Origin of the sequence: Streptomyces sp. NBC_01003, from assembly GCF_045162695.1 — a bacterium.
In the GTDB taxonomy this organism is placed as follows: domain Bacteria; phylum Actinomycetota; class Actinomycetes; order Streptomycetales; family Streptomycetaceae; genus Streptomyces.
The window spans coordinates 7,846,709-8,760,977 of sequence record NZ_CP108707.1; the positions used below are offsets into that span (position 1 = coordinate 7,846,709).

At 70.7% G+C, this 914,269-nt stretch carries 832 protein-coding genes, 7 tRNA genes, 3 rRNA genes, 19 pseudogenes and 3 riboswitches (2 of these 864 cut by a window edge); of the genes and pseudogenes, 476 read left to right on the forward strand and 385 right to left on the reverse strand.

Translation table 11 applies throughout. The features are described 5' to 3' along the window. Positions 1 to 715, reverse strand: partial view of an aldehyde dehydrogenase gene (locus OG698_RS35780; protein WP_406107976.1) — the 5' portion only. Its footprint begins 770 nt before the window's first position; the window shows 715 of its 1,485 coding nt (coding positions 1-715); it begins with the start codon at positions 713 to 715; its stop codon lies beyond the left edge, outside the window. A gap of 299 nt (positions 716 to 1,014) precedes the next feature. Between OG698_RS35780 and OG698_RS35785 the strand changes: the two genes are divergently transcribed. Then, positions 1,015 to 2,379, forward strand: a complete 1,365-nt coding sequence (locus tag OG698_RS35785; RefSeq protein ID WP_399970658.1) for an MFS transporter — start codon at positions 1,015 to 1,017, stop codon at positions 2,377 to 2,379. Positions 2,380 to 2,508: 129 nt separating this feature from the next. Here the strand turns inward: OG698_RS35785 and OG698_RS35790 are convergent, their stop codons facing one another. Both OG698_RS35790 and OG698_RS35795 read right to left on the reverse strand, forming a co-directional pair. After that, positions 2,509 to 3,624: a TetR family transcriptional regulator gene (locus tag OG698_RS35790; protein WP_406107978.1), complete on the reverse strand. Its 1,116-nt coding sequence runs from the start codon at positions 3,622 to 3,624 to the stop codon at positions 2,509 to 2,511. Between the two features lie 179 nt (positions 3,625 to 3,803). Continuing rightward, the gene (locus OG698_RS35795; protein WP_406107980.1) at positions 3,804 to 4,898 is read right to left on the reverse strand and encodes an XdhC family protein; all 1,095 of its coding nucleotides are present in this window, start codon (positions 4,896 to 4,898) and stop codon (positions 3,804 to 3,806) included. Between the two features lie 117 nt (positions 4,899 to 5,015). Between OG698_RS35795 and OG698_RS35800 the strand changes: the two genes are divergently transcribed. From OG698_RS35800 to OG698_RS35820, 5 genes are read left to right on the forward strand one after another with little or no spacing between them, the layout of a single operon-like run. After that, positions 5,016 to 5,885, forward strand: a complete 870-nt coding sequence (locus OG698_RS35800; RefSeq protein WP_406107982.1) for an FAD binding domain-containing protein — start codon at positions 5,016 to 5,018, stop codon at positions 5,883 to 5,885. Continuing rightward, entirely contained in the window at positions 5,882 to 6,454 is a 573-nt protein-coding gene (locus OG698_RS35805) for a (2Fe-2S)-binding protein (RefSeq protein ID WP_399970664.1), read from the forward strand. The genes OG698_RS35800 and OG698_RS35805 overlap by 4 nt, the downstream gene beginning before the upstream one ends. 5 nt (positions 6,455 to 6,459) lie before the next feature. Beyond that, entirely contained in the window at positions 6,460 to 8,871 is a 2,412-nt protein-coding gene (locus OG698_RS35810) for a xanthine dehydrogenase family protein molybdopterin-binding subunit (protein WP_406107983.1), read from the forward strand. A 38-nt stretch (positions 8,872 to 8,909) separates the two neighbouring features. After that, on the forward strand, positions 8,910 to 9,539 hold the full coding sequence (locus tag OG698_RS35815; RefSeq protein ID WP_406107985.1) for an SRPBCC family protein: 630 nt from the start codon (positions 8,910 to 8,912) through the stop codon (positions 9,537 to 9,539). A 56-nt stretch (positions 9,540 to 9,595) separates the two neighbouring features. Then, the gene (locus tag OG698_RS35820) at positions 9,596 to 10,132 is read left to right on the forward strand and encodes a MarR family winged helix-turn-helix transcriptional regulator (protein WP_406107987.1); all 537 of its coding nucleotides are present in this window, start codon (positions 9,596 to 9,598) and stop codon (positions 10,130 to 10,132) included. A 73-nt stretch (positions 10,133 to 10,205) separates the two neighbouring features. Here the strand turns inward: OG698_RS35820 and OG698_RS35825 are convergent. The 5 genes and pseudogenes from OG698_RS35825 to OG698_RS35845 all read right to left on the reverse strand — a co-directional run. Then, positions 10,206 to 11,258: pseudogene (locus tag OG698_RS35825) on the reverse strand (LLM class flavin-dependent oxidoreductase); the annotation flags it as partial. Positions 11,259 to 11,383: 125 nt separating this feature from the next. Continuing rightward, positions 11,384 to 13,006 carry a glycerol-3-phosphate dehydrogenase/oxidase gene (locus OG698_RS35830; RefSeq protein WP_100599040.1) on the reverse strand — a complete coding sequence of 541 codons (1,623 nt, stop codon included), beginning with the start codon at positions 13,004 to 13,006 and terminating at the stop codon, positions 11,384 to 11,386. Positions 13,007 to 13,009: 3 nt separating this feature from the next. Next, the gene (gene glpK, locus OG698_RS35835) at positions 13,010 to 14,554 is read right to left on the reverse strand and encodes a glycerol kinase GlpK (RefSeq protein ID WP_329575020.1); all 1,545 of its coding nucleotides are present in this window, start codon (positions 14,552 to 14,554) and stop codon (positions 13,010 to 13,012) included. A 60-nt stretch (positions 14,555 to 14,614) separates the two neighbouring features. Further along, positions 14,615 to 15,406, reverse strand: a complete 792-nt coding sequence (locus tag OG698_RS35840; RefSeq protein ID WP_356289439.1) for an MIP/aquaporin family protein — start codon at positions 15,404 to 15,406, stop codon at positions 14,615 to 14,617. 364 nt (positions 15,407 to 15,770) lie between these two features. Beyond that, entirely contained in the window at positions 15,771 to 16,535 is a 765-nt protein-coding gene (locus tag OG698_RS35845) for an IclR family transcriptional regulator (RefSeq protein ID WP_100599037.1), read from the reverse strand. 286 nt (positions 16,536 to 16,821) lie between these two features. On the opposite strand from OG698_RS35845, the gene metH reads away from it, so the two are divergent. The 4 genes from metH to OG698_RS35865 all read left to right on the forward strand — a co-directional run bounded on the left by metH (position 16,822) and on the right by OG698_RS35865 (position 24,830). Next, positions 16,822 to 20,343 carry a methionine synthase gene (metH, locus tag OG698_RS35850; protein WP_406107990.1) on the forward strand — a complete coding sequence of 1,174 codons (3,522 nt, stop codon included), beginning with the start codon at positions 16,822 to 16,824 and terminating at the stop codon, positions 20,341 to 20,343. Positions 20,344 to 20,493: 150 nt separating this feature from the next. Next, on the forward strand, positions 20,494 to 21,189 hold the full coding sequence (locus OG698_RS35855; protein WP_399970678.1) for an HAD family hydrolase: 696 nt from the start codon (positions 20,494 to 20,496) through the stop codon (positions 21,187 to 21,189). 369 nt (positions 21,190 to 21,558) lie between these two features. Continuing rightward, positions 21,559 to 23,163 (forward strand): ABC transporter substrate-binding protein, encoded by a 1,605-nt coding sequence (locus OG698_RS35860; RefSeq protein WP_406107992.1) that lies wholly within the window; start codon positions 21,559 to 21,561, stop codon positions 23,161 to 23,163. 77 nt (positions 23,164 to 23,240) lie between these two features. After that, positions 23,241 to 24,830 carry an ABC transporter substrate-binding protein gene (locus tag OG698_RS35865; RefSeq protein ID WP_406107994.1) on the forward strand — a complete coding sequence of 530 codons (1,590 nt, stop codon included), beginning with the start codon at positions 23,241 to 23,243 and terminating at the stop codon, positions 24,828 to 24,830. Between the two features lie 66 nt (positions 24,831 to 24,896). On the opposite strand, the gene OG698_RS35870 is transcribed toward OG698_RS35865, so the two are convergent. Next, positions 24,897 to 25,568, reverse strand: coding sequence for a response regulator transcription factor (locus tag OG698_RS35870; RefSeq protein ID WP_018535046.1), 672 nt, complete (start codon positions 25,566 to 25,568; stop codon positions 24,897 to 24,899). 38 nt (positions 25,569 to 25,606) lie between these two features. Then, positions 25,607 to 26,464, reverse strand: a complete 858-nt coding sequence (locus OG698_RS35875) for a RecB family exonuclease (protein WP_399970684.1) — start codon at positions 26,462 to 26,464, stop codon at positions 25,607 to 25,609. Between the two features lie 206 nt (positions 26,465 to 26,670). Here OG698_RS35875 and OG698_RS35880 point away from each other — a divergent pair, with 206 nt between their 5' ends. From OG698_RS35880 to OG698_RS35890, 3 genes are all read left to right on the forward strand, one after another. Next, on the forward strand, positions 26,671 to 28,197 hold the full coding sequence (locus OG698_RS35880; protein WP_406107996.1) for a site-2 protease family protein: 1,527 nt from the start codon (positions 26,671 to 26,673) through the stop codon (positions 28,195 to 28,197). Between the two features lie 61 nt (positions 28,198 to 28,258). Beyond that, positions 28,259 to 29,164, forward strand: coding sequence for a tRNA (adenine-N1)-methyltransferase (locus OG698_RS35885; protein WP_406107998.1), 906 nt, complete (start codon positions 28,259 to 28,261; stop codon positions 29,162 to 29,164). Between the two features lie 219 nt (positions 29,165 to 29,383). After that, positions 29,384 to 29,962, forward strand: coding sequence for a hypothetical protein (locus tag OG698_RS35890; RefSeq protein WP_406108000.1), 579 nt, complete (start codon positions 29,384 to 29,386; stop codon positions 29,960 to 29,962). A 100-nt stretch (positions 29,963 to 30,062) separates the two neighbouring features. Here OG698_RS35890 and OG698_RS35895 read toward each other — a convergent pair whose 3' ends face one another. Continuing rightward, a complete protein-coding gene (locus OG698_RS35895) occupies positions 30,063 to 30,377 on the reverse strand; it encodes a ferredoxin (RefSeq protein ID WP_100597123.1) in 315 nt (104 codons plus the stop codon). Between the two features lie 254 nt (positions 30,378 to 30,631). On the opposite strand from OG698_RS35895, the gene arc reads away from it, so the two are divergent. The 6 genes from arc to prcA all read left to right on the forward strand — a co-directional run bounded on the left by arc (position 30,632) and on the right by prcA (position 36,794). Beyond that, a complete protein-coding gene (gene arc / locus OG698_RS35900) occupies positions 30,632 to 32,398 on the forward strand; it encodes a proteasome ATPase (protein ID WP_100597121.1) in 1,767 nt (588 codons plus the stop codon). Between the two features lie 278 nt (positions 32,399 to 32,676). After that, positions 32,677 to 34,188, forward strand: coding sequence for a depupylase/deamidase Dop (gene dop / locus OG698_RS35905; RefSeq protein ID WP_351256679.1), 1,512 nt, complete (start codon positions 32,677 to 32,679; stop codon positions 34,186 to 34,188). A gap of 120 nt (positions 34,189 to 34,308) precedes the next feature. Then, positions 34,309 to 34,527: a ubiquitin-like protein Pup gene (locus OG698_RS35910; RefSeq protein ID WP_011027899.1), complete on the forward strand. Its 219-nt coding sequence runs from the start codon at positions 34,309 to 34,311 to the stop codon at positions 34,525 to 34,527. Between the two features lie 55 nt (positions 34,528 to 34,582). Then, on the forward strand, positions 34,583 to 35,158 hold the full coding sequence (locus tag OG698_RS35915; protein WP_406111487.1) for an endonuclease VII domain-containing protein: 576 nt from the start codon (positions 34,583 to 34,585) through the stop codon (positions 35,156 to 35,158). After that, positions 35,110 to 35,952, forward strand: a complete 843-nt coding sequence (prcB, locus tag OG698_RS35920) for a proteasome subunit beta (protein ID WP_406108003.1) — start codon at positions 35,110 to 35,112, stop codon at positions 35,950 to 35,952. The genes OG698_RS35915 and prcB overlap by 49 nt, the downstream gene beginning before the upstream one ends. Before the next feature lie 83 nt (positions 35,953 to 36,035). Next, positions 36,036 to 36,794 (forward strand): proteasome subunit alpha, encoded by a 759-nt coding sequence (gene prcA, locus OG698_RS35925; RefSeq protein ID WP_366119891.1) that lies wholly within the window; start codon positions 36,036 to 36,038, stop codon positions 36,792 to 36,794. A gap of 66 nt (positions 36,795 to 36,860) precedes the next feature. On the opposite strand, the gene OG698_RS35930 is transcribed toward prcA, so the two are convergent. Next, positions 36,861 to 37,895, reverse strand: a complete 1,035-nt coding sequence (locus OG698_RS35930; protein WP_406108006.1) for a LacI family DNA-binding transcriptional regulator — start codon at positions 37,893 to 37,895, stop codon at positions 36,861 to 36,863. A 124-nt stretch (positions 37,896 to 38,019) separates the two neighbouring features. Between OG698_RS35930 and OG698_RS35935 the strand changes: the two genes are divergently transcribed. The 17 genes from OG698_RS35935 to OG698_RS36015 all read left to right on the forward strand — a co-directional run bounded on the left by OG698_RS35935 (position 38,020) and on the right by OG698_RS36015 (position 55,575). Beyond that, entirely contained in the window at positions 38,020 to 39,279 is a 1,260-nt protein-coding gene (locus OG698_RS35935) for an MFS transporter (protein ID WP_406108007.1), read from the forward strand. 9 nt (positions 39,280 to 39,288) lie between these two features. Continuing rightward, entirely contained in the window at positions 39,289 to 40,650 is a 1,362-nt protein-coding gene (gene pafA, locus OG698_RS35940; RefSeq protein WP_030606492.1) for a Pup--protein ligase, read from the forward strand. 144 nt (positions 40,651 to 40,794) lie between these two features. Beyond that, a complete protein-coding gene (locus tag OG698_RS35945) occupies positions 40,795 to 41,811 on the forward strand; it encodes an FKBP-type peptidyl-prolyl cis-trans isomerase (protein WP_406108009.1) in 1,017 nt (338 codons plus the stop codon). A gap of 59 nt (positions 41,812 to 41,870) precedes the next feature. Then, positions 41,871 to 42,245 (forward strand): FKBP-type peptidyl-prolyl cis-trans isomerase, encoded by a 375-nt coding sequence (locus tag OG698_RS35950; protein ID WP_376257213.1) that lies wholly within the window; start codon positions 41,871 to 41,873, stop codon positions 42,243 to 42,245. Positions 42,246 to 42,391: 146 nt separating this feature from the next. After that, positions 42,392 to 43,345 carry a helix-turn-helix transcriptional regulator gene (locus tag OG698_RS35955; RefSeq protein ID WP_406108011.1) on the forward strand — a complete coding sequence of 318 codons (954 nt, stop codon included), beginning with the start codon at positions 42,392 to 42,394 and terminating at the stop codon, positions 43,343 to 43,345. A gap of 15 nt (positions 43,346 to 43,360) precedes the next feature. Beyond that, a complete protein-coding gene (locus OG698_RS35960; RefSeq protein WP_406108012.1) occupies positions 43,361 to 44,317 on the forward strand; it encodes a helix-turn-helix transcriptional regulator in 957 nt (318 codons plus the stop codon). A 145-nt stretch (positions 44,318 to 44,462) separates the two neighbouring features. Continuing rightward, positions 44,463 to 44,708: a phage terminase large subunit family protein gene (locus OG698_RS35965; RefSeq protein ID WP_227293753.1), complete on the forward strand. Its 246-nt coding sequence runs from the start codon at positions 44,463 to 44,465 to the stop codon at positions 44,706 to 44,708. A 9-nt stretch (positions 44,709 to 44,717) separates the two neighbouring features. Continuing rightward, positions 44,718 to 44,915, forward strand: coding sequence for a hypothetical protein (locus OG698_RS35970; RefSeq protein ID WP_266566293.1), 198 nt, complete (start codon positions 44,718 to 44,720; stop codon positions 44,913 to 44,915). A 255-nt stretch (positions 44,916 to 45,170) separates the two neighbouring features. Beyond that, positions 45,171 to 45,458 carry a Sec-independent protein translocase subunit TatA gene (gene tatA / locus OG698_RS35975; protein ID WP_399970708.1) on the forward strand — a complete coding sequence of 96 codons (288 nt, stop codon included), beginning with the start codon at positions 45,171 to 45,173 and terminating at the stop codon, positions 45,456 to 45,458. 50 nt (positions 45,459 to 45,508) lie between these two features. Beyond that, on the forward strand, positions 45,509 to 46,453 hold the full coding sequence (gene tatC / locus OG698_RS35980) for a twin-arginine translocase subunit TatC (protein WP_406108015.1): 945 nt from the start codon (positions 45,509 to 45,511) through the stop codon (positions 46,451 to 46,453). A gap of 30 nt (positions 46,454 to 46,483) precedes the next feature. Then, entirely contained in the window at positions 46,484 to 47,374 is an 891-nt protein-coding gene (locus OG698_RS35985) for a diacylglycerol kinase (protein WP_406108017.1), read from the forward strand. Positions 47,375 to 47,512: 138 nt separating this feature from the next. Next, positions 47,513 to 50,338: a DEAD/DEAH box helicase gene (locus tag OG698_RS35990; RefSeq protein WP_406108019.1), complete on the forward strand. Its 2,826-nt coding sequence runs from the start codon at positions 47,513 to 47,515 to the stop codon at positions 50,336 to 50,338. A 627-nt stretch (positions 50,339 to 50,965) separates the two neighbouring features. Further along, entirely contained in the window at positions 50,966 to 52,588 is a 1,623-nt protein-coding gene (locus tag OG698_RS35995; protein WP_406108021.1) for an ATP-binding protein, read from the forward strand. Next, entirely contained in the window at positions 52,585 to 52,992 is a 408-nt protein-coding gene (locus OG698_RS36000) for a roadblock/LC7 domain-containing protein (protein WP_100597102.1), read from the forward strand. The genes OG698_RS35995 and OG698_RS36000 overlap by 4 nt, the downstream gene beginning before the upstream one ends. Then, a complete protein-coding gene (locus OG698_RS36005) occupies positions 52,989 to 53,387 on the forward strand; it encodes a DUF742 domain-containing protein (protein WP_406108022.1) in 399 nt (132 codons plus the stop codon). Before OG698_RS36000 ends, OG698_RS36005 begins: the two co-directional genes overlap by 4 nt. Continuing rightward, positions 53,368 to 54,000, forward strand: coding sequence for an ATP/GTP-binding protein (locus tag OG698_RS36010; protein ID WP_356272487.1), 633 nt, complete (start codon positions 53,368 to 53,370; stop codon positions 53,998 to 54,000). Before OG698_RS36005 ends, OG698_RS36010 begins: the two co-directional genes overlap by 20 nt. A gap of 78 nt (positions 54,001 to 54,078) precedes the next feature. Then, entirely contained in the window at positions 54,079 to 55,575 is a 1,497-nt protein-coding gene (locus OG698_RS36015) for a cytochrome P450 (protein WP_406108024.1), read from the forward strand. A gap of 18 nt (positions 55,576 to 55,593) precedes the next feature. On the opposite strand, the gene OG698_RS36020 is transcribed toward OG698_RS36015, so the two are convergent. Further along, positions 55,594 to 56,568, reverse strand: coding sequence for an RluA family pseudouridine synthase (locus OG698_RS36020; protein WP_406108026.1), 975 nt, complete (start codon positions 56,566 to 56,568; stop codon positions 55,594 to 55,596). Between the two features lie 78 nt (positions 56,569 to 56,646). Here OG698_RS36020 and OG698_RS36025 point away from each other — a divergent pair, with 78 nt between their 5' ends. From OG698_RS36025 to OG698_RS36040, 4 genes are all read left to right on the forward strand, one after another. Further along, positions 56,647 to 57,243: a GNAT family N-acetyltransferase gene (locus OG698_RS36025; RefSeq protein WP_406108027.1), complete on the forward strand. Its 597-nt coding sequence runs from the start codon at positions 56,647 to 56,649 to the stop codon at positions 57,241 to 57,243. Between the two features lie 167 nt (positions 57,244 to 57,410). Further along, entirely contained in the window at positions 57,411 to 58,091 is a 681-nt protein-coding gene (locus tag OG698_RS36030) for a PadR family transcriptional regulator (protein ID WP_406108029.1), read from the forward strand. 196 nt (positions 58,092 to 58,287) lie between these two features. Continuing rightward, the gene (locus OG698_RS36035; RefSeq protein ID WP_406108031.1) at positions 58,288 to 59,316 is read left to right on the forward strand and encodes an ABC transporter ATP-binding protein; all 1,029 of its coding nucleotides are present in this window, start codon (positions 58,288 to 58,290) and stop codon (positions 59,314 to 59,316) included. Then, positions 59,313 to 60,089: an ABC transporter permease gene (locus OG698_RS36040; protein WP_406108033.1), complete on the forward strand. Its 777-nt coding sequence runs from the start codon at positions 59,313 to 59,315 to the stop codon at positions 60,087 to 60,089. The genes OG698_RS36035 and OG698_RS36040 overlap by 4 nt, the downstream gene beginning before the upstream one ends. Before the next feature lie 31 nt (positions 60,090 to 60,120). Here OG698_RS36040 and OG698_RS36045 read toward each other — a convergent pair whose 3' ends face one another. Together OG698_RS36045 and OG698_RS36050 are read right to left on the reverse strand one after the other, a co-directional pair. Beyond that, positions 60,121 to 60,954: a siderophore-interacting protein gene (locus OG698_RS36045; protein WP_406108034.1), complete on the reverse strand. Its 834-nt coding sequence runs from the start codon at positions 60,952 to 60,954 to the stop codon at positions 60,121 to 60,123. Between the two features lie 51 nt (positions 60,955 to 61,005). Further along, positions 61,006 to 61,953: a 5'-3' exonuclease H3TH domain-containing protein gene (locus OG698_RS36050; protein ID WP_406108036.1), complete on the reverse strand. Its 948-nt coding sequence runs from the start codon at positions 61,951 to 61,953 to the stop codon at positions 61,006 to 61,008. Positions 61,954 to 62,225: 272 nt separating this feature from the next. Between OG698_RS36050 and OG698_RS36055 the strand changes: the two genes are divergently transcribed. From OG698_RS36055 to OG698_RS36070, 4 genes are all read left to right on the forward strand, one after another. Continuing rightward, the gene (locus OG698_RS36055) at positions 62,226 to 63,344 is read left to right on the forward strand and encodes a glycine betaine/L-proline ABC transporter ATP-binding protein (protein ID WP_406108038.1); all 1,119 of its coding nucleotides are present in this window, start codon (positions 62,226 to 62,228) and stop codon (positions 63,342 to 63,344) included. Further along, the gene (locus OG698_RS36060) at positions 63,337 to 65,955 is read left to right on the forward strand and encodes an ABC transporter permease/substrate binding protein (RefSeq protein ID WP_406108040.1); all 2,619 of its coding nucleotides are present in this window, start codon (positions 63,337 to 63,339) and stop codon (positions 65,953 to 65,955) included. The genes OG698_RS36055 and OG698_RS36060 overlap by 8 nt, the downstream gene beginning before the upstream one ends. 160 nt (positions 65,956 to 66,115) lie before the next feature. Beyond that, on the forward strand, positions 66,116 to 66,691 hold the full coding sequence (locus tag OG698_RS36065) for a helix-turn-helix domain-containing protein (RefSeq protein ID WP_399970739.1): 576 nt from the start codon (positions 66,116 to 66,118) through the stop codon (positions 66,689 to 66,691). Then, entirely contained in the window at positions 66,688 to 67,428 is a 741-nt protein-coding gene (locus OG698_RS36070; RefSeq protein WP_406108042.1) for a helical backbone metal receptor, read from the forward strand. Before OG698_RS36065 ends, OG698_RS36070 begins: the two co-directional genes overlap by 4 nt. On the opposite strand, the gene OG698_RS36075 is transcribed toward OG698_RS36070, so the two are convergent. Continuing rightward, on the reverse strand, positions 67,355 to 68,512 hold the full coding sequence (locus OG698_RS36075) for a TDT family transporter (RefSeq protein WP_406108044.1): 1,158 nt from the start codon (positions 68,510 to 68,512) through the stop codon (positions 67,355 to 67,357). The genes OG698_RS36070 and OG698_RS36075 overlap by 74 nt on opposite strands. Before the next feature lie 70 nt (positions 68,513 to 68,582). Between OG698_RS36075 and OG698_RS36080 the strand changes: the two genes are divergently transcribed. Beyond that, a complete protein-coding gene (locus OG698_RS36080) occupies positions 68,583 to 69,524 on the forward strand; it encodes a LysR family transcriptional regulator (protein ID WP_406108046.1) in 942 nt (313 codons plus the stop codon). 15 nt (positions 69,525 to 69,539) lie between these two features. On the opposite strand, the gene OG698_RS36085 is transcribed toward OG698_RS36080, so the two are convergent. The 3 genes and pseudogenes from OG698_RS36085 to OG698_RS36095 all read right to left on the reverse strand — a co-directional run bounded on the left by OG698_RS36085 (position 69,540) and on the right by OG698_RS36095 (position 72,544). Beyond that, positions 69,540 to 70,235 (reverse strand): gamma-glutamyl-gamma-aminobutyrate hydrolase family protein, encoded by a 696-nt coding sequence (locus OG698_RS36085; RefSeq protein ID WP_406108048.1) that lies wholly within the window; start codon positions 70,233 to 70,235, stop codon positions 69,540 to 69,542. A gap of 23 nt (positions 70,236 to 70,258) precedes the next feature. Next, positions 70,259 to 71,707, reverse strand: a pseudogene (gene eat, locus OG698_RS36090) (ethanolamine permease). A gap of 111 nt (positions 71,708 to 71,818) precedes the next feature. Next, positions 71,819 to 72,544 carry a FadR/GntR family transcriptional regulator gene (locus tag OG698_RS36095; RefSeq protein WP_406108050.1) on the reverse strand — a complete coding sequence of 242 codons (726 nt, stop codon included), beginning with the start codon at positions 72,542 to 72,544 and terminating at the stop codon, positions 71,819 to 71,821. An 86-nt stretch (positions 72,545 to 72,630) separates the two neighbouring features. On the opposite strand from OG698_RS36095, the gene OG698_RS36100 reads away from it, so the two are divergent. Genes OG698_RS36100 through OG698_RS36120 form a run of 5 tightly spaced genes read left to right on the forward strand, consistent with a single transcriptional unit; the run spans position 72,631 to position 78,470 of the window. Then, positions 72,631 to 74,007 (forward strand): glutamine synthetase family protein, encoded by a 1,377-nt coding sequence (locus tag OG698_RS36100; protein ID WP_399970750.1) that lies wholly within the window; start codon positions 72,631 to 72,633, stop codon positions 74,005 to 74,007. Position 74,008: 1 nt separating this feature from the next. Then, positions 74,009 to 75,373, forward strand: a complete 1,365-nt coding sequence (locus tag OG698_RS36105; protein WP_406108051.1) for an aldehyde dehydrogenase family protein — start codon at positions 74,009 to 74,011, stop codon at positions 75,371 to 75,373. Positions 75,374 to 75,379: 6 nt separating this feature from the next. Beyond that, a complete protein-coding gene (locus OG698_RS36110) occupies positions 75,380 to 76,159 on the forward strand; it encodes a 3-oxoacyl-ACP reductase (RefSeq protein ID WP_406108053.1) in 780 nt (259 codons plus the stop codon). A 33-nt stretch (positions 76,160 to 76,192) separates the two neighbouring features. Then, positions 76,193 to 77,482, forward strand: a complete 1,290-nt coding sequence (locus OG698_RS36115) for a haloacid dehalogenase-like hydrolase (protein WP_406108055.1) — start codon at positions 76,193 to 76,195, stop codon at positions 77,480 to 77,482. Between the two features lie 34 nt (positions 77,483 to 77,516). Beyond that, on the forward strand, positions 77,517 to 78,470 hold the full coding sequence (locus OG698_RS36120; protein WP_406111489.1) for a DUF2510 domain-containing protein: 954 nt from the start codon (positions 77,517 to 77,519) through the stop codon (positions 78,468 to 78,470). 18 nt (positions 78,471 to 78,488) lie between these two features. On the opposite strand, the gene OG698_RS36125 is transcribed toward OG698_RS36120, so the two are convergent. Then, positions 78,489 to 79,691, reverse strand: a complete 1,203-nt coding sequence (locus OG698_RS36125; protein WP_406108057.1) for an amino acid deaminase/aldolase — start codon at positions 79,689 to 79,691, stop codon at positions 78,489 to 78,491. 148 nt (positions 79,692 to 79,839) lie between these two features. On the opposite strand from OG698_RS36125, the gene OG698_RS36130 reads away from it, so the two are divergent. Both OG698_RS36130 and mycP read left to right on the forward strand, forming a co-directional pair. Continuing rightward, positions 79,840 to 81,180 (forward strand): hypothetical protein, encoded by a 1,341-nt coding sequence (locus OG698_RS36130; RefSeq protein WP_406108059.1) that lies wholly within the window; start codon positions 79,840 to 79,842, stop codon positions 81,178 to 81,180. Then, on the forward strand, positions 81,177 to 82,346 hold the full coding sequence (gene mycP / locus OG698_RS36135; RefSeq protein ID WP_406108061.1) for a type VII secretion-associated serine protease mycosin: 1,170 nt from the start codon (positions 81,177 to 81,179) through the stop codon (positions 82,344 to 82,346). The genes OG698_RS36130 and mycP overlap by 4 nt, the downstream gene beginning before the upstream one ends. A 3-nt stretch (positions 82,347 to 82,349) precedes the next feature. On the opposite strand, the gene OG698_RS36140 is transcribed toward mycP, so the two are convergent. After that, positions 82,350 to 83,237, reverse strand: coding sequence for a serine hydrolase (locus OG698_RS36140; RefSeq protein ID WP_406108063.1), 888 nt, complete (start codon positions 83,235 to 83,237; stop codon positions 82,350 to 82,352). Positions 83,238 to 83,332: 95 nt separating this feature from the next. On the opposite strand from OG698_RS36140, the gene OG698_RS36145 reads away from it, so the two are divergent. Next, positions 83,333 to 84,064 carry an SseB family protein gene (locus OG698_RS36145; RefSeq protein WP_406108065.1) on the forward strand — a complete coding sequence of 244 codons (732 nt, stop codon included), beginning with the start codon at positions 83,333 to 83,335 and terminating at the stop codon, positions 84,062 to 84,064. Between the two features lie 13 nt (positions 84,065 to 84,077). Here the strand turns inward: OG698_RS36145 and OG698_RS36150 are convergent, their stop codons facing one another. Further along, positions 84,078 to 84,440: a DUF1844 domain-containing protein gene (locus tag OG698_RS36150; protein WP_100597078.1), complete on the reverse strand. Its 363-nt coding sequence runs from the start codon at positions 84,438 to 84,440 to the stop codon at positions 84,078 to 84,080. A gap of 349 nt (positions 84,441 to 84,789) precedes the next feature. Between OG698_RS36150 and infC the strand changes: the two genes are divergently transcribed. The 10 genes from infC (at position 84,790) to OG698_RS36200 (ending at position 95,866) form a co-directional block, all read left to right on the forward strand. Further along, the gene (infC, locus tag OG698_RS36155; RefSeq protein ID WP_406108067.1) at positions 84,790 to 85,515 is read left to right on the forward strand and encodes a translation initiation factor IF-3; all 726 of its coding nucleotides are present in this window, start codon (positions 84,790 to 84,792) and stop codon (positions 85,513 to 85,515) included. A 116-nt stretch (positions 85,516 to 85,631) separates the two neighbouring features. Next, entirely contained in the window at positions 85,632 to 85,826 is a 195-nt protein-coding gene (gene rpmI / locus OG698_RS36160; protein ID WP_100597076.1) for a 50S ribosomal protein L35, read from the forward strand. Between the two features lie 98 nt (positions 85,827 to 85,924). After that, positions 85,925 to 86,311: a 50S ribosomal protein L20 gene (gene rplT, locus OG698_RS36165; RefSeq protein ID WP_100597075.1), complete on the forward strand. Its 387-nt coding sequence runs from the start codon at positions 85,925 to 85,927 to the stop codon at positions 86,309 to 86,311. A 165-nt stretch (positions 86,312 to 86,476) separates the two neighbouring features. Beyond that, on the forward strand, positions 86,477 to 87,322 hold the full coding sequence (locus OG698_RS36170) for a TrmH family RNA methyltransferase (protein ID WP_399970772.1): 846 nt from the start codon (positions 86,477 to 86,479) through the stop codon (positions 87,320 to 87,322). A gap of 55 nt (positions 87,323 to 87,377) precedes the next feature. Next, positions 87,378 to 88,532 carry an ATP-binding protein gene (locus OG698_RS36175; protein ID WP_406108069.1) on the forward strand — a complete coding sequence of 385 codons (1,155 nt, stop codon included), beginning with the start codon at positions 87,378 to 87,380 and terminating at the stop codon, positions 88,530 to 88,532. Between the two features lie 139 nt (positions 88,533 to 88,671). Continuing rightward, a complete protein-coding gene (pheS, locus tag OG698_RS36180) occupies positions 88,672 to 89,796 on the forward strand; it encodes a phenylalanine--tRNA ligase subunit alpha (RefSeq protein WP_406108071.1) in 1,125 nt (374 codons plus the stop codon). Then, on the forward strand, positions 89,796 to 92,306 hold the full coding sequence (pheT, locus tag OG698_RS36185) for a phenylalanine--tRNA ligase subunit beta (RefSeq protein WP_406108073.1): 2,511 nt from the start codon (positions 89,796 to 89,798) through the stop codon (positions 92,304 to 92,306). Before pheS ends, pheT begins: the two co-directional genes overlap by 1 nt. A gap of 170 nt (positions 92,307 to 92,476) precedes the next feature. Next, positions 92,477 to 93,610, forward strand: coding sequence for a PP2C family protein-serine/threonine phosphatase (locus OG698_RS36190; protein ID WP_406108074.1), 1,134 nt, complete (start codon positions 92,477 to 92,479; stop codon positions 93,608 to 93,610). 286 nt (positions 93,611 to 93,896) lie between these two features. Beyond that, positions 93,897 to 95,237 carry a transcriptional regulator gene (locus OG698_RS36195; RefSeq protein ID WP_326776644.1) on the forward strand — a complete coding sequence of 447 codons (1,341 nt, stop codon included), beginning with the start codon at positions 93,897 to 93,899 and terminating at the stop codon, positions 95,235 to 95,237. Between the two features lie 74 nt (positions 95,238 to 95,311). Beyond that, on the forward strand, positions 95,312 to 95,866 hold the full coding sequence (locus tag OG698_RS36200; RefSeq protein ID WP_406108075.1) for an NUDIX domain-containing protein: 555 nt from the start codon (positions 95,312 to 95,314) through the stop codon (positions 95,864 to 95,866). Here OG698_RS36200 and OG698_RS36205 read toward each other — a convergent pair. Together OG698_RS36205 and OG698_RS36210 are read right to left on the reverse strand one after the other, a co-directional pair. Further along, positions 95,863 to 96,120 carry a hypothetical protein gene (locus OG698_RS36205; RefSeq protein WP_326776645.1) on the reverse strand — a complete coding sequence of 86 codons (258 nt, stop codon included), beginning with the start codon at positions 96,118 to 96,120 and terminating at the stop codon, positions 95,863 to 95,865. The genes OG698_RS36200 and OG698_RS36205 overlap by 4 nt on opposite strands. 226 nt (positions 96,121 to 96,346) lie before the next feature. Continuing rightward, entirely contained in the window at positions 96,347 to 97,207 is an 861-nt protein-coding gene (locus tag OG698_RS36210) for a 3-hydroxybutyryl-CoA dehydrogenase (protein ID WP_399970783.1), read from the reverse strand. A 175-nt stretch (positions 97,208 to 97,382) separates the two neighbouring features. Between OG698_RS36210 and OG698_RS36215 the strand changes: the two genes are divergently transcribed. Beyond that, positions 97,383 to 98,591 carry a glycoside hydrolase family 10 protein gene (locus OG698_RS36215; RefSeq protein WP_406108077.1) on the forward strand — a complete coding sequence of 403 codons (1,209 nt, stop codon included), beginning with the start codon at positions 97,383 to 97,385 and terminating at the stop codon, positions 98,589 to 98,591. Positions 98,592 to 98,609: 18 nt separating this feature from the next. Here the strand turns inward: OG698_RS36215 and OG698_RS36220 are convergent, their stop codons facing one another. Both OG698_RS36220 and OG698_RS36225 read right to left on the reverse strand, forming a co-directional pair. Further along, positions 98,610 to 98,804: a DUF1918 domain-containing protein gene (locus OG698_RS36220; protein ID WP_100597064.1), complete on the reverse strand. Its 195-nt coding sequence runs from the start codon at positions 98,802 to 98,804 to the stop codon at positions 98,610 to 98,612. Positions 98,805 to 98,875: 71 nt separating this feature from the next. After that, positions 98,876 to 99,215 (reverse strand): annotated as a pseudogene (locus tag OG698_RS36225) (EamA family transporter); the annotation flags it as partial. Between OG698_RS36225 and OG698_RS36230 the strand changes: the two are divergent. The 3 genes and pseudogenes from OG698_RS36230 to OG698_RS36240 form a co-directional block, all read left to right on the forward strand. Next, positions 99,192 to 99,320 (forward strand): annotated as a pseudogene (locus tag OG698_RS36230) (PLP-dependent aminotransferase family protein); the annotation flags it as partial. The pseudogenes OG698_RS36225 and OG698_RS36230 sit on opposite strands and share 24 nt — an antisense overlap. Before the next feature lie 70 nt (positions 99,321 to 99,390). After that, entirely contained in the window at positions 99,391 to 99,840 is a 450-nt protein-coding gene (locus OG698_RS36235) for a GNAT family N-acetyltransferase (RefSeq protein ID WP_406108080.1), read from the forward strand. Positions 99,841 to 99,919: 79 nt separating this feature from the next. Further along, positions 99,920 to 100,495: a histidine phosphatase family protein gene (locus OG698_RS36240; RefSeq protein ID WP_406108082.1), complete on the forward strand. Its 576-nt coding sequence runs from the start codon at positions 99,920 to 99,922 to the stop codon at positions 100,493 to 100,495. 9 nt (positions 100,496 to 100,504) lie between these two features. Here OG698_RS36240 and OG698_RS36245 read toward each other — a convergent pair whose 3' ends face one another. Beyond that, the gene (locus tag OG698_RS36245; RefSeq protein WP_406108083.1) at positions 100,505 to 100,951 is read right to left on the reverse strand and encodes a DUF6314 family protein; all 447 of its coding nucleotides are present in this window, start codon (positions 100,949 to 100,951) and stop codon (positions 100,505 to 100,507) included. Positions 100,952 to 101,121: 170 nt separating this feature from the next. Between OG698_RS36245 and OG698_RS36250 the strand changes: the two genes are divergently transcribed. The 7 genes from OG698_RS36250 (at position 101,122) to OG698_RS36280 (ending at position 108,002) form a co-directional block, all read left to right on the forward strand. Continuing rightward, on the forward strand, positions 101,122 to 102,369 hold the full coding sequence (locus OG698_RS36250) for a DUF6745 domain-containing protein (RefSeq protein ID WP_406108085.1): 1,248 nt from the start codon (positions 101,122 to 101,124) through the stop codon (positions 102,367 to 102,369). 94 nt (positions 102,370 to 102,463) lie between these two features. Further along, entirely contained in the window at positions 102,464 to 102,949 is a 486-nt protein-coding gene (locus OG698_RS36255; protein ID WP_406108087.1) for a hypothetical protein, read from the forward strand. Between the two features lie 81 nt (positions 102,950 to 103,030). Next, the gene (gene argC / locus OG698_RS36260) at positions 103,031 to 104,059 is read left to right on the forward strand and encodes an N-acetyl-gamma-glutamyl-phosphate reductase (RefSeq protein ID WP_406108089.1); all 1,029 of its coding nucleotides are present in this window, start codon (positions 103,031 to 103,033) and stop codon (positions 104,057 to 104,059) included. A gap of 88 nt (positions 104,060 to 104,147) precedes the next feature. Next, a complete protein-coding gene (argJ, locus tag OG698_RS36265) occupies positions 104,148 to 105,299 on the forward strand; it encodes a bifunctional glutamate N-acetyltransferase/amino-acid acetyltransferase ArgJ (protein WP_406108091.1) in 1,152 nt (383 codons plus the stop codon). Further along, positions 105,296 to 106,246 (forward strand): acetylglutamate kinase, encoded by a 951-nt coding sequence (gene argB / locus OG698_RS36270; RefSeq protein WP_406108093.1) that lies wholly within the window; start codon positions 105,296 to 105,298, stop codon positions 106,244 to 106,246. The genes argJ and argB overlap by 4 nt, the downstream gene beginning before the upstream one ends. After that, on the forward strand, positions 106,243 to 107,445 hold the full coding sequence (locus tag OG698_RS36275) for an acetylornithine transaminase (protein ID WP_406108094.1): 1,203 nt from the start codon (positions 106,243 to 106,245) through the stop codon (positions 107,443 to 107,445). The genes argB and OG698_RS36275 overlap by 4 nt, the downstream gene beginning before the upstream one ends. Positions 107,446 to 107,462: 17 nt before the next feature. Further along, positions 107,463 to 108,002, forward strand: a complete 540-nt coding sequence (locus OG698_RS36280; RefSeq protein WP_383092975.1) for an arginine repressor — start codon at positions 107,463 to 107,465, stop codon at positions 108,000 to 108,002. Between the two features lie 88 nt (positions 108,003 to 108,090). On the opposite strand, the gene OG698_RS36285 is transcribed toward OG698_RS36280, so the two are convergent. The 3 genes from OG698_RS36285 to OG698_RS36295 form a co-directional block, all read right to left on the reverse strand. Beyond that, entirely contained in the window at positions 108,091 to 109,071 is a 981-nt protein-coding gene (locus OG698_RS36285; RefSeq protein ID WP_406108096.1) for a bile acid:sodium symporter family protein, read from the reverse strand. 126 nt (positions 109,072 to 109,197) lie between these two features. Further along, on the reverse strand, positions 109,198 to 109,908 hold the full coding sequence (locus OG698_RS36290; protein ID WP_406108098.1) for a L,D-transpeptidase: 711 nt from the start codon (positions 109,906 to 109,908) through the stop codon (positions 109,198 to 109,200). A gap of 3 nt (positions 109,909 to 109,911) precedes the next feature. Next, positions 109,912 to 110,499, reverse strand: coding sequence for a pyridoxamine 5'-phosphate oxidase family protein (locus tag OG698_RS36295; protein ID WP_406108100.1), 588 nt, complete (start codon positions 110,497 to 110,499; stop codon positions 109,912 to 109,914). Positions 110,500 to 110,752: 253 nt separating this feature from the next. Here OG698_RS36295 and argH point away from each other — a divergent pair, with 253 nt between their 5' ends. The 8 genes from argH to OG698_RS36335 all read left to right on the forward strand — a co-directional run bounded on the left by argH (position 110,753) and on the right by OG698_RS36335 (position 127,879). Then, positions 110,753 to 112,180 carry an argininosuccinate lyase gene (gene argH / locus OG698_RS36300; RefSeq protein ID WP_406108101.1) on the forward strand — a complete coding sequence of 476 codons (1,428 nt, stop codon included), beginning with the start codon at positions 110,753 to 110,755 and terminating at the stop codon, positions 112,178 to 112,180. Between the two features lie 189 nt (positions 112,181 to 112,369). Then, entirely contained in the window at positions 112,370 to 113,227 is an 858-nt protein-coding gene (locus OG698_RS36305) for a DUF4132 domain-containing protein (protein ID WP_406108103.1), read from the forward strand. Next, the gene (locus OG698_RS36310) at positions 113,224 to 118,425 is read left to right on the forward strand and encodes a hypothetical protein (protein WP_406108105.1); all 5,202 of its coding nucleotides are present in this window, start codon (positions 113,224 to 113,226) and stop codon (positions 118,423 to 118,425) included. The genes OG698_RS36305 and OG698_RS36310 overlap by 4 nt, the downstream gene beginning before the upstream one ends. Before the next feature lie 432 nt (positions 118,426 to 118,857). Continuing rightward, positions 118,858 to 120,042, forward strand: a complete 1,185-nt coding sequence (locus OG698_RS36315) for an AAA family ATPase (protein WP_406108107.1) — start codon at positions 118,858 to 118,860, stop codon at positions 120,040 to 120,042. A 6-nt stretch (positions 120,043 to 120,048) separates the two neighbouring features. After that, on the forward strand, positions 120,049 to 123,849 hold the full coding sequence (locus OG698_RS36320) for a DUF5682 family protein (protein WP_406108109.1): 3,801 nt from the start codon (positions 120,049 to 120,051) through the stop codon (positions 123,847 to 123,849). After that, positions 123,846 to 125,654, forward strand: a complete 1,809-nt coding sequence (locus OG698_RS36325) for a hypothetical protein (protein ID WP_406108110.1) — start codon at positions 123,846 to 123,848, stop codon at positions 125,652 to 125,654. Before OG698_RS36320 ends, OG698_RS36325 begins: the two co-directional genes overlap by 4 nt. A gap of 126 nt (positions 125,655 to 125,780) precedes the next feature. Further along, positions 125,781 to 126,332 (forward strand): TetR/AcrR family transcriptional regulator, encoded by a 552-nt coding sequence (locus OG698_RS36330; protein WP_406108112.1) that lies wholly within the window; start codon positions 125,781 to 125,783, stop codon positions 126,330 to 126,332. Beyond that, positions 126,329 to 127,879 (forward strand): MFS transporter, encoded by a 1,551-nt coding sequence (locus OG698_RS36335; protein ID WP_406108114.1) that lies wholly within the window; start codon positions 126,329 to 126,331, stop codon positions 127,877 to 127,879. The genes OG698_RS36330 and OG698_RS36335 overlap by 4 nt, the downstream gene beginning before the upstream one ends. Positions 127,880 to 128,012: 133 nt before the next feature. Here OG698_RS36335 and OG698_RS36340 read toward each other — a convergent pair whose 3' ends face one another. After that, positions 128,013 to 128,786: a lysophospholipid acyltransferase family protein gene (locus tag OG698_RS36340; RefSeq protein ID WP_399970958.1), complete on the reverse strand. Its 774-nt coding sequence runs from the start codon at positions 128,784 to 128,786 to the stop codon at positions 128,013 to 128,015. 184 nt (positions 128,787 to 128,970) lie between these two features. Here OG698_RS36340 and OG698_RS36345 point away from each other — a divergent pair, with 184 nt between their 5' ends. The 3 genes from OG698_RS36345 to OG698_RS36355 all read left to right on the forward strand — a co-directional run bounded on the left by OG698_RS36345 (position 128,971) and on the right by OG698_RS36355 (position 131,307). Next, complete coding sequence (locus tag OG698_RS36345) at positions 128,971 to 130,152, forward strand: glycerophosphodiester phosphodiesterase (protein WP_326776667.1); 1,182 nt, start codon at positions 128,971 to 128,973, stop codon at positions 130,150 to 130,152. Positions 130,153 to 130,253: 101 nt separating this feature from the next. Further along, entirely contained in the window at positions 130,254 to 130,772 is a 519-nt protein-coding gene (locus OG698_RS36350; protein WP_406108115.1) for an RNA polymerase sigma factor, read from the forward strand. A gap of 37 nt (positions 130,773 to 130,809) precedes the next feature. Next, on the forward strand, positions 130,810 to 131,307 hold the full coding sequence (locus OG698_RS36355; protein WP_326776669.1) for a GNAT family N-acetyltransferase: 498 nt from the start codon (positions 130,810 to 130,812) through the stop codon (positions 131,305 to 131,307). Positions 131,308 to 131,337: 30 nt separating this feature from the next. Here OG698_RS36355 and OG698_RS36360 read toward each other — a convergent pair whose 3' ends face one another. Beyond that, positions 131,338 to 131,769 (reverse strand): hypothetical protein, encoded by a 432-nt coding sequence (locus OG698_RS36360; RefSeq protein WP_406108116.1) that lies wholly within the window; start codon positions 131,767 to 131,769, stop codon positions 131,338 to 131,340. Between the two features lies 1 nt (position 131,770). Continuing rightward, positions 131,771 to 132,130 (reverse strand): hypothetical protein, encoded by a 360-nt coding sequence (locus OG698_RS36365; RefSeq protein WP_406108118.1) that lies wholly within the window; start codon positions 132,128 to 132,130, stop codon positions 131,771 to 131,773. A 539-nt stretch (positions 132,131 to 132,669) separates the two neighbouring features. On the opposite strand from OG698_RS36365, the gene OG698_RS36370 reads away from it, so the two are divergent. The 9 genes from OG698_RS36370 (at position 132,670) to OG698_RS36410 (ending at position 144,408) form a co-directional block, all read left to right on the forward strand. Continuing rightward, entirely contained in the window at positions 132,670 to 133,716 is a 1,047-nt protein-coding gene (locus OG698_RS36370) for a methionine ABC transporter ATP-binding protein (RefSeq protein ID WP_406108120.1), read from the forward strand. After that, on the forward strand, positions 133,713 to 134,465 hold the full coding sequence (locus OG698_RS36375; RefSeq protein ID WP_406108122.1) for a methionine ABC transporter permease: 753 nt from the start codon (positions 133,713 to 133,715) through the stop codon (positions 134,463 to 134,465). The genes OG698_RS36370 and OG698_RS36375 overlap by 4 nt, the downstream gene beginning before the upstream one ends. A gap of 72 nt (positions 134,466 to 134,537) precedes the next feature. Then, positions 134,538 to 135,368 (forward strand): MetQ/NlpA family ABC transporter substrate-binding protein, encoded by an 831-nt coding sequence (locus tag OG698_RS36380; protein ID WP_406108124.1) that lies wholly within the window; start codon positions 134,538 to 134,540, stop codon positions 135,366 to 135,368. Between the two features lie 8 nt (positions 135,369 to 135,376). Then, entirely contained in the window at positions 135,377 to 136,210 is an 834-nt protein-coding gene (locus tag OG698_RS36385; protein ID WP_406108126.1) for a MetQ/NlpA family ABC transporter substrate-binding protein, read from the forward strand. 130 nt (positions 136,211 to 136,340) lie between these two features. After that, the gene (locus tag OG698_RS36390; protein ID WP_383093007.1) at positions 136,341 to 136,988 is read left to right on the forward strand and encodes a GNAT family N-acetyltransferase; all 648 of its coding nucleotides are present in this window, start codon (positions 136,341 to 136,343) and stop codon (positions 136,986 to 136,988) included. A gap of 80 nt (positions 136,989 to 137,068) precedes the next feature. Then, entirely contained in the window at positions 137,069 to 138,280 is a 1,212-nt protein-coding gene (gene cbiE / locus OG698_RS36395) for a precorrin-6y C5,15-methyltransferase (decarboxylating) subunit CbiE (RefSeq protein WP_406108128.1), read from the forward strand. Between the two features lie 355 nt (positions 138,281 to 138,635). Next, complete coding sequence (gene cobT / locus OG698_RS36400) at positions 138,636 to 142,088, forward strand: nicotinate-nucleotide--dimethylbenzimidazole phosphoribosyltransferase (protein WP_406108130.1); 3,453 nt, start codon at positions 138,636 to 138,638, stop codon at positions 142,086 to 142,088. A gap of 168 nt (positions 142,089 to 142,256) precedes the next feature. After that, positions 142,257 to 143,492, forward strand: a complete 1,236-nt coding sequence (cobA, locus tag OG698_RS36405) for a uroporphyrinogen-III C-methyltransferase (protein ID WP_100597029.1) — start codon at positions 142,257 to 142,259, stop codon at positions 143,490 to 143,492. An 88-nt stretch (positions 143,493 to 143,580) separates the two neighbouring features. After that, on the forward strand, positions 143,581 to 144,408 hold the full coding sequence (locus OG698_RS36410; protein ID WP_329575255.1) for an RNA methyltransferase: 828 nt from the start codon (positions 143,581 to 143,583) through the stop codon (positions 144,406 to 144,408). A gap of 10 nt (positions 144,409 to 144,418) precedes the next feature. Here the strand turns inward: OG698_RS36410 and OG698_RS36415 are convergent, their stop codons facing one another. After that, on the reverse strand, positions 144,419 to 145,684 hold the full coding sequence (locus OG698_RS36415; RefSeq protein ID WP_406108132.1) for a protein kinase domain-containing protein: 1,266 nt from the start codon (positions 145,682 to 145,684) through the stop codon (positions 144,419 to 144,421). A 196-nt stretch (positions 145,685 to 145,880) separates the two neighbouring features. Between OG698_RS36415 and OG698_RS36420 the strand changes: the two genes are divergently transcribed. The 4 genes from OG698_RS36420 (at position 145,881) to OG698_RS36435 (ending at position 148,074) form a co-directional block, all read left to right on the forward strand. After that, a complete protein-coding gene (locus tag OG698_RS36420; RefSeq protein ID WP_399970834.1) occupies positions 145,881 to 146,156 on the forward strand; it encodes a hypothetical protein in 276 nt (91 codons plus the stop codon). Positions 146,157 to 146,365: 209 nt separating this feature from the next. Beyond that, positions 146,366 to 146,572, forward strand: a complete 207-nt coding sequence (locus OG698_RS36425; protein WP_116503303.1) for a hypothetical protein — start codon at positions 146,366 to 146,368, stop codon at positions 146,570 to 146,572. A 200-nt stretch (positions 146,573 to 146,772) separates the two neighbouring features. After that, positions 146,773 to 147,720, forward strand: a complete 948-nt coding sequence (locus OG698_RS36430; protein WP_406108133.1) for a phosphotransferase family protein — start codon at positions 146,773 to 146,775, stop codon at positions 147,718 to 147,720. 69 nt (positions 147,721 to 147,789) lie between these two features. Then, positions 147,790 to 148,074, forward strand: a complete 285-nt coding sequence (locus tag OG698_RS36435; protein ID WP_406108135.1) for a zf-TFIIB domain-containing protein — start codon at positions 147,790 to 147,792, stop codon at positions 148,072 to 148,074. A 54-nt stretch (positions 148,075 to 148,128) separates the two neighbouring features. Here OG698_RS36435 and OG698_RS36440 read toward each other — a convergent pair. From OG698_RS36440 to OG698_RS36460, 5 genes are all read right to left on the reverse strand, one after another. Beyond that, a tRNA-Val gene (locus tag OG698_RS36440) sits at positions 148,129 to 148,200 on the reverse strand. A gap of 42 nt (positions 148,201 to 148,242) precedes the next feature. After that, positions 148,243 to 148,314 (reverse strand) — tRNA-Val (locus OG698_RS36445). A gap of 43 nt (positions 148,315 to 148,357) precedes the next feature. Then, positions 148,358 to 148,429 (reverse strand) — tRNA-Val (locus OG698_RS36450). Position 148,430: 1 nt separating this feature from the next. After that, positions 148,431 to 148,504: transfer RNA gene (locus OG698_RS36455), tRNA-Cys, on the reverse strand. 37 nt (positions 148,505 to 148,541) lie between these two features. Beyond that, positions 148,542 to 148,614 (reverse strand) — tRNA-Gly (locus OG698_RS36460). 145 nt (positions 148,615 to 148,759) lie between these two features. Here OG698_RS36460 and OG698_RS36465 point away from each other — a divergent pair. The 3 genes from OG698_RS36465 to OG698_RS36475 are packed head-to-tail and all read left to right on the forward strand — an operon-like array spanning position 148,760 to position 151,516. Continuing rightward, a complete protein-coding gene (locus tag OG698_RS36465; RefSeq protein WP_406108136.1) occupies positions 148,760 to 149,815 on the forward strand; it encodes a chorismate-binding protein in 1,056 nt (351 codons plus the stop codon). Next, positions 149,812 to 150,633 (forward strand): aminotransferase class IV, encoded by an 822-nt coding sequence (locus OG698_RS36470; protein WP_406108138.1) that lies wholly within the window; start codon positions 149,812 to 149,814, stop codon positions 150,631 to 150,633. Before OG698_RS36465 ends, OG698_RS36470 begins: the two co-directional genes overlap by 4 nt. A gap of 58 nt (positions 150,634 to 150,691) precedes the next feature. Next, positions 150,692 to 151,516 (forward strand): GNAT family N-acetyltransferase, encoded by an 825-nt coding sequence (locus OG698_RS36475; RefSeq protein WP_406108140.1) that lies wholly within the window; start codon positions 150,692 to 150,694, stop codon positions 151,514 to 151,516. A gap of 36 nt (positions 151,517 to 151,552) precedes the next feature. Here OG698_RS36475 and OG698_RS36480 read toward each other — a convergent pair whose 3' ends face one another. Next, positions 151,553 to 152,074, reverse strand: coding sequence for a DsbA family protein (locus OG698_RS36480; RefSeq protein ID WP_406108141.1), 522 nt, complete (start codon positions 152,072 to 152,074; stop codon positions 151,553 to 151,555). Positions 152,075 to 152,318: 244 nt separating this feature from the next. On the opposite strand from OG698_RS36480, the gene OG698_RS36485 reads away from it, so the two are divergent. Beyond that, the gene (locus OG698_RS36485; RefSeq protein WP_406108143.1) at positions 152,319 to 152,756 is read left to right on the forward strand and encodes a hypothetical protein; all 438 of its coding nucleotides are present in this window, start codon (positions 152,319 to 152,321) and stop codon (positions 152,754 to 152,756) included. A 167-nt stretch (positions 152,757 to 152,923) separates the two neighbouring features. Continuing rightward, positions 152,924 to 153,103, forward strand: a complete 180-nt coding sequence (locus OG698_RS36490; protein WP_100597017.1) for a hypothetical protein — start codon at positions 152,924 to 152,926, stop codon at positions 153,101 to 153,103. 13 nt (positions 153,104 to 153,116) lie between these two features. Here OG698_RS36490 and OG698_RS36495 read toward each other — a convergent pair whose 3' ends face one another. Further along, positions 153,117 to 153,677: a CGNR zinc finger domain-containing protein gene (locus tag OG698_RS36495; protein ID WP_406108145.1), complete on the reverse strand. Its 561-nt coding sequence runs from the start codon at positions 153,675 to 153,677 to the stop codon at positions 153,117 to 153,119. A gap of 249 nt (positions 153,678 to 153,926) precedes the next feature. Further along, positions 153,927 to 154,340 (reverse strand): SsgA family sporulation/cell division regulator, encoded by a 414-nt coding sequence (locus tag OG698_RS36500; protein ID WP_003959770.1) that lies wholly within the window; start codon positions 154,338 to 154,340, stop codon positions 153,927 to 153,929. A 190-nt stretch (positions 154,341 to 154,530) separates the two neighbouring features. On the opposite strand from OG698_RS36500, the gene OG698_RS36505 reads away from it, so the two are divergent. From OG698_RS36505 to OG698_RS36520, 4 genes are all read left to right on the forward strand, one after another. Beyond that, on the forward strand, positions 154,531 to 154,977 hold the full coding sequence (locus OG698_RS36505) for a TIGR02611 family protein (RefSeq protein ID WP_406108147.1): 447 nt from the start codon (positions 154,531 to 154,533) through the stop codon (positions 154,975 to 154,977). A gap of 85 nt (positions 154,978 to 155,062) precedes the next feature. Next, positions 155,063 to 155,134, forward strand: a tRNA-Val gene (locus tag OG698_RS36510). Between the two features lie 324 nt (positions 155,135 to 155,458). Next, entirely contained in the window at positions 155,459 to 155,905 is a 447-nt protein-coding gene (locus OG698_RS36515; protein ID WP_406108148.1) for an SRPBCC family protein, read from the forward strand. A 53-nt stretch (positions 155,906 to 155,958) separates the two neighbouring features. After that, a tRNA-Val gene (locus OG698_RS36520) sits at positions 155,959 to 156,030 on the forward strand. 75 nt (positions 156,031 to 156,105) lie between these two features. Here OG698_RS36520 and OG698_RS36525 read toward each other — a convergent pair. After that, complete coding sequence (locus OG698_RS36525; RefSeq protein ID WP_100597013.1) at positions 156,106 to 156,831, reverse strand: 3'-5' exonuclease; 726 nt, start codon at positions 156,829 to 156,831, stop codon at positions 156,106 to 156,108. Positions 156,832 to 157,000: 169 nt separating this feature from the next. On the opposite strand from OG698_RS36525, the gene OG698_RS36530 reads away from it, so the two are divergent. The 3 genes from OG698_RS36530 (at position 157,001) to thrS (ending at position 161,012) form a co-directional block, all read left to right on the forward strand. Next, on the forward strand, positions 157,001 to 157,567 hold the full coding sequence (locus tag OG698_RS36530) for a DUF4365 domain-containing protein (protein ID WP_356272315.1): 567 nt from the start codon (positions 157,001 to 157,003) through the stop codon (positions 157,565 to 157,567). A 78-nt stretch (positions 157,568 to 157,645) separates the two neighbouring features. After that, entirely contained in the window at positions 157,646 to 158,863 is a 1,218-nt protein-coding gene (locus tag OG698_RS36535) for a hypothetical protein (RefSeq protein WP_406108151.1), read from the forward strand. A 163-nt stretch (positions 158,864 to 159,026) separates the two neighbouring features. Then, a complete protein-coding gene (gene thrS / locus OG698_RS36540) occupies positions 159,027 to 161,012 on the forward strand; it encodes a threonine--tRNA ligase (RefSeq protein WP_406108153.1) in 1,986 nt (661 codons plus the stop codon). A gap of 31 nt (positions 161,013 to 161,043) precedes the next feature. Here thrS and OG698_RS36545 read toward each other — a convergent pair whose 3' ends face one another. After that, positions 161,044 to 161,712 (reverse strand): potassium channel family protein, encoded by a 669-nt coding sequence (locus OG698_RS36545; protein ID WP_406108155.1) that lies wholly within the window; start codon positions 161,710 to 161,712, stop codon positions 161,044 to 161,046. A 66-nt stretch (positions 161,713 to 161,778) separates the two neighbouring features. Here OG698_RS36545 and OG698_RS36550 point away from each other — a divergent pair, with 66 nt between their 5' ends. Further along, complete coding sequence (locus OG698_RS36550; RefSeq protein ID WP_116503347.1) at positions 161,779 to 162,345, forward strand: HIT domain-containing protein; 567 nt, start codon at positions 161,779 to 161,781, stop codon at positions 162,343 to 162,345. 53 nt (positions 162,346 to 162,398) lie between these two features. Here the strand turns inward: OG698_RS36550 and OG698_RS36555 are convergent, their stop codons facing one another. Continuing rightward, on the reverse strand, positions 162,399 to 164,066 hold the full coding sequence (locus OG698_RS36555) for a hypothetical protein (RefSeq protein ID WP_399970847.1): 1,668 nt from the start codon (positions 164,064 to 164,066) through the stop codon (positions 162,399 to 162,401). A 190-nt stretch (positions 164,067 to 164,256) separates the two neighbouring features. Further along, positions 164,257 to 166,464 (reverse strand): elongation factor G-like protein EF-G2, encoded by a 2,208-nt coding sequence (locus tag OG698_RS36560; protein WP_406108157.1) that lies wholly within the window; start codon positions 166,462 to 166,464, stop codon positions 164,257 to 164,259. 269 nt (positions 166,465 to 166,733) lie between these two features. On the opposite strand from OG698_RS36560, the gene pgsA reads away from it, so the two are divergent. The 15 genes from pgsA (at position 166,734) to OG698_RS36635 (ending at position 181,995) form a co-directional block, all read left to right on the forward strand. Beyond that, the gene (pgsA, locus tag OG698_RS36565) at positions 166,734 to 167,408 is read left to right on the forward strand and encodes a phosphatidylinositol phosphate synthase (protein ID WP_326776696.1); all 675 of its coding nucleotides are present in this window, start codon (positions 166,734 to 166,736) and stop codon (positions 167,406 to 167,408) included. Beyond that, positions 167,405 to 168,310 carry a phosphatidylinositol mannoside acyltransferase gene (locus OG698_RS36570; RefSeq protein WP_406108159.1) on the forward strand — a complete coding sequence of 302 codons (906 nt, stop codon included), beginning with the start codon at positions 167,405 to 167,407 and terminating at the stop codon, positions 168,308 to 168,310. The genes pgsA and OG698_RS36570 overlap by 4 nt, the downstream gene beginning before the upstream one ends. After that, positions 168,307 to 169,467 carry a glycosyltransferase family 4 protein gene (locus tag OG698_RS36575; RefSeq protein WP_406108160.1) on the forward strand — a complete coding sequence of 387 codons (1,161 nt, stop codon included), beginning with the start codon at positions 168,307 to 168,309 and terminating at the stop codon, positions 169,465 to 169,467. The genes OG698_RS36570 and OG698_RS36575 overlap by 4 nt, the downstream gene beginning before the upstream one ends. Before the next feature lie 99 nt (positions 169,468 to 169,566). After that, positions 169,567 to 170,112: a hypothetical protein gene (locus OG698_RS36580; protein WP_356272295.1), complete on the forward strand. Its 546-nt coding sequence runs from the start codon at positions 169,567 to 169,569 to the stop codon at positions 170,110 to 170,112. Between the two features lie 204 nt (positions 170,113 to 170,316). Further along, positions 170,317 to 171,165, forward strand: coding sequence for a pyridoxal 5'-phosphate synthase lyase subunit PdxS (gene pdxS / locus OG698_RS36585; RefSeq protein WP_406111491.1), 849 nt, complete (start codon positions 170,317 to 170,319; stop codon positions 171,163 to 171,165). Next, positions 171,165 to 171,770: a pyridoxal 5'-phosphate synthase glutaminase subunit PdxT gene (pdxT, locus tag OG698_RS36590; protein WP_406108162.1), complete on the forward strand. Its 606-nt coding sequence runs from the start codon at positions 171,165 to 171,167 to the stop codon at positions 171,768 to 171,770. Before pdxS ends, pdxT begins: the two co-directional genes overlap by 1 nt. Positions 171,771 to 171,845: 75 nt before the next feature. Continuing rightward, entirely contained in the window at positions 171,846 to 172,598 is a 753-nt protein-coding gene (locus OG698_RS36595; RefSeq protein WP_266566512.1) for a YebC/PmpR family DNA-binding transcriptional regulator, read from the forward strand. A 104-nt stretch (positions 172,599 to 172,702) separates the two neighbouring features. Further along, entirely contained in the window at positions 172,703 to 173,251 is a 549-nt protein-coding gene (ruvC, locus tag OG698_RS36600; protein WP_100596998.1) for a crossover junction endodeoxyribonuclease RuvC, read from the forward strand. After that, on the forward strand, positions 173,248 to 173,856 hold the full coding sequence (gene ruvA, locus OG698_RS36605) for a Holliday junction branch migration protein RuvA (RefSeq protein ID WP_406108164.1): 609 nt from the start codon (positions 173,248 to 173,250) through the stop codon (positions 173,854 to 173,856). Before ruvC ends, ruvA begins: the two co-directional genes overlap by 4 nt. A 52-nt stretch (positions 173,857 to 173,908) precedes the next feature. After that, the gene (gene ruvB, locus OG698_RS36610) at positions 173,909 to 174,982 is read left to right on the forward strand and encodes a Holliday junction branch migration DNA helicase RuvB (protein ID WP_406108166.1); all 1,074 of its coding nucleotides are present in this window, start codon (positions 173,909 to 173,911) and stop codon (positions 174,980 to 174,982) included. Between the two features lie 165 nt (positions 174,983 to 175,147). After that, a complete protein-coding gene (gene yajC, locus OG698_RS36615) occupies positions 175,148 to 175,648 on the forward strand; it encodes a preprotein translocase subunit YajC (RefSeq protein ID WP_100596995.1) in 501 nt (166 codons plus the stop codon). 139 nt (positions 175,649 to 175,787) lie between these two features. Then, positions 175,788 to 177,575 (forward strand): protein translocase subunit SecD, encoded by a 1,788-nt coding sequence (secD, locus tag OG698_RS36620; RefSeq protein WP_406108168.1) that lies wholly within the window; start codon positions 175,788 to 175,790, stop codon positions 177,573 to 177,575. Between the two features lies 1 nt (position 177,576). After that, on the forward strand, positions 177,577 to 178,698 hold the full coding sequence (secF, locus tag OG698_RS36625; RefSeq protein WP_399970855.1) for a protein translocase subunit SecF: 1,122 nt from the start codon (positions 177,577 to 177,579) through the stop codon (positions 178,696 to 178,698). After that, complete coding sequence (locus OG698_RS36630) at positions 178,695 to 179,234, forward strand: adenine phosphoribosyltransferase (protein ID WP_399970856.1); 540 nt, start codon at positions 178,695 to 178,697, stop codon at positions 179,232 to 179,234. Before secF ends, OG698_RS36630 begins: the two co-directional genes overlap by 4 nt. A gap of 169 nt (positions 179,235 to 179,403) precedes the next feature. After that, the gene (locus OG698_RS36635) at positions 179,404 to 181,995 is read left to right on the forward strand and encodes a RelA/SpoT family protein (protein ID WP_406108170.1); all 2,592 of its coding nucleotides are present in this window, start codon (positions 179,404 to 179,406) and stop codon (positions 181,993 to 181,995) included. A 66-nt stretch (positions 181,996 to 182,061) separates the two neighbouring features. On the opposite strand, the gene OG698_RS36640 is transcribed toward OG698_RS36635, so the two are convergent. Together OG698_RS36640 and OG698_RS36645 are read right to left on the reverse strand one after the other, a co-directional pair. Next, a complete protein-coding gene (locus tag OG698_RS36640) occupies positions 182,062 to 183,294 on the reverse strand; it encodes a DUF349 domain-containing protein (protein ID WP_406108172.1) in 1,233 nt (410 codons plus the stop codon). A 136-nt stretch (positions 183,295 to 183,430) separates the two neighbouring features. Continuing rightward, complete coding sequence (locus OG698_RS36645) at positions 183,431 to 184,252, reverse strand: peptidylprolyl isomerase (protein ID WP_406108174.1); 822 nt, start codon at positions 184,250 to 184,252, stop codon at positions 183,431 to 183,433. 216 nt (positions 184,253 to 184,468) lie between these two features. On the opposite strand from OG698_RS36645, the gene OG698_RS36650 reads away from it, so the two are divergent. The 6 genes from OG698_RS36650 (at position 184,469) to rpsD (ending at position 190,557) form a co-directional block, all read left to right on the forward strand. Continuing rightward, complete coding sequence (locus tag OG698_RS36650) at positions 184,469 to 185,179, forward strand: MBL fold metallo-hydrolase (protein WP_406108176.1); 711 nt, start codon at positions 184,469 to 184,471, stop codon at positions 185,177 to 185,179. Between the two features lie 12 nt (positions 185,180 to 185,191). Then, positions 185,192 to 186,454: a histidine--tRNA ligase gene (gene hisS, locus OG698_RS36655; RefSeq protein WP_406108178.1), complete on the forward strand. Its 1,263-nt coding sequence runs from the start codon at positions 185,192 to 185,194 to the stop codon at positions 186,452 to 186,454. 218 nt (positions 186,455 to 186,672) lie between these two features. Beyond that, positions 186,673 to 187,314 (forward strand): vitamin K epoxide reductase family protein, encoded by a 642-nt coding sequence (locus tag OG698_RS36660; RefSeq protein WP_406108180.1) that lies wholly within the window; start codon positions 186,673 to 186,675, stop codon positions 187,312 to 187,314. A gap of 69 nt (positions 187,315 to 187,383) precedes the next feature. Further along, the gene (locus OG698_RS36665; RefSeq protein WP_406108182.1) at positions 187,384 to 188,769 is read left to right on the forward strand and encodes a replication-associated recombination protein A; all 1,386 of its coding nucleotides are present in this window, start codon (positions 187,384 to 187,386) and stop codon (positions 188,767 to 188,769) included. Then, positions 188,726 to 189,589 carry a DUF1524 domain-containing protein gene (locus OG698_RS36670; protein WP_406108184.1) on the forward strand — a complete coding sequence of 288 codons (864 nt, stop codon included), beginning with the start codon at positions 188,726 to 188,728 and terminating at the stop codon, positions 189,587 to 189,589. Before OG698_RS36665 ends, OG698_RS36670 begins: the two co-directional genes overlap by 44 nt. A gap of 353 nt (positions 189,590 to 189,942) precedes the next feature. Then, complete coding sequence (gene rpsD, locus OG698_RS36675; RefSeq protein WP_100597404.1) at positions 189,943 to 190,557, forward strand: 30S ribosomal protein S4; 615 nt, start codon at positions 189,943 to 189,945, stop codon at positions 190,555 to 190,557. A 30-nt stretch (positions 190,558 to 190,587) separates the two neighbouring features. Here rpsD and OG698_RS36680 read toward each other — a convergent pair whose 3' ends face one another. Further along, on the reverse strand, positions 190,588 to 192,792 hold the full coding sequence (locus OG698_RS36680; protein WP_406108186.1) for an ATP-binding protein: 2,205 nt from the start codon (positions 192,790 to 192,792) through the stop codon (positions 190,588 to 190,590). A 147-nt stretch (positions 192,793 to 192,939) separates the two neighbouring features. Between OG698_RS36680 and OG698_RS36685 the strand changes: the two genes are divergently transcribed. The 13 genes from OG698_RS36685 to nusB all read left to right on the forward strand — a co-directional run bounded on the left by OG698_RS36685 (position 192,940) and on the right by nusB (position 205,879). Continuing rightward, on the forward strand, positions 192,940 to 193,410 hold the full coding sequence (locus OG698_RS36685; RefSeq protein ID WP_383097133.1) for a DUF948 domain-containing protein: 471 nt from the start codon (positions 192,940 to 192,942) through the stop codon (positions 193,408 to 193,410). 7 nt (positions 193,411 to 193,417) lie between these two features. Continuing rightward, complete coding sequence (locus OG698_RS36690) at positions 193,418 to 193,762, forward strand: DUF6167 family protein (protein ID WP_326776714.1); 345 nt, start codon at positions 193,418 to 193,420, stop codon at positions 193,760 to 193,762. Further along, the gene (alaS, locus tag OG698_RS36695; protein WP_406108188.1) at positions 193,762 to 196,431 is read left to right on the forward strand and encodes an alanine--tRNA ligase; all 2,670 of its coding nucleotides are present in this window, start codon (positions 193,762 to 193,764) and stop codon (positions 196,429 to 196,431) included. The genes OG698_RS36690 and alaS overlap by 1 nt, the downstream gene beginning before the upstream one ends. Beyond that, on the forward strand, positions 196,431 to 196,895 hold the full coding sequence (ruvX, locus tag OG698_RS36700) for a Holliday junction resolvase RuvX (protein WP_100597408.1): 465 nt from the start codon (positions 196,431 to 196,433) through the stop codon (positions 196,893 to 196,895). The genes alaS and ruvX overlap by 1 nt, the downstream gene beginning before the upstream one ends. A 123-nt stretch (positions 196,896 to 197,018) precedes the next feature. After that, positions 197,019 to 198,773 carry an endolytic transglycosylase MltG gene (mltG, locus tag OG698_RS36705; RefSeq protein ID WP_406108190.1) on the forward strand — a complete coding sequence of 585 codons (1,755 nt, stop codon included), beginning with the start codon at positions 197,019 to 197,021 and terminating at the stop codon, positions 198,771 to 198,773. Beyond that, positions 198,773 to 199,597 carry a shikimate dehydrogenase gene (locus OG698_RS36710; RefSeq protein WP_406108191.1) on the forward strand — a complete coding sequence of 275 codons (825 nt, stop codon included), beginning with the start codon at positions 198,773 to 198,775 and terminating at the stop codon, positions 199,595 to 199,597. The genes mltG (OG698_RS36705) and OG698_RS36710 overlap by 1 nt, the downstream gene beginning before the upstream one ends. A 142-nt stretch (positions 199,598 to 199,739) precedes the next feature. Beyond that, positions 199,740 to 200,924: a chorismate synthase gene (gene aroC / locus OG698_RS36715; RefSeq protein WP_100597411.1), complete on the forward strand. Its 1,185-nt coding sequence runs from the start codon at positions 199,740 to 199,742 to the stop codon at positions 200,922 to 200,924. Continuing rightward, positions 200,921 to 201,436, forward strand: a complete 516-nt coding sequence (locus OG698_RS36720; RefSeq protein WP_406108193.1) for a shikimate kinase — start codon at positions 200,921 to 200,923, stop codon at positions 201,434 to 201,436. Before aroC ends, OG698_RS36720 begins: the two co-directional genes overlap by 4 nt. Then, positions 201,433 to 202,527 (forward strand): 3-dehydroquinate synthase, encoded by a 1,095-nt coding sequence (aroB, locus tag OG698_RS36725; RefSeq protein ID WP_100597412.1) that lies wholly within the window; start codon positions 201,433 to 201,435, stop codon positions 202,525 to 202,527. Before OG698_RS36720 ends, aroB begins: the two co-directional genes overlap by 4 nt. A gap of 123 nt (positions 202,528 to 202,650) precedes the next feature. Further along, a complete protein-coding gene (locus OG698_RS36730; RefSeq protein WP_406108195.1) occupies positions 202,651 to 203,613 on the forward strand; it encodes an AAA family ATPase in 963 nt (320 codons plus the stop codon). 93 nt (positions 203,614 to 203,706) lie between these two features. Next, positions 203,707 to 204,825, forward strand: coding sequence for a M24 family metallopeptidase (locus OG698_RS36735; protein WP_399970869.1), 1,119 nt, complete (start codon positions 203,707 to 203,709; stop codon positions 204,823 to 204,825). Positions 204,826 to 204,875: 50 nt separating this feature from the next. Then, a complete protein-coding gene (gene efp, locus OG698_RS36740) occupies positions 204,876 to 205,442 on the forward strand; it encodes an elongation factor P (protein WP_266566568.1) in 567 nt (188 codons plus the stop codon). Between the two features lie 2 nt (positions 205,443 to 205,444). Then, positions 205,445 to 205,879, forward strand: coding sequence for a transcription antitermination factor NusB (nusB, locus tag OG698_RS36745; protein ID WP_100597416.1), 435 nt, complete (start codon positions 205,445 to 205,447; stop codon positions 205,877 to 205,879). A gap of 169 nt (positions 205,880 to 206,048) precedes the next feature. Here the strand turns inward: nusB and bldD are convergent, their stop codons facing one another. Beyond that, the gene (gene bldD, locus OG698_RS36750) at positions 206,049 to 206,549 is read right to left on the reverse strand and encodes a transcriptional regulator BldD (protein WP_100597417.1); all 501 of its coding nucleotides are present in this window, start codon (positions 206,547 to 206,549) and stop codon (positions 206,049 to 206,051) included. A gap of 243 nt (positions 206,550 to 206,792) precedes the next feature. Here bldD and pyrR point away from each other — a divergent pair, with 243 nt between their 5' ends. The 14 genes from pyrR to OG698_RS36820 all read left to right on the forward strand — a co-directional run bounded on the left by pyrR (position 206,793) and on the right by OG698_RS36820 (position 223,638). Beyond that, on the forward strand, positions 206,793 to 207,368 hold the full coding sequence (gene pyrR / locus OG698_RS36755) for a bifunctional pyr operon transcriptional regulator/uracil phosphoribosyltransferase PyrR (protein ID WP_100597418.1): 576 nt from the start codon (positions 206,793 to 206,795) through the stop codon (positions 207,366 to 207,368). Positions 207,369 to 207,449: 81 nt separating this feature from the next. After that, positions 207,450 to 208,427 carry an aspartate carbamoyltransferase catalytic subunit gene (locus OG698_RS36760; RefSeq protein WP_100597419.1) on the forward strand — a complete coding sequence of 326 codons (978 nt, stop codon included), beginning with the start codon at positions 207,450 to 207,452 and terminating at the stop codon, positions 208,425 to 208,427. Positions 208,428 to 208,432: 5 nt separating this feature from the next. Continuing rightward, positions 208,433 to 209,719, forward strand: a complete 1,287-nt coding sequence (locus OG698_RS36765) for a dihydroorotase (RefSeq protein WP_329575380.1) — start codon at positions 208,433 to 208,435, stop codon at positions 209,717 to 209,719. Then, on the forward strand, positions 209,716 to 210,372 hold the full coding sequence (locus OG698_RS36770) for a hypothetical protein (protein ID WP_406108197.1): 657 nt from the start codon (positions 209,716 to 209,718) through the stop codon (positions 210,370 to 210,372). The genes OG698_RS36765 and OG698_RS36770 overlap by 4 nt, the downstream gene beginning before the upstream one ends. Next, positions 210,369 to 211,511 (forward strand): glutamine-hydrolyzing carbamoyl-phosphate synthase small subunit, encoded by a 1,143-nt coding sequence (carA, locus tag OG698_RS36775; RefSeq protein WP_329575386.1) that lies wholly within the window; start codon positions 210,369 to 210,371, stop codon positions 211,509 to 211,511. The genes OG698_RS36770 and carA overlap by 4 nt, the downstream gene beginning before the upstream one ends. Continuing rightward, positions 211,504 to 214,812: a carbamoyl-phosphate synthase large subunit gene (gene carB, locus OG698_RS36780; RefSeq protein WP_399970873.1), complete on the forward strand. Its 3,309-nt coding sequence runs from the start codon at positions 211,504 to 211,506 to the stop codon at positions 214,810 to 214,812. The genes carA and carB overlap by 8 nt, the downstream gene beginning before the upstream one ends. A 57-nt stretch (positions 214,813 to 214,869) precedes the next feature. Then, the gene (locus OG698_RS36785; protein ID WP_406108198.1) at positions 214,870 to 215,979 is read left to right on the forward strand and encodes a quinone-dependent dihydroorotate dehydrogenase; all 1,110 of its coding nucleotides are present in this window, start codon (positions 214,870 to 214,872) and stop codon (positions 215,977 to 215,979) included. Continuing rightward, positions 215,976 to 216,821, forward strand: a complete 846-nt coding sequence (pyrF, locus tag OG698_RS36790; RefSeq protein ID WP_399970875.1) for an orotidine-5'-phosphate decarboxylase — start codon at positions 215,976 to 215,978, stop codon at positions 216,819 to 216,821. Before OG698_RS36785 ends, pyrF begins: the two co-directional genes overlap by 4 nt. 396 nt (positions 216,822 to 217,217) lie before the next feature. Beyond that, positions 217,218 to 217,541: an integration host factor gene (locus OG698_RS36795; protein WP_026246651.1), complete on the forward strand. Its 324-nt coding sequence runs from the start codon at positions 217,218 to 217,220 to the stop codon at positions 217,539 to 217,541. A gap of 58 nt (positions 217,542 to 217,599) precedes the next feature. Beyond that, complete coding sequence (gene gmk, locus OG698_RS36800) at positions 217,600 to 218,157, forward strand: guanylate kinase (RefSeq protein WP_100597426.1); 558 nt, start codon at positions 217,600 to 217,602, stop codon at positions 218,155 to 218,157. Between the two features lie 91 nt (positions 218,158 to 218,248). Next, entirely contained in the window at positions 218,249 to 218,521 is a 273-nt protein-coding gene (gene rpoZ, locus OG698_RS36805) for a DNA-directed RNA polymerase subunit omega (protein WP_005319902.1), read from the forward strand. A gap of 132 nt (positions 218,522 to 218,653) precedes the next feature. Further along, a complete protein-coding gene (gene coaBC / locus OG698_RS36810) occupies positions 218,654 to 219,904 on the forward strand; it encodes a bifunctional phosphopantothenoylcysteine decarboxylase/phosphopantothenate--cysteine ligase CoaBC (RefSeq protein WP_406108199.1) in 1,251 nt (416 codons plus the stop codon). A 249-nt stretch (positions 219,905 to 220,153) separates the two neighbouring features. Next, positions 220,154 to 221,362, forward strand: coding sequence for a methionine adenosyltransferase (gene metK / locus OG698_RS36815; RefSeq protein WP_406108200.1), 1,209 nt, complete (start codon positions 220,154 to 220,156; stop codon positions 221,360 to 221,362). 125 nt (positions 221,363 to 221,487) lie between these two features. Next, positions 221,488 to 223,638 (forward strand): primosomal protein N', encoded by a 2,151-nt coding sequence (locus OG698_RS36820; RefSeq protein ID WP_406108202.1) that lies wholly within the window; start codon positions 221,488 to 221,490, stop codon positions 223,636 to 223,638. 148 nt (positions 223,639 to 223,786) lie between these two features. On the opposite strand, the gene OG698_RS36825 is transcribed toward OG698_RS36820, so the two are convergent. Beyond that, a complete protein-coding gene (locus OG698_RS36825) occupies positions 223,787 to 224,326 on the reverse strand; it encodes a hypothetical protein (protein ID WP_100597430.1) in 540 nt (179 codons plus the stop codon). A gap of 259 nt (positions 224,327 to 224,585) precedes the next feature. On the opposite strand from OG698_RS36825, the gene fmt reads away from it, so the two are divergent. The 11 genes from fmt (at position 224,586) to OG698_RS36880 (ending at position 236,789) form a co-directional block, all read left to right on the forward strand. After that, entirely contained in the window at positions 224,586 to 225,530 is a 945-nt protein-coding gene (fmt, locus tag OG698_RS36830; protein WP_406108203.1) for a methionyl-tRNA formyltransferase, read from the forward strand. Positions 225,531 to 225,564: 34 nt separating this feature from the next. Next, positions 225,565 to 227,031 (forward strand): RsmB/NOP family class I SAM-dependent RNA methyltransferase, encoded by a 1,467-nt coding sequence (locus tag OG698_RS36835; protein ID WP_383095343.1) that lies wholly within the window; start codon positions 225,565 to 225,567, stop codon positions 227,029 to 227,031. A 198-nt stretch (positions 227,032 to 227,229) separates the two neighbouring features. Then, a complete protein-coding gene (rpe, locus tag OG698_RS36840; RefSeq protein WP_100597433.1) occupies positions 227,230 to 227,916 on the forward strand; it encodes a ribulose-phosphate 3-epimerase in 687 nt (228 codons plus the stop codon). Between the two features lie 78 nt (positions 227,917 to 227,994). Continuing rightward, positions 227,995 to 229,038, forward strand: a complete 1,044-nt coding sequence (locus tag OG698_RS36845) for a sugar-binding domain-containing protein (protein WP_326776733.1) — start codon at positions 227,995 to 227,997, stop codon at positions 229,036 to 229,038. Between the two features lie 205 nt (positions 229,039 to 229,243). Next, positions 229,244 to 229,684, forward strand: coding sequence for a ribonuclease domain-containing protein (locus OG698_RS36850; RefSeq protein WP_406108205.1), 441 nt, complete (start codon positions 229,244 to 229,246; stop codon positions 229,682 to 229,684). After that, positions 229,681 to 230,040, forward strand: a complete 360-nt coding sequence (locus OG698_RS36855) for a barstar family protein (RefSeq protein ID WP_399970882.1) — start codon at positions 229,681 to 229,683, stop codon at positions 230,038 to 230,040. Before OG698_RS36850 ends, OG698_RS36855 begins: the two co-directional genes overlap by 4 nt. Positions 230,041 to 230,149: 109 nt before the next feature. After that, positions 230,150 to 231,592 carry a GuaB1 family IMP dehydrogenase-related protein gene (locus tag OG698_RS36860; RefSeq protein WP_406108206.1) on the forward strand — a complete coding sequence of 481 codons (1,443 nt, stop codon included), beginning with the start codon at positions 230,150 to 230,152 and terminating at the stop codon, positions 231,590 to 231,592. Between the two features lie 314 nt (positions 231,593 to 231,906). Beyond that, the gene (locus OG698_RS36865) at positions 231,907 to 233,379 is read left to right on the forward strand and encodes an amino acid permease (protein ID WP_399970883.1); all 1,473 of its coding nucleotides are present in this window, start codon (positions 231,907 to 231,909) and stop codon (positions 233,377 to 233,379) included. A 10-nt stretch (positions 233,380 to 233,389) separates the two neighbouring features. Then, on the forward strand, positions 233,390 to 233,842 hold the full coding sequence (locus tag OG698_RS36870) for an Lrp/AsnC family transcriptional regulator (protein WP_100597439.1): 453 nt from the start codon (positions 233,390 to 233,392) through the stop codon (positions 233,840 to 233,842). 395 nt (positions 233,843 to 234,237) lie between these two features. Further along, a complete protein-coding gene (locus OG698_RS36875; protein ID WP_406111493.1) occupies positions 234,238 to 235,026 on the forward strand; it encodes a carbon-nitrogen hydrolase family protein in 789 nt (262 codons plus the stop codon). Between the two features lie 59 nt (positions 235,027 to 235,085). Next, the gene (locus tag OG698_RS36880; RefSeq protein ID WP_399970885.1) at positions 235,086 to 236,789 is read left to right on the forward strand and encodes a flavin monoamine oxidase family protein; all 1,704 of its coding nucleotides are present in this window, start codon (positions 235,086 to 235,088) and stop codon (positions 236,787 to 236,789) included. A gap of 40 nt (positions 236,790 to 236,829) precedes the next feature. Here the strand turns inward: OG698_RS36880 and OG698_RS36885 are convergent, their stop codons facing one another. After that, positions 236,830 to 237,759, reverse strand: a complete 930-nt coding sequence (locus OG698_RS36885) for an LLM class F420-dependent oxidoreductase (RefSeq protein WP_406108208.1) — start codon at positions 237,757 to 237,759, stop codon at positions 236,830 to 236,832. A gap of 104 nt (positions 237,760 to 237,863) precedes the next feature. Further along, a complete protein-coding gene (locus tag OG698_RS36890; RefSeq protein WP_406108210.1) occupies positions 237,864 to 238,568 on the reverse strand; it encodes a DUF5995 family protein in 705 nt (234 codons plus the stop codon). Between the two features lie 130 nt (positions 238,569 to 238,698). Here OG698_RS36890 and OG698_RS36895 point away from each other — a divergent pair. Beyond that, a pseudogene (locus tag OG698_RS36895) lies at positions 238,699 to 239,097 on the forward strand (RNA-guided endonuclease TnpB family protein); the annotation flags it as partial. A 56-nt stretch (positions 239,098 to 239,153) separates the two neighbouring features. On the opposite strand, the gene OG698_RS36900 reads toward OG698_RS36895, so the two are convergent. Continuing rightward, positions 239,154 to 240,560: a uracil-xanthine permease family protein gene (locus tag OG698_RS36900; RefSeq protein WP_406108212.1), complete on the reverse strand. Its 1,407-nt coding sequence runs from the start codon at positions 240,558 to 240,560 to the stop codon at positions 239,154 to 239,156. Positions 240,561 to 240,764: 204 nt separating this feature from the next. Between OG698_RS36900 and OG698_RS36905 the strand changes: the two genes are divergently transcribed. Beyond that, entirely contained in the window at positions 240,765 to 242,036 is a 1,272-nt protein-coding gene (locus OG698_RS36905) for an alginate lyase family protein (RefSeq protein WP_406108214.1), read from the forward strand. A 99-nt stretch (positions 242,037 to 242,135) separates the two neighbouring features. Then, on the forward strand, positions 242,136 to 242,594 hold the full coding sequence (locus OG698_RS36910; protein ID WP_406108215.1) for an acyl-CoA thioesterase: 459 nt from the start codon (positions 242,136 to 242,138) through the stop codon (positions 242,592 to 242,594). Here OG698_RS36910 and OG698_RS36915 read toward each other — a convergent pair. Beyond that, complete coding sequence (locus tag OG698_RS36915) at positions 242,554 to 243,774, reverse strand: MFS transporter (RefSeq protein ID WP_399970891.1); 1,221 nt, start codon at positions 243,772 to 243,774, stop codon at positions 242,554 to 242,556. The two genes, OG698_RS36910 and OG698_RS36915, sit on opposite strands and share 41 nt — an antisense overlap. Positions 243,775 to 243,914: 140 nt before the next feature. Between OG698_RS36915 and OG698_RS36920 the strand changes: the two genes are divergently transcribed. Next, positions 243,915 to 245,105 (forward strand): ROK family transcriptional regulator, encoded by a 1,191-nt coding sequence (locus OG698_RS36920; RefSeq protein ID WP_406108217.1) that lies wholly within the window; start codon positions 243,915 to 243,917, stop codon positions 245,103 to 245,105. A 19-nt stretch (positions 245,106 to 245,124) separates the two neighbouring features. Here OG698_RS36920 and OG698_RS36925 read toward each other — a convergent pair whose 3' ends face one another. Continuing rightward, a complete protein-coding gene (locus OG698_RS36925) occupies positions 245,125 to 245,871 on the reverse strand; it encodes an SDR family oxidoreductase (RefSeq protein ID WP_406108219.1) in 747 nt (248 codons plus the stop codon). A 280-nt stretch (positions 245,872 to 246,151) separates the two neighbouring features. Then, positions 246,152 to 246,282, forward strand: a riboswitch (FMN riboswitch). Between the two features lie 303 nt (positions 246,283 to 246,585). Between OG698_RS36925 and OG698_RS36930 the strand changes: the two genes are divergently transcribed. The 9 genes from OG698_RS36930 (at position 246,586) to OG698_RS36970 (ending at position 254,090) form a co-directional block, all read left to right on the forward strand. Then, positions 246,586 to 247,194: a riboflavin synthase gene (locus OG698_RS36930; protein WP_100597450.1), complete on the forward strand. Its 609-nt coding sequence runs from the start codon at positions 246,586 to 246,588 to the stop codon at positions 247,192 to 247,194. Positions 247,195 to 247,196: 2 nt separating this feature from the next. Further along, positions 247,197 to 247,841 (forward strand): nicotinamide mononucleotide transporter family protein, encoded by a 645-nt coding sequence (locus OG698_RS36935; protein ID WP_326778742.1) that lies wholly within the window; start codon positions 247,197 to 247,199, stop codon positions 247,839 to 247,841. Next, entirely contained in the window at positions 247,838 to 249,190 is a 1,353-nt protein-coding gene (locus tag OG698_RS36940) for a bifunctional 3,4-dihydroxy-2-butanone-4-phosphate synthase/GTP cyclohydrolase II (protein ID WP_406108220.1), read from the forward strand. The genes OG698_RS36935 and OG698_RS36940 overlap by 4 nt, the downstream gene beginning before the upstream one ends. A gap of 66 nt (positions 249,191 to 249,256) precedes the next feature. Beyond that, positions 249,257 to 249,742: a 6,7-dimethyl-8-ribityllumazine synthase gene (gene ribH / locus OG698_RS36945; RefSeq protein WP_100597452.1), complete on the forward strand. Its 486-nt coding sequence runs from the start codon at positions 249,257 to 249,259 to the stop codon at positions 249,740 to 249,742. 34 nt (positions 249,743 to 249,776) lie between these two features. Next, a complete protein-coding gene (locus tag OG698_RS36950; protein WP_100597453.1) occupies positions 249,777 to 250,049 on the forward strand; it encodes a phosphoribosyl-ATP diphosphatase in 273 nt (90 codons plus the stop codon). 68 nt (positions 250,050 to 250,117) lie between these two features. Continuing rightward, positions 250,118 to 250,966, forward strand: a complete 849-nt coding sequence (gene hisG / locus OG698_RS36955; RefSeq protein ID WP_406108222.1) for an ATP phosphoribosyltransferase — start codon at positions 250,118 to 250,120, stop codon at positions 250,964 to 250,966. Between the two features lie 11 nt (positions 250,967 to 250,977). Further along, entirely contained in the window at positions 250,978 to 251,430 is a 453-nt protein-coding gene (locus tag OG698_RS36960; RefSeq protein ID WP_399970896.1) for a PH domain-containing protein, read from the forward strand. Between the two features lie 231 nt (positions 251,431 to 251,661). After that, positions 251,662 to 252,996, forward strand: coding sequence for a hemolysin family protein (locus OG698_RS36965; RefSeq protein ID WP_406108224.1), 1,335 nt, complete (start codon positions 251,662 to 251,664; stop codon positions 252,994 to 252,996). Beyond that, positions 252,993 to 254,090, forward strand: a complete 1,098-nt coding sequence (locus OG698_RS36970; protein WP_406108226.1) for a hemolysin family protein — start codon at positions 252,993 to 252,995, stop codon at positions 254,088 to 254,090. Before OG698_RS36965 ends, OG698_RS36970 begins: the two co-directional genes overlap by 4 nt. 54 nt (positions 254,091 to 254,144) lie before the next feature. Here the strand turns inward: OG698_RS36970 and OG698_RS36975 are convergent, their stop codons facing one another. After that, positions 254,145 to 256,019, reverse strand: coding sequence for an AAA family ATPase (locus OG698_RS36975; RefSeq protein WP_406108227.1), 1,875 nt, complete (start codon positions 256,017 to 256,019; stop codon positions 254,145 to 254,147). 433 nt (positions 256,020 to 256,452) lie between these two features. Continuing rightward, positions 256,453 to 257,094, reverse strand: a complete 642-nt coding sequence (locus OG698_RS36980; RefSeq protein ID WP_406108229.1) for a uridine kinase — start codon at positions 257,092 to 257,094, stop codon at positions 256,453 to 256,455. A 201-nt stretch (positions 257,095 to 257,295) separates the two neighbouring features. Here OG698_RS36980 and OG698_RS36985 point away from each other — a divergent pair, with 201 nt between their 5' ends. Both OG698_RS36985 and OG698_RS36990 read left to right on the forward strand, forming a co-directional pair. After that, positions 257,296 to 258,663 carry a peptidase C39 family protein gene (locus tag OG698_RS36985; protein ID WP_406108231.1) on the forward strand — a complete coding sequence of 456 codons (1,368 nt, stop codon included), beginning with the start codon at positions 257,296 to 257,298 and terminating at the stop codon, positions 258,661 to 258,663. A 209-nt stretch (positions 258,664 to 258,872) separates the two neighbouring features. Next, positions 258,873 to 259,019 carry an SCO1431 family membrane protein gene (locus OG698_RS36990; protein ID WP_406108232.1) on the forward strand — a complete coding sequence of 49 codons (147 nt, stop codon included), beginning with the start codon at positions 258,873 to 258,875 and terminating at the stop codon, positions 259,017 to 259,019. 299 nt (positions 259,020 to 259,318) lie between these two features. Here the strand turns inward: OG698_RS36990 and OG698_RS36995 are convergent, their stop codons facing one another. Beyond that, complete coding sequence (locus OG698_RS36995) at positions 259,319 to 259,615, reverse strand: DUF6230 family protein (RefSeq protein ID WP_406108234.1); 297 nt, start codon at positions 259,613 to 259,615, stop codon at positions 259,319 to 259,321. After that, positions 259,587 to 259,778 (reverse strand): DUF6230 family protein, encoded by a 192-nt coding sequence (locus OG698_RS37000; RefSeq protein ID WP_406111495.1) that lies wholly within the window; start codon positions 259,776 to 259,778, stop codon positions 259,587 to 259,589. Before OG698_RS37000 ends, OG698_RS36995 begins: the two co-directional genes overlap by 29 nt. Positions 259,779 to 260,052: 274 nt before the next feature. Between OG698_RS37000 and OG698_RS37005 the strand changes: the two genes are divergently transcribed. Continuing rightward, positions 260,053 to 260,712, forward strand: coding sequence for a TetR/AcrR family transcriptional regulator (locus tag OG698_RS37005; RefSeq protein ID WP_406108236.1), 660 nt, complete (start codon positions 260,053 to 260,055; stop codon positions 260,710 to 260,712). Between the two features lie 63 nt (positions 260,713 to 260,775). On the opposite strand, the gene OG698_RS37010 is transcribed toward OG698_RS37005, so the two are convergent. After that, complete coding sequence (locus OG698_RS37010; RefSeq protein WP_406108238.1) at positions 260,776 to 262,017, reverse strand: glycoside hydrolase family 18 protein; 1,242 nt, start codon at positions 262,015 to 262,017, stop codon at positions 260,776 to 260,778. A 431-nt stretch (positions 262,018 to 262,448) separates the two neighbouring features. On the opposite strand from OG698_RS37010, the gene OG698_RS37015 reads away from it, so the two are divergent. The 3 genes from OG698_RS37015 to OG698_RS37025 all read left to right on the forward strand — a co-directional run bounded on the left by OG698_RS37015 (position 262,449) and on the right by OG698_RS37025 (position 266,355). Further along, the gene (locus OG698_RS37015; RefSeq protein ID WP_406108240.1) at positions 262,449 to 263,621 is read left to right on the forward strand and encodes an acyl-CoA dehydrogenase family protein; all 1,173 of its coding nucleotides are present in this window, start codon (positions 262,449 to 262,451) and stop codon (positions 263,619 to 263,621) included. A gap of 502 nt (positions 263,622 to 264,123) precedes the next feature. After that, positions 264,124 to 265,248, forward strand: a complete 1,125-nt coding sequence (locus OG698_RS37020) for a hypothetical protein (RefSeq protein ID WP_406108242.1) — start codon at positions 264,124 to 264,126, stop codon at positions 265,246 to 265,248. A gap of 12 nt (positions 265,249 to 265,260) precedes the next feature. Next, on the forward strand, positions 265,261 to 266,355 hold the full coding sequence (locus tag OG698_RS37025; RefSeq protein ID WP_406108244.1) for a phosphotransferase family protein: 1,095 nt from the start codon (positions 265,261 to 265,263) through the stop codon (positions 266,353 to 266,355). A 7-nt stretch (positions 266,356 to 266,362) separates the two neighbouring features. Here the strand turns inward: OG698_RS37025 and OG698_RS37030 are convergent, their stop codons facing one another. After that, on the reverse strand, positions 266,363 to 266,803 hold the full coding sequence (locus tag OG698_RS37030; protein ID WP_326776763.1) for a hypothetical protein: 441 nt from the start codon (positions 266,801 to 266,803) through the stop codon (positions 266,363 to 266,365). Between the two features lie 224 nt (positions 266,804 to 267,027). On the opposite strand from OG698_RS37030, the gene OG698_RS37035 reads away from it, so the two are divergent. The 4 genes from OG698_RS37035 (at position 267,028) to fxsA (ending at position 271,103) form a co-directional block, all read left to right on the forward strand. Next, complete coding sequence (locus OG698_RS37035; protein ID WP_100597468.1) at positions 267,028 to 267,468, forward strand: Lrp/AsnC family transcriptional regulator; 441 nt, start codon at positions 267,028 to 267,030, stop codon at positions 267,466 to 267,468. 69 nt (positions 267,469 to 267,537) lie between these two features. After that, complete coding sequence (locus OG698_RS37040; RefSeq protein ID WP_406108246.1) at positions 267,538 to 269,175, forward strand: amidohydrolase; 1,638 nt, start codon at positions 267,538 to 267,540, stop codon at positions 269,173 to 269,175. A 509-nt stretch (positions 269,176 to 269,684) separates the two neighbouring features. Next, positions 269,685 to 270,446, forward strand: coding sequence for a polyprenol monophosphomannose synthase (locus tag OG698_RS37045; protein WP_399970911.1), 762 nt, complete (start codon positions 269,685 to 269,687; stop codon positions 270,444 to 270,446). Between the two features lie 75 nt (positions 270,447 to 270,521). Continuing rightward, a complete protein-coding gene (gene fxsA / locus OG698_RS37050; RefSeq protein ID WP_406108248.1) occupies positions 270,522 to 271,103 on the forward strand; it encodes an FxsA family membrane protein in 582 nt (193 codons plus the stop codon). Positions 271,104 to 271,234: 131 nt separating this feature from the next. On the opposite strand, the gene OG698_RS37055 is transcribed toward fxsA, so the two are convergent. From OG698_RS37055 to OG698_RS37070, 4 genes are all read right to left on the reverse strand, one after another. Further along, complete coding sequence (locus tag OG698_RS37055; protein WP_003977404.1) at positions 271,235 to 271,609, reverse strand: RNA polymerase-binding protein RbpA; 375 nt, start codon at positions 271,607 to 271,609, stop codon at positions 271,235 to 271,237. Positions 271,610 to 271,864: 255 nt separating this feature from the next. Beyond that, positions 271,865 to 273,223, reverse strand: a complete 1,359-nt coding sequence (locus OG698_RS37060) for an MFS transporter (RefSeq protein WP_406108250.1) — start codon at positions 273,221 to 273,223, stop codon at positions 271,865 to 271,867. A 46-nt stretch (positions 273,224 to 273,269) separates the two neighbouring features. Further along, positions 273,270 to 274,037 carry a glycerophosphodiester phosphodiesterase gene (locus OG698_RS37065; protein ID WP_406108251.1) on the reverse strand — a complete coding sequence of 256 codons (768 nt, stop codon included), beginning with the start codon at positions 274,035 to 274,037 and terminating at the stop codon, positions 273,270 to 273,272. Beyond that, positions 274,034 to 274,702: a YitT family protein gene (locus OG698_RS37070; RefSeq protein ID WP_399970915.1), complete on the reverse strand. Its 669-nt coding sequence runs from the start codon at positions 274,700 to 274,702 to the stop codon at positions 274,034 to 274,036. The genes OG698_RS37065 and OG698_RS37070 overlap by 4 nt, the downstream gene beginning before the upstream one ends. A 99-nt stretch (positions 274,703 to 274,801) precedes the next feature. On the opposite strand from OG698_RS37070, the gene OG698_RS37075 reads away from it, so the two are divergent. Next, positions 274,802 to 276,301 carry a PLP-dependent aminotransferase family protein gene (locus OG698_RS37075; RefSeq protein WP_329575515.1) on the forward strand — a complete coding sequence of 500 codons (1,500 nt, stop codon included), beginning with the start codon at positions 274,802 to 274,804 and terminating at the stop codon, positions 276,299 to 276,301. 19 nt (positions 276,302 to 276,320) lie between these two features. On the opposite strand, the gene OG698_RS37080 is transcribed toward OG698_RS37075, so the two are convergent. Beyond that, positions 276,321 to 277,931, reverse strand: coding sequence for a hypothetical protein (locus OG698_RS37080; RefSeq protein WP_406108253.1), 1,611 nt, complete (start codon positions 277,929 to 277,931; stop codon positions 276,321 to 276,323). Positions 277,932 to 277,968: 37 nt separating this feature from the next. Further along, positions 277,969 to 278,163: a hypothetical protein gene (locus OG698_RS37085; protein ID WP_100597477.1), complete on the reverse strand. Its 195-nt coding sequence runs from the start codon at positions 278,161 to 278,163 to the stop codon at positions 277,969 to 277,971. A gap of 282 nt (positions 278,164 to 278,445) precedes the next feature. Here OG698_RS37085 and OG698_RS37090 point away from each other — a divergent pair, with 282 nt between their 5' ends. The 5 genes from OG698_RS37090 to OG698_RS37110 all read left to right on the forward strand — a co-directional run bounded on the left by OG698_RS37090 (position 278,446) and on the right by OG698_RS37110 (position 283,868). Then, the gene (locus OG698_RS37090) at positions 278,446 to 278,838 is read left to right on the forward strand and encodes an ankyrin repeat domain-containing protein (protein ID WP_399970918.1); all 393 of its coding nucleotides are present in this window, start codon (positions 278,446 to 278,448) and stop codon (positions 278,836 to 278,838) included. 278 nt (positions 278,839 to 279,116) lie between these two features. Then, positions 279,117 to 280,535: a HEAT repeat domain-containing protein gene (locus OG698_RS37095; protein ID WP_406108255.1), complete on the forward strand. Its 1,419-nt coding sequence runs from the start codon at positions 279,117 to 279,119 to the stop codon at positions 280,533 to 280,535. Between the two features lie 140 nt (positions 280,536 to 280,675). Further along, positions 280,676 to 281,800 (forward strand): glycosyltransferase family 4 protein, encoded by a 1,125-nt coding sequence (locus tag OG698_RS37100; RefSeq protein ID WP_406108256.1) that lies wholly within the window; start codon positions 280,676 to 280,678, stop codon positions 281,798 to 281,800. Continuing rightward, entirely contained in the window at positions 281,797 to 283,014 is a 1,218-nt protein-coding gene (locus OG698_RS37105; protein ID WP_406108258.1) for a glycosyltransferase, read from the forward strand. The genes OG698_RS37100 and OG698_RS37105 overlap by 4 nt, the downstream gene beginning before the upstream one ends. Next, complete coding sequence (locus tag OG698_RS37110; RefSeq protein WP_406108260.1) at positions 283,011 to 283,868, forward strand: SGNH/GDSL hydrolase family protein; 858 nt, start codon at positions 283,011 to 283,013, stop codon at positions 283,866 to 283,868. Before OG698_RS37105 ends, OG698_RS37110 begins: the two co-directional genes overlap by 4 nt. Before the next feature lie 94 nt (positions 283,869 to 283,962). On the opposite strand, the gene OG698_RS37115 is transcribed toward OG698_RS37110, so the two are convergent. The 5 genes from OG698_RS37115 to OG698_RS37135 are packed head-to-tail and all read right to left on the reverse strand — an operon-like array spanning position 283,963 to position 288,426. Further along, complete coding sequence (locus OG698_RS37115; RefSeq protein WP_406108261.1) at positions 283,963 to 284,832, reverse strand: biotin-dependent carboxyltransferase family protein; 870 nt, start codon at positions 284,830 to 284,832, stop codon at positions 283,963 to 283,965. Next, positions 284,829 to 285,449: an allophanate hydrolase subunit 1 gene (locus OG698_RS37120; protein WP_406108262.1), complete on the reverse strand. Its 621-nt coding sequence runs from the start codon at positions 285,447 to 285,449 to the stop codon at positions 284,829 to 284,831. The genes OG698_RS37115 and OG698_RS37120 overlap by 4 nt, the downstream gene beginning before the upstream one ends. Further along, positions 285,446 to 286,237: a LamB/YcsF family protein gene (locus OG698_RS37125; protein ID WP_406108264.1), complete on the reverse strand. Its 792-nt coding sequence runs from the start codon at positions 286,235 to 286,237 to the stop codon at positions 285,446 to 285,448. Before OG698_RS37125 ends, OG698_RS37120 begins: the two co-directional genes overlap by 4 nt. 33 nt (positions 286,238 to 286,270) lie before the next feature. Next, positions 286,271 to 287,128: a putative hydro-lyase gene (locus OG698_RS37130; protein ID WP_406108265.1), complete on the reverse strand. Its 858-nt coding sequence runs from the start codon at positions 287,126 to 287,128 to the stop codon at positions 286,271 to 286,273. Next, a complete protein-coding gene (locus OG698_RS37135; RefSeq protein ID WP_399970927.1) occupies positions 287,125 to 288,426 on the reverse strand; it encodes an MFS transporter in 1,302 nt (433 codons plus the stop codon). The genes OG698_RS37130 and OG698_RS37135 overlap by 4 nt, the downstream gene beginning before the upstream one ends. A 159-nt stretch (positions 288,427 to 288,585) precedes the next feature. Here OG698_RS37135 and OG698_RS37140 point away from each other — a divergent pair, with 159 nt between their 5' ends. From OG698_RS37140 to OG698_RS37155, 4 genes are all read left to right on the forward strand, one after another. Continuing rightward, positions 288,586 to 289,290, forward strand: a complete 705-nt coding sequence (locus OG698_RS37140; protein ID WP_406108267.1) for a GntR family transcriptional regulator — start codon at positions 288,586 to 288,588, stop codon at positions 289,288 to 289,290. Between the two features lie 104 nt (positions 289,291 to 289,394). Beyond that, positions 289,395 to 290,921 carry a hypothetical protein gene (locus tag OG698_RS37145; protein ID WP_329575546.1) on the forward strand — a complete coding sequence of 509 codons (1,527 nt, stop codon included), beginning with the start codon at positions 289,395 to 289,397 and terminating at the stop codon, positions 290,919 to 290,921. 94 nt (positions 290,922 to 291,015) lie between these two features. Beyond that, positions 291,016 to 291,909 (forward strand): hypothetical protein, encoded by an 894-nt coding sequence (locus tag OG698_RS37150; protein WP_100597490.1) that lies wholly within the window; start codon positions 291,016 to 291,018, stop codon positions 291,907 to 291,909. A 66-nt stretch (positions 291,910 to 291,975) separates the two neighbouring features. Next, the gene (locus OG698_RS37155; protein WP_406108269.1) at positions 291,976 to 296,667 is read left to right on the forward strand and encodes a hypothetical protein; all 4,692 of its coding nucleotides are present in this window, start codon (positions 291,976 to 291,978) and stop codon (positions 296,665 to 296,667) included. 13 nt (positions 296,668 to 296,680) lie between these two features. On the opposite strand, the gene OG698_RS37160 is transcribed toward OG698_RS37155, so the two are convergent. From OG698_RS37160 to OG698_RS37200, 9 genes and pseudogenes are all read right to left on the reverse strand, one after another. Beyond that, entirely contained in the window at positions 296,681 to 298,231 is a 1,551-nt protein-coding gene (locus tag OG698_RS37160; RefSeq protein WP_406108271.1) for a GMC family oxidoreductase, read from the reverse strand. Beyond that, positions 298,228 to 299,793, reverse strand: a complete 1,566-nt coding sequence (locus tag OG698_RS37165; protein WP_406108273.1) for an APC family permease — start codon at positions 299,791 to 299,793, stop codon at positions 298,228 to 298,230. Before OG698_RS37165 ends, OG698_RS37160 begins: the two co-directional genes overlap by 4 nt. Continuing rightward, on the reverse strand, positions 299,790 to 301,292 hold the full coding sequence (locus OG698_RS37170; protein ID WP_406108275.1) for an aldehyde dehydrogenase family protein: 1,503 nt from the start codon (positions 301,290 to 301,292) through the stop codon (positions 299,790 to 299,792). Before OG698_RS37170 ends, OG698_RS37165 begins: the two co-directional genes overlap by 4 nt. Then, the gene (locus OG698_RS37175; RefSeq protein WP_406111497.1) at positions 301,285 to 302,385 is read right to left on the reverse strand and encodes an aromatic ring-hydroxylating dioxygenase subunit alpha; all 1,101 of its coding nucleotides are present in this window, start codon (positions 302,383 to 302,385) and stop codon (positions 301,285 to 301,287) included. Before OG698_RS37175 ends, OG698_RS37170 begins: the two co-directional genes overlap by 8 nt. A 41-nt stretch (positions 302,386 to 302,426) precedes the next feature. Then, complete coding sequence (locus OG698_RS37180; RefSeq protein WP_406108277.1) at positions 302,427 to 302,582, reverse strand: hypothetical protein; 156 nt, start codon at positions 302,580 to 302,582, stop codon at positions 302,427 to 302,429. Between the two features lie 18 nt (positions 302,583 to 302,600). Continuing rightward, complete coding sequence (locus OG698_RS37185; RefSeq protein WP_406108279.1) at positions 302,601 to 305,105, reverse strand: FAD-dependent oxidoreductase; 2,505 nt, start codon at positions 305,103 to 305,105, stop codon at positions 302,601 to 302,603. Between the two features lie 92 nt (positions 305,106 to 305,197). Then, a pseudogene (locus OG698_RS37190) lies at positions 305,198 to 305,352 on the reverse strand (MBL fold metallo-hydrolase); the annotation flags it as partial. Further along, entirely contained in the window at positions 305,349 to 306,434 is a 1,086-nt protein-coding gene (locus tag OG698_RS37195) for an S-(hydroxymethyl)mycothiol dehydrogenase (RefSeq protein WP_406108281.1), read from the reverse strand. The pseudogene OG698_RS37190 and the gene OG698_RS37195, both read right to left, overlap by 4 nt. Positions 306,435 to 306,637: 203 nt before the next feature. After that, positions 306,638 to 307,456, reverse strand: a complete 819-nt coding sequence (locus OG698_RS37200; RefSeq protein ID WP_329575575.1) for an IclR family transcriptional regulator — start codon at positions 307,454 to 307,456, stop codon at positions 306,638 to 306,640. A 175-nt stretch (positions 307,457 to 307,631) separates the two neighbouring features. Between OG698_RS37200 and OG698_RS37205 the strand changes: the two genes are divergently transcribed. Continuing rightward, complete coding sequence (locus tag OG698_RS37205) at positions 307,632 to 307,952, forward strand: bifunctional 3-phenylpropionate/cinnamic acid dioxygenase ferredoxin subunit (protein WP_116503570.1); 321 nt, start codon at positions 307,632 to 307,634, stop codon at positions 307,950 to 307,952. A 32-nt stretch (positions 307,953 to 307,984) separates the two neighbouring features. Next, complete coding sequence (locus OG698_RS37210) at positions 307,985 to 309,172, forward strand: NAD(P)/FAD-dependent oxidoreductase (RefSeq protein ID WP_406111499.1); 1,188 nt, start codon at positions 307,985 to 307,987, stop codon at positions 309,170 to 309,172. Between the two features lie 136 nt (positions 309,173 to 309,308). Here OG698_RS37210 and OG698_RS37215 read toward each other — a convergent pair. Next, a pseudogene (locus OG698_RS37215) lies at positions 309,309 to 309,692 on the reverse strand (hypothetical protein); the annotation flags it as partial. Positions 309,693 to 310,161: 469 nt separating this feature from the next. On the opposite strand from OG698_RS37215, the gene OG698_RS37220 reads away from it, so the two are divergent. The 5 genes from OG698_RS37220 (at position 310,162) to OG698_RS37240 (ending at position 318,171) form a co-directional block, all read left to right on the forward strand. Next, positions 310,162 to 313,014: a nitrate- and nitrite sensing domain-containing protein gene (locus tag OG698_RS37220; protein WP_406108283.1), complete on the forward strand. Its 2,853-nt coding sequence runs from the start codon at positions 310,162 to 310,164 to the stop codon at positions 313,012 to 313,014. Next, positions 313,011 to 313,451 carry a roadblock/LC7 domain-containing protein gene (locus tag OG698_RS37225; RefSeq protein WP_100597501.1) on the forward strand — a complete coding sequence of 147 codons (441 nt, stop codon included), beginning with the start codon at positions 313,011 to 313,013 and terminating at the stop codon, positions 313,449 to 313,451. Before OG698_RS37220 ends, OG698_RS37225 begins: the two co-directional genes overlap by 4 nt. A 9-nt stretch (positions 313,452 to 313,460) precedes the next feature. Then, positions 313,461 to 313,865, forward strand: coding sequence for a DUF742 domain-containing protein (locus OG698_RS37230; protein WP_329575584.1), 405 nt, complete (start codon positions 313,461 to 313,463; stop codon positions 313,863 to 313,865). 72 nt (positions 313,866 to 313,937) lie between these two features. Further along, positions 313,938 to 317,585, forward strand: coding sequence for a hydantoinase B/oxoprolinase family protein (locus tag OG698_RS37235; RefSeq protein WP_406108285.1), 3,648 nt, complete (start codon positions 313,938 to 313,940; stop codon positions 317,583 to 317,585). Continuing rightward, positions 317,566 to 318,171, forward strand: a complete 606-nt coding sequence (locus tag OG698_RS37240; protein ID WP_406108287.1) for a GTP-binding protein — start codon at positions 317,566 to 317,568, stop codon at positions 318,169 to 318,171. The genes OG698_RS37235 and OG698_RS37240 overlap by 20 nt, the downstream gene beginning before the upstream one ends. Before the next feature lie 129 nt (positions 318,172 to 318,300). On the opposite strand, the gene glpK (OG698_RS37245) is transcribed toward OG698_RS37240, so the two are convergent. From glpK (OG698_RS37245) to OG698_RS37270, 6 genes are all read right to left on the reverse strand, one after another. Beyond that, a complete protein-coding gene (glpK, locus tag OG698_RS37245) occupies positions 318,301 to 319,818 on the reverse strand; it encodes a glycerol kinase GlpK (protein ID WP_406108288.1) in 1,518 nt (505 codons plus the stop codon). Positions 319,819 to 319,894: 76 nt separating this feature from the next. Continuing rightward, on the reverse strand, positions 319,895 to 320,647 hold the full coding sequence (locus OG698_RS37250) for an MIP/aquaporin family protein (RefSeq protein WP_406108290.1): 753 nt from the start codon (positions 320,645 to 320,647) through the stop codon (positions 319,895 to 319,897). 362 nt (positions 320,648 to 321,009) lie between these two features. Continuing rightward, the gene (locus OG698_RS37255) at positions 321,010 to 322,698 is read right to left on the reverse strand and encodes an EAL domain-containing protein (protein WP_406108292.1); all 1,689 of its coding nucleotides are present in this window, start codon (positions 322,696 to 322,698) and stop codon (positions 321,010 to 321,012) included. 106 nt (positions 322,699 to 322,804) lie between these two features. Next, the gene (locus tag OG698_RS37260; RefSeq protein ID WP_326776799.1) at positions 322,805 to 323,995 is read right to left on the reverse strand and encodes a lipid-transfer protein; all 1,191 of its coding nucleotides are present in this window, start codon (positions 323,993 to 323,995) and stop codon (positions 322,805 to 322,807) included. Then, complete coding sequence (locus tag OG698_RS37265) at positions 323,992 to 324,438, reverse strand: Zn-ribbon domain-containing OB-fold protein (protein WP_383095449.1); 447 nt, start codon at positions 324,436 to 324,438, stop codon at positions 323,992 to 323,994. Before OG698_RS37265 ends, OG698_RS37260 begins: the two co-directional genes overlap by 4 nt. A 60-nt stretch (positions 324,439 to 324,498) precedes the next feature. After that, positions 324,499 to 325,323 (reverse strand): M15 family metallopeptidase, encoded by an 825-nt coding sequence (locus OG698_RS37270; protein WP_406108294.1) that lies wholly within the window; start codon positions 325,321 to 325,323, stop codon positions 324,499 to 324,501. A gap of 72 nt (positions 325,324 to 325,395) precedes the next feature. Between OG698_RS37270 and OG698_RS37275 the strand changes: the two genes are divergently transcribed. Further along, positions 325,396 to 325,929, forward strand: coding sequence for an NUDIX domain-containing protein (locus OG698_RS37275; RefSeq protein WP_100597510.1), 534 nt, complete (start codon positions 325,396 to 325,398; stop codon positions 325,927 to 325,929). 38 nt (positions 325,930 to 325,967) lie between these two features. Here the strand turns inward: OG698_RS37275 and OG698_RS37280 are convergent, their stop codons facing one another. Beyond that, on the reverse strand, positions 325,968 to 328,325 hold the full coding sequence (locus OG698_RS37280) for a glycoside hydrolase family 31 protein (RefSeq protein WP_406108296.1): 2,358 nt from the start codon (positions 328,323 to 328,325) through the stop codon (positions 325,968 to 325,970). Between the two features lie 214 nt (positions 328,326 to 328,539). Here OG698_RS37280 and OG698_RS37285 point away from each other — a divergent pair, with 214 nt between their 5' ends. Further along, positions 328,540 to 330,516, forward strand: coding sequence for an acetoacetate--CoA ligase (locus OG698_RS37285; protein WP_406108298.1), 1,977 nt, complete (start codon positions 328,540 to 328,542; stop codon positions 330,514 to 330,516). 78 nt (positions 330,517 to 330,594) lie between these two features. Beyond that, entirely contained in the window at positions 330,595 to 331,497 is a 903-nt protein-coding gene (locus tag OG698_RS37290) for a hypothetical protein (RefSeq protein WP_406108300.1), read from the forward strand. Positions 331,498 to 331,559: 62 nt separating this feature from the next. Here the strand turns inward: OG698_RS37290 and ptsP are convergent, their stop codons facing one another. Both ptsP and OG698_RS37300 read right to left on the reverse strand, forming a co-directional pair. Next, entirely contained in the window at positions 331,560 to 333,230 is a 1,671-nt protein-coding gene (gene ptsP / locus OG698_RS37295; protein ID WP_406108301.1) for a phosphoenolpyruvate--protein phosphotransferase, read from the reverse strand. A gap of 73 nt (positions 333,231 to 333,303) precedes the next feature. Beyond that, on the reverse strand, positions 333,304 to 333,753 hold the full coding sequence (locus tag OG698_RS37300) for a PTS glucose transporter subunit IIA (protein WP_100597514.1): 450 nt from the start codon (positions 333,751 to 333,753) through the stop codon (positions 333,304 to 333,306). A 690-nt stretch (positions 333,754 to 334,443) separates the two neighbouring features. Here OG698_RS37300 and OG698_RS37305 point away from each other — a divergent pair. The 13 genes from OG698_RS37305 (at position 334,444) to OG698_RS37365 (ending at position 349,908) form a co-directional block, all read left to right on the forward strand. Next, positions 334,444 to 335,971 (forward strand): 16S ribosomal RNA (locus OG698_RS37305). Positions 335,972 to 336,290: 319 nt separating this feature from the next. Further along, positions 336,291 to 339,411, forward strand: a 23S ribosomal RNA gene (locus OG698_RS37310). A gap of 89 nt (positions 339,412 to 339,500) precedes the next feature. Further along, positions 339,501 to 339,617 (forward strand): 5S ribosomal RNA (gene rrf / locus OG698_RS37315). The 16S, 23S and 5S rRNA genes sit together here, the layout of an rRNA operon. Positions 339,618 to 339,789: 172 nt before the next feature. Continuing rightward, positions 339,790 to 340,398 (forward strand): CDP-alcohol phosphatidyltransferase family protein, encoded by a 609-nt coding sequence (locus OG698_RS37320; protein ID WP_100597647.1) that lies wholly within the window; start codon positions 339,790 to 339,792, stop codon positions 340,396 to 340,398. 116 nt (positions 340,399 to 340,514) lie between these two features. Then, on the forward strand, positions 340,515 to 343,010 hold the full coding sequence (locus OG698_RS37325) for a sugar phosphate nucleotidyltransferase (protein WP_406108302.1): 2,496 nt from the start codon (positions 340,515 to 340,517) through the stop codon (positions 343,008 to 343,010). 89 nt (positions 343,011 to 343,099) lie between these two features. After that, on the forward strand, positions 343,100 to 344,008 hold the full coding sequence (locus OG698_RS37330) for a DUF881 domain-containing protein (protein ID WP_406108304.1): 909 nt from the start codon (positions 343,100 to 343,102) through the stop codon (positions 344,006 to 344,008). After that, the gene (locus OG698_RS37335; RefSeq protein WP_100597644.1) at positions 344,005 to 344,337 is read left to right on the forward strand and encodes a small basic family protein; all 333 of its coding nucleotides are present in this window, start codon (positions 344,005 to 344,007) and stop codon (positions 344,335 to 344,337) included. Before OG698_RS37330 ends, OG698_RS37335 begins: the two co-directional genes overlap by 4 nt. A 5-nt stretch (positions 344,338 to 344,342) precedes the next feature. Then, on the forward strand, positions 344,343 to 345,218 hold the full coding sequence (locus tag OG698_RS37340; protein WP_406108306.1) for a DUF881 domain-containing protein: 876 nt from the start codon (positions 344,343 to 344,345) through the stop codon (positions 345,216 to 345,218). 82 nt (positions 345,219 to 345,300) lie between these two features. Further along, a complete protein-coding gene (locus OG698_RS37345) occupies positions 345,301 to 346,263 on the forward strand; it encodes an FHA domain-containing protein (RefSeq protein WP_406111501.1) in 963 nt (320 codons plus the stop codon). A gap of 16 nt (positions 346,264 to 346,279) precedes the next feature. Further along, positions 346,280 to 347,023 carry a MerR family transcriptional regulator gene (locus OG698_RS37350; protein WP_399975745.1) on the forward strand — a complete coding sequence of 248 codons (744 nt, stop codon included), beginning with the start codon at positions 346,280 to 346,282 and terminating at the stop codon, positions 347,021 to 347,023. An 86-nt stretch (positions 347,024 to 347,109) separates the two neighbouring features. After that, the gene (locus OG698_RS37355; RefSeq protein ID WP_100597640.1) at positions 347,110 to 347,583 is read left to right on the forward strand and encodes a bifunctional nuclease family protein; all 474 of its coding nucleotides are present in this window, start codon (positions 347,110 to 347,112) and stop codon (positions 347,581 to 347,583) included. A gap of 195 nt (positions 347,584 to 347,778) precedes the next feature. Beyond that, on the forward strand, positions 347,779 to 348,423 hold the full coding sequence (locus OG698_RS37360; RefSeq protein WP_406108307.1) for a MerR family transcriptional regulator: 645 nt from the start codon (positions 347,779 to 347,781) through the stop codon (positions 348,421 to 348,423). A 57-nt stretch (positions 348,424 to 348,480) separates the two neighbouring features. Further along, the gene (locus OG698_RS37365) at positions 348,481 to 349,908 is read left to right on the forward strand and encodes a DNA polymerase IV (RefSeq protein WP_406108308.1); all 1,428 of its coding nucleotides are present in this window, start codon (positions 348,481 to 348,483) and stop codon (positions 349,906 to 349,908) included. On the opposite strand, the gene OG698_RS37370 is transcribed toward OG698_RS37365, so the two are convergent. Next, the gene (locus OG698_RS37370; protein WP_326776810.1) at positions 349,894 to 350,277 is read right to left on the reverse strand and encodes a PRC-barrel domain-containing protein; all 384 of its coding nucleotides are present in this window, start codon (positions 350,275 to 350,277) and stop codon (positions 349,894 to 349,896) included. The two genes, OG698_RS37365 and OG698_RS37370, sit on opposite strands and share 15 nt — an antisense overlap. Before the next feature lie 113 nt (positions 350,278 to 350,390). Continuing rightward, a riboswitch (glycine riboswitch) is annotated at positions 350,391 to 350,486 on the forward strand. A 184-nt stretch (positions 350,487 to 350,670) separates the two neighbouring features. On the opposite strand from OG698_RS37370, the gene gcvP reads away from it, so the two are divergent. Next, positions 350,671 to 353,556 carry an aminomethyl-transferring glycine dehydrogenase gene (gene gcvP / locus OG698_RS37375; protein ID WP_406108310.1) on the forward strand — a complete coding sequence of 962 codons (2,886 nt, stop codon included), beginning with the start codon at positions 350,671 to 350,673 and terminating at the stop codon, positions 353,554 to 353,556. Positions 353,557 to 353,644: 88 nt separating this feature from the next. Here the strand turns inward: gcvP and OG698_RS37380 are convergent, their stop codons facing one another. Beyond that, positions 353,645 to 353,842: a DUF5999 family protein gene (locus OG698_RS37380; RefSeq protein ID WP_165914281.1), complete on the reverse strand. Its 198-nt coding sequence runs from the start codon at positions 353,840 to 353,842 to the stop codon at positions 353,645 to 353,647. Positions 353,843 to 354,184: 342 nt separating this feature from the next. After that, complete coding sequence (locus OG698_RS37385; protein WP_100597634.1) at positions 354,185 to 354,772, reverse strand: hypothetical protein; 588 nt, start codon at positions 354,770 to 354,772, stop codon at positions 354,185 to 354,187. Positions 354,773 to 355,263: 491 nt separating this feature from the next. Between OG698_RS37385 and OG698_RS37390 the strand changes: the two genes are divergently transcribed. Continuing rightward, the gene (locus tag OG698_RS37390) at positions 355,264 to 356,784 is read left to right on the forward strand and encodes a glutamate-cysteine ligase family protein (RefSeq protein ID WP_406108312.1); all 1,521 of its coding nucleotides are present in this window, start codon (positions 355,264 to 355,266) and stop codon (positions 356,782 to 356,784) included. 22 nt (positions 356,785 to 356,806) lie between these two features. On the opposite strand, the gene OG698_RS37395 is transcribed toward OG698_RS37390, so the two are convergent. Then, positions 356,807 to 358,579 carry a substrate-binding and VWA domain-containing protein gene (locus OG698_RS37395; RefSeq protein ID WP_406108313.1) on the reverse strand — a complete coding sequence of 591 codons (1,773 nt, stop codon included), beginning with the start codon at positions 358,577 to 358,579 and terminating at the stop codon, positions 356,807 to 356,809. A gap of 163 nt (positions 358,580 to 358,742) precedes the next feature. Between OG698_RS37395 and OG698_RS37400 the strand changes: the two genes are divergently transcribed. Further along, the gene (locus tag OG698_RS37400; protein WP_100597631.1) at positions 358,743 to 359,543 is read left to right on the forward strand and encodes a CPBP family intramembrane glutamic endopeptidase; all 801 of its coding nucleotides are present in this window, start codon (positions 358,743 to 358,745) and stop codon (positions 359,541 to 359,543) included. 94 nt (positions 359,544 to 359,637) lie between these two features. On the opposite strand, the gene OG698_RS37405 is transcribed toward OG698_RS37400, so the two are convergent. Next, on the reverse strand, positions 359,638 to 360,447 hold the full coding sequence (locus OG698_RS37405) for a PhzF family phenazine biosynthesis protein (protein WP_406108315.1): 810 nt from the start codon (positions 360,445 to 360,447) through the stop codon (positions 359,638 to 359,640). Positions 360,448 to 360,586: 139 nt separating this feature from the next. Between OG698_RS37405 and OG698_RS37410 the strand changes: the two genes are divergently transcribed. Then, on the forward strand, positions 360,587 to 361,204 hold the full coding sequence (locus OG698_RS37410; protein ID WP_327576985.1) for a PadR family transcriptional regulator: 618 nt from the start codon (positions 360,587 to 360,589) through the stop codon (positions 361,202 to 361,204). 100 nt (positions 361,205 to 361,304) lie between these two features. Here OG698_RS37410 and OG698_RS37415 read toward each other — a convergent pair whose 3' ends face one another. Both OG698_RS37415 and OG698_RS37420 read right to left on the reverse strand, forming a co-directional pair. Continuing rightward, entirely contained in the window at positions 361,305 to 361,733 is a 429-nt protein-coding gene (locus tag OG698_RS37415; RefSeq protein ID WP_326776817.1) for an SRPBCC family protein, read from the reverse strand. A 124-nt stretch (positions 361,734 to 361,857) separates the two neighbouring features. Beyond that, a complete protein-coding gene (locus OG698_RS37420; protein WP_165914282.1) occupies positions 361,858 to 362,025 on the reverse strand; it encodes a hypothetical protein in 168 nt (55 codons plus the stop codon). Positions 362,026 to 362,245: 220 nt separating this feature from the next. Here OG698_RS37420 and OG698_RS37425 point away from each other — a divergent pair, with 220 nt between their 5' ends. The 3 genes from OG698_RS37425 (at position 362,246) to OG698_RS37435 (ending at position 365,139) form a co-directional block, all read left to right on the forward strand. Continuing rightward, on the forward strand, positions 362,246 to 362,758 hold the full coding sequence (locus tag OG698_RS37425; RefSeq protein WP_406111504.1) for a Clp protease N-terminal domain-containing protein: 513 nt from the start codon (positions 362,246 to 362,248) through the stop codon (positions 362,756 to 362,758). A 160-nt stretch (positions 362,759 to 362,918) separates the two neighbouring features. After that, complete coding sequence (locus OG698_RS37430; protein ID WP_406108317.1) at positions 362,919 to 363,950, forward strand: EamA family transporter; 1,032 nt, start codon at positions 362,919 to 362,921, stop codon at positions 363,948 to 363,950. A gap of 283 nt (positions 363,951 to 364,233) precedes the next feature. Then, positions 364,234 to 365,139, forward strand: coding sequence for a DMT family transporter (locus OG698_RS37435; RefSeq protein ID WP_406111506.1), 906 nt, complete (start codon positions 364,234 to 364,236; stop codon positions 365,137 to 365,139). A 75-nt stretch (positions 365,140 to 365,214) separates the two neighbouring features. Here OG698_RS37435 and OG698_RS37440 read toward each other — a convergent pair whose 3' ends face one another. Continuing rightward, on the reverse strand, positions 365,215 to 365,913 hold the full coding sequence (locus OG698_RS37440) for a pyridoxamine 5'-phosphate oxidase family protein (protein WP_234374681.1): 699 nt from the start codon (positions 365,911 to 365,913) through the stop codon (positions 365,215 to 365,217). A 35-nt stretch (positions 365,914 to 365,948) separates the two neighbouring features. Between OG698_RS37440 and OG698_RS37445 the strand changes: the two genes are divergently transcribed. Next, positions 365,949 to 367,280, forward strand: a complete 1,332-nt coding sequence (locus OG698_RS37445) for an aminotransferase class I/II-fold pyridoxal phosphate-dependent enzyme (RefSeq protein ID WP_406108318.1) — start codon at positions 365,949 to 365,951, stop codon at positions 367,278 to 367,280. Here the strand turns inward: OG698_RS37445 and OG698_RS37450 are convergent. After that, positions 367,271 to 368,296 (reverse strand): DMT family transporter, encoded by a 1,026-nt coding sequence (locus tag OG698_RS37450; protein ID WP_406108319.1) that lies wholly within the window; start codon positions 368,294 to 368,296, stop codon positions 367,271 to 367,273. The two genes, OG698_RS37445 and OG698_RS37450, sit on opposite strands and share 10 nt — an antisense overlap. 75 nt (positions 368,297 to 368,371) lie before the next feature. Here OG698_RS37450 and OG698_RS37455 point away from each other — a divergent pair, with 75 nt between their 5' ends. Continuing rightward, positions 368,372 to 369,328, forward strand: a complete 957-nt coding sequence (locus OG698_RS37455; RefSeq protein WP_406108321.1) for a LysR family transcriptional regulator — start codon at positions 368,372 to 368,374, stop codon at positions 369,326 to 369,328. Here the strand turns inward: OG698_RS37455 and OG698_RS37460 are convergent. Beyond that, the gene (locus tag OG698_RS37460; protein ID WP_399975703.1) at positions 369,325 to 369,792 is read right to left on the reverse strand and encodes a pyridoxamine 5'-phosphate oxidase family protein; all 468 of its coding nucleotides are present in this window, start codon (positions 369,790 to 369,792) and stop codon (positions 369,325 to 369,327) included. The two genes, OG698_RS37455 and OG698_RS37460, sit on opposite strands and share 4 nt — an antisense overlap. 124 nt (positions 369,793 to 369,916) lie before the next feature. On the opposite strand from OG698_RS37460, the gene OG698_RS37465 reads away from it, so the two are divergent. Further along, positions 369,917 to 370,561, forward strand: coding sequence for a cysteine hydrolase (locus tag OG698_RS37465; protein ID WP_406108323.1), 645 nt, complete (start codon positions 369,917 to 369,919; stop codon positions 370,559 to 370,561). A gap of 9 nt (positions 370,562 to 370,570) precedes the next feature. Here OG698_RS37465 and OG698_RS37470 read toward each other — a convergent pair whose 3' ends face one another. Continuing rightward, on the reverse strand, positions 370,571 to 371,029 hold the full coding sequence (locus OG698_RS37470) for a Rieske (2Fe-2S) protein (RefSeq protein ID WP_406108324.1): 459 nt from the start codon (positions 371,027 to 371,029) through the stop codon (positions 370,571 to 370,573). A gap of 120 nt (positions 371,030 to 371,149) precedes the next feature. Between OG698_RS37470 and OG698_RS37475 the strand changes: the two genes are divergently transcribed. After that, a complete protein-coding gene (locus tag OG698_RS37475) occupies positions 371,150 to 371,275 on the forward strand; it encodes a hypothetical protein (RefSeq protein ID WP_406111762.1) in 126 nt (41 codons plus the stop codon). Between the two features lie 954 nt (positions 371,276 to 372,229). On the opposite strand, the gene OG698_RS37480 is transcribed toward OG698_RS37475, so the two are convergent. The 11 genes from OG698_RS37480 to pglW all read right to left on the reverse strand — a co-directional run bounded on the left by OG698_RS37480 (position 372,230) and on the right by pglW (position 402,368). Beyond that, positions 372,230 to 374,824, reverse strand: a complete 2,595-nt coding sequence (locus OG698_RS37480; RefSeq protein ID WP_406108326.1) for an RNaseH domain-containing protein — start codon at positions 374,822 to 374,824, stop codon at positions 372,230 to 372,232. A gap of 152 nt (positions 374,825 to 374,976) precedes the next feature. Beyond that, positions 374,977 to 378,369 (reverse strand): hypothetical protein, encoded by a 3,393-nt coding sequence (locus OG698_RS37485; protein WP_406108328.1) that lies wholly within the window; start codon positions 378,367 to 378,369, stop codon positions 374,977 to 374,979. Beyond that, positions 378,366 to 379,565: a hypothetical protein gene (locus OG698_RS37490; RefSeq protein ID WP_406108330.1), complete on the reverse strand. Its 1,200-nt coding sequence runs from the start codon at positions 379,563 to 379,565 to the stop codon at positions 378,366 to 378,368. The genes OG698_RS37485 and OG698_RS37490 overlap by 4 nt, the downstream gene beginning before the upstream one ends. A 705-nt stretch (positions 379,566 to 380,270) precedes the next feature. Further along, positions 380,271 to 381,641 carry an argonaute/piwi family protein gene (locus OG698_RS37495; RefSeq protein WP_406108332.1) on the reverse strand — a complete coding sequence of 457 codons (1,371 nt, stop codon included), beginning with the start codon at positions 381,639 to 381,641 and terminating at the stop codon, positions 380,271 to 380,273. A 77-nt stretch (positions 381,642 to 381,718) separates the two neighbouring features. Continuing rightward, on the reverse strand, positions 381,719 to 383,032 hold the full coding sequence (locus tag OG698_RS37500) for a DUF4365 domain-containing protein (protein ID WP_406108333.1): 1,314 nt from the start codon (positions 383,030 to 383,032) through the stop codon (positions 381,719 to 381,721). Positions 383,033 to 383,345: 313 nt separating this feature from the next. Further along, complete coding sequence (locus OG698_RS37505) at positions 383,346 to 385,502, reverse strand: DEAD/DEAH box helicase (protein WP_406108335.1); 2,157 nt, start codon at positions 385,500 to 385,502, stop codon at positions 383,346 to 383,348. A 68-nt stretch (positions 385,503 to 385,570) separates the two neighbouring features. Then, on the reverse strand, positions 385,571 to 386,923 hold the full coding sequence (gene brxD / locus OG698_RS37510) for a BREX system ATP-binding protein BrxD (RefSeq protein WP_406108337.1): 1,353 nt from the start codon (positions 386,921 to 386,923) through the stop codon (positions 385,571 to 385,573). Between the two features lie 70 nt (positions 386,924 to 386,993). Then, positions 386,994 to 389,912, reverse strand: coding sequence for a BREX-2 system phosphatase PglZ (gene pglZ / locus OG698_RS37515; protein ID WP_406108339.1), 2,919 nt, complete (start codon positions 389,910 to 389,912; stop codon positions 386,994 to 386,996). Next, on the reverse strand, positions 389,912 to 393,805 hold the full coding sequence (locus OG698_RS37520) for a phage resistance protein (protein ID WP_406108341.1): 3,894 nt from the start codon (positions 393,803 to 393,805) through the stop codon (positions 389,912 to 389,914). The genes pglZ and OG698_RS37520 overlap by 1 nt, the downstream gene beginning before the upstream one ends. A gap of 26 nt (positions 393,806 to 393,831) precedes the next feature. Next, the gene (pglX, locus tag OG698_RS37525) at positions 393,832 to 397,593 is read right to left on the reverse strand and encodes a BREX-2 system adenine-specific DNA-methyltransferase PglX (protein ID WP_406108343.1); all 3,762 of its coding nucleotides are present in this window, start codon (positions 397,591 to 397,593) and stop codon (positions 393,832 to 393,834) included. Positions 397,594 to 397,646: 53 nt separating this feature from the next. Further along, a complete protein-coding gene (gene pglW, locus OG698_RS37530) occupies positions 397,647 to 402,368 on the reverse strand; it encodes a BREX system serine/threonine kinase PglW (RefSeq protein WP_406111508.1) in 4,722 nt (1,573 codons plus the stop codon). A 1,556-nt stretch (positions 402,369 to 403,924) separates the two neighbouring features. Between pglW and OG698_RS37535 the strand changes: the two genes are divergently transcribed. The 4 genes from OG698_RS37535 to OG698_RS37550 all read left to right on the forward strand — a co-directional run bounded on the left by OG698_RS37535 (position 403,925) and on the right by OG698_RS37550 (position 407,284). Continuing rightward, positions 403,925 to 404,821, forward strand: coding sequence for a DUF5655 domain-containing protein (locus tag OG698_RS37535; RefSeq protein WP_406108344.1), 897 nt, complete (start codon positions 403,925 to 403,927; stop codon positions 404,819 to 404,821). Between the two features lie 347 nt (positions 404,822 to 405,168). Next, positions 405,169 to 405,345 carry a hypothetical protein gene (locus OG698_RS37540; protein WP_254374168.1) on the forward strand — a complete coding sequence of 59 codons (177 nt, stop codon included), beginning with the start codon at positions 405,169 to 405,171 and terminating at the stop codon, positions 405,343 to 405,345. An 8-nt stretch (positions 405,346 to 405,353) separates the two neighbouring features. Beyond that, positions 405,354 to 406,565 (forward strand): JmjC domain-containing protein, encoded by a 1,212-nt coding sequence (locus OG698_RS37545; protein ID WP_406108346.1) that lies wholly within the window; start codon positions 405,354 to 405,356, stop codon positions 406,563 to 406,565. Beyond that, a complete protein-coding gene (locus tag OG698_RS37550) occupies positions 406,475 to 407,284 on the forward strand; it encodes an aldo/keto reductase (RefSeq protein ID WP_406108347.1) in 810 nt (269 codons plus the stop codon). Before OG698_RS37545 ends, OG698_RS37550 begins: the two co-directional genes overlap by 91 nt. On the opposite strand, the gene OG698_RS37555 is transcribed toward OG698_RS37550, so the two are convergent. The 3 genes from OG698_RS37555 to OG698_RS37565 all read right to left on the reverse strand — a co-directional run bounded on the left by OG698_RS37555 (position 407,272) and on the right by OG698_RS37565 (position 410,689). Next, positions 407,272 to 408,111 carry a hypothetical protein gene (locus OG698_RS37555; protein WP_406108349.1) on the reverse strand — a complete coding sequence of 280 codons (840 nt, stop codon included), beginning with the start codon at positions 408,109 to 408,111 and terminating at the stop codon, positions 407,272 to 407,274. The genes OG698_RS37550 and OG698_RS37555 overlap by 13 nt on opposite strands. A 34-nt stretch (positions 408,112 to 408,145) precedes the next feature. Then, complete coding sequence (locus tag OG698_RS37560) at positions 408,146 to 409,504, reverse strand: DUF317 domain-containing protein (RefSeq protein WP_406108350.1); 1,359 nt, start codon at positions 409,502 to 409,504, stop codon at positions 408,146 to 408,148. Positions 409,505 to 409,570: 66 nt separating this feature from the next. Then, positions 409,571 to 410,689 carry a DnaB-like helicase N-terminal domain-containing protein gene (locus tag OG698_RS37565; protein ID WP_399080303.1) on the reverse strand — a complete coding sequence of 373 codons (1,119 nt, stop codon included), beginning with the start codon at positions 410,687 to 410,689 and terminating at the stop codon, positions 409,571 to 409,573. A 236-nt stretch (positions 410,690 to 410,925) separates the two neighbouring features. Between OG698_RS37565 and OG698_RS37570 the strand changes: the two genes are divergently transcribed. Next, entirely contained in the window at positions 410,926 to 412,122 is a 1,197-nt protein-coding gene (locus tag OG698_RS37570) for an IS110 family transposase (RefSeq protein WP_406108352.1), read from the forward strand. An 8-nt stretch (positions 412,123 to 412,130) separates the two neighbouring features. On the opposite strand, the gene OG698_RS37575 is transcribed toward OG698_RS37570, so the two are convergent. The 41 genes and pseudogenes from OG698_RS37575 to OG698_RS37775 form a co-directional block, all read right to left on the reverse strand. Further along, positions 412,131 to 413,417 carry a DNA cytosine methyltransferase gene (locus tag OG698_RS37575; protein WP_406108354.1) on the reverse strand — a complete coding sequence of 429 codons (1,287 nt, stop codon included), beginning with the start codon at positions 413,415 to 413,417 and terminating at the stop codon, positions 412,131 to 412,133. Next, positions 413,414 to 414,277 carry a hypothetical protein gene (locus OG698_RS37580; protein ID WP_406111510.1) on the reverse strand — a complete coding sequence of 288 codons (864 nt, stop codon included), beginning with the start codon at positions 414,275 to 414,277 and terminating at the stop codon, positions 413,414 to 413,416. The genes OG698_RS37575 and OG698_RS37580 overlap by 4 nt, the downstream gene beginning before the upstream one ends. A 125-nt stretch (positions 414,278 to 414,402) precedes the next feature. Beyond that, on the reverse strand, positions 414,403 to 414,834 hold the full coding sequence (locus tag OG698_RS37585) for a hypothetical protein (protein ID WP_406108356.1): 432 nt from the start codon (positions 414,832 to 414,834) through the stop codon (positions 414,403 to 414,405). Next, the gene (trpA, locus tag OG698_RS37590; RefSeq protein WP_406108357.1) at positions 414,827 to 415,567 is read right to left on the reverse strand and encodes a tryptophan synthase subunit alpha; all 741 of its coding nucleotides are present in this window, start codon (positions 415,565 to 415,567) and stop codon (positions 414,827 to 414,829) included. The genes OG698_RS37585 and trpA overlap by 8 nt, the downstream gene beginning before the upstream one ends. A gap of 95 nt (positions 415,568 to 415,662) precedes the next feature. Further along, complete coding sequence (locus OG698_RS37595; protein WP_406108358.1) at positions 415,663 to 416,073, reverse strand: hypothetical protein; 411 nt, start codon at positions 416,071 to 416,073, stop codon at positions 415,663 to 415,665. Positions 416,074 to 416,266: 193 nt separating this feature from the next. Next, complete coding sequence (locus tag OG698_RS37600; protein WP_406108359.1) at positions 416,267 to 416,548, reverse strand: hypothetical protein; 282 nt, start codon at positions 416,546 to 416,548, stop codon at positions 416,267 to 416,269. A 263-nt stretch (positions 416,549 to 416,811) separates the two neighbouring features. Next, on the reverse strand, positions 416,812 to 417,042 hold the full coding sequence (locus tag OG698_RS37605; RefSeq protein WP_406108361.1) for a hypothetical protein: 231 nt from the start codon (positions 417,040 to 417,042) through the stop codon (positions 416,812 to 416,814). A 172-nt stretch (positions 417,043 to 417,214) separates the two neighbouring features. Then, entirely contained in the window at positions 417,215 to 417,811 is a 597-nt protein-coding gene (locus OG698_RS37610; RefSeq protein WP_406111764.1) for a hypothetical protein, read from the reverse strand. Positions 417,812 to 418,289: 478 nt separating this feature from the next. Then, positions 418,290 to 418,643 (reverse strand): annotated as a pseudogene (locus tag OG698_RS37615) (XF1762 family protein); the annotation flags it as partial. Next, positions 418,640 to 420,433, reverse strand: coding sequence for a type IV secretory system conjugative DNA transfer family protein (locus OG698_RS37620; protein WP_406108362.1), 1,794 nt, complete (start codon positions 420,431 to 420,433; stop codon positions 418,640 to 418,642). The pseudogene OG698_RS37615 and the gene OG698_RS37620, both read right to left, overlap by 4 nt. 30 nt (positions 420,434 to 420,463) lie before the next feature. Next, complete coding sequence (locus OG698_RS37625) at positions 420,464 to 421,243, reverse strand: DUF317 domain-containing protein (RefSeq protein ID WP_406108364.1); 780 nt, start codon at positions 421,241 to 421,243, stop codon at positions 420,464 to 420,466. Positions 421,244 to 421,245: 2 nt separating this feature from the next. Then, complete coding sequence (locus OG698_RS37630) at positions 421,246 to 421,662, reverse strand: hypothetical protein (RefSeq protein WP_406108365.1); 417 nt, start codon at positions 421,660 to 421,662, stop codon at positions 421,246 to 421,248. Positions 421,663 to 421,831: 169 nt separating this feature from the next. Next, a pseudogene (locus OG698_RS37635) lies at positions 421,832 to 422,501 on the reverse strand (DUF317 domain-containing protein). Continuing rightward, complete coding sequence (locus OG698_RS37640) at positions 422,492 to 422,848, reverse strand: hypothetical protein (protein WP_406108367.1); 357 nt, start codon at positions 422,846 to 422,848, stop codon at positions 422,492 to 422,494. The pseudogene OG698_RS37635 and the gene OG698_RS37640 overlap by 10 nt, the downstream one beginning before the upstream one ends. Before the next feature lie 26 nt (positions 422,849 to 422,874). Continuing rightward, positions 422,875 to 423,678 carry a DUF317 domain-containing protein gene (locus tag OG698_RS37645; protein WP_406108369.1) on the reverse strand — a complete coding sequence of 268 codons (804 nt, stop codon included), beginning with the start codon at positions 423,676 to 423,678 and terminating at the stop codon, positions 422,875 to 422,877. Then, positions 423,675 to 424,058 carry a hypothetical protein gene (locus OG698_RS37650; protein WP_406108371.1) on the reverse strand — a complete coding sequence of 128 codons (384 nt, stop codon included), beginning with the start codon at positions 424,056 to 424,058 and terminating at the stop codon, positions 423,675 to 423,677. Before OG698_RS37650 ends, OG698_RS37645 begins: the two co-directional genes overlap by 4 nt. Before the next feature lie 22 nt (positions 424,059 to 424,080). Continuing rightward, positions 424,081 to 424,413 carry a hypothetical protein gene (locus OG698_RS37655; RefSeq protein ID WP_406111766.1) on the reverse strand — a complete coding sequence of 111 codons (333 nt, stop codon included), beginning with the start codon at positions 424,411 to 424,413 and terminating at the stop codon, positions 424,081 to 424,083. Next, a complete protein-coding gene (locus OG698_RS37660; RefSeq protein ID WP_406108372.1) occupies positions 424,334 to 424,741 on the reverse strand; it encodes a hypothetical protein in 408 nt (135 codons plus the stop codon). Before OG698_RS37660 ends, OG698_RS37655 begins: the two co-directional genes overlap by 80 nt. Positions 424,742 to 424,826: 85 nt before the next feature. Then, the gene (locus OG698_RS37665) at positions 424,827 to 425,585 is read right to left on the reverse strand and encodes a hypothetical protein (protein WP_406108373.1); all 759 of its coding nucleotides are present in this window, start codon (positions 425,583 to 425,585) and stop codon (positions 424,827 to 424,829) included. Between the two features lie 23 nt (positions 425,586 to 425,608). Then, positions 425,609 to 426,304, reverse strand: a complete 696-nt coding sequence (locus tag OG698_RS37670; protein ID WP_406108375.1) for a hypothetical protein — start codon at positions 426,302 to 426,304, stop codon at positions 425,609 to 425,611. Between the two features lie 13 nt (positions 426,305 to 426,317). After that, positions 426,318 to 427,163, reverse strand: coding sequence for a relaxase/mobilization nuclease (locus OG698_RS37675; RefSeq protein ID WP_406108376.1), 846 nt, complete (start codon positions 427,161 to 427,163; stop codon positions 426,318 to 426,320). Then, a complete protein-coding gene (locus tag OG698_RS37680; RefSeq protein ID WP_406108378.1) occupies positions 427,160 to 427,585 on the reverse strand; it encodes a hypothetical protein in 426 nt (141 codons plus the stop codon). Before OG698_RS37680 ends, OG698_RS37675 begins: the two co-directional genes overlap by 4 nt. A gap of 105 nt (positions 427,586 to 427,690) precedes the next feature. After that, positions 427,691 to 428,188, reverse strand: coding sequence for a hypothetical protein (locus tag OG698_RS37685; RefSeq protein WP_406108379.1), 498 nt, complete (start codon positions 428,186 to 428,188; stop codon positions 427,691 to 427,693). Positions 428,189 to 428,236: 48 nt separating this feature from the next. Then, positions 428,237 to 429,505, reverse strand: a complete 1,269-nt coding sequence (locus OG698_RS37690; protein WP_406108381.1) for an MFS transporter — start codon at positions 429,503 to 429,505, stop codon at positions 428,237 to 428,239. A gap of 18 nt (positions 429,506 to 429,523) precedes the next feature. Further along, entirely contained in the window at positions 429,524 to 430,714 is a 1,191-nt protein-coding gene (locus OG698_RS37695; protein ID WP_406108382.1) for a hypothetical protein, read from the reverse strand. After that, on the reverse strand, positions 430,711 to 431,172 hold the full coding sequence (locus tag OG698_RS37700; RefSeq protein WP_399080260.1) for a hypothetical protein: 462 nt from the start codon (positions 431,170 to 431,172) through the stop codon (positions 430,711 to 430,713). The genes OG698_RS37695 and OG698_RS37700 overlap by 4 nt, the downstream gene beginning before the upstream one ends. A gap of 38 nt (positions 431,173 to 431,210) precedes the next feature. Continuing rightward, the gene (locus OG698_RS37705) at positions 431,211 to 431,708 is read right to left on the reverse strand and encodes a hypothetical protein (protein WP_406108383.1); all 498 of its coding nucleotides are present in this window, start codon (positions 431,706 to 431,708) and stop codon (positions 431,211 to 431,213) included. Next, positions 431,701 to 432,444, reverse strand: coding sequence for a glycosyltransferase family 2 protein (locus OG698_RS37710; protein WP_406111512.1), 744 nt, complete (start codon positions 432,442 to 432,444; stop codon positions 431,701 to 431,703). Before OG698_RS37710 ends, OG698_RS37705 begins: the two co-directional genes overlap by 8 nt. 47 nt (positions 432,445 to 432,491) lie before the next feature. Next, positions 432,492 to 433,007, reverse strand: coding sequence for a hypothetical protein (locus tag OG698_RS37715; RefSeq protein ID WP_406108385.1), 516 nt, complete (start codon positions 433,005 to 433,007; stop codon positions 432,492 to 432,494). 152 nt (positions 433,008 to 433,159) lie between these two features. Further along, complete coding sequence (locus OG698_RS37720; RefSeq protein WP_406108386.1) at positions 433,160 to 433,954, reverse strand: hypothetical protein; 795 nt, start codon at positions 433,952 to 433,954, stop codon at positions 433,160 to 433,162. Between the two features lie 294 nt (positions 433,955 to 434,248). Further along, complete coding sequence (locus OG698_RS37725; protein WP_406108388.1) at positions 434,249 to 435,022, reverse strand: hypothetical protein; 774 nt, start codon at positions 435,020 to 435,022, stop codon at positions 434,249 to 434,251. A 30-nt stretch (positions 435,023 to 435,052) separates the two neighbouring features. Continuing rightward, positions 435,053 to 435,982: a hypothetical protein gene (locus OG698_RS37730; protein WP_329159917.1), complete on the reverse strand. Its 930-nt coding sequence runs from the start codon at positions 435,980 to 435,982 to the stop codon at positions 435,053 to 435,055. After that, the gene (locus tag OG698_RS37735) at positions 435,972 to 436,136 is read right to left on the reverse strand and encodes a hypothetical protein (RefSeq protein WP_406108390.1); all 165 of its coding nucleotides are present in this window, start codon (positions 436,134 to 436,136) and stop codon (positions 435,972 to 435,974) included. Before OG698_RS37735 ends, OG698_RS37730 begins: the two co-directional genes overlap by 11 nt. A 115-nt stretch (positions 436,137 to 436,251) precedes the next feature. Then, positions 436,252 to 436,821, reverse strand: coding sequence for a hypothetical protein (locus OG698_RS37740; protein ID WP_356700423.1), 570 nt, complete (start codon positions 436,819 to 436,821; stop codon positions 436,252 to 436,254). Between the two features lie 15 nt (positions 436,822 to 436,836). Then, positions 436,837 to 438,351, reverse strand: coding sequence for a VirB4 family type IV secretion system protein (locus OG698_RS37745; protein ID WP_406108392.1), 1,515 nt, complete (start codon positions 438,349 to 438,351; stop codon positions 436,837 to 436,839). Positions 438,352 to 438,379: 28 nt separating this feature from the next. Beyond that, positions 438,380 to 438,841 carry a DUF6238 family protein gene (locus tag OG698_RS37750; RefSeq protein WP_329159910.1) on the reverse strand — a complete coding sequence of 154 codons (462 nt, stop codon included), beginning with the start codon at positions 438,839 to 438,841 and terminating at the stop codon, positions 438,380 to 438,382. A gap of 94 nt (positions 438,842 to 438,935) precedes the next feature. Next, entirely contained in the window at positions 438,936 to 440,408 is a 1,473-nt protein-coding gene (locus OG698_RS37755; RefSeq protein ID WP_406108394.1) for an SCO6880 family protein, read from the reverse strand. A gap of 81 nt (positions 440,409 to 440,489) precedes the next feature. Next, complete coding sequence (locus OG698_RS37760) at positions 440,490 to 441,866, reverse strand: ATP-binding protein (protein ID WP_406108395.1); 1,377 nt, start codon at positions 441,864 to 441,866, stop codon at positions 440,490 to 440,492. A 36-nt stretch (positions 441,867 to 441,902) separates the two neighbouring features. Continuing rightward, positions 441,903 to 442,595: a hypothetical protein gene (locus OG698_RS37765; RefSeq protein WP_327370609.1), complete on the reverse strand. Its 693-nt coding sequence runs from the start codon at positions 442,593 to 442,595 to the stop codon at positions 441,903 to 441,905. Further along, on the reverse strand, positions 442,595 to 442,909 hold the full coding sequence (locus OG698_RS37770; RefSeq protein ID WP_011031268.1) for a DUF6112 family protein: 315 nt from the start codon (positions 442,907 to 442,909) through the stop codon (positions 442,595 to 442,597). Before OG698_RS37770 ends, OG698_RS37765 begins: the two co-directional genes overlap by 1 nt. A 138-nt stretch (positions 442,910 to 443,047) precedes the next feature. Then, the gene (locus OG698_RS37775; RefSeq protein WP_406108396.1) at positions 443,048 to 444,181 is read right to left on the reverse strand and encodes a C40 family peptidase; all 1,134 of its coding nucleotides are present in this window, start codon (positions 444,179 to 444,181) and stop codon (positions 443,048 to 443,050) included. Positions 444,182 to 444,694: 513 nt separating this feature from the next. Between OG698_RS37775 and OG698_RS37780 the strand changes: the two genes are divergently transcribed. The 21 genes and pseudogenes from OG698_RS37780 (at position 444,695) to OG698_RS37880 (ending at position 459,674) form a co-directional block, all read left to right on the forward strand. After that, positions 444,695 to 445,450 carry a DNA-methyltransferase gene (locus tag OG698_RS37780; protein ID WP_406108397.1) on the forward strand — a complete coding sequence of 252 codons (756 nt, stop codon included), beginning with the start codon at positions 444,695 to 444,697 and terminating at the stop codon, positions 445,448 to 445,450. Positions 445,451 to 445,688: 238 nt separating this feature from the next. Next, positions 445,689 to 446,240 carry a DUF4913 domain-containing protein gene (locus tag OG698_RS37785; RefSeq protein ID WP_329166441.1) on the forward strand — a complete coding sequence of 184 codons (552 nt, stop codon included), beginning with the start codon at positions 445,689 to 445,691 and terminating at the stop codon, positions 446,238 to 446,240. Then, a complete protein-coding gene (locus OG698_RS37790; protein ID WP_406108399.1) occupies positions 446,237 to 446,722 on the forward strand; it encodes a hypothetical protein in 486 nt (161 codons plus the stop codon). The genes OG698_RS37785 and OG698_RS37790 overlap by 4 nt, the downstream gene beginning before the upstream one ends. Positions 446,723 to 446,740: 18 nt before the next feature. Next, positions 446,741 to 447,439, forward strand: coding sequence for a hypothetical protein (locus tag OG698_RS37795; RefSeq protein ID WP_406108400.1), 699 nt, complete (start codon positions 446,741 to 446,743; stop codon positions 447,437 to 447,439). Positions 447,440 to 447,456: 17 nt separating this feature from the next. After that, positions 447,457 to 448,186 (forward strand): annotated as a pseudogene (locus tag OG698_RS37800) (hypothetical protein). Positions 448,187 to 448,367: 181 nt separating this feature from the next. After that, a complete protein-coding gene (locus OG698_RS37805; protein ID WP_356700794.1) occupies positions 448,368 to 448,682 on the forward strand; it encodes an SH3 domain-containing protein in 315 nt (104 codons plus the stop codon). A gap of 99 nt (positions 448,683 to 448,781) precedes the next feature. Further along, on the forward strand, positions 448,782 to 449,264 hold the full coding sequence (locus OG698_RS37810) for a hypothetical protein (RefSeq protein WP_406108401.1): 483 nt from the start codon (positions 448,782 to 448,784) through the stop codon (positions 449,262 to 449,264). After that, the gene (locus OG698_RS37815) at positions 449,261 to 449,704 is read left to right on the forward strand and encodes a hypothetical protein (RefSeq protein WP_406108402.1); all 444 of its coding nucleotides are present in this window, start codon (positions 449,261 to 449,263) and stop codon (positions 449,702 to 449,704) included. Before OG698_RS37810 ends, OG698_RS37815 begins: the two co-directional genes overlap by 4 nt. Before the next feature lie 10 nt (positions 449,705 to 449,714). After that, complete coding sequence (locus OG698_RS37820; protein ID WP_356700400.1) at positions 449,715 to 450,128, forward strand: hypothetical protein; 414 nt, start codon at positions 449,715 to 449,717, stop codon at positions 450,126 to 450,128. A 40-nt stretch (positions 450,129 to 450,168) separates the two neighbouring features. Next, the gene (locus OG698_RS37825; RefSeq protein ID WP_406108404.1) at positions 450,169 to 451,011 is read left to right on the forward strand and encodes a winged helix-turn-helix transcriptional regulator; all 843 of its coding nucleotides are present in this window, start codon (positions 450,169 to 450,171) and stop codon (positions 451,009 to 451,011) included. After that, the gene (locus OG698_RS37830) at positions 451,008 to 451,526 is read left to right on the forward strand and encodes a regulator (RefSeq protein ID WP_406108406.1); all 519 of its coding nucleotides are present in this window, start codon (positions 451,008 to 451,010) and stop codon (positions 451,524 to 451,526) included. The genes OG698_RS37825 and OG698_RS37830 overlap by 4 nt, the downstream gene beginning before the upstream one ends. After that, on the forward strand, positions 451,523 to 452,758 hold the full coding sequence (locus tag OG698_RS37835) for an MFS transporter (protein WP_406108408.1): 1,236 nt from the start codon (positions 451,523 to 451,525) through the stop codon (positions 452,756 to 452,758). The genes OG698_RS37830 and OG698_RS37835 overlap by 4 nt, the downstream gene beginning before the upstream one ends. 32 nt (positions 452,759 to 452,790) lie before the next feature. Continuing rightward, positions 452,791 to 453,093 (forward strand): hypothetical protein, encoded by a 303-nt coding sequence (locus OG698_RS37840; RefSeq protein WP_399080213.1) that lies wholly within the window; start codon positions 452,791 to 452,793, stop codon positions 453,091 to 453,093. Between the two features lie 54 nt (positions 453,094 to 453,147). Then, positions 453,148 to 454,377, forward strand: coding sequence for an ATP-grasp domain-containing protein (locus tag OG698_RS37845; RefSeq protein WP_406108410.1), 1,230 nt, complete (start codon positions 453,148 to 453,150; stop codon positions 454,375 to 454,377). Continuing rightward, the gene (locus OG698_RS37850) at positions 454,374 to 455,246 is read left to right on the forward strand and encodes a DUF317 domain-containing protein (RefSeq protein ID WP_406108411.1); all 873 of its coding nucleotides are present in this window, start codon (positions 454,374 to 454,376) and stop codon (positions 455,244 to 455,246) included. Before OG698_RS37845 ends, OG698_RS37850 begins: the two co-directional genes overlap by 4 nt. Before the next feature lie 30 nt (positions 455,247 to 455,276). After that, positions 455,277 to 455,765, forward strand: coding sequence for a hypothetical protein (locus tag OG698_RS37855; protein WP_383385075.1), 489 nt, complete (start codon positions 455,277 to 455,279; stop codon positions 455,763 to 455,765). A gap of 253 nt (positions 455,766 to 456,018) precedes the next feature. Next, a pseudogene (locus OG698_RS37860) lies at positions 456,019 to 456,120 on the forward strand (hypothetical protein); the annotation flags it as partial. A gap of 27 nt (positions 456,121 to 456,147) precedes the next feature. Further along, entirely contained in the window at positions 456,148 to 456,627 is a 480-nt protein-coding gene (locus OG698_RS37865; RefSeq protein WP_406111514.1) for a DUF317 domain-containing protein, read from the forward strand. A gap of 34 nt (positions 456,628 to 456,661) precedes the next feature. Continuing rightward, on the forward strand, positions 456,662 to 457,666 hold the full coding sequence (locus tag OG698_RS37870) for a SpaA isopeptide-forming pilin-related protein (RefSeq protein ID WP_406108412.1): 1,005 nt from the start codon (positions 456,662 to 456,664) through the stop codon (positions 457,664 to 457,666). Positions 457,667 to 458,475: 809 nt separating this feature from the next. Next, on the forward strand, positions 458,476 to 458,886 hold the full coding sequence (locus tag OG698_RS37875) for a GFA family protein (RefSeq protein WP_406108414.1): 411 nt from the start codon (positions 458,476 to 458,478) through the stop codon (positions 458,884 to 458,886). Between the two features lie 56 nt (positions 458,887 to 458,942). Next, positions 458,943 to 459,674, forward strand: a complete 732-nt coding sequence (locus OG698_RS37880; RefSeq protein WP_406108415.1) for a hypothetical protein — start codon at positions 458,943 to 458,945, stop codon at positions 459,672 to 459,674. 446 nt (positions 459,675 to 460,120) lie between these two features. Here OG698_RS37880 and OG698_RS37885 read toward each other — a convergent pair whose 3' ends face one another. After that, positions 460,121 to 462,004 (reverse strand): ATP-dependent helicase, encoded by a 1,884-nt coding sequence (locus tag OG698_RS37885; protein WP_406108417.1) that lies wholly within the window; start codon positions 462,002 to 462,004, stop codon positions 460,121 to 460,123. Between the two features lie 107 nt (positions 462,005 to 462,111). After that, positions 462,112 to 464,115: an ATP-dependent nuclease gene (locus OG698_RS37890; RefSeq protein WP_406108419.1), complete on the reverse strand. Its 2,004-nt coding sequence runs from the start codon at positions 464,113 to 464,115 to the stop codon at positions 462,112 to 462,114. Between the two features lie 556 nt (positions 464,116 to 464,671). Between OG698_RS37890 and OG698_RS37895 the strand changes: the two genes are divergently transcribed. The 3 genes from OG698_RS37895 to OG698_RS37905 all read left to right on the forward strand — a co-directional run bounded on the left by OG698_RS37895 (position 464,672) and on the right by OG698_RS37905 (position 466,256). After that, positions 464,672 to 465,025: a DUF317 domain-containing protein gene (locus OG698_RS37895; RefSeq protein WP_399080194.1), complete on the forward strand. Its 354-nt coding sequence runs from the start codon at positions 464,672 to 464,674 to the stop codon at positions 465,023 to 465,025. A 103-nt stretch (positions 465,026 to 465,128) separates the two neighbouring features. After that, entirely contained in the window at positions 465,129 to 465,419 is a 291-nt protein-coding gene (locus OG698_RS37900; protein ID WP_237511529.1) for a hypothetical protein, read from the forward strand. 15 nt (positions 465,420 to 465,434) lie between these two features. Next, the gene (locus OG698_RS37905) at positions 465,435 to 466,256 is read left to right on the forward strand and encodes a DUF317 domain-containing protein (RefSeq protein ID WP_406108420.1); all 822 of its coding nucleotides are present in this window, start codon (positions 465,435 to 465,437) and stop codon (positions 466,254 to 466,256) included. A 670-nt stretch (positions 466,257 to 466,926) separates the two neighbouring features. On the opposite strand, the gene OG698_RS37910 is transcribed toward OG698_RS37905, so the two are convergent. From OG698_RS37910 to OG698_RS37960, 11 genes are all read right to left on the reverse strand, one after another. After that, positions 466,927 to 467,622, reverse strand: a complete 696-nt coding sequence (locus OG698_RS37910; protein WP_406108422.1) for a hypothetical protein — start codon at positions 467,620 to 467,622, stop codon at positions 466,927 to 466,929. Positions 467,623 to 467,701: 79 nt separating this feature from the next. Next, positions 467,702 to 468,145 (reverse strand): hypothetical protein, encoded by a 444-nt coding sequence (locus tag OG698_RS37915; protein ID WP_406108423.1) that lies wholly within the window; start codon positions 468,143 to 468,145, stop codon positions 467,702 to 467,704. Positions 468,146 to 468,576: 431 nt separating this feature from the next. Beyond that, entirely contained in the window at positions 468,577 to 470,316 is a 1,740-nt protein-coding gene (locus tag OG698_RS37920) for a relaxase/mobilization nuclease domain-containing protein (protein ID WP_406108425.1), read from the reverse strand. Then, positions 470,313 to 470,825, reverse strand: a complete 513-nt coding sequence (locus OG698_RS37925) for a plasmid mobilization protein (protein WP_326746061.1) — start codon at positions 470,823 to 470,825, stop codon at positions 470,313 to 470,315. The genes OG698_RS37920 and OG698_RS37925 overlap by 4 nt, the downstream gene beginning before the upstream one ends. A gap of 101 nt (positions 470,826 to 470,926) precedes the next feature. Beyond that, a complete protein-coding gene (locus OG698_RS37930) occupies positions 470,927 to 471,163 on the reverse strand; it encodes a hypothetical protein (RefSeq protein WP_406108427.1) in 237 nt (78 codons plus the stop codon). Between the two features lie 89 nt (positions 471,164 to 471,252). Then, the gene (locus OG698_RS37935; RefSeq protein ID WP_055493674.1) at positions 471,253 to 471,444 is read right to left on the reverse strand and encodes a hypothetical protein; all 192 of its coding nucleotides are present in this window, start codon (positions 471,442 to 471,444) and stop codon (positions 471,253 to 471,255) included. Further along, complete coding sequence (locus OG698_RS37940; protein ID WP_406108430.1) at positions 471,441 to 473,072, reverse strand: hypothetical protein; 1,632 nt, start codon at positions 473,070 to 473,072, stop codon at positions 471,441 to 471,443. The genes OG698_RS37935 and OG698_RS37940 overlap by 4 nt, the downstream gene beginning before the upstream one ends. Continuing rightward, positions 473,069 to 473,710, reverse strand: coding sequence for a WhiB family transcriptional regulator (locus OG698_RS37945; RefSeq protein WP_406108432.1), 642 nt, complete (start codon positions 473,708 to 473,710; stop codon positions 473,069 to 473,071). The genes OG698_RS37940 and OG698_RS37945 overlap by 4 nt, the downstream gene beginning before the upstream one ends. A 161-nt stretch (positions 473,711 to 473,871) precedes the next feature. Then, complete coding sequence (locus OG698_RS37950) at positions 473,872 to 474,588, reverse strand: hypothetical protein (protein ID WP_406108433.1); 717 nt, start codon at positions 474,586 to 474,588, stop codon at positions 473,872 to 473,874. 2 nt (positions 474,589 to 474,590) lie between these two features. Then, positions 474,591 to 475,496: a helix-turn-helix domain-containing protein gene (locus tag OG698_RS37955; protein WP_406108434.1), complete on the reverse strand. Its 906-nt coding sequence runs from the start codon at positions 475,494 to 475,496 to the stop codon at positions 474,591 to 474,593. After that, positions 475,493 to 475,639: a hypothetical protein gene (locus OG698_RS37960; RefSeq protein WP_406108436.1), complete on the reverse strand. Its 147-nt coding sequence runs from the start codon at positions 475,637 to 475,639 to the stop codon at positions 475,493 to 475,495. Before OG698_RS37960 ends, OG698_RS37955 begins: the two co-directional genes overlap by 4 nt. A gap of 739 nt (positions 475,640 to 476,378) precedes the next feature. On the opposite strand from OG698_RS37960, the gene OG698_RS37965 reads away from it, so the two are divergent. From OG698_RS37965 to OG698_RS37980, 4 genes are read left to right on the forward strand one after another with little or no spacing between them, the layout of a single operon-like run. Next, entirely contained in the window at positions 476,379 to 476,819 is a 441-nt protein-coding gene (locus OG698_RS37965) for an XRE family transcriptional regulator (RefSeq protein ID WP_326746067.1), read from the forward strand. Between the two features lie 36 nt (positions 476,820 to 476,855). Beyond that, positions 476,856 to 477,368 (forward strand): hypothetical protein, encoded by a 513-nt coding sequence (locus OG698_RS37970; RefSeq protein ID WP_329159845.1) that lies wholly within the window; start codon positions 476,856 to 476,858, stop codon positions 477,366 to 477,368. Continuing rightward, positions 477,365 to 478,573, forward strand: a complete 1,209-nt coding sequence (locus tag OG698_RS37975; protein ID WP_406108438.1) for an MAB_1171c family putative transporter — start codon at positions 477,365 to 477,367, stop codon at positions 478,571 to 478,573. The genes OG698_RS37970 and OG698_RS37975 overlap by 4 nt, the downstream gene beginning before the upstream one ends. Beyond that, positions 478,570 to 480,006, forward strand: a complete 1,437-nt coding sequence (locus OG698_RS37980; RefSeq protein WP_406108440.1) for an amidase family protein — start codon at positions 478,570 to 478,572, stop codon at positions 480,004 to 480,006. The genes OG698_RS37975 and OG698_RS37980 overlap by 4 nt, the downstream gene beginning before the upstream one ends. 224 nt (positions 480,007 to 480,230) lie before the next feature. On the opposite strand, the gene OG698_RS37985 is transcribed toward OG698_RS37980, so the two are convergent. The 30 genes from OG698_RS37985 to OG698_RS38130 form a co-directional block, all read right to left on the reverse strand. Beyond that, positions 480,231 to 481,481, reverse strand: coding sequence for an MFS transporter (locus OG698_RS37985; RefSeq protein WP_399080171.1), 1,251 nt, complete (start codon positions 481,479 to 481,481; stop codon positions 480,231 to 480,233). Next, the gene (locus OG698_RS37990) at positions 481,478 to 482,686 is read right to left on the reverse strand and encodes a bifunctional class I SAM-dependent methyltransferase/NUDIX hydrolase (protein WP_406108442.1); all 1,209 of its coding nucleotides are present in this window, start codon (positions 482,684 to 482,686) and stop codon (positions 481,478 to 481,480) included. Before OG698_RS37990 ends, OG698_RS37985 begins: the two co-directional genes overlap by 4 nt. Before the next feature lie 25 nt (positions 482,687 to 482,711). Further along, positions 482,712 to 483,581, reverse strand: coding sequence for an NUDIX domain-containing protein (locus tag OG698_RS37995; RefSeq protein ID WP_406108444.1), 870 nt, complete (start codon positions 483,579 to 483,581; stop codon positions 482,712 to 482,714). Further along, positions 483,574 to 485,913, reverse strand: coding sequence for a methyltransferase, FxLD system (gene fxlM, locus OG698_RS38000; protein ID WP_406108445.1), 2,340 nt, complete (start codon positions 485,911 to 485,913; stop codon positions 483,574 to 483,576). The genes OG698_RS37995 and fxlM overlap by 8 nt, the downstream gene beginning before the upstream one ends. Positions 485,914 to 486,002: 89 nt before the next feature. Beyond that, positions 486,003 to 486,959 (reverse strand): NUDIX domain-containing protein, encoded by a 957-nt coding sequence (locus tag OG698_RS38005; RefSeq protein ID WP_406108446.1) that lies wholly within the window; start codon positions 486,957 to 486,959, stop codon positions 486,003 to 486,005. 21 nt (positions 486,960 to 486,980) lie between these two features. Next, entirely contained in the window at positions 486,981 to 488,963 is a 1,983-nt protein-coding gene (locus tag OG698_RS38010) for an ABC transporter ATP-binding protein (protein WP_406108448.1), read from the reverse strand. Further along, complete coding sequence (locus OG698_RS38015) at positions 488,960 to 489,427, reverse strand: NUDIX domain-containing protein (RefSeq protein WP_406108450.1); 468 nt, start codon at positions 489,425 to 489,427, stop codon at positions 488,960 to 488,962. Before OG698_RS38015 ends, OG698_RS38010 begins: the two co-directional genes overlap by 4 nt. 385 nt (positions 489,428 to 489,812) lie before the next feature. Further along, the gene (locus tag OG698_RS38020; RefSeq protein WP_406108452.1) at positions 489,813 to 490,646 is read right to left on the reverse strand and encodes a 3-deoxy-manno-octulosonate cytidylyltransferase; all 834 of its coding nucleotides are present in this window, start codon (positions 490,644 to 490,646) and stop codon (positions 489,813 to 489,815) included. Positions 490,647 to 490,679: 33 nt separating this feature from the next. Further along, on the reverse strand, positions 490,680 to 491,228 hold the full coding sequence (locus tag OG698_RS38025) for an NUDIX hydrolase (protein WP_406108454.1): 549 nt from the start codon (positions 491,226 to 491,228) through the stop codon (positions 490,680 to 490,682). 4 nt (positions 491,229 to 491,232) lie between these two features. Beyond that, on the reverse strand, positions 491,233 to 492,354 hold the full coding sequence (locus OG698_RS38030) for an adenosylhomocysteinase (protein ID WP_406108456.1): 1,122 nt from the start codon (positions 492,352 to 492,354) through the stop codon (positions 491,233 to 491,235). Positions 492,355 to 492,385: 31 nt separating this feature from the next. Beyond that, on the reverse strand, positions 492,386 to 493,384 hold the full coding sequence (locus tag OG698_RS38035) for an NAD-dependent epimerase/dehydratase family protein (RefSeq protein WP_406108457.1): 999 nt from the start codon (positions 493,382 to 493,384) through the stop codon (positions 492,386 to 492,388). 37 nt (positions 493,385 to 493,421) lie between these two features. Beyond that, the gene (locus tag OG698_RS38040; protein ID WP_406108459.1) at positions 493,422 to 494,258 is read right to left on the reverse strand and encodes a phosphotransferase; all 837 of its coding nucleotides are present in this window, start codon (positions 494,256 to 494,258) and stop codon (positions 493,422 to 493,424) included. Then, the gene (locus OG698_RS38045; protein ID WP_406108461.1) at positions 494,255 to 494,911 is read right to left on the reverse strand and encodes a histidine phosphatase family protein; all 657 of its coding nucleotides are present in this window, start codon (positions 494,909 to 494,911) and stop codon (positions 494,255 to 494,257) included. Before OG698_RS38045 ends, OG698_RS38040 begins: the two co-directional genes overlap by 4 nt. After that, on the reverse strand, positions 494,908 to 495,675 hold the full coding sequence (locus OG698_RS38050; RefSeq protein ID WP_406108463.1) for a phosphotransferase: 768 nt from the start codon (positions 495,673 to 495,675) through the stop codon (positions 494,908 to 494,910). Before OG698_RS38050 ends, OG698_RS38045 begins: the two co-directional genes overlap by 4 nt. Further along, entirely contained in the window at positions 495,672 to 496,517 is an 846-nt protein-coding gene (locus tag OG698_RS38055; protein ID WP_406108464.1) for a class I SAM-dependent methyltransferase, read from the reverse strand. The genes OG698_RS38050 and OG698_RS38055 overlap by 4 nt, the downstream gene beginning before the upstream one ends. A 31-nt stretch (positions 496,518 to 496,548) precedes the next feature. Further along, positions 496,549 to 497,058: a topology modulation protein gene (locus OG698_RS38060; protein WP_385040530.1), complete on the reverse strand. Its 510-nt coding sequence runs from the start codon at positions 497,056 to 497,058 to the stop codon at positions 496,549 to 496,551. Between the two features lie 96 nt (positions 497,059 to 497,154). After that, positions 497,155 to 498,207, reverse strand: a complete 1,053-nt coding sequence (locus OG698_RS38065) for a hypothetical protein (RefSeq protein WP_406108467.1) — start codon at positions 498,205 to 498,207, stop codon at positions 497,155 to 497,157. After that, the gene (locus OG698_RS38070; protein ID WP_406108469.1) at positions 498,204 to 499,922 is read right to left on the reverse strand and encodes a carbamoyltransferase; all 1,719 of its coding nucleotides are present in this window, start codon (positions 499,920 to 499,922) and stop codon (positions 498,204 to 498,206) included. The genes OG698_RS38065 and OG698_RS38070 overlap by 4 nt, the downstream gene beginning before the upstream one ends. 8 nt (positions 499,923 to 499,930) lie before the next feature. Beyond that, positions 499,931 to 500,887: a thymidylate synthase gene (locus OG698_RS38075; protein WP_406108471.1), complete on the reverse strand. Its 957-nt coding sequence runs from the start codon at positions 500,885 to 500,887 to the stop codon at positions 499,931 to 499,933. Next, positions 500,884 to 502,731: a hypothetical protein gene (locus OG698_RS38080; RefSeq protein ID WP_406108472.1), complete on the reverse strand. Its 1,848-nt coding sequence runs from the start codon at positions 502,729 to 502,731 to the stop codon at positions 500,884 to 500,886. Before OG698_RS38080 ends, OG698_RS38075 begins: the two co-directional genes overlap by 4 nt. Continuing rightward, positions 502,728 to 503,321 (reverse strand): HAD family hydrolase, encoded by a 594-nt coding sequence (locus tag OG698_RS38085; RefSeq protein WP_406108474.1) that lies wholly within the window; start codon positions 503,319 to 503,321, stop codon positions 502,728 to 502,730. The genes OG698_RS38080 and OG698_RS38085 overlap by 4 nt, the downstream gene beginning before the upstream one ends. Before the next feature lie 143 nt (positions 503,322 to 503,464). Beyond that, positions 503,465 to 503,944 (reverse strand): LuxR C-terminal-related transcriptional regulator, encoded by a 480-nt coding sequence (locus tag OG698_RS38090; RefSeq protein ID WP_406108476.1) that lies wholly within the window; start codon positions 503,942 to 503,944, stop codon positions 503,465 to 503,467. Between the two features lie 24 nt (positions 503,945 to 503,968). Then, entirely contained in the window at positions 503,969 to 505,201 is a 1,233-nt protein-coding gene (locus OG698_RS38095) for a cytochrome P450 (protein ID WP_406108478.1), read from the reverse strand. A 13-nt stretch (positions 505,202 to 505,214) separates the two neighbouring features. After that, positions 505,215 to 506,393 (reverse strand): cytochrome P450, encoded by a 1,179-nt coding sequence (locus OG698_RS38100; protein ID WP_406108480.1) that lies wholly within the window; start codon positions 506,391 to 506,393, stop codon positions 505,215 to 505,217. Beyond that, positions 506,390 to 506,992, reverse strand: a complete 603-nt coding sequence (locus tag OG698_RS38105) for an ATP/GTP-binding protein (protein WP_175309475.1) — start codon at positions 506,990 to 506,992, stop codon at positions 506,390 to 506,392. Before OG698_RS38105 ends, OG698_RS38100 begins: the two co-directional genes overlap by 4 nt. Continuing rightward, positions 506,970 to 507,326: a DUF742 domain-containing protein gene (locus OG698_RS38110; RefSeq protein WP_329159791.1), complete on the reverse strand. Its 357-nt coding sequence runs from the start codon at positions 507,324 to 507,326 to the stop codon at positions 506,970 to 506,972. The genes OG698_RS38105 and OG698_RS38110 overlap by 23 nt, the downstream gene beginning before the upstream one ends. Next, positions 507,323 to 507,733 carry a roadblock/LC7 domain-containing protein gene (locus tag OG698_RS38115; RefSeq protein WP_329159790.1) on the reverse strand — a complete coding sequence of 137 codons (411 nt, stop codon included), beginning with the start codon at positions 507,731 to 507,733 and terminating at the stop codon, positions 507,323 to 507,325. Before OG698_RS38115 ends, OG698_RS38110 begins: the two co-directional genes overlap by 4 nt. Beyond that, positions 507,730 to 509,187, reverse strand: coding sequence for an ATP-binding protein (locus OG698_RS38120; protein WP_406108482.1), 1,458 nt, complete (start codon positions 509,185 to 509,187; stop codon positions 507,730 to 507,732). Before OG698_RS38120 ends, OG698_RS38115 begins: the two co-directional genes overlap by 4 nt. Next, positions 509,187 to 511,031 (reverse strand): glycoside hydrolase family 15 protein, encoded by a 1,845-nt coding sequence (locus tag OG698_RS38125; RefSeq protein WP_406108484.1) that lies wholly within the window; start codon positions 511,029 to 511,031, stop codon positions 509,187 to 509,189. Before OG698_RS38125 ends, OG698_RS38120 begins: the two co-directional genes overlap by 1 nt. 233 nt (positions 511,032 to 511,264) lie before the next feature. Next, on the reverse strand, positions 511,265 to 511,693 hold the full coding sequence (locus tag OG698_RS38130) for a DUF6415 family natural product biosynthesis protein (protein ID WP_406108486.1): 429 nt from the start codon (positions 511,691 to 511,693) through the stop codon (positions 511,265 to 511,267). A gap of 255 nt (positions 511,694 to 511,948) precedes the next feature. Between OG698_RS38130 and OG698_RS38135 the strand changes: the two genes are divergently transcribed. Together OG698_RS38135 and OG698_RS38140 are read left to right on the forward strand one after the other, a co-directional pair. Beyond that, entirely contained in the window at positions 511,949 to 513,337 is a 1,389-nt protein-coding gene (locus OG698_RS38135; RefSeq protein WP_406108488.1) for a Tat pathway signal protein, read from the forward strand. Between the two features lie 72 nt (positions 513,338 to 513,409). Then, positions 513,410 to 513,910 carry an SAM-dependent methyltransferase gene (locus tag OG698_RS38140; RefSeq protein WP_329159780.1) on the forward strand — a complete coding sequence of 167 codons (501 nt, stop codon included), beginning with the start codon at positions 513,410 to 513,412 and terminating at the stop codon, positions 513,908 to 513,910. A gap of 62 nt (positions 513,911 to 513,972) precedes the next feature. On the opposite strand, the gene OG698_RS38145 is transcribed toward OG698_RS38140, so the two are convergent. Further along, positions 513,973 to 514,311, reverse strand: coding sequence for an ATP-binding protein (locus OG698_RS38145; protein ID WP_406108489.1), 339 nt, complete (start codon positions 514,309 to 514,311; stop codon positions 513,973 to 513,975). A 302-nt stretch (positions 514,312 to 514,613) separates the two neighbouring features. Between OG698_RS38145 and OG698_RS38150 the strand changes: the two genes are divergently transcribed. Further along, on the forward strand, positions 514,614 to 515,855 hold the full coding sequence (locus tag OG698_RS38150) for a helix-turn-helix transcriptional regulator (RefSeq protein ID WP_406108491.1): 1,242 nt from the start codon (positions 514,614 to 514,616) through the stop codon (positions 515,853 to 515,855). A gap of 66 nt (positions 515,856 to 515,921) precedes the next feature. Here the strand turns inward: OG698_RS38150 and cutA are convergent, their stop codons facing one another. Continuing rightward, positions 515,922 to 516,248 (reverse strand): divalent-cation tolerance protein CutA, encoded by a 327-nt coding sequence (cutA, locus tag OG698_RS38155; RefSeq protein WP_327370762.1) that lies wholly within the window; start codon positions 516,246 to 516,248, stop codon positions 515,922 to 515,924. Between the two features lie 852 nt (positions 516,249 to 517,100). Between cutA and OG698_RS38160 the strand changes: the two genes are divergently transcribed. The 9 genes from OG698_RS38160 (at position 517,101) to OG698_RS38200 (ending at position 524,975) form a co-directional block, all read left to right on the forward strand. After that, on the forward strand, positions 517,101 to 517,412 hold the full coding sequence (locus OG698_RS38160; RefSeq protein ID WP_175309466.1) for an AlpA family transcriptional regulator: 312 nt from the start codon (positions 517,101 to 517,103) through the stop codon (positions 517,410 to 517,412). 296 nt (positions 517,413 to 517,708) lie between these two features. Then, complete coding sequence (locus tag OG698_RS38165) at positions 517,709 to 518,728, forward strand: tyrosine-type recombinase/integrase (RefSeq protein ID WP_406111516.1); 1,020 nt, start codon at positions 517,709 to 517,711, stop codon at positions 518,726 to 518,728. 76 nt (positions 518,729 to 518,804) lie between these two features. After that, positions 518,805 to 519,632 carry a HipA family kinase gene (locus OG698_RS38170; protein ID WP_406108493.1) on the forward strand — a complete coding sequence of 276 codons (828 nt, stop codon included), beginning with the start codon at positions 518,805 to 518,807 and terminating at the stop codon, positions 519,630 to 519,632. Next, positions 519,629 to 520,018, forward strand: coding sequence for a DUF3037 domain-containing protein (locus OG698_RS38175; protein ID WP_406108495.1), 390 nt, complete (start codon positions 519,629 to 519,631; stop codon positions 520,016 to 520,018). The genes OG698_RS38170 and OG698_RS38175 overlap by 4 nt, the downstream gene beginning before the upstream one ends. Positions 520,019 to 520,177: 159 nt before the next feature. Further along, positions 520,178 to 520,939, forward strand: coding sequence for a 3-oxoacyl-ACP reductase FabG (gene fabG, locus OG698_RS38180; RefSeq protein ID WP_406108496.1), 762 nt, complete (start codon positions 520,178 to 520,180; stop codon positions 520,937 to 520,939). Positions 520,940 to 520,956: 17 nt separating this feature from the next. Continuing rightward, on the forward strand, positions 520,957 to 521,724 hold the full coding sequence (locus tag OG698_RS38185; RefSeq protein ID WP_100597615.1) for an SDR family oxidoreductase: 768 nt from the start codon (positions 520,957 to 520,959) through the stop codon (positions 521,722 to 521,724). 165 nt (positions 521,725 to 521,889) lie between these two features. Continuing rightward, complete coding sequence (locus tag OG698_RS38190) at positions 521,890 to 523,470, forward strand: ABC transporter substrate-binding protein (RefSeq protein WP_406108498.1); 1,581 nt, start codon at positions 521,890 to 521,892, stop codon at positions 523,468 to 523,470. A gap of 105 nt (positions 523,471 to 523,575) precedes the next feature. Continuing rightward, on the forward strand, positions 523,576 to 524,259 hold the full coding sequence (ung, locus tag OG698_RS38195) for a uracil-DNA glycosylase (protein ID WP_266566828.1): 684 nt from the start codon (positions 523,576 to 523,578) through the stop codon (positions 524,257 to 524,259). 164 nt (positions 524,260 to 524,423) lie between these two features. Beyond that, entirely contained in the window at positions 524,424 to 524,975 is a 552-nt protein-coding gene (locus tag OG698_RS38200) for a hypothetical protein (RefSeq protein ID WP_406108501.1), read from the forward strand. Positions 524,976 to 525,389: 414 nt separating this feature from the next. On the opposite strand, the pseudogene OG698_RS38205 reads toward OG698_RS38200, so the two are convergent. After that, positions 525,390 to 525,998 (reverse strand): annotated as a pseudogene (locus OG698_RS38205) (recombinase family protein); the annotation flags it as partial. Beyond that, positions 525,920 to 526,498: a TetR/AcrR family transcriptional regulator gene (locus OG698_RS38210; RefSeq protein ID WP_406108503.1), complete on the reverse strand. Its 579-nt coding sequence runs from the start codon at positions 526,496 to 526,498 to the stop codon at positions 525,920 to 525,922. The pseudogene OG698_RS38205 and the gene OG698_RS38210, both read right to left, overlap by 79 nt. Positions 526,499 to 526,618: 120 nt before the next feature. Here OG698_RS38210 and OG698_RS38215 point away from each other — a divergent pair, with 120 nt between their 5' ends. Then, complete coding sequence (locus tag OG698_RS38215) at positions 526,619 to 527,602, forward strand: aldo/keto reductase (protein ID WP_406111518.1); 984 nt, start codon at positions 526,619 to 526,621, stop codon at positions 527,600 to 527,602. Positions 527,603 to 527,719: 117 nt separating this feature from the next. After that, complete coding sequence (locus tag OG698_RS38220; RefSeq protein WP_406108505.1) at positions 527,720 to 528,121, forward strand: VOC family protein; 402 nt, start codon at positions 527,720 to 527,722, stop codon at positions 528,119 to 528,121. A gap of 227 nt (positions 528,122 to 528,348) precedes the next feature. Here OG698_RS38220 and OG698_RS38225 read toward each other — a convergent pair. The 3 genes and pseudogenes from OG698_RS38225 to OG698_RS38235 all read right to left on the reverse strand — a co-directional run. Then, positions 528,349 to 528,852: pseudogene (locus OG698_RS38225) on the reverse strand (DUF4158 domain-containing protein); the annotation flags it as partial. 146 nt (positions 528,853 to 528,998) lie between these two features. Further along, a complete protein-coding gene (locus tag OG698_RS38230; RefSeq protein ID WP_406108508.1) occupies positions 528,999 to 529,364 on the reverse strand; it encodes a hypothetical protein in 366 nt (121 codons plus the stop codon). 178 nt (positions 529,365 to 529,542) lie between these two features. Next, positions 529,543 to 530,157 carry a TetR/AcrR family transcriptional regulator gene (locus tag OG698_RS38235; protein WP_406108510.1) on the reverse strand — a complete coding sequence of 205 codons (615 nt, stop codon included), beginning with the start codon at positions 530,155 to 530,157 and terminating at the stop codon, positions 529,543 to 529,545. Positions 530,158 to 530,310: 153 nt separating this feature from the next. Here OG698_RS38235 and OG698_RS38240 point away from each other — a divergent pair, with 153 nt between their 5' ends. Both OG698_RS38240 and OG698_RS38245 read left to right on the forward strand, forming a co-directional pair. Further along, on the forward strand, positions 530,311 to 531,573 hold the full coding sequence (locus OG698_RS38240) for an FAD-dependent monooxygenase (RefSeq protein ID WP_406111520.1): 1,263 nt from the start codon (positions 530,311 to 530,313) through the stop codon (positions 531,571 to 531,573). Between the two features lie 37 nt (positions 531,574 to 531,610). Then, on the forward strand, positions 531,611 to 532,516 hold the full coding sequence (locus tag OG698_RS38245) for a Gfo/Idh/MocA family protein (protein ID WP_406108512.1): 906 nt from the start codon (positions 531,611 to 531,613) through the stop codon (positions 532,514 to 532,516). Here the strand turns inward: OG698_RS38245 and lnt (OG698_RS38250) are convergent. Both lnt (OG698_RS38250) and OG698_RS38255 read right to left on the reverse strand, forming a co-directional pair. Next, a complete protein-coding gene (gene lnt / locus OG698_RS38250) occupies positions 532,440 to 534,134 on the reverse strand; it encodes an apolipoprotein N-acyltransferase (protein ID WP_406108514.1) in 1,695 nt (564 codons plus the stop codon). The two genes, OG698_RS38245 and lnt (OG698_RS38250), sit on opposite strands and share 77 nt — an antisense overlap. Positions 534,135 to 534,226: 92 nt before the next feature. Then, a complete protein-coding gene (locus tag OG698_RS38255) occupies positions 534,227 to 534,751 on the reverse strand; it encodes a nuclear transport factor 2 family protein (RefSeq protein ID WP_406108516.1) in 525 nt (174 codons plus the stop codon). An 85-nt stretch (positions 534,752 to 534,836) separates the two neighbouring features. On the opposite strand from OG698_RS38255, the gene OG698_RS38260 reads away from it, so the two are divergent. Beyond that, a complete protein-coding gene (locus OG698_RS38260; protein ID WP_406108518.1) occupies positions 534,837 to 535,475 on the forward strand; it encodes a maleylpyruvate isomerase N-terminal domain-containing protein in 639 nt (212 codons plus the stop codon). A gap of 44 nt (positions 535,476 to 535,519) precedes the next feature. Here the strand turns inward: OG698_RS38260 and OG698_RS38265 are convergent, their stop codons facing one another. After that, positions 535,520 to 535,696, reverse strand: coding sequence for a hypothetical protein (locus tag OG698_RS38265; protein WP_406108520.1), 177 nt, complete (start codon positions 535,694 to 535,696; stop codon positions 535,520 to 535,522). A gap of 487 nt (positions 535,697 to 536,183) precedes the next feature. Here OG698_RS38265 and OG698_RS38270 point away from each other — a divergent pair, with 487 nt between their 5' ends. Continuing rightward, positions 536,184 to 537,809 (forward strand): TROVE domain-containing protein, encoded by a 1,626-nt coding sequence (locus OG698_RS38270; RefSeq protein ID WP_406108522.1) that lies wholly within the window; start codon positions 536,184 to 536,186, stop codon positions 537,807 to 537,809. 44 nt (positions 537,810 to 537,853) lie between these two features. On the opposite strand, the gene OG698_RS38275 is transcribed toward OG698_RS38270, so the two are convergent. Together OG698_RS38275 and OG698_RS38280 are read right to left on the reverse strand one after the other, a co-directional pair. Beyond that, the gene (locus OG698_RS38275) at positions 537,854 to 538,729 is read right to left on the reverse strand and encodes an undecaprenyl-diphosphate phosphatase (protein WP_326776839.1); all 876 of its coding nucleotides are present in this window, start codon (positions 538,727 to 538,729) and stop codon (positions 537,854 to 537,856) included. Between the two features lie 194 nt (positions 538,730 to 538,923). Next, positions 538,924 to 539,394: a winged helix-turn-helix transcriptional regulator gene (locus OG698_RS38280; RefSeq protein WP_399975654.1), complete on the reverse strand. Its 471-nt coding sequence runs from the start codon at positions 539,392 to 539,394 to the stop codon at positions 538,924 to 538,926. 118 nt (positions 539,395 to 539,512) lie between these two features. Here OG698_RS38280 and OG698_RS38285 point away from each other — a divergent pair, with 118 nt between their 5' ends. Then, positions 539,513 to 540,682 (forward strand): thiolase family protein, encoded by a 1,170-nt coding sequence (locus OG698_RS38285; RefSeq protein ID WP_406108524.1) that lies wholly within the window; start codon positions 539,513 to 539,515, stop codon positions 540,680 to 540,682. 49 nt (positions 540,683 to 540,731) lie between these two features. Here OG698_RS38285 and OG698_RS38290 read toward each other — a convergent pair whose 3' ends face one another. After that, complete coding sequence (locus OG698_RS38290) at positions 540,732 to 541,457, reverse strand: TVP38/TMEM64 family protein (RefSeq protein WP_406108526.1); 726 nt, start codon at positions 541,455 to 541,457, stop codon at positions 540,732 to 540,734. A 50-nt stretch (positions 541,458 to 541,507) separates the two neighbouring features. Here OG698_RS38290 and OG698_RS38295 point away from each other — a divergent pair, with 50 nt between their 5' ends. From OG698_RS38295 to OG698_RS38310, 4 genes are all read left to right on the forward strand, one after another. Next, on the forward strand, positions 541,508 to 542,212 hold the full coding sequence (locus OG698_RS38295; protein ID WP_406108528.1) for a DNA alkylation repair protein: 705 nt from the start codon (positions 541,508 to 541,510) through the stop codon (positions 542,210 to 542,212). Positions 542,213 to 542,527: 315 nt separating this feature from the next. Further along, the gene (gene tuf, locus OG698_RS38300) at positions 542,528 to 543,706 is read left to right on the forward strand and encodes an elongation factor Tu (RefSeq protein WP_406108530.1); all 1,179 of its coding nucleotides are present in this window, start codon (positions 542,528 to 542,530) and stop codon (positions 543,704 to 543,706) included. A gap of 88 nt (positions 543,707 to 543,794) precedes the next feature. Next, the gene (locus OG698_RS38305) at positions 543,795 to 544,634 is read left to right on the forward strand and encodes a patatin-like phospholipase family protein (protein WP_406108531.1); all 840 of its coding nucleotides are present in this window, start codon (positions 543,795 to 543,797) and stop codon (positions 544,632 to 544,634) included. A 62-nt stretch (positions 544,635 to 544,696) separates the two neighbouring features. Continuing rightward, entirely contained in the window at positions 544,697 to 545,542 is an 846-nt protein-coding gene (locus tag OG698_RS38310; protein WP_406108533.1) for a spermidine synthase, read from the forward strand. Here OG698_RS38310 and OG698_RS38315 read toward each other — a convergent pair. Further along, positions 545,504 to 546,808: an MFS transporter gene (locus tag OG698_RS38315; protein ID WP_406108535.1), complete on the reverse strand. Its 1,305-nt coding sequence runs from the start codon at positions 546,806 to 546,808 to the stop codon at positions 545,504 to 545,506. The two genes, OG698_RS38310 and OG698_RS38315, sit on opposite strands and share 39 nt — an antisense overlap. A gap of 169 nt (positions 546,809 to 546,977) precedes the next feature. On the opposite strand from OG698_RS38315, the gene OG698_RS38320 reads away from it, so the two are divergent. Next, entirely contained in the window at positions 546,978 to 547,307 is a 330-nt protein-coding gene (locus tag OG698_RS38320; RefSeq protein WP_406108537.1) for a hypothetical protein, read from the forward strand. Between the two features lie 71 nt (positions 547,308 to 547,378). Here OG698_RS38320 and OG698_RS38325 read toward each other — a convergent pair whose 3' ends face one another. Both OG698_RS38325 and OG698_RS38330 read right to left on the reverse strand, forming a co-directional pair. After that, entirely contained in the window at positions 547,379 to 548,416 is a 1,038-nt protein-coding gene (locus OG698_RS38325; RefSeq protein ID WP_406108539.1) for a hypothetical protein, read from the reverse strand. 95 nt (positions 548,417 to 548,511) lie between these two features. Then, positions 548,512 to 549,468, reverse strand: a complete 957-nt coding sequence (locus tag OG698_RS38330) for a hypothetical protein (protein ID WP_406108541.1) — start codon at positions 549,466 to 549,468, stop codon at positions 548,512 to 548,514. 72 nt (positions 549,469 to 549,540) lie between these two features. Between OG698_RS38330 and OG698_RS38335 the strand changes: the two genes are divergently transcribed. After that, positions 549,541 to 549,993 (forward strand): DUF4442 domain-containing protein, encoded by a 453-nt coding sequence (locus OG698_RS38335; RefSeq protein WP_406108543.1) that lies wholly within the window; start codon positions 549,541 to 549,543, stop codon positions 549,991 to 549,993. Positions 549,994 to 550,094: 101 nt separating this feature from the next. Continuing rightward, positions 550,095 to 550,730, forward strand: a complete 636-nt coding sequence (locus tag OG698_RS38340; RefSeq protein WP_100597591.1) for a DedA family protein — start codon at positions 550,095 to 550,097, stop codon at positions 550,728 to 550,730. A 9-nt stretch (positions 550,731 to 550,739) separates the two neighbouring features. Here the strand turns inward: OG698_RS38340 and OG698_RS38345 are convergent, their stop codons facing one another. After that, positions 550,740 to 551,273: a gamma carbonic anhydrase family protein gene (locus tag OG698_RS38345; protein WP_406108546.1), complete on the reverse strand. Its 534-nt coding sequence runs from the start codon at positions 551,271 to 551,273 to the stop codon at positions 550,740 to 550,742. Positions 551,274 to 551,417: 144 nt separating this feature from the next. On the opposite strand from OG698_RS38345, the gene OG698_RS38350 reads away from it, so the two are divergent. Beyond that, positions 551,418 to 552,185, forward strand: coding sequence for an acyltransferase (locus OG698_RS38350; RefSeq protein ID WP_406108548.1), 768 nt, complete (start codon positions 551,418 to 551,420; stop codon positions 552,183 to 552,185). Between the two features lie 22 nt (positions 552,186 to 552,207). Here the strand turns inward: OG698_RS38350 and OG698_RS38355 are convergent, their stop codons facing one another. Continuing rightward, a complete protein-coding gene (locus tag OG698_RS38355; RefSeq protein ID WP_406108550.1) occupies positions 552,208 to 553,074 on the reverse strand; it encodes an EamA family transporter in 867 nt (288 codons plus the stop codon). 103 nt (positions 553,075 to 553,177) lie between these two features. Here OG698_RS38355 and OG698_RS38360 point away from each other — a divergent pair, with 103 nt between their 5' ends. The 3 genes from OG698_RS38360 to OG698_RS38370 all read left to right on the forward strand — a co-directional run bounded on the left by OG698_RS38360 (position 553,178) and on the right by OG698_RS38370 (position 555,306). Beyond that, positions 553,178 to 553,750, forward strand: coding sequence for a helix-turn-helix domain-containing protein (locus OG698_RS38360; RefSeq protein WP_100597587.1), 573 nt, complete (start codon positions 553,178 to 553,180; stop codon positions 553,748 to 553,750). Positions 553,751 to 553,793: 43 nt separating this feature from the next. Then, positions 553,794 to 554,351: a YbaK/EbsC family protein gene (locus OG698_RS38365; RefSeq protein ID WP_406108552.1), complete on the forward strand. Its 558-nt coding sequence runs from the start codon at positions 553,794 to 553,796 to the stop codon at positions 554,349 to 554,351. 97 nt (positions 554,352 to 554,448) lie between these two features. Then, entirely contained in the window at positions 554,449 to 555,306 is an 858-nt protein-coding gene (locus OG698_RS38370; RefSeq protein WP_406108554.1) for a hypothetical protein, read from the forward strand. A 26-nt stretch (positions 555,307 to 555,332) separates the two neighbouring features. Here OG698_RS38370 and OG698_RS38375 read toward each other — a convergent pair whose 3' ends face one another. The 4 genes from OG698_RS38375 to OG698_RS38390 all read right to left on the reverse strand — a co-directional run bounded on the left by OG698_RS38375 (position 555,333) and on the right by OG698_RS38390 (position 559,226). After that, on the reverse strand, positions 555,333 to 555,740 hold the full coding sequence (locus OG698_RS38375; RefSeq protein WP_406108556.1) for a CoA-binding protein: 408 nt from the start codon (positions 555,738 to 555,740) through the stop codon (positions 555,333 to 555,335). 76 nt (positions 555,741 to 555,816) lie between these two features. Next, entirely contained in the window at positions 555,817 to 556,749 is a 933-nt protein-coding gene (locus tag OG698_RS38380; protein ID WP_406108557.1) for a M56 family metallopeptidase, read from the reverse strand. Between the two features lie 8 nt (positions 556,750 to 556,757). Beyond that, the gene (locus OG698_RS38385) at positions 556,758 to 557,174 is read right to left on the reverse strand and encodes a BlaI/MecI/CopY family transcriptional regulator (RefSeq protein WP_406108559.1); all 417 of its coding nucleotides are present in this window, start codon (positions 557,172 to 557,174) and stop codon (positions 556,758 to 556,760) included. Positions 557,175 to 557,249: 75 nt separating this feature from the next. Next, positions 557,250 to 559,226, reverse strand: coding sequence for an amino acid transporter (locus tag OG698_RS38390; RefSeq protein WP_406108561.1), 1,977 nt, complete (start codon positions 559,224 to 559,226; stop codon positions 557,250 to 557,252). 170 nt (positions 559,227 to 559,396) lie between these two features. Between OG698_RS38390 and OG698_RS38395 the strand changes: the two genes are divergently transcribed. The 7 genes from OG698_RS38395 to OG698_RS38425 all read left to right on the forward strand — a co-directional run bounded on the left by OG698_RS38395 (position 559,397) and on the right by OG698_RS38425 (position 567,111). After that, complete coding sequence (locus OG698_RS38395; RefSeq protein ID WP_266566891.1) at positions 559,397 to 560,023, forward strand: YigZ family protein; 627 nt, start codon at positions 559,397 to 559,399, stop codon at positions 560,021 to 560,023. Between the two features lie 1,269 nt (positions 560,024 to 561,292). Further along, a complete protein-coding gene (locus OG698_RS38400) occupies positions 561,293 to 561,640 on the forward strand; it encodes a MerR family transcriptional regulator (protein WP_406108564.1) in 348 nt (115 codons plus the stop codon). Positions 561,641 to 562,265: 625 nt separating this feature from the next. Next, positions 562,266 to 562,469, forward strand: a complete 204-nt coding sequence (locus OG698_RS38405; RefSeq protein WP_406108565.1) for a cold-shock protein — start codon at positions 562,266 to 562,268, stop codon at positions 562,467 to 562,469. A 302-nt stretch (positions 562,470 to 562,771) separates the two neighbouring features. Further along, positions 562,772 to 563,704, forward strand: a complete 933-nt coding sequence (locus OG698_RS38410; RefSeq protein ID WP_406108567.1) for an alpha/beta fold hydrolase — start codon at positions 562,772 to 562,774, stop codon at positions 563,702 to 563,704. Next, a complete protein-coding gene (locus OG698_RS38415; protein ID WP_406108568.1) occupies positions 563,704 to 564,990 on the forward strand; it encodes a SpoIIE family protein phosphatase in 1,287 nt (428 codons plus the stop codon). Before OG698_RS38410 ends, OG698_RS38415 begins: the two co-directional genes overlap by 1 nt. Positions 564,991 to 565,720: 730 nt before the next feature. Beyond that, on the forward strand, positions 565,721 to 565,864 hold the full coding sequence (locus tag OG698_RS38420; protein WP_406111522.1) for a transposase: 144 nt from the start codon (positions 565,721 to 565,723) through the stop codon (positions 565,862 to 565,864). Continuing rightward, positions 565,861 to 567,111 carry a phospholipase D-like domain-containing protein gene (locus OG698_RS38425; protein WP_406108570.1) on the forward strand — a complete coding sequence of 417 codons (1,251 nt, stop codon included), beginning with the start codon at positions 565,861 to 565,863 and terminating at the stop codon, positions 567,109 to 567,111. Before OG698_RS38420 ends, OG698_RS38425 begins: the two co-directional genes overlap by 4 nt. A 36-nt stretch (positions 567,112 to 567,147) precedes the next feature. Here OG698_RS38425 and OG698_RS38430 read toward each other — a convergent pair whose 3' ends face one another. Further along, positions 567,148 to 567,504 carry a hypothetical protein gene (locus tag OG698_RS38430; protein ID WP_406108572.1) on the reverse strand — a complete coding sequence of 119 codons (357 nt, stop codon included), beginning with the start codon at positions 567,502 to 567,504 and terminating at the stop codon, positions 567,148 to 567,150. Positions 567,505 to 567,725: 221 nt separating this feature from the next. Between OG698_RS38430 and OG698_RS38435 the strand changes: the two genes are divergently transcribed. Continuing rightward, a complete protein-coding gene (locus OG698_RS38435) occupies positions 567,726 to 567,899 on the forward strand; it encodes a hypothetical protein (protein ID WP_406111768.1) in 174 nt (57 codons plus the stop codon). Positions 567,900 to 568,413: 514 nt separating this feature from the next. After that, positions 568,414 to 568,620, forward strand: coding sequence for a hypothetical protein (locus OG698_RS38440; protein WP_406108574.1), 207 nt, complete (start codon positions 568,414 to 568,416; stop codon positions 568,618 to 568,620). A 319-nt stretch (positions 568,621 to 568,939) separates the two neighbouring features. Here OG698_RS38440 and OG698_RS38445 read toward each other — a convergent pair whose 3' ends face one another. Beyond that, entirely contained in the window at positions 568,940 to 569,860 is a 921-nt protein-coding gene (locus tag OG698_RS38445; RefSeq protein WP_406108576.1) for an RNA polymerase sigma factor SigF, read from the reverse strand. A 469-nt stretch (positions 569,861 to 570,329) separates the two neighbouring features. Further along, positions 570,330 to 570,794, reverse strand: coding sequence for an ATP-binding protein (locus OG698_RS38450; protein WP_406108578.1), 465 nt, complete (start codon positions 570,792 to 570,794; stop codon positions 570,330 to 570,332). A 724-nt stretch (positions 570,795 to 571,518) separates the two neighbouring features. Here OG698_RS38450 and OG698_RS38455 point away from each other — a divergent pair. Together OG698_RS38455 and OG698_RS38460 are read left to right on the forward strand one after the other, a co-directional pair. Then, positions 571,519 to 572,682: an exonuclease SbcCD subunit D gene (locus OG698_RS38455; protein WP_406108580.1), complete on the forward strand. Its 1,164-nt coding sequence runs from the start codon at positions 571,519 to 571,521 to the stop codon at positions 572,680 to 572,682. After that, positions 572,679 to 575,675, forward strand: a complete 2,997-nt coding sequence (locus OG698_RS38460; protein ID WP_406108582.1) for an AAA family ATPase — start codon at positions 572,679 to 572,681, stop codon at positions 575,673 to 575,675. Before OG698_RS38455 ends, OG698_RS38460 begins: the two co-directional genes overlap by 4 nt. Before the next feature lie 18 nt (positions 575,676 to 575,693). Here the strand turns inward: OG698_RS38460 and OG698_RS38465 are convergent, their stop codons facing one another. Beyond that, positions 575,694 to 576,149 carry an Lrp/AsnC family transcriptional regulator gene (locus tag OG698_RS38465; protein WP_406108584.1) on the reverse strand — a complete coding sequence of 152 codons (456 nt, stop codon included), beginning with the start codon at positions 576,147 to 576,149 and terminating at the stop codon, positions 575,694 to 575,696. Beyond that, positions 576,139 to 576,318 (reverse strand): hypothetical protein, encoded by a 180-nt coding sequence (locus OG698_RS38470; protein ID WP_406108586.1) that lies wholly within the window; start codon positions 576,316 to 576,318, stop codon positions 576,139 to 576,141. Before OG698_RS38470 ends, OG698_RS38465 begins: the two co-directional genes overlap by 11 nt. Here OG698_RS38470 and OG698_RS38475 point away from each other — a divergent pair. Further along, positions 576,296 to 576,781, forward strand: coding sequence for a rhodanese-like domain-containing protein (locus tag OG698_RS38475; protein ID WP_406108588.1), 486 nt, complete (start codon positions 576,296 to 576,298; stop codon positions 576,779 to 576,781). The two genes, OG698_RS38470 and OG698_RS38475, sit on opposite strands and share 23 nt — an antisense overlap. Before the next feature lie 62 nt (positions 576,782 to 576,843). Here the strand turns inward: OG698_RS38475 and OG698_RS38480 are convergent, their stop codons facing one another. Continuing rightward, positions 576,844 to 578,547: a DUF885 domain-containing protein gene (locus OG698_RS38480; RefSeq protein WP_406108590.1), complete on the reverse strand. Its 1,704-nt coding sequence runs from the start codon at positions 578,545 to 578,547 to the stop codon at positions 576,844 to 576,846. A gap of 35 nt (positions 578,548 to 578,582) precedes the next feature. Next, positions 578,583 to 579,077 (reverse strand): Lrp/AsnC family transcriptional regulator, encoded by a 495-nt coding sequence (locus OG698_RS38485; RefSeq protein ID WP_406108592.1) that lies wholly within the window; start codon positions 579,075 to 579,077, stop codon positions 578,583 to 578,585. A gap of 60 nt (positions 579,078 to 579,137) precedes the next feature. On the opposite strand from OG698_RS38485, the gene OG698_RS38490 reads away from it, so the two are divergent. Beyond that, the gene (locus OG698_RS38490; RefSeq protein WP_406108594.1) at positions 579,138 to 580,349 is read left to right on the forward strand and encodes a trans-sulfuration enzyme family protein; all 1,212 of its coding nucleotides are present in this window, start codon (positions 579,138 to 579,140) and stop codon (positions 580,347 to 580,349) included. A 119-nt stretch (positions 580,350 to 580,468) separates the two neighbouring features. Here OG698_RS38490 and OG698_RS38495 read toward each other — a convergent pair whose 3' ends face one another. The 3 genes from OG698_RS38495 to OG698_RS38505 all read right to left on the reverse strand — a co-directional run bounded on the left by OG698_RS38495 (position 580,469) and on the right by OG698_RS38505 (position 585,248). Further along, positions 580,469 to 581,920 carry a GNAT family N-acetyltransferase gene (locus OG698_RS38495; RefSeq protein ID WP_406108596.1) on the reverse strand — a complete coding sequence of 484 codons (1,452 nt, stop codon included), beginning with the start codon at positions 581,918 to 581,920 and terminating at the stop codon, positions 580,469 to 580,471. Positions 581,921 to 582,026: 106 nt separating this feature from the next. Next, positions 582,027 to 583,610 (reverse strand): alkaline phosphatase D family protein, encoded by a 1,584-nt coding sequence (locus tag OG698_RS38500; RefSeq protein ID WP_406108598.1) that lies wholly within the window; start codon positions 583,608 to 583,610, stop codon positions 582,027 to 582,029. 174 nt (positions 583,611 to 583,784) lie between these two features. After that, a complete protein-coding gene (locus OG698_RS38505) occupies positions 583,785 to 585,248 on the reverse strand; it encodes a PLP-dependent aminotransferase family protein (RefSeq protein WP_406108600.1) in 1,464 nt (487 codons plus the stop codon). A gap of 47 nt (positions 585,249 to 585,295) precedes the next feature. On the opposite strand from OG698_RS38505, the pseudogene OG698_RS38510 reads away from it, so the two are divergent. Continuing rightward, positions 585,296 to 586,132 (forward strand): annotated as a pseudogene (locus tag OG698_RS38510) (EamA family transporter); the annotation flags it as partial. Between the two features lie 36 nt (positions 586,133 to 586,168). Here OG698_RS38510 and OG698_RS38515 read toward each other — a convergent pair. Then, positions 586,169 to 586,999, reverse strand: coding sequence for an alpha/beta fold hydrolase (locus OG698_RS38515; RefSeq protein WP_406108602.1), 831 nt, complete (start codon positions 586,997 to 586,999; stop codon positions 586,169 to 586,171). Positions 587,000 to 587,182: 183 nt separating this feature from the next. Here OG698_RS38515 and OG698_RS38520 point away from each other — a divergent pair, with 183 nt between their 5' ends. Both OG698_RS38520 and OG698_RS38525 read left to right on the forward strand, forming a co-directional pair. Beyond that, entirely contained in the window at positions 587,183 to 588,061 is an 879-nt protein-coding gene (locus OG698_RS38520; protein ID WP_406108603.1) for an RNA polymerase sigma-70 factor, read from the forward strand. A gap of 287 nt (positions 588,062 to 588,348) precedes the next feature. Beyond that, positions 588,349 to 589,116, forward strand: a complete 768-nt coding sequence (locus OG698_RS38525; protein WP_406108605.1) for a GntR family transcriptional regulator — start codon at positions 588,349 to 588,351, stop codon at positions 589,114 to 589,116. 237 nt (positions 589,117 to 589,353) lie between these two features. Here OG698_RS38525 and OG698_RS38530 read toward each other — a convergent pair whose 3' ends face one another. From OG698_RS38530 to OG698_RS38540, 3 genes are all read right to left on the reverse strand, one after another. Next, on the reverse strand, positions 589,354 to 590,511 hold the full coding sequence (locus OG698_RS38530; RefSeq protein ID WP_383084284.1) for an ROK family transcriptional regulator: 1,158 nt from the start codon (positions 590,509 to 590,511) through the stop codon (positions 589,354 to 589,356). Between the two features lie 94 nt (positions 590,512 to 590,605). Beyond that, positions 590,606 to 591,256, reverse strand: a complete 651-nt coding sequence (locus OG698_RS38535; protein ID WP_406108607.1) for a response regulator — start codon at positions 591,254 to 591,256, stop codon at positions 590,606 to 590,608. 78 nt (positions 591,257 to 591,334) lie between these two features. After that, positions 591,335 to 592,576, reverse strand: coding sequence for a sensor histidine kinase (locus OG698_RS38540; protein ID WP_406108609.1), 1,242 nt, complete (start codon positions 592,574 to 592,576; stop codon positions 591,335 to 591,337). Positions 592,577 to 592,683: 107 nt separating this feature from the next. Between OG698_RS38540 and OG698_RS38545 the strand changes: the two genes are divergently transcribed. The 4 genes from OG698_RS38545 (at position 592,684) to OG698_RS38560 (ending at position 595,753) form a co-directional block, all read left to right on the forward strand. After that, entirely contained in the window at positions 592,684 to 593,613 is a 930-nt protein-coding gene (locus tag OG698_RS38545) for an ABC transporter ATP-binding protein (protein WP_406108611.1), read from the forward strand. A gap of 5 nt (positions 593,614 to 593,618) precedes the next feature. Next, positions 593,619 to 594,356 (forward strand): ABC transporter permease, encoded by a 738-nt coding sequence (locus tag OG698_RS38550; RefSeq protein ID WP_406111524.1) that lies wholly within the window; start codon positions 593,619 to 593,621, stop codon positions 594,354 to 594,356. A gap of 65 nt (positions 594,357 to 594,421) precedes the next feature. Then, the gene (locus OG698_RS38555) at positions 594,422 to 594,856 is read left to right on the forward strand and encodes a hypothetical protein (RefSeq protein ID WP_406108613.1); all 435 of its coding nucleotides are present in this window, start codon (positions 594,422 to 594,424) and stop codon (positions 594,854 to 594,856) included. Positions 594,857 to 594,946: 90 nt separating this feature from the next. Next, positions 594,947 to 595,753: an SAM-dependent methyltransferase gene (locus OG698_RS38560; RefSeq protein WP_406108615.1), complete on the forward strand. Its 807-nt coding sequence runs from the start codon at positions 594,947 to 594,949 to the stop codon at positions 595,751 to 595,753. A gap of 33 nt (positions 595,754 to 595,786) precedes the next feature. Here OG698_RS38560 and mug read toward each other — a convergent pair whose 3' ends face one another. The 7 genes from mug to OG698_RS38595 form a co-directional block, all read right to left on the reverse strand. Then, positions 595,787 to 596,356 (reverse strand): G/U mismatch-specific DNA glycosylase, encoded by a 570-nt coding sequence (gene mug, locus OG698_RS38565; protein WP_406111526.1) that lies wholly within the window; start codon positions 596,354 to 596,356, stop codon positions 595,787 to 595,789. Beyond that, complete coding sequence (purB, locus tag OG698_RS38570; RefSeq protein WP_406108617.1) at positions 596,353 to 597,795, reverse strand: adenylosuccinate lyase; 1,443 nt, start codon at positions 597,793 to 597,795, stop codon at positions 596,353 to 596,355. The genes mug and purB overlap by 4 nt, the downstream gene beginning before the upstream one ends. Positions 597,796 to 597,900: 105 nt before the next feature. Then, the gene (locus tag OG698_RS38575; RefSeq protein WP_406108619.1) at positions 597,901 to 598,689 is read right to left on the reverse strand and encodes an SGNH/GDSL hydrolase family protein; all 789 of its coding nucleotides are present in this window, start codon (positions 598,687 to 598,689) and stop codon (positions 597,901 to 597,903) included. A 79-nt stretch (positions 598,690 to 598,768) separates the two neighbouring features. Next, a complete protein-coding gene (locus OG698_RS38580) occupies positions 598,769 to 599,782 on the reverse strand; it encodes a hemolysin family protein (protein WP_399975530.1) in 1,014 nt (337 codons plus the stop codon). Continuing rightward, the gene (locus OG698_RS38585) at positions 599,779 to 601,119 is read right to left on the reverse strand and encodes a hemolysin family protein (RefSeq protein ID WP_406108621.1); all 1,341 of its coding nucleotides are present in this window, start codon (positions 601,117 to 601,119) and stop codon (positions 599,779 to 599,781) included. The genes OG698_RS38580 and OG698_RS38585 overlap by 4 nt, the downstream gene beginning before the upstream one ends. A 300-nt stretch (positions 601,120 to 601,419) precedes the next feature. Next, on the reverse strand, positions 601,420 to 601,845 hold the full coding sequence (locus OG698_RS38590; protein ID WP_406108623.1) for a GNAT family N-acetyltransferase: 426 nt from the start codon (positions 601,843 to 601,845) through the stop codon (positions 601,420 to 601,422). 59 nt (positions 601,846 to 601,904) lie between these two features. After that, positions 601,905 to 602,795 carry an LLM class F420-dependent oxidoreductase gene (locus OG698_RS38595; RefSeq protein ID WP_406108625.1) on the reverse strand — a complete coding sequence of 297 codons (891 nt, stop codon included), beginning with the start codon at positions 602,793 to 602,795 and terminating at the stop codon, positions 601,905 to 601,907. 142 nt (positions 602,796 to 602,937) lie between these two features. Here OG698_RS38595 and OG698_RS38600 point away from each other — a divergent pair, with 142 nt between their 5' ends. The 3 genes from OG698_RS38600 to OG698_RS38610 all read left to right on the forward strand — a co-directional run bounded on the left by OG698_RS38600 (position 602,938) and on the right by OG698_RS38610 (position 605,513). Continuing rightward, positions 602,938 to 603,246, forward strand: a complete 309-nt coding sequence (locus OG698_RS38600) for a hypothetical protein (RefSeq protein WP_406108627.1) — start codon at positions 602,938 to 602,940, stop codon at positions 603,244 to 603,246. A 7-nt stretch (positions 603,247 to 603,253) separates the two neighbouring features. Next, on the forward strand, positions 603,254 to 603,421 hold the full coding sequence (locus OG698_RS38605) for a hypothetical protein (protein ID WP_406108629.1): 168 nt from the start codon (positions 603,254 to 603,256) through the stop codon (positions 603,419 to 603,421). 82 nt (positions 603,422 to 603,503) lie between these two features. After that, positions 603,504 to 605,513 carry a recombinase family protein gene (locus tag OG698_RS38610; protein WP_406108631.1) on the forward strand — a complete coding sequence of 670 codons (2,010 nt, stop codon included), beginning with the start codon at positions 603,504 to 603,506 and terminating at the stop codon, positions 605,511 to 605,513. On the opposite strand, the pseudogene OG698_RS38615 reads toward OG698_RS38610, so the two are convergent. Further along, positions 605,482 to 606,373, reverse strand: a pseudogene (locus OG698_RS38615) (ABC transporter permease); the annotation flags it as partial. The gene OG698_RS38610 and the pseudogene OG698_RS38615 overlap by 32 nt on opposite strands. Positions 606,374 to 606,383: 10 nt before the next feature. Beyond that, a complete protein-coding gene (locus OG698_RS38620; protein ID WP_399975520.1) occupies positions 606,384 to 607,178 on the reverse strand; it encodes an ABC transporter ATP-binding protein in 795 nt (264 codons plus the stop codon). Between the two features lie 177 nt (positions 607,179 to 607,355). On the opposite strand from OG698_RS38620, the gene OG698_RS38625 reads away from it, so the two are divergent. Continuing rightward, positions 607,356 to 607,583 carry a toxin-antitoxin system HicB family antitoxin gene (locus tag OG698_RS38625; protein ID WP_100597555.1) on the forward strand — a complete coding sequence of 76 codons (228 nt, stop codon included), beginning with the start codon at positions 607,356 to 607,358 and terminating at the stop codon, positions 607,581 to 607,583. A 49-nt stretch (positions 607,584 to 607,632) separates the two neighbouring features. Next, complete coding sequence (locus OG698_RS38630; protein ID WP_406111528.1) at positions 607,633 to 607,971, forward strand: fic family toxin-antitoxin system, toxin component; 339 nt, start codon at positions 607,633 to 607,635, stop codon at positions 607,969 to 607,971. A gap of 178 nt (positions 607,972 to 608,149) precedes the next feature. Here the strand turns inward: OG698_RS38630 and bioD are convergent, their stop codons facing one another. The 3 genes from bioD to bioB are packed head-to-tail and all read right to left on the reverse strand — an operon-like array spanning position 608,150 to position 611,377. Continuing rightward, on the reverse strand, positions 608,150 to 608,863 hold the full coding sequence (bioD, locus tag OG698_RS38635) for a dethiobiotin synthase (RefSeq protein WP_406108633.1): 714 nt from the start codon (positions 608,861 to 608,863) through the stop codon (positions 608,150 to 608,152). A 5-nt stretch (positions 608,864 to 608,868) separates the two neighbouring features. Then, complete coding sequence (locus OG698_RS38640; RefSeq protein WP_406108635.1) at positions 608,869 to 610,191, reverse strand: adenosylmethionine--8-amino-7-oxononanoate transaminase; 1,323 nt, start codon at positions 610,189 to 610,191, stop codon at positions 608,869 to 608,871. After that, a complete protein-coding gene (gene bioB, locus OG698_RS38645; RefSeq protein WP_406108637.1) occupies positions 610,184 to 611,377 on the reverse strand; it encodes a biotin synthase BioB in 1,194 nt (397 codons plus the stop codon). The genes OG698_RS38640 and bioB overlap by 8 nt, the downstream gene beginning before the upstream one ends. A gap of 212 nt (positions 611,378 to 611,589) precedes the next feature. Between bioB and OG698_RS38650 the strand changes: the two genes are divergently transcribed. Beyond that, positions 611,590 to 612,750, forward strand: coding sequence for an 8-amino-7-oxononanoate synthase (locus tag OG698_RS38650; protein ID WP_406108638.1), 1,161 nt, complete (start codon positions 611,590 to 611,592; stop codon positions 612,748 to 612,750). On the opposite strand, the gene OG698_RS38655 is transcribed toward OG698_RS38650, so the two are convergent. After that, a complete protein-coding gene (locus OG698_RS38655; protein WP_406108640.1) occupies positions 612,734 to 612,970 on the reverse strand; it encodes a DUF397 domain-containing protein in 237 nt (78 codons plus the stop codon). The two genes, OG698_RS38650 and OG698_RS38655, sit on opposite strands and share 17 nt — an antisense overlap. A 9-nt stretch (positions 612,971 to 612,979) precedes the next feature. Beyond that, entirely contained in the window at positions 612,980 to 613,861 is an 882-nt protein-coding gene (locus OG698_RS38660; protein WP_356279965.1) for a helix-turn-helix transcriptional regulator, read from the reverse strand. A 272-nt stretch (positions 613,862 to 614,133) separates the two neighbouring features. Between OG698_RS38660 and OG698_RS38665 the strand changes: the two genes are divergently transcribed. Further along, positions 614,134 to 614,568 (forward strand): ATP-binding protein, encoded by a 435-nt coding sequence (locus OG698_RS38665; RefSeq protein ID WP_406108642.1) that lies wholly within the window; start codon positions 614,134 to 614,136, stop codon positions 614,566 to 614,568. Positions 614,569 to 614,589: 21 nt separating this feature from the next. Here the strand turns inward: OG698_RS38665 and OG698_RS38670 are convergent, their stop codons facing one another. From OG698_RS38670 to OG698_RS38690, 5 genes are all read right to left on the reverse strand, one after another. Beyond that, a complete protein-coding gene (locus OG698_RS38670) occupies positions 614,590 to 615,147 on the reverse strand; it encodes a DUF6328 family protein (RefSeq protein ID WP_406108644.1) in 558 nt (185 codons plus the stop codon). 106 nt (positions 615,148 to 615,253) lie between these two features. Beyond that, positions 615,254 to 615,727, reverse strand: coding sequence for a C40 family peptidase (locus OG698_RS38675; protein WP_406108646.1), 474 nt, complete (start codon positions 615,725 to 615,727; stop codon positions 615,254 to 615,256). 3 nt (positions 615,728 to 615,730) lie between these two features. Continuing rightward, positions 615,731 to 615,932, reverse strand: a riboswitch (cyclic di-AMP (ydaO/yuaA leader). A 329-nt stretch (positions 615,933 to 616,261) separates the two neighbouring features. Next, positions 616,262 to 616,570, reverse strand: a complete 309-nt coding sequence (locus OG698_RS38680; RefSeq protein WP_399975497.1) for a hypothetical protein — start codon at positions 616,568 to 616,570, stop codon at positions 616,262 to 616,264. Positions 616,571 to 616,577: 7 nt separating this feature from the next. After that, positions 616,578 to 617,213, reverse strand: a complete 636-nt coding sequence (locus tag OG698_RS38685) for an ATP-dependent Clp protease proteolytic subunit (RefSeq protein WP_406108648.1) — start codon at positions 617,211 to 617,213, stop codon at positions 616,578 to 616,580. A gap of 163 nt (positions 617,214 to 617,376) precedes the next feature. After that, positions 617,377 to 617,736, reverse strand: coding sequence for a hypothetical protein (locus OG698_RS38690; RefSeq protein WP_326776897.1), 360 nt, complete (start codon positions 617,734 to 617,736; stop codon positions 617,377 to 617,379). A gap of 229 nt (positions 617,737 to 617,965) precedes the next feature. Between OG698_RS38690 and OG698_RS38695 the strand changes: the two genes are divergently transcribed. Beyond that, positions 617,966 to 618,244 (forward strand): type II toxin-antitoxin system Phd/YefM family antitoxin, encoded by a 279-nt coding sequence (locus OG698_RS38695; protein WP_406108650.1) that lies wholly within the window; start codon positions 617,966 to 617,968, stop codon positions 618,242 to 618,244. 203 nt (positions 618,245 to 618,447) lie between these two features. Here the strand turns inward: OG698_RS38695 and OG698_RS38700 are convergent, their stop codons facing one another. Beyond that, positions 618,448 to 619,467 (reverse strand): ABC transporter permease, encoded by a 1,020-nt coding sequence (locus OG698_RS38700; protein ID WP_406108652.1) that lies wholly within the window; start codon positions 619,465 to 619,467, stop codon positions 618,448 to 618,450. Positions 619,468 to 619,583: 116 nt separating this feature from the next. Here OG698_RS38700 and OG698_RS38705 point away from each other — a divergent pair, with 116 nt between their 5' ends. The 8 genes from OG698_RS38705 (at position 619,584) to OG698_RS38740 (ending at position 626,750) form a co-directional block, all read left to right on the forward strand. Continuing rightward, positions 619,584 to 620,210: a TetR/AcrR family transcriptional regulator gene (locus tag OG698_RS38705; RefSeq protein WP_406108654.1), complete on the forward strand. Its 627-nt coding sequence runs from the start codon at positions 619,584 to 619,586 to the stop codon at positions 620,208 to 620,210. A gap of 198 nt (positions 620,211 to 620,408) precedes the next feature. Next, entirely contained in the window at positions 620,409 to 620,711 is a 303-nt protein-coding gene (locus tag OG698_RS38710; RefSeq protein WP_383084142.1) for an urease subunit gamma, read from the forward strand. A 16-nt stretch (positions 620,712 to 620,727) separates the two neighbouring features. Continuing rightward, positions 620,728 to 621,039, forward strand: a complete 312-nt coding sequence (locus OG698_RS38715; RefSeq protein ID WP_227293444.1) for an urease subunit beta — start codon at positions 620,728 to 620,730, stop codon at positions 621,037 to 621,039. Next, positions 621,032 to 622,753: an urease subunit alpha gene (locus OG698_RS38720; protein WP_406108657.1), complete on the forward strand. Its 1,722-nt coding sequence runs from the start codon at positions 621,032 to 621,034 to the stop codon at positions 622,751 to 622,753. The genes OG698_RS38715 and OG698_RS38720 overlap by 8 nt, the downstream gene beginning before the upstream one ends. A gap of 19 nt (positions 622,754 to 622,772) precedes the next feature. After that, a complete protein-coding gene (locus tag OG698_RS38725; protein WP_406108659.1) occupies positions 622,773 to 623,447 on the forward strand; it encodes an urease accessory protein UreF in 675 nt (224 codons plus the stop codon). A gap of 66 nt (positions 623,448 to 623,513) precedes the next feature. Next, positions 623,514 to 624,191 carry an urease accessory protein UreG gene (gene ureG, locus OG698_RS38730; RefSeq protein ID WP_383084136.1) on the forward strand — a complete coding sequence of 226 codons (678 nt, stop codon included), beginning with the start codon at positions 623,514 to 623,516 and terminating at the stop codon, positions 624,189 to 624,191. Next, a complete protein-coding gene (locus tag OG698_RS38735; protein WP_406108661.1) occupies positions 624,188 to 624,943 on the forward strand; it encodes an urease accessory protein UreD in 756 nt (251 codons plus the stop codon). Before ureG ends, OG698_RS38735 begins: the two co-directional genes overlap by 4 nt. A 295-nt stretch (positions 624,944 to 625,238) precedes the next feature. Next, a complete protein-coding gene (locus OG698_RS38740) occupies positions 625,239 to 626,750 on the forward strand; it encodes an alpha/beta hydrolase (protein WP_406111530.1) in 1,512 nt (503 codons plus the stop codon). A gap of 95 nt (positions 626,751 to 626,845) precedes the next feature. Here OG698_RS38740 and OG698_RS38745 read toward each other — a convergent pair whose 3' ends face one another. Then, positions 626,846 to 627,568, reverse strand: coding sequence for a lysophospholipid acyltransferase family protein (locus OG698_RS38745; RefSeq protein WP_399975473.1), 723 nt, complete (start codon positions 627,566 to 627,568; stop codon positions 626,846 to 626,848). Positions 627,569 to 627,758: 190 nt separating this feature from the next. On the opposite strand from OG698_RS38745, the gene OG698_RS38750 reads away from it, so the two are divergent. Beyond that, positions 627,759 to 628,148, forward strand: a complete 390-nt coding sequence (locus OG698_RS38750) for an SSI family serine proteinase inhibitor (RefSeq protein WP_406108663.1) — start codon at positions 627,759 to 627,761, stop codon at positions 628,146 to 628,148. 41 nt (positions 628,149 to 628,189) lie between these two features. Here OG698_RS38750 and OG698_RS38755 read toward each other — a convergent pair whose 3' ends face one another. From OG698_RS38755 to OG698_RS38775, 5 genes are all read right to left on the reverse strand, one after another. Next, positions 628,190 to 628,348, reverse strand: coding sequence for a hypothetical protein (locus OG698_RS38755; RefSeq protein ID WP_100597532.1), 159 nt, complete (start codon positions 628,346 to 628,348; stop codon positions 628,190 to 628,192). An 84-nt stretch (positions 628,349 to 628,432) separates the two neighbouring features. Continuing rightward, complete coding sequence (locus tag OG698_RS38760; RefSeq protein WP_399975467.1) at positions 628,433 to 629,383, reverse strand: cytochrome c oxidase assembly protein; 951 nt, start codon at positions 629,381 to 629,383, stop codon at positions 628,433 to 628,435. 103 nt (positions 629,384 to 629,486) lie between these two features. Then, the gene (locus OG698_RS38765) at positions 629,487 to 630,512 is read right to left on the reverse strand and encodes a 6-phosphofructokinase (protein ID WP_100597530.1); all 1,026 of its coding nucleotides are present in this window, start codon (positions 630,510 to 630,512) and stop codon (positions 629,487 to 629,489) included. A gap of 142 nt (positions 630,513 to 630,654) precedes the next feature. Then, positions 630,655 to 631,383, reverse strand: coding sequence for a type 1 glutamine amidotransferase (locus OG698_RS38770; protein WP_383084124.1), 729 nt, complete (start codon positions 631,381 to 631,383; stop codon positions 630,655 to 630,657). A gap of 23 nt (positions 631,384 to 631,406) precedes the next feature. After that, positions 631,407 to 632,645, reverse strand: a complete 1,239-nt coding sequence (locus tag OG698_RS38775; protein ID WP_399975463.1) for a MurT ligase domain-containing protein — start codon at positions 632,643 to 632,645, stop codon at positions 631,407 to 631,409. 141 nt (positions 632,646 to 632,786) lie between these two features. On the opposite strand from OG698_RS38775, the gene def reads away from it, so the two are divergent. Continuing rightward, positions 632,787 to 633,338 (forward strand): peptide deformylase, encoded by a 552-nt coding sequence (gene def / locus OG698_RS38780; protein WP_406108666.1) that lies wholly within the window; start codon positions 632,787 to 632,789, stop codon positions 633,336 to 633,338. 11 nt (positions 633,339 to 633,349) lie between these two features. Here the strand turns inward: def and OG698_RS38785 are convergent, their stop codons facing one another. Continuing rightward, complete coding sequence (locus OG698_RS38785; protein WP_406108667.1) at positions 633,350 to 634,006, reverse strand: TetR family transcriptional regulator; 657 nt, start codon at positions 634,004 to 634,006, stop codon at positions 633,350 to 633,352. Between the two features lie 165 nt (positions 634,007 to 634,171). On the opposite strand from OG698_RS38785, the gene OG698_RS38790 reads away from it, so the two are divergent. Beyond that, a complete protein-coding gene (locus OG698_RS38790) occupies positions 634,172 to 635,401 on the forward strand; it encodes an acyl-CoA dehydrogenase family protein (RefSeq protein ID WP_329575941.1) in 1,230 nt (409 codons plus the stop codon). Positions 635,402 to 635,465: 64 nt separating this feature from the next. Here the strand turns inward: OG698_RS38790 and OG698_RS38795 are convergent, their stop codons facing one another. The 3 genes from OG698_RS38795 to OG698_RS38805 all read right to left on the reverse strand — a co-directional run bounded on the left by OG698_RS38795 (position 635,466) and on the right by OG698_RS38805 (position 642,190). Beyond that, on the reverse strand, positions 635,466 to 637,655 hold the full coding sequence (locus tag OG698_RS38795) for an alpha-N-acetylglucosaminidase (RefSeq protein WP_406108669.1): 2,190 nt from the start codon (positions 637,653 to 637,655) through the stop codon (positions 635,466 to 635,468). 330 nt (positions 637,656 to 637,985) lie between these two features. Beyond that, positions 637,986 to 639,323, reverse strand: a complete 1,338-nt coding sequence (locus OG698_RS38800) for an SWF or SNF family helicase (protein WP_406108671.1) — start codon at positions 639,321 to 639,323, stop codon at positions 637,986 to 637,988. Then, entirely contained in the window at positions 639,320 to 642,190 is a 2,871-nt protein-coding gene (locus OG698_RS38805) for a DEAD/DEAH box helicase (RefSeq protein ID WP_406108673.1), read from the reverse strand. Before OG698_RS38805 ends, OG698_RS38800 begins: the two co-directional genes overlap by 4 nt. Before the next feature lie 355 nt (positions 642,191 to 642,545). Here OG698_RS38805 and OG698_RS38810 point away from each other — a divergent pair, with 355 nt between their 5' ends. Beyond that, positions 642,546 to 643,601, forward strand: coding sequence for a fatty acid desaturase family protein (locus tag OG698_RS38810; protein ID WP_406108674.1), 1,056 nt, complete (start codon positions 642,546 to 642,548; stop codon positions 643,599 to 643,601). 238 nt (positions 643,602 to 643,839) lie between these two features. Then, on the forward strand, positions 643,840 to 644,022 hold the full coding sequence (locus OG698_RS38815; RefSeq protein ID WP_100598451.1) for a hypothetical protein: 183 nt from the start codon (positions 643,840 to 643,842) through the stop codon (positions 644,020 to 644,022). Between the two features lie 9 nt (positions 644,023 to 644,031). Here the strand turns inward: OG698_RS38815 and OG698_RS38820 are convergent, their stop codons facing one another. From OG698_RS38820 to OG698_RS38835, 4 genes are all read right to left on the reverse strand, one after another. Further along, a complete protein-coding gene (locus OG698_RS38820) occupies positions 644,032 to 645,435 on the reverse strand; it encodes a tannase/feruloyl esterase family alpha/beta hydrolase (RefSeq protein WP_406108676.1) in 1,404 nt (467 codons plus the stop codon). A gap of 171 nt (positions 645,436 to 645,606) precedes the next feature. Continuing rightward, positions 645,607 to 646,611 carry a hypothetical protein gene (locus tag OG698_RS38825; protein ID WP_406108678.1) on the reverse strand — a complete coding sequence of 335 codons (1,005 nt, stop codon included), beginning with the start codon at positions 646,609 to 646,611 and terminating at the stop codon, positions 645,607 to 645,609. Positions 646,612 to 646,790: 179 nt separating this feature from the next. Continuing rightward, entirely contained in the window at positions 646,791 to 647,087 is a 297-nt protein-coding gene (locus OG698_RS38830; RefSeq protein ID WP_406108680.1) for a hypothetical protein, read from the reverse strand. A 96-nt stretch (positions 647,088 to 647,183) separates the two neighbouring features. Further along, positions 647,184 to 647,711, reverse strand: a complete 528-nt coding sequence (locus OG698_RS38835; RefSeq protein ID WP_406108682.1) for a PadR family transcriptional regulator — start codon at positions 647,709 to 647,711, stop codon at positions 647,184 to 647,186. Positions 647,712 to 647,847: 136 nt separating this feature from the next. On the opposite strand from OG698_RS38835, the gene OG698_RS38840 reads away from it, so the two are divergent. Further along, a complete protein-coding gene (locus OG698_RS38840) occupies positions 647,848 to 648,615 on the forward strand; it encodes an alpha/beta hydrolase (RefSeq protein ID WP_329582192.1) in 768 nt (255 codons plus the stop codon). Positions 648,616 to 648,653: 38 nt separating this feature from the next. On the opposite strand, the gene OG698_RS38845 is transcribed toward OG698_RS38840, so the two are convergent. Beyond that, complete coding sequence (locus OG698_RS38845) at positions 648,654 to 649,253, reverse strand: class I SAM-dependent methyltransferase (protein WP_406108684.1); 600 nt, start codon at positions 649,251 to 649,253, stop codon at positions 648,654 to 648,656. Positions 649,254 to 649,480: 227 nt separating this feature from the next. Between OG698_RS38845 and OG698_RS38850 the strand changes: the two genes are divergently transcribed. The 5 genes from OG698_RS38850 to OG698_RS38870 are packed head-to-tail and all read left to right on the forward strand — an operon-like array spanning position 649,481 to position 654,324. Next, positions 649,481 to 650,254, forward strand: coding sequence for an MHYT domain-containing protein (locus tag OG698_RS38850; RefSeq protein WP_406108686.1), 774 nt, complete (start codon positions 649,481 to 649,483; stop codon positions 650,252 to 650,254). 56 nt (positions 650,255 to 650,310) lie between these two features. After that, positions 650,311 to 652,839 carry a nitrate- and nitrite sensing domain-containing protein gene (locus OG698_RS38855; RefSeq protein ID WP_406108687.1) on the forward strand — a complete coding sequence of 843 codons (2,529 nt, stop codon included), beginning with the start codon at positions 650,311 to 650,313 and terminating at the stop codon, positions 652,837 to 652,839. Further along, the gene (locus tag OG698_RS38860; protein ID WP_100598443.1) at positions 652,836 to 653,273 is read left to right on the forward strand and encodes a roadblock/LC7 domain-containing protein; all 438 of its coding nucleotides are present in this window, start codon (positions 652,836 to 652,838) and stop codon (positions 653,271 to 653,273) included. Before OG698_RS38855 ends, OG698_RS38860 begins: the two co-directional genes overlap by 4 nt. A gap of 15 nt (positions 653,274 to 653,288) precedes the next feature. Further along, positions 653,289 to 653,720, forward strand: a complete 432-nt coding sequence (locus tag OG698_RS38865) for a DUF742 domain-containing protein (protein WP_100598442.1) — start codon at positions 653,289 to 653,291, stop codon at positions 653,718 to 653,720. Beyond that, complete coding sequence (locus tag OG698_RS38870) at positions 653,701 to 654,324, forward strand: GTP-binding protein (protein ID WP_406108690.1); 624 nt, start codon at positions 653,701 to 653,703, stop codon at positions 654,322 to 654,324. The genes OG698_RS38865 and OG698_RS38870 overlap by 20 nt, the downstream gene beginning before the upstream one ends. A gap of 12 nt (positions 654,325 to 654,336) precedes the next feature. Here the strand turns inward: OG698_RS38870 and OG698_RS38875 are convergent, their stop codons facing one another. Further along, entirely contained in the window at positions 654,337 to 654,765 is a 429-nt protein-coding gene (locus OG698_RS38875; protein ID WP_406108692.1) for a PPOX class F420-dependent oxidoreductase, read from the reverse strand. A 96-nt stretch (positions 654,766 to 654,861) separates the two neighbouring features. Here OG698_RS38875 and OG698_RS38880 point away from each other — a divergent pair, with 96 nt between their 5' ends. Together OG698_RS38880 and OG698_RS38885 are read left to right on the forward strand one after the other, a co-directional pair. Next, positions 654,862 to 655,260, forward strand: a complete 399-nt coding sequence (locus OG698_RS38880) for a roadblock/LC7 domain-containing protein (RefSeq protein ID WP_100598439.1) — start codon at positions 654,862 to 654,864, stop codon at positions 655,258 to 655,260. Between the two features lie 110 nt (positions 655,261 to 655,370). After that, on the forward strand, positions 655,371 to 656,312 hold the full coding sequence (locus OG698_RS38885; RefSeq protein WP_406108695.1) for a DUF6397 family protein: 942 nt from the start codon (positions 655,371 to 655,373) through the stop codon (positions 656,310 to 656,312). Between the two features lie 37 nt (positions 656,313 to 656,349). Here the strand turns inward: OG698_RS38885 and OG698_RS38890 are convergent, their stop codons facing one another. The 3 genes from OG698_RS38890 to OG698_RS38900 all read right to left on the reverse strand — a co-directional run bounded on the left by OG698_RS38890 (position 656,350) and on the right by OG698_RS38900 (position 660,303). After that, positions 656,350 to 656,853 (reverse strand): tetratricopeptide repeat protein, encoded by a 504-nt coding sequence (locus OG698_RS38890; protein ID WP_406108697.1) that lies wholly within the window; start codon positions 656,851 to 656,853, stop codon positions 656,350 to 656,352. Further along, positions 656,850 to 657,722, reverse strand: coding sequence for an acyl-CoA thioesterase (locus OG698_RS38895; protein ID WP_399975416.1), 873 nt, complete (start codon positions 657,720 to 657,722; stop codon positions 656,850 to 656,852). Before OG698_RS38895 ends, OG698_RS38890 begins: the two co-directional genes overlap by 4 nt. A gap of 67 nt (positions 657,723 to 657,789) precedes the next feature. Further along, positions 657,790 to 660,303: a DEAD/DEAH box helicase gene (locus OG698_RS38900; protein WP_406108699.1), complete on the reverse strand. Its 2,514-nt coding sequence runs from the start codon at positions 660,301 to 660,303 to the stop codon at positions 657,790 to 657,792. Between the two features lie 157 nt (positions 660,304 to 660,460). On the opposite strand from OG698_RS38900, the gene OG698_RS38905 reads away from it, so the two are divergent. Beyond that, positions 660,461 to 661,255 carry a metal-dependent hydrolase gene (locus OG698_RS38905; protein ID WP_100598435.1) on the forward strand — a complete coding sequence of 265 codons (795 nt, stop codon included), beginning with the start codon at positions 660,461 to 660,463 and terminating at the stop codon, positions 661,253 to 661,255. Between the two features lie 196 nt (positions 661,256 to 661,451). On the opposite strand, the gene OG698_RS38910 is transcribed toward OG698_RS38905, so the two are convergent. Continuing rightward, on the reverse strand, positions 661,452 to 663,242 hold the full coding sequence (locus OG698_RS38910; protein ID WP_406108701.1) for an ABC transporter ATP-binding protein: 1,791 nt from the start codon (positions 663,240 to 663,242) through the stop codon (positions 661,452 to 661,454). Beyond that, positions 663,239 to 665,119: an ABC transporter transmembrane domain-containing protein gene (locus OG698_RS38915; protein ID WP_406108703.1), complete on the reverse strand. Its 1,881-nt coding sequence runs from the start codon at positions 665,117 to 665,119 to the stop codon at positions 663,239 to 663,241. Before OG698_RS38915 ends, OG698_RS38910 begins: the two co-directional genes overlap by 4 nt. Positions 665,120 to 665,307: 188 nt before the next feature. On the opposite strand from OG698_RS38915, the gene OG698_RS38920 reads away from it, so the two are divergent. The 3 genes from OG698_RS38920 (at position 665,308) to OG698_RS38930 (ending at position 669,384) form a co-directional block, all read left to right on the forward strand. Then, positions 665,308 to 666,054, forward strand: a complete 747-nt coding sequence (locus OG698_RS38920; protein WP_406111532.1) for a L,D-transpeptidase family protein — start codon at positions 665,308 to 665,310, stop codon at positions 666,052 to 666,054. Positions 666,055 to 666,140: 86 nt separating this feature from the next. Further along, positions 666,141 to 667,796, forward strand: a complete 1,656-nt coding sequence (locus OG698_RS38925) for a peptide-N4-asparagine amidase (RefSeq protein ID WP_406108705.1) — start codon at positions 666,141 to 666,143, stop codon at positions 667,794 to 667,796. 202 nt (positions 667,797 to 667,998) lie between these two features. Further along, on the forward strand, positions 667,999 to 669,384 hold the full coding sequence (locus OG698_RS38930; RefSeq protein WP_406108707.1) for a cation:dicarboxylate symporter family transporter: 1,386 nt from the start codon (positions 667,999 to 668,001) through the stop codon (positions 669,382 to 669,384). 51 nt (positions 669,385 to 669,435) lie between these two features. Here the strand turns inward: OG698_RS38930 and OG698_RS38935 are convergent, their stop codons facing one another. The 3 genes from OG698_RS38935 to OG698_RS38945 all read right to left on the reverse strand — a co-directional run bounded on the left by OG698_RS38935 (position 669,436) and on the right by OG698_RS38945 (position 674,508). After that, positions 669,436 to 670,908, reverse strand: coding sequence for a Gfo/Idh/MocA family protein (locus OG698_RS38935; protein ID WP_406108709.1), 1,473 nt, complete (start codon positions 670,906 to 670,908; stop codon positions 669,436 to 669,438). 184 nt (positions 670,909 to 671,092) lie between these two features. Continuing rightward, on the reverse strand, positions 671,093 to 674,011 hold the full coding sequence (locus tag OG698_RS38940; protein WP_406108711.1) for an FAD-binding and (Fe-S)-binding domain-containing protein: 2,919 nt from the start codon (positions 674,009 to 674,011) through the stop codon (positions 671,093 to 671,095). Between the two features lie 53 nt (positions 674,012 to 674,064). Beyond that, positions 674,065 to 674,508 (reverse strand): MarR family winged helix-turn-helix transcriptional regulator, encoded by a 444-nt coding sequence (locus tag OG698_RS38945; protein WP_406108713.1) that lies wholly within the window; start codon positions 674,506 to 674,508, stop codon positions 674,065 to 674,067. 93 nt (positions 674,509 to 674,601) lie between these two features. On the opposite strand from OG698_RS38945, the gene OG698_RS38950 reads away from it, so the two are divergent. Then, positions 674,602 to 676,422 carry an ABC transporter ATP-binding protein gene (locus tag OG698_RS38950; protein ID WP_406108715.1) on the forward strand — a complete coding sequence of 607 codons (1,821 nt, stop codon included), beginning with the start codon at positions 674,602 to 674,604 and terminating at the stop codon, positions 676,420 to 676,422. A gap of 110 nt (positions 676,423 to 676,532) precedes the next feature. Then, on the forward strand, positions 676,533 to 677,381 hold the full coding sequence (mltG, locus tag OG698_RS38955; RefSeq protein WP_406108717.1) for an endolytic transglycosylase MltG: 849 nt from the start codon (positions 676,533 to 676,535) through the stop codon (positions 677,379 to 677,381). A gap of 108 nt (positions 677,382 to 677,489) precedes the next feature. Here mltG (OG698_RS38955) and OG698_RS38960 read toward each other — a convergent pair whose 3' ends face one another. The 6 genes from OG698_RS38960 to OG698_RS38985 form a co-directional block, all read right to left on the reverse strand. Then, a complete protein-coding gene (locus OG698_RS38960) occupies positions 677,490 to 678,614 on the reverse strand; it encodes an NAD(P)-binding domain-containing protein (protein WP_399975391.1) in 1,125 nt (374 codons plus the stop codon). A 70-nt stretch (positions 678,615 to 678,684) separates the two neighbouring features. Continuing rightward, positions 678,685 to 679,866, reverse strand: a complete 1,182-nt coding sequence (locus OG698_RS38965) for an LLM class flavin-dependent oxidoreductase (RefSeq protein WP_406108719.1) — start codon at positions 679,864 to 679,866, stop codon at positions 678,685 to 678,687. A gap of 2 nt (positions 679,867 to 679,868) precedes the next feature. Continuing rightward, complete coding sequence (locus tag OG698_RS38970) at positions 679,869 to 680,912, reverse strand: ABC transporter substrate-binding protein (RefSeq protein ID WP_406108721.1); 1,044 nt, start codon at positions 680,910 to 680,912, stop codon at positions 679,869 to 679,871. A gap of 149 nt (positions 680,913 to 681,061) precedes the next feature. Next, positions 681,062 to 681,844 carry an ABC transporter ATP-binding protein gene (locus tag OG698_RS38975; protein ID WP_406108722.1) on the reverse strand — a complete coding sequence of 261 codons (783 nt, stop codon included), beginning with the start codon at positions 681,842 to 681,844 and terminating at the stop codon, positions 681,062 to 681,064. Then, a complete protein-coding gene (locus tag OG698_RS38980; protein ID WP_406108724.1) occupies positions 681,817 to 682,731 on the reverse strand; it encodes an ABC transporter permease in 915 nt (304 codons plus the stop codon). Before OG698_RS38980 ends, OG698_RS38975 begins: the two co-directional genes overlap by 28 nt. A gap of 147 nt (positions 682,732 to 682,878) precedes the next feature. Beyond that, on the reverse strand, positions 682,879 to 682,962 hold the full coding sequence (locus OG698_RS38985) for a putative leader peptide (protein ID WP_350495123.1): 84 nt from the start codon (positions 682,960 to 682,962) through the stop codon (positions 682,879 to 682,881). Positions 682,963 to 683,083: 121 nt separating this feature from the next. On the opposite strand from OG698_RS38985, the gene OG698_RS38990 reads away from it, so the two are divergent. Together OG698_RS38990 and OG698_RS38995 are read left to right on the forward strand one after the other, a co-directional pair. Then, positions 683,084 to 683,506: a YjbQ family protein gene (locus OG698_RS38990; RefSeq protein ID WP_406108726.1), complete on the forward strand. Its 423-nt coding sequence runs from the start codon at positions 683,084 to 683,086 to the stop codon at positions 683,504 to 683,506. Positions 683,507 to 683,972: 466 nt separating this feature from the next. Then, a complete protein-coding gene (locus tag OG698_RS38995) occupies positions 683,973 to 686,018 on the forward strand; it encodes a discoidin domain-containing protein (protein WP_406108728.1) in 2,046 nt (681 codons plus the stop codon). Between the two features lies 1 nt (position 686,019). Here the strand turns inward: OG698_RS38995 and OG698_RS39000 are convergent, their stop codons facing one another. Beyond that, a complete protein-coding gene (locus tag OG698_RS39000) occupies positions 686,020 to 686,613 on the reverse strand; it encodes a TetR/AcrR family transcriptional regulator (RefSeq protein ID WP_100598416.1) in 594 nt (197 codons plus the stop codon). A 434-nt stretch (positions 686,614 to 687,047) separates the two neighbouring features. Here OG698_RS39000 and OG698_RS39005 point away from each other — a divergent pair, with 434 nt between their 5' ends. Continuing rightward, positions 687,048 to 688,805: an FAD-dependent oxidoreductase gene (locus OG698_RS39005; protein WP_406108730.1), complete on the forward strand. Its 1,758-nt coding sequence runs from the start codon at positions 687,048 to 687,050 to the stop codon at positions 688,803 to 688,805. A gap of 221 nt (positions 688,806 to 689,026) precedes the next feature. Here the strand turns inward: OG698_RS39005 and manD are convergent, their stop codons facing one another. The 4 genes from manD to OG698_RS39025 form a co-directional block, all read right to left on the reverse strand. Next, positions 689,027 to 690,241, reverse strand: a complete 1,215-nt coding sequence (gene manD, locus OG698_RS39010; RefSeq protein WP_406108732.1) for a D-mannonate dehydratase ManD — start codon at positions 690,239 to 690,241, stop codon at positions 689,027 to 689,029. A 79-nt stretch (positions 690,242 to 690,320) separates the two neighbouring features. After that, complete coding sequence (locus OG698_RS39015; RefSeq protein WP_406108734.1) at positions 690,321 to 691,844, reverse strand: mannitol dehydrogenase family protein; 1,524 nt, start codon at positions 691,842 to 691,844, stop codon at positions 690,321 to 690,323. A gap of 2 nt (positions 691,845 to 691,846) precedes the next feature. After that, on the reverse strand, positions 691,847 to 692,935 hold the full coding sequence (locus tag OG698_RS39020; RefSeq protein WP_406108736.1) for an alcohol dehydrogenase catalytic domain-containing protein: 1,089 nt from the start codon (positions 692,933 to 692,935) through the stop codon (positions 691,847 to 691,849). Between the two features lie 212 nt (positions 692,936 to 693,147). After that, positions 693,148 to 694,503: an MFS transporter gene (locus OG698_RS39025; RefSeq protein ID WP_406108738.1), complete on the reverse strand. Its 1,356-nt coding sequence runs from the start codon at positions 694,501 to 694,503 to the stop codon at positions 693,148 to 693,150. Between the two features lie 204 nt (positions 694,504 to 694,707). Between OG698_RS39025 and OG698_RS39030 the strand changes: the two genes are divergently transcribed. Beyond that, positions 694,708 to 695,484, forward strand: a complete 777-nt coding sequence (locus OG698_RS39030) for a GntR family transcriptional regulator (RefSeq protein ID WP_406108740.1) — start codon at positions 694,708 to 694,710, stop codon at positions 695,482 to 695,484. Between the two features lie 333 nt (positions 695,485 to 695,817). Here the strand turns inward: OG698_RS39030 and OG698_RS39035 are convergent, their stop codons facing one another. The 6 genes from OG698_RS39035 to OG698_RS39060 all read right to left on the reverse strand — a co-directional run bounded on the left by OG698_RS39035 (position 695,818) and on the right by OG698_RS39060 (position 701,678). Further along, entirely contained in the window at positions 695,818 to 696,618 is an 801-nt protein-coding gene (locus tag OG698_RS39035; RefSeq protein WP_406108742.1) for a polysaccharide lyase family 7 protein, read from the reverse strand. A 105-nt stretch (positions 696,619 to 696,723) separates the two neighbouring features. Continuing rightward, positions 696,724 to 697,902 (reverse strand): mandelate racemase/muconate lactonizing enzyme family protein, encoded by a 1,179-nt coding sequence (locus tag OG698_RS39040; protein ID WP_406108744.1) that lies wholly within the window; start codon positions 697,900 to 697,902, stop codon positions 696,724 to 696,726. Next, positions 697,893 to 698,861: a D-2-hydroxyacid dehydrogenase gene (locus OG698_RS39045; RefSeq protein WP_406108745.1), complete on the reverse strand. Its 969-nt coding sequence runs from the start codon at positions 698,859 to 698,861 to the stop codon at positions 697,893 to 697,895. The genes OG698_RS39040 and OG698_RS39045 overlap by 10 nt, the downstream gene beginning before the upstream one ends. Next, positions 698,858 to 699,829, reverse strand: coding sequence for a hydroxyacid dehydrogenase (locus OG698_RS39050; RefSeq protein WP_406108747.1), 972 nt, complete (start codon positions 699,827 to 699,829; stop codon positions 698,858 to 698,860). The genes OG698_RS39045 and OG698_RS39050 overlap by 4 nt, the downstream gene beginning before the upstream one ends. 426 nt (positions 699,830 to 700,255) lie before the next feature. Next, positions 700,256 to 700,927 (reverse strand): recombinase family protein, encoded by a 672-nt coding sequence (locus OG698_RS39055; RefSeq protein WP_143606564.1) that lies wholly within the window; start codon positions 700,925 to 700,927, stop codon positions 700,256 to 700,258. 277 nt (positions 700,928 to 701,204) lie between these two features. Then, positions 701,205 to 701,678, reverse strand: a complete 474-nt coding sequence (locus OG698_RS39060; RefSeq protein ID WP_406108748.1) for a MarR family winged helix-turn-helix transcriptional regulator — start codon at positions 701,676 to 701,678, stop codon at positions 701,205 to 701,207. A gap of 184 nt (positions 701,679 to 701,862) precedes the next feature. On the opposite strand from OG698_RS39060, the gene OG698_RS39065 reads away from it, so the two are divergent. The 4 genes from OG698_RS39065 (at position 701,863) to OG698_RS39080 (ending at position 704,788) form a co-directional block, all read left to right on the forward strand. Then, positions 701,863 to 702,474 (forward strand): NADPH-dependent F420 reductase, encoded by a 612-nt coding sequence (locus tag OG698_RS39065; protein WP_406108750.1) that lies wholly within the window; start codon positions 701,863 to 701,865, stop codon positions 702,472 to 702,474. A gap of 264 nt (positions 702,475 to 702,738) precedes the next feature. Continuing rightward, positions 702,739 to 703,110, forward strand: coding sequence for a DoxX family protein (locus OG698_RS39070; RefSeq protein ID WP_057582123.1), 372 nt, complete (start codon positions 702,739 to 702,741; stop codon positions 703,108 to 703,110). A 138-nt stretch (positions 703,111 to 703,248) separates the two neighbouring features. Further along, a complete protein-coding gene (locus OG698_RS39075) occupies positions 703,249 to 703,902 on the forward strand; it encodes an FMN-dependent NADH-azoreductase (RefSeq protein ID WP_406108752.1) in 654 nt (217 codons plus the stop codon). A gap of 367 nt (positions 703,903 to 704,269) precedes the next feature. Further along, positions 704,270 to 704,788: a hemerythrin domain-containing protein gene (locus OG698_RS39080; protein WP_406108754.1), complete on the forward strand. Its 519-nt coding sequence runs from the start codon at positions 704,270 to 704,272 to the stop codon at positions 704,786 to 704,788. 118 nt (positions 704,789 to 704,906) lie between these two features. Here the strand turns inward: OG698_RS39080 and OG698_RS39085 are convergent, their stop codons facing one another. The 6 genes and pseudogenes from OG698_RS39085 to OG698_RS39110 all read right to left on the reverse strand — a co-directional run bounded on the left by OG698_RS39085 (position 704,907) and on the right by OG698_RS39110 (position 713,016). After that, complete coding sequence (locus OG698_RS39085) at positions 704,907 to 705,119, reverse strand: hypothetical protein (protein WP_319645164.1); 213 nt, start codon at positions 705,117 to 705,119, stop codon at positions 704,907 to 704,909. Next, positions 705,116 to 708,247 carry a Tn3 family transposase gene (locus OG698_RS39090; protein ID WP_406108755.1) on the reverse strand — a complete coding sequence of 1,044 codons (3,132 nt, stop codon included), beginning with the start codon at positions 708,245 to 708,247 and terminating at the stop codon, positions 705,116 to 705,118. The genes OG698_RS39085 and OG698_RS39090 overlap by 4 nt, the downstream gene beginning before the upstream one ends. Before the next feature lie 166 nt (positions 708,248 to 708,413). After that, complete coding sequence (locus tag OG698_RS39095) at positions 708,414 to 709,628, reverse strand: hypothetical protein (protein WP_406108757.1); 1,215 nt, start codon at positions 709,626 to 709,628, stop codon at positions 708,414 to 708,416. Between the two features lie 4 nt (positions 709,629 to 709,632). After that, a complete protein-coding gene (locus tag OG698_RS39100) occupies positions 709,633 to 710,472 on the reverse strand; it encodes a carbohydrate ABC transporter permease (RefSeq protein ID WP_406108759.1) in 840 nt (279 codons plus the stop codon). After that, a complete protein-coding gene (locus tag OG698_RS39105) occupies positions 710,472 to 711,491 on the reverse strand; it encodes a carbohydrate ABC transporter permease (protein ID WP_406108761.1) in 1,020 nt (339 codons plus the stop codon). Before OG698_RS39105 ends, OG698_RS39100 begins: the two co-directional genes overlap by 1 nt. Before the next feature lie 52 nt (positions 711,492 to 711,543). Then, positions 711,544 to 713,016: pseudogene (locus OG698_RS39110) on the reverse strand (ABC transporter substrate-binding protein). A 271-nt stretch (positions 713,017 to 713,287) separates the two neighbouring features. Here OG698_RS39110 and OG698_RS39115 point away from each other — a divergent pair. Both OG698_RS39115 and OG698_RS39120 read left to right on the forward strand, forming a co-directional pair. After that, positions 713,288 to 714,115, forward strand: a complete 828-nt coding sequence (locus OG698_RS39115; RefSeq protein ID WP_406108762.1) for a sugar phosphate isomerase/epimerase family protein — start codon at positions 713,288 to 713,290, stop codon at positions 714,113 to 714,115. Positions 714,116 to 714,150: 35 nt separating this feature from the next. Further along, positions 714,151 to 715,290 (forward strand): LacI family DNA-binding transcriptional regulator, encoded by a 1,140-nt coding sequence (locus OG698_RS39120; RefSeq protein ID WP_406108764.1) that lies wholly within the window; start codon positions 714,151 to 714,153, stop codon positions 715,288 to 715,290. 188 nt (positions 715,291 to 715,478) lie between these two features. Here OG698_RS39120 and OG698_RS39125 read toward each other — a convergent pair whose 3' ends face one another. The 5 genes from OG698_RS39125 to OG698_RS39145 all read right to left on the reverse strand — a co-directional run bounded on the left by OG698_RS39125 (position 715,479) and on the right by OG698_RS39145 (position 723,305). Continuing rightward, positions 715,479 to 716,606, reverse strand: coding sequence for an NADH:flavin oxidoreductase (locus tag OG698_RS39125; RefSeq protein ID WP_406108765.1), 1,128 nt, complete (start codon positions 716,604 to 716,606; stop codon positions 715,479 to 715,481). A gap of 265 nt (positions 716,607 to 716,871) precedes the next feature. After that, on the reverse strand, positions 716,872 to 717,285 hold the full coding sequence (locus OG698_RS39130; protein ID WP_406108767.1) for a hypothetical protein: 414 nt from the start codon (positions 717,283 to 717,285) through the stop codon (positions 716,872 to 716,874). 7 nt (positions 717,286 to 717,292) lie between these two features. Beyond that, a complete protein-coding gene (locus tag OG698_RS39135) occupies positions 717,293 to 722,071 on the reverse strand; it encodes a putative T7SS-secreted protein (RefSeq protein WP_406108769.1) in 4,779 nt (1,592 codons plus the stop codon). After that, positions 722,071 to 722,748, reverse strand: a complete 678-nt coding sequence (locus OG698_RS39140; RefSeq protein ID WP_406108771.1) for a hypothetical protein — start codon at positions 722,746 to 722,748, stop codon at positions 722,071 to 722,073. The genes OG698_RS39135 and OG698_RS39140 overlap by 1 nt, the downstream gene beginning before the upstream one ends. Continuing rightward, a complete protein-coding gene (locus tag OG698_RS39145; RefSeq protein WP_406108773.1) occupies positions 722,745 to 723,305 on the reverse strand; it encodes a hypothetical protein in 561 nt (186 codons plus the stop codon). Before OG698_RS39145 ends, OG698_RS39140 begins: the two co-directional genes overlap by 4 nt. Positions 723,306 to 723,541: 236 nt before the next feature. Here OG698_RS39145 and OG698_RS39150 point away from each other — a divergent pair, with 236 nt between their 5' ends. The 4 genes from OG698_RS39150 (at position 723,542) to OG698_RS39165 (ending at position 726,693) form a co-directional block, all read left to right on the forward strand. After that, positions 723,542 to 724,312, forward strand: a complete 771-nt coding sequence (locus tag OG698_RS39150; protein WP_406108775.1) for a hypothetical protein — start codon at positions 723,542 to 723,544, stop codon at positions 724,310 to 724,312. Positions 724,313 to 724,491: 179 nt separating this feature from the next. Next, the gene (locus OG698_RS39155; RefSeq protein ID WP_406108776.1) at positions 724,492 to 725,415 is read left to right on the forward strand and encodes an NADP-dependent oxidoreductase; all 924 of its coding nucleotides are present in this window, start codon (positions 724,492 to 724,494) and stop codon (positions 725,413 to 725,415) included. Positions 725,416 to 725,449: 34 nt separating this feature from the next. Further along, positions 725,450 to 726,388, forward strand: coding sequence for an AraC family transcriptional regulator (locus OG698_RS39160; protein WP_406108777.1), 939 nt, complete (start codon positions 725,450 to 725,452; stop codon positions 726,386 to 726,388). 89 nt (positions 726,389 to 726,477) lie between these two features. Continuing rightward, the gene (locus OG698_RS39165) at positions 726,478 to 726,693 is read left to right on the forward strand and encodes a hypothetical protein (protein ID WP_399975298.1); all 216 of its coding nucleotides are present in this window, start codon (positions 726,478 to 726,480) and stop codon (positions 726,691 to 726,693) included. Positions 726,694 to 726,747: 54 nt separating this feature from the next. Here OG698_RS39165 and OG698_RS39170 read toward each other — a convergent pair whose 3' ends face one another. Further along, positions 726,748 to 727,401: a TetR/AcrR family transcriptional regulator gene (locus OG698_RS39170; RefSeq protein WP_406108779.1), complete on the reverse strand. Its 654-nt coding sequence runs from the start codon at positions 727,399 to 727,401 to the stop codon at positions 726,748 to 726,750. A 125-nt stretch (positions 727,402 to 727,526) separates the two neighbouring features. On the opposite strand from OG698_RS39170, the gene OG698_RS39175 reads away from it, so the two are divergent. From OG698_RS39175 to OG698_RS39190, 4 genes are all read left to right on the forward strand, one after another. Further along, positions 727,527 to 728,087, forward strand: a complete 561-nt coding sequence (locus OG698_RS39175; protein ID WP_406108781.1) for an NAD(P)H-dependent oxidoreductase — start codon at positions 727,527 to 727,529, stop codon at positions 728,085 to 728,087. A 170-nt stretch (positions 728,088 to 728,257) separates the two neighbouring features. After that, a complete protein-coding gene (locus OG698_RS39180; RefSeq protein ID WP_406108782.1) occupies positions 728,258 to 728,719 on the forward strand; it encodes a DUF6153 family protein in 462 nt (153 codons plus the stop codon). 85 nt (positions 728,720 to 728,804) lie between these two features. After that, positions 728,805 to 729,455: a DUF305 domain-containing protein gene (locus OG698_RS39185; RefSeq protein ID WP_406108783.1), complete on the forward strand. Its 651-nt coding sequence runs from the start codon at positions 728,805 to 728,807 to the stop codon at positions 729,453 to 729,455. A gap of 278 nt (positions 729,456 to 729,733) precedes the next feature. Next, entirely contained in the window at positions 729,734 to 730,186 is a 453-nt protein-coding gene (locus OG698_RS39190; RefSeq protein ID WP_384251675.1) for an STAS domain-containing protein, read from the forward strand. Between the two features lie 39 nt (positions 730,187 to 730,225). On the opposite strand, the gene OG698_RS39195 is transcribed toward OG698_RS39190, so the two are convergent. Then, the gene (locus OG698_RS39195) at positions 730,226 to 730,804 is read right to left on the reverse strand and encodes a TetR/AcrR family transcriptional regulator (RefSeq protein WP_399975286.1); all 579 of its coding nucleotides are present in this window, start codon (positions 730,802 to 730,804) and stop codon (positions 730,226 to 730,228) included. Positions 730,805 to 731,065: 261 nt separating this feature from the next. On the opposite strand from OG698_RS39195, the gene OG698_RS39200 reads away from it, so the two are divergent. From OG698_RS39200 to OG698_RS39215, 4 genes are read left to right on the forward strand one after another with little or no spacing between them, the layout of a single operon-like run. Then, positions 731,066 to 731,605 (forward strand): (2Fe-2S)-binding protein, encoded by a 540-nt coding sequence (locus OG698_RS39200; RefSeq protein WP_399975284.1) that lies wholly within the window; start codon positions 731,066 to 731,068, stop codon positions 731,603 to 731,605. Further along, the gene (locus OG698_RS39205) at positions 731,602 to 732,594 is read left to right on the forward strand and encodes an FAD binding domain-containing protein (protein WP_406108785.1); all 993 of its coding nucleotides are present in this window, start codon (positions 731,602 to 731,604) and stop codon (positions 732,592 to 732,594) included. Before OG698_RS39200 ends, OG698_RS39205 begins: the two co-directional genes overlap by 4 nt. Then, positions 732,591 to 734,729: a xanthine dehydrogenase family protein molybdopterin-binding subunit gene (locus OG698_RS39210; protein ID WP_406108786.1), complete on the forward strand. Its 2,139-nt coding sequence runs from the start codon at positions 732,591 to 732,593 to the stop codon at positions 734,727 to 734,729. The genes OG698_RS39205 and OG698_RS39210 overlap by 4 nt, the downstream gene beginning before the upstream one ends. Then, positions 734,722 to 735,876 carry an XdhC family protein gene (locus OG698_RS39215; protein WP_406108788.1) on the forward strand — a complete coding sequence of 385 codons (1,155 nt, stop codon included), beginning with the start codon at positions 734,722 to 734,724 and terminating at the stop codon, positions 735,874 to 735,876. The genes OG698_RS39210 and OG698_RS39215 overlap by 8 nt, the downstream gene beginning before the upstream one ends. A 141-nt stretch (positions 735,877 to 736,017) precedes the next feature. Here OG698_RS39215 and OG698_RS39220 read toward each other — a convergent pair whose 3' ends face one another. Next, positions 736,018 to 739,242 (reverse strand): BTAD domain-containing putative transcriptional regulator, encoded by a 3,225-nt coding sequence (locus OG698_RS39220; protein ID WP_406108789.1) that lies wholly within the window; start codon positions 739,240 to 739,242, stop codon positions 736,018 to 736,020. Between the two features lie 82 nt (positions 739,243 to 739,324). Between OG698_RS39220 and OG698_RS39225 the strand changes: the two genes are divergently transcribed. The 4 genes from OG698_RS39225 (at position 739,325) to OG698_RS39240 (ending at position 744,081) form a co-directional block, all read left to right on the forward strand. Next, positions 739,325 to 740,572: an MFS transporter gene (locus OG698_RS39225; RefSeq protein WP_406108790.1), complete on the forward strand. Its 1,248-nt coding sequence runs from the start codon at positions 739,325 to 739,327 to the stop codon at positions 740,570 to 740,572. Between the two features lie 53 nt (positions 740,573 to 740,625). Further along, positions 740,626 to 741,723, forward strand: coding sequence for an alkene reductase (locus OG698_RS39230; protein ID WP_406108792.1), 1,098 nt, complete (start codon positions 740,626 to 740,628; stop codon positions 741,721 to 741,723). A gap of 288 nt (positions 741,724 to 742,011) precedes the next feature. Continuing rightward, complete coding sequence (locus tag OG698_RS39235; protein ID WP_100598391.1) at positions 742,012 to 742,215, forward strand: cold-shock protein; 204 nt, start codon at positions 742,012 to 742,014, stop codon at positions 742,213 to 742,215. Between the two features lie 330 nt (positions 742,216 to 742,545). Further along, positions 742,546 to 744,081 (forward strand): DEAD/DEAH box helicase, encoded by a 1,536-nt coding sequence (locus tag OG698_RS39240; protein ID WP_326776977.1) that lies wholly within the window; start codon positions 742,546 to 742,548, stop codon positions 744,079 to 744,081. A 68-nt stretch (positions 744,082 to 744,149) separates the two neighbouring features. Here OG698_RS39240 and OG698_RS39245 read toward each other — a convergent pair whose 3' ends face one another. Further along, positions 744,150 to 745,112 carry an electron transfer flavoprotein subunit alpha/FixB family protein gene (locus tag OG698_RS39245; RefSeq protein ID WP_406108794.1) on the reverse strand — a complete coding sequence of 321 codons (963 nt, stop codon included), beginning with the start codon at positions 745,110 to 745,112 and terminating at the stop codon, positions 744,150 to 744,152. A 63-nt stretch (positions 745,113 to 745,175) separates the two neighbouring features. Then, positions 745,176 to 745,961 (reverse strand): electron transfer flavoprotein subunit beta/FixA family protein, encoded by a 786-nt coding sequence (locus tag OG698_RS39250; protein WP_406108795.1) that lies wholly within the window; start codon positions 745,959 to 745,961, stop codon positions 745,176 to 745,178. Positions 745,962 to 746,070: 109 nt separating this feature from the next. Between OG698_RS39250 and OG698_RS39255 the strand changes: the two genes are divergently transcribed. Together OG698_RS39255 and OG698_RS39260 are read left to right on the forward strand one after the other, a co-directional pair. Next, positions 746,071 to 746,775: a TetR family transcriptional regulator gene (locus OG698_RS39255; RefSeq protein WP_399983256.1), complete on the forward strand. Its 705-nt coding sequence runs from the start codon at positions 746,071 to 746,073 to the stop codon at positions 746,773 to 746,775. 133 nt (positions 746,776 to 746,908) lie between these two features. Next, complete coding sequence (locus OG698_RS39260; RefSeq protein ID WP_406108797.1) at positions 746,909 to 747,322, forward strand: Zn-ribbon domain-containing OB-fold protein; 414 nt, start codon at positions 746,909 to 746,911, stop codon at positions 747,320 to 747,322. Positions 747,323 to 747,360: 38 nt separating this feature from the next. Here the strand turns inward: OG698_RS39260 and OG698_RS39265 are convergent, their stop codons facing one another. Together OG698_RS39265 and OG698_RS39270 are read right to left on the reverse strand one after the other, a co-directional pair. Beyond that, positions 747,361 to 748,623: an arginine deiminase gene (locus OG698_RS39265; protein WP_406108799.1), complete on the reverse strand. Its 1,263-nt coding sequence runs from the start codon at positions 748,621 to 748,623 to the stop codon at positions 747,361 to 747,363. A gap of 38 nt (positions 748,624 to 748,661) precedes the next feature. Continuing rightward, positions 748,662 to 748,985, reverse strand: a pseudogene (locus OG698_RS39270) (amino acid permease); the annotation flags it as partial. Positions 748,986 to 749,170: 185 nt separating this feature from the next. Between OG698_RS39270 and OG698_RS39275 the strand changes: the two are divergent. Continuing rightward, the gene (locus OG698_RS39275) at positions 749,171 to 750,262 is read left to right on the forward strand and encodes a chemotaxis protein (protein ID WP_406108801.1); all 1,092 of its coding nucleotides are present in this window, start codon (positions 749,171 to 749,173) and stop codon (positions 750,260 to 750,262) included. A 36-nt stretch (positions 750,263 to 750,298) separates the two neighbouring features. Further along, positions 750,299 to 750,943, forward strand: coding sequence for a hypothetical protein (locus OG698_RS39280; protein ID WP_406108803.1), 645 nt, complete (start codon positions 750,299 to 750,301; stop codon positions 750,941 to 750,943). A gap of 42 nt (positions 750,944 to 750,985) precedes the next feature. Here the strand turns inward: OG698_RS39280 and OG698_RS39285 are convergent, their stop codons facing one another. The 4 genes from OG698_RS39285 to OG698_RS39300 all read right to left on the reverse strand — a co-directional run bounded on the left by OG698_RS39285 (position 750,986) and on the right by OG698_RS39300 (position 753,928). Beyond that, positions 750,986 to 751,963, reverse strand: coding sequence for a threo-3-hydroxy-L-aspartate ammonia-lyase (locus OG698_RS39285; RefSeq protein WP_406108805.1), 978 nt, complete (start codon positions 751,961 to 751,963; stop codon positions 750,986 to 750,988). A 65-nt stretch (positions 751,964 to 752,028) separates the two neighbouring features. After that, a complete protein-coding gene (locus OG698_RS39290; protein WP_399983240.1) occupies positions 752,029 to 752,652 on the reverse strand; it encodes a transcriptional regulator in 624 nt (207 codons plus the stop codon). A 69-nt stretch (positions 752,653 to 752,721) separates the two neighbouring features. After that, positions 752,722 to 753,420 carry an HAD family hydrolase gene (locus tag OG698_RS39295; protein ID WP_406108807.1) on the reverse strand — a complete coding sequence of 233 codons (699 nt, stop codon included), beginning with the start codon at positions 753,418 to 753,420 and terminating at the stop codon, positions 752,722 to 752,724. A gap of 25 nt (positions 753,421 to 753,445) precedes the next feature. Continuing rightward, positions 753,446 to 753,928, reverse strand: a complete 483-nt coding sequence (locus OG698_RS39300; protein WP_406108809.1) for an Lrp/AsnC family transcriptional regulator — start codon at positions 753,926 to 753,928, stop codon at positions 753,446 to 753,448. A gap of 206 nt (positions 753,929 to 754,134) precedes the next feature. On the opposite strand from OG698_RS39300, the gene OG698_RS39305 reads away from it, so the two are divergent. Further along, positions 754,135 to 756,357: an NADP-dependent isocitrate dehydrogenase gene (locus OG698_RS39305; RefSeq protein ID WP_406108811.1), complete on the forward strand. Its 2,223-nt coding sequence runs from the start codon at positions 754,135 to 754,137 to the stop codon at positions 756,355 to 756,357. A gap of 76 nt (positions 756,358 to 756,433) precedes the next feature. Here the strand turns inward: OG698_RS39305 and OG698_RS39310 are convergent, their stop codons facing one another. The 5 genes from OG698_RS39310 to OG698_RS39330 form a co-directional block, all read right to left on the reverse strand. After that, on the reverse strand, positions 756,434 to 757,021 hold the full coding sequence (locus OG698_RS39310; protein WP_406108813.1) for a dihydrofolate reductase family protein: 588 nt from the start codon (positions 757,019 to 757,021) through the stop codon (positions 756,434 to 756,436). A 155-nt stretch (positions 757,022 to 757,176) separates the two neighbouring features. Next, the gene (locus OG698_RS39315; RefSeq protein ID WP_406108815.1) at positions 757,177 to 758,064 is read right to left on the reverse strand and encodes an LLM class F420-dependent oxidoreductase; all 888 of its coding nucleotides are present in this window, start codon (positions 758,062 to 758,064) and stop codon (positions 757,177 to 757,179) included. Positions 758,065 to 758,514: 450 nt separating this feature from the next. Then, on the reverse strand, positions 758,515 to 760,059 hold the full coding sequence (locus OG698_RS39320; RefSeq protein ID WP_406108817.1) for a GMC family oxidoreductase: 1,545 nt from the start codon (positions 760,057 to 760,059) through the stop codon (positions 758,515 to 758,517). A gap of 20 nt (positions 760,060 to 760,079) precedes the next feature. Beyond that, the gene (locus OG698_RS39325) at positions 760,080 to 761,648 is read right to left on the reverse strand and encodes an APC family permease (protein WP_406108819.1); all 1,569 of its coding nucleotides are present in this window, start codon (positions 761,646 to 761,648) and stop codon (positions 760,080 to 760,082) included. 42 nt (positions 761,649 to 761,690) lie between these two features. After that, positions 761,691 to 763,160, reverse strand: coding sequence for an aldehyde dehydrogenase family protein (locus tag OG698_RS39330; protein WP_406108820.1), 1,470 nt, complete (start codon positions 763,158 to 763,160; stop codon positions 761,691 to 761,693). Between the two features lie 336 nt (positions 763,161 to 763,496). On the opposite strand from OG698_RS39330, the pseudogene OG698_RS39335 reads away from it, so the two are divergent. The 4 genes and pseudogenes from OG698_RS39335 to OG698_RS39350 all read left to right on the forward strand — a co-directional run. Next, positions 763,497 to 763,715 (forward strand): annotated as a pseudogene (locus OG698_RS39335) (MMPL family transporter); the annotation flags it as partial. 239 nt (positions 763,716 to 763,954) lie between these two features. After that, positions 763,955 to 765,466, forward strand: coding sequence for an FUSC family protein (locus tag OG698_RS39340; RefSeq protein WP_406108821.1), 1,512 nt, complete (start codon positions 763,955 to 763,957; stop codon positions 765,464 to 765,466). A gap of 563 nt (positions 765,467 to 766,029) precedes the next feature. Next, positions 766,030 to 767,103 (forward strand): nitric oxide synthase oxygenase, encoded by a 1,074-nt coding sequence (locus OG698_RS39345; protein WP_406111535.1) that lies wholly within the window; start codon positions 766,030 to 766,032, stop codon positions 767,101 to 767,103. Positions 767,104 to 767,300: 197 nt separating this feature from the next. Further along, positions 767,301 to 768,341 (forward strand): lactonase family protein, encoded by a 1,041-nt coding sequence (locus OG698_RS39350; RefSeq protein WP_406108823.1) that lies wholly within the window; start codon positions 767,301 to 767,303, stop codon positions 768,339 to 768,341. 85 nt (positions 768,342 to 768,426) lie between these two features. On the opposite strand, the gene OG698_RS39355 is transcribed toward OG698_RS39350, so the two are convergent. The 8 genes from OG698_RS39355 to OG698_RS39390 all read right to left on the reverse strand — a co-directional run bounded on the left by OG698_RS39355 (position 768,427) and on the right by OG698_RS39390 (position 778,230). Next, on the reverse strand, positions 768,427 to 769,377 hold the full coding sequence (locus OG698_RS39355; RefSeq protein WP_383095392.1) for a sirohydrochlorin chelatase: 951 nt from the start codon (positions 769,375 to 769,377) through the stop codon (positions 768,427 to 768,429). 132 nt (positions 769,378 to 769,509) lie between these two features. Continuing rightward, positions 769,510 to 770,556: an N-acetylglucosamine kinase gene (locus OG698_RS39360; RefSeq protein WP_406108825.1), complete on the reverse strand. Its 1,047-nt coding sequence runs from the start codon at positions 770,554 to 770,556 to the stop codon at positions 769,510 to 769,512. Beyond that, entirely contained in the window at positions 770,553 to 771,230 is a 678-nt protein-coding gene (locus OG698_RS39365; RefSeq protein WP_406108826.1) for a uracil-DNA glycosylase, read from the reverse strand. Before OG698_RS39365 ends, OG698_RS39360 begins: the two co-directional genes overlap by 4 nt. Before the next feature lie 34 nt (positions 771,231 to 771,264). Beyond that, the gene (locus OG698_RS39370) at positions 771,265 to 772,353 is read right to left on the reverse strand and encodes a WD40/YVTN/BNR-like repeat-containing protein (RefSeq protein WP_406108828.1); all 1,089 of its coding nucleotides are present in this window, start codon (positions 772,351 to 772,353) and stop codon (positions 771,265 to 771,267) included. A gap of 92 nt (positions 772,354 to 772,445) precedes the next feature. Continuing rightward, on the reverse strand, positions 772,446 to 774,497 hold the full coding sequence (locus OG698_RS39375; RefSeq protein WP_406108830.1) for a dipeptide ABC transporter ATP-binding protein: 2,052 nt from the start codon (positions 774,495 to 774,497) through the stop codon (positions 772,446 to 772,448). 27 nt (positions 774,498 to 774,524) lie between these two features. Continuing rightward, positions 774,525 to 775,430: an ABC transporter permease gene (locus tag OG698_RS39380; RefSeq protein WP_406108832.1), complete on the reverse strand. Its 906-nt coding sequence runs from the start codon at positions 775,428 to 775,430 to the stop codon at positions 774,525 to 774,527. Then, positions 775,427 to 776,377 (reverse strand): ABC transporter permease, encoded by a 951-nt coding sequence (locus tag OG698_RS39385; protein WP_406108834.1) that lies wholly within the window; start codon positions 776,375 to 776,377, stop codon positions 775,427 to 775,429. Before OG698_RS39385 ends, OG698_RS39380 begins: the two co-directional genes overlap by 4 nt. Next, the gene (locus OG698_RS39390) at positions 776,374 to 778,230 is read right to left on the reverse strand and encodes a peptide ABC transporter substrate-binding protein (protein WP_406108836.1); all 1,857 of its coding nucleotides are present in this window, start codon (positions 778,228 to 778,230) and stop codon (positions 776,374 to 776,376) included. Before OG698_RS39390 ends, OG698_RS39385 begins: the two co-directional genes overlap by 4 nt. Before the next feature lie 262 nt (positions 778,231 to 778,492). On the opposite strand from OG698_RS39390, the gene OG698_RS39395 reads away from it, so the two are divergent. The 3 genes from OG698_RS39395 (at position 778,493) to OG698_RS39405 (ending at position 781,600) form a co-directional block, all read left to right on the forward strand. Continuing rightward, entirely contained in the window at positions 778,493 to 779,674 is a 1,182-nt protein-coding gene (locus OG698_RS39395) for an ROK family protein (protein WP_406108838.1), read from the forward strand. Beyond that, positions 779,671 to 781,218, forward strand: a complete 1,548-nt coding sequence (locus OG698_RS39400; RefSeq protein WP_406108840.1) for a M81 family metallopeptidase — start codon at positions 779,671 to 779,673, stop codon at positions 781,216 to 781,218. The genes OG698_RS39395 and OG698_RS39400 overlap by 4 nt, the downstream gene beginning before the upstream one ends. Positions 781,219 to 781,345: 127 nt before the next feature. Beyond that, on the forward strand, positions 781,346 to 781,600 hold the full coding sequence (locus tag OG698_RS39405) for a type B 50S ribosomal protein L31 (protein ID WP_383095387.1): 255 nt from the start codon (positions 781,346 to 781,348) through the stop codon (positions 781,598 to 781,600). 59 nt (positions 781,601 to 781,659) lie between these two features. On the opposite strand, the gene OG698_RS39410 is transcribed toward OG698_RS39405, so the two are convergent. Continuing rightward, positions 781,660 to 782,739, reverse strand: a complete 1,080-nt coding sequence (locus OG698_RS39410; protein ID WP_406108842.1) for an NADH:flavin oxidoreductase/NADH oxidase — start codon at positions 782,737 to 782,739, stop codon at positions 781,660 to 781,662. A 165-nt stretch (positions 782,740 to 782,904) separates the two neighbouring features. Between OG698_RS39410 and OG698_RS39415 the strand changes: the two genes are divergently transcribed. Beyond that, positions 782,905 to 783,264: a helix-turn-helix transcriptional regulator gene (locus tag OG698_RS39415; RefSeq protein ID WP_100598817.1), complete on the forward strand. Its 360-nt coding sequence runs from the start codon at positions 782,905 to 782,907 to the stop codon at positions 783,262 to 783,264. Here OG698_RS39415 and OG698_RS39420 read toward each other — a convergent pair. The 3 genes from OG698_RS39420 to OG698_RS39430 all read right to left on the reverse strand — a co-directional run bounded on the left by OG698_RS39420 (position 783,187) and on the right by OG698_RS39430 (position 786,838). Next, positions 783,187 to 784,581, reverse strand: coding sequence for a nucleobase:cation symporter-2 family protein (locus OG698_RS39420; RefSeq protein ID WP_406108843.1), 1,395 nt, complete (start codon positions 784,579 to 784,581; stop codon positions 783,187 to 783,189). The genes OG698_RS39415 and OG698_RS39420 overlap by 78 nt on opposite strands. Before the next feature lie 167 nt (positions 784,582 to 784,748). Next, entirely contained in the window at positions 784,749 to 786,098 is a 1,350-nt protein-coding gene (locus OG698_RS39425; protein WP_406108845.1) for an FAD-dependent oxidoreductase, read from the reverse strand. A gap of 95 nt (positions 786,099 to 786,193) precedes the next feature. Then, the gene (locus OG698_RS39430; protein WP_406108847.1) at positions 786,194 to 786,838 is read right to left on the reverse strand and encodes a DUF305 domain-containing protein; all 645 of its coding nucleotides are present in this window, start codon (positions 786,836 to 786,838) and stop codon (positions 786,194 to 786,196) included. Positions 786,839 to 786,954: 116 nt separating this feature from the next. Between OG698_RS39430 and OG698_RS39435 the strand changes: the two genes are divergently transcribed. After that, on the forward strand, positions 786,955 to 788,457 hold the full coding sequence (locus tag OG698_RS39435; protein WP_399983185.1) for an LVIVD repeat-containing protein: 1,503 nt from the start codon (positions 786,955 to 786,957) through the stop codon (positions 788,455 to 788,457). Here OG698_RS39435 and OG698_RS39440 read toward each other — a convergent pair. Beyond that, positions 788,445 to 789,125 (reverse strand): TetR/AcrR family transcriptional regulator, encoded by a 681-nt coding sequence (locus OG698_RS39440; protein ID WP_399983182.1) that lies wholly within the window; start codon positions 789,123 to 789,125, stop codon positions 788,445 to 788,447. The two genes, OG698_RS39435 and OG698_RS39440, sit on opposite strands and share 13 nt — an antisense overlap. Positions 789,126 to 789,410: 285 nt before the next feature. Here OG698_RS39440 and OG698_RS39445 point away from each other — a divergent pair, with 285 nt between their 5' ends. Together OG698_RS39445 and OG698_RS39450 are read left to right on the forward strand one after the other, a co-directional pair. After that, the gene (locus OG698_RS39445) at positions 789,411 to 789,995 is read left to right on the forward strand and encodes a GNAT family N-acetyltransferase (RefSeq protein ID WP_406108849.1); all 585 of its coding nucleotides are present in this window, start codon (positions 789,411 to 789,413) and stop codon (positions 789,993 to 789,995) included. A gap of 28 nt (positions 789,996 to 790,023) precedes the next feature. Further along, positions 790,024 to 790,269 carry a DUF2630 family protein gene (locus tag OG698_RS39450; protein WP_399983177.1) on the forward strand — a complete coding sequence of 82 codons (246 nt, stop codon included), beginning with the start codon at positions 790,024 to 790,026 and terminating at the stop codon, positions 790,267 to 790,269. Between the two features lie 78 nt (positions 790,270 to 790,347). On the opposite strand, the gene OG698_RS39455 is transcribed toward OG698_RS39450, so the two are convergent. The 3 genes from OG698_RS39455 to OG698_RS39465 form a co-directional block, all read right to left on the reverse strand. Continuing rightward, the gene (locus OG698_RS39455; protein ID WP_406108851.1) at positions 790,348 to 791,022 is read right to left on the reverse strand and encodes a phosphatase PAP2 family protein; all 675 of its coding nucleotides are present in this window, start codon (positions 791,020 to 791,022) and stop codon (positions 790,348 to 790,350) included. A 73-nt stretch (positions 791,023 to 791,095) separates the two neighbouring features. Continuing rightward, positions 791,096 to 792,031 (reverse strand): M56 family metallopeptidase, encoded by a 936-nt coding sequence (locus OG698_RS39460; RefSeq protein ID WP_406108853.1) that lies wholly within the window; start codon positions 792,029 to 792,031, stop codon positions 791,096 to 791,098. A 187-nt stretch (positions 792,032 to 792,218) separates the two neighbouring features. Continuing rightward, complete coding sequence (locus tag OG698_RS39465; protein ID WP_406108855.1) at positions 792,219 to 792,770, reverse strand: DUF5134 domain-containing protein; 552 nt, start codon at positions 792,768 to 792,770, stop codon at positions 792,219 to 792,221. Between the two features lie 204 nt (positions 792,771 to 792,974). Here OG698_RS39465 and OG698_RS39470 point away from each other — a divergent pair, with 204 nt between their 5' ends. Together OG698_RS39470 and OG698_RS39475 are read left to right on the forward strand one after the other, a co-directional pair. Continuing rightward, positions 792,975 to 794,711: an FUSC family protein gene (locus OG698_RS39470; RefSeq protein WP_406108857.1), complete on the forward strand. Its 1,737-nt coding sequence runs from the start codon at positions 792,975 to 792,977 to the stop codon at positions 794,709 to 794,711. Then, a complete protein-coding gene (locus tag OG698_RS39475; RefSeq protein ID WP_406108858.1) occupies positions 794,708 to 795,238 on the forward strand; it encodes a MarR family winged helix-turn-helix transcriptional regulator in 531 nt (176 codons plus the stop codon). Before OG698_RS39470 ends, OG698_RS39475 begins: the two co-directional genes overlap by 4 nt. 194 nt (positions 795,239 to 795,432) lie before the next feature. Here OG698_RS39475 and OG698_RS39480 read toward each other — a convergent pair whose 3' ends face one another. Continuing rightward, a complete protein-coding gene (locus OG698_RS39480) occupies positions 795,433 to 796,212 on the reverse strand; it encodes a FadR/GntR family transcriptional regulator (RefSeq protein ID WP_100598803.1) in 780 nt (259 codons plus the stop codon). Between the two features lie 143 nt (positions 796,213 to 796,355). On the opposite strand from OG698_RS39480, the gene OG698_RS39485 reads away from it, so the two are divergent. From OG698_RS39485 to OG698_RS39515, 7 genes are read left to right on the forward strand one after another with little or no spacing between them, the layout of a single operon-like run. Then, complete coding sequence (locus OG698_RS39485) at positions 796,356 to 797,591, forward strand: M20 family metallopeptidase (RefSeq protein ID WP_406108860.1); 1,236 nt, start codon at positions 796,356 to 796,358, stop codon at positions 797,589 to 797,591. Continuing rightward, positions 797,588 to 799,036 carry an aldehyde dehydrogenase family protein gene (locus OG698_RS39490; RefSeq protein ID WP_406108862.1) on the forward strand — a complete coding sequence of 483 codons (1,449 nt, stop codon included), beginning with the start codon at positions 797,588 to 797,590 and terminating at the stop codon, positions 799,034 to 799,036. The genes OG698_RS39485 and OG698_RS39490 overlap by 4 nt, the downstream gene beginning before the upstream one ends. Before the next feature lie 37 nt (positions 799,037 to 799,073). Continuing rightward, positions 799,074 to 799,862, forward strand: a complete 789-nt coding sequence (locus OG698_RS39495) for an SDR family NAD(P)-dependent oxidoreductase (protein WP_399983159.1) — start codon at positions 799,074 to 799,076, stop codon at positions 799,860 to 799,862. 33 nt (positions 799,863 to 799,895) lie between these two features. Next, complete coding sequence (locus OG698_RS39500; protein ID WP_406108864.1) at positions 799,896 to 800,243, forward strand: DUF3311 domain-containing protein; 348 nt, start codon at positions 799,896 to 799,898, stop codon at positions 800,241 to 800,243. Next, positions 800,240 to 801,760 carry a sodium:solute symporter gene (locus OG698_RS39505; RefSeq protein WP_406108866.1) on the forward strand — a complete coding sequence of 507 codons (1,521 nt, stop codon included), beginning with the start codon at positions 800,240 to 800,242 and terminating at the stop codon, positions 801,758 to 801,760. Before OG698_RS39500 ends, OG698_RS39505 begins: the two co-directional genes overlap by 4 nt. Further along, positions 801,760 to 801,915, forward strand: coding sequence for a hypothetical protein (locus OG698_RS39510; protein WP_406108868.1), 156 nt, complete (start codon positions 801,760 to 801,762; stop codon positions 801,913 to 801,915). The genes OG698_RS39505 and OG698_RS39510 overlap by 1 nt, the downstream gene beginning before the upstream one ends. Next, positions 801,912 to 804,248: a penicillin acylase family protein gene (locus OG698_RS39515; RefSeq protein WP_406108870.1), complete on the forward strand. Its 2,337-nt coding sequence runs from the start codon at positions 801,912 to 801,914 to the stop codon at positions 804,246 to 804,248. Before OG698_RS39510 ends, OG698_RS39515 begins: the two co-directional genes overlap by 4 nt. A 24-nt stretch (positions 804,249 to 804,272) precedes the next feature. Here the strand turns inward: OG698_RS39515 and OG698_RS39520 are convergent, their stop codons facing one another. Next, a complete protein-coding gene (locus OG698_RS39520) occupies positions 804,273 to 805,631 on the reverse strand; it encodes an NAD(P)/FAD-dependent oxidoreductase (RefSeq protein WP_406108872.1) in 1,359 nt (452 codons plus the stop codon). Between the two features lie 244 nt (positions 805,632 to 805,875). Here OG698_RS39520 and OG698_RS39525 point away from each other — a divergent pair, with 244 nt between their 5' ends. From OG698_RS39525 to OG698_RS39535, 3 genes are all read left to right on the forward strand, one after another. Next, positions 805,876 to 807,501 (forward strand): recombinase family protein, encoded by a 1,626-nt coding sequence (locus OG698_RS39525; RefSeq protein ID WP_406108874.1) that lies wholly within the window; start codon positions 805,876 to 805,878, stop codon positions 807,499 to 807,501. A gap of 123 nt (positions 807,502 to 807,624) precedes the next feature. Next, entirely contained in the window at positions 807,625 to 807,915 is a 291-nt protein-coding gene (locus tag OG698_RS39530) for a hypothetical protein (protein WP_406108876.1), read from the forward strand. 491 nt (positions 807,916 to 808,406) lie between these two features. After that, entirely contained in the window at positions 808,407 to 809,000 is a 594-nt protein-coding gene (locus OG698_RS39535; RefSeq protein ID WP_406108878.1) for a hypothetical protein, read from the forward strand. Between the two features lie 30 nt (positions 809,001 to 809,030). Here OG698_RS39535 and OG698_RS39540 read toward each other — a convergent pair. Beyond that, positions 809,031 to 809,827, reverse strand: a protein-coding gene (locus tag OG698_RS39540) for an IS5 family transposase (protein WP_406111537.1) whose coding sequence is annotated in 2 segments (ribosomal slippage) — positions 809,031 to 809,492 and positions 809,495 to 809,827 — 795 coding nt in all. Because the reading frame shifts where the segments join, the coding sequence is not laid out codon by codon here. Positions 809,828 to 810,419: 592 nt separating this feature from the next. Between OG698_RS39540 and OG698_RS39545 the strand changes: the two genes are divergently transcribed. The 4 genes from OG698_RS39545 (at position 810,420) to OG698_RS39560 (ending at position 813,225) form a co-directional block, all read left to right on the forward strand. Then, positions 810,420 to 811,358 (forward strand): hypothetical protein, encoded by a 939-nt coding sequence (locus OG698_RS39545; protein ID WP_406108880.1) that lies wholly within the window; start codon positions 810,420 to 810,422, stop codon positions 811,356 to 811,358. 16 nt (positions 811,359 to 811,374) lie between these two features. Continuing rightward, positions 811,375 to 811,746: a hypothetical protein gene (locus tag OG698_RS39550; RefSeq protein WP_406108882.1), complete on the forward strand. Its 372-nt coding sequence runs from the start codon at positions 811,375 to 811,377 to the stop codon at positions 811,744 to 811,746. 6 nt (positions 811,747 to 811,752) lie between these two features. Further along, positions 811,753 to 811,986: a hypothetical protein gene (locus tag OG698_RS39555; RefSeq protein WP_406108884.1), complete on the forward strand. Its 234-nt coding sequence runs from the start codon at positions 811,753 to 811,755 to the stop codon at positions 811,984 to 811,986. 639 nt (positions 811,987 to 812,625) lie between these two features. Then, a complete protein-coding gene (locus OG698_RS39560) occupies positions 812,626 to 813,225 on the forward strand; it encodes a DNA primase (protein ID WP_406108886.1) in 600 nt (199 codons plus the stop codon). 4 nt (positions 813,226 to 813,229) lie between these two features. On the opposite strand, the gene OG698_RS39565 is transcribed toward OG698_RS39560, so the two are convergent. Beyond that, a complete protein-coding gene (locus tag OG698_RS39565) occupies positions 813,230 to 813,397 on the reverse strand; it encodes a hypothetical protein (RefSeq protein WP_326777104.1) in 168 nt (55 codons plus the stop codon). Positions 813,398 to 814,138: 741 nt separating this feature from the next. Between OG698_RS39565 and OG698_RS39570 the strand changes: the two genes are divergently transcribed. From OG698_RS39570 to OG698_RS39595, 6 genes are all read left to right on the forward strand, one after another. Beyond that, complete coding sequence (locus OG698_RS39570; protein WP_406108888.1) at positions 814,139 to 814,600, forward strand: hypothetical protein; 462 nt, start codon at positions 814,139 to 814,141, stop codon at positions 814,598 to 814,600. A gap of 66 nt (positions 814,601 to 814,666) precedes the next feature. Continuing rightward, complete coding sequence (locus tag OG698_RS39575; RefSeq protein WP_406108889.1) at positions 814,667 to 815,098, forward strand: hypothetical protein; 432 nt, start codon at positions 814,667 to 814,669, stop codon at positions 815,096 to 815,098. 308 nt (positions 815,099 to 815,406) lie between these two features. Continuing rightward, positions 815,407 to 815,700, forward strand: coding sequence for a DUF6233 domain-containing protein (locus tag OG698_RS39580; protein ID WP_406108891.1), 294 nt, complete (start codon positions 815,407 to 815,409; stop codon positions 815,698 to 815,700). A gap of 23 nt (positions 815,701 to 815,723) precedes the next feature. Beyond that, on the forward strand, positions 815,724 to 815,936 hold the full coding sequence (locus OG698_RS39585; protein WP_326777107.1) for a hypothetical protein: 213 nt from the start codon (positions 815,724 to 815,726) through the stop codon (positions 815,934 to 815,936). A 64-nt stretch (positions 815,937 to 816,000) separates the two neighbouring features. Further along, positions 816,001 to 816,618, forward strand: a complete 618-nt coding sequence (locus OG698_RS39590) for a hypothetical protein (RefSeq protein ID WP_406108893.1) — start codon at positions 816,001 to 816,003, stop codon at positions 816,616 to 816,618. Positions 816,619 to 816,663: 45 nt separating this feature from the next. Continuing rightward, complete coding sequence (locus tag OG698_RS39595; RefSeq protein ID WP_326777109.1) at positions 816,664 to 816,864, forward strand: hypothetical protein; 201 nt, start codon at positions 816,664 to 816,666, stop codon at positions 816,862 to 816,864. Here the strand turns inward: OG698_RS39595 and OG698_RS39600 are convergent. Both OG698_RS39600 and OG698_RS39605 read right to left on the reverse strand, forming a co-directional pair. Continuing rightward, a complete protein-coding gene (locus tag OG698_RS39600) occupies positions 816,851 to 817,702 on the reverse strand; it encodes a helix-turn-helix transcriptional regulator (RefSeq protein ID WP_326777110.1) in 852 nt (283 codons plus the stop codon). The genes OG698_RS39595 and OG698_RS39600 overlap by 14 nt on opposite strands. Before the next feature lie 19 nt (positions 817,703 to 817,721). Next, positions 817,722 to 818,450: a DUF6879 family protein gene (locus OG698_RS39605; RefSeq protein ID WP_406108895.1), complete on the reverse strand. Its 729-nt coding sequence runs from the start codon at positions 818,448 to 818,450 to the stop codon at positions 817,722 to 817,724. Between the two features lie 380 nt (positions 818,451 to 818,830). On the opposite strand from OG698_RS39605, the gene OG698_RS39610 reads away from it, so the two are divergent. After that, positions 818,831 to 819,049 carry a hypothetical protein gene (locus tag OG698_RS39610; protein ID WP_406108897.1) on the forward strand — a complete coding sequence of 73 codons (219 nt, stop codon included), beginning with the start codon at positions 818,831 to 818,833 and terminating at the stop codon, positions 819,047 to 819,049. 205 nt (positions 819,050 to 819,254) lie between these two features. Next, positions 819,255 to 819,440: a hypothetical protein gene (locus OG698_RS39615; protein ID WP_406108899.1), complete on the forward strand. Its 186-nt coding sequence runs from the start codon at positions 819,255 to 819,257 to the stop codon at positions 819,438 to 819,440. Positions 819,441 to 819,611: 171 nt separating this feature from the next. Here OG698_RS39615 and OG698_RS39620 read toward each other — a convergent pair whose 3' ends face one another. Continuing rightward, positions 819,612 to 819,998, reverse strand: a complete 387-nt coding sequence (locus OG698_RS39620) for a VOC family protein (RefSeq protein WP_406108900.1) — start codon at positions 819,996 to 819,998, stop codon at positions 819,612 to 819,614. A 79-nt stretch (positions 819,999 to 820,077) separates the two neighbouring features. On the opposite strand from OG698_RS39620, the gene OG698_RS39625 reads away from it, so the two are divergent. After that, the gene (locus tag OG698_RS39625) at positions 820,078 to 820,629 is read left to right on the forward strand and encodes a GNAT family N-acetyltransferase (protein ID WP_399983141.1); all 552 of its coding nucleotides are present in this window, start codon (positions 820,078 to 820,080) and stop codon (positions 820,627 to 820,629) included. Between the two features lie 57 nt (positions 820,630 to 820,686). Here the strand turns inward: OG698_RS39625 and OG698_RS39630 are convergent, their stop codons facing one another. The 3 genes from OG698_RS39630 to OG698_RS39640 all read right to left on the reverse strand — a co-directional run bounded on the left by OG698_RS39630 (position 820,687) and on the right by OG698_RS39640 (position 822,246). Beyond that, positions 820,687 to 821,370 (reverse strand): glycerophosphodiester phosphodiesterase, encoded by a 684-nt coding sequence (locus tag OG698_RS39630; protein ID WP_399983139.1) that lies wholly within the window; start codon positions 821,368 to 821,370, stop codon positions 820,687 to 820,689. A gap of 80 nt (positions 821,371 to 821,450) precedes the next feature. Next, positions 821,451 to 821,576: a hypothetical protein gene (locus OG698_RS39635; RefSeq protein ID WP_399983137.1), complete on the reverse strand. Its 126-nt coding sequence runs from the start codon at positions 821,574 to 821,576 to the stop codon at positions 821,451 to 821,453. 85 nt (positions 821,577 to 821,661) lie between these two features. Continuing rightward, positions 821,662 to 822,246: a PadR family transcriptional regulator gene (locus tag OG698_RS39640; RefSeq protein WP_406108902.1), complete on the reverse strand. Its 585-nt coding sequence runs from the start codon at positions 822,244 to 822,246 to the stop codon at positions 821,662 to 821,664. 153 nt (positions 822,247 to 822,399) lie between these two features. Between OG698_RS39640 and OG698_RS39645 the strand changes: the two genes are divergently transcribed. The 7 genes from OG698_RS39645 to OG698_RS39675 all read left to right on the forward strand — a co-directional run bounded on the left by OG698_RS39645 (position 822,400) and on the right by OG698_RS39675 (position 829,327). Then, positions 822,400 to 823,539 (forward strand): LLM class flavin-dependent oxidoreductase, encoded by a 1,140-nt coding sequence (locus OG698_RS39645; protein ID WP_406108904.1) that lies wholly within the window; start codon positions 822,400 to 822,402, stop codon positions 823,537 to 823,539. Positions 823,540 to 823,628: 89 nt separating this feature from the next. Continuing rightward, positions 823,629 to 824,573 carry an alpha/beta hydrolase gene (locus OG698_RS39650; protein WP_406111538.1) on the forward strand — a complete coding sequence of 315 codons (945 nt, stop codon included), beginning with the start codon at positions 823,629 to 823,631 and terminating at the stop codon, positions 824,571 to 824,573. A gap of 82 nt (positions 824,574 to 824,655) precedes the next feature. Then, complete coding sequence (locus tag OG698_RS39655; protein ID WP_406108906.1) at positions 824,656 to 826,074, forward strand: DUF6421 family protein; 1,419 nt, start codon at positions 824,656 to 824,658, stop codon at positions 826,072 to 826,074. A gap of 26 nt (positions 826,075 to 826,100) precedes the next feature. Continuing rightward, a complete protein-coding gene (locus tag OG698_RS39660) occupies positions 826,101 to 826,859 on the forward strand; it encodes an SDR family NAD(P)-dependent oxidoreductase (protein WP_406111540.1) in 759 nt (252 codons plus the stop codon). Continuing rightward, positions 826,856 to 827,926 (forward strand): threonine aldolase family protein, encoded by a 1,071-nt coding sequence (locus tag OG698_RS39665; RefSeq protein WP_406111542.1) that lies wholly within the window; start codon positions 826,856 to 826,858, stop codon positions 827,924 to 827,926. Before OG698_RS39660 ends, OG698_RS39665 begins: the two co-directional genes overlap by 4 nt. An 87-nt stretch (positions 827,927 to 828,013) precedes the next feature. Beyond that, positions 828,014 to 828,607 carry a transglutaminase family protein gene (locus OG698_RS39670; protein WP_406108907.1) on the forward strand — a complete coding sequence of 198 codons (594 nt, stop codon included), beginning with the start codon at positions 828,014 to 828,016 and terminating at the stop codon, positions 828,605 to 828,607. 33 nt (positions 828,608 to 828,640) lie between these two features. Beyond that, on the forward strand, positions 828,641 to 829,327 hold the full coding sequence (locus OG698_RS39675) for a B3/4 domain-containing protein (RefSeq protein WP_406108908.1): 687 nt from the start codon (positions 828,641 to 828,643) through the stop codon (positions 829,325 to 829,327). 40 nt (positions 829,328 to 829,367) lie between these two features. On the opposite strand, the gene OG698_RS39680 is transcribed toward OG698_RS39675, so the two are convergent. Both OG698_RS39680 and OG698_RS39685 read right to left on the reverse strand, forming a co-directional pair. Continuing rightward, the gene (locus OG698_RS39680; RefSeq protein ID WP_326777141.1) at positions 829,368 to 830,096 is read right to left on the reverse strand and encodes a lysophospholipid acyltransferase family protein; all 729 of its coding nucleotides are present in this window, start codon (positions 830,094 to 830,096) and stop codon (positions 829,368 to 829,370) included. 175 nt (positions 830,097 to 830,271) lie between these two features. Further along, positions 830,272 to 830,688, reverse strand: a complete 417-nt coding sequence (locus OG698_RS39685) for a DUF4395 domain-containing protein (RefSeq protein WP_399983123.1) — start codon at positions 830,686 to 830,688, stop codon at positions 830,272 to 830,274. Between the two features lie 76 nt (positions 830,689 to 830,764). Here OG698_RS39685 and OG698_RS39690 point away from each other — a divergent pair, with 76 nt between their 5' ends. From OG698_RS39690 to OG698_RS39715, 6 genes are all read left to right on the forward strand, one after another. Next, positions 830,765 to 831,172 carry a TlpA family protein disulfide reductase gene (locus OG698_RS39690; RefSeq protein ID WP_406108910.1) on the forward strand — a complete coding sequence of 136 codons (408 nt, stop codon included), beginning with the start codon at positions 830,765 to 830,767 and terminating at the stop codon, positions 831,170 to 831,172. Between the two features lie 210 nt (positions 831,173 to 831,382). Further along, a complete protein-coding gene (locus tag OG698_RS39695) occupies positions 831,383 to 831,889 on the forward strand; it encodes a flavin reductase family protein (RefSeq protein WP_406108912.1) in 507 nt (168 codons plus the stop codon). A gap of 168 nt (positions 831,890 to 832,057) precedes the next feature. Continuing rightward, positions 832,058 to 832,843, forward strand: coding sequence for an electron transfer flavoprotein subunit beta/FixA family protein (locus OG698_RS39700; RefSeq protein WP_406108795.1), 786 nt, complete (start codon positions 832,058 to 832,060; stop codon positions 832,841 to 832,843). Positions 832,844 to 832,906: 63 nt separating this feature from the next. Beyond that, a complete protein-coding gene (locus OG698_RS39705; RefSeq protein ID WP_406108794.1) occupies positions 832,907 to 833,869 on the forward strand; it encodes an electron transfer flavoprotein subunit alpha/FixB family protein in 963 nt (320 codons plus the stop codon). Positions 833,870 to 834,036: 167 nt separating this feature from the next. After that, positions 834,037 to 835,329, forward strand: coding sequence for a DUF6986 family protein (locus tag OG698_RS39710; RefSeq protein ID WP_100598506.1), 1,293 nt, complete (start codon positions 834,037 to 834,039; stop codon positions 835,327 to 835,329). Positions 835,330 to 835,424: 95 nt separating this feature from the next. Continuing rightward, positions 835,425 to 837,047, forward strand: a complete 1,623-nt coding sequence (locus OG698_RS39715; protein ID WP_406108914.1) for a serine/threonine-protein kinase — start codon at positions 835,425 to 835,427, stop codon at positions 837,045 to 837,047. A 30-nt stretch (positions 837,048 to 837,077) separates the two neighbouring features. Here the strand turns inward: OG698_RS39715 and OG698_RS39720 are convergent, their stop codons facing one another. After that, positions 837,078 to 838,115, reverse strand: coding sequence for a LacI family DNA-binding transcriptional regulator (locus tag OG698_RS39720; RefSeq protein WP_399981868.1), 1,038 nt, complete (start codon positions 838,113 to 838,115; stop codon positions 837,078 to 837,080). Between the two features lie 160 nt (positions 838,116 to 838,275). Here OG698_RS39720 and OG698_RS39725 point away from each other — a divergent pair, with 160 nt between their 5' ends. Further along, entirely contained in the window at positions 838,276 to 839,223 is a 948-nt protein-coding gene (locus tag OG698_RS39725) for an ROK family protein (protein WP_406108916.1), read from the forward strand. Positions 839,224 to 839,292: 69 nt separating this feature from the next. On the opposite strand, the gene OG698_RS39730 is transcribed toward OG698_RS39725, so the two are convergent. After that, on the reverse strand, positions 839,293 to 841,359 hold the full coding sequence (locus OG698_RS39730) for an NPCBM/NEW2 domain-containing protein (protein ID WP_406108918.1): 2,067 nt from the start codon (positions 841,357 to 841,359) through the stop codon (positions 839,293 to 839,295). Between the two features lie 267 nt (positions 841,360 to 841,626). Here OG698_RS39730 and OG698_RS39735 point away from each other — a divergent pair, with 267 nt between their 5' ends. The 3 genes from OG698_RS39735 to OG698_RS39745 are packed head-to-tail and all read left to right on the forward strand — an operon-like array spanning position 841,627 to position 844,759. Then, positions 841,627 to 842,895, forward strand: coding sequence for an ABC transporter substrate-binding protein (locus tag OG698_RS39735; protein WP_406108920.1), 1,269 nt, complete (start codon positions 841,627 to 841,629; stop codon positions 842,893 to 842,895). Positions 842,896 to 842,906: 11 nt separating this feature from the next. Continuing rightward, a complete protein-coding gene (locus OG698_RS39740; RefSeq protein WP_406108921.1) occupies positions 842,907 to 843,830 on the forward strand; it encodes a carbohydrate ABC transporter permease in 924 nt (307 codons plus the stop codon). Then, on the forward strand, positions 843,827 to 844,759 hold the full coding sequence (locus OG698_RS39745; protein WP_406108923.1) for a carbohydrate ABC transporter permease: 933 nt from the start codon (positions 843,827 to 843,829) through the stop codon (positions 844,757 to 844,759). The genes OG698_RS39740 and OG698_RS39745 overlap by 4 nt, the downstream gene beginning before the upstream one ends. Before the next feature lie 14 nt (positions 844,760 to 844,773). On the opposite strand, the gene OG698_RS39750 is transcribed toward OG698_RS39745, so the two are convergent. Together OG698_RS39750 and OG698_RS39755 are read right to left on the reverse strand one after the other, a co-directional pair. Continuing rightward, positions 844,774 to 845,151, reverse strand: coding sequence for an anti-sigma factor antagonist (locus OG698_RS39750; protein WP_399981854.1), 378 nt, complete (start codon positions 845,149 to 845,151; stop codon positions 844,774 to 844,776). A 61-nt stretch (positions 845,152 to 845,212) separates the two neighbouring features. Further along, the gene (locus OG698_RS39755) at positions 845,213 to 845,443 is read right to left on the reverse strand and encodes a hypothetical protein (protein WP_406108925.1); all 231 of its coding nucleotides are present in this window, start codon (positions 845,441 to 845,443) and stop codon (positions 845,213 to 845,215) included. Between the two features lie 148 nt (positions 845,444 to 845,591). On the opposite strand from OG698_RS39755, the gene OG698_RS39760 reads away from it, so the two are divergent. Next, on the forward strand, positions 845,592 to 846,632 hold the full coding sequence (locus OG698_RS39760; protein ID WP_406108927.1) for an NUDIX domain-containing protein: 1,041 nt from the start codon (positions 845,592 to 845,594) through the stop codon (positions 846,630 to 846,632). An 18-nt stretch (positions 846,633 to 846,650) separates the two neighbouring features. Here OG698_RS39760 and OG698_RS39765 read toward each other — a convergent pair whose 3' ends face one another. Further along, positions 846,651 to 847,388 carry an MBL fold metallo-hydrolase gene (locus OG698_RS39765; RefSeq protein WP_406108928.1) on the reverse strand — a complete coding sequence of 246 codons (738 nt, stop codon included), beginning with the start codon at positions 847,386 to 847,388 and terminating at the stop codon, positions 846,651 to 846,653. Between the two features lie 96 nt (positions 847,389 to 847,484). Next, on the reverse strand, positions 847,485 to 848,843 hold the full coding sequence (locus tag OG698_RS39770; RefSeq protein ID WP_406108929.1) for a dipeptidase: 1,359 nt from the start codon (positions 848,841 to 848,843) through the stop codon (positions 847,485 to 847,487). Between the two features lie 211 nt (positions 848,844 to 849,054). Here OG698_RS39770 and OG698_RS39775 point away from each other — a divergent pair, with 211 nt between their 5' ends. Next, positions 849,055 to 850,371 (forward strand): geranylgeranyl reductase family protein, encoded by a 1,317-nt coding sequence (locus OG698_RS39775; RefSeq protein WP_406108931.1) that lies wholly within the window; start codon positions 849,055 to 849,057, stop codon positions 850,369 to 850,371. Here the strand turns inward: OG698_RS39775 and OG698_RS39780 are convergent. Beyond that, positions 850,355 to 850,837 carry a nitroreductase/quinone reductase family protein gene (locus OG698_RS39780; RefSeq protein ID WP_406108933.1) on the reverse strand — a complete coding sequence of 161 codons (483 nt, stop codon included), beginning with the start codon at positions 850,835 to 850,837 and terminating at the stop codon, positions 850,355 to 850,357. The two genes, OG698_RS39775 and OG698_RS39780, sit on opposite strands and share 17 nt — an antisense overlap. A gap of 264 nt (positions 850,838 to 851,101) precedes the next feature. On the opposite strand from OG698_RS39780, the gene OG698_RS39785 reads away from it, so the two are divergent. From OG698_RS39785 to OG698_RS39795, 3 genes are all read left to right on the forward strand, one after another. Then, on the forward strand, positions 851,102 to 851,854 hold the full coding sequence (locus OG698_RS39785) for a TetR/AcrR family transcriptional regulator (RefSeq protein WP_399981836.1): 753 nt from the start codon (positions 851,102 to 851,104) through the stop codon (positions 851,852 to 851,854). 109 nt (positions 851,855 to 851,963) lie between these two features. Beyond that, positions 851,964 to 853,256, forward strand: coding sequence for a sensor histidine kinase (locus OG698_RS39790; protein WP_406108935.1), 1,293 nt, complete (start codon positions 851,964 to 851,966; stop codon positions 853,254 to 853,256). Next, positions 853,253 to 853,918 (forward strand): response regulator, encoded by a 666-nt coding sequence (locus OG698_RS39795; protein ID WP_406108937.1) that lies wholly within the window; start codon positions 853,253 to 853,255, stop codon positions 853,916 to 853,918. The genes OG698_RS39790 and OG698_RS39795 overlap by 4 nt, the downstream gene beginning before the upstream one ends. Positions 853,919 to 854,012: 94 nt before the next feature. Here the strand turns inward: OG698_RS39795 and OG698_RS39800 are convergent, their stop codons facing one another. After that, a complete protein-coding gene (locus OG698_RS39800; RefSeq protein ID WP_406108938.1) occupies positions 854,013 to 855,539 on the reverse strand; it encodes an MFS transporter in 1,527 nt (508 codons plus the stop codon). 87 nt (positions 855,540 to 855,626) lie between these two features. Here OG698_RS39800 and OG698_RS39805 point away from each other — a divergent pair, with 87 nt between their 5' ends. Beyond that, positions 855,627 to 856,031 (forward strand): MarR family transcriptional regulator, encoded by a 405-nt coding sequence (locus tag OG698_RS39805; RefSeq protein WP_326777166.1) that lies wholly within the window; start codon positions 855,627 to 855,629, stop codon positions 856,029 to 856,031. Positions 856,032 to 856,056: 25 nt separating this feature from the next. On the opposite strand, the gene OG698_RS39810 is transcribed toward OG698_RS39805, so the two are convergent. The 3 genes from OG698_RS39810 to OG698_RS39820 all read right to left on the reverse strand — a co-directional run bounded on the left by OG698_RS39810 (position 856,057) and on the right by OG698_RS39820 (position 859,011). Further along, on the reverse strand, positions 856,057 to 856,794 hold the full coding sequence (locus OG698_RS39810) for a maleylpyruvate isomerase family mycothiol-dependent enzyme (protein WP_406108940.1): 738 nt from the start codon (positions 856,792 to 856,794) through the stop codon (positions 856,057 to 856,059). Positions 856,795 to 856,859: 65 nt separating this feature from the next. Beyond that, complete coding sequence (locus OG698_RS39815) at positions 856,860 to 858,077, reverse strand: MFS transporter (protein ID WP_406108942.1); 1,218 nt, start codon at positions 858,075 to 858,077, stop codon at positions 856,860 to 856,862. Positions 858,078 to 858,231: 154 nt separating this feature from the next. Continuing rightward, positions 858,232 to 859,011 (reverse strand): DeoR/GlpR family DNA-binding transcription regulator, encoded by a 780-nt coding sequence (locus tag OG698_RS39820; RefSeq protein ID WP_399981820.1) that lies wholly within the window; start codon positions 859,009 to 859,011, stop codon positions 858,232 to 858,234. 179 nt (positions 859,012 to 859,190) lie between these two features. On the opposite strand from OG698_RS39820, the gene OG698_RS39825 reads away from it, so the two are divergent. From OG698_RS39825 to OG698_RS39845, 5 genes are all read left to right on the forward strand, one after another. Further along, positions 859,191 to 860,075, forward strand: a complete 885-nt coding sequence (locus tag OG698_RS39825; RefSeq protein ID WP_399981818.1) for an SIS domain-containing protein — start codon at positions 859,191 to 859,193, stop codon at positions 860,073 to 860,075. 39 nt (positions 860,076 to 860,114) lie between these two features. Beyond that, on the forward strand, positions 860,115 to 860,966 hold the full coding sequence (locus tag OG698_RS39830) for a class II fructose-bisphosphate aldolase (protein ID WP_329576944.1): 852 nt from the start codon (positions 860,115 to 860,117) through the stop codon (positions 860,964 to 860,966). Between the two features lie 66 nt (positions 860,967 to 861,032). After that, positions 861,033 to 861,758, forward strand: coding sequence for an alpha-ketoglutarate-dependent dioxygenase AlkB family protein (locus OG698_RS39835; RefSeq protein WP_406108945.1), 726 nt, complete (start codon positions 861,033 to 861,035; stop codon positions 861,756 to 861,758). A 69-nt stretch (positions 861,759 to 861,827) separates the two neighbouring features. Next, a complete protein-coding gene (locus OG698_RS39840) occupies positions 861,828 to 863,090 on the forward strand; it encodes an ROK family protein (protein WP_406108946.1) in 1,263 nt (420 codons plus the stop codon). Between the two features lie 63 nt (positions 863,091 to 863,153). Continuing rightward, positions 863,154 to 863,495, forward strand: coding sequence for a hypothetical protein (locus OG698_RS39845; RefSeq protein ID WP_406108948.1), 342 nt, complete (start codon positions 863,154 to 863,156; stop codon positions 863,493 to 863,495). Between the two features lie 137 nt (positions 863,496 to 863,632). On the opposite strand, the gene OG698_RS39850 is transcribed toward OG698_RS39845, so the two are convergent. From OG698_RS39850 to OG698_RS39865, 4 genes are all read right to left on the reverse strand, one after another. Then, a complete protein-coding gene (locus tag OG698_RS39850; RefSeq protein ID WP_406108950.1) occupies positions 863,633 to 864,529 on the reverse strand; it encodes a DUF2877 domain-containing protein in 897 nt (298 codons plus the stop codon). After that, positions 864,526 to 865,974, reverse strand: a complete 1,449-nt coding sequence (locus tag OG698_RS39855) for a DUF1116 domain-containing protein (RefSeq protein ID WP_406108952.1) — start codon at positions 865,972 to 865,974, stop codon at positions 864,526 to 864,528. The genes OG698_RS39850 and OG698_RS39855 overlap by 4 nt, the downstream gene beginning before the upstream one ends. Next, a complete protein-coding gene (gene fdrA / locus OG698_RS39860; RefSeq protein WP_406108953.1) occupies positions 865,971 to 867,548 on the reverse strand; it encodes an acyl-CoA synthetase FdrA in 1,578 nt (525 codons plus the stop codon). Before fdrA ends, OG698_RS39855 begins: the two co-directional genes overlap by 4 nt. Before the next feature lie 131 nt (positions 867,549 to 867,679). Beyond that, entirely contained in the window at positions 867,680 to 869,296 is a 1,617-nt protein-coding gene (locus OG698_RS39865) for a PucR family transcriptional regulator (protein WP_406108955.1), read from the reverse strand. Positions 869,297 to 869,467: 171 nt separating this feature from the next. Here OG698_RS39865 and OG698_RS39870 point away from each other — a divergent pair, with 171 nt between their 5' ends. From OG698_RS39870 to OG698_RS39890, 5 genes are all read left to right on the forward strand, one after another. Further along, the gene (locus tag OG698_RS39870; RefSeq protein ID WP_406108957.1) at positions 869,468 to 869,818 is read left to right on the forward strand and encodes a hypothetical protein; all 351 of its coding nucleotides are present in this window, start codon (positions 869,468 to 869,470) and stop codon (positions 869,816 to 869,818) included. After that, positions 869,769 to 870,068, forward strand: a complete 300-nt coding sequence (locus OG698_RS39875; RefSeq protein ID WP_406108959.1) for an amino acid kinase — start codon at positions 869,769 to 869,771, stop codon at positions 870,066 to 870,068. The genes OG698_RS39870 and OG698_RS39875 overlap by 50 nt, the downstream gene beginning before the upstream one ends. Next, a complete protein-coding gene (locus OG698_RS39880) occupies positions 870,065 to 871,132 on the forward strand; it encodes an acetamidase/formamidase family protein (protein ID WP_406108961.1) in 1,068 nt (355 codons plus the stop codon). Before OG698_RS39875 ends, OG698_RS39880 begins: the two co-directional genes overlap by 4 nt. 98 nt (positions 871,133 to 871,230) lie before the next feature. Then, entirely contained in the window at positions 871,231 to 872,481 is a 1,251-nt protein-coding gene (locus tag OG698_RS39885; protein WP_406108963.1) for an amidohydrolase family protein, read from the forward strand. An 83-nt stretch (positions 872,482 to 872,564) separates the two neighbouring features. Next, positions 872,565 to 873,155 (forward strand): DUF1097 domain-containing protein, encoded by a 591-nt coding sequence (locus OG698_RS39890; protein ID WP_406108965.1) that lies wholly within the window; start codon positions 872,565 to 872,567, stop codon positions 873,153 to 873,155. Positions 873,156 to 873,164: 9 nt separating this feature from the next. On the opposite strand, the pseudogene OG698_RS39895 reads toward OG698_RS39890, so the two are convergent. The 3 genes and pseudogenes from OG698_RS39895 to OG698_RS39905 all read right to left on the reverse strand — a co-directional run bounded on the left by OG698_RS39895 (position 873,165) and on the right by OG698_RS39905 (position 875,244). Then, positions 873,165 to 874,083 (reverse strand): annotated as a pseudogene (locus OG698_RS39895) (phosphotriesterase). Continuing rightward, positions 874,080 to 874,664, reverse strand: coding sequence for a DUF4865 family protein (locus OG698_RS39900; protein WP_406108966.1), 585 nt, complete (start codon positions 874,662 to 874,664; stop codon positions 874,080 to 874,082). Before OG698_RS39900 ends, OG698_RS39895 begins: the two are co-directional and overlap by 4 nt. A gap of 19 nt (positions 874,665 to 874,683) precedes the next feature. Next, positions 874,684 to 875,244, reverse strand: coding sequence for a TetR/AcrR family transcriptional regulator (locus tag OG698_RS39905; protein ID WP_399981779.1), 561 nt, complete (start codon positions 875,242 to 875,244; stop codon positions 874,684 to 874,686). Positions 875,245 to 875,427: 183 nt separating this feature from the next. Here OG698_RS39905 and OG698_RS39910 point away from each other — a divergent pair, with 183 nt between their 5' ends. Genes OG698_RS39910 through OG698_RS39920 form a run of 3 tightly spaced genes read left to right on the forward strand, consistent with a single transcriptional unit; the run spans position 875,428 to position 879,061 of the window. Next, positions 875,428 to 875,709, forward strand: a complete 282-nt coding sequence (locus OG698_RS39910; RefSeq protein ID WP_100598543.1) for an SHOCT domain-containing protein — start codon at positions 875,428 to 875,430, stop codon at positions 875,707 to 875,709. Continuing rightward, positions 875,706 to 876,494, forward strand: a complete 789-nt coding sequence (locus OG698_RS39915; RefSeq protein WP_406108969.1) for an ABC transporter ATP-binding protein — start codon at positions 875,706 to 875,708, stop codon at positions 876,492 to 876,494. Before OG698_RS39910 ends, OG698_RS39915 begins: the two co-directional genes overlap by 4 nt. Positions 876,495 to 876,499: 5 nt before the next feature. Beyond that, on the forward strand, positions 876,500 to 879,061 hold the full coding sequence (locus OG698_RS39920; protein ID WP_406111544.1) for an ABC transporter permease: 2,562 nt from the start codon (positions 876,500 to 876,502) through the stop codon (positions 879,059 to 879,061). 62 nt (positions 879,062 to 879,123) lie between these two features. Here OG698_RS39920 and OG698_RS39925 read toward each other — a convergent pair whose 3' ends face one another. After that, positions 879,124 to 879,642: an ATP-binding protein gene (locus tag OG698_RS39925; protein WP_406108970.1), complete on the reverse strand. Its 519-nt coding sequence runs from the start codon at positions 879,640 to 879,642 to the stop codon at positions 879,124 to 879,126. Positions 879,643 to 879,853: 211 nt separating this feature from the next. Continuing rightward, on the reverse strand, positions 879,854 to 880,198 hold the full coding sequence (locus OG698_RS39930) for a hypothetical protein (RefSeq protein WP_100598547.1): 345 nt from the start codon (positions 880,196 to 880,198) through the stop codon (positions 879,854 to 879,856). Positions 880,199 to 880,504: 306 nt separating this feature from the next. Between OG698_RS39930 and OG698_RS39935 the strand changes: the two genes are divergently transcribed. Beyond that, entirely contained in the window at positions 880,505 to 881,662 is a 1,158-nt protein-coding gene (locus tag OG698_RS39935; RefSeq protein ID WP_406108973.1) for a PLP-dependent cysteine synthase family protein, read from the forward strand. Positions 881,663 to 881,677: 15 nt separating this feature from the next. Here OG698_RS39935 and OG698_RS39940 read toward each other — a convergent pair whose 3' ends face one another. Both OG698_RS39940 and OG698_RS39945 read right to left on the reverse strand, forming a co-directional pair. Beyond that, the gene (locus OG698_RS39940) at positions 881,678 to 882,175 is read right to left on the reverse strand and encodes an SRPBCC family protein (RefSeq protein WP_406108974.1); all 498 of its coding nucleotides are present in this window, start codon (positions 882,173 to 882,175) and stop codon (positions 881,678 to 881,680) included. Between the two features lie 66 nt (positions 882,176 to 882,241). After that, positions 882,242 to 883,069: a DeoR/GlpR family DNA-binding transcription regulator gene (locus OG698_RS39945; RefSeq protein WP_383094842.1), complete on the reverse strand. Its 828-nt coding sequence runs from the start codon at positions 883,067 to 883,069 to the stop codon at positions 882,242 to 882,244. A 216-nt stretch (positions 883,070 to 883,285) separates the two neighbouring features. Between OG698_RS39945 and OG698_RS39950 the strand changes: the two genes are divergently transcribed. After that, complete coding sequence (locus OG698_RS39950; protein ID WP_406108976.1) at positions 883,286 to 885,625, forward strand: hypothetical protein; 2,340 nt, start codon at positions 883,286 to 883,288, stop codon at positions 885,623 to 885,625. Here the strand turns inward: OG698_RS39950 and OG698_RS39955 are convergent. The 4 genes from OG698_RS39955 to OG698_RS39970 form a co-directional block, all read right to left on the reverse strand. Then, positions 885,595 to 888,000, reverse strand: coding sequence for a right-handed parallel beta-helix repeat-containing protein (locus tag OG698_RS39955; RefSeq protein WP_406108978.1), 2,406 nt, complete (start codon positions 887,998 to 888,000; stop codon positions 885,595 to 885,597). The genes OG698_RS39950 and OG698_RS39955 overlap by 31 nt on opposite strands. A gap of 115 nt (positions 888,001 to 888,115) precedes the next feature. Beyond that, a complete protein-coding gene (locus OG698_RS39960; RefSeq protein WP_406108980.1) occupies positions 888,116 to 888,721 on the reverse strand; it encodes a hypothetical protein in 606 nt (201 codons plus the stop codon). A gap of 172 nt (positions 888,722 to 888,893) precedes the next feature. After that, on the reverse strand, positions 888,894 to 889,718 hold the full coding sequence (locus OG698_RS39965; protein ID WP_406108981.1) for an MOSC domain-containing protein: 825 nt from the start codon (positions 889,716 to 889,718) through the stop codon (positions 888,894 to 888,896). Between the two features lie 45 nt (positions 889,719 to 889,763). Next, the gene (locus tag OG698_RS39970) at positions 889,764 to 890,201 is read right to left on the reverse strand and encodes a DUF6643 family protein (RefSeq protein ID WP_116500463.1); all 438 of its coding nucleotides are present in this window, start codon (positions 890,199 to 890,201) and stop codon (positions 889,764 to 889,766) included. Between the two features lie 259 nt (positions 890,202 to 890,460). On the opposite strand from OG698_RS39970, the gene OG698_RS39975 reads away from it, so the two are divergent. After that, a complete protein-coding gene (locus OG698_RS39975) occupies positions 890,461 to 891,750 on the forward strand; it encodes a TerD family protein (RefSeq protein ID WP_406108983.1) in 1,290 nt (429 codons plus the stop codon). 12 nt (positions 891,751 to 891,762) lie between these two features. Here the strand turns inward: OG698_RS39975 and OG698_RS39980 are convergent, their stop codons facing one another. Further along, a complete protein-coding gene (locus tag OG698_RS39980) occupies positions 891,763 to 892,938 on the reverse strand; it encodes a glycosyltransferase (protein WP_406108985.1) in 1,176 nt (391 codons plus the stop codon). 58 nt (positions 892,939 to 892,996) lie between these two features. Between OG698_RS39980 and OG698_RS39985 the strand changes: the two genes are divergently transcribed. Together OG698_RS39985 and OG698_RS39990 are read left to right on the forward strand one after the other, a co-directional pair. Then, positions 892,997 to 893,785, forward strand: a complete 789-nt coding sequence (locus OG698_RS39985; protein WP_399981747.1) for a glutamate racemase — start codon at positions 892,997 to 892,999, stop codon at positions 893,783 to 893,785. A gap of 105 nt (positions 893,786 to 893,890) precedes the next feature. Further along, on the forward strand, positions 893,891 to 894,442 hold the full coding sequence (locus OG698_RS39990) for a hypothetical protein (protein WP_406111546.1): 552 nt from the start codon (positions 893,891 to 893,893) through the stop codon (positions 894,440 to 894,442). 14 nt (positions 894,443 to 894,456) lie between these two features. Here OG698_RS39990 and OG698_RS39995 read toward each other — a convergent pair whose 3' ends face one another. After that, on the reverse strand, positions 894,457 to 895,527 hold the full coding sequence (locus tag OG698_RS39995) for an O-antigen ligase family protein (protein ID WP_406108987.1): 1,071 nt from the start codon (positions 895,525 to 895,527) through the stop codon (positions 894,457 to 894,459). A 224-nt stretch (positions 895,528 to 895,751) separates the two neighbouring features. Between OG698_RS39995 and lnt (OG698_RS40000) the strand changes: the two genes are divergently transcribed. The 4 genes from lnt (OG698_RS40000) to OG698_RS40015 all read left to right on the forward strand — a co-directional run bounded on the left by lnt (OG698_RS40000) (position 895,752) and on the right by OG698_RS40015 (position 900,721). Beyond that, positions 895,752 to 897,350: an apolipoprotein N-acyltransferase gene (gene lnt, locus OG698_RS40000; protein WP_406108989.1), complete on the forward strand. Its 1,599-nt coding sequence runs from the start codon at positions 895,752 to 895,754 to the stop codon at positions 897,348 to 897,350. 10 nt (positions 897,351 to 897,360) lie between these two features. Further along, positions 897,361 to 897,840: an NUDIX hydrolase gene (locus OG698_RS40005; protein ID WP_406108991.1), complete on the forward strand. Its 480-nt coding sequence runs from the start codon at positions 897,361 to 897,363 to the stop codon at positions 897,838 to 897,840. A 55-nt stretch (positions 897,841 to 897,895) separates the two neighbouring features. Then, positions 897,896 to 898,687: a 3-hydroxybutyrate dehydrogenase gene (locus OG698_RS40010; protein WP_399981739.1), complete on the forward strand. Its 792-nt coding sequence runs from the start codon at positions 897,896 to 897,898 to the stop codon at positions 898,685 to 898,687. Positions 898,688 to 898,777: 90 nt separating this feature from the next. Next, positions 898,778 to 900,721, forward strand: coding sequence for a helix-turn-helix domain-containing protein (locus OG698_RS40015; RefSeq protein WP_406108993.1), 1,944 nt, complete (start codon positions 898,778 to 898,780; stop codon positions 900,719 to 900,721). A gap of 109 nt (positions 900,722 to 900,830) precedes the next feature. On the opposite strand, the gene OG698_RS40020 is transcribed toward OG698_RS40015, so the two are convergent. Then, positions 900,831 to 902,222, reverse strand: a complete 1,392-nt coding sequence (locus OG698_RS40020; RefSeq protein WP_406108995.1) for an MFS transporter — start codon at positions 902,220 to 902,222, stop codon at positions 900,831 to 900,833. Between the two features lie 686 nt (positions 902,223 to 902,908). Between OG698_RS40020 and OG698_RS40025 the strand changes: the two genes are divergently transcribed. Then, positions 902,909 to 903,955: a hypothetical protein gene (locus tag OG698_RS40025; protein ID WP_406108997.1), complete on the forward strand. Its 1,047-nt coding sequence runs from the start codon at positions 902,909 to 902,911 to the stop codon at positions 903,953 to 903,955. Positions 903,956 to 904,160: 205 nt separating this feature from the next. Beyond that, positions 904,161 to 904,934, forward strand: coding sequence for a class F sortase (locus OG698_RS40030; protein WP_406108998.1), 774 nt, complete (start codon positions 904,161 to 904,163; stop codon positions 904,932 to 904,934). Positions 904,935 to 904,949: 15 nt separating this feature from the next. On the opposite strand, the gene OG698_RS40035 is transcribed toward OG698_RS40030, so the two are convergent. Beyond that, on the reverse strand, positions 904,950 to 906,653 hold the full coding sequence (locus tag OG698_RS40035; protein WP_406108999.1) for an FAD-dependent oxidoreductase: 1,704 nt from the start codon (positions 906,651 to 906,653) through the stop codon (positions 904,950 to 904,952). A gap of 230 nt (positions 906,654 to 906,883) precedes the next feature. Here OG698_RS40035 and OG698_RS40040 point away from each other — a divergent pair, with 230 nt between their 5' ends. The 7 genes from OG698_RS40040 (at position 906,884) to OG698_RS40070 (ending at position 912,188) form a co-directional block, all read left to right on the forward strand. Then, positions 906,884 to 908,008 carry a SchA/CurD-like domain-containing protein gene (locus OG698_RS40040; RefSeq protein ID WP_399981724.1) on the forward strand — a complete coding sequence of 375 codons (1,125 nt, stop codon included), beginning with the start codon at positions 906,884 to 906,886 and terminating at the stop codon, positions 908,006 to 908,008. Between the two features lie 68 nt (positions 908,009 to 908,076). Then, complete coding sequence (locus tag OG698_RS40045) at positions 908,077 to 908,556, forward strand: cupin domain-containing protein (protein WP_399981721.1); 480 nt, start codon at positions 908,077 to 908,079, stop codon at positions 908,554 to 908,556. Then, positions 908,553 to 909,821: a beta-ketoacyl-[acyl-carrier-protein] synthase family protein gene (locus OG698_RS40050; RefSeq protein ID WP_399981719.1), complete on the forward strand. Its 1,269-nt coding sequence runs from the start codon at positions 908,553 to 908,555 to the stop codon at positions 909,819 to 909,821. Before OG698_RS40045 ends, OG698_RS40050 begins: the two co-directional genes overlap by 4 nt. Next, positions 909,818 to 911,065 (forward strand): ketosynthase chain-length factor, encoded by a 1,248-nt coding sequence (locus tag OG698_RS40055; protein WP_406109001.1) that lies wholly within the window; start codon positions 909,818 to 909,820, stop codon positions 911,063 to 911,065. Before OG698_RS40050 ends, OG698_RS40055 begins: the two co-directional genes overlap by 4 nt. 27 nt (positions 911,066 to 911,092) lie before the next feature. Continuing rightward, positions 911,093 to 911,353, forward strand: coding sequence for an acyl carrier protein (locus OG698_RS40060; protein ID WP_399981715.1), 261 nt, complete (start codon positions 911,093 to 911,095; stop codon positions 911,351 to 911,353). A 1-nt stretch (position 911,354) separates the two neighbouring features. After that, positions 911,355 to 911,831, forward strand: a complete 477-nt coding sequence (locus tag OG698_RS40065) for an SRPBCC family protein (protein ID WP_399981712.1) — start codon at positions 911,355 to 911,357, stop codon at positions 911,829 to 911,831. Positions 911,832 to 911,855: 24 nt separating this feature from the next. Next, positions 911,856 to 912,188, forward strand: coding sequence for a TcmI family type II polyketide cyclase (locus OG698_RS40070; RefSeq protein WP_100598572.1), 333 nt, complete (start codon positions 911,856 to 911,858; stop codon positions 912,186 to 912,188). Between the two features lie 87 nt (positions 912,189 to 912,275). On the opposite strand, the gene OG698_RS40075 is transcribed toward OG698_RS40070, so the two are convergent. Both OG698_RS40075 and OG698_RS40080 read right to left on the reverse strand, forming a co-directional pair. Then, complete coding sequence (locus OG698_RS40075; RefSeq protein WP_406109003.1) at positions 912,276 to 913,304, reverse strand: methyltransferase; 1,029 nt, start codon at positions 913,302 to 913,304, stop codon at positions 912,276 to 912,278. A gap of 52 nt (positions 913,305 to 913,356) precedes the next feature. Next, positions 913,357 to 914,269 carry the 3' portion of a nitrous oxide reductase family maturation protein NosD gene (locus OG698_RS40080; protein WP_406109004.1) on the reverse strand. Its footprint extends 149 nt past the window's final position, so the window shows 913 of its 1,062 coding nt (coding positions 150-1,062); the start codon falls outside the window, past its right edge; it ends in the stop codon at positions 913,357 to 913,359.

The window sequence follows — 914,269 nt, forward strand, 5'->3', positions numbered from 1 at the left end:
ACCGGCCGGTCTCGGTCCCGCCGGTGAAGCCGATCCTGGTCACCAGGGGGTGGTGCACGATCGCGTCCCCGACGACCCGGCCGCTGCCGGGCAGGACCGACAGCAGGGCGGTGGGCAGTCCGAGTTCGCCGAGCGCCCGGTGGATCAGGCGCCCGAGCGCGAGGGAGACCAGCGGGGTCCAGGCGGCGGGCTTCAGCAGGACGGCGTTGCCGCCGGCGAGGGCGGGCGCGATCTTCTGCGCGTCGCTGGCGACCGGCGAGTTCCAGGGGTTGATCGCGCCGACGACGCCGATCGGCTCGTACACGCTCATCGTCACGTACGGGCCGCGGGACGGGGTGAGGGTCTCCTCGGCCGTCTCCAGGGCCGCCGCCATGTACCGGAAGGTGCCGGCCGCGCTGAGCGCGAGGGCCTTCGTCTCGGTGAGGGTCTTGCCGGTGTCGGCGGTCTGGAGGGCCGCGAGCTCGCCGGCGGCCTCCTCGGTCAACTCCGCGATGCGGTAGAGGAGTCGGGCCCGCTGGTGGGGGAGGAGATCGCGCCAGGCCGGGTCGGCCACGGCGAGCGCGGCGGCCCGAGCGGCTTCGTCGACCTCGTCCGCGGACGCGGAGTGGACGGTGGCGAGCACCTCTCCGGTGGCCGGGTCGACGGTCTCGACCGGTTCGCCCGCGCCGCGTCGCCACTGGCCCGCGATCAGGATGTCGGTGGGGTGGTGAGGCACGGGCGGGACCTCCAGGCGGTCTACGGCCAACGGGTGCGGGGAAGTTGGGCTCACCGAGGCGCTCGCTCACGTTGGCTGCGCCCCTCGGCTTGCTCAGTGCTAGAAATCTAAGCGCTTAAGTATTTTCCCGCAAGGCCCTGCGGCGAAGTCGTCGCGCGACGGTGTCCGAGGTGGGTTACGTGAGGGTGACGGTGAGGTCACTTCCGATGTATCTAAGTCGTTAATCATTGACCGCTTAGATAAGTCCTCTTAGGGTCTGCGGAACTCCTCTGTTCGCGTTGTCGCGGAAGGACCCCCTCATGACGACTGTGGCCGGCAAGCCAGGCCTCGGCTCGATAGCAGCCCGGCTCGAACGACTCCCGCAATCCCGCTGGCACGTGAAGGTCCGGTTCCTGATCGGCGCCGTGACGTTCTTCGAGGCGTTCGATCAGCTCCTTGCCGCGTCCGCGCTGCCCGTCCTGATCAAGGACTGGCACCTGACCACGGGCCAGGCCACCTTCGCGGTCACCACCGGCTCCGTGGGCATGCTCCTGGGCGCCCTGGTCGCCGGCTGGCTGGGCGACCGGATCGGCCGGGTGCGGACCGTCGCCCTCGGCGTCGCCGTCACCGCGCTCGGGAGCCTCGCCGTGGCCTTCTCGAACGGCATCGAGCTCTTCTCGCTCTTCCGCTTCGTCCAGGGCCTCGGCATCGGCGGAGTCGTCCCCGTGGCGGCCACGTACATCAACGAGATCGCCCGCTCCGACAAACGCGGACGCTTCGTCCTGATCTACGAGATGATCTTCCCGGCCGGTCTGGCCGCGGCCACCCTCGTCGCCGTATGGGTGGTGCCGAACCTCGGCTGGCGCGCGATGTTCGTGATCGGAGCCCTGCCCGTCCTGCTCGCCGCCGCCCTGCCCAAGCACGTCGCCGAATCACCGCGGTGGCTGCTCTCCCAGGGCCGCACCGAGGAGGCCGAGCGGGCCATCGCGCGGATCGAGGAGGAGGTCGCCGCCGCCACCGGGGAACCCCTGCCGCAACCGGCCGCGGACCGGGCGGAGGAGACCTCCCGGGGCCGCCTGCGCGAGCTGTTCACCGGCCGCTACCTGCGCCGCACGACCGTGGTCTCCGGGCTCTGGTTCGTCGCGTACTACGTCAACCACGGCATCTCCACCTGGCTGCCGTCGCTCTACACCAAGAACTTCGGGCTCGACCTGACCACCGCGCTCGTCTACACGCTGCTCAGCAATGTGACGGGACTCCTCGGCACCCTCGCCGTCGCCCTCGTCATCGACCGCGTGGGCCGGCGTCCCGCCCTCGTGGCCGCGCTGGGCGGCACCACGTTCACCCTCGCGACGCTCGCCCTGGTCGGCGTGACATCGGGCAGCCAGGTAGCGATCTTCGCCTCCTGCACGACGTTCTTCGTCTACGCCGTCAACGCGGGCCTCTACCTCTACTCGCCCGAGCTGTACCCGACGCGCAACCGCGCCAAGGGCGCCGCGTTCGGCGGCCTGTGGAACCGCCTCGGCGTCATCCTGGGCCCGATCACGGTCGGCGCGATCATCGGCGGGGGCGGCAGCCTGACGCTCGTCTTCGCCCAGCTCGCCGGGGTCGCCGCGGTGGGTGCGGTGATCGCTCTGTTCGCGGTGGAGACGAAGGGGAAGACGCTCGAGGAGCTCAACTCCTGACGGTGGTGCGGGTGTTCGGCGCCGGTCTCTCGCGCGGGGGGTGCGAGGGGGCCGGCGCCGTTCGTGTTCCCGGTGGCGTGTCGGTGGAGGTGAGCTCGGGTTCGCCGTCTGCGTGGCGGTGGTGCCGGTTCAGTTCTGTCCGTCCGCCATCGATCGTCCCAAGCCACCCAGGAGCGCGGCGAGTTGTCGCTGCTCGCCGGGTACGAGGCCCGCGAGCAGTTCCCGTTCGTGCGTACGGCGTTCCTCGGACACGCGGCCGACCAGGTCGACCCCGGCCGGGGTCAGCCGGAGATGGACGATGCGGCGGTCCTGGCCGTCCCGTTCGCGCTCGATGAGGCCGGCCTCGACCAGGCGGTCGGCGTGCTGGGTGACGCCGCCCGCGCTGACCGCGCCGGCCGCCGCGATCTCGCCCATGGTGCGCCGGTAGGGCGCTCCCACGGCGTGCAGGGCCGCCAGCACCTCGAAGGCGGCCAGGCTGATGCCGTGCCGCTTCACGACGCGCCCGATCAGGGTCCGGTAGCGGGCGGTGCACTCGTTGAGCGCGGCGAAGACGGCCGGCCCTGAAGCGCCGGGGGCCTCGCGCGGGGGCGGCCGGTGCGCCGCCGCGGGGTCCGGCTCCGGGACCCGCCCGGTCAGCGCGGCCGTCAGGACGTCCGTGAGCACGGGTCCCAGCGTGTCCGTGGGCACCGACCTCGCCGGCTCATGGGCGAACAGATAGCGTTCCATGATCACGCCGAAGAGAATGCTGCGGATCATGGCGATACGGGCGTCCGCCGCGTCGGAGTCCCCGAGCATGCTCCGCAGTGGCTCGCTCACCTGCCGGTCGAGAATCGTGGACAGCAGCTCGGCGCTGGGGGGATGGCTGAGCCCCGAGCGGATCAGCGCCGGCCAGGGGTCGTGCGCGGGGAGCCGGTCCCAGCGGTCGAGATAGTCGTGGGCGAGCGCCTGCGGCAGCTCCTCGCGGCCGACCGAGGGGTCGTCGAGCACGCCCTCGGTGACCCCGGTCCCGCTGCCGACGACCTCGCGGAACAGTCCGTCCTTCGAGCCGAAGTACGCCATGACCAGGCCTGGGGTGACGCCCGCCTCGGCGGCGATGGCCCGGATGCCGACTCCCTTGTAGCCCTGGGCTGCGAACAGCCGACGGGCCGCCTCAAGGACGGCGCTGCGCCGCCCCTCGGGGTCGTGGGAGCGGCCGCGCCGGGGCTCGGGGGCGGTCCGGTCCGGGGTGCTGCGCTCTGCGTCCACGTGCCTCAGATTAAACGAGTGTTCAGAATGGGGTGTTCGGGCCGGTCGTACGGCGCGACCTGCCCGGGTCGCCGTCGCCGCCGTGTTGCCCGGGCCGCCGTCACTCGCCGGCCCGCCCGGTACCCCCTCGCAGACCCCGCTCAAAAACAGCCGTTCAAAAACGCCCGTTCAAAAATGGCTCACGATGCGTGCACCGGCCCCGCGAGGCCGCTCAGCGCCCGTCCGCTGCCACCCCGCCGCACCGCGATGAGCTCCGCCGCGATGGACACGGCCGTCTCCTCGGGCCCGCGCCCGCCGAGATCGAGGCCGATCGGTGAGCGCAGCCGTGCGAGTTCGGCCTCGCCGAGCCCCGCGGCCCGCAGCCGTGCCAGCCGGTCCTCGTGCGTGCGCCGGCTGCCCATGGCGCCCACGTAACCGGCCCTGCTGCGCAGCGCGAGTTCGAGGACGGGCACGTCGAAGCGGGCGTCATGGGTCATCACGCACACGGCGGTGGCCGCGTCCACCTGGTCCGCGTGGGCCGCGAACCAGCGGTGCGGCCGGTCCACGACGACCTCGTGCGCGTCCGGGAAACGGGCGGCCGTCGCGAAGGCCGGGCGGGCGTCGCACACGGTCACCCGGTGTCCGAGCAGCGCTCCGATCCGCACGAGGGGGCGCGCGAACTCGACCGCGCCGCACACCAGGAGGTGCGGCGGCACCCCGAAGGCCTGCACGAACAGTTCCTGCTCGGGCGCGCACGACGTGTCCGGGCCCGGCTCGCCGACGCGTACGAGGCCGCTCGTGCCGCGGGCGAGCAGCGCTTCGGCGGCCTGGGCCGCGGCCCGGTCGAGCCGTGCGTCGCCGAGTGTCCCGCTCACCCCGGAAGCGCCCGCGGCGAGGCTTCCCGACCCGCCCTCCACCGGCGTCACCAGTGCCACCGGGACATGAGCCGCGAGGTCGGCGGCCACCCGGGCGAGCGGTGCGTCGCCGGTGACCTCGCGTACCAGCACTTCTATGGTTCCGCCGCAGGTCAGGCCGACCGAGAACGCGTCGTCGTCGCTGACTCCGTACGTCTCGCGGGCGGGCCCCGCACCGGCCAGGACGTCCTCCGCGACCGCGTACACCGCGGCCTCCACGCAGCCGCCGGAGACGCTGCCGACGACGCGGCCGTCCTCGGCGACCAGCATCGACGTACCCGCTGCGTGCGGGGCGGAGCCCCAGGTGCGGACGACCGTCGCCATCGCGAAGCGGGTCGCGGAGGCCTGCCACACGGCTGCCTGGTCGATCACGTGTCGCATGTCGCTCACCTCGAGCACATCGAATCGGCTGCGCCCTCTTGCCAAGAGGAAACTTTAGTGTAAATCATTTCAGGCATTAGATATATGCGTCGACCCGAGAGGCCTGGTGGAAGCCGGTTGAAACCGACACCCTTTGACTACAGCGCTCCAGGCAGCGTCGGCGAGGTGCTCGCCCTCCTCGCCGACGAGGAGCGGGAGGCCAAGGTCCTGGCCGGCGGCCAGTCCCTGATCCCCATGCTCAGCATGCGCCTCGCCCGCCCGGGGCTGCTCGTCGACATCACGCGGGTCCCCGGCCTCGACCGGCTGTACGCCGACGCGTCGGGTGCCCTGCACATCGGCGCCGCCGTCCGCCAGTCCCGGGCCGCGGACGACCCCGCGGTGCGCGACGGGTGGCCCCTGCTCGCGGCGGCGATCCGGCGCATCGGGCACCCGCAGATCCGCCACCGCGGCACGGTCTGCGGCAGCCTCGCGCACCACGACCCTGCCGCCGAACTGCCGGCCGCCGCGCTCGCCCTCGACGCCCGCTTCGTGATCGCCGGACCCGGCGGTACCCGTACCGTCGGCGCCGCCGACTTCTTCGTGGCCACCTTCCAGACCGCCGTGGCACCGGACGAGCTCCTCACCGAGGTCGTCCTGCCGCCGCGGGCCGGTGACGGCTGGGCCTTCGAGGAACTCGCCCGCAGACACGGCGACTTCGCCACCGTCGGTGTCGCGGTCACCCTGCGCCGGGCGCCGGACCGGCACACGATCGCCGCCGCCCGCGCGGTCTTCTGCGGCGCGGGCCCCGTCCCCGTCCGCCTGCCCGCCGTCGAGGAGGCGCTGACCGGGACCGACGCGGGAGCGGCGGCCCTCGACGCGGCCGCGTCCGCCGCGCTCGCCGGTCTCACGCCCGCCGACGACGTCCACGCCACGGCCGCCTACCGCCGCGAGGCCGCCGCCCACCTCCTCGTCCGTGCCTGCACCCTCGCCTGGGAGCGCTGCTCATGACCACCGACCTCGCCACCCCCGACCCGGCGACGGCCACCCACGCCGCCCCGCCGCCGCTCGCCGAACCCTCCGGCTGGCACGAGATCCGCCTGACCGTCAACGGCGCGCCCGTGACCGCCCAGGTGGAGTCCCGGCTGCTGCTCAGCGACTTCCTGCGGGACCGGCTGCGCCTCACCGGCACCCATGTCGGCTGCGAGCATGGCGTCTGCGGCGCCTGCACCGTCCTCGTCGACGGGGAACCGGCGCGCTCCTGCCTGACCCTGGCGGTGCAGTGCGCGGGCGCCGAACTGCGCACGGTCGAGGGTCTCGCCCCCGGTGACGCCCCGCTCACCCCCGTACAGCGGGCGTTCCACGAGTGCCACGGGATGCAGTGCGGCTTCTGCACCCCCGGATTCGTGATGACGGCGACCGCGCTGACCGAACAGCCGGAGCGGCCCGACGCGGCTGATGTCGCCGACGCCCTCAGCGGACACCTGTGCCGCTGCACGGGCTACCGCAACATCCGTCGTGCCGTGTGCCAGGCGCTGGACGAGCGCTTCGCCGGCGGCCCCGCCGGGCAGGGGGAGTGACCCGTATGTCTCACGGACCGTCCCGAGCATCCCGGCAGCCCGCGCAGGACGGCGGCCCCTGGACCGGCCGCCCCGTTCCGCGCGTCGAGGACGACCGCCTCCTGCGGGGCAACGGCCGCTACGTCGACGACGTCGCCCTGCCCGGCGCCGCCGAGGCGGCCTTCCTGCGCAGCCCGCACGCCCACGCCCGCATCCGGTCGGTCGACGTCACCGCCGCGCTCGCCGCCCCCGGGGTCGTCGCCGTCTGGACCGGCGCCGACGTGGCCCATCTGCCCGCCATGCTCAACAGGGAGGAGCTGCGTACCCCGCCCGGCCTCGCCGAACTCCTCGACCCGTACGTCGCGATCACTCCGATGCCGCTCCTCGCCACGGACAAGGTCCTCTACGTCGGCCAGCCCGTCGCGGTCGTCCTGGCCGAGAACCGCTACCTCGCCGAGGACGCCCTCGAACTCGTCGATGTCCGCTACGCGCCCCTGCCCGTCCTCGTCGACCCCGACCGCGCGCTGACCGAGGGCGCGCCGCTGCTCCACGACGAGCTGCGCGACAACACCGCCGTCGCCGTGGCCACCAAGGTGGGGGACCCCGACGCGGCGTTCGCCTCGGCCCACACCGTCGTCAGCGAGGAGTTCCAGGCCCACCGCTATGTCGCCTCGCCCATCGAGACCCGCGCGGTCTCGGCCCAGGTCGACCCGTACAGCGGCGAGCTGACCGTCTGGTCCAACACCCAGACCCCGCACCGGGTGCGGGAGGCCACGGCGCACACGCTCGGCCTCGACCCGGAACGCGTCCGCGTCATCGCCACCGACGTCGGCGGCGGCTTCGGACAGAAGGGCATCCTCTACGTCGAGGAGATGCTCGTCCCGTACGCAGCCCGCGTCCTGGGCCGCCCCGTGCTCTGGCGCGAGGACCGCAACGAGAACCTGACGGCCTCCTCGCACGCCCGCGAGCAGATCCACCGCATCGAACTCGCCGCGGACGCGCAGGGCCACCTCCTCGCCGTACGCGACCGCATCACCGTCAACTTCGGCGCGTACAACATGACCGGCCTGGTCGTGCCCTACAACTCGCTGTGCCACCTCCTCGGCCCCTACCGCGTCCCGCACGTGGACATCGACGTCGTCGGTGTCCTCACCAACACGACCTTCGCCACGCCCTACCGGGGAGCGGGCCGCCCCGAGACCGTCTTCGCGATGGAGCGCGCGATGGACCGCCTCGCCGTCGAACTCGGCCTCGAACCGGCCGAGTTGAGGGCGCGCAACCTCGTGGGCCCCGACGAGATGCCGTACGCGACGGGCCTCGTGGACCGCTCCGGCAAGCCGCAGTCGTACGACTCCGGGGACTTCCCCGAGCTGCTGCGGCGCGCCGTCGCCAAGGCCGACCTCGAAGGGGTGCGCGCCCGGCAGCGCGAGGGCGCCCGCGAAGGCAGGCTCGTCGGGGTCGGCTTCGCGATGTACATCGAGGCGACCGGACTCGGCCCGTTCGAGACCGCCCGCATCGACATCGCGCCCAGCGGCCGGGTCAAGCTCGCGATCGGCGCACCCTCCCAGGGACAGGGACATCGCACGTCCATGGCGCAGATCGCCGCCGACGCGATCGGAGTGCCCTTCGACGCCGTCGACGTGGTGGGCGGGGACACCTCCGCCACGCCGTTCGGTGTCGGCACCATCGCCAGCCGGGCCCTCGTCAACGCGGGCAACGCCACACACCGGGCCGGCCGCCTCGTCCGCGAGAAGATCGTCGAGGCCGCGGCGCGCCGGCTCGGCGTCCCCGCCGACGGCCTCGACCTGCGCGAGGGCGTCATCACGTCCAAGACGGCCGATGAGCCGGCCCTCACCCTGGCCGAACTCGCAGGCCGGGCCCCCCTCCCCGGCACCCCCGAGCCCACCGACGGCCGGCACGGCACCGAGCTCAGCGAGACCGTGCACTTCCGCCCGCCCGGCTTCGCCGTCTCGAGCGGCGCGCACGCCGCCGTCGTCGAGGTCGACGAACACACCGGCGAGACCGAGATCCTGCACTACGTGGCCGTCCACGACGCGGGCGTCATCGTCAACCCGATGATCGCCGAGGGCCAGGTCACCGGCGGTATCGCCCAGGGCATCGGCGGCGCGCTCTACGAGGAGATGATCTACGGCCCCGACGGCCAGCCCCGTACCGGCACCTACATGGACTACCTGGTGCCGACCTCGTCCGAGATACCCGACCTCGACCTCGACGAGATCCACTCCCCGAGCCCGATGAACGACCTCGGCGTCAAGGGCCTCGGCGAGGGCGGCGCCATCGCCCCGCAGGCCGTCCTCGCGAACGCCGTCGAGGACGCGCTGCGCCCCTTCGGCGTGGTCGTCCGGCGCGGCCCCCTCTCACCCAGCCGCGTACGCGACCTGCTCCGCGCGGCCGGCCGGCCCACGGCCGCCGGCTGACCCGGCGCCGCTCCACCCCGACGATTGGACACCCACTCATGCGACTCGACCACTCCTTCACCGTCCCGGCCGCGCCCGACGACGCGTGGAAACTCTTCCTCGACCTCGGCCGTGTGGCCCCCTGCATGCCGGGCGCCGTGCTCGACACCCTCGACGGCGACGCTTTCACCGGACGCGTCAAGGTGAAGGTCGGCGCCGTGCAGATGAGCTACCGCGGCGAGGGCACCGTGACCCGCGACGAGAGCGGCCGCTCGATGGTCCTCGACCTCAGCGGCAGCGAGACCCGGGGCGCGGGCACCGCGTCCGCCACCGTCACCGCGTCGCTCGCCGCCGACCCGGCGGGCACCCGGGTCCGCGTCAGCACCGACCTCGACATCACCGGCCGCCCCGCCCAGTTCGGCCGCGGCATCATGACCGAGGTGGGCGACCGCATCGTGCGCCAATTCGCCGACCGGCTGGAGGAGTTGTTGAGGGAACCGGTCACCGTGGAACCTGCGGCGGCGGTCCCGGCGCAGGCCCGCGAGCCCGAAGCGGTGGACCTCGGCGCGGCCGCCCTTCCCGTCCTCCTTCGGAAGGCCGCCGTTCCGGCCGCGGCCGTTCTCGTCACGATCGCCGTGTTCCGCCTCTTCGCCCGACGCGCGGCCGGCCCCCGATCGCTTCAGGGGTAGGATTTTCAGGGGCGTAGGACATGGCGTCCCGCCCGGGAGCGGCCGAGGGGACGGGGATGACTGAACGGAAGACGGCACGGCGTGATGCCGTGGCGGAGTTCATCGAGGACTGGGCGCGTGAGCGGCCCGAGCTGGACACGACCCCGCTGGAGGTCCTCGCCCGGCTGCACCGCTCGTTCCTGCGGTACAACACCAAGCTCATCGCGTCGATAGAGCGGCACGGGCTCTCCGTCGCCGGATTCGACGTGCTGACCGCGCTGCGCCGATCCGGCGAGCCGTACCGCCTGACCGCGGGGCAGCTCGCCGACCAGGGGCTCGTCTCGTCGGCCGGGGTCACCCTGCGCATAGACCGCCTGGAGAAGGACGGCCTGATCGTCCGGGAGCGCGACGCCGGCGACCGCAGGGTCGTCTACTCGCGGCTCACGGACGAGGGGCTCGCCAAGGTCGACGAGGTCTTCACCGAGCACCTCGACAACGAACGCCGGATGCTCGGCGAGCTCTCCCCGGCGGAGCGCCGCCAGCTCGCGCGTCTCCTGCGCAAGCTGGAGAACTCCATCCTCGCGTCCGACACCCCCGACGAAGCGGCTTCTTAGAGACGAAGCGGTGTCCGGGCGACGAAACGGTTCCCCGGCGGCGATGCGGCTTCCTGGAACGGGGGCGCTCACTCCACAGGGAGCTGGGCGCCTCCCTCCTGATCACCGGCGCGATCTCCTCGGCGAACCGCTGGAGTGTCTCGATCTGCTCGTCGGTCCCCTGCCCGAAGGCATCGGCGGTGATCGACTGGAGATCGTGCCGGTACACCTCGTGGTAGCCGAGGATCTTGTCGATGATCTGCTGCGGCGAACCGATCAGCTGGGGCCCGTCCGCGATGGCGTCCTCGATCGTGCGGAACGGCGTGTTGAAGCCCGCCTTCCCCGCCAGGTGCGGCCGGAAGGACTGCGTGATCTTCGCCTCGTACAGCTCCTTGTAGCGGGCCACCGCCTGCTCGTGCGTGTCGGCGATCAGCAGCCCGCCCGAACCCGCCGCCACGTGCGCGCGCGCCGGATCGTGCCCGTACGCCTCGAACCGCTCCCGGTAGTGGTCGATCAGCTTCGCGTACGCGGCCCGCGGCTGGATGGCGTTGGCCGTGAAGAGCGGATCGCCGTGCTTCGCGGCCAGTTCGGGGGAGTTGAACGAGGTCGCCGAACCGTGCCAGATGCGGGGGAGCCCCGCGTAAGGGCGCGGGACGGTCGTCACGCCCTTCAGGGCGGGCCGGAACTCGCCCTCCCAGTCGACGCCCTCCTCGGTCCACAGCCGCCGCAGCAGTTCGTACTTCTCCCTCTGGAGGTCCCACTGCCGCGCCTCGTCGAGCCCGAACAGGTCGAAGTGGCCCGCCTCCGCACCCTTGCCGATCACCAACTCGACGCGACCGCGCGAGAGTTGGTCGAGGGTCGCGTAGTCCTCCGCGACCCGCACCGGGTCGAGGATCGCGACGACCGTCACGCCCGTCAGCAGCCTGATACGTGCCGTACGGGCCGCCAGCGCGCCGAGTACGACGGTCGGGCTCGACGACAGGAACGCGCCCGCGTGCCGCTCGCCGACCGCGTACGAGTCGTAGCCGAGCTCCTCCGCCGCGACACCGACGTCGACGACCTGCGCCAACCGGTCGGCGGCGGAGGGGAGTTCACCGGTGAGGGGGTGCGGCGCATGGCCGATGATCGACAGGACCTGGAACTTCATGCCCCTACTCTCGCGCCCGGGCATTGCGGGCGTATGTACGCGGTATGGCAGCGCACCAGGACATGCGAGAGGGGCGGCACCCCCCCGTGGGAGCCGCCCCTCAAGTCACGTAGATCCAGGGGTGCCTACTTCTTGTCGAGCACGTCCTGGACCTTGGCGCGCACGTCGTCCGTGGCCAGGCCGCGGATCGTCAGCGTGGTGCGGCGGCGCAGCACGTCGTCCGCCGTCTCGGCCCACTCGTGGTCGCGGGCGTAGGCGACCTGCGCCCAGATCTCCGGGGCGTCCGGGTGGACCCGCCGGCCGAGCTCCGGGTTCTCGTTGGCCATCCGCGCGATGTCGAAGGCCAGCGAACCGTAGTGCGTGGCCAGGTGCTTGGCCGTGTCGGCCGCCATGCGCGGACCCGGGGCCGGGTTGTCGACCAGGAGGCGGTGCGCGACGGCGCGCGGGTTGGCGACACCCGGCAGCGGCATCCGCTTCGGCAGTTCCTTGACCGGCTCGAAGTCCTCGCCCAGCGGGTGGCCCGGCAGGGACTCCAGCTTCTTCATCACCGTGCGGCCGATGTGGCGGAACGTCGTCCACTTGCCGCCGGCGACGGACAGCATGCCACCGCGGCCCTCGGTGACGACCGTCTCGCGCTTGGCCTTGGACGTGTCGCCGGGCCCGCCGGGCAGCACGCGCAGACCCGCGAACGAGTACGTGATCAGATCCCGCTTCAGCTGCTGGTCCCGTACCGAGAAGGCCGCCTCGTCGAGTATCTGGTCGGTGTCCTTCTCGGTGACCGACACGTCGCGCGGGTCACCCTCGTACTCCTCGTCGGTCGTGCCGAGGAGCAGCATGTCCTCCCACGGCAGAGCGAACGTGATGCGGTACTTGTCGATCGGCGTCGCGAGCGCGGCCTTCCACGGGGAGGTGCGCTTGAGGACGAGGTGCGCGCCCTTGGAGAGGCGGATGGAGGGGGCCGCGTTCGGGTCCTCCATGGCGCGCAGGTGGTCGACCCAGGGGCCGGTCGCGTTCAGCACGAGCCGGGCGTTCACGCCGAACTCCTCGCCGTCGACGCGGTCCTTGAGGTCCGCGCCCGTGACCCGGCCCCGGGTGAAACGCAGGCCCGTGACCTCGGCGTGGTTGAGGACCACGGCGCCGGAGTCGACGGCCGCGCGGACCGTCATCAGGGCCATGCGCGCGTCGTTCATCTGGTCGTCGCCGTACACGGCCACGGCCTTGAGGTTCTCCGTCCGCAGCTCGGGCACGTCCTGCTGTGCCTTCGCGGGGGAGAGCAGGTGCCCGACACCGTCACCGAACGCCGACAGGGCGCTGTACGCGAACACGCCCGCGCCCAGCTTCGCGGCGCCGTGCGGGCCGCCCTTGTAGACGGGCAGGTAGAAGGTGAGCGGGTTGGCGAGGTGCGGTGCCACCTGGCGCGACACCGCACGCCGCTCGAAGTGGTTCTCCGCCACCAGCTTCACCGCGCCGGTCTGCAGGTAGCGCAGACCGCCGTGGAGGAGCTTGGAGGAGGCGGAGGAGGTGGCGCCGGCGAAGTCACCGGCGTCCACCAGGGCCACCCGCAGTCCCGACTGCGCGGCATGCCAGGCGGTGGAGATGCCCAGGATTCCGCCGCCGATCACCAGGAGGTCGTACTGCGCCTTGGAGAGCTGTTCCCGGGTCTCGGCGCGGCTCGCTGCTTTGAACGACGCAGTCGAGCCGACGGCCGGATGCGTCCCGAGGGCAGGGACGCTCTGCAGGGTGGTCATGTCTTACTCCTCGCCACTTTCGTCGAGCCAGCCCATGGAGCGTTCGACGGCCTTGAGCCAGCTCTTGTACTCACGGTCGCGCTTCTCCGCGGCCATGTTGGGGGTCCACTCGGCGGCCCTGCGCCAGTTGGCGCGCAGCTCGTCGGTCGAGGACCAGAAGCCGACGGCGAGACCGGCGGCGTAGGCGGCACCGAGGCAGGTGGTCTCGGCGACCATCGGGCGCACCACAGGTGCGTCCACGAAGTCCGAGAGCGTCTGCATCAGCAGGTTGTTGGAGGTCATGCCGCCGTCGACCTTGATCGCCGCGAGCTCGACGCCGGAGTCCTTCGTCATGGCGTCGGTGATCTCACGGGTCTGCCAGGCGGTGGCCTCGAGCACGGCGCGCGCGAGGTGCGCCTTGGTGACGTACCGGGTCAGGCCGGCGATCACACCGCGGGCGTCGGAGCGCCAGTACGGGGCGAACAGACCGGAGAAGGCAGGCACGAAGTACGCGCCGCCGTTGTCCTCGACCGACGACGCCAGCGTCTCGATCTCGGCGGCGGTGGAGATCAGGCCCATCTGGTCGCGCATCCACTGCACCAGCGAACCGGTGACGGCGATCGAGCCCTCCAGGGCGTAGACCGCCTTCTGGTCGCCGATGCGGTAGCCGACGGTGGTCAGCAGGCCGTTGTACGAGTTGACGGGCTTGTCGCCGGTGTTCATCAGCAGGAAGGTGCCGGTGCCGTACGTCGACTTGGCCTCGCCCTCGGAGAAACAGGTCTGGCCGAACAGGGCCGCCTGCTGGTCGCCGAGCGCGGACGCGACGGGAATGCCGCCGAGGAGGTCGCCGAGACGGCCGCCGCTGACCTCGCCGTACACCTCGGCGGACGAGCGGATCTCCGGCAGCATGGCCAGCGGGACGCCGATGGACTCGGCGATCTTCGCGTCCCACTCCATGGTGTGGAGGTTCATCAGCATGGTGCGGGAGGCGTTGGTGACGTCGGTGACGTGCTTGCCGCCGTTGACACCGCCTGTCAGGTTCCAGATGACCCAGGAGTCCATCGTGCCGAAGAGGATGTCGCCGGCCTCGGCGCGCTCCTTGAGCCCCTCGACGTTGTCGAGCAGCCAGCGGGCCTTGGGGCCCGCGAAGTAGGAGGCCAGCGGGAGGCCCGTCTCGCGGCGGAAGCGGTCCTGGCCCACATTGCGCCCGAGTTCCTTGCACAGGGCGTCGGTGCGGGTGTCCTGCCAGACGATGGCGTTGTGGACGGGCTCACCCGTGTTCTTGTCCCACAGCAGCGTCGTCTCGCGCTGGTTGGTGATGCCGATGGCCTTGATGTCATCCCGGGTGATGCCGGCCTTCGTGACGGCCCCGGCGACGACCTCCTGGACGTTGGTCCAGATCTCGGTCGCGTTGTGCTCGACCCAGCCCGGCTTCGGGAAGATCTGCTCGTGCTCCTTCTGGTCGACGGAGACGATCCGGCCGTCCTTGTCGAACACGATGCAACGGCTGGAGGTGGTGCCCTGGTCGATCGCTGCGATGAACGGGCCCGCGGTGTGTGCGTCGGTCACGGTCTGCTCCTGGAAGTTCTCGGTGCGGCTCTGGCGGAGGGTGCGTAGGGGGTCTGTCGCCTACTTGAAGGCGATGTTGTAGAGACCGCCCGCTATGGCGCCGCCGATGAGAGGGCCGGCGACCGGGATCCAGGCGTACGTCCAGTCGGAGCCGCCCTTGTTCGGCAGGGGCAGCAGGGAGTGCACGATGCGGGGTCCGAGGTCGCGGACCGGGTTGATCGCGTAGCCCGTGGGTCCGCCGAGGGAGAGGCCGATACCGACCACCACGAACGCGGTGACCATGGCGCCGAGGACGCCCAGGCCGTTGCCTCCGTCGTTGAGGCCCTGCGTGAGGATGGCCAGGACGAGCACGACCGTGGCGATGATCTCCGTGACGAGGTTCTGCGCCACGTTCCGGATCTCAGGGCCGGTCGAGAAGATGCCGAGCACCGGGCCCGCCTTGGGCGAGACCTTCTCCTGGATCATGCCTTCCTCGGCCGGCGGGGCGGCGAGGATCTCCGGGTCGGTCAGATGCGCGCGGAACTGGCCGTAGTACGTCGCCCAGACCAGCAGGGCGCCGATCATCGCGCCCAGGAGCTGCGAGCCCAGGTAGAGCGGAACATCGCTCCACTTGGTGCCGCCCTCGATGGCGAGACCGATGGTGACCGCCGGGTTCAGGTGGGCGCCTGACACGCCCCCCGCCAGGTAGGCGCCGGTCAGTACGGCGAAGCCCCACCCGAAGGTGATCGCGAGCCAGCCGGCGTTGCGCGCCTTTGAGTTCTTCAGCGTGACGGCGGCGCACACGCCACCGCCCAGCAGGATGAGTACGGCGGTACCGATGGTCTCGCCGATGAAGATGTCGGAGCTGGACACCCGCGACTCCTTTGTCCTTCGTCCAGGGAAGCCGAACCCCGGGTCCCTCTCCGGTGGTTCGCGCCCTCAGGTGAGGGCGTTTTCGGCCCTGGCTTGCCACACTCTAACGCCTGTTGCCGGTAGGTGTTCGACAATGCCGACCGATGGACGCGAGTCTCACCCCGGGGTTACTTGCTCGTCAATGGTTTCTGTTATCGAAAACTCGATCGTTATTGATCGATTCGGGCTATCGGTTGCGTGTCTGGACTGCGCGTCCGTCGATGGTGGCCCGTAAAGCTGCGGCCTGCACGCCGAAACGGCGAAGGCCCCGCCGGGAAGCGGGGCCTTGCGTTCGTCCGAAGGGCGCCCGAGGCGGCGCGGGCGCTCAGAAGCGGCTGGCGCCCAGGTCCCGGGAGACGGCGCGGGCGCAGTCCCGCACGGCGGCGACGAGCTCGGGGCGCAGGTCCCCGTCGACACACACGCGCTCCACGGCGCCGGTGATGCCGACCGCGCCGACCGGCATGCGCCGCCGGTCGTGGATCGGGGCCGCGACGGAGGCGACGCCCTCCCAGGTCTCCTCGACGTCGTCCGCGTAGCCGCGCGCGCGGGTCAGGTCGAGGAGCGTCTCGAACTCCACGATGTCGCTCACGGTCCGCCCGGTGAACGCCTTGCGGTCCACCTCGACCACCTCGCTGTGCGCCACCGGGTCGTACGCCGAGAGGACCTTGCCGAGCGCCGTGGAGTGCAGCGGCTGCATCGCCCCGACCTCCAGGACCTGACGGCTGTCGTCGGGCCGGAACACGTGGTGCACGATCAGTACGCCCTGCTGGTGCAGTACGCCGAGATAGACGCTCTCGCCGCTGGAGCGCGCCAGGTCGTCCGTCCACACCAGCGCGCGCGCCCGCAGCTCGTGCACGTCCAGATAGCTGTTGCCGAGGCGCAGCAGCTCCGCGCCCAGCTGGTAGCGGCCCGACGGGGCGTCCTGCTCGACGAAGCCCTCGTGCTGCAGCGTCCGCAGGATGCCGTGCGCCGTGCCCTTGGCCAGCCCCAGTGTGGAGGCGATGTCCGAGAGGCCGAGCCGGCGCTCACCGCCCGCAAGGAGCCGCAGCATGGCGGCTGCCCGCTCGAGTGACTGGATGTTCCGTGCCATCCCAGCCCTTCCTCCTCGATCCTCTCGCCGAGCAACGTTCGACAATGCTGAACACTATCGGTCGTTGCCGACCTCATGCGAATACGCGAGGAGCCTATATTTCGCCCCGTTTGGCTCGACGCCCCGGTTCGGGGCACACCTGTGCGCACCCGCACCCTGCGCCACATGGCGTTCCGTCCAGTGGACGCCTCCGCTGAGAATCCACCGGCCCGGCTACCCTGGCCGGGTGCGCCTCCTCCATGGGAGCCGCAAAGCCGACAGCCGTCGCACCTCAGGGAGCACTTTCATGGCCTCGTTGCCAACGCCCGTCCCGTCCACCGACTCCGCCGGCCGGACCCGAGCCGACGCCCTCCGTGAAGCCCTGGCCACCCGCGTGGTCGTGGCCGACGGTGCGATGGGCACGATGCTCCAGGCACAGGACCCGACCCTCGAGGACTTCGAGAACCTCGAGGGCTGCAACGAAATCCTGAACGTCACCCGCCCCGACATCGTCCGCTCGGTCCACGAGGAGTACTTCGCGGTCGGCGTCGACTGCGTCGAGACGAACACGTTCGGCGCGAACCTCGCGGCCCTGGGGGAGTACGACATCCCCGAACGCGTCTTCGAGCTCTCCGAGGCCGGCGCGCGCATCGCCCGCGAGGTCGCCGACGAGTTCACCACGAGCACCGGACAGCAGCGCTGGGTCCTCGGCTCCATGGGCCCCGGCACCAAGCTGCCCACCCTCGGCCACGCCGCGTACACCGCGCTGCGCGACGCCTACCAGCAGAACGCCGAGGGCATGATCGCCGGCGGCGCCGACGCGCTCCTCGTCGAGACCACGCAGGACCTGCTCCAGACCAAGGCCTCGATCATCGGCGCCCGCCGCGCCCTCGACGCCACCGGCACGAACCTCCCGCTGATCTGCTCGGTCACGGTCGAGACCACCGGCACGATGCTCCTCGGCTCCGAGATCGGCGCGGCGCTGACCGCCCTGGAGCCCCTCGGCATCGACATGATCGGCCTGAACTGCGCCACCGGCCCGGCCGAGATGAGCGAGCACCTGCGCTACCTCGCCCGCCACTCCCGCATCCCGCTGTCCTGCATGCCCAACGCCGGCCTGCCCGTCCTCGGCAAGAACGGCGCGCACTACCCGCTGACCGCTCCCGAGCTGGCCGACGCCCAGGAGACGTTCGTCCGCGAGTACGGGCTCTCGCTCGTCGGCGGCTGCTGCGGTACCACGCCCGAGCACCTGCGCCAGGTCGTCGAGCGCGTCCGCGGCCTGACGCCCACCGTCCGCGAGCCGCACCCCGAGCCGGGCGCCGCCTCGCTCTACCAGACGGTCCCGTTCCGCCAGGACATCTCGTACATGGCGATCGGGGAGCGGACGAACGCGAACGGCTCCAAGAAGTTCCGCGAGGCCATGCTGGACGGCCGCTGGGACGACTGCGTCGAGATGGCCCGCGACCAGATCCGCGAGGGCGCGCACATGCTCGACCTCTGCGTCGACTACGTGGGCCGCGACGGCGTCGCCGACATGGAGGAGCTGGCCGGCCGCTTCGCCACGGCCTCCACGCTGCCGATCGTCCTGGACTCCACCGAGGTCGAGGTCCTGCGGGCCGGCCTGGAGAAGCTCGGCGGTCGAGCCGTCATCAACTCCGTGAACTACGAGGACGGTGACGGCCCCGAGTCCCGCTTCGCGAAGGTCACCCGGCTCGCGCAGGAGCACGGCGCGGCCCTGATCGCGCTGACCATCGACGAGGAGGGCCAGGCCCGCACCGTCGAGCACAAGGTCGCCATCGCCGAGCGCCTCATCGACGACCTGACCGGCAACTGGGGCATCCATGAGTCGGACATCCTCATCGACTGCCTCACCTTCACCATCTGCACCGGCCAGGAGGAGTCGCGCAAGGACGGCATCGCCACCATCGAGGCGATCCGTGAGCTGAAGCGCCGTCACCCGGACGTGCAGACCACGCTCGGCCTGTCGAACATCTCCTTCGGCCTCAACCCGGCCGCCCGCATCCTCCTCAACTCGGTCTTCCTCGACGAGTGTGTGAAGGCGGGCCTCGACTCGGCGATCGTGCACGCGTCGAAGATCCTGCCGATCGCGCGGTTCAGCGAGGAGGAGGTGCAGACGGCTCTCGACCTGATCCACGACCGTCGCGCCGAGGGCTACGACCCCCTGCAGAAGCTGATGGCGCTGTTCGAGGGCGCCACCGCGAAGTCCCTCAAGGCCGGCAAGGCCGAGGAACTGGCCGCGCTGCCCCTGGACGAGCGCCTCAAGCGCCGCATCATCGACGGCGAGAAGAACGGCCTGGAGGCCGACCTGGACGAGGCGCTGCAGACCCGCCCCGCCCTCGACATCGTCAACGAGACGCTCCTGGACGGTATGAAGGTCGTCGGCGAACTCTTCGGCTCCGGCCAGATGCAGCTGCCGTTCGTCCTCCAGTCCGCCGAGGTCATGAAGAACGCGGTGGCCTATCTGGAGCCGCACATGGAGAAGTCCGACGCCGAGGGCAAGGGCACCATCGTCCTGGCCACCGTGCGCGGCGACGTCCACGACATCGGCAAGAACCTCGTCGACATCATCCTGTCGAACAACGGCTACAACGTGGTGAATCTGGGCATCAAGCAGCCCGTCTCCGCGATCCTGGAAGCCGCCGAGGAGCACAGGGCCGACGTCATCGGCATGTCCGGACTCCTCGTCAAGTCGACGGTGATCATGAAGGAGAACCTGGAGGAGCTCAACCAGCGCAAGATGGCCGCCGACTTCCCCGTCATCCTGGGCGGCGCGGCGCTGACCAGGGCGTACGTCGAGCAGGACCTCCACGAGATCTACGAGGGCGAAGTCCGTTACGCACGCGACGCGTTCGAGGGCCTGCGCCTGATGGACGCTCTCATCGCCGTCAAGCGGGGCGTGCCGGGCGCGACGCTGCCGGAGCTCAAGCAGCGCCGGGTGAAGGCGGGCAACGTACAGATCGAGGAGCGGCCCGAAGAGGGGCCCGCACGCTCCGACACGTCCACCGACAACCCGGTCCCGGAGCCGCCCTTCTGGGGCACCCGCGTCATCAAGGGAATCCAGCTCAAGGAGTACGCCTCCTGGCTGGACGAGGGCGCGCTGTTCAAGGGCCAGTGGGGCCTCAAGCAGGCGCGCACCGGTGACGGGCCCACGTACGAGGAGCTGGTGGAGACCGAGGGCCGCCCGCGCCTGCGCGGCTGGCTGGACGAGCTGCACACCAAGAACCTGCTGGAAGCGGCCGTCGTCTACGGCTACTTCCCGTGCGTGTCCAAGGGCGAGGACCTGATCATCCTCGACGACCAGGGCAATGAGCGCACCCGCTTCACGTTCCCGCGCCAGCGCCGCGGCCGCCGCCTGTGCCTCGCGGACTTCTTCCGTCCCGAGGAGTCGGGCGAGACCGATGTCGTCGGCCTCCAGGTCGTCACCGTCGGCTCCCGGATCGGCGAGGAGACCGCCAAGCTCTTCGAGTCGAACTCGTACCGCGACTACCTCGAACTGCACGGACTGTCCGTCCAGTTGGCCGAGGCGCTCGCCGAGTACTGGCACGCGCGCGTCCGTTCCGAGCTGGGCTTCTCCGGCGAGGACCCCTCCGAGATGGAGGACATGTTCGCGCTGAAGTACCGCGGCGCCCGCTTCTCGCTCGGCTACGGAGCGTGCCCGGACCTCGAGGACCGCGCCAAGATCGCTCAGCTCCTGGAGCCCGAGCGCATCGGTGTCCAGCTCTCCGAGGAGTTCCAGCTCCACCCGGAGCAGTCCACGGACGCGATCGTCATCCACCACCCGGAGGCGAAGTACTTCAACGCGCGGTAGCGCGGTGGCGCGGCGCGGCGGGTGCCCGGGAGACGTCGTCGCGCGCATTGATCCGTACGCGACGTACACTGGTCGGTCCAGTGCAGGCCGGTTGCCTTCCCGTCAAAAGGAGGCAGCCGGCCTTCTCGTCCCTCACGGAGGTGTGCCCGGATGACCAGTACGGTCCCCGCTCTCGGTACCCGAACGGCCGAAGGCTCCGCCCTGCAGGCTGTGCTCCTCGACATGGACGGCACTCTGGTGGACACCGAAGGCTTCTGGTGGGACGCCGAGGTCGCCGTCTTCGGCTCGCTGGGGCACGCGCTCGACGAGGCGTGGCGCGAAGTCGTCGTCGGCGGCCCCATGACCCGCAGTGCCGGCTTCCTCATCGAGGCGACCGGCGCGGACATCACGCTCCCCGAGCTGACCGTGCTGCTCAACGACGGCTTCGAGGAGCGCATCAGCAGCACCCTGCCGCTCATGCCGGGCGCCGCGCGGCTGCTCGCCGAACTCGCCGCCCACGAAGTGCCCATGGCCCTCGTGTCCGCCTCCCACCGGCGCATCATCGACCGGGTCCTGACCTCGATCGGTCCCGAGCACTTCGGGCTCACCGTCGCAGGTGACGAGGTCGAGCGGACGAAGCCGTACCCCGACCCGTATCTGCTCGCGGCCGCGGGTCTTGGTGCGGATCCGGCCAGATGTGCCGTCATCGAGGACACCGCGACCGGTGTCGCCGCCGCCGAGGCGGCCGGCTGCCATGTGGTCGCCGTACCCTCCGTCGCCCCGATCGCACCCGCCCACCGGCGCACGGTCGTCCCCTCCCTCGAACACGTCAACCTGCCTTTCCTGCATGGCCTGATGGGCCACTGAACCTTCGGTAACACCGCTCGCGCGTGGCCGAAATACAGCGTCCATCAACCCAGTTGGGCATGTGACGTTTCCCACTCGATGTGGGGTCGACAGGCATACGGACCTGTGCTGCGGCCCCATACTCCACCCCACCCCGAGTGACCTTGTGTCCCGATTGGTCGGACCCTGAGCCGAAGAGACCCCTGTGGGGTTATCGGTGTGTCCACGCCCGGTTTCGCAGCGTGATGAAGCCGTGGCTCCGGCCCCTTCGGGACCCTTCGCCGTGCGCACTAATCTCGGGGCGAGAACATCGCCGTAACCCCTCGTGTCCCGTCGACACCACCCCCGTTGCCGGGCCCACGGGATCGACAGCTCTGGAGAACTTCGAGCATGAACCGCAAGACTTTGGTGTTGCCGGCCGTCATCGGCCTGCTCGCGCCTGTGCTCGCCGCCTGCGGCGGGTCCGACAGCGGGGGCAAGGACGGCAACCCGATCGCCGTCGGTACCACCGACCGGTTCGTTGCCTCGAAGGCGGTCCCGGCCCCGTTCGACCCCGCGTACGCCTATGACGCGGGCTCCTGGAACGTGCTGCGCCAGACCATCCAGACGTTGATGGCCATGCCGCGCGGCGGCGGCGAGCCGGTGCCCGAGGCCGCCCAGACCTGCGGCTTCACCGACACCGGCAACGAGCGCTTCTCCTGCACCCTGCGCAAGGGCCTCGCGTTCGCCGACGGCACCCCCGTCACCGCCTCGGACGTGAAGTTCTCCATCGACCGTGTGCTCGGCATCAAGAGCGACAGCGGCTCCTCCGCGCTGCTCTCCAGCGTCGACACGATCGAGACGAAGGGCCGCAACGAGGTCATCTTCCACCTGAAGAGCCCCGACGCCACCTTCCCGTACAAGCTGGCCACACCCACCGCCGGCATCGTCAACCCCGACGACTACACGAAGGGGAAGCTGCGCAACGGCTTCTCGGTCGACGGCTCCGGCCCGTACACCCTCGACGCCCAGGTCAAGAACAACACCCTCGTCAAGGCCGTCTTCACCAAGAACCCCCACTACAAGGGGCAGTTGAAGCCGAAGAACGACAAGGTGGAGCTGGTCTCCTTCGCGGATGCCGACGCCATGGGCAAGGCCCTCGAAAAGGGCGACGTCGACATGATGACGCGCACCATGTCGCCGGAGCAGATCAAGCAGCTCTCGGACAACCCGAGCAAGAACATCAACCTGGTCGAGATGCCGGGCATGGAGATCCGCTACCTCGGATTCGACACCAGCGCCCCCGTGGTCAAGAGCAAGGCCGTCCGCCAGGCCATGGCCCAGGTCGTCGACCGCGGCCAGCTCACGGCCGACGTCTACGGCACCTCCGCCGAGCCGCTCTACTCGCTCGTGCCCGCCGGCATCACCGGCCACACGAACTCGTTCTTCAACAGGTACAGCGAGCCGAGCCGTTCCAAGGCCGCCTCGATCCTGTCCCGGGCCGACATCACCACGCCGGTGAAGCTGACCCTGCACTACACGACCGACCACTACGGCTCCGCCACCAAGCGGGAGTTCGAGGTGCTCAAGCAGCAGCTCAACTCCAGCGGCCTGTTCAAGGTCGACATCAAGGGCGACGCCTGGGACACGTTCCGCGCCTCCGAGCTCAAGGGCAAGTACGACGTCTACGGCCTCGGCTGGTTCCCCGACTTCCCCGACGCCGACAACTTCATCGCGCCGTTCCTCGACAAGGACAACTTCCTCGCGTCCCCGTACGCGAACAGCACGATCCGGGACCAGCTCATCCCCGAGTCCCGTCGTGAGGCCGACCGACTGACCGCCTCCAAGAGCCTCACGAGCATCCAGAACATCGTCGCCGACGACGTGCCGGTCCTGCCGCTCTGGCAGGGCAAGCAGTACGTCGCCGCCCGCGACGACATCACCGGAGTCGAGTGGGCGCTGAGCTCCTCCTCGATCCTCCAGCTCTGGGAGCTCGGCCGCGGAGTGAGCGGCTGATCCCAGCGCGAGCCGGCCTTCCCGTCAAGGGCGGCCGGCTCGCCCGATTTCCGCACCACTGACGACAAGGCACGTACGTGAGAATGCGCAACCAGTGGCTGGTCCTGCCCCTCGGGACGGGACTCACCGCGGCCCTGCTGGCCGGCTGCGGCACCGACCAGGGCGATGCCGCCGGGCAGGGCGGGGCCGTGGTCATGGGAATGTCCGACGACATCCAGGCCACCGATCCGGCGTCCGGCTACGACCCGGGGTCGTGGCTGCTGTTCAACAACGTGTTCCAGTCGCTCCTGAGCTTCCCCAAGGGCAGCACGGAGCCGGAACCCGAAGCTGCCAAGGAGTGCTCCTTCACGGACTCCGGCACCCGCGTCTATTCCTGCACCCTGCGCGACGGCCTCACGTTCAGCAACGGCCACAAGCTCACCTCGAAGGACGTCAAGTTCTCCTTCGACCGCATGATGAACATCGGTGACGACGCCGGCCCGGCGATCATGTTCCCCATGCTCGACAAGGTCGAGACGCCGAACGCCAAGACGGTCGTCTTCAAGCTGAAGCACGCGGACGCCACCTTCCCCAGCAAGATCGCGTCCGGCGCCGGATCCATCGTCGACCACACCGCCTACTCCATGGACGGCTTGCGCACGGACGGCAAGGCCGTCGGCTCCGGCCCCTACAAGCTGGACTCCTTCGACAAGAAGAAGGCCGTCTTCTCGGTCAACCCGGGCTACAAGGGCACCGCGAAGGTCCAGAACTCCGGCATGACCATCAAGTTCTTCCACGGCGACCAGGCGGGCCTGAAGAAGGCCCTCGTCGGCGGCGACATCGACCTCGCCTATCGCGGACTCGCCGCCAAGGACATCGCCGGCATCGAGAACTCCACCTCGACGAGCAAGCCCATGGACGTCGTCGAGGGCACCAGCGCCGAGGTCCAGCACCTGGTCTTCAACATGAAGGACCCCGTCGCCGGACGCCTGTCCGTGCGCAAGGCCATGGCATACCTGATCGACCGGGACGCCCTGGTCGACGAGGTCTACCAGGACACCGCCACCCCGCTGTACTCGATCATCCCGGCGGGCATCAGCGGCCACAACACGGCCTTCTTCGACACCTACGGCGCCCACCCCTCGCCCGCCAAGGCCCGCGCCGCGCTGCGTGCCGACGGCATCACCGGCAAGGTGAAGATCACCCTCTGGTCGACGCCCTCGCGCTACGGCCCCGCCACCGACCAGGAACTCGCGGCCGTCGCCAAGCAGCTCAACGCGAGCGGCCTGTTCGAAGCCGACATGAAGTCCATCGAGTTCGGCCAGTACGAGAAGGACATCAAGACCGGCAAGTACGGCGTGTACGTGAAGGGCTGGGTCCCGGACTACCCGGACCCCGACAACTTCACCCAGCCGTTCTTCGGCGCCGGCAACGTGCTCGGGAACAACTACACCAACAGCACCATCACCGGGAAGATCATCCCGGAGACCGGGGCGCAGAGCGACCGCGCCTCCACCGACCGGGACTTCGAGCAGCTCCAGAACATCGTCGCCGACGAGCTGCCGGTCCTGCCCGTCTGGCAGGCCAAGCAGTACGCCGTCGTCCGCGACAGCGTCTACGGCCTGGAGTCGTGCCTCGACGCGTCGACTGTGTTCCGCTTCTGGGAGATCAGCAAGGGCACCGAGTAACAGAACGGTGGCCGCCTCCTTTCGCGGGAGGCGGCCACCGGCCTGTTCGTTCAGGTGTTGCCGTTCTTACTGGGCGCCGGGACGCACCAGACCGCTCTCGTATGCGTACACCGCCGCCTGCACGCGGTCGCGCAGCCCCAACTTCGTCAGCACATGGCCGACATGGGTCTTCACCGTCGTCTCACTGACGAACAGATCAGCCGCGATCTCCGCGTTCGACAGGCCGCGGGCCACGAGCTTGAGGACCTCGACCTCACGCTCCGTCAGCGTGTGCAGTGTGTCGGGCACCGGCTCGTCGCCGGACGGCAGATGGTCCGCGTACTTGTCGAGCAGCCGCCGCGTGATGCTCGGCGCGAGCATCGCCTCGCCCGCCGCGACCACCCGGATCGCCTGCACCAGCTCATTGGCCGGAGCGTCCTTCAGCAGGAAGCCACTGGCGCCGGCCCGCAGCGCCTCCACCACGTACTCGTCGAGGTCGAACGTCGTCAGGACGAGCACCTTCGCCGGACCGTCCCGGCCGGGGCCGGTGATCTGCCGGGTCGCCTCGACACCGTCCATCCGCGGCATACGGATGTCCATCAGCACCACATCGGGCTGCAGGGCACGGACCTGGTCGAGCGCCTGCAGGCCGTCTCCGGCCTCGCCGACGACCGCGATGTCCTGCTCGGCCTCCAGAATCATCCGGAACCCGGTACGGAGCAGCGGCTGGTCGTCGACCAGTAGGACGCGGATCGCCACGTAACTCTCCTTAGGTAGTCCGGGCCCATTCTGCCCTGCTAGCTGCTCTCCGACCCGGACACCCCGATCTGAAGCGGATACGGCGGGGGAGTCCCGCCGAACTCCGGGCAAACCGCCTGATGGTCGCACCAACCGCACAGCTTCGTCGGGCGCGGCCGCCACTCGCCCGTCTCCGTGGCCAGCTGGATCGCCTCCCACAGCGCGTGCAGCTTGCGCTCCACCCGCTCCAGGTCCGCCACCTCCGGGTCGTACGTCAGCACATCCCCGCTGCCCAGATAGACCAGCTGGAGCCGCCGCGGCACGACCCCCTTCAGGCGCCACACCACCAGCGCGTAGAACTTCATCTGGAAGAGGGCGCCCTCCGCGTACTCGGGGCGCGGGGCCTTGCCCGTCTTGTAGTCGACGATCCGGACCTCGCCCGTCGGCGCCACGTCGACCCGGTCGATGATGCCGCGCAGCTTCAGGCCCGAGTCCAGCTGGGCCTCGACGAACAGCTCCCGCTCGGCGGGCTCCAGACGCGTCGGGTCCTCCAGCGTGAACCAGCGCTCGACGAGCTGCTCGGCCTCGCCGAGCCAGCGCGCCATCCGCTCGCCCTCGCCGTCGTCCGCGAACAGCTCGGCCAGCTCCGGCTTCACCTCACGCAGCCGGTCCCACTGGCCGGGAATGAGCGACTTGGCCCGCGGGGCCGTCCGCTCGCCTGCGGGGGCGTCGAACAGTCTCTCCAGCACGGCGTGCACCAGCGTGCCGCGCGTCGCCGCCTCGCTCGGCTTCTCGGGCAGCTTGTCGATCACCCGGAACCGGTAGAGCAACGGGCACTGCATGAAGTCGCTCGCGCGCGACGGCGAGAGCGACGCAGGGCGAGCGGCCGCGGCGGCCCCTTCGGTGCTGGTTTCCATGACGACAGACCTTACGGGCAGCCACTGACAGTCAGGTATGAACGCGTCACGGGCGTCCTGGGAAGCGGGGCCCTGGGGCGCCGCAGGGGAGTCGACGAGGGCCGCGCCACACCGGACGCATACCATCGACGGCAGACCCCCTCGCCCTGCATGATCGTGCAACGGCAGGAGCGAGGGATTTCTAACGAGGGGACCGAGGGATCACCGTGGACGACAGCGGCCGGCCGCAGCCCGGCAGCGGCACGACGGACGACCACCAGGCCGCCCGCCCAGGCCCCACGCCCCCCGTGCCCCCGACACCCGTGAACGGCGCGGCCCGGGCGAACTCCGTGCCGCACGCGCCCCGGGATCCGGAAGAGCCCCCGCACACGGAAAGCCCCGACCCCGCCGCTCCGGCCGACGGCGAGGACGCCACCCCGGCAGACCAGAGCGAGACCTCCGACAGCGCGCCTGACACCGCCCCCGGCTCGGACCCGTTCACCGAGCCCGCCTCCGCCGACGGCGACGACACGCGCCCGGCCGACCCGGAGCCCCCGGCCCGCACCCCCGCGACAAGCGGCCGCCGCCCCACCAAGGCACCCGAGCCCCGAGGCGGGCTGCTCATGGGCCGCCCCTTCGGCGTCCCCGTCTACGTCGCGCCCAGCTGGTTCCTCGTCGCCGCCCTCATCACCTGGGTCTTCGGCGGCCAGCTCGACCACGTCCTGCCCGAACTCGGCGCCGCCCGCTACCTCGTCTCCCTCTTCTTCGCGGTCGCGTTCTACGCCTCCGTACTCGTCCACGAACTCGCGCACACCGTCGCCGCGCTCCGCTTCAAGCTGCCGGTGCGCCGCATCCAGCTGCAGTTCTTCGGCGGCGTGTCCGAGATCGAGAAGGAGTCCGAGACACCGGGACGCGAGTTCGTGCTCGCCTTCGTCGGACCGCTGCTCTCCCTCGTCCTGGCAGGCGTCTTCTACCTCGGCATGCTCGCCGTGGACCCCGGCACCGTGCCCGGCGTCCTGCTCGCGGGACTGATGATCTCCAACCTCATCGTCGCCGCGTTCAACCTGCTGCCCGGCCTGCCCCTCGACGGCGGCCGCATGCTCCGCGCGATCGTCTGGAAGATCACCGGCAAGCCCATGAGCGGCACCGTCGCCGCCGCCTGGGTCGGCCGCGCCCTCGCGATCGCCGTTCTCATCGGACTCCCGCTGCTCACCCAGTCCGGCGCCCTCGGCGAAGGCGCCGCGGACGTCAGCGGCATGGACACCGTCACCGACGCCCTGCTCGCCGCCATCCTCGCCGCGATCATCTGGACCGGCGCCGGCAACAGCCTCCGCATGGCCCGCCTGCGCGAACACCTCCCGGAACTGCGCGCCCGCACCCTGACCCGCCGCGCAGTCCCCGTGGAGAGCGCGACCCCGCTGTCGGAGGCCCTGCGCCGCGCCAACGAGGCGGGCGCCCGCGCCCTCGTCATCGTCGACGCCGACGGGGAACCCAGGTCCCTCGTGCGCGAGGCCGCCATCGTCGGCGTACCGGAACACCGCCGCCCCTGGGTCGCCGTGAGCGGCCTCGCCCAGGACCTCACCGACGGGATGCGCGTCTCCGCGGAACTCGCCGGCGAGGAGCTCCTCGACACCCTCCGCGCCACCCCCGCCACCGAGTACCTCGTCGTCGAGGAGAGCGGCGCCATCTACGGCGTCCTGTCCGCCGCCGACGTGGAGCGCGCCTTCGTCAAGGCCATGGCCCGCCCCTCCTGACCGGGCCCGCACCCCCGCGCCCCTGGTCCGCGGGCCCTCCGCGGACCGGTAGGCTGGTCACATGTCCGAACCGACCGGTGCCGCCCGCCGACGCGGGCCCTTCAAGGTCGGGGACCAGGTACAGCTGACCGACCCCAAGGGCCGCCACTACACGTTCACGCTCGAGGCCGGGAAGAACTTCCACACCCACAAGGGTTCCTTCCCCCACGACGAGCTGATCGGCGCTCCCGAGGGCAGCGTTGTCCGCACCACCGGAAACGTCGCCTATCTCGCGCTGCGCCCCCTGCTCCCCGACTACGTCCTGTCCATGCCCCGCGGCGCCGCCGTGGTCTACCCCAAGGACGCGGGGCAGATCCTGGCCTTCGCCGACATCTTCCCCGGCGCACGCGTCGTCGAGGCAGGCGTCGGCTCCGGCTCGCTGAGCAGCTTCCTGCTGCGCGCCATCGGCGACGAGGGCATGCTGCACTCCTACGAGCGCCGCGAGGACTTCGCCGAGATCGCCACGCAGAACGTGGAGCGCTACTTCGGCGGCTCCCACCCCGCGTGGCAGCTCACCGTCGGGGACCTCCAGGACAACCTGAGCGACACCGACGTGGACCGCGTCATCCTCGACATGCTCGCCCCCTGGGAGTGCCTCGATGTCGTCTCCAAGGCCCTCGTCCCCGGCGGCATCCTCTGCTGCTACGTCGCCACCACCACCCAGCTCGCGCGGACCGTCGAGTCCATCCGCGAGATCGGCTGCTTCAACGAGCCGACGTCCTGGGAGTCGATGATCCGTAACTGGCACGTCGAGGGCCTGGCCGTCCGCCCGGACCACCGCATGATCGGCCACACCGGCTTCCTCCTCACCGCCCGCCGCCTCGCGGACGGCGTCGAGCCGCCCATGCGCCGCCGCCGCCCCGCCAAGGGCGCGTACGGCGAGGACTACTCGGGCCCGAACGCGGACGGCGGCAACGCCGGACGCTGACCCGAGCATCCGACACAACGCAAAGGCGCCGCCGCCGAGTTCCCCGCACACCCGCGGAACTCGGCGGCGGCGCCCGTTCGTTGAGGAGCGGCGCGCACGATACGGCAAGGACACGTGAGGAAGCTGAGAATCAGCGGACCCTGACGTTCCCCCGCACTGTGAGGTATGGCACGATGCTGGCCACCCCCACCGGCACAGCCCTCACAGGAGACACTCCTAGTGCAGCACCCCGCCGTCCCGGAACTGGCGCACACCACCACCCGCCCCATCCACTGGCTCGCGACCGCCGCGGCCGTATCGGCCGTCGTCGCGGTCTCCTCGTTCCTGCAGCCCGGCGCGGCCACCGCGGCCCAGCCGGCAACGCAGTCCGTCGGCACCAGAACCGCCGCCGCACCGCCCGACCCGGCCGCCGTCCACTTCCCGCTCGAGTGCGGCCCCGCCAAGATCCTCGTGGTGAAGAAGGCCACGGGGGACCTCGATGGTGACGGCAGGCCGGAAACCGTCGCCGTGGTCCGCTGCGACGCCGGCTCCGGCACCCCGCCGAACGGCGTCTACGTCCTCACCCAGCCCCACGAGGCCAACGCCGAGCCGCGCATCGTCGCCACCCTCGTCGACCCGAAGGACCGGCTCACCGCCGACGACGTAGCGGTACGCGACAAGGCCGTCACCGCCACGCTCCTCGGCTACTCCAGCGCCGCCGTCCCCAGTTGCTGCCCCGACACCAAGGACAAGGCCAAGTGGCAGTGGAAGGGTGACGCGTTCGTGCGCTCCACTCCCGCGGAGGCCCGCAGCATCTGACGCGCAACATACGGAAGGGGCCCGTGCCCGCCGGGAACGGCGGCACGGGCCCCTTCCGTTGGCCTTGCCCTACGTCGAGTGACGCCCAGGAACCTCGCGGTCACTCCGCGTCAGGACCGTAGACCTCCACCCTGTCCGAAACGCGACGTACATGAATGCAGTCGCCCGGGCACTCCTTCGCGGAGTCCACGACATCGTTCAACAGCGGCAGCGGCACCGGGGTGGTGGCCCCCTGTGCCTGCAACAGCTCGTCCTCCGCGCCCTTCACATAGGCCAGTCCGTCGATGTCCAGCTCGAAGACCTCCGGCGCGTACTGCGCGCAGATCCCGTCGCCGGTGCAGAGGTCCTGGTCGATCCACACCTCAAGGGCGACACCGCTGTCGATGCCGGATCCGGCCTCCTGCTGCACGCTCATATCTCCTGCCGTTTCCTGCCTCGAACCGCCCCGCGTACCAGCAAGTCGGGCCAGCTCCGACGGGTGTTGAACACTTCGACCCTACAACCGCCTGCTTTCCGATGTTGTTGGGTGGGTATTCCCCTGGCGTGAGGGAGAGCGCAAGGGTGAAGATCGGACACACCCCCTTCGTCTTTGTGATCTAGGGGTTTCAATCGACACCCACCCAGGTAGGGTCTGGAAGCGTCCAGCTCCCCTTGGAGGAGGTGAGGACCGTGGCAGCCCACGACGACGACATGAACCGCGGCATCCGCCCGGGAAGAGGGTCCGACGACCCCGCCGGTCAGATTGCCTATCTTGAGCAGGAGATCGCCGTCCTGCGACGCAAGCTCGCCGACTCTCCGCGTCATACGAGGATTCTCGAAGAGCGGATCGTCGAGCTGCAGACCAACCTGGCCGGCGTGTCCGCACAGAACGAGCGGCTCGCCAACACGCTCAGGGAGGCCCGCGACCAGATCGTGGCCCTCAAGGAGGAAGTCGACCGGCTCGCACAGCCGCCGGCCGGCTTCGGAGTCTTCCTCGTGGCGAACGAGGACGGTACCGCCGACATCTTCACCGGCGGCCGCAAGCTCCGGGTGAACGTGAGCCCCAGCGTGGAGCTCGAAGAGCTCAGGCGCGGCCAGGAAGTGATGCTCAACGAAGCGCTCAACGTGGTCGAGGCCATGGAGTACGAGAGCGTCGGCGACATCGTCACCCTCAAGGAGATCCTCGAGGACGGCGAGCGCGCCCTGGTGGTGGGGCACACCGATGAAGAACGCGTGGTCCGGCTCGCCGAACCACTCCTCGACATCAACATCCGCCCCGGCGACGCCCTCCTGCTCGAACCCCGATCCGGCTATGTCTACGAAGTCGTACCCAAGAGCGAAGTCGAAGAGCTCGTCCTCGAAGAGGTCCCGGACATCGGCTACGAGCAGATCGGCGGTCTGGGCAACCAGATCGAACTGATCCGCGACGCGGTCGAGCTCCCCTACCTCTACCCGGACCTGTTCAAGGAGCACGAGCTGCGGCCGCCCAAGGGCGTCCTGCTCTACGGGCCTCCCGGCTGCGGCAAGACCCTGATCGCCAAGGCGGTGGCCAACTCCCTTGCCAAGAAGGTCGCGGAAGTGACCGGACAGGCCACGGGCAAGAGCTTCTTCCTCAACATCAAGGGTCCCGAACTGCTCAACAAGTACGTCGGCGAGACCGAGCGGCAGATCCGCCTCGTCTTCCAGCGTGCGCGTGAGAAGGCCAGCGAGGGCACACCCGTCATCGTCTTCTTCGACGAGATGGAGTCCCTCTTCCGCACCCGCGGATCCGGCGTCAGCTCGGACGTGGAGAACACCATCGTCCCCCAGCTGCTCGCCGAGATCGACGGCGTGGAGGGCCTGGAGAACGTGGTCGTGATCGGCGCCTCCAACCGTGAGGACATGATCGACCCCGCGATCCTGCGGCCCGGACGACTCGACGTGAAGATCAAGATCGAGCGCCCGGACGCCGAAGCGGCCAAGGACATCTTCGCCAAGTACCTGACCGCCCGCCTCCCGCTGCACTCCGACGACCTCGGAGAGCACGGCGGCGACCGCGCCAGCACGGTCCACGGAATGATCCAGACCGCCGTGGAGCAGATGTACGCGGAAAGCGAGGAGAACCGCTTCCTCGAGGTCACGTACGCCAACGGAGACAAGGAAGTCCTGTACTTCAAGGACTTCAACTCGGGCGCCATGATCGAGAACATCGTCGGACGCGCCAAGAAGGCAGCCATCAAGGCCTTCCTCGAACACAACCAGAAGGGCCTCAGGGTCTCCCACCTCCTCCAGGCTTGCGTGGACGAGTTCAAGGAGAACGAGGACCTGCCGAACACCACCAACCCGGACGACTGGGCTCGCATCTCCGGTAAGAAGGGCGAACGGATCGTTTACATCCGTACGCTCGTCACCGGAAAGCAGGGCGCGGACACCGGCCGCTCCATCGACACGGTGGCGAACACCGGGCAGTACCTGTAAAAGGCAGGGCGGCTGCGGGTGCCTCTACCGGGTACCCGCAGCCGACTGTTTTCCAGGCAACAATTCCGGCCGACTTTCCGGTTTCCCGGCAGTGGCCGACTCGCAGGCACAGCGACAGCAATGACGGTAATGATCTCCCCACCGGCGCATAGGCGTTCTAGGCTCTTCGGTACCGCCGAGTCGCGCAGCGCGGGGACGGGCACCGCACGCGCACTGGAGAACCAGCGGTACTTGAGCGCCGCCCCCGAACGGGGGCGCCGCCGGGCAAGGAGGGCCGCATGACCGTACGGCGAGTAATGGGCATCGAGACGGAGTACGGGATCTCCGTCCCCGGCCACCCCAACGCCAATGCCATGCTCACCTCATCCCAGATCGTCAACGCCTACGCGGCGGCGATGCACCGGGCGCGCCGCGCCCGCTGGGACTTCGAGGAGGAGAATCCGCTGCGCGACGCGCGAGGCTTCGACCTCGCCCGTGAGGTCGCCGACTCCAGCCAGCTCACCGACGAGGACATCGGCCTGGCCAATGTCATCCTCACCAACGGTGCCCGCCTGTACGTCGACCACGCACACCCCGAATACAGCGCCCCCGAGGTCACCAACCCGCGGGACGCCGTCCTGTGGGACAAGGCCGGCGAGCGCATCATGGCCGAGGCCGCCGAGCGCGCCGCCCAGCTCCCAGGCGCCCAGCCGATCCACCTCTACAAGAACAACACCGACAACAAGGGCGCCTCCTACGGCACGCACGAGAACTACCTGATGAAGCGGGAGACCCCCTTCTCGGACATCGTGCGCCACCTGACGCCCTTCTTCGTCTCCCGCCAGGTCGTCACCGGTGCGGGCCGCGTCGGCATCGGCCAGGACGGCCACGAGCACGGCTTCCAGCTCAGCCAGCGCGCGGACTACTTCGAGGTCGAGGTCGGCCTGGAGACGACCCTCAAGCGCCCCATCATCAACACCAGGGACGAGCCGCACGCAGACGCGGAGAAGTACCGCCGCCTGCACGTGATCATCGGCGACGCGAACCTCTCCGAGATCTCGACCTATCTCAAGCTGGGCACGACGGCCCTGGTCCTCTCCATGATCGAGGACGGCTTCATCGCCGTCGACCTGGCCGTGGACCAGCCCGTACGCACCCTCCACCAGGTCTCCCACGACCCCGGCCTGCAACATCTGGTCACCCTCCGCAGCGGCCGCACGCTCACCGCGGTGCAGCTCCAGATGGAGTACTTCGAGCTGGCCAGGAAGTACGTCGAGGAGCGCTACGGGGCGGACGCCGACGAGCAGACCAAGGACGTCCTGACCCGCTGGGAGGACGTACTCGGCCGCCTGGAGACCGACCCGATGAGCCTGGCCGGAGAGCTCGACTGGGTCGCCAAGCGGCAGCTCATGGAGGGATACCGCCGCCGCGACAACCTCGACTGGGATGCCGCCCGGCTCCACCTCGTCGACCTCCAGTACGCCGACGTGAGGGCCGAGAAGGGCCTGTACAACCGTCTCGTGGCCCGCGGCCGGATGAAGCGGCTCCTGGACGAGTCGGAGGTCGAGAGGGCCCGTACGAAGCCGCCGGAGGACACCAGGGCGTACTTCCGCGGGCGCTGCCTGGAGCAGTACGCGGACGACGTCGCCGCGGCCTCCTGGGACTCGGTGATCTTCGACCTGCCCGGTCGTGACTCCCTGCAGCGCGTCCCAACCCTCGAACCCCTTCGCGGAACGCGTAATCACGTGAAGGAGCTGCTCGACCGGTGCCGCACGGCCGAAGATCTGGTCCGGGTGCTGTCCGGAGGCTGAAAGGCCGGCGGCAGGGGAATCACATGGGTGGGCCTCGCACGTTGGACGAACTGCGGGGCCGATGTCGGACCCGGCTTGTAGGGTCTGATCAAGAACGTCGAACCGAGCGGGGTGAGGTAGATGGCGACCAAGGACACCGGCGGCGGACAGCAGAAGGCGACGCGTTCCACCGAGGAGGTCGAGGAGCAGGCGCAGGACGCGCAGGCTTCCGAGGACCTCAAGGAACGCCAGGAGAAGCTGAGCGACGACGTGGACTCCGTGCTGGACGAGATCGACGATGTCTTGGAGGAGAACGCAGAGGACTTCGTGCGCTCCTTCGTTCAGAAGGGTGGAGAGTGATTTCACCTTCAAATCGAAGGGGATAGGGGCTTCGGGGTTGTCGGGTGACGAGAGTGTGAAGCGTTGCTCGCGGTGTCAGGAACACAAGCCGCGGGCAGCCTTCGCGAGCAACAAGGCAATGTGTGACGGGCTCCAGGCCTACTGTCGGGTGTGCGCGGCTGCGTACCACCAACAGCGCCAACTGGCTAAGGGGCGCAATGTTCGTCCCCGAGTGGAAGCGCCGGATGGCCACAAATACTGCCGGACGTGCGGCGAGATCAAGCCGCACAGCGAGTGGACCAAGAACCGCACGGCATCTGACGGGCTCGCGACGCTTTGCAAGACATGTAAGGCCGAGAAGGGGCGCGCCCACTACCTCAAGCGCAACTACAACCTCACCGAGGCCCAGCGTGACGAGATGATCGCCTCCCAGATGGGGATCTGCGTGATCTGTCTCAAGGCCCCCGCAGCTCATGTGGATCACTGCCACGAGGCGGGTAGGGTCCGTGGCGTACTGTGCTTCAACTGCAATTCGGCCATCGGCAAGTTGGGAGATGATCCCGACGCCATCCGTCGGGCCGCCGCCTATGTGGAAGGAATCGCGTGGAAGCCAACACTCGTAGCACCGGGCGTCTACCAGCTGCCTTCCTGACGCCCGGGTCGTCGTCCTTCGTGGACTTTCTGGCCGTGCACCAGCCTGAAATCCTGCCCGGGAACCGCGAGTTGCCGGTGAAGGGTGCGATCGAGGCGCCGCACGGGACGACGATCGTGTCCGTCACATTCCCCGGCGGTGTGGTCCTCGCCGGTGACCGCCGGGCCACCATGGGCAACATGATCGCTCAGCGCGACATCGAGAAGGTCTTTCCGGCGGACGAGTACTCGGCGGTGGGCATCGCCGGTACGGCCGGTCTGGCCGTGGAGATGGTGAAGCTCTTCCAGCTGGAGCTGGAGCACTTCGAGAAGGTGGAAGGCGCCCAGCTGTCGCTGGAGGGCAAGGCGAACCGGCTGTCGACCATGATCCGGTCGAACCTCGGCATGGCCATGCAGGGCCTCGCCGTGGTGCCGCTGTTCGCGGGGTACGACGTGGACCGCGGCAAGGGCCGCATCTTCTCGTACGACGTCACGGGCGGGCGGAGCGAGGAGCACGGGTATGCGTCGACCGGTTCCGGTTCGATCTTTGCGCGTGGGGCGATGAAGAAGCTCTACCGCGACGATCTGACGGAGTCGGAGGCGACGACGCTGGTCGTGCAGGCGCTCTACGACGCGGCGGACGACGACTCGGCGACCGGTGGTCCCGATGTGGCGCGCCGGATCTATCCGATCGTCACGGTGATCACGGACGACGGTTTCCGCCGGCTCACCGATGAGGAGGGTTCGGAGATCGCCCGTTCCATCCTGGAGCGCCGGCTGGAGCAGCCCGACGGCCCGCGGGCCGCGCTTCTCTGACCGGTGTGTATCCGTCATGCCCGAAGCGCCATTCGCCCGAGACTTGAGTCACTGAGTCATTGACAGAAAGGGACGGACAGCCGGTGTCGACGCCGTTCTATGTCTCACCCCAGCAGGCCATGGCCGACCGGGCGGAGTACGCCCGCAAGGGCATCGCCCGCGGTCGCAGCCTGGTTGTGCTGCAGTACGCCGATGGCATCGTGTTCGTCGGCGAGAACCCGTCCCGCGCGCTGCACAAGTTCAGCGAGATCTATGACCGGATCGGCTTCGCCGCCGCCGGCAAGTACAACGAGTACGAGAACCTGCGGATCGGCGGTGTGCGCTACGCCGACCTGCGGGGTTACACCTACGACCGCGACGATGTGACGGCGCGTGGCCTGGCGAACGTGTACGCACAGACGCTGGGCACGATCTTCTCGAGCAGCGCCGAGAAGCCGTACGAGGTGGAACTGGTCGTCGCCGAGGTCGGGTCCGAGCCCGAGGGTGACCAGATCTACCGCCTTCCGCACGACGGCTCGATCGTCGACGAGCACGGCTCGGTCGCGGTCGGGGGTAACGCGGAGCAGATCAGCACCTATCTGGATCAGCGCCACCGGGACGGGATGACTCTCGCGGAGGCGTTGAAGCTGGCGGTGCAGGCGCTGTCGCGGGACACCAACGGCAGTGAGCGGGAGATCCCCGCGGAGCGGCTCGAGGTAGCGGTTCTCGACCGCACGCGCCCGCAGCAGCGGAAGTTCAAGCGCATTGTGGGTCCGCAGTTGTCGCGGCTGCTGGAGGCCGGTGCGGCGACGTCCGCCGAGCCGGTGGAGAGCAGTGACGCGGAGTCCGACGACGAGGAGTGAGCAGGGTTTCCTGCTGAAGTGTGCGGCGCCCCGATCGCAGTAGCGGTCGGGGCGCCGTTCGCCGTATCAGCCGGCGGGCGCGGCGGTGGAGCCGCGGACGACCAACTCGACGGGGAGTGCGGTGGTTTCCGGGGTGCGGCCGTCCAGGACGGCGAGGAGCGCGGCCATGCCTCGCTCGCCGAAGAGCTCAGCGGGGAGCCGGACGGTGGTGAGTTCGGGTTCGACGGCGGTGGCGAGGGCGAGGTCGTCGAAGCCGGTGACGGAGAGGTCGTCGGGGATGCGCAGGCCCAGTCTGCGGGCGGCTTTGTAGGCGCCGGTGGCGAGTTTGTCGTCGTCGCAGACGATGGCGGTGGGGCGGGGGCCGGGGGCGGTGAGCGCGGCCTGTGCGGCGGTGCGGGCTGCCTCGACCGTCAGGTGTGAGTGCACGGTGCGGACGTGGGTTTCGGGGACACGGGCGGTGCGGCCGGCGAGTTCGTGGGCGCGTACGTCGAAGGTCCAGGAGGGCACGGCGGACGCGAGGTGCAGGAAGCGGCGGTGGCCGAGGGCGAGCAGATGGTCCGTCACCTGGCGCATTCCGTCGGCGATGTCGAGGTTGACGGTGGCGGCTCCGGTGGCAGCCGTGTCGTCGGGGTCGCTGTCGAGCATGACGAGGGGGAGTCCGTCGCCGCGGATGGCGGTGACGGCGTCGGAGGCCATGGAGGAGGCGAGTACGCCGTCGAGGGCCGCGCGTGCGGAGTCGAAGGGGTCGCGGGCGGGGCCGATGCCTTCGGGGGAGGGGTAGAGCACGACGCCGAAGCCGTGCTCGGCTGCGACGCGGGCGGCGCCGGTGTAGACGCCGGCGAAGAACTCGTTGGTGAGGGCGGGGACCACGAGGAGGGCGGTGCGGGTGCGGCCGAGGCGCAGGTTGCGGGCGGCGAGGTTGGGGCGGTAGCCGAGGTCGCGGGCGGCGGCGCGGACGCGTTCGGCGGTGGCTTCGGCGACGCGGCCGCGCCATTTGTCGCCGAGTACGAGGGAGACGGCGGCCTGGGAGACTCCGGCGGCGCGGGCGACGTCGCGGCTGGTGGGGCGCGCGGGGGCCGTCTCGTCTGACCCGGTCGTCACTCTTGCCTCCGTGGGGTGTGCGGCGGGGCCTTCGGGTGGACCCGTGGCCTGCGGACATGGTACGTATGACCCTCGAAGTTATACGTAAAACTTAGGGCGCCTCGGGGCGGCGAGAGGGCGGGCGATGGCCGCGGGATATGCGGAGATCCTCAAGGCGCGGCACGCGACGCGGCTGCTGGTGGGCACCCTGGTGGGGCGGCTGCCGAACGCGACGGCCGCCATCGCGATCGTGCTGTTCGTCCGCGCGGAGGGCGGCACGTACAGCCTGGCCGGGGCACTCGCCGCGGTGTACGGCGTCGCCAACGCGGTGGGGCAGCCGCTGCTCGGCCGGCTCGTGGACCTGCGGGGACAGCCGAGAGTGCAGCTCCCGGCGGCGCTGGCGTCGGCACTCGCCATGACCGTCTTCGCCTTCGCCGGGACCGGATCACCGGCGCTCGCGTACGTCTCGGTGGCCGCGGCCGGACTGTTCACGCCGCCGCTCGAGGGCGGACTGCGCGCGCTGTGGCCGAACGTGCTGCCGCGCGAGGATCAGGTCCACACCGCGTACGCGATGGACGCCGTGGCGCAGGAAGTCATGTTCACCGTCGGGCCGTTGCTCGTCACTGTGTGCGTGTCCCTGTGGTCGGCGCAGGCCGCGCTCACCGTCCTGAACGTCGTCGGTGTGCTCGGCGCGCTCTCGGTGGTGGTGTCGCAGCCGTCGCGCGCGTGGCGCTCGGCGCCGCGTGAGGCGCACTGGCTGGGCGCCCTGCGCTCGCCGGGACTCCTCGCGCTCCTCGGTGCGTTCCTGTTCATCGGGACGGCGCTGGGCTCGATCACGGTGGCGGGTGTCTCGTACGCGGACGGGCACGGCGGTGACGTGACGTACGGCTGGCTGATGGCGGCGCTCGGGCTGGGCGCGCTGGCCGGTGGCTCCGTGTACGGGGCGCGGCAGTGGGCCGGCGTCCCCGAGCGGCGGTTGCGGTGGCTGGTGGCCCTGCTGGCCCTCTTCTACGTGCCGCTGGTGCTGATGCCGGGCGTCGTGGCGATGACAGCGCTGACGGCGCTCGCGGGTGTGTTCCTCGCCCCGTCGATCGCGTGCGCGTTCATCATCGTGGACCGGCACGCGCCGCGGGGCACGGTGACGGAGGCGTTCTCGTGGCTCGTGACGACGTTCACGGTGGGTACGTCGGTCGGAACCGCCGTGGCCGGACCGGTCGTCGAGTGGGGCGGTACGGTGTGGGGCTTCGCCGTTCCCGGAGCGGCCGGGGTGGCCGCGCTGCTCGTGCTCCTCGCCACCGGACGGGTCCTCGCAGCTCCCCGTGGCGCCGGGCGTGTCGCGGGCTCATCGGAAAATGATCGAAACGGTGCTGTCGAACCCGGTTTCAGTACAGGGCATCAGGCGTAATGTTCACTCATGGACCGCCGCATTTTCGGGCTGGAGAACGAGTACGGCGTCACATGTACGTTTAGGGGACAGCGCCGCCTGTCTCCTGACGAGGTGGCGCGGTACCTCTTCCGCCGTGTCGTGTCATGGGGCCGCAGCAGCAATGTCTTTCTGCGGAACGGCGCCCGCCTCTATCTCGATGTCGGGTCACATCCGGAATACGCAACTCCTGAATGTGACAACGTGACCGAGTTGGTCACGCACGACAAAGCGGGCGAGCGCATTCTGGAAGGCCTGCTCGTCGACGCCGAACGCCGCCTGCACGAGGAGGGAATCGCGGGCGACGTCTATCTCTTCAAGAACAACACCGACTCGGCGGGAAACTCCTACGGCTGCCACGAGAACTATCTGGTGGCCCGTCACGGGGAGTTCTCGCGACTCGCGGACATCCTCATTCCGTTCCTGGTCACACGGCAACTGCTGTGTGGCGCGGGCAAGGTGCTGCAGACTCCGCGCGGTGCCGTGTACTGCGTGAGCCAGCGTGCCGAGCACATCTGGGAGGGCGTGTCCTCCGCGACCACGCGTTCCCGCCCCATCATCAACACCCGCGACGAACCGCACGCGGACGCCGAGCGCTACCGGCGCCTGCACGTCATCGTCGGCGACTCGAACATGTCCGAGACGACGATGCTCCTCAAGGTGGGCGCCACCGACCTCGTGCTCCGCATGATCGAGGCGGGCACGGTCATGCGTGACCTCACACTGGAGAACCCGATCCGGGCCATCCGCGAGGTCAGCCACGACATCACCGGCCGGCGCAAGGTGCGTCTGGCCAGTGGCCGCGAGGCATCCGCCCTCGAGGTGCAGCGCGAGTACTACGAGAAGGCCGTGGACTTCTGCGAGCGCCGCGGGATCCGCACCGGCACCGTCGAGCAGGTCCTCGAACTGTGGGGCCGCGTTCTCGACTCGATCGAGGCCGAGGACCTCGACCGGATCGGCACCGAGATCGACTGGGTGATGAAGTACAAGCTCATCGAGCGGTACCGGGCCAAGCACAACATGACCATGTCGCATCCGCGGGTCGCTCAGATAGACCTCGCGTATCACGACATCCACCGCCGCAGGGGCCTCTACTACCTTCTGGAGAGGAAGGGACAGGCGGCCCGCATCTGCAACGACCTCAAGATCTTCGAAGGCAAGTCGGTGCCGCCGCAGACCACGCGCGCGAGGCTGCGGGGCGACTTCATCCGCAGGGCCCAGGAACAGCGCCGTGACTTCACGGTCGACTGGGTGCACCTGAAGCTGAACGACCAGGCGCAGCGGACGGTGCTGTGCAAGGACCCCTTCCGGTCGGTGGACGACCGGGTGGAGAAGCTGATCGCCGGAATGTAGGACGACCGGCTCACCCCCGACCCGGGGCCCCGTACAAGATCCGTGTACGGGGCCCTTTGGTGCGCGTGCGGTACCCCGGGTAAGGGACGGGAGGGCCTACAGTGGCTGGACCGTACTCACGTAACCCGCAACCTGAGGATCACTGTGCGACGCCGACTTGCTGCTCTGCTCATCGTCCCGGCTCTGGCGCTGACCGCGACGGCGTGCGGGGGTGATGACAACAAGAAGAGCGACACGGACAAGGCGGATTCGGCGTCCCCTTCGCCCAAGGCCGAGGCGGCCGCGCCCAAGCCCGTCGACTCGGCGTCGCCCATGCCGGAGATCAGCGGCGACTTCGGCAAGCAGGCCAAGATCACCGTGCCGAAGGCCGCGCCGAGCGGCAAGTTCGTCGTGCACACGCTGTCGCAGGGTGACGGCGCCGTGGTCAAGAAGGACGACCTGGTGTCGATGAACTTCACCGGCAAGGTCTGGAAGAGCGGCAAGGACCTCGGCAGCTCCTACCAGTCGGGCGGCACCCCGCAGCTGATCACCGCGGGTTCCAAGGCCGTCATCCCGGCGTTCGCGGACGCCCTGGTCGGCCAGAAGGAGGGCAGCCGCGTCCTCGTCGTCGCGCCGCCCGCCGCCGGCTTCGGCAGCCAGGGCAACCAGCAGGCCGGCGTCACCGGCACCGACACGCTGGTCTTCGCGATCGACGTCGGCAAGGTCACCCCGAAGATGGTGACGGGCACGCAGGCGTCCATCCCGTCGAACCTGCCGCAGATCAAGGCCGACAAGCCGGAGCCCGCGACGATCTCCGTGCCGAAGAACGACCCGCCGAAGAAGCTGGTCGACCAGGTCCTGATCCAGGGCAAGGGCGACGAGGTCAAGAGCGGCAAGACGGTCACCATGCAGTACAGCGGTGCCGCCTGGAAGATCAACGAGGGCAAGCCGAAGGCGACGCTCTTCGACTCGTCGTGGAACACCGGCCAGCCCTTCACCACGGTGATCGGCCAGGGCCAGGTCATCCCGGGCTGGGACAAGGGTCTCGTCGGCAAGCACGTGGGTGACCGAGTCCTCCTGGTGATCCCCGCCGACCAGGCGTACGGCAAGGAGGCCAAGGGCGACACGCTCCCGGCCAACTCGACGCTCGTGTTCGTCGTCGACATCCTGGCCACGTCCTGACCCTGCGGGATGCAAGACTGTCCGGGTTGCCCAACCGTTTAGCAGCAGGAGCAAGAGACGTGAGCATCGAGAAGCCCGAGATCGACTTCCCCGAGGGCCAGCCGCCGGCTGACCTGGAGATCAAGGAGATCTGGGAGGGTGACGGCGCTGTCGCCAAGCCCGGCGACTACGTCAAGGTCCACTACGTGGGCGTGGCCTTCTCCACCGGTGAGGAATTCGACGCCTCCTGGAACCGCGGCAATCCGCTGGAGTTCCAGCTCGGCGCCGGCCAGGTCATCACCGGCTGGGACAAGGGCATCCAGGGCATGAAGGTCGGCGGCCGTCGCCGGCTGACCATCCCCGCCCACCTCGCCTACGGCGACCGTGGCGCCGGCGGCGGCGTGATCGCCCCCGGCGAGACGCTGATCTTCGTCTGCGACCTGGTCGCGGTCTGATCAGGCTGTCACCACAAGCGGTCATCTGAAGGCCCATGCCTCCTGGCATGGGCCTTCGGCTTTTGCCACGACACCCCGGAGCGGTACGGTCGACGTTCGGATGGGGGAGAGCCAGGGGGCTCTCGAAGAGAGGACGTAGGGCGTCGATGGCCATTGCGAAGGCCGAGCGGCTGATGAATCTGGCGCTGTGTCTGCTCGGGACGGGACGCCCGCTCAGCAAGCGTGAGCTGCGCGGTTCCATCGAGGCCTACCTGGAAGCCAACTCCGACGACAGCTTCAACCGGATGTTCGAGCGGGACAAGGACGACCTGCGTGAGCTCGGCCTGGTCATCGCGACCGTGGAGAGCCTCGACGGTGAGATCGGCTACCTCGCCCGCCGCGACAGCAACCGGCTGCCGCCCGTCACCCTCGACGCCGAGGAAGCCGCAGCGCTCGGCCTCGCCGCGAAGGTCTGGCAGCAGGCCCGCCTCGCCGGCGCCGCCAGCGGAGCCCTGCAGAAGCTGCGGGCCGCCGGCCTGCCCGAGGACGTCGACCCGTACGAGGCGCACTCCGCCCTCGAACCCCGCATCCCGGCGCACGAGGCGTCGTTCGAGCCGCTGATGCTGGCCTGCCGCGACCGCCGGCCCGTCGTCTTCGACTACCGCAAGGCCACCGCTGCGCGGCCCGAGCAGCGGCATGTCGAGCCGTGGGCGCTCGAATGCTGGCGCGGCCACTGGTATCTCGCCGGCTGGGACCGCGACCGCGGTGCCGAACGCGTCTTCCGGCTCTCCCGCATCACCGGCAAGGTCCGCTCCCGTGCCGGCCGATTCACCGCCGACGTGCCCGACGTCGTGACCGTCCGCGAGACCGTCGCGAGCTGGGCCGGCGAGACCGCCGACCGCACGGCCCTCATCAGGCTGCGCTCCGGCTCCGGCTATCCGCTGCGCGCCAAGGCCTCGGCCGTACGCGATCTCGGCGACGGCTGGGACGAGCTGGAGATTCCTTACGGGCACGGGCTCGACGCCTGGCTGGTCGAGTTCGGGCCCGACGTGGTCGTGCTCGAACCCGCCGAGCTGCGGGCCGAGGTCGTCGACCGGCTGCGCGCCGTGGCCAAGGGCTGAGGGGAACGAGGACCAATGGCCACGAACGCCATCGACCAGACCCGGCGGATGCTGTCCCTCGTGACGTATCTGCGGGAGCGACCCGGAGCGCGTGTCGAGGATGTCGCCCGCGCCTTCGGGATCACCGAGGACGAGCTGATCTCGGATCTCGACATCCTGCCGCTGTGCGGGACGAGCTTCCGTGGGGGCGACCTCCTCGACATCGACACGGACGGCGACCGCATCTGGTGGCACAACGCGGACGATGTCGCCGCGCCCCTGCGGCTCGCCGCCGACGAGGCGACGGCGCTGCTCGTCGCCGCGCGCGCCGTGTCCACGCTGCCCGGCCTCAGGGAGAGCGACCGGCTCGCGCTCCTTCGGGCCACCGCGAAGCTGGAGGCCGCGGCCGGCGAGGCGGCCGGGGCGAGCGCCCGGCTCTCGGTGACCTTCGAGTCCGAGGGCGGCGTCTTCGCCGACGTCGACCGGGCGATCTCGGAGCGGCGCCGGCTGTGGATCCGCTACTACTCCCCGGCCCGCGACGAGCTCACCGAGCGGGAGATCGACCCCATCCGCCTGGTGAGCGTCGGCCACACCTACGTGGAGGCCTGGTGCCGCCGCTCCGAGGCGCGGCGCACCTTCCGCCTCGACCGGGTCGCCGAGATCCGGATCCTGGACGAGCCGTCCGCGCCTCCGGAGATCGAACTGCGGGACCTGTCCGAGGGGCTCGTGCAGCCCGCGGCCGAGGACCCCGAGGTCGTGGTCGAGGTCGGTCCTGGCGGACGCTGGGTCGCGGAGTACTACCCGCACGACAGCGCCGAGGAGTTGGCGGACGGCGGCCTGCGGATCACGCTGCGCACGCCGGACCCGTCCTCGCTGAAGCGGCTGGCGCTCCGGCTCGGCCGCGACGGGCGCATCGTCTCGCCGGTCGGGCTCGCCGAGAGTGCGCGGCAGGCCGCCGGGGAGGCGCTGGCCGCGTACGACGGGCAGGGATAGGGCCGTTGGCCGCGGGCGGGTCTGTGACGGCCCTCGCGCGCGGTCCGGTGAGAAGGGTGGGCGTGCCGTTGACCGCGGTGCGGCCCGGGGGAGCCAGAAGTTCGAGAAGTTCTGACGAGTCTCCGAAAAGTCTGGGATGGTCGAAATGGGTGGATTGTCTGCGGTGGTGGGTCCGGTGCTGTTCAAGGCCGCCTGCCCCGACTGCCGTGAGCGCTTCGAACTCTCCGCAGGGGCCCTGCGCCTGGCGATCGGCGCCACCCGCCGCACCACGTTCTACTCGTTCACCTGCCCCGAGTGCGGAGCCGCCGTACGCAAGCCGGCCGGGGAGCGCATCATCGAACTCCTCACCGGCGGAGGGGTGAGCACGCTCCGCCTCCATCAGACCGTCTAGGCTCGGCGCATGTTCTGGGCGATGCTGGCGATTGCTGTGGGGTTCGTGGGACTCGCCGTGCTCGGCGTGCTCGCGGTCAAGGTCTTTGTCGAGGCGCAGCGCCTCGGGCGCCAAGTCGCCGACACCACACAGCAGATCAACCGCGCGGCGGAGGATCTGGAGCGGGCGGCGACCAGTACGGCCCGCACGAGCCGCGAACTGCTGTAAGTCGCACCGCGTGTGACGTGCGCAACGGGATGGTAAGCGCTTTACCCGTGTGGCCTGTCCGGTTGTCGGGGCGGGCGGGTACGCTGCCAGACGCGGCCCGAAGAGCGAGGCGCGGCCCGCAACTGGGAGTACGCAGAGGGATTGCCCCCTGTTCACCCCCACGGGATACGATCGCTGCCAGCACGGTGGTCGGACACCAGTCCGACCTGTACCGGCAGCCCCGCCCCTGCCGCCTCGGTGAGAAGGTAAACGCTTATGTTCGGAAAGATCGGCGCCCCTGAGATCATTCTGATCCTCGTCGTCATCGTCCTGCTGTTCGGCGCGAAGAAGCTTCCCGACATGGCGCGCTCGCTGGGCAAGTCGGCCCGCATCCTCAAGAGCGAGGCCAAGGCGATGAAGTCCGACGGTCAGCAGACCGCGCCCACGGACCCGCCGAAGAACGACGAGCAGCCCCCGGCTCAGCGCACCATCAAGGCCGCCCCCGGCGACGTGACAGGCGGCCGCCCGGTCACCGAGCCGACCGACCAGACTTCGCAGCGCTGATCCCGGGCCGCCCCGCGAAGGCGGCCTGTCGCACGAGATGAGGACGTGGGTTGCTCAAGTCTGCCCGCAAGACGGAGAAGGATCCCGAGGGGCGGATGCCGCTCGCGGAACACCTGCGTGAGCTTCGCAACCGGCTCACGAAGGCCCTGCTGGCCATCGTCGTCGTCACGGTCGTCGCCGCCTTCTTCTACAAGGACATCATCGAGTTCTTCACCAACCCGGTGCTCGACTCGGTGGGCTGCAAGTCGAGCTTCGCCGAGCTCGCCGAGCAGGCGAACAAGGGACAGCACGACGAGACGTGCGCGCGGATCGTGCTCAACGGTCTTCTGACGCCGTTCACGCTCGCGCTGAAGATCTCGCTGATGGCGGGTGTCGTTCTCGCGTCGCCGGTCTGGCTCTACCAGCTGTGGGGCTTCGTCGCGCCGGGCCTGCACCGGCACGAGAAGAAGTACGCGACCGCCTTTGTCGCGACCGGCTTCCCGCTGTTCCTGTGCGGCGCCTTCTTCGCGTACAAGACCCTCCCCACGATGGCGAGGGTGTTGCTCGACTTCTCGCCCGGCGGTGTCGACAACCAGCTGCCGCTGGACGATCTGCTCGACCTGATCACACGCATGGTGGTCGTCTTCGGGCTCTCCTTCGAGCTGCCGCTGCTCCTTGTGATGCTCAACCTCACCGGGGTGATCACGGGCAAGCGGATGATCGGCTGGTGGCGCGGCATGATCATGGGCATCACGGTCTTCGCGGCCGTGGCCACGCCCAGCACCGACCCGCTGAGCATGCTGGCGCTCGCCGGACCCATCTGGGTCCTGTACTTCGCGGCCGCCGGTTTCTCCCTGCTCAACGACCGCCGCAAGGCCAGGGACCGCGAGGACCTGGACGACGACGAGGCCTCCAACCTGGACCTCACGCCCGAGCCCGTCCCGGCCAGCCGCGCGCTGCCCGAGCAGGCGAGCTCGGACCATGACCGGGTCAACGGTTATGACGACGTGACCTGACAGGGCGGCACGATCTTGTAAGGTCCGCCCGTGACCAGCGAGATCACCCTCTTCGTCAATCCCACCGCCGGACGCGGCCGGGGCGCCCACGCGGCGCAGCCGGCCGCTTCCGCGTTGCGGGCGGCCGGCTTCTCCGTACGTACGGTCGTGGGGGAGGACGCCGATGATGCCCTCACGCGCGCGCGTGCCGCGGTCCACGACGGCACCGGAGCGCTCATAGCCGTCGGCGGGGACGGGATGGCCAACCTCGGGCTCCAGGCCGTCGCGGGCACCCGCACCCCGCTCGGCGTCATCGCCGTCGGCACCGGCAACGACTTCGCCCGCTCCCTCGGACTGCCCGTACGGGACCCGGCGGCGGCAGGTGCCCTCGTGGCCGACGCGCTCAAGGGGGCGCGGATACGCGAGCTCGACCTCGGGCGGGCCGGAGGACACTGGTTCGGCACCGTCCTGGCCTCGGGTTTCGACTCCCGCGTCAATGACCGGGGCAACCGGATGCGCTGGCCCGGGGGCCGCTTCAAGTACGACCTCGCGATCGTCGCCGAGCTCGCCGCGTTCAAGCCCATCCCGTACCGGATCACCCTGGACGACGGCCCTGCGCTGGAGGTCGAGGCCACGCTCGTCGCCGTGGGGAACGGGACGTCGTACGGGGGTGGCATGAAGATCTGTGCCGGCGCCGACATGACCGACGGGCTATTCGACATCACGGTCGTCGGGGACTGCTCGCGGGCCACGCTGCTCAAGGTCTTCCCGCGCGTCTACAAGGGGACCCACCTCGACCACCCCGTGGTCACCGTCCACCGCGCGAAGAAGGTCGAGCTGGCTGCCGAGGGGATCACCGGATACGCCGACGGGGAGCCGCTCGGAAGCCTGCCCCTGACCGCCGAGTGCGTGCCGCAGGCCGTCCGGGTCATAGGGCCCTGACCCCCTGAGATCCTGGGACCCGGACCCCTGAGGTCATGGCGCCCAGACCCCGGAAATCATGGGCCCCCGGCCCTGGAAGGGGCCGATCACAATAAAGATCGTCCGTTGTCAGTGGTGGCCGGTAGTCTCGAAAGCACGATGACAGAGGACCTCTCACCGGCCGAGCGGTACGCGGCAGCACGTAAGCGCGCTGCCGAGCAGGCCACCGCGCTCGCCGACTTCCGCGAGATGTACGACTTCGGCCTCGACCCCTTCCAGATCGAGGCGTGTCAGTCTCTCGAGACGGGCAAGGGCGTCCTGGTGGCCGCGCCCACCGGCTCCGGCAAGACGATCGTCGGCGAATTCGCCGTCCACCTGGCCCTCCAGCAGGGCAAGAAGTGCTTCTACACGACCCCCATCAAGGCGCTGTCGAACCAGAAGTACGCCGACCTCACCAGGCGGTACGGCGCAGACAAGGTCGGCCTGCTGACCGGCGACAACAGCGTGAATTCGGAGGCTCCGGTGGTCGTCATGACCACCGAGGTCCTGCGGAACATGCTGTACGCGGGCTCGCAGACCCTCCTCGGCCTCGGCTATGTGGTCATGGACGAGGTGCACTACCTCTCCGACCGCTTCCGCGGCGCCGTCTGGGAAGAGGTGATCATCCACCTCCCGGAGTCCGTCACCCTGGTCTCCCTCTCGGCGACGGTGTCGAACGCGGAGGAGTTCGGCGACTGGCTCGACACCGTGCGCGGCGACACCGAAGTGATCGTCTCCGAGCACCGGCCCGTACCCCTGTTCCAGCACGTGCTCGCCGGGCGCCGGATGTACGACCTCTTCGAGGAGGGCGAGGGCCGCAAGAAGGCCGTCAACCCGGATCTGACGCGCATGGCCCGCATGGAGGCCAGCCGTTCGTACAACCCGCGCGACCGCCGCAAGGGCAAGATGGTGCGAGAGGCGGACCGCGAGCGCGAGCGCAGACAGCGCTCCCGGATCTGGACGCCCGGCCGCCCCGAGGTCATCGAGCGCCTCGACAGCGAGGGGCTGCTGCCCGCGATCACGTTCATCTTCAGCCGCGCCGCCTGCGAGGCCGCCGTACAGCAGTGCCTGTACGCGGGCCTGCGGCTCAACGACGAAGAGGCCCGCGCCCGCGTCCGCGAGATCGTAGAGGAGCGCACGGCCGCGATCCCCGACGAGGACCTGCACGTCCTCGGCTACTTCGAGTGGCTCGAAGGCCTGGAGCGCGGCATCGCCGCCCACCACGCGGGCATGCTGCCGACGTTCAAGGAGGTCGTCGAGGAGCTCTTCGTACGGGGCCTCGTGAAGGCCGTCTTCGCGACGGAGACCCTCGCCCTCGGCATCAACATGCCGGCCAGGTCCGTCATCCTGGAAAAGCTAGTCAAGTGGAACGGCGAGCAGCACGCCGACATCACGCCCGGCGAGTACACCCAGCTCACCGGCCGGGCCGGCCGGCGCGGCATCGACGTCGAGGGTCACGCGGTCGTCCTGTGGCAGCGCGGCTTCAGCCCTGAGCACCTGGCGGGACTGGCGGGCACGCGCACGTACCCGCTGCGCTCCAGCTTCAAGCCGTCGTACAACATGGCGGTGAATCTGGTCGAGCAGTTCGGCCGGCACCGCTCGCGCGAGCTGCTCGAGACGTCCTTCGCGCAGTTCCAGGCCGACAAGTCGGTCGTCGGGATCTCCCGCCAGGTCCAGCGCAATGAGGAGGGCCTGGACGGCTACAAGGCCTCCATGACCTGCCACTTGGGGGACTTCGAGGAGTACGCGCGGCTGCGCCGCGAGCTCAAGGACCGCGAGACGGACCTCGCCAAGCAGGGGGCGGCCCAGCGGCGCGCCGCGGCGGCGGCCGCCCTGGAGAAGCTCAAGCCGGGCGACGTCATCCACGTCCCTTCCGGCAAGTTCGCCGGCCTCGCGCTCGTACTCGACCCCGGCCTTCCGGCCGGCCGGTCGAACGGACACCGTGGCTTCGAGCAGCACGACGGCCCGCGCCCGCTGGTCCTGACCGCCGAACGCCAGGTCAAGCGGCTCGCGTCGATCGACTTCCCGGTGCCCGTCGAGGCGCTGGAGCGGATGCGGATCCCCAAGTCGTTCAACGCGCGCTCGCCCCAGTCGCGGCGGGACCTCGCGTCCGCGCTGCGCACGAAGGCCGGCCACATCGTGCCCGACCGGCACCGCAAGGGCCGCGCGGCGGCGGCCGACGACCGGGAGATCACGCGGCTGCGCGCCGAGCTGCGCGCCCACCCCTGTCACGGCTGCGACGAGCGCGAGGACCACGCCCGCTGGGCCGAGCGCTACTACCGCCTGCGGCGCGACACGCAGCAGCTGGAGCGACGCATCGAGGGCCGGACGAACACCATCGCCCGCACCTTCGACCGCATCGTGGCCCTGCTGACCGAGATGGACTATCTGCGCGGCGACGAGGTCACGCAGAACGGCAAGCGCCTCGCGCGCCTCTACGGCGAACTCGATCTGCTCGCCAGCGAGTGCCTGCGCGACGGGGTCTGGGAAGGCCTCAGCCCGGCCGAACTGGCCGCGTGCGTCTCGGCGTTGGTGTTCGAGGCCCGTGCCGCGGACGACGCGCTCGCACCCAAGCTGCCGTCCGGCAAGGCCAAGGCGGCGCTCGGCGAGATGGTCCGCATCTGGGGCCGGCTCGACGCCCTGGAGGAAGAGTTCAAGATCAGCCAGACGGAGGGCGTCGGCCAGCGCGAACCCGATCTGGGCTTCGCCTGGGCCGCGTACCAGTGGGCGTCCGGCAAGGGGCTCGACGAGGTCCTGCGCGAGGCGGACATGCCTGCCGGTGACTTCGTGCGCTGGTGCAAGCAGGTCATCGACGTGCTCGGCCAGATCTCGGCCGCGGCGCCGGCCGTCTCCGGCGCGGGGGGCGGGGACACGGTCGCCAAGAACGCCCGCAAGGCGGTGGACGCGTTGCGGCGCGGCGTGGTGGCGTACTCGTCCGTCGGGTAGGTTGCGGCCGCTTGAGGCCGGTCGGCCTGTGCCCCCGCGCCCCTGACGGATGCGGGGACACAGGCCGCCGTACTGCATTCCGCCGGACTCAAGGACATCCACGGGCAGTTGTAGCCGCCATCGACCAGGTCCTGCGCTCGCCGAGGGTGAACTCTCCCCTCGTACCGATCTGCTCTTCGGCGTGACCGAAGGCGTCATTCTCGTGCACCGCTGCGATCCTGAACGCTCCGTGCCGGTCGCCGCCCCGGTCCTCGCTGCGGCGACCGCGGGCGCGGCCCCGCGCATCGCGGGCCTCTGACCTCACACACGTCACGCGTCGAGGGCCCAACAGCCTTGCGGTGACGGGGATTTCGCACGAGCGGACGTGATCACTCCATGTGTGCGAACCGCCGCTGAGCGTGCAAATGGAGCCGAGTGTATTCCTCCCGTCCGGCCATTTCAGGTGCTTGCGGAATATGACACAGCGGTGATTCCACGGGACTAAGCTCGCCCGCAGCGCACCGAGTTGGCACATATTCGTGCGTTTGTTCCCAACCTTGTAGATGGTTCCAGTTCATCCCCACGCGCATGCCGGCACGTCACCCCGTAACACACATTTCCCCCGATCCGACCGTTCAGAGGGCATACATGGTGAGTGTTCAATCGCCTCCCGGTGGCCGAGAAATCCCCTACACACGCGTGCTGTTGCTGCCCGCCGTGGCCATGGCCGCGGCGACCGGAGCCGCCGTCGCGGTGGTGGCGCAGCCCGCGCGGCTCGCCGTCGCGCTGTGCGGCGGCCTCGCCACGCTTCTGCTGATCCTGGTGGCCGCCGAGGCGGTGCGCCGCGGCCGCACGATCAAGTGGGAGCGCGCCCAGTCCGCCCGGCACGTCGAGCACCTGGAACGCAGCCTCGCCGCCCGTGACGACGAGGCCCAGTGGATGGCCAGGTATCTGCTGCCCGAGTCCCTGTACCGGCTGCGCTCCGGCGACACGGCCTCCGAAGCCGTCAAGGTCGTGGTCGAGGCCGACCCCGCGCACTCCCAACTCCCCGACGCACAGCGCAGGTTGATGGCCGAGGTACTCAACGTCATCGACCGCGAGGAGAACATGCGCGACGCCGCGCAGCGCGCCTTCGTCTCCATCGCGCGCCGCGTCCAGTCCATCGTGCACAAGCAGAACGCCGAACTGCGCGAGATGGAGGAGGACCACGGCCGCAACCCCGAGGTCTTCGACGACCTCCTGCGCATCGACCACGGCACCGCGCTGATCGGCCGCCTCGCCGACTCCATCACCGTCCTCGGCGGCGCCCGCCCCGGCCGCCAGTGGCCCCGGCCCGTGCCGCTCTACAGCGTGCTGCGCGGCGCCATGTCGCGCATCCTCGAGTACCCCCGCATCGAGCTGCACTCGATCGCCAAGATCGCCATCCGCGGCATCTCCGTCGAACCGCTCATCCACGCGCTGGCCGAACTCATGGACAACGCGACGCGCTACTCGCCGCCGCAGACCAAGGTGCACGTCACCGCGGTCGAGGTGCAGACCGGCATCGCCATCGAGATCGAGGACGGCGGCGTCAGCCTCAGCGAGGAGGCCCGTGGCCGCGCCGAGGAGATGCTCGCCCGCGCCAAGGCCGGTATCGACCTCAACGACCTCGGCGAGAACCCCCGCCTCGGCATGGCCGTCGTCGGCCGGCTCTCGCAGATGTACGACATGCAGGTCGCGCTGCGTCAGTCCGCGTACGGCGGTGTCCGCGCCGTTCTCATCGTGCCGCGGATCATGGTGACGAGCGACGCCGCGCCCGGTCTCGCCCACGGCATCGGCGCCTCCGGTGTGCCTCGCGTCAACAACGACGGCGAGCCGATCGTGGAGGAGCCCCGCAAGAAGAAGCTGCGCCGCCCCACCACGGGCCCCCGCCCCTCCGCGCCGCTGGTGGCCGCCATGGAGGACGACGTCCCCGTCGTCACCGAGTGGCGCGCCAACGGACTGCCGCAGCGCCGCAGGAAGGTCGACACGAAGGTCATCGACCAGCAGATCATCGTGACGCCCAGGGCGCCCGAGAACGGCAGCGGGGCGGCGCCCCGTGCGGACCAGCCCCCGCAGTGGACGCCCATCCCGGTGCCGGCCTCCGAGGCCGAACCCGAGAAGCCGGACCAGCCCGAACCGGGCCTGTGGGTCGAGGCGTTCATGAACGGGCTCAAGGGTGACGGGCAGGGCGACGCGTCGGGCGAGACCGGCGAGACCAATCAGCAGGTCGACGAGGGAGACCGTCAGTGATCCAGCAAAGGGCAAACTTCGACTGGATGCTCAAGGAGCTCGCCGACGGCGTGCCCCAGACCCGGCAGGTCGTGGTGCTCTCCGCGGACGGCCTGCGCATCGCGCGATACGGCGGAGACCCCGACGCCGCCGACCGCATCGCCGCCGCCTGCGCCGGACTCCAGAGCCTCGCCACCGCCGTGGCCAGCGAGATCCCGGACAGCGACGGCCGGATGAGCATGGTCATCATCGAGGTCAGCGGGGGGTTCTTCTACCTCATGGCCGCGGGCAAGGGCGCGTACCTCGCGGTCCTCGCCGACGCCCACGTGGACGCCGGACTCATCAGCAACCGCATGCGCGACCTCGTCGTACGCATCGGTGCGCACCTCACCAGTCCGCCCCGGCGCAACGGGCAGACCGTATGACACATCCCCCGGAACCCTCCCGAGCGCAGGCGCCGCAGCGCGAGCGCCGCGGGCCGGACGGCAAGGGCGCCAACCCCGAACGCCTGTACACCATCACGGGCGGCAGCGAGGGGGCCGAGCGCGCGCCGCTCGACCTGGTCACCCTGATCATCGCGCGCGCCGACCCCCCGCCCGCGGCGCCGCCCGAGCAGGCAGCCCTGTTACGGCTGTGCAAGTCACCCCTGTCCACGGCCGAGATCTCGGCCTACCTCAGCCTGCCGTTCAGCGTGGTCACCGTGCTGCTCGGCGAACTCCTCGCGGCTGAACTGGTTCAGGCGCGCGCCCCCGTCATCCGCGGCGCCGTCGCCGACCGTTCCCTCCTCGAAGCGGTGATGCATGGACTTCAAAAGCTCTGACACGCTCCGGGACGGACCCCGCATTCCGGGGCCCCGGAGCGAGGACCACCTGCCCGACACGGTCTCGGCCGCCGTGAAGGTCGTCATCGTCGGCGGATTCGGCGTGGGCAAGACCACGATGGTGGGATCCGTCAGCGAGATCAGGCCGCTCACCACCGAAGAGACCATGACCCAGGCGGGCATCGGAGTCGACGACAACTACGGCTCCGAGACGAAGACCGCCACCACGGTCGCCATGGACTTCGGACGCATCAGCATCACGGACGAGCTGGTGCTCTACCTCTTCGGCACCCCGGGCCAGGAGCGCTTCTGGTTCCTGTGGAACGGCCTGTTCGAGGGCGCACTCGGCGCCGTCGTGCTCATCGACACCCGCCGCCTCGAAGTCAGCTTCGACGTGATCGGGCGCCTGGAGGAGCGCGGCGTGCCGTTCGTCATCGCCAACAACGCCTTCCCCGACGGCCCGCGCTACCCCGCCGACGAACTGCGCCAGGCCCTCGACCTCGACCCGGACGTCCCGATCCTCGAGTGCGACGCCCGGCGCCGTGCCTCCAGCCGGGACGTCCTGATGACGCTGATGCGCTATCTGCACGAACTGGCGCTCGCCCGCGTCTGACCCGGCCGGTGCCGGCCCCCCCTCTGCGTCAACACAGCCTTTTCCACACAGCCTTTCCACACCACCGGAGCGATCACCGTGACGACTCCCTCCCACTCACACGCCGGCACGGACGAGGCCGCGCTCAGTCCGCCGCCCGGCTGCCCGGCCCACGCCCTGGGCCCCGGAGGCCTGCGCCGGCTCTACGGCCCCGAGGCGGACGACGACATCGCGGCCGTGTACGAGAAGCTGCGTGCCGAACACGGCCCCGTCGCCCCCGTCCTGATCCACGAAGACGTGCCGATGTGGGCGGTCCTCGGGCACGGCGAGAACCTGCACATGGTCCGGTCGACCTCGCAGTTCAACCGCGACGCGCGCCACTGGAACGCGGTCCTCGACGGCAGCGTCACGCCCACCAACCCCCTCGCGCCCGTCTTCAGCTGGCAGCCCATCTGCAGCTTCGCCGAGGGAGCCGACCACCAGCGGCTGCGCGGGGCGGTCACCGGGGCGATCGGCACCATCGAGTCCCGTGGCCTGCGGCGCTTCATCAACCGCGCCTCGAACGAGCTGGTCAACAAGATCTGCGAGATCGGCGAGGCCGACGTCGTCAGCCAGTTCGCCGAGCATCTGCCGATGATGGTGATGTGCCGGATCTTCGGCATGCCCGAGGAGTACAACGAGCGGATGGTGCAGGCCGCCCGCGACATGATCAAGGGCACCGAGACCGCCATCGCCAGCAACGAATACATCATGGGCGTCCTCACCAGGCTCACCGCCCGTCGCCGCGCCAACCCCGAGGCCGACTTCACCAGTCACCTCATCGCCCAGCCCGCCGCACTCGGCGACGACGAGGTCGCCCAGCACCTGCGCCTCGTCCTGATCGCCGCGTACGAGGCCACGGCCAACCTCATCGCGAACGTGCTGCGCGTGGTCCTCACCGACCCCCGCTTCCGCGCCCAGCTCAACGGCGGCCAGATGACCGTGCCCGAGGCGGTCGAGCAGTCCCTGTGGGACGAGCCGCCGTTCAGCGCCATGGTCGGCTACTTCGCCAAGGAGGACACCGAGCTCGGCGGCCGGCACATCCGACGCGGCGACGGCCTGATCTTCGGCATCGCGCCGGGCAACGTCGACCCCGTCGTACGCCCCGACCTGTCCGCCAACATGCAGGGCAACCGCTCGCACCTCGCCTTCGGCGGCGGACCGCACGAGTGCCCCGGGCAGGACATCGGCCGCGCCATCGCCGACATCGGCGTCGACGCGCTCCTGATGCGCCTGCCCGACGTCGAACTCTCGGTGCACGAGCACGAGTTGCGCTGGCGCTCCTCGATCCTCTCGCGGCACTTGGTGGAGCTGCCGGTGAAGTTCGAGCCGCGCCCGCCGCAGGACGTCGTCGCCAAGCCCGGCCACCGGCCGGTCCCGGAGCAGCGCGACGAATGGCAGGTGTCGACGCACGCCCCGCCGGCCCCGGCCCCGCAGCCCGCCCCTGTTCCGGCTGCCGCCCCGGCACCGGAGCAGCCGCCCGCCGCGTTCCCGGAGCCCGCGGCACCGCCGCAGGGCGCCTGGCGTCGCTTCCTGCGCTGGTGGCGCGGCTACTGACCGTGCCGTATCCAGGCGTTACGAGGGGTGCGCGGGCGCCGTCGGACTGCCGCCCGCCCACTCCTCGTACGCCGACCAGGCCTCCAGTACCCGCCCGCTGTCGAAGCGGTGCTCCCGGCCCGTCACCGGGTCCCTGAACTCCAGGGTGCGCGCGAGAAGTTGGAGCGGGCGGCGGAAGTCGTCGGGCGCCACCGCGTCGGCGACCACGGGGTAGATCGGGTCGCCGAGGATCGGCAGGCCGAGCGCGTTCATATGGACCCGCAGCTGGTGGGTGCGGCCGGTGTGGGGGAGCAGCCGGTAGCGGCCGAGCCCGCCGCGCTCCTCGACGAGCTCGATCCGGCTCTCCGCGTTCGGCTCGCCGCCCGGCACCTCGCGCGCGGCGAGCACCCCGCGCTCCTTCTCGATCCGGCTGCGCACGGTCCTCGGCAGAGCGACTCCGGGGTCGTGGGCGGCCACCGCCTCGTACTCCTTGCGCACCAGCTTGTCGCCGAACAGCGTCTGGTACGCGCCGCGTTCCTCGGGTCGGACGACGAACAGGACGAGGCCGGCGGTGAGCCGGTCGAGCCGGTGCGCCGGCCCGAGCGCGGGCAGGTCCAGCTCCCGACGCAGGCGCGCCAGCGCGGTCTGCGTGACATGGCTGCCGCGCGGCGTCGTGGCCAGGAAGTGCGGCTTGTCGGCGACCACGATGTGCTCGTCCCGGTACACGATCCCGATCGGGAACGGCACGGGCACCTCCGGCGCCAGGTCGCGGTGGAACCACACCCAGGCGCCCGGGACATAGGGCGCGTCCGACGTCACCGCGGCCCCGTCCGCGCCCACGATCCGCCCCTCGCGCAGCATCGCGTCGATCACCCCGGGCCCGGCCGCCAGCCGTTCCACGAGATGGTCGCGCACCGTGCTCCAGGCGCCGTCGAGCGGCAGCATGACCCGGAAGGCGTCGATGCCGTCGCGCTGCGGCAGCGGGGAGGGCGGAATGCGCCGCTTACGTCTCATCGCGGCCCAGCCTACGGGCGGCCGCCGGTCCCCTTGAACCACGGACGGAGGCGGGACGCCGGGGGCAGGATGGGGCCCATGCCGATCACGATTCCGCAGGTCCTGGCCACCGGCACGCTCGCCCGCGGCCCCCAGCCCACCATCGAGGCCGAGGGCGGCCTCCTCCTGCGGCCCTGGCGGGACGACGACGTGCCCGCTGTGTACGCGGCGTTCAGCGACCCGACGATCCAGCACTGGCACGCGCGGGTCGCGGAGTCCGAGGACGAGGCGCGCGGCTGGATAGCGGAGTGGCGGGAGGACTGGGACGGCGAGCAGAGGGTCGGCTGGGCGGTCGCCACGGCGGACACCGACGAGGTGGTGGGCCGCATGGGGCTGCGCTCCCTCTCGCTGTACGAGGGGGTGGCCGAGGTCGCGTACTGGGTCCTGCCCGCGGCCCGGGGCGCCGGTATCGCCCCGCGCGCCGTCGCCGCGCTGTCTCGCTGGGCGCTGGACGAGGTCGGCTTCCACCGCCTCGAACTCCAGCACGCCGTCGGCAACATGGCGTCGTGCCGGGTCGCCCTCAAGTCGGGTTTCGCCCTGGAGGGCACGAAGCGCAGCGCGCTCCTGCACGCCGACGGCTGGCACGACTCCCACCTCCACGCGCGCGTGCAGGGCGACCGCCTTCCGGAGGCGTGACGCGACCGTAGCGGGCCCGCCGAAGTCCCACCTCTTGCGCGTCCACATCATTCGCGATACATCGTGTGTTGACGCCCTGTCGTCTATCGCGATATGTTCGGCTACGGATATTCGGATACGAGGTGTAGCTCTTCCGGGTGAGGGGCGCGAGGGGAGAGGTGAGGTCGGTGGCCACCAAGCGGCGCAAGCTGGGCAATCCGCTGGCCCTCGCGGTGATGGTGCTGCTCATGGAGAAGCCCATGCACCCGTACGAGATCGCGCAGACACTGCGCCGGCGTGGCAAGGACACCACGACGAAGATCAACTACGGCTCGCTCTACACGGTCGTCCAGAACCTGGAGAAGCACGGCTTCGTCGAGGTCGCGGACGTGCAGCGGCAGGGGAACCGGCCGGAGCGCACGCTCTACGGGATCACCGACGACGGCAGGGAGGAAGCGCTCGAGTGGCTCTCCGACCTGCTCGCCGTGCCCGCGCGTGAGTACCCGATCTTCGAGACGGCGCTGTCCCTCATGGGGGTCATACACCCCGACGAGGTGACGCGGCTGCTGGAGGAGCGGCTCGCCTCGCTGGAGGTCCAGGCGGCGAGCGCACGTGGCGGACTCACGAAGCTGTACGAGACGCTGCCGCGGATCTTCCTCGTGGAGACCGAGTATCAGCTGCACATGGTCGAGGCGCAGGCCGAGTGGATCCGGGGCTTCCTGCGGGAGGTCGAGGAGGACACGCTCGACGGCGTCGAACAGTGGCGGACGTTCCAGGAGACCGGTGAAGTCCCGCTGGAATTCGCGGAGTTGGAAGGCGCCCGCCCCGACGAGAAGAGAAGCAAGAGGGAATCAGACCGAGAGAAATGAACAGACCCCGGCAGGACTGTTGCACCAGTCCCGCCAGGGTCTCGAACCCCGGACCGACCCACCGTGCGGCGAGCCAGGCGATCGAGGTGCGGCACACCCAGGATAGCCCGGCGCTCTTCACGTGGATCTCGGCCGTCGTCCGCTCACACCCGCGAGCGGATCCACCGTCGTCCGCTCACACAGGAGAGCCGTCGTCATGAGCACCCGTGCGCCCGCCGTGCAGGCGCGTCAACTCGTCAAGACCTATCCCGGCGATGTCACCGCCCTCAGCGGCATGGACATCACCGTGGAACCCGGCACCGTCTTCGGCCTGCTCGGCCCGAACGGCGCAGGCAAGTCCACCACCGTCAAGATCCTCACCACCCTCGCCCGCCCCGACTCCGGGACCGCCACGGTCGCGGGCCACGACGTACTGCGGCACCCCGACCGGGTGCGCCGCGCCATCGGCGTCGTCGCCCAGAAGTCCGGCGCCGACCCCGTCGCCACCGGCCGCGAGAACCTCCGGCTCCAGGGCCGGCTCTACGGCCTGCGCGGAGCGGACCTGAACCGACGTGTCACCGAACTCCTCGACCGCTTCCGCCTCACCGACGCCGCCGGACGCCAGGTCAAGGGCTACTCGGGCGGCATGCAGCGCCGCCTCGACGTGGCGCTGGGCCTCGTCCACCGGCCCGAGGTGCTCTTCCTCGACGAGCCGACCACGGGCCTCGACCCGGAGGCCCGCACCGCGATGTGGGACGAGATCGCGCGCCTCGCCGGCGACGAGGGTCTGTCCATCCTGCTCACCACGCACTACCTCGAAGAGGCCGACCGGCTCGCCGAACGCGTCGCCGTCGTCGACCGCGGACATGTCGTCGTCGAGGGCACCCCCGACGGCCTCAAGGGTGAACTGCGCGGGGACGCCGTCCACTTGGAGCTGCGCGCCGCCGTCCAGGACGCCGGACGCGCCCTCCTGGAGGGCGCGCTCGCCGCGCTGCCCGGAGTGCGCGAGACCCAGTTCGACGGCCGGCGCGTCAGCGTCCGCGCCGACGACGGGGCCGCCGCCGTACCCGCCCTGCTCGCCGCGCTGGAGCGGGCGGGCGTAGCGGTCACCGCCGCCACCGTCGCCCGTCCCTCGCTCGACGACGTCTATCTCCGCTACGCCGGCCGCCGCTACTCCGAGGCGCAGGCCGCGGGCCTGGACGAGTCCGCCGCCGACACCCTCGCCCCCGCCGGAGGCGCCCGATGAGTACCGCGATCCCGCAGACCTGGTACATGACGCAGCGTCAACTCATGGTGTTCCTGCGCCAGCCCGCGTATCTCCTGATCACCCTGATCCAGCCGGTGGTATGGCTGTTCCTGTTCGGCAACCTGTTCAAGAAGGTCGTCGAGCTCGGCGGATTCGGCACCACGACCTATCTCGACTACCTCATCCCCGGCGTCGTCGTGATGAGCGCGCTCAGCTCCAACATGTGGGCGGGCATGGCGACGCTCGACGAGATCCAGCGGGGCACGCTCAACCGGTTCCTCACCACACCGGTGAGCCGCGGGGCACTGATGAACGGCAATGTGGTGAGCAACGGTCTGGTCACCGCGCTCCAGTCCGTCGTCATCGTGCTGCTCGGCCTCCTCGGCGGGGCCGAACTGCCCGGCGGGGCGGGCGGAGTGCTGATCCTGGTCGTTGCCGCGGTGCTCCTCGGCACGGTGTTCGGGGCGCTGTCGAACGCGCTGGGCATGCTGGTCAGGGAGCGGGAGTCGATCATCGGGATCAACACGTTCCTGCTGCTCCCGCTGACCTTCCTGTCCTCGGCGTTCATGGCCCCGTCGCAGATGCCGTCGTGGATGCGGCACACAGCCGACTTCAACCCGCTCAACTGGGCCATGGTCGCGGGCCGTTCGGCGATGTCCGACGACCCGGACTGGGGTGACGTGCTGACCCGCGGCGGGGCGCTCCTCGTGCTGGCCGTCGCCGCGGTGTGGCTGTCGACCCGCACCTTCCGCTCGTACCAGCGATCGGTCTGAGCGCCACGCCGCAGCGGAGCGGGAGACGGCGCTACGCCGTCTCCTGCTCCGCCTCCACCTGCGCGTTCCACTCCCGCTTCGAGGCCTGCCAGCCGTCCTCGTTGTGACCGAGGCGCCAGTAGCCGGAGATCGAGAGGTCCTCGCGCGGGATCTCGCGCTCGGTGCGCAGATGGCGGCGCAGCTCCTTCACGAAGCCCGCCTCGCCGTGCACGAAGGCGTGCACCCGGCCGGCCGGGAACGCGAGCCCGCGTACGGCCTCGACCAGGGCCTCGCCCACCGGCCGGTCGCCGCGGTGCAGCCAGACGACCTGCGCGTCGGAGTCGATCTTCTGCTCCTCGGTGGCGTCGGAGACCTCCACGAAGGCGTGGGCCACGGCGTCCTCGGGCAGCGACTCCAGGGCGGCGGCGATCGCGGGCAGGGCGCTCTCGTCACCGGCGAACAGGTGCCAGTCGGCAGTTGAGTCCGGGGCGTAGGCGCCGCCGGGACCGGCCAGGTGCACGCTCGCGCCGGGCTGTACGTCGCGTGCCCAGGGACCGGCGATGCCCTCGTCGCCGTGCACCACGAAGTCGAGCGTCAGCTCGCGCGCCACCGGGTCCCAGGCGCGCACGGTGTACGTACGCGTCACGGGCCACTGGTCGCGCGGCAGCTCCTCACGGATCCGGCCGAGGTCGAACGGCTCGGGGTAGGTGACCCCGTCGAGCGGGAACTGCAGCTTCACGTAGTGGTCGGTGCAGCCGCCCGCGGCGAAGGCGGCAAGGCCGTCCCCGCCGAGGACCACGCGCTGCATGTGCGGGGTGAGCCGCTCGGTGCGCAGGACCTCGCCCCGGTGTGCCGTCGGCTTCCTGCGTTCCGTACGTTCCGCCATGGCGGCCTCCCCTGAAGATCACTGGCTACTTAGGTTTACCTAAGTTAACACTCAGCGCTCCAGGGTGGTGAGCAACCGCTGCAAAGATCCGCCCAAGCCCCAGCGCTCCGCGAGCTTCCCGAGGGCCTCGGGATCGCGCGCCTCGCGCGGCAGCGCCGTGTCCACCTCCGGCAGGGGCACGTCCCCGGCGACCCGCACGACCGTCGGCGCCACCGCGATGTACGGCCGCGACTCGTCCAGGCGCTTGCGCTGCGACGGCGTCAGCTTCGACTTCGGGTCGTCGACGGCGGCCATGATCCCGGCCAGGTCCCCGAACTGCGCGAGCAGCTTCGCGGCCGTCTTCTCGCCGATACCGGGCACGCCCGGCAGGCCGTCGCTCGGGTCGCCGCGCAGGAGGGCCAGATCCACGTAACCGGAGCCGTCGACACCGTACTTCTCGCGCAGCAGCTCCTCGTCGGTGATCTGGAGGGTGCCGACGCCCTTGAGGGGGTAGAGGACGCGGCGCTCGCGCGCGTCGTCGACGAGCTGGTAGAGATCGCGGTCGCCGGTGACGATGTCGACCGGACCGGTGGCCCGGCCGGTGAACGTGCCGATGACGTCGTCCGCCTCGTATCCCTCGACGCCGACGCGCGCGATGCCCACCGCGTCGAGCACGTCCTCGATGATCGGGACCTGGGGGGAGAGGGTGTCGGGGATCTCCTCCGTGTAGGAGCCGTCCCGCCCGGTCTCCGTCTCCTGCGCGACGCGATGCGCCTTGTACGAGGGGATCAGGTCGACCCGCCACTGGGGGCGCCAGTCCGCGTCCATGCAGGCCACGAGGGAGTCGGGGTGGTGGTCGTGCACGAGCCGGGTGATGAATTCGAGCAGGCCGCGCACCGCGTTGACCGGCGTCCCGTCCGGGGCCCTCACGGAGTCGGGGACCCCGAAGTAGGCCCGGAAGTACAGGGACGCGGTGTCGAGCAGCATCAGGCGATCGGTTCGCTGGGTCACGCCGCACATCCTGCCGCACGGCACCGACAGTCACGGCCGCTCGCGGATGTGGCGGAGCGGCACGGAGGGATGTGGCGGATCCAGTTCCGGAAGTGAACGCGATGTGAACTAGACCACTCTTGTGTTTGACCTGCATAAGCGAGGGCAGGGGCGCCCCCGGAGCGAACCCGGTCCCTCATTCAACTTATGGATGCGTTTCCGGCCCGCGAGCGGACCTCGCATCGCTCCACGGCCCGCCGGCGGGGGAGGCGGGCCGTCATGGTTCTACCCGAGAGGTGTATGTGTCCAGGCTGCAAGCCGAAGACCTGTACAAGGTGTTCGGCAGACGACCCGATGAAGCGGTGGAGAAACTCCGCCACGGAGCAGACCGTGAGGAACTGCGCGCCGGCGGCACCACCGCTGCCGTGATCGACGCTTCCTTCACCGTCGAGCCGGGCCAGATCTTCGTCGTGATGGGTCTGTCGGGCTCCGGCAAGTCCACGCTTCTGCGCATGCTGAACGGACTGCTCGAGCCCACAGCAGGGCATGTCCGCTTCGACGGCCAGGATCTGACCGCGCTCAGCCCCCGCGAGCTGCGCGCCGTGCGCTCCAAGAAGATCAGCATGGTCTTCCAGCACTTCGCGCTCTTCCCGCACCGCAGTGTGCTCGAGAACGCCGCGTACGGTCTCGAGGTCCAGGGCATCCCGCGCAAGGAGCGCGAGAAGCGCGCCGTCGAGGCGCTGCGCCTGGCCGGTCTCGCCGGCTGGGAGAAGTCCTGGCCCGACGAGCTCTCCGGCGGTATGCAGCAGCGCGTGGGCCTGGCCCGCGCGCTCGCCACCGACGCGGACCTGCTCCTCATGGACGAGTCGTTCAGCGCGCTCGACCCGCTGATCCGCCGCGACATGCAGGACCAGCTCCTGGAGCTCCAGAAGACCCTGAAGAAGACCATCGTCTTCATCACCCACGACCTGAACGAGGCCATGCGCCTGGGCGACCGCATCGCCGTCATGCGCGACGGCCGTATCGTCCAGATCGGCAGCGCCGAGGACATCCTCGTCACGCCGGCCAACGACTACGTCGCCTCGTTCATCCAGGACGTGGACCGCTCCCGCGTGCTGACCGCGGGCGCGATCATGACCTCCCCCGACAAGGGGTACGACCCGTCCGACGCGCCGGCGACGGTCACCGAGGACACCCCGGTCATCGAGCTGTTCACGCCGTGCTCCACGGGCGGCGTCGCCGTCGCCGTGACCGACAAGAGCGGCAAGCTCATAGGCGTCGTGACGCGGGAACGGCTCCTCGCCGTGCTCGGTGAGCCGATGAAGCCCGGCGCGCAGACCTCCATGACGAAGCAGGACGCCGTCCCGACGCCGCGTGGCGAGGGCGACGAGCCGGTGAAGAAGGTGAGCACCGGTGCCTAGGATTCCCTTCGGTGACTGGGTCAACGACGTCGTCGAGTGGCTGCTGAGCAACGCGGCCTGGCTCTTCGACTTCTTCAAGAACGTCTTCAACGGTGCCTACGACGGCATCAACTGGGTCCTCCAGGCCCCGCAGCCGCTGATCCTCGCGGGCATCTTCGCGGTGATCGCCTTCTGGCTGCGCGGCACGGTGGCCGGTGTCCTGACCTTCGTGGGATTCGCGTTCATCGACTCCCTCGAACTGTGGGACCACGCGATGATGACGCTGTCGCTCGTCCTCGTGGCGACGATCATCGCGCTGGTCATCTCGGTGCCGGTCGGCATCTGGGCGGCGCGCTCCAACCGGGTCAGCGCGGTCGTGCGCCCGGTCCTGGACTTCATGCAGACGCTGCCCGCGATGATCTACCTCATCCCGGCCATCCTGTTCTTCGGTTCGGGCGCCCCCGCGGGCATCGTCGCGACCCTGATCTTCGCGCTGGCCCCCGGCGTCCGTATGACGGAGCTGGGCATCCGGCAGGTCGACAAGGAACTGGTCGAGGCCGCCGACGCGTTCGGTGACACCCCGCGCAACACGCTGTTCCGCGTCCAGCTGCCGCTCGCGCTGCCGTCGATCATGGCCGGCGTCAACCAGGTCATCATGCTGGGCCTGTCCATGGCCGCCATCGCGGGCATGGTCGGCTCCGAGGGCCTCGGCGCCGACGTGAACGAGGCGATCGGCCAGCTGAACATCGGTCTCGGCTCCGAGTCCGGCGTCGCCATCGTGATCCTCGCGATCTACCTCGACCGCATGACCGGCGCCCTCGGCACCCAGTCGTCCCCGATGGGCCGCCGCGCGCTCGCCAAGGTGCGCGCCGCGCACGGTCTGACGGTCTGGAACTATCGTCCGCAGGCCGCGGTCGCGGTCGTCGGTGTCGTCATCCTCGCGCTCGTCGCGGGCGGCATGGGCATCTTCGGCGGTTCGAAGAACGAGACCCCGGTGGCCGACGCGTCGAACGTCGGCCAGGGCAAGAAGGTCACCATCGGCTACATCCCGTGGGACGAGGGCGTCGCCTCCACCTTCCTGTGGAAGGAGATCCTCGAGCAGCGCGGATTCGACGTGCAGGTCAAGCAGCTCGAAGCGGGGCCGCTGTACACGTCGCTGGCCTCCGGCCAGATCGACTTCGAGACCGACTCCTGGCTGCCGACCACGCACGCCCAGTACTGGAAGAAGTACGGCAAGCAGCTCGACGACATGGGTTCCTGGTACGGCCCGACGTCGCTCGAGCTCTCCGTGCCCGCGTACATGAAGGGCATCGACTCGCTCGAGGACCTCAAGGGCAAGAGCGGCACGTTCGGCGGCAAGATCACCGGCATCGAGTCCAGCGCCGGAATGATGGGGATCCTCAAGGACAAGGTCCTCAAGGAGTACGGCCTCGACAAGGAGTACAAGGTCGTCGACAGCTCCACGCCGGCGATGCTGGCGCAGCTGAAGCGCGCGTACGCCAAGAAGCAGCCGATCGTCACGACGCTCTGGTCCCCGCACTGGGCGTACAGCGACTACAAGCTGAAGAAGCTCAAGGACCCGAAGGGCGCCTGGGGCAAGGGCGACGGCGTGCACACGCTGTCCCGCAAGGGCTTCGCCGACGACAACCCCGAGGTCGGCAAGTGGCTCAAGAACTTCGAGATGACCGAGAAGCAGCTCACGAGTCTTGAGGCCGAGATCAACAAGGCCGGCAAGGGCAAGCAGCAGGACGCCGTCAAGACCTGGCTGAAGTCCAACCCCGGCGTCGTCGACAAGCTGGCCCCGGTCAAGAAGTCGTCGACGGCCGGCGGCAAGGGCGAGGCCGCCCGTCCGGTGAACGTCGCCTGGTTCCCCTGGGACGAGGACGTCGCGGTCACCTACCTGTGGAAGCGGGTCCTCGGCGACCGCGGCTACAAGCTCAACCTGAAGCAGATGGACGTCGGCCCGGTCTACACGGGCCTCGGCTCCGGCGACCTGGACGTCAACTTCGACGCCTGGCTGCCCTATGCCCAGAAGAACTACTGGGACAAGCACAAGGACAACCTGATCGACCTGGGCTCCTGGTACAGCCCGACGTCGCTCGAGATCGCCGTGCCGTCCTACGTGAAGGGCGTCAAGTCACTCGAGGACCTCAAGGGCAAGGGCTCCACCTTCGACGGCAAGATCATCGGAATCGAGCCGGGCACCGGCGAGATGAACCTGCTGAAGAAGAACGTCCTGCCGGGTTACGGCCTGGACAAGGAGTACAAGGTCGTCGACGGCTCCACGCCCGCGATGCTCGCCGAGCTGAAGCGCGCGTACGCCAAGAAGCAGCCGGTCGCCGTCGTGCTCTGGTCGCCGCACTGGGCGTACAGCGAGTACAAGCTCAACAAGCTGACCGACTCCAAGAAGCTCTTCGGTGAGGGCAACACGATCCGCACCATCGCCAACAAGAGCTTCCCCTCGAAGTACCCGCAGCTCACGAAGTGGTTCAAGAACTTCAAGATGAGCGAGAGCGAGCTGGGCAGCCTCGAGGCGGAGATCAAGAAGCGCGGTCAGGGCCATGAGGAAGAGGCCGTGGACGCGTGGCTGAAGACGCACAAGGGTGTCGCGGACCGGATGGCTCCGCAGTAGTTCCCGAGTACGTTCCGAAGCAGTACCAACGCGCGTGGGCGGCCGGTGTTCAGCACCGGCCGCCCACGCGCGTTCCGCCGCTCACGTGAAACCGTCCGGCGAACCTGCGTAGGGTGCAAGGAACCGAACAGGTGACGACGCGCGGGAGGGAGCCGGAGGGATGGACGAACACAAGGAGACTCTTCGGGTGGGCGCGGCCGTGCGGCGCAGGCGCCGGGCCCAGGAGCTCACCCTCGCCACCGTGGCCGAGCGCAGCGGCCTGTCCGTCCCGTTCCTGAGCCAGGTCGAGAACGAGCGCGCCCGGCCGAGCCGGCGCTCCCTGGAGAAGGTCGCCGACGCGCTGGGCACCACGGCGGTCGAGCTCCTTGCCGCCGCGGACCCCGCCCATACCGTGGACCTGGTGCGTGCCGACGACACCACGGTCGTCGAGGACGCGTCCCCCGACTCCGTCGTGCGCTCCCTCGTGCGAGGTCATCACCAGCTGCACGCCGAGGAGTTCATCGGTGACCACGACCCGGGCCGCGAGTTCCAGCTCCGCAACGACGTGCTCATGTATGTCACCGAAGGGGCCGTCGAGGTCGAGGCCGAGGGCAGGGCCTATCGGCTGGGCCGCGGTGACACCCTGTACCTGACCGGTGGCGTACGGCACCGCTGGCGGGCCACCGGCGCGGACGCCCGCGTGCTCGTCGTCGCGGTGGCCGAACACATCGAGGCACTGGACGAACCCGGGCGGTGACCGTGCCCCGCGGCCCGCGCGTCGTCTCCCTCGTTCCCTCGCTGACCGAGGCCATCGCCGTCACCCTGCCCGGAGTGCTCGTCGGAGCCACGGACTGGTGCACGCACCCGGCGGACCTCGGCAGTGGCCTCGTCCGGATCGGCGGGACGAAGAACCCCGCCGTCGAACGGATCGTCGCCCTCGCCCCCGATCTGGTGATCGCCAACGAGGAGGAGAACCGCGCGCCCGACCTCGCGGCCCTGCGCGCCGCGGGACTCGACGTCCTCGTCACCGAGATCCGCGATCTGCCGGGTGCGCTGCGCGAGCTGGAGCGGGTACTCAGGGCCTGCGGTTCGCCACGCCGGCCCCGCTGGCTGGACGAGGCCGCCGCGGCCTGGGGCGGGCTGGAACCGCCCTCCCGGCGGCTGCGGGCGGCGGTGCCGGTGTGGCGGCGCCCCTGGATGGTGCTCGGCAGGGACACCTTCGCCGGTGACGTGCTCGCCCGGCTCGGTGTGGACAACGTGTACGCGGACCACGGCGAGCGCTATCCGCGCCTGGCGGCCGACGAGTTGCGCTCGGCGGACATCGACCTGGTGGTGCTGCCCGACGAGCCGTACCGCTTCACGCGCGACGACGGGCCCGAGCAGTTCCCGGTGCCCGCCGCGCTCGTCAGCGGGCGTCATCTCACGTGGTACGGGCCGTCGTTGGCGCAGGCGCCGGAGGCGCTGGGCGCGGCGCTGCGAGCAGCTCTCCGCTGATCAGGCCGCGGACCGTGGGCACGGCGGCGAAGGCCCAGGCGGCGACGAGCACGGCGTACAGGACGACCGCGAGCACGTCGTACGCCGCGAGCCCCGTGTGTTTGGCGAGGCCCTCCGCGCCGGTGACACACGTGCCGATGGGGAACGTGAACGCCCACCACGTCATCGAGAACCGCATGCCGCGGCGCCGGGCCCGCACCACGAGCGCCGCCGCGAGCGCCAGCCACAGGAGCGCGAACCCCATCACGGGGACTCCGTACAGGACGGCGAAGACGCCGAACCCCTCGGCGTACGGGGCCGGCAGGACGCCCGGCGCGGTGTCGGCGAACTTGTTGACGGCGGTCGTCGACTGGCCGAGGGGGCCGAGCACGAGGAACAGCGCCGGCGTGAGCATCAGCGGCAGCGGTCCCGCCGTCACCAGGCGCGCGAAGATCACCGGAAGCATCACCGCGGTGGCGATCAGGCTGAGCCCGAACATGGCGACACAGGCGAGGAGCAGCGTCTGCTGCCACTGGCCCGACGGGAGATGCGGCACCAGGAGCGGGCCGACGGCCGCGGACACCATGGGCGCCACGACGGGGAGCAGCCACACGGGGGACGCCTGGCCCGGCTCGATCCGGTGCCTGGCCACCATCAGGTACGGGACGGTCACCGCCGCGGCGAGCCCGATCACCGTCCCCGCCGTGAACAGCACCGTGTCCAGGGCGACCGCCGCCTGCGTTCCGATCCAGTCCTGGCCGACGAGCATCGTGCCGCCGCCGACAGCGAGCAGCGCCATCGCGAGGCAGCCGTAGAAGGGGGCCACGGCCGGGTCGAGCAGATGCTCCTTGGCGCGGTCGCTGTGGTGCGTCCAGTGCAGGGCGCGGGCCGTGAGGAGGGCGACGAGCGCCACGAGGGACAGCGCCCACATCGCGGTGCACAGGGCTCGCAGGCCCGGAACGTGCACGGGGAGCGCGGCGCCCGCGTTCGCGATGATCGCGGTGCCCATCACGGACGCGTACCAGTTGGGGCCGAGATGGCGGACGGCGGGACATCGAAGTGACGGGATGCGGGCGGCCGTGAGCGGCTGGGCGGCGGTGACCATGACACCACGGTCGCGGCGGGCGGCTCCCCCCACCAGGGACCATGCCTCTATGAGGGCATAAGCTGGGTTTATGAGTGGCGATACGGCGGGTGCGGCGGACGGTTCGACGACGGGGGCGGGGCTCGCGCACCGGGTCCCGGACCTCGGCGCCCTCGAACTCCTCCTCGCCGTGGCGCGGCTCGGCAGCCTCGGCCGGGCCGCCCGCGAGATGGGCATCACGCAGCCCGCGGCCAGCAGCCGTATCCGCTCCATGGAACGCCAGCTCGGCGTCGCCCTGGTCGACCGGTCGCCGCGCGGCTCACGGCTCACCGACGCGGGCGCGCTCGTCACGGACTGGGCGCGCCGGATCGTCGAGGCGGCGGCGGCCTTCGACGTGGGGGCGCAGGCGCTGCGCGACCGCCGTGACTCGCGGCTGCGGGTCGCCGCGAGCATGACGATCGCCGAGTACCTGCTGCCGAACTGGCTGCTCGCGCTGCGTGCGGAGCGTCCCGACACGGCGGTGTCGCTCCACGCGGGCAACTCGGCGGCGGTCGCGGAGCGCCTCCTGTCCGGCGACGCGGACCTCGGCTTCGTCGAGGGCCTCGCGGTGCCCGCGGGCCTGGACGCCGCTGTCATCGCCCACGACCGGCTCATCGTGGTCACCGCCCCCGGACACCCGTGGGCCCGGCGCAGGAAGCCGCTCGCGGCCGACGAGCTGGCGGCGACCCCGCTCATCCTGCGCGAGCGCGGCTCGGGCACCCGCCAGGTCCTCGACGCCGCGCTCGGCGGCCTGGCCCGCCCCCTCATCGAGCTGTCGTCGACGACCGCGGTGAAGGCGGCCGCGGTGAGCGGCGCGGGCCCCTCCGTCCTGAGCGAGCTCGCAGTCGGCGAGGAGCTCGCCGCCCGCAGGCTCGTCGAGATCCCGCTCGAAGGCGTACGGCTGCGCAGGGACCTGCGCGCGGTCTGGCCGACCGGTCACCGGCCCGTGGGGCCGGCCAGGGAACTGCTCGCGCTCACCCGCGGACCGGCCTGAGTGTCACCCGTGACGTCAGGAGCCGCCCCGCGCCGCCGCGCGGATCAGGCCGCCCATGACGCGCGCGTCCTCGCCCATCTCGGGGTGCCACTGCACGCCCAGTACCCAGGTGAGGCCCTGGAGTTCGACCGCCTCGACCGTGCCGTCCGCCGCGTGGGCCGACGCGACCAGACCCCGGCCGGGCCGGTCGACCGCCTGATGGTGGTACGTCGGAACGTCCGACTCCTCGGGCACCAGCTCGCCGTACCGCGTCCCGGGCACGGGCGTCACCGCGTGCGTCCCGAAGACGCCGATGTCCTTGACGTGCCCCTCGATGTGCTGGGTGAGCGTGCCGCCGAGCGCCACGTTCAGGAGCTGCATGCCCCGGCAGATGCCGAGCAGCGGCTTGCCGGACGCCAACGCCGCGCGGATCAGGGCCAGTTCCCACGCGTCCCGCTCCACCGCGGGCGGTCCCGTGCGGTCCTCGCGCTCGGCGCCGTAGCGGCCCGGCTCCACGTCGGGCCCGCCCGCGACGACGAGCCCGTCGAGCCGCGCGACCACCGAAGGCGCGTACGTGGGGTCGTCCGGCGGCACCATCGCGGCGAGGCCGCCCGCGGACTGCACGAGCCGCGGGTACCCGGCGGGCAGCAGCGCGGCGGGCAGCTCCCACACGCCCCAGCTCGCCTTCTCCTCCAGGTAGGTGCTGACCCCGATCAGCGGCCTGCTCAACATCTGCCCGTGCTCCCTCACCGTGGTCAATCCCGTTCCAGTTCGGCCTCTGCCGCCGCGAGCGCCGCGAACTCCTCCTCGGGGGCCCGCGCCACCAGATGCCTGCGGCTGTAGGCCCCGAAGTACCCGATCGCCACCGCGTACACCCCGAGCGCGATCAGCGCCGCCGTGACGTCCACCAGGAAGGTGGCGACCAGCGCCGCGCACGCGAGGACCAGCGCCACGGAGGACGTGAGCACGCCGCCCGGAGTGCGGTACGGCCGCTCGAGGCCCGGTTCCCGGCGCCGCAGCACGATGTGCGACAGGGACATCAGAGCGTACGAGATCGTGGCGCCGAACACCGCGACGTTCAGCATGCGGGCACCGTCGCCCGTCGCGGCCGCCAGCGCGAAGCCGATCGCGCCCGGTACGAGCAGGCCGAGGTAGGGCGCCTTGCGCCGGCTGGTGAGCGACAGGAAGCGGGGGAGGTAGCCCGCGCGGGAGAGCGCGAAGAGCTGGCGCGAGCCCGCGTAGATGAGCGAGAAGAACGACGCCACCAGGCCCGCGAGCCCCGCGTAGTTCACGATGCGGCTCAGCGCGGTCGCCTTGCCACCGGGCTGGAGTGCCTCGACGAGCGGGTTGCCCGCCTCCTGGATCGCGGCCGAACCGCGCGCCCCCGACGAGGCGAGGAACGTCAGGACGGCGAGCACGACGAGGATCGCCATGGACCAGCGGATGGCGCGCGGCAGGGTGCGCGCAGGGTCCTTGGTCTCCTCGGCCGCGAGCGGCACGCCCTCCACGCCCAGGAAGAACCACATGCCGAACGGGAACGCCGCCCAGATACCCAACAGGCCCATGGGGAGCCAGGAGTTGGCGCCGAACGCGCCCGTGTCCACGGGGATGTCGTTCAGCTTCGACGCGTCGAAGTCGGTGAACGCGGCGACCGCGAAGACGAGCAGCGCCGCGACCGCGATGCCGGTGACGACGAAGCTGAAGCGCAGCGCCTCACCCACACCCCACAGGTGGATGCCGATGAAAATGAGGAAGCAGGCCAGGTAGACCGGCCAGCCGGAGGTCAGGCCGAACAGGCCGAGCGACTCGACGTAGTCGCCGATGAAGATGGAGATGGCGGCCGGCGCGAGGATGTACTCGATGAGGATCGCCGTGCCGGTGAGGAAGCCGCCCCAGGGGCCGAGGGCGCGGCGCGCGAAGCCGTAGCCGCCGCCCGCCGTGGGCAGCACCGAGGACAGCTCGGCCAGCGAGAACACCATGCACGCTTACATGACGCCCATCAGGGCCATCGCGATCCCGAGGCCGCCGAAGCCGCCCTGCGCCAGGCCGAAGTTCCAGCCCGAGTAGTCGCCGGAGACGACGTACGCGACGCCGAGCCCGGTCAGGAGCAGCCAGCCCGCGCTGCCGCGGCGCAGCGTTCTGCGTTCCAGATAGTCGTCCCCCGTATCACCGGTGGGGCGGGTGTTCTGGGTGTCCAAGGTCATGGCGCGGGCTCCCCGTCGTACGGTGGATGCTCAATGGAGTGGATCCATACCTTTGCGGGGAGCGTGCGAAGAAATCAAGACCCCTGCGTTACGCGCCGGTTAATCACGGGCTCAGGTCAGGAAGCCCCGCAGGAGAGCGGCCGTGCCGGCGCAGTGCTCGCGCATCATCTCCCGCGCCCCGTCCGCGTCCCCGTCGAGCACCGCCTCCACCAGGGCCGTGTGCTGGCGCTGCGAATGCTCCAGGTTTCGTACCAACAGCGGGATGCAGTCGAGGAGGTCGTTCACCGTCGCGCGCACCGCCGCGTACTGAGCCGTGAGCGAGGGTGACCCGCACAGTTCGGCGAGCGTGAGATGGAGCAGCGTGTCGAGGCGGCGGTAGTCGGCGAGGGGTGCGTCATGGGTGCGCGCGAGGGCGCCGCGCAGCCGTTCGGTCTGTTCGTCGGTGAGGCCGTGCACGGCGCACAGGCCGGCCGCTCCGACCTCCAGGACCTCCCGGAAGCGCAGCGCGTCCTCGACGTCGACGCCCTTGAGGCGGCGGCGCAGCTCGTCCTCGCCCGGCGTGTCCGTGCGTGCCACCACGAACGTGCCGCCGTAGCGCCCGCGCCGCGACTCGACCAGGCCCTGGTCCTGGAGCACCTTCAGGACCTCCCGCAGCGTCACCCTGCTGATCCCGAGCCGGTCCGCCAACTCCCGTTCGGACGGGAGGCGTTCACCCCCCGATACCAGGCCGAGCCGGACGACCTGGAGGATCTGCTCCAGGGCCTCCTCGAATCCGTTGCCCGCCCGCACGGGCCGCAGCACCGGCGTGAGCCGGTCCTCGTCATCGGTGTGCGACATATGGCCGTACCCCCTTCCCAAGCAATGGTTCTCCGCAATACCTTATGGCTTCCGGCTGACCGAAGAAGCCCGAAGGAGGCCTTCCCGTGGCAGACCGCACACCCCCGCTCGGCGTCGAGGAGCTCACGTCCCTCGTCGAGAGTGGAGAGATCGACACTGTCGTCCTGGCCTTCCCCGATATGCAAGGGCGGCTGCAGGGCAAGCGGTTCGCCGCCCGCTTCTTCCTCGACGAGGTCCTCGCCCACGGCACGGAGGGCTGCAACTACCTCCTCGCCGTCGACACCGAGATGAACACGGTCGACGGATACGAGATGTCCTCCTGGGACCGCGGCTACGGCGACTTCGCCATGCACGCCGACCTCTCCACCCTGCGCCGCGTCCCCTGGAACGACGGCACCGCGATGCTCATCGCGGACCTCGCGTGGAACGACGCCTCGCCCGTCGTGGCCGCGCCCCGGCAGATCCTGCGCCGCCAGCTCGACCGGCTCGCCGAACTCGGCTACACCGCCCACGTCGGCACGGAGCTCGAGTTCATCGTCTTCAAGGACACCTACGAGCAGGCCTGGGACGCGGGCTACAAGAACCTCACCCCGGCCAACCAGTACAACATCGACTACTCGGTCCTCGGCACCGGCCGCATCGAGCCGCTCCTGCGCCGCATCCGCAACGACATGGCGGCGGCCGGGCTCGTCGTCGAGTCCGCCAAGGGTGAGTGCAACCCGGGCCAGCACGAGATCGTGTTCCGCTACGACGAGGCCCTCGTCACCTGCGACCAGCACGCCATCTACAAGACGGGCGCCAAGGAGATCGCGGCCCAGGAGGGCGTCTCGCTCACGTTCATGGCCAAGTTCAACGAGCGCGAGGGCAACTCCTGTCACATCCACCTCTCGCTCCAGTCCATCGACGAGCCCGGCACCAACGTCATGGCGGGGACCGCGGACGACCCCGGCGGGATGTCGCCGGTGATGCGGCACTTCCTCGCGGGCCAGCTCGCCGCGCTGCGTGACTTCTCGCTGCTCTACGCGCCCAACATCAACTCGTACAAGCGGTTCCAGCCGGGCTCCTTCGCGCCGACCGCCGCCGCCTGGGGCTACGACAACCGCACCTGCGCGCTCCGCGTCGTCGGCCACGGCCGCTCGATGCGCTTCGAGAACCGCCTGCCCGGCGGTGACGTCAACCCGCACCTCGCGGTCGCCGGGCTCGTGGCCGCCGGTCTGTACGGCATCGAGCAGAAGCTCGAACTGCCCGAGGAGTGCACCGGAAACGCCTACACCGGCGAGTACGAGCACGTTCCCACGACGCTGCGCGAGGCCGCCGAGCTGTGGGAGACCAGCCCCATCGCCAAGGCCGCGTTCGGCGACGAGGTCGTCGCGCACTACCGCAACATGGCGCGGGTCGAACTGGACGCGTTCGACGCCGCCGTCACCGACTGGGAACTCCGCAGGTCGTTCGAAAGGCTCTAGCGTGCACGACATCCTCAACCCGGCGACCGAAGAAGTCGTCGCCACGATCCACGCGACCTCCCGGGACCAGGTCGACGCCGCGGTCCTGCGGGCCCACCGGGCACAGCGCGACTGGGCGGCCGCGGCCCCCGCCGACCGGGCCCGCCTCCTGCGCCGCTTCGCCGTCGTCGTCGACGAGCACGTCGAGGAACTCGCCCGCCTCGAGGTGCGCGAGGCCGGACACACCATCGGCAACGCCCGCTGGGAGGCCGGCAACGTCCGCGACCTGCTCGACTACGCGGCCGGGGGAGTGGAGCGCCTCACCGGCCGCCAGATCCCCGTCGCCGGCGGCCTCGACATCACGATCCTCGAACCCCTCGGTGTCGTCGGTGTCATCGCGCCCTGGAACTTCCCCATGCCGATCGCCGCGTGGGGCACCGCCCCGGCGCTCGCCGCCGGGAACGCGGTGATCCTCAAGCCCGCCGAGACGACCCCGCTCACCGCGCTCCGCCTCGCCGAACTCGCCCTGGAGGCAGGGCTTCCCGAGTACCTCTTCCAGGTCCTTCCCGGCGCGGGAGACGTGGCGGGAGCCGCCCTCGTGGAGCACCCCGGCGTCGCCAAGATCGTGTTCACCGGCTCCACCCGCGTCGGCAAACAGATCATGGCCAAGTGCGCCGACCAGGTGAAGCGCGTGACCCTCGAACTCGGCGGCAAGAGCCCGAACATCGTCTTCGCCGACGCCGACATCGAGGCGGCCGCCGCCGCCACCCCCATGTCGTTCCTCGACAACGCCGGCCAGGACTGCTGCGCCCGCACCCGCATCCTCGTACAGCGGTCCGTGTACGACCGGTTCCTCGGCCTGCTCGCGCCCGCGATCGAGTCGGTCGTCGTCGGCGACCCCGCCGACGAGAAGACCCAGATGGGCCCGCTCATCTCCAAGTCCCAGCTGGAACGGGTCCGTTCGTACGTCGACGGGGGAGCGGCCGCCGTGCGGGGCAGCGCCCCCGAGGGCGCCGGATTCTGGTTCCCGCCGACCGTCCTCACCGAGACGGCAGCCGACGCTCCCGCCGCGGCCGAGGAGGTCTTCGGGCCCGTCGCCGTCGTCCTGCCCTTCGACGACGAGGCCGACGCGATCCGGCTCGCCAACGCCACCGAGTACGGGCTCTCCGGGTCCCTGTGGACCCGTGACGTGGGGCGCGCTCTGCGCGTCGCCGGGGCGGTCCGCGCCGGGAACCTCTCGGTCAACTCCCACTCCAGCGTCCGCTACTCGACCCCGTTCGGTGGCTACAAGCAGTCCGGTGTCGGCCGCGAGCTGGGCCCCGACGCCCTCACCGCCTTCACCGAAACCAAGAACGTCTTCATCAGCACGGAAAGCACGGAGGCCTGAAGCACCATGACCGAGAACATCTGCCGCCGCCTCGTGGGCCGCACCGCCGTCATCACCGGAGCCGGCAGCGGCATCGGCCTGGCCACCGCCCGCCGCCTCGCCTCCGAAGGGGCGAACGTGGTCTGCGCCGACATCGACGCGAGCGCCGGCAAGAAGGCCGCCGAAGACGTCGGCGGCACCTTCGTCCAGGTCGACGTCACCGACGCCGAGCAGGTCGAGGCCCTCTTCAAGACCGCCTACGAGACCTACGGCTCGGTCGACATCGCCTTCAACAACGCCGGGATCTCGCCCCCCGACGACGACTCCATCCTGGACACGGGCCTCGAGGCATGGAAGCGCGTCCAGGAGGTCAACCTCACCTCCGTCTTCCTGTGCTGCAAGGCCGCCATCCCCTACATGCGGCAGCAGGGCAAGGGCTCCATCATCAACACCGCCTCGTTCGTGGCGCGCATGGGCGCGGCGACCTCCCAGATCTCGTACACGGCCTCCAAGGGCGGCGTCCTTGCCATGTCCCGTGAGCTCGGCGTGCAGTTCGCCCGCGAGGGCATCAGGGTCAACGCCCTGTGCCCGGGCCCGGTCAACACCCCGCTCCTCCAGGAGCTGTTCGCCAAGGACCCCGAGCGCGCCGCGCGCCGCCTCGTCCACATCCCGGTCGGCCGCTTCGCGGACGCCGACGAGATCGCCGCCGCCGTGGCCTTCCTCGCGAGCGACGACTCCTCGTTCGTGAACGCCACCGACTTCCTCGTCGACGGCGGTATCTCGGGGGCGTACGTCACGCCTCTGTAGGCCACGCCCCAGGTAGGTGTACGGTCCCCAGGCATGCGTAACAGAGATGTTGCCGCGTGGACTTCAGCCGTGGTCACCGCCCTGGTGGCCACGGCTCTCGTCTCTCCTGCGGCCGCCGCCACGTCCGCTCCCACCACCGACCGGGCCTGCCCGCAGCTCTCGGAGAAGCTGCCGTGGTACGGGCAGAACCGGGCCAGGCTCCAGCGCGTGATCGACGAGCGCGGGACCTGCAACGGCCACCACGGCCCCCGCCCCGTCGCAGCGTTCGACTGGGACAACACCGTCTCCAAGAACGACGTCACCGACGCGACGATCGCCTGGTCGCTCAAGCACGACAAGATCCTGCGGCCCGCGAGCTGGAAGAAGACCAGCAAGTGGCTCACCGACGATGCCGACAAGGCCCTCACCGCCGCCTGCGGCACCGCCGTCCCCGTCGGCGCACCCCTGCCGACGTCCACCGACACCGACTGCACCGACGAGATCTTCAACATCCGCGAATCCGGCAGAACCATGAGCGGCGCCGCCGCGTTCGCCGGCGAGTGGAACCACCGCCGCACCGTGCCCCAGTACGCCTGGGTGCCGCAGCTCTTCGCCGGACACACCGTCCCCGAACTGGAGTCGTACGCCGCACAGGCCCGCCGCGAGGCACTCGCCGCCCCCGTCGGCTCGACCCAGATCCTCGGCACGCACACCATCCCCGGCTACGTGCGCTACTACGAGCAGCAGCGCGACCTCATTCGCACGCTGCAGAAGGCCGGGTTCGACGTCTACATCGTGTCGGCCGGATCCGAGCCCGTGACCGAGGTGTGGTCGCGCGGCCGGGGCGGTGTCGGCATCGACCGCGCCCACACCATCGCCATCCGCTCCGTCCTGGACAGCAAGGGCCGCATCACCACGTACAACGAAGGCTGCGGCGGCGTCGGACGCACCCAGGGTGAAGCCATCCCGTACATCGACGGCAAGCGCTGCTGGATCAACCAGGACATCTTCCGCATCAAGGGCAAGTCCGCCTGGGAGAAGCAGCGTTGGGGCAAGCGCATCGCGCTCGGCGGCGGGGACGCAGACACCGACGTCACCTTCGTCGGCGACGCCACCGGCGCTCACCTCGTGCTCAACCGCAACAAGAACGAGGTGATGTGCCGCGCCTACGACAACGCCGACGGACGCTGGGTCGTGAACCCCATGTTCATCGAACCGCTTCCGCGCAAGTCCGGCAGCTACCCCTGCTCCACGGCCGCGTACAACCAACCCGAGGGCGGCTTCGGCCCGGTCCTGCGCCCCGACGGCTCCGCCGTGCCGGACCAGGCGGACTCGGTGTACTGACCTTCGCCGCACAACTTAGAGTGCCGGGATGAGCATGACGCCCCCGCCCGGCTGGTACCCGGACCCCACGGCCCCGCCCTCCGAGCGCTGGTGGGACGGGGCCGCGTGGACCGAGCACCGACGGCAGCCGCAGAACACCCCGGCCGCGCCACAGGCCTTCGGGCCGCCCGTCGAGCCCCCGCTCCCGGCCACGGGCCCGCACCGCCCGCCCGCCGCACCGGGCCGCCGCGCGAAGACCATCGCCCTGGCCGCCGCCGGCATCGTGCTCGTCGCCTCCATCGCCACCGGCGCCGTCCTGCTCGGCCGCGGCGACGACGACCCCAGGACCCGCACGTCACCCACCTCGAGCGCCTCGACACCCACGGACCCGACCGCCACGGCGAGCAGTGTTGAACCCACCCCCACCGAGGACGCGTCCACCGCCGTCGACCAGCTCAACGGCATCACGCTCCCCGTCCTCGAAGGCTGGCAGAAGGCCGAGAACGTCGTCGACGACGACATGCTGATCACCACCCCGCGCACCTACGACTGCCCCGGCGACTCGGGCCTGTGCCGGCACGGCACCGTCGTCTCCCGCACCGTCACAGGGACCGACGAGACCTCACCCGAAGTCATAGCCAAACGGGACATCAAGGACGCCGCGGACGCCTCGTACGACAAGAACGGCATCAACCAGCAGCCCTTCGGCGGCATCGAGTCGCACCAGCAGATCGCCGCCCGCCAGACCGCGGTCGCCGGGCGCGCCGGCTACCTCGTCCGCTGGAAGGTCAAGACCGCGAAGGGGCCCGGCGGTTACGTCCAGTCCGTCGTCTTCCCCTCCAGCGTCGGCTCCGAGTCCCTGGTGACCGTCCGCATCACCGTCGACGCCGGCCAGGACGCGCCACCGCTCTCCGACATGGACCGCATCGTCAAGGGCATCAGGGCGGCGGGCGACAGCGGGTCCGACGGCGGCGTGGGCAGCAGCATCGGCCCCACCGTCACGCCGTAACCGGTGGTCCCGGAATCCTCAGAGGAACGTGTAGCCCTCGCCGCGGTACGTCGGCTCGGTCGCCGTCACCGTGTCGCCCTCCACCAGGCGCAGCACGTCGAACCGCTCGCACAGCTCGCCGGCCTTCGCGTGCCGGAACCACACCTTGTCGCCGATCAGCAGATCGTCGGCGGGCGCCCCGAGCAGCGGCGTCTGCACCTCGCCCGGGCCCTCCTGGGGGTCGTAGCGCAGGCCCTCCGGGAGATACGGCACCGGCAGCCGGTCGGCTCCCGCGGCGCCCGACGCCGGGTAGCCGCCGCCGAGCACGGTCACGACCCCGACGCCCGGCCTGCGCACCACGGGCTGCGCGAACAGGGCGGCGGGCCGGCCCGTGAACGACGTGTAGTTGTCGAACAGGCGCGGCACATAGAGACCCGACCCCGCCGCGATCTCGGTCACCGCGGGCTCGGCCGCGGTGTGCTGCACACTGCCCGTGCCGCCGCCGTTCACGAACTCCAGGTCCGGCGCCACCGTCCGTACCGCGCGCACCACTTCGGCCCGCCTGACCGTCAGCTCCTTACGGGCCGCGGCCTGCATCAGCCGGATCGCCCGCGACCGCACCGGCCGCCCCGCGACCGCGTCACCGACACCCGCGACATGACCCTCGTACGCCATCACGCCCACGAGCCGGAACCCCGGCCGTCGGGCCACGGCGCGTGCCATGTCGGCGACTTGGGCGGGGGAGCGGAGCGGGGAGCGGCGGGCGCCGACCCGCACGCGCCCGCCGAGCACCTGCCACGAGGTGTCCAGTTCCAGACAGACCCTGATCTCCTCGCGCCCGCCGTCCCGCGCGTCGTCGATCAGCCGCAGCTGGGCCGGGTCGTCGACCATGACCGTGACCGCCGCCGCCAGCTTCGGATCGTGCGCGAGCTCCGCGAAACCGGCCCGGTCCGCCGACGGATACGCGAGCAGCACGTCCTCGAAACCGGACCGCGCCAGCCACAGGGACTCCGCGAGCGTGAACGACATGATCCCGGCGAAACCGTCCCTGGCCAGGACCCGTTCGAGCAGCGCGCGACAGCGCACCGACTTGCTCGCGACGCGGATCGGCTTGCCGCCCGCCCGCCGCACCAGATCGTCCGCGTTGGCGTCGAACGCCTCCAGATCGACGATCGCGACCGGGGCGTCGAGATGAGCGGTGGCCCGGTCGTAGCGGGCCCTGTCGGCTGCGCGGGGTGTCATGACCGAAGCCTGCCAGACACGATTACCGCGGGGTAGGGGGAGGATCCGGGCAGATCGTCCTGACCTGCGGTACGGGGTCCCTGCGAGGCCGCGTCAGCCCGTAGAGTGACGCGGACGCAGGACGAGAACGGGACGGAAACGGGGAGGCATGAGCACGCAAGCGCGCCGCGCGCCGATCCCGCCGCGCCCCTCCCAGCCGCCTACGCAGCGTGACGAGTTGGCCGATGCCTCGGCCGGCCCGGACGCGTCGATACCCTCGCGCCCCACGCACACTCCGGCGCCGGACCAGACACCTCCGCCGCCGCCCGCCTCGGCCCGCTTTCCGGACACCCCGCCGGTGCCGGGCGCGCCCGCGGCCCCCGTGTCCGACCGGCCGGCGCACCCCGGCCCCCTGCCGCCCGAGCGCCCGACGGAGACCACGACCAGGCTGCGGCCGATCAGGGACACCGCCGCTCAGAGCCCCGACGGCACGCCCCCGCCCCGCCCCGCCACGCCCCCCGCGGCAGCGGTCCCGCGCCGTCCCGCCACGCCGCCGCGCGCCCCCGGCGAACCGCACGCCACCGTCCCCCGCCCCGCAGCGCCCCCGCGCATCCCGGGCGAGCCCCCCGTCGGAAGGCGCCCCGTCGGGGCCGTCGACCTCACCCCGGGCCCCGGCGCCGGCCGCCCCTTCGTGTTCTTCGCGCGCCCCGCCTCGTACGACGACAGCACCACCCGCCTGCGCCCCATCGGCTCCCGGATACGGCCCCGCGTCGCGGCCGCCGCGGCCTGCGCCGTGCTCGGGCTCGGCCTCATCGGCGGTGCGGCGACCGGGAGTTGGCTGACCGGGGACAGTGGCGGCAGCGTCGGCTCACCGAGCTCGTACGCCGCCGCGGGCACCCTCTGGCACAGCGTCCCCGTCGACCGGCTGTTCCCGCCCGTCATCAAGGGCGACGGAGCGGGACCCGGCGGCGCCGACCGCACCTGGACCCGTATCGCCGTCGCCCCGGACAGCACCTGCGAGAACGCCTTCGACCCACTGCTGCAGAAGGCGCTCAGGCCCGCCGGCTGCCTGCGCCTCCTGCGCGCCACCTACACCGACGCCACCCGCAGCCATGTCACCACCGTCGGCCTGCTGTTCACCAAGGCGGACACGGAGGCCATGAAGGCGCTGCGCACCCGGTTCACCGAGGACGGCCTCGACCGCAGGACCGACCTAGTGCCCCGCCCGTACGCGGCGAAGGGCACCCTCGCCGCCGGGTTCGGCGACGCCCAGCGCGCCTCCTGGACCATCTCCGTCCTCACCGACGCCCCCGTTGTCGCCTACGCCGTCTCCGGCTTCGCCGACGCCCGTACTGTCACCGACCCGCAGCCCGCCGCCGAGGCCATGAAGTCCGGCAGCGTCACGACCCCCGCACAGGCCGGCCTCGGCTTCGAGGCGCAGGGCATCGCCGACCGTGTCGAACGAAGCCTGCGCGCAGCCGTAGCCAAGGCCACCGAGGAGCCGTCATGACCCGCACGGCCGCCGCCTGGCGGAACGCCGCCACCGCGCTCACGGCCGCCGCGGCCCTCGCGCTGCTCCCGTCGACCACCGCCCACGCCGACTCCGTCCGCGCCCAGCAGTGGGGCCTGGACGCGATGCACACCGAGGAGGCCTGGCGCACGACCAAGGGCAAGGGCATCACCGTCGCCGTCCTCGACACCGGCGTGGACGACACCCACCCCGACCTCAAGGGCAACGTCCTGCCCGTCAAGGACCTCGTCGGCTTCGGCGCCAAGAGGGGGGACCGCTCCTGGGCCCGGCACGGCACCGCCATGGCCGGGATCATCGCAGGTCACGGCCACGGCCCGGGCGGCGACGACGGCGTACTCGGCATCGCGCCCGAGGCGAAGATCCTGCCCGTCCGCGTGATCCTCGAGGACAACGACCCGGCCCGCAAGGAAGCCCGTTCCAGCCGGGGCAGCGCACTCGCCGACGGCATCCGCTGGGCCGCCGACCACGGCGCCGACGTCATCAACCTCTCCCTCGGCGACGACTCCGCCACCGCCCACCCGGAAGCCACCGAGGACGCCGCCGTCCAGTACGCCCTGAAGAAGGGCTCCGTCGTCGTCGCCTCCGCGGGCAACGGCGGCAAGAAGGGCGACCACATCTCGTACCCGGCCGCGTACCCCGGAGTGATCACGGCCACCGCCGTCGACCGCTACCTCCACCGCGCCCCCTTCTCCACGCGCCGCTGGTACGCCACGGTCAGCGCCCCCGGCAACGCCATCGCGATCGCCGACCCCGACCGCACGTACTACTCGGGCTGGGGCACCAGCGCCGCCTCGGCCTTCGTGTCCGGTGCCGTCGCGCTGGTCCGCGCCGCCCACCCGGGGCTCACGCCCGCGCAGATCAAGCAGCTCCTGGAGGACACCGCCCGCGACGCCCCCTCGGGCGGCCGCGACGACTCCCTCGGCTTCGGCTTCGTCGACCCGGCCGCCGCGATCCGCAAGGGCGACTCCCTCAAGCCCGAGGGCCTGCGCTCCACCACGTACTCGGAGAAGTTCTTCGGCACGGGCCCCGACACCCCCGACGGCGATGAGGGCACCGGCTGGGTGGGCCCCGTCGCGGGCGGCCTCGGCGTCGTGCTCCTCGCGGCCGCCGTCTATCTGTGGCGCGGGCGTCGCACGGTCCGCTGAGTCTCAGCCGGCGAGCACGGAGACGGCCGCCGTCGCGACCCTCTCCACGAGCGCCACCCCCGCCTCCTTGGTCGCGTTGCCGTCGGAGAGCACCGAGACCAGGTACGGCTTCCCTCCGACGGTCACCCGCCCCACACTGTTGATGTCCCACAGTCCGGTCGCGCTGCGCGGCAGCCACCCGTTCTTCAGCGCACACACGGACACGGAGTCGGCGGCCGCGGACACCCCCCACCGCTGATCCGCAGCGGTCCGCCCCATCAGCCCGACGACGTAGGCGCGCGACGCCTCGCTCAGCCCCGAGCCCGCGCTCTCCGTGCCGAACACGGCGCGCAGCAACGTCAGTTGATCCTCCGCGGTCGTCTGCGTCAGACCCCACTCGCCGCCCGCGCCCGCCCTCGTCCCGGTCAGCCCGAGCGTCAGGTTCGCCGCGTCGAGCCCGTCCGCGCCGCCGATCGAGTCCCACAGGGCCGTCGCGGACGCGTTGTCACTGTTCTCGATCATCGCCGCCGCGTATGCGCGCTCCTGCGAGGTCAGCGCCCGCCCTGCGTCCTGTGCCCGCAGCAGCAGCGCCGCGAGGATGTCGACCTTGACGATGCTCGCGGTGTCGAACGCGGACGCGCCGTCGTACGCGGCGCCGTCCGTCGGTCCGTCGAGCGAGGCGACCGCCACCGAGACCCGCGCGTCACCGTCCGGAAGCAGGCGCTTCAGCGCCTTCGCGAGCGCGTCGTCACGGTCCACGGAGACCTCCTCGTCGGATACGGGTGCGGACGCCGACGCCGTGGCGGCGACCGGAACCGGCTGCTCCGTCCCGCCCGGCGAGCAGCCTATGAGGGTCCCCACGAGCGTTCCCGCGAGAAGGGCGGCGCACGCCGCGAGTCCGTTCCGGTCCATGCCCGGATGCTCGGCGCCCGTCCTGTGCGCACCGTGAGACCCGGCTCAGGGTCCGCTGAGAAGATCGCGCCGCCCGGTCGGTAGGGTCGGTGAACGTGGCGAACAAGAACATTCCCGACCCCGGCTTCTCCGACGACGACGGCTCCGCGGACCCGCGCCTGAGCGCGGCCCTCGCCGCGTGGGCCGAGGACCGCACGGCGCACGGCCCGGTCCTCGAGGCGCTCAAGGAAGCACGGCTCCTCGTCCCCATCGTCGCCGTGCTCGGCGAAGTCGAGGAGGACGAGAACGGGCTGCGCCGCGAGAAGACCAGCGACATGGCCGTGCCCACCCTCAAGGCCGGCGACCGCAAGGCCCTGCCCGCGTTCACCTCCACCGCGGCCCTCGCGCTGTGGGACCCCGAGGCCCGCCCCGTCGCCGTACCCCTGCACCAGGCGCTCCAGGCCGCCGCGCACGAGCAGGCCGACACCATCGTCATCGACCTCGCGGGCCCGGTCGCCTACGAGCTCAGCGGCTCCGCCCTGCGCGCCGCGAACGAGGGCCGCACCAGCGCCGACCCCCTCGCCGACCCGGCCGTCACGGAGGCGATCCGCGCCGCCGTCGCCGCCGAGCCCGGCGTGCTCCGCGCCCACCTGGGCCCGGGCAGCGCCGACGGCATCCTCGCGCTCGTCCTCGACCCGTCGGCCGCCCCCGCCGAGACGGCCCGCGCCGTCGCCGAGCGCATCGCCGCCGACGAAACACTGAGGGCCCGCCTGGTACGGGGCCTCGACCTGGCACTCCTGCCGGCCGAGACCACGCCACCCGGCGAGCCCCTCTACGTACGCGCGTGAACTACCGGAACGATCAGCCGTAGACCGGGCCCGTGTACTTCTCGCCGGGGCCCTGGCCCGGCTCGTCCGGCACGAAGGACGCCTCGCGGAACGCCAGCTGCAGCGACTTCAGACCGTCGCGCAGCGGCGCCGCGTGGAACGAGCTGATCTCGGTCGTGCTCGCGTCGAGCAGACCGGCGAGGGCGTGTACGAGCTTGCGGGCCTCGTCGAGGTCCTTGTGGGCGTCGCCCTCCTCGGTGAGGCCGAGCTTCACCGCGGCGGCGCTCATCAGGTTGACCGCGACCGTCACGATCACCTCGACGGCGGGGACCTCGGCGATGTCCCGGGTCAGGGCGTCGTAGTCAGTGTTTTCGGCGGCGGGGGTGGCGTCATTCATGTGCCCCACGATATGCCGCCCGCGCACTCGGTTGGGCCCACCCCCCGGGAGCTGCTAACCTTGTGTAACGACCGGCCGGACACGCATGCCACTGGCTTGAGTGACCGGCCCACAAGTGGAGGCTCCGATCTCCCACCTGGCCGCTCCTCAGGGGCGGCGGGTCACCGGTCAGACGGCCCCCATCGTTCCGTACGGACGATGGAGCCGTCCGATGTGCGCCCCACGGTTACCCGTGGCGGTGCTCCGGTAGTCCTTGGAGCCCCGCCTGTGTACCGTCCGGGCGTTTTTTGCGTTTCGGTGCGGTTGGTACTACGAAAACAGACGTTACGCGGCGGTCCGCCAGACCGTCGTGTGGTGCTACCGAGGAGGATCCATCAGCGCCGAGCCCCGCATCAACGACCGCATTCGCGTTCCCGAAGTGCGACTTGTCGGTCCCAGCGGCGAGCAGGTCGGGATTGTTCCGCTTGCCAAGGCCCTTGAGCTCGCTCAGGAGTACGACCTCGACCTCGTCGAGGTGGCGGCGACAGCCCGTCCGCCTGTCTGCAAGCTCATGGACTACGGGAAGTTCAAGTACGAGTCGGCCATGAAGGCCCGTGAGGCGCGCAAGAACCAGGCGCACACGGTCATCAAGGAGATGAAGCTCCGGCCGAAGATCGACCCGCACGACTATGACACCAAGAAGGGTCATGTCGTCCGGTTCCTCAAGCAGGGCGACAAGGTCAAGATCACGATCATGTTCCGTGGTCGCGAGCAGTCCAGGCCGGAACTCGGCTACCGACTGCTGCAGCGCCTCGCTTCGGACGTCGAGGACCTCGGGTTCATCGAGTCGAACCCGAAGCAGGACGGCCGCAACATGATCATGGTTCTGGGTCCTCACAAGAAGAAGACCGAGGCCATGGCCGAGGCTCGTGAGGCCCAGGAGGCCCGCAAGGCCGAGCAGAAGGCCCTGCCGACGCACGGCCGCACGCAGCGTGCCAGCGACGACGCCGCCGAGTCGGAGCCCGAGGCCCCGGCCGAGGCGTCCGACGAGGCCCCTGCTGCAGAGGCCCCGGCCGAGGCTTCCGCCGAGGCCTGATCCGGCCACGTACAGCCCGTACGGACCGGATGCCAACCGATACATCTGGACGTTCCGTATGCCGGTCCGCGCCCCGGACCGGCAGGGAGCGCCACTGACGAGGAGAGAACGGCGCTATGCCGAAGAACAAGACGCACAGCGGTGCCAGCAAGCGCTTCAAGATCACCGGCTCCGGCAAGGTGCTCCGTGAGCGCGCCGGCAAGCGCCACCTGCTCGAGCACAAGTCGTCCCGCGTGACGCGCCGCCTCACCGGCACGGTCGAGCTGGCCCCGGGCGACGCCAAGAAGATCAAGAAGCTTCTCGGCAAGTGAGTTCAGGCGCGCACCAGCGCGCCGGGAGCTCGGACCGGGACCAATTCGTTTTCGGGTCGTGTGAGTCCAACCACGGCCCCGCTACAAGGAGTTAACAAGTGGCACGCGTCAAGCGGGCAGTGAACGCCCACAAGAAGCGCAGGGCAGTCCTCGAGGCCGCCAAGGGTTACCGCGGTCAGCGCTCGCGCCTGTACCGCAAGGCCAAGGAGCAGGTCACCCACTCCCTGGTCTACAACTACAACGACCGCAAGAAGCGCAAGGGCGACTTCCGCCGTCTGTGGATCCAGCGCATCAACGCCGCTGCCCGCGAGAACGGCATGACGTACAACCGCCTCATCCAGGGTCTGAACGCCGCCAACATCGAGGTGGACCGCAAGATCCTCGCCGAGCTGGCCGTCAACGACCCGAACGCGTTCGCCGCGCTCGTCGAGGTTGCGCAGAAGGCCCTTCCGGCCGACGTGAACGCGCCCAAGGCTGCCGCCTAAGCGTTGCACTTAGCTGAGCCGGATTCGATCGGACCCGCAAGCCGTTGGCTTGCGGGTCCGATTGCGTCGTCGGCTGCGGGCCGTGGGGGCTGATCGCGCCCACGCGGCGGAGCCGCACATGTCACAGCCCCACGCCCCTTTGGGGCCGTACCCGAAAGTGAGTCAATGGCCGCCGCCCCCGAGTTGATCTCCCCCAAGTCGCCCCGCGTCAGTGCCGCGCGGCGGCTTGCCAAGCGGAACTTCCGGGGCAAGGAGCGGCTGTTCCTGGCCGAGGGGCCACAGGCCGTGCGGGAGGCCGCCGGGCACGCGGACACCCTCGTCGAGCTGTTCGCGACCCTCGACGCCGCCGAGCGCTACGCCGACATCGTCGCGGAGGCGCGCGACGCCGGCGCCCGGCTGCACCTCGCCGACGAGGATGTCATCGCCGACATCTCGACGACCGTCACCCCGCAGGGCCTCGTCGGTGTCTGCCGCTTCCTGGACACCCCGTTCGAGGACGTCCTCGCCGCCCGCCCCAAGCTCGTCGCGGTCCTCGCCAACGTCCGCGACCCCGGCAACGCCGGCACGGTGCTGCGCTGCGCCGACGCCGCGGGCGCCGACGCCGTCGTCCTGACCGACGCGTCCGTCGACCTGTACAACCCCAAGTCCGTGCGGGCGTCCGTCGGTTCGCTGTTCCATCTGCCGGTCGCCGTCGGCGTACCCGTGGAGCGGGCCGTGCAGGGGCTCAAGGACGCGGGCGTACGCATCCTCGCGGCCGACGGCGCGGGGGAGGACGACCTCGACACCGAACTCGACCGCGGCACCATGGGCACCCCCACCGCCTGGATCTTCGGCAACGAGGCCTGGGGGCTCCCCGAGGAGACCCGCGAACTGGCCGACGCCGTCGTACGGGTCCCGATCCACGGCAAGGCCGAGAGCCTGAACCTCGCCACGGCCGCCGCCGTCTGCCTGTACGCCTCGGCGCGTGCACAGCGAGCCCCGGGAGGGTGCCGCTCCGTCACCCCCAGCTAGTAGTGTGGCGAGCTCGGAGGCCACAGCGCCCTTCCGAGAGGCGGGATACGGGGATATGAGCGTCGGCACGAGCAGAGCACCGGGGGCACGGGACACCCTGCGCCCGCCCGCGCCCCGATGCGGCCCCGACGACCTCACCACCCTCGCCGACAGCGGCCTCCACCCCGACGACCTGCCCGACGGACTCGTCGTCGCCGACGAGACCGGGCATGTCATCTGCTTCAATGCCGCGGCCGTCCGGATCACCGCCGTTCCCGCCGCCGACGCCCTCGGTCACCCGCTGGAGCGCGCGCTCCCCTTAGAGGACCTCGAAGGCCGCCGCTGGTGGCAGCTGACCGACCCGTACGGCGGCCTCGCCATCCGCTTCGCCCAGCCCGAGCGCAATCTGCTGCTCCCCGGCGGGCGAGAGGTCCTCGTCTCCGCGCGGTACGTACGCACCGCGCCCACCGGCCCCGTCCGCCGCGTCGTCGTCTCCATCCGTGACACCGAGGCCCGCCGCCGCACCGAGCGCAGCCACGCCGAGCTGATCGCGACCGTCGCCCACGAGCTGCGCTCGCCCCTCACCTCGGTGAAGGGCTTCACCGCGACCTTGCTCGCGAAGTGGGAACGGTTCACCGACGACCAGAAGAAGCTGATGCTGGAGACCGTCGACGCCGACGCGAACCGCGTCACACGGCTCATCGCCGAGCTCCTCGACATCTCCCGCATCGACTCCGGCCGCCTCGAAGTGCGCCGGCAGCCCGTCGACATCGGCGCCGCCGTGTGCCGCCACATCCAGGCCCACGTCGCCTCAGGACAGCCGGCCGACCGCTTCCTCGTCCGAGTGGAACAGCCGCTGCCCGACCTCTGGGCCGACCCGGACAAGATCGACCAGGTGCTCAGCAACCTCCTGGAAAATGCCGTGCGCCACGGCGAGGGAACGGTCACCATCGACGTCATGCCCTCGGCATCACCCCGCGAGCGGGAGTGCGCCGGCACGTCGGTCACCGTGAGCGACGAGGGGCCCGGCATCCCGGAGGAGTCCATGAACCGCGTCTTCACCCGCTTCTGGCGGGGCAGCAAGCGCGGCGGCACCGGACTCGGCCTGTACATCGTCAAGGGCATCGTCGAGGCCCACGGCGGAACGATCACGGTCGGCCGCGGGCCCGGCGGCGGCGCCCAGTTCCGATTTACGTTGCCCGTGGGGGCCCCGGCGTATCTGAACGCCTGAGCGGACCCCACGGGCACATCGGCACACCCCACCCCCGTTAGACTCGGTCTTTGGCACTTTGCGTCCCAATCCAGAGACGAATCGTCTCCGAGTCGTGGACGGGGACCATCCGCCAAACCAACCGGAAGCACGGGAAGAGATGTCGGCACCGAATAAGTCGTACGACCCTGTTGAGGTCGAGGCCTTGAAACCGGAAGAGATCGAGCGCATGCGGGACGAGGCGCTCGCCGCCTTCGCGGCCGCGGACTCCCTCGGCGCGCTCCAGGAGGCCAAGGTCGCCCACACCGGCGGCACCTCGCCCCTGTCGCTCGCCAACCGCGAGATCGGCGCCCTGCCCCCGCAGGCCAAGGCCGAGGCCGGCAAGCGCGTCGGCATGGCCCGCGGCGCCGTCAGCAAGGCGCTCGCCGCCCGCCAGACGGAGCTCGAGGCCGAGCGCGACGCGCGCGTCCTGGTCGAGGAGGCCGTGGACGTCACGCTGCCCTACGACCGGACCCCGGCCGGCGCCCGCCACCCCCTGACCACGCTCTCGGAGCGCATCGAGGACGTCTTCGTGGCCATGGGCTACGAGGTCGCCGAGGGCCCCGAGGTCGAGGCGGAGTGGTTCAACTTCGACGCCCTGAACATCGGCCCCGACCACCCGGCGCGGGGCATGCAGGACACGTTCTTCATCGAGGGGCCCAAGGGCCGCGAGACGGAGTCGAACGTCGTCCTGCGCACCCACACGTCCCCCGTGCAGATCCGGTCCATGCTCGACCGCGAGCCGCCGGTCTACGTGATCTGCCCGGGCCGCGTCTACCGCTCCGACGAGCTGGACGCCACGCACACCCCGGTGTTCATGCAGGTCGAGCTGCTCGCCGTCGACGAGGGCCTGACGATGTCGGACCTCAAGGGCACCCTCGACCACATGGTCCAGGCGCTCTTCGGTGAGGGCATGAAGACCCGGCTGCGCCCGAACTTCTTCCCGTTCACCGAGCCGTCCGCCGAGATGGACATGGTCTGCTACGTGTGCCGCGGCGAGTCCGTCGGCAACCCGGACCGGCCGTGCCGCACCTGCTCCTCCGAGGGCTGGATCGAGCTCGGCGGCTGCGGCATGGTCAACCCCAAGGTGCTGACCGCGGCGGGCATCGACCCCGAGAAGTACAGCGGATTCGCCTTCGGGTTCGGCATCGAGCGGATGCTGATGTTCCGCCACAACGTCGAAGACATGCGAGACATGGTCGAGGGTGACATCCGGTTCACCCGGCCGTTCGGGATGGAGATCTGATGCGTATCCCGCTTTCCTGGCTGCGGGAGTACGTCGATCTCCCCGCCACCGAGACCGGCCGTGACCTGCAGGAGAAGCTCGTCGCCACCGGCCTCGAGGTCGAGACCGTCGAGCAGCTCGGCGCCGGCCTCAAGGGCCCCCTCGTCGTCGGTCAGGTCCTGACCATCGAGGAGCTGGAGGGCTTCAAGAAGCCCATCCGCTTCTGCACCGTCGACGTCGGCCAGGCCAATGGCACCGGCGAGCCGCAGGAGATCGTCTGCGGCGCCCGTAACTTCGCCGTCGGCGACAAGGTCGTCGTGGTCCTGCCGGGCGCCGTGCTGCCCGGCGACTTCGCGATCGCCGCGCGCAAGACGTACGGCAGGACGTCGCACGGCATGATCTGCTCCGGCGACGAGCTGGGCATGGGCGACGACGGCTCCGGCGGCATCATCGTCCTGCCGCCCGAGCACGAGGTCGGCACCGACGCGATCGAGCTCCTCCAGCTCGTCGACGAGGTCCTCGACATCGCCGTCACCGCCAACCGCGGCGACTGCCTGTCCCTGCGCGGCATCGCCCGCGAGGCCGCCATCGCCTACGGCCTGCCGCTGCGCGACCCGGCGCTCCTCGACGTGCCCGCGCCGAACGCGAACGGCTACCCGGTCCAGATCTCCGAGCCGGCCGGCTGCGACCGCTTCACCGCGCGCACCGTCACCGGTCTCAACCCCGAGGCCCGCTCCCCGATCTGGCTCCAGCGCCGGCTGCAGAAGGCGGGCATGCGCCCGATCTCGCTCGCCGTCGACATCACCAACTACGTGATGCTGGAGCTCGGGCAGCCCCTGCACGCCTACGACCGCTCGCTCGTCCAGGGCACGATCGGCGTGCGCCGGGCCGAGCAGGGCGAGAAGTTCATCACCCTCGACGGCGCCAAGCGCGTGCTCGACGCCGAGGACCTGGTGATCACCGACGACCGCGGTCCCATCGGCCTCGCGGGCGTCATGGGCGGCGCCAACACCGAGATCGCCGACCACGGCGCCGACGCCGGGACCACCGACGTCGTCATCGAGGCCGCGCACTTCGACCCGGTCTCGATCGCCCGCACCGCGCGCCGCCACAAGCTGTCCTCCGAGGCGTCCAAGCGCTTCGAGCGCGGGGTCGACCCGGAAGCCGCGTCCGCCGCGGCCCAGCGCACCGTGGACCTCCTCGTGCTCCTCGCGGGCGGCACCGCCGACCCCGGCGTCACCGAGGTCATCGCGCCCTCCGCGCCGCACACCATCACGCTGCCGGCGGACCACCCCGACCAGGTCGCGGGTGTCACGTACGGCCGCGAGACCGTCGTGCGCCGCCTCCAGCAGGTCGGCTGCGACGTCTACGGCCAGGACAACCTGACAGTCACCGTGCCGTCGTGGCGTCCCGACCTGAGGGAGCCGAACGACCTGGCCGAAGAGGTCATCCGGCTCGAGGGCTACGAGAACCTGCCCTCGACGCTGCCGAGGCCCCCGGCGGGCCGCGGCCTCACCGAGCGCCAGCGCCTGCACCGCCGCGTCGGCCGCGCCCTGGCCGGTGCCGGTTACGTCGAGGCGCTGAACTACCCGTTCATCAGCGACGAGACGCTCGGCAAGCTCGGCATCGAGCAGGACGACCCGCGCCGCACCACGGTCAAGCTGGTCAACCCGCTCTCCGACGAGGAGCCCGCGCTCCGTACGACGCTGCTGCCGGGCCTCCTGGAGGCGCTGCGCCGCAACGACGGCCGTGGCTCGCACGACCTGGCACTGTTCGAGACCGGTCTGGTCTTCCGGCCGACCGGTGACGAGCCGCAGGCCGTACGGCTGCCGATCGACCGGCGTCCCACCGACGAGGAGATCGCCGGCCTCGACGCCGCGCTGCCGCGTCAGCCCCGCCACGCCGCGGTCGTCCTCACGGGCGCCCGCGAGCAGGCCGGCTGGTGGGGCAACGGCCGCCCGGCCAACTGGGCGGACGCCGTCGAGGCGGCCCGCACCATCGCCCGCGAGGCCGGTGTCGAGCTGATCGTGCGCGGCGACCAGCACGCGCCCTGGCACCCGGGCCGGTGCGCGGCGCTGTTCGCCGTGGTGGACGGCGCCGAGACCCTCGTCGGCCACGCCGGTGAGCTGCACCCGCGCGTCATCAAGGCGCTGCACCTCCCTGAGCGCAGCTGCGCCATGGAGGTCGACCTCGACCGCATCGAGAGGGCCGGCACCGGCGCGCTCCAGGCGCCGCGGATCTCCACGTTCCCCGTGGCCACGCAGGACGTCGCGCTCGTCGTCGACGCCTCCGTGCCGGCCGCCGACGTGGAGCGGGCGCTGCGCGAGGGGGCGGGTGAACTCCTCGAGTCCCTCCGCCTGTTCGACGTGTTCACGGGCGAGCAGCTCGGTGAGGGCCGCAAGTCCCTCGCCTACGCGCTGCGCTTCCGAGCCGGCGACCGCACGCTGACCGTCGACGAGGCCTCCGCGGCCCGCGACGCGGCCGTGGCGCTGGCCGCCGAGCGCACCGGGGCGGTGCTGCGCGGGGCCTGATCCCGGCAGAGCGAGACGCAGTGAGGGGCACCTCCGGACCACCGGAGGTGCCCCTCACTCGTTCGGGTGAGAAGTGGCGGTGATCCGGTCCGATCGGGGCAGGCGGTCGACAGAATCATTGCGGCCGCAGGGCCGACCGCGCTGAACAGGGCCTTAGGGAGGCCGTCGGCATGATCCGTAACCATCCGAGGACGCCCTCCCGACCACCCCGCACCTTCTTCAGATCCCGGCTCGCCCGCTCCCGCACCCTTCGCGTCCGCCGCGCGCTCGATCTGGCGCTGCCCACGGCCTGGGGCGCCGTGGCGATCACCTTCAAGCTGGCCTGCCCGCTCGCGCAGCAGACCGGACTCGGGGCGCGCATCGCGTCGAGCGCCGTCTTCTTCGCCGTCGGCACGGGTCTGATCCTCCATGTGCGGCGCGGCCTCCAGCGCGAACTGCGGCAGCTGCGCAGGATCGCGGGGGCCGCACAGAACGTGCTGCTGCGCCCGCTGCCGCCCCGCATCGACGGTCTGGCGATCGCGGCGGGACAGCTCTCGGCCGACCGGGGCGCCACCGTGGGCGGCGACCTCTACGAGGTCATCGCCACCGACCACGGCGTGCGGGTCGTCATGGGGGACGTCCGCGGTCACGGCCTCGACGCCCTCGCGACCGTCGCCGCCGTCCTCGGCAGCTTCCGCGAGGCCGCGCACGACGAGGCCGAACTGACCTGCGTACTGAGACGGCTTGAGCGGGCCATGACCCGGCATCTGCGCGAGCGCTCGCGGGACGAACACCCCGCGGCCGGCGGCGCCGACCCCGTCAGTCCGGTCGCGGAGGAGTTCGTCACCGTACTGCTCCTGGAGATCCGGCAGGACGGTGAGGTGCTGGCGCTCAACTGCGGGCACCCGTGGCCGTATCTGCTGCGCAGCCATGTGGGTCCCGCGGCTGTCCCGCGTGGCTACGCGGAGCCGGTCGTGGGCGGTGAACCCCTGCCACCGCTCGGCCCGTTCCCGCTCCCGGCCGAACTGCCCGTCGTGGCGTGCGGGCGGCTCCTTCCCGGGGAGGGGCTGCTGCTCCACACCGACGGGCTCGAGGACGCCCGGGACGCCCGTGGCCGGTTCTTCCCGCTGCCCGCCGCGCTCGCCGAGGCCGTGCGCGTCCAGCCGGTCGTCCCCAAGGCCGTCATCCGTACCGTGTACACCCAACTCCTGCGCCACACGGGCGGGTTGCCGGCCGACGACGCCGCGCTCCTCGTCCTGCGCAACGACCGCAAGAGCGTTCCCTTGCAGCACGGGGAGCCCCGCGTCCACAGTGCTGCCAAGTGAGCGGTGCCACCGAGTTACCTGATCCCGGGGGCTCCCGCTCCCCGGGGCGCGCCGCCCGCCGGCCGCGGGGTGTCGAGCAGGCAGCCGGTCGGACGGCGCGAAACGGGCCGCCGCACTGTACGAGGGGGAGCCGGCGGCCCGGCCGGCCTCTTGCGAGGCAGTTCAGTCAATCGAGTTGCATCACGCCACAAAAGAGTGCGCAACACCCGGATTCGGGCACTCCGTTCACACCCCGTGTGAAGCCCGCTCCACTAGGCTGACGGCACCGAGCCACCGGAGGGCCTCCATGCAGCCCAACACCTTGCTCGACGCGATCCTCGACGAGGCCGGGATCTCCCATGCGGGCCTCGCCGCACACGTGAACCAGGCGGGCCGTGCCAGAGGACTCGCCCTGCGCTACGAACACACCGCCGTCGCACGGTGGTTGAAGGGCCAGCGGCCACGCGGCCAGGTGTCCGACCTCATCTGCGAGGTCCTCGCCGCCCGCCTGCACCGCCCTGTCACCCTCGACGACATCGGCCTGGGCGTGCCCGGCGAACCGGCCACCCCGCACGGCCAGAGCCTGTCCGGATTCGTCGAGCGGGCCACCGCCCTGTGGCGCTCGGACGAACAGCAGCGGCCCCACATACTGGGCGCCCCCGCCGTCACCGGGACCCCGGCCGTGATGCCCGTATGGGAGTGGGAGAACCCGCCCGAGGACACCGATGTGTCACGCGGCGGACGTCACCGGGTCAGCGCCGCCGACCTGGAGATGATGCGCTCGGCCCGCACGCACTACGAGCAGATGTACCGCAAGGCCGGCGGCATCGCGACGCGCACCCGCATCGTCGGCTTCCTCAACACGGAGGCGGCGCCCCTGCTGCGCGGCAGCTACACCGACGAGACGGGCCGCCAACTGCACCGCGCCACCGGCGGCCTGGTCGCGATCGCGGGCATCTGCGCCTACGACTCCGACGCGCACGGCCTCGCCCAGCGCTACTTCCACCAGGCGCTGCGCCTCGCCAAGGCGAGCGGTGACCGCGGGCTCGGCGCCTATGTCATCGCCCTCCTGGTCAACCAGTCGCTCCACATGCGGCAGTACCGGCAGTCGGTGGCCTTCGCCGAGGCCGCGCTGCGGGCCGCGGGACGGCACATCACGCCCGCGCTCGCCTCGGATCTGTACGCGATGCAGGCCAAGGCGTACGCGCACCTCGGCGACGGCACCAGTGCCCTGTCCTGCATCCGGCGTGCCGAGTCGGCCGCCGACCGCATCCGGCGCGGCCACGAACCGGACGAGACGGGCTATGTCCAGCCAGGACTCGTCAACGTGCAGGTGGCGGAAGCTCTGTTGAGCCTCGGCGACCTCACCTCGGCGCGTGAGCACGCGGCGGCGGCCGTGCACAACCCCGCCCACGACCGGGGGCGGGTGCACCGCCTCGCCATGCTCAGCCAGATCGAGCTGAGACAGGGCAACGCCGAGAAGGCCGTCGCGATCGCCGTGGAGATGGCGGAACAGGCACGGGGAATGGAGTCGCAGCGGCTGCGCGACAGACTCCGGGCGGTACGCGAACACCTGGTGCGCAACGGCTGCGCCGGCACCGCCGAGGCGGCCGAACTCATCGACGGGGCACTGCGCGTACCGCTCTGAGTCCGACCTGCACAGCTCTCTCACGCTCCGCTGCTGCGATATTGCCATCTAACTCGGCGGAAGGTGGCAGAACCGTGCAGTGGACGAAACAGAACGAACAAACTGTCTATGAAAACCGCTGGTTCCGGGTCAATCTCGCGGATGTCGAGCTCCCGGACGGCCGGCACCTCGACCACTTCGTCATACGACTGCGGCCGGTCGCCGTGGCCACCGTGGTCAATGAGGCCAACGAGGTGCTGCTCCTGTGGCGGCACCGCTTCATCACCGACAGCTGGGGCTGGGAGCTCCCGGCGGGGGTGGTCGAGGACGGCGAGGACATCGCCGCCGCGGCCGCCAGGGAACTGGAGGAGGAGACCGGCTGGCGGCCGGGACCCTTACGCCATCTCATGAGCGTGGAGCCGTCCAACGGTCTCGAGGACGCCAGGCACCACGTCTACTGGGCCGAGGAGGGTTCGTACGTCGGCCATCCCGAGGACGACTTCGAGTCGGACCGCCGGGAGTGGGTCCCTCTCAAGCTCGTCCCCGACATGGTCGCCCGCGGCGAGGTCCCGGCCGCCAACATGGCGGCCGCACTGCTGATGCTGCACCATCTCAGGCTGGGGCAGGACGCCCCCGGCCTGCGGGGCTAGCGTCCGAACGCCTGCCAGACGGCAAGGCCGAGGGCGCCGGCCGCGGTGATCGCGGCGATGGCCTGCAGTGGCCATCGGGTGTGCTCGAGCGCGGCGACCCGAGTGCTCAGATCGTCCTGATCCTTGACGCTCTGTTCATCGCGCTGGGTGAGCAACGCCAGCCTGCCGTCGACGCGGGCGAGACCCACATCGAGGCTGCGGCGTAACTCCGCGAGTTCTTCCGGGACCACGGGACGCTCGGGGTCGGCGGTCACGGGTCGGCTCCTTTCCGTAGTGGACAGATCCGTTGTCCTACGCACGGAAAGTCAACTCGCCTGGTGGGTACGGCGGGAGAGTGTGCGATGGGCATATGCGGGCCCGGTGCGCACACGGTGTGCGAATGGTTCGGGCCCGGCACTCCGAAGAGCGCCGGGCCCGAACTTTCGATTACGCAGAGTCAGCGCGGCGTCGAACCGCGCGCGATCACGACTACGGGCGCGATCACGAGTACTGGTAGAAACCCGAGCCCGTCTTGCGGCCGAGACGGCCCGCGTCGACCATCCGCTGGAGCAGCGGGGGAGCGGCGTACAGGGGCTCCTTGAACTCCGCGTACATCGAGTCGGCGACCGAGGCGACGGTGTCGAGGCCGATGAGGTCGGCGAGCTTGAGCGGGCCCATGGGGTGGGCGCAGCCGAGCTCCATGCCGTTGTCGATGTCCTCGCGGCTGGCGATGCCCGACTCGAACATCCGGATCGCGGAGAGCAGATACGGGATCAGCAGCGCGTTGACCACGAAGCCGGAGCGGTCCTGGGCGCGGATCGCGTGCTTGCCGAGGACCTTCTCGACCAGGGCCTGGGCGCGGCTGACCGTGCCCTCGGAGGTGGTGAGGGCCGGGATCAGCTCGACGAGCTTCTGCACGGGCGCCGGGTTGAAGAAGTGGATACCGATGACGTGATCGGGGCGCGAGGTCGCCACGGCCAGCTTGACCAGCGGGATCGAGGAGGTGTTGGACGCCAGGATGGCGTCCTGCCGGGTGACGACCTGGTCGAGCACCTGGAAGATCTCGGTCTTGACCTGCTCGTTCTCGACGACGGCCTCGATGACGAGGTCCCGGTCGGAGAACTCCCCGAGGTCGGTGGTGAAGCTCAGGCGGGCCTGGGTCTCGGCCAGCTCCTCCGCGCTGATCTTGCCGCGCTCGGCCGCCTTGGAGAGGGAGTTGTGCAGCCGTGTACGGCCGATCTCCAGGGCCTCACCGGTGGTCTCCGCCACCATGACGTCCAGACCGGCGCGGGCGCAGACCTCCGCGATCCCCGCTCCCATCTGGCCGCAGCCCACCACTCCGACGCGCTGGATGTCCCCCATAGGGTCGGTCACCTCGTGCCTTTCGCTGTTCTCCGGCCGGCAGGACTCCCGGGTTCCGGTGCCTGCCTCGGCCCTGCACGTTACTCGGAACCTCCCGTACACGGCGGGCCGGGTCGGGCATGCTGTCCTCAGTGCGGCCCGGAGAGCCCGGGGCTGTTGGCCAGGGGGTCGGTGGATGAGGCATTTGTCACGCAGGGGCTTCGCGGTCGCGGCGGCGGCCGCGCTGACCGGGCTCGCCGCCGGGGACGCGGCCGCCTCCGGGTCCGGCCACGCTCCGGTGGCCCGCGACATGCGGGGCATGTGGCTGGCGACGGTGGCCAACCGCGACTGGCCCTCGAAGCCGGGCCTGAGCGCCGCCCAGCAGCGTGCGGAGCTCATCGCGCACCTCGACACGGCGGTGGGCCGGCACCTGAACGCCGTGGTCTTCCAGGTGCGGCCGACGGCCGACGCGCTCTGGCCCTCCCCGTACGAGCCCTGGTCCGGCGTCCTCACCGGAGTGCAGGGCAAGAATCCGGGCTGGGACCCGCTCGGCACGGCCGTCGCGGAGGCGCACCGGCGCGGGCTCGAACTGCACGCCTGGTTCAACCCGTACCGCATCGCGAACCACACGGACCTCTCCCGCCTCGTGCCCACGCACCCGGCCCGCCGGCACCCCGACTGGGTCGTCCCCTACGGCGGGAAGCTCTACTACAACCCGGGCCTGCCCGAGGTGCGCAAGTTCGTCCAGGACGCGATGCTCGACGCCGTCCGCCGCTACGACATCGACGCCGTGCACTGGGACGACTACTTCTACCCGTATCCGGTCGCGGGCCAGGTCTTCGACGACGACGCGGCCTACGCGGCCTACGGCGGGAACTTCCCGGACCGGGCCTCATGGCGGCGCGACAACACCGACCGGCTCGTGCGCGAGATGGGCGCGAGCGTGAAGCGGATCAGACCGCGCACCCAGTTCGGGATCAGCCCCTTCGGGGTGTGGCGCAACGCGGCGACGGACCCGCTCGGCTCGGACACGCGGGCCGGGGTGCAGACGTACGACGACCTGCACGCCGACACCCGTAAGTGGGTGCGCGAGCACTGGATCGACTACATCTGCCCGCAGATCTACTGGAACATCGGCTTCGCCGCCGCGGACTACGCGAAGCTCGTGCCCTGGTGGTCGGACGTCGCACGCGGGACGGGGGTGCGCCTCTACGCGGGCGAGGCGCTCTACAAGGCGGGCGATCCGGCGCAGCCCGCCGAGTGGCAGGATCCGGCCGAGCTCTCCCGCCACCTCACCTTCGCCGAGCGCTATCCGCAGGTGAACGGACACGTGTTCTTCTCGGCGAAGGAGGTGGGCGCCGACCGGATCGGCGCCATGGCCCGGGTGGTCGAGGACCACTACTAGGGCCTTTCGTTCGGAGGACTAGGGGGCCGGCTCCTCGTGCTGCACGACGGAGTCGGGACCCGGTGACATCACCGCCTCGTGGCCGTCCTGGAAGCGGACCCTGAACGGCGGCTCGCCGTCGTGGCCCATGATTTCGACGATTTCCGCGACCCGGTCGTGCTCGCCCACGGTCCTGCCGTGCACCCGCAGATGGTCGCCCTTCGTGGCACGCATCGTGAGTGACCTCCTCGTCCGTCGTCGACCCGTATCTCAAGAGTAGGACCGGGTCCCAGGGTTGGAGACCTTCAGCCTCGTGACCGTTGGGTCACTGCGATGCACACGAGAACGGCCGCCGCGGTCAGGGGCGCGGCGGAGGAGAGGGGCTCGCCGAGCAGGGACACCGACCAGACCAGGGTGAGCAGCGGCTGGGCCGGCTGGAGCTGGCTCGCCTTGGGGATGCCGATCACCGCCATGCCGCGGTACCGGACGACCAGGCCGAGGAACTGTGATCCCACGGCCACCCAGAGCAGCCCCGCGACGGCGTGCCCCCTCAGGTGCAGCGGCTCGTGGCTCAGCGCGACGACGGCCCCCCGGCACGGCGACCGGCAGACACATCACGAGCGCCCAGGCGATGACCCCGAGCCCCCGGCCCCGCACATCCGGCTGAGCTTCGCGGCGATCGCCGGGCCCGCGGAGATCACGGAGGGCGTCCGCCGGCTGCGGGCCGCGTGCGACGAGGTACTCGAGTGAGCGACGGGAGCGACGGTCGGCGCCCGGAACCGGCTCGACGGACACCGCCCCCGCCTGCGAATCTCGCGTCATGACCGACACCCACGCCACAGCCCCCGCTCTCCTCGACGGCTACGAGATCTCGGCCGACACCGCCCGCATCGACGCCGACCGCGTGCACCGCTGGCTCTCCACGGACGCCTACTGGGCCATGGACCGCGCCCGCGAACACCAGGACCGGGCGATCTCGGGTTCGCTGAACTTCGGGGTGTACGACTCCGTATCCGGCGAGCAGGTCGCGTACGCCCGTGTCGTGACCGACCACGCCACCTTCGCCTGGCTCTGCGACGTCTACGTGGACCGGGCCGTCCGCGGCAAGAACGTGGGCACCGCGCTCGTCGCCGCCGTCCGCGACCACCTGGAGCCGCTCGGCCTGCGCCGCATCATGCTCGCCACTGAGGACGCGCACGGGGTGTACGAGAAGGTCGGCTTCGCGGCGCTCGCCGAGCCGGGGAACTGGATGGCACTCGTCCTGCGGTGAGCGCGCGGCGGGGCGCATGCGGCCGGCATACGCCCCGTGGACTCTTGACCGCAGCCGTGGCACACCCCACGATCACCGCATGCCCGTTCGCGTGACGCTTCTCGCCGCCGCGCGCAGCGCCTCGCTGCTCGCCGAGCGCTTCGACGACGACCGGCCCCTCGACCACACCGGCTGGCACGAGGTGGAGCTGGCCTCGCCCGCGCTGGTGCCGCTCGCCGCGGCGGAGCTGCGCTACTGCGCGCCCACCGCCCGCAGCCGCGGCACCGCCGAGGCGCTGGGCCTCGCGCCCCTGTCCCAACTCGCCCTGCGTGACTGCGACATGGGCCGCTGGCGCGGGCGCACGCTCGCCGAGGTGACGGCCGTCGAGCCGGGCGCCGTCGACGCCTGGCTGCGCGACCCGCGCTCGGCGCCGCACGGCGGGGAGTCGCTGCTCGCGTTCATATCCCGGGTCGGCGGCTGGCTCGACACGCGGCCGAACGACGACGGCGCGACCGTCGTGGCGGTCGCCGAGCCGGCCGTCGTACGGGCGGCCCTCGTCTACGCGCTCAAGGCGCCCCCGTCGACGTACTGGAACATCGACGTCCGCCCCCTGTCGACCGCCGTCCTCACGGGGAGCGTGGGCCGCTGGAGCGTACGGCTCGACGCCGTGGCCTGAGTCAGGCGGTCAGGCCGCTGCACGCGTGTACTCGGTGGTGAGCACCAGGTCCTTCGCGGGGCCCTTGACCCGCCACTCCATCCGCCAGTGGTCCGGTCCCGTCACGTCGAACTCGCCGCGGTAGAGGTCCGCCGCGCAGGGGTGGTCCGCCGTGTGGCGGCCGGTGCGCAGGTCCAGATCGTGGAAGAAGCGGCCGTCGGAGAATCGCACGACGGCCGTGCCCGGGGTGTCGCCCGGCAGGAAACGCAGGTTGCGCTCGGCGGGCCGGGCGGTGCCGTGCCACACGAAGGTGCCCGCCTCGTGGTGCAGCAGCCCGCCGCCGTCCTCGTACGTGAAGTCGGTGGTCCCGGAGAAGGTGCCGATCGCGTCGCCGGCGAGGTCGTGCACCGTCCGCCCGACGTGCCAGCGCCCCGCCAGATGGGCCAGCACGTCGGGAACCGGCCAGGCCTCACTCATCTCGTCCCACCCATCTCGTTGCACGTGCTTCCCATTTTGCCGCTTGCCGGGACCCCGCCCGGCGACGGGGTCCCGCCGCCGGAAAGCCCTTGCGCCGACCGCGCGGCCTCTGTCACGCTCTGCCGCATGACGACTGGAAAGGCGGACACCGCCACCCTTCGGTGAGCCCGGTGACGCGTCCCCGCAGGGGACCCTCGAAGATCACGTCCACCCCACCCCGCTCCTCCGGAGAGCGCGTCGAGCTGGCGGGGATCATCGCAGCCGACTGGCTCCGCCACGCACTGTCCGCGCGCCCCTCCGACCGGGCGCGCGCCGAAGCCGCCGTCACCGGCCTGTACCGGCGGCTCGGCGAACCCGCCCCCGACTTCGTCTGGGTGCCCTCTCCCGCCGCCGCGCGACCGGTTCTGCTCGACGCGCCGCACCGCTTCCGCCCACCGCGCCTGCGCGGCACCGAGGCCCCCACGCGCCCTGCCGACTGGCCGCTGGTCTCCCGGCTCGCGAACCTGGTCGCCGACCTCCGCGACCGCCTGGACGAACGGACCGGGACGGCCGTCGTCTGGCAGTCCTGGTACGGAACCACCGCCCCCAGGACCATGACCGTCCCCGAGGCACTGGCCGCGGGATCCCCGGTGCGCGACGTGGTGGACGCCGTCGGCCGCCACCCACTGCGCACGACCGTCGACGACGCGGTCCGTGCCCCGATCCGCGCGGAACTGATGCGCTCCGAAGGGGAGGCGGCCGCCCTCACCTGGTACGGCCAGCACGACGCCGCGTGGATCGCCCACTACGACGTACGCGCCCGCGTCGGCCTCGCCACCTACGCCCACGACGACGTGGCGCACCTCGGCCTGTGGGCCGAACTCGCGCGCTCCACCGGCTGGTGGTGGCCGGGCGAGGGCGTATGCGTCATGTCCGAGCGGCCGTCCGAGATTCACACGGAACCCCAGCCAGGCGCGCTGCACGGCGAGTTGAGGCTGCACCGCGACGACGCACCGGCCGTCCGTTACGCCGACGGCGCCGCCGTGCACGTCCTGCACGGCGCCCACGTACCGGAGTGGGTCCTCACCGACCCGACCCCCGAGCGCATCCACGCCGAACCGAACGTCGAGGTCAGGCGCAGCGCCATCGAGCGCATCGGCTGGGCCCGCTACATCGGGCGCGCCGGGCTGCGTCTCGTGAGCTCGGCACCCGACCCCGGCAATCCGGACTCCGAGCTGCAGCTGTACGACGTACCGCTCGCCCTGTGGGGAAGGCCCACGCGGCTGCTGCTCGCGGTGAACGGATCCGTCGAACCCGACGGGCACAGGCGCCGTTACGGGCTGAGCGTCCCGGCCCACTTCGACGACCCGGTCGCGGCGGCCGGCTGGTCGTACGGCCTCTCCGGCGAGCACTACGCACAACTCCTGCGCCGCACGTGAGCAGTGACCGCGCAGTGAGCGTCGACCACGCACGTCACCGTCGACCACGCACGTGAGCGTTGACCCACCCCTTCACACACCCGAGGTGATGAACATGAACATGACCCTGCCCACCCCCCTGACCGCCCCGCCCACCCTCGCCGACCTCACCGCCCGCACCGGACTCGACGTCCTCGACCACCTCGAACGCGAGGTGACCATCCCGGTCGTCGACGGCCTCCAGGCCCAGGGCGACCTGATCGTCATCCCCTACGCGTTCGTCGCGCGCCATCTCCGCGAGCCGTGGCGCTCCGACTGGCAGCGCGTCCCCGCGGCCGGGATCGAGCTCCTGCGCAGCGCCGCGGGCGGCAATCCGCACACCCTCGTCGCGGACGAGGGTGTGTGCCGGTGGACGGCCCGCGTCGTCGACCCCACGGGCCTCGCGCTCGGCATGATCGAGAACACCGCCGCCGCCTACCTCATCCACCCCGAACACGGCGGCACCGGAATCGCCCCCGGCCGCTACCTCGTGCGCCGCCAGCGCGAACGCGCCGCGTCGCGCCAGGGGTGGCGGGGCGGGGACATGCTCGTCGCCGACTGACGGCACGCGTCCGCGGCGATCACTCGCATTGCATAAACGTGCAACGGTGCGTATAGTCATGCCATCCAAGAGGAGGGTTCCATGGCGGTACGCGTAGCAGTGGCAGGGGCAAGCGGATACGCGGGCGGAGAGCTGCTGCGTCTGCTGCTCGCTCATCCCAATGTGGAGATCGGCGCCCTGACCGGCAACTCGAACGTGGGGCAGCCCCTCGGTGGGCTCCAGCCGCACCTGGTGCCGCTGGCCGACCGGATCCTCGAGCCGACGACCGCCGAGGTGCTCTCCGGGCACCATGTGGTCTTCCTCGCGCTGCCGCACGGGCAGTCCGCCGCCGTCGCCGAGCAGCTCGGCGAGGACACGCTCGTCGTGGACATGGGCGCCGACTTCCGGCTGAAGGACGAGGGCGACTGGGAGAAGTTCTACGGCAGCGCGCACGCCGGGACCTGGCCCTACGGGCTCCCCGAGCTGCCCGGCGCGCGCGCCGCGCTGGAGGGCACCAAGCGCATCGCGGTGCCCGGCTGCTACCCGACCGCCGTCTCCCTCGCGCTCTTCCCCGCGTACGAGGCCGGGCTCGCCGAGCCGGAGGCCGTGATCGTCGCCGCGTCCGGGACGTCCGGTGCGGGCAGGGCGCCCAAGCCGAACCTGCTCGGTTCCGAGGTCATGGGCTCCATGTCCCCGTACGGCGTGGGCGGCGGCCACCGGCACACCCCCGAGATGATCCAGAACCTCGGCGCCGTCGCCGGTGTGCCGGTCTCCGTCTCCTTCACGCCGACGCTGGCCCCGATGCCGCGCGGCATCCTCGCCACGTGCAGCGCCAAGGCGAAGCCGGGCGTGAGCGCCGAGAGCGTACGGGCCGTCTACGAGAAGGCCTTCGCCGACGAGCCGTTCGTACACCTGCTCCCGCAGGGGCAGTGGCCCGCGACCTCGTCCGTGTACGGCTCGAACGCCGTGCAGGTGCAGGTCGCGTACGACTCGGCGGCCGGCCGGATCATCGTGATCAGCGCCATCGACAACCTCACCAAGGGCACCGCGGGCGGCGCCCTTCAGAGCATGAACATCGCCCTCGGTCTCGACGAGACGACTGGGCTTACGACGATCGGAGTCGCGCCGTGAGCGACGCGCGCGCAGCCGCCGGGCCGCAGACAGGAACGAGAGCCGCGCCGCTGCGCTGCGCGGGCGGAGAAGCGAACGAGGAGACAGCGTGAGTGTGACGGCAGCCAAGGGATTCACGGCCGCGGGCATCGCCGCCGGGATCAAGCAGAACGGCAACCCGGACCTGGCCCTCGTGGTCAACAACGGGCCCCGCCTGGCCGCCGCGGGCGTCTTCACCTCCAACCGCGTGAAGGCCGCGCCGGTGCTCTGGTCGGAGCAGGTCCTCAAGGGCGGGCTCGTGTCCGCCGTCGTCCTCAACTCCGGTGGCGCCAACGCCTGTACGGGCCCGAAGGGCTTCCAGGACACGCACGCCACGGCGGAGAAGGTAGCGGAGGTGCTCGGCCTGAACGCGGGCGAGGTCGCCGTCGCTTCGACCGGCCTCATCGGCGAACTCCTCCCCATGGACAAGCTCCTGCCCGGCGTCGACACGGCGGTCGCCCAGCTCAGCGCGCACGGCGGTGAGAAGGCCGCCGTCGCCATCAAGACCACCGACTCCGTGCACAAGACCGCGGTGTTCGAGGGCGACGGCTGGACGGTCGGCGGCATGGCCAAGGGCGCGGGCATGCTCGCTCCCGGCCTCGCCACCATGCTCGTCGTCCTGACCACGGACGCCGACCTGGAGGCCGACGTCCTGGACAAGGCCCTGCGGGACGCCACGAAGGTCACCTTCGACCGCGTCGACTCCGACGGCTGCATGTCGACGAACGACACCGTGCTGCTCCTGGCCTCCGGCGCCGCCGAAGTCGCCCCCGAATACGCCGAGTTCGCCGAGGCCGTCCGCACGGTCTGCGACGACCTCGGGCGGCAGCTCATCGGCGACGCCGAGGGTGCCAGCAAGGAGATCAAGGTCGACGTCATCAACGCCGCGACCGAGGACGACGCCGTCGAGGTGGGCCGCTCCATCGCCCGCAACAACCTCCTCAAGTGCGCGATCCACGGCGAGGACCCCAATTGGGGCCGGGTGCTGTCCGCGATCGGCACGACGTCCGCCGCCTTCGAGCCCGACCAGCTGAACGTCGCCATCAACGGCGTCTGGGTCTGCAGATACGGCGGCGTCGGCGAGGACCGCGAGCTCGTCGACATGCGCTACCGGGAGGTCGTCATCACCGCCGACCTAGCGGCCGGCTCCGAGACCGCGACGATCTGGACCAACGACCTGACCGCGGACTACGTCCACGAGAACAGCGCGTACAGCTCATGAGCACGACGCGGAAGCACACCGCGCTGCCCAAGGCACAGATCCTCATCGAGGCGCTGCCCTGGCTCACCCGGCACCAGGGCAAGACCGTCGTCATCAAGTTCGGCGGCAACGCCATGATCGACGAGGACCTCAAGGCCGCCTTCGCCCAGGACGTCGTCTTCCTGCACCACGCGGGCCTCAAGCCCGTCGTCGTGCACGGCGGCGGACCGCAGATCAGCAAGGCCCTCGACCGGCACGGCATCGTCAGCGAGTTCAAGGCGGGCCTGCGGGTCACCACCGAGGACGCGATGGACGTCGTGCGGATGGTCCTCGCCGGCCAGGTGCAGCGCGAGCTCGTCGGGCTCCTCAACGAGCACGGCCCGCTCGCCATCGGCCTCACCGGCGAGGACGCGCACACGATCACCGCCACCAAGCACCAGCCCGAGATCGACGGTGAACTCGTCGACATCGGCCGGGTCGGCGAGATCACCGCCATCGACACCGGTGCCATCGAGGCCTTGCTCGCCGACGGCCGTATCCCGGTCGTCTCCTCGATCGCCCGCTCCCAGGACGACGGACATGTCTACAACGTCAATGCTGATACGGCGGCTGCGGCTCTCGCTGCGGCGCTGGGCGCCGAGACCCTGATGGTCCTGACCGACGTCGAGGGCCTCTACGAGGACTGGCCGAACTCCGACGAGGTCATCAGCCGGCTCACCGCCAGGCAGCTGGAGAAGCTCCTTCCCGAGCTGGCCAGCGGCATGGTCCCGAAGATGGAGGGCTGCCTGCACGCCGTACGCAATGGCGTGACGACCGCCCGCGTCATCGACGGCCGGGTCCCGCACTCGATCCTGCTGGAGATCTTCACCGACGAGGGCATCGGCACGATGGTCGTGCCGGACGCCCCCGAGGCCATCGACGTAGACACCATCGACGTACAGGCCATCGACAAGCAGGGGGAGTCATGAGCAACCAGGAGCTGACCGCGCGCTGGCAGGGCGCGCTCATGGACAACTACGGCACGCCCCGGCTGCCCCTCGTCCGCGGCGCGGGCGCCAAGGTATGGGACGCCGACGGCAAGGAGTACGTCGACTTCGTCGGCGGCATCGCGGTCAACGCCCTCGGCCACGCGCACCCCGCGGTCGTTCAGGCGGTCACCGAGCAGATCGCCTCGCTCGGCCATGTCTCGAACCTCTTCGTCGCCGAGCCGCCCGTCGCGCTCGCCGAACGGCTCCTCCAGCTCTTCGGCCGGTCCGGCCGCGTGTACTTCTGCAACTCGGGCGCCGAGGCCAACGAGGGCGTCTTCAAGATCGGCCGTCTGACGGGCCGTTCGCACATGGTCGCCACGCAGGGCGGCTTCCACGGCCGCACGATGGGCTCCCTGGCGCTGACCGGCCAGCCCGGCAAGCAGGAGCCGTTCCTGCCGCTGCCCGGCGACGTCACGCATGTCCCGTACGGGGATGTCGAGGCGCTGCGGGCGGCGGTCACGGAAGAGACCGCGCTTGTGATCATCGAGCCGATCCAGGGCGAGAACGGCGTCGTCGTGCCGCCCGCCGGCTACCTCAGGGCGGCCAGGGAGATCACCCGGGCCACCGGCACCCTCCTCGTCCTCGACGAGGTGCAGACCGGCATCGGCAGGACCGGGCACTGGTTCGCGTACCAGGCGGAGGAGGGCGTCGACCCCGACATCGTCACGCTCGCCAAGGGCCTCGGCGGCGGACTGCCCATCGGCGCGACCGTCGCGTTCGGCGAGGCGGCCGAGCTGCTCAAGCCCGGTCAGCACGGCACGACGTTCGGCGGGAACCCCGTCGCGTGCGCGGCCGGCCTCGCGGTGCTCGACACCGTCGCGGGCGAGGGCCTCCTGGACAACGTGAAGCGCACGGAGGCCCGGCTGAGGGACGCGATCGCGTCCCTCGGGCACCCGCTCGTCAGCCATGTAAGGGGCGCCGGGCTCCTCCTGGGTATCGTGCTCACCGAGCCGCTCGCGCCCCAGGTGCAGCAGGCGGCTCAGGACGCCGGCCTCCTGGTGAACGCGCCCGCCCCCGATGTCGTACGGCTCATGCCGCCGCTCAACCTCCACGACGACGAGGTGGACACCTTCCTCCAGGCGCTGCCGGGCGTCCTGGACAAGGCCCTCGAAGGGGCCGACGGGGAAGGACGATCCTGAGGAATGGGACGACGACGATGAGTCAGGCGCAGGACAACGAGCACGCCGCGGGACCCGCCGTGCCGCAGACCCGCACCGCGCGCCACCGCCGGATCGTGGACATCCTCAACCGGCAGCCGGTGCGCTCGCAGAGCCAGCTGGCGAAGCTGCTCGCCGACGACGGCCTCACGGTCACGCAGGCGACGCTCTCCCGGGACCTGGACGAGCTGGGCGCGGTCAAGATCCGCAACACCGGCGGCGAGCTGATCTACGCGGTGCCCAGCGAGGGCGGCTTCCGTACCCCGCAGGCCCCGCTGGGCGGCTCGGCCAAGGAGGAGCGGATGCGGCGGCTCGCGGGGGAACTGCTGATCTCCGCGGAGGCCTCGGCGAACCTCGTGGTCCTGCGCACCCCGCCCGGCGCCGCCCAGTTCCTCGCGTCGGCGATCGACCAGGCGGAACTCCAGGTCATCCTGGGCACGATCGCGGGTGACGACACCTTGATGCTGATCAGCCGCGACCCGGCCGGCGGGCAGGCGCTCGCCGACCACCTGCTGCGCCTCGCCCAGAAGGACCACTGAGTGCGCTGGAGGCGAGCGCGCTGAATCGTTCTGGCTCGCGCCCCGGACCGCCCGATGTTCACGGGTGGCCCGGGGCGCTGTCGCGTTCTCAGGCCTGCTCGGCGCGGCGCGCCCGGTACGACATCCAGGCCGCGACCAGGGCGCCCGACACGTTGTGCCACACGGAGAACACCGCCGCGGGGAGCGCCGCGAGCGGGCTGAAGTGGGCCGTGGCCAGGGACGCGGCGAGCCCCGAGTTCTGCATGCCGACCTCGAACGCCATCGCGCGGGACGCGGGCGCCCCGAGGCGGGCGAGCTTTCCGGCGCCGTAACCGAGCGCGAGGCCGAGACCGTTGTGGAGGACGACGGCGAGCAGGACGAGCCCGGCCGCCGACTTGATCGCCGTCGCGCTGCCCGCGACGACCACGGCCACGATGACGGCGATCGTCAGCGCCGACAGCCAGGGCAGGGCGCCGAGCACCCGGTCGACGTACCGGCCGAGGACCAGGCGCACGACGAGCCCCGCGACGACCGGCAGCAGCACGGTCTTGAGGATGTCCGTGACCATCGACCCCGCGTCCACGGGCAGGAACTCGCCCGCGAGGAGCAGGGTCAGCGGCGGCGTGACGAGCGGGGCGAGCACGGTCGAGACGGTGGCGACGGAGACGGACAGGGCCACGTCGCCGCGCGCCAGGTAGGTCACCACGTTGGAGGCCGTACCGCTGGGGGCGCAGCCCACGAGGATCACGCCCGCCGCCAACTGGGGCGGCAGGTCGAGGGCGTTGGCTATCAGCCAGCCGAGCCCCGGCATGATCACGTAGTGCGCGACGAGCCCGAGGCCGACGGCCCAGGGCCGCTTCGCGACGCCCTTGAAGTCGTGCGGGGTCATCGTGAGCCCCATGCAGAACATCACCACACCCAGCAGGTACGGGACGTTCGTCTTCCAGCTCACGAAGGCGTCCGGCAGCGCGAGCCCGATACCGCCCGCCGCGAGCACGAGTACGGGGAACACGGTGACGGCCAGGCGCGCCGCGCGGTTGCCGGTGTCCGTCGGCCGGGTCTGCTGAGGGGTCAGTTGTTCGGTCTGCACCGGGCGATGCAACGCCGCTGCCCGGTGTGCCCGCAACCCCGTCTCGTTATGTGGTCCCTACATCTTCATGGGATCGCCACACATTCGCCTTCCGGGGTGGGCGCATTCAGTGGTGAAGGTGCCGCCTCAGTAGCGCGTGATCGCCGTCGCGCCGCCCGCCGTCCCGATCGCGATGTGCGGCCGCCGGCCGGGCTCGGCCCAGCGCAGGATGCGCCGCATCGCGTCCGCCGGGACCGACACGCACCCGGCCGTCGCCCCGCGCCCGTTCACGTGCAGGAAGATCCCCGCTCCGCGGCCGCGCACCGGCCGGTCGTAGTTGTAGGCGATGACGAAGGCGTGCGCGTACTGGGTCGCGTACGTCACGAGGTGCTCGGACTCGGCGGCGCGGCAGTCGGCCGGGCGCGGCTCGGTCCAGCGGTTGTAGGACCGTGAGCCGTTGTCCTGGCACCACCACGAGTCCTGGTGCACGCGCCGGTAGGCGGTGGCCGTGCCGGTGGGCGCGGGCTGGATCCCGAAGGCGTAGGGCAGGCCGTACAGACCCGTGGGTGTCGTGTACGTGCCCTGCTTGCGCGAGCCGCCGTCGGCGAGGCCCTTCGCGCCGAACCGCGCCGCCGCCGATCCCGCCGCGACCCACCGCCCGTCGCGCCGGTCCCACCAGGTGACGGTGCCGGTGGTGGAGCCCGTGCGTGCGGCCTGTGCGGTGACGAGCTGGGAGCCGCCGCCCGTGTCGGCCATCCGCGTGGGCAGCGGCGCGGGCCCGCCGGGCGGTGACGCACCCAGGATCAGCAGGGCGGTCGTCGCGGCCAGGGATGCGATGGTGACGGATCGTGAACGCATGTGTCAGACGGTAGTCGGGGGCAGCGGAAGCGGCAGCCCCGGAAGTCCGTCGATGCTGTGCTCGATGTGTTCCTTCTTCTTGAAGTACTCGCTCAGGGAGGCGTCGTCCTCGCGCGCGAAGCGCTTCCCGTGCAGATCGCGGTCCGCGTCGTACGACATGAAGGGGACCGCGTATCCGCAGCTGTCGCGGATGAGCTCGGCTGTGACGACGATGATCGCGCGCAGGCCGTGCTGGGTCGGGTCGATGTGGGGGAAGTGTTCGAGCAGCTCCCTGAACCTGGCGTCGTCACGGAAGACAGGTTCGCCGTGGCCGTGCACCCGGACGATGTTCGGAGGGCCCTGGAAGGCACACCACATGAGGGTGATGCGGCCGTTATCGCGCAGGTGCGCGATGGTCTCGGCGGTGCTTCCGGCGAAGTCGAGATAGGCGACGGTCCGCTCGTCGAGCACGGCGAAGGATCCGGTCAGCCCCTTGGGGGAGAGGTTCACCGTGCCGCCCTCGGAGAGGGGAGCCGTCGCGGTGAAGAACATGGGCTGCGCCTCGATGAAGGTGCGCAGCCTGCCGTCTATGCGTTCGTAGGTCTTTCCCATGGTTCTGGATTATCGACCGAGATCGTTCGCCTGTCTAAGGATTTCGCTCGCGTCTCGGTCCATGGATGGCTCGATGGCGGGTCGATTGACGAATCATGCGGTCCAATGCATACTCATGCATGACGTCATCGACGTCTTCGCCCTGTCCTCGAAGAGCGCGGCGAAGCGCGACCTCGCCTGATACCCGTTACGGGAAGGGGCGGGACGGGGAAGAGAACACCCGCCCCGCGTCACCGCACATCTAGGAGCAACCGTGAGCAGCAACACCGGCGATGTCCGCCTCTGGGGCGGCCGGTTCGCCGACGGCCCCGCCGAGGCCCTGGCGAAACTCTCCGCCTCGGTCCACTTCGACTGGCGCCTGGCGCCGTACGACATCGCCGGCTCCCGCGCCCACGCGCGCGTGCTGCACAAGGCGGGCCTGCTCACCGAGGACGAGCTGACCCGCATGCTCGCCGGACTCGACCAGCTCGAAGCGGACGTGGCGGACGGCTCGTTCGTCGGGACGATCGCCGACGAGGACGTCCACACGGCGCTGGAGCGCGGCCTGCTGGAGCGCCTCGGCGTCGACCTCGGCGGCAAGCTGCGCGCCGGCCGGTCCCGCAACGACCAGGTCGCCACGCTCTTCCGGATGTACCTGCGTGACCACGCGCGCGTCATCGGCGGCCTCGTCACCGACCTCCAGGACGCGCTCGTCGGCCTCGCCGAGGCGCACGCCGACGTCGCCATGCCCGGCCGTACGCACCTCCAGCACGCCCAGCCGGTCCTGTTCGCGCACCACATCCTCGCGCACGTCCAGTCCCTGTCCCGGGACGCCGAGCGGCTGCGGCAGTGGGACGAGCGCACGGCGGTCTCGCCGTACGGCTCCGGCGCCCTGGCCGGTTCGTCGCTCGGCCTCGACCCGGAGGCTGTCGCGAAGGACCTCGGCTTCGAGCACGGCTCGGCCGCCAACTCCATCGACGGCACCGCGTCGCGGGACTTCGTCGCGGAGTTCGCCTTCATCACCGCGATGATCGGAGTGAACCTCTCGCGCATCGCCGAGGAGATCATCATCTGGAACACGAAGGAGTTCTCCTTCGTCACTCTCCACGACGCCTTCTCCACCGGCTCTTCGATCATGCCGCAGAAGAAGAACCCGGACATTGCCGAGCTCGCCCGCGGCAAGTCCGGCCGCCTGATCGGCAATCTGACCGGCCTGATGGCCACGCTCAAGGCCCTCCCGCTCGCGTACAACCGCGACCTCCAGGAGGACAAGGAGCCGGTCTTCGACTCCTGCGACCAGCTCGAGGTCCTGCTGCCCGCGTTCACCGGCATGATGGCCACGCTCACGGTCAACCGGGAGCGGATGGAGGAGCTCGCCCCGGCCGGCTTCTCGCTCGCCACCGACATCGCCGAATGGCTCGTCAAGCAGGGCGTGCCGTTCCGCGTCGCGCACGAGGTCGCCGGCGAGTGCGTCAAGGAGTGCGAGCAGCACGGCATCGAGCTCGACCAGCTGACGGACGAGCAGTTCGCGAAGATCTCCGAGCACCTCACGCCCGAGGTGCGCACCGTCCTCAACGTGCAGGGCGCGCTCGCCTCGCGGGGCGGCCGGGGCGGCACCGCTCCTTCGGCCGTCGCGGTGCAGCTCACCGAGGTGAAGGACGACCTCGCCGTGCAGCGCGCGTGGGCCGAAGCCAAGTCCTGACCTGCCTTTTGTGCGGCCCGGCCCTTCAGGGGGCCGGGCCGCACCGCGTTGTCAGTGGCTCCCTCTACAGTTTCCGGCAGTTGATCAACACCGGCTCACAACCGGTGCTCGTGACGCGTGCCTTCGGCGCGCGCCCACGACCGGTGGTCGACATCTGGGAACGGAAAATCGGCTGTCGGGGAGGCAGTGGTGGGGTGGATGCGCGCGGGTGACTATGAAGTCGCCCTGGACGACGGCGGCAAGGTCGTCTGCCGCAACGGCAAGGGGCGGCTCCTGAAGTCGGTGCCGCCGAAGATCGCTGACGAGCAGGCCGTCATCGGGCTCCGGCAGCTCACCGAGTGGCTGGAGCGCCATGACCGCGACTGCCGGGAGCGCGCCGAGCGCTGGATGACCCGCTCCCTTCCCGTACCGGCCGCGGTGCTCGCCGAGGTCTGGCCCGACCCGGCCTGGCGAGCGGCGCTGAAGGACCTGGTCGTCACCGGCGACGACGGCGAGGTCGCCGGGTTCCTGCGCGACGCCGACCCCGAGCGCGGCATCGGCCTCGTCGACCTCGACGGGGACACCGTGCGCATCCGCCCGCGGCAGATCAGCATTCCGCACCCGGTCCTCCTCGACGACCTCGGCGAACTGCGCGAGTTCGCCGTCGAGTTGGGGGTCGACCAGGGCGTGCAGCAGCTGCTCCGCGAGATCTGGACACGCGGCGCCGACCGCGACCCGGCCGCGCAGGCCGTCGACGACTACGAGGGCGGCACCTTCAAGGAGCTCCGCTTCCTCGCCGGCCGCGCCACGTCCCTCGGCTACCGCGTGCGCGGCGGCCACGCCGTCCAGCCCGTGCTCGAGGCCGGGCGCACGGTGGAGGCTCGGGTCTGGATCGGCGACTACGAGGGCTACGCCGAGACCGAGACCGGGCCGCTCACCTGGACCACCGAGGCCGGACAGGCCATCGCCCTCGGTGAAGTCGGGCCGGTGGCCTGGTCGGAGGGCATGCGCATGGCCGCCGCCCTCTATGCGGGCCGCGAGCTCGAGGACGGGGAGCAGGCGGCGTGAGCACGGCGGTGAGCGGCGCGGGCGCGGGGCTGGGCGCGGCAGGCACGGCCGGCACAGCGGGTTCGGTGGGGTCCGTGGGTGCGGTGGGGTCGGCGAGGTCGGTGAGTTCGGTGGGCGAGGCGGCAGGGGAGCGGGGCGCGATGAGCACGGGTGACGGCACGGTGGACACGGGAGCGCTCCTGGAGGCGGGCGCCGTCCTGCTCCCGGGCGCACACCGCGGCGAGGACGCCGACGACCTGACGGCCCGCGCCTACACCCACCCCGTTCTTGAAGGGCGCACGGTCGTCCGCCTCGTGCCCGGCACGCTCGGCGACGCCGAGGACCTCGCCCTGGACTTCCTCGGGCTGCGGCGCGAGAGCGTCCGTGACGGGCTCGGCCAGGTACGCCGCGAAACCCTCGGCTTCCCCGCCTGGGCCCTGGTGAACGACCCGGACAACGGGCACCACGCCCTCGCCCTCGTCAAGGACGTCGAGCGCCTCGCTCGCATGGCCAAGACCCGCGCGGGCGCCGCCAAGGACGGGTTCGAGGAGCTCGGCGAGCGCCTCGGCCGCTCCGTCCCGCACTTCCTGCCCACGTACTACGAGGAGGCGGGCCGCGCCTTCCTCCGGCACGAGAACACCACCTACGGGGCCGCCCTCTTCGGGAAGGCACGCGAGGCCGAGCGCGTCCACAGCCTCGACGTGGACGAGCAGCGGCAGCGTGCGGTGTTCCTCGAATTCGCCTTCGCCGGGGCGCTCACCGTCAAGGCGCTCAAGGACCATGTACGGGACCTGACGCAGCGTCTGGCACCGCAGGCGGCCTGGGAGCAGTACCGCAGGCTCGTCGTCGAGCGGTGCGGCGCCGGGATGCCGCCGTACGCGGCCCTGCCGCAGGACGCCCGCAAGCTCATCAAGGCCGCGGGCCTCGACCGGGTCGAGGAGGAGTGCCGGCTGCTCGCCGACCTCCTGGCCTCCCCGGCGGTCGTACGCGCACCCGGCACGTTCTGGACGGCGTACCGGCCCACCCTCCTGGTCCTCGCGGCGCAGGAACCGGCCGTCCGTAAGCGGCTCCTGGAGATCATGCCCACGGGGTACGGACACGACAACGGCTCCGAGGGCGACTGGCTGGAGCTGCTCGCCGAGACCGGCGCCGAACAGCTCCTCACCGCCCCGGCCCCGGACCCGGCCGTCGACGCGGGGGACTGGCTGTCGCGCTGGTCCACCCACCTGAAGGGCGGCTGGCGCGGGGCGCGCCGCTCCCCGATGACGTACGAGCTGGTCGAGCGCATGGCGCCTCGTCTGCGCGCCGAGGGGCGCCTGGTCGACCTGTTCCGTGGGCGCGGCTGGCGCAGCTGGGCCGACCTGGACCTCATCGACGTGTGCCTCGCGTCGGGTGTAGCTGTGGCGGATCCCGGGCCCCGCACGGACGGCCACGGGATCGGCCTCGACGACTGGTTCGGCGGAGCCGACGCAGGCCGTCGCGACCTCGCCGCGGTGGCCGCGGACGCGCGGTTCAGGCCGCTGCTCAAGGAGGCGATCGGCGGCAACTCCCACCGCAGCGTGGGCGGTCGCAAGACCCTCGCTGTCGCCGAACACCCGGTGCTCCGCCCACTCCTGGCCGAGTGGCTCACCGAACAGGCCGAGGCGGTCACCGCGGCGGCGGGCCTGCCCGGCGCCCGCTCGGCGCTCCAGCACCTCAGGCGCTTCCGGTCGGTCGCGGCGGACGTCGCGCCCGACGCCGTCGCCCGCGTCCGCGCCCACGATCTCAGCGGCAACCTCGGCCGCACCCTGCGCGCGGGCATCGTCGACGAACTGGGCTGGCCCGCGCTCGAAGAGGCCATGAAACTGCTCGGGCCCGTACCCGAAGAGCGCCACGGCGACGGGCTCACTGTCCAGGAGGCCTGGCCCGCGCTGATCGTCGCCCACCGGGACAAGGCCGTTGTCGCGGGACCCGACGGCATCCTCCTCGAACACGACCTGCGGATCCCCGGCAAGCCCGACCACTGGCGGCAGCCCGCCTTCCGCTTTGTCGGCGGTGAACTGCTCGTCACCTGGTGGCACGAGGGCAAGCAGCGCGCGTACTGGTCCTCGCGCCCCGCCGACGTCTTCCACCTCGGCGGCGAGTCCGCCACCCAGTGGCGCGCACACGCCCTGGACGCCTCCCTGCCCCTGCCGGACGGCAGCCGCAGCACCGGCGCGCGCCCCCTGCACGCGGGCGACACCGCCCTGCCCAAGGAGCACCGGGTCAGCGGCGACGGCGTGAACCACTGGCGGCTGCGCACCACGAGCACGACCAGCACCTGGATCGAGTACGACCCCGCCACCGGCGCCACCGGCCGCGCCTCCCTGCCACCGCTCCTCGCGGGCGCCGTGCGCGACGAAGGCCGGCTGCGGCACGCCGACTGCCAGGTGCTGCCCCTCCAAGCGGGCCTGGAGAACAGCCCGCTGGGTACCGACGGCGCGGTCCTCGGCCGCTGGGTCCGCGGCGACGGCGCCCGGGACGGCGCGGAAGAGCGGCTGACGGCGGGCACGCCCGACGGCCGCGAGGTCGCGCTGCCCGCGCGCTTCACCGGCGGCAGCACCCCCGTGCCGCTCGGCGCGCTGCGTCTGCCCGGCGGAGCGGCGCCCGTACTCGCTCTCGACGGGAACCAGTTGGGCCTCTACGGGGACGGTGCCGGGCCTGCCGACGGATCCTTCGGCGACACCGTGATGTCCCGGGCGGGCGGGCAGTACGCGGCCGGCACGTCGCTGGTCCCGCCGGCATCGTTCTGGCACGCCATGCGGGCCCGCGACGAGGACGGTTCCAAGGCACTGCGCGCGTTCGCGGACGAGCAGGCCGCCGCACTGGCGGACGACGCGGCGGCCGCGCTGGCGCGGCACCGGAGGAAGACCACGGGCGAAGCCAGGACCGCCCTCACGGACGAGCAGAAGAAGGCCGCGTCCGACCAGTTCGACCGCGACCTGCTCGCCGCGACCGAGCGCGCCCTGCCCGCGATCGGGCACCCGTCGCTGCACACGGGCGTCGGCGTCATCACGCTCGCCATGGTCCAACTCCGCGAATCCGTGGCCGAGTTCACCGATCCCCAGACGGTGGCCGCACGGCCCGTCGCGGCGCGCAGGCAGGAGATGTTCCACGACTTCTCGCCCAGCGACGGCGACGACCGGACCCTGCTGAGCGCGATCCGCGGCGTCCTCGGCCACACCGTCTTCGGCTACTGGAGCGCCGACACCTGGAGCACACTGCGCCAGATCAAGTCCGTCGGCCATGTCATCGCGGGCAAGGCCGCCGAAGGCACCCCGCTGCCCAGCGGACACGACCTCGCGACGCTCACCGGCGGCTGGACCACCGACGAACTCACCATCCCGAGCTGCACGTCAACCTGGCTGCGCGTCCTGCAGCACCTGCCCGCACTGGCGTACCGCGCGACCGTCCCCGGCCTGGACGAAACCGACAGGTCCGCGCTCCTGCACATCCTGGACGCCGTCGCCGAAGGCGCCCTCACGGACCCGGACCGTCAACTGCGCAGCGTCGAACTCAGCGAGAAGGGCGCCTACCGGCCGCGGCCCGGCCAGGTCCTCCGCCTGGGCGACCGCACCGTCGCGATCCTCGCGGCGGCCCGCAGGCGCGGCCACGACGACGGGGTGGACTGGCTGGCCCTGGACCACGACCCGTCGGGCGAGTTCGGGCCCGTGGCCCACTTCACGACCCGTGAGGCACAGCGGATCCCCGGCACACTCACCGGCGACCGGATCGCGTCTCTCGCCGCCCTCGTACGCGAGCGCGGCGCCACGCCCTGGCACGCGGAGAACGCGACCGCACTGGCGGCGGCGCCCGGCTGCGGCCCCGTCCAGGCGGAGCTTCTCCTCGCCGGTCGACCCTCCGGCGTCCTGGCCGACGACGTCGGAACCGCCGAGTGCCAGGCCCGCTCCGGGCTCACCCGCACGCAGGTGGAGGCGGGCCACGACCGCCTGTCCGCGCTCACGTGGCAGGGCCGTGTCGATGTCGTCGCCGCGCTGCTCCCCGAGACCGCCGCCGACCTCTGGGAGACCGGGCCGGCCGTCGAGGCCGCCCGGGAGGTATGGACGAAGCGGTTCGGCGCCCTCGTACGCCTCCCCGAGGACGTGGAGATCTCGCTGAACGGGGTCTCCACCATCGGCAACGCCGAGGCCGTACTCAACCCCAGGCGCACCCCGTGGCTCAGCCGCACCACGGTCCAACGACTCGACGCGGACGGCCGGTTGACGGGCGATGACGCCGCGGCGTTGCCGCACCCCCGGGACCTGGTGCCCGCCGTGTCGGCGCTCGGCGCGCTCGCGTACGGCCTCCCGTACGGGCATCCGCTGCGCGCCGCCCTGCCCGCCGCACTCGACGCCCTGCGCACCCGGCTCGCCGACCCGGAGCTGCTGCTCCAGCTCGGCCTCGACTGGACCGAGAAGGGCGACGCCACCGCACCCGAACTGCGCAAGGCGCACGGCCTGCCCGAGACGGGCGGCGCAGGAGAGGACGGACTGACGCGCGTGGGCGAGGCGTTCGTGGTCCACCCCTGGCACCAGCAGGAGGCCGTCCTCCTGCGCCCGGCCGCCCTCACCGGCCCCGACGACCCGGCGCTCGGCCTGATCGAAGGCCTGACCGGATATCGCGCGGACGCCCCGCTGCGGGCGATCAGGGCGGTATTGGGGGAGGGGCTGCGCCGCGCGGTGTCGGCGGGCGTGCCGGGTGTGGACGGGCAGGGCGCAGGTGGGCCGGAGGCAGGACTCGAGGGCTACGCGCAGGACCCCACGCGCAGTGTCCCCGGCCTGGTCACCGAGGTCGCCGAAGCGCACGGCATCGGCGAGGACGCCGCCGCCCTCTACCTGCAACTGCTCGCCCTGCCCGACCCGACCGACCGCAACAGCACGCGCTGGACCGGCTGGAAGCCAGCCCGTATGAAGCGGGCCCGCGCCGAACTCGCCGCGACCGCACTGGTGGTGGAGGCGAAGCGCGCCCGCGCGGGCCGCGGCCTGTTCCTGCCCGGCGCCTGGCTGGCACTCAAGGCGCCCGCACTGCCTGTCGAGTCCTGGAAGCGGGCCCTGTACTACATCCCGGGCACCACGGCGACGGTCCCGCTGCTCCCTGTCCCGGAACTGTTCACCCGCGCGTGGGAACGGGTGCGCGCCGGCGACGTCCCTGCCTTCGAAGAACTCACGACCCGAGCGACCCGGAAGGGGCGGCGCCGATGACGACCGGGGCCCGCCGAGCCACCTCGGCCATGCGCGGCCTGCCCCGTCGGGTCGCGCAACGGCCCATGACGACCAGGGCCCGAGTCACCCCGACGGCGCCTGACATGCGCCGTCGGGTCGCGCAGCCGTCGATGACCACCACCGAATCGGTCCCGGCCGCGCCGAGTGCGGGGTGCCGGGGCACGTGGCTGCGGGAGTGCCGCCCGATGACCGCTTTCACTACGACCGACACCGTCCCGGCCGCGCAGTGCGGGACCAGGCAGCTGCGGGAGCGTCGGCGATGACGGCTACGCGCGAATCCGTTCCGGCCGCGCCGAGTGCGGGGTGCCGGGGCACGTGGCTGCGGGAGTGCCGCCCGATGACCGCTTTCACTACGACCGACACCGTCCCGGCCGCGCAGTGCCGGACCACGCAGCCGCGGGAGCGTCGCCGATGAGTACCACGACCGACACTGTTCAGGGCACGACGCCTGCCGCGCCGCGGCAGATCGTGCCGCCTGAGGAGTTGTACTCCGACGAGCTCGCGTTCCTCGCCGCGTACGACACCGGGCCGCGTCCGCCCGGCTGGCGGCTCACCCCGCGCGCCGTCGTCACCTTCGTGATGGGCTCCGGCGAACCGCTGCGCCTGCCCGAGGGTGCCGACGCCGGCGAGGGCGTGCCGCGCCGCCTCGCCGTCCGGCGGAAGTTCGTCGGCGAGCGCGCCCTCGTGGAGCGCTGCGTCGTCACGCTCGCCGGCGAGCGCGGACTGCTCCTGGTCGGGGAGCCGGGAACCGCCAAGTCAATGCTGTCCGAACTGCTGGCCGCCGCCGTCAGCGGCACCAGCGCGCTCACCGTCCAGGGCACCGCGGGCACCACCGAGGACCAGCTCAAGTACGGCTGGAACTACGCCCTGCTGCTCGCCCAGGGCCCGAGTCCCAAGGCACTCGTCCCCTCACCCGTCCTCGCCGCCATGACCCAGGGCGCCGTCGCACGCGTGGAGGAGGTCACCCGTTGCCTCCCGGAGGTGCAGGACGCCCTGATCTCCCTCCTCTCCGAACGGCGCATCGCCGTCCCGGAGCTGGCCGGGACGGACGCTGCCCAGGCCCACGCGGCCCCCGGGTTCAACGTCATCGCCACCGCCAACCTCCGCGACAAGGGCGTCTCCGAGATGTCCGCCGCGCTCAAGCGCCGCTTCAACTTCGAGACGGTCGGCCCCATCGGCGACTTCGACGCCGAACTCGACCTCGTGCGCCGCCAGTCGAAGGCCGCCGTCGAGCGGGCGGGCGCCGCGTACCAGCTCGACGACATGGTCCTCGACGTCCTGGTCACCGCGTTCCGCGAGCTGCGCTCGGGCCGTTCGGCCGAGGGCTGGGAGGTGGAGCGGCCGTCCACCGTGATGAGCACGGCCGAGGCCGTCTCCGTCGCCACGGCGCTCGGCGTCGCCGCCGCCTACTTCCCCGGCGACCGAGACGCCCTCGCGCTCCTGCCGGGCCACCTCACCGGTGTGGTCCGCAAGGACGCCCCGGCGGACGCGGCGCGGCTGCTCGGTTATTGGGACGGCGCGGTGCGGCGCCGGGCCGAGGAGGGTTCCGCGACCTGGCGCACCCTGTGGGACCTGCGCTCCGTCCTGGAGGGCTGACCCGTCATGACCACCGACGCGGGCGTGGCCGTCGACGCGCTCACCGATCCCGACGGGCCCTACCTCATCGGCGTACGCCACCACGCGCCGTCGCTGGCCGCCGTCGTCCCCCGGCTCCTCGGCGAGGCGGCCCCGGACGTCCTGCTGGTCGAACTTCCGGCCGAGACGCAGGAGTTGCTGCCGTGGCTGGCGCACGAGGAGACGGTGGCGCCGGTCGCGCTCGCGGCGGTGCTGGACGGGGAGGGGGAGTCGGGGCCGGCGTTCTACCCGTTCGCGGACTTCTCACCGGAGCTCGCGGCGCTGCGCTGGGCCGCACGGAGCGGCGTCCCGGTGGTCGCCTGCGATCTGCCGCTCGCGGAACGGGCTTGGAGGGAGCCACAAGTGCGCCGCCCCGCCGAACACGCCGAACACCCCCACCGCCCGGGTGGTGGAGGCAGGCCGCGGCTGGACGACGCCGTACGTGGACGGCTGACCGGCCGCGACGGCGACGACCTCTGGGACCGTCTCGTGGAGGCCCCCGCCCCGGGTGCCACCCCGCAAGCCCTGCGCCGCGCAGCGCTCCTCACCGGCTGGGCCCTGCGCCGCGACGCGCAGGACGGCCCGGGAGTCGACCTCCTCGACCTCACCCGGGAACGGTGGATGCGGGCGCGCCTACGTGAGGCGGCGAGCGGCGGACGCAGGGTGGCCGCGGTGATCGGGGCGTTCCACGCGCCCGCGCTGAGCGCGGGGGCGCTGCGGGACGAGGCGGCGGGGGAGCCGGTCGCGGGGCCGTCGGCGGGGCTGCTCGGTGGGCCGGTTGCGGGGCCGTCGGTCGGGACGCCCGCCGAGTCGCCGGAGGCCGGGCCCGGTGCCGAACCGCCGGCAGCCGCCGGGCCGTCGGCCGGGTCGCAGGCCCGGGGGCCCGCCGCGCCGCGCACGGAACCCCCGGCGGGGGAGGCATCGCCGCCGGCGCCCACCCGCGCCGTCTCCCTCATCCCGTACACGTACGCGCTGTTGGACGCCCGTTCCGGATATCCGGCCGGGATCCGTGACCCCGAGTGGCAGCACCAGGTCCTGGAGTCGGCGGGCGACCCGGCCGCGGTCGGCGAGACGGCCCTGCGCTGTGCCGTCCGCGTCACCGGTGAACTGCGCGCCGAGGGCCACCCGTCGGGACCGGCGGACGCCCGCGAGATCCGCCGCGTCGCGGGCGACCTCGCAAGCTTGCGCGGGCTGCCCGCGCCGGGCCGGAGCGAGTTCGTCGAGGCCGTGCAGACCGTGCTGGCGCAGGGCGAGCCGCTGGGCCGCGGGCGCGCGGTCGCCCGCGCGCTGGAGCGGGTCCTCGTCGGCGAGCGCACGGGCCGCGCCGCTCCCGGCGCACCGCGCGGCGGACTCGCACCCGCCGTCGAGACGGAGCTGGCGTCGCTGGGACTGCCGGGCCCCGCAAGTGGTGGGCGGGAGAAGGAGCTTCGGCTCGACCCCCTGCGTTCCGACCTGGACCGCAAACGTGAGGTGCTGCTGCGCCGCCTCGCGCTGTGCGGCATCCCGTACGCGCAGGAGACATCCGTCGGCGGGGCGGGCGGGGCCGACGCGCTCACCACACGCTGGACCGTGCGCTGGACACCCGCCACCGCGGCGGTCCTCACGACAGCGACCACTCGGGGTGTCACGCCGGCGCAGGTGGCGGAGGGCGTGCTTCGCGCGCGCGTCCGGGCCGCCCACGCGGAGGGCGGCCCGACCGCGGCGCAGGCGCTGGCCGTGCTCGGTGAGGCGGCCGAGTGCGCGCTGCCGGCGCTCGCGGCCGAGGCCCTGGCAGAGGTCGCGACCGTGCTCCCCGCGATCGGCACGCTCCCGGAACTCCTGACGGGCCTCGCCCTCACGGACCGCCTCAGCGCGGGCCACATCGCGGGTCTGGCCACGACGATTCCCGCAACTGACTCTGCCGCGAACCCCGCCCCCTCCTCCCTCTGGCACCACGCGCCGGCCGACTGCGCCGACCTCCTGACCGTCGCCGCCGTCCGCAGTCTCGATGGGCTTACCGGCTCCGAGGACCCGGAAGACGCCCGTGCCCTGGTCGAACTCGCGCGGCGCGCCGACGTGTTCGGCGGGATGCGGCTCGCCGACTCGCTGGCGCGGCTGGCCGACGGCGGGACGCCGCTCATGCGCGGCGCCGCAGCCGCGGTACGGGTTCTGCTCGGGCACACCCCGGCCACCGCCCTCGGCGTGCGCGCGGCGTCCTGGGTCGACACGGCCGGCGGCCCCGGCACGCGCGCGGAGCTCACCGCCCGGCTGACCGGCCTGCTCACCGCCGCGGGCTCCCTCCTCGAAACGGCTCCCGAGGCGCTCGCCCCGCTGCTCGACCGCGTCGGCGAACTGCCCGACACCCCCTTCCTCGAACGGCTCCCAGCTTTGCGCGGCGGCTTCGACACGCTCAGCCCGGCCGCCCGCGACCGGCTGCTCACCGTCATCGAGGAACGCATCGACGGCACCCTCGACGCCGACCTTCCCCCGGACACGGACGCGCGGACGCTGGCCGCGTGGACGACGGCGGACCTCGCCGCCCGCGAGGCGCTGGCCGCGCTCGACCTCCTGCCCCCGACGCCGGACACACTCCTGCCCGCGACGCCGGACACCTCCGACCGGCCTCACGCCGCGTCCCCGTCCGCTGCCACCAACGCCCCCGTCCCCGTTCCCGCCCCCGTCTCCCCACCCGGCGCCCCCCGCATCGCCCCCGCCGAACGCTGGCGCCTCGTGCTCGGGCGGCGAGGGGATCAACTTCCGCAGGGCATCGCCCCGTTGGCGACCGCCCTGGACGAGCTGTACGGGAGGGGCCGTGGCGAAGGCGCGCGCGGCGATCTGCCGGGCGGCGCAGGCGGGCGTGGCGGGCGAGAGGCTCCGTACCCCGGCGTACGCGAATGGGCCGAGGAACTCACGGCGCTCTTCGGACCCGGCATCCGCGAGGAGGTCCTCGCCGCCGCGGCCACCCGAGGCCGTACGGACGTCGTGTCCGCGCTCGACCCCGAAGCCGTACGCCCTTCCGTGGAGCTGCTTCGCACCGTGCTCCAGCACGCGGGCGGGCTGCCCGAGGCCAAGCTCGCCGCCCTGCGCCCCCTCGTACGGCGCCTCGTCGACGAGCTCACCCGCGCCCTCGCCACGCGCATGCGGCCCGCGCTCACCGGCGCGGCGACCGCCCGCCCCACCCGGCGCCCAGGCGGCAGGCTCGACCTCGCCCGCACCCTGCGCGCCAACCTCGCCACGGCCCGGCGCACCGACGACGGACGCATCCACGTCATCCCGGAGCGCCCCGTGTTCCACGGCAGAGCCCAGCGCTCGGCGGACTGGCGGCTGGTCATCCTCACGGACGTGTCCGGCTCGATGGAGGCGTCCACCATCTGGTCGGCGCTCACGGCGTCGGTCCTGGCCGGCGTGCCCGCGTTGTCCACGCACTTCCTGGCGTTCTCGACGACGGTCCTCGACCTGACCGAACACGTCCACGACCCGCTGGCCCTCCTCCTGGAGGCCCGTGTCGGCGGCGGCACCCACATCGCCGCCGGGCTGCGCCACGCCCGCACGCTCGTCACCGCGCCCTCGCGCACCCTCGTCGTCGTGGTCAGCGACTTCGAGGAGGGCTACCCCGTCGGCGGAATGCTCGCCGAGGTGCGCGAACTCGTCGGCGCGGGCTGCCATGTACTGGGCTGCGCGAGCCTCGACGACGCCGGGCGCCCCCGCTACTCCACCGGCATCGCGGGACAGCTGGTCGCCGCCGGTATGCCGGTCGCCGCACTCAGCCCGCTCGAACTCGCCCGCTGGGTAGGGGAGAAGATCCGTTGACGTCGACGCACTCTCAGCCGCAGTCTCACCCGACGCCGCAGCTTCCTCCGGTACCGCCCGAGGTCACCGCCGCCGTCGTGGCCGCGCTCTCGCCACGCCTGCGCAAGCGCCTGGACGCCGCCGTGGAGAAGCTCGCCGCGCGACCGATGACGTCCGACGACGGCATCTGCCGTATCGCGGTCGACGACGAGACGTTCGTGGAACTGCATGCTCCCGGCGGCACGGTCGCGGCTGAGGACGCGATCCGCTGCGGCTGCCTGCTCGCTCCGGCCTGCGTCCACCGGGCCGCTGCGGCGACCCTCGCGCCGATCGCGGACGACGCACCCACGCAGGCCCCCGCCGACACGCCCGACCAGCCATCTCCGCCCGCCCCGGACGAGGCGGACGCGACCGCACCTACCACCGAGCCGACCGAAGCCCCCACGTCCACGCCCACCACCCCGACCCAAGCAGCCGCCGCGGAAGCCCTGTGGCAGTCAGCCGCTCTCGTCCTGGACGCCGGGGTCGACGGCGCCGGTGCCGTGCTTCAGGCCGGTCTGCTCAGGGCCGCCCACTCGGCCCGCCTCGCGGCGCTGCCCCGCCCCGCGGCCGCCGCGATCCGCACGGTGAACGGCCTGCGCGCGGCCCGCGCCGCCGAGCCCGACCACCGCACCTCCGAACTGGCCGACGCCCTCGAGGAGTTGCTCGCCACCGCGTTCGGGCTGCGCCGCCCCGGCACCCCGGACGCGCACGCCGCACTCCGGGGAACGGCGCGCCGCGCCTACGCTCCGGGCGGTTCGCTCAGGCTCTACGGACTGTTCACCGAGCCCGTCCTCACCGCGACCGGCCACGCGGGCGTGGTCACCTGGACCGCCGACGCCGTCGGCCGCCTCCACACCGTCCCCGACATGGCCCCCGGAGGACCGGGCAGGGCCAGAACCGCGGGTGACCGAGCCGTCAGAATGGGCGACACCGCACTCACGCACCGCGACCTGGCCTGCGCCGGGCTCGTGGTCTCCGGCGCGACCGTCTCCGCCGACGGGCGGCTCGGCGCGGGCCGGGGCGTCCGGGCCGCGGCCGCCGCGGGAGCCGACTGGGCCGAGGAGCCGCTCGCGGCCCTGTGGTCCGTCCCCGTGGCGGAACAGGCGGCGCGGGCCCTCGCCACCGGCCAGGACCTGCTGTTCCTCGACGCCACGCTGACCGGCGTGGCCCGAGAGGCCGGCGGCGACTGCCTCCTGGCCGAGTGCGACGGGCTCACCGTGCGGCTGACCTCCGCCGACGACCACCCCGAACTGGCCCACCGCGAGAACCTCGCCCTCCTCGCCACGGCCCCCGGGACCAGGGTCCGCGCCATCGCGCGCCTCGTCCCCGCCGGGCACCCCCGGGCCGCTCTCCTCGCCGTCCGTCTCCCCACGGGCCGGTACGACCTCGGCCTGGACCGCCTCCAACGCCAGGACGTGACCCCGACAACGCCCCCCGGATCACCCCGGTCGGCACCCGCACCCACCCCCTCCGCCCCCCTCCACATCCTGCGCCGCCGCACGGAACAGATAGTCATCGCGGGCCGCCGCGCCCTGACGCACTCAGCACCCACCGCAAGACCGCACACCACCGCACCCGACACCACGCTCCTGCGTCGCGCGGGCCTGTCCACCGCCGCCGAGCTGCTCGACGCGCTGCGCAGATCCGCGGCCGAGCGGGGCCGCGACGGATTCGGCCGCCTGGGTTCGGCGGACACCGACGCGTTCGCCCGCGCCTGGCTCGCCACGGCCCGCTACCTCGACGAGGCGTCCGCAGCCCTGTGCCGCGGCGCCTGGCAGACCTGACCCGCACTACACGCGCGCACCCCCGTCGCCGAGCGGTTCCCTCTCTATCCCTATATATCCACCCACACACGAGACGTCCATGCCCCTGATGAGACAAGGGTGTCTCACATGGACTACCCTCGTCTCATGTCAGTCGACCGAGAACAGGTGCTGCGCACCGCCGCCGCCCTGCTCACCCGCAAGGCCACGGCCACGATGGACGAGGTGGCCAGGGCGGCCGGTCTCAGCCGCGCCACGCTGCACCGGCACTTCGCGGGCCGGGACGCACTCGTCAGGGCCCTGGAGGAACTGGGGATCCAGGAGTGCGAGGCCGCCCTCGACGCGGCCCGGCTCGACGAGGGCGGCGCCGACGACGCCGTACGCCGCCTGGTGACGGAGGTCCAGCCGTGCGCCGGACTCCTCGCCTTCCTCGTCACGGAGAACCAGCTCTTCGAGGGCGAATCGCAGAACGAGGGCTGGGCCCGGCTCGACGCCCGCATCGCCGCGCTGTTCACGCGCGGCCAGGAGCGCGGCGAGTTCCGGATCGACCTGACACCCGCGTGGCTCACGGAGGCGCTCTACAGCCTGATCGGCGGGGGCGCATGGGCCGTACAGGACGGCCGGGTGGCCGCCAAGGACTTCCAACACATGATCGTCGAGCTTCTGCTCGGCGGCGCCAGACGGAGAGTGGAACCATGACCAGCACACACCAGCGCACATCCGCGGCGGAGGTGGAGCCGAGGCCCGGGCGAGGACGATGGCTCGCGCTCTCCGTCCTCGTGCTCGCGGTGCTCCTGGTCGCGGTCGACGCGACGGTGCTCGGTCTCGCGACGCCGTACATCAGCGAGGACCTGGAACCGACCGGCACGCAGCTCCTGTGGATCGGCGACGTCTACTCGTTCGTGATCGCGGGACTCCTGGTCTCCATGGGCAGCCTCGGCGACCGCATCGGCCGCAAGAAGCTGCTGCTCACGGGCGCGGTCGCGTTCGGTGCCGTCTCGGTGCTCAACGCGTACGCGACGACCCCCGAAATGATGATCCTGGCCCGGGCCCTGCTCGGCGTCGCGGGCGCCACCCTGATGCCCTCGACCCTCGCCCTGATCCGCAACATCTTCACCGACCCGCGCGAGCGTTCCCTCGCCGTCGGCATCTGGGGCGCGGCGGCCTCGGCGGGCGCGGCCGTGGGCCCCGTCGTCGGCGGATTCCTGCTCGAACACTTCTGGTGGGGCTCGGTCTTCCTGATCAACCTGCCCGTCATGGCGGTCCTCGTCGTCGTCGGCATCAAGCTGCTGCCCGAGTCGAAGAACCCGGCCGGCGGGCCGTGGGACCTGGTCAGCGTCGTCCTGTCCCTCGTCGGCATGATCGGTGTCGTCTACGCGATCAAGCAGGCCGCGTCGCACGGCCTCGGCTGGGAGGTGCCGGCGTCCGGCGTGCTCGGACTGGCCGCTCTGACCTGGTTCGTCCGCCGCCAGCTCACGCTGCCCGCACCGCTCCTCGACATGCGACTGTTCCGCCACCGCGGATTCTCGGCCGCTGTCCTCGCCGACCTGCTCACCATCCTCGGCCTTTCGGGCCTGGTGTTCTTCCTCTCCCAGTTCCTGCAACTGGTCCAGGGGCGCGGCCCGTTCGAGGCCGGTCTCGCCGAACTGCCCGCCGCCATCGGCGCGGTGGCGGCCGGACTGGTCGCGGGTACGGTCGCGCGCCGGTTCTCCGTGCGCTCCGTCGTCGCGGGCGGACTCGCCGCCGTGGGCCTCGCCCTGGCCGGGTTGACCGGACTCAGCCAGTCGACCGGCTATCCGCTGCTCGGGGCTGTGCTCCTGATCGTGGGGGTCGGCGCAGGGTTCTCGTTCACCGTCACGGCCGACGTGATCCTGTCCAGCGTGCCGAAGGAGCAGGCGGGCTCGGCGTCCGCGGTCTCCGAGACGGCGTACGAACTGGGCGCGGCTCTCGGCATCGCCCTGCTCGGCTCCATCGTCACGGGCGTCTACCGGGACTTCACGGCCCCGGCCGGCACCCCGCCCGAGGTGGCGTCGGCCGCCCACGAATCCCTGGGCGGAGCGGTCGAGTCCGTCTCGGCACTGCCCGCGCACACCGCGAGCGAACTGCTCACGGCCGCACAGGGCGCCTTCGTCGACGGGCTGCGGGCCGCCGCGGGCGTCGGCGCGGCGGTGCTCCTCGCGACGGCGGTGGCGGCGTGGTTCCTGCTGCGCGGCCAGAAGCTGGAGGACGGCGTCGAACACCCGTGACGGACGCGTCCGCACGGATGACGACGGGGCCGTACGGATGACGCACTTTCAGTAGGCGTCCAGACGGCCATACGCATGACGAAGGGCCGCACCCACCGGGTGCGGCCCTTCGTGACGCTCAAGTGTTACCGGCTCAGGCGGCCTTCGCCTTGGTCGCGTACATGTCCACGTACTCCTGGCCGGACAGGCGCATGACCTCCGCCATCACCGAGTCCGTCACGGCGCGCAGCACGTAGCGGTCGCGGCCCATGCCGTCGTAGCGGGAGAACTCCATCGGCTCGCCGAAGCGGACCGTGACGCGGCCGGGCCGCGGGAGGCCGCTGCCGCCCGGCTGGAGCTTGTCCGTGCCGATCATCGCGAACGGGACCACGGGCGCGCCCGTCATCAGGGTCAGCCGGGCGATGCCGGTGCGGCCGCGGTAGAGCCGGCCGTCGGGGGAGCGGGTGCCTTCGGGGTAGATGCCGAAGACCTGGCCCTCCTCCAGGATGCGGCGGCCCGTCATGAGCGCCGCGACACCGCCGTTCGCGCCGTCCCGGTCGACCGGGATCATGCCGACGCCGGTGAAGAACCACGCCATGGCGCGGCCCTTGAGGCCCTTGCCGGTGACGTACTCGTCCTTGCCGATGAACAGGACCTGACGGTCACACACGATCGGCAGCACGATCGAGTCGATGAAGGTCAGGTGGTTGCCCGCGAGAATGACAGGACCGGTGCCCGGGATGTTCTCGGCGCCCTCCACCCGGGGGCGGAACATCAGGCGCATGATCGGTGAGAGCACTGCCTTGATGAACGCGAAACGGGACAACGGGCCCTCCGGTGTCAAGGGGTGGCGGCCTAAGCCGTGGCTGGATGAGCTGAAGTCTGTGCAGGTGAGGACGATACTCGCGGCCCCCGGCCCGTTGCACATCGGGTTCACACGCTCGATACGCAGTGTTGACCCTTATTTACGCTCCGTTGGCCGTCACGCGGCGCGCAGGAGTCACCTCGCATCACCTTTCCGTTCGGCCCAAGGTCTCCCACCGGACACTCCCGCACACCTACGATCGGTGCGCTTTGACAGGTGCAAGGCAGCGATGTGGGAGGAGTGCTCAATGGGGATGCGGAAGTCACAGGAGTCCCGGGGGTCGCAGCTCGGCCGCCGTTCGGTACTCGGTGCGGCGGTGCTCGGCGCGGGCGGAGCCGTCCTGGGCGCGCCCGGCGTGGCGAGCGCCGACGAGCGCGGCAGTGGCGGACATCACGGCGGTGGTGGCTACAAGAGCCTGCCTGTGCCCACCGTCATCGCCCACCGCGGTACGAGCGGCTACCGCCCGGAGCACACCTTCGGCTCGTACCAGCTGGCCCTGGACATGGGCGCGCACGTCATCGAGGCGGGCGACCTCGTGCCCACCAAGGACGGTCATCTCGTATGCCGTCACGAGCCGGAAATCGGCGGGACGACCGACGTCTCCGCGCACCCCGAGTTCGCCGGCCGCAAGACCACCAAGAGCCTCGACGGGGTCGCCACCACCGGCTGGTTCACCGAGGACTTCACGCTCGCCGAGCTGAAGACCCTGCGCGCCAAGGAGCGCATCCCGGCCAACCGCCAGCGCAACACCCTCTACGACGGCCGCTGGGAGATCCCCACCTTCGAAGAGGTCCTCAAGTGGCGGGAGCGGCAGAGCCGCGAGCGCGGCAAGGAGGTGTGGATCCACGTCGAGACCAAGCACCCCACCTACTTCCGCAAGCTCGGCCTCGGCCTTGAGGAGCGCGTCGCCACGCTCCTGCGCAAGTACGGCGTGAACAGGAAGAACTCGCCCGTCTTCCTCCAGTCCTTCGAGCCGACCAGCATCCAGCGCCTGAACAAGCTGGTCGACAACCCGCTCGTCGTGCTCCTGTCGACCGCGAACTCCCGCCCCTGGGACTTCGTCGACGCCGGTGACCCGCGCACCGTCGCCGACCTCATCACCCCCAAGGGCCTCGACGAGATCGCCTCGTACGCCCAGGGCATCGGCCCCACGCTCGACCTCGTCATCCCCAAGGACAAGGACGGCAAGCTCCTCGCGCCCACCACGCTCGTCAAGGACGCGCACGCCGCGGGCCTGATCCTGCACCCGTACACGATGCGCAACGAGAACACCTTCCTGCCGGCCGACTTCAAGAAGGGCACCGACCCGAACGCCTACGGCGACGCGTTCGGCGCCTTCAAGGCCTATCTGGCCACCGGCATCGACGGCATCTTCTCGGACAACTGCGACACGGCGCTCCTCGCCCGCGAGGACTTCCTGAAGGCCTGACCTCCCTCAGTTCGCGTCAACACCGCGCACCCCGGCCCCGGTTGGGGTGACGCGCGGCCGCCCCGGCAACCGCCCGCCCGGGCGGCCGCGTCCCGCCCGGCATGACGTACGACCTGGTCATCGACGCCCTGCGCCCGCTCATCTCCGCCGAGGTCTCGGCGGAGACCACTGACGGCGCGGGCGAACCCGGCGACCTCGAACAGGCCGTCTGGCTTCGCCTGCTGGAGCGCATCGACACCGACGGCCCGCCCGCCGACCCCGCAGCCTGGCTCACCGCCGCCGTCAGATCCGAGGCGCGCCGCACCCGCCACGCCGCGCTGCGCGAGATCCCGTACGTCACGGAGCCCGCCGAGGACTTCGAACACGGCCCGGAACAGCGGGCGCTGGTCGGCGACCGCCACCGCGCGCTGCATGCCGCCGTGCGCAGACTCCCCGGGCGCTGCCCCCGCGTCGTGGCCGCTTTCCTGTCACCACAGGACCTCACCTACCGCGAGATCGCAGGGGAGTTGGGTATCTCACAGGGCAGCCTCGGTCCGGAACGTTCCAGATGTCTGGGATGCCTGCGCAGAATGCTGGCAGCAGAGGTTGCGGCTCCTGAACCCTGGGGAAAGGAGCGATAGACAACCGGCGGAGCAGGTGAGCGGGAGGCATGCACACATGGGCATGAGCGTGATCATCTCTGCGGCGACCGAGCAGGACGCCGAGAAGATCCTCAAACTTCAGTACCTGTGCTACCAGAGCGAGGCCGAGCTCTACGGCGACTACTCCATCGAACCGCTGACGGAACCGCTCGCCTCGGTCAGGGCCGAACTCGCGGGCGGCACGGTCCTGGTGGCCCGGCTCGGGGAGGAAGTCGTGGCCGCGGTGCGGGGCGCCGTGGACGCGGACGGCACGGCTCGGATAGGCAAGCTCGTCGTGCACCCGCGCATGCAGCGCCACGGCCTGGGCGGACGGCTCCTCGACGCCGTCGAGGCGAAGCTCGGCGTCGACGGCGCCGCCAAGCGCTTCCAGCTGTTCACCGGCCACCGCAGCGAGCACAACCTGCGGCTCTACCGGAAGCACGGCTACGCGGCCGTGTCCACGAAGCGCGTGGACGAGCGGCTCACCGTGGTGACGCTCGCCAAGGAGGCGGAAGCGGGCGCCTTCGTCGCCTAGTTGCTGTCGCCCGGTTCCTGTCGGCAGGCGCTAGCGCGTAGCCCGGCGCGCCTTGTTGAGCCAGAACATCGCGGTCACCGGGAGCAGTACCGGAATGAACAGATAGCCCATGCCGTAGTCCGACCAGACCGTGGCGTCCGGGAACGCCGACGGGTCCGCCAGCGTCCAGGTCCCCACGGTCAGTACGCCCACGAGCTCGGCGGCGCAGCACACCAGCGCCGCCTTGCGGGCCTTCTCCCCGCCGCGCACGAGCGAGTACGTGATGAAGCCGTACACGATGCCCGCGAGCGCCGACAGCGAGTAGGCGAGCGGCGCGTGGTCGAACTCCGTGGAGATCTGGACGGCCGAGCGCGAGACCGCGCCGACCACCATCACGCCGTACAGCCACACCAGCAGCGTGCCGGGGCCGCTCGTCAGTTTCTGCGGCTTGGCGCCGCTCTCGCTCTGTGAGGTCACGGACACCTCAGCCTCCCCAGATGTCGTAGAGCCGCACTTGCAGGACGGCCAGCACGATGCCGCCGGCCGCCACGGTCACCGAACCCCAGCGGGTGCGCTCGGCGAGCGACATGAAGCCGGCCGCCGGGATGCACGCGAACGCGCCGATCAGGTAGGCCACGAAGATCGTCGTGCCCTGGTCGGGCCTCTCGCCGCGTGCCAGCTGCACGATGCCGACGATCAGCTGGACAGTGGCGAGCAGCGACACCACCGCCATGCCGATGAAGTGCCAGTCCTTGGTCGGCTGGTCGCGGTAGGCGGCGAAGCCGCACCAGGCGGCGAGCGCGAGCGCGGCAACAGCGGTCGCGACCGTCAGGGCATCAAGCATGCCGAGACCCTATTACGGCCGAAAAGGCCCGGTGCGCGCGGCCCCGCCACCGTGGCGTTGGCCACAGCGCGCCGGGTGCCGGGCCCGGCTCGTACAAAGGCCGGAACCACCTCCTGCCCCTGTCCGCACTGGCCGCACGGGGCGCCAGGTGCGGCTCGGGCCGGGTCGGGCACCGTCCAGGGCTGTCCGCTATTCGGACAGCGGTTCGGGGATCCAGGCGCACTTCTGCTTTACTTTTCGCATGACCACGACGAGCAGCCGCACCCTTGCGACCGAGGCGACGATGACGCCCGGTGCTCGTTGTATGTGTCGAATGTGCGCCTTCTGAGGGCCCCTGCACTGCCTGTTTCTCGCGCCCCGAAGCGAAACGCCGTGCCCAGTACGTACTTACGCCGTACGTGACCGGGCCGCCCCGCGCACAGTCTCCCCCGGTTCCACCGCCACAGCGAGAACCGTGCTGCGTCCAGGCCGATCCCGACCATGAATGCCCGCCGCAGGCGCTCACCCGCGCCGCGCAATCGACAGTGACGGAATCCCACGTGATCACCACCCAGGGCCTCACCAAGGTCTACCGCTCGCGCGGTCGAGAGGTCACCGCCCTCGACGGCGTCGATCTGCACGTCTGCGAGGGCGAGGTGTACGGCGTCATCGGCCAGTCCGGCGCCGGCAAGTCCTCGCTCATCCGCTGCGTCAACCTCCTGGAGCGTCCCACCTCCGGCACCGTGACGGTCGCCGGTCAGGACCTCACCGCCCTCGTCGGCCGCGGCTCCCGCGCCGGCAAGGAGCTGCGCGAGGCACGCAGCCGTATCGGCATGGTCTTCCAGCACTTCAACCTGCTGTCCTCGCGCACCGTCCAGGACAACATCGAGCTGCCGCTCGAGATCCTCGGCAAGTCGGGGAAGGAACGGTCCCGCAAGGCGCTGGAGCTCCTCGACCTGGTCGGCCTCGCCGACAAGGCCAAGTCCTACCCGGCCCAGCTCTCCGGCGGCCAGAAGCAGCGCGTCGGCATCGCCCGCGCCCTGGCCGGCGACCCGAAGGTGCTGCTCTCCGACGAGGCCACCAGCGCCCTCGACCCCGAGACCACCCGCTCCATCCTCCAGCTCCTGCGCGACCTCAACCAGCAGCTCGGCCTGACCGTCCTGCTCATCACGCACGAGATGGACGTCGTCAAGACGGTCTGCGACTCCGCCGCTCTCATGGAGCGCGGACAGATCGTCGAGTCCGGCACGGTCGGTGAGCTCCTCGCCACTCCGGGATCCGAGCTCGCCGCCGCGCTCTTCCCGGTGAGCGGCGACGCCAGCGGCGCGGACCGCACGGTCATCGACGTCACCTTCCACGGCGAGTCGACGACCCAGCCGGTCATCTCCCAGATGTCGCGCACGTACAACATCGACATCTCGATCCTCGGCGCCGCGATGGACACCGTCGCCGGCAAGCAGGTCGGCCGCATGCGTATCGAGCTGCCCGGCCGCTTCGACGAGAACGTCGTGCCGATCGGCTTCCTGCGCGAGCAGGGCCTCCAGGTCGAGATCCACGGACATCAGGGCGGCGCGCCCGTACTGCTGAAGGAAGGTGTCACCAAGTGACCTGGTCGGAGATGCAGCCGCTGCTGTCCCAGGCATGTTGGGACACCCTCTACATGGTCGGCTGGTCCACGCTGATCGCCGTCGTCGCGGGCCTGCCCCTCGGCGTCCTGCTGGTCCTCACGGACCGCGGCGGCCTGCTGCAGAACGCCGTGGTGAACAAGGTCATCGGGCAGATCGTGAACATCGTCCGCTCGATGCCCTTCCTCATCCTGATGGTCGCCCTGATGGGCTTCACCCGCTGGATCGTCGGCACCACCATCGGCCGCGAGGCCGCCATCGTGCCGCTGGCGATCGGCGCCATCCCGTTCTTCGCGCGGCTCGTCGAGACCTCCGTACGGGAGGTGGACGGCGGTCTGATCGAGGCCGTGCAGTCGATGGGCGGCAACACCTGGACCGTGGTCCGCAAGGTCCTCGTGCCGGAGTCGCTGCCGTCGCTGATCTCGGCCACCACCACGACGATCATCGCGATCATCGGCTACTCCGCGATGGCCGGCACGGTCGGCGCGGGCGGCCTCGGCGACCTCGCGATCCGCTACGGCTACCAGCGCTTCGAGGCCGAGCTGATGTGGATCATCGTGGCGATCCTCGCCGTCGCCATCGCCGTCATCCAGTTCGCGGGCGACAGCGGAGCCCGCGTCCTGCACCGCCGGGCAGGCAAGGGCGGCGAACCGCTCCGCTTCCGCGCCTTCACGGGCCTGCTGCCCGGCGGCCCCGTCACCGCGGACGCCACCCCGGCCAAGACCCGCTGACCCGCTGACCGCTGTCCCTGTCTCCCCGTCCCACCCGGCGGGTTGCACCACCCATGGAGAAAGGCACTTTTCGTGCGTAACACCACCAAGATCACCGCTGCTGTCCTCGCCACCGGCGCCCTCACCCTGGGCCTGACCGCCTGCGGCTCCGACAAGGGCGACACGAAGGCCAAGGCGTCCGACCCGCTGGTCGTCGCCGCGACGCCCGTCCCGCACGCCGAGATCCTCGAGTACGTGAAGGGCCACCTGGCGAAGAAGGCCGGCCTCAACCTCGAGGTCAAGGAGTTCACCGACTACGTCACGCCGAACACGGCGACCGAGGACGGGTCCGTGGACGCCAACTACTTCCAGACCCAGCCGTACCTGGAAGACTTCAACAAGAAGAACGCCACGCACCTCGAGTCGGTCGCCACGGTCCACCTCGAGCCGCTCGGCCTCTACTCCAAGAAGGCCAAGGCGCTCGGCGACCTGAAGAAGGGCGGCACCATCGCCCTCCCGAACGACGCCGACAACGAGAGCCGCGCCCTGCGCTTCCTCGCCGCCAACGAGCTCATCACGCTCAAGAGCGGCTCCGAGGCCACCGCGACCCCGCAGGACATCGCGAAGAACCCGAAGGACCTCCAGTTCAAGGAGGTCGAGGCGGCCCAGACCCCGCGCTCCCTGCAGGACGTCGACGCCGCGGTGATCAACGGCAACTACGCGATCGGTGCCCACCTCAATCCCGCCAAGGACTCCCTCGCCCTGGAGTCCACGAAGAACAACGCGTACAACAACGTCCTCGCCGTGAAGAAGGGCAACGAGAACGACCCGCGCGTGAAGAAGCTCGCGAAGCTGCTGACGTCGCCCGAGGTGAAGAAGTTCATCGAGGACAAGTACGCCGGCTCCGTCCTTCCCTCCTTCTGATCGCCGCGATGCGCACCGCAACGATTCCCGCCGCCGTCATCGCCGGAGCCCTCGCGCTCGGCCTGACGGCCTGCGGGTCCGGCGTCTCGGGGTCCGGTTCCGGCGACGGGAGCGGCAAGCTCGTCGTCGGCGCCACCCCGACGCCGGCCGGTGAAGTCCTCACGTACGTGCAGCAGCACCTGGCGAAGAAGGCCGGACTCGACCTGGAGATCAAGGAGTTCACGGACTACGTCCTGCCGGACACCTCTCTCCAGGACGGCTCCCTCGACGCCAACCTGTACCAGCACAAGCCCTACCTGGACGACTTCAACAAGTCCAAGGGCACCACCTTGAGCGCGGTCACCGAGGTGTACCTGCCGCCCATGGGTGTCTACTCCAAGAAGGTCGACGACGTCACGAAGCTCCGCAACGGAGCGACCGTGGCACTGCCGAACGACACCACCAACGAGGGCAGGGCCCTCGAACTCCTCGCCTCCAAGGGCGTCATCGAGCTCAAGAAGGGCGCCGGCGCGAACGCGAGCCCGCAGGACATCGCGTCCAACCCGAAGAAGCTCGTCTTCAAGGAGCTCGAACCGGCCCAGCTGCCGCGCTCGTTGGCCGACGTCGACGCGGCCGTCATCAACAACAACTACGCGCTCGACGCGAAGTTGAGCCCCAAGAAGGACGCCATCCTCGTGGAGTCCGCGAAGGGCAACCCGTACAACAACGTCCTCGCCGTCAAGAAGGGCAACGAGGACGACCCCCGGGTCAAGAAGCTTGCCACGCTGCTGACTTCACCCGAGGTGAAGAAGTTCATCGAGGACAGGTACCAGGGCTCGGTGCTTCCGGTCACCGCCGGCTGACACCACCCGCAGCCACGGCGCCCACACGGGGTCCTCTTCCGCACCGGGAGAGGACCCCGTGGTGCAGTTACGTGCCTTCATGCTGCATGCTGGGCACTTCACCAGGCCATGAAGGTTACGGAGCGGCGCCATGACTACTGGTACTCGGGGCTTCCCGGACATCTCCATCAGCACGGATCGGCTGGTCCTGCGCGCCCTCGAGGAGGACGACGCCTCCGCCCTCGCCGAGATGATGAACGACGAGATGGTCGCCGCCTGGACCTCCGTGCCCCAGCCCTTCACCGAGGACCAGGCCCGCACCTGGATCACCCAGTACGCCCCCACCGAGCGCATCGCCGGCCGCGGCCTCGACCTGGCCGTCACCGAGTTCCTCACCCAGCGCCTGGTCGGCATCGTCCAGCTCGGCAAGACGAACTGGCACGTGGGCTCCACCGAGCTGTCGTACATCATCGCGCCCTGGGCCCGCGGCGAGGGCTACGCGTCCGAGGCGGCGCTCGCCACCGCCCGCTGGCTCTTCCGCGAGCAGGGCCTCGAGCGCCTGGAGCTGCGCACCGCGGCCGACAACACCGCCTCCCAGCAGGTCGCCCAGAAGATCGGCTGCATCAGCGAGGGCGTCCTGCGCAACGCGTGCATAGCGCGCACCCGAACCGAGGACGGCGGCTGGGAGGACCTGCGGACCGACTTCATCGTGTGGAGCCTGCTGCCCGAGGACCTCGACGGCGTCTCCGACGAGTTCGCCGAAACCAGTGGATACACGTCCTTCTCGGACTGGAACTGACCCCCAAGGTCGCACCCAGGTACACCAGGTACGCTCACCGAGCCCGTTCGACCCGCAAGAACCCCCAGGAGACTGACACGATGGCCGACCGGGTCACGGTGATCGGCTGGGACGGCTCGCCCCTGACCGCGGCCGCACGCTCCGCGCTCGGCGCCGCCACCCTCGTGGCGGGCGCGGGCCACCACCTCGCGCTTCCCGAGGTGCCGGGCCGCGCCGAGCGGATCAGGCTCGGCAGCGTGGCGCTCGCCGCCCGCCGCATCGCCGCCCACCGCGGCACCGCCGTCGTCCTCGCCGACGGAGACCCCGGCTTCTTCGGCGTCGTGCGCACGCTGCGCGCTCCCGAGTTCGGCCTCGAGGTCGAAGTGGTCCCCGCCGTCTCCTCCGTGGCCCAGGCGTTCGCCCGCGCCGGCATGCCCTGGGACGACGCCCAGGTCGTCGTCGCCCACCGCCGCACCCTGCGCCGCGCCGTCAACGTCTGCCGCGCCCACCCGAAGGTCGCCGTCCTCACCTCGCCCGGAGCCGGTCCCGCCGAGCTCGGACTGCTCCTCGAAGGCGTCCACCGCACCTTCGTCATCTGCGAGGAACTCGGCACCGACCGCGAGCGGGTCACCGTCGTGACCAGCGACAAGGCAGCCGATCACACCTGGCGCGACCCGAACGTCGTCATCGTCATCGGCGGCCCCGCCGCCCCGTCCGGCGAAAGCGCCTGGCTCGCCGGAGGCGCCCCCTCGGCCGGCGTGCGCGGCTGGGCCCTTCCCGCCGCCGATTACGGCGGCGGCCTCGGCGAGGGCGAGACCGAGCCCCTGCGCGCGGCTCAACTCGCCCGCACCGGACCGCGCGTGGGCGACCTCGTCTGGGACATCGGCTGCGGCAGCGGAGCCTTCACCGCGGAGGCCGCCCGCTTCGGCGCCGCCGTCATCGCCGTCGACCGCGACCCCGACGCCTGCGCCCGCACCCTCGCCACCGCCCGCCGCTTCGGCGTGCAGCCGCAGATCGTGCACGGCACGGCGCCCCACATCCTCGAAGACCTGCCCGAACCCGATGTCGTACGCATCGGGGGCGGGGGAGCGGCCGTCGTCTCCGCCGTCGCCGACCGGCGTCCCGAGCGCATCGTGACGCACGCCGCGACACGCGATGCCGCCGAACTCATCGGCAGGGACCTGACGGAGCACGGCTACCGGGTCGAGTGCTCGCTCCTGCAGTCCGTCGAGCTGGACACTCGCGCCTGGACCGAGAAGGAGCGGACCGTGGGGTTCCTGCTCACCGGGGAGTTGCCCGACCGCAACCCGTGACCCCGTCGCTCCGGGGCGCGCGGTAGGCTGGCCGATCGTTGTACTGCACCCGGACGTCCGGCTTTCCGTCGGTCAATGTCCGGAAAACGCGCCACTTTTGGGGCACGTGTGGTACGGCAGGACCGGAGGACGCGCAACGTGGCGCAGTCCACAGCGGGCCGTGCCCGATCCAGGTGCGGTGGCAGCCGGCCGACCGGGACAATACCTGTTGTCCTCAGCCGGCTCGTGCCGCACGGCACTCACGCTCGTTCTTCATGACGGGCGGTCGGTGCGCCGCTCCGGTCACTGGGGTCGCATCCCCGGCCGACGGCCGGGGGCTGCCGAAGAAGCACTAACCGATGGGCGAGGGGTACGCATGACCGACACCGGCCAGGTTCCGGGCGAGGGGCTGCCGGAGAACGCAGGCACGGTGGAACAGCCGGGCGTCCCCGCCCCGGGTGCGTACACCTTCCTCGACCCCTCCGAAACCCCCACCGAAGACGACGATCTGCTGCTGATGCCGGGTTCGCAGGGCGCCTGGGGCGAGCCGCAGGCCGCCCCGATGCCCGCCCCGCACGAGCCGGGCCCGCACGAGACGGCGGGCCGCGACAGTGGTCAGGTCGACCTGAACGGCGTCCGAGTGCCGGGGCCCTCGCCCGCCCCGCACCCCGCGCCCGCGCGTCGCCCGCTGCACATGGGCCCGTCGGTGCCGGACGGCACGGGCAGCCCCGTCCGCTCGCTCGCCGACCGCGGCCCCGCGCACACACCGCCGAACCCCATGCCGGTACGTCAGGCGGGCCCGCCCACCACGGAACCCGAGTACCTCGACATCCCGCGCGACGAGACGGGCGCCCCGGCGCCGCAGCTCGGTGAGATCCCGCCGCGGGGCGCCGCCGCCTGGGGCGCACAGCCGCCGCAGCAGGGCTTCGAGGCGCCGGCCGCAGGAGCGGAGGTCGCCGCAGAGGCAGCCCCGGACGTCGCAGCAGAAACGGTCGTCCCGGACGCCACTCCTGTCGCACCGGCCGCCCCGACGCAGCAGACCGTCGGCGACGCCCCCGTGTTCACCCAGGCGCCGCAGCATCCGCAGGACGTGCATGCCGCGCAGGCTGAGCCGGCTGAGCTGACGCCGGAGGCCTTGGTGGCCCCGGAGTTCGCCGTTCCCGAGGAGGTGCCGGTGTACGCCGCGGCTCCCGACGGTGGCCTGTTCGCCGAGGAGCAGCCCGCGCCGGCCGAGTACGCCGTCGACTACTCCTCCGCTCCGAACGGTGTGCAGTTCGCGCCGGTCGCGCAAGGCCCCGAGGACGCGCAGTTCGCGGTGCAGCCCGAGCCGGTGGCTGCCTATGCAGGGCATCAGCAGCTGGCCGCGCACCCCGGTGAGCTGCCCGTCGACCCGCACTCCGGCCAGTTCGCCATGGCGCCCGAGGCGGTCCAGGGCCAGCACTTCCCGCAGGCGCCCGCCGAGGGTCCGGCGGACCAGGCGTCGCAGCCGCTCGGCCAGTTCGTGCCCGTCGAGGGGAACATCCCCACCACACCGCACCTGGCGCCGACGCCGCCGCAGCACATGGTCGTGCCGCCGCTGCCCGAGCTGCCCGAACCGGCGGCGCCGACCGCCCCGGCCCCCGTCCTCATCGACGAGACCCCCGAAACACCCGCCGCGGACCAGGTCCCCCCAGCGCAAGAAGCACACGAAGTCCACGTGGTACCCGAGACACACGAAGCGCACGCGATGAACGACGCGGCGCACGCGATGAACGAAGCGCACGCGATGAACGAGCCGCAGTTGACGCACGAGGCCGCTGCCACCCCCGAGGCCACCGAGCTCTCCGGGATCGCTGAGGCGCCCGAGGCGCCCGCCGAGCCCTCGCCCGTACTCCCCGAGGCCGTCGCCGAGACCCCCGTCCCGGCCGAAGCGGACGCGGCGGAGCGGGAGACCGCTCCCGAAGCCGCCGAGCCCGTCACCGCCGAGGCGGAGCAGGCGCTCGCAGAGGCTGAGCCGGAAACCCTCGTCCCCGCCCCCCGCGAGTCCGAGCCCGCCGTCCAGGACAGGGCGGACGCGGCCCCCGAGACGCTGCCGGCCCCGGCCGACGACCTCGCGGGCCCGGCCGCTCCCGGCTACGACGACGCCGAGCGCGAGGCCGTCCTGCGCGTCATGCGCGAGCGCCGCGACATCCGTAACGGCTTCCGCAGCGACCCGATCCCGCACGACGTGCTGCTCCGCGTCCTGGAGGCCGCGCACACGGCGCCGTCCGTCGGCCACTCGCAGCCCTGGGACTTCGTTGTCATCCGCTCCGCGGAGACCCGGCGCACGATGCACGAACTGGCCATGCGCCAGAAGGACGCGTACGCCAAGTCCCTGCCCAAGGGCCGCGCGAAGCAGTTCAAGGAACTGAAGATCGAGGCCATCCTCGACACCCCGGTGAACATCGTCGTCACCGCCGACCCGACGCGCGGCGGCCGCCACACCCTCGGCCGCCACACGCAGCCGCAGATGGCCCCGTACTCCTCCGCGCTCGCGGTCGAGAACCTGTGGCTCGCGGCCCGCGCCGAGGGCCTCGGCGTCGGCTGGGTCAGCTTCTTCGACGAGCGCGAGATGGTCCGCACCCTCGGTCTGCCCGACCACCTCGAGGTCGTCGCCTACCTCTGCGTGGGCTACGTCGACGAGTTCCCGGACGAGCCCGAGCTGATGCAGGCCGGCTGGTCCAAGCGCCGCCCGCTGTCGTGGGTCGTCCACGAGGAGACGTACGGCCGCCGCGCCCTGCCCGGCGAGGAGCCGCACGACCTGCTCGCCGAGACCGTCTCCAACATCCGCCCGCTGGATGCCAAGGCGCTCGGCGAGGCGTGGGAGCGGCAGAAGCGGATGACGAAGCCCGCCGGTGCGCTCGGCATGCTGGAGATCATCTCGGCCCAGCTCTCCGGCCTGTCCCGGATGTGCCCGCCCCCGATCCCGGAGCCCGCGGCCGTCGCGATCTTCGCGGGTGACCACGGCGTGCACGCCCAGGGCGTCACCCCGTGGCCGCAGGAGGTCACGGCCCAGATGGTCGCCAACTTCCTGGGCGGTGGCGCGGTCTGCAACGCGTTCGCGAACCAGGTCGGCGCCGAGGTCTGCGTCATCGACGTGGGCGTGGCGAGCGAACTCCCGGCCACCCCCGGCCTGCTGCCCCGCAAGGTCCGCGCCGGTACCGCCGACATGACCACCGGTCCCGCCCTGAGCCGCGAAGACGTCAAGGCGGCCATCGAGGTCGGCATCGAGACGGCCCGCGACCTCGTCGCGGCCGGCAACAAGGCGCTCCTCACCGGCGAGATGGGCATCGCCAACACCACGGCGTCGGCCGCCCTGATCTCGGTCTACACGGGCGTCGACCCGTCCGAGGTGACTGGCCGCGGCACGGGCATCAACGACGAGACCCACGCCCGCAAGGTCGAGGTCGTCCGCCGCGCGCTCGACCTCCACCAGCCGGACCCGGCCGACCCGATCGGCGTCCTCGCCGCGGTCGGCGGCCTGGAGCACGCGGCCCTGGTCGGCCTCCTTCTGGGCGGCGCGTCGCTGCGGACCCCGGTGATCCTGGACGGCGTCAGCGCCGGAGCGGCCGCCCTGGTCGCCCGCGCCATCGCCCCCGAGGTCCTCGCGGCCTGCATCGCGGGCCACCGCAGCGCGGAGCCCGGCCATGTGGCGGCTCTGAACAAGCTGGGTCTGCGCCCCCTGGTCGACCTGGATCTCCGCCTCGGCGAGGGCACGGGAGCACTGCTCGCCCTGCCGATCGTCCAGAGCGCGGCCCGTGCGATGCACGAGGTGGCGACGTTCGACTCGGCGGGCGTCACGGAGAAGTAGCAGGGCCGAGGGCGGCAGCCCTCACTGCCACAGGGGCGGGCCGGGACAGGGGTCCCGCCCGCCCCGTACGCTGAACCCGCACGTCAAAGGCCCGCTCCAGCGCCGAAGCGAGCCCCCGTACAGGCATCACCCGTCACACGCACCACCCGCACGAGGAGCCGCACGCCCATGGCCGCAGAACACCCCGCGTACCCCGTAGGCCTCCGTCTTACCGGCCGCCGCGTAGTCGTACTCGGCGGCGGCCAGGTAGCCCAGCGCCGCCTCCCGGCCCTCATCGCGGCGGGCGCCGACATCCACCTGGTCTCGCCCACCGCGACACCCTCGGTGGAGGCCATGGCGGACGGCGGTGAGCTCACCTGGTCGCGGCGCCCGTACGCGGACGGAGACCTCGCCGACGCCTGGTACGCCCTCATCGCCACCGGCGACCGCACCGCGAACGAGGCGGCCTCCGCCGAGGCCGAGCGCCACCGCGTCTGGTGCGTCCGCTCCGACGACGCCGACGCGGCCACCGCCTGGACGCCGGCCACCGGCCGCTCCGAAGGCGTCACGGTCGCCGTCCTGACCACCGACGCCGCCGGCCGCGACCCCCGCCACACGGCGGCCGTACGCGACGCGATCGTCGAGGGCCTGCGCGACGGCACGCTCGTCGCCCCGCACCACCGCAAGCGCACCACCGGCGTCTCCCTGGTCGGCGGCGGCCCCGGCGACCCCGACCTGATCACGGTCCGCGGCCGTCGTCTCCTCGCCGAGGCGGACGTCGTCATCGCGGACCGGCTCGGCCCCCGCGACCTGCTCGACGAACTCCCGCCGCACGTCGAGGTGATCGACGCGGCGAAGATCCCGTACGGCCGCTACATGGCCCAGGAGGCCATCAACAACGCGCTCATCGAGCACGCCAAGCAGGGCAAGGCCGTCGTACGCCTCAAGGGCGGCGACCCGTACGTCTTCGGCCGCGGCATGGAAGAGGCCATCGCGCTGGAGGCCGAGGGCATCCCGTACACGGTCGTCCCCGGCATCTCCAGCTCGATCTCCGTCCCCGGCGCGGCCGGCATCCCGGTCACCCACCGCGGCGTCGCCCATGAGTTCACCGTGGTCAGCGGCCATGTGGCGCCCGACGACGAGCGCTCGCTCGTCGACTGGCCCGCACTCGCCAAGCTGCGCGGCACCCTCGTCGTCCTGATGGGCGTCGACAAGATCGGCAGGATCGCCGAGACCCTCATCGCGCACGGCAAGTCCGCGCAGACGCCGGTCGCCCTGGTCCAGGAGGGCACCACGGCCGCCCAGCGCCGCGTGGACGCGACCCTGGAGACCGTCGAGGACGCGGTCCGTACCCACGAGGTGCGGCCCCCGGCCGTCATCGTCATCGGCGACGTCGTCGCGGTGGGCCCGCAACACACCGCGTAACCCGTCACGAACCCCCACACGTAACCAGCGGTAACAGAACTCGCTCCGAGCCGTTGGCACCGCACCCAGGACAAGGCAGTATCAACCTGTGGCTGAAGCTCAAGGTCTCATCACCATCGAAGATCCCGACGACCCGCGCCTGCGCGACTACACGGGCCTGACCGACGTCGAGCTCCGCCGCAGGCGCGAGCCCGCCGAGGGCCTGTTCATCGCCGAGGGCGAGAAGGTGATCAGACGGGCCAAGCAGGCCGGGTACGAGATGCGCTCCATGCTGCTCTCGGCCAAGTGGGTCGACGTCATGCGCGACGTCATCGACGAGGTCCCGGCCCCGGTCTACGCCGTGAGCCCGGACCTCGCCGAACGCGTCACCGGCTACCACGTGCACCGCGGCGCCCTCGCCTCGATGCAGCGCAAGCCGCTCCCGACCGCCGACGAACTCCTCGCCACGCAGCGCCGTGTCGTCGTCATGGAAGCGGTGAACGACCACACGAACATCGGCGCCATATTCCGCAGCGCGGCAGCGCTCGGCATGGATGCGGTCCTGCTCTCCCCGGACTGCGCCGACCCGCTCTACCGCCGCTCGGTGAAGGTCTCCATGGGCGCGGTCTTCTCCGTCCCGTACGCGCGCCTCGAATCCTGGCCCAAGTCCCTGGAGTCGGTGCGCGAGGCGGGCTTCAGCCTGCTCGCGCTCACCCCCGACGAGAAGGCGAAGAGCCTCGACGAGGCGGCCCCGCACAAGATGGACCGCGTGGCCCTGATGCTCGGCGCCGAGGGCGACGGCCTCTCCACCCAGGCCCTGGTCGCCGCCGACGAATGGGTCCGCATCCCGATGGCCCACGGCGTCGACTCGCTCAACGTGGGAGCGGCGGCCGCCGTCGCGTTCTACGCGGTGGCCACCGGCCGCCCCCAGTCCTGACCTCGGAACCTCAGAGGTAGGGACGGGGCAGGGTCTCCTGCGCGTGCACGCCGTCGCGCGGCTCACCGAGCCCGCGCGACGGCCCCTGGCAGCCCTGCGCCGCCGCGATCCCCAGCGCCACGAGCAGCGTCACCACCACGAACACGAACAACCGCTGGCGCAGCAGCCGCGGATTGGCGGGCCGGCGCTTCCCGGTCCCCGTCGTACGCGGTCCCTGCCGCCCGCCGTTGCTGCGGGGCGCGGGGCGCGAGCCCGAACGCGTCGTGTTGCGGGGCGTACCCGGACGCGTGTTGCTGCCGGTCCGTGAGGAACCGTTGCTCGGCCGCGGCGGGGGGGTGCCCTGCGGTGCCCGGCGCTGCGTGCGCTGCTCCGTGTACTGCTCGGTGAGCCGGCCCGTGGGCCGGTCGGTGTCGGCGCGCGGGGCGGGCGGCCTGGCGTCGCCGAGGCCATGCGCCTCGCGGGCCGCGATCTCCTTGAGCCGCAGCGACAGTTGAAGCGTGCTGGGCCGCTCCCCGGGGTCCTTGGCGAGGCACGCCCGGATCAGCGGGGACAACGCGTCCGGTACGCCGTGCAGCTGGGCTTCCTCGTGCACGACCCGGTACAGCATCACTTCGGAACTGCCCTGCCCGAAGGGCGAGTCGGCCATCGCGGCGTACGCGAGGGTGGCGCCGAGCGCGAAGACGTCCGTGGCCGGCGTGACGGCCGCGCCCCGCACCTGCTCGGGAGCGAGGAACCCGGGGGAGCCGACCGCCGTCCCGACATGGGTGAGCGTGGAGGCGCCGGTCGCCCAGGCGATGCCGAAGTCGATGATGCGCGGGCCCTTGGGCGACAGCAGGATGTTCGACGGCTTGAGGTCGCGGTGCACGACTCCCGCCTCGTGCACGGCGACGAGCCCCTCGGAGAGCGCCGCACCGACCGAGGCCACGTCGGAGGCGGCCAGCGGCCCCTCCTCCGCGACCTTGTCGTGCAACGAGGGCCCGGGAACGTACTGGGTGGCGAACCACGGCTTGTCGGTGTCGAGATCGGCCGCGACCAGGCGGGCCGTGCAGCCACCCCTGATCCTGCGGGCCGCGGAGACCTCACGCGCGAAGCGCGACCTGAACTCCTGGTCCTCCGCCAGATCGGGCCGGATCACCTTCAACGCGACTCGCTGGCCACGGCGGTCGGAGCCCAGATAGACGACGCCCATACCGCCCGCGCCGAGCCGCCGGTGAATCCTGAACGAGCCGACGACACGCGGGTCCTCGCGCCTCAGGCGCATCATCGCCATGTCCATCCCCGCTGCCCGGTCCGTTTGACGAGCGACAGCTTACGTTTCCACGGCCGGGTGCGCGCATAGGCCGCGCCCTCGCGATCCGATCGATTGTCAGTGCCCGGTGGGAAACTTGAGAGGTGGTCAGGGACAGCGGGAGCGGTGCGGCCCGCAGCTCCCCTGATCGCCAACCATCCGTCGTAGAAGGGGGATTGGGCCTGTGAAGGGTGACCGAGTGGAGATAGTCGTGGACGCGGGGGACACGACGCGCACGTACGAGGTGGTGGCGAGCCGGGCGGGCCGCCGGGTCGAGACGGCGGTCCGCAGGGGCGTGGTGGAAGTGAGCGAAGTCACCCGCTCCGGCTCTGTCGTGCGTACGGCACGGTTCATGGCGACCCGGGTACTCGCCCTGGTCGAGCAGCCGGTACCCAGGGAGGAGCCCTCGGAGGCGGCGGCCCGCGCCGCGCGTCCCCTCCGGGAAGACCCCGAGGCCTAGCCCGAGACCCAGGCCTTCTTCTCCACCCAGGGGAGTAGGCGAGGGAGCGGCGGTCATCCTCCGGGAGGCCCGGCAATCGGTACGAGGGCATGACGACCGTGGCTCCTGACGCGCCTAGATTTGAGGTCAAGCGGCGGGTGCAAGCACTCGTCCCCCGAGGTCAGGTACCCGCCGCTGCCAAACCGAAGATCTTGACCGGGAGAGGAACCATGGCGGACACGGCACCGCGGACGATGGTCCGCACGCAGGGACGCAGGGCATTCGCCGCGTTCGGCGGCCGTCGTTCCGAGCGCCGTCACCCCTTGGTGGCGACGGCCATGGTTCTTCCCCTGGCGGCCCTGCTCGTAGTCGTCTTCGGCGGCTGGGAAGCAGTGGTCACACAAGCGTCGTCCGTGGGCGTGATGCTGGGGCGCTGAGCGGCGCCCCAGGCCCGGAAGAGCGGTCCGGGCGGGGACATCCGGCCATGAAACCCCGTGGGGACGGGGGTGCGGCGGACGGCACATGATGGCCGCGCAGCTGGGGAGCTGCGCGGCCATTGTTCTGCCCGCGTACCGGTGAGTCCCACCCGCCGGATCCTGCGTACGCTCGCGGTGACACCACCCGGGGGGAACCACCGATGATCGCACCCGTCCTGCTGCCCGCACTCACCGCCACGGCACGCGGCGCGGCGCACCGCACCCAGGGGCCCTGCGCCTGCCCGGCACCGGGCGCCGTACTCGCCGACCGCGCGGACGGGACGGTCGTCCGCCACGGAGACATCGTCGCCAAGGCCCACGCCCCGGGCACGGACCCCGCCGAGCTCAACGCCCGCCTCGCCGTGGCGGCCGCACTCCCCGGCGTCCTGCTGCCGCCGCTCACGCCGGTCGCGGCGGATCTGCACGACCGGCTCGTCACGTTCTGGCCGCACGGCAGCCCCGTGGACCCCGACGCCCCTGAACACGCGCCGTGGGAGGACGCGGCCACGCTCCTGGCCCGCCTCCACACGGTGCCCGTGGCGGAACTCCCGGGCCCGCTCCCGCCGATGCGCGGCCCGGTCAAGGCGGCCCTCGCCGTCGCGCGGCTCCTGGCGGCCGGTCCCCATCCGGCGTCCGCGCCGATCCTGCGCGCCTGGTCGGGCCTGCCGCCCTGGGCCCGCGCCGAGGCCCCCGGCGGGCACGCGTCCGCCCTGTGCCACGGAGACCTGCACCTCGGCCAGCTCGTCCGCCGCCCCGCAGGCACCGGCCCCTGGCTCCTGATCGACGTCGACGACCTCGGCACCGGAGACCCTGCCTGGGACCTCGCGCGCCCCGCCGCGTGGTTCGCGTGCGGCCTGCTTCCGGCACAGGAGTGGACGAGGTTCCTCACCGCGTACCAGGAGGCGGGCGGCGCTCCGTCGCTCCAGGGCGACCCCTGGCCCGCCCTGGACGCCCCGGCCCGCGCCCTCACCGTCCAGACCGCGGCCCTCGCCGTGGCCAAGGCAGCCGCGGCCGGCCGGGCGCTCGACGAGGCCGAGGAGGCGTTGGTCGACGCCTGTGACCGAATGGCAGCGGTACCGGCCGAGTTGGCACACGGCGCCGCGAAGTAGGGTGCAACGGACCGATGCCGGGAAGTGTTCCGGCGAAGAAGTGCCGAACGGCGAGGAGTTGAGCCGACCATGCAGTGCCCCAAGTGTCATGCACCGATGCACACGTACAACCGCAATGGCGTCCAGATCGAGCAGTGCAGCGGCTGCCGGGGGATATTCCTCGACTACGGCGAGCTGGAGTCCCTGACCCGGCTCGAGTCCCAGTGGCAGCAGCAGGCGCCGCCGGCGCCTCCGGCCCCGCAGGCGTACCCGTCGGCTCCCGCCCCGGCCTGGGGTGCCCCGCACCACGGCGGGCACCACGGTCACCACGGCCACCGCAAGGGCGGCTTCGGCCGGATGCTCTTCTCCTCCTGAGCCGCCCGGCACATGAAGAAGCCCCCGGCCGAAAGGCCGGGGGCTTCTTGACTGTGCGCGATACTGGGATTGAACCAGTGACCTCTTCCGTGTCAGGGAAGCGCTCTCCCGCTGAGCTAATCGCGCGGGACGGGCCAGACTGTATCAGGACCCGTGAGTCGTACTGCGTGCGCGATACTGGGATTGAACCAGTGACCTCTTCCGTGTCAGGGAAGCGCTCTCCCGCTGAGCTAATCGCGCGGGGTTTCGGACCGTCGGGAAGATGACCTTCGCGATGATCCAGTGGACGATACTGGGATTGAACCAGTGACCTCTTCCGTGTCAGGGAAGCGCTCTCCCGCTGAGCTAATCGTCCTTGGAGGTGGAGACGGGATTTGAACCCGTGTAGACGGCTTTGCAGGCCGTTGCCTCGCCTCTCGGCCACTCCACCAGGAGTGTGGGGGTTCGGGAAGATCCCCCACTTCCTGAGCGGACGACCAGGTTCGAACTGGCGACCTCAACCTTGGCAAGGTTGCGCTCTACCAACTGAGCTACGTCCGCTTGTCGTTTCCGTTTCGCTTGCGCGTCCCGGCGACGTGTTGAACTCTAGCGGATTCCCGGGCCAGTACAAAAACGCGTTTGCGCAGCGTGCTGCGGTGCGACCGCCCCAGGTCACGCGGGGGACACCCGCCATAGACTCGAAGACGTGCGCGACCTCCCTCACGACCTGCCCCCTCTGGCCCGCTTCGGCGGTCTCGTAGCGACCGAGTTGCGCGACGTGACCAGCGATCCCGAGGCCCTGGACTCGTCCGGCTTCTGGGCCGTGTCCGCCGACTTCGAGGGCCGTCTCGTGTGCGCCCGCTTCGACTCCGTGCGGGAGGAGCCCGTGCCCGCTCCGGTCCCCGGCGCCTGGCAGGGGCCCGCGGCCGGTGACTGGACGTCCTCCCTCGACCGGGCCGCGTACACCGAGGGCGTGCGCAGGATCCGCACCCACATCGCGGCCGGCGAGGTCTACCAGGCCAATCTCTGCCGCGTCCTGTCCGCGCCCCTTCCCCCGGACGCGGACGTGGACGCCCTCACAGCGCTCCTCGCGCGAGGCAACCCGGCCCCCTACGCGGGGACCATCCGCCTTCCCGAGCACGGCGTGGAGATAGCCACCGCGTCCCCCGAGCTCTTCCTGAGCCGCACCGGGCGGAGCGTCGGATCCGGGCCGATCAAGGGCACGGGCCGCACCGAGGCGGACCTCCTGGAGAAGGACTATGCGGAGAACGTGATGATCGTGGACCTGGTCCGCAACGATCTCGGACGCGTCTGCGCGACCGGTTCCGTGACGGTCCCGGAGCTGTGTGTGGTCGAGAAGCACCCGGGCCTCGTCCACCTTGTCTCCGCCGTCCGCGGGGAACTGTGCGAAGGTGCCGGCTGGCGCGACCTGCTCGACGCCGCGTTCCCGCCCGGCTCGGTCACCGGAGCGCCCAAGTCCAGCGCCCTGCGCATCATCGAGGCCCTGGAGACGGCGCCCCGCGGCCCGTACTGCGGCGGCATCGGCTGGGTCGACGCCGACCGGGGCACCGGCGAGCTGGCCGTCGGCATCCGCACGTTCTGGGCCGACCGGGCCGAGGGCGTCCTGCGGTTCGGCACCGGCGCCGGCATCACCTGGGGCTCCGACCCCGAAGGTGAGTGGCGGGAGACCGAACTGAAGGCTTCCCGGCTGCTGGCGGTAGCGTCGGGTACGTACGAGGAAAGTGAAGGGATCCCTACGTGAAGATCTGGCTCGACGGCGCACTGCAGGAACTCGAGGCCGCCCGTGTCTCGGTGTTCGACCACGGCCTGACCGTGGGCGACGGCATTTTCGAGACCGTGAAGTCGGTCGACGGGAAGCCGTTCGCGCTGACCCGCCACCTGGACCGGCTCGCCCGCTCCGCGCGCGGTCTCGGTCTGGCCGAGCCCGACCTCGACGAGGTGCGCAGGGCCTGCGACGCCGTCCTCGAGGCCAACCCGATGCCGCTCGGCCGGCTGCGGATCACGTACACCGGAGGGCTCTCCCCGCTGGGTTCCGACCGTGGTGAGCACGGGACGACGCTGGTGGTCGCGCTCGGCGAGGCCGGCCGGCGCCCCGACTCCACCGCCACGGTCACGGTCCCGTGGACGCGCAACGAACGCGGCGCGCTCACCGGCCTGAAGACCACCTCGTACGCGGAGAACGTCGTCGCGCTCGCCCGCGCGCGCGAACAGGGCGCCTCCGAGGCGCTGTTCGCCAACACGGTGGGGCAGCTCTGCGAGGGCACGGGGTCGAACATCTTCGTCGTCCTCGACGGTGAGATCCACACCCCGCCGGTCGCCTCCGGCTGTCTGGCGGGCATCACGCGCGCGCTGACCGTCGAGTGGACCGGCGCCAAGGAGACCGATCTGCCGCTCGACGTACTGGAGCGCGCCGACGAGATCTTCCTGACGTCCACGCTGCGCGATGTGCAGGGCGTGCACCGGGTCGACGGACGCGAGCTGCCGGGCGCGCCCGGGCCCGTCACCGCCAAGGCGATGCGTGTCTTCGACGAGCGCGCGGCGGACGACCTCGACCCGTAGTCCGGGCGACTCCTAATCCGGGTGACGGGGTGGTCACAGGGCGGGTAGAACACCCCTGATGACCACCACTCTGCGGCCGACCGAGCCGCTTCAGCGCGACGCCGACGGGACGCGGTCACGCCACTACCAGGTGTGTGTGAACAGCCGTCCCGTCGGCGAGCTGCGCCTGGGCACCCATCCCGTCTACGGCGAGCGGGTGGCCCGGATCCGTGATCTTCGGATCGACGAGCCGGACCGCGGGCGGGGCCGCGGCACCGTCGCCGCCCTCGCCGCCGAGGAGGTGGCGCGCGGCTGGGGCTGCGGCCGGATCGAGGTCTCGATCCCCGCACCGGCCGAGCGTGCCCTCGCCCTGGCCACCGCCCTCGGCTACGTCGAACGCAACCGGAACATGGAGAAGGACCTCCCCGCCGAGCCCTCCGGGCTTCCTGCGGGCAGCGCGGGGCGGCGGATGACCGGCCCCGAGTTCACGGCGTGGGAGGCGCATACGCGCGTCGGGTACGTGCGCAGCCTGGTCGAGCGCGGTGTCCCGGAAGCCCAGGCGCGCGCCAAGGCCGAGGCCGATCACACCGCGACGCTCGGGGAAGGGCTCGCTACGCGGGACACCGTCCTGAGCGTGCTTGAGACGGACGGCGCGGTCGTGGGCACGCTGTGGGTCGCGCTGCGCGGCGAGAGCGCCTACGTGTACGACGTCGAGGTCGCGGCCGAGCACCGAGGGCACGGCCACGGACGCTCACTGATGCTCCTCGCGGAGGCCGAGTCGCGCGCCGCGGGCGCCGCCCGCCTGGGGCTCAACGTCTTCGCGGGCAACACCCCGGCCGTCCGCCTGTACGAGTCGCTCGGATACCGGGCGACCGAGTTCCACCTGTACAAGCCGCTGCTCTGAGCGGCTCGCGGGCAGGGGCAGGGGCAGGGGCTGGAGCTACGAGCCGAGCAGCCGGTCGGCGATCTCCTCGACGCGCTCGCGCAGGCCGTCCTGGCTCTTCCCGCCGTCGAGCCGCTCGCCGTCGATGACGTACGTGGGTGTGCCCGTCACGCCGATCGCCTTGCCCTCGGCCTGGTCCGCGTCGACGATCAGGATGTGCCGGCCGTCGACGAGCGCGGTGTCGAACTCCTCGGCGTCCAGACCGAGTTCACCCGCGACCTCGACGAGGAACGGCTCGCCCTTGCGGCCCAACTCCTCGACGCGGCCGAGCACCGCTTCCACGTACGGCCAGCCCTGCCCCTGCTCGAAGGCCTCCTCCGCGGCCTGCGCGCCGGCGAAGGCGTGCTTGTGCTTCTCCAGCGGGAAGTGCCGCAGACGCAGGTCGATGCGGTCGCCGTAGCGGGCCCGCAGCGCGCGCACGTCGTCGAGTGCGGTGCGGCAGTCGGGGCACTGGAGCTCGCACCAGACGTCGAGGACGGGGCGGGCCTGAGGGGCGGAGGCGGGAGAGGCGTCGTTCATGCGACCAGTCTTCCAGTCAGGCGCCGGGGACCCCAACCGGCACCTGCTGAACACGCCCCCTGATCGGACCCCGGCAGGACCCCCGGCAGGATCCCTGACAGCCCCCGGACCGGGACCTGCGGAGGAGGTCGTACCCGGAAATGTCCCTGAGGTCCGCCCGGATCGTGGCCTCCGGACCCCGGGGCGGTGCACGATGGAGGGGACGGAATGCTCCGTCGCCCGCTGCCTGTGCCAGGAGGACCGGATGATTGCCGAGACCGTCTGTTCCGCCGTTTCCGTGGCCGGGCTGGGCATCGCCGCGGTCACGGCGTACCGGAAGCGTTTCCTCGCGGCCGCGCGCATAGCCGCCTATTCGCTGGTGCCGATCGGTCTGGTGATGACCGGTGCGGTCGGCTGGCTGGCGGACACCGCGTTCAGCCCGACGGCGTGGGCCGGCTTCGTCGTGCTCGGCGGCGCCTGGCTCCTGTTCATGGTGACCCGCGCGCTTGAGCGCCGCAGCGGTGGCACCCGTAAGGAGCGCAAGGCGGCCAAGGCCGCCGCCGAGGCCCGGGCCGTCGAGCCCGCCGCCTCGGCCCCCTCGTTGGGCCAGAGCACCCGACCCGCGGCGGCCCGCCCCGCCGCGAAGCCCGCCTCCGAGGACTTCAGCGACATCGAGGCGATTCTGAAGAAGCACGGGATCTGACCCGAGGACCCTCGACCGAGGTCGATCGACCTCGGCCTGAAACGGAAGCTGTTGGACTCCTTCCGGTCGACCTCGTACCACTCTCGTCACGGGATCCGGCGAACCCCCGCTTCTTTTGAGCGTGTTGATCGACTGCGGTGCGCCGACTGCGTCATCATCGCCGCGAGATGCTGGACACAACACAGGGCGGTTCCGCCCCGCAGGCCGACGAGCGACACGACGCCTTCACGGCCGACGAACGCCGAGGCTGCCTCTTCGCACTGTCGCAGCCGCCCTTGATGATCTTTCTGGCGGTGATCGGCTGCCTGCTGCTCCTGGCTTCGCTGCACGATCTGTTCGTGCTGTGAGAGTGCGGGCGGGTCAGCCCGCCGCCTCCTTGCGGCGCGCCCGGTACGCCGCCACGTGCAAGCGGTTTCCACAGGTGCGGCTGTCGCAGTACCTGCGGGACCGGTTGCGCGAGAGGTCCACGAAGGCCCGCCGGCAGTCCGGGGCCTCGCAGCGCCGCAGCCGCTCCTGTTCCCCGGCGACCACGAAGAAGGCGAGCGCCATCCCGCAGTCGGCCGCGAGGTGGTCGGCGACGGACGCGCCAGGCGCGAAGTAGTGCACGTGCCAGTCGTAGCCGTCGTGGTCGGTCAGACGCGGCGTGGTGCCCGCGGCGGCGACCAGCTCGTTGATGAGCGAGGCCGCGGCGTGCGGATCGGCCGCCGCGAACACGGCGGCGAACCGTCCCCTCACGCTCTGTACGGCGTCGAGGTCACGCTCTGCGAGCACCCCGACGTCGCTGATGTCGTTCTTTCGTACGAATTCGCCCAGGGCTGCCAGATCGGCCAGCCCGTCGGCGGCCTGTTCGTCGTCCGGTGCGGTGTTCACCAGATCGACCACGGTGTCGAGGGCGCACCGGGTGTCGTGGGTGATCAGCACGATTTGCTCCCTGGCCTGGGGGGGGTCGGGCCTGTGCCCGCCGATGCTGGCCGATGTTATAGGTCCGGTCGGCCGTGTGGCGCCTGTCCGTGGACGCGCCGACGCCGCCCCCGTGGAAGATCCCACGGCGGCGGCGCCGGTGTATGCCATATGCAGTTGTTGTGGCTCGGTCCGTCTCCCCGAGTGGACGGCATCGAGCGGCTCTCGCGGTGCGTGACCCCGGCGGTGTGCCGGCGTCGGCTCCAGGCCTTAGCTTTCGGCCAGGATGTGTGAGAGCTCCGTGTCGAGATCGAAGTGGCGGTGTTCCGTGCCGGGTGGCACGGCCGCGTCGGTCCTCTTCAGGAACGACTCCAGCGCCCTCGCAGGGGCTTCGAGCAGAGCCTCGCCCTCAGGAGAACTCAGAGCGATGCAGACGACGCCTTGGCCGTGACTACGGGATGGCCAGACTCGGACGTCGCCGGTGCCGGTGGGCCGGTGCAGGCCCTCGGCGAGCAGATCGCGGGCGAACACCCACTCGACCGTCTCTTCTGCTCCGGTGTGGAAGGTGGCGTGCACGGCGTAGGGATCGGCCGTGTCATACCGCAGTCCTGCGGGTACAGGCAGTGAGGACTCGCTCGACACAACGAGGCGCAGGTGCAGCTCGCAGCTGACCGTGGTGTTCATAAGCGCCAGGGCCTTTCGCTCAGTGTGCGCTCGGGGATTCGCACGTCGGCGAAATCGACATGCCACCTACGGTGCCGTTGTAAACCCCTCTGAGTGTTTTGAGTGCCTTTAGGTAGCTCGGACGGCGGAGTGTTACTTGTTCCGGAGCGTCCATTCCGGTGACGCGATTCCGTCGGGTAGGTTTGGTTGTATGAATACGGGGAGTGACGAGGCGGCCGAGTCTGAATCCGTGGCCGCGACGACGGGGGACGGAGCGAAGACCGAGCCGGAGCTCGGTTCGCGGGCGCCGGAGTTCATCAAGGCCCGCAGAGCCCTGCACCTGAGCTGGCAGGTCGGCGTCTTCGTGATCGGGCTCGCGGTGGTGGTGGCGGGCGTGATCATGTTGCCGCTGCCGGGCCCGGGCTGGCTGGTGATCTTCGGCGGCATGGCGATCTGGGCGACCGAGTTCGTCTGGGCGCAGCTCGTGCTCCGCTGGACGAAGCGCAAGGTCACCGAGGCCACGCAGCGCGCGCTCGACCCGGCGGTGCGCCGGCGGAACATCATCCTGACGTCGATCGGCGTGGTGATCATCGCGGTGCTCGTGGGGATCTACGTGTGGAAGTTCGGCTTCGAGATGCCGTGGAAGATCAAGGAGTGAGCGGGGTGGCCCGCGAGGGTCGCGCCGGGGGTGTCAGGGCTGGTCGGAGCACCCGCTGACATGCGGTAATGTTCTCTCTGCGCCCGGGCGATTAGCTCAGTGGGAGAGCGCTTCGTTCACACCGAAGAGGTCACTGGTTCGAACCCAGTATCGCCCACCCCGGACCGAGGGCCCCGGAGGCTTCAAGCCTCCGGGGCCCTCGGCGTTTCCGCGTGTGGCCACCATGATCGGCAAGCGCTTTCCGACGGCGGGACACCCCTGGTGTCCCGCGACCGGAACGGGAATCCCATAATCCATTCGGACGCATGGGATAACCCGGCTAGACCTCTTGGGCAATTCGAAGACCGGACGAACCTGACCCCGTTTCAGAGTTCCCGGACTTCGCGCGGTATCCGGAAGTTCTGACGGTGAATCAATGACCGGCGCCATCGGGTCAATTCACGTTCATGTGAGCCGCCGCGTATCGGGGGAGACTCGCACCATGGACTGGAGTCACTACCGCTTCCGCAGCGTCTGGGACCTGCCCGCGCAGCCCGCCGACGTGTTCGCGGTCCTCGAGCGCGGCGAGGACTATCCCCTGTGGTGGCCCCAAGTGCGCGAGGCGACCCCACTCGACGAGCGGCGCGGCACCGCCCGCTTCCGCTCGCTCCTGCCGTACGACCTGTTCGTGACGGCCACCGCCCTGCGCGGCGACCCCGGGGCCGGGGTCCTGGAGATCGCCATGTCCGGCGACCTGGAGGGCTGGGCGCGGTGGACCGTGCGCGCGCACGGGGGCGGGACGCGTGCGCAGTACGAGCAGGAGGTGGAGGTGTGCAAACCCCTGTTGCGGCGCTTCGCCCTCGTCGGCAGGCCGGTGTTCCTCGTCAACCACGCGCTGATGATGCGGGCTGGGCGGCGCGGACTCGTCGCGTATCTGCGGCGGCGCTGACCGAACCGGTTTGATGGAAACCCGCCGGGGCCTGTATGGTTCAACCCGTTCCCGGGCGATTAGCTCAGTGGGAGAGCGCTTCGTTCACACCGAAGAGGTCACTGGTTCGAACCCAGTATCGCCCACCCGGAAGAAAGCCGGTCCGTCAGCAGACGGACCGGCTTTTCTGTGCCCCGGGCCCGAGCCCGGGCGGGCAACTCTCAGGCGGCCTCCCGCAGTTCCGTGCGCATCGGCCACGCTGGATCCACCGTCTCCGGATTGCCGCTGCGCGCGAACCACGCCTGCAGCCCACGCGCCTGCGCGGCGTGCCAAACGGCCTGAAGGGTGTGCAGTTCGGCAGGGGACAGCCGCTCCAGACGGGACGCGAAACGGCGCCCCACGGCCCGTACGACATCCAGGGAGGCCTGCGCGTCGGCGGCCGCGTCGTGTGCGCCTTCCAGCTCCACCTCGTACTGCGCGCACAGGTCCGTCAGGGTGCGGCGGCCCTTGCGGTAGCGGTCCAGGTGTTTGTCGAGGACGCGCGGATCGAGGACGCACAGCGATGAGCTCTCCATGTAGCGGCCGAGCGCGGACGCGCGATGGCGCCGCAACTCCCGGTCCAGGAGTGTCAGATCGAACGGCGCGTTCATCACCACGAGCGGGCGGCCCGCCGCGGCCTGTTCGCCCAGCAGCCTGGCTATCTCCTCCATGACGGGGGCCGGCCAGCGGCCGTTGCGCTGGAGGTGCTCGTCCGTCAGGCCGTGCACCTCCGTCGCCCCGGCCGGCACCGGCACCCCCGGATTCACGAGCCAGCGTGAGACGCGCGGCCGGCTGCCCGCGGCGTCCTGCACCACTATCGCGGCCGACACGATGCGGTCGCTCTCCACGTCCACGCCGGTGGTCTCGGTGTCGAAGGCGGCCAGAGGACCCTCGTACCAGCACGTCATGTCAATGCAACTCCTCGTTCACACCTGGCAGATGACCCCTCGCGGCTGCCCGTTTCGGTGATACCCGGGCTGTTTGCGTCGTACGCCGACCGGAGACAACACAGATACGGGTCACGGCAGTTCAGAGACCCGCCCAGGGGATTCACCTGTTTCGGAAGGCCAGTTGGACATGGCGCTCGCGCAGCCCGAACAGGGTGGGCTGCTGCCCGAGCGGATCGCACCGCCGCGCGGCACACTCGCCACCACCGCCTGCATGGAGACACTCCAGGTGGGCTATCTGCACGCCGTAGCGGCAGCCGCGGGCTGTTCGCTCTCTCAGCCGTTCCCCGACAACGGAATCGACTGGCACGTCAGCCACAGCGCCCCCGGGCACACGGTCGACGACGAGGTCACCATCAAGGTGCAGCTCAAGTGCACGTACCAGATCCCGCCGAAGCCGCCGGGGCCTTCCTTCTCCTTCACGCTCGACAACGCGCATCTGGAGAAGCTCGCCCGCACACCGGTGTCGGTGCACAAGATCCTGGTCGTGATGATCGTGCCGCGTTCGCAGGACGACTGGCTGCGGGCCGGCCACGACCGGCTCGACCTGCGGCACTGCTGCTACTGGATCAACCTGGCCGGCCATCCGGTGACAGGCCGGCGCCGCACCACCGTGCGCATCCCGACCTCGCGGATATTCGACGACCGTGCGCTCTGCGAGATCATGACGCGGATCGGGACGGGCGGAAGGCCCTGAAACGCGTGACGCCCTGAAGGCGCGTGACGCCTGAAGGCCACACGCGGGAGGCCCTGACGGACAGGGAGGGAGACCCTGATGCAGCACCGCCCGACCGACGAGCGCCTGCGCGCCCTGAACACCGCCCGATCCCACCCCGCTGACCTCGAAGGCCCCGGCCCGGAGCAGGTCGACCCGGTCGTGCTCAACGCACTGCTCGACCGGCACGGCTGGGAGCGCCGCGGCGGCGCCACCGGGCGCTATGTGCGCTGGACGCTGCCCGGCGCCTCAGGGCGCACCAGCCTGCTCGTACCGGAGAGCCGCGCCTTCCCCGACAGCGACGACCTGCTCGGCGAGGCGCTCGAGGCGCTGGAGCGCAGCGGGTCGCGCTCCGCGCGGGAGGTCCTCGTCTCGCTCGCCGTGCCGAGCGACGAGATCCGCTGGTGGCGCGATGTGCCGGCCGGGCCCGCGGGAAGCACCGCATGGCCGGTGGAGGAGCAACTGCGCGCCGCCGCCCGGCGGATGCTGCTGGCCGCCGCGCTCGCCGCCCGGGGCAAGGCCGGGTACTATGGCGCGCGCCACCGCAGGCCCGCGGCCGCGTCGCTGGAGACCGTCCTCGTCGGTGACGCCCCAGGCGGCCGCAGGCTCACCGCGTTCGTGCCCGTCGCCGCGGGCCGCGCGCTCGCCGTCCGTCTCCACCAGGCGCTGTACGCGGCGCGCGAGGCCATCGACTACCGGCGGGCCACCGGCGGCATGGACGCCTTCGACGGCGCCGTCGAGGCGGGGGTGAGCCACGAGCTCGTCGAAGCGCTCGTCGCCCTCGTCCGCGGCACGGAGGGAGCCCGGGTCGGCGTCGAGTGGTCACCGGCGGCCGGAGTGCCCGACGAGTGCACGGCCGGGGACGAGCCCGTCGAGTTCTCGCCCGGCGACCTGACGGTGCTGCGGGAGGCGAGCGCCCGCTATCTGCAGTCCGAGCCGTCCATCGCCGTCCGCATCACCGGCACCGTCGTGCGCATGCGCAGATCGCGGCCGCGCGGCGAGGGCACGGTGCGGCTGCACGTCATAGGGGGCGCCGATGTGCCGCACGTACGGATGACGCTGGACGAGGAGGCGTACCGGACGGCGGGGCACGCGCATCTCGTGGGGCTGCCGATCAGGGTGCACGGGCGGCTGGAGAGCCGGGGCGGCTTCCGGCGGCTGACCGGGGCGAGCGGCGTGGTGCCCGTACAGGTCGAGGAGGCCGAGCGGGACCGGCTGATGAAGTCGCTCCAGGAGAATCTGGACTTCTTCGAGGAGGCGTGCAGCGGGGACGACTGAGCTCACGGGCTCGTGAGCAGGGGGTTCCCGGTGTGTGCGCGGGGAACGTGGCGCGGGCGGTGTCGATACCGTTTCGCGAGTCGGGCCCCGGGCTCGGTACGATCCTCTGTGTATTGCGCGCGTGGCCAGGTCATCGCGCGCCGCCTTCAGTCAGGAGAGTCCGGTGTCAGACGTCCGTGTGATCATCCAACGCGATTCCGAGCGGGAAGAGCGCGTGGTGACGACGGGCACTACGGCGGCCGAGCTCTTCGCCGGCGAGCGCACCATCGTCGCCGCCCGTGTGGCCGGCGAGCTGAAGGACCTCGCGTACGCCGTGCAGGACGGCGAGGAGGTCGAGCCCGTCGAGATCTCCTCCGAGGACGGCCTCAACATCCTGCGCCACTCCACCGCGCACGTGATGGCGCAGGCCGTGCAGGAGCTGTTCCCCGACGCCAAGCTGGGCATCGGCCCGCCGGTCAAGGACGGCTTCTACTACGACTTCGACGTGGAGAAGCCCTTCACGCCCGAGGATCTCAAGGCCATCGAGAAGAAGATGCAGGAGATCCAGAAGCGCGGGCAGCGGTTCTCGCGCCGCGTCGTCACCGACGAGGCCGCCCGCGAGGAGCTGGCCGACGAGCCGTACAAGCTGGAGCTCATCGGCATCAAGGGCTCCGCGGACCTGGAACAGGGCGCCGACGGCGCGAATGTCGAGGTGGGCGGCGGAGAGCTGACCATCTACGACAACCTCGACGCCAAGACCGGTGACCTGTGCTGGAAGGACCTCTGCCGCGGTCCCCACCTGCCCACCACCCGTAACATCCCGGCGTTCAAGCTCATGCGCAACGCGGCGGCGTACTGGCGCGGCAGCGAGAAGAACCCGATGCTCCAGCGCATCTACGGCACCGCGTGGCCGTCGAAGGACGAGCTGAAGGCGCACCTGGAGTTCCTCGCCGAGGCCGAGAAGCGCGACCACCGCAAGCTGGGCAACGAGCTGGACCTGTTCTCGATCCCCGACCAGATCGGTTCCGGTCTGGCCGTCTTCCACCCCAAGGGCGGCATCATCCGCCGGGTCATGGAGGACTACTCGCGCCGCCGGCACGAGGAGGAGGGCTACGAGTTCGTCTACACCCCCCACGCCACGAAGGGGAAGCTCTTCGAGACCTCGGGCCACCTGGACTGGTACGCCGACGGCATGTACCCGCCCATGCAGCTCGACGAGGGCGTGGACTACTACCTCAAGCCCATGAACTGCCCGATGCACAACCTGATCTTCGATGCGCGCGGGCGTTCCTACCGTGAACTGCCGCTGCGCCTCTTCGAGTTCGGCACCGTGTACCGGTACGAGAAGTCGGGCGTCGTGCACGGCCTGACCCGCGCCCGTGGCTTCACGCAGGACGACGCGCACATCTACTGCACCAAGGAGCAGATGGCGGAGGAGCTCGACAAGACGCTCACCTTCGTCCTCGGGCTGCTGCGCGACTACGGCCTGACCGACTTCTACCTGGAGCTCTCGACCAAGGACCCGGAGAAGTTCGTCGGCTCCGACGAGATCTGGGAAGAGGCCACCGAGACGCTGCGCCAGGTCGCCGAGAAGCAGGGCCTCCCGCTGGTCCCGGACCCGGGCGGCGCCGCCTTCTACGGCCCGAAGATCTCCGTTCAGGCGAAGGATGCCATCGGCCGCACCTGGCAGATGTCGACCGTGCAGCTCGACTTCAACCTGCCGGAGCGCTTCAACCTGGAGTACACCGGCCCCGACGGCACCAAGCAGCGCCCGGTCATGATCCACCGCGCGCTCTTCGGCTCCATCGAACGGTTCTTCGCGGTGCTCCTCGAGCACTACGCGGGCGCCTTCCCGGCCTGGCTCGCGCCGGTGCAGGCGGTCGGCATCCCGATCGGCGACGCGCACATCCCGTACCTGGAGGAGTTCGCGGCCAAGGCGAAGAAGAAGGGCCTGCGCGTCGACGTGGACTCCTCTTCGGACCGCATGCAGAAGAAGATCAGGAACGCGCAGAAGCAGAAGGTGCCGTTCATGATCATCGCGGGCGACGAGGACATGGCGGCCGGCGCCGTCTCCTTCCGCTACCGCGACGGCTCGCAGGAGAACGGCATCCCCGTCGACGAGGCGATCGAGAAGATCGTCAAGGTCGTCGAGGAGCGCGTGCAGGTCTGACGTCCGCCGCTGACGGCACGGACGTACGACATCAGGAGGCCCCCGGGAAGTTTTCCGGGGGCCTCTCGTCGCCGTCGCGCCGGAACACCTGGAACATCCAGGACGAGAACGAGCCCGTGATCGCCCCGAGCAGCGCCAGACCGCAGGCCATCAGCGCCACCGCCACCAGGCGCCCTGCCGCGGTCACCGGGACCATGTCGCCGTATCCGACGGTCGACAGCGTCGAGCAGGCCCACCACACGGAGTCCCCGAAGTTACGGATCGTGGCGTGCGGCCGTCCGCGCTCGACCTGGTACATGGCCAGGGATGCGGCGAATCCGAGCAGCAAGGCGGACATGCCGGCGTAGGTCGCCACGCGCGCGTGCAGGCTGAGCCGCGGCTGTTCGTGCCGGCGCTGCACGGCGTCGTAGGTCCGCACGACCTGCAGCGGGCGCAGCAGAGGCAGCACCACGACCACCGCGTCCAGCCAGTGGCGATGCACGAACGAGAGCCCCATGCCGCTGTGGCGCCACCTGACGGCGAAGTCCAGCGCGAAGACGGCCCAGGCGGCGGCGGTCACCGCGAGACACGCGTCGCGCACCGCCTGTGGAAGCCCGTGCCCCAGGACTCTGATCGCGTACGACGCGAGGAACAGCAGAGCCGCCAGCGACAGCGGGGTCTCCATCCGGTGCTCCCACGGCGTGCGCCGTCTCTCGTCCATCGGTCAAGGATCGCGGCCGGGGACCGGGACCTGCCCCGCCGACACGCTCCGAACGGGCGAAGCCATATGCTGCACCTCATGACGAGTGAGCCGGAGCAGCACACGGGGCCGGTGGGTGAGCCGGACGGGTTCGGGCGCCTTTGGACGCCGCACCGGATGGCCTACATCCAGGGGGAGAACAAGCCGACCGGACCGGGCGCCGACGACGGCTGTCCCTTCTGTGCCGCACCCGGCATGACCGACGAGGAAGCGCTGATCGTGGCGCGCGGCGCGAGCGTCTACGCGATCCTCAACCTCTACCCGTACAACGGCGGGCACTTGATGGTGCTGCCGTACCGGCACGTCGCCGACTACACGGACCTGGACGACGGCGAGACCGCCGAGCTGGCCCTCTTCACCAAGCGCGCGATGGCCGCACTGCGCACCGCGTCCGGGGCGCACGGCTTCAACATCGGCATGAACCAGGGCGCGGTCGCGGGGGCCGGCATCGCCGCGCATCTGCACCAGCACATCGTTCCTCGCTGGGGCGGCGACACCAACTTCATGCCCGTCGTGGGACACACCAAGGTGCTGCCGCAGCTGCTCGGCGACACCAGGACCGCGCTCGCCAAGGCCTGGCCGGACGCCGACTGAGCCGATCGTGACCGGCCGGCCGGGCCCGCACGCCCCGGGCCGGCCGGGCCCGGCTACGCGTCGTACGCGTCGGCGTTCATGGGCGTCGGGGCCTGGACCAGGTTGCTGAGGAACGACGACCGTGTACCGAACTTCTCCGTGTCCACGCCGTTCTCCTCAAGGACCTTGATGGCCGCCGCGTGCACCACACGCAGGACCGGGGTGGCCGTGCGCAGCGCGTCGTCCGCCATGAAGCGGTGCCGCCACGGCTTGTCCGCCCAGGCGTGCCGCAGTCCGAAGGGCTCGGGCAGGATCAGCTTGCCGCCTATGAAGTCCAGGAGCGGCGGATACCAGGTGAAGGGCGCGCGCACCGCGAGGCGGACCACCTCGTCGGGCTCGATGAGGGGGAGCTTCTTCTCCACCGTCTCCCAGAACTTGATGGCCTTGGCGACTTCCTTCACCTTCGGCTCGGGCTTCGTCGTGAACAGGGAGTGCACCGGGCCGAGCGCATGGCCCGTGATCTCGATGCGCAGCGTCTCGTGCAGCACCGTCACCGTGATCAGCATCGTGATCACCAACTGGCCGTCCCAGAGCGTGAACTGCACGCCCAGATAGTGGCGGTCGCCGCTGCCGAACTGCTGCTCGTTGCAGATCCGCTGTATCTCGTGGTTCTTGATCTGGAAGGCCTCGACGTCGGTGCCGCTGGGGCGCGCCACCTTCTTCGCGTTCTCCCCGATCGGCGAGACGATCCAGTGCTTGATCGACGGCGTCGGGAACCCGCCCGTGTGCAGCGGGCCGCGCTCCAGGAGCCGCAGCTTGTCGTGGACCGCCCGTATGACGTCCCAGCTGCGGAACGGGTGGATCTCCGCCCCCTCGTCGCGGGGGATCAGCTCCTCGGCGAGCTGCCAGCTGCCCCAGCGGGTGCCCATACCGAGGATGCCCTTGGGCCCCGCGTAGAACACGGAATTCGACTGCTGCTCAGCGGTCAGCTTGGCGAGGCTCTGGCGCAGCCGCTCGGCGGCCGTCTCGCCCGGGCTGCCGGGCACCGCCTCCGGGATCTTGGCGCCGATGCCGCCGCCCGCGAGCAGGCTGTCCCAGCGCTCCCGCATGTCCTGCGCCGTGCGCTCGCAGATCTGCCGGGCCCACAGCCAGCCGACCACGGGCGCCACGATCGCCCCCCGCAGATACCAGGCCCAGAAGCCCGTGAACGGCAGCTTGACCATGAAGATCACGGCGACGGCGGCGACCGCCACCATCAGCGCCGTGAACAGCGCTGCCATGCGCTTGTTCTCCTGGCTGCCGATCATGCGGCGGACCTGGAAGACGAGCAGCCAGACGATCAGGCCGGGCAGGAAGAGCAGGCCGCACAGCGCCATCACGGCCGTGAGCCAGCTGTCGCGCTGCTTACGGATCCGGTTCGCCGCGAGACAGTGCTCCACGACGACCTGCGGCTCGGTGCCGAAGGACTGGATGAGCGGCTTGCGGGCACCGCCGAGCAGCCGGCCCTGGACGGCCCGCGAGAACGCCTCGCCCAGATTCGGCGCGGCCAGCGACCAAATGCCCTTCTTCACTTCGGACTTGTGCCACTCGCTGTTGGCGGCGAGCAGATCGTCCACCTTCGCGTCCCGGTACGCCGCCGAAGCCAGGGCGTATGTGGCCGCGGTCTGGCCCGCGGAGCCGTGCAACGGCACCTGCGCCCCGGGCCTGAAGTCGAATACGTCGTCCGCCACTGCCGCCCCCATCGCCGCGCGCCTTCGCTCCTGCGGCTTTCCCGACTTCCTTGCTCCGCACACCTGTTGATCAGGTCATCGGCTTGATCAGGTATTCAGCGTATCCGGGCGCACCGACATCCGTCAGGGGACGGCCGAAGCCGCCCGCCCGGAAGGGGACCGGGCGGGCGGCCTGGCTGTCGGGTGGCCGCGGGAGGGCCAACTACGAGGCGTCCTCGGCCTGTTCGCGCATCCTGTCGCCCAGCTGCGGGGGCATCGGCTCGTGCCGCGCGTACGCCCGGCTGAACCGCCCCGTGCCGTGCGACAGCGACCGCAGGTCCACCGCGTACCGGCCGATCTCGATCTCCGGGATCTCGGCCCGTACGAGCGTGCGAGACCCCGGTGTCTGTTCCGTGCCGACCACGCGGCCGCGCCGCCCCGACAGATCGCTCATCACCGCGCCCACGTAGTCGTCGGCGACGAGCACCTGCACCTCGGCGACCGGCTCCAGGAGATGGATCCTCGCGTCCGCGGCCGCCTCCCGCAGTGCCAGCGCGCCCGCCGTCTGGAACGCCGCGTCGGAGGAGTCCACCGAGTGCGCCTTCCCGTCGAGCAGCGTGATCCGCACATCGATGAGGGGATGGCCCGCGGCCACGCCCTTCGCGGCCTGCGCCCGTACGCCCTTCTCCACGGACGGGATGAACTGCCGCGGCACCGCGCCGCCGACGACCTTGTCCACGAACTCGATGCCGGAGCCGTTCGGCAGCGGCTCCACCTCGATCTCGCAGATCGCGAACTGTCCGTGCCCGCCGGACTGCTTCACATGGCGCCCGCGGCCCGCCGACCTGTCGGCGAACGTCTCCCTGAGCGAGACCTTGTGCGGGACGACATCGACCTGGACGCCGTACCGGTTGCGCAGCCGCTCCAGGGCGACGTCGGCATGCGCCTCACCGAGGCACCACAGGACGACCTGGTGGGTGTCCTGGTTCTGCTCGAGCCGCATGGTGGGGTCCTCGGCGACCAGCCGGGACAGGCCCTGCGAGAGCTTGTCCTCGTCCGGCTTGCTGTGCGCCTGGATCGCCAGCGGGAGCAGCGGGTCCGGCATGTCCCACGGCTCCATGAGGAGCGGGTCGTCCTTGGCGGAGAGGGTGTCGCCGGTCTCCGCCCGGCCGAGCTTGGCGACGCACGCCAGATCGCCGGCGATGCAGTGGGAGAGCACGCGCTGCTGCTTCCCGAACGGCGACGACAGAGCGCCGATGCGTTCGTCGACGTCGTGGTCCTCGTGGCCGCGGTCGGCGAGGCCGTGTCCCGAGACATGCACCGTGTCGTCGGGGCGCAGGGTTCCGGAGAAGACCCGTACCAGCGAGATCCGGCCCACGTACGGATCGGATGCCGTCTTCACGACCTCGGCGACCAGAGGACCGTCCGGATCGCAGACGTTCACCGTGCGCGCGTCGCCCGACGGGGTGGTGACCACCGGGGCCGCGCGCTCCAGGGGAGTGGGGAAGCCGCCCGTGATGAGTTCGAGCAGCTCGACCGTGCCGATGCCCTGCCGGGCGCCCTGCGCCGCGGGCGCCGCGGCCAGCACCGGGTGGAAGACACCGCGCGCCACGGCCCGCTCCAGGTCCCCGACCAGCGTCTTGTAGTCGATCTCCTCGCCGCTCAGATAGCGGTCCATGAGGGTCTCGTCCTCGCTCTCGGCGATGATCCCCTCGATCAGACGGTTGCGTGCCTCCTCGATGAGCGGCAGCTGGTCGGGGTCGGGCTCGGACTCCTTGCGCTCGCCCGACGCGTAGTCGAACACACGCTGCGACAGGAGGCCTGCGAGACCGGTCACGGGCGCGTGCCCGTCCGGCCCCGGCTCGCCGTGCAGCGGCAGGTAGAGCGGGATGACGGCATCCGGGTCGTCGCCGCCGAAGAACGTCTCGCAGGTCCGCGTCATCTGTTCGAAGTCGGAGCGCGCCGCCTCCAGATGCGTCACCACGATGGCGCGTGGCATGCCGACCGCCGCGCACTCCTCCCACACCATGCGCGTCGCGCCCGCCATGGTCTCGGGCCCGTCGGACGCCGAGACGACGAAGAGGGCCGCGTCCGCAGCCCGCAGACCGGCCCTCAGCTCCCCTACGAAATCCGCGTATCCGGGGGTGTCCAGAAGATTGATCTTGTACCCGTCCCATTCGAGGGGCACCAGTGAGAGCTGCACCGACCGCTGCTGCCGGTGCTCGATGTCGTCGTAGTCGGAAACGGCGGTGCCGTCCTCCACCCGGCCCGCCCTGTTCACCGCCCCCGCGGTCAGCGCGAGAGCCTCCACCAATGTCGTCTTGCCCGATCCGCTGTGGCCGACCAGCACCACATTCCTCACGGACGAGGGGTGGTCGGCCGCCGTAGCCCTGCCGGCGGCTCCGGGGTGTGTATTCGCCTTGTCGCCCATGCCTTGCCTCCCGGTTACTTGCACGGTGAGGTGGCACCCCTGCTGAAGAGGGGGTCCCATTGGGCGCGGACACGCGGGACCCGCGATGGCGGCTCCGACGACGCCCGCGGTGTCTTCGAGCTTTGCACTCCGGTCATGGTGCGTCCATACGTCGTACGTGGTTCCCCGGGGCGCGCGGGTGCCCGTCGGTCGTCCACGCGCGCGCGTGACTACGATGGGCCAGCCGGTGGCCAGAAGGGCCGCGCGGCCATCCGACCCTCGGGAAGGCCATGCTGAACAAGTACGCGCGTGCATTTTTCACGCGTGTCCTCACACCGTTCGCCGCGTTTCTCATCCGTCGCGGGGTCAGCCCCGACGCGGTCACGCTCCTCGGCACGGCCGGGGTCGTGGCGGGCGCACTGGTCTTCTTCCCCCGCGGGGAGTTCTTCTGGGGCACGATCGTCATCACGCTGTTCGTGTTCTCGGACCTCGTGGACGGCAACATGGCGCGCCAGCTCGGCCGCACCAGCCGCTGGGGCGCGTTCCTCGACTCCACGCTCGACCGCGTCGCCGACGGCGCGATCTTCGGTGGCCTCGCCCTCTGGTACGCGGGATCCGGCGACAACAACATGCTGTGCGCCGTCTCCATCTTCTGCCTCGCCAGCGGCCAGGTCGTGTCGTACACCAAGGCCCGCGGTGAGGCCATCGGCCTGCCCGTCGCGGTGAACGGCCTGGTGGAGCGCGCCGAGCGGCTCGTGATCACCCTCGTCGCCGCGGGCCTCGCGGGGCTGCACAAGTTCGGCGTCCCCGGCATCCAGATCGTGCTGCCGATCGCCCTGTGGGCCGTCGCCGCGGGCAGCCTCGTGACGCTGATCCAGCGGATGGTGACCGTCCGCAGGGAGTCGGCCGAGGCCGACGCGGAGGCCGCGGCCGAGGCCTCCCAGGAGAGCGGGACCGCATCGTGAGCAACGCGCGCGAACGACTCGTCGACGCCCTTTACGGAGCGGGCTGGAGCTCGGTCAAGAAGCTCCCGGAGCCCGTCGCGGTCCGCCTGGGCCGCACCATCGCCGACCTCGCGTGGAGGCGGCGCGGCAAGAGCGTCCTGCGCCTGGAGTCCAACCTCGCGCGCGTGGTGCCCGACGCCTCACCGGAGCGCCTCAAGCAGCTCTCCCGGGCGGGTATGCGCTCGTACCTGCGGTACTGGATGGAGTCGTTCCGGCTGCCGTCCTGGAGCGCGGACCGCGTACGGAACGGGTTCGACGTCGACGACGTCCACCACCTCACCGACGGCCTCGCCTCCGACAGGGGCGTCATCATCGCCCTGCCCCACCTGGGCAACTGGGACCTCGCGGGCGCCTGGGTCACCGCGAAGCTGGAGACCCCGTTCACGACGGTCGCCGAGCGGCTCAAGCCCGAGACCCTCTACGACCGCTTCGTGGCGTACCGCGAGAGCCTCGGCATGGAGGTCCTGCCGCACGAAGGGGGATCCGCCTTCGGTACGCTCGCCCGCCGGCTGCGCGCCGGCGGCCTGGTCTGCCTCGTCGCCGACCGCGATCTGTCCGAGTCCGGCGTCGAGGTGAAGTTCTTCGGCGACACCGCGCGCATGCCCGCGGGCCCCGCGCTACTCGCCCAGCAGACCGGCGCCCTGCTCCTCCCGGTCACCCTCTGGTACGACGGGTCGCCCGTCATGCGCGGACGCATCCACGCGCCCATCGAGGTGCCCGAGACAGGTACCCGCGCCGAAAAGACGTCTGTCATGACACAGGCGCTGGCCGATGCCTTCGCCACCGGCATCGCCGACCACCCGGAGGACTGGCACATGCTGCAGCGCCTGTGGCTCGCTGACCTCGAGGAGCGCCGACCGTGAAGATCGGCATCGTCTGCCCGTACTCCTGGGACGTGCCGGGCGGCGTCCAGTTCCACATCCGCGACCTCGCGGAGCACCTCATCGCCCTGGGGCACGAGGTGTCCGTCCTCGCCCCGGCCGACGACGAGACCCCGCTGCCGCCGTACGTCGTCTCGGCGGGCCGCGCGGTCCCCGTGCCGTACAACGGCTCGGTCGCCCGGCTCAACTTCGGCTTCCTGAGCGCCGCGCGGGTGCGGCGCTGGCTGCACGACGGCACGTTCGACGTGATCCACATCCATGAGCCGGCCTCGCCCTCGCTGGGGCTGCTCTCCTGCTGGGCGGCTCAGGGCCCGATCGTCGCCACGTTCCACACGTCGAACCCGCGGTCCCGCGCCATGATCGCCGCGTATCCGATCCTCCAGCCCGCCCTGGAGAAGATCAGCGCGCGCATCGCGGTGAGCGAGTACGCGCGGCGCACGCTCGTGGAGCACCTCGGCGGGGACGCCGTCGTCATCCCGAACGGCGTCGACGTCGACTTCTTCGCCCGCGCCGAGCCCAAGGCCGAGTGGCAGGGCGGCACCATCGGCTTCATCGGGCGCATCGACGAGCCCCGCAAGGGCCTTCCCGTGCTGATGAAGGCCCTGCCGAGGATCCTGGCCGAGCGGCCCGGTACCCGGCTGCTCGTGGCCGGACGCGGCGACGAGGAGGAGGCCGTCGAGAGCCTGCCCGCCGAGATGCGCGAACGCGTCGAGTTCCTCGGCATGGTCAGCGACGAGGACAAGGCCAGACTGCTGCGCAGCGTCGACGTGTACGTGGCCCCCAACACCGGCGGCGAGAGCTTCGGCATCATCCTCGTCGAGGCCATGTCGGCGGGCGCGCCGGTCCTGGCCTCGGACCTCGACGCGTTCGCGCAGGTCCTCGACCAGGGCGGCGCGGGCGAGCTGTTCGCCAACGAGGACGCGGACGCCCTCGCGGACTCGGCCGTCCGGCTGCTGGGCGACGCCGACCGGCGCGAGGAGCTGCGGGAGCGCGGCAGCAAGCACGTGCGGCGCTTCGACTGGTCGACCGTGGGGGCGGACATCCTGTCCGTGTACGAGACGGTGACCACCGGCGCCGCGGCCGTCGCCACCGACGAACGCAGTGGACTGCGGGCCCGGTTCGGGCTCGCCCGCGACTGACGGGACGTACCGGCGCGCCCCGCGCACAAACCGGTACGTCCCTCCCGTCCCGTACGCGGCTGATCGCCGCTGCGGGGCACGGCTGTAGCCTTTGCGCCCGTGACCTCCACTTTGATCTGGATCGCGGTCTTCCTCATCGCGGTCGGCCTCTACCTGAGCTGGACCGCCGGCCGCCTCGACCGGCTGCACGCCCGGATCGACGCGGCCCGCGCCGCCCTCGACGCCCAACTGCTGCGCCGCGCCTCGGTGGCGCAGGAGCTGGCCACCTCCGGAGTGCTCGACCCCGCCGCCTCGATCGTCCTGTACGAGGCCGCGCACGCGGCACGGCAGGCCGAGGAGGACCACCGTGAGGTCGCCGAGAGCGAGCTGAGCCAGGCGCTGCGGGCCGTGTTCGGCGAGGCGGGGCAGATGGAGGCGGTACGCGCCGCTCCGGGCGGCCCCGACGCGGCCGAGGAGCTCGCTCAGGCCGTCCGCAGAGTGCCCATGGCCCGGCGCTTCCACAACGACGCCGTACGGGCCGCACGCGCCCTGCGCAGGCATCGCAAGGTGCGCTGGTTCCGGCTCGCGGGCCATGCGCCGTTCCCGCTGGCCTTCGAGATGGACGACGAGCCGCCCGTCGCGCTCGCCGACAGGCCCACCACATAGGCCGACAGGCCCACCACGTAACAGGGGGACCAGGCGCGTTCGCGAAGAATGAGCCACCGGTCAGATATTGGCCCTTGATGTGGACTGGTCGCGGGGCGTTTCCTCTGTGGAGTAGCAGCCCCCCTTTTCCACCGAGCGAGGTCACCCGTGTCCAGCACCCCCCAGTTCGTCGAAACCACCGGCACCGCGCGCGTGAAGCGCGGCATGGCCGAGCAGCTCAAGGGCGGCGTGATCATGGACGTCGTCGACGCCGAGCAGGCGAAGATCGCCGAGGACGCCGGCGCGGTGGCCGTCATGGCGCTCGAGCGGGTGCCGGCCGACATCCGCAAGGACGGCGGAGTGGCCCGGATGTCCGACCCGAACATGATCGAGGAGATCATCGAGGCCGTCTCCATCCCGGTCATGGCCAAGTCCCGGATCGGCCACTTCGTGGAGGCTCAGGTCCTGCAGTCGCTCGGCGTCGACTACATCGACGAGTCCGAGGTTCTCACCCCGGCCGACGAGGTCAACCACAGCGACAAGTTCGCGTTCACGACCCCCTTCGTGTGCGGCGCCACCAACCTGGGCGAGGCCCTGCGCCGCGTCGCCGAGGGCGCGGCCATGATCCGCTCGAAGGGGGAGGCCGGCACGGGCAACGTCGTCGAGGCCGTCCGCCACCTGCGCCAGATCAAGAACGAGATCGCCAAGCTGCGCGGCTTCGACAACAACGAGCTGTACGCCGCCGCCAAGGAGCTGCGCGCCCCCTACGAGCTCGTCAAGGAGGTCTCCGAGCTCGGCAAGCTGCCGGTGGTGCTGTTCTCCGCCGGTGGTGTCGCCACGCCCGCCGACGCCGCCCTGATGCGCCAGCTCGGTGCCGAGGGTGTCTTCGTCGGCTCCGGCATCTTCAAGTCCGGCGACCCGGCCAAGCGCGCCGCCGCCATCGTGAAGGCCACCACCTTCTACGACGACCCCAAGATCATCGCGGACGCCTCGCGCAACCTGGGCGAGGCCATGGTCGGCATCAACTGCGACACCCTCCCCGAGACCGAGCGCTACGCGAACCGGGGCTGGTAATGACCTCTCCCGTAGTGGGCGTCCTCGCGCTCCAGGGCGACGTACGGGAGCACCTCGTCGCCCTGGCCACGGCGGACGCCGTGGCCAGGCCCGTGCGGCGGCCCGAGGAACTGGCCGAGGTGGACGGCATCGTCCTGCCCGGCGGGGAGTCGACCACCATCTCCAAGCTGGCCGTCCTGTTCGGGCTCATGGAGCCCCTCCGCGCGCGCGTGCGTGCAGGCATGCCGGTGTACGGCACCTGTGCGGGCATGATCCTGCTCGCCGACAAGATCCTCGACCCGCGTTCGGGCCAGGAGACGGTCGGCGGGATCGACATGATCGTGCGCCGCAACGCCTTCGGACGTCAGGACGAGTCCTTCGAGGCGGCGGTCGACGTACGCGGCGTGGAGGGCGACCCCGTGGAGGGCGTCTTCATCCGTGCCCCCTGGGTGGAGTCCGTGGGCGCCCGTGCCGACGTACTCGCGGAGTACGACGGGCACATAGTCGCTGTACGGCAGGAAAACGCCCTCGCCACGTCCTTCCACCCCGAGCTGACCGGCGACCACAGGATGCACGCACTGTTCGTCGACATGGTGCGGGCGAAGCGGGTGGCCGGGTCCTTGTAGGATCTCGGGGGGTCCCCCGGCCCTTGCGGCCAGGGGGAGTTCGTACTGGGTTGGTTACGCGAAGGAGACAGGCAGATGTCCGGCCACTCTAAATGGGCTACGACGAAGCACAAGAAGGCCGTGATCGACGCCAAGCGCGGCAAGCTCTTCGCGAAGATGATCAAGAACATCGAGGTCGCTGCCCGCACGGGTGGCTCCGACGTGTCCGGCAACCCGACGCTCTTCGACGCCATCCAGAAGGCCAAGAAGAGCTCGGTCCCTAACAAGAACATCGACTCCGCGGTCAAGCGCGGCGCCGGCCTCGAGGCCGGTGGCGCCGACTACGAGACGATCATGTACGAGGGCTACGGTCCCAACGGTGTCGCGGTGCTCATCGAGTGCCTCACCGACAACCGCAACCGTGCCGCGTCCGACGTGCGTGTCGCCATGACCCGCAACGGCGGCAACATGGCCGACCCCGGCTCCGTCTCGTACCTGTTCAACCGCAAGGGTGTCGTGATCGTCCCCAAGGGTGAGCTGTCCGAGGACGACGTCCTCGGTGCCGTGCTCGACGCGGGTGCCGAAGAGGTCAACGACCTCGGTGAGTCCTTCGAGGTGCTCAGCGAGGCCACCGACCTGGTCGCGGTGCGCACCGCGCTCCAGGAGGCCGGCATCGACTACGACTCGGCCGACGCCAACTTCGTCCCGACCATGCAGGTCGAGCTGGACGAGGAGGGCGCCCGCAAGATCTTCAAGCTCATCGACGCGCTCGAGGACAGCGACGACGTGCAGAACGTCTTCGCCAACTTCGACGTGAGCGACGAGGTCATGGAGAAGGTCGACGCCTGACACGCAGGCAGCGCACGGGCCGACGGGACACACACCCGTCGGCCCGTCGCATTGTCAGTGGTACCCGATAGCCTGCACAAACTGGCTATCGAAGGAGGGGCGGGGTGCGCGTACTCGGCGTGGACCCGGGGCTGACCCGGTGCGGTGTCGGCGTGGTCGAGGGGGTCGCGGGGCGGCCTCTGACGATGCGCGGTGTCGGCGTCGTACGGACCCCGGCCGACGCGGAGTTGGGCCACCGCCTCGTCGCCATCGAGCAGGGCATCGAGCAGTGGCTGGACGAGTACCGGCCCGAATTCGTCGCCGTGGAGCGGGTGTTCAGCCAGCACAACGTGCGGACGGTCATGGGGACGGCCCAGGCGAGCGCGGTCGCGATGCTCTGCGCCAGCCGCCGCGGCATCCCCGTAGCCCTCCACACGCCCAGCGAGGTCAAGGCCGCCGTGACGGGCAGCGGACGGGCCGACAAGGCTCAGGTGGGCGCCATGGTGACGCGCCTGCTGAGACTGGACGCTCCTCCCAAGCCCGCCGACGCGGCCGACGCTCTGGCCCTCGCCATCTGCCACATCTGGCGCGCCCCCGCGCAGAACAGACTCCAGCAGGCCGTCGCCCTGCACGCATCGAAATCAGCCACAGCACCGAAAGGCCGTATCGCATGATCGCCTTCGTCAGCGGCCCGGTGGCCGCGCTCGCCCCTGACACCGCGGTGGTCGAGGTCGGCGGCATCGGCATGGCCGTCCAGTGCACTCCGAACACGCTCTCCGGCCTCCGCATCGGCCAGCAGACCAAGCTCGCCACCTCCCTCGTCGTACGCGAGGACTCGCTCACGCTGTACGGCTTCGCCGACGACGACGAGCGGCAGACCTTCGAGCTGCTGCAGACCGCCAGCGGCGTCGGCCCGCGCCTCGCGCAGGCGATGCTCGCCGTGCACAGCCCCGACGCGCTGCGCGGCGCTGTCGCCTCCGGTGACGAGAAGTCGCTCACCGCCGTGCCCGGCATCGGCAAGAAGGGCGCCCAGAAGCTGCTCATCGAACTCAAGGACCGGCTCGGTGCGCCCCTCGGCACCGGTGCACGCGTGGGCGCCCCCGTGACGTCGGGCTGGCGCGACCAGCTGCACGCCGCGCTCATCGGGCTCGGCTATGCCACGCGCGAGGCCGACGAGGCCATCGAGGCCGTCGCCCCGCAGGCCGAGGAGGAGGGCGGCACGCCGCAGGTCGGCAAGCTCCTCAAGGCCGCGCTCCAGACGCTGAACCGCACCCGCTGACCCGGCCGCGCCCGCTCCCCGCCCGAACCACCACCATCGCGAGGCACACCTCATGAACTGGGACGACACGACCGACGCGACGCCCGACACCGAGCGGCTCGTGGGCTCTGTCGCCGACGGCGAGGACCAGGCGGTCGAGGCCGCCCTGCGCCCCAAGGACCTGGGCGAGTTCATCGGCCAGGAGAAGGTCCGCGAGCAGCTCGACCTGGTCCTCAGGGCGGCACGCGCGCGTGGGGCCACCGCCGACCACGTCCTGCTCTCCGGCGCGCCCGGCCTCGGCAAGACCACGCTCTCCATGATCATCGCGGCCGAGATGGGCGCCCCCATCCGGATCACCAGTGGCCCGGCCATCCAGCACGCCGGCGACCTGGCCGCGATCCTCTCCTCCCTCCAGGAGGGCGAGGTCCTCTTCCTCGACGAGATCCACCGCATGTCCCGCCCCGCCGAAGAGATGCTCTACATGGCGATGGAGGACTACCGGGTCGACGTCATCGTCGGCAAGGGCCCCGGCGCCACGGCCATCCCGCTGGAGCTGCCCCCGTTCACCCTCGTCGGCGCCACCACGCGCGCGGGCCTCCTGCCCCCGCCGCTGCGCGACCGCTTCGGCTTCACGGCGCACATGGAGTTCTACGAGCCGGCCGAGCTGGAGCGCGTCATCCACCGCTCCGCGGACCTCCTCGACGTGGAGATCGACCCCCAGGGCGCCGCCGAGATCGCCGGCCGCTCCCGCGGCACCCCCCGTATCGCCAACCGTCTGCTGCGCCGGGTCCGCGACTACGCGCAGGTCAAGGCCGACGGCCACATCACCCGTGACATCGCCGGGGTGGCCCTCGGCGTCTACGAGGTGGACGGCCGCGGTCTGGACCGGCTCGACCGCGCCGTCCTCGAAGCCCTGATCAAGCTCTTCGGCGGCGGCCCCGTCGGCCTCTCCACTCTCGCGGTCGCCGTGGGGGAGGAGCGCGAGACGGTCGAGGAGGTCGCCGAACCCTTCCTCGTACGAGAAGGTCTGCTCGCCCGTACGCCGCGAGGCCGGGTCGCCACGCCCGCGGCCTGGGCCCACCTCGGCCTCACGCCGCCCCAGCAGACAAGGGGAACAAGCGGACAAGGGGACCTGTTCGGGGCGTGATCGCGCAGGGTAGTCGCCAGGTCAGGAACCCCGGTGCCATGCTGAGCGTTGTTCCTGGAGTGCGGACTCGCTTAGACTCCGCCGATGCCGCCCTTGTGGACGGCGTGCCCACCCCCATCCAACAGGCCGCCTACGTGCGCGGTCGTGCGAAGGAATTTCCGTCCCGTGAATATCGTGACCCTCCTCCCGTTCATCGTGCTCATCGGGGCCATGTTCCTGATGACCCGCTCCGCCAAGAAGAAGCAGCAGGCGGCAGGCCAGATGCGGGACCAGATGCAGCCCGGTTCCGGCGTCCGCACGATCGGGGGCATGTACGCCACCGTCAAGGAGGTCCACGACGAGATGGTCCTTCTGGAGGTGGCCCCCGGCGTCCACGCCGTCTACGCGAAGAACTCGATCGGCGCGGTCCTGGCCGACGACGAGTACAACCGCATCGTCCACGGCACCGAGAGTGACGACAACGATGACCACGACGCCCTCGGCGCCGATGGTGCGGTCGTGCCGGACGACGCTTCCTCCCTCACCGAGACCGACGAGCCCGCCGACGCCTCGGACGACTCGCGCATCGACCTCGACAAGAAGGACGAGGCTGCTGCCACTGACGTAGCCTCCGAGGCCGACGGCGCTGAGCCGAAGAAGACCGACGGCGAGTCCGACGCGAAGTAGTCACGCCCCCAGGACCGCGCGCGCCCGCTCGCGCTCCGCGGTCCCGGACGTGTGATTTCCGCACGGATTCTCGACACCATTTCATGGCCGTCCGGGCACGTACCCCGCTGCGGGACGGATGGAGAGGGAGAACGAGAAGGTGGCAGCACCCAAGAAGGGCCGAAGTCACGGCGCCCAGAGCAGGCCGGGCCGCACACTGGCCTTCATCCTGATCGCGATGGTGGCGCTGACCGGCGGGATGTTCCTGTCCGGCCACACCACACCGCGCCTGGGCATCGACCTCGCCGGTGGTACGAGCATCACGCTCAAGGCGAAGAGCGAGCCGGGTCAGAAGAACGCGGTCAACCAGACCAACATGAACACGGCCGTGAGCATCATCGAGCGCCGCGTCAATGGTCTGGGCGTCACGGAGTCCGAGGTCCAGACCCAGGGCTCCGACAACATCATCGTCAACATCCCCAAGGGGACGAACGAGGCGCAGGCGCGCGAGCAGGTCGGCACGACCGCCCAGCTCTACTTCCGCCCCGTGCTCACCGTGGCCGCCGGTGCGCCCACTCCCGAGCCCTCCGCCAGCCCTTCCGGCTCGGGCAAGGGCAAGGCCACCGACAAGGCGACTGACAAGGCGACCGACAAGGCCACGGACGGCAGCAAGGACAAGGCGTCCAGCACGCCGACCGCCTCGCCGACCTCGTCCGCGACCTCGCAGGGCCGCGCCGTCACCGACGGTCTGAAGGCCGACTCCTCCCCGTCGCCGAGCGCCTCCGCGAGCGGCAAGCCCACCCCCTCGGCCAGCCCCACCCCGGACGCGGCCACCGCCGCACTGCAGAAGAAGTTCACGGACCTCGACTGCACCGACAAGGCCGCCCGCAGCCAGGTCACCTCGGGCGTCAGGCCCGAGGACACCGCCGTGGCGTGCGGTAAGAACTCGTCCGGCCAGTGGGAGAAGTACGTCCTCGGCCCCGCCGAGGTGAACGGCAAGGACGTCGACAAGGCGCAGGCCACGATCAACCAGCAGACCGGCGCCTGGGTCGTCAACATGGACTTCACGGGCGGCGGCTCGAAGAAGTTCGCGAAGATCACCAGCAAGCTCTCGCAGCAGCAGCCGCCGATGAACCAGTTCGCCATCGTGCTCGACGGCGACGTGGTCTCGGCCCCCAGCGTCAGCTCGACCCTGAGCGGCAGCGCGGAGATCTCCGGCAGCTTCGACCAGCAGTCCGCCCAGGACCTCGCCAACGTGCTGTCCTACGGTGCGCTCCCGCTCTCCTTCCAGGAGCAGAGCGTCACGACGGTCACCGCGGCCCTCGGTGGTGAGCAGCTGCACGCCGGTCTGATCGCCGGCGCCATCGGCCTCCTGCTGGTCGTGATCTACCTGGTGGTCTACTACCGCGGCCTGTCGCTGATCGCGCTCGCCTCGCTCATGGTGTCCGCGATCCTCACCTACGTGATCATGACGCTCCTCGGCCCGGCCATCGGGTTCGCGCTGAACCTGCCGGCGGTCTGCGGCGCGATCGTGGCGATCGGTATCACGGCCGACTCGTTCATCGTGTTCTTCGAACGCATCAGGGACGAGATCCGTGAGGGCCGCTCGCTGCGGCCCTCCGTCGAGCGCGCCTGGCCGCGGGCCCGGCGCACGATCCTGGTCTCCGACTTCGTGTCGTTCCTCGCCGCCGCGGTGCTGTTCGTCGTCACCGTCGGCAAGGTCCAGGGCTTCGCGTTCACGCTCGGCCTGACCACCGTGCTCGACGTGGTCGTCGTCTTCCTGTTCACCAAGCCGCTGATGACGCTCCTGGCCCGCAAGAAGTTCTTCGCGAACGGACATCCGTGGTCCGGGCTCGACCCGAAGCGCCTCGGCGCCAAGCCGCCACTGCGTCGCACGCGCCGTGCTCCCGGCTCTCCCGTAGGCCCTGTCGACACGAAGGAGGCGTGAGATGTCGAAGCTCGGCCATCTCGGCGCCCGGCTCATCCGCGGTGAAGTCGGCTACGACTTCATCGGCAAGCGCAAGATCTGGTACGGCATCTCGATCCTGATCACCATCACGGCCATCGTCGGCCTGGCGGTGCGTGGTCTGAACATGGGCATCGAGTTCGAGGGCGGCGCGGTCTTCACCACCCCGAAGACCAGCGTCTCCGCCGGCACGGCGGAGCGCTCCGCCGAAGCGGCCTCCGGGCACGACGCGATCGTCCAGGAGCTCGGCACCGGCGGTCTGCGCATCCAGATCTCCGGCGTGGACACCGCGAAGTCCGACCAGATCAAGACCGAACTCGCGAAGGACCTCAACGTCCCCGAGGCGAAGATCAACGCCGACCTCGTCGGACCCAGCTGGGGCGAGACGATCGCCAACAAGGCATGGACCGGCCTGATCGTGTTCATGATCCTCGTGGTGATCTATCTGGCCATCGCCTTCGAGTGGCGCATGGCGGTCGCGGCCCTGGTGGCACTGATCCACGACATCACGATCACGGTCGGGATCTACGCGCTGGTCGGCTTCGAGGTCACCACGGGCACCATCATCGGTCTGCTGACCATCCTCGGTTACTCGCTCTACGACACGGTGGTCGTCTTCGACTCCTTGAAGGAGGGCACGAAGGACATCACCAAGCAGACCCGCTACACGTACAGCGAGATTGCCAACCGCTCCATCAACGGCACGCTGGTGCGTTCGATCAACACCACGGTCGTCGCGCTGCTGCCGGTGGCGGGCCTGCTGTTCATCGGCGGTGGCTTCCTCGGCGCGGGCATGCTCAACGACATCTCGTTGTCGCTGTTCGTCGGCCTCGCGGCCGGTGCGTACTCGTCGATCTTCATCGCCACTCCGCTCGTCGCCGACCTCAAGGAACGCGAACCGCAGATCAAGGCCCTGAAGAAGCGCGTGCTCGCCAAGCGCGCGTCGGCGGCCGCCAAGGGCGAGTCCGCCGAGGCCCCGGAGCCGCAGGACGACGACTACGACGACCCGTCGGACGACGAGGCCGCGACCGCGGTCGTCGGCCCGCGGCATCAGCCCGCGTCGCGCAACCGAGGCCGCGGGCGGCCCTCGGGGAAGCGCCGATGACCGACATCAAGGAGCTGCTGCTCAGCCGCATCCGCGATGTGCCGGACTACCCGGAGCCGGGCGTGATGTTCAAGGACATCACCCCGCTCCTGGCGGACCCGTCGGCCTTCACGGCACTCACCGACGCCCTCGCGGAGCTCTGCGTAGCGAACGGCGCCACCAAGGTCGTCGGCCTGGAGGCGCGCGGGTTCATCCTGGGCGCCCCCGTCGCCGTACGCGCCGGGCTCGGCTTCATCCCCGTACGCAAGGCCGGCAAGCTCCCCGGGGCGACGCTCAGCCAGTCGTACGACCTCGAGTACGGGTCGGCCGAGATCGAGGTGCACGCCGAGGACCTGGTCGTGGGTGACCGGGTCATGGTGATCGACGACGTCCTCGCCACCGGTGGTACGGCCGAGGCGTCGGTGCGGCTCATCCGGCGCGCGGGCGCCGAGGTCGCCGGCATCGCCGTCCTGATGGAGCTGGGTTTCCTGAGCGGCCGCGAGCGGCTGCTCCCGGCCCTCGACGGCGCCCCGCTGGACTCACTGCTCATGGTCTGAACACCTGGTCACAGGCGTAAAGGCGGGCCCGGAGGAATCCGGTGCCCGCCTTTTGCGTTTGTTCGGTTGAAAGCTGTCCCACCGGCCGAAGGCGAGCGAGCGGCCCAGTGTCGATACCATGGGCTCTCCGGGACCTGAACGGGGGACCCGTCGCGCACGAGGAGCGCCGTTGCCAGACGAGGCCAAGCCACTCTCCCCCAGCGCCGAGCGCGTGGGGGTACCCACAGCCGCCAAGCCCGACCAGAAGGCCGGCCAGGCCGCGGCTGCCGCAGCCGCGCCCGCGAAGCCCGGGAAGACCGGGCAGAGCGCCGCCGGCACGCCGGGCGGCAAGGCGGCCGAGCAGCAGCCGCGCCCCAAGCCTCCCGCCGACACGCGTCCGGCCCCCGGCCCCGAGGCCACCGCCCCGGCCCCTGCCGCCCCGCCCGCCCCGCCCGTGGTGCGCCCCGCAGCGGGCCCGCCCGCCCGCTCCGGCTCCTCGAACCGCGTCCGCGCCCGCCTCGCCCGTCTCGGCGTCCAGCGCTCGAACCCGTACAACCCCGTTCTCGAGCCCCTGCTGCGGATAGTGCGCAGCAACGACCCGAAGATCGAGACGTCCACGCTGCGCCAGGTCGAGCGCGCCTACCAGGTCGCCGAGCGCTGGCACCGCGGTCAGAAGCGCAAGAGCGGCGACCCGTACATCACGCACCCGCTCGCGGTGACGACGATCCTCGCCGAGCTCGGCATGGACCCCGCGACGCTGATGGCGGGCCTGCTGCACGACACGGTCGAGGACACCGAGTACGGCCTGGACACCCTGCGCCGCGACTTCGGCGACCAGGTCGCCCTGCTCGTAGACGGCGTCACCAAGCTGGACAAGGTCAAGTTCGGCGAGGCCGCGCAGGCCGAGACCGTCCGCAAGATGGTCGTCGCGATGGCCAAGGACCCGCGCGTCCTGGTCATCAAGCTCGCCGACCGCCTGCACAACATGCGCACGATGCGGTACCTCAAGCGCGAGAAGCAGGAGAAGAAGGCCCGCGAGACGCTGGAGATCTACGCCCCGCTGGCGCACCGGCTGGGCATGAACACCATCAAGTGGGAGCTGGAGGACCTCGCCTTCGCGATCCTCTACCCCAAGATGTACGACGAGATCGTGCGTCTGGTGGCCGAGCGCGCGCCCAAGCGCGACGAGTACCTCGCCATAGTGACCGACGAGGTGCAGAGCGACCTGCGCGCCGCCCGCATCAAGGCGACCGTCACCGGCCGCCCGAAGCACTACTACAGCGTCTACCAGAAGATGATCGTCCGCGGCCGTGACTTCGCGGAGATCTACGACCTGGTGGGCATCCGTGTCCTTGTCGACACGGTGAGGGACTGTTACGCCGCCCTCGGCACGGTGCACGCGCGATGGAACCCGGTCCCCGGCCGGTTCAAGGACTACATCGCGATGCCCAAGTTCAATATGTACCAGTCGCTCCACACGACGGTGATCGGCCCCAACGGCAAGCCCGTTGAGCTGCAGATCCGTACGTTCGACATGCACCGCCGCGCCGAGTACGGCATCGCGGCGCACTGGAAGTACAAGCAGGAGGCCGTCGCCGGTGCCTCCAAGGTGCGCTCCGACGCCCCGAAGAGCACGGGCAAGGACGACCACCTCAACGACATGGCGTGGCTGCGCCAGTTGCTCGACTGGCAGAAGGAGACGGAGGACCCGGGCGAGTTCCTGGAGTCCCTGCGCTTCGACCTCTCGCGCAACGAGGTCTTCGTCTTCACGCCGAAGGGCGATGTCATAGCGCTGCCGGCCGGTGCGACCCCGGTGGACTTCTCGTACGCGGTCCACACCGAGGTCGGCCACCGGACCATAGGAGCACGGGTCAACGGGCGGCTCGTTCCGCTCGAATCGACCCTGGACAACGGCGACTTGGTGGAGGTCTTCACCTCCAAGGCCGAGGGCGCGGGCCCGTCCCGCGACTGGCTCGGCTTCGTCAAGTCGCCCCGGGCGCGCAACAAGATCCGTGCCTGGTTCTCCAAGGAGCGCCGCGACGAGGCGATCGAGCAGGGCAAGGACGCCATCGTCCGCGCCATGCGCAAGCAGAACCTGCCGATCCAGCGGATCCTCACGGGCGACTCGCTGGTCACGCTCGCGCACGAGATGCGCTACCCCGACATCTCGTCCCTGTACGCGGCGATCGGCGAAGGCCACGTCACCGCGCAGAGCGTCGTCCAGAAGCTCGTCCAGGCCCTCGGCGGCGAGGAGGCCGCCAACGAGGACATCGCCGAGAGCGCACCCCCGTCGCGCGGCCGCTCCAAGCGCCGGGCGAACGCCGACCCCGGCGTGGTCGTCAAGGGCGTCGAGGACGTGTGGGTCAAGCTGGCCCGCTGCTGCACGCCCGTCCCCGGCGACCCCATCATCGGCTTCGTCACGCGCGGCAGCGGCGTGTCGGTGCACCGCAGCGACTGTGTGAACGTCGAGTCGCTGTCCCGTGAGCCCGAGCGGATCCTCGAGGTCGAGTGGGCGCCCACGCAGTCCTCGGTCTTCCTCGTCGCCATACAGGTCGAGGCCCTCGACCGCTCGCGGCTGCTCTCGGATGTCACCAGGGTCCTGTCCGACCAGCACGTCAACATCCTGTCCGCGGCCGTGCAGACGTCCCGCGACCGGGTGGCCACCTCCCGCTTCACCTTCGAGATGGGCGACCCCAAGCACCTGGGTCACGTCCTGAAGGCGGTCAGGGGAGTGGAGGGCGTCTACGACGTCTACCGCGTGACGTCGGCGCGCAGACCGTAGCCGACAGACATGGGAAGGGCCCCCGGCGCTCAGCGCCGGGGGCCCTTCCCATCATGCGATGACTGCTCAGCCGCCGAACTCGTGCAGGCCCTTGAGCGCCTGGTCGAGCAGCGCCTGACGGCCGTCGAGCTCACGCTCCAGCTTGTCGGCCTTCGCGTTGTTGCCCTGCGCGCGGGCCGTGTCGATCTGGCCCCGCAGCTTGTCGACCGCGGCCTGCAGCTGACCGGTGAGCCCCTCGGCACGCGCGCGTGCCTCCGGGTTCGTCCGGCGCCACTCAGTCTCCTCGGACTCCTGAAGTGCCCGCTCCACGGCGTGCATCCGGCCCTCGACCTTCGGACGCGCGTCGCGCGGCACGTGGCCGATGGCCTCCCAGCGCTCGTTGATCGAGCGGAAGGCGGCGCGGGCCGTCTTCAGATCCCCGATCGGCAGGAGCTTCTCGGCCTCGTCGGCGAGCTCCTCCTTGAGCTTGAGGTTCTCGCCCTGCTCGGCGTCCCGCTCGGCGAAGACCGAGCTGCGCGCCGCGAAGAACACGTCCTGGGCACCGCGGAAGCGGTTCCACAGGTCGTCCTCGTGCTCGCGCTGGGCGCGGCCCGCGGCCTTCCAGTCCGTCATCAGCTCGCGGTACCGGGCGGCCGTGGTCCCCCAGTCGGTCGAGCCCGACAGCGACTCGGCCTCGGCGACCAGCTTCTCCTTGGCCTGACGGGCATCCTCGCGCTGCGCGTCCAGCGAGGCGAAGTGCGCCTTGCGGCGCTTCGAGAACGCCGAGCGCGCGTGCGAGAAACGGTGCCACAGCTCGTCGTCCGACTTGCGGTCCAGACGCGGCAGACCCTTCCAGGTGTCCACCAGAGCCCGCAGCCGCTCGCCGGCCGCGCGCCACTGCTCGCTCTGGGCCAGCTCCTCGGCCTCGGTGACCAGGGCCTCCTTGGCGAGCCGCGCCTCGTCGGACTGCTTCGCCTTCTGGACCTTGCGCTCCTCACGGCGCGCGTCGACGGTCTCGACGAGCTTGTCCAGGCGCTTGCCCAGAGCCTCCAGATCGCCGACGGCGTGCGCATCGGTCACCTGCTCGCGCAGGTGCTCGATGGCGGTCGTGGCGTCCTTCGCCGACAGGTCGGTCGTCTGCACCCGGCGCTCGAGGAGCCCGATCTCGACGACCAGGCCGTCGTACTTGCGCTTGAAGTAGGCGAGGGCCTCGTCAGGAGAACCTGCCTGCCACGAACCGACTTCACGCTCGCTGCCGTCGGCCGAACGCACGTACACGGTCCCCGTCTCATCGACGCGGCCCCACGGGTCGCTGCTCACAGCGCCTCCTCCACATGATGCCCGCGAGGCGCCTTGGGGCCCCGGGCATCGTCCACAGTTTCGTCACGGCCAACATAGGCGACCGGCGGGGCGGCTGTCCGCATCCCGCGCGACCGAAATTTTCGCTCCTGGGGGGTCAGGATTTGGTGACTGTCGCCTTGTTGATCACGACGGTTGCGTTCGGGGCGGTGTTCTGTGTCGTGGGGTCCGCGGGCTGGGCGCCGGCGGCGGCGATCTTCTTGAGCACCTTCATGCCGGAATCGGAAATGGTCCCGAACGGTGTGTAGCTCGGCGGCAACTGACTGTCCTGGTAGACGAGGAAGAACTGGCTGCCGCCGGTGTGCTTCTGGCCGGTGTTCGCCATCGCCACGGTGCCCGCCGGATAGACGTTCGCCTTGAGGCTTTTGTCCTTCAGGTTCTCGTCCGGGATGGTGTAGCCCGGGCCGCCCGAGCCGGTGCCCTTGGGGTCGCCGCACTGCAGGACGTAGATGCCCTCGGTGGTGAGGCGGTGGCACTTGGTGTGGTCGAAGAAACCCTTGCCGGCGAGGAAGTCGAAGGAGTTGACCGTGTGCGGAGCCTCCTTCGCCTTGAGGTCGAGGCCGATGTCGCCGCACGTCGTCGCGAGGTTCATCGTGTAGCCGGCCGACTTGTCGATGGTGAGCGCCGGCTCCTTCTTCCAGCTGAGCGGCTTCACCTTGCCCGCGGCGGGCTTCTCGCACGGGTCGGCGGCCTTGGAGGGGCTCGCGCTCGGCTTGGAGGCCGCGGAGTCCTTCTTGTCCTTGCCGTCGAAGGCCCCGGCGGCGAACGCGCCGGCGCCCGCCACCACGACCACGGCCAACGCCGACGCGATCACCGTGTTGCGTGTGCGCGCCCTGCGCCGCGCCGACTCCCGCCGCTGCTGCTGCCGCAAGAACTTCTCCCGGGCGAGCTGCCGCCGCCGCTGATCGTTGCTGACCACCGGGTCTACTCCTCGTACGTCGCGAGACCTGATTCCGAACCGATCCGAAGTGATCCGAACGGGACGAACCGGGTCTGAACTGGACCTGTTACGACCGCCTGCTGTGTGCCCCGTACCGTATATGGGTTAGCTGTGGAATCGGCAGCGCCGGTAGGCTCTGATCTGCCGCATTCTTCTGCGGACACACTTCCGCCGGACGACATACGAAGGACGATCGTGCTGATTGCCGGGTTCCCCGCCGGGGCCTGGGGCACCAACTGTTACCTGGTTGCCCCCGCCGCGGGTGAGGAGTGCGTGATCATCGACCCCGGCCACCAGGCCACCCAGGGAGTCGAGGACGCGCTCAAGAAGCATCGGCTCAAGCCGGTCGCCGTCATCCTCACGCACGGCCACATCGACCACGTCGCCTCCGTCGTCCCCGTGTGCGGGGCCCATGACGTCCCGGCGTGGATCCACCCCTCCGACCGCTACATGATGAGCGATCCGGAGAAGGCGCTCGGCCGCTCCATCGGCATGCCGCTGATGGGTGAGCTGACCGTGGGGGAGCCCGACGACGTGCGGGAGCTGAGCGACGGCGCCGAACTGAAGCTGGCCGGTCTCGACCTGACCGTGGCGCACGCGCCGGGTCATACCAAGGGGTCGGTGACCTTCGCGATGCCCGAGAGCGCGGACATCCCGTCCGTGTTCTTCTCCGGGGATCTGCTCTTCGCCGGCTCCATCGGACGCACCGATCTGCCCGGTGGCTCCATGGACGACATGCTCGAATCGCTGGCACGCGTGTGCCTGCCGCTCGACGACCGGACCGTGGTGCTCTCCGGGCACGGCTCCCAGACGACCATCGGCCAGGAGCGCGCCACCAACCCATATCTGCGGCAGGTGGCCGCCGGCCAGGGAACCTCCTTCGAGGCTCCCCGACGAGGAATGTGACGAGAGACTTCCGTGAGCACCTTTCAGGCCCCCAAGGGCACGTACGACCTGCTTCCCCCCGACTCCGCGACGTACCTCGCGGTGCGCGACGCCATCTCCACCCCGCTGAGGAACTCCGGCTACGGCTACGTCGAGACGCCCGGCTTTGAAAACGTCGAGCTGTTCGCGCGCGGTGTCGGTGAGTCCACCGACATCGTCACCAAGGAGATGTACGCCTTCGAGACCAAGGGCGGCGACCAGCTCGCCCTGCGCCCCGAAGGCACCGCATCCGTGCTGCGCGCCGCCCTGGAGGCCAACCTCCACAAGGCCGGCAACCTCCCGGTGAAGCTCTGGTACTCGGGCTCGTACTACCGCTACGAGCGCCCCCAGAAGGGCCGTTACAGGCACTTCTCGCAGGTCGGCGCCGAGGCGATCGGCGCGGAGGACCCGGCGCTCGACGCCGAGCTGATCATCCTGGCCGACCAGGCGTACCGCTCGCTCGGGCTGCGCGACTTCCGCATCCTGCTCAACTCGCTCGGCGACAGCGAGTGCCGGCCCGTCTACCGCGCCGCGCTCCAGGACTTCCTGCGCGGCCTCGACCTCGACGAGGACACCCTGCGCCGCGCCGAGATCAACCCGCTGCGCGTCCTCGACGACAAGCGCCCCGACGTCCAGAAGCAGCTCGTCGGCGCGCCCTCGCTGCGCGACTACCTGTGCGACGGCTGCAAGGCGTACCACGAGCAGGTCCGCGAGCTCCTGACCGCCGAGGGCGTCGCCTACGAGGACGACGAGAAGCTGGTCCGCGGGCTCGACTACTACACGCGCACCACGTTCGAGTTCGTCCACGACGGTCTCGGCTCGCAGTCCGCGGTGGGTGGCGGCGGCCGCTACGACGGCCTGTCCGAGATGATCGGCGGCCCGTCGCTGCCGTCCGTCGGCTGGGCGCTCGGCGTCGACCGTACGGTCCTGGCACTGGAGGCCGAGGGCGTGGAGCTCGAACTCCCCTCCACCACCAGCGTGTTCGCGGTGCCGCTCGGCGACGAGGCGCGCCGCGTCCTCTTCTCGAAGGTCACGGAGCTGCGCCGGGCCGGCGTCTCCGCCGACTTCTCGTACGGCGGCAAGGGCCTCAAGGGCGCGATGAAGAACGCGAACCGCAGCGGCGCCCGCTTCACCATCGTCGCCGGCGAACGCGACCTCGCCGACGGTGTCGTCCAGCTCAAGGACATGGAGTCGGGCGAACAGGAGGCGGTGGCGGTCGAGGAGATCGTGACTGTCCTGAAGGGCAAGCTGGCGTAGCCGGGCCTCTGGGACGGACGAAGGAGCGGGTCACTCGTGTGACCCGCTCCTTTCTGTTCGTGCCATGTGTGTCGTCATGTCAGGGAGCGCCCCGTCGGAGCGAACGCTTCGGGACCGTCGGCCGTACATGCTTATGTCCATCGAACGGTGGACACACAGGAGCGTGCGGCAGAATAAGGCTGCCAGCAGGCCACCACCTCAAGCGACGGAACGGCGTGATGAGCAACACGACCACGGCAAGCGACAGCGCCTCTTCCACCGGCGACGGAGCGGGTGCTTCCCGCAGTGCCGGGGGCTCCCTGGGTTTCGCGCTGCTTCTGGTGATCACCGGTGCGGCGGGGCTGCTCGCGGCGTGGGTCATCACGATCGACAAGTTCAAGCTGCTCGAGGACCCGAACTTCACGCCGGGCTGCAGTCTGAACCCGGTCGTGTCGTGCGGGAACATCATGAAGAGCGAGCAGGCGTCGGCGTTCGGGTTCCCGAATCCGATGCTGGGGCTCGCGGCCTACGCGGTCGTGATCTGTGTGGGGATGAGTCTGCTGGGGCGGGCGCGGTTCCCGCGCTGGTACTGGCTGACGTTCAACGCGGGCACGCTGTTCGGGGTCGGTTTCTGCACGTGGCTGCAGTTCCAGTCGCTGTACCGGATCAACTCGCTGTGCCTGTGGTGCTCTTTGGCGTGGGTCGCCACGATCGTCATGTTCTGGTACGTGACGTCGTTCAACGTGCGCAACGGGTTCCTGCCCGCGCCGTCGTGGCTGCGGTCGTTCTTCGGCGAGTTCACGTGGGTTCTGCCGGTGCTGCACGTCGGGATCATCGGGATGCTGATCCTGACCCGCTGGTGGGACTTCTGGACCAGCTGAGCCGCGGCCGGGGTCCCTGCTTCACCGGGCCGGGCGGGATTGTCAGTGGGGTGACATAGGGTTTTCGACGTGGAGCCCGACCTGTTCACCGCCGCAGCCGAAGACCGCCAGGAAAAGGACCCGTCCAGCAGCCCCCTGGCCGTCCGGATGCGCCCGCGTACCCTCGACGAGGTCGTCGGCCAGCAGCATCTGCTGAAGCCGGGCTCACCCCTGCGCCGCCTCGTGGGGGAGGGCGATCGAGCCCACGGCGGGTACAACCCCGCCGGACCTTCGTCGGTGATCCTCTGGGGCCCGCCCGGCATCGGCAAGACGACCCTCGCGTACGTCGTCTCCAAGGCGACGAACAAGCGCTTCGTGGAGCTCTCCGCGATCACCGCGGGCGTCAAGGAAGTGCGGGCCGTCATCGACGGCGCCCGCAGAGCCCTCGGCGGCCACGGCAAGGAGACAGTCCTCTTCCTCGACGAGATCCACCGCTTCAGCAAGGCCCAGCAGGACTCGCTCCTGCCGGCCGTCGAGAACCGCTGGGTCACGCTCATCGCGGCGACGACCGAGAACCCGTACTTCTCGATCATCTCGCCGCTCCTGTCCCGCTCCCTGCTCCTCACCCTCGAATCCCTCACGGACGACGACCTGCGCGCACTGCTCCGGCGGGCACTCACCGAGGAGCGCGGTCTCGGTGGGGCGGTCACGCTCCCCGATGAGGCCGAGGCTCACCTGCTGCGTATCGCGGGCGGCGACGCGCGCCGCGCTCTCACCGCCCTTGAGGCGGGCGCGGGTTCGGCCCTCGCGAAGCAGGAGAAGGAGATCACCCTCCAGACCCTGGAGGAGTCGGTCGATCGCGCCGCGGTCAAGTACGACCGGGACGGCGACCAGCACTACGACGTCGCGAGCGCCCTGATCAAGTCCATCCGCGGCTCCGACGTGGACGCCGCCCTGCACTATCTGGCCCGCATGATCGAGGCGGGTGAGGACCCCCGCTTCATCGCCCGCCGCCTGATGATCTCCGCGAGCGAGGACATCGGCCTCGCCGACCCGACGGCGCTGCCCACGGCCGTCGCGGCAGCCCAGGCCGTCGCGATGATCGGCTTCCCCGAGGCGGCGCTCACCCTCAGCCACGCGACGATCGCCCTGGCCCTGGCCCCGAAGTCGAACTCCGCGACGACGGCGATCGGCGCCGCCATGGAAGACGTCCGCAAGGGCCTCGCGGGCCCCGTCCCGCCCCATCTGCGCGACGGCCACTACAAGGGCGCGGCCAAGCTCGGCCACGCCCAGGGATACGTGTATCCGCACGACGTCCCCGGAGGCATCGCCGCCCAGCAGTACGCGCCGGACGCGGTCAAGGGAAAGCGCTACTACCAGCCCACCCGGTACGGGGCGGAGGCCCGCTACGCGGACGTGGCCGAGCGCGTCCGTGAGCGCCTCACCGGCGAGCAGCTGGGCGCGGCGGGCAGCTGACGCGGTCGGTATCCGGGCCCGCGCCCGGCCGACGCGCGGCGCCACCCCCGCCCGCCTACGCTCGGCGCCATGGGCACAGCAGCCAGGAGCGCCGCCGCAGCGCTCCTCCTCCTGTCCGCCGTCGCCGCCTGCACACCCCCGCAGCAGCAGCGCGCCGAAGCCCGCCGCCACCGCGTCCTCGCGCCCACCGCAGACACCGTCGAAGCCGAGTCCCGCCACATCCCTCGCGAGCTCCCGCTTCCCGCCGAGCGCGGCCCGCGCCCGCAAACAGCTGGTCGCCCTGCACCTCGTGCGGGGCGAGAACCGGCAGACGTACCAGCGCGCCGAATTCGGCGACGGCTGGAGCGATGACGTCGACGCCCCCAGCGGACGTAACGGCTGCGACACCCGCGACGACGTCCTGCGCCGCGACCTGAAAGACCTGCGTGAGGGCGACCGCAACGCGTGGTGGTATCCGGCGTGCTGCACGACCCGTACACCGGCAAGCAGCTCCCGTACTCCTACCGCCGCGCCTCCCAAGATCCAGACCGACCACGTCGTCGCGCTCGGCGCCGCGTGGCGGGCCGGGGCCTGGGCCTGGACGCCCGCGCAGCGCCTGCGCCTGCGCCACGCCAACGATCTCGACGTCCTGCCGGCCACCGACAAGCAGACCAACTACGACAAGAGCAGCAGGACCCCGGACAAGTGGAAGCCGCCCAACCGCGGATACTGGTGCGAGTACGGACGCCGCTGGACCGGGATCAAGGCCAAGTACCGGCTGACCGTGACCCCGCCGGAGAAGCAGGCCCTCCAGGAGCTGCCAGCCACCTGCCCCGCGTGACCCCGGTCCGCGGCACTCCTCGCCACCCTGTAAACTCTCCAAAGCGCTGCGTCTCGCGTCCGGCCCCGGCCGGCACCACCAGAGCGGGACATGCAGCCGGAACCCCGACGCCGCAAGGCATGGGGATCCAGGAGCGTCGCGCACCGTCGATAGGTGTCGCGGGCAGCCCACCACCATCCCGGACTTCCGGGAAGCGGTCGGTGGGCCACTCGCGTGCTGCACGTATGTGCCCAGACCAGGGAGCGGCTGCCTGCCCCGTCCGCAAGGACAAGGCGGGTTTCCCCGGCTGCGGATGCGACCTCCCTTAACCCTGGTGAAGCCGTATCCACACAGAACAATGAGGTGTTTGGTTCATGACGAACCAGTCCCGCCCCAAGGTCAAGAAGTCGCGTGCCCTCGGTATCGCGCTGACCCCGAAGGCCGTCAAGTACTTCGAGGCCCGCCCCTACCCGCCGGGCGAGCACGGCCGCGGCCGCAAGCAGAACTCGGACTACAAGGTCCGTCTGCTCGAGAAGCAGCGTCTGCGTGCGCAGTACGACGTGTCCGAGCGCCAGCTCGTCCGCGCCTACGAGCGTGCCGCCAAGACGCAGCTCAAGACCGGTGAGGCCCTGGTCATCGAGCTGGAGCGTCGTCTCGACGCCCTGGTTCTGCGTTCGGGCATCGCCCGCACGATCTACCAGGCCCGCCAGATGGTCGTTCACGGCCACATCGAGGTCAACGGTGGCAAGGTCGACAAGCCGTCGTACCGTGTCCGTCCCGACGACGTCGTGATGGTCCGCGAGCGCAGCCGCGAGAAGCCGCTGTTCCAGGTCGCGCGTGAGGGTGGCTTCGCCCCCGACGGCGAGATCCCGCGTTACCTCCAGGTCAACCTGAAGGCCCTGGCCTTCCGTCTGGACCGTGACCCGAACCGCAAGGAAATCCCCGTGATCTGCGACGAGCAGCTCGTCGTCGAGTACTACGCCCGCTGATCATCCGGCGGACGTAGCACTTCCTGCGTTTCAGCCCGTCGTCTCCCCGCCCTGCACGGTCGGGGAGGCGGCGGGTTCGCGCGTTTCCGGGGCCGGATGCGCGGTACGCGGCCCCGGCACCACCGTCGGCCGCGATGCGGTGTCCCGTCCGAGCGCCCGCTGAACAGCCTCCCCGGGCTCCAGGCGCGCCCCGGCCGCCACGAACGACTCGAACCGCGCGTCGCCGAGGATGGCCCGGGCGTCCGAGGCACACCGCTCGTGCGGCGCGTTGTAGTGCGCCGAGCCGAACAGCGGCAGGCCCACGGACGGCCAGATCCGGCCCGCAGCGCCCTGGAGCAGCGCCGCCTCACCCGCGTCCCCCTCCGTCACGGTGATGAGCGCCAGCAGCTCGATCGTCAGGACCGTGCCCAGCAGGTCGTGGAACGTGTCGCCGATGACGAGGCACTCGCGCAGCAGCTGCCGCGCCCGCACCAGATCGCCCTTGGTCCACTCCGCGTACGCCAGGACATACAGCGCGTACGCCAGCGTCCACCGCTCGCCGTGGTCCTCGCAGACCAGCCGCACGTCCTCGCACAGCTCGACCGCCGCGGCGAGATCTCCCCGGAACGCCACGGCCATCGCCAGCTCGACCTGGCCCATCAGCACACTGCTGTTCAGCTCACCGATCTCCCGGTAGCCGGCGAGGGCCGTCCGCAGCAGCTCCTCGGCGCGCGGCAGATCGTCCGTGACCAGTGCCAGGCAGCCCCTGCGGTGCTCCGCGTACGCGACCGCCGTGGCGTCGCCGACACGTTCCGCCTCGTCGCGGCACTCCTGGAGCGCGGCCAGCGCGGGCACGGTGTCGCCCTGGAGGATCGCCACGTAGCCGAGCACCCACAGGGCCTTCAGACGGGACCGGGCGTAGTCGCCGTCCTCGTTCTCGGCGTCGAGCTCCACACTGCGCTCCAGCCAGTGCCGCCCCTCCGACAGACGGCCGCAGCCCGCCCAGAAGAACCACAGCGTGCCCGCGAGGTACTGCCCCAGATGCGTCTCGCCCGGCTCCGTCAGACAGAACTCCAGCGCGGCGCGCAGATTCGGCAGCTCCGCCCCGATCTGCGCCGCCACCTGCGCCTGCCGCGGCGAGAACCAGTCCAGCTCGCACCACGTGGCGAGTCCCATGTACCAGTCGCGGTGACGGCGCCGCATCCGCGTGGTGTCGCCCGACACCTCCAGCCAGTCCGCGCCGTACGCCCTGACCGTGTCGAGCAGCCGGTAGCGCACCACGGAGTCCGCTTCCTCGCGGATCACCACGGACTGCGCGATCAGCTCGGAGAGCACATCGAGGACCGCTTCGGCGTGCAGCCCGTCCCCGCTGCAGATGTACTCCGCCGCGTCCAGGTCGAACTGCCCGGAGAACACCGACAGCCGCGCCCACAGCAGTCGCTCCTGCGCCGTGCACAGCTCATGGCTCCAGCCGATCGCCGTCCGCAGCGTCTGATGCCGCGGCAGCGCCCCGCGCGTGCCGCCCGTCAGCAGCCTGAACCGGTCGTCGAGCCGGCCGAGCAGGTCCGCGGGCGACAGCGCCCGCAGCCGTCCCGCCGCCAGTTCCACCGCGAGCGGCAGACAGTCGAGCCGCCGGCACACCTCGACGACGTCCGTCCGGTTCCCGTCGTCCAGGGCGAAGCCGGGCAGCAGCGCGGCGGCCCGGTCGGCGAAGAGGTCGGCCGCGTCCGCGGTGTCGAGCGGCGCCAGCGGGAAGATCCGTTCCCCTTCTACGGACAGGGGCCTGCGGCCCACCGCGAGGATCCGCAGATCCGGTGCCGCACCGAGCAGTTCGGTCACCAGCGAGGCGCACGCGCCGACGAGATGCTCGAACCCGTCGATGACAAGCAGGAGTTGACGCTGTCCGAGGTGGTCGAGAAGGACCTCGCGCTGCGGGCGGCTCGTGTGGTCGGTCAGTTCGAGGGCCGCGGCGAGCGCGTACTCGACCAGGTTCGGGTCGCGCACCGTGGCGAGGTCCACCCGCCGCACCGCGTCGCAGCCCAGGTGTCCGGCGGCCACGGCCGCCGCTCTCGCGGCGAAGCGGGACTTGCCGACGCCGCCGGCGCCGGTCACGGTGACCAGGCGAGCCGCTTCAAGAGCCCGCGTGAGCTCCGCGAGTTCATCGGCCCGACCGACGAAGCGGTTGAGCTCGAGGGGGAGGTTGCCGGGCGGGGTGGAACCCTCCGGCCTGTCGGCAGGGCGCAGTTCGCGTCGCATCAGGTACGGAGCGTACTCATGCGTAAGCAGTCCGTACAATCGGTACGCGCAACTCCGCCCGCGGCGAGCGGTAATCCGGTACGGAGCGCTGACCCCGGCGCGATAGGCTCGGGAGACGACTTTTCGATGTTCAGGAAGCGGTGCTAAGTGTCCGGTGGAGAGGTGGCCGGGATCCTGGTGGCCGTCTTCTGGGCGATCCTGGTCTCCTTCCTCGCGGTGGCTCTGGCGAGGCTGGCCCAGACGCTCAGGGCGACCACCAAGCTCGTGGCGGATGTGACCGAGCAGGCGGTCCCGCTGCTTGCCGACGCCTCCGCGGCCGTGCGTTCCGCACAGACGCAGATCGACCGGGTCGACGCCATCGCGTCGGACGTCCAGGAGGTCACGTCGAACGCGTCGGCGCTGTCCTCCACCGTCGCCTCCACCTTCGGTGGCCCGCTCGTCAAGGTGGCCGCCTTCGGCTACGGCGTGCGCCGGGCGATCGGCCGCAAGTCCACGGGTGCCTCCGCAGCCGAAGCGCCCGCCAAGCCGTCCCGCCGTACCGTGATCGTGGGGCGCGCTGTCCCGTCGGCGCGGCGCAGCAAGCGAGCCACGCGGGACAACCCGAACAAGAGGGACTGACGCAGCGATGTTCCGCCGTACGTTCTGGTTCACCGCGGGCGCAGCCGCCGGCGTCTGGGCCACCACCAAGGTCAACCGCAAGCTGAAGAAGCTGACGCCGGAGAGCCTCGCCGCGCAGGCCGCGAACAAGGCGATCGAGGCGGGCCACCGCCTCAAGGACTTCGCCCTCGACGTCCGCGACGGCATGGCCGAGCGCGAGGCCGAACTCGACGACGCACTGGGCCTCAACGCCCCCGTGGACGCCGAACTCCCCGCGCAGCGCCGCTTCGCCGGCATCGAGAACCACGTGAAGAACAACCCCAAGTACCTCGAGAACACGACGTACTCGTACAACCGGAATGAGGACCACTGATGGAGTCGGCTGAAATCCGCCGCCGCTGGCTGAGCTTCTTCGAGGAGCGTGGCCACAAGGTCGTGCCCTCGGCGTCGCTCATCGCGGACGACCCGACTCTGCTGCTGGTCAACGCGGGCATGGTCCCGTTCAAGCCGTACTTCCTCGGCGAGGTCAAGCCGCCCGCCCCGCGCGCCACATCGGTGCAGAAGTGCGTGCGCACGCCGGACATCGAAGAGGTCGGCAAGACGACCCGCCACGGCACGTTCTTCCAGATGTGCGGCAACTTCTCCTTCGGCGACTACTTCAAGGAAGGCGCCATCAAGTACGCCTGGGAGCTGCTCACCAGCTCCGTGGCGGACGGTGGTTACGGCCTCGACCCGGAGAAGCTCTGGATCACGGTCTACCTCGATGACGACGAGGCCGAGCGCATCTGGCACGACGTCGTCGGCGTTCCCAAGGAGCGCATCCAGCGTCTGGGCAAGAAGGACAACTTCTGGTCCATGGGCGTCCCCGGCCCCTGCGGCCCGTGTTCCGAGATCAACTACGACCGCGGCCCCGAGTTCGGTGTCGAGGGCGGCCCGGCCGTCAACGACGAGCGGTACGTGGAGATCTGGAACCTGGTCTTCATGCAGTACGAGCGCGGCGCCGGCATCGGCAAGGAGGACTTCGAGATCCTCGGCGACCTGCCGTCGCAGAACATCGACACCGGTCTCGGCCTCGAGCGTCTCGCCATGATCCTGCAGGGCGTACAGAACATGTACGAGACGGACACCCTGCGGGTCGTCATGGACAAGGCCACCGAACTCACCGGTGTCCGGTACGGCGAGAAGCACGGCACCGACGTCTCGATGCGCGTCGTCTCCGACCACATCCGCACGTCCGTGATGCTCATCGGCGACGGCGTGACCCCCGGCAACGAGGGCCGCGGTTACGTGCTGCGCCGCATCATGCGCCGCGCCATCCGCAACATGCGCCTCATGGGCGCCACCGGTCCGGTCGTCAAGGACCTCGTCGACGTCGTGATCGACACGATGGGCCAGCAGTACCCGGAGCTCATCACCGACCGCAAGCGCATCGAGACCGTCGCCCTCGCCGAAGAGGCCGCCTTCCTCAAGGCCCTCAAGGGCGGCACGAACATCCTCGACACCGCCGTCACCGACACCAAGGCCGCGGGCGGCACGGTCCTCGCCGGCGACAAGGCGTTCCTGCTCCACGACACCTGGGGCTTCCCGATCGACCTCACCCTGGAGATGGCCGCCGAGCAGGGCCTGTCCGTGGACGAGGACGGCTTCCGGCGCCTGATGAAGGAGCAGCGGGAGCGCGCCAAGGCCGACGCCCAGGCCAAGAAGACCGGCCACGCCAACGTCGGCGTCTACCGCGAGATCGCGGACGCCGCCGGCGCCACCGACTTCATCGGCTACACGTCGACCGAGGGCGAGTCCACGATCGTGGGCCTGCTGGTCAACGGCGTCTCCTCCCCGGCCGCCTCAGAGGGCGACGAGGTCGAGGTCGTCCTCGACCGCACTCCCTTCTACGCCGAGGGCGGCGGCCAGATCGGCGACACCGGCCGCATCAAGCTGGACAACGGCGCGGTGATCGAGATCCGCGACTGCCAGAAGCCCGTCCCGGGTGTCTACGTCCACAAGGGCGTCGTCCAGGTCGGCGAGGTCACCGTCGGCGCCCCGGCCCAGGCCGTCATCGACATCACGCGCCGCCGCTCCATCGCCCGCGCCCACTCCGCCACGCACCTCACGCACCAGGCGCTGCGCGACGCCCTCGGCCCGACGGCCGCCCAGGCCGGTTCCGAGAACCAGCCGGGCCGCTTCCGCTTCGACTTCGGCTCCCCGTCCGCCGTGCCCACGGCCGTGATGACGGACGTCGAGCAGAAGATCAACGAGGTGCTCTCCCGCGAGCTGGACGTCATGGCCGAGGTCATGAGCATCGACGACGCCAAGAAGCAGGGCGCCATCGCCGAGTTCGGCGAGAAGTACGGCGAGCGTGTCCGCGTCGTCACCATCGGCGACTTCTCCAAGGAGCTGTGCGGCGGCACGCACGTGCACAACACCGCCCAACTCGGCCTGGTGAAGCTGCTCGGCGAGTCGTCCATCGGCTCGGGCGTACGCCGCATCGAGGCCCTCGTGGGTGTCGACGCGTACAACTTCCTCGCCCGCGAGCACACGGTCGTCAACCAGCTGACCGAGCTGCTCAAGGGCCGCTCGGAGGAGCTGCCGGAGAAGGTCTCCACGATGCTCGGCAAGCTGAAGGACGCCGAGAAGGAGATCGAGAAGTTCCGCGCGGAGAAGGTCCTCCAGGCCGCCGCCGGCCTCGCCGCCGGCGCCACCGACGTACGCGGGATCGCGCTCGTCACCGGACAGGTCCCGGACGGCACCGGCGCCGACGACCTGCGCAAGCTGGTCCTCGACGTGCGCGGCCGCATCCAGGGCGGACGCCCGGTCGTGGTGGCCCTGTTCACGACGGTCAACGGCAAGCCGCTGACGGTCATCGCCACGAACGAGGCCGCCCGTGAGCGCGGTCTGAAGGCCGGCGACCTGGTCCGCACGGCCGCCAAGACCCTCGGCGGCGGCGGTGGCGGCAAGCCGGACGTCGCCCAGGGCGGCGGCCAGAACCCGGCCGCCATCGGTGACGCCGTGGCCTCCGTCGAGCGACTCGTCGCGGAAACCGCCTGATGCGACGCGGCCGCCGCCTCGCGATCGACGTCGGGGACGCCCGGATCGGGGTCGCCTCGTGCGACCCCGACGGGATCCTCGCCACGCCGGTGGAGACCGTGCCGGGACGCGATGTCCCGGCCGCCCACCGGCGGCTCCGGCAACTCGTGGAGGAGTACGAGCCGATCGAGGTCGTCGTCGGACTCCCTCGCTCCCTCAAGGGGGGCGAGGGTCCGGCCGCGGCCAAGGTCCGCGCGTTCACCCAGGAGCTGGCCGCCGGGATCGCCCCCGTCGGCGTGCGGCTCGTGGACGAGAGGATGACCACAGTGACGGCCAGTCAGGGGCTGCGCGCCTCGGGCGTGAAGTCCAAAAAGGGCCGGTCTGTCATCGACCAGGCGGCCGCCGTCATCATCCTCCAGCAGGCACTGGAGTCCGAACGGGCGTCAGGTAAAGCTCCGGGCGAGGGCGTCGAAGTGGTCATCTGATCGCGATACGGTAACGTTCCGCGCGACCGGCGGCGTTCGAACAGCTGCCGCACAGCATCAAGAGGCGGAACGGTTGCCCTGCCACCCAGACGCGGCCGCCGCCTCGCGGCTTGTAGGGGATCGATGACTGAGTATGGCCGGGGCCCGGGCTCCGAACCGTGGCACCCCGAGGACCCGTTGTACGGGGACCAGGGGTGGGGGCAGCAGGCCGCCGACGGCCAGCCTGCCTACGGCGGCCAGGGGCAGTACCACCCTCAGCAGCCGCAACAGCATCCTCAGGCCCAGCAGCAGCCGCAGCAGTACGGCGGCGAGTGGGGCACCGGCCAGCACGACCAGTACGGCCAGCAGCAGTACGGGGGCGGTCAGCAGTACGGCGGCCAGCCTCAGGGTGGCGGTCAGCAGTACGGCGGTCAGGCGCAGGGTGGCGGTCGGCAGTACGGCGGTCAGGCGCAGGGTGGCGGTCAGCAGTACGGCGGTCAGCCGCAGGGTGACGGCTGGGACACCGGTCAGCACGGTCAGGTCCCGTACAACGCCGACCCGGTGGACCCGTACGGCGGTCAGCAGCAGCCTGTCGCGTACGGCGGTGAGCAGCCGGATCTCTACGGCACCCCCGACGCGTACCCGCCGCCGGAGCCGCCCGGCCGGCGCGGGGCCGCCGCGGAGCCGGAGACGAACTGGGACCCGGGCCCCGACCAGGGTGAGCACGCGTTCTTCGCCGGTGGCGGCGATGACGACGGCGACGACTACGACGACCCGAGTGACCGGGGCAGCCGCCGCGGCCGCGGCGGCAAGAAGCCGAAGAAGCGGCGCAGCGGATGCGCCTGCCTGGTCCTCACCGTGATCTTCGCGGGCGGCGTCGGCGGTGTCGGCTATTTCGGCTATCAGTTCTATCAGGACCGTTTCGGGTCGGCGCCGGATTATGCGGGTTCCGGAAACGGCGAACCCGTTTCCGTGGACATTCCCAAGGGTGCGGGCGGCTATGTCATCGGCCAGCGCCTGAAGGACGCGGGCGTCATCAAGAGCGTGGACGCCTTCGTTGCGGCCCAGGAGCAGAATCCGCGGGGCAAGTCCATTCAGGACGGCGGATATACGCTCGAGAAGGAAATGTCGGCCCAAAGCGCGGTCGAGATGATGCTCAGCCCGAGCAGCCGGAACAACCTGATCATCGCCGAGGGCCGCCGCAACGTGTGGGTCTACGAGCAGATCGACAAGCGGCTCGGCATCGCCAAGGGGACCACGCAAGAGGTCGCGAAGAAGGACTACAAGAAGCTCGGACTGCCCTCCTGGGCCATGAACGAGCCGAATGTGAAGGACCCGCTGGAAGGGTTCCTCTACCCGTCCAGCTACGGCGTCGCCAAGGGTGGAAAGCCCGAGACGGTCCTGAAACAGATGGTGTCGCGGGCGACCGAGAAGTACGAGGACTACGGCGTCGAGAAGAAGGCCAAGAGCCTTGGCCTCGACAGCCCGTGGCAGCTGATCACGGTGGCGAGCCTCGCCCAGGCCGAGGGCACGAGCCACGACGACTTCCGCAAGATGGCCGAGGTCGTCTACAACCGCCTCAAGCCCGGCAACGAGCAGACGAACGGAATGCTCGAGTTCGACTCCACGTACAACTACGTCAAGAACCAGAGCAAGATCGACCTGAGTCTCACCGCGCTGCGTAAGTACGACAACCGCTACAACACGTACTACTACAAGGGCCTGCCGCCCGGGCCGATCGGAAACCCGGGTGACGAAGCTCTGAAGGGCGCCACCGACCCGACCAGCGACGGCTGGTACTACTTCATCTCGATGGACGGCAAGACCAGCGAGTTCACCAAGACGAACACGGAACACCAGAAGCTGGTCGACAAGTGGAACGCGTCGAGGAAGAACTGATGTCGGCAATCAGAAGGGCGGCCGTACTCGGGTCGCCCATCGCCCACTCCCTTTCCCCGGTGCTGCACCGCGCCGCCTACGAGGAATTGGGCCTGACGGACTGGTCCTACGACCGCTTCGAGGTCGACGAGGTCGCCCTGCCCGACTTCCTGGCCGGGCTCGGGCCCGAGTGGGCGGGCCTCTCGCTGACCATGCCGCTGAAGCGCGCCGTGATCCCGCTGCTGGACACGATCAGCGACACGGCCTCCTCCGTCGAGGCCGTCAACACCGTCGTCCTCACCGAGGACGGGCACAAGGTCGGCGACAACACCGACATCCCCGGCATGGTCGCCGCCCTCGCCGAGCGCGGCATCGACAAGGTCGAGTCCGCCGCGATCCTGGGCGCGGGCGCCACCGCCTCCTCCGCGCTCGCCGCCCTGTCGCGGGTCTGCGCCGGGGAGATCGTCGCGTACGTCCGCAGCGACGCCCGCGCCGCCGAGATGCGGGAGTGGGGCGAGCGGCTCGACGTGGACGTCAAGATCGGGAAGTGGTCGGACGCGGCGCATGCCTTCACCGCGCCGCTGGTCGTCGCCACGACGCCCGCCGGGACCACAGACGCCCTCGCCGCCGAGGTCCCCGAACGGCCCGGCACCCTCTTCGACGTCCTCTACGACCCCTGGCCGACACAGCTCGCGGCCCGCTGGTCCGGGTACGGCGGAGCGGTCGTCAGCGGGCTCGACCTGCTGGTGCACCAGGCCGTTCTCCAGGTCGAGCAGATGACGGGGCGCGCCCCGGCGCCGCTGGGTGCGATGCGCCGGGCGGGGGAGCGGGCGCTCGCCGGCTGACGCGGACCGTGTCCGTCCGGCGTCCGTTTGATGGACCGGGGGCCGGTCGAGTGTGCGGACGTGGGAGGATCGGGGGTGGCGGGCCAGGGCCGCGCACCCGGCCGCGCCATCGCAGTTCGAGGCGCGAGCAAGAGGAGCACCGTTGAGCAGGTTGCGCTGGCTGACCGCTGGGGAGTCCCACGGACCCGCACTTGTCGCGACGCTGGAGGGACTTCCCGCCGGCGTGCCGATCACCACGGAGATGGTGGCGGACCACCTGGCCCGGCGGCGGCTCGGCTATGGACGCGGCGCGCGGATGAAGTTCGAGCGCGACGAGGTGACCTTCCTCGGCGGCGTGCGCCACGGCCTGACCATGGGTTCGCCGGTCGCGGTCATGGTGGGCAACACCGAGTGGCCCAAGTGGGAGCAGGTCATGTCGGCCGACCCGGTCGACCCCGAGATCCTCGCCGATCTGGCGCGCAACGCGCCGCTGACCCGGCCCCGCCCGGGTCACGCCGACCTCGCCGGCATGCAGAAGTACGGCTTCGACGAGGCCCGGCCGATCCTGGAGCGGGCCTCCGCCCGTGAGACGGCGGCCCGCGTCGCGCTCGGCGCCATCGCCCGCTCCTACCTCAAGGAGACGGCCGGCATCGAGATCGTCAGCCACGTCACCGAGCTGGCGAGCGCCAAGGCGCCCTACGGCGTCTACCCGACCCCGGCCGATGTCGACAAGCTCGACGCCGACCCGGTGCGCTGCCTGGACGCGGACGCGTCGAAGGCGATGGTCGCGGAGATCGACCAGGCCCACAAGGACGGCGACACCCTCGGCGGCGTCGTCGAGGTCCTCGCCTACGGCGTGCCGGTGGGCCTCGGCTCGCACGTGCACTGGGACCGGCGTCTGGACGCCCGCCTCGCGGCGGCCCTCATGGGTATCCAGGCCATCAAGGGCGTCGAGGTCGGCGACGGCTTCGAGCTCGCCCGCGTGCCCGGCTCGAAGGCGCACGACGAGATCGTGACGACGGCCGACGGCATCAAGCGCACGTCGGGCCGCTCCGGCGGCACCGAGGGCGGCCTCACCACCGGTGAACTGCTGCGTGTGCGCGCCGCGATGAAGCCGATCGCGACGGTCCCGCGCGCGCTCGCCACCATCGACGTGGCGACCGGCGAGGCCGCGAAGGCCCACCACCAGCGCTCCGACGTGTGCGCGGTCCCGGCCGCCGGCATCGTCGCCGAGGCCATGGTCGCGCTCGTGCTCGCCGACGCCGTCGCGGAGAAGTTCGGCGGCGACAGCGTCCCCGAGACCCGGCGCAACGTGCAGTCGTACCTCGACCACCTCCAGATCCGGTGACCGGCCCGCTGGTCGTACTCGTCGGCCCGATGGGCGTCGGCAAGTCCACGGTGGGGGAGCTGCTCGCCGAGTGGCTCGGCTGCCCCTACCGGGACACCGACGCGGACATCGTGGCCGCCCAGGGCCGCCCCGTCGCGGACATCTTCGTGGACGAGGGCGAGCCCCACTTCCGCGCACTCGAACGGCAGGCCGTGCGCGAAGCCGTCGCCGGGCACACCGGTGTGCTCGCGCTCGGCGGCGGAGCGATCCTCGACGAGTCGACGCGCGCGCTGCTGGCCCCGCTCCCCGTCGTCTATCTGTCGATGGACGTCGAGGAAGCGGTCAAGCGGACCGGTCTCAACACCGCCCGTCCGCTGCTCGCCGTCAACCCGCGCCGCCAGTGGCGCGAGCTGATGGAGGCCCGCCGCCACCTGTACACCGAAGTCGCCCGCGTCGTCGTACCCACCGACGACCGCACCCCCGAAGAGGTCGCCCGCGCGGTCCTCGACGCCCTGGAGTTGAAGAAGGCATGACCGAGCAGCAGGTGACCCGGATCCAGGTCGGCGGCACGGCCGGTACCGACCCGTACGAGGTCCTCGTCGGACGTCAGCTCCTCGGCGAACTCGGCGGCCTGATCGGCGACTCCGCCCAGCGCGTCGCGATCATCCACCCGGAGGCGCTCGCCGAGACCGGTGAAGCGCTGCGCGGCGACCTCGCCGACCAGGGCTTCGAGGTCGTCGCCATCCAGGTGCCCAACGCCGAGGAGGCCAAGACCGCAGAGGTCGCCGCCTACTGCTGGAAGGCGCTCGGCCAGTCCGGCTTCACCCGCACCGACGTCATCGTCGGCGTGGGCGGCGGCGCCACCACGGACCTCGCCGGGTTCGTGGCCGCGACGTGGCTGCGCGGGGTGCGCTGGATCGCCGTGCCGACCACCGTGCTCGGCATGGTGGACGCGGCCGTCGGCGGCAAGACCGGGATCAACACCGCCGAGGGCAAGAACCTCGTGGGGTCCTTCCACCCGCCGGCCGGCGTGCTCTGCGACCTCGCCGCCCTCGACTCGCTGCCGGTCAACGACTTCGTGTCCGGGCTCGCGGAGATCATCAAGGCCGGCTTCATCGCCGACCCGGCGATCCTCGACCTGATCGAGTCCGACCCCGAGGCGGCGCGCTCCCCGCAGGGCCCGCACACCGCCGAGCTCATCGAGCGCTCCATCAAGGTCAAGGCCGAGGTCGTCTCCGGCGACCTCAAGGAGTCGGGCCTGCGCGAGATCCTCAACTACGGGCACACCCTCGCGCACGCCATCGAGAAGAACGAGCGGTACAAGTGGCGGCACGGCGCCGCCGTTTCCGTCGGCATGCACTTCGCCGCCGAACTCGGCCGTCTCGCCGGACGCCTGGACGACGCGACCGCCGACCGGCACCGCACCGTCCTCGAGTCCGTCGGGCTGCCCCTGAGCTACCGCTACGACCAGTGGCCCAAGCTCCTGGAGAACATGAAGGTCGACAAGAAGTCCCGCGGCAACCTGCTGCGGTTCATCGTCCTCGACGGCCTCGCCAAGCCGACGGTCCTCGAAGGACCCGACCCGGCCGTGCTCCTCGCGGCGTACGGCGAAGTGGCCGAATAGCTCCCGTCTTCGGGCACTTCGCGACCTCCCCGGCCGTTCACACAACGGCGGCCGGGGAAGGTACCGTTCGGTAGCGCCTTGTTCGCCGGCGCCAGTTGCCTGTACGAGACGGAGTCGCACCGGATGCAGCACGGAGTGAGTTCGCCGCTGCCGCCGCCCCCTCAGCCGGGGCACGGACCGGCCGCCGGCTGGTCCCAGGCCGGGCATCACCCGGGCCCCGGACCGGCGGGTCCGCCACCGCCTGCACCCGGCTTCGCCGGCCCACCCGGCCCCTCGGGCCCGGCACCGCACGCACCCGCGCCGCACGCCCCGGCGCCCGCCCCGCACCAACCCGCGCCGCACCCCCAGGCCCCGCACACCCAGCCGCCGCACGGCCAGCCCCCGCACCCGGGTGTCGTCCCTCAGCACGCCCCCCAGCAGTCCCCGCAGCCCCCCTCACGGGACACCACGGGCCATGTGCAGCTCCCGCCCGGCGGCCCCGTCGCCATGCCGAGCCCGCCACCCGCCGCGGGCACCGCCGACGCCACCGCCACGACGCTCGCCGTCCTGCTCATCGGCCCCGCCGGCGCGGGCAAGACGAGCGTCGCCAAGTACTGGGCGGACCAGCGCCGCGTCCCCACGGCTCACATCAGCCTCGACGACGTACGCGAGTGGGTGCGCTCCGGATTCGCCGACCCGCAGTCGGGGTGGAACGACCACTCCGAGGCCCAGTACCGACTCGCCCGCCGCACCTGTGGCTTCGCCGCGCGCAACTTCCTGGCCAACGGCATCTCCTGCATCCTCGACGACGCCGTCTTCCCGGACCGTCCGGTCGTGGGCCTCGGCGGCTGGAAGCGGCACGTGGGCCCCGGCCTGCTGCCCGTGGTGCTGCTCCCCGGCCTGGAGATCGTCCTCGAGCGCAACGCGGAGCGCAGCGGGAACCGCCGCCTCACGGACGAGGAAGTCGCCCGCATCCACGGCCGCATGGCCGGCTGGTACGGCTCGGGTCTGCCCATCATCGACAACTCCCAGATGGACGTGCCCACCACGGCCCGCGTCCTCGACGACGTCCTCGCCCGCTCGATCGCGAGCCCGCCCCAGTGGTAGCGGGCCGCGCAGAACACCCTGGAGAGGCCACCTCGCCGCCCGTCCGGACGCGCTGACCAGGCCGCGCACCTCTGTCACTCGTACGCTCGATTCATGTCAGAGGTGTACGCGGCCCGTAGGGACCGGCTGAGGGAGCGCGCTGCGGCGGGCGGCAGTGCCGCCGCCCTTGTCTCGCGCCCCGCCAACGTTCGCTATCTCGCGGGTGCGGCGCCCCACGGCGCCGTACTCCTGGTGGGCAAGGGCCCCGGCGCCGAAGGTGACGTCCTGATGTGCCGGGTGCCGCCCAGTGAACAGCCCGCCGACGGGCGGCCCGACGAGTCGCTGCGGATCCAGGTGCTCGATGCGCCCGGCGGGGACCCCGCCGTCGCCGCCGCCGACGTCGCGCTGACCCTCGGGGCGGATTCGCTCGCCGTCGAGGAGCACCATCTGACCGTGGCCAGGCACCGGGCGCTCGGCTCCGTGGCGCCCCGGCTGCGCCTCGGCGACCTGGGCAGCGCCGTGGAGCAGCTGCGGCTCGTCAAGGACGAGGACGAGATCTCCTGTCTGCGCATCGCCGCCGAGATCGCCGATCAGGCTCTCGGTGAACTGCTCGAATCGATCCTCGTCGGCCGCACCGAACGCCACCTCGCCCTGGAGCTGGAGCGCCGCCTCGTCGACCACGGCGCCGACGGCCCCGCCTTCCCGACCTCGGTCGGCACCGGGCCGAACTCGGGCCGCGGTGCCCACCGCCCCACCGATCGCCGCGTGGAGGAGGGCGACTTCCTCTCGGTCTGCCTCGGCGCCGCCTACCGCGGCTACCGCTGCGAGATCGGCCGTACGTTCGTCATCGGCACCTCGCCCGCGGACTGGCAGATCGACCTGTACGACCTGGTCTTCGCAGCCCAGAGGGCCGCCCGGGAGAGCCTCGCACCCGGCGCCGAGTGCCGCGAGGTGGACCGCGCGGCACGCCACGTACTGGACTCCGCGGGGTACGCGGACGGCCTCTCACAGCTCACCGGACACGGTGTCGGACTCGAAATCGACGAGGAGCCGCAGTTGGCCCCCGCGGCCATGGGTAAACTGGACCTTTGTGTGCCGGTCACCGTCGAACCGGGGGTCCACCTCCCGGGCCGGGGCGGTGTCCGGATCGATGACACGCTCGTCGTGCGCCCCGAGGCGGACGGCGGACCCGAGCTACTCACCATTACGACCAAGGAGCTGCTCGCGCTGTAAGGCGCGCGCGCCCGGGGTCGTCCATCGTCAGTCCAGGAGATTCCGCAACCGTGGCTTCCACGAACGACCTCAAGAACGGCCTGGTGCTCAAGCTCGACGGGGGCCAGCTCTGGTCCGTCGTCGAGTTCCAGCACGTCAAGCCCGGCAAGGGCCCTGCCTTTGTGCGCACCAAGCTCAAGAACGTGCTCTCCGGGAAGGTCGTCGACAAGACCTTCAACGCCGGCGTCAAGGTCGAGACGGCCACGATCGACAAGCGCGACATGCAGTTCTCGTACATGGACGGCGAGTACTTCGTCTTCATGGACATGCAGACGTACGACCAGCTCATGGTCGACCGCAAGTCTGTCGGTGACGCCGCCAACTTCCTGATCGAGGGCTTCACCGCCTCCGTCGCGCAGCACGAGGGCGAGGTGCTCTTCGTCGAGCTGCCGGCCGCCGTCGAGCTCGTCGTCCAGGAGACCGAGCCCGGTGTCCAGGGCGACCGTTCCACCGGTGGCACCAAGCCCGCCACGCTGGAGACCGGCCACCAGATCCAGGTGCCGCTCTTCATCACGACCGGCGAGAAGATCAAGGTCGACACCCGCACGAGCGACTACCTCGGCCGGGTGAACAGCTAACCGTGGCTGCTCGCAACACGGCCCGCAAGCGCGCCTTCCAGATCCTTTTCGAGGCAGACCAGCGCGGAGTCGACGTCCAGACGGTCCTCGCGGACTGGATCCGGCACTCCCGGTCCGACACCCGGCAGCCGCCGGTCAGCGAGTACACGATGGAGCTGGTCGAGGGATACGCGCGCAAGACCGCGCGTATCGACGAGCTCATCTCGCAGTACGCCGTCGGGTGGACCCTGGACAGGATGCCGGTCGTCGACCGCAACATCCTGCGCCTGGGCGCCTACGAGCTCGTCTGGGTCGACGACACCCCGGACGCCGTGGTGCTCGACGAGGCCGTGCAGCTCGCCAAGGAGTTCTCCACCGACGACTCCCCGGCCTTCGTCAACGGGCTTCTGGGACGCTTCAAGGACCTGAAGCCGACGCTGCGCCGCGACGAGGCGTAGCAGGCAGGCAGCGACAGCCATCAGGCCCGGGGCGGAACACTGAATCAGTGTTCCGCCCCGGGCCTGATGCGTTCCTGGGACGACGGCAGGGCACGGAAACGCCGGAGGGGCAGGCCGCGAAAACGCGGGCCCGCCCCTCCGGCGTGACGTTTCTGCCGGCTTCTGTTTGTCAGAGGTCGTCGTGTGCGACGGCGCGTCGCGCGTCGGCGTCCAGGACGCCCCAGCTGATGAGCTGCTCGGTGAGGACCGAGGGCGACTGGTCGTAGATGACGGCGAGGGTGCGCAGGTCGTCCTGGCGGATCGACAGCACCTTGCCGTTGTAGTCGCCGCGCTGGGACTGGATCGTCGCCGCGTAGCGCTGCAGGGGGCCCGCCTTCTCCGGCGGGACGTGGGCCAGGCGCTCCAGGTCGAGGACGAGCTTGGGCGGGGGCTCGGCCGCACCGCCCGGCGTCGTGCCCGGCAGGAGTTCCTGCACCGGCACCCCGTAGAAGTCCGCCAGCTCGGCGAGGCGCTGCACGGTCACGGCACGGTCGCCGCGCTCGTACGAACCGACCACGACCGCCTTCCAGCGTCCCTGGGACTTCTCCTCGACACCGTGGAGGGAAAGGCCCTGCTGGGTGCGGATGGCGCGGAGCTTGGCCCCGAGCTGTTTGGCGTATTCGCTGGACATATAGCTCCCGGACGCTGTATCAACGTGCGGCTCCGCCGCGTGGCTGGTAACTCACTGTGAGGTTACGCAGCGTTACTTGGCTGCGTCAAGCCGAGTGGTCCGTTAACGACCTTCCCCCGGAACGGCGTCTCTCGCACCTCCAGGGGGGTGATCAGCGGCGTTGCGGGCCTGGTACCGTGGATGGCGCAAATCCGACGTCCTTTAAGGTCCGTCCCGTGAGGCGGAGAAGGGGGTCCGTTTTTTATGGACATCAGCAGCTCCGATGAGGCACGCCCCGTACTCGAGGGCCCCGACATCGCGCGGGTACTGACCCGCATCGCTCACGAGATCGTCGAGCGCGCCAAGGGCGCAGAAGACGTCGTGCTCCTGGGCATTCCCACCCGCGGCGTCTTCCTGGGCCGCCGGCTCGCGGACAAGCTCGAAGAGATCACCGGACGCAAGATCCCGGTCGGCTCCCTCGACATCACCATGTACCGCGACGACCTGCGCATGCACCCGCCGCGGGCGCTGGCCCGCACGGAGATCCCCGCCGACGGCATCGACGGCCGCCTCGTGGTCCTGGTCGACGACGTGCTCTTCTCCGGCCGCACCATCCGCGCCGCACTCGACGCCCTGAACGACATCGGGCGCCCCCGCGCCGTGCAGCTCGCGGTCCTCGTCGACCGCGGCCACCGCGAACTCCCCATTCGCGCCGACTACGTCGGCAAGAACCTCCCCACGTCGCTGCGGGAGACGGTCAAGGTCCAGCTCGCCGAGGAGGACGGACGCGACTCCGTGCTGCTCGGCGCCAAGCGGACCGCTCCGGCCGGCGAGCAGTAGCCACCCTCAGCCCGACCCTGAGGGTGCCGCCGCGCGCCCGTATGCCCGAATACTCCTGAACTTTCCTACGGAGCCTCCCCGATGATGCGACACCTCATCTCGGCCGCCGACCTCACCCGCGACGACGCCGTCCTCATCCTCGACACCGCCGAGGAGATGGCCCGGGTCGCCGACCGGCCGATCAAGAAACTGCCCGCCCTGCGCGGCCGCACGATCTGCAACCTCTTCTTCGAGGACTCGACCCGCACCCGGATCTCCTTCGAGGCCGCCGAGAAGCGCCTCTCGGCGGATGTCATCAACTTCGCCGCCAAGGGGTCCAGCGTCTCCAAGGGCGAGTCCCTCAAGGACACCGCGCAGACCCTGGAGGCGATGGGCGTCGACGCCGTCGTCATCCGGCACGGCGCCTCCGGCGCGCCCTACCGCCTCGCCACCTCGGGCTGGATCGACGCCCCGGTCATCAACGCGGGCGACGGCACCCACCAGCACCCCACGCAGGCGCTCCTCGACGCGTTCACGATGCGCCGCCGCCTGGTCGGGCGCGACGCCGGACTCGGCAAGGACCTCGAGGGCAAGCGCATCACGCTCGTCGGGGACGTCCTGCACAGCCGCGTCGCCCGCTCGAACGTCGACCTGCTGCACACCCTCGGCGCCGAGGTCACCCTCGTCGCCCCGCCGACCCTCGTCCCGGTCGGCGTCGAGACCTGGCCCTGCGAGGTCTCGTACGACCTCGACAGCACCCTGCCGAAGTCCGACGCCGTCATGATGCTGCGCGTCCAGCGCGAGCGGATGAACGCCGCCTTCTTCCCGACCGAGCGCGAGTACTCGCGTCGCTACGGCCTGGACGGCGACCGCATGGCGAAGATGCCCGAGCACGCCATCGTGATGCACCCGGGCCCGATGGTCCGCGGCATGGAGATCACCGCCGAGGTCGCCGACTCCGACCGCTGCACGGTCATCGAGCAGGTCGCCAACGGCGTTTCCATCCGCATGGCCGTCCTGTACCTGCTTCTGGGCGGCAACGAGCCCGCCGTCACCCACACCCGTACCGAGGAGAAGTAAGAACCATGAGCAAGATCCTTATCCGAGGTGCGAAGGTGCTCGGCGGCGAGCAGCAGGACGTCCTGATCGACGGCTCCGTCATCGAGGCGGTCGGCACCGGCCTGTCCGCCGAGGGCGCCCAGGTGGTCGAGGCCGGCGGCAAGGTACTCCTGCCTGGTCTCGTCGACCTGCACACCCACCTGCGCGAGCCCGGCCGCGAGGACTCCGAGACCGTCCTCACCGGTACCCAGGCGGCCGCCTCCGGTGGCTACACCGCCGTGTTCGCCATGGCCAACACCTTCCCGGTCGCCGACACCGCCGGCGTAGTCGAGCAGGTCTACCGGCTCGGCCAGGAGCACGGCTACTGCGACGTGCAGCCGATCGGCGCCGTCACCGTCGGCCTGGAGGGCAAGAAGCTCGCCGAGCTCGGCGCCATGCACGAGTCCGCCGCCGGCGTCACCGTCTTCTCCGACGACGGCAAGTGCGTCGACGACGCCGTGATCATGCGCCGCGCCCTGGAGTACGTGAAGGCCTTCGGCGGCGTCGTCGCCCAGCACGCCCAGGAGCCCCGCCTCACCGAGGGCGCCCAGATGAACGAGGGCATCGTGTCGGCGGAGCTCGGGCTCGGCGGCTGGCCCGCCGTCGCCGAGGAGTCGATCATCGCCCGCGACGTGCTGCTCGCCGAGCACGTCGGCTCCCGTGTGCACATCTGCCACCTGTCCACGGCCGGTTCGGTCGAGATCGTGCGCTGGGCCAAGTCCCGCGGCATCGACGTCACCGCCGAGGTCACCCCGCACCACCTGCTCCTCACCGACGAGCTGGTCCGCTCGTACAACCCCGTATACAAGGTCAACCCGCCGCTGCGCACCGAGCGCGACGTGATGGCCCTGCGCGAGGCGCTCGCCGACGGCACGATCGACATCGTCGCCACCGACCACGCCCCGCACCCGCACGAGGACAAGGACTGCGAGTGGGCCGCGGCCGCCATGGGCATGGTCGGGCTCGAGACCGCCCTGTCCGTCGTGCAGCAGACGATGGTCGAGACCGGGCTGCTCGACTGGGCCGGCGTCGCCGACCGCATGTCCGTCAAGCCCGCGCAGATCGGCGGCGCCAAGGGCCACGGACGGCCCGTCTCGGCAGGTGAGCCCGCGAACCTGGTCCTGGTCGACGCCGATTACCGTGGAGCCGTGGACCCCGCCGGCTTCGCCTCGCGCAGCCGCAACACGCCCTACGAGGGGCGTGAGCTGCCCGGGCGCGTCACGCACACGTGGCTGCGGGGCAAGGCCACGCTCGTCGACGGGAAGCTCGCGTGACACGACTGACGCAACCTCTGGCAGTGCTCGCCGCCGAACAGAAGTCGGCGGACGTGACGGACTGGCCCGACCGGATCGGCTGGATCGTCGGGCTGCTCCTCTTCATCGCGCTCGTCTACTGGCTGATGCGCCAGGGCTGGAAGTGGCGCGGCACCCTCCAGGGCGACCTGCCGCCGCTCCCCACCGCGCCGTCCGCGCCCGGTCCGGCCAGACTTGAGCTGAGCGGCCGGTACCACGGCTCCACGACCGCGGGGCAGTGGCTCGACCGCATCGTGGCGCACGGCCTCGGCACCCGCAGCCGCGTCGAGCTCACGCTCACGGACGCGGGTCTGGACGTCGTACGCCCCGGGGCCACGGACTTCTTCATCCCCGTCGCACAGCTGCGCGAGGCCCGGCTCGACAAGGGCATCGCCGGCAAGGTCCTCACGGAGGGCGGTCTCCTGATCGTCACCTGGGGGCACGGGGACAAGCTGATCGACTCCGGCTTCCGCTCCGACCACGCCGCGGAGCAGGCCGAGTGGGTCGAGACCCTCAACAACATGATCGACACGAGCAGCTCAAGCAGCTCAAGCAGCTCAAGCAGCTCAAGCAGCTCAAGCAGCTCAAGCAGCTCGAGCGGCACGACCATCACGACGGAAGGCACCGCACGATGACGACCTCCACCCGGGGAGCCGCCAACGCTCCCGCCGTACTCGTCCTGGAGGACGGCCGCATCTTCCGTGGTCGCGCCTACGGGGCCGTGGGGGAGACCTTCGGTGAGGCGGTGTTCAACACCGGCATGACCGGTTACCAGGAGACGCTGACCGACCCGTCGTACCACCGGCAGGTCGTCGTGATGACCGCCCCGCACGTCGGCAACACCGGCGTGAACGACGAGGACCCCGAGTCGAAGCAGATCTGGGTCGCGGGCTACGTCGTGCGGGACCCCGCGCGCGTGCCCTCCAACTGGCGCTCCCAGCGCTCGCTCGACGAGGAGCTGCGCAAGCAGGGCGTCGTCGGCATCAGCGGCATCGACACCCGCGCCCTCACCCGCCACCTGCGCGAGCGCGGCGCCATGCGCGTCGGCATCTTCTCCGGCAACGCGCTGCCCGACGACGGCACGATGCTCGCCGAGGTGCGCCAGGCGCCCGAGATGAAGGGCGCGAACCTCGCCGCCGAGGTCGCCACCAAGGAGGCGTACGTCGTCCCCGCGATCGGTGAGAAGAAGTTCACCGTCGCCGCCGTCGACCTCGGCATCAAGGGCATGACACCGCACCGGATGGCCGAGCGCGGCATCGAGGTGCACGTGCTGCCCGCGACGGCCACGGCCGAGGACATCTACGCGGTCCGGCCCGACGGCGTGTTCTTCTCCAACGGCCCGGGCGACCCGGCCACCGCCGACGGCCCCGTCGCGGTCATGCGGGAGGTCCTCTCCCGTAAGACCCCGCTGTTCGGCATCTGCTTCGGCAACCAGATCCTCGGCCGCGCCCTCGGCTTCGGCACCTACAAGCTGAAGTACGGCCACCGCGGCATCAACCAGCCGGTGCAGGACCGTACGACCGGCAAGGTCGAGGTCACCGCGCACAACCACGGATTCGCCGTCGACGCCCCGCTCGACAAGGTCTCCGACACCCCCTTCGGCCGCGCCGAGGTCTCCCACGTCTGCCTGAACGACCAGGTCGTCGAGGGGCTCCACCTCCTCGACCAGCCGGCGTTCAGCGTCCAGTACCACCCCGAGGCAGCGGCGGGCCCGCACGACGCGGCCTACCTGTTCGATCGCTTCGTAGAGCTCATGGAGGGCCAGCGTGCCTAAGCGCACCGATATCCAGTCCGTCCTGGTCATCGGTTCCGGACCGATCGTCATCGGCCAGGCCGCCGAGTTCGACTACTCGGGCACCCAGGCCTGCCGCATCCTGCGCGCGGAGGGCCTGCGGGTCATCCTCGTGAACTCCAACCCGGCGACGATCATGACCGACCCGGAGATCGCCGACGCCACGTACGTCGAGCCGATCACCCCCGAGTTCGTCGAGAAGATCATCGCCAAGGAGCGCCCCGACGCGCTCCTGCCCACCCTCGGCGGCCAGACCGCGCTCAACACCGCGATCTCCATGCACGAGAACGGCGTCCTCGAGAAGTACGGCGTCGAGCTCATCGGCGCCAACGTCGAGGCCATCAACAAGGGCGAGGACCGCGACCTCTTCAAGGGCGTCGTCGAGGCCGTCAACGCCAAGATCGGCCACGGTGAGTCCGCCCGCTCGGTCATCTGCCACACCATGGACGACGTCATCAAGGGCGTCGACACGCTCGGCGGCTACCCCGTCGTCGTCCGCCCCTCCTTCACGATGGGCGGCGCGGGCTCCGGCTTCGCGCACGACGAGGAGGAGCTGCGCCGCATCGCCGGCCAGGGCCTGACCCTGTCTCCCACCACCGAGGTGCTCCTGGAGGAGTCCATCCTCGGCTGGAAGGAGTACGAGCTCGAGCTGATGCGCGACAAGAACGACAACGTCGTGGTCGTCTGCTCCATCGAGAACTTCGACCCGATGGGCGTCCACACGGGTGACTCGATCACCGTCGCCCCGGCGATGACGCTCACCGACCGCGAGTACCAGCGCCTGCGCGACATCGGCATCGCGATCATCCGCGAGGTCGGCGTCGACACCGGCGGCTGCAACATCCAGTTCGCGATCGACCCGGCCGACGGCCGGATCATCGTCATCGAGATGAACCCGCGCGTCTCCCGCTCCTCGGCGCTCGCGTCGAAGGCCACCGGCTTCCCGATCGCGAAGATCGCCGCCAAGCTGGCCGTCGGCTACACGCTCGACGAGATCCCGAACGACATCACCGAGAAGACGCCGGCCTCCTTCGAGCCGACGCTCGACTACGTGGTCGTGAAGGCCCCGCGGTTCGCCTTCGAGAAGTTCCCGTCCGCCGACTCCACCCTCACCACCACCATGAAGTCGGTGGGCGAGGCCATGGCGATCGGCCGCAACTTCACCGAGGCGCTCCAGAAGGCGCTGCGCTCCCTGGAGAAGAAGGGCAGCCAGTTCACCTTCGTCGGCGAGCCCGGTGACAAGACCGCGCTCCTCGAAGAGGCCGTCCGCCCGACCGACGGCCGCATCAACACCGTCATGCAGGCCATCCGCGCCGGCGCCACCCAGGAAGAGGTCTTCGAGTACACGAAGATCGACCCCTGGTTCGTCGACCAGCTCTTCCTCATCAAGGAGCTCGCGGACGAGCTGGCCGCCGCCGAGCGCCTCGATGTCGACCTGATCGCCGAGGCCAAGCGGCACGGCTTCTCCGACGCCCAGATCGCCGAGATCCGCGGCCTGCGCGAGGACGTCGTCCGCGAGGTGCGCCACGCGCTCGGTGTCCGCCCGGTCTACAAGACGGTCGACACCTGCGCCGCCGAGTTCGCCGCGAAGACCCCGTACTTCTACTCGTCGTACGACGAGGAGAGCGAGGTCGCGCCGCGCACCAAGCCCGCCGTGATCATCCTGGGCTCGGGCCCCAACCGCATCGGCCAGGGCATCGAGTTCGACTACTCCTGCGTCCACGCCTCCTTCGCTCTGAGTGACGCCGGCTACGAGACCGTGATGGTCAACTGCAATCCGGAGACCGTGTCCACGGACTACGACACCTCCGACCGCCTGTACTTCGAGCCGCTGACGCTCGAGGACGTCCTGGAGATCGTCCACGCGGAGTCCCTCGCGGGCCCGATCGCGGGCGTCGTCGTCCAGCTCGGCGGCCAGACCCCGCTGGGCCTGGCGCAGGCACTCAAGGACAACGGCGTACCGGTCGTGGGCACCCCGCCCGAGGCCATCCACGCCGCCGAGGACCGCGGCGCCTTCGGCCGCGTCCTCGCCGAGGCCGGACTGCCCGCGCCCAAGCACGGCACGGCGACCACCTTCTCCGGGGCCAAGGCCATCGCCGACGAGATCGGCTATCCGGTCCTCGTCCGCCCGTCGTACGTCCTCGGCGGGCGCGGCATGGAGATCGTGTACGACGAGACCCGCCTCGCCTCGTACATCGAGGAGTCCACGGAGATCTCCCCGTCCCGTCCCGTGCTCGTCGACCGCTTCCTCGACGACGCGATCGAGATCGACGTGGACGCGCTCTACGACGGTCACGAGCTCTACCTCGGCGGCGTCATGGAGCACATCGAGGAGGCCGGTATCCACTCCGGCGACTCGGCGTGCGCCCTGCCCCCGATCACGCTGGGCGGCTTCGACATCAAGCGCCTGCGTGCCTCGACCGAGGCCATCGCCAAGGGCGTCGGCGTCCGCGGCCTGATCAACATCCAGTTCGCCATGGCCGGCGACATCCTGTACGTCCTCGAGGCCAACCCCCGCGCCTCGCGCACCGTGCCCTTCACCTCGAAGGCGACCGCGGTGCCGCTCGCCAAGGCCGCCGCGCGCATCTCGCTCGGCGCGACCGTGGCCGAGCTGCGCGCGGAGGGCCTGCTCCCGAAGACCGGCGACGGCGGCACGCTGCCGCTGGACGCGCCGATCTCCGTCAAGGAGGCCGTGATGCCGTGGAGCCGCTTCCGCGACGTCCACGGACGCGGCGTGGACACCGTCCTCGGCCCGGAGATGCGCTCCACCGGCGAGGTCATGGGCATCGACTCGGTCTTCGGCACGGCGTACGCCAAGTCGCAGGCCGGCGCGTACGGCCCGCTGCCGACGAAGGGCCGCGCGTTCATCTCGGTCGCCAACCGGGACAAGCGCACGATGATCTTCCCGGCGCGCGAGCTCGTCGCCCACGGCTTCGAACTGCTCGCCACGTCCGGCACCGCCGAGGTGCTGCGCCGCAACGGCATCAACGCCACGGTCGTGCGCAAGCTCAGCGAGGGCGAGGGCCCGAACGGCGAGAAGACCATCGTCCAGCTCATCCACGACGGCCAGGTCGACCTGATCGTCAACACCCCGTACGGCACGGGCGGCCGCCTCGACGGCTACGAGATCCGTACGGCGGCGGTGGCGCGCAGCGTCCCGTGCCTGACCACGGTGCAGGCCCTCGCGGCCGCCGTACAGGGCATCGACGCCCTCAACCACGGTGACGTGGGCGTCCGTTCACTCCAGGAACACGCGGAACACCTGACCGCGGCCCGCGACTAGCAGCCCACAGAGGGGGACATCGGAAACGGTGTCCCCCTCCGTGTGAGGACACCCACGATGTACAAACTCTTCTTCAACCTCGTCTTCAAGCGCATGGACCCGGAGCAGGCCCACTACCTGGCCTTCCGCTGGATCCGCCTCGCGGCCCGCGTCCCCGTGCTCCGCACGCTCGTCGCCGCCGTCCTCGCGCCCCGCCACAAAGAGCTGCGCACGGAGGCCCTCGGCCTGCGGATGCACGGCCCCTTCGGGCTCGCCGCCGGCTTCGACAAGAACGCCGTCGCGATCGACGGCATGACGATGCTCGGCTTCGACCACATCGAGATCGGCACCGTCACGGGCGAGCCGCAGCCCGGCAACCCCAAGAAGCGCCTGTTCCGCCTCGTGCCGGACCGCGCGCTGATCAACCGCATGGGGTTCAACAACGAGGGCTCCGCGGCCGTGGCGGAGCGCCTGGCGGCCCGCAGGCCCGCCTTCAGGGCCACGGTCGGCGTGAACATCGGCAAGACCAAGGTCGTGCCCGAGGAGGAGGCGGCCGGCGACTACGTGAAGTCGACCGAGCGGCTCGCCGCCCACGCCGACTACCTCGTCGTGAACGTCTCCTCGCCGAACACGCCCGGCCTGCGCAACCTCCAGGCGACCGAGGCGCTGCGCCCGCTCCTGACCGCCGTGCGCGAGGCCGCCGACCGCACCGTCACCTCGCGCCGCGTCCCCCTCCTCGTGAAGATCGCCCCCGACCTCGCCGACGAGGACGTCGACGCCGTCGCCGACCTGGCGGTGGAGCTCGGCCTCGACGGGATCATCGCCACGAACACCACCATCGCGCGCGACAGCCTCGGCCTGGCCTCCGACCCGTCCCTCGTGAAGGAGACCGGCGGCCTGTCCGGCGCACCCCTCAAGGCACGCTCCCTGGAGGTCCTCAGGCGCCTCTACGCGCGCGTGGGGGAGCGGATCACCCTGGTGGGCGTCGGCGGCATCGAGAACGCCGAGGACGCCTGGCAGCGCATCCTCGCCGGCGCCACCCTCGTCCAGGGCTACAGCGCCTTCATCTACGAGGGCCCCTTCTACGCCCGGGCCATCCACAAGGGCCTCGCCGCCCGCCTGAACACCTCGCCGTACGCCACCCTCGCCGACGCCGTCGGCGCCGACGTGAAGAAGGCCCACGCATGACGGTTCTCGAACCCTTCGGCGCCCGCCTGCGCCGCGCCATGGACGAGCGCGGCCCCCTGTGCGTGGGCATCGACCCGCACGCGGCGCTCCTGTCGGCATGGGGCCTGAACGACGACATCGACGGCCTGGAGCGCTTCACGCGGATCTCGGTCGAGGCGCTCGCCGACACGGTCGCCGTCGTCAAGCCGCAGTCGGCGTTCTTCGAGCGCTTCGGCTCGCGCGGCGTCGCCGTCCTGGAGCGCGCCGTCGCGGACCTGCGCGCCGCCGGCACGCTGGTCGTCATGGACGCCAAGCGCGGCGACATCGGCTCCACCATGGCCGCGTACGCGGAGACCTTCCTGCACAAGGACTCCCCGCTCTTCTCGGACGCCCTCACCGTCTCGCCGTACCTCGGCTACGGGTCCCTGAAGCCGGCCGTCGACCTGGCCCGCGAGTCCGGCGCCGGGCTCTTCGTCCTCGCCCTGACCTCCAACCCGGAGGGCGGCGAGGTCCAGCACGCCGTACGCGCCGACGGGCGCAACGTGGGCGCGACGATGCTCGCCCACCTCTCCGAGGAGAACGCGGGCGAGACGCCCATGGGCTCCTTCGGCGCGGTCGTCGGCGCGACGCTCGGGGACCTGTCCTCGTACGACCTGGACATCAACGGTCCGCTCCTCGCCCCGGGCATCGGCGCCCAGGGCGCGACCCCGGCGGATCTGCCGGCCGTCTTCGGCGCGGCCGCGCGCAACGTCGTCCCGAACGTCAGCCGTGCCGTCCTGAAGGCGGGCCCCTCGGTCGCCGCCCTGCGCGACGCGTCGGTCCGCTTCGCCGACGAGGTCCGCGCGGCGGTCGCCGTCGGTTGACCCGATCGGGTCACGGATTCGCGGCTGTTCGAGGTGCTGAGAGGCGCCGCCGAGGTGCGAAAAGGGTCCTCGCGGGGGTCCGCGGGAGCCTCCTTGACCATTCCGTGATGTTTCAACGGGGCCTCGGGGAGGGGCTCGCACACGGATCCGGGCAGAAATCCGGGGCTATATGTCTGTAATGTCGGGCTCGACGGAGGCTGACCAGGACTTTTCGTCTGTTCTCGCTGACTCAGGCGGTCCTGGCCGCTAGTCTCCGTCGAGTGGGGGCACCTCCCACGCTCTCAAGGCAGTGGGGGAGAAACGGGCGAGCGTATTGCTCGTTGCTCCCCAGGTGAGGGGCGACTAGGTTCCTCACCGGTCCGTATCCGACAGTTCGACATCCGAGGTGACGTAGGCGTGGCTCTTCCGCCCCTTACCCCTGAACAGCGCGCAGCCGCGCTCGAAAAGGCCGCCGCGGCTCGCCGGGAGCGGGCCGAGGTCAAGAATCGACTCAAGCACTCCGGCGCCTCCTTGCACGAGGTCATCAAGCAGGGTCAGGAGAACGACGTCATCGGCAAGATGAAGGTCTCCGCCCTCCTTGAGTCCCTCCCCGGCGTGGGCAAGGTCCGCGCCAAGCAGATCATGGAGCGACTCGGAATTTCCGAGAGCCGCCGCGTGCGTGGACTCGGTTCCAACCAGATCGCGTCCCTGGAGCGCGAGTTCGGCAGCACCGGCGCCTAGTCCTCCGTGCCCGGACCGACTGGTCCGGGCATGCGGGGATAGCTGGAATAATCGCTGCATGAGTGAACGTCCGCGGCTGACCGTGCTCTCCGGCCCCTCCGGGGTCGGCAAGAGCACGGTCGTCGCTCATATGCGCAAGGAACACCCCGAGGTCTGGCTGTCGGTTTCGGCCACCACCCGCAAGCCGCGCCCCGGCGAGAAGCACGGTGTCCACTACTTCTTCGTCACCGATGAGGAAATGGACAAGCTGATCGCCAACGGCGAGCTGCTGGAGTGGGCCGAGTTCGCGGGCAATCGGTACGGGACCCCGCGCCGGGCCGTCCTGGACCGTCTCGAGTCGGGCGAACCCGTCCTCCTCGAGATCGATCTCCAGGGCGCCAGACTCGTCCGCGAGTCGATGCCCGAGGCGCAGCTGGTCTTCCTCGCCCCGCCGAGCTGGGAGGAGCTGGTCCGCCGGCTCACCGGCCGGGGGACCGAGGCCCCCGAGGTGATCGAGCGCAGACTCGCGGCCGCCAAGGTCGAGCTCGCAGCCGAAGCGGAGTTCGATACGACCCTGGTCAACACCTCCGTCGAAGACGTGGCCCGTGAGCTGCTAGCCTTGATGAGAGTTGTTTGATCTTCGATCTATTTGTGATCTCGAATTCCGCCGGAGCAATCCCGCGTTTCCTTGATCACATGTGATCTTCAATCCCATCGGAAGGCAGAGAGTGTCCTCTTCCATTACCGCGCCCGAGGGCATCATCAACCCGCCGATTGATGAGCTGCTCGAGGCGACCGACTCGAAGTACAGCCTCGTGATCTACGCCGCCAAGCGCGCGCGTCAGATCAACGCGTACTACTCGCAGCTCGGTGAGGGCCTGCTCGAGTACGTCGGCCCGCTGGTGGACACCCACGTCCACGAGAAGCCGCTCTCGATCGCGCTCCGCGAGATCAACGCGGGGCTGCTGACGTCCGAGGCCATCGAGGGTCCGGCTCAGTAAGCAATCAGTTTTTCTTGGCCACAGGCCCGGCAGCGCGACTGTCGGGCCTGTGGTGTGTCATGGAGTCGTACGTCTCCGAGGGGAGTCGTACGTTCCCGAGTGCGGGAATCCGAGTGCGGGGAGGCACGGACCGTGGACAAGCCCAAGGTCGTTCTGGGGGTCAGTGGCGGAATCGCCGCCTACAAGGCGTGCGAGCTCCTGCGCCGGCTGACCGAGTCGGGGCACGACGTACGCGTCGTGCCGACGGAGTCCGCCCTGCACTTCGTGGGGGAGGCGACCTGGTCGGCGCTGTCCGGCAACCCCGTCTCGACCGAGGTCTGGGAGTCCGTGCATGAGGTCCCGCACGTGCGCATCGGCCAGCACGCCGACCTGGTGATCGTCGCGCCCGCGACCGCCGACATGCTCGCCAAGGCCGCGCACGGCCTCGCCGACGACCTCCTCACGAACACGCTCCTGACCGCCCGCTGTCCGGTCGTCTTCGCCCCCGCCATGCATACGGAGATGTGGGAGCACCCGGCGACGCGGGAGAACGTGGCCACGCTCCGCCGCCGCGGCGCCATCGTCATCGAGCCCGCCGTCGGCCGCCTCACCGGCGTCGACACGGGCAAGGGCCGCTTCCCCGACCCGGTGGAGATCTTCGAATTCGTCCGTCGGGTCCTCGCGCGCGGCGATCTGGCGACCACCCAGGACCTCGCCGGACGGCACGTCGTCATCAGCGCAGGCGGCACCCGCGAGCCCCTCGATCCGGTCCGCTTCCTCGGCAACCGCTCCTCGGGCAAGCAGGGTTACGCCCTCGCCCGCACGGCGGTCGCCCGCGGCGCCCGTGTCACCCTCTTCGCGGCGAACGCGACGCTGCCCGACCCGGCCGGCGTCGACGTCGTCCACATAGGGACGGCAGTAGAGCTGCGCGAGGCCGTCCTCGAGGCGGCGCCGGAGGCGGACGTGGTGGTCATGGCGGCAGCCGTGGCCGACTTCCGCCCCGAGACGTACGCCACAGGGAAGATCAAGAAGAAGGACGGGCAGGAGCCGGAGCCCATCGTCCTGGTCCGTAACCCGGACATCCTCGCCGAGCTCTCGGCGGACCGGCCGCGCCCCGGGCAGATCGTCGTCGGCTTCGCCGCGGAGACGGACGACGTCCTCGCCAACGGCCGCAAGAAACTGGCCCGCAAGGGCTGTGACCTGCTCGTGGTCAACGAGGTGGGGGAGCGCAAGACCTTCGGCTCCGAGGAGAACGAAGCCGTTCTGCTCGGCGCGGACGGCAGCGAGACCCCGGTCCCGTACGGTCCGAAGGAAGTGCTCTCCGACACGATCTGGGACGCGGTCGCCCGGCTGCTGCCCATCGGCGACGCGCGGGCCGTGGAGCGGATCTACGACGGCGAGTGAATGCCGCTTTCGCTCCAGCGGAGGTCCCGAACCGCACGAAGCCATTACAATTCGGACACGTTCGCCTCTTCCTAAGAGCGATCGTCGTACCGCAGAATGCAGTGCCGCTGGTCACAGCGCTCCCAAGTGGCGAGACGCGTGGTCCGACGGCCGAGAGTGACCGATAAACTGGTCACGGACGACGCCGGGCGCAGCCCCCGGCCGTCCGCAAATGATCAGCCAGCAGCCGCTGCAACCACAGGGAGCGTTGTGTCCCGTCGCCTGTTCACCTCGGAGTCCGTGACCGAGGGTCACCCCGACAAGATCGCTGACCAGATCAGCGACACCATTCTTGACGCGCTTCTGCGGGAGGACCCGACCTCCCGGGTCGCCGTGGAGACGCTCATCACCACGGGCCTCGTGCACGTCGCCGGTGAGGTCACGACCAAGGCGTACGCGCCGATCGCGCAGCTCGTGCGCGAGAAGATCCTCGAGATCGGCTACGACTCCTCGAAGAAGGGCTTCGACGGCGCCTCCTGCGGCGTGTCGGTGTCCATCGGCTCGCAGTCCCCCGACATCGCCCAGGGCGTCGACACGGCGTACGAGTCGCGTGTCGAGGGTGACGAGGACGAGCTCGACAAGCAGGGCGCGGGCGACCAGGGCCTGATGTTCGGCTACGCGTGCGACGAGACGCCCGAGCTGATGCCGCTCCCGATCCACCTCGCGCACCGCCTCTCGCGGCGCCTGTCCGAGGTTCGCAAGAACGGGACGATCCCGTACCTGCGCCCCGACGGCAAGACCCAGGTCACCATCGAGTACGACGGCGACAAGGCCGTCCGCCTCGACACGGTCGTGGTCTCCTCCCAGCACGCGTCGGACATCGACCTCGAGTCGCTGCTCGCCCCCGACATCCGCGAGTTCGTCGTGGAGCACGTCCTGGGCCAGCTCGTCGAGGACGGCATCAAGCTGGACACCGACGGCTACCGCCTTCTGGTGAACCCGACCGGCCGCTTCGAGATCGGCGGCCCGATGGGCGACGCCGGCCTGACCGGTCGCAAGATCATCATCGACACGTACGGCGGAATGGCCCGCCACGGCGGCGGCGCCTTCTCCGGCAAGGACCCGTCGAAGGTCGACCGCTCCGCCGCGTACGCGATGCGCTGGGTGGCCAAGAACGTCGTGGCCGCCGGTCTCGCCTCGCGCTGCGAGGTGCAGGTCGCGTACGCGATCGGCAAGGCCGAGCCCGTCGGCCTGTTCGTCGAGACCTTCGGCACGGCGACGGTGGACACGGACAAGATCGAGCAGGCGATCAGCGAGGTCTTCGACCTCCGCCCCGCCGCGATCATCCGCGACCTCGACCTGCTCCGCCCGATCTACGCGCAGACCGCCGCGTACGGCCACTTCGGCCGCGAGCTTCCCGACTTCACGTGGGAGCGCACGGACCGCGTGGACGCGCTGCGCAAGGCCGCGGGTCTCTAAGCGGGACCCCGCGGCGGACGACGCCTGTACGTGAACGGCCCCGGACCGGTTCGGTCCGGGGCCCTCGCGCGTCTTCGCCCCCATCGCGGCGGCCGCTGTCAGTGCGGTCTGGTAGGAATTTGGCTGTGAGCAGCGAGAACGGGCAGGGCGACGGCGGTGGTGAGGGTGCGCCGCCCGAGCAGCTTGCGCTGATTCGGGAGAGTGTGCGGCAGGCCAAGGTGCCGCGGGCCAAGCCGCGTACGTGGCGGGGGGCCGCGCTCGCCAAGGAGCTGCCCGTGGCCCGGGTGCTCGTCGACAAGGGCGTGCTGCATCTCGACCGGTACTTCGACTACGCGGTGCCCGAGGAGCTCGACGCCGACGCGCAGCCGGGTGTGCGGGTGCGGGTGCGGTTCGGCGCCGGGAAGCACTCCGTGCGGGACGGGCGCCGCGAGGGGGGCGGGCTGATCGACGGGTTCGTCGTCGCGCGGGTCGCCGAGTCCGCGTACCAGGGGCCGCTGGCCGCCCTCGCGCAGGTCGTGTCGCCCGAGCCCGTGCTCGGGGAGGAGCTGCTCGGCCTCGCCCGCGCCGTCGCCGACCGGTACGCGGGAAGCCTCGCCGACGTGCTCCAGCTGGCCGTCCCGCCGCGGAACGCGCGCGCCGAGAAGAAGCCGTCGCCCGAGCCGCTCCCGCCTCCGCCGGCGCCGGACGCGGGGAGCTGGCGGCGGTACGAGCGCGGGCCGGGCTTCCTGGACGCTCTCGCGTCCGGAGGCGCCCCCCGGGCCGTGTGGAACGCGCTGCCCGGACCCGAGTGGGCCGACGAAGTGGCGCGCGCCGTCGCCGCGACGCTCTCCTCCGGGCGCGGGGCCCTGGTCGTGGTGCCCGACGGGCGGGCGGTCGCGCGGGTCGACGCCGCGCTGAGCACCGTACTCGGCGAGGGACGGCATGCCGTGCTGACCGCCGACGCGGGTCCCGAGAAGCGGTATCGCGAGTGGCTCGGGGTGCGGCGCGGGTCGGTGCAGGCGGTCGTGGGGACGCGGGCCGCGATGTTCGCCCCCGTGCGAGACCTGGGGCTCGTGGTCATTTGGGACGACGGGGACTCCAGCCATGCGGAGCCGCATGCTCCGCAGCCGCACGCGCGCGATGTGCTGCTCTTGCGGGCGGCGCACGACAAGTGCGCGTTCCTGCTGGGGAGTTGGAGCTGCACGGTCGAGGCCGCGCAGCTCGTCGAGAGCGGTTGGGCCGCGCCCCTCATTGCTGGTCGTGAGCAAGTACGGGGCGCCGCACCCCTCGTACGGACCGTGGGGGACGGGGACCTCGCGCGCGACGAGGCGGCGCGGGCCGCGCGACTGCCGACGCTCGCGTGGCAGGTGGTGCGGGAAGGGCTGAAGAGCGGGCCGGTTCTGGTGCAGGTGCCGCGGCGCGGATATGTGCCGCGGCTCGCGTGCGAGCGGTGCCGCGAGCCCGCGCGCTGCCGCCACTGCGCCGGGCCCCTGGAGGCGAGCGAGGGGACCGCCGCCCTCCAGTGCGGCTGGTGCGGGCAGGAGGAGAGCGCCTGGCAGTGTCAGGAGTGCGGGGGGTTCCGGCTGCGGGCGCAGGTCGTGGGCGCGCGCAGGACGGCGGAGGAGCTGGGGCGGGCGTTTCCGGCGGTGCCGGTGCGCACGTCCGGGCGGGAGCAGGTTCTCGATACGGTGCCGGGGGCGCCGGCCCTGGTGGTGAGTACGCCGGGCGCGGAGCCGGTGGCCGAAGGCGGGTACGCGGCCGCGCTGTTGCTCGACGGCTGGGCGATGCTGGGCCGCCCCGACCTGCGGGCGGGGGAGGACGCGCTGCGGCGCTGGATCGCGGCGGCCTCGCTGGTCAGACCGCAGGGGACGGGCGGCACGGTGGTGATCGTGGCCGAGCCGACGCTGCGTCCCGTGCAGGCGCTGGTGCGGTGGGACCCGGTGGGGCACGCCGTGCGGGAGCTCTCCGAGCGGGCCGAGCTCGGCTTTCCTCCGGTGTCGCGGATGGCGGCGGTGTCGGGTGCGCCCGAGGCGCTCGCCGGGTTCCTGGCGGCAGTGGAACTGCCGGGTGACGCCGAGGTGTTGGGCCCTGTCCCGGTGCCGGACGCGGCGCCGGGACCGTCACGCCGTCCCGGTGCGCCGCCGCCGGGGGAGCACTGGGAGCGCGTGCTGGTCAGGGTCCCGCCCGGCAGCGGCGCGGCACTCGCGTCGGCGCTGAAGCATGCTCAGGCGGCCCGGATGGCCAGGGGCGGCACGGAGCCGGTACGGGTGCGGGTGGATCCGCCGGACATCGGCTGAGGTGGTGGACGTGGCGCGGGTGGCGCACCCGGAGCGGCCGGTGGCGATCGGCCTCTCCGGGTGCTGCCCCGAGACGACGCAGTGCGCCCCAACACACCTCTGCCTCCCTGTACGTGACGATGTGCAGGGAGGCAGACAGGAGGTGAGGTCAGCCGTTGCGCGGGCCGGGGAAGGCCGTTGGGCGGGGGTCCTCGCGGAGCACCGGGCTGCCCGCGGTCGGCTGCGTGGGCATGGAGCGGGCGGCGGGTACGGACGGGATCGTCGCCGTGCCGATGGGGACGGGGGGCCGTGTCCCCGCCGTCTCCGTGGCGCGCTCGGCCTCGGCCGCCGCCTGCGCCGCGGCCCTGCGGGCCCCGTACCGGCGGTGCACCGCCTGCTTGGTGACCCCGAGCGCGGAGCCCACGGCGTCCCACGAGAAGCCCAGCGAGCGGTCGAAGTCGACGGCGGCGGTCACCAGGGTCTCGACGCTGTCGCGCAGTTCCTGGGCCAGGCGGACGGTCGGGGCGGGAGCGCGCCCGTAGACGACGAAGCCCGCGGAGGGGCCGGAGCGGCGCGGACGGTAGACGTTGCCGAGCTGGGCGCTCAGGGTGCGCAGTGCGTCCACCTGCCGGCGGACCCGCTCGATGTCCCGTACCAGGAGGTGCAGGCTGGCCCGTGCCTGGGCGTCGTGGGTTGCGTGGTCGGCCATGAACAAGCCTCTCGAACCGGCGTTGAAACGGATCGGGCCGCATCTGTGGCCCTTGGTTGGTCAACTCTTCCTTGACCAACGCGCCAGTTGGTGAGGGGTCACGCTGGAGGGGCGTATGCGCATATGCGCAGGGCGCGCGTCCATGCGTACGCCCCCAGGGGCAGGCGGCCCCGAATACCGGAGGGAACGGGCCCGTGGAACGGCCATAGACTGGTGTGCTGCCCATCAAGTCCCTGCCCCGAGAGGCCGAAAGACACCTATGAAGCTCGTCTTCGCAGGCACCCCCGAGGTCGCCGTTCCCGCTCTGGACGCCCTGATCGCCTCCGACCGGCACGAGGTCGCCGCGGTCGTCACCCGGCCGGACGCTCCCGCGGGCCGCGGCCGCAGGCTCGTCGCCAGCCCGGTCGCCGAGCGTGCGGAGGAGGCGGGCATCGAGATCCTCAAGCCGGCGAAGCCGCGCGACGAGGCATTCCTGGCCCGGCTGCGCGAGATCGCGCCCGACTGCTGCCCGGTCGTCGCCTACGGCGCGCTGCTGCCGAAGGTCGCCCTCGACGTCCCCGCCCGCGGCTGGGTCAACCTGCACTTCTCGCTGCTGCCCGCCTGGCGCGGCGCCGCCCCCGTACAGCACGCGATCATGGCCGGTGACGAGATCACCGGAGCGTCCACGTTCCTGATCGAGGAGGGGCTTGACTCCGGGCCCGTCTACGGGACGGTGACGGAGATGGTGCGGCCCACCGACACGAGCGGCGACCTGCTCACCCGGCTGGCCTTCGCCGGCGCCGGACTGCTCTCCGCGACCATGGACGGCATCGAGGACGGCTCCCTGAAGGCTGTGGCGCAGCCCGTCGACGGCATCACGGTCGCCCCGAAGATCACCGTCGAGAACGCGCACGTGGACTGGGCGGCGCCCGCCCTGCGGGTCGACCGCGTAGTTCGTGGCTGCACGCCGGCGCCCGGCGCCTGGACCGTCTTCCGCGACGAGCGCCTCAAGCTCATCCAGGCCGTCCCCGTGCCGGACCGCACCGATCTCGCGCCCGGCGAGCTCGCCGTCGGCAAGAAGAACCTGTACGTCGGGACCGGCTCTTACGCGGTGGAGCTGCTGTGGGTGCAGGCTCAGGGCAAGAAGCCGATGGCCGCGGCCGACTGGGCGCGCGGGGTGCGGATCGCCCCGGGCGAGCGGCTGGGCGGGACCGACGTAGGCTGAATGGGTTCGAGCCGATACCAGCAGCGGAGCACCTTTGAACGACCAGCCCGGCCGGCGACCCCAGAAGTCAGGTAAGCCCGGCACCCCCGGGAAGCAGGGGAAGCCGTACCGCCGCCCTCAGAAGGACCCGGTCCGCTACCTCGCCTTCGAGGCGCTGCGGGCCGTGGACGAGCGCGATGCGTATGCGAACCTCGTGCTCCCGCCGCTGCTGCGCAAGGCCCGGGAGAAGGAGGGGCCCGAAAAGTTCGACGCCCGTGACGCCGCGCTCGCCACGGAGCTGGTCTACGGGACGCTGCGCCGGCAGGGCACGTACGACGCGATCGTCGCCGCCTGTATCGACCGGCCGCTGCGGGAGGTGGACCCGCCCGTTCTCGACGTGCTGAACATGGGCGTCCACCAGCTGCTCGGCACGCGGATCCCCACACACGCCGCCGTGTCGGCCTCCGTGGAGCTGGCGCGGGTCGTGCTCGGTGACGGGCGCGCCAAGTTCGTGAACGCCGTGCTCCGCAAGGTCGCGCAGGACGACCTCGACGGCTGGGTGGAGAAGGTCGCGCCCCCGTACGACGAGGACGCCGAGGACCATCTCGCCGTGGTGCATTCGCATCCGCGATGGATCGTGTCGGCGCTGTGGGACTCGCTCGGCGGGGGCCGCGCGGGCATCGAGGACCTGCTGGAGGCCGACAACGAGCGGCCTGAGGTCACGCTCGTGGCGCGGCCGGGCCGGACGACCGCGGATGTCGTCCTGGACGAGGTCGGCGAGGAGTCGGCGCTGCCGGGGCGCTGGTCGCCGTACGCCGTGCGGCTCACCGAAGGCGGTGAGCCCGGCTCGCTCGACCCCGTGCGGACCGGCCGGGCCGGTGTCCAGGACGAGGGCAGCCAGCTCGTGGCGATCGCCCTCGCGAACGCGCCCCTGGAGGGCCGCGACGAGAAGTGGCTCGACGGCTGCGCAGGTCCCGGCGGCAAGGCGGCCATGCTCGCCGGCCTCGCCTCCGAGCGCGGCGCCGCCCTGCTCGCCGCCGAGAAGCAGCCCCACCGCGCCCGCCTCGTGGCGAACGCGCTCGCGGGCAACCCCGGCCCGTACCAGGTCATCGCGGCCGACGGGACCCGTCCGCCGTGGGGGCCCGGCACCTTCGACCGCGTCCTCATGGATGTGCCGTGCACGGGTCTCGGCGCGCTGCGCCGCCGGCCCGAGGCGCGCTGGCGGCGGCGCCCCGAGGACCTGGAGGGCTTCGCGCCGCTCCAGCGCTCGCTCCTGACCACCGCGCTCGACTCCGTACGGGTGGGCGGCGTCGTCGGCTACGCGACCTGCTCGCCGCACCTCGCCGAGACCCGCGCGGTCGTGGACGACGTCATGAAGCACCACCCCGGAGCCGAACTCATCGACGCGCGCCCTCTGCTGCCCGGCGTACCGGCGCTCGGGGACGGCCCCGACATCCAGCTCTGGCCGCATCTGCACGGCACGGACGCGATGTATCTGGCCCTGATCCGGCGCACCGCCTGATCCGGACGGCACCGCCTGACACGGACACACGGCCGACCGCCGGTCCCGCGCGCCTTCAGGTGCCGGGGCCGGCGGCCTTTTCGCTCTCGCGGATCCGGGTCGATCACCATGGCACCGGGGCCCTGGCGCGGCATCCGGGAACCGAGACAGGTCTGGACCGGGGGGAGCAACCGGCGCCGGGCATGGCAGTCTTGGGTCATGGCCGTGCAGATCAACCCCAGCATCCTGTCCGCGGACTTCGCCCGCCTTGCCGAGGAGGCAAAGGCCGTCGAGGGCGCCGACTGGCTCCATGTCGACGTCATGGACAACCACTTCGTCCCGAACCTGACCCTCGGGGTGCCGGTCGTGGAGTCCCTGGCGCGGGCCACGGACATCCCGCTGGACTGCCATCTGATGATCGAGGACGCCGACCGCTGGGCCCCGCAGTACGTCGAGGCCGGCGCCGGCTCCGTCACCTTCCACGCGGAGGCCGCGGCCGCCCCCATCCGGCTGGCCCGCGAGATCCGCGCCAAGGGCGCCCGCGCCTCCATGGCGCTCAAGCCGGCGACCCCCATCGAGCCGTACGAGGACCTGCTCCCCGAGCTGGACATGCTGCTGATCATGACCGTCGAGCCGGGCTTCGGCGGGCAGGCCTTCCTGGACCTCATGCTGCCGAAGATCCGCCGCACCCGGGAGCTGATCAGCAAGCACGGCCTCGAACTCTGGCTTCAGGTCGACGGCGGCGTCTCGGCCTCCACCATCGAGCGCTGTGCGGAGGCGGGCGCCGACGTCTTCGTCGCCGGCTCCGCCGTCTACGGCGCCGCCGACCCCGCCCAGGCGGTACGTGCATTGCGCACGCAGGCCGAGACGGTGTCGGCCGCCGCGGCCTGGGCATGCGGCCACTGAGCCACGGGAACGTGAACGCCGCCCATCAGGGCAGATCAAGTCCGCCACATCTGCAAGGATGAACGGCGAGTCCAGGTTGTGAACAGCAGTGAGGAGATCGCCGTGTCGGCACTGTCGCCGGGTCGCTCAGCGATGCGGATGGGACCCGCGGAGCTGGTGCAGGCGGCGGCCATGGCCCGCCGCTTCTACCTCGAGGGCAAATCCAAGATCCAGATCGCCGAGGAGTTCGGCGTGAGCCGCTTCAAGGTGGCCAGGGTCCTGGAGACCGCGCTCGAACGTGATCTCGTACGCATCGAGATCCGCGTACCGGCCGAGCTCGACGCGGAGCGCTCCGACGCGCTGCGCGCCCGCTACGGCCTGCGGCACGCCGTGGTGGTCGAGTCACCGGCCGAGGCCGAGGAGTCGCCCGACCCCGAGAACCTCGGCGAGGTCGCGGCCGACCTCCTGGGCGAGCTGGTCTCCGAGGGCGACGTGCTCGGCCTTGCGTGGGGCCGGTCGACCATCCACATGGCGGCCGCGCTCGACCGGCTGCCGCCCTGCACGGTCGTGCAGCTCACGGGCGTGTACGACGCCGGGACCGCCGAGCGCGGCTCCGTCGAGGCCGTGCGGCGCGCCGCCCAGGTCTCCGGCGGCGAGGCCCACCCGATCTACGCGCCGATGCTCCTGCCCGACCCGGCCACCGCGGCCGCGCTGCGCAGCCAGACGGGCATCGCCCGCGCCTTCGAGTACTTCGACAAGGTCACGGTCGCCTGCGTCTCCATCGGCTCCTGGGAGCCGGGCATCTCCACCGTCCACGACATGCTCAGCGACGAGGAGCGGGCCCACTACGCCTCGCTCGGCGTCGCCGCCGAGATGTCCGCGCACCTCTTCGACGCCGAGGGCCGCCGCGTCGGCCGTGACCTGGGCGAGCGGTGCATCACGGTCGAGGCGGACCGCCTGCGGCGCATACCGGAGGTCGTCGCCATCGCGGGCGGCCAGCGCAAGGCTGCCGCGATCGACGCGGTGCTGAGGTCGGGGCTCGTCACCAGCCTGGTCACTGACACGGCCGCCGCGGACTTCCTCCTCACGGCGGGCCCCACGCCCAAGCCGGCGCTGAACCGGGCCGACCCGGACGGCGTCTAGGGCCTCTCGTTTGGATCATGCTGGGCTCGCGGGGTCTGGCACGCACTCCTCCAAGCTCTCGGCTTCGCTCTGGCAGGGGGACCCCATGACCTCGCTCCCTGATCCAGCCTGATCCAAACGAGAGACCCCAGGGCCCCGGTCCCGTCGCGCGGTGCTCACGTCGTGTGCCGCGCTCACCGGAGGCGGCTGTGGCAGCATCGGCGGCATGCTGTTGCGGCTTCTCACCCGCCATTCTGCCCGCCTCCCCACCCTCCTCCTGGGGGCGCTGCTCGTCGCCCTCGCCCTGCTGGTCACCGGGTGCTCCGCACAGGACACGCGACAGGACACACGGGCCGCCCCGGGCCGCTCCACTCCCGCCTGGGCGCAGGGCATGGCCACCGTCCCCGAATCCCGGCTCCCCGCAGAGGCCCGTACGACCCTCGGCCTCATCGACAAGGGCGGGCCGTTCCCGTACACCAAGGACGGTGCCGTCTTCGGGAACTTCGAGCGGGAGCTGCCCCGGCAGAACCGCGGCTACTACCACGAGTACACCGTTCCCACCCCCGGCGAGCGGGACCGCGGCGCCCGGCGCATCGTCACGGGGCAGAGCCACGAGACGTACTACACCGATGACCACTACGAGTCGTTCAAGGCGGTGCTGAGATGACCGGAGGTCCTCCCGACAGGATCCGTGTCCTCGACCTCGAAGGCGTCAAGGACAAGGCCGGGTTCATGGACCGGTGCGTGCGCGACCTGGAGCTGCCGGACTGGTTCGGCCGCAACTGGGACGCGCTGTTCGACGTCCTGACCGATGTCTCCTTCTGGCCCGACGGCAGCGATCAGGCGCTGCTGCTGTCCGTCGTGGGATGGCGGGCCTACGCCGGTGCCAGGCCCGAGGACTGGGAGACCGCGCTCGATGTGTTCACGGACGCGGTCGACCGCAGGCGTGGCCGGAATCCGAGGCTCGTGATCGCCCTGACCCTTGGAGGATCAGACCACGCCCCCTCCCGCCCGCCTGTGTAATCGTCCGTGGGCATGTGGTAGCGGTGGCATGGGACACTGAAGTACGTGCTTTTCCCCCACGGGCTGACCTGCCCGGGGGCCACCTCTGATCGACTGGGATGAGCAGCACGTGCGTTTCCTCAACGACATCCAGCCTGCGTACGACCTGACCTACGACGACGTCTTCATGGTGCCGAGCCGCAGCGCCGTGGGTTCCCGTCAGGCGGTCGACCTCGCGTCCCCCGACGGCACCGGCACCACGATTCCGCTGGTCGTCGCCAACATGACCGCGATCGCCGGGCGCCGCATGGCCGAGACCGTCGCCCGCCGCGGGGGCCTCGTCGTCATCCCGCAGGACATCCCGATCGAGGTAGTCACCGAGGTCATCTCCTGGGTGAAGACCCGCCACCTGGTCCTCGACACCCCCATCGTCCTCGCCCCGCACCAGACCGTCGCCGACGCGCTTGCGCTGCTGCCCAAGCGCGCGCACAACGCCGGTGTCGTCGTGGACGAGGAGCAGCGGCCCGTCGGCGTCGTCACGGACGCCGACCTGACCGGCGTCGACCGGTTCACGCAGCTGTCCGAGGTCATGTCCAAGGACCTGCTCCTGCTCGACGCGGACATCGACCCGCGCGACGCGTTCAACAAGCTGGACCACGCCAACCGCCGCTACGCCCCCGCCGTGGGCGCGGACGGCCGTCTCGCGGGCATCCTGACCCGCACGGGCGCCCTGCGCGCGACGCTCTACACCCCGGCCACCGACGCGAACGGCAAGCTCCGCATCGCCGCCGCCGTCGGCATCAACGGCGACGTGGCGGGCAAGGCCAAGCTGCTCCTCGACGCCGGCGCGGACACCATCGTGGTCGACACCGCGCACGGCCACCAGGAGTCGATGATCGCCGCGATCAAGGCCGTCCGCGGCCTCGACCCGCAGGTGCCCATCGTCGCGGGCAACATCGTCGCCGCCGAGGGCGTCAAGGACCTCATCGAGGCCGGCGCCGACATCATCAAGGTCGGCGTGGGCCCCGGCGCCATGTGCACCACGCGCATGATGACCGGCGTCGGCCGGCCGCAGTTCTCCGCCGTCCTGGAGTGCGCCGCCGAGGCGAAGAAGTACGGCAAGCACGTGTGGGCCGACGGCGGCGTCCGTCACCCGCGCGACGTCGCCATGGCGCTCGCCGCAGGCGCGTCGAACGTCATGATCGGCTCCTGGTTCGCGGGCACGTACGAGTCCCCGGGCGACCTCCAGCACGACGCCCAGGGGCGCGCGTACAAGGAGTCCTTCGGCATGGCCTCGGCTCGCGCCGTCAGGAACCGGACCTCCGAAGAGTCCGCGTACGACCGTGCCCGCAAGGCGCTGTTCGAGGAGGGCATCTCCACCTCGCGCATGTTCCTCGACCCGCAGCGTCCGGGCGTCGAGGACCTGATCGACTCGGTCATCGCGGGCGTCCGCTCCTCCTGCACCTACGCGGGTGCCAACTCCCTCGCGGAGTTCGAGGAGAAGGCCGTCGTCGGCATCCAGTCCGCCGCCGGTTACGCGGAGGGCAAGCCGCTGCACGCCAGCTGGAGCTAGTCGCTCCACCGCAGGACCCGGCCCCGCGCCCCCGTTTTCGAGGGCGCGGGGTTTCGCTTTTCTCCGGAGAGGAACGCAACGGACGAAACGGACCGCGCAACGTTCGTCCACACCCGCGCGCACCACGCAACGTTCGTGCGCGCATACGCAAGGTTGCTGCATTACAGCTGGGAAGAGAAACCCTTTAGAGTCAAGCGCTGTACGTGGCGTGGCGGGGACGGCCTGCTCGGCGGTTCCCCGGTCTGTGTGGGCTGTCGTTGCTTGTTGTTCCCGGTGCGCGCCCACCTGACCGGCAGCGATGAAGGAGCCAGCCCGTGCTCGACCACGGCGCACCACCGCGCACCCGAACAACCGAGACCCCCACCCCGGGCCTCGGCGCCAGGCTGATGCGGCGCAAGCCGGTAGAAGCCCTGGTCGCGGAGGGTGGCCAGGGTGAAGGCGGCAGTCTGCGCCGCTCGCTCGGCATGTGGCAGCTGACCATGATCAGCATCGGCGCCACGCTCGGCACCGGCATCTTCGTGGTGCTCGGCGAGGCCGTCCCGAAGGCGGGCCCCGCGGTCACCCTGTCGTTCGTGATCGCCGGTCTCACGGCCCTCTTCTCGGCGCTCTCGTACGCCGAACTGGCCGGGACCATACCGGTCGCGGGCTCCTCCTACTCGTATGCGTACGCAACGATGGGCGAGCTGATCGCCTGGATCTGCGGCTGGTGTCTGGTCCTCGAATACGGCGTGTCGGTCGCGGCCGTCGCCGTCGGCTGGGGCGAGTACCTGAACGAGCTCCTGGACGGCACGATCGGCGTCACGATCCCCGACGCCCTGTCCGCGCCCCCTGGCGACGGCGGCATCTTCAACCTGCCGGCGCTGATCGTCGTAGTCCTCGCGATGGCGTTCCTGCTCGGCGGCGCCCGTGAGTCCGCCCGCGCCAACACCATCATGGTCGCCGTCAAGATCGTGGCGCTGCTGCTGTTCTGCGCCATCGGCATCAAGGGCTTCCAGTCCGGCAACTACGAGCACTTCATGCCGCTCGGCATGGCCGGAGTGAGCGCGGCCGGCGCGACGCTCTTCTTCTCGTACATCGGCTTCGACGCAGCCTCCACGGCCGGCGAGGAGGCCAAGAACCCGCAGCGCGACCTGCCGCGCGCCATCATGCTCTCCCTCGTGATCGTCACCGCGCTGTACGTCCTCGTGGCCGCCGTCGCCGTCGGCGCGCGCCCCTGGAAGCAGTTCAACGACTCCGAGGCCGCCCTGGCCGGGATCATGAAGGACGTCACCGGGCAGTCGTTCTGGGCGACGCTGCTCGCCGCCGGTGCCGTCATCGCCATCGCGTCCGTCGTGCTGACCGTGCTCTACGGCCAGACCCGCATCCTGTTCGCGATGTCCCGCGACGGCCTCGTGCCCAAGGTGTTCTCGAAGGTCCACCCGAAGACCGGCGCACCGCGCGCCAACACGGTGATCGTCTCGCTGTTCTGCGGTGTCCTCGCCGCCGCGATCCCGCTCGGCCAGCTCGCCGACGCGACCAGCATCGGCACGCTCTTCGCGTTCGCCCTGGTCAACATCGCGGTCGTGGTCCTGCGCCGCACGCGCCCCGACATGAAGCGCACCTTCCGCGTGCCGCTCTCGCCGATCCTGCCGGCGCTCGGCTTCGGGTTCTGCGTCTGGATGATGGGCAGCCTGTCCACCGTCACCTGGGTGGTCTTCGGCGTGTGGATGGCCGTCGGCCTCGTGTTCTACTTCCTTTACGGGGCCCGTCGCTCCCGACTCGCCTCCGCGCCTGCCCAAGAGAAGTGAACCACCTGCCTTGCTGAACGATCTCGACGAACGCATCGTGCACGCCCTCGCCGAGGACGCCCGCCGTTCCTACGCCGACATCGGCCAGCTCGTCGGCCTGTCCGCGCCCGCCGTCAAGCGGCGTGTGGACCGGCTGCGGGCCACCGGAGCCATCACGGGTTTCACGGTGAGGGTCGACCCGGCCGCGCTCGGCTGGGAGACCGAGGGGTTCATCGAGATGTACTGCCGCCGCAACACCTCGCCCGAGGCCATCAAGCGCGGCCTCGAGCGGTACCCCGAGGTCGCGTCCGCGTCCACCGTCACGGGTGACGCGGACGCGATCGTCCAGGTCTTCGCCTCGGACATGCGGCACTTCGAGCGGGTCCTGGAACGGATCGCGGGGGAGCCGTTCGTGGAGCGGACCAAGTCGGTGCTCGTCCTGTCGCCGCTGATGCGGCGCTACACGTCGGGCTCGCCCGCGTAGCACCTCACTTCGCGGGATGCACCGGGCGCCACGGCAGCACCGTGAAGCAGCCGGTGCCCTGCTTGACCGTCTCGAAGGTGCCGCCGAGCCCAGGCTCCGCGGCACCTTCGTCGTTTCCGTGCCGGGGCTCAGTCAGGCGCAGCCCAGGATCCACCCGGCACGTCCGACCGCGGTCGGCTTCCCACCGCGCCGTGCGGCGGAGGCCGCCTCTACGGACTGCGACCGACGGCTCACCTGGACGCGCAACAAATCGCCGCCGACGGCCCATCAGGCGCAACGGATCGTATGAGAAGACGCAACAGTCCCGTCTTGTCCCGCCGGTCCGCGGAAACGTACCGTCTTATCCGATCCCCCTCCCCCTTTTTCGCACGCTCCCTAGGACGCCCATGCCGCCGCTGCGCACCGCCCTGCTCCAGAGCTCCGGCCGCCCCGGGTCCGTCGACGAGAACCTCAAGGTGCTCGACGGCGCCGCGGGCCGCGCCGCCGCGACCGGAGCCCGGCTCCTGGCGGCCCCCGAGATGTTCCTGACCGGGTACGCGATCGGCGACGACGTGGCCCGCCTCGCCGAGCCCGCCGACGGGCCCTCCGCGCAGGCCATCGCCGGGATCGCGGCCCGGCACGGCGTCGCCGTGGCCTACGGCTATCCGGAGCGCGACGGGGAGCTGGTGTTCAACTCGGCCCAGCTGATCGCCCCCGACGGCACCCGCCTCGCGAACTACCGCAAGACCCACCTCTTCGGCTGCTTCGAGCGCGACTCGTTCACGCCCGGCGACCAGGCCGTCGTCCAGGCCGACCTCGACGGTGTCCGCATCGGCCTCATGATCTGTTACGACGTCGAGTTCCCGGAGAACGTGCGCGCGCACGCCCTCGCCGGCACCGACCTGCTCGTCGTACCGACGGCCCAGATGCACCCGTACCAGTTCGTCGCCGAGTCCGTCGTCCCCGTGCGGGCCTTCGAGAACCAGATGTACGTCGCGTACGTCAACCGGGTCGGCCAGGAAGGGGAGTTCGAGTTCGTCGGGCTCTCCACGCTCGCCGGCCCCGACGGTGTCGCCAGGGCGCGCGCCGGCCGCGGTGACGAGCTGATCTGTGCCGACGTGGACCCCGCCTTCCTGGCCGCGTCCCGCGACGCCAACCCGTACCTCAGCGACCGCCGCCCGGGCCTGTACACGCCGCTGATCTGAGCCCCGAGCCGCCGCCCCGAACCTTCAGTACCTCAGTTCCCGCAAGGAGTCCGCACCCCATGACGTCCACGGTGCCCAACGCCGTCCAGCACACCGACGCGCAGCCCCCCATCACGATGTTCGGGCCGGACTTCCCGTACGCGTACGACGACTTCCTCGCGCACCCCGCGGGCCTCGGCCAGATACCGGCGACCGAGCACGGCACCGAGGTCGCGGTCATCGGCGGCGGCCTCTCCGGCATCGTCGCCGCGTACGAGCTGATGAAGATGGGCCTCAAGCCCGTCGTGTACGAGGCGGACGAGATCGGCGGCCGGCTGCGCACCGTCGGCTTCGAGGGCACCCCCTCCGAGGCCGCCGGGCTGACCGCGGAGATGGGCGCGATGCGCTTCCCGCCGTCGTCGACCGCGCTCCAGCACTACATCGACCTGGTGGGCCTCGAGACGCGGCCCTTCCCCAACCCGCTCGCCCCCGAGACCCCGTCGACCGTCGTCGACCTCAAGGGCGAGTCCCACTACGCGAACACCGTCGACGACCTGCCGCAGGTCTACCGCGACGTCATGAACGCGTGGAACGCCTGCCTCGAAGAGGGCGCCGACTTCTCCGACATGAACCAGGCCATGCGGGAGCGCGACGTGCCGCGCATCCGCGAGATCTGGTCGAAGCTCGTCGACAAGCTCGACAACCAGACGTTCTACGGGTTCCTCTGCGACTCCGAGTCCTTCAAGTCCTTCCGGCACCGAGAGATCTTCGGGCAGGTCGGCTTCGGCACCGGCGGCTGGGACACCGACTTCCCGAACTCCATCCTGGAGATCCTGCGCGTCGTCTACACCGAGGCCGACGACCACCACCGCGGCATCGTCGGCGGCTCCCAGCAGCTCCCGCTGCGCTTGTGGGAGCGCGAGCCGGAGAAGATCGTCCACTGGGCGTACGGCACCTCGCTCGCGGAGCTGCACGACAGTGGGAAGCCGCGCCCGGCCGTGACCCGGCTGCACCGCACCGCGGGCAACCACATCACCGTCACCGACGCGTCCGGTGACATCCGCACCTACCAGGCGGCGATCTTCACCGCCCAGTCCTGGATGCTGTTGTCCAAGGTCGCGTGCGACGACTCGCTCTTCCCGATCGACCACTGGACGGCGATCGAGCGCACCCACTACATGGAGAGCTCGAAGCTCTTCGTCCCGGTCGACCGGCCGTTCTGGCTGGACAAGGACGAGGAGACCGGGCGGGACACGATGTCCATGACCCTCACCGACCGCATGACGCGCGGCACCTACCTGCTGGACGACGGCCCGGACAAGCCGGCCACCATCTGCCTGTCGTACACGTGGTGCGACGACAGCCTGAAGTGGCTGCCCCTGTCGGCGAACGAGCGCATGGAGGTCATGCTCAAGTCGCTCGGCGAGATCTATCCGAAGGTCGACATCAGGAAGCACATCATCGGCAACCCGGTGACCGTGTCCTGGGAGAACGAGCCCTACTTCATGGGCGCGTTCAAGGCGAACCTGCCGGGCCACTACCGCTACCAGCGCCGCCTGTTCACGCACTTCATGCAGGACCGCCTCCCCGAGGACAAGCGGGGCATCTTCCTCGCGGGCGACGACATCTCCTGGACGGCGGGCTGGGCCGAGGGCGCCGTGCAGACCGCGCTCAACGCCGTCTGGGGCGTGATGCACCAGCTCGGCGGCGCGACGGACGGCACGAACCCCGGCCCCGGCGACGTGTACGACGAGATCGCTCCGGTCGAGCTGCCCGAGGACTGACGGGCGTGCGGGCCCCGGCAGACGCCGGGGCCCGCACCGCTCAGACCCCGGCCTCGCGCGCCGCCGTGTACACCTCGGCAGCGACATCCGTCAGCTCCTCCGCGTCACGGACGAGGCCCTGGAGGTCGATCAGGATCTCCTCGAGGCCCACCGCGTTGTGCGCGGCCAGGTCCTCGACGATCTGCGCGACGCTGCCCTGGAACGGGCGGCGGTCGTCGCCCTTGTACTCGTCCCGCGTGTAGACCGTGTTCACCCGCAGTACGCTCTGGATCGGCTCCTTGCGGCCGCGCTCCTCGGCCAGTTCCTGCAGATTCCGCCACTGCTCGGCGAGCTGCTCCGCGCCCGCGGCCCCCGGCATCCAGCCGTCCGCGCGGTCCACGAGCCGACGCGCGGCCTTCGGGCTGTTCGCCGGCAGGAGCACCGGGATCGGCCCGGCGGGCTTCGGCCCCACCACGGACGGCGCGATCGTCGTCAGCTCGCCCTCGTAACTCACCGGGTCGGGGCCCCACACGGCCTCGAACACGTCGAGCAGCTCGTCCAGGACCTGGCCTCGCTTCTCGAACGGGGCCACAGAGGCGGCCGCGTACTCGTCGTGGGACCACCCCGTGCCGATGCCCGCGACGACGCGGCCACCGCTCGCAGCGTCCAACGAGGCGAGGGCGCGCGCCAGTTGGAACGGCACGTGCAGAGGGCCGACCAGCACGCTCGTGCCGAGCCTGGCCCGCTCGGTGACGGCGGCGGCCAGGGTGAGCGAGACCAGCGGGTCGGCGACCGAGCGGTACTGGTCCGGCCAGGGGAGGCCCGGGACCCCGTACAGGCCCTGGCGTGCGGGCTCGGGGAACAGGATCCGCTCGAAGACCCACAGGCTCTCGTAACCGATCTCCTCGGCGGCACGGGCCACCGCCGGGATGTCGCGCCCGATGTCGTACTGCTTCATCTGGGGGAGGCTGAGGCCGAGTCGGGTCGCCATGCCGGTGCTCCTTCGCGTTCGCATCTGGGATCGCTTGCGTAACTCCTCGTCAACGTACAGCGATCACGTGGGAGTTCCGCGGCGAAGGCGGGCGCGTGGCCGGATCAGTCCGGCAGGGCGGTGAGCATCATGCGGCCCACCAGGCCCACCGAGGTGTCGAGGCGCCGGACGAACTCCTCGGTGACGTCCGGGAATTCACGAAGCACCCACAGGGCGCGGGCCGCGGCCCAGGCACCGTCCCTGGCGCGCTCCAGGGTCCAGGAGCCGAGCAGATGGGTGAGGGGATCGGCGATCTGGAGCAGATCGGGGCCCGGCATCAGATCTTCGCGGATGCGCTCCTCCAGCGAGACGAGGAGATCGCCCACGCGGTCGAACTCATCCTCCACGTCGGCCGGTTCGCAGCCGAGCGTACGGCAGGTGTCCACGACGGCGAGCGCAAGATCGTGGCCGATGTGCGCATTGATGCCCGAGAGGGCGAACTGCAGTGGGCGTACGCCTGGATGGCGGCGGTACTGGAGCAGCGGACGCCAGCAGGCGGGCGGACGGTGGTCGGGGGAGCGGGTCTCGACGGCCGCCAGATAGCGCCCGGCGAACCGAACGTCCAGCGTGGTCGCGGCTTCGGCGTCGGCGAACCGGCCGCCGTCGATGTGCCGGTCGACCTCTTCCGTGACGGACAGATAGACCCGGTTGAAGACGGCCACGCCGTCGCAGGCGGGCCAGGACGTGGCCAGCTCACGCATCCGGGCCACCACGGAGTCGACCCCGCGCGCGGCGGGCGTGCACTTCGCGAACCGTTCCAACTGCACCATGGGGGCAGGTTCTCAAGCCTGGGCCGGCGCGGGCGCCGCCTGGCCGGGGGCTTCCCCAGAACGGGGGAACGGGCCGGGGTCTGTGCGTGGGGGCATTCCTCGGCAGAGTCCTGAAGGCTGCCGATGGTGAAGCGTCGCGGTGGAGGATCTGGCGGTCCGAGGCCTCGCGCGCACCCGGCCGGCCAAGAGCGTGCACGATGCAGGCTGGTCGCAGTTCGTGACCATGCGCGAATACAAGGCGAAGCGGTACGGGCGGACTTTCATCAAGATCGGGCGGTTCGAGCCCACCAGCCAGGTGTGTTCGGCCTGCGGACACCGGGACGGGCCCAAACCGCTCGACGTGCGGGAGTGGGCCTCTCCCGCCTGCGGCACCCGCCACGACCGGGATGTCAACGCCGCAATCAACGTGAAAGCGGCCGCCGGGCTGGCGGCATCGGCCTGCGGAGCGCCGGTAGGACCAGAGCCCGTTCTGGCACAGCGTGGAGAGACAGGAAGTCACGGAATCCCGCCCCGAGCGCGCGCCGCGTAGCGGCACAGCAACGAGCAGGACGGCCAGAAACACCCTCCTTCAGGAGGGAGTACAGGTCACGACTTGGCGGACTGACCGCCGTCGTCCGAGGACGGCTCGTCGTACGTCGACGTCCCCTCGTCGAGCAGCGGCTCCTGCGTCTTGAGGTGCGCGGGGGCCATGGCCCGCAGCGCGTGGTAGCCGGTGATGACGACGATCGTGCCGAGCGCGATGCCGCTCAGCGAGAAGTTGTCGGTGAACTTCAGGGACACGTTGCCGATGCCGATGATGATGCCCGCGGCGGCCGGGACGAGGTTCAGCGGATTGCGCAGGTCGACCTTGGCATTGATCCAGATCTGGGCGCCGAGCAGGCCGATCATGCCGTAGAGGATGACGGTGATGCCGCCGAGCACACCGCCCGGGATGGCGGCCACGATCGCGCCGAACTTCGGGCACACGCCGAAGAGCAGGGCGAAGCCGGCGGCCGCCCAGTACGCGGCGGTCGAGTAGACGCGGGTCGCCGCCATCACGCCGATGTTCTCGGAGTACGTCGTGTTGGGCGGGCCGCCGACCGCGGTGGAGAGCATGGAGCCGACGCCGTCGGCGGAGATCGCGATGCCGAGCTTGTCGTCGAGGTTGGAGCCGGTCATCTCGCCGACCGCCTTGACGTGTCCGGCGTTCTCGGCGATCAGCGCGATCACGACGGGCAGCGCGACCAGGATCGCCGACCACTGGAACGACGGGGCGTGGAAGGAGGGCAGACCGATCCAGTCGGCCTTGCCGACGGCGGACAGGTCCAGGCGCCAGTGGTCGACGGCCTCGGCGCCGCCGGTGACCGAGTGGATCCGGCCGAAGATCCGGTCGAACACCCAGGAGATGCCGTAGCCGAAGAGCAGCCCGAGGAAGATCGCGATGCGCGACCAGAAACCGCGCAGGCAGACCACGGCCAAACCGGTGAACAGCATGACCAGGAGCGCGGTCCACTGGTCCTGCGGCCAGTACGTCGACGCCGTCACCGGCGCGAGGTTGAAGCCGATCAGCATGACGACCGCGCCGGTGACGATCGGCGGCATCGTGGCGTGGATGATCCGCGCCCCGAACTTCTGCACCGCGAGCCCCACCAGGAACAGTGCGATGCCGACCACGAAGACCGCGCCGGTCACCGTGGCGCTGGTGCCGCCCTGGGCCCGGATCACCGCGGCGACACCCACGAAGGACAGCGAGCAGCCCAAATAGCTGGGCACCCGGCCGCGAGTGGCGAGCAGGAAGATCACCGTCGCGACGCCGGACATCATGATCGCGAGGTTGGGGTCGAGTCCCATCAGGACGGGCGCCACGAAGGACGCGCCGAACATCGCGACGACGTGCTGGGCGCCGAGCCCGAGCGTGCGCGGCCAGGAGAGCCGCTCGTCCGGGCGCACGACGGCGCCTGGAGCCGGGGTGCGCCCGTCGCCGTGAAGTTTCCAGCGCACACCGAGGTCCATGTGAGTTCTGCTTTCTGTGGTGCTTTTGTGGCTCGAAATGATCGCCGCCATGTTAATGCGCCGTAAGGCCCTTCTCGCGCCACGGTCGACGACCCCGATCTCATCCATGAATCCCTGTCAGGGGCATTGTCACGCCCACCTAGGCGCTCTACGCTCGCACGGCTCGATCCATGAACGTCGTTCAGATATGTGATGGGAGTTGTGATGCGTGCCAGATCCCGTGTGCGTCTCGGTGCCCTGCTCACCGCGGCGGCGGCCCTCACCGCCGTCCTGGTCCCGGCCCAGTCCGCGACGGCCGGCGTGAGGGCCCCGCGCACCGCCGTCCTCGACGGTGAGCGGCTGCTGCGGACCAAGCAGCGCCTCGACCACGGCGACCCGCAACTCAAGCGCGCCGTGAGGGACTTGACGGCCCGCGCCGACACCTGGCTGGACCAGGGCCCCTGGACCGTGGTCGACAAACCGAAGCCCGCGCCGGGCGGCGACGTGCACGACTACCTGAGCCAGGCCCCCTACTGGTGGCCCTCGCAGACCCCCACCGCCGACAACCCCTGGGGTTGCCCGTACGTCCAGCGCGACGGACAGCGCAACCCCGAGGTCGACACCGGGACCGACCGCCAGGACGTGGAGAAGGTCTTCGACTCGACGTACGACCTTGCCCTCGCCTGGTACTACACGGGCCGTAAGGAGTACGCGGAGAAGGCGGCCACGGTCCTGCGCACGTGGTTCCTCGACCCGGACACGCGCATGAACCCGAACCTGGACCACGCGCAGTTCATCCCCTGCAAGTACGACGGCCGGGCCATCGGCATCATCGACTTCTCGCAGTCGTACACGAGCGTCACCGACGCCGTCGCCCTGCTCGGCACGGGCGCCCCCGGCTGGTCGAAGGGCGACCGCTCCGCGATGGGGGAGTGGAACAAGGACTTCCTCGGCTGGCTCGTGGACAGCGACTTCGGCAAGCAGGAGGGCGCCGCCGAGAACAACCACGGCACGTTCTACGACCTCCAGGTCGCGGCCCTCGCCTACGCGACCGGCGACACCGCCCTCGCCCGCCGCACCGTCCTCGACGCCCGCACCAAGCGCATCGCCCCGCAGATCGCGGGCGACGGCAGCCAGCCGCAGGAGCTCGCCAGGACCCGCAGCTGGCACTACTCGACCTTCGATCTGGTCGCCTACACCCGGCTCGCCGCGATCGGGCGGCATGTGGGCGTGGACCTGTGGTCGTACCGGGGCCCAGACGGTCAGAGCCTGTTCAAGGCCGTCGACTATCTGCTGCCCGCGGCCACCGGGGCGACGGCGTGGCCGCACCCCGAGCTGGAGTTCCACCGGTTCGCGGCGAGCGACATCGTGCACGCGGCCGCCGATGCGGGGAGCGCCGCGGCGAAGCGGGCGGTCCCGGATCTGGAGACGCCGCCCGGCGGGGACCTGTGGGCGCTGCGCCCGGCGGCCGAACAGCTGGACTCGATCGCGGGCTGAGCGGGTCGCGCCGCGCTCCCGGTCCGGCCTGCTGAGCGTTTGCTTAGTTCAAGGTCGTACGATGGGGCTCTTGTACGTACCGCATCAGGAGCCCCACCCGTGACCGCCGAAGCCCTCGCCCGCCCCGCCCAGTCTTACGGACAGCTCGTCCCCGTCACCGTCCATTTCGACGACCTCGACGCGCTCGGCCTGCTCCACAACGCCCGCTACCCGGTGATGGTCGAGCGGGCCTGGGCCGCGCTGTGGGCGGAGCGCGGCCTCGTCTTCGAGGGCGACTGGGTGGCGGCCGGCGACTTCTGCAACGCGGTCAAGGAACTGCGCATCACCTACGACGCGCCGGTCAACCGCCCCGGCGCGTACGCCGTGCACCTCTGGCTCGACCGGCTCGGCACCACCGGCCTGACGTACGGCTTCCGCTTCTGCTCGGCGGACGGTGGGACGACCTACGCCCGAGGCACCCGCGTGCTCGTCCGCCTCGACCCGGCCACCCTGCGCCCCGCCCCCTGGAGCGAGATGTTCAGGACCCTTGGCCGTGAGCTCCTGCGGACGCAGGACTGACCTCGGCCTGCTTCGTCCGCTTACGCTCACCCGTGCGCAGCACCCCCGCGAACACCGCGAGCCCGCACGCCAGGAACGTCACCAGACCGAACGACACCACCAGGCTCGTCGCGTCGGCGACCGTCCCGATCGCGGAAGGGGCGATGAGGCCCGAGGTGTACGTGATGGTGGCGACACCGGCGATGGCCTGGCTCGGATTCGGTCCGCTGCGACCCGCCGCCGCGAAGGCGAGCGGCACGACGACCGCGATCCCGAGGCCCATCAGGCCGAATCCGGCCATCGCGACCGCCGGGTTCGGCGCCACCACGACGAGCAGTCCGCCGAGCGCGGCGCCCACCCCGCCGACCCGCACGGTGCGCACCGCGCCGAACCGGTCCACGATCCTGTCGCCGGCGAGCCGCGCCACGGCCATCGTGAGGGTGAACGCGGTGGTGCACGCGGCCGCGAGTCCGGCGGACGTGTCCAGGACGTCCCGCAGATAGACCGCCGACCAGTCCAGGCTCGCCCCCTCGGCGAAGACGGCGCAGAAGCCGACGGCGCCGATCAGCAGCGCCGACCTGGGCGGCAGCGCGAAGCGCGGCGGCGGCTCCTCGTCCTCCGTGGGGCGCAGGTCCAGTACGCCTCCGCACGCGACGAAGCCCACGACCGTCAGCGTCGCCGCGGCGAGCAGGTGGTGCAGCCGGGCGTCGGAGCCGAGGTGCGCGGCCAGCGTGCCGGCCGCCGAGCCGATGAGGGCGCCCACGCTCCACATGCCGTGCAGGCTGGACATGATCGACCGGTCGAGGCGGTTCTCGACCTCGACGCCCAGCGCGTTCATCGCCACGTCCGACATGCCCGCCGACGCGCCGTACGCGAAGAGAGCCACGCACAGCACGAGCAGATTCGGCGCGAGCGAGGGCAGGATCAGCGCGAGCGTCCACAGGGCCAGCAGCCCGCGCAGCGCCGTGCGCGCGCCGAACCGATGGCTCACCCAGCCCGCGATCGGCATCGCCACCGAGGCGCCGAGCGCGGGGAAGGCGAGCGCGAGTCCCAGCTGGCCCGCGCTGACCCCCGCGTGCTCCTGGATCCAGGGCACCCGGGTCGCGAACGACCCGGTGACCGCTCCATGGACGCAGAAGACGGCCGCGACCGCATAGCGGGCGCGCTTCAACTCCCTTGCCCCGTAACCGACTTCACTCATCCGGCGTGCCCTCCCGATACCGTCCCCAGGCTACTGGCGTAAACTATCAGGAACCCTGCCTGATAAATAGTCGGTTTCCCAGCGGTCTCCCCGTGCAGCCCCGGTCCCGGCAGCGAAGGCGATCTGGAAGGATCCGCGCCATGCCCGCATCACCGAGTACCGCCAGGGCCATCAACGACCGGCTCGCACTGCGCCTCCTCCAGAGCGAAGGGCCCCTGACCGCCGGGAAGTTGAAGGAGCTCACCGGCCTGTCCCGGCCCTCCGTCGCCGACCTCGTCGAGCGGCTCACGGCCCAGGGCCTGATCGAGGTCGTCGGGGAGGCCGGCGCCCAGCGCCGCGGCCCCAACGCCAAGCTCCACGGGATCGTCTCCGGGCTCGCCCATCTCGCCGCGCTCGACGTCCGCACCGAGGGCGTCACCCTCACCGTCGCCGACCTGGTGGGCACGGTCCTCGCCGAGGCGTCCGCGCCCATCGACGACGAGGAAGGCACCGGCCCCGCCGTCGAACGGGCCGTCGCCCTCGTCGAGCGCACGGCGAAGGACGCGGGCGCCGAACGCCTGCACACCGTGGGAATCGGCGCGCCCGGTCTCATCGACCCCGCCACCGGCGAACTGCGCGACTCGTCGGGCCTGCCCGAGTGGCACCGCCGCCTCGTCGCCGCCCTCCACGAACGCCTGCCCGCCCGCGTCCTGGTCGAGAACGAGACCAATCTCGCCGCCCTCGCCGAACAGCGCGACGGCGCGGCCCGCGACCGCGACACGTTCGCCCTGCTCTGGCTCGGCCACGGCATCGGCGCCGCGGTCGTCCTCGACGGCGTCCTGCGCCGGGGGGCCTCCGGCGGCACCGGCGAGATCGGCTTCCTGCCCGTGCCCGGGACGTCCGGACTCCCGTCCGCGACCGGGTGCGACGGAGGCTTCCACTCGCTGGCCGGATCCGCCGCCGTCGCCGAACTCGCCCGTGCGCACGGCCTGGTGGGCCCGACGGCCGCACCGGGGGAGCCGGCCGCCACGGCGCTCGTGGGTGAAGCGGTGCGAGCGGAGCCCGGGACGCCCGCCGCCCGCTTCCTCGACGCACTCGCCGACCGGCTCGTCCTCGGCGCCGCCTCGGTCGTCGCCGTCCTCGACCCCGGCTGCCTCGTCCTGGGCGGCGAGGTCGGCCGCGCGGGAGGTGACCGCCTCGCGACCCTGGTCGCCACCCGCCTCGCCGCCATGTCCCCCCTGCCCACGGAGGTGCGGGCCGGCGCCCTCGGCGGCGGCGCGGTGCTGCGAGGAGCGCTGCTCATGGCGCGTGACGGGGCGCAGGACGACCTCTTCGCGCCGACGGACCGCTGACCCCGCGCACGCACCCGGGTCAGCTCGCCGGGAACCGCCGCGCGAGGAACTCCTCGAACGTGCCCTTGCCCACTGCCCGTTCGGGCGTCAGATGCCCGCCGTCCCGCATGCCCTTGTACGCCTTCCCGGCCAGGCGCACCTCGACGAACGGCCGGCGCCGACGGCTCGCGCGCAGGTAGGCGCGGGCCAGATCCGGGGCCGTGCGCACCTCGGGACCACCCATGTCCGCCACGCGCCCCGCAGGTGCGCCCGTCGCCAGCTCCGCCAGGCGATCGGCCACTTCGGCGACTTCGACCGGCTGGTCGGCGACCCCCGCGGGAAGGAGCATCACCGGCAGCTTGGCCAGCGTCCGAAGACCCTGGAACACCAGGTCGTGGAACTGCGTCGTGCGCAGCACCGTCCAGCCGAGACCCGACTCCTCGACCAGCTTCTCGACCGCGTGCTTCGACTTGTAGTAGCCGAGCGGCACCCGGTCCACGCCCACGATCGAGATGTACAGCAGATGCGGCACCCCGGCCCGCCGCGCGGCCTCGATCAGATGCCCGGCCGCCTTCTCGTCACCGCCGCGCGGCGTGCTCGCGCAGTGCACGATCGCGTCCACATCCGTGACGGCCTCGTCCAGGCCGGGCCCGCCCTCGCGCAGGTCCACCGCGTACGGCCGCGCGTGCCGGCTGAGCACGCGCACCTCGTGCCCGCCCGCGCGCAGCCGCTCGGCGACGAGCCTGCCGAGGGTTCCCGTGCCGCCGGTCACCAGGATCGTGGTCATCGCAGTTCAGCCCCTTCGCACACCGGACGCTCCACGGTGGAACGTCCCTCGCCGGGTGAGACCGGTGACGGCGCGAAAATGTGACATCGCCCGCGAGGCGCCTCAGGATTCCGCCGGCACGCCGCCCACCTCGGCGGTTGCGATCCTGACGCTCTCGCCCTGGCAGAGGGGACCGCCCGGAACGCTGCGCGAGTCCACGCACACGGCCTGTGAGCCAGCCCACAGCCGATCACCCGTTTGGCCCATGCGGGGACGTGGCACACTGGCCCTGTACCAGAAGCAGCGCACTCCGGGGTCGGTGAAAGTCCGAACCGGCGGTTACAGTCCGCGACCCGGTCGCTTCCAGCGGCCGGTTGACCAGGTGAAATTCCTGGACCGACGGTTAAAGTCCGGATGGGAGGCAGTGCGCGGCGGGCGGGCATTCGTGCACGCCGCCGTCTGTTTCGACGTGTCCTCAGGGACAGGTCTCATTCGGCGTCGGCCTCGGTGTCCTCGCCCGTACGTTCTGTCGCCGTATCGCGACAGTGCCCCGGAGTCCGTGCCCGAAGAGGCAGGAGGACCCGGTGGCCCCCACTTCCGCAGTGCCCGCCCGGCGAGCAGCCGTGCGCCCGCACGCGTCCTTCGCTCCTTCAGGAATCCCCGCCGGCCCTGAGGCGTTGCGCCTCACCGCCACCCTTGTCGGCCCCGCGGCCCCTGCAGCGAAGGAGCACTGAAGTGTTCACCGGAATCGTCGAAGAGCTGGGCGAGATCACTGCCGTCGAGGAACTCGGCGACGCCTCCCGCTTCAGGCTGCGCGGCCCCGTCGTCACCGAAGGGGCCCGGCACGGCGACTCCATCGCCGTCAACGGCGTCTGTCTGACGGTCGTGGAGCACGAGGGCGACGAGTTCACCGCCGACGTCATGGCGGAGACCCTCGACCGGTCCAGCCTCGGCGCCCTCGCTGTCGGCTCCCGGGTCAACCTGGAGCGCCCCACCGCTGTCGGCGCCCGCCTGGGCGGACACATCGTGCAGGGCCACGTCGACGGCACGGGCAGCATCGTCGAGCGCAAGCCGTCGGAGAACTGGGAGATCGTCAAGGTCTCGCTCCCGGCGCACCTCGCGCGCTACGTCGTCGAGAAGGGCTCCATCACCGTCGACGGAGTGAGCCTCACGGTCGTCGACGCGGGCCCCGACTACTTCACCATCAGCCTCATCCCCACCACCCTCGCCCTGACCACGCTCGGCCTCAAGCAGGCCGGCGACCCGGTCAACCTCGAGGTCGACGTCATCGCCAAGTACGTCGAGCGGCTGCTCGGCGACCGTGCCCAGGAGGCGACCAAGTGAGCCTGAACTGGCTGAACTCCGAGGCGTTCACGCTCTTCGGCCAGCACATCATGTGGTCCGACATGATCGGCAACACCGTCGGTCTGGTCGCCCTGGCGCTCGGCTGGCGCCGCTCGATCTGGACCTGGCCCGCGCAGCTCGTCTCCGGCCTCATCCTCCTCACGGCCTTCGCGACCGCCCACCTCTCGGGCAGCGCGGGCAAGCAGCTCGTGGTCATCGTCGTCGCCGCCTGGGGCTGGTGGCAGTGGAACCGCGGCAAGGGTCAGGCCCAGGACGGCTCCCTCGCCGTCCGGTTCGCCACCTGGCGCGAGCGCGGCTACCTGCTGGGCGCCGCCGCACTCGGCACCCTGGCGGTCGGCGGCCTGTTCACCGCATTCCCCACGCTGTCGTGGGACCCCTGGCCGGACGCGTACATATTCGTCGGCACGATCGTCGCCATGTACGCCCAGGCGCGCGGCATGGTCGAGTTCTGGTTCGCCTGGCTGCTCGTCGACCTGGTGGGCGTACCGCTGAACTTCGCCAACGGATTCGCCTTCTCCGGTTTCGTCTACGTGATCTACGGCGCGCTCGTCCTGTGGGGCATGCGCGACTGGTGGCTGCGGTCCCGCTCGGCCTCGCAGCCCGCCCTGGAAGGAGCCCCGGCATGACCACTCACCCGTCTCCCACCACCGCCCTCGACGAGGCGCTGCGCGCTGCCCCCTCAGGCACCGACGTCTGGTACAGCACCTCGCACGACGAGGACAACTCGGACCTGTCGCTCGACCCCGTCGAGCAGGCGATCCGCGACATCGCGAACGGCCGGCCCGTCGTGGTCGTCGACGACGAGGACCGCGAGAACGAGGGAGACCTCGTCATCGCGGCCGAGAAGGCCACCCCCGAGATCGTCGCCTTCATGATGAGCGAGTGCCGCGGCCTGATCTGCGCTCCCATGGAGAACGACGAACTGGAGCGCCTCCAGCTGCCGCAGATGGTCGAGAACAACACCGAGTCGATGCGCACGGCCTTCACGGTCTCCGTCGACGCGGGCCCCGCGCACGGCGTGACCACCGGCATCTCCGCCGCCGACCGCGCCACCACGCTCCAGCTCCTGGCCGGCGGCACCGCCGAGGCCGGCGACTTCGTACGGCCGGGCCACATCTTCCCGCTGCGCGCCAAGGCCGGCGGTGTCCTGGTCAGGAACGGCCACACCGAGGCAGCCGTCGACCTCGCCCGGCTCGCGGGCCTGCGCCCCGCCGGAGCGATCGTCGAGATCGCGGGCGAGGACGGCACGATGCTCCGCCTGCCCGAGCTGATCCCGTTCGCCCGCAAGCACGGCCTGACGATCATCTCCATCGAGGACCTGATCGCCTACCGCCGCTCCTCCGAGCCGACGGTCCGCCGCGAGGCCGAGGTCAATCTCCCCACCGCCTTCGGCGACTTCACCGCGTACGGCTACCGCTCCACGGTCGACGGCGTCGAGCATGTCGCCCTCGTCCACGGCGAGATCGGCGACGGCGAGGACGTTCTCGTCCGGGTCCACTCCGAGTGCCTCACCGGCGACGTCTTCCACTCGCTGCGCTGCGACTGCGGCCCCCAGCTGGAGGAGTCCATGCGGCGCATCACCGAGGAGGGGCGCGGCATCGTCGTCTACCTGCGCGGTCACGAGGGGCGCGGCATCGGCCTGCTCTCCAAGCTGCGCGCCTACGAGCTTCAGGAGCGCGGCCGCGACACGCTGGACGCCAATCTGGAACTCGGCCTGCCGGCCGACTCACGGGACTACGCGGCGGGCGCCCAGATCCTCGAGGACCTCGGCGTGCGCGGCCTGCGCCTGCTGACCAACAACCCCGACAAGACCGACGCGCTCCTGCGGCACGGCCTCAAGGTCGTCGCCCGCGAGTCCATGCCGGTCCAGGCGGGCGAGCACAACCTCCGTTACCTGCGCACCAAGCGGGACCGGATGGGCCACGACCTGCCCTGGCTGGACGCCCCCGCGTCCACGACCTGCGCGAACCAGTAGCCCGTACCCCTTTCAGACGGCATACCGAACACCGAACACAGCACCACACAAGCACTGAGGAGCAACGTGAGTGGCAAGGGCGCACCCGAACTGTCCGTACGCAACTGCGGTGACCTGCGCGTCGCCGTCATCGCGGCGCAGTGGCACGAGAAGGTGATGGACGGCCTCGTGGACGGCGCCCTGCGCGCCCTGCACGAGCTGGGCATCGACGAGCCGACGCTCCTGCGGGTCCCGGGCAGCTTCGAGCTCCCCGTCGTCGCCAAGGTCCTTGCGGGCCGCGGCTACGACGCGATCGTCGCCCTCGGAGTCGTCATCCGCGGCGGCACACCGCACTTCGAGTACGTGTGTCAGGGCGTCACCATGGGGCTCACCCAGGTCACCATCGACACCGGCGTCCCCGTCGGCTTCGGCGTGCTGACCTGTGACACGGAGGAGCAGGCCCTCGACCGCGCCGGGATCGAGGGCTCGAACGAGGACAAGGGCCACGAGGCCGTCACCGCGGCCGTCGCCACGGCGGCCACACTGCGTTCGGTCAGCGAACCCTGGCGCTGAGTGGCCGGGCGTACCCCGTAGTCTTAGGGCCATCATGGCGAACAAAACCTTCGAAGAGCTCTTCGCCGAGCTTCAGCTCAAGGCCAAGAACGGCGACCCCGCGACGTCCCGCACCGCCGAACTGGTGGACAAGGGCGTCCATGCCATCGGCAAGAAGGTCGTCGAGGAGGCCGCCGAAGTCTGGATGGCCGCCGAGCACGAGGGCAAGGAGGCCGCTGCCGAGGAGATCTCGCAGCTGCTGTACCACGTCCAGGTGATGATGGTGGCCCGGGGAATCTCCCTCGACGACGTCTACGCCCACCTCTAGAGCCGGCGCCCACCGCCACACGCGACACGCCCCTCTTTCACGTCTCTCACGCAAAGGAATCCGACCTCATGCTGCGCATCGCCGTCCCCAACAAGGGTTCACTGTCCGGACCTGCGTCGGCGATGCTCCATGAGGCCGGATACCAGCAGCGCAAGGAGTCCAAGGAGCTCGTCCTCGTCGACCCGGTCAACGAGGTGGAGTTCTTCTACCTCCGGCCCAAGGACATCGCGATCTACGTGTCGTCGGGCAAGCTCGACATCGGCATCACCGGCGAGGACCTGCTGATCGACTCCGGCGTCAACGCCGAGGTCATCCTGCCGCTCGGCTTCGCCCGCTCCACGTTCCGCTTCGCCGCCAAGCCGGGCACCGTCTCCGGTCTCGAGGACCTCGCGGGCAAGACGATCGCCACCTCCTACGAGGGCATCGTCGGCAAGCACCTCGCCGAGTCCGGCGTCGACGCGTCCGTCGTCCACCTCGACGGCGCCGTCGAGACGGCCATCGAGCTGGGCGTCGCCCAGGTCATCGCGGACGTCGTCGAGACCGGCACCTCCCTGCGCAACGCGGGACTCGAGGTCTTCGGCGAGCCGATCATGAAGTCCGAGGCCGTCGTGATCCGCCGCTGCGGCGCGGCCGCGGAGGAGCCCAAGGTCCAGCAGTTCCTGCGCCGCCTCCAGGGCGTCCTGGTCGCCAGGACGTACGTGATGATGGACTACGACTGCCGCGCCGAGCACCTGGAGCAGGCCGTCGCCCTCACCCCGGGCCTCGAGTCGCCCACGGTCTCGCCCCTGCACAACGAGGGCTGGGTCGCCGTCCGTGCGATGGTCCCCGCCAAGGACGCCCAGCGCATCATGGACGACCTGTACGACCTCGGCGCGCGGGCCATCCTGACCACAGCCATCCACGCCTGCCGCCTTTGAGGACCGCAGTCATGTCCGAAGTCCCCACGCTGCCCGTCACCTTCCGGCCGGCCCGCACCCGGGCCGTCCTGCTCGGCCTCGGCGGAGCGATGTTCGTCACTCTCACGGCCATCGCGCTCATGCTGGGCGGCCTCAACCCGGGCGACCGCCTCACCTTCATCTTCACCGGGGCGCTCCTCGTCGGCGGGCTCGTCCTGCTCGCCCGGCCCAAGATCGTGGCGGACGACGAGGGCGTCACCGTCGTGAACATCGCCCGCAGCCGCCGCCTGGCCTGGGCGGAGATCGTCCAGGTCACCCTGCGGCCCGGCGACCCCTGGGTGTTCCTCAACCTCAGCGACGGCACGAGCCTGGCCGCCATGGGCATCCAGCCCGCCATGGCCAAGGAGCGTGCCCTCACCGACGCGCGTGCCCTGCGCGCCCTCACCGAGGCCCGTTCCACGGCCTCCGGGGAACTTCAGGGCTGACTCAGGGCCGCACGCCCTGACGCTTCCACCCCTGTCTTGATTAATCTGGTGGCGGGGCGCGCGCACATCGCCGCCCCGCTCCCGACGACGGGTCCGCCAGGGCCCCGGGGGTTTCCTGCTACCCGAGGAGTGACTCCCTCCGGCGATGGACGGTTCGTCCTGCAGTACATGCGCCGCCCCCTCCCGACATAGCGCGACCGAATTGCGCGTTGTGTGCGCGGAGGCGGCGGCATGACCATCCCCTTGTTGCTCCTCGGAGCGGCATTCCTGCTGATCCTGGCCAACGGCTTCTTCGTGGCGGCCGAGTTCGGCCTCGTCACGGTGGAGCGCGCCGACGCCGAGAAGGCAGCGGCCGACGGCGACCGACGGGCCCGCACCGTCGTGAACGCCCTGAAGGAGCTGTCCTTCCAGCTCTCCGGCACCCAGCTCGGCATCACCATCACCTCGCTGGTCGTCGGCATGCTCGCCGAACCGGCGCTCGCGACGCTGCTCGCGGGGCCCTTCACCGCCGTCGGCATCCCGGAAGGCGCCGTCGGAGGTGTCTCCGTCGTCATCGGCATGCTGCTGGCTTCCGCCGTGCAGATGGTGATCGGCGAGCTGGTGCCGAAGAACTGGGCGGTGTCCAAGCCGCTCCAGGTCGCACGGTTCGTCGCGGGCCCCCAGCACGCGTTCTCGCGCCTCTTCCGGCCCGTGATCGCCCTGCTCAACGCCGTGGCCAACCGCGCCGTACGCGCCCTGGGCGTCGAGCCCGCCGACGAGCTGGCCTCGGCCCGCACCCCCGGCGAGCTCGTCTCCCTGGCCCGGCACTCCGCACAGGCGGGCACCCTGGAGCAGGACACGGCGGACCTGTTCGTCCGCACCCTGTCCCTCGGAGAGCTCACCGCCCAGCACGTCATGACGCCGCGCGTGAAGGTCAGCGCGCTCCAGTCCTCGGCGACCGCCGAGGACGTCGTCAACCTCACGCGCGCCACCGGTCTCTCCCGCTTCCCGGTCTACCACGAGCGGATCGACGAGATCGTCGGCATGGTGCACCTCAAGGACGCCCTCGCGGTGCCCGCGCACGACCGGCTGCGCACCCCCGTGAGCCGCATCGCCCAGGCCCCGCTGCTCGTCCCGGAGACGCTGCCCGTGCAGCCCCTCCTGGAGCGCCTGCGCAGCGAGCAGCCCATAGCCGTCGTCGTCGACGAGTACGGCGGCACGGCCGGGGTCGTCACCCTGGAGGACATCGTCGAGGAGCTCGTCGGCGAGGTCCGCGACGAGCACGACCGCCTCGACCTGCCCGAACTCGCGGTCGCCCCGTCCGAGGACGGCCGCCCCGCGTGGGACGCCGACGGCAGCTGCCGGGTCGACATCCTGCGCCGCATAGGACTCGACGTACCGGAAGGCCCGTACGAGACCGTCGCCGGTCTCGTCGCCGATCTGCTCGGCCGGATCCCCGCGCCCGGCGACCGGGCCGAGCTGCCCGGCTGGCGGCTCGCGGTGCGTCAGGTCGACCACTACCGCGCGGAGCGCGTCCGGATCGTACGGACCGCGGACGCCGCCCGGCCGGCGGAGGCCGCCCGATGAGCGCCCTCCAGCTCTTCTTCGCCCTGCTCCTCGTGCTGGCCAACGGTTTCTTCGTGGGCGCCGAGTTCGCCCTCGTCTCCGTGCGCCGCAGCCAGATCGAGCCCATCGACAACAAGCGGGCCCGCCAGGTCCTGTACGGCCTGGAGCACCTGCCGCAGATGATGGCGGCGGCCCAGTTCGGCATCACCGTCTGCTCGTTGACGCTCGGCGCGGTCGCCGAGCCGACGGTCGCCCATCTGCTGGAGCCGCTCTTCGAGGCGATGCACCTGCCCGAGGGAGTGATCCACCCTCTCGGCTACGTGATCGCGCTGGCCGGCGTGGTCTTCCTCCACCTCGTCATCGGCGAGATGGTCCCGAAGAACCTCGCGATGGCGGCGCCGGAGAAGACCGCGCTGTGGTTCAGCCCCGGCCTCGTCGCCTTCGCCCGGCTGTGCCGGCCGGTCACCGTCGCCCTCGGCGCCTGTGCGCGGCTCGTGCTCAGGCTGTTCGGGGTCGAGCCGCGGGACGAGGTCGAGGCGGTCTTCACCAGCGTGCAGCTCGGCCGTCTCGTCGAGGACTCCGGACAGGCGGGGCTGCTCGAACCCGAGGCGCAGGAACGCCTGGAGGACGCCCTGGAGCTGGGCTCGCGCCCGGTCACCGACGTCCTGCTCGACCGGTCGTCCCTCGTCACGGTCGGCCCCTCGGTCACCCCGGGCCAGGTCATCGAGCTGACGGGCCGTACGGGCTACTCCCGCTTCCCCGTCTGCGCGGAGGGGGGCGCCTTCATGGGCTATCTGCATGTGAAGGACGTCCTCGACCTGATCGACTCCGCGGACCACGACCGCGCGGTTCCGCAGCAGATCTGGCGTCCCATGACGACGCTGCGCGCCGAACTCCCGCTCGACGACGCCCTGACGGTGATGCGCCGCGCCGCGACGCACCTCGCGCAGGTCGCCGACGCCTCGGGCCGGGTCCTCGGCCTGGTCGCCCTGGAGGACGTCCTGGAGATGCTCGTCGGCGAGGTCCGGGACCCGGCGCACCGGGACGCTCCGGCGCCCGGGGCCAGGGTCGCGGAGCCGCGGGCCGAGGCGCCGGAGGAGGCGCTGGCCGGCTGACAGGCGCACACGGCGAAGGGGCGGGTCCCGCATCGGGCCCGCCCCTTCGTCCTGTCACATCGCGGATGGGTCCTGGGGCCCGCGCCCCGAGAGGACCTCGCCGTACGCCTGCATCAGATCGGGCAGCCGCAGTGTCGACAGGTCGTCCCGCGTGGGCGTCGTCGTGTATCCCGTCAGCCGCAGGTCCCGGTAGGCGCACGACTTCTCGTACAGCGTCCGCAGGAAGCGGCCGTTGCCGAGCTCGTCGATCCAGCCCTGGTCGACGACGTGCCCGCTGATGGAGCGCAGCTCGTCGAGGGCCTCCTCGTCCCACACGTCACCGTTCTCCGCGGCGAGTACCTCGCCGATCGCGGTGAGTTCGAGGGGCCGGTACGAGGGGAAGTCGACCCGCGTCGTGAAGCGCGAAGACAGTCCGGGGTTCGCCGCGAGGAGGCGGTCCATGCCCTCCGGGTAGCCCGCGAGGATCACCACCAGGTGGTCCCGGTTGTCCTCGGCGCGCTTCAGGAGCACCTGGAGCGCCTCGTCGCCGTACGCGTCTCCCTTGCCATAGCCCGAGTTCGACAGGGCGTACGCCTCGTCGACGAACAGGACGCCGCCGATGGCCGAGTCGATCAGTTCGTTCGCCTTCACGGCCGTCTGGCCCAGATACTCGCCGACCAGGTCGGCGCGCTGGGCCTCCACGAGATGGTCGCCGCCGAGCAGCCCGAGCGCGTAGAAGACGCGGCCCAGGATGCGGGCCACGGTGGTCTTGCCGGTGCCGGAGGGGCCCGAGAAGACGAAGTGCCGTTTCGGCGGCTGCACGGGCAGGCCCTGCCCGGCCCGCAGGCGCGCCATGTTGAGCTGCGCAGACAGCGCCTTGACCTGCCGCTTCACGGGTTCCAGGCCGACCATCCGCTCCAGCTCGGCGAGTGCCTCCTCGAGGAGCGCGGGGTCGGCGGGCCCGGCGGGCAGCTGCGGCGTGATCGGTACGACGGCCTTCTCGCGGACCGTGTCGGTCTCGGCGGGCACCGCGCCGGGCGGCGGCAGATCGGGCTCGCTCACCTTCAGGTCCCGGCCGTCGCCCTCGTACAGCGGGTCCATCGACTCGGAGCCGTCCAGCGCATCCTGGCCGAGCCCGGTCATGGTGAGGGGACTGAGGTCGGTGCCGTCGCCGAAGTCGCCGTAGCCGTCGCCCTCGGCGATGGCCGCGAGGCGGGCCGAGGTGTCCATGAAGGCGGGGTCCACGCGGTGCACGGCCCGGTACAGGGGGAGCGCGGCGGCGGAGCGGCCGGTGCCCTCGTGCGCGCGGGCCAGCCAGTAGCGCAGCTCCTTGCGCTGGGGCTGCTCGCTCCGGCAGCGCATCAGCGCTGCGGACAGCAGCGGCTCGGCCTGCCCGTACATCTCCAGGCGCACCCGGGCCATCCCGCCGAAGAGCCCGGCCTCGATGCCGAGGAGCCCGTCGTCGAGCAGCGGATCGGTATGCCGGACCAGCTGCTCCCAGTCCTTGACGAGGTAGGCGCGGCAGGCGTGCAGGAACCGCACCTGCGGATCGGCGTCCACGCGCGGCAGCGCCGCCAACGCCCCGTCCAGGTCCGGGACATGCCGCCCGTCGAGCCAGTGCGACGCGTGTGCAAGGAGCAGATCGCGCGGCCGCTCCAGGACGGGCTGCACCCACCAGCCCAGCCAGTACCAGGAGTTGAGAGTGCGCCGGTGCCGGGTGCGCTGTTCGCCGAACCGGTCGCGGTGCCGGAACATGCGCAGCAGCGCTGTCGTCGTGTCGATGCGTAACGCGTGCAGCCCCAGCCAGCCGTCGGCCATGCCGGGATCCATCCGGACCGCGGCCCGGAACTCCTCCTCGGCCTGCGGATAGGCGCCCATGGTGTAGGCGTCCACGCCACGCACCCAGGCGAGGTCGGCCGGGCCGGGCGAGCCCTGTGTGCCGAAGTCCATCACGTCCCCCACAAACCGTGCCCCCGTGGTGCGCCGCCGGGCCGGTGCCCGCCGGCTCCTGCGCCGAACCGATGTGCTGTGGACGGGAGTTGTCACGGTACGGGCCGCGAGCCGTCCGTAGGCCGCACCGAAAGGCATCGTACCTGCGCAGGAGTCGTCGGCCGAGGGCGCCGCAGGGCCGGATCCAAGGCGGACGGCGCAGGTGGGGGCGGGGCCGGACGGTGACCGAGGGTGAACAAGGTGGGGCTCGCCGCACCCCTGAAAGGGTGAACAAGGCAGAACGAAGCCCCCGATCACGGGGGAACAACCGGGGGCTTCGCGTCTGCGGGCGACCCCGTAAGGCCGCACATTCAGAACGTAAGTCCTGTACGGCCCCTCGGTCAAGCCGAGTTGAGGCACTCGTGGAAACTGGCGGAAGGCGTCTCAGGGGCGTTCAGCGCGCTGCCGACGGACCCTCACGGTGAGTGACGGAAGGCGTCGAAAGTCCGGTCCCGGGAGGCATCTGACGTGCCTCGTAGCCCTCCGGACACTCTCGTACCAATGTCTGCGCGAAGGGGCGCGAGGGGTCGTCGGCGAAGTGCGCGCGCTCCGCACGGATCCAGCCGTCCCAGAACTCCCTCTGCGGCGGTCCGTCCCGTCGCCGCCCCCGTTCCCAGGACACCTCCTCGGGAGTGTCCATCCACAACAGCCTCGCCAGGGAAGGCCGTACGGCCCGCCGGCCCGCGCCCACGCCCTCCATCAGGACCACCGGCGCGGGCGCCAGGACGCGCGGGGTGCCGAAGCTCCGGGCGTTCCAGTCGTACGGCTCGTACCGGGCGCTCTCGCCGCGGGAGAGCGGATCGATGACCTGCTCGCGCAGCCGCGCCGTCCAGTCGAAGAGGGCGTCGTGGCTGGCGAGATCGTCGAGGTGCAGGACGGGCGCCTGCCCGAGCGCCTCGGCGAGCCGGGCGGCGAACGTCGACTTGCCGGAGCCCGCGTGGCCGTCGACGGCGACCAGCCGGACCGGGCCGCAGGAGGGCGGCAGGGCCCGCAGGGTCGCGGCGAGCCGGGGGAGCGGGAGGTGCTGGAAGGTCATCGCCCGCAAGGGTACGGGAGGTGTCCGGCCGGTTTCCCGCGCGCCGCCGCAGGTCATGCCAGTGGTACAGGCCAATATTGGTAGTGATGACCGGCCCGGAAACGCTGGTGGAAGTCAGCGGGTACCGGCCATAGTTGGCGCACTGCCGTGCACCTCACCCGCCCCTTTACGGATATCTCGTCGACTGGGGGAGCCCCGCCCATGACCCGACCCGAACCTCTGTCCCGCAGAACCCTGCTCACCGCCGCCGCGGCCACCGCTGGCGCAGCGGCGCTCGCCACGACGTCGGGCACCGCCGTCGCCGGCACCGGCGCCCCGGCGCGCGCTCACGCGACCCCGCGCCTCGTGGACAACCACGCCTGGACCTCGCACTCGGACTGGCGCTCCGGAACGGCGGCCGGCACCCGCGCCGTCGCCGGGTCCCGCCCCGGGCTCACGCTCGCGACCCCCGAGGGCCGAACCGACTACACGGATCCGCACACGGGCAAGACCGCCACCTGGGAGTACGGCCGGTGGACCTCCCCGGCGCACCGCCTGTCGGTGCCCGCCACGGAGGTCATCGCCTCCTGGAACGCGCGGACACCGGCCGGTACGTGGATCCAGATCGAGCTCCAGGGCACGTACTCCGACGACGCGGCGACGCCCTGGTACGTGATGGGCCGCTGGGCCGCGGGTGACCAGGACATCCGGCGGACCTCCGTCGACGACCAGTCGGACGGCAAGTCCAGTATCTGGACGGACACCTTCTCCATCGACGACGCGGCCTCGGGCCTGCGCCTCGTCTCGTACCGCCTGCGGCTGACCCTGTACCGCGCGCCGGGCTCCAAGGCCTCGCCCCTCGTGTGGCGGCTCGGGGCCATGGGCTCCGACGTGCCCGACCGCTTCTCGGTCCCGGCCTCGAAGCCGGGACTCGCCAAGGAGCTGTCCGTTCCGCGCTACTCGCAGAGCATCCACGCGGGCCAGTACCCCGAGTACGACAACGGCGGCGAGGCCTGGTGCAGCCCCACGTCCTCGCAGATGATCGTCGAGTACTGGGGCCGCGAGCCCTCGTCGGACGACCTCTCCTGGGTCAACCCGGACTACACGGACCCGCAGGTCTGCCACGCGGCCCGCTTCACGTACGACTACCAGTACGAGGGCTGCGGCAACTGGCCCTTCAACGCGGCCTACGCGTCGACGTACAAGGACCTCCAGGGAGTCGTCACGCGGCTCGGTTCGCTCGGTGATCTGGAGACCCTGATCGCGGCGGGGATCCCGGCCATAACGTCGCAGTCGTTCCTCAAGGAGGAGCTGACAGGCGCGGGTTACGGGACGTCCGGACACCTCATGACGGTGATCGGCTTCACCGCGGACGGCGACGTGATCGCCAACGACCCGGCGTCGCCGAGCGACGCGGCCGTGCGCCGCGTCTACAAGCGGGCCGAGTGGGAAAAAATCTGGCTCCGTACCAAGAGGTACAACGCCAGTGGCAGCGTTGTGTCCGGCACCGGCGGCGTCTGCTACCTGTACTTCCCGGCCCACCCGACCCCGAAGCAGCGCCGCGCGCTCGAGGCGGTCGGCGTCCGCTGAGGAACCTGCCACGGCCCCTCCCCGCGCGACAGGGAGGGGCCGTGGCATGCCGCGATGACTTCCGCCGCCGCGCCCGGTCTGCCGTAGAGGTGGAGACGCCACGGCGTAGTTGTGCGTGACCAAGCTCTCGCCCACAACCGGCCGAGGCGGTGGCATGGTGGACGGGTCAGTGGGGGGATGCCACTGCCGGACGACCTCAGCGAGATGCCATGACCGCGACCACCGCCACGAACCGCGCCGCCCAGACCCGCACCGGCGGCCCCAAGGACAACGGCCCCAAGATCCTGGAGCACGTCCTCGGCTGGACCTTCGTCGTGGTCCTCGCCATGTTCGTCACGCAGGCCGGACTGATGTGACCCGGCTCTCCCCGGCTCCCGGCTCGACGCGCCGGTGCCGGTCCGGGAGCCCCACGAGCCCGTAGAGCCATCGCACGGGAGAGCGCCGGGGCAGCAGGTCGAGCCCCGCGAGCACCGCGAACAGCGGCAGCCCGGCCCAGGCCCCCGCCACCCGCACCAGAACGCTCGCGAACAGTGCCCCGGCGAACAGCAGCCCCTACACCCCGTGCCCCGCGATCGCCACCGCGACCACCCGGGGCACCCCGCGGTCCTCGTCCGCTCCGGGCAGCGCCACCCCGCCACGAGCCGGCCGCCGCCGCTCAGAGGCACTTCTTGCCGCCGCTGCTCACATCGACCTTCATGCCCCTGAGTCGGAAGTTCCCGCCGGTCGCGGACCAGGCGTGCGACCTGACCTCGGCGACCTCGATGCCGCGCGCCTGGAGCCCGAACCTGCCTCGCTCGCCCTGGACTCCGTGCACCGCGTCCAGAGTGGAGGCGTCGCGCCGGATCTCGGCGGTGCCGAACCGGGCGTCGCCCACCAGGTCCTCGCCGTCGATGACGGAATTGCTCGCGGTGACCTTGCCCGCGTCACCGCCCGCCGTCAGCGTGAACACCACTGTCCCGATCGAACACCACTGTCCCGACAGGGGACTTGACCTCCGCCGCCTGGCAGATGTCGCTCAGCGTCGCGTTTCCGATCCCGAGGAGCGCCACGGGGTGCCCCTTGCCGTCGGCGTCCCGGTCCGTCTGGACGTACGACGAGAGCCCCTGGCTCTTCAGATTGCCCGAGGATCTGGAAACTGGTGCCGGAGACGGCGAACGACGCGGCCGGCGCGCCCTGCGCCATCACGGAGGCCGTCGTGCCGACCGCGAGAACCGCGGGCAGCGCCACAACTGCCCTCTTCTTCCCATTGGTTCTGCCGTGCCGGTGTGCTTCGCCCACTGTTCCTCCCGTACGTCGTCCGCATGCGCAGGGAGCGCGCGGGAAAGGGGGAGCGCGTGGGAAGGTTCAAACCGCGGATGTCCCGCCGGCAGTTGGAGACCAGGGCTGAAATTGAATAACAGTCAACAGCGCGGAGCGGGCTCCGGTCTCGGGCGCCCGCAGGCGCGCAGCACCGACCGGTCCGTGGCGCGCCGCGCCGAACTCATCACCATCGGGCGGAAGTTGTTCGCGGACACGTCCTACGACGCGCTGTCGATGGACGACATCGCCCGGCACGCGGGCGTCGCCAAGGGGCTGATCTACTACTACTTCAAGTCGAAGCGCGGCTACTACCTCGCGATTGTGGAGCAGTCCGTAGCCGACCTGGTCGCGCGCGCGGGCGGAGTCGGCGACCTCACGCCCGTGGACCGCGTGCACCGCACCATCGACGGCTATCTCCGCTACGCCGAGCACCACCAGGCCGCGTACCGCACCATCATCAGCGGCGGCGTCGGCTTCGACGCCGAGGTGCACGCCGTACGGGACGGTGTGCGCGAGGCGATGATCGCCACCATCGCCGAGGGTGCTTACGGCCGCAGCGACATTCCACGGGTCGCGCGGATGGCGCTGCTCGGCTGGCTGTACAGCGTCGAGGGGGTCACGCTCGACTGGATCGGCGACCGCACGCCCGCCAGGGACACGGTGCGCGAACTCCTGGTGCGCCTGCTCGGCGAGACGCTGCGGGTCATCGAGCAGTTCGAGCCGGACTGCCCGGCGCCCGCGAGGCCCTGACGCGACCCGCGAAGGGGCGGGGGACGCCGCGCATCCCCCGCCCCAAGTGCCGTACTCGGAAGGCTAGTTGACCGACTTGATCAGCTCGCCGTTCGTCGTGTCACCGCTGAGCTCCCAGAGGAACGTGCCCCCGAGGCCCTGCTGGTTCTTGTAGTCCATCTTCCCGGCGATGGTGGCCGGGGTGTCGTAGCTCCACCAGTTGTTGCCGCAGTACGCGTAGGCGGTGCCGCCGACCGTGCCCGTCGCCGGGCACTTCGACTTGAGCTCCTTGTAGTCGTCGATGCCCTGCTCGTACTTGCCGGCCGCCGGGCCCGTCGCCGTGCCGCCGGGCGCCGCCTGCGTGACGCCGGTCCAGCCGCGCCCGTAGAAGCCGATGCCGAGCAGCAGCTTCGACGCCGGGATGCCGAGGCCCTTGAGCTTGGTGATGGTGGCGTCGGTGTTGTAGCCCGCCTTCGGGATGCCGCTGTACGAGGTCAGGGGCGAGTGCGGGGCGGTCGGCCCCTGTGCGTCCCAGGCCCCGAAGTAGTCGTACGTCATCGGGTTGTACCAGTCGACGTACTGGGCGGCGCCGGCGTAGTCGGTGGCGTCGATCTTGCCGCCGTCGGAGGCGTCGGCCGGGATCGCGGACGTGATCAGCGCGCTGGAGCCGAACTTCGAACGCAGCGCGCTCATCAGGCTCTTGTAGGCGTCGCGCCCGCTCGTGTCGCAGGACAGGCCACAGGCGTTCGGGTACTCCCAGTCGATGTCGATGCCGTCGAAGACATCGGCCCACTTGGAGTTCTCGACCAGGTCGTAGCAGGACTGGGCGAACCCGGCCGGGTCCTTGGCCGCGTCGGTGAACCCGCCCGACCAGGTCCAACCGCCGAAGGACCAGAGGATCTTGAGGTTCGGGTGCAGCTTCTTCAGCTTGAGCAACTGGTTGAAGTTGCCGCGCAGCGGCTGGTCCCAGGTGTCGGCGACGCCGTCCACCGACTGGTCGGCGGTGTACGCCTTGTCGGTCGCGGCGTAGGAGTCGCCCATCGCGCACTTGCCGCCGGTGACGTTGCCGAAGGCGTAGTTGATGTGCGTGAGCTTGTCGGCCGAGCCCGACGTCTCGATGTTCTTGACGTGGTAGTTCCGGTCGTAGACACCCCATTCGGTGAAGTAGCCGACGACCTTCGAACCGGCCGCGGCTTTCTGGGGGCCGGCCTCGTTCTGTGCTGCGGCGGTGCCCGCGGAGGCGAGCAGTCCGGCGCCGAGGACGGCGCAACACGCGGCGGACAGGAGCGCCCGGAAGGGGGCGCGGGGACGGTGCGGTCTGAGCATCGTGTCTCCTCGTGGGGGAGGGGAGCGTGGGGGGATTTGCTGTGGACCTCGGGGGCGTCGTCACGCGATCCGTGTCACGAGTCTTTGGCATGAACGCGTTAAGACGTTGCAGGGAACCTTAGGAGGACTAGACCAGTGGGGTCAATGGTGCGGACCAATGTGCTCGGCTCCCGGCGTGGGCTCCGGGAGCCGTCGGTGAGGGCTCGGCGCCGCCCCCGGCCGCCTCGGCGCCGTCTTTTCGGTATCTTTAAAGTAAGCGGTCGTTAACTGGTGACTGGCCGCTCTCGAACAGGCATACTCAACGGGCCGCAGCCGCTGGTCAGCGCCTGTCCGAGACCCGGAACGGAGCCCTCGGCGGCGGCTCGAACACGGCGCCGCCGCACACCCCGCGCGCGACCGCCGCAGTGCCCGACAGGGAGGAGAGCGTCGATATGCCCGACCGCGCCCCGCAGCCGGTGGACCGTCAACTGCCCACGGACGAGGCCCGGGATCTGTTCTCGCTCGTACGTGAGCTCGTGCAGCGCGAGATCGCCCCGAGCGCGGCCGAGGAGGAGGACGCCGGACGCTTCCCGCGCGAGACGTTCTCACTGCTCTCCGATTCGGGCCTGCTCGGTCTCCCCTACGACTCCGACTTCGGCGGCGGCGACCAGTCGTACGAGGTCTATCTCCAGGTCCTCGAGGAGCTCGCCGCCGCCCGGCTCACCGTCGGCCTCGGCGTCAGCGTCCACACGCTGGCCTGTCACGCACTGGCCAATTTCGGCAACAAGGAGCAGCGGGCGGAGCATCTGCCCGCCATGCTCGGCGGCGGCCTCCTCGGCGCGTACTGCCTCTCCGAGCCGTCGTCGGGATCGGACGCCGCGTCCCTGCGGACCAAGGCCGTCCGCGAAGGCGACGACTGGGTGATCACCGGCACCAAGGCATGGATCACGCACGGCGGCATCGCCGACTTCTACACCGTCCTGGCGCGCTCCGGCGGCGAGGGGGCGCGTGGCATCACCGCGTTCCTGGTCCCTGGCGACGCGGAGGGGCTGAGTGCGGCGGCGCCCGAGAAGAAGATGGGAATGAAGGGCTCGCCGACGGCGCAGGTTCACTTCGACGGGGTGCGCGTGAGCGACGCGCGCCGGATCGGCGACGAGGGGCAGGGCTTCGCGATCGCGCTTTCCGCCCTCGATTCCGGGCGACTCGGCATCGCGGCCTGCGCGATCGGCGTGGCCCAGGCGGCCCTCGACGAGGCCCTCGCGTACGCCACAGGGCGTGAGCAGTTCGGGCGGCCCATCGCCGACTTCCAGGGCCTGCGCTTCATGCTCGCCGACATGGCCACGCAGATCGAGGCCGGCCGCGCGCTCTATCTGACGGCGGCCCGCCTGCGCGACGCGGGCCGGCCCTTCTCCAAGCAGGCCGCCATGGCCAAGCTGATGTGCACGGACACGGCGATGAAGGTCACCACGGACGCCGTCCAGGTGCTCGGGGGGTACGGCTACACGGCCGACTTCCCGGCCGAGCGCTATATGCGTGAGGCCAAGGTGCTCCAGATCGTGGAGGGCACCAATCAGATCCAGCGCATGGTCATCGCCCGGCACCTCGCCGGTCCTGAAACCCGCTGAACTGCCCGGTTCTGACCGGGGACGCCACCAGCCGGGCCCACTCCGGATCGTGGCGTCCCGGCAGGGTCTTGCCGTGGTCGGCCCAGTGGCTGACCAGGGCGCGGTAGATAGGCGGGTCCGGGGGTGCGGGGCGCTCCGGGGGCGGCGGCTGCGGAACCGATTCTGCGGTGGTGGGGGCCAGGAGGCGGCGGCGACGGCCGGAGGCGCTCTGCGTAAGGGGCATGTCCGGGCCAACGCGCCCGCGCCGGGCAGGTCACCGTCCGGGACATGGGGGCGTGAGTTCTAGGGCCTTTCGTTTGGATCAGGCTGGATCGGATCGGATCGGATCGGATCGGATCGGATCAGGTCGGCCCCGCGCGCCCGGCCTGATCCGGCCATCGCCATGTCCGGGTCGGCGCACGCATCTGGCTCCGACGGCTTAGCTGACGTACCGTCAACTCCGCCGCCGGGGGCCGCACCCCTCCGGGCGACGTCAACCGCCGTACGCCCAGGGAGGAAACGCGTGGCAGACGACCGCCCCGTCGCACTCGACGAATACCCGGTCCACCAGGTGCCGCTGTCCATGAAGCACGTCGCGACCGGTGACCGCAACGCCTACGACCGGTGCATCTTCCATCTCGTCGACCCCACCGGGGAGTTCCTGCTCATCCTCGGCCTCGGTGTCTACCCGAACCTCGGCGTCATCGACGCGTACGCGACCCTGCGCGTCGGCGACACCCTCCACGCGGTCCGCGCCTCCGACGCCCTGCGCGACGACGCCCGCATGGAACTCGCCGTCGGCCCGCTCCGGATCCACGTCGAACGCCCCTTGAAGGACTTCGTCCTGACCTGCGCGGCCGACCCGGACGACCCCGACGGACTCTCGTACGAGATCAACTGGTCGGCGGCCTTCCCGGCCCTCTGGGAGCCCCACCACACCCAGCGCCGCGGCGGCCGCCTCACCCTTGAGGGCAGGCGCTTCGTGCAGGCCGGGCGCTGTGACGGCCGGCTCCGCGTCGGCGGGCGTGAGGTGTCCCTCGACGGCTGGACCGGCACCCGCGACCGCAGTTGGGGCGTGCGCCCGGTCCCTGGCGAGGAGGGCGGCCGGCTCGCCGAGGAGAACAGGACCGAGGGCTTCCACTGGATCTGGTCACCGGTCCGCTTCGACGACCGCTTCCTGATGGTGATCGTCCAGGAGGACGCGAACGGCTACCGCACCCTCAATGACGCCACCCTCGTACGCGACGGCCACCCGGACCTCCAACTCGGCTGGCCCCAGGCCGACATCACCTACCGGACCGGCACCCGCCACCCCGAGAGCGCCGTCGTTCATCTCACCGACCCGCTGTCCCGCAAGCCCGTGGAACTCGGCGTCGAGATCCTCGCCTCGTCCCCGCTCGCCGTCGGCGCCGGATACCCGCCCGCGGACGACTGGCAGCACGGCACCTGGCGCGGCCGAGACTGGACCGACCGCCGCAGCTACGACCTCTCCGACCCCGCCGCCCACCCGCTGGCCGCCTACGGCGTCATCGACCACGCGGCGCGCTTCACCCTGGACGGCCAGGTCGGCCACGGCATCTTCGAGCACGGCAGCTTCGGCAGGCACGACGCGAGCGGCTTCACCGGCTACGACTCCGTGGCGCCCTGAAAGGAGCCTGCGATGGCAACAGCACCCAGACCGCGCACCAGCACCCGCGACCCGGAGGAGGTGTCCCGAAGGCTCACGTCCTGGCTGGCCGCCCGACTGCCGGGCGCCGAAGCGGTGAACGTGACCGTCCCCGAGTCCAACGGCATGTCCAGCGAGACCCTGCTCTTCGACATCGAACACCCCGAACCGCCGGTCCGCGCCTGCGCGTTGAGACTCGCCGCCGACCCGTCCGCGTACACGATCTTCCCGGACTACGACATGCCGCGGCAGTACCGCACGATGCGGCTCGCCGCCGATCGGACCGGGCTGCCGGTGCCGCGCGTGCTGTGGCTGGAGGAGGATCCCGGGCCGCTGGGCGCTCCGTTCTTCGTGATGGAGCGCGTCGAGGGCCGCGTACCGCCGGACGTCATGCCCTACACGTACGAGGGTAACTGGCTGCACGCCGCGACGGACGCCGAGCGCGCACGGCTCCAGGACGCGACGGTGCGGCTCATCGCCCGGCTGCACGACGGAGTCCCGGCGTCCGAGGCCGAGTTCCTCGCCGCACCAGGAAAGGGCAGCGCACTGCGCCGCCACGTCGAGGCCCAACGCGCCTACTACGCCTGGGTGGTGGACGGACTGCCGCCGTCACCGCTCATCGAGAGCGCCTTCGACCGGCTCGCCGAACTCTGGCCCGCCGACGAGGGCGAACCCGTCCTCAACTGGGGCGATGCCCGCATCGGGAACATCATCTACGACGGCTTCGAACCGGCCGCCGTGCTCGACTGGGAGATGGCGGCCCTGGCCCCGCGCGAGGTCGACCTCGGCTGGACCGTGTACCTGCACCGCTTCTTCCAGGACCTGACCGAGGGCTTCGGCCAGGCCGGCCTGCCCGGCTTCCTGCGCCGCGAGGACATCGAGCGCCGCTACGCCCAACTCACCGGCCACACACCGCGCGACATGGACTTCCACACCCTGTACGCCGCACTGCGCCACGCCATCGTGATGCTGCGCGTCGCCTACCGGCAGGCGTACTTCGGAGAGGTGGCCGTGCCGGACGATCCGGACACACTGATCCTGCACCACGCCAGTCTGCGGGCCATGGTGCAGGGCAGCTACTGGAGTTGAGGCGTCGTCAGGCGGCCGTGCGCCGCACCTGCTCGGGGACGCGCAGCGGGCGCGAACCCGGGCCGCCCACGTGCGAGAAGGGCTGCATCCGCCAGTCAAGGCCCTGAGGGAGCGTCAACAGGAGGGCGGTGTCCTGCTCCTGAGCCTCCGTCGAGTCGTCGGCGGGCCGGGCGTCGGCCGCCGGACGGCCCGTACCGGCGCAGACCGTGAGACCGAACGGGTTCCACGGCGAGGCGCACAGCGCGTGCTCGGGCAGCACGTCCTCGTCGGCGAGCAGCGCGATCGGCTGCGCGCAGTCCGGGCAGAACACCCGGTACATCTCGAAGGTGTCGTACTCGTCGAACGCGTCGATGCCGGTGTCCGCCGGTTCGACACCCTCCGGCTCGGGCTCGATCGCCGGCTGCTGCCGACTGCGGGCAGGACGACCGGGACGCTTCACATTCTGCATGGGACTCTCCCCCTCGGGTGGGCCGACAAGGCGCTGCGGCCTCGACCACAGCAAGCACTTCCCGTCCCGTCGTGGGGGTAATCGTGGCACGCGCCTGGACACGGTTCGACAGGTGTGGTCTTCGTCACATGGTGATTGCGGATGCCCGGCAGCAGGTAGGCGTGTCCGCCCCCGTGGCCCGCTCGGGTATCCCCGGGGATCAAGGGCCCTGTAGGTTCTGCGCCATGGAGGAGCTCGACCGACAGATCGTGCAGCTGCTCGTCAAGGACGGGCGGATGAGCTACACCGACCTGGGCAAGGCCACAGGCCTGTCCACGTCCGCGGTGCACCAGCGCGTGCGCCGACTCGAACAGCGCGGGGTCATCCGCGGCTATGCCGCGGTCGTCGACCCGGAGGCGGTCGGCCTGTCGCTCACCGCCTTCATCTCGGTGAAACCGTTCGATCCCAGCGCCCCCGACGACATCGCGGAACGCCTGGCGGGCGTCCCGGAGATCGAGGCGTGCCACAGTGTCGCCGGCGACGAGAACTACATCCTCAAGGTCCGCGTGGAGACCCCGCACGACCTGGAGAACCTGCTGGCCCGGGTGCGCTCCCTGGCCGGTGTCTCCACCCGCACGACCGTGGTCCTCTCCACGCCGTACGAGGCACGGCCGCCCCGCGTCTGACCGACGCGCGTCCGACCGCTGAGGGCCCCCGGGTGCGGCCCGGGGGCACAAACGCGGGAAACTGTCCCCATGAGTACGACCCCCACGCCGCCCGCACCGGCTGAGTCCCGCACCCTCCTTCTGCGCGGTGGCGACGTCCACAGCCCCGCCGACCCCTTCGCCACGGCCATGGTCGTCGAGCGGGGGCACGTCGCCTGGGTCGGCTCCGAAGGCGCGGCAGACGCGTTCGCCGAGGGGGTCGACGAGGTCGTCGACCTCGAAGGCGCCCTCGTCACTCCCGCGTTCACCGACGCCCACGTCCACACCACGTCGACGGGGCTCGCCCTGACCGGCCTCGACCTCTCCGCGGCCCGCACCCGGGGCGAGGCGCTCACCCTCGTCCGCGCCCACGCGGCCGCCCGTCCCACGGACCGGATCCTCCTCGGCCACGGCTGGGACGCCGCCCGCTGGCCCGACGGCGAGCCCCTCACTCGCGCCGAGCTCGACGAGGCCACCGTCGGCCGCCCCCTCTACCTCTCGCGCATCGACGTCCACTCGGCCGCTGTCACCACGGCCCTGCTCGACCTCGTCCCCGGCATCGCGGACCGCCCCGGATTCGCCCCCGACGGACCCCTCACCCGCGACGCCCACCACGCCGTCCGCGCCGCCGCCCACGCCGCCGTCACCCCGCAGCAGCGCGCGGAGGCCCAGCGCGCGGCCCTGCGGCACGCGGCCTCCCTGGGGATCGGGTCCGTGCACGAGTGCGGCGGCCCCGACATCTCCTCCGAGGACGACTTCACCGGCCTGCTGCGGCTGGCCGCCGAGGAGTCCGGCCCCCGGGTCGTCGGCTACTGGGCCGACCGGGACATCGACCGGGCCCGCGCGCTGGGCGCCGTCGGCGCCGCCGGTGACCTGTTCGTGGACGGCGCCCTCGGCTCGCACACGGCCTGCCTGCACGAGCCGTACGCAGACGCGGCCGCCGGGCACACCGGCACCTCCTACCTGGACGCCCACGCCGTCGCCGCCCACGTCGTCGCCTGCACCGAGGCGGGGCTCCAGGCGGGCTTCCACGCCATCGGGGACGCCGCGGTGACCGCTGTGGTGGACGGCGTGCGCGCCGCCGCCGAGAAGGTCGGTCTCGCCCGTGTCAGGGCCGCGCGGCACCGCGTCGAGCACGCCGAGATGCTGTCGCCGGAAACCATCGCCTCCTTCGCCGAGTTCGGCCTCACCGCTTCCGTACAGCCCGCGTTCGACGCCCTGTGGGGCGGCGAGGACGGCATGTACGCGGACCGCCTCGGCGCTGAACGGGCCCGCGCCCTCAATCCGTTCGCCGCGCTCCTGCGCGCCGGGGTCCCGCTGGCCTTCGGCTCCGACAGCCCTGTCACCCCGCTCGACCCGTGGGGCACGGTCCGCGCCGCGGCCTTCCACCGCACGCCCGAGCACCGGGTGTCCGTGCGGGCCGCGTTCACCGCGCACACCCGCGGCGGCTGGCGCGCCGTCGGCCGGGACGACGCGGGAATCCTGGTTCCGGGCGCCCCGGCCGACTACGCCGTGTGGCGCACCGAGGAGCTCGTCGTCCAGGCGCCGGACGACCGCGTCGCGCGCTGGTCGACCGACCCGCGCTCCGGGACGCCCGGTCTCCCCGATCTCACACCGGGGGCCCAACTGCCGCTCTGCCTGCGCACGGTGGTCGGCGGGCGGACCGTGTACGTAGGGCCGGACGAGTGATGTAGGCACGCGCAGTACCGCCGACAGCGGTCCGCCGCACGCTCGCGCGACCTGCGAGTCCTCGGCGCTGACCAGGTGGTTTCCTCAATCTCCGCAGATCAAACGGGTGTTGACAGCTGGGCGCGGTCGCCGGGTAGGTTCGGCCGGGTCCACCACTGGACGTCCGACCGGGGAACCTCCGCGCAGTCGATGAACGCCGCTGGGTCATGGACGGTGTGCCGCACCGGCGCACCGCCACTGGGAGCCAGGCCCAGCACCCGCGCCATGGGGCGCTGGAACGTTCCGGCCGGATGGGGGTCCCTCCCTGCTCCGCGGGAGCACGGGGGAAGGTGCGACCCGGGTGGGGCCCGGACGCTCAGTAGACAACGGCTCTCGGTAGACCCGCAGCCAGCGGGTCCCAGACCGGCCCGAAGGGCACCGGGCCCCGATCCCGCACAGGGCGCCTTACCAGCGCCGACAAGCACCCTCGCTATGGTGGTCCCCTCGTACAGGAGTCTTAAGGGGAAGCTGTGAACGACGGCGGTGGGCGGCAGTTCGGCCCTCTCGGTACGGCGCTGGTGATCATCCCGACCTACAACGAGGCGGAGAACATCAAGTCGATCGTCGGCCGGGTGCGCGCGTCCGTGCCCGAGGCGCATGTCCTCGTCGCCGACGACAACAGCCCCGACGGCACGGGAAAGCTCGCCGACGAGCTCGCCTCGGGCGACGAGCAGGTGCGGGTCCTGCACCGGCAGGGCAAGGAAGGCCTGGGCGCGGCCTATCTCGCGGGCTTCCGCTGGGGCCTCGAGAACGGCTACGGCGTCCTGGTGGAGATGGACGCCGACGGCTCTCACCAGCCCGAGGAGCTGCCCCGGCTGCTGACCGCGCTGAAGGGCTCCGACCTCGTGCTCGGCTCGCGCTGGGTACCGGGCGGACGGGTCGTCAACTGGCCTAAGTCGCGTGAGTTCCTCTCCCGCGGCGGCAGCACGTACTCGCGGCTGCTGCTCGACGTGCCGATCCGGGACGTCACCGGCGGCTTCCGCGCCTTCCGCCGCGAGACCCTCGAAGGCCTCGGGCTCGGCGAGGTCTCCTCGCAGGGCTACTGCTTCCAGGTCGACCTCGCGCGCCGGGCGGTCAAGGCCGGCTATCACGTCGTCGAGGTGCCCATCACGTTCGTCGAGCGCGAGCACGGCGACTCCAAGATGAGCCGTGACATCGTCGTCGAGGCGCTGTGGCGGGTCACCGCTTGGGGCGTGGGGGAGCGCATGGGGCGTGTGATCGGCCGCAAGTAGGCCTGAGCCGCAGCCTCCGTCGATCTTGATCTCCCGCTTACGCCACTCGGGCCGGGGCCCAGGCACACTGGGGGCATGACCACTGGCACACCGCCCCCTTCGCGCCCCGCCACGCCCCGGCGTTCCCGGGTCCGCACGTTCCTGCCGCTCGGTATCGCCGCGTGGCTGGTCCTGGAGATCTGGCTGCTGACCGTGGTGGCGGGCGCGGCCGGCGGGTTCACCGTCTTCCTGCTGCTGCTCGCCGGGATCGTGTTCGGCGCCGTCGTCATCAAGCGCGCCGGGCGCCGTGCCTTCAAGAATCTGAGCGAGACGCTGCAACAGCAGCAGACCGGCGCGGTCCCGGCAGGCGAGCAGCGCTCCGGGGGCAACGGTCTGCTGATGCTGGCGGGCCTGCTCCTGATGATCCCCGGCCTGATCTCGGACGCCCTGGGTCTCGTCCTGCTCGTGCCGCCCGTCCGTACGGCCCTGAGCCGCTACACGGAGCGGACCATCGAGCGGAAGATGCAGTCGGCCACCCCCGGGACCTTCGGCGACGCGTTCCAGCAGGCGCGGATGCACCGGCCGGACGGCACGGTCATCCAGGGCGAGGTGATCAAGGACGATGAGCGGCCCGCACAGCGCCCCGACGCGGGTCCTCGCCCCCCGATCACTCCCTGAGCGTGTGCGGGGCTCAGAAGCTCACTGAGCCCCGCCCGGCGCCGGACATGCGAAAAGCCGTGGGCCGGGCACACATGACGTGTGTCCGGCCCACGGCTTCTGTCAGTCGCGCTCCCGCTGCTCCCGTGGGATCAGGCGGACTTGCGGCTGTCGCGCGGATGCACCGCGATGTTCATGGCGCCCGATCGGAGAACGGCGAGCCGCTCCTCGAGGACCTCTTCGAGTTCCTCGCGGGTACGCCGCTCCATCAGCATGTCCCAATGCGTACGCGCCGGCTTGGCCTTCTTCTCCTCAGGGCCGTCGCCGTCCACGAGAAGTGCCTGGGCCCCGCAGACCTTGCACTCCCACTCCGGCGGAATTTCCGCCTCCACCGAGAAGGGCATCTCAAAGCGATGTCCCTTCTCGCATGCGTACTCCACGGCCTGGCGCGGGGCCAGGTCGATGCCGCGGTCCGTCTCGTAGCTTGTCACCACGAGGCGCGTGCCGCGAAGAGCTCGCTCACTCATGAATCGTGCCTCCCGGGCTTGTCGCCCACAGGACAGGTGTCGCTGTCGTCGTCATCCGGTCAACGTCCGGTCGGCGGTAAAGATTCCCGGTTCCGGGTCATGCGTCGCCGTCGTAGCCGCCCCTTGTTGTACCCACCGGCGCCCGGTTTGTCACATCTGCCAGCAGATGTCACCCAGCGTTTTGCGATATTGCCGTGCAGTAACGGTACGCCTGGCAGGCCAAACGCGTACACTACCGGCCTTTGGCTCCAGGTGCTAAATCCGGGTGGGTACGGGATTTCCGGCGTCGCGCACCGCCTGCCTCACCGGAACCCGGGCAAGCAGCACAAAGCCGATCATGAAGAACGCCACCAGGGACACGATGGCGTCCCTATAACTGCCGGTCAGCTGGTATGCGAGGCCGAAAACGAGCGGTCCGAGCCAGCTCATTCCCCGGTCGCTCATCTCGTACGCGGAGTAGTACTCGGCCTCCTTGCCGGCCGGCACCAGATGCGAGAACAACGAACGGGACAGCGCCTGCGTCCCGCCGAGGACGAGCCCGATCCCGGCCGCCAGCGCGAAGAACCACACCGGCGCCCCCGACGGCAGGAAGTAACCGGCACCGATCGTGACCGTCCAGGCGATCAGCGAGCCGAGAATCGTGTTCTTCGCGCCGTACGTACGGGCGAGGCGCCCCATCGCGAGCGCGCCCGCCACGGCAAGGACCTGGACCAGCAGCACCGCCACGATCAGCGTCGACTGGTCGAGGCCGAGCTCCTCCGAGCCGTACACGGATGCTTGCGAGATCACCGTCTGGATGCCGTCGTTGTAGACCAGATAGGCGAGCAGGAAGGAGAGCGTCAGCGGGCGGCGGCGCATGTCACGGACGGTCGAGGCCAGCTGACGCCACCCGGGCACGGCGGCTGCCCCGTCGCCGGCGGGTGCCGCGCGCCGGTCCCGCAGGCGCCGCAGCGGTACGAGCGTGAACGCGCCCCACCACACACCCGCGGAGGCCAGGCAGATCCGTACCGCCGTCGACTCGGAGACGCCGAAGGAGTCGTGGCCGGAGTACAGGACGAGATTGGCCACGAGGACGAGCGCCCCGGACGCGTAGCCGAAGGCCCAGCCGCGCGAGGAGACCGCGTCGCGTTCCTCAGGGGGCGCGATCTGGGGCAGATACGAGTTGTAGAGCACCATCGACACCGCGAGCGAGGCGTTGGCGACGACCAGGAGGAACCCGCCCAGCAGATAGCGGTCCCCGTCCAGGAAGAACATCCCGGCGGTCGCCGCGGCCCCCAGATAGGCCGAGATCGCGAGCAGCGGCTTCTTGCGGCCCGTACGGTCCGCTGCCGCGCCCGCGAGCGGCATCACCAGAATCGAGACGATCACCGAGGCGGAGACGGTGTACGCGAAGAACGCCCCGGCCCGGACCGGTATCCCCAGGGGGTGCACGAAGCCGTCCGCGTCCGCCGCCGACTTGGCGACCGCCGTCAGATACGGCCCGAGGAACACCGTGAGGACGCTCGTCGAGTAGACCGAGCACGCCCAGTCGTAGAAGTACCAGCCGCGCTGCTCCCGGCGCCGCTGCGCCGCGTCGTCGCCCGCTGTCTGCGCCCGCACGGTGTCGCTGCCCACCCGCGCCCCCTCGCTGTCCCCGTGTCTGGACGCCGCCGGCGACCCGTCAGGTCCAGGCTCCCCGGTCCCTGAGCACGTCACGCAGCGTCTCGATGTGATCGGTCATGATGCCATCCACGCCGAGGTCGAGGAGTTCACTCATCTGTGCGCGGTCGTTGACCGTCCACACATGGACCTGGAGCCCGCGCGCGTGGGCCGCGCGGACGAAGCGGCGGTCGACGACGGGTATCCCCGCATGGGCCACGGGCACCTGGGCGCACACCGCCGAAGCGCGCAGCGCCGCGGGCAGTCCGAGGGACCGCAGCCGCAGGCCGAGCACGCCACGCGTGCCGTACGACGTGGCCAGGCGGGGGCCCGCGAGGGACTGTGCCCTGGCGACCCTGGCCTCCGAGAACGAGCCGATGCAGACCCGGTCCCAGGCGCCCGTGCGGCCGATCAGGTCGAGCAGCGGGAGCAGTGCGGGCTCGGCCTTGACGTCCACGTTCCAGCGCACGTCGGGGAAGGTCTCCAGGAGTTCCTCGAAGAGCGGCACCGGCTCGCGGCCCGCCACGCGCGCGTGGCGCACGTCGCTCCAGGGCAGGTCCGCTATGCGGCCCGCCGCGTCCGTGACCCGGTCGAGCGTCGGGTCGTGGAAGGCCACGAGCGTGCCGTCGGACGTGGCGTGCACATCGGTCTCGATATAGCGGTAGCCGAGGTCCACGGAGCGCCGGAACGCCGCCATCGTGTTCTCCAGGCCGTCGGCCGTCCCGCCGCGATGGGCGAAGGCCAGCGGTCCGGAACGGTCGAGATACGGATGGCGTACGCGCGTGGTCACCGCGGAAGTATCGCCCCTTCGGGTGACGCCCCGGCAACCGCGGTGGGTGCCTCGGGCGGCGCGGGGGCGGCGAAGACCTTCAGGAACACCTGGGCCAGCGGGCCGATCGCCACGGCGTACAGGACGGTGCCGACGCCGATGGTGCCGCCGAGGGCGAAGCCCGTCGCCACCACCGCGATCTCGATGGTCGTGCGCGCCAGCCGGATCGAGCGCCCGGTACGCCGGTGCAGCCCCGTCATCAGGCCGTCGCGCGGGCCGGGTCCGAAGGAGGCGGCGATGTAGAGGCCCGTCGCCACGCCGTTCAGGACGATCGCCGCCGCCATCAGCGGGATCCGGATCCCGAGGGCGTGCACATCGGGGACGACGGCCAGCGCGCCGTCCATCGCGATGCCGACCACGAAGACGTTCGAGACGGTGCCGAGGCCGGGGCGCTGCTTGATCGGGATCCACAGGAGCAGCACCAGGGCGCCCACGATGATCGACACGACGCCGATGGAGAGCCCTGTGAGCTCGGCGAGACCCTGGTGGAGCACGTTCCACGGCTCCAGGCCGAGCCCCGCCTCCACGAGGAGGCCGGAACTCACGCCGTACAGCGCCAGGCCTACGTAGAGCTGGAAGAGGCGCCGGGTGAGACCGGGGCCGGGTGGCGTGGACGACGCGGACAAGTGGAGCCCCCTGTGGTGGTAGTGGCCTGTCGCATGACACTCTGTGGCTTGGGAACACAGGCCAACCATGGCCAATTTGGGGAAGGTGGACTGGACTCCATGGCTCAGTGGACTTCGGCGGTCGGCGCGGCCCAGCTCGCCCGGCTGCTCACCTCCCAGCAGACGCGCCCCCCGGGCCCCGGCAGCCGCCGCCCGCCCGCCTACCGCGCCCTCGCCGACGGCATCCGCCTCCTGGTCCTCGAAGGGCGCGTGCCCGTCGCGGCGCGCTTGCCCGCCGAGCGCGAGCTCGCCGTCTCCCTGGCCGTCAGCCGCACGACCGTCGCCGCCGCCTACGAGGCGCTGCGCGGCGAGGGGTTCCTCGAATCTCGCAGGGGAGCGGGCAGCTGGACGGCCGTACCGGCCGGAAACCCGCTGCCCGCGCGTGGCCTGGAGCCCCTGCCGCCCGAGGCGCTCGGCTCGATGATCGACCTCGGCACCGCGGCCCTGCCCGCCCCCGAACCCTGGCTGACCCGCGCCGTCCAGGGCGCGCTCGGTGAACTCCCGCCCTACGCGCACACCCACGGCGACTACCCGGCGGGCCTGCCCGCCCTGCGCGAGATGCTCGCCGAGCGCTACACCGCCCGCGGTATCCCGACCATGCCCGAGCAGATCATGGTGACCACCGGCGCGATGGGCGCGATCGACGCGATCTGCCACCTGTTCGCGGGCCGCGGCGAGCGCATCGCCGTCGAGTCGCCCTCGTACGCCAACATCCTCCAGCTCATGCGCGAGGAGGGCGCCCGGCTCGTCCCGGTCGCCATGGCCGAGGGCCTCGCGGGATGGGATCTCGACCGCTGGCGGCAGGTCCTGCGCGACGCGGCGCCCCGCCTCGCCTACGTCGTCGCCGACTTCCACAACCCCACCGGGGCGCTCGCCGACGAGGACCAGCGCAGGCAGCTCGTCGACGCGGCGCGCTCGGCCGGCACGGTGCTCGTGGTCGACGAGACCATGACCGAGCTCCACTTCGACCACGACCTGGACATGCCCCGCCGCGTCTGCGCGTTCGACCCGGCGGGCTCCACGGTCATCACGGTCGGCTCGGCGAGCAAGGCGTTCTGGGCGGGCATGCGCATCGGCTGGGTCCGGGCGGCGCCCGATGTGATCCGCAGCCTCGTGGCCGCGCGCGCCTACGCCGACCTCGGCACCCCCGTCGTGGAGCAGCTGGCCGTGAACTGGCTGCTCAGCACCGGCGGTTGGGAGGAGGCCGTTCAGCTGCGCCGCAGCCAGGCCCGGGACAACAGCACCGCGCTGGTCGCCGCGCTGCGCCGCGAGCTGCCCGACTGGGAGTTCGACGTGCCGGTCGGCGGTCTAACGCTGTGGGTGCGTGCCGGAGGCCTGTCGGGATCGCGGCTCGCGGAGGTCGGCGAACGCGTCGGCGTACGGGTCCCCTCGGGTCCCCGCTTCGGGGTGGACGGCGCCTTCGAGGGCTACGTGCGGCTGCCGTTCACGGTCTCCGGGGCGGTCGCCGACGAGGCTGCGGTGCGGCTCGCGGCGGCGGCGCGGCTGGTGCGGGAAGGCGGGGCGTCCGGGGCGGAGCCGCCGCGGACGCTCATCGCATAGGGCCGGTGGGGCCCGGCCGTCACCCCTCGGCGGCGACCGTCCGCACCGTACCCACCGCTTCCACGACTTGGACCGGCTCGGCCGTTTCGACCGGCTCGGGCTCGGGGCTGTCGTCGGCAGGCGTCGTCCGCTGCGGGAGCAGCCCGAGCACCGCCTGCCGGTGCGCGTCACTCGTCGCGTCGTCGTACGGGTCGGGGGTGGCCGGCACCTGGAGGCGGTGGACGGCCCCCGCGCCGAGGCGCGCGTAGCCCCGTCCGGCGGGGACGTCCGGGGTGGGCGTCGTGTGGGGCGCGACCCCGAGGACGTCCTCGATCTGGTCGTACGTGGCCGGGCCGAGCACCACGCGCGCGCGTGTGTGCTGACAGACGGTGTCGGTCAGGGAGTCGAGGCTGTCGAACTGGTCCGCCACGACGACCGTGACGTTGGCCGCGCGCCCGTGCCGCAGGGGGACCTCGAGCAGGGTCTGCGGGTCCTTGCGCCCGTCGGCCGCGGCCAGATGACCGAGGACGCTGGGCCGGTCGAGCAGGATCCACAGGGGGCGCCGCGTGTCGTCCGGCGCTGGGTGGCCGGCCTGGCGCGCCCGGTTCGCGGCGATCAGGCGCCGCTCCGTCTCGTGGGCCGCCCATTCCAGGCTGGCCAGCGCGCCGGCGAGCCCGCACTCGACGGCCAGGACACCGCTGCGTCCGGTGAGGCACGCGTAGTCGCCCGTTCCGTTGCCCTCCACGATGAGGACGTCACCGTGCTGGAGGGCCTGGAGCGCGATCGACCGCAGGAGTGAGGTGGTCCCGCTGCCGGGGTGGCCGACGGCGAGGAGGTGCGGCTCGGTGGAGCGCATCCCCGTACGCCAGACGACGGGCGGTACGTCGCGCCGCTCGTCGCCGTCATCTAGGGGCAGGGTCCGCTGGGTGCCGCTCTCGTCGGTGAAGCCGAGGACCATTTCGCCCGGTGCCGTGACGAATCGCTGGGCGGCGATGTCGGTGGGCAGCGGGGGCATGACGGTGACCGTCAGCCGGTTGCCCTCCTCGTCCCACTCGAAGTGGTACTCGCGGCCCCGGCCCGACTTGGCGTGCAGGAGCTGTTCGATACGGGCGCGGGAGTCGGCCTCACCGTCCGTGAAGTACGCCGGGTAGTGCAGCACGATCCGTGAGACGCGCCCGTCGTCGTCGAAGTCGTACGACTCGAAGGCCTTCTCCCACTCGCCGCCGTGTGCGAAGAGCGGGCTCGGGTCCTCTGGGACGGAGAAGTACGGGACGAGCGCCTCGTAGAGCGCGGTGAGCCGCTTGACCTGGGACTCGTCGGGACCGGTCGGCGCCTGCGGCGTCTGGTCCCGGCCCTTCCACGCGGCCGCTGCCATCAGGGTGATGAGCGCCAGCAGCGGCCCGTACGGAATCAGCACCACGACCAGCACCGCGGCCGCCACCAGGAACAGCAGCGGTCCGCGCCGGTCCTTGGGGGTGTCGGCCCACTTGTGCCGCCCGGCGGATGCCAGGCGGCCCAGGCCCTTGGTGATCGTGATCAGGGGATGGAGTACGTCGATGGCCCCGTCGGCTGCCGTCCGTGCCAGTTCCCGGCTCCGGGCGATGGGGACGCTGCCGTTGCTCAGAATGCGGGGGAGGGGGCGCCGGGCCACGTCTGTCTCCTGAAGTTGCGTGCGAGGGGGGAGGGGGTCAGAACTTGATCCCGCCGAGCAGGCTGGCCAGGCTCGCGCCTCCGGCCTTGATGCTCGGGGCGATGGCGGTGCCCGCGAGGTAGAACCCGAACAGGGCGCAGGTCAGGCCGTGCGAGGGCTTGAGTCCGTCTTTGCGGAAGAAGAGGAAGACGATGATTCCGAGCAGCACCACGCCTGAGATGGACAGGATCATTTGAGTTCTCCTGGTTGATGGGGACAGTCACCATGAGTCCTTCCAGGCTCACAGCATGTATCTATACGATAAAAGGTGCAAATGGGTGGAATATTCTTGATTTCACCCGTTCGGCAGGCGTCCCGTGAGCCTCCTGGGCGTGTGCTGTTCGGCCGTCAGGGCTCTTCGTGATCTTTGCCTCGGTCGGCGCTGCTCATGTGCTGAACCGGGCAGTACTCTGTCGATTCACTCGTACGGCCGCACGGTCGTAGCACTCCGTATATGCAAAGGCGGTCTGTTCCGATGAGCGAAGTCCCCGACCCCGAGGTCGTGGAACTGGCTACCAAGATCTTTGATCTTGCGCGCCGGGGTGAGAGCGAACAGCTCGCTGCCTATGTCGACGCCGGCGTATCCCCGGACCTCACGAACGACCGTGGCGACTCCCTGGTGATGCTCGCCGCCTATCACGGGCACGCCGAGGCGGTCCGCGCGCTGCTCGCCCGGGGCGCAGACGCCGACCGAGCCAACGACCGGGGCCAGACCCCGCTCGCGGGCGCCGTCTTCAAGGGCGCGGACGACGTGATCCGGGCGCTGCTCGACGGCGGGGCCGACCCGGCGGCGGGAACTCCGTCGGCGGTCGACACGGCCCGCATGTTCGGCAGGGCGGAGCTTCTGGAGCTCTTCGGCACTTCCTGAGACACCGTCTTTGACCAGGCAGAACGGGGGAGCAGGAAATGTGGTCGCGGCGAGAAGAACCGCTGGGTCATCATGACGACGTGATTCACGGACGCGACGGCGGGGCAGATGGTGCCACACCGCGTGGGCCGTGAACGGTCCGATTCGGACCACAGACGAGAGGCAGAGGAAGATGGTCTACAGCAAGCAAGAGACGGCGGGCGCCCCGCAGTGTTGTCGCGCGGCCAGGTAGTGCAGTTCCCCCGGTTGCGTCGACGCTTGATGTGAGGCTGTTTCCCATGTTCGATCCGGTCATAGCGCCCAGCGGTACGCTGCTCGGCCTGCTGCAGAGGGGCCGCGGCGACGGCACCCTGCACGCGTTGACGGCGCCGCGTGCCGAAGCGCTCGCGGCTCTGAATCACTGTGTGCTGAGCGACCCCCGCCACGACTGGCAGGTGGAGAACCGCTCGCTCTACTACGCCCGTCTCTACCTCGACCTCCACGGAGAGCTGGGGGAGATCGAGCGTCACCTCTTCGACCCCGACGACGTCCTCAATACGGACGAGTCACGCACGGGCCTCGCGCTCGCGGTCCTCGGCCATCTCGCCTCGTACGGCAGGCGCGACGCCCTGGAGCTGCTGCGCCGCTACGCCGCCTTCGGGTCCAGCTGGGCCTGGGCGCTCGACGAGCTGGCCCTGCGCGACGACGACGCGGGGCTGCGCGTGCTCGCCGCCCCCATCCTCGACAGATTCCCCGAGGACCCCGAGGGCGACGCCGAACTCGCCGCCGCCGTGCGCGACGCCTATGAACCGCGCCCCTGGCGGCTGTGGGCCGACGACCCCAGGGAAGCCATCGGCGCCCGCGTGCGCGCCGCCCGGGAACGCGGCTCCTTCGACCAGTGGCAGCGCCAGATGCGCCCCGCCGGGCCACGCCCCGGCTGGAGCGTGCGGGCCGTCTTCGACTGGGCCCAGGAAGGCTTCGAACGCGGAGCCGTCCTGTACGTGCCCGCCGCGCGCTGCCTGACCGCCGTCGCCGGACCCGACGACAGGGCCGAGATCGTCCAGGCCGCGCTCACCGGGCACGACGGCGCCCGCAGCACGGCCCTGCGCTATCTCGCCGACACCCATGATCCCGACGTGCTCGATCTGATCGAGGCCGCCGTGGAAAGCCCCTCGCACGCCGTGGTGGACGCCGCCCTCGACGCCTTCGAACGCATGCGGACGGTCGCCTCCCTGGAGCGCGCCCGCCGCTGGGCCCCCAGGCCCGACGCCCTCGGGGCCGCCGCGGGACGTATGCTCGCCTGCCGCGGCGGAGCCCAGGACACCGAACCGGTCCTGGCCGCACTGCGCGAGGCGGTGCGCGGCGAAGGCGCCGACGCACCGACCTTGTGGCCCCTGGTCGACGGGGCGGGACGCCTCGGCATCGCCAGCGCCGCCCCCGTTCTGCGCCACGTGTACAGAGAGACCGCCTCGTCCCACCTGCGGGGCCACGCCGCCAGGGCCCTCGCCGCAACCGACCCCTCCTTCGCCGCAGGATTCGCCGTCGAATGCCTGTGGGACTGCGAGGAATCCACCCGCGAAGTCGCCGCGCGCCACGCGGAGACAGGCGACGCGCGCGTCGTGGACCAGCTCAGAAGACTCGCCGCCGACCCGGCCGAGGAGGCCGAGGTGCAGACCGCGGTGCGCAGCAGAATAGGCCCGGACGCGACGGCTTTGTGACCGGCGGCTTTCCGGGAGGCAACGCTCGATGGACGCTGCCTCCCGGCCGTCGGCGAGCGAGGGCCAACGCTCATGGGACGTTCCTCGCCAGGAAAGATCCACGTTGACGTGCCCACGCTCGACGCGACGACAACACCGGTATGCGTGTCGTCATCGTCACCGAGTCCTTTCCCCCCGACATCAACGGTGTGGCTCACTGCGCCCTGCAGACCGCCCGGCACCTCGCCGCGCGCGGTCACGACCCCCTCGTCATCGCCCCGGCCACCGCGCCGGGCCCTGACGCCGACACCGATGCCCCCTGCCCCGTCGTACGGGTGCCCTCCCTGCCGCTGCCGGGCTACCCGCAGGTCCGGGTGGCGCTGCCGAGCCGCCGGGTCGCGGCTGCCGTGGCCGCGCACGGCGCCGAACTCGTCCATCTGGCCAGCCCGTTCATTCTCGGCGTGCGCGGCATGGCCGCCGCCTCACGGCTGCGGATCCCCGCCGTCGCCGTCTACCAGACCGACCTCGCCGGTTACGCGCGTACGTACATGGGAGCAGGTGAGGCCACCGCGTGGCGGCGGATCCGCAGCGTCCACGGTGCCGCCGACCGCACACTCGCCCCGTCCAGCGCCGCCGTGCACGACCTGGAGGTGCACGGGGTGCCCCGCGTGCGGCTCTGGCCGCGAGGGGTGGACACCGTCCGCTTCCGGCCCGACCTGCGCGACGAAGCCCTGCGGCGCGAACTCGCGCCCAACGGCGAGCTGATCGTCGGCTACGTGGGCCGGCTCGCCCCCGAGAAGCAGGTCGACCTGCTGGCCGGCGCGTGCGCCCTCGACGGCGTGCGCGTGGTCATCGTCGGCGACGGCCCCAGCGAGCCCGGCCTGCGCGAGGCGCTTCCCGGCGCCGTCTTCCTCGGCCGCCGCACCGGCGCCGAACTCGCCCGCATCTTCGCCTCGTTGGACATCTTCGCCCACACGGGCCCCTACGAGACGTTCTGCCAGACCGTGCAGGAGGCCATGGCCAGCGGCGTGCCGGTGATCGCGCCCGCCGCCGGAGGGCCGCTGGACCTCGTCGCGCACAGCCGGACCGGGCTCCTCGTCGCACCCGGCGACCCGGCCGCCGTACGCGACGCCGTCTGGTCGCTCGCCGCTGACCCGCTGCGTCGCCTCGCCTACGGGGCGGCCGGCCGCAGCACGGTCGAAGGGCGGACCTGGGCGGCCGTCGGGGACCAACTCCTCGGCCACTACGAAGAGGTCCTCGACGCGCGGACGGCGGTGGCGGCATGAGCGGGCTGCGGATCGTACGTCTGGCCAACTTCGTCGCGCCCTCCTCGGGCGGACTGCGCACCGCCCTGAGGGAGTTGGGGGCCGGCTACCGCGCCGCCGGGCACGAGCCCGTCCTGATCGTTCCGGGGGAGCGGGCCGGCGAACACGACAGCACGCAGGGCCGTGTCATCAGGCTGCCGGGGACGCTGCTTCCCGGCACTGGCGGCTACCGCGTCCTCACCGACCGGCGGCGCGTGACCGAACTGCTCGAACGCCTCGCCCCCGACCGGATCGAGGTGTCCGACCGCACGACGCTGAGGTGGACGGGGGAGTGGGCGCGGCGCGCCCGGGTGCCCGCCGTGATGGTGTCCCACGAGACGGCCGACGGGGTCCTGCGGACCTGGGGCCTTCCCGAGAGGGTCGCCCTGCGCGCCGCCGACGCGCTCAACACCCGCACCGCGCACGCCTACGCGCGCGTGGTGTGCACGACCGAGTACGCCGAACGCGAGTTCATCCGCATCGGGGCGCGCAACGTCGTACGCGCCCCGCTCGGCGTCGATCTGGAGCGGTGCCATCCGAGCCTGCGGGACCCGGCCGTGCGGGAGCGGTACGCGCGGGTGGGCGAGGTGCTGCTCGTCATGTGCTCGCGTCTGTCCGTGGAGAAGCGGCCCGGCACCGCGCTCGACGCCCTGGCCGCGCTCCGTCGCCGCGGGACGCAGGCGGTGCTCGTCGTCGCCGGGGACGGGCCGTTGCGGTCCCGGCTCGAACAGCAGGCGCGCGCACGGAGGTTGCCGGTGACGTTCCTCGGGCACGTGGCCGACCGCGGGCATCTCGCGGCGTTGCAGGCCGCCGCCGACGTGTGTCTCGCGCCGGGTCCCGCGGAGACGTTCGGGCTCGCCGCGCTCGAGGCCATGGCCTGTGGCACCCCCGTCGTCGCCAGCGCGTCGTCGGCGCTGCCCGAGGTCGTGGGCCCCGCCGGGGGAGTCGCACAGGACACCGGCGAGGCCTTCGCCGTCGCGGTCGATGAGCTCGTCGCGCGGCCCAGGGACGAACGCCGGGAGGCGGCACGCGCGCGTGCCGAGTGCTTCGGGTGGGGCGCCGCGGTGGACGCCTTCCTGCGGGCGCATGACGCGGTACGGGTGACGGCCGACGTGCCGCGCCGGACGACCGCCGACGTGTCTCTCCTGGGGACGGCCGACGTGTCTGTACGGGTGACCGGGCGGGATGCCGTATGAGCGCGGTCCTGCGGTTCGTCGCCCTCGGTGACTCCCTCACCGAAGGGCTCGGCGACCCGGTCGGCGACGGCTGGCGCGGCTGGGCCGCGCTGCTCTCCGCCGGGCTTGCCCCGGACGGCATGCCCGTGGAGTTCCACAACTTCGCGGCTAGCGGCGCCCAGACGCATGACGTCCTTGCCCGTCAGATGCCGGAGGCGCTCGCCCTGCGGCCCGACATCGCCTCCGTCCTCGTCGGCGTGAACGACACCCTGCGCCGCACGTTCGACATCCACGCCGTGGCCGCCCGCCTCGACCATGTGTACGCGGCGTTCACGGAGCAGGGCGCGGTCCTGCTCACGGCGTGCCTGCCCGACCCCGGCACCATGCTGGGGCTGCCCGGTCTGCTCGGTCAGCCTCTCGCGAGGCGCCAGCAGGCGGTGAACTCGGTCGTCCACGCCCTGTCCGAGCGCTACGGCGCCGTGCATCTGCACGGGGCCGAGGGGGCATGGGTCGCCGACCGTGCCATGTGGAGCGCGGACCGGCTGCACCCCGGCGAACGGGGGCACCGGATGCTCGCCGCGCGGTTCCACGCCCTGCTCGCCGCCGACGGGCGCGCCCAGGGCACGCCGCCGTCGCAGCAGCCCGAACGGCCCGCGCCCACGCGCTCGGCGAGCCTGTTGTGGCTCGCCACGGCGGGCACGGGCTGGGTCGCACGGCGGTGCACCGACCTGCTCCCTCAGCTCCTCACCCTCGCCGCGGACGAACTGCGCCACCGGGCCCGCGGCACCAGCGCCCGCCTCGACCTGCGGGCGTCCAGCTCGGTGGTCTCGGCGCTGGCGGCGCTGGCGGCCGTGGAACAGGCGGACGCGGCGTGAGGGGCGGACGACGGGTGAGGTGACGTGGTGAGGGGCGCGACCGGCCACCGCACAACGGTGGTCCGGTGGCCGGCGGTCGCTGTGGGGTCTCCCGTCAGCGGCCCGCCGCCAGGACGAAACGGACCGCTGTGCCAGGGGTCGCCTGTGCCGCGGCGGACAGGTCTGCCTGGCGTACGACGGCGACCACGGGATAGCCGCCCGTTGTCGGGTGATCGGCGAGGAATACGACCGGCCTGCCGTCCGGCGGTACCTGTACGGCCCCCAGGACCATTCCCTCACTGGGGAGTTCACCCTCCGACGCCCTGAGCAGAGGCGGGCCCTCCGTGCGCAGGCCGATGCGGTTGCTCGCCGACGACACGCGGTACGCGCGCGTGGTCAGCGTGCGCAGGGACGCTGGCGTGAACCAGTCCGCGCGCGGCCCGAGCGAGATCCGGAGCACCAGTTCGCGGGGCGGCCCCGCCTGCGGGGCCACGTCCACGCGCGCGTGCGTCGACGACACCGCGCCCAGGGGGAGCACCGTGCCGTCCGCGAGGGGGGTGGGGCCGATCCCGGAGAGCAGGTCGGTCGACCGGCTGCCGAGGACCGGCTCGACGGCCACCCCACCGGTGAACGCCGCGTAACTGCGTACTCCGGAGAGTGCGGGGCCGAGGTCGAGGAGCGCCCCGGCCGGGACCCGTACCGGCGCGCCCCAGGCGACCGGACGCCCGTCCACCGTCACCGCGCACGGCGCGCCCACCACGGCCACCGTCACATCACAACGCGGCCGTACGGCGCATCCGTTGAGGGTGGTCTCCAGGACGGCGGCCCCGCGCGGGTTGCCGACGAGCCGGTTGGCGAGGCGGGCCGCCGGGAGGTCGAGTGCGCCGGAGTGCGGCACCCCGAGATGCGCGTGCCCGGGCCGGCCCTCGTCCTGCACGGTGGTCAGCGCTCCGGCCCGGACGACGGCCATGGCACGGTCCGTCACGCGGCCACCTCCGGCACGAAACGGACCCGGGCGCCCGGGGTGAGCAGCGCGGCGGGCACGCGCGCGTGGTCCCACAGCACGGTGTCCGTCGTCCCGATCAGCTGCCAGCCGCCGGGCGACGAGCGCGGGTACACACCCGTGTAAGGCCCCGCGAGCGCCACGGAGCCCGCGGGGACGGACGTGCGCGGCGTCGTCCGGCGCGGCAAGTCGTAGCGGGCCGGCAGCCCCGTCAGATAGCCGAAGCCGGGCGCGAACCCGCAGAAGGCCACCCGGAATTCGGCCTCCGCGTGGATGCGCGGCACCTCCTCGACATCAACGCCCCACAGCGCGGCCACATCCGCCAGGTCGGGACCGTCGTAGCGGACGGGGATGTGCACGGCGTCGTCCCCGCGCGGAGGCAGCGGAGGGAGCTCCCAGTGGGGCAGCTGCGCCGCGAGCCGGCCCGCGGGTTCGTCGAGGCCGTCGAGGAGGACCGTGCGCGCCGCGGGCACGATCTCGCGTACGCGCAGCTCGCCCGCGGCGCGGCGGCGCAGCAGCTCGGCGTGGAGCGCCGCGGCCTCCTCGCCTTCGGAGACCTCGACGAGCAGCGCCCGGTCGCCGACCGGAAGGGCCCTCATGCGAAGGCCTCCACCCGGACTCCCGCCGACTCCAGCTGCGCCCGCACCCGTCGGGCGAGGTCAACCGCGCCCGGGGTGTCCCCGTGCAGGCACAGGGACCGCGCGCGTACGGAGATCCGCTCGCCGTCGTGCGAGGTGACCGTTCCGAAGCGGGCCAGGCCGACGGACCGCTCGACCACGGACTCGGGGTCCGTCACCACGGCGCCCTCGCTGCCGCGCGGCACGAGTGTGCCCCGCGCGGTGTAGGCCCGGTCCGCGAACGCCTCGGTCACCACGGGCAGTGCGGCCTCGCCGGCCACCTTCAGGAGATGTGACCCGGGCAGCCCGAGGACGGGCAGGGTGTCATCCGCGAGGCGGACGCCGTCGACGACCGCGCGGGCCTGTTCCTCGTCGTGGACGACACGGTTGTAGAGCGCTCCGTGGGGCTTGACGTAGGCCACGCGCGTGCCCGCCGCGCGCGTGAAGACCTCCAAGGCGCCGATCTGGTACGCCACTTCGGCCGCCAGCTCATCGGGCGGCACGTCCATGGCGCGCCGCCCGAACCCCGCCAGATCCCGGTACGAGACCTGGGCGCCGACCCGGACACCGCGCTCGGCCGCGAGGGCGCACACGCGGCGCATCGTGGCCGCGTCCCCGGCGTGGAAGCCGCAGGCCACGTTGGCGCTCGTGACGACGGACAGGAGCTGCTCGTCGTCGGTGAGGCGCCAGCGGCCGAAGCCCTCGCCGAGGTCGGCGTTCAGGTCGATGGTCACGGCCGCGGGTGGGGCCTGCGCGGTCAGTGAGGTCATGGAACCCTCTTCTTCAGGTGGGGTGTTGCGGGATCAGGCGACGCGGTACTTCTCGTCGCGCGCGTCGGTCAGGAACATCCGGCCGGGCGCGTGCGTGATGGCGAACGGCGGCCGGGAGGCCATCACCGCGGCCTGGGGAGTGACGCCGCACGCCCAGAACACCGGGATGTCGCCCTGCTGCGCGGCCACGGGATCGCCGAAGTCCGGCCGCCCGAGATCCTCGATGCCGAGCCCGGACGGCTCACCGCAGTGCACCGGGCTGCCATGGACGGCAGGCAGCAGCGCGCTCTCCCGGATCGCCGCCGCGAGATGCTCCGGCGGGACCGGGCGCATCGACACCACCATCGGCCCCCGGAGCCGCCCGGCGGGCCGGCACTGGCGGCTGGTCGTGTACATCGCGACGTTGACGCCCTGCTCGATGTGGCGCATCGGCACACCTGCCTCGGACAGAGCCCACTCGAAGGTGAAGCTGCACCCGATGAGGAACGACACGAGGTCGTCGCGCCAGTGGCCGACGACGTCCGTGGGCTCGTCGGTCAGCTCGCCGTGCTCCCACACCCGGTAGCGCGGCAGGTCGGTACGCAGATCGGCGCCGGGAGCCAGCGGGGTGGTCCAGGCCCCCGCGTCCGTGACGTCCAGTACGGGACAGGGCTTGGGGTTGCGCTGGCAGAACAACAGCATCTCGTAGGCCCAGTCGGCGGGGACCGAGATGAGGTTGGCCTGCGTGTGGCCGCGCGACCAGCCCGCGGTCGGCCCCGAGGCGCCGGCGCGGATGCGGGCGCGGGCCTCGGCCGGGCTCCACGCGTGCGCGTGGCTGTCGACGAGTTCCGTGCCGGTCGGGGGCGAGTCGGGAGTGACGGACTCCGTGGCGCGGTCCTGCGTGCGGTTCACAGGAGCTCCCTTCCACGGGTCTCGGGCAGCCCGAAGAGGGCGATCACAGCGAGTGCGTACCCCACCGCACCGAAGATCAGGGCGCCGCCCACACCCCAGCTGTCGGCGAGGTACCCGACGAGAGTGGGGAAGACCGCTCCGACGGCACGCCCGGTGTTGTACGTGAAGCCCTGTCCCGTGCCGCGCACGGCCGTCGGGTAGAGCTCGCTGAGGAACGAGCCGAAGCCGCTGAAAATGGCCGACATGCAGAAACCGAGCGGGAAACCGAGCACAAGGAGAAGGCTGTTGGCCCCGTCGGGGATGCTCGTGTAGGCGGCGATGCTCACCGCGGACAGCACCGCGAAGAGCGCGATGTTGCGCTTGCGGCCGAGAAGGTCGGTGAGATAGCCCCCGGCCAGATAGCCGGCGAAGGCGCCGGAGATCAGGAACGTGAGATAGCCACCGGTGCCGACGACTGTCAGGCCGCGCTCCGTCTTGAGGTACGTGGGTACCCAGGTGGCGAGGGTGTAGTAGCCGCCCTGGACACCCGTCGACAGGAGGACGGCGAACAGGGTGACGCGTCGCAGGCCGGGAGCGAAGATGGCCGCGAAGGAGCCCTTCTGCGCGCTCGTGTCCAGCTGTTCGGTCGCCTTGGGCGCGTCCTGCACCCGGCGCCGGACCCACAGGACGAGGAGTGCGGGCAGCGCCCCGGTCCAGAACATCACGCGCCATGCGAGGTCGTCGCCGAGGAACTGGAACACCAGCGTGTAGACGACCACGGCGAGCGCCCAGCCGACCGCCCACGCGCTCTGCACCGCTCCCAGGGTCCGGCCGCGGTTTCTGGCCGTGGCGTACTCGGCGACGAGGATCGCGCCGACCGCCCACTCGCCGCCGAAGCCGAGGCCCTGAAGGGCGCGGAAGACCAGCAGGGTCTCGTAGTTGGGGGCGAAGCCGCAGGCCACGGTGAATACCGCGTACGTGATGACCGTGATCAGCAGGGCCTTCACGCGGCCGATGCGGTCCGCCACGACGCCGGCGACGGCGCCGCCGATCGCGGAGACGACGAGCGTGACGGTGGTCAGCAGGCCGGTCTGGCCGCTGTCGAGCCCGAAGTACGCGGCCAGCGCGACCATGCTCAGCGGCAGCGTGAAGTAGTCGAACGAGTCGAGCGCATAGCCGCCGAAGGCGCCCCCGAAGGCGCGTCGGCCGCGCGGGCCGAGGTCGCGCAGCCAGCCGAACGCGCCCTCGGAGGGCGGGAGTTCACCTGGGCGTGCGGGCGAGTCGGTCACGGTCGCGTCGGGCGGTGGGGTCGTGCTCATGGGCACCTCGCAGGAGGGGATTGGGTGCTTCCTGAGTGGGCTGAACCGATGAGCGCGGTCCGTGCGGGGAACAGCGCCTGTCCGCCAAGGTAGAGGATCGTTGAACGATCCCTCAATACCCATGTTGTTTCGTTCTGGTATCTGCGCTTGAATTCGGGCGTGGCCGAACTGAACGGACTGGCGGACGACCGCGCGCTCCTGGGGCGCACCAGCACCGCCGAGCGGGTCGCGGACATCCTCAGGAGCCGCATCGCGGAGGGGTACTTCCCGCCCGGGACGCGGCTGTCGGAGGACAGCATCGGCGGCGCACTCGGCGTCTCGCGCAACACGCTGCGCGAGGCGTTCCGGCTGCTCACCCACGAGCGGCTCCTCGTGCACCAGCTCAACCGCGGCGTCTTCGTGCGCGTGCTCACCGTCGAGGACGTCGAGGACATCTACCTCACGCGCCGCCTCGTCGAGTGCGCCGTCGTACGCGGCCTCGGCCGGCCTCCGTACGACCTCGGCGCCGTGGCCGACGCGGTCGCCGACGGGCACCGCGCCGCCAAGGCGCGGGAGTGGAAGGGCGTCTCCACCGCCAACATCCACTTCCACCGAGAGCTCGTGGCGCTCGCGGGCAGCGCGCGGACCGACGAGCTGATGCGCAGCGTCTTCGCCGAACTGCGCCTCGCGTTCCACGTCGTGGACGACCCCCGCCGCCTGCACGAGCCCTATCTCGCCCGCAACAAAGAGATCCTCGGGACCCTGGAAGCGGGGCGCCGCGACGACGCCGAGCGGCTGCTCGCCCAGTACCTCGACGACTCCCGCGAGGGCCTGGTCGACGTGTACGGCCGACGGGTCGCGGAGGGCGAACGGCCCGACGCCTGACAGTCACCGTTCCCCGCGGTGCGGGGGTCGCGGGGCGTGCGGTGCGGGCGGTCGCTTCTGCGCCGTTTCGACCGTTGTCAGACCTAGGACCTAGTCTGTGCTCCGTGACTTCGCCTGCCACCACGGAATCCGTTCCGCCCCAGCTCAGCGCGGGGCCGCGGCCCGCACCGGGCCCGGCCGCCGACGAAGGGCTCGCGCGCCGCCTTCGCGCGCTCGCCTGCACCGCGCCGCTGCACGACCTCGACGTGCGCAAGGCCAACCTCGCGGGCGAGTACTCCGGATACGGCATGGCCGAGGTGGCGCTCTCCGCCATCGACCTCGTCACACTCAACATGGACTTCGACACGGGCGCCGACCACGAGCAGATAGTGGCCAGGCTCATCCCCCGCGTCGGCGCACAGGCCCCGCAACGCCCCGCCGCCGAGCACGAGCGCGTGGCCCGCTGGGTCCTGGAGAACCTGATCAACGTCGGCAGCGTCGACCGCGGCTTCCGCGCCGTGTACGGCACGTTCGCGCCCGACGGCTCCTACGTCCGCAGGGACTACGACTTCAAGCTGATCGAGGAAGTCGCCGGATACGGGGGCAGCGTCTACCTCCGCACCACCGACGAAGCGGTCAACGTCCTGGTGGGCGCCCTCGACACCGATGTCACCAGCGCCCAGATCGCCGCCGAGGTGAAGCTGGAGGTGCTGATCAACCGCGGCCGTCTCGCCGACGCCCAGCTCGCCGCCGAGCAGGCCAGGTACCGGACGGTGCAGTACTCCGAGACCCTCCGAAGGGCCCTGGACGCGACCCGGAGGAACGTCCGCGCGGTGGACTGGCTGAACGCCGTCCCGGACATGATCGCCGAGGCGCTCGACCACGTCGCCGACCGGTACCGCCACGAGAACGCGATCCTCACGAACATCCGCAAGGCCCGCGACGAGTCCGAGGACCCCGAGCACAAGCGGCGAGCCGCCGAGCTCGTCGACATCGTCAAGGACTGCATCCGCCGGCACACACAGCTCCAGTCCCGCCTCCTCGAAGCGGGCCCCCTGTTCCGCGCCGAGCAGGACCGGCAGGCCTTCGCCGCCCCGTCCGCGCGCACGGGCCTCGACCTGTACGGGCAGCTCGTCGCGCCCCTGCTGCCGCTGCCGGTCGAGCAGGCGAGCCGCGTCACCGACGCGTTCTTCGCGCGCGGGACGGGCATGCGCACGCCCGTGTCCGTACGGGTCGGGGACCTGATCGACATACTGCTGACGCCGCCCCAGGAGCGAGAGCACCTCGGCGTCGAGATGCCCGAGCCCGACCTGATCGCGACGCCCGACGACAGCCGGTTCAGCGAGGAGCAGCTGGCGAGCGCCATGGAGCTGCTCGACCTTCCCTCCGACGCGCCGCGCCGGCTCTCCGGACTGCTCGCCGAGGCGCGCCGCCGCGACCCCGAACTGCCTTATCTGGTCGCCCTGCTGTCCGTCCACGCGGCCAGCCCGCCGGTCGGCACGGCCTACCGGCAGGGCGAGGAGAAGCTGCTGTTCGCCGTGGACGACGGCACCGAGCTCGACGACCCGGAGTTCGGCGGCGCCGACCTCATCGTCGGCACGGCCCTCCTGGACGCCGCAGGCATGGCGGCCGACCGGACGGAGGCCGCGTAGTGCCGATCGCATCGCACCGGGCCTCACCGCCGCGCGTCGCTGACACCGACGTACACCCGAGCCTCGCCGTTGACCCGACCAAGGAGCACCAGCCGTGACCGATCACCCCGCAGAGCACGCCGCGTGGGGCGAGGCGGAGCCCTCGGAGGCTCCGGCGGCCGGCGCGCCCGTCACCCCGGCCGACGCCGCCGACGCGGCCCGCCTCGTGGCCTTCGGCCTCCAGCCCAAGCTGCAGCCCGCCCGCGACCAGGAGTACGCCGAGCTGCTGCGCCGCTACCGCGAGGACCCGCCGTTCGCGCGGCTCGCCGACGCCGTTGCCGCCGGGCTCGGCCTCGTCGTCCTGGAGGTCTCCACGCGCGCGGGGATGGCCGTGACCGCCGCGGAGGACTCCGTGTTCGCCGTCCGGATGGGCGACTACGCGCGCCGCACCTCAGCCGACGGCAGCGACCGCTTCCTGCACGGCCTCGCGCACCTCGCCGTCGCCGCGATGGCGTTCCCGCGCCCCGAGGACCTCGCCGACGACGGCTACATCGGCCGCGTCACGGTCAACGGCGTGGACGCCTTCGTCCGCCAGGCCTGCCGCCGCCTGGAGGAACGCGCCGAGGAGCGGGGCGAGAACACCGACCCGGCCTCCGACGCCCCGGGCCTCGAGGCCGCGTGGCGCATCTGGGCCAGGCGCAGCTCGACCGGCGCGACGAAGGACGCGCGCCGCCTCGCCGGATCCACCACCGGCATCGTCGCCAAGGCCGTCGCGTTCCTCACCGACTCCGGGTTCCTGCAGAGAACGGGCGACGACTCGGGCGGCACCTACCGCACCACGGCGCGCTACCAGCTCCAGGTCCGCGACCTGGCCGGCACCGCCGCCCTCTCCGAGCTGGCGGACCTCGGCATCGTGCCCGTCACGGACGGCTCCGCGAGCCTCCTGCCGCCCGCGGACGAGGACGACGGGGAGCTCGTGGCCGACGCGGGACTCCCGTTCCACTCCTGACCCGCCACGCACCACCGCCCCACGACGCACCGCCTCACCGACTTACTACGACGAGAGTCCGCCGCCATGTACGAGCTGTCCCGGATTCGCCTCTACTCCATCGGGCCCGCCGGTGCGCGCTACGCCGACACCGTCCTGGACCTGCGGGGCGTCGGCGAGCCCGTGCCCGACCCCGCCCCCACCCAGGCGGAGTTCTTCGAGGACGAGCCCGTCGGGCCGCCGCGGCGCCCGGCGCCCGCGGGCGTGCTCTTCCTGGAGAACGGCGGCGGCAAGTCGGTCCTCCTCAAGCTGATCTTCTCCGTGATGCTGCCGGGTCACCGGAACACGCTCGGCGGCGCCAGCTCCGGCGTGCTGCGCAAGTTCCTGCTCGCCGACGACTGCGGGCACGTGGCCCTGGAGTGGCAGCACACCCTCACGGGCGAGTGCGTCGTCGTCGGCAAGGTCAGCGAGTGGCGGGGGCGGCAGGTCTCGAACGACCCGCGCAAGTTCGCCGAGGCCTGGTACTCGCTGCGGCCCGGGCCCGGCATGAGCCTGGACTCGCTGCCCGTCGCCGAGTCCTCCGCCGTACGGTCCTCGGCGGAGGGCGTCTCGGGCGCGCAGGGGCGGCGGCGCACCATGAAGGGCTTCCGGGACGCACTGACCGACGCGGGCAAGGCGTACCCGCACCTCGAAGTGCACTGGGAAGAGATCCACGACCGGTGGAACGAGCACCTGGGCGACCTCGGCCTCGACCCCGAACTCTTCCGCTACCAGCGCGAGATGAACGCGGACGAGGGTGAGGCCGCCGGTCTCTTCGCCGTCAAGAAGGACTCCGACTTCACCGACCTGCTCCTGCGCGCCGTCACCGACACCCGGGACACGGACGGGCTGGCCGACCTGGTCAGCGGGTTCGGCAACAAGCTGGGGCGGCGCGCCGAGCTGATCGCCGAACGCGAGTTCACCGCCGGCTCCGTGGACCTCCTCGGCCGCATCGTGGACGCCGCGGACACCCGGGCACGCGCGCGTGACGTGCACGCCGGAGCCGAGCGCCGCACCCGCACCCTGGCCCGCCGGCTCGCCGCCCGTGCCGCCCTGGAGCGCGGCCGTGCCGCCGACCTCGCCCAGCAGGTCACCGCCGCCGCGCACACCGTCGGCGAGGCGGAGCAGGCCCGCGGCCGCAGCGCCCTGATCGCTTCCGAACTGGCATACCGGCACGCCTCGTTGGCGCTCGCCGGAGCCGAGAAGGCCGCCGCAGCGCAGAAGCGTGAGCTGGCCGACGCGCGCACCCTGCACGCGGCCTGGCAGGCCGCCGAGGCCGTCCTGCGCCACCGCGCCGCCGCCGACCGCTCCGCGCGTGTGGCCGTCGCCATCCGCGAGGCCGAGCGGGACGCCGCCCCGGCCCTCGCCGCCCGCGCCAAGGCCGCCGCCGACCTCGTACGCGCCCTGCACGGAGCCGCCGAGAGCGCTGAGGAGCTGGCCAACGAGGGCGAGGAGCGCTCCGCCGCGCTCCAGGAGGCGGGCGAGACCGCTCACCGCGACGCGACCGTCGCCGCCACGGAGGCACAGCGCGCCCGCAGCGAGGTCGGGCACCTGCGGCAGCGGCTCTCCGAGGTCGAACAGGAGACCGCCGAGGCGGTTCGGGCCGGCTGGCTCGACGACACGGCGCCCGACGCCGACCCCGCGCGCGCGGCGCTCGCCGCGAGCGACGCGGAGAAGACCACGGTCGCCGCCTGGGACACGGCGCGTGACGCCGCACGGCGCGCGAACGAGCACGCACGGGAGACGGCGGGCGCCGAGGCGCGCGCCGAACTCACCGCGGCCCGCGCCGCGGACGCCGCCACGGCCGCCGAGAACGCGTACGGGGCCGAGCACCGCGCCGCCGGTTCCCTCGCGCGCGAAGAGCGCGTCGCGGAGCTGCTCGGACTGTCCGGGGCCCCCGGGATCCCCGCCGCAGGCGTGCCCGCACCCCGGGGCGCGTCGGGCGACGGAGCCGCGACCGGGCACGCGCGCGTGGCGACCGTCACCCGCGACCTCAGCGAAACCCCGCTCACGGCCGATGAGTTGGACCGCGCGGCCGATGACCTCAAGGCGCTGCTCGACGACGGCGTCGCCTCCGCCGAACGCCAGCTCTTCGACCTGCGCACGGCCGCGGCCGACGACGCCCGCATCCTCGGCGCGCTCGGCGACGGCGGGCTCCTGCCGCCGGGACCCGACGTCCTCGCCACCGTCGAGTTCCTCGGCGAGCACGGCATCCCCGCCCTGCCCGGCTGGCGCTACCTCGCCCAGGCCGTCGACCCCGTGGATCACGCGCGCGTGCTCGCCGCACGCCCCGAGCTCGTCGACGGCGTCGTCATCACCGACCCCGACACGCACGCCCGGGCCCGCGAGGCACTCGCCGGCGCCGCCCTGCTGCCCCGCTCCGCCGTCGCCGTCGGCACGGCGGCCGCCCTGCTCGCCCCGACACCCCACGAGGAGACCGGCGACAGCGGCGTCTTCCTCGTGCCGCCGAACCCGGCGATGCACGACGAGCACGCCGCCGACGAGGAGCGGCAGGCGCTGCGCACGCGCGCGACCGAGCGCGACGAGGAGATCCGCGCCCTGGCCGGCCGGCTCGCCAAGGACCGGGAGCTCGCCGCCCGGATCGGCTCCTGGCGCACCGGCTGCCCGGCCGGACGCCTCGCCGAACTGGCCGCCGCCGCACAGGAGGCACGCGCCTTCGCCGACGAGACCGAGGCCGAGCTCGCCGAGGCCCGCACCGTCCGTGCCGAGGCCGAAGAGACCGCGGTCGAGGCGACCCGCGTACGCGACGAGCGGCAGGACGCGGCCCAGCGCGCGCGGCGCGTCGCCGACGCCCTCGCGGGCCTCGCGTTCCGGCTGCGTGAGCGCGCCGGCTGGCAGGTCAAGGTGCGCGAACTCGCCGACGAGGCCGTCGAGTCGGAAGCACGCGCCCAGACCTGCCTGGAGCGCGCCCGCTCCGCTGACGAGGACCGCAGGGCGGCACAGCGCGCCGCCGACGACGCCCGCCGAACCGCCCGTGCCCTGCGCGCCGAACGCGCGGAGATCGCCGGCGCCCCCGACGACGTACCGGCAGACCCGGAGCAGCCCGCCCCGCGGACCCCGAAGCCGTCGCTGCCCGCGCTGCGCGAGGCGTACCGCGCGGCCTCCCAGGTCTACGAGAAGGTCGGCGTCGGCGCCGACCTGCGCGCCGAGCAGGCCCGCGCGGAGAGCGACGAGAGCGCCGCGCTCGCCGAGCTCGACCGGCTCAGCAACAAGGTCCGCACCCGCGCGGCCCAGCTCCTGGAGTCCCCGGACGGCTCCGACGGACCGTCACGGCAGGCCGCCGCGGCCCGCGCCGACGAGCTGGTTCAGCTCCTGGAGGCCCGCGTCTCCACCGCGAGCGAGCAGCTCGGACGCCTGCGCGGCGAGGCCGAGCGGCACGCGCCCGAGGACGGCGACGACGCCCACACCGAGCTGCCCGACGACCTCGTCCCCACCGGCGCCGAGCACGCCCAGACGCTCCTGCGCACCGCCACGGGCGAACTCGCGGCGCGCACCGAGGCGTTGACCGTGGCCCGCGCCGCCCACAGCGAACTCCTCGACGCCCACCGCGCCGCCGAGGACGCGACCGGCGGCTTCGAGGAGACCGCAGCGCTCCTCAAGGACCTGCTGCGCGAGCATCCCGACCGGCACGAGAGCGAGCAGGACGAGCCCGAGCCGTACCCCGGCACCCTCGAAGAGGCCCGGCACGCGGCGGCCGAGGCCCGGCGCTCCCTGCGCGGCTGCGCCGCCGACCTGTCCGCCGCCGAGGCCGCCGTGCGCGACGCGAGCGACATCCTCGTACGGCACGCGAACGCCACCCGCTACGAGCAGGTGCGCACGCCGGCCCGGCAGCAGATCCGCGAGCTGCCCGCCTCGGCGCTGCCGGAGCACGCGCAGAAGTGGGCGGACGCGTTCGCACCCCGGCTGCGCGTACTGACCGACGAGCTGGAGCAGTTGGAGCGCAACCGAGACTCGATCGTGGACCGGCTGCGCGGGCTCGTCGAGTCGGCGCTCGCCACACTGCGTTCCGCCCAGCGCCTGTCCCGCCTCCCGGAGGGGCTCGGCGAGTGGTCGGGCCAGGAGTTCGTGCGCATCCGCTTCGAGGAGCCCGACCAGGCGACCCTCGTGGAGCGGCTCGGCGAGGTCGTCGACGAGGCGACCCGCGCCGCCGTCAAGAAGAACTCCGACCTGCGCCGCGACGGCATGTCCCTGCTCCTGCGCGGAGTCGGCGCGGCGCTCCAGCCCAAGGGCATCGCCGTGGAAATCCTCAAGCCGGACGCCGTGCTGCGCGCCGAGCGGGTCCCCGTCGGACAGATGGGCGACGTGTTCTCCGGCGGCCAGCTCCTCACCGCGGCCATCGCCCTGTACTGCACGATGGCCGCCCTGCGCTCGAACGACCGGGGCCGCGACAAGCACCGGCACGCGGGCACGCTGTTCCTCGACAACCCGATCGGCCGCGCCAACGCCACGTACCTGCTCGAACTCCAGCGGGCCGTGTCGGACGCGCTCGGCGTGCAGCTCCTGTACACCACCGGCCTGTTCGACACGACGGCACTCGCCGAGTTCCCGCTGGTCATCAGGTTGCGCAACGACGCGGACCTCAGGGCCGGGCTGAAGTACATCAGCGTCGAGGAGCACCTGCGGCCGGGCCTGCCGCAGCAGGACCCGGCCGAGGAGACCGTGCACGGAGAGATCACGGCAACGCGCATGTACAAGCGCCCCGCGAACCAGCCCGGTTAGAGAGCCGGTCGCATCAGGCGTCCGCGCGCAGCAGATCGGCGCACTTCTCGCCGATCATCATCGTCGTGATGCACGGATTGACCGCGACGAGGTCCGGCATCACGGAGCCGTCGGCGACGCGCAGGCCCTCGGTCCCCTTCACGCGCAGCCGCGCGTCGAGCGGGGCCGAGGCATCGTCGTCCGCGCCCATCTTCACCGTGCAGGCCGGGTGGTAGACGGTGTTGTGCGTCTTGTGGATGTAGTCGAGCAGCTCGTCGTCGGTGCGGACATCAGGCCCGGGGGCCAGCTCCGCGCCCGCCCAGCCGCCGAGCGCGGGCTGCTCCGCGATGCGCCGCGCCAGCTTCAGCCCGTACGTCATCACGCGCGCGTCGTGCTCGTGCGTGAAGTACCGCGGGTCGACGAGCGGCTTGTCCCGGTAGTCGCGGGTGCGCAGCCGCACGGTGCCGCGTGACTTCGCGCGTGTCACGTTGGGCGTGAGGCAGAAGGCGTTCTCCGACGTCGGATAGCCGTACCGCGCGGTGTTCATGTCGAACGGCACGGAGCCGTAGTGGAACATCAGGTCGGGCCGGTCGAGGCCGGGCTCAGTGTCGTAGAAGATGCCGGCCTCCCACCACTGGCTGGACGTGGTGGTCATCGGTTGCTTCGCCTCCCACATGATCACGCCCTCGGGGTGGTCCTGGAGGTTCTCGCCGACCCCGGGGGAGTCCACGAGCACGTCCACGCCCCTCTCGCGCAGATGACCGGCCGGGCCGATCCCGGACAGCATGAGGAGCTTGGGCGAGTCGATGGAGCCACAGGAGAGGACCACCTCGCGGCGGGCACACACCGTCCTGGTGTGGATGAGGTCGGGGTCGAGGTACTCGGCGCCCACGCAGCGCCGGCCCTCGAAGACGAGCCGCTTGGCCCGCACCCCCGTCCGCACAGAGAGGTTGGGCCGCTTGCCCATGACCGGGTGCAGATAGGCGACCGAGGACGACTGGCGGATGTTGCTCTCGTCAGAGTTGATCTGGAACCAGTTGGCGCCGCGCACCACCGTGCGGCCCGTGTTGAACGGCGTGGTCGGGATGCCCGCCTCTGCGCAGGCCGCCAGCAGCGCGCTGCCGCACGGGTCCGCGCCCTTGAGGGAGCGCAGCTTCACCGGGCCGGAGCGGCCGTGGTGGTCCCCGGGGGCGTCGTTGTTCTCCAGGCGCTTGTAGAGCGGGAACACGTCGGCCGCGCCCCAGCCCGTGCACCCCGCCGCCGCCCAGTCGTCCAGGTCCTCGGCCGGCGCCCAGAAGGCGATGCACGAGTTGTGGGACGAGCAGCCGCCGAGGACCTTGGCGCGCGCGTGGCGCATGAAACTGTTGCCGCTGGTCTGGGGCTCGACCGGGTAGTCCCAGTCGTATCCGGAATCCAACAGGGCCATCCAGCGGTCCAGTTGGAGGACGTTGTCGTCGCCGACGTCGCTCGGTCCCGCCTCCAGGACGCACACGCTGACGGACGGGTCCTCGGACAGGCGCGCCGCGACGACGTTTCCGGCGGTGCCTCCGCCGACCACGACGTAGTCGAAGACGTCAGAGCTCATGGGGTGGTGACCTCCTCCAGTGGGGCAACGGTTCGGGCGGGCTCGGCCGCGTGTTCGGCGAGGACACCGGTGCGGTGCCGCTGGACGAACCAGTAGTAGGCGAAGCCGCCGCCCGCGATCACTCCGATGAACAGGACGGCGCCCCAGCGCAGGTACCAGTGGTAGGGGGCGGCGGCGTTGTAGACGGCGGCGCGCGGCCAGATCAGGTTGATGGTCATGGCGCCGCCCCACAGCACGGCGATGATGTTGACGGGCAGCCCCCAGCGGCCGAGGGAGAACTTTCCGTCGCCCGCCGGCTGCCACTTCCCGCGCAGCCGCGCCACCAGCATCGGGCCGGTGACCAGCAGATAGGCGAGGTAGATCATGATGATGCCGATGCTGGTGACCACGGTGAAGATCTGCGGCTGGCGGATGTTGACGACCAGGATCGCGAGCGCCAGGACGCCGATGACGACGGCCGGCACGACCGGCGTTCTGAAGCGCGGGCTGACCCGGCCGAGGACCGACGACGCCGGCAGGTTGTTGTCGCGCGACATCGCGAAGGCGAGGCGGATCGCCGCCGTGTGCACGGCGAGCGCGCACACCGTGACCGCGATCAGCACGCACCACAGCATCGCCTTGCCGGCCGTCGGGCCGAGCACGTCGAGTACGACGTACTGCAGGCCGTCCGTCGACAGCTTCTCGCCGGTCAGGCTCGACACGCTCATCAGGGCGAGCAGCAGGATCAGCCCGCCGAGGACGAACGAGGCGACGATCGCGCGGATGATGGCGCGTGGCGCGCCCCGCGTCGGGTCGAGGGACTCCTCGCCGAGCGAGGCCGCCGTGTCGAAGCCGTACATCACGTACGCGGAGGCCAGCGACGCGACGAGGAACGCGCTCAGGTAGCCGAAGGGCTGGCCGTGGCCCGCCCCGGCCGTGTGGGTCACGACCTGCGGGCCGCGCACGATGTGCACCGCGAACAGCACGATCAGGACGACGGTCGCGATCAGTTCGAGGAAGACGCCGGCCGTGTTGATGGTGGCCATCAGCTTCACACCGAAGGCGTTGACGAGCGTGGTGAAGAGGATCAGTACGGAGGCCAGGACGACGGCGTTGGTCGCGACGTCGTACGGGCCGGTGCCGTCCCCGATGAACTGGAAGGCCGACGAGATCTGCGGCAGCGTCAGCTGGTAGGCGAGCGCGACGGCCGCGATCGACACGACGGAGGCGAGCAGCATCATCCAGCCGGCGAGCCAGCCGATGTGCGGATTGCCCACCTTCTTCGCCCAGTTGTAGACGGACCCCGCGACGGGATAGCGGGCGGCGAGTTCGGCGAAGCACAGGGCGACCATGAACTGGCCGCCGAACACCATCGGCCAGGACCACCAGTACGCCGGGCCGCCGTTCGCGAATCCGAAGTAGAAGAGCTGGAAGGTGCCGGTGAGGATGGAGATATAGCTGATGCCCGCGGCGAAGGTGTGGAAGTTGCCCAGCGTGCGCTTGAGTTCGGGCCGGTAGCCGAACTCGGCGAGCTCGGCGTCGTCCCCGCTCCGCGTCTCCTGTGTGCTCTCGTCCTGGCTCATGACGGGTCACCGTCCTCGGGACACTCCGGCGACGTGCCGAACCAGCCCTGTGCGACGGGCTGCGTATTGCGCCAGATGTGCTTGGTCTCGCGGTACTCGGCGAGCCCCGAAGGGCCGAGTTCCCGGCCGGTCCCCGACTGCTTGTAGCCGCCCCATTCGGCCTGGGGGACGTACGGGTGGTAGTCGTTGATCCAGACCGTGCCGAGGCGCAGGGCGCCCGCGACGCGCGCCGCCTTCGCCTCGTCGCCCGTCCAGACGGCGCCGGCGAGCCCGTAGATCGAGTCGTTCGCGAGCCGCACCGCCTCCGCCTCGTCGGTGAACCGCTCGACGGTCAGGACCGGGCCGAAGGACTCGTCCTGCACGACGGACATGCCGCTCGTGCACTCGTCGAGGACGGTCGGCAGGTAGTAGAAGCCCCGCTCGTACACGGCCGGCTTCGGCCGTTCGCCGCCGCAGCGCAGCACCGCCCCCTCCTCGATGCCCCGTGCGACATACGCCTCGACCTTGGAGCGGTGCGCGGCCGAGATCAGCGGCCCCGTCTGCGCGTCCTCGTCGAACGGGCCGCCCAGTCTGATGAGTTCGGCGCGCCGCACGACCTCGTCGACGAAGCGGTCGTGCAGCGAGTCCTCCACCAGGAGCCGCGCGCCGGCCGAACACACCTGCCCCGAGTGGAGGAACACCGCGGTGAGCGCCATGTCGACGGCCGCGTCGAAGTCGGCGTCCGCGAACACGATGTTCGGGTTCTTGCCGCCGAGTTCGAGGGCGACCTTCTTGACGGAGCCCGCCGCGGCGGCCATGAGCAGCCGCCCCGTCTGCAGACCGCCCGTGAACGACACGAGGTCCACGTCCGGATGGTCGCCGAGCGGCGCGCCCGCCTCCGGGCCCGCGCCGAGGACCAGATTGGCGACGCCCGCGGGCAGCCCCGCCTCGTCGAGCAGCCGCATCAGATGGATCGCCGTGTGCGGGGTGAGCTCGCTCGGCTTCAGGACGAAGGTGTTGCCGGCCGCGAGCGCCGGGGCGACCTTCCACGCGGTCTGCAGGAGCGGGTAGTTCCAGGGGGTGATCAGAGCGCACACCCCGACGGGCTCGTACAGGACCCGGCTCTCGGCGCCCTCCGTCCCCGTTTCCACGACGCGCCCGGTGTCGGCGGCCGCGAGCCGCCCGAAGTAGCGGAAGCAGTTCGCGATGTCGTCGATGTCGTACGCGCTCTCGACCAGCCGCTTCCCGGTGTCCAGGGACTCGGCGCGGGCCAGCGCGTCCTTGTCGCGCACGAGCAGGTCCGCGACGCGCAGGAGGAGGTCGCCGTGCTCGGCCGCCGACATCCGGGGCCACGGGCCTTCGTCGAAGGCGTGGCGGGCCGCGGCGATCGCGTCGGCGGTGTCCTTGCCGCCCGCCTCGTCGACCACGGCGACGAGCGAGCCGTCGGCGGGGCAACGGATCTCACGGGTCCGCTCGTCGCGGGCGGTGGTCCATCCGCCGCCGATGAACAGGTCAGGCATGGGCACCGCCCAGCTTCGAGGTCAGCCACGCATGGAAGATCCCGATGTGGTGCTCGGTCGGGACGAGTACGCCGCCGCGCCGGTAGGCACGGGAGTCCATCGCCGGCTGGGTCCGCTCACAGGCCTCGAAGTCCTGGGCGTTGACCCGGTGGAACAGCTCCACGGACTTGGAGACATCGGCGCCCGACTCGACGACCTCGGGCGCGTACAGCCAGTCGCACTCGACGACCGTACGGTCCTCGGCCAGCGGGAACATCCGGTGCAGGATCACGTGGTCGGGGACGAGGTTGATGAAGACCGTCGGCCGCACGGTGATCGCGTAGTAGCGGCGGTCCTGGTCCTCGGCGACCTCGGGCAGCCGGCCGAAGCCCTCGCTGCCGTCGACGGTGAAACCCTTCACGCCGTCCCCGAACTCGGCGCCGTGGCCCACGTAGTACTGGGCGGCGTAGCCGTCCGCGAACTCCGGCAGGACATCGGTCAGTTCGGGGTGGATCGTCGCGCAGTGGTAGCACTCCATGAAGTTCTCGACGATCAGCTTCCAGTTGGCCTTCACGTCGTACGTGATGCGCTTGCCGAGAGCCAGATTCTGGGTGTGGTACCGCTCGATCGAGGCCGTGTCGCCGAGCCGCTCGACGGCATCGCCGATCACCGTCTCCTCGAAGGAGGGCGGCTCATCCGCCAGGCTGACCCAGGCGTAGCCGAGCCACTCGCGCAGGGCGACCTTGAACAGGCCGTACTCGGTACGGTCGACGTCCGGCATCTGCACGAGGTTCGGTGCAGCGATGAGCTTGCCGTCGAGGTCGTACGTCCACGCGTGGTACGGGCACTGGAGGTTGCGGCGGACCTGGCCGGACTCCTCCGTGCACAGGCGGGCGCCGCGATGGCGGCAGACATTGAGGAAGGCCCGCAGTTCGCCGGTGCGGGAGCGGGTGATCAGGACGTTCTCGCGGCCGACCTGGACCGTGCGGAACGCGCCCGGCTTGTCGAGGTCCGCGGCGCGTACGGCGCAGAACCACATCGACTCGAAGATGCGTTCCTGTTCCTGCCGGAAGATCTCCGGATCGGTGTAGTAGTGCCCGGGCAGCGTGGCCATCAGGCTGGGGGAAATCGGGGTCGTCGTCACGTGCGGACTCCTCAGGCGGGCGCGGCGGCGAGGCGGCTGGGGTCGATGAGGTCGATGGGGTGCGCGGCGGAGCCGGTGAGTGCGAGGTCGGCGACTTTCTCACCGACGACGGGCACCAACTCGGCGGCCCGCTCGGGGAGGCCGAACACGTCATAGGTGCGTGACATGTCCGGCCCTCCGCGCGATCAGCGGCGGATGCGGGTCATCTTCGGGTCGAACAAGGGCTCGTCGGCGACCGTCGCCGGGACCTTCTCGCCGAAGTACTCGATGTGGACGCCCGTACCGGAGGGGAGCGGCGGCAGCCACGCGTACGCGACACAGCGGCCCAGCGTGTAGCCGTACGAGGCGCTGGTGACGTAGCCGGACGGGACCCCTTCGACGTGGACGGGCTCCTTGCCGAGCACGACGGCCGCCGGGTCGTCCAGGAGGAGCGGCGTGAGCCTGCGGGCCGGCTGCTCGCCCTTGCGCTCCAGCGCCGCCCTGCCCAGGAAATCACCGCGGTCCATGCGGACGGCGAATCCGACGCCCGCCTCGTACGGGTCGTGCTCCTCGGTCATGTCGTGGCCCCAGGAGCGGTAACCCTTCTCCAGGCGCAGGCTGTTGAAGGCCGAGCGCCCGGCCGCGATCACGCCGTGTTCCCGCCCCGCCTCCCACAGCGTGTCCCACAGGCGCAGCCCCAGGTCGGCCGTGGTGTACAGCTCCCAGCCAAGCTCACCGACGTACGACAGGCGCATCGCGGTGACCGGCACATGGCCGAGGTAGGTCTGCTTGGCGCGGAAGTAGCCGAAGCCCTCGTGAGAGAAGTCGTCGCGGGTCAGCGGCTGGACGAGGTCGCGGGCGCGCGGGCCCCAGACGCCGATGCAGCAGGTGCCGGAGGTGATGTCCCGGATCTGTACTCCCCCACTCTCGGCTTCGCTCGAGCGGGAGGTGCCCCCACCGGGCGCGTGGCGCGTGAGCCAGTCCAGGTCGGCGGGGGAGTTCGCGCCGATCTGGAACAGGTCCGGCGCGAGACGGGCGACGGTCAGGTCGGACCGGATGCCTCCCGCCTCGTTCAGAAGGAGCGTGTACGTGACCGCGCCCGGCTTCTTCGCGAGATTGTTCGACGTCATGCGTTGGAGGAAGTCGAGGGCACCCGGGCCTGTGACCTCCAGCCGGCGCAGGGGCGTCATGTCGTAGAGGGCCACCTTCTCGCGGGTGGCCCTGGCCTCGGCGGCCGCGATGGGCGACCAGTAGCGGGCCGACCAGGCGTCGCGTTCGGGCAGGTCGCCGGTGGGCAGGTCCGCGTTCGCCTCGTACCAGTGCGGACGCTCCCAGCCGCCGCCCTCCAGGAAGTACGCGCCGAGATGCTCCTGGCGGGCGTGGAAGGGGCTGACCCGCAGCGGGCGCGGCTGCTCGGCCGGCTGGAGCGGGTGCAGGATGTCGTAGACCTCGGTGAACTGCTGCGCCCCGCGGTCGTGCACATAGGAGGGGGAGCGCTGGGCGTCCTCGAACCGGGTGAGGTCGCACTCGTGCACGTCGACGGAGGGCCGCCCGTCGACCATCCACTCGGCGACCGCCTTGGCGACGCCCGCGGAGTGCGTGACCCAGACCGCCTCGGCCAGCCAGAAGCCGCGCAGCGCACGGGTCTCGCCGAGGACCGGCATCCCGTCGGGCGTGAAGGAGAAGACGCCGTTGAAGCCCTCCTCGATCTCGGTCTCACGCAGCGCGGGGATCAGCCACCGGCAGTCCTCCCAGCTGGGCGCCCAGTCCTCCTGGGTGAAGGGCAGCGACGACGGCATGTCCAGCTCGGTGGCCCGCGCCGTGTCGTAGTCGAGCACCTCGAACGGATCGATGGGCAGGGGCTTGTGGGCGTAACTGCCGATGCCGATGCGGTCGGTGTGCTCACGGAAGTACAGATCACGGTCCTGGAAGCGGAGGATCGGCTTCGAGGCCTCCGTGCGGGGGTCGTCGGCTCCGTCGAGCTCGGCCATCGGCTTGGTCTTCGCGTACTGGTGCGCGAGGGGCAGGAGCGGGACGTCCACGCCGGCCATACGGCCGATCACCGGGCCCCAGAATCCGGCGGCGGAGACGACGTGGTCGGCGGGGAAGGTGCCGCGGTCGGTGACCACCGCCGTGACCCGGCCGTCCTGCTGCTCGATGCCGGTGACTGTGTGCCGGTCGAGGAAGGTGGCGCCGCGTTCGCGGGCGCGTTGCATCTGGGCGCGGGAGGCAAGGAGGGCGCGGGCCAGGCCGTCGTCGGGGGTGTGGAAGCCGCCGAGTACGGCCGACTCGTCGATGAGGGGCCACAGTTCCTTGCAGCGCGCGGCACTGACGAGTTCGCCGCGCACGCCCCAGGAGGCGGCGTAACCGGCCTTGCGGTGCAGGTCGGCCCAGCGCTCGGGGGTGGTCGCCAGCTCCAGGCCGCCCACCGGGTTGAAGCAGGGAAGTCCGTCCACCTCAAGGGTGTTGAACTTCTCCACTGTGTACCGGGCGAACTCCGTGAGGGTCTTGGACGGGCCCGTCTGGAAGACAAGGCCCGGCGCGTGCGAGGTGGAGCCGCCGGGGGCCGGCAGCGGGCCCTGTTCGAGGACGGTGACGTCGGTCCAGCCGCGGGCGGTGAGCTCGTCGGCGAGGGAGCAGCCGACGATTCCGGCGCCGATGACGACGACGCGAGGGCTGGATGTTCCGGGCTTTTCGGGCGTGCTGGACATGCCCCTCCTCATGCTGGTGGGGGTGGAATGGCCTTATGCGGCAGGTGTGTCGGCGCGCTCCGCGGGGTGCAGGAGGACGGGGGCGCCGGTGCGGCGGCCGCGATCGCCGCCGCGTCGTGCACGGCGTCGACGATCAGGACCTCCTCGTCGTCGCCGATCAGCCAGACGTTGTTGTCGACGTCGAACGTCCGTCCAGGCTGAACGTGCCCGAGGTGACGGCGCGTTCGGTGCGGGCCGCAGGGCTCACAGGACCACCACCGAGCGCAGAACCTCGCCCCGGTGCATCTTCGCGAACGCCTCCTCCACCTGGTCGAGGGCGATCGTCTCGGTCACGAACCCATTCAGGTCGAGCAGCCCGTAGAGGTACTGGTCGATGAGGACCGGGAAGTCACGGCTCGGCAGGCAGTCCCCGTACCAGGAGGACTTGAGGGCGCCGCCGCGCGAGAACAGGTCGATGAGCGGAATGTCCACCGCCATGCCCGGCTCGGGCACCCCGACCTGGACCAGCACGCCCGCGTGGTCGCGCATGTAGAACGCCTGCTTGTACGTCTCCGGGCGGCCGACCGCGTCGATGGCGATGTCGACGCCGAACCCGTCGGTGAGCGCACGCACCGCCTCGATCGGGTCCGTGCCACGGGAGTTGACCGTGTGCGTGGCGCCGAACCGCTCGGCCTGATCGAGCTTCTTGTCGTCGATGTCGACGGCGATCACGCGGCGCGCGCCGTTGAGGCAGGCGCCCGCGATGGCCGCATTGCCGACGCCGCCGCAGCCGATGACGGCGACGGTGTCGCCGCGCTGGACGTTGCCCGTGTTCACGGCCGCGCCGTAGCCGGCCATCACGCCGCAGCCGATCAGGCCCGCGGCCTCGGGGCGCGCCGCCGGGTCGACCTTGATCGCCTGCCCTGCCGCGACCAGGGTCTTCTCGGCGAACGCGCCGATGCCGAGCGCGGGGCTCAGCGGCGTTCCGTCGAGAAGGGTCATCGGCTGCGTCGCGTTGCGCGAGTCGAAGCAGTACCAGGGGCGGCCGCGGCGGCAGGAACGGCAGTTGCCGCAGGGGGCGCGCCAGGCGAGCACCACGTAGTCACCCGGGACGAGGTCGGTGACCCCGTCGCCGACGGACTCGACGGTGCCGGCCGCCTCATGGCCGAGCAGAAACGGGAAGTCGTCGTTGATGGCGCCCTCCCGGTAGTGCAGATCCGTGTGGCAGACCCCGCACGCCTGCACCTGGACCAGAACCTCGCCCGGGCCGGGATCGGGCACGGCGATCGTCTGTACCTCGACGGGTGCGCCCTTCTTCACAGCGACGACGGCGCGGACCTCATGTGGCACGACCAAACTCCTCTGCTGTTGCGCAATGCACGCCCAGTTGCGCGATGAGGAACATCTTGGAAACGCCATCAAGGCCCCGTCAAGGGGTGGGAGTTAATGCTTGGCAAAACGATCGGCCGCACCGAAACCTCGTCGACACACGCAGAACGCGGGGCCAGGTTTCCCTGACCCCGCGTTCAGTAACCGTGCTGCGGAACGCCCTGCTAGAAGCCGTATCCCATCCGGCGCGACAGTTCGGTCGAAGCCGCGACCGTGCGTTTGGCCAGCTCGGGGAGGTGTTCCTCGGTCAGCCGGTACACGGGACCCGACGCGCTGATCGCGCCGATGACCTTTCCGTCGTGGGCGAACACGGGGGCCGCGACCGCGGCGAGGCCGACCTCCAGCTCCTCCACGGCAACGGCGTATCCCTGGTCGAGCACGGCCTCCAGCTCGGCCCGCAGTGACGCCGTCCCCGTCGCCGTGTGCGGGGTGAAGCGCGCCAGCGGGCGGGCGAGCAGGCCCTCGCGCAGCGCGGACGGCAGATGGGCGAGCAGCACCTTGCCGCTCGATGTGGCGTGCAGGGGGGTGCGTCTGCCCAGCCAGTTCTGCGCCGTGACGGAGGCGGAGCCGCGCGCCTGCATGATGTTGACGGCGACATCGTCGTCGAGGATCGCGATGTTGACCGTCTCGCCCAGCTCGTCGGCCAGTTCGCGGCAGACGGGCACGCCCTCCTGCGAGATGTCCAGGCGCACTGCCGCCGCCCCCGCGAGGTGCAGTACCCCCGCCCCCAGGTAGTACTTGCCGCGGTCCTTCGCCTGCCCGACCAGGCCGCGGTTCTCCAGTACTCCGAGCAGCCGGAAGGCGGTCGACTTGTGCACGTCCAGCTCGTCGGCGATCTCGGTGACGCCCGCCTCGCCGTGCCGGGCGAGGATCTCGAGGACGCTCACCGCGCGGTCCACGGACTGGACGGAGGCGGCCGCGCCCTTCGGGGTCTTCTCCGGTGCCGTCGTGCCTGGTTCAGCCTGCGATTCCTTGCGGGTCATCACTCAACTCTCACCACCTTGCGACCCCTTGGCGGGTCGCATCTTCGAGAAGCCCTTGACGCGGCGGGCATCCCGACCGGATTCTGTTGCGCATAGCGCTCCCTCGTGCGCCATGCGGAACGCCATGTTACCGAACAGTCCTGAGTCAGACAGCCCTGGACCAAGAGGGGGGCCCGTGATACCCGTCTGCCGCCTTGAAGACCTCCCCGAGGGCGGATCCGTCCGCATCGACACAGCACCGCCCATCGCCGTCTTCAATGCTGACGGTGAGCTGTACGCCATCGACGACACCTGCACCCACCAGGACGCCTCCTTGTCGGAGGGCTGGCTGGAGGGCTGTCTGGTCGAATGCCCGCTCCACGAGGCTTCATTCGATCTGCGTACCGGGCGGCCGACCTGCCTGCCTGCCCGCCGCCCCGTACGCACCCACCGGGTGACCGTCGACGACGGCGTGGTCCACGTCCATCCTGCCGCCGAGGAAGGCACCGCCGCATGAGCACTGTCAACGGAATGAGTACGGGATCCGGAATGGCGACCGTGACCGTGGTGGGCGCCTCGCTCGCCGGACTGTATGCCGCCCGCGAGCTGCGGGCCCAGGGCTTCGACGGCCGTCTCGTGATCGTGGGCGAGGAGCCGCACCGCCCGTACGACCGCCCGCCGCTGTCCAAGGACTTCCTCGTCGGGAAGGCCGGCGAGGACCAGCTCGCCCTCTCCGACGTCGACGAGACGCTGGAACTGGGCGCCGAGTGGATGTTCGGCGTACGGGCCCGCGGGCTCGACGCGCGCGGACGCACGGTCCTCCTGGAGGACGGCCGCACGGTGTCCACGGACGGGGTCGTCATCGCCACCGGGGCGAGCCCCCGCCGGCTGCCCGGACCCGCCCTCGCGGGCGTGCACACGCTCAGGACTCTCGACGACGCGCGCTCCCTGCGTGCCGAACTGCTGCGCGGGCCGCGGCGCGTGGTCGTGATCGGCGGCGGGTTCATCGGCGCCGAGACGGCCTCTTCGTGCGCCGCGCTCGGCCACGCGGTCACCGTCGTGGAGGCGGCGCCGCTTCCGCTCCTGCCCCAACTCGGGCCGGAGATGGCCGCGGTGTGCGCGGGGCTCCACGCGCGCGGCGGGGTGGAACTGGTCACGGGCGTCGGGGTCGCGGCACTCCACGGCGACCTCACGGTCCACAGCGTGGAACTGGCCGACGGGCGCGTGCTGCCCGCCGACGTGGTCGTCGTCGGCATCGGGGCCGTCCCCAACACGGGCTGGCTCGCCGGTTCGACGCTCGCCCTGAACGACGGGGTGCTCTGCGACGACGGCTGCGTCACGGCGCTTCCTCAGGTCGTGGCCGTGGGTGATGTGGCACGTGTGGGCGGGGCGCGGGCCGAGCACTGGACGAGCGCCACGGCCCAGCCGCGCGTCGCCGTACGCAATCTGCTGGCGGGCCGCACCGTCGAGACCGTTCGGCCGCTGCCGTACTTCTGGTCGGACCAGTACGGCTCACGCATCCAGTTCGCCGGGCGCAGGAGGGGCGGGGACCTGGTCCGCGTCATCGAAGGCGCCATGGAGGACGGGAGCTTCCTCGCACTCTACGAGCGCGGGGGCGAGACCACGGCCGCGCTCGCGGTGAACCGGCCGCGACCGTTCACACGGGTGCGCCGGGAGCTGGCGCGCGGCGAGGCGCGACCGGTCGTGCAGAACGTCGCGGAGCCGGTGGCGCTGTGACGACGGCTCTCGCCGTGGGCGTGCGTAGGTAGCTGACACCTGTCCCAGCGCTACGCAACCGTCACCGATCCCACCCCACCTACCTGCGCAGACCCACGCACGCCCGCGTATCTACCGACGCACCACCTGCACGCGCCTACGTATGCGTCAACTGTCCGGCCCCGCCACGCCTCCGTATGCGTTCCGGGGCCGGACGGCCCTGTGCGCGTGCCTGCCGGCGCGCCTGGCGACGCTCCCTGCGCAGCTGCCGTGCCGTGCTGTCGGGCGCGGACACCACGCCGTTGCGCTGGTTCCACACCTGTCGGGTCACCCAGACGTCCAGCACGCCCCAGGTCGCCACGACCGTGCTCCCCACGCTGCTCAGCACCATCGGGAACGCCAGCCATGAGTCGGCGAGGGTGCACAGGAACGCGATCACCGCCTGCATCAACGTCAGCGCGACGATGAGCACCGCCCGTACCGCCGCCGTCCGCACCGGATCAGGCAACCGGCGCCGCCTCGCCGGCTCCTCGACCCACAATTCCCCACGCCGCTCTGTCGTGCCCATCAGTTCGTCACTCCCCACCGCCGTCACAGCCCGCCGCCCTGGGCGCTCCCGCGCCGGGGCTCTCCGATGGCTGCCCGGATTGCGCCGCTTTACGCTGCCCGCTCACCTCGTGCGGGCCTCATCACGTATGACCCGTAAGGAAGGACGTACGGCGGCGTCGAAAGATTCCCCCGGATTGCGGCGGTCGTTTCCGTCCCCGCCGAAGATCGATCGATTCCGGCCAACTGCCTTTCCTGTACGGCCGGATGGTGCCGGATTTTGAGCGCCACTTTGCGGGGTGCAATCTCCCGCAATGCCCGGACACATGCTGACGTCCCACGCCACTGGCCACCGGACAGCATCCGGACAGCCCTTCGAGTTGCTCCTGCGTCAGTAGTAGGCTCGCGCCGTTTGTTGCCGCACATGTGTACCCCTGACCGCAGGGGTCGATCTGGGGGAGGCCATGCGCTTTCGCGGGAAGTCCATCCGCCGGAAGATCGTGGCGTTGCTCCTGGTGCCGCTGGTGTCCCTGACCGCCATCTGGGCTTTCTCCACGGTGATCACGGGCCGCGCCGCGACTCAGCTGGTTTCGGCGGGGAAGGTCGCCGACGAGATCGGCTACCCGATCTCCGACGCCGCGCGGACCCTTCAGGACGAGCGCCGCCAGACCCTTGTCTACCTGGCCGACCCGCGGGCCTCCGACGCCCTCTCCAAGCTGCGCAGCCGCCGCAGCGCCTCCGACGAGGCGATGGCCCAGATCAGGACGAAGGCCGAGAACTCCGGGATCCGCGACGACATGAGCGACGACTCCCGGCGCCGCATCGGCGCCGTCGTCGAGGGATTCGACGGCATCGAGTCCCTGCGCCGCAACGTCGACGAAGGAACCGTCACCCGCGAGCAGGCCCTCGACTTCTACAACCGCCTCATCGACCCTACGTACGACTTCCTGCTCACGCTCAGCAGCTTCGACAACTCGGCGATGGACCGCCAGGGCCGCGCCGTCATCGGTGTGCTGCGAGCGCGTGAACTGCTGTCCCGCGAGGACGCGTTGGTCGGCTCGGCGCTCGTCGCCCGCCGGATCACGCAGAAGGAACTGCGCCAGGTCTCCGACCTCGTCGCCCAGCGCGGAATCCTGTACGAGACCAGCCTCGCGCTGCTCCCCGACGACGACCGCGCCGAGTTCGAGCGCTACTGGAAGAGCGCGGACACGGCGGCCCTGCGCACGGCGGAGAACACCCTCGCCGACTCCACGGCGGGCACCCCCCGGGGCGTCACCGCACGTGCCTGGAACAACACTTCGGGCCAGGTGCTCGACGAGCTCGTCAAGCGCGACACCGCCGCCACGGAGCGCTACCAGGACCGGGCGCGCCCCATCGCGATCAATGTCTTCCTGCAGGCCGGAGTGGCCGGTGTGCTCGGCCTGCTCGCGCTGCTGCTCTCGCTGTTCCTGTCCGTACGCATCGGCCGCAGCCTCGTCCGCGATCTGCGGCAGCTGCGCCTGGAGGCCCACGAGGCGTCCGGTGTGCGACTGCCCAGCGTGATGCGCCGTCTCGCGGCAGGCGAACACGTCGACGTGGAGACCGAGGCCCCCCGCCTGGAGTACGACAAGAACGAGATCGGGCAGGTCGGCCAGGCGCTCAACACCCTTCAGCGCTCCGCCGTCGAGGCCGCCGTCAAGCAGGCCGAACTGCGCCACGGCGTCTCCGAGGTCTTCGTCAACCTCGCCCGGCGCAGCCAGGTGCTCCTCCACAAGCAGCTCACCCTGCTCGACACGATGGAGCGCAGGACCGAGGACACCGACGAACTCGCCGACCTGTTCCGCCTCGACCACCTGACCACGCGCATGCGGCGCCACGCGGAAGGCCTGGTGATCCTCTCCGGCGCCGCCCCCTCCCGGCAGTGGCGCAGGCCCGTCCAGCTCATGGACATCGTCCGGGCCTCCGTCGCCGAGGTGGAGGACTACGAGCGCGTCGAGGTCCGGCGCCTGCCGCGCATCGCCGTCACCGGCCCCGCCGTCGCCGACCTCACCCACCTCGTGGCCGAACTCCTGGAGAACGCCACGGTGTTCTCGCCGCCGCACACCGCCGTGCAAGTCGTCGGCGAGCGCGTCGCCAACGGCTTCACGCTGGAGATCCACGACCGGGGCCTCGGCATGGCGGCCGACGCGCTCCTCGACGCCAATCTGCGGCTCGCCGAGACGCCCGAGTTCGAACTCTCCGACACCGACCGGCTCGGCCTGTTCGTGGTCAGTCGGCTCGCCCAGCGCCAGAACGTCCGCGTCTCGCTCCAGCCGTCCCCGTACGGCGGCACGACCGCGATCGTCTTCATCCCGGACACCCTGCTCACCGACGCCCCCGACACCGAGGGCGCCGGCTTCCGTCTCGACCGTCCCCGCAGCGCCGGGCGCGGCGAGGCCCCCGGCGTGCGCTCCCCGAAACTCTCCACGGCGGGCAGCCCGCTCCCGGTTCTTCCGGCCTCTCTCCTGGACGGGCCCGTGGAGCTGGAGGCGCCGCTTGCGGCGTCGGACCTCACGCCCTTCCCCGGCGCTCTCGATGACGAGGACAGCGAGCGGGGCGGGCTCTTCCGGCCGCGCCGCCGCCCCGCCGGGCTCCCCGGAGAGCAGCACCAGCACGCGCGCGACGAGTTCGAGGACCGGGCCGAGCCCACCCACCGGGCCGACGGCGACGACGCGCCCGTGCCGCTGCCGCGCCGCAGGGCACCGAAGCTCGTCAGCTCGCACGGCAGGCCCGTCACCCACACGAGGCCCGGCGAGTCGGAATCGGACAACCAACGCACGGACGGCCGACCCGAGAACTCGCGCAGCGTCCCACGGGATCCCGAGGCCCCGACCCCGGACACCCCGGGGGACGCGTACCGCGCGGAAGCCCCGGAGGGACCCCGCGAGCGCCGTCTCACTTCGGCGTCCGCGCCGGATCTGCCGCGCAGGCGCGCCCGTGCCGATGCCTCGCAGGACGCGACTCCCGCACGTCGCCCGGAGCCGGTGCGCGACCCCGCGCCGGAACCGGCCGCCGACGCCCCCGCGCCGAGCTTGCCGAGTGGCCTGCCCCGCCGTGTGCGCCAGGCCAATCTCGCCCCGCAGCTCAAGGAAGGACCCGACCTGCGCGCCGACCGCGCCGCGGACCGGGAGGGGCCCAACCACTCGGACAGCCCCGCCGAGCGCGACGCCGACGAGGTCCGCAACCGGATGGCCTCGCTCCAGCGAGGCTGGCGCCGCGGCCGTGAGGAGAACGCCGCAGGCGACGACGCCTCCGACGGCACAGCACAGGGAACGACATCTGAGGGGGACGGTCGATGACCGCACCGAAGGCCGCCGCACACACCACCGCGAACGGCGGTTCCGGGGAGCTGAACTGGCTCCTGGACGACCTGGTGGAGCGCGTCGCCAGTATCCGCAAGGCGCTCGTGCTCTCCGGGGACGGCCTGCCGACCGGGGTCTCGAAGGACCTCACCCGGGAGGACAGCGAGCATCTCGCCGCCGTCGCCTCCGGCTTCCACAGCCTGGCCAAGGGGGTCGGCCGGCACTTCGAGGCGGGCAGCGTCCGCCAGACCGTCGTGGAGCTGGACGACGCCTTCCTCTTCGTCACGGCAGCCGGCGACGGCAGCTGCCTCGCCGTCCTGTCGGACGCGGACTCCGACGTCGGTCTCGTCGCGTACGAGATGACCTTGCTGGTCAAGCGGGTCGGCGTGCATCTGGGGACCGCTCCGCGCACCGATCTGTCCGCCGGCGGGTAGTGGGCCGGTATGAGCCCTGACGGGGAGGGGACGCAGGAGACGCACCACTGGTTCGACGACGAGGCCGGACCGGTGGTTCGCCCGTACGCCATGACACGCGGCCGCACCACCAGCGCGGCCCAGCATCGCCTCGACCTGATCGCGGTCGTCGTCGCGGAACACCGCACCGGTGACCCCGCCGCCGACCAGACGCTGTCCCCGGAACACGTGGACATCGTCGGACTGTGCCGCGACAGCCCCCAGTCGGTAGCGGAACTCGCCGCGGAACTCGACCTTCCCATCGGCGTCGTACGCGTCCTCATCGGCGATCTCGTCGACGAGAAACTGGTCCATGTGACCCGGCCCGTACCCCCTGCCGAGCTCCCGGACGAGAGTATTCTGCGCGACGTGATCAACGGTCTCAGGGCGCTCTGACCCACGCGTACACCGAGGCCACACACGGGGGTGGGGACCAGGCGAGCAGCGGGGCGAACAACGGAGACGCGCGTGACAGGCTGGCAGTTCTGGATCGACCGAGGCGGCACGTTCACCGACGTCGTCGCGCGGCACCCCGGCGGACGCCTGCTCACCCACAAGCTCCTGTCCGACAACCCCGCCCGCTACCGGGACCCCGCCGTCGCCGCGATCCGCGAACTTCTGGACAGCGAGGGCGAGTCGGGGCACGCCCACGTCGACTCCGTCCGCATGGGCACCACCGTCGCCACCAACGCCCTCCTGGAACGCAAGGGCGAACGCACCGCCCTGGTGGTCACCCGAGGCTTCCGTGACGCCCTGCGCATCGCGTACCAGAACAGGCCCCGCATCTTCGCCCGCCGCATCGAGCTGCCCGAGCTGCTCCACGAACGGGTCATCGAGGCCGACGAGCGCATCGACGCCCACGGCGCCGTCCTCACCCCCCTCGACACGGACGCCCTCGAAGTGTCGCTGCGCCAGGCGTACGACGACGGGATCAGGGCCCTCGCCGTCGTCTGCATGCACAGCCACCTGTATCCCGACCACGAGCGGCAGATCGGCGCCCTCGCGGCCCGGATCGGCTTCCCGCAGATCTCGCTCTCCAGCGAGGTCAGCCCGCTGATGAAGCTCGTCCCGCGAGGGGACACGACGGTCGTCGACGCCTATCTGTCGCCGGTCCTTCGCCGCTACGTCCAGCAGGTGGCGGACCAACTCGCGGGCGTACGCCTCATGTTCATGCAGTCCAACGGGGGGCTCACCGAGGCCGGGCAGTTCCGCGGCAAGGACGCCATCCTGTCCGGCCCCGCCGGCGGCATCGTCGGCATGGCCCGGGTCTCCCGGCTCGCCGGCTTCGACCGCGTCATCGGCTTCGACATGGGCGGCACGTCCACGGACGTGTCGCACTACGCGGGGGAGTACGAGCGCGTCTTCACCACGCAGATCGCCGGCGTGCGCCTGCGCGCCCCCATGCTCGACATCCACACCGTCGCGGCCGGCGGCGGCTCCGTCCTCCACTTCGACGGCAGCCGCTACCGCGTGGGCCCCGACTCCGCGGGCGCCGACCCCGGACCCGCCTGCTACCGCGGCGGCGGCCCGCTGACCGTCACCGACGCGAACGTGGCCCTCGGGCGCATCCAACCCGCCCATTTCCCCCGGGTGTTCGGCCCCGACGGGGACCAGCCCCTGGACCACACCCTCGTACGGGACCGCTTCGCCGCGCTCGCCCGCGAGATCCGCGACCGCACCGGCGACGACCGCACCCCGGAGCAGGTCGCCGAGGGCTATCTGCAGATCGCCGTCGCCAACATCGCGAACGCCGTGAAGCGGATCTCCGTCCAGAAGGGCCACGACGTCACCCGCTACGCCCTCACCACGTTCGGCGGGGCCGGTGGCCAGCACGCGTGCCGGGTCGCCGACTCGCTCGGCATCCGCACCGTCCTCGTACCGCCCATGGCGGGCGTCCTGTCCGCGCTCGGCATCGGTCTCGCCGACACGACCGCCATGCGCGAGCAGTCCGCCGAGGCACCGCTCGAACCGTCCGCCATGCCGCACGTCCACAAGACCGCCGACGACCTGGAGGGCGCGGCCCGCGCCGAACTCCTCGCCGAGGACGTGCCCGAGGACCGCATCCGCGTCACCCGCCGGGCCCAACTGCGCTACGACGGCACCGACACGACGCTCACCGTGGAACTCACGGACCCGGAGACGATGCGCGCCGCCTTCGAAGAACGCCATCGCGCCACCTACTCCTTCACCCTCGACCGCCCTCTCGTCGTCGAAGCACTCTCCGTCGAAGCAACCGGCCTCACTGCACCCCCCGATCTGTCCGCCCTCGCACCCCGCTCGGCCCCGCCCGCCGTCCCGGAGGCCGTCAGGCTCCACACCGGCGGCTCCTGGCGCGACGTGCCCCTGCACCGACGCGACCAACTGCCGCCCGGCGAAAGTGTCACCGGACCCGCGATCATCGCCGAGTCCGGCTCCACGACGGTCGTGGACGACGGCTGGCGGGCGGCCGTGACGGACGACGGCCACCTGATCATGGAACGCGCGGCGGTCACGGAGAGTTCCGACATCGGCACGGCAGCCGACCCCGTACTCCTCGAAGTCTTCAACAACCTCTTCATGTCGATCGCCGAACAGATGGGCGCCCGCCTGGAGTCCACCTCCCAGTCGGTCAACATCAAGGAGCGCCTCGACTTCTCGTGCGCGCTCTTCGACCCCGACGGCAGCCTCGTCGCCAACGCCCCCCACATCCCCGTCCACCTGGGATCCATGGGCACCAGCGTCAAGGAGGTCATCCGCCGCCGCGGCACGCGCATGCGGCCGGGCGACACCTACGCCGTCAACGACCCCTATCACGGGGGCACCCACCTCCCCGACGTCACCGTCATCACCCCGGTCTTCGACACGGAGGGTGAGCGGATCCTGTTCTACGTCGCCTCGCGCGGCCACCACGCGGAGATCGGCGGCATCGCCCCCGGCTCCATGCCCGCAGGCAGCCGCACCATCGACGAGGAAGGCATCCTCTTCGACAACTGGCTGCTCGTCGAAGGGGGCAGCTTCCGCGAGACGGAGACTCTGGGCCTGCTCACCGGCGGCCCCTATCCGTCCCGCAACCCGCGGACCAACCTCGCCGACCTGCGCGCCCAGATCGCCGCCAACCAGAAGGGCGTCGACGAAGTCGCCCGCATGATCGACCACTTCGGGCTCGACGTCGTCCAGGCGTACATGAAGCACGTCCAGGACAACGCGGAAGAGGCCGTGCGCCGCGTTGTCGACGCCCTACAGGACGGTGAGTTCGCCTACGAGACCGACTCGGGCGCCATGATCCGCGTCCGGGTCACCGTGGACCGCGAACAGCGCAGCGCGACCGTCGACTTCACCGGCACATCGCCACAGCTCGCCACCAACTTCAACGCGCCCTTCGCCGTCGTCAACGCGGCCGTCCTGTACGTCTTCCGCACCCTCGTGGACGACGACATCCCCCTCAACGACGGCTGCCTGCGCCCCTTGCACATCGTCGTCCCTCCGGGCTCCTTCCTCGCCCCCGAGCCACCCGCCGCCGTCGTCGCCGGCAACGTGGAGACCTCCCAGGCCATCACCGGAGCCCTCTACGCGGCCCTGAGCGTCCAGGCCGAGGGCTCCGGGACGATGAACAACGTGACCTTCGGCAACGAGAGCCACCAGTACTACGAGACCGTGGCCTCGGGCTCCGGAGCAGGTGACGGCTTCCACGGAGCGCCCGTCGTACAGACCCATATGACCAACTCGCGTCTCACCGACCCCGAGGTCCTGGAGTGGCGACTGCCCGTCCTGCTCGAGGAGTTCGCCGTGCGGCGCGGCAGCGGGGGCCCCGGACGGTGGCGCGGCGGCGACGGCGCCGTACGCCGCCTCCGCTTCCTCGAACCCATGACCGTGTCCACGCTCTCGCAGCACCGCAGAATCCCGCCGTACGGCATGGCGGGCGGCGGGCCGGGAGCCCTGGGCGCCAACTCCGTGGAGCACCCCGACGGCACGGTCGACCGGCTCGCCGGCAGCGACTCGGCGGACGTGCTCCCCGGAGACGTACTCGTCATCGAAACCCCCGGAGGCGGCGGATACGGTCCGCCGCCGCCCGCCGGGAACGACCACAGCGACAGCAGTGAGGCAGGAGAAGAGACCCATGATCTTCGGGCGTTCTGAGCGCGGCAAGCCCCCCGTGGAGCCCGTCACGCTCAAGATCCTCGTGGCCGGCGGATTCGGCGTGGGCAAGACGACGCTCGTCGGCGCGGTCAGTGAGATCAAGCCCCTGCGCACCGAGGAGCTGCTGAGCGAGGCGGGCCGCCCGCTCGACGACATCCGGGGCGTCGAGGGCAAGCACACCACCACGGTCGCCATGGACTTCGGCCGGATCACGCTCCGCGAGGACCTGGTGCTCTACCTCTTCGGCACACCCGGGCAGGACCGCTTCTGGTTCCTGTGGGACGAGCTGGCGACCGGCGCCCTGGGAGCCGTCGTTCTCGCCGACACCCGCCGCCTGGAGGACTGCTTCGCCGCCGTCGACTACTTCGAGCGGCGCTCCATACCGTTCGTGGTGGGCGTCAACTGCTTCGAGGGATCGGCCCGTTACCCGGCCGACGCCGTACGCCAGGCCCTCGACCTCGACTCCGACGTGCCCGTTCTGATGTGCGACGCGCGTGAGAAGGAGACCGTCAAGGAGGTCCTCATCGGCGTCGTCGAGCACGCCATGGCCGCGAGCGCGCGCCGCCGCCAGCCGGCCGCCACCTGATCCGCCGGCGCGGTGACGGAACCCATGGGAACGGCCCGCACCCTCGCCGACCGGGGTGCGGACCGTCGTCCACGCGCGCGTGGTCCTCGCCAGGACCACGTGCCAGTCACAAGAGGCGCGCGCCGACCGTCACGCCTCGTCGTCGTGCCAGCCGAAGCTCTTCTCCACGGCCTTGCGCCAGTTGCGGTACTCGCGCTCACGCGTCCCGCCGTCCATCGCCGGCGTCCACTCCGCGTCGCGCTGCCAGTGCGCCTTGAGCTCGTCCAGGTCGTTCCACACCCCCGTCGCGAGCCCGGCCGCGTACGCGGCGCCCAAGCACGTCGTCTCGGACACCCGCGGCCGGATCACCGGCACTCCGAGGACATCCGCCTGATGCTGCATCAGGAGATTGTTCTTGGTCATGCCGCCGTCGACCTTCAGCGTCGTGATCTGCACGCCGGAGTCCTGGTACATCGCGTCGACGACCTCGCGTGTCTGCCAGCTCGTCGCCTCCAGGACCGCCCGCGCCAGATGGGCCTTGGTGACGTACCGCGTCAGGCCCGTGATGACACCGCGCGCGTCCGAGCGCCAGTACGGCGCGAACAGGCCGGAGAACGCGGGCACGATGTAGGCGCCGCCGTTGTCGTTCACACTCGCCGCGAGCGTCTCGATCTCGTCGGCCGTGCGGATGATCCCGAGCTGGTCGCGGAACCACTGGACCAGGGCGCCGGTGATCGCGATCGACCCTTCGAGGCAGTACACGGGAGCCTCGGAGCCGATCTTGTACCCCATGGTGGTGAGCAGCCCGTTCTTCGAGGGGACGGGCCGGTTCCCGGTGTTGAGCAGCAGGAAACTGCCCGTGCCGTACGTGTTCTTGGCCGTCCCCGTGTCGTAGCAGGCCTGCCCGAAGATCGCCGCCTGCTGGTCGCCGAGCGCGGACGCGACCGGCACGCCGGAGAGCTGGCCGACGGCCGTCCCGTAGACCTCGGCCGACGACCTGATCTCCGGTAGCACCGCCTCCGGCACGTTCATCGCCGACAGGATGCCCTGGTCCCACTGGAGCGTCTCCAGGTTCATCAGCATGGTGCGACCGGCGTTGGTGACGTCGGTGACGTGCACGCCGCCGTCCGTGCCGCCCGTCAGATTCCAGATAAGCCAGGAGTCGATGGTGCCGAAGGCGATCTCGCCCCGCTCGGCGCGGGCGCGCAGCCCCGGCACGTTGTCGAGCAGCCAGGCCGCCTTGGGCCCGGAGAAGTAGCTCGCGAGCGGCAGACCGGTCTGCTCCCGGAAGCGGTCCTGTCCGTCCGTGCCGCCCAGTTCGTTGCACAGCGCCGACGTACGGGTGTCCTGCCACACGATCGCGTTGTGCACGGGCCGGCCCGTGGCCCGGTCCCAAAGGACCGTCGTCTCACGCTGGTTGGTGATGCCGAGCGCGCTGAGGTCGTCGGCCCGCAGCCCGGCCTTGGCGAGCGCGCCGGCGACCACGGCCTGCACCTTGGACCAGATCTCGGTGGCGTCGTGCTCCACCCAGCCGGGCTTCGGGAAGATCTGCCGGTGCTCGCGCTGGTCGACGGCGACGATCTCGCCGCCGTGGTTGAAGATGATGCAGCGGCTCGACGTGGTGCCCTGGTCGATGGCGGCGACGTACTTCTCATCGTTGTCGGGCATGTGACTCCCCTTCGTCTTCGTCCGAGGTCCCCGCGCGCGGGGACGCGAAAGCGGCGTGGCGGCTGCGCGGCCGCGGTCAGAACGCCGCGTTGTAGATGAGCCCCGCCAGCGCGCCGCCGATCAGCGGCCCGGCCACCGGGATGATGGCGTAACCCCAGCCGGACGTGCCCTTGTTGGGGATCGGAAGGAACGAGTGCACGATGCGCGGGCCGAGGTCGCGCGCCGGGTTGATGGCATATCCGGTGGGCCCGCCGAGTGAGAGACCGATCCCGACGACCAGGAATGCCACGACGAGTACGGTCGTGCCGGACTCCCCGAGCCCCTTGGTGAGCCCGAACGCGAGGATGGGCAGTACGAGGGCGACGGTCGCGATGATCTCGGTGATGAGGTTGGCCACGGGGTTGTTGATCTCGGGGATCGTGGAGAAGATCCCGAGCGTCGGAGTGGGCCCGTCGCCTTCCGCTTCGCCGTCGGCGGACTCCGATGTGACGTTGGCGTTGAACTGGGCCAGATAGACGAGATAGGCCAGCACGGCGCCCAGCATCGCGCCGACCATCTGGCCGAGCAGATAGACCCAGACCTTGTCCCACTTGCCGGTGTCCACGGCGATGCCGATCGTCACCGCCGGGTTGAGCTGGCCCCCCGACAGCGGCGCGGCGGTGTACGCCCCGGCCAGCACGCCGAAGCCCCATCCGAACGCGATGACGACCCATCCCGAGGCTCTCGCCTTGGAATGCTTGAGCGTGACCGCGGCGCACACGCCCGCGCCGAACAGAATCAGGATCGCGGTCCCGATGACCTCACCGACGAAGATGTCTCCATTGCTCATGGCGGCTCCTAGGCCCTCGCCCGGAGCGATACGCCCCGGTCCTCAGTGCAGGGTGCGTTTTCCATGGCTGGTTCTGGATGGCTCTGGCTGCAACGGCCGACGGAAAGGGTTCCCGCGCCCCGCCCGGCGCCCGCGACAAGCGTTCCCGCTCAGTCGGATCGCTCGTATCGCCGCAGGGAGAGGGCCCTGACCTGCCTGAACGCGACAGGAGGAGCCCGACGGACAGGCTGGGGCCCTGAGCGGCGGTGGGACGACGTGCGGCGATGCCGACTGACACGGGGAAGTGTTCACCGGCCGTGATGGAGCGTCAAGGTCGCGGACGGGAACGGTTGGCGGCGCCCGCCGTACGGCCCGCCTCCGCCTCATCCCGTGGCTGCCCGGCCCGATTCCGCTTCCGCGCGCGGTCCTGTCCCCGCCCATGCGGCCCCGGACACCGGGGCCGCCCCCGAACGCATACCCCGCCGCACCTCGTGCCCCGGCGTGTCCGAGCGTCCGATGACCCAACTCGCCCCCGGCAGAGCCTTGGCGGCCTGTTTGAGCGGCGCCAGGGACGCGGCCGCCTGCCGGTGGTCGGCGACGCTGCCCGCCGCGCACAGCACCGTGGCGAGCGACATCGTGACGGGCCGCCCGCCCGCCGCCCAGGGCACGTCGAGCACCGCGGAAGCCAGCGGATCGAGCCCGTCCGGATCGGCCAGGACCAGGAAGTCGTCGCCCCCGATGTGCCCCACCCTGGTCGCCCCCGACGCGGCCCGTTCCAGGGACCTGCCCACCTCGCGGATCAGATCGTCACCCGCGGCGAACCCCGCCCCGTCGTTGACCTGCTTGAACCCATCGATGTCCAGCCAGCTCAGGGCGAACCCGCGCCCCTGCGCGATCCGCCGGTCCACCTCGCCCGTGATGGAGTCCGAACCGGGCAGCCGCGTCAGCGGATTGAGCGCCGCCGCCTCCTCGACCCGGCTCTCGGCCAGCGCGCGCACGAGATCGGCGAGCCGCACGATGCCCACGCACCGGCCCCGCTCGTCGACGACCGCGACGTCGTCGGCCGTACGGCTGCGCTCGCCGTCCGCGAGTACGTCGAGAACCTCCCAGGCGGTGGCGTCCACGCCCACCGTGCGCGGCCGGTCACCGTGGCGGGCGGCCGGCCGGTCGGCGTAGAGCGCGTGCCCGTAGCGGCCCGACAGGGACAACAGGAAGCGGTCCCGCTGCACCGAACGCACCGGTGCACCCGCCGAGTCCACCAGGAGCACGCCGGACACGTCAGGAGACCCGGTGAGCAGGGCGCGTACACGCCCAGCCGAGGCCGATGCGGGCAGCAATGCGGCGGGCCGCACGAACTGGCGCACCGGTGGCCCCGAAGGCGGCGGCGACGCCACCGGGGGAGTGAGCGCCGGGACGTACACATCGGCCGCCGGCAGCCGCGACGGCGGCGCGAACAGCTCGCCCTGGGCCAGCTGCGCACCGGCCTCCCGAGCGGCGCCGCACTGCAACTCCGTCTCCACGCCCTCGACGCCGAGCAGCGCGCCCAGCCCCTCGCACAGCGTCCGCATCGCGCTCACCGACGCGGGACGCGACAGCAGCGAGGCATCGAGCTTCACGAGGTCCGGCGCCAGGTCGACCAGGAGCCGCAGTGGCAGGTCGCCGTCACCGACGCCGTCCGCACAGATCCGGAAGCCCTCCTCGCGCAGGGCCGTGACCCCCTCCAGGAGCGCCCGGTGCGGCACGTGGGTGAACGGGGGACCGATGTCGACCGTCACTTCCCAGGGCAGCCGCCCCACGCCCCGGACGGCGTCCCGGAGTGCGGCGAGACCACCGAGGTCCGCCACCGTCCCCGCGAACACATTGACGTGCAGCGGCAGCAGCGTCTCCCGCTGCGCCGCCGAGCGCACCGCCAACGCGGCAAGACAGCCGTCGAGTTCAGGGTCGCGCCGGGCCTGTGCGAGCACGTCGCCGACCTCCGGACGGGCGAGCATCTCCAGGGCCGCCACGGCTCCGGTCGTCAGGTTGACGACCGGCTGGAAGGCGAAACGGAGAGCGTCCGTCCAGGAAGGCACGGAAGCATAATGGCGCCCCCGGCGCGCGCCCAAGCGCAGTTCACGAGCTGTTCACGCACCCTTTTCGGCCGAACACGCAGCGTACGGATCCATAGGAGGGCGCCGGTCAGCGGACCGCGACCACGGACGAGCCGTGCCCGAACAGTCCCTGATTCGCCGTGATTCCCACGCGCGCGTCCGCCACCTGCCGGGCGCCCGCCGTACCGCGCAGCTGCCATGTCAGCTCGCAGACCTGGGCGATGGCCTGTGCGGGGACCGCCTCTCCGAAGGACGCGAGTCCACCACTGGCGTTCACGGGTATGCGCCCGCCCGGCGCCGTCGCGCCTTCTCTCAGCAGCTTCGCCGCCTCGCCCTCGCCGCACAGCCCCAGATCCTCGTACCACTGGAGTTCCAGAGCGGTCGACAGGTCGTACACCTCGGCGAGGGAGAGGTCTTCCGGGCCGATTCCGGCCTCCTCGTACGCGGCCCGCGCGATGGAGGCGCGGAAGGTGACGCCGTCCGGCTCGACGGCCGCGGCCGAGTCGGTGGCGATGTCCGGGAGGTCGAGCACCGTGTTCGGATACGTCGGCGTGACCGTGGACACCGCGCGGATCCGCACCGGGTTGCGCACTCCGTGTTTGCGCGCGAAGTCCATGCCGCACAGCACGAGCGCGGCGGCCCCGTCGGACGTGGCGCAGATGTCCAGGAGCCGCAGGGGATCGGCGACGACCGCCGACGCGGCCACCTCGTCGGCCGTCACCGTCTTGCGGTACCGGGCATTCGGATTGAGCGCGCCCGCCGCCGCGTTCTTCACCTTGACCTGCGCGAAGTCCTCCAGCGTGTCCCCGTGCACGGCCATGCGCCGGCGCGCGTACAGGCCGAAGTACGCCGGGTTGGTCGCGCCGAGGACCCGGAACCGCAGCCAGTCCGGATCGTCGTGCCGGTCCCCGCCCGCGGGCCGGAAGAACCCCTTGGGAGCGGCGTCGGCACCCACCACGAGCACGACGTCGGCGAGCCCCGCGAGGATCTGCGTACGAGCCGCGTTGACCGCCTGGGCGCCCGAGGCGCACGCCGCGTACACGCTCGCGACCCGCGCGCCCTGCCAGCCGAGCGCCTTCGCGAACGTCGCGCCCGCCACATAGCCCGGGTACCCGCCCCGCACCGTGTCCGCGCCCACGACGGAGTCCACGTCGCGCCAGTCGACCCCGGCGTCGGCGAGCGCCGCCCGCGCCGCCACCGTCCCGTACTCGACGAAACCGCGCCCCCACTTGCCCCAGGGGTGCATGCCCGCCCCGAGCACCGCCACGTCGTCCGTCATGCCGCCACCCCCGTCGGCCGCCAGTGCCACGCCGTCCAGGTCGTGTCCCCGTCCTCGTCGAGCACGCCGGGCACGACCTCCACTTCCATGCCCACCTCCAGGTCGGCCACGGAGACTCCGGGAACCGCCTGCCCGAGCACCACCAGGCGCTCCGCCTCCAGTTCCACAGCGATCAACGTGTAGGGCTGCCATGGAAGTTCCGGATCGGACACGTACGGCGCGGGCGGCCGGTACCGGCTGTCCGTGTACGACCAGACCCGGCCGCGCGGGGAGAGCGGCACGGAGAGCAGCTCCCCTCCGGCGCAGCCGGGGTTGCGGCAGAAGGTGTCCTCGCGGGGGAAGAAGACCGAGGCGCAGGCCGAGCAGCGCGTGCCGAGCAGCCGGAAGTCCTCTCCCTCCCCGGTGAACCAATCGGCCACGACAGGTGTGCGCGTACGCGACAAGGCCCCTCCCGCGCTGGATTCCGACGACGCCACCAGAACACCAGCAGATCTGATGGACCGTCAGAAGTGTGCCATGGGCCGGCCACTCAGGGAACGCCGCGAGATGGGGAAGTCGAAGTACGTGTCCGGGAAGAGCTCCGGCTTGTACGTGAAGTGCCACCACTCCTCGGGCAGGTTCACGAACCCCTGAGCGGCCAGGGCGTCCCGCAGGAGGTCACGGTTCGCGCGCTGCGCCCCCTGGATCCGCGGGTCATCGGTGTGAGCGAGCGTGTCGAAGCAGTCGAAGCCCGTACCCATGTCCACCGAGTTGTCGGGGAATCGGTCCTTCTTCGGTCCGTAGCAGGGCGCCAGCCGCTCACCGGGCACGTACGCGCGCGTGGGCACCGCCGGCAACTTCACGACGGTCAGATCGAGCGTGGAGCCCCGGCTGTGCCCGGACTTCTCCGCGATGTAACCGTCGGCGAACAGTCGCGTCTTGTCGACCTGCGGATAGAACTCCGCCTTCATCCGCTGGTCGTCGAGGTCCTTGGCCCAGCGCACGAAGTGGTCGACCGCCCGCTGCGGCCGGTAGCAGTCGTACACCTTCAGCGAGTAACCCCGCTTCAGGAGCCCCGCCTGCGCCTTGTGGAGCGCCTTCGCGGCAGGTTCGGTGAGGATGCACATCGGCTTCTCGTAGCCGTCCACAGGCGCCCCGACGAAGTTGTGCGGAGTGATGTAGCGGATCTCCTGGATGATCGTCGGGTCGACGTCCCGCAGCGCCACGAACTGCGCGGGAGCCTTGGGCTCGGGCTTCGCCTGCGCGGCGCCGGGAGCGGTGGCAGTCCACAGGAGCGCGGCGGCAGCGGTGACGGCGAGTCTGCGTACGGCAGTTGCTGTTGAGGTCATGAACCCTGCATCTATCAGGATCAAGGGTGGCCAGGGAAGAGCAGCGCTTCGCGATCGGATACAGTCCGCGGCGTGTCAGCACCCCACCACATAACCAACGCCGTTCCGGATTCTCACTGTTCGAGCTGTGGAACCGCCTACGGACCCGACGTCTCGGGATGGCCGCGCACGTGCCCGGCCTGCGCCGACGTGAGCTACCGCAACCCCCTGCCGGTCGCGGTCGCCCTCCAGGCCGTCTACGACAGCCGCGGTTCCGCTCTCGTCGTGATCACCCGGACCATCGCCCCCGCGCGCGGGGGAGTCGCCCTGCCCGGCGGGTTCGTCGACCACAGGGAGGACTGGAAGGACGCCGTCGTCCGTGAGCTCAAGGAGGAGACGGGCATCGAGGCGGCGAGCCGCGACGTGCGCCTCGCCGACGCCATGAGCTCGCCCGACGGACACCTGCTCCTGTTCGGCCTCCTCCCGGAACGCCCGGCCGCCGAACTGCCCGAGCCCGCCGTCACGGACGAGACCGAAGGCTGGCACCTCTTGCGCCGCCCGGCCGAACTCGCCTTCCCCCTCCACACCCTGGCCGCCCGCGCCTGGTTCGAGGGCCGCTACGTGTGACGCGCACCGCCGCATGACCTCCCCAGCCCTCTGAACGCTCAGAGCCCGCGGATCCGCACCGGGTACGCGGGCTCGGCCGGCCCTCCCTCGTCCTGCCGCTCCACCACCACACTGCCGCCGCTCCACCGCGTGGTGTAGCGCTGAACGTCCGACGCCTGCCAGCCGTCACCGACATCGGGCACGACAACCCCGCCGCCGGTGCGCCCCCGCGCCGGAGCCCACACCTCAAGGCACAGCTCCCCGTCCTCGCCCCGCACCGGGATCACCGCGCCCGCCCGCGCGAAGACGGGAACACGGGACAGCGGCGCGTCCACCAGAACCTGACCGGGCCCCTCGTGAGCCTGCCCGCTCTCCGTGTCGTACCAGCGCCCGCGCGGCAGTCGCACCGCCCGCCGGTCCGCACCCGGCTCCAGGACCGGAGCCACCAACAAGGAGTCACCCAACAAGAACGCGTCCTCGCAGTCCCGCAACGCCCTGTCCTCCGGAGCGCCCCACCACACAGGCCGCACATATGGAGCGCCCGTACGCCGCGCGAGATGAGCCAGCGTCACGAAGTACGGCAGCAGCCGCCTGCGCTCGACGAGCGCCACGCGCGCGTGCCCCAGCACCTCGTCACCGAACTCCCACGGCTCCCGACGCCCCGCCCGCAGCGCCGCATGCGTGCGGAACAGCGGCAGATACGCACCCAGCTGGAGCCACCGCAGATACAGCTCAGGAGACGGATCCCCGTCGAACCCGCCCACGTCCGGGCCCGAATACGGCACTCCGCACAACCCGAGGCCCAGCACCAGGGACAACGACGCGCGCAAACCGGGCCACCCCGTGGCCACATCCCCGGACCACGTCCCCCCGTAGCGCTGCATCCCCGCCCAGCCCGAGCGCGAGAACAGGAACGGCCGCTCCTGGGGCCGCAGTTCACGCAGCCCCTCGTACCCGGCGCGCGCCATGCACAGCCCGTACACGTTGTGCGCCTCCCGATGGTCACCGCCCCGCCCCTCCAGGGAGTGCCGTGCCGAGCGGGGCAGCGTCGGGTCACCGAACGCGGCGAACGACGCCGGCTCGTTCATGTCGTGCCAGAACCCCGAGAACCCCTGGGCGAGCCGCTCCTCGTACAGGCCGCCCCACCATTTGCGCACCGCGCGGTCGGTGAAGTCGGGGTACACGGACTCACCCGGCCACACCACGCCACGTACCGGTCTCCCCGCCGCGTCCTTCACAAAGGCATCCACGGACGCTCCCGCGTCGTACACGGCGTTCCCCGCCTCCGCCTTGACCGCGGGGTCGACGATCGACACCAGCCGCACACCGTCCCCGCGCAGCTCCTCGGCGAGCCGCGGGAGCCCCGGATACGTCTCCTGGTCGACCGTGAACACCTGAAACGCGTCGAGATGATCGATGTCCAGATGCACCGCGTCGAGCGGAAGCCCCCGCTCCCGGTAGCCCGCGACGATCCGCCGCACTTCGTGCCCCCCGCCGAAGCCCCAGCGCGCGTGCTGATACCCCAGTGCCCAGGCCGGCGGCAGCGCGGGCGTACCGGTCAGCGACGACCACGCAAGCAGCACGCGCGCGGGGGCACCCACCATGACCCAGCAGCGCAGAGGACCGCCCTCCATACGGACCTCGCAGTTCCCCGCCCGGTCGTGCCCGGAACCGGCGCCCTCCTCGCCCTCCGACAGGGTCACCGTGCCGTCCCACGAGTTGTCGTGGAACACCAGATGGGTGCCGGCGTCGGCAACCACCATCTGCACCGGCATGGTCAGATACAGCGGATCGTCACCAGGCCCGAAGGAACCGCCCGGATCGGTGTTCCACAGCCGGTACGCGCCGTCCCGCAGCCGAGGCCCCGAGGCCCGGCCGCCCAGCCCGAAGAACCGCGCGTCGGCGGCCACCTCGGACCGTTGCACCCACCGCGCCTCGCCCCCGTCCACGGGCTCCCACCAACGCGGCGGCAGATCACGCCGCAGCACCACACCCCCCGGAGTGCACACGGAGACGGCGCCGTGCCGCGACACGACGACGGTCACCCGCTCCGCCACCACCCGCCAGCCGCCGTCCTTGTCCGGCTCCAGGACAGCCCGCGGATCCGGCTGAGGACAGGAACCCGCCAGCGCGTACGACGGTTCCGGGTCCGCCCCGTCCCAGCCCCAGAAGACCGCGCCCGTCACGGTCACCGTGATCCGCAGCCGGGACCGCGTGAACCGGACGACACCACCACCGGGTGCCGGCTCGGCCCCCGTCACCGGACCCGGCACCCTCGCCCGCTCCGGCCCCCGGCGCCGCAGACCCACCGCGTCGGCCCGCTTCCTGCGCCACGAGGACCGCACCGCCCGCAATCCCTGGACCGCACCCACCAAGCCAACCGCCCTCACCGCGCTTACCAGGTCACGACCGTTCATGCTGCTCACCCTGTCATTGCGGGGCGCGCAATAGTGAGTCGTTCAACTGCCGTTCATCCGTGGTGGCAGCACATCTTCACGACACGGACTATGTGGGGCGCAACCTGGTGCGGAAGTCGATCACGTGGCATCGTCCCTGTCAGCCGCGTCACGCGCACACACCGGCCCGTGCGCGGGACCGACGCACACCACGCGTACATCCGGGAGCCGCCCCATGCCGTCCGCAGCGAATCCGACGCCGCTCTGGAAGCCCGACAAGGAATTCATCGCCGAAGCGCAGATCACGCGCTTCCAGGCCTGGGCGTCCGAACACTACGGAGCCCCCGCCGACGGCGGTTACGAAGCGCTGCACCGCTGGTCGGTGACCGAACTCGACACGTTCTGGAAGGCCGTCGCCGACTGGTTCGACATCCGGTTCACCACCCCGTACGCGCGCGTGCTCGGCGACCGCTCCATGCCCGGAGCCGAGTGGTTCCCCGGCGCCACCTTGAACTACGCCGAACACGCCCTGCGCACCGCCACCGAGCCCGAGCGCGCGGACACCCCGGCCATCCTCCACGTGGACGAGACACACGAACCTCGCCCCGTGACCTGGGCGGAACTGCGCCGCCAGGTCGGCTCGCTCGCCGCCGAACTGCGCGCCATCGGCGTACGCCCGGGCGACCGCGTCAGCGGCTACCTGCCGAACATCCCCGAGGCCGTCGTCGCCCTCCTCGCCACCGCGGCCGTCGGCGGGGTCTGGACGTCCTGCGCCCCCGACTTCGGCGCCCGCAGTGTCCTCGACCGCTTCCAACAGGTCGAACCCGTCGTCCTGTTCACCGTCGACGGCTACCGCTACGGCGGCAAGGAGCACGACCGCCGCGACACTGTCGGCGAACTCCGCGCCGAACTGCCCACCCTCCGCGCGGTCGTCCACATCCCGCTGCTGGGCACAGACGCCCCCGAAGGGGCCCTTGAGTGGTCGGAGCTCACCTCCGCCGACACCGAGCCCGTCTTCGAAGCCGTCCCCTTCGACCACCCGCTCTGGGTTCTGTACTCCTCAGGCACGACGGGACTCCCCAAGGCGATCGTCCAGTCCCAGGGCGGCATCCTCATCGAGCACCTCAAACAGCTCGGCCTGCACTGCGACCTCGGCCCCGGCGACCGGTTCTTCTGGTACACGTCCACCGGCTGGATGATGTGGAACTTCCTAGCCTCCGGCCTCCTCACGGGCACCACGATCGTCGTCTACGACGGCAGCCCCGGCTACCCCGACACCGGCGCCCAGTGGGCCGTCGCCGAACGCACCGGAGCCACCCTCTTCGGCACCTCGGCCGCTTACGTCATGGCGTGCCGCAAGGCCGGCGTCCACCCCTCGCGCGACCACGACCTGTCCCGCGTCAAGTGCGTCGCCACGACCGGCTCGCCGCTCCCACCCGACGGCTTCCGCTGGCTCCACGACGAGGTGCGCGAAGACCTCTGGATCGCCTCCGTCAGCGGTGGCACGGACGTCTGCTCCTGCTTTGCCGGAGCCGTCCCGACCCTGCCCGTCCACATCGGCGAACTCCAGGCCCCCTGCCTCGGCACGGACCTCCAGTCCTGGGACCCGCAGGGCAAACCGCACATCGACGAAGTCGGTGAACTCGTCGTCACCAACCCCATGCCCTCGATGCCGATCCGCTTCTGGAACGACCCCGACGGCAGCCGCTATCACGACAGCTACTTCGACACCTACCCCGGCGTCTGGCGGCACGGCGACTGGATCACCCTCACCTCCCGCGGTTCGGTCGTGATCCACGGCCGTTCGGACTCCACCCTGAACCGCCAGGGCGTCCGCATGGGTTCGGCCGACATCTACGAGGCCGTCGAACGCCTCCCCGAAATCCGCGAGTCCCTCGTCATCGGCCTCGAACAGCCCGACGGCGGCTACTGGATGCCCCTGTTCGTCCACCTCGCGCCCGGCGCCGTACTCGACGACGACCTCCGCGCCCGCATCAAGCAGACCATCCGCGAGAACCTCTCCCCGCGCCACATCCCCGACGACATCATCGAAGCCCCAGGCGTCCCGCACACCCTCACCGGCAAGCGCATCGAGGTCCCGGTCAAGCGCCTCCTCCAGGGCACCCCCCTCGAAAAGGCCGTCAACCTCGGCTCGGTCGACAGCGTCGAACTCCTGCGCTTCTACGAAGACATCGCCCGCAACCGCCCCTGACCGAACCCGGTTCCACCGCCGTTGTCAGTGCCGCCGATTACTGTGAGTGAGCATTGACTACAGCTCTCAGGGGGAACCATGGCGCACACCCAGAACACCCGGCACGCCGGCATGCGACGCGTCCTGCGCCGTGAAGTCGCGGGCATCATCGGCCTGCTCGCCGACGAACGCGACTTCACGGCGATGCGGAGCTACCGCACCTTCGCCTTCGACGACCACGACACGTACCTCCAGCAGGTGGAGAACCTCCTCCAGGCCCTCGCCGCACAGGGCGGACACACCACCGTTGCCCTCTTCGACCCCGAGGAGTACGCGGAGTTCTGCGCCGAGACCGGCCTCGAACCGGACACCCCCACCAGCCGCACCCGCTTCACCGCCGAACTCGCCGTCATGGGCACCACCGTGCCTTACGAGGGACAGCCCCTGGCCGACCTCCTGCCCGACCTGGTGGACGAGGCCGTCCGCCAGGCCACCTGGGAGTACGCCTCGTCCGTCCTCGCCCGGATCGGACCGTGCGGCGCCTGCGGCCGGGACATCGGAAGGGACGCCTTCGCCCGCGCCTCGCACCTCCTGACGCGGGTCCTCGACGCGGCAGGCACCGGCGCCCATCACCTCGTGTGCAGCATCCCCACCGACGTGGAATCGGTGCTGTCGGTACTCCACGTCGACCGCTGCACCGAGGACAGCACACGACTCGACGAGAAGGAGGCGCTCGAGTTCACCACGGTCCTCGCACTCGGCATCGCCACGGCAAGCCCGGGCGGTCTGGTCATGCGCACCACTGCCCCGGACACGGACGACCGAGTCCAAGGCTGGCGCCTGCGCGACGAGCGCCTGCTACCGCTCACCGCGGCCGAAGTCTTCGACGCCTACTGCACCGACGCCCAGTCCGGCGACCTCGTCGCACCCGAGTCCGGCGTCGACTACTGCGCGGCACCTGACCTCGGAGACACCGGCCCCGAGGGCGGGCACACCCACTGAAACGACCGTGGGGCGCTCCACCACGAAGGTGAAGCGCCCCACGACAGCGAACCGGCTTCCGGCTACTCGCCGGACAGCACCGCCTGGGCGGCCCTGCGGGCCTCCTCGGCGGAGTCCGCGGCACGCGCGGCCGAGGCCGCACGCTCGCACTGCGCCAGCGTGTACTTGCCGAGCGTCGTCCGCACGTAAGGAATCGACGCCGCACCCATGGAAAGGGAGGTGACGCCCAGACCGGTCAGGACGCAGGCGAGCAGCGGGTCGGATGCGGCCTCACCGCAGACGCCACAGCTCTTGCCCTCGGCCCTCGCCGCGTCAGCGGACAGGGCGACCAGGTCGAGCAGTGCGGGCTGCCACGGGTCCTGAAGCCGGGACACCGCACCGACCTGCCGGTCAGCGGCGAACGTGTACTGGGCCAGGTCATTGGTCCCCAGGGAAAGGAACTCGACCTCCTGAAGGATCGAACGCGCCCGGAGAGCGGCCGACGGAATCTCGACCATCGCGCCGAACTTCGCCTCAAGCCCCGCCTCACGGCACGCGTCGGCGAAGGCCTTCGCGTCGGCACGGTCGGCGACCATCGGCGCCATGACCTCGAGGTAGACCGGCAGGCCCTCGACAGCCTTGGCCAGCGCGGTCAGCTGCGTACGCAGCACCTCAGGGTGCTCGAGCAGCGAGCGCAGTCCACGCACACCCAGAGCCGGGTTCGGCTCGTCGGCGGGCGTCAGGAAGTCCAGCGGCTTGTCCGCACCGGCATCGAGGACGCGCACCACGACCCGGCCCTCGGGGAACGCCTCGAGAACCTTCCGGTACGCCTCGACCTGCTTCTCCTCGGAAGGAGCGCGGCTGCTGTCGTCCAGGAACAGGAACTCGGTACGGAAGAGACCCACACCCTCCGCACCGGCCTCGACCGCGGCCGGCACGTCGGCCGGACCGCCGACGTTGGCAAGGAGCGGCACCTTGTGACCGTCGGACGTCGCACCGGGACCGGACGACGCGGCCAGCGCGGCCTTCCGCGCGGCGGAGGCGGCCTCCAGCTCGGTCCGCTTCTCCGGACTCGGATCGACGAAGATGTCGCCGGTGCTGCCGTCGACAGCGATCACCGTGCCCTCGGCGAGCTCACCCGCACCGGGCAGCGCGACCACGGCCGGCACCCCGAGCGCACGCGCCAGAATCGCGCTGTGGCTGGTCGGCCCACCCTCCTCGGTGACGAAGCCGAGCACGAGCGTCGGGTCGAGCAGCGCCGTGTCCGCGGGAGCCAGGTCTCGCGCGATGAGTACGTAGGGCTTGTCGCTGTCCGGGACACCGGGCATCGGCACTCCGAGCAGCCGCGCCACGATCCGGTTCCGCACGTCGTCCAGGTCGGCGACGCGACCCGCGAGGTACTCACCTGCACCGGCCAGCAGCGCCCGATAAGACGCGAAGGCGTCGTACACCGCACGCTCGGCCGTGCTGCCGACCGCGATACGTCGGTCGACATCGGCCATGAGCTCCGGGTCCTGCGCCATCATGGCCTGGGCCTCGAGCACATGCTGTGCCTCGCCACCCGCCAGATTGCCGCGCGCAATCAGATCGGCCGCCACAGCTTCCACGGCCTGACGGGCGCGCCCCTGCTCGCGCTCCGCGTCCTCCGTCGGAATCTGCTTGGCCGGCGGCTCGAGAACCGCCGTCCCCATGTGCCGAACCTCGCCGATCGCCACACCGTGGCTCACGCCGACGCCTCGCAGCGTTGTCTCCATCTCACCGTCTCCGATAGTGCGGCGGGCCCAGCCGCCGCGGTGGTTGACCTACATGCCGCCAGCGACGGCCCCGTCACTTCCAGCTGAAGAGTGCGTCGCCGGACTTGACGTTGCCGTCCTCGATCACATCGGAGAGGGACTCGGCGGTGGCCTCGAGGGCAACGATCGGGCAGATCGGGGACTTGCCGGCGGCTTCGACGGCGGCAGGGTCCCAGCGCACCATCTCCTGACCGCGCTGCACGGTGTCACCCTTGTTGACGAGCAGCTCGAAGCCCTCGCCATTCAGCTGAACGGTGTCGATGCCCAGGTGCGTCAGGACGCCGTGGCCCTGATCGTCGACCACTACATAGGCGTGCGGGTGAAGAGAGACGACGATGCCGTCGACGGGCGCGACAGCCGCCGAGGGCTCGCGCACCGGATCAATGGCGGTGCCGGGACCGACCATCGCACCGGAGAAGACCGGGTCAGGAACGGCGGAGAGTCCAATAGCGCGTCCGGCGAGCGGGGACGTCACACTGGTCATGGCAAGCCTCCCAGGGGTGGAGATTGATGGTCGCCGTCACTGCATGTCCTGGACGGCGTACTGTTTCAGAGCGTAAGTCATAAAAAGTCCCGGTTCCGCATGAGAGGTACCGGTTGGCTGACGTAGAGGGTGCACGCAAACGATTTGCGCCTGCCCTGCACGCCCATGTACTGTCGTACTCCCGCTTGAGGCCGAGCGGCACCTTCGAGTGCCTGGTGGCTCAGCGGCAACTATCACGACAGATCTTAGCTTTGATCGACTTCTGCATGCCCGCAGGAGTTCATGGTCGGAGCGGGGGAAAATGGCTGATAGTGTTTGGACCGCCGGAAAGGGAAACGCGAAAGCCGAAAGGCCGGAGCGGAAACCTGAAAGGCACCGAGGAAATCGGACACGAAAGAGTCTGATAGAGTCGGAAACGCAAGACCGAAGGGAAACTGCCCGGAGGAAAGCCTGAGAGAGTCTCTCGGGTGAGTACAAAGGAAGCGTCCGTTCCTTGAGAACTCAACAGCGTGCCAAAAGTCAACGCCAGATTGACAACCCCGGCCCACCTTTGGTGGGTTGGAGGTTCCTTTGAAAAAGTCCTCACTCCCACACCGGGGTGAGGCGCACTAGCGAGGACGCAGTGAATCGTGGGGATTATTCCTCCCGACGGTTCCGCTCTCGTGGTGTAGTCCCGATTACGGGAAAACATTCACGGAGAGTTTGATCCTGGCTCAGGACGAACGCTGGCGGCGTGCTTAACACATGCAAGTCGAACGATGAAGCCCTTCGGGGTGGATTAGTGGCGAACGGGTGAGTAACACGTGGGCAATCTGCCCTGCACTCTGGGACAAGCCCTGGAAACGGGGTCTAATACCGGATAACACCCCCTCTCGCATGGGAGGGGGTTGAAAGCTCCGGCGGTGCAGGATGAGCCCGCGGCCTATCAGCTTGTTGGTGAGGTAGAAGCTCACCAAGGCGACGACGGGTAGCCGGCCTGAGAGGGCGACCGGCCACACTGGGACTGAGACACGGCCCAGACTCCTACGGGAGGCAGCAGTGGGGAATATTGCACAATGGGCGAAAGCCTGATGCAGCGACGCCGCGTGAGGGATGACGGCCTTCGGGTTGTAAACCTCTTTCAGCAGGGAAGAAGCGAAAGTGACGGTACCTGCAGAAGAAGCGCCGGCTAACTACGTGCCAGCAGCCGCGGTAATACGTAGGGCGCAAGCGTTGTCCGGAATTATTGGGCGTAAAGAGCTCGTAGGCGGCTTGTCACGTCGGTTGTGAAAGCCCGGGGCTTAACCCCGGGTCTGCAGTCGATACGGGCAGGCTAGAGTGTGGTAGGGGAGATCGGAATTCCTGGTGTAGCGGTGAAATGCGCAGATATCAGGAGGAACACCGGTGGCGAAGGCGGATCTCTGGGCCATTACTGACGCTGAGGAGCGAAAGCGTGGGGAGCGAACAGGATTAGATACCCTGGTAGTCCACGCCGTAAACGGTGGGAACTAGGTGTTGGCGACATTCCACGTCGTCGGTGCCGCAGCTAACGCATTAAGTTCCCCGCCTGGGGAGTACGGCCGCAAGGCTAAAACTCAAAGGAATTGACGGGGGCCCGCACAAGCAGCGGAGCATGTGGCTTAATTCGACGCAACGCGAAGAACCTTACCAAGGCTTGACATATACCGGAAAGCGCCAGAGATGGTGCCCCCCTTGTGGTCGGTATACAGGTGGTGCATGGCTGTCGTCAGCTCGTGTCGTGAGATGTTGGGTTAAGTCCCGCAACGAGCGCAACCCTTGTTCTGTGTTGCCAGCATGCCCTTCGGGGTGATGGGGACTCACAGGAGACTGCCGGGGTCAACTCGGAGGAAGGTGGGGACGACGTCAAGTCATCATGCCCCTTATGTCTTGGGCTGCACACGTGCTACAATGGCAGGTACAATGAGCTGCGATGCCGCGAGGCGGAGCGAATCTCAAAAAGCCTGTCTCAGTTCGGATTGGGGTCTGCAACTCGACCCCATGAAGTCGGAGTTGCTAGTAATCGCAGATCAGCATTGCTGCGGTGAATACGTTCCCGGGCCTTGTACACACCGCCCGTCACGTCACGAAAGTCGGTAACACCCGAAGCCGGTGGCCCAACCCCCTTGTGGGGAGGGAGCTGTCGAAGGTGGGACTGGCGATTGGGACGAAGTCGTAACAAGGTAGCCGTACCGGAAGGTGCGGCTGGATCACCTCCTTTCTAAGGAGCACTTTGGCTGCCGGGTTTCACCTGGTGGTCCAAGAGCCATTTCGTCGGCAAATGTCCGGCGGTGGTTGCTCAAGGGTGGAACGTTGACTATTCGACCGGGTTCTCGGGTCGGAGGCTGTGAGTACTGCTCTTCGGAGCGTGGAAAGCATGATCTCCGGGCGGAATCGGGTCGGGCACGCTGTTGGGTGTCTGAAGGTACGGGCTGTAGAGCCTGTCCTTCGATGCCGGCCCCGGTAAAAATCTGCTTCGGTGGGTTGTGACGGGTGGTTGGTCGTTGTTTGAGAACTGCACAGTGGACGCGAGCATCTGTGGCCAAGTTTTTAAGGGCGCACGGTGGATGCCTTGGCACCAGGAACCGATGAAGGACGTGGGAGGCCACGATAGTCCCCGGGGAGCCGTCAACCAGGCTTTGATCCGGGGGTTTCCGAATGGGGAAACCCGGCAGTCGTCATGGGCTGTCACCCACTGCTGAACACATAGGCAGTGTGGAGGGAACGCGGGGAAGTGAAACATCTCAGTACCCGCAGGAAGAGAAAACAACCGTGATTCCGGGAGTAGTGGCGAGCGAAACTGGATGAGGCCAAACCATATGCGTGTGATACCCGGCAGGGGTTGCGCATGTGGGGTTGTGGGATCTCTCTTTACAGTCTGCCGGCTGTGAGGCGAGTCAGAAACCGTTGATGTAGGCGAAGGACATGCGAAAGGTCCGGCGTAGAGGGTAAGACCCCCGTAGTCGAAACATCAGCGGCTCGTTTGAGAGACACCCAAGTAGCACGGGGCCCGAGAAATCCCGTGTGAATCTGGCGGGACCACCCGCTAAGCCTAAATATTCCCTGGTGACCGATAGCGGATAGTACCGTGAGGGAATGGTGAAAAGTACCGCGGGAGCGGAGTGAAATAGTACCTGAAACCGTGTGCCTACAAGCCGTGGGAGCGTCGCTGTATGTGCTTGCACATACAGTCGTGACTGCGTGCCTTTTGAAGAATGAGCCTGCGAGTTTGCGGTGCGTTGCGAGGTTAACCCGTGTGGGGAAGCCGTAGCGAAAGCGAGTCCGAATAGGGCGATTCAGTAGCGCGCTCAAGACCCGAAGCGGAGTGATCTAGCCATGGGCAGGTTGAAGCGGAGGTAAGACTTCGTGGAGGACCGAACCCACCAGGGTTGAAAACCTGGGGGATGACCTGTGGTTAGGGGTGAAAGGCCAATCAAACTCCGTGATAGCTGGTTCTCCCCGAAATGCATTTAGGTGCAGCGTCGTGTGTTTCTTGCCGGAGGTAGAGCACTGGATAGGCGATGGGCCCTACCGGGTTACTGACCTTAGCCAAACTCCGAATGCCGGTAAGTGAGAGCACGGCAGTGAGACTGTGGGGGATAAGCTCCATGGTCGAGAGGGAAACAGCCCAGAGCATCGACTAAGGCCCCTAAGCGTACGCTAAGTGGGAAAGGATGTGGAGTCGCACAGACAACCAGGAGGTTGGCTTAGAAGCAGCCACCCTTGAAAGAGTGCGTAATAGCTCACTGGTCTAGTGATTCCGCGCCGACAATGTAGCGGGGCTCAAGCGTACCGCCGAAGTCGTGTCATTCATACAATAGGGCCAACGCCCGTATGGATGGGTAGGGGAGCGTCGTGTGCCGGGTGAAGCAGCCGCGGAAGCGAGTTGTGGACGGTTCACGAGTGAGAATGCAGGCATGAGTAGCGATACACACGTGAGAAACGTGTGCGCCGATTGACTAAGGGTTCCTGGGTCAAGCTGATCTGCCCAGGGTAAGTCGGGACCTAAGGCGAGGCCGACAGGCGTAGTCGATGGATAACCGGTTGATATTCCGGTACCCGCTGTGAAGCGTCAAACATTGAATCAGGCGATGCTAAGTCCGTGAAGCCGTTCCGGACCCTTCGGGGAAAGGAAAGTGGTGGAGCCGACGGACCAGACTTGTAGTAGGTGAGTGATGGGGTGACGCAGGAAGGTAGTCCAGCCCGGGCGGTGGTTGTCCCGGGGTAAGGGTGTAGGCCGTGTGATAGGTAAATCCGTCACACATTAAGGCTGAGACCTGATGCCGAGCCGATTGTGGTGAAGTGGATGATCCTATGCTGTCGAGAAAAGCCTCTAGCGAGTTTCATGGCGGCCCGTACCCTAAACCGACTCAGGTGGTCAGGTAGAGAATACCGAGGCGTTCGGGTGAACTATGGTTAAGGAACTCGGCAAAATGCCCCCGTAACTTCGGGAGAAGGGGGCCATCACCGGTGATTGAATTTACTTCATGAGCTGGGGGTGGCCGCAGAGACCAGCGAGAAGCGACTGTTTACTAAAAACACAGGTCCGTGCGAAGCCGTAAGGCGATGTATACGGACTGACGCCTGCCCGGTGCTGGAACGTTAAGGGGACCGGTTAGTGCACTTTCGGGTGTGCGAAGCTGAGAACTTAAGCGCCAGTAAACGGCGGTGGTAACTATAACCATCCTAAGGTAGCGAAATTCCTTGTCGGGTAAGTTCCGACCTGCACGAATGGCGTAACGACTTCTCGACTGTCTCAACCATAGGCCCGGTGAAATTGCACTACGAGTAAAGATGCTCGTTTCGCGCAGCAGGACGGAAAGACCCCGGGACCTTTACTACAGTTTGATATTGGTGTTCGGTTCGGCTTGTGTAGGATAGGTGGGAGACTTTGAACTCTGGACGCCAGTTCAGGGGGAGTCGTCGTTGAAATACCACTCTGGTCGTGCTGGATGTCTAACCTGGGTCCGTGATCCGGATCAGGGACAGTGTCTGATGGGTAGTTTAACTGGGGCGGTTGCCTCCTAAAGAGTAACGGAGGCGCCCAAAGGTTCCCTCAGCCTGGTTGGTAATCAGGTGTTGAGTGTAAGTGCACAAGGGAGCTTGACTGTGAGACCGACGGGTCGAGCAGGGACGAAAGTCGGGACTAGTGATCCGGCGGTGGCTTGTGGGAGCGCCGTCGCTCAACGGATAAAAGGTACCCCGGGGATAACAGGCTGATCTTCCCCAAGAGTCCATATCGACGGGATGGTTTGGCACCTCGATGTCGGCTCGTCGCATCCTGGGGCTGGAGTCGGTCCCAAGGGTTGGGCTGTTCGCCCATTAAAGCGGTACGCGAGCTGGGTTTAGAACGTCGTGAGACAGTTCGGTCCCTATCCGCTGTGCGCGTAGGAATATTGAGAAGGGCTGTCCCTAGTACGAGAGGACCGGGACGGACGAACCTCTGGTGTGCCAGTTGTCCTGCCAAGGGCATGGCTGGTTGGCTACGTTCGGAAAGGATAACCGCTGAAAGCATCTAAGCGGGAAGCCTGCTTCGAGATGAGTATTCCCACCCCCTTGAGGGGTTAAGGCTCCCAGTAGACGACTGGGTTGATAGGCCAGATCTGGAAGCCCGGTAACGGGTGGAGGTGACTGGTACTAATAGGCCGAGGGCTTGTCCTCAGTTGCTCGCGTCCACTGTGTTGGTTCTGAAACCACGAACAACCCCACGTTTGTCACAGAGCGTGGTGCGGTTGACAGTTTCATAGTGTTTCGGTGGTCATAGCGTGAGGGAAACGCCCGGTTACATTCCGAACCCGGAAGCTAAGCCTCACAGCGCCGATGGTACTGCAGGGGGGACCCTGTGGGAGAGTAGGACGCCGCCGAACTATTTTTGAAGAAAACCCCCGTAACGGATGAGAATCCTGTTACGGGGGTTTTCCGCGTTGTGTGCCAAGCGTTGTGCGGCAATTCTTGTTGCACCCCTCTGCACGGCCCCAAGTGTGCTGAGGGTAAGGTCAGGGGGCATCGTTGGCTCGTTTCCCCACAGGAGGCCCCCGGGTGGAGGTCCAGGAGACCCGTGTCCAGACGGACCGGGTGCTCACCATCCCGAACATCCTCAGCATGGCGCGTCTCCTTGGCGTACCCCTGTTCCTGTGGCTCATCCTAAGGCCCGAGTTCGGCGGGCCCAAAAGCGACGGCTGGGCCCTTCTGGTCCTGATGCTCAGCGGTGTCAGTGACTATCTCGACGGGAAGCTCGCCCGGCGCTGGAATCAGATCAGCAACCTCGGCCGGCTCCTCGACCCAGCGGCCGACCGGCTCTACATTCTGTCCACGCTCGTAGGACTCACCTGGCGCGAGATTCTGCCGATCTGGTTGACGGCCGTACTGCTTGCCCGGGAGCTGGTTCTCCTGGTGATGGTGGGTATCCTCCGCCGGCACGGCTATCCGCCGCCGCAGGTGAACTTCCTCGGCAAGGCCGCCACGTTCAACCTCATGTATGCGTTCCCCCTGTTGCTCCTCAGCGACGGAAGTGGCTGGATCAACACGCTCGCTGCTATTTTCGGATGGGCGTTCGCAGGATGGGGTACAACGCTCTACTGGTGGGCAGGGATCCTCTACGTAGTACAGGTCCGCCGACTGGTCAGGGCGGACTCCAAGGCCGATTGAGCTCGCCCATGTGGCGGTATTCGAGGCCAGGTCGGCCCGCACTCTGAGATCTGCGGGTCCATCCGGACGGGCGAAGTCGGCTAGACAGTCGTCTCTTCAAGGAGGACGCTTCCGACATGAAGGCCGTCGTAATGGCTGGAGGCGAAGGCACGCGCCTTCGCCCCATGACCTCGAGTATGCCCAAGCCGCTCCTGCCGGTCGTGAACCGGCCGATCATGGAGCATGTGCTGCGGTTGCTCAAGCGGCATGGGCTCACCGAGACCGTCGTCACCGTGCAGTTCCTGGCATCGCTCGTCAGGAACTACTTCGGGGATGGCGAAGAGCTCGGAATGGAGCTCACCTATGCCAATGAGGAGAAGCCACTCGGCACAGCCGGCAGCGTGAAGAACGCAGAGGAAGCACTCAAGGACGACGCTTTCGTTGTGATCTCCGGTGACGCTCTGACCGATTTCGACCTCACCGACCTCATCAATTTCCACAAGGAAAAGGGTGCGCTGGTCACGGTCTGCCTGACCCGTGTTCCCAACCCCCTCGAATTCGGCATCACCATCGTCGATGAACAGGGAAAGGTCGAACGTTTCCTCGAGAAGCCCACCTGGGGCCAGGTTTTCTCCGACACCGTGAACACGGGCATCTATGTCATGGAGCCCGAGGTATTCGACTACGTCGAGGCCGACGTGTCGGTCGACTGGTCAGGTGACGTCTTCCCGCAGCTCATGAAGGAAGGCAAGCCGGTCTACGGCTATATCGCCGAGGGCTACTGGGAGGACGTCGGCACGCACGAGAGCTACGTCAAGGCGCAGGCCGACGTGCTCGAGGGCAAGGTCGACGTCGAGATCGACGGATTCGAGATCTCGCCCGGCGTATGGGTCGCAGAGGGTGCCGAGGTTCATCCGGACGCCGTGCTTCGAGGCCCGCTGTACATCGGCGACTACGCCAAGGTCGAAGCCGACGTCGAGCTGCGCGAGCACACCGTGATCGGCTCGAACGTCGTCGTGAAGAGCGGGGCCTTTCTGCACAAGGCCGTTGTCCACGACAACGTGTACATCGGGCAGCACAGCAATCTGCGCGGCTGCGTCATCGGCAAGAACACCGACATCATGCGGGCCGCCCGCATCGAGGACGGCGCCGTCATCGGCGACGAGTGCCTGGTCGGTGAGGAATCGATTATCCAGGGCAACGTCCGGGTCTATCCGTTCAAGACCATCGAGGCCGGCGCCTTCGTCAACACCTCGGTGATCTGGGAGTCCAGGGGCCAGGCGCATCTCTTCGGCGCCCGTGGCGTCTCCGGCATCATCAATGTGGAGATCACCCCGGAACTGGCCGTACGGCTCGCGGGGGCGTACGCCACGACGCTCAAGAAGGGCTCGACCGTCACCACGGCCCGTGACCACTCGCGTGGTGCGCGAGCCCTGAAGCGCGCGGTCATCTCCGCGCTGCAGGCGAGCGCCATCGACGTACGCGACCTGGAGAACGTGCCACTGCCAGTGGCCCGGCAGCAGACCGCGCGGGGCAGTGCCGGCGGGATCATGATCCGTACGACGCCCGGAGTGCCTGACTCCGTCGACATCATGTTCTTCGACGAGCGGGGAGCGGACCTCTCGCAGGCCAGCCAGCGGAAGCTGGACCGGGTGTACGCGCGGCAGGAGTACCGGCGGGCGTTCCCCGGCGAGATCGGCGATCTGCACTTCCCGTCGAGCGTCTTCGACTCGTACACAGGTTCCCTGTTGCGGAATGTCGATACGACGGGAATTGCGGAGGCGGGGCTCAAGGTCGTCGTCGACGCTTCGAACGGCAGCGCCGGCCTGGTGCTGCCCAGCCTGCTCGGGCGGCTCGGTGTCGACTCGCTGACGATCAACCCGGGGCTCGACGAGTCCCGGCCGACCGAGACGCGGGACGCGCGCCGCTCCGGGCTCGTCCGCCTCGGGGAGATCGTGGCGTCCGCGCGGGCCGCGTTCGGCGTCCGGTTCGACCCGGTCGGCGAGCGGCTGTCGCTGGTGGACGAGAAGGGCCGCATCGTCGAGGACGACCGTGCGCTTCTGGTCATGCTGGACTTGGTGGCCGCCGAGCGGCGCAGCGGACGGGTCGCGCTGCCGGTGACCACGACGCGTATCGCCGAGCAAGTGGCCGCGTACCACGGGACGCAGGTGGAGTGGACGACCACGTCGCCGGACGACCTCACTCGGGTCGGGCGGGACGAGGGGACCATCTTCGGTGGTGACGGTCGCGGCGGGTTCATCATTCCGGAGTTCAGCTCCGTCTTCGACGGCGCGGCTGCGTTTGTCCGGCTGATCGGGCTCGTGGCGCGGACGCAGCTGACCTTGAGTCAGATCGACGCGCGGATCCCGCGGGCGCATGTACTCAAGCGGGACCTTGCGACTCCGTGGGCGGTGAAGGGGCTCGTGATGCGGCGGGTCGTCGAGGAGGCCGGCGACCGGTCCGTCGACACGACCGACGGCGTGCGGGTCGTCGAGGCGGACGGGCGCTGGGTGATGGTGCTGCCCGACCCGGCCGAGGCCGTCACCCATCTGTGGGCCGAGGGGCCCGACGACGCGTCGGCACAGCAGCTGCTCGACGAGTGGGCTGCAGTCGTGGACAGCGCCGGTCGCTGAGCCGTCGTACGGGCCGGTCGGTGCCTGTCACGGGCGCCGACCGGCCTGCCGGTGGGGCCATTCGGAGGTAGAGGCCACCACGTGCGACGATGTGCGGCATGCCGCAGCAGCCCCCCGATCGGAGCAGTCCCTCACGCCCCGTGAGCCCCAGGCGTCCCGACGCCTCCATGTCGCTGCTGACGAACGTGATGGACCACAGCCTCGACGACGGATACGCGGAGGCGGCGGCCCGTAAGAAGGCCGAGGGCAGCGGTGGCATGCCGCGCACCCTGCGGGCCAAGCTCGGGCTCGCGGCGGGGCTCGTCCTCGCGGCGCTGGTCGTGACGGTGGGGGCGGCGCAGGCGCGGGTCGCAGCACCGGTCGCGGCAAAGGAGCGCGAGGAGCTCATCGCCCGTATCGACCGGGAGACGGACGCCGCGGACGAGCTCGAGCGCAAGGTGGACACGCTCCGCAACGACGTGAGCGACCGCCAGCGTGAGGCGCTGAAGAAACACGGCGGCGACAAAGGCGAGTTGGTCGGTCTGCTCTCCGGCGCCACGGCGGTGCACGGGCCGGGAGTGAAGCTGGTCGTCGACGACGCCAAGGAAGCCGACCAGGGCGGCGGAGGGCCGCGCGAGAGCACCGGGTTCTCGGACACCGGGCGGGTGCGCGACCGGGACATGCAGCGGGTGGTCAACGGGCTCTGGCAGTCCGGTGCCGAGGCCGTGGCCATCAACGGACAGCGGCTGACGGCCCTGTCCGCGATCCGCGCGGCGGGTGACGCGATACTGGTCGACAACAGACCGCTCGTGCCGCCGTACACGGTGCTCGCGGTGGGGGACGGCCAGCGGCTGAGTACCCGGTTCCAGAACAGCCCTGACGGCCTGTACCTGCACGCGCTGCAGGAGAACTTCGGGATCCGGACCAGCATTTCGGCCCAGGACGACGTCCGCCTGCCCGCAGCGCCGAGCGTGACCGTACGTACAGCACAGCCGAGAACAGAGAAGGGCACATCGTGATCGCCGTACTGGGCCTCGTCGTGGGAGTGGTGGTCGGACTGTTCGTCCGTCCCGAGGTTCCGGCGGTGGTCGAGCCCTACCTTCCGATCGCCGTGGTGGCGGCTCTCGACGCGGTGTTCGGCGGCCTGCGGGCGATGCTCGACGGGATCTTCGACGACAAGGTCTTCGTCGTGTCGTTCCTGTCGAACGTCGTCGTGGCGGCCCTGATCGTGTTCCTGGGCGACAAGCTGGGAGTGGGCGCGCAGCTGTCCACCGGCGTCGTCGTGGTGCTCGGTATCCGCATCTTCTCCAACGCGGCCGCCATCCGGCGGCACATCTTCCGGGCGTGAGGCCGATGTCCGAGGACGAGAACAAGAACAACGACGAGCAGCACCGCCTGCGCAGGGAGCTGCCCGACGAGGTCGCCCCCGAAGCGGCGGAAGACATGGACGGCGGGGACGACTCGGACGACGCGGAAGCGCCGGCCGCGGGGACGAAGGGCCCGCCGCTGACCGGACGACAGCGCCTGGCCAAGGGGCTGTGGCCGCCGCGGGTCTCGCGCGCGCAACTCATCGTCGCCGTCCTGCTGTTCGTGCTCGGCCTGGGGCTGGCCATCCAGGTGCGGTCCAACAGCGACAGCAGCGCGCTGCGCGGCGCACGTCAGGAAGATCTCGTACGCATCCTCGATGAACTGGATGACCGTACTCAGCGTCTGGGAGATGAGAAGCAGCGTCTCGAGGGGCAGCGCACCGAGTTGGAGAACAGCTCGGACCAGGCCGAGGAGGCCCGCAAACAGACGGTCGAGAGGGAACGGCAACTCGGCATTCTGGCGGGCACCGTGGCGGCGCAGGGCCCCGGGATCACGCTGACGATCAGCGACAAGAAGGGCGCGGTGCAGGCGGACATGCTGCTCGATGCGATCCAGGAGCTACGCGCGGCGGGCGCCGAGGCGATCCAGGTGAACGACGTCCGGGTCGTGGCCGACACGTATTTGACGGATGCGAGCGGCGGGAAGGTGAGTGTGGACGGTCACAAGATCGGCGAGCCTTTCGTCTTCAAGGTCATCGGCAAGCCGCAGGACCTGGAGCCAGCGCTCAACATCCCTGGTGGGGTGGTTCAGACTCTGGAGAAGGAGCAGGCCACCGTTACCGTGACACAGGCACAGAAGATCGTCGTGGACGCCTTGCGACCGGCGAAGCGGCCTGACTACGCTCAGTCGTCGTCCCAGTGAGGCGGGGGCGCATGGGGGCGGTCCGGCCAGGGCATGAGGTTGCGGGGGGTCGGCGCACCGTAAGCGGGGTGCGTGGTGGAAACTGTTTGGCGGATGCGGACGTTGTGAGGATGTCTGTGTCGCCGATGTATGGCGGTGTGTGCAATCAGGGTTCGTCCTGCCCCACGGGCGGGTCTGTTTCGGTCAAGGGGAATCGCCCGTGAAGTTGTTTGCGAAGTTGTTCGGCAAGAGCGCACGTGAGGACAGCGGCAACGCCAATGCCACTGCCCGCCACCGTGCACCGCGCACCCAGGACGCGGAGGTGCAGGGGGCGGAGCGCCCGCTGTTCCGTGATCAGGTCGGCCCTCAGGGCGGTGACATTTCGGGCGGACACGGCGCGTCGTCTGTTGACCCTGCCGCGTCCGGCCGCATAGGTTTCGGAGAACCGTCAACCTCAAGTGCGGGTGGAGGGTTTGCCCCCGATCCGTATGCGTCCCATGCCCCCGCGGGGCAGCCGCGGCAGGAGGATCCGTCCATGTCGGCACTGGTGTGTACGAGGTGCGGAAACCGTAACGCCGAGGCGAGCCGGTTCTGCTCCAACTGTGGTGCGCCCCTGCGCGCCGGAGCCGAGCGTCCGTCCGAGACGACCTCGACGATTTCCATTTCGGGCCTTGAGGCCTACGACGCCGAAGTCACCGGTCAGACGCTGTCGCCGGCGCTCTCCCCGGAGGCGCAGGCCGCCGTCGACGCCCTGCCGCTCGGCTCGGCGCTCCTGGTGGTGCGACGCGGTCCGAACTCGGGCAGCCGCTTCCTCCTCGACGGCGAACTGACCACGGCGGGGCGGCACCCGCAGAGCGACATCTTCCTTGACGACGTGACTGTTTCGCGCCGTCACGTGGAGTTCCGTCGCGGGGCCGACGGCGCCTTCACCGTCAGCGACGTGGGCAGCCTCAACGGCACGTACGTCAATCGGGAGCGGATCGACTCGGTCATGCTGTCGAACGGCGACGAGGTGCAGATCGGCAAGTACCGGCTGGTCTTCTACGCGAGCCAGCGGGGCATCTGACCTGTCAGGAAGGTCCATGCTTCAAACACCGAAGGGCGGTGCCGGTCACGGCACCGCCCTCACGGACAGTCGGCTGATGAGCATCGGCACCGTGCTGAACGTGCTGCGCGACGAGTTCCCCGAAGTCACCATCTCCAAGATCAGGTTCCTGGAGTCGGAGGGGCTGATCGAGCCGCAGCGAACCCCCTCGGGGTACCGCAAGTTCAGCCCGGACGACGTCGAGCGACTCGCCCACGTACTGCGCATGCAGCGGGACCACTATCTGCCGCTGAAGGTCATCAAGGAACAGCTCGACGCCCTGGAGCGGGGAGAAGCGATCACGCTGCCCTCTCCGGGGCGGCTGGGCGACGGCGAGGACGGCAGGGCCCCGGAGGGCGGCGAAGGGCCGACAGCGGCCCGTGTGGGCCGTGACGAGCTCCTTGCCGCCGCCGGGATCGAGTCCCCCGAGCTCGACGAGTGGGAGTCGTACGGCCTCATCGCGCCGCTGCCCGACGGCGGATACGACGCGGAGGCGGTCACGGTCGCCGAGCTGGTCATGGAACTGGGCCGTTTCGGGATCGAGCCGCGGCATCTGCGGGCGATGAAGGCCGCTGCCGACCGGGAGGCCGGTCTGGTCGACCAGGTCGTCGCGCCACTGCGACGGCACCGCAATCCCCAGACCAGGGCTCACGCACAGGCCCGCGCGAAGGAGCTGGCGGGGCTGACCGTGAAGCTTCACGGGGCCCTTGTGCAGACCGCGCTCGGCGTGCGTCTGCCCTGATCCGAGGGGTGCTCGCGCGGTGTGCGTCCGGCGATCGAAGGGTGCCCGACTACCCAAACCTGCCGGGCACGTCCTAGGGTTGCTGTGTGAACGAGCTCGACGTCGTAGGTGTCCGGGTCGAAATGCCCTCCAACCAACCGATCGTGCTCCTGCGTGAAGTGGGAGGCGACCGCTACCTCCCCATCTGGATCGGACCGGGGGAGGCGACGGCCATCGCCTTCGCACAGCAGGGCATGGCTCCCGCACGCCCGCTGACGCACGACCTTTTCAAGGACGTGCTGGAGGCGGTCGGGCAGGAGCTCACGGAAGTACGCATCACGGACCTGCGCGAAGGCGTCTTCTACGCGGAACTGGTGTTCTCGAGCGGTGTCGAGGTCAGTGCCCGCCCGTCGGACGCCATAGCGCTCGCGCTGCGCACCGGTACGCCGATCTACGGCAGTGACGGTGTGCTCGATGACGCCGGGATCGCGATCCCGGACGAGCAGGAGGACGAGGTGGAGAAGTTCCGCGAATTCCTCGACCAGATCTCGCCCGAGGATTTCGGGACCAACAGTCAGTGACGCGAGCGGCCGCCGGAAGGCGGCCGCTGCCGCGCCGGGGGGCCCGGCCGGACCATTCGGCTAGCCTTTCCCCGCGGTGAGGTACGGGAAACCACTCGTAGGGTGATTATCACTCGGCGTGCCGAGTGTGGCGATCGTTGACGCACCCCTGGTGACTGCCTACCGTCGAGAAGGCAGGTCAAAGAGGAGGTCGGCGTGAGAAGCAGCGGCGACGGTACGGCTGGGGGCGTCGGACACAGTCCGGCGGAGAGCGGCCCGTACTCGCTTCACGGCCACGCGGCCGGTCACATTCCGCGTCGGCCGACGGTGTTGCCGGTGGTCGCTCAGGGGGATGACGACGCGATGCCTGAGCAGGTCGGATACCGGGGACCCACCGCGTGCGCGGCGGCCGGTATCACCTATCGGCAGCTGGACTACTGGGCGAGGACCGGTCTGGTCGAGCCGAGTGTGCGTCCCGCCCACGGGTCGGGGACCCAGCGGCTCTACAGCTTCAGGGACGTCGTCGTCCTGAAGATCGTGAAGCGGTTCCTGGACACCGGTGTCTCACTGCAGAACATCCGCACCGCGGTGCAGCACCTGCGGGAGCGCGGCTTCGGCGATCTGGAGCGGCTGACCCTGATGAGCGACGGCGCCACCGTCTACGAGTGCAGCTCGCCGGCGGAGGTCCACGATCTGCTCCAGGGCGGTCAGGGCATCTTCGGTATCGCGGTCGGTGTGGTGTGGCGGGACGTCGAGAGCGCCCTGTCGCAGCTGCACGGGGAGCGCATCGACACCGGTGAGACGCTCCACGGGAACAACCCCGCTGACGAGCTGGCGAGACGGCGCAACCGCGCGGTGTGAGCTGGGTCGATGCGTCCGCCGGGGGCATTGTCAGTGCCGTAGGGCAGCATCGGACATGTGAGAACCGCGCCCACGATCCTGCATCTCGACATGGATGCCTTCTACGCCTCGGCGGAGCAGGCATCGAAGCCGAGCCTGCGCGGGAAAGCCGTGGTCGTGGGCGGGATCGGGCCTCGTGGGGTGGTGGCCACCGCCTCGTACGAGGCCCGGGTGTTCGGGGTGCACTCGGCGATGCCGATCGGGCAGGCGCGCAGGCTCGCGCCCAATGCCGCGTATCTCGTACCACGCTTCCAGCTGTACCGCGAGGTCAGCGAGCAGGTGATGGGGCTGCTCCGGGAGCTGTCGCCGTTGGTGGAGCCGCTGAGCCTGGACGAGGCGTTCGTCGATCTGGAGGCCGGTGAGGCGGCCTGGGACGCCGCGTCGGCGCGGCTGGTCGGTGAGCGGCTGAGGGAGGAGATCAGGGCCGTGACCGGCCTGACCGGCTCTGTCGGGATCGCGGCGTCGAAGATGCTGGCGAAGATCGCCTCCGAGGAGGCCAAGCCGGACGGTCTGTTCCTGATCGTGCCCGGCACCGAGCGCGCCATGCTCGGGCCCATGTCCGTGCGCACGCTGCCCGGCGTGGGGCCGGCGACCGGGGATCATCTGAGACGCGCCGGGATCACCACGGTCGAGGAGATCGCGGAGGCGGGCGAGGACGAGCTCGTACGGCTGCTGGGGAAGTCGCACGGGGCGTCGCTGTACGCCATGGCTCTCGCGCACGACGACCGGCCCGTGGTGGCCGAGCGGGACGCCAAGTCGGTGTCGGTCGAGGACACGTACGACGTGGACATCCACGACAGGGTGCGGGTGCGGACCGAGGTGCAGCGGCTTGCGGAGCGGTGCGTGCAGCGGTTGCGGGGGGCGGAGCGGTCGGGGCGGACCGTGGTCCTCAAGGTGCGGCGCTACGACTTCTCCACGCTGACGAGATCCGAGACCCTGCGCGGGCCCACCGACGACCCCGCAGTGGTGCGGGAGGCGGCGGCGCGGCTCCTGGAGTCCGTGGACACGACGGGCGGGGTGCGGCTGCTGGGCGTGGGAGTGACGGGTCTGGCCGACTACACGCAGGAGGATCTGTTCGCGCAGGCGCGGGCGCAGGCCGAGGCCGAGGCGCACGCGGCCGAGAGTGAGGGGGAGACGGTTGGGGTGGGTGGTGCGGGGGATGAGGGCCAGGTGGCTGCCGAAGAGGTCGTCGAGGCCGGGGACCGGCGCTGGGTGGCCGGGCACGACGTGCGGCACGAGGAGTTCGGGCACGGGTGGGTGCAGGGGAGCGGGCTCGGGCGGGTGACGGTGCGCTTCGAGACGCCGTACTCGGAGCCGGGGCGGGTGCGTACGTTCCGGACCGACGACCCCGCGCTCGTCCCCGCGGAGCCGCTGCCGCTGGTGGCGGAGGGCGACGTGAGGCGGGTTGAGGCGGGGGAGCGGGGTGCCGGGTCAGGTGTCGTCTGATGTGCCGGCGATCTTGCCGAAGTTACGGTCCTGAGGGGGCTCGGGGTCGTCCGGGCCGGTGATGTCGAGCCCGTAGTGGTGGTAGAGCTGGAGCTCCTGTTCGGGGGAGAGGTGACGGCCGACCCCGAAGTCGGGGGCGTCCTTGATCAGGGAGCGTTCGAAGGGGATGCGCAGGGTGCCCTCCACCAGCTCGCTCGGCTCCAGGGGGACAAAGGCGTCCCGGCTGAACAGGCCTGTGCGTATGGCCGCCCACTCCGGGACCCCGGTCGCGTCGTCGAGGTAGACCTCGTCGACAGTCCCGATTTTGGCTCCGTTGCGGTCGAACGCCTTGCGGCCGATCAGGTTTCGCGGATCGACATCGGTCTGCACGGTGCCCTCCAGCTGCTCGCAACTCATCCGTAAGCACTACCAAAGTGCACATTGGTGACGGCGGCCACTCGAAGCCGGGGCATTGTTGCCGCTGGTAGGCTGGCGATGGCTGCTGACCCCGTGCGGGAGAGTCCTCCGGATGACACCGGAGGCGCCGAAGGAGCAACTCCTCCCCGGAATCTCTCAGGCCCCTGTACCGCACGGACGAGGTCACTCTGGAAAGCAGGGCGGGCGTTCAGGCCTCCGCTCTCACCGACGGTGAAAGTCGGCATGCCCTTCGTGATGTGGGGCACGCCGGTGAAGCTCTCAGGTTGAGATGACAGAGGGGGAGGCCGTCCGGGCACCCGCGCCGTGGTGCCCCTCGCAGGTCGCAGTGACCAGGAGGCCTCCGCAATGACCGCCAACCGTATTCCGCTTTCCCAGCTGGAGCAGGGAATCCCCTTCGAGCACCGCCATATCGGTCCGGATGAAGCAGCGCAGGCCAAGATGCTCGCGCAGGTCGGGTACGGCTCGCTCGACGAGCTGACGGCGGCCGCGGTCCCGGACGTGATCAAGAGCGCCGAGGCGCTCGATCTTCCCGGGGCCCGCACCGAGGCCGAGGTGCTCGCTGAACTCCGCTCCCTCGCGGACCGCAACCAGGTCCTCGACTCGATGGTCGGACTCGGCTACTACGGCACGTTCACGCCGCCCGTCATCCTGCGCAACGTCATGGAGAACCCGGCCTGGTACACGGCGTACACGCCCTACCAGCCGGAGATCTCGCAGGGCCGGCTCGAGGCACTGCTCAACTTCCAGACGATGGTCGCCGAGCTGACCGGCCTGCCGACCTCGGGCGCCTCGCTGCTCGACGAGGGCACGGCCGCGGCCGAGGCCATGGCGCTGTCGCGGCGCATGGGCAAGGTCAAGAACGGCGCCTTCGTGGTCGACGCGGACGCGCTGCCGCAGACCATCGCCGTCATCCAGACGCGCGCCGAGCCGACCGGTGTCGAGGTCGTCGTCGCCGACCTCTCCGAGGGCATCCCGGCCGAGGTCGCCGAGCGCGGCGTCGTCGGCGTCCTGATCCAGTACCCGGGCGCCTCCGGAGCTGTCCGCGACATCAAGCCGGTCATAGAGCAGGCTCACGAGCTGGGCGCCGTCGTCACGGTCGCCGCCGATCTGCTCGCCCTCACGCTGCTGACCTCGCCCGGCGAGCTCGGCGCCGACATCGCCGTCGGTACCACGCAGCGCTTCGGCGTCCCGATGGGCTTCGGCGGTCCGCACGCCGGCTACATGGCGGTCCGCGAGAAGTTCGCGCGCAGCCTGCCCGGCCGCCTCGTGGGCGTCTCCGTCGACGCCGACGGCAACAAGGCGTACCGCCTCGCGCTGCAGACCCGTGAGCAGCACATCCGGCGCGAGAAGGCCACCAGCAACATCTGTACCGCTCAGGTGCTGCTCGCCGTCATGGCCGGCATGTACGCCGTGTACCACGGACCCGAAGGACTCAAGGGCATCGCGCGGCGCACCCACCGGTACGCGACGCTGCTCGCCGAGGGCCTCAAGGCCGGCGGTGTCGAGGTCGTGCACGGCGCGTACTTCGACACCCTGACCGTGAAGGCCGCCGGGCGTGCCGCCGACATCGTCAGCGCCGCGCGCGAGGGTGGCGTCAACCTTCACCTGGTGGACGCCGACCACGTGTCGATCTCGTGTGACGAGACCACGACGCGTACCCAACTGGGCGCCGTCTGGACCGCGTTCGGTGTCGAGGCCGATGTCGACGCGCTCGACGCGGCCGCCGAGGACACGCTGCCCGCGGGCCTCCTGCGCGGGGACAGCTACCTGACGCACCCCGTGTTCCACGCGCACCGCTCCGAGACCTCGATGCTGCGCTACCTGCGCAAGCTGGCCGACCGTGACTACGCGCTCGACCGCGGCATGATCCCGCTGGGCTCCTGCACGATGAAGCTCAACGCGACGACGGAGATGGAGCCGGTCACCTGGCCCGAGTTCGGCCAGCTGCACCCCTTCGCGCCCGCCGAGCAGGCGCAGGGCTACCTCACGCTCATCCGTGAGCTGGAGGAGCGCCTCGCGGAGGTCACCGGCTACGACAAGGTGTCGCTCCAGCCGAACGCCGGTTCGCAGGGCGAGCTGGCCGGTCTCCTCGCCGTCCGCGGCTACCACCGCGCCAATGGCGACGACCAGCGCACCATCTGCCTCATCCCGTCGTCCGCGCACGGCACCAACGCCGCGAGCGCCGTGATGGCCGGCATGAAGGTCGTCGTCGTGAAGACGGCCGACGACGGCGAGATCGACATCGCCGACCTGCGCGCCAAGATCGAGCAGTACGCCGACGAGCTCGCCGTCCTGATGATCACCTACCCGTCGACGCACGGTGTGTTCGAGGAGCACGTTGCCGACATCTGCGCGCAGGTGCATGACGCCGGCGGCCAGGTCTACGTCGACGGCGCCAACCTGAACGCCCTGGTGGGCCTCGCCAAGCCGGGCCACTTCGGCGGCGACGTCTCGCATCTCAACCTGCACAAGACGTTCTGCATCCCGCACGGCGGCGGCGGTCCGGGCGTCGGCCCGGTCGGCGTCCGCGCGCACCTCGCGCCGTACCTGCCCAACCACCCGATGCAGCCCGCCGCCGGACCCGCGACCGGCGTCGGCCCGATCTCCGCGGCGCCGTGGGGCTCCGCGGGCATCCTGCCGATCTCGTGGGCGTATGTGCGTCTCATGGGCGGCGAGGGCCTCAAGCGGGCCACGCAGGTCGCGGTGCTGAGCGCCAACTACATCGCCAAGCGTCTCGAGCCGCACTTCCCCGTGCTGTACACGGGCCCCGGCGGCCTCGTCGCGCACGAGTGCATCATCGATCTGCGCCCGATCTCGAAGGCGACCGGCGTCAGCGTCGACGACATCGCCAAGCGGCTCATCGACTACGGGTTCCACGCGCCGACCATGTCGTTCCCGGTGGCCGGGACGCTGATGATCGAGCCGACCGAGAGCGAGGACCTGACCGAGCTCGACCGGTTCTGCGAGGCGATGATCGCCATTCGCGGGGAGATCGAGAAGGTCGGTTCGGGCCGGTGGCCCGCCGAGGACAACCCGCTGCGCAACGCGCCGCACACCGCGGCCGCGCTCGGCGGCGAGTGGGAGCACGCGTACAGCCGCGAGGTGGCGGTCTTCCCCGCCGGTGTCGTGGCCGCCGACAAGTACTGGCCGCCGGTCCGCCGCATCGACCAGGCGTACGGCGACCGGAATCTCGTCTGCTCGTGCCCGCCCATGGACGCGTACGAGGACTGATACTCGCGCTGACATGCGTCAGGGCCGGTTCCGGGTTTCCCGGGGCCGGCCCTTTCGTACTGGGGACGCCGTCGGCGTCCGGATCCGCTCAGGCCGCGGTCACGACGTGCACGGGGCGGTGTGGAGCGATGATCTGGCCGTTGGGCAGCAGCTCACCGGTGTCCTCGAAGAGCAGGACGCCGTTGCAGAGCAGACTCCAGCCCTGTTCGGGGTGGTGGGCCACAGGGAGCGCGGCCTCCCGGTCGGCGGAGTCTGCGGACGGGCACGGTGGCTGGTGCTGGCACATGGATGGGATCTTTCCCTGTGAAGTGATGTCGGTGATGGGTGTGATGTCGCTGTCTGTCCTGCGGCTCGAAGCGTTGTTCATGGCCGCCCCCCCGTTTGTCGGTCGGTCCGGAACCCAGTGTTGCCCCACGGGCGTCAATCCGCAGGTATTTCGTCGCAGCGGTCCTCACTGGATGAGGACGCGTCACCCGTGCGGACGGTTCACCCCAACTGCACTGTCCCTTCGGGTGGTTCGGGCCGGCCTGACCGGGCTAGTCCGGAAGGGCGGGCGAGGGCACGGCTGCGCCCCGCGACCGGTCGGCATCGGTAGCGGGGCGCGGGCGCGTGAGGCGGCCCGGTCGCGTCAGGCGGGTGAGCCCAGAAGTGGCGCGGGGGTCAGTCGATGGGTGAGGACGGGCAGCAGCTCGGCGACCCGGTGTGGGCGGTGGGCGGCGATGCCGGGCGGCGCGGGCGCGAGCGGGACCAGGAGGTCACTGGCCGCGGGATGTCCCGTGGAGGCGTCGGCGTTGCAGTCCCCGTGCAGCCACAGGGTGAGCATGTACAGCTCCGGGACCGAGAGCAGACGCGGCTGGTAGGCCGCGGGCAGGGACTCGGCCTGGCGTAGCGCGCGTTCGGTGGCCGCGACGTACGGGCCCTCGAAGAAGTGCGAGAACGCCCAGCCGTCGGCGGTCAGCATCGTGTCGGCGGCGGCCACCGCGCGCTCCCCGCAGCGGATCAGGAACCGCCAGCCGGCGAGTCGGGTCGGCGAGGGGCCCGCGCTGCCCGTGACCCGGTCCAGTACGTGGACGGGCAACGGGAGTTCGGGACTCGCCGGTCCTTGGGCGGAGCGCAGGGAGGGGGTGCGGGCCTCGCGGACTGCGGTGGGGGAACCGAGGGCCGTGAGGACGGTGCGCAGGGCGGGCGCGGGAGCCGGAGGGACATGCAGCGGCATGGTGGGTCGCCTCTCATTCGACAGGCACGGTGGATCGAGGGCATGGCGGGACGAGCGGACGGCGCTGTCTGCTGACCGGGCCAGAGGGGGCGGGGGCAGGTACCGCGAGCGCCAACTCTCTGCCTCGTTCGCGGAGTTTATACGACGCGTGTTCACGCAGTGTTTCGGCTAGCCGTCTCGAAAATGCTCGGCAAGGCGTTATTCGGTCGGCGAGATGAGGGAAATCTGCCGATTTCCAGCGGGGCCGGGCCTGTGACCTCGTAATCTTCACGGCGAGCGGACGGCCGGTTCTCGTCGGTGTTTATCACCAGGCTAGGTGGAACCGAATCTTCGACATGCTGCATGCCTCGTGAATGTGCCCCGTGACAACTGCTGCGAGCCTACTCGCCCCCGGCGGAGAGCGGGGCGTTATCGATCTCATTGCCTGGGCATCATCCACCGTGACACAGCGGCCGGGTGGCCGGGTCGTCCATGCGAGGAGGGACGCTTCCATGGGGGAGAAGGTCGCGGCGGGCACGTTCGACCTGTCCGATCGACGGCACTACCGCAGGAAGCTGCAGCAGTGTCTGGTGGGGCTCGCGAGGCTCCTGGAGGAGCAGCGGTTCGATCGCCCGAGGAATCTGATGGGCCTGGAGATCGAGTTGAATCTCGCAGGGTCCGACGGCATGCCGAAAATGATGAATGCGCAAGTTCTCGAGCGCATCGCGAGCCGTGATTTCCAGACCGAACTCGGAATGTTCAATCTGGAAGTGAACATTGCCCCCCATCGATTGGAAGGCCGGGTTCTCGACCGGCTCGCCGAGGAGCTCAGGACGGGCCTCGCCTATGCCCACCGGAAAGCGAACGAGGTGGACGCCGGGATCGTGATGATCGGCATTCTCCCGACGCTCGCGCCCGATGATCTCGTCTCCGCGAACCTGTCCGACGTGGACCGCTACAGCCTTCTCAACGACCAGATGGTGGCCGCGCGCGGCGAGGACTTCGTGGTCGACATCGACGGGGTGGAGCACCTGCGCTGCAGCTCGGGGTCCATAGTGACCGAAGCGGCGTGCACCTCCGTGCAGTTGCACCTCCAGGTCACGCCCTCCCGATTCGCCGACGTGTGGAACGCCGCGCAGGCCGTCGCCGCCGTGCAGGTCGCGGTCGGCGCCAACTCGCCGTTCCTGTTCGGACATGAGCTGTGGCGCGAATCGCGGCCGCCCCTGTTCCAGCAGTCGACCGACACCCGCCCGCCCGAGCTCCAGGCCCAAGGGGTGCGGCCGCGCACCTGGTTCGGCGAGCGCTGGATCAGCAGCGCGTACGACCTCTTCGAGGAGAACCTGCGCTACTTCCCGCCGTTGCTGCCCCTGTGCGACGAAGAGGAGCCGCTGCGCGTCATCGACGACGGCGGAGTTCCGGCGCTCGGCGAACTCGTCCTGCACAACGGCACCGTCTACCGCTGGAACCGGCCCGTGTACGGGATAGCCGACGGCATGCCGCACCTGCGCGTGGAGAACCGCGTCCTGCCCGCGGGCCCCACCGTCACCGACGTCATCGCGAACGTCGCGTTCTACTACGGCGTCGTACGCGCCCTCGCCGAGGACGCCCGCCCCGTCTGGACCCGCCTGCCCTTCGACGCGGCGGCGCGCAACTTCGACGAGGCGTGCCGGTACGGGATCGAGGCGCGCCTCGACTGGCCGCGCCGGGGCCGTTTCGGCGGGGTCGAGAAGGTGCCCGCCGTGACGCTCGTACGGGACGAGCTGCTGCCGCTGGCCGCCGCCGGGCTCGACGCCTGGGGGGTCGAGGCGGCCGACCGTGACTTCTATCTCGGGGTGATCGAGGAGCGCTGCCGGCGGCGGGTCAACGGGGCGTCGTGGCAGGCGGCCACGTTCCACCGCGCGCTGGAGAGCGGCCTCGAGCGCGACGCGGCGCTCGCGGCGACCACCCGGCGCTACTGCGAGCTGATGCACGCGGGCGACCCGGTGCACACGTGGCCGGTGGGGCTCCCGGCGCCGGCGGTGCAACTGGGCTGACGGGCATGTCGGTCGAGCCCGGTCAGCCCTTGGCGCCCGCCTCCACGATCGCCTTGAGGATCACCGCGTGGATCTGGGCCGGGTCGCTGACCTGGTGCCCGGAGCCGCCGGTGGCCCCGGCGATCTGCTCGACCTCGTCCTTGTCGGCGTCAGGGCCGACCGCGATGGCGATGAGCGGCACCGGGTGCTGGGGGTCGGCGAGGCTCTGGAGCCGCGAGATGAGGTGGCTGCGCGAGATGGAGCCGAGGTCCTGGTTCGCGCCGTCGGTCACGACCACGAGGGCGTTGAACTTGCCGCTCCGGTAGGACGACGTCGCCTCCTCGTAGGCCGCGAGCGTGGTGTCGTAAAGACCCGTGGCGCCGCCTGGCACGGGCTGGAGGCCGCTGAAGGCCTCGGACAGCTTGTCGCGCTGGGTGCCGTCGCCCTTGCGGTCACCGAGGCGCTCGGTGGGGACGAGCTTGCGGTAGTCGCGGTTCCCGTCGAGGAGCGTGGCGAACTCCCACAGGCCGATCTCGTCCTCGGGCGTGAACGTGGCGAGCGCCTGGAGCATCGACGCCTTCGTGACCTCCATGCGGGACTGGTTGCGGCCCGGCACGTAGTTCGCCATGGAGGCGGAGGCGTCCACGACCACGGTGATCCGGGCGCTCTGCACCGTGATCGTCCACATGCCGAGGGTTTCCTGGAGCTCCTTGTCCGTCGGCGGCTCGGAGTCCGACGTCGCGTACGGCTGCGGGCTGCGGCCGCCCGCCCCGGCGACCACGGCGTCCGAGGGCTCCTCGTCGTCCGTCCGGAAGCCGTGCCTGTCCAGGATCCGGATGCCGGCGTCCTCGCCGAGCAGGGTCATGAAGCGGATGGCGGCCCGCCGCTCGTCCGTCGACTTGTCGCCTTCGTCGACCAGGGCGAACGGGTAGTCGAGCTGCGGCGAGCCGTCCTTCGGGTAGAAGAGGTCGAGCCCGTCCTTGTCGCCGGCGGTCGCGTTGTACCGGAACGAGGACTGCTCGGAGAGGAACAGCGCCTGGTTGCGGCGCGGATTGCCCTGCTCGGTGCCGGAGGAGTCGCGCGCCAGGGTGTCGGTCAGCTGGCCGTCGCTGTCGGTGGTGCGCTGCGAGAGCGCCTTGGCCATGGCGGCGGCCTGGGTGTCGCCCTCCGAGCCGGACTTCTTGGTGGAGGCGCCCAGCCGGGTCAGGGCGAGGAGACCGGTCGCGCTGCGCGCGGGGTCGGCGGTCCCGAGCCGCAGCTTGTCGCCCTCCATGGCCGCGCCGGTCAACTGCGCCCAGGTGTACTGCTTCGCGGGCCAGCCCATGCTCTTCGCGGCCGACGGCACCATGCTGATGCCGATGGGGGAGGAGGCTATGTTGCCCATCGCCGTGACCGGGGTGGCGTTCCCGCCGAGGCCGGCGCGCTGGATCCACAGACTCGAATCCGGCACCCACGCCTCGTAGTCCCCGGCGCCCTTCCCGCCCTTCTGCAGGGAATCGGCGATCTTGTACGAGTCGCCCGCCTGCACGCGGGTGTCGAGGCACTGCCCGTCGGAGGTCAGATGGTTTTTGCGGGCGAGGTCCGCGGCGTCGCGCAGCGCGGGAGCGACATCGGGCGAGGCGGCGATGTCGAGGTGGACCGTCTTGCCGTCGCAGGCCCCGCCGAAGGAGAGCAGCCCGCTCCTGGCCGCGAGAGCCGTGCCCCCGGCGACCACCAGGACCAGCGCCGTCGCGATGGCCACGGTCCGGCCGCGCGTGCGGGGGCGGGGGCCGACCGCGTCCGTCCCATACTCGTCGGGCAAGCTGTGACGTCCCATGCGGTGGTGCCCTTCCTTCGGCCTGGCCCGACGGAAGGGGAGAGGTACACCAAAGAACGGCCTTCGTCCCCCCGGCCTGTCGCGCGCGATCTTCGTACCTGTATTCGAGACCCTAGCGGGGCTGGGTGGGGGATGAGGCGGGATTACTCAACTGGAGGCAGGTGTGCAGGCGGAGGCGGGTGCGGTGGCCGATTCTTTTCCGAACGAGCGGCTTTCGCGACGGATTCTTCGGAACGAGACACTGCTCGTCCTGGCGCTCTCGCTCGGTGCGAGCGGAGTGTCTGCGCTGATCAGCTTTGTCGGATCGGTCACCAAACCGGGGGGTCTGAAGGACCAGGCGGCGACCCTGAACGCCTCGGCGGCTCCCGGGCGGCCGTGGCTTGATCTGGCGTGGCAGTTGTTCGGGATCGCGAGCGCGCTCGTGCCGGTCGCGCTCGTCGCGCATCTGCTGCTGCGCGAGGGCGCCGGGATGCGGACGATCGGCTTCGACCGTACGAGACCGCTCTTCGACGCGACCCGTGGCGCGGTGATCGCGGCGGTCATCGGCAGTACGGGTATCGCCTTCTACCTGGCGGCCCGTGGCCTCGGCTTCAACCTCACGGTGGTGCCGGAGGCGCTGCCCGACGTGTGGTGGAAGTACCCGGTCCTGGTCCTCTCGGCGATTCAGAACTCCGTCCTGGAGGAGGTGATCGTCGTCGGCTATCTGCTGCGCAGGCTGGGGCAGTTGGGCTGGACACCCGGCACGGCGATCGTGGCCAGCTCGGTGCTGCGCGGCTCGTACCACCTCTACCAGGGCATCGGCGGCTTCTTCGGGAACCTCGCGATGGGCCTGGTCTTCGCGTATCTGTACCGGCGGTGGGGGCGGGTCGGGCCGCTGGTGGTGGCGCACTCGCTGCTCGACATCGGCGCGTTCGTCGGATACGCGCTGCTCGCGGGGAAGGTCGGGTGGCTGCCCACGGCGTGAGGCCGGGGCGGGTGCCGGATGCAGGGGGCGTACGTGATCTTCGTACGCCCCCTGCGGCATGCCAGGGCCTTTCCTTCGGATCGGGGGAGACCCCCTAGGCGAGCAGGTCGCCCTCGATGACCGTGACGGCGCGGCCGGTCAGCAGGGTGCGGGCGCCGCGCAGTTCGGTGCGGACGAAGCCCGTGCGGGCGGAGGCCTGGAGGCCGGTGAGTTCGGCGCGGCCGAGGCGCGGGGACCAGAACGGCGCGAGGGCCGTGTGGGCGCTGCCGGTGACCGGGTCCTCGTCGATGCCGACGCGGGGGAAGAAACAGCGGGAGACGAAGTCGTAGGCGCCGTCGGGGTCCGCGGCGCGGGCGGTGGCGATGACGCCGCGCTCGGAACAGGCGGCGAGGGCCTTGAGGTCGGGTGCGAGGGCATGCACCGTCTTCTCGTCCGCGAGCTCGACGAGCAGGTCGCCCACCTGGCGGCCCGTGTCGTGGACGGAGAGCGGCTCGGCGCCCAGGGCGGCCGCGACACCTTCGGGGCTTTCGACACGGGTCAGGGGCGCGGACGGGAAGTCGAGTGTGATCGTGCCGTCCTCGTGCGGGGTCGCGACGAGCACGCCGCTGCGGGTGGCGAAGCGGACCGGGCCGTCGGCCGCGCCGGTGCTGTGCAGCACGTGCGCGGTGGCCAGGGTGCCGTGGCCGCACATGTCGACCTCGGTGGAGGGGGTGAACCAGCGCAGCGCCCAGTCGGCGGTGCCGCCGGCGGGCAGCGGGTGGGCGAAGGCCGTCTCGGCGTGGTTGACCTCAGTGGCGATGTCCTGGAGCCGGGCGTCGTCGGGGAAGTCGTCGAGGAGCAGTACGCCGGCCGGATTGCCGGCGAAGGGGCGGTCGGTGAAGGCGTCCACGATTCGAATGCGCATGGGCTGACGCTACGGGGACGGCGAACGCGCGGGCCAAGGCCAATTCGGGAGAGCTGGACCGGCGCAGGGTTGTCAGCCGAACAGTTCCGATATATCGTTGACGCATCGCGACCGATCAACGATGGAAGGAATGATTGCGATGCGTTCCCATGGCTACGAGCATGAACACGGACACGGACATGGACAGTGCGGGCCCGGCCATCCCGGTCGGGGCGGCTTCGAAGGGCGGCGCGCCGCCTTCGGCCCCTTCGGGCCGGGCTTCGGCCCGGGACCCTGGGGCGGCGGCGGGCGCGGCGGCCGGGGCGGACCTCGTGGAAGGGCACGGCGCGGCGACGTACGCGCGTCGATCCTGGCCCTCCTGAAGGACCGTCCGATGCACGGCTACGAGATGATCCAGGAGATCGCCGAGCGCAGCGGCGGGGCATGGAAGCCCAGCCCGGGTTCGGTGTACCCGACCCTCCAGCTGCTCGAGGACGAGGGCCTGATCGCCAGCGAGAGCGAGGGCGGCAAGAAGCTGTTCGCGCTCACCGAGTCCGGCCGTTCCGCGGCCGACGAGGGACCCGACGCCCCTTGGGAAGAGGCCGGGCGCGGGGTCGACTGGGACACCCTGAACGAGATCCGGCAGGCCGGCTTCGGTCTGATGGAGGCGTTCGGGCAGGTCTGGAAGACCGGCAGCAAGGAGCAGCGCGAGAAGGCGCTGACCGTCATCAACGACGCCCGCAAGAAGCTGTATCTGATCCTCGCCGACGAGGACTGAGGTCCGCCGGGGGGGGTGATGCCCCGTACCGACAGATGAAGGCGCCCCGCACCGAGCGTGCGGGGCGCCTTTCGCGTGTTCGCGCGCGCGGCCGGCCGACTCAGGCGACGAGGCCGGCCAGTTTGCGCAGTGACTCGTTGAGGGCGGCCGTCGCCGAGTCCTTGAGCTTCCCCGCCATCAGGGACACCGCGGCGCCGGTGAACTCGCCGTCTATGCGGACCGTCGTGCCGTCGCCGTCCGCGGTCAGGGTGTAGCGCGTGCCGACGGTGACGCCCATCGGACCCTTGCCCTTGATGGCGAGGGTGCGGGTGGTCTCCAGGTCCTCGACGGTCCAGGTCACCTCCGCCGGGAAGCCCATGAGCTTCATGTTCTCCTCGAAGGTGCCGCCCACTTCGAGCGCCGTGGGGGCGCCCTTCGGGAAGCTCGTGTGTGTGGCGTTCCACTCCCCGTACGCGGTGAAGTCGGTGAGCTGGGCCCAGACCTTCTCCGCGGGTGCCCCGATCCGTGCTTCCGCGCTGACTTCGGCCATGCGACCACCCCTTCTCGACGAGAGCTGCGGCGGGCGCAGCCGTGGTGTCGCGGAAAGTAGCCGCAGGACCTCGAACATTCAATACTGATGAACTGTCAGAAGTGGGGGAGAGAGCAGGTCGTCGTCAGCCGAGCTTTTCGATGACCGCGGCGTCGAAGAGGTCCGACGCGCGCGGGAACGGCCCCTCGTCGTGGCAGTGCCAGGCGTCCCAGAACAGGTCGGCGAGCAGTGCGTCGTCGGGTGCGTACACCCGATACACGTACTGTCTGCCGTCGATCGCCGGCAGGGCCACGAGCCAGCACCTGCTCTTCATACTTGTGAAGGACGAGTTCCGTTATGTCTGCGGTTGCGTGAGGGGCGCTATGCAAGGCGGCGCGCGCCCCTCGGGGTAAAAAGGCGCGATCTCATCCGTAAGGAGGAGAACCCGCTCATGCGTGCCCACCCTGTGTCGGACGTGGAAATGCTTCCCGCCGGGGATGCCCGGCCGGACAGGGACTGATGAGGTGGGAGATGTGCAAAGCCCTACCCCGTCCGAGGCCGCGGCAAGCGGCCACAGCCGTGCAGATGTTGACGCCAGGCTCAGTCCCGAGCTCGCGTCGGTGGTGGCCGGCGCTCGCCGCAGAGCCGTCCGCGACGGGGACCGTCAGATCGACACCGCGCACCTCCTGCACTCGCTCCTCGAGTCCGACCCGCAGGTGCGCGAGGCCTTCGACGGCGGCCCGCAGCTGGCCCGCCTCCTCGGCTATCTCGTGCAGCGGAGCATCGGCTACGGCCTTCAGTGGCAGGGCACCGTCGAGGACTCGGGTGCCGTGCCGGTCGTGACGGGGCTCGGCTGGTCGCCCGCCGCGGCCGCCGCGATGGAGGCCGCGCTCGACCGCGCCGAGGGCCGCGGCGACCCGCGTGTGCGCGGCGTCGACCTCCTCACCTCGCTCGCGGCGGACCGGGAGTGCCGCGCGGTCGAGGTGCTCCGGCGGGCCGGGGTCGATGCGGAGAGCCTGCGGCGGCGTGTCGAGGCCGAGTGCTGAGGCGAGCGGTTTCGGGCTGAGGCGTGGCTTTGTGTTGAGGCTTGGTTCTGTTTGGGGGCGTGCCTCTTGAGGCCGTGCCCCCCGTTCGTCCTGCCCGGCGCGTCCGGCACGTGAGACAGGGGTCATTGGGGATGACGGTCATGACGCCGGCTGTCATGATGTGCCGGTGCATGCGTCTCAGGGGATTCAGGCGAACCGCGGGCGAGGTGTCGGACTGGGGCTCGCCCTTGTCTCGGCGCTCGCCTTCGGCGGTTCCGGTGTGGCGGCGAAGCCGCTGATCGAGGCGGGTCTCGACCCGCTCCACGTGGTGTGGCTGCGCGTCGCAGGCGCCGCGCTCGTCATGCTGCCCGTCGCCTGGCGACATCGCTCCCTGGTCGTCCAGCGGCCCGCGCTGCTCGCCGGTTTCGGCCTGCTCGCCGTCGCCGGTGTACAGGCCTGCTACTTCGCCGCGATCTCTCGTATCCCCGTAGGCGTCGCGCTCCTCATCGAGTACCTCGCCCCCGCGCTGGTTCTGGGCTGGGTGCGTTTCGTGCAGCGCAGGCCCGTGACGCGCGCCGCCGCGCTCGGCGTGGTCCTCGCCGTAGGCGGTCTCGCCTGCGTCGTCGAGGTGTGGGCGGGCCTCAGCGTCGACCTGATCGGCCTGCTGCTCGCCCTCGCCGCCGCCTGCTGCCAGGTCGGCTACTTCGTCCTGTCCGACCAGGGCAGCGACGCGGGGGACCGGGCGCCGGACCCGCTCGGCGTGATCGCGTACGGGCTGCTCGTCGGCGCCCTCGTCCTGACGGTTGTGGCGCGCCCCTGGGGCATGGACTGGTCCGTGCTCGGCGGCAGCGCCTCGATGAACGGCACCTCCGTGCCCGCGTGGCTGCTGCTCTGCTGGATCGTGCTGATCGCCACGGTCATCGCCTACGTCACCGGAGTCCTCTCCGTGCGCCGGCTCTCGCCCCAGGTGGCCGGGGTCGTGGCCTGCCTGGAAGCGGTCATCGCGACCGTGCTGGCCTGGGTGCTCCTGGGTGAGCACCTGTCGGCACCGCAGATCGTCGGCGGCGCGGTCGTCCTGGTCGGGGCGTTCATCGCGCAGTCCTCGGCCCCGGCGAAGCCCGAGGTGGTGGCCGTGGCGGGTGGGGCCGCCCCGAACGACGCGTCCCCGCAGTCGCCGGACAAGACGTTGTCCGGTCGCGGCAGCGCGAACTAAGGTGTTGATCATGCATTCACGCGCACTCGTGCTTCCGCCCCCGGCCGCGTAACGCGGGCGGTGGCCGTCCGGAGCATCGTGCTCCGGCGACCCATCTGACGAAGATCCGGCTCGGGACGACCCGAGCGGCTCACGGCTGCCCGCAGACGACAGTCCGTGTCCCTGCCCCGCCCCCGTCCGTGGGGCGCGGAGGCCATTCTTCGTGGAGAACCACGTGTCGCACACTGTCGCGGCTGACTCAGCCGACACCTCGTCCCGTACGTCGCCCGCCGGGGCAGCACCGCTGTTGCCCGTCGGGCGCGGGCTTCTCTACCTCGTCGTCGCCGGCGCCGCCTGGGGCACCGCGGGCGCGGCCGCCTCGCTGGTCTTCCGGGCCAGCGACCTCGGCCCCGCCGCCCTGTCGTTCTGGCGTTGCGTGGGCGGCCTCGCACTGCTGCTCGTGGCGCGGGCCCTGCGACCGCGCAGGACCCGGCCCGTGGTGGAACCGCGCCTGCGCAAGGCGGTGCGGATCGTCGTCACCGGGATCGCCCTGAGCGTCTTCCAGACCGCGTATTTCGCGGGGGTCCAGGCGACCGGACTCGCCGTCGCCACCGTGGTCACCCTGGGCGCGGGTCCCGTACTCATCGCCCTCGGCGCGCGCCTGATCATGGGCGAACGTCTCGGCGGCGGCGGGCTGCTGGCCGTTCTGGGCGCGCTCGCGGGCCTTGCTGTCCTGGTGCTCGGCGGCGGGGGCGCGGCCGTGCGTCCCGCCGGGGTCGCCTGGGCCCTGGTCTCCGCGGCCGGATACGCCGTGATGACCCTCCTGACGCGGTGGTTCGGGCGGGACGGCCGGTCGGGCGATCAACTCGACACGTCCGTCCTGACGTTCGCCGTCGCCGCGGTGAGCCTCCTGCCGCTCGGTGCGCTGGAGGGTCTGGTGCCGCACACCTCCCAGCCGCTCCAGGTGCTGGGGATGCTGGTCTACATCGCGTCAGTACCTACTGCGCTCGCCTACGCCCTGTACTTCTCGGGCGCCGCGGTCGTCAGGTCCGCGACCGTCTCGGTGATCATGCTGCTCGAACCGGTGAGCGCCGCCGTCATCGCGGTCGCGCTTCTCGGTGAGCGGCTGACCGCGCCGACGGTGGCGGGCACGGTCCTGATGCTGGCCGCGGTGACCGGGCTCGCCGTGGCCGAGGCGCGCGCGAGGTAGCCGGTGAGGGCGCCCCGGTGCGCGTATCGAAGCTCACCGGGGCGGGCTCGTCCCCAAGGGCGCCATGGAAGCGTCCTACAGACCCGTCAGGTAGTCCGGCACCGCGATGCCCGGCGCCAGGTCGTCGGCCGGGATCGGTGCGCCGTGGCCCTTGGTGAGCGGGACGACGCCGGTCCAGTACGGCAGGCCGAGGTCCTCCTCGTCGTCGTTGGGTCCGCCGGCGCGGACCCGCGCGGAGACCTCCGCGAGGTCGAGGCGCAGGACGGATGTCGCCGCGAGTTCCTTGTCGTTCCCGGGGCGCGAGTCCTGGGCGCGGCCCGGCACCACGTGGTCGACGATCGCGTCGAGCGCCGTGCGCTTCTCGTCGCGGTCGGTCACCTGGTGGGCGAGGCCGTGCACCACCACGGAGCGGTAGTTGAGGGAGTGGTGGAAGGCGGAGCGCGCGAGTACCAGACCGTCGACATGGGTGACCGTCAGGCAGACCTGCAGACCGGGGTCGGCCGCGCCCGCCATGCGCTGGACGCGCGCCCCCGTCGAACCGTGCACGTAGAGGGTCTCGCCGACGCGGCCGTACAGGGTCGGCAGCACGACGGGGGAGCCGTCGCGGACGAACCCGAGATGGCAGATGTACGCCTCGTCGAGTATCGAGTGGACCAGCTCACGGTCGTAGTACGTCCGCTCGCGCATGCGGGCCGGGACGGTGCGGTCGGTCGCCGGGTAGGAGGCGGAGGCGTCCCCGGAAGCGACGGTGCCGGGCTCGGATGCCACGCTCATTGCAAACTCCATTGCACTAGTGCATAATCTGCTTTGTGCTAGGAGAGTATCCGATCGAAGGACGGCGCGCAGCAGAGATTGCGGCCAGCGTGGAGCGCGCGGTGGGCGGAGGTGACCTGCAGCCGGGTCAACTTCTGCCGCCCATGAGGGAGTTGGCCCAGCATCTCGGGGTCAATCCCAATACGGTCGCGGCCGCCTACCGCACGCTCCGTGAGCGCGGAGTGATCGAGACCGCGGGGCGCCGCGGCAGCCGCGTGCGGTCCAAGCCGGCCACGACGGCGCGCGAGCTGATCCGCGTCGACGTACCGGCCGGGGTGCGCGACGTCTCGAACGGCAATCCCGATACGGGCCTGCTGCCCCCGCTGGCCGAGGCCTTCGCCTGGGCGGCCGCGCAGGGCGACAAGGCGCCCGTCCTCTACGGCGACGGGCCCCTGGAGCCGGAACTGGCACGCCACGCGCGCGTGGCCTTCGACGAGGACGGGATCCCCGAGGGGCCTGTCGCCGTCGCCTCGGGCTCCCTCGACGCCATCGAGCGGGTGCTTGCCGCACACCTGAAGCCCGGCGACGCCGTCGCCGTCGAGGATCCGGGCTGGGGCAGCATGCTCGACCTGGTCCCGGCGCTCGGGCTGCGCACGGTGCCCGTCGGCGTGGACGACGACGGTCCGCTGCCCGAGGAGGTGGAGCGGGCGCTGGGCGCGGGGGCGCGGGCCCTCGTGGTCACCGACCGGGCCCAGAACCCCACCGGCGCCGCCGTCACCGCGCCACGCGCGCGTGCGCTGCGCAAAGTCCTGGCGGCCCACAAGGACGTACTGCTCATCGAGGACGACCACGGGCACGGGATCGTCGACCTGCCGCTGTACCCGCTGGCCGGTGTGACGCGGCACTGGGCGTTCGTCCGCTCCGCCGCAAAGGCCTACGGACCCGACCTGCGGCTCGCCGTGCTGACGGGTGACGCGGTCACGGTCGACCGGGTGCAGGGGCGGCAGCGCCTCGGCCCCGGCTGGGTGAGCCGCATCCTGCAGCGGGCCGTCGCGCGGCTGTGGACCGAGGGGGCGGTGGACACGCGCGCCGTCGCCGCGTCGTACGGGCAGCGGCGCGACGCGCTCATCGCGGCGCTCGCCGAGCGCGGGGTCGAGGCGCACGGGCGCAGCGGCATGAACGTGTGGGTGCCCGTGCCGGACGAGACGGGGGCGGTGGCGCGGCTGCTGCACGCCGGGTGGGCCGTCGCACCGGGGGCACGCTTCCGGATGGGGGCGGCGCCCGGGGTGCGGATCACGGTGTCGACGCTCGGCGCGGACGACATCGGCCCGATGGCCGACGCCGTCGCGTCCGCCACCGGGCCGGCCCCCGCGCGCCGTTACGGCTGAGCGCCGCGCCGAGGGGTTCGCGCCCTGGACTGTGTGAGCGCCGCGCCCGCCAGCACGATCACCGCGCCGATCGGGGTGGACCAGGTCAGGGACTCGCCGAGCAGGGCGACCCCCGCGGCCGTCGCGATCACCGGGATGAAATACGTGACCATCTGCGCCGTGGTCGGACCGACCTCCGCCACCAGGCCATACTGGATGAGGAAGGCGAGGCCGGTGCCGAGTGCGCCCAGGGCGACGATCGCGAGCAGGGGCACGACCGGGAGGTGGGCCGGGAGCGTGGTGAACACCGGGGTGACGACGGCCAGTTGGACCGTGGCCATCAGGAGCTGCGCTCCCGAGAGCGACAGGTTCGAGTGGCCGGTCCCGGCCAGCGTGCGGCGCAGATAGATCCAGCCGACCGGGTAGCTCAGCGAGGCGAGCAGCGCCATCGCCGTGCCGGCCAGGTCCAGGCCGTGGAAGCCCTGCCACACGCCGAGGACCGTGAGCACCCCGAGGAAGCCGATGCCGAGCCCCGCGACCCGGCGGCGCGTGGGCCGGTCCTCGGAGAGCGCCACCAGCGACAGGGCCATGCCCCACAGCGGCGACGTCGCGTTGCAGATACCGGCCAGCGTCGACGGGATCGTCTGCTCGGAGAACGCGAACAGCGAGAACGGCAGGGAATTGAGCAGCAGCGCCGCCACCGCGATGTGCCCCCACGTCCGCAGGCCCCTCGGCAGCCGCTCACGCTTCACGGCCATGGCCACGGCGAGCACCGCCGTACCGAACGCGAGCCGCCCCAGCGTCACCTGGAACGGCGCGTAGCCCTCGGTGCCGACCTTGATGAGGAGAAAGCTGAAGCCCCAGATCAGCGACAGGACGCCGAAGCGGACGCGCCAGTCGAGAGCGCGGCGGGGGCGGGCTGAGGCAGGGGACTCGGTAGGGATCTCGGAAGGCGAGGAGACAGGGTTGTCGGCGGAGATCTCGGAAGGCGCGGGGGCCGGAGTCGCAGGGGGCGACGAGGAGGCGACGGTGCTCATGGGCGTAACGATGCCGCCCCGCAACCTCTTAGCACAAGCGAGACTTGTTCCCTGGTATCGCTTAGCATCACTTACATGTTGAACCTGGAGCGCCTGCGCACCCTCGACGCACTCGCCCGCCACGGGTCCGTCAGCGGCGCCGCGGCAGGGCTGCACGTCACGACGTCCGCCGTCTCGCAGCAGATGGCCAAGCTGGAGCGCGAGGTCGGGCAGCAGCTCCTCGCCAAGAACGGCAGGGGAGTGCGCCTCACCGACGCAGGGCGGCTGCTCGCCGAGCACGCCGGGCGGATCCTGTCCCAGGTCGAGCTCGCGCAGTCCGACCTGGAGGCGCACCGCGGGCAGGTCGTGGGGGAGCTGCGGATCTCCGCGTTCCCGACCGCCGCCCGCGGCCTCTTCCCGCGCGCCCTCGCCGCCCTGCGCGCGGAGCACCCCGGGCTGCGACTGCGTTCGCAGGAGCTGGAGCCCGAGCTGGGCGTCGCCGGGGTCGTGCGCGGAGACCTCGACCTGGCGGTCGTGCTCGACTGGTACAACAAGCCGATGCCGCTCCCCGACGGCCTCGTCAAGGCGGCGATCCTCGACGACCCCGCCGATGTCGCGATGCCGGCGGACCACCCCCTCGCCGGGCGCCGCGAGGTGGGCCTGGAGGACTTCGCCGACGACGAGTGGATCACGTGGGGCGAGGGCGAGTTCTGCCACGAGTGGCTGCTCTTCACGCTGCGCGCCAAGGGCGTCGAGCCCCGCATAGGCCATCGCGCTGCCGAGACCCACACCCAGCTCGGCCTCGTCGCCGCCGGACTCGGCGTGTGCGTGGCCCCGCTCCTCGGGCGCGATCCGGTGCCGGACGGGGTGGTGACCGTGCCGGTGCGTCGGCGCGTACGCCGGCACGTCTACGTCGTGTGGCGGGCCGACGCGGACCGGCGGCCGTCGATCAGGGCGGCGGTGAGGGCGCTCCGGAGCGTGGGCGCGAGTCTGGGCGGGGACGTCGCCCCAGGAGGTGGCTCCTCAGGAGACGGCTCCCCGAGTGAGAGCTAGAGCGACGCCAGCTTCCTGAAGTCCCACGACGCGATCTTGTCGGGCGTGAGCCGGGCCCAGGCGTGCCGGCCGTCGTGCACCATCTCGTCCATCGCGAAGTTCTTGCGGGCGAACAGCCGCTCGGGGACGTCCAGTTCGGGCACGGGCTCGCCGGTGCGCGGGCTCTCCCCGACGAACTCCACCGTGCCCGACAGCTCGGCGCCGCGCAGCTCCCCGTACTCCTCGCCCGCGTCGATCACGACGGCGATACGTGGGTCCTTGAGGAGGTCGGCCCAGCGGCGGCTGCGCGTGATCGAGTACAGCCACAGGCAGGCGCCGTCCCAGACGAACCACAGAGTGCTGACGTGCGGGGAGCCGTCGGGCGAGACGGTGGCGACGCGGCACGTGCGCTGGGATCCAAGAAACTCGTCCAGCTCGGCCGGCGTCATCATGATCTTGCGGCCCCGACGCTGTGTGACGGCCATGCGTACTCCCCTTCGAGCGCCTCTTGCTGACGGTGTGTCAGATCAGAAGCATGCGGTGTCTTCCCCTGCGACGCAATGGTGGCTAATCTCTCGCCGCTCAGGACGCCTGCGACAGGGGGACCCCGTGCCGTCGTACGAAGAGCTCGCCGAACTGCTCGATCCGGCCACCGCCGTACTGCTGACCGTGGAGTGCCAGCAGGGGGTCGTCGGCCCTGACAGCGCCCTGCCCGAACTCGCCGAGGAGGCCAGGTCGTCCGGGGCGCTCGGCAATGTGGCGCGACTTGTCGCGGGTGCCCACGAGAGCGGCGTACAGGTGCTGCACGCCGTGGCGGAGCGGCGGCCCGACGGGCGCGGTGCCAACCACAACGGACGGCTGTTCCGCGCCGCCGCGCGCCTGCCCGTACAGCAGATCTCCGGCACAGAGGCGGTCAGGATCGCGCCGCCCGTCGAGGTGGCGGACGAGGACATCGTCGTACGCCGGCTGCACGGCCTCTCGCCCATCGCGGGCACCGACGTGGACGCCCTGTTGCGCAACCTCGGCTGCCGGACGCTGATCGTCACCGGCGTCTCGGCGAACGTGGCCATACCGAACGCCGTCTTCGACGCGGTGAACCGCGGCTACACCGTCGCCGTGCCCGCCGACGCGATCGCGGGGGTGCCGTCCGACTACACCCCCGCGATGATCCGCAACACGCTCGCCCTCGTTGCCACCGTGACGTCCACACAGGACGTGCTCACCTGCTGGAAGCACCCGCGCCGAGGCCGCTGATCCGCGGCGCTACGCGAGCGTGATCGAGTCGCCGGAGACGGTGATCTCCTTGGCGGCCAGGGGCTGCGCGGCGGGCGGGTGCTTCACGCTGCCGTCCTCGATGGAGAACTTGCTGCCGTGGCACGGGCAGTTGATGGTGCCGCCCTCGATCGCGGTGACCGGGCACTGCTTGTGGGTGCAGATGTTCGTGAAGGCCTTGAACTCGCCCTTCTTCGGCTGCGTGACCACCACGCCCGCGTCACCGAAGATCTTTCCGCCGCCGACGGGGATGTCCGCGGTCCTGGCGAGTTCCTTCCCTGCCCCGTCCTTGGCCGCGCCGTCGTTGGCCGCGTTCCCCGCCGGCTCGGAGGACGACGAATCGTCCGAGCTCCCGCACGCGGTGAGCGCGGCGGCGATACCGGCGGCTCCCACGGCCGCGACGACGGTACGGCGGGTCGGGGCGGATACGGACTCGTGCGAAGCGGTCATTACTGGTGTTTCCCTTCGGTTCGAGGGGGATGGCACACACTCATACGGGCCGCCGGACCGGAACGTTCAATGCCGGATCGACTTTTCCTACGGCGATGATGTGTCGCCTAACCTGGGGCAATGCTCACCGAAGTCACGGCGACCCGCTATGTCACCCCGATGAGGGAAGGCGGATCACTCCCCGGGCTCGTCGAGGCCGACGATCTCGCCCCGTACGTCATGAAGTTGTCTACCTGGTGGCGCTGACCTGCATCGATGCGGCTGTGCCCACCTCTGACCTGCGCGGATAAGTCTTTCAGCGTCTTTCGGGATCGTGCTGCCTTACGCGGTCGATTCTCCCCACGCGCTCCCCAGGACCGTCGATACTCCCCAGATTCTCCCCAGGAAGACCGTCGTGGCGGGCTGTTGTGGAACGGGACGTCATTCCACCGGAGGCGCTGCCAAGGGCACGCTGAGTGACTGCCTGCGAGGCCAGGGCAGAAGCCTGGCGCCGAGCGGATGAGCGCAAAGCGTGAGTCTGACGCTGCCTGGGTAGGGCTAAAGTTCAAATCCCGCCGTTGGGGGCCGACGTCTTTCCGATGACGCACCACGTGGAGTGCGTCGCGATCCTTGAACCCATCGCAAAGGGTGCCTGACCTGCGGTTTTGGTTGATGTGCGCAATGTGCATTGTGTGCGTTACGGGCGATATCTTGACGCTGAAATGACGCTCCGCGAGGCGTCTGGACGCTCATATGACGCTCGTTCTGATGGGCCGTCAGGTCCGTGGCGCTGCTGGTCAGACAGTCTCCTGGCTGCACATGTGTTGCAGGGTGCCGGGAATTCTGGGGTGCCCAGCGATCCTTCTCGGCCACCTGCGCACAGTGCCAGTAGCTCCTTCGTGGTGCGGCACCAGCGAGGATCCGCGCGGGACTGCATCCCACATGTCGTAGGAACCGTCCGCGAGGTTGCAGCTGGTTCAGGACAATCCAGAAGGTCCCGTTCGGGGCCCGTGGTGTGAGGGTGTCTGGTGTTGGCAATACGCTCGTGATACGTCGTGACATCCCTGCGGATTGCTCCGGCGGGGCCTCTTCGTGCGGCTGGTCAAGAGGATGCAGCGTCCTTCCCTCCGGTTTCTGAAATCCGTGAGTCGTCGCTGCATTTCGCGTTCCCCTTGCCGGACTGGTTGCGGGCGACGGCGATATCAACGACCTGCCAACGCGTCAGGTGTTGGCAGGGTCCGGCACCGCGATGGGCGCTTCTGGTTCTTCGCTACTACGCCGGTAGTAGGGGTGGTCGGTATCGATCTGTTTCGCCAACCGAGAGGGCGAGGGTTCGGTTTGTCGGCCGTCCCAGCTGACACCCTGATTGATGAGGACGATCCCTCCCTTACCGATCAGATCCGCATCGGTGTTGTCCGCGGTGGGAATCACTGTGAGACGTACGGCTGTGTGCGCGTATCCGTTCTTCCTTTGCCGCTGGGCCGCTTCCGGCGCGAATCGCGAGTACTCCGCCCCGAAACGGCCGGGAGGGCCGGCGGCCCAGGCGCGCGGCACGGTGGTGAGGAGGAAGTCGGGGAGGTAGCTCGATCCGTCGTCGGACACGAGCTGGAACGGGCTCTCGGTGGTCTTCGTCCGCTCCCACTTTCCATTCTTGCCCCAGACGTAGCCGCCGGTCGGCCTTCCGATGCGTTCGATGTCCGTGATGGTGCGGACGACCGCGAGGGGGCGTTGGCGTCGGGGAAGACCATGGCCGGGGAGCCATGAAGCGGGCCTGGGCAGATCTACGGGTGGCTGCTGTCCAAGGTTTTCGTCTCGGAGGCCGGCCCAAGTGGGCTCGCTGGTATCGCCATTGACGTAGATGACCATAGAGGCGGCTTGAGGCAGCTGGGTACGTGCGGCCAGGAGCGCGGCTTCGGTGATCTGTGCTGCTGCCGATGCCTGATGACTTTCGTCTCCGATGGTGGGGAAGCTGGAGACGTCCAGTCCGAGGTCAGCGGAGTGAACGGCAAGTCGGGTCTTGCGGTAGGGCTCCCATCGCGAGGTGATGGGTGAATAGGCCCATGCAGTCCATGGCTCGGTCACACCGCCGACGGGCCGGATGGCTGTGAGCACGATGGTGAGCGGGGCGGGCTTGGTGTTCCGCTGCCCGTACTGGCGGGGCTGGGCGTGCCGTCGGATATGGATGCCGATGTGCCAGTAGTCAGGGAGCGGAATCTTCCCGAATGCGGTGCCGAGTCGGTGGTCGATGACACCAAGCCCGCGGAATAAGTCGCGGACGGCGTTCTCCGTGGAGTTGGCCAGGCCGCCCTCGCGCGCTTTGGTCTCTCGTTCGATGAAGTACGGCTTGCACGGCTCGCCGTTCTTTTTGACTGTGGGCACCGGAGGGGGAGCCTGTTTGATGTACTGCGAGCCGATCTCGAGCCTGGCGAGTGCTGCTTTGGATGGCCACTTGCCGTCCTCGGCCTCCGCTTTCACCTTCTCCTCCGGCGTGGGGTACTTCCGATTGGGGTCCCACTCTGTCTCGCAGATGGCGGCGATGACTCGGTCTTCTTGCTGGAAAGGTGCCAGAAGTTCGTCGAGTTGCTGCTGTCTGCGCTCCGCGGTGGCCGGCCCGTGTGCGAGGGCGCCCACCTTGTCCTCCAGGAAGAGCACGTCGACACGGTCGGGGATGACGTTGTCCTTCACATCGCCGTCCCAGGCAACGAAGTCGTCTCCCAGGTGCCACTGGCGTGCGATCTCCCGTTGGACACGAGAGCGGACTTCGTCGTTGTGGTAAAGCACCACAAGGAGGAGCCGGTCGATGCCTGCGGCGTCCATGGCGGCAGGAAGGTGCTCGGGCAGGATCGGCCCGCTCGTACGCACGCCGGTCTTCGTCGTGGGAACCGAGAGGCCCGGCACCTCGATGTAGACGGGGGTCTGGTCCCGGTATGCCTCACAGTGCTGGTCGATGTGGGACTCGATCCGCCGGAACATCTCCATTCCGTGGCCGCGGCCCAGGCCGGGTGTGGTGATGCTTTCGGGCGCCACGGCCCGGACAGCACCGAGCGGAGACCCGGCCGCAATGGCGCTCTCCTCCAGTTCGTCGGGGAATGGCGGTACACGGCGAGTCAGGCGCGGCAGTCCGGCCAGACGCCGACTGGCCGCTACAGCGGGCACGTTCAGGCGCCGATTCCAGAGTGGCCCATCGGTGTGGGCGGAGATGGCGAGCGGCTGGTCGGGATTGGAAAGCAGGACCGTGGCGACGCCGTACCAGCGGTTGGCCAAGAGTGTGGTGACGGCGTTGACGGTGACGGCGTGCCGGGCGGAGTGCCCTGCGGCTGCGGTTCCGATCTTGATACGTGGCAGGAGGCGGTGCAGCCGTCCCTCTGCGTCCGGTGCGCTGGGCAGCTCGTGGCCGATGGCAGCGAGAGTCCCGTCGGTGCAGAGCACGAAGCGGGTCGGCTCCTTGCCTCCGAGCTTCCATTCGATGGCGGCCAGGTCCTCGGCCAGGCGCCAGCGGGCCAGTTCACCGGGCCACCAGGTCAAGGTGCGTCGTCCGGCCACGGAACGGGGGAGGGCTGGGTAGGGCAGGGCTGGTGCTGCTGCGATCAAGTCGGCCAGCTGCAGGACGGCTTGGTGCCCTGGCCCGTCGGGGAGGAAGGCTTCGCCCCAGTAGGCAAAGACGTCACGCCGGTCTTCGTCGGTCATCTCGGCGGCGGTGAGGAGCTGAGCCTGTTCGTTGCTGACGTCCCAGCGTGCCCAGGTGCCCAGCACAGCGCGCAGGATGGCTTCGAGGGCTCGGTACGGCGGCTGGACGTCCTGCTTCTTGTCGCCCACACGCTCTTTGTATGCGCGGCACATGTCGTGCCACAGGCCGAGTGCGTCGGGGCCGGGGCGGTAGGCGAAGACGGTGCCCAGGACCGATGGGTGGGTGCGGTATTGCAGCAGGCCGGCGCGCTTGCGGTGTTCGTCTCCGGGGGGACACAGGGTCATGCGGCTACTCCGAAGTGTTCTGGGTACCCCTTGCGCAACCCGGTGAGCAGGTGCGGAGCTTGGGCGTAGTCGAGGAACTCCTCGGCGGTGCGCCCGTAGGTGCGGCCGGTTCCGGTGAGTTCTTGGGGGGTGTAGCTCTCGTAGAGCTCGCGTACGAGGGTCGGCAGGTCCGTTCCCCAGGTGGAGTCGTGGAAGGCACCGTCGATGAAGTGGAGTTCGACGTGGGTCTGACCACGTCGGCCCCGGCCGGCCAGTTGGATGCATTGGCCGAGGACGGTGGCGATCAGTTCGCTGCGCAGGTCTTCGGGGAGTGCTGTGAAGCGCTTGGGGGCGGCGAGAATGGTTCGGAGGCGAGTTCGGGCTGTCTTGCGGACTGCGGCGAGGCGCGCGGCCGGAGTGCCGTGGTCGGTCGGGGAGCGCCAGGCGCAGGCGGCGATGCTGGCGGACAGGGCGGCCGGTTCATCGACGGGCATGACGGGGCGGATGGCCAGAGCGATGAGCGTGATTGCGGATTCGCGTTTGCCCGAGGGGGCCGTGGTGAGGATGTTCAGGCCGCGCTCGGTGCGCGGGAGCGGTGAGATGAGCACGTCGCCGCCGCGGTCGGCGAGCTGGGAGAACTGGTCGCGGGTGACCAGGGTGATGGCGTCGGGAACCGCCGGGAGGTCGGGGTCGTCCGTGTCGGGGGTGGCCACGAAGATTTTCAACCTGTGCCCCAATGCGAGGGCGGCTTCGTACAGAGCCGTCGCGAACAGGCGGGCCTGCCTGTAGGAGTTGACAGCGATCAGGGCGCGGGCTCGGTGGGAGGTGGCCACGTCGGTCGCGAGGCGCTGGAGGTCGCTGATGAGGGTGGGTGCGTATCCGCCGGCGAGCGCGGTGACGCGTTCGTCGCGCTCGTGGAAGGGCGTACTGCCCACGGCCAGGCCACGATTGTCGACCATGGGCGTGCTGCGGAAGATGCTGAGCCCTCCGCGCTGGGCGTCTGGCATGGCCCACTGCGGCTCGGCCAGCAGATGGGTGCGGGCGGCCCGCGGAAGGTACCCAGTAGCCGACATTCCCAGTACAACCCGGCGGTGGCCGGCGAGGGCCAGCGACACGATGTCGCCCAGGAAGGCGGTCTCGGTGTGCGGGTCACCGCGCAGGACTTCCATGAGCAGGCACGGTTTGGCTGTGGTGTCATCGAGACCCTCGAACCGGAAGCCGCTGATCTGCTGTCCCAGCGGGCCGAACGGCACCACGTTTCCGGTGTCGCGATGGCCGACCGTGTCGGCAAGCGTGGACGCCCCGTCGATGGCGTGGCCGGCCAGTTCCCCCGCGCGGTCGGCGAGGTCGAACACCGCGTGGTTGAGTGCGGTGAGCCACGCCTTCATCATCACGGCGTGGAAGACGCCGCCCGCGAGGCCAGGCGTCAGCTCCGGAGGCTGCTGCCGTTCCTGGTCGTCACTGCGGTTCGCGGCGTCGTCCGCCGACAGAGCTTCGCCTGCCTGTTGCGGTTCCTGATGGGGTGCGCGGTCGCGGGCAAGCTGCATGACGGCTTTATCGATGACCGTCCGCAGTTCCTCTTTGATCGTGTCGAGTTCCCACAGGCCGCTCTCGTCGAGGCTGAGCATCCTCTCCAGCAGGTGGGGGACCGGCCGCAGCCTCGGTGGTAGGACTGCGGGGATGACGCGGTCCTCGGGCCGGGCAGCAACGGGGGGCAGCAGGGCCTGGAGATGGTCCATCTGTTCTTCGGTGGCGCTCGCCGTGCCATCGACGCCGATCAGGTTGTCCAGGAGTTCCCGGTCCCACCGGTGCGGCTGATACCAACGGCGCCGGTCTCTCAGGACCTGACGCATTCGGCGAGGATCTTGCCCGGCCGCCAGTGCCCGAGCTTGACCGATCTCCGTGCAGATCTCCCCGCTGCTGACCAGATCGAGGAGCTGCTCGGCGAGCCACACAGCTCTGGTCAGTGGACCTCGTGACTCCACACGCAGCCGTGAGGGGGCGCGGTGGAGGTTGTCGCGAACTTTCCGTAGGGCCGTGTTCGGATCGCTGACGGATGCAAGGGTCAGGCTCTGCGAGGCATCGAAGCCACGGGACTGATAGGCGTCGACCTCGTCGATGATCACGAGGTGCGCGCGGCGCAACAGCAGCTCCCGAACGCTGACCTGTCGGCGCAGTTCGCCGTCGATCAGAAGCGGGATCTTGACCATTCCGCGCTGAAAACAGGCATGCGTGGTCACGACGATCTGAGCGGAACACGCGGCGCGGACATGAGAAAACTTGTCACACCGGTTCACATAGGGGCACAGCGAGGCACCCTTCGGGCCGTCGGGATCCGTATGGCGCAGGCTGGTGCAGGGTTCTTGCCCGTCACCGAAGCCGTCCGGTCCGTCCATCTGCGCTGTGACCGCGCACCCGTAGCCGGACTCGGACAGCCGCTTCACGAGGTCCTCCGGCATCTGCGACAGAGCGGTCTCGTCGTCGACCGCCTTGTGCGCGGTCTGCAGGGTGAACTCATGCCGGCTCCCCGGCGCGATCAGGGGCGTAACCGCCACATCGAGCTTCAACGCCTTCAGCTCGCGGCGCAGCGTCTCCACCTCGCCGAAGACGTCGTTGTTGTCGCTGACGAGAAGAGCAACGGTCTTGCCCTCTCGTGCCAGTTGCTTTGCCTGGGCGCGGGCGAAGACGTTCTTGCCCACGCCGGTCGGCGCACTCAGATGTCTCATGGGGCCCGGATCCATCAGCACGGCGGAAGTGGGCAGCTGCGTTCCCGACCCCATCGTGCCGCTCAGTAGAAGGCCGACCTGGTGCTCGCGGAAGCCAGGTCCCTCCATGGCCTCGTCCGTCGTGCGTGTGAGCCAGCCCAAAAGGTTCGGGTCGACGGAAATGGGTCCCGTGACGTCCACCGTTGTCACCACGGGTGGTGCATATCCCACCTTGAGTTTGTCGAAGGCGAGCTGGACGGGCCCCCGGCGGCTCGCCGCGACCCAGCCGCCTCCGGTGGCCACTTCGACCCGCACCGGGCGTCCCTCCAGCTCCAAGAGCCGGTCCGCCGAGTCCAGAGGGTGCTGTCCGTGCCGCGGGTAGACCTCTACCATCCGCCAGCCGTCGCGGGCACCCGGTGCATAGCGGTGAACGACGGGGTCTTCCCACTGCTGGTCAAATCCCTTGCGGACACGTCGTTGCAGGGAAGACAGATCTGCCTCAGCGCGTGACCGTTGCGCCACCACGCGGCCGATGCGCTGCTGCTCCTCATACGAGAGGTGATCCCATTGCGGCCATACCTGCGCCACCTGCCCCGACAGCAAAACATGCGCGTCTTCGATCCGGACCACCACCCGCCCTTTGGCGTCCTTTGCAGGGAAGTACTGCTCGGCGAGAGCCAGCGCAGCAGCCAGAACCCGGCTCATGCCGCAATCACCTCGTTGATCAGCGCAACATCGGTGATCACCCGAGCGCCGAGCGGCCCCAGGACGCGTGCGAGCACTCCGGTGTATCCGCTGAGGTGTTCAGGGATCACCAAGATCAGCCCCGAGCACCCCTCTGGATCGTCACGCATCTGCTCAGCGATGCCCTGCGGATCCGCCCACGTCTTCACATCGACGCGCCAGGTGACACCGTTTTTGGTGATGTGCAGGTCGTAACTGTCGCCATAGGGCCACAGCCGTACCTCCGCGCCGGCCGCTTCGGCGAGGCCCTTCAGCTCGATCTCCAGCAGACCCGGGACGACGATCCACTGCCACAAGCCGTAGGACAGGGCGACGTGCCCTTCAACCGGCAGCAGCTCCGGGGCATCGCGAATCTCCCCGCCGCACGGCTCCAGCCGCCACTGACCGTCCCGCGATGACATCCTGAACCGGGCGCCACGCTCAACATGGCGCACGTCCTCACAGAGCAGCTCGGCTGTGTGGCGGCCCTTGGGGATGGCACGCATAGTCCAACGACAGATCGGACATGGAGCCCACCAACCCGCAAACTGACGCATCGGCGAGATGGCCGTGTACACCCCGAGATCCACCAGGTGCGCATGCCGGGCCAGGGCTCGCCGCGCCATTGCGGGGCTGAGGATCAAGGTTTCACGCCCCCGCGTGTAGGCGGCGAATCCGGCATCCAGCAGGGCGCGGAACACGGCGTGCTGCACCGCCTCAGCGGTGATGCGCGACAACCTGCTGCCCACCGGTAGTTTGCCCAACGCGCGTAGGACGCTGTGTACGTGCCGTAGGTCAGCACCCATTCCGGGTACGTCTTGGGCCTTCTCCGAGGCTTCCATCACCAGCCGGATCAAGACTGCGGTGGCCGTGCCGTCGTCCTCCAACAGACGCTCGCCGTAGATCTGTGACCACGAGCCTGGACCGGGCAGCAATTCTCCGACCGAGGCACGGCGTAGTCGATCCAGGAAGTTGGGGAACGACGCGGCCTCGCCGAAAACCCCACATGCACGCATGTACCGGCCGTGGCACTCCATCAGTAGTCGAACGCGTGCACGCACGTCGCCTTCGGGGGTGCACCACGTCATGGCTGCGATGACACAGGCATCCAGGGCTTCACGTTGCTCCTGATCAAGTTCGTCGATCTCGCCAGAAACCACATCGGCGGCAGCAAACACAGGAGAAGTCCTCGTCATCCATGGGCCCGTCAAATCACTGTCAACGCACTCGAGTATCGCGAGGAAAAGCACCCCGAATTGTGGTCGCGCGAGCGACGCACTGAGGAGTCATGTCACGCTGTGTGCCTCGAACTCTCATAGTCAGTTGGGTACTTACTGGGCATCGCTCCAACGCAGCCCGCGCGACGCGACTGCGATAATCCACCCGCAGGGCCGAGGCCGCCAACGCATACCTTGTTGACGCGGTCCTACGGCATCCGAAGAACGCACTGGTGCACCTGTGGCTTGGTCCGTTCTGGCGTATCACGCTGCGTTCAGTGGATTTGCGCAAGGAGCCTGTAGAGGCCGTACTGGATCGCGCCGAGCAAAAGCTGGGGGTGCGGCTCGATCGGGAGACTATGGAGCCTGTGTCCGCATCCCTGTTCCCGTGTGGGTGGCATCGCCTCGGAGTCTTGACCCTTGAGACTGGACACACGACACAGCGGCCCTGCGGATCTAGGAACGGACATCTCTCGGTCATGAAGAACTATCTGCCGCAGTTCAAGACGGAGGTCGCGCTGTACCAGTCGCGGCCCGAGGCGACGATCAGGCACCTCACGCCGCCCCGGAGGGTGCGATAAGCGGGAGAGCCGGACAGGCTGCCCCCTCACACACTGGCGCCGCACTAGCGTGCTGCGTCGGTTGCGCTGTTGAGGGCGCCCTTGCCTACATGTAGTAGGCGTAACGGGTGGCGATGCGGGCGTTGGGCGGGACGTGCCTGAGGATCGAACCGACTCGGTAGGCGGTACGCAAAGTGAGGGGGTCACGTTCGTCGAGTTGGGCGTTGTTCCAGTTCATCTTTGTCAGGGCGAGGATGTCCATGCTGGCGGTCAGCAGATCTGTGCCGTGTGTTGCCGGCCGGATCAGCAGTGGCTGGGGGACGTACAGGCCGGGGTAGGTCCGGAAGTACGGCACTGAGCCGCGGGTATACAAGAGCAGGGAACGAGCGTCCAGTTGGACGCTGGTGCCGCGCAACGGGGGGAGTTGACCGGTGCGGTACAGGTGTGGGGCGCCGCGCCGCTGAATCCACAGCAGGTCGACATGGTCGATCTCACGCAGGTCGGCGGCTTCGTGGAATCCGTCGACCTCACTGGCAGTGAAGTTCGAGGTCTTGTGAACGACAATGCGTGCGGGCTGGTGGCCATGGGCGGAGCGGTACTCGGACAAGGCGTCCAGCAGCAACTGCCGGGCGTCCGAGAGCGTCAGGTGGGGCTGGCGGTCTGTCTTGGAGATCTGCGCGGTTCCGCCGCGGACAACGACGCCGTCGCCGCGTTCGTTGAACACCTGAGCGACGGCGGTGTGCAGCTCGTTTCCGCTCGCGCTGCGGTAGAAGCTGACCCCGACGTAGCAGGTGGCTAGATCGGAGCTGTGGCGCTGCATGCGCCAAGGGGTCCCACCGGCCTTGTAGTAGAGGGCGGTGTGCAGGTTCCAGGCCCGTGTTGCCTCATCCTGCAACGGGCGGACGGTTGGACCGTTGGTCTTGGCCGGGATCCCGGTCCAGGTCTCCTTGCGCATCAGTTGCAAGGGGGCCGATAGCGTGAGTGCGGCGGCCTTGAGCAGGTCGTGGAAATCGCCTCCGACCCCTTGCCCGCCTTGTTCCTCCTGGCGGTCGGTCACGACCTCCTCCGAGGGAGGATGGTCTTCTCTGTCCCGCAGTTCTTCAGGGCGAGCGCAGATGATGACCCGGCAGCGCCCGGTCTCGGCCAGAGACCGGGCCGCGTCGGCGTAGAGCTCGACCGCATCGGCGGTGGCGGAGGCAATGTCGACGCGAGCAAGGCGGCGCAGCTGGCGTTCGGGGATCTCGCGGACGAGGGCGTCGTCGAAGACGAGCTGGGCACCGAACGGGGAGTGGCCGCTGAAACCGGGGAACGGCTGGTGAAGATTCTCCTGCCCGGGCTTCGTCTCCTTCGCTTCGATGGGGTTCTGGCAGCGCCGCAGCCAACTCCGGATACCGTCGACCGCATGGGCGGGGCCGACCAAGGCGATGGGGATCTGACGGGGTCCGGTAGGGGAGTCGGCGTCGGCCGGGCCGAACACGCTGATGCCGTAGCGGGGATCGATGTGACGGTTTCCGGCCCGGAACTCCAGTTCCGGCTCATGGAGCACTGGTGCTTTCATTGCGGCAGCTCCCACAGGCCCTCGGCCAGCCCGATCACGCTCGGCTTCGGCGCTGGTTCTTGCGGAATCCAGACGCCTTCGTCGATGGCGGCGTCGCAGTCGAGTTGCAGGAGCTGTCCGAATCGGATGCGCTCATCCCGGCTCCTGAACAGGGTGTCATCGCCTTGCAGATAGTCGGCCCAGGCGCGTACAAGCTGGTAGACGGCATTGTTGCGTTCCAGCCGCTTGATCTTCTGGACGTACTCGGCGTCGAACAGGGAGTCGCGGTGGCCATCGATGGTGAAGTGGTAGGTGGGGTTGATTTCCAAGAACCACTGCTCACTCCAGCGGCGGAAGTACAGGCTGGCAGCGTAGTGACGGCAGAAGCTGATCTTGGTCTGGTCGTCCTTGCCGAAATACGGAGTGAAGAAGGTGCGTCCGCGGCTGCCTCGATAGCGGCCTTTGATCTTCCGGCGGGACCGGTCCGGCGGGGCCTGCATATAGACGACCTTCTTGGTGGCATGCCAGACCAACTCGGGATGGTGGGCGGAGCGCAGCGTGAAGTTCAACAGGGATACGAAGCGCCGTTGGAGGTCGGGGTCCTCGGTGGTCGCCCATTCCTCACTGGGGACGGAGCTGACCGGCCCGTCGCAGAGCACGGCCAGCGGGCCCTCGTCCAGTCGGCTCAGTGAGAAGATCCGTCCGGCAGCCAAGAGGAAGCCACTCTCGAACTGGTTGCCGTTCGACCGCATCCGCTCCCAGGCATCGCCGCGGTCACGACAGGGCGTGGACGCCTCGTAGATGAGTGGGGCGAAGCCCTCAACCTTGAGGAGGTTCGAGACCAGCTGTTCGCTTCCTTCGAGTCGCGGCAACGGCTCCCCCACGGGTACGCCCAAGGCCGACAGCCGGCTGAAGGCATCGGGGTCGAAGCGGTCTGCGGTCTTGTCGAACTGGACGACCCGCCGGGCCTTGCGTTCAGGGTCGTCGAACCAGGTGTCGACGCGCTTCCACCATGCCTGTTGGATACGCAGGTCGACGCAGATGAGCACGACTGGTCGCCCCAGCCGAAGCCAGTAGGCGATGTGGTCGGCCGTGCACGTAAACTTGAATCCCGTCGCCGTCTCGCCCCGAAATCCGACTTCCGTGGCTTTCACTTGAGCCAGGACGGCGACACCGGTGACTTCCCGGTCGACGTCCACGAACTCGATTTGCCCGTCGAGGGCGAAGTCACGTTTGGTGTCGTTCCACACATGGCCAGCATCGGAGACGGCCTTGTCGACGAAAGCCTCACCCCGGTACCCAGCCCGCTGCTGGACGCTGCGCTTCGGCATCCGATCAGTGCTCCGAGAAGCGTACGTATGTGTGCTCCTCGGCCCTGCTGAATCTAGGCGGCCGACGGCACGCTTTGTTGTCCCACCCCATGCAGTGATCCTCCGTCGTTCGCGCGTGGCCCGAGTCAACTCAGGATAAGAGGGACCACTGACAACGACCTGTGCACGTCCACCGGGAAGAGCGAACCCGGAAGCTGAGTGCCTGAATGTTTCGAGACCCAAACGCTAGCTGGGTCTGCTGAATGATCAACCTTCGTTTGGCTTGGGATGAAGCGGCCACGGGCATGGAGACGGCCGAACTCCTGCTCAGCCATCAAGCACTCCATTCGACACGTACAGGCTCCTGGGCTGCGGCGAGGGCGCCGTCGAAATCGGCGAGGCGCTCGGCGAGGGTGGAGGTGGCGATGCGGGGAGGCAGAGCCGCCGAGAACTTCAGGCCGCGGACGGCCCGCGGGTCGACGGTGGGCAGGGTGAGGGAGTCAGGGAGTTCGGCGCGGGCGGCTTTCCAGTCTGCGAGGGAGAGGTCCTGGCGAAGCCGGACGTGGGTGTCGGTGGGGCGCTGGACGGGGTCGGCGAGGTTGCCCAGGGAGGCGGCGAGGGTGGCGTTGGCGCGGTAGCCGACCCAGGTCCACCAGCGGGCGGCGTCCGCGTCGCGGACCAACAGGGTGCCCGCCGGATGCACTTCGTGGGGTGCGCGGTCCATGCGGAGTTCGGCGAGGGTCGCTGTGGCGCGGCGGGTGAGTTTGACGTCCGGGTCGGTGCCGAGCAGGACTTCGCGCATGGCGCGCGTGAGCGCGTACGACAGGCCGCGGGCCTCGCTGCCCTGCCATTTGGCGACGCCGCCGTCCTCGACCGGCTCGACGAAAGCGCGGCGCCGTGCCCAGTCGATGAAAGTGACCTGCCAGCTGCGGCCGGCCAAGAGTAGCCGCCGTGGGCCCTGACGCTCCTCAGTGAGGACGGACGGATCCGTGGTGCCGATCTCCGTGCGCCCGGCGAGCACGGTGAACTCGGGGGGCGCGGTGAACGAGGCGGTCAGTTCCATGAAGTGCCGTCGGCCGAAGTGCTTTTCGGCCTCGGGGCCGATGAACAGCATCCCGCCGTCGCTGTCGAGGAAGCCCTCGGAGACCAAGTGCGACAGGAGCGGCGCGGCGGAGCGGTCGAAGGGAGCGAGGCCGTTCCAGTGCTCGGGCCACAACCGGTCGCCGATGCGGTGTTCCTGCAAGGTGACAGCGAGGAGCTGCTGGGCGACGAGGTGGCGAGGCGAAGGAGGCGGGGTGACAGGTTCCACCCAGCCGCGGGCCCACAGAGAGAGCAGTCCCGCGGCTTGGAGCAGCATGTCGGGGCGGGTGGCGAGGAACAGGCAGTTACGGGATGTGCCAGCGCGCCGTCCGGTGCGGCCGATGCGCTGCAGGAAGGAGGCCACGCTGCCGGGGGAGTCGATCTGGATGACGCGATCGAGGTCGCCGACGTCGATGCCGAGCTCCAGGGTGGAGGTGGAGACGATGACGCAGTCACGGGCTTCCGCGAACGCCTGCTCGGAACGGGCGCGTTCGTCCATGGAGAGCGAGGCGTGCGAGAGGAACACAGTGACGTCGCGGACGCGGAGTGCCGCGCCGAGTTCTTCCACCTGCTTGCGGGAGTCGCAGAAGACGAGCCGCTTCTCGCCCCGGTGCAGGGCGGAGATCACCTTGGCCGCGTTGGCGAGGGAACCGACGTAGTCGAGCTCCACTTCCCCTGCGGGGCGCGGGAGTTCAGTGGTGCTCGCAGCGTCGGTGGTGGCGGGCAGAGTGACGCCGGGTGCGACAACTCGGCCGGGCCGGCCAGCGGGGCTTGCGCCCTGCAGCCAGGTGAGGAGCGTGTCGGGATTGCCGACAGTGGCTGAGAGACCGACGCGCTGGATGCGATGGCCGGCCAGTCGCTCCAGGCGTTCCAGTACGGCGAGCAAGTGCCAGCCACGGTCGTCCCCTGCGAAGGCGTGCACCTCGTCGACGACGACAGCCCGTACCCCTCCCAACATGTGGGCATGGTCGGTCTTGACGCTGATCAGCATCGCTTCCAGCGACTCAGGCGTGGTGAGCAGGAAGTCGGGGGACTCGGTCCGGATTCGGCGGCGTACCGATTCGGGGGTGTCGCCGTGCCACAGGGCGGCTCGGCGTCCCAGCCACTGGGCGTAGCTGTCGACCCGGTGCACCAGGTTGTTCAGGAGCGCCTTGAGCGGGGCGAGGTAGAGCACCGAGGTACCGGTCCACCGGTTCTCCCGCATGGCGGAGAGCAGGGGGAAGGTGGCGGCCTCGGTTTTCCCGCCGGCGGTCGGTGCGAGCAGGATCGCGTCTTCGCCATCCATCAGCGGGCCTACGGCAGCCTTCTGCAGGGGGCGCAGATCGGGCCAGCCGAGCGTGTTGACGATGTGGTGCAGGACCACCGGGTCGAGGCGGTCCACCGGGTCGGTGCCGCGCGGCTGGTCCTGCACGTCGGTGACTCCTGTGCTGGTCGGCGTAGTTCGGTACTACGGAGCCTGGAGCTCCGGCCGATCGATCCTCAGAGATCCAGGTCGAGATCGTCAGCCGAGGCAACCGGCACGGGTGCGGCGAAGTTCCGTTCGGTTGCGGTGAGATCACCGGTGCCCACGGTCAACTTGTAGTGCGTACGCGGATCGAAGTCCTCGAACTGATCGATCCGGTCGAGTACGTCTCCGACCAGCTTCTTCAGGTACAGCCGCGGTGCGACCCCGACCTTCCCACCGAGGGCCCCGCCCACGGCACGCGCCAGGTCGGTGAGGTACGCGTCGTCGGCGAGCTGCTTGATCCGGTCGGGGGTCTGGGAGCCCTCGGCGTACAGGTCACGGATGGTGGAGCCGAGTCCGACCAGCGATCCCTCGGTGAATCCCGGCAAGCGGATCTGGACGGCCCGGGGGTTGTCGAAGCGCGGGTCGGTGGTGAAGTCCGTGGCGAGGCGCTGGGAGAGCGGGGCGAGACGCTGCACGCCCTGCTGGCCGTCGTAGAAGGCAGGGGTTCCGGTGATCACGAGGTACAGGCCGGGGAAGCGGCCGGAGTGGACCTCGTCGATGAGCTGTCGCAGGGCGTTGAGTGCCTTGTCGCGGGCATCGGAGCGGACCCTTTGCAGGGTCTCCACCTCGTCCAGTACGAGGATGAGCCCCGCGTGTCCGGCGTCCCGGAGCACGGTGAGTAGGCCCTGGAGGAATCCGAAGGCGCCGAAGTGGTCGAGGTCGCCTCGGACGCCGGCGCTGCGCCGAGCGGCTGCGGCGACGTGCGGCTGCCCGCCGAGCCAGGACATCACCGCAGCCGCGGTGGCCTCGTCGCCGGCGTCCAGGGACTGCTTGTAGCCGCGCAAGGCGGTAGCGAAGGCGGGTGCGTGCCGGGACACCTCGGCCAGGCGTGCGGTGAGCAGCCGGTCCACCGCCTGCGCCAGCTCCTCCTCGCCGGTGCCGTCGTCGAGGGCGTCCTCCTCCAGGGCATAGAACCAGGCGTCGGCGACCGGGCGCAGGGCGCTGGGCGGGAAGCTTGCGGTGGTCAGCCGTTCCGTGAGGCGCCGGTAGACGGTCTCGAGCTTGTGCAGGGGGGTCTCGGTCTCCGACACTTGCACCTCGGCCACGGCGAACGTGCGCCGCTTGGCGCGCTCGCCGAGCCACCGGGTGAAGAAGGTCTTGCCGGAGCCGTATTCACCACGTACTGCCTTGAACACCGAGCCGCCGGCAGCGACTGTGTCCAGCTCCTCGTCGATGGCCTGCTCGAATCGGCCGAGTCCTGTGGCAAGCAGGTCGAGTCCGCTCTCGGGGACGGCGCCGCGCCGCAGCGCGTCCACCACGGCGCGTCGGCGTACGGCCCCGACGGGGGCGGCGGCGCCGGAGGCTGAAGATCCAAACCCGTTCACCAGAACAGTCTCCCATCCAGGCGGACACGGCCCCGCCGGTTCGAAGTCCGGTTGGGTTGGTGGTGCCGGCTCACAGGCCGAACTGCTCGACCAGCTGGGCCCGGTGCAGGCGCAGCGTCCGGTTGTCGGGGAGGATCTCCAGGATCTGGGCTCCGTCGTAGTTGAGAAGCTGGGCGAGCGTCGCAGCAAAGCCGGGGGCGCGGGTGGCTGGCTGGCCGGCGCGCTCGGCAAGGGCGGTCATCGACAGGGTGCCCGCTTCGACGAGCGCAGTCAGCGCCTTCGGGAGGAGGGTCTTGTCGCGCGGCGGACGGGCGAGCAGGCCCAGCTGCGCCTGGTACAGCTCGGTGGACATGAGTCGCTCCACCAGCGCGGTGGCGGGGTCCGCTGCCGGGGCGGGTGCAGTCGCCGTCTCCTTCGCCGGATCGGTAGTCGTCCGCTGCGAGGGCTCAGTAGGTGCCTGCGGTGCCGGGGGCACCACCTCCTCTTCGCCGAAGAGGCCGATGACACCCTCGGGCACGGGCAGGGCGGACTTCTTGGACTGCTTACGCTGGGGGCGCACTGTGGCAGTGTCATGGGCGGAAGCGGCTTCCGCCTCCACTTCGTCTGCAGCCTCGGTGCCCTCCTCCCACCACACGGGCGCAGGGTCGCCCAGCTCGCGCCAACCTGCGGGCGGCTCGGCGCCGAACGGCAGCAGGGCGAGCAGCGGGATGGTGAACTCGGCGAGTGTCGCTCCGCCGTGGTAGCCCGCCTTCAGCGCGGTGTACCGGGCGTCGTGGTCGCGCAGCGCGACGATCCGCGCCCCCGGTTCCGGCCAGACCACCCGGGGCCCGGACAGCTCGATCTCGGCCGGTGCTACAGGTCCGCCAGGGGTGCGATGGCGTGCCGAGCCGACGGTGCCGCCGGCCGCATCGAGCTTGCTGCCGCGCCGCTCCACGACATGGCCGTGGTCCGAGGTGATGAGCACGGTCATATCGTTCGCACGGGCGGCGCGCAGCAGCGGCTCCAGACCGCCGATCTCCTTCGCCGCCCATGCGCCGTCGCCGAGCTTCTGCTCCTTGCCGAGCCGGTCGTCCACGGTGTTGAGGACGACCGCGACGTGGGTGCGCTCGTCGGACAGCGCCTCGGAGAGAGCGGTTGAGAAGGGCGAGCCGGTGTCGGGGCCGCGCAGGTCGTCCTTGTGGAATACGGCAGCCGGGGCCCCGTTCCAGCAGGAATGGAGAGGGAAGAGCCGCTTCTCGTCGTTCTGGTCGCCCTTCATCAGGGTGCCCGCGAACAGCGAGGTGCGAGAGATGGTGGTCAGGGTGGGCAGCGCGGCAGCCACCGCGCGCCGGGCCGGTAGGCCGGTCGCTTCGGTGTGGGGGTCGAACTCGGCCCACTGGCCACGCAGTTCTTCCCCGAGCTCGGCGGCGATCGCTGCACTCATGCCGTCGATGAGGAGCAGCAGGACCCGCCGGCCTGGGCTCTCGACGACAGGCGTGACCACGCGACTGAGCAAGCTCTCCACGGTGAGCATGGAGCGGGGATCGGTGCCATCGGCGGTCCACACCGCGAGCCGCTCGGAGAAGGTTCGGTCCAGTTCCTTGCGCCGCTCGCGCACCTGGGCGCCGATCCGGCTGTACGCATCAGAGATTGCAGCGTCTGCGTCGCCGCCTGCCTCCAGGTGTTCCAAGGCTCGGTCCACCCAGCCGAGTTCGCGGATCTGACGGGCGGTGCCGTCGGCCACCGAGGCGATCTCGGATCCGTTCTCGACCGTGAGCCACCGCCGCAACCGTGCAGCCATCCGTACTCGCTCGATACGGGCCTGGTTGGTGCCGTCCGCGGCGAGTGCATGCTCGACCAGTGCGGTGATGGCGACTGTGACCTTCTCTGCATCTCCGTCGGAGAGTGCGTGGCCCGCGATGTTGAAGCGTGTGTCGAGTCCGGATTCGAGCAGAGGGCTGGCCGAAGCGGCAGCCTGTGCCCCGAATTGAGTGACGAGCTGGGCGGCCCGAGTCAGGACGGGGTCGGCGAGCCGGTGCTCTCCCCGGTCGACCAGGCTGCGGACGTACGCCTCGCCGCTCTGACCGAAGGAGGTCAGAAGCCTGTCGAGATCGTCACCCTGGGCAGGCGGTGCCTCGCCGAGCCACCGCTCGGCCCGCCCGCGCGCCCGGTACAGGTCGTGGTCGGCTTCCGCGTGCCCCCACAGCGCAGCGCACACCACCGCGTACGCCGCTGCGTCCGCCCCGTGTTCGGCGTCCACCAGGGCGGTGACGATCCGGCCGGCGGACCCGCCCTGTTCGGGTTCCGAGAGGAAGCGGGCCAGACCGTCCCGTTCCGGGCCGCGCAGGTCGCGCAGAAGATCCGGGCCGCCGGGGGTGAGGGTCCACTGGAACAGTGCGACCGGATCGATGCGGTCCCCGTCGTCGTGTGCGGCCGGACGGCCAAGCGGATTCGTGTCATGGCGGCCGATTCTCAGGCGCCGCCGGGCCAGCCGGGTGAGGGCCTCGTCGCGGGAGAGCAGGCCCCGACCGAGCGAGGGCCAGCCCCGGGTTGCCGCAGCGTCGAGGAGTGCTTCGGCCGCCCACTTCTCGCCGCGCAGCCGCCCGTCGAGGCCGCGCGCGTCGAACGCTTCCTGTACGACTTCCCAGTTGTCGACAGACCGGATCCTGCCGCCGTAAACGCGGGCGAGCAGCCCGGGGTCAAGGTCGGTGTCCTCGCGATCGGTGAGGACAATCAGGACCCTGGGATCGACGGGTTCCGGCGCGTCAAGGTGACCCAGGATCTGCTCGTGTACGGCGAGCACCGAGGGACCCACGGCCACCCGTGCCTGCAGTCCGCCGGCAGTTCGCTGCACCGCGGGCGCGTCCCAAGAGGGAGCGGCCCGCAGCAGCAGTACGCGGGCCGTGCCGTCGCCGAGCCGACTGCGGGCGGCGACGTACTGGCGGACGGTTCCTGCGGACAGCCGGGCGGGGCCGACGGTCGCGGGGGCTGTGGTGACCGTGTCGGGCATCAGTCGACGACCTTCCAGACGACCTCGACGGTGGCGTTCGGGTTCTCGGCTGCGAGCGCCGCGATTTCCGCCTGCAGTTCGGCGGCTGCTCGGGCGGCGGTGGTACGCCCGCCGCCGGAACGGGCTGCGGACCGCGATGGAGTACGAGGCCCCGGCCCCGGCTCCGGCAGTACCTGCGGGTGGGCTGAACCGGTGTTCAGATCCACGCTCTCGGAGCTAGGCGGCAGTTCGACGGGCGGCTGGGGCTGCTCGACCGCGGTCCGCCGGGACCTCAGCAGGGACAGCACCTCCCGGCCGGCGGCCGTCAATACTCCCGGCAGGTCGGGGTAGTCACCGGGGTCCCCGGCAGCCGCGTCCCGCACGCGCTCCAGGACCGCCGCACCGTCCACCCCGAGGGTGTCGGCCAAGCTCAACTGGTCCCAGACGGTGTTCTGCAGAGCGCTAGCGACCTTCCCGGAACTCATCAGCGACATGCCGAAGCGATGTGCGGTGAAGTCGCCGAGGTCGAAGCGGGCGAGCCGGTCCACCACGGACTTCGCATCGATCCCGGCCTCGGTCGCCTCCTTTACCAACTCCTGCGCCCGTCGGGCGAGAACGAGCCGGGGCGAGTCGTCGCTGAGCCGCAGGAAGTCGCGGTGCTTCTCCAGCTCCCCGACGAGCCGTCCGGTGTCCTGCGCGAGCGCGGCGGCAGCCTGCCTGATCTGCCCGGCGAACTGGTTGACGATCCGCCCGCGCCGCAACTGCGGCGCCCGCTTCCCGAGCATCGGCTCGAAGCGCTTGCGCGCCTCGTCCCAGTCGCTCTCGCTGGGCAGCTGCTGCTCGCGCAGGGCGTAGTCCCGCTTCAACTCGTGCGGTGCGGGCGCGGGTTCGATGGGCACGCCGCCGCGCACCCACACTCGGTCGGTCATCTCCGCATACGCGGCGGCAACCAACCGCTGCAGCGGCTCCGGCAGTCCACGCCGATCGGGCAACTCACTCCAGTCGGACAACTTGACCAGGGTCGGCTCGGCGACGCCGTCCCTGCGGACCTGGGCGTTGAAGTGGTCGGGCCAGGCGGTGGACTGCCGGTAGTACGCCTCCCGCATGGCGCCGAGCCCGAGCCCGCCCGCGATCCGCGCCATGACCTTGCGGTCCTTCGCCTCGACCTCGACCTGCCCGTCACGGTCCTCGGCGGCCTTGCGTACGTACTCGAAGACGGTCCTGATCTCGGCGGGCTTCACGGGCCTGCCCGTGCCCTCGGGGTCCAGATTGGGATGCGCGGGGTACTGCTGGGCGAGCAGCTTGCCGACCAGGTCGCGGGCGGCGGACTCCAGCGGCGCGCCGAGCGGGGGCCGCAGATCGGGTACATCCTGCTGGGCGACCAGATGGTTGTCGAAGCTGAGGTCGACCACCCCTTCCTGTTTCTGCGCGAGCCCGTACGCCTGCCGCAGGGACAGGTTGACCCGCTCAGTGAGGACGAGGAGCTGCGACTGGAGCATGCCCTTGGCGCGCTCCTTGTCGTCCGCGTTGAGGCTCCGCGCGTACTCGGCGTCGAAGCGGGCTTCGTCCGCGAGGGCCTTGTCGATGACGACGAGACGCTCGAAGTCGCCGCGGGAGGCATCCGTCAGATGAGTGGGAAGCCAGGCAAGGGTGCGCGAGTCACCGCCCGGCTTCTCCCGCAGAGAGCGCAGCCGCTGCAAGTCATCCATCGGGCCAAACTCGCCCTCGTCGTAAGGGAAGTCGACGACGAGGCGCCAGGCGTCGTCCTGGCTGGGACGCAGAGTGGTCTCGGGCAGGGAGTCGGGATCGGCGACGTTCCCAAAGACCACCTCGACCTGCCGCTCGGTCCCCTTCCACACCAGACCGAGCACGTCGTACGCGTCGAAGCCGCCAGGTCCGTCGCTGACGCCGAGCGCGTCCTTGAGTAGGGTACGCATCTTGGTACGGCGGTTGCCCTGGTTGTTGTGCACCTGCGCGTTGGCGAGGACGGCGTCGAGGTCGACGCCGGTGAGCTCCAGGCGCACCACCGCGCCCGGCCCGGTACCGGTGACCTTTATCTCCGGGAAGTTAACCGCCCATTCCTTGGCCTTGTGCTCAAGGCGGCCGACCTCGGTACCCGCGATACGGGTCGTGATGGAGCCGTGGTTGAGGGCGTGCAGCCGCGCGAGCGTGAGGTCGGCAAGAGCGGGAACACTCGGCGCCAGCGCGGACAGCAGCAGCGTCTGCAACAGTCGGCTGTCGCCGGTGAAGTCGCGGCAGCGGGCCGTGAGTTGGGGATCGTTGAGGGTTTCGGGACGACGGCGATACGCCTCGACTTGATCCTCGGTGACCTGGTTGGCCTTCAGCAGGTACGGACGCAGCTTGTCCCGGTACAGCTTTTCGGCGGCCTCGAAGTGGACACTGGTCTCCCCGCTGAACGCCTTGTCGCCGCCCCCGGCGATCGCCGGGTACAGATCACCGAGCGGCACGAGCTGCCCGAGCCGCCAGTCGTCGCGGTGATCAACGAGCAGCTGGCTCATCAACTTCAGGCCGGTACGGGAGCGCTGCAGCGCGGCCGAGATGTGCACCAGGGTGTCCATGAACGCGGGCGGGAACGGATACGTCCGCCGGAACGCAGTCTCGTCGGCCCCCGTGGTCGACTTGTCGTGACCGAGCAGGGTGTCCCACACGTCCGGGCCGAGCTTCTTGGCCTCGGCGAACGCGGCCTTAACCTTCGCCACGCCCTCAGCGGTGGAGGGCGTGAGCAGGCGGGCCTGTGCGATCTGCGGCAGGTTCCGGTCCTCGAGCACCACCTTGTCGAAGCGCCCGCCACTGAACTTCAAGGTGTCCTGTACGGCGGCCTCGGCGGCCCCCGACATCTCCTCGCCGACCAGCTCACGCAGATCGCGCTGGCGGGCAATGAACGACACCACCGGGATGGCGCGCCGCTCGTCGGCACCTTCCACAAAGTTCGTGATCTTGTCGGCTTCGCGGGAGACGAACTTCTGGTCGTGGATACGGGAGGCCAGCCACAGGATCAACTCGTCCATGAACAGGACGAGCCCGTCGTAGTTGAGTTCCTTGGCGTGCGCGGCGATGATGCCGAGCCCCTTGTCCAGGGAGACGAACCCATCGGCGTCTTCGGAGGCGTTCCGCGCGAAGGAGGGGAACAGGGTCTGGGTGAGGTCCTGCACAAGTCGAGCCCTCAACTCCTGCGGCGTGGAGGGGCTCTCCAGGTCGAGGCTCTTGGTGTTGTCGTGCTCCTCCTGCGCGGCGACCGCCTCATTGAGGAGCTCGGTCGTCCAGGCGAAGGAGTCACCCCACTCGTCCTCCTGGCCGCCTCCGGCGTCGGCGAGCTGCTCGATCACTCGCTCGTCACCGTTACGCCGGCGCTGCTCGGCGAAGTCCTCGAAGAGCCCGTCGGTCAGATAGACCTGCGGCAACGGGCAGCCGGGGTGCAGCTTGCGTACGTGCTCCACGTACTTGCCGAGCACGCGCTGCTCCAGAGACTTGGAGCCCAGCATGTGGTACGGCACCAGCAGGAACTTGCGGTCGTCGGCGTCCAGCCAGGAGTGACGAGTCCGTACGGGGTCGAGATCTGCTCGGGCTCGCGCGGCCTGATTCCGCGACAGCAGTGCATACAGCACAGCCATGAAGTGCGACTTACCAGAACCGAACGAACCGTGCAGATAGGCCGCCTTGGACGAGTGACTGTCCAGCGCCGACTTAATCAGGTCGAGGGCCTCGTCGAAGTTGCCGAGCAGCCGGTCGGTGACGACGTAGTCCTTCAGCGCCGCCTCGGCCCCCTCGGGGGTGACCGCCTCGTTCAGCTTCAATACGAAGTCGGAGGTGGACACCGACTCCGGGATGTCGATCAACTCGCGCAGCAGCGGCCGGTCTTCGGGGCGAGAGTTGTTCTTGCTCATGAACGCCATGGTGTTTCTGCTTCTCCTCGCCCTGCTCAGTGGGACTCGGTGCCGGTGGCGGCATCGGTTGTTGTGTCGGTGTCGGACGGCTGGGCGGCAGATTTCGCGGCGGCGCGCTTCTTCGGGGCGGCGGCCTTCTTCGCACCGCGTCCACGGCTGGCAGCCACCGGGCGCCAGGCCCGCAGCGCGTCGTCCGTTAGCCCCAGCTCGCCCTGCTTCGACTGCCGGAACGCCAGGATCTCGGCGGCCGGCGACGCCCCAAACTCCGGGTCGTACTCGCCGTACCACTGCTCCAGCCACGGCTGCAGCTCCAGCAACCCGGCCAGATACGGTACGAGTTCGTCCTCGCCGAGCCCAGCCTGCTGGATGTACGAGGCGAGCGCGAGCGCCTGCTCCAGGTGATCCCAGCCGGCCCATCCGAAAAGCTCCGGCGACTGCGCGTTGACCGTGCCGTACGACACGAACCGCTCCTTGGGCACGTCGAGCTTGCCGCGCGCACGCCAGTAACTCGGCTTCAGGAAGTCCGCGGAGGTGTACTTCGGAGGTATGGGAGTCCGCTCACGGATCTTGCGCTTGGCGGGCTCGTCGGGTGCGGCGTCCTCTTCGCGCTGGAGTCCCCACACGTGCTCCCAGTCGGCGCGCTTCTTCAGCGCGGCCGGCTTGTAGCGGAGGGCGGGGATGAAGGGTACGTGCTCCTCGGCGAGCAGCTCGCGGACGGTCTTCGCGAGGTCCTGGCGGGGTGCATAGAGCTCGGCGACGGAGGTGAAGTCCTCGTCGGAGGACAGGCTTTCGGCGAGACGGGCGAGGGTGGTGACGGTGGGGTTGCCGTTGACGTCGAACCAGTGGGCGCGGTCCTCGATGCGGTCGAGCAGCCAGGTCTTCAGCGCCTTTTGCCGCATGGAGTCCCAGCCCTCGGTGGCCCAGCGCCGCTTGTACTCGGGGCGTTCGACCATGCCGATGGCTCGGTTCGATTCGATGACGTCGATGCGCTTTTGGACGAGGGCGCGGTAGTCGGCGGGCCAGTGGTGGGGGATTTCTGTGATCGGCGTGGACCCGTGTCGCTTGAACCACTCGTCGCTGGCCTCTCCGGCAGCGACGCGGCGTGCGAGCACGATTTCGAAGGCTCGCTCGCCTAGGGCGAGTTCAGGGACGATGGAGGTGTCGGGCAGGCGCAGGTCCTCGGAGTGCAGGTTGTAGAGGGAGTACACCTGCCAGTCGAGTTCCTCTTGGAGGGCAATCATTCTGGCGCGGGCGGAGAAGTAGTCGGATTCGGCGCGACGGAGGATGGCAGCCGTCGGTACTGCGTCGGCCGCGAGAGCGGCGGGCGCTGTCGCGGAGAGCTGCCGGGCGAGGGAGTCAAGGGCGGTGGCCAGGGAGGTTGGGTATTCGGAAGGGAGCGGAAATTCTTGGAGCTTAGTGCCGGTGAACTCGTAGAACCGCTCCCAGTCGGAGCTAGTAAATCCTCCACCCTCGCCGCGAATTCCCTTGTCGTGGCTGACCATTTTGAGCCACAGTCCGGCCGTGGAGCTGTTTAGTAGCCCTAGCAGCCGTGCGTATTCCTCCTCCGTTGCTCCTTTTTTCAGTTTGATCACAGGTGCGTGCTGATTGTAAGTCATGCCGGATTTGTCGAATGCTGCATGCATGTGAGTGGAGACGTGGCTAAATGAAATTGTCTCGCGAGTCTTGTACCGATCGGCGACCCAGCGATACCAAGACCACCAAGGGATGTTGGCGTCGAATCGCGACTTTCCGGAGAAGTCAGTAAGGCGACCCATGATCTGCTTGTACTTCCAGAGGTGGCGCCCCCATGGTGCGTCGTGATCCACTTCGAGGAGTTTGCTGCTGCTGTCGTACGGCGTCAGAGCTACATCGGCAGGGCTCAGGGTCCAGTCCCGAATATCTTCACCGACCACAATCGGGCGCTGCAGGTTTTTCGGTGTTCGAAACCTTCGGTGCCAATCCCTGGGAAGATAGAACGCGTCATCTACTCCTGAGAAACTAGCAAAGCCGATGTCGCGCGAAATTTCAGACGTGAGCCGGGCAATGCCTTGGGCTTCAATTGACTGGTTAATCTCAAGGCCGCCGGCGGCGAGAATCCACGGTTGCTTACTGAAGTAGCGATCGCGGTCCATGTCATCTGTAGAGACCCATTGGCTAGCTGAGCCAGGAACTTCAATCTGGTTCACGATTGCTCTCCAGACCCAGCCGTCTTCTGCGTTATCTGGCGTACCTGGCTCACCTTGGACGCTTCGTACTGTCCGGATCGTTGCCTGTCGCTGCGCCCCTGACCTGGGGCGCCCGACGAGGATTACTGTAGGTGTTCCGTGTCCCGGGATATAGGCACCCGATGTATCGATGACCTCGGTGAGCTCGACCTTATGGGCGAAGTAATCTTCGATGAGTTTGGTGCCGAACTCCCGCTTCATGAAAGAGTTAGCTGTGATCTGTCCGATCAGGCCATAGCCGTTTCCGTCGGCTCCGCCCCGCATAGCGAGCTCGAAGAAGCGCTCAGCGAAGGGGACGGACAGCGCGTATTTTCCCGCGCATGTGTCGTACAGCTTCCGGTACAGCTGGTTGAGGCTCTTATCCTTGACCGTGATGTACGGAGGGTTTCCCACCACCACGTGGTACCGCCCCTCCTGCAGAATCCCCGGGTACTCATGAATGTCCTCCGTCGCGTAGGAGAACTCGGCGAGCGGGTCGCCAGCCGGGCCGCCCTCGCCCTCAAGGGCGAGCCCCAACTGCAGTTCTAGTTGCCGGTCCTTGATGAGGGAGTCGCCGACCGCAAGCTGGATCGGCCAGTCGCCCTTCCGTGCCTCTTCGAACGTCCGCATGTCGCTCGCGGCCATCGCGGCGACCAGAAGCCGGAAGCGGGCCACCGCGATTGCGAAGGGGTTGAGGTCCACGCCGTGCACCGAGCTCAACGCCGCCCGAACCCGCTCGAACGGACCCACCTCAGGGCGCTGGTCGGCCCACATCCGCGTAAGCCGTCGGAACACTCCCAGCACGAAGTGCCCCGACCCGCATGTCGGGTCGATCATCTTCAGCTCTTCGAAGCCGAACTCCCGTACTGCAGGTGTCATTGTCCGGTCGAGGATGAACTCCTCCAAGAACTCCGGCGTCTGCCGAAGCGCGTACGTTTCCCGGGCTGCCAAGCTCAGGTCCTCGTACAGGTCGCCCAGGAACCGGGTGTCCCAGCCTTTGGTGCCGTCTTCGCTCAGCGGATCGCTGAAGTCGTGCACGAGCACCGGGCCGCCGCCCTCACCGGGCTCACCGTCGTCATCGACCATCCCCTCGCCGGCACGCTGTTCCCGCCAGAACGAGAGCAACGCACCAGCCCCATCGTGCGAAAGCGGGATCTGGTACAGCGGATTGTGGTCCCGGTCGAAGAGCAACCGCCCAGCCTGCCCAGCCCCCAACTCCGCGAACGCGGTCTCCAGCCACCCCCGATACGTCGGGTCGGCGTCCTTCTCCAGGTACTCCTCGTACCGCGCCTGTGCAGTCTCCCGCCCCGCGACATCTGGCGCCGTGATGTACGGCTCGGCGATCAGCCGATTGTCCTCGCTGAAGCGGACGAAGACCGTACCCAGCACCCATGCCACCGCGACCTGCGTAATCCGCTCACCGAGCCAGGCGTTCCACGTCGCCGCCGTACGGCCCAGCTTCCGGGCCTGGTCGTACTCGCCGCGCAGCCGCGTCCCGACCTCGGGAACAGCCTTGACCTGCTGCTCGAGGTCGATCTCTGCCGCCTTGACCTGCTTCTGCAGATCGGCGAGGAGGCTCTTGCGGTCGATCACGTAGGGCTCCTGTGGAGAGTGGGAGAGAGCGGAAGAAGGTCAGAGAACGAGGGTCAGGCGTCAGGCGCGAGATGCTTGCGGGCAACCCAGGCGTCCGGCACGACGATCCACTCGTCGAACCCTGCCTGGTAAGGAACACTCTGCCCGGCCAACCGCGGCGCCCGCGCCGGATCTGACTGAGCAACGAGGAGCCACAGCGGGTTTCCGCCCTGCCGTGCGCCTTCCGCGAGCCGTCCGAGCAGGTCCAGCGCGTCGTACCGAGCCAGGACCGCAGTGTCAGTGAGCAGCAACGGACCGCTTGCCTCCGCCAACCGCTCCCGCAGCCGCGGCTCGATCCGCCCCCACGCCTTGTCCGTACGGATCCGCAGCTGCTGATGCGGCCGACTGCCCGGTTCGGCAGCGTCAGCCTTGAGGACGGTCTCCCAGGTCGGACGATCTGCCTCGCCGACCACGCCGCGAAGCTCGTCCACGAACACCCCGGTCAGCGACACCGGCCGTGCACCGAACGGCTCACCGGCCAGCCACTTCACCGCGTCCTCAGCCCGCCGCTGTGGCACGGTAAGCACCCGGAAGCCGTCCTGCCGCGCCGAGTGCGTAAGCCGCTGGTCGGCCTTGACCGCGGCGGCCACCGCCGTGTCCGCGTCGTACTGGGTCGGGGCCGAGCGACGCGCAGCCGAGGCGCCCCAACTCGCCGAGGTCAGCCCCGCAGTGGCGTCCCCGGATCGGCGGTCTGGGACGAGGCGCAGGACCTTGTCATAGCGGGTGGCCAGCTTCAGCTCGAAGCCGGCCTCCTTGAGAGCGCGGACCAGGGCGCTTCCCGTGGGCAACTTCCGCGGCACCAGTGGATCCGTACCCAGGTCGGGGAAGCGGGTCGCGACCCGCTTGTGCAGGGCGTCCACGGTCAGGCCCGGAAGACGGTCTTCCTCGACGCTGGGCAGCACGGCGACCACACCGGCCTGGGTGATCCTCAACGCGCGTACCACGTCCAGGTCGCGCGGGTAGATTTCCAGGCGCGGGGTGAGCGCGGCTCGGGTCGAGGCGGCGACCGCGATCTCGGCGGTGCGCCGCTCATCCCAGCCCAGGCTGCCCAGCGGCCGGCGCACCGCGTCCAGTTCGGTGAGGACCGTACTCGCCGTCGGCAGGGACTCGAGCGCCGCGAGCCGGTCGGCACGTGCGCCCAGGTTCAGCGCGTACTCCTGCAGGGCGGGCAGTGATGGGGTGTCCGGGCCGTCCACGCCCTCCCGGACGTCTAGGGCGAGCAGGCCGATCACCGGGTCAGCGCCCTTGGGCATCCGAGCGTGGAAGTAGCGGAAGAGCTGCGGGGACTCGTCGACCCCAGTTTCGCGCTCCACCAGCGCCCGGCTCTCGCGCTCCACCAATGCCCGCAACAGAGAGAGCGCGAGCGCACGCCGGTCGCGCCGCTCCACGTGCTGAGTGCCGCGCCGGACGATCAGTGCATCGGCAAGTTCGATCACCGGAGCGACCCGGCCGCGCTGGGCGAGCAGCTCCACCAGCTCATCGCGCAGCAGCCCGAGGGCGGCATCCTCGTACCAGCGCTCGCGTGCCTTCTTCACGATCTGCGGGATACGGCCGGCGGTCAGCCCCACAGCTTCGGCGACGTCCCGCTGACGCACCCACGCGAGGCCGTCGGGCAGGCGACCCTCGTCGTCGGGCAGGCGAAGGAGCAGCCGTACGGCTTCGCGCTCCTTGGCGTTGGAACGGGCGTTGCCACCGGACGGCCTCGGCACCAGACGAGCGGCGAGCGCGTCCAGGCTCAGGCCGCTCAGCACCTGCTGGGCAGTGACGTCCACACCGGCCGCGGCGATTGCGTCGGCGGCTGCCCGTTCCAGGGCGGTGCGCTCCTGGTTTGCAGCCTTGAGGGCTGCTGCGCTCAGCGGTGAGGGTGCGGCCTTGCCGAGCCGGACGTTCCACTCCTTCTGCCGGCGTTGGATTTCCTCGCGGGTGCGCGAGCCCATGCCCGGTGCGGTGAGGAACTTCTTGGCCGAGTACTCCAGGACGTCCCCGACGTTGTTGAGCCCCATCGCGAACAGCTGCGACTGCGCGGAGACCGTCAGACCGGCCACCGACAGTGGCGTCTTCCGGTCGGCGCGCTCTGCCTGCTGGTCGCGGACCTGCTCGGCGGAGACGTCGTCGTCCTCCCGACCGATCCGAGGCTCCGTCGCAGGCTGGGCGACCGCGTCGGCACCGCCCTTCGCACCGCGACTCGGCTTCTCACTGTGCCCAGAGCTTGGCGCCGTCGTGCGCTGTGCATCCAGGAAGATGCGCTGCCAGGCACGCTCCATCGGCTTCAGGTCCGAGAAGCGGTCCTTCACGTCCCGCGCCAGAGCCTTGCGGAAGAACGCCACCAGTCCGTCGCGGACGGCCGGTTCGAAGGCGTCGGCCGCGAGCTGCGGAAACGGCCACTCCTTCGCATCCGTCTGTCGCGGGGTGACCGAACCGTCGCCCCAGCGGGGCAATTCGTTCGCCGCCATCTCGTGCAGCGTCACGGCCAGCGCGTACCGCTCGGCATGCCCGTCGTACGAGCCGCGTGTGATGATCCCGACGAAGGGGTCGAGGTAGCCCTCGGTGCCCGCCTCGATTTCCTTCGCGGGATATCCGGCCAGTGAGAAGTCGATCAGCACCAGCTGGCGGGTGCCGTTGGGGCGGATGCGGATCGCGATGTTGTCCGGCTTCAGGTCCCGGTGCCAGATGCCCTCGGCCTCCAGGTGCTCTACCGCGCCGAACAGATACTTCCCGTACGCCTCCAACTGGTCCATGCCCAGGCGTCCGTTGTCCCGCAGTTGGCGGGCCACGGTGTCCTCACGGCGGCGCGGCCCCTTGTCGGCGCTCGCGTCCTGGTCCTTCAACTCCCGGCTGTCGCCGACGTAGTCCAGGACCAGAACTCGCCGCCCGGCCAGCGTGAGCGGCTCCCGCTCGTACAGCGCGATGATGCTGGAGTCCCGGTGGATACGGCCCAGGACGTCCGCCTCGCGGTCCAGGACCGTGTGCTTGGCCTCACTCAGTGCGACCTTCAGCACTGCCACCGGCAGGGCACCGCTCCGCCGCGGCTCGCCCTCCAGGTCCCGCACCAAGAACGCCCGCGAAGTCGAGCCCGTACCGAGTCGGCGAACGACCTCCCAGCGCCTGCCCAGCACATCCCCGGCCACTGCCTCCAGCGGATCCTTCTCCGGTTTGGCCTGCTCCTCGCCGTCGCTCGCAGCCGACCCGCCGTTCCCATCCCCACCTACGTCGGCCGCAGCGTCCGAGCTGTCCGCGATCTCCTCGACGAACGCCTGCTCGACGTACTCCAGCATTTCCAGGAAGTCGTCGACGGTGGACAGCCGCCGTCCCGGCTCGTATGCAGTGGAAGCCTCCACCAAATCGTCGACATCCGGATGCAGTCCGTCGACCAGCGCGCTCGGACGCAGAGTCTCGCCGCCTTCCAGGCGCGCCATGACCTCGCTCTGGCTCGCACCCGGTGCCTGCCCTGTGACCAGCAGATACGTGAGCACACCGAGGCCGTACACATCGAGCCGTACCGGATCGGCCTTCGGGATCCTCAGCTCCGGTGCCAGATACGGATCGGCCTGGCCCGAGACATGGACGCCCGACACATACGTCGGAGCCAGAGTCAGCGGCCGGCCACGACTCACGCTCTGCCCGGTGGCGATCTGCCAGTCCGCGATCTGCGGCCACGGCCGCAGCCAACGCTGTTCCTCGCCGAGCTCCCGCCCACGTGGACCGCGGTCACGCGGAATCACATGCACCGAGTGTGCGGACAGCGTCCGGTGATGGATCCGCCGCGAGTGGGCGGAACGCACCGTCTCCGCCAGCTGCCGCACCAGAGCGAGCCGGCCCCGCAGGTCGAGGCGCTCTCCGTGCTGCACCAGATAGTCGTCCAGGCGCAGGGTCTCCGGGTGGTAGTCGAAGAGGATCGCCGGCCCAGCCGGATGCCCCGAAGGCAGGTAGGTCTTCAGCTGTACGGCACCCGGGTGTTTGAACCGGCTGAGAATTGCGGCCTCACGGGCGGCGGCCCGCTCCACCGAGCGCCGCTCCTCGTCGGAGGCCCCGCGCTCACTGAGGAAGACCCGCACCCGCGCCAGGTCCTGCAGCTGGGAGTGGCGACCCAGATAGTCGGCCCAGGTGGGACCGGAGTCGAACGCCTTCGCGTCCAGCAGATACGAGCCCACCTCATGCTGGCGGCGGATCGGCGCGATGCGGAGCTGTTTCAGGGCCGCGTCAACTCGGCGGGACGTCTCGGCCGTGATCCGTCGACGACCGTCGCCAGGCGGCACGGCCAGCATCTCCACCAGTTTCTTGACGGTGAAGACGCCGTTCATGTCGGCTGCCGGAAGCTCTACCTGCAGCCGGTCGTCGGTGAAGCAGACCGCTTCACCGACCCAGATCCGCGACCGGTCCCCTGGACGACCGGCGACCCCGTTGACCAGGCCCGCCAGCTCCTTGGCCTTCTGGTTCGACAGATGCAGCGGATTGCCGTGACGACGGGTGGTCCCGTTGGGCGTGGTCTGCACCCAGTCGTTGCCACCGCCGTGGACCGAGCCGTGCCAGTCCTTCAGCTCAACCAGGAAGACTCCGGCCGGCGCGACCACCAGAAGGTCCACTTCGCGGACATGCCCGCTATTCGCGGTGAACGAGAAGTTAGACCAGGCCCGCCACGGCTCCTCGTCCGGCAAGCGCCTGCGGATCGCCTCAAGACCTCGGCGCTCGTGCTCGTACCCGGACTCGGTGACCGTCGTCCACCGGCCATCCAGCATGCGGCTCCCCGTCCCCGTCTCTGTCTGCTTGCGGGTGCTTTTGCCTGCTGCCTTCTTGTCGACTCGTTCAGGAAGCCAGGCTCGACCCTCGGGCCCGATTCTAGTGGGCGGGACTGACAACCAGAGTGGGGCGAATTGGTTATGACAAAGGACTTACGGCCTGGCCGATTGGCCCAGGGGTACGTCGCGTGGCGCTCCGAATCCCGCTTCATGGCGAGCATGGCGTCACACGGCAGCGCTACGGCTTTGCAGGCCGCAGTTCGCGGTGACAGGTAGACGGCACGGTCGACCCGGCTGCGCCATGGCACCCGGACCGTTCAGGCCGAGCGCTCCTGGGGCGGCCACGATGGGCCGCCCCGTGCGAGGGCCTTGCTACCGGTGCCTGCTTACGTGCGTAACCACGCTCATGCCTGCACCAAAAGTGAATGCCAGGGCAGCCGCACCGGACGCGGCAGCGGTGAACGGGGCCTGCCCGAGAGCGGCGGATCCGATCCCGATGGCGAGCCCAGTGACCATGGAGGTCAGAGCGACGACGACAACGTGGTAGATGCGGTGGTCGCAGGTAGAAGCGGATGCAGTCAAGGGGGCCCTCCGGAACTTCGAGAGAGCGCCGTCACAGAGCCAGGGCAGGTGTCAACCCACCGTCGGATCGGGGTCACGACGTCGCCGCCCAACGGGCGTCGCCATAGGAGAGCGCCGGCCAGGCGCCCCTATAGGTTCGCGGCCGTCTCGCCGTGATAGCTGACTCCCTGCATCGATGCACCCTGCCTTCCGAGGTCTCGACAACAGCAACCACCGTAGCCAACCCCTCTGACAATTAAGCCGGTTGGTGGCAGTTGCCTCCAGAGGGAAGGTCTCAGCTCTGGGGCAGCTCCCGATGAGGTCGACGCCTCTGTAGCCGGTCTGCCAGTAACCAGCCTCTTCGCACCGAGCGACAGATCGTTGTCTCACGCCGCGCGTGGTTGGAAGCGGCCCGCGAGGTCCACTGCAGAGCGGTTTCGATTCTAGCTCTGCATGTAAACGGGACGTTTTCGGCTCCCCTATTAGTGGACCGCAGGTGTATTCAGCCGACTGCCCGGCAATGGAGACGTTAACTCGGCGCGCACAACCGGACCATCGTGCATCCTGCGAAGTGTCCGCCGAAATAAAAGCCCCGCAGTCAGGGCTGCTGGAGATCGGCGTCAGGGCGCGAGAGGGTGTGGCATTGGGTATCCGCAGCGAGTTTCCCTCGTTCTCATTGCCGAATAACCTTGAGTTCTCTCACCGGATGATCGGCCCTGCGGGCGCCTGTGCGCGATAGATCAGGCGCATAGAAGGCACGTGCTCTATCCACTGATCTACGGGGGCTGACCTGCGTAAACGCACCTTCCAGGAGCTGTCCCCCAGGTTGCGGGGGACGCATGGGGGAATCGCGGTTTCACGGTGGCCGGTGGACGCGAGCGCTCCTCGGTCGGGCCGTACGTAGGGTCTCACAGTATCTTCACGCCCCCGAAGCCTCTCGGGGAAACATCCCGTACCTCATCGGCGTTGCTGATCTCCGAGCCGAGGAGGGGAAGGTGTCGGGCCTGAAGCTGTTCCGTACGGACACGACGAATAGCGGCATGACCGAGGTCATGCCGCGTCTTGCTGAGATTGAGGCCGATGTGCAGGGTCTCGTCGAGGCGCACATGGAGACGCTGCTGGGGGTGCAGTTCCTGGCGAGCGAGTACAGCACTGGCCCAGTGCACGGGGGCCGGATCGACTCGCTCGGGCTGGACGAGAACGGATCGCCGGTCATTGTCGAGTACAAGCGCGGCACGGATGCCGGCGTCATCAACCAGGGTCTGTTCTACCTGGCCTGGCTGATGGACCACCGGGCCGAGTTCGAGCACCTGGTCCGCGACCGGCTCGGGGTGACGGCCGCGGCCCAGGTCCTGTGGAGCGGCCCGCGCCTGATCTGCATCGCCGGCGACTTCACCCGCTACGACGTGCATGCCGTGCGCGAGCATCGGCGGTCGATCGACCTGGTCCGCTACCGACTCTTCGACAGCGACCTGCTCGGCCTTGAGACCGTGGCTGCCGTGAGCGGCGGCATGCAGGTGGCCCGCCGGGCACGGCGCCAGGCGATTACCCGTGCGGCGGCCGACGTCCAGGGCGCGGCGATGACAGAGTTGGCGGGCGCGGTCGACGAGGCACTGCTCGGGCTCGGGGACGGCGTGAACCGTGTCGAGCGCAAGCAGTACCGGGCGTACCAGCGGCTGCGGAACTTTGCCTGCCTGTGTCCGCCGCAGCGGAGCAAGCTGCTGGTCTACCTGAAGGTCGACCCGAACGACGTCGACCTCGTTCCGGGGTTCACCCGGGACGTGTCGGGTCTCGGTCACCACGGGACGGGTGATCTGGAGGTTCAGCTCCGTACGCCGAAGGACGTGGAGAGGGCGCAGGATCTGTTCCGGGCGAGCTACGCAGCGGCCTAATCGCGTGACGGCACCTTCGCGGTGAGCGCTTCGCGGTTGGTCTGTGGTCGTCGGTGGTGCCTTTCGACGTACGGGCAGGTCGTGGCGGTGGACTACCAATCATGCGCGGGATGGCCGGTTTGGCTAACCGGCGATCCCGCGCTATGTTGCGCCGGCCCCATGCCCATCCGCTGCGCTGAGCGATATGGCCCGCCCGGCGGTGCCTCCTGCAGTCCGCCGTACGCCTCGGCAACGAATAGCTTGCTCCGCACGTCTGTCCGAATCCCGCTCTACTGCCATCTGGTGGACGCGGGTTAACTCAGACCTTCGCCCGGAGCTGGGCGGTAGCGGCTGAGAGGAGAGCGTAGATGGCAGACACGGCGCCCACGCAGCGAGCGGGGACGAGTCCCGCGCTTCTGATCGCTGTGGAGGAGTTGGCGACCGCGCACGACCGCAGCGAGTCCGAGCGGTCCGACGTCACCAGCTCGCAGAACAGCGCGGGCGATGACGGCGACAACCGCGACCTGAACCTCCCGAAGGAATAAGGGGACCCATGGAGCACCGGCTCGTCACCCACATCGAGAAGGCTCTCGGCTGGGACGGGCCGGGTTCCGTGGGGACCGCGTTCGCACGCGGCCGTCTCACGGACCCGGAGCTGCCCGCACGGCTGTTGACCCCGCACAAGCTGCTGGACCTGATCAAGCGCCGCCACCTGGCCAATCCGCAGCTTCGCTGCTACGCCGAGGGCGACGAAATACACCCGTCCACGTTCCTGTCCACCAACGTCAACCGGCGCCGGCAGGCCGTGAGCCAGGCCGACATGGCGGCCCTCGGACGGATCCTCAACAACGGCGGCACCGTGGTCCTGGACCACGTCGACTTCTTCGACCCGACCCTGGAAGTCGCATGCCGGGCCCTGGGCTGGTGGTCCGGCGAACTGACCTCCGCCAACGCATACCTCGCAGTCGGTGAAACCGACGGATTCCATCTGCACTGGGACGACCACGAGGTCATCGCCGTCCAGCTCTCGGGCGAGAAGTCGTGGGAGGTGCGCGGCCCCTCCCGGTCGGCGCCGATGTACCGCGACGCCGAACGCAACCGCACGCCCTCCGAGGAAGTGCTGTGGAAGGGCACCATGCGGGCCGGGGACGTCATGCACATCCCCCGCGGTTTCTGGCACACCGCCACCCGACTCGGCTCCGGCAGCAGTGGCCACTCGCTGCATGTGACGTTCGGGTTCACCAAACGGACCGGCGTCACGTGGGCCAACTTCCTGTCCGACGCTGCCCGCGCCGATGAGGCGTTCCGCCGCGACTTGGAAGGTGCCGAGGGAACCGCGCACGAGGTGCTGGCGGACAAGCTCAGCGCTCTGGCTGCCACCTACAGTCCCGATCGGTACTTGGACGAACTGCGGTCCAACACGCCGCCCGCCCGCCACATGCCCTATGTGACCGCCTTCGGCCGCCCGGCGGGGGTCGCGGCCGTCACCGAGTTCGCCCCCTCCATCGTCCGGTCTGGCGACAGGCTCCAAGTCTGCGGCGGTGGCAAGCGGCTGACCCTCCACGAGCGCGCAGAACCGGGACTCCGCGCGCTGCTCTCGGGTCACCCGGTCTACCTCGACGGCGCCGACGAGGACACCACCACCCTGGCCGACCTGCTCATCACGGAGGGGCTGTGCGAACCACTGACGGAGACGTCGTTCTCGGGCTATACCGGTCTCGTCACCCCCGTGACGTACTCGAAGCAGCCGCCGACCTCGGCGTAGCGCGCATCGACACCGCCTCGAACTACCTCCGCCATCGCTCACACGAGGTACTGAAGACGGTGGCCGGCGATCTCCTGCCGAAACTCGCGGTCTCCACCAAGGTCGGATACTTCCCCGGGGAACACTCCCTCGCCCCCGCCCGGCTGCGCGCCGGAGTCGAGCAGGCCGTGAAGGACCTGGGACGTGAACCGGACACGGTGCTCCTCCACAACCCCGAGCACTCCCACCCCGACGCCGAGATGCTGGCGCAGGCGTGCGCAGTCCTGTCCGACGCCGCGCAGACGGGGCTGTGCGGGGGGTGGGGTGTGTCGAGCTGGGATCCGCGCCCGCTTGCCGACCTCGACGCTCCTCGCCCTGATGTCCTCATGGTCCGTTCAGGGCTACTGGTGGGTGCTGACGTCCTCGAAGCGGCCGAGGCCCTTGTGACGCGTTGGCGACCGTCGCAGGTGTGCGGCATGAGCCCCTTCGGCGGCAGTACGAGCGAGGCGGTGTGGGGGAAGTTCGATCCGCGGATCTTCCTGCGGAACACCCCGCCGGCCACGAGTGCCCAGGCGGCGTTCCGCGCCGCCTACGGCCTGCCCCGGGTCGACGCGGTCGCGGTCGGTACGGACAACGTCGACCACCTGCGGGAGCTGGTCGGCGCCCTGGCCTACGAGGTCGATGACCAGGTGGTCCGGGAGTACCGGCGGCTCCTCCAGGCCCGCCGTCAGCCCGTCTGAAAGTCCCTCACCACTCGCTCCGCCGTCTCCCGGGCGGCCCCCAGTCGAGGATCGTCCGGGTCGGCGTAGGGGCCAAGGATTTTCGCGGCGACGAACAGGGTCATCAGCTTGCCGTCCCGGCTTTGCAGATCGTCGCGCCGCTCGCTGCGGACACGGTCGGCCAGAGCGGGAACGGCTAGGGAAGCGCCCCACAGATTCGCCGCGTCCAGGCCGCACGGGGCCATGCCCCAGTCCTCCCAGTCGAACAGACAGAACACAGGCGCCGTCATATTCGCCCAGTTGAAATCCGCATGGGCCGGACGCCATTCGCCCACGGCCGTATCGACGCCAGGGAAGACGCTGTGGACCGTTTCCGTGACCAGTTCCTGTGTGAGGGTCTCAGTATCCGGTGTCGCGATCCGGTTGGTGTGCTGCGCAGCGAGGGCATCTAGGGAGGCATTCAGGGCGGCCCACCACTCCTCGGACAGCCGCGGATCCTCCGCCACCACGGCGCTGCCGACCGGCGCCCCGGGCAGCAGTTCCGTCTCGTCCCCCCGCCACATCACCGGCTCCGTCTCGTCCCGCCACGCGACGCCTGCGAGCCAAGCCGGTTTCGCGATCCCCCGCAGGGCCTCAGCAGACGCGGTGCCGTCCCCACCCTGAACCCCGATCCGGTCGAGCCCACGCCGCTCGACACGCACCCACGAACCGCGGTCCGTACACGCCCCCACAGACCGGCGCTTACGCACCACAGTCTCGTGATCCAGGCGCACCCCCAGCGACCGCTCGACACGGTCCAGTACGGCTTCCACGGGCTCTTTACGCAGATCCACCGAACGCAGCGTCATACCCCCGAACGTACCAAGTCTGGGATGCCCGCGGTCAGCGTGTACGGCTGGCTGCGACCGCCGGGATGGCCGGCGGTGCGATGCCCAGGTTCGTCCTGCGTTCGCGGCCCGTGGTCTGCGCCCGGCGGCTGCCGGTTCCCTGGGCGAGGTTCTCGGCCAGGTGGGCCAGCAGCGAGCTGGGGGTGCGCGGGGACGCGGTGAGGGTCCAGGTGGGGCGGTCGGCGTTCGGGCCGGCCCAGACGGTCCAGGTCGCGAGGGTCTGGTTCGGGTGCTGGGCGGCGAAGGCGTCGAACTGGACTCCCGCGTCTGCCGCAGGGGACGTCCAGCGGATCCAGCGCCCGTCCACGGTGTGCTTCCATCCGGCGTCGGAGAGGGGCTGCGTGGCGGCGGTGACGGTCCTTTCGTCCACCGGGGCGCTGACGGCTGTGTCCCAGCCGTCGCCGTCGGCGAGGTGATCCAGCAGTTCCTGCAGCACGGGGGCTGGGGTGGCGCCGGTCGTGGTGAGCACCCACATGCGGTCGGAGACCGGTGTCTCGTACGCCGCCACCGTCCATGCGGTCTCGTGGGCGGGGGCTTCGTGGGTGCGCTCGATGCGCAGGGTCTGGGATTCGTGGATGGCGTGAGTCGTCTCGTCGGACCAGGTGCGCCACTTCTCCCAATCGCCGTGTGCATCCAGGAAGGCGTCGAGCAGGGCGTCGTGGTCGCCGGCATCGGCCAGGTAGGCCGGAACGGTCTCCGGCTCCGGGCGGGACGGTGCGGGCTTGGCTGCGGTGAGGCCGAAGGTGGCGCGGGCCTCGGCGGCGGCGCGTTCGGTGTCGGTCAGGGGCGCCGCGCCGGGGCGCATGTCGGCGGTGTGGACCTTCTCGAAGGCGAGCAGGGCCTGGGCGGGTGAGTCGAAGGTGTCGGCGACCTGGCGCAGGTGGTCCTCGCCGTGGAGGTAGACGGACTTGCCGTTGCGGCCGAGGTAGGTGCCGACCGCGACGGTGGTGTGGCCGTCGTGGGCGTGGGCGTGGATGAGGAGCTGGCCGTGGCGGATGTCGTCGTGGATCTTCTGGGCTTCGTTGGAGACCCTGCGGATTTCGCTGCGGGTGCACCAGGGCATCGGGTAGTTGGCCCAGGTCCATTCCTCGTCCATGGCCTCCCGGAGCCGAGGGGTGATCTCGACGGTTATACCTTCGGCGGACAGGTGCTTGGCTGCGTCCTCGGCCCAGTAGGGCTCCTCGTGGTCGATGCGGACCAGGACCAGGACGTTCTCGGCGACGACGGTCCAGTCGGCTGCCTCAAGACCCATGAGAGCGATGCGGGCCTGGGCGCCGGCCAGGACCGCGGTCACGGCGCTGGGGTGAGTGGGGTGGGTGTCGAGGCGGACGTGGGCGTCGATGGGGGGAGTCACGTGGGGGTGTCGTCTCTTCTGCCGGTGGCCGGACCTTCGGGTCCGGCCACCGGCGTATGCAGGGTGTTATCGGGTTGCTCGCGCAGCGCGGGCGGTGTGCGCGGCCGTGGTGGTCGGCGGGCCGGCGCGGATGGTAGGCGCCGGGCGCGGTCGCTGCGGCGGGACCGTTCCGGTGGCGTGCTGCCAACGGGTACGAACGGCGCCGATGTCGGCGAGGGATCGGCGGGCGCCGACGACGAGTTGGAACGGGGTGTTCGCCGGGTCGCCGGCGTACGCCTCGATGCGCCGGCCCGTGTGGTCGGCGGTGGCCAGGAGGGAACGCTGCAGGGCGCGCTCGCCCCAGTGCTCTACGGAACCAGCCGGTTCGGCCAACAGGCGGAGCACTTCGCCCGGGTTGTTTCCGTCGTCCAACACACCGCGCTGCTGGGCCTCCCACAAGACGGTGACGGGGTCGACGGGCTCGCGGCGCCGGGCGAGGGTGGTCAGGCACTGCCACAGGCTGGCGTGCAGCGGCAGGGTGAGGTCGTCGGGGAGCAGCCACCGGATGGAGTCGATGTCGGCGGGGTGGGCGGTAGCGGTGGCGAGCAGCAGCTGCTCCTCCTCGACCGCATCGGTGCGGTCGGGCGCGATGGCTGGCGGCGGTTCCGGGGTGCGGGGCAGGACTCCGGCGCGCGGCGGGAAGCGGCTCGCGATGTCGTCCACGACCGCGGCGAGTGCGTCGGCCTCGGCGAGCACCGTCTGGATGGGGTGCGGGAGGGAGGCATCGTGGACGGTCTGGACGAGGCGTTCGGCGGCCGTCTGCAGCCGGCGGCGGGCGTGTTCGGCCTCGACCATCCGCGCGTAGGCCGGTGCGTGGCGGGGCCAGGGACAGACCTGGACGAGGGTGTGCAGGTACGAGGCGGTCAGTCCGCGCGCCTGCCCGCGTCCCTTGGCGAGCACGCGGTCGAGCCATTTGGTGTTCTTCGCGTGCTCCGCGGGGTTGGGCGGAGGCAGGGTGCTGATCGCGGCGAAGAGGGCGGCGTGCGCGGCGGTGGAGAAGGAGTCGGCGGCGATGCCGGTCACGTCGCCGAGACGGTGCGGGTCGAGGAGGAGGGCGCCGAGGAGGGCCTGCTCGACGTGGAACACCGGCTGCGGCGGTGCGATGGCGTCGAGGTCGTCTTCGTCGGGTTCCGGGGTGTGGGGCATCAGGCGGCTCTACCTTCTTGATCGGGTTGATCGAGCCATTCGTAGGGTTGGGTCGCCCAGGGGTGCTGGGTGTGGCTATCAGGCGGCTGCCGTCTCGTGGCTTCCCTTGCTTCGCCGCCCGGCACCCCACGACGACTCGGCCGCCGATTAGGAAGTGCGAACAAGTCGCTGAGTAGAGCAATGCCGGCGAAGTCGTCCGTGGTACGAACCGTACGAACGAGCACGTCAGGAGCGCGATGAGCCGGATATGGGTGGGGATCGACAGCGGCAAGGGCCACCATCACGGCCTCGCCCTGGACACCGACGGCAAGACCCTGTTGTCGCGGCGGGTCGCCAACGACGAGCCGGAGCTGCTGAAGCTGATCGGCGACGTCCTGGACCTGGCCGACGGCCGTGAGGTCACCTGGGCCATCGACATGACCGGCGGGGAACCCGCGCTGCTGCTGGCCCTGCTCGTCGGCCACGGCCAGCAGGTCCTCTACATGCCCGGCCGGCTGGTCAACCGGGCGTCCGACGGTTACCGCGGCGAGGGCAAGACGGACGCCCGTGACGCCTACGTCATCGCCGATCAGGCCCGGATGCGCCGCGACCTGCGGCCCATCCGCCCCGGCGACGAAGCGGCCATCGAGCTCAAGCTCCTGACTGGTCGCCGGGCCGACCTCGTCGAGGACCGCACCCGCGCGGTCAACCGCCTGCGCGGCACCCTGCTGAGCATGTTCCCGGCCCTGGAGCGGGCCCTGGACATGGCCAACACCGGCCCGCTCAGGCTGCTGACGGGCTACCAGACTCCGGCCGCGATCCGCCGGACCGGTGTCACGCGGCTGACGAAGTGGCTGGCCAACCGCAAGGTCCGCAGCGCCAGGTCCCTGGCCGAAGCGGCCATCGAGGCCGCTGAGCGGCAGCACACCGCTGTTCCCGGAGAGAAGACCATCGCCAAGCTGGTCCACACTCTGGCCGAGGAGGTGGTGGCCCTCAACGAGCAGATCGCCGAGATGGATAAGCTCATCGAGGGCCGGTTTCGCGAGCACGAGCTCGCCGACATCGTCCTGAGCGTCCCCGGCATCGGCACGACCCTTGGTGCCGAGTTCCTTGCTGCCGTCGGCGGCAGCCTGGATGAGTTCGACTCCCCGGACGCCCTGGCCGCCTTCGCCGGCGTCGCCCCAGCACCACGCGACTCGGGCAAGATCAGCGGCAACCTCCACCGTCCGATCGCCTACCACCGCAGACTCCAGCGGGTCTTCTACACGTCCGCGCTGATCAGCGTCCGCTACGACCCGAACTCGCGGAAGTTCTACGATCGCAAACGCGCCGAAGGCAAGAAGCACGTCCAGGCCGTGCTCGCCCTCGCGCGCCGACGCGTCAACGTCATCTGGGCTCTCATCCGTGACCGACGGTGCTACGAAGTGACACCACCGGTCACGATGACCGCTTGACAACACCATTAGGAAGCGAGGGTGAAGTCGTCGGGGTCGAGGGTGACGCCGAGGTGTGGGGCGAGGAGGTGGCCGGCGAGCAATGGGGGTACGGCGTTGCCGATCTGCGAGAACTGCTGGCCCTTGTTGCCGGCCCAGGGGTAGTCGGCGGGGAAGGTCTGCAGGAGGCCAGCCTCGCGGGCGGTGATCCGGATCGGCTCCGGTACCGCCGGCGCGTCCGTGCCCTTCTCGTCCGTGTCCTTGGTCGGAGCCGAGGCCGGTTCGGCGACCCAGGTGCACTCGTTTGCCCGGTGCCCGAAGAACAGCGTGCCTGCCGGCTCGGACAGCGGACGGACGGTGGCGTTGGTCTGGTTGTTGCTGCGCAGGGACCAGGACCAGCGGTGCGCCTCGGCGGTGAACGTCGGAGCCGGAGCGTCGGCGGCCCGGTTCTCGCGTGTGCCGTGCCGGGCCTTCCAGCCAGCGCCTTCGCGGCGGGACTGCAGGACAACGCCGTCCGGCCGGGGCATCCATGTGCCGCGCTCTCGGGCGTCGGAGAGTGTCTTGCGGGAGCCCGACGGGAAGGGTTCGGGTCCGCCGCCGGGTCCGCCGCCGGCACAGACGGTGGGAACGGGCCGGTCGGTCGCACCCCACCCCAGTGCCTCGGCCATGCTGACCCAGCGGGCGCGACCAGGCCCGAACAGCGATTCAGACTCGGCGACTTGGGAGTGCGTGGGAGTGGGAGGCTGTGCCGTGCGGACCCGGGAGGCGAGGAGGATCGCCCGCCTCCTGGTCTGCGGAACGCCGAAGTCGGCGGCGTTGACGATCCCGTACCAGACGGAGAACCCCCATCCGCGTAGGACGGCCGCGTACTGCTTCCACAGGGGCAGGACGTCCGGCACCTCCTCCATGGCGACCCAATCGGGCTCGCCGACTGTGTTGAGGGCGTGCAGGTAGCGCATCGGCTCAGCGGCGAGCAGGGAGCGCTCGTCACGGCACGCGGCGAGGAGGCTTTCGCGGGTGTCACGTCCGGCGGCCAGGTCCTCGACCGCCGCGTGCACCAGCGGCTGGTCCAACAGGCCGAGGCGTTTGCCTGCCATGCTCCACGCCTGGCACGGCGGTGAGGCGATCAGCCCGCGCGTGCGGCCGATGAAGGGCCACGTCGGATACATCGCAACGTCGGTACGAACCGTCAACTGCCCCGCAGCGACACGGGTTTTGCAGGCCCACTCGTCCCATTCCAGACCGACGTCGCGCACGCCGAGGACGCCCAGTGCCCTGCTCCAGCCGCCCGGCCCCGCGAAGAGGTCGAGTATCACGTGGCCAGCCCGAAGTCGTTCTGCGCCAGCGCATCCGCCTCCCCGCGGCACGCCCAGGGTGAGCAGCCGTCCGCGACGCCGTTCTCCAGCTCGTCGGCCTCGTCCGCGCCGATGGGCAGGGCTGCCCGTTCGGCGGCGGTGACGTGGTCGATCGGAGCCTGGCTCAGTGGGACGCGGGAGCGGTGCAGAAATGCCTCGCCGAGCAGTCGGCTGCCCGCCGCGTTGGCGCGGGCATTGCCCTGCCGGATGGCCGCGTCGAATTCAACGACGTCCGCCCACTCGGACGGCGATGTATCCCTGATGTGCCTCCACTGGGCATTTCCGTGAAACGGGCATCCCAGGCAACTTGATTTCGGTGTATCGGCAAGCCCGAGCGAGGTCAGGTAACGAATGCAGTCGGCCCTGCTCCAGGACAGATCCAGAAGAGGATGCCGGTTGTGCATGTACTTGACGTCGGCGTCCTTGGCGCGATGGAATTCATCCGTGGATATTCCCACCCACTGTTCGACGAACACTCCCTTGGGGATGCGCAAAGGATAGGGGTAGCCGAGCAGTTCGCGAACCTTCTGCTTTATCGGTTTTACCTTATATTCGCTGGTGCACTGCCTTCGGGTCATTCCAGGTCGCCCATCCCTATTGAGAATGTGGAGGGGTATGGATGCGAACCGGTGATCGGGGTTCAGTGCGTCGCTGCGAATGTTCCCGGACGATACGCGCAGCACTGGGATTCCGGCGGGCTTGGCTATCTCCTTCTCCATGCGGTCAAGGTGCGCGTAAACCGCTTCGGGTTCCCACCCGGTGTCGGCAAAAATGGCATAGTCGACCTTCGGCAGGATGCCCTCGGCTGACAGGGCGAGCAGGGTGCTGGATTGAACTCCCGCGCCAAGGGAAAGGGCGCGGAATCGGGGCTCATCTGAAATGGTCTGTCCTGGGGTGTGAGGAATGGGGGCGCGCTTTCGCGGCGGCCAAAGCGGGCTGGGCCGAATCAGCTGGTCGCGGGATATGGCTGCGAGAGGGCAGGGATGCGGTCGAGGAGGTCGACGGCCGACTCGATGAACTGCTGCGGTGACGGGCCGACCAGGACGACTCGTCCTGATTCGGCGCCGGCTTGGCGGCGCCGGTTCTCCACGGCGCGGGCAAGGGCTGCGGTCAGTTCGGCGCCCGCGTCCTGGGCGGCCCTGGCGATCTGCGCGACGCGGTCGAGGACCAGCAGATCCGCGGGCGAGGGCTGCGACGCGTGCTGGGCGAGGTCGAGGAACAGCCGCAGGGCGGTGCTGGCGAGTTGCTGAGCGTCGGTTATCCGCGCGGCCAGCACGTGCGCGTGGTCGATGGGGAGGGCGCGCAGAGCCCGGCGCAGGGTGGATGCGTCGGCTGTGATCCGGTCAAGGGTCGGGGCTGAGGTGAAGCGGTCAGGCACGGGTCTCCGTGAAGGTGTGCGGGTTCAGGGCCTGGGCGAACGCGGCGGTCAGCGCTGGGGCCTGTCCGGGGTCGGTGGCCAGGCCGCGGACGACGGGGGTGCCGATGACGACGGCGTCCACCAGCGGAGCGACGCGTGCGGCGAGATCAGGGGTAGAGATCCCCACACCCGAGACCACCGGCAGCGGGCTCGCGGTGCGCAGGCGCTGGGTGAAAGCGGCGAGTGCTGGGATGTCGAGCGGGCCGCGGTAGCCCGTGGGAGCCGTGCTGGCGGGTGCGTAGAGCCACCCGGATGCGCCGGCGACTGCGGCCGGGATGCCGGTGTCGGGCGCGGTGCGAGGGACGAGGCGTGGGGTGCGAAGGCCCACGTCCCGGGCGACGTCGTACCAGCGGGCCACCTGGTGAGCAGGCAGGTCGACGACCATCACGCCGACAGCACCGGCCTCGGCGAACAGGCGGGCCAGGCGCTCGGGGCCGTGGCGACTGACGGGTTCCCAGTAGGTCATGACGACGGTCGGCCGCAGACGGGCGGCATGCTCGACAGCGCGGAGCGTGCGGTCGAGGACATCCCCGCGTCGCAGGGCGCGGTGGTAGGCAGCCTGAATGACGGGTCCGTCAAGGCGAGCGTCATGGTGGGCGAGGCCCACCTCGAACAGGTCGGCACCTGCCCGCGCGATCTGGTCGAGGTGACGCCGCTCGGCGGTTGACGGGTGCAGGCCGGCGGGGACGAACACGCCCAACGCGCACCGTGGTTGGGTGAGCAGAGTGTGCAGGGAGGCGGAGGTGGCCAGGGTGGTGCCTTTCCCGGCGGGTGGGCTTTCGCCGCCGGTCAGCGGCGGCGTCCGGCCGGTGGAGTCGGGGTGGTCGCGGGGGCAGCGGTACTCCGGCCGTGATCGCGGTGCGCGCCGGGCGCGGTATCCGCGGTGGGCCGGCTGCTGAAGGCGGGAGCCACGCGTTCGAGGGCCCGGGCGATCTGCTGAGCCTGCTCGTGGGTGTCATGGAGCTGCTTGACGACGTCGTCGGGGAGCCGGTCCCACTGGGCCCGGTACTGGTAGCGCTTGATGATCTCGGCGGCATTGCGCAGCTGCTCGGCGACCTGCCGCAGGACTGCGGTCTTCTGCGCGGGGGCAGTCGCGGTGTGCGTGGCCTGCAAGAGCGCGTCCAGGGCGGCGGGCAGCGTCTCGTTGTCCGTGGGAAGTCCGTAGAGAGTGGCGTGCAGTGCCTGGGCGTAGACCGTCACTGGCCCGCCCCGACTGCGGTCGCGGTACTCGACTGGGGCCTGTCGGCGGGCGCTGAAGTTCACGGTCACGTCACGGGGAGAGGCACCGGGGTGGAGCTGATCGGCGAGGGCGCGTGCGAGATCATGCGCGGTCGGGGTGTCGGAGGACGTGGTAACTCCAATCGGACGACGCTGATGACGTCTACGAAGGTGGTCAGCGAGTGCGGCGACGGGCCGATGGCGGCGCGGTCAGTGAGCCGGTGGCGGCAGTTGAGGGGCGGCGGGCTGCGGCGGGGATGTCGGCTGGCGTGGGGATGCCGAGGTCGACGCGGGCGCTGAGACCGTGGGCGTATGCGTGCGCCTCGGCAGCGGTGACAACGCCGAGCAGTCCGCGCTCGTCCAGCCCGTCCTGCGGGCGGTAGGACGAGCCGTCTGCCGTGGGGGTGAAGCCGTGCTGCTCCAGGAGGGAACGGGCGGTGGTGGTCTCGGCGGTCACGGCAACGGTGCCCTCACCGACCCGGAAGTGAAGGTCCGGATCGCCTGCCGGATGGTCGGGGCTCCAGCGTGTCGTCCAGGGGGGAGGAAGATGTGGATCAACGTGTCGCGGCACGTGTCGCGGTTGCGGCCGGGCGGCTCGCCGGGCGGGTGGCGGTGAGCGCAGGGGGTCGTGGCGGGCCGAAGGTGGCAGCCAGGCGCGGCACCCGTCAGTGGTGAGGTGGACTCGCTCGTCACGGAGCCAGAGCAGGCATGCTTCGCGGGTCACAGGCCGCGGGATTCCAGGGAGCGGATGGTGCTGATGGAGACGCGGGCCTCGTCACGGCGGATGTACGGCTTGTCGTCGGCGATCGTCACATCGCCCTGCGCGATGGCGCGCAGCGCGGCGTCCTGAGCAGGAGAAAGCGTCGGCGGCTGGTGCAGGGGGTGGACGCCCCGGCGGCGTCGTTCGGTGGACCACCACCGCCCTTGTGTGTGGCCGGAGTTAAAGTTCACGAACAGGCTGCCGTTGGGGCTGCTGACGGTAATGCGTCCGGTCGCGCGCTCGTGCTCGCTCGGCCAACCGAATAGGTGGATCAGCGGGCCGATCGCGTCGGCGAGCCGGTCGATCCCTGCACCTGCCAGATGGCCGGCGAGACCAGAACGCGGTCCTGGGGCTCGAAGTGCGTCACCGGCGGGCTCCCTGCACCGCAGGAGCCTTGCATGCGGCTCTTGCGGGTGGCGCCGCCGTGGCTGCGGGGCGCGGACTGGCCAGGGCCTGCCGCCCGTGCTCGGTGACGGTGATCTTCTGCCCGTGGAACAGGGAGGTGCTGGTGTCCCAGTCGACGAGCCCGCGCTTGTTCAGGGCCCGGAAGGTGGCGATCGAGACGCGGGTGCCGTCGTCGGTGGCGACACGGGTCACCCCCAGCCCTCGCTGCGAACTCTCGTACAGCTTCCCTCCGCCGAGGGCGAGGGCCTTGAGGGCGTCGTACTGGGCGCTGGTCAGCGGAGAGCCGTCAGCCCGCCGCGCTGAAGGGGTTTCGTGACGTGTGGCGGCGAGGTCGCGCGTGATACCGGTCGCGACGTAGTGGCACGCGGTCGCGCTCAGGTCGAGCTGGTGGGCGGCGTCGGCGAGGTGGCCGGTCATCTTCGGGATGGCTTCGGCGTGGCGAGTGGTGCGTGTCGAGGTGTCGTCCGCCGCATAGCCGGGGAACGGCGCACCTTCGTAGGGGTTGGCGTACAGCGCGCTGGCGAGGTCGTTGCCAGCCAGGGAGGAGGCGACCACGACCGAGGACAGCCTTGAGCAGGAGCGGGCTGATCTGCCGCAGCGCGTCGGTACCTAGGGTGTAGGAGATGTCCCGAACCCGGGCATGCAGGGCTTCGAAGTCGCTTGCCAGGCAGCGGAGTTGTTGCGCTTGTTCTGCAAGGTTGAGCGGGGTCATGGGGTGGTGTGGCTCCGGAGGATCGGTCAGCGGCTTCGGGTGGCCGTCTTTGCGGCGGCGTGAGCGGGCGCGGGTGTCGTGCCGGGTGTCCTGGCGGTCGGCGGGCGGCTGATGGCGGCGGCCAGGGCGGTGGTGCCGGCGGTGGTGAGACGGACTCGGTCTTTGAGCGGTCCGCCCACGTAGGCGGAGGCCGCGGACTTCGGGACGCATGCGGTTCAGGGGGCTTGCCACAGGAAGCGAGCGACGTGGTCGTTGCTGTGACCGGCCCGGGGGCGGGAAGGGGTGTGCCCATCCGGCCCGGGGCGGCCGGCTGGCGACCAGGTGCCAGCCCGCGCCGCGCAGAGATGCGCCGCTCTCGCCCTCCTGGGTAAAGGTGATCAAGCGCCGGTATCCGAGGGCTTTCGCCGCGCGCCACAACGCCCCGTACAGCAGGGAGTTGGCGTTGCGTGCGCCGTCGCTGGCGGTCAGGGTGACTTCGAGGGTGGCGCCGTCGTCGAGGTGGCGGGCCACGGGCCGGCCGACGATGGCCACGGCGCGCAGTGTGCCGGTCTCGTCGGCGGCTCCGACGGCGAAGATCTGTCCCACGGGCGGCGGGTGGTGGCGGTGCCAGGCGCGCACGAAGTCCTTCGCCTCGCGGGAGCGGACCGGTACCAGGTGCAGCCGGGCGTCGTTCACACGGCCTTCCCGAAGTCGGACTGTGTCGGCGCGTGCTTCGCCACGGCGCGGGCGGTGATCGCCTTCGAGGCGCGGGCGGACGCTGCGGACAGTTCCTCCGCTCCGGGCTCCAAGTACCAGGGCCGGAGGTCGAGCATGGCGGCCCTCATACCGGTGGCGAAGCAGAGTGCGGTGCCCTTGGGGAGGGCGCGGATCGCGTCGGCGGGCAGGATCCGCTCCTGCCGCATGCTGACCGAGGTTGACTTGCCGGACTCCGAGTGCGAAGTGGACGTGGTCTCCACGTCGTGGTCGCCGATCAGCCGGGACAGCTTGTCCGCGAAGTCGGGGTCGTCGATACCGGACCCGATCACCTTCACGGTGGAGGCCGACCACATGGCGTCCATGCCCGCGTCCCCCCAGACTTTCTGGCCCTGGCGGTAGCTCTGGAGGATCGTGATGGGGATGATGCCGCGGCTGCCGAGGTGGGAGTACAGGTCCGGCAAGTCGCTGATCTTGCACACGTTGGCGGCCTCGTCGAGGATCGCCAGCATCGGCGGATCGAGGCGTCCCCCGGCACGCTCGGCCTGGGCGGTGGCGGCGCGCATCACCGAGTCCGCGCACGCCGCGATCAGCGCCGAGGCCCCGCCGCCACCGTCCTTGCTCAGCAGGAACAACGTGTCGTTGGAGGTGACGAATTCGGCAGGCCGGAACTCGGCGACGTCCTTCTGCGGCGTCACCCACGCGGCGATCTCGGCGTTGAGCAGGGCGGCGGCGTACTGGCGGGCGGTCTCGTAGATGCCGTCGCGCGTCTCCGGGGGGCCCTCGACGGTTCCCTTGAGCTGGGCGGCGACAGCGGCGAAGTCATGGTCGCGGAGGATGTCGAGCGGAGTGCGGTCGGCGGGGAAGGCCAGCCACTGCATGATGTCGGTGATCGGCCGCTCGTCGAGCGCCGCGGCCAGCAGCAACTGGGACAGGATGTTGCTGCCGGCCTTCGACCAGAAGTCGCCCTGCTGGGAGGCATCCACCGAGGCTGCGAGGAAATGCCCGGCGAGCCGGTTCGCCCCGTCCAGGGTTCTCGCGCTGGCGAGAGGGTTCCACCACATCTCGCGTGCGGCATGGGCGATCTGCTGCGGGTCCATGGTCCACACCGCCCCCGCCTCCGCCCGGGCCTCGTAGGCAGTGGTGAAGGCGTCTCCCGCGGCCTTGTTCGAGGTCAGCAGGACCGGGCCGGGCGCGCTGAGCATGGAGGGGATGGCGAGCGAGGTCGTCTTGCCGGACCGGGGCGCCATGATCGCGACGGCGACGTCCTCGAACCCCATACGTACCTCGTGGCGGCTGCCCTGCAGGTTGCCGAGGAGGATGCCGGTGTCCTTCGCGTCGATGCGCTTGCTGTCCTTCAGGCTTGGGCGCAAGGAGCGGGCTTTGTCGGTGATCGCCTTGGCCATTAGCGGCTCGATGTCCCGGGCCTTGGCCATGTCGGTGATCTTCCTCTTCCGGCTGCCGCTTCGGTTCTTGTGCCGCGCCCACAGGGCGCCCGCCCCCACACCGAGGGCGAGGAGTAGAACAACGGGGACGATGCGGGCACCGATCAGCAGGGACGTTTCTCCCGCGTCGGGCCAGACCTGCTCGGGATGGAGCAGGGCTTCGGTCGGCTGGTAGGGGGCCCAGGCGGTGCCGGTGAGGTAGGCGGTGATGTTGCCGGACAGCCAGGCGAGGTGGGACAGGGGGACGACGACGGCGAGCACGCCGAGGAGGAGGCGCAGGACGAGGTCGTACCCGTCGGTGTTGCTGTTGGAGGAGGAGGGGGGCAAGGGCTACGTGCTTCCGGGCGGGGACGGGGGTCAGCGGCTGCGGTCGTTCTTGGCCGGCGCCTGTCGCGTCGGGATCGGGCTCGTCGGCGGGGCGGCGCGCCGGGCCGCCAGGGAGTGGACGCGTTCTTCCAGCGCACCGGCGACGTACACAGCGAGCACGTCCGTGGTCCTACGGGTGACGACGCTCGGGTCGTGGGTCGGGAGACTGCGCCCGCTGTCGATGCGCGGCACGGGCTTCGGATCGGCGAGTGCAGCGGCGAACGCGGCGACCAGGCGGGCGGGAGTGTGCGCGTCGAAGCGGGCCTGCCACACCGGCCGGTCCAGACCGAGCGTGGCGGTGACGAACCAGGCGCCCGGTTCTTCCGCGCTGCCCAGTCGCTGGAGGTACGCGGTGCCGTCGGGTGACACGAGGCCGTTGTCCGCGGAGACGGGCGTCCAGCCGATCTGTTGGAGCGGCTCGTACGGATCGGAGGGCGCGCCCGCCGGCGGGGCCGGGTCGGTGAGGGCGTCGGTGACGGCCGCGATGAGTTCGACCGGCGTGCGGGCACCGAAGCTCGCGTACCAGGCGGCGTGGTCCGGCCCCGCCGCGTGGCTCAACGTCCACCACTGTCCATCGGGGTCGGGCTCCAGGCGCAGGAGGGCCTTCTGGTCGGGGCTGGAGAGCAGGACGCGCGGCATCAGGGGGTCGTCGCCGTAGCTCCAGCCGCAGCCACGGTGGAGGGGGACGGTGATCCAGGCGGGGTCACCGCCGCCCGCGAGGTGGCGCGGGGCGATGAAGTCGACCTCGACGGTCTCGGGAGTCGGGGACATGCTCACTTCCGTGCCGCAGATCGCTGGACGCGTGCGGCGGCCGGTATAGGGGCCAGAGGCGAACGGGCCTTGCGAGCAGCGGAGTTGATCTCCCGGAGCGCCTTGCCGTGGGTGGCCCAGTCGTCGAGGTAACTCCACGATTCGGCGTGATGCTCGGCGAGGGCGTCGTCGAAGTCGGCGGTGCCGGGCTTGGCGGTGGCGGGGAGAGCGTCTCGGGTCTGGAGCCACCGGTCGTGCAGTTCGTCGAGCCGGTCGAGGGCGGCGTGCAGAACGCCCAACTGGTAGACCCAGCGGCTCTGCACCGTGTACTCCGGCAGCTGCGCCAGCTGTGTCTCGGCGGTGGCCAGCAGGTGACGGGCGCCGTAGCGGAGCGGCTCGAACGCCGTGAGGGTGTCGGCGTCGCGCTGGCTCGCGCGCATGCCGTAGGCGTGGTCGTCGTAGGGCCAGCCGTCGAGGTCGGTGTGCTCCTCGGAGTAGGCGTCCCAGCCGTCGAGGATCTTCTTGCTGTCGCTCAGATAGTCGTCGAGGTGACGGAGGAAGTCGCGGTGTGCGTGGTGGTCGGTGGAGATGAGGTGGAGTCCTGTCGGTTCAGCGGCGAGCGGCCGGCTGCGTGGTGCCGGCGTTCGCCGGGGTCGTCGCGGGTTTCGTCTGCTGCCGGCGGGCGGAGCGTGCGTGCGCGCGGAGGGACTTGAGGCGCGTGGCGTGGGCGTCGACCACCTGCTGTGGGCGCAGTGGGCTGGGCTCCTGCACAGCGCTGTAGTGGCCGGTGCGGTCGTACATGCCGCGCTGGAGGGGGCTATGGTCGGCCAGTGCGGTGAGGAACGATCCGACCAGGTGGGCGGGGGTGTGCTCGTCGAAGTAGGCGTGCCAGATGCACGGGCCGTGGAATTCTCCGTGGCCGGGCTCACGGGTCTCGACGAGGGCGTCGGTGAAGCCGGCGAGGACCTCGGCGGGCACGAGTTCGCCGAATTCGGCGTACCAGCCGGGCTCGATGTCGTTGGGCTCCGCCCGCAGCCGCCACCACGCGGAGGTGGTGGACTGCGGGTCGAACTGGAGGCGGTGGCGAAAGGTCGGGGCTGCGCAGGACGATTTCGGCGCTCAGGGGGTCGGAGACGGGGCTCCATCCGGCGGCGGCCAGGCCGTGGGTGACGTGGCGGGCGTCTCCGGGGCCGGCGAGGTGGCGGGGGCTGGTGTCGAACGGGATGCGCCAGGCGTGCTTGTCGGCGAACGCGGCGAGCTGCCGTTCGCTCAGCGGCACCGGCAGCACCCCGGCTCGCTTGTGACGGCGCTGCCGTACAGGCCGCGGAGGTCGTCCAGGACGTAGTGGAGGGTGTGCTGGTCGGTCTGCTCCCACGCGGCCGTGCGCAACTCGGTGATCAGAAGGTCGACCTGCGCGGTGCGCGGGACGTCGGGGTGGTCCTGCAGGGCACGGGCGAGGGCGCGCAGGGTGTCGGCGAGTTGGACGGGCAGGCCCGTGTACTCGTCGAGGAGAGGCTCGACGAGTGCGAGGGCCTGCACGGGGTCGGGGTTCTCGCGCAGATAGTCGGTGAGGTCCGACAGCGTTTCGGTCAGTGTGTGGATGGTGTCCGGGGTGAGTGCGGGCATCGGGTTCCTTGGGACGGGGCGGCGGGTCAGCGGCGGGTCCGGGCGCCGCCGGCCGGGGTGTAGGGACGGGCGCTGGTGCGCGGCCGGGTACTTCGGGCGCTGTTGCGGGCCCAGGTGGCGGCGCGGGCGGCCGTGATCCGGGCCTGCTGCCACGCACTGAGCTGGGAGGGCTTGACGGAGACCGACCAGGTACGGATCTGCGCGCTGTGCGGAACGCGTCCGCGCGGGCGCATCACGGGATCGGGGCCGGCGAGTTCGGTCGAGAAGGCTTGCACCAGGTGCATCGGCGTGTTCGGCGTGAAGTTGGCCGTCCAGCCGTTGCCCTGCTTGTCCTTCGCTCCGGTCCACCACATCGCCATGCCGTCGGCGCCCTGGTGGTACTGCATCCACGCGGTGCCGTCGGGGCTGGTCGCCATGTAGTGCTCGCCCTCGAAACGCGTGTGCCAGTTCTGCTCCTGCAACGGCGCCCAGACGTTGGGAGCGTGGGCGGAGCAAGGACGGGTGAGGGCGTCGGTCAGACCGGCGACGATCTCCACCGGGGTCTGCCGGCCCAGGTGCGCCGACCACTCGCCGCTGGGGCCGGCCGCTCTGCCGTGGATGGTCCACCCGCCGGGAAGGACGTAGGGGTCGTAGGCGACACGGACGGTGCGGTCCGGGCTCTCCATGAACAAAGGGCCGCCCGACTTGGACTTGTCCCGCCATCCCGAGGCGCGCAGGAACTCCGAGACGTGCCGGACGTCGCCGCCGCCGGCCAGGGCACGGGGCTGGACGAGGTATTGCTGCTCGGCCTGCTCGCCTGGCCCCCAGCCCTGCCACTGCTTCTTCTTCATCGGCGCCGCCGGACGACGAGCGGTGCGGGTGTCGGGGGCTTCGCCGCAGTGGTGGCGGGCTGGGTACCGACATGCTGGAGGGTGTCTTTGTGTTCGTCTAGGTCGAGGGTGATGTCGTGCAGTTCGTTCGAGGCGCGGCCCAGCGCGAGCCACACCTCTGCGGGGAGAGCGCCTCGTTCGGCCTGGTCCTTGGCGAGCACGCTGCCGGTGGCGACGAGGTGGGTGATGCCGCCGAGGACTCCGGCGTCCGCGTCGAGGACGCGGGCGATGACCTGCACGGCCTGGGGCGGGGGGAGCTGCGAGAGGTGGTAGGCGAGCTGGCCGAGCTGGCGGGTGATCTCGTCGGCCAGTCGCACCGGGTAGGGGGTGGGGTGGGACATGCTCCTCCGGGTCGGTGGACGGTCAGTGGTGGTGGCGGTTGCCGACGCGCTGCGTCTCGGCGAGGACGGCCTCCGGGCGGGCGTCGGCCAGCGGGGAGGCGCGGTCGGGGCCGGTCGGGATGCAGGCGCGCAGGTAGCGGCGGAACAGGGCTGTCGCGAGCCGGGGTTTGAGCCGGTTGCTGATCGGTGGGGGTGTGCGGGGTGCTACGGGTTTCTCCGGGGATCGAGCGGTGCGGTGGGCGGCCCCGGCGCGGTGCCGGGGCCGCCCGGGCGTCTTACGGGGCGCGGCGGGCCGGTGCGGGGCGCGAGGGGGAACGGGCCGGTGCCGGATGCTGCCCGGCAGGCCGGGCCGCACGGGTGCGGATGTCGTGCACGGCCTGCCGGTAGGTGGCCTTGTCGAAGACGTCGGGCGTGCAGTTGACCTCGTAACCGGCCACGAGCAGCGCGGGGATGGCGCGGGTCACCAGGCGCTTCTGCTCGTCGGCATTGAGGTGTTCGGGCACGGTGTGCCAGATGTAGAGCGGCCCGCCCGTGGGGTATTCGTGGCGTTCCAGGCCGAGCTGTTCCAGCAGGTCGTGGAGGTGTGCGGGGGCGCCGGTCGGGGTGTCGGCGTGGATGGTCGTCGTCAGGGCCTTGATGTAGATCTCGACGTCCGTGCCGTACTCGTCGGCCAAATTGGCCATGGGCCTCTCTTCGGGGGCAACGGTGTTGGGGGCCTTAGCGATGGTGTGACGTACTCCAGCACCCAGATGTCGGGCTCCGTCTGCTTCATCGAGCCCTGGTGCCCGGCGTGCGGGTGCCGGCTGGGGCCGGCGGCATGGAAGCTGAGGTGGAGGTGGGTGCGGTCCGGCCTGCCGGGTGCTGCAGGGCGGTGCCGATGCCGAGCCGGTCGAGCCGCGGGCCGATCTCGCGCAGGGCGCGCGCCTGCGCCTTGGTGTCGTCGCCGTTGAGGCGGTAGATGCCGCTCTGCGGGTCCTGGACGAAGCCGTTGGCCACGAGGACGGCGCCGGCGCGGTCGTCGACGGGGGCGATGGCGACGCTGCCGTCCGGCTGCCAGGTCAGGACGACCCGGTCCGGCTGGGAGGGCTGGATGCCGCCCAGGGCGTTGTGCCGGGCCTGGGCGAGGGCGCTGTCGTAGCGGGCGAGCAGGTCGCCGGCGACCTGCTCGGCGCTCAGGAACGGGTCGTCCGCCAGGGCGATGCCGTTGGGCTCGGGGACGGCGCGGTACGCCTCGTCGGGCAGGGCGCGGGGGGCGACGGCGGCGATGAGGAATCCGTCGCGCTCGTCATGCCGGTGAAGGACGACGAGCTGGGCGCCGTCCGGGCGGCTCAGGACGGCGGCCTGCTGGAGCGGGTGCTCGGCGAGGGAGGCGGCGACCAGGTCCAGATCCCAGATGCGGTCGGAGAGTTCGGCGAGATCGTCCTTGGCGTCGGCCGGCAGGTGGGAGCTGGACCAGCTGTCGGGGAGTTCGCTGGCGAGGACGTCGGCGTACGAGGCAAGGCGCTCGGAGGTGTCGTGGTCGTGCATGGTGTCCTTGGGCGAGGTGGGAGTCAGCGACGCAGTCCGGCGGCCACCGGGGGCGGCGGAGCCGGGAGCGTGCGCGGCGAGGGCGGGCAGGCGCACACGGCGGAGCGCTCGCGTTCGGTGGCGGGGACCTCCCCGCTGCAGGTGCTGCGGCCGGGGTGGGGTGCGTGCCGGTCGGCGAGCGTGTTGCGGGTGTCGGCGAGGTCGGTGCGGATGACGCGAAGGTGCTCGTCGGCGAGGTAGCGCAACCGCCGTGCGATGTAAGGGTCGGCCGCCTGGCCGAGCCCGTCGTGGAAGTCGGCGGTGGCGGTGAGCACTTCGTCCAGCGCGGCGAGGATGCCGTCGTGGGCGGCAGTCAGCTCGATCAGGGCGTCGGCCGCCTCATCCGTGGTGGTGGCCTCGCGGATCCGCTCGGCGATATGGGCGACGGAGGAGCCCAGCGGCAGGTAACTGGCCGGACGGGAGCCAGTGTCGAAGTCCTCTTCGCAGTCGACGTGATACCCGGCGACCCGGAGGCGGGCGACTGCGTCGGTGGCGAGACGGGACTCGTTTTCCTTGTTGAGGCCGGTGGGGGCGCGGTGGTAGGTCTCGTGGACGCGGACGACAGCGATGAAACCCGCGCGCTGCAGGACGCTGTGCGCCTCGGAGTCCCCGCCGCGGGCGAGGAGTTCCTCGGAGTGCGGATCGCGGCGGATGTCCAGGAAGCGGTCGGTACGGGGCAACGAGACGTTTCTCCTACGGCGATCGGTGGGCGGTGTGCCGGGCGGCGGGCGGTACAGCGGCGACCCGCGTCTGGACCAGGCGCGCGGCGGTGCTGTCCAGGTCCTGCTGGATGGCGTGGAGGCGGCGGGCAATCAGCTCCAGGCGGTGCGCCGCATCGGTGCTGGCGGCTCCCGGTTGACGGGCGATCCGGTGCGCGGTGTGCTCGCCGAGTCCGCGGACCGCAGCCAGGGCTCCAGCCTGCTCGTCGGCGAGCTGCGTGAGGACGCTCGCGAGCTGGGCCGACGCCGTGGGTGCCGGGCGGATGGCGGGTCGCTCCGTGGGGCCGGTGCGTACGGGGATCAGGTGGAGGTCCTGCTCGATGCGGCGCGCCTCGTCCGCAAGGCGCCGCAGGATGTCGGCGGTCGGGGCGTGCCACGCGCCGTCGAGGTGGATCAGGTTGGCGATCAGATCGAGGCGTCCGGGCTGGGCCTGAACGGCGATCCACCGGCAGCCGTGCTCCTTGCCGGGAATCTCGATACCGGAAGCCCGCGCGAGCCGGTGGGCGGCTTCGGCCCACTCAGGGCCGGTCAGCTCCCGGTCGTCCGGGTGAAGCCGGACGTCGAGGTGGAGGATCGCCCGCCGGTCATCATCTGGGCTGGCGGTGAACGGATACTCCAGATAGGGGTCTTCGAGGTGCTCGGCCCACTGGCGGGACGTCCAGATCTTCTGCTCGTCGTCCAGGGTGAAGTAATCCAGGCCCGGCCAGTGGGCGACGACCGTGTACTCCGTCAGGCCCTCGTTCGGCGAGACCGGCCGCCCCAGCGCTTCGGCGAGCGGGTCGTGCGCGGTGTGGGTCCGCTCATGGAGGCGGGGAATCATCGGCCGCCCCGGATGTCGGCTATGTGTACGAGCTGGTTGAGGGCGGTGGTGGTGTACCAGCCGCAGTCGATCAGCTCGTTGCGACCGGCGTACCGCGGAAGGAGTGCGTCCTCCATGGCGCGCAGGTAGATCAGGCAGTCCGGGCAGCGGCGCGAGAGGTGCACGAGGTAGCGGGGATGGGCGGTGACGTAGGACTGGGCGCCGCCGGTCGCATCACGCAGCCGCCATCCGTCCTCGTCGGTCGGGGTGTGCCAGGACGGGGCGACGACGCGCATCGCGTCTCCCCACAGTTCACCGCCGGCCACCCCCTTGAGGACGACGACAGTGTCACCGGCCTGGAAGTGCTGGTGCGTGATGTCCCGGTCGGGGGTGAGCGGGTCCGGTGTCGGCGCGAAGGCCGAGGTGGGCGGGGGCTGGGACATGCGGTTCGGTTCCTTCCACGCAATCGGTGGCGGGGTGGGAGGAACAATGGTCCGGAGGAACGCCGGTTTGGCTAACCGGCGTTTCCCGGCTATGTTCCGCCGCGATCAGCGGAACGGGTTCTCCGTCCCGCGGTCCGCCTCGGTGGCTGCGTCGAGGAGTTCGAGCAGGTCAGTGCCCTCTGCGTCGCGCTGGTCGATCCACCACCCGGCGCGGGTGATGGCGCGGGCCTTCTCTTCCAGCTCCGCCCAGTCCGCCTCGTCCCAGGCCCCCTCCACGACCAGCGCGGTGTGCGCGGCCGTCATCAGCTGGTGGCGGGAGCGCTCGCCCCAGTCCAGGGCCTTGGCCGGGCCTTCCAACTGCGGCATGTCGAACTGCTTCGCCCACGCGACAGCCGCCTCCTGTTCGGCGGCGCGGTTGGCCCCGAGCCACTCCTCCTTGGACTCGGTATCGGCGTCGCGTGCCGCCTTCCAGCAGTCGGTGCAGTCCCGGCCTGCGAGCCAGCGGGCGAATCCGGCCCGCTTGTCGGCAGGACGGTTGGACAGGTCATGAACCACCTGGTGGGAGCAGGCGTGCTCTACGGTCCACTGCGTACGGACGGCCATAAATGGATCTCCTCAAAAGGGTTGGAAAGTAGGGGGGTTGCGCCCTGATCAGGGCGTCTTGTGCCGGCACCGGAGCGGGCGGCGATGCCGGCCACGCTGCATGTGTCCGGTGGGGCCGAGATGTCGGCGCGCGGCGAGAAGTACGGTGAGAGCGAAGGCCGCGCCGGCGGCGGGGAGCGCAGCGCTGGCGAGAGGCTGCTCGGCGAGGCGTCCGGCGAGGGCGGTGCCGGCGGACTGCCCGGCGCCGATCGCGAGGATCAGCCACGCGTACGCCTCGCTGGTGCGGCCAGCCGGAGTGAGGGCGTCGGTGGTGATGTAGGCGCAGGCGACGACGATTGTTAGGAACGCACCGGGCACGGTGACCGCGACGATGGCCGCATACGGGCCCGGAAGGGCAAGGAGCGGGAGCCACCCGGCCAGGAACGCGGCTGTGGCGATGATCAGGCGCCTGGTGGTGGTGCCCGACCAGGTGCGGCTTCCGTAGATGAGGCCGCCGAGGAAGCTGCCGGTGGAGAACGCGGCAGGGATGATGCCCGAGAGCATGTCCTGGTGGTGGTGCTCGGCCATGGCGATGGACCACACGTTCATGGCTCCGATCGCGAACCCGATGCCGGTGAGGGAGACGAACAGCAGCAACACGGTGGGAGAGGCCAACTGCTGTGAATGGGCAGCGTCCTGGCCCTCGAACCGTTCGGGCCGCCAGCGCCGCGATGGCGGCGCGAGGGCGACCGCGGCGGTGCCGGCCAGGCCGAGGGCGGCGGTGACGGCGAGCGCGACGGCGGGGTTGTACGCGGAGGCGAGCGCGGCCACGAGCAGGGGGCCGACGATGTACAGCAGGCCCTGCGTGCCGGTGTCGAGCGCGAGCGCGGCGTGCCGCAGCCGGGGGTCGGGCAGCACGCTCGGCCACAGCGCCCGCAGCCCGGCCTCCAGCGGAGGCGTGGTCAGACCGCCGGCGACGACGATGGCCGTGGCGAGGCCCGGTCCGCCGTACGGTCCGGACAGTGGCAGGGCCACCAGGAGGGCCGAGTTGAGTAGGGCGGCCGGAAGGTGCACCGCGCTCTGGCCGTGGCGGTCCATGAGGCGTCCCTTGACCGGCTGGGCCAGCGCGGACGACAGCCCGTACAGGGCGCTGAGCAGTCCGCCGAAGGCGATACTGCTGCCGCTCGCGGTGGCCCATAGCAGGATGGCGACGGGCGCCATGCCATTGGGGAGTCGGCCGGTGAGGGTGCCGCCGAGGAGGCGGGCGACGTACGGGCTGCCCAGCACCGCGCCGTAGGTGATGCGCGGTGCCGGGGCCGGGGGTGCGGTCAGGGACAACGGGTGCTTTCTCGGTGATTAGCGGTGGCGGGCGGGCGTGCTGGCGCGGGGCGGCGGTGTGGGTGGTGTGGTGTCCACGGCAGGGCGCTGGCGGACGCGCAGCACGGGGGTGCGGTGCGGCGGCAGGACGGCGACGGTCGCGCCAAGGTCCTCGGCCGCTTCTTCGACTTCGCGGGTGAGGAACTCGATCTGCCGGCCGAACGCCGAGAGGCGGGCGGCGATCTGGCGGCCCTGCACGGTCTCCAGCGCGCTGGCGAACTGGCTGCTCGTTTCCAGGAGTTCTTGGAGACGGACCATCGGCCCTGCGTCGTATCTGCGCTGGGTTGCACTGAGGAGCGCGTTGGACGCGTCACCGGCGTGCTGGGCCTCGACGACGTCGCGGGTGAGTTCCTGCAGCGAGATCTCGGGGGCGGGCTCGGGCCGGTTGAACCCTGAGACGTCGGCGCGCAGCACGCCGGGCGGGACCGGGGCGGGTAGTGACTGCCCTGCCTCGTATTCGTGGGCGTAGTGCCCGATCACCTGCCAGCCCGGTGCGTCTGGGTCTCCTCGCAGCGCGACCAGCGTCGAGTCGTCGTCTTCGACCAGGTGGGCGAGCATGATCGGCTGCCCGTCGGCGGCGTACCACGACTCGGTCAGCTCCAGCTCGCCTCGCCTCTGCGCAGCCTGAGCTCGCTCGGTCCACATCCGCTGTTCCTCTTCGGTCAGCGGAGCCTTGTGGTGCTGGCCATCGCTCTGGTCGGCGAGGTTGCTGGCGATGAAGCTGTGATCCGCCCATGCGGTGAGGTGCGGCCACAGGGCCGAGTGCTGCGCGCGTTCGGCCTGGGAGCCGGGGGCGGCCGGCCGGTCGAGGGCCCGGCGGATCTCGGTGGCGGAGGCGGCCAGGCCGTCCAGCACGGCCCGCCACCCGGCCAGGTGCCGGGCAGGCGGCAGCTCGTCGAGCGCACGGCGGGCGGCATCGAGCAGAGCGTCGGCGTGCGGGGCGAGGTGCGTGGTGTACGCCTCCACCGCAGCCTTGTCGCGCTGGGCTCGAGCCGTTGCCGCGGCGCTTGCGTGGACGATGCGGCCGTAGCGGTCGCGTGTCATGTCGAGCGCGGTCTCGGTCTCGCGGTCGATGACCGCCATCCGCAGCCGGAAATCGCGTGCAGCGTTGGGGAGTTCGGGTGCCACCGGCAGAGGGCCGTCGGGGTCCGGGTTGCTTGCGGGCGTCATCGGGACCGCCCGCCACCCGAGGCCGTCAGGTGGACGGTCGGTGCGTAGGCGGGCTTCGGTGGGATCGGCCGGGCCGACGGCAGGGAGGTGGTGGGCGGTGTGGCGCGACGCTGAGTCGTTCGGCCGGCGGCGGCCTCGGCGAGACGGCTGCGGCGCTCCCGGAGTCCGTTCGCCCGGACCGGGCGTGGTGGGCTGGCGGAAATGGCCGGGTCGAGGCGAATGTCGGCCTGCACAGTGAAGCCCTGGCGGCGAAGATCGTGGACGGCCTGACGGGTCCGGCGGGGACCGTCCCGCTCGGGCTCGCTGAGCCGGTACAGCCCGGGTTGATCGGGGACGGGCTCGAACTGCTCGCGCTCCAGGTACCAGTGGGCGAGGTGCGCGGGCAGGGAGGAGGTGAAGGAGGCGACGAAGCCGTGTTCCTCGTGGTCGCCGAAGGCGAAGTGGGTGCCGGGTTGCAAGGGGGCGAGGTTCTCCTCACGTTGTCGGGGTGGAGCGGTTAGTGGCTGCGGTGCATGGGACGGGTTGCGGTAAGGGGGCGTGCCGGCGCGGAGACGGGGAGGGCGGGGCGGCGGTGGGGTGCGCTCACGCGGGCCTGGCGAAGGAAGATCTCGCCGTCGGTGAGCCAGGTCTCGATGGCCGGCCACGCGCGGGCGTTGCGTTCCTGCGACGGCATAGGACCGCCGTGGGGGTGGGAATAGATCTCGACCGACGTGTTCCACTGGCCGGGCAGTTGGCGCGCGAGGTCGCGGGCGGCGTCGCCGATGAAGCGCCGGCTGCTTGTGTGCACGCTGGTGCGGTGCCGTTTCGCGCACTTGACCAGGTCGACCACGGTGGTCTGGTTGCCGTCCGCGGGCAGGTGGTAGACGCCGTCGTCGTCCCGCCTAAAGCCGCTCTCCGCGAGGGCGGTGTGCGCCCACGGGTATTGCTCGCCCGAGGCGATGGCGACGATGCCCGAATCCCGGCTGTGCGACAGGATGATCTGCGCCTCAGCCATGGACCAGGTCCCCGCCGCTGCGCAGGACGGAGCGCAGGCTGCGGCCGTACTGCCAGGCATGCTCCCGGGCCGCAGCCTCCAGCTGGTCGTACCCGACCTGGGCTGTCATCTGCCCGCCCCATTTGCGATATCTGTACACGGGGACCGGAAGCAGGATTCCGGGCGCGAGAGTGGTCACGCCGAGGGCCGCGCAGTAGTCCTCGCCCTGGACGAGGCCGCCCATCGGTGCGGCGCGTACGAGGTCGGTGCGGGCGAGGATCGTGGTCGGCCCGATGGGGATGGTGTCCGCCGGGGACTTCCAGTAGGTCCACACGTCGCCGGCCTCGTGGCGGCCGGGCGGGGTGGGGCAGCGCCACAAGGTGGTCGAGCCGTCGGGGTACTGGTCCTCGCTCCAGCCCGCACACCAGCCGACCCCGGTCGATTCCAGGGTGTTCAGCCGTACGGACATGGCGTCGTCGGTGAACTCGTCATCGTCGTCCGCCCAGTTCGTATACCGGGTTCGAACGTGGGCGAGGGCCAGATTCCTGGCGCAGGCGGCGCCGACCGGGCGGGGCAGAGCAAGGGTGCGGACGCGGGGGTCCTGCGCAAGCGGGGCAGGCAGACGATCAGGTGAAGCACCGTCGAGCGCGATTATGGCCTCCCAACCCACGGACTGCCGGGTGAGGCTGGCGTGCATGGCGGTCAGGTAGTCGAGCCGGTCTTCGCGCAGGCGGCTGGCGATGACGACGGTGATCAGGGGCGTGGTGTGCGGGGGCAGGGAAGGCTCCGGGAAGACGAGGGGAACTAGCGGCGCGTGGCGGGGCGCGGGGCGCCGGCCCTCGCCGGGGATGCGGCGGGAGCGCTCGGGGGCGGCGTGCTGCGCGATGCCCGGATGGCCGGCGCGAGGTCGAGGGAGGACCACGCTGCCGGGTGGTCGTTGAAGGCGGTGCGCGGGTCGATGGCCCAGTCGACAAGCGGGCCGATGTCCTCGTGCAGGAGGCTGATCACCTCGATGCCCTGCTGGTGCAGGACGTAGCCCCACTGGATGTCCTGCGCGTCGGCGGTCTCGTCGGTGACTGTCATACGTACCGGCGGGGAGCCGTCCGGGGTGATCAAGTGGTCGAGCGTGCGGCTGGGCCAGTGCTCGCCGCCGGTCAGCTCGGCCACGAGCGTGGGCGGTGCGCCGTCGAGGAGGTCGGTGCCCAGCTCGTCCCAGCCGACGGCGACGTCGTCGATGAGGTGACGGGACATGGCTTCCACGTCGCGCCCGAACTTGTGCTGGTAGGCGGCCAGGAGCAGGGGCAGGTGGTGGCTGGGCACGCCGTCGAGCTGGACGTGGATGCCGCTGTACCCCGTGCCGATGGGGCGGGCGATGAAGGAACGTGTGGACAGGGACTTCTCCGCATCGGGTAAGGGGCTGGGGACGTTCGACGGCCATCAAGGTGGTGTGTGCCGCGTGGGAGGGGACGCGTCTAAGCGCGGTCCGACCATGAGGCGACCGGAGGGCCGTAGGCGTCGGTGCGGGCGCAGGTGTAGCCGATCAGTCGGGACGGCTCGGCCTTCGCGGGGACGGTGGCGGCGTCGTTGCATACGAACGTGTACGTGATGGAGGTGCGGGGCACGTCGTGGAGCCACGCTCGGTCGTCCTTGCCGGGGTTGATCTGCAGGCCGGAGTGCGCGACGGCGTCGGTCTGGGTGTGCGTGTGGGAGAAGAGGATCAACGCGCCGCCGTCGGTGGTCTTGAGGGCGTAGGCGTCCTTGTAGCGGTTGGCGGCGCCGGCGAAGACGGTGGTGCCCTGGTTTCCGTAGCGGGTGCCGGTCTTGTCGTGGACCTCGATCTGCTGCTTGCTCGCCTTGGTCGGCGCGAAGACTTTCGTCCCGCTGTTCGCGGCTCCGGTGGCGAAGTTGTCGAGCACGCCTGTGCGCAGCAGGTCGGCGCCGGCTGCCAGCTGCTTGTTGCCGTCGGCGGCGACGGCCGTCGCGTACCCGTCCCGGTCGAGGGCGATGTCGGGCAGCTTCTGGCCGTCGAGGTCGACGACGGACACCAGCTCCCAGCGCTTGTGCTGGGGCTGTTCGGCGAACACGCCCAGACGCGAGGGGGCCTTGCCCTTCTGGTCCGAGAGCGCGGCGGCGAACCAGCGGTCCTGCCCGGCGACCAGGCGCGGGATGTACAGCTTGGCGTTCGCGGAGTCGTAGGACCACGGCTTGTACGGCTTGCGGTCCGCTGCGGGAATTCCTTCGGTCTCGGTGTAGTCCGAGACGGACATCGCGTACAGCGGGCCGTCCTCGACCGTGTCGAGCAGGCGCCGGTTACGGTCGGCGTTGGCCTCGTTGTTGATCTTCGAGTAGTGGGTGATGACGTCGCGGGCCTGGGCGGCGCTGAGGGCGGCCGTCGGCTTCGGGGCGGTGCTGGCGCCGGGAGCCGGCTTGGCGTCGGAGGTGCCGTGGTCGGTGGTGCAGCCGGTGAGTGCCAGGGTGAGGCAGGCTGCGCTGGCGAACAGCGGCAGGGTGCGTCGGGCGATGCGGATGGAGGCTCCAAGGATCTGCAGGCGGGGAGTGGGTCAGCGCGTACGGCCGGCCGAGGGTGTGGCCTTCGGTGACGCTGGCGGAAGGGCGGCGCTGGTGGTGGGCGCCGAGTGGCGCAGGTTCACGCCGATGCCCTTGGCTGTGAGCTGTTGAACCACGCTGTGGACGCGCCGGGCGCGACCGCTGTCCCCGTAGGCGGTGGGCAGGAGGAACGCTGCTTGGTGCGGGTGGTACTGGAATCCGTGGGCGTACAGCGTCATGCGGGCATCGACCGGCACGCTCTCGTACGGCGCGCCGAGGGCTCCGTCGCTGTACAGGGTCAGGGTGAGGACCTGGTCGACCTGTGCCGGGCCGGGCCGGTGCGGGGGGTCGGGCTGGGCCGCCGCGTTGTCGAGCACCGCTTGCAGGGCCTGTTCGTAGCGGGGCAGCACCCGTCGGGTGACTTGTGCCGCCGCCCGCGCGGGGTCCTTGGGAACGGCGATGCCGTTGGGTTCCTCGACTGCGGCGAAGTGGTGGGGCTTGATGTGCGGGCCGTCGGGGGCGAGCGGGGCGACGACGAACTGGTGCGGGTAGCGGGGCCGGTCGGTGACGTACAGCCGCTGGTCGGCGGGCCCGTGGAGCACGGCGTCGTGGGTGAGGACGTACTGGCTGACGATGTAGTCGACGTGGCCGGTGTCCCAGAGTTCGTCGGTGCGGGGGAACTGGTCCGCGTACTGCGCGTGGCGCTGGTACTTGCTGGTCCAGGTGCCGGGCAGACGGGCGGCCAGACCGGCAGCGAAGGCGGACAGGTCGGTGCGGTGTGAGGTCATGTGTTCCTGGAAGGAGACGGTGGTCCGGCGTCAGCGCGTGTGCCGCGGCTGTGCCGCCGGGAGGGCTCGCGGGGGAAGGGACGGCGGACGCCCCGGGGTGGACGTGAGCCGCGGGGCCGGCATGAGCGGGGTCAGTGCCCGCATCCGGTCCTCGGCCACGTGCAGCACCTCGCCGAGGTTGCGGATCTCGGCGGCGGCGTCGGCGAGGTCGTAGGACAAGTCGAAGCCGTCGTCCTCCTCGGCTTCCTTGGCCTTCTCCCCGGCCGCTTCGAAGAACTCCCCGAGCTGTGCCAGCAGGCCGTCGCTGGGCTCCAGGATCTGGTGCAGGAAGGCAGCGGCCTCCGCATGCGACTCGGCTCCGTTGAGCCGGTCAGTCAGAGCGCGGAGCGCGTCGCCGTAGACGTAGACGGAGGCGCGGCCGGCGGGGTCGGGGACGTCCGGGACTTCGGGCGCGTGGAGCGTCGGCGTAGCTGGGAGCGCGCTCCGGCCTCCGGCCGATGCAACGGGATTCGGCAGCAGCCCGAGCTGGGCAAGGCGATGGTCGATCGTCTCGATCAGGGGCTGGACGCTGCCGCCGTGGCGAGCCTCGGGCCGTTGGGGGGCGCCAGGGTCGGCGGATGAAGCCGAGTCGTAGACGACCTCGAACAGCGCCTGGTCGTCCGGGTGTTCACGGGTCGCTATCCAGCCCTCCGGGCTTCCTGGCGGGCGGTCGGAGGGGGGCTCCTGCGGCGGACTGATGATCAAGTAGCTGTCGTCGGGGAGCGATACGCGCACGATGTACGCGCTGAGGCCGAACTCGATGTCGCACTCCAGCCCACGCTGCCGCAGTGGCGTGGTGATGTGCGCGTGGCGGCGCCAGAGCTCCTGCCACCACGGGGTGGCCGCATTGCGATGGTCGGGAAGCGGCGCGAGCGGGCCCGTGCGGTCGCTGGCAAGGGTGTTTTCGTCGTCAGCGCCCACGGCTCCTCCTGCGGGAGGCGGGCGTGCGGTGCGGCGGTGGTGTCCGGTGGGCGGGGCTGGGCTCCGGGGCCGGGCTGAAGTCGAATTCGTACTCGTCGTAGGAGGCGATCAGGTCGTGTTCCATCTGGGCTTCGCGTTCGGCGACCTGCGCCATGAGGTCATCGTGCTCGGCCTGGCACTGCTGGTACTCGGCCCAGTCGGCGTTGCTGAAATGAGCGGGGCGGTTCAGGGGACTCCTTGAGGTGGTGATGCCGGTGATTCGAGGCGAGCTAGCGGTGGCGACCGCTCGGCCGGGGCGGTGGAAGCGCAGGGCTTTCCCGAGGGGTGAGCGTCGAGAGGAAGCGGTGGAAGCCGAGGTGGTCGTCGAGTTCCTTGGCGGCGTCGCGGAGCGATTCCGACGTGCGCCGCAGGAACGCTCGCGCCGAGGCGTGATCGATGACCATGCGGTTCTTGAGGTAGTGCCGGTCGGTCGGGTTGGAGGACCGTGGCAGGGACAGGGCGCCCTCCGCGGTCTCGGTGAAGTGCGGTGCTGCGTGGCTCGACATGGTGGCCGCCGTGGCGAGATGGGCGAGGACGGCACTGCCGGCGCGGGTCGTGCTGTGCGGGCTCCGGGCGAAGTCAGCAGTCAGCCGGAGGACGTCGCGGGAGAGGTCCTGCGCGTCGGCGGCATGCTGGAGCAGCGCGGTGTAGGAGGGGGCGGCCGGGACGTGCCCACTCTCGTCCAGCAGCTCCCACTGCTGGGCGGCATCGAGTAGTTTGTCCTTCGTCGCGTTGAGCGCGCCGATAAGGTGGACAGTGTCGTCGCGCGGTATCAGTTCGCGTTGGATGTCGGGTTTCACGGGCCTCTTGCTTTTTCAGTGCATGCGGGCGTCGGTGTCGAAGAGCGCCAGTTCGTGGCTGTGCAGGAGGTGCTGCACGATGAAAGATCGTCCGGCGACTTTCCACAGGCCACGCCCTCGGTTGAGGTGCGCGATGGCGTCCATCTCCACGGAGGTCAGGCCGAGCAGGGAGGCCGCGGCTTGGAGTTGGTCGGTCTCCTGGCGATAGATGATTCGGGTGCTGCAGTCGGCGAGGAGGCCCTCGGCCAGAGCGCGGCCCTGTGATCCGGCGTCGCCGGCGGTGAGCAAGTCGCTGAGCCGGTGGATCACCATCAGGTTGGCGATGCCGAGACCGCGGGAGAGCTTCCACTGGGCTTGCATGCGCTGCAGTAGGCCGACGTGCCGCATCAACCGCCACGCCTCGTCGTACACGATCCAGCGCCGGCCGCCGGACGGATCGGAGAGGGCGGATTCCATCCAGGCAGAGGCGCAGGTCATCGCCAGGACGAGGGCGGTGTCGTCGCCGGAGCCGCCGAGCCGGGAGAGGTCGATGGTGAGCATCGGCGCGGTCGGGTCGAAGGCGACGGTGGAGGGGGCGTCGAACATGCCGGCCAGGTCACCGTGGACGAGGCGGCGCATCGCGTGGGCCAGGTCGCGTGCGGCGTCGCCAAGCTGGCCCGACATCATCCCGGCGGCCTCGTCGAGCGCACTCGGGCTGTTGAGGGTGGCGGCGACATCGCCGAGCAGCGGGGTGCGGCCGGTGTCGACGGCGCGGGTGACGACGGCGTCCAGGGCGACGTCCAGGGCGGTGTGCTCCATGGGCATCAGGTCCCGGCCCAGGACTGTCCGGGCCAGGGAGCCGAGCAGGAGCAGGCGCCGTTTGCGGATCTCGCCGACCCAGTCGGCCTCGGAGACGCCCTCCGGGCGCGGGGCCGCGTCCAGGGGGTTCAGCCGTCCGGGCAGTCCGGGGCCGAGAGCGACGGACCGGCCGCCGAGGGCTTCCGCCACCGGCGTCCACTCGCCCTTCGGGTCACACGGCACGTAGACGCGGTATCCGAAGGCCACCGAACGCAGCGCGAAGCTCTTGGCGAGCGCGCTCTTGCCCTGGCCGATCACCCCGGCGAGCAAGAGGTTCGGGTTGGTGAATCCCTCGACCTTGCCGTACAGGGCGAACGGATCGAAGACGAAGGACGCTTCCGCGTGGACGTCGCGCCCGATGTAGATGCCCTCGGCGCCGAGTCCGCCTTCGGCCAGGAAGGGGTATGCGCCGGCGGCGACGGCCGTCGTCATGCGGTGGGCGGGCAGCTTCAGCCGGTTGTTACGCGCGGAGGCGGGTCCGGGGCGTCCGCTCGGTGGGTAGAGCGCGGTGGGCATCTCGTGCTCGGCGGATGTGCTCTCGGGCTGGTGGGCGCTGGCTTCCGCGCGGGCTTTTGCGGTGGCCTCGGCGAGCTGGCGACGGGCGGCCTTGCGGCTGGCGCGGTCGGTGCCGTGGGGGGTGAAGAGCGGGCTGGCGGACGCGCGGCGTGCGCGACGGGCGGGCCGGTGGCTCATCGGTGGCCCTCGTTTCTGCGGGTGGTGCTCATCGCACGCAGGCCGTGGTGTGCGGGCGGAGGTCGGTGGGGGTGGTCTTGCGGCGGATGACGTGTCCGGCGGCGAGGTGGCGCTGACAGATCGTGAGCACGGGCGGTCCCTCGGGCAGCCGCTCTGGATGGCATGCGCTCGACTCGGCTTCTGCTGCTGTGTTGTTGGGTAGCAGGTGGAAGGCGGAGTGGACCTCGCTGGTGGCCTGCCAGAGGCGGGTGTGCGCGGTGGCGAGGTGGCGGCCGGCGGCGGGGTGCGGAGGCCGAGTGCTTTCGGCGAGCCGGTCCAAGAGCTGGTGCAGGGCGGTGAGGTGGGCGTGCAGCACGTCAAGGTGCAGCCGGTCCGCCGGCCGGGGCGGGTTCGCGGCCGACGGCGATAGGGCCCGGGTGTGGTGGCGGACCCCGGCGCTCGCGGCGCGGAGGTAGGGGTGCCCGTCGTCCGGACGCGTGGGAGAGGTCAAAGGTGGTGGTCCTTCCTGCCGGGAGGCAGGGGTGGTGACGGATGGTCGAAGAGCAGCGGGCGCCACAGTGCTGACCGGCGGGGACGGGCCCGGCTCACAGGGCGGTCCGGGCGAGCGGGAGCGCGGTGAGGGCGAAGGCGTCTGGCTGCTGGTAGTTGAGCCGTCGGAGATCGACGCCGGAAGTGACGGCGTGGGTCTCGATCTGTGCGCAGGCGGCGTCCAGGAGGGCGTCGGTCTCGGCGGTGACGGTGACCAGGCCGGTGAGGGCCACGTCCGCGTGCCCGGCGATGAGCTGGCGCTCACGCTGCTTGACGTCGGCGTACTCGACGGAGTCTTCCTCGCTGTCGACCTGCCCCCGGCGGGCCCGTTCGTTGGCGTCGGCGATGATCGCCGCTTTCTTCCTCTGGACGTCCCGCAGCGCGGACTCGAGCCCCTGCGGCACGTATATAAGGGAGAGGCTGCGCCGCACTCCGGCCGTGAACATGATCCCGTGCAGGAACCCGGCTCCCATTTCGGTGCGCGGCCAGTTCTCCACCCAGTACGTCGCATGCCGTGCGCTGTCGGTGGCGAGGCGGTCGTACTCCTCGAACTGGACGACGGGCCCGGCGGCTGCGGGCTCGGCCTCGGCGCGGCCGGTCTCGGACCACTGCTGGAGGGCCGCGAGGGCCTTGGGGTCGTAGGCGGTGCGGATGACAGCGGCGATCTCCCGCGAGGTCAGCCACCCGGTGACCTGGAGTCCGGCGTTGCGGGCGGCCTGGGCGATGGAGGCGGTGGTCTGCTCCATGACGGTGAACGCCCCGGGCAAGCCTCCGCCGGCCTGGCTGATCAGGCGCCGGGCGGCTTTGAGGTCGAGGGAGATGGCGAGGTAGGTCTCGTGCGGGGCTGCGGCGGGGCCGGCCGAGGAGACCAGTTCGGAGTAGATCTGTCCGGCGACGGGGGTCTGGGGCTGCCCGTTCTGGGTCCAGTGGCGGGTGAGGGTGTCGCCGCTGTCGGGGACGGTGCGCTCCAGCACCTGCACGGTGGCGATATGACCGGTACGGGCGATGCCTGCGAGAGCGCGTCCCCAACTGCTCACGTTGTGGTTCTGGGTGGCGGGGTCGAGGAGGGCGAAGGCGCGGCTGCTGACGCGGGCGATGGCGGTCAGGGTCTGCTGGTGCGGGTCGTGGACGGCCGCAGCCTGGTTGGCGGAGTCGCCGGGGGTGACCACCTTGAGGGAGGCGGTGGTGCCGGGCAGGTGGAGGACGCCGTCCTGCCGGGGCCGGGTGACGGGCCGGGCGAGCCAGAGGGTCTGGCCTGTACGGCGGCGGTGTGCGTAGCGGGTGACGATCGGTGCCCAGTCGATGAGGGAGCGGCCGTGTCGGCGGATCGCGACGAGGGCACCGGAAGCTGCCCACAGCGGCGCCAGGGCGACGGCGCCGAGCAGTCCGGTGGAGACCACCGTCATCAGAAGCACCGCCAACGTGCAGGAAACGAGGATGAGTTGGGGTAGGGAGAGGCCGAGGAGGATGCCGCGGCGGGACCGGTGCGGGAACTTCACCGTGACCGGGGCGACGGAGAGATCAGTCAAGGGGCGGGTCCTGGAGGCGCGGGTGGAACCCGGGGGCGGGAGATGGCGTGCACGTCCCGCCCCCGGTAGGCGGGCAGGGGATCAGAGGCTGGTCGGAGGCGGCGGCGGTGAGGCCGACCCGCTTGACGTGGCGTTCTGTGAGCCGGAGGACGGGGGTGCGCCCTGCGGCGGCGGAGTCGTGGTCGGCGGAGCGGACTGCCATCCGCCGCCCTGGCCGGATGCGGCATTCGCGCCGGATCCTCCCGGCCCCGGGCTGCCGCCCACCTGGCTGCTGGTGTCGTCGGACACGCTCGTCGGCGCGGGCTGGACGGCCTTCTCCAGACCGGACTTGACGGCATCGCCACCGGGCGAGACGCCCGTTCCGCCGCTTTGCGAACCTTCGTTGCCCTCTCCGCCGCCGCCGGTCGGGTTGGCGGCGACGTCGCCGGGGAAGCCGCCCCCGCTGGCGTCGGGGCCCTGCGGTGCGGCGCCTGCTCCGGCGGCAGCGCCACCGGTTCCGGCGGTGGCGGCAGCTGCGGCGGCCTTGCGGGCGGCCTTCTCGGCATGCGCCTTGGCGATCTGCGCTCCGGCGCCGCCGGCGCGGTGGATGGACTCGCCATCGGTGCCGTCGGCTGCCCAGTGGACGAACTTGAAGACGGCGTACGGGCAGAGCAATACCAAGACCATGATCACGATGCCGGACATGACGTCGGCCAGAGCGGCGATGCCGTCCTTGGCCTCGGTTTTGCCCATGGCGGCGATACCGAGCACGAAGATCACGGTCATCAGTAGCTTGGAGACCACGAGGGTGGCGGTGGCTTCGATCCAGCCCTTGCGCCAGCGCCGGGCGACCTCCCAGCCGCCGCCGGCGGATGCGAAGACGGCCAGCGTGACCATGACGAGGATGCCGACCTTGCGGACCATCATCACGCACCAGTAGAGGAAGGCGCCGATGGCTGCGCCGAGGCCGGCGACGACTGGCACGAGCCAGCCCAAGCCGGACAGGCCGCCGATCTGGTTGACCTTCACGATGCGGCGCACGGCCGACTCGATGTTCAGGTGTGCGGTCTTGAACAGGCCGTCGCTGACGGCGTCGACCACTTCGACGGCGACCGTGGTGAAGGCGATGGCACAGAAGGCGAACAGGACGCCGCTCATGGTGCCGGTGAACGCCTGTGTCAGCGCTTGTCCGTCGCGCCGGATGGCTGCCCGGACCAACTGGGCGCAGAACGTCGCGACCAGCAGGACCAGGCCCAGTGGCAGCAACATCTCGTAGTTGTCGACGAACCATCCGGCGTTCAGGTCCACCTTCGTGGTGGTGTTGACGGCCTCGGCGGCCAAATCGGCTGCGGCAGCCGCCAGTTCACCGGCGGACTTCGCCATCCAGTCACCGATGGCCTTGCCGGGGTCCGAGGCGAAATCCACCGCGTCGCCGACGGCGCACAGCTTGTCTGCCAAGGGGAAATCACAGAAACCCACGAGGAGTTACTCCTCCTCTCTTGTCTCAGGCGCGGGTCACTGCGTGACGCTCGGTGCGATGGCGGCCAGGGTGCAGTCGTGGTTCGGGCGGCACTGCACGGCGAGGGTTACGGCCCGTTCCTCGGCTCCGCCGCCGCCCTTCTTCCAGCTGAGCGTCTGCTTGCCGTTGACGGTGACGACGTAGATGTACGCCTCGGTGATCGCGGACGGGTCGTCGGCCAGGGCCGCCTTGAACGCGGAGGGGTAGTGGCCCTCGGTGACGCTGGCGGTGGCGTGCTGGTCCTGGTCGGCCATCCGTGACCACAGCACCGGATCGGGGACCTGGCCGGAGACCGAGGCCCAGTCGGCGTACTTGGTCTCGGTGGTCATCCAGGCACGCATGCCGGCCAGTTGCTGGTCGCGGTTGGTGTCGCGGGTGTCGTAGGACCACAGCATCTGGGCCGCCGCCTTGGCGTAGGCGACCGGTTCGGCGATCTGCGGAGGCTTGGACACCGAACCGGATCCGGAGGCAGGCTTCGGGGCGGCCTCGGAGGAGGACGGGCTGCCAGTCGGGGCGGGCGCGGCGGTGTCCGGGGCCTGGTGGCCGTTGCCGCCGCCGGTCAGCAGGGCGACGATCCCGGCGATGGCGAGCAGGACGGCGACGGCGGAGGCGACGATCGCGATGCGCCGGTTGGCCGACCAGCCCGTTCCGTACGAGGACAGCGAAAAGGAGGGGAATCGGTTCCGCATCAATGGACCTGAGACCCCAGGCCGGAGAAGAACGCGACGATGCCGTTCGCGGCACCCAGACCGAGGGCGGCGCCAGCGGCTACGACCGCGCCCTTCTTTCCGTTGGCCTCGGCCTGGTGGCCACCGGTGTGGTGGCCCCAGGCCCATACGCCGAGCGAGACGGCGAGGGCGCCGACGACGGCGATGATCCCGAACATGTTGATGCTGTTGACGACGTTCTTCAGCACGCTCAGGCCGGGCAGGCCACCGCCCTTGGGCGAGATTCCTGGGTCGTAGGCGAGCTGGATGACGCGGTCTGCGAGAGGGACAGACATAGGTGTGGCGGGGCTCCTTGCATACGCGGGCCAGGCGAGGGCCGGCGGGAAAGGGGAAGCGGAGGGGGAGGTGCACTCGGGGCGCGGAAGTGGCCGCGGCGGCGGCCCGCCTGGAGCGGTGCCGGGCGGGAGGCGGCGTCAGAGGACGCGGCGGGCGGCGAGAATCGTCCAGTCCTTGATCGGGGTGATCCGGACCGGTTTTGATGTGCGCGGCGCCTCGATCACGAGGCCCTCGCCCATGTACATGCCGACGTGCTCAGGCCGTGCGGCGCTGCCGCGGCTGAAGATCAGGTCACCGGGCTGCAGCTGGGCGGGCGATACCGCCTTACCCTCGTTGACCTGCGTGTACGTGGTGCGGGTGAGCGTGACGCCGACATGCGCGTACGCCTGCTGCATCAGCGAGCTGCAGTCGCAGCGACCCATGGGGTCGGGGCCGTGCGAGTTCGTGCAGGAGCCGCCCCACTGGTAGAGCGTGCCGAGCTGGTGCATCGCCCACTCGATGGCCTTGCGCGCCTTCGGATCGGCGTCCTTGGGGATCGCGTAGCCCTTCGGGACGCTTCCCTCAGGGATGCGGCCGAAGCCGGAGCCGTCCTGGCCCGGCGCGCAGCCGGTCGTACTGGTCGACGGCTTCTTGCCCTGGTCCGCGTCCTTGCCGTCCGCGTCGTTGCCGCCGCCCGGGAAGGTCTTGGCGATGGCGTCCTGCAGTGCGGTGGCCAGGTTCTCCCACTGCGCGTACGCGTCCGGCAGGCCGGACTTCTGCACGGCTTGGGCGGCCTGGGTGACGGTCATCTGCTGCCAGCCGCTCACCTTGAGCAAGTGCTTGTAGAACTGCTCGGAGGCGTAGACCGGGTCGCGGATCTGCTGGGCGCTGCCCCAGCCCTGCGAGGGACGCTGCTGGAACAGGCCGAGGGAATCCCTGTCGCCGTAGTTGAGGTTGCGCAGTCGGCTCTCCTGCATCGCCGTGGCGAGCGCGACGATCTGTCCCTTCTTGGGGACGTCGAGCGAGAGGCCGGCGGCCACGATCGTCTGGGCGTTGGGGACCTGCTCGGCGGGCAGATCAAGGCCCTTGATGTGGACGTTCTTGCCGGACGCCCCGTCGAGGATCTTGGTGACCTGCTCGGCGACCTTGTCCGTGTCGATGTCGGTCAGGCAGCTGCTGAAGGAGCCGCTGCTCTGCACGGCGTCGGCGGAGGAGGCCATCATCATGCCGGTGCCGGCGATCAGGATCGGAGAAAGGAAGACGACGCCGATGCCGGCGGCGAGCGCCTTCAACCGGAGCGGATCGCTCGCCGGTCAGCGGTTTCGGGCATGGGTGGGTAGCGAGATGTCATGAGAGTGTCCTTCGGGGTGCGGTGTCCGGCGTGCCGCGTGCGCGAGGCGTGATGGAAGGGCGCGGCGGCCGGGGTGGGCGATCGGGACGGGCCGGCGCGGGCGAGTTGCCGCTCGCTCCGCGTGGCCGGGCCGTGAGCTAGGTGTGCCGGGGCAAGGGGGTACCTCCGTGAGATGTGGCGGAAAGGTAGCCAGCGGCGGTGTGCGCCGGGCGGTTCAAAAACAGTAGGCGCGGATCGGCGGTTGACCAAAAAATGGGCGTGAGGTACCGGAATCCGGCACCTCAGCAACGCACTTCTTGGTCGTCGGCGGATTCGCCTCTACAGTTTTTGGACTCCCCTCGCCCTCCTCGGTCTGCGGCCCTGGGCTTCTGCATGCCCACTTCCGGCCCGCGAGGACTCCTGTGCGAGACGGGTAGTTCCCTCCGCGACTCCGCACCCGATTAGGGGTTCCTCTTTGCCTTTCTCCCTGCACCAGGGCGACGCCCTCAGTGTTCTCGCCGGCCTTCCGGACGGCTGCGTCGACTCTGTCATTACCGATCCGCCGTACAACTCCGGCGGTCGGACCGCGAAGGAGCGCACCACCCGCTCCGCGAAGCAGAAGTACACCTCTGCCGATTCCAAGAACGACCTCGCCGACTTCACCGGCGAGAACATGGACCAGAGGTCCTACTCGTTCTGGCTGACGCAGATCATGACCGAAGCCCACCGCCTCACGAAGACCGGCGGGACCGCGCTGCTGTTCACTGACTGGCGCCAACTGCCCACCACGACGGACGCGATCCAGGCGGCCGGATGGCTGTGGCGCGGCGTGCTGGCATGGCACAAGCCGCAGGCCAGGCCGCAGAAGGGTCGGTTCACCCAGAACTGTGAATTCATTGTCTGGGCCAGCAAGGGGGCGATCGACGGCTCCCGGAACCCGGTCTATCTGCCCGGCTTGTACTCGGCCTCGCAGCCCTCGGGGGCGAAGCGTCAGCACATCACGCAGAAGCCCGTCGAGGTGATGCGCGAGCTGGTCAAGATCAGCCCCGAGGGCGGCACGGTGCTCGACTTCTGTGCCGGCTCCGGCTCCACGGGGGTGGCAGCTCTGCTGGAAGGCAGGGACTTCATCGGCGTGGAGAAGACCGCGCACTACGCGTCGATCGCGGCCGACCGGCTCACCGAAACGATCCGCGCGACCCTCACGCAAGACGACGTGATTCTCACCGTCTGAGCCGCGAGCGCGCTTCCCGTCAAGGCGACCGGCGCCCTAGTCGGCAATCCGACGAAGCGGAGTTGTAACTCGCTGGCGCTCCGCGCATCGCCGCTTTCGCCCTCTCTCATTCGCGTCTCGTAGGAGGCCCAACTTTTTCATGCCCGAATCCATAAAACCGTCTGACGATGGGGAGTTGGAGCCGGTACGCATTCCCGATCCGCAGCTGGAGGGAATCGAGGCGAGCGTTCGACGGCTCATGGAGCAGTCGGCGCAACAGGCGCAGCAACTCGACCACCTCGCGTCCGCCCCGGAGCCGAACGGATCGCCGTTCGCCGCGTTCGGCATGCCGGGGCTCGGCGGGCCGCCTGCCGCCGCTCCGCCGGAGCCCCGCCCGATCCTGGAACTCGACGGGGAGGAAAGGGAGGACGAACTCGACGCCTTGTCGGACTGGGTCGATGACTTCTTCCTCCCGGTGTACGGGTCGGAAGTCACCACCGCGGCGCCTTGGTGCCTGCAGTGGCAGGAGCACGACGATGTCGTGGCCTGGCTCCACGCCCTGTGGCTCGCCTACCAGCAGCACAAGGACCCCGAAGCCGGACTCTCCGGCCTGTTCGTGTGGCACCGGGACTTCCTCACCCACGCCGTTGCGGCGATCCGCGCACCGGGCGGGCCACTGTCGGCCTGCATGACCTCTCCCGACCGGCCCGCGCACCGCCTTCTGCCCGGCCCGCCGCCGTCCGTGCGCACGGAGACGGCAGCCACGGCGGAAGCCGCCGGGCCCGCGGACCCGGACGAGCCGACGTCATGACCGCGCGACGGGGACAGCCCGCCTTCGGCCTGAGCTTCGACCCCCGCGCGCTGACCGACCTCCTCCAGGCCCCGAGCGATATCCGCGACCTCACCCTCGCCTACCTGCAGGAAGTCGTGAACGCGCAGCGCTTCGGGCTACGCCTCGACGGTGACCTGGAGGGCTACCGCAAGCTGTTCGTGGACTCGCGCAAGGACTGGCGCGTCGTCTACGGCGTCCGAACGGCGCCCGCGGAGTCCGCGCACCAGAAGGAGATCCACGTCGTCGCGGTCCGGCCGCGTGCGGGCAACGACGTCTACGACGAGGTCGGCCGCCGCCTGGGGATGACCCGCCGGCCGCTGAGCGCACGCACCCACGCAGCACGCTCCCGTTCCCCGCAGCTGACCACCCGCACTCCCGCGCCTCGGCCCGGTCCACCGCCCACCGCACTGCCGGGTCTGCCCCGTCCCGCACAGAACCCTGCGCACCATCACACCCGCTGAACGCACGGAGCGTCGCCTATGCCCCATGAACCCGCGCCGACACCAGTCCGGCGTGCGGTCTCCACGCTCGACCACCGCATCGAAGCCGTCACCGGCCACGACATCGACACCCTGTGGGCCTACCGCGACCGCGGCGTCCTAGACGAGCCACATGCCCACCTGGTCGACCGGCACCGCGAGTTGGCCAAGTCCCAGACCGGCGTCGCCTTCTACCTCAGACTCCTCAATCGCCTTTCCAGCGGCGAGTTCGACGTCGATGACGCCCAGTTCACGCGTATCGACCGCACCGTGGACCAGCTGGAGGAGGCCACCGACGCACGGGACGCCGCTGCCCGGAAGGTGATCGCCGCCCTGGAGCCCATCGAGGCCGCCGCGGCGGCCTCCGCTCCCGACGCGAAGCCGCTCTCGACGGACGACCAGGCGGCGCTGCTCGCCATCGCCGGCGGCGCCAAGCTCTACGAACACCTGCTGACCGGCCGGATGTCGGTCACAGCCGCCAACGGCACCCGCATCCCTCACGCCAAGCTGCAGCGACTGGAGCTCGCCGGCCTGGTCCTCCGGGATACCGGCCACCCTGTGCACGCCGGCCAGCCGGTCGCCCTCACCGACACCGGACGCGCCGCACTGTTCGCCGCCCGACGGACGCCCACGCCCCAGGCGCCGAAGCTCCCGGCCCGACCCGGCACATCGCCTTCCACCCCGGCACAGCGGCGCTGAACCCCACCGAAAGGCCCTTGTTGTCTCCCACCGAACCGGCGCCGGCTCGGAAGTCCATCCCCCAAGTCGACTTCGAACTCGACGACTTCGATGCCGACGAGGAGAAGTACCTCGACTTCTACCGCCAGGTCGCCGTCCGCGAGGACATGCTCGTCCCCCTCGCCGAACACCACACCCCCAACGGCGCGCACAGCTACTACGTCCTCTTCGACCGCACCGCCACCTACGGGCACCCAGGCATGCCGCAATACGTCGCCGTGCACCTGAAGCGGGACCGGGAGAAGGAAACGTTCGACTTCGAGCAGGCCCTGCTGCCGCTGCCCGCGATGGCGCAGTCCTGGCTCATCCACCGCGGCTGCCCGCCCGACGCCATCGGCCTCAACCCCGAGCTGGGCCCACCGCCGGCGGACGAGGCGACTCGTGCACTGGAGCGACGCCTCGCGGGCGACGGCGACTACTACGCCATGGGCTACTCCTACACCGCCGACGACCCGGACGACATGGTCACCGTCGTGGCACTGTGCGCCCTGGACGAGCGAGCCCCCACCCCGTTCCGCGTCGTGGTCGAGGAAGTCGACACTGCGCGAGGGCGGCTTCGACACGGTGGGCGAGGCCCTGCAGTGGTGCGACGACCGGCTTATCGGCGAGGCCGGCCCTCTCCCACCGGTCCGCCCGGCAGCCGCAGCCAGCCGCCCGACCGGTGTGCCGAAGGCCCCTGCTCCCCGCCCGCCCGGCCGCTCGCGCTAACCGCCAGAGCCGACTGGCGCGGCGAAACATAGCCGACGATCGCCGGTTAGCCAAACCGGCGATTCTCCGGACTCTTATACAGCCGCCGGGACAACTCCCACGGCGCCATTCCACACAATCCCTATGCCTTCACGGAGGTTTCTTCCGCATGCGCTCCACCCGAATTGCCATATCCGCAGCGATGCTCGGCGCACTCGCGCTGCCGGTGCTGTCCGCCACCACCGCCAGCGCCGCCCCCGCCGCCGTCACCGCAGCCCCCGCGAGCGGCTGCTACGACCTGCCGCCGCTGCCGTACGCGGTGCACGCCAAGGCCGTCACCATCCGGTCCAAGGCCAGCTCGAAGTCCACCGCGCTCGGCGTGCTCTACAAGAGCCACAAGTTCACCGTGCACAAGAAGAGCGGCAACTGGCTCTACATCACGGACAAGACGACCGGAGTCAAGGGCTGGGTGTCCGGCACGTACGTCTACCGCGACGTCCGCATGTGCCTGGACTGACAGGAATTCAGCACACACCCGTAAGCGGCTGAGCTGCCGGGTACGGCCGCCCCTCACATTCCCCCAGGCATCGGCCTTTCCAGAACAGGAGTCTCCCTTTTGTCCGACGGCATATCCGATGACGCTGAGGATGTCGTGGGCGTGCTCACCGAACGGATCGAAGCGCGCTTCGCCATGGACATGGACCAGTTGAAGGCCGCGGTCGGCGCCGCGCCGACCGCGAACCCTGACGCCACCGACGTCGTCAAGTGGCACGGCCTTCTCGCTCAGGCCCAGTCCGTGCTCGACCGCGCGGAGGACGACCTCCTCGCCGCGCTGGAAACCCAGCCCAGCGAGGTCGACGACCCGACGATGGGCCTCGCCCACCGCGTGAACGCGGCCGTCACCGCACGCGACGGCCGGGCCATGGTCGTGCGGTGGCTCCTCGACCCGGACGCTCCGGGCAAGAAGGACCTCGCCGCCGAACGGCTCGCCCGCCTTCGCCCCCGAACCGGGCCGGCGGTGCAGACCAGCGCTCCCCAACGACCCCCGGGGACACCTGCGCCAGCAGCGGCGTGGCGGGCGGGAAGGCCCGTCCGTTGAGCCGGGGCAAGGCCAGCACCATGGACGGCGACTTGGAGAAAGTCTTCGGGAACCCGGTCCCGGAACTGTACGAGGCGGCTGTCGGCCACGATGCCTCCCCCGCCCTCGCCCGTGCCCTGGAACTGCGCTCATTCCTGGCTCTGACCGAGGAGCAGGTCACCTGCGTCCGCGACCGCGTGCACGCGGACATGGACCCGGATCGCGACATGGGCGAGCTGTCGGCGGACAAGCTCCGCTTCGATGCGCAGTGGCTGGAGGCGGCGTTGGACGCCCGCGACGGCTACCGCGCCGCCCTCGGCGAGCTGCTGCGCACCATGCCTCCGCCCGACCAACGGGCCCGACCCGTCCGCACGGCACAACTAAGGATCACAGCAACCCTGCCCCCGTCCGCCGCCCCGGCACCCCAGCGTGCCGGGGCGGCCCGGGCCCGCCGACCGTGAAAGCCCCCGCTTGTCCCACCTCACGTCCACCGAGATAGCCGGACGGATCGAGGACTTGTACGGCGCGCCGCTCGCCGACCTCGAAGCCCACGCCCAGGGCCAGCCGCCCGGCATGCTCTCCGCCCTGCTCGGCATGCACGACGAACTCGCCGTCGCCGAGCGCAGCATCGACTTCCACCGCGACCGCCTCGCACGGCTCGTCCACCCCGAGCGGCAGATCGGCCGGCACGAGGTCTCCCATCTCCTCGACGGCTCCCGCCGGCTCGCTGAGGCGGTCGCAGTCCGCGACGTCCAGGCCAAGTCGGTCGCCGCCGTTCTGCAGAGCCTGGCCCGCGTCCCGGCCCCAGCGCCGTCCCCGCCGGCACCCTCGCCGCCCGTTCCGGCTCCGCCCCTTCCGGCCCAGAGCACGGCCCCCAGCCGCTGATCCGCAGGCGATTTCCCTTACTCACCCAGGAGTTTGTCCCTTGGCCATCACCGCTCTGCCTCCCGACACCGACGCCGACATCGCCCGGGTCAGCGAGGCCCTCGCCATGATCACCCCGCGCTGGAACGTCCGGATCCTGCTGGCACTCTCCGGCCCGCCGCTGCGTTACAGCGAGCTGGCGGCCAAGGTGTCCTGGCTGCAGAACGGCCAGCTCCACCCCAAGCTCAAGGCGCTGTGCGACGCGGGCCTTGTCGAGCGCACCGAACACACCGCACGCCATGTGACCTACGGGCACACCGAGCGTGGTGTCGCCCTGCTTCCGGTGCTGCCGGTGATCGTCACCTGGGCCGAGGAGCATCTGGAGACCGCGGACCACCCGCTGCCCGCGATCGAGCAGATCGAGGACAGCCTCACCCTGCTCACCCGGCGGCACGCCGCCGCCATCCTGTGGGTGCTCAAGTCCCGTGGCGAGGTCAGCGGGCGGGCCCTGGCCCGGATCGTGATGCCCAGCAGCGACTGGACCAACGTGTACCCGCCGCTGCGGCAGCTCGTCGCCGACGGCCTGGTCGACACCGAGGGCATAGGCCGGCCCTACCGGCTCTCCGCGGCGGGCGACGGCCTGAGCCCCGTTCTCGGCGCTCTGTCCGCGTGGTCCGCCGGGCAGCCCCTCAACCAGGCGGGCCAACACCCAGTCTGGGGGCACCCGCAGGCGAAGGCCGCGCCGCGGCCGTGGGTCAGCAGCCAGTCCCGGCCGGCCCCCGCAGCCCTCCCGCAGGCCCGGACGGGTGAGCCCTCTCCGGCGTGGCACAACCGCGATCTCTTCTCGCACGCCACGCCCGCCCGCCCGAAGGCGGTCATCCAGGCGGGAGGTCCGCGCCGATGACCACCCCCTTCACCACGGCCGAAGTACGCAACGCGGTCGAGCTGCTGGCGTCGCGCTCCTTGATCCGACTGGTCACCGAGATCGACGACAACGGAGCGATACCGCCACGCCGACTGGCCGCCACCCTCCCCGACCTCTCCTCGCATCACCTGCGCCGCGCTGCCGAAGCGGCCCGTGCCCACGGTCTCGTCCGGACCGCACCCGGCGCCGGCCTGGAACTCACCGCTTGTGGAGCGGAGTTGGCCGACCTGTACGACGCGGCTGCGCGCTGGGCCCGACGCCACGCCTACCCGGCACCGGTCTGCGAGTTCAGCAGTCGCATCCGCCACGTGCTCGAGCTCCTGGCGCCCTCGCTCGCGGCCGAGCGCGCCAACGGCCTGTCGCGGCCGTCCGCCGCGCGACGGCCCAGCGCCGAGGCCGAGGCGGACGTTGCCCGCCCCCGCGCTCTCCTGATCCAGTGGCTGGCCGGCAACCCCCAGGTCACCCGGGTATCCGAGCCCGAGCCGGTCGCGTGAGCGCAGCAGTTACACCCCGGCATGCACGCCACACCGCCGGGCTGATGCGCAGCATCTACCTGCCGCGCACGGCGGACGCCCTCGCGTTCGCCATGTCCACCTACGGCATCCCACTGCTGGTCCTGGCCACCACGCGCTCCGCCGCGCTGACAGGCGCAGCGTTCGCCCTGGAATGGATCCCGCGGCTGGCAGCCTTCGGGTGGGCAGGATCGATCGTCGACCGGCGCGGGGCGGCCGTCGTCTTCCACCTCGCCTCCCTGGGACGCGCGCTGGCCCTCGCCACCGGCGCAGTCCTGCTCCACCTCCACCCGACCGGCACCGTCGCGACCGCGACCGTGATGGTCCTCGCGGCGACCACCGGCGTGCTCACCGAGTTCAGCTACATCGCGGCCGAGACCGCGGGCGCCGCCGCCGGCCGCCGAGCGGGCGCGCAGGCCCACCGCGTCCAGGCCGTCCTGCTCGGCATCGACCAGACCGCGACCCTGGCCGGCCCGGCGCTCGCCGGGGTACTCCTGCTCGCCGGGCCGCCGCCGATGCTCGCGGTGATCACCGTGCTCTCGCTCCTCGCCGCGCTGCTCGCCCTGCGCACACCCCCCTCGCCCGTCGCCCCGGCCCGCGCGCCGAAGGGGAGGTCCAGCGCCGGACTCCTCACCGGGTGGCGCACCATCCGCTCACTTCCCGCGCTCGGCTGGCTCGTGACCGGGCTGACCCTGTCCAACCTGGCCATCGGGCTGCTCCAAGCGGCCGGTCCCGTGATGGTCGTCCAGCACTTCGGGCAGTCCACTACTGCCGTCGGCCTGGTCTGGTCCGCAGCCGCCGGAGCGACGCTCCTCAGCGTCACGCTCTGCCGGTTCGCGATCGACCGCCTGGGCCTTTGGCCGGTCGGCGCCGCCTGCGCCGCCCTCGCCTCGCTCACCTGTCTCGCCGCAGCCCAGGCCCCCGACTACCTGTCCTACCTGGTCCTTGTCGCGGTCCTCATGGCGGCCGAGGGCGGCCTGACGGTCGTCCTGCGCACCCTGCGCTCCCGCCTCATCCCCCCGGAGAAGTTCGGCAGCACCCTGTCGGCGACCATCCTCATCCTCCTGCTGCCCTTCCCCGTCGCCGGCGTGCTCACCGCGCTCACCCCGCCCGACGCCCTGGGCCACGTCATCACCGCGTGCGCCGCCCTGCAGGCCCTCGGCCTGTTCTGCGCCTTCGCCCGCCTGCGCACCGATCCCGCCCTGCACACCTGACCCTGCTGCGCCCCCAGCCTGTGGAGAACCTCATGCCCACCGCCGTCCTCAAGACGAACCGCGCGAGCGGTCGCACCATCACCGAACAGTTCCACGCCTTCGACGTGCACAACCCGCACGTCTACCGCGCTCTGGAACGCATGGCCGCCCGCCGCCTGGCCGCCGGCGCCACACGGGTCAGCCTCAAGGACCTCTTCGAAGACCTGCGCCGCCAACTCCCGTACGGCGTCGCCGGGCTGAACAACAACTTCACCGCCCTCTACGCCCGCCGCCTGATCGACGACCACCCCCACTGGGCCAGCGTGTTCGAGCTGCGCCGCCGCCGCGCCGCCTGAGACACCCCTCTCTCTTCTCCCGTCCTGCCGTCCACCGATACGGAGAACCCCTTCTTGTCCGCACGTCCCCTCGTGCTCGTCGTTTCTCCCGGCGACGAGACCTATCGCGGCTACCTCCTTGAGCAGGTGGCCGCCGCGTACGACGTCGTCCTGCTCACCGGCGCCGAGCCGTCGTGGGAGAAGCCGTTCATCGTCGACCACTCCGTAGTCGACCTGACCGACCCCACCGCACTGCTCGCCGCCGGCCGGGCCCTGGCCGAGCGCCACGACCTCGCCGGCGTGGTCACCTGGGACGAGTGGAACCTCGTCCCCACAGCCCGCCTCTCTCGCGCGCTCGGTCTGTCCTCGACGTCCGTCGAGGTGATGCTGGCCTGCCGCAACAAGGCCACCGCCCGGACCCTCTTCGCCCGCCACGGAGTGCCGTCGGCCGCCTCGATGAAGGCGCGGACCCTGCTGGAGGCCGGCCTTGCGACGATGACCCTGGGCTACCCCGCCGTCATCAAACCCGCCGCGTCCGCCGGCAGCATCGGCGTGATCCGCGTCGACCGGCCCGAAGAACTGCCCGGAGCCTTCGAGTTCGCCTCCGCGGGTGCGAGCCGCAGCCGCGAGGACACCGGCGTCCTGGTCGAGGAGTACCTCGACGGGCCGGAAGTTTCCGTCGAGTGCGTCACCCATCGCGGTGCGACCACAGCGGTCGCCGTGACCCGCAAGCACCTGGGCCCCGCACCGTACTTCGACGAGACCGGCCACACCGTCGATGCCACCGACCCGCTCCTGGCCCAGGTCGCCCCGGCAGCCGCTGCTGCGGTCAAGGCCCTGGGGATCACCGACGGCGTGCAGCACGTCGAGATGCGCCTCGTGGACGGCAGGCCCCGGCTGATCGAGGTCAACGCCAGGATCGGCGGCGACATGATCGGCCACCTCGTCCGCCTCGCCACCGGCATCGACCTGCCCAAGGCCGCCGCCGACCTCGCCTGCGGCACGCCGCCGGACCTCACCCCCACCCGCAGCGGGGCCGCGGGCATCCGCATGCTCTACCCGGCCGCCTCCGGCACCCTCACCGCACGGCGCATCAACCAGCCGTTCGCGGCCCACACCCCCTGGCTGCGGCAGATCCAATGGATCCGCGAGATCGGCGAGCAGCTTCTCCTGCCGCCCGACGGCGACCTGTTCACCGCCCGGGCCGGGTTCTACATCGTCACCGGCCGCAACACCGCCGAGGTCACCGAACGCCTCGACACCGCCGCCGACGAGATCACCGTCGCCACGAGGGCGGACCGATGAGCCACCAGCCCGATCCGCTGCGCGACATCGACGGCGACGTCTACGTCTCACCGCGCCATCTCGCGTCCACCACCGGGACCGGTGACCCCGCTCTCGCCCCGCTGCTCGCCCTCGGCTGGGACCTCCGGTACGACGAGGACTCCAACGTGTACCTGAGCGCTCCCGACCGGCGCGTGCGCCTGGGCTACCTGCCCGAAGGCGAAGACGACGGGCTCTGGCGCATCAACGCCTACAAGGACTCGTTCGGCCCGCCGGCGTGGGGCGTCTGTTTCAACGACCGCGTCCCCACCGAGTTCGTCCAGGCGTTCACCACCGTCCTCGCCACGGCGTACGAGCAGGGGCCGGACGCCTACCTCGCCCGGCCGGTCTCCGGGATCGACGAGCACGACCCCTTTCTCGCCGTCGTCCCGCTCCTGAAACAGGGTTGGGAGATCGACCGCCCGCGCTGGGGCGTCTTCGCGGTCCAGGCCCCGGACGGGCTCGCTGGCATGGAGTTCACCACCGGCGACCTCGATCCGGAAGCGGAACTGACGATGCGTGACGCCCGCTGGCAGCTGTGGGCGGGCAAGTCCATCGACCGGCCCGTCTGGTATGCCACGGCCAGTACCGATACCCCCGTCGCCCTGCTCACCGCCGTCACCGAGTGCGTCGCAGACCCGGCTCCGCTGCCCCGGTGGCGCGAGGAGACCTTCAGCTACATCAAGGGCATGGCCCAGCTCACCCCGATCCTTCCGCCCGGACCGCCGGCCCCCACCCCGCTCGACGTGCAGCGGGCCGTCGCGTCCCGCCGCCCGGCCGCGCTCCCCGCGGCCAGTGTCCCGCGCTGGAGCACCACCAGCCGACCGGCCCTGCCCGGCCCACGCCGGTAGGACCAGCCCGACCCCGACCGGAGACCCCTCTTGTCCCTGCAGGCCCCCGAGTTCTTTGCCGAGCTGTGCCTCCCCTTCCACGACCACGCCGTCGTGGGTAACACCTACTTCGCCGCCCCCGTCCCCGGCGCACCGTTGCGGCTGCGGATCGATTTCGCCGGCACCATCCACGCGGACACCTACGGCGGGCTGCGTGTGGCGGTCGTCCACCCGGACCGCGGCGAGATCGACGCGGTGGCGCTCAGCTTCGTGGACCACGGGACCTTCCACCGCCGCGACGAAGCGACCAACACCCGGCCGAACACCAAGCAGTACGGCACCTTCGACAAGTACCACCGCCCCGGCCGACCCCCGTGGGACGGGGCCGTCACCACCGGGCTGCGCGACGCCATCGAGCAGTACACCGCCGTCTGGTTCCCCGGCGCCTGGGCCGCGTCCGCGCCCAGGCGTACGGCTGGCCGTACACCGCGCAGCACTCCCGTCCCGCCGGCCGCCCCCGCCGGGGCCCGCACCCGCTGAGCCCTCGTACCGATCCCGCGCACCGCAGTTCCGCGCAGCCTTCCCGGCAGGAGCCCCTCCTCGTGTTGCCCGATCTGCTCCCCGACCCCTTCAAGGACCTCGACCCTGCCCACGCCGTGAGGGTTCTCCCGCGTCACCTCGCCGGTCCCGGCCACATGGACCTTCAAACGATCTGGCCCTTCCCGTTCGACCAGGACTGGACGTTGCACCAGCCCGGCCAGGAGCGGCCTACGCCACTAGCCCGTGCCTTCGGCTGTGGACCCGCTTCCTCCCCGAGCCCGACACACAGGGGAAGGGGGCGTGGACCATAGGTGCGAACCCCGCCCCGTTCGGCGAGACGGCTTGGCGCATCACCTTCGACGCCACCACTCCCGCTGAGCTCTTGCTCGACGTCCACGCCGAGTTGCTCGACCTCTACCTCGAAGACCGCTACAGCGACCAGGACCGCCTGTTCGAGGACGCGACCGTGCCGCACGAGGTGTACACGCCCCTCCTCGCCCGCGGCTGGAGCCACAGCATCAAAACGGACGGCACACAGACCTTCCTCGCACCAGAGGGCCTCGGCAGTCTGCGCCACCGGTACGCCACCACCCATTCCGACGGTCCGACCTGGCGGGCCTGGGCCGGATACCCGAGCGAGCCGAACTGGCAGGCACGCTTCTCCTCTGGCGCGCCCACCACACTCGCCGCGGCCTTCACCGCCTCGCTGATCTCCACCGAACCGCTGCACCGCGCCGTACAAGACGTTCCCTTCTACACCGTCGTCACCGCTACGTCGCACCAGCTGCAGCCAAGCAGCCGCCCAGCTATCCGACGCCCGCTCTACCGCCCGCGACGCACGCCGTCGGGCCGCACTCGCTGACCTTCCCTCTACTGATCAAGGAGTCCTCTACCTCGTGCACGCACGTCTCGTCCGATCCGCCGCCGTCGCCGTCGCGGCGGCCGGCACCCTCGCCTGGGCGCCGGCCGCGAGCGCCCAGCCCTCCGAACCGACCCCCTCAGCCCCTGCCACCCACGCCGAGACACCGGCCCCGGACGCGGGCAGCGTCGAGATCACCGCGAAGGACACGGCCGGGGATGTGCTCCCCGGCGCCGCGTTCCTGCTGCTCGACTCCGCCGGCCAGGAAGCCGGGCGCGGGAAGACCGACGCACAGGGGAAGCTGACCTTCCCCGACCTTGAGCCGGGCGTCTACCGGCTCAAGGAGACGGCTTCAGGCAGCCCGCTCCACGAGGTCGTCGCCGACCAGGACGTCATCGTCACCCCGGGCACGAATACTCGGCTGACGATCGTCGACCCGTTCAAGGCCGCGAAGGTTCTCCTGAAGGCCAAGGACGACAAGACCGGCAAGCTGCTGGCCGGCTCCGCGGTCAACATCGGCAGCGGCGACAAGACCATCCTGACGTTGACCACCGGATCCGACGGCACGGCCAGCGGCAAGCTACCCATCAACTCCCGCACGGGCAGCGACTTCTGGGTCAAGCAGGTGAAGGCACCCGTCGGCTACGACATCTACAAGCTCTCGAAGGAGTTCAAGGCCAAGCCGGGCGATCCCGTGACCGTGACCGTCACCAACGCCAAGACCGCCACCACCCCGCCGCCCACGGAGAAGCCGACCGGCAAGCCCACCGAGAGGCCGAGCGACAAGCCCTCCCCGGGCCAGCCCGGCGAGGGCGAGGATGTCCCGGCTCCGTCCGCCTCGGGTACCCCGACCGCCGACGAGACCGCGTCGAGCACCGCGGCGCCTGCCCCCGCGGGCTCGCTCGCGCACACTGGCGCCGACGCCACCCCGTGGCTGATCGGCGGCGCCGGAGTCCTGATCGCCGCCGGCGGAGGCGCCCTCGTCATGACCCGCCGTCGGCGCACGGACAACTCCACCGACGATGGCTCCACCGAGAGCTGACCTATCCGCCTTACGACGCGAAGCCCCCGGAATCGATTCCGGGGGCTTCGTCGTGCGTGAACGGAGGCGCGGCTCCCTGGCAGTGCTTGAAATCCAGTGATGGCACTTTGTATAGGTTGATTGTGCGCTCTACCGTGCCCCGAAAATCATCCCCAGGATCCGCTCCGCCCGGGCCCTCACCTGCGGATCAGGGTGCGCCAGTGCTGCGGCGAACAGCACCGTCAGCAATGCGAGGACCGGGCTGTACATGGTCGTGAAATGCGTTGCGAGTCCCATGTGCAGAGACGGTATCGGATTTTTCTTTTCAGCTTGAATTCCCTCAAATGTACGTTCAAGAGGGGGGTGGGTTTAGGTAATAGGGTCATCCCTAAAAGGCTTACTGGTCACACGCGTTAAGGGCGCCCGATTCCCTCGCTCATCTCCGGAGCGGGTGCAATTCGACTGTGATGGGCCTCACTTGGGGAACCGGGGTAAATCAGCACAGATCCCATCCTCGTTCTCAGCGGATGTGGAGCTTGCTGCGCGGCAGGCGGACGATCGCACGGCTGCGGGCCGTGGTGGGTGTGCCAAGGCGAGCTGGTGGCCGAGGCGGTCTACCGGCGGGGGGTTGCCGCTGCCGGGCCGCCCGCCGTCCATGTGCGGTCGGGGCGCAGCGTGCCGGCGAACAGCGGGGCCCGTGCGTGCGTTCACCGGCAGGGGTGGACTTGTCGTCTCCTTGGTGTCGCTGGGCACCGAACGCCAGCGCGAACACGCAGGGGTGCGCCACACTGCCGCTGCAATCAACGTTCTCGCACCAGAGGAGCCATCCCATGGCCGAGCCGATCGTCGTCCCTGACCTGTGGAGTGGGGGCTGTCAGTGCGGCGATCACACATACGAGGCGGCGGGCGCCCCGGATGACCCCCACCTGTGCTCGTGCGAGCACTGCACGCGCCTGTCCGGGGCGCCGGCGATGGCCTGGGTCGGATTCCGCAAGGACGCCCTGAAGTGGACAGGCCCCGCAGGCGAGCCGACGTACTTCTCCACCTGGCCGACGCTGCACCGAGGTTCCTGCCGGCGCTGCCGAACCCAGCTCACCTCCGTTGCCGACGGCTCGGACATGATCATGGTGACGATCTTCAGCCTCGCCCGCGGCGCCGAAGTGGTCCCAGTCGGACATAGTTACCGCGAAGAGGCGGCGCCGTGGTTGGCCGTTACCCTCGCCCCCGATCCGCAGGGGTGATCGTGACCGTGGCAGTGGCGCCGATCTCTCGGTGGCGGCACAGCTAGCCTTCCGGAGTGATCGAGCCCTCCTCGCTGCCCGGAGACCCCACCGAGCTGCATCTGCGCATTTCCTACGGCGACGAACTCTGTGACACCCCGCAGGCGGACACGCTGGAGCGGTGGGACGTGGCCGTGCTGCACCGGCGGCGTACGCATGACGGCGGCCAGGGCCCGGCGCCGAGCGGCGACTGCGTCACCGCGGACTGCCCGTCGTGCAGGGTGGAGGATGTCGCCGTCGGGTCGATGACTTTCTACCGGGTGCATCTCGACCGCGGCCGGAATGCCTACTGGGCCATGGAGGAAGAATCCGACGAGCTGTACGAGACCGCCCAGGTCCTCCTTGACCCGCAGACGGGTTCGTTCACCAGCGAGGTCGGCGAGCTGCTGGAGTACATCGGCTCCGCGCTGCTCGTCATGGACCGGGTGACCTTGGATCCGCAGTGGCGCGGCCACGGCCTGGCGGCCGTGCTCGGCATCGAGGCGATCCATCGGCTCATGCCCGGCTGCCGGGCCATCGCCTGCTCACCCGGCATTACTGACCTCAGCAGCCAGCGTCTGAGGGATCGATCCGAGTGGGACCGCGTGAACACTAAGATCGCCCAGGGATGGGAGCGCATCGGGTTCCGCCTGTACCGCGACAACATCTATCTCGTCTCGCCCGCCTCGCAGGACCTGGAGGAGCAGCGCAGCGTGCTTCGGGGGCGGCTCGCGGAACTCGGCGCATCCTGGAGGACCGCGACCTCCTGATGGCTCACCGCCGCAGGCACCTCCGGACCAGGATGCCGTGTCGGCTTGACGTGGAGGCTGGAGGTCTCGTCGCGGCGGCCAGGGGCAATTCTTCGCTCCCGGTGGATGGCATGGAGGCGACGTCGGGCACTCTCTCAATCTCCCGAGTTGCACCCCTACCGCCGGCCCGGATAGATGCACGGAGCCAGCAGGTGCGACGGATGGCAGTGCAGTTTGTCCTTTGTCATTCAAGCGAGGCGATTGACAGCGAACCCAGTCGTCGTCTGCGAGTGAGTCGAGCCCGCTCAAGGTCGGATGGGGGACGGACTGCGTCCGTCATCAGCACCCCACGCGACGAGTCACTGGCGCCATGGATATCTATCTCGACCGCGCCCTGGTTCCAGCCCGGGCGGCGCCTCGGCGTCTGCATCAGATTGACCTGGCGGCTGCCTGGCCGAGCGCGGGGTTCAGGCCGAATTCGATGCCTGGTTGAGGATGTCGTCGACGAACTGGGATCGTCCTTCGGTTCGTACGCCGTGGTACGGATCGGTGAAGCGGTCACCGGCAATAAGGACGACTTCGTCCTGGGCCCGGGTGACTGCGACATAGAAGTTGCGGCGTTGCTCCTTGAGGGATCTGGTCGTCAGGTTCTGGTTCGCGAAGTAGAAGGGCATGAGGCCGTCGACCAGGCCGGGAAGGATTACGACCGAGAATTCCCGCCCCTTGGCGCTGTGGTAAGTAGTCAGCACAATGCGGCCGGGGGCACGTTCGCCGGCAAGTTCCGCCATTGTCAGGCCACTTGCTGCCGCAGTTCGGAGAGCACTCGGTGCTTGCTGGTCTCGAAGATCGGGAGCGAGGCTGGCTAGCTGGTCGACGCTGAGGTGTGCGAGCAGGCGGTCGAGGAAGGCCGTGGTGTCATCCTCTGGGGCTTCGCGGTCGGGGGCGTCGAGCAGTGTCAGGAGATCCCGGGCGAGGCTGCGCGGTGTTTCCTCCTCCAGGGTGATACCCGCGGCCTGTCGGCGGTGATGCCATGTGGAAGCTAGTTCTCGGACAGTTTTGGCCTGTTGCGCCGACGTCCGCCGCCGTGCGGGCTCCGACGGCGAATCCGTGGTACCTCCAACCTCACCATCGGGAGCATGCGGCGGCAGGTCCTCAGGACCGGGTACAGGGCCGGCCAGCCGGCGAGCGGTGCAGGCGGAGACGAAGTCGGCGAGAGGTCCGCTGGGGATCTTGCGGGTGCGCTCCATGTCGCAGGGCAGGTCGGCAGTTTGGAGGGCGTTGGTGAGGTGCTTTAGGAGATTCTTGTTGCCCGGATAGAGCACGGCAATATCTTCGGGCAAGGTGCCTGCTGCGATTCGCTGGCGAATGACGTCGACGGTGCGTTGCGCGTGGTCGACGAGATCGCTGTCGTCTTCATCAGTGAATTCTTCGAGGGTGACGGTTCCGGGTGCTTCCTGATCCGGATCGGCTCTGTAGCCGGGGTCTCTGCCCAGCACGCCGCGGCCTGCGGCCACCAGGTTGCTGCCGCTACGGAAGTTCACCAGTAGCTGGATAGTGGTGAAGTCATCTCGCTCGTGGAGTTCCTTGAAGAACCGGATGTCAGCGCCCTGGAAGGCGTACATGGTCTGGTCGGGGTCGCCGACGGCGGTCACCTGGACTCCGGCCATGAGGAGTTCGGTGACCACGGAGTGCAGCACGGGATTGAGATCTTGGTATTCGTCGACGACGAGGTGGGGGAATCGGGCTGAGAGCATGTCGCGGGCGGGCTCGCTTGCCCGGAGTACAGCCAGCGCTCGGCCTGGCATGGCGTCGAAGTCCCAGCAGCCGCGGTCGATCAGAGATTGCTCGTAGAGGTGGACGGCATTCACGTATTGGTGCTGGTAGCCCTGCAGGTTGTGTCCGGCAGCCATGAGACGCCGGATCTTGGTTAACAGACTTTCTGGCTTGTCCTTCACCGGCAGGCCGGCCGTGTACGTGGCCTGGGCCCAGAGTTTGTTGGCTTCGGTGTCGCTGAGGACAGGCAGGTCGTCGGCGTACGGCACGGTAGTGAATCGTGCGTACGGCCGAAGGATGTGGTGTAGGCAGAAGGCGTGCACGGTGCGGCTGGCCAGCCGTCGGCCGGGGCGCATGCCCAGGATTCGCAGTCGGGTGGTGACTTCGGCGGCTGCTGCATCGGTGTAGGTGATCGCGGCGATCCCGCGGTGAGGGCTGGTATTCGCCAGAAGTTGGCCGACGCGGGCCACGAGGGTGCGTGTCTTTCCCGCTCCCGGGCCAGCCACGAGAACCAGGTTGCCTTGATGATGTACAGCCTGACGTTGTCGCGGATGCAAGTCGGCGATCTCCTGGGCCAAGGCCGGAGGCAGCCGGAGTGATGCCGGGGCCGGCGTCAGCTGCACGGGGTGTTCCGGCGGCGGAGTAGAGGCGTCTGCCGCAGGCTCACGGACGGGCGGGGCAGAGGTCATGTACTCGTCCCCTGTTCGCCGGGAGATGATCCACTGGTCTCTTCAAGGGTGGGGGCCAGGGGCAGGTTCTCGTAGCGGCGGCGCAGATCGTCCAGGAGCGCCAGCAGAGGTCCGCAGCCAGGCAGACCCAGCAGGTCTGCCTGGCTCACGGGTTGCTCGGCGGAGACACTGAGCAATTCCCGGATCCGAGTGGGTAGATCGAGTTGCTCGACGTGGGCTGCAAGCCGCTGGGCGAAGCGGCCCTTGCTGACAGGATCGCGCTCGACACGGGAGACGATGGCGTCGCGCTGGATGGCGGTGGAAGGCCCAGCAGAGACCTGATCCACGGCCTTGGCGAAGTTCTCGCGGCGTGTCCGCCCGTTAGCGAGTTCGTTGAAGGTGGCTTTCATCTCCTTGCCCAGCAGCGGTGCAAGGTCGGTCTCCAGGGTGTCCGGGCCGACGAAGATGCCGAAGCCCGCGGCGGTGGTGACAAGTTCCCTGCGCCCCGTCCGCGAACCTCCGGTGTCCGGAAGGTTCTGTTCCTGCAGAACGCCCAACGCTTCCTCATACGTATCGGCCGTGGCTGCATCGGTGAGGACTTTCAACAGGCCGAGGGCACGCTTCAGGCCCAGTTCGCGCCGGTACTTCTCCTTGTCCTCGGTGTCGACGGCGTCGCCGTCGGTCAGGACACTGAAGGGGCGGTTGAACCCGGAGGGGCCCAGAAGTTTTGCGTAGGGAGCAAAATCCGTTCCGTCGATGCTGGCGACGACGATGCCGTGGGCGTCAAGGTTGAACCCGGCGGATCGGGCGAGCGCGGGCAAGACGTAAGTCTCAGCGATCCCTTCAACGAGAACGACGCCTTGTGCGAAGAGCAGTTCTGCCCGGTTGACGTTGAGGTACCGCTGCAGGTCCGCTCGCTCGGGCGCCGTGAGTAGGTCGGGGGACATGACACGCGCCTCGGACCCAGCACCGCCATCCAGCAAGAGCACCAGGCTGGGCAGCGGGGTTACGGAGGCGATATGCGGGCTGTGGGTAGTCAGCAGCAGGCGGTTGGGCTGGGCGAGTAGGTGGGCAAACAGGTGCCGCTGCAAGGTGGGGTGGAGATGGGCTTCTGGTTCCTCGACCGCCAGCAGGGTGTCCTCGCCATGTACGGCGCCCCGGCGCAGGCCCAGCCACTCCAGCAGGAGCCCCAGGTAGAGCACGTTGGCGGTGCCCGTTGAGGTCCGATCAACGCCCCTAGTGGCGGATGGGTCGATGAACAACCGGATGCTGCGCAGCAGATCTTCATCGCGCCCGATGAAAGCCAGTGACGGATCGAGATTCAGCCGGGGCCCGGCCATGGTGGTGACGCGCGCCCGAATCAGGTCGGCGACACGCTGGACGTTGGCATCGCGGCCGAGATCCTCTCGCGCGTTGCGCATCGCCTCCAGCGTTTTGTCGATGCTGGTCTGTGATGGGGGAAGCTCGCGCAGCAGTCTCGTCAGAGGGCTGCGCTCTGGGCGCGCGAGGTCGCTCTCGGCATCCCGCAGGGCTGGCAGAACCGACAGCGCGGCATATTTCTTCGCGCCGAGCATGCTGTTGCTCGGGTCCGTGCCGCCGAAGATGGTCCATTCGTAGTCGGTCGGTGTCAGCGGCTCGGCCTCCTCCTCGCCCAACAGGAGTGCCGCCGATTGCCTGGGCCGAAACAGGTATGTGAGCCGGGCGGCAAGCGGATCCACGCTCACGATGGCCCCGTCGAGTTCGCTCCGCGCATCGGGATCGTCCTCAAAGCCGCAGAGTTCGATTTCCACAGTGACCTCCGCCCCCTCGGCCAAGGCGGGAGAGCCGTCGTGGATGTCCTCCGGCAGCAGATCCCGGCGCCGGTCTGGCAGATCTGGATCAAGAACCAGTCGCAGGGCGTGCAGCAAGTTGCTCTTGCCTGCACCGTTCTCGCCGACGATCACGGCGGGCGTTGGGAACGGATCTATGACCAGGTCCCTGAAGTTGCGGAAACTCCGGATACGAAGGCGACGAAGCTGCATCGTTCTCCTGGTTCATCGGCCAAATACTCCTGGCAGTGACGCTCAGCCCACGCCTTGGCGACCTGCCAAAGAGGCGGCACCATGCTACGGCGGAGATGCCCTCTTGAGGCCCGGTTTTCTCCCCCGCCCTCCGGCGAAGCGACAGCCCGCGAGCGCGGACGGTGCGCTGCCGGGTCGGCGCCGCCCGGTACCAGCCCGATGCCCTGGAAACAGCGCGCACCCCTCGACCACGGAAACAGTCCTACCGGAACCGCGTCCTCGAAGCTGGACGTCGCGCAGTCCAACAGGGGACGCCGCCGACGCTCGCGTACGGCATTCCCGGCGCCTCGATGTATGGCGTGGCCCCGTTCCCTCCAGCTGGTACGGCCGTACAGCATCCGCAGTGCGCTAACCCCGTACGACTGGGTTCGCTGTCAAACGCCTCGATTGGATGACGAAGGACAGCAGTTCGCCGGGGGCAGACAGGAAAGATCGCGGAAAGACTGGCCAAGGTGTGCGAGGGCATGTCAACGTAGACGACCTTGCAAGAAACCCCAGGTCAGAGAGGTGATTGCCCGTGACCGTAGCGCCCGTGGGCCCCGGTTTCTCCACCACCGTCGAAGCCCTGCGGCTGCGTGAGTGGCAGCTCGGCCCCGGCCAGCCCACGCTCGTCATGGACCAGTTTTCCGCGGAGGACTTCCACCTGATCGTGGACGACCGCGCGGACGTGCACGTCAGCTCGAAGGACGGCCGTTTCTACCTCGGCTGGTTCCCGCTCGGTCGCCCCGGCACCGACGGTGAGGGATGGACTATCGCCGTCACCGGCACGGCCAAGGTGCCCGGCTATCACCTGTCGTTCGACACCGAGACGCCGGCCGACATCGTCGCCGCCGCCGTGGCGCGCGTGCTGGAGACATCGCGTCGCGTATGACCGTGCAGAGCCCACCGGAAGCCTTCACTCGGAGGGCCGGCTAACTGCCGGCCGCCGGCCCGTTCCTTCGCTCCCCGTTTCCCCTCACCCCAGGAGGCTGTTCGTGACGTCCCCGGAGATGACCGTCGGTGATCTCATCGACCTGCTGTCCGCCTGCGACCGGAGTGCTCCGGTCCGCCAGGCCATGAACCCCTTCTTTCCGATGGCACACCGCCTGGCGCAGGTCGTGCAGTCGGTGGACGAAACCGGCCGGACCGTCGTCTACCTCGCCGAAGGGCGGGACGAGGACGCACAACTCGGCCATCTGCCGCCCGAGGTCGCCGTCGCCCTGACCTGGCAGGGCCCCGTCCAGGCACCTCCGCGCCGCCCCCGCCGCCGTGCCGGCGGCAACTAGACCCGAACCGAGCCCTTGGAGGCGCCCCTGTACCCCGACTTCCCGCTCGACCCGTCCACCCCGAGCGGCGAACAGCCCGCGTTCTGGGTCGGTCCCCGGCATCTGGCCGGTGACGATGGGCGCCTCTACGACGCCATCGCCGACACGCTGTCCGGCCTCGGCTGGACGAGCCTGACGATCGTCCGCGGACGGCACGAGCCGGACGAGGCACCGGCGGACCGTCAGGTCCTGCGCAGCACCGTCCTGCACATCAGCCCTGACGCCCTCCGATGGGCGCAGTGGAGTCTGGCTGACGAGCCGTTCCACCTGGGAGAACTGCCGATCGCCTGGCAGATCTCCGCCCGCGCGGACACGAGCAGCCCGCTCGCTCAGTGGTCGGCCTACTTCACCACCGACGTCCCCGGCGAGGCTGTGGCCGACTTCCTCGTCGCGCTCGACGCCCGCGACCAGCCCGCCGTGCCGCTCGCCGGCCCCGAGCTGGTCCTCGACGCTGTCGCCGCCCACGGCTGGCTCCGCGACATCGACCAGCCCCAGGCGGCAGCGACGGACCCGACGTTCACCTCGCACATCAGCCTCGGGGAGGTGCCGCCCCTCATCCAGGACGCCGACCCGCGCGCCCTGACGACCGAGGCCGACGAGGCGGGACCGGCCGGATGGCAGGCATGGGCCGAGCCCGCGCTCGGCGCACCCTGCCTGTGGGCAGCCTCCTTCGGGGCCAGCGTCCCGCACAACCTCGTGGCAGCTTTCGCCGCCTCCCTCAGCTCGACCGCGCCGGTCCTGCGCCGGGTGCTGCCCGAGGCCACCCAGGAGCGCCTCCTGCGCGCGCCAGCCATCTAACATCCCGCGCTCGGTTCCCGACGCACGCAGCCCGGCCCCTCCCAGTTTGGAGGGGCCGGGCTTTTTGCTTCCAGAGCCGTAATCGCCGGTGTGCACTACGGCAGTCGGGAGGACCGGCCCGGCGTGAGGCGCTGTCGCCGGGCGGCCGGTCTTCGGCGTCCCCGCGGGGTTTGCAACCCTGTGACGGCACGATGCAGGATGCCGCAATGCACCCCAGCCCTGGCGTCCTTGTCGCCATCGCTCTCGTCGTCGCCGTGACGGTCGCGCTGTCGGTCCGTTCACGTCGCAAGCGCACGGCCGCCCTCGCGGCTCAGTGGCAGGCATTCCAGCAGCACCGGAGTTCCGGGCAAGGGCAACTTCTCCAGGTCACGCGGGTCTATCAGCACGGACGCCGTGGCTCGAAGGCCGTCGTGACCTGGTGCGACACCGGTCGGCAACAGGATGCCTGGTTCTGGAACTGGCACGTTCCCGCAGGCGCGTATCTACTCGTCAATGCTTCCAGCGGCTATGGGCCTCACAGTCACAACCCGAACGTGCTCTACGTACAGCCCGGACAGGTTCGAGCCTGGGTGTCAGGCCGAGCTGCTCGCGCCGCTCACCGGGTCGGCCAGTAACGCGCTGCTGCCCCCGACCACCGTGGTCGGGGGCAGCGGCATGGCGGGCGGGCAGGTCAGCTCGTCGCCGTGGCCTTGGCGAGGGCCTTGCCGAGGTGGCGGTCGACGAGGGCCGGGGAGCCGGAAACGATCAGCAGCAGGCTGCCGTCGCGGATCGCGGTCTGCTTGACCACGGTGCTCCGTCCTCCGGTGGAGAACGTCAAGAGCTGGCTCCACTGCTCGTCACCGAGGCCGCGGGGTGCGGGCAGCTTTTGCGAGGCCATGTCGATCGGGGTGCCGCCCGCTACGACCTGATAGGTCGGGCAGCCGGTCATGGCGTCGAAGATCCGGTCGATGCCGCCGGACAGTTTCTCCACGCTGTCGCTGTACAGCTCCTCGGAGACCTCCGAGGAGCTGCCGCCATAGGTGAAGGACGCCTTCGCCTTGTGCGGGAAGGTGAGGGTGCCGCCGGTCGCCGCGTCGCCGCCTAGCTCGCTCAGGGCCGGGCAGCCTATGACGGTGACGTCGTCGTTCTGGGTGCGGCGTTCGGGCTTGCGCAGGTAGCCGCTGCCGAGGTCGCTTTGGTCGAGCAGGCGGGTCTCCAGCGCGGCCGACGTGAGCGGGGCAGCCTGCTGGGCTGCGTCGGCCGGCTTCCCAGTTCGGGCGGAGGGAGCGGTGTCGGGCTTGGTGCCGGCGGCGTTGGTGGAGCAGGCGGGCACGGCGAGGAGGGCGGCGGTGATGCCGAGGGCGGTGGTGCCGACGCGAACGCGCATGACGGAACTGACCCCTTGGTGCTAGGCGACGGGTGGTCAGTGCGGGCCCGCGGGCCCGGTGGGGTCGTAGGAGTGGGGGTCAGTGCCCGAGGTGGCGCAGGCAGTCCTCGAACGTGGCGTGCGTCGCGTCTGCCGGCCCGAAGTTCCGGTTGAACCAGGCGGTGTCGAGTCTGGTCTCCTGCTGCTGGTGGCCGACCCGGCAGCGCAGCCAGATCTGGTCGCGCGTGGAGAGGATGAGCCAGTCCCGGTACGCGCCGCACTCGGCGCAGGCGACCATCTCGCCATCGAGGACGAGCGGCTGCTTCCACGGCATCATCTTGCCGTCGACCTGGTCGTGGCTGGGCACCCGCAGCTCCGGCGGAAGGAAGTCGTCCACCACGGTGGTCGGCTCGGTGCGCTCCGGCTCGACCGGCGGTACCCCGAACCCGGGCGGGACCTGATTCTGCAGCCGCGCATGCAGCTCGGCGAACTGGCGCTGCGCCTCGCTGGGCTCCTTGGCCCGGCGGCGTATTCGGTGAAACACCCTGGCGTCCTCCTTTGCCTCGTCCTGCTCGCTTCATGATCGTGCACTACGCCTCTGGCGGTTTCAATTCACAAAGTCCACAGTCACCTTCGGGCAGGTCATCGGGCAGTTCCTCGCCTCCCGAGGCCGGAGGATGACGAGTTGGCCACGGCGCGTGTCTCCGAGCGGAAGAGTGACGTTGCCACGGTGTGCCCGAACACATCTCGTCCTCTCCCGCCGCCCAACTGCGCGGCGCCTACTGCCTCGACTCGCCGCACCTGCGCCATTCCCTTCCCTCCTGCGCGTGCTCCGGCGCCCGCACCCCACAGCGCGGGCCTGCACTCCGTCGGGGGCCGGTGTGGCGTATGGCCATGCTGTGGGTCGCGTGCGGGGCGGTGGCGGTGTCCCTGGTCTCGGTGGTGCGCTGATACCGCCCCGGCACTCAGCAGGGCTCACCGGGTCTTGCTCGATGTCTCCTCTCCGCTGCGGAGACGTCCGGGTGCGGAGGGCCTGGTCGTCGTCCTGCGTGTTGCGGACTGGACCCCAGCGGTGCTGGTCTCGGGCAGGCTTGAGGCGTCGGCGGGCAGATCGGCTGTCCGCCGCATCCGCCACACCAGTACATCGCTCACCGAGTCTGCGGTGTCGAGTTCGCGACGCTCTACCGCGTCGGACAGAAGAGCGGCCGGATCGTGGCCAGCGGCTTCGGCTTCCGCGATGGTCGCGGCCAGTGCGTACCAGCCGGGCTCGGCGAGGATCTGCTCGGCGAGTTGGGGCAGTGTTTCGCGCAGCAGTACGGTCTGGCGCTGGAGCACCGGCCGGCTCAGACGTCGGCCTCGCTGGTAGAGCACGCCGAGCGGCTGGGCAGCGGCGGCCTGGTAGGCGGTGCGCAGGTGCTCGGCGGCATGGGCGGCGGCTTCGGCCTGCTGGGCGTGGCCCTTTCTCGCGTGCCAGTGGGCAGCGGCGGTGATGAGGAAGAACAGCATGTCGATCGCCATCGCGGTGGTGGCACCGTCCTCACCGCGGCCGAGGGCGGGCCCGCCGTGGACGAGGTCGCGGGCGGCCTGCCGCAGCGCGCGGTCGTGCCCCCGTACGGCGCGTACGTGGGAGCGGGAGGCCCGCTCGAACGCTGTTGCGGCGTCTCGCAGATCGCGGCGGGTGTGTGCGGCGGAGGTCTTCGCGAGCGCGTCCAGGACCTCGCCGGCGGAGGCGATGTGGGCGGCGGCGACCGCGTCGTCGCCGTGCTCGACGATGAGCACGGCCTGCCACGCGGCCGATGCCGTCCTGCGGCGGGCGGAGGCCGGGGTGCCGGGCCCCGTATGGATCGTATCCTCCTGCCGTGGAGTCGGATCGGGCCCGGTGTCGCCGGACCAGCGCTCCCGGATGCGGGGCAGCGACAGGTCAGGGGCCAGGCGCGCGCCGGGGTAGAACACCGGCTCGCCGTCCTTGTTCAGGTCGTCGGGCAGAGCGACCTTGTATCCGAGGAGGTCTCCGGAGGGCGCGGCGCGCTTACGGATCAGGAGGCCGGCGGCGGCGAGCCGGTCGAAGAACTCCTCGTCACTCCTCGCACCGGACACCGCGCGCCGTACCGTCTCGCGCAGCTCCTCGCGGGCGGTGCGCTCGCGACCCTGGCGTTCGGCCTTGTGCCGTTCGGCACTGGTGGGCCGCTGTGCGGCGGTGCCGTCGCCGGGGGCGACCTGCCGGAGCCCGAGTTCCTTCTCGATGAGACGGGCTTCGGCCTGCGCCCGTTTACCGGATCGGTGGTGGTCGGGGCGTCGGCCGTCTTCGCGCACGAGGGTGGCAACGATGTGGATGTGGTCGTCAGCGTGCCGCACGGCGGCCCAGCGGCAGCCCGCGCCGTCGCGCGGGTCGATCCCTGTGGCGGCGACGATGCGACGCGCGATGTCCGCCCACTGGTCGTCGGTCAGGATCGGGTCGTCGGGCGCAGCACGCACCGAGCAGTGCCACACGTGCTTGTCGGGGCGTTGATCCGCGGCAAGGAGATGGAGGGGCTGGTCGAGCAGCTGCCCGAGATCCTTCTTGGTAGCTGTCGCATCGCGTCCGGGGTCAGGCGACATCCCGTCGAAGGAGGCGACGAGATGTGGATCGACGTGTTCCTCGTGGGTTCCCTTGCCGTAGAGGTAGTACAGCAGGCCCATGGTGTGGCTGCCCTGCTTGTGGATCTGTGGAATCAAGGCGCCTCGTCTGCCTGCCGGTTGGCTACCTTGTCGGCAGCCATCCTCACCGCGTCGGCCGCTCGGTGGACGTCGGCCATCACCTGGGTCAGCTGGGGAACGTCACCGCCGGAGTTGAGGATCTTGGCGGCTTGATTGAGGTTGCTGCCGGCCCAGCCGAGCTGCCGCCTCATCGCGAACAGTTCGGTGAGCACGTCGCGTTCGGTGGCGATGGCGACGGCGGTACGGGACTGGTCGCGGGCCATGGCTAGCCCGGCGTAGGCGAGGAACCCCGCCACGCTCATACCGGCGGCGTCTGCTCCGGCCTGGATGAGAGCGAGTTCGGACGGGTTGAGGCGGACGCTGTGTGCGCGACGCTGCTTCTTGTCGCGCGGACGCGCTCGCCCCTTCGGCCGCCCCTTGTGGGCGGCTTTTGGCTGCGATCCGCCCTCGGTCGCAGTCTTCCCGACTGGCGCCCCCTGGTGCCAGTCGGGCCCCGCCACCCCAGGGGCGGGGACGGGTTCGGACACTGCCCCCTCGGGGGAGTGTCCGAACCTCCATCTTGCTCGCCCCGAGACCGAGTTGGAGTCCGGATCAGGTACCGGGGTGTTGCCGTTCTGGGTGGGGTTCGTCATCGGGATTCGGACCTCGTGGAGCGGGTGTGGTGCTGGATCGTCGCGGCCAGCGCGAGGACGTCGGCCGGTCCCGTGAGGACGCGGACGGGCTCGTCGGGGTGGTCCTGGACGAGCCACTGGCCGGTCGGCGTGAGGACGGCGGCGTACAGGAGTCGCCGGCGGACCAGGACGTCTGCCCAGGCGCTGGCCTCGGCGGCGGTGGGCTCGGATGAACGAGGGGGACGCGGAATCACGGCGTACCTCCTTAAGCGGGACGGTGGCCCGGCACGGATCCGGGCCACCTGTTGCGGATAGGGGCGTTGAGCTGGGGCTTTGGCGCGGTTCAGCCGCACTCGGGGCAGCGCCCGACGTGGCTGTTGAGGGCCCGGGCCATCCGCTGCTTCGTCGAGGCAGCCTGCTTTGCGCTGGACTTCGCCGCCGGCCTGCCCTCGTGCCGCTTGGAGTGGGCGAGCATGAAGCCGATCTCCCGCTCGTACTCCGCGCGGACGGTGTCGAACTGGTGGCAGGTCTTCATCGGGCGGTGCTCCTTGTCTTGGTGGTGTCGTCGCTCCGCAGTTCCTGGAGGACGAGGCTCAGCCGGTCGTTCCGGCCGCCCTTCAGGCCCTCGCGGCGGAGGATCTCCCGCAGCTGGACTCGGGTGACGGACTCGTTTCCGTCCCGTTCGAGCAGGGCGGGGACGTGGGGGCGGACCTGCTGGACGAGCTGGTCCACCGACTGCTCCGGCTCGCGTGGCGGGCGCTGTGTCTGCGGGGTGCGGGACCGGCCGCGCTTCCCCTTGTTCTTCGTCCTCGTCTTCGTGGTCGTCTTCCGCCGGAGGGGGACGTTGTGTCCCCGGTCCCCGGTGGGCTCGGTCCCCGTGTTGGTGTTGGTCGGTCCCCGGTCCCCGGTGGGCTCGGTCCCCGTGTTGGTGTCGGTCGGTCCCCGGTCCCCGGTGGGCTCGGTCCCCGACTCGGTGTCGGTCGGTCCCCGATGCGAATCGGCGCCCTGAGCAGGTACTTCTCGCGCAGGAAGGTCGGTCCCCACGCTTCCGGCGTCCCCCGCCGAGGCTTCCGAATCGGCGGGACCGGTCCCCGGGACCGCGTCCCTTTCTGGGGCCTCGGTCCCCACGCCGGTCCCCGCGTCCTCGCCTTCGGTCCCCGCGCTTGACGACTCCGTCGAGTCCGCGATTTCGGGGACCGGTCCCCTCGGCTTGCACGGTCCCCGGTCCCCGCCCGACTCGTCGGGACCGGCTACGGGGACCGGCGCTTTCGAGGCCGGCTGCGAGGGGACCGTGGCTGCCGTGGCGGTGCTGTGCACTGGGGACCAGGGAGAGGGCAGCGGGACCGTAGCGAGCGCGAGGGCGTGCCGACGGGCGGCGAGCTGGTCGAGCAGCTGCGCGCGCTGGCGGGCGTCGGTCCCGACCGATGCCCTGCCGACCGCCTTCGACAAGCGCCGCGTGAGCCGACGGCCGCTCCGACTCCGCTGCTGCTCGGGCGTGCGCTCGGCGAGACGGGCGGCCAGGGCGACCGCGCGGGCGGTGGCCCGGTCCCGGGTGATCTGCGCGGCGTCGCGGTCTCGCGCGGCGATACCGAGGCGGGACAGCAGCCGCTCGCGTGCCTCCCGGCCCAGGACGGCGATCAGTCCGTGGGAGGCGGCGCCCGGGGTGCGCAGACGCAGCTCGATTCCCATGGCGAGGTGCCACAGCATCGCAGCCATGACCGGCCCGACGAAGGCCCGGACCGTGCCGCCGACAGGGCCGCTCTCGGCGTAGGCGGGGATCACCTGCACTCCTGTGATCACCCAGACCAGCGTGCCCGGCAGGCCGGGGGCGCCCTGAGCGGCCAGGTTCTGCCGTGCCATCAACGCGGTCGCGAAGAGCGCCAGCTCGGCCGCGGCGAACATCCCGGCTCGCTCTGCGGTGCCGGCCATGTCGAGGTAGTCGGCGGCGAAACGCCAGCTCGTGTCTGCGCTGTAGGCGGTGCAGCCGAGGGCGGCAAGGGCGGCGACCTTGACCGCTGGGCCGCCGAGACGTTTCTGCGGGCGGGTTCCTCGACGCCGGAACGCCCAGGCGGTCAGCACCAGCACGAGGGCGGCGGGCACGCCGACGGCGAGGAGGAGAGGGAGATCCGGAGCGGCGCTCAGGGCCAGGACGGGGTGGGTCATGCGGCCTTTCCGAGAGGGGCGTGCGCCGGAGTCGACGCTGCCGGGCGGGACACCGGCTGCTGTGTGCCGGGTGCGGCGGGCGCGGGGCTCCCTGCTGCCGGAGTGGTCTTCTTCCGCTTCTTCTTGGGCCGCGGCACGCCGTAGGTGCGGTCGCGGTCGAACACCTTGTTGGCAGCCTGCCGGAGCAGGTCACGGGCGTGCTTGTGGCTGATCTGCAGGGCAGCGGCGAGCCGGTCGGGCCGCCAGCCGCGTACGTAGGCGTGGTGGATGACAACCTGCCGCTCGGCCTCGGTCAGGTGCACGTCGCGTCCATGGAAGAAGGCCGTCACGCGCCGGTAGTCGAGGCGCTGGGGCAGTCCGTCGTGCAAGGGGCGCCGCTCGGCTTCGGTGAGGCCGCCCCAGATGCCCTCCTTGAGGACGTTCTCCAGGGCGAAGTCGAGGCAGTCGCGGCGTACCGGGCACCAGCCGCACAGTTCCTTCGCCTCGGCGATGTCCTCGTGGTCCCGGGGCCCGGGGAAGAAGACGGCGTCGGCGTCCTCGACGTCCATGCCGTGGCACGCTCCGCGGGTGTGCCAGCTGGTGTCTCCGATGCCGCGCAGGCCGGTGGCCGGCGCGTCGTGGGTGGTGATGTGACGCAAGGGGGTCTCCGATGTGCTGCCGCGTCGGCCGGCTGGGGCGGTGCTGGGCGGATGCGGTGTCGGGTGCCGGCTGCGGCGCGAGGGCGTGCGCCGCAGCCGGGGCGGGACGGTGGTGTTGGGTGGCGGTGCACCGGCCGGGGCGCACGTGCCGGATGCGCCGGTCAGGCCATGGCGGGCTGCTGGACCTGCTCGCTCGGCTGGGCCTGCTGGGCGGCGGCGAGGTCGAGGCGGCCGGGGTGCGGGGTGGCGCGCGGGGCGGTTCCGCGCGCTCCGCCGTCGGGGCCGATCCGGCGCCGGCGGCACGGCTCGCCGGGCTGGGCCAGGCACCACTCGCAGCGGACGCTGAGGGCGTCGGGCTGTCCCTGGGCGACAGCCGCTTCGCGTGCTGCTCGGGCGGGCCGGTAGGGAGCGAGAGCGGCTCGGGCGGCGGGCGGTATGCACGAGCCGATCTCCCGCAGCCGCGCCTCCAGCTTCGGGTCGATCCCGTCGCGACCGCTGGTGATCGCCGGGGCTTGCGCGGGCTGCGCGGCGCCGGCGGCGACGGCGCGGCGGGCGCCGACCAGCTCGGCGGTCCAGGCGGCCTGGTCGTCCGGGTCGACGGACGGCGTGGGGTCGGAGTGCCGGGCCAAGCGGTCGCGCCGGTAGCTCTCCCAGGGACGGGCCACGTCCGCGGGCAGGATCTGGTACGGCGAGACGCGGATGTGCTGGCGGGCGGCGACGCGGGCGTCCCAGCCGTTCGGGGTGGCCATCGGCACGTCGCCGAGCAGCTCGTGCCACTGGGCGAGCTGGTCGCGGGCCTCGCCCTGGTCGGTGCGGATGGTGCGGGGGTCGAGTCGGCCGATGTAGGCCAGCAGGGCGGCGGTTTCGCGGCGGTCCACGGTCAGCCCTCCGTTCCGGTCGGCTCGCCGAGGGCGGCGAGGAGAGCGGCGGTGTGGGCCTCGGCCCGGGTCATGCCGCTCGGCGCGGCGGGACCCTTGCCGGGCACGGCATAGAGGTTCGGGCGACTGGGGGCGTGCTCTCGGGCGACCCAGGAGCGCCAGTCGGCAGCCCAGGCATCCGTCGGCCTCGGCTTGAAGTCGGCGCGGTGGGCACGCCACTTCGCGTCGGCCGCCTGCAGACCCTCCTCGCCGAGGCGATCGAGGTGTCCCTGCTGGCGGGCCCAGGCGTGGGTGGCTGGGTCGACCTGCCACTCGGCAGCCGAGGTGACAGCCGCACCACCACTGCTGTACCTCCGGTTCAAATCAGGTTCACTACGGTTCTGTGTGCCGGTTTCCGGTACATCGCTGTGCCGGTTTCCGGTACGTCGAGGTGCCGGTTTCCGTCGGGACCTGCCGGTTTCCGGTACTGCCGGTTTCCGGACCCTCGCGGGGGAATCCGGCACCTCACGCGGACGGATTCCGAATCGGCGCAGAGCTGAGAGCCGGAGTTTCAGAGGGACAGCGGGCTCGTCTGACGCTGCCGTGTCGCTGTCCCCCACCTCGCCCGGCTGCTGCGCTCGCAGAGCCTGTGCGACCGCTACGGCGGCGAGAGGCAGGCGGTAGACCGTGCTGCGCTGAGGGCCGACGAGGTCGTCGAGCTGCTCCAGCTCACCGGCGTCGACCAGGCGGTCGATGGCCTCGCGCACCGTGGACACGGAAGCGCGCGTGCGCTTGGCCAGGCTGGACAGCGAGGCCCAGGAGACGCACTGCTCGTCGGCCACACGGTCGGCAATCGAGAGCAGGACCAGGCGCGCCGCTCCCCGGCTGGAGCTGTGCTCCCACACCCACTCGCGGGCCTCGCTGCTCATCGGCCGCTCCCGATGAGCGGGCGGTGCCGGCGGTTCGCCGGGGCCGGGAGGGTGTGGTCCGGCTCGGCGCGCTGAAGCGCCGAGACGGAGGTGGCTGCCGCGCAGGCCAGGCGGAAGGGCCTTTCGCGCAGGGCAGGAGACATGCGATACTCCCCTTTGCAGTGTTGCCACGCTGGTGCGCCCCTGGAAGGACTCAGCGTGGTGATGGTGGGCAATCTCCGCCCTTGCCGGGGCGGACGTGCCACTTAGCGTTCGGCGTCCGGGAGTTAACGCTCTCGGGCGCCGTCGCTGTTTTGCGGGACCTACTCGGTCCGGTCCGTGCTCTCGGGCTCCTCACGTCCGTCGTCGCAGGCGGGCTGCCCGGGGACGACGAACATACGCACGGACCCGTGTCAAGATCCAGACTTGGTTCTTAAACTCTGTACTGGTTGCAGAGAGTCACCGCATGATCTGCCGCCGGAGCCCCCTGTGGGGCTCGGCGCGGGCCGCCCTCCGGCGTCGAGGAGCACCGTTGCCGCGGTTGCCCCGACTGTCGAGATCGTGCCAATGTGTCCGAATTGGAACGAGTGTCTAATGTCCTCCGCAGCGGAAATGCGATGTGGATGAGGTGTTTCCACCGTCGCCTCCGCGCTTTCTGGTCGAGGATCAAAGTTTTGCGGGCCAGACGTGACGTACGTCGCTGGGTGAACGTGGCTTGCGCCACGTCCTCCGGCGTACCCCTGCCGGTAGAAACGGACAGGTCGACCTGAAACAGGCGGTGCGTGCCACACGGAAACGTGCTGGTGAGGAAGAACTTTCCATATGGGGGATCAACCCGTCAACTGGCGTTTATGGCGGGGTAGGGTGGTTGAAGTTGCTACGAAGCCCACCCAGGAAAGGATCATGAAAGAGTCCATCGAAGGTCAGGTGAACCCCAAGGGGCTCATGGACCGCCTAAACCGCCTGTTCGACACGGTGCACCCGCCCGATCGCGGCCCCTTCAGCAATGCTGAAGTGGCCGAGCTGATGGAGAAGCGGGGCCTGGGCAAACTGTCGGCCCAGTACCTGTGGCTCCTTCGGACGGGGCAGCGCGATAACCCGACGAAGCGTCATCTCGAAGCGCTCGCAGGGTTTTTCGGGGTGGATCCCGCTTATTGGTTCGACGATGCCGTCGCTGAAAAGACCGTGCAGGAGCTTGAGTTGCTCGCGCTGCTTCGGGACGCGAAGATCAAAAACGTTCTTCTTCGCCTATCCGACGTCTCTGCGGACGGAAAAGACGCCGTCCTGGGGATTGTCGAGAGCGTGCGAAAATCCGAGGGGTTGCCGCCCTCAACTGGCGCGTAAAACGGCCTTAGTTCAGTAAGTGATCAAGGAAAAGCAATGTGGTCTGCACGTAGGCTGCGCCGGCCTGACCTTCTGGCCGAGCTGAAGCTCCCGCACGTCACCAATATCCGCGATCTCAGCGACGAGGTCTCCCGCCGTACCGGACGGAAGGTGGTCCTAGAGCCCCGGGAGCAGGCGCCCTCGGTGTGCGGGGCATGCGCCGTCACGGAGAGTGCCGTCCACGTCTTCTACGACCCGCGGACCAGCTCCCTGCACCAGGACCACATCATCGCCCACGAATTCAGCCACCTCCTGCTCGGTCACCATGAGAACCGGCCGGTGTCCGCGCTGGCTCCGTCCTTCATCACCAGCGTGGATCCGGCCACCGTGCAGATGATGCTGGGGCGTACCAAGTACGAGGAGGACGAGGAGCGGGACACCGAACTCCTCGCTTCGCTGCTCCAGCGCCGGATCATCGACCGGTGGCTGCGCAGCGACGAGTCCTCCGGAGACGAGGTGCAGGACCGGGTCACGCACACGCTGCTGCGCCGACGGGAGGCCCGGACGTGAAGGACCTGCTCCATCCGATCAGCCTCGTCGTCGCCACGCTCGGCTTCCTCTGCCTCCTGCGGGACGTGCCGACCCGCCGCCGAGACCCGGCCTCCACCGCGCTGGCCGCCGTCTTCCTGCTGTCAGGACTGTCGTTCCTGTTCTCCATCACGCCGATGTGGAACTACCTCGACCGAGTCCTCGGCACCGTCAACCTCTCCGTGCCCCTCGCGCAAGGCTGCGTGGTCGCGCTCCTGGCCTGTCAGCAGGTGGTCCTCACGTACTGGGGATCCCCGCCCGATGTCGCCCGCCGGCGGAGTCGCCGGTGGCTCGGGGCCGGCTTCGCGGTGATCGCCGGACTGTTGGTGCTGTTCGCCCTGCTGACGCCCAGCGCGCCGCATCCGATCGACTTCACGCTGTACTACGCGCACGACGACTGGTATGCCGCGTACCTCACCCTGTACGTCACGGCCTACACCATCGGCGAGCTGTTCCTCGCCCGCGCCTGCTGGCGCCTGGCCGGCCGCAACATCCGCGGGTCCGTCCGCTACGGCCTGCGCATCGTCGCCCTCGGGGCCACTGTCACCCTCGGATACAGCGCGGTCCGCATCAGCAACGTGATCGCTGGCGCCTTCGACACCTCCCTCGCAGGCTGGGAGGGCTTCGCCTGGACCTGCGGCGATGTCGGCGCCATGCTCACGCTCATCGGCTGGCTCGTGCCCACCATCAGCGACCAGGCCCAGAGCGTCCAGTTCCGGATCAAGGTGTACCGCAGCTACTACGGCCTGCGCCCTCTGTGGCTGGCGTTCTACAGCGAAGCGCCCGAGATCGAGCTGCCGATCGACCGAGTCGACCCGGCCCAGAGGCGTCGCTTCCGCCGCATCTCGATCCGGCTCTACCGCCGAGCAGTCGAGATCCGGGACGGCCGGTTCGTGATCCGCCAATACCTCGACGCCGCTGTCCGCGAGGCCAGCGAAGCCCACCACCGGGCCCGAGGACTCCACGGCCAGGAGCTGTCTGCCGCCGTCACGGCCGACCAGATCCTCGCCGGAATCGCCGCGAGGGCCGAAGGCGCCCGCCCAGCGCCCGACCAGCTCACCGAATTCGCCGACTCCGAACGCCAGACCAGCCGGCCCATGGACGACATCGACGCCCTCCTCGACGTCGCTCGCCACCTGCCCCGCCAGCCCGCACGAGCCCCCCACCTTGAGCGAGTCTCCGCATGACGACCGACCTCACCCACCAGCCCGCCCACGTCCAGCTCCAGGCCCTGGACCGCCGCGAGATCTCCAGCCGCGAGCTGCTCGACCTCCATCTCGACCGCATCGATGCCAGCCACGTCAACGCCGTCGTCACCCGCGACGACGACGCGGCCCGGACCGCCGCGCGAGCAGCGGACGAACGTCGCGCCCGCAACGAAAGCAGGGGAACCTTCGACGGCCTTCCCCTCACGATCAAGGACAGCTTCGAGACGGCCGGCCTGCGCACCACCAGCGGCGCCGAGGACCTGGCGGGTCACGTACCCGCACGGGACGCCGATGCGGTCGCCCGTCTTCGCCATCAAGGCGCCGTGATCATGGGCAAGACGAATACGCCGGCGTACTGCCAGGACCTGCACACCGACAACAGCCTGTTCGGCCCCACGCTCAACCCCAATGATCCTGAGCGCACTGCCGGTGGCTCCTCTGGCGGCCCCGCCGCCGCAGTCGCCGCCCACCTGACTCCCGCCGACCTCGGCAGCGACCTCGCTGGCTCACTGAGGCTTCCGGCGCACTACTGCGGCGTCTACGGCCTGCGCCCTACGCATGGACTCGTCCCGGCTCGCGGCCACATCCCCCGCCCGCCGGGATGGATCACCAGCAGCGATATGGTCACGCCCGGCCCCCTGGCCCGCCACCCCCGCGACCTCGGCCTGCTCCTCGACGCGCTGACGACACCGTCACCCGCCGAGAACAGCCCCTGGCTCGTGAAGCTGTCTTCGGCGCGCCGCGCAGTTGGCCAGCTCCGGGTAGCGGTGTGGGCCGAGGACGCGAGCTGCCCCGTCGACCGTGAAACTGCAGCTGCTCTCGCCGCCGTCGAGCAGGCACTGGCCTCCGCGGGCGCGAACGTCATCCGCACCGCGGGACCGGTCGGCTTCGCCGACTCTCTCCGTCTTTTCGAGCAGCTCCTCCACGCCACCGCGACGGCCGCCACCGACCACGAAGCCGGCGCGGCCGAACTCGAGGCGGCGCGTGACCTGCAAGAGGATGACGCGAGCCCGCGGGCCACCTTCCTCCGCCACCGAACGCAGACACACCGCGCCTGGCTCCGCGCCAACGAGGAGCGTCTCCGGCTTCGGGAGACGTGGCACCGGTTCTTCGCCGACGCCGAGCACGATGTCCTCATCACCCCCGCCGCTCCCACCGCAGCGATCCCGGCCGGCACCCGCGCTCTCACGGTCGACGGCGTCGAGCGGAGCTTCTTCGACCAGACCGGCTGGGCCAACCTCACCAGCCACGTTGGTCTGCCCAGCCTGGTCATGCCCGTCGCGCGAAACGCGGACGGCCTCCCGATCGGCGTACAGCTCGTGGGACCGACCTATTCGGACCGGACCTTGCTCGCAATGGCGGAAGACTTGGCGTCGCTCCTCGGAGGGATGGCCGAGGGAATCAGTCTTTGACGCCGGTGGCAAGAAGTAGCCGAGGTCGTCGTTCCAGATCGCTTGGAGGAGCAAGACCCGATCGTTGTGGAGGACGACTGCTTTGGCCGAATTGCGGATGGCGAGGGGCATCAGGGAGGAGTCCGTTGCGCGACAGAGGAGGGATGTTCAGCAGGGCGCGGCTGATCTTGACGTGGGTGGATCGATACGGTCGAGGACCTGCCTCCTTCGCGGGACCGGATCCGTCATCGTGCGGGTTCGGCGATGGGACGCAGGGATCGCAAGGGTGTCAGCGCGAGCCGGACCGGAGGCAGGACAAGCAGGCACGCGCCGATCGTCAAGATGGTGTGCAGGCTGATGCGCGTGCTGGCGGCCCCGGCGAGGATGGTGGAGAAGGGGCGTAGCCCGAAGGCAGTCCATTGGCCGGTGGCCTGCATGCGGCCCTGCATCTGTGGCTCGCAGGCGCTTTGGCGCACGGTGCGCTGTGTCAGTCCGTGTGTGACGGCCCCAAAGAGCTGAACGAAGAGGCCACAGCCGACGGCAAGTTGGCCGCCGAGGCCGGGCTTTGCCAGCAGTAGGGGGAGCTGGCTTGCCGGGGCCAGGGCGAGGGCGCTGATCATGACCGGGCCGGCCCCGAATCGATCGGTCAGCCGCTCGGCGGTGAGGGAGGCCAGGAAGCCGCCGCTCGCGCCGATCGCCATCACGTAGCCGAATGTCTGCGGGGGCCAGTGGAGTTCGCGGACGAGGTAGACGATCCAGATCGCGTTGGTGCCGGCGAGGACGGTAGAGGTGATCGCGTTCGTGGTGACGAGCGGACCGATCACCGGGTGTTTCCAGGTGTAGGCGAGCCCTTCGCGGATCTCTCGAAGCAGGGAGCGTTCGGCCGTTCTCGGCTGTGGTGGTGGTTCGGGGGTGCGGATACGGAGGGCGCACCAGGCGCTGACGAGGTAGGAGACGGCGTCGAGGGTGACCGCGCGGGCTGCGCCGACGAGGCCGATCAGCACGCCGCCGAGGGCCGGGCCGCAGATGTCCGCCAGGGTGTTGGCGCTGGCCAGCTTCGAGTTGGCCTGGAGCAGCTGGTCGGAAGGCACCAGATGCGGGATGTACGACAGGCTCGCCGCCATGCCGACGACCTGGCAGGAGCCGATGGTGAAGGCCACCAGCCACAACTGCGGGAGTGTGAGTCGGCCGAGGGACGCTGCGAGCGGGATGGTGGCCATCGCGATGGCGCAGCCGAGGTTCGTGGCGATCATCAGCGGCCGTTTCCGGAGCCGGTCGGCCCAGGCGCCGGCGGGGAGCGAGAACAGCAGCGGCGGGGTCTTCTGCGCGGCGGCGAGGACCGCGGCCTGCCAGGCGCTCGCGTGCAGGGTGACGACCGCGACCAGGGGGATGGCGACGGAGCTGAGCGAGGAGCCCAGGACGTCGATGGCCTGCCCGGTCCAGTAGAGGCGGAAGTCGCGGTGCCGCCACAGGGTCGTACGCGGGGGCGAGTTCATGCACCTGCGCTTTCTGGAGCGGATGACGGTGCCGTTCGGCTGTCGTAGGGAGTGAAGTGGGCCGGGGGGTGGTCGATGGGCAGGTCGGGGCGCCAGGCGGTGAGGATCTGTGCGCTGCACTCGAAGAGACCGTCGGGCAGCTCGTCGAGCGGCCACCAGGCCCAGTCGCCGACGCTCTCGTCTGGCTGGGTGGTGGGTTCGCCCTGCCAGGTGGTGATGAGGGCGCCCACGGTGACGCGTACGACGTCGCCGACGTGATCGACGAGGGTGCCCAGGAGGGTGACGTCTTCGGGGCGCGCGGACAGGCCGGTCTCCTCGGCCAGCTCGCGCACGACCGTCTTCTCCAGGGGTTCGCCGATCTCAAGAGATCCGCCGGGGAGTTCGAGAGTGCCGCGGCGGTGGCGGCCCAGGAGCAGACCGCGGTCGCCGAGGACGATGGCGCCCACGCCGATCGCGGCGTGCGGGACGGGCGGGCGTCGGCTGCGGGGGCGGCTGGTGATCCGCGCAGGTAGGACGGTCCTGCGCCGGGCCTGGATGAGCTGGCAGGTGACGGGGTTGTCCGGGTCGGGTGCGTGGAGCTGGGTGATGGCCTCCACCGTGAATCCGTAGTCCGTCAGGAGGTCTTCCCACACCTGGGCGGTGAGCACCCAGGTCTGCAGCGGCAGCGGGTCCATGCCCTTGAGCCCGACCGTCTCCGCGCGTGGAGCCACGGTGTCGGAGGGGCCATGGCCGTGCCAGTTGGTGTGCAGAACGGAGAAGACGAGCGGGGCTCCGGGGAGTAGTCCGTCGCGCAGCGCGGGCAGTGAGATGTGGGGGTCGATTCCGGCGAGTGTGCAGATGCCGTACGCCGCGTCGTACGGCTGAGCCTGCTTAAGGTGCTCGATCACGTCCGCGTGCAGGAACCGGACGCCGGGTACGTCGCCGAAGTGTCCGGTGGCGCGGCGGTGTTGGGTGGGCGAGAGTTCGACTGCGTCGACGAGTGCGCCGTGGGCTTGTGCGATGTGGACGGCGTAGTGGCCGGCGCCGGAGCCGATGTCCAGGACCCGTTTTCCGGCCAGGGGGCCGAGGACGTCGTCGCCGGGGCCGACACCGTCCCAGAAGCCCCATCGCAGCTGTTCAGGTGCGGGCGGCATGTAGGACCGGTCGAGCTGAAACTGGCCATAGGCAGTCCAGGTCTCGGGGTTGGGGGACGCCTCGACGGACATGAGAACTCCAAAGGGGAGGGCCGGGTTAGGTGTGATCGGTGACGAGGTACTGCGGGCCGTGGCCGGTGCGGGCCCGTTCGATGGCCTCCAGGCGGGCGAACGCTCCCTCGGCCAGCAGAGGTCGCCACTCGTCGAGGCCGTGGATCGCCCACATGTCGTGCTCTGCCGGGTCGACGCGAATCTGCCGCAGCTGTTCAGGGCTGAGGCTGCCGCCGTCGAAGATGAAACCGATCTTGCCCATGGGCCAGCGGGGCCCGGGGTGCAGGTAGTGCGTGAGCAGCAGACGGGGTTGGCCCTGGCCGAGCTCGAGCCCGGTTTCCTCGGCCGTTTCGCGGCGCGCGGTCTGCAGGGGATCCTCGCCGGCGTCAATGTTCCCGCCTGGAAACTGCCAGGGTCGACCGCCGTACACCGAACGCAGCATGACGGGCCGATCGCGGTCGTCGCGTACGTAGAAGCAGCTGTACACCGTGTGGTGCGGAACGGTCTGTACGTATGCCTCGGGGGACACGGGCATCGGCTGCCCCGCAAGTGCCGGCCGGTGGTCGAACTCGATCGCGAGCGGTCCCAGGGCCTCCTTCTCTGGTGGGTAGATGCGGCGCAGGTTGGCGAGCTGCTCGGCCTCTGTGGCGTCAGGGTCGATCCGGGAGGTGTCCTCCGCGGCGAGCAGCTCGGCGAACGAGGCGTGCGGCGTGATCCGCGCGACCCTTACGTCGAGTTCGCGGCCGGAGTCCTCGCCGTGGAATACGAGCACGTCGCCGACCGCGACGTCCGTCATCCGGGGTGTGCGCACCCGGACTTCGATGGTCTTGCGGCCGGATTCCACCTGGGCGTAGTAGCGCTCGTACAGGCCCAGCCCGTGCTGTGGCTCGACCTGGTCGGGTGCCGGTTCAGTCATGGGCGCTCACCTTCTCTGGCTGCGCGGCCGGGGCGTCGGCGGTGTCGGAGCGCCACGTCCACACGAGCCGGTTGTGGGTCTTGTCCAGCACGTGGCCTGCGGGTAGTTCGGTGTCAGGGGTTCCGGCGGGATGAACCTCCAACTGGGGGTAGCCGTAGGCTCGTTCGTGGACGTCCCAGCGACGCACGGCGAAGGTGAGCTGTTCGGCCAGAGCAGGCCCGGATGGCCCGAAGCCGTGAGCCAGAAACTCCGAGCGGCGCTGTTCGGCCGTGGGGCCGTCCTGGACCAGGACGTGGGTCAGGTAGGCGAGGGAGCCGGCCGCTGTGATCGCGGCGGCGTCCGAGCCCTTGGGCAGCGCGGTGATGCCACTGCTCTGATCACGGTTGCGGGCGAGGCGGCAGAAGCCGGGCAGCGTGGTGGCGAGGAAGAGCTGCAGGGCCTCGAACGACTCGTTGCCTGCCACGGTCACGCCGGTGGCCACTTCGTGGCGAGGGCCAGCGAGGGCATCGTCCAGACCGGTGGTCTCGGCGGGGACGCCGTCGGGGAAACGGAGCTGCAGTTCGCCGTCGGCGAGGTCGACGGCGGGGACGGCGCGGGCCGCGGGCCCGCGGTCGCGGATGAACCCACAGAACGTGAAGTCCGTAGCACGCAGCACCGGGCCGTGCTTTTGAAAGGCGATGGCGCGGGTGTAGTCATGGACTTCCAGTGGGAGGACGAGATAGCGGCCGTCGGCGAGCTGGTCACGCCAAGCGGGAGCGATATCCCAGCAGTTGTAAGTAATTACCGCAGCATCGAAACCCCCGCGGGGCATGTGCTCGACGGCGCCGTCGCTGGCAGAGCCGAGCACCGCTGTGACGCGACCGCTGCCGGCCTCGGCGGTCAGCCGCCGCGTGCGGCGCACGACATACGGCGCGAGGTCGACGGTGATCACGCGGCCGGTCGGCCCGACGACGTGTGCGATCAGTTCGGCGTTGTAGCCGCCCGAGCCTCCCTCGAATACCGTCATCCCCTCGGCCAGATGCAGGTGCTCGGCCATGTCGGCCTGGAGCCAGGCCGCAGACACGGAACTGGTCGCCTGAGCGAGGTCGTTGTGCTCGGTGACCACGGCCAGGTTGCTGTGGTACGCGGTCCGCAGAGGGCTCTCGGGGGTGAAGCGGTGCCGCGGGACCGAGCGGAGCGCTTGCTGGATCGGCGGGGAGGGGGCCCAGCCGCCGGCAATGACCCGGTCAGCCATCTGCTCGCGTCGCTCGATCGCCTCTGGCGGCTCGTCGGGCACCGGCGGGCAGCTGTTGTCGACCGGATAGGCGTGCGCGGACGGCACGTACGGAAGGACTCCCGGCCAGACCAGGTCCAGCGCCCGCGCTGAGGTGGCTGGCAGCCGGTCCAGACGGTGCAGGGTGTGCAGCGGTCGCCAGTCCACGTGCCCGAACCGGTTCGGCTTCAGCGGCTGGGCCTGCCCGGTGTGAGACGTGACGCGGACCACCACGCTCGTACGCAAGAGGCCGTCCGGGGCATCGAGGTGCAGTCCGAGGACATGCGCGTCGGCGGGATCGGCCATCACGCCGGTCTGCTCGGCCAGGGCCCGCACCGCAGTCTGCTCGAATCCTTCCCCGGGCTCGGCCATGGCGCCGGGCAGCTCCCACTCCTGTTGTGGCGAGCGCCCCAGCAGAACGCGCCCCAGGGCGTCGGTGCCCACGACGTGCACCGCGGTTACCGAACTCGACTGCGGGAGAGTGGTGTTCGTGATCTGCACGGCGGGCTTCTTCAGCCCGCGCAGGACCAGGACGGCCATCCCGTTCGCGTCGAAGCGCTGTGCCTGCTCCCACATGCTCATCAGGTGCGCGACCTCGTCCTCGTCGAGGGCGATGCCCCGGCGCTCGGCGGGGGTGGTCGCGGCGAGCGGTGTGATGACGACGAGGGCACCGTGCTTGCGTAGCCGCCGGCCCAGCGTGCGGGTCAGGCGCGTGCGGTCGCGCAGGAACGCGAACACCATCCGCAGGACGACCAGGTCGTAGCCGTCTGCGTGCAGTTTCGAGAGGTTGGCGCGCTCGATGTCCAGGTGCAGCCAGCGAACGGCTCCGTGCGAGGGGTCTTCCGGGTGCGCGTCGGTGCTGGGGAAGGCGGCGTCGGCCCAGTCCACGGCGTCGACGGCGTAGCCCATGGAGGCCAGGTGCAGCACGAGTTCGCCGGTCCCGCACCCCACGTCGAGTGCTCGGCCTCCATCGGAAGCGGGCACGTGCTGGGCGAGCAACGTGCGCTCGTCCTTGTCGAGAGGCCGGTAGCGGCGTCCCTCGGCATAACCGCTGTTCCATTCATCCTGCGAGGTGAACAACGAGTGGCACATCCTTACTTTGAGGGGTGGCTGGAGAGGCGTCGACCAGAGCCAGCAGGGTCGGAACGTCGGGGCCGTTGAGGGATGGGTCAGCTCCACCCCATCGCCGTGTACGGCTCGTCGCGGGCGATAGCTCGCAGCGCGACGCGGGTGTACTCCACGAGGGACTCGGGCAGGGCGTCGAGAGGCCACCACCGCCACTGGGTGCACCGCTCGGGTTCGAGCACGCGCGGCTCGCCGCTCCAACGGGAGGCGGTGAAGAACAGCTGGATACGCGACGTGGAGCTGCCGGGATCGAGGAGATCCAGGGTGTGGGCCAGGCGGAGATCTTCAGCGGCGATGGTGAGCCCGGCCTCCTCGGCCGTTTCGCGGACCATGCAGGCCAGGGCAGACTCGCCGGCCTCTCGGTGTCCGGCCGGCAGATGCCAGGCGCCGGGAGCGAAGGCGCTGTCGGGGTGGCGTTGGCCGAGCAGCACCGCGCCGTCGCGTACAAGGACGAGATGCGCTCCGACGATGCTGCGATCTCGGTGCTCGTCCGGCTCCGTCACCTTCACGATCGCAGGCATGCCCGAGCCGTCGAGGAGGGGCTTTGGAAGGCGTCGATGTTCGTCAAGGGTCGCCATGGTGGCGGGGTCCATCGTCATCTCGGCCGTCTCGTCGATGCGCGTCCACCGCAACTGGATGCCTTCGCGTAGTTCGATCTCGTGGACGGCCCGGTTGAGCGTGCCGAGGTAGACATGCACACGGTTGGTCAGGACACCGTTGGTATCGACGGTGTCCCGGGTCCGGAACGGGACGAGGTCCTCTACGACAAGACCGATCTCCTCCTGTAGTTCACGCCTGATGCAGTCGTCGTTGCTCTCTCCAGCGTCGAGGCGGCCTCCGAGCAGACACCAGTGGCCGGCGCGCCAGATTGGCTTGTTAGCCGCGCGCAGGTGCAGCAGGTACTCACCGCTGTCGTTGACGAGCAGCGCGGCGGTGCCACTTCCACGGAGTAGTTCCGCGTGGCCGGGGCTGTGCACGGTGTCGGTGGACTGAAAGGACACGATGCTCCTTCGGAGGGCTGGTCAGGCGGACTCGGAGGCGGCCGTGGGCCGGGCAGGGCGGGGCAGGACGGGGGCGTACTGGGCGGCCTGGGCGCGGAACATGGATGCGTATTGCTTGTTCGCTTCGATCAGCTCGTCATGGGTGCCGTGCTCGGCGACGTGCCCGTTGTTCAGGACGTAGATCTGATCGGCCCACCGCACGCCGGACATGCGGTGTGTCACCAGCACCACGGCCCGGTGGGGCGCGGCCAGCTCTCGGATGCGGTCGAAGGTACGGATCTCGGCCTCGGGGTCCAGGGCGGAGGTGGGCTCATCGACGATGAGGAGGCTGTCCGCGGTGGAGGTCTCGGTGCGCCAATGCGACCGCGCCAGGCCGACCTTCTGCCACTCTCCGCCGGACAGTTCGGTCGCACCTCGGAACATGCGGGCCAGCAGCGTATTGAGCCCCTCCGGGAGTTTGTCGAGCAGCGACGCTGCACCCGCGAAGCGCACCGATGAATTCAACTCCTCATCGGTGGAGGGGCGGTGGGGACGGCCGATCCGAATGTTCATCGAGGCGGTCATCGGCCACCGCTGGAAGTCCTGTGTCAGTTGCCCAACCCGCTCGAAGAGCTTGAAGCGGTTGAGCTGGGTGACCGGGGATCCGCCCCAGGAGACCGAGCCGGTGGTCGGGACCAGGAGGCCGCTAATGATCTTCACTAGCGTGGACTTGCCCGCGCCGTTGTCGCCGACCACGGCAGTCACGCTGCCCATGGGAAGAGTCAACGACACCTTGTCCAGGGCCGGTTCATCCCGGTCGGGATAGCGGTAGCCGACCTGCTCCAGCACGATCGCGTCGACCCGCTCCGGCAGGTCATCCCCGCCGTCCGGAATGGTGCGCCGGGCTGCCTCGACGAGGAAGCGCTCGTGATCCTGCACGTACAACGACTCCTCGTGCAGATCGTTGACGTTCATCACGAGGGCGCCGAGGCTGGCCGAGCCGGAGCGGATGGCGAACACCGCCGTGCCGGCGACGGCCAGGCTCATCTGCCCGCCCGTGACCAGCCAGAACATCACCGCATAGGTCGCCGCCGTCGCGATGCCAGACATCGCCTGCGCCAGCAGCTCGGTCGCCGCCTTCCCGTTGGCCAGCCGCTGCTGTTCCTCCTCCGCGTTCTCGGCCATGTCCCGGTAGCGCGCCAGCAGATAAGGGCCCACACCGTGCAGACGCACCTCCTGGGCGGCGCTGCGCTCGGTCAGCAGGTTGCCGATGAGACGACTGGCCCGCAGGTGCTCGACCCAGTTCAGCACCGACACGTAGCGCCGCTGCGCCACCCTCATGGCGCCCCAGCCCCGGGGGGCCACGATCAGCAGCAGCATCGGGATGAGAGCCCAGTGCAGCACGAGCAGGATGCCGGCCGTGGAGATGAGCCCGATCATGCTGTTCAGGCCGGCGACGCAGGTGGAGATCATGCGGCGCGCGTACGTGGGGCCGTAGTAGGCCACGTCGAGCAGTCGCCGAAAGGCCGGGTCCTCGATCGCCTCCAGCTCGACGGCCTGCGCCGCGTCCAGGTACTCCGTCGTGGCGATCCGCTCGACGAGTGGCTCCAGACGGCCGGCGCGCGATGTTGACCAACTGGCCAGACCTGAATTGACCACGGCCGCGCCTGCCCCGACGAGCATCGCCGGCAGCGCCGCGTCGAGGCGGTCCGCCGGGCTGCCCGCGCCGAGCAGTGCATGCATCACTGCGTTGAGGACGAGGAGGTTCACCGCGGCGACGATGCCCTGGCCGATCTCGCAGGCGCCGACGCTCAGCAGAGCGCCCCGGTCGGCCCGCCAGGCTCGCCGCAGTGTGCCCCACACCTGCCGGGGCATGGAACGAAGTGCGCTCCATAGCGTCAACTCGAGCCGAGCGTGCTCGTGTTCGGTCCACCCCATGTCATAGCGAAGCGGTCCTCCGAACAGCTCCTGTTCGGAACGGGAGACCTTGGGCTCCTCCACTCGGGGACGGCGCAGAAGCCTCATGCGGCGTCACCCGCAGTGGTGGGGTCGGCTTTGATAACGGCGTACAGGGTCCCTTCGACGAAGTGGCGGAGCACGCCCTGGGTGTAGGGGTGACAGTCCTGGGGCGGGTCGCCGGGTTCGGCCCACAGGAGCTCCGAGTGCTTGTCGGGCTCGCTATTCGCCGGGGTTCCTTCCCAGGAGCGCGTTACCCAGGCCGTCCCGAGCCGCCGAGAACCGTCTGCCGCGACGAACTGGAATAGCCCGCAGAACTCGGCGTCGTGGGGGCTGATCCGGATCCCCAGCTCCTCCTCGGCCTCCCGGATCGCCCCTTCCAGAGGCGACTCGCCCTCCTCCAAGTGGCCTCCCACCACTGTGAGTTGTCCGGGCGCGTACTGATCTTGTGCACGCCGTAGAAGCGGCATCCGTCCGTCCTGGCGGTACGGGAGCATGAGCACGTCGACGATGCTGGTGTAGCGGTCCCTCACGCGAACGCCTCCTCGGATGCTGCTCCGAGGCGCTCCGTAGCGCCGACGGGCGCACAGGGATGAGGGGGACAGGCTCCAGGCGGAGGTCCGAGGCGCACGGGCACATGGAATTCGAGCGTGATGTGCGCGCCAATGGCGATCATCTGGCGGGGCATACGGCCTCCTCGGTGTGCGTGCTCTCGGACAGGTGCTCGGAATAACGGCCCGCTGGGCCAGTCGTTCGGGGCACAGAAGGGGTATTTCTTGGAACGCATGTGCTGTTCTGGGGGTTTGGCCAGGTGCTCCCGCGTCTTCCGGGAGGCGGGCCTCAAGTTCGTCACGCGTGTGGGGGCGACGCGGTTTCGCCGCCGTGTCGGAGGTTGCGGCGGTTAGAGGTGATGGGCCGTCAGGCGGGTCGCGAGGGCGCTGCGGCCGTGGCGAGCCGAGGTGACGTAGGTGACCGAAATCGTGGGTGTGCTGCGGTGCGGCGGGCGAGCATCGCGGCGGCGCGTGCAAGATCCTCCGGGGTGTCGACCGCGACGCCGCTGTCGGACACGGGCAGCATCTGCACTCGGTGGCCGTGCTCGATGAACCGCAGCATCTCGACGCCCTCGGCCTGTTCGAGAGGGCCCTGCGGGAGCTGCCGGAAGCGTTCGAGAGCCTCGCGTGTGAAGCCGTAAAGGCCGAGCTGTCGCAGGAAGGAAGGCCGCCTGCTGCGGGGGTAAGGGATGGGCTGCCGCGAGAACATCAGCGCCTGGCTGTCGGTTCCGACGACAACCTTGACGACGTTGTGGTCGAGTACGGCCGCGGTGTCGCTCAGCTCGGCGTACGCGTTAACGGCCAGGGCCTTGCCGTCCAGGTTGGCGAGCGCGTCGGATAAAGCATCGATGGCTGACGGCTCAATGAAGGGCTCGTCGCCCTGGACGTTGATGTACGCGTCCGCGCGGAGACGCTCGGCGCACTCTGCGACGCGGTCGGTGCCGGTGGCGTGCTCGCCGGTCCGTACGCAGTCGATGCCCAGCTCGTGGCACGCTGCCTCGATGCGCTCGTCGTCCGTCGCCACTACGGCGCTGTCCAGAGACGTGGCTTCCAGACAGCGCTGGTGAACGTGCCAGAGCAGCGGCTTGTCGCCCAGACGGGCCAGGGGTTTGCCGGGGAAACGCGAAGCCCCCCACCGGCAGGGGATGACGGCTATGTGCCGGCGTCCAGGTGTTTTCGGTGAGGCTGTGGTGGCGGCCACGGGATCTCCTAGCGGTCGGCTGGGTGTCGGAGGTCAGAGAAGGGCGAGTTTGGCGCGGACCGTGGGCGCGGCGGCCTCGGTGAAGGGACGCCACTCGTAGCCGCCCACTTCCGCGGCCTGCAATGTCACTTCGTGCTCCGAACGGAGGCGGAAGATCCAGCGGAAATCGATGTGCTGGTGATCGGGCTCGCCCTTGGAGGGATTTGCGTCGATCGCGTGCACGTCGATGTCGAAAGGGATGTCTGCGAATCCGGGAAGAGCGACAGCGGCGCTTGGCGGGATGCCTGCTTCTTCGTGGAGTTCACGCAGTGCCGCAGTGGGGAGGTCGGGGTCCTCTGCCTCGTTGTGGCCCCCGGGCGCGAGAACCTTTCCGGAAGCCTTGTGGTGGATATGGAGGATCCTCTGGTCGCGGTCGAGGAGGATGGCGCTGCAGGTCACGTGGGCCGGGAACGTCTTGCGGCTCGTGGGGTCGTCACCGCCGGCGAGTGCGGTGAAAAGCGGTGCCAGCCCGTCGCGTTCGTGCGGGTAACGGGAGAGGTACGTCTCGGTGACGGCGCGGATGTGCTGTGCGGAAGGGGGCACGGAATCACCTTTCGAAGTGGTCGAGCCAGGTCCTGGCGATGGCGTGACGGTCGGATGCCGCCATCTCGTGCATGCCGGGCTGGAACTGGTCGCGGCTAAGAGCTGCTGTGGCGGCGAGTATTTCGGCCTGGACGAGATGGATGTACGAGCCGACAGCGGCGCCGTGCACGAAGTTGACCGCGCCGCCGTCGGCGAGCACGAAGAAGTAGTGGCCGGTGATTTCGTACCGAGTCAACTCCGGGCTGATAGACGTGCGTTGGTAGAGACTGTGGAGGCTTCCAAGCTCAAGTTCGTCCTCCGAGGAGGTGACCGACCCGAGATACGCACCGTTGCGCAGGGCAGCGAAGTCGCTCTGCTGCAGGGCGAGGTTGCCGGTCGCACACAAGACGAGTTCCGCCTCACGGACCGCGTCCGCGGCGGACGCGCAGGTACGGAAGCCCAGCGAGTGCGCCTGCACCTGCCTGACCGGGTCCTTGTCGTACACAGTGACGCGCAGGTCCAGCGCCCGCAGCGTCTGAGCGATAGCGCGCCCGACTTTCCCGAAGCCGATGACGCAGGCGTTGCGGCCGGTCAGAATATCTCCGCGCCCGCGCACAAGAGCCTCGGTGGAGAAGACGATCGAGCGACCCACGAGGTGGTCCTCGCAGTCCTTGAGCGGGGAGCGGGCCACGGAGACGACCGGGCACGGCAGGGAGTCGAGCGCCGCGTATCGCTGGTGTCCGTTCTCGGTGTCCTCGACGACGCCGAGGATGCGGCCGGAGAACTTGCTCACGAGGGTGTCGAGGCTCGCCGCGAAGTAGCCGCCGATGTCCACCAGGACGACGTCCCGGCCGCCGGCCGTGTCCTCCAGGTAGTCCAGAGCCTGGGTCTCGTCGGTGAACCGTTCTCGGGTGAGGTCGTGGACTGGGAGGGTGCGGCGGACGTCGTCGAGGGTCGGCTGGTGGATCGACCGGGGCTTGGGGAGCACGGCGCCGACCGTGGACACCTCGGTCATGGCGCGCAGGAACGCAGGCCGCTCGGGGAGCAGATGCGTGATGACCAGCGTCGTGATCGCCTCGCCCGCGGGGAATTGCGCGGTGATCTGCCGGAAGAAGGCGTCCAGCCGGGCTCGCTCGGGACTTTCCATTGCGTCTCCTCTCGGGCTCCGGGTCGCGGAACTATGCGGCTCGGCTGTAGTTGGGGACCTGTGCGGCCAGAGCCTGCATGTGAGCGCGCAGCCCGTTGTGGAGGTCGACTCGCGGCTGCCAGCCGAGGATCTCTCGGGCACGGCTGGGGTCGGCGCGAGTGAGGAGGACGTCACCGCTGCGCGCGTGGTTCTGCTCGATCTGGATGTCGCGGCCGATGAGGCTGGTCGCGATGTTGATCACTTCCAGCAGCGACGCGTTCGACCCGCCGCCCACGTTGATAGCGCCCTGCGCGGTCGGCACGACGGCGGCGGCGATCGTGGCGGCGACTACGTCGTCGATGTAGGTGAAGTCGCGTCGCTGGTGGCCGTCTCCGTACAGGCGCAGCGGCTGTCCGGTCAGAGCTGCCTGCAGGGCGCGGTGGGTGAACATGTCCGCGCGCTGGCGGGGGCCGTAGACGGTGAAGTACCGCAGGGCGACGACGCTGGGACCGTTGGGGCGCGTGGCGTAGGCGAGGCAGAGCTGTTCTTCGGCCAGTTTGGTCACCGCGTACGGGGACGCCGGTTGCGGGCGGTCGGCTTCGACGCTCGCGCCGCCGTCGGTCGGCCCGTAGACGCTGGAGGAGGAGGCGACGATCAGCCGCGGAACGCCGATGCGCGTGCAGGCTTCCAGGACCCGGTGGGTGGCCAGCACGTTGGACGCGAGGTAGTCGCCGAACTGCGGACCCCAGGAAGGCCGTACGCCGGGAATTCCGGCGAGGTGGAAGACCGCGTCCGCGTCGATCAGGAGAGGGTCGATCGCGCAGTGGAGGAGGTCGGCAGTGACGTGGTGGTAACCCGGGAGGCCCCGCAGGGCGGCGAGGTTGACGCCGGCCGTGTGGTCGGTGGACGGGTCGCGGCGGTCGACGCCGATCACGGTGGTGCCGGCCTGGACGAGGGCGTGGGCGAGGTGGGAACCGATGAATCCGGCGGAGCCGGTCACCACGGCTCGGCGGGGGGCAGCGGCGGTCGGGTGCTGCTCGTGCTGCGGCACGGGAATCTCCAGAGAGGTGTGGTCGAAGGGGGGAAGGTCAGGTGAGGCGGGACAGGACGGTTCGGCCGTGCGCGCTCAGAGTGAGGTCGTTTTCCTTGTGGCCCTTGACCAGGGCAGTGGCCGCCTCGATGGCGCCGAAGGATTCCAGGAGGCGCCGTTCGGCGTCGGTCAGCGGACGCCCGTAGCCGTCGAGGAATGCCGTTCGGAGGTGGGGTGCGGCTTGCCAGCGTCGGAACTCGAGCCGCGCGAAGTCGCGGACGCGGGCGTCGCGTCGCATGTGCTCGAAGTCGCAGACGCCGAAGTCGTCTCCGACCAGCCAGTTCCGCGGCTGGTAGTCGAGGTGGCAGACCGCGCCGTCCATGAGGCTGTTGCCCAGGATGCCCGCATGGTGCTTCAGCAGGTTTCGCTCGGCCGTGTCGATCAGGTCGGCGTGAACGGCCCGGTCGATCCAGCTCTGGAGGCGCTCGGCGAGTGCTGCGCCGACGGCGCCGCCCTGGGGCATGGAGGTGGCCTGGTGGAGCTTGCCGAGGACGTGGCCGGCCTCGTGATGGGCCAGTTCCTCCTCGGGTGAGCCCGGGGCTGCGGTGTCCGCCCGAGCGCCTGCGAGCGCGGTCAGCAGAAGGGTGCGGGTGGCGTCGTCACGGCCGACTAGCTTCGGCGCGTGGCCGGTCAGCTGGGTGCCCCATGTCCGGTAGGCGTGGAGTTCGCCTGCGTACCGGTCGTGCTCGGCATGCTGCTTGGCGACGAAGTGACGCCCGTTGCCGGCCACCACGCGCACGACCCGGGGAGGGAGCAAGGGGTCCGGCGCGATCTCGACTGCGCCGAGAAGGCAGTGCGCCAGTTGGATCCGGGGATCGTCCGATGTCGCGATCACGGGGTCGGCTCCGGCGTGAGGAGACTGAGGTGCTCGGTGTCGTTGTGCCGATCGAGCATCCAGCGGGTCTGGCCCAGGCGGTTGCGGTGGTGCTGCCAGCGGGTGATGGAGGCGTGGTTGTGCGTGAAGCCCGCCGGCGAGCCGATCGGGATGTCGAGGAGCAGGGTGTGCGCGGTGATCACCGTCTCTCCGTGGGCGGCGAACACGATGCGCTTCCCCTCGTTCTCCTCGATGAGCTGACTCAGGTTCTTGCTGGCGCGCTTCAGGTACCCGTTCCAGGTGTCTGAGCCAGCGGCCCAGGGAGTGTTGGGGTACGCATGCGGGCCGCCGTTGGCGGCCGTCTTCACCGCATCCCAGGGTTTACCATCGGCATCGCCGTGGACGGGGCCGTCGAGCCGGTCGTCGATGTGCAGCGGGATCTGGAGCGTCTGGGCGATAATCTCGCCGGTCTGGACGAGGCGAATCCGCGGACCTGCGTAGACCATGTCGAAGGACTTCTTCAGGTGCTCGGTGGACAGGCGGCGCGCGGCCTGTTCGGCCTGGGCATACCCCAGGTTGGTCAGTCCCGTGCAGGTGCGAGGACCTCCGACGAGTCCGTCGGCATTGCACTGGGCTTCACCGTGCCGTACGAAGACGAGTTCGGTGGTGATCACGATGCTCCTTGAAGGCGGAGACGGATGTGGGCGGGCCAGATGTGGCAGTAGCCGTTCCGGCCGAGGTAGGGCGCGGTGAGTACGGCGTGCAGCGCCAAGCCGTCGTCCAGGCGTTCTCGGTCTATGGGGTCCAGCTGTGGGGCGTGCTGGCGGAGCGCCTGGCTGTAGATGTCGCAGGCGTCGTCGATCGCTTCGCTCGCGAGGGGGCCGTAGGTGAGGAGAAGCGTGGCGACCAGCTTCGCGAGGTCGTAGCCCATGGGCGCGAGACTGAGATCGTCGGTGTCGACCGTGACGATGTCCCCGGCGGCAGTGATGATGAAGTTCCGCGGGTTGCTGTCCTTGTAGAAGGCACAGGGCCCCTGCGCCGTCTCCTCCAGTAGGCCGAGCATCGCGTGCAAGGACACCTTGTTCGTCAGGTAGCCCTGTTCGTGGCGCCGTCGGAGCGCGACCTTGCGCGGGCCGAGGTAGTCATCGAACGTCGTGCCGTCTTGGAAACGATGCGGAGTGTTCAACGACGCGGCCTGCAGGTCACTGCGCCAGGCGGCACCGTGAGCGTGGCCCAGCAGTTCCGCTGTGCGCGGGAGATCCTCGGGGCGTACGGAGCGCCCCTCGACCCGCTCGAAAGTCAGGCTGGCAGGGCCGATGACTTTGAGGGCCGGCTGCCGCAGCGGCTTCGCGTGCTCGTTGATCCACCGGTAGTGGCGGACGGCCGCCGCCGCGCGCTCCGCTGTCTCGTAGTGCTTGGTGAACGGCGGAAGGGTCATGCCTGCCCCTTCTTCGGATGGGCGACGACGAAGGTGATGAGGGACCGAGTGGTCAGCGGCTGGTCCGGAAGGAATTCGTGCAAGGCCGCCGCCATAGCCCCGGGGTTGCCGTACAGGCCGGGCGCGAGGTGGTACTTGGGGTTCGTGGCCAGGTATTGCGCCGTGTGGTCGTGGCCTTCGAAGGTGAAGGCATGCTCCTCGTCCAGGACGGCGATCACGTCGAGCGAGGAGGCGGTCAGGTCGGCGAGGTTGCCGCTGTGCGCTGCGGTGTAGAGGCTCTCGTGCTTATCGCCCCGCGCGTCGAGGCCGGCCGAAGCGACCAGCTGGTCCATCTCCCGGTAGCTGTCGAGTGCCTTGGTGACGAGCACGGCCAGGCCCCCGGGGGAGAGGACCTTGGCGATCTGCGCGATGACGTCCTTGGGCTGCGGCGAGTGGTAGAGGCAGAACGCTGCGACGGCGACGTCGCACGACCCGGCGGGCAACGGGAGGTCGTGGAAGTCGCCTTTGACGAAGTCCACCGTGATGTCGGGTAGCTCCTTGGCGCGCTCGCGGGCCTGGGCGAGCAGGGCGGGGGCGGCGTCCAGGCCGACGACGCGCTGCGGCCGGAGCTGCTCGGCGATGCCCAGGCTGCTCGTGCCGCGACCGCAGCCGATGTCGAGCACCACGCCGAGCCGGTCCGGCTGCGCGTGGTGGGTCTGCACCAGGCTGACGATCGTCTCGGGCACGGGGTTGCCGGAGGTCTTCGCGCGCATCAGGGCGCTGGTCCGCCCGGACAGCCGGGAGGGGTTCCCGTACAGCTCCTGTTGCCGGGCGGGGTCCAGGAAGGCGTTGGGCTCGTTCATGCCGCACCCCCTGCCCGGGGGCGCGGGTCGTTCAGGACTGCTCGGCGGCCACCTTCCGCAGCCAGCGGCGCGTCTGGCGCCGGTTGGCCAGCAGCACCACGTCGGCTTTCGCGCCGAACTCCTCGATCTTCGCCATCACGCGGGGCCGCATCTTGCGGCGGTACGTGGCGACGTACTTGATCACGCCCCAGTGGATGCGGTTGTGCACCCCGTTGCCCTTGTGTCCCGCGCCGTGCCGGATCTGCCGGGCGAAGATCCCGTACAGCGCCGCCACGGTCGACACGTCCATCAGGACCACCGTGTCGCAGGCTTCGAGCCGCACCTGCAGCGTCGAGTTGTAGTTGCCGTCGATCACCCACCGCGGTTGCGCGACCAGCTCGCGCTGCACGGCGGTGAACTTGTCCATGGGGAGCGCGTTCCACTCGTCGTCGTAGAACGCGGCGTCCAGGTGCGTCACCGGGGCGTCGAGGATCTTGCCCAGTTCGCGGGCCACGTGGGATTTGCCGCTGCCTCCGCAGCCGACGATGGCGACCTTCTTCATGGTGCTCCAGCGTAGAGAGGTTCGGGTGTCCGGCGGAGCCATCCTCCAGGACACGTTTTGATGATCCAGGCGCCATGGCCTGTAGAGCGGTCGGCATCAGGCAGCTCCCCGCTCGGTCGTGCCCGGCCTCACGAGACCGTGCAGAAGGGATTCCAGGGTGTCGACCTGCTTGCTCAGGCCGAACAGGCGCAGACGATCCACGCACGCGGCGATCAGGTCGGCGTGCTGCTGGGTGCCGGCGATCTCGCGGAGGTGGGAGAGGCGTTCGATCACGTCCCGGCCGGAGCGCACGACCAGCTCGTCCGGGACGAACCGGTTGACGTAGCGGATGTCCGCCGGGGCCACGGGCAGGCATCCGGCGAGCACGGCCTCGAAGATGCGCTGGGTCATCTGCCCGACCGCGGCGTACCGCTCGGGCAGCATGAGCACCGTGGCCAGGGACCTGCCGTATACGCCGGCGGCGGCCTCGAACGGGATCCGGCCCAGGAAGTGGACGTGCGGCCAGCGGTTGGTCTCCGTCCACTTCCCGGCGACCAGGTGCGCGACGCGGGCGGCGGCTGGGGCGAAGAAGCGGTCGAAGGGCTCGTCGCGGTCGTACTGGTTGCCCACGTAGCCGAGCACGAGGTCCCGCCGCTGTGCCGCGAGGGCCACGGGGTCCGCCTGGGTGAGGAGGTTCTCGGCGACGGGGAAGAGTAGCGAGTGCGCTCCGTGGGTCGGGGCGAGGGCGGCCTCGCAGACGCGGGTGTGCGACGTGGTGCGCCACACGCTCTCGGCTCGCAGGGTGCGGTCCTTGTCCCAGATCACAGTGGGTGTCTGGTGCCGCACGGTGTAGTGGTTGATGAGCTGGGCCTGGCGGTGAAGGTCGCAGGTGTGCCCCTCGCTCCCGCACATGGTGGTGTTGCGGCCGGGGATCGCCCAGCGCCACTCCAGGAACAGGGCGTCGATGTGCGGAACGCCGTCGTCGAAGGTGTACGCGCCGCCGAGGTCCTCGCCCGCTTCGAGGCGGTCGCGGTCGGCCTGCAGGAAGACGATGTCGTGACCGTGGGCGATGAGGGCGTCGATGAAGGGGCGGCGGTGGCTGCGTCCCCCGTCCGGGGTGTCGGTGACCCCGTTGCCGAGGAAGCCCCAGAAGCTGTATCCGATCTTCACTTGGTGATCCACCGCCCTTCGAGGAGCAGGGCGTCGAGCCCGGAGTTGGCCAGGCAGTCCAGGGCCATTTCCGGTGTTCCGCAGATCGGCTTGCCCTTGACGTTGAGGGACGTGTTGATCAGCACGGGCACCCCGGTCCGGCGGCCGAAGGCGGTCAGGACCGCGTGCATGAACGGGTTCTGCGCCTTGGTGACGGTCTGCAGGCGGGAGGTGCCGTTGGCGTGCACGATGGCCGGCACGCGCTCGCGCGTTTTGTCGGTCACGCCGGAGGCCATGGACATGTACGGCGCCTGCTGGCCGAGGGTGAAGAACTCGCGGGCGCGCTCGGCCAGGACCATGGGGGCGAAGGGCCGGAACGGCTCGCGGAACTTCACGGTGGCGTTCAGCCGCTCGACGACGCCGGGCTCCAGCGGAGAGGCGAGGATCGAACGGTTGCCCAGGGCTCGCGGCCCGGCTTCGACGGCCCCCTGGAACAGACCGACGATTGTGCCGTGGGCCAGCTGGTCGGCGAGGAACTCTGCGGTTTCGATGCCCAGGGTCTTCTGGTGAAGGGCGGGCCAGGGCGTGAGGTCGAGGGCTTGGTCCTCGTAGGACGGGCCGAGGTAGCAGGTGCGGGCGACGCCGGCCACCGGTCGCGGGCTGCGTCCGCCGATATGCACGGCGAGGGCGGCGCCGATCGCGGTACCGGCGTCACCGGGCGCAGGAGGCACGAAGACCTCGTCGAAGATGCCGGCCTCGATGATCCGGCCGATGCTCACGCAGTTCGTGGCGACACCGCCCCCCACGCACAGGCGCCGGGAGCCGGTGAGCACGCGAGCGCGGCGGGCCAGGTGCACCATGACCTGCTCGGTCCGCTCCTGGAGAGCCGCCGCCAGGTCCCGGTGGACGTCGGCCAGGGACTCGCCCGGGTGCCGTTCGGGGCAGGTCTCGGTGACGAAACGGCGGGACGTCCGCTCGTATCCCGACGTGAGGGTGCGCGTGGGGAAGTAGGCGGGGTTGATGCGGAAGCCGGTTGCGGTCGTGTGGACGGCGTGGGTGAAGAGGGAGCGGAAGCGGGCGGGGTCGCCGAGGGCGGCCAGCGCCATCACGGTGCCCTCCTCGTCGCCCCGGCGCCAGCCCAGGTGCTCGGTGACGGCGCCGTACACGTACCCCAGGGAGGCTGGGTCGTTGATCGCCTCCAGGGTCTGCGCGCGGGGACGGAGCGTGTCGTGGCAGCGGGCGATGGTGGTGGTCTGCCGCTCGCCGAGGCTGTCGACCACGAGCACGGCGGCTTCGTCCCAGCCCGAGGCGGCGAAGGCCGTGAGCTGGTGGGCGCGGTGATGCAGCACCGGGGTAACACGGGCGGCGGGGAACTGCCTGCCGATCAGCCGCAGGCGCCGCTGGGTGCGCACGGCCACCTTGGCGAACCCGTGCGCTCGGGCGAACGCCCGGTCACGAGTTGTCGGGGAGAGCGCCATGCGCAGGGCGGCGGGCGACTCGGCGAGGTAGCGGGCGGGCTGGAAGTTGTAGGCGACGGTGTCCACGTCGGCTGAGGTGAGCTTGGCCCGGCCGAGCAGCCAGTCCACAGCGTGAGCGGGGTAGAGCTTGGTGTGCTTCTGCTCGGAGAGGCGCTCCTCCTCGACGAAGCCGATGAGTTCGCCGTCGACCAGGAGAGCTGCCGACGAGTCGTGGGTGTAGGAGCACAGGCCGAGGATGACCGAGAGAGTGCGCTTCATGGCGGCCGTCACCTCGCCCCGGCCGTCGTCGCAGCCGCGGGCTGGCGGGAGCGTCGTTTCAGCTCGCCATACCAGGCGGTGAGGGCCTGGCCGAGAGGGCCGTCGATGCCGTCGGCCACGCGCCACGCCTGCTGGTGCTGTCCGTCCTTCCACAGCCGGTAGCTGCGCAGCGTCCCGGCCATCGCGTCCCAGCCGGGGTGGCCGGTCACGTCCCGGGCCGCGACCTGATCGAGCAGACCGGCGAAGCCGTTCCACCGTGTCCGCAGGTCGGGCATGACGGGGCTCGCCGTGAGCGAGGCCAGCTGCTCGGACTGGTCGAGGTGCTCCTCGTAGATGTGCAGCGACCCCACGTGCAGGTGGAACTCGCCCAGCTCCGCGTCGAGCCATCCGGCGACCAGCTCGTGCAGGACGGTGTAGAAGAAGACGTCGTACGGCATGCCGATCCACACGTCCTGGCCCCGCATCATGGTCGCCATATGCAGTCGGCCGGCACGCAGATGGAAGCGGAAGCCGAGGGTGCAGGGCACGTCCTTGTGCCCGGCGGCGTCCTGAACCGGGTCGTAGAGCTGGATCAGGGCGCGGCGGGAGTCGGGGTCCTCCTTGAGGATCTCCACGACACGGCTGAGCTGATCGACCTTGCCGGCCCAGTTCCGCATCCTGGGGCCGTACGCGCCGAGCAACACCCCGTCATCGGCGTACTGCCGGAGCCGCGCGTTGTAGTCGAAGATCCACGGATCGTCCGAGCCGGACAGGTGCCAGACGCTCTCGGCCACGGCGAACGCCGGGTTCAGGATCCTGGCCGGCGGCGCGTACAGCAGGCGGGCCCGCGGCTGCGTGAGCATCAAGTGGATGTCGCGGACTTCCCGCGTGGGCATGCCGCGCGGGCTGACCTTATCACCGGACTTCGTCAGCGTGACGGCTCCGGAGAACAACTCGGCGATGTTGTCGGCGGTCAGATGGGTCATGAGGCTGGGACTCCTTCGCCCTGCTCAGGCACGGGCGGCGTGCTGCGGGCATCGTCGTGAAGGGGGTCAAAGGGCAGCTCGGGGCGCGTGGCGCGGTGATCGATGAGGCGGGCGACCTGGGCGGCGCTGTCGCCGCGCCACCGGCACACCGAATCGGCGGCTCCGGCCGGCGGGCGAGAGCGGGGCAGCTCCGCGAGGGCGATGCCGACTTCGTCCGCGGAGCCACACCGTTGCGCGATGCCGTGGTCGGCCAGGCCGAGGGTCCGCTCGCCCAAGGCGGCAAGTTCAAGGACGGGCACGCCCAGCAGCGCGGCTTCGATGCCGCATGTCGAGTAGGCGCTCGCGACCACATCCGCGCCGGCCAGGCACCCGCGTGCTCCAACCCGAGTGTCGGCGACGGCCACCGGAAGACCGGTCGCCTGCTCAAGAAGCGGGGCGAACACGCTGTCGCGCTGAGCCGGATGCGGAGCGATGACCAGTCCCCAGTCCGGGCCGGCCGACCGCAGCCCGCCGAGGAGGAGTTCGGCCTGGCGGGCGAGATGCTCGGGCCGGAAGGGCTGGCAGGCCCACACGGCGATCTTCGACGGGGCACGCCGTGTGCCGACCGACAACAGCTTTTCCAGGTACCGGCGCTGTGCCCCACGGCCCAAAGCGGCCAGGGCATCGAAGCGGGGCTGCCCCAGGACGTGCACCTCACTCTTCGGGTGCTTGGCCCAGGCGAGGGCGAGCGGATGGTCGCGCTCGCCCATCACGACCACGTCCCGGCTGTGGAGGGCGGGCCACGCGACGGACTCTTCCGTCCAGGCGCCGTGCTGGACATGCACCGTGTTGGAGTCGTGCCGATCAGCAAGGTAAACCGCCAACGCCCCGAGCGGACTTGTGTCGTTGCTGAGGACGACGGAGTGCGGACGAACGGCTCTCAGAACGCGGCCCAGCCAGTTCTCCGCCTGGACCAGAGCAGGCCAGGATGGCTGCGTGCAGCCGCCGCTCATCGCCAGCAGCGTGGACAACAACCGGACGAGGCGGGACAGGCGGATCGCGAGCGGACCGACCTCGACGGTCCGGTCGTCATCCGCGGGACGCAGTCCGTCCGTCTCACCTGACAGCCGGAAGAGCCCAACCGGTGCAGGACACACCCGCACGCTCTCGCTGCCCTCGGCCAAGCAGCGCTGACCGGGATCAGTGGCGAGGTCGATGAGCACGCTGTCGTGCCCCTTGCGCGCCAACTCCCGAAGAACCGGCATCAGGGTCTCGGCGTGGCGGGACGACCAAGAAAGGGCCACGACTCCGCCCCGGTGCAGGCCCGTGGGGAGCGGGTGCGGCTCGGTGATAGCCACGTCGGCGGGTAAGAGCGTGCTCAACTCGGCAGTGTGCGGCGGATTATGTGCCGCTGTGCCGCCGAGCAGATAGGCAATGCCCGACCAGGTGACCGTGTAGGTGCGGTACTCCTGAGAGCTGCTCGGCCGCACACCGACGAGACCTTCGTACGGCACCGGGGTGATGGGCCCGGGTGCGGTGACGAATGGCTCCCAGAGGCTCAATGCCAGCAGTTTCCGCAGGACCTGCGTGACCAGTCGGCGGACCGGTACGTGCTGGACATGGAGCCAGTCAGCTCCGCCGGGCGTGTGGGCTCGGCCGCCGCCGTACTCGTGCAGGGCGGCCATGACGCGGTCGGTCAACGAGCGGAGGTCCTGCTGGTTGAGCGGTAGCTCCTCCAGGTCGCGTGTTCTGATGCGGGGGGAGTTGGCGAGGTCGAAGCGGCCGGCGCCGACTAGGACCCAGACGGGCCGGTGGCCGTCTTCTCCTCGGACAAGGCCCAAGTCTCCGAATGCCGAGGTGGTCACACCAGGCTCCCTTCGACAAAGGGAGTGCACGCCGTGGCCTGGTGGAGGAGGGTGAGCAGGTCGGTTGGGGACTGGGCGACCGCTACAGCAGGAGAGCCGGGCTCGCCGTACCCCCAGGCGGCATGAATGTAGGGGACGCCGGCACGAGTTGCTGCCTCCCGGTCCACCGGCATGTCCCCGATGTACACGGCCGACGCAGGGTCGACTCCGAGGTCCACCAACGCGAGGAGGAGAGGGTCCGGCGCCGGCTTCGACCGCCCGGAACCCGCGGGTGTCCGCACGGTGCCGAAGGGGCAACCAAGCTGCGCCAGGAGGGGCGCGGCCCGATCGACGTGCTTGGATGTCACGACTCCAAGCCGCCAGCCAGCTGCCACGAAGGCGTGCAGGACGTCCGTGATCCCGATGAACTCCTGGGCCAAATGCGCTGCGGCTGTCGAGCCGGCTCCGTAGGTCCGGTGGACGCCGTCAGCGTCGACGACACCGAGCCGCTCCATGATGTCGCTGAACTCCCGCCCCAGGTGGGCTTCGTACGCGGCGAACGGGATAGCGAGGCCGTGGTCTTTCTGGACCTTCCTCCACGCCTCGCGCATCACCGGCCGCGTGTCCAGTAGGACACCGTCCAGGTCAAGAAGGAGTGCGCGTTCAGCATCGGGAGGCTGGAGTGCCGACGGTTTCGGGCGATGGTGCAGGGGCGCGGAGGACTGCTCGGAGGCCGTGGGAACGGGTGACGTGGTCACTTGCTCGCTCCGCTCCGCACCGTGCTGGTCTGCTGGGCGGTCAGCAGGTTCCAGCCGTGGGCCCGGGCGACCAGCCGGGTGGTGTCCGCTGCCCCGGTATCAGCGAGCAACTGGAGGAGCGCTGCGCAGAGGTCCGCCGGTGCCATGTTGGCGCCGCGCGCGATGTCGAGCGGCTTGGTGTGCTCGGCGACGGCCTTCAGCAGGTTCGTCTGCTCGGTGCTCAAGTCGGGGGCTGGCGTGTCCGGTGCCGGGGCCGTGGCCTCGTTTGCGCTGAGCAGACGGTGGGTGACTACGGCAAGGGAGCAGCGTTCGGGGCAGTGCAGCTTCCTGCGCAGGGAGACCATGTGCGCGCGGACCGTGTGGTGCGACAGGGTCTCGGTGTCGGCGATCTGGCCTGTTGGTAGGCCGTTCACCACATGCTGGGCGATGCGCCGTTCGGCCGGAGTGAGCGGTGTGGTCGGGGCTGGGGCGGTCATGGTGGTCTTCCTCGTCGGTATCGGTCAGCGGCTCGACGTCGGGCGCAGGCGCACAGGGACGGAGGTGTGTCCGTTGCTGATCAGGCTCGGCAGCCTCTTCAGATCGGTTCTGTCCGTGGCGAGTTGGGCGTCGGGGAAGCGTTCGAAGAGCAGGCGCAGGGCGGTGGCGACTTCGAGTCGGGCAAGTGGGGCGCCGAGGCAGAAGTGGACGCCGTGTCCGAAGGCGAGGTGTTCCTTGCTGGGGCGGGTGGCGTCGAAGCGGTCGGCGTCCTTGTGCCAGTCGGGGTGGCGGTTGGCGGCGGCGTAGGAGGCGAGGATCGCCTCGCCGGTCTTGATCGTCTGCCCGTCCGGGAGGGCGATGTCGGTGCGGGCATAGCGCAGGGGAAGGTGCTTGACCGCGGGCTGGTGGCGCAGGGTCTCCTCGACTACGCCCTCCCAGGTGCAGCGGCCGTCCCGGACGTGGGCCAGCTGCTCTGGCTCGGAGAGCAGGGTGGTGATGGCCTGGTCGATGACGTTGACGGTGGTCTCGTACCCGGCGCTGATCATCAGCAGGAGCGTGTCGCGCAGCTCGGCGTCGCTGAGGGCGGAGCCGTCGCCCTCCTCGTCGCGGGCGGCGATCAGCAGCGAGGTCATGTCCTCGCCGGGCTCGGTGCGCTTGACCTCGATCAGGGCGTCCAGCAGGCCGTACAGGGTGGCGGTGTTTGCGGCTTGTTCCTCGGCGGAGAGGTGGGTGGCGAATACGTTGTCCACCACGGTGCGGAACTCGGTGCGTCGGTCGGCGGGGACGCCCATGAGCTGGCCGATGACGGCGATCGGGAGCGGGTAGGCGAGGTGCTCGCGCAGGTCGGCCACCTCATCGGCCGGGAGGTCGTCGAGGTCGTCGAGGATGCCGTTCACGAGAATCTCGATGTCCGCCTGGAGGGCGGCGGTACGGCGGGCCGAGAGGGCAGGGGCGACCATGCGCCGCAGGCGGCTGTGGTTGCCGCCGTAGGCGGTGAACATGTTCTCCACCGCCACCCACAGGGCCAGCGGCCAGGTGGGGACCGTCTCGGCGAAGGCCGGCCAGTGGGCGCGGCCGTCCTTGGAGACGTCCTTGCTGGTCAGAAGCTGCTTAAGGAGGGCCGGGTCGGAGACGGACCAGGCGCGCACGCCGAGGATGTCCACGAGAGTGGCGGAGCCGCGGTCGCGCAGGGCCTGGTGTTCGGCGTCCGGGTCGGATCCGGTGGGGTCGAGGACGAGTATCTGCCGTTCGGACACGTTGGGGCCTCTTTCAGCTTGAGGGGAAGGTGACGGGGAGGGCGACCAGCGAGCGGTGGAAGGGGCCGGGGCGCCAGACGAGGTCGTCGCGGTGGCCGTCGAGGTCCATCTCGGGCAGGGCGTCGAGGACGTGGAGGATGGCGGTTTCGGCGATGAGGTAGGCGTGCGTGCTGGCCGGGCAGCCGTGCGGGCCGGCGCCCCAGGCGAGGTGGGCCCGGTTGCCCAGTGGCCGGTGGGCTCCCAGGGCAGGGTCGTTGTTGCAGGCGGCATAGCTGACGACCACCGGCTGGTCGGCGGGCAGCAGGTACCCGCCGATGTCGGCTGGCCGGGGCGGGTAGGACATCGCGAAGTTCGCGAGCGGCGGATCGCGATAGAGGACGCTGTCCAGGGCCTCGCGGACGGAGGCGTCGCCGGCGTGCAGGTCACCGGAGAACTCGCTGTTGGTGAGCATCTCCAGGAGGGTGTTCGTGATCAGGTTGGTCAGGGGTTCGATGCCCGCCCCGTACAGGGTGATGAGCTGCTGGCCCATCTCGGTGTCGTCCAGCCGGGCGACGTGGGCGAGGAGCCTGCTGGTCACGTCGTCGCCGGGCTGCCGACGGCGCAGGGCGACGAGGTCCGCCACGGCCTGGGCCATGATCTGGTTGCCGATGGAGGCGTTGACCCCGTCGAAGATCTTCGCCATTCCGTCCGCGATCCGGTGGCCGACCTCGTCGGGGCAGCCGAGAAGGTGGCTGAGCGTCTGGAACGCGAGAGGCCAGGCGTACTCGGACAGCAGGTCCGCCTTGCCGCTGCCCTTGAAGGCGTTGATGGTCTGCTCGGCAACCAGTTCGACGTGGGCTCGCAGCGCGTGCTGGTCGACAGCCCCGAGGGCTTCCGTGTTCGCGGCCCGGTAGCGGGCGTGCTCGGCACCGGCCGAGCGCAGGGCGTTGGGGCGCCACTCCATCATCGGCCGGATGGGGCAGGTGTCGGGGACGGAGGTCTGCCACTGGCGCGGGTCGGCGGGGAAGCGTTGCGGGTCGCCGAGGATGCGGCGGGCCTCCTCGTAGCCGACGACCAGCGTGGCGGGCACGCCGGGGGCCAGGTCCACGGGGACCAGAGGGCCGAACTGCTCGCGCATGCGCTGGTAGGCGGCGTGCGGATTCTGGGCGAAGTCCGGTTCGTACAGGGGGATGCGGTGGGTCGCGGTGCTCACGGTCGGGGCTCCAGACGGTGCGCGAGACGGGCGAGGTATTCGGTGAGCTGGATCAGGGCCTGCATGCAGGACGCTCGCTCGCGGGCATCGCACACGGTCAGCGGCGTGTGTCCCTCCAGGGCGAGGGCCTCGTGGACTTCTTCGAGCGGGTGGCGGGGCGCGCCGTCGAACTGGTTGACCGCAACCGCGTAGGGGACGCCGTTCTCTTCGAGGAGGCCGAGGATTTCGTGGGAGGCGTCCAGGTCGCGGGGGTCGACGAGGACCAGGGCGCCGAGGGCGCCGATGATCAACTCCTGCCACAGGAAGCTGAATCGGGCCTGGCCGGGGGTACCGAACAGGTAGAGCACGAGGTCGTCGCTGAGGTGCTTGCGCCCGAAGTCCACGCCGACGGTGGTGGTGGACTTGGCAGGCGTGCGGGCCAGGTCGTCGACCAGGGCGCTCGCCCGGGTGATGGTTTCCTCCATGTGGACCGGAGGCACCTCGGAGACGCTGCCGACGAAGGTGGTCTTGCCCACGCCGAAGGCTCCGGCGACCACGATCTTCGCGGTAGCCGTCACCGTGCGCGCGACGAACCGGTCAGGCGTGAGCGCGGAGTCCATGAAGAACCCTTTCGATGAGTGAGGCCGGGGGCCGGTCGTCGTCCTGGCCCTGGGCGAGGGTCATCAGTCCGTGTCCGATGAGGTCGGCGACGAGAATCCGGGTGGTCGAGGGCGGGAGGGCGAGTGCGGAGGCGATCTCGGCGACGGCCAGCCCTCCGCCTTGCGCGGGTGCGAACAGGGCGAGCACGCGCCGTGCGTCCGGGTTGAGGCCGGGACGGGTGCCGGTCGCGGCGAAGACCAGGCTCTCCAGGCGCACGTCCTTGCTGGGGCGGGTACGTCCGCCCGTGCGGACGTAGGGCCTGACCAGATCCGGGTCCTGCCGCGGCCTGCTCATGCCAGCGGTGCTTCCGTGCCGCCGGCGATGCGTGTCTGGACACCCAGCTGTTCGCCCACGCTCGCGGCCAAGCGCAGGGCGGCCTCGCTGATCACCCCGATGTCCGCGTGAGGGCTGTCGGTGCGGACGGCGAGCATGGTGTTCTCGCCAGCCGGGATGAGCAGGGAGATGTGGTCGACCGACTCCATGACGAACTGGCGGACGCCCCCGCCGTTCGTCTCCCGGTCGTAGGCCCGCGATGCTCCCCACAGCGTGGAGGCGATGGCCGAGATCTTCTCGGCGCGCTCGCGCGGCAGCCGATCGGTGTAGGCCGGGCTCATGCCGTCCGCGGCGACCAGCACGGCGTATTCCACGCCAGCGGTCTCCTCCAGGCTTTCGAGGAGCCAGCCGATGTTCTTGTCGGTCATGCGTCGTGTCCTTGGTCGTTGTCGGCAGTGGGGACGTGGGTGCCCTGCTCGGCGCGGGCGCGCTTAGTGCCACGGGCCCAGGCGGCGATCACGCTCGCTCGCCCCGGCTCGGCGTTGGCAGGGCGGGGAACGGGAGCGGAGGCGGGTGCGGCGCGGCGGCTGCGCACCGTCAGTCCGCTGGCGGTCGTGCGGGCAGTGGAACGCTCCTGGTCGGATTCCCCGGCCGTCGGCGGGACGGGGGTGAGCGCGGGTTGTGTGGCTACCGGAACCGGGGCGAGAGCAGGGAGCCGGCCGGACGCGGCAGAGGCGAGAGCAGCTGGCGGATCCTTCTGCACTGGCTGCGAGGATGCCGGCGGCGTCTGGGGCGCCGTGGTGAGGAGGTCCTGGGGAAGGGTGAGGAGCGCGCGGGTGCCCAGAAGGGAGTTGGGCGCCTGGACATCGACCCGGAATCCGTAGGCGCGCGCGAGGGCGGCGGCGACTCGGAACCCGGTCTGCGGGCGGGCGCCGAGCTGCGTTATGTCGTCCGTGCGCTGCCCGGTGAGGATGTCCCGGGCGCTGTCGAGCTGCTCCGGCGTCATCTGCAGGCCGCTGTCGTCCACGAAGACGGTGACTCCGTGGTGGCCCTGTTCGAAGGACACGTGCACTCTCGACTGTGGTGGCGAGAAGCGCAGCGCGTTGTCCAGCAGGAGCGCGAGGGCGTGCACCACGGGCCCGACCACGCGGGTCTTCACCGCGACGGTGAGTTCCTGGGGCTGTACGCGCTGGTAGTCCTCGACGTAGCCCATCGCGGCCCGCACCACATCGGTCAGCGTCGTCGTGGGCCAGTGCCGGGTCAGCTTGCCGCCGGCCAGGATGGTCCAGCCCTGAGCGACCAGCAGCATCTGCTGCACGGTGTGGTCGATATCGGTCAGCGTCTCGAACGCGGCGTCGTCCTCGTGCTCGCGCACGCCCTCGCTGACCTTGCGGCTGGTCTTGGAGGCCATGCCCACGAGCGCCGACGACACACTGCGCACTGCGGCCTCGGTCGACCGCACGGCAGTTACCCGAGCGATCTCTTCCTGGGCGGCAGTGTGCGAACGCCGCAACTCCTCCGCCCCGAGCGTCTTCGCCTGCTCGATCTCCTGGTGCGCCGCGTACTGGATGTCGCGGATCACGGCCTGGACGACGCCGGCGGTGGCCTTGACCACGTTGGTCAGGTGCTCACCGACTGCGGTGCCAGCCAGTTCCGGTGCGGGGGCTAACGCCGTGATCCGACCGCCCGACTGGTGGATCTGGGGCAGCGTCTCGTGGACCAGTTTCTGCAGGGCACCCTCGGTGGCCTGTTGTTCGCGGGCTAGAAGGTGTGCCCGCCGCCGCGTCTTCTGCCATCGGCGGTGGCTAACCCAGGCCGCTGCCACCGCGACGATGGCCGCGGCGGCGAGCACGATGACCATCGTGCTGGCGGTCGTGTTCATCAGACACCCACCGCCAAGAGCACGTCGGCCTCGGCTGCGGGCGCCCCCGAGTCGAGCTGCTGCAGCAGGAGCGCGGACCCGATCACCCCGATGTGGCTGTACGCCTGCGGGAAGTTGCCCAGTTGTCGCCCGGTGGCGGGGTCGTACTCCTCGGCGAGCAGGCCGAGGTCAGTGCGCAGGGCCAGGAGCCGGTCGAAGAGAGCGTGGGCTTCGTCCGGGCGGCCAGTCAGGGCGAGCGCATCGACCATCCAGAACGAGCAGAGCAGGAAGGTCCCCTCGTCACCGTTCAGGCCGTCGAGCCCGATGCGGTCGCCGGCGGTCGGGTAGCGCCGGACAAGGCCCTCCGGGGTGGACAGTTGCTGACGTACTGCCTCCACCGTCCCGAGCACTCGGGGATCGTCGGGAGGCAGGAATCCCACCCTGGGGATCAGCAGGAGGGCGGCGTCGACCTCCTGTGATCCGTAGGACTGGGTGAAGGTGTTGCGGACCGGATCGAATCCGCGCGTGCACACCTCCTGGTGGATGGCCTCGCGCAGTTCAATCAGGGCGAACAGGTCGGCCTCCAGGACGGCGGCCTCGACCAGGAGGATGGTCCGGTCGATCGCGGCCCAGGCCATGACCTTGGAGTGCACGAAGTGGCGGCGCTCACCTCGGATCTCCCAGATTCCCTCGTCGGGCGTCTGCCACCGCTCGGCGAGGTGCTCGACCAGCCGTTGGTGCAGGACCGCGGTGTCGCCGCAGCGGGCCACCCCGCTTTGGTGGGCGAGGTACAGGGTCTCGATCACGTAGCCGTACACGTCGAGCTGCAACTGGTCTACAGCCCCGTTGCCGATCCGTACCGGGCCGGAGTTCTCGTAGCCGGGCAGCCACCGCAGCTCCCGCTCCTGGAGATCCCGTTCTCCGGTGATCCCGTACATGATCTGCAGGTTCTCCGGATCGCCGGCCACGGCCCGCAGCAGCCACCGCCGCCACGCCTCGGCCTCCTGCCAGTACCCCGAACCGAGCAGGGCGCCCAGGGTGGTGGAGGCGTCGCGCAGCCAGGTGTAGCGGTAGTCCCAGTTCCGGCGACCACCGACCTCTTCCGGCAGCGACGTGGTCGGCGCTGCGACGATGCCGCCGCTGGGGGCGTACGTCATCGCCTTCAGGGTGATCAGCGACCGGACGACCGCTTCCCGGTGCGGGCCGTCGTAGGTGCATTGGCTCGTCCAGTCTTCCCAGAAGGCGAGGGTCGCCGCGAGCGCCGCGTCGGGATCCGGGATCTCCGGCGCGACACCGTGAGAGGGCCCCCAGCTCAGTACGAAGGCGACGCTCTCGCCGGCGGTGACCGTGAAGGAGCTGACGATCGCGCCGTCCTTCTCAACCTGCCCGGTGGACGTGTCCAGCCACAGGGCGTCCCCGCCGCCCTCAGCGATCATGCGTCCGCCCAGCTCATGGATCCACGGGCTGACCCGGCCGTAGCCGGGGCGGGCGCGCAGCGTGGAAGCCATGGCGATCTGGCCAGCCGTTCCCTCCACGATCCGGATGACCTGCGGTGCCCCGTCGCGCGGCGGCATGAAGTCGGTGACCTTCGCGCTGCCGGAGGACGTCGTCCAGACTGTCTCCAGCACGAGGGACTCGCCGACATAGCGCCGCTCGGCAGTCGCACCGGCTCCCTCTTCGTGCGCAGCGGCCGGGGCTATGCGCCACGCTCCGTGCTTCTGCGTGCCAAGCAGCGCAGCGAAGGAGGCCGGCGAGTCGAAGCGGGGCAGGCACAGCCAGTCGATCGAGCCGTCGTCGCAGACGTGGGCACTGGTCTGCATGTCGCCGATCAGGCCGTAGTGCTCGATACGCGGAAGGCGTTTCATCGTGTAGATCTCCGTTAGGCCCCGCGAGTCCGGGGAGGGCTTTAGGGCCGTCGAAACGGCCGGCGAACTGTCGGTGAGGCGAGACTCCGGTGGTCACCGGTGAGGCGGCGACTCGCTCCGCGCCGGTGCGGGTTCTTCGTCCGCTGACGGGGAACTGGTTGCGCGATCACCGCGGAGAACCAGCCATGTCGTGGGACCAAGGATCAGGACGATCAGCACCGCCCCGGTGGCGGTCATGTCCGGGGCACCGACGCGGCCAGGACGAGACAGGCGAAGGCGATCGCGAAGACTGTGCCGCGCAGCAGGTTGATCGGCGGTGTCCGCCAACGCCGTCCCCGCTGCCGCATCGCACGGCCGGTGCCGTGGGCCTCCACACTCGCCACGAGCTCCTGGGCCGCCTCGGCCAGTTGGACCAGATGCGCCCTGCTGGGCATGTAGCCGTCGGGGACCCCCGCCGAGCCGAGCTGCTGCGCGCGGCGCAGCGCTGGCTCCTCCTTGGGCACCATGACGCCGAGTCGATTGATGTGACCGCGCAGACGCCTCGCGAGGTCTTCAACGTCGCCGGTGGTCTCCGGCAGCGGCGAGTCCTCGTCCAGCACGAGCGCCACTGTCTCGGCCGCGGCCACCGCTTGATTGCGCGGCGAAACAGGCTCGACAGCCATGCGGCCCTTCCTGTTGGACGCGACGTGTTGACAGGCGTCCTGGCGGGGAGCCAGCGAGAGGCGCATGACACAACTCCTGTTCGGATCAGGCCAAGTTGATTGGGGTTCGCCGTGCGGGGGCGGCGGTCGTAGTGCAAAGTGAGTGATCCGGTCGCTACGTTGAGCGAACCGTGAATCCCCGCTCGGGGGTATGCCTGCGCGACCGCCGAGGCCGTCAAAGGCGTCAAAGATCATTTCGGAACCGAGGGGCAGCCCATGGCCCGTGTGCGAAACGTCGCCCTCGCCGCACTTCTGCGCGAAGCGGGCTGGTCTCAGCCGACAGCGGCCGCAGCGGTCGCCCGGGTAGCCGCGGAGAGCGGGGTGCGTGAGCTGGAGGCCATCTCCCGCTCGCACATCGCCATGTGGGTGCAGGGCACGCAGCCGAGCGGTCGGGCACCTCATATCCTTCGCGAGACGCTGTCCCGCAGGCTCGGCCGCCGCCTCACCCTGGCCGACCTCGGGCTGGAAGGTGAAGGCACAGGCCAAACCGACAGCGGTTCCGACTGGAGCGTCGATCCTCTGACCGTGCTGGCCGAGCTGGGAAGCGACGACCTCGATATGCACCGACGTAAGCTGCTGGCGACCGCCGCGTACTCGGCCGCCGGCCTGGCCTTGCCCACCGCCTCGTGGTGGGCAGCCGCTCCTGCCGCGGCGGCGAAGCGCCCAGCAGTCTCCTCCCGGCTGGTGACGCAGGCCGACATCGACGACGTCCGCGATCTGACGACCTTCTACTCCGCGCGTGACCAGCAGCGAGGCGGCGCCTCTGGCCGATCGGCCCTCGCCGGCCATCTTCGCGACGAAGCGGTGCCCCTGCTCGGCAGCAGGTTCCGCACGGAGCAGCTTCGTCGCGACACCTACTCGGCCGTGGCGGAGATGGCCTATTTGTCGGGGTGGATGGCTTTCGACGCCTCCGAGCACCGCACCGCCCAGCGCTACCTCACTCTCGCCGCCCGCATAGCGGCCGAAGCGGGCGACGGGCCGCTCGGCGGCCACATCCTGCGCGCCCTCGCGCACCAAGCCGTGGACCTTGGGCACCCCGGCCGCGCCCTCGTCCTGGCCGACGCCTCCACGAACCGCGACCGCTACGGCCAAGCTAGCCACCGTGAGAAAGCCCTGCTCGCGATCGTTCACGCACGCGCCCTCGCAGCCGACGGCGACCGCGCCGGCACTCTCGCGGCCATCAGCCGCGCGGAGCGGGATCTCTCCCGCGCCGACAACAGCGAGGCTCCGAGCCGCGTGAGCTTCTTCCAGGAAGCCTCCCTGGCCCACGAGACAGCCTGCGCCCTGCGCGACATGGGCCAGCCGCTGGACGCGGAGATCCACTTCAAGCGCAGCGTGGCCACCCGCCGCCGCCAGCAGTACGCCCGCACGCACAGCGTGACCCTCGGCTACCTCGGCGCCGTCCAGGTCCAGCAAGGCCGCCTCGACGAGGCATGCGCCACCTGGAACCAAGCACTCGACGCCATGGCCGGCGTCCAGTCCGGCCGTGCCCGCGACGTCATCGTCCGCATCCAGAGCGACCTCTCGCCCGTCCGGCAACGCGGAGGCCGACATGTCACCGAACTGGACCACCGGGCACGGGGCATGCTGCGCACCATAGGCTGACCACAGAGCGGGTTCGCGGCGCTGGCCGGGGGCCGCCGTGCATGCTACGCCGAGGGAGAGGAACGAGCGCCGATGGCGACGTACGAGGTCGAGTCGATCGCAACAGTCGTCGGGGGCCACACCCGCGTTCAGGACGACTACCAGGGCGGGGTCGAATCGATCATTCGGCTCGACGACGCGTACCCCCTCGAAACGCTGCAGGGAATCGGAGAGTTCTCCCACCTGACGGTGACGTGGCGCTTCCACCTGGCGCGACCCGAAGACGTCGAGCTCCACGCACGCAGCCCACGGGGAAACCAGAACTGGCCGCCGACAGGTACGTTCGTCCACCGCAACCACCGGCGCCCCAACCAACTGGCCATCAGCTACCCGCGGTTGCTCAAGGTCGAAGGCCGGGACCTCCTGGTCACCGATCTCGACGCCGTAGACGGAACGCCCGTGATCGACCTGGCACCGTACTTCGAACAGATGGGGCCTCGGGGCCCGATCCATCAGCCCGCATGGCCTGGCGAGATGCTCGAACCGAATTACTGGGCGAAGGCAAGCGAACGGCCCTCGGAGCGCCCTGCGTAACGGGAGTGACTGAGCTGTGCTGCTCGCCGTTTGGCTGGTCGGGGACCAGCTGGAGGTCTGACTCAAGCCGCAGCCCTCGCGTACCGGAACTCACACCACGTCTCCTCGCCGCTGCTCTCCCACGCGTCTGAGATCGCATGGACAAGCCGGATCCCGCGACCGGATTCACCGTCAGGTCCGGCTTCCTTGAGTACAGCGGGGGCCGGATCGCGGTCGGTTACCGAGACCCGCACCACGTCGACGGTCACCGTGATCCGGAGCACGACTTCGCCCTCACCGTGAACCACGGCGTTGGTGACCAGCTCCGAAACGGCCAGCACGACGAACCCCGCCACCGGCTGCGAAACACGGCACCGTCGCAGGAACGCCCTGGTTGTCTGCCGCATCTCCCCAGCTTTCATGGGGTCCGGAAGAAAGGCCGCCTGACAGGTATGGGGTGCTGCCGGTATGTCGGCCCATGCCGATGTGCTGCGTCGGTCCTCCTGGGCCGGCCTCACACACGACGTGCCTTCTGTGGCCGCAGAACTACGGATGCCCCCGCCGGGCGGGGTCGCCTCTTGGAGCCTGGTCATGGGGGCTATCGCACCGCGCGGCGACGCCGTCGACCAGGGGAATCCAGAGGGGGAAAAATCTGTCAAGGGGGGAAACCAGAGGGGGAATTGAGGCCATGATTGGATTCCGCCCACCAATAGAGGTCACACTCATGCCAGATCCGTTCGCCGACCTGCTCCTCCGGCTTCGGCAGGATGCGGGCCGGACGCAGGAGGAGCAGGCAGACGCGATTAACGCTGTCTCCGGCCGGGACACCATGACCCGCCGAGAGATCAGCCGCTATGAGAACTTTGAGAACATTCCTACCAATCACACAATCGGCCATATCGCGGCGGCCTGCGGTGTCCCCTTCGAGGAACTACAGCGGGAGGCTAAGGCTGCCCGCGCTCGGAAGAGAGAGGGGCATACCAATGCAGGGGAGGATCAGGACGCCGTGAAGCGTCGCACGCTGCTGGGTGGTGCCGCCATCGGCGTGAGCGCGGCTGCCGAGCCCTGGGGGCGCCTGGCCTTCGCCCTCAGTAAGGGGTCCAAGATCGATTCGCCCGCCGCCGTCGCGCTCATCGACCGGGCCGCTGAACTGCACGTCCAGGAACTCAATCTCAGTGCCCGGCGACTACAAAGCACGGTCGAGTCACATCTTGACGCGATCACCGCGGCCCTGCCCCGTGCTGGCAAACACGAACGGGCTCTCACTATCGCCGCCGGAGAAACTGCCGCTCTGGCTGGTTGGGTGGCCTGGGACCTGGGCGAGCACGACAAAGCCGACGCCTACTACAAGGTCACGTCGCAGTGCGCGGCGACTGCCGGGCACCCTCCACTCCGAGCCCTGGCCCTGACCTACACCAGCTACGGCGCCTCGACGCCGAAGGCGAAGTTGGAGTTCCTTTCTCAAGCGGCCAGCGACGTGCGAGGCCACGGCAACGCTACTGCTGCCGCCTGGGTCCTCGGCAGGCACGCGGAGGAAGCTGCGGCGGCCGGCGACGAGACGGGGGCACTCCGGGCCTTGGAGCGAGCGCGCTTCGCCTACGACTTCGCGGATCACACCAGCGAGCAGGCGTGGGTCCGGTTCGTGACCCCGTACCGCATGGACTCGTTGGCCCTCTCCGTCTACGGCCAGTTGGGGCGTCCCGAACTCACGTCCACAGCAGATACCGCAGTCGACCGTCTAGGGGACGAACTACCGGACGGGGGCGTGGTGGTTCTCGGCGATCTCGCTTCGGCCCTACTGCGTGGAGGCGACGTCGACCAAGGCGTCTACGTGTCACGCCAATTCGCTACGGCGGCACAGGCCAAGCCCAACACGATGGGCAAGGAGCGCGCAGAGACTATCGCAGCGTCGCTCCCCGACAGAGAGCGCGAACTCGCCGTCTATCTGCGGCAGTTCGCATCCTGAGCCCCCTCCGGCGGTACGCGGCAAACCCGGGACGCGAATGCTGTCGTACGTCCGGCCCGTCGCTCCTCAGTCCTGTGCCGTCTCCTCGACAACCCAGGACAGGTACGCCTCCGACCCGCCGGTCACGGGCAGTGTGATCCATTGGGGGACGTCGTACGGGTGCCTCTCGTGCAGCCACGCTTCCAGCGCCGGTAGACGGTCCGTCGTAGTCATGTACGAGATCCGCCACTCCTGCGCCGCCTCGACCTTCCCCTTCCACCAGTAGAAGGCGGTGATCGGCGCATCGATGTGAACGCCCGCTGCCAGCTTGCTCTCGACCGCGCCCTGGGCCAGTGCCTTCGCCTGATCCTCGTTGTCGCTGGTCGTCTGCGCAATCACAATATCGTTGGCCATGCAACTACCTCTCCAGCTCGGGTACCGGGACCCTACCCAGCCGTCCAGGGCACACCGAAAGCCGGTCGCCGGCCGTGAAGGTGAGTTGGGCTCGACCACGACGTGGATCAGTCGGACGGCAGCGTGTCGATCGGGGTTGCGCGTCGCTTCGGCACTGCGGTGGCAGGTCCACTCATCAACGAGGTGGTGCGGCTGCATGATGCAGGCGTCGGCGCATTCCCTGCGCCTCCATAAGTCCACGACAGGAGGACTTCATGCAGGCGGTCGGCGGGCATTCGCTCACGGCAGACGAGAAATAGGACGACAGGACTGGAAACCTCCGCCGGGACCATGTCAACGTACAACGTCCCGGAAAACACCAGGCCAGGAGGCACAGATACTCCACTGTGGCCCGGGTTGCGAAATATCTCGGAATCCTGCACCGCGTGTGACTGTCTTGCTGGCATGGCCCTACTTGGGAGGTTCGCCTGTCTGACCCCGCTATTCGACCGCTCGCTTCACTTCACCCGCTCTCTTTGCCCTCGGCGCACTGAACGCCTGGTACGGCCAGGCGGCGGGCGACTATGGCGCCGTCTCCACCGGGCGGTGCGTACGCGCTGCCGGACTCTTCGGCGAGGACTTGCTGCAATGCGGCTACCGACGCGATAGGGCCGTCCTCGCACATGCTGCGGCAGCACCCGGAGCTGCAACTCGGCATGTGGCCCCGTGCCATCGGGGTTCCTGAGCGTTTCGTGGTGCGGAAACTCGGGCGCGTGACTGACAGCGCGGGACAAGCCTCTGGCGTAGCGCGAGCGCAACATAGGCCACGATCGCCGGTTAGCCAAACCGGTGATCGTGGTGACCATTACTTCCATGCCTGCACGATCGCTGCTTCTTCCATCTGCCGCACCCGCTCCTGCTGGCGCCGTACGCGCCGCCTTCCTCAACGTCAAGGATGCCGCCGAGTATCTCGGCCTTTCACCGCACACGCTCTACGTCTGGCGGCACCGGCGGCAGGGGCCGCCGAGTTTTCGCATGGGTCCTCGCGGTCGCGTCATGTACCGCCGAGAAGCCGTCGACGCCTGGATCCGTGAACAGGAGCAGGCCGACTCCCGCTCCAACGCCGTCCTGAGCCCGCTGAGCGCCACTCCTCAGCAACGGCCCAGCCGAATCCCCAACGCCTGACGCTCCCACGCCTCAGAGCGCCGTTTCCCCTCGACAAGGAGTATCACCTGGCCGGCTACATTGAAGATCGTTGGATCAAGAAGAAGAAGGACCCGATAACCGGGCAGAGGGAAAGAACCGCTCGCTACGGCAAGGGGAAGCGGTACAAGGTCGCCGGTATCCCCGGAGTCCGGGATCGCTCCTTCGACACGTTGGAGGACGCCAAGGCGTGGCTTCGTCGAGCAGCCACGGACGAAGAGCGGGGCGAGTTTGTGGACCCGCGTGACGGATCCATCACACTTGCCGACTACATCGCGATGCACTGGGCGCCGGGCAGGGGCGGAGTTCCGAAGACCCAAGACAACCAGGAGCGGAGAGCGCGCCTTCACATCATTCCGCACCTGGGTCAACTCCCCCTCAGGAACATCACGGCGGCGGATCTGCGCGCTTACATAGCCAAGTTGCAGTCAACCGTCTCCTCGGTCGACTACCAGCGCGGCATTCTGTCCGAGCTCTCCTCCATTCTGGAAGCGGCTGTCGACGACAAGCGGCTCGCCAGGAACCCCATGCATGCGAAGTCCGTGCGGTGGCCAAAGGCGCCGCAAGAGCGACGCGACGCGTGGCGGTTGGAGACGGCGCTGCGAGTCCGCGACGTCATCAGCCCACGAAACCGGATAGCCGTCGTAGTCGGCCTGGGATGCGGGCTCCGTCAGGGCGAGGTGTTTGGGCTGAGCCCGGAGGACATCGACTACGCGCGAGGCGTCCTCCACGTCCGCCGCCAAATACAGGCGATCCGTGGAAGGTTGTACTTCGCCCTGCCGAAGGGGAAGAAGACCCGTACCGTCGACATGCCCACCTCAGTGGCCGAGGAGCTGAAGCGCCACGTCGAAGCGTTCCCACCGGTGGAGGTGGAGCTTCCGTGGGGGAAGCCGGAGGGGCAGGGCAGGAAGTTCTCCCTGCTGCTCACCACACGACTCGGCAACGCCGTCGCGGTGAACACGTGGAACACCTACACCTGGAAGCCCGCGCTGGCCGAGGCCGGCATCATCCCGCCGCGCGCCGAGGGAGCGAAACCCTGGCAGTGGGCGGCGGCCCCGAAGGACGGCTTCCACGTGCTGCGGCACACCTATGCCTCGATCATGCTGGAGGCCGGAGAGTCTGTCGTGACCTTGGCGCGGTGGCTCGGGCACTCCTCGCCCGCGATCACCCTCGGTTACTATGCTCACTTCATGCCGGAGGCCGGAAGCAAGGGGCGCGCCGCCATCGACGGACTGCTCGGGGAGCGGGGAGATCGGCAGGCCAGCCGAAACTCCCCAGATTCTCCCCAGGCCCGTTGACGGGTGATTCCCGCTGCTACGCCCCTCCAAAGTTGGCCGTGGATTGCAAGGTTGAAGAGATGGGTGGCCTGGGAAAATGCTGAAAGAGGTCACCGCGACCCGCTATGTCACACCCTTGCGTGAGGGCGGCTCGCTGCCGGGACTCGTCGAGGCCGACGACCTCGGTACGTACGTCATGAAGTTCACCGGCGCGGGACAGGGCCGCAAGACGCTTGTCGCGGAGGTGATCTGCGGAGGGCTCGCGCGGCGGCTCGGATTCCGGGTGCCCGGGCTCGTGCGGATCGGACTCGACCCCGTGATCGGCCTCGGCGAGCCGGACCAGGAGGTGCAGGGCCTCCTCAAGTCGAGCGGTGGCGTGAACCTCGGCATGCGGTACCTCTCCGGCGCGCTCGGCTTCGACCCGCTCGCCTACGAGGTGGATCCCGCGGAGGCGGGCCGCGTCGTCTGGTTCGACGCCCTGATCAACAACGTCGACCGGTCCTGGCGCAACCCCAACATGCTGGTCTGGCGGGGCGACCTGTGGCTCATCGACCACGGCGCGAGCATGATCTGGCACCACAACTGGCGCGGCGCCGAGGCCGCGGCGGCCCGCCCGTACGACGCCACCGAACACGCCCTCGCCCCCTTCGCGCCCGACGTCGCGGCGGCCGCGGCGGAGCTCGCGCCGCGGCTCACCGAGGACCTGCTCGCCGAGGTCACCGCCGACGTCCCCGACGCCTGGCTCGCCGACGAGCCGGGCTTCGACGACCCCGACGCGGTGCGGCGCGCGTACGCTGCCGTGCTGCTGCCCCGCGCGGCGACCGTCCACGAGCGCATCGGCCTGCCCGAGCCGGATCCCGACCGCGTCCGGCGCACCCCGGGCTGGCTGACCGGCACGGCGAGCGTGAAGGGCGGCACCCGGTGACCGCGACCACACGAGACGTCTTCGAGTACGCGCTGCTGCGCGTCGTCCCGCGCGTCGAGCGCGGCGAGCAGATCAACGCCGGCGTGGTCGTCTACTGCCGCGCCAAGTCCTACGTCCGCGCGCTCACGCACCTCGACGAGGCGAAGCTGCGCGCCCTCGACCCGGAGGCGGATGTGACCGGCGTCCGCGCCTCGCTCGCCGCAGTCGAAAGGCACTGCCGAGGCGGCGGCGACGCGGGCCAGGCGGCGGACGACGACGCGGGCCGGCGCTTCCGGTGGCTGGTCGCGCCGCGCTCGACGGTCGTGCAGCCCGGACCCGTGCACACCGGTCTCACCGAGGACCCCGAGGCAGAGGTCAACAGGCTTCTCGACCTCCTGGTGAGGTGACCTCGCGGTGGCCCCTTCGCGGTGAGTGATCAGTCGCACCCGGTGGGTACGTTGACACCGGGTGCCAGGACTTCTAGCGTCACGTCCACAGGGTACTAAGCGGTCGCTCACCGAGTTGGGACGTGAGGGCCGCACTCTAGGGCGAGGAGACCGAAGAGCATGTCCACCACTGAGCAGCGCGTCGCGATCGTCACCGGTGCCGCACGCGGCATCGGCGCCGCTACCGCCGTACGTCTGGCCGCCGAGGGTCGCGCCGTAGCCGTGATCGACCTCGACGAGGCCGCCTGCAAGGACACTGTCGAGAAGATCACCAACGCCGGTGGCAAGGCCCTCGCGGTCGGCTGCGACGTCGCCGACGAGGCGCAGGTCGAGGCCGCCGTCGCGCGCATCGCCGAGGAGCTCGGCGCGCCGACGATCCTCGTCAACAACGCGGGCGTGCTCCGCGACAACCTGCTGTTCAAGATGAGCGCCCTGGACTGGGACACCGTCATGAACGTGCACCTGCGCGGCGCGTTCCTGATGTCGAAGGCCGTCCAGAAGCACATGGTGGACGCCAAGTTCGGCCGCATCGTCAACCTGTCCTCGTCGTCGGCGCTCGGCAACCGCGGCCAGGTCAACTACTCGGCGGCCAAGGCCGGCCTCCAGGGCTTCACCAAGACCCTCGCCAAGGAGCTCGGCAAGTTCGGCGTCACCGCGAACGCCGTCGCCCCCGGCTTCATCGTCACCGAGATGACGGCCGCCACCGCCGCCCGCGTCGGCATGGGCTTCGAGGATTTCCAGGCCGCCGCCGCCACGCAGATCCCCGTCCAGCGCGTGGGCAAGCCCGACGACATCGCCAACGCCATCGCCTTCTTCACCGGCGAGGCGGCCGGATTCGTCTCCGGCCAGGTCATGTACGTCGCCGGCGGACCGCTCAACTAGGGCCGGGGGAAACGGACATGACTTCATCCCAGCTCCCGGAGCTCTCCGGCAAGGTCGCCCTCGTCACGGGCGGGAGCCGTGGCATCGGCTACGGCGTCGCCGAGGCGCTCGTCGCCCGCGGTGACCGCGTGTGCATCACCGGACGCGGCGAGGACGCCCTCAAGGAGGCCGTCGAGAAGCTCGGCGCCGACCGGGCCATGTACGTCGCCGGCAAGGCCCACGACGAGGCGCACCAGGCCGCCGCCGTCGAGCGCACCATGGAGGCCTTCGGCCGCGTCGACTTCCTGGTCAACAACGCCGGTACGAACCCGGTGTTCGGCCCCATCGCCGAGCTCGACCTGAACGTGGCGCGCAAGGTCTTCGAGACCAACGTCGTCTCCGCGCTCGGCTTCGCCCAGCAGACGTGGAAGGCGTGGCAGGGCGAGAACGGCGGGGCGATCGTCAACATCGCCTCCGTCGCGGGCCTCGCCCCGTCTCCGTTCATCGGCGCGTACGGCATCAGCAAGGCGGCGATGATCAACCTGACCGTCCAGCTCGCGCACGAGTTCGCGCCCAAGGTGCGGGTCAACGCGATCGCCCCGGCGGTGGTCAAGACGAAGTTTGCGCAGGCCCTCTACGAGGGGCGAGAGGAGGAGGCCGCGGCTGCCTACCCGCTGGCCCGGCTCGGCGTGCCCGAGGACATCGGCGGCGCCGCCGCGTTCCTGACCTCGCAGCAGTCCGACTGGATCACCGGCCAGACCCTCGTGGTCGACGGCGGAATCTTCCTCAATGCGGGCGTCAGCTGACAAAGCCTCCGCGAGGCCGTTTCGGACCAAACTCGCTTAACTGAAGTTCCCCGCGTACGTCGCGTACGTGCGCATCAAGTGCCCTGCCGGAGTGCCTCGTTGGCCCGGCGGGGCACTGCGGTATGGTCTGCCGACCTGTGGCATGGCCGATCGAGGAGCGCGCGCGTGTTCAACCGGATCCAGGGCCCCCGTCAACTGGCGGCGATAACGTGCATATCGCTCCTTGCCGGATGTGGACTGATGTCCTCCGGAGAGTCGGACGACACCGACCCCATCGTCGTGGGGACCACCAGCGCGCCGAGCACCCTCGACCCGGCCGCGTCCTGGGACGGTTCCTGGGAGCTGTTCAGGAACGTCTACCAGACCCTCGTCAGCTTCCCCTCCGGCGCCTCCGAGCCCAAGCCCGACGCGGCCGAGCGCTGCGAGTTCACCGACCCCTCCAACCGCATCTACCACTGCAAGCTGCGCGAGGGCATGGCGTTCTCGAACGGCGACAAGCTCGACGCGGCGGCCGTCAAGTACTCCTTCGACCGCATCAGAAGGATCAACGTCAAGGGCGGCCCCGAGGGGCTCCTCGGCAGCCTGAAATCGGTCGAGGTCAAGGGCGACCGTGACATCACTTTCACATTGAACAAGCCCGACGCGACCTTCCCCTTCGTGCTCGCGACACCGGCGATGTCCATCGTCGACCCTGCCGAGTACCCGGCCGACGCGGTCCGCGACGACGGCAAGATCGCCGGCTCGGGGCCGTACGCGCTCGACGCGTACACCGACGGCGACAAGGCAGAGCTCGTCAAGAACGACCACTACGACGGGTTCGCCGAGCGCAAGAACAGCGCCGTCACCATCCGCTACTTCAAGGACTCCGCCTCGATGGTCGGCGCCCTGCGCGCCAAGAAGATCGACGCCACGTACCGCGGGCTCGCCGCGTCGGACGTCGTGGGGCTCCAGGGCAAGCAGGCCAAGGACGGCATCCAGCTCGTCGAGGGCGCGGGCATGGAGATCAGCTACCTGGTGTTCAACCCCAAGGACCCCTGGGCGCGCAAGTCCGCCGTCCGCAAGGCCGTCGCCCAGGTCGTCGACCGCGGCGCGATCGCCCACAAGATCTACCAGGACACCGTCGAACCGCTCTACTCGATGGTCCCGAGGGGCCTGACCGGGCACACCACCGGCTTCTTCGACGACTTCGGCGACCCGAACGCGGCCAAGGCCAAGGGCATCCTCACCCGGGCGGGCATCACTGACCGGGTCCCGCTCACCCTCTGGTACACCACCGACCGCTACGGGTCCGCGACCGGCGCCGAGTTCACCGAGCTCAAGCGGCAACTGGATGCGTCCGGACTGTTCGACGTCACCATCAAGGGACGCCCCTGGAAGACGTTCGAGGCCGGATACCGCAAGGGCGAGTACCCCGCCTTCGGACGCGGCTGGTTCCCCGACTTCCCGGACGCGGACAACTTCATAGCGCCCTTCGTCGGCCAGCAGAACGCGCTCGGAACGCCCTACGAGTCCAAGGAGATCACCGACGACCTGCTGCCGCAGTCGCGCCGCGAGAGCGACCGCGCCGCCGTGGTGGGCCAGTTCAAGCGCGCTCAGCAGATACTCGTCGACGATGCCCGGCTGCTGCCGCTGTGGCAGGGCAAGCAGTACATCGCGGCCAGCGAGGAGATCTCGGGTGGCGAGCGGGCCCTCGACCCGTCGACGATCATGATGATGTGGGAGCTGCAGCGCAAGACCAGCTGGTAGGCAGGCCGCCGGGGCCCGTTGTCAGTGGCCGCGGGTAGGTTCTGGGGTGTGCAGCGGCCGTGCCTCGTACGGCCGTGAAGTGACCGTACCCCGGAGGTTGTTGACGTGACCGACACCGCGATGCTGCCCGAGTCCTGGCGCGGCGTCCTCGGCGAGGAGCTGCAGAAGCCCTACTTCAAGGAGCTCACCGAGTTCGTCGAGGAGGAGCGCGCGAAGGGTCCCGTCTACCCGCCGCGCGAGGAGGTCTTCGCGGCGCTCGACGCGACCCCGTACGACCGGGTCAAGGTCCTTGTCCTCGGCCAGGACCCGTACCACGGGGAGGGGCAGGGGCACGGTCTGTGCTTCTCCGTGCGGCCCGGCGTGAAGACGCCGCCCTCCCTGCGGAACATCTACAAGGAGATGAAGGAGGAGCTCGGCCACCCGGTCCCGGACAACGGGTATCTGATGCCGTGGGCCGAGCAGGGCGTCCTCCTGCTGAACGCGGTGCTCACGGTGCGGGCCGGCGAGGCCAACTCGCACAAGGGCAAGGGCTGGGAGAAGTTCACCGACGCGGTGATCCGCGCGGTGGCCGACCGGCCCGACCCTGCCGTGTTCGTCCTGTGGGGGAACTACGCGCAGAAGAAGCTCCCCCTCATCGACGAGGAGCGCCACGTCGTGGTGAAGGGCGCGCACCCCTCGCCGCTCTCCGCGAAGAAGTTCTTCGGCTCGCATCCCTTCACGCAGATCGACAAGGCGGTGGCCGCGCAGGGTCACACGCCGATCGACTGGCGCATTCCGGACCTGGGCTGACGTCCACGGGTGCGTGTCCCTCCGGGTACGTGTCCGCCGGGTGCGGTGACCGCCCGGCCCTCGGAGGGACCCCCCGCCCGCGCCTGACCGGGATTGTCAGCGGCTGCCTATAGCGTCGGAATCGTTATCAGCTTGGACGATCGGCATACGAGCGTGGAGGACCTGTGGCTGAGCAGCGGGAGCAGGCGGCGGACGACGCCATGATGGCCCGGATCGGGCAGGTGATCATGCTCCATCACGCCGGTGACCGCGAGGAGGCCAGGGACCGGTACCTCGGCCTGTGGGCGGAGATCGGGGAGGACGGCGACCCCCTCCACCGCTGCACGCTCGCGCACTACATGGCGGACGCCCAGGACGACCCGGACAACGAGCTGGCCTGGGACCTGCGGGCCCTGTCCGCCGCCGACGGCCTGACCGAGGCGCGGTTCACCCGCCACGAGCAGTCGCTCGCGGTCCGCGCGCTCTACCCCTCGCTGCACCTCAACCTGGCGGCGGACTATGTGAAGCTCGGTCGCCCCGACGCGGCCCGCAGCCATCTGACACAGGCGCGCGCCGTGGTGGGCGCGCTCGGGGACGACGGTTACGGGGACGGTGTGCGGGCGGCCATCGCCCGCCTGGAGCAGCGGGTCGCGGCGATGCCGCCGGGCGGGGACGAGGCTTCGGGTCGGGGTTCCGCGGGGGGCGAGCCGCTGGGGCCGCCCAGACGGAGTTCTTAGGCGGTCACCCCTCGCCGGGCCCCTCCATCTGATGCGTGGCCCGCCGCGCCCGCCGTCCAGCCTCATCCGCCGTCGCGCCTCACCCCCGTAGACACCCCCGGGTGTGAGTGGTTGAGGTACAGAAAGTGCCGCTGAGATTGATCTTGCTGGAGTGCGCCTACCGCGCGGGCGCTTCGAGCTGACGGGGGACGGTGCCGGTGCGAGCTCGCGCAGGTCCGGGATGTGGTTGTAGAGGGTGCCTGGGGAGACGCCGAGCAGTTTGGCGATTGAGGTGATCGAGCGGCCTGGGTCGGGCAGCAGGTCGCGGGCGGCGCGGATGATTTCCTCGGTGGCGACGCTGGGGCGTCCGCCGACCCGGCCGCGGGCGCGGGCGGCGGCGAGGCCTTCCTTGGTGCCGATGATGACGAGTTCCCGGATGAACTCGGCGAGCGCGGCGAAGACGTGGAAGACGAGTCGGCCGCCGGGGGTGGTGGTGTTCAGGTTCTCGTGCAGCGAGGTGAAACCGATGCCGCGCTCGCGCAGCTCGGCGACCATGTTGATGAGGTCTTGGAGGCTGCGGCCGTAGTGGTCGAGCGAGGGCACGACAAACGTGTCGCCCGCGTCGAGGAAAGCGTGGCACGTCTTCAGCTCGGGGCGGAGCGCGTCCTTGCCGGACTTCTTGTCCGCGAAGATCACCCGGCACCCGGCACCCGGCACCCGGCACCCGGCGGCGGTGAGCGCGTCGAGCTGCCGCTCCAGTTTTTTTGAAGGCTTCGAGGGGGGCCGGGCGCCCCTCCGGGAGGGATCTTCAGAAGACAAAGGTTTTCTGAAGATCGTCGCGCTACGACAGCTGATGCACCGCCCGGCAGGTCGCGCACTGTTGGTCGTCGCTCGGTCTGCACCCCCGCGGCGGGCCGCTCCGCCCACGAGTTCGGGCAACCAGCTTGAGTGATCCGCTGCTTGCTCTATCCGCGTGGTGTGGTGATCTGCCGTACGGCGTGGACGACGGCGGCGCGGTGCTGGATCAGTCGCTGCGCCGGCCACGGGGCGCTTCCGCTGGTCGGGCCCATGCCGCCTGTGAGGCTGAACCAGGCTTGGGTCAGCGCCAGCACGAAAGCCACCAGGTCCTCCGGGCCGAGCTCCGGATCGACTCGGCCCTGCTCCTGGGCCGCCGCCACGGCTGTGGTCTTTGCGGTGTAGGTGGCGGCCTCCTGGTCCGGGGCGCCGGGGCGCTCCAGCAGTTTCCAGAAGAGCAGCCGCATCAGGTGGGGGTGGGCGACCAGGTCGTCGAAGATCTGTCCCGCGACTTCGGGGAGGTCCTCGGCGTCGAAGGGCACGGTTTCCGTGCCCACGGCCAGCACCCGCTCGATCACCGCGTCGAACAGCTGCTCCTTGTTGCCGAAGTAGGCGTAGATCCTTTGCTTGTTCGCATTGGCCGCCTCGGCGATGCGGTCCACCCGGGCGCCGGCCAGGCCGTGCGCGGCGAACTCGGCGGAGGCGGCGTCCAGAAGGCGTGCCTTGGTCGCGGCGGAGTCTCGGGCCATGCCGCCACTCTAGCAAGTAACCATCCAGTTGGTTTGACGCCTGCGAAGACGCGCCCCACTATAGAAACCATCCAGTTGGTTGCCATGGCTTGGGTGACCTCGACACAAGGAAGATCAATGATGGAACTCCGCACGCTCGGCAGCCAGGGCCTCACCGTCTCCGTCCAGGGACTCGGCCTCATGGGGATGAGCGCCTTCTACGGCGGCACCGATGAGGCCGAATCGCTGGCCACCATCGACCGTGCCCTGGAACTGGGCGTGACCCTGTTCGACACTGCCGAGATCTACGGCCCCTTCACCAACGAGCAGCTCCTCGGCAAGGCGCTCACCGGCCGCCGCCAGCAGGCCGTGATCGCCACCAAGACCGGAATCGAGATCGGCGACGACGGTGCGGTGGCCGGCCTCAACGGGCGCCCCGAGTACATCCGCCGCGCGTTGGACCGCTCCCTGCGCCACCTGAACACCGACTACGTCGATCTCTACTACCTGCACAGGGTCGACCCGCAGGTGCCGATCGAGGACACCGTCGGCGCCATGGGCGAGCTGGTGGACGCCGGCAAGGTCCGCCACATCGGCCTGTCCGAAGCCTCGCCGCAGACCATCCGCCGCGCCCACCGCATCCACCCGCTGACCGCGGTCCAGACCGAGTACTCGCTCTTCGAGCGCGGCATCGAGCAGGACGGGGTCATGGCCACCCTGAACGAGCTCGGGATCGGCCTGGTCGCCTACGCGCCGCTGGGGCGCGGCTTCCTCTCCGGCGCGATCACCAGCCCGGACGACTTCGCCGCCGACGACTACCGCCGCATCGACCCCCGCTTCCAGGGCGAGAACTTCCAGCGCAACCTGGCCGTGGTCAACGAGGTCCGCCGGATCGCCGCAGCCAAGAAGGTCACACCCTCCCAGCTGGCCCTCGCCTGGGTCCTGCACCAGGGCGCGGTCGCCATCCCTGGCACCAAGCGCCGCCGCTACCTGGAAGAGAACAGCGCCGCTGCCGCCGTGACCATCACCGCGCAAGAGATGGCCGCCATCGATGCGGTCGCCCCGCACGGGATCGTCGCCGGCGACCGCTACACCCCCGACCAGATGCAGCTTCTCAACGGGTGAGTGCGGGGCCTCCCGGCAGGCGGCCCGCCACGGCTCGGCCTCCCGGGAGGCCGAGATGCAGCAATCCAACCAGTCCTGGACGCTTGCGTGGGCGGCGTCCTCGGCCTCCGGAAAGAGATGAGCACAATGATCGACCATGTCTTCCTGACGGTGAGCGACAGGGAACGCTCAGTCGAGTTCTACAGCCAGGCGCTGAAGCCGCTGGGCATGCGCCACGTGTTCGACTTCGACGGCTCAACCGCCCCGGAGTGGGTCGGCGACCTCGCGGGGTTCGGTACCGACACGGCCTTCACGTTCTGGCTGCGCGAAGGCGACAGCCAGGGAAACGCCGCGCACGTCGGCTTCACCGCACCCTCGAGAGAGGTCGTCGACGCGGCGTACGCGGCGGCCATGGCAGCGGGGGCGACCGACAACGGTGCACCTGGGGAGCGCCCCTACTTCGCTCCCGGATACTACGCGGCCAACGTCCTCGACCCCGATGGGTACAGCCTGGAGTTCACCTACCACGGGCAGCCCTGACCTGGAGGTTTTCCGCAGGCCTGCGTGGACGGCGATGGTCCGGCCTGCCACCGCTTCACGGCGACGGCACCAGCACTGGCGGGAGGAGGCCGACGACTCGCCCGTGACGGCGTTCGGGCGCCCACAGGCGGCGCCTGAACGCCGTTTCAGTTCAGGAAACAGACACTGGCTGACGCTCAATCCTCGGCGTCGTCCTCGACAGCGCCCGGGTCCCGGAAGGGGCGCAGGGCCGGCGCCGACACCCCGGGCAGCAGTACCCGGTTCTTGCTCAGCCACGTCACCGCGTGGTTGAACAGCGCCACCGGCCCCTCGGCGTGCGTCCACGCCCGCCCGTACAGAAAGCCGCGGAACTCCCGGCTCCACTTCGGATCGGTGAAGTCGCGGTACTTGAACCGCTCCTGGATCTCCTCCGCGTGCTCGTACGTCGTCCTGCGCCGCTCCGAGTACCGCTTCACACATGATGTGTCCTCGATGCCGAGCTGCCCGGCCAGGTACTCCACGACCTTCCACGGCACCGCCAGCGGATCATCGGCCAGGAACCGACCGAGGTAGCGGACCGTGCAGATCTGCAAGGCCATGCCCAAGCGGTGCGTGTCCGTACGCCGCAGCGCGATCAGATCGCGGTCGTCATCGTCGAGGAAGAAGAACCGCTCCAGCTCCGGGCGCGTGGGCGCCGCGGTGAACGTCCTGTACGCCTCGGCCTGCTCATCGGTCAGAAACTCCACCGGCAAGGGCCGGGGCCGTAGCCACCCCAGACGCCCCCGCGGTGGGTATCACCGAACTCCGGCAGCGCCACTGGACGGTTTGCTACCCGAGCGAGATCAATCTCAGCGGCACTATCTGTACCTCAACTACTCACACCCGACCCCCGCCCGCCTCAGCCCCCGTACGTCTCCCGGCAGATGCGGGCCTCGGGGCTGTCCGGGTTCCACTTGCCGTACTGATTGCCCAGGGCGCACACATTGCCCGGGACGCCCGGCGCCGCGGGGGCCGCCGTGTGCGGGTGGCGCGGCGCGGGTGCCGCGGGGCGCGCCGCGTGGTCGGGGTCCGACCGCCGGGGTGCCTCCTGGCGTGGCGGCTGGGGCGGGCGTGGCGCACGGGTCGGCTCGGGGGAGGGCGAGTGGGCCGGTGGCGTGCGGCCCATCCGGTCCAGTGCCTCCCGCACCGGCGCCTGCACGACCTGGGGCTCCGCCCGGCCGTCGGGGCGGGGCGCCTCCGGAACGGCCGGTGCGCTGGGGGACACGGCCGGAGGCTCCGGCTGCCGTACGCTCACGCAACCGGACACCGCGGCGGCCGTGGCCGCCACCGTGAGCAGAAGCGCTGCTGAGGTCGTCGATCGATGCACCCGCGCAACTCTGGCGGCTACGGGCCCTCGTGGCGCGCCCGTCGGCCGATGATGCCCCGCACGGGTGACGCGCAGGTCAGGACGGGGACGCGGCGAGCATCCCGCGCAGCAGCTCCCCGAATCCCTTCCGAAGGTCCGCCAGGTCCGGGACCGACGCGTGGAACACCCCGGCCACGCACGAGAACATGATCCCCTCGGACCAGGCCACCAGCGACAGTGTGTGCCGCTCCGGATCCTGGGACCCGGCGGCCCGCAGCAGCGCGGTGAGCGGTTCGTGGAACTGCCGTCCCGTCGCGTCGAAGAACGCCCTCAGCTCGGGCCGTCGCGTCGCCTCAAGTGCCAACTCGTAACGGCAGACCAGCAGTTGAGGGTGGTCCGTCAGGTAGCGGTGCAGCGCGAGCGCCATGCCGTCGACGAGCGAGTGGATCCCGCCGGCCGGATCCGGTAGCTCGTCCACGGCGAGCACCCGCGACTCGCGCACGGCGAGGCGCCGCACCGTCGCCTCCAGGAGGGCGAGCCGGGTCCGCGCGTAGTTCGACGTCGACCCCTGTGGCAGGCCCGCCGCCTCGTCGACCGCTCGGTGCGTCAGGCCCCGCATCCCGCGCTCGGCGAGCAGATCGAGTGCGGCGTCGGCGATGACTTCCGCGCGAGGTGCGCCGGCGGCGCTCGTGGCGCTGGTGCGTACGGACATGGTCCCAACCTACCGCCGGAACTACAGATGTAGTACGGTCGAGCACGCACACTACAGGTGTAGTGCGCGTGACAGGCCGAGCCGGGCGTTGTGAGACGTAAGGAGCGCGAAGCCATGACTGCCGAATCGATGGAATCAACGGTTCCCACCGAACTGACCGACTCGACGGGCAAGGCGCCGGCGCGAGCAGAAGCGCAGAGCGCCGCCGGCCTCGGGCGGCGGCCCCGCGCGGTCGTCGTGGGCGGCGGCATCGGCGGCCTCACCGCCGCCGTCGCGCTCGACCTGCGCGGATGGCACGTCACCGTCTTGGAGCGGGCCGCCGAGCTGAAGCCCGTCGGGTCGGGGATCTCCCTCGCCCCCAACTCGCAGCGGGCCCTCGACGTCATCGGCCTCGGCGAGGAGATCCGGTGCCTGGCCGCCTGGGAGGGCGAGGGCGGCCTGCGCACCCCGAGCGGGCGCTGGCTCTCGCGCTCCGACGCGAAGGCTGCAGCCGAGCGCTTCGGCGGCTCCCTCGTGCTCCTGCACCGCGCGACCCTGATCGACAAGCTGGCGTCCCGTCTCCCCGACGGAGTCGTACGCACCGCGTCCGCCGCGGCGCTCGCCGACCCCGGCGTCGAGGGCGACCCGGCCCGCCCCGCTCGGGTGACCACTCCGGAAGGCGAATTCGAGGCCGAACTCGTCGTCGGTGCCGACGGCATCAAGTCCGTTGTGCGCAGCGCCCTGTTCCCCGCCCACCCGGGCGCGGTCTACGCCGGGTTCACCACCTGGCGCCTCCTCGTCCCGCCCCTCGGCAGACCCTTCGCCCAGCACGAGACCTGGGGACGCGGCCGGATCTGGGGCACGCACCCCTTCGCGGACGGCACGGTCTACGCCTACGGTGCAGCCATCGCCCCCGCCGGCCACCACGCCCCCGACGGCGAGAAGGCCGAGCTGCTGCGCCGCTTCGGCGACTGGCACGACCCGATCCCGGCGATCATCGACGCGGCCGCGCCCGACGAGATCCTGCGCCACGACGTCCACCACATCACCGAACCCCTGCCGGCCTTCCACCGGGGCCGGGTCGCGCTCCTCGGTGACGCGGCCCACGCCATGCCCCCGACCCTCGGCCAGGGCGGCAACCAGGCCATCGAGGACGCCGTCGTGCTCGCCCACCATGCCGACCCCGAGCACCCCGACGCCCTCGGCCTCGCCACGTACACCGCCGCACGCAGGCCGCGTACGACCGCCATCGCCCGCAAGGCCGTCGGCGTGGGCCGGGTGAACATGCTCAGCAACCGGCCCGCGATGGCGCTGCGCAACATCCTCATCGCCGCTCTCGACAAGACCGGACCCGCCGTCATGCTGCGCGGATTCGACGAGATCGCGGACTGGCGGCCCCCGCAGCGGCCGTATGCTGCCCAGACACAGAGGGCCTAGCCGGACACAGGCGGCCCGGGGCGAGGAGAAGACGGACGTGAAGGTCGGCTGCATCGGACTCGGAGACATCGCGCAGAAGGCATATCTGCCGGTGCTCACCACCTTGCCGGGGGTCGAGCTGCACCTGCAGACCCGCACACCCGCGACGCTCCACCTGGTCGGGGACACGCACCACATCCCCGCCGAGCGCCGGCACACCGACCTGGACGCGCTGCTCGCGCAGGGGCTCGACGCGGCCTTCGTGCACGCGCCGACCGCCGTCCACCCCGAGATCGTGACGCGGCTGCTCGAAGCGGGGGTCGCCACGTATGTCGACAAGCCGCTGGCCTACGAACTCGCCGACTCGCAGAGCCTGGTGCGGCTCGCCGAGGAGCGCGGGGTCAGCCTCACCGTCGGCTTCAATCGCCGTCACGCGCCCGGCTACACGCAGTGCGCCGAGCACCCTCGCGAGCTGATCCTGATGCAGAAGAACCGGATCGGGCTGCCCGAGGACCCGCGCACGCTCGTCCTCGACGACTTCATCCACGTCGTCGACACCCTGCGCTACCTCGTGCCCGGTCCGATCGACGACGTGTCGGTGCGCGCCCGGGTCGAGGACGGCCTGCTGCACCACGTGGTGCTCCAGCTCGGCGGGGACGGGTTCACGGCGATCGGCGTCATGAACCGGCTCAGCGGCTCGACCGAGGAGATCCTCGAGGTCTCCGGGCAGGACACCAAGCGCCAGGTCGTCAACCTCGCCGAAGTCATCGACCACAAGGGCCAGCCGACCGTGCGCCGCCGCGGCGACTGGGTGCCGGTGGCCCGTCAGCGCGGCATCGAGCAGGTGGTCCTCGGCTTCCTCGACGGCGTGCGCGCGGGCAAGGTCCTCAGTGCCAAGGACGCGCTGGAGACGCATGTGCTGTGCGAGCAGGTCGTACGTGAGGTGCAGCGGTTCGCCGCCTGAACTGGCGGAGGGCCTCCGACGCGCCCAGCAGGGCGAGCACGGTGACGGCCGCGTGCACCGGCCAGTCCCCGAACCGCACGTACAGCGTCGTGCCGTGCGCCGTCGGCACCTCGTAGACCCGGGCCGCACTCGCCGACGTGCCGAGCCACGGACCGACGCGTGAACCGTCGGGGCCGTACACGGCCGACACCCCGGTCAGCGTCGCGTGCACCATCGGGCGGCCCGTCTCCGCGGCCCGTACGGCCGCGAGCGAGGCGTGCTGCTCGGGCGCCCAGCTGTGCTGGAACGTGGACGTGGAGGACTGCGCGAGCAGCACCTGCGCCCCGTCGCGCGTGAGCCGCCGCGTCATGTCGGGGAACGCCGACTCGAAGCACACGAGCGGGCCGATCCGCAGGTCGCTGTCCCGCGCGGACCGCGCGTCCATCACGACCTGTCGGGTCCCGCTCACCCGGTCCTCGCCCGCGGCCTTGCCGACCGACGTGGCCCAGCCGAGCAGGGCGCGCGCCGGGATGTACTCGCCGAAGGGGACGAGCCGCATCTTGTCGTAGCGCTGCCCCGTGAGGCCGTCCGGGCCCACCAGGACCGAGCTCTTGAAGATGCCGGGGGCGCCGCCGGGGGAGACGCGCCGCGCGTCCACGTTCACCAGGATGTCCGCGCCCACCTCGCGCGAGAGCGCCGCGATCCGGCGCGCCAGGTCCGGCCGCTGCGAGAAGTCGAAGCCGACGCTGCTCTCGCCCCAGACCACCAGGTCGACGCCCTGCCCGGCCAGGCCACGGGTCAGCTCCTCCTCCCGGTCGAAGCGCTTCTCGCCGCTGTCGGCGCCGCCTATGGGGCCCGGCTGGACGACGGCGACCCTGACCGGGCCGTCCGGCTCGGGCCGCGGGGCCCAGGTCCAGGAGACCGTCGTCACCGTGGCCGTCACCAGAAGCCCCGCCACCGCGGGCGTACGGGCGCTGCGCGCCACGAGAAGGACCGTGATCGCGGTGTTCACCGCCACGACGAGCAGGCTGACCAGCCACACCCCGCCCACCGACGCGACGCGCAGGGCGGGCTGCACCTGCCACTGGCTCGACCCGATGAGCCCCCACGGGCCGCCCAACCCCTGCCAGGACCTGACCAGTTCGACCATCAGCCACGCCGAAGGCACCGCGACCAGGGCGGCGGCCGCCTGCCCACGCGTGGGCGTGCCGCCGAGCAGCCGCCGCAGCAGCCTGCCCCAGGGTGCCCACAGCGCACCGAGCAGCGCCGCGATCACGACGGTGAACACATGCAGACTCGGCAGCAGCCAGTGGTGCACCGACAGCATGAACCCGAGTCCGCCGAGCCAGCCGTCGAGGGCCGCGCGGCGCGGCGTGGGGGCCGAGCGGGCCAGCAGCATCCACGGCACCAGCGCGACGTACGCCAGCCACCACAGCGACGGAGCCGGGAACGCGAGGGCGGGCAGCGCGCCCGCCGAAACGGCGGCGACGCCACGCCACCAGGGGGACGCCGCGAGGCGGGGAGCGATGCCCTGCCACGACGCGGTTGGCGCCGTCCACGACGCCGGTACCGCCGACACCGGCCACGCCTGCGTCCCACTTGACGAGCGCGACCGACCATTCCCGCCCGACCCGTCCATGCGCCGCCTCCCTCGTCGTCCGACGCCCGGTACGTGCTTTCAGTGTGCGCGCCGGGGACGATCTTTGACAGTGGGCATCGGGGGCGGTCGCGTCAGCGCGTGGTGGTCGCCGCGGCGCCCTCTGTGCGGCGCCACTTCTCGTGCACCGTCACCCCGCGCAGCCGCCAGCCGGAGCGCGTCCGCACGAGGGCGAAGGCGTAGCGGCCGCCGCACACGAAGTCGGGCGCGCCGGAGGGAGTGCCGGAGGGAGCGTTCGAGGCCGCATCTGCGGCGGTACCTGCGCCGTCGCCGGTGAACCGCATCGGGTTGATGTAGTCGGCCTGCACTTCGGCCGTGTCGCCGGTGTCGTTGTCGAGGCGCCCGAAGCGCAGGCGCCGGTTGACGATCAGGTGCTGGCGCATCGGGAACAGCTCCATCGTCCGGGTCAGCCACTCGGTGATCTCGGCCGCGCTGCCCTCGATTCCGCCGGCCCGCCGGTAGTCGGCGCGCCCGTCCGGACTGAAGAGTCCGCGGTACGCCGTCCAGTCCCCGTCGTCCACGGACACCGCGTAGTCGGTGATCAGCTCCTCGATGGCGAGTCGGTCCATCACGGTGGCGAGTTCTACGCGCTGTGTCATTGAGTCAGTCTTGGGCACCGGAACCGCAGATCCAAGGGGCGCGACGGGGGGAGGCCGCGACAGTCATCATTGATACCTTCTCGGCATGTCTTCTGAGAGCGCCTCACGGACCGCCGCCGACGACCTCGCGCACTCCGTGCGGCTCGCGCTGGACACCTTCGGCGGGGCGTCGGCCGCGGACTGGAGCGTCAGGGCCGGCTCGCTGGAGTGGGACTGCTGGGAGACGGCCGAGCATCTGGCCGACGACCTGTTCGCGTACGCGGCCCAACTCGGTCCGTCGAAGCCGCCGTTGGACACCGAGGTGCCCTTCGCCTGGACGCGCCGCAGGCCGGGCGGCCCCGCGAACGTCATCTTCGCGAACCGCGACGCAGGCCCCGCGGGACTGCTTCAGGTGCTCGACGCGAGCGGCGCCCTGCTGGTCGCGATGGTGCGGACGGCCGCGCCCGAAACCCGCGCCCACCATGTGTTCGGCCTCTCGGACCCCGCGGGCTTCGGCGCGATGGGCGTCGTGGAGACCCTGGTCCACACGCAGGACATCGCCGAGGGCCTCGGCCTCGACTGGGCCCCGCCGGCCGGCCTCTGCGCCAGGGCACTCGCCCGGCTGTTCCCCGACGCGCCGCAGGGCGACGACCCCTGGCGTACGTTGCTGTGGGCGACGGGGCGTGGTGAGCTGCCCGGCGGGGAGCGGCTCACGTCCTGGCGCTGGAACGCCGAAGTCCGTTGACAGGCAGACAGACAAGGCCGGGCGGGCTTGGAATTGACGGGGTGTCAGGCCGCGGCCTCGATGACCTCCGTACGGACCGCGATCGCCCACTCGGTGACGAGCCGTGCGTACTGAGCGCGCTGCTCGGTGGAGAGCCGGCCACCCGCGCGCAACCACAACCCGCGGATCTGCTCGTTGACTTCCTCGGCAGACCGCGCGGAACCCGAACACTCAAGCGGCATGCGGTAAGGCTAGGGTGCGTGCCACCTACTGGGAACCCTAAGCGACGGAACATATTCGCCAAGTGATCGCAAACACCGATCAGTTGGCTGCCAGTCCCTGGCAAGGGCCGTCGGGGAGGGGCGGATCGTGCTCGGACCGGCCCGGCGAAAAACCAGGTGGCAGCGTCGCGTCCCGTCACTACAGTTGCGGCATGCCCAGGTGCGAAGGAGCGGGTTACTTCCACTGTTAATGGGGTGGTCGCGGGTTCGAGTCCCGTCGTCGGCTTCGGGCCGGCGTAGCTCAGTTGGCAGAGCACCTTGTACCTGCACCGATCTTGATCTCTGGGCAGCACACGTCACGCACCTCCCGGTGCGCGGGCCCGCGGCTACTTCTTCTCATGAACGCACGCCGCGGGCCGACTTGATCTCGGGAGGCACCCAGCATGGCCGCGCCCCGATTCGGTGTGCCCGCACACGGTGCTTCCCCTCCACAGAGAGGGGCCGCCTCATGGCACGCTTCAACATCCGCGGCACCCGCCCGGTGGGCCGGTCGCCGATCGCCACCGTGACGGGCGAGAGGGCGCGCACGCACGAGGGCGCGACCGGATACCTGCGCGACGCGCGCAGCGAACTGTTCCTGCTCGCCGTCTCGAACCTCGTCGCCACGGGCGCCTTCTACGAGTCCGCGGACGACCGCGACGACCGGTACGGCACCCTCGTACGGCAGCTCGCCGTCGAGGACCCGGAGTGGACCGCGGGCCTGCTCGGCTGGCTGCGCGGCGAGGGGAACATGCGGACCGCCGCGCTCGTCGGCGCCGCCGAGTTCGTCAAGGCCCGCATCGACGCGGGCGAGCCCGGCCACTCCCGTCAGCTCGTCGACAGCGTCCTCCAGCGCGCCGACGAGCCGGGCGAGCTGCTCGGCTACTGGACCTCGCGGTACGGGCGGCGCCTGCCGAAGCCGGTGAAGCGCGGCATCGCCGATGCCGTCCAGCGGCTCTACAACGAGCGCTCGCTCCTCAAGTACGACACCGACTCCAAGGGTTACCGGTTCGGTGACGTCCTCAATCTCGCGCACCCGGCGCCCGCCGCCGACAAGCCGTGGCAGGGCGACCTGTTCCAGCACGCCCTCGACCGCCGGCACGGCAACGCCGAGGAGATCCCGGAGCGGCTGCGTACCCTGCGCGCCCGCGAGCGGCTGATGCGCGTACCGGTGGAGGAGCGCCACGCGCTGCTCACGACGGACCCCGGCCGGCTCGCCGAGGCGGCCATGACCTGGGAATCCCTGGCGGGGTGGCTGCAGCGGCCGATGGACGCGGCGGCGTGGGAGGCGGTCATCCCGTCCATGGGGCTGATGGCTCTCGCGCGGAACCTGCGCAACTTCGACGAGGCCGGTGTCTCGGACGAGGTCGCGGAGCGGGTGGCGGCGCGGTTCGCCGACCCGGAGGAGGTGCGCCGCTCGCGCATGTTCCCGTTCCGCTTCTGGGCCGCGTACAAGCACGCCCCGTCGCTGCGCTGGGGGCACGCTCTGGAGCGGGCGCTCGCGCACTCGCTGGCCGGTGTGCCGGCGCTGCCCGGCCGTTCGCTGATCCTGGTGGACCGGTCGCCGTCGATGTTTCCCGGCTGCGGATGGTCGACGCCGCACCGCTCGGACATCCCGCTCGCCGAGCAGGCGGCGGCGTTCGGCGCCGCGCTCGCGATGCGCGCGGAGCTGCCGACGCTCGTCGAGTTCGGGATGGAGAGCCGGCGTCTGAACTTCCGGAGGGGCGGCAGCGTGCTGCGGCTCGTCGAGAGGTTCGGGCAGATCTCCGGCACCGACATCCCGACCGCGGTGAAGAAGCACTTCTCCGGGCACGACCGTGTGGTCGTCGTCACCGACGAGCAGACCCGGCCCGGCTGGTTCCCGTCGAACGCCGAGGGCTTCGGCGGCATGGCCGAGACCGAGATCGACGCGCTCGTGCCGAGGGACGTGCCGGTCCACATGTGGAACATGGCCGGATACAAGGTGGGCGCGACCCCTTCAGGCGGCGCGAACCGGCACGCGTTCGGCGGCCTCACGGACCAGGCGTTCCGCCTGATCCCGCTCGTCGAGCGGGGCGGCGACGCGCGCTGGCCGTGGGAGGCGCAGCCGAAGTAGGGAAGTGGCGCGGGGGTTGGCCCGTCCGGCGGAAGCCGGGCCGGTCAGCCCGCCGACTCCCCGGCGTGCGGGCTCAGGACGCCCGCCGTCACCAGCGCGATCAGCACGATGCCGAGCAGGATCCGGTAGTAGACGAACGGCATGAAGCTCTTGGTCGAGATGAACTTCATGAACCAGGCGATGACCACGTACCCGACGCCGAAGGCGATGATCGTCGCGAAGACGGTCGGGCCCCAGGAGACGGACCCGTCCGCGCCGGCGTCCTTCAGCTCGAAGACCCCGGAGGCGAGGACCGCGGGGATCGCGAGGAGGAACGAGTAACGGGCCGCGGCCTCACGGGTGTACCCCATGAGGAGACCGCCGCTGATGGTCGCGCCGGAGCGCGAGACTCCGGGGATCAGGGCCATGGCCTGGCAGACGCCGTAGATCAGACCGTCCTTGACGCTCAGGTCCTTGAGGCCCTTGCGCTCCCGCACCGCGCGGTGCTTGCCGCCGACCTCGTCGCGCGCGGCGAGACGGTCCGCGATGCCGAGGACGATGCCCATCACGATGAGGGTCGTCGCGGTCAGCCGCAGATCGCGGAACGGGCCCTCGATCTGGTCCTTGAACGCGACACCGAGCACGCCGATCGGAATCGATCCCACGATCACGAGCCAGCCCATCTGCGCGTCGTGGTCGCTGCGCAGCGCCTTGTTCGTGAGGGAGCGGAACCACGCGGAGATGATCCGCGCGATGTCCTTGCGGAAGTAGATCACCACCGCCGTCTCCGTGCCGAGCTGGGTGATCGCCGTGAACGCGGCTCCCGGGTCGTGCCAGCCCGCGAAGGCCGCGGTCAGCCGCAGATGCGCGCTCGACGAGATGGGCAGGAACTCGGTCAGCCCCTGGACGAGTCCGAGGATGAATGATTCGAACCAAGACATGAAGTTACGCGATCCAAGTGCTGACGTGAGCTGACCGCAGACGCGCAGGCCAGAGGCGGACACGGAGAAAGGAAGGACGGACGGGCGAGGCCGTACTGGTCAAGGGGTACGGAAATGGAAGGGCGCCCGCCGTGGGGCAGCGTAGCGCCCTTGTATGAAGAGACGACGACAGGGCCTCTCCACTCGGGCGGCAGCTACGCCGCGGCCGGTCCCGCCTTGGTCCAGCCCGGGGCCTGGGGATGGGCGCTCAGGTCCTCGTGGTGGACGGAGTCGCCGCATGCGGAGCAGGTCACGACGGCGACCAGTTCATTGCCGCAGGTGTGCTCGATCACCATCGGACGGTCGCCGTCGTCGCGCAGATGACGGTCGCCCCACGCCATGAGGGTCATGAGGACCGGCTCCAGTTCGAGCCCCGCCGTGGTGGGCCGGTACTCGAAGCGCTGCGGGCGCTCCTGGTAGGCGACCTTCTTGAGGACGCCGGCGTCGACGAGGCGGCGCAGGCGCGTCGCAAGGATGTCGCGCGGCGCTCCGATGTTGCGCACCAGCTGGTCGAAGCGTCCGTTGCCGAGGCACACCTCGCGCAGGACCAGGAGCGAGTACTTCTCGCCGACCACGGCCAGCGTGTCGGCGATCGAGCAGGGGCGCGGGTCCTTGGCAGCTGGCATGCACATCAGTGTAAGCGAGGGTTTGCTTTTCCAACCTATGGGGTTATGGTGAGTTCAGTTTTCCTACTCACTGGTAATCGGCGCCGGGCCCGACCCGTCGGCCAAGGAGGCCCGCACCATGCGTGACGCAGTCATCGTCGAAGCCGTACGCACCCCCGTCGGCAAGGGCAAGCCGAACGGGACGCTCGCACATGTCCACCCCGTCGAACTCCTCGCGCACACCCTGCGCACCCTCGTCGGGCGCGCCGGGATCGATCCCGCGCAGATCGACGACGTCATCGGCGGTACCGTCGACCAGGTCGCCGAGCAGGCCATGAACACCACCCGGTACGCCGTCCTGTCGGCGGGCTTCCCGGAGTCCGTGCCCGCCACGACCGTCGACCGCCAGTGCGGCTCGTCCCAGCAGGCCGTGCACTTCGCCGCGCAGGGCGTCATCTCCGGCGCCTACGACATGGTCGTCGCCGGTGGCGTGGAGTCCATGAGCCGCGTACCGATGTGGTCGAACGTGCCCGGGGGAGCCGACCCGTTCGGTCCCGGCGTCGCCGAGCGCTACCCGGAAGGTCTGGTCCCGCAGGGCGTCAGCGCCGAGCTGATCGCCGCCAAGTGGTCACTGTCGCGCGAGACGATGGACGCCTACGCCGTCGAGTCGCACCGCAAGGCCGCCCAGGCCTGGGCGAACGGCCTCTTCGACGCCGAGGTCGCACCCCTCGAAGGCGTCACCCGCGACGAGTCCGTGCGCCCCGGCACCACCGCCGAGATCCTCGCCGGGCTCAAGCCCGCCTACTACGACCCGCACTTCGCCGAGCGCTTCCCGCAGATCGACTGGTCGGTGACCGCGGGCAACGCGAGCCCCATCAACGACGGCGCCTCCGCCGTCCTCATCACCACGAGCGAGAACGCGGCCCGGCTCGGCCTGCGCCCGCTCGCCCGTCTCCACAGCTTCGCCGTCACCGGCTCGGACCCGCTCCTGATGCTCACCGGCGTCATCCCCGCCACCGAGAAGGTGCTGCGCAAGGCGGGTCTCGAGCTGGGCGACATCGACCTGTTCGAGGTCAACGAGGCGTTCGCGGCCGTCGTCCTCGCCTGGCTCCAGGAGACCGGCGCCGACCCGGCGAAGCTGAACGTGCACGGCGGCGCCATCGCGCTCGGCCACCCGCTCGGCGCGAGCGGCACCCGTCTGATGACCACCCTGGTCCACGCGATGCGCGCCCGCGGCGCACGCTACGCACTCCAGACCATGTGCGAGGCGGGCGGGCTCGCCAACGCGACCATCCTGGAAGCGCTCTGAATCTCCAGGGGCGTGTCAGCAGGGGAGGCGGTGGGTTTCCAGGGGCGCGTCAGCCGCGGAGGCGGTCGCGCTTGCACCACGCGATCGCCGCACCCGCGAGGCCGGTCAGCGCGATGAAACCCATCGCGATCAGGAACGCGGGCGACGTCGGCGTCGAGGCCCTGGCCCCGGCGACGACGTACGCCGCCGTATTGGGGACCGAGCCGATCGCCGTGGCGAGAAGGAACGGCGCCCAGCGCATGCGCGAGATCGCGGCGCAGTAGTTGGCCGCCCAGAACGGCACCCCCGGAAACGTCCTTGCCGCCAGCATCGACCGGAAGCCGTGCCGACTGAGCTGCCCGTCGGCCGCCTTCAGCCAGCGGCCGCGTACGAGGGGCCGCAGGGCCTCCTGGCCGAGCACCCGGCCGAGCCCGAACGCCACGCCGGCGCCGAGCACCGTCCCACCGAGCGCCGTCAGGGTGCCGAGCTGCGAACCGAACAGCGCGCCCGCCGCGAGGTTGAGCAGCGGCCGCGGTACGAAGGCCACCGTGCACAGGCCGTACGCGACGCCGAACAGGACGACCGCGGCGGTGCCGCTCATCTGGGGTGGCCAGCCGTCCGCGAGCAGTCTCTGCGGCTGGAGGAGCAACACCATCGCCCCGCCCGCGGCGAGCAGCGCCACCAGGAGCGACAGCCGAGACCAGGGGGACAGCAGAACTCTCGTGCAGCGCAGGGCAAGGCCCGCCGGCCGGGCGGCGGCGAGTCCCTCGGGACGTGTCGCGACGGTGTCGGGCATCCGGGGAGACTAACCGACCCATATGTATGTTCGCCGTAGGGTTGTGTCGCATGGCCGTCACAGTCCCGCGCAGCGCTCTCGCCGACACTCTGCTGGAGCGGCTCACCTCCGTGTACCCCACGGCGGCCGACCCCGAGCGGGCCGGGCAGATGCGCGCGTACATGAAGGACGTGGCCCCCTTCCTCGGTCTCACCACCCCCGTCCGCCGCTCGCTCTCGAGGACCGTCCTGGCCGGGACCCCGCGCCCGAACGAAGCCGACTGCACCGCGCTCGCGCTGCGCTGCTGGGAGCTGCCCGAGCGCGAGTACGCGTACTTCGCGGTGGACTACCTGCGCCGGTACGTGGGCCGCTGTTCGTCGGGCTTCCTGCCCGTCGCCCGGCACCTGGTGTCAACGGTCCCGTGGTGGGACACCGTCGATCTGCTCGCCGCGCACGTCGTCGGCGCGCTCGTCGCGGCCGACCCGCGCCTTGAGAAGGACATGGACGCGTGGATCGAGGACGACGACCTGTGGATCGCCCGCACCGCGCTCCTGCACCAGCTCCGCCGCAAGGAGACGACCGACACGGAGCGCCTCTTCGGTTACTGCCTGCGCCAGGCACCGCACCCCGACTTCTTCATCCGCAAGGCCATCGGCTGGTGCCTGCGTGAGTACGCGAAGACCGACCCCGATGCCGTACGTTCCTTCGTCGCCGCCCATCGTGACCGGCTCGCGCCCCTGTCGGTGCGCGAGGCCCTGAAGAACATCGGCCCCTGAACTCCCTTACGCCCCACGGGAGACAGGGCCGAGCGGCCCGCCGGAAAAGCATTCGACCTGCGCCGTTCTGTAGGCAATGATCGGCGTCATGTTCCGGTACGCCTTCCCCGCAGCCACGTCCGCAGTCGCGGACGCTGCGAAGGCTGCCGTCTTCCTGGCCGCCGCAGCAGACGGCGCCCGAAGCTGACCCTCTCCGGACATTCCGGCGGACCCCGCAGGGGGAGGGTCGGTAGCACTCCGGGGTCCCCGCCTCATCAAGGAGGCCATCACACCCTGTTCCGTTGAGGAACACGTTCCGGGAGGAACCACCCAGTCATGCCCAAGACGGCATACGTGCGCACCAAGCCGCACCTCAACATCGGCACCATGGGCCACGTCGACCACGGCAAGACGACCCTCACCGCCGCCATCACCAAGGTCCTCGCCGAGCGCGGCGCCGGCACGTTCGTGCCCTTCGACCGCATCGACCGCGCCCCGGAGGAGGCCGCCCGCGGCATCACCATCAACATCGCGCACGTCGAGTACGAGACCGACACCCGTCACTACGCGCACGTCGACATGCCCGGCCACGCCGACTACGTCAAGAACATGGTCACCGGGGCCGCGCAGCTCGACGGGGCGATCCTCGTCGTCTCCGCGCTCGACGGGATCATGCCGCAGACCGCCGAGCACGTCCTGCTCGCCCGCCAGGTCGGCGTCGACCACATCGTCGTCGCGCTGAACAAGGCGGACGCGGGGGACGAGGAGCTCACCGACCTCGTCGAGCTGGAGGTCCGCGAGCTGCTCTCCGCGCACGGGTACGGCGGCGACTCGGTCCCCGTGGTGCGGGTCTCCGGGCTCAAGGCCCTTGAGGGCGACCCCCGTTGGACCGGGGCGATCGACGCGCTGCTCGACGCCGTGGACACGTATGTGCCCATGCCCGAGCGGTACGTGGACGCGCCGTTCCTGTTGCCGGTGGAGAACGTGCTCACCATCACCGGGCGCGGCACGGTCGTCACCGGGGCCGTCGAGCGCGGCAGGGTGCGCGTCGGCGACCGCGTCGAGATCTTCGGCGCGGACACGGACGCGGCGGCGACCGTGGTCACCGGCCTGGAGACCTTCGGCAAGCCCATGGAGGAGGCGCAGGCCGGGGACAACGTGGCGCTGCTGCTGCGCGGCGTGCCCCGCGACGCGGTCCGCCGCGGTGACGTGGTCGCGGCCCCCGCCAGCGTCAGCCCGAGCCGCCGCTTCACGGCCCAGGTGTACGTCCTCTCGGCGGCCGAGGGCGGCCGGACGACACCGGTCGCCACCGGCTACCGCCCGCAGTTCTACCTGCGGACCGCGGACGTGGTCGGCGACGTCGACCTCGGCGAGACCGCCGTCGCCCGGCCCGGGGACACCGTCACGATGGCGGTCGAGCTCGGCCGCGACATGCCCCTGGAGGCGGGCCTCGGCTTCGCGATCCGCGAGGGCGGGCGCACCGTCGGCGCGGGCACCGTCAGCTCTGTCGGCTGAACCGCACCGCCCGCCTCCCGCACCCCGCGGGAGGCGGGCGGTCGCACGTCGGCCACACTGGACGCCGGCGCCGGCAAGGAGGTCTCAAGTGGCGGGCAGGGCACTCGTACTCGGGGGCGGCGGCCTCTCCGGCATCGGCTGGATCTGCGGAATCCTCCACGGCCTCGCCGAGGCAGGTGCCGATCTGTGGGACGCCGACATCGTGATCGGCACCTCCGCGGGCTCCGTCGTGGGCGCCCAGCTCACCTCCGGCAGACTCACCCCCGAGGGGCTGTACGAGCGCCAACTCGCCGCGCCCGTAGGGGAGATCCCCGGGCATCTGAGTCCGGCCGCCACCCTCCGCCACGCCCGCGCCGCGCTCACCTCCCGTACTCCTGAGGACTTCGGCCGCAAGGTGGGGCACATCGCGCTGGCCGCCGACACCCCGGACGAGGCGACGCGCCGCGCGGTCATCGCGGGGCGGCTCGTCTCGCACAGCTGGCCCGGGCGGACGTTCCTGGTGACGGCGGTACGGGCGACGACCGGCGAGTTCCGTGTCCTCGACCGGGGCAGCGGCGTCGGCCTGGTCGACGCCGTCGCGGCCAGCTGCGCCGTGCCGGGCGTCTGGCCGCCGGTCACGTTCGAGGACAGCCGCTGGATCGACGGCGGCGTTCGCTCCCCGGCCAACGCGCACCTCGCCGAAGGCCACGACCGCGTCGTGATCATCGCCCCGATCGCGGCGGGCGGCGGCACCCTCGAATCGGCCCGCGCCCAGGCGGAACGCCTCACCGCGGGCGGGGCGAGGGTCACCCTCATCACCCCGAACCGCACCACCAGAAAGGCGATGGGCCACAACAGCCTCGACCCGACCCACCGTGCCCCGTCGGCCCGAGCAGGCCGGGAACAGGCGACGGCGCATGTGGCGGCGGTGGCGGAGGTGTGGGGCTGAGGAAGGCGGTGGCGAATGTTGTGCGGCGCCCGATGCCCCGGCCGCCCGGCACAATGGACGGCGTGGATGAGCCGATACCCGTGACCAGGACCGTCGATCACGGCACCGCCAAGCTGATGCCCGACGTGGACCGGCGTCGGGCCTGGCTGCTCACGGTCGACGGGGCGCCGCAGTCGTATGTCGATCTGGACGCGCCGGAACACCTCGAATTCGAGTACGCGCGTCGGCTCGGCCATGTCCTCGACTGTGCGGACGAGCCCGGAAAGCCCCTCGACGTGCTGCATCTCGGCGGTGGCGCGCTGACCCTGCCGCGCTATGCGGCGGCGACGCGGCCCGGCTCACGTCAGGACGTGGTCGAGGCGGACCGCGGGCTGCTGGCCCTGGTCGCCGAGCATCTGCCCGTCCCCGACGGCGCCGGGATCACCGTCCACGGGGCCGACGCCCGCACCTGGCTGGAGTCGGCCGACGCCGACAGCGCCGACGTACTCGTGGCGGACGTCTTCGGCGGCTCCCGCGTCCCGGCCCACCTGACCACCGTGGCGTACGCCGAGGCCGCCGAGCGGGTCCTGCGCCCCACGGGCGTCTACGCGGCGAACCTCGCCGACGGCACCCCCTTCGCCTTCCTCCGCTCCCAACTCGCCACGTTCTCCGTGGTGTTCGAGCATCTCGCGCTGATCGCGGAGCCCGCCGTGCTGCGCGGCAGGCGCTTCGGGAACACGGTCCTCGTGGCCTCCCACGAGGAAGTCGACATCGCGGCGCTCGCCCGGCGTGCCGCGGCCGATGCGTTCCCGGCCCGCGTCGAGCACGGCGCTCAGCTGCGCCGCTTCACCGGCAGCGCGAAGCCCGTACGGGACGAGGACGCGGTGCCCTCACCCGAGCCGCCAGGCGGCTCCTTCGGCATCGGCTGAGACCGGCTCCGGCGCGGGCTGCTTGTCGGCGTCGGAGCGGCGTGTCAGCTGCCGTACCTCCGGCACGAACAGGACCGCGCCCGTCGCGACGACGACGAGCGCCGCACAGCCCCACAGCGCCGGGGACAGGCCGAAGGCCGCCTCCGCCGGACCCGCGAGCGCCGTGGCGACCGGCACCATCGCGACGGAGCCGAACCAGTCGTACGCGGAGACCCGGGACAGCTTGTCCTCAGGGATCTCCTGGTGCAGCGCCGTCATCCAGGAGACGCTGAACACCTCGATCGTCACACCGCTCACGAACATCACGCAGACCAGCACGGCGAGCGGCACAGGCACCGCGAGCGCCGCCGAGGGCAGCGCGAGCGGGAACACACACAGGGTCCCGGCGAGCAGCAGCCGCCGAGGCTTCCACCGCATCATCAGGAACGCCCCGGCGACGGTTCCGACGCCGAACGCGCCGAGGGCGAGCCCCCAGGGTCCCGGTCCGCCGAGGGAGTCGCGCGCGACGAGCGGGCCGAAGACCGCGTCGGCGGCGCCGACCACCGCGACCACGACGGAGAACTGGGCCACGATCCCCCACAGCCACGGCCGGCTGACGAACTCCTGCCAGCCGTCCCGCATATCGGCGAGGAGGCCGCCGCCGGGCTCACGCGGCGCGATATGGCTGACGTCGAGGAACGAGCGCAGCGCCCCCGCGACGGCGAACGCCACCGCGTCCACGGCGAGCACCCAGCCGGGTCCGACGGCCGCGACCATCGCGCCGCCGAGCGCCGCGCCGCCCACGGCCGCGCCGGACATCGCCATCCGGAAGAGGGCGAAGGCGCGGCCGGCCTGCTCGCGGTCGACCGACGACATCAGCATGCCTTCGGCGGCGGGGTTGAAGAAGGCCTGCCCGGTGCCGCCCAGCGCGCTGAGCAGCATCATCTGCCAGAGCTCGGGCTTTCCGGTCAGGACGAGCAGCGCGAAGGCGCCCTGGGAGAGGAAGTTGAGCGCGTTGGCCGCGACCATCACGTGGTGCCGCGGCAGCCGGTCGGCGACGGCTCCGCCGACGAGCAGGAACAGCACGAGCGTCAGGGTGCGTGACGCGGCGACGAGGCCGACGTCCCCGCCGTCGCCGCCCGTCTCGAGCACCGCGAACGCGGACGCGATCAGCGCGCCGTTGCTGCCGAGGGTCGTCACGAACGCCGCCACCGCCAGCAGGCTGTAGTTGCGGCCCGCCCACGCGGGTCGGCGGGGTCTGAGCGGGGAGGCGGCGGGAGAGTTCACTGAGGGACTATCGCCGCAGCGGGTCCGACTTGCCAAACGAGATTCTTTCGGCCTCGCCGAACGTGATTGTCGCCGGCGGGTCGCTCCGCTGGATTGATCATGAATTTCGTGTCATGTTCACGATGAATCTGCCCCCGCGAACCTGTTGGTTCTCGAGGAAAGGGATGAAATGCGGAAGTACTTCTCGTCTCTGCTGGCCGCGGCCGCGCTCGCCGGCGCCGCAGCGCTCCCCGTCGTGGCGGCGACGCCCGCTTCGGCGGCCGCGACCACGTGTGCACCGGCGAGCCACGACTACACGGTCGCCGAGGAGAAGGTGCCGGTCCACTCCTCGATCTCCGCGAACGCGGCCGTGATCGACTACGTGTACAGGAACAACTCGGTGCACGCCTACTGGGCCTGCACCAACAGCTCCGGCAACCCGTGGGTGTGTATCGGCAGTTGCAAGGTGACCGAGGACACGATCTCCGGCCGGTGGGTCTACCGGGTCTACCTGCGCTGACCGAATCATGCTGCTCCACAGCGCCCGGCCCGCCCTTCACGGGGCGGGCCGGGCGCTGTGCTGTGTGCGGCTCAGTCCACGCTGGGGTCGCCCTGGAGGCGGACGGTGCTGAGGATCTTCTGCACCGTGGAGTCGGGGACCTCGTCCTTCACGCCCTTGGCGCCGTAGAACGTCCAGGAGACGAAGTCGCCCTGGGAGTTCTTGAAGGCGAACACGGTGGCCTTGCCGTCCGTGTCGCACTTGCCGGTCTTCGGCACACCGGACGACGTGGTTGTCGCCACGCTGCCCTTGACGCCGGAAGCGGTCGTGAAGTCCTTCGGCTTACCGATCTTCAGGAGCTTCTTCGACGAGTTCTTCTGGTCGGTGTAGCCACCGAACACCCACCATGCCGAGTCGTTGCGCGCGACGTCCTCGGTGTTCTTGGCGCCGTTCTGCCCCTTGGTGCCCGCACCGGCGAGGGCGCTGTCGTCCACGGTGCCGTCCTTGTCGTCGTCGGACGTGCACCACTTCTCCTTGAGGAACGCGGGTGCGGACATCGTGATGAGGGGCTTGCCGTTCTCGTCCTTCGCGTCCTCGAAGCCGGTGATCAGGCCGTCCGACTTGACGACCCAGTCGGCCGGTACGTCGAACGCGGTCCCGTACTTCGGGTTCACGACGACCTGCCAGCCCTCAATGGTGGCCTTCGGCGCGTTCGACGGGTCGCGCGGATTGACGTCGTCACTCGCGTCGGGGCTCGGGTCCTTGGAGGCGGACTTCGTGGGGGACTTGGACGGCTTGGAGTCCGCCTTGTCCTCCTTGTCACCACCGAGGACGAGGAACCCGGTCACGCCGGCGGCGACCACGACGGCCGCGGCAGCGACGATCGCGGTGATCTTCGTCTTGTTGCCGCCGCCGTTGCCGCTCGGCGGCTGGGGAGCGCCGAGCGGGACGGTGGGAGCGCCCCACTGTCCGGGAGGCTGCTGCCCGGGCTGCTGCTGGTACGGATTGGGCTGCTGCTGGTAGCCCGGCTGCTGATAGGGGTTGGGCTGCTGCTGGTACCCCGGCTGCTGGTACGGATTCTGGTCCTGCGGGTTCTGCTCGCCCCCGGGCGGCTGCTGTCCTGGCCACATGGCGCACAACAATAGAGGTCCCGGCAGCCGCCGGCACCGTCGCCCTGTACCGGACGTGCAACGGTTCGCCGGCGGCCTCGGCACCGCGCCGCGTGTCAGGAGTCGCTGACGTCCACGAGCCGCACCGTGCTGACGATCTTCCTGACCGTCGCGTCGGGCACCTCACCCTTGACGCCCGTGGGCCCGAAGAACGACCAGGACGCGAAGTCGCCGTCGGCGTCCTTGAAGGCGAACACGGCGGCCTTGCCGTCAGAGGTGCACTTGCCGTGCTTCTTCTGCTTGACGCCCGTCGAAGAGGCCGTCACCAGGCTGCCGTTGAGGCCGGACGCGGTGGTGTACGACTCCGCCGGCTTCGTGGTGATGCTCCTCCTGTCGGGCTGTGAGTACGCGCCGTAGACCCACATCGTGGCGTCCTCGGTGGCGGCTTCCTCGGTGCTCCTGGCGCCGTTGTTGCCTCGTGACCCGGTCGCGCCGAGCGAGGACTCCTCCTCGTTGCCGTCCTTGTCGTCGTCGGAGACGCACCACTTCTCTTCGAGGAAGGCCGGGTTGCTCATGGCGATGAGCGGCTTCTCGCGCGGGTCGCCGTCTTTGGAGACCCAGTTGACCCAGCCGTTCGACTTCACCAGCCACGTGGAGGGAACGTCGAACGCCAGGCCGTGGTCGGTGTTCACCACGGTCTTCCAGCCGTGCACGGTGGGCTCGACGCCGCCGCCCGCGCGCGGGTTGCCGGTCGCGCTCGGCGCGGCCGCCGAGGACTTCGTGGGGCCGGGTCCGGCGTTGTCGTCCTTCTTGTCCTTGTCGCCGCCGAGGACGAGGACCCCGGTGACCACGGACGCGACGACGACCGCGGCGGCGGCCACCACGGCGATGAGAGCCGTCCGTCTGCGCTTCGGGGGTTCGGGCGACGGCTGGGGTGAACCGGCGGGCATCGTGGGCGCGTTCCAGACCTGCTGTCCGGGCGGCTGCGGATGCGGGTTCGGCTGCTGGTACGGATTCGGTTGGCGGCCCTGCGGGTTCTGCTCGCCCCCGGGACCCTGCTCTCCTGGCCACATGGCGAGCAACGATAGAGCCACCGCCGGATCGAGGATGGCAAAGGTCGCTACCCGCGGGTAACATCACGCCGCATGAGCGCAGAACAGATGTCGATCGGCGAGATGCTCGCCGCCACCGTGCCGATGGCCCGGACCCTGAACATCGAATTCCTCGAGACCACCCCGGAGAAGGCCGTAGTGGCCCTGCCGGACCAGAGCGAGTACCACAACCACGTCGGCGGCCCGCACGCCGGAGCGATGTTCACGCTCGGCGAGTCCGCGAGCGGCGCGATCGTCCTCGCCGCCTTCGGGGACCAGCTGTCGCGGGCGGTGCCGCTCGCTGTGCGCGCCGACATCGCGTACAAGAAGCTCGCCATGGGCCCCGTCACGGCGACGGCCACACTCGGCCGCCCGGCCGTCGACGTGGTCGCCGAGCTCGACGCGGGGGAGCGCCCCGAGTTCCCGGTGACGGTCGCTATCCAGCGCGCCGACGGTGCGGTGACCGGGGAAATGACCGTCGTCTGGACGCTGCGCCCCAACAGCTGAGCCGGACATCTCCGTTTCCCTCGACCGGGTAGGCTGCCCGGCGTGCGCACGCGGGGGAGCGCGCGCCGGGCACACGCCCACCGACACGGGAGGAATCGGCGTTGCACGTCCAGGAGTGGCTCGACACGGTACCGGCGGTCGCCATCTATGCCCTGGTGGCCGGGGTCATCGGCCTCGAGAGCCTGGGCATCCCGCTGCCGGGAGAGATCGTCCTGGTCTCGGCGGCGCTGCTGTCCTCCCAGCACGGTGACGTCAACCCGATCATCCTGGGCGCCTGCGCCAGCGCGGGAGCCGTCATCGGCGACTCCATCGGATACGCCATCGGCCGCAAGGGCGGACGCCCCCTGCTGGCCTGGCTCGGCAAGAAGTTCCCGCGCCACTTCGGCGAGGCCCATGTCGCGACCGCCGAGCGCTCCTTCGAGAAGTGGGGCATGTGGGCCGTCTTCTTCGGCCGCTTCGTCGCCCTGCTGCGCATCTTCGCGGGCCCGCTCGCTGGTGTGCTGCACATGCCGTACTGGAAGTTCCTCATCGCGAACTTCCTCGGCGGTGTCATCTGGGCCGGCGGCACGACCGCCGTCATCTACTACATCGGCGTGGTCGCCGAGGACTGGCTCAAGCGGTTCTCGTACTACGGGCTCGGCGCGGCCGTGCTGATCGGCGTGGCCTCCATGCTGATCGTCAGGCGCAAGGCGAAGAAGGCGGCGGCCGAGGCAGAGCCGGTCCCGGCCGCCGACTGACCAGGCCGGTCAGCTGTCCTCGTGCGCCGCGCGGTGGGCCTTCGCCAGCTCCACGTAGAGCGTGCCGTTCAGGGTGATGCCCGCCCTCTCCTCTTCGGTCAGCGGGCGCTTCACCTTGGCGGGGACGCCGGCCACGAGTGAGCCCGGCGGGACCTGCATTCCCTGCGGGACGAGGGCCTGGGCGGCGACCAGGGAACCGGCGCCGATCACCGCGCCGTTGAGGACCGTGGCGCCCATGCCGACGAGGCAGTCGTCCTCGACGGTGCAGCCGTGCAGGACCGCGTTGTGCCCGACGGAGACCCGCTCGCCGACCGTCACCGGGAAGCCGGGGTCGACATGCACCGTGCAGTTGTCCTGGATGTTGCTGTCGGCGCCGAGCACGATCGGGCCGCAGTCCGCGCGCAGCACCGCGCCGTACCAGACACTCGCCCCGGCGTGCAGGGTGACCTCGCCGATCACGACCGAGGTCGGCGCGGCGAACGCCTCCACATCAAGCTCCGGATCCTTGCCGCCGATCCCGGTGATGAGTGCCTGCTGGCCCATCGCTCTGTCTCCTCTTCGGTCTTCCGCACAGCCTGTGTCGCGCCAGAGCGAACCGTACGGGACGCCCCCGAGCGGGTGCCGCGTGGGGCGAAGATCACAGGCGAGGGCTCTGCGCGGTGGCAAACGGCTGAGTAACGTGAGGCTGTGCCGAAGAACTGGAACGCGTTCTCATCCCGCGACTTCACCGGACGCCTCGCCCATCGCGCGGTGCAGGCGGGCTGGCGCCTGGCGCAGCGCGCGGGCGCGGTGACCGCGGCGCATCCCGGCCGCTACCGATTCGGGTCCCTCGGCCATGGCACCAAGCTGGCCTTCCCGCAGGGCACGGTCTTCGGCGAGCCCTGGATCCACCTCGGCGCGCACTGCATCATCGCTGAACAGGTCACCCTCACCGCGGGCCTGATGCCCGACCTCGACCTCGGTTCCGAGCCGATCCTGCGCCTGGGCGACGGTGTCGTCCTCGGCCGCGGCAGCCATGTCATCGCCGATACGACGGTGACGATCGGCAACGACTGCTACTTCGGGCCGTACGTCTACGTGACCTCGACCAACCACTCGTACGACGACCCGCACCAGCCCATCGGCAAGCAGTGGCCGCGCATGGAGCCGGTGGAGATCGGGCCCGGCTGCTGGATCGGCACCGGCGCGGTGATCCTGCCCGGCGCGCGGATCGGCCGGAACGTCGTGGTCGCCGCCGGTGCCGTCGTGCGCGGCGAGGTGCCGGACCACGCGGTCGTGGCCGGGGCGCCCGCCCGGGTCGTCCGGAGCTGGGACGAGGAGAACGGGTGGCAGCCGCCGCTGCGCACGCCCGCCCCCGCCCCGATCCCCGAAGGCGTCACCTCCGAACAACTCCTCGCGCTCGCCGACCTGGGAGAGCTCGAAGAGGGCGTACAGCAGCCGGGCGCGAGCGCCTAGGGCCTTTCGTTCGGATCAGGCTCTAACCTGTCGCCAGCAGCACCGTGCCCACCAGTGCGAGGCCCGCCCCCGCGGCCTGTACCCCGCGCAGCCGCTCGCCGAGGAAACCGCGCGCGGCCAGCGCCGTCACCACGGGGTAGAGCGAGGCGAGCACGGCGGCCACGGTGACCGGGCCCTGCTGCGCGGCCATCGCGTACGTGCCGTTGGCCGCCACGTCGGCGAGGCCCACGAACGCCAGCGCCGGGAGCGCCGACCGGACGACCTTCATCCCGCCGTCCTCGGGAAGCGCCCGGCCGCCGCGCCGCACGGACACGTACAGGGCCGTACCGCCCGCCGCCACATTCGTCACCCGCTGCACGAAGAGCGCCAGGAAGAGTCCCGTCACGGTGGTCGAGGCCTCCGCGATCAGGGCCATCACCGCGCCGAAGCCGAACGCGGCGAGCAGCGTGAGCAGGACGGCCTGGCGCTGCACGGGCGCGCCCCTGAACTGCGGACCGCCGGCCAGGATCACCCCTGCGACGGCCACGCCGATGCCCGCGAACCGGAGCAGCCCGGGACGCTCGCCGAGCACCAGGCCGACGGCCACGGGGACGGTGACGCCGAGCGAGCCGAGTGGCGAGACGACGCCCATCGGGCCGAGGGCGAGGGCCTTGTAGAAGGCGAGCATGGCGACCGGGCCGACGAGACCGGCCGCGACCGCGAACCACAGCTGCGGACCCGCTTCGCTCCAGGCGCCGGTCGCGGCCACGATCGCGCCGAGTACCGCGACGGCGATGCCCTGCGAGACCACCACGACCGTGAGCGCGGGCGTTCGCCGGGTGAGGATCCCTCCGCCGAAGTCGGCCAGGCCCCACATGAGGCTGGTGGCCAGGGCGAAGAGTGCTGTCATGGTCTGCCTCGCAGTACAGTGTGGTGAACATCGGTGAATGCTTTGTTGCACCACAGGTTAGTTCAATGAATTGAACGCTGTCATCCAGAATATTGGACGGAATGTGTCGGACCTCGATCTGCTGACCCAGTCCCTCGGCCGCAACGTCAAGCGCTGGCGCACCGAGCGGGGCTTCACCCTCGACGGTCTCGCCACCCGCGCCGGAGTCAGCCGCGGCATGCTCATCCAGATCGAGCAGGCCCGCACCAACCCCAGCATCGGCACCGTCGTCAAGATCGGTGACGCGCTCGGCATCAGCATCACCACCCTGCTCGACTACGAGCAGGGCCCGAAGGTCCGCATCGTCCCGCCCGAGCAGGCCGTACGCCTGTGGAGCACTGAAGGCGGCAGCTACAACCGCCTGCTCGCCGGGACCGAGGCCCCCGGCCCCCTGGAGATGTGGGATTGGCGCCTGGAGCCGGGTGACGGCAGCGGCTCCGACCCCCACCCCGCGGGCACCGTCGAGCTGCTCCATGTGACGGCCGGGGAGCTGACCCTGGTCGTGGACGGCGCCGAGTACCGCGTGCCCGCCGGATCCAGCGTCTCGTTCGAGGCCGACTCCTCGCACACGTACCGCAACGACGGCACCGAGGCGATGGAGATGACCATGGCCGTATCGGTGCCGCCCGTACGCTGAGACGCCCGACTCACTCGCCCCGGACGGCTGTTAGCGTGCCGACATGCGCGCACCCATCGGAAATTTCGACCGCGTCCGCCCCGCTCCCGAAGCGCTCGACCTGCTCACGGACCCGGTGGCCGACGCCGTACGCAACTGGCACGGCACGGTCCCGGCGGAGCAGCTGATCCACGTCGACACCGAGCCCGAGTGGGCGGACACGGCCACGTTCGTCGAGCGCTACGGCCCCGAACTGCTCCAGGACTCCGCGAACTGCGTCGTCGTCGCGGGCAAGCGCGGCGGTGAGACGACGCTCGCCGCCTGCCTGGTCCTCTCCGGCACCCGGGTCGACGTCAATGGCGTCGTGCGGCGTCAACTGGGCGCCCGTAAGGCGTCGTTCGCCCCGATGGAGACGGCCATCGGGGCCACCGGCATGGAGTACGGCGGCATCACCCCGATCGGGCTGCCCACCGACTGGCCGCTCCTCGTGGACGCGGCGGTCGTCGACCGGCCGCACGTCCTGATCGGCAGCGGAACGCGCCGCGGCAAGCTCATCGTGCCCGGCAAGGCGTTCCTCGACCTGCCCGGCGCGGTCGTCCTCGAAGGGCTCGGCGTGAACTGATCCGCCAGCCGGTGAACGAATCCGGAGGCCGCCGCGTCCGAGGAGCGGCTCCGCGCAGCAGCGCGGGGCAGGGGCGGAGAAGCAGGTGGGGCGAGGAATGAGAATCCGTACGGTGGCCGTGCTGGTGGCGGCGTTGATGTCGCTGGTGTCCGTGGCGGCCTGCGACACAGGCACGCCGGTCCCCGAGGGCCTGGTGGTGACCGGATCCTCGCCAGCGGCCCCCTACCGCGGTCCGCTCAAGGCGAAGGCGCCCGACGTCGACGGCGACGAGGACAACGTCCAGGGCGGGGGCGCCTCCGTCCTCGCCCTCGAATGCGCGGGCAAGCCGTACCAGGGCGGCAGCGGGGACGACGGCTGGGGCGCGTCGGACAGCGCGGACTCGCCGGACCAGGCCCTGAGCGCGCTCGTGGCCGACGAGTTCTCCCGGTCCCTGCCGCGCCGCGGCTATCGCGTCGAGCGCGAGGCGGGCCGCCGCGTCCTGTACTCGTACGACGTCGGGAACCGCACCCGCGTGGCCGTGATCGTCGCCAAGGACCTGCCGCGCAGGCCGGGTTGGGGTCTGGAGACGTATGCCCAGTGCGATCCGTCCGAGTTCGCCCGCCGGGACCGCGCGCACCTCGACATCCGGGTGTGGGCGGACCGCAAGGGGCGACCGGCCCCCGCGTCCGAGATCTTCAGCACGGCCGGCCCCGAGCACTGCGACTGGCAGTCGGCGGAGTTCCTCCACCTCGGAGACCGCCAGTACCTGCGGGACCCCGAACACTCGCTGCCCCGCGAACTCCTGCACTCCTCGTACGGGGCGAAGACGCGGCTGCCCGAGGGGGCCATGGACACCGGATACCGCGACGGCCGGCGCCAACTGTGGCTCTCCACCGACAAGTTGGACGCGTATGTGCGCACAGGGAGCGTTGTGGAGCGGTGGCCGGGGGCGATCGAGCCGATCGCGTGCATGTGAGGACGGGGACGCTCAGGCCGCGCGCTTCAGCCCAGGCGCGGGATCTCGATCGCCGGGCACATGTCCATGACCATCGCGAGGCCCGCCTCGCGCGTGCGGTCGTAGGCCGCCTCGTCGATCACGCCGAGCTGGAACCAGACCGCTTCCGCGCCGATCGCGCGGGCCTCGTCGGCCACCTGGCCCGCGAGGTGGGAGTTGACGAAGACGTCGACCACGTCGACCTTGAACGGGATCTCGTCGAGGGACGCGTAGCCCTGCTCGCCGTGGACGGTCTCGGCCTTCGGGTGGACCGGGACGACGCGCTTGCCGAAGCGCTGGAGGGCCTCGGCGACGCCGTACGCGGCGCGCGCCCTGTTCGAGGAGAGGCCCACGACCGCCCAGGTGTCACCGAGCTCCGTGAGGATCCTGCGGACCGTCTCCTGATCGCCGTACATGCGCTGCCTCCTGGGGTCGACGGGCGTTTTCCGGAGTCAACAGGGCGGTGCCCTGCGGGATTCCCCCCGGACGAGGTCAGAGGAACGTGGCCGCGTGCAGGATGCGGATCATGGTCACCGCCGAGTTCGCCGACGACATCGCCGACGCGGCTGTGCCTACGGCGGCCGCCCAGGCCGCGAGACCGATCCCCGTGCCGACCGGTGGCCAGCTGTGCGCCGTAGGGGCCGGGCGCAGGAGGGCCGCGACCCGGCGGGGAACCGGGCCGGGCGCCGCGAGGCCCGCAAGCGTGGGGGCCGGCGCGGCGCGCGGGACGAGGGCGGCCTTGCCGATCGCGCGGGCCACCACGCGGCGGTCGTGCACGGAGCGCGCCGCATCCTCGTCGGCCCACCGCTCCGTCGAGTACGCCACCGCCGTGCGCAGCGGCAGCAGGAACGGATTGGCCCGCGCCGCCAACTGCGCCACCATCAGATGGCGATGGTGCCGGGCCGCAAGATGGGCCCGCTCGTGCGCGAACAGCGCCCTGCGCTCAGGTCCGGTGAGGACGGCAAGCAGCCCGGTCGTGACGACCACCCGATCGCGGTCGCCACCGGGCAGCGCGTACGCGTACGGCTCCGTGTCCGGCACGACCGCGACGCCCGGCGCGCGAAGGCCGGCGAGCGCCCGCCTGGCCCGGCGCCGCACCAAGTGGTGCCGGACGACGACCCGCGTACAGACCACGAGCACGGCGGCGAGGGCGGGGATCGCGGCCCTGCCCGCCACCTCGTCGTACGGCACGGCCGCCCGCACCTCGGGGTCCGACCAGCCGTCGGGGAGCGGATTCCCGGGCAGTTGGGCCGTGCCGACGACCATGAGGAGCGCCAGGCACAGCGTGCTGCACGAGGCCATCACTCCCGTGACGGCCGTCAGGAGGCGGGTCGCGGTGCGCGGGTGGAGATGCTGCTCGGCCAGGCGCGCCACGGGCCACGCCGTGAGCGGCAGCACCAGCGGCAGGAAGACGAAGACGCCCATCGCCCGGCTCAGCCTTCGCCGGGGCCGGGGGCTGCGTCCGGCCGTTCCGCCTGTTCGAGGAGGTCCCGCAGGAGTTGTTCGTCGCCCGGCGGCAGCGCGGTGACGAAGCGTGCGAGGACCGCCTCGCGGTTCGTCTCGCCGTCGAGCACCTTGCGCATCCGCAGGGCGGCGAGCCCCGCCCCGTCGGCGGCCGGTGTCCACAGGAAGGAGCGGCCGTCGCGGGCGCGGGTCACCGCGCTCTTCGCGAGGAGGCGCGTCAGGATCGTCACCACGGTCGTGTAGGCGAGGTCGCCGCCGATCCGTTCCTGGACCCACGCCGCCGACACGGGGCCCGGCGCTTCGCACAGCGCCGTGAGGACCTGGGCCTCCAGCTCGCCCTGGCCCCGGCGCCGCGGCCGCCGGCCGTCGTGTCCGTCCCGCGTCATGTCCCCTCGCCCTCCGTCCCGGCCGTCCCCCACACGTGGGCGCCACATCCTATTCCGGAGTGCCGTGCGCGCAGGTCAGCCCACGTGGACGCGGGGCCGCAGGGCGGGTTCGGGCTCGGCGCGGCGCAGCACCTCGCGGGTGACCGGCGCGACCTCGCCGTCGCCGAACACGAGGAAGCGGAGCAGATGGCTGACGGGGTGGCCCTCGGTCCAGTTGAAGTACGCGTGCGGCACCTCGCCCGTGCGGGTCCGCAGGCTCATCAGGACGGCCGCGATGGTGTTCGGCACGCCCGCGCCCTGGACGCGCAGGCGGCGTACGCCGTGCTTCTCGTCGCCGTGGACCTCCACCGGCGCGGTGAAGTCCGACGAGTCGTGGACGAAGACCTCCAGGAACAGGACGGGCCGCCCGTCCGGGATGTGGGTCTGCTCGCGCTGGCTGTACTCCTTGGCGCGGTACTCGGCCTTCGAGTGCTCGTCGGGCTCGTTCGCGATGATCCGCAGCGGGCCGTGGCCCGCGGCCTCGTCGATGATCCGCGCCGCCGTCGCGTCGAACGTGACGTCGCCCGCCCGCAGTTCGAACGCGCGGTGCACGCGCGACGCGAACGAGGTGAGGAGGATGCCGACGATGAAGAGGAGTGCGATCTTGATGCCGTCGGGCCGCTCGATGACGTTCGTGACGAGCGTGTACCCGAATACGGCGGTGATCGCCCCGAAGCCGATGGTCGCGGCCCGGCGCCCGCGCGAGCGCACCGCGACCGTCGAGGCGAACGACGCCGACAGCATCAGGACCAGGACACCGGTCGCGTACGCGCCGCTCTGGTCGTCGACGTTCGCGTTGAACCAGAGCGTGATGAGGACCGCGATCGCCATGAAGAGGAGCACCAGCGGGCGGACGGCGCGCGCCCACTCCGGGGCCATGCCGTAGCGCGGCAGATAGCGCGGCACGAGGTTGAGGAGCCCCGCGAGTGCGGAGGCGCCGGCGAACCACAGGATGGCGATGGTGGAGACGTCGTACACCGTGCCGAAGCCCTCGCCCAGGTACTGGTGCGCGAGGAACGCGAGGGCGCGGCCGTTGGCCGGGCCGCCGCTCTCGAACGCGGACTGGGGGATGAGGATCGTCGTCGCGAGGCTGGAGAGCAGCAGGAAGCCGCTCATGATCAGCGCGGCCGTGGTGAGCAGCTTGCGGGTGTCCCGCACCCGTCCCGCGGGCCGCTCGTACGTGTCCGTGGCGTCGCCGCGTACCTGGGGCATCACGGCGACGCCCGTCTCGAAGCCGGACATGCCGAGCGCCAGCTTCGGGAAGACGAGGAGCGCCACGCCGATCATCGCGACGGGCGAGGAGTGCGCAGCGGTCATGGCGTCCCACCAGTTTCCGATCTTCACCGGCTCGGTGAGGACGTGCCACGCGGCGGATATGAGGACGACGACGTTCAGCATGAGATAGAGGGCGACGAGCACGACCGCCACCCGTATCGCCTCACGGAATCCCTTGAGGAACACCGCGCCGAGGCCCGCCACCAGGAACAGCGTGATCCAGGTGTTCGCGCCGTCGAGCGAGGCGGGCGCGAAGGGGTTCTCGACGACGTGCGCCGCGGCGTCCGCCGCCGACAGCGTGATCGTGATCATGAAGTCCGTGGCGGCGAACCCGAGCAGCACCAGGACGAACAGCTTCCCCGCCCACCACGGAAGGAGCCGTTCCAGCATCGCGATGGAACCCTCGCCGTGCGGGGACTCCTTGGCGACGCGGCGGTAGACCGGCAGCGCGCCGCCGAGCGTGAGCGCGATCAGGACCAGGGTGGCCAGCGGGGAGAGCAGTCCCGCGGCGAGGGCGGCGATGCCCGGCTGGTAGCCGAGGGTCGAGAAGTAGTCCACGCCCGTCAGGCACATCACCCGCCACCAGGTGTGGCCCTTGTGCTCGGCCGGCGGCGTGCCGTGCGGTCCCGGATGCCGGGCCGTCGTCTCGCTGAGACCTTCGAGGAGCCAGGACCGCCATCGTGGGGACGGCGGCCGGACGGCCGTGCTTTGGGCGCCTTCGGCCTGCGTGCCGGTCATGGGCGGGACTGCTTTCTGTCGTGCCGGTACGGACCCTGGGGGCATCCCGCAGGAAGCCGTAGGGCAGAACGCCCCGCGACCGCTGCGACGACGAGCGAGTATTCACCACCGCGTGACCCGGGCGACGGGCGGGGGCGAGCGAACCCCGGCACGCGGCATACGCTGGCCGGATGCAGGACGAGTACCGCACCGTGGCCCGTGAGGGCGTGCACGAGACCGAGATCAACCGCTCCCGGTTCCTGTGCGCGCTCGCGCCCGCGGCCACCGAGCGCGAGGCCCAGGACTTCGTCGCGCGCATCCGCAAGGAGCACCCCACCGCGTCCCACAACTGCTACGCGTATGTCATCGGCGCCGACGCCTCCGTGCAGAAGGCGAGCGACGACGGCGAACCGGGCGGCACGGCGGGCGTCCCCATGCTCCAGATGCTCACGCGCCGCGAGATGCGGTACGTCGTCGCCGTCGTGACCCGCTACTACGGAGGCGTGAAGCTCGGCGCGGGCGGCCTCATCCGCGCCTACGGAGGAGCGGTCGGTGAGGCGCTCGACGCGCTGGGCACCCTCACCCGCCGCCGCTTCCGGCTCGCCACCGTCACCGTCGACCACCAGCGCGCCGGCAAGGTCCAGAACGACCTGCGGTCCACGGGACGTGAGGTGCGTGACGTCCATTACGGGGAGGCGGTCACGATCGAGATCGGTCTGCCGGACGCCGACGTGGACGCGTTCCGCGCGTGGCTGGCCGATGTCACCGCCGGCACCGCGGAGTTCGAGCTGGGGGGAGAGGCGTACGGGGACGCGTGACCGGCACCGGCGGGCGGGACGCGTGCGCGGCGGAGCAGGTGCCGATACGCGAGTAGCCGTCAGTGATGTCCGACGGTCCGTGGAACGGAGCGCAGTTCAGGTTTCCTGCGTACCGGTGCCTGTCCCTTCTCCTCGCGTTTCTTGTCGAAGGCCGCTGTCGCTGAGGTGACATGGCCGGCGAGTTCTGCCGTGGACCGGACGTGGATGTTCGATGAGCGGCTGAGTGTGTTGAGGATCTGTCGCGCGGTTCTTGCCCTACGTCCCCCCCCATGATGTCCGTCTGCCCGGGTACATGTTGCGACGCAGGGGTGCGTTGCCGCCTCTCGACGGTCGGAGCGGGATCTCCGGAGCGGCTCTCGCTGTCACCCAGGGCAAGCTTCCGACGCGCAGGGCGGCCCCGGCGACCTTGGCCGAGCAACCGTCGGCTGATGCCGAGATGCCCCGTCACGGGAGTACGGCATGAACCCCGCGTTGTCGCAGACGGATGCCTGGACGACGGGTTTGCTCATGCCGCCCTTGCTGTTCGATGCCGATTACCTCACTGGTGAACACCCAGAAATCTATGCTCGCCGGAGTAGACATTGACCAGTGTGCTGGTTATGGTTTCTCTCGTACCCAGGGAGACAATAGGGCCTGGCAGATACGAACTGCCGGGAAGCAGTACACGCAAGTGCCGTTCGCAGGACGGTGCGGTGGTGGAGTTCCGAAGCCGGAGCGGTTGCAGTACGGGCGACGGGGCTGACGACCGGACCGGGTGGCCCGCAGTGATCAGGGGCTGCCGGGTGCAGTAGCGCAGTGGCAGTACCCAGCAGCGAAGTCAGTGAGCAGCACCTCGGTGAAGGCGTCGGCTGCGGGCGCGCGTACCGGGAAGTTCGACAGCGGGTTTCTGAGCCAGGGCGGACGCATGAGCGGCGACGGGACTGGCTGCCGGAGAGTGGCGCTGTCGCAGGCCACAGCAGTACGTAGCACCAGCAGTACGCAGTACCGAATCGACAAGTAAGTGATCCCAGAGGGAAGAACGGAGGAGCCAGGCGCCATCAGGATCGCCCGGGCGAATGCCTTGAGCCCGGGTACCGCAGGACATCGAAAGTGAGGTGGTCTCCGGTCAAGCAACCGCGATCCCCGCAGTTCCCGCCCCCTCCCGGGTGGGCACGCGGAAACAGAAGGCCGGCGCAGTATCAGGGCCGGCAGATGGTGTAGCAGTTCCTTCGGGGCCCTGGTGCCAAAAGGCATCGGGGCCCCTCCACGCGTTCCATGAGAGAGGTGCAAATGACCGCAGACGACTCGTTCGGCCGTCTCGATGACGACGACTACCCGGCCTATACGATGGGCCGGGCCGCCGAGATGATCGGCGCCACTCAGGGCTTCCTGCGCGCCCTGGGCGAAGCCCGCCTGATCACCCCGCTCCGTTCCGAGGGGGGCCACCGCCGTTACTCCCGCTACCAGCTGCGCATCGCGGCCCGTGCCCGGGAACTCGTCGACCAGGGCACCGCGATCGAGGCTGCCTGCCGCATCGTCATCCTCGAGGACCAGCTCGAAGAAGCCCAGCGCATCAACGCCGAATACCGGCGCGCCGCGGAAGCAGCGAGCCCCACGGCCCCGGCCGCAGACGGTTAGCGGGCCGCAACGGCCCAGGGACTTCGCGGCTTCCGCCACGCGGGGTGCCCGGAACGCAGAGCGTTCCGGGCGCCACCAGCGCGGCGAGGTCCGACGTGCTTGGTGTAGTCGGTGTCGGCGAACGCCCAGCTGCTGAGGCGTTCGGGTTCGTGTCGGGTGTGGTGGGGTGAAGGGCCGGTTCGCGATGTCCTGAGGGAGTGCGGCCGGGTTCCGTCGGATCCCGCATCCACGGCGGCAAGTGACGCGCCGGTCGTTCTGCCCGGTGGCGGGGCGTATGGACGGTGGCGGTGCGGACCCGTTCGTGCACGGCGACCGCGCTTACCTGAATGTTGTGCTCCGGATCGATCGATAGCTGCGGCCGTGAGGTGAGGATTTAGCGCACCGTGCCCGGAGTGTTTTTATCGCGACGAGAAGAATGGGATCGCATTATTCACAGCGCCGCTATGGCATGCTACTGTCGGTCTCGGTTGCCGTATTGGTTCCCAAAATTCAAGCGCCTCTGACGGTATTTTCGGCCGTTGGGAGCGCTTTTGTGTTTCCGGTCATCCCGGGAGGGGTGTCATCGCGGCGGCCCGGTATCCGTGTATTTGCGGGTCCCGCCGTACTGCCCCAAAGGAGATATTACATGGCGTCTGGCACTGTGAAGTGGTTCAACGCGGCAAAGGGTTTCGGCTTCATCGAGCAGGGTGATGGCGGTGCCGATGTGTTCGCCCACTTCTCGAACATCGCGGCCGATGGCTTCCGTGAGTTGCTCGAAGGTCAGAAGGTCACCTTCGACATCGTGCCGGGCCAGAAGGGCCCGATGGCCGAGAACATCGTTCCCGCCTGACTTCGACGCGCACTCTGCGGCGCCGGGGCCGGAATCTTTGGGGACGTGGTCCCGAATTGTGGGAAATTTCGCGTGGTGGAGTCACGCGTGGGAATAACATCGCCAGCCGATATTATCCAGGGGTGAGGGCTGTCCCGAAGTGGCACCCGTTTCGAGATCCTTGATTTCACGCCTGCGTCTGTATCGGATTCACTGCGGGCGGTCAGATGTGTTTCGCATTCCATTCGGCTCGCTCATGGATTCCGGCACGGCTCTTGTCCGGCGGGAATTCGTTGAGCGTGCCATATCAAGGAGGGCCCTTAATGGACTCCACGCATACGGACGATCACTTTTCCACCAGTCCTCGTGGCCGCGATTTCGGCTCGGTCGCCGATTCGGGCCGGGGCAGCTGCTTCGGTGCGCTCGCTCCGAGTGAGAGGAAAACGGAGGGCACAGACATCCGTCGCAGAAACAACGTCACCGTCACCGGCCGCAAGGACGGGCCTGTGCTCCTGCTGGCGCACGGGTTCGGCTGTGACCAGAACATGTGGCGCCTGGTGGTCCCCATGCTGGCCGAGGGCTTCCAGGTGGTGCTCTTCGATTACGTGGGCTCCGGCCACTCGGACCCTTCGGCTTGGAGTGAGCAGCGCTACAGCTCCCTGGGAGGCTATGCCTTGGATGTGCTCGAGATCTGCGAGGAGCTCGATCTGCGGGAAGTGACCTTCGTGGGGCATTCGGTCAGTGCCGTGGTCGGGGTTCTCGCAGCGGCCAAGGCGCCGCAGCGGTTCTCCCGGCTGGTGATGGTGGCTCCGTCGCCCTGCTACATAGACGAGGACGGGTACCGGGGCGGGTTCAGCGCGGACGACATCGATGAGTTGTTGGAGTCGTTGGAGTCGAATTATCTGGGCTGGTCGGCGGCGATGGCCCCGGGGATCATGGGTAACGCGGACCAACCGGAACTCGGCAAGGAGCTGACTGCGTCGTTCTGTGCGACCGACCCGGACATGGCCCGGGTCTTCGCCCGTACGACGTTCTTGTCCGACAGCCGTGAAGACCTCAAGACGGTCGCGGTGCCCACGCTGGTGCTGGAATGCAAGCAGGACGTGATCGCCCCCCGCGAGGTCGGTGCCTTCGTCCACGCCGCGATCCCCGGCAGCCGCCTGGTCACGCTGGAGGCGACGGGGCACTGCCCGCAGCTGAGTGCACCGCAGGCCACTGCTGAGGCGATCGCCGACTTCATGCAAGTGGCCCGGTGATGTGCCGCCGCACCGACCAGGATCCGGACCAGGGGCAGGATCCTGGTGCGGAGGCCACGGGTGTGGCCTTCACCGCTCTCCTGGAGGACAGCGCAGAGGAGCTGTATGAGCAGGCTCCGTGCGGCTACCTGTCGACTCTGATGGACGGCACCATCGCGAAGATCAACACCACCTTGCTGGAGTGGCTGGGCCTGTCCAGGCGGGAGGTGGTTGGTCGGATGCGGTTCATCGATCTGCTCACCGTGGGCGGGAAGCTCTACCACGAGACGCACTTCGCCCCCCTGTTGCAGATGAACGGTGAGGTCGGCGGTATCGCCCTCGACATCAAGACCGCCAACGGGCAGCGGATGCCGGTGCTCGTCACCTCGACGGTGAAGACCAGCCACGACGGCGAACCGATGCTTGTCCGCACCACCATCTTCGACGCCCGCAGCCGCCGCGCCTACGAGACCGAGTTGCTGCGCGCTCGCCAAATGGCCGAGGATGCGCGCCGGCAGGCCGAGGCCGACCGCGAGCGGCTCCAGGAAGCTCTCGCCGTCCTTCAGCAGAGCCTGCTGCCCGCCGAACTGCCCATGGTTCCGGGCCTGGAGGCCGACTCCTACTACCACACCGCCTCTCCGGATCTGCTCGGCGGAGACTTCTACGACCTGTTCCCCCTCGGCGAGGACCGGTGGGCGTTCTTCCTCGGCGACGTGTGCGGCAAAGGCCCTCAGGCCGCCGCGGTCACCTCTCTGACCCGCTACACACTGCGGGCGGCCGCCCTGCACGACCCGGACCCCGTCGCCGTGCTGACCACCCTGAACACCGTGCTGAACGAGCGGTACCGGAGCGGTGACCCCCGCTACTGCACCGCCATCTTCGGCGTCCTCCACCCCGGTGGCGGACAAGTCAGAGTGCACCTGGCCTCCGGCGGCCACCCCTCCGCACTGATCCAACGGGCCGACAACACCGCGCACTACCTGCCCACCCCCTGTGGCATGCTCATTGGCGTCCTGCCCGAGGCACGGTTCACAGCCGCCCACACTCAACTGTTCCCCGGCGACACCCTGCTGCTCTACACAGACGGACTGACCGAAGCCCGTACCGGGCCCAAGCGTGAGCTCTACGGCGACGACGCCCTGCGCGCCTTCGCCGCCGAACAACCCGCAGTTGGGCCCCAGGCCCTGATCACCGCCCTGGCCGGCCTGCTCGCCGGCTTCGGCGACGGACTCGACGACGACACCGCGCTGCTCGCCCTCGGCGTGCCCGCACCGCTCCCCACTCCCGCGAGCGAAGACCTGACCTGAGCAGGCTGACGATCACTGTCCGGGACGCAGCCACCGGTCCCGTACTGGAGATCGCTGGTGATCTCGATTACGCGACGGCACCCGAACTTCGCCGCGTCATGGACAGCCTCACCCAGGTAAGTGGGCAACTGCAGGTCCTCGATCCGGCCGACCTGAAGTTCTGCGACTCCAACGGCATCACGGCACTGCCGGCGGCACGCAACGTGGCTACAGAGAGCTCTGGTCGCGGTCCCTGCCCACACCGTCCGGATCCTGCGCATCGCCGACCTGGACCAGGTCTTCACGCTCCACCCCGAGGCATCAACGGCCGTCAACCCCCGTTCCGCAGCCCGCTGATCACCAGAAACGTGCCTTCAAGCGACTCATCACGTGCTGCCTGTTGCTCTGCCAGTGTCGAAGACGCCGCTCTGCCGGTGCTGACCTGTGGTTTTGAGGCCAACCTCGAGGCCGAGAAACGATCAAGAGTGGAGCGAGCGCGGAAAGCCCTGCCCGTCCGGATGCGACTCGTAGGCCAGAGGGCAGCGCCTACAGGTACTGGAAGGCCAACTCGCCTCAAGCGTTGTCCACGGTGGTGATTCGAGGAGGCGGCCACGCTCGCGGCGATTGCCTTTCCACTCGCCTGCGAAACCCCGCGAGGATCAACAGGCGGCGCTGTGATCCTGCCGCCGGTGTGGTGACCTCTCCACGGGAGACAACCCCGAGTGGCTGAGCACCGAGGCGTCGTTCGCCGCTGTGCGGAGTCAGCCCCGTCGAGTACTCCTCGGCCTGTTGGAGCTCGCGTCGGCTCAACTTGGGCGGCGATCGACAGGCCAACGCCGCGCTGTATCGCATCGTGTTCACCCGGCTGCCGCCGTCCAGGAAGGTGCACCCATGACACACACAGAGAGTGCTCCCGCAGAATTGCCCGAGCGAGCGGAAGCACCCAGCGTTTCGCACTCGAAGGAGGAAAGCGTCGCTGCCGGCCTCGATGAACGTGCCCAGAGGCTCAGACGGCGGCTGGAGAGACTCATAGGCATCGCAGCGACCGAAGGCAACGCGCTGGTCCCGCTCCGCAACGGCGACGAGATCTTCGGCGCCATGCTGGACAGCATCCGGTCTGCCCGGCACACGGTCGACATGGTGACGTTCGTGTACTGGAAGGGCGAGATCGCCCAGCAGTTCGCCGACGCGCTGGCGGAGAGGGCGCGCGAAGGAGTGCGGGTGCGTCTGCTGCTGGACGGATTCGGCAGCCGGCTCATCGAGAAGGACCAGCTGGATTCGATGGAGCGGGCCGGCGTGCAGGTGGCCTGGTTCCGCAAGCCACTGTATCTGTCACCCCTGAAGCAGAACCACCGCTGCCACCGCAAGGTGCTGGTGGTCGATGAGGAGACGGCCTTCACCGGCGGTGTCGGCATCGCCGAGGAGTGGTGCGGAGATGCCCGTAACCCGAACGAATGGCGCGACACCCACGTCCAGGTCCGCGGGCCGGCCGTGGACGGGCTGGCCGCCGCTTTCGCTCAGAACTGGGCCGAGTGCCACGACGAACTCTTCGACGACCGAGACCGGTTCAGCCCCCATACCCCGCAGGGCGGGGCGGTCGTGCAGGTGGTGCGGGGCTCGGCCAGTTTCGGCTGGCAGGACATGCAGACCCTGTTCCGCGTGGTGATCGAGTCGGCGGAGGAGCGAATCCGGCTGGCCACCGCCTACTTCGCACCGGACGCGTACTTCATCGAGCTGCTGTGCGCCGCCGCCCGCCGTGGGGTCGAGATCGAGATCCTGCTGCCGGGCCCGCACACGGACAAAAGAGTCTGCCAGTTGGCAGGGCAGCACTACTACGAGGACCTCACCGCCTGCGGCGTGAAGATTTTCCAGTACCAGCCCACGATGCTCCACACCAAGGTCGTCACCATCGACCGCACCATGGCACTCGTCGGCTCGACGAACTTCAACCGCCGCTCCCTGGACCACGACGAAGAGGTCATGCTCGCCGTCCTGGACCCTGCCTTCACCGCGATACTCGAGGACCATTTCACGCAAGACCTCGAACACAGCGAGCCGATCAGGCCCGGCCGCTGGAAGCGGCGCTCGCCCCTCCAGCGCGTCAAGGAAGCGTCCGTCATGCCGATGCGCCGCTTCCTCTGACCTGTTGGGGCGGCCCGTATGACGGATTTCCCTGCGTCAGTGGACCTGGATCTCGCCCAGGAACCAACCGCTCACCTCATCGAGCCCAATGCGGAACAGACCACCACGCTCGGGGAACGCGGCTCCAGCGCTGACGACCTTGCCACCGTTCAAGTGGAGGTAGCGGCCGTCTCGCTCCGGCTGGTCCTTTTCCCACGCGAAATCGGCGGAGAAGACGCTCGCCCGGCTCTCTGAATCGGCGAGCTGCTCTGCGATGTGGGCTGCCCAGACGGCATGCGGCACCACCTCTCCGGTAACGGTGGTACCGCTCACGACGAGCGTGATCGGCAGGGTGAGGCCCTCCCTCTCCACTCGGTCGGTCAACCTCTTCAGCAAGGGATCCACAGTGCTCATGGCTGGAGAGTAACCCGGCCTCTCCACACCCCAACGGGCAGTCCAGCGGCCACATGCGCATGCGCGTTCGAAGGCGGGGCACACGGAGAGAGCACGACAGAGACCGGGCGCCGCCCATTTCACGGGCGACGCCGGGCTCTCGCCGGGCCCTCGGTGTGCGACGGGCTCGAAGAGGGTGCTGCGAGCCAGGTGAGTCAACGGCTCGTACGCACCGAAATGACATGAAGATCGGAACCGACATGCTCATCCTTGGCGCCATTCTGCTCCTCATCGGCCTTCTGGTCGGTGTCTCGCTGCTGACGACCGTCGGCGGTGTGCTCGTCGTAGTCGGTGCGATTCTGTGGATCCTCGGCGCGGCCGGACGCCAGGTCGGCGGGCGCAAGCACTACTTCTAAGCGTCTGGGACGCACGGCTGGGCGTTGAAGCCTGGGAGTTGCTGCGGGCCAAGCGGCCAACGCACTCTGCAGACGCACGTCAGCCTCCGTACCGAACACGGGGCCCGACGGAAGGAACGCCGTCGGGCCCCGTCGGCATCCCACGCACCTGGCGACGCACTTCGCGCACCGCAGGTGTGGTAGTCCTCCCCGCTGTGGAACGAGGCTGGTACTCGATAACGATGTAAATCTTCCCTTGGGCAAGGCCGTCCACAGCCCCGTACGGCATCTCGGAAGTCACCGGTTTCGAGGCGATGTCCACTCTCCGATGCTGACCGGCGTTGGGCTGTCCGTAGTCTCCGGGGGAGTGGGTGGGCGAGGCGCCGGATGTCGGTGGAGATCGCATGGGCATGGCCGGCAGGCCTTGTCGGGGCCGGGCATCAGCCGCTGAACTGCCCTGGAAAATCAGGCAGTAGACAATCGATCCGGAAAATCGGCCGGCTGACGGTGCGGTCGACCGTGAGGGCATTCGGCTATGGATCTCGCACCTCTCGAACTGGCTGTCACCCGTCTGCGCGATATGGAGGCCGCGGTCGACGCGGCACGCGCCGACGTCGAGCTGGACGCGGTTCTGGCCGTCCGCCGAGGTGCCGATGTTGCCGAAGTCGCAGAGCTGACCGGCTTGAATCCGCACGACCTGCTGCGGATGGAAGAGCTGACCGACGAAATCCCTGGCAGCTGAGCGGAGAAGCACTCGGATCCGGCCTGGACAGGGAACCCATGGTGCGATTCACCTCCACTCGGGCGGGGTCGGCCCAGTAGGCAGAGTCAGGTTGGAAGGGATCGGAATCCTCGGCGCGGTCCTGTGCCGCTATCTGCCGGCCCCCACACATGGAGGTGTTCGAGCGGAACCGGCCTGATCGTTCGGCTCGACGCCCAGGAGGCGGCCTTCGCCGGCTGCCGGCACGACCTGGCCGGTACATCCACGACTTCGAAAAGCAGCGGCGCCCCGACCGGATGGGGCTGGTCGAGGCGGGCGCTCTGCAGATCGGACCGACGGCTCAGGGCTGGACCGGAGTGTTGTTCTCGGCCGACATTCCGGTGCGAAGCTTGGTGAGGGTGCGGGCGAGCAGTCGGGAGATCTGCATCTGGGAGATGCCGAGTTCCTCGCCAATCTGACTCTGGGTCATTTCCTGGCCGAAGCGCATTTCGATGATGCTGCGATCGCGCTCACCGAGCTCTTCCAGGAGAGGGGCCAAGGTGTGCAGGTCCTCAACCATGACCATACCGGGGTCCGGCTCGCCCATGAGGTCGGCCACGGTGCGTCCCGAGGGGCCGCCTTGGCCGCTGTCACCGGAGTCGACGGGAACGTCCAGTGAGCCGGCCGTGTAACCGTTGGCCGCGACGACTCCTTCGGTGACCTCGTCCTCGCTGATGTCGAGGTGCTCGGCGAGTTCCCTGACCGTCGGGTCGCGGTCCAGTTCCGTGGCCAGCTGCTCCTTGGCCTTGGCCATGTCCACGCGCAGTTCCTGCAGGCGCCGCGGCACGTGGACGGCCCAGGTCGTGTCGCGGAAGAACCGCTTGATCTCGCCCACGATGTAGGGGACGGCGAAGGTGGAGAACTCGACCTCGCGTGACAGGTCGAACCGGTCGATCGCCTTGATGAGCCCAATCGTTCCGACCTGGACGATGTCCTCCAGGTCGCCCTGGCCCCGGTTGCGGAACCTGCCTGCGGCAAACCGTACGAGTGACAGGTTCATCTCGATGAGCGTGTTGCGGGCGTACTGATACTCCTGGGTGCCCTCTTCCATGAGCTGGAGCCGGTCGAAGAACACCTTCGAGAGGTCTCGTGCGTCTTTCGGCGCGATCTTGACTGCCTCTTCGATCCAGGGCAGGTCTCCCACAGAGGCAGGGGACTCCAGGGTGGATCGCGTCGATGCCCCTGCCCGGTCTGCGCTCTTCGTCTGCGCCACCGTCACCATGGTCACCCTCCCTGATCGCCCCGTTCCGTACACAGAGACAGCGTCTGCCCCTGGACTGCGCTTTCATGCACTTCGCAGCGGGAAACACTCCTCTCCGCCTCGGACGGGCCGGCCCGAACGGGGGTGCGCGGCCAACCGCGCCCGCTCCGGCCGGTGGCCTGGCGCCGCCTGCGTGCCATCGGCCAGCGGGTCCCTCGGAGGCGCGATGTCGCACACAGACTTTCTGGGACCGATGGGACCGAGCAGTTGTTCCTCGCCTCTGTCGGATCGATGGCCGCCGGTGGTCACCGCTACCTTGTTCTGGACGTCACTGCGCTGACGTTTTGCGGCTCCCGGGGGCTCTACGATCTGCTCACCCTCTGCCGGCGCCGTTGCGGCGGCGCTCTGTCGCTCGCCGGTGTGGGCCACCGGCTTGGCGGCCTCCTTGCCCGGACGGGCAGCGGTGCGCTCCTTCCCAGCCACCCCTCGGTCAGTGAAGCTCTCGCCACCGTGTCCGCTCTGTGCCGTCCTCCCTCGTTGCCCCGGCCCTCCACGACGCGGGGCAACGAGGGAGGACGGCGCGTACGCTCTTGCCCCCGTGGCGGGAGGGGGTGACGGCGACCGTACGGGAGACGAAGCGGACCAGCTGCCAGCCGAATCCGCCCCCGGCCCCGTCGAGATCCGGCGGGCGCTCGCGCGGTGGTGCGTGGCTGGGGTCCCGCACAGTGATCTCCAGCGTGGTGCGATCCGCGGCCAGTCGCAGGGCGGTGAGCCCTCCCGCGTGCCGCAGTGCGTTCGTGACCAGCTCGGAGACGACCAGGACGGCGTTGTCCGTGCACTCGGGGGTCGGGGCGGGCGACAGCTCGGAGAAGAACTCGCGCATGTCGTCGCGTGCCTGGGCTGCCGTGGCTGGGCACGTCGTCCGCTGAGCGTGGTCGGTGTGCCGGTTCCTCATAACGTGTGGCTGACCCATGCGCTGAACCTCCGTCGAGGAGAAGACCTGGTCTCGTGAACCGTGCTTCTGCCCTCATCGGCCGGGGTCTAACTCCGCCACAGGAGGCCCGTCCGTGGCCGCAGCTCAGGGGAACCAAGGAGCAGATCGAGGCTCGCCGGTAGAGATGTTCGACTACGTTGCTCCGCCCGTCACGTTCTGGGCCTGTTCCTGGAAGGGCGAGTGCGCCCCAGGACCTCCTCGTAGGAGTAGTCGGTGCGGCGGAACACCAGGAGCCTCCCGTCGCACACGACGTAGACGAGCACCTTTTCCTTCGTGACCCTCTCGGGCAATGAAACAACCTCCACCGGGTGCGGAGCTGAACCGAACGCCGGCCACGTGCCGAACCTGGGATGCGGGCCTGGGGTTCTCCGGTGATCGAACGAGACCGGGAGGCGCGTCCGGCGGAGAGGTCGGTCGGCTCTTGATGTCAGACGGATCGGCGTCATCGGACGCATCCGCGCCGGACGCGCGGTGCAGTGATGGGTGGACGGTCCGGTATCGCGCGCCTGGCAGTGAGAGGGGGCGACATCGGGAGAGAATTTTCAATTACCAGGCTGATCTGAGGTGAGTGGTGGGTCCGGGGGCGACATGCGTTAGCGTGGCCAGAGTTGACGGCGAGCCTCGTGCTGGTTCGTGCTGGTTTTAGAGGCGCAGTAGGGGTAAACGTGCAGGTCAGGGCGATTTCATGAGAATCCTGCACACTTCCGACTGGCATCTCGGCCGGGCGTTCCACCGGGTGAACATGCTCGGAGCCCAGGCCGAGTTCATCGGTCACCTTGTCGCGACCGTCCGTGAGCGGGCCGTCGACGCGGTGGTCGTGTCCGGCGACGTGTACGACCGCGCGGTGCCGCCTCTCGCCGCGGTCGAGCTGTTCGACGACGCCCTGCACCGCCTCGCCGAGCAGGGCATCCCCACGGTGATGATCTCCGGGAACCATGACTCGGCGCGCCGCCTCGGCGTCGGCGCCGGGCTCATCGGCCGCGCCGGCATCCACCTGCGCACCGACCCCGGCGCCTGCGCGACCCCCGTCCTGATCCCGGACGTCACGGGTGACGTGGCCTTCTACGGACTGCCCTATCTCGAACCGGCGCTGGTGAAGGACGAGTTCGCGGTGTCGAAGCCGGGCCACGAGGCCGTCCTGGCCGCCGCCATGGACCGGGTGCGGGCCGATCTGGCCGAGCGCCCGGCAGGCACCCGGTCCGTCGTCCTCGCGCACGCCTTCGTCACCGGCGGCGAGGCCAGCGACAGCGAGCGCGACATCACTGTCGGCGGGGTCGCCGCCGTCCCCTCCGGCGTCTTCGACGGCGTCGACTATGTGGCGCTCGGCCATCTGCACGGCAGCCAGGTCATCTCCGAGCGTGTGCGCTACTCCGGCTCGCCGCTCCCGTACTCCTTCTCCGAGGCCGACCACCGCAAGAGCATGTGGCTCGTCGACCTGGACGCGTACGGCTTCGCGGCCGCCGAGCGCGTCGACTGCCCGGTACCCAGGCCGCTCGCCAGGATCCGCGGGGACCTCGCGGACCTGCTCGCGCGCCCGGACCTCGCCACGCACGAGGAGGCGTGGGTCGAGGCCACCCTCACCGACCCGGTCAGGCCCGACGACCCCATGGCCCGCCTCACCGAGCGGTTCCCGCACACCCTCAGCCTCGCCTTCGACCCGCAGCGCGGCCCCGAGGACCCCGACGTCTCGTACGCGCAGCGGCTCAAGGGGCGCGACGACCAGCAGATCGCGGAGGACTTCGTTTCCCACGTGCGCGGCGCCGGACCCGACGAGCGCGAGCGCGCCGTCCTGCGTGAGGCGCTCGACGCCGTACGCATCGACGACACCCGGCGCGAGGTCGCCCGATGAGGCTCCACCGGCTGCGGATCACCGCCTTCGGACCCTTCGGCGCAAGCCAGGAAGTCGACTTCGACGACCTGTCATCGGCAGGCCTCTTCCTGCTCCACGGCCCGACGGGCGCCGGGAAGACCTCCGTCCTCGACGCCGTCTGCTACGCCCTGTACGGCTCGGTGCCCGGCGCCCGGCAGGGCGGCGGCCAGGGCACGACCCTGCGCAGCGACCACGCCGCGCCCGGTACGCGCACCGAGGTCGCCCTCGACCTCACCGTCGCGGGCCGCCGCCTGGAGCTGACCCGGCAGCCCCCGTGGGAGCGCCCCAAGAAGCGCGGCACGGGCACCACCACGGACAAGGCCCAGAGCTGGCTGCGCGAGTACGACGCCACGGCGGGCACCTGGAAGGACCTCAGCCGCTCCCACCAGGAGATCGGCGACGAGATCAGCCAGCTCCTCGGCATGAGCAAGGAACAGTTCTGCCAGGTCGTCCTGCTGCCCCAGGGGGACTTCGCGCGGTTCCTGCGGGCCGACGCCGAAGCCCGCGGCAAGCTCCTCGGCCGGCTCTTCGACACCCGGCGCTTCGCCGCGGCCGAGCAGCGGCTCGCCGAGCGGCGCCGCGCCGCCGAGAGCGAAGTGCGCGCGGCGGACGCCGAGTTGCTCGCTGACGCCCACCGTATGCAGCAGGCCGCAGGGAACATCGTCGAACTGCCCGCCACCGACGCCGCGCCCGGCGACCCCGGGCTCGCCGACTCCGTCCTCACCTGGGCCGCCGTCGCCCGCTCCACCACCCGCGAGCGGCTCACCGTCGCGCACCTCGCACTGACCGCCGCCGACGCGGCACGCACCGAGGCGCAGCGCGACCTGGGCGGCGTACAGGAAGTGCAGCGGCTGCAGCAGCGGTACGAAGAGGCGCGGGAGCGGGCCGCTCGGCTCGACGAGCGTGCCGACGAGCACCGGCGGGTCCAGGAGCGCATGGCGTGGGGCCGTAAGGCCGAGGCCGTCGCCCCCGCACTCGCGCTGCGCGAGGCCGCGGAAACCGAACACCGCAGGGCCACGAGCGAGGACACACGCGCGCGTGCCGCGCTGCCCGGGTCGTACGACGGAGCCGGCGCGGCGGGCCTCGCCACCGCCGCGCGGAAGGCGGCCGAGGAGCTGGGCGGCCTGGAGTCCGCCCGGCGCGCCGAGCTGCGCCTGACGGAACTCGCCGGGCAGCGCCACGGACTCGACCGCGAGGAGCGCGCCGACGACGAGCTGCTCCAGGACGCGGCGAGCTGGCTCGACGGCTGGGACAGCGCCCGGGCCGTTCTCCAGGAAGCCGTCGAGTCCGCGCAGGACGCCGCGACGCGCGCCGAGCACCTGGCGGGTCAACTGGAGCCCGCGCAGCAGAAGCTGGAGTCCGCCCGGCGCCGCGACGGGCTCACCGGCGAGGCCGCCGACGCCCAGACCCGCACCCTGCGCGCCCGTGAGGACGCCGCGGCCGCCCATGAGCACTGGCTCGGCCTCAAGGAACAGCGGCTGAACGGGATCGCGGCCGAGCTGGCCGCGCAGCTCGTCCCCGGCGAGAGCTGCGCGGTGTGCGGGTCCACCGACCACCCCGACCCCATGCGCAAGACCGCGGAGCACGTGGGCCGCGACGCCGAGGAGTCCGCCCTCGCCGCGTACCGCCGCGCGGACGACGCGCGCACCGCGCAGGAGAGCCGGCTCGCCGCGGTGCGCGAGTCACTCGCCGCCGCGACGGCCGCCGCCGGAGAGGCATCCGCCCTGGAACTCGCCGATGCGGCCGACGAGTTGCGCGCGCGACACGCCGAGGCGCGCGGCCTCGCCTCCGGGCTGCACGCCGCGCGTGAGGCCCTCGGTCAGGCCGAGGGCGAGCACGACCGCAGACTCGCCGCGCAGCAGGAAGCCGCCCGTCGCGCCGTCGCCCGCGCCACCCTGCGCGAGAGCCTCGACCGCGAGCAGGGCGTCCTGGAGCGCGAGTTGGCGCAGGCACGCGGGGCGGAGGCCAGCGTCGGCGCGCGCGCCGCGCAGCTGGAGCGCCTCGCGGCGCAGCTCACGGCCGCCGCGGACGCAGCCCGCACCGCCGACGACTGTGCCAAGCGGCTCAAGGACGCCGACGCGCGACTCGCCGACGCGGCGTTCCGCGCCGGGTTCGACACGCCGGAGGCCGCCGGCGCCGCCCTCCTGGACGACGCCCGGCATCGGGAGCTGCAACACCGGCTCGACGCCCGCCAGTCCGAGGAGGCCGCGGTGCGCGCCGTACTGGCCGAGGACGACACCGCGGCAGCGGCCCGGCAGGCGCCCGCCGATGTGGCCGCGGCGCGGCATGCCGCCGAGGCGGCCGACCGACGGGTGCGCGAGGCGGCCTCCGCGCGCGACGACGCGGCCCGCCGCTGCACCGAGATCGACCGGCTCTCGGCCCGCTGCGCCACGGCCGTGCGACGGCTCGCACCGCTGCGCGCCGCGTACGACCGCGTGGCGCGCATGGCAGGCCTCGCCGCTGGGACGTCCGCGGACAACGAGCGCAAGATGCGCCTGGAGTCCTATGTGCTCGCGGCCCGGCTCGAACAGGTCGCGGCCGCCGCGACCGCGCGGCTGGCCCGCATGTCCTCGGGCCGCTACACGCTCGTGCACTCCGACGGCCGTTCGGGGCGCGGCCGTTCCGGCCTCGGCCTGCATGTCGTCGACGCATGGACGGGGCGCGAACGGGACACCGCGACACTCTCCGGCGGCGAGACGTTCTTCGCGTCGCTCGCCCTCGCCCTCGGGCTCGCGGACGTCGTCACGGACGAGGCGGGCGGCGTCCGTCTCGACACACTCTTCATCGACGAGGGCTTCGGCAGCCTCGACGACCAGACCCTGGACGAGGTGCTCGACGTCCTGGACTCCCTGCGCGAGCGGGACCGCAGCGTCGGCATCGTCAGCCACGTCGCCGACCTGCGGCGCCGGGTGCACGCGCAGCTGGAGATCGTGAAGGGGCGGTCGGGTTCGGTCGTACGGCAGCGGACCTGAGCCACTTTTGGCGGCGGTTCAGTGGCCGAGCGGGCGCCGGGGCAGTGGGGACGAGTAGACCACGCTGGTCGTCACCGAGCCGAGCGCGCCGATCCTGCCGGAGACCTCCTCCAGGTGCTTCATCGAGCGGGCCGCGACCTTGATGACGAAGCAGTCGTCGCCGGTGACGTGGTGCGCCTCCAGGATCTCCGGCGTCACCTCGACGAGGTCGTGGAACGGCTTGTAGTGCCCGTTCGGATAGCGCAGCCGTACGAACGCCAGGATGGGCAGGCCGATCCGCTCGGGGACGACCACCGCCGCGTACCCCGCGATCACCCCGGCCTCCTCGAGGCGCTTCACCCGCTCGGTGACGGCGCTCGCGGACATGGAGACGGCCCGGGCGAGCTCGGCGTAGCTCGCCCGGCCCTCGCGCTGGAGGACGTCGAGGATGCGCCAGTCGGTGGCGTCGGGGACGTACGGGGATTCACCGGTCATGCGGCAGGAATAGCAGGGACATCCCCGGCAGATCAAGGGCGATGCCGGGGATCGTCACTTCAGGAAGATCGCCGGGAACCATAGATTTCTGGTCGAGGGCGGCACGGTCGTGCGGCCCGCAGCGATCCGCCCGGGAGGCCGACATCATGACCGCGACCACCACCGTCACCCCCAACTCCGTGCTCCGTGTGCCCCCGGCGACCCCCGCCGCAGCCGCCGCATACTTCGGCGCGAGCCTCGCCTTCCACGCCGACGTGTCCGACGTCGCCTCGGCGCTCGCCGCGGGCGGAGACCCGGGCTTCGTCGTCATCGACACCCGCTCCACCGCCTCGTGGGACCAGGGGCACGTACCCGGCGCCGTCCACCTGCCCACCGCGCTCATCGCCGAGCAGGCCGAACAGCTCCTCGACAGGTCCGTGCCCGTCGTCACGTACTGCTGGGGCCCGGGATGCAACGGCGCCACGCGCGCCGCTCTCGCCCTCGCCGAACTCGGCTTCCAGGTCAAGGAGATGCTCGGCGGCTTCGAGTACTGGGCGCGGGAGGGCTTCGCGTACGAGACGTGGGAGGGGCCCGCGCAGCGCGACGCCGACCCGCTGACGGCGCCGGTGGACTCGGACGACTGCGGCTGCTGAGCGAGCGCCGGGAACGTGGATGTGCGGGCGGCAGCCGCCAAGTGCCGCCGCCCGCAATCGAGTTACAGCTGGGACAGCTCGTCCACGAGGTCGTCGAGGCCGAGCGATCCCTGCGAGAGAGCCGCCATGTGCCAGGCCTTCGCGTCGAACGCGTCCCCGTGCCTCGCCTGCGCGTTGGCGCGGCCGAGCAGCCACGCGCGCTCGCCCAGCTTGTAGCCGATCGCCTGCCCGGGGATGGACAGATAGCGGGTCAGCTCGCTCTCCACGAAGTCCGCGGGCCGGCTGCTGTGCGCGCCGAAGAACTCCTGCGCGAGGGCGGGCGTCCACCGCTCGCCCGGGTGGAACGGCGAGTCCGCCGGGATCTCCAGCTCCAGATGCATGCCGATGTCGACGATGACGCGGGTCGCGCGCATCATCTGCGCGTCCAGATATCCGAGCCGCCGCTCGGCGTCCGTGAGGAAGCCCAGCTCGTCCATCAGACGCTCCGCGTACAGCGCCCACCCCTCGGCATTGGCGCTCACCATGCCGACGCTCGCCTGGTAGCGGGAGAGGCTGTCCGCGACGTGCGTCCACTGCGCGATCTGGAGATGGTGACCGGGTACGCCCTCGTGGTACCAGGTGGAGACCAGGTCGTAGACGGGGAACCGGGTCTGGCCCATCGTCGGCAGCCAGGTGCGCCCCGGCCGCGTGAAGTCCTCCGACGGCGCCGTGTAGTAGGGCGCCGCGGCGCTGCCCGCCGGGGCGATCCTGGACTCCACCTTCCGCACCCGCTCCGCGAGTTCGAAGTGCGTGCCGTCGAGGGCCTCGATCGCCTCGTCCATCACGCCCTGGAGCCAGCGCTGCACCTCCTCCACGCCCTCGATGTGCGCGCCGTGCTCGTCGAGGTGCGCGAGCGCCACCCACGGCGTCGCGGCGCCGGGCAGGATCTTCTCCGCCTCGGTCCTCATCTCGCCGAGCAGGCGGTGGTACTCCGCCCAGCCGTACGCGTACGCCTCGTCGAGGTCGAGGTCCGTGCCGTTGTAGTAGCGCGACCAGCGGGCGTACCGCTCGCGGCCCACCGTGTCGGGCGAGCCCTCGATCGCGGGCGCGTACACGTCGCGCATCCAGTCGCGCAGTTCGACCACCGCGGCCGTCGCGGCGCCGCCGGCCTCGTCGAGCTCGGTTCGCAGCGCGTCGGGCCCGTCCGCGGTGAAGTCCTCGAACCAGCCGCGCCCTTCGCCCGCCCACTCGGTGAGCTGCTCGATGAACGTGGCGGTCGGCCGTGGTCCGCCGTGGAGCTTCTTCTCCAGGCCCAGCGACAGCGTCTCGCGGTACCCGGCGAGCGCCCCGGGCACGGCGCGCAGCCGCTCCGCGACGGCCGCCCAGTCCGCGTCCGTCGCGGTCGGCGTGAGGGTGAACACCTCCCGCATGTGGTGGACGGGCCCGCCCAGATTGGTGACGGCCCGCAGGTTCTCCTCGGCGTCGTGCACGGCGAGTTCGGCCGTGAGCCGCTCCCGCAGGAGCCGGCCGCAGCGGCGCTCGGCCGCGCTGTCGGCCCCGGGCCTGCGCTCGGCCTCGTCGAGCCGCGCGAGGGTCGCCCGCGCGAGAGCGGCGAGGGCCTCCTGACCGGCGGGTGAGAGGTCGGGCAGTTTGCTGTGGCTCTCGGGCACGCCGAGGTAGGTGCCGGTGACGGGGTCGAGGGCGATGAGCTCGTCGACGTAGGCGTCGGCGACTTCGCGCGGGAGCGGTCCGGTGACGGCTGCTGCTGTGGCTGACGAATCTGACATGCCGCCATCGTCATACGGGGCGGGGGGCCGCGTCATCAAGATTCGCCGACGGCGTCGGCGGACGGGGGCAGCAGCGGGCCGCACTCCCACTGCTGGAAGATCAGCCGCGTCTCGACGCGCGCCACCTCGCGGTGCGCCGTGAACTCGTCGAGTACCAGCCGCTGGAGGTCGGCTGTGTCGTGCACGGCGACATGCACCAAGTAGTCGTCGGGGCCCGTCAGATGGAAGACCGACCGCGCTTCCGGCAGCGCCCGGATCCGCTCCACGAACGGGCCGACCAGCTCGCGCCGGTGCGGCCGGACCTGCACCGAGAGCAGCGCCTGGAGCCCGCGGCCCAGCTTCGCCGGGTCGAGGCGCAGCTGATGCCCGAGGATCACGCCGGACCGGCGCAGCCGGGTCACGCGGTCGAGGCACGTGGACGGCGCGACGCCGACCTGCGCGGCGAGGTCCCGGTAGGTGATGCGGGCATCGTTCTGGAGGAGGCGCAGTATGTGCAGATCAACCGGATCAAGTACGACGGAATCGGCCATTGGTCGAACGTAGCACGGGGTTTGTCCCATGAACCCCGGCCGTTGTTCAGGCTGTCGCCCATGGAGAACGACCTGTACGCAGGGATGCGCCCGGGCCCCGCCCACCGGCGGGCCCTGGCCACCGAAGCCGTGCACGCCGGCCGCGACGACCTCGCGGGACTCGGGCTGCACGCCCCGCCCATCGACCTGTCCACCACGTACCCGTCGTACGACAGCCGTGGCGAGGCCGCCCGCATCGACGCGTTCGCGGCGGACGGCGTCGTCGACGAGGGCCCGCCGGTCTACGCCCGGCTCGGCAATCCGACCGTCGGCCGCTTCGAGACCGCGCTCGCCCGGCTCGAAGGGACCGAGAGCGCGGTCGCCTTCGCGAGCGGCATGGCGGCCCTGACCGCGGTGCTGCTCGTACGCAACGGCGCCGGGCTGCGCCATGTCGTCGCCGTCCGGCCGCTGTACGGATGCAGCGACCACCTCCTCACCGCGGGGGCGCTCGGCACGGAGGTGACCTGGGTGGACCCGGCGGGCATCGCGGACGCGATCCGGCCCGACACCGGGCTCGTGATGGTGGAGTCACCCGCCAATCCGACGCTCGCCGAGCTCGATCTGCGGGCCGTGGCCCACGCGTGCGGAACGGTGCCGCTCCTCGCCGACAACACCTTCGCGACGCCGGTGCTCCAGCGGCCCGTCGAGCACGGCGCGCGGCTGGTGCTGCACAGCGCGACCAAGTTCCTCGGCGGGCACGGGGACGTCATGGGCGGGGTCGTGGCCTGCGACGAGGCGTTCGCCCGGCAGCTGCGCCAGGTGCGGTTCGCGACGGGCGGCGTGCTGCATCCGCTCGCCGGCTATCTGCTCCTGCGCGGCCTCGCGACGCTGCCGGTGCGGGTCCGGGCGGCGTCGGCGACGGCGGCCGAACTGGCGGCGCGCCTGTCCGGGGACCCGCGTATCGCGCGCGTGCACTATCCGCGGATCGGCGGCGCGATGGTCGCCTTCGAGACCGTGGGCGACCCGCACGAGGTGATCCGTACGGTCCGCCTGGTCACGCCCGCCGTCAGCCTCGGCAGCGTCGACTCGCTCATCCAGCACCCGGCGTCCATCAGCCACCGCATCGTCGACGCCGGCGACCGCAGGTCGGCGGGCGTGAGCGACCGGCTGCTGCGGCTTTCGGTGGGTCTTGAGGACGTCGAGGACCTGTGGGCGGACCTGGACCAGGCATTGGGGGAGCCGGGCGCTGTTACGGGGCGTGCGGCCGGGGCGCGCCTGCGGGTGCCGGAGTGACGTAGAGGTACTTGCCCGGACCGGAGAGAAGCAGGAGGGGACCGGTCCGGGCCGGACAGACGCAGGAGCGGACCGGTCCGGGCCGGCTCGCGAGGAGCCGGTCCCGGCCGGCCCGGACCTCAGTGCCGGTCGGCCTGCTCGTACGCCGCGCGGGGCCCCTCGTACGGCAGCCGTGACCTGACCGGAGTCGCCTCCAGGCGCGCCGTGATCACCAGCGTGCCCTCCTCGATCTGGTAGTCGAGGGGCAGTCCGAGGCCGCGCATCGCCGCGACCATCCCGGTGTTGGACGCCTGTGTGACGGCGTACACGCTCTCGCAGCCCGCCTCGATCGCCATCGCGACCAGGCGGCCGAGCAGCTCGGTGCCGATGCCGCGGCGCTGCCAGTCGTCCTCGACGAGCAGCGCGATCTCCGTCTCGTCGCCGTCCCACAGCAGATGCCCGAGGGCGACGATGCGGCCCGCCGCGGTCTGCGCCGCGAGCGTGCGGCCGAAGCGGGGGCTGAGCAGGTGGTTGAGGTAGCGGTCCGCGTCGCCGACGGGCCCGTGGTAGCGCTTGCTCAGCGTCGCGCGGGAGCACCGCTCCTGCATCTCCTTGGCCGCCTCCACGTCGTTCGAGTCGGCCCGGCGCACGGTGATCGCATTGCCCTCGGGGAGCGTCAGGACGTCCTGGCTGCGCGGGATGCGCGGGCCCAGCCGCGCGTCGAGCTCGACCAGGGCGCGGGCGCGCGCGAACTCGGTGGGCGTGAACGGCAGATACGGCCGCTCCACGGTGATCACGCCGCCTTCGGGGGCCCGGAGCCGGATCACGGTCCCTTCGAGCGCCCCCTCCACGGGCGCGCTCTCGGTCGTTCGGCCGCTCACCGTCGTGCCCGGCAGCGACCTGATGGTGCACCGGCCGAGCAACTGGCGCAGCGCCAGCGGGAGTTCGGCCGCGTCCAGGGCCGTGCGCGTGGCGAGACCGAGGATCCGGGTGGGCGCGTCCACGAGGTCGTGGGCGTCGGCCCGCTCGATCCAGGTGCCGGACCCGCCGGCCAGGGACACGACCCGGCTGAGTTCGGCGGCGGGCAGCTCCCGCGGTGCGCGCAGCAGGAACTCGTCCACGGTCCCCTCACCCAGGGGGTGCGTCTGGAGGCTCAGGATGTCGACCCGCAGCGGGGTGAGCGCCGTGCACAGGGCCGCGAGCGACCCCGGCTCGTCACGGACCGTCGTCCGCATGCGCCACAGCGCGGTGGCCGTGGCCTGGTTCGTCGCCTGCGGGCCGGCGCCTGTGGGGACCTCTGTGTCGGGCTGTTCCGACTGCCCGGCGCGCTCCGTGGGGAGCCGCCGGGCGTCGGTATCGCCTGTCGGGGGTGCGTGGTTGTGGCGTCGTGCCCACCATGTGTGGAATCCGGCCGTGGCGAGGAGTACCGCGGCCGAGATGGCGAGCAGTGCGGGGCCGTCGGGGCCGTGACCGACGAGGTTCGCCACGGCGTCCGCGACGGCCACCGCCGTGAACAGGGCGGCGAGCTCGACGACGTCGCGCCGCCAGTGGTGGACAGGGCGGCCGTTTTTGGCCCGCCTCACATCAGACATGTCTGGACTCATGCAGCCACTGTGAAGGAACGGTGTTGCGTGATCACGAACGCTTTGTGACCGATGAGTAAAGACTGCTTATGTCCTCTTTGGCTTCTTTGGGTCCCTACTGGCCGACCCGCCCCGGCTGGAGCACCTTGGAGAACAGCACGTCGCCGCCCTGCTGCCGCAGCCGTACCGTCAGCTCGCCGCTGCCGCCGTCGATGTCGACCTCGCCGAAGTACTGAGGGGTCTCCATCGGCGACGTGTTGGCCCGGTCCGGCGCCTTGACGAAGCTCTGCTCGGGGCCGAAGGTGGCGTCCAGCTTCACCGCCTGGAAGCCGCCCGCCGCCAGCGGGCCCGAGACGAACTCCCAGAACGGCTCGAAGTCCTGGAACGCGGCGCGCGAGGGGTCGTAGTGCTGCGCCGACGTGTAGTGCACGTCCGCGGTGAGCCACAGCGTTCCCGTGATCCGGTCGTGCTTGATGTGCCGCAGCAGCTCGGCGATCTGCAGCTCGCGGCCGAGCGGCGCACCCGGATCGCCCTGCGCGACGGCCTCGAAGTTCACCGCGCCGTCGGCCACGACCAGGCCGAGCGGCATGTCGGAGGCGATCACCTTCCAGACGGCCCGCGACCGGGACAGCTCACGCTTCAGCCAGGCCAGCTGCCGCGCGCCGAGGATCCCGGTCGCGTCGTCGGGCTGCCGGCCCGGGGAGTTGGCGTTGCGGTACGAGCGCATGTCGAGCACGAACACATCGAGCAGGGGGCCGTGCCGCAGGACCCGGTACACGCGGCCCTCGTCGTCGCCCGGCGGCAGCGTGGACACGGGGAAGTACTCGCTGAACGCCCGCAGGGAGCGCGCGGCGAGGACGTTCGTGTCCTTCTCCGTGTAGCGGGCGTCGTCCAGGATCTGGCCCGGATACCAGTTGTTGTGCACCTCGTGGTCGTCCCACTGCACGATCGACGGCACCTGCGCGTTGAAGCGGCGCACGTTCTCGTCGAGGAGGTTGTAGCGGAACGCGCCGCGGAACTCGGCCAGCGTCTCGGCGACCTTGGACTTCTCCTCCGTCGTGACGTTCCGCCACACGCGCCCGTCCGGCAGCGTGACGCTGGGCAGGATCGGGCCGTCGGCGTAGATGTTGTCGCCGCTGCACAGGAAGAAGTCGGGGTTCAGGGCGCGCATGTCCTCGTACACGCGGTAGCCGCCGATGTCCGGGTTGATGCCCCAGCCCTGGCCCGCGATGTCGCCCGACCACAGGAAGCGCACTCCGTCGCGGCGGCCCACGGGGGTGGTGCGGAAGGTGCCGGTGACGGGTTCGCCCGTGCGGCGGGGGTCGTCGGGGTCGGCGAGCACCACGCGGTAGTGGATCTGCTCGCCCGGCGGCAGGCCGCGCAGGCGGGTGGTGCCCGTGAAGTCCGTGCCCGCGCCGATCAGCGGCCCGTGCCACTTGGTGGACCGGCGGAACGACTCCGTCGCGGAGGTCTCCACGATCATGCGGGCGGGCCGGTCGGAGCGCGTCCAGATCAGCCCCGAGTGCGCGCCGACGTCCCCTGCCTGAACACCCCACGCCGCCTTCGGGCGACCCGACAGCGCGAAGGCCGGGGCTGCGGCCGAGCCCACGGCGGGCAGCGCCAGGGCGGCCGAAGCGGCGAGCGAGCCGCGCAGCACCCCGCGGCGGCCGGGCAGAGAACTCGGCGGACGGTGTGACATGAATACGCCTCCAGAAACGGGTTCCGACAGTGCGGTGCCACCACTGCGGGGGCGCCGCGGCGAAGCCACACCTACGGGCTCACCACGGCGCACACGCGAACCCCAAGTGAACAACTGCCCCTGGGGATCGGGGAACCCGGCGCGCTGCGTCGCCTCACATGCCCACGCCGCCGCTCACGCGCGCGTGGCCCTCTCGTGAGCCGCGCGTGCCAGGAGACGTACGCCTTCCGCGATCCGGGCCGGCGGCAGATGCGCGTACCCGAGGACCAGCCGCACTCCGCCGTCGTCGCTGTCCGAGGTGCCGTAGTGGCTCAGCGGGCGGACGGCGACCCCGGCCGCCGAGGCTCGTTCGAGGAGTGCCTCCTGCGACCCGTGGCGCTCGGGGAGGCGGGCGATGACGTGCAGCCCGGCGGCGATCCCCGTCACCTGAGTGCCCGGCAGATGTTCGTGGAGCGCGGCCACGAGGGTGTCGCGCCGCTCTCGATAGGCGCGCTGGCAGCGCCTCAACTGGCGGTCGTAGTCGCCGCGCTCGATGAAACGGGCCAGGAGTGCCTGGTCGAGGGCGGGGTTGCCGAGGTCCATGTAGCGCTTGCGCTCGACGACCTCGTCGGTCAGACCCGCGGGCACGACCATCCAGCCGAGCCGCAGCCCGGGCGCAAGCGACTTGCTCACCGAGCCCGTGTACGCGACATGCTCCGGGTCGAGCCCCTGGAGCGCTCCTACGGGCGCCCGGTCGTAACGGAAGTCGCCGTCGTAGTCGTCCTCGATGACGAGGCCGTCCACCGACCGTGCCCAGTCGAGGAGTTGAGTACGGCGCGCCGGTGAGTAGGCGATGCCGGAGGGGAACTGGTGGGACGGCGTGGTCACCGCGGAGCGCACCCCCGCGTCCCGCAGCGGCCCGAGGGCAGGCCCCTCGCCGTCCAGGGGCAGCGGGGTCGTGCCGATGCCGGCCGAGGCGAACAGTGAACCGAGGTCGGGGCTTCCCGGGTCCTCGACGCCCACCGAGCGCTCCCCGCGCGCGTGCAGCACGAATCCGAGCAGCGTCACCGCCTGGGCCACCCCGGAGCAGACGATGATCCGCTCCGGATCGGCGACCACGCCCCGCCGCCGCGCGAGGAGTTCCGCCAGCGCGGTACGCAGCCGGGGGATGCCCCGCGGGTCCGGGTAGCCCAGCATGTGGTGCGGCAGTTCGGCCAGCACCCCGCGCTGCGCCGCCGCCCACGCCGCCCGCGGGAACAGCGACAGATCGGGGCTGCCCGCCACGAAGTCGGCGCGCGTGCCCGGCGGACGGGGCGCCAGGTCCCGCACACCGGCCGCCGCCGCGGCGCGTACCGCCCCGCCCACCCAGGTACCCGCCCCGCGCCCGCTGCGCAGATACCCCTCGGCGGTCAACTGCTCGTACGCCTCGGTGATCAGCCCGCGCGAGACGCCCAGATCCGCCGCGAGATCGCGGCTCGACGGCATCCGTGTCCCGGGCGCGAGCCGCCCCGACCTGACGGCGTCCCGCAGCGCGGCCTGGAGACCACGGCCACGCGCGCGTGCGGGCGCCGATGCGGCGGGAAGCAGTAACTCCCAGGCGGCGGACGATGGTTGGGCGCCACCGTCCGCCGCACGCGGATTGGTCCCCGATGGCGTCATGAACGTGGACCTTAATCCGGGCCGCCGCTCTCCCTAGCGTCAGGGCCATGAACGCGCACCCGATCCGAGGGGCCCTGCCGGCCGCCCTCGCCTGCGTCCTCGTCGGCGCCTCCTTCACCGCCAACAGCGTCCTGGGCGACTACCCGTACGCGGGCGGCCAGTTCCTCCGCTACGCCCTCGCCTGCCTGCTTCTGCTGCCGCTCCTCGGCCGGGGCGGCGCGGCTCCGCTGCGCCACCTCACCGGCCGTCGATGGGGGCGGCTCGCCCTGCTTGCGGCCGTCGGGATGGTCGGCTTCAACCTCGCGGTGCTCGCCGCCGAGCGCAGCGCCGAACCGGCCGTCCCCGGGGTCTTCGTCGGATGCGCCCCGGTCGTCGTGGCAGTGCTCGTACCCCTGCTCGCGGGCCGTCGGCCCCAACGGATCGTCCTCTACGGGGCGTTGCTGGTCGCCGCGGGCGCGTTCACCGTCCAGGGCTGGGGGCGCACGGACACGGCCGGCCTCCTGTTCTCCGTAGGAGCCCTCATCGGGGAGGTCGGTTTTGCCGTCCTCGCGGTGCCGGTGCTGCGGCCCCTCGGCCCGAAGCTGCTGTCCTGCACGGTCTGCGGGGTCGCGGCCCTGGAATCGGCCGCGGTCGGAGCGGTGCTCGACGGGGCGGACATGCTCCGCGTACCCGACGCCACCGAGGCGACGGCGCTGCTGTGGCAGGCCGCCGTCGTGACAGTGATCGGCTTCGTGTGCTGGTACATCGGCATGCAGCGCATCGGCGCCGAGCGCGCCACCCTGTTCTCCGGCCTCATCCCCGTGGCGGCGGCGTGCACCGCGCCACTCGTCGGCACCGGGACGTACGGCGCCGCGCAGGCCGTCGGCAGCGCGCTCGTCGGCGCCGGAGTGGCGCTGGGCTCCGGCGTGTTCGGCGCGCGGTCAGCGGCTGGTGTCCAGGATGACGCGGGAGACGAGCGCCGGGTCGTCGCTCATGGGGACGTGACCGCAGCCGGGCAGCCGCACGAGGCGGGCTCCGGGAACGGCGTGCTTGGCCCTGATGCCCTGGCGGCGCAGCAGCAGCCGGTCGCGGGTGCCCCAGGCGACGGTCACCGGGATGTCCGGCACGTCGTCCGTGAACTGCACGTCCAGACCCGCGGCGAGGGTCTGCGCGAACCCGGGGGCGTGGCGCAGGGCCAGGGTCTCCGCGACGACCGCATCGGGTGAACGGCGGCCGGGGCGGGCGTAGATGGTGCTCGTCAGGGCCGCCCGGCCCGCGGCCGACCGCGAGAGCCGCTCGATCGCGGGAACCGGCAGTGCCCGGGCCCCCTGCCGCATCGCGCGCAGCGTGCCGAACGCGTAACGGCGTTCGGCCTGCGACCAGAACCCCCCGGGAGACAGCGCGGTGACCGACCGTACGAGCTTCTCGCGGCCGAGCTCCAGGGCCAGCAGACCGCCCAGGGAGTTGCCCGCCACGTGCGGCCGCTCGATGCCCAGGGCGGCGCAGAGCGATCCGAGCGTGGCCGCCACCGTCGGCAGGTCGTAGGCGACCCCGTCAGGTAGCGCGGGGGAGCCGCCGAAGCCCGGCAGGTCGATGGCGATCACGTCGCGTTCGGCGGCCAGGACCGGGATCACGGGGGCCCAGGCCTGCCAGTGGTGGCCGATCCCGTGCAGGAGAAGCAGGGGCTCCCCGGAGCCCACGCGTTCGTACGTGACGGTCACCTCGCGGGGGCCATCGGGGGTTTCGATGCTGAAGGACACCTCTGTGGCCATGTCGCTCCCTGTCCCCGACGCCGGCGCGACGGTTTCCTTAGACTGCTTGTCAGCAACAATTACCGCTCAGTAGCCTCCAGTTCAAGGGGGATGGGGGAGCGAAGCCCGGCGCGGAGCCGTTTGTGGTCACCGACGCACCGAATCCACCTGGACACGTGCCGCCGCGTCCGTTGGGATGGAGGGGTGGCAACCGACACCGTGATTGAGGTCTTCGAAGAACACCGGCCGGTCCTGATGGGGGTCGCCTATCGCATGCTGGGCCGCGTGGCCGACGCCGAGGACGTCGTCCAGGACTCCTGGCTGCGCTGGGCGCAGGCCGACCGCGACGAGGTGCGCGAACCACGCGCCTACCTCGTCCGCGTCGCCACCCGCCTGGCCATCGACCGGCTGCGGCAGGCGCAGACCCGGCGCGAGGCGTACGTGGGTCCCTGGCTGCCGGAGCCGCTGGTCACCGACTTCGGGCCGACCGCGCCCGACACCGCGGAGGCGGCCGTACTCGCCGAGTCGGTGTCGCTCGCCGTCCTCGTCGTCCTGGAGTCCCTCTCGCCGCTGGAGCGCGCCGTGTTCGTGCTCCGCGAGGCGTTCGGGTTCCCGTTCGCCGAGATCGCCGCCACGCTCGAACGCAGCGAGTCCGCCGTGCGCCAGCTCGCGGGACGTGCCCGCAAGCACGTGGACGAGCGCCGGCCGCGCTTCGACGTCGACCCCGTCGAGCAGCGCGCCCTCACCGAGCGCTTCCTCGCTGCCGCGACGGGCGGGGACCTGGAGGGCCTGATGACGCTCCTCGCGCCCGACGCCCGCCTCGTCGGAGACAGCGGCGGCAAGTCCAAGGCGCCGCTGCGCGTCATCGAGTCCGCCGACAAGGTGGGCCGCTTCCTGCTCGGCGTCGCCAAGGGCGGCGGCACCGGATTCACCTTCCGGACCGTGGAGCTCAACGGAGGGCCGGCCGTGCTCGTCCTCGTCGACGGCAAGCCGGACAGTGTCGTCCAGGTCGATGTCGCCGACGGCCAGGTGCAGTGCGTCTACATCGTGCGCAACCCGGACAAGCTCGTGTCACTCGCCTGACGCTCTCCCTGCGGCCCTCTTGACGGCCTCTTCCATGGCCTTCCTTGTGGCCACCGAAGCCCCCGCCCCGACCGGGCGGGGGCTCTCGTCGTTTCGCGAACGCGGTGTGAACGCTCTGCGGACCGCCATGAACGCTCCGTGGCAGAGCCCCCGCGGGTCCAGGAGCGGGCCGAGGATTGGTCTTGACCAAGTCGGAGGGCGGGCCTACCCTCGCAGAGATAGTGCAGGAACCTTTAATAAACAAGGGCGCTAAACGCAGCCGGGACACGGCGATTGCGGAGGACAGGGTGGGGACCACGCAGTTGGAAACGGCGCCGGAGCCGAAGTACTGGCACCTCAAGACCGTGCTGACCGAGGCACTCGACTCAGAGTTCGCCGTGGGAGAGATCCTGCCGAACGAGCGGGACCTCGCGGCCCGCTTCGGAGTCGCCCGTGCCACGCTCCGCCAGGCGCTCGAACAGCTCGAACTCGAAGGCAGGCTCCAGCGCCGCCGTGGCGTGGGCACCACCGTCGCGCCGCCCCGTGTGGGCGTGGCGGTCGACTCGTCCGACGACCAGGAGTGGCCCGGCGCCGCCGACGGTGAAGCCTGGCAGGCCGTCGACAGCGAGCTCGCGGTGCCGCCGGCGGCCGTGGCCCGCATCCTCGGCACCGCGCCCGACGAGCGCGTCCACCGGGTGCGCCGTACGCGCGTGTCGCACGGCCAGCCCGTCGCCGCCGAGCTGCTGTACGTACCGTCGTCGTCCGTGCCCGAACTCTCCGCCATAGACGCCCCCTCGGGGCCCTCGCGCGCGCGTTCCGTGCTGCGTGAGCTGCGGCGGCTCGGGCTCGAAGGGCAGGACCGCGCCGTCGAGCTGGGCTCGGCCCGCGCCGACGACGCGAAGGAGCTCGACCGGCTGCCGGGCGCGCCCGTTCTCGTCGTCACGACCCGGTTCTTCAGCGAGGGCGAGACGGCCGCGGTCTCCGTGGCCACCTACCGCGCCGACACCTGCCGCCTCACCTTCGGCGACTCGGGCGGCGTCGAGATCCACCACGGCCCGGACCGCCGCGCCTCCTGACAGACGCGCGGCTGGACCCGCGCGCTCCGCGTTCCGTAAAGGCCCACCGTGATCCTTCACGGTGGGCCTTCGGCGTCTGTGCGTTTCCGGCCGGCGGCGCCCGCACGGCCGCGACTCCTGACCCGCGCACGCTGCAATCCCGGGCGCCTCAATCCGCGCACGCCGAGCGCGCCTCAATCCGTAAAGGCCCACCGTGATTCTCCACGGTGGGCCTCCGGCGTCCGGTGCGTGTTCCGGTTAGCGGCGTGCCGTGACCGTGCCCTCGACGGCGAACAGTTGCTCCTCGACATGATCCAGCGCGAGCCGCAGCGCCCCGGTCGCGACCGCCGCCTCGCCCAGAACAGACAGGGCCACGCGCGGCGGACGCAGGCAGTAGCGGGCCAACTCCCGGCGTAGCGGCTCCAGTACGCCGTCCAGGCCGGCCGCCCAGCCGCCCACGACGACCAGTTCCGGATCGAGGGCGAGCACCAGCGCCGCCACGTCGTGCACCAGGCGCTGGAGGAACCGGTCGACGGCCGCGCCCGCCCGCTCGTCGCCCTGGCGCGCGAGAGCGAAGACCTGCGCGACGGCCTGCTCGTCGAGCGGGTGCAGCGGCTCGTCCGTCGTCGAGAGCAGCGTCTCGGGACGCACCTCCCGCCCCAGGAGATGCAGCGCCCCGATCTCTCCGGCCGCGCCGCCGTACCCGCGGTGCAGCCGGCCGCCGATCAGCGCGCCGGCGCCCGGGCTGAGGCCCGCCAGTACGAACACGACGTCGTCGGACTCGGTCGCCGCGCCCTTCCAGTGCTCGGCCACCGCCGCGGCGTTCGCGTCGTTCTCCACCAGGACCGGGCACTTGAAGGAGCGCCGCAGCCGCTCGCCCAGCTGAAGCCCCGTCCACTCAGGAAGGGCGGTGCCGAGGCGCACGGTGCCGTCGGCCTCCACGATGCCGGGGCTGCCCACGCCGACCGCCCGCAGCGAGTTACGGGCGACGCCCGCGCGGCGCAGCAGGTCCGCGACCGCGGTCCGCAGCCGCTCGATGCGCTCGTCGGCCGGAGCGGTCTCGTCGACGTCCTTCGCGGCCGTGCCGAGCACCTTGCCGTCCAGGTCCGACAGGACCGCGGCCACGCGGTGCGGGCCGATCTCCAGACCGAGCAGATGCCCCGCCTCGGCCCGGAAGCGGAACCGGCGCGCGGGCCGCCCCTGGCGCCGCGTACCGCTGTCGTCGACGGCCGTCTCCACGACGAGCCCCGCCGCGATGAGCCCTTCGACGACGCCCTCGACCGTGGGCCGGGACAGCCCGGTGACCCGGGTGATCTCGGTGAGCGTCGCGAGATCCGTGGCGCGCAGGGCGTGCAGCACCACCGCGGAGTTGATCCGCCTTAGCAGAGAGGGGTCCCCGCCGGTCAGCCGCCCCAACGTCCGTCCTCCCAGCTCGCGCGCGTGTTGGGCGGATCGTACTCGCCGCGGCGCACCCCGGCGAGCGCGGGTGCACTTCTGGGACGGGGGACGCTCAGCCGGGCGAGACGAAACCGGATTCGTACGCGGCGATGACGGCCTGCGTCCGGTCCCGCGCCCCGAGCTTGGCGAGGACGGCGCTCACATGCGACTTGACCGTCTCCGTGCCCACGACGAGGTGCCCGGCGATCTCTGAGTTGGACAGGCCCCGAGTCATGAGGCGCAGTACGTCCGCCTCCCGCTCCGTGAGCGCCGCGCGGTCCATCGCTTCCCGCGCCGACGTGTTGCCGTACTCGGCCGCGAGGCGCCGCACGGCCGCGGGGAACAGCAGCGAATCGCCCTCGGCCACGAGTCGGACCGCGTTCACGATCTCGGCCGGCCGCGAACGCTTCAACAGGAACCCGTCGGCGCCCGCCCGCAGCGCCCCGTACACGTACTCGTCGTTCTCGAACGTCGTGATCACGAGGATCTTGGGCGGTTCGGACATACTGCGCAGCACTGCGCGCGTGGCCTCGATGCCGTCCAGGAGAGGCATGCGCACATCCATGGCGACCACGTCCGGACGCAGCTGCCGGACGAGCGGGATCACAGCGGCGCCGTCGGCCGCCTCGCCCACGACCTCGATGTCCGGCTGCGCCGAGAGCACGGCGCGCAACCCCGCGCGGACCAGCGGTTCATCGTCGACAAGGAGCACGGTGAGCGGCATCCGGACAGCCTAGGGGAGCGGTCGGGGCGTACGTGGGGACGGGTTCAGCCGAGTGGTCGGGGCCGTATGAGGACGGGATCAGCCCAGCGGCAGCTCGACGTGCACCCGCCACTGCCCCTCGTCGGGACCCGTCCGCGCCCGTCCGCCGAGAAGCGCCGCCCTCTCGCGGATGCCGCGCAACCCGCTGCCGCTTCCCGCGGGCGCACCGCTGCCCTGGCCGTTCACCGGCGCGCCCGCGGGGAGCGGATTGCGTACGTCGAGCCACAGGCGGGTGTCGTCGACCGTGACGGCGACCCGGATCGGGACGGTCCCCGAGTGGCGCAGCACGTTCGTCAGCGCCTCCTGAAGGATGCGGTAGCCCTCTCTGGAGACGGGACCGGGCACCGTGTCCAGCGCGCCGAGGACCTCCGCGTCGACCTCGGCTCCCGAGGCGCGCGCCGAGTCCAGAAGACGGTCCGCCTCCGTGAGCGTGGGACGGCGGCTCGCGGGCTGCCCCGACTCGCGCAGCACCAACAGGACCCGCTCCAGGTCCTCCAGGGCCGCCCTGCCCGTCTCCTCGATGGCGTCCAGGGCGCGGTCGGTGAACGCCGGGTCGGCGGCCGCCCGCGCCGCGCCGGCCTGCACGACGGCGACGGTCAGCGCGTGCCCGATGGAGTCGTGGAGTTCGCGGGCGATGCGATTGCGTTCGAGCAGCTGCTCGGTGCGCTCCTCCAAGGCGGCCAGGCGCTCCGCCGCGGACGGTCCGAGCAGACCGAGGGCGGCCGAGGCCATCAGGCGCCCGGCGAGCGCGACCACTCCCACAAGCACCAGCGGCGGCACCGGCACGAGCAGCGCGTACGCCCAGCCGTGCCCCGGTACGGGGATGAGGGACTCCGCCTCGGCGGGGCCGCCCGACGTGGCGTCCACCAGTTCCAGGGCGAGAGCCATGAGCTGGCCGGTCACGAACGCGACCGCGCAGCCGGCCCACAGACGCAGCACCAACCACACTGCGGTCCTGCCCCGGTCGCGCCACGACGCCGACGGCGCCACGGACACTCCCGCCTCCCGTGGACCCGAACCGCCCTCCACGCGCGCGTGCGCACCGGGAAACAGCATCAGGCGGGCCTGAAGACCCTCGGCCCTGCGCACCACGGGGATCACGGCGGCCGCCATGAGGAGCGGGACCGGAATCAACAGGATCAGGGCCCACTGCCCGAACCCCGGCCGGGTGAGCCCCGGGTACACGGACCCGCACACAAGGGCGATGATCGCGCCCACGAGCAGATGCAGCCAGCGGGTGTACGTGACCGCGCGAGTGAGCGGCGCGAGGAGGCGGGACATGCCGCCATCGTGCCAGTGGAGCGGCCGCGAACGGCTCCCCCTCATGGGGGAGACGCTCTCCACGCCCGGGGGAGGACCCGGCGTGGCGCGGCCGGAAGGCTGGAGCCATGACCAGCATCGACGTCCAAGAGCTCACCAAGGAGTACGGCACGACCCGCGCGGTGGACCGCCTGACGTTCAGCGTCGGGCCCGGCCGGGTCACCGGATTCCTCGGCCCGAACGGCGCCGGGAAGTCCACCACCATGCGCCTCGTCCTCGGCCTCGACCGGCCGACCTCGGGCACCGCCACCGTCGGCGGCCGCCCCTACAAGGCGCTCGACGAACCCCTGCGCGAGGTCGGCGTCCTCCTCGACGCGCAGGCCGCCCACGGCTCACGTACCGCCCGCGATCACCTCCGCGTCCTTGCCGCCTCCAACCGCATCCCGGTGCGCCGGGTCGACGAGGTCATGGAGCTCGCCGGGATCGCGGCCGTCGCCGGGCGCCGGATCAAGACGTTCTCGCTGGGCATGCGCCAGCGCCTCGGCATCGCCGCCGCACTCCTCGGCGACCCAAAGGCCGTGATGCTCGACGAACCGTCCAACGGCCTGGACCCCGAAGGCATCATCTGGATCCGCGAACTGATGCGCGGCCTCGCCCGCGAGGGCCGCACGGTCCTCGTCTCCAGCCACCTCATGAACGAGACCGCCACGTTCGCCGACCACCTCGTCGTCCTCGGGCGGGGCAGGCTGCTCGCCGACACCCCGATGCGGGACTTCATCGACGCGCACAGCGAGCGGCGCGCCCGTGTCCGCACCACCGACCCCGCGAGCCTGCGCGCTGCACTTCGCCGCAAGGGACTCGAAGCCGTGGCCACCGGCGACGGCCGCTGGACCGTCGCAGGGGCGCGCGCAGAGGAGATCGGCGCGCTCGCCGCCACCGACGGCATCCCCGTCCTCGAACTCGCCGACGAATCAGCCTCCTTGGAGGAGGCCTACCTCGCCCTCACCGCGGACGACACCGAGTTCGCCGCCGCATACACGCCCCTCCAGGAGGCCTGACGATGATGTCGACCACCGCCGTACTGCGTTCCGAATGGATCAAGGTGAGATCGGTGCGCGCCAGCGCCGGCTCACTCCTCGCGGTCTTCGTCGTGACCGTCGCCGTCAACGTCCTGGCCACCGCGGCGGTCGGACAGGCGGAGGCGGACAACGAAGGAGCCGACCTCCTCTTCGGGGCCTTCTACGCACTCAACTTCGGCCAGATCGCGGCCATCGCCTTCGGCACGACCGCCGTGTCCTCGGAGTACCTCAACGGCGCCCTGCGCGTCTCCCTCGCCGCGGTCCCCAACAGGAATCTGCTCTACGCGGCGAAGATGACGGTCGTCGGTGCCCTCGCCGTCGTCGCGGGCCAGCTCACCTCGTTCGTCACGTTCCTCTCCGGGCAGGCGTTCATGGGGTCCTACGCCCTCGGGCTCGGCGATCCGGGCGCGCTGCGCGCCTGCGTCGGAGGCGGCCTCTACCTTGCGCTGATGGCCCTGTTCGCGGCCGGTCTCACCGTCGTCCTGCGCAGCGCGGTCGCCGTCCTGAGCCTGCTCATCCCGTTCATCCTGATCGTGTCCTTCGTCGTGGGCGACATGGCCGCCTCCGTCGCCGATTTCCTGCCGGACCACGCCGGACAACAGGTCCTGCACCAGGACCCGGCCGGCCCGCTCGGGCCGTGGACGGGGCTCGCCGTCACCGCCGCGTGGGCGGCGGCCGCGCTCCTCGCCGGCTGGTGGGCGCTGCGCCGCAGGGACGCGTAACGGCAGGGACTCGTAACCGCCGGACGCCCCGCCAAATGTCAGTGGTGGCCGCTTTACTGGACGTCATGAGCACCGCACAGCATCTCGCGACGATCGACCTGCTGCGCTCCCGTGAGTTCCCCGCGGAGCACGGCAGATCGGACGCGGGCTCCGGCGGACCGGGTTACTACATCGCGGAGTTGGCGACGCGCGGCGAACTCCGGGAGCCGGCCCCCGAGGGCGCCGCTCAGGACCAGTGGGTCGCCGACCGGGACGGGCTCTCCTCGGTGCTCACCGAGCGCTGGGGGGAGCCGCAGTGGTTCAGCCTGTGGAGCGTCAGCCTGCGCGCGGTCGAGGGCGGGGAGGACATACCGGAGCCCTGGGCCGCGCTCAGCGCGTATGTTCCGGACGTCCAGTTGTGGCAGGCCGACGGGCGGTGGATCGTGCTGGGTATCCCGCTCGGCGCGGAGGACCTGCCCTTCCGGCTCGTCGCCGCCGTCACGGACGTGGACCCGCCCTGACGACGCGCCTGGGCCCCGTATGCGGGAACTCCCGTGCCACCATGGGATCTTGGCAGCGGGTCATGGCACGACCGAGGCGAGGGAGAGCACGTGAGCGAGCAGAGCGGGCAGGAGCCGGGGGAGCGGATCGCGAGCCACATCGCGCACAACGCCCGCGTGTGGAACTACTGGCTCGGCGGCAAGGACCACTACGAGGTGGACCAGCAGGTCGGCGACCAGGTCACCTCCATGTACCCCAGCATCGGCGAAGTGGCGCGGGCCGACCGGGCCTTCCTCGGCCGCGCCGTGACCTACCTCGCCGGCCGGGCAGGCATCCGCCAGTACCTCGACATCGGCACGGGCCTGCCCACCGCCGAGAACACCCACGAGGTCGCCCAGCGCATCGCCCCCGACTCCCGCGTCGTCTACGTCGACAACGACCCGATCGTGCTCACGCACGCCCGCGCGCTCCTCACCAGCACGGACGAGGGCGCCACCAGCTATGTGGACGCGGACGCGCATGACCCCGCGGCCATCCTCCGCGCCGCGTCAGGCACCCTCGACCTGGGCCGGCCGGTCGCGGTCATGATGCTCGGCATCCTGAACTTCATCCTCGACACCGCCGAGGCCACGTCCATCGTGCGCCACCTCTTGGACGCGGTCCCCTCCGGCAGTCATCTCGTGGTCACGCACCCCACGCTGGAACTGGGCGGGGAGGGGAACGAGGAGGCGATGCGCTTCTGGAACGAGAACGCGACGCCGCCGATCACCGCCCGCAGCCGGGCCGAGATCGAGGGCTTCCTCGACGGACTCGACATCCTGGAGCCAGGCCTCGTCTCCTGCGCGCGCTGGCGGACGGACGGCGCCGACGAGGGGCCCATCGTCGCCCAGTTCGGCGTCATGGCCCGCAAGCCCTGACGCACGCCACCGCGCAACCCGTCACGCGCCGCGTCAGCCGGGGAGCCCCGCGACGTCGTCCCCCGAGGCGGCGGCGCGCAGCCGCCCGTACTCCTCGGCCATCGTCGCCGCCGTCCAATGCGCGTTCAGACCACTGGGGTTGGGCAGCGCCCACACCCGGGTCCCGCCGATCATCCGCTCCTGCGGTCCGATCCTCGCCTTCGGCTCCTTGAAGGCGGACCGGTAGGCCGTCACGCCCACGACCGCGAGCCAGCGCGGCCGCAGCCGCTCCACCTTGGCGGTGAGCAGACGGCCCCCGTCGAGGTACTCCTGCCCGCTCAGCTCGTCCGCCCGCGCCGTGGCCCGCGCGACGACGTTCGTGATCCCGAGCCCGTACGACAGGAGTTCCTCCTGCTCGGCGGGGGCCAGCTGCCGGGGCGTGAACCCGGACAGGTGGAGTACCGGCCAGAAGCGGTTGCCCGGGCGCGCGAAGTGGTGGCCCGTCGCGGCCGTCATCAGGCCCGGGTTGATCCCGCAGAAAAGCACGGAGAGGCCGCTCGCGACCACATCGGGGACGATGCGGTCACGGGCGGCCTCCAGGTCCGCGGGGGTCAGCCTGCTCAGAGGATTGCTCCGGGCGCGTAACCGGCGGCCTCCGGGTGCTGCTTGACGATCTCCTCGATGCGCGCGACGACGGTCGCGACCTGGTCGCTCGCGGCGCCCGTGAAGGACAGCTTGTCGGCCATCAGCTCGTCGAGCCCGGCGCGGTCCAGCGGGATCCTCGAGTCCGCGGCGAGCTTGTCGAGCAGCTCGTTGCGCTCGGCGCCCTGCTCGCGCATGGCCAGGGCCGACGCGACGGCGTTCTCCTTGATGGCCTCGTGGGCCTCCTCGCGGCCGACGCCCGCCCGCACCGACGCCATCAGGACCTTCGTCGTGGCGAGGAACGGCAGGTAGCGGTCCAGCTCGCGGGCGACGACGGCCGGGAACGCGCCGAACTCGTCGAGCACCGTCAGGAACGTCTCCAGGAGACCGTCGAGCGCGAAGAACGCGTCCGGCAGCGCGACACGGCGCACCACGGAGCAGGACACGTCGCCCTCGTTCCACTGGTCGCCGGCCAGCTCACCGGTCATCGACGCGTAGCCGCGCAGGATCACCATGAGGCCGTTGACGCGCTCGCAGGAGCGGGTGTTCATCTTGTGCGGCATGGCGGACGAGCCGACCTGGCCCGGCTTGAAGCCCTCGGTGACGAGCTCGTGCCCGGCCATCAGACGGATCGTCTTGGCGGTCGAGGACGGCGCGGCCGCGAGCTGCACGAGCGCGGTGACGACCTCGTAGTCGAGGGAGCGCGGGTAGACCTGGCCGACCGAGGTGAACGCCTGCGAGAAGCCCAGGTGGCCCGCGATGCGCTGCTCCAGTTCGTCGAGCTTCGCCGCGTCGCCGCCGAGCAGGTCCAGCATGTCCTGCGCGGTGCCGACGGGGCCCTTGATGCCGCGCAGCGGGTAGCGGGAGAGCAGCTCCTCCACCCGGGCGTACCCGACGAGCAGCTCGTCGGCGGCGGTCGCGAAGCGCTTGCCGAGGGTCGTGGCCTGCGCCGCGACGTTGTGCGAGCGGCCGGCGATCACCAGCTCGCCGTACTCACCGGCCAGCTTGCCGAGGCGGGCGAGGACGGCGACGGCGCGGTCGCGGACCAGTTCGAGGGAGAGCCGGATCTGGAGCTGCTCGACGTTCTCCGTCAGGTCGCGGGACGTCATGCCCTTGTGGACCTGCTCGTGGCCGGCGAGGGCGTTGAACTCCTCGATGCGGGCCTTCACGTCGTGGCGCGTGACCTTCTCGCGCTCGGCGATGGAGGCCAGGTCGACCTGGTCGAGGACGCGCCCGTAGTCGGCGAGAGCGGCGTCCGGCACCTCGATCCCGAGGTCCTTCTGCGCGCGCAGCACGGCGAGCCAGAGCTGACGCTCCAGCTTCACCTTCTGCTCGGGGGACCAGAGAGTGGCGAGCTCGGCGGAGGCGTAGCGTCCGGCGAGAACATTCGGGATACGGGGCTTTGCAGGCGCAGCAGTCACGTGTACGGATTCTACTGGCGATTCGTGCAGGCCAGCGCCAGGGCCCCGTTCGTCGGAAGCTACGAGGGCGGGGCGCCCGGCGCGCGTCGCCCCCGTCTCGGCAGGTCAGCCCCGCGGAGCCTCGTACGGCAGCAGCTCAGGTCGCTTCGCCGGGCGGCCGTCCCCGGAGGAGCGGCCCGTCAGGCGGCGGCCGATCCAGGGGACCAGGTGCTGCTTGGCGAAGCGGGCGTCGGCGACGCGGCGCGCGCCCCAGCCCGGCGGCACGGTCGACGGGAGCACGGCCCGCCAGTCGTCCTCGGGCTCGTGGCCGAGCGCCTGCCAGACGGCCTCGGCGACCCGGCGGTGCCCTTCGGGTGTCAGGTGCAGCCGGTCCACGTCCCACATGCGGGGGTCACCGAGGACGGGTGGCCCGTACAGGTCGACGACCACCGCGTCGTGCCGCGCCGCGAGGTCGTCGATGCAGGCGAACAGCTCCTCCATGCGGGGCCGGAAGCGCTCCATCACCGGGCCGTTGCGGCCGGGGCTGCGCATCAGGACGAGCCGCTCGCAGGCCGGCGCCAGCTTCTCGACGGCCTCTTCGAGGAGCCCGCGCACCCGGCCCATGTCGACCTTGGGGCGCAGGGTGTCGTTGAGCCCGCCCACCAGCGTGATGACGTCGGCGCCCATCGCGGCCGCGACGTCCACCTGCTCGTCGACGATCTGGCCGATGAGCTTGCCGCGCACGGCGAGGTTCGCGTAGCGGAAGCCGGGCGTGCGAGCCGCCATCCGGCCGGCGAGTACGTCGGCCCAGCCTCGGTAGGAGCCGTCGGGCAGCAGGTCGGACATGCCCTCGGTGAACGAGTCACCGACCGTGACGAGGCTGCTGTAACTGGTGTGGTTGGCATTTTTCTGCATGGCGGAAGCGATGGTAACCCGGGCCATGGGACAGCCGAAGAGGCGCCGTGTGCCCGACGTCGGGCACACGGCGCCGAGCTCATACGGGCTGGCCGAACAGCTCCCGCAGGACGTCCTCCATCGTCACCAGACCCGCGAGCCGCCCGTCCGAGCCGAGGACCGCCGCCACATGCGTACGGCTGCTGCGCATCGCCGAAAGGACGTCGTCGAGCGGCGTCGTCTCGCGGACGCGCGCGATCGACCGCATGTCCGGAATCCGGAACGGCAGATCACGCGGCGACGCGTCCAGGGCGTCCTTCACATGCAGATAGGCGACGATGCGGCGGTTGTCGTCGACCACGGGGAAGCGCGAGAACCCTGACCGGGCCGACAGCTGCTCGAGCTGCTCGGGCGTGACGCCCACATGCGCGTAGACCACCCGCTCCAGCGGCAGGACGACGTCCCTGACCGGGCGGCGGCCCAGTTCGAGCGCGTCGCGCAGGCGCTCCTGGGCGCGGTCGTCGATCAGTCCCGCGTCGCCCGAGTCCTTGACGAGACGGGCCAGCTCGTCGTCCGAGAACGTCGCGGACACCTCGTCCTTGACGTCGACACGCAACAGCTTGAGCAGACCGTTCGCGAAGGCGTTGACCGTGAAGATCACCGGACGCAGCGCCCTCGCGAGGGTCACGAGCGGCGGGCCGAGCAGCAGCGCGCTGCGCACCGGCTCGGCGAGTGCGACGTTCTTCGGGATCATCTCGCCGAGCAGCATGTGCAGATACGTGGCCACCGTCAGCGCGATCACGAACGAGATCGGGTGGACCAGGCCGTGCGGCACGCCGACCGCGTCGAACAGGGGCTCAAGAAGATGGGCGATGGCGGGTTCGGCGACGATGCCGAGCACCAGGGTGCACAGCGTGATGCCGAGCTGCGCCGCGGCCAGCAGCGCCGACACGTGCTGAAGGCCCCACATGACGCTCTTCGCCCGCCGGTCGCCGTCGTCGGCGTGCGGTTCGATCTGGCTGCGGCGTACGGAGATCAGGGCGAACTCGGCGCCTACGAAGAAGGCGTTGACGACCAGCGTCGCCAGACCGATCAGGAGCTGGATCGCGGTCATCGGTTCCCCTCCGGGGCGTCGTCGGACTGCCCGGCCAGGGGCGCGTGCAGCAGGACGCGGGCCGCGCGGTGACCCGCGGCGTCCACGACGTCGAGCCGCCATCCGGCCACCTCGACGCTGTCGCCGACGGCCGGGATCCGGCCGAGCTCGGTCGCGACCAGGCCGGCGAGCGTCTCGTAGGGGCCGTGGGGGACGCGCAGTCCGACCCGCTGGAGCTGGTCGGTGCGGGCGGCGCCGTCGGCCGAGTAGAGGCCGCGGCCCTCGTCGTCGATGCCGGCCGGCGCGAGGTCCGGCGTTTCGTGCGGATCGTGCTCGTCCCGCACCTCGCCGACGACCTCCTCGACGATGTCCTCGACGGTCGCGACGCCCGCGGTGCCGCCGTACTCGTCGATGACGACGGCCATCGTGCGCTTCCCGGAGAGCCGGTCGAGGAGCCGGTCGACGGTCAGGGTCTCGGGTACGAGGAGCGGCTCGCGCATGAGATCGGACACGGAACGGCGGCCACGGAGTTCGGCGGGCACGGCCAGGACGTCCTTGATGTGTGCGACGCCGACGACCGAGTCGAGATTGCCGCGGTAGACGGGGAACCGGGACAGGCCCGTGGCCCGCGTCGCGTTCGCCACGTCCTCGCAGGTGGCCTGCGCGTCGAGCGCCACGACCTGGACACGCGGCGTCATCACGTTCTCGGCGGTCAGGTCCGCGAGGTTCAGGGTCCGCATGAACAGCTCGGCGGTGTCCGCCTCGAGGGCGCCCTCCTTGGCGGAGTGGCGGGCCAGGGCCACCAGTTCCTGCGGTCCGCGCGCGGAGGCCAGCTCCTCGGCGGGCTCGATGCCGAAGCGGCGCACAGCCCGGTTCGCGGTGTTGTTCAGGTGCGTGATGAAGGGGCGGAACGCGGCGCTGAACAAGCGCTGCGGCGTCGCGACGCGCTTGGCGACGGCCAGCGGCGACGAGATCGCCCAGTTCTTCGGGACGAGCTCGCCGACGACCATCAGGAAGACCGTGGACAGTGCCGTGCCGATGACCAGCGCGACCGAGGAGGCGGTGGAGCGGGAGAGCCCCAGACTCTCCAGGGGGCCCGCGATCAGCGTGGCGACGGACGGCTGGGCGAGCATGCCGACGACCAGATTGGTCACGGTGATGCCGAGCTGGGCGCCGGAGAGCTGGAAGGTGAGGTTCCGTACGGCCTTGAGGGCGCCGGCGGCGCCGCGCTCGCCGCGCTCGACAGCGCGCTCGAGGCCGGAACGCTCGACCGTGGTGAGGGAGAACTCGGCCGCGACGAACGCACCGCAGGCCAGCGAGAGCAGCACCGCCACGGCGAGCAGAAGCACTTCGGTCATCGGGTCACCTCCGTCCCATGATCGGGCAGGGCGGTGGGTATCGCGCGATGTCGCAGGCGCCGGGTACTGGGAGGCTCGCCCATGGGCGGACGCTCACACCTTTCAAGGGAAGAAGCAGAACAACAAACAGGACAAGACAAGTGGAGCAACCATGGTAAAGGATCGGCAAAGCCGGTGTGGCCGGGACGCCGTCGCCCCGGCCCCGGAAGGTGTCAGTCCGGACCGTGTCTGTTCGGAAGGTGTCTGTTCGGAAGGTGCCCGTCCGGCAGGTGTCCGTCCGGAGTGTGAGCCCGGTACGGATCAGTCCGTGAGGTGCTTGACCCAGCGGGTCCACTGCGGCTCCGGCGCGTAACCCCCGGCACGCCACGCGTGCTGCGCGCGCTCGTTGCGGTCCAGGACCATCGCGTCGCCCCGCAGCCCACCGAGTCGTACGAACCTTTCCTCCGCGGCGGCCAGCAGCGCCGACCCCACGCCCTGCCGCCGCGCGTCCGGATGCACCGCGAGGCGGTACAGATGGCAGCGCCACCCGTCGAAGCCGGCGATGACGGTCCCCACCAGCTCCCCGTCGCGCTCGGCGAGCAGCAGCGACTCGGGGTCGCGGGCGACGAGCCGCTCCACGCCCGCACGGTCGTCACTGATGCTCGTGCCCTCGGCGGACACCTTCCAGAAGGCGAGGGCGGCATCGAGGTCGTCGGGCGTCGCGGCCCGTATCCGAAGATCACTCATGGGTCCGATCCCACCACCGAGCGGCCGGGCCCGTGCGCCATTTCAGGATGCGGACCGCCTCATCCCTTCCGCAGCTCCTCGATGACCGGACCGAACGCATCCATGTACGGCTCCAGGACCGTGAGGTACGTGAACCCGTAGCGGTCGCGCTGCGCGCGCACCTGGTCGGCGATCTCGCGGACCGTGCCGACGAGCAGCAGCGGAAGCTCCAGCGCCTCGTCCTCCGTGAACTGCGGGATGTGTTCGAGGACCGGCCGGATCGCGGCCCGCCGGTCGTCGGTCACCGTGACCATCTGGATCAGCAGATTGAGCTCGGCGGGCTCCGCGCGACCCGCGGCGAAACGGTGGTAGGCGGCGACGCGCTCGTCCAGTTCCCCGGGGGCGAGGTGCTGGAGCTTTCCGCTCGGGTCGCCGGGGACGGAGCGCGCCCCGGTGAACGCCGCGATCTGTGCGTGCTCGGCCGTCAGCTTCAGCATCCGGTCGCCGTTGCCGCCGATCAGGAGCGGCGGGCGGGGGTGCTGCGCGGGCCGCGGCTGATGCTCGTCCGACCCGAGCAGCCGGTCCAGCTCCTCCACGACGTGCCGCAGATGGTCCACTCGCTCACCGGGCGACCCCCAGGCCAGCCCGGCCGCCTCGTGCTCCGCCTGTACGTAGCCTGCGCCCAGGCCGAGCTCGAGCCTGCCGCCGGTGAGCGCGTCCGTGGTCGCCACCTCTCGGGCGAGGAGCACCGGGTTCCAGAAGCCGGCGTTGAGGACGAACGTGCCCACACGTGGGCGCTCGGTCGCCTCGGCGGCGGCGACCAGGGAGGGGAACGGCGAGGGCAGGCCCAGGTGGTCGGCGACGAGGATCACGTCGTAGCCGAGTTCCTCGGCCCTGCGGCAGCGCTTGCGCCACTCGTCGCCGGTCGCGGGGGTGACCATGTTGACGCCGAACCGGAACGCGCGACTCATGAACTCTCCTCACTCTCGGGCGAGTTGAACCAGCGGGAGTCGAACTCGGGCGAGATGACGTCGGATGAGTTGAACGGCCGGGAGACCGCATGGCGAGTACATCATTCGTGCGCGATGGCCGTGGGGGACGATCGTCGCGGTCGTGGTCGGCTCGGTCGTAGTCATCCTGGGGCCTTTCCATTCCCCTCTGCGGCTGAGCAGCGAGGAGCGGTTTCGAGAGGCCGTGACGCGGCCCTGCACGGATGCCCGCGAGGCCGGCCAGCACCTGGCCTGGGACACGAAGACTGGCCGCGGCCAGGGGCGCTTCATGCTCGCCCCCGCCTTCATGAAGCCCCGCGATGCCTGGGACTTCTACCGGCCGGAGAACCGGCCGACCATCCAGCACATCACGCAGTCCCTTGCCCGGTGGCAACCGGGTCTGTGGGCCGAGGAGTTCGAGAGCAAGAGCTAGGAGCGCCATGGAGGACGGCAGGGACGTACAGGCCGAAGAGGCCGGCGAATGGCTGCGGGAGCGCTTCAAGGACGACCCCGAGCCGTCCGTGGACATCACTCTCGTGGTTGGTGAGCCCAATCCGACGGCCTATCGAGAGGTGATGGAGATCCTGTTCGGCCCTCCCGTCGGCTGACCGAGCGACATAATGCCGCCACATAGGTGACCCCGGCGGCGCTGCGAACACCCCGGGGTCTGGCCAGTCACGGAGGACTGACGTGGAACAGACTCTCACGAACCTTGCAGACAGTGAGCTTGAGGCCCTGGTCAAAGAGATCGGGGCTGTCTTCCAGGAGCCGAAGCCCGGACAGCTGCGAGCCGTCGCCTACCTTCGGGTCTCCACGGAGGACCAGAAGCAGGGCTTCGGCCTGTCGTACACCGGCAAGAGGGTCATCAAGCACATTGCCAAGAAGGGCCACGCCCTGGTCGGCATCTACGCCGACGGAGGCTTCAGCGGAAGCCTGGAGGCGCATGAGCGCCCCGACCTGACCCGCCTGATGGAGGCCGCACGGCAGCCGACGACGCCCTTCGACATCGTGGCCGTGGCCGAGGCCCGAGCCATCGGCCGACGGGACAGGGCCTTCTGGCCCTGGGTCTGGGAACTGGAAGACCTTGGGGTGTACACCGCAGTCGTCAAAGGCGACTACGACAACACCACCAACGAAGGCCGCTCGCGCATGCGCAAGGACGCGGACCGGGCCGAGGACGAGCGCGAGACCATCCGCGACCGCACCCAAGGCGGCCTTCAGGAGAAGGCCGAGGACGGGGGCTACACCGGCGGGTTCGTCCCCTTCGGATACATGGTCGAGAACCAGGGGATCAAGGGCGCTTCCAAACTGATCCTGAACCCGGCCGATGTGCCGACCCTCCGCCGCGGGCGAGAGGTCTTCGTCAAGCTGAAGAGCTGGCCGGAGACCGAAGCCGTACTGAATGCCGAGCGGCTGTTCAGCCAGAGCGGCAAGCCGTGGAAGTACCAGAACCTCCAGAAGGTCATGTTGGGGGACGCGGTACTGAACTCCAGGATCGTCTTCCGCAAGAGCAAGAAGGCCAAGCTGGACCGGGCAGGCAAGCCCCTGTACGGGGAATCGGTCGTCATCGACCTGCCGCCAGTCTTCACGCCAGAGGAAGCCGACGAGCTGTACGAGGCAGCCGAGTTGGTGAAGAAGGGGCCACCCGTCAAGCGCGGGCGAATTTACATCCTGAGTAACCGACTGGTTGCGCGCTGCGGATACAAGTACGTCGGTCACCGCAAGAACGGGAAGGTGCCCGGCTACCGCTGCAACGGCTCCGCCTCTGCCGGCGGGCCGGGATGCAACTGCCCCTTCCTGGAAGCCGAGGTCACAGAGAATGCCGTCTGGGTCAAGGTCTGCGAAGCACTCGGAGATGCCGACCGCCTGCACGAGATCGCCCAGGACTGGACCGGCGTGAACGCCGGCCAGAACATCAACCACGCCGAACGGCTGCTGGACTTGGACAAGCAGATTTCCAACCTGCGCAGGACGAAGAACCTGACGCTGTCCATGTCGGTACGAGACGCGGTGGCCGAAGGCGCCAGTGACGCCGAGGCCGAGAAGATGGCAGCTGCCGCCGTGCAGCCCTTCACTGACGAACTGGCCAGCCTGACCAAGCTGCGGAACGAGACGGCCGCCTGGCAGGCCGAGACAGAGGCGGCGGGCCAGAGGGCCAAGGACCTGCTAAAGATGGCCGAGACGGCCCACAAGAGGCTGGAGAACCTGGCCCCCGTTCAGAAGCAACGACTGTTGGAACTGCTGGATACCGTGGTCACGGTGAAGCGGGACGCCCCTAAGGGGCGGCAGGGCACCGCCTGTTCACTCGCCTCGTGGTTCCGGGACCGTGACAAGACCGTCCCGGAACTGACGGACGACAACTGGGAGTCCGTCTCCCACCTCTTCCCGAAGCTGCGCAAGCACGACGCCCGACAGGTTGTCGCCGGGCTCCTGCACAAGGCTCGAACCGGCGTCCAGTGGACGCAACTGCCTGCCGAGTACGGCAACGGCGGAGGCGTGCATACCCACTGGGTCCGCTGGAGCAAGACCGGCCTGTGGGAGCAGGCGATGGCCCTGCTCGACGGGGCCGCGGGCCAGGAGCCGTTCCGGCCCTGGACGTCGCCTTCCATGTCGATCCGTACCTGGGTGATTCCGGAGTTGCTCCTAGACACCGAACAGAACCTGGCCGGAGGCTTGCGAAGCCGAGCATCACGTACTTGATCACGGCGAGGAACGAGCCGAGGTCCGCCGCGTCCGATGTGGCCTGTTCGCCGGCGGTCTTCAAGTCGTAGCCGGAGCCCAGCTGTTGGGCGATCCGTTGCTTCAGTGCGGCATCGCCCACCCCGGGGGCCGCGTCCACGGAGATGCTCGTCGCGCGGTCCGTACTGCCGAGCCTTCAGTGCGGCATCGCCCACCCCGGGGGCCGCGTCCACGGAGATGCTCGTCGCGCGGTCCGTACTGCCGAGCAGCTTCGCCTGCGCCGTCGCCGTGTCGAGGAAGACGAGCGCGGCGCCGGGGTTGGTGGTGCGGAAGGTCGCGATGCCGACGATCCGCACGGTGAAGGAGCCCGGCTGTGCGAGCACGGTGAGCGAGTCGCCGATGCGGATGTGCTTCTTGTCGGCGGTGTCGGCGTCGAGCAGCGCCTCGCCACTGCCGCGCGGGGCGTGCCCCGAGGTCAGGCGGACCGGACTGCGGTCCGTCACATACCAGTTGGTGGCGATGGTGGGGGCGCCGCTGGTCGGGCCGACCGATTCGTTCTTGTCGTCCACGACGGTGATGTTCTCGGCGGCGGCGTCGATCCTCGCCGCGGAGACGCCGTCGATGGACCTGATCTGCCGGGCGAGGCGGGCCGGGACGGTCTCGACCGCCCCGGTCGGCACCGACTCGCTGAGGGAGTCCTGCTTCGGATTCACCTGGACGTCGGCAGACGTGGACGCGAACAGCCGGTCGAAGGTGCGGGTCACCGTGTCCGAGAAGACCAGACTGCCCGCCACGAACGCCACCGAGAGGACGATGGCAAGCCCCGACAGGACCAGTCGGCCCTTGTGCGCGAGGAAACTCCTGAGCGTCGCCTTCAGCACAACGGCCTCTCTACGGCTGGGAGTTGTGGGGGTTTCCCCCGGTGAACAGGCGCATGCGCTCCAGGACCGCCTCCGCCGTGGGCTGCGGCATCTCGTCCACGAGGCGGCCGTCACCGAGGAAGAGCACCAGGTCGGAGTGGCCCGCCGCGCCGGGGTCGTGCGTCACCATCACGACGGTCTGCCCGAGGTCGTCCACCGCCTCGCGCAGGAACCCGAGGACCTCCAGGCCCGCGCGCGAGTCCAGGTTCCCCGTCGGCTCGTCCGCGAAGATCAGTTCCGGCCGCGACGCGAGGGCCCTGGCGCAGGCCACCCGCTGCTGCTGCCCTCCGGAGAGCTGTGCGGGACGGTGCTTGAGCCGGTCGCCGAGGCCCAGCGTGTCGATGACCTGCTTCAGCCATTCCGCGTCCGGGGTGCGGCCCGCGATGTCCATCGGCAGCGTGATGTTCTCCGCCGCGTTCAGCGTCGGAATGAGGTTGAACGACTGGAACATGAAGCCGATCCGGTCGCGCCGCAGTCGCGTCAGCTCCTTGTCGCGCAGGCCCGTGATCTCGGTGTCCCCGAGCCACACCTGACCCGCGGAGACCGAGTCGAGCCCGGCCAGGCAGTGCATCAGCGTGGACTTGCCCGACCCCGAGGGGCCCATGACCGCGGTGAACCGGCCGCGCGCGATGTCCACGTCGACCGAGTCGAGCGCGAGGACCGCGGTCTCGCCGGACCCGTACGCCTTGGTCAGGCCGCGGGCGCGCGCGGCGACGTCGCCCGCCTCCGCCAGGTCGTAGGGCTGTTCTGCTGCCGCTGTGGACAAGGCCGCCTCCTGGATCCCGCCGTCGTCCTGGCCGTCACGACTCCCGTGTCGCGTACGAGGGTAGTGGGGTGCGTCACACCCGCGGTATCCCTCCGAGGTCGGGCTCCCGATACGCGTGTAAGGGGCACCTTCGCCGCCTCCTTGCCGATGCTAGCGCGTCGGCGCTAGCGTGAAGTCATGGCGAAGACTCAGCTGAACGTACGGGTGGACGAGGACACCGCCCGAGCCGCGCGTGAGCGTGCGCTCGCACGCGGCGTGAGTGTGAACCGGTACATCGAGGAGCTGGTCAGACAGGACGCGGGCGAGCTCGGCCGGACGTTCGTCGAGGCAGCCGCCGACTTCATGAAGCAGTACGAATCCGTGTTCGCCGAGGAATTCGGCGCGGAGCGCGAAGGCCGACGCTGAGCCCTTGAGCGAAACGAAGAACGTGCGTATCGACCTGGCGTGGCTTCTCATGATCGCCGAACAGAAGACCCCCGGAGACCCTCAGGTGACCGACTGGGGCGCGCTCGTCGCCGCCGTCAGCCGGCACGAGGCGGAGATATTCGGGACCGCCGTCTACGACAGCCCGCACGAGCGGGCCGCGTCACTGCTCCAGCTGCTCCTCCACGTCCCGGCCCTCGAACGCTCGAACGCCATGTTCGCGTCGGCCGTCGCGTACGCCTATCTCGTCGCCAGCGGCCTGAAGGTCGCCACGTCGCCCGACCAGGTCAGAGAACTGGCCCGCCTGGTCAAGGACGGCGGGGCGACCGTGCACGACATCGCGGAGGAACTCCGCAGATGGACCCTGTGAGCCGCTGGGGCCTTTCGTTTGGATCATGTCGGCTCGCGGGGGTCTGGTGCCGCACCTCGCGGCGTTGTCGTCAGTCGCCGACTCCCCCCAAGCTCTCGGCTCCGCTCGAGCAGGGGCCCATGACCCCGCTCCCTGATCCGGCCTGATCCGAACGAAAGACCGTAGGCGCCGTCCAGGGCTACCCGGCGACGCTCGCGGCGAAGGCCGTCGCGTCCCACGTTCCGTCCAGCTCCGGTGCCAGCCAACTCGGCGCGGATGTACGGAAGGTGGGGTGTGCGCCTGCCCCTTCGGGGATCGCGCCGAGGAGCTTCGTCCCCGAGACCTCGGGGAAGTCCGCGAGATTGCAGCGGGCCGCGAGGTCGGGGTGCTCCGGCCAGCTGCCGACGACGACGCCGAGCGGCGTCAGGTCACGGGCGCGCAGTGCCTCCGTCGTCAGGGCCGTCGAGTTGAGCGTGCCGAGCCCCGCCGCCGCGACGACGAGAACCGGCGCTCCGAGCTGCCTGGCGGCGTCCGCGAGGGTGCCCCCGTCCGCGTCGAAGCGCACGAGCAGGCCGCCCGCGCCCTCGACCAGGACGAGGTTGTGCTCCGTGGCCAGCTTCGCCGCCGCGTCGGCCACCTCGTGCGGGCGCACCGGGGGGAGGCCGGCCCGCAGCGCGGCCGTCGCCGGCGCCAACGGCTCGGGGTACCGCGCCAGTTCGACGGCCGTCACCCCGTCGCCCACCAGGCGCTTCACCTCGTCCGCGTCCCCGCACTCACCGGGACCGACCCCGGTCTGGGCCGGCTTCAGGACGGCCACCGACCGCCCCGCGGCCAGCGCGGCGGCCGCCACGGCCGCCGTCGTGACCGTCTTGCCGATCTCGGTTCCGGTCCCCGTGACCACCAGTACCGTCATGCTGTTCAGCCCTCCCGTGCCGCCGCGCACACCGCGCGGCCGATCCGTGCCAGATCCTCGTCCCCCGTGATGTACGGGGGCATCGTGTACACGAGGTCGCGGAACGGCCGCAGCCACACGCCCTCGCGCACCGCCGCCCGAGTGGCGGCAGCCATGTCGATCTCGTGGTCCAGCTGTACGACGCCGATCGCGCCGAGCACGCGCACGTCGCGCACCCCGGGCAGCTCCGAGGCAGCGGCGAGCGACTCCCGCAGACCCGACTCGATCCGCTTGACCTCCGTGGCCCAGTCCTGCCCGAGCAGGAGGTCGATCGAGGCACAGGCCACCGCGGCGGCGAGGGGGTTCCCCATGAACGTGGGCCCGTGCGCGAGCACCGGCACCTCGCCGCGCGAGATCCCGTCCGCCACGCGCGCCGTGCACAGCGTCGCCGCCAGTGTCATATAGCCGCCGGTCAGCGCCTTGCCGACACACATCACATCGGGCGTCACCGACGCGTGCTCCGCGGCGAACAGCGCCCCGGTCCGCCCGAACCCGGTGGCGATCTCGTCGAACACGAGGAGCACGTCGTGCGCGTCGCAGGCCTCGCGCAGGACCCGCAGATACGCGGGGGAGTGGAACCGCATCCCGCCCGCGCCCTGCACCACGGGTTCCACGATCACGGCCGCCAGCTCATGGGCGTGACGCCCGATCAGCTCGTGCAGATGATCCGCGTAGGCCTCCTCGTACGCGGCGGGCGGGGCGTCGGCGAACACGTGCTGCGGCAGCGCACCCGACCACAGCTCGTGCATGCCGCCCTCGGGGTCGCAGACCGCCATCGGCTGCCAGGTGTCGCCGTGGTAACCGCCGCGCCAGGTCAGCAGGCGGCGCTTCTCCGGCCGCCCGAGGGAACGCCAGTGCTGGAGGCACATCTTGATCGCGACCTCGACGGACACGGAGCCCGAGTCGGCGAGGAACACATGCTCCAGACCTTCGGGCGACATGTCGACAAGGCGCTTCGCGAGCCCGACGGCGGGCTCGTGCGTGAGCCCGCCGAACATGACGTGGCTCATCCGGCCGAGCTGGTCGCGCACCGCCTCGTTGAGCACGGGGTGGTTGTAGCCGTGGATCGCCGACCACCAGGACGACATCCCGTCGACCAGCTCGGCACCTTCACCGACCCCATCGCCACCGCCGGCGAGCCGGAGCCGCACCCCGGCCGCCGACTCGACGACGAGCGGCTCCTGCCGCCCCGGCATCGGACCGTACGGATGCCAGACGTGTCGCCGGTCGAGGTCGAGCAGCTCCGTCACGGGCAGCCCCGACACCGGCAGTCCCGGCCCCTCAGGCATTGGGCGCGAGATCCGTACCGGCACCCCGGCGGCGTACGGCGACGAGGTCCGTACGCGCCTCGGGGACCTCGGCGACCGGGGACTTCGCGGCGTCTTCGTGCGAGCCGCAGCCCCCTTCCCCATGGGAGCCGCAGCCCCCGCCGGAACCGCAGGCCGCCTCAGCCCCGGAACCGCAGGGCCCGCCCCGGTGCTCGGGCAGCGTCACCTGGTCGGTGCCCTCGACCTCGAACCCGGCGTCCGTGATCATGTCCAGGTCCGCCTTGCCCGCCTGGCCCTCACTCGTCAGGTAGTCGCCGAGGAAGATGGAGTTGGCGAGGTGGAGTGCCAGCGGCTGCATCGAGCGCAGGTGCACCTCGCGCCCGCCCGCGATCCGCACCTCGACGTCGGGGCAGACGAAGCGGACCATCGCGAGGATCCGCAGGCAGCGCTGCGGCGTCAGGTTCCACTCCTTGGCGAGGGGCGTGCCCTCGAAGGGGATGAGGAAGTTGACCGGCACCGAGTCCGGGTCGAGTTCGCGCAGGGAGTAGACGACGTCGACCAGGTCCTCGTCACTCTCGCCCATGCCCGCGATGAGACCGGAGCAGGCGGACAGACCGGCCGCGTGGGCCTTCTGCACCGTGTCGACGCGGTCCGCGTAGGTGTGCGTCGTCGTGATGTCGCCGTACGTGCCCTCGGAGGTGTTGAGGTTGTGGTTGTACGCGTCGGCCCCCGCGCCGCGCAGCCGCTCGGCCTGGCCCTCGGACAGCAGACCGAGGCACGCGCACACCTCGACGCCCTCGTTCTGCTCCTTGATCGCGCCGATGGTCTCCGACACGCGGTCGACGTCCCGGTCCGTCGGGCCGCGCCCGGACGCCACCAGACAGACCCGCTTCGCGCCGCCCGCGACACCGGCGGCCGCGGCCTTCGACGCCTCGTCGGGCTTCAGCCACGTGTACTTGAGGATCTCCGCCTTGGATCCGAGCCGCTGCGAGCAGTACGAGCAGTCCTCGGGGCACAGGCCCGACTTGAGGTTGACCAGATAGTTGAGTTTCACCCGCCGGCCGAACCACTGCCGCCGCACCTTGCCGGCCGCGGCGACCACATCGAGCAGTTCGTCGTCGGAAGTCGCCAGAACGGCGAGCGCTTCTTCACGGCTCGGCAGCTCGCGCCGCAGCCCCTTGTCCACCAGCGTGTTCAGCAGGTCCATGGCCCGATCCTGACCTACGTCCCCTGCTCAGGCCAAGGAGGCTTCGGACAACTCTGCCGGTTCGGCGTGTGGGTATTGCCACATCCTGGGTGGCTGGATGTCCCGCTAGTGTCTGTGCACTGCCTACAAAACTGTCTACAAAGCAGCAGCGGGCACGGGACAGCACACCCCACTCGAGAACCGGCCGCGACATGGCCGTCGGAGGGACTCACATGGCGGGATCGCCGTTCGGCTGGATCGACGAGCAGGAGCGCGTGCGCCGCGGCGCCGGACTCGTCCGCACGCTGCGTCCCCGCCCCGCCGAGAACCCGCTCCTCGATCTCGCGAGCAACGACTACCTCGGTCTCACCCGCCATCCCGAGATCACCAGGGGGGCGGCGGACGCGGCGCTGCGCTGGGGCGGCGGCGCCACCGGCTCGCGGCTCGTCACGGGCACCACGGAACTGCACACCGAACTCGAGCGCGAACTGGCCGAGTTCTGCGGCTTCGAGGCGGCACTCGTCCTGTCGTCCGGCTACGCGGCCAACCTCGCCGCCGTGACCGCGCTCGCCCCGCACGACTCCCTGATCGTCTCGGACGCGAGCAATCACGCCTCCCTCATCGACGGCTGCCGGCTCGCCCGCGGCGCCACGCAGGTCGTCCCGCACGCCGACCCGGGCGCCGTCCGTAAGGCCCTCGACACGCATCAGGGGCAGGCGGTAGTCGTCTCCGACTCCGTCTTCTCGGTGGACGGCGACGCGGCTCCGCTGGCTGAACTGGCGGGAGTGGCAAGGGAGTTCGGGGCCGGTCTGATCGTCGACGACGCTCACGGGCTCGGAGTGCTCGGCGACGGTGGCAAGGGGGCGCCGCAGGCGGCGGGGCTCTCGGGTGCCGACGACACCGTCGTCACCGTCACGCTGTCCAAGTCGTTCGGCAGCCAGGGCGGCGCCGTCCTCGGTCCCGCCCGGGTGATCGACCATCTCGTCAACACCGCACGGACGTTCATCTTCGACACGGGCCTCGCGCCCGCGGCGGCCGGCGCCGCACTCGCGGCCCTGCGCCTGCTGCGCCGCGAGCCCGAGCGCGCCGAACGGGCGCGCGCCGTCGCCTCCTCGCTGCACGAACTCCTCACCGCCGAGGGACTCCAGGCCGTACGGCCGGACGCCGCCGTCGTCTCCGTGCGCGCGCCGTCGCCCGAAGAGGCCGTGCGCTGGGCGGCCGACTGCCGCGAAGTCGGCCTCGCCGTCGGCTGCTTCCGGCCGCCGTCCGTGCCGGACGGCATCTCACGGCTGCGGCTGACCGCCCGCGCCGACCTGACCGACGATCAAATCGCCGAGGCCGTACGGGTGATCAGCCGCAACGCTCCCGACTCGGCGTTCACCGCAAGGAGTTGAGGAACCCCTCCCAGGCGGAGGGCGAGAACAGCAGGGCGGGTCCGGCCGTGCGCTTGGAATCGCGCACGGCGAGCAGTCCGGCCGAAGGGCCGCGGTGCAGCGGAGCCGTCTCGACGCAGTTGTTCATTCCGGTGCTTCGGCTGCTTCGCCGCCATGACGCGTCGTGCAGAGAGGTGCTGGGAACTGCGGCGGATGGTACGTACCGAGGCAGAGCTGACATGGTGCCTCCTTACGTGCGTTCACTGTCCGGTGGGGGGTGCGCTCCGGCGATCCCGGCGATGAAATCCAGCGAGTCCCCGGGCGAAAGGGCGTGGATCCGAAGGGTGTCAAAGGCGTCCGTGTACGCCTTGAGGTCTTCTTTCCGCTCGAGGTAGAGGCTACTCGTCAAATGGTCGAGAACTACTACGTCCAGATCAGAAGTGTTCGGAAATGAGAACACAACGAAAGGGCCGGTTAGGCCGACATGCTCCCCCGCGGCGAACGGCAATACCTGTAGCCGCACATGGGGAAGCTTCGCCACGGCGGCGAGATGGCGCAGCTGCTCCGCCATCACCCGGGGACCGCCCACGGGCCGGCGCAGCACTGCCTCGTCGAGTACCGCGCTGAGCCGCAGCGGCGACGCCGAACGCAGCACGTCCTGTCGGGCGATCCGCACCTCGACCAGGGCGTCGACCTGCCCGTCCGGCAGCCCGTCGAGCGCGGCCCTGGTCACCGCACGCGCGTAGTCGGGCGTCTGGAGGAGGCCCGGCACGACGGACGTCTCGACCGTCCTGACCCGGCACGCCTGCGACTCCAGGCTGATGAAGTCCCGGTAGGCGGGCGGCAGGAGACCCCGGTAGGCGTGCCACCAGTGCTGGCCGCCGTCGTCCCCCGACCCGGCCAGCGCGACCAGCAGGTCCCGTATGCCGGGGTCCGTGACCTCGAACGCGTCGAGCAGGAGGCGTACGTCCGACGCTTTCACGCCGCTGCGGCCTGTCTCGATACGGCTCACTTTCGACTGGTGCCAGCCGACGAGCCGGGCCGTCTCGCCACTGGTGAGCCCCGCGCGGGCGCGCAGCGCGCGCAGCTCCGCGCCGAGCCTGCGGCGGCGCACCGCCGGACCGTGTTTCATTCTCTCTCCTCGGACCTGCGGCCCGGCTCCTTCCGGCCCGGCGGATCGTGTTCCGAGCCGACGGTAGAGGAAGCCGGCGGCGTACACCCAAATGCGGTCCACCGACACAGAGTTCACCGCTTCGAGCGACAGATATATGCATATCTCGGGGGATCGGCTCCACTGTCGGAGCGGGAGTGGCAGTCTGGCGCGAAGCACCAGTCCGGGGGTTGCCTCGAGTCATCCGCCATGTGTCGGATTCAGGCCCCGGCGAAAAAAGGGACGACGTGGCCATGGCAGATCACCAGGAAGCATCCGTCACTCTGCCGAGCGATCCTGCCTCGGTCTCCTCGGCCCGCACATATGTCGGCGACGTACTCGCCGAATGGGGCATGCCGCGCGACGCGGAAACAGCAGACACGGTCCGGCTCATCGTCTCCGAACTCGCCACGAACGCCGTGATGCACACCCGCGGGCAGTCGCCGGTCTTCACAGTCGACGTGCAGCTGGAGCGCGACGAACACCTGCGCATCGGCGTCACGGACAGCCACCCGCGCTACCCGAAGCGGCTGCCCGCCGCCGTCCAGCAGGACAACGGGCGCGGCATGGTGATCATCCGCTGTCTGACCGCCGAGTGCGGCGGAAGCCTGTCGGTCAGGCCCACCGCCGAGGGCGGCAAGACCGTGTGGATCGCCCTGCCGTGGACGGTCCCTGTCCAGTCGGTGTGAAGGCCGGCGGTGGTGGCGCGGCTACGGGGACGGGGTGTCCGTCCCCTCCTGTGCCCGCGTGAGTGAGCGCCGCACCAGACGCGGCAGTACGCCCCACAGGCCCGCACAGACCGCGAACGTGCCCGCCCCAGCCGCGATGCCCGCCGCCCGGCCCGCGGTGACGTCCACGACGAGCAGCACGGACCCGGTCAGGGCGAGCATCAGAACGCCCAGGCCGGCCGCGGCGAGCCGCGAGGACACCTGCACGATCTGGGGCTTGGCACCCCGCCCGAACAGCTCGCGGTGCAGCGCCGCGGGCGCCGTGAACAGCGCGGCGGCGAGCACCGCGAGCAGCAGTGTCGCGATGTACGTCGCGCGCTGCACGCCGTCCAGCGTCGGGAACCTTGGAGTGAACGCCAGCGTCAGCAGGAACGCGAAGAGGATCTGCACGCCCGTCTGGGTGACTCTCAGCTCCTGGAGCAGCTCGCCGAAGTTCCGGTCCGCGCGCTCCAGCGGCGTCTCGTGCCGGTCCTGCCCCACGCTCCTTGGACCTGAGTTGCGTGGGGCGTCCTCGTCGCCGGCCGGTCGGTCCTCGTCCATACGACCACGAGTACCCCATCGCGCGGTTCCGAGACGGCCGGGGCAGGCGCGTGCACCTGGTGACGACTGACGGGCCCCCAGGTCCCCGAGGACCCGTCAGGTGGCGCTACCGCACGCGCCCGTACCAGACGCTCTTCGTCCAGATCCGCTGGAGCCGTACCACGTCACCGGTCTTCGGCGAGTGCCAGATCTTTCCCTTCCCGGCGTAGATGCCGACGTGGTAGACGCCGCGGCCTGAATGGAAGAAGACCAGGTCACCGCGTTTGCGATGGGACGCGGAGACATGGCGGGTCTTGTTGTACTGCTGGGCGGCGGTACGGGGCAGCCTCTTGCCCACACGCTTGAACGAGTAGGCCGTCAGGCCCGAGCAGTCGAACCTGTGCGGTCCTGAGGCGCCCCACTGGTAGGGGCTTCCCTTCCTCGAGGCCGCGATCTGGAGGGCCTTCGTCGCAGGCGGCGAGGCCTCCGCTTCGGGCGTGGCTCCTGGGACCAGCAGGCTGCCGCCCGCTACGGCGAGCGTGAGGGCCGAGGCGGTGCCGGCCCGGGTCAGCAGCGACGGGACACGATTGAGCGCAGTCATGCGCAACCCTTCGTCAGCCGCCTGTGAAGGATGACCTGTCGGATTCGGGCTGGCGAAGTTGCCCGGCCGCGAAGTGCGGCTTCACCCCAAGGGCCGGCCCGGAAAACAGCTCCGGCGGCCCGTCGTGCTTGGGTCCTCCACTCCTGCCGATCCACTTCTGTCGACCTGGCATCCGTACGGCGGCAGGACTCGGCGTCCGCACGGACCGCCCCGCCGCGGCGGCGGGGGCTTGTCGTCGGAAGGGATCTTCACGCACAAACGGCGCGAACGCAGAGCCGAATCGGCGTTGTGTGAGTGTCCTCACGAGTGATCCAATCGGGTGGACAGCACACTTCTCCCCCCCGGTGCGGGGGTCCCAACGAGCCCCGCACCAGCAGCGGAAGGCGGAATTCCCGACTTCGCGTAGGCGTTCCGCGCAACTTTTCCGGTTCGCATGTGCGAGTACCGGCTACGCCGTATGTGGGTACCTCTTCTGGTCCGTTTCGACCCCGGCCCGGACGGTTCGGATCGATCGCTTCGGTCTTGAACGGGCCGTCAATTGACCGACTCCGGCGGCACTGTGACCCGTTGTGACCTCCTTTCTCCGTCCAGGACCCGCAAAGCCCGAGCCAGCGTCGTCGCGTGGAGCTCGGTCTCGCCTCGCTGATGCATGAGCGTCAGGGCGTCCCTGAGCGCCGTCGCCCCGCCGACGAGCGCTTGCGCGGCCCGCAGTCCGCCATACGTGTGGTCGCTCCTGGCCGGGTTGATCCTTCCGAGCAGGTCGACCACTTCCAGATAGCGGTCGAGGAGTTCGCACTCGGCGCGCGTCAGCGCGGGCAGCGGGGGCAGCTCGGGCGGCAGCATCGCCGGGTCACCTGGCGCCGTGGGCCGAACCGGACAGCTTGCGGTTCTCGATGACCCGGTCCACGAGCCCGTACTCCACGGCGTCCTGGGCCCGAAAGATCTTGTCCCGCTCGATGTCGGCGCCGATGCGCTCTCGGCTCTGCCCGGTGTGCCGCGCGAGCAGTTCCTCCAGCTGGGCGCGCATGCGCACCAGTTCACGGGCCTGGATCTCCAGGTCGGTCGGCTGGCCCTGTGCGGGCTCGGGCAGCCCCGGCTGATGGATCACCACACGCGCGCCGGGCAGCATGGCCCGCTTCCCCGGCGTCCCGGCGGCCAGGAGTACGGCGGCGGCGGAGGCAGCCTGCCCGAGGCACACGGTCTCGACCTCGCAGCTGACGAACCGGATCGTGTCGTAGATCGCCGTCATCGCGCTGAACGAGCCGCCGGGGGAGTTGATGTACAGCGAGACGTCCCGGTCCGGCGCGGCGTACTCGAGGTGCATGAACTGCGCCATCACATCGTTCGCGGAGGTGTCGTCGATCGGTGTCCCCAGGAAGACGATCCGCTCCTCCAAGAGCTTGGAGTAAGGATCGAGCGTGCGGTGCCCGGCCGAGGTGCGCTCGGTGAACTCGGGCAGGACGTAGCGGGCGGAAGGTCGGTTCATGGCACATGCCTCCGTGAGCGCGGAACTCTGTCGCTGCTTCTGTAAAAAATGTACAGGACGTACGGATCGCGGAGTAGGGCCAGGCTCCGAGAAACGCGAAGAAGGGGGCCGGCCCGCGCCCGATGCGCGTGGCCGGCCCCCTCTCCGTGCTTCTGGGGCGTGGCTACCGGTCGCCGTCGTCCGTCCTGGACAGGCGCAGCGCGAGGTGTTGCAGGAGGTCGGCGCTCTTGATGTCGGTCCTGCCCGAGTCATGCACCTCGGCGAGCTCGGAGAAGAGGAAGGCGAACGCGCCCACCAGGGAGATCGTCACCGGCATCAGCGCCGCGATGGTCGCCTCAGCCGCCTCCTCCACGCTCGATTCCGCCGGGATCTCGATGGAGGGGAACGCCTCTGTCACCAGGCGCCCGAGCTGGGCGTCCTCGGTCTCGATGTCGGGCTCAGCATCCTTGCTGAGCCTGCGCACCATTTCCTGGGTCTCGGTCAGGACGCCGATTGCGCGCAGGATGATCTCGCTCTGTTCCATGCGCGGAGCCTAGGCGGACGGCGCCCCGCCGCGGGCGCTGTTCCGGGCGGGGCTTCGTCGGATCCGCGCAAGCAGCCATGCAGCACGAACAGTTGACACGTCGACGTCAGGCCCAGCCACTGACAACGGCGGCGCCCCCAACCGTCCCGCTCGGGCCGCCGTCCCACCTGCGGGTTGCCGTGCGCTCACGGACCGTGTCCGCACCGGGGGCCGGTCTAAGCTGGAGGACATGGCCTACGAGATTCCGGTGACGCAAGCCCGCGCTGAGCTCGCCGATCTGATCAACCGCGTCGTGTACGGCGGTGAACGCGTCGTCGTGACCCGGCACGGCAAGCCGCTCGTCGCGCTGGTCTCCGCCGCCGATCTCGAGCGACTCGAGGCACTGGGGGAGCCGGGGGACGAGCGGGTGATCAGCTCCGTCTCCGGCATCGGCCCGACCTCGCCCACCGGCGGCGACCGCCACCGCTTCGGCATCGCCGCGGAACACCGGGGGCCGGAGGTCAGGTAAGTCGGCGGATCCAGCAGGTCTGGCAGATCCAGCCGATCCGGCAGGTCGGGCAAATCTGGCCGGTCCGCCACGTCCATTACGTCTCGCAGGCCTCAAGAGGCGCCCGGATCAAGCGACTTGGGTGACTGTCCCGGGGCAGGAAATGGCCGTGCGCCCCCGTCCGCTACAGCGGGGACGCACGGCTGTCATGAGGGAGCGCGGCGTCAGCCGACCGCCACCGCTTCCCGCGCCGCGGTCTCCCCGGCCCCTTCACCGGCGCCCCGCTCCTTGCGCAGCCCGCCCAGCAGTACGCAGACGAGCCCGAGCCCTGCCCAGGCCGCCAGCGTGATGGCGGGCGTCATGGCCCGCGCCCCGTCGAAGTACGAGACCGAGCGCAGTAGCGTTCCACCCGCGCCCGGCGGCAGGAACTGGCCGATGCGGCCGACCGGTTCGGGCAGCAGCTGCGGCGCCGACGACACCCCCGAGAACGGGTTGCCGAGCAGCACCATCAGGAGCGAGCCCACCCCGATCCCCGCCGGGCCGAACAGCGCGGAGAGCCCGGCCACGGTGCCGCCCACGGCCAGCGCGGAGAGGCCCAACACCCCTGCTTCGGCCCACCAGTTGCCCGTGAGCACCCCGAGCCAGCTGTGCGTGAGCGCCGCTGCCACGACGCCGACGAGCGAGGCCGCCGCCACGAGCGCACCCGCCGCCCGCCACCCGCGCAGCCCGAGCAGCGTCACCACGGCGCCGCCGGCCACGCCCGCGATCGCCAGCGGCAGCACGCTCGAACTCAGCACCGCCCCGCGCGGATCCCCGGCCGGTGCGGCGACCACGTCGACCGTCGGCACCTGCGTGCCCTTCGGCGTCTCGGCGGTCACGGCCTGCTGGAGCAACTGCGCCACGACGGGGCTCGCCGCCGTCGCGGTGAGGAGCTTCGGGCCCTGGGCAGTCGCCACCACCGCTCCGTAGACGGTCCGGTCCGCGATCGCCGCGCACGCCGCCGCCTCATCGGCATACCGGTGAATCTCGAACGCGCCTTTGTGGGACCGCAGTTGCTGCTCGACGGGTGCTGCGGCGGCCGCCGGTCCCGCGACGCCGAGCGGGAGATCCCGGGGCGCGGTTCTGGCCCCGGGCCAGGCGAACGCCCACAGCGCGAGGGCGACGAGCATCGGCACGAGCAGGGCGACCGCGGCCATCCTGCGCGCCGGAGACGGCGGGGCCGGGGTGGCGGTCGGGCTGGACATGGCTTCCTCCGGGAGGAGCGGGAGCTTATAGCGAAGGATCGTTCGTTTTACTGGCGGCCACTGTCCCGGCGTGGTCGCCTCTTGTCAAGAATGAATGTTCGTTTTACTTTGTGGCCATGGCTCGTGTATCCCAGGAACACCTGGACGCCCGTCGTCGGCAGATCCTCGACGGTGCGACCCTCTGCTTCGCGCTCAACGGCTTCCACGCCACGTCCATGCAGGACGTGCTGAAGTCGGTCAACCTCTCCGCGGGCGCGGTGTACCGCTACTTCAGCGGCAAGGAGGAGCTGATCGGGGCCATCGTCACCGAGGTGCTCGACGAGATACGGGGTGTCTTCGAGTCGGCCGGCGCCGAGAGCCCGCCCGCGCTGCCGGACGTGCTGGTGGGGAGGGTTCTGAGCAGGATCCTCGGGATGCGGCCGGGGCTCACGCACGAGGGCGTGTCCGTCTTCCCGCGGCTGATGGTTCAGGTGTGGACGGAGACCCTGCGCAACGACGAGCTCTCCCGGGTGATGCGCGAGGCGTACGTCGGCGTGCGCGCGGCCTGGGTGAAGATCGTCGAGGGGTATCAGGCCGCGGGGATGATGCGCGCCGACATCCCCGCCGACGACGTCGCCCGGGTCATGATCGCCACGGCGCAGGGATTCGCCGCGCAGCAGGCCCTGTTCGGGGAGGTTCACGTCCCTGTCGAAACTTTGCAGAACGGCCTGCGGGCCCTGATGAGTATGGGCGAGGTCGGCTGACAGTCATGGGCGGGTCAATGGGTGGTTAACCTCGTTGAAACTCCCCCCGATTAGCCTGCACCGCACGTCATCAGGGGCTTTTGTAACCGGGATGCACAAGATCGTGTGCATTTCTTGTATGTTACATCTATATCCGCCGCGGTGGCCGCGGCAGCCGGATCCCGCGCGGTCCGGAGCGAGGGACTTGTGAGGTGAGCTGTGCAACTGACCCCGCACGAGCAGGAAAGACTGCTCATTCATGTGGCAGCCGACGTGGCCGAGAAGCGTCGGAGCCGGGGTCTGAAACTCAACCATCCCGAGGCGATCGCTCTCGTCACGTCGCACATTCTCGAAGGTGCACGTGACGGCCGGTCCGTGGCCGAACTCATGTCGTCGGGTCGCAAGGTGCTCACCCGCGACGACGTGATGGAGGGCATCCCCGAGATGATCCACGACGTGCAGGTCGAGGCGACCTTCCCCGACGGCACCAAGCTCGTCACCGTCCACGATCCAATCGTCTGACGGGGGGAGCGCTTCCATGATTCCCGGAGAGATCCTCTTCGCGGACGAGCCCGTCGTGTTCAACGAGGGCCGCGAGGTCACCCGTCTGACCGTGCTCAACGCCGCCGACCGGCCTGTCCAGGTCGGCTCCCACTACCACTTCGCCGAGGCCAATCCCGGTCTGGAGTTCGACCGTGCCGCAGCGCACGGTCTGCGACTCAACGTCGCCGCAGGGACCGCCGTGCGCTTCGAGCCCGGAATCCCTGTCGACATCGAACTCGTGCCCCTGGCCGGCCGGCGCATCGTGCCGGGCCTGCGGGGCCGGACCGGAGGTGCCCTCGATGGCTGAACTCTCCCGCGCCGCCTACGCCGACCTGTTCGGCCCCACCACCGGCGACCGCATCCGCCTCGCGGACACCGACCTGCTGATCGAGATCGAGGAGGACCGCTCCGGCGGCCCCGGACTCTCCGGTGACGAGTCCGTGTTCGGCGGCGGCAAGGTGATCCGCGAGTCCATGGGGCAGTCACGCGCTACGCGCGCAGACGGCGCTCCCGACACCGTCATCACCGGCGCCGTGATCATCGACCACTGGGGCATCGTCAAGGCCGACATCGGCATCCGGGACGGCCGGATCACCGCGATCGGCAAGTCCGGCAACCCCGACACGATGGACGGCATCCACCCCGACCTCGTGATCGGCCCCGAGACCGAGATCCTCGCCGGCAACGGCAAGATCGTCACCGCGGGCGCCATCGACACCCACATCCACTTCATCTCGCCGACCATCGTCGACGAGGCGCTCGCCTCCGGTGTCACCACGCTGATCGGCGGAGGCACCGGCCCGGCGGAGGGCTCCAAGGCGACCACGATCACCCCTGGTTCGTGGCACCTCGCCCGCATGTTCGAGGCGATGGAGTCGAGCCCGGTCAACATCGGCTTCCTCGGCAAGGGCAACACCACGTCCGCCGAGTCCATGTACGCCCAACTGCGCGGCGGCGCCGTCAGCTTCAAGATCCACGAGGACTGGGGCGCGACCCCCGCCGTCATCGACGCCTGCCTGAACGTCTGCGAGGACACCGGCGCGCAGCTCGCCGTCCACACGGACACCCTGAACGAGGCGGGCTTCGTCGACGCCACCTTCGACGCCGTGGCCGGCCGCACCCTGCACGCCTTCCACGTCGAGGGCGCGGGCGGCGGACACGCGCCCGACATGATCACGGCCGTCTCGCTGCCCAACATGCTGCCGAGCTCGACCAACCCGACGCGGCCGCACACCGTCAACACCGTCGAGGAACACCTCGACATGCTGATGGTCTGCCACCACCTCAACCCGGCTGTCCCCGAGGACCTGGCCTTCGCCGAGTCCCGGATCCGGCCCACCACCATCGCGGCCGAGGACATCCTCCACGACATCGGCGCCATCTCGATCATGTCCTCGGACTCCCAGGCGATGGGCCGCATCGGCGAGGTCGTCCTGCGGACCTGGCAGACCGCGCACGTCATGAAGCGCCGCCGCGGCCAACTCCCCGGCGACACCCGCGCCGACAACCGGCGCGCCCGTCGCTATGTCGCCAAATACACGATCAACGCGGCCGTCGCACAGGGCATCGACCACGAGATCGGCTCCGTCGAGACCGGCAAGCTCGCCGACCTCGTGCTCTGGGACCCCCAGTTCTTCGGCGTCAAGCCGCAGCTCGTCATCAAGGGCGGCCAGATCGCGTACGCTCAAATGGGTGACGCCAACGCGTCCATCCCCACGCCGCAGCCCGTCCTGCCCCGCCCCATGTTCGGCGCCCACGGCAGGGCCCCCGCCTCGAACTCGTTCTTCTACGTGACGCAGACCGCCCTCGACGACGGGCTGCCCGAACGCCTCGGCCTGGACAGGAAGTTCGTGCCGATCCGCTCGACGCGGGGACGCACGAAGGCGGACATGCGGGAGAACGACGCGCTGCCGCGGGTCGAGGTCGCCCCCGACAGCTTCGCCGTCACCATCGACGGCGAACTCGTCGAACCCGCACCCGCGGCCGAACTGCCGCTCGCCCAGCGGTACTTCCTGTTCTGACGGGCCGAGAAGAAGAGATATGACACGAGCCGCACTACTCGTCCTGGCCGACGGCCGCTTCCCCGCCGGTGGGCATGCCCACTCCGGCGGGGCGGAGGCCGCCGTCAAGGCGGGACGCATCACGGGCGCGGCGAGCCTGGAGGACTTCTGCCGGGGCCGTCTGCACACCACGGGACTGGTGTCGGCGTCCCTGGCGGCGGCCGCCGCGCTCGGCATCGATCCGGTCACCCTGGATGAGGCCGCCGACGCCCGTACACCGTCACCCGCCCTGCGCACCGCGGCGCGCAGGCTCGGCAGACAGCTCATGCGCGCCGCGCGCGCGGCCTGGCCGCATCCCGAACTCGACGCGCTCGCCCGTCGGTTCCCCAAGGGGGCCCACCAGCCGGTGGTCCTCGGCCTCACCGCCCGGGCCGCGGGCCTCGGAGCCGCCGACGCCGCCTACTGCTCCGCGTACGAGAGCGTCAGCGGGCCCGCCACCGCGACGGTCCGGCTGCTCAGCCTCGATCCCTTCGACGCGACGGCGGGGCTCGCGCGCCTCGCGGACGACATCGACCGTGTCGCGACGGCGGCCGCCGAGGCGGCGGCACGAGCCGTCACCGAAGGGACGGATTCATTGCCCGCGGCGTCCGCGCCGCTGCTGGAGGTGGGGGCCGAGGCCCACGCGGCCTGGGCTGTGCGCCTGTTCGCGTCCTAGGAAACGCGACGCTGCGGACACGCCTCAGGGCGCTCTGCCTCCCCACTGAACGATTGGAGTAACACCATGCACCTCGACCACTCGCACGACGGCCCCGCCGCGGTCAGCGCCGACGCCCGCCGCCCCGACGGCACCCGCCGCGCCGTTCGCATCGGCCTCGGTGGCCCCGTCGGATCCGGCAAGACCGCCACCGTCGCGGCGCTCTGCCGCGCGCTGCGCGACGAGCTGTCTCTCGCCGTCGTGACGAACGACATCTACACGCGCGAGGACGCCGAGTTCCTGCTCCGCGAGGCCGTGCTGCCGCCCGAGCGCATCACCGCCGTGGAGACGGGTGCCTGCCCGCACACCGCCATCCGCGACGACATCTCCGCCAACCTGGAGGCCGTGGAGGACCTGGAGGACGAGGTCGGGCCGCTCGACCTGATCCTCGTCGAGTCCGGCGGCGACAACCTCACGGCCACGTTCTCGCGCGGCCTCGTCGACGCGCAGATCTTCGTCATCGACGTCGCCGGCGGCGACGACATCCCGCGCAAGGGCGGCCCCGGCGTCACCACCGCCGACCTGCTCGTCATCAACAAGACGGACCTCGCCCCCCACGTCGGCTCCGACCTCGCCCGGATGTCCGCCGACGCCAAGGAACAGCGCGCCGAACTCCCCGTCGTCCTCCAGTCCCTGCGCTCCGCCGACGGTGTGCGTGACGTCGCCGACTGGGTGCGCGCACAGCTCACCGCGTGGACGGCATGACCGCAGGCGTACGCTCCACGGCCCGCATCACGGCGAGCGACGACGGCCGCGGCGGCACCTGCCTCCCCGTCCTCGACGGAGAGGGCTCCCTGGCCCTGCGCCGCATCCGCTCGACCGGTCCCGACGCGCGCGTCATGCTCGTCGGCGCCATGAGCGGGCCGCTCGGCGGCGACCACATGAGTGTCGAGGCACACGTGACGGCCGGTGCCCGCCTGCGCATCGGGTCCGTCGCCGCGACGATCGCCCTGCCCGGCCAGGCCAAGGGCGAGGCGCGCTACGACGTCCGCCTCACGGTCGACGACGGGGCCGAACTGCACTGGCTGCCCGAGCAGTTGATCTCGGCGTGCGAGAGTGACCTGCGGGTCACCACGCGGGCCGAACTCGCTCCCGGCGCCCGGCTCGTGCTGCGTGAGGAACAGGTGCTCGGCCGCACTGCCGAGGAGCCCGGTCGGCTCACCAGCCGGCTCACCGTCCACCGCGCGGGCCGCCCCCTGCTCGACCAGGAGCTGGCCTGCGGCCCCGGCGCGCCCGGCGGCTGGGACGGCCCCGCCGTGCTCGCGGGACACCGGGCAGTCGGTCAACTCGTGGTCGTAAGGCCCGAGTTCGAGAAGGGCAGGCCGTCGCCCGCGCTGCTCGGCGAGAACGCCGCGCTGACGCCGCTCGCCGGGCCCGCCGTGCTGGTCACGGCCCTCGCGTCCGACGCGCTGCGGCTGCGCGGAACGCTCGACGACGCCCTGCGCCGCCTGTCCTGAGCGACGGCCCAAGGGGCCCGGCCGGTCCGAACCAAACGACCGTAGGGGCCCATTCCGCTCACCGGGACGAGTTATACCGTTTATCGGATTGGTAAAGAACGTCAACCGTCCCTGTTGTCAGGGGCGGTGCAGGCGCAAGGATCCCCGTACTGATCGAGAACCCGATCGAAGTAATGATCGAATCGATGTACGGAGGCCTCAGTTGAGACGGACTCGACTTACCAGTCGAAGCAGCCGGACGGCGGTGATCGGCTCCGCCGGAACCCTGGTGGCGGCGACCCTGATTGCGGGAGCCATGGCGGCGCCCGTCGCCAGCGCGGACTCCCGGAGCGGCCAGGACCGTGAGGCCCGCGGTGCGGCCGTCGCGGCGGCCCGTGCCGCCAAGGCCGGCATCGACTGGAAGGACTGCCCCGCCGACTGGGGCATAGCCAAGCCCATCCAGTGCGGCTGGGTGACGGTGCCGCTCGACTACGCGAAGCCGTACGGCAAGCAGATCAAGCTCGCCGTCGACCGCATCGGCTCCACCGGCACCAAGGACGAGCGCCAGGGCGCCCTCGTCTACAACCCGGGCGGCCCCGGCGGCTCCGGCATGCGCTTCCCGACGCGCGTGACCACCAAGAACCCGCTCTGGACGAAGACTTCGAAGGCGTACGACTTCGTGGGCTTCGACCCGCGCGGCGTCGGCCACTCCGCGCCGATCTCCTGCATAGACCCGCAGGAGTACGTGAAGGCCCCCAAGGCCGACCCGGTCCCCGACTCCGAGGCCGACAAGCTCGGCCAGCGCAAGCTCGCCAAGGAGTACGCGGACGGCTGCGCCGAGCGCAGCGGCGACATGCTGCCGCAGATGACCACGCCGAACACCGCGCGCGACCTTGACGTCATCCGCGCCGCCCTCGGCGAGAAGAAGCTCAACTACCTGGGCGTCTCCTACGGCACGTACCTGGGCGCCGTCTACGGCACGCTCTTCCCGGGCCACGTCCGCCGCATGGTCGTCGACAGCGTCGTCGACCCGTCGCGCGACAACATCTGGTACGAGGCCAACCTCGGCCAGGACGTCGCCTTCCAGGGCCGCTGGAACGACTGGACCTCGTGGGTGGCCAAGAACGACGCCTCCTTCCACCTCGGTGACACGCAGGCCAAGGTCGAGGCCCAGTGGCTGAAGCTGCGCGCCGCCGCCAAGAAGAACCCCATCGGCGGCGTCGTCGGCCCCGCCGAGCTGATCGCCTTCTTCCAGAGCGCCCCGTACTACGACTCGTCGTGGGTGCCGGTCGCGCAGGTGTGGAGCAAGTACGTCGCCGGCGACACCCAGGCGCTCGTCGACGCCGCGGCCCCCGACATGTCGGACACCGCGGGCAACGCCGCGTCGGAGAACGGCAACGCGGTCTACACCGCCGTCGAGTGTGCCGACGCCAAGTGGCCCACCAGCTGGAAGAAGTGGGACCGCGACAACACGCGTCTGCACAAGGACTATCCGTTCATGACGTGGGCGAACGCGTGGATGAACCTGCCGTGCGCCACCTGGCCCACCAAGCAGCAGACCCCCGTGAACGTGAAGACCGGCAAGGGCCTGCCCGCCGTCCTGATCGTCCAGTCCACCCGCGACGCGGCCACCCCCTACAGGGGCGCCGTCGAGCTGCACCAGCGCTTCAAGGGCTCGCGCCTGATCACCGAGAAGGACGCGGGCTCCCACGGTGTCACCGGCCTGACCAACCCGTGCATCAACGACCGGGTCGACACCTACCTGCTCACCGGCAAGACGGACAGCAAGGATGTGACGTGCGCCCCGCACGCCACGCCCAAGCCGTAACCACCGTCCCGCGGTGAACACGTGATGGCCCGGCCTCCCCGAGAGGCCGGGCCATCGTCGTGCCGTCGCTGCCGGGCGCTCGATCCGGCCCGGGCTCAGCTCAGCGGCATCCGCGGGAACTTGCGGGCCTTGTCCTTGGCCGCTTCGGCCTCGGCCTTGACGTCGGCCGCGTACTTGTCGACGTACTCCTGGCCGGACAGGCCGAGGATCGCGTAGATGATCTCGTCGGTGACCGCGCGGAGGATCGCCTTCTCGCCGTCCATGCCCGCGTAGCGCGAGAAGTCCAGGGGCTCGCCGAAGCGGATCGTCACGCGGTGGAGGTTCGGGATGACCTGGCCGGGCGGCTGCGCCTCGAACGTGCCGATCATCGCGCAGGGGATCACCGGGACCTGCGCCTTGAGCGCCATCGCGGCCACGCCGACCTTGCCCTTGTAGAGCCGCCCGTCGTGCGAGCGCGTGCCCTCCGGGTAGATGCCGAGCAGCTCGCCCTTGCTCAGCACGCCGAGGCCCTCGCGGATCGCGGCCTGGCCCGCCGCTTTGCCGGAGCGGTCCACGGGGATCTGTCCGGCGCTGCGGAAGAACGCGGCGGTCAGCCGGCCCCTGATGCCGGGCCCTGTGAAGTACTCCGCCTTCGCCAGGAACGTGATGCGCCGCTTCAGGATGGCCGGCATCAGGAAGTGGTCCGAGAACGACAGGTGATTGCCCGCGACGATCGCCGCGCCCGACTCCGGCACATGGTCGAGCCCTTCGATCCGGGGCCGGAACGCCAGCCGCAGCAGTGGGCCCAGAATCACGTACTTGAGCAGTCGGTAGAACATGCTGGGCCGCCTTCCCCGTGGATCCAGATGCGTGCGCACAGTAACCAATCGTCGGCCCGCGCGCGAGAGCCCGTTCGGACCTCGCCGGGCCTCCGACCGGGGGACCGCACCGCGCGTCCGCTTGGCGGCCGCCCGGGACAGGGAGTCCCCTGGCCTCCGTTCGTCCCGCACCTTCACCGGAGGTCCCGTGATGCGTCCGCTCGTTCTCGCCGCCGCAGCCCTCACCGCCCTCGCCGCGGCCGGCCCCGCCCGCGCCACCGCCACCGACCCGCCCGCGCCCCAGGGGCTCTTCCTCACCGTCTCCGGAGATCAGGGCTCGTGGATGCGCGGTGAGCTGCTGCGCTGCGAGCCGGGGGCGTCCGGGCACCATCCCCACGCGTCGGAGGCGTGCGTCGCACTCGACGGGGCGCAGGGGGATCTGGACGCGCTGAACCAGGAACCGGAGATGTGCACCCAGGTCTACGCTCCGGTCACCGTGAGCGCGAGCGGCACGTACCGCGGCAAGAAGATCACCTGGCACAAGACGTTCGCCAACGCGTGCACGATGAACGCGTCGACCGGCTCCGTCTTCCGCTTCTGACGCGCGGGACCCGCTCTCGCGCGGCACCGGGCCATGCGTCGTCAGGTGCTGCGCGACGCGGCCATCCCGAGGGTGAGCAGACCGAGCACGACCCAGCCGAACCACAGCCAGCCGTTGCTCCCGAGCGCCACCGTATAGGCCGTCACCGCGACGAGGGCGCCGACGGTGAGCACCCCCATCGTCTTCATCGATCCGGGCATGGCCCGCCTCCTCCCGGCAACCCGGACGGCGCAGCGCCCGGACCACGGCTGAACACCATGGTCACCCCTCAGGGGCGCCGGGCGCTACCGGCCGCGCGTGTTCAGTGAGGCGAGATACGCGTTGTACGCGACAAGCTCCTGGTCACCGTCGCGGTCCGCGGCCCGGTCCTTGCGGCGCGCCTGCCGGTCCTCGGACTTCTTCCACTGGAAGAGCAGCGCGAGCAGCACGAGCACCGAGGGCACCTCGCTGAACGCCCAGGCGATGCCGCCCGCCGCCGTCTGGTCCGCCAGGGCGTCGATTCCGAGCGAGGCCGGCGGGTGCTCGTACGTGCCGATCATCGGCCCGGACGCCATCATCAGAGCGATGCCGAAGAACGCGTGGAAGGGCATGCCCGCGAAGAGCTCCAGCATCCGCATCACATAGCCGGGGCGGTGCGGGCCCGGGTCCACGCCCATGATCGGCCAGAAGAAGACCAGGCCGACGGCGAGGAAGTGAACCATCATGCCGATGTGCCCGACCTTCGAACCCATCAGGGTGTCGAAGATCGGCGTGAAGTAGAGCGCGTACAGGCTCGCGATGAACAGCGGGATCGTGAACGCGGGATGCGTGATGATCCGCATGTACCGGCTGTGCAGCAGCAGCAGGAGCAGCTCGCGCGGCCCCTTCGAGCCGCGCCGCGCCACCGGCATGGCCCGCAGGGCGAGCGTGATCGGCGCGCCCATCAGGAGCAGGATCGGCGACAGCATGCTGATCACCATGTGCTGCACCATGTGCACGGAGAACATGACCATGCCGTAGTCGTTCAGCTTGGTGCACATCACCAGCATCACGGTCAGCACGCCGATGACGAACGACAGCGTGCGGCCCACCTGCCAGCTGTCACCGCGCCGTGCGAGCCGCACGACACCCCAGCCGTACAGGCCGAGCGCCACCAGGCACCCGATCAGGAAGAAGGGGTCCGCCGACCATGCGAGGCCTCGCCCCAGCGTGAACGGCGGCAGATCCATGTTCATGCCGTGCCCGCTGTGATCCATCCGCCGGCTCCTGATTGGTACTGGTTATGGGCTGTCTGTCCGCACCAGAGTAGAACTGCCCCCGGTCGCGGTCGCGACCGGGGGCAGACTCTTCAAGAGCGAACTACAGAACACACTCCGCCTCGGCGTACCGCTCCTGCGGAACCGTCTTCAGCGTCTCGACGGCCTCGGCGAGCGACACCATCACGATGTCCGTGCCGCGCAGCGCCGTCATCATGCCGAACTCGCCGCGGTGCACGGCCTCGACGGCGTGCCAGCCGAAGCGCGTGGCGAGCACACGGTCGTACGCGGTGGGGGTGCCGCCGCGCTGCACGTGACCGAGGATCACCGGGCGGGCCTCCTTGCCGAGGCGCTGCTCCAGCTCGCCGGAGAGCCGCGTGGCGATGCCCGCGAAGCGCTCGTGGCCGTACATGTCCTTGACGCCCTCGTCGAACTCCATGGAGCCGGGGGCGGGCTTGGCGCCCTCGGCGGCCACGACGATGGCGAACTTCTTGCCCGCGGAGAACCGCTCGCCGACCTTCGCGGCCAGCTCCTCGATGTCGAAGGGGCGCTCCGGCACGACGATGGCGTGGGCGCCGGCGGCCATGCCCGAGTGCAGCGCGATCCAGCCGGTGTGACGGCCCATGACCTCGACGATCAGGACGCGCTGGTGGGACTCGGCGGTCGTCTTGAGGCGGTCGAGCGCCTCGGTCGCGACGCCGACGGCCGTGTCGAAGCCGAAGGTGACGTCCGTGACGGCGATGTCGTTGTCGATCGTCTTCGGTACGCCGACGATCGGGAGGCCGCTGTCGGACAGGAGGCGGGCCGCCTTCAGCGTGCCCTCTCCGCCGATCGGGATGATCGCGTCAAGACCCAGATCCGCGACATGGCCCTTGGCCCGCTCCACGCCGTCGCGCAGATGCGCGGGCTGGACCCGCGACGAGCCGAGGATCGTGCCGCCGCGGGCGAGGATGCCGCCCACCGCGTCCAGGTCGAGCTTGCGGTAGTCGCACTCCAGCAGGCCCTTCCAGCCGTCGTGGAAGCCGATGACCTCGTCGCCGTGGTCGACGACGGCACGGTGCACGACCGAACGAATCACGGCGTTCAGGCCGGGGCAGTCGCCGCCGGAGGTGAGGACACCAATACGCATAGCCCGAGAACCTTTGCAAAGTGGGCCGATGACCGGACCACTTTGTCCGGCTGGATCCCCGCCACCCTACCGGCGGGAGGGGGCGGGGCCGCACCTGACGTCCGCCTGCTGGACTGACCCGCTCACTTGTGCGGGACAGCGATCAGGCGGGCTGCTGAGCCGACGCGATCCGCTCGTTGCGCAGCGCCTCGTACCAGCGGTCGTCGACCGGCGGCAGCGCGTTGACATCGAGGGCCAGCTTCAGGAGCAGGTCCGCGATCAGCGGGTTGCGGGCGAGGACGGGGCCGTGCATGTACGTGCCGAACACGGTGTCGTTGAACGCGCCCTCCGTGCCGTCACCCGTGCCGTTGCCCTTGCCGATCTGCACGCGCGCGAAGGGCCGCGCCGACGGGCCGAGGTGCGTGATGCCCTGGTGGTTCTCGAAGCCCGTCAGCGGGGGGAGCCCCAACTGCGGGTCGATGTCGCCCAGTACGTCGCCGACGCACCGCTCGCCCTCACCACGCGTGGACACCACGTCGAGCAGGCCGAGGCCCTGCTCGCGCTCGCCCAGGTCGTTGATGAACTCGTGGCCGAGGATCTGGTAACCGGCGCAGACCGAGAAGACGATCGCGCCGTTGGCCACGGCGCGCTGGAGACCGCCGTCACGCCGAAGCCGCTCCGCGGCGAGACGCTGCGGCCGGTCCTCACCGCCGCCGATCAGATAGATGTCGCCGGAGGTGGGCACCGGCTGGTCGCTGCGCACGTCGATCCGGTGCACGTCGAGGCGGCGCTGGCGGGCGCGGCGCTCCACGACGAGGGCGTTGCCCTGGTCGCCGTACGTGCTCAGGAGGTCGGGGTAGACCCAGACCAGACGAAGGCCGTTGTCGCTCATGCTCATGAATCCTCTGCGGGGTCTCAGTTGCCGACGCGGCGGCGGACGTCCTGGAACGCGGTGTAGTTGGCGATCAGTTCGATCCGCCCGGGCGGGGCGGACTGCACCGCCTCGTCGACGCTCTCGCAGACCCGGAAGTCCAGGCCGGCGACCTCGAGCCGCACGGCGAGGTCGAGCCTGCGGTCGCCGATCACGAAGATCGGGTGACCGGCCAGACGTGTGTAGTCGACGTCCCACAGCCAGGAGGTGTCGGTGCCGTCGGCGCCGCGTGCGTTGACCGAAAGGATCACCGGGGTCGGCGGCGGGTCGATCAGGGAAAACGTTTCGAGCCAGCCCGCCGGGTTCTTCGCGAGCAGCAGACGCAGGTCGCGGCCGAGGAACTGCACGACGTCGTAGCGTCCCGCGACCGCCTGCACCTGGTACATGCGCTCGAGGGCCACCTGGGGCGGCACGCCGAAGCACGCGGCGACGGCGGCCGACGAGGTCGCGTTCGCCTTGTTGGCGCGGCCGGGGAGCTGGAGGTGGATCGGCCAGGCCGAGCCGTGCGGGTCGAGGACGTAGTCGCCCTGGAGCGCCCAGCTGGGCGTCGGACGGCGGAAGCCGCACTCGCCGCAGTACCAGTCGTCGCCGGGGCGCTGCATCACGCCGCCGCACGACGGGCAGGACCACGCGTCGTCCTTCCACTCCTGGCCGGCGGCGACCCACACCACGTTCGGCGAGGAGGACGCGGCCCAGACGACCAGCGGGTCGTCCGCGTTCGCGATCACGATCGCCTTCGAACCGGCCAGGCCCTCACGCCACTTCTCGGCGAGCATGCGGGTCTCGGCGGCGCGGTCGAGCTGGTCGCGCGAGAGGTTGAGCAGCGCGATCGCCTTGGGGGCGGTGTCGCGGGCGACACCCGCCAGATACTTCTCGTCGACCTCGATCACGCCGAACTTCGCGTCCGAGCCGCCGGCGAGTGCCGAGGTGATGCCCGCGGGCATGTTCGCGCCGAGCGCGTTCGACACGACGGGGCCGCTGGCGCGCAGGGCCTCCGCGATCAGCCGCGTGGTGGTGGTCTTTCCGTTCGTCGCCGAGACGAGCACCACGTCCAGATGCTGCGCAAGCCGCCCGAGCAGCTCGGGGTCGAGCCTGAGCGCGACCTTGCCGCCGATCACCGATCCGCTGCCGCGGCCCGCCGCGCGGGACACCGCCGCGGCCGCCTTGCCCGCCGTGACGGCCAGCTTGGCCCGCGGAGTCAGCGGCTCCGAGTTGCCTGACATCGTTCTGGATCCTCCTTGCGTACGGCGCCGCGCCTGCCCCCGGCATCGCTTGGTGGAGTCAGCCTATCGAGATCCACCTTTGAGCCCGAACCGCGGCACCACCCCGGATCCGGGGCTCGCCCTGACCGTACCCTTACGGCCATGCGACACGGCTCGATCCCGGGCGCCTCCGGGCACGTACGTCCCCTGACCCTGCTCGGTGATCCCGTGCTGCACACGCCCTGCGAGGAGGTGACAGATTTCGGGCCCTCGCTCGGCCGCCTAGTGGAGGACCTGTTCGCGACGATGTACGCCGCCCAGGGCGTGGGCCTCGCGGCGAACCAGATCGGCGAGTCCGTGCGGGTGTTCGTGTACGACTGCCCCGACGACGAGGACGTCCGTCACCTCGGGCACATCGTGAACCCGCGCCTCGTCGACGCGGACGGGGTGGTCGTGCGTGGCCCGGAGGGCTGTCTGTCGCTGCCGGGCCTGGAGGCGGGCACGCCCCGCTTCGACCATGCCCGCGTCGAGGGCGTGGACCTGCGGGGCGAACCTCTGGTCGTGCACGGCACGGGCTGGTTCGCCCGCTGCCTCCAGCACGAGTGCGACCACCTGGAGGGGCGGGTCTACACGGACCACGTCACGGGGTGGCGCCGCCGCAGGGTCCTGCGCCAGGCGGCGCGGGCCCCCTGGGCGACCGACGCGGCGTCCTGAGGCTCCTCGGGCTAGAAGCCCGGCCCGCCCACCTTGTCGCCCGCCGCGGCGAGCCTGCCCCACAGCAGGTCGGCGAGGCTGCGCACCAACTCGCTTCGCGAGCAGGGTCTTTCGCCGAGCCACCAGTCACCCGCGGCGTGCATCATGCCGACGATTCCGTGGCCCCAGACGCGCGCGAGCTGCTGGCTGCCGGGGCCGAGATCGACGCGCTCCTCGATGACCTCGGCGAGCTCCTCGCCCATGCGGCGCAGCAGGGGAGCGGAGTGCTTGCCCACGTAGAAGCCCTGCTCGCCCGGTGCCGCGCTCTCGGCCACGCTCTCCGAGGGGTGCATGAGGAAGCGGTACACCTGAGGGCTCGCCTCGATCGCCGCGAGATAGGTGTCGAGCGTCGACTCCACCCGCTCCCGGCGCTCGGCCGGGGCGTCGAGCGCGGCCCGCAGCGAGGCGAGGAGCGCGTCGGTGTGGCGCTTGGCGAGCGCGGCGTAGAGGCCGCCCTTGTCGCCGAAGTGCCGGTAGAGGATCGGCTTGGTGATGCCCGCCTCGGCCGCGATGGCGTTCATGGACGCACCGGGCCCGTCGCGGAGCACCACGCGGTCCGCGGCCTCCAGCAGCTCTCGCCGCCGGCGCTCGGCAGACGTCTGCTGTTCCGTCCGCTGTGTGGTCTCCATGAGGTTTCTCCCCGCCCGTGCGATGGCCTGACGCACGCGAAACGTAACACTCGACGGCCTCGGGGCATCGAACGGGCTGCCGGGAGTTGACAGGGGCTACTGGCGAGTAACAGACTGCCGTTACCGCAAGTAACGTGTGAAGTGTACGCAGTGCTGGAGGGGTTCATGGCCGAGTTCACGATGGATCTGAACGACGAGCAGAAGGAAGTCAGGGACTGGCTCCACGGGTTCGCCGCCGATGTGATCCGTCCCGCGGCCGCCGAGTGGGACGAGCGCGAAGAGACGCCGTGGCCGGTCATCCAGGAAGCCGCCAAGATCGGAATCTACTCCCTGGACTTCTACGCGCAGCAGTTCTTCGACCCGACGGGTCTCGGCATCCCGATGGCCATGGAGGAGCTGTTCTGGGGCGACGCGGGCATAGCCCTGTCGATCGTCGGCACCGGGCTCGCCGCGGTCGGCGTCCTCGCCAACGGCACCGAGGAGCAGATCGGCACCTGGATCCCCCAGATGTACGGCGACGCCAACGATGTCAAGGTCGCCGCCTTCTGCTCGTCCGAGCCGGACGCCGGATCCGACGTCGCCTCCATGCGCACCCGCGCCGTCTACGACGCGGCCAAGGACGAGTGGGTCCTCAACGGCACCAAGACCTGGGCGACCAACGGCGGCATCGCCAACGTCCACGTCGTCGTCGCCGTCGTCGACCCCGAGCTCGGCTCCAAGGGCCACGCCTCCTTCATCGTCCCGCCGAACACGCCGGGCCTGTCCCAGGGCCAGAAGTTCAAGAAGCACGGCATCCGCGCCTCGCACACCGCCGAGGTCGTCCTCGAGGACGTACGCGTCCCCGGCTCCTGCCTGCTCGGCGGCAAGGACAAGCTCGACGAGCGCATGGCGCGCGCCCGTGAGCGCGCCAAGGCCGGCGGCGGCGAGCGCGTGAAGAACGCCGCCATGGCCACGTTCGAGGCGTCCCGCCCGGCCGTCGGCGCGATGGCGGTGGGCACGGCCCGCGCCGCCTACGAGGAGGCCCTGGAGTACGCCAAGACGCGTACGCAGTTCGGCCGCCCGATCATCGACAACCAGGGCGTCGCCTTCCAGCTCGCCGACATGCGCACGCAGATCGACGCGGCGCGACTCCTGGTGTGGCGTGCCTCCTGGATGGCGACCACGGGCAAGAAGTTCGAGTCGGCCGAGGGCTCCATGTCGAAGCTCTTCGCGAGCGAGACGGCCAAGAAGGTCACCGGCCAGGCCATCCAGATCCTCGGCGGCAACGGCTTCACCCGCGAGTACCCCGTCGAGCGCATGCACCGCGACGCCGCGATCTACACGATCTTCGAGGGCACCAGCGAGATCCAGCGCCTGGTGATCGCCCGCACGCTCTCGGGCCTGCCGGTCCGCTAGCCGAGTCGGCCGGTGCCCCTCGCGCGGCGCGGGGCACCGGCTTTCAGTGGCCGTGCCGCAGTGGTCAGAGCCGGGCGGCCACCTTGCGGGCGATGCGGACGATGTCGCCGGAGGGCCGTGCGGAGTACGCCGGGTGGTCGCGGACCCAGCCGTCCTCCAGGGCGTACCAGTCGACCTGTCGAGGGGCGGTGCCGTCGGCGAGGGCGGCCGCGAGCCCGTCGAAGTAGGTTCGCCAGCGCAGCGTGTAGAGGCCGCCGATGAGCCCGGCCCACTCGCGGTTCGCGTAGTCGTGCAGTCCGCCGTCGTCGGCACCCGAACGCGGACCCCACACCGTCACCAGGGACACGGCGTCGTACTCGAGACGGTCCCGCTCCTCCTCGTCGGCGCCCCAGGCACGCGCGTCGGCGATCCAGCGCCCGAGCAGATGGCGCGGCTGCGTGGCGACGGTCTCCTCCAGCAGCCCGAGCCAGGTGAACCACTCACTCGTCAACTCCTCGAACGCCGCGCGGTCCTTGGCGTCGTACGCGGTCCTGATCCGCGGCAGCAGGATGCGGCTGCGGTGCGAGACCGTCTGCCGGGTGACGTCCATCAGGTCGTAGGCGTACGCCGAGCTGCGGCGCAAACCCGGTGCCACCGCGAGCATTTCGGGCAGGGCCCGCGCGAACTCCTCGGGGTCGTAACGAAGCGCGCCCGGCGACCAGGACGCGCCGCTGGACACGTCCAGGCCGGGCCGGGCGCCGAACAGGCCGTCGTGGCCCTCGCTCCAGCTGTCCGCGCGCGTGGTGCCGTACGCGGTGCGGCGCAGGACGTCCCAGGCGGCCACCGCGTGCGCGTCGTGGCCGCCGTAGCGCTGCGCCGGCCACTGCTCGAACCAGTTCTTCAGCTCGACGGGTCCGTCTGTCCAGGGCAGGTCGCTGAAGAGGGCGAACGCGGCCGGATTGTTGTCGGCGCCCTCGGGCATGAGCGCGATGCCGTCCAGGGCGCTGTTCTCCCTGGTGCGCCAACTCTCGTACAGAGAAGCCCAGTCGGGGGTGTTGGCGCCCATCGTCGTGTGGCCGCCGAAGTTCCAGATCGAGCCGAACGCGTAGGGCGTGCCCGCCCAGTCCTTGTCGCGGTCGGTCACCGAGGGGAAGCGGTCGGAGAGGCCGTCGACGATGAACATCTTGGAGCGGTCGACGGCGTCGAGGATGTCGCGGCGCGGGTTGGTCTGCCAGCCGAGGATGTTCCAGATCGCGCCGGGGTGGGCGGTGCGCAGCGCCTTCTCGACCGCCTTCGCGGCCTCGCCGACCGGCACGTCACCCGGCTTGCCGCCCTCGTGCAGCAGGTCGAGCTTGTACATGGTGGTGTCGCCGAGCAGTTCGCTCTGCACGCGGTAGAACCTCTCGGCGATCCTGGCGAAGTGCGGGTCGCGGGGGTCGAGCCAGTCGGGGCGCGTGAAGCCGACCCAGTCGCCCTGGGGGACGATGTGCGCGCCCGGGTTCCGGTCGGCGAAGCCGGGCGGGACGGTGCCGAAGTATCCGGGGAACACCGGGGTCATGCCGAGCTCACGGATCCGGCGGACGATTCTGCGGGCGAGCGCCGCGCGCCGGTCGAGGAGATGCCGCGACACGGGGCCGCCGAAGCCGGACATGTTCTGGAGCAGCCACCACGGCTGATGGGCCGGGCCCGCGATCCACCCGCGCATCTCGGCGTCGTCGTAACCGAATTCCTGGAATGTGCGGTGGTAGACGGTGTCGGCGCCGAGGTACACGAGGACCTCGTTGAAGCCGTGCAGCGCGAGGACGTCGAGCTCGCGCTCCCAGTAGTCCCAGCCGTGATACGGGCCTGTGTAGCCGTCGTTGGTGTCGTTGAAGGCGAACCGGTGGGCGACGTTCGCGGCGCGCGTCAGGGGCGTGGCGAGACCGGGCAGTCGCACCGGCAGGGACTCGGTCTGCTCGCCGCTCCACGAGAAGTGCGCGTGGGCGTGGTGACGGAGGTAGTGGTGGAAGCCGGTCAACTGCACGGCGGGCGTGGTGCCTTCGACGAGTATGCGGCCGCCGGACCCCGACACTCTGAACGCGTCGCCGGTGCCGGCGTTGTGGGGGGTGGCGCGGAAGGTGACCTGGTCGTGGTGGTGCGGCAGCAGCCGGGCCAGGGCGTCGGCGGCCGGGGTACGGGAGGCCGCACGGCTTTCGGCGGAGGCACAGGAGGCGGACGCGGTGAGCGCGGCGGCGGAGCCGAGGGCGGTGAGCACGGTACGGCGACCGATGTTCATGAAGCACTCCAAGCGCGTGAGTGGACTGGACCACTTGCGCCGGGGATCTTACGGAGGGCGGGGTGGGTTCGGTAGGGAGCGGGAGTAAGCGCTTGCGGGCGCGGTGCGCCCACCCCGGCCGGAGGCCACTCGTCCGTGGCGGCGGCCGAGAGCGCGGCAGCCGGGTCGTGGGTCGCGGGCCCCACGGGGGGCAGCGGCCGGCAGGCGTTCGCCGGACGGGATGGCCAGCGGGGATGGGCGCAGGTGGGCGCCCACCTCGACCTGCCGTCACTTGTCTGTACGGATGGCCGGCCGGGGCAGGTGCACGTGTGCGCCCGCCCCAGCCGGCCGTCACTCGTCCCCGGCGGCAGTCGACAGGGCCGCGGCCGGGTCGTGGGCCGCAGGCCCCGCCGGGAGCCAACGGTCGTGGTTCTTGCGGTACGGCCACCAGCGGCCGTCGCGGCCCAGGCGCGCCTGCGCACCCGTGCCGGTGGCCGTCCACCGGTTGCGGGTCTCCCGCAACGGCGGGCGCTCCCCGGCGTCCCAGGCCGCTTCGACTGCGGTACGCGCGCGTGCCGCGGTCTCCGCGTCCGGCGTCCACTCGTCCTCCAGGACGTACAGGGCGGCGGTGCCTCCGTGTTCCCACGCCAGCACCGCCGCCGCGAGGCCCTCGCGGTCCCGACCCGAACCATCCGCGAGCCGGGCCCCGATCCACGCCTGGGGCGAGCCCGCAGCCAGCCGGACAGCATCCTGATCAATCGTCAACTCATCGTCCGGAGCGCGAAGTTCGTGACCCGGAGTCAGCGCATCCGTCAGCATCCGGTGCGCCTCGGCCGCCGCCCGCGCCCCGAGGAACTCCAGCGCCGCCACATCCGTCCCGGCGGGCGGCTCCGTCTCCGTGTCCAGCGACGGTACGACCGCCGCCTCGGGCGGCACCGGGGGAGCGGCGGGCAGCGGCGGCAGTATGCTCCCGGCCGCGAACGCCTCAGTGGCGTCGACGCCGTCCGCGTCCACCGGCCCCTCGTCGGTCTCCTCGTCCGCGGACCCGGCCGAGGCGGACGCGACGCTGCGCACCTGGAGTTCGTCGAGCAGCACCCGCTCGCCGCGCCCGCGCATCAGCAGCAGTACGAACGGATCCTGGTCGAGGAGACGGCCCAGCTGATAGCAGAGCGCCGCCGTGTGGGCACAGTGGTCCCACGCGTCACACCCGCAGCGCGGCTCCAAGTCGCCGATACCGGGCAGCAGTTCCACGCCGGCCGCCGCCGCGTCCTCGACCAGGTGCGGCGGCATCTCGCGGTCGAGCAGCGCCGCGATGTGCCCGGCCCGCTCGACCGCCATCCCGAGGAACCGGTCCCACTCTTCCTCGCTCAGCCGTTGCAGCAGCACGTCGGCGCGGTACACGGCGCCACCCCGGTCCTTGACGAGCGCGGTGACCCGCCCCGGCCGCACCGAGACGGCCCCCACGGACCCGCCGCGCGCCAGAGCGCGCCCCGCCTTCAGCTGCTGAAGGTCGAGTGCCGTGTCCTCCAGCGCCTTGAGCCAGGTCTGCCCCCACCACGACTGCGCGAAGCCGCGCCCCTGGACGGCCGCCAGTGCCGCGAAGACACGCTCCTCATCCGATGCGTCGGCCCCGTCACTTTCGCCTTCGGTGTCGAACAGGTCGTCCTCGTACTCGTGACGGTCCGTCATCGTGCGCCCCCTCGCAGCTCGACCAGATCGGCCAGTTCGGAATCGGTCAGTTCGGTCAGGGCGGCCTCGCCGGAGCCGAGCACCGCGTCGGCCAACTCCCGCTTGCGTACCAGCATGTCTGCGATCCGGTCCTCGATCGTCCCCTCCGCGATCAGCCGGTGGACCTGCACCGGCCTGTTCTGCCCGATCCGGTACGCGCGGTCCGTCGCCTGCGCCTCGACCGCGGGGTTCCACCAGCGGTCGTAGTGCACGACGTGTTCGGCGCGGGTGAGGTTGAGACCCGTACCCGCGGCCTTGAGGGAGAGCAGGAAGACGGGCACCGCGCCCTCCTGGAAGCGCCCCACCATCGCCTCGCGCGCGGCGACGGGCGTGCCGCCGTGGAGGAACTGCGAGGCCACGCCGCGAGCGGCCAGATGCTGCTCGATGAGGCGACCCATCTGCACGTACTGGGTGAAGACCAGCACGCTCGCGTCCTCCGAGAGGATCGTGTCGAGCAGTTCGTCGAGCAGTTCCAGCTTGCCGGAGCGGCCGGGGATACGCGGCGCGTCCTCCTTGAGGAACTGGGCCGGGTGGTTGCAGATCTGCTTGAGCCCGGTGAGGAGTTTGACGATCAGCCCGCGCCGGGCGATGCCGTCCGCCCCGGAGATCTCGGCGAGCGTCTCGCGCACCACGGCCTCGTAGAGCCCGGTCTGTTCGGTGGTGAGCGACACGGCGCGGTCGGTCTCGGTCTTCGGCGGAAGCTCGGGTGCGATGCCGGGGTCCGACTTGCGGCGCCTGAGCAGGAAGGGGCGCACGAGTTGGGAGAGGCGCTGGGCGGCGCCGGGGTCCTTGCCCTCCTCGACCGCGCGGGCGTAACGCGTGCGGAACGTGCCGAGCTTTCCGAGCAGCCCCGGGGTCGTCCAGTCGAGGATCGCCCACAGCTCGGACAGGTTGTTCTCCACGGGGGTGCCGGTGAGCGCCACGCGCGCGCGTGCACCGATGGTCCGCAGCTCCTTCGCGGTCGCCGAGTGCGGGTTCTTGACGTGCTGCGCCTCGTCGGTGACGACCATGCCCCAGTCGACGCCCGCGAGCTGCGCGGCGTCGAGCCGCATCGTGCCGTACGTGGTGAGCACGAATTCACCGGGATCGAGATCCTCCAGGCTGCGGCGCCCGCCGTGGAAGCGGCGTACGGGGGTGCCGGGCGCGAACCTCTCGATCTCGCGCTGCCAGTTGCCCATGAGGGACGTGGGGCAGACGACGAGGGTCGGGGCGGCGGTCTCCGGGGCGGTCTGCCGGTGCAGGTGGAGGGCGATCAGCGTGATCGTCTTGCCGAGGCCCATGTCGTCGGCGAGGCAGGCGCCGAGGCCGAGGGAGGTCATCCGGGCCAGCCAGTTCAGGCCGCGCAGCTGATAGTCGCGCAGGTCGGCGGCCAGCGCGGCGGGCTGTCCGACGGGCGCCATGCCCTCCGGGTCGGCGAGGCGCTCCCGCAACTCCGCCAGCCAGCCCGTCGGGTGGACGTCGACGCGGCGGCCGTCGACCTCCGTGGAGCCCGTCAGGACCGCGCCGAGCGCGTCGATCGGCGTGACCTTGCGGTCCTGGTGCTCGCGGGCGCGCCGGGCCTCCTCGGGGTCGATGAGGACCCACTGGTCGCGCAGCCGCACGACGGGCCGGTTGGCTTCGGCCAGCCGGTCGAGCTCCTCCCGGCTCAGCTCCCGGTCGCCCAGCGCGAAGCGCCAGTTGAACGCGAGGAGGGCGTCCGCGGAGAGGAACGACGGGGTGGTCGTCCGGAATCGGTCGGGGTTCTCCCCTCCGGGTGACCCCTCGCCCGGAGGGCCGATGACCGCGCGTGCGCTCAGCCGGCGCGCCAGCTGCCGGGGCCAGTGCACGTCGACACCCGCCGCCGCGAGGGCCCGCGCGCCGGCGCCCAGTAGGTCGGTGATCTCCTCGTCCGCCAGGTCGAGGGCGTCGGGGACGGCCGCCGAGAGCAGCGGCGCGAGGGGCGTCCAGGCGCGGGCGGCGCGGCGCAGCGCGAGCAGGGTGTCCATGCGGGCCCGCGGCCCGAAGGCCTGGACCGAAGCGCCTGACGCCGCCCAGACCTCGGTGGCGTCGGCGACCAGCGCGGGGTCGCTGACACTGTGCATCTGGAGCACGGCGCGGAAGGCGACGCGCTCCTCGTCCTCGGCTCCCGGTACGGCCCGGTCGAGGCCCGGCACCTCGACGCGCAGCGAGATCCGCACGCCCGCGTCGTGTCCCGCGGCGACATCGGCGGCCCACGCGCGGTGTTCGGGCACCTGCTGCGGCTCGGTCGCGGCGAAGGCCGGCGCGCCCGCCGCGAGGCTCGCCGCGGGGGAGCGGGGCAGAGTGTCGGCGACGGCGTCGAGGAAGGCGCGCAGCAGCGCCTCGGGCGCGGGGAGGCGGAGGGGCTCCGGTCCGTCCAGGGGTGTCGCGTGGGCCTCGGGCGGCATCGCGGCGGCCAGTTCCCTGACCCGCTCCAGGTCCTCGGCCCGCAACGGGCCCGCGCGCCAGGCGTCGTGATCGGTCGTGGTGAGCCCGGGCAGCAGCAGGCCGCGCGCCGCGAACTGTAGGGCGAGCACGGAGGCGGCGCCCCAGAAGACGGCGGTCGGGTGCGCCTGCGCGGTGGCACGCGCGCGCGTGAGGACCGGCAACGCGGCGCGTACGGGCAGCAGGACGGCGGGTACGGACGCGCGCTCGGCACCGGCGTCTGCGGGCAGGGCGAGGCTCAGCTCCTCGGGCGTGCCGGCCTCCGTGTGCGGGGGCCTGCCGCCGTCGGGGCGCCAGAAGGCGACTCTTCCTTCGCGTGCCGGGTCCCCGGGCGCGAAGACCGTGCAGCAGCGGACCAGTTCGGAGATCTCGGGGAGTGTTGCCACGGGATGCCTGTGGGCAGCGATGACGTATTCCTCAAATTTGACTACCGGGCGGAATCGCCGAGGGTACCCCAAGACTCCGCCCAGCGTGCCGCGTCACAAGGTGATGCCGGTCACTCCTGTCCGGAAGGGGTGGAGCTAGCCCCCCTCCGGGGGCGGTGCTAACCCCGCGCGCAGTCGGGTGGTGGCGTCATGGTGTCCAAGGCCGCTGATTTCTAGGTTTGTTGAGGTCAGGCCGTCTCGTGAGCGGGGCGTCCGGACGGTACGTCCATCCCCACATCTCTCGCCACACCCCGCCCCGCCCATCGCCGTGCCCATCACAGGCCTATTGCCATGCCCAGAGACCGGAGACCTCGCCATGACCCTGGCCGTCGAACCCGTAGTGGACCATTCCTCAGGTACGAACGGGACGCAGCCGCAAGGAAGCGAGTTCACGCCGCTGCTGCGCACCGTCAAGAGCCAGGACCTCCTGGAGCGGCGCACCGGCTGGTACGTGCGCAACATCGCGCTGAACGCCCTGTCCCTCGCCGCCGTCGGCACGGGCATGGCCCTCATCGGCGGTTCCTGGTGGGTCCTCGCCCTCGCTCCCGTCCTCGCCGTGCTCTGCGCGCGTACCGCCTTCGTGGGGCACGACGCCGGCCACGCGCAGATCACCGGCAACCGCGCCGTGAGCCGGCTCATCGGGCTCATCCACGGCAATCTCCTGCTCGGCATGAGCTACAGCTGGTGGAACGACAAGCACAACCGGCACCACGCCAACCCCAACCACATCGACAAGGACCCCGACGTGGCCGCCGACGTCCTCGTCTTCACGAGCAAGCAGGCCGCGGCGCGCTCCGGCTTCCGCCGCTGGCTCACCCGCAACCAGGCCTGGCTGTTCTTCCCGCTGACCCTCCTGGAGGGCCTCGCCCTGAAGCTGTCCGGCTTCCAGGACCTGCGCCGCCAGTCCCCGCGCGAACGCGCCGTGGAAGGACTCCTCCTCGTCGCCCACGTCGTCGGCTACGTGGCCCTGCTCCTGACCACCATGCCGCTCGGCCACGCCCTCGCCTTCGCGGCGATCCACCAGGCACTCTTCGGCCTGCACCTCGGTATGGCCTTCGCGCCGAACCACAAGGGCATGGAGATGCCCGACCCGGACGGCGAGCGCTGGGGCCACCTGCGCCGGCAGGTGCTCACCTCCCGCAACATCAAGGGCGGCGCACTGACCGACTGGTTCCTCGGCGGCCTCAATTATCAGATCGAGCACCACCTCTTCCCGAGCATGCCCCGCCCCCACCTGCGCCTGGCCCAGCCCCTCGTCAAGGCCCACTGCCGCGACCTGGGCATCCCCTTCACGGAGACCGGTCTCGTCGACTCCTACCGGCAGGCCCTGCGCCACATGTACGAGGTCGGGGAGCCGCTGCGCATGGAGTGACCCACCTTCTCGGCGGGTCCTGTGCAGCCCTGAGCCCCGGGTTCCTTGCCCCGGTCTCAGGGCGTGCGCCCTGCGCGGGGCTGCGCCGGGCTCAGGGGTGCGTCAGGGTGGAGACTCAGGGGTGTCTCAGGGTCGTGAACAGGAACCGCCCGGGCCGCGAGTCCGTTTCAGAGAGTAGAGGCGGGGGCCCGCCTCTCATGGCGAGGGCGGTTTGCAGCCCCCGAAGGAGGCGACGGACATGTCGAGGAACGCGAAGATCGCCGCAGGAGGTGTGGCGGCCGGACTGATCCTGTTGATCTGGCTGCCCTGGTGGGCGTCACTCCTGATCGTGCTCGGGGTGCCCACGGCGGCCTATCTGGCGCTTGACCCCTCTCAGCGGCGCAGGCTCCGCCGCGCCTCGCGCAGGGAGATAGGCCGCTGACAGGCGGTGCTACGGGCGAGTGGCCGCGGCCGCTGCCGCCGCCGAGCAGTTGTTGACGACGTCGCCGCTCGCCGGCCTGGCGATCGTGTGGTCGGCGGGCGGCCGCGCACCGTCCTCCACCCACGCGGTGAGCAGGTCGAACGCGGACCGGTAGCAGGGCAGCACGGGACGCAGCCGGTCGGGATAGGTGTCGTAGAGACCATCGGTGTGCGTGCCGTCCTGCACGGTGTACGAGCGGTGCAGGCGGCCGCGCCCCCGGTCGTCGACCATCCGCCCGTACACATCGGCGTCGGCCGCGATCGGAAGCAGGGTGTCCAGGTCGCCCTGGAGCGTGATCAGCGGCTTGCCGATCCGCCCGCTCAGCGCGACCCGCGCGACGGCCCGGTGTACGGAGGCGGGGCGTGCCGCGTAGTCGTAGGAGACGTCGGACGCGCACGGCGCGAGCAGCTCGTCCGTCGTCGAACCCGCCGACGGGCCGGGGCACTTGGAGTCGTACGAGGGGTCGAACTCGGCGCGGTAGATCTTCTGCGTGATCCCCCAGTAGGCCTTCTGGTGGTAGGCCCACAGGAATTCGGACCCGCGCGCGAAGCCCACGCGATACAGATCGTCGTCGTCGGCCTTCCCGAGCCCGTAGGCGACGGCGGTCGGCAGCGAGGTGAGCGGGTTCGGGCCGTCCGTGGTCCAGAGGGTTCCCTCCCAGTCGACGCCTCCGTCGTACAGCTCGGGATGGTTCTCGAGCTGCCAGCGCGTCAGATAGCCGGCGTTGGAGATCCCGGTCATGTACGTCCGGTGCGGGGCCCGCCCGTAGCGCTGGGCCACGGCCTTCTTCGCCGCTCTGGTGAGTTGAGTGGTCCGGTTGTTCCACTCGGCGATCGCGTCGCCGGGGCGCTTTCCGTCGCGGTAGAAGTCGGGTCCGGTGTTGCCCTTGTCGGTCGCCGCGTAGGCGTAACCCTGGGCCAGGACCCGGTCGGAGATCGCCGCGTCCGTCGAGTACTGCTTACGGTTTCCGGGTGAGCCGGTCACCACGAGGCCGCCGTTCCAGTGGTCGGGCAGCCTGATCACGAACTGGGCGTCGTGCTGCCAGCCGTGCGTCGTATTGGTCTTGGAGCCGTCCGGGAAGTACCCGTCGATCTGCGAACCGGGGACGCCGGACGGGTTGCGGGTCCCCTTCGCGGTGAGGCCCGCCTGGTCGGCGCTGTCGGTGTACGGGGTTCCGGCCAGGCCCGCTGTCGTCAAGTCGCCCAGGCAGGCGCTCTGTTGAAGGGCGGCACCCGGGACGTGCACCCGCTCCTGGTGTGCGCAGTGGGCCCCGCCCCCGCCGCTCTCCGTGGCGGCTCCTGCGGGCACCGGCCCCGAGGCGGCCAGCGCCAGCAGGGCGGTGGCGAAGAGGGGGACTGTTCCGGGCACGCGCATGGGGAGCCTCCGCGACGACGAGGGACCGGCAGGGGTGACGAGCGGGGCCATCGTGCGGGCGGGACGGGTCACCGGGCCATGGGCCGGCGCCACATGGGGGAGGGGAGCGGTATGTGGGGCTGGGGGTGGGGCGGTGTGCGCGGCGGGGCGGCGGCTCGCCGCGCAGAGGAGTCAGGAGGGGCGTACGGCCATCTTGTCGAGCGCTTCCAGGAGGCCGGGCAGCTCGGGGCCCCGCCCCACGGGCAGCACCTCACCGGGCTCGTCGTCCAGGAGCACGAACGCGATGTCGTCCGTCCGGGCCACCATCGACCAGCCGGGACCGTCGGCCCGGAGCGTCCTGGCATCCCCGGACGCGAACGCCGACCGGACACGGCCCAGGGGCGGAGGGCTGTCCACGTAGGCGCGCACCTCGGCGAGGACCCGCCGGACGCCGGCGTGCGGGGCAGGGGCGCTCTGCGCCTCGGGGCCGCTTGCCGCGGGAGCGGCGGCGGTGGCGTCGCCGGAATCGGGGGTGGCCGTGCTGTCGGCGTCCGGGCGGTCAGAGCCCGTGCCGCCTGCCCTCTCCGGGGTCTCCGCACCAGCCGCGCCATCGGAGCCCTCTGTGCCACCCGTGACGTTCGCGTCGTTCGCGTCGTCCGTGCCGTCCGTGCCGTCCGTGCCGTCCGTCAAGAACGCACTGTCGTCGATCTGGTCCCGCCAGGACGCCCACTGGAGGGCGATCTCGTCGGCGCCGAGGCGCCGTTGGGCGGGGCCCCATGTCTCCGTGTTCGGCGGCGTGAGGGGCGGACCGTCCATGATCTCGGGGTCGTGCTCCGGGTCGTGCGGGGCGGGGACTCCCGGCGCGGACACGGACAGGGCGAGCGGCCACCCCGGCAGCGCCGAGACCACCGTGCGTTCGTCGGGCGACAACTCGTACTCCATGCCGCAGTCCCAGGATGCGATGGCGACGGCGACGAGGGACACGTCGTCGATGACGACGGTCCAGCGCGCCCCCGCCCCGTCCTGCCCGAGTACGAGCCCGTACCCGTCGGCGAGGGGTGCGAGCCCGAGTGCGGCGCATGCCTCCGGGTAGTCGTCCCCGAGCACGCTGGGGAACTTCGCAGGGGTCAGCAACACCGCCGTCAGTACGTACAGCGCGTCGTCCCCGGCGGCGACCGCGTCGTCCGTCCCGGCCATGCCAGCCTCCCCTGAGCTTCGTCCGTCGGCGCACCCTAACCAGTCGCGGTGGAGATCGTCGAGGGCGTTGAGCTGGAAATTCTTCCCGGGGACCCGGTGTGGCGACCCGTGGGCGGACCATGCCAAGATCCCGTGCGCACTTCGTGTGCCTTCCGTGGAGAGCCGACGGGCGTCGCGGGTCAGGTGGCGGCGGGCAGGCCGAGCAGCGTCCGCGCCACGACCTGGGGTGACTCGCCGCGTTCCCGCGCGAGCGCGACGACCGCGCGGCACGCGAGTTCGTTGATGCCGAACGTCAGGGCCTCCGGAGACACCCACGTCGCGGCCTCGGCAAGCCTGTCCTCGTCGTCCTCGACGGACGCCGAGACATAGGTGGCCGCCGCCTCGAAGAGGTTGTGCGGCCGCTTGCGCGGCCGTTCGGTGACGTTCGTGCCGGCCGGCGTCCGTGTGGCCAAGGCCTTGCGGAGTCTGTCGAACATGTACGCCACCTTCCCCTCGTGTCGTGTGCGACGGTGAGTCACATCACCAACCTAGAGCGGGAGTTCGAGCGTCAGAAGGGCTCAGAAGGGTTTCGTCTACGGTGCTCGCAAGTCCGCGAGGGTGGAGCGCAGCCAGGCGAGTTCGGCCCTGCTGGTCGCGCGGGCGATGGTGAGGATGCCGCGGCGGAACGGGTCGTCCAACTCCTCGGCGCGCAGCGGACGTTCACCGTCGTAGAAGAAGCTGGCCGGTTCCTCGAGGAACGCCAGCCTGCGCCCGAGCACCGTCGCCTGCGCCGACGGGTCGTCGAGGTGTCTCAGGAACGCGAGGACCGTGAACCAGCGGTTCTCGTCGGTGATGTCGGCCCGCCCGGGCTCTGCCAGCCTGCCGCGGAGTTCCTCCCGGCCCGCGGCGGTCAGGCTGAGGACGTGGCGCTGGGCCGCGACCGACCCCGGCTGTGTCTCGCGGGTGAGCAGGCCCGCCTTCTCCAGGCGCTTGATCGCCGGATAGAGCGTGCTCTCGGCGACGGGCCGCACGTGGCCGGTCAGTGCCGTGATTCGTTTGCGCAGCTCGTAACCGTGCAGAGGGGCGTCGTAGAGGAAGCCGAGGATGGCGAGTTCCAGCATGCCCTCATTGTGCCGTACTCCCTCCGGGTTCGGTGTACATCGGTCTGGCAATACATCGACGCCGATGTATGCTCTACGGAGTGCCCCGTAAGGGCGGGGCTGTGCGGTTGCTGGGGAGAGGGAGTGGGGGCGCATGATGAAGCAGGCCCGGTTCGACTCGCAGGAGAGCCACATCCGCTGGGTCGAGGCCGATGGGGACGGGGCGTCGCGGGTGTACGTCCATGGGCTGGGGTCCGCCTCGACCGTCTACCACGCGCATATAGCCGGCAGGCCTGAACTCGCGGGCCGTCGTTCGCTGTTCGTCGACCTGCCGGGGCACGGCATCAGTGACCGGCCGGCCGACTTCGGGTACTCGCTGGACGACCACGCCGACGCCCTGGCGGCCGCTCTCGACGCATCCGGCGCGTCCGGCGCCGAGCTCGTCGCGCACAGCATGGGCGGCGCCGTGGCGATCGTCCTCGCCCACCGGCGTCCCGACCTCGTGTCGCGGCTCGTGCTCACCGAGGCCAACCTCGACCCGTACCCTCCCCGCGTGGAGGGCAGCAGCGGAATCGCCTCTTACGGGGAGGACGAGTACGTCACGGGCGGCGGCCACGCGCGCGTGCTCGCCAAGATCGGCCCCCTGTGGGCGGCCACCATGCGCCTCGCGGACCCCCTCGCCCTGCACCGCACCGCCGTCGGGCTCGCCCGCGGCACCCGCCCCACCATGCGGCGGATGCTCATGGACCTGGACATCGACCGCCTGTATCTGCAGGGCGCGCGCAGCGGTGAACTCGCGGACCGCGCGGGCCTCGAGGCCGCGGGCGTACGTGTGCGCACCGTGCCCGACGCCGGGCACAACATCATGTTCGACAACGCGGAGGCCTTCGCGGCGGCGGTCGCGGGCGACCACGCCATCGCGTAGCCCGGCATGAGGCCAACGCGGCCAACGCCCCTACGGCGTCAGGCCCGGCACTCCGCCAGCGCCAGGAAGCGGTCGTCCTCATCCACGTACGACGTCATCTGCCAGCCCGAACCGGCAAGCAGTGAGCGGAGGTTCGGCTCGGCGCGCAGGTCGTCCGGGGTGAGTTCGCGGCCCTGCCGGGCGGCCAGTGCCGCCCGCCCGATGGGGTGGAACAGTGCGAGGAGTCCGCCCGGGCGCACCACCCTCGCCAACTCGCGCAGATTTTCCCGGGGTTGGGGCAGGTGCGCGACAAGTCCGGAGCCGAAGACGGCGTCGAGCGAGTCGGACCGTACCGGCAGGCGCGTCACGTCGGCGAGCATCAGCGAGCCGGCGCGATCCCGTCCCGCCCGCACGGCGGCCTCCAGCATCGCGGGAGTCAGGTCGACGCCGAGTACGGCTCCCGAAGGCCCCACGGCGTCCCTGAGCGCCGGCAGGGCGCGCCCAGTGCCGCATCCCGCGTCGAGCACCCGGTCGCCCGCACGGAGCCCCAGCTCGGCGACGGCCGCCTCGAAGCGCGGACCGTCGTCGGGGAACCGTGTGTCCCAGTGGGCCGCGCGGGCCGCGAAGAACTCCTGTACGTGCGTGTGGTCGTCGCTCATGACTCCATGATCTCTCGCGTGCGGGCGGGGGCGCAGGCGCGTGTAGGGGATCGAAAACTCCGCATGCGACCGATGAGAACCGATGCGAACCGAAACCGCCGCATGCGCGGACGGTGCACATGTTCGAGCCTGACGCGATCGTTCAGGTGCGTCTCTCTGTCATATTCCAGCACCTTTCGAAATGCGCCCCTGCTGTGCGCCCTCAACAGGTCTAGCGTCCCGGAGCCATGGGACACCTGGACCACGCCACCTTCGGCTGGCTTACCCCCGTGCTGTCATACGTGATGGCCTCCATCGGCGCCGCGCTCGGTCTGCGCTGCACCGTCCGCGCCCTTGGCGCCGCCGGCCGTTCGCGGCGCAACTGGCTGATCACGGCGGCGTCCGCGATCGGCACCGGCATCTGGACGATGCACTTCGTGGCCATGCTCGGCTTCGGCATCACCGGTACGGAGATCCGCTACAACGTGCCGCTCACCGTCCTCAGCCTGGTCGTCGCCGTGGCCGTCGTGGGCGTCGGCGTCTTCGCCGTCGGCTACGGCCGCGACCGCAACCGGGCCCTCGCCCTCGGCGGGCTCACCACGGGGCTCGGCGTCGCGAGCATGCACTACCTGGGCATGGCGGCGCTGCGCCTGCACGGCCAGGTGCGCTACGACCCGCTGCTCGTGGGGCTCTCCGTCGCCATTGCCGTCGTCGCCGCGACAGCCGCCCTCTGGGCGGGGCTCAACATCAAGTCGCCCGCCGCTGTCGCGGTCGCCTGCCTCGTCATGGGAGGCGCGGTGACCAGCATGCACTACACCGGAATGATGGCGGTGAGCGTGAAGGTCGCGTCCTCCGCGGCGACCCTGCCCGGGGCCACGGCGATGCAGTTCATCTTCCCCCTCGCCGTCGGCCTCGGGTCCTACCTCTTCCTGACCTCCGCGTTCGTCGCGCTGTCCCCCACCACGGGGGAGCGCGAGGCCTCCGCGTCGGCCCAGCGGCCCGTCGAGAGCGTCGCCCGCTGACAGCGGACCGGCGCCGTCACCCTTCGCACCACCAGCGCACCACGAGCGAGGAGGCCATGCGTACACCCCGTAGGACCCCCATCAACGGCGCGCCGCCCAAGCCCGCGCCCCCGGCGCGCGGACGGCGCGCGCACGCCGGACCGCCCGCGGAAGAGCCTCACACAGAGGACGGCCCGTCCGCTCCTGCCGTGCCTCCCACGCGCGCGGGCGGCCGAGGGCTGCGGCCCCGTACCGTCCGCGCCAAGATCGTGTGCCTTCTGATGGTGCCCGTCGTCTCCCTGCTGGCTCTGTGGGCATACGCGACAGTCACCACCGCCCAGGACGTCGCCCGTATGCGGCAGTTGCAGCGAGTCGACTCCACGGTCCGCGGTCCGGTCGCCGACGCGGTCGCCGCGCTCCAGGCCGAACGCACCGCGGCCGTCGCGTACTCCGCCAAGCCTGCGGCCGACCGCGGTGACGCCCTCAGGAAGCGCACCTCGGCGACCGACAAGGCCGTGGCGAAGCTCCGCCTCGGCGACGGCAACACCGTCGCGGACGGCGCCGATCTGCCCGCCCTGGTCGGTGAGCGCCTCTCGGTGTTCGTCTCCGGCGCCGAGAAGCTGCGCTCCGTGCGCAGTGCGGTGCTCGGCCGGCGGACCGGCTGGGAGGGGACGTACGAGCAGTACACGAAGACGATCGACTCGGCGTTCGCCGTCAACGGAGCGGTGACCGGGATCCAGGACGACCGTCTCGGCTCCGACGCGCGCGTGCTGCTCGAGTTCTCTCGGTCCGGCGAGATGCTCGCCCGCGAGGACTCCCTGCTCACCGCCGCACGGCTCGCAGGCTCGCTGGACGGCGCACGGCTGCGGCTGTTCACGGGAGTGGTCGACACCCGCAGGACCCTCGCCGAAGCGGCCGTCGCCGACCTCCCGGCACCGCAACGGACCGCCTGGCGCAACCTCGTGGAGGGGAGCGCGTATGGCGACGTACGTGCCGTCGAGGACAAGGCGATCGCCGCTCGGCCCGATCGCGCGGCGCCCGCACCCACCTGGGACAGCGCGCACACGACCGTGCAGAACCGGTTCCGCTCGATCGAGGCGGACGCGGCGCGCACGGCCGCGGTCCGGGCGGATCCGTTCACCCGCGGACTGCTCACGCCCGCGGGCGCCGCCGTCCTCTTCGGCCTGCTGGCCGTCGCCGCCTCGCTCGTGATCTCCGTACGCATCGGCCGAGGCCTGGTCATCGAACTGATCAGCCTGCGCAACACCGCACTGGAGATCGCCCGGCGCAAACTCCCGCACGCCATGCGGAAACTGCGCGCCGGCGAGGAGATCGACGTTCATGCGGAAGCGCCGGAGGGCCCTCCCGCCGAGGACGAGACCGGACAGGTCGCCGAGGCACTCGGCACCGTGCACAGGGCGGCCCTGCGCGCCGCTGCCGAACGCGCGGAACTCGCCAGCGGGATCTCCGGTGTCTTCGTCAACCTCGCCCGCCGCAGCCAGGTCCTCGTCCACCGCCAGCTCGGTCTCCTCGACACCATGGAGCGCAGGGCCGAGGACCCGAACGAACTCAGCGACCTCTTCCGCCTCGACCACCTCACGACCCGCATGCGGCGCCACGCGGAAAGCCTGATCATCCTCTCCGGAGCCGCCCCGGGCCGCGCCTGGCGCACCCCCGTCTCGCTGACCAATGTGGTCCGCGCGGCCGTCTCCGAAGTCGAGGACTACGCGCGCGTGGAGGTACGGCAACTGCCCGCCGCCTCCGTACAGGGCGCCGCGGTCGCCGACCTCACCCACCTCCTGGCCGAACTCGTCGAGAACGCCGCCCAGTTCTCCCCACCGCACACCAAGGTGCGGGTCAGCGGCGAACCCGTCGGAAACGGCTACGCCCTGGAGATCGAGGACCGCGGCCTGGGCATGGGCAAGGAGACCCTCGCAGAGGCCAACAACCGCATCGCCCACTCCGAAGCGCTCGACCTGTTCGACAGCGACCGGCTCGGGCTCTTCGTGGTCAGCCGGCTCGCCCACCGCCACGCCATCAAGGTGCACCTGCGCACCTCGCCCTATGGCGGCACCACCACCGTCGTCCTGCTGCCCACACCCCTGCTGCACGCCGGAACCCCGGAACGGGCGGACACCAACCAGGAACACGCGACGGAGCACCACTACGCGCGCGTGCCCGACCCGGAAGCACTTCACATGAACGGCAACTCCGTGCCCGCCCAGGGGCCACGCCCCGCCATCGCCGCCGCCGTACACGCTGTGCCGGACACCGACACGGCTCACGACATCCCGACGCCCCCGGGCGTCACCGCCCTGCGCCTGCACAGGCAGCCCGCGAACAACGCAGACAACACCGACGACGAATCACCGGACGGACTGCCCAAGCGGGTGCGGCAGGCGAGCCTCGCGCCCCAACTGCGCGAGCGGCCCGAGGAGCAGAACGGCGCCGCACAGCGCCAGGAATCCGACGCACGGACGCCCGAAGAGGCGCGGCAGCGCATGGCGGCGTTCCGTGACGGCTGGGTCCGGGGCGGCGGCCGCCCACCAGGAGCCGGTTCAGGATCCGTGCCCCGCAGCGACAGCACCGAAGGAGATCCCACATGATCCAGGACCCGACCATGGACGCCGCGCCCCGGTCCGGAGAACTCGACTGGCTCCTCGACGACCTGGTGCAGCGCGTGGCCGAGCTGAGGCACGCGGTCGTCCTGTCCAACGACGGACTCGCCGTCGGCGCGTCGAGCGCCCTCGGCCGCGAGGACGCCGAACACCTGGCCGCCGTCGCCTCCGGCTTCCACAGTCTCGCCAAGGGGGCGGGCCGGCACTTCGGAGCGGGCGGCGTCCGCCAGACCATGGTCGAGATGGACGACGGCTTCCTCTTCGTCGCGGCCGCGGGCGACGGTTCCTGCCTCGCCGTCCTCAGCACGGCCGACGCCGACATCGGCCTCGTCGCCTACGAGATGGCCCGGATGGTCAAGCGGGTCGGCGAACACCTCTACACCCCACCGCGGTTCGCCGCGCACCCGCCCGCCGCCGGATGACCGGAAGCCACGACGATGAACGATCACGGGCACAGGGACGACCAGGGACGGGGCAGCCCCGACCGGTCGGGCAGCCAGTGGTACGACAACGAGGCCGGGCCCCTGGTCCGCCCCTACGCGATGACCGGCGGGCGCACGTCACCCGGGCCCAGAGGGGTGCGCTTCGACCTGATCGCACTCGTCAAGCTCGACGACGCCGCGCCCGGCAAGGACGACGACACGGCCCTCGGCCCCGAGCACAGGGCGCTCATCGAGCTGTGCCGCACCGAGACGCAGTCGGTCGCCGAACTCGCCGCGGGCACCGACCTCCCCGTAGGGGTGGTCAGGGTGCTCCTGGGCGACCTGCTCGACATGGGCTGCGTCAAGGTCAGCCGGCCCGTGCCGCCCGCACAGCTACCCGACGAAAAGATCTTGAGGGAAGTCATCGATGGCCTCCGAGCACTCTGAAGAGACGAACGCCGACCACGCCGACCACGCCGACAACTCCGCCCTGGCTCTGAAGATCCTGGTCGCGGGCGGATTCGGGGTGGGCAAGACCACCCTGGTCGGCGCCGTCAGCGAGATCCGGCCCCTGCGCACCGAGGAACTGCTCAGCGAACTCGGCCAGAACGTCGACGACACCGGAGCGGTGGAGCGCAAGACCACGACGACCGTCGCCATGGACTTCGGCCGCATCACCATCCGGTCGGGCCTCTCGCTCTACCTGTTCGGCACGCCCGGGCAGGACCGTTTCTGGTTCCTCTGGGACGAGCTGTCACAGGGCGCGCTGGGCGCCGTCGTCCTGGCGGACACCCGACGGCTCGAGGACAGCTTCCCCGCCGTGGACTACTTCGAGCACCGGCGCATCCCGTTCGTCGTGGCGGTCAACTGCTTCACGAACGCGCGTGCTTACGGTGCCCACGAGGTGTCTCGCGCCCTCGACCTCGACCGCGGGACACCCGTCGTGCTGTGCGACGCCCGCGACCGCGACTCGGGAAAGGAGGTGCTGATCCGGCTCGTCGAGTACGCCGGGCGGATGCACACCGCCCGGCTTCTCGACTCCGTGAGCTGACGTGCGACGTCGTCAGTCGGTGAGCCCCGCCAGGGCCACGACCTTCTCGATCCGTACGCGCACCAGGAGTTCGCCGGGCACGCCGTTGCGCTCGCCGAACTCCTGGGCGCGGTCCTCGCCCATGTAACGCCCGCCGATCCTTGCGGCCGAGTCCCGCACCTGCCCCAGGTCCTCGATGAGTTCGGCGCGGCCCTCGATCACAGCGAAGGAGAACGGCGGCCGATCGTCGTCCACGCACAGGGCCACTCGGCTGTCCCGAGCGAGGTTGCGGCCCTTCACGGTGTCCTTGCCGGTGTTGAACAGGACGTTCTCGCCGTCGAGTACGAACCAGACGGGCGCGATGTGCGGGCTGCCGTCGGGCCGCACGGTGGACAGCTTGGCGGTACGGGTCCCCTCGGAGACGAACGCCCGCCATTCCTCATCGGTCATCTTGTGTGCCATGGGGTCATCCTGCTTGCCGAGATGCCGAGCGTGGGGAAGGCTGGCGAAACAGATCCTCCGGGTAGGGGAGCGATCGGGAATGGGGGAGACGGGATCATGGCGGACAACGAGGGGCTCGGCTGGCTGCTGGACGACCTGACGGAGCGTGTCGAACATGTGCGCCACGCTCTCGTTCTGTCCAACGACGGTCTGGTCACCGGGGCGAGCAGCGACCTCAGGCGGGAGGACGCCGAGCATCTGGCTGCAGTGTCGTCCGGTCTGCACAGCCTGGCCAAGGGATCTGGGCGGCACTTCGGTGCGGGCGGGGTCCGGCAGACGATGATCGAGTTCGATGACGCCGTACTTTTCGTGACGGCGGCCGGCGACGGCAGCTGCCTGTGCGTCCTCAGCTCGGCCGAGGCCGACATCGGCCAGGTCGCGTACGAGATGACGCTGCTCGTCAATCGGGTCGGCGAGCACCTGGGCGTGGGAGCCCGTCGAGCAGAAGGCTCTTGACCTGCGCAAACGCCGGGCCGTTCGGAGTTATCCACAGGCTCAGCGGCGCGGGCGGGTTTCGGGCTACGGTTTTTCCCGGGAGCGATCACGACGCACGGGGGAGATCAGACATGGGTGGCAACACCATCACGACACCGGCCACGCGGGTACCCGCCGCCTCGCTCGCGCAGAGCAGGGCGGCTCGCGAACTGGGGCTGAAACGGGGCGAGTTCGAGCTGGCGGTACGACTCGGACGCGTCCGCACAGTACCGGCCCACGACGGCGGGCGCCGACGCGTGGCCCGCGACGAGATCGAGCGGGTGCGTGGCACCGCGGGCTTCCCCGAATCGCTGCGGGAGCATGTCCGGGCCGTGGGGACCACGGAAGGCGCGGGCCTCATGGACATCACCACGGCCAGGTTCACGCGACTCGCCCGCGCGGGGATACTGACGCCCGTTCGCTTCTACTTGAATCGCTACCGGGCCGTGGTCTGGCTCTATCTCGCCGAGGAGCTGAGGGAGTTCGCGGCGGCCGAGGTCAACGCACCGCTGATGACGGGACGCGCACCCGACCGTATGCGCGCCCGCCTCGACGCGGGGATCGACCTGCGGCCCCGCAACTGGCGGTCGCGGCACGCGGGCCACCTGCTCGGGCAGTGCGACGACGCATGGGAGCGCGCCGCAGCGGTCGCGTCCCTCCTCGACCCGGTGACGGTCCTGGAACTCGTCAAGTGCCCTTACGAGCGCGGATATCTGAGCAAACTGCGGCCCGAGTCGACCGGACACGGGGCGCCCGACTCGCCATCGGCACGCATCGCCGAGCGGATCATGACGGCGGACGACCCGCACGAGATCAGCTGGCTCAGGGCGAGCCTGCTCCTCAGCCTGGCGGAGGCGCGCGGCCTGCGACCCGCGCCGCGACCGAGTGCGGGCCTCCCCGCGGTGGCCCCTCCGGCGCCGGATGTGGTGCCGGCGGAACCGTCGAAGGGTACGGGCGAGCAGAGTCCGCCCGACACCGGACCACTCCGCCCGTCGCGCGGATTGCTCGGTTGGCTCCGCCGCAGAGGAGTCTGAACCGGGCCCGTGGCGGCGGCAGTTCGCAAGCGTGGGCCTATTCGACGGCGTCGAGATCCTTGGCGTAGTGCTCGATGGCCGGCCGGTACGCGATGAGGTCCCGGTCGCCGCTCGTCTCCGCGAGGACGGTCAGCAGCAGCTGCATCCCCTCGTGCGCGCGGCCCACGTTGTACAGGGCCATGGCCAGGAACGTCTTGAGGGCGTTGTCCTCGGGGAAATCGGTCGTGCCGACGCTCAGCGTGGCGACCGCCTCCGGGTAGCGGCCAAGAGTGCGGTACGTGCTGCCCAGACCGAGCAGCGCGCCACGCCGGTCGTCCGCGCTCAGGCCCGATCCGGCGAGTGCCCGCACGTAGTAGGGGACGGCGTCGGCCTCGAGTCCGAGGGTGTCGTGGACCCAGGCTGTCTGGTACGCGACCTCGGCGTCGTCGGGGAACCGGGTGGACAGCGTGACGAGCCGCTCGCGGGCCTCTTCGCGCAGGCCGTCCTCGCGCAGCCGCACGGCCCGCGCGAGCGACGCGTCCCGGTCGTCGGCGCCGGTCACTCCCCGAGCTTCCGGAAGAGGCCCTCTTGCACCACGGACACGAGGAGATGTCCGTCGGCGTCGTAGATCCGGCCGCGGGCCAGACCACGGCCGCCCGTCGCTATCGGGGACTCCTGGTCGTACAGGAACCACTCGTCGGCACGGAAGGGACGGTGGAACCACATGGCGTGGTCGAGCGAAGCCATGTCGAAACCGCGCTGCCCCCACAGCGGTTCCACGGGGATGCGCACGGCATCGAGGAGAGTCATGTCGCTCGCGTACGTGAGCGCGCAGGTGTGCACGAGCGGGTCGTCGCCGAGGGGCCCGACCGCGCGCATCCACACCGCGCTGCGCGGCTCGGCGCTCTCGATGTCCTCCGGGGACCAGCGCAGCCGGTCCACATACCGGATGTCGAAAGGCTGGCGACGCGCCATGAGCTCCAACGCGTCGGGCAGCGTGCCCAGATGAGCACTCACCTCGTCGGCGATCGTCGGCAGGGACTCCGGATCGGGAACCTCGCGCGCCGGCGGCAGCTGGTGCTCGAAGCTCCCGTCCTCGGGCTGGTGGAAGGAGGCGGTCAGATTGAAGATCGTGCGGCCCTGCTGCACGGCGGTGACGCGGCGCGTCGTGAACGACCGGCCGTCGCGGATCCGTTCGACCTGGTACACGATGGGCACGCCGGGGCGGCCCGGACGCAGGAAGTACGCGTGCAGCGAGTGCACGGGCCGGTCGCCCTCGGTGGTGCGGCCCGCGGCGACGAGCGCCTGGCCCGCCACCTGGCCGCCGAAGACCCGCTGCAGGGACTCCTGCGGGCTGCGGCCCCGGAAGATGTTGACCTCGATCTGCTCCAGGTCGAGCAGGTCGACGAGCCGCTCAGCTGGGTTCGTCATGCGTTGTTCTCTCATTTCTGCACCGCGCTCCGGGCGCTGCGTCCGGGGTGCGCGACCGGGTCAGGACCTACAGCTGGCCGACATCCGTGACGCGGATGACCGCACGGCCCTCCGCGTCGGACGCCTCGAGGTCGACCTCGGCGCTGATACCCCAGTCGTGATCGCCATTCGGATCGGCGAACGTCTGGCGCACCCGCCACAGGCCGTGCGCGGCGTTCTCCTCGATCTGCAGCAGCTTCGGCCCGCGGGCGTCGGGACCGGTGCCGAGATCTTCGTACTCGTCCCAGTACTTGTCCATGGCCTCGCCCCAGGCGTCCGCGTCCCAGCCCGCGTCGGCGTCCAGTTCGCCCAGTTCGTCGACGTTGTCGAGGGCGGCCAGCTCGACCCGGCGGAACATGGCGTTGCGGACGAGCACACGGAACGCGCGCGCGTTCGCCGTGACCGGCTTGACCTGGTCGGCTTTCTCCTGGGCCTCCTCGGCCGTCATGACCTCGGGGTTCGCGAGCTGCTCCCACTCGTCGAGGAGGCTGGAGTCGACCTGGCGGACCATCTCACCCAGCCAGGCGATCAGGTCTTCGAGGTCCTCGGACTTGAGGTCGTCGGGGACCGTGTGCTCAAGGGTCTTGTACGCGCCGGCGAGGTATCGCAGGACGATGCCCTCGGTGCGGGCGAGCTCGTAGAAGGACACGAACTCCGTGAAGGTCATGGCCCGTTCGTACATGTCGCGGATCACGGACTTCGGCGACAGCGGGTGGTCACCCACCCACGGGTGGCTCCTGCGGTACACGTCGTACGCGTGGAAGAGCAGCTCCTCCAGGGGCTTCGGGTACGTGATGTCCTGGAGCCGCTCCATGCGGTCCTCGTACTCGACGCCGTCGGACTTCATCGCCGCTACAGCCTCACCGCGCGCCTTGTTCTGCTGGGCGGCGAGGATCTGGCGCGGGTCGTCGAGCGTCGACTCCACGACGGACACCATGTCGAGCGCGTACGACGGCGAGTCGGGGTCGAGCAGGTCGAACGAGGCGAGGGCGAAGGTCGACAGCGGCTGGTTGAGAGCGAAGTCCTGCTGGAGATCGACCGTCAGCCGGACGATCCGGCCCGTGGGGTCGGGCTCGTCGAGCTTCTCGACGATGCCGCCGTCGAGGAGCGAGCGGTAGATGGCGATCGCGCGGCGGATGTGCCGCAGCTGCTGCTTGCGCGGCTCGTGGTTGTCCTCGAGGAGGTGGCGCATGGCGGCGAAGGCGTTGCCGGGGCGGGCAATGACCGCGAGCAGCATCATGTGCGTCACCCGGAAGCGGGACGTCAGCGGCTCCGGAGCCGAGCCGATCAGCTTCTCGAAGGTGCTCTCGGTCCAGCCGACGAAGCCCTCGGGGGCCTTCTTGCGGACCACCTTGCGGCGCTTCTTCGGGTCGTCCCCCGCCTTCGTGAGCGCCTTCTCGTTCTCGATGACGTGCTCGGGCGCCTGCGCCACGACGAGGCCCGCGGTGTCGAAGCCGGCCCGCCCGGCCCGGCCCGCGATCTGGTGGAACTCCCGCGCGCGCAGCGTCCGCACCCGCGTCCCGTCGTACTTCGTCAGAGCGGTGAACAGGACGGTACGGATGGGCACGTTGACCCCCACGCCCAGCGTGTCCGTGCCGCAGATGACCTTCAAGAGGCCCGCCTGCGCGAGCTTCTCCACCAGGCGCCGGTACTTGGGCAGCATGCCCGCGTGGTGCACGCCGATCCCGTGCCGCACGTAGCGCGACAGATTGCGGCCGAACTTGGTGGTGAAGCGGAAGTTGCCGATCAGGTCGGCGATCTTCTCCTTCTCCTCGCGCGTGCACATGTTGATGCTCATGAGGGCCTGCGCCCGCTCCACGGCCTGCGCCTGTGTGAAGTGCACGATGTAGACCGGGGCCTGCCGGGTGTCGAGCAGCTCGGTCAGCGTCTCCGTGAGCGGCGTGAGCCGGTACTCGTAGGAAAGGGGAACCGGACGCGTCGCGGAGCTGACCACGGACGTGGGGCGGCCGGTGCGCCGCGTCAGGTCCTTCTCGAACATGGCGACGTCGCCGAGCGTCGCCGACATCAGGATGAACTGCGCCTGGGGGAGTTCGAGCAGGGGAATCTGCCAGGCCCAGCCCCGGTCGCCCTCCGCGTAGAAGTGGAACTCGTCCATCACGACCTGGCCGATGTCGGCCCGCGCCCCGTCGCGCAGCGCGATGGACGCGAGGATCTCGGCGGTGCAGCAGATCACGGGGGCGTCGGCGTTGACCGACGCGTCACCCGTGAGCATGCCGACGTTCTCCGTGCCGAAGAGCTTGCACAGCTCGAAGAACTTCTCGGAGACCAGCGCCTTGATCGGTGCCGTGTAGAAGGTGACCTCGTCCCGTGCGAGCGCCGCGAAGTGCGCGCCGGCGGCGATCATGCTCTTGCCGGACCCCGTGGGCGTCGAGACGATCACGTTCGCCCCCGACACCACCTCGATCAGCGCCTCCTCCTGGTGGGGATAGAGGGTGATCCCGCGCTCCACAGCCCACGACTCGAAAGCCTCGTAGAGGGCGTCGGGGTCGGCGGTCTGCGGCAGCTGATCGATAAGGGTCACGCCCCCATCTTGCCTGCCTTCCGACCCGATCCGGCAATCGGTTGCCTGCACGAAGATCACGAAAGGTACGCTGTGGCGCCGACGGAGCGTCAGGACGTGGTGGCCCGGGTGGGGACAACTGGGCACCGACACAAGTGGAATGGGGCGGAACGCAGCCATGATGGGACCGGCACACTCGCTGTCAGGAGCAGCGGCCTGGCTGGGGGTGGGCGCGGCCGCGGCCGCCGCCGGACACCCCATGCCCTGGCCCGTCGTGCTCGTCGGGGCACTGATCTGCGCGGGCGCGGCCCTCGCCCCCGACCTGGACCACAAGGCGGCCACCATCTCGCGGGCCTTCGGCCCGGTGTCGCGCGGCCTGTGCGAGATCGTCGACAAGCTGTCGTACGCGGTCTACAAGGCGACCCGTATGAAGGGCGACCCGCGCCGTTCCGGCGGACACCGCACCCTCACGCACACCTGGCTGTGGGCGGTCCTCATCGGCGCCGGCGCCTCCGCCGCGGCGATATTCGGCGGGCGCTGGGCGGTCCTCGCCCTCCTCTTCGTCCACATGGTGCTGGCCATCGAGGGCCTGCTGTGGCGGGCGGCACGCGGCTCCAGCAGCGACGTCCTGGTCTGGCTGCTAGCCGGGACCAGCGCCTGGATCCTCGCCGGAGTCCTCGACAAGCCGGGCAACGGGTCGGACTGGCTGTTCACGCAGCCCGGCCAGGAGTACCTGTGGCTGGGCCTGCCCATCGTCCTGGGCGCCCTGGTGCACGACATCGGGGACGCGCTCACGGTCTCCGGCTGCCCGGTCCTGTGGCCCATCCCCATCGGCCGCAAGCGCTGGTACCCGATCGGCCCGCCCAAGATGATGCGCTTCCGAGCCGGCAGCTGGGTCGAGCTCAAGGTGCTGATGCCGGTGTTCATGCTGCTCGGCGGGGTGGGGTGCGCGGCCGCGCTCAACGTCATCTGAGCCGTCGCACACCCCAGGGGGTGTCCGGCGGGTCATGGCCGGGGTCGCGAGGCCTGGCGCGGCACCTCGCCGCGTTGCCGAAACATCCGAATAGTGCCGCTGTCAGGACGCTCCGGCGCCTTGCGATGCACCGCGCCAGACGCCGCGACCTACCCGACCCTGATCCGCCGGACACCCCCTTGCCCCGCCCGCGCGGTCACCCGTGCCAGGACCGCCACAGCGCCGCGTACGCGCCGTTGGCCGCGACCAGCTGGTCATGGCTGCCGAGCTCCCTGATCCGCCCCTCCTCGACCACGGCGATCACATCCGCGTCGTGCGCGGTGTGCAGCCGGTGGGCGATGGCGACGACCGTGCGGCCGTCCAGGACCCTGCCGAGCGAACGCTCCAGGTTCCTGGCCGCCCGGGGATCGAGCAGCGAGGTCGCCTCGTCCAGGACCAGGGTGTGCGGATCGGCGAGGACCAGGCGGGCCAGGGCGATCTGCTGGGCCTGCGCCGGGGTCAGGGCCACCGCGCCCGAGCCGACCTCGGTGTCGAGGCCCCCGTCGAGCGCCCGCGCCCAGCCGTCCGCGTCGACCGCGCCAAGGGCCGCCCACAGCTCGGCGTCTTCGGCCCCGGTGCGGGCCAGCCGCAGATTGTCGCGCAGGGAGCCGACGAATACGTGGTGCTCCTGGTTGACCAGCGCCACGTGCGAGCGCACGCGCTCGGCGGGCATCCGGGAGAGCTCGGCGCCCCCCAACGTGACCTGGCCCGCCCGCGGCGCGTAGATCCCCGCGAGGAGCCGGCCGAGCGTGGACTTGCCCGCTCCGGACGGCCCGACCAGGGCGAGCCGCGTCCCCGGCCGCACGTCGAGCGACACCTCGCGCAGCACGTCGACGCCCGCCCGGTACCCGAAGTGAACGTCGTCGGCCTGCACGTGCCGCCCGTCCGGCGCCACCGAGGCGTCGCCCGCGTCCGGCTCGATGTCCCGGACCCCCACGAGCCGGGCCAGCGACACCTGGGCGACCTGGAGCTCGTCGTACCAGCGCAGGATCAGGCCCAGCGGGTCGACCAGCATCTGGGCGATCAGCGCGCCCGTGGTCAGCTGCCCGACGCCGATCCAGCCCTGAAGTACGAAGACTCCGCCGATCAGGAGCACCGCGCACAGGACCGTCACATGCGTGGCGTTGATGACCGGGAAGAACACCGACCGCAGATAGAGCGTGTAGCGCTCCCACGCCGTCCACTCCTTTACCCGCTGGTCGGACATCCCCACGCGGCGGGCGCCGAGCCGGTGCGCCTCGATGGTGCGCCCGGCGTCGACGGTCTCCGCGAGGGCCGCGGCCACCGCGGCGTAGCCGGCGGCCTCCGAGCGGTACGCGGACGGGGCCCGCTTGAAGTACCAGCGGCAGCCGACGACGAGCAGCGGTACCGCGACGAGGACCGCCGGTGCCAGCGGCGGAGCGGTCACTGCGAGACCGCCGAGGAGCAGCCCCACCCACACGACGCCGATGGACAGCTGGGGAACGGCCTCGCGCATCGCGTTGGCCAACCGGTCGATGTCGGTGGTGATGCGCGAAAGGAGGTCACCGGTACCGGCCCGTTCGAGCACGCCGGGCGGCAGACCCACCGCGCGCACGAGGAAGTCCTCGCGCAGGTCCGCCAGCATCCGCTCGCCGAGCATCGCGCCCCGCAGCCGCACCTGCCGTACGAACACGGCCTGGACGACGAGCGCGACGACGAACACGGTGATGGTGCTGCCCAGATGCTCCACGCGCAGCCGGTCCGTGCTGTCCGAGACGTCCTGGACCAGGGCGCCGAGCAGATAGGGGCCGACCATCGACGCCACGACGGCGATCGTGTTCACGCCGATGAGCAGCAGAAACGCTCGCCGGTGCCGCTGGTACAGCTCGCGGACGTACGACCGCACGGTCGCCGGGGCACCGACGGGCAGCGTGTTCGCCGTGGTCGGGGCCGCCGGGTCGTAGGCCGGTGGCGCCAGGCCGATCATGCCGTCTCCTCGATCTCGGTGAGTTCTTCGATGCCGGGGTCGCCGATGCCGGGTTCGCCGCGCAGAGGGGTGCCGCCGTTCCGGGACAGGGCCGCCGACGCCGCCTCCTCGTCGGTCTCGCGGGTCACGACGGCCCGGTACCGGGGCTCGGTGAGCACCAGCTCCCGGTGCTCGCCGACCGCCGCGACCGTGCCCTCGTGGACCAGGACGACCCGATCGGCACGATCGAGCAGCAGCGGGGACGAGGTGAGCACCACGGTCGTACGCCCACTGCGCAGCGCCCGCAGTCCGTCGGCGATCCTGGCCTCGGTGTGGGAGTCGACGGCGGACGTCGGCTCGTCGAGGACCAGTGCCTCCGGGGCGGTGACCAGGGACCGCGCAAGAGCGAGCCGCTGCCGCTGGCCTCCGGAGAGGGAACGGCCGCGCTCGGTGATCCGTGCGTTCATCGGGTCGTCGTCCAGCGACGCCTGCGAGAGCGCGTCCAGTACGTCGGCGCACTGCGCCGCGGCCAGCGCCTCCTCGGGGCTTACGGATCCCGAGGAGGGGACATCGAGCAGTTCGGCGAGCGTGCCGGACAGCAGCACGGGGTCCTTGTCCTGGACGAGGACGGCGGTGCGGGCCGTGTCCAGGGGCAGCTCGTCGAGCGGCACCCCGCCGAGCAGCACGGAGGGCAGGGAATCCGGATCCGAACCCGGATCCGAACCGGTCCCGCTGCCCGCGTCCGTGGGGTGTCCCCCAAGCCGGTCCGCGAGCCGGCCCGCGAGATCCGGGTCGCCGCACACCACGGCGGTGAGCAGGCCCGCGGTGGCCAGCAGCCCCGTCACCGGGTCGTACAGGTCTCCGGCCGGCGCCTCGGCGGTGCGGAGTCCGCCCGGCTCCGTGACCCGTTCGATGGACAGGACGCGTGCCGCGCGCTGGGCCGACGGGCGCGAGAAGGAGTACGCCATGGCGATCTCCTCGAAGTGCCGCAGCGGGTAGTTGAGGATCATCACGGCGCTGTACACGGTGACGAGTTCACCGACGGTGATCCGGCCCTGGCGGGCCAGCTCGATGCCGTACCAGACGACCGCGATCAGCAGCAGGCCCGGCAGCAGCACCTGGACCGCGGAGATCAGGGACCACATGCGGGCGCTGCGGACGGCGGCCGTGCGGACCTCCTGCGAGGCGCGGCGGTAGCGGTCGAGGAACAGTTCCTCGCCGCCGATGCCGCGCAGGACACGCAGCCCCGCGACGGTGTCCGAAGCGAGTTCCGTGGCGCGGCCCGCCTTCTCGCGCTGCCGGTCGGCACGGCGGGTGGCGCGGGGGAGGAGCGGGAGGACGGCGAGCGCGAGGACCGGCATGCCGATGGCGACGACGATGCCGAGCGCCGGTTGGTAGAGGACGAGCCCGACGCAAACCACGACGACGGTGAGCGCGGCGGCGGCGAAGCGCGAGAGCGCCTCGACGAACCAGCCGATCTTCTCGACGTCGCCCGTGGAGACGGCGACGACCTCACCGGCGGCGACCCGCCGGGTCAGCGCGGCGCCCAGGGCCGCGGTCCTGCGGGCGAGGAGCTGCTGCACCCGGGCCGCCGCGGTGATCCAGTTGGTGACCGCCGTCCGGTGCAGCATCGTGTCGCCGAGGGCCAGCGAGGCGCCGAGGAGCAGGATCAGCGCGCCCGCCAGGGCGAGCCGAGAGCCCGAGCCGTCGACCACGGCCTGCACGGCGAAGCCGACACCGTAGGGAAGGGAGGCGACGGACAGGAAGTGCAGGAGTCCCCAGGAGAGGGACTTGAGCTGGCCGCCGAGCTGGTTCCGGCCGAGCCAGAGAAGGAAACGGGGGCCGGAGCGGGCATCAGGCAGGCCCGGGTCGGGATACGGAAGATCGTGGATCTGCATGACGTCCCAGAGCTCGGAAGGGGGGGAGCGAAGTCGGGGGTACGGACGGAACAAACCGTGCAAGGTTCGCGGGATTCAGGCACTGGAGGCAAACGGTTTTCCGCCGTGGGGCAAAGTTTCGGCCCGCGTTCGACGCCCGGGGCAGGGCCGGTCGGGGTCACCTGGTGCGTGGTGCGACCATGGACCGTATGCGTAACGCGGGTGCGGTTCGAACGGCGGTCGCTGCGGCGGCCTGCAGCGTCCTTCTCATGACCCTGTCCGCTTGCGGTGGTTCGAGCGGGGGCGACGGGACCGGGCGCAAGGCCGGGTCGGGCTCGGCCGGAACTCGGCAGGAGGACCGCCCCGCCGTCGACCTCAAACGCATTCCTGACGTCGGCGACCAGCTCCAGTCAAAGATCCCGCAGAATGCGGGACAGGTGATCGCGGTCTACGGCGACGGCAAGAACTCCGGTGACTCGACCGTCGTGCTCTACACGAAGTCCGGTTCCACCTGGGACAAGACGCACAGCTGGCCCGCGCACAACGGCAAGAAGGGCTGGACCGCCGACCACCGCGAGGGCGACAAGCGCAGCCCCATAGGGGTGTTCACCCTCACCGACGCGGGCGGGGTGCTCGCCGACCCGGGCGCGAAGCTGCCGTACACGCAGGCCGCGTCGTTCCAGGCCCCGCACTACTGGGCCAAGTCGCACTGGCACGACTTCGACTACGTCATCGCCATCGACTACAACCGCGTGAAGGGCACCGCGCCGAACGACCCGACCCGGCCCGAGGGGCAGACCAAGGGCGGCAGCATCTGGCTTCACATGGACCACGGCAGTGGCACGTCGGCGTGCGTGAGCCTGTCCAAGTCCGGCATGGAGTACCTGCTGCGCACCGTCGACCCGAAGCAGCACCCGGTCGTGGTGATGGGCGACAAGGCGTCACTGAAGAGCTGACGCGGCACCAGGCACCGGCGTCGGCCTGGCCTGGCGTGGGGGAGGGGCTGTTGCGGGCGTCGCGTCCGCCCCGTACAACACCCGTCATGAGAAGACGCCTCACGTCCATGCTCGCCGTGGTGACCCTCGCGGCCGGCGCCCTCGCCGGACAGGCCACCGCGGCCTCCGCCGAACCCCGTCGCGCCGTGGCCTCTGCCGAAAGCCACTCCGCGGCGCCTCGACCCACCGACCCGCCGGCCGAGTTCGGCACCGACTGGCACGACCCGATCACCGCCACACCGCCCGTGGCCAAACCCGCCACCAAGTCCTGCCGCGTGGCTCTCGCGGAGACCGAGTTCCGTGACTTCACGCCCTACAAGGGCAGTTACACCCCGCCCAAGGGCTGCGGCGACCGGTGGAGCAAGGTCGTCCTGCGCCTCGAAGGCAAGGTCAAGGGGCGGCAGTTCGACCGTCTCGGCTATCTGCACATCGGTGGCGTGGAAGTCCTGCGCACCTCCACTCCCGAGCCCTCGCCCGACGGCATCGCCTGGAATGTGGAAAAGGACGTCACCCGCTACAGCGACACCCTGCGGGCCGACCAGCCGGTCGAGATGCTGATAGGCAACGTTGTCGATGACACGTACACCGGCGTCATCGAGGTGAAGGCCACCCTCACCTTCTACGCCGCCGAGCCGCACGTGAAGCGGCAGCCCGCCACGGACACCCCCGACCGCGTACTCACGCTCGACCAGGGCAGACTCACCACCCCGCGCAACAGCGAGCGCATCGTCGCCGAGGCGTACGCCACCGGATCGGGCGGTGGCTGCGAGGAGTTCTGGTACCTGGCGGTGCCGAACGAGGTCCCGTACTCGTGCAAGGCGGACGGTGGCCCGTACCGCGAGGTGCAGATCTCCGTCGACGGCCAACTGGCGGGCATCGCCTCGCCGTTCCCGAACGTCTGGACGGGCGGCTGGTCCAACCCGTTCCTCTGGTACGTGATTCCGGCCCCCGGAGCCTTCGACGTCCGGCCCCTGCAGTACGACCTGACGCCGTTCGCCGGACTCCTCAACGACGGCCGTCCGCACCAGGTCGACGTCTCCGTCGTGGGTGTGCCGAAGGGCCAGAGCGGCTGGAGCGTCCCGGTCAACGTGCTCGTCTGGCAGGACGGCGGGAGTTCGCACGTCACCGGCGCGCTGACCGGCCACAAGGAGAGCGAGCCGGACAGCTCGACGACGTACACACCCGGCACGGACGAGTACCGCCTCGACGCGAAGGGCGGGCACAGGCTGACGGTGTCCGGCTACGTGAACACCTCGCACGGCCGCGTCGCCACCACCGTCACCCGCGACCTCACCACCAGGTCCACGCACCGCTGGACCGAGGGCGAGAACAACGACGCGCTGAAGGGGACTTGGACCGATCGCCAGACCGTCGTCTCCGGCCACCACACCCTTCGCACGAACCGGGCCTACACGATGGACGGCGCCACCACGCTCGACGCGGACAACCGGCTGCGGACCGTGATCGACCTCGGTGACCGGGCCGAGACGGGACGGGCCACGGGCTCGGGCCGCACGGCGTGGACGGTCCTCGACGACACCTACGCGGGTGACGCCTCGTACACGGCGAACGTTCCGCGTGATCAACGGCACGCTGTGGGCACCAGCCGTGAGCGATACCGTCTGACCAGCCCCGATGGCTGCTACGACCGCGAGCTGGCCACGGCACAGGGTGCGCTGACGGTGGACCGCAGGCACTGCTGAGGGGCACAGCGACAGGCACGGCCGCAGGCACCGGCGCCGAGGTCTTGGAGCAATATCCAAGATTCACGCCGATGTGACATCGGGGTCTTCTACGGCAGCCGCTACTCCGACATAGTGACGCTTCGCGGAACAGAAATTGGAATCTAACTTCCGCATAGCAGAATCCGCACAAGTCACTGACGTTGCTCCGGAGGAATGCCCCGTGCCGCAGTCCGTACCGTCCCTGCCGCGACGCGCCGCACGCGTACTACGTACCTCGTTGTTCGCGCAGGTCGCCTGCGCACTCGTGATCGGAGTCGTCGTCGGACGGCTGTGGCCCCACGCGGGCACAGCCGTCCAACCGCTCGGCGACGGCTTCGTACGTCTCATCAAGGCGATGATCGCGCCCCTCGTCTTCTGCGTGGTCGTCGCCGGAATCACCAAGGCCGGAGACCTCAAGGCCTTCGGCCGCATCGGGCTCAAGGCCCTCCTGTGGTTCGAGGTGGCGACGACCGTCGCCCTGGTCGTCGGCCTCCTCGCCGGAAACCTGGCCGGCCCCGGCGTCGGCATGAACGTCGACCCGTCCAAGCTGGACGCGTCCGCCGTCGAGGACAAGACCGGCGGCGGCTCGCTCCCGTCGACCGGCGACTTCATCCTGCACTCGCTCCCCGACAGCGCGGTCGGCGCCTTCGCCGAGAACTCGCTGCTCCAGGTGCTCGTCCTCGCCTGCCTCGTGGGCGCCGCACTGCTGCACCTCGGCAACACCAAGGTCCCCGCGATCCTGCCCGCCATCGAACAGGGCCAGGAAGTGGTCTTCGCCGTCGTCGGCTTCATCATGAAGCTGGCCCCGCTCGCCGTGTTCGGCGCGACGGCGCACCTCGTGGGCGAGTACGGCCTCGGCGCCCTGTCGACGTACGGCAAGCTCATCGGCGTCTGTTACGCCGTCGCCGTGATCTTCCTCGTGCTCCTCGGCCTCGCCATGAAGGCGGTCACCGGACTGAGCCTGTGGAAGTTCGTCCGCTACACGCGTGAGGAACTGCTCCTCGCGCTCGGCACCGCCTCCAGCGAGACGGTCATGCCCCGCATGATGCAGAAGCTGCGCCACGCCGGCTGCCGCGACGACGCCGTGGGCCTGGTCCTGCCGACGGGGTACTCGTTCAACCTCGACGGAGCGTCGATCTACCTCTCCATCGGTACGTTGTTCATCGCGCAGGCCGTCGGCGTGGACCTCTCGCTCGGCCAGCAGATCACCGTCGTGATCGTCCTGATGCTCACCAGCAAGGGCATGGCGGGGGTGCCCGGTTCGGCCTTCCTCGCGCTGTCGGCCACCGCGTCCGCACTCGGGGTCATCCCGGCGGGCGCCGTCGCCCTGCTGCTCGGCGTCGACCGCATCATGGACGCGATGCGCGTCTCCACGAACCTGCTCGGCAACTGCGTGGCCGTCTTCGTGGTCTCCCGCTGGGAGGGTGCGCTCGACACGGCCAGGGCCAAGAAGGTGCTGGGCGGCGAGATCGCGTTCGTACCGGAGGAGGACCGGGTCGAGCCGGTCGAGTCGCCGGAGCTCGCGAAGACCCAGGAGCCCAAGTCCGCAGCGGAGACGGCGGGTTGAGCCCGAGCGGGGGCCCGGCGGCAAGCACGACGCCGCCGGGCCCCCGCACCGTCAGGCTTCCACGGGCTTCTCGGAATCCACCCCCGGCCGCGCCTTCTTCCACATCCCGCGCGTGAAGTCGGGGATCGCCTGAGGCGCCCCCTTCGCCTTGATGGACAAGTGGCTCAGCGGTACCGGCGACGTCCACGTCGCCGCGTCGTACACATCGAAGTCCGGTACCAGGCCCACCCGCAGACACTGCATCAGACGGAACACCATGATGTAGTCCATGCCGCCGTGGCCGCCCGGCGGGTTGGAGTGCTCCTTCCACAGCCAGTGGTCGAAGTCGGTGTACTTGGAGAAGTCGCCCCAGGAGTCGTTCGTGTGGTCCGGCTCTATATAGATCCGCTCCGGGTAGTCCTCGAACACACCCTTCGTGCCGCCGAGGCTGTTGATCCGCGAGTACGGGTGGGGCGTTGACACATCGTGTTCGAGCCGGATGACGCGCCCCTTCGCCGTCTGGACCAGGCTGATGGTGCGGTCCGACTCGATGTACGTCTCCTTCCAGCTCGGGTCGCCCTTCGGCATATGGGCCTCGCGGTACTGGGCGAGGCCGAGCGAGGGCGTGCCGAAGCTGGAGATGTGCGTGACGCGGTCACCGCGGTTGATGTCCATGTAGTTGGCGACCGGGCCGAAGCCGTGGTTGGGGTACAGATCGCCGCGCAGCCGCGTGTGCCACAGCCGCCGCCACGGGCCCTCGTAGTAGTCGGGGTCGAACATCAGGCCGCGCAGGTCGTGGTTGTAGGCGCCCGCTCCGTGCAGCAGGTCGCCGAACTTGCCGGCGTGTGCCATCCGCAGGACCCGCATCTCGTTCCTGCCGTAGCAGCAGTTCTCCAGCTGCATGCAGTGCCTGCGGGTGCTCTCGGAGAGATCGACCAACTCCCAGAGCTGGTCGAGCTGCAGGGCGATCGGACACTCCACACCGACGTGCTTGCCGTTCAGCATCGCCGTCTTGGCCATCTCGAAATGCCAGTCCCAGGGCGTGGCCGCGTACACGAAGTCGATGTCGCCCCGCTTGCACAGGTTCTCGAAGTCGTGATCGCCCTTGGTGTATGTCGCCGGGGCCGGCTGGCCCGCGGCCGTCACCTTGGCCGCCGCTCTCGCGGTCTTGTCCTTCACCGGGTCGCAGAGCGCGACCACTTGGACGCCAGGGATCGCCAGGAACAGGTCGATCATGCTGCCGCCGCGGTTGCCGAGCCCGATGATGCCGACCCGCACGGTGGAACGCCCCTCGAAGGGCACGCCGACCATCGTCTCGCCCTTCCGGGCCGGAGCCTGGGCGGCCGTCGGCCCGGCCTCGCTCCGCCCGGCCTCGGCCTGCCCGCCGGCGGCCTGCGCCGTGCCACCGGTGAACGCGCCGAGCCCGAGCCCCGCCCCGGCGATGCCGGCCGTCCGCAGGACGGACCTGCGGGACTGCCCGGCGGCGTCGTGTTCGGGCTGCTCGTGGCTCGCGTCGGGTGCCGGTGTCGCGTTGTCGTCGTGCATCGGACCTCCATCGATGGGTGGGTGCGCTGCAAGCGCTTGCCACCCTGGAGGGGGACGACACGGGGGCGCAAGGGGCAGAAGGGGTCAGGGAGTTGGACTTTCTTTACGGACTCTTGGGGACCTGCGGGTAGCGCCGAGGCGGAAGTTGGCGTGACGAGGCCCTTGAGGCCAGGCGTGACCGACCCTAGGGGCGCGTCGCGTGCTCCAGCTCCACGATCACGGAGTAGTAGCCGCGGCCCGTCGCGTGGTCCATGCCGACCTCGCACATCCGGTTCGCCGACAGATGCGCATCGAAGTGCCGGGCGGTCACCTCCGCCGCCTCCTTGCGTGTGGCCGACTCGGTGAGCTCCTTGTGGAGCATGCCTCGGTCGCCCGCGAAGGCGCAGCACCCGGCGTCGTCCGGGACGACGACCTCGTCGGCGCAGGCCTCGGCGACGGCCCGCAACTGCGCCACATCGCCGAGGTGTTCCATGGAACACGTCGGATGGAGGACCGCCGAACCGACCGTCCGGCGCACCGTCAGGTGCGGCAGCAGCTCGTCCGCCGCCCACACGATCGAGTCGACGATCTTGAGCTCCTTGTGCAACTCCCTGTTGTCGTCCGTCAGATAGGGGACGACCTCATGGGCGATGCCGAGCGTGCACGACGAGGCGTCGACGACGAGCGGCAGTCTGCCGCCGGCGGTCCAGCCCCAGGCCGCCTCGACGATCCGGTTCGCCATAACGGTGTTGCCCTCGTCGTACCCCTTCGAGTGCCAGATCGTGGCGCAGCACGTCCCCGCGACATCGTCCGGAATCCAGACCGGCCGCCCCGCGCGCGCGGACACGGCGACCATGGCCTGCGCGAGGGACACGTCTCCGGGGGTGCCGAAGATGCGGTTCACACAGGCCGGGTAGTAGACCGCGGCAGCCCCCACGCGCGCGGTGCGGGGCAGCTTCCGGGCGGCGGCAGCGGGGATCTCCGGCAGCCACTCCGGTACGAGGTCGGGGCGGACGGCCTTGCGGGCGGCCTGGGTCACGGAGGTCAGGAGCCGGTCGCCGATCTTGCCGGCGGCCGCCACGGCGAGCCGCGCCGACGCCTCGACGGCCTTGAAGTTCTTCGCCGTGAACGCGGCCACCTTCTCCTCGCGCGGGGAGTGCCGAGCGTGCCGGAACTCCTTCATGAAGGCGCCCGTGTCGATGCCGACCGGACACGCCAGCTTGCACGTCGAGTCGCCCGCGCACGTGTCCACCGCGTCGTACCCGTACGCCTCGACGAGCCCGTCCTCGACCGGCGAACCGGACGGCTGGCGCATCATCTCGCGGCGCAGGACGATCCGTTGGCGGGGCGTGGTCGTCAGGTCCTCGCTGGGGCACGTCGGTTCACAGAAGCCGCACTCGATGCACGGGTCGGCGATCAGCTCCACCTTGGGGATCGTCTTGAGGCCGCGCAGATGGGCCTTGGGGTCGCGGTCGAGGACGATACGCGGCGCGAGGACGCCGTACGGGTCGATGACCTGCTTGGTGCGCCACATCAACTCCGTGGCCTTCGCGCCCCATTCGAGCTCCAGGAACGGCGCGATGTTGCGCCCCGTGGCGTGCTCGGCCTTGAGCGAACCGTCGAAGCGCTCGACGGTGAGGCGGCAGAACTCGTCCATGAACGCCGCGTACCGCTCGACGTCCTCGGGCCTGCCCGCGTCGAAGGCGAGCAGGAAGTGCAGATTGCCGTGCGCCGCATGGCCGGCGACGGCGGCGTCGAAGCCGTGTCGCGTCTGGAGTTCGAGGAGCGCCTCGCACGCCTCGGCCAGGCGCGACGGCGGCACCGCGAAGTCCTCGGTGATCAGCGTCGTCCCGGAGGGGCGCGATCCGCCGACCGCCGTCACGAACGCCTTGCGGGCCTTCCAGTAGCCACCGATCGTCTTCGCGTCCCGCGTGAACGCGTTGGTCACCGAGGCCACGGGCGCCACCAGTTCGAGTCCCTCAAGCACCTCGGCGGCCGCCGCCTCGTAACGCTCCTGGGTGGCCTCGTCCGGCGCGCGGAACTCCACCAGGAGCGCCGTCGTCGACTTGGGCAGGTTCGCCCAGTCGGCGGGCACCCCCTGCACGCTCACCGAGGCCCGCAGCGTATTTCCGTCCATCACCTCGACGGCGATCGCGCCCGCCTCGTTGAACAGCGGGACCGCCGCTGCCGCCGCGGGCAGCGAGGGGAAGAACAGCAGCGCCGTGGACACCTTGCGGTCGAGGGGCAGCGTGTCGAACACGACCTCGGAGATGAAGCCGAACGTCCCCTCGGACCCCACCATGAGGCCGCGCAGGATCTCCACGGGTGTCGCGCCGTCCAGGAAGGCATCCAGGCGGTAGCCGTTGGTGTTCTTGATCTCGTACTTGGCGCGGATACGGGCGACCAGCTCCGCGTCGGCCTCGATCTCGCCCTTGATCTCCAACAGGCCCACGCAGAGAGCCGGTTCGGCGTGCTCGAGGAACGCTTCGGCATCGGGGTCGGCCGTGTCCACCACGGTGCCCGAGGGCAGCACGAAGGTGAGCGAGGCGACCGTCCGGTACGAGTTCCTGGTGGTGCCCGCCGTCATGCCCGAGGCGTTGTTCGCGACGACCCCGCCGATGGTGCAGGCAATGGCGCTTGCCGGGTCGGGGCCGAGCACTCGCCCGTGCCGCGCGAGCGTGATGTTGGCGCGCACGACTGTCGTACCGGGGCCGATCCTGGCCCGCTCGCCGTCGCCGATGACCTCGATGCCCGCCCAGTGCTTGCGGACGTCCACGAGGATGTCCTCGCCCTGCGCCTGCCCGTTGAGCGACGTGCCCGCCGCGCGGAAGACCACCTCGCGGCCCTTGCCGTGCGCGTACGACAGGACGGCCGACACGTCGTCGATGTCCTCGGCGACCACCACGACCTGCGGCACGAAACGGTAGGGACTCGCGTCCGACGCGTACCGCACGAGGTCCGAGATGTGCGTGAGGACCTTGTCCGCCCCCAGGAGCCCGGACAGCTCGGAGCGGAGCGGCTCCGGGGTCCCGCCCGCCTGAGCGTCCGGCACCCGGTCGGGGGCCGGGCCTTCCGCATGAGGTCCCGGGCGCAGCGCTTCCGGCTTCGGCTCCAGCAGGGGCATGCCTCTCCAGCCTCTCCTCGGACGCTGCGGGCCCGGGGCCTAACGCTCGGGGCCTAACAGCGGTGGTCGTACGGCGTCTCGAACAGCGCGTTCATCAGGACGCCCAGCTGGGCGCGCTGGTCGGGGCTCAATGGAGCCAGGATGTCCTCTGCGGCGGTCCTGCGCGCGCTGCGCAGCTCACGCAGCGCCTTGCGGCCCAGTTCGGTGAGCTCGATGCGGATCACCCTGCGGTTCGTGGGATCGGGCACCCGGCGCACCAGCTCGGCCGTCTCCAGACCGTCGACCAGGGTCGTCACGGCGCGGGGCACGACTTCGAGGTGCTCGGCCAGGTCGGCCATGCGCGGCGGGGTGTCGTAGTGCACGAGGGTGCGCAGCAGCCGGGACTGGGCGGGCGTGATCCCGACCGGCTCCAGATAGCGCTTCTGGATCCGCTGCAGCCGCCGGGTCAGCCGGAGCAACTGCTCCGCGAGAAGGCCGTCGGCGTCCGGGGTACTCATGTGCGGAACAATATCAGGACCTTGTTCATTGTGAGTATAGGTAACAATGAGCTATGCTCCCTGAGACCTTGAATCACGACTCGTAGGAGGCTCATGCGTCACGACGAACCCGGCTGGACGCCGTCGCCCTCCGACACCACGTCGCCGGAGCCGCGGCAGATGCGCCGCATCCTGGCCCTCTTCCGTCCCTATCGCGCCCGCCTCGCGCTGGTCGGCCTGCTCGTCGGCGCCGCCTCGCTCGTCTCGGTCGCCACGCCCTTCCTGCTCAAGGAGATCCTCGACACCGCGATCCCGCAGGGCCGCACCGGGCTGCTGAGCCTGCTCGCCCTGGGCATGATCCTCAGCGCCGTCGTGACCAGCGTCTTCGGCGTCCTGCAGACCCTGATCTCCACGACCGTCGGCCAGCGCGTCATGCACGACCTGCGCACCGCCGTGTACGGTCGGCTCCAGCGCATGTCGCTCGCCTTCTTCACCAGGACCCGCACGGGCGAGGTCCAGTCCCGCATCGCCAACGACATCGGCGGCATGCAGGCGACGGTCACCTCCACCGCCACGTCCCTGGTCTCGAACCTCACCAGTGTGGTCGCCACCATCGTGGCGATGGTCGCGCTCGACTGGCGGCTCACGGCCGTCTCGCTGCTCCTGCTGCCCGTCTTCGTGTGGATCAGCCGCCGCGTCGGCCGCGAGCGCAAGAAGATCGCCACGGAGCGCCAGAAGCAGATGGCCGCGATGGCCGCCACGGTCACCGAGTCCCTCTCCGTGAGCGGCATCCTCCTCGGCCGCACGATGGGCCGCGCAGACTCGCTCACCCGCTCGTTCGCCGACGAGTCCGACCAGCTCGTCGGGCTCGAGGTCCGGTCGAACATGGCGGGGCGCTGGCGCATGGCCGTCATCACGGTCGTCATGGCCGCCATGCCCGCCGTCATCTACTGGGTCGCGGGCGTCGCGCTCCAGCTCGGCGGCCCCTCTATCTCGATCGGCACCCTGGTCGCCTTCGTCTCGCTCCAGCAGGGCCTGTTCCGGCCGACCGTGAGCCTGCTCGCCACCGGTGTCCAGATTCAGACGTCGCTGGCGCTCTTCCAGCGCATCTTCGAGTACCTCGATCTGCCGATCGACATCACCGAGCCCGAGCAGCCCGTCCGCCTCGACACGATCAAGGGCGAAGTCCGCTTCGAGGACGTCGAGTTCCGTTACGACGCCGCCGACGGCAAGAGCGCGGCGATCCTCGACGGGATCGACGTCACCGTCCCCGCGGGCGGCAGCCTGGCCGTCGTCGGCCCCACCGGCTCCGGCAAGTCCACGCTCAGCTACCTGGTGCCGCGTCTGTACGACGTCACGGGCGGGCGCGTCACCCTCGACGGGGTGGATGTGCGTGACCTGGACTTCGACACCCTCGCCCGTGCCGTCGGCGTCGTCTCCCAGGAGACGTACCTCTTCCACGCCTCGGTCGCGGAGAACCTCCGGTTCGCCAAGCCCGATGCCACCGAGGAGGAACTGCACGCTGCGGCCAGGGCGGCCCAGATCCACGAGCACATCGCCTCCCTGCCCGACGGGTACGACACCGTCGTCGGCGAGCGTGGCCACCGGTTCTCCGGCGGAGAGAAGCAGCGCCTCGCCATCGCCCGCACGATCCTGCGCGACCCGCCGATCCTCATCCTCGACGAGGCGACGAGCGCCCTGGACACCCGCACCGAGTTCGCCGTGCAGGAAGCCATCGATGCCCTGTCGGCCAACCGCACGACCGTGACCATCGCCCACCGGCTGTCCACGATCCGGGGCGCCGACCAGATCGTCGTCCTCGACGGCGGGCAGGTGGCCGAGCGCGGCACCCATGAGGAGCTTCTGGAACGGGACGGCCGCTATGCCGCCCTGGTCCGCAGGGACTCCCAACTGGAGCCCGCGAGCCCAGCCTGATCCGAACGAAAGACCCTGGGCCGTGACCGGGCGTGCGGGTGGCGCCCAAGTGGAGCCACCGACGCTACGATATGCCCGGTTTGCCATCCTCTGCGGGTTAGCGTTCGGCCATGCTGAACGAGACTCCGCAAAGGAGCGCGATGCGACTGACGCGCCGGGGCCGCGCCTCCCTGATCGCTGGTGGGGCCCTCGTGGCGGCGGCCGCCGCAGTGGCGGTGCCGCTCCTGCTCCCGCACCACGGGAGCGGTGACAAGCGGCCGCAGGCGCTGACCGTCCCCGAAGGCTGGCGCGCGGGCCAGGTCTACGAGGCCCTGGACAAGGCCCTCGGTGTCCCGGCAGGCACGAGCAAGAAGGCCGTCCCCAAGGCTGGCCTCAAGCTCCCGGGGGACGCGGAAGGCAACCCGGAGGGCTACCTCTTCCCGGCGACGTATCCACTCAACGACAAGTCGACTCCGGCGGGCCTGCTGTCCTACATGGTCAGCACCGCCAACAGGAAGTTGAACGGCAGCCAAGTGACGGCGGGAGCCGACCGGGACGCGGTGAACCCCTATCAGACCCTCACCATCGCGAGCATCGTCGAGGCCGAGGCGGCCACCAAGGAAGATATGGGGAAGGTGGCCCGCGTCATCTACAACCGGCTCGACCGCGGTATGCCGCTCCAGATGGACTCGACCATCAACTACGGGCTCAACCGCTCCACGCTCGACACCACCACCAAGGACACCAGGGCCGAGAACCCGTACAACACCTATGTCCGGATGGGGCTGCCGCCCACCCCCATCGCCAACCCGGGGGCCCAGGCCATGAAGGCCGCGATCAGCCCGCCGCAGGGGGACTGGGTGTACTTCGTGACGGTCAAGCCCGGCGACACCCGCTTCACGGCGAACTTCGACGAACAGCAGAAGAACGTCGCGGAGTTCAACAAGCTGCGCACGAGCGGCAAGCCGTCGTCCGCCTGAGCAGGTCGCGACTGACTGGGTCGCGACTGACTGGGTCGCGCCTGATCGGGGCGCGCCTCATGGCACGCCGCCTGATCGGGCCGGGCCGGAGCGTCGCGTTCGGGAGCGTCAGGCGGCGACCGGCGCCCCGGCCAGCAGGCGCTTGATGTCCCGTACGGCCGCGCGCCCCGCCCGGTTGGCGCCGATCGTGCTGGCCGAAGGCCCGTAGCCCACCAGATGGATCCGCGGATCGGCGACCACCCGGGTGTCCTCGGCCTGGATGCCGCCGCCGGGCCCGCGCAGCTTCAGCGGTGCCAGATGCTCGATCGCGGGCCGGAAACCCGTGGCCCACAGGATGACGTCCGCGTCGACCCGCCGGCCGTCGTCCCACTCGACGCCGGACGGCGTGATCCGGTCGAACATCGGCAGCCGGTCGAGCACTCCGTCGGCGCGGGCCTGCCGGATCGCGTCGTTCAGCGGCAGCCCCGTCACCGACACCACGCTCTGCGGGGGCAGTCCCGCCCGGACCCGCTCGTCGACCAGGGCGACCGCCGCGCGGCCGAAGTTCTCGTCGAAGGGACCCTCGTTGAAGACGGGCGGCCGGCGCGTCACCCAGGTCGTCGCGGCCGCGTACGGCGCGATCTCCATCAGATGCTGCGTCCCGGAGGCCCCGCCGCCCACCACGATCACCCGCTGTCCGCGAAACGCCTCCGGACCCGGGTAGATCGCGGTGTGGAGCTGACGCCCGCGGAACGTCTCCTGCCCCGGGTAGCGCGGCCAGAACGGCCGGTCCCAGGTGCCCGTCGCATTGATCAGCGCACGCGTCGACCACGTCCCGGCGGACGTCTCGACGAGCAGCCTCCCTCCCCCAGGGACTCCGACAGGCTCCGTCCAGGGGGGACCCCCACCCCCCTCACGCACGGCGCGCACATCGACGGGACGCCGCACCCGCAGGTCGAACGTCTCCTCGTACGAGGCGAAGTACGCCGCGATCACCTCTGACGACGGCCGGGCCGGGTCCGCGCCGGTCAGTTCCATGCCCGGCAGCGAGTGCATGCCGTGCACTCTGCCGTACGTCAGTGAAGGCCAGCGGAACTGCCAGGCGCCGCCGGGGCGCGGTGAGTGGTCGAGGACGACGAAGTCCCGCTCCGGCTCGAAGCCGGCCCGGCGCAGGTGATAGGCGCTGGACAGTCCTGCCTGCCCAGCGCCTACGACGACCACGTCGACCTCGCGTACGTCCGCTGTGTCCCGCACCCCGATATCGTTCACGCTTCTACTAACTGCACCGGGGGCGTGGATCTTCCCGCAGGGGGCGCGCGACGCTTCAGCGGCCCCCGGCGACCAGAAGCGGCGCGCCACCGACGGCCGGCCTGGTGAGCGGCGACGCCGGTGTCCGCGGCAGCAGCCCGCGCGCCGCCAGATCCGGGATCACGCCCTCCCCGAACCAGTACGCCTCCTCCAGATGGGGGTAGCCCGACAGGACGAAGTGCTCGACGCCCAGCGCGTGGTACTCCTCGATCCGGTCCGCGACGTCGGAGTGGCTGCCGACGAGCGCCGTGCCCGCGCCGCCCCGCACCAGACCGACGCCCGCCCACAGATTGGGCGAGATCTCCAGGTCGTCGCGCGAGCCCCCGTGGAGCGCGAGCATCCGCTGCTGCCCGACCGACTCGCTGCGGCCGAGCGCCTCCTGGGCGGCAGCCACGGTCTCCGGCGACAGGTCGTCGAGCAGCCGGTTCGCTGTCGCCCACGCGTCCGCCGACGAGTCGCGCGAGATGGTGTGCAGCCGGATCCCGAAGCGGACCGTGCGCCCCTCCTTCTCGGCGAGCCCCCGGATCCAGTCGATCTTCTGCTTCACCTGCTCGGGCGGCTCGCCCCAGGTCAGATAGACATCGGTGTGCCGCGCGGCGACCGGACCCGCCGCGGCCGACGAACCGCCGAAGAAGATCTCCGGCAGCGGGTCGGGCGGCAGCGCGGTGAGACCGCCCTCCACCTGGTAGTGCTCACCGCCGAAGTCGAACGGCTGCCCGCTCCACACACCGCGCACGACCGAGAGGAACTCGTCGGTCCGCGCATAGCGCCGGTCGTGGTCCAGGTGGTCGCCGAAGCGCCGCTGCTCGGTCGAGTCACCACCCGTCACCACGTTCAGGAGCAGCCGCCCGCGCGTGATCCGCTGGTACGTTGCCGCCATCTGGGCGGCGAGTACCGGCGAGATCACGCCGGGCCGGAACGCCACGAGGAACTTGAGCCGCTCGGTGTGCTGGGCGAGGGCCACCGTCGTCAGCCAGGCGTCCTCGCACCACGTGCCCGTCGGCGTCAGAACCGCTTCGAACCCCAACTGCTCGGCGGCCTTGGCTATTTGGGTCAGATAGTCGATGTCGGGCGCGCGCACGCCGCTGACCGGAGCGATCCGCGAGCGCTTCACGCCCCCGTCGGTGTAGGCGTGTCGGTCCACGAGCGTGCGGCCGTCGCCGCCCGTCGGCAGAAACCAGTGAAGGTGGACGCTCATCGTCAGGACTCCTTGCCGAAGGTGCGGGGTGCGGTCGTCGACGCCGGCAGACCACCGTTGAACCGGGTGTCCACGAACGACGCGAAGTCGACCTTGCGGGGGATCAGTTTCAGCCTCGCGAAGGTGTCGGCGATCTGCTGCTCCGAGGCGATGGCGGGCTTGTCCACGGCGACGGTGACCCGGGTGCCGTTGGTGCGCTTCACCGCGTCCAGAGCGACGTCGTAGGGCAGCCCGGTGTCCTTCGCCCAGACCTTCGCCCATGCCTCGGGGTGCTTGAAGACCCAGTCCTGGGCGCGCTTGAGCCGCTTGAGGTAGTCGCCGATCGCCGCGGCCTTCTTGCTGTCCTTGAGCGAGGAGGGTGCCGCGACCTGGAACGCGAGCCCATTGGTGAGCCCGTCCCCATCGGTGAGCACCCGCCCCTGCTTCCCCCGCAGGACCTGGGAGGTGTACGGGTCCCAGACGGCCCAGGCGTCCACTTTGCCACCGGTGAACGCGGCGAGCGCGTCGGCCGGCTGGAGGTACTTGACCTGCACGTCCTTGAGGGAAAGACCGGCCTTCTTCAAGGACGCGACCAGCTGGTAGTGCGCGGACGAGCCCTGCGCCACGGCGATGGACCTGCCCTTGAGCTCGTCGGGCTTCTTCAGCTTCGAGTCGCTCGGGACGAGGATGGTGTCGCCCTTCGCGGTCCCGTGGCTGGCCGCCACGACGGCGATCTTCGAGTTGGCGCCGGCCGCGAAGACGGGCGGGGTGTTGCCGACCCCTCCGATATCGACCGCCTGGGCGTTGACGGCCTCAAGGAGCGGTGGCCCGGACGTGAAGGTCGACCAGCGGATCTTGTAGTCGAGGTCGTCGAGCTCGCCGGCGGCGCGGAGTACGGCTTCCGAACCGCCTTTCTGGTCACCGACGTTGAGCGTGAGGCTCCCCTTGCCGTCGGTCCCGCCGCTGCCCGAGCCGCCCGTGGACGTATCGGCGGCGGAGGTGCCGGAGCAGGCGGCGAGCAGCAGGGCCAGGGGGAGCAGTAGAGCGGGGGCGAGGCGTCGTCGCATGGGGAGTCCGTTTCGTGGGTTCATGGCCGGCCGGTCATGGCCGGTGTCGGTCTGTCGGGCGCAGGCCGGAGGGGCCGTAGGGCGGTGCGCCGGTACGGGTGGTGTGTGTAGGGGTGGTGTGTATAGGGGTGGGAGTACCTGACGAGACGTCAGGCGGCGGCTGCGGCAGGGGAGGAAGTCTCCGGCGCGTCGACCCCCAGTCGGTGGAGCAGCTCGGTGCGCAGTTCGCCGAAGCGCGGGTCGGATATCGCGCGCGGACGCTCCAGATCGATCTCGGTCTCGTACGCGATGACGCCTTCGTCCATCACGAGCACACGGTCGGCGAGCAGGACGGCCTCCTCGACGTCGTGCGTGACCAGGAGGACGGCGCAGCCGCGGCGCTGCCACAGCTCGTCTACGAGGCGCTGCGCGTTGATGCGGGTGAGCGCGTCGAGTGCGCCGAACGGCTCGTCGAGCAGCAGCAGATCGGGCTCGCGCACCAGAGCGCGGGCCAGCGATGCACGCTGGGCCTCGCCGCCGGACAGGGTCTTGGGCCACGCGTTCGTGCGGTGGTCGAGGCCGACCTCTGCCAACGCCTGCTCGGCGAGGGCCCGTTCGGGCTTGCCCGGCAACCCGAGCAGTACGTTGCGCCATACCCGCTTCCACGGCATGAGACGCGGCGCCTGGAACGCGACGGCTTTGCGGCGCGGCACGAGCACGGTGCCCTCGATGTCGCGGTCGAGCCCGGCGAGGATGCGCAGCAGGGTCGACTTGCCGCAGCCGCTGCGGCCGAGCAGCGCCACGAACTCGCCCGGCTTCACGTCGAGGTCGAGGCGGTCGATGACGGCACGCCCGTCGAAGGAGCGGGTGAGCCCCTCCACACGTACGGCCGAACGGGTGTCTGTGGACGGGGACTTGGTGGTGGTCACCGGCCGGTGAACGTCGGTCGCCATTGCAGCAGCAGCCTTTCGAGGGTACGGACGACGAAGTCGGCGAGCAGGCCGAGGAACGCGTAGACGATCAGGCAGACGACGATGACGTCGGTCCGCAGGAAGTCCCGGGCCTGCACCATCAGGAAGCCGATGCCGGCGTCCGCGTTGATCTGCTCGGCGAAGACGAGGGCCAGCCAGGAGATGCCGAGCGAGTACCGCAGCCCGGTCATGGCGCCGGGCAGCGCGCCCGGCAGGACCACATGGCGTACGAGACCCCAGCGGGAGAGTCCGAGCGACTCCCCGGCCTCGATCAACTGCGCGTCCACGCCGCGGATTCCGGCGTACACGTTCAGATACAACGGGAACGAGACCCCCAGCGTGATGATGGCGATCTTCGGCGCCTCGCCGATCCCGAACCAGATGATGAACAGCGGGATCAGCCCTACGAACGGCACGGTCCGCAACATCTGCACGCTTGCGTCGACGATGTCCTCGCCGACCCGGAACAGGCCTGAGACGAGGGCGAGTCCGGTACCGACGACCACGCCGAACAGCAGGCCGATTGCGACGCGCTGGAGCGAGACCCCCATGGCGTTGGGCAGCGACCCGTCGGAGACGAGATCACCGGCGACGCGGGCGATGGTGCCGGGAGAGGCGAGGACTTCGGGGGTCAACACGCCTGTACTGCTGAGGAGTTGCCACAGGATGAGCAGCAGGACGGGCCCTGAGGTGCGGCGCAGCCACCGCGGGATCCGAGTGCGTCGGGTGGAGGAGGGGACGAGACGGACGAGCTCGGGACGGCCGACGGAATCGGCACCGGAATCGGCACCGGATTGGGCGGAGACGGCATCCGGGGCAGCCGACGTGGCGACGAGGTCCGGATCCGGCGGGGCATGGCTGATGCTCATGGGTGCTCCACGCAGAAGGCAGGGGAGGGCAGCGGTGAAGGTGAAAGGGGTACGCGTATGCGTCAGCGCCCCCGCGTGAGTTCACGCGGGGTCGAGGCAGGGGCGTACGGGGCTACACGACGTAGCCGGAGATGCGGGGAAAGGGCGTCAGCAGCCGCGGCGACACGCGGCGGAGGCCACCCGCAGCAGGTCGATGTGACCGCGCGTGGTGAGCAGAACTGAACGCAACATGCCGCAGAAAGTAGCCACCTTGTCGACGCAAGGTCAATGGCGTCTCGATGGATGGACGCGCTGTATCAGGTGGCGGGCCGGGGTCGGGCCCGGACGGCGCCCGATGAGTGAGGATGGAGGCATGTCCGACGCCTTCACCACGCGCATCCTGAACGTATCCACCGGCTCCGCGGAGCGGGTCGTCGACCTGACCCACGACTGCGAGACCTTCCTGAGCGAGGTCGCCGCGGGCCGCGACGGCCTGCTCAACATCTTCGTGCCCCACGCGACGGCCGGCGTGGCCGTCATCGAGACGGGCGCGGGCAGCGACGACGACCTCCTTGCCGCCCTCCACGCCCTGCTCCCCGCGGACGACCGCTGGCAACACCGGCACGGCTCCCCGGGCCACGGCCGCGACCACGTCCTCCCGGCCCTGGTCCCACCCCACGCCACCCTCCCGGTGATCGCCGGCACCCTGGAAATGGGCACGTGGCAGTCGGTGTGCCTGGTGGATACGAACAAGGACAACCCCGACCGTCAGGTGCGATTGAGCTTCTTGGGGTGAGCCAGGGTCGATCGAGTTCGTCCTGGGGGTGGCCGTCGGTTCCCACGAGCGCGCCTTCGAGGTCGGGGTGGGCGCGGGTGCTCGAGCGTGGCGTCCCAGTTGTGCCGGTCCCAGACATTGGCCTGGTAGTCGAGCGAGACCTTCGGCTTGATGCCCAGGCTGCAGGGCGACGTTGGCCATCGAGATGTCCAGGGCGTCGAGGGGAAGTGACGCGATACGGCAGGACGTGAAGTCCGACGCCATCGCGGCGGACCGAACTCCGGTTCGTGGTGCATCCAGGGGCGGCGCCTCGGCTCCGGCGACAGGCCCTCCGAGAGGGCCTTTTTCAGCCAGCGGAGCTGACGATGCATCAAATAGGTCATCCGTCCCGGACTCTTGACTCGTTGTCAGGGCCGCGCCATCCTCGACGGGACCTACGCGCGAGTAAGTTAGCGCGTGCCCATCCCGGACAGCGAAGGTAGCCCGGATGACCCTCCTCCGCAGGCGCGGCCTGTTTGCCGTCGTCGTCACCCTCCTGCTGGCTCTCGGCGTGGGCTCCCCTCCGGCCGCAGGCGCCGACACTCCCTGGTGGGAGCCCACGGCGCGGCCCGCCGCCGACTCTCAGATCAACGTCACCGGCGAACCCTTCCGCGGCACGGACAGCCAGGGCCGGGTCCGCGGCTTCATCGACGCGCACAATCACCTGATGTCCAACGAGGGCTTCGGTGGCCGCATCATCTGCGGCAAGCCGTTCTCCGAAGAGGGCATCGCCGAGGCCCTCAAGGACTGCCCCGAGCACTATCCCGACGGCTCCCTCGCCCTCTTCGAGAACGTCACCGGCGGTGCGGACGGCCACCACGACCCGGTGGGCTGGCCGACGTTCAAGGACTGGCCGGCCCACAACTCCCTGAGCCACCAGCAGAATTACTACGCGTGGCTGGAGCGCGCCTGGCGCGGCGGCCAGCGGATCCTGGTCAACGACCTGGTCTCCAACGGCCTGTTGTGCTCGATCTACGTCAGGGACCGCGGCTGCAACGAGATGGACGCCATCCGCCTCGAGGCCCGTAAGTCCTACGAGATGCAGGACTACATCGACAAGATCTACGGTGGAAAGGGCAAGGGCTTCTTCCGTATCGTCACCGACTCCACCCAGGCCCGCCAGGTCGTCGCGGAGGGCAAGCTCGCCGTGGTGCTCGGCGTCGAGACCTCGGAGCCCTTCGGCTGCAAGCAGATCCTCGACGTCCCCCAGTGCAGCCAGGCCGACATCGACAGCGGTCTGGACGAGCTGTACAAGCTGGGTGTGCGCAGCATGTTCCTGTGCCACAAGTTCGACAACGCCCTGTGCGGGGTGCGGATGGACTCCGGCACCATCGGAACGGCCGTGGACATCGGCCAGTTCCTCTCCACCGGCACCTTCTGGAACACGGAGAAGTGCACCGGTCCGCAGCACGACAACCCCGCCGGCAACGCGGCCGCCCCGGCCGAGGTGACCAAGCTGCTCCCCGCAGGCACCAAGGTGCCCACGTACGACAGCGGCGCGCAGTGCAACACCCGCGGGCTGACCCGCCTCGGCGAGTACGCGGTCAAGGGGCTGATGAAACGCAACATGATGCTTGAGGTCGACCACATGAGCGTCAAGGCGGCCGGCCGCACCCTGGACATGCTGGAGTCGGCGGACTACCCCGGCGTGCTTTCCAGCCACAGCTGGATGGACGACGGCTGGCTGGAGCGCGTCTACCGCCTCGGCGGCTTCAAGGCCTCGTACATGTCCAGCGCCGACAGCTTCGCCAAGGAGTCCGCCGGGACCAGGGCGCTGCGCCAGAAGTACGGCGTCGGACTCGGCTACGGCACCGACATGAACGGCGTCGGCGGCTGGCCGGGACCGGTCGGACCCGACGCCCCCAACGCGGTCAAGTACCCCTTCCGCAGCGCCGACGGCGGCTCCGTCATCGACCGGCAGCAAACCGGCGAACGCACCTGGGACTTCAACACCGACGGTGCGGCCCATGTCGGCATGGTGCCCGACTGGATCGAGCAGATGCGGCTCTCCGGCGGCAAGGACACGGTGCAGGACCTGCTCGGCGGCGCGGAGTCCTACCTCGGCACCTGGAAGGCGACCGAACTCCACAAGCCCGCGCCCGACCTCGCCGCCGGCGCCCCGGCGAGCGCCAGCTCGACGGAGTGGAATCCGTTCACCAGCTACGCCGCGGGGCGGGCCGTGGACGGCGACACCGGCACGAGGTGGGCGAGCGGCTGGTCGGACGACCAGTGGCTGCGACTCGATCTGGGCACCTCCCGTACGGTCGGCAAGGTCTCCCTCGACTGGGAACGGGCCTCCGCGCGGGCCTACCGGGTCGAGGTCTCGGACGACGGGACCACGTGGCGGACCGTGTGGTCCACGGACGGCGGGGACGGGGGCCTGGACAACGCGGTGTTCAGTCCGGTGCAGGCGCGGTACGTCCGTATCCACGGCGTGACACGCGCCACCAAGTACGGCTACTCGATCAACGAGGCAGCGGTGTACAGCCGCTGAGCTACTCCCGCACCAACGTCAGGATCTGGTCCGCGACGACGTCCAGCACGTCGCCCGCCTTCTCCTCGTCGCCCAGCACGAGGAAGTTGAGGGTGAGCCCGTCGGTCAGCGCGGCCAGATACCTGGCGGCCGCGGGCTCGGGCACGGACAGCTCCACGCCCAGGACCGAGGGGAGTTGACGGATCACCTTGGTGTGGGCCGCGAGATAGCGCTCGTACTGCCGCCGGGCGAGATGCTCATAGCCGGGCTCCCGCAGGGCGTACTGGGTGAGTTCGTACGTCAGCATGTGCTCGCCGGGATTGGCCAGCACGTGGTCCCAGTACGCCTGGAGCCCGGCGCGGATCGTCTCGCGCAGGCTGGGCCTGCGGGTGAGCGTGGTGAGGACGTCCGACTCGGAGTGCTCGGAGATGGTGTCCATCACCGCTTCGAGCAACTCCTGCTTGGAGTCGAAGCAGTAGTGGAAAACGCTCAGCGAGACGCCCGCCTCCGCCACCACGGACCGCGTGGTGGTCTTCGCGACGCCGTCGCGGGCCATGACCCGGATGGCAGCCTCGACCAGTTGCCTGCGCCGCTGCGCCGACGGCATCCGCCCCATGGTGCCTCCTCCCCTGACCTGCGCAAGCATACGCCGCGGGGGTGCGGCGCAGCGGGCCGCTGTGACGGCCCCGCGTTCTCCTGGCCCCACTGACCGTGCAGCCCGTCCGGACGTCCTCCTGCCGAGACTGGGCGACTGGCTCACCCCGTCCCGCAACGCGGGTGCAGTGGACCGATCTTGTTGTCCAGGTGCGCCCCGGGAGTATCGGCGGCGATGTGCCTCAGCGCTCCCGGGCCGGCGGAGGCCCGTGGTGAGTTCATACCGGCGGAGGCCCGTGGTGGGTTCGTGCCGGAGCAAGTCCGTCCGCTCGAGATGCATCCCGCGACTCGCCCGTCGCAGCCCGACAGCAGCTCAAAGAATGTCTGAATTGGTACCGTTTGCCGGCCGCAATGGGCGGTCCACCGAGGGCATTTCGAGCCGGGAGGCTGCTGGAGATGGGCAAACCAACGCGGCGCGATCTCCTCAAGGGGACCGGGGCGCTCGGCGCCGCCGCCATCGTCGACGGAGCGCTGGGGGCATCGGCGTCGGCGCGTCCGCTCGTCCAAGCGAGGCCGGAGCAGGCCACCACGGTCGAGGGTGCGCACGGCGTGCTCGACGTCGCGGTCATCGGCGCCGGGGTGTCCGGTGCGTATGCCGCCTGGCGGCTGCTCGGCCCGGAAGCCAAGCACAGTCGTGTGCTGAACGAGCTTCGTCGGCGTCGCGGCGGTCGCCTCACGGTGGGCCTGTTCGAGGGCAGCGAGCGCGTCGGCGGCCGCCTCTTCTCAGTGACGCCGCCCGGTATGCCCCACCTGCACGCCGAGCTGGGCGGCATGCGCTACCTGAACACCCAGCCGGTCATCGCCGACCTCGTGGACCATCTCGGGTTGCCGACAGATCCCTTTCCCGTCGACGAGTCGCAGAATCTCGTCTACCTGCGCCAGCACCGCTTCACCCAGTCCCAGTGGGGCGATCCGGCGGTCGTGCCCTACGACCTGCCGGCCGCGATCCGCGGCAAGTCGCCGGACGACGCGCTCGTGTCGGTCATCGAGCGCTTCGTACCCGGCGCCGCCACCATGGACCAACAGGCGTGGGACAAGATCAAGGCGACGGCGTCGGCCGGCGGCCGGCACCTCTATGACATCGGGTTCTGGAACCTGCTGCTCGACGCGGTCGGGCAAGAGGGGTGGGCGTTCCTCCGCGCCGGCTTCGGCTACGGCTCGGTGGTGGCCAACGTCAACGGCATCGAGGCCATGGAAGCGTCGGTGGCCGACTTCGTCGGCTCCCCGGCACCGCAGTACCTGCTTCTGCGCAACGGCTACCAGACAGTGCCCAAGGAGCTCGTCCGGAGGTTCGAGGCGGAAGGCGGGACCGTCCACCTCCACCACCAGGTGCGCCGGATCGACCGGGAGACCGTCCACGGCGAGCAGGTGCTGTCCCTTGCCCTCTCCGTCTGGCCCACCGGCCGGCCGCTCACGGTCCGGGCACGCCACGTCGTTCTGGCCATGCCCCAGCGCTCGATCGAGCTGCTGGACCCGGACACCTTCCTCTTCACCAGCGACCAGTTCCTGTCCGACCTCGGCTCGATCGTCCCGAGGCCCGCCTCCAAGCTCTTCCTCGGCTACGACCGGCCGTGGTGGGAGGATCTCGGCCTGAGCAAGGGCCGCTCGGTGACCGACCTGCCACTGCGCCAGACGTACTACTGGGGCGTCGAGGGGAAGCAGCCCGGTGCCGACCCGGCGAACCGCAACGCCCTGCTGCTGGCCTCCTACAACGACCTGAGCGACGTGGAGTTCTGGAACGAACTGCAGAAGCGGCCACAGCGCCTCGCCCCGGTGGCGGTGACCCGTCCGCCGCGGCCGATGGACGCGGCAGCCCCGGGGACGCTGGTCGACGAGGCGCAGCGCCAGTTGCGCGAGCTGCACGGCCCCGACGCCCGTATCCCCGAACCGAGGTCGGCCTACTTCCAGGACTGGGTACAGGACCCGTACGGAGCGGCCTACCACTTCTGGCAGGTGGGGGCGAAGAGTTGGGAGATCATGCCACGCATGCGCCGCCCGCTCCACGACGCCAACCTGTACGTCTGCGGAGATGCCTATTCGACCGGGCAGGGATGGGTCTGCGGCGCGCTCACCCAGGCCGAGCTGATGCTCGAGGAGCACTTCGGCCTGCCCCGTCCGACGTGGCTCCCGCCGAGCGTCTATCTCGGCTCCTAGGCCGCCGAGGCAGCACGCGGGCAGGAGCCATTGCCCGAGGGCCGCACCGATGCCGTACCCCGCTCCCGGCTGCTCGGGCTTGAGCTGCGGGCTTTCTCCGTAGTGGACGCGGCGGGCACGCCCGGTGCCCGGGCCGCCCGCCGTTGCCGGGGTGCCCGGTCCCGATCGAGAGCGGCCCCGGTGGATCGGTGCCACGGCGGGCAGCCGCCGTGGCACTCACCTCACCAGTCGTGCACGGACCCGTCCCGCAGTCGGTTGACCGGCAGGTACTTGCGCTCGTACGGGAACTTCGCGGCCGCCTGTTCGTCGAACTCGACGCCGATGCCGGGGCGGTCGCCGGGGTGCATCAGGCCGTCCTCGAACGTCCAGGACGTCTCGAACACCTCCTCGTAGCCCGGGAGATGGGCCATGTACTCCTGCATGCCGAAGTTCGGGATCGACAGGTCGACGTGGAGCGCGGCCGCGAGCGACGCGGGGGAGAGGTCGCCCGCGCCGTGCGAGCCGGAGCGGACCCCGTACAGCTCGGCGAGCGAGAAGATCTTGCGCAGGTGCGTGATGCCGCCGGCGTGCGAGACGGAGGTGCGGATGTAGTCGATGAGGCGGTTGGTGATCAGGTGCTGGCAGTCCCAGATCGAGTTGAAGATCTCGCCGACCGCGAGCGGTGTCGTGGTGTGCTGCCGGATGAGGCGGAAGGCCTCCTGGTCCTCGGCCGGGGTGGGGTCCTCGATCCAGAAGAGGCGGTAGGGCTCGAGGGACTTGCCCAGGCGGCCCGCCTCGATGGGGGTGAGCCGGTGGTGCACGTCGTGCAGCAGGTGGAAGTCGTAGCCGAACCGCTCGCGGACGGCGGACATATAGGTCGGCACGAAGTCCAAATAGGCGCCGGTGTCCCAGACTTCCTCGGTCGGCAGCGCCCCGTCGGCCGGCTCGTAGGTGTCGCCGTCGCCCTTGCGCATGCCGTACACCCGCTCCAGACCGGGCACGGCCGCCTGCGCGCGCACCGCGCGGAACCCCTTGTCGAGGAACCGCTGTACGTCGTCGAGGAGTTCGGGGACCGTGTTGCCGCTGGCGTGGCCGTAGACGGTGACGCCGTCGCGGGCCGCGCCGCCGAGCAGCTGGTACACGGGCAGGCCCGCGACCTTGCCCTTGATGTCCCACAGGGCGACGTCGACGGCGGCGATGGCCGTCATGGTGACCGGGCCGCGCCGCCAGTAGGCACCCTTGTACAGGCACTGCCACACCTGCTCGATGCGGGCCGGGTCCTTGCCGATCAGGGTGGGGCAGACGTGGTCGCGCAGGTAGGAGGCGACGGACAGCTCGCGGCCGTTGAGGGTGGCGTCGCCGATGCCGGTGACACCGTCCGAGGTGGTGATCTTCAGGGTGACGTAGTTGCGGCCGGGGCAGGTGACGAAGACCTCGGCCGAGGTGATGGTGGCCATGGGTGCCGTTCTTCTCGATTGGGGGCGCGGGGCAGGGGGAGGTGCGGGCCGGCGCACGGGTCCGGCGGCCGGCACTGGATCAGGTGAGTGCGGAACGCAGCGCGGCCTCGATGCCGTGCACGGCAAGCGTGTGCGCGAACTCGCCGACCGCATCGCCGAGTTCGGGGTGCCGGGCGACCTCCGGCGGCAGCAGGTCGCCTTCGCAGAGCAGCAGGCGGGCCGCGTCGGCGGGACCGGTTGCACGGGCCGCGAGCTCGGCCAGGCGCGACCGGGCACCGTCGTGGACCGTGCCGAGCGCACGCTCGTCGTATGCGTCGTCGGCCGTGATGACGCGCACGTACGCGGCGAGGCCGAGGGCGAGAACGCGCGGGACGCGCCCCGCCGCCAGCGACTCGGCGAGTACCCCCGCCCAGCGGACCGGGATCTTCAGGGAACCGTCGGAGCCGACCTGCGCGGTGCGGTGGCCGAGCGCCGGATTGGCGAACCGGTCGAGGAGTTCGGTGACGTAGGCCTTGCCCGGCATTCCCTCGGGCTCCGGGACCGTCGGCAGGATCTCCTCGCGCATCGCGAACTCCACGGCACCGCCGAGGAGTTCGTCCGTCACCGCCTGGTCGATGCAGCGGTGTCCGCGCAGCAGGCCGAGGTAGGCGAGGAGCGAGTGGGCGCCGTTGAGGAGCCGCAGTTTCATCAGTTCGTACGGGGCGACATCGTCCGTGAACAGCGCGCCCGCGTGCTCCCACGCAGGGCGTCCGGCGCGGAAGTCGTCCTCCATGACCCACAGTCGGTACGGCTCGGCGGGCACCGGCACCGAGTCGCGGACGCCGAAGGCGCGGGCGACCAGGTCACGGTGCTCGTCGGTGGTGGCGGGCGCGATCCGGTCGACCATGGTGTTCGGCGTGGTGAGCGAGCTCGCGACGTAGGTCTGCAGCTCGGGGCGTTCCGCGGCGGGCAGCGCGGCGACGAACTCGTCGACGAGGGCGCGCAGTCGGTGCCCGTTGTCCATGAGGTTGTCGCAGCTGAGCACGGTGACCGGCGACCCGTCGGTGCGGGCCCGATGCTGGAGCCCGCGCACGATCAGGCCGAGGGTGGTGCGGGGCGTGCCGCCCGCGAGGTCGGCGCGGACCAACGGGTCGTCGAGGTCGAGGCGGCCGTCGGCGCCGAAGGTGTACCCCTTCTCGGTCACCGTGAGGGAGACGATGCGTGTGGTGGGGCTGCCGATCGCGGCGACGACCTCGGCGCCTTGTCCGTCGGCGACGAGGCCGGGATGGTGCACCCCGGGCACGGTCGCGGCAACGCCCGCGTCGCGGCGCAGGGTGAGGACCGTGTAGAGCTGGTCCTGTTCCGCCATGCCGGTCAGTACAGGGCGCGGGCCTCGGGCCGCGCTCGTGGAGACACCGGTGATGCCCCAGGGGCCGGGGCTGTGGCGCAGGGCGTCGGCCGTGTGGACGGCCTGGTGGGCGCGGTGGAAGTTGCCCAGGCCCAGATGGACGATGCCGGGTTCGGGGAGGGGTGGAGGCAGCTTCAGACCGGCCACGGGCAGGGCGGTACGGGACAGGCGGGGCAGGGCGCTGCGCGACAGGCGGGTCCGGGTGCGCAAGGTCATCGTCAGACCTCCCGCGCCGGCTCGACCAGGACCTTCATCTGCGACGGGTCGGTCAGCGCGACCTCGAGCGCCTCGGCCGCCCGCTCCAACGGGAAGGCGGAGGTGACCAGTTCAGCCAGGCGGACACGCCCCGCGAGCGCGGCGGCCGCCGCGAAGTCCCCTGCCCCGTACCGGAACGACGTCACAAGGGACAGTTCCTGACGCTGCATCCACGCCAGCGGCAGCTCGGTCAGCGGTCGGCCCGGATTGCCGACCACCACAGCGGTGCCACCGGGGCGCAGCGCGCGGATCCCCGACACCAGGGCGGTCCCCACGCCGGAGCAGTCGAACACGGCGTCGTAACCGTCCGGCGAGGCGAGCGCGTGGGACCGCTCCGGATCGGGCGCGAGGCCGGCGGCGTCCACCGTGTGCAGGCCGAGCCGCGCCGCGAACTCCCGCCGCTCGGCCGCCACATCGGACACCGTCACTGACCCGGCGCCGACGGCCGCCGCGACCTGCGCGACCAGCACACCGATCGGCCCCGCCCCCGTGACCAGCACACGGTGACCGGGGGCGAGCGCGGCGCGGCGCACCGCGTGCACGGCGACGGCGAGCGGCTCGATCAGCGCGCCGAGCCGGACGTCCGTCGACGCGGGCAGCGGATGCACGAAGTCCCGCGGCACGCTCACGTACTCGGCGAGAGCGCCGTCGGTCGGTGGCGAACCGAAACAGGTGCCCTCCGGGCAGAGGTTGTAGCGCCCGGCCCGGCACAGCGCGCACCTGCCGCACGGGTGCGCCGGCTCGATCGCCACAGCTGTGCCGTGGGGCAGGTCGTCGGCACCGGAGCCGTGGCCGACGACCACGCCGGCCGGCTCGTGGCCGAGGACGGTCGGCTGCCGCAGGACGTTCGGGCCGTTCTCGCCGTGGGCGTAGTAGTGCAGGTCGGACCCGCACAGTCCGACGGCACGGACGGCGACCAGGACCTGGCCCGCACCGGGCTCGGGCACCGGGCGGTCCTCGACGCGCACGTCCTTGGGGCCGTGCAGCACGGCGGCGCGATGTATGGACTCGACGGGCTCGACCGACTGGGCCGACTCGACCGACTGGGCCACGGGGCGTCCCTCTCTTTCGTACGGGGATGGAGCGGGCCGGGGCGGGCTAGCGGGGGCTCCGGCGGATCAGGGTCGGACAGGTCGTGGCGCCTGGCGCGGTGCATCGCAAGGCGTCGGAGCGTCCTGATAGCGGAGCTGTTCGGACGTTTCGGCAACGCGGCGAGGTGCCGTGTCAGGCGTCGCGACCCCGGCCGTGATCCGCCGGACACCGCCTAGCGCACCGGCAGCGGTTCGACGCGCTTGATGACGAACGCGTAGGTGAGGGCGCCGACGACGGACAGGGCGCCGGACACCAGGAGCGGCACCAGGTACGAGCCTCCGGAGGACGCCAGCAGGAATCCGGTGACGATCGGGCCGAGGATTCCCGCCACGTTCGAGGCGAAGTTCTGGATACCGGCGAGCGAGGCGACATGCCCGGCGGTCGGCGCCACGTCGGCGGGCAGCGACGCGACGGACGCGGTCGAGAAGGTCAGCGAGGCGTAGCTGAGGGAGAGCAGCGCGAGGGCGCCGGACGCGGTCGGCACGACGACGGTGAGCGCGATCACGGACGAGCACAGCGTGCCGGAGACCAGGCAGGTCTTGCGGACCTTGGTGGTGGACCAGCCCTTGCGGAGCAGCCGGTCGGCGGTGAATCCGCCGAGCAGCGACCCGAAGATGGCGACCAGACCCGGGACCGTGCCGAAGAAGCCCAGCTTGAGGAGGTCGAAGCCGCGCTCGTCGACGAGGTAGCTGGGGAACCAGGTGATGAAGAAGTAGATGACGTAGTTGAGGCAGAAGAAGCCGAGCATCATGCCCCAGACCGTCCGGTAGCGGAACAGGTCCCGCCAGCGCACCTTGGGCGCGTCCGCATCCTGCGTGGCCGTCTCGTCGGTGTGAGCGCCGCCCGCCTCGATGTAGGCGCGCTCCTCGGCGGTCAGCTTCGGGTGGTCGGCGGGCTCGTGGTAGAGCCGCCACCAGCCGATGATCCACAGGAAGCCGAGCAGGCCGCAGGCGATGAACGCGACCCGCCAGTGGAACACGGAGACCAGCATCGTCACCAGCGGCAGGGCGATGGCGGTGCCGACGCGCGCGCCGTTGTCCCAGACGCTGTTGGCGAGCGTTCGTTCGTGCCGGGGGAACCAGCGGGAGACGGCCTTCGCGGGTGCGGGATAGCCGGCGGCCTCACCGGCGCCGAGCAGCATCCGGGCGCCGACGAGCGAGCCGACGCCGCGGACCAGGCCCATCCCGACGGTGGCCACCGACCACCAGATGGCGCCGATCGCGAAGACCCGCTTCACGCCGTACTTGTCCAGGAGCGCCCCGGCGGGCAGTTGGCACAGCGCGTACGTGAAGAAGAAGGCACTGAGGATGAAGCCCTGCGTCTCGGGACCGATGCGCAGGTCGTCCGACATGGACGGCAGCGCGACGCTGAGCGTGGAACGGTCCAGGTAGTTGACCGCGAGGCCGCCGAAGCACAGGACGGCTATGCCCCAGCGGACGTTCTTCCCCCGGCCGCGCGGGCGGGCGGGGAGCGAGGAGCCGGGCGGGGCAGCCGGCGCCTCACTCTCGGTGACGGAGCGGGTGGTCATCGTTGACCTCCGGTCGAGGGGGACGTGCGGACGTGACGGAAGCGGTTCGCGAGACCGGGGCACAGGAGTGTCCACAGTGGGGACAGGGACACGGGCGTGGCCAGGGGGTCCGTTGACCCCCGCGTCATTTTCTACCCCGGTCCGCACTTACATACAAGGCTTGTATGTAAGTACCCTTGCAGCTGAGGTGAGAAAGTGAGCGTCATGGCAGCTCAGCGGCGGGAACCGAGAAAGACGCGACGGGTCGAAGCGGAGGCGTCACGTCCGCGCGAGTCCGTCCGGGCTCGGGTGCACGCCCTGCTGCGGGCGCGCATCACCTCCCTCGAGCTCCTGCCGGGCGCGCCCCTGTCGGAGAACGAGCTGGCCGCGGAGCTGGACGTCAGCCGCACCCCGGTGCGCGAGGCGCTGATCCTGCTGGGCGAGGAGTCGCTGGTCGACGTCTTCCCCAAGCTCGGTACGTTCGTCTCGCGGATCAGCGTCGACGCCGTCCTGGAAGCCCAGTTCATGCGGGAGGCGCTCGAACTGGCGGCGCTGCGCGAGGCGGTGACGAAGTCCGGCGCGCAGGACATCACGGCGCTGCGCGCCATCCTCGACGCACAGCGGGCCGCGCTGAAGGCGGGTGACGCGGACGTGTTCTTCGAGCAGGACGAGGCCTTCCACCGTCGCCTGATGGAGGCGAGCGGTCACCGCACGCTGTGGCGCACGGTGGCGACCGCCAAGGCGCACCTCGACCGGGCCCGCCGGCTGAGTCTGCCGCTGCCGCACCGGATCGAGACGCTGGTCGACGAGCACACCGCGGTGGTCGACGCCCTGGAACGGCGGGACGCGGCGGGCGCGGAGGACGCGCTGCGCGGACACCTTCAGGGCGTCTTCGACGACATCGGCACGATCCGGGCGAGCCATCCCGAGCTGTTCGCGGATCCGCATGAGCAGCCGGGCGCCCCGTCCCGCCCGCGAGTCCATCCCGGGCTGCGCGCCTGACGTCTACCCGGGGGCGGACCCGGCCGGGATGCCGCATGAGGTGTTCGAGGAGCGCGTACTCCGTCGGGCTGGGCTCCACCGGCACACCGGCCCGCGTCACACGCCTTCGGGCTGACGTTCCTCGGATGCCGTCGCCGTGAGCGTCTCGGGGCAGCCCTCGGCGATCGTGCGGTCGAGTTGCTGGGTGCGGAAGCCGCGTGGCGGGAAGACCGCTTGAGCGGTGGGCGCCTGAGCGGGGTGGGTAGACCGGACGGGCGCGTCCAGCAGTGTGGGCGGCGGTCCAACCGCTGGTCCGCCGCCCACGTCTTCACCGGCCGGGAAGTGACCCCGGACTCAGCTGTGCGTCACTTCGGCGCCGTACAGGGCGACCTCGCCGTAGTTCGAGGTGTCGCACGGCGAGGAGTTGTTGCAGTTCGCCTGGGTGTAGTCGCCCGCCTTGAAGTAGCCGCTGCCGAAATCGGCGTCGACCGTGGCCTGGAGCGTGCCGTTGTAGTAGACGTCGACCTGCCCGTCGTGAACGACGAACTTACCCTCGAAGCGCGTGCCCAGCTGGTAGTTGGAGGTCACGAGCTTGTAGTGGGTGGTGTTGTACGAGGTGACGTACAGGTTGGTGCCTTCGAGGCGGAACGATGTGACGTCGCTCGTCTCGTCATGTATCTGACCAGCCATCACATGCGGCTTGTCCTCGGGGAGATGTGTGATCGCCTCGTCGAAGACCATGGTGTGGGTGCCGGAGGTGGACGACCAGCTCGCCGTGGACGATCCGTCCGCGGTCATCTCGCGCAGCTCCGACCGCGGGTAGCCGGTGTTGCTGGTGGTGGCGCCGTTGACCGCGGCGCGCATCAGGATCGCGTCGCAGGTCGACTTGGTGGTGAACCAGGGGGACTTGCTGTAGGTCGCCAGGGCGGGCTGCTTGACCTCCTGAGGGGATCCGGAGCTGGTGGGCAGGGGCAGCTGGAGCTTCCAGCCGGTGCTCAGGCCGATCGCCTCGGCCGGCGCGGGGCAGGCCGCGGCGCCCGCCGGGGCGGCGGAGGCGCCGGGGACCGCGGTGATCAGTGCGGCGGCGAGTAACGGTGAGGCCAGCAGGGCGAGGTTGCGGCGCGATGTCATGGATGAGCGGACGTACTTGTTCATGAGCGGCTCCTTCAATTTTTCGACAGACCTTCGACAGACCCTGGGGTGGATCTTCGGTGGACCTTCGATGCGGCTGCCGGGGCAGGCCCGGCCGCCCGGGTTCGTTCAGCAGGCCAGTTCTCGTACCGTCCCTTCGTCGATGCCGATACCGAGGCCGGGGCCGGTGGGCACCTCGGCCGTCCCCGCGCGCACCCGGATCGTGGGTCCGGTGGCGTAAGGACTGGTCAGGAACTGGCGGCCGTTGAGGTCGGCCGGAGCGACGAGGTCGTAGGCCGCGAAGAGATGCAGTGACGCGGCGAGGCCGATGTCGGACTCGGTCAGGCCCGAGCCCATCAGCGCCACGCCGCAGTCCTCGGCCAGCTGGCACTGGCGCAGCGACAGGGTGAGTCCGGCGCAGCGCTGCACCTTGGCGACGGCGGTGCCGATCGCGCCTCTGCGGACGAACGTGGCCAGGTCGGAGGGGTGGCGCAGGCTCTCGTCCACGGCGATCGGCACGGGGCTCAGGTCGCGCAGCCGGCGCAGGCCCTCGATGTCGTTGGCGGGCAGGGGCTGTTCGAGCGCCACGATGTCCAGGGGCGCGAGCAGCCGGGCAAGGCGCAGGGCCGAATCCTGTGTGCCGGCCTGATTGGCGTCGACGACGAGGCGGGCGTCGGGCGCCGCTTCGCGCACGGCGGCGACGCGGGCGACCTCCTCGGTCTCGGGCTCTCCGGGCGTGAGGCCCGTCTTGATCTTGAAGTGCCGGTATCCGTGCGCCTGTCCCTCGGCGACCGAGTCCGCGAGCGACGCCGGATCGGAGCCGGTGGCGATCCAGCACAGGTCGACGGTGTCGTGGCGGCGCCTGCCCCACAGCTCGCCGAGGCTCACGCCGCGCGACCGGGCGAGCGCGTCGTGCCAGGCGACGTCGAGGGCGGCGCGGGCCAGTGGCATCCCGGTTGACCAGCCGCGCCGGATGGTGCGGTCGCACACCCGCGCCAGGCCGTCCAGATCCCACAGCGGCAGCCCGGTCGAGGCGGGCGCCAGGTAGTGCGTGAGGGTCGACACGATCGACTCGGTGGTCTCGTACGTCCAGCTCGGGATCGGCGTGGCCTCTCCCCAGCCCGTACTGCCGTCCGAGGCGGTGACCTTGACCAGGACGCGTACGGCGGGCTGCCCTTTGACGGTCACGCCGCCACCCGCGACCGCGAAGTCCCGCAGCGTGGGCAGGGCGACGGTGAAGGTCTCGATGCGCTCGACGACGACTGCGGACCGGGAAGCGGTGGGTGGCTGCTCTGCGTTCAGAACCATTGCGTCTTGTCCACTACGTTGATCAACGGGCGTCCTGCGGCGAAGCGTCGGGCGTTCTCCGTCAGCACCTCGAAGCGGCGCTCCGCGGCATGCGGACCCGCCCCCGCCACGTGCGGGGTGAGCAGCGCGCGCGGGTGGCGCCACAGCGGATGGTCGGCCGGGAGCGGCTCGCGCTCCATGACGTCCAGGGCGGCGCCTCGCAGCTGCCCCGCGTCCAGGGCAGCGACCAGGTCGTCGAGGCGGACGGTCGGTCCGCGGCCCACATTCACCAGACAGGCGCCGCGCTTCATCGCCGCAAAGCGGTCAGCGTCGAACAGGCCTTCCGTCCGCGGGGTGTGCGGAACGGTGACGATCACGATGTCCGTCTCGCCGAGCACCTTGTCGAGGCGGTCGGGCGGCACGATCCGGGTGAAGCCGGGCGGCGGCGCGGTGACACGGGCGTCGACCCCGTCCACCCGAGTCCCGAACGCGGCGAGCAGCCGCCCGATCTCGGCGCCGACCGCCCCCGTCCCGACGACGAGGGCACGTGCCTCGCCGAGCGGGACGATCGCGCCGTCCGACCAGTCCGGTGCCCAGTGGGCGGCGGACTGCTCGCGCACGTAGCGGGGGATCTGCCGGGCGAGGGCCAGGACGAGGGCGAGGGTGTGGGCGGCGACATGGTCGGTGTAGGTGTCGCGCATGTTGGTGACCTGGACCGGATGACTGACCAGCGCCGGATGGTAGAAGCCGGGCGGTGGTCCGGCCTGCGGGGCCTGGAGCCACCTCAACCCGTCGGCCATGGCGAGGAGTTCGGGCGTGAGGGTGCCGTACGCGGCATCCGCGCGGCCCAGCGCCGCCTCGACGTCCTCGGGGTCCTGGGGGACCAGCACGTCGATGCCCGGGACCGCGCGCGCGAGCCGACCGGGCCAGGTGCGCGTCTCTTCCGGGGCGGGCGGCACCAGTACGAAGGTGAAGGTCATGCGGCATGCTCCATCGCCTCGGCGGTCACCTCGTGGCGCAGCGGCTGCCCGGCGACGTAGCGGTCCAGCTCCTCGGCCATGGCCCGCCCGAGCAGACGGCGCTCCGGCCCGAGACTGCCGGCGAGATGCGGGGTGACCACCACGTTGTCGAGCGTGAACAGGGGTGAACCGGGAACGGCCGGCTCCGGGTCGGTGACGTCGAGTACGGCGAAGAGGTCCGGCCGTTCCTCGAGTACGCGGACCAGCGCGGGCTCGTCGATCAGTCCGCCGCGGGCGGTGTTGACGAGGGTGGCGTCGGGGCGCATGGAGCGCAGCAGGGGTGCGTCGACCATGGCGCGGGTCTCGTCGAGCAGCGGCGCGTGGAGGCTCACCACGTCGCTGAGCGCGAAGACTTCCTTCAGCGTGGCCGGTTCGACCCCGAGGGTGCGGGCGTCCGCGTCGGACACATAGGGGTCGTGGGCGAGGACGCGTACGCCGTGCCGGACGAGGAGCCGCGCGGTGGCCCGCCCGGTGGCGCCGAGGGAGACGAGACCGACGGTGGCGCCCGCGGTGCCGGGTTCGCTGCGGCGTACGGCGGCTGCCCGCGCGCGCCGCGCTGTCAGCGCATAGCGCCAGCCGTGCTTGAGGGCGTACAGGATCTGGGCGAGCGCGAAGTCCGCGACCCTGTCGGCGATCACGGCACCCGCGGACGCGATGCGCACGCCGCGTGCCCACGACTCCTCGGTGACGATTCCCCGCACGGAACCGGCCGCGTAAAGGACGAGCGACAGGCGCGGCGCGCGGGCGAGCAGGTCGGGGGAGAGGCGGGGGGCGCCCCAGCTGGTGACGAGGACGTCTGTGTCCGCCAGCGCGTTCGCGGACCCGGACAGGTCCGCCGCGGAACACGGCGGCTGCTCGATGGTCAAGTGCCGTTCGATCAGCGCGCGTTCGTCGGGGCCGTAGACGTCGTCGAAGCGTGCCGGGTCCATCACCGGCCTTGGGGACCAGCGGAACAGCCAGTAACGCTAAGCACTTGATCTTGCTGCGTTCGCCTACAACTCGAACGTCAGCTGCCCGCCGGTTTCGAGCGCGGTATGCCGGGTCTGGGCCCGGGTGCGGGCGTGGTGGTTACGGTCGTAGTGCAGGTGGCAGCCCTGGCATGGCTTTGAGGTTGGCCGGGTGACAGTTCTCCGGCGTGTGGTCGAGGTGCGCGCTCTCGTCGTCAGGATGACCCGCGAACCGGTGCCGTACACGGGCTGTCCGTGCCGGTTGGGACACCGGCCGGGGTGACTGCCGCGTCCGCACTCGCCTTCACACTCGCACCGCCAGCCGGCGCGTTCGTTGATGGCGTTGGAGATGTCCGGCCAGTCGACGGGACAACGCTCGCGGTTCTAGGGACGGATCGGCACGTGGGGTCACCGTTCCGCAGCGTCGAGCTGGTGGGGGACGGCGGAGGCGCGCAGGTCTTGGAGGTCGGGGATGTGGTTGTAGAGGGTGCCCGGGGAGATGCCCAGCATTTTGGCGATCGAGGTGATGGAGCGGCCGGGGTCGGGCAGCAGGTCGCGGGCGGCGCGGATGACTTCCTCGGTAGCGACGGTGGGGCGCCCGCCGACCCGGCCGCGGGCGCGGGCGGCGGCCAGGCCCTCGCGGGTGCCCTGGACGATGAGTTCGCGGATGAACTCCGCCAGAGCGGCGAAGACGTGGAAGACGAGCCGGCCGCCGGGGGTGGTGGTGTCGAGGTTCTCGTGCAGCGAGGTGAAGCCGATCCCGCGCGTCCGGAGTTCGGCGACCATGTTGATGAGGTCCTGGAGGCTGCGGCCGTAGCGGTCGAGCGAGGGGACGACGAGGGTGTCACCAGCGTCGAGGAAGGCGTGGCACGCCTTCAATTCCGGGCGGAGGGCGTTCTTGCCGGACTTCTTGTCCGAGAAGATCTTCCGGCATCCGGCGGTGGTGAGGGCGTCGATCTGCCGGTCGAGCTTCTGTCCGCCGCTGGACACCCGCGCGTACCCGATCTTGATCTCGGTGCAGACAAGCGGTTCGGCAACGAGGAGTTCGGGGTGGCCGGACGGCTCCGGAGTGTCACTCATGACCCCGGATCATGTCAGAAAACGGTGGTCGAGGGTTCTTGAATGACCCAGGTTTTTGAAGGGTTTTTTGAAGGGGCTGCGGGGTGTGCGGACCCCTGCACGGTGATCTTCAGGAAACGTTCGTTTTTTGAAGGCGAGGCTCGTCGACCCGCATCGTCTTCTTTGTTGGATCGGAGTGTCGCAGTAAGGGCGGTTGGTGCGATGCCGGGCCCTCATCAGCACCCCGGGCGAGACTCTGACGGCACGGTCGGCGGCAGCCCGGCCGGGACGCAAGGGGTCATCCCGGTTTCTGATCGATCTCGGCGAGTCGCGCCTCCACCTGGTCTCCCAATTCGATCAGCAGGTCCATCTGCGCAGGGGTCACGTGGTCGATCAGCACATTGCGCACGTCAGCCAGGTGGAGCGGGGCGGCTGCCTCGACGAGGGTGCGGCCCTGTTCGGTGATGACCACGACGGCCCCTCGCTGGTCGGTCGCGCATCGCTCGCGGCGGATGAGGTTGCGGTTCTGCATGCGGGTCAGATGCTGCGACAGACGGCTCTTCTCCCATCGCAGCGCATCTCCGAGTGCGAACGACCGCAGGCGTCCCTCGGGCGCCTCGGACAGGTGCGCCAGCACCTGGTAGTCGGCGGTGGACAGCCCGCCGTGGGTGCGCAGCTGCCGCTCGATGTATTCGGACAGGCCGGCCTGCATCTTCATGAGGCTGCGCCAAGCCCGCTGTTCACGCTCGTCCAGCCATCGCGGTTCGTCCATGAAGCCCACCCTACCGCTTTGGTTGACATGTTAACCAGTCCGTCGTACGGTTTGGTTAACACCTCAACCAAATGGACTGGCGGAGGTCGGAGCCGCCTACAGAAACGCGGCGACGACAGGCCGGACGACGAAGCTGCTCTGCCGCCTCGACAGCCTTCAGCAATTACTGGAACAGGGAGCACTCATGTCTGCAGACAGCCGCTACGCCATCGTGGGCACCGGAAACATCGGTTCGGCGCTGGCGCGCGTCTTCGCCCGGGCCGGAGTCGAGGTCAGCATCGCCAACACCCGCGGACCGGGCTCGATCAGCGAACTCGCCGCCTCCTGGGGTTCCACGGTCCGGGCTGTGACGCTCACCGAGGCACTGGCGGGCGACGTCATCTTCATGGCCATCCCGTTCGGCGCAGTCGAGACGTTCGGCAACGCCCTGCCCGACTGGAACGGGAAGATCGTCGTCGACACCACCAACGCGCACTACGCGCCCAACGCGGGCGACATCCTCAAGGGTCGGCTCTCCTCGCAGTACGCGGCCGAGGTCCTGCCCGGCGCCCAGATCGTGAAGGCCTTCAACCACCTTCCCGCCCAGACGCTCGCCGCCGAAGTGCCCTCCGGCCAGGGCAAGCGCGTGGTCTTCGTCTCCAGCGACTCCGGGGAGGCCAGCTCCCAGATCGCCGAGCTCGCCCGCACGCTCGGCCTGTCGCCGGTGGAACTCGGCAGGATCGACGAAGGCGGACGCCTCATCGAGGTTCCCGGCGTACTGGTGCTCAGGAACTTCACCGAACAGCCCCTCACCTGATCGGCCGCGTTCCGCCTTCCACAGGCGGTGCGGCCGGCGCCGACGAGCCGTCCCGCCTCAGCGTCTGCCGTCACCGGGCCGCACCGCGGCGGCCGGCGCCCGGCCCGCGGCCGGGTTGCCGCGCAGCAGCGCTCTCCATCGATGAGACCGCACTTCAGCAATGCTCACGCGTGAGCAGCAAAACCCCTGGCACACCCATCCTCCACGGATGCCGGTCCCTCACAGCTCGGGCGGTCTGAATCACTCTCCAGAAAGGCATGACCCGTGTTTGTCTTCGCCGCCGTACTGAGCGTTCTGCTCGCCGTTGTCGGGCTGGCCGCCGGACTACCGAAAGCCCTGCTCAAGGGCAGCATTCCAGCCCAGTTGCAGTCTCCCGGAGGCTTCAGCGCCCCGCTGGTCCGGTTCATCGGGCTGGCCGAGCTGGCCGCAGCCGCAGGGCTCATCGCCGGTCTCTTCTGGCAGCCCATCGGCGTTGCCGCCGCCCTGGGATTCGCAGTCCTGCTCGTCGGAGCCGTCGGCTTCCACGCCAAGTCCGGCGACTACGCCAACCCCGAGACCCGCGGCAACGCGATGGCACCCATCATCCTCACCGTCATCGCGATCGCTGCCGCCGCCACGCTCGTCCTCGCCTCCTGACCAGCGCCTGAATCCGAGGCGCCACAGCTCACCTTCCGCCCGGCAAACCCGGCCGGGTGATCGCGAGACCGCCCTCGCCACGCGGACCGTCACCGATCATCCGCATTCCCGACCACTGCTACACCTGAGGAACATCCCATGGCCACTCTTCTGCACCTCGATTCCTCGCTGTTTTCCGGCGACGCCTCCTCCTCCCGCGCCGTGACCGCCGCCTTCCGCCGGACCTGGCAGGAGCACCACCCCGAGGGCACGGTCATCTACCGTGACCTCGCCACGAACCCCGTACCGCACCTCACCGCCGACGCCCACACCGCCGGCCAGACCGACCCGGCCACGCACACCCCCGCCCAGGCCGCCGCCCTCGCCCACCGGCTGACGCTGATCGACGAGCTGGAGAACGCCGACGCCATACTGATCGGCGCTCCGATGTACAACTACTCGATTCCCTCGCCCCTCAAGGCGTGGCTCGACAACATCGTCCTCGTCGGCCGCACCGCCGGCGTGGAAAGCTCCAGGCTCAAGGGCACCCCCGTCACCGTCGTCGCCAGCCGCGGCGGCTCCTACGCCCCGGGCACGCCCCGCGAGGGCTACGAATACGTGCAGAACTACCTCACGGCCGTTCTGGCCGACGCGCTCGCCCTGGACGTGAACTTCATCGTCCCGGAACTCACGATGGCCGTACACAACCCGGCGATGTCCCAGCTGATCCCCCTCTTCGAAGCCTCCCGCCAGCAGGCACTGGACGACGCAGCCTCCACGGCCAAGGCGATAGCCCACCGCATCGCCGCCTAGAAGCAGCGCCCTCCGGACGGCGGCCGTGAAGCACGATTCACGGCCGCCGTGGGCGAACTCCAGCGGGGACAGGCGGCTGGCTGCCCTCGAAGGAATTTCTCGCCCCGGAGGAGCTGGACGACGCGAACCGGCGAATCGACGAGGCGGCCGGCGCTGCCGGGCGGGACCCGAGCCGGACCAACCGGGTCTACAACCTGGTCGGTGACCGTTCGACTACACAGCGGGTCGACCTGCTGACGAGCTGGCCGGTCGAGCACGGCATGAACGGCTACATCTTCAGCGGCCCGGCCGACGAGTCCGCGCTGCGCCCCATCATCGAGAAGGTCGCGCCCGCCGTGCGCAAGGCAGTCGCAAAGGAGCATCGACGATGACACAGCCGCAGGCGGGAACTGTCGCCGGCCGCCAGATGGTGCAGCAGCTGCTGATGGCGCATGCGCCGCTGCGCAGCGACGTCGCCGCCCTGCGCAAGGGGCTTGAGGTGCTCGATGCGGCGACCACACGCACAGAGGACATTGAGGAGCTGCTCGGCGGTCTGACTGTCGCGGACCTCACCTGGCAGCTCAAGGTGGGCTGCCAGCATTTCTGCGCCCACCTGGACGCCCACCACACGATCGAGGACGCTCGGATGCTGCCGGTCATGCAGCACCGGTTCCCCGAGCTCAGCGGTCAGATCGGGCGGCTCCGGCGCGAGCATGAGGAGGTCAAGCAGATGATCGTGAGCATCCGCGCCGACGCGCGGCATCTGAACCCCAAGGACGAACGCTCCGTCCACGTGGTGCTGGAACAGATCGTCGCGCTTTCCGACCACCTCCAGGCACATCTCGACTTCGAGGAGCGCACCCTCTTCCCGTACTTCCTGCGGATGGACCACGGCTGGCACGCCTGAGCTGTCCTGGCCGGGAGCGTGAGTTTGGAGCCGCGGACGGCGGTGCCGCTGGGCCATGGAGGCTTTGAAGCTGGACGCTGAGCTTGACTCTGACACGAAAATAGAGGCTTCGTGCAGGTCAGGTCACCTCGATGGGTTCGAAGCGGATGGTCATCGTCGTGTCCCTGCGGTCGGCGGCGAACCGCTCGTTGGCCTCCCGCGGGTGCTCCCTCATCTCGTCGTACGAGTCGGTCACGGTCATACCGGCGCCCCCTTCTCGCTGCCCCCGCCGGTCGGCGGTGGCCTTCTCGAAGTACAACGACCCGCCCCGGACGGCGGATGCGGCGCTCACTCCTCCTGGCCGTCGTCATCGTCGAGGTCGACAGCATCCGGGTCGCGCAGGGGCCGCAGCCCCTTCACCGGCTGGGAGGCGGTGAAGCTGTAGCGGCCCAGGACGTTCAGATTCTTGTGCTTGAGCGGGGAGAGCCGGGCGACGTCCTCGTCGCGGATCTCGTAGCCCTCCGCGCGGAGCTGGGCGACGGCGGCGTCGATGTAGCGCGTCGTCCACAGGACCACGGCGTTCAGCACGAGCCCCAGCGCCCCGAGCTGGTCCTCCATCCCGTCCCGGTACGCCTGGTGGATGGTTCCCTTCTTGCCGTGGCAGATGTCGCGGGCGAGCTTGTGGCGGGATTCCTGCACCGTGAGTTGCTTGTGCATCTGGCGGCGGTAGGTGTCGTCGACCGGGTCGACGACGGCGAGCAAGTGCAGGGTCTTGGCGATGCGCCCGTACTCGGCGAACGCCTGCCCCAGCGGGGCGGGATGCCCCTCGCGGCCGAACATCCGCAGCAGGTCGTAGGCGCGGACCTGGTTGGTGACCAGGGAACCGGCGACCCGCAGCATGTCCGGCCAGTGCGTGATCACCTTCTTCACGTTCACCTTGTTCCGCGCGATCGCCTCCAGCGGCCCGTACCCGCCGGCCGTCTCGGCGCCGGGCATCTGGGCCTTCCAGAACCGCTGGTCTTGAAGGTCCTTGAAGCGCGGGGAGAAGCGGTAGCCGAGCAGCTTGAAGATGCCAAAGACCATGTCGGAGTAGGAGGCGTTGTCGGTGGCAACCATCTCCGGCTTCACCCCGCCGTCCAGGTTCAATAAAGCGTCCAGGATGAACAGGGAGTCGCGCGGGGTACCGGGCACCACCATCTGCCCGATGCCGATGACCTGGTCGTTGATGGCGTTCAGCCATGTGATGCCGGTCTTCTTCGCGAAGTACTTGGGTGAGGGTGCGGCGTTGATGGTGCGGACGGGGACGACGAACCGCAGGCCGTCGACGGAGGCCAGCAGGCCCTTGCCCCAGAACTGCACGATCGGCACCTGGGCCTGGGCGGCGATCAGGGCCGCGTTCGCCGCGGCGATGGTGTCGGCGCGCAAGTAGTACTGGTCGACGTGGACCAGCCGGGAGCGGGTCAGAGCCTCGTGGTTCGGGCTGATGACCGGGGTCATCCCGATGTTGCACGCCTCGCTCACCAGCAGGGCGACGACCGAGGTGGTCAGGTCCTTCATCCGGGTTCTGCCGTCGCCCAGATGCACGAAAGCGTCCAGGAACCCGGTCCATGAGTACACCTCGAACAGCAGGTCCGGCAGGTCGATCTTCGGAAGCATCTTCTCAACACGCTCACGCAGCCACTTCAGCGACTTCGGCTCACCGAGCGCATGGAGCTTCTCCACGTTCAGCTTCGCCCGGCCGTTCGGCTGCACCTCGATACTGATCTTCGCGTCGGCACCCGCCTCCACCAGGCGCTCGGCCATCTGCTTCCACGTCGCGTCCAGCACGGCGACCAGTTCCCGAAGGTGCAGTTCGGCGTCCTCGTCCAGGCTCAGGCCCGCAAGGACGTCCTCGCGCACCGCCTCCCACCCCTTGCCCCGAAGCAGCCGGGCGCGCGGGTCGGACCAGCGATGCGAGGGCGAGGCGAAGACGTCGCGGCGCCTCAGCGCGCCGAACAGCTGCTCCAGCACGCACACCGCGTACGCATCCCGGTCCACCGCCCCCTGCGGCAGCTCCGCGTTCGCGTACACCGCCTTGCGCCAGTGCGCCGGCACCAGCTTGTCGTCGACCTCGCGCGGCAGCAGCGGCTTCTCGCCCACCTTCCGCCGGGAGAGAGCCGGGAGCCGCTGCACACCGGTGAGGATCCGTCTGCCGGCCGGTGCCGCGTCCAGCGCCTTCGACTCACCCAGCAGCGACAGGAACGGCCTGACGGTGTTGTAGCGCAGCGCCAGCGCCCCACGCAGCGCGGCCTCCGCCGTGCCGTCGTCCTCCGGCACCAGGCTCACCACCGTGGCCGCCGCGCTGGAGAGCGCGGCCCGGGGCGCGACCTCCTCCAAGGCCCGCCACAGCGCGGCCACGTCGACATCGCAGCCGCTCGCCTCGATGAGCTCCAGCTCCTCGATGATCACCTTCGAGACCCGGGCGGTGATCCGTGCCGCCTTCTCCAACTGCGGCAGCGTGGACAGGCGCTGCTTGTCCGTGGACCGCCTCGCGGAGCTGATCAGCCGGGTGGCCATCAGGATCTCGAAAAGGTCCAGCGCGTCGTCGATCGCCTTCGCCTCCAGGTGGCGCATCACCGCGGTGAGCATCGCCGTGCGCTTGGGCTCCGGGGTCCGCTCCAGCTTCGGCGCCTTGGTGCCCAGCCCGTACCGGGCCAGCGCGGACAGCCGGTTCGGCGGAACCTGCTCCAGCTTGAGACGGCCCAGCTGGAAAGCGGCGATGTCCTCGACCCGCTGCAACGCGGCCTTCATCGCGGTGCCGGTGGTCCGCGTCGGCGGCCGGCGCATCCGCTCCAGCTCCGAATGCCGTTTGCCCTCCGGCGTCTTCAGCGTGGCGACCAGGTCGCCGGGCAGAGCCGGGTCCGCGCGCCGGGCCGCCCTGGCGACCGTGGCGTGCAGCCGCTTGTCCGCGACACCACGGACCTCGGCGACCTGCCGGGCCAGCACGCTCACCCCTGGCAGCAGCACCCGGTTACGGCGCAGCCAGCCCACCGCGTGATCGAACAGAGCCTTCGGCCCCTCCGCGTGCGCCGTCCACGCCCGGCCATGCAGGAACGCCCGGAACTTCCGGCCCTGGGCGTGGTCCTCGTACGAGTGGTAGCCGTACGCGTCACGTATCTCCCACGCGTGCTCGTACGGCGTCGGCCTGCGCTCGGTATACCGCTTGATCTGGGAGACATCCCCGATCCCCAGCTGCTCGGCCAGATGCTCGACGACAGGCCACGGCACCGCGAGGGGGTCCTCCAGGAACAGCCCGATGTACCGCACCGTGCACATCTGGAGCGCGAAGCCAAGACGGTTGTGGTCACCGCGCCGCTTCGCGATCAGCTTCAGGTCCTCGTCATCAAGGAAGAAGAACCGCTCCAACTCGGGCCTCGTCGGCTCCTCGGCGAACTTCCCATACGCCTCAGCCTGCTCATCAGTCAGAAATTCCACCGGCATGCGGCGGACCGTAACCACCCCCCACCAGCGATCGGGTACCTTCCGCCGAACCCCCGCACTGCACCGATCACCCGTGCTAGAAGCCCAAGATCAAGTGCTTAGCGTTACTGGCTGTTCAGCTGGTCCCCAAGGCCGATCACGTACATCCCGGTGAGTCGCTCGTTGGTCACGCTGCTCCCTCTTGTGTCGGTGTGATGTCTGCGGTGGTGCCTGCCGCCGCGCGCAAGGCGCGCAGTCGGGCGGGCGAGGCCAGGCCCGCGTGGTAGTAGCGGAATTGCTGCGCCCCGGCGGCCCGCAGCCGTGCCACTCGACGGGCGAGGTCGGCGGGGGGCTCGTCGAGGACGGAGACGTTGGCGATGACCGGGAGCGGGCTCGCGGCCACGGCGTGCTTGATGCGTGCCGCCGAACGGTCCTCGTCATCCCAGCACTTGACGACCACGGCGTCGGCGGGCCCGTCGAAGCGGCTCAGGTCGAGTCCGCTGTCGGGCCCTGTGACCTGCGGGTCGCCGTCCGCCATCAGAAGCAGTTCGCGGCCCGGCGCCTCGGCCGCGATCCGGTGTGTCAGATCCTCGATGACCTGCCGACGGTGGCCCAGCACGGCCCTCGCTGCCTGATCGCCGAGCGATTCGGCGAAGCTGTCCGGCACACGGCGCCCGTCCCGCAGCTCCGCGTCCACGGTGCGGCGCACGGCCGCGGCGACCACGGCCGGGTCCGCACCGGCGGCTGCGATGCCCCGGCGGCACGGCTCGCACAGACAGATCGACAGGAGGTTCCGGCAGCCGGCGCCGAGGTCGGCGCCCGCGGTCTTCTCGTGGTGGCTGCCGTGCTCGAAGCCGAGCCAGCCGCACGCCTCCAGCATCAGCGCGGGCACCTCGGCGCCGTCGTACCGTGCGCAGAACGACCGCACCAACTGCGTTGCGTACGCGACCACTTCGGGTTGCGCCGGGCACAGGGCGTAGCCGTAGCGCTCGTCGAACGCGTTGCGCACCGTCAGGTCGGGGGCTCGGTCCCCCAGCGTCGTGGCGTGCGTGAGCACCAGCCACGCCTCGACGCGCAGCCCCTGGCGGCGCAGCGCCGAGGCCGCCGTGCCGAACCGGTCGCTCACGTCGATGCCCCAGCCCGGTGCGGCCGGTCTGAGGCGCGTGCCGCGCCAGTCGTGCGGATCGAGCGGGAAGTAGGCGGCGGCGTGCGTGGCGTGCACGATGCGGTGGGCGGGGTGGTGCGGCGTCATGGCACGTACCGAGTGGTATGCGGCCTGGAGGGCGACGGAGCCCACGCCCAGCGAGGCGATGCGCTCGGCCGCCGCGGAGTCGCCCACCAGGTCCCAGGTGTAGGCGAACGTGCCGTCGAGTCGGGTGGAGCCTGGCGGCTCGGTGGTCACGGGGTCACTCCTTGGTGGCGCCGGCCAGGCCGCGCACGAAGTAGCTCTGGAAGAAGATGAAGACAACGAGCATCGGAATGACGGACAGCGTCATTCCGGCGGCGAATCCGGTCCAGTCCACGGAATGCTCGCCCTTGAAGGACAGCATCCCGACCGCGAGATTCTGCAGATCCGGCTGGCCCAGAGTGAACACCAACGGGATATTGAACTCATTCCAGTTGCTGATGAACTGGAAGATGACGACCACCGCGACAACGGGTTTCGCGAGCGGCAGGACGAGCCGGAACGTACGTAGGAACCCCGCGCCGTCGAGCTTCGCCGCGTCGAACAGATCGCTCGGCACGCCCGCGAAGAACCCGACGAACAGCAGCACGTACAGCGCGCCCGCCGCACCGGACATCGCCAGGATCACGCCGGCCCGGGTGTTCAGCAGACCGAGACTGTCCACGAGAACGAACTGGGGAATGATGATGGAGGCCACCGGCACGAACAGGGTGGCGACGATCAGCCGGTGCAGGGCCTTTCGGCCGGGGAATTCGTAGCGGGCCAGAATGTAGCCGCACAGCGCCGACTTGAAGAGTTCGATGAGCGTGGAAACGACCGCGTACACGACCGTGTTGAAGAAGAACTTCGAGAATCCGGCATCCACCCAAGCACGCCGGAAGTTGTCGAAGTTCCACTGGTCGGGCACAAGGCCGGCGCCGCCGGTGAAAAGGCCGTTCTGCGTCTTGAACGCGCCCGTGACGATCCACAGGAACGGATAGACCCAGATGAGGCCGATCACGATGAGCAAGGGCAGCGCGACGAGGTTGGCCCGCGCGGGCCGCGAGAGACGACGAGGCATCAGACTCCATACTCCTTCCGCAGCTTCTGCGCGCGGCGCACGAACAGGCCCTGGCTGGTGACGAGGAGGAACGCCATGACGGAGAACAGCAGGGCCGCGGCCGAGGCGTATCCGTAGGCGAAGGGCATCGAACCGAACGCCTGCTTGTAGATGAAGTACGAGACGACGTACGTGCTCGTGCTGGGGCCGCCGCCGGTCAGCGTGACGACGAGGCCGAAGACGTGCATGGCGTTGACCAGGGCGAGCATCACGATGACGACGGCCACCGGGCGGATCAGCGGCAAGGTGATCCGGGTGAGCTTCTGCCACTCACCGGCTCCGTCGAGGGCCGCTGCCTCGTACAGCTCGTCGGGCACGTTCTGCAGCGCGGCCATCCAATAGATCATGTACTGGCCGAACACCTGCCAGACCGAGATGAGGATCAGGGCCAGCATCGCCGTCCAGCGGTTGGCGAAGACATCGGTCGTGCCGTCGGTCAGGCCGAGGCTGTGCAGTGCGGAGTTGAGCGCGCCGTTGGACGGGTTGAGCAGATACGTGAAGACAAGGCCCGCCATGGCCACCGGGATGATCAGCGGCGCGAAGAAGACGGTCCGCAGCGCCTTCTTCGCCCGCAGCCACTTCCGGGTCATCACCAGGGCGGCGAGCAGCGAGAGCGGCAGCTTGATCAACGTCGTGCCGAGGGCGAACAGCAGGGTGTTGACGACGGCCTGCCAGAACAGCGGATCGCCGAGGACGCGGCTGTAGTTGCCGCCGCCGACGAAGTTGTTCAGCGGCCCGGTGCCGGACCAGTCGAAGAACGAGTAGGAGACCGTCGCGATCAGTGGCCACAGCGTGAACCCCAGATACAGGACGAGGAAGGGCACGAGGAAGGCCGCCACCCACAGCCGGTCGCGTCCTTTGGCGCGTTCACGGTTCCCCTCCGGCGGCAGCGCGGGCCGGCGCCGGCGCGCCCGGCTGCGGAGGCGGACGGAGGTGGAGGCCGCGTCGGGTGGACGCGAACTGGTGGGGGCGAGAGCCATGTGAGGTCCTTTGCGGTCCTGGCCGAAGTCCGTCTGACGGGGCGGTGGGTGGCTATTCGGCCGCTCGGTAGTCGGAGGTGTACGACCAGTCGGGGAACGTGAAGCAGTCCATGGAGACCTTCAGGCCCTTGGCCGCCTCCTTCTTGAGCTCGGAGGTGAGGGTCTTCTGTCGCTGATCGACGATCCGCCCGGCCTCGGCTCCCAGTGACGTGCCGGAGTTCAGCGCCCCGGTCATCGCCTCGTACTCCCAGGTGGGCCGCTGGCCGATCGCCTTCACATACGCCGTGGACCTGACCAGGTCGGGGCACTTGGCGAGGGGCAGCGGCAGCTTCACGCGGAAGGCGGGCTCATCGGCGATGCGCATGATCTGCTGGATCGCCGGATCCTTGATGTAGCGCTTGTTGTCCGCGAACGCCAGGGTTCCGAAGCCGCCCGCCAGGTACTGCTTGGCGAAGTAGCCGTCGGGCTGCGTCATCCAGTCGAGGAGCGTCCAGGCGGCCTTGGACTGCTTGCTGTCCGCGCTCACCCAGTACTTGTTGCCGTCGGGCTGGCTCCACAGGGAACCCTTGCTGCCCGAGTCGGGGACCGGATGCGCGGCCACCGTGTACCCGGAGGAGTCGAGGCCGAGGGTCTTGAGCACCGACGGCAGCCAGGTGCCGTCCATCATGATCCCCGCCTGGCCCGCTGCGAACTGCTGCCGGGAGAAGTTCTTGTCGTTGTTGCCGGGAGCCAGATAGCCGTCCTTCTTCAGCTCCTGGATGAACGAGAACACCTTCTGCGCCTGCGGTTCGGACAGCGAGAACGTGCCCTTCCTGTAGTCGAAGAACAGGTCGTTGGTCGTGTACTCGCCCGAGGCCAGGGCGTAGAAGATGCGCTGGAAGTCGACGTCCTTGGTGGGCGAGGCGATGCAGTACGCCTTCGTCTTCTCCTTGATACGGGCGCAGGCGCTCTTCAGGTCGGACCAGGACTTCGGCGGCTTCGCGGTGTCCAGGCCCGCGTCCTTGAAGACCTTCTTGTTGAGGAACATGTAGCCGGGGCCCCAGTAGGTGCTCTCCGACAGGGGGAACCCGTAGGTCTTGCCACCGAGTTGGTTGACGCCGTCGGTGAACGAGCCCTTGGGTCAGCGCTTCGTGAAGCTTGCGGGCAGCGCGGCGCCGCCGTTCAGCGGCTGGATCCACTTCTGGCCCATCAGCTGGGACATCGCCAGCGGGCCGTTGTCGCTCCAGTAGAAGATGTCCGGCCCCTGGTGGCTCTGGAAGGCCAGCGGGAGCGTCCGCTTGTACTCGTCCTGCGCGATCGACTGCCACTGCACGGTGATGTCGGGGTGCTGCCGGTGGAACTCCTCGGCGACCTTCTTGTGGAAGTCCGTCTGCTCCGCCGAGTAGTCCCAGATCTTCAGCGTGGTGCCCGAGCTTCCCGAACCTCCGCCGCATGCCGCGAGCAGCGGCACCACCAACGCGCAGGCAAGCGCCAGCCTGCCGCCCGCCGTGGATGCCCGCGCTCCGAACGCTGTCCCCATGCCCATTGGTCGGCTCCTGCTCTGTCGAGACGGCGGCCGTGACGGCCCTGACGTGCCTGACCGTCCTGTACGTGCCTGACGGTCCTCGGGACTGAAGCGCGGCTGACGTTAGGGCGCATCACTGGGTCGAGCAAGCGTTTTCACAGACGGAATTTTGTCGATCACGCGCGTCTGTCTGCCCACGTAGCTACTGACCTGCAAAATTCCCCGAGTTCTCGATATGGAGGTCGAGGGCAAGGTAAGTTCAGGGAACGCTTTCACGCGGAAGGAGCAAGTGGTGAAGGTTCTGGTTCTCACGAAGCCGTTCGGGGATGCGCCGCCGCAGCAGCTGGCCGACCGCCTGGCGCAGGCCGGTGCGGACGGCGCGGATCTACTGGTCAGGGACGGGCACACCGTCACACCGGACACGGTGGGGCGCATCGCCGAGACAACCCGGGCCCTACGGGGCAACGGACTGGACCTGGGCATGGTCAGCACGGACCTGACCACGGCGGACCGCGAGGCGGAGCGCGTCATCGGGCACTGCGCCGAGGCAGGGGCGACACTGCTGCGGCTCGGGTTCTACCGCTACGACGCGCGAATCGAGCACGCCGCAGCCGTCGACAGGGCCCGCCGGGACCTCGCCGGCCTCGCCGAGCTCGCGGCACGTCACGGCGTCCGGCTCGTACTCGCCCTGCACCACGGGACGTTGCACCCCTCGGCCGCACACGCGGCACGGCTCCTGACCGGCCTCGACGGCATTCACGTCCACCCCGACCCCGGCAACCAGGCCAAGGAGGGCAGCGAGCACTGGCGCCTCACCCTTGACGTGATCGGCGGCCCGGGCCGGGTCGGCTGCGTGGGCGTGAAGAACGCGGTGTGGGAGCCGGAGGCGCGCCCCGGCGAATGGACCTGCGTATGGCAGCCGCTCGCCGACGGCGGTGTCGTTCCCTGGCACACGATCCTGCCCGGGCTCGACGCGCTCGGCTACACGGGACCGCTCTCCCTGCACGTCCACTACCCGACCGACGATCCGTTCACCGCGGTCCGCCGGGACGTCGCCCACCTGCGCGGACTCCTGCTCGGAGCGGGGCGCGGCGCATCGGCCGACAGCACGACGAACTAGGCTGGCGAAAGAGGATGGGCAACGGGGAGCTGGCTTTGGTTACTTCAAAGGTTCCGGACGCGAAGGACGGCTCCGGGGCGTCCGCGGGGGCGCGCCGCGCGGCGCGGGAGCTTGCGGAAAAGTCCGGACCGGAGAGCCCGGCAGGCCCGTCCGCCGGGCGGAAGGGCGCCCGTCCGCGGCGCGTGACGATCACGGACGTCGGCACGGCGGCCGGAGTGTCCACGTCCACCGTCTCCCGGGTGCTCAACGGCACGGCCCGCGTCGACCCCGAACTCGTCCGCCGGGTGCACGACGCGGTGGCCGAACTCGGCTACCGGCCCAATGCCGCCGCGCAGGGGCTGGCCCGCGGCGAGGCCGGTGCCATCGGCGTTCTCGTCCCGGACCTGGCCAACCCGTACTTCCCCGACGTCCTCAAGTCCGTTTCCGCGGTGGCCCGTTCGCACGGGCGGCGGGTGATGGTGATGGAGTCGGACGAGGACGCGGCGAGCGAGCACGAACTCGCGGAGGACCTCATGGGGTGCTGCGACGGCGTGCTCCTGTGCTCCCCGCGCATGGAGCGCACCGCACTGGTCGATCTGGCCCTGCGCGGCCACCACGTGGTCCTGGTCAACCGCATCGTTCCCGGGCTGAACATCCCGTCGGTCTCCGCCGACTTCTACGGCGGAATGACCCTGGTCTGCGGACACCTCAGCCAGCTCGGACACCGCCGGGTCGCTTATCTCAGCGGGCCCGAGGCGTCCTGGGCCAACGCGGAACGCATCCGCGCCTTCGACGCCGCCGCGGCGTTCGGGGTCGAGGTCACGGTGATCCCCTGCGGCCACACGGCCCGGCACGGGTACGACGCGGCGGGCGCCGTGCGCGCCCTGGACGTCACCGCGGTCGTCGCGTACAACGACCTCGTGGCCCGGGGCGCGGCGAGCGCACTGGAGGAGTCCGGCCTGCGCATCCCCGACGACATGGCGGTCATCGGCTGCGACGACATCTCCCCCCTCGACGACCTGCCCGGTTCACGCCGGCTCACCACCGTCTCCATGGCCCGCGACGACCTGGGCCGTCAGGCCGCCGAAACCCTGGAAGCGCTGATGACAGCCTCGGGCGACACGGAACCCCGACTGATCCCGATGGAACTACGAGTACGCGAGACGAGCGCGGCCCCGTCGACGCGGTCCCGCTGAGCCGAGCAGCAGAACACCGGTGACTCCCGTCGACGGTCGCGATGGGCAAGGCCGATCGCTTGGCGTGGCCGTCGACCGGATGAAGGCGCCGAACCTCGACGTGCAGGACCCCAGCTCGGCCCGGCCATGGTCGTGGACCAGAAGGGGCAGGGGGCACACCGGCTACCCCCCACTCCCACTGTGAGGCCCTAGCTCAGTGTCTTGAGTGCCGCCGCGTCGTACGGCGTCAGTTCGTCGAAGCGGCCCGCCAGGACCTTCGCCGCCCACTCCGGGTCCTGGAGCAGGGCGCGGCCGATGGCGACCATGTCGAACTCGTCGCGCTCCAGGCGGTCGAGGAGGTCGTCGATGCCCTTGACCGCGGAGCCCTCGCCCATGAAGGCGCGGATGAAGTCGCCGTCGAGGCCGACGGAGCCGACCGTGATGGTGGGCTTGCCGGTGAGCTTCTTGGTCCAGCCCGCCAGGTTCAGGTCCGAGCCGTCGAACTCCGGGTTCCAGTAGCGGCGGGTGGAGGCGTGGAAGGCGTCGACGCCGGCCGCGGTGAGGGGGTTGAGGATCGCCTCGAGCTCCTCAGGGGTCTCGGCGAGCCGCGCCTCGTAGGCCTCCTGCTTCCACTGCGAGTAGCGGAAGATCACCGGGAATCCGGGGGAGACGTTCTCGCGGATCGCGGCGACGATCTCGGCGGCGAACTTCGTGCGGGCCACGGCGTCGCCACCGTAGCCGTCGGTACGGCGATTGGTCCCGGCCCAGAGGAACTGGTCGAGCAGGTAGCCGTGGGCGCCGTGCACCTCCACGCCGTCGAAGCCGATGTGCTCGGCGTCCTTGGCGGCCTGCGCGAACGCGCCGATGACGTCGTCCAGGTCGCCCTGGGTCATCGCCTTGCCCGTGCCCTCGGTGCCGTCGATGCGAAGGCCCGAGGGGCCGACGGCCGGGGCCTCGGCGAAGGGCGGCTTGCCCTGCTGGCGCACCATGCCGATGTGCCACAGCTGCGGCACGATCGTGCCGCCCGCCGCGTGCACGTCCTCGGCGACCTTCGCCCATCCGGCCAGCTGCTCCTCGCCGTGGAAGCGCGGCACCCGGTCGCTCTCGCCGGCCGAGTCGTGGCCGACGTAGGTCCCCTCGGTGACGATCAGGCCCACGCCAGCGGCGGCGCGGCGGGAGTAGTAGGACCGAACGTCCTCGCCCGGGATGCCGTTCGGCGAGAACATGCGCGTCATGGGCGCCATCGCGATGCGGTTCGGGACTTTCAGGCCGTTCAGCGCGATCGGGCTGGACAGGATCTCGGCAGCGCGGGAAACGGGCGACGCGGCATCAGTCACGGAGTGCTCCTCTTAAGTACCAGTCGGTATGTGCACAAGCATGGAATCCGCGTGTGCCAACCGTTCCGGCCTCCATGACATTCCGCAGGCCAGCCGCGCCCTCCTGTGATCCCGGCCACGGTCCCGGGACCCGGGCCCCTTCGTCTGGATCAGGCTGGGCTCGCGGGGTCCGGCACGCACTTCCCCGAGCTCTCGGCGTCGCTCGAGCAGGGGGGACCCCCCCATGACCCCGCTCCCTGATCCGGCCCGATCCGGACGAAAGGCGCTAAGGCTGGTCGACGACGGCGCTGAGGGGTGTCGAGGCGAGTCGCTCCTCGTGGTCCAGGACGACGAGTCTCCGGCCCTCGCCGGTGGTTCCGACGAGGACCAGGTCGTCCATGGCCGGGTACCAGAGGTCGTCGAAGTGCTCCAGGAGCCGCTCGGGCGCGAGCCGTACCGCCACCCCGTCCCCGGGCCACGCGGCCAGCACCTGGCCCTCGACGTCGCCGAGCTCGGCACGCAGCAGCGCGCACGTCTCCGGCAGCGTCATCTCCGAGACGTCGACGACACCGGAGGCCTGCCGCAGCACACCGGCCAGCGGGGCGAGTGTCCCTCCCAGGAGTGCCAGCAGCTCTTCGTAGGCGCCGAGGTCGGGCGCGGCCCCGATGGATTCCAGCGTGGCAGTGAGACGGGGTGGCATGTCTTACTCAGTTACCTTCCAGAAAGTTCCCGGCATTGTCCTGCCAGGGTGCCCAGCCGATGTAGCGGGATCCGGGAGTGGTCGGGTCGTCCGGATACCAGTCGTGTCCGTACACGCCGCCGGCTCCCTTCTTCCCTCCCGACCAGTCCCAGTAGTTGACGTGGCCGTCCGGCCCGTCGATCCGCCAGCCACGCATCTTGTCCGGAGTCTGCTCGCCGATCAAGGTGCCCGTGCCCTCGCCCGTCTTCGGGTTGTGGTCGTACATTTTGATGGAGTCCGCGCCGAGATCGCCGCCGGCGTGCTCCCTGGCGGCGCTGACGGCCCGGTCGTAGTTCGACCAGGAGTAGTCGTAGCGGCCGATGGACGGCTTGGTGTAGCCCCGCGGATCGTCGGGATGGTCGCCGCCCTGCGGCTGCTTCTTCGGCCCGTCACCGTCGTATTCCGGCGCGAGGCCGAGCGGGTCGCTCCAGGTGTGCGGGTTGTCGACGTACGCGGCAGGGTTCGGCGCAGGTGTCAGGCCGAGCGGGTCCGGGGTGAGATAGCGGCCGGTCTGTGGGTCGTAGTGGCGGAAGTAGTTGTAGTGGAGCCCCGTCTCCGGGTCGAAGTACTGGCCGGGGAAGCGCAGGGGCGTGTACGTCGCGCTGTCAGCCGTCCAGGTCGTGGTTCCCCAGAGGGTGCTGCGCGCGTGCCAGGCGACCCGGCCCTGCTCGTCGACGAGTTCGCTCGGGGTGCCGACGAGGTCGGTGACGATGGCGAAGAAGCGGGAGTCGATCTCCGTCTGCGGCGCGTCGGCCGCGTGGATGCGCTCGGTCTGGGCGAGCGGGCGCCGGCCCACGTGGTCCCAGGTCAGGGTGACCGGGTGCGGGAACTGGGGTGCGCTGGTGGTCTGTTCGCAGAGTGTGCTGCCGTCCCAGGTGAAGACGGTGCGCTCGACGACGGTCGCGCCGTCCGCGCCGATGCGCAGCTTGGCCGTGCGCCGGCCGAGCGGGTCGTACGTGTAGCGCCACCTGGTGCCGTCCGGTGTGACGACCGAGACGAGGCGGTCCTCGGCGTCCCACTCGTAGCGCCACGTGTCGGGTTTACGGGAAAGGCGGGTCTTCTGCCGCAGCGTGATGCGGCCCAGCGCGTCGTGCTCATAGCGGACGTTCCCGGCGCGGGTGATGCGGGTGCCCTGGTAGGCGCGGGGGCCGGTCGCCTCCTGGCCCGGATGTTCGGCGGGCCAGGACGCCGAGGTCTGGTTGCCCGCGGTGTCGTACGCGTACGTCTCGGTCCAGCCGGCCGCGTGCACCGCGGTGACCCGGCCCGCCGCGTCCAGGTCGAAGCGGCGGGCGCCGCCGAGCCGGTCGTCGACGGCGGTGAGGTGGCCGTCGGCGCGGTAGCTGTATTCGCGGTGCTGGACGGTGTGGCCGTCCGCGTCCGTCACCGACTGGGCTGACAGCCGCCCCAGCGGGTCGAAGGCCTGCTCCAGGGTGATCGTCGCGCCGATGTGCCGGGCCGTCTCGCGGCCCGCCGCGTCGTAGCGCAGGTCGACGGCGCGACCGGACACGACCAGGTCGGTGCGGCGGCCCACGGCGTCGATGGACCAGGCCGTGGCACCGCCGGTGGGAGTGGTGCGGCCGGTGCGGCGGCCCAACTCGTCGTATGCGTAGGTGAGTTCGCGGCCGCCGACGGTCTCGGAGCGGACGCGGCCGTGACGGTCGCGCAGGATGCTCACATGGCAGCCGTCGGGGCCCGTCGCCTGGGCCAGCTCGTCGGTCACGTCGTAACCGAAGGTCGTGACATGACCGTCGGCGTCCTTGCGGACGATCTGGCCGAGCGCGTCGCGTTCCAGGGAAGTCGTCTGCCCGAGCGCGTTCGTGCGGGCGACGAGCCGGCTCGCGGCGTCATGGGCGTAGCTGAGTGTGCGGCCGTCGAAGTCGGTCTCCGATGTCAGGCGCCCGGCCGGGTCGTAGACGTAACTCCAGGTCAGGCCCTGCGGGTTGGTGACCTTGGTGAGCCGTAGTTCGTCGTCGTGCTCGAACTCGTGGCGGACGCCGTCCGGGGAGGTGCGGGCGGTGAGCAGGTCGAAGTGGGTGTACTCGTGGCGCGTGACGCCGCCGAGCGGGTCGGTGTGGGTGACGCAGTTGCCCTCGCCGTCGTACGTCCATGACTCGGCGGTGCCGTCGGGCCGGACACGGCGGGTGAGCCGTCCCTCGACGCTCCATTCCAGACGGGTCGTCGCGCCGGTCGGATCGGTGAGGGCGATGGGCCGGCCGAAGGCGTCGCGTCCGTAGCGGGTCACGCCGCCGAGCGCGTCGGTGATCTCGACGGCGAGCCCGGCGCGGTCGCAGCGCACCCGGGTCACGTGCCCGAGCGGGTCCGTGACCGCAGTGAGGTGACCCGCCTCGTCATACGCGTAGTGCGTGGTCCGCCCCGAAGGGCCCGTGGCCGAGATCCGGTTGCCGCGCTCGTCGTAGGCGTAGCGGTGCGTGGCGCCGTCGGGACCCTTGAGCCGGGTCAGGCGCCCGGACGCGTCGTACTCGGCGTGCGTCTCGCGTCCGTCGGGGCGCCGGACGAGGACCGGATTGCCGTCGTCGTCGTAGCGGTGGTCGACCGTGTGGCCGAGCGGGTCGACGGCGGTGAGCAGCCGGTTGCGGTGGTCACGGGTGAAGCGGGTGGTGTGGCCGAGCGGATCGGTCTCGGCGACGATCTGGCTGGCGCTGTTGACGAGGAAGCGGCGCGTATGGCCCTCGCCCGTCGTGGTCGTGGTGACCCGGTGACCCGTCGCGGGGTCCGCCTCGCCGTAGGACAGGCGCAGGCTCATGTGCCCCTCCGAGCCGCGTTCGGAGACACACCGGTCCTGCTCGTCGTACGCATATGTGTAGGAGCGGTCGTTGCTGTCCGTCCACGACGTGACGCGGCCGCGCTCGTCGTAGGTGAACCGCAGGGCGGATCCCGAGGAGTTGAGGACCTCGCCGAGGTGGCCCGCCGCGTCGTATCCGTAGGCCTTGACGACATGCGTGGCGCCGGACGGTCCGGCGAGACGCAGGGCGGTGACACGGCCGTCGGCGGTGGTGAGTTCCAGGTGGTAGCCACCGGAGGCGACGATGCCGAGCGGTGTGCCCTGCTCGTCGTACTCGAAAGTGAGCCAGTTGCCGTTGCGGTCGTCGATCTGTTCCAGCACCGCCAGGCCCTCGGCCCGGTCCGCGAAGTGCCGGACGCGGCCGGTGCGCCGGTCGGTGACCGTGTAGCCGCCGTCGACACGGTCCAAGGGCCAGGCGGGGCCGTGCGTCGGCAGGACCGGGACGCCGGGGGCGGGGTGCGGATAGCTGAGCAGCAGGCCGTCCTCGGTCACGAAGACGACGCCCTCGCCGTCGATCTCCAGGCGCTGGTCGACGGTGGACGACCACGACGGGCCGAACCACTTGCCCAGGCGGTAGCCCGACTCGACGCGCCGCGTGAAGACCAGCGGCAGGGTTCCGGGCAGCACGACATCGGTCTGCGGCAGATACATCCGGCCCGTGGCCATGTCGATGGGGTCGGAACCCTTGTTCTCCACCGAACTCTCGGTACGGCCGTGCTGGTTGGGGCCGTCCGTGTGACCCGCGCCCCGCTCACTGTCCCGCACCGTCCTGCGCGCCGCGTTCTCGGCGACGTCCTTCGCCCCCGTCCTGAGCCCGAGCCGCAGCCCGCTGCGCGCGAGGCCCGCGCCTTTGGTGCCGATGAGTTCGGGGATGAGGCGCCCGACGAACTCGGAGGGGTCCTTCTTGAAGCCGTCGACTGCGGCGGTGACGATGCGTTCGGGGTGCGCGGCGGTGGAGACGAGGCCGGAGAGCGTCATGGAGACGTTCTGCATGTACGCGGCCGGGTGCGTGAGGTTGTATGGGTCGGTGGGGTTGAGGCCGCGGGCGAAGTTGACCAGTCCGGCAGTGCCTTTGAGAGCGCCGCCGACGACGTGGGTCAGTTCGGTGTTGTAGGCCTTGTAGCCGTCGACGACGGTGTTGCCGAGCCGGTCGAGCGGCGGGGGTTCGGCGGGAGCGTGCGCGAGGGCCGCCTTCACCTTGCCCTGGGCGTCGGAGGCCGCGGTGTTGCGCTGCTCGCGCGCTTCGGTGAGCGTCTCGTGGGCCTTCTTGATGTCGGCCTTGCCGGGGTCCTGGAAGGGCTCGGGCTTGGCGCCGGGGTCTTCGTTCGCCTTGATCTTGGCGTTGTAGGCGTCGACCTTCTTGTTGTACGCGTCGACCGCGTCCTTCGACGCCTGCTGCCCCTTCTTGTACAGCTCTACGGCTTCCTTGGCCTTGCCCTGTGCCCACTTGACCGTGTCTGCGTACGCGTCCAGCGCACCCGCCGCCTTGTCGCAGGCGTCGGACGCCTGGGCCCACTTGGTGGGGTGCACGCCGAACTTCTTGCGGAAGGCATCACCGCCCTCGCCCGCCCACCCGGACGAGTCGACCTTCCTCATCCCCTGCGAGACGTGGTCGAACGCCGTGTGGAAGTCCTTGAGATGCTTCGCGGCCTCACGGATCTTGTCGGGGTTGCCGTGGACGAGTTCGTTGGCCTCCTCGGTCTGTCCGAGCTGCTGCTCGCCGGGCGTGGCACCGAGGTCCGAGGCGACATCGTCGCCCCAGTCCTCCACGGCGTCGGCCGCCCCGTGCAGGCCGACGTAGTCCAGCCCGTCGCCGACCTTGTTCGTCGCGTAGTCGACGCCCTCGCCGACCTTCTTCTTGCCCGCGTCGATGAGGTCCTCACCGGCCGAAAGCCCTTTGTTGATACCGCCCTTGACTCCGTCGACGAGATCACCGAAACCCATCAGCCCTCACCCCCGCCCTGCTGCTGTCCGGCGGCCTCGGCCCGTTCCTCGGGGGAGGGGCCGAAGGTGTCGTCGAGCATCTGGTCGTACTCACCGTCCGAAACGCCGAGGGCGTTGTGCAGGTTCTCGGGGTTGAGGCCCGCGGGGCCCAGCGTGTGTGACGTCATGACGTCGCGGCCGGCGTCCTTCCAGCCCTGGCCGCTGTTGGCCATGGCCTGGTCGAAGGATTCCTTGCTGTAGTCCACGCCGCCGTACGCGCCCGACGTGGCGATGTCGCCCCAGCCCTTCTGGGTGACCTCTTCCTCGGAGGCGTACGGGTTCCCGATCGCGGCGTTCGTGACGACCTTGAACGATCCCTCGACGTACTGCTCGGTCTCGTAGTACGTACCGGCGGACAGGCCGGTCTTCACCGCGAACCCGTTGCCCTCGTTCACCAGCGAGCGCACGCCCCACTCCCAGCGCTCGCAGAACGACTTGAACTCCCCGGTCAGCCCTTCGTGCCCCAACTCCAGGCCGGACAGGGCGATGTCCCCGAAGCCGCGCCCGGCCCCGGCCTCACCGACCATGCCGAGCTCCTTCAGCTCGGCCAGGGCCTCGGTCAGACCCTTGGCGATCAGAGCCAGGCCGCCGGTCTTCAGATCCTTGCCGCCGCCGCCACCGCCTCCGTCGCCGGTCATGCGCTGCCCCTCTCGCCCTCGTCACGGTCGACCGCCGCCTCGTCCGGCACGATGCCCCGCACCGGCGGAAACACCATGCCGTCCGGCCCGTCCGCGCAGTCGAGCGCCACCCCGCACGGCACTCCCGCCGCCGGCACCGCCACGTCGAGCAACCTGGCGCCGAGGATCGTCCGGTAGGTCCATTCCCGGCTGAACTCGCCGCGTGCCTGGGCGTAACGGGCCATTGCCTGCTCGTCGGAGAACGCGAGGATGAATCGGATGCCGTTGAAATCCGCGGTCAGCAGGCCGCGTTCGTCCTCGGTCCCGGGGAAGTCGCCCAGCGGAACCAGTACCGCCGTACGCCGGAACTCGCCGAGCAGCCGAAGGAACTCGCGCCGCCGCGTGGTGACTTCAGGATCCTCGGGTACGGGTTCCTGTGCGACGGGCTGAGTCTTCTGCGCATCCGGCTCGGGATCGGGCTCGGGCTCTTGAGCGGCCGGAACCGGCTCTGGAACCGGCTCGGGAACCGTCTCCGAAGCCGGCGGTCTCTGCGCAGGTGTCGCCGGTGCCTCTGTCATATCCGCGTAGTCAGCGAGGCGTGACCTCGGAATCGAGTTCCCGGGCCGCTCGTCCGACTCGCCCCCGTACTCAGACATAAGCCCCATCATCACGAGTGCATGTTGACGACCGCAACGGTGCTGCTGTCACACCCCTGTCACAGTGCGGGGCGCGGGGCCGGCCGGAGGGGCTGGCCCGGCGGACGGTGCGCGCGCTACCTTCGATGGCTCGGTCGACGGGGGAACGGGGGTAGGTTGTGCTGGCGAACGTGGTGATGCTGTGGGTCGTCGGCCTTGTCTGTCTGGTAGCCGCCGCGATCGGTGAGACCGTGAAACTGGGCGGCTGGGAGCTGCCCGCGCTGACCTCGCGCAAGACGCGAATTCCCGTCGCACTCATCGGAGTTGTCGCTCTCGTGCTGGGCCTCGTCGCGTTCGTGCACAGTTCGTCGGGCTCGACGCCGGGCGGTGCGGCGGCCGGGTCCGGGGTCTCGCCACCGCCGCAGCGTGATGATCCTCCGCCGGCCGACCCGACCACGAGCGAACCCGCCTCGCCATCGCCGTCCCGGTCTCCTTCCCCCGCCCCCTCGCGGCCTCGTGCACCGGAGTCGTCCCCGCCGCCCGCGCCCCCTGCCGACTCCACGCCCCTGCCCCCGCCGGTGATCGGCGTGCACTTGTGCGGCTCGGTGCAGCTGAACGGCGAGACGCGGGGCGACGGCACGGACATGACCACGGGGTGGTTCCTCGACTCCGTCCCACCGTCGCGCGCGCCCCTCGGTGACCTGGGCCTCGCTGGGTCGAACGCGGTCGCGGGCAACGCGCTGGCGCGCTGGTCCGGCAGGGGCGCACCGAGCGCCCGCCAGTGCGGTGACCTCCTCGACACCCAAGTGGGGCAACGTCAGTTGGACGTACAGGAGGGTGTCACGGGCTGTCTCAGGACGGAGGGCGGGCGCGTCGCCTCCTTCACGGTGACCGCAGCGCCGGGGGCGCTGCAGATGACGCTCGCGGTCGTCGTCTGGCAACGCGCGTAGGCGATCCGCCGCTCGCGCATGCCCGGAGATCCCGGTCATCGAGACGCTGGGACATGCGGCCGAGACGGAAGGCTATTCAGCGGCTCATTCGATCTCCCTACGGTTGAGACATCAAGCAGGGCGCCTGGCCGGATCCGGGGTCGGTGCCCCCAACTCCAGCTGAAACAGGGAGAGTTACTGTGCGTGCAGTCATTCAGAAGTCCTTCGGTGGTCCCGAGGTTCTCGAGGTCGTCGAGACCGAACGGCCGAAGCCGCTCTCCGGTGAGGTCCTCGTCAAGGTGCACGCCGCCGCGGTCAACCCGGTGGACGTGGCCGTCAGGTCCGGCGCCTTCCCGCTGCTGGGCGAGCCCCCGTTCGGCGTCGGCTGGGACATCTCCGGCGTCGTCGAGGAGGCCGCTCCCGGTAGCAGGTTCGCCGTGGGCGACGAGGTCTACGGGATGCCGTTCTTCCCCCGCGCCGCCACCGGTTACGCCGAGTACGTCGCGGCCCCGTCCCGCCAGCTGGCCCGTAAGCCCGCGTCGGTCGACCACGTGCACGCCGCCGCCATCCCCCTCGCCGCGCTCACCGCGTGGCAGGGCCTCGTGCAGGCCGCCGGAGTGAAGGAGGGCGACCGGGTCCTGATCCAGCGGGCGGCAGGCGGTGTCGGCCACTTCGCCGTGCAGATCGCCAAGGCGCGGGGCGCCCATGTGACCGCCATAGCCAGCGCGGCCCGGCACGACTTCCTCCGCGGACTCGGCGCCGACGAGTTCATCGACTACCGGACCGCCGAATTCACCGACGTCGTCAAGGACGCCGACATCGTCCTCGACTCGCTGGCCCAGGGTGATCGGTCCCTCGGCGCGCTGCGTCCCGGCGGCGTGCTCATCAGCATTCTGGAGCACGGCGACCCGGAGCTCGCCGCGCGCGTGGAGGCGGCCGGGCGGCGCTTCGCCGGCATCTCGGTCGAGCCCGACTACGCCGCGCTCGAGGCCATCGCCGAACTCGTCGACGCGGGAGCGGTCCGTCCGCACGTCGAGGAGACGTTCCCGCTGGACGAGGCGGGCAAGGCCCACGAACTGGTCGCCTCGGGACATGTACAGGGCAAGATTGTCCTGACGGTCTGACCGGGACGGGCCGCACCAGGGAGGGCGAGGCCGGATGGACATCCTGACCGAGGCGCTGGCCTCGATGCGCACGGGACGCCCGGCGTCCGTCCGCACCAACGGCCGCGCTCCCTGGGGCCTGCGGCTGCCCCCGGTCGCCGGCGCCGGATTCCACGTGGTGCTCTACGGGACCTGCTGGCTGGTCCCGCTGGAGGACACGGCCCCGCATTTGAAGCCGATCCCGCTCAGCCCCGGCGATGTCGTCTTCCTGCGCGACGGGCGGGGCCACATTCTCGCCGACCACCCCTCCAGCCAGGCCGAGGAGCCCAGGGCCGAGCACTTCCGGGAGGGGTCACCGATCGGCTCGGTGACGCTCGGCGGGGACGGCCCCGAGACCAGCCTGCTGTGCGGCAACTACCACCTGGACCAGGGCCGCCCGCACCCGTTGGTACGCCAGTTGCCCGAGGTGGTCCACCTGCCGACGCGGCACGGCCGCCACCCGGAACTGAGCGCCACCGTCCAGCTCCTCGGCTCCGAGCTGGAGAATCCGCGGATCGGCTCGGACGGCATCGTGCCCACCCTGATCGACTCGCTGCTCCTCTACATCCTGCGCGCCTGGCTGGACGATCAGCCGGCCTCGGCCGCGCAGGGCTGGGCCGCGGCGCTCGGGGACTCGGCTGTCGCGCCCGCGCTTGCGGCGATTCACGACGACCCGTCGACCCAGTGGACCGTCGAGGGGCTGGCCGAGCGGGCGGGTCTGTCCCGCGCCGCGTTCGCCAGGCGGTTCGCCGCGCTGGTGGGGGAGCCGCCCATGGCGTATCTGACCCGCTGGCGCATGACGACGGCGGCCCGGCTGCTACGGGAGTCCGACGCGCCCCTGACGGCGGTCGCCGCGCGGACCGGATATGGCTCTGAGTTCGCCTTCGCCAAGGCGTTCAAGCGGGAGTACGGGCTCGCCCCGGGCGGTTACCGGCGGCAGGCGAGGGTGGCGTAGGCGGGGCCTGGTTTTCGGATATCAGTTCGGTTGGGGGTGCGTTTTCGGGTTGACGGGACCATTCTGGAGGTATGTCCGAAGGTGCGCCCGTGACCGTGCACCCGCCCCTGCCTGACGGCGGCCGGCGGGTGACGATTCGCGGCAAGGACGTGGGGACCGCCTACAACCTGCTCGACGTCCTGGAATTCCTGGGCGCCGCGGGCCTTCCCGAGGCGGACACGACCGTCGACGACCCGGAACTGATCGACTGGCATGGTGCGGGGCCCGAGAACTGGGGCCCGGACGGGCCGGAGAAGGCTTCGTGACTGCTCACCCGTCCGGCGTTCGAGCGAGCCGGTCAGGGTGTTCACGTAAGCCGGTCAGGACTTTTGCGCGAGCCGGTCGAGCAGGTCGTGCCATCCCGCCTCCACGCGGTCCAGCGGCATGCCCCGCTCGACGGTCAGATGGTGGACGAGCGCGGTGTCCGCGGCGGCCAGCAGCGTGTGCGCGAGGAGATCGGTGTCGCCCTCCAAGCCCGCCTGGCGCAGCAGCAGCATGACGTGCGTGTGGCGCAGCCGGTTCGCCGGGACCGCGTAGTTGCGCAGGGGGTCGGTGCGCGCGGCGAGGATCAGCTCGTGGTGGTCCCGCTCGTGGCGGATGAGGGCGGGTCCGAAGGCGTGCAGGCGCTCCAGGGCGGGCGCGTCCGGGCCCAGCGGCGGCGGGCCCGACAGGAACGCCGCCTGAAGCTGCTGCTCCCGGTGGTCCAGGAGGGCGATGAGCAGCCCGGTGCGGTCGCCGAAGCGCCGGAAGACCGTCCCCTTGCCGACTCCGGCCGCTGTCGCCACCGCCTCCATGGTCAGGTTCGCCGCCCCGCACCCGGACAGCAGGCGCGACGCGGCCTCCAGCAGGCGTGTGCGGTTGCGCGCCGCGTCCGCGCGCAGCGCCGGCCGCTCGTCGGCCGGTGTCAGGGCGAGGTCGGTCGGTCCGCCCGGGGCGCCGGGCGTCGTGACGAGAGGGGGGATCGGGCCGGTCATGGCTTCAGAGTAGCGCCGGGAAGCGGCAAGTGGACCGTAGTCCGTATAGGTGGTACAACTTTAAACGGACCTCGGTCCGGTTGGATCCCGCACGAGATCCATACGCCCATATCTGGAGTTCCGCCATGTCTGTTCGCATCCTTGCCCTCGTCGGGAGCCTCCGCGCCGGTTCCCACAACCGTCAGCTCGCCGAGGCCGCCGCCAAGCACGCGCCCGCCGGCGTCGACATCCAGCTCTTCGACGGCCTCGCCGACGTGCCCTTCTACAACGAGGACATCGACGTCGAGGGAAGCGTCCCCGCCGGTGCCGCGCACCTGCGCGAGGTGGCCGGTCGGACCGACGCCTTCCTCCTCTTCTCGCCCGAGTACAACGGCACCATGCCCGCCGTCCTGAAGAACGCCATCGACTGGCTGTCCCGCCCGTACGGCGCCGGCGCGATCTCCGGCAAGCCCGTCGCCGTCGTCGGCACCGCGTTCGGCCAGTACGGCGGCGTGTGGGCGCAGGACGACGCGCGCAAGGCCGCGGGCATCGCCGGTGCCGCGGTCCTGGAGGACGTGAAGCTGTCCATCCCCGGCTCCGTCACCCGCTTCGCCGAGACCCACCCCGCCGACGACTCCGAGGTCGCGACCGCGCTGACCGAGGTCGTCGGCCGCCTGAGCGAGCAGGCCACCCCCGCCGCTGCCTGAGGCTCCCGGCACAAGTGCGGCCGGAGGTCGGGGACGAAGCTGTCCCCGGCCTCCGGCCGCACCCCTTTACGGGGAACCCGTGCGGGGGGCGAACCGGGGCGGGCCACGAACGGCTGATCCGTGGCGGCCCCGGAGCGCGCTCGTCAATCCCCTCTGCCTACGATGCAGCGGTGACCACCCGCCCAGGACAGCCCACGCGACCGCAGTTGACGCTGCGGCTCCTCGGGCTGCTCGTCGGTGCCGTGCTCCTCGGCCTGCTCGGCATGCACGGCCTGGGACCCGTACCGGCAGGGGCGCACGGCGAGATGCACCCGGCGTCCGCGCCCGTGACGGGTGCGGGTGGCGCCGCTGACGCGGTTGACCATGCCGGGCCCGAGCGGCAAGGCGTCAAGGCTTCTGCTCCCGACATGTGCGACCACGGAGAGGGTGGCTGCGAAGGGCACATGGCGCACGCCGACTCGGTCTGCGCCTCCGCCTCCGTCGCAGGCCCCCCGGCAGTCGCCCCCGCGCTGCTCCCCGACGTGATCACTTGCCCCGCCCGCCCCGAGGCCCGCACTTCCTCGGCCGGCAGTGGCCCCGACGGCGGCCGTGCCCCGCCGTCACTCTCCGAACTCCAACTCCTGCGGATCTAGAACGGCCCGCGCGGTACCGCATGCCCCAACGGGCGGCGCCGCGCTCGCGCGAGCCCTTCACCGAGATCAGCATCAGGAGTTCCGCATGACCACACACCGCACGTTCGTCCGCCGCGCCCTTGTCGCCGCCACCACAGGGGCGGCCGCCCTGGTCCTCGCCGCATGCGGCAGCGACAGGCCGGCCGGGGGACACGACATGGGCGCGAAGGAGTCCGCTTCCCGTCCGGCCGCGTCGACCCAGGCCGACGGCCACAGCAACGCGGACAGCCGCAACAGCGCCGACGTCTCCTTCGCCAAGGAGATGATCCAGCACCACCGGCAGGCCGTGGAGATGGCCGGACTGGCCGAGGGGCGCGCCGCGTCGAAGGACGTGAAGAGCCTCGCCGCCAGGATCAAGGGGGCCCAGGACCCCGAGATCGAGGAGATGTCCGGCTGGCTCACCGCATGGGGTGAGGAAGTCCCCGCCGAAATGTCGGGCATGGGCCACGACATGTCCTCGTCCATGCCCGGCATGATGAGCGCCGGTGACATGGACGAGCTCAAGAAGGCGTCCGGCGACGACTTCGACAAGAAGTTCCTCGCGATGATGGTCAAGCACCACGAGGGCGCCGTCGCGATGGGCAGGACCGAGAAGTCCGACGGCAAGTACGGCCCCGCGACGCGCCTCGCCGCGGACGTGGTGACCGCGCAGACCGCCGAGATCGGGCAGATGAACAAGGTGCTCGGCAAGAGCTGAAGAAGCCTGCGCGGGCGCGCCGTGCACCCCGTCGGCCACACGCCGGCGGGGTGCACGCCCACGCTGCTCCCCGCCGGACCCGTGACGTCACGCGCGATCGGGGGCATGGTGGGAGACCCTCACCGCAACGGTCGCCCGGCACCCGCGCCGGCCGTGAACCGGGGCCCGGCACGGCCTGATCGTGCCACCCCGGGGCACTTGTCCGGTTCGGGGACCGGCGCCGGTGTGTGCGAGGCTCGACGCCAAGGGCCTTCGTACGTCGGCCGGATGGAGGTGTGATGTCCACGCAGAGCCATCGTTTGATGATCACCGAGCTGGCGAGCTGCGACGGCTGCGCGGTGCTGCGGGTCAGCGGCGAACTCGACCAGAGCGCCGAGGGACTCTTCCTGGGCACGCTCGGCGCCTGCGTCGACGCGGGTCACCCGTACCTCGTCCTCGACGTCACCGCGCTCTCCTTCTGTGACTCACGCGGTCTCTACTGCCTGCTGGCCATGCGATGGCTCCTGGACCGCCGCGGCGGCAAGCTCCTCCTCGCGGGGGCGGGGCGCCGGCTGACCGAACTGCTCACCCAGACAGGCAGTGTCGATCTCCTCCCCGCCCAACGGTCCGTCGGCCAGGCCCTGTTGTCGCTGCCTCCCACGCACCGGCCGGTCTGGCCACCCGTAACGAGCCCCGACGCGCTGGACGACGGGCCGCCCAGACCCCCGCGGCCCCGGCCGCCCACGCCCTGACCGGGCCGTCGGCGCGAGGTCGCGCGCGACTCGCCCGCCTCAGGCGGCTCCCGGCGCACCGGCGCGCAGGCCGTCCATGACGAGGTCGAGCAGCCGCCCGGCGCGCGACTGCCAGTCGCCGTGCGGGTCGATCTGCCAGAGCCCGGCGATGGCGAGTGCGAAGTCCTCCGGTGTCACCCCGGGGCGGATCGTGCCCGCCTCCTCGTTCGCCGTGAGCAGGAGCGACATGGCCGATGTCACCGGGCCGTGCCCGAGGGCGGCGAGGCTGCCGCGCGTAGTGGCCTGGCGCAGCGCGTCCGCCAGACCGGCCTTCGCCATGGCGTACTGGGCCAGGCGGTCCATCCATGCGCGCAGGGCCTCGTCGGGCGCGCGGGTGGCGAGCAGGTGGGACGCGGTGTCGGCGACCTGCTGCATCTCGTAGCGGTAGACCTCGAGCACGAGGGACTCGCGGTTGGGGAAGTTGCGGTAGAACGTGCCCTGGCCGACGCATGCCTTCTTCGCGATCGCGCTCAGCGGGGCGTCCGCCGACCGTGTCAGCTCGGTCAGCGCCACTTCCAGGATGCGGTCGCGATTGCGTTGCGCGTCCGAGCGGAGCGGCGCTTCCTTCTTCGGCTGCACCCGTCCCCCTTCCGGGAATCGCGAATCCGTACGGCAGTGCCAAGAACCGGTATGCCCTTGCTAAGCGGACAGTCGTCCGTTAGCGTCGGCGTAGTGGACAGTTGTCCGCTTGGCTCCACCATAGCGGCAGACCCGGCTCGAGTGGAGGGCCGGTGACCACCGCAAGCGGCTTTTCGGCCGCCGAGCGCGCGACAGGCGCGAAACCCCGAAGTTCTCCCTCCACGTACAGCTCTCGCACCCATGAGCGAAAGAAGGCTGATCATGGCCCCATCGACGTCCAGCGTCATCACGCTGAACATCAATGGCGAGAAGTACACGCTGCCCGTCGACCACCGCACCACCCTGCTCGACGCACTGCGCGAGCGCCTCGATCTGCCGGGCACGAAGAAGGGCTGCGACCAGGGCCAGTGCGGCGCCTGCACCGTCCTCCTCGACGGCCGCCGCGCCGTCTCCTGCCTGCAGCTCGCGGTGGCGGCCGAGGGGCGTGAGATCACCACCATCGAGGGCGTGGCCGACGCCGACGGACTGCATCCGGTGCAGCAGGCGTTCCTCGATCTCGACGGGTACCAGTGCGGTTACTGCACTCCTGGCCAGATCTGTTCGGCCCTCGCGGTCATCGAGGAGCACGCGGCGGGCTGGCCGAGCGCCGTGACCGCCGACGTACGGCCGGAGGCGGGCGTTCCGGAGCTGACCGCCGACGAGATCCGGGAGCGGATGAGCGGCAACCTGTGCCGCTGCGGCGCCTACGTGTCGATCGTCAACGCCGTCGCCCGCGCCGCAGGAACGGAGGCCGTCGCATGAAGGAGTTCGGATACGAGCGCGTCTTCGACGTGCCCGCCGCGGTCGCCCTGCTCGACGCCGACCCCGACGCGCGCTGTCTGGGCGGCGGCACCAACCTCGTCGACCTGATGAAGATCGGCGTCGAGAGGCCCGCCAACCTCGTCGACGTCCGCGAACTGCCGCTGGGCGAGATCGAGTTGACGCCGGAAGGCGGCCTGCGCATCGGTGCGACGGTCACCAACAGCGACCTCGCCGCCCATCCCGAAGTGCGGCGCCGCTACCCGATGCTGGCGCAGGCCGTCCTCGCCGGTGCCTCGGGTCAGCTGCGCAACATGGCCACCGTCGGCGGCAATCTGCTCCAGCGCACGCGCTGCGGCTACTTCACCGACCTGGCCAAACCCTGCAACAAGCGCACGCCGGGCAGCGGTTGCCCCGCCATCGAGGGCGAGCACCACAACGCGGCGATCCTCGGCGCCTCCGCGCAGTGCGTGGCCGTCCACCCCTCGGACATGGGAGTGGCGCTCGCCGCGCTCGACGCAGTCGTCTCGTACGAGACGGTCGACGGCCCGGGCGAGTTGGCGCTGGCGGAGTTCTATTCGCCCGTGGGGGAGACCCCGCACGTGGAGACCGCTCTGCCGCCCGGCGCGCTGATCACCGCCGTCATCCTGCCCCCGACGCCCGTCGCCGCCCTGTCCCGCTACCGCAAGGTCCGCGAGCGCGCGTCCTACGCGTTCGCGATCGGCTCCGTCGCGGCGGCGCTCGACGTCCGGGACGGAACGGTCCACGAAGTGCGCCTCGCCTTCGGGGCGGTCGCGTCCCGGCCCTGGCGCGCTCACGAGGCCGAACGCGCCCTGACCGGCGGCCCCGCGACCGCCGAGGCCTTCGTCGCCGCCGCGGAAGCCGAACTCGCGGCCGCCGAGACGCTGCCCCACAATGGATACAAGGTGACGCTGATGCGCAATCTCGTCGTGGCCGTGCTGACCGAGCTCGCCGAGGAGGCCGCCCGATGACCACGACGACCACGGCAGCCCCGGTGACGGGCACCGTCGGCGCCTCGTACACCCGGGTGGAGGGGCTGGAGAAGGTCACCGGGGCAGCCCGGTACGCGGGGGATGTCCCCGCCGCCGAACTCGCCCACGGCTGGCTGGTGTTGTCCACCGTCGCCCGCGGCCGCATCCGCTCGATCGAGTCGGACCCCGTCCGCGGGATGCCCGGGGTGCTGGCCGTGCTGCACCACGGCAACGCGCCGCGCGTCGACGGGAACTACGTCGGCATGCTGGGGCGGCCCGACCCGATCGTCGAGGTCTTCCAGCACGACCGGGTGCCGTTCGTGGGCTGGCCGGTGGCGCTGGTCGTCGCTGAGACCACCGAGCAGGCCAGGGAGGCCGCCGAGGCGCTGGTGGTGCGGTACGACGAGGAGCCGCACGACGTCGCGTTCTCCGCCGGACACGCCGGCATCTACACACCGGACGGCGACGGCATGCTGGCGGAGAAGGGCGACCTCGCGGCCGAACTCGCCGCGTCCGTCCATGTCGTGGACGCGGAGTACACCACCCCGGAAGAGCACCACAGCTCGATGGAACCGCACGCGGCGATGGCGCGCTGGGACGGCGGACGCCTCGAAGTCGTCGACTCGAACCAGGGCAGCATGTGGGTGGCGCAGGAGCTGGCGAAACTGTTCTCGCTCGACCCGGCCTCGGTGCGGGTGCGGTCCGAGCACATCGGCGGTGCCTTCGGGTCCAAGGGTGTGCGCGTGCACCAGATCCTCGCCGTGATGGCGGCGACCGTACTCGACCGCCCGGTCAGGGTCGTCATGACCCGACGTCAGATGTTCTCGCTCGTCGGCTACCGCAGCCCCACGGCCCAGCGCGTCAGGCTCGGCGCCGACGCCGACGGGCGGTTGCGTGCTCTCGACCACCAGGCGCACAGCCTCACGTCGACGGTCCACGAATTCGTCGAGGCCAGCGCCGGGTTCGGGCGTCCGATGTACGCCGCCGACGCTCACCGCAGCGTCAACCGGGTGGTGCGCCTGGACGTGCCGACGCCGACCTTCATGCGCGCCCCCGGTGAGGCTCCGGGCTCGTTCGCCCTGGAGTCCGCGCTCGACGAACTCGCCGAACGGTGCGGCATGGACCCGATCGCGCTGCGTGCCCGCAACGAGCCGGACGTGGGCCCGGTCTCCGGGCTGCCGTTCGGCTCCCGCAACCTGCTGGCCTGCTTCGACGAGGGGGCCCGCAGGTTCGGCTGGGCGGACCGGGACCCACGTCCCGGCGTGCGGCGCGAAGGGCGCTGGCTGCTCGGCACCGGCACGGCGGCGGCCACCTTCCCGGTGATCGTGGCACCGTCCACGGCGGCCGTGACCGCTGAGGCCGACGGTACCTTCACGGTGCGGATCGGCGCGTCGGACGTGGGCACGGGGGCGCGGACCGCGCTGACCCTGCTCGCCGCGGAGGCCCTCGATGTGGCCGGCGAGCGCGTCCATGTGCGCATCGGCGACAGCGACTTCGGCCCGGCGGCGATCTCGGGCGGCTCGATGGGCACCCGCTCCTGGGGCTGGGCCGTCACGACCGCCGCGCGAGACCTGCGGGAGCAGTTGGCCCTGGGCGGCGACATTCCGCCGCAGGGCATCACCGTGCGATCCGACACCAGCGCCGCCGTCGGCTCCCTCTCCCAGAAGGAACGGCACTCCTTCGGCGCCCAGTTCGCCGAGGTCGCCGTCGACGTCACCACCGGCGAGGTACGCGTACGGCGGATGCTCGGCGTTTTCGCGGCCGGCAGGATCGTCAACCCGCTGACCGCGCGCAGCCAGTTCATCGGCGGGATGATCTGGGGACTGTCCATGGCACTGCACGAAGAGGCGATCAGGGACCAGGCCACGGGCGGTCACGTCGGCGCCGACCTCGCGGGCTACCACTTCGCCGCCAACGCCGACGTACCCCTGATCGAGGCGGACTGGGTCGACGATCCCGACGCGGACGACCCCGTCGGGATCAAGGGCATCGGCGAGATCGGCATCGTGGGCGCGGCGGCCGCCGTCGCCAACGCGGTCTGGCACGCGACCGGCGTCCGCCACCGGCACCTGCCGATCCGGCCCGACCGCGTACTGTCGGCCGGGGCCCCTGCCGCAGGTGACGGCGATGCTTGACATCGCTGGCGAGCTGAACCGGTGGGCCGGGCAGGGCCGGGACTTCGCCGTCGCCACCGTCGTCTCGGTGGGCGGCAGCGCACCCCGCCAGCCCGGCGCCGCCCTCGCCGTCGACAGCGAGGGCACCGTCATCGGCTCGGTCTCCGGCGGCTGCGTCGAAGCGGCGGTCTACGACCTGTGTGTGCAGGTGCTCCAGGACGGCGGGTCCGTCCTGGAGCGGTTCGGCTACAGCGACGAGGACGCCTTCGCCGTGGGGCTCACCTGCGGTGGGGTCATCGAGGTCCTCGTCACGCCGGTGCGCGCCGACGCGCTGGACAGGGCCGTGTTCGCGGCGGCGCTCGCGGCCGCCGCCCGGGGCGAGACGGCCGCGCTCGCCCGGGTGGTCCGCGGACCGGACGAACTGCGGGGCGGAGCGCTGCTCGTGGGGGCGGACGGCTCGTACGAGGGAGGGCTCGGCGGAGGCTCCGGCCTCGAGCGGACCGTGGCGGCCGAGGCGCGGGCCCTGCTCGCGGCGGGCCGCACCGGTACGTTCGACCTCTCGGCCGGCGGCTCCCACTGCGACGCCGACCTGACGCTGTTCGTCGAGTCGAGCGTGCCGCCGCCCCGGATGATCGTGTTCGGCGCTGTCGACTTCGCGGCGGCGCTGGTCCGTGCGGGCAAGTTCCTCGGCTATCACGTGACGCTGTGCGACGCCCGCCCCGTCTTCGCCACGCGGGCCCGCTTTCCCGAGGCGGACGACATCGTGGTCGACTGGCCGCACCGCTACCTGCGGCGCACCACAACCGACGAACGCACGGTCCTGTGCGTGCTCACCCACGACGTGAAGTTCGACATCCCGCTCCTGGAGATCGCGCTACGGCTGCCCGTCGCGTTCGTCGGAGCGATGGGCTCACGCCGCACCCACGAGGACCGCGACCGCCGCCTTCGCGAAGTCGGCCTGAGCGACGAGGAGTTGTCGCGCCTGCACTCGCCCATCGGTCTGGACCTCGGCGCCCGCACACCCGAGGAGACGGCCCTGTCCATCGCCGCGGAAATCATCGCGTCGAGGCAGGGCGGCACGGGCGCACCCCTGACCACCTCGCGCACACCGATCCATCATGACGGCGAGGCGGGGGAGCGGCGCCTGTTGGCGACGGGGGAGAGGTGACCCTCGGCGGCCGGAGGGCCCCGGCTCGGCTTCGTCGGCGAAGGGCAGGAGTGCGTACTCGGTAGGCGCGGGCGCCCCCGCGAGCGCGTCGCGCACCCGCGCCCGGAACGCGGCGGCCGTGGACCTCGTCCCAGGCGCTCCCTAGTGCCCAGGAGCCTGGTCCGACGCGGCAGCGTGAAAGTGGAGCCGCGCGGTGTCTGCCGCCCCCTCGGGGGACAGCTTCGCGCCCTCCCCGTACGCCTCCGCGAAGGCCGTCTCACCCAGCGCCGCCGTCGCCCTCGCCGTGATGCGGTCCACGTCGCCGCGTTCCGCGGGTGGGAGTGGGGCGCCCGCGCTGCGGCGGGCCGCGTCCGCGGCCCCGAGGAGCTCGGCCGCCCGATCCGCGGCATCGGTGAGTGCTGCCGCGCCCGCCAGGCCCTCCAGGGAGAGGGCCACGGCGCGCGGCTCGCCGATGGCGCAGGCGACGTCCAGGCCGAGGAGATGGTGGGCTGCCGCCCCGCCCGCATCCCCGCGCAGTTCGGCGACGAAGCCCCATTCCGCCCGGAGCAGATGATCGCCCGCCTCCGACGACACGTCACGGAACTCGTCGCGGATGCGCAACAGATGCGCCTCCGCCGCATCGAGGTCGCCGGAGCGGCGTGCGCCGAGGGCCAGGCCCATCTCGGCGTGGAGTTCCCCGTACTTGTAGCCCTGTTCGGACGCCGATCGCCGGGCTTGCTCGTGCAGGTCGGCTGCCCGGTCCCAGCCGCGGTCGAGCAGCGCGAGCCGGCCCAGGCCCGACAGCCGGGCGGAGACCTCCGCGTCCAGGCCGAGTTCCCGCGCCATACGCAGGCCCTCCTCGTGGCGCCGGGCGGACTCCGCGTACTCACCCTTGATCTCGGCGAGCGCCGCCAGTGGCTCCACCGTCTGCAACTCACCCCACTGGTCCCCGAGTTCACGGAAGAGCGCCGCGCTGCGCAGCCCGTCGCGCCCGAGCGCAGCCAGGTCCCCGCGGATGAGAGCATGCATCGCCCGCAGCCCGAGAGCCGCCGCCGTACCCCACCGGTCGTCCTCGGCGGCGAAGAGGGCGAGCGCCTGCGAGACGGCCTCCTCGCTGGCGGTGAGGTCACCCGACCTGAACAGGCCGTACGCGGAGAACCACACGGCGCGCCCCCGCCGCACAGGATCGGCGACCGCGGCGTCCGGGCACGGCGTCGCCGGGGGCCGCTCTCCCGTCATCAGCCCGAACGCATCGCTCAGTACCCGGAGTTCGCCCGCGGACGGCGCCACGGCGAGCACGGCAGACAGGGCACGACGGGCCTCGCCCAGTCGGCCCCGCAGCAGCCACCACCAGGACAGGGCGGTCGCCAGGCGCACGGCGTCATCGGCCGCACCACCCGTCGACGCGCGCCGCGTGGCTTCGTCGAGCGCCGCCCGCAGATTGGCGGTCTCGGCGTCGAGCCGGCCGAGCCACTCGCGCTGCCCGCGCCCACGGAGCCGGGGCTCGGCACGCTCTGCCAGTTCCGTGTAGTGGCGCAGATGCCGGTCGCGTACTCCGTCGAGTTCGTCGCTCTCGTGCAGGCGCTCCGTCGCGTACGCGGCGACGGACTCGAGGAGCCGGTAGCGGGGGCCCGTACCTCCGGGGCCGGTCACCACGACGACCAGCGACCGGTCGACCAGCCGCGTCACGAGGTCGAGAACCTCGTCGCGGTGCACCCCGCCGCCCGCGCACACCTCCTCCGCCGCCTCCAGAGTGCAGCCGTCGCGGTGCACGGCCAGGCGCCGCAGCACGGTCCGCTCAGGAGCGCTGAGCAGCTCCCAGCTCCAGTCGATGACCGCCCGAAGGGTCTGCTGACGCGGCGGGGCACCCCGTCGCCCCGACGTGAGTACCCGGAAGCGGTCCTCGAGCCGGGCCGCCAACTCCCCTACGCCCAGGGCCCGTACGCGCGTCGCCGCCAGTTCGAGGGCGAGCGGGATGCCGTCGAGGCGCCGGCAGATCTCCAGTACCGCCGCACAGGTCTCAGGAGAGGCCTCGTCGAGCGAGAACCCGGGGGAGGCCGCCGCGGCGCGCGCCGTGAACAGGCGTACCGCGTCCTCGGGTTGCAGTGGTTCGACCGCATGCACCGTCTCCCCGGCGACGCACAGCGGCTCCTGGGTGGTGGCCAGGATCCGCAGGTGCGGCGCGCGGCTCAGCAGCGTATCGGCGAGCTGCGCCACCGCCTCGACGACCTGCTCGCAGTTGTCCAGGACGAGCAGCGACCTGCGGTCCCGCAGAGCTGCGGCGAGCCGTTGCCCGGGAGCGGCCGTCGCGCCTTGCCCGGGCGGCCCCGAAAGCGCGTCGTCCCGCAGGCCGAGCGCCGCCGAGACGACCTGCGCCAGATCGGCCACGCTCCCGCGACGCTCACCGGCGAGTTCGACCAGCCACACCCCGTCGGGTGCGTCCGGGGTCCGCCGTGCCGCCTCGACCGCGAGCCGCGTCTTGCCGACCCCGCCCGGGCCGGTGAGCGTGACCAGCCGTTCCGTGGCGAGGAGTTGAGCGATCTCGGCCAGTGAACGGTCACGGCCCACGAGCGCCGTGAGCGGGGCGGGAAGGTTCGACCGGGGAGGTGTGGACTGAGGCACGGCGCCCGCAGGAGAGGCCGGGGGAGGGGCGAGCGACGCGTCCTGGCGCAGGATCGCCTCGTGGAGCGCGGCGAGTTCGGGGCTCGGGTCGAGCCCGAGCTCGTCCGCGAGCCGGCCCCGAAGCTCCGCGTACGAGGCCAGCGCCTCACTCTGCCGACCCGTCAGATACAGCGCCCGCAGCTGGACGGCGCGCAGCCGTTCCCGTAGCGGATGGCGCGCGACGAGATCCGCCAGCTCCCCGGTCAGGAGCGTGAGGTCGCCCGACTCGAGGAGCGCCTCGGCCCGTTCCTCGAGGACGGCCAGCCGCTGCTCCGTCAGGCGCTGCGCAGCAGTACGTACGAACTCCTCGTCCGCGAAATCTGCGTACGCCGGACCACGCCACAACTCCAGTGCCTCGGTGAGGAGTTCGGCTCGCTCGCGCGGGCCCGCCGCGGATCCCGCCCGGTCCACCAGGTTCAGGAAGCGGTGCGCGTCCACTTCGTCACCGGCCTCGTCGAGGCAGAGCCGGTAACCGGGCGCCTGGCGCACCACACGGTCCCGGCCGAGCGCCCTGCGCAGTTGGGAGACCTTCGCCTGGAGGGCGTTGGCGGGGTTTCCGGGAAGGTCGTCGCCCCACAGCCCGTCGATGAGGCGGTCGGCGGAGACGGGCCGCCCCTCGTGGACCAGCAGTGCGGTGAGGAGGGCCCGGACCTTCACCTCGGGAACCACGACCGGCTCCCCGTCGCCGTCCCGCACCGTCAGTGGACCAAGCACCCCGAACCGCATGGGAGCACCGTACACACGACGCAGCCGCCGACCGTCAGCGGACCATCAGCGTTCCCGAAGCCCCGACCTGCACTGTCGTCGCATGAACGGAACAGACGTCACCAGGACGGAGCCGACCGACAGGTCGCCCGCCACCCCCGCCGTCATCGGCCCGGCCCACAGGCACAAACTGCCCCTCCCTGCCCTGCTCGCGCTCGCCACCGCCGTCTTCGTCACGAGCCTGACGGAGACACTGCCCGCGGGCCTGCTTCCCGCGATGAGCCGGGACCTGGGAGTCGGCGAATCGGCCACCGGGCAGACCGTGACGGTCTACGCGATCGGCACCGCCCTCACGGCGATCCCCCTCACCGCGGCCACCGCCGGATGGCGCCGCAAGCGGCTCCTGATGACGGCGATGGCGGGGTTCGGCGTCGCCAACACCGTCACCGCTCTCTCGGCGAACTTCCCCCTCACGATGGTGGCCCGGTTCGTGGCCGGGGTCGCCGCCGGCCTGGCCTGGGCGCTGCTCGCCGGTTACGCTCGGCGCCTCGCGCCCGCCCACCTCCAGGGCAGGGCCATCGCGATCGCGATGGCGGGCATCCCGGTCGCACTGTCCCTGGGCGTGCCCGCGGGCACGTTCCTCGGCAAGGCCGTGAACTGGCAGACCGCGTTCCTGAGCATGACCGTCCTCACCGTCGCCCTGCTCGGATGGATCGCCGCGGCCGTCCCCGACCAGCCAGGACCGCGGCAGGAGGCCCGGCCGCCGATCCTGCGGGCGCTCCGTGTGCCCGGCGTGCCCCCGGTTCTCTTCGTCACCCTCGTCTTCGTTCTGGCCCACACCGTCCTCTATACGTTCGTCGCGACGTTCCTCGACGGGGTGGGCATGGGGAACTCCACCGATCTCGTACTCCTCGTCTTCGGAGCCGCGTCCCTGGCAAGCATCTGGATCGTGGGTGTCCTGATCAACCGGCACCTGCGCGCCCTGACCGTCGCAGCCGCCCTGCTGGTCGCCGTGGCGGCGGCCGTACTCGCCCTGCTGTCCGACAGTTCCGCCCTGGTCTACGCGGCCGTGACGCTGTGGGGTCTCGGCTGGGGCGGCGCCCCCACGCTCCTGCAGACCGCCGCGGGCGACGCGGGAGGCGAGTCGGCGGACGCGGCGCAGGCCATGCTCGTCACCCTCTGGAACGTGGCCATGGCCGGCGGCGGAATCGTGGGCGGGATCCTCCTCGACCTGGCCGGATCCCGCTCCTTCCCCTGGACCGTCCTCATGCTCCTGATCCCCGTACTCGCCGTGGTCGTCGCCGCCCGCAGCCATGGATTCCCCGCCCGCCGCACGGCGAGGACGTCATGAACGGCCAGACCGCACACCGGCACACCACTCACCCCGATGCAAGGAGAGCCGCCATGACGACGTCCCGCCTCTTCGAAACCGCTCGCCTCGGCACGCTGACCCTGCCCAACCGCCTCGTGATGGCGCCCATGACCCGTAACCGCGCCACTGCGGACGGCGTCCCGCAGCCCGTCATGGCCACCTACTACGCGCAGCGCGCCACCGCGGGCCTGATCATCGCCGAGGCGTCCACGCCCAATGCCGTCGGACAGACCTACGCCAACATCACGGCCATCCACAACGAGGCCCACGTCGAGGGCTGGCGGCACGTGACCGACGAGGTCCGTGCCGCCGGCGGCCGGATGTTCCTCCAGCTCCAGCACGGCGGCCGGATCGGGCACCCCGACAACAGCGGCGGCCTGACCCCGGTCGCCCCCTCGCCCGTCCCGCTCCCCGACACCATCCACACCCCGACCGGCCACCAGCCCGCCGTTGTACCGAAGGAGATGACGCCCGGCGACATCCGCTCCACCGTCGCCGACTTCGCCGAGGCCGCCCGCAAGGCCGTGGCGGCGGGCTTCGAAGGAGTGGAGGTGCACGGCGCCAACGGCTACCTCCTCCACCAGTTCCTCGGCCAGGGCACCAACCACCGCACCGACGCCTACGGAGGAACCGTCGAGGGCCGCATCCGGTTCGTGGTCGAGGTGGTCCGCGCCGTGGCCGACGCGATCGGCCCCGAGCGGGTGGGCCTGCGGATCTCCCCAGGACTCACCGTCAACGGCATGGAGGAGGGAGACACCGATGACATCTACCCGGCACTCGTCGACGCCCTCTCGGACCTGGACCTCGCCTATCTGCACATCGTCTTCGCCGACCCCGACAATCTGCTCTTCCAGGACCTCCGCAAGCGCTGGACCGGCACGCTGATCGCCAACCCCGTGCTGCCGCGGGAGCGGATTCCCGCCGACGGCGGCAGGCACGAGGGCGAGCGCCTCCTGGCCGCCGGCGCCGACCTGGTGGCACTCGGCCGCCCGTTCCTGGCCAACCCGGACCTCGTCGAGCGGCTGCGCGTGGGCGCACCGCTCAATCAGGTCCGCGACAGGTACCTGATGTACGTAGGAGGGGAGACGGGCTACACGGACTATCCGTCCCTGTCCGACAGCCGCCGGTGAAGTGAATATCCGGGGCCCGGGGCGCCGGGATTTGCTCAACCTGGGGTGAAGGTTCGCGGCGACGCGCGAAATCTCCTGGCTCACCGTGCCCCGAAGCTCGTTTCGTGCTAGTCTCAATCTCAGTTGCAGTTGTGGTTCCCATAGATACTTCAAGTGCCTTAGGTGACTTCACGTTGCCGGGCGCTTTTCTATTTCCGGATGCATTTTTCCGGGCGGGGCAATCATTGCGGCGACGCCGAGGTTCGCACAGTGCGGATCACGGGCACTGCCCCGAAGGAGAATTTGCATATGGCTACTGGCACCGTGAAGTGGTTCAACTCGGAAAAGGGCTTCGGCTTCATCGAGCAGGAGGGTGGCGGCCCCGACGTCTTCGCCCACTACTCGAACATCGCCACCCAGGGCTTCCGTGAGCTTCAGGAAGGCCAGAAGGTGAACTTCGATGTCACGCAGGGCCAGAAGGGCCCGCAGGCGGAGAACATCGTTCCCGCCTGACGCTGAAGCGTTGAGCGCAGCTGGTGCCCGTACCCCAGTGGTACGGGCACCAGCTCGTTGCTGTTTGCGGGGCATCCCGCCCGGGTAGGCACGACCACCGGGTGGCACACCACCCCGGCGGGGCGCCCAGACCCCCGCACCCCATTGATCCGGCCCGTCCGAGAGCCGCCTGCCGCAGCGGAATCCCAGTATTCCTACGTCAGGCGTCGCCATTCTCCGTACCGGCGCGCCGGCCGATTTTCAGTCTGTTATTCGGCTCGTTCTTGCAATTCGTCCGGCGCTCATACGCCGGGAATTCCTCGATACGTGCCATATCGAGGAAGGTTCTCCATGAACCGTTCAGCTCGCACGAACGACCGTTACTCCAACCCTCGCAGGGGTTCCGCCGGCGGTGACCGGGGTGCCCGTTTTCGACCCCAGGGCCAGGGCCAGGGACGCACCGGAGGCAAGAGCTCCGGTGGCTACGGGCGCAGGTCCGCCGCGCCGCAGGGTGAGTTCGCCCTGCCCGTCACCGTCACGCCCGCCCTCCCCGCCGTGGAGACCTTCGGAGAGCTCGACCTGCCGGCCGAGATCCTCAAGACGCTCACCGGCCTCGGCGTGACCGTGCCGTTCCCGATCCAGGCGGCCACGCTGCCGAACTCGATCGCGGGCCGGGACGTCCTGGGCCGCGGCCGCACCGGCTCCGGCAAGACCCTCGCCTTCGGGCTCGCGCTCCTCGCGCGACTCGCGGGCCAGCGCGCCGACGCCAAGCAGCCCTTCGGCCTCATCCTCGTCCCCACGCGGGAGCTCGCCCAGCAGGTCACCGAGGCGCTCACCCCGTACGCCCGGTCGCTGAAGCTGCGGATGGCCACCGTCGTCGGCGGCATGTCCATCGGCCGTCAGGCCAGTGCCCTGCGCGGTGGCGCAGAGGTCGTCGTCGCGACGCCCGGACGCCTCAAGGACCTCATCGAGCGCAAGGACTGCCGCCTGGACCGGGTGAAGATCACCGTCCTGGACGAGGCCGACCAGATGGCCGACATGGGCTTCATGCCGCAGGTCACCGAGCTGCTCGACCTGGTGCACCCCGAGGGCCAGCGAATGCTGTTCTCGGCCACCCTCGACCGCAACGTCGACCTGCTGGTGCGCCGCTACCTGCACGACCCGGTCGTCCACTCCGTCGACCCGTCGGCGGGCGCCGTCACCACGATGGAGCACCACGAACTGCATGTGCACGGCGCCGACAAGTTCGCCGCCGCCACCGAGATCGCGGCCCGCGACGGGCGCGTCATCATGTTCCTCGACACCAAGCACGCCGTCGACCAGTTCACCAAGCACCTGCTCGGCAGCGGCGTGCGGGCCGCCGCCCTGCACGGCGGGAAGTCCCAGCCGCAGCGCACCCGCACCCTGGCCCAGTTCAAGGCCGGTACGGTCACGGCGCTCGTCGCCACGAACGTCGCGGCGCGCGGCATCCACGTCGACAACCTCGACCTCGTGGTCAACGTCGACCCGCCGAGCGACCACAAGGACTACCTGCACCGCGGCGGCCGTACGGCCCGTGCCGGTGAGTCCGGCAGCGTCGTCACCCTCGTCCTGCCCAACCAGCGCCGCGACATGAGCCGGCTGATGCGCGACGCCGGTATCCGGCCGCAGATCACCCAAGTCCGGTCCGGCGAGGCCGAGTTGAGCCGTATCACCGGTGCTCAGGCGCCCTCCGGCGTCCCGATCGCCGGCCCCGCGCCGGCCACGGAGCGGCCCAAGCGCGGCGGTGCCCCGTTCCGCGGCATGGGCTCGCGCCCGGGCCGCGCCGGTGGTGACTCGCGCCGCACCTCCGAGGCCCGCCAGCTCGCCGACGCCCGCAAGGCAGCGCGGGTCCGCCGCGCCGGCTGAGGCATACGCACGAAGGCCGGAGGCCCGGGACCGATATCGGTCCCGGGCCTCCGGCCTTCGTGCTGCTGTCAGCCCTTGCGGGTGTTGATTTCCTCGGTGAGTTGGGGGACGACGTCGAAGAGGTCGCCGACGACGCCGTAGTCGACGAGGTCGAAGATCGGGGCTTCGGCGTCCTTGTTGACCGCGACGATGGTCTTCGAGGTCTGCATGCCGGCCCGGTGCTGGATCGCGCCGGAGATGCCGTTGGCGATGTACAGCTGCGGGGAGACGGACTTGCCGGTCTGGCCGACCTGGTTGGAGTGCGGGTACCAGCCCGCGTCGACCGCGGCGCGGGAAGCGCCGACCGCCGCGCCGAGGGAGTCGGCGAGGGCCTCGATGATCGCGAAGTTCTCCGCGCCGTTGACACCACGTCCGCCGGAGACCACGATCGCGGCCTCGGTCAGGTCGGGGCGCCCGGTCGACTCACGCGCCGTGCGCGCGGTGACCTTGGTGCCCCTGGCCTGCTCGGAGAACGTCACGGTGAGCGCCTCGACCGCACCGGTGGCCGGGGCGGACTCGACCGGGGCACTGTTGGGCTTGACGGTGATGACCGGGGTGCCCTTGGCCACCCGGGTGGTGGTGGTGAAGGACGCGGCGAACGCCGACTGGGTGGCGACCGGACCCGAGTCGCCGGCCGTCAGGTCGGTGGCGTCGGTGATGACACCCGACCCGATCCGCACCGCGAGACGCGCGGCGATCTCCTTGCCCTCCGCGGAGGAGGGGACCAGCACGGCGGCCGGGGACACGCTGTCGTAGGCGGCCTGCAGCGCATCCACCTTCGGCACGACGAGGTAGTCGGCGTACTCGGCGGCATCGTGCGTCAGGACACGGGTCGCGCCGTGCTCGGCGAGGGTCGCGGCGGTGTCGGCGGCACCGGCACCGATCGCCAGCGCGACGGGCTCGCCCAGACGGCGGGCCAGGGTCAGCAGTTCAAGGGTGGGCTTGCGGACGGCACCGTCCACGTGATCGACGTAGACCAGAACTTCAGCCATGGGACTTCTTCTCTCCTGCGTGCGAAAGATGAGGACAGAGCGGGTGATTCGAGCAGACGGGGCTCAGATGAACTTCTGGCCCGCGAGGAACTCGGCGAGCTGCTTGCCGCCCTCGCCCTCGTCCTTGACGATCGTGCCCGCACTGCGCGCCGGACGCTCAGCCGCGGAATCGACCTTCGTCCAGGCGCCCTCCAGGCCCACTTCCTCGGCCTCGATGTCCAGATCCGAGAGGTCCCAGGAGGTGACCGGCTTCTTCTTCGCCGCCATGATCCCCTTGAACGAGGGGTAACGCGCCTCGCCCGACTGGTCGGTCACCGACACCACCGCCGGCAGGGACGCCTCCACCTGCTCCGACGCCGTGTCACCGTCACGGCGGCCCGTCACCACACCACCCTGGACCGACACCTCCGAGAGCAGCGTCACCTGCGGCACACCCAGCCGCTCCGCCAGCAGCGCCGGGACCACACCCGCCGTGCCGTCCGTCGACGCCATACCCGAGACCACCAGATCGAAGCCGGCCTTCTCGATCGCCTTCGCCAACACCAGCGACGTGCCCACGATGTCCGTGCCGTGCAGATCGTCGTCCTCGACATGGATCGCCTTGTCCGCGCCCATCGACAACGCCTTGCGCAACGCGTCCTTCGCGTCCTCCGGACCCACCGTCAACACGGTGATCTCCGCATCGTCCGCCTCGTCCGCGATCTGCAACGCCTGCTCGACCGCGTACTCGTCCAGCTCCGACAGCAGCCCGTCCACATCATCACGGTCCACCGTCAGGTCATCAGCGAAATGCCGGTCCCCCGTCGCATCCGGCACATACTTCACGGTGACAACGATCCTCAAGCTCACGCCGGCTCTCCTACCCTGGTGTGGTTCCTCAAAGCGACACTATGGCACTCAGTACCCTCTGGCAAGGTACGTGGTGCCAGACGAGCCGCTTCGGTGTTACGTTCCCGGCATGACTGAGGCGACCAGACCGGCCAAGAAGGCGCCGATGCGCGAGGTGCTCGCCGAGGCGGCGTTCCAGCTCTTCCTCGACCGGGGTTTCGAACAGACCACGGTCGACGACATCGTCGCCCGGGCGGGCGTCGGGCGCAGGTCGTTCTTCCGGTACTTCCCGTCCAAGGAGGACGCGGTCTTCCCGGATCACGAGCGCTGCCTCGCCGACATGACCGCGTTCCTCGAAGAGGCCGACGGCCGCGACCCGGTGGGCACCGTCTCCGACGGGGCGCGCCTCGTGCTGCGCATGTACGCGGCCAACCCCGAGTTCTCCGTGCAGCGTTACCGGCTCACGCGCGAGGTGCCGGGACTCCGGACGTACGAGTTGTCGGTGGTGCGGCGCTACGAGCGCACCCTGGCGGGCTATCTGCGGGCGCGCTTCGAGGGGGAGCCGGACGGCGCGCTGCGGGCCGAGGTGATCGCGGCGTCCGTCGTCGCCGCCCACAACAACGGGCTCCGAACATGGCTCCGTTCGGGTGGTGAGGGAGACCCGTACGCGGCCGTGGACCATGCTCTCGGGATGGTGCGCGCTGTGTGGAGTGGCGCGGACGACGGCGCGGCGCGGCCCGCCGCCGAGGATGAAGTCGTTGTGATGGTCGCCCCGAAGGGTGCCCCGATGTGGCAGGTGGTGCAGCGGATCGAGTCGGCCCTCGGGCAGGGCTGAGGGCCCGGTCCCCGGAGGGATCCGGCTGAATATGGCACTCAGTACCTTTACAGTCGGGAACTCAGTGCCATACGGTGCGGAGGCGCCGACGCGAGGGTGCGGCGCATCAGAGCCGAGCGCAGGGGGCCGAGCCGTGTCAGAGACAGCAACCCACACCGCGCCGATCGGGCACGAGGTGTCCCATACCGCGCCGACCGGGCGCGAGGGGACCGGCCTGACGGTCCAGCGCTGTCGCTGGTGCGGCACCGCCTCCTTCCGGCGGCTCCTGTGTCCGGTGTGCGCGTCGAGCGATCTGCAGCCCGAACACAGCGACGGCCTTGGCGTCGTCGTGCAGTCCAGCGTCGTGAACCGGTACACGGGGACGGCGCGCAACGAGTCCCTCGTCCGCTTCCCCGAAGGCTTCGTGTTCCGGTGCCGCGTCGTCGGCGCCGCCCCGAACCTGGTGTGGATCGGCGCGCGCGTGCGCCCGGTGGCCGGCAGCAATCCCGACGCCGGGGAAGTGGTCTTCGAGCTGTGCGAGACGGGCGGACGCACCGACTGGCAGTGACTCTGCCGCTCTCGTCCCCGCTGTCAGGATGGCGCCGGTCAGAAGTCGACCGGGTCCCGGATCAGCGGGCACGTCATGCAGTGTCCGCCGCCTCGGCCGCGGCCGAGTTCCGCGCCGACAATGGTGATGACCTCGACGCCCGCCTTGCGCAGCAGGGTGTTCGTCTGGGTGTTGCGGTCGTACGTGATGACGACGCCCGGCTCGACCGCGACGGCGTTGTTGCCGCTGTCCCACTGCTGGCGCTCGGAGGCGTAGACGTCGCCGCCGGTCTCGATCACGCGCAGTGCGCCGAGGCCGAGCGCCTTCGCCACGACGTCGACGAACGGGCGCGATCCCTCGTCGGTGATGTGGAGGCCGGACGGAACGCTGCCGGGGCGCAGCGTGAAGGTGTGGACGGCGTCCATGATGGCCGGGTAGAGCGTGACGATGTCGCGGTCGGCGAAGGTGAAGACGGTGTCCAGGTGCATGGCCGAGCGCAGCTTCGGCATACCGGCGACGATGACCTGCTCCGCAGCGCCGTTCCTGAAGAGTGCGGCCGCCACCTGAGTGATCGCCTGCCGTGAGGTGCGCTCGCTCATGCCCATCAGGACGACCCCGTTGCCCACGGGCATGATGTCGCCGCCTTCGAACGTGGCCTGCCCCCAGTCCCGTTCGGGGTCTCCCCACCACAGGGTGGAGCCCACGAAGTCGGGGTGGAACGTGTAGATCGCCTTCATCAGCAGGGTCTCGTCGTGGCGTGCGGGCCAGTACAGCGGGTTGAGGGTGACGCCCTGGTACAGCCAGCACGTCGTGTCGCGGGTGTAGAGGGTGTTGGGCAGGGGCGGCATGAGGTACTCGCGTACGCCCGTCGACTCGCGGACCAGGGCGACGTAGTCGGAGCGGAACTCGTCCGGCAGGTCGGTGGTGGCAAGCCCGCCGATCAGATACTCGGTGAGGCGGTGCGGGCTGAGCTCGTCGAGGAAGGCCCGGGTGTCGTCCATGAGGCCGAGACCGACCTCGTTCGCGACGATCTTGCGGTCCAGGAGCCAGGCCTTCGCCTCGGGGATCAGCATGGTCTCGGCGAGGAGTTCGTGCAGTTCTACGACGTCGACGCCGCGCCCGCGCAGCTTGTTGACGAAGTCGGCGTGGTCGCGCTGGGCGTTCTCCACCCACATCACGTCGTCGAAGAGGAGGTCGTCGGAGTTGGTCGGGGTGAGCCTGCGGTGGGCGAGGCCGGGCGCGCAGACCAGGACCTTGCGCAGCGTACCGACCTCGGAGTGGACGCCGAGCGCCGGCTCGGCCGTGGTGTCGTTGCTGGTCACGATGTGCCTTTCCAGGGAGTCGGTGCGCCGGGCGGGCCGGCCCAGCAGCCGAAGGCCGAGAAGAAGCCCAGATGTTCGCCGAACCCGGCCTTGGCGTACGCGTACACGCCGGCGTCCAGATCGGGCCTGCGCGCGGCGAGGGTCTGGAAGACGAAGGCGAGCATCAGCATGCCGGTGCCGGCGACGGCCCACGCGATCAGGGCGCCGGCCATGCCGGTCTCCTGCGCGAAGCGGCTCGGCAGGGAGAAGACGCCGGCGCCGACCATGGTTCCGACGATCGTCGTCGGCGTGAGGAGGGTCGGCTTGGCTGTGGGCGACTGCTCGGGCTGGTCGGCGGAGAGGGCGCCTTCTGCCTGCGTCATGTCTTCCTCTGGCCGTGGGGCGTTGGAACCGGCAGACGACGACCATATTCGTAAAATGTCTGGCGTGTCCCATTAGGGGGTTGGAGGTGGCGAGGGGAGTAGCGTCGCGCGCCGAACCGGAAATTCGGGCATATCGTGCATCGAGGAAGCCTTGTGAAGCCTCACGCCTTTGGAAAGGCGCTCCCATGCAGCCCGAACTGACCCCCGCCGTGCTCGCGTCGCTGCGCCGGCCCCGGCACTATCCGGCGGTGTCGGTCCTCGTGCCCACGCACCGGCGGAAGCCGGACAACGCGCAGGACCCCATCCGGCTGCGCAATCTCCTTGCCGAGGCCGCCAAGGAGCTGAAGGCCGATCCCGCGGTGAGCCCGGAGCGTCGCCAGGACATCGTCGAGCAGCTGGATCTGGCGCTCGCGGAGATCGACCTCGACCACGCCGAGGACGGTCTGGCGATCTTCGCCTCGCCGGGCGAGCACCACGTGTGGTCGCTGCCGCGCACCGTCCCCGAACGGGTCGTGCTCGCCGACACGTATCTGACCCGCAATCTCGTCGCCGCGTACAGCGCCGAACAGCCCTACTGGGTCCTCGCGGTCTCGGCGGACCGTGCCGCTCTGTGGAAGGGCGACGCGCGGCGCCTCGTGGAGCAGCACACGGCAGGATTCCCGCTGACCCGGAGCCTCGACGACCCTGACGCCGAGCGCAAGGAGCGCGTCGGGGACCTGCCGAGCACCTACCGCGACGAGCAGACCCGCCAGTTCCTCCGGCAGGTCGACACGGCGCTCGACGAAGCCCTCGCTCCCACCGCGCGGCTGTACGTCGCCGGTGAGCAGGCGGCCGTCACCCTGCTGAACGAGGTCGGAACCGCCACCGGGCACGCCGTCCCCGTGGCCCACGGCGGACTCGCGAACGCCGATGCGGAGACGGTGCGTGAGGCGGTGCGGCCCGCCGTCACCGCTCAGGAGCAGCAGAGTGTGGCCGCCACCATGGCGGACATCGAGCGTGCGCGGGGCTGGAAGGAGTTCGCCGCGGGCGTGGACGAGGTGTGGGAGCACGTCGCCGGCGGGCGGGTCCGTGCACTGGTCGTCGAAGAGCACTTCCGCACCACCGTCCGGCAGGACGGCGACCACCTGGTCCCGGCCGAGCCCGGCGACCTGGACGCCCACGACGACATCGTCGACGAGATCGTCGAACGGGCCCTGGAGACGGGCGCCGAGGTGCGCTTCGTCCCTGACGGAACCCTCCCGGACGAGTCGGGAATCGTCGGAATCATGCGCTACTGAGCCAGAGCTTTCGGATAGATGCAAGGAGACGTCTGAATGAGTGCCGGTCCCTCCGGGAAGAAGCCAGCGTCGCGTCGGCGGCGGTCCATGACGGCCGTCCTGGCCGTGCTCGCTGCCACGACAAGCGCCGCGGCCCTCGTGTCGTGCAGCACGGACAGCGGCAACGACAGTTCGTCGAGCGTCAGCCCGCGTCCTACACCCCCCAATACGGCTTCCTTCTCGGGCACCCCGCCCTCCGCGATGGCGTCGGCCGCCGAATCGGCCGTCGCCTCCGCGAAGGCGGAGGCCTCGGCGGCGGCGAGCTCCGCGTCGGCCCGGGCCTCCGAGTTCGAGGCGTCAGTGTCGGCCGAGGTGGAACGGGCCAACGCCGCGGCCGCCAGCGAACTCCTGAAGGTCGAGGGCCGGGGCAACGCCATGGCCGATGTCGCCCTCACCGGGAAGCCGCGGTCCCAGACGGGCGGCGTGTTCGCCGTCGTCGTCAACATCACCAACCGCACCGACAAGAAGGCGTCCTACGCCGTGCAGGTCGACTTCAAGGACGCCGACGGCAAGGTCGTCGAAACCCGGTACGTCGGCGCGGAGAACCTCGACCCCGACGAGCGGGCCCAGCCCCTGGCCATCAGCCGCAAGCCCCCGGAGATGAAGCTGACCGCGAAGATCGTCAAGGCGCAGCGGTACTGAGAGCGCAGTGCTGCTGAGTGCGCAGCACGACCGAGAAGCGTCTCAGGGCCGGAGCAGCTCGGTGAAGCGTGCGACGTCGACGTTGCCGCCGCTGACGATCACACCGACGCGGCGGCCGCGCAGCTGCCCGGCCAGGGCGCGCGCGGCGGCGAAGCCGAGGCAGCCCGTCGGCTCGACGACGGTCTTCATCCGGGTGTGGAAGATCCGCATGCACTCGACCAGTTGGTCGTCCGTGGCGGTGAGGATGTCGTCGACGCCGTCCTTGATGACGGCGAAGGTGTGCTTGCCCAGGTGCCGCGTCTGCGCGCCGTCCGCGATGGTCTGCGGGGTGTCGATGTCGATGATGCGGCCCTCGCGCAGCGACTGCCTGCCGTCGTCGCCCGCCTCGGGCTCGACGCCGTAGACGGCGCAGCCCGGGGACAGGGCGCGGGCGGCGAGGATCGACCCGGAGAGCAGCCCGCCGCCGCCCAACGGCACGAACAGCGCGTCGAGTTCACCGACCTCCTCGAACAGTTCCTTGGCCGCGGTGCCCTGACCCGCCATCACGTCCGGGTGGTCGTACGGCGGGATCAGCGTCAGGCCCCGCTCGGCGGCGACCCGGTGCCCGATCTCCTCGACGTTCTCCGTGTAGCGGTCGTACATCACGACCTCCGCGCCGTACCCCTTGGTGGCGGCCAGCTTGGCCGCGGGGGCGTCGTGCGGCATGACGATGGTCGCGGGCATTTCCAGGATGGCGGCGGACAGGGCCACGGCCTGTGCGTGGTTGCCGGACGAGTAGGCGACGACGCCGGCGCGGCGCTGCTCCGGCGAGAACTTGGACAGCGCGTTGAACGCGCCGCGGAACTTGAAGGCGCCCATGCGTTGGAAGTTCTCGCACTTGAAGTGGAGCGAGGCGCCGAGTTCGGCGTCGGTGAGGCGCGAGGTGAGCACGGGGGTGCGGTGGGCGTGCGGGGCGACGCGTTCGTGCGCGCGCACGACGTCGTCGTAGGTCGGCAGGTCGGACGGCGTCAGGTCGGCCATGGGGGCTTCCTCTCAATCGGCAGCTGATCATGTGGCATCCAGGCATCCGGCATCCGGGCATCCGCCTATTTGGCGTCCGCGTACACCGTCGCCCTCGACACACCCAGGTGGTCGGCGACGATGCCTGCCGACCGGCGTACTTCCATGAAGCCCTGGGCCTTCAACTCCCGTACGAGTTCCCGGCGTTGGGTCGTCCGCAGGGCGCGCGGAGTGGTCGCGCGGTCGGCGGCGAACGCGTCGATGCGGGCGCGGATGGCGTCGCCGTTCGCCGGGTCGAGGGACTCGGCGGGGGCGGCGGCGCCGTCGGAGCGGCCGAAGTGGTCGAGCACGGTGCCGATGCCGTCGAAGACGGTCATGTCGATGTTCAGGCAGAGCGCGCCGGCGTAGTGGCCCCGCTCGTCCTTGATGCCGATCGACGTGCTCTTGACCCGGCGGCCGTCCGCGAACCGGTTCGGATAGTTCGCCACGACCTGCGGGTACGCGTCGTCGGCCAGACGTGCGAGCCCGAGTTCGGTGGCGGGGTCGCCCACGGAGCGGCCCGACAGGTTGTTCTCGATGGCGACGATCGCGTGGTCCGGGTCGTCGAGATCGTGCACGACGACCTCGCAGAACGGTGCGAACGTGGCCGCGAGCCCCTTGGCGACCTGCTGGAGCTGCTCCATGAGATGGGCGTGACCGGGTTCGGACATGCCGACAGTTTATAAAGATCTGGACTGTTCGTCCAGAGACTTCAGGTGCTGCCTACGGCGCACGGGCGGTCACCTGCCCGCAGTCGCCGTCCTCACCAGCCAGTCGTACGCGGCCTCCGCCGTGAACTCCCGCTGCCCGCCACGGAACAGCAGCCCCGCAGTGGCGAACGCGGGATCGTCGGCCTGCGCGGCCACGTACGGGATCGCGATGCAGCGCATCCCGGCGGCATACGCGGCCGCCGCTCCCGGAATCGCGTCCTCCATCACCGTGCAGTGCGCGGGCATCACGCCGAGCCTGCGCGCAGCCTCCAGGAACACGTCGGGCGCGGGCTTGCCGTGGGCGACCTCGTCCGCGGAGACGTAGATCCTGAGCTGTGCGTCCAGGCCCGTGCCCGAGAGGACCGCGTCGATGGCATCGAGCGGCGATCCGGACGCGACGGCCATCGGCACCCCCGCCTCGTGCAGCCGCTCCACCAACTTCCGCATCTGCGGATATACGGGTGTGCCGGCGCGGGCGAGCGCCAGGTAGCGGGTGGTCATCTCCGTGAGCAGCGCGTCCACCGGGGCCTGGATCCCGTACTTCCGGCGCAGGCTCTCGATGGTCTCCTGGGTGCTGATGCCGACGTAGGACTCGTGTTCCTGCCAGGTGAAGTCCGGGACGCCGTGTTCGGCGAGGGTGCGCCGGCTCGCCTCGAAGTAGTTCGGCTCGCTGTCCACGAGGGTTCCGTCGAGGTCGAGGACGACGGCGGTGCTGCCCAGGGTGCTCATGTGCTCCAGGATGCCAAGGTCGCGGTCACCGGCGCTCGCCGGCGGCCCGGCCGATCGCCTCGACGAGCGGCAGGACCCGGTGCGGCACGCGCTCGCGCAGCGCGACCTCGGTACGGGTGCGGACCACGCCGGGCAGCCGGTTGAGCTGCTGGATGATGTCCTCCAGATGGCCGTTGTCGCGAGCCGCGACGCGGGTCAGGAGGTCTCCTCCGCCCGTGATCGAGAAAGCCTCGATGATCTCCGGCACGCCGGCGAGCGCGTCGCCCACGTCTTCGAGATGGCCCTGCGTGACCTCGATGTGGACGAACGCGAGGACCGGGTGGCCGAGGGCCGCGGGGGAGAGGGCCGGGCCGGTGCCGGTGATCACCCCGTCGCGCTCCAGCCGGTCGAGCCGCGCCTGGAGCGTGCCGCGGGCCACGCCGAGAATGCGGGCGTACTCACGCACGCTCGTACGCGGCTGCTCCAGGAGGAGACGCAGGATGCGGGTGTCCAACTCGTCCACGGCCATGGGCTGCGTCCTCCTTCGCGGGGCGGTGATCGCCGGACGACTGTACCAATGGTCCAGTGGATCCGGGATTGTGCGGGCCAGTGGAGCGCACCCGGGGAGCAGCTCAGGATCTGGTGCGGGATCCGGTGCGGGGTCCTGTCGAGAGGGGGTCGGTCACGAGATATCTTGATGTCGAGCAATGTTGCAGACGTGGAGCGGAGCACCCGGTGACTGACTCGACCATCATCTATACGCACACCGACGAGGCCCCGGCCCTCGCGACGTATTCGTTCCTGCCCGTGGTCGAGGCCTACGCCTCGACCGCCGGCGTCAGTGTGGAGAGCCGCGACATCTCGCTGGCCGGGCGGATCATCGCCAGCTTCCCGGAGCGCCTCGCGGAGAGCCAGCGCATCGACGACGCGCTCGCCGAGCTCGGCGAGCTGGCCAAGACGCCCGGCGCGAACATCATCAAGCTGCCGAACATCTCGGCCTCCATCCCGCAGCTGAAGGCGGCCATCGCCGAGCTGCAGGGCCAGGGCTACGCGCTGCCGGACTACCCGGACGACCCGCAGACCGACGAGGACAAGGACGTCCGCGCCCGTTACGACAAGGTCAAGGGCAGCGCCGTCAACCCGGTCCTGCGCGAGGGTAACTCCGACCGCCGCGCCCCCGCGTCGGTCAAGAACTACGCCAAGGCGCACCCCCACCGCATGGGCAAGTGGACGCCGGAGTCGAAGACCAACGTCGCCACCATGGGCGTCGACGACTTCCGTTCCACCGAGAAGTCCGCGGTCATCGCCGAGCCCGGCACCCTGCGCATCGAGCTGGCGGCCGCCGACGGCACCACCACCGTCCTGCGCGAGTCCGTCCCGGTCCTCGCCGGCGAGGTCGTCGACGCCTCCGTCCTGCGCGTCGCCGCGCTGCGTGAGTTCCTCACGGGGCAGATCGCCAAGGCCAAGGCCGAGGACGTCCTGTTCTCCGTGCACCTCAAGGCCACGATGATGAAGGTCTCCGACCCGATCATCTTCGGCCACGTCGTGCGCGCCTTCTTCCCGAAGACGTTCGCGAAGTACGGTGAGGCGCTCGTCGCCGCCGGCCTGTCCCCGAACGACGGCCTCGGCACCATCCTCAAGGGCCTGGACTCCGTGCCCCACCTGGGCGCCGAGATCAAGGCGTCCTTCGAGGCCGAGATCGCCGAGGGCCCCGCCCTCGCCATGGTCGACTCGGACAAGGGCATCACCAACCTGCACGTACCGTCCGACGTCATCGTCGACGCGTCCATGCCGGCCATGATCCGCACCTCCGGCCACATGTGGGGCCCGGACGGCGAGGAGGCCGACACCCTCGCGGTGCTGCCCGACAGCAGCTACTCCGGCGTCTACCAGGTCGTCATCGACGACTGCCGTGCCAACGGCGCCTTCGACCCGTCCACCATGGGCTCGGTGCCGAACGTCGGCCTCATGGCGCAGAAGGCCGAGGAGTACGGCAGCCACGACAAGACCTTCGAGATCCAGGCCGCGGGCACCGTCCGCCTCGTGGACGCCGCGGGCAACGTGGTCCTGGAGCAGGAGGTCGCCGAGGGCGACATCTTCCGCGCCTGCCAGACCAAGGACCTGCCGATCCAGGACTGGGTCAAGCTCGCCGTCACCCGCGCCCGCGCGACCGGCAACCCGGCCGTGTTCTGGCTCGACGAGGGCCGCGCGCACGACGCGACGCTCATCGAGAAGGTCAAGGCGTACCTGGCCGAGCACGACACGGACGGTCTGCAGATCGAGATCATGTCCCCGGTCGAGGCGACCGCTTTCTCCCTGGAGCGCATCCGCCGCGGCGAGGACACCATCTCCGTCACCGGCAACGTGCTGCGCGACTACCTGACCGACCTCTTCCCGATCCTCGAGCTGGGCACGAGCGCGAAGATGCTCTCCGTCGTCCCGCTGATGAACGGCGGCGGCCTGTTCGAGACGGGCGCCGGCGGCTCCGCCCCGAAGCACGTCCAGCAGCTCGTCAAGGAGAACTACCTGCGCTGGGACAGCCTCGGTGAGTTCCTCGCCCTCGCCGTGTCCTTCGAGCACCTCGCGACCACCACGGGCAACGCCCGCGCCAAGGTCCTGGGCGACACTCTCGACCGCGCGACCGGCACCTTCCTCAACGAGGACAAGTCGCCGAGCCGCAAGCTGGGCGGCATCGACAACCGCGGCAGCCACTTCTACCTCGCCCTGTACTGGGCGCAGGAGCTGGCCAAGCAGACCGACGACGCCCAGCTCGCCGAGGCGTTCGCGCCGCTCGCCAAGACGCTCGGCGAGCAGGAGCAGACGATCGTCGACGAGCTGATCGCGGTCCAGGGCAACCCGGCCGACATCGGCGGCTACTACCAGCCCGACGCCGCCAAGGCCGCGGCGATCATGCGCCCGTCGGCCACGTTCAACCAGGCCATCGCGTCGCTCGCCTGAGCACTCCCGGTCTGACGTGTTCCGCCCCGGTCGGCATCAGCCGACCGGGGCGGTCCCGTATCCGCGGACGGGTGACTTACGAGGCCGCCTCCGCCGCGCGCCGGTAGCGCAGCATGACGACCCCGTTCCCGAACGTCCGGGTCTCCATGAGCCGGAGCGCGACGGCGCGGCCCGCCGCCGGGAACAGCGGCTTCCCGCCCCCGATCAGCACCGGATGGACGTATAGGCGGAACTCGTCGACCAGGTCGAGCTCCATGAACGTCGCGGCGAGACCGGCCCCGCCGAGTGACATGTCCCCGCCGGGCTGCGCCGTCAGCGCCAGGATGTCCTCCACGACGACGTCCCGCACGATCGTCGTGTTCCAGTCGGTGTTCTGAGCGGTGTTCTCCAGTGTCCTGGAGAACACGATCTTGGGCATGTTCCGCCAGATGCCGGCGAACTCGGCCATCGTCTCGCCGCAGTCCGGGTCGGCGTCGACGGTCGGCCAGACCGACACCATCAGCTCATGGGTGACCCGCCCGTCCATGAAGGCGCTCATTCCGGCGAGCTCCGCGTTGAAGTACCGGTGCAGCTCCTCGTCGACCCGGTGCCAGCTGATGTCGCGGTCCGGTCCCTCGATGTAACCGTCGAGGGAAACCGACATGCCCAGAATGATGTCTCGCATCTCAACTCACCCATTTCTCCCGGTGGTTGTGGCCCAGGCGGATCACGGCCGTCGGTCATCCCCCACCCGTATGCGGGTGCGGGGCGCATGGGGTGCGCGACAGGGGCGGACCTGGGAGGCACCGGATTTCGCGCGAGGATTTCACGCCGCTGGACTCAGAGCTCCAGTGCCGTCGCCAGCCGCCGCCACTGCTCCCGGGGAAGGCCGGCCCGGTCCTCGCCCGAGGCCAGCACCTGGATGGCGACGTGGTCCGCGCCCGCGTCCAGGAAGGCGTCGATCCGCTCGCGCACCCGCTGCTCGTCACCCCAGCCGAAGAGGGCGTCGACGAGCCGGTCGCTGCCGCCGTTCGCGAAGTCGTCCTCGGTGAAGCCAAGACGCAGCCAGCTGTTGGTGTAGTTGACCAGCTGCAGATAGAGCGCGAGCGTCTCGCGGGCGGTCGCGCGGGCGCGGTCCGGGTCGGCCTCCAGGACCACGGTGAACTCCGGCGCGAGCAGCGGCCCCTGGCCGAGCACCTCACGGGCCTGCGCGGTGTGCTCCGGGGTGACCAGATACGGGTGGGCGCCGGCGGCACGGTCCCGGGAGAGCTCCAGCATGCGCGGGCCGAGCGCGGCCAGCACGCGGCGGTCGGCCGGGATCCCCGCGGCGTCCAGCGCGTCGAGATAGTCGACCATGGCGCCGTACGGACGCTTGTACTGCGCGGTGAGCTTCGCGTGGCTCACCCCGAGGCCGAGCAGGAACCGGCCGGGGTGGGCGGCCTCCAGGGCGGCCCAGCGGTCGGTGGTCTCCCGCGCCTCGTGCTGCCAGATGCTGAGGATGCCGGTCGCGACGGTGATCTTCGAGGTGGCCTCGATCAGCGGGGCGGCGTGTTCGATGCCACTGCTGCCGCCGAGCCAGAGCGCGCCGTAGCCGATCTGCTCCAACTCCACTGCGGTTTCGGCGAGTTCGGCCGCCCGGGCAGGGTCCGGGTCGCGCAGCCCGGTGTTCCACAGGCCGTACCTGCCGATCGAAGATGCCTGCGTGCTGCTGCTGTCGCTGACGCTCATGAGCTGTCTCCCGCTGCCAGGTGGATCGATGTTCGACGTCTGCCGCAAACCCTCGTGGGTGATCTTGTATTCCGCGTGATGTCTGCGATGTGCCTGATGTGGGTGATCGAGTTCGGCGGCCGGGTGCCGACCGGATGCGGACACCGGCGAGGCAGACGGCCCTTGCGCGCGATGCGCCGTCCGCGGTGGGGGCGGGAGCATTTCGTGGTTCGCCGCCCGGGTACGGGCCTCGCTCGCATTGATCGGCGGAGGCCGGAGGAGCGGTCGGTGGCCATGCTGCGTCCTCTGGTCGATGCGGTAGGCGGGCTGCGGCGCCAGATCTTGACGGTGATCACGGGGGCCGCGTGGTTCTGTCGGAGAGACTCGATGTCCGACTCGGACAGTTTCATCACCACAAAGCCGTGCGCGATGGCCGCGCGGGCGGGCCGCACCGTCAACACCCTCCCCGGATCAACCCGCCTTGATCATGACGGCGCACTTCTCGCCGATCATCATCGTCGTGATGCACGGATTGACGGCAGGCAGGAACGGCATGACCGACGCGTCGGCCACCCGCAGCCCGCTGACCCCCTTGACCCGCAGCTGCGGGTCGAGCGGAGAGTCCGCGTCGGACGCCGAGCCCATCCGGACCGTTCCCGCCGGGTGATACACCGTGTTGTGGGTCTCCTTGATGTAGGAGAACAGCTCGTCGTCGGACTGAGCGGCCGGGCCCGGGGCGAGTTCGGCACCCGCCCACGCGGCCATCGGCGCCTGCGCCGTGATCTCCCGTGCGAGCCGAAGCCCGTGGATCATCACCCGGATGTCGTGCTCATCCGTGAAGTACCGCGGGTCGACCTTGGGCTTGTCACGGAAGTCGCGGGTGCGCAGCCGCACCGTGCCCATGGACCGGGCCCGGGTGACGTTCGGCGTGAGACAGAACGCGTTGTCCGTCGTCGGGTAGCCGCGCCGGTACGTGTTCATGTCGAAGGGCACCGAGCCGTAGTGGAACATCAAGTCCGGCCGGTCCAGGCCCGGTTCGGTTCCGGCGAAGATGCCGATCTCCCACCACTGGGTGGACCTCGTGACCATGGGCTGCTTCGCCTCCCACATGATCACACCCTCCGGATGGTCCTGGAGATGCGAGCCGACCCCGGGGGACTCCACCCGCGCATCGACGCCGCAGTCGCGCAGATCCCCGGCCGGGCCGATGCCCGACAGCATCAGCAGCTTCGGCGAGTCGATGGCCCCGCAGCTCACGATGACTTCACGCCGCGCCGCGACCGAGCCGCTGTGAATGGTGTCGGGCTCCAAGTAGTCGACACCGGTGCAGCGATTGCCGTCGTCGAACCGCAGCAACTTGGCCTGGAGCCCGGTACGGATCTCCAGATTCGGCCGGCTGTCGAGAATCGGATGGAGATACGACACGGACGCGGACGAACGGGTGCCGTCCTCGCGGGCGTTGATCTGGAACCAGTGCGCGCCGCGCACCACCGTGGAGCCGGTGTTGAACGGCGTGGTGGGAATGCCCGCGTCGGCGCAGGCGGCCAACAGGGCCCTGCCGCACGGGTCGTTGGGCGGGATGGTGCGGATGGTGACGGGGCCGGAGCGGCCATGGTGGTCCCCGGGCGCGTCGTTGGTCTCCAGGCGCTGGTAGAGCGGGTAGCAGTCCGCGGCGCTCCACCCCGTACAGCCCAGCGCCCCCCACTCGTCGAGATCCTCGGCCGGCGCCCAGAACGCGATGCAGGAGTTGTGCGACGAGCAGCCGCCGAGGACCTTGCCGCGGGCGTGCCGCATGAAGCTGTTGCCGTTCTCCTGCGGCTCCACCGGGTAGTCCCAGTCGTAACCGGACTCCAGCAGGGCCATCCACCGCTCGAGCCGCAGGATGCTGTCGTCGCCGACGTCGGAGGGACCGGCTTCCAGCACGCAGACAGTGACGGCCGGATCCTCGCTCAGCCGCGCGGCCACGACCGCCCCGGCCGTACCACCGCCGACCACCACGTAATCGAACTCATCCACCTCTGCTGCTCCTTCTCGATTCAGGCTCCGCCGTGGGCCGCTGCGGGCTCCGGTGGTTCTCCGACGGCGTGTTCGGCGATCACGCCGGTCTTCTTGCGCTGCACGAACCAGTAGTAGGCGAAGCCCGCGGCCGCGACGACGCTGACGAACAGGACGCCGCCCCATCGCAGATACCAGTGCTGGGGTCCGGTGGCGTTGTAGACCGCGGCGCGCGGCCACAGCAGGTTGACCGACATCGCGGCGCCCCAGAGCACCGCCAGGATGTTGACCGGCAGGCCGAAGCGGCCCAGTGAGAAGTAGCCGGGCGCGGGCGTCCACTCGCCGCGCAGCCGCTGTACCAGCATGGGACCCGTGACCAGCAGATACGCGATGTAGATCATGATGATGGCGATGCTGGTGACAACCGAGAAGATCTGCGGTTGTTTGATGTTGACGACGAGGATGGCGATCGCCACGATCCCGATCAGGCACGTGGCGACCACCGGTGTCTTGAACCGCGGGCTGATCCTGGCCAGTTTGGAGCCGGCCGGCAGGTTGTTGTCGCGGGCCATCGCGAACGCCATGCGCAGGCCGGCGGTCTGTACGGACAAGGCGCACACGGTGATGGCGATGACGACGCACCACAGCACGGCCAGGCCGACCGTCTCGCCGAGCGTGGCCTTCACCACGTACTGCAGACCGTCCACCGACAGCTCTTCGGCCCGTAGATCAGGGGTGGCGAGCAGCGCGAAGAGCAGGATCAGGCCGCCCAGGACGAAGGAGGCGATGAGTGCGCGCAGGATGGCGCGCGGAGCGTTGCGGGCCGGATCGATGGACTCCTCGCCGAGCGAGGAGGCGGTGTCGAAGCCGTACATCACGTACGCCGAGGCGAGCGACGCGGTCAGGAATGCGCCGAGGTAGCCGAGCGGCTGGCCCTGTCCGTAGCCGTCGGTGTCGAGGATCGCGCTCGGACCGCGGGTGATGTGCGCTGCCAGCAGGCCCACCAGCACGACCGCGGCGATCAACTCGATGAACACCCCGGCGGAGTTGATGGTGGCCATCAGTTTGACGCCGAAGGCGTTGATCAGGGTGGTGAAGAGGATGAGGATCGTGCCCAGGAGCACGGCGTTGGCGGCCGCGTCGTACTGTCCCGTCCCGTCGCCGATCACCTGGAAGAAGCCCGAGATCTGGGGCAGCGTCAGCTGGTATGCGAGGGCCACGGCGGCCAGCGACACCATGGTCGCGATCGTCATCATCCAGCCCGCCAGCCAGCCGATGTGCGGACCGCCCGTGTGCTTGGCCCAGTTGTAGACCGACCCCGCGACGGGGAAGCGCGCCGCGAGTTCACAGAAGCTCAGCGCCACCATCAGCTGCCCGATGAAGACCATCGGCCACGACCACCAGTAGGCCGGCCCGCCGAAGCTGACGCCGAAGTAGAACAGCTGGAAGGTGCCTGTCAGGATGGAGATGTAACTGATTCCGGCGGCGAAGGTGTGGAAATTGCCGAGGGTGCGCTTGAGTTCGGGCTTGTAGCCCAGCTCCGTGAGCGCGGCGTCCTGGTCGTGACCACTCGCGGCGCGACCAGGTCCGTCAGGCGGAACGTCCGGCATCGCCGTTCTCCTCTCCCGCGCGGGTGGTGGGGTGCCCAGGGCTCACTCGAACCACCGCTGCGGCCGTGGCGCGGTGTTACGCCAGATGTGCTTGGCCTCCTGGTACTCCGCGAGGCCGGTCGGACCCAGCTCCCGGCCGACCCCGGACTGCTTCATACCGCCCCACTCGGCCTGCGGTACGTACGGGTGGAAGTCGTTGATCCATACGGTCCCGGCGTTCAGCAGGGACGCGACCCGCTCGGCTCGCTCGGTGTTCTGTGTCCAGACCGCTCCGGTCAGGCCGTAGACGGTGTCATTCGCGAGGGCGACCGCCTCGGCCTCGTCGCGGAACCGCTCGACGGTCAGGACCGGGCCGAAGGATTCGTCGCGCACCACCGACATGCCCGGGGTGCAGTCGGTGAGGACGGTCGGCGGATAGTAGTAACCGTCCCGCAGTGCCGGGTCCTCGGGGCGGACGCCACCGCAGCGCAGCACCGCACCCTCCGCAACACCCGCGGCCACATATGCCTCGACCTTGTCGCGGTGGGCGGCGGAGATCAGCGGACCCGTGCGGGCATCCTCGTCGAACGGGCCGCCCATCGGGATCGCCCGGGCCTGCACCACCAGGTCCTCGACGAACCTGTCGTGCAGCTCGTCCTGGACCAGCAGCCGCGCCCCGGCCGAACAGACCTGACCTGAGTGCAGGAACACGGCCATCAGGGCGTAGTCGACAGCCGTCCCGTAGTCGGCGTCGCCGAACACGATGTTGGGGTTCTTGCCGCCGAGCTCCAGAGCCACCTTCTTCACGGTGGCCGCGGCCGCGGCCATGATGCGCCGTCCCGTGACGAGACCACCGGTGAACGACACCATGTCGACCCGAGGGTCCTCGGTGAGCGGTGCCCCCGCGTCCGGACCGGTGCCCAGGACGAGATTGGCGACCCCGTCGGGCAGTCCGGCCTCGGCCAGCAGCCGCATCAGGATGATCGCGGTGTGGGGAGTGAGCTCGCTGGGCTTGAGGACGAAGGTGTTGCCCGCGCCGAGCGCGGGGGCGACCTTCCAGGCGGTCTGCAGCAGCGGATAGTTCCAGGGAGTGATCAGCGCGCACACGCCGACCGGCACGTGCACCACTCGGCTGTCCACGCCGGGGTTGCCGGTGTCGACGATCCGGTCGGTGCCGCCGGAGGCCACCAGACTGCCGAAGTAGCGGAAGCAGTTGGCGATGTCGTCCATGTCGTACTCGCTCTCCACGAGCCGTTTCCCGGTGTCCAGGGATTCGGCGCAGGCGAGTGTGTTCTTGTCACGCTCGATGAGGGCGGCCACACGCAGCAGCAGCGCGCCGCGCTCGGCGGCCGGTGTGGCGGGCCACGGTCCGCGGTCGAAGGCTTCACGGGCCGCGGCGACCGCCGCCGCCGCGTCCTGCGGACCCGCCTCGTCGACCGTGGCGATCAGCGTGCCATCGGCCGGGCAGCGGATCTCGCGCACCCGCCCGTCGACGGCAGCGATCCACCTGCCACCGATGAACAGCTCAGGCATGCAGACTCCTCCGGGTCGGACGTTCGATCCAGCTCCCGAGCATGATCGGCCCTCCGACCCCGCTCCCGAGCACGCGGTGTGGTGCTCCACTGACCGACAGTAAGTATGCGGCGGCGTCTGTGCAGCACCGCGGGGGCCGGCGGTGAGGTGAGGGGCATCCCGTTGCCGGCACCCACCGGCGCCGGAGTACGGCGATGTCGGAAGGGGAGATCGCGGGACGAGAACCGGGCGGAAGGGCGGCCACGGCAAGAGCGGAAGGGTGGCCACGGCAAGAGAGGCTCCGTCGGGTGGTGGCAGGCGCGACCAACCCGACGGTGCGCGTGCCACGTCAGGGAAGTCAGCAGGTTCCAGTGGGGCCGGCTCGCGGACGTCGTCGGCGTCTACCAGCCGGGCCTCGTCATGTCGATGATGCCGATCTTCGTGATCGGCCTGGTGTGCGGCCTGGCGATGGGCCAGGAGGTGTTCCTCGTGACGCGGATGCGAGAGGCGTACGTCCATGGGGCCCGCCCCGCCGAGGCGGTCGTCACCGGCTTCAAGCGTGGGGGACGGGGCGTCGGCCGTGGTCGCCGGCCGGTTCGAAGGCCGGCGGTGCGCCGTCTCCCTCGGCGTGGTCCGTTGGTCCCCTCCCGGCCGACGCGCGGAGCTTTTGGCTGGGCCATTGGCCCAAGATATTCGGCCGCGGTTGATCCATAGGCCCTTGAGATGCTCTGATGTCCCCGTCGATGGCGCTGCGGGATCTCCGCGGCGCCTTTTTCATGCGGAGTTTCGCGGTGACGCGGAAAGGGTGGGTGGCTGTGCTGAAGAGGGTGTTCGTGGCTCCGGATCCGGGGCGGCTGCGGTTGCGCTTCGCGGCCCGTGGCGTCCTCGGCATCAGCCTTGCGGTGGCCCTATGCGGGCTCGCCGGACACTCGCTCGTCGCGGCCATCACCGGTGGTCTGGCCGCGCTGCTCGCCCTGTTCACCGTGACCGACGCGACGGTGCGCGGACAGGCCGTGACGACCGCGCTGCTGCCGGCCGTCGGCCTCCCGGTGCTCGGGCTCGCGGCCGTCCTGCACGACCTGCCCGTCGCCCGTGACCTGGCGTTCCTCGCGGTCGTGGGCGCCGGGGTGTACGCGCGGCGGTGGGGGCCGCGCGGGCACTCCCTCGGCGTGTTCGCGTTCATGACCTTCTTCGCCGCGCAGTTCCTGCACACCGTGCCGGACCAGCTCCCCGAGCTGTACGCCGCGGTACTCCTCTCGCTCGCCGCCGCGTCGGTCGTGCGGTTCGGCCTGTGGTGTTACGAGCGCCGCCTGCCGGCGCCCGCGGTGGTGGCGGCGCCCACCGGCGGGAGCCGACTCGCACGCATCACGACGCGGCAGGCCGTGCAGGCGACCGTGGGCGCCGGCTTCGCGCTCGCCGCCGGTCAGGTGCTGTCCGACCAGCGGTGGTACTGGGCCGTGGGCGCCACGTGGTGGGTGTTTGTGAACACCACGTCCCGCGGGGAGACCGTGGTGCGCGGGTTCCGGCGGTTCCTGGGCACGGTGCTGGGCATCGTCCTGGGCCTCGCCGTGGCCGTGCCGCTGCACGACCAGCCCGTCGTGGCCGCCGTGATCGTCGCCCTCAGCGTGTTCGGGATCTTCTACACCGCCGCTGTCTCGTACACGTGGATGATGCTCGCCGTCACCGTCATGGCGAGCATGCTGTACGGGCTGCTCGGCGTGCTCGACCCGGCGCTGCTGGCCCTGCGGGTCAGCGAGACCGCCGTCGGGGCGCTCGGCGCCGTGCTCGCGGTGCTGCTCGTGCTGCCGGTGACCACGCACTCCGTCACCGACGCGTGGGTCGAACGTGCCTTGCGCTGCGTGCACGCCTGCACCGCCGAGGCCGCAGCCCGGCTGGCGGGTTCACCGACGGCCGACCCGGCCCGGCGTGTGGCCGAGCTTGAGTCGATCCTCGGCAGGGTGCGGCTCTCGCTCGCGCCGCTGGTGCATCCGTTCAGCCCGATGCGGGCGCGGATGGGCCGGGCCCGGCACGTACTCGCGCTGCTCGACGACTGTGCGCGCGAGGTGCGCGGGCTCGCCTCCGTCGTCGCCGACCCGGAGGCCTCGCACGACGCGCGGCTCGCCGCGGCCTGCTGGCGCGTGGAGACGGCCGTCGAGGCGCTCACGGACACGCCGTCGGGCGGGGCGCGTCGCCAGACCGAATCCGCGACGCTGCCGCAGCTCGTCGAGGGCGAACCCGTGCTGGCGCATCTCCACGCCCTGGAACAGGCCCTGCTCGAACTCGCCGTTCCTCTGCGCGGATCCAACCGCGTTCCGGTCAGCGCCTGAGCCCTCGGGGCGCGGGCCCTCCGAGGGGCGCGCGCCGCACAATTCGCGCCCCAGTACTGCCCTGTGCGCCCCCCTCTCCTCCGGGCTGAATCGCGCGTACGGCCGCGGCCCTGCGTCACTCGTCCTACCTGCGGCAACGCCCCGTGAGGTGGACGGTCCGGCACGTTCCGGGGCGGATTCGCCTGTCACGTAGACGACGGATCGGCCCCCGGACGGGTGACGCAGCGGCATCATGTGGACGCACGGAGTGCGCGGCCCCGCGGGAGGGCCAGCGGCCGGGGACCCTCTGGGAGTGCGCCATGCCCGATACACCGCAGCGAACCGACGGGCCCGCCGGATGGCTGGACCGAGCCGACGCCAGGGACGGAGCCACGGCCTGGGATCGAACCGTGCCTTGGGATGGGGCCGCGCCCTGGGACTGCCCGGAAGGGGCCACCCGCCATCACTCCTCCGCACGCGCCCCCGCCGGCATCGGCCACCCCCGCAGCCCCGGCTCCCACGGCCCCGACCCCCGTAACCCAGCCCCCCGCACCCCAGAGCTCTGGCCCGCCGCCTCCGGCTTCATCCGCGCCCACCACGCCGAGGAGCGGCTCGGTGACCCGGCAGCCCGCCTCACGGAGGCATACGCCGAGATCGCGGACACAGGAACGTATCGCCACACCGAGCGCGAGCTCACCTTCGGGGCCCGCGTCGCCTGGCGGAACGCCAACCGCTGCATCGGCCGCCTCTACTGGAACTCCCTGCACGTCCGCGACCGCCGCCACCTCACCGCCGCCGAGGACATCGCAGCCGCCTGCACCGACCATCTGCGCGAGGCATCGCAAGGCGGCCGCATCCGTCCTCTGATCACCGTCTTCGCACCCGACGCGCCCGACCGCCCCGGGCCCCGCATCTGGAACGAACAGCTCATCCGGTACGCGGGGTACGTCCAGCGTGACGGCCGCGTCGTCGGCGACCCGCGCAATGAAGGCCTCACCGCGCTCGCCCGGCGCCTCGGCTGGCGCGGCGGCGACGGCACCCCCTTCGACGTGCTGCCCCTGATCGTCCAGGGCACCGACGACAAGCCACGCTGCTTCGACCTGCCGCCCGACGCGGTCCTCGAAGTGCCCATCGAGCACGAGGACCACGACTGGTGGGCCGGGCTGCGCCTGCGCTGGCACGCCGTGCCGGCCCTGTCCACGATGTGCCTGGAGATCGGCGGGGTCTGCTACCAGGCCGCCCCCTTCAACGGCTGGTACATGGGTACCGAGATAGGCGCCCGCAACCTCGCCGACACCGACCGCTACGACCTCCTGCCGCGCATCGCGGAACGCCTCGGCCTCGACACCACCAGCGACCGGTCCCTGTGGAAGGACCGCGCCCTCGTGGAGCTGAACCGCGCCGTCCTGTTCTCCTTCGACCGCGCCGGCGTCACGGTCACGGACCATCACACCGAGTCCCGGCGCTTCCTCACCCACCTCGACCGCGAGGAGCGCAAGGGCCGCACCGTGGGCGCCGACTGGTCCTGGATCGTGCCGCCGATCTCCGGCTCGGCGACCCCCGTCTTCCACCGCACGTACGACACCACGGAGCGCACGCCGGCGTACGTGCAGCATCCCGAGGCGCTCGCCAGAGCGTCCGGCGAGTTCTTGGTCTAGGGCCACGCCCCTCTGCGGCGTTGTCGTCAGTCGCCGACTCCCCGCGAGCTCTCGGCTGCGCTCGAGCAGGCGGGTCCCCATGACCCCGCTCCCTGATCCGGCCTGATCCAAACGAAAGGCCCTGGACCCGCTGCTACCGTCGGCCGCACGGACGGCGAGCACCGGGCTCACCGTGCATCCGGCGCAAGGGGATCGGCGTGGGCGACAGGCAGGGCGGACGGGCGTACATCGGATCCTTCACCGCCGCGGGAGGTTCCGGGATCGTCACCGCGTCCGTCCACATGGACAGCGGCTCACTCACCGTGCTCAGCGCCGTCGACACGCTCCCCGACCCCTCGTACCTCGCGCTCTCGCCCGCGCGCGACCTCCTCTACGCGGTGAGCGAGACCGCCGAGGGGGCCGTGGCGGCGTTCCGTACGGGGGACGGCAAGCCGGAACTCGCCGGGCGCGGCGTCCCCGTTCGCGGCTCGGGCCCCACCCATCTCGCGCTGTACGACGGCCATGTACTCACCGCCAACTACGGCTCGGGAAGCGTCACTTCGGTACGGCTGCGCGCCGACGGCACCCTCGACGGCGACTCCGCCGACGTGCTGCGCCACGAGGGTTCGGGCACCCACCCCAAGCGCCAGCAGGGCCCGCACGCCCACCAGGTGGTGCCGGACCCCAGCGGCCGCTGGGCCGTCAGTGTGGACCTCGGCACCGACTCCGTACGCGTCTGCTCGATGAAGGGCGGAAGCCTGGACGTCCACCGCGAGGTCGCGCTGCGGCCCGGCTCAGGGCCTCGGCACCTCGCGTTCCACCCGCGCGGCGACCGCGCGTACATCCTGAACGAGCTCACGCCGACCGTCACCGTCTGCCAGTGGGACACCGCCGAGGGCGCCCTGCAGCCGCTCGGCGAGATCTCCGTGCTGCCGGACGCGCCGCACGGCGACGCCTTCCCGTCCGAGGTCGTCGTGGCGCCCGACGGGCGCTTCCTGTGGACCGCCACGCGCGGCGCGAACGTCATCTCCGTCCTCGCCCTCGACGCCATCGGTGACCGCCCCACGCTGCGCGCCACCGTCTCCTGCGGCGGCGACTGGCCGCGCGACCTGGCCCTGCACCCCTCGGGCCGCTTCCTGTACGCGGCGAACGAGCGGTCCGGCGACGTGACCTGGTTCTCCGTGGACCGCGAGACCGGCCTCCCGCGCCGCGGCGGCTCCATCGAGGCGCCCGCCGCGTCCTGCGTGATCTTCGGCTGAGACCGTTCCCGAGCGGATACGGAGACGGGCCCGACCCCATGGGGGTTCGGGCCCGTCTCCGGTGCCTGTGTACGTGCCTGGTCCGCTAGAGGACCGGCGCGCCCTGCGGCTGCTGCGGGGCGATGCCCAACGCCGTCGCGTACTTCGACAGGGCCAGCTTGCCGATCGCCGGGTAGGCGCCCAGCGACTCGGCGGACGCGCAGCCCGCCTCGTTCGCCGCCGCCTGGAGGAGGCTGGCGTCTATCTCGGGACCGATCAGGTACGGCGCGAGCGCCAGCTGCTGCGAGCCGGAGCCGCGCAGCTGCTCGGCGGTTGCCGCGATGGCACCCTCCTCGTCGAGCGCGGCCGCCATGACCGGCACCGCGAGGCGCGCGGCCAGGAGCATGCCGGTGATCCCGGCCGCCTGGACGGCCTCGTCGCCGCCGACCGAGGCGAGGATGATGCCGTCGGCGGCGGTCGCCACCGTGAACAGCCGGGCGCGGTCGGCACGGGCCAGGCCCGCCTCCGACAGACGCACGTGCAGCGCCTCCGCGAGCAGCGGGTGCGGGCCGAGGACATCCGTCAGCTCGGCGGCCGTACGGCTGTCGATCACGGCCTGCCGGATACGGCGCGTGAGCGCGCTGTCCGGGCCCGCGAGCAGGGGCACGACCACGGCGACCGGTCCGTCGGGCTCCGCGACGTCGGCGCCCGCGGCACGGGCCTGCTCGAAACGGGCGGTGCGCTCCTTCGCGGCGCGCGACAGCACGGCCCGCAGGGAGGGGAACTCGGCGAAGGCCGAGGCCTCGGCGGCCTCCGAGTCGTCACCGTCGAGGTATCCGATGCGGGCGTCGAGGCCCGGCAGCTCGGAGCGGGCGATGCTCACGACCTCTTCGGCGAGGCTGCGCGAGGTGCTGCTGGGCGTGCCGGGCACCGCGAGGACGAGTGCGGGTGCGCCCTCGGGGGCGGCCACGGGTTCCGGGCGGCGGTGCCGACCGGGCTGACGGGGTCGCGGCATTCGTACAGGCAGGCCGGATGCAGGCCCAGTGGGGGAGCTCATGCCGCCGCATGCTACTGGCTCGCGGGTCTCCCTTGTTCGGGGAGGGGGCAGCTGAGCGGTATCCGTCCGGATTTATCCTTTCGGTGACGAATGGGTCAACTGTCCAGGTCAGAGGGGGCGCAAGGGCCGCCCTTAGCGGCCGGCATCCTCCCGGGGGACGTGGAGGAGGCGGCCGTCGCACGGCAGGAGCAGGCCGTCGAGCGCGAGCGCGGCGGCGATCACCAGCGCGCCGTGCAGGGGGTCGCCGGTCGCCGACACGGCTTCGGCGTACGGGAGTTGCTCCGCGAGCTCGGCACGGAGCGGGGCGAGCAGCGGCTCGCCCATCTTGAACAGGCCGCCCGTGAGCGCCACTTCACTGCCGTCGCCCGCGGGGCACACCGCGGCCGCCGCCTCGGCGATATGGCCTGCCGCCGCACGCAGGATTCCGGCGGCGACGGAGTCGTCGAGTGCGGCGCGGGCCACGTCCGGCGCGAAGGAGGCAAGGACGGCGGGACGGTCCGTACGCGGATAGATCCGTGCGGGCAGCCCGGCCACCGGGCCGAACCGCTCCTCCGCCAGGGCGAGAAGCGCGGCGGAGCCCCCGCGCCGTCCGTCGTACGCCCGCATCGCCGCGTCCAGGCCCGCACGGCCGATCCACGCGCCGCCCCCGCAGTCGCCGAGGAGATGCCCCCAGCCGTCGGCCCTGCGCCAGGTGCCGAGGTCCGTGCCGAGCGCGATCATGCCGGTGCCCGCGGCGACGACCGCGCCGGGCCGCTGGCCGAGCGCGCCCGCGTACGCGGTGACACCGTCCGCGGCCAACGCGAGCCGCCGTACGCCCAGTTCGGCCGCGAGCGCGTCCGGGAGCTCGGCCCGCAGTCCGTCGCCGAGCGTGGCCATGCCGGCCGCGCCGACGGCGACCGCGCTCAGCCGCGGGGCGCCCGGGCCGCGGTCGCGGACGCGGGCGAGCAGCTCCCGGGCCATCGGAAGCACCTGTGCGAGCAGATGCCCGGCGTCGATGCCCGCCGCACCGGTCCGCACGGGCTCGCGGGACACCGTCGTCTCGGGACGTGTGAGGTCCCCGGCGGCGGCGAGCGCCACGCGCAGACCGGAGCCACCGGAGTCGACGCCGAGGACCCACTCGGGGCCCGCGGGACCGTTCCCTCCGTCGCCCGGCCCGGCAGCGGCGGACCCGCGGGTCACGGCAGCCGCCAGTCCACCGGCTGTCCGCCCTGCCGCGCCAGCAGGTCGTTGGCCCGGCTGAACGGGCGCGAGCCGAAGAAACCGCGGTCCGCCGACATGGGTGAGGGATGCGCGGACTCCACGGCCGGCAGGTCGCCGAGGAGCGGGCGCAGATTGCGGGCGTCGCGTCCCCACAGGACGGACACGAGCGGGCGGCCGCGCGCGGCCAGCGCCCTGATCGCCTGCTCCGTCACCTCTTCCCAGCCCTTGCCGCGGTGTGCGGCGGGGCGGCGCGGGGCTGTGGTGAGCGCCCTGTTCAACAGGAGCACGCCCTGCTGCGTCCAGGGCGTCAGGTCGCCGTTCGACGGCTGGGGCAGGCCCAGGTCCGTGTTCAGCTCGCGATAGATGTTGATGAGGCTGCCGGGCAGCGGCCGCACCTCGGGCGCGACCGAGAACGAGAGCCCGACGGCATGTCCCGGCGTCGGATAGGGGTCCTGGCCGACGATCAGGACCCGCACCTCGTCGAACGGCTGCTGGAACGCGCGCAGCACGTTCGGCCCGGCCGGGAGGTACGTGCGTCCCGCCGCGATCTCCGCGCGCAGGAACTCGCCCATCGCGGTGATCTGATCCGCGACGGGTTCAAGGGCCTTCGCCCAGCCGGCTTCTACGATTTCGTGCAAGGGTCGTGGTGCCACGGGCGTCACCCTACTGCTGTGACGGACGGGCCGATCAACCGACCACGGCCGCTCGCACGCACAGCACGTCCGGCAGATGGGAGGCCAACTGCCGCCAGCTGTCACCGTCGTCGGCCGACGCGTACACCTCGCCGTTGCGATTGCCGAAGTACACGCCCGCCGGGTCGGAGTCGTCCGTGCACATCGCGTCGCGCAGCACCGTCCCGTAGTGATCGCCCTGCGGGAGGCCCGCCGTCAGCGGTTCCCAGCTTCTGCCCGCATTCTCCGTACGGAAGACGCGGCAGTGCCGCTCCGCGGGTACGCGGTCCGAGTCGGCGTTGATCGGGAAGACGTACGCCGTGTCCCCGCGGTGCGGATGTGCGGCGGCGGCGAAGCCGAACGTCGAGGGAAGGCCCGCCCCGATGTCGTTCCACCGGGTACCGCCGTCGTCGCTGCGGTACACGCCCCAGTGGTTCTGGAGGTAGAGGCGGTCCGGGTCGGTCGCGTCCTGCGTGACCTTGTGGACGCACTGGCCGAACTCGGGGTTCGGATCGGGCAGGAAGACCGCGGAGACCCCGGAGTTGGCGGGCTCCCAGCTCTGTCCGCCGTCCCGCGTGCGGAACACCCCGGCCGTGGACACCGCGACCGTCACCGCGCTCGCGTCACGCGGATCGGTGACCACCGTGTGCAGGCCCTCACCGCCGCCGCCGGGCACCCACTTCGACCGTGTCGGGTGCTCCCACAGCGGACGCACGAGATCGAACGTCTCGCCCCGGTCCTCGGAGCGGTAGAGCGCTGCCGGCTCGGTGCCCGCGTAGACCACGTCCCGCTCGGCGGCCGCCGGATGCAGTTGCCACACGCGCTCCAGCGAGGCCCCCGTGTCCTTCGGGAACTTGACGGCGGGGTGCGACGGCTCGGTCCACGTACGGCCAAGGTCGTCGGAGTGGAAGACCGACGGGCCGAAGTGCGCACTGTCCCCGCTCGCAAGCAGCCGTGGGACATCGCCTCGCGTGTCGATCGCCACCGAGTACACGGCCTGCGAATTGAAGTACGGGCCTTCGTCGAACTCCCACGCGCCGCCGCCCCGCCTGCGGCCGATGAAAAGTCCCTTGCGCGTGCCAACCGTCAGCAGCACTTCAGTCATGCCGGACACCTCCGAGGACGCCTTTGTCTCAGGTCCGGCCCAGTCTGCACCCGACCACTGACAGTCGCCCTCAGAGCTGGCATCGGCGCAGGTCACACCGGCTGGGCGGCCGCTTCCTCCGGCACCGGCAGCGGAAAGTGACAGGCCACCCGGTGGCCGGCTCCGCGCGGCGCCGCGACCGGCGGCTCGACCTCGGCGCAGACGTCCTGCGCGAGCGGGCAGCGAGTGCGGAACCGGCACCCCGACGGCGGCTTCGCAGCGGACGGCGTCTCACCGGCAAGAGGAGCCCCGGAACCGGCGGCGGCCGACGGATCGGGCACGTTGACGGTGTCGAGCAGACCCCGCGTGTACGGATGCAGCGGCCGCGCGTACACCTCCTCCGCGGGACCGGTCTCGACGAGCTTGCCGAGGTACATCACGCCCACGGTGTCGGCGAGATAGCGCACCACCGCGAGGTCGTGCGAGATGAACAGATACGTCAGGCCGCGCTCGCGCTGGAGCTCCCGCATCAGGTTGAGGATCTGCGCCTGCACGGACACGTCGAGCGCGGACACCGGCTCGTCCGCGACCACCAGATCGGGCGACAGCGTCAACGCCCTCGCCAGGCCCAGGCGTTGGCGCTGGCCGCCGGAGAACTCGTGCGGATAGCGGTGGACGGCGCCCCGCGGCAGCCCCACGGCGTCGAGGAGCCCGTCGATCTGCGCCTCCTGCTCGGCGCGGCTGCCGACGCCCTGGATGACGAGGGGTTCGCGCAGGATCTCGCCGACCCGCATCCGCGGGTCCATGGCCGCGGTCGAGTCCTGGAACATGAGCTGGATCCGGCGGCGGTGCGCCCGGCGCCCCGCCCGCGTGAGGACCGCGAGGTCCTCGCCGCCGAAGCGCACCGATCCGGCCGTCGGGTCCTCCAGGCCCGCGACGATCCGGCCCAGCGTCGTCTTGCCGCACCCGGACTCGCCGACCATGCCGAACGTCTCGCCCTTGCGGATGGTCAGCGACACCCCGCCCACCGCACTGACCGTGCCGCGACTGCGCGAGAACGGTCCACCCTTGAGCGGGAACTCCTTGACGAGACCGTCGAGTTCGAGAAGCGGCGCACCCGGGGCCGACTGTGCGGGGATGGCGGCGGGCGCGATGACGCCGGCCGTCTCGCCCTCCTCGGACACGTCGGGCACGGGGTGGAAGCAGGCGAACCGATGCTCCGCTCCCCGTAGTTCGTCGTCGGCGAGCGGCGGTTCCTGGGCACGGCACTCGTCCGTGGCGAACAGGCAGCGCGGCGCGAACCGGCAGCCCGCCGGACGCACCGTCAGGTTCGGCGGCAGACCGGGGATCGTGTGCAGTTCGGTACCGCTGTCGCCCGCCCGCTCCGGAAGCGCCGCGAACAGGGCCTCCGTGTAGCGGTGGCGCGGGCGGGCGAACAGGTCGCGTACGTCGGCCTGTTCGGCCACTTTGCCGGCGTACATGACGGCGACGCGGTCCACGCGGTTCGCGATGACGCCGAGGTCGTGCGTGACGAGGATCATCGCCATGCCGAGCTGATCGCGCAGGTCATCGATCAGCTCCAGGATCTGGTGCTGGGTCGTCACGTCGAGCGCGGTCGTCGGCTCGTCGGCGATGAGCAGTTTCGGCTCGCAGACCAGCGCCATCGCGATGGCGACGCGCTGGCGCATGCCGCCCGACAGCTGGTGCGGATACGCCTTCATGAGCTCGGCGGGCTGAGGCATGCCGACGAGCCGGAGGGTCTCCTCGGCCCGCGCCCAGGCCTCCTTGCGGGAGACGCCGCGGTGCAGGAGGAGCGGCTCGGCGACCTGGCGGCCGATCATCATGGTCGGGTTGAGCGAGGTCAGCGGGTCCTGGAAGACCATGCCGATGGTGTTGCCGCGTACGTCCTGGAGGACGGGGGCGGGCGCGGCGGCCAGGTCCGCTCCGTCGAACAGGACGCGCCCGCCGGTGATCCGGCCGCCGGGCGGCAGCAGTCCGAGGACGCCGAGCGCCGTCATCGTCTTGCCGCAGCCGGACTCGCCGACGACGCCGAGCGCCTCACCGGCGGCCAGGTCAAGGGAGATGCCGTCGAGGGCGTGGACGGTGCGGTCGCGGGTGGCGATGTCGACGCGCAGGTCGTCGATCCTGAGCAGGGGCTCGGTCATGTCTGTCTTCCTCAATGCCTCGGTCCCTTACTTCCGCAGCCGTACTTCGAACGCGTCACGCAACCCGTCGCCGATGAAGTTGAACGCGGCGACGACCAGCACGATCGCGATGCCCGGCGGGAAGATCAGCCACCAGTAGCCGTTCTGCGTGTAGGTGATGCCGGCGGACAGCATCGAGCCCCAGTCGGCCGACGGCGGCGGGATGCTGAGCCCGAGGAACGCGAGATAACTGACGTAGAGGATGGCGTCGGCGATCTGGAACGTGCAGTTCACGATGACCGTGCCGATGGCGTTCGGCACGATGTGTCTGAACACGGCCCGTATGCCGCCGCCGCCCATCATCCGCATGGCCTGGACGTACTCCCGATTGCGCAGCGACAGCGCCTCGCCGCGCACCAGGCGGGCGGGGGAGAGCCAGGCGACCCCGGCGATGATCAGGATGAGGACGCCCTTGCTGGGCGTGATGATCGCGGCGACCACGACGAGCAGGAACATCGCGGGGATGGCGAGCGCCGCGTCGGTGACCCGCATCATCGCGGCGTCGACCCAGCCGCCGAAGTACCCGGCGACCGCCCCGTACACGGTGCCGAACAGTGTCGCCAACAGGCCTGCCGCCAGGCCGATTTCGAGCGAGGTCCGCCCGGCGACCATGAGCCGGCCCAGCAGGTCGTACCCGAGGTCGGTGGTGCCGAGGAGGTGCCCGGCGGTGCCGGGCGAGAGGTTCGCCTGCGCGAGATCCGTGTGGATCTGCTCGGTCGGGTGGACGAGCGGGCCCAGATAGCAGAAGGCCAGTAGCAGGACCAGGACCACGACGCCCGTCAGGGCCAGCTTGTTGCCGGTGAAGACGCGCAGGGTGCGGCGGGCGAGGGAGGGGGTGGCCTGCGTGGCTTCCTCCTGGCCCGGCTGGACGGGAAGGACGGCGGACGTACTCATGCCACGCTCCGGATCCGGGGGTCGAGGACGGCGTACAGGATGTCGGTGAGCAGCGAGCCGAGGACCGTGGCGATGCCGACGACGAGGGTCACGCCGAGGAGGACCGGGAAGTCGGAGCCCTGGGCCGCGTTCCAGAACAGCAGCCCCATGCCCGGGTAGTTGAACATCGACTCGACGACGAGAGCGCCGCTGAACAGGGTCGGGAGGTAGAGCCCGAGCAGGGTCGCGAGCGGGATCAGGGCGTTGCGCAGAACGTGCCTGACCATGATCCGCCGGCTGGACTGGCCCTTCGCCATGGCCGTGCGGACGTATTCCTCGGTGAGGTTGTCGAGCACGGCGGAGCGCATGTAGCGGCTGAACATGGCCACGATGCCGAAGGCCATGGTGACGACCGGCAGGATCAACCCCGGGAAATCACTCAGGAGTTGGCCGATCGTCTCGCCCTGTGGTGCCTCCGCCGGGAAGATCGGCATGACCTGCGCGAACAGAATGATCATGATGAGGCCCAGGAAGAAGACGGGCGTCGCGTACAGCAGGAAGGCGAGCCCCGTGAGCGCGTAGTCCGAGGCCTTGCCGCGCCGCACGGCCTGGAGCAGGCCCAGCGGTACGGCGATGACGACGGCGAGGGCCGTGGACAGGACCGTCAGGAGCAGCGTCTTCGGCAGGCGTTGCTCGAGCAGTTCGAAGACGGGCGAGTTGAGCTTGTACGAGTCGCCGAGGTCGCCGGTGAGCAGCCGCTGCAGATACATCACGTACTGCATCGGCAGGGAACGGTCGTAGCCCTGCTCGTGGTTGAAGTGCTCGATCTGCTGCGGAGTGCCCTTCGGACCGAGGATCGCGCGGGCCGGGCCGCCCGGCAGCAGGTGCAGGAGCGTGAAGACGATGATCGAGACCAGGAACAGGACGACGAGGGCCTGCAGGAAGCGCTTGACCAGAAAGCCGGTCACTTCTCGGCCCCCTTCTCGACTTGCTTGTCGGTCTTGTCGTTCTTGACGAAGTACCAGTGCTGGGGTGCGAACGTGACCGTCGGGTTCTGCTCGATGCCCCGCAGGTCGTTACGGATCACCGACACCTGGTACGCGGGGTTCGGCATCCACATCACCGGCAGCTGCCGGGCGAGGTACTCGCCGTACTCGTGGACGGCCTTCATGTCCGGCGAGTACTGCACGGCCCGGATGATCCGGTCGGCCTTCCTGTCGCTGTAGTTGCCGAAGTTGGCGGAGGCGCCCGTGGAGAAGAGCTGCTCGCCGCTCGGGTTGAGCGGGTAGTACCAGCTGCCGGCCGTGCCGAAGAAGGACATGTCCCAGTCGCAGCCGGGGTCCTTGGCGGTGCACGGAACGGAGTTGCCGAGCACCGAGTTCAGGGGCTGCTGACGCACGGTCAGGTCGATGCCCGCCCGGCTGAGCGACGACTTCAGCTCCTGCATCATGTTCGTCGTCTCGGTGGAGCCCGACTGCGAGAGCAGGGTCATCTCCAGCGGAGCGTTCTCCTTGACGCCGGCGCCGCACTCGTCGTCGCCGGTGCCGGGGCGTGCGCAGCGCGCGATGCCGTCACGTGTCTTCCAGCCGTGCGCGGAGAGCAGCTCACGCGCCGTGCGTACGGAGAACGGGTACTGGTTCTTCGCCATGGCGGGGGACAGGTACTGGCTCTTCGGTGTCACCGGCACCGGGCCGAGCGTCGGTGTGGCGCTGCCCTGCCAGATGACGTCGCTCATCGCCTTCTGGTCGACGAGGTGCTGCATCGCCTGCCGGATATACAGCTGGCTCATCAGGGGCCCGGCGTGGGTGGACTCGAAGTTGTAGACGATGTACGTCGCCGCCCAGCCCTCCCACGGGTCGACGCGGTACCCCTTGTCCTCGAACTTCCCCTTCTGCGCCATGACGGACGGCGGTATGTACCCGTAGTCGACGCCGCCGGAGCGCAGCACGTTGTACTCGGAGTCGGCGGTGGTGAAGGGCTTGAAGACGACCTTGTCCAGGTGCGGCCGCTCGGAGTCGGGGCCGGTGAACTTCTCGTTCGGGACGATGGTCACCTGACCGCTGTCCCGCCAACCTGCCAGCTTCCAGGGCCCGTTGACCGTCGTCCACAGCGGGTCGCTGCCGTACGAGCCGAGGCTCTTGGCGTGCCGCGTGAGTCGGGCGAAGACGGCCTTGGCGCCCTTGGTGGTGCGGTCGTGGTCGCCGACCCTGCCGCCGTCGGTCGTGGCGTCCCAGGCGTGCTGGGGCAGGGCCCGCATCAGCGTGAGCTGGTTGGCCGTGAACCAGTCCGGGTTGTACGCCCGGTCGAGGTGCAGCCGCACCGTGTGGTCGTCGACGACCTCGAACCGCTTCACGTTGTCCGGCATCGTGCCGACCGAATAGCTGCCCCAGTCCGCCTTGTCGGCCTTGACGAGGTTGAACCAGAACTCGAGGTCGCGGGAGGTGACGGGCTTCCCGTCGGACCACTTCACGCCCTCGCGCAGCGGCACGGTCACCGTCTTGTTGCCGTCGCTGTACTTCGGTTCGAGGCCGAGCGTGCTCGGGCCGTGCGTGGTCAGCTCGCCCTTGAGCTGCACGGCGTCGTAGACCGGCATGAACAGCAGGGTCTGGATGCCGTAGTTGTACGAGGCCCCGTAGCCGGGCGCGCCGATCGGGAAGATCCAGTTCGGCGTGGCCGCGGGAGGCAGGGCCATCGTGGCCGTGCCGCCCTCCACGGGGGTGCCGCCGGTCGGCCCCATGGCGATGCCGCCGCCCTCGTGCGTGCAGCCGGTGAGCGCCGCCGCGAGGACGAGGGCGGCGGCCGTTGACCTGGATGAGCGCATGCCGGAGGGCCTCCAAGGGGACGGGGGACGGCCCCGTACCGGAGTGCGACGGGGCGGCGCCCGAACGCTAGGCCGGTCGGCAAAAACAAGTCAATAGCTTCATTCGGCAAATAGTTCTTCGTCCTGGAGGTATGGCGAACTTGCTTCGGTTCGGCCTAGGGTTCGAGCTGTAATCGAAGAAACCTGTCGAACGAACCAGTCGAACGAGCCCGCCGAACGCACCAGCGCGCTGAAGCAAGCAACCAAGCAACGAAGAGGGCGTATGTCCGACACATCGCAGGGTGAACCGGGGTCGGCGCAGCACATCCTGCACCTGGTCTCCTCCGGCGCCGCCACCTCCCGGGCCGATCTCGTACGGGAGCTGGGCCTCGCCCCCTCCACCGTCTCGCTGCGCGTGCAGGAACTCGTAGCGGCGGGCGTGCTCACCGAGTCCGGCGAGGGAGCCTCCCGCGGCGGGCGGCGCCCCCGCCTGCTGCGCGTACGGGCCCAGGGCGGCGTCGCGCTCGCCGCCGACCTCGGCAGCCATCACGCGCGGCTCGGCGTGGTCGGCCTCGACGGGACCGTCCTCGACGCCGTCGACCTGCCGCACGACATCACCGTGGGGCCGGAGTCGGCCGTCGACTGGCTCTGCGGCCAGGTCGCCGAACTCGCCGCGCGCCAGGGTGAGGCGGGCCGCACCGTGCGCGCGCTCGGCGTCGGCTTCCCCGGCCCGGTCAAGCCGGGCGAGGGCCGCGTCCTGAGCCCGTCCCGCATGCCCGGCTGGCACCGCTACCCGCTGCGCGACGTCCTCGCCGAACGCCTCGGCCTGCCCGTCACCGTGGAGAACGACGCCACGATGATGGCCGTCGGCGAGCACCGCGCCGCCCGCCCCGACCTCGACCACATGGTGGTGGTGAAGGCGGGCCGCGGCATCGGCAGCGGCATCATCTCGGCGGGCCGCCCGCACGACGGAGCCAACGGCTGCGCCGGCGACATCAGCCACGTACGCGTGGAGGCCGCGCAGGACCGCCCGTGCAGCTGCGGCAACATCGGCTGCCTGGAGACGGTTGCCAGCGGCGCCGCGCTCATCCGTGAACTCGCCGGGCAGGGCGTCGAGGTGGCCTCCACCACCGAGCTCCTCCAGCTCGTCGCCGACGGCGACCCGCAGGCCACCACCCTGGTCCGCACCGCGGGCCGGCACATCGGCACGGTCCTGTCCGTCGTCGTGAACTTCTTCAACCCGCAGGCCGTGGCCCTCGGCGGCGCGCTCGCCGCCGCCGAGCCCCTGGTCGCCGCCGTCCGCGGAGTCCTGTACGAGCGCTGCCTGCCGCTCGCGACGTCGGACCTGGAGATCACCACGACGATCACGGGCCGCGACGCAGGACTGCTCGGCGCGGGCCTCACCGCCCTGCGCCACAACCTCCCCACCGCACCCGTCCCCCAGGAAGAGAGCGCCTCAGCATGACCGGCACGGCCCCCGCACGCCGCCTGCGCATCGGCATCGGCGGCATCGGCATCGAGTCCTCCACGTTCTGCCCGCACCGCTCCACCACGGACGACTTCCGGCAGACCCGTGGCCAGGAACTCCTCGACCGCTACACCTGGACCAGGCCCGACTCCGACCTCGCCGACGTGGTCGAGTGGGTGCCGCTGCTGCACGCGACCTCGCTGCCCGGCGGCCCGGTCGAGGCGGAGTCGTATCTGGTCCTCAAGGACGAACTCGTCACCCGCATACGCGAGGCGGGCCCCCTCGACGGCATGGTCTACGACATCCACGGCGCCATGAGCGTCATCGGCCTCACCGACGCCGAGGGCGACCTGACGGACGCGGTCCGCGCCGCGCTCGACGCGCACGGCACCCGCCCCCTGCTGTCCGCCGCGATGGACCTGCACGGCAATGTGTCGCGCCGCTTCGCCGACCCCTGCGACCTGCTAACGGCCCACCGCCTCGCCCCGCACGAGGACGCCTGGGACACCCGCGAGCGCGCCGCCCGCAATCTCGTACGCTGCCTGCGCGCCGGCACACGCCCGCACCGCGCCTGGGTCCAGGTGCCCGTCCTGCTGCCCGGCGAGAAGACCAGCACCCGCCTCGAACCCGCCAAGTCCCTGTACGCCTCGCTCGCCGAGACGGAGAAGCTTCCAGGCATCCTCGACGCGGCGATGTGGGTCGGCTACGCCTGGGCGGACGAGCCGCGCTGCAAGGCCGCCGTCGTCGTCACCGGCGACGACGCCGAACTCGCCGCCGCGGAGGCGGAGAAGCTCGCCCGGCGCTACTGGGACGCCCGCAGGGACTTCGTCTTCGTAGGCCCGACCGGCAGCGCCGAGGAGTGCATCGAGAAGGCGGTGGCCTCCGACAAGCGCCCCTTCCTCATCAGCGACTCCGGCGACAACCCGACGGCGGGCGGCGCCGGCGACCTCGCGTACATGCTGGGCGAGCTCCTCGCCAACGACGCCATCCGCACGGGCGAGGTCACGGCCGTGCACCCGGGCATCACCGACCCGGTCGCCGTGGCCCGCTGCTTCGAGGCGGGAGTGGGCTCCGAGGTGACGCTGAGCGTCGGTGGCAAGGTCGACGTCGGCCACGGCGGACCGTACGAACTCACCGGCACCGTGACGGCGTTGCAGCGCGCCACCGAGCAGAAGGACCGGGCCGAGGGCGGCGCCTACGACCGCGGCGTCGACATGGCGGCCGTGCGCGTCGGCGGACTCACCGTCGTCCTCGTGGAGCGCCGCAAGCCGTTCCACACGCTCGCAGACTTCATGGGCCCCGCCGAGGGCGGCCTCGGTGTCGACCCGCGCACGTACGACCTGGTCGTCGTGAAGATCGGCTATCTGGAGCCCGAACTCCACGACATGGCCGCCGACTGGCTGCTCGCCCTCACCCCGGGCGGCGTCGACCAGGACCTGCCGCGCCTGGGGCACCACCGGGTCGAGCGGCCGCTGTACCCGTTCGATGACGACGCGTACGCGGACGGGCCGGGCCCCGACCTCACGGCCGTGCTCCTGTAGGCGGGCGTGCTCTTGCAGACGGGTGGCCGACGGAGTCGCGGAGCGGCCGCTTCCGGGTGAGGCTGGAGAGGCCCGTACCGGCTGTCGACGAGCCGGTGCGCTGAAACCGCGCGCTGAAGGAGACACGATGCAGCAGGACAAACAGCCCGGCTACGGCCCCGTGGTGTTCCGCGACCGGTCGGCGGGCTATGCCTTTCTGACCCGCTCGACGGCCTCCAGCGAAGAGACGATCGAGTGGGACGACGGCGAGACCTACCCCGTCGTCGACGTGGAGATCTCCTCCGAGTCGCACCCCTTCTACACGGGCAAGGCGCGGGTGGTCGACGCCGAGGGGCAGGTCGCCAAGTTCGAGAAGCGGTACGGCGAGCAGGACAAGGGCTGACCGCCCGGGCGCCTGACTGACCGCCGTACCGCGGGGGGATCGGACCGTACCGCTGGGGCTCAGACCGAGCGGTGGTACTGGTCCGGCACATGCACGTCCCCGCCCAGCTCGCGCGCCGCCGAGCGTGCCCACGACGGGCTGCGCAGCAGTTCACGGCCGAGCAGGACGGCGTCGGCCTCGCCGTTGGCGAGGATCTTCTCGGCCTGCTCCACGTCGGTGATGAGGCCGACGGCGGCCACGGCCAGCTCCGTCTCCGCCTTCACGCGCGCGGCGAAGGGGACCTGGTAACCGGGTCCGACCGGGATGCGGACGCCGGACGCGTTGCCGCCGGTCGAGACATCGAGCAGATCGACGCCGTGCTCCTTGAGGAGGGCGGCGAGGCGCACGGTCTCGTCGGGCGTCCAGCCGTTCTCCTCCAGCCAGTCGGTGGCGGAGACACGGAAGAAGAGCGGCTTGTCCTGCGGCCACACCTCGCGGACCGCGTCGACGACCTCGAGGGCGAAACGCACCCGGTTGTCGAAGGAGCCGCCGTACTCGTCCGTGCGGACGTTGGAGTGCGGCGAGAGGAACTGGCCGATCAGATAACCGTGCGCGCCGTGGATCTCGGCGACGTCGAAGCCCGCGTCCAGGGCGCGGCGGGCGCCGTCGGCGAACTGGCCGACGATCTCGCGGATCCGCTCCACGGTGAGCTCGGCCGGGACGGGGTGCTTGTCGTCGAAGGCGAGGGGGCTCGGCGCGACCGAGTCCCAGCCGTGCGCGTCGGCGCCGACCGGGGCGCCGCCCTTCCAGGGCCGGTCGGTCGACGCCTTGCGGCCGGCGTGCCCGAGCTGGATGCCCGGGACGGTGCCGTGCGCCTTGAGGAAGGCGGTGATCCGGCGGAGCGCCTCGACCTGCGTGTCGTTCCAGATACCGAGGTCGTACGGGCTGATGCGGCCCTCGGGGCTGACCGCGGTGGCCTCGACGATGATCAGCCCGGTGCCGCCGGCGGCGCGGGCGGCGTAGTGCGCGAAGTGCCAGTCGTTGGGGACGCCGGTCAGCGGGCCCTCGGGAGCAGCGCTGTACTGGCACATCGGCGGCATCCAGACCCGGTTGGGGATGGTCAGCGACCGAAGGGTGTAGGGCTCGAACAGCGCGCTCACGGCAGACTCCTATACGTTCACGACGGGCGTGGCGAGTCCTCGTACGATAGGCATCGTAGTACGGCACCTGTCAAACTACGACAGGTCTCGTACAATGGGCCTGACGCAACCGGAACGCACCCGCCACACCCATCCGCACACCGGGCCGAACGAAGTGGAGCCGCCGTGACGACCGCCGCACCGAGCAGCAGGGCGCTTGCTCACCCCACGCGTGACGAGATCCGCCTGGAGTCGGTGCTGCACGCGCTCGCCGACCCGATGCGCCTGCGGGTGGTGCGGGAGCTGGCGGCCGAGGAGGGCGAGGACGCGGAGCTCTCCTGTTCGCACTTCGTCCTGCCGGTCACGAAGTCGACCACCACGCACCACTTCCGCGTCCTGCGCGAGAGCGGCGTGATCCGGCAGATGTACCGGGGCACCGCCAAGATGAGCGTGCTGCGCCGCGCCGATCTAGAGGTGCTCTTCCCCGGGCTGCTCGACAGCGTTCTCGCGGCCGCCGCCCGGCAGGACGGCCGGCTCGGGGGCTGAACTCCCGCTTCCCGGAAGGTGGTTGAACAGCAGGTTGAGCGCGATCGCCGTGATGCAGCCCGCGCTGATCCCGCTGGTCATGACCGTCTGGAACCAGTCGGGGAACTTCGCGTAGATCCCGGGCACACCCACCGGAAGCACGCCCACCGCGACCGACACGGCGACGACCGTCAGGTTGTGGTTGCCGGCGAAGTCGACCCGGGCCAGCGTCCGCACACCGCTCGCCGCGACCGTGCCGAACATGACCAGGCCCGCGCCGCCGAGCACCGGCGCCGGGATGGCGGCGACGACCGCGCCCAGCTTGGGCAGCAGGCCGAGCAGCACCAGGATCCCGCCGGCCGTGGCGACGACCCAGCGGCTGCGCACCCGCGTCATGCCCACAAGGCCGACGTTCTGCGCGAACGCGGTGTACGGGAACGTGTTGAACACGCCGCCGAGGACCGTGGAGAAGCCGTCCGCGCGCAGGCCGTCCGCCAGTGAGCGCGGCTGGACGGGCCGCCCCGTCATCTCGCCCACCGCGATGAAGTCGCCCGTCGTCTCGGTCATCGTCACCAGCGCCACGATCAGCATCGACACGATCGCCGCGCCGTGGAACGTCGGTGTGCCGAAGTGGAACGGCGTGCTGATACCCACCCAGTGCGCGTCACCGACACCGCCGAAGTCCGTGAAACCGGTCGGCACCGCGACGGCCGTCCCGACGACCATGCCGACAAGTACCGCGACGCGGCTCAGGAACGGCGGCGCGAACCGCTGCACGGCCAGGACCACCACGAGGACGAACGCGGCCAGCGCGACGTTCTTCGGGGCGCCGAAGTCCTTTGAACCCGCGCCGCCCGCAACCCAGTTGCCCGCCACCGGCAGCAGCGAGACGCCGATGATCAGGATGACCGTGCCGGTGACCAGCGGCGGGAAGAAGCGCAGCAGCCTGCCGAAGACCGGCGCGAGCAGCATCATCGCGAGCCCGGCGACGATCACCGCCCCGTAGATCGCGGGAAGCCCGCCGCCCGTCGTGCCGATGAGCACCATCGGCGAGACCGCGGCGAACGTACAGCCCTGGACGATCGGCAGCCGTACGCCGAACCGCCACACCCCGACGCACTGGATCAGCGTCGCGATGCCGCACACCAGCAGATCCGCGGTGATGAGATACGCGAGGTCGGCGGGCGACAGCTTCATCGCGCCGCCCACGATCAGCGGCACGGCCACCGCGCCCGCATACATGGCGAGCACGTGCTGCAAACCGAACACGGCCAGCTGCCGCACGGGCGGCACCTCGTCGACGGGGTGTACGGATGGTGGGGCGGCCGGGGCTGCCATGGGCACTCCAAGGGGCTGTCGGAACGCGAACGCGCAGGCGAATGCGGGTGCGGGGCGGACAGCACGAGACCGTATGGGGCTTAAACGTTTTGTTGATTTCACGACTGTTGCCGGGATGTGTCGCCCTTCCCGGGCGTCACGCGACAGTGCGTATCGCTGCTCGGACGCTACGTCGTCCCGTCGCGGGCAGCCGCCAGCAGGCCCGCCCAGTCCGGGATCTTCACCGGGCCGCGCCCCAGGGACCGGCCCAGCTCCGCCTCCGCGCGCTCGATCGCGAGCCACCCGGGCCACTCGACGGCCGCACAGCCCGCCGCGCGAAGGCCGGGGAGCGCGTCATCCGGAACGGCCCGGGCGGCAAGCGCTGCGGCGTCGTCGAGCAGTGACTGCGCGGTCTCCTTGGCGCACGGGCGGTTGGTGCCGATCACGCCCGTCGGGCCGCGCTTGATCCAGCCCGCGACATACTCGCCGGGCGAGACCTCGCCGGCCCGCAGGATGCGCCCCTCGCGATGCGGCACGGTCCCGGTGGCCGCGTCGAACGGCAGCCCGTCCAAGGGCACTCCGCGGTATCCGACCGAGCGCAGGACGAGCTGGGCGTCGATGTCGTCGAACCGGCCGGTGCCGCTCACGCCGCCCGAGCCGTCCGGCGCGGTGTGCTCGAACCGCACGCCCGACACCCGGCCCGCGGCCCCCTCCAGGAGTGCCACCGGCCGCTGGAAGAAGCGCAGATGGATGCGGCGGGGGAGACCCGGCGACGGGCGCTCGGCCCAGCCGCGCAGCACCTCGACGTTCCGCCGGTTCGCCGCCGGGAGCCCCGACGGGTCGAGGTAGGCGGGATCGAGCGCCAACTCGGCCGGATCCACGACCACTTCGACCCCGGGCAGCGTGCCGAGCTCACGCAGCTCCTTGGTGGTGAACCGGGCCTGCGAAGGGCCGCGCCGCCCCACCATGTACACGTCCCGCACCCGGCTGTCGGCCAGTGCGCCGAGCGCCGCCTGCGGCATGTCGGTGGGCGCCAGCTCGGCCGCGCCGCGGGCCAGGATCCGCGTGACGTCCACGGCGACGTTGCCCACGCCGATGACGACGGCCGACTCCACACCCCGTACGAACCCCTCGGCCACCGCGTCCGGATGCGCGCTGTACCAGGAGACGAAATCGGTCGCCGACCAGCTGCCCGGCAGATCCTCGCCCGGTACGCCCAGATGGCGGTCGGTGGCGGCGCCCACGCAGTACACGACCGCGTGGTACATCTCCAGGAGCCGGTCGGGCGGCAGGCCGGGGCCGATCTCGACGCCGCCGACGAAGCGGACGCGCTCGTGCTCCAGGACCGTGCGCAGATTGTTCTGCAGCGACTTGATCTTCTCGTGGTCCGGTGCCACGCCGTAGCGCACCAGGCCGTACGGGCAGGGGAGCCGGTCGAGGACGTCCACATGGACGTCCGGCACCCGCTCCTGCTGGACCAGGCTCTGCGCGGTGTACACCCCGCTCGGCCCCGACCCCACAACGGCGACGCGCAGCACGGCGGACTCCTTCCGCAGGCCGACGGACTTCCAGCATGACACCGCGGGGGCCGGGCCGGGAGGGTACGACGCGCACGGAGCTCACCCGCAGGGCGTCAGGACATCTTCCGCATGCGCCCGATCTCGGCCGTCTGCTGCGCGATCACGTCGTTCGCCATCTCCTCGACCTGGACGTTGTTCCCCTCGGACAGCACGTCCGTCGCCATGGTGACCGCCCCGGTGTGGTGCGTGATCATCAGCTTCAGGAAGAGCTCGTCGAAGGCCGCGCCGTGCGCCGCGCGCAAGCTCTTCAGCTGCGCCTCGGTCGCCATCCCCGGCATCGCCCCGTGCTCGTGGTGCACGCCGCTCTCGCGCTCCCTGCCGTGGGAGTTCAGCCAGCCCTCCATGGCCCCGACCTCGGGCCCCTGCGCCGCGGCGATGCGCTCCGCGAGGCGCTTGACCTGGCCCGACTCGGCCCGCTTCGGGGCCAGTTCGGTCATCTGCAGCGCCTGTGTGTGATGCGCGATCATCATCTGCACGTAACTGAAGTCGGCCGAGTTGGGGCTGTCGTCCGGCCTGCGCTTCTGTGCGTCCTTGGCCGACAGCGTCTCGGCGCCCTCGCCCGGCTTGCCCGGCGCGATCACCGAAGGCCCGGGCCGCGCACGGGAGTTGGTGTCAGCGCCCCCGCCGTCCGGCGCCGTGTCACAGCCGCCGAGTACGAGCGCGGCCACCGCGACCGTCAACGGCAGAACAACTTTCATGACGAGTACGTTGCCATCTGTTGATCTGTGCATGATGAAGACGATACTCGTGGGGTCCGTGCTCCGCTCCCACGTGAACGAGGGATGCGGGGAAGTCCTCGACGAGGGAGACAGCAGTGACCCTGTTGGACACGTCCCGAACGCGACGCAGACGCCTGGGAGTTGCCACGACCGCGGCCGGGCTGCTGGCCGCGCTGCTCATGGGGGGCCCGGCGGCAGCGACCCCGGATCCGGGCGACACCCCGGCCAAGTCCGAGCGGCTCTCGAAGAGCGCGGCGGCCGACACCCGGGCGGCGATCGCGAACGGCGACATACCCGCCCAGGACGAGGTCGTCCACTCCGACAACATCGAACATCTCACCAACATCCCCAAGGACGTGCTGCCCGGCACCAATTCGGACCTCGCGTTCCAGGGCAAGTACGCCTTCGCGGGCAACTACGACGGCTTCCGCATCTTCGACATCAGCAACCCGACGGCCCCGAAGACCGTCGCGCAGGTCCTGTGCCCCGGATCGCAGAACGACATCTCCGTCTCCGGCGACCTGCTCTTCCTGTCGACGGACTCCTCGCGCAGCGACAACTCCTGTGCCAGCACCACCCAGCCCGCCACGGAGAAGTCCTCCTGGGAGGGCATGAAGGTCTTCGACATCAGCGACAAGAGGAACCCGAAGTACGTCGCCGCCGTCGAGACCGCCTGCGGCTCGCACACGCACACGCTGGTCCCGGAGAAGAAGAACGTCTACGTGTACGTCTCCTCGTACTCACCGAGCGCGACGTTCCCGGACTGCCAGCCGCCGCACGACGGGATCTCCGTCATCAAGGTGCCCCGCAAGGCGCCCGAGAAGGCCGCGATGGTGAACTTCCCCGTGCTGTTCCCCGGTGAGGGGCCGGACGGCGGCGGCAATCCGGGCGGACCCACCAACCCGGGCGTCTCCAAGACCACCGGCTGCCACGACATCACGGTCCTGCCCTCGAAGGACCTGGCCGCCGGCGCCTGCATGGGTGACGGCATCCTGTTCTCCATCAAGGACCCCGAGAACCCGAAGGTCATCGACCAGGTCGAGGACAACACCAACTTCGCGTTCTGGCACTCGGCGACGTTCAACCAGAAGGCCGACAAGGTCATCTTCACGGACGAGCTCGGCGGCGGCGGGGCGGCCACCTGCAACGAGGCCGTCGGGCCGGACCGTGGCGCCGACGGCATCTACGCCGTCGTCGGCAAGGGCGACCACCGCAAGCTGGTCTTCAAGAGCTACTTCAAGATCCCCCGCCACCAGGCGGACACCGAGAACTGCGTGGCCCACAACGGCTCGCTGATCCCCGTCAAGGGCAAGGACATCATGGTCCAGGCCTGGTACCAGGGCGGCGTCTCGGTCTGGGACTTCACCGACTCCTCGAAGCCGAAGGAGATCGGCTACTTCGAGCGCGGTCCGCTCACCACGGACACCCTTCAGGTGGGCGGTGCCTGGTCCGCGTACTACTACAACGGCTACATCTACTCGAACGACATCGCCAAGGGCTTCGACGTCCTGAAGCTCAGTGACCGGCGCACGGACCCGGCCAAGCGGGTCCGAATGGGCGAGCTGAACGTCCAGACGCAGCCGGACTACTTCGACTGAGACCCGGGACGTCCCGGCTCGAAGTACTGGGAGAAGTCCGGAGTGCTCTCCGGGCTTCTCCCGCCGGGCGCCGCGTCGTCCGGCGGGGTTCCGAGCTCCCACGCGAGCCCGTACCGGGCGAACAGCTCCGCCCGCAGGGTCGGCAGCGGCATCGGCGCCCCCGGGACCAGCGCCGCGAACACGGCACCCATCAGCTGGGAGCGCAGCAGCGGATAGTCGCGGTCGACGCTGAGCGAGCCGTTGCGCAGGACCGTGTCGCGCAGCAGCTCGGCGAGCCGCTGCTGCTCGGGGCACTGCACGAAGCCCTCGGCCTGGAGGATCCCCGCCATGTGCGTCCGCATCAGGACGGGGTGGTCGACGGCCAGGCCAAGGATCGCGTCGACGGCCCGCGCGAGGCGCTCCGGCCCGTCCTCGGTGTGCGGCTCGCGCTCCAGGGCCGCCTCCAGCGTCCGGTGCATGAGGCGGTGCACCGCGGACTGGAGCAGCTGCCGCTTGCCGGGGAAGTAGTACGACACCAGGCCTCGCGCCGAACCGGCGCGGTCCGCGATGTCGCCGAGGGTCGTCGCGTCGTACCCGCGCTCCCCGACGAGCTCGACCGTCGCCTGCAGAAGCCGCTCGCGGGAACGCCGTCGCAACTCCTCGTTGACCGATGCGCTGCGCGGGGACATCCTGTAACTCCTGCGTTGACTGGCTCACAGCCAGTATACTCAACGCGTCCCTGCCAGAGGGCCCTTTCCGGAACCTTTGGCCAGGGCTCTCGGGTGTATCCGGCGACGCGGGGGATCGTCGGATACACCCGGCCCTGCCGGTGTACGGACGGCGTCGGCGCCGTCCGTACACCGGCCCGGTACGGGCTCGCGATACGGGATACGGGATTCCGGCAGGGGTTCCGGTACGGCCGCCGGCGCCGGAAATCCCCACCGCGGCGGACGCCTCCCGGGCACACTGGCCCGATGCCGCAGCTGATCGCTCCCGACGTCCGCGTCCACGCCTCCTTCCTCGCCGCCATGGACGAGGCCCGCGCCGATGGCGCCGGCGGACCCGACGACGACTCCACTGCGGGGCTCAGCCTGCGCGCGTACGGAGACACCTGGCAGGACCCGGCCGTCTTCGCCGAATACGTCGCCCGCCTGCGGCTCACCCACGGACCGCGCAGCATCCTGCAGTACGACGTCGAGTGCACGACCCTCTGGTACGTCGACGGGGACACCTACCTCGGCCGCCTCGCCATCCGCCACCGCCTCACCGAGGCCTGGCTGCGCGACGGGCACATCGGCTACGACGTACGGCCCGGCGCCCGCGGCCGTGGACACGCCACCGCGATGCTCCGCGCCGCCCTCCCGCTCGCCGCGGACCTGGGCGTCGACCCCGCGCTGATCACCTGCGACTCGGACAACGCCGCCTCCCGCCGCGTCATCGAGTCCAGCGGCGCGGTGCGGGACGACTCGGGCGAGGACGACGGGGTGCTGCGGTACTGGGCGCCCACCCGATCCGGATCGCACACCGGGCGAACCCTCCCTACAGTGGGCAAGGGGTGACGGGCGGCCAATCAGGAGGCGTACCGACATGGATCAAGAGCAGATCCTGGCCCGGATCACGGCGATGGTCGACGACGAGAAGCGGCTCCGCGCGTCGCTCGCCTCCGGTGAGATCGACGGTGCGACCGAGCACGAGCGCCTGGCCGCCGTGGAGCGCGAACTCGACCAGTGCTGGGACTTGCTGCGCCAGCGCAGGGCCAAGACGGAGTTCGGCGACAACCCCGACGAGGCGAGGGCCAGGCCCGAGTCGCAGGTCGAGGGTTATGAGTCGTGAGGCCCGGTCGCGTCGTGACGGCCAGGCCCGATCGGATCAACTCTTACGGGTCAGCCGTGACGGGTCAGCCCTGACGGGTCACCTGCTCGCTGCGAGCCGCTCGTACGCCGTCACCGACACGGTCACCGTCAGTGCCCCCAGCAGCCAGCCGCCGAGCACGTCCGAGGGCCAGTGCACGCCGAGCCACAGCCGCGTGAGGCCCACGCCGACGACCGACACCACCGCGAGCGCGCACGCCGTGCGCCACAGGACGCGGCCCGCGCCGTAGCGGTGCAGCAGCCAGAGGGTCAGCCCGCACACCACCGTCGCCGTCATGGCGTGCCCGGAGGGGAAGGCCGCGTAGTGCGCGGAGTCCACGGGGTCGGTCCACACCGGGCGGTCACGGCCGACGGCCGCCTTCAGGCCCTGCTGGATCAGTGTGCCCACCGCACATGTGGCCACCACCCATAGTGCGAGCCACCAGGCGTTATGGCGCCATACAAGCCAGACGACGACCACGGCGCACAGGGCGCGCATCGTCCACGGGTCCCAGAACCAGTCCGTCAGAACGCGGTTCACCTGGGTCAGTCCGGGATCGTCGAGGGCCCAGCGGTGGACGGTGCGCGCCAGTTCGCCGTCCAGCGTCATCAGCGGTTCCCAGCGCGTGGCCACCGCGATCAGCAGCAGCGCGCTGAGGGCGGCGAGCACCGCCGTCGCGCGTGCGGGCCCTGGGTGCCGGGGATGGGGCGGGGAGTCGACCGGTGCCGGGTGCATGGGGAAGATCCTCACCCATGGACGGCGCCGGTGGCCATCATGCGGAGCGGGCGCGTCCGGCTCGGGTCGTCGGTCAGCCCAGCGCGCGCAGACCCGGAACGAACGTCACCAGGAGCGGCACCACCGGTACGAGCGCTGCCGCGGCGGTCAGGCGCAGACGCCGGGCCGGGGTGAGCCGCCGCGGCGGGGTCAGCAACCGGTGCACGCGCTGCGGCACATGGGCCTGCGGCGTGGGGCACGGGCCGAACACCCCGCGGTCCTCGTTGAGTTCGACCAGGGCGAGGGCGATGGTCAGCCGTCCGAAGCGGCGCGACGCCATGTCGTCGGCGGCCAGTTCGACGAGCCGGTGCATCTCGTCGCGGAACGCGGCGAAGACCGGAACCTGCGGGAAGCCCGTGGCCAGCGCACCCGAGCAGTGCAGCAGCCAGTCGTGCCGCCACTGCGCGTGGCCCATCTCGTGCGCGAGGACCGCGTCCAGCTGACGGCCCTTGAGGCGGCGCAAGGCGGCCGTCGTGATGACCAGTTGAGGCGCGGCGCCCGGCAGCCACCAGGCGTCGGGGCGCTCACCTTCGAGGACTACGAGTCGGTCGCTGCCCGGCTCCTCGCCCGGCAACAGCGGGGAACGCACCAGGAGTTCGGTGCGCCGCTGCCTGCGCCCGGCCCCCGAGCGGAAGATCTCCCGGGCGAGCATCGCCGCGGTCCACAGCCCGCCGAGCGCGAGCGTCACGGCCAGCGTCGCCGCCCATCCGCCGGCCGCCCGGAGCGCGTACGCGTCGACGACGGCATGCGGGGCGGACGCGAACACATGGCCCCGGACTGCCTGCCAGGCGGCGGCCGCGCTCAGCGTCATCGAGAGCGCGCAGCACAGGAGGACGCCGGCCACCACGCACTGCCACACCCACAGGGCAACCACCGGCTCGCGCTCCGGCCAGTCGGCCCGCGCGAGAAGGCGCGGGGCGAGGACAGCGGCGAGGGTGCCGAGCAGCAGCAGTGCTACGGGGACCGTCATGGCCTCAGCCTATGAGCCGGGGCTACCGGAGGGTACGGGCTGTCGCGTCAAGTGACGTACGCCACGGTTTTGAGCGGGCAGTTGTCCGCAATGGAGCAGTTTCCCGGGATCCCTGTCCGTACGGGCTCGCGGCGGCACCTCAACGGCCCCGGCCTGCGCGTCTGCAGGGTCGACAGGTCTTGCGCGTCTACATGGTCAGCAGCATCGCGACCATTCCGATGCCCATCGAGAGCCGGCAGGCCCGTGCCAGCTCCGGGCGGTCGCCCCACCCGGACGCCGGCGGGCCGCCCCCGGCCGCCGTCGCCACCGGCACCAACCGCGCCCCGGACCACAGCACGTAGCCCGTGAAATAGAGCAGGAGCAGACCGGTCACCAGCGGTGCGCCCGCCCCTGCGTGACCTGCGTGCCCGCCCGGCGCCGCGGCCATCGCCACCGCCATGTACGCCATGGCGAACGCGCCCACCAGGTGGTGCAGATGGTGCGCGCTCGAACGCGCCGCCCACAGCGCGCGCAGTGCCGCGGCCCCGAACACGACCGCGTACACCGCCCAGGCGGCGGGCGGTGGCGTGACCGCCGCGGCGGGTATCGCCATGAGCGCCATGCCGAAGCCCATGAGGGCCTCGCCGCCCGCGGCGCGGCGCTGCTCCTCGACCCTGCTGCGCATCCGCAGCAGGCAGTACGCCCCCGTCGCCGCGCACAGTGCGACGAGCAGCCAGGCGGCCGAGCCCGGTCCGTGCACGCGAACCTCCCCCAGTCGGACGCCGTACCGCGTCGGGGACGAGATGCCCGTGCACGGCGGGGCGCAATCGAGCGCAGGGGAGCACTGGGCGCTTTCGGCAGTGCGACCGTGCGCGGGTTGCGCGGTCGGCCTCCTGGGCCTGTCGGCGCCCGGGCGCGGGGCGCGGGAAAGTTTTCAGGTAAAACACTTGCTAAACTTCTCTGTATGAGCAGCGCGGAAACCCCCACCCCGACCTCCACACCGTCCCCGTCCAGGCCCCGGCCGATCCGTCGGCTCCCGCTCGCGGGGGTGCTGCGTCTCAACAAGCCGTCCGACATCTGGTTCAAGCCCGCGACGAGCGTCGTCGTGTCCGCGGCGGTGCCGAATCTGACGCTGCTCGCCCTCGGCCGCCTCGACCTCGCGATGTACACGATGGCCGGGTCGCTGTGCGCGCTCTACGCGCACAATCTGCCGTACGCGGCGCGAGCCCGGGCCCTCGCCTGGGTCGTCCTCGGCATGCTCGCGAGCCTCGCCGTGGCCCTGCTCACCGCCTCGCTCACCTCGTCGGCGGCCGTGCTCGTGGCGGTCGGCGCGCTTCTCGCCGCCGCCCAGAAGACCCTGTGCGACGCGACCCGCATCGGCCCGCCCGGCCACCTGATCCTCACGTTCATCAGCTCCGCCAGCCTCTTCGCCCCACAGACCCTGGGGCAGATACCCGGCCACCTGGCCCTGACGGCCGGTGCGGGCGCCGTGGCCTGGCTCGTCGGCATGGCACCCGCCCTCGTACGCCCGCACGGCCCGGAGCGGCGCGCCACCGCTCGCGCCCTGAACGCCGCCGCCGCGTACGTGAGCGCCGAGGGCGGTGCGCGCGAGCGGGCCAGGGCCGGTGCCGCCGCCGCTGTCCACGCCGCCTGGCAGTCCCTCCTCGCCACCGGCGGCCGGGGCGCCGCCCGTCGCGCCCTGGAGCGCCTGGTCGTGCGCGCCGAGGTCGCCCTCGCAGCCCCCGCCGACACCGACCCCGTACTCCTGCGCGACTGGGCCGCAGGCCTGAGCGGCACGGGCCCCGTCCCGCGCATCCGCCACGCGCACGCCCATGAAGTCGACGACGAAGTCCTCGGCATCGAGGCCGAACTCGCCTTCGGCAAGCCGTCGTTGTGGCGCAGGCTCGCCCCCGGCTCGCCTCTCCTGCCGGTCGCCCTGCGCACCGCCGTCGGCTGTGCCCTCGCCGGATACGGGTCCCTCGCACTCGGAATCGGCCGCCCTTACTGGGCCCTGGTCACCGCGGCCTCGCTCTACCAGGCCAACGTCACCCTCACCTGGAACCGCACGGTGCAGCGCGTGGCCGGCAATCTCGCCGGAGTGCTCGTCTTCGCCGCCGTGGTGCCCCTCGCCCACGCCGGCCAGATCTTCGTCGTCCTGTTCTGCCTGCTCTTCAGCTTCGGCGCCGAGGCGTTCATCTCCCGCAACTACTGGCTCGGCAGCGTCTGCGTGACCCCCATGGCGCTGCTGATCACCGAGTTCGCCAGGACGCAGGAGGCCGGCGAGCTCATCACGGACCGGGTCGTGGACACCCTCGTCGGGGCGCTGCTCGGCATAGTCGCCGCCGTGGTCGTCACCAACCGGCGCGCCGCCGACCACATCGAGCTGGCCCTCGAAGCGACCGACCGCGCCCGCGAGGCCGCGGAACGCACCCTCGACGCCCCGCGTCCTGAGCCCGGCGCCCTGGAGACCGCGCGCCGCAGGCTCGCCGCAGCCCTTGTCGAACTGCGCGCCGCCGACGACACCGCGGCCGGCGAATGGTGGCAGCGCGCCCTGCCCGAGGAGCGTGTGGTCACCGCTGAGCAGGCCGGACACCGTACGCTCGCGGCGACGGTCCGACGCGCGACGCTGAGGACCGTCCGGAACCCCGAGAACGCAGACGAGCACAGGGGCGGCAACGCCCGGGAGAACACGCGAGCATGACGACACGGAACGGCAGGGCGGCGGCGGACGACACCGTCGCAGCGGTGGTGCGGCAGTGGCAGACCGTCCACCCCGACATCGACACCGGGCCCATGGAGGTCATCGGGCGGATCAACCGCTGCGCCGCCCTCCTCCAGCAGGCCGAGGACGCCCCGCTGCGCCGCGCCGGGCTGACCCGCGCCGAGTTCGACCTGCTCGGCGCGCTGCGCCGCACCGGCCGCGAACTCACCCCGGGTGACCTCGCCCGGGAGACGTTCTCCTCGGGCGCCGCCGTCACCAAGCGGCTCAAACAGCTCCAGGAGCGCGGCCTGGTCGACCGGCGTGGCGACACCCGCGACCGGCGCGTCTCCCACCTCAGCCTGACCGATGCCGGCCGTGACCTCGTCGACGCGCTGCTGCCCGACCAGCTCGCGTACGAGAAAACGGTGCTTTCCGGCCTCGGTGGCGCCGGGCAGGGTCAACTCGGTGTACTGCTGGGCGAGTTGCTCGGTCAGCTCGAAGGCCGTCCGGGTGGTCCGCGCGCCTGATCCCGGCCCTTCTCGCAATGGCTTGGGATTTCACTCGAACGTCTTGATACGACCGCCCTCGATCTCCCGCCCGTCGCAGCCGCACAGGCGCAACGGCCCGAGTATGCCGAATTCCACTCGTTCTCCCCCGTCGATCCACCGCTGTTCCCGATGCCTCCGAGCTGGAGGTCGCCGGCGGCAGCCCGCGTCAGCCCCTACTCCGAGGGATCCTCCACGGCCGCCGCGAGCAACCGTCGCGTCTCCGGCTCCACATGGTCGGCGTAGTACTCGTACAGCGCCTCACGGCCGAGCCGGGCCGCGCGCGGCGCGTCGCCCGAGCTGATCGCGTCGAGCACCTGCCGGTGGTGGGTGATCGAGCGCTCCATCCAGGCGGCGGCGTCCGTGGCGCCCGCGATCTTCTCCTCGATGACCCCGACCACCGCCTCGTGCACCGCGCGGGCGCACAGGCCGAGCAGGGAGTTGCCGCTCGCCTCGGCGATGGCCCGGTGGAAGAGGGCGTCCGCCTCGCTGAAGGCGTGCAGGTTTCCCGTCGACGACTCGCCGAGGCGCTCCATCCGGTCGATCTGCTCCCGCATGCGGGCCAGGTCGTCGGGGGTGTGCAGGCGCGCGGCGAGGCGGTTGCTCTCCGCGTCGAGCACCATGCGGAACTGCACCAGTTCGCCGAGCGAGGCTATACGGGAACGGGTCAGGCGGCTCAGGGCCTGGCTGAGGTTGTCCGGGGAGACGCCGAGGACCTCGGCGCCCAGCGGGTCGCCCGGGCGGGAGCGGATCAGGCCCGCCGACTGGAGCACGCGCAGCGCCTCGCGGACCGTCGAGCGGCCCACGTCGAAGCGCACGACGAGTTCGCGCTCCGCCGGGAGCCGGGAGCCGGGCGGCAGGTCGCCGCTGAGGATGCGCTCCTCGATCTGCTGGGCCACCCGCTGATAGGCGCGGACCGGCTTCACCGGCTGGAAGAGATCGTCGTCGGGCGCCATGTGCCTCTCCGTGTCGGGCAGTTGTGCCGGAGTGAATCCATGATCCGGCCATTGACCCGGGCGTGAACGTGGGGGCAGAGTACGGGAAATCAACTGGTCTGACCAGTCGACTGGCCTCGTGGCCGCCCCGACCCGGAGGTGCGATGCGTTCCCGCTCAACAGCCCTGCCCGTCCCCGTGACCGACGCCGCGGCCGCGGTCGCCCTCACCCAGGAACTCGTCCGGCTGCGCACCGTCAACGCCGCGGGCGCCACCGAGGTGGAGCGCCCTGCCGCCGACCTCGTCCAGCGGCTCTTCACGGAGTTCGGCTGGAAGTACGAGGTGGTGGAGGTCGTCCCCGGGCGGCCCAACACCGTCGCGGTGGTCGAGGGCGGCGGCGGGGACGGCCCCACGCTGATGTTCGAGGGGCACATCGATGTCGTCACCGAGGGCGACACGGCCGACTGGACCGTCGATCCGTACGGCGCCGAGATCCGCGACGGAAAGCTCTGGGGCCGCGGCTCGGCCGACATGAAGTCCGGTGTCGCCGCCATGATCTACGGGGTCCGAGCCCTTCAGCTGGCCGGGCCCTTCCCCGGCCGGATCGTCGTCGGCGTGCTCTGCGACGAGGAGGGGCTGATGCTCGGCGCGAAGGCGTTCGCCGCGTCACCGCTCGCCCGCGAGGTGGACGGCGTCATCGTCTGCGAACCCGAGGGCTACGAGGTGTGCACCTCGGCGCGCGGCGGGGTCCGCCTCCGTCTCGACCTGCACGGCGTGATGGCCCACGGCGCCATGCCGCAGGAGGGCAGAAGCCCGATCGTCGCCGGCGCCCGCATCGTCGAGGCGCTCGCCGCCGTGCAGGAGTGGGCCGAGGAGCGCTACGGCGAGCATCCGCACGCGGGCCGCGTCACCGTCACCCCGACCGTGCTGCTCGGCGGCGACCCCGACCAGCTCAACGTGATCCCCGCGCACGGCGTCGTCGGCATCGACGTACGGACCGTCCCGGGCACCGACCACGCCGAACTCATCGATCGTGTCAGGGAGTTCGCACAGCGGGCGGCCTCCGGAGCGGGGGTGTCCGTCGAGGTCACCGTCGTCGACGACCGGCCCGCCATCGAGATCCCCGAGGACCACCCCGTGGTCACCGCGCTCGTGGACGCACACCGCCAAGTGCACGGCGAAGCACCACCGTTCGGAGCCGTGCCCGGCACCACCGACGGCACGATCCTGACCCGCGACGCCGGTCTCGCCACCGTCGTGTACGGCCCTGGCGGCAAATGGATCGCGCACCAGGCCGACGAGTACGTCGAGGTGCGCGAGATCGCCGAGTACACGCGTGTGTACGCGGCCGCCGCGCAGGCCTTCCTCACCGCCCGTACGGACGGGGGAGCGGCGCGATGACGTATCCGCGAGAAGTGCCCACGGGCCTGCCGGTCGGGGACGCCTGGGTTCCCGCGCCTTCGCAACGGCCCGTCGTCTTCCCGTACGACGGGAGCGAGTTCGCCTCGGCGCCCGTCGGCGACGTGGACCTCGCGCGGCGCGCCGTCGAGCACGCCGCCGGGCTCCGCAAGGCGGTCGCGGCCCTCTCTGCGCGCGTGCGGCGGGACGTGCTCGCCGGTGTCGCGGCCGACCTGGAAGGCGTCTCGTCCCGGATGGCGGAGCTGCTCGTCCTGGAGACCGGGAAGCCGAGAGTCGACTGCGACATCGAGATGCAGCGCGCCGCCGCGACCTGGCGGGCCGCCGCCGACGAGGTGGCCCACCTGCACGGCGAGACCGTCCCGCTGGACCTCCAGGCCTCCGGCGACGGCATGTTCGGGTTCTGGATGCGCAGGCCCATCGGGGTCGTCGTCGGCATCGCCGGCTTCAACTACCCCGTACTCCTCGCCTCCCACAAGATCGCCCCGGCGCTCGCCGCGGGCTGTCCCGTGATCGTGAAGCCCGCACCGGCGACCCCGCTCGCCACCCTCTGGCTCACCCACCTCGTCCGCGAGCGCCTCGCCGCGGCCGGCGCGCCGCCCGGAGCGGTCCAACTCGTGACAGGCGACACCGAGGTGGGCCGCACCCTCACCACGCATCCCGACGTCGCGGCGGTCTCCTTCACCGGCTCCGCCACGGTCGGGCACCGCATCGCGCGCGACGCGGCGCCCCGCAAGGTCGTCCTCGAACTCGGCTCCAACGCGGCGCTCGTCGTCGCGGCGGACGCCGACCTCGACGCGGCCGCCGACGCCGTGGCCCGCGGCGGCTACTACGCGTCCGGGCAGGCGTGCATCTCGGTCCAGCGGGTCATCGCCGTCGAGGAGATCGCCGGCGCCCTGGAGAAGAAGATCGCTGAACGGCTGCCCGACGTCGTGGTCGGCGACCCGCGCGACGCCGGCACCCGGGTCTCCGCGCTCATCGACGAAGCCGCCACCGAGCGCGTCCTCGACTGGATCGGCCGGGCCAGGGCGGCCGGTGCCCGGGTCGTCGCGGGCGGCAGCCGCACCGGCGCGCGGTGCCTCGCCCCGACCTTGCTCGCGGACGTCCCCGACGGCGAACCCGCCTGGGACGAGGAGGTGTTCGGCCCCGTCGTGTGCCTGCGCACCGTCCCCGGCCTCGATGCCGCGTACGACCTGGTCAACGCGAGCCGGTACGGGCTGCACGCCGCGGTCTACACCCGCGACCTCGGCGCCGCTTTCCGTGCGGTCGACGCGCTCGACGTCGGCGGCGTCGTCATCAACGAAGTCCCCGGATACCGCAGCGACATCGCCCCGTACGGCGGCGTCAAGGACTCCGGCGCCGGACGCGAGGGGCCACGGTTCGCCATCGAGGAGCTGACGGTCACGCGGATGGCCGTCATCCGCCCCTGACGGATCACGTCAGCAGACAGAAAGGCAGCAGCACTTCATGGACTACGCGAATCTGTTCCGGCTCGACGGCAGGCGCGTCGCGGTCGTCGGCGGAGCGGGCGGCATCGGCCGTGAGGCCGTCCGCGCGCTCGTCGCCCAGGGCGCCGACGTCGTGGTCGCCGACCGGGACGAGAAGGGCGCCGAGCAGACCGTCGCCCTGGCCGGCGCGGACGCGGTCCGGTCCGGCACCGCGTCCGCCTACGCCCTCGATGTCCTCGACCCCGAGGCGATCCGCGCCGCCGCCGACGCGTGGGGCCCCCTCGACGCGCTCGTCGTCACCGTCGGCGCCAACGTCCGCAAACGCATCGCCGACTACACGCTCGACGAGTTCGACCGCGTCATCGCCCTCAACCTGCGTGCCTATGTCAGCCTCGTCCAGACGTTCGCCCCCGGCATGGCGGAGCGCGGCCGCGGCAGCGTCGTCGGCTTCGCCTCCATGCGGGCCTTCCAGGTGGAGGCGGGCCAGAGCGTGTACGCCGCGTCGAAGGCCGGCCTCATCCAGTTCCTGCGCACCGCCGCCGCCGAATGGGGCCCACGGGGCGTGCGGTTCAACGCCGTCGCCCCCGGCGTCGTCCGCACCCCGCTCACCGACCAGATCGCCGCGGACCCCGCCTGGTACGACGCCTACGCCCAGGCCTCCGCGCTCAGGCGCTGGGCTCGCGCCGACGAACTCGCCGGTGCCGTCGCCTACTTGGTCTCCGACGCGTCGACGTACGTCACCGGCAGCGTCCTGACCGTCGACGGCGGCTGGACCGCGGTCGACGGCCGCTACGACCCCACGCTCTGAACAATCCGCCGCCCTTCCCCCTCAAGGAAGTTCATGTCCCCCACAGACGAGGCCGCCGGCCGCTCCCCGGAGCCGGACCCGCGCGAGGCCGACCCCCTCGATTCCCCGGAGCCCGACCCCCTCGAAGGACTCCCCACCCTCGGCGGCCAGGCCCGCCGCTCCCTCTGGATACTGCTCGTGCCCGTCGTCCTCTACGGCGCCGCGCCCTTCGTCGCCAACCGCATCGAACCCCGCATCCTGGGCGTCCCGTTCCTGCTGGCCTGGGTCATCGCCGCCACGGTCATCAGCCCCGTCGCCATCTGGCTGGTCGCCCGCTTCGACCCGGCGTACCGCACCGGCGCCGTCGAACCCGTCCCCGCCGACGAGGGAGGCACCCGATGAGCGGCTCCGCAGCCGTCGCGACGACCGTGTTCGGCCTCGCCATGGTCGCCACCATCCTGATCGGCCTGCTCAGCGCGCGCGGCCGGTCCAAGGGCCTCGCCGAGTGGTCGGTGTCCAGCCGCGGCCTCGGCGTGATGTTCATCTGGCTCCTGATGGCCGGCGAGACGTACACCAGCTTCTCGTTCCTGGGGACCGCCGGCTGGTCGTACTCCTTCGGCGCCCCGATCCTCTACCTCGTCGCCTACCTCACCGTAGGCTTCGCCGTCGCCTACATCGTGGGCCCCGCCCTGTGGACTTACGCCTCCCGGCACCGTCTCATCTCGATCGCCGACATCGCCGAATTCCGGTTCCGCTCACGGCCGTTGGGGATTCTCGTCGCCGTCGTCGGGACCGTGTTCCTCGTGCCGTACATCCAGGTGCAGATCCAGGGCATGGGCGTCGTCGTCAACGCGATGACGTACGGGAGCGTCGACCTGCACGTCGCCGCAGTGATCTCGTTCGTCGTCGCCGAGGTGTTCATCCTCGTGTCGGGGCTGCGCGGCTCCGCCTGGGTGAGCGCGCTCAAGGACGTACTGGTGATCCTCGCGGTCGTCTTCCTCGCGGTCTACATCCCCATGCACTACCTCGGCGGATTCTCCGACTTCATGCAGCGCATGGTCACCGAGAAGCCCGAGTGGCTCACCTTCCCCGGACACGTGTCCGGCGGGCGCAACGCCGCCTGGTTCCTGAGCACCGTCGTCCTCAACGCCGTCACCATCACCATCTTCCCGACCACCGTGGCCGGCTACCTCAGCGCGAAGAGCCCCAACGCGCTGCGGCGCAACGCCCTGCTGCTGCCGTGGTACCAGCTCCTCCTGTTCGTACCGATGATGGTCGGCGCCACCGCGCTGTTCGTGCTGCCGGGCCTCGGCAACCCCGACCTCGCCCTGTTCAAGCTGGTCACCGACTCGCTGCCGTCGCCCGTCGTGGCGGTCATCGGCGTCGCGGGCGCCCTGTCGGCGATCGTGCCGATGAGTGTCTTCATGCTGTCCATCGGCACCCTGTGGGGAAAGACCGTCCTCGGCGGCGGCAACGGCGCCGACCCGCGCCGCCCGCGGCCGGCCGTCACCGACGACCACGACCTGCGCACCAAGCGCCGCTCGCAGGCGGTCTGCGTCCTCGCGGGCCTGGTCGCGCTCGGCGGCAGCCTCTTCTACCCCAACACCCTCGTCCAGCTGTCCGTCCTGTCCTACGAGGGCCTGGCCCAGCTCGTGCCCGTCGTACTGCTCTCCCTGTTCTGGCGGCGCATGACCGCCCGCGCCGGGATCTCGGGCATGCTCGTCGGGCTCGCCGTGATGACGGGGCTGTGGGCCACTGACAACGACCCGTGGCACGGGGTCAACGGCGGCATCATCGCGCTGGCCGCGAACCTCGTGGTGACGTTCGCGGTCACCCGCGCGACACCGGCCCCGACCGCCCCCGCCCCGCAACGGCCCACTGTCCCGGCCGCCTCGGCGGCCCAGGCGAAGGAGTCCTGATGATCGACGAGACCGCACCCGCCGTCCTCCGCCGCGCCGCCCCGCAGGACCGACTCCCCGGCGCGCCAGAGGCGCTGCGGATCCTCACGCCGGGCTCGGCGGAAGCGGAGGGCGGCGCCCAGGTGTACGCGGCGACGGAGGAGACGTACCGGTGAACTCGCAAGCAGCGAACGACTTCGAGATACCCGGCCTCGCCGGACCCGTGGAGATCCTCGTCGACCAGTGGGGCGTCCCCCATCTCTACGCCGGCTCCCAGGACGACCTGTTCCTGGCGCAGGGCTTCAACGCGGCCCGCGACCGCCTCTTCCAGCTGGACCTGTGGCGCCGCCGCGGACTCGGCCTCCTGTCCGAGGTGTTCGGCAAGCGGTACGTCGAACACGACCGCGCCGCCCGCCTGTTCCTCTATCGCGGCGACATGGCCGAGGAGTGGAGCGCGTACGGCGAGGACACCGAACAGATCACCACGGCGTTCGTGAACGGCATCAACGCCTACGTGTCCCTGTGCCGCCGCGACGCTTCCCAACTCCCGCCAGAATTCGTGACGTTGGGCTACCAGCCGGCATTCTGGGAGCCCTCGGACGTCGCCCGGATCCGCAGTCACGGCCTGCAGTACAACCTCCACGACGAGGTCGCCCGCGCCTGCACCCTGCGCGACCACGGCACCGGCGTCGAAGACATGCGCCGCCGCCGCGAACCCGCCCCGCACCACCTCACCGTCCCCGAGGGCCTCGATCTGAGCGTCATCCCGGACGACGTGCTGCGCGTGTACGACCTGGCGACGGTCCCGCCCTGGCCCGACGCCGCCGCCCTCCAGGGCATCGACGGCTCCAACAACTGGGTGCTCGCGCCGTCCCGGACCGTCACCGGCCGCCCCATCCTCGCCAACGACCCGCACCGCGCGGTCACCCTGCCCGCCCTGCGCTACATCGCGCACCTGACCGCACCCGGCATCGACGTCATCGGCGCGGGCGAACCCGCCCTGCCCGGCCTCTCCATCGGCCACAACGGGAACATCGCGTTCGGCTTCACGATCTTCCCGATCGACCAGGAGGACCTGTACGTCTACGAGACCGACCCCGACAACCCCCGCGCCTACCGCTACAAAGGCCGCTGGGAAGCCATGACCCGCGTCACCGAGACCATCCCGGTCAAGGACGGGGAGCCGGTCGAGGCCGAGCTGTGGTTCACCCGGCACGGCCCCGTCATCCACGAACACCCCACGCACGACGCCGCGTTCGCCGTGCGCGCCGCCTGGCTCGGCCCCGGCATGGCGCCCTACCTCGGCAGCACCGGCTACATGCGGGCCGAAGGCCCCGACGCGTTCCTCGCCGCCCTGCGACGCTGGGGCGCGCCCGGCGAGAACCAGGTGTACGCCGCGCCCGACGGCACCGTCGGCTGGCGCCCCGCGGGCCGCGTCCCGGTCCGCCCGAACTGGGACGGCACCCTGCCCGTGCCCGGCGACGGCCGGTACGAATGGGACGGCTTCCTCGACGCCGACGCGCTGCCCGCCGAACGCGATCCGGACCAGGGCTGGTTCGCCACCGCCAACCAGATGAACCTGCCGCCCGGCTACCCGAACGACCGCGCCACGGTCACGTACGACTGGTACGCCCCCACCCGCCACCACCGCATCGCCGAAGAGCTCGACGCGCGCACGGACTGGACCGTCGAGGACTGTGTACGGCTCCAGACAGACACGGTCAGCCTGCCCGCGCGCCGCATCCTGCCGCTGCTCGCCGATCTGGCCGGCGACGACGAACCGACGGCGCGGGCCATCGGCCTGCTGCGGCACTGGGACGCCGACGTCACGGCGGACTCGGCGGCCGCCGCGCTCTTCGAGGTCTGGTACCGCCGCCATCTGCGCCCCGCCGTCCTCGACAAGGCACTGCAACAAGTCGCCCCCGACGCCGAACGCGCTGCGGCCCTCGCCCGGATCCTGCCGCCCGACGACCCGACCTCCGACCCCCGCGTCGACCTGGACCTGCTCACCGGCGCGGAGACCACCCTCGACCCGGGCACCCTGCTCGCCACTTTGACCGCCGCCGTCGCCGACCTCTCCGCCCTCCTCGGACCCGACCCGGCCGCATGGACCTGGGGCGCGCTCCACCACGCCCGCGTGTTCCACCCGGTGACCGCCCTCCACGACGGACCGCAGCCGCCGTGGGCGTCGGTCGGTCCCGCCCCGCGCGGCGGCAGCGGTGACACCGTGGGCGTCGCGCCGTACGGACCCGACTTCCGCCAGACGACGGGCGCCACGTTCCGCCTGGTCGTCGACGTCGGCTCCTGGGACGACTCGGTGGCCATGAACTCACCGGGCCAGTCCGGGAATCCGGACAGCGAGCATTACAGCGACCTGTTCTCCACCTGGGCCGCCGACGGTTCCTTCCCGCTCCTCTACACCCGCGGGCAGGTAGAGAAGCACACGACGCGGACGATCACCCTGCGTCCGCCCGCGCCGGCCACCCCTCAGGACCCGAACGGGAGATAGTCCACGTCACTGCCCCTGGCCCTGTCACTGGCCCTCGACATGCGCCGTCACCATCGCGTGCACTTCCTCCGGCGTCAGATACGCGTCCGTCTTCTCGAAGTCCTTCAGCGTCGCGGGCCGCTCAGCCTGGAACCCCGTCCGCACGAAGTCGTCGCCGGCGACGGCGTTGAGCCCCCAGTTCGCCGCCGTGCGGAAGCGGGCCGTCCCGGTGCGCAGCGCGCCCAGGTGGTAGGCCCGTGCGACGACCTGGGCGGGCAGCCCGGTCAGCTGCACACCCAACGGCTTGGACACCGCCTGAACGCCGCCCAGGTCCACCACGAGCCCCAGGTCCTTGTGCCGGTACGGCTTCAGCGGCTGTCCGTGCAGCGCGGCCGCCACGTTCTTCGCGGCCGCCCAGCCCTGCCGCATGGCGTGCTGGGCGGTCGGCGGGCAGATCGCGTCGGTGCCCTTCTCCAGGTCCGGCACGGCGGCCGCGTCACCGAGCGCGAACACACCGTCGAGCCCCGGAACCCTCAGATCCGGCTCCACGACGAGCCGGCCCCGGTTCGTCTCCGCGCTGAGCGTCGCGATCAGCGGGCTCGGGGCGACACCTGCCGTCCAGATCAGCGTGCGGCACGGCAGTACACGGCCGTCCGTGAGTGTCACCGTGTCCTCGGTCGCCTTCGCCACGGAGACCCCGAGCGACACATGCAGCCCGCGCCGCTCCACGATCGACAGGGCCTTCTCGCCGAGCCGGTCGCCGAGCTCGGGCATCAACTTGGGGGCGATGTCGACGAGATGCCACTTGATCTGCGCCGGGTCGAGCCCCCGAAGGCGCTTGGCGGCGGCGGTGGTCAGGCGCTGCAGATAGGCGGCCGTCTCCGTACCGGCGTACCCGCCGCCCACCACCACGAACTGCAGCCGCGACTCCCGCTCGGCGGGGTCGGTGCTGGCCGCGGCCAGGTCGAGCTGCGAGATGACGTGGTCGCGGATCCAGGCCGCCTCCGCCAGCGTCTTCACGCCGACCGCGTACTGGTCCACACCGGGGATGTCGAACTGCCGCGTGACGCTGCCCGGCGTCAGGACGAGGTAGTCGTAGCGCTCCACCACCGTCTCGCCGTTGATCTTCCGTACGACGACGGCCTTCGCCTCGGGGTCCACACCCACCGCGCCGCCCGGCACGATGCCGGTGTGCCGCAGCATGCGGCGCAGCGGCACGGCCACCGACTGCGGAGTGAGCACGCCCGAGGCGACTTGGGGGAGCAGCGGCAGGTACAGCTGATGGTCGAACGGACTGACCAGCCTCAGCTGTGCCTCGCCCGGCTTGAGGATCTTCTCCAGCTTGTGCGCGCACTCCATGCCGGCGAATCCGCCGCCGACGATCAGGATCCGAGGAGCTGCCATGTGATGTCTCTCCAGGGTCGGGCTCATCCGGACGCGAAGGGGCCGGTCTGCGGCCATCCCGCCCATACTCTTCCGCGCGCCGGTGCCGCGCACGCTGAACGGGTCCTTCCGCTCCCTACCCCGGAACCCGCTCCCTCAAGGCCGGTAGCGCAACGGATGGTCCTCGGGTACCTCGGGGATCACGATGCGCACGCCGTCCGGGTCTCCCGACCACAGCGACTCAGTTATCAGTCACACTGTCCCTATGACTGTGATGCTTGGCAGTGAGCAGTTGGAAGCCTTATCGGTGATCAGGCTCAGCGTCCGCACCGACGAGACGACCTCCCCGACGCGTCAGCGGGAGGCAAACGGGCGGTCCGCACGTGTGCTCAACGCACGGATCGTGGGCGAGGCGGAAGACCTTGACGTCTCGGCGTCCAAGACGACGCCGTTCGAACGCCCCGAGCTTGGCAAGTGGCTGGCAGAGCCTTCCCGCTTCGACGTCGTTCTGTGGTGGCGCCTTGACCGTGCCGTGCGCTCCATGGCGGACATGCACGAGCTGGCCAAGTGGGCCCGCCAGTACCGCAAGATGCTGGTCTTCGCCGAGGGACCGGGCGGGATGCTGAAGCTGGACTTCCGCAACCCCCTGGACCCAATCGCGGAGATCATGGTCACCCTCCTTGCCTTCGCGGCGCAGATGGAGGCGCAGGCCATCCGGGAGCGGGTCAAGGGAGCCGCGGAGGCGATCCGGGCCATGCCGCTGCGCTGGCGCGGCGCACGCCCTCCGTACGGCTACATGCCGGGTCCCATGCCCGACGGGGCTCCGGGGCAGACACTGGTGCCGGATCCGGACGCGGTGAAGGTGATCGAGCGCATCGTCCGCGAACTAGTCGAAGACAGCAACCCAACCGCCGTAGCTCGCCGGCTCAACGCGGAAGTACCGCCCATTCCGACCCCGCGCGACCACTGGGCGATTAAGAAGGGGCGACCGACCGGCGGAAAGACCGGGGGAGCGGCCTACGACCGTGGCACCACGGTTGAGCGCTTCAAGTGGGGGGCGTCGGCGATCAATTCCCTTCTCCGCTCACCCACACTCATGGGGCACAAGGTTCACGCGGGGGCGCCAGTGCGCGACGCCAACGGCCGGCCCGTGAAAGCGTCAGCGGACCCGATTCTCACGCGCGAGGAGTTCGACAACATCGGCGCACTCCTCGGGGCTCGAACTAGGGACACTCGCCCCGCCACACGGGTAAGTACGAATGCGCTCCTCCTCCGGGTGGTGTTCTGCGACGAGTGCGGAACTCGCATGTACTACACGAAAGCCGCGGGGAAGCGGGTGACGAACATCTACGGATGTCGTGCCACAACGCATGGCGTCACTTGCGAAAAGCCCGCCTCGATCAAAGCCGAATGGATAGAGGAGTACGTAGAGCGGGAGTTCCTGAAGGTGGCTGGCACCTGGGAGATCGTGGAAACGCGCAAGATCGCAGGCTATGACCCGGGGCCCGAAATCAACGAGGTCGCGGCGGAGTTGGAAGAGCACATGACGCAGTCAGGGCGTGCGCGTTCCGAGGCCGGCCGTCGACTGTGGCAGGAGAAGCACGACGCGTTGGACGCTCGGCTCGCGGAGCTGGAAGCGACGCCTCGTCGCCCGCCGCTTGAAGAGACCATCCGTACGGGACGCACGTACGCCGACGACTGGAAGACGCGGGACAGCGCGGGGCGCCGTGGCATGCTCCTGGACGCGGGAGTTCGAGTGTCCGTCAAGCAAGGCCGCAAGGGGAGCCGTTACGCGGTCGACGAGTCGCGCTTTGAGTTCGGACTCGGGCAGTACGACGATCCAGAGGCCGTCAGGCTCGCTGAGATCCTGGAAGAGGAGAACAGCGACTGAGCGCGGGCGCCCTGCGCGGCGCGACTAGGTAACGGCGCCCGAAGCCCCGGCGGGTCATCGCCGGGGCCCTCGCGTTTTCAGTTCGGCGTACTCCACGGGCCGGCCGTCGGCATGGACTATGACGTGACCGACTTCGCCGGCGTCGTCCTCTCTGACGACTACTTGGACAGCATCCCGTCCGCGGTTCTGGGTACGGAGGCCCTGGAAGCGGATCTCTTCGTTATCCGCGCCGCGGACCTGAACGCCTACGCCCCCGACGAGCGGTGTGGGCACTGCGGGGAGAGCGGCGGAGCGGCTCCCGTGCTCGTTGGTGACACCTGGACGACGTCGGGTCCATGCATCCTGCGCCGCGGAGGCGCGTCGCTCGACGTCGGCGCGAGACGTCCCCATCGCTGCGTGAGTCTCACTGAGTGACGAAGATGGCCCGCCCTGGGGTGACTCGGGAGCGGGCCTCGTTGCGTCCGGAGGTGTCCACGATGGGGGCGTAAGTGCAAAGGTGGCGCGCGCCCCTTACGTCGCCCACGCCTCCAGGCCAAAATTCGACCTCGGTGCGCCAAACTGTGCCGAAGTTTGTCGCGGGAATCTCCGCAGCTCAGCGGCCGTTTAGGGACTCCTTCTCTCTTCTTCTGGTCAAACTGAGAGGGAAAAATAGAAACCCTTAGAGAGTCCCTATGGGTTTTCCAGAATGGTGTTCAGTTCGTCATTTTGGTGCGCGTTCTGGCCAGCGGCGGAGCGGGGCGACGAGGCCGGGACGGTGCGGCTTCCGGGCAGTCAAAGTCACGCGTCACGTTTTACGCGTATTCCCCCACTACCTCAGTAGTAGCACGTCACGTCTGACGGCTAGCGACCCATAACTGAGGTACGGCGCACCCCTGCGCCCGCTCGGCGACGTTAAGGAACCCACCATGCATGAGACTGACTTCGGCGTGCCCGCACGCCGTCGCGCTCGCTACACGGCCGCCGTGGAGGAGATGGCCGCCCTGGAATACGAGTTGGTGGAGGCCGGCTCGTACATCGCGCCGGGACGCGCCCTGTGGCGTGGCCTGTCCGGGCGCGACCCGTACGACGAGATTCCCGACGAGGTGCGCAGCCAGTGGGCATTTGAGGATTGGCACGATGGCATGTACGACGCCACTGACCCGGAGCGTCCGGAGCGACGTCGGCCGTCGGGCCGGGAGTTCGACATCATGCCGCCCGTCGTCTTCGAGGTGACGTCGCGTGTGGATCCCGCAATCGCGGAGCGCTTCGCAGCCTCACAGGCGGACGTGGCGGCGGACCGATCGTGGGAGGCATCCTCCGGCGGCACCGTGACCGTGCTGGGGGCCCACAAGACGTGGAGCGGACCATGCGCGCAGTGCGGTGCGACGTTTGAGCAGCGGCGCCCGGCAAGCCAGCGACGGCGCTGGAAGACCCTGTGCACGCCGGAGTGCGCCGCGGAGTGGGCGCGCGGCCAGGCCAAGGAGCGCAAGCGGCGTCAGAGGGAGCGCGACGCCGCCTGATGCCGCGCTTTACGTAACTAAGAGATCATCTCAATTGGTGAGTCTGCGGTAGCAGATGAGGGTGCAGGCGATGCTGGTGAAGGCCAGGAAGTGGATGGCCTGCCGCTCGTAGCGACGGTGGAGACGTCGGCAGCCGGCGAGCCAGGCCATGGTGCGTTCGATGGTCCACCGGTGGCGCCCCAGCTTCTGTGACGTCTCAACTCCCTTGCGGGCGATGCGGGGTGTGATGTGGCGTAGGCGGAGCCATTGCCGCAGGTGACGGTTGTCGTAGGCCTTGTCGGCGTGAAGCTTGGCGGGGCGTCGGCGGCGTGGACCGCGCCGGGATCTGATCGGTGGGATGCCGCGCACGAGTGGTTCGAGGGCCTGGCTGTCGTGGAGGTTGGCGCCGGAGATGCCGACGGAAAGCGGAAGCCCAGACCGCTCAGTGATCAAGTGGATCTTCGAGCCATACTTGCCCCGATCTACAGGATTCGGACCCGTCAGGTCCCCTTTTTCAGGGCGCGCATGTTCACCGAGTCGATCGCGCATCGTGACCAGTCCAGCTCGCCTCGAGCCCCCAGCTCGTCCAGAACCAGACGATGCAGTTTCGCCCAGACCCGCTGTCGGCTCCACTCCATGAACCGGCGGTGAGCCGTGGTCCCCGACGGCCCGAACACCGACGGGACCTGCGACCACGTACAACCGGTCGTGGCCACGAAGACAATCGCCGCCAACACCTCACGGTCCCCATGACGGCGCCGACCACCTCCTTGCGGACGCGTCGGCGCCTCTGGCACCACCCGCTGGAACAACTCCCACAACCCGTCAGGGACCAGACGCTCAGTCAGCAACACGTCACCAGGCTACCGGCATCTCCAATTGAGATGATCTCTAAGTGGGCCCGGACGCTGCATGGTTGTCCGGGCCCCGTCGCACCCCCAGTCGCGACGGTCCGTCCTCTCCGGACCTTCGCAGAGGCCGGGCGATGTCGAGGCCCCATGTTGAGCAGACGCACTCTCCTCCGTCGTTGCTCCGCGGTGCTGGCTCCGTCGCCCGGCCTTTTCATTTGCCTCGATTCGACAGACTGATAGATAAGGAGGCGCCGATGTCCGACGTACCGTCGCCCTCACAGACCCCATCGCGGCTCTGCCTGACCTGCGGGCGTCAACTCCCCTGCTCAGCCGCCTTTTTCCACCGTGATGCATTCGGCAGTTTTGGACTCAAGCGCAGGTGCCGCGACTGTGTGAACGAGGCGGAGCGGGGAAAGTACGCCTCCTCCGCAGACGACATCCGCCAACGGATGCGTACGCGCCGCGCGGAACGCGCAGCGTACTGGACTACCCAACCCCCAGTGGGAGGCCGCGTGACGGCCGCGCAGCCCACATCCGAGAGGCCCTTGCCGACGATGGCAGGGGCCATCGCTATTTCTGAGAGGCAAGCATGAGGACGAGCACGAACCCTGAACTACTAGCCGCGTGGGCAACAGTGCCCGACGTCGCAACGGCGCAGGAGCGCCACGCAGAGGCCGTCAGGCTGCGCCGCGCCTTCCCGTCCGGGGCGACGCCCACTGAGGCTCTGACGGGCGTACAGGACGCTGCCATCGCGACGCTCACGAGCACGGGCAAGTGGCCGAGCGACTTCGCCAGGAAGGCAGCGAAGGCGCACGCCGACGCCGTGGTGTGGCACGCCGAAAACGCCGCACTCCGACGTGCGGAAGAGATGCTGAAGTACGCCGCGGAAGTCACACGCGACTCCACGGCGCCCGACGTCCTAGCGCACCTGGACGGTCGGCTGACGGAGATCCTAACTGCCGCGAAGGACGCCAGTACGGCCCTGGGGGACGTCACGACAGCTGAGGCGGCCATTGATGCGGGTGGCGATGCCCTGGACGCCTGGAGGGCGCTCACAGCGCTTCTGAGCGACTTGCGCAACGTGAGGTCTGCGCAATGGTATGTGCTGCGCAGCGTGTCCGACGATGACGAGCGAGCCCGACTGCGCACGTGGAGTGCGCAGGGACACGGGGAGGTCCGTGGCGTCCGCCTGGAAGACGTTCCCCCGCACGTCAGGGACGCAACTCGCACGGGCGCGTACCCCATTGCGCACCTCGTCTGGCTTGCGCACTCAGGTGCTGGGTACGTTCCAACATCCTTCGGCGATCTAGAAGCGGACGTCGTTGCTGCGTCGGAGCCGGTGACCTACGACGACCTCGGTCCCCTGCGCGACTTCAACCCCCGCGTGACCCAGATTCCCGCGCCACGGCAGGCGCAGGTCTACCCACACTCCAGCACGCCCCACATCGACCACTCGCAGCCGACGCCGACCCGGCCGACGGTCAACGCCACCGTCCCCGACCCGTCGCCGCTCGCCTACAGCTACTGATCGCAGAGGAACCGAGATGACCGAACAGACCACCGAGCAGCCGCATCCCGCGGTGCTCGAACTCGCACGTGTCCGCGCTGGCCTGGCGGCGGGGCTCACCGTCGAACAGAGCGCCCGACTCCAGGGCTCCACTGACGAGGAGCTGACAGCGGACGCTACGGCGCTCGCCGCGGAACTGGGAGCAGCCAACCCCGAGCCGCCTGTGCCCCGTTCCGGCGGAAACCAGGGACCCGATGTCGGGTCGCCTAGAGGCGTCAGAGCCGGCGCTGCGGCATACCGCGAGAGGCACGGCCTTGACGATGACGGTCGACGTCCAGCGCCACGCCCCGTGACCCACACCAACCGCAACCCGTTCGTGGAACGCGGTTACACCATGGAAGGACGGTAAGAGCAGATGAGCTACGACGACACTCTTCACGAACAGGCCATCAAGTTCCAAGCAGTAGCACTGAACGGCACGGCCGTGGTCGTCAGCCTCGTCGGAGGCCAGTCCGTCACGGGGGCGCTCGCGTACGCGACCGTGGTCAAGTACGGGGGAACGGTCTTCCCCGACGCCCTCACGGTCACTGCGTCCGGCAAGGCCACGACGGTACGCACCGACCACATCTCCGCGATCGGCCAGGGCTAACCCGGCTACCGCCTGCGCCAGAACCTCAGTGCATCTGCCCACGCACGTACGACATGGGCCAAGCTGCCCAGAATGGCTGAGCGTTGGGCAGGTGTCGCGCCGCGCAGCGAGAGGTACACGAGGGCGACGGCAGTGCAGCACACCACCGTGAGGCAGTAGGCGAAGGCGGCGAACGGTACGAGCGCGGATGACATGCGCGAGACTCCACGAAGCATGTTGCCGTCAAGTGGAGTCTTCGCTACACAGCTTCAGCCCACTGACGGACATCGATAGTCCGGCGGCCTCCTGTGGTGGAGGCGTCCCAGTGGGCTCGCTCTGGGTAGCGTCCGGACGATGCTCCGGCTACGTAGGTTGCCTAGCCTGGCAGTTGATGAAGATCGACTAGCCCTGACCCAGGGGGGTGACCCCCTCCCGGAGATCATCCCGACCGTAAAGGTGCTGGGCCTCGCGCTCTGTACGGGTCTGGGGGATGTGGCTGAGGCGTCCGCAGGCGCCTCCTGGAGGCCCGAACGCCGGCCCGCTGGACTGCCGAAGACCCCGACACGGGAGGCGGCGACACAGCGATCCGGTACGCGCTCGACTTGAATCAATGCAGGTCAAACACTGTTCTACCGTTACACGCCGCGCTAAGATGGAGCCATGAACACACGACAATGCGAGCGGTGCTCGGAGCACCTGGGGGCGCGGCACTCACACCGCGCGCGCTTCTGCTCGACCCGTTGTCGTGTGGCATCGCACCGCGCGGCGAAGAAGGATGCGACTCCCTACGAGCTGACGACCCGCGACAGGTGGGTTCGACGCGCCGCGGACAAGCGCCCGTTGACCGTCGCCGGCATGGCGGCATCGTCGACGCGCCCCCGCACCTGGAGCACGCACAAGGAAGCCGCCGCTTCGACGGCCGGCGTCGGTCTGGGCTTCGTCCTCTCGGACGTCGACGACATCGTCTGTCTCGACCTGGACCACTGCTTGAACCCGCTCACTGGGCAACTCGCCCCGTGGGCGGCTGCCATCGTCCGCGACGCAGGCGCCACCTACGTAGAGGTGTCACCGTCCGGCGATGGACTGCACATCTGGGGTCGCGCTGACGTCCGCCATGGACGGAAGATCCGGCGCCCCGACGGTACGGCCGTAGAGATCTACGGGACCGGCCGCTACATCGCAATGACGGGGCGCCGACATGGCAACGCCCCGTCGATCCTTGCCGATGTCACGCCTGCGGTCGAAGGACTCTTGCGCTAGTCGATTACCGCTGGGTCCACCATGCGATTCCGCTTCCGGCAACGGTGGTCACCGTGGTCACGAGCCACGTGGGAACGCGATCAATCGTCACCCGGATGCCGCCGCAGCGCAGTTCGAAGGCGGGATCCCGCTTGGGTTTCGACGCGTCGGAGGGTGGCGCGATCTTGGGCACGGCGGTTCCTCCCGCGGGGCTCTAACTGCTTTCACAGGGTGACGAGTTCACTCGCGCACAAGCGCGAGCGTACGCCGTAAAATTTACCGCATGGAACCCCGGAAACGAAAGAATCTTCGGCATGTACCCGTGAACTGGGGCGCTGGCCGCAAAAGGATGCTGGCTCACCCGAGACGGAAGGAGCGCCGATGGCCGGACGAGGTCCCGCCCCAGAGGGCACAACCAAGCGCCGCCGGCGCAACACCACGGCGGTGCTTGCTTGTGTTGCAACGTTGGCGGGTTGGCTCATCGCGCTTCCGTAAGGGACTTGCGCAGGCACGGGGTTGATGCATGTTCATCGCGTTGTGATCCATGCCGTGAGCGCAGATCCAGCGCAGGTGATCAACGCCGTCAGCAGGCGCACGGGGACGCGCTGAAGGGTCATGCGGAACCCGCCGATTCGGATGTCGAGTGCGGGGGCGGTTCGTTCGATCTCCATGAGCTGACCCTCCATTAAGTCCCTTGCTCTGCCCGGCTGATCTGGTTTCGTGCGACGCCCTCAGCATGTCCCAGCTGGCCCAGCAGAGTGCACTAGGGGTCGACCGTTGGGCCTATAAGCGGCACTGAGTGCCGCCAACCCCCTATGGGGGCGTGCGGTTGGGTGGGTGTCGAAGGTCCGTTCGTCAAAGCTAGATGACCTTTCCAAAATGCCGCAATACGGACTCTTCTCGCCCGTTCCGCGAACCGATTGGAGGAGCGCCCATGGGAGGCCGTGGCCCCGCCCCGAAGGACCCGACCAAGCGCCGCCGGCGTAACGCCGGTGAGCCAGAGACCGTAATCACCAATGACGAGGAACTCCGCGGCCCCGAACTCCCCGCGGGCGTTCTCGGCGAGGAAGACGGCGTTCCTGTCGAGTGGCACTCGATGACTCAGCTCTGGTGGAACTCCTGGCGAACGTCGCCGCAGGCGCAGACGTTCGTGGCAACGGACTGGCTCTTCCTCATCGACACCGCCCTCATGCATCACACGAGGTGGGCTAAGGGCCGATGGGAGTTCGCTTCCGAAGTCCGGCTCAGGGCAGCCAAGTTCGGCGCCACGCCGGAGGACCGCGCTCGCCTGAAGCTGAAGGTCGATGAATCCCCAACGAGTAGGAAGAACGTAGGCCCCAGCCCTACGGGCAACGTCTCCGACATCAACTCGCGCAGAGCGCGTCTCACAGGCTAGGAGGCCGGATGCCGCGCGCAATCGTGCGCGCTCCCGGTCATGACCGCTCCCGCTTCGCTCGGGTGGATGGCGGTCGCATGGATGGAGTACTTCGTCGTCCACAGTCCTGGCGACGTCCAGGGCGAGCCTGTACGCCACGGCGACGAGTACACAGGCTTTGTCGTGGACTGCTACGCCGTCGATGACGGCGAGGGTCGCCTCCTCTACGACAGTGCGTTCTTCTCCCGCCCGAAGGGCTGTGACAAGAGCGGACTTGGCGCCCGCATCGGCCTCTTCGAAGCCTTCGGCCCTGCGCGCTTCGCCGGCTGGGCAGAGGGCGGAGAGGTCTACCGCGACCCGTGGGGGCTGGGCTTTGGCACGGGTCAGCGTCCCTGCATCAGGAGGTGCAGCAGCGTCGCCACGCCAACACCGACCAAGAGGGCAGTGCCGAACGACGGGTGCTCGAAGACGACGTACACGGTGCCGCAGCCGACGAGCATGAGCAGTGCCGTCCGCTGATCTGTCTGCCCGTTCATTCGTGAGGCCCACCCAGCGTCTACGCCGCTATCGCTGTCGCAGGGAATCAACGACTGGAATCTAGACAGATTTCCCACCTGGTTTAGGGCGTTTTCTGATCATGCGGTATTACCCCGCGCTCCTCGGTGGCCCCGATTCTGTCGACGGGCGCCGCCTCTCCGTCTCTGACCAGTGCGATGACACTTCGATGACACGAACTCGCCTCAGTCAAGGTTCGATGGCGTGCGCTCAAGCTTCGCGGTCACATGAGGCCCCCGCCACATGGCGGCGGCTCAAGCTCTGAACTGGACATGCTCCGCTCCTTGGAACGCGACCTCTGGCGTACCCGGCGGTGGATCGAGGAGGCGGAGCGCCGCGAGGACGAGCGCACGCGCGGCGAGCGGGAGCGTCCACCGGCCCCGGAGTGGCTGATCGAGATAGGGCTCGGAGGCCGGGCGCCCGTGTACGGCCACGTTGGTGAGTGCCACGTGGCGGGCAAGCGCTCGCGCGGCGTCGACCGAGGCCAAGCACTCCGCGCCGTGACAGAGGGCGTCCCGGCTTGCACACACTGCCGGCCGGATACGGGGTTGGGGGTGCTGAAGTGATCGGACCGCCGCACCCTGGAGATATGGCGATATCGCTGATAGTTGTTCACCCGGTGCTCGGCACAGGCGGCCGGCGGGTGACGGTGCGCGGGCAGATTCTCGGCCTTGCGAACTCGGACCGGGACGTCGTGGAGTTCCTCCGACGTGCCGGCTTGCCGGACGCGGAGGACCTGCTTGAGGATCCGTCGTGGGTGAAGTGGCACGGCGGCCGGGCGCACCACTACGAAGCGGCGTGAGTGTGAACGGTCGTGCGTGTAGGGCGTGTTGGCAGTTGCGGGCTGTGTGATGTAGATACTCCGCATGGTCATTGCCGCGGGGGACCCCTGGTATCAGAGTGCGTTGTTTGTTGGCATCGTCAGCGGGCTGTTGGGGGCCGCTGGTGGTGTGGTCGCCGTGTTCATGCAGGGGCGGCGACTGCGGTTGCGGTGGGCTGAGCGCGCCAACACATCGTTGTTGAGCACCTCGGATCCAGATCTTGCCGTGTTTCACGGGGGCGCACCCGTCACCAACCCGCGAGTAGTCAGGTTGGAGATCTGGAACCCTTCAAGACGTGAAGTAACCAGTGACAAGTTCAACAATGACGGCCTGGTCTTTGACTTCAAAACCCCGATCGTTGCAGTGCTCAGCGCTGAGTCGACACCAGTAACGCGTGTTGCGCCCAGCACCCTGATTGCAGGGGAGCATCTGGAGATCAACCCCGCACTCCTCGCAGTCAAGCAGCGCTGCACGTACACCGTCTTGGTCGACGGCCCAGAGGAGCGTGTCGTCACGTCATTTGATCCCTTTGTGGGTGTGACCATCACGCGTGAGCTGACCGTGGACGAGCAGCAGCAGCGGCAGCAGTTGTTCAGTGTTCTGGCAGGTGGTGTGTCGTTCGCATTTCTCCTCGTAGGAACCGTGTTGGTTTGGCTGCGCTGAACCGCAATCCACAGGAACACCCTTTCCCCCGCCCTTCGCCGCACCGTGCCCCCCGACCACAACCACGGGTGCCCCATACACGATGACCGCCTTCCGCTCCTCAGCCTCGACGAGGCTCATGCGCTCCTTGACGTCCTTGCCGGCACCGCGGAGAGGGACGACGAGCTAAGGGACGACGCGGCGTGGCTGCTCGCCGAACACGCGGCCCGCGTGCCGTCGCGCGAGGACGAGATCAACGGGAACTGAGCGTTCTCCGAGCCGCGTTGATGACGTTGTGCGCGTCGGCGCCGTAGACCGCGGACTCTTCCAGCGTCTTCCACGCGCGCATGTATGTGGCGACACTGTCCGCGTCCTCTAGCCACAGCTCGGAGTGCCATGTCTCCGTGACGACCTGGCGTTCGTCGTAGATCCAGAACCCGGACCCCGGCGGCAGCTTCAGTGACGCGCCGAACGGCACGATTCCTAGCTCCACGGTGTCCATGCCGACGACGCCGGCCAGGCGGTCGAGCTGGGAGGCGAGCACGGAGGGCGGGCAGACCATGGCCCGGAGGACGGCCTCCCACATGATGATTCGGTAGCGGCGCGTCCCGGTGTAGAGGAGTTCCTGACGCTTGATCCGCGCTCGGACGGCGTCCTCCACGTCGCGTGGCGACCGGTGCAGTTCGCTGAAGCGCGTGAAGATCGATCGCGCGTAGTCGGGCGTCTGGAGGATGCCGACGACCCACGACGACTCCCATGCGTGTAGCACCGTGGCGTGGGCCTGAGCTGTGTTGTGGGCGTCCTGTGCGGCGCGGTGTCCGGAGGCGAGTTGGCGGCGCCACGAGCGGATGTGTGACTCGAAGCCGGCGAGCCTGGAGCGCAGTTCCTCGAACGCTTCAGGCTGGCCCGTTGCGTCCGCCCACGCGCGGAGGTCGTCGGTGGTGGCGGTCTGCCGGCCATTCTCCAGCTTGGAGACTTTGGCCGCAGACCACCCGAGCCGTTCCGCGAGCTGTGCCCCGGTGAGCCGCCCGTCAGGGTGGTTGAAGCGGAGCTCTCGGAGCCTTTCCCCGAGAGCCTCGCGCGATTGCTGATAGTCGGTCGTCACCGGTCACGCTCGTTCGTGGCTAGTCGTTGAACTCTTGGTACGGCACGGCGTAGTGCCAGGCAGCGTCACGGAGCTGTGCATGCCGGTTAACGGCCGCAGGCTCCGTGATCAGTTCGGCGTTTGTGAAGTTGTCGTCCTCGTCGAACACGAGGCGGGCGACGATGCGGGAGTCAAAGATCCAGAAGTCTTCGTCCCCGAGGAGCAGCCGATCCGCGTCAGCGCGGCTGAGGTTGCGAATGTCCTCCCCAAGCGCCGTGTTCTTCACGGCGTGGGCGGTCAAGTAGCGCTGCCCTACGGTTGAAGGGGAGTCGACGAGGCGGACGCGTTCGACGCGGGCGCCGTCAGCGGTCTTTGCCTTGATCGTCTGGCACCACGAGGACGAATAGTCCCACGCCGGCTCTTCCTCGGCGACGAACTGCGCGTAGGTCGACGTCGCCTCGTCCGACGCGTACCGCCCGCGCGTCTCAAGCCTCCACGCCGTGTGCTTGAAGTTCTCGAAGAGTCGGCCGAACGCGTCCAGGTCGATGACGCGAGGCGTCTCGTCGCGCGGGCCGAAGTCTACGAGCGTGTTCCTGGGAATGACGACCGCCACTTCCCCTGCGTCGAGATGCTGCAACTTCGCGATGTCCGCGGGGTCTTCGAGCGGCGGGCCGTGGACGATGACCTCTCCGGAATCCAGGTCTTCGTGTACCGCGGGGCATCCGCCTTCGCCTGATCCTGTGCCGTTGAACCGGAGTCGTCGTGGCATGGCCAAGTCCTCTCGTTCAGGTTCGGGTCCACAAAGGATCGCCGGGCGTGACGGCGCTGAGCCACCGGCTACCAATAGCCTCGTGAGAAATAGGGCGAAAAACAAGAGGGTCACCGCGAAATTTCGCGAAAGTGGGCTCCCGCTGCACCGGGTGGCGTCCCTAGCGTCCTTTTCATGGCGAAGACACGAGAGCCGGATAACGCCGAAGCGCGGGAAGTAACTGAGTCCCTGCGGGCGGCACTTGATGAGGCGGGAATCGTATTTCCGTCCCTTGGCGTCGACGACGCGGCATTCGGTCCCGGCCTCGTGAATCTGGGGCGGGTCCGGGCGGACGTCGCCTCTTGACTGGCCGACGTAATCCGACGAGGGGGCCGCGCGGCATGACAGTGAGACAGGAGATCGGCGCTCTTGTCGTCGACACGAGGACGAACAAGCTGGGACGCGTCATGGGAAGGGTGGGCATCTACGTCCAGCTCCGTGCCCCCGGCGGGGGACGTGAGTGGGACGCCGACCCCGCTCACCTCCGGCCGGCGAACGAGGCCGAGAGACGCCGCGCGACGGTCATGGAGGGCTCGCTCGTGCGGCGGGTGCCGTCGTGACGGCCGCCATCGAGGCGCCCGACCTGCTCCGGCTGAACGGCGATCAGCTCCGGGGCTGGGCGTGTGCTTTGTGTGGCGCCAGGCTCTACGAGGACCGGGCGCTCCCTCCGGCCACGGAGGTTCGTCAGGGGCTGAAGGTGCGCATCGAGCTGTGGGCGTGTGCCCCGACGTGCCTGGAGGCGAGCCAGAAGGAGAGGCGGGGTCCGTGGCTATGACGCCGCCGCCCCTGTGCATCGCTGTGTCCACGATCCCGCATCTCCTGGCGCGGAGCCTTTTGGTGGTGTGTCAGCGAGACCTCTCGTCGCTCATCGTCCGGTGCGCCCTCCCCGACGGCCACCACCCGAGCCACGAGGCCGCTCTCCCTGGGGGCGGCATCTTCTACTGGGAGTGATCTCCCACCACATACCCGCGTGCCAGGGGCTCCCACTCCGGCGCGCGGAGGGGCGGCAGGGTTCCGGCGTCGCCGTTAGGGACCCTGCCCGCTCCGGCGGCGAAGGCCCCGTCCACTCCCACGGTGCTGGGGGAGTGGACGGGGCTTTGTCGTGACCTGGGGACTTCTGGGCTACGGGCGGTACCGGAGCGGATGATCCGCCGGGACCTCGCAGATAACAATTTTGGTTCCGTCCGGATCCGAGATCCACATCTCGATGAGCCCCCACGGCTCCTTGACCGGCGGCCGGAGCACCTCGACGCCGCGCGCCGCCAGCTCCTCGTGCGCGGCCGCCGCGTCCGCGACCTGGAGCCACAGCTGGAGCCCGGGCGACGGCGGAGCATCCGACCGGCCGGACACCTCCAGGAAGCCGCCCCCGAGGAAGTAGACGGTCCCGCGCTCGGGCCCCGTCCCGAACTCCCGGTACACGGCGAGACCGAGCGCCCCACCGTAGAAAGCCCGCGACCGCTCGGGATCGGTGGGGCGAAGAAGCGTCCTGCTGCTCAGTACGTGAACCATGCGCACGCAGCGTAGAGGCTCGGCGTTAGGCTCGACCGCGCCCGCGCCGACAGCCGTGCACGAGATCGGAGACCGCCCCATGTCCATCGCTCCCCGCCCCACGATCGGCGACCTCACCTTCCGGGACGCCACCGACGCCGATGTCGACGTGCTCGTCGCGCTGATCGAGTCGGCGTACCGAGGGGACTCCAGCCGCACCGGATGGACGACCGAGGCGGACATCCTGGAGGGGCAGCGCACCGACCCGCAGGGCGTCGTCGACGTCATCAAGTCGCCGGACAGCCGGCTGCTCACCGTCGAGCGCGACGGCGCGGTCGTCGCCTGCTGCCAGCTGGAGCACCGCGGGGAGCACGCCTACTTCGGCATGTTCGCCGTGAGCCCGGCCCTCCAGGGCGCGGGGCTCGGCAAGGTGATCATCGCGGAGGCGGAGCGCACCGCCCGCGAGGCCTGGGGCGTGCGCGAGATGCACATGACGGTGATCTCCGTACGCGAGGACCTCATCGCCTGGTACGAGCGCCGGGGCTACCGCCGTACGGGAGAGATGACCCCCTTCCCGTACGGCGACGAGCGCTTCGGCATCCCGCAGCGGGACGACCTCCAGTTCGAGCTGCTGGTCAAGCCTCTCGGGTGACGCGGGCCTCTCGGCCAGCACCCGGGTCCCGCGGCTGACTCGGGCCGCTCGGCCGGCTCAGGCCGTGAAACGGCCGGTCCGTTTGATCTCCGGGTAGTCGGTCGTCGCACCGTCCAGGCCGAGCGCCCGCACCAGGCGCAGATCGTCCTGCGTGTTGACGACCCAGCCGATGATTCGCAGGTCCGCCTTGCGGGCCCGCTCGACGATCTCCTGCGTCAGGCGGCGGATGTTGAGGACGAGGGACGTGGCGCCGACGGCGGTGGCGCGCTCCACCACGTCGGTGCCGTAGCGGCTGGCCACCAGCGCCGTACGGACGCCCGGCACCAGCCGGGCGATCTCGGCGACGGCCTCGTCGTGGAACGAGATCACCTCGACGCGGCTCACCAGATCACGGCGCAGCATGACCTCGGCGAGGGCGCGCGCCGCGGCGACGTCCTTGATCTCGGCCTGGAGCGGCTTGGAGACGGCGTCGAGCACCTCCTCGAAGACCGGCACCCGTTCGCCGCGCCCCGCGTCCAGGGCGCGCAGCTCGGCGAGTGTCTTGTCGGCGATGGGGCCCCGGCCGTCCGTCGTGCGGTCGACGTCGGCGTCGTGCATGACGACGAGGGCGCCGTCCTTGCTCAGATGCAGATCGAGTTCGATGACGTCGAGGCCCGCGCCCTGCGCGGCGACGAAGGACCGGAGGGTGTTCTCGGGTTCGACACCCATCACTCCGCGATGCCCGATGGTGAGGAAGTTCAAGATCGTCTCGCTTCCGTCGACGGCGGCTCGGCATCCGCGCGAGGTCGTGGACGGGGTCGCCCGCGCGGCACGGCCGAAGCCTAACGGCCCGTCTCCACGATGGGACCGGTCCGACGCGAGGGAGTGGAGTGGTCCGCTCTGGTTGCGGTGATTCCGAGGACCAGTCCGGTGACGACGGCTGCGACCAGGACGGCGCGGATGCTCACGTTCAGGGCTCCAGACGGGCGGAGGGGCAGGGAAGAGGCGCGGACCGGTCCGTCCTACCGCCTCGGCAGCCTGCCGCGGGAAGTGTCACCCGTGGGTGGGCGAGTTCCCCGGCGGTTGACCGGGCACCGCGTCCAGGTCGTCCAGCATGGCCTCGGCCAGCTCGACTTCTGCCGCGAGCCGCCGCTCGCTCCAGCGCAGCGCGATCTGCGGATGGGCCCATGCCTCCACCCCGTCGCCTCGCTCGAGCGCGTCCTTGACCTCCTTCAGCTCGCCCTTCGTGCGGGCCACGTGTTCCGTCACCAGGTCACGCAGGTGCTCCGGCGCGGCGAGGTGCCCGAGCCACACGCGCAGGAGCACGGGGTGCTTGAGCACGGGCGCGCCGAGGCCCTGCCCGCTCCCGGCCCACACCGCGAGCGCCCCGCGCCCCTCCTCGGTGATCGCGTACGTCCGTTTGGCCCTCGGCTCCTCGGCCCCGGAGTGCAGCGAGGTGACGTAGCCCAGTGATTCGAGGCGGCGCAGTTCGGCGTAGATCTGGCTGATGGCGGGCGACCAGTAGAAGAACCGCAGGGAGGCGTCGGCCCACTTCTTCAGCTCGTATCCGGTCCGTTCCCCGGGGAAGGACAGCAGTCCGAGGACGGCCCAGGCGGTCGGTGGCAGGTCGTCGGCCATGCGCCGCATTGAAGTGACCGGAACCGGTCACCGCAAGCCCCCCGAGCCTTTCTCATTGCCGAATACCGTCGCCGGTCTTGCCCCTTGAAGACATGATGGTTAGTCATATACCTAACAGGAACAGTGCGTGTGGCTCAACTCCCTGGAGGCAACGTGAAGTTCTCCGTCATCTTCGAGGCGCAGCTCGCCGATCCCACCGTCGAACACGAACACCAGGTCATCCACGACTGCGTGGAGCAGGCGGTCCTCGCCGAGGAGATGGGCTTCGACCGCATCTGGGCCGTCGAGCACCACTCCCTCAAGTGGTACGCGCACATGTCGGCCCCGGAGATCTTCCTGACCTGGGTCGCCGCCCGCACCAGCACCATCCGGATCGGGCACGGCGTCGTCTGCATGCCCTTCAACTTCAACCATCCCGTGCGGGTCGCCGAGCGGGCCGCCATGCTCGACCTGCTCTCCGGTGGCCGCCTCGACCTCGGGGCCGGCCGGGGCGGCACCAAGCAGGAGACCTCCCTGTGCGGTGTCGACAAGGACCGCACGACGCAGGAGGTCGAGGAGGCGCTGCGGATCATCGGGAAAGCCTGGGAGAAGGACGAGCTGGAGCACCACGGGGAGCTCCTCGACATCGACCCGCACCCCGTCCTGCCGCGACCGAAACAGACACCCCACCCGCCCCTCTTCCTCGCGTGCAGCCGCACTGAGACGCTCACCCAGGCGGCCGAACTCGGCATCGGCGCCCTGGTGATGGGCTTCGCGGGCCCCGAGTCGATCGCCGGCATGCGGCGCGCCTACGACGACGCCATCGCCGCCCGTACCCCCGACCGCTTCGTGTCCGGCGTCGTCAACGACCACTTCTCCGTCCTGTGCCCGACCATCGTCCTGGACGACCGGGAGACGGCCCGGAACATCGGCATCCGCGGCCAGCGGTTCTTCGCGCAGTCCATCGGGCACTGGTACGGCGGCGCGGGCGTCCCCGACGAGGCCGTGGTGGAGGGCGCCGACGAGGCGGCCGACATGCGCAGGGCCGCCGAACAGGTCGTGGCCCGCCTCCACGAACACCGGATCCCGGTACGTCCCACTGCGACGGCCACCTTCAACGCCGACCACGCCTACGGCACCGCCGACGACGCCATCGCCTACGTCGAGCGTCTGCGCGACGCGGGCGCCGACGAGATCATGTGCCTCGTCCAGATGGGCACCGTGCCCCAGGAGGCCTGCCTGGAGACGCTGCGGCAGTGGGGCGAGAAGGTCATCCCGCACTTCCGCGCCCAGGAGCAGGCGGTGTCCGCATGAGCCCCGCACCCGAGGACCGCCTGGCATCCGAGGACCGTCTCGTGTCCGAGGACCGCCTCGCACCCGACGTCCGCGCCCTGGTCGACGCGATGACCGCGTTCTTCCCCGACCTCGGCGGCGCCGTCACCGACGCGGCCGAGGCCCGCCGCATCCTGGCGGCGGCACCCGCGTCACCGCTCCCGCCACCGGTCGTCGGCTCGGTCGAGGACCGCGACATCCCCGGCCCCGCCGGAGCGCCCCGGGTCCCGGTACGGATCTACCGCCCGGACCCCGACGAGGCCCCGGGTCCGCGCCCCACCGTCGTCTTCCTCCACGGGGGAGGGTGGGCGATCTGCGGCCTGGACAGCCATGACTCCACCGCCCGTGGGCTGTGCCGCGAGGCGGGGGCCGTGGTCGTCTCCGTCGACTACCGGCTTGCCCCCGAGTCGCCGTTCCCGGCCGCCGTCGACGACGCGTACGCGGCGCTGTGCTGGGCGGCCGACCACCACGCCGTGCTGGGCGGCGACGCAGGCGCCCTTGTCGTGGCGGGGGACAGTGCGGGCGGGAACCTCGCGGCTGTCATCTGCCTCCTGGCCCGGGACCGGGGCGGCCCGCGCATCGCGCTCCAGGCCCTCGTCTATCCGGCCACCGACGCGCATCAGTCGACGGAGTCGTTCGCGCGGAACGCCGACCGCTACTTCCTGACGGCCGCGCACTGCCGCTGGTTCGCCGAGCAGTATCTCGGCCCGGACGGCGACCGGTCCCACCCGCACGTCTCGCCGCTCCTCGCCGACCTTGCCTCGCTGCCGCCCGCCCACATCGTGACCGCGGGCTGCGACCCGCTGTGCGACGAGGGCCTCGCCTACGCGAAGGCCCTGCGCGCGGTGGGCGTCGAGGTCACCGAGAGCCACTTCCCGGGGATGTTCCACGGCTTCTTCGGTTTCCCCGAGCTGCTCGACGATGCCCGTACTGCCGTGGCGAATGTGGCGAAGGCCATCGTTTCAACCGTGTCAGGCAGGAAAAACGACGGTGAACCAGGGGGTCACGCAGGATAACTTCCTCCCGACTCCCCTTGTGGTGGAGAACCTCGCCCCCTTACGGTGTCTATACGCGAGGTTCTCCCGTAGAGGATGGGTAATGACGGAAATTCTTGTGCAGTCGGGCGTGGAGGGGAAGGTTCCTCCGGAGAAGGTCGGGGGAAGCCCCGAAAGCAGGGTGGTCGAACACCCGGCGTGGCCCGTGCTCAAGGCCGCCGTGGAGGAGATCCGTCCCTGGCAGCAGGAGGACGGCTCCATCGACTTCGCCGCCGACGGCGCCCCGTCCAAGGCCGTAGCGGAGCTGACGCTCGACCGCGCGATATCCGCCGTCGAGCAGCTCTCCCCGCTGCTCCCGCACGACGCCGCGTACCACTCGGCGCTCGCCGCCGACCTGCGGCGCTGGGCGGAAGACGGCTTCCAGGTCCCCGACTTCCTCGACTCGCTGCTGGCCTTCCAGCCCGCCGCGCACCGCGAGGACGGACTGCAGCACCTGGTCGTCTTCCCGATGTACACGCAGAACGGCAACCCGGACCGCAATCTGGAGGCCGTCGTCCTGCGCATGGTGTGGCCCGAGTGGCTCGCCGAGCTGGAGGCGACGCGCTACGACAACCCGCTGTTCTGCGGGATCACGTTCGAGGACTTCACCGCCGGCTACGACACCAACTCGGCCGTGCTCTTCCCGGAGACCATCGCCGTACGCGAGGCTCCCGAGCGCTTCTCCTGGGGTGGCATCTTCTGCGACCGCGAGGCGGCCCGCTTCCGTGCCGTCACCGAGGCGTCCGTCGGCATCCTCGGGCTCGAACTGCCCGACGACATCCGCGAGATGATCTCGGACCAGGACCGCTGCCAGCAGGCGTTCGTCCTGTGGGACATGGTGCACGACCGCACCCACAGCCACGGCGACCTGCCCTTCGACCCGTTCATGATCAAGCAGCGCCAGCCGTTCTGGATGTACGGCCTCGAAGAGCTCCGCTGCGACCTCACCGCCTTCAAGGAGGCCGTGAAGCTGGAGGCCGACGGCTTTCCGCAGGGCCGCGACGTGCAGTACGCCGTCCTCTTCGACCGCATGTTCCGCTTCCCGGTCACCGGCGAGCGCGTGCGCAACTACGACGGACTCGGCGGCCAGCTCCTCTTCGCGTACCTGCACAAGCACGACGTGCTGCGCTGGACCGACAACAAGCTCCAGATCGACTGGGAGCGCGCGCCGCAGGTCACCAACCAGCTGTGCGCCGAGATCGAGAAGCTGTACCGCGACGGCATCGACCGCCCGAAGCTGGTGCACTGGTTCGCCGCGTACGACCTGGTGTCCCAGTACCTCGCTCCGCACCCCGGTTCGCGCTGGGCCAAGGGCCCGGACGCCCTCGATCTGAGCCTGCCGCCGCGCAAGCTCGTCGACGACGTGCTTCCGGACGAGTTTCCGCTCAGCATGTTCTATGAGGCACTGTCCAAGAAGCTGAAGAACGTGATCGCCTCCACCAAGGGGATCACTGCTGCGGGCGCCGAGCAGGCCGCCGCGTGAGCGCTCGCGACGAGGAGGCGACGGCCATGGCCGAAGGCAACGGGAACGGCATGCTGGACGGAGCGGTCATCGCGGTCGCGGGCGCGGCGGGACCCGCGGGCCGGGCCACCCTGCTGCGCCTCGCCGAGGCGGGCGCGACGGTCGTCGGAGCGGACGCGGACGCCACCCGCCTGGCGGAGGCCGTGGACGCGGCACGCTACGCGCACGGGGGCGCCACCGTCATCGGCGACACCGTCGACCTGCTCGACCTGCAGGCGACCCGGGACTGGGCGAACCACATCGAGAAGGACTTCGGCCGGGTCGACGGCCTTGTCCACCTCGTCGGCGGCTGGCGCGGCAGCGCCACCTTCGCCGAGACCGACCTCGCCGACTGGGACTTCCTCGAAAAGCTCCTGATCCGCACGGTCCAGCACACCTCCCTCGCGTTCCAGGACGCCCTCCAGCGCAGCGACCGCGGACGCTTCCTGTTGATCAGCGCCGCGGGCGCCAGCAAGCCGACCGCGGGCAACGCGGCGTACGCGGCCTCCAAGGCCGCCGCCGAGGCCTGGACGCTGGCCCTCGGCGACGCCTTCCGCAAGGCGGGGGGTGACGCGGGCCCGCAGCAGGCGGCTGCGATCCTGGTGGTGAAGGCGCTGGTGCACGACGCGATGCGCGCCGAGCGACCCAACGCGAAGTTCGCGGGTTTCACGGACGTCACGGACCTGGCGGATGCCATCGCCGGCGTCTGGGACCGGCCCGCCCATGAGTTGAACGGGACCCGTCTGTGGCTGACCGAGAAGCCGTGAATCCGCCGAAGACCGACGCCCGCAGGCATCACGACCCGGACGTCCGCGGCTTCGCGAGCGACAACTACGCGGGCGCGCACCCGGAGATCCTCGCGGCCCTCGCCCTCGCCAACGGCGGTCACCAGATCGCGTACGGCGAGGACGACTACACGGCGAACCTCCAGCAGATCATCCGCGCCCACTTCGGCCCCACGGCCGAGGCGTTCCCGGTCTTCAACGGCACCGGTGCCAACGTCGTCGCGCTCCAGGCGGTCACCGACCGCTGGGGCGCGGTGATCTGCGCCGAGTCCGCGCACATCAACGTGGACGAGGGCGGGGCCCCGGAGCGCATGGGCGGCCTCAAGCTGCTCACCGTGCCGACCCCGGACGGCAAGCTCACGCCCGAGCTCATCGACCGGCAGGCCTTCGGCTGGGACGACGAGCACCGCGCGATGCCGCAGGTCGTCTCGATCACGCAGAACACGGAGCTGGGCACGCTCTACACGCCCGAAGAGATCCGCGCGATCTGCGACCACGCGCACGAGCGCGGCATGAAGGTGCACCTCGACGGCTCCCGGATAGCCAACGCGGCCGCGTCGCTCGACGTGCCGATGCGCACGTTCACGAACGCGGTCGGCGTCGACATCCTGTCGCTTGGCGGCACGAAGAACGGCGCTCTGTTCGGCGAGGCCGTCGTCGTCCTCAATCAGGACGCCGTCAGCCACATGAAGCATCTGCGCAAGCTCTCGATGCAGCTCGCCTCGAAGATGCGTTTCGTGTCGGTGCAGTTGGAGGCCCTGCTCGCCAAGGACCTGTGGCTGCGCAACGCGCGGCACGCCAACGAGATGGCCCAGCGCCTCGCCGAGGGCGTCCGCGCCGTGCACGGCGTCGAGATCCTCTACCCGGTGCAGGCCAACGCGGTCTTCGCGCGGCTGCCGCACGACGTCAGCGAGCGCCTCCAGAAGCGCTTCCGGTTCTACTTCTGGGACGAGGCGGCCGGCGACGTCCGCTGGATGTGCGCGTTCGACACCCGGGAGGAGGACGTCGACGGCTTCGTCGCCGCCCTCAAGGAGGAAATGGCCCGCTAGCGTTCTCCCCGCATCTGGCTGTATAGATATGCGATCGACCGTAAAGCTATTGACGCGCGGTCGGTCGCATTTCTATGCTCCCGGACCATGCGGCTGATCCAGAAGAACCCCGACTTGTCCGCCTACTTGGTGGCCGACGAGGCCATCAACCATCACCACCCGCTCGTACGGAAGACGGCCGAGCGCCTAGCCGCGCAGGCGTCCGATTCATATTCATACGCCCAGGTCGCCTACGAGTTCGTGCGGGACACCATCCCGCACTCCGCCGACAGCGGAGACCTCCGCGTCACCTGGCGCGCCTCGGACGTCCTGGAGCAGGGCACGGGCATCTGTCACGCCAAATCCCACGCGCTGGCCGCGCTCCTGCGCGCCGAGGACATCCCCGCCGCGCTCTGCTATCAGCGGCTCACGCATGACGCCGGGACCGGGTATGTGCTGCACGGCATGGTCGCCGTGCGCTTCCATGGGGCCTGGCACCGGCAGGACTGCCGCGGGAACAAGCCCGGGGTCGACGCCCAGTTCTCCCTCGACGGTGAGCGGCTGGCCTTCGCTGTGGATGCGGAGTCCAATGAGGTGGACTATCCGGTACTCTTCGATGTACCGGAGCCGGCCGTTCTGCGCGCCCTGCGCGACGCCCCCGACCGGCCCTACTTGTGGGAACACCTCCCCGACGCACTCTGAACAGCAAGCGCACCCCGAAGAGCAAGGCGGACGATGACCCTCCACCTCACCGTTTCCGACGAGGTACGGACCCTCGCGCCCGAGTTCCGGCACGTCGCCATCGAGGCGTACGGTCTGGTCAACAGCCCCAGCAATGAAGGGACTTCGGCCCTTCTCGACGATGCCGCACGCCGCCTCGCCGCGCGTCTCGACGGACGCGCCCCGCACGAGGACCCGCACATGGCGGCCTGGCGCGCCGCCTACACGGCCTTCGGCTCCAAGCCCTCCCGCACCCGCAACTCGGCCGAAGCGCTGGCCAAGAGGGCCCTCGCGGACGGCGCGCTGCCGCGGATCAACACCCTGATCGACGTCTACAACGCGATCAGCGTGGCCCATCTGATCCCGGTCGGCGGCGAGGACCTGGACCACATCAAGGGCGGCATGCGCCTCGTCAGGGCCACCGGCGAAGAGGGCTTCGCCACCGTGGCCGGGGGAGCGGACGTCGTGGAACACCCCGACGCAGGCGAGGTCGTCTGGTGTGACGACGACGGGGTGACCTGCCGCCGCTGGAACTGGCGCCAGGGCACCCGTACGCGGCTGACCGAGGAGTCGGTGAACGCGCTCTTCCTGCTGGAGGCGATGGGGCCGCACTGCGACGTGGTGGCGGCCGGCACCGAACTCGCCGAACTCCTGGAGAAGTTCAGCCCCGGCGCGCGGGTCACCGTCCACGCGCCGGAGTAGACGCACCGCGGTGGGCCCGCGGCGCGTCTGCAGTACCGATTCAGCTCGCCTCGGCGGCCTTCACCTCTGCCGCGGTGGGCGCGGTGCCGCCGAGGTGCGCGGGCATCCACCAGGTGTCGTCCGGACCCTTCGGGCGTACGGGGTACGCGCGCTGTGCCGCTTCGAGGAGCTCCTGCACGCGCTCGCGCAGCCGCCGGGTGATCGCGCCGGCGTACTGGTCGCGCGGGGCCTCCATCGGCTCGCCCACCCGGATCGTGATCGGGATGTGCTGTCGCTTGAAGTTCTTCGGGTGGCCCTTCGTCCACAGGCGCTGGGTGCCCCACAGCGCCATCGGGATCAGCGGCACACCGGCCTCCTGGGCCAGGCGCGCGGCGCCCGACTTGAAGCTCTTCAGCGTGAACGACTGCGAGATCGTCGCCTCGGGGAACACCCCGATGACCTGACCGGAGCGCAGCGAGTCGAGGGCGTGCGCATACGCGTCCTCGCCCTGCTTCCGGTCCACGGGGATGTGCTTCATGCTGCGCATCAGCGGACCGGAGATCTTGTGCCGGAACACCGACTCCTTCGCCATGAAGCGCACCAGGCGCTTCTGCGGCAGCGCTGCGAGACCGTCGAAAATGAAGTCCAGGTAGCTGATGTGATTGCTGACCAGGACCGCGCCGCCGGAGCGCGGAATGTTCTCCGCGCCCTTGACGTCGATCTTCAGATCGAGCGCCTTGAACATCGTGCGGGCCGCGCCGATGACCGGACGGTAGACGAGCTCTGCCATGGAGGGGGAGGACCCTTCATCTCTGCCTGGGGAGGGGGCTCCCGGCGGGAAGTTACGCAGCCGTAGGTTTTGTGGCTTGCGCAGATCGTGCCCCATCAACGGCTGAGTAGCCAGTCCTGGTTCCGGCCGGGCGCGAGATCCTCGTCACTCCCACGCGGTCCGCACAACCCGTTGATCAGCCAAATCGTGCCGCGCCACGCCGCAGGAGCAGGTACATCTCGCACCCCAGGCAGTAGCCGAACGCCGAGTTGAGGAACGCCGCCGCCAGCGCGCAGGCCGTCGCCCCGAGCCCGAGCCAGCCCGGCCCCCACACCAGACCCACCAGACCCACCGCCGCAAAGACGAGCCCGACGAACTGCGCGAACCGCGGCGGCTGCGGAGCCTCGAACTCCGTGGGCGGCCCGAGCCGCGGCCGCACCGCCGTACGGAACAGCCACGCATAGGGAGAACGCCCCACCCCGCCCGCCGCGCCGAGCGCGAAACACAGCGTCTGCCACGCCAGGAGCCAAGCGCTGCCCGTGACGAGTACCAGGGCCAGTACGACCGTCGTGACCGCGGCACCGAACCGCGGTCCTCTCACATCAATGTCCATGAACCCAGCATTCCGCAACGGTGCGCTGCGCGGACCCGGGGAATCTTTGCGGTCTCGTGAATGCTGCACTGGAGCGATGACCGGACTTGTGGTGTGTGTGGCCGTGCTCGCCGTGGCGAGCGCCTTCGGGCTGATGCAACGGCGGCGGAGCGGGAGGATGAAGGTGCGGCAGGGTGAATCGGCGCTCGGAGCGGCGCGGTTGGGGGAGGGGTTGGGGGAGCGGGCCACGCTCGTGCAGTTCTCCAGCGCCTTCTGCGCCCCGTGCCGGGCCACCCGGCGCGTGCTCGGCGAAGTGGCCGAAATGGTTCCCGGCGTGGCTCATGTGGAGATCGACGCCGAGGAGCGGCTCGACCTCGTACGGGAACTCGGCATCCTCAAGACGCCCACCGTGCTCGTCCTCGACGCGGCCGGGCACATCGTGCGCCGCGCCTCGGGTCAGCCGCGCAAGGCCGACGTCATCGCCGCGCTCGGGGAGGCGGTCTGACGGGTGGTGACCACGTCGTGACGCTTCTCCCAGATGGCGGGACGCACTTGACTGCACGCACCACCTATCGTCAGCCTGACTGTATGCCCACGGAACTCCTTCTCTTCGAGCGTGCCCATGTGGACCTCGCCCGCTGCGCGAGTGCGCGCTGTCCCGGCTCCTGAGCAGCCACGGACCCCGCTCGCACCCCTCCGGCAGAAGGACAACTCCATGACGGCCACGCCCGATCTCCGCACCGCCACGACCGCATCGCCCGACCTGCTGCGCTCGGTCTTCCGCCGGCACGCGGCCGGAGTCGCCGTGATCACCGCCCGGGGCGCCGCCCCCGTCGGCTTCACCGCCACCTCCCTGACGTCCGTGTCGGCCGAACCCCCCGTCATCTCGTTCGGTATCGGCCTGGGCGCCTCCAGTTGGCCCGTCGTCTCCGAGGCCGAACACATCGGCGTGCACATACTCGGCGAGCATCAGCAGGATCTGGCCGCCACGTTCGCGAAGAGCGGGGCCGACCGCTTCGGGGGCTCCACGCGCTGGCACGAGGGCCCGGAGGGCGTGCCCGTACTCGAAGGCGTCCTGGCCTGGCTGGTGTGCCGGGTGATCGCACGCGTGCCCGCCGGTGACCACCGCCTTGTGCTCGCCGAGGCCGTCGCCGGAGACCCCGCGGGGACCGGCCGGCCGCTCGTCTACCACCAGGGCCGGTTCAACGGTCTGCGCGACTAGGATCACAGTTCAAAGCGCTTGCTTAGCGGGCGAATCCTGGGTGTACTGACGAGTAATATTCCGTTCGGGGCGCGGGCCGCCCCGACCGGGAGAGTCCGCTTCGGACGCCTATGCTGCCTGCAGGGAGCAAGGCCGCCCAGTAAAGACGATTGCAGTAGGAGAGCCGGCGTGAGCTTGAGGATCGTTGTCACCGTGAAGTATGTGCCGGATGCGACGGGGGACCGGCATTTCGCTGATGACCTGACGGTGGACCGTGATGATGTGGACGGGCTGCTGTCGGAGCTGGACGAGTACGCGGTCGAGCAGGCGTTGCAGATCGCGGACGAGGCGGACGATGCGGAGATCACCGTGTTGACGGTGGGTCCGGAGGACGCGAAGGACGCGTTGCGCAAGGCGTTGTCGATGGGCGCGGACAAGGCGATCCATGTCGAGGACGACGATCTGCACGGCACGGACATCGTGGGCACGTCGCTGGTGTTGGCGAAGGCGATCGAGAAGGCCGGCTTCGATCTGGTGGTCTCGGGTATGGCGTCGACGGACGGCACGGCGGGTGTGGTCCCGGCGCTGCTCGCGGAGCGGCTGGGTGTGCCGCAGGTGACGCTGCTCTCGGAGGTGTCGGTCCAGGGTGGTGTGGTGACGGGCCGCCGTGACGGTGACACGGCGTCGGAGCAGGTGGAGGCGTCCCTGCCGGCGGTGGTGTCGGTGACCGACCAGTCGGGCGAGGCGCGTTACCCCTCGTTCAAGGGGATCATGGCGGCGAAGAAGAAGCCGGTCACCTCCTGGGACCTCTCGGATCTGGACATCGAGGCCGAGGAAGTGGGCCTGGAGGGCGCCTGGACGAAGGTCGATTCCGCGGCTGAGCGTCCGGCGCGCAGTGCGGGCACGATCGTCAAGGACGAGGGCGAGGGCGGCAAGCAGCTCGCCGAGTTCCTCGCGGGCCAGAAGTTCATCTGAGCCCCGTCTGCTCGAATCACCCGCTCTGTCCTCATCTTTCGCACGCAGGAGAGAAGAAGTCCCATGGCTGAAGTTCTGGTCTACGTCGATCACGTGGACGGTGCCGTCCGCAAGCCCACCCTTGAACTGCTGACCCTGGCCCGCCGTCTGGGCGAGCCCGTCGCGCTGGCGATCGGTGCCGGTGCCGCCGACACCGCCGCGACCCTCGCCGAGCACGGCGCGACCCGTGTCCTGACGCACGATGCCGCCGAGTACGCCGACTACCTCGTCGTGCCGAAGGTGGATGCGCTGCAGGCCGCCTACGACAGCGTGTCCCCGGCCGCCGTGCTGGTCCCCTCCTCCGCGGAGGGCAAGGAGATCGCCGCGCGTCTCGCGGTGCGGATCGGGTCGGGTGTCATCACCGACGCCACCGACCTGACGGCCGGCGACTCGGGTCCGGTCGCCACCCAGTCGGCGTTCGCCGCGTCCTTCACCACCACCACCCGGGTGGCCAAGGGCACCCCGGTCATCACCGTCAAGCCCAACAGTGCCCCGGTCGAGTCCGCCCCGGCCACCGGTGCGGTCGAGGCGCTCACCGTGACGTTCTCCGAGCAGGCCAGGGGCACCAAGGTCACCGCGCGCACGGCGCGTGAGTCGACCGGGCGCCCCGACCTGACCGAGGCCGCGATCGTGGTCTCCGGCGGACGTGGTGTCAACGGCGCGGAGAACTTCGCGATCATCGAGGCCCTCGCCGACTCCCTCGGCGCGGCGGTCGGCGCTTCCCGCGCCGCGGTCGACGCGGGCTGGTACCCGCACTCCAACCAGGTCGGCCAGACCGGCAAGTCCGTCTCCCCGCAGCTGTACATCGCCAACGGCATCTCCGGCGCGATCCAGCACCGGGCCGGCATGCAGACCTCGAAGACCATCGTCGCGGTCAACAAGGACGCCGAAGCCCCGATCTTCGACCTCGTCGACTACGGCGTCGTCGGCGACCTCTTCGACGTCGTCCCCCAACTCACCGAGGAAATCAACACCCGCAAGGGCTGAGCTTCTCAGGGCCGGTAACGGGGCCGCGTGGTGATCTTCACCGCGCGGCCCCGTTCGCGTACGAGGGACCATTGACGCAGGTGGCGAGCGCAGATAACTTCGCTATACGGATTGTTGATTCCGTGAAGCGGAAACTCTGGAACGTCGAGAGTGTGGAGGGTGCAGGAATGGGTCAGCAAGAGAAGGTGGCAACGAGCCTCGCCGGTGCGGTCAGCGAGGGCATCAGCGCTTCCCTCGCCCCCGTGGACGCGGAGCTGGAGCGCCGCTACCCCGGAGACCCCGGCACCCGGCAGCCCGTCCACACCGTGTACGTCCCCGGTGAGCAGTTCGACGCCGACACCATTCGCACTTGGGGTGACAAGGCCCTGGCGATGCTCGACGAACACGCCCCGGACGCCGCCTCCTTCGCCGCCGTTCTCGGTCTGGGCGACGACCTCGCCGAGGCGGTCCACACGCGCGTACGCGCCAAGCTGGAGCGCGAGCCGGTCGAGGACCTGCGCATCGACTTCGAGGACGGCTACAAGGGCGCCGACGAGGACCAGGACGCCGCCCGCGCGGCCCGGCTGGTCGCCGAGGCGTACAAGAACGGCACCGCCGCTCCGTACATGGGCATCCGCATGAAGTGCATGGAGGCGCCGGTACGCGACCGGGGCATCCGCACCCTCGACATCTTCCTGTCCGGCCTCATGGAGGCGGGCGGCCTCCCCGACGGGCTCGTCCTCACGCTCCCCAAGGTCACGTACCCGGAGCAGGTCACCGCCATGGTCCGGCTTCTGGAGGCGTTCGAGAAGGCGCACGGTCTCGAGGCGGGACGCCTCGGCTTCGAGATCCAGATCGAGACCAGCCAGTCCATCCTCGCCGCCGACGGCACCGCCGCCGTCGCCCGCATGATCGACGCCGCCGAGGGCCGCGCGACCGGACTGCACTACGGCACCTTCGACTACAGCGCCTGCCTCGGCGTCAGTGCTGCCTACCAGGCCAGCGACCACCCGGCCGCCGACTACGCGAAGGCCGTCATGCAGGTGGCCGCCGCCGGTACCGGTGTCCGCGTCTCGGACGGCTCCACCAACGTCCTGCCCGTCGGCACGACCGCGAAGGTCCACGACGCCTGGCGCCTGCACTACGGCCTCACCCGCCGCGCCCTGGCCCGGGCCTACTACCAGGGCTGGGACATGCACCCGGGCCACATCCCGACCCGCTACGCCGCGGTCTTCGCCTTCTACCGCGAGGGCTTCGAGTCGGCCGCCGCGCGCCTGGCCGCCTACGCCGGTCACCACGAGGGCGGCGACGTGGCGGACGAGCCGGCCACCGCCAAGGCGCTCGCCGGCTATCTGCTGCGCGGCCTGGACTGCGGCGCCCTCGACACGGGCGAGGTCACCCGGATCACCGGTCTCACCCTGGCCCGCCTCCAGGGATTCGCGGGCCCGCGCCGCGGCGACCTGACCGCGCAGGAACGGTGACGGTCGTCCCGGTCCCGTAACGCGTATCCGGTCCCGTCACCGCTGCCCCGTAGTCTGTACGCCACTCAAACAGGCGTCACAGGGACGGGGCAGCGGTGTCTTCGGGGGATCAGGAAGAGGCGGAAGGCGGCCGCCTCCTCGCGGGGCGGTACCGCGTGCGGGGACAGCTCGGCCGGGGCGGCATGGGCGTCGTGTGGCGCGCAGTCGACGAGGTGCTCGGCCGTGAGGTCGCTCTCAAGGAACTGCGCACCTACTCGGACGCCGCCGGGTCCGAGCTGGCCGACCTCGGCGTGCGGATGCAGCGGGAGGCCCGCGCCGCCGCCCGCGTGCGCCACCCCGGAGTCGTCGCCGTGCACGACGTCACCGAGGTCGACGGCCGGCCCCTCATCGTCATGGAACTCGTCGACGGCCCGTCCCTCGACGACGTCCTGCGTGACCGGGGCCCGCTCGACCCGCGCGAGGCCGCCGCGATCGGCGCCAAGGTCATGGACGCCCTCGAGGCGGCCCACCGCGCCGGGGTCCTGCACCGGGACGTGAAGCCGGGCAACATCCTCCTCGACCGCTCGGGCCGCGTCGTCCTCACGGACTTCGGCATCGCGACGATGGACGACCCGGGCGACGGCTCGGCGACCCACCTCACCCGCAGCGGCGAACTCGTCGGCTCCCTCGACTACTTGGCCCCCGAGCGCGCCCAGGGCCAGGTCCCCGGTCCGGCATCCGACGTATGGGCCGTCGGCGCCACGCTGTACGCGGCAGTCGAAGGAGCTTCGCCCTTCCGGCGTACGTCCACGTGGTCGACGCTCACCGCGATCGTCGTCGAGCCGCTGCCCGAACCCCGGCGGGCCGGCCAGCACCTCACCCCCGTGCTCCAGCAACTGATGGCCAAGGATCCGCAGACGCGGCCCGATGCCGATCGGGCCCGGCAGCTTCTCGAAGCGATCGCCGCGGCACCGGCCGACGTCGCCACCGCCGCGCTCCGGCAGCCCGGACCGCGTCCGAGGGAGACGACGGTGCGCAACGTGCCGTCCCTGCCGCCGCCCGGCTTCGGCCCGGCGCCGACCCCCGCGAACGCCCAGGCGCCTGCCCCTGTGAACGCCCCGCCGCCCGCCCCTGTCAACGCCTCGCCCCCTGACGAGCCGCGCAAGCCCGGCCGTATGCGCGTGCTGCTCGCCGTCGCGGCCGTCATCGCCGTACTCGGGGCGGCCGGCGCGACCGTGGCCGCGCTCAACGGGTCCGACGACAAGGGGGACCGGGCCGCCTCATCGGGTGCGGCCACCACGGGCACGCCGGAGGCGGACCACAGTCGTGGAGCCCTGGACGGCACGCCGAAGCCGTCCGCCAGCCGGCCCGTACCCTCCGCCTCCGGCCCGGCCGAGCCCCGCCCCACGAAGAGCGGCACCACGGGAGGAGGCGGCGGGGCGAGCCCGGCACCCGCTCCGGCCTGCCACTCCGCAGGCGGCGGCAAGTACAACTGCACGGTGTGGCGCACGTCCGACTCGTACACCGCGTCCGGCGACCGCGCGGGCGTCCTGAACGCGGGCACCAACTACTTCTACTGCCAGCAGAACCTGGGCCGCCGCGAGACGTACGGGCAGTGGACGAACGTCTGGTGGGCGAAGACGGACGACGACAGCGGCAACACGAACGTCTTCGTCAGCGACGTCTACATCAAGGGCGGCGACAACAACGCGCCGCTCCCCGGGCTCCCTGTCTGCTGACCCCCGCCGAGCCGCCCGCGGCCTCAACTGTCAGTCGGCCGGGGGCAGTTCGCCCGAGCCGCGCGTGATCAGCCGGGTCGGCAGCTCGATCCGCTCCGGCGCCACCGACACCCCGTCGAGCTGCCGGAAAAGCCGCTCGGCGGCCGTGCGGCCCAGCTGTGCGGCGTCCTGCGCGACGACGGTCACGCCGGGGCGCAGCAGATCGCCCAGCTCGATGTCGTCGAAGCCGACCAGCGCCACCGGGCGCGTCACCTCCGAAAGGACGCGGACGACGGTGACCGTCACACGGTTGTTGCCCGCGAAGATCGCCGTGACCGGCTCGGGCCCCGCGAGCATCTCCTCCGCGGCGCGCCGCACCCGCTCCGGATCGGTCACGCCGAGCGACATCCACGCGTCCTCGACGACTGTCCCGGCGTCCTCCATCGCGGTCCGGTAGCCGCGCAGACGCTCGGCGGCGGTGTGGATGCGCGGCTGGTCACCGATGAAGCCGATACGGCGGTGGCCGTGCGCGATCAGATGCGCGACGCCGTCACGCGCGCCCCCGAAGCTGTCGGACAGGACCACGTCCGCGTCGATCTTCCCGGCGGGTCGGTCGACGAACACGGTCGCGACACCGGCTGCGATCTCGGGCTCCAGATAGCGGTGGTCGTCACCGGCCGGGATCACCACGAGCCCGTCCACCCGGCGTGCGCAGAGCGCGAGGACGAGTTCCTGCTCGCGCTCCGGGTCCTCGGCGCTCGACCCGTTGATGAGCAGCGCGCCATGGGCGCGGGCGACCTCCTCGACGGCGCGGCTCAGGGGCCCGTAGAACGGGTCGGCCAGGTCCTCGAGCACCAGGCCGATACTCGCGGTCCTGCCCTTGCGCAGGACGCGCGCGCTGTCGTTGCGGCGGAAGCCCAGGGCCTCGATGGCCTCCTGGACGCGGCGCTCGGTGTCGGGGGTGACCCCCGGCTCGCCGTTCACGACGCGGGACACCGTCTTGAGTCCCACCCCGGCGCGCGCCGCGACGTCCTTCATGGTCGGGCGGTTGCCGTAACGGCTGTCGGGGCGGCGGGCGGTGCGGTCCACGGTGGGCTGTCCTGTCCTGTCGTCGCTGCGGTTCCAGGGGGTTCATCATGCTGTATGGGGATGTAGCGTCGAGCATAGGGCCTGGACAACGTTGTCAGATGCGGGAGAGACTATCCATCGCATTCTCCGACCTGCCATTTCACCAGGGGACCTCACACTGATGCAGACCGACCTCGTCGCCGCGCTCGACATTGGCGGCACCAAGATCGCCGGGGCCCTGGTGGACGACCACGGCCGCATCCTGCTGCGCGCGCAGCGGCCGACTCCGGCCAAGGAGGACGGGGACACGGTGATGCGGGCCGTCGAGGACGTGCTGCGTGAGCTGACCGCCGCGCCGCTGTGGGTGCGGGCGCGGGCCGTGGGCATCGGGAGCGCGGGTCCGGTGGACGCCTCCACCGGCACGGTGAGCCCGGTCAACGTGCCGGGCTGGCGCGACTTCCCGCTCGTGGACCGGGTCCGCGCGGTCACCGGTGGCCTGCCCGTCGATCTGGTCGGCGACGGCGTGGCCATGACGGCCGCCGAGCACTGGCAGGGCGCGGCGCAAGGCCATGACAACGCGCTGTGCATGGTCGTCTCCACCGGCGTCGGCGGCGGCCTGATCCTCGGCGGCAAGCTGCACCCGGGCCCCACGGGCAACGCGGGCCACATCGGCCACATCAGCGTGGATCTGGACGGGGACTCGTGCCCGTGCGGGGCGCGCGGCTGCGTGGAGCGGATCGCGAGCGGGCCGAACATCGCGCGCCGCGCGCTGGACAGCGGCTGGCGTCCCGGCGCGGACGGCGACGTGTCGGCCGCGGCGGTGGCGGCGGCCGCGCGCGCGGGCGACAAGGTGGCCATGGCCTCGTTCGAACGCGCGGCCCAGGCGCTGGCCGCGGGCATCGCCGCGACGGCCACGCTCGTGGAGATCGACATCGCGGTGATCGGCGGGGGAGTGGCGAAGGCGGGAGAAGTCCTCTTCGCGCCCCTGCGCCGCTCGCTGCGTGACTACGCGACGCTGTCGTTCGTGCAGCGCCTCACGGTGGCCCCGGCCCGCATGGGCACGGACGCGGGCCTCGTCGGAGCGGCAGCGGCTGCGCTCACGCGCGACCGGGACGTGTCGGCACTCTGACGCGTCACCTGAGTTCGAAGGGGCGGTGTCGGGGCGGGAAGCTCTGCCCCGACGCCACCCCCTGACGCGTCAGCAGGACAGCGTCGCGTCCCCCCAGTCCGCGTGATCGGAGTCCACGCCGTCGCCGGCGTCGGTCACCACGAGGCGTACCGCCTGGGCCCCGCCCACGTCGGCCGACAGCTGCTCCGCCGCGTCCGCGTTGGTGAGGGTGACGGTCGATGCCACCTTCTTGCCGTCGGCCCAGATCTCGAACGTCACGGTGCCCTTCGTGCCCTTCTCGTCGTCGACGCCCACACTCGCGGTGACGCGCTCGCACGAGCCGCCCGTGTAGTACTCGACGGCGCTGTCCGCGTGCACGCCGAGCCCCTTCCCGTACACGACGCCGCCGATGGTGATCGGATGCCCGTCGCCCGCGTCGCTCTCCCCGTTGCTGGTGTTGCGTTCGACGGGCCCGTACCCGTTCGTCGTGGACAGCCACGGCAGATCGCCGAGGGACGAGGCTCCGGCCGGCGGAGCGACCACCACGTGCGCGGTCAGCGGCAGGGCGCTCTGGGCGCGCACCCCGCCCGGCGAGCGGTACGTGGCCTTGAGGGACAGGTCGTACGCCCCCGTCGCGGTCCCCGCCGGCGCGGTCACGGTCCATGACGTGGTGAGCGCCTTGCCCGTCGGTACGGATCCGGCGCCGGTCGGCGAGGTCGGCCTGACGCTCCACCCTGCGGGCCCGTCCAGTGCGACGGACACCTGGCGTGCGGGCGTGCGGCCGAGGTCGGTGACCGACGTCGTGAGATGGGCGGCCTTGCCCGCCTCGACGAACGGCGCGCCGCTCAGGCCGAGTTCGACGGCGGGCGGGTTGGCGGCCCACTTGTCGTCGGCGGCGACCCGTACCAGTACGGTCCCGTGGGCGGGCACCGTCGCGGAGATGGTCCCGGCCGTGTTGTAGCTCTTGTGCTGCCACAGATCGCGCAGCGTGTAGGCGCTCGCGTGCGGCAGTCCGACCGCTGCGGCCGAGGTCGCGATCCGCTGTGCGTTGCCCGACTCGTTGAAGAGGGCGACGACGCGGCTGCCGTCCTTCATCTCCTTGGCGACGACCCAGCGCCCGCCCTCGGAGGAGAGCACCGTGCCCTGCTTGCCCAGCGGGTCCTGGTCGACCGCGATGACTTCGCGGTTGCTGAGGATGTCGAGGGTCTCGGCGGAGGCCTTGCGCAGGTCGGTGCCGATGAGCAGCGGTGAGGCCATGATCGACCACATCGAGAAGTGCGTGCGGTACTCGGTCGCGGTCATGCCGCCGTTGCCGACCTCGAGCATGTCGGGGTCGTTCCAGTGCCCGGGCCCCGCGTACTGCGCGAGCGGCAGATTCTGCTTCATCAGGGAGAGCATCGAGCCCCAGCTGTCACTGATGTCACCGGTGGTGCGCCACAGATGGCCGACGTCGGCCGCCCACTCCCACGGCTTGTTGGATCCCCATTCGCAGAGGCTGTAGACGATGGGCCGTCCCGTGGCCTTCAGGGCGTCACGCATCGTGCGGTAGCGCTGCTTGGCGTCGACGCCCTGGTTGTTGCAGTTGTCGTACTTGAGGTAGTCGACGCCCCAGTCGGCGAACTGCTGGGCGTCGCTGTACTCGTGACCGAGGCCGCCGGGGAAGCCGATGTCGCTGCACGTCTTGGTGCCGGCGCTCGTGTAGATGCCGAGCTTGAGGCCCTTGGAGTGGACGTAGTCGGCGACGGCCTTGATGCCGCCCGGGAAGCGCACCGGGTCCGGCACGAGCTTGCCGTTCGCGTCGCGCTGCGGCAGGGCCCAGCAGTCGTCGAGGTTGACGTACTGGTAGCCCGCGGCCTTGAGGCCCTTGTCCACGAAGATGTCGGCGATGCCCTTGACCATCGCCTCGTTGAACTCGGCGCGGCAGTGCGTGGAGTTCCAGTTGTTGAAGCCCATGGGAGGGGTCGGCGCGAGCCCGTCGTCGAGCGTGGGCGAGGCCTCCTGGACGCTTGCGCTGTGCGAGCCGGCCGCGCCGGCTTTCGGCGGGTCGGCGACCGCGGCCGGCGCCGTGACGCCCGCGGCACACAGCAGCCCGGTGGCCAACGCTCCGACGACTCTTCGGCGGGTGGTGCGAGAGGTGCGGGTGGGAAGGTGACGCATCGTTACGTTCCTCCGTACTCGCGAAAGGTGGGGTGACGTCATGTTCGCGTCAGTGGCGCGCGTTTACGGTAGGCCGTGTTGGACTCTGTTGGAAGAGATGCGGTAACGGTTGCCCGATGTCCCGTCAGAACCCTTGACGATCTCGGGAGTTGGGAGTGGGATCCAACTCTCGCGTTCGGTTGTGTTGGGTTGCGGCCCCAGGAGGGGGACATGGCACAGTCATCGTTCTACGGTTCTGGCGCGCCCGGGAGCGCGACAGGACATCGGATGTCCCGTCGGGGTCTCCTGCGGGGCGCGGCGGTGGGCGCAGGCGCGCTCACGCTCCCGGCACTGCTCACGGCGTGCGGGGACGGCCCGGGCGGCGACAAGAAGACGGTCACCGTGGGGTCCAACTCCTCGGACGCGGTGCCGAAGAAGGCGTTCGCGGCGGCCTTCACGGCGTACGAGAAGAAGTCCGGCAAGAAAGTCGACGTCAACACCACGGATCACAACGAGTTCCAGACGAACATCACGCGCTATCTCCAGGGCACCCCGGACGACGTCTTCATGTGGTTCGCCGGCTACCGCATGCAGTATTTCGCCGAGAAGGGTCTCCTGACGGACGTCGACGACGTCTGGAAGGGCTTCAAGGGCTTCTCGCAGGCGCTCAAGGACCAGTCCACGCACGACGGCAAGCAGTACTTCGTGCCGTACTACTACTATCCGTGGGCCGTTTTCCACCGGAAGAGCCTCTTCGAGAAGAGGGGCTACGAACAGCCCAGGAACTGGGACGACTTCATCGCCCTGGCGAAGCAGATGCACAAGGACGGCACCCCGGTCGCGTTCTGCGACAAGGACGGCTGGCCCGCGATGGGCACCTTCGACTACATCAACATGCGCCTGAACGGATACGACTTCCACAAGGGCCTCATGGCGGGTACGGAAGCCTGGACCGACACCAAGGTCAAGAAGGTGTTCGACCTCTGGCGCGAACTCATGCCGTACTACCAGAAGGGCGCGCTCGGCCGGACCTGGGAGGAGGCCGCTCAGGGCCTGCAGAAGCGCCAGACCGGCATGGCCGTCTTCGGGATGCCGCACCCGGGCCAGCAGTTCCCGGAGAACGAACGCGCGGACATCGACTTCTTCGCGTTCCCGGAGATCGACCCCCAGTACGGGCAGGACGCGGTGGAGGCGCCCATCGACGGGTTCCTGATCGCGAAGAAGGCCAAGAACGTCGACGCGGGCAAGGCGCTCCTCAAGTACATGGGCACTCCCGGGGCCGAGGACATCTATCTCGCGGGCGACCCGAACAACGTCGCCGTGAACGACGGCGCCGACACCTCCAAGTACACCCCGCTGCAGAAGAAGTCCGCCGAGCTCGTCTCCGGGGCCAAGCAGATATCGCAGTTCATGGACCGCGACACCCGGCCCGACTTCGCGCAGACCGTGATGATCAAGGCGCTGCAGGACTTCATCGGAAATCCGAACGACGTCGACGGCCTCGTCAACCGGATCGAGCGGCAGAAGAAGGAAATCTTCTCGTCCGCCGTCAGCTGAGTAGTGGGGGAATGCGTTCCGTGGCGCTGAACACCGCGCGGCGCGCAGGGCGGCGGAGGTCGCGGCGGTTCACCCGCCGTGACCTCGTCGTTCTCGTCGTGCTCCTGGGAATACCCGTACTGCTCGACATCGTCATCATCTGGGGCCCGACGCTCGCCTCCATCGGCCTGTCCTTCACATCGTGGGACGGCATCGGCGACATCCACTGGGTCGGCGGAAAGAACTACCAGAACCTCGTCGACAACTATCCGCCGTTCTGGCCGGCCGTGCGCCACAACCTCCTGTGGCTCGCCTTTCTCGGCCTGATCGCCACGCCCTTCGGCCTCTTCCTCGCCATACTCATCGACCGGGGCGTGCGCTTCAGCCGCTTCTACCAGTCGACTCTCTATATGCCGGTCGTGCTCTCACTCGCCGTCGTCGGATTCATGGCGCAGCTCGTCCTCGGCACCGACCAGGGCGTCGTCAACACCGTTCTCGACAACCACGAGAACCCGATCGACTGGCTGGGCGACTCGGACATCAACATCTGGATGATGATGCTGGCCGCGAGCTGGCGGCACACCGGATACGTGATGATCCTCTATCTCGCCGGCCTCAAATCCGTCGACCCGACACTGAAAGAAGCCGCGGCGATCGACGGCGCGAACGCCCGCCAGACCTTTTTCCGCGTCGTCTTCCCGACCCTGCGCCCCGTCAATGTCATCGTCGGCGTCATCACCGTCATCGAGTCGCTGCGCGCCTTCGACATCGTCTACGCCGTCAACAAGGGCCGCAACGGCCTGGAACTGCTGTCCGTCCTCATCACGGACAACGTGATCGGCGAGGCCAGCCGCATCGGCTTCGGCTCGGCCATCGCGGTCGTCCTCCTCACGGTCTCCCTGGGATTCATCGTGACGTTCCTGGTCCAAGAGCTGCGAGGTGCGCGCGACCGATGACCGCCGACATCCGTACGACATCCCCCGCCGCCCGGGGCCGCTCCCTGGCCGGCGGGGACCGGCGCGGTGAACACCCGCGCCGGCGCGGCCGGTTCGGGGTGCACATCTTCCTCATGGCCGTCTCGCTGGCGTTCCTCGCCCCGCTCCTGCTCGCGGTCTACGCCTCGCTGCGGCCCTACGAGGAGACGGCGCAGCACGGCTACTTCTCGCTGCCCGAGCACCTGTCCTTCGACTATTACCGTGAGGCCTTCAGCGACTCGGGGATGGGCGAGTACTTCAAGAACACCCTGATCATCGCCGTCCCGGCCGTCCTGATCACACTCTTTCTCGCCTCCTTCGTCGCCTTCGCGGTGTCGCGCATCAAGGTGCGCGGCGGAATCGTGCTCCTGATGTTCTTCACGGCGGGAAACCTGCTGCCTCCCCAGGTTCTCGTCACCCCGCTGTATGTCCTCTTCCTGAAGATTCCGCTGCCGTGGTGGATGTCGGACTCGCTGACGATGTACGACTCGTACTGGGCCGTGATCATCGTCAACATCGGATTCCAGCTGGGATTCTGCGTCTTCGTCCTGGGGAACTTCATGCGGACGCTTCCCCAGGAAATCCTCGAGGCGGCGATCGTCGACGGCGCGGGACTGTGGACGCAGTTCTGGCGCATCACGCTGCCACTGTGCCGCCCGGCTCTCGCGGCGCTCGGCACGCTCGAATTCACCTGGATCTACAACGACTTCCTCTGGGCCCTGATCTTCATCTCGAACCCCGACAAACTCCCGATCACATCGTCCCTCAACAACCTCCGCGGCCAGTTCTTCACCGACTACAACCTCCTGGCCGCCGGTTCAGTCCTGGTGGCTCTCCCCACGATCCTGGTGTTCCTGCTCCTGCAGAGGCACTTCATCGCGGGACTCACGTTGGGGTCGAGTAAGGGGTAGCCGGGCCGGCCGCTCTAGTCCTGCCGTGCCGCCGCCTCGACGGTCGGGGCCGGGGCGAAGAGCGGCAGCAGGCCCGTCACCTCCAGCAGGCGTAGCGTCAGCGGCTGGTTGCAGACCACCCTCAGGCGGCCGCCGCGGGACTCCACGCGGCGGCGGGTGCGCATGAGGAGGGTGAGGCCCGAGCAGTCGAAGAACGTCGTGCGGGTCAGGTCGATCACCACAGTGGCGGCCGGGCCCGCCGCCACCGTCTCGAGCAGGGCGACGGAGTCCTGGAGCGTCACGATGTCGACCTCGCCGCGCAGTTCGACGACGACGCAGTCACCGGTCTCGTAGACCACGGGGGGCGCCGGGGGCGTGTCCGTGCCGCCGCGGCGATCTTCACCCTGTCGCATGGATCCCCTCGGCCGCGCGGGCACACCTCATGGGGGGAGCGCTCCCGTACACCGTCCGGAGTCAGCTCTGGGAGTGCGGCCGGCGGGCGGCCTGGCGCAGGGTCTTCGCCACGTCGTGCCGGTTCAGGCCCTGTTCCTGCGCGTACGCCGTGACCGCGGCCTCGACCTTGGCCGCCGCCTCGAACCAGGCCTCCCGCTGCGCCTGACGCTCCGCGTCATCGAGGTGCTCCAGGGTGCGGCCCTTGTCATCGGCGTCGTGCTGCAAGCGAATCATCTCTTCGGGAAGGTCCACGGAGCGGATCCTAAGCGGCCCCCGCGGCTGGTTCGCGGACCTCGGTGACGTGCGCGAGGCGTACGCGAGGCGCGCCCCCATCAGGTGCTGGTTTCCGCCGCACGCTGTTGCGGGCAAGCCTCAGGGGGCCGACAGAGGAGGGGGAACCGTGATCGTCTGGATCAACGGTGCTTTCGGTGCGGGGAAGACCACCACCGCACGGGAACTGATCGAGCTGATCCCGAACAGCACGCTCTTCGACCCCGACGCGATCGGCGGGGAACTCGCGCAGCTGCTGCCCGCCAAGCAGCTGGCAGAGGTGACCGACATCCAGGACCTGCGCATCTGGCGGCGGCTCGTCGTCGACACTGCCGCCGCGCTGCTCGCCGAGGTGGGCGGCGTCCTCGTCGTCCCGGCGACGCTGCTCAGCCAGGAGTACCGCGACGAGATCTTCGGCGGTCTCGCCGCCCGCAGGATCCCCGTACGCCATGTGCTCCTCGCCCCGGCCGAAACGATCCTGCGCGAGCGAATAGCCCGGCGCGAGATACCGCCCGAGACACGCGACGGCGAGCTGCGCGTCCGCCAGTGGTCCTACGACCACATCGAGGCCTACCGCACGGCGCTGGCCACCTGGCTCACCGCCGACGCCCACCCCGTCGACACCAGCGCGCTCAGCGCGTACGGAGCGGCCGAACGCATCGCCGAGGCCGTGCGCACCGGCGCCGTCGAGCCGTGCGACATCGTCCAGACGCCCGAGCCCACCGGTGAGACCGTCGCCGCGGGCGTACTCCTCTTCGACGAGGAGGGCCGCGTGCTCCTCGTCGACCCCACGTACAAGGCCGGCTGGGAGTTCCCCGGCGGTGTCGTGGAACCCGGAGAGGCCCCCGCCAGGGCCGGTGTACGGGAGGTCGCCGAGGAGACCGGGATCCAGCTCCCCGAGCTGCCCGGCCTGCTCGTCGTGGACTGGGAGGCGCCCGAACCTCCCGCGTACGGCGGCCTGCGGCTGCTCTTCGACGGCGGGCGCCTCGACGGCGCCGAGGCCAGCCGCATGATCCTTCCGGGCCCGGAGCTGCGCGGCTGGCGGTTCGTCACCGAACAGGAGGCTGCCGGACTCCTGCCTCCCGTCCGGTACGAGCGCCTGCGCTGGGCGCTGCGGGCCCGCGAGCGCGGAGCCGCCCTCTACCTGGAAGCCGGGGTGCCGGTGGGCTGACGCGCCGTACGGGGATGCCTACGCGGCGTCGAGGCGCGCGACCGCCGCACGCAGGGCCGCCGCCGACCCGCCCGTCACCGGGTCGCCGTGCCCGAAGCACGCCACGTCGGAGTCGAGCGAGGCCAGGGTGCGGAAGGACTCGACGGACCGCGCGCGGCCGAGGTTGAACACGCCCAATATGACCTGCCCGTCCAGCGGGGACGCGGCCACGGCGTCGCCGGTGAACAGCACGCCGTGGTGCGGCAGATGGAGCGCGATACTGCCGTCCGTGTGCCCGGGCACCGCGACGACGCGGGCGCCACCGCCGAAGCCGAGCACGTCACCGTCCGCCAACTCCCTTACCTCACGCGGTAGTACAGGATTCGCCGGCGGTGGCGGCAGCAGCTTCTGCGCCTGTGCGTACAGCGGGCGCTCCCAGCCCTCGAACTCCGGGTCGGGGCCGGGCCGTTCGCCGCGTACGAACGGCGCGTCGAGCGGGTGTGCCCACACGTCCGCCCCGCTGAGCGCCGCGAACTCGCCCGCGCCGCCCGCGTGATCCTCGTGGAAATGGGTCAGGACGATCCGGCGCACCTCGCGCGGATGGTGGCCGAGCGCGCGTACGGCGTCGGCGATCGCCGTTCCGGCGCCGGCGGCCCCCGCGTCCATCAGCGTCAACTCGCCCCCGTCGTCCCACAGATAGGCCTGCCCCACCGGGAAGCGCAACAGGTGCAGCCGCGGGACGACCTCGATCACATCGGTGATGCCGTAGACACTCATGCGCCGACCGTAGGGACGCGCAGCGGTCCGGGCGACATGGCTACGCCCCGGGCAGAAGAGTTCTGCCCGGGGCGAAGACGACGGCCGGCACGAGTTTCAGATCGCGGCGTACTTCTGGAGGAACAGCGCCTCGGCGACCGAGAGCCGCTCCAGCTCCTGCGGCGACACGCTCTCGTTCACCGCGTGGATCTGCGCCTCGGGCTCGCTCAGGCCGATCAGCAGGATCTCCGCCTCCGGGTACAGCGACGCGAGCGTGCTGCACAGCGGGATCGAGCCGCCCTGGCCCGCGTACTGCATCTCCTGGCCGTCGTACGCGACGCTCATCGCCTCCGTCATCGCCGCGTACGCCGGGCTGCCGGTGTTCGCGCGGAACGCCTGGCCCTGCCCGATCTGCTCGACCTGGACGCGGGCGCCCCACGGGGTGTGCGACTCGATGTGCGCGACGAGGAGCTTCGTCGCCTCCACGGCGTCCGTGCCCGGCGGCACCCGCAGGCTGATCAGGGCGCGCGCCCCGGCCTGCACGGACGGCGTCGCGCCGACGACCGGCGGGCAGTCGATACCGAGGACGGTGACGGCGGGGCGGGCCCAGATGCGGTCGGCGACCGTGCCCGAACCGATCAGCTCGACACCGTCGATGACCTTGGCGTCCTTGCGGAACTGGCCCTCGTCGTACTGGAGCCCGCCCCACGCGGCGTCGCCCGCGAGACCGTCGACCGTCGTCGAGCCGTCCTCCGCGCGCAGCGAGTCGAGGACACGCACCAGCGCCGCGAGCGCGTCCGGGGCCGCGCCGCCGAACTGGCCCGAGTGCAGGTTGCCCCCGAGGGTGTCGACCTGGACGCGGACGAGCGTCATGCCGCGCAGCGTCGACGTGGCCGTCGGCAGGCCGACCCGGAAGTTGCCGGCGTCACCGATGACGATCGTGTCCGCCTTCAGCAGCTCCGGGTGCTGCTCGGCGTACCGCTCGAGACCGCCCGTGCCCTGCTCCTCGGAACCCTCGGCGATCACCTTGACGTTCACGGGGACACCGCCGTTGGCCTTGAGCGCGCGCACCGCGAGCAGGTGCATCAGAACGCCGCCCTTGCAGTCCGCGGCGCCGCGCCCGTACCAGCGGCCGTCCTCACGCTCCGTCAGCTCGAACGGCGGCGTGACCCACGCCGACTCGTCCAGCGGAGGCTGCACGTCGTAGTGCGCGTACAGGAGAACGGTCGGCGCGCCCTCGGGGCCCGGCAGGAAGCCGTACACCGACTGCGTCCCGTCCGGGGTGTCGAGCAGCGCGACGTCCTGGAAGCCCTCGGCGCGCAGCGCGTCCGCCACCCAGTTAGCGGCGCCCTCGCTCTCGCTCTTCGGGAACTGGTCGAAGTCCGCCACCGACTTGAACGCCACCAGTTCGGCGAGCTCGGTCCGGGCCCCGGGCATGAGCGAGGCGACGGTCTCGGCGATCGGATTCGGTGACATGGGAACGCTCCTCGTAGGTGCGACGTTGCACGTGTGTGTACGTATGCGGCTTTCGCACGCGTCCGTGCGGGTCCGCCGTCGGCTGGTGTGCGTGAGCGTTTCGTGCACAGGGCATGCGGTGCCGATCCTGCCACAAGGGGTCGGCAGGACACCGCCGTAGGATGCCTGGGAAAGGTGCGGCAGGCGGCTGGATCGGGAGCAGTAGACCATCGTGAGCAGCGAGAACTCGGCGGACGGCAACGGAACGGGCGAGCACGCGGCGGACGCCGGTGACGGCGGGCAGGTGTGGGACGTAGTCGTGGTGGGCGCCGGTCCCGCCGGCGCCTCGGCCGCCTACGCGGCAGCGGTCGCCGGACGCAGCGTCCTCCTTCTGGAGAAGGCGGAACTGCCCCGGTACAAGACATGCGGCGGCGGCATCATCGGCCCCTCCAGGGACGCGCTGCCCCCGGGGTTCGAGCTGCCGTTCCGGGACCGGATCGACGCGGTGACGTTCTCCCTCGACGGGAAGTTCACCCGCACCCGGCGCTCCCGCCACATGCTCTTCGGCCTGGTGAACCGCGCCGACTTCGACCACCAGCTCGTCGAGCACGCCCGGAAGGCGGGCGCCGAGCTGCGCACGGGGGCGACGGTCTCGCGGGTCGAGCAGCACGGCTCGGCCGTGCCCGACCGGCGCACGGTCGCCGTGCTCCTCCAGGACGGCGAGACGATCCTGGCGCGCGCCGTCGTCGGGGCGGACGGCAGTGCCAGCCGCATCGGGGCTCATGTCGGGGTGAAGCTCGACCAGGTCGACCTGGGTCTGGAGGCGGAGATCCCCGTTCCCGAGACGGTCGCCGAGGACTGGAAGGGCCGCGTCCTCATCGACTGGGGCCCGATGCCCGGGAGTTACGGCTGGGTCTTCCCCAAGGGGGACACCCTGACCGTCGGCGTGATCTCGGCGCGGGGCGAGGGCGCCGCCACGAAGCGGTACTTGGAGGACTTCATCGCCCGGCTCGGCCTCGCCGGCTTCGAACCGTCGATCTCCTCCGGCCACCTGACGCGCTGCCGTGCCGACGACTCACCGCTCTCGCGCGGTCGCGTACTCGTCTGTGGTGACGCGGCGGGTCTCCTCGAACCGTGGACCCGCGAGGGCATCTCGTTCGCGCTGCGGTCGGGACGTCTCGCGGGGGAGTGGGCCGTCCGCGTCTCCGAGGCGCACGACGCGGTGGACGCGCGTCGGCAGGCTCTGAACTACGCGTTCGCGGTCAAGGCGGGGCTCGGTGTCGAGATGAGCGTCGGCAGGCGGATGCTGACCGTCTTCGAGCGCAGGCCCGGCGTGCTGCACGCGGCGATCACCGGGTTCCGGCCCGCGTGGAAGGCGTTCGCCCGCATCACCCGCGGATCGACGACGCTGGGCGAGATCGTCAGGACGTATCCGATGGCGGGTCGCGTCCTGAGCCGTCTGGACCGGCCGGCATCCGCGGCCGCGTCCTCGGCTGATCCGTCGGTCGTGCCGACGGTCGACGATCCGGAGGCTACTTCTCGATCGTGATGAGGAAGACCGGGTGGTCCGGCGCGGCCGCGGTCAGCTCCTCGTCGGTCGACTTGGCAGTGATGCCCTTGAAGTACTGGTTGACCTCCCAGCCCCACTTCTCCAGGTAGCTGCGCAGGATCGGCAGCTTCTCGCTGTCGGGCACCTCGGTCGCGGTGAACGTACGGACCTTGCGCCCGACGCGCAGCTCGCCGGCCTCGGCGACGCGCATGTTGCGCACCCACTGGGAGTGCCCGCGGGCCGAGACGATGTACTGCGCGTCCTTGTACGTGTGCGGGTTGACCGGGATGCGCTGCATCTGACCGCTCTTGCGGCCGTGTACGGAGAGCTCGGCGGACCCCATCAGGCTGACGCCGTGGCGTGCGAGCCAGCCGATCACGCCGTTCAGCCGGACGTTCAGGCGGCTGCCCTTCAGGTAGTAGGGGCTGGGGGAGGAGGACGAGCCGGACTGGGCGTTCGCGGTCATGGGGTTCTCCTGGGTGTGGGTGGCGCGACAGGGGCGCCGCTGGAGTCGGTCTCGATCTCGGTTGCGAGAGCACTGCTCTCGCTTGAGATCAGTGTGCACGAGATCGGCGATCCAAAGCAAGAGCGGTGCTCTCTTTTCTCGTCGCCACGGAAAAGTGCGCCGCTCGCCATTGAGTGCACTGCTCCCAAATGAGTGCACCGATCCATAACGCGTGCATCGATCCGGAACGTGTGCACTGCTCCGAAAGCGTGGGACACTGCCCGTATGAGCACCGCACGAGGAGCCAGGGCCAGGGCACGGGAAGAAGTCACCGCCGCCATCAAGGACGAAGCCCGCAGACAGCTCGCGGCCGAGGGCGCCGCCAAGCTGTCCCTGCGCGCCGTCGCCCGCGAACTGGGCATGGTCTCCTCGGCGCTCTACCGCTACTTCCCCAGTCGCGACGAACTCCTGACGGCGCTCATCATCGACGCGTACGACTCCATCGGCGAGGCCGCCGAGCGGGCGGACTCCGCCCTGCTCAAGAAGGCCGCGAAGAGCACCGACAAGGCGAAGACCTCCGACAGCAGGACCGAGGCGATCGCACCCGTGCGCCGCTGGGTCGCCGTCAGCGAAGCCATCCGTGCCTGGGCGCTCGCCCACCCGCACGAGTACGCGCTCATCTTCGGTTCGCCCGTGCCCGGATACACCGCGCCGCTGACGACCGTCCCGGCCGCGTCGCGCGTCGGTCTGCTGTTCTTCAGCATCGTCCGCGACGCCCACCAGGGCCGCGGGATCGCCGAGCCACCGCTCCCCGAGGAGCTGCGGCCCGAGGCCGAGCGGCTCGGCGCCGACCTGGCCCCCGACCTGCCGCCCGCGACGGTGGCCGCGCTCGTCGCCGCCTGGGCGCAACTGTTCGGCCTGATCGGCTTCGAGCTGTTCGGCCAGTTCAACCGGGTCGTGGAGGACCGCGCCGCCTTCTTCACGCACGCCGCGACACAGCTCGCCCACGGCGTGGGCCTGGTGCTGCCCCGGGCGTGACGGCGTGACGCGCGCCCCTGAAGCGCCGCCGCGTACTCCCCGGGGAGTACGCGTGATCACCACGCCCGGCTGACGCCTGCGACGGCGCCCGGCGTCTAGCGTTGCGGTCATGGATGAGCAGCACGTACGCGAGGCCGGCGGCCCGCCCCGGACCTGGGCGGGTCCGCCGCACCTCAGGCGCTACGGGCCGCCCTGGACGGCGACCGGTGCCGCCCGGCGAGGTCACTACGGGCCGCCCTGGTGGGGCGGCTCGGGCCAGGGGCCGCGCTGGCCCTGGCGGTCCACCGTCCTGATCACCGCGTTCGTCCTCGTCGGCTCGAACTTCGCGGCGCACGCCCAGACCGATCGCGCCGGCCTCGACGTGTTCGCCCGCGTGCTGCTGATCGCGGGTGGCGTTCTCCTGCTGTGGCGTCAGCGCCACCCGGTCCTCGTGGCCTTCGGTACGGCGGCGTGCGCGACGGTCTATCTCGGCGCGGGCTACGCGTACGGGCCGGTCTTCATCACCGTGGCCGTGGGCTGCTACGCGGCGATCGTCGCGGGGCACCGCAGAGCCGCGTGGGCGGCGGTCGGCATGTTCTGGGTGGGGCATGTCCTCGTGGCGCACTGGCTGTACGCGTATCTGCCGCCGTCGGGCGACGATGCCGCGTCCTGGGGGCAGGAGGGTTTCATCGCCGCGTGGGTCCTGGCGATCGTGGCCTTCTCCGAGCTGGTCAAAACGCGCCGCGAGCAGTGGGCGAAGGAGCGCGCCGAGCGCGAGAAGGCCGCGGAGCGGCGCGCCGACGAGGAGCGCCTGCGGATCGCGCGGGAGCTGCACGACGTGCTCGCACACTCCATCTCGGTCATCAACGTCCAGGCGGGCGTGGGTCTGGCGCTGCTCGACTCCGACCCCGAGCAGGCCCGTACCGCGCTCACCACCATCAAGTCCGCGAGCAAGGAGGCGCTGGGCGAGGTCCGCCAGGTCCTCGACACCCTCCGGACCCCGGGTGACGCGCCGCGCGCCCCCGCCCCAGGTCTCGACCGGCTCCCGGAACTCGTGGAGCAGGCCGCGAGCGCGGGCCTCACCGTCGACATCGCCACGGAAGGATCCCGCGCCGCGCTGCCGCCCGGCGCCGACCTCGCCGCGTTCCGCATCGTGCAGGAGGCGCTCACCAACGTCGTACGGCACTCGGAGTCGCGCAACGCTCGCGTGGAAGTGCGGTATTCGGGGACCGCGCTGTCCCTGCGCATCGACGACGACGGGCCGGCGAGCCACGAGGCGGCCGGTGGCAGCGGGAACGGGCTTGCGGGGATGCGTGAGCGGGCCGCCGCACTGGGTGGCACGATCGAGGCGGGACCGCGGCCCGACGGCGGTTTCCGGGTGCTCGCCGAACTGCCGTTCACGCCGACGGAGGAGAACCGTTGATCCGCGTACTGCTCGCCGACGACCAGTCGCTCGTCCGCGCCGGATTTCGGGCGCTGCTCGACGCGCAGAGCGACATCGAGGTCGCGGGGGAGGCCTCCGACGGCGACGAGGCGGTGCGGCTCGTACGCGAACTGAGGCCCGACGTCGTCCTGATGGACATCCGCATGCCGGTCCTCGACGGGCTCGCCGCGACCCGCCGCATCAGTGACGACGCTGCGCTGGAAAGCGTGAAGGTCGTCATGCTGACCACCTTCGAACTGGACGAGTACGTCTTCGAGGCGATCCGCGCCGGAGCGTCCGGGTTCCTCGTCAAGGACACCGAGCCCGAGGAACTGCTGCGTGCCGTAAGGGCGGTGGTGCACGGGGACGCGCTGCTCTCGCCGGGGGTGACCCGCCGTCTGATCGCCGAGTTCGCGGCACGCTCCAAGGAGCCTGCGGCCGCCCAGTCGCTCGGGCAGCTCACCGAGCGCGAGCGTGAGGTGATGGCGCTGGTCGGCATCGGCCTGTCGAACGAGGAGATCGCCCGCCGTCTCGTCGTCAGCCCGCTCACCGCGAAGACACATGTGAGCCGCACGATGGTGAAGCTCGGCGCGCGTGACCGGGCCCAACTGGTCGTGCTCGCCTACGAGTCGGGCCTCGTACGGCCCGGATGGCTCGGCTGAGCGGAAGCGCGCCGCCGACACGCGGGTGCGCCCGGCGGGCAGGGGACTGCCGGCCGGGCGCCACCCATGTGTGATGGGGTCGAGGACCTGTGGGTCAGTCGCGGACCGCGACGCGCTCCGTACGCGCGGCGGCGTCCGTCTCCTCCTTCGTCGACTCCTGCACAGCCCCCTCCTCCTGCACCGACTTCGCGATAACGATCGTGTCCTGTGGACGACGGGTCCGCAGGCCGGTGAGGGTGATCAGCAGGCCCACCAGGGCGATCGCGGTGACGACGACGAGACCGGGCCGGAAGCTGTCGAGGACGGCCTGCGGGGACGAGCCCTCGCCGGAGTTCGCGGTGACGACGGCCGTCACGACGGCGAGGAAGATGGCGCCGCCGACCTGTACCGAGGTGTTGAGCAGGCCCGAGACCATGCCCTGTTCGTCGTCGTGGACGCCGTTCGTGGCCTGGATGTTGAGCGAGGGGAACACCAGGGCGCAGGCCGCGCCGATCAGGAGCATCGTCGGCAGGATGACGGACGCGTAGACCGGGTCGAGGTTGATGCGCAGGAACAGCGCGTAGCCGATCACCATGGAGGTGAAGCCCAGCGCGATGAGGCGCGGCGTGCCGAACCGGTCGACGATGGCGCCGACCTTCGTCGAGGAGAGCGCCACGAGGGCGCCCGCCGGCAGGAACGCGAGCGCGGTGTGCAGCGCGGACCAGCCGAGCAGGGACTGCATGTACAGGGTGACGAGGAACTGGAAGCCGACGTACGAGCCGAAGAACGCCATCGCGCCCAGCTGCGCCCTGATCTGTGAGCCGGAGCGCAGCACTCCGAGACGGATCAGCGGGCCCGGGGAACGGCGCTCGATGGAGACGAAGACCGCGAGCAGGACGGCGACGGCCAGGAAGGACAGCAGGGTCCGGGCCGAGGCCCAGCCCGCCTCCGGTGCCTGGACGACGGTGAACACGAGGAGCAGCATCGACGCGGTGCCGGTGATGGCGCCGGGGATGTCGTAGCCGCGGTGGTTCTTCTCGCGTTCGCTGTGCGGGATGAGCTTGATGCCGATGAGCAGCGCGATCACGGCGATCGGCGCGGGCAGCAGCATGGTCAGGCGCCAGCTGGCCTCGGTGAGCAGGCCGGACAGGACGAGGCCCATGGAGAAGCCGGTCGCGGCGCAGGTCGTGTAGATGGAGAGCGCGCGGTTGCGCAGCGGGCCCTCGGCGAACGTCGTGGTGATGATGGACAGGCCGGCCGGCGCGGTGAACGCGGCGCTGAGGCCCTTGATGAAGCGGCTGGCGATCAGGAGCGGCCCGGAGTCGACGAGTCCGCCGAGCAGGGACGCGAGGGCGAAGACGCCGAGGGCGATCAGGAACACCCGGCGCCGGCCGAGCAGGTCGGCCGCGCGGCCGCCGAGCAGCAGCAGGCCGCCGTAGCCGAGGATGTAGCCGCTGACGATCCATTGCAGGGTCGACGTGGACAGGTCGAGCTCCGAGCCGATGGACGGCAGGGCGACTCCGACCATCGACACATCGAGTGCGTCGAGGAACATCGCGGCGCAGAGGACGAGCAGTGTGCCCCACAGACGGGGGGACCAACGCTCCTGGGACGCAGGGGCGTTGGCGAGCGGAGAGGTCATGCGGAGCACACTACATGCATATGCATTGACTGCAAGTGCATTTAATTCCGATGCAACAATGCCTGTCTTTTCTGCTACGGTGCGGTTATGGCGGCGAAAAAGGCCGAGCCCGGCCTCGTGGATCAGTGGCGGGACATCCTTGCGGTGCATGCGCGCACCATGTGCGAGCTCGATCGCGAGCTGCATCAGCACGGCCTGGGCGCCAGCGATTTCGAGGTGCTCGACGTCCTGGCCGCCGGCACGGCGGAGGACGGCAGTTCCTCCTTCCGCGTGCAGGAGATCGCCGCGCAGGTCCATCTCAGCCAGAGCGCCCTGTCGCGCCTGATCGGCCGCCTGGAGAAGGACGGCCTCCTGACGCGCGGGATGTGCCCCGAGGACCGCCGCGGCGTACGGGTCTGCCTGACGCAGAAGGGCCGCGACCTGCACACCGAGGTGCGACCGTTGCAGCGTGCGGTGCTGGGGCGGATGCTCGCGGACGGCCCGAAGGGCTGATGTCCGCAGATGGCCCGGCGGGCCGTCAGCTCCAGGTGATCCCCGACCGCTCCCGCCACAGCGCGGCCAGTGAGGCGTCGCCGGTGAGGCTCGGGAACGGCAGCCGGTTCCACAGCGACAGATAGAGCCGCGCCGCGGGACCCGACAGCTCGCAGTCGGCCTCGCCCGACCCGTCCCGCTCGGTGACCGGCGGCTCCTGCGAGACCCGTACGGTCCATGCCCGGCCGGCGTCGGTGGCCCGTACGCGCAGCAGGCGCGGGGTGTCCGCGCGCATCTTGCTCCTGCCGCGCGCGTGGAAGCCGAGCAGCAGCTCCTCGATGCCGTCGACGGCGAACTCCGCGGGGATCACGCCGGGCGTCCCGGCCAGCGCGGACTCCGCGTCCACCCGGTGGACGGTCGTCTCGTGCGCCTGCCGCCGCGCCCAGAACGCGAGCGGCGACGGCGCGGGCAGGAACGTCCAGCACTCCACGTCGGGCCGGGCGCCGGCCAGCGTCCCGACGAGCCGGCCGTGGCCCTCGCGGAACCAGGCGATGAGCTCCGCGCCGTCCAGTTCCGGCAGGCCGTCACCGGGGTGGTACGACGTGCGCCCCTCGGCGACGAACGCCGTGGCCCAGCGATGCACCATGCCCACGTGCCGCAGCAGGTCCCGTACGTCCCACCCCGGGCAGGTCGGCACCTTGGCGTCGGTGCCTGCCGTCTCGGCGGCGCGGGCGAGGAGGCGGCCCTCCTCGTCGAGCGTCTCGATGTGCTCCGCAGTCTCCATGGCGGGAGTCTGCCCGATGGGACCTGGCTTGAATGCGTCCTTGCGGGATGCTCGTGGCGTGCGGGTCAGGTGACGGCTGCGCGCCGGGTCGCGAAGCCGATCAGGGCGGCGACGCCCGCCAGTACGGCCACGCTGGTCAGCGCGGTGGGGAGCGAGAACCAGTCCGCCATGAAGCCGATCATCGGCGGTCCGAGGAGCATGCCGCCGTAGCCGAGCGTGGACGCGGCGGCCACGCCTGTGGGTCCGGCCAGGGCGCCGGCGCGTTCGACCGCCACGGGGAAGATGTTGGCGAGACCCAGGCCTGTGACGGCGAAGCCGAGGAGCGCCAGCCACACGGTGGGGGCGAGCGAGCCGAGCAGCATGCCGGCCGCACCGGTGGCGCCGCCGAACACCAGCGTGCGGGTCCTGCCCAGGCGTTCGAGCAGCGTCGTCCCGCTGATCCGGCCGATGGTCATGGCCAGGGCGAAGCAGGAGTACCCCGCCGCGGCCACGCCGGGATGGGCGTGCAAGTCCTCCTCCAGGTGCAGCGCGCCCCAGTCCGCGAGCGCGCCCTCGCCGTACGCGGTGCACAGGGCGATGAGGCCGAAGACGAGGACGAGCCCGCGCACGCGTCCGGCGGGCCGTTCGGACGCCGACGCGGGCTCGCTTCGTATACGACTGCTGTCGTCCTGGGCCGTCGGGGCGTCGTGGCGCAGGAGCGTGGGGCCGACGGCGGCCGTGACGAGCAGGCCGATGACGGTGAGGGCGAGGAGGTGCCGGGTGGGGGAGACGTGGCCCGCGACCAGGCCGCCGAGGCCCGCGCCGAGCATGCCGCCGAGGCTGAACGCCGCGTGGAAGCTCGGCATGACGGGGCGGTGCAGCGCGGCGACCAGGTCGACTGCCGCGCTGTTCATCGCCACGTTGATCCCGCCGTAGGCGGCTCCGAACGCGAGCAGCACCAGGCCGAGGGCGAGCGCCGAGTGGGTGAGTGGCGGCAGTGCGACGCTCAGCGCCAGGAGTACGGCGCTCACCACCGTGACCGGATGGCTGCCGAAGCGCCTGCACAGGCGCCCTGTGAGCATCATCGTGATCACGGCCCCCGCGGAGACGCCGAGGAGCGCGAGTCCGAGCGTGCTCGCCGAAGCGCCGGTCTGCTCCTTCACGGCGGGGATGCGCACGACCCATCCCGCGAAGATGAAGCCGTCGAGCGCGAAGAAGATCGTGAGTGCGATACGGAGGCGGGTGAGGGACGCGGTTCGCGGGCTGTCGTCCTTGACGCCCCCGAGTTTGTTCAATGTCGGCACAAAGTCAGGGTAGGGCGCCGCCCCGGCCGGGGACAAGACGGTCCGAGGCGTGACGGCCACGACATCCGCCGGACGGGACGCAGGGAAATGGCTGCGGCCCCACCCGTCCGGGCGGGGCCGCAGCCATGAATACCGTAGGTGTGGTCTTGGGGCGTCACACCGCGAGGACCTTGACCCCCGCCTCCTCGAAGCGCTCCACCGTCGCCGCGTCCACGGCGCTGTCCGTGACCAGGGTGCCGATCCGCTCCGTCGAGCAGATCCGGGCGAACGCGCGCTGGCCCAGCTTGCTGGAGTCCGCCGCGACGATCACGCGCTCCGCCCGCTCGCACAGCAGCCGGTTGATGGCCGCTTCCGCCTCGTCGTGCGCCGCGGCGCCGTGCGCGACGTCGAAACCGACGACACCGAGCACGGCCGTGTCGATGGTGATCTGGCTCAGCACGCCGTCCGCGAGCGGGCCGATGAGTTCGTACGACTGCGGCCGGGCGACTCCGCCCGTGACCACGATCTTGAACTGGGGCCGCACCGCGAGCTCGTTGGCGATGTTCAGCGCGTTCGTGACGATCGTGAGGGCCGGGGAGCCGGAGGCGAGGTCGGGGCGGATCGCGAGTGCGCGCGCCACCTCGGTCGTCGTCGTGCCGCCGGTCAGGCCGACCGCCTCGCCCGGCGTGATCAGCTCGGCGACCGCCTTGGCGATCCGTTCCTTCTCGGAGGCGTTGCGCGCGGTCTTGTAGCGCAGCGGCAGCTCGTAGGAGACGCCGTGGACGACGGCGCCGCCCCGCGTGCGTACGAGCATCTGCTGCTCGGCGAGCTGGTCGAAGTCGCGCCGGATCGTGGCCGCGGACACCCCCAGATCGGCCGCCGCCTCCTCGACATCCAGGCGCCCCCGCTCCACGAGCAGTTCCAGCAGGGACTTCCAGCGGGCGTCGCGGGACATCCGCGGCCTCCAATCGTCGTTCTCCGGTGACCCTAGCGCACTACCTGATGCTTGGTTATGCTCGAAACGTATCGAATTCTTGCAGGAACGAGCATACGCTCGACGGGGCCGATCGAGCGCGGCGCATGCGGCGTACTCGACCGGTCCACGGACACGACACATCAGGGAGTGGGCACGGCATGAGCCATGTCGAGAACGAGCTGAACAGCCAGCCGGAGTGCTGGACGCGCGCGGCGGGCCTGGCCGCGGGCGAGGCAGCCAAGCTGCCCGCGCCGGGGGAGCGCGTCGCGATCGTGGGCTGCGGCACCTCGTGGTTCATGGCGCAGGCCTTCGCCGCGCTGCGCGAGGAGTCCGGGCAGGGCGAGACCGACGCGTTCGCGGCCTCGGAGTTCCCGGCCGGGCGCCCCTACGACCGCCTCATCGCGCTGTCCCGGTCCGGCACCACGACCGAGGTCGTCGAGCTGCTCGCCGCGGTCAAGGGCCGCATCCGGACGACCGCCGTCATCGGCGACCCGAACACACCGATCGTCTCCGCCGCCGACGACGTGATCGTCCTGGACTTCGCCGACGAGCAGTCCGTCGTCCAGACCCGCTTCGCGACGACGGCGCTCACGCTCCTGCGCGCCCACCTCGGCCTGCACACCGAGCAGGCCGTCGCCGACGCGCGCACCGCGCTCGAGACGCCGCTGCCCGAAGGCCTCGTGGAGTGCGGCCAGTTCACCTTCCTGGGACGCGGCTGGACCGTCGGCCTCGCGAACGAGGCCGCCCTGAAGATGCGCGAGGCGTCCCTGTCGTGGACCGAGGCGTACCCCGCGATGGAGTACCGCCACGGCCCCATCAGCGTCACCACCGCGGGCACCGCCACCTGGATGATCGGCACGGCGCCCGAGGGGCTCGCCGAGCAGGTCGCCGGCACCGGCGCGCTCTGGGTCGAGGGGAGCCTCGACCCGCTCGCCGAACTCGTGCGCGCGCAGCGTCTCGCCGTCGCCGTCGCGGCCGCCCGCGGCCTCGACCCCGACCAGCCGCGCCACCTCACCCGCTCGGTGATCCTCACCGCCGGCTGACCGTCGACCGAGCTTCCGAGCCTTCCGAAAGGAGGGGCCGTGCCCCTCGCAGCAACCGGCGCGCTCGTCGCCGAGGCCACCGCGGCGCGAACCGCGGTGGCCGCGTTCAACGTCATCACCCTGGAGCACATCGAGGCCGTCGTGGCGGGCGCCGAGGCGGCGAACGCGCCGGTGATCCTCCAGGTCAGCGAGAACGCCGTGCGTTACCGCTACGGGCGCCTGCTGCCCCTCGCGAGGGCCGCGGCCGCCACCGCCGAGGCGTCCTCGGTGCCCGTGGCGCTCCACCTCGACCACGTCCAGAGCGACGAACTGCTCCGCCAGGCCGCGGACGCCGGGTTCAGCTCGGTGATGTACGACGCTGCCCGGCTCCCCTACGACGAGAACCTCGCGGCCACCCGCGCGGCCGCCGACTGGGGCCACGCCAACGGGCTGTGGGTCGAGGCCGAACTGGGCGAGGTCGGCGGCAAGGACGGCTCCGCGCCGCTCGACGCCCACGCGCCGGGTGCCCGTACCGACCCCGGGGAGGCCCGCGCCTACGTGACGGACTCGGGCGTCGACGCCCTCGCCGTCGCGATCGGCTCCTCGCACGCCATGACCACTCGCACCGCGACGCTCGACCACGACCTCCTCAAGCAGCTCTCGGAGGGCCTCGACGTACCGCTGGTCCTGCACGGCTCCTCCGGTGTCGGTGACGACGAACTCTCGCAGGCCGTCCGGGGCGGCATCGCCAAGGTGAACGTCGGCACGGCCCTGAACATAGCGATGACAGTGGCCATCCGGGAGTTCCTTGCCGCACATCCCGACGCCGTCGACTCCCGCAAGTACCTGAGCGTGGGCCGCGAGGCGATGGCCCGCACGGTGACGGAGCTGGTCGAGGTGATGCGCCGCTGACCCGTCCACCGCTCCCGCCCCGGTACGCGGAAGGTACAGGTACCTCGTACCGGGGACAATGGGTCCATGGCCGGCCAGCACGAACCGCACGCGCCCCCGCTCTTCCCGGTGCACCGGGACCGCCGGGAGATCACCCCCGGCGCCGTGCATGTGCCCGGCTGGCTCGACGCCGAGGCCCAGCGCGCACTCGTCGACGCCTGCCGAGGCTGGGCGGCGGGTCCCGTGCCGATGCGCCACACACGACTGCCGGGCGGTGGCGTGATGTCCGTGCAGACCGTGTGCGTCGGATGGCACTGGCAGCCCTACCGCTACACGCGTACGGCGGCCGACGTGAACGGCGCGCAGGTGGCCCCCTTTCCGGACTGGCTGAGGGAGTTGGGCAGACGCGCGCTCGTCGACGCGTACGAGGACGACGCCGCCGCCGACGGGTACGACCCCGACACGGCACTGATCAACTTCTACGACGGCGCCGCCACCATGGGCATGCACCAGGACAAGGACGAGCGCGCACGGGAACCCGTCGTCTCACTCAGCATCGGTGACACCTGCGTCTTCCGGCTGGGGAACACCGAGAACCGCGGCAAACCGTACGAGGACGTGGAGCTGGTCTCCGGGGACCTGCTGGTCTTCGGAGGGCCGTCGCGGCTCGCCTTCCACGGGGTGCCGAAGGTGTACCCCGGCACCGGCGACCCGGCCACCGGGCTCTCCCGGGGCCGCCTGAATCTCACGATGCGCGTCACCGGACTCACCGGACCGCCCTCCACGCCTTCCCCACCCTCCGCACAGGGGTGAGTTCACCCGCAGGGGCTGCGGCGTTCACCGGTTACGATGCGACACGGTGATCAGGGCGAGGAGTTGCTGATGCGTGGCAAGGCGGCCTCCGGGGCCGGGGGGCAGACGGCGGGCGAGGCGGAGGGTTCCGCGCGTTCGCCACGTCTCGAGCGGGGCCGTGGTGCGCTGGGGCCCGCGCTCGAACTCGTGCACACCGGCCGCGCGCCGACCCGCGCCGTCCTCACCGCCGAACTGGGCGTGACCCGGGCCACGGCAGGCGCGGTCGCCGCCGAGCTCGAAGCGCTCGGGCTGATCAGGATCGACGCCAAGCCGAGCGCCGCCGCAGGCTCGCAGGGGCGACCCTCGCACCGGCTGTCCGTCGCGGAGGACGGACCCGTCGCACTCGCCGCGCAGGTGCACGCCGACGGCTACCGCGCCGCCCTGGTGGGCCTCGGCGGCCGGATCGTCGCGACCACGCCAGGCTGCGAGATCATCGACCCGGACCCGGCGCAGGTGCTCGGCTCGGTCGTGGAGGCCGGCGCCCAACTGCTGCGCGAGACCGGGCGCCACTGCGTCGGCGCGGGCCTCGCCGTCCCGTCCGCGGTGGCCGAGCCCGACGGCACGGCCCTCAATCCGCTGCACCTCGCCTGGCCCGCGGGTTCGCCCGTCCGCGAGATCTTCGCCGAGCGCGTACGGGAGGCGGGCATCGGGCGGCCGGCGTTCGCCGCGAACGACGTCAACCTCGCCGCCCTCGCCGAGCACCGGCACGGCGCGGGCCGTGGCGCGCGCGACCTGCTGTGCGTCGCTACCGGCCACCGCGGCGTCGGCGGCGCGCTCGTTCTCGACGGCCGTCTGCACACCGGCAGTTCGGGCCTCGCCCTGGAGGTCGGGCACCTCACCGTGAACCCCGAGGGCCGGCCCTGCTACTGCGGCAGCCGCGGCTGCCTCGACGTGGAGACCGACCCGCTGGCCCTGCTCGACGCGGCGGGCCGCGAACCGGGCCCCGACGGCTCCCTGCTCCAGCAGGCCCGCGACCTGATCGCCGGCAGCGTCGACGACCCGAAGGTGCGGATGGCCACCGAGGCCCTGATCGACCGTCTCGGACTCGGCCTCGCGGGCCTGGTGAACATCCTCAACCCCGACCGCATCATCCTGGGCGGCCTGCACCGGGCGCTCCTCGACGCGGACCCGGACCGCCTGCGGGCCGTCGTCGCGGACCGCAGCCTGTGGGGCCGAAGCGGCGGCGTGCCCATCCTGGCGTGCACGCTCGACCACAACAGCCTCGTCGGAGCTGCCGAGTTGGCGTGGCAGCCGGTCCTCGACGACCCGCTCTCGGCGCTGGGCCTGGTCTGACGCGCGGAACTCCGTCGCACCCCGACTGGTCCGGCAGGGGCTTGACCGTGCACAATCACCGCCATGACTGGTGAATCGGCCCGAAACTACCTGGCCTCGGTGGAGAGCCGCCTCCAGGCGGACGGCTGCGCGACGCGCTGGGAGGACTGGTTCGGTGTGCCCGTCCTCGTGGGGCGGCGGGCCGACTTCCGGATGCGCTGGATGGCCACCAACCTGCACCTGTTCACCGTCGCCGCCGCCGTGCCCGAGATCACCCCGCAGAGCGTCGACGCGTTCACCTCGCAGGTCCTGACGTACGCGAAGAAGAACAAGGGCGGCCTCCCGGTCGGCGTGCAGACCGGCGTCGCCGCCTTCCCCGTCCTCGTCAGCGAGCGCGTCGACCCGGCCGCCATGGCCTGGGCCTAAAAGCAGTAGCGCAACCGCTTCGCCTGCTTCGCGCGCCCCGTCGTCGTGGACAGCGCACAGCGCTACGTCGGTTTCTACCGCGGCAAGCCGGCCATCGGCCGCGTCTACGCCTCCCACCTCATCGACAAGGGCAACCGCTACTTCAACGGGTAGTCGTTACGGTCACCGGTCACCTTGCGCGCTCTGCTCAGGCCCACCGCGAGCACCCCGCGCGCCAGGTCGCCTCCCGAGTGGTGCCCGACGGCGAGCAGTTCGCGTACGGCGGGTTCCAGTTCCAGGGGAGGGCCTTCCCCGCTCAGCGCCCGCAGGAACGCGTGGGCCTGCGGTACGCATTCGCCGCGCACCGCATGCCGCAGGAGCGCCGCCGAGAGCAGCGGGGTGCGCAGGGACGCGTCCGCGACCGCCTCCGAGAGCGGCGCGAGCGAGCCTCCCCACGCTCGGCTCGCCAGCAGCGCGCCGCACAGGATGTCGTCACCGGACGGGGTGAGTCCGGGGCCGAGGCCGACCAGCGCGCGGGCGGCCCGCCGGACTTCGCCCGACCTATTGGCGTGCAGGGCGTGGCGCAGATCCGTCAGGCGGGGCGCCAGCGGGGGCGGCAGGGGTTGTGCCAGGGCGTCGAGCAGCACCGTCACCTGTCCGATGCGCGCCGGGTCCGGTGGGGAGGAGGCGCCCTGGACACGGGGCGGTGTCCAGGACGCCTCCGGCTCGAAGTGAACGGGCCCGACGACTACGCGGCCTGCCCCGAAGCCGGCCCGAGGTGTGTTCAGGTCCAACGGCCGGTCCGCCGACGAGAAGGGCAGTACGAGCGCGTTCGGCAGGCGGATCGCGTCCCGGGTCACCACGGCGATCGCGGGTAACTCCCGGTCGCCGGTGGCGAGATGGACCGCGTAGGCGGTGGCGGCGACGACGCGGGCCGACCGGGACGGACCGTGCACCAGCGGGGCGACGGCCGTGCTGATGGTGCCGAGATGTACGTGCTCGGGACGGGGCACCCCAGCCCGTACGGAACCGCCGCCGGCCGCCGTGCCCGTCACTCCCCGGGCTCCGGGGGCACGTCGAAGGCGCTCAGCGCGTCCGTGAAGCAGCGCATCGGGGCGTGGGTGAGGCCGGCACCGATCTGGCCGATGCCCGGCTCGCGGTGGGCGATGCCCGTGGTGATCACCGGTTCGAGGCCCGTGTCGACGACCTTGCGGATGTCGACGCCGACGGGGCTGCCGACGAAGTCGAGGCCGGGGAGCCGGTAGTCGCGGTGCCGGCCGACGGTGAGTGTCCCCATCTCCTGGGTGATGCGGCGGGCCCCTTCGGGCGTACCGCCCACGAAGCCGACGATCGCCGGGGCGGCGGCCAGCGCGAACCCGCCCAGGCCGTGCATCTCCGTGATGGCGCTGTCACCGATGTCGGGATTGGCGTCGGCTGGTCCGTAACCGGCGAAGTAGAGGCCGTCCACGGGGGCGGCGGGTGCGATGAACCAGGTGTCGCCGAGGCCGCTGACGCGGATGCCGACGTCGACACCGTTACGCGCGAAGGCTGTGACGACCGTGGAGTGCGGCACACCGTGCCCGGCCATGAGCGCCAACTTGCTTGCGGCCATCGAGAAGTTGAGGAACCAGTAGTTGTTGTCGCGCAGGAAGTCCAGCGCCTCGATCCCGCCCAGGTCCGCATGCCGGGCGAGCACGGCGGAGAGTTCGCGGGTGAGCAGGGCGCTCGCCGCGGTATTGCGGCTGTGGCACTCGTCGCCCATCTGAAGGGCCTGCGCGGTGACCGACCGCAGGTTCACCGGCTCGGCGAGCGAGCCGATCGCAGCGCGCAGAGCGGGGCCGAGGCGCTCTCCCATCCAGCGCAGCCGCTCCATGACGTCGTCGCCGAGCGCGCCGTAGCGCAGGCAACGGCCCTGTCCCTCATTGAGGTTGGAGTACGCCCGAAGTCCCGTGGCCCCGTCCTCCACGACGAGCAGGGGCATGGACGCGGAGATGACGCCCGCCATCGGGCCGACCGCGTCGTGGTGATGGCAGGGGGCGAAGCGGATGGCTCCCGCGTCGGCGAGCGCTTCCGCTTCCGGCGGCGTCGCCGCCCAGCCCTCCAGGAGTGCGGCGCCGACGACGGCGGCCCGCATGGGGCCGCACATGCGCTCCCACTCGATCGGCGGTCCGGCGTGCAACAGGAGTCTCTCCTGCGCCAGTTCAGGGATCAGCTCTCCGGCGGGGCGGACGTCGGTCCACATCGGCACGACGCCCAGGATCCGTTCGAGTGCTTCTGAGTTGGCGGCCTCGACGGCCGGGTGCGCGACCAGGCGGGCGAGCCCGGCGCCGAGTTCCGGATCACCGTAGGCCGGGGGACGCCAGTCGACCGCGGTCACCGTCGCGCCCGCGGCCCGCGGCGGCCCGGCGAACGCGTCGACACCGACGTTCACGACGTGCGGGACGCCGGTCAGGAGGCCCCGCGCGGGCACGGCTTGTGCGGGCATGGCCTGTGCGGTCATGCGGTCTCTCCGATCCGGGAGGCGGGGGCGGGGGAAGGAGTGGGCGCAGCTGGGGCGAGTGCCAAGTCGTCACGACTGTCCAGGAGTTCGGCGCACACCCGCGCAGCGGTCGTACTGCTGTCGACGACATACGCGCCCGCGTCGCGCAGAATCCGCCGCTGTGCGGTGAGCCCCTGCGGGTCGTCATCGGTGCCCACGACGAACGCGATCACCGGTGGTGCGTCGGCGGGAGCCTCGGCCAGCGCGCCGGCGAGAGCCGCTGCCGGATCCGGCGCGGCTCCGTGTCCGATGACCACGTCGAGGACGACCGCGGCGCTGCGCGGGTCCGCGAGGGCTGCCCGCAGATACTCGGTGCGGACCGTGGGGTCGATCATCGGGTGGGGGCGCCCGGCGGTGAACTCGTCGTCGCCCAGGTCGAGTACGAGATGCCGGTCCGGGAGGCGCGGGGCTGCGCCCGGCACGGGCGGGGGAGCGGTACGGGTGATGCCACCGAGCACCGGGCCGAGGAGCCAGGCCGCCTCGTGGGCGAACGTGCCGCCCGCGTACAGGGCCCGCAGCAGGCGGCGAGGCGGGGCGGGGGCGGGCAGCTCGGGCAGCTCCTCGCCGGGCGGGAGCGCCCCGCCGACAGTAAGGGAGGCCGCGGACCGTGCCGCCTCGAAGAGGGTGGGAGCGAGCGTGACTCGGGCCGGGGCGGGGGAGGTCTCGTCCGTGCCGAGGAAGCAGGCCACCACCGGTTTCCCCAACGCGGCTGCGTGCCGCAGCAGTTGTTCGGCCACGTGTGAGGCAGGCGGTTTGGATACGAGGACGATGACGTCCGTCGCAGGGTCTGCGGCCAGGGCGTCGAGTCCGGCCCGCATCGTCAGCCCGCCCACTTCCGCGCTCACGTCGCGGCTGCCCGTGCCGATCACATGGCTGACCCCGGCGCCCATGGAGTGCAGCAGGCTCGACACCTGCTGCAGTCCCGTACCGGAGGCTCCGACCAGGCCGACGGTGCCCGCCCGCACCTCGTTGGCGAAGCCGAGGGGGATGCCGCTGATGACTGCGGTTCCGCAGTCCGGCCCCATGACGAGCAGCCCGTGGCGGGCGGCCTCCCGCTTCAGGAGCACCTCCTGCTCGGTCGGCACGTGATCGCTGAAGACGAAGGCGTGCATGCCAAGGCGCAGCGCCTTGAGAGCTTCGGCGGCCGCGTACGGTCCGGGGGTGGAGATCAGCGCGAGACTTGCGTCGGCGGGAGCGCCGGCGAGCGAGCGCACCGGGGGCCCGGCGTCCGCACCGGCCTCCGGTCCTGCGCCCGGCCCCTCGCCGGGACCGGACAGGGCGTCGACCACCAGGGCGAGGGCGGTGTCCACCGCGTCGGGTTCGCCGCGGACGGCGACGAGCAGGTCGTTGGGTCGGGCGTCGTGGCCCGGGGTGGTCAGCAGCCCCGACCGCGCGAGGACGTCGCGGTTGGCGGGTGTTCCCATCACGAGGCTGATGGTTTCGACGCCCGGCGGTTCGGCCAGGCGGGCGGCGACCCTCATGAGGGCGACGGAGTCGGCGTAGAGATCCTTGTGCACGGCGTTTCGTAGCACCATGGTTCCGACTCTAGGCAGCGGCCCGCCCCTTGCAGCATGGCTCGAAGTGCCAGAACCGGCCGTGGATTTACCGGCAACGGGTGACAGTGACCGCCTCTGCGGGGGTCGGTGTCAGCCGTAAGGAGGGCTGCTCAGTGCCGGTCGCGCGAGGAGAGCAACCGGTAGGCGTGGACAGCCAGTTCGGTCTGGAGCCGGGCCGTCGGCCGGCGTTCGAGACCGCCGGTGAGGCGGTCGATCTGGCGCAGTCGATAGCGCAGGGTGTTGTAGTGGATGTGCAGCCGCGCGGCGGTGGCCACGCCGTTTCGGTCCTGGAGGAGATAGACGCCGAGGGTCTCGACGAGGCTGCCCTCGTGCTCGGCGTCATGGGTGAGCAGCGGGCCGAGCGCGTCGTCGACGAGGGCCGTGAGCTCCGCTGCGGGAAGCTGTCCGAGGAGCCGGTACACCCCCAGGTCCGCGTAGCCGCGAACGAAGTCGGGGCCGTGCAGTTCGCGGCCGAGCGTCAGGGTCTGCGCCGCTTCCTCGTAGCTGTGGTGGTAGTCGGTGAAGTCGTCCCGGACGGTCCCGGCGGCGACAGCCACGTCCCAGCCGGGGTGCGCGGCGGTGACAGCCGCATACAGGGCCTGACATCGGCCGGCGAGTGACGGCCCCGGTTCCATCAGCAGGACGAGTCCGCTCTGGCTGCCCCAGATGATCGCGCCGGACCCGGCCGCCGACCGTACGAGAGGCAACAGCCGTTCCTCCAAAGCGAGTTCGGTGTCGGTGGGACTGCCGGTACCGGTGGAGGCGACCTCGACGAGCACGACCGCGCGGGGCAGCCGCAGGTTCCAGCCCATGGCCGCGGCCCGGCGCGCGGTCTCGGCGCGGTCGCGCGGCGGCCGGGAGACCAGCTCCATCAGGAGCAGCGTGCGGTAGCGCTGCTGGCGGCTGGCCAGGGCGCGTTCCTGGGCGGCGATGGTGGCGGCGACGGTCGTGGCGTGCTCCAGCGCCATCCGCTGATGAGTGTCGAGCTCATGAGTGGAAGCAACGGCCGCCCCGGCCCCGCGGTCCGCGGCCTCCGCGTCGTCCCGCCACAGGGCCACGGCGCCGCTCGCGCCCGTGCCCGTCTCGATGGCGCGCTCGGCGGCGGGCGGACGGTCGGGAGGCGGGGAGCCTGCGGAGGCCAGGATCCACCCGTGCTCGTCGAGCACGGCGGCCGCGCAGCCGGACAGTTCGAGCAGTACGTTCATGAGCTCCTGGTAGGAGCCTCCGTCGAGGGCCACCGCCGTGAGCCGTTCATGGATGGCGCGCGAACGCTCCAACTCCAGGGCCTGACGGTTCAGTACGGTGCCCAGCACCTCGGACAGGATGTCGTTGAACATGACGGCGCCCGGCAACTCGACGACAGGGAAGCCGAGTTCGTCCGCCACCGCCAGCATCACCGGCGGCAACGCGGGCAGATAGGGGCCCACCTTCACGGCCAGGGCGGCGAGGCCGCGCTCGGCGAGTACGGGGATCAGGTCGCTCAGCGCCTCCGCGTCGTCACGGACGGCGTAGGCGGTGGTCAGCAGCAGTTCACCGCCGCGCATCCAGCGCACGATGTCGGGGACTTCCATGATGTTGACGACGCGGATGCGGCGGCCGCGGCCGCTCGCCCCGGCGACGAGTCGTGCGCCGCTGAGGCAGGGCAGGGCCAGCGCCTCGCTCACGGTCAGCCCGGGAGAGAGGCCGTAGGGGACGGTCGGGGCGGTACCGATACCGATGCCTGTCATGCACAGTCACTATGCGACAGCCGCGAGTAACCTGTAATACCCCGCGCGTAACTTCCGTGTTTCCCACCACGGTTGGGGACACCCCTTGTCAGCGGGTGTCAACGACGGGCCGCTCATCCTGGCGTCCGGTGCCCATGACCGGCTCGGCCCGCCTCTCTTACGGTGACCCGCATGACTCCCCGAGCCGTGCCGAGGACAGCGAAGGTCGCCATCGGCGGCAACCCGCTGCTGCGCGGTGGCACCCACGCCACCGTCGCCGAACAGGTCGAGGCCGCGCGCCGGCTCGCGTCCCCCGTCGTGGCGCCGGCCGAATCGGGCCGGCGGGTCGGCGTCACCCATGGCAACGGCCCTCAGGTCGGATCCATCAAGCGCCGCGCGGACCTCGCGGCGTCCCTGACGCCCGAACTGCCCGCAGACCTCGGCGCCTCTCGCGGCGGAACTCGGCGCGGACCTGCTGGTCATCACCACCGGGGTGGAACGCGTCGCCGTCGACCACGGCACGCCCACGCAGCGCCACCTTGACCGGCCCACCCACGAGGAGGCCGAACGGCTCCTGGCGCAGGGCCAGTTAACGCCGGGCAGCATGGGCCCCAAGATCCCCGCCGCCCTCGACCTCCTGCGCGGCGCCCCCGGCCGTCAGTCGCTCATCACCTCACCGCGGCAGCTCGGCGCCGCCCTCGACGGGCGCGGCGGCACCTGGCTCGAAAGCGAACCGGCGCGGACCACCGAAGAACCCCTCAACGGCACCGTCACGGCAGGGAGGCCGCAGTGATACTCGAAGCGGGACAGGGCCCGATCGACGGCACGCACTATCTGCGGGCCACACCGGAGACCGCCGGCTGGGGGCGGCTGCCCTGCCGCACCACCGCGCCGGCGCTCACGATCGACTCCGGCGACAGCGTCACCTTCGACACCGTCTCGCACGAGGGCATCCTGGAGGACCAGGGGCGCGATCCGGCGGCCTTCTTCGGGCGGTACGGCATCGCCGCGACCGAAGTGCTCTCCGACGCCCGCCTGTTGGCGAAGTCCCCGCCGCCACGGGACCCGGACGGGGACGGGCCTCACGTCGTCAGTGCGCCCGTCCACATCAGGGGCGCAGAGCCGGGCGACCTCCTCAAGGCCGAAGTGCTGTCCCTGCACCGGCGCGCCGACTACGGCGTCATCTCCAGCCGGCACGGCCGCGGCGCCCTGCCCGATGAATTCGCCTGCACAGGGCCGGAGTTCACCTTCTGCGCGGTGGAGCGTGCGGACGGCCGGGACGTCGGCGTGATCCGCTACGGCAACGGCCGGGCGGCGGCCCGGTTCCCGCTGCGGCCCTTCATGGGCATCATGGGCGTGGCCACCGACACGGACGGGCGGGAGCACTCCGTGCCGCCAGGACGGCACGGCGGCAACCTCGACATCAAGGACCTCGCGACGCACTCCGCGCTGTATCTGCCCGTACAGACGGCCGGCGCGGGCTTCTACACCGGAGATCCGCACTACGCCCAGGGCAACGGCGAAGTCGCCCTCACCGCCCTGGAGGCGCCGCTGCGCGCGACATTCCGGCTCACCCTCCTCAAGGGCGCACGGGCCCGCGCGGCCGCCGCGGCCCTCACGCATCCCTTCGGCGAGACCGACCGGCACTGGATCCCCGTGGGGCTGCACGAGGACCTCGACGAGGCGATGCGGGAAGCGGTCCGCGCCGCCGTGCGCTTCCTCACGGACCACTTCGGCATGGACGGGCCGGCCGCGTACGCCTACCTGAGCGCGGCGGCGGACTTCGAGATCTCGCAGGTCGTCGACCAGGTCCAGGGAGTGCACTGCCTCATCCGCAAGGCGGACTTCCCTGACTGATCCAGTTCCGTCCGGTCCGATCGCGGCTGATCGCGCCTGCCGCGTATGCCAGTCACCCCCCGCATCCGCCTCCGCCCATCCACCCACCGGGAGCCCGTATGCCTCAACTGATACTGCGTCAAGCACGCGTCGAGGACGCCCGGTCGCCCTGCGACGTGGTGATCGACGGCGGCCGGGTGCGAGCCGTCGGGGACGCCTCGGGCCAGGACGCCGACGAGGTGATTGACTGCGCGGGCCGGGTCGTCCTGCCCGGTTTCGTCGAACCGCATCTGCATCTCGACAAGGCTCTCCTGGACGGCGTACGAAGCAACCCCGACGGAACCCTCGCCGGAGCGATCGCGGTGACCGGCGAACTGAAGAGCGCCTTCACGCACGAGGACGTACTGGCTCGTGCGCGGCGCGTCCTCGAGGCGGCGGTCCTCAACGGCACGACGGTGATCCGCGCCCATCCGGACGTCGACCCGGTCGCGGGGCTGCTCGGCGTCGAGGTCGTGCTCCAACTCCGCGAGGAATACGCGGATGTGGTGGACCTCCAGATCGTGGCGTTCCCCCAGGAGGGCGTCCTGCGCTCACCCGGCACCGAGAAGCTGCTGATCGCGGCGCTGGCGGCGGGCGCCGACGTGGTGGGCGGCTGCACGTACAACGAGGCCACCCTGGACGACTGCCGCCGCCACGTCGAGCTCGTACTCGACCTCGCCGCACAGCACGGAGTCCCGGCCGATCTGCACGCCGACTTCGCCGACGACGCGTCCGACCCCCGGTACGCGCTCGCCGAGTTCATCGCCGGTGAGACCGCGCGCCGGGGCCTGGGTGGCCTGGTGACGCTCGGCCATATGACCTCGCTCGGCGGCCGGGAGCCGGCGGACCGGGCGCGGGCGATGGCGGCACTCGCCGACGCGGGCGTCGCCGTCGTGCCGCTCCCGGCGACCGACCTGCACCTCGGTGGCCGACGCGACACCCGGTCGGTCCGGCGGGGGATCGCCCCGGTCCGAGAACTGTGGGACCACGGCGTGCTCGCCGCCTGCTCCTCCAACAACATCCGCAACGCCTTCACCCCGTTCGGGCGCGCGGACCCCCTGGACACGGCGCTCCTGTTGGCCCAGACCGGCCATCTGTCCGGGCCCGTCGACCTTCATCGGGTCCTTCGCATGGTCACGCACGACGCGGCCCGCGTCATCGGGGTCGCCGACGACTACGGCGTACGGCCCGGCGCCCGCGCCGACCTGGTGGTCCTCGACACGCAGGTCTACGACGACATCGTCCTGGACCGGCCCGAACGCGCCCATGTCATCAAGGCGGGAAAGGTGGTGGCCCGCACGACCAGGACCAGCGAACTCCTCGTCCACTGAGCCTCCCCTCGCACCCTTACCAGCCCCCACACGCCCCCGCACGGCACCGCGCTCTGCCATCCGACTCCAGCAGAGGAATCCCCATGCGCGAACGCCTCTCTCACGAAATCGTTGCCTCCGTACTCGCCGGTCTGACGGCGTTCATCGGAGGGACCGCGCTCCATCTCCCGCCCTGGGCGATCTTCATCCCGTGGGCGGCCGTCTTCGCGCTCGGAGGGCCGAGCTGGGCGAACGCACGCAGGCTGTGGTGCACGATGCCCGCGGGCTCCGCCTTTGCCCTGATCATCGTGCTGATCGACCAGCACGTGGGCACGGCGTTCGGCGACAGCCAGTTCGCCCGGAACGCGGTGTTGGCCCTGGTGATCATGGTCGTCAACACCGCCCTGATGTACACGGGCCGCATCAAGGCGTTCTCGCTGATTCCCGGCATGTTCTTCGGCTTCGCCAGCTACTTCGCCACGTTCTTCGGCGGCTTCGGCTACAAGCCGGGCAACATCTGGGCGGCGTGGGTCTGCGTGGTCGCGATGAACGCGCTCGGGCCGGTCTTCGCCTATCTGTCCAACCGGCTCATGTACCCGATCTTCTCGCCGGTGCCGACGTCGGTCGTGGCGTCCGCGGGCCCTGTGCACCACGACGGCCGCACACCGTCGGCCGGAAGCGCACAGGCCGAGTGAGGCCGTCCGTCACCTCCCGGGCAGCCGCTCCACCGCGAACGCCCTGCCCGGGTTGTCGACGAGGATCCGGTCCACCAGCTCCTTGCCCAGCGCCAGTTCGAGCCGTGGGCGGAGGCGGCGCAGGAGGTACGGCATCCCGGGCCCGCCGCTCACCGAACGCGCCCCGGCGGTCGTCGTGTCGCCGCCGAGAAGGAGCCGCTCGCCGAACCCCGCGTCGGCGAGCGCCGCCATCGCGTCCGGCATCCGCCAGTCCGTCGCGTGGTTGGCGCGCGACGGCCCGTCGAAGGCGAGATACGCGCCGGACTCGGCGGCCTGGCGGTGCACGACGAAGTCGGGGGAGCAGTTGAGGTGCCCGAGCACGACCCGCTCCGGCGCCACCCCCAACTCCCCGCACAGCAGGTCGAGTACGTCCAGTACGCCCGTACCCATCTCGTGGTGGACGGCGATCGGCGCCCGTCGCGTGATGGGCCTCGGCTGCGGCCCGCATCGTCCACACCGCGTGCACGTCGAGGGCGTGGAAGCCGCCCGCGACCTTGATGAGCCCGGCACGCACACCACTGTCGCCGATCCCCTCTGTGAGTTCCCGCACGAACACGTCGGCGAGGACGGGGCGCAGCCGGTCGAGCAACTCCGTTGTGCAGTGGGCGGCTTGATGAAGTCCCGTCGCGGCCACGATGCGTACACCCGTCGTGATCGACAGCTCGGGCAGCAGCTCGGCCCGGCGACCCAGACCGTGCGCGGTCCACTGGACGACCGCGCCGCCGCCCGCCTCCCGGTAGGCGCGCAGTTCCGCCTCGGCGGCTGCCGCGTCGTCGAGTTCCTGGCCGGGGAGCAGCGGGCTGCGGAAGAAGAGGTGGTCGTGCGCGTCGCACACACCGAGTTCCGCCGGCGCCACGTCCCCGAGCACGGTCCGTACGGTCGCGGTCACCACTGCCTCCCCCGGGGGAGCCGGTCGCGCTCGGGGGCGCTCAGGTGCAGCACCTCGTACAGGTCGCCCGCCGTGTCCGGCGACGCGTGGTCCCAGAGGGAGAACGTGAGCAGCTCCCAGTGGCGCGGGTCGACGGCGACTGCCGCGCACACCGCCCCGTCCTGCCCGGCGATGCGGGCCGCGTCGCGCACGGCGGCGCCCGTCACTTCGGCGAGCGTCGCCTGCCCGGTGAGGGGTGTCCGGCGGCGCACCGCGCTCCTCGGGGTGGCGTGCGGGGCCGGCCCCTCGTCGTACGCGAGTCCGGCCCAGTGCTGCACCTCGGGCCGGCCGAAGTCGTCCACGATGCCCTGGAAACCGGGCCCCCACAGGAACGAGTTCATGCCCTGAGGGGTGTTCCACAGGTAGCACGGCGCGTACTGGTTCACGGGTGACCCGGCGACGCCGCGCTCCCGCATCAGATAGGCCTTGAGCCCGAGTCCGGCGAAGTCGTCCAGGAGATGCCCCCTGGTCTCCACCCGCTTGCGGATGATGGCCATGTCGTAGTCGGCGGGCAACGTGATCTCGTACTGCATCGCGTGCACGGTCGTGTCACTCCTCGGCTCAGGCGGCGGGTACGAGCAGCGAGAGCAGTCCGCGCACCCCCGCGTCGAAAGCGGCGGGCGAGCCCGACGCGCGGGCCAGCACATACCCGCCCTGGACCGTCGCGACGATCGTCGCCGCGATCTCCTCGGCATCCAGCGAAGGCGCGAACTCGCCCTGTTCCCTGCCCTCTTCGACGATCCCGGCGAGCTGCTCCCGCAGCCAGTCGATCGTCTCGTCGACCGGAGCGCGCAGCGCATCGCTCGCGATCACATCCGGGTCCATCGTGAGCCGGCCGATCGGGCAGCCGCGCAGCACATCGCGCTCGCGCCGCAGATACGCCTCGATACGGGCGTACGCGGAGCCGGCGCCGCCGAACGACTTCGCGGCCGTGGCCCGCATCTCCTGCGCCGTCCGCTCGATCGCGGCGAGCGCGAGGTCCTGCTTCCCCCCGAAGTGGTGGTACATGCTGCCCTGCCCCGCGTCGGCGCGCTGCTGGATCGCCTTGGGGCTCGTGCCCACGTACCCCCGCTCCCACAGGAGCTCACGAGTGGACTCGATCAACCGCTCCGAAGTGCTCATGAAATCACTGTACATACTAGTAGGTACAGAAGTCGAGAGCGGGGAGAGTAGGCGGAAGCAGGCCCAGTACTCCCGTGGTGGTACGCGCGCTGCCGCTGGCTGTACGACGACTTCGACCCCCCTTCGGAGCGAGTCTCGAGTCATCGAGAAAACGTGAGCACACGTTCCGAGGAGATGACTCTCATGCAGACTCTGGCGAACTGGGACGGCGGGCCCGGCCCGTGGATCCTGTTCTTCCCGCTGATCTGGGCGGCCGTCGTCATCGGCGTCGTCACGCTGCTGCGCCGCACCGTGTGGCGCGGACGCCGTCGTGGCGGCCCCTGGCGGCCCGCCGCCGACGAGAACTCGCCCCTCACCGTGCTCGGCCGGCGCTTCGCCGCGGGTGAGATCGACGAGGACGAGTACTGGCGCCGCAGCTCCGTCCTGAACGAGGAGTTCGGCCGCACCAAGGGCGGTGCGGAATGACCACCGCCACCCTCACCCGGACCGCGGCCCGAGTCGTCGACGCCGTGAAGGTCTACGGCAGCGGCGACACCGCGGTCCGGGCCCTGGACGGCGTGAGTGTCGGCTTCGAGGCCGGGAGGTTCACCGCGATCATGGGTCCTTCCGGCTCCGGCAAGTCCACGCTCATGCACTGCGCGGCGGGCCTCGACACCCTCAGCGCCGGCTCCGCCTTCATCGGCGACACCGACCTGAGCGACCTCGACGACCGCCGCCTGACCCTGCTGCGCCGCGACCGCATCGGCTTCGTGTTCCAGGCCTTCAACCTGGTGCCGACACTGACCGTCGCGGAGAACATCACTCTGCCGATGGACCTCGCGGGTGCGAAGGACGACGCCGCCTCCAGGGAGTGGATCGACGCCCTGGTCGACGTGGTCGGCCTGCGCGACCGCCTGCACCACCGGCCGTCCGAACTCTCCGGCGGACAGCAGCAGCGCGTCGCCGTGGCCCGGGCCTTCGCGGGCCGCCCCGACGTCGTCTTCGCCGACGAGCCCACCGGCAACCTCGACTCGCGCTCCGGCGAGGAGGTGCTCGGGCTCCTCGGCCGCGCCGTACGGCAGATGGACCGTACAGTCGTCATGGTCACCCACGACCCGGTGGCCGCCGCCCACGCCGACGAGGTCGTCTTCCTCGCCGACGGCCGCCTGGTCGACCGGATGCAGGCACCGACCCCGGACAAGGTCCTCGACCGCATGAAGGCCTTCGACGCGGCCGGTGGCGCACGACATGCGGGGGAGACACCGTCATGAGCTCCCTGAGCACCTCCGCGCGCCTGAGCCTGTCGTCCCTGCGCGCCCACAAGCGACGCTTCGCCGGTACCTTCCTGGCCGTCCTGCTCGGCGTCGCGTTCCTCGCCGGCACGCTCGTCATGGGCGACACCCTGCGCGCCAGCTTCGACACCATGTTCGGCAACGCGTCGAGCGGCACCGACGCCGTCGTCCGCAGCACGAACGTGATCACGACCCCCGGTGAGAGCCAGGGCACCCGGCAGCCCGTCGCCGCGTCGCTCGCGAAGAAGCTCGCGGACACCCCGGGCGTCGCCGCCGCCGTGCCCGGCATCCAGGGCGCGGGCCAGCTCGTCGGCAGCAACGGCAAGGCGATCGGCGGCCAGGGTCCGCCCACCCTCGCGGGCAACTGGATCACCGACCCCGAACTCAACCCGTACCGCCTGGCCGAAGGACACACCCCTTCGAAGACCGGCGAGGTGGTCGTCAATCGTGGAGCCGCCAAGAAGGGCGACCTCAAGATCGGCGACACCACGACCCTGCGCACCCCCGACCCCGTCAAGGTGACGATCGTCGGCCTCGCCACGTTCGGCGGCGAGGACGGCATGGCTCAGGTGACGTACACCGGCATGACGCAGGCCGACGCGGAGAAGTACCTCACACCGAAGCCCGGCGAGGCCGCGTCCATCCAGGTGCGGGCCGGCCCCGGCACCAGCCAGCGGGAACTCGTCGACGAGCTGACTCCCGTACTGCCCAAGGGAGTCGAGGCCATCACCGGTGAGGCGTCGGCGCAGGAGAACACAGACATGATCTCCGGCCAGTTCCTGACCCTCTTCACCACCTTCCTCCTCGTGTTCTCCGGCATCGCCCTGCTTGTGGCGACCTTCTCGATCCACAACACGTTCGCGATCGTCGTCGCCCAGCGCACCCGGGAGAACGCGCTCCTGCGTGCCCTCGGTGCCTCCCGCCGCCAGGTCACCGCCACCACGCTCGTCGAGGCGAGCGCCGTCGCCGTCCTCGCGTCGGTCGCCGGTCTCGCCGGCGGCATCGGCATCGCGGCCGGGCTCCAGGCGCTTTTCCCCGCGATCGGCTTCCCGTTCCCCGACGGCGCTCTCGTGATCACCGGCCTGTCCATGCTGCTCCCGCTCGCCGTCGGCATCCTCGTCTGCCTCGGCTCCGCGCTCCTGCCCGCCGTACGAGCCGGACGCACCGCACCCCTCGCGGCCCTGCGCGAGACGGCAGTCGACCAGTCCGGGGCCTCGCGCCGCCGCGCCGTCATCGGTACGGCACTGGGCGTCGCGGCGGTCGCCGTCACCCTGATCGGCGTCCTCGCGTCGCCGTCCATCTGGCTCGCCGGCCTCGGCAGCGTGCTGATCCTCGTCGCGTTCGTGGTGCTCGGTCCCGTTGCCTCGTCGCGCGCCGTACGCGTCCTCGGCAGCCCCCTCGACAAGCTGCGCGGCGTCACCGGCGGCCTCGCCCGGCGCAACGCGCTGCGCAGCCCCAAGCGCACCGCCGCCACCGCGAGCGCCCTGATGATCGGTGTCGCCGTCGTCTCCCTGTTCACCGTCTTCGGCGCCTCGCTGAAGGCGACCATGGACCAGACGGTGTCCCGCTCCTTCGCCGGCGACATCGCCGTGTCCGCGCCGTCGTTCGGCGCGGGCGGCAGCGGCCTCAGCCCGAAGCTCGCCCCGGCCATCGCCGAGCAGCCGCAGGTCGCCACAGCCGTCGGCCTGGGCAAGGGCGTCGCGGACATCGACGGCGAGGGCCGCGCCCTCACCGTCACCGACCCGGCCGCGCTCGCCAGGTCCTTCGACCTGGGCACCGTCCGCGGCTCGCTGAACGACCTCGGCACGGACGGCATCGCGATCACCCGCAAGGAGGCCGACAAGCAGCACCTGGAACCGGGCAGCCCCGCCCGACTGGCCTTCACCGACGGCAAGCAGCAGAACTTCACCGTCCGCGCGGTCTACGGCCAGTCGGAGCTCGCGGGGGACTACGTCATCACGCGCGAGGCCTGGGCCCCGCACCGCGCCCAGGACTCCGACACCCTGATCGCCGTCACGTTCAAGGACGGCGTGAGCACGGCCGACGGCAAGGCCGCCGTCTCCAAGGTCGCAGCGGCGTACGGGAATCCGGAGGTGCAGACCCGTGACGAGTACGCGCAGTCGTCCGCCGGCGGCATCGACATGATGCTGACCCTGGTCTACGCGCTGCTGGCCCTCGCCGTGCTGATCGCTCTGCTCGGCATCGCCAACACCCTCACCCTGGCCGTCCACGAACGCACCCGTGAGCTCGGCCTGTTGAGGGCCGTCGGCCAGACCCGCGCCCAGCTGCGGGCCATGGTCCGGTGGGAGTCCGTCCTGGTCGCGGCGTTCGGCACCGCGGGTGGCCTGGTGCTCGGCGGCTTCCTCGGATGGGTCCTGGTCGAGGCGTCGGACGGCGCGAGCGACAGCGCGTTCGCGTTCGCCCTGCCCCCGCTCCAGCTCGTCGTCGTGGCCCTGGTGGGCCTCGCCGCCGGAGCGCTCGCGGGCCTGCGTCCGGCCCGCCGCGCCGCACGCCTCGACGTGCTGCGGGCCATCGCCACCGAGTGACGTGGTCCGTGCCGCAAGGAGTGACGTGGCCCGTGCCGTACGAGGGGGTGGTCACCGCCCGGTCAGCCGACAACGGCCGACCGGGCGGGAGCATGTCGGGCCGTGCGGCGGTCCGCCGGGGAGTCCAGCTCGGGGAAGGCGTCCGTCACCCGGTACTCGGGAATCGGCGACCGCGGCCGCGCCGCCGCCGGCGCGGGGAGCGTGAACCACACGACCTTGCCGTCCTCGCCCTGCGGCCGCGCGCCCCAGCTCTCGCTGACCGCGGCGACCAGGGCGAGGCCCCGGCCGCAGGTCGCGAGCGGGTCGGCGTCGCACAGTTGCGGCAGGTGCGGGTCGTGGTCGTGCACCGACACCGTGAGGCGGTCGCGCAGCAGCTCGATCTCGACGGTGCACATCTTGTCGGGACCGGCGTGCCGATGGACGTTGGTCAGCAGCTCGGTCACGCCGAGCATCGCCTCGTCGATCAGGGGATCCAGATGCCAGTAGCGCAACTGCGCCGATACGATTCTGCGGACCTGGCGGATCCGCGACGGCAGGGCTTGGAGCTCCACCGTGCAATGCCTGCTTGGGTGGCTGATCACGGCTGCGACTCCCCGAATTGAAGGTCCGGAAGAAGGCGGAGTACCGAGCCAGCAGAGGGTCGCGTTGTCAGCCGAGGCCCGCCTGCTGCATGTCCGGCGGGCTGGTTCGCAGCGTTATCGCCGGTAAACCCTGAGTAGTGATGTGTGACCAGAGTGACGCAGGGGGTGCGAGCCTGCAACTCGCGCGCGCAGTCCCCCAGTCCGCCGCCGACTACGTCAGCCGGCCGCGCGCCCTGCGTACCGCGTCGAGGAACCGACGCGTCGTGGGCGGCCCGCTCTCGCCGACGAGACGGGGCACCGCATCGCCGGGTTCATGATCGTCGCCGAGTTTCAGCAGGTAGCGCCTGCCGCCGACGTCGGCGAGCGCCCGGTCGCCGGGCGCGAACCAGGCCTTGCCGGCGCGGACTTCCTGGAGTGGCGCGCTGTCGATCTCACTGCCGTAACTGGTGAGCAGTTCGAGACGGCCGCCCTTGATGCGGACCTCGCCTGCCCGGGTGAGCGAGCGAAGCAGGCGCCCTATGCGCACACCCGTCGCCGTGAACTCCGGCTCCGCCATGTCGTCCGCCCCCTTGGTGTGAGCTCTCACCGGCCCCGCGGTGCAGTCTGCCCGCACGAAGGCGTCCGCACCAGTGCGCGGGGGAGTGCGCCCGGCAGGGGAAGGGCCGACTCACGCCTTTGTTCCTCCGCACGCTTGTTCCTGCACTGGGGCAGGTGTTCCTTTGAGTTGCTCAAAGGGGTGTTTATGCAGGTGAGAAGCGTGCGGAAGGTGTTTATGATCGGGGCGTCCGACCGGTCGTAAAGACGACGGCCGGGTGTGGACGGCGTCGGACCGGCGCTCGGAACGACGCTAAGGAGCCATGTGGTGAGCACCCCTCGGCAGGACCCGTCAGCCGTGATCCCCCAAGGGTCGGAACCGGTGCCCACGCTGGACGTGGACCACACGGACGCCGCGTACCGAAGCTGGCTCAAAGAAGCCGTACGAAAGGTCCAGGCCGACGCCAACCGGTCGGCCGACACCCACCTCCTGCGTTTCCCGCTCCCCGAGGAGTGGGGCATCGACCTCTACCTGAAGGACGAGTCGACGCACATCACCGGCAGCCTGAAGCACCGGCTCGCCCGCTCGCTGTTCCTCTACGGCCTGTGCAACGGGTGGATCCGGCCCGGCCGCCCCGTCATCGAGGCGTCCAGCGGTTCGACCGCCGTCTCCGAGGCCTACTTCGCGAAGCTCATCGGGGTGCCCTTCGTCGCCGTGATGCCCCGCACCACCAGCCCCGAGAAGATCCGCCTGATCGAATTCCACGGCGGCCGCTGCCACTTCGTCGACGACTCGCGCACGATGTACGAGGAGTCGGCGGCCCTCGCGGCCGACACCGGCGGTCACTACATGGACCAGTTCACGTACGCGGAGCGGGCCACGGACTGGCGCGGCAACAACAACATCGCGGAGTCGATCTACCGGCAGCTGGAGCTGGAGCGCTACCCCGAGCCCACCTGGATCGTCGCCACCGCCGGCACCGGAGGCACCTCCGCGACCATCGCCCGGTACGTCCACTACATGCAGTACGACACCCGCCTCTGTGTCGCCGACCCCGAGAACTCCTGCTTCTTCGAGGGCTGGACGACCGGGGACCCGGACGTCACCTGCGACTGCGGCTCCCGCATCGAGGGAATCGGCAGGCCCCGCATGGAGCCGAGCTTCGTGCCCGGCGCGATCGACCGCATGATGAAGGTGCCGGACGCGGCGAGCGTCGCTGCCGTGCGGGCCCTGGAGGGCGCCATCGGCCGCAAGGCGGGCGGCTCGACCGGTACGGGCCTGTGGAGCGCATTGAAGATCGTCGCCGAGATGGTGGCCGAGGGCAGGACCGGCAGCGTCGTCACGCTGCTGTGCGACCCGGGGGACCGCTACCTCGACAAGTACTACTCCGACCAGTGGCTGGCCCACCAGGGTATGGACATCGCGCCGTACACGCGGACCATCGAGACGCTGCTCGCCACGGGAGTCTGGCCGAGCGCCGACTGAGGCCCGGGAACTGCCTCAACTCGCCCTGGAATCCCGGGGGTTCACGGCGATCCTGCGGTCGAGTGCGGCCACCGCGTCACGGAACGCTCGGCCGAGTCCGGCCCGGCCGAGCCGCAGACCCACCCGGAAAGCGGCGGCGCCGTCCGCGGCGAACGTCCACTGCACGCGTGTCCCGCCGGTGCCCGACGGCGTGAGCCGCCACTCCTCGACCAGGGCACGTATCCCCGGCGCGTTGGTCTCGTCCACCCGGTACGCGTACACCGTGTCGGGCTCGGCCGCGAGGATGGTCTCCCGCATGCGCGCACCGCCCCTGAGCCGCACCTCGCGCCCCGCGCCGTCGTCCGTCGGGCGGGCGAGCGTCACGGCGGAGAACCAGTCGGGCCAGCCCGTCACGTCTTCGGAGAGCGCCCTGAACACCGCCTGCGCAGGTGCGGACACCTCACGGGCGAAGACCAGGCGCAGCGGCGCGGACTCGGTGAACTCGAGCCCCACGGGCTTCAGTCGGCGTGCCATGGACGTTCAGCCCCCAAGCGGAATCGGGCGGTTGACCGGGCAGAGGTCACCATAGCTGGCGAACCGTCAGATGTCTGTACCTGTTCCGGGCTCGCCCGCGATGACGAGCCGCAGCTCTTCCGAGATCTCCGCGCGCGCGTCCGCGGGCAGCCCCGCGTCCGTCACGAGCGTGTCCACCTGGTCGAGCGAGGCGAACGAACTCAGGCCCACCGTGCCCCACTTGGTGTGGTCGGCGACCACGACGACCCGGCGCGCGGACTGCACGAGGCGCCGGTTCGTCTCCGCCTCCGCCAGGTTCGGCGTCGACAGGCCGGCCTCCAGCGATATGCCGTGCACACCGAGGAACAGCACGTCGAAGTGGAGCGCCGCGATGGCCTGGTCCGCGACCGGCCCCACCAGAGAATCGGAAGGCGTTCGCACGCCGCCCGTGAGAACCACGGTCGCCGCGCCCTGCCGCTGTCCCGACGAGCGCTGCGCACCGTGGAACACGTCCGCCACCCGCACCGAGTTGGTCACCACGGTCAGGTCCGGCACATCGAGGAGGTGGTGGGCCAGCGCATACGTCGTGGTGCCGCCGGACAGCGCGATGGCCGTGCCCGGCGCCGCCAGGGCCGCGGCGGTCCGCGCGATGTCCTCCTTGGCGCTGAGCTCCAGACCCGACTTCGCCTCGAAGCCCGGCTCGTGCGTGCTTGCTTCCTCCACGGGGACCGCGCCGCCGTGCACCTTCTCCAGGACGCCCTGCCGGGCGAGCGCGTCGAGATCACGGCGGACCGTCATGTCGGAGACGCCCAGCTTGCGAGTGAGCTCGTTGACCCTGACGCCGCCACGGCGCCTGACCTCGTCGAGGATCAAGGCCCGGCGCTGCTCCGCGAGGAGGTTCTGATTCTCGCTCACGTCCTGTCGGATCCCTTCACCTCGTCACAGCCGTCCATGGTCGCCACATCCTCGCACGCGCCACCGACAGCCGGACCACTGCCCGCTCACGCGGGCAGTATGGCGCGCGGTAGCACGGATGGGGGAGATTCGGTGACGAGGGATGCGTAGCGCGGGCGTGAGCGGGGATTCTGGTTCCGGCACCACACGCGCACGTCAATCGGGGGATGCTGAACGGTGGAGCGTGACACGGCGGACGAGACCGCCCTCGAACTTCTGGTCCACGGCGTAGGGGGCACCACCCCCGAGGCGATGCTCAACGACCCGCGCACGGTCCGGGTCTCGGGCGACGACACGGCCGCGGTCTACCGCCGCGCCGACGACGCCGACGCGGAGGAACGCCCCGACGACTACCGGGGCAAGCCCGTCCCCGAGGCGTACGTCTGGTGCAACCTCACGTCCGGCAACGGCTCGCGCGCCTTATGGCTGCTGCTCCTGCCGTTCATGGTGGTCAACCTCGCCCACTGGATGCGCCCCAACGCCCACCGCCGCACGCGTACCGTGCGCGCCTACGGACTGCTGGTGCGCCTCGTCGGCCTCAGCCTCACCGTCCTCCTGGTCGCCGCCGCCTGCGAGGTGGCGCTCGACCTGGTGGCCTGGCAGTGCGCGGGCACGCACGCGTGCGCCGAAGGGCGCTCCTGGCTCGGCTTCCTGTCGGTCGACGCGCACGGACACGGCGGCTGGTGGAGCCAGCCCGGCCGCCGCCTCGCCCTCGCCGCCCTCGTCCCGGCCGCCCTCACCGGACTCCTCTGGTACCTCTCCCACCGCACCTGGGGCGCGTACGAGTCCCAGCAGCCGCTGCCCCACCAGCACGACCCGGAGGAGGAGGCCCCGACCAACGCGCTCGGCCGGCCGGGGTTCTGGTACGGCCGCCGTCTGGTCGCCCGGCTGCGCGCCGCGCACACCGCCGCGGGCCTGCTCACGGTGGCGGCCGCCGTCGGCACCTCGGCCGCCCGCTTCGACCGCGAGAGCGGCGGCCCCGTCCTCCTCGACGTGTTCGGCCGGATCCTCGACGGCGCGCTCGTCGTGGGCACCGCCGTCGTCGTATGGGTGGTGTGCCGCAGGGGCCGCAGCGAGAACACGGTCGACCGCACCCTCGACCGGACCCTCGTCCGCCTCCTGCCCGCGGCCGCCCTCGCCCTCCTGGTGCTCACGTTCCTGTACGCGGGCTGGTCGCGCCCCGAGTGGCGCTCGCACGGGCGCCTGCCCGGAGACGCGACGTTCGGCGGGATCGTCCTCGTCCAGGGCGCCGTGGTCGTGGCGCTCGCCGCAGTCGCCCACGCCATCCACCGCCGCGCCCGCGACTCCCGTGCGGCCCTGCGCGGCCTCGGCGGACCCGCGACCGCGATGCTCGCCTGCGCCCTGGGCGGTGTGATGTCCGGGGGAGTGGCCCAGCGCGTCGCCGACTGGCTGGACGGCTCCGGCACGCCGGGAGCCGGCGGCACCATCGAAGGACCGCCCGTCCTACTGTCCTGGCAGGCCTCCGTGATCCCGCCCCTGCTGATCGTCGTCGCCGTGGTGTGCGCCGTCCTCGCCCAGCGCACCATGCGGCTCAAGCGCCGCGAGATGGCCACCGTCGCGACCGACTACCCGGGGGAGCCCGAGGATGCCGCCCGCACCAGCCGCATCGCGGGCACGCGCGCGCGTGCCGCCCTCACCGACCAGGCGCCCATGATCATCGGCGCGGTCTCCACGGTGACCCTCCTCCTCGGCGCGGGAGCCCTCACGGGCGCGTGGGCGACCCACCAGGTCCCGGGCCGGGCGGCACAGGGCACGTACGACATCGTGGAAGGCGCCGCGCAGACCGCGCAGGCGATGGGCTCCTGGCTCATCGGCCTCGGCTTCATCCTCTTCGTCACCTGGGGAAGGCGCGCCTACCGCGACGCGTCGGCCCGCCGCACGATCGGCATCCTGTGGGACGTCGGCACGTTCTGGCCGCGCGCCGCGCACCCCTTCGCGCCGCCCTGCTACGCGGAGCGCGCCGTGCCCGACCTGACCTGGCGCATGGCCACCTGGATCCGCACCACGGGCGGCCGCCTCGTCCTGTCGGGGCACTCCCAGGGCAGCGTCCTCGCCGCGGCGGCCGCCTGGCAGCTGCACCCCACGGTCCGCCGACGCGTCGCCCTGCTCACCTACGGCTCGCCCCTGGAGCGCCTCTACGGGCGCTGGTTCCCGGCCCACTTCGGCCCCGCCGCGCTCGGCGCCCTGCACCGCCAGGTCGACTGCTGGCGCAACCTGCACCGCACCACCGACCCGATCGGCGGCCCCGTCCGGCTGCCCGGCGAGGACGGCCCCCAGGTCGATCACCCGGCGCTGAAGGACCCGCTCGCCTACGGCCGCACCGAGCAACACCCGCTGCCCGCACCGATCCTGGGCCACTCCGACTACCAGGCCGACCCCGTCTTCGCCGAGGAACGGGCCCGCCTCCTCGCCAGGCTGCGCCCGGAGGTCCCGGGGCCACGCCCGGACGGCGAGCCCGCGGCGCCTCAGGGCAGCTCGGGCAGGTCGTCCTCGTAGAGCAGGGTCAGGTCGTCCGTGCTCGGCTCGGCGAGCTGGGCGACCCGGCCCGCGTGGCGCTCGACCATCGACTCGAAGGTCTGCCGCGCCGTGCGGCCGTTGCCGAAGGCGGGCCCCTTCGGGAGCGCCGTGAAGTGCTTCAGGAGGGCCTCGGACGCGCCCTCGCCGAGCCGGTACTCGTGCTCGTCGGCCTGCTGCTCCACGATCCGCAGCAGCTCTTCGGGCGCGTAGTCGGAGAACGTGATGGTCCGCGAGAAACGGGAAGCCACACCGGGGTTGACGGAGAGGAAGCGCTCCATCTCGGAGGTGTAGCCCGCGACGATCACCACGACGGAGTCGCGCTGGTCCTCCATCAGCTTCACCAGCGTGTCGATCGCCTCACGCCCGAAGTCACGGCCGGAGTCCTCGGGGGACAGGGCGTACGCCTCGTCGATGAACAGCACGCCGCCGGTGGCCCGTTGAAAGGCCTCCTGCGTGCGGATGGCGGTCGAACCGATGTGCTCGCCGACCAGGTCGACCCGGGACACCTCGACGAGATGGCCCTTCTCCAGGACACCGAGCGAAGCGAGGATCTCCCCGTACAGGCGCGCCACGGTGGTCTTGCCGGTGCCGGGGGAGCCCGTGAACACCAAGTGCCGCCTGACGGAAGCCGCCTTGAGGCCCGCCTGCTGTCGGCGCCGGCCCACCTCGATCATGTCCGTCAGGGCGCGCACCTCGCGCTTGACGCTCTCCAGGCCCACCAGGGTGTCGAGTTCACCGAGGACGTCGGTCGACGTACGCGTCGTGTCCGGCGCCTCTGTCTCGGGTCGCACGGCACGCTGGTCGGGCAGCGCGCTGAGCAGTCCCACGGTCTGCGTGGCCTTCTGGACGCCGGGCGCCGGAGCGGCCTGCCCCGCGGAGCGCACCCCGCCGCTCTCGTCGCTGGTGCAGTCCTCGACGACGGGACCGTCCTCGGCGAATTCGTAACCGCCGCGTGAACACCGCTCCGTACGGCACTTCTTGAGCGTCGTGCGGCAGCCGTCGATGATGTGGAAGCCGTAGCCCTCGCTCCCGGTGACGCGGCAGCCGTGGAAGCTGCCCCGGCCCCCGGCCGACACGTAGAAGCCGGCTTCGGCGGGGGAGGTGACCGTGCAGCGCTCGATCGTCGGGTCGGCGCCCTTGGTGACGATCACGCCCGTCTGGACGGCGTCCACAGTGCAGTTGGCGAGGGTGCCGCCACTTCCGTGATCACGGAACCAGGCACCCGTCGAGGCCTCCCTGATCCGGCAGTCGTCCAGCTGGGCCGTGGCGCCGTCGCTCACCGACACAGCGGTGTTGCGGACTTGGGAGAGATCGCTGTCGACGACGTCCACGCGGGAGCCGCGGTCAAGCACGAACAGGGCGTCGGGCACGTCGTGCACCCGGCACGCGTCGAGCACGGCCGTCGCGCCGTCACTCACCCACACCGCCGGATAGTCGCCCGTACTGTCGTGGATCTCGCACTGGTTGGCGTCCACGCGCGTGCCCGGGTCCCACACGGACAGACCGTTGCGCCCGAACCGGCGCACCGTCGAGCGGGTCAGCGTCAGAACCGACCGGGAGCGCAGGTCGATCGCGTTCTCCGGGATCTCGTGGATACGGCAGTCGGAGAGGGTGAGCACCGCGTCCGTGTCGAGCGTGACACCGTCCGCCGTGGTGCGGTGCACATCGCAGTCCGTGAGGTGCGCCGTGGCGCGCCCGGTGATCTGCACGCCGGTGCCCTTGACCTCGTACACCTCGCAGCCGACGGCCTCCAGGCCGCTGTGCTCGCCGGTGACGGACAGTCCGGAACCCGACGCGTGATGCACCCGGCAGCGCTCCAGGCGGGGGTGCGCGCCGCCGCGTACGGCGACTCCGGCCTGGCCCGCCGAGACGACTTCGCACTCCTCGAAGACCCCGCCTCCGCCGTCGAGCACGGCGATGCCGATGCCTCCGGGGTTGTCGACGGTGCAGCGCCGCACGGTGGGCCGCGCGCCGCCCCGCACCTCTATGCCGGCCGCCGAGCGCGTGACGATCCGCAGATCGCAGAGCTCCGGAGCGCCTTCCTCCACCAGGAGCGCCGGGGCCGCCGAGTCCTGCCCCTCGACATGCAGATCGATGACGGTCGCGGACGCGCGCACCGTGAGCGGCACCCCGTCGACCGGGGCGATCCGCACGGACCCGGGCGAGCCCTCCGGACCGCGCAGCGTCACCGCGCGCTCCACGACGAGGTTCTCTCTGTACGTGCCCGACGCCACGGTCAGCACGTCGCCGTCACCCGCGGCCTCCAGGGCCGCGGCGAGCGATCCGTACTCCCCAGTGCGGCGCCGCCACCGCGACGTGCCGGTGTGCGTCACCTGGACCGTGCCCTGTGCCATGGCTTTGTCGTGCCCCCACCTCGTCGTACGCGGGTCCTCGCTACGTTCCCCGCGGCGAAGGTGGGTCCACCGTAGCGTGCGCGAAGGACGGGAGTTGACCGGAGCGGAAGGCCGCTCAGCTGCCGGTCCCTGTCCTGCCCCAGTCCGGACCCGCCTTGTCCCAGGCGCGGTCCCAACGGTCGTACCGGCGGCGCACCATGCGCCACACGACCAGGCGCCGGGCGCCCTCGACGAGCCCCGCCACGGCCGCCGCGGTCCCGAATCCGGCCAGCGCGGCGTGTGTTGTCGCCGTCGCGTTGTCCAGCGGGCGGCCGGCGGCCTGACCGGTGGCATCGACCCACAGCGTGAACCGGTCGCCCGGATGCGGGGTCTTGAGGCTCGACAGGACGCGGCCGGTGTGCTTGACGCCGTCGGGTCCCTTCCAGCCGGCGACGACCCTGCTGTGCGCGTCTCTCGCCGTGGACGTCTCGGGGTCGGGGTCCAGCGGCGGCTGGGGCAGCTTCCGTACGACCGTCGCCGGAACCTCCCGGCGGTCCTTGCGCTGTTCCTGCACGGACTGCATCAGGGCGCTCTGCGCCAGGGTCCCCGTCGCGACGCCGATGAGCGGTGCGACAACGACGATCAGCAGCAGCGCCACCAGTGCGACCCAGGCCTCGGCGAGGTCGGTCGCGCGGCGCAGCGGATTGTGCCGCCAGCGCCAGAGTCCGGCGATTGCCCGCACAGCCAGCACCCCCTTCCGCCTCCGTCTTAACCGTGAACGGCACGGCTCACGCGCAGGTGGGGCGAAGAGAGAGCGAAATCACCCCACTCGACGAAGCTCTCCGCCTGTCCCCGTCTTTCCATTGTGCTCCAACGACCGTGTTCCGGCGCGGGGTTCCCTACGCGGCCACGAGTCAGCCCAGGATCGTGATCGCGTCACCGATCCGGACCGTCCCCGTCGTCTCCGGGACCAGGTTCGTCCCGAAACACAGCTGGTCACCGAAGCGGCGGTGGCGTGCGAGCGTCCGCAGCGGCTCCTTGCCACGCTCCGAAGTTGACTGGTTCGTGGTGGTGACCACGCAGCGGCCGCTCTTCTTGGTGATACGGAACGTGACGTCGCCGATAGAGATGCGTGACCAGTCGTCCTCCGCCCAGGGCGCGGTGCCGTCCACCACGACGTTCGGCCGGAAGCGGTTCATGGGCAGCGGGCCCTCGTCCGCGTGATCACCCTGCGCGATGAGGGAGTTGAGGGCATCCAAGGAGGGCAGGGTGGTGAGCAGCAGCGGATACCCGTCGGCGAAGCTGACCGTCTCGCCGGGCTTCGCGTACTCGGGGTCGATGGGGCGCCGCGTCGCCGGGTCGTCGAGGTGGACGAGCCGCACGTCGGCCTCGAGGTGCGCGCTCCACCAGGTGTGCGCCGCGTCGTCGGCCGGAACGGCCTCGACCTTGTCCCCGAAGATGTTCACCGTGGTCGTCCCGGCGGGCCGGGGCACCGGCACGGTCAGGGGAGCGCAGCCGGGTGCCGACATGCGCAGACCGTCGCCGTCCGGCGTCTCGGCCGAAGCGAGCGCGAGACGCGGGTGCTGGCGCTGGGTGACGACCTTGCCCGAGGCGTCGATGAGCACCCACCGGCGGTCTCCTGCAAGACCCCACGGTTCCACGGCCGCCTCGCGCGGCGCGCGCCCCCGAACCGACTTCAGCGGGTGTATGTGAATCGAGTGAAGCGAGGCATTCGGCATGGGGCCATCCTGCCAGCCGGCACGGACAGCCCCATGTCCGGAAGATCAATAACCGCGGTACTGCTGACGGTTGTACGGATCCTCGTAGGGCGCGGCAGGGCGGGGCGCCGCGGGGCGCATCGCCTCGTAGCCGGTGCCGGGCGCCGGGCGCTGCTGCTGTTGTTGCGGCTGCTGCATGCCCGCGTAGCCGCGGGGCCCGGAGGCCTGCTGCGGGATGTACGGCGCCGGCGCGTGCTGGAGCGGCGCCTGCTGCGGGGTCGCGTAACCGTACTGGGGCATGGGAGCGGAGGGCGCGGCCGGCAGCGCGGGAAGCGCGGACGGGAGCGCGGGCAGATGACTGCCGGTGTCGTACATGGCAGGAACCCGGATCGGGGCGATCTGGGGTGTGCCCCGCTCTGCGACGAGGGAGTCGTAGATCGGAGTGTCCGGGAAGGACGGCGCGGAGTAGTAACCGCCGCCATAGGTGGAGCGGGGGGAGGTCATGGCACATAAGTTAAGCCCACGATGTGCTGGTTGGGGAGACCGATAAGAGGGTTGTTTTGAGTGTCGGCAGTGGTTCGAGATCCCCAATGCGAGCGAACTTGGCAAAATCGGTCGTCGTTCAGCGTTCGGATCGTGTAAAGGCGAGTTCTGATGGGTTACCGGCGGTTGGCCAGTGATCATCAAACGCCTGCCCCTGTGCCGCTTTCGGTCGCGGGGAATAGGTTGACCAGGAAGCCGGAGATCTCTGTTGGGGGCGGACATGCCAATGTCTAAAGGTTCGAATGTCGTCGTGGCGGCGCCGGCCGTGCGGATCGAATTGGGGTGGCGTTCAGGTGCGGGGGTGCCCGACGCGGACGCCTCCGCGCTGTTGCTCGTCTCCGGAAAGGTCCGTTCGGACGCGGACTTCGTCTTTTACAACCAGCCGGCGCACGCCTCGGGGGCGGTACGTCACGAGGGCAAGCGGAGCGCGGACGGCCAGGTGACCGACACGATCTCGGTCGACCTCGCGCGCGTGGAGCCCGCGATCGAGAACGTGGTGCTCGCCGCGTCGTCGGACGGCGGCTCGTTCGGGCAGGTCCCCGGGCTGTACATCAGAGTCCTCGACGCGGCGGACGGCGCCGAGATCGCGCGCTACGACAGCGCCGACGCGAGCGTGGAGACCGCCTTCGTCCTCGGCGAGCTCTACCGGCGCCAGGGCGCCTGGAAGTTCCGCGCCGTCGGCCAGGGATACGGCAGCGGTCTGTCGGGCCTGGCCACCGACTACGGGATCACGGTCGACGAACCACAGACACCCGCGCCGACACCCGCACCCGCGCCGGCACCGGCGGTCACGCCCGCCCCCGCACCGCCCGTCGCGGCCCCTGTCACCGCGCCGCCGCCTCCGCCCCCAACCGCACCCCCGCAGCAGCCCGTCCGCCTCACCAAGGTGACGCTCACCAAGGCGGCGCCGTCCGTCTCCCTTGCCAAGCAGGGCGGCACGTCGGGCTCGATGCGCGTGAACCTCAACTGGGAGGTGCGCAAGCAGTTCAAGGGGTGGGGCAGCAAGCTGGGCCGCGCCGTCGCGCAGCACGCGGACCTCGACCTGGACCTGTGCGCCCTGTACGAACTCACCGACGGCCGCAAGGGCGTCGTCCAGGCCCTGGGCAACGCGTTCGGCGCCCTGAACCGGCCGCCGTACATCCACCTCGACGGCGACGACCGCACCGGCGCCGTCTCCAGCGGCGAGAACCTGACGATCAACCTCGACCACATGAAGGACCTGCGGCGCGTCCTCATCTTCGTCACGATCTACGAAGGCGCCCGCAGTTTCGCGGACCTGCACGCGACCGTCACGCTCCAGCCCCAGTTCGGCGCGGCCGTCGACTTCTCCCTGGACGAGTGCACCGTGCCGTCGACGGTGTGCGCCCTCGCGCTCATCACGAACACAGGCAGCGACCTGACCGTGCAGCGCGAGGCCCGCTACCTCGTGCCCGAGCGCGGCGTGAGCCCGCAGCGCACCGTCGACTACGCCTATGGGTGGGGCATGAACTGGACGCCGGGCAGAAAGTAGTGCCCCGGTCGGCTACTGCCGCTCCGGCGCGGGGTGCGGCCTGGAATACGTACGTCCCTTCCAGGCCGCACCCCGCCCCCTGTAGTGCTGCACCGCGGAGTCGACCGTCATGAGGAGATACAGGAACGCGGTGCCCGGCAGCAGCGGCGCCAGCCACAGCGGCTGCGCGTAGTAGCGCAGCATCGGAACGTACGTCGCGGTCATGAGCAGCCAGGCGAGCCCGCCGAGCAGCGCGGTGAGCCCATGTCCCGTGGCGAGTCCGGCGACGAGCGCGACCGGCGGCGCCAGGTAGACGAGCGCAAGGCCGGCCACGGTCCCGGCGAGGAGCAGCGGGTTGTGGCGCAGCTGGGCGTAGGCGCTGCGCGACACCATGCGCCACAGGTCGCCGAGCCGCGGGTACGGGCGGATGCTGTCGACGCGGTCGGCGAGGCCCAGCCAGATGTGGCCCCCTGCGCCCTTCACCGCCCGCGCGAGCGCGACGTCGTCGATGACGGCGTGCCGGATCGAGTCGGGGATCGCGGCGCGTTCGGCGGCCCGGGCGCTCAGGAGCACGCAGCCGCCGGCCGCTGCCGCCGTGCGCGAGCCCTTCCGCGCGATCCAGCGGAACGGGTACAGCTGGGCGAAGAAGTACACGAAGGCCGGGACGACGAGCCGCTCCCACACGCTCTCCACGCGCAGCCGCGCCATCTGCGAGACGAGGTCGAAGCCGCCCGTGCGGGCCGCCGCCACCAGCTCCCGCAGGCTGTCCGGCTCGTGCGCGATGTCCGCGTCGGTCAGGAGCAGATACTCGGGCTCACGCGCGCGTGCCAGGCCGATCCCGTGGCGCACCGCCCACAGCTTGCCGGTCCAGCCCGCCGGCGGTTCGCCCGGTGAGTCGACCGTGAGGGGCAGCCCGCCGTGCCGCAGGGCCAGCTCCCTTGCCAGGGTTCCGGTGCCGTCCGTGCTGCCGTCGTCGATCAGGAAGACCTCGGCCCGCCCCGGATAGTCCTGCGCGAGGAGCGAGGGCAGGCTGTCCGGAAGGACCGCCGCCTCGTCGCGTGCGGGGACGACGACACACACCGAGGGCCACTCCGCCGGATCCGAACGCGGGGGCAGACGCAGGTCCGTGCGCCAGAAGAAGCCCTGCCCGGTCAGCAGCCACACCCACGCGGCCAGCGATGCTGCGGTGATCCACACAACGGCGTCCATCCGCCGCAGTCTGCCCCACCGCCCGCTCGCTGTGAGGGCCATCGTCTATGGTTTCCGGGTGAAGATCGCGCTCATGGACTCGGGAATCGGACTCATCGCGGCCGCTGCCGCGGTACGGCGCCTGCGGCCCGACGCCGGGCTCGTCCTCTCCTCCGACCCCGACGGGATGCCCTGGGGGCCGCGTAGCCCGCAGGGCATCACCGAGCGGGCCCTGGCCGTCGCCGAGGCCGCCGCGGAGCACCGCCCCGACGCGCTCATCGTCGCGTGCAACACCGCCTCGGTCCACGCCCTGCCGGCGCTGCGGGCCCGTCTCGAACCCGGGATCCCCGTCATCGGCACGGTCCCCGCGATCAAGCCGGCCGCCGCCGGCGCCGGACCCGTAGCCATCTGGGCCACCCCCGCCACCACCGGAAGCCCCTACCAACGGGGACTGATCCGGGACTTCGCGGACGGGGTGGAGGTCACCGAGGTGCCCTGCCCGGGGCTCGCCGACGCCGTGCAGCACGCGGACGAGGGCGCCATCGACAGGACGATCGCTGCCGCCGCCGCGCTCACCCCGAGCGATGTAAGGGCCGTCGTCCTGGGCTGCACCCATTACGAACTCGTGGCGGAACGCATCCGCGCCGCCGTCCAGCAGCCCGGCATGCCGCCGCTCGCTCTGCACGGCAGCGCAGGGGCCGTCGCCGCGCAGGCGCTGCGCAGGATCGGCGCCGGGCCCGACGCCGAGACCGGTGCGCAGGGCGCCCTCACCGTCCTCCTCAGCGGCCGCACCTCCGCGCTGCCGCCCGCCGCACTCGCGTACGCGGAGGGCAGGCTGCTCCAGGCCGCCGTCAGCCACGCACAGTGACGACGGGGCCGGGATTTCGGGCAGGGCCCAGGCGCACCAGGGTTTTGCGCAATCACTCTCCGCTGCCCAGTGCCTTCACTGCGGAACATGAGTAGTCTCGATTTCATGAGGCACCACTCCGGTAGTGAGCGGCGCGCGTCCGTCGCCCCCGAGGTCTGGACAGGCCGTGCACGCAATCGGGTGCAGTGGCTGGCAGCGCTGGGCGGCGCCGCGTGCGTGGCGCTCGGCATCGAGATCGCCGTGGCTTCCCAGTGGACTTCCGGGATCGTCGCGCTGGTGATGTCGGTGGTCGGCTGTATCGCCGCGGGTCTCCTGATCCTGTTCGGCACCCTTGCCTTCGTCCATGTGGCTGTGAAGGTCGACAAGGACTACCTGGAAGTGCGGTGCGGCCACATAGGAGTCCCGCGCCGCCGCATCCTGCTCGCCCATGTGGTGGGAGCCGAGTTCGAACCCAGCGTCACGCCCCGGCAGTGGGGCGGCTGGGGCTACCGCTGGCGTCCCGAGCAGGGCACGGCCGTCATCGTCCGGCGTGGCGAGGGCGTCGTTCTGATCATGGCCGACGGCAGGAAGTTCACGGTGACCGTGGACAACGCCGAGTCCGCGGTGCGCGCCATTCACGCCAGGCTCAAGCCGGCCTCGATGGGCCCCGCCGTCTGACGGCACCCGCACCCTTACGCACGGCCGCTCCGGACCCGCACGGGGGCGGCCGTAGTGCTGTCCGGGGGCTCGTCGCCCCAGGGTCTCGCCGTCGCCACCCCCGCGAGCAGGCCCGCGCCTGCGGTGACGGTCGTGAAGCTCAGGGCGTTGCCGAGCGTCGCCAGACCGGCGAGAGCGGTCAGGGCCGCGCCCGCCGTCAGGACCACCGGCGTGGGGCGCGCCGACCGCCACAGGACGTACAGGAGCCAGCAGAACACCGCGGCAAGGAGGCAGACGCCCACGAGTCCCTGTTCGGCGGCCTGCTGGAGCGGGGCGGAGTGCGGCTTGCCGTCGGGCAGCAGCGTCTCGCCGACCGTGGGGCTGAGCTCTCCGAAGCGGCCCGGGCCGCTGCCGAGGCCGGGATCGGACTCGGCCAGACGCAGCGCGTCCTGCCACAAAAGGATCCGGTGCTGCGTGAGCTGCCCCTCCAAGGAGGCGGTGAGTCCCGAGGGCAGTACGCCCTTCAGCAGAGCCAGGGAGAGCCCGGTCACCAGCCCTGTCATGACGCCGAGACCGGCGAGGCCGAGGCCCCTGTGGTGCCGCATCATGACCGAGGCGAGGGAGCACAGCAGCACGCCCGTGCACGCGGTGACACCGGCGATCGACCCGACGGCGGCGGCCGCCGCGACCGTGCCGCCGGCCAGCAGGAACAGGGCCGCGCGCACGGGCAGGCGCTGCGCCGCCCAGGCCGCGCAGCAGGCCCCACCGGTGGAGAGCGCGAGGAGTGCGGCCGTCGCGCCGGTGCGGCCGAGCGGAGAACCCGTGTCGGGCGCGGGCACCGCGTGCGGGGATGCGAGCGCGAGCCCGAGTCCTGCGAAGGCCGCCGCACAAGGCGCCGCCATGGGCAGCAGCGCGCCGGAGATCCGGCCGCACGCGTAGCCCGCCGCGACGGCCAGCACCGCGAGCAGCACGCCCTCGGGCCTGCCCGCGCGGGCGGTCGCGGTGATCAGCGACCAGACGGCGCACGCCCCGAGCACGACGATGCCCGCCGCGTCGGCGACATTGCGCCGCTCGTACTCCGCCGACGGACCGGCCGCCGACGACATCCCCGTGGTCCCCACCACCCCGTCGCCCCCCGACTGTGACGGGCCCCGAGCGGCATGGCCGGATCCGGCCCGTCCTCGGGGACTCGGGCACACCGTAACGGCTGATGCACCGGTTTGTGCATGGGTTGCGCAGGAACGATGCTGCACGGAGTGGTCCGCGTGGCGGCCACCACCCCCGCGGACCGCCGTGTCGCCCGGCAGGTGACCCGCCGTACACTCCCCGGGTGACCGCCACCGCAACCTCCGTAGACGAGCCGGAACAGCTCGATCCGCAGTCGGCGCCCGCCTCGCGCTGGGCCCGCCTGCCGCGACGGATCGCTCCGGCCGCCGCAGCGGTGCTCTCCGGAGTGCTGCTGTACGCCGGCTTCCCGCCCCGTGAACTGTGGTGGCTCGCGCCTCTGGCCCTCGCGCTCTTCGGGGCGTCCGTGTACGGGCGGCGGCTGCGCGCGGGGTTCGGCCTCGGCTTCCTCATGGGCCTCGGCTTCCTCGTGCCGCTCCTGTCGTGGACGGGCGTCGACGTCGGGCCGCTGCCGTGGCTGGCCCTCGCCCTCGCCGAATCGCTGGTCATGGCCCTGGCCGGTCTCGGCATCGCCTACGTCTCACGGCTGCCGCTGTGGCCGCTGTGGGCCGCGGGCGTGTGGATCGCGGACGAGGCGCTGCGGGCACGTTTCCCGTTCGGAGGCTTCCCTTGGGGCAAGGTCGCGTTCGGTCAGCCCAGTGGCTTGTTCCTGCCGCTCGCCTCGCTGGGCGGCACCCCGCTCCTGGGATTCGCCGTCGTCCTGTGCGGCTTCGGCCTCACCGCTCTCGCGCTGCGCCTCAAGGACGTACGCGGTGTACGTGACCGGGGTGTGGCCGTTGCCGCCGCGTTCACCGTCGCGCCCGTCATCGCCGGAGCGGTCGCGGCGCCCCTCGTCTCCACCGCGGCCGAGGACGGCACCGCGCGCGTCGCTGTCATCCAGGGCAACGTGCCGCGCATGGGCCTCGACTTCAACTCCCAGCGCCGGGCCGTGCTCGACCACCACGTACGGGAGACGATGAAGCTCGCCACGAAGATCAAGGCGGGCCAGGTCAAGAAGCCCGACCTCGTGCTGTGGCCGGAGAACTCCTCCGACATCGACCCCTACGTGAACCCCGACGCGTACGCCGAGATCGACAAGGCGGCCAAGGCGGTCGGCGCGCCCATCTCCGTCGGCGCCGTCGTCACTGCGAAGGACGGCACACCCCGCAACCGGCAGATCCTCTGGGACCCGAAGACGGGCCCCGGCGCCGTCTACGACAAGCGGCAGCTCCAGCCCTTCGGCGAGTACATGCCGTACCGGAGCTTCTTCCGCATCTTCAGCAAGGACGTCGACCGCGCGGGCAACTTCGTGGCCGGCGAGAAGCCGGTCGTCTTCGACATGGCGGGCACCAGGATCGGGCCCGTGACCTGCTACGAGGCCGCGTTCGACTCCGTGGTCCGCGACCAGGTGAAGGCGGGCGCGCAGATCCTCTCCGTGCCCAGCAACAACGCCACCTTCGACCGCAGCCAGATGACCTACCAGCAGCTCGCCATGGACCGGGTACGCGCCGTGGAGCACGGCCGCGCCGTGATGGTGCCGGTGACCAGTGGCGTCAGCGCGGTCATCAGGCCCGACGGATCCGTCGCCCAGCACACCGGCATGTTCGTCGCCGACACCCTGGTCGCCGACGTGCCCAAGCGGACCTCACTGACCCTCGCCACGCGCCTGGGCGGATGGCCGGAGCTGCTGCTCGTGGCCGTCGGCGTGGGCGGTCTCGGCTGGGCCGTGGTGCGCTCCCGCCGAGGCCGGCGCGCCGCCGGATAGGGTCGCGGGCATGGCTACTCCAGAGTTCATCCGCAAGATCCGGGAAACCGCCGGCCACCAGCTCCTCCTGCTGCCCGGTGTCAGTGCCGTCGTCTTCGACGACGACGGCAGGGTCCTGCTCGGACGGCGCGCCGACACCGGCAAGTGGGCGGTCCTCGCCGGAATCCCGGATCCGGGGGAGCAGCCCGCAGAGGCCGCCGTACGCGAGGTGTACGAGGAGACGGGCGTCGAGTGCGTGCCCGAGCGGGTCGTCCTGGTGAAGACCCTCAAGCCGGTGAGGTACCCGAACGGCGACCGGTGCCAGTTCACCGACGTCTCCTTCCGATGCCGGGCGACCGGCGGCGAGGCCCGGGTCAACGACGACGAGTCCCTCGAGGTGGGCTGGTTCGAGCTGGACTCGCTGCCGCCGCTGGGCGACTTCTGCCTGCTCAGGATCAAGCAGGCGGCCTCCGACGAGCCGACATGGTTCGAGACCATGTCCGAGCGCTGAAGTATGGGTGCTGACCACATCGGGCGGGGCGCGAGCGCTGCCTAGGGTGCGGAGCATGACCGCGCCCAACGCACCCCTCACCGCGCCGCTCGATCTCGGCGGCCGCATCGCACTCGTCACCGGCGCCGCAGGCGGCATCGGCCGCGCCTGCGCGCTGCGGCTCGCCGCGGCCGGAGCCAAGGTGAGAGCGGTCGACCGGGACCGGGAGGGCCTTGACGCGCTGGCCGAGCAGGCCGGCGCCACCCCCGGCGGCATCGAGCCGCGCGTCCTCGACCTCACCGACCTGGACGCGGCCGAGGAGTGCGCCGCGGGCGCCGACATCCTGGTCAACAACGCGGGCATCCAACTGGTGCGCCCCATCGAGGAGTTCCCGCCCGACGTCTTCCACACCGTCCTCACGGTGATGCTGGAGGCACCCTTCCGCCTGGTCCGCGGCGCCCTGCCGCACATGTACGAGCAGGGCTGGGGGCGCATAGTGAACCTCTCCTCGGTCCACGGCCTGCGCGCCTCCGCGTTCAAGTCCGCGTACGTCGCCGCCAAGCACGGCCTCGAAGGGCTCTCCAAGACCGCCGCGCTCGAAGGCGCTCCGCACGGCGTCACCTCGAACTGTGTGAACCCCGCCTACGTCCGCACGCCGCTGGTCGAGAAGCAGATCGCCGACCAGGCCGCCGCCCACGGCATCCCCGAGGAACGGGTCCTGGCCGAGGTCATGCTCCAGGACAGCGCGCTCAAGCGGCTCATCGAACCCGACGAGGTCGCCGAGGCGGTCGCGTACCTGTGCAGCCCGCAGGCCTCCTTCATCACCGGGACGTCGCTCGTCCTGGACGGCGGCTGGACCGCACACTGATCACTCTCGCGGGTGGCGGCGATTGTCTGATCCATTGAGTTGTCCACAGGGCTGGCGGGGCCGGCCGTACGGCGGGTAATCCTGGTGAGCATGTCGCACGATTCAGCACAGTCCCCGTCAGGACCCGTCGGCCCTGAGCGCCCCGCATCGAGTGCCGAGGCGCCGTTCCTCGAGCTCCTCGCCCGGGGCGCGTCCGCCGACGCCTACGAACAGCCCGTGCTGGTCGCTCGCGCCGAGGGTGAGGGGCAGGGGCGGATCGACGCCCTCGAGCAGGCCAAGGGGCTCGCCCTGCGGGTCCGCGCCGATCTCGAGGGCAGGCGCCGCCGTGAGGCGGAGCTGTCCGCGCTCTTCGAGACCGCCCACGACCTCGCCGGCCTGCGCGACCTGGGCGCCGTCCTCCAGGCCATCGTGCAGCGCGCCCGCTCCCTCCTCAGCACGGACGTCGCCTATCTGACGCTGAACGACCCGGCCAGGGGCGACACCTACATGCGGGTGACCGAGGGCTCCGTCGCCGCGCGCTTCCAGCAGCTCAGGCTCGGCATGGGCGAGGGGCTCGGCGGACTCGTCGCCCAGACCGCCCGGCCGTACGTCACCGAGGACTACGCGCAGGACATCCGCTTCAAGCACACGCGCACCATCGACACCGGAGTCCACGACGAGGGCCTCGTCGCGATCCTTGGCGTGCCGTTGATGCTCGGCCCCCACGTCATCGGCGTGCTGTTCGCCGCCGACCGGCGCGCGCGGGTCTTCGAGCGGGAGCAGATCGCGCTGCTCGGCTCCTTCGCGGCGCTCGCCGCGGCCGCCATCGACACCGCGAACCTCCTCTCGGAGACCCGGGAGGCGCTCGGCGAACTGGAGCGCGCCAACGAGATCATCCGGGACCGCGGCGACGTCATCGAGCGCGCGTCCGACGTCCACGACCGCCTCGCCGAACTCGTCCTGAGGGGCGGCGGCGTCCACGACGTGGCGGCGGCCGTCTCCCAAGTCCTCGACGGGACCGTGGAGTTCGCCGACGTGGTCACCGCCCCCGACAAACCCCTCGACGCCTCCCGCTCCGACGGGCACGCCGTGCGGGACGGGGACGACTGGGTCGCCGCCGTCGCGGCGGGCGGTGAACTCCTCGGCGCGCTCGTCCTGCGAGGCCACCCGGGGCTCGACCCCGTCGACCAGCGCACTCTGGAGCGGGCCGCCATGGTCACCTCGCTCCTGCTCCTCGCCCGGCGCTCCGCCTCCGAGGCAGAACAGCGTGTACGGGGCGAGCTGTTGGACGACCTGCTCGACGCGCGGGACCGGGATCCGCGGCTGCTGCGGGAGCGCGCCGCGCGGCTGCACGCCGACCTGGACGCCGCCCATGTGGTCCTGGCCGCGCGCCTGGAGACCCCGGGCGCCGACGCCGAACAGGAGGCTGCCGCCCGGCGCCGCCTGTGGTCCGCCGCGTCCCATGTCGCCGCCACCCGGCACGGACTCGCCGCGGCGCGTGACGGGGGTACGGTCCTGCTGCTTCCCCTGAGAACCGGGGACCGGGCCTCCGACCTGGCCCGCCGCACCGCCAAGCACCTCTCCGCCGCGGTCCACGAGCAGGTCACCGTCGGCGCGTCGGCGCCCGTGGAGGACCTGACCACCCGCACCGACACCGTCGCCACCGCGTACGCGGAGGGGCAGCGCTGCCTGGACGCCCTGCGCCTGCTCGGCAGAGCCGGGGAGGGCGCCGCCGCGGAGGACTTCGGCTTCCTCGGCCTGCTCCTCGCGGAGAGCCGGGACATCTCCGGATTCGTCGAACGCACCATGGGCGAGGTCGTGACGTACGACCAGCGCCGGGGGACCGACCTTGTGCGCACGCTCGACGCCTACTTCGCCTCGGGCATGAGTCCCGCCCGCACCAAGGACGCGCTGCATGTGCACGTGAACACGGTGGCACAGCGCCTGGAACGGATAGGGCGCCTGCTCGGCCCGGACTGGCAGTCGCCCGCGCGCGCCCTTGAGATCCAACTCGCGTTGCGGCTGCACCGGTTGGCCGGGGCGATATCGGGCTGACGGCCGGGGCGTGGTGAGCTGGGTGCTGCGTGTCGTGTGCCGTGCCTCGCGTGACGGCGAGGCCCCCGTACGCGGGGTGCGTACGGGGGCCGGGGGAGCGGTGGCCGGGTCAGGCGGGGCGGGCGTCCGCCGTGCGGGCCGCGTCCGCCTGCTCGCCGGCGGCGCTGTCTTCCTCGACGTGAGCCAGATCGCGGTGCCTGGTCTCCTTCGCGACGCCCACGGCGATGAGCGTCAGGACGGCGGCGGCGATCACGTACAGGGCGATCGGGGTGGAGCTGCCGTAGTCCACGAGGAGGGCTGTGGCGATGAGCGGCGCGGGTGCTCCGGCGGCGACCGAGGCGAACTGCGCGCCGATGGAAGCACCCGAGTAGCGCATCCGCGTCGCGAACATCTCGGAGAAGAAGGCCGCCTGCGGTGCGTACATCGCCCCGTGCAGTACGAGGCCCACGGTCACGGCGAGGATCAGGTTCCCGAAGCCGCCGGTGTCGATGAGCGAGAAGAACGGGAACATCCACAGGCCCACGCCCGCGGCCCCGAGCAGGTACACGGGCCTGCGCCCGACCCGGTCGGAGAGCGCGCCCCAGGCCGGGATGACCGCGAAGTGCACGGCGGACGCGATGAGTACGGCGTTCAGTGCGGTCTGCTTGGAGACGCCGGCCGACGTGGTGGCGTACACGAGGATGAAGGCGGTGATGACGTAGTAGCTGATGTTCTCGGCCATGCGCGCGCCGATGGCGACGAGGACGGCGCGCCAGTGGTGGCGCAGCACGGCGACGAGCGGCGTCTTCTCGCTCGCGCCGCCCTGCGCGGCCTTGCGCGCCTCGGCCCGGGCCAGCGCCTCCTTGAAGACAGGTGACTCATCGACAGACAGACGGATCCACAGGCCGACCATGACGAGGACACCGGACAGAAGGAACGGGATGCGCCAGCCCCAGGAGGTGAAGGCGGAGTCGGAGATGAGCGCGGTCAGCAGGGAGAGCACACCGGTGGCGAGGAGTTGTCCCGCGGGCGCTCCGGTCTGCGGCCAGGAGGCCCAGAAGCCGCGCCGCTTGGCGTCCCCGTGCTCGGAGACGAGGAGCACGGCGCCGCCCCACTCGCCGCCCAGAGCGAAGCCCTGGACCAGTCGCAGCACGGTGAGCAGTACCGGAGCGGCGACCCCGACCGTCGCGTACGTCGGCAGGAGGCCGATCGCGAACGTCGCCGCACCCATCATGAGCAGGCTCAGGACCAGCAGCTTCTTGCGGCCGAGGCGGTCGCCGTAGTGCCCGAAGACGAGCGCACCGAGCGGCCGGGCCGCGAATCCGACGGCGTACGTCAGGAACGAGAGGAGCGTGCCGACGAGCGGGTCGGAGTCGGGGAAGAAGAGCTTGTTGAAGACCAGTGCGGCGGCGGAGCCGTAGAGGAAGAAGTCGTACCACTCGATCGTGGTGCCGATGAGGCTCGCGGCGACGATCCGCCGGAGGCTCGCGGGCGGTGGGGGAGCGGTTGCTGCGGAGGCCATGTGGACCACTTCCAGGCGTTGGGCGGGGACGGGTACGTGTCGGCACAAGGTAGAAAGACGCAGGTCAACGGCACATGTGGTGGGGCACCATAGTTTTGGGCGGTGCTATGCGGGGAGCCACCATGAGGAGACCGTGAGCAGGGTCAAGTTCATCGTGCGTCGGCGTGTCGCGACAGCGTGACGGCCGTGGGCCCCCGTAGTCACTGGGCCAGGCGGATCGGACTGGCCGTCAGCGATCGGGGTCAGTGGATCGGACCCGTTGTCAGGGAGCGCCGCGGCAAGCGCGGATCAGACTCTTCGTCAGCGATCGGGTGTGGTCGGATCGGACTGGGCGTCAGGGACCTGGACGGGGCGTATCGGACCCGTCGTCAGCGAGATGGGTGGGTCGGGCTGGTGCGTTCGAGGGGCCGGGCGCGCGCAGTCGTGTCGGGGCCGATCGGGTTGTGCCATAAGCGGACCGCAAGCCGGAAGTCGGGGAAATCCCCTGGCGAAATGCCTGGTCAGGATCCGTGACCCGCCCCCCGGTTGAGCCATTGGGGGCCGAGTGGGTGATAACCATACTATCGGCCAGGCGGGCGGTTCGAGTGGTGCGTGGGCCACCTGTGGCCGACGGTTATCACGTCGGGGCCGGGTAAGTCGAGCTGACAAAGCGTCAGTGGCCTGGCCGCGGCGGAAGGACTTCGACGATGCGTTCTGCTCGCATGCTCCTCGCTACCGCGACGGCCACGGCTGCACTCGCCATGGCTGCTCCCGGTGCGTACGCAGTCGCCGCAGGCGACTGGGACAACGATGACTCTTCCTACAGCACAGAGCACGACAACGACAGCAATCGCGGCGACGACCACGGCTCGGGCAAGGGCGACCACGGCTCGGGCAAGGATGAGCGCGGCTCGGGCAAGGGCGACCACGGCTCGGGCAAGAACGAGCGCGACAGCTACGGCTCGGGCAAGAACGAGCGCGACGGCTACGGCTCCGGCCACGGCAAGCCGCGTGGTGGCTTGCACACCGGTGGTGGCGCCCTCTCCGTGGTGAAGGGTGACGACTGGAGCAAGGACGAGAACAAGAAGGGTGACTCGGACGAGCACGGCTCGGGCAAGGATGAGCGCGGCTCGGGCAAGGGCGGCTACGGCTCGGGCAAGAACGAGCGCGACGGCTACGGCAAGCCCCGTGGTGGCATGCACACCGGTGGCGGTGCGCTGGCCATGGTGAAGGGCGACGACTGGAGCAAGGACGAGAACAAGAAGGGCGACTCGGACGAGCACGGCGGCCAGGGCGGCAAGGAGCACGGCGGCCAGGGCGGCAAGGAGCGTGGCGACTGGGGCGGCAAGGAGCACGGCGGCCAGGGCGGCAAGGAGCATGGCGACTGGGGCGGCAAGGAGCACGGCGGCCAGGGCGGCAAGGAGCATGGCGGCGCCTACGGCTCGGACCACGGCAAGCCGCGTGGTGGCGTCCACACCGGTGGTGGCGCCCTCACCGCGCTGAACGAGGACGACTGGACCCAGGACAAGGAGAAGTACGACCCGGAGAGCTACAAGAACGACGGCGACGACGAGGGCAAGGGCTCGTGGGGTTCCGACTCCAAGCGCGAGAAGCCCAGCGGCGGTATGCACACCGGTGGCGGCGGGCTCGCCACGTCGCCGGGTGTCACGGCAGGCGGCATCGCGGTCCTCGCGGTCGCCGCGGCCGGAGCGTTCGCGATGCGCCGTAAGAGCGCGTCCCACCGCGCGTCCTGACCGGCGGTGCCTGTCATAGCAGCCGGGGCCGCCGCGTTAACACGTCGCGGCGGCCCGGCTGGCTTTCTTTTTTGCCCAGTTCTCTCTTGAAGCTCCCGACTATGTGAACCGGTCCCGGACGGCTTGCGCTGTTGCCGGACTCTTTTGCTGTTTCCGATCTTCTTGCGCTGTTGCAGATCTGCTCGTTCCAGTGAGGTGGTGCCAGATGGCAGACCGGATGCCTTCCCCCAATCAGACCGAGTCCGCGCCGCCCGAGCGCCGCTCCCGCCGCGGCCCATGGATCGTGTGGTCCATCGGAATCGTCGTCCTGCTGGTCAGCCTGTTCGGCGGTCAAGAAGAGACGTCCGACATCTCCGATTCCTCCGGCGCTTCGCGTCCCGCGGCGGCGCTCGCGCCGTCCTCGGAGCCCACTCTGCCCGACATGCCTGTTCCGCCTACAGAGCCCGCAGCGCCTACAGAGCCCGTAGCGCCCGCAGAGCCCGTAGCGCCCGCGGCGCCCGCAGAGCCGGCGCCCGTCGGGAAGCATCTGCCGCGGGCGAATCCCACGCGGCTGCTCATTCCGAAGATCGGCGTGGACGCCCCCTTCACCCGCCTTGCCATCGGCCCCACGGGCCAGCTCCAGCCCCCGCCCGCCGCCAACACGAACCTGGTCGGCTGGCAGGCCGAAGGCGTGTCCCCGGGCGAGACCGGTACCGCGATCATCGCCGGGCATGTCGACACGAAGACGTCAGCCGCGGTGTTCGCCAGCCTCAGGGCTATGAAGACGGGGGACACCTTCACCGTCAAGAGGGACGACTCGCGCACGGCCTCCTTCGTGGTCGACAGCGTTGAGACGTTCGCGAAGAACGCCTTCCCCAACGAGCGCGTGTACGGGGACACGCCCCAGGCCCAGGTGCGACTGATCACCTGCGCCGGGGCGTACGACCACGGCAAGAAGGACTACACCGACAACCTGGTGGTCTTCGCCCATCTTGTCTGAGGCCGTCGGGAGTTGTCAGTCCCGGTCAAGGACTCCCATGAGAGCGTCCCGCAGTTCCTTCCCGGGATCCGCCGACGGCCCTTCGGACCGCCACGCGACGAACCCGTCAGGGCGGACGAGTACCGCACCGCCCGGGGCGACGCCATGGGCCTCGGCCCAGTCCACATCGCCCACGGGGTTCAGCTCCGCGTCGGGCCCACTGCCGATGCGGTACGAGTCGAGCGGGACGGCCAGCCGTTGTGCGATGGCCGTCCCCGCGGTGTGCCACGTGCCGTCGCCGTCCCCGGAGCTCAGGAGCACCAGCGACCTCTCGTACAGGTCGAGGCTGGAGATCCGGGTGCCGGCGCGGTGCAGCCACATGTGGGGCGCGCGGCTCCCGGGTTCGCCCGTCAGCCGCATTCCCTCGGGTACGACCGGCGTCGCCGGGTCGACGCCGAGGACCGCGCCGCGCGGATAGCGGTAGCCCAGCGCCACATTGAGGATGCCGCCCTTCTTGCCGCCGGGGCCGCCGGGCCCGCCAGGACCACCAGGGCCGCTGAGGCCGCCGGCGCCGCCGGCTTCCGGGCCAGGGGTGTATCCCGGGTGGCTGTGCTCGACCGACCGCGACGAGGCGCGGGCGCTCGTCGCCTCCGCGACCGGCCGGCGCTCCAGGTCGTAGGACTCCAGCAGACCGGGACCTGCCCAGCCGCCGAGCACGGCGGCCAGCTTCCAGGCGAGGTTGTGCGCGTCCTGGATACCGGTGTTGGACCCGAACGCCCCGGTGGGGGACATCTCGTGGGCCGAGTCGCCGGCGAGGAACACCCGCCCGTCCGAGTACCGTTCGGCGACCCGCTCGGCGGCGTGCCAGGCGGCCCTGCCGGTGATCTGCACGTCGAGGTCCGGGACTCCGGTGGCGCGCCTGATGTGTTCCGTGCACCGCTCGTCGGTGAACTCCTCGAGCGTCTCCCCGTTCTCGGGGTGCCAGGGAGCGTGGAACACCCAGTGCTCACGGTTGTCGACCGGCAGGAGAGCGCCGTCGGCCTCCGGGTTCGTGAGGTAGCACACGATGAAGCGCCGGTCGCCGACGAAGTCCGCGAGGCCGCGCGAGGTGAACGTGACGCTCACGTTGTGGAACAGGTCGCCCGGGCCGGTCTGCCCGATGGCGAGCCGCTCGCGGATGGGGCTGCGCGGCCCGTCCGCCGCGACGAGGTACTTCGCCCGGACGGTGGTGTGCTCGCCCGTGTCGCGGCTCTTGAGCTGTGCGGTCACGCCCTCGGCGTCCTGCTCGAACGACATCAGTTCCGTGTGGAACCGCAGGTCCCCGCCCAACTCCCGCGCGCTCTCCAGGAGTACGGGTTCGAGGTCGTTCTGGCTGCACAGGCACCATCCGGCGGGGCTGAAGCGGGCGAGCCCGCCACCGGGGTCGATCTCCTTGAACAGCCACTCGCCGGCGTCGCCCACCAGGGTCGGCGTCTGCAGGATGCCGTGGTTGTCGGCCAGGACCGATGCGGCGTCCTTGATGCGCTGCTGGACTCCGGCGACCCGGAACAGCTCCATGGTCCGCACGTTGTTGCCGCGCCCGCGCGGATGGATCGAGGTGCCCGAGTGGCGCTCAACGAGCATGTGCGGGACGCCGAGACGCCCCAGGAACAGTGAGGTCGACAGGCCCACCAGGGAGCCGCCGACTATGAGTACCGGCACGTTCTGAGTGCCCTTCGGGGCCTCTTCCGACGGGTTCATTCTTGCCTCCAGCCGCAGCGGCGACCTGGGTCAGTGGTTGGGATCACAGTCCATGCCTCCCCGTGCCGCTTCGCCCCCCGGAGCACCCGGACGGGTGCTCCGCTCACCCGTACGGCGCTTGGGGATCGCGCCCGCCGGGGGGCCGATCAACGATCGGCTCATGCGACCCCGGCATTTCGGACGCGGTGGTCGTTCCTGATCTTTTGCGAAGAAGAGGAGAGGTGTGTCGTATGACTCCGATCTCAGGACGTATATCGCAGTCGGCCTTCGACGGTTCCAGGCTGCGAGTGATCCTTCTGCTCGATCTGTACGAGGGAGCCCAGCAGCAGTTCCTGGACGCGTACGAGCACATGCGCAATCAGGTCGCGTCCGTGCCCGGTCACCTCAGTGACCAGCTCTGCCAGTCGATCGAGAACCCCTCGCAGTGGCTCATCACCAGCGAGTGGGAGAGCGCCCCGCCCTTCCTCGCGTGGGTGAACAGCGAGGAGCACGTCGAGACCGTCAGGCCGATGCACAGTTGCGTCAAGGACACCCGGTCGATGCGCTACAGCATCCTCCGGGAGACCAACCCCGCCCAGCCGGTCACGCCGGCGCCGGCGGCGGCGAACGCAGTGGCGGCCCGGGTGGGCGACGGCGCGGCGCGCCACGCCCTCACCTTCACCGTCAAGCCGGGCTCCGAGTCGAAGGTCGCGGAGATCCTGGCCGGGTACCAGTCGCCCCAGGCCCAGGTCGACGACACCACGCGCCTGCGCCGCACCTCGCTCTTCATGCACGGCAACCGCGTCGTGCGGGCCGTGGAGGTCGAGGGCGACCTCCTCGCTGCGCTGCGCCACGTCGCCCGTCAGCCCGAGGTGCGGGCGGTAGAGGAAGCCATCAACCCCTACCTCGAACAGCACCGGGACCTGACCGACCCCGAGTCGGCGCGCGTGTTCTTCACCCGGGCCGCGCTCCCGGCCGTCCACCACGTCGTGTCCGACATCCCGGTACCGACCGACCTGCGGCGTCACGCCCTGTACTACCCGGCCAAGAAGGGCCGCGGGATGGACCTGGCCCGGCTGCTCGCCGAGCAGGACGCGGCCGCGGCGGACGCCCCGGGCAACCCGGTGTACGGCAGCACCGTCTTCCAGCGCGACGACATCGTGGTGCGTCTCATCGACATCACGGGTGAGCTCGACGCCGACCCCGTCGCCTCCCTCGGCCTCAACGGCGCGAAGAAGTGCCAGGAGCTCGAGAAGCTCCTCGACGGCGCAGCCATCGGCGTCGAGGGCTCCCTGCAGACGGAGCGCAACATCAACCGGCTTCTGTCGCACGCCGACATGATGCCCATCACCGACCGCAGCTCGGCGGGTTCCTGACGGACAACCCGCGGGGTGTCCGTGGGCAAGGGCCCCGGACGCCACCGCCGCACCCGGAGGTATCAACCATGATCAAGAATCCACGCATCGTGGATCTGAGCGAGACGGAGCCCAACCGCCGGCGAGGAGGTGATCTGCGGGCCATGCTCACGCCCGCGACGGTCGGCTCCACCAGTGGCTTCATGGGCCTGGCCCTCGTCCAGCCCGGCGAGCGCATCGGCGAGCACTACCACCCGTACTCGGAGGAGTTCGTCTACGTCGTCAACGGCGCCCTCGAGGTGGACCTGGACGGCGAGACGTATGAACTCCGCCCGGATCAGGGCCTGTTGATCCCGATCAACGTGCGCCATCGCTTCCGCAACGTCGGCGACGTGGAGGCCCGTATGGTCTTCCACCTCGGCCCGCTCGCCCCGCGCCCCAGCCTCGGCCACGTCGACACGGAGGTGACCGAGGGCGCCGGATCCGGACCCGGGTTCATCACCGGTGGCCCCGACCTGTCCGCGCCGGAACACGGGCAGTCGTCCGAGCGTAGTGGGGCCATAACGTGACCCGGCGGGTGGCTGTCACCGGTGTCGGTGTAGTCGCCCCGGGCGGTATCGGGGCGAGCGCGTTCTGGGACCTTCTCGCCAACGGCCGTACCGCGACCCGCGGCATCACGCTCTTCGACCCGGTGGGCCTGCGCTCACGCATCGCCGCCGAATGCGACCTGGACCCGCTCGCACACGGGCTCGACCCGGAGCTGGTCGAACACGCAGACCGGTACATCCAGTTCGCCGTCATCGCCGCCGGCGAAGCCGTCAAGGACTCCGGGATCGACACCGGAGTCGAGGACCCCTGGCGCATCGGAGTCTCGCTCGGCAGCGCCATCGGCGGCACCACCCGCCTGGAGCGCGACTACGTGCGGGTCAGCGAGGGCGGCAAGCGGTGGGACGTGGACCACCGCGCGGCCGAACCGAAACTCCACATGGCGTTCTCGCCGAGCACACTCGCCTCGGTCGTCGCCGAACAGTTCGGTGCCCAGGGCCCGGTGCAGACGGTATCCACCGGCTGCACCTCCGGGCTCGATGCGGTCGGCTACGCCTTCCACACCATCGAGGAAGGCCGCGCCGACATATGCATCGCCGGGGCGTCGGACTCGCCGATCTCCCCGATCACGATGGCGTGCTTCGACGCGATCAAGGCGACGTCGCCCAACAACGACGATCCCGAGCACGCCTCCCGCCCCTTCGACGCCGAGCGCAACGGCTTCGTGATGGGCGAGGGCGCCGCGGTGCTCGTCCTGGAGGACTACGAGCACGCCCGTGCGCGAGGCGCGCACATCTACTGCGAGCTCAGCGGCTACGCCACCTACGGCAACGCCTACCACATGACCGGTCTCACCAGCGAAGGCCTGGAGATGGCCCGGGCGATCGACAACGCGCTCGGCCAGGCCCGCCTCGACCCCACGCTGATCGACTACGTCAACGCCCACGGTTCGGGCACCAGACAGAACGACCGGCACGAGACGGCCGCGGTCAAGGTGTCCCTGGGGGCTCACGCCTACAAGACACCCATGAGTTCCATCAAATCCATGGTGGGCCACTCCTTGGGCGCGATCGGCGCGATAGAGGTGGTCGCCTGCGTCCTTGCCATGAAGCACCAGGTGGTGCCGCCCACGGCGAACTACGAGACCCCCGACCCCGAGTGCGACCTGGACTACGTACCGCGCACCGCACGTCCGCGAAAGCTGCGGAACGTTCTCTCCGTCGGCAGCGGATTCGGCGGGTTCCAGTCCGCGGTGCTCCTGACTGAGGCAGGTGGGAGGACACGATGAGAACGGACCGCACCCGCGGCGCGGCCATCACCGGGATCGGTGTGATCGCGCCCAACGGACTGCACGCCGAGGCGTACTGGAAATCCGTCCGGGAGGGCCTCGGCGCCCTGGACCGGATCACCCGCGAAGGATGCGAGAACCTGCCGCTCCGCGTCGGGGGTGAGGTCCGCGGTTTCGATCCCGCGGACCTCATCGAGGAGCGGTTCCTCGTCCAGACGGACCGGTTCACCCACTTCGGTATGGCCGCCGCGGCGCTCGCCCTCGACGACGCGGGCCTCGGCCGCGGTGACCCCGCGGAGCCGTACTCCATCGGCGTGGTCACCGCGGCCGGTTCCGGCGGCGGCGAGTTCGGGCAGCGGGAGCTCCAGAAGCTGTGGGGTCAGGGCTCCAAGTTCGTGGGCCCCTACCAGTCCATCGCCTGGTTCTACGCGGCCAGCACCGGACAGATCTCGATCTGGAGCGGCTTCAAGGGGCCGTGCGGAGTGGTCGCGAGCGACGAGGCGGGCGGCCTGGACGCCATCGCGCACGCGGCCCGCACCGTACGGCGCGGCACCGGCGCCATGGTGGTCGGATCCGCCGAGGCACCCCTCGCCCCGTACTCGATGGTGTGCCAGCTCGGCTACCCCGAGCTCAGCACCGCCGAGGACCCCGACCGGGCCTACCTGCCCTTCACCTCGGGAGCGCGCGGATTCGCGCCCGCCGAGGGCGGCGCGATGCTCGTCGTCGAGGACGAGACCCGTGCCCGCGAGCGGGGGTCGGACATCCGGGCCGTCGTGGCCGGCCACTCGGCCACCTTCACCGGCGCCTCCCAGTGGGAGGAGTCCCGCGAGGGGCTCGCCCGCGCGATCAAGGGCGCCCTCGACGAGGCGGGCTGCGCCCCCGAGGAGATCGACGTCGTCTTCGCCGACGCCATGGGCGTCCCGGCGGCGGACCGCGCCGAGGCGCTGGCCATCGCCGACGTCCTGGGTGCACACGGCAGGCGTGTACCCGTCACGGCACCCAAGACCGGTACGGGGCGGGCCTACTGCGCGGCGCCCGTCCTGGACGTCGTGTCCGCCGTCTTCGCCATGGAGAACGGCCTCGTACCCCCCACCCCCAACGTGTTCGACATCTGCCACGACCTCGACCTGGTGATGTCTCGCGCTCGCCCCGCCGAGCTACGCACAGCCCTGGTCCTCAGCAGGGGACTCATGGGCTCCAACGCGGCGCTGGTAGTGCGCCGCGGTGGCGACTCCGCCCGGTAACGACCGGGCGGGAAGGAGAACACCCGCATGATCACCGCAGAACTGACCTTCGACGAACTGGCCCGCCTGATGAAGAAGGCGGCCGGAGTCACCGTGGACCCCCATCAGCTCAAGCAGTCGCCGGACTCCCCGTTCGACTCCGTCGGCCTCGACTCGCTCGGCCTGCTCGGCATCGTGGGCGAGCTCGAGAACCGGTCCGGCCAGTCGCTTCCCCCGGACTCGGAGCGCTGCAAGACGCCCCGCGAGTTCCTCGACCTCGTCAACAGCAACCTCAAGGCTGGAGCCTGACATGTCCGGACACACAGAGAACAGCGTCACCATCGACGCTCCCATCGACCTCGTCTGGGACGTCACCAACGACATCGAGAACTGGCCGCAGCTCTTCAGCGAGTACGCGTCCCTCGAAGTCCTCTCCCGCGAGGGCGACAAGACGACCTTCCGCCTGACCATGCACCCGGACGACAACGGGAAGGTGTGGAGCTGGGTCTCGGAGCGGACCGTGGACCGCGCCAAGCGGTCCGTGCGTGCCCGTCGCGTCGAGACCGGGCCCTTCGCGCACATGGACATCCGGTGGGACTACACGGAGACCCCGGAAGGCACCCGCATGGACTGGGTGCAGGACTTCGCGATGAAGCCCGAGGCCCCGGTCGACGACGCCTGGATGACGGACAACATCAACCGCAACTCCGTCACGCAGATGGGCCTCATCCGCGACCGGATCGAGCGCGTCGCCCGTGACCGCCAGAACGCCGCCGTCCCCCGCTGATCGCCCGCCCGGAAAGGAAACCCGATGCATCACGCCCTGATCGTCGCCCGCATGGCGCCCGGTTCGGCGCCGGCGATCTCCGACGTGTTCGCCGCCTCCGACCGAGGTGAGCTCCCGCACCTGATCGGTGTCAACCGGCGCAGCCTCTTCCAGTTCGGTGACGTGTACCTGCACCTCATCGAGTCCGACGAGGACCCGGCGCCCGTCATCGCGAAGGTGGCCGGGCACCCCGAGTTCCGCAGTGTCAGCGATCAGCTGTCGGCGTACGTCAGCGCGTACGACCCCGAGACCTGGCGCAGCCCCAAGGACGCCATGGCGCACCGCTTCTACCACTGGGACCGGAACAACCCCTCCTGAGTGAGGGCACGACACAACCCGAGGCCGCCGGTCCCGCGTCAGACGCGGAGCCGGCGGCCTCGGGTTTGTCCGGAGGTGATGTCCCGGTCAGGCGGGGACGGTGCACTCGAAGGCGTGCAGATACGCGTTGACGGGGCGGACCTCGCCGAGGACGAGCCCCGCGTCCGTCAGCCGCTCGACCATGCTCAGCCGGGTGTGCTTCGCGCCGCCGACGTTGAGGAGCAGCAGCAGGTCCATGGACGTCGTGAACTTCATCGACGGGGTGTCGTCGACGAGGTTCTCGATGACGACGACGCGGGCGCCGGGCCGCGCCGCCTTGCGGACGTTGGCCAGCGCCCTGCGGGTGCTGTCGTCGTCCCACTCCAGGATGTTCTTGATGATGTAGACATCCGCCTGGACCGGGATGTCCTCGCGGCAGTCACCGGCGACGATGCGCACCCGCGAGGCCAGCGAACCGCCGTCGCGCAGGCGCGGATCGGCGTTCTCGACCACCCCCGGCAGGTCGAGCAGGGTGCCGTGCATGTCGGGGTGCTTCTCCAGCAGGCTGGCCACGACCTGCCCGTGACCGCCGCCGATGTCCGCGACCGAGGCCACGCCCGTCAGGTCGAGGAGGTCGGCGACGTCGCGCGCGGACTGCTCGCTGGACGTCGTCATGGCGCGGTTGAACACGTGCGCCGACTCGGGGGCCTGCTGGTTGAGATAGGTGAAGAACTCAGCTTCGTACACGTCCTCGAAGACGTTGCGGCCGTGGCGCACCGCCTCGTCGAGCTTCGGCCAGACGTTCCAGGTCCACGGCTCGGTGCACCACAGCGCGATGTAGCGCAGGCTGTGCGGGTCGTCCTCGCGCAGGAGCCGGGACATGTCCGTGTGCGCGAACGTGCCGTCCGGGAGTTCGGTGAAGACGCCCTGGCTGGACAGTGCGCGCAGCAGCCGGCGCAGTGTCAACGGCTGGGTCTTCACCGCAGCCGCCAGGTCCTCCGCGCTCATGGGCGTGTCGTCCAGGGCGTCGGCGACACCCAGGCGGGCGGCCGCGCGTACGGCGGCGGCGCACGCGGCCCCGAAAACCAGCTCCCGCAGGCGCATGGGTGACTGGGTGGCCTCATCAACGGTTGTCATCTGTTGCCTCGCTTCTGCTGGCGTGATGTGTGTGCGGACATGGCGTTGGCCCTCAGCACATTCCGGCGGGCACAGAGACCGCACACGCGTTGTCGTGGAACGTGTTGCCCTTGCCCTTGTCCTGGCTGGCCAGGTCGGCCGTGCCGTTGCCCATCACGAGGTTGTCGCGGATCTCGTTGCGCTGGTTGAGGGCACCCTTGAAGTTCTTGGCGAGCACGATGCCGCCCGACATCGGGGCCTTGCCCACGTTGTCCTCGACGCCGTTCTCCGCCACCAGCGAGTCCTCGACGCCGGTGAGGATGATGCCCGACCCCTGGAGGAAGGGCAGACGCGCGGTCGCGGCGCAGTACTTGTTGTTGTCGTGGATGTAGTTGTTCTGCACCTTCAGCCCCCCGGTGCGCGGCTTGTTCTCGTCACCCACGAGGAACATCGCGGTGCAGTTGCCGGTCGCCTCGTTGTTATCGACGGCCACGTTCCGCAGCCGCCGCACGGTGACTCCGATCCGGTTGCCGAGCAGACGGTTGTTGCTGATCACCGCCTCGGAGTTCGGGGCCCCCTCCTCGGCGTCGACCGTGTTGGCCAGGAAGAGGCCGGCGTCACCGTTGGCCTCGACGGTGTCGTGGCGGAACACCCCGCGCACGGACCTCTCCTGGGCGATGCCCCACTGGCCGTTCTTCTCGGAGGTCACTCCCTCGACCCGGAGGCGATCGGTCCCGGTCGCCCACAGACCGTTCTTCTTGAAACCACGAAGGGTCAGCGAGCGCACGGTGACGTTCTCGACGGGCTTGCTCTTGGTCCCGGTGACGCAGATGCCGTTGCCGGCCTTGGCGCAGGCGCCGGCAGCGGATGCCGCGGCAGGGACGATGACGGTGGACCGGTCGCTCGCGCCCCGCAGCGTCAGCCCGGACACGGTGATGCTGACGCTCTCGTGGTAGGTGCCGGGGGAGAGGACGATGACGTCTCCC

Coding starts and splice junctions, on each gene's coding strand:
- OG698_RS35785 (WP_399970658.1), top strand. CDS start 1,015: ATGACGACTGTGGCCGGCAAGCCAGGCCTCGGCTCGATAGCAGCCCGG.
- OG698_RS35795 (WP_406107980.1), bottom strand. CDS start 4,898: ATGCGACACGTGATCGACCAGGCAGCCGTGTGGCAGGCCTCCGCGACC.
- OG698_RS35805 (WP_399970664.1), top strand. CDS start 5,882: ATGACCACCGACCTCGCCACCCCCGACCCGGCGACGGCCACCCACGCC.
- OG698_RS35810 (WP_406107983.1), top strand. CDS start 6,460: ATGTCTCACGGACCGTCCCGAGCATCCCGGCAGCCCGCGCAGGACGGC.
- OG698_RS35815 (WP_406107985.1), top strand. CDS start 8,910: ATGCGACTCGACCACTCCTTCACCGTCCCGGCCGCGCCCGACGACGCG.
- OG698_RS35820 (WP_406107987.1), top strand. CDS start 9,596: ATGACTGAACGGAAGACGGCACGGCGTGATGCCGTGGCGGAGTTCATC.
- OG698_RS35830 (WP_100599040.1), bottom strand. CDS start 13,006: ATGACCACCCTGCAGAGCGTCCCTGCCCTCGGGACGCATCCGGCCGTC.
- OG698_RS35845 (WP_100599037.1), bottom strand. CDS start 16,535: ATGGCACGGAACATCCAGTCACTCGAGCGGGCAGCCGCCATGCTGCGG.
- metH (WP_406107990.1), top strand. CDS start 16,822: ATGGCCTCGTTGCCAACGCCCGTCCCGTCCACCGACTCCGCCGGCCGG.
- OG698_RS35855 (WP_399970678.1), top strand. CDS start 20,494: ATGACCAGTACGGTCCCCGCTCTCGGTACCCGAACGGCCGAAGGCTCC.
- OG698_RS35860 (WP_406107992.1), top strand. CDS start 21,559: ATGAACCGCAAGACTTTGGTGTTGCCGGCCGTCATCGGCCTGCTCGCG.
- OG698_RS35875 (WP_399970684.1), bottom strand. CDS start 26,464: ATGGAAACCAGCACCGAAGGGGCCGCCGCGGCCGCTCGCCCTGCGTCG.
- OG698_RS35885 (WP_406107998.1), top strand. CDS start 28,259: ATGTCCGAACCGACCGGTGCCGCCCGCCGACGCGGGCCCTTCAAGGTC.
- OG698_RS35895 (WP_100597123.1), bottom strand. CDS start 30,377: ATGAGCGTGCAGCAGGAGGCCGGATCCGGCATCGACAGCGGTGTCGCC.
- dop (WP_351256679.1), top strand. CDS start 32,677: ATGACCGTACGGCGAGTAATGGGCATCGAGACGGAGTACGGGATCTCC.
- OG698_RS35910 (WP_011027899.1), top strand. CDS start 34,309: ATGGCGACCAAGGACACCGGCGGCGGACAGCAGAAGGCGACGCGTTCC.
- OG698_RS35935 (WP_406108007.1), top strand. CDS start 38,020: ATGGCCGCGGGATATGCGGAGATCCTCAAGGCGCGGCACGCGACGCGG.
- pafA (WP_030606492.1), top strand. CDS start 39,289: ATGGACCGCCGCATTTTCGGGCTGGAGAACGAGTACGGCGTCACATGT.
- OG698_RS35955 (WP_406108011.1), top strand. CDS start 42,392: ATGGCCATTGCGAAGGCCGAGCGGCTGATGAATCTGGCGCTGTGTCTG.
- OG698_RS35960 (WP_406108012.1), top strand. CDS start 43,361: ATGGCCACGAACGCCATCGACCAGACCCGGCGGATGCTGTCCCTCGTG.
- OG698_RS35965 (WP_227293753.1), top strand. CDS start 44,463: ATGGGTGGATTGTCTGCGGTGGTGGGTCCGGTGCTGTTCAAGGCCGCC.
- OG698_RS35970 (WP_266566293.1), top strand. CDS start 44,718: ATGTTCTGGGCGATGCTGGCGATTGCTGTGGGGTTCGTGGGACTCGCC.
- tatA (WP_399970708.1), top strand. CDS start 45,171: ATGTTCGGAAAGATCGGCGCCCCTGAGATCATTCTGATCCTCGTCGTC.
- OG698_RS35990 (WP_406108019.1), top strand. CDS start 47,513: ATGACAGAGGACCTCTCACCGGCCGAGCGGTACGCGGCAGCACGTAAG.
- OG698_RS35995 (WP_406108021.1), top strand. CDS start 50,966: ATGGTGAGTGTTCAATCGCCTCCCGGTGGCCGAGAAATCCCCTACACA.
- OG698_RS36005 (WP_406108022.1), top strand. CDS start 52,989: ATGACACATCCCCCGGAACCCTCCCGAGCGCAGGCGCCGCAGCGCGAG.
- OG698_RS36010 (WP_356272487.1), top strand. CDS start 53,368: ATGGACTTCAAAAGCTCTGACACGCTCCGGGACGGACCCCGCATTCCG.
- OG698_RS36020 (WP_406108026.1), bottom strand. CDS start 56,568: ATGAGACGTAAGCGGCGCATTCCGCCCTCCCCGCTGCCGCAGCGCGAC.
- OG698_RS36025 (WP_406108027.1), top strand. CDS start 56,647: ATGCCGATCACGATTCCGCAGGTCCTGGCCACCGGCACGCTCGCCCGC.
- OG698_RS36035 (WP_406108031.1), top strand. CDS start 58,288: ATGAGCACCCGTGCGCCCGCCGTGCAGGCGCGTCAACTCGTCAAGACC.
- OG698_RS36040 (WP_406108033.1), top strand. CDS start 59,313: ATGAGTACCGCGATCCCGCAGACCTGGTACATGACGCAGCGTCAACTC.
- OG698_RS36045 (WP_406108034.1), bottom strand. CDS start 60,954: ATGGCGGAACGTACGGAACGCAGGAAGCCGACGGCACACCGGGGCGAG.
- OG698_RS36050 (WP_406108036.1), bottom strand. CDS start 61,953: ATGTGCGGCGTGACCCAGCGAACCGATCGCCTGATGCTGCTCGACACC.
- OG698_RS36065 (WP_399970739.1), top strand. CDS start 66,116: ATGGACGAACACAAGGAGACTCTTCGGGTGGGCGCGGCCGTGCGGCGC.
- OG698_RS36075 (WP_406108044.1), bottom strand. CDS start 68,512: ATGGTCACCGCCGCCCAGCCGCTCACGGCCGCCCGCATCCCGTCACTT.
- OG698_RS36080 (WP_406108046.1), top strand. CDS start 68,583: ATGAGTGGCGATACGGCGGGTGCGGCGGACGGTTCGACGACGGGGGCG.
- OG698_RS36085 (WP_406108048.1), bottom strand. CDS start 70,235: ATGTTGAGCAGGCCGCTGATCGGGGTCAGCACCTACCTGGAGGAGAAG.
- OG698_RS36095 (WP_406108050.1), bottom strand. CDS start 72,544: ATGTCGCACACCGATGACGAGGACCGGCTCACGCCGGTGCTGCGGCCC.
- OG698_RS36110 (WP_406108053.1), top strand. CDS start 75,380: ATGACCGAGAACATCTGCCGCCGCCTCGTGGGCCGCACCGCCGTCATC.
- OG698_RS36115 (WP_406108055.1), top strand. CDS start 76,193: ATGCGTAACAGAGATGTTGCCGCGTGGACTTCAGCCGTGGTCACCGCC.
- OG698_RS36120 (WP_406111489.1), top strand. CDS start 77,517: ATGACGCCCCCGCCCGGCTGGTACCCGGACCCCACGGCCCCGCCCTCC.
- OG698_RS36125 (WP_406108057.1), bottom strand. CDS start 79,691: ATGACACCCCGCGCAGCCGACAGGGCCCGCTACGACCGGGCCACCGCT.
- OG698_RS36130 (WP_406108059.1), top strand. CDS start 79,840: ATGAGCACGCAAGCGCGCCGCGCGCCGATCCCGCCGCGCCCCTCCCAG.
- mycP (WP_406108061.1), top strand. CDS start 81,177: ATGACCCGCACGGCCGCCGCCTGGCGGAACGCCGCCACCGCGCTCACG.
- OG698_RS36140 (WP_406108063.1), bottom strand. CDS start 83,237: ATGGACCGGAACGGACTCGCGGCGTGCGCCGCCCTTCTCGCGGGAACG.
- OG698_RS36150 (WP_100597078.1), bottom strand. CDS start 84,440: ATGAATGACGCCACCCCCGCCGCCGAAAACACTGACTACGACGCCCTG.
- rpmI (WP_100597076.1), top strand. CDS start 85,632: ATGCCGAAGAACAAGACGCACAGCGGTGCCAGCAAGCGCTTCAAGATC.
- OG698_RS36170 (WP_399970772.1), top strand. CDS start 86,477: ATGGCCGCCGCCCCCGAGTTGATCTCCCCCAAGTCGCCCCGCGTCAGT.
- OG698_RS36175 (WP_406108069.1), top strand. CDS start 87,378: ATGAGCGTCGGCACGAGCAGAGCACCGGGGGCACGGGACACCCTGCGC.
- pheS (WP_406108071.1), top strand. CDS start 88,672: ATGTCGGCACCGAATAAGTCGTACGACCCTGTTGAGGTCGAGGCCTTG.
- pheT (WP_406108073.1), top strand. CDS start 89,796: ATGCGTATCCCGCTTTCCTGGCTGCGGGAGTACGTCGATCTCCCCGCC.
- OG698_RS36190 (WP_406108074.1), top strand. CDS start 92,477: ATGATCCGTAACCATCCGAGGACGCCCTCCCGACCACCCCGCACCTTC.
- OG698_RS36195 (WP_326776644.1), top strand. CDS start 93,897: ATGCAGCCCAACACCTTGCTCGACGCGATCCTCGACGAGGCCGGGATC.
- OG698_RS36210 (WP_399970783.1), bottom strand. CDS start 97,207: ATGGGGGACATCCAGCGCGTCGGAGTGGTGGGCTGCGGCCAGATGGGA.
- OG698_RS36215 (WP_406108077.1), top strand. CDS start 97,383: ATGAGGCATTTGTCACGCAGGGGCTTCGCGGTCGCGGCGGCGGCCGCG.
- OG698_RS36220 (WP_100597064.1), bottom strand. CDS start 98,804: ATGCGTGCCACGAAGGGCGACCATCTGCGGGTGCACGGCAGGACCGTG.
- OG698_RS36235 (WP_406108080.1), top strand. CDS start 99,391: ATGACCGACACCCACGCCACAGCCCCCGCTCTCCTCGACGGCTACGAG.
- OG698_RS36240 (WP_406108082.1), top strand. CDS start 99,920: ATGCCCGTTCGCGTGACGCTTCTCGCCGCCGCGCGCAGCGCCTCGCTG.
- OG698_RS36245 (WP_406108083.1), bottom strand. CDS start 100,951: ATGAGTGAGGCCTGGCCGGTTCCCGACGTGCTGGCCCATCTGGCGGGG.
- OG698_RS36255 (WP_406108087.1), top strand. CDS start 102,464: ATGAACATGACCCTGCCCACCCCCCTGACCGCCCCGCCCACCCTCGCC.
- argC (WP_406108089.1), top strand. CDS start 103,031: ATGGCGGTACGCGTAGCAGTGGCAGGGGCAAGCGGATACGCGGGCGGA.
- argB (WP_406108093.1), top strand. CDS start 105,296: ATGAGCACGACGCGGAAGCACACCGCGCTGCCCAAGGCACAGATCCTC.
- OG698_RS36275 (WP_406108094.1), top strand. CDS start 106,243: ATGAGCAACCAGGAGCTGACCGCGCGCTGGCAGGGCGCGCTCATGGAC.
- OG698_RS36280 (WP_383092975.1), top strand. CDS start 107,463: ATGAGTCAGGCGCAGGACAACGAGCACGCCGCGGGACCCGCCGTGCCG.
- OG698_RS36290 (WP_406108098.1), bottom strand. CDS start 109,908: ATGCGTTCACGATCCGTCACCATCGCATCCCTGGCCGCGACGACCGCC.
- OG698_RS36295 (WP_406108100.1), bottom strand. CDS start 110,499: ATGGGAAAGACCTACGAACGCATAGACGGCAGGCTGCGCACCTTCATC.
- OG698_RS36315 (WP_406108107.1), top strand. CDS start 118,858: ATGAGTACCACGACCGACACTGTTCAGGGCACGACGCCTGCCGCGCCG.
- OG698_RS36320 (WP_406108109.1), top strand. CDS start 120,049: ATGACCACCGACGCGGGCGTGGCCGTCGACGCGCTCACCGATCCCGAC.
- OG698_RS36330 (WP_406108112.1), top strand. CDS start 125,781: ATGTCAGTCGACCGAGAACAGGTGCTGCGCACCGCCGCCGCCCTGCTC.
- OG698_RS36335 (WP_406108114.1), top strand. CDS start 126,329: ATGACCAGCACACACCAGCGCACATCCGCGGCGGAGGTGGAGCCGAGG.
- OG698_RS36340 (WP_399970958.1), bottom strand. CDS start 128,786: ATGTGCAACGGGCCGGGGGCCGCGAGTATCGTCCTCACCTGCACAGAC.
- OG698_RS36345 (WP_326776667.1), top strand. CDS start 128,971: ATGGGGATGCGGAAGTCACAGGAGTCCCGGGGGTCGCAGCTCGGCCGC.
- OG698_RS36350 (WP_406108115.1), top strand. CDS start 130,254: ATGACGTACGACCTGGTCATCGACGCCCTGCGCCCGCTCATCTCCGCC.
- OG698_RS36355 (WP_326776669.1), top strand. CDS start 130,810: ATGGGCATGAGCGTGATCATCTCTGCGGCGACCGAGCAGGACGCCGAG.
- OG698_RS36365 (WP_406108118.1), bottom strand. CDS start 132,130: ATGCTTGATGCCCTGACGGTCGCGACCGCTGTTGCCGCGCTCGCGCTC.
- OG698_RS36385 (WP_406108126.1), top strand. CDS start 135,377: ATGCGCACCGCAACGATTCCCGCCGCCGTCATCGCCGGAGCCCTCGCG.
- OG698_RS36390 (WP_383093007.1), top strand. CDS start 136,341: ATGACTACTGGTACTCGGGGCTTCCCGGACATCTCCATCAGCACGGAT.
- cbiE (WP_406108128.1), top strand. CDS start 137,069: ATGGCCGACCGGGTCACGGTGATCGGCTGGGACGGCTCGCCCCTGACC.
- cobT (WP_406108130.1), top strand. CDS start 138,636: ATGACCGACACCGGCCAGGTTCCGGGCGAGGGGCTGCCGGAGAACGCA.
- cobA (WP_100597029.1), top strand. CDS start 142,257: ATGGCCGCAGAACACCCCGCGTACCCCGTAGGCCTCCGTCTTACCGGC.
- OG698_RS36415 (WP_406108132.1), bottom strand. CDS start 145,684: ATGGACATGGCGATGATGCGCCTGAGGCGCGAGGACCCGCGTGTCGTC.
- OG698_RS36425 (WP_116503303.1), top strand. CDS start 146,366: ATGGCGGACACGGCACCGCGGACGATGGTCCGCACGCAGGGACGCAGG.
- OG698_RS36430 (WP_406108133.1), top strand. CDS start 146,773: ATGATCGCACCCGTCCTGCTGCCCGCACTCACCGCCACGGCACGCGGC.
- OG698_RS36435 (WP_406108135.1), top strand. CDS start 147,790: ATGCAGTGCCCCAAGTGTCATGCACCGATGCACACGTACAACCGCAAT.
- OG698_RS36475 (WP_406108140.1), top strand. CDS start 150,692: ATGACCACCACTCTGCGGCCGACCGAGCCGCTTCAGCGCGACGCCGAC.
- OG698_RS36480 (WP_406108141.1), bottom strand. CDS start 152,074: ATGAACGACGCCTCTCCCGCCTCCGCCCCTCAGGCCCGCCCCGTCCTC.
- OG698_RS36485 (WP_406108143.1), top strand. CDS start 152,319: ATGATTGCCGAGACCGTCTGTTCCGCCGTTTCCGTGGCCGGGCTGGGC.
- OG698_RS36490 (WP_100597017.1), top strand. CDS start 152,924: ATGCTGGACACAACACAGGGCGGTTCCGCCCCGCAGGCCGACGAGCGA.
- OG698_RS36500 (WP_003959770.1), bottom strand. CDS start 154,340: ATGAACACCACGGTCAGCTGCGAGCTGCACCTGCGCCTCGTTGTGTCG.
- OG698_RS36505 (WP_406108147.1), top strand. CDS start 154,531: ATGAATACGGGGAGTGACGAGGCGGCCGAGTCTGAATCCGTGGCCGCG.
- OG698_RS36515 (WP_406108148.1), top strand. CDS start 155,459: ATGGACTGGAGTCACTACCGCTTCCGCAGCGTCTGGGACCTGCCCGCG.
- OG698_RS36525 (WP_100597013.1), bottom strand. CDS start 156,831: ATGACGTGCTGGTACGAGGGTCCTCTGGCCGCCTTCGACACCGAGACC.
- OG698_RS36530 (WP_356272315.1), top strand. CDS start 157,001: ATGGCGCTCGCGCAGCCCGAACAGGGTGGGCTGCTGCCCGAGCGGATC.
- OG698_RS36535 (WP_406108151.1), top strand. CDS start 157,646: ATGCAGCACCGCCCGACCGACGAGCGCCTGCGCGCCCTGAACACCGCC.
- OG698_RS36545 (WP_406108155.1), bottom strand. CDS start 161,712: ATGGACGAGAGACGGCGCACGCCGTGGGAGCACCGGATGGAGACCCCG.
- OG698_RS36550 (WP_116503347.1), top strand. CDS start 161,779: ATGCTGCACCTCATGACGAGTGAGCCGGAGCAGCACACGGGGCCGGTG.
- OG698_RS36555 (WP_399970847.1), bottom strand. CDS start 164,066: ATGGGGGCGGCAGTGGCGGACGACGTATTCGACTTCAGGCCCGGGGCG.
- OG698_RS36560 (WP_406108157.1), bottom strand. CDS start 166,464: ATGGGCGACAAGGCGAATACACACCCCGGAGCCGCCGGCAGGGCTACG.
- pgsA (WP_326776696.1), top strand. CDS start 166,734: ATGCTGAACAAGTACGCGCGTGCATTTTTCACGCGTGTCCTCACACCG.
- pdxS (WP_406111491.1), top strand. CDS start 170,317: ATGGCCGAGCAGCTCAAGGGCGGCGTGATCATGGACGTCGTCGACGCC.
- pdxT (WP_406108162.1), top strand. CDS start 171,165: ATGACCTCTCCCGTAGTGGGCGTCCTCGCGCTCCAGGGCGACGTACGG.
- OG698_RS36595 (WP_266566512.1), top strand. CDS start 171,846: ATGTCCGGCCACTCTAAATGGGCTACGACGAAGCACAAGAAGGCCGTG.
- ruvA (WP_406108164.1), top strand. CDS start 173,248: ATGATCGCCTTCGTCAGCGGCCCGGTGGCCGCGCTCGCCCCTGACACC.
- ruvB (WP_406108166.1), top strand. CDS start 173,909: ATGAACTGGGACGACACGACCGACGCGACGCCCGACACCGAGCGGCTC.
- secF (WP_399970855.1), top strand. CDS start 177,577: ATGTCGAAGCTCGGCCATCTCGGCGCCCGGCTCATCCGCGGTGAAGTC.
- OG698_RS36630 (WP_399970856.1), top strand. CDS start 178,695: ATGACCGACATCAAGGAGCTGCTGCTCAGCCGCATCCGCGATGTGCCG.
- OG698_RS36660 (WP_406108180.1), top strand. CDS start 186,673: ATGAGCAACACGACCACGGCAAGCGACAGCGCCTCTTCCACCGGCGAC.
- rpsD (WP_100597404.1), top strand. CDS start 189,943: ATGACGAACCAGTCCCGCCCCAAGGTCAAGAAGTCGCGTGCCCTCGGT.
- OG698_RS36680 (WP_406108186.1), bottom strand. CDS start 192,792: ATGCGACGCGAACTGCGCCCTGCCGACAGGCCGGAGGGTTCCACCCCG.
- OG698_RS36690 (WP_326776714.1), top strand. CDS start 193,418: ATGTTCCGCCGTACGTTCTGGTTCACCGCGGGCGCAGCCGCCGGCGTC.
- alaS (WP_406108188.1), top strand. CDS start 193,762: ATGGAGTCGGCTGAAATCCGCCGCCGCTGGCTGAGCTTCTTCGAGGAG.
- ruvX (WP_100597408.1), top strand. CDS start 196,431: ATGCGACGCGGCCGCCGCCTCGCGATCGACGTCGGGGACGCCCGGATC.
- mltG (WP_406108190.1), top strand. CDS start 197,019: ATGACTGAGTATGGCCGGGGCCCGGGCTCCGAACCGTGGCACCCCGAG.
- OG698_RS36710 (WP_406108191.1), top strand. CDS start 198,773: ATGTCGGCAATCAGAAGGGCGGCCGTACTCGGGTCGCCCATCGCCCAC.
- aroB (WP_100597412.1), top strand. CDS start 201,433: ATGACCGAGCAGCAGGTGACCCGGATCCAGGTCGGCGGCACGGCCGGT.
- OG698_RS36730 (WP_406108195.1), top strand. CDS start 202,651: ATGCAGCACGGAGTGAGTTCGCCGCTGCCGCCGCCCCCTCAGCCGGGG.
- OG698_RS36735 (WP_399970869.1), top strand. CDS start 203,707: ATGTCAGAGGTGTACGCGGCCCGTAGGGACCGGCTGAGGGAGCGCGCT.
- bldD (WP_100597417.1), bottom strand. CDS start 206,549: ATGTCCAGCGAATACGCCAAACAGCTCGGGGCCAAGCTCCGCGCCATC.
- pyrR (WP_100597418.1), top strand. CDS start 206,793: ATGGACATCAGCAGCTCCGATGAGGCACGCCCCGTACTCGAGGGCCCC.
- OG698_RS36760 (WP_100597419.1), top strand. CDS start 207,450: ATGATGCGACACCTCATCTCGGCCGCCGACCTCACCCGCGACGACGCC.
- OG698_RS36765 (WP_329575380.1), top strand. CDS start 208,433: ATGAGCAAGATCCTTATCCGAGGTGCGAAGGTGCTCGGCGGCGAGCAG.
- carA (WP_329575386.1), top strand. CDS start 210,369: ATGACGACCTCCACCCGGGGAGCCGCCAACGCTCCCGCCGTACTCGTC.
- OG698_RS36785 (WP_406108198.1), top strand. CDS start 214,870: ATGTACAAACTCTTCTTCAACCTCGTCTTCAAGCGCATGGACCCGGAG.
- pyrF (WP_399970875.1), top strand. CDS start 215,976: ATGACGGTTCTCGAACCCTTCGGCGCCCGCCTGCGCCGCGCCATGGAC.
- gmk (WP_100597426.1), top strand. CDS start 217,600: ATGAGTGAACGTCCGCGGCTGACCGTGCTCTCCGGCCCCTCCGGGGTC.
- OG698_RS36825 (WP_100597430.1), bottom strand. CDS start 224,326: ATGGCCGACCACGCAACCCACGACGCCCAGGCACGGGCCAGCCTGCAC.
- fmt (WP_406108203.1), top strand. CDS start 224,586: ATGAAGCTCGTCTTCGCAGGCACCCCCGAGGTCGCCGTTCCCGCTCTG.
- rpe (WP_100597433.1), top strand. CDS start 227,230: ATGGCCGTGCAGATCAACCCCAGCATCCTGTCCGCGGACTTCGCCCGC.
- OG698_RS36850 (WP_406108205.1), top strand. CDS start 229,244: ATGCTGTTGCGGCTTCTCACCCGCCATTCTGCCCGCCTCCCCACCCTC.
- OG698_RS36855 (WP_399970882.1), top strand. CDS start 229,681: ATGACCGGAGGTCCTCCCGACAGGATCCGTGTCCTCGACCTCGAAGGC.
- OG698_RS36880 (WP_399970885.1), top strand. CDS start 235,086: ATGACGTCCACGGTGCCCAACGCCGTCCAGCACACCGACGCGCAGCCC.
- OG698_RS36885 (WP_406108208.1), bottom strand. CDS start 237,759: ATGGCGACCCGACTCGGCCTCAGCCTCCCCCAGATGAAGCAGTACGAC.
- OG698_RS36890 (WP_406108210.1), bottom strand. CDS start 238,568: ATGGTGCAGTTGGAACGGTTCGCGAAGTGCACGCCCGCCGCGCGCGGG.
- OG698_RS36900 (WP_406108212.1), bottom strand. CDS start 240,560: ATGGACCTCGGTGTGCGCTGGAAACTTCACGGCGACGGGCGCACCCCG.
- OG698_RS36905 (WP_406108214.1), top strand. CDS start 240,765: ATGCGTGCCAGATCCCGTGTGCGTCTCGGTGCCCTGCTCACCGCGGCG.
- OG698_RS36915 (WP_399970891.1), bottom strand. CDS start 243,774: ATGAGTGAAGTCGGTTACGGGGCAAGGGAGTTGAAGCGCGCCCGCTAT.
- OG698_RS36920 (WP_406108217.1), top strand. CDS start 243,915: ATGCCCGCATCACCGAGTACCGCCAGGGCCATCAACGACCGGCTCGCA.
- OG698_RS36925 (WP_406108219.1), bottom strand. CDS start 245,871: ATGACCACGATCCTGGTGACCGGCGGCACGGGAACCCTCGGCAGGCTC.
- OG698_RS36940 (WP_406108220.1), top strand. CDS start 247,838: ATGACCACTCACCCGTCTCCCACCACCGCCCTCGACGAGGCGCTGCGC.
- OG698_RS36950 (WP_100597453.1), top strand. CDS start 249,777: ATGGCGAACAAAACCTTCGAAGAGCTCTTCGCCGAGCTTCAGCTCAAG.
- hisG (WP_406108222.1), top strand. CDS start 250,118: ATGCTGCGCATCGCCGTCCCCAACAAGGGTTCACTGTCCGGACCTGCG.
- OG698_RS36960 (WP_399970896.1), top strand. CDS start 250,978: ATGTCCGAAGTCCCCACGCTGCCCGTCACCTTCCGGCCGGCCCGCACC.
- OG698_RS36965 (WP_406108224.1), top strand. CDS start 251,662: ATGACCATCCCCTTGTTGCTCCTCGGAGCGGCATTCCTGCTGATCCTG.
- OG698_RS36970 (WP_406108226.1), top strand. CDS start 252,993: ATGAGCGCCCTCCAGCTCTTCTTCGCCCTGCTCCTCGTGCTGGCCAAC.
- OG698_RS36975 (WP_406108227.1), bottom strand. CDS start 256,019: ATGGACTTCGGCACACAGGGCTCGCCCGGCCCGGCCGACCTCGCCTGG.
- OG698_RS36980 (WP_406108229.1), bottom strand. CDS start 257,094: ATGACCTTCCAGCACCTCCCGCTCCCCCGGCTCGCCGCGACCCTGCGG.
- OG698_RS36985 (WP_406108231.1), top strand. CDS start 257,296: ATGACCCGACCCGAACCTCTGTCCCGCAGAACCCTGCTCACCGCCGCC.
- OG698_RS36990 (WP_406108232.1), top strand. CDS start 258,873: ATGACCGCGACCACCGCCACGAACCGCGCCGCCCAGACCCGCACCGGC.
- OG698_RS37010 (WP_406108238.1), bottom strand. CDS start 262,017: ATGCTCAGACCGCACCGTCCCCGCGCCCCCTTCCGGGCGCTCCTGTCC.
- OG698_RS37015 (WP_406108240.1), top strand. CDS start 262,449: ATGCCCGACCGCGCCCCGCAGCCGGTGGACCGTCAACTGCCCACGGAC.
- OG698_RS37025 (WP_406108244.1), top strand. CDS start 265,261: ATGGCAACAGCACCCAGACCGCGCACCAGCACCCGCGACCCGGAGGAG.
- OG698_RS37030 (WP_326776763.1), bottom strand. CDS start 266,803: ATGCAGAATGTGAAGCGTCCCGGTCGTCCTGCCCGCAGTCGGCAGCAG.
- OG698_RS37035 (WP_100597468.1), top strand. CDS start 267,028: ATGGAGGAGCTCGACCGACAGATCGTGCAGCTGCTCGTCAAGGACGGG.
- OG698_RS37040 (WP_406108246.1), top strand. CDS start 267,538: ATGAGTACGACCCCCACGCCGCCCGCACCGGCTGAGTCCCGCACCCTC.
- fxsA (WP_406108248.1), top strand. CDS start 270,522: ATGACCACTGGCACACCGCCCCCTTCGCGCCCCGCCACGCCCCGGCGT.
- OG698_RS37055 (WP_003977404.1), bottom strand. CDS start 271,609: ATGAGTGAGCGAGCTCTTCGCGGCACGCGCCTCGTGGTGACAAGCTAC.
- OG698_RS37075 (WP_329575515.1), top strand. CDS start 274,802: ATGGCTCAGTGGACTTCGGCGGTCGGCGCGGCCCAGCTCGCCCGGCTG.
- OG698_RS37085 (WP_100597477.1), bottom strand. CDS start 278,163: ATGATCCTGTCCATCTCAGGCGTGGTGCTGCTCGGAATCATCGTCTTC.
- OG698_RS37090 (WP_399970918.1), top strand. CDS start 278,446: ATGAGCGAAGTCCCCGACCCCGAGGTCGTGGAACTGGCTACCAAGATC.
- OG698_RS37095 (WP_406108255.1), top strand. CDS start 279,117: ATGTTCGATCCGGTCATAGCGCCCAGCGGTACGCTGCTCGGCCTGCTG.
- OG698_RS37100 (WP_406108256.1), top strand. CDS start 280,676: ATGCGTGTCGTCATCGTCACCGAGTCCTTTCCCCCCGACATCAACGGT.
- OG698_RS37105 (WP_406108258.1), top strand. CDS start 281,797: ATGAGCGGGCTGCGGATCGTACGTCTGGCCAACTTCGTCGCGCCCTCC.
- OG698_RS37110 (WP_406108260.1), top strand. CDS start 283,011: ATGAGCGCGGTCCTGCGGTTCGTCGCCCTCGGTGACTCCCTCACCGAA.
- OG698_RS37120 (WP_406108262.1), bottom strand. CDS start 285,449: ATGAGGGCCCTTCCGGTCGGCGACCGGGCGCTGCTCGTCGAGGTCTCC.
- OG698_RS37125 (WP_406108264.1), bottom strand. CDS start 286,237: ATGACCTCACTGACCGCGCAGGCCCCACCCGCGGCCGTGACCATCGAC.
- OG698_RS37135 (WP_399970927.1), bottom strand. CDS start 288,426: ATGAGCACGACCCCACCGCCCGACGCGACCGTGACCGACTCGCCCGCA.
- OG698_RS37155 (WP_406108269.1), top strand. CDS start 291,976: ATGTACGAGCTGTCCCGGATTCGCCTCTACTCCATCGGGCCCGCCGGT.
- OG698_RS37160 (WP_406108271.1), bottom strand. CDS start 298,231: ATGAGCTCTGACGTCTTCGACTACGTCGTGGTCGGCGGAGGCACCGCC.
- OG698_RS37165 (WP_406108273.1), bottom strand. CDS start 299,793: ATGAGCCAGGACGAGAGCACACAGGAGACGCGGAGCGGGGACGACGCC.
- OG698_RS37170 (WP_406108275.1), bottom strand. CDS start 301,292: ATGCCTGACCTGTTCATCGGCGGCGGATGGACCACCGCCCGCGACGAG.
- OG698_RS37175 (WP_406111497.1), bottom strand. CDS start 302,385: ATGGCCACGCTGCCCGGGCACTACTACACCGATCCGGAGATCTTCCGG.
- OG698_RS37180 (WP_406108277.1), bottom strand. CDS start 302,582: ATGTCACGCACCTATGACGTGTTCGGCCTCCCCGAGCGGGCCGCCGAG.
- OG698_RS37185 (WP_406108279.1), bottom strand. CDS start 305,105: ATGTCCAGCACGCCCGAAAAGCCCGGAACATCCAGCCCTCGCGTCGTC.
- OG698_RS37200 (WP_329575575.1), bottom strand. CDS start 307,456: ATGACCCGCAAGGAATCGCAGGCTGAACCAGGCACGACGGCACCGGAG.
- OG698_RS37210 (WP_406111499.1), top strand. CDS start 307,985: ATGGCGACCGTGACCGTGGTGGGCGCCTCGCTCGCCGGACTGTATGCC.
- OG698_RS37220 (WP_406108283.1), top strand. CDS start 310,162: ATGCGCTTTCGCGGGAAGTCCATCCGCCGGAAGATCGTGGCGTTGCTC.
- OG698_RS37225 (WP_100597501.1), top strand. CDS start 313,011: ATGACCGCACCGAAGGCCGCCGCACACACCACCGCGAACGGCGGTTCC.
- OG698_RS37230 (WP_329575584.1), top strand. CDS start 313,461: ATGAGCCCTGACGGGGAGGGGACGCAGGAGACGCACCACTGGTTCGAC.
- OG698_RS37240 (WP_406108287.1), top strand. CDS start 317,566: ATGATCTTCGGGCGTTCTGAGCGCGGCAAGCCCCCCGTGGAGCCCGTC.
- glpK (WP_406108288.1), bottom strand. CDS start 319,818: ATGCCCGACAACGATGAGAAGTACGTCGCCGCCATCGACCAGGGCACC.
- OG698_RS37250 (WP_406108290.1), bottom strand. CDS start 320,647: ATGAGCAATGGAGACATCTTCGTCGGTGAGGTCATCGGGACCGCGATC.
- OG698_RS37260 (WP_326776799.1), bottom strand. CDS start 323,995: ATGACGGACGACGTGGCGGTGCTCGGGGCGGGCATGCACCCCTGGGGC.
- OG698_RS37270 (WP_406108294.1), bottom strand. CDS start 325,323: ATGACCTCAACAGCAACTGCCGTACGCAGACTCGCCGTCACCGCTGCC.
- OG698_RS37280 (WP_406108296.1), bottom strand. CDS start 328,325: ATGAACGGTCGTGACCTGGTAAGCGCGGTGAGGGCGGTTGGCTTGGTG.
- OG698_RS37285 (WP_406108298.1), top strand. CDS start 328,540: ATGCCGTCCGCAGCGAATCCGACGCCGCTCTGGAAGCCCGACAAGGAA.
- OG698_RS37290 (WP_406108300.1), top strand. CDS start 330,595: ATGGCGCACACCCAGAACACCCGGCACGCCGGCATGCGACGCGTCCTG.
- ptsP (WP_406108301.1), bottom strand. CDS start 333,230: ATGGAGACAACGCTGCGAGGCGTCGGCGTGAGCCACGGTGTGGCGATC.
- OG698_RS37300 (WP_100597514.1), bottom strand. CDS start 333,753: ATGACCAGTGTGACGTCCCCGCTCGCCGGACGCGCTATTGGACTCTCC.
- OG698_RS37325 (WP_406108302.1), top strand. CDS start 340,515: ATGAAGGCCGTCGTAATGGCTGGAGGCGAAGGCACGCGCCTTCGCCCC.
- OG698_RS37330 (WP_406108304.1), top strand. CDS start 343,100: ATGTGCGGCATGCCGCAGCAGCCCCCCGATCGGAGCAGTCCCTCACGC.
- OG698_RS37340 (WP_406108306.1), top strand. CDS start 344,343: ATGTCCGAGGACGAGAACAAGAACAACGACGAGCAGCACCGCCTGCGC.
- OG698_RS37350 (WP_399975745.1), top strand. CDS start 346,280: ATGCTTCAAACACCGAAGGGCGGTGCCGGTCACGGCACCGCCCTCACG.
- gcvP (WP_406108310.1), top strand. CDS start 350,671: ATGACCGCCAACCGTATTCCGCTTTCCCAGCTGGAGCAGGGAATCCCC.
- OG698_RS37380 (WP_165914281.1), bottom strand. CDS start 353,842: ATGTGCCAGCACCAGCCACCGTGCCCGTCCGCAGACTCCGCCGACCGG.
- OG698_RS37385 (WP_100597634.1), bottom strand. CDS start 354,772: ATGCCGCTGCATGTCCCTCCGGCTCCCGCGCCCGCCCTGCGCACCGTC.
- OG698_RS37390 (WP_406108312.1), top strand. CDS start 355,264: ATGGGGGAGAAGGTCGCGGCGGGCACGTTCGACCTGTCCGATCGACGG.
- OG698_RS37395 (WP_406108313.1), bottom strand. CDS start 358,579: ATGGGACGTCACAGCTTGCCCGACGAGTATGGGACGGACGCGGTCGGC.
- OG698_RS37405 (WP_406108315.1), bottom strand. CDS start 360,447: ATGCGCATTCGAATCGTGGACGCCTTCACCGACCGCCCCTTCGCCGGC.
- OG698_RS37410 (WP_327576985.1), top strand. CDS start 360,587: ATGCGTTCCCATGGCTACGAGCATGAACACGGACACGGACATGGACAG.
- OG698_RS37415 (WP_326776817.1), bottom strand. CDS start 361,733: ATGGCCGAAGTCAGCGCGGAAGCACGGATCGGGGCACCCGCGGAGAAG.
- OG698_RS37440 (WP_234374681.1), bottom strand. CDS start 365,913: ATGAGCGTGGCATCCGAGCCCGGCACCGTCGCTTCCGGGGACGCCTCC.
- OG698_RS37450 (WP_406108319.1), bottom strand. CDS start 368,296: ATGAGCACCGTCGCCTCCTCGTCGCCCCCTGCGACTCCGGCCCCCGCG.
- OG698_RS37455 (WP_406108321.1), top strand. CDS start 368,372: ATGTTGAACCTGGAGCGCCTGCGCACCCTCGACGCACTCGCCCGCCAC.
- OG698_RS37460 (WP_399975703.1), bottom strand. CDS start 369,792: ATGGCCGTCACACAGCGTCGGGGCCGCAAGATCATGATGACGCCGGCC.
- OG698_RS37470 (WP_406108324.1), bottom strand. CDS start 371,029: ATGACCGCTTCGCACGAGTCCGTATCCGCCCCGACCCGCCGTACCGTC.
- OG698_RS37475 (WP_406111762.1), top strand. CDS start 371,150: ATGCTCACCGAAGTCACGGCGACCCGCTATGTCACCCCGATGAGGGAA.
- OG698_RS37485 (WP_406108328.1), bottom strand. CDS start 378,369: ATGAGCCGGGTTCTGGCTGCTGCGCTGGCTCTCGCCGAGCAGTACTTC.
- OG698_RS37500 (WP_406108333.1), bottom strand. CDS start 383,032: ATGCCGAAGCGCAGCGTCCAGCAGCGGGCTGGGTACCGGGGTGAGGCT.
- pglZ (WP_406108339.1), bottom strand. CDS start 389,912: ATGCCCGACACGGTCACCACAGCCCCCGCGACCGTCGGCCCCGCCCGG.
- OG698_RS37520 (WP_406108341.1), bottom strand. CDS start 393,805: ATGGCGTTCATGAGCAAGAACAACTCTCGCCCCGAAGACCGGCCGCTG.
- pglW (WP_406111508.1), bottom strand. CDS start 402,368: ATGCTGGATGGCCGGTGGACGACGGTCACCGAGTCCGGGTACGAGCAC.
- OG698_RS37540 (WP_254374168.1), top strand. CDS start 405,169: ATGGCAGACACGGCGCCCACGCAGCGAGCGGGGACGAGTCCCGCGCTT.
- OG698_RS37545 (WP_406108346.1), top strand. CDS start 405,354: ATGGAGCACCGGCTCGTCACCCACATCGAGAAGGCTCTCGGCTGGGAC.
- OG698_RS37555 (WP_406108349.1), bottom strand. CDS start 408,111: ATGACGCTGCGTTCGGTGGATCTGCGTAAAGAGCCCGTGGAAGCCGTA.
- OG698_RS37565 (WP_399080303.1), bottom strand. CDS start 410,689: ATGCCCCACACCCCGGAACCCGACGAAGACGACCTCGACGCCATCGCA.
- OG698_RS37570 (WP_406108352.1), top strand. CDS start 410,926: ATGAGCCGGATATGGGTGGGGATCGACAGCGGCAAGGGCCACCATCAC.
- OG698_RS37625 (WP_406108364.1), bottom strand. CDS start 421,243: ATGTCCCCGACTCCCGAGACCGTCGAGGTCGACTTCATCGCCCCGCGC.
- OG698_RS37630 (WP_406108365.1), bottom strand. CDS start 421,662: ATGCGCGCGAGCCAGCGCGACGCCGACACCCTCACGGCGTTCGAGCCG.
- OG698_RS37640 (WP_406108367.1), bottom strand. CDS start 422,848: ATGCCCGCACTCACCCCGGACACCATCCACACACTGACCGAAACGCTG.
- OG698_RS37645 (WP_406108369.1), bottom strand. CDS start 423,678: ATGAAGAAGAAGCAGTGGCAGGGCTGGGGGCCAGGCGAGCAGGCCGAG.
- OG698_RS37650 (WP_406108371.1), bottom strand. CDS start 424,058: ATGTCCCACCCCACCCCCTACCCGGTGCGACTGGCCGACGAGATCACC.
- OG698_RS37660 (WP_406108372.1), bottom strand. CDS start 424,741: ATGGCCAATTTGGCCGACGAGTACGGCACGGACGTCGAGATCTACATC.
- OG698_RS37665 (WP_406108373.1), bottom strand. CDS start 425,585: ATGCACGACCACGACACCTCCGAGCGCCTTGCCTCGTACGCCGACGTC.
- OG698_RS37675 (WP_406108376.1), bottom strand. CDS start 427,163: ATGATTCCCCGCCTCCATGAGCGGACCCACACCGCGCACGACCCGCTC.
- OG698_RS37680 (WP_406108378.1), bottom strand. CDS start 427,585: ATGTCCCAGCCCCCGCCCACCTCGGCCTTCGCGCCGACACCGGACCCG.
- OG698_RS37685 (WP_406108379.1), bottom strand. CDS start 428,188: ATGGCCGTCCGTACGCAGTGGACCGTAGAGCACGCCTGCTCCCACCAG.
- OG698_RS37695 (WP_406108382.1), bottom strand. CDS start 430,714: ATGACGCCCGCAAGCAACCCGGACCCCGACGGCCCTCTGCCGGTGGCA.
- OG698_RS37705 (WP_406108383.1), bottom strand. CDS start 431,708: ATGGCTGAGGCGCAGATCATCCTGTCGCACAGCCGGGATTCGGGCATC.
- OG698_RS37720 (WP_406108386.1), bottom strand. CDS start 433,954: ATGTCCGTCTCGGACTACACCGAGACCGAAGGAATTCCCGCAGCGGAC.
- OG698_RS37725 (WP_406108388.1), bottom strand. CDS start 435,022: ATGACCTCACACCGCACCGACCTGTCCGCCTTCGCTGCCGGTCTGGCC.
- OG698_RS37735 (WP_406108390.1), bottom strand. CDS start 436,136: ATGGCGCAGGTCGCCGAACGCGAAGCCCAGATGGAACACGACCTGATC.
- OG698_RS37745 (WP_406108392.1), bottom strand. CDS start 438,351: ATGAGCCACCGGCCCGCCCGTCGCGCACGCCGCGCGTCCGCCAGCCCG.
- OG698_RS37765 (WP_327370609.1), bottom strand. CDS start 442,595: ATGCGGAACCGATTCCCCTCCTTTTCGCTGTCCTCGTACGGAACGGGC.
- OG698_RS37770 (WP_011031268.1), bottom strand. CDS start 442,909: ATGTCTGTCCCTCTCGCAGACCGCGTCATCCAGCTCGCCTACGACCCA.
- OG698_RS37785 (WP_329166441.1), top strand. CDS start 445,689: ATGGAGCAGTCGGCGCAACAGGCGCAGCAACTCGACCACCTCGCGTCC.
- OG698_RS37790 (WP_406108399.1), top strand. CDS start 446,237: ATGACCGCGCGACGGGGACAGCCCGCCTTCGGCCTGAGCTTCGACCCC.
- OG698_RS37795 (WP_406108400.1), top strand. CDS start 446,741: ATGCCCCATGAACCCGCGCCGACACCAGTCCGGCGTGCGGTCTCCACG.
- OG698_RS37805 (WP_356700794.1), top strand. CDS start 448,368: ATGCTCGGCGCACTCGCGCTGCCGGTGCTGTCCGCCACCACCGCCAGC.
- OG698_RS37830 (WP_406108406.1), top strand. CDS start 451,008: ATGACCACCCCCTTCACCACGGCCGAAGTACGCAACGCGGTCGAGCTG.
- OG698_RS37840 (WP_399080213.1), top strand. CDS start 452,791: ATGCCCACCGCCGTCCTCAAGACGAACCGCGCGAGCGGTCGCACCATC.
- OG698_RS37850 (WP_406108411.1), top strand. CDS start 454,374: ATGAGCCACCAGCCCGATCCGCTGCGCGACATCGACGGCGACGTCTAC.
- OG698_RS37875 (WP_406108414.1), top strand. CDS start 458,476: ATGGCCGAGCCGATCGTCGTCCCTGACCTGTGGAGTGGGGGCTGTCAG.
- OG698_RS37890 (WP_406108419.1), bottom strand. CDS start 464,115: ATGCAGCTTCGTCGCCTTCGTATCCGGAGTTTCCGCAACTTCAGGGAC.
- OG698_RS37910 (WP_406108422.1), bottom strand. CDS start 467,622: ATGCGCGTTCGCGTCGGCACCACCGCCCTCGGCATCACCGCCGCCCTC.
- OG698_RS37935 (WP_055493674.1), bottom strand. CDS start 471,444: ATGAAGACCTGCCACCAGTTCGACACCGTCCGCGCGGAGTACGAGCGG.
- OG698_RS37940 (WP_406108430.1), bottom strand. CDS start 473,072: ATGACCCACCCCGTCCTGGCCCTGAGCGCCGCTCCGGATCTCCCTCTC.
- OG698_RS37955 (WP_406108434.1), bottom strand. CDS start 475,496: ATGAGCAGCGAGGCCCGCGAGTGGGTGTGGGAGCACAGCTCCAGCCGG.
- OG698_RS37960 (WP_406108436.1), bottom strand. CDS start 475,639: ATGTCTCCTGCCCTGCGCGAAAGGCCCTTCCGCCTGGCCTGCGCGGCA.
- OG698_RS37965 (WP_326746067.1), top strand. CDS start 476,379: ATGAAAGAGTCCATCGAAGGTCAGGTGAACCCCAAGGGGCTCATGGAC.
- OG698_RS37970 (WP_329159845.1), top strand. CDS start 476,856: ATGTGGTCTGCACGTAGGCTGCGCCGGCCTGACCTTCTGGCCGAGCTG.
- OG698_RS37980 (WP_406108440.1), top strand. CDS start 478,570: ATGACGACCGACCTCACCCACCAGCCCGCCCACGTCCAGCTCCAGGCC.
- OG698_RS37985 (WP_399080171.1), bottom strand. CDS start 481,481: ATGAACTCGCCCCCGCGTACGACCCTGTGGCGGCACCGCGACTTCCGC.
- OG698_RS37990 (WP_406108442.1), bottom strand. CDS start 482,686: ATGTCCGTCGAGGCGTCCCCCAACCCCGAGACCTGGACTGCCTATGGC.
- OG698_RS37995 (WP_406108444.1), bottom strand. CDS start 483,581: ATGACTGAACCGGCACCCGACCAGGTCGAGCCACAGCACGGGCTGGGC.
- OG698_RS38010 (WP_406108448.1), bottom strand. CDS start 488,963: ATGAGGCTTCTGCGCCGTCCCCGAGTGGAGGAGCCCAAGGTCTCCCGT.
- OG698_RS38030 (WP_406108456.1), bottom strand. CDS start 492,354: ATGGAAAGTCCCGAGCGAGCCCGGCTGGACGCCTTCTTCCGGCAGATC.
- OG698_RS38050 (WP_406108463.1), bottom strand. CDS start 495,675: ATGACCCTTCCGCCGTTCACCAAGCACTACGAGACAGCGGAGCGCGCG.
- OG698_RS38055 (WP_406108464.1), bottom strand. CDS start 496,517: ATGAACGAGCCCAACGCCTTCCTGGACCCCGCCCGGCAACAGGAGCTG.
- OG698_RS38060 (WP_385040530.1), bottom strand. CDS start 497,058: ATGAAGAAGGTCGCCATCGTCGGCTGCGGAGGCAGCGGCAAATCCCAC.
- OG698_RS38070 (WP_406108469.1), bottom strand. CDS start 499,922: ATGAAGCGCACTCTCTCGGTCATCCTCGGCCTGTGCTCCTACACCCAC.
- OG698_RS38075 (WP_406108471.1), bottom strand. CDS start 500,887: ATGACCCATCTGACCGCCGACAACATCGCCGAGTTGTTCTCCGGAGCC.
- OG698_RS38085 (WP_406108474.1), bottom strand. CDS start 503,321: ATGCGCGAGGCGTGGAGGAAGGTCCAGAAAGACCACGGCCTCGCTATC.
- OG698_RS38090 (WP_406108476.1), bottom strand. CDS start 503,944: ATGACCGCCCCAGCCCCGACCACACCGCTCACTCCGGCCGAACGGCGC.
- OG698_RS38105 (WP_175309475.1), bottom strand. CDS start 506,992: ATGGACTCCGCGCTCACGCCTGACCGGTTCGTCGCGCGCACGGTGACG.
- OG698_RS38110 (WP_329159791.1), bottom strand. CDS start 507,326: ATGAGCAGGCCGCGGCAGGACCCGGATCTGGTCAGGCCCTACGTCCGC.
- OG698_RS38115 (WP_329159790.1), bottom strand. CDS start 507,733: ATGACCGACAAGAACATCGGCTGGCTCCTCGAAAGCCTGGAGGAGACC.
- OG698_RS38120 (WP_406108482.1), bottom strand. CDS start 509,187: ATGAACACGACCGCCAGCACGATGGTCATCGTGCTCGCCGCCGCGGCC.
- OG698_RS38125 (WP_406108484.1), bottom strand. CDS start 511,031: ATGAAACGCCTTCCGCGTATCGAGCACTACGGCCTGATCGGCGACATG.
- OG698_RS38130 (WP_406108486.1), bottom strand. CDS start 511,693: ATGGCTGTCGAGCCTGTTTCGCCGCGCAATCAAGCGGTGGCCGCGGCC.
- OG698_RS38135 (WP_406108488.1), top strand. CDS start 511,949: ATGGCCCGTGTGCGAAACGTCGCCCTCGCCGCACTTCTGCGCGAAGCG.
- OG698_RS38140 (WP_329159780.1), top strand. CDS start 513,410: ATGGCGACGTACGAGGTCGAGTCGATCGCAACAGTCGTCGGGGGCCAC.
- OG698_RS38145 (WP_406108489.1), bottom strand. CDS start 514,311: ATGAAAGCTGGGGAGATGCGGCAGACAACCAGGGCGTTCCTGCGACGG.
- OG698_RS38150 (WP_406108491.1), top strand. CDS start 514,614: ATGCCAGATCCGTTCGCCGACCTGCTCCTCCGGCTTCGGCAGGATGCG.
- cutA (WP_327370762.1), bottom strand. CDS start 516,248: ATGGCCAACGATATTGTGATTGCGCAGACGACCAGCGACAACGAGGAT.
- OG698_RS38160 (WP_175309466.1), top strand. CDS start 517,101: ATGCCTGCACGATCGCTGCTTCTTCCATCTGCCGCACCCGCTCCTGCT.
- OG698_RS38165 (WP_406111516.1), top strand. CDS start 517,709: ATGCACTGGGCGCCGGGCAGGGGCGGAGTTCCGAAGACCCAAGACAAC.
- OG698_RS38170 (WP_406108493.1), top strand. CDS start 518,805: ATGCTGAAAGAGGTCACCGCGACCCGCTATGTCACACCCTTGCGTGAG.
- fabG (WP_406108496.1), top strand. CDS start 520,178: ATGTCCACCACTGAGCAGCGCGTCGCGATCGTCACCGGTGCCGCACGC.
- OG698_RS38185 (WP_100597615.1), top strand. CDS start 520,957: ATGACTTCATCCCAGCTCCCGGAGCTCTCCGGCAAGGTCGCCCTCGTC.
- OG698_RS38210 (WP_406108503.1), bottom strand. CDS start 526,498: ATGGCCCGAGACTCCGCCGCGACCAAGGCACGCCTTCTGGACGCCGCC.
- OG698_RS38215 (WP_406111518.1), top strand. CDS start 526,619: ATGGAACTCCGCACGCTCGGCAGCCAGGGCCTCACCGTCTCCGTCCAG.
- OG698_RS38220 (WP_406108505.1), top strand. CDS start 527,720: ATGAGCACAATGATCGACCATGTCTTCCTGACGGTGAGCGACAGGGAA.
- OG698_RS38235 (WP_406108510.1), bottom strand. CDS start 530,157: ATGTCCGTACGCACCAGCGCCACGAGCGCCGCCGGCGCACCTCGCGCG.
- lnt (WP_406108514.1), bottom strand. CDS start 534,134: ATGGACGGGTCGGGCGGGAATGGTCGGTCGCGCTCGTCAAGTGGGACG.
- OG698_RS38255 (WP_406108516.1), bottom strand. CDS start 534,751: ATGACACAGCGCGTAGAACTCGCCACCGTGATGGACCGACTCGCCATC.
- OG698_RS38260 (WP_406108518.1), top strand. CDS start 534,837: ATGTCTTCTGAGAGCGCCTCACGGACCGCCGCCGACGACCTCGCGCAC.
- OG698_RS38265 (WP_406108520.1), bottom strand. CDS start 535,696: ATGCCGCTTGAGTGTTCGGGTTCCGCGCGGTCTGCCGAGGAAGTCAAC.
- OG698_RS38270 (WP_406108522.1), top strand. CDS start 536,184: ATGGCACGCTTCAACATCCGCGGCACCCGCCCGGTGGGCCGGTCGCCG.
- OG698_RS38275 (WP_326776839.1), bottom strand. CDS start 538,729: ATGTCTTGGTTCGAATCATTCATCCTCGGACTCGTCCAGGGGCTGACC.
- OG698_RS38280 (WP_399975654.1), bottom strand. CDS start 539,394: ATGCCAGCTGCCAAGGACCCGCGCCCCTGCTCGATCGCCGACACGCTG.
- OG698_RS38285 (WP_406108524.1), top strand. CDS start 539,513: ATGCGTGACGCAGTCATCGTCGAAGCCGTACGCACCCCCGTCGGCAAG.
- OG698_RS38290 (WP_406108526.1), bottom strand. CDS start 541,457: ATGCCCGACACCGTCGCGACACGTCCCGAGGGACTCGCCGCCGCCCGG.
- OG698_RS38295 (WP_406108528.1), top strand. CDS start 541,508: ATGGCCGTCACAGTCCCGCGCAGCGCTCTCGCCGACACTCTGCTGGAG.
- tuf (WP_406108530.1), top strand. CDS start 542,528: ATGCCCAAGACGGCATACGTGCGCACCAAGCCGCACCTCAACATCGGC.
- OG698_RS38320 (WP_406108537.1), top strand. CDS start 546,978: ATGCGGAAGTACTTCTCGTCTCTGCTGGCCGCGGCCGCGCTCGCCGGC.
- OG698_RS38325 (WP_406108539.1), bottom strand. CDS start 548,416: ATGTGGCCAGGACAGCAGCCGCCCGGGGGCGAGCAGAACCCGCAGGAC.
- OG698_RS38330 (WP_406108541.1), bottom strand. CDS start 549,468: ATGTGGCCAGGAGAGCAGGGTCCCGGGGGCGAGCAGAACCCGCAGGGC.
- OG698_RS38335 (WP_406108543.1), top strand. CDS start 549,541: ATGAGCGCAGAACAGATGTCGATCGGCGAGATGCTCGCCGCCACCGTG.
- OG698_RS38345 (WP_406108546.1), bottom strand. CDS start 551,273: ATGGGCCAGCAGGCACTCATCACCGGGATCGGCGGCAAGGATCCGGAG.
- OG698_RS38355 (WP_406108550.1), bottom strand. CDS start 553,074: ATGACAGCACTCTTCGCCCTGGCCACCAGCCTCATGTGGGGCCTGGCC.
- OG698_RS38365 (WP_406108552.1), top strand. CDS start 553,794: ATGCGCGCACCCATCGGAAATTTCGACCGCGTCCGCCCCGCTCCCGAA.
- OG698_RS38370 (WP_406108554.1), top strand. CDS start 554,449: ATGAGAATCCGTACGGTGGCCGTGCTGGTGGCGGCGTTGATGTCGCTG.
- OG698_RS38375 (WP_406108556.1), bottom strand. CDS start 555,740: ATGTACGGCGATCAGGAGACGGTCCGCAGGATCCTCACGGAGCTCGGT.
- OG698_RS38380 (WP_406108557.1), bottom strand. CDS start 556,749: ATGGGCGTCTTCGTCTTCCTGCCGCTGGTGCTGCCGCTCACGGCGTGG.
- OG698_RS38385 (WP_406108559.1), bottom strand. CDS start 557,174: ATGACGCGGGACGGACACGACGGCCGGCGGCCGCGGCGCCGGGGCCAG.
- OG698_RS38390 (WP_406108561.1), bottom strand. CDS start 559,226: ATGACCGGCACGCAGGCCGAAGGCGCCCAAAGCACGGCCGTCCGGCCG.
- OG698_RS38395 (WP_266566891.1), top strand. CDS start 559,397: ATGCAGGACGAGTACCGCACCGTGGCCCGTGAGGGCGTGCACGAGACC.
- OG698_RS38400 (WP_406108564.1), top strand. CDS start 561,293: ATGACCGCAGACGACTCGTTCGGCCGTCTCGATGACGACGACTACCCG.
- OG698_RS38405 (WP_406108565.1), top strand. CDS start 562,266: ATGGCGTCTGGCACTGTGAAGTGGTTCAACGCGGCAAAGGGTTTCGGC.
- OG698_RS38410 (WP_406108567.1), top strand. CDS start 562,772: ATGGACTCCACGCATACGGACGATCACTTTTCCACCAGTCCTCGTGGC.
- OG698_RS38415 (WP_406108568.1), top strand. CDS start 563,704: ATGTGCCGCCGCACCGACCAGGATCCGGACCAGGGGCAGGATCCTGGT.
- OG698_RS38425 (WP_406108570.1), top strand. CDS start 565,861: ATGACACACACAGAGAGTGCTCCCGCAGAATTGCCCGAGCGAGCGGAA.
- OG698_RS38430 (WP_406108572.1), bottom strand. CDS start 567,504: ATGAGCACTGTGGATCCCTTGCTGAAGAGGTTGACCGACCGAGTGGAG.
- OG698_RS38435 (WP_406111768.1), top strand. CDS start 567,726: ATGAAGATCGGAACCGACATGCTCATCCTTGGCGCCATTCTGCTCCTC.
- OG698_RS38440 (WP_406108574.1), top strand. CDS start 568,414: ATGGATCTCGCACCTCTCGAACTGGCTGTCACCCGTCTGCGCGATATG.
- OG698_RS38445 (WP_406108576.1), bottom strand. CDS start 569,860: ATGGTGACGGTGGCGCAGACGAAGAGCGCAGACCGGGCAGGGGCATCG.
- OG698_RS38450 (WP_406108578.1), bottom strand. CDS start 570,794: ATGAGGAACCGGCACACCGACCACGCTCAGCGGACGACGTGCCCAGCC.
- OG698_RS38455 (WP_406108580.1), top strand. CDS start 571,519: ATGAGAATCCTGCACACTTCCGACTGGCATCTCGGCCGGGCGTTCCAC.
- OG698_RS38460 (WP_406108582.1), top strand. CDS start 572,679: ATGAGGCTCCACCGGCTGCGGATCACCGCCTTCGGACCCTTCGGCGCA.
- OG698_RS38465 (WP_406108584.1), bottom strand. CDS start 576,149: ATGACCGGTGAATCCCCGTACGTCCCCGACGCCACCGACTGGCGCATC.
- OG698_RS38475 (WP_406108588.1), top strand. CDS start 576,296: ATGACCGCGACCACCACCGTCACCCCCAACTCCGTGCTCCGTGTGCCC.
- OG698_RS38480 (WP_406108590.1), bottom strand. CDS start 578,547: ATGTCAGATTCGTCAGCCACAGCAGCAGCCGTCACCGGACCGCTCCCG.
- OG698_RS38485 (WP_406108592.1), bottom strand. CDS start 579,077: ATGGCCGATTCCGTCGTACTTGATCCGGTTGATCTGCACATACTGCGC.
- OG698_RS38490 (WP_406108594.1), top strand. CDS start 579,138: ATGGAGAACGACCTGTACGCAGGGATGCGCCCGGGCCCCGCCCACCGG.
- OG698_RS38495 (WP_406108596.1), bottom strand. CDS start 581,920: ATGTCTGATGTGAGGCGGGCCAAAAACGGCCGCCCTGTCCACCACTGG.
- OG698_RS38500 (WP_406108598.1), bottom strand. CDS start 583,610: ATGTCACACCGTCCGCCGAGTTCTCTGCCCGGCCGCCGCGGGGTGCTG.
- OG698_RS38505 (WP_406108600.1), bottom strand. CDS start 585,248: ATGACGCCATCGGGGACCAATCCGCGTGCGGCGGACGGTGGCGCCCAA.
- OG698_RS38515 (WP_406108602.1), bottom strand. CDS start 586,999: ATGGCCACAGAGGTGTCCTTCAGCATCGAAACCCCCGATGGCCCCCGC.
- OG698_RS38535 (WP_406108607.1), bottom strand. CDS start 591,256: ATGCCGCTCACCGTGCTCCTTGTCGACGATGAACCGCTGGTCCGCGCG.
- OG698_RS38540 (WP_406108609.1), bottom strand. CDS start 592,576: ATGTCCCGCCTCCTCGCGCCGCTCACTCGCGCGGTCACGTACACCCGC.
- OG698_RS38545 (WP_406108611.1), top strand. CDS start 592,684: ATGACCAGCATCGACGTCCAAGAGCTCACCAAGGAGTACGGCACGACC.
- OG698_RS38550 (WP_406111524.1), top strand. CDS start 593,619: ATGTCGACCACCGCCGTACTGCGTTCCGAATGGATCAAGGTGAGATCG.
- OG698_RS38555 (WP_406108613.1), top strand. CDS start 594,422: ATGAGCACCGCACAGCATCTCGCGACGATCGACCTGCTGCGCTCCCGT.
- OG698_RS38575 (WP_406108619.1), bottom strand. CDS start 598,689: ATGCAGAAAAATGCCAACCACACCAGTTACAGCAGCCTCGTCACGGTC.
- OG698_RS38580 (WP_399975530.1), bottom strand. CDS start 599,782: ATGACCGCGATCCAGCTCCTGATCGGTCTGGCGACGCTGGTCGTCAAC.
- OG698_RS38585 (WP_406108621.1), bottom strand. CDS start 601,119: ATGACCGAAGTGCTTCTGCTCGCCGTGGCGGTGCTGCTCTCGCTGGCC.
- OG698_RS38590 (WP_406108623.1), bottom strand. CDS start 601,845: ATGAGTGATCTTCGGATACGGGCCGCGACGCCCGACGACCTCGATGCC.
- OG698_RS38595 (WP_406108625.1), bottom strand. CDS start 602,795: ATGAGTCGCGCGTTCCGGTTCGGCGTCAACATGGTCACCCCCGCGACC.
- OG698_RS38605 (WP_406108629.1), top strand. CDS start 603,254: ATGGAGGACGGCAGGGACGTACAGGCCGAAGAGGCCGGCGAATGGCTG.
- OG698_RS38625 (WP_100597555.1), top strand. CDS start 607,356: ATGGCGAAGACTCAGCTGAACGTACGGGTGGACGAGGACACCGCCCGA.
- OG698_RS38630 (WP_406111528.1), top strand. CDS start 607,633: ATGATCGCCGAACAGAAGACCCCCGGAGACCCTCAGGTGACCGACTGG.
- bioD (WP_406108633.1), bottom strand. CDS start 608,863: ATGACGGTACTGGTGGTCACGGGGACCGGAACCGAGATCGGCAAGACG.
- OG698_RS38640 (WP_406108635.1), bottom strand. CDS start 610,191: ATGCCTGAGGGGCCGGGACTGCCGGTGTCGGGGCTGCCCGTGACGGAG.
- bioB (WP_406108637.1), bottom strand. CDS start 611,377: ATGGACCTGCTGAACACGCTGGTGGACAAGGGGCTGCGGCGCGAGCTG.
- OG698_RS38650 (WP_406108638.1), top strand. CDS start 611,590: ATGGCGGGATCGCCGTTCGGCTGGATCGACGAGCAGGAGCGCGTGCGC.
- OG698_RS38655 (WP_406108640.1), bottom strand. CDS start 612,970: ATGTCAGCTCTGCCTCGGTACGTACCATCCGCCGCAGTTCCCAGCACC.
- OG698_RS38660 (WP_356279965.1), bottom strand. CDS start 613,861: ATGAAACACGGTCCGGCGGTGCGCCGCCGCAGGCTCGGCGCGGAGCTG.
- OG698_RS38665 (WP_406108642.1), top strand. CDS start 614,134: ATGGCAGATCACCAGGAAGCATCCGTCACTCTGCCGAGCGATCCTGCC.
- OG698_RS38670 (WP_406108644.1), bottom strand. CDS start 615,147: ATGGACGAGGACCGACCGGCCGGCGACGAGGACGCCCCACGCAACTCA.
- OG698_RS38675 (WP_406108646.1), bottom strand. CDS start 615,727: ATGACTGCGCTCAATCGTGTCCCGTCGCTGCTGACCCGGGCCGGCACC.
- OG698_RS38680 (WP_399975497.1), bottom strand. CDS start 616,570: ATGCTGCCGCCCGAGCTGCCCCCGCTGCCCGCGCTGACGCGCGCCGAG.
- OG698_RS38685 (WP_406108648.1), bottom strand. CDS start 617,213: ATGAACCGACCTTCCGCCCGCTACGTCCTGCCCGAGTTCACCGAGCGC.
- OG698_RS38690 (WP_326776897.1), bottom strand. CDS start 617,736: ATGGAACAGAGCGAGATCATCCTGCGCGCAATCGGCGTCCTGACCGAG.
- OG698_RS38695 (WP_406108650.1), top strand. CDS start 617,966: ATGGCCTACGAGATTCCGGTGACGCAAGCCCGCGCTGAGCTCGCCGAT.
- OG698_RS38700 (WP_406108652.1), bottom strand. CDS start 619,467: ATGTCCAGCCCGACCGCCACCCCGGCCCCGCCGTCTCCGGCGCGCAGG.
- OG698_RS38705 (WP_406108654.1), top strand. CDS start 619,584: ATGGCTCGTGTATCCCAGGAACACCTGGACGCCCGTCGTCGGCAGATC.
- OG698_RS38715 (WP_227293444.1), top strand. CDS start 620,728: ATGATTCCCGGAGAGATCCTCTTCGCGGACGAGCCCGTCGTGTTCAAC.
- OG698_RS38720 (WP_406108657.1), top strand. CDS start 621,032: ATGGCTGAACTCTCCCGCGCCGCCTACGCCGACCTGTTCGGCCCCACC.
- OG698_RS38725 (WP_406108659.1), top strand. CDS start 622,773: ATGACACGAGCCGCACTACTCGTCCTGGCCGACGGCCGCTTCCCCGCC.
- ureG (WP_383084136.1), top strand. CDS start 623,514: ATGCACCTCGACCACTCGCACGACGGCCCCGCCGCGGTCAGCGCCGAC.
- OG698_RS38735 (WP_406108661.1), top strand. CDS start 624,188: ATGACCGCAGGCGTACGCTCCACGGCCCGCATCACGGCGAGCGACGAC.
- OG698_RS38740 (WP_406111530.1), top strand. CDS start 625,239: ATGGCGGCGCCCGTCGCCAGCGCGGACTCCCGGAGCGGCCAGGACCGT.
- OG698_RS38745 (WP_399975473.1), bottom strand. CDS start 627,568: ATGTTCTACCGACTGCTCAAGTACGTGATTCTGGGCCCACTGCTGCGG.
- OG698_RS38750 (WP_406108663.1), top strand. CDS start 627,759: ATGCGTCCGCTCGTTCTCGCCGCCGCAGCCCTCACCGCCCTCGCCGCG.
- OG698_RS38755 (WP_100597532.1), bottom strand. CDS start 628,348: ATGCCCGGATCGATGAAGACGATGGGGGTGCTCACCGTCGGCGCCCTC.
- OG698_RS38760 (WP_399975467.1), bottom strand. CDS start 629,383: ATGGATCACAGCGGGCACGGCATGAACATGGATCTGCCGCCGTTCACG.
- OG698_RS38765 (WP_100597530.1), bottom strand. CDS start 630,512: ATGCGTATTGGTGTCCTCACCTCCGGCGGCGACTGCCCCGGCCTGAAC.
- OG698_RS38770 (WP_383084124.1), bottom strand. CDS start 631,383: ATGAGCGACAACGGCCTTCGTCTGGTCTGGGTCTACCCCGACCTCCTG.
- OG698_RS38775 (WP_399975463.1), bottom strand. CDS start 632,645: ATGTCAGGCAACTCGGAGCCGCTGACTCCGCGGGCCAAGCTGGCCGTC.
- def (WP_406108666.1), top strand. CDS start 632,787: ATGCGACACGGCTCGATCCCGGGCGCCTCCGGGCACGTACGTCCCCTG.
- OG698_RS38785 (WP_406108667.1), bottom strand. CDS start 634,006: ATGGAGACCACACAGCGGACGGAACAGCAGACGTCTGCCGAGCGCCGG.
- OG698_RS38790 (WP_329575941.1), top strand. CDS start 634,172: ATGGCCGAGTTCACGATGGATCTGAACGACGAGCAGAAGGAAGTCAGG.
- OG698_RS38795 (WP_406108669.1), bottom strand. CDS start 637,655: ATGAACATCGGTCGCCGTACCGTGCTCACCGCCCTCGGCTCCGCCGCC.
- OG698_RS38800 (WP_406108671.1), bottom strand. CDS start 639,323: ATGACGGACCGTCACGAGTACGAGGACGACCTGTTCGACACCGAAGGC.
- OG698_RS38810 (WP_406108674.1), top strand. CDS start 642,546: ATGACCCTGGCCGTCGAACCCGTAGTGGACCATTCCTCAGGTACGAAC.
- OG698_RS38815 (WP_100598451.1), top strand. CDS start 643,840: ATGTCGAGGAACGCGAAGATCGCCGCAGGAGGTGTGGCGGCCGGACTG.
- OG698_RS38820 (WP_406108676.1), bottom strand. CDS start 645,435: ATGCGCGTGCCCGGAACAGTCCCCCTCTTCGCCACCGCCCTGCTGGCG.
- OG698_RS38825 (WP_406108678.1), bottom strand. CDS start 646,611: ATGGCCGGGACGGACGACGCGGTCGCCGCCGGGGACGACGCGCTGTAC.
- OG698_RS38830 (WP_406108680.1), bottom strand. CDS start 647,087: ATGTTCGACAGACTCCGCAAGGCCTTGGCCACACGGACGCCGGCCGGC.
- OG698_RS38835 (WP_406108682.1), bottom strand. CDS start 647,711: ATGCTGGAACTCGCCATCCTCGGCTTCCTCTACGACGCCCCTCTGCAC.
- OG698_RS38840 (WP_329582192.1), top strand. CDS start 647,848: ATGAAGCAGGCCCGGTTCGACTCGCAGGAGAGCCACATCCGCTGGGTC.
- OG698_RS38845 (WP_406108684.1), bottom strand. CDS start 649,253: ATGAGCGACGACCACACGCACGTACAGGAGTTCTTCGCGGCCCGCGCG.
- OG698_RS38850 (WP_406108686.1), top strand. CDS start 649,481: ATGGGACACCTGGACCACGCCACCTTCGGCTGGCTTACCCCCGTGCTG.
- OG698_RS38855 (WP_406108687.1), top strand. CDS start 650,311: ATGCGTACACCCCGTAGGACCCCCATCAACGGCGCGCCGCCCAAGCCC.
- OG698_RS38860 (WP_100598443.1), top strand. CDS start 652,836: ATGATCCAGGACCCGACCATGGACGCCGCGCCCCGGTCCGGAGAACTC.
- OG698_RS38865 (WP_100598442.1), top strand. CDS start 653,289: ATGAACGATCACGGGCACAGGGACGACCAGGGACGGGGCAGCCCCGAC.
- OG698_RS38870 (WP_406108690.1), top strand. CDS start 653,701: ATGGCCTCCGAGCACTCTGAAGAGACGAACGCCGACCACGCCGACCAC.
- OG698_RS38875 (WP_406108692.1), bottom strand. CDS start 654,765: ATGGCACACAAGATGACCGATGAGGAATGGCGGGCGTTCGTCTCCGAG.
- OG698_RS38880 (WP_100598439.1), top strand. CDS start 654,862: ATGGCGGACAACGAGGGGCTCGGCTGGCTGCTGGACGACCTGACGGAG.
- OG698_RS38885 (WP_406108695.1), top strand. CDS start 655,371: ATGGGTGGCAACACCATCACGACACCGGCCACGCGGGTACCCGCCGCC.
- OG698_RS38895 (WP_399975416.1), bottom strand. CDS start 657,722: ATGACGAACCCAGCTGAGCGGCTCGTCGACCTGCTCGACCTGGAGCAG.
- OG698_RS38905 (WP_100598435.1), top strand. CDS start 660,461: ATGATGGGACCGGCACACTCGCTGTCAGGAGCAGCGGCCTGGCTGGGG.
- OG698_RS38910 (WP_406108701.1), bottom strand. CDS start 663,242: ATGATCGGCCTGGCGCCACCGGCCTACGACCCGGCGGCCCCGACCACG.
- OG698_RS38915 (WP_406108703.1), bottom strand. CDS start 665,119: ATGCAGATCCACGATCTTCCGTATCCCGACCCGGGCCTGCCTGATGCC.
- OG698_RS38920 (WP_406111532.1), top strand. CDS start 665,308: ATGCGTAACGCGGGTGCGGTTCGAACGGCGGTCGCTGCGGCGGCCTGC.
- OG698_RS38925 (WP_406108705.1), top strand. CDS start 666,141: ATGAGAAGACGCCTCACGTCCATGCTCGCCGTGGTGACCCTCGCGGCC.
- OG698_RS38935 (WP_406108709.1), bottom strand. CDS start 670,908: ATGCACGACGACAACGCGACACCGGCACCCGACGCGAGCCACGAGCAG.
- OG698_RS38940 (WP_406108711.1), bottom strand. CDS start 674,011: ATGCCCCTGCTGGAGCCGAAGCCGGAAGCGCTGCGCCCGGGACCTCAT.
- OG698_RS38945 (WP_406108713.1), bottom strand. CDS start 674,508: ATGAGTACCCCGGACGCCGACGGCCTTCTCGCGGAGCAGTTGCTCCGG.
- OG698_RS38950 (WP_406108715.1), top strand. CDS start 674,602: ATGCGTCACGACGAACCCGGCTGGACGCCGTCGCCCTCCGACACCACG.
- mltG (WP_406108717.1), top strand. CDS start 676,533: ATGCTGAACGAGACTCCGCAAAGGAGCGCGATGCGACTGACGCGCCGG.
- OG698_RS38965 (WP_406108719.1), bottom strand. CDS start 679,866: ATGAGCGTCCACCTTCACTGGTTTCTGCCGACGGGCGGCGACGGCCGC.
- OG698_RS38970 (WP_406108721.1), bottom strand. CDS start 680,912: ATGCGACGACGCCTCGCCCCCGCTCTACTGCTCCCCCTGGCCCTGCTG.
- OG698_RS38975 (WP_406108722.1), bottom strand. CDS start 681,844: ATGGCGACCGACGTTCACCGGCCGGTGACCACCACCAAGTCCCCGTCC.
- OG698_RS38980 (WP_406108724.1), bottom strand. CDS start 682,731: ATGAGCATCAGCCATGCCCCGCCGGATCCGGACCTCGTCGCCACGTCG.
- OG698_RS38985 (WP_350495123.1), bottom strand. CDS start 682,962: ATGTTGCGTTCAGTTCTGCTCACCACGCGCGGTCACATCGACCTGCTG.
- OG698_RS38990 (WP_406108726.1), top strand. CDS start 683,084: ATGTCCGACGCCTTCACCACGCGCATCCTGAACGTATCCACCGGCTCC.
- OG698_RS38995 (WP_406108728.1), top strand. CDS start 683,973: ATGACCCTCCTCCGCAGGCGCGGCCTGTTTGCCGTCGTCGTCACCCTC.
- OG698_RS39000 (WP_100598416.1), bottom strand. CDS start 686,613: ATGGGGCGGATGCCGTCGGCGCAGCGGCGCAGGCAACTGGTCGAGGCT.
- OG698_RS39005 (WP_406108730.1), top strand. CDS start 687,048: ATGGGCAAACCAACGCGGCGCGATCTCCTCAAGGGGACCGGGGCGCTC.
- manD (WP_406108732.1), bottom strand. CDS start 690,241: ATGGCCACCATCACCTCGGCCGAGGTCTTCGTCACCTGCCCCGGCCGC.
- OG698_RS39015 (WP_406108734.1), bottom strand. CDS start 691,844: ATGACCTTGCGCACCCGGACCCGCCTGTCGCGCAGCGCCCTGCCCCGC.
- OG698_RS39025 (WP_406108738.1), bottom strand. CDS start 694,503: ATGACCACCCGCTCCGTCACCGAGAGTGAGGCGCCGGCTGCCCCGCCC.
- OG698_RS39030 (WP_406108740.1), top strand. CDS start 694,708: ATGGCAGCTCAGCGGCGGGAACCGAGAAAGACGCGACGGGTCGAAGCG.
- OG698_RS39035 (WP_406108742.1), bottom strand. CDS start 696,618: ATGAACAAGTACGTCCGCTCATCCATGACATCGCGCCGCAACCTCGCC.
- OG698_RS39040 (WP_406108744.1), bottom strand. CDS start 697,902: ATGGTTCTGAACGCAGAGCAGCCACCCACCGCTTCCCGGTCCGCAGTC.
- OG698_RS39045 (WP_406108745.1), bottom strand. CDS start 698,861: ATGACCTTCACCTTCGTACTGGTGCCGCCCGCCCCGGAAGAGACGCGC.
- OG698_RS39050 (WP_406108747.1), bottom strand. CDS start 699,829: ATGGACCCGGCACGCTTCGACGACGTCTACGGCCCCGACGAACGCGCG.
- OG698_RS39055 (WP_143606564.1), bottom strand. CDS start 700,927: ATGAGTGACACTCCGGAGCCGTCCGGCCACCCCGAACTCCTCGTTGCC.
- OG698_RS39060 (WP_406108748.1), bottom strand. CDS start 701,678: ATGGACGAACCGCGATGGCTGGACGAGCGTGAACAGCGGGCTTGGCGC.
- OG698_RS39065 (WP_406108750.1), top strand. CDS start 701,863: ATGTCTGCAGACAGCCGCTACGCCATCGTGGGCACCGGAAACATCGGT.
- OG698_RS39075 (WP_406108752.1), top strand. CDS start 703,249: ATGGCCACTCTTCTGCACCTCGATTCCTCGCTGTTTTCCGGCGACGCC.
- OG698_RS39080 (WP_406108754.1), top strand. CDS start 704,270: ATGACACAGCCGCAGGCGGGAACTGTCGCCGGCCGCCAGATGGTGCAG.
- OG698_RS39090 (WP_406108755.1), bottom strand. CDS start 708,247: ATGCCGGTGGAATTTCTGACTGATGAGCAGGCTGAGGCGTATGGGAAG.
- OG698_RS39100 (WP_406108759.1), bottom strand. CDS start 710,472: ATGCCTCGTCGTCTCTCGCGGCCCGCGCGGGCCAACCTCGTCGCGCTG.
- OG698_RS39105 (WP_406108761.1), bottom strand. CDS start 711,491: ATGGCTCTCGCCCCCACCAGTTCGCGTCCACCCGACGCGGCCTCCACC.
- OG698_RS39130 (WP_406108767.1), bottom strand. CDS start 717,285: ATGCCACCCCGTCTCACTGCCACGCTGGAATCCATCGGGGCCGCGCCC.
- OG698_RS39135 (WP_406108769.1), bottom strand. CDS start 722,071: ATGGGTTTCGGTGATCTCGTCGACGGAGTCAAGGGCGGTATCAACAAA.
- OG698_RS39140 (WP_406108771.1), bottom strand. CDS start 722,748: ATGACCGGCGACGGAGGCGGTGGCGGCGGCGGCAAGGATCTGAAGACC.
- OG698_RS39145 (WP_406108773.1), bottom strand. CDS start 723,305: ATGACAGAGGCACCGGCGACACCTGCGCAGAGACCGCCGGCTTCGGAG.
- OG698_RS39160 (WP_406108777.1), top strand. CDS start 725,450: ATGGACATCCTGACCGAGGCGCTGGCCTCGATGCGCACGGGACGCCCG.
- OG698_RS39170 (WP_406108779.1), bottom strand. CDS start 727,401: ATGACCGGCCCGATCCCCCCTCTCGTCACGACGCCCGGCGCCCCGGGC.
- OG698_RS39175 (WP_406108781.1), top strand. CDS start 727,527: ATGTCTGTTCGCATCCTTGCCCTCGTCGGGAGCCTCCGCGCCGGTTCC.
- OG698_RS39185 (WP_406108783.1), top strand. CDS start 728,805: ATGACCACACACCGCACGTTCGTCCGCCGCGCCCTTGTCGCCGCCACC.
- OG698_RS39190 (WP_384251675.1), top strand. CDS start 729,734: ATGTCCACGCAGAGCCATCGTTTGATGATCACCGAGCTGGCGAGCTGC.
- OG698_RS39200 (WP_399975284.1), top strand. CDS start 731,066: ATGGCCCCATCGACGTCCAGCGTCATCACGCTGAACATCAATGGCGAG.
- OG698_RS39205 (WP_406108785.1), top strand. CDS start 731,602: ATGAAGGAGTTCGGATACGAGCGCGTCTTCGACGTGCCCGCCGCGGTC.
- OG698_RS39210 (WP_406108786.1), top strand. CDS start 732,591: ATGACCACGACGACCACGGCAGCCCCGGTGACGGGCACCGTCGGCGCC.
- OG698_RS39215 (WP_406108788.1), top strand. CDS start 734,722: ATGCTTGACATCGCTGGCGAGCTGAACCGGTGGGCCGGGCAGGGCCGG.
- OG698_RS39220 (WP_406108789.1), bottom strand. CDS start 739,242: ATGCGGTTCGGGGTGCTTGGTCCACTGACGGTGCGGGACGGCGACGGG.
- OG698_RS39225 (WP_406108790.1), top strand. CDS start 739,325: ATGAACGGAACAGACGTCACCAGGACGGAGCCGACCGACAGGTCGCCC.
- OG698_RS39230 (WP_406108792.1), top strand. CDS start 740,626: ATGACGACGTCCCGCCTCTTCGAAACCGCTCGCCTCGGCACGCTGACC.
- OG698_RS39235 (WP_100598391.1), top strand. CDS start 742,012: ATGGCTACTGGCACCGTGAAGTGGTTCAACTCGGAAAAGGGCTTCGGC.
- OG698_RS39240 (WP_326776977.1), top strand. CDS start 742,546: ATGAACCGTTCAGCTCGCACGAACGACCGTTACTCCAACCCTCGCAGG.
- OG698_RS39245 (WP_406108794.1), bottom strand. CDS start 745,112: ATGGCTGAAGTTCTGGTCTACGTCGATCACGTGGACGGTGCCGTCCGC.
- OG698_RS39255 (WP_399983256.1), top strand. CDS start 746,071: ATGACTGAGGCGACCAGACCGGCCAAGAAGGCGCCGATGCGCGAGGTG.
- OG698_RS39275 (WP_406108801.1), top strand. CDS start 749,171: ATGCAGCCCGAACTGACCCCCGCCGTGCTCGCGTCGCTGCGCCGGCCC.
- OG698_RS39280 (WP_406108803.1), top strand. CDS start 750,299: ATGAGTGCCGGTCCCTCCGGGAAGAAGCCAGCGTCGCGTCGGCGGCGG.
- OG698_RS39285 (WP_406108805.1), bottom strand. CDS start 751,963: ATGGCCGACCTGACGCCGTCCGACCTGCCGACCTACGACGACGTCGTG.
- OG698_RS39290 (WP_399983240.1), bottom strand. CDS start 752,652: ATGTCCGAACCCGGTCACGCCCATCTCATGGAGCAGCTCCAGCAGGTC.
- OG698_RS39295 (WP_406108807.1), bottom strand. CDS start 753,420: ATGAGCACCCTGGGCAGCACCGCCGTCGTCCTCGACCTCGACGGAACC.
- OG698_RS39300 (WP_406108809.1), bottom strand. CDS start 753,928: ATGGCCGTGGACGAGTTGGACACCCGCATCCTGCGTCTCCTCCTGGAG.
- OG698_RS39310 (WP_406108813.1), bottom strand. CDS start 757,021: ATGCGAGACATCATTCTGGGCATGTCGGTTTCCCTCGACGGTTACATC.
- OG698_RS39315 (WP_406108815.1), bottom strand. CDS start 758,064: ATGAGCGTCAGCGACAGCAGCAGCACGCAGGCATCTTCGATCGGCAGG.
- OG698_RS39325 (WP_406108819.1), bottom strand. CDS start 761,648: ATGCCGGACGTTCCGCCTGACGGACCTGGTCGCGCCGCGAGTGGTCAC.
- OG698_RS39330 (WP_406108820.1), bottom strand. CDS start 763,160: ATGCCTGAGCTGTTCATCGGTGGCAGGTGGATCGCTGCCGTCGACGGG.
- OG698_RS39355 (WP_383095392.1), bottom strand. CDS start 769,377: ATGAGCTCCCCCACTGGGCCTGCATCCGGCCTGCCTGTACGAATGCCG.
- OG698_RS39370 (WP_406108828.1), bottom strand. CDS start 772,353: ATGACTGAAGTGCTGCTGACGGTTGGCACGCGCAAGGGACTTTTCATC.
- OG698_RS39375 (WP_406108830.1), bottom strand. CDS start 774,497: ATGACCGAGCCCCTGCTCAGGATCGACGACCTGCGCGTCGACATCGCC.
- OG698_RS39380 (WP_406108832.1), bottom strand. CDS start 775,430: ATGAGTACGTCCGCCGTCCTTCCCGTCCAGCCGGGCCAGGAGGAAGCC.
- OG698_RS39390 (WP_406108836.1), bottom strand. CDS start 778,230: ATGCGCTCATCCAGGTCAACGGCCGCCGCCCTCGTCCTCGCGGCGGCG.
- OG698_RS39395 (WP_406108838.1), top strand. CDS start 778,493: ATGTCCGACACATCGCAGGGTGAACCGGGGTCGGCGCAGCACATCCTG.
- OG698_RS39400 (WP_406108840.1), top strand. CDS start 779,671: ATGACCGGCACGGCCCCCGCACGCCGCCTGCGCATCGGCATCGGCGGC.
- OG698_RS39405 (WP_383095387.1), top strand. CDS start 781,346: ATGCAGCAGGACAAACAGCCCGGCTACGGCCCCGTGGTGTTCCGCGAC.
- OG698_RS39420 (WP_406108843.1), bottom strand. CDS start 784,581: ATGGCAGCCCCGGCCGCCCCACCATCCGTACACCCCGTCGACGAGGTG.
- OG698_RS39430 (WP_406108847.1), bottom strand. CDS start 786,838: ATGAAAGTTGTTCTGCCGTTGACGGTCGCGGTGGCCGCGCTCGTACTC.
- OG698_RS39440 (WP_399983182.1), bottom strand. CDS start 789,125: ATGTCCCCGCGCAGCGCATCGGTCAACGAGGAGTTGCGACGGCGTTCC.
- OG698_RS39445 (WP_406108849.1), top strand. CDS start 789,411: ATGCCGCAGCTGATCGCTCCCGACGTCCGCGTCCACGCCTCCTTCCTC.
- OG698_RS39450 (WP_399983177.1), top strand. CDS start 790,024: ATGGATCAAGAGCAGATCCTGGCCCGGATCACGGCGATGGTCGACGAC.
- OG698_RS39455 (WP_406108851.1), bottom strand. CDS start 791,022: ATGCACCCGGCACCGGTCGACTCCCCGCCCCATCCCCGGCACCCAGGG.
- OG698_RS39460 (WP_406108853.1), bottom strand. CDS start 792,031: ATGACGGTCCCCGTAGCACTGCTGCTGCTCGGCACCCTCGCCGCTGTC.
- OG698_RS39470 (WP_406108857.1), top strand. CDS start 792,975: ATGAGCAGCGCGGAAACCCCCACCCCGACCTCCACACCGTCCCCGTCC.
- OG698_RS39475 (WP_406108858.1), top strand. CDS start 794,708: ATGACGACACGGAACGGCAGGGCGGCGGCGGACGACACCGTCGCAGCG.
- OG698_RS39480 (WP_100598803.1), bottom strand. CDS start 796,212: ATGGCGCCCGACGACGATCTCTTCCAGCCGGTGAAGCCGGTCCGCGCC.
- OG698_RS39485 (WP_406108860.1), top strand. CDS start 796,356: ATGCGTTCCCGCTCAACAGCCCTGCCCGTCCCCGTGACCGACGCCGCG.
- OG698_RS39490 (WP_406108862.1), top strand. CDS start 797,588: ATGACGTATCCGCGAGAAGTGCCCACGGGCCTGCCGGTCGGGGACGCC.
- OG698_RS39495 (WP_399983159.1), top strand. CDS start 799,074: ATGGACTACGCGAATCTGTTCCGGCTCGACGGCAGGCGCGTCGCGGTC.
- OG698_RS39500 (WP_406108864.1), top strand. CDS start 799,896: ATGTCCCCCACAGACGAGGCCGCCGGCCGCTCCCCGGAGCCGGACCCG.
- OG698_RS39505 (WP_406108866.1), top strand. CDS start 800,240: ATGAGCGGCTCCGCAGCCGTCGCGACGACCGTGTTCGGCCTCGCCATG.
- OG698_RS39510 (WP_406108868.1), top strand. CDS start 801,760: ATGATCGACGAGACCGCACCCGCCGTCCTCCGCCGCGCCGCCCCGCAG.
- OG698_RS39520 (WP_406108872.1), bottom strand. CDS start 805,631: ATGGCAGCTCCTCGGATCCTGATCGTCGGCGGCGGATTCGCCGGCATG.
- OG698_RS39525 (WP_406108874.1), top strand. CDS start 805,876: ATGACTGTGATGCTTGGCAGTGAGCAGTTGGAAGCCTTATCGGTGATC.
- OG698_RS39535 (WP_406108878.1), top strand. CDS start 808,407: ATGCATGAGACTGACTTCGGCGTGCCCGCACGCCGTCGCGCTCGCTAC.
- OG698_RS39545 (WP_406108880.1), top strand. CDS start 810,420: ATGAGGACGAGCACGAACCCTGAACTACTAGCCGCGTGGGCAACAGTG.
- OG698_RS39550 (WP_406108882.1), top strand. CDS start 811,375: ATGACCGAACAGACCACCGAGCAGCCGCATCCCGCGGTGCTCGAACTC.
- OG698_RS39555 (WP_406108884.1), top strand. CDS start 811,753: ATGAGCTACGACGACACTCTTCACGAACAGGCCATCAAGTTCCAAGCA.
- OG698_RS39560 (WP_406108886.1), top strand. CDS start 812,626: ATGAACACACGACAATGCGAGCGGTGCTCGGAGCACCTGGGGGCGCGG.
- OG698_RS39570 (WP_406108888.1), top strand. CDS start 814,139: ATGGGAGGCCGTGGCCCCGCCCCGAAGGACCCGACCAAGCGCCGCCGG.
- OG698_RS39575 (WP_406108889.1), top strand. CDS start 814,667: ATGGCGGTCGCATGGATGGAGTACTTCGTCGTCCACAGTCCTGGCGAC.
- OG698_RS39580 (WP_406108891.1), top strand. CDS start 815,407: ATGCTCCGCTCCTTGGAACGCGACCTCTGGCGTACCCGGCGGTGGATC.
- OG698_RS39585 (WP_326777107.1), top strand. CDS start 815,724: ATGGCGATATCGCTGATAGTTGTTCACCCGGTGCTCGGCACAGGCGGC.
- OG698_RS39590 (WP_406108893.1), top strand. CDS start 816,001: ATGGTCATTGCCGCGGGGGACCCCTGGTATCAGAGTGCGTTGTTTGTT.
- OG698_RS39605 (WP_406108895.1), bottom strand. CDS start 818,450: ATGCCACGACGACTCCGGTTCAACGGCACAGGATCAGGCGAAGGCGGA.
- OG698_RS39610 (WP_406108897.1), top strand. CDS start 818,831: ATGACAGTGAGACAGGAGATCGGCGCTCTTGTCGTCGACACGAGGACG.
- OG698_RS39620 (WP_406108900.1), bottom strand. CDS start 819,998: ATGGTTCACGTACTGAGCAGCAGGACGCTTCTTCGCCCCACCGATCCC.
- OG698_RS39625 (WP_399983141.1), top strand. CDS start 820,078: ATGTCCATCGCTCCCCGCCCCACGATCGGCGACCTCACCTTCCGGGAC.
- OG698_RS39640 (WP_406108902.1), bottom strand. CDS start 822,246: ATGGCCGACGACCTGCCACCGACCGCCTGGGCCGTCCTCGGACTGCTG.
- OG698_RS39650 (WP_406111538.1), top strand. CDS start 823,629: ATGACCGCGTTCTTCCCCGACCTCGGCGGCGCCGTCACCGACGCGGCC.
- OG698_RS39655 (WP_406108906.1), top strand. CDS start 824,656: ATGACGGAAATTCTTGTGCAGTCGGGCGTGGAGGGGAAGGTTCCTCCG.
- OG698_RS39660 (WP_406111540.1), top strand. CDS start 826,101: ATGGCCGAAGGCAACGGGAACGGCATGCTGGACGGAGCGGTCATCGCG.
- OG698_RS39670 (WP_406108907.1), top strand. CDS start 828,014: ATGCGGCTGATCCAGAAGAACCCCGACTTGTCCGCCTACTTGGTGGCC.
- OG698_RS39675 (WP_406108908.1), top strand. CDS start 828,641: ATGACCCTCCACCTCACCGTTTCCGACGAGGTACGGACCCTCGCGCCC.
- OG698_RS39680 (WP_326777141.1), bottom strand. CDS start 830,096: ATGGCAGAGCTCGTCTACCGTCCGGTCATCGGCGCGGCCCGCACGATG.
- OG698_RS39685 (WP_399983123.1), bottom strand. CDS start 830,688: ATGGACATTGATGTGAGAGGACCGCGGTTCGGTGCCGCGGTCACGACG.
- OG698_RS39690 (WP_406108910.1), top strand. CDS start 830,765: ATGACCGGACTTGTGGTGTGTGTGGCCGTGCTCGCCGTGGCGAGCGCC.
- OG698_RS39695 (WP_406108912.1), top strand. CDS start 831,383: ATGACGGCCACGCCCGATCTCCGCACCGCCACGACCGCATCGCCCGAC.
- OG698_RS39705 (WP_406108794.1), top strand. CDS start 832,907: ATGGCTGAAGTTCTGGTCTACGTCGATCACGTGGACGGTGCCGTCCGC.
- OG698_RS39710 (WP_100598506.1), top strand. CDS start 834,037: ATGGGTCAGCAAGAGAAGGTGGCAACGAGCCTCGCCGGTGCGGTCAGC.
- OG698_RS39725 (WP_406108916.1), top strand. CDS start 838,276: ATGCAGACCGACCTCGTCGCCGCGCTCGACATTGGCGGCACCAAGATC.
- OG698_RS39730 (WP_406108918.1), bottom strand. CDS start 841,359: ATGCGTCACCTTCCCACCCGCACCTCTCGCACCACCCGCCGAAGAGTC.
- OG698_RS39735 (WP_406108920.1), top strand. CDS start 841,627: ATGTCCCGTCGGGGTCTCCTGCGGGGCGCGGCGGTGGGCGCAGGCGCG.
- OG698_RS39740 (WP_406108921.1), top strand. CDS start 842,907: ATGCGTTCCGTGGCGCTGAACACCGCGCGGCGCGCAGGGCGGCGGAGG.
- OG698_RS39745 (WP_406108923.1), top strand. CDS start 843,827: ATGACCGCCGACATCCGTACGACATCCCCCGCCGCCCGGGGCCGCTCC.
- OG698_RS39750 (WP_399981854.1), bottom strand. CDS start 845,151: ATGCGACAGGGTGAAGATCGCCGCGGCGGCACGGACACGCCCCCGGCG.
- OG698_RS39765 (WP_406108928.1), bottom strand. CDS start 847,388: ATGAGTGTCTACGGCATCACCGATGTGATCGAGGTCGTCCCGCGGCTG.
- OG698_RS39770 (WP_406108929.1), bottom strand. CDS start 848,843: ATGTCACCGAATCCGATCGCCGAGACCGTCGCCTCGCTCATGCCCGGG.
- OG698_RS39780 (WP_406108933.1), bottom strand. CDS start 850,837: ATGACCGCGAACGCCCAGTCCGGCTCGTCCTCCTCCCCCAGCCCCTAC.
- OG698_RS39785 (WP_399981836.1), top strand. CDS start 851,102: ATGAGCACCGCACGAGGAGCCAGGGCCAGGGCACGGGAAGAAGTCACC.
- OG698_RS39790 (WP_406108935.1), top strand. CDS start 851,964: ATGGATGAGCAGCACGTACGCGAGGCCGGCGGCCCGCCCCGGACCTGG.
- OG698_RS39800 (WP_406108938.1), bottom strand. CDS start 855,539: ATGACCTCTCCGCTCGCCAACGCCCCTGCGTCCCAGGAGCGTTGGTCC.
- OG698_RS39805 (WP_326777166.1), top strand. CDS start 855,627: ATGGCGGCGAAAAAGGCCGAGCCCGGCCTCGTGGATCAGTGGCGGGAC.
- OG698_RS39810 (WP_406108940.1), bottom strand. CDS start 856,794: ATGGAGACTGCGGAGCACATCGAGACGCTCGACGAGGAGGGCCGCCTC.
- OG698_RS39820 (WP_399981820.1), bottom strand. CDS start 859,011: ATGTCCCGCGACGCCCGCTGGAAGTCCCTGCTGGAACTGCTCGTGGAG.
- OG698_RS39825 (WP_399981818.1), top strand. CDS start 859,191: ATGAGCCATGTCGAGAACGAGCTGAACAGCCAGCCGGAGTGCTGGACG.
- OG698_RS39835 (WP_406108945.1), top strand. CDS start 861,033: ATGGCCGGCCAGCACGAACCGCACGCGCCCCCGCTCTTCCCGGTGCAC.
- OG698_RS39840 (WP_406108946.1), top strand. CDS start 861,828: ATGCGTGGCAAGGCGGCCTCCGGGGCCGGGGGGCAGACGGCGGGCGAG.
- OG698_RS39845 (WP_406108948.1), top strand. CDS start 863,154: ATGACTGGTGAATCGGCCCGAAACTACCTGGCCTCGGTGGAGAGCCGC.
- OG698_RS39855 (WP_406108952.1), bottom strand. CDS start 865,974: ATGACCGCACAGGCCATGCCCGCACAAGCCGTGCCCGCGCGGGGCCTC.
- fdrA (WP_406108953.1), bottom strand. CDS start 867,548: ATGGTGCTACGAAACGCCGTGCACAAGGATCTCTACGCCGACTCCGTC.
- OG698_RS39865 (WP_406108955.1), bottom strand. CDS start 869,296: ATGACAGGCATCGGTATCGGTACCGCCCCGACCGTCCCCTACGGCCTC.
- OG698_RS39870 (WP_406108957.1), top strand. CDS start 869,468: ATGACTCCCCGAGCCGTGCCGAGGACAGCGAAGGTCGCCATCGGCGGC.
- OG698_RS39885 (WP_406108963.1), top strand. CDS start 871,231: ATGCCTCAACTGATACTGCGTCAAGCACGCGTCGAGGACGCCCGGTCG.
- OG698_RS39890 (WP_406108965.1), top strand. CDS start 872,565: ATGCGCGAACGCCTCTCTCACGAAATCGTTGCCTCCGTACTCGCCGGT.
- OG698_RS39905 (WP_399981779.1), bottom strand. CDS start 875,244: ATGAGCACTTCGGAGCGGTTGATCGAGTCCACTCGTGAGCTCCTGTGG.
- OG698_RS39910 (WP_100598543.1), top strand. CDS start 875,428: ATGCAGACTCTGGCGAACTGGGACGGCGGGCCCGGCCCGTGGATCCTG.
- OG698_RS39915 (WP_406108969.1), top strand. CDS start 875,706: ATGACCACCGCCACCCTCACCCGGACCGCGGCCCGAGTCGTCGACGCC.
- OG698_RS39930 (WP_100598547.1), bottom strand. CDS start 880,198: ATGGCGGAGCCGGAGTTCACGGCGACGGGTGTGCGCATAGGGCGCCTG.
- OG698_RS39940 (WP_406108974.1), bottom strand. CDS start 882,175: ATGGCACGCCGACTGAAGCCCGTGGGGCTCGAGTTCACCGAGTCCGCG.
- OG698_RS39955 (WP_406108978.1), bottom strand. CDS start 888,000: ATGGCACAGGGCACGGTCCAGGTGACGCACACCGGCACGTCGCGGTGG.
- OG698_RS39965 (WP_406108981.1), bottom strand. CDS start 889,718: ATGCCGAATGCCTCGCTTCACTCGATTCACATACACCCGCTGAAGTCG.
- OG698_RS39970 (WP_116500463.1), bottom strand. CDS start 890,201: ATGACCTCCCCCCGCTCCACCTATGGCGGCGGTTACTACTCCGCGCCG.
- OG698_RS39975 (WP_406108983.1), top strand. CDS start 890,461: ATGCCAATGTCTAAAGGTTCGAATGTCGTCGTGGCGGCGCCGGCCGTG.
- OG698_RS39980 (WP_406108985.1), bottom strand. CDS start 892,938: ATGGACGCCGTTGTGTGGATCACCGCAGCATCGCTGGCCGCGTGGGTG.
- OG698_RS39990 (WP_406111546.1), top strand. CDS start 893,891: ATGAGGCACCACTCCGGTAGTGAGCGGCGCGCGTCCGTCGCCCCCGAG.
- OG698_RS39995 (WP_406108987.1), bottom strand. CDS start 895,527: ATGTCGTCGGCGGCCGGTCCGTCGGCGGAGTACGAGCGGCGCAATGTC.
- OG698_RS40005 (WP_406108991.1), top strand. CDS start 897,361: ATGGCTACTCCAGAGTTCATCCGCAAGATCCGGGAAACCGCCGGCCAC.
- OG698_RS40010 (WP_399981739.1), top strand. CDS start 897,896: ATGACCGCGCCCAACGCACCCCTCACCGCGCCGCTCGATCTCGGCGGC.
- OG698_RS40015 (WP_406108993.1), top strand. CDS start 898,778: ATGTCGCACGATTCAGCACAGTCCCCGTCAGGACCCGTCGGCCCTGAG.
- OG698_RS40020 (WP_406108995.1), bottom strand. CDS start 902,222: ATGGCCTCCGCAGCAACCGCTCCCCCACCGCCCGCGAGCCTCCGGCGG.
- OG698_RS40025 (WP_406108997.1), top strand. CDS start 902,909: ATGCGTTCTGCTCGCATGCTCCTCGCTACCGCGACGGCCACGGCTGCA.
- OG698_RS40030 (WP_406108998.1), top strand. CDS start 904,161: ATGGCAGACCGGATGCCTTCCCCCAATCAGACCGAGTCCGCGCCGCCC.
- OG698_RS40035 (WP_406108999.1), bottom strand. CDS start 906,653: ATGAACCCGTCGGAAGAGGCCCCGAAGGGCACTCAGAACGTGCCGGTA.
- OG698_RS40040 (WP_399981724.1), top strand. CDS start 906,884: ATGACTCCGATCTCAGGACGTATATCGCAGTCGGCCTTCGACGGTTCC.
- OG698_RS40045 (WP_399981721.1), top strand. CDS start 908,077: ATGATCAAGAATCCACGCATCGTGGATCTGAGCGAGACGGAGCCCAAC.
- OG698_RS40055 (WP_406109001.1), top strand. CDS start 909,818: ATGAGAACGGACCGCACCCGCGGCGCGGCCATCACCGGGATCGGTGTG.
- OG698_RS40060 (WP_399981715.1), top strand. CDS start 911,093: ATGATCACCGCAGAACTGACCTTCGACGAACTGGCCCGCCTGATGAAG.
- OG698_RS40065 (WP_399981712.1), top strand. CDS start 911,355: ATGTCCGGACACACAGAGAACAGCGTCACCATCGACGCTCCCATCGAC.
- OG698_RS40070 (WP_100598572.1), top strand. CDS start 911,856: ATGCATCACGCCCTGATCGTCGCCCGCATGGCGCCCGGTTCGGCGCCG.
- OG698_RS40075 (WP_406109003.1), bottom strand. CDS start 913,304: ATGACAACCGTTGATGAGGCCACCCAGTCACCCATGCGCCTGCGGGAG.